Genomic DNA, 922746 nt, shown 5'->3' with positions numbered 1-922746 from the left:
AGCGATATAGAGAGGATAGCAGAAATGACTATCCCCCATACGTTTTGACGATATGGAGTAACAATATGCAACGAAAAGGTGCAGGTGCAGTATACTTAAACATTTTCCATTGGGATATTATTGAATTCCTTGATACCAAAAAAATAAATGCCGATGAGAAGAGCCGTATTCAGTCTCTATCAATCGGAATTATCGTTCCAAGTAAGTTCTTTGAGCTTGCTGAGAAAAACGAACCTTTCCATGTTTTCGCGCCTTATACAGTATTTAAAGAGTGCGGAAAACATTTAGATGATATAGATATCGACGAAATGTACGATGAATTAATGAGCAATCCGAAAGTGAAGAAGAAGCCACTAGATATTAGTGCGCGTGATATGCTTATTAAAATTGCTATGATTCAGCTTGAGTCTGGTTACCCATACTTAATGTTTAAATCAAATGCAAATAACCAGCATCCACTGAAGGATATTGGAACTGTGAAGATGTCGAACTTATGTACAGAAATCTTCCAGCTACAAGAAACTTCTGAAATAAATGATTACGGTACAGAAGACATTATCCGCCGTGATATTAACTGTAACTTAGGATCGTTAAATATCGTAAACGTAATGGAAAATAAAGAAATTCGTGAAGCAGTTCATGCGGGAATGGAAGCTTTAACAGCTGTTTCTGATATGACGATCATTCCGAATGCCCCAACTGTGAAAAAAGCAAATGATGAGCTTCATTCAGTTGGACTTGGAGCAATGAACTTACATGGATATTTAGCAAAAAATAAAATCGCTTATGAAAGTGCTGAAGCGAAAGAATTCGCTCGTACATTCTTTATGATGTTAAATTACTACTCGATTGAGAAAAGTATGGAGATCGCTAAAGAAAAAGGCGAAACATTTAAAGACTTCGATAAGTCTGATTATGCAAACGGCACATACTTTGAAAAGTATGAAACGACAGATTACAGCCCAGTAACTGAAAAAATTCAGCAATTATTTGAAGGAATTCATATTCCAACAAAAGAAGATTGGACAAGTTTAAAAGAGCAAGTACAGAAGAATGGTTTATACAACTCATATCGTCTTGCAATCGCTCCGACACAATCGATCAGTTACGTTCAAAATGCAACTTCAAGCGTAATGCCAATCGTAAGTCAAATTGAATCAAGAACGTATGCGAATGCGACAACATATTATCCAATGCCGTATTTATCAAAAGATACGTTTTGGTACTATAAATCTTCTTATGATATGAATCAGTTTAAATTAATTGATTTAATCGCAGAAGTTCAAGAACATATTGACCAAGGAATTAGTACAATTCTTTATGTTAATAGTGATATTTCAACACGTGAGTTAGCACGTTACTACATTTATGCACATAAAAAAGGCTTGAAGAGTCTTTATTATACGAGAACACGTAAATTAAGCGTGGAAGAGTGCGTGGCTTGTACCGTTTAATATAAAAAGTGAGACATTATGAGCAGGGTTTTTCTGAACCCTGCTCATGCTTAGTTATCAATTTTTTATGTTTATTTAGAGAAGGGGCGATTTAATGCGTGCGGTAAACTGGAACAAAAAAGAAGATGATTTTAGTTTAATGTTTTGGAAGCAAAACATCGCTCAGTTTTGGACAGAAGAAGAAATCGCAGTGTCTTCTGACAAAAATACTTGGGCACAATTATCAAAAGAAGAGCAAATTGCTTATAAGCGTGTATTAGGTGGTTTAACACTTTTAGATACGAAACAAGGTGGCGAAGGGATGCCTCTTGTACTTGTTCATCTTGAAAATTTACAAGCGAAAAGTGTATTAGCTTTCATGGGCGCTATGGAAGAAGTACATGCGAAGAGTTACAGTCATATTTTCACAACATTAGCTACTGAAGAAGAAATTGATGATATTTTTGAATGGGTAGATAACCATCCATTACTTGAGAAAAAAGCTGGTATTGTTACTAGTTACTATCGTCGCTTATTAAAGCCTGAAGTAACGAAAAAAGAGTTATACATGGCAATGGTAGCAAGTGTGTTCTTAGAAAGTTACTTATTCTATAGTGGATTCTTCTATCCACTTTACTTAGCGGGTCAAGGTAAATTGACGGCAAGTGGTGAGATTATTAACCTAATAATTCGTGACGAGTCAATTCACGGCGTATTCGTTGGTATTTTAGCACAACAAATCTTCACAGAACTTTCTGCAGAAGAGCAACAAGAAGTACAAACGGAAACGCAAGAGTTATTAATGGAACTGTATGAAATTGAATTGGCATATACAGAAGAAATTTACACTTCTATCGGTCTTGTAGAGGATGTAAATCGTTTCGTTCGTTACAATGCGAATAAAGGACTTATGAACTTAGGACTTGAGCCGAAGTTTGAGGAAGAAGAAATTAACCCAATCGTTTTAAATGGTTTACGTACAGATACGAAAAACCATGACTTCTTCTCTGTAAAAGGAAATGGTTACGTAAAAGCAACGAATGTTGAAAAGTTAGCAGACGATGACTTCGTATTCAATTTTTAATATAGTGTTATAGAAAAAGCTGTCTTTATAGAAAAGACAGCTTTTTTGCTATGAATAGTTTACATAATGTTATTATTCCATGGAAATATTTTAATCTTGTAAAAGCCCAATTTTTGAGGAAGTGGGAATGAAAAAACAAGGATTAAAGTTTTATTTTTCATATTTAGTCGTATGAGAGATTGAATAACTTATGTCAAAATGAATAAAAAATGAGAAGAAATGAGGTCTAATTCCACCTATACGTTCTTTTTAATATTGAATTTTTAAACTCTAGAAATTTTGGCTTGAAAATTGCATGAATATTTAAAAAGAAACAAAAAGGGAGGTAATACTCGGTGTGATATACGGTCATTTGAAAACGCTTCCTTTTGATTGTCGATTTTTAAATGGAAATTAGATAGAGAAAATAGGAGGAATGATAGGTGGGGAAAGTAGTTGGTTTAAAACGTTCATTAGGGCTTTGGTCAATTGTTATGCTAGGGGTCGGGTATATGACACCGATGGTTGGATTTGACACATTTGGAATCGTTTCTGAAAAAACGGGTGGTCATGTTCCAGGAGCTTATCTTATTGCATTAGCGGGGATGTTGTTTACCGCTGCAAGCTACGGAAAAATGGTAAAGGCTTTTCCTACCGCAGGATCTGCTTATACGTATACACAGAAGACAATTAGTGCAAGGCTTGGGTTTCTTGTTGGATGGTCCGCGTTATTGGATTATTTGTTTCTACCAATGGTGAACGCACTATTAACGAGAATTTATATGTCAGCATTTTTCCCAAGTGTTCCTAGTTGGGTATGGGTCATTGGCTTTGTTCTCCTGGTTACATTAATAAATATGATTAGCGTAAATGTTACTGCTAATTTCAATACGTTCTTAGTAATATTTCAAGTGTTAGTAATGGCCGTATTTGTTTTTCTAGTTATAAAAGGCTTATTAGCGGGAGAGGGAACAGGAGAAGTTTTTTCCATTCAGCCGTTTTTTCAATCAGATATACAAATATCACCGTTAGTTGCAGGTGCAACAATTCTTTGTTTCTCATTTTTAGGTTTTGATGCAGTAACTACATTTTCAGAAGAGACACCAAACGCCAAAAAAACAATTCCTCGAGCTATTTTTCTTACTGCTTTAATCGGCGGAGTTTTATTCATTACTACAACGTATTTTACACAATCTATTTTTCCAGATACATCTGTATTTAAAAATCAAGAATCAGCATCCCCAGAAATTGCGCTATATGTTGGCGGGAAATTATTTCAAGCTTTCTTTTTAGTAGGAACCCTTATGGGGACACTTGCGTCTGGTTTAGCTTCTCATACAAGTGTATCCAGGTTATTATACGTAATGGGGCGAGATAATGTAATTCCGAAGAAAATATTCGGATACATTCATCCTCGCTGGAGAACCCCAGTATATAATATTATTTTTGTAGGAATTATTTCGCTCTTCGCTATATTCATTGATTTAGAAACAGCAGCATCTCTTATTAACTTCGGAGCGCTTATTGCATTTACATTTGTTAATTTGTCTGTAATTTCTTACTATATAATCAAGCAAAAAAGATATAAGACGATAAAAGATTTCTTAAATTACTTAGTTATGCCTATTTTGGGTGCTGCTACTGTAGCCGTACTATGGTTTAATCTCAATATCCATTCACTTATTTTGGGACTTTGCTGGGCTGCTATTGGAATTGGGTACCTTCTATATGTTACAAATATGTTCCGTTCAGCTCCTCCGCAAATGCATTTTGAAGAAGCACAGGAAATATAAAGTGTGGGGGGTGTTCATCCCCCTCCGATTATTAGCCCTCACCAATCGGGCGTTTACGGGCAGCGGGGCTCCCACCTAACTTCTTTGCTCCAGCCGAATTTTGAGGTGGGAGTTTTACTGCCCACAAATAGCGGGATAAAAAAGAAAAAGACATCGGGAATGAATCCGATGTTTTTTTCTTTGAAGATTGGGCAACCATGCAGTATTGCATAATTCATTCAACGGTTCATAAGGAAGAGAGGCAAGTCTAGGGAGTATGGCTGATAAATGATGATCAATATAGTATTTTCATTTGGCACAATTATTGCTTTGTACAATTAGTAAAAATATAAAAGCGGGGTGTTTTCAGTCACAAAGGTTAGAAGAACAATATTAATAGAATAAAAGAAAGGGATGATTGATTATGTATTATGATATTATTACGAGTCCGTGTTATGGAATAATTGAAAAAGTGTCTATCGATAAGGATTCTCGAATTTATGAATGGGAGCCATTATTCGCTATTAAAGATATGAATGGTAAACTGGAAGTAATTAAGATGGGATGTAGTGGAGAAGTTCAATCTTTAGAAGTAGAAGCGGGAGATAAAGTAATTCCAGGTATGGTATTAGCTTATATTCAAGAAGACCTTTTCGTTAGTGGTAGTGATTAATGATAGAACAATGAGGAAGATGGAGGCGTTCATCTTCCTTTTTTATTTTCAGATTAATTAAAAAAATCTGTATTTAATGATACAATACAAATTATATAGTTCAAAGGAGGAATAGCAGCATGTTTTCCATTGCTCATAAAAAAATTAGACCTATTGTTTCTCTACCTATCGATCAATCTGAAAAGGAATGGAATATAGATGTTGAAAATATAAAAGAATCTTTTCTATTTTTAAAAAGAGAAGAGAAATTATTTGCATACGTTCATGTGAAGGATCTGCTATCAAATAGTAAGGGATTAACTGCTAAGGTATTGCTTTCAAATGCTGTTTCACTAGATACAATATGTCATCTTAGTAAAGATATTTCTTTAACAGCTCTTTTTCAAATTATTGGAGCGCCGATTGCAATAGTAAAAAATGAAATGGATGAGCTAACAGGATATATAAGAAGAGAGGATGTTTTTGCAGAACTATTTAAACAAGAAAATCAGAGTGTTGATATATTAAAAATTATTTTAACGTCTATTCCAATGGGGATTTTTGTAGTAGATCGTGAAAAGAAAATTGTAAATTGTAATGAGTCTGGTTTGAAGATGATTAAATCGACTCCTGAAAAAGTTATGAATGTACCAGCAAAACTGATTTTTAACGAAGAGCACATTAATAACGTATTTACAACGGGAAAAACGATCTTGAATCAATTACAAATCACAAATGAGATGGGTGTATTAGTTGACTATAGTCCAATTCCAAACTTTGATCAAAGTATTGAAGGAATGGTTATTATTGTGCAAGATTTGCCGATGGTCGAGGACATGGCGATGGAAATTGAATATATAAAGGATTTAAATGAAGATTTACATGCAATCTTGTCTAGTATTTATGATGAAATATTAGTTGTTAATCATAAAGGGGAATTAATTCGTTATAGTGAAACTGTTATCAATGATTTTTGGGGGAGTAGTTTGAAAGACCTTTTAGGAAAAAATCTTTTAGAATTAGAAAATAAAGGATTATTCAGTCCTTCTGTTACGCGATTAGTGTTGGAAAAACAAAAAAAGGTATCAGTTGTACAAGAAACAAAAAGCGGAAGAAAAATATTAGCAGTTGGAAACCCTGTATTTAATGAAAACGGAGAGCTTCATCGTATTATTATTGCCTCAAGGGATATTACCGAAGCAACGAGATTGAAGACGGAATTACATGAAATAAAGAAGATATCAGAGCAATATAAGAAGGAGTTAGATGACTTTAAAAATAAAGATCGTTTTCTTAAGAAGCTTATTTACTGTAGTCCGAAAATGGAGCAAATTATTAACCAAGCTAAAAAAATAGCAGATTTTTCTTCCAATGTTCTTATTTCTGGAGAATCTGGCGTCGGAAAAGAAGTAATTGCTCAGGCAATTCATCAACTTGGAAACCGATCTTCAAAGCCATTTTTAAAATTAAATTGTGGTGCAATTCCAGAAACTTTGTTAGAAAGTGAACTATTTGGTTATACGAAAGGTGCTTTTACAGGAGCCGATAAAAATGGAAAAGAAGGATATTTTAAGCGGGCGGATCAAGGTATTTTATTTTTAGATGAAATTGGAGAAATGCCTTTACATTTGCAAGTGAAATTGCTTAGAGTCCTACAGGAACAAGAAGTAATTCCTATTGGAAGTACAATCCCTACGAAAATAAATGTACAAATTATTGCTGCTACAAATAAGAGCCTTGAAAAGATGGTCGAATCTGGAACATTCCGTGAAGATTTGTTTTATCGGCTAAATGTAATTCCACTGCGAGTTCCTTCTTTACGAGAGCGAATGGAAGATGTTCCGGTACTTGCCTTTCATTTCTTACAACAGTTAAATGAAAAATATAATAAAAATTATCATTTAACTCCAGATGCACTTAATTTACTAGAGTTCTATTCATGGCCAGGAAATGTCCGTGAATTACAAAATATGATTGAACGTTTAGTAGTATCAGCAGACGATCCAGTAATTGAAGCGGAGTTTGTTAGTAAGTTTTTAACACCCGGTTATGACTTTAATAAATCAAAACCAGTTATTACAAGAGTATTACCATTACAAGAAGCACTACATTCTGTAGAAGAACAATTGATTTTGCTTGCAATGAAGCAGTATAAAACAACGACTAAGGCTGCAAAAGCTCTTGGAATCAGCCAATCTTCAGTGAGTCGTAAATATCAAAAGATTGTTAGTGAAAAAGAGATAGCGGCTGATATCATCTCATATTCCTAAAAAAGGAGAAGGTCACATAGACTTCTCCTTTTTGTGTGCGCTCAGCATGTACATATTCTCTGGGATTCAAGTCCCGAGTGGTGAAGGCGGTAGCGGAAATGATTAAAGTTTCACTTTATGCAAAATGGAATAGTGTATGCAGAAATGCATAAAATGTTTGTTGTTTTTAAGAAAATAGTCAGTTTATCCCGATATTTGTGGGCAGTAAAACTCCCACCTCAAAATTCAGGTGGAAGCCCTGCTGTCCGTAAACGCCCGATTGGTGAGGGCTAATTAAAGTTTCACTTTATGTATGATTCTTTTGAATTTTAAATATTGGCATGGAAATTGCTTATAAATATATAAACAATCGATAAAGGGGGATTCAATATAGTGCTAGATTTAAAAATGTATGTAAACGGTGAATGGAGAGACTCTAGTGATCAAGAAAAAAGAACGATTATTAACCCTGCGAATGGCAAGGGTATAGCATATGCACCTGAGGGAACGATTGAGGATGCAAAATACGCGATAGAAGTGGCAAGAACGGCTTTCGATAGCGGAATTTGGTCAGCAACATCCACTGCTGAAAGGGCATCATATTTATTTAAAATAGCAGATGAAATTGATAAAAATATGGAAGAATTAGTGTACCTTGAAACAATGGATAATGGAAAAACATACCGTGAGGCAGAAGGAGATATTGGAGATGCAGCGGCTTGTTTTCGCTATTATGCCGGATTGATTACAAAGCCAGATGGTCAAACATATCATGTAGCCGATCCGATGCAAGCGATGGTTGTAAGAGAGCCAGTTGGTGTTTGTGGATTAATTGTTCCATGGAATTATCCGCTATTGATGAGTGTGTGGAAAATTGCACCTGCTTTAGCAGCTGGAAATACAATTGTGTTTAAACCTTCTGAAGTGACACCAATCACTGCAACAAAGCTATTCGAAATCCTTGAAAAAGTAGGGATACCAAAAGGTGTTGCCAATATGGTAATGGGGGCCGGTCCAATAGTAGGAAATGAAATTGCAGCGAGTAATAAAGTGGATATGATTTCCTTTACAGGTGGAACAAAAACAGGTAAGCACATTATGAGAACAGCGGCAGATAATATGAAAAAGATTTCGTTAGAACTTGGAGGGAAATCTCCAAATATTATTTTTGCAGATGCAGATTTTGAGACCGCTATTGATTATGCTCTATTCGGTATTTATGCAGGTAGCGGACAAGTATGTTCAGCAGGATCAAGAATCCTTGTCGAAGAAAAGATTTATGATAAATTTGTTAATAGTTTTGTAGAGCGAGCACAGCAAATTAACGTTGGACCTGGTGATAATCCAGAATCAAAAATGGGGCCACTTGTAAGTCAAGAACATATGGAAAAAGTATTACGCTATATTGAAATTGGGAAAGACGAAGGTGCAAACGTTGCTTGCGGAGGTAGACGAATAATGGAGGATGGAAAAGGTGATGGTTTCTTTATTGAACCAACAGTCTTTGTCAATGTAAAACCTGATATGCGCATCGTCCAGGAAGAAATCTTCGGTCCTGTTGTAGTAATTCAAAAGTTTAAAGACGAACAGGAAGCAATTGAGTTGGCAAACGGTACAGACTATGGTTTGGCTGGAGGAGTATTTACAGTCGATGGTGCAAAAGCAATGCGTGTGATTCGCAAACTTCGCGCAGGAATTACGTGGATTAATAGTTATCATCCAACATACAATGAGGCGCCTTGGGGCGGATATAAGCAAAGTGGTATAGGTCGTAGTCTAGGAACGTTTGGTTTAGAAGAATTTCAAGAGATTAAGCAGATTAATATAAATCTAGAAGTAGAACCTATTGGTTGGTTTGCAAATAAAAAAAATGTAGAGGTGAATTAGATGGAAACGAACGTGAAAAATAAATTGAATGAGAAAGAATCAAATGTAAATGAGTATATTACGAAAGTACTACAGTTAATTGAAAAAGAAAAGGTTACTGAAGAAGAGGCAAACTGGATTCAAAAAGAAACAGTAGATGGATTTAGAGAGCATGTAAACCCTGGTTTTCTTGCTTATAGAAAAACAGTAACAAAAGATGGACAATTTGCAGCAGTAGAATGGTCAGATGAAGGATCTTGCTTCATGGATATTAATGGTAAAAAGTATATTGACTGTTTAGGTGGATTTGGAATTTATAATGTTGGTCACCGTAATCCGAAAGTGGTAAAAGCTGTAACGGATCAATTAAAGCGTCAAGCATTGCACAGTCAGGATTTACTAGATCCACTTCGAGCAATGCTTGCAAAGATTTTAGCGGATATTACACCTGGTGATTTGAAATATGCCTTCTTCACAAATAGTGGAACAGAAAGCGTAGAGGCAGCATTAAAACTAGCAAAAATGTATAGTGAACGAACAACTTTCATTGCTACAACGCGTGCTTTCCATGGTAAGAGCCTTGGTGCTTTATCTGGGACGGCAAAAGGAATGTTCCGTAAGCCATTTTTACCATTAATTCCGGGTTTCCGTCATGTTCCGTTTGGCGATATTGATATGATGAGAAAAACATTTGAGACATGTGCATTAGTGGGAGAAGATGTTGCAGCAGTTATTTTAGAACCAATTCAAGGAGAGGGCGGTATTATTTTACCTCCAGAAAATTATTTGAAACAAGTACGAGAGCTTTGTGATGAGTTTGGATCACTCCTTATTTTTGATGAAGTACAAACTGGAATGGGACGTACAGGAAAAATGTTTGCTGCGGAATTATATGATGTCGTGCCGGATATTATTTGTCTTGCGAAGGCGTTTGGTGGAGGTGTAATGCCAGCGGGAGCTATTGTTGCGAAAGAAACAGTATTCAAAAGTTGGTTTGAAAATCCATTTATGCATACAACAACATTTGGAGGAAATCCACTTGCATGTGCTGCTGCAATTGCAACAATCCATGTATTATTGGAAGAGAAATTACCGGAACGAGCTATGGAAGTTGGGGAGTATTTCTTAAATGGATTGAAACAAGCTGCAGAAGGGCACGAAGATAAAATCTTTGAAATTCGTGGTCAAGGTTTAATGATTGGGATTGAATTCCATAAAGACGAGATTGGTTATGAAGTGTCAAAGGCGATGTTTGATCAAGGTATTCTTGTTGCGGGAACATTAATTAACTCAAAAACAATTCGTATTGAACCATCCCTTACAATTAGTTATGAAGAAGTAGATACAGTTATTAATACGTTTAAATCTGTGCTAGCTCAAGTAAAAGTAAAATAAATTTCGCATAAGGTTATATGTGAATTCAAACGATTGAAACTATAATTAGAATAGATTTACCTGTATTTTATTACAGGAAGGCAGTGTAACGAAAAGTTACACTGCCTTTTTATTACATTTTTTGTTGTTGAGTATTTACATATAATTTGTCTTAGTGTACTATTTAACTAACACACTAAGACAGGAGTGGAGAAATGAAAATCGAGTTTTCTCCAAATACACCAATTTACATTCAGGTAATGGAATACATAAAGAAAGAAATTGTAACGGGTCATTTATTGCCTGGCGATAAAATTCCCTCCGTACGTGAATTAGCGAGTGAATTACAAGTAAATCCAAATACGATTCAACGTACATTTCAAGAGTTAGAGCGGGATGGAGTTGTTGTAACACGTAGAGGAATGGGGCGATATGTAACGAATGAAGGGGAGAAAATTATGGAGCTGCGAAAAGATATGGCGAAAGAATTACTTCATTCTTTTATAGATGGAATGGACAATTTAGGTTTTTCAGAAGAAGAAATTCTTACAATCCTTCGTTCTTCATTACATGAGAAAAGGGAGGAGAGCGAATGACAGAGTTATTAAAAATAGAAAATCTATGGAAGCGGTACGGATTAAAAGCAGTGATCCGTGAGTTAAATATAGAGATTACAGAAGGAAAAATCGTTGGGCTTGTTGGAGATAACGGAAGCGGGAAAACGACGTTATTAAAAATGATTGCAGGCCTACAACATCCTTCTGAAGGCAGCATAGTAATTAACGGTAAAAAAGTAGGGTTAGAGACGAAAGAAATCGTTTCATTTATGTCTGATAAGCCAGTCTTTGATGATTGGATGACTGTAAAAGATGCCCTATTTTTCTATCGAGATTTTTATAAAGACTTCGATATTCAAAAAGCAGTAGATACGATTGCAGAATTTAAAATACCATTAGAAGAAAAAATTACAGCATTATCAAAAGGGATGATTGAAAAGCTTCAAATTATTTTAACGTTTTCTCGAAAAGCGAAGTTATATGTACTAGATGAACCACTTGGCGGGATTGATCTTGTTTCTAGAGAACACGTATTGGATCTCATTCTACAATTTTATAGAGGAGATTGTACGATACTAATCTCGACTCACTTAATAAATGAAGTTGAAAATATTTTTGATGAAGTAATCTTTTTAAAAGATGGGGAAATTGTATTGTATGAAAATGTAGAAGAACTTCGTTTTCAGAGAGGAAAAGCAGTTCATGAATTGTTTAAGGAGGTGTTTAGTAAGTGAAGTCAATATTGTCCTATTTGTGGAATGTAAATAAGAAAAGATACATTGTCGCTTTTTTACTTTTTGTGCTAATTGAAGCTGTTTTGTTTTCACAAATGATTGTAAGGAAGAGTGATGCGGCTATCGATAGACAAGAGGGCATATTTGGAATCATTATGATTATATTTATTTTTTATGCCATTTATATGTTTATACAAACAATGAAATCATATTCACGCTTACTGACTAATCCAATGTTACGTCTTACAGCACTATCTGGGAAACAATATGTGTTTTCTATGCTTATCTTCTTTTATATTGTGATGGCTATGTGGTATGGAATAGTTGGGATTCTTTTCTACGTAGGTTATGTATTAGCATTTCCTACGACGTATGTATATATAGATGCAAAAGAGATTTTGCAAGCAGGCATTATTAATAATTTAATATATACAATGAGTGATTTATTTGAGTTTTTATTTGCGGTGTTACAAATTTTATTAGTAGTTACTTTAGTTAAATTGCTGACTAAAAAGAAAAAGGCACAAAATATACTAATAGTAATTATTTCTTTAGTAATAAATATAGCCTTTACTTTAGTCTCCGTATTGTTAGGGAAATTAATCCCAACTTTCCAATGGTTGCGGAGAGATGAATATAAGAGTGAAAGCGGAAATCTGCTTATAGATATGTTTAATAATAATGGGTTTAATGCTCTTAATATAAGTTTTATGCTAATTGTTAGTATTTTAATCGTTTATTTAATCGCTTATATTATCGACAAAAAACTAGAAGTTTAAAGGAGGAATCATCATTGGGAAATGTAGTAGTGAAATTAGAAAATGTCCGAAAAAAAATCGGTAGAACAGAAATTATTCGGGGCTTATCATTTGAGGTTCGTGAAGGAGAGGTATACGGATTCCTTGGACCGAACGGTAGCGGTAAGACGACGACAATTCGTATGATGACAGGTCTTATTTCTATGACAGAAGGCGATATTACAATTTGTGGTCATAGTATTCGCACAGAGCGTGAAAAGGCGCTAGAGCAAATTGGAGCGATTGTAGAAAATCCCGAGCTATATGATTATATGACTGGAATGCAAAATTTAAAGCATTTTGCGAACATGGCGATTAACCCAATTAGTAAAGAGCGCATCGCTGAAATTGTGAAGCTTGTTGAAATGGAGCATGCAATCCATAAAAAGGTGAAAACATATTCACTTGGTATGAAACAACGTTTAGGAATCGCACAGGCATTACTTCATCAACCGAAAATTTTAATTTTAGATGAACCGACAAATGGATTAGATCCAGCTGGTATTCGACAAATTCGTGATTATTTGCAGCGATTAGCGAAAGAAGAAAATATTGCGGTCATTGTATCAAGTCATTTATTAAGTGAGATTGAATTAATGTGTGATCGCGTCGTTATTATTAAACAAGGTGAGTTTGTACAAGAGTACAACTTGCATGAACAAGCGAAACATGATGAGAAGGTAGTTGTAGTGTTTGAAGTAGATGAAGTTCAGAAAGCGAATGAAATTATTAAAGGTAAAGCACAAGGTAATGTAATCATGGCATCCGTAACAAAAGAAGAAATTCCACAGCTTGTAAGAAAACTTGTGCATGATGATGTGCTTGTATATGGCGTTACTGTTCAAAATAAAACGTTAGAGGATGAGTTCTTAGCGATTACAGGGGGAGTGAAGGCGTAATGTTTAAATTAATTCAAAATGAATTTTTAAAGTTACATGCGAAGAAAGGTATGTATATTTTGATTGGTATAATTGCGACACTCGAAATTTTAGGGAATTTAGCAATGTTGAAGTGGGGAAAAGGTGATGAGTTTAAGGGATCGTATTTAGATTATGCAAACTCAGAGAGTTTCGTAATTTTGTTATTTGCAACGATTTTTGGGATTACACTTGCAACTCGTACTCTTACTGATGAGTTCCAAAAAGGTACAATTAAACAATTGTTAATTCGTCCAAGAAAACGACTCACAGTTTTATTTTCTAAATATATTACTGTGTTATTAGCAATGTTATTTATCGTATTTGTGGGTATGTTAATTGGAATGATTATTGGTAGTATTTTTATGGATGGTAGTAAAACAGATTTAACGTTAGGAATTGTTTTAAAAACGATGTTATATCAGCTTGTATCACCATTTTTCTTTGCAACACTTGCCTTTTTCTTAGCAAATATATTTAGAAAATCCGTTTTACCATTAATTATTACGCTGTTTTTATATTTCTTAAAATCGGCAATGATGATGGCACTTATGATGTTTGCAAAAGGTGTAGCGAAGTTTGTAGTATTCTTCCATTTAGATTTAAGAGCTTACGACAGTAATAAATTGGTAAGCGGTGGAATGGAACCACCATTTGCAGAATTTACGTTTACAACTTCATTATTACTTGTAGTTGCATACTTTGCTGTATTACTTGTAGCATCAAGTGTATTATTCCAAAAACGTGACGTATTATAATCGAAAAAATCCCCGTGTTAACGGGGATTTTTATTAACCAGCTTTTTTGATTTATGTAGCTTTTAAGTGTGGCAGATACATATTTACTTAGGAACATAATTGTAACTAAGTTGAAGAAAATTGATATGGTATATCAAATAGGATCGTTATTATATAATTTAATACGTATATTATTCGGAATAAAGTGAGAAAAATAGGAAGATTTTCAACTATATTCATATTATAATTTAGTTATCCGGCCATTTGTGGAGAAGGTCTACCCATAAAATACTGAATAAAGTTTCACTTTATATCATCTCTGGAGGTGTTCCATATGCAACATGCATTTTCACGTATAAGGCTACGTAGTTTTTTTGGATGGATGATTATAGGGATGTTCCTGACGATGATTCCATTAAGGTTATCAGGTGCTTCTGACAATACGATAGAGTTACTGTCACAAATATCAATATTTTTTGCATTTCCACTATTGTGGCTATATTTAAAAACAAGTAAAAATAATGTTGTTTTTAAAAGCTTTTTTGATAAGCCTGGACGTTTACATTGGGGGTTAATTGTATTAGCAACGATAATGGGAATGATTTTTGCAGTCGGTATATCCCAAATTCAATTTTATATTTTAGCACATACTGTACCTAATTTCTTAGTTACCATGTTAGAAGATGGAAATGTAATTAATACGAGTAACATATACATGACGATATTTACTTTCATTTCAGCATGTGTATTAGCCCCAATAATGGAAGAGGTTATTTTTAGAGGTTTTTTCTTGCAGCGAATGGCGTACAAATGGGGGATTAAACGAGCGGTTATTATATCCTCTCTTATTTTTGGACTAGGACATTTTGATGTTATCGGTGCTTTCATGTTCGGTGTTATTATGTGCCTTCTATACATAAAGACAAAAAATATATGGACGAATATTGCTGTGCATGCTCTAAATAATTTGATTGCAACGAGTATGCAATTTGTAGGTGGAGATGGAAGTGACGCAATCTCGATTACTGAATTACAAGCACAAAGTAATTTATGGATCGGCATTGGTCTTGTGATTATCGGTTTATTATGGTTCATTCCTTTTACTTGGAACCAATGGCGTACAGTAAAAGAAGTTGGTGTGCCACCGATTCGTTTCATAAATGAAGAAAAAGTAGTGAATACATCAGAAGAAAATGAAATATATAGCCAAGTGATAGTAACAGATAGATTGATGGCTGTAGAACTACCTGATGAAGCTGTAAATAAGCTTCGGTTAGAAGAAAATGATTATGTAACAGTTTCTGTAGAAGAAGATAAAATTGTTATAAAGAAAGCGCATAATAGATAATTAAAAAGTAGCTCCTAAAGAGCTACTTTTTAATTTGTAATAATCTCTACACGAAAATTATTACCGTTCTTTACATATTTAATATCTGTAACGATCCGAACGGTTTTTAGAAGTTCAACTTTTTCACCAATTCGAGGGATGGTCGGAACATTGTCCCAAATACCAAGCAAGTCATCTAATTGTGCCGTTTTTTCATAAAACCAGATTTTCAATGTAAAGCCCCTTTCTCGAACTTTATGTATTTTAATACATGATATATCATTTTTATTCTTAATGTAAGGGGTTTTTACTCTTTTTGTGAATAAAGATGAATTAAACTTCTGGGAATATATGTTCAATGTCCGGAGTAAGAGCTACTTCTGATAATACGATATGAGAAACTGTCGTTGCATATGAAGAAACATCATTGATAAATTCTTCAAGTTCAACGAGTGAAGGAACAGAGATTTTTACAATGTAGCATAAGCTTCCTGTTACTCGGTAACAAAAACTTGCAGATGGATAAGACTGAATAAACTGTTGCATACGTGTTGTATCACCATTTTTTAAAGTGATTTCTAAAATACAATCTAAAACAAGTCCTGCTTTTTTATAATTGATATCGATTGTGTATTTTTGAATAATCCCCTCACTTTCAAGTTTACGTACACGTTCTGTAGTAGACGGAGCCGATAAGTTTACCCGTTTTGCTAATTCACGCATCGAAAGGCGGCTATCATTATATAATTCATTTAAAATTTTTCGATCAACACGGTCTAATTGCATTTGTAAATATACCTCCAGTAAAATGATAATTTTTGTAAAGAAAAATTTAAAATTAAGATTCATATGAAATGTAAAGTGAACTTTATTTATTTTACAATAAAAAAGAAGGAAATAGGAGGGGAAATGATGGAGAGAATTACATTATCAAATGTAGGAGATACAAAGTTTCAAAAATTATTAGGTCATAATCCAGATATATTAAATTCGTGGAGTACGTTAGAGAATACACTGTATAGTACAGGGGCCCTTTCCGTAGAGTTAAAGGAGCAAGTAAGAAGAACATTAGCGTTTGGGAATGAATGTCCGTACTGTATGGCAAAGGGAAAGCCGGATGATATACAAAAAATAGAAGAAATTAGCGTAGCCGTTACTTTTGCACATGCATTTGTTCATGACCAAAAGGCGATAGATGATAATATGTTTCATATATTAAAACAATATTGGACTGAAAAAGAAATTGTAGAGCTTTGTGCCTATATTTGTTTTATTACTGCTTCACAGCAACTTGGTTTTCTGTTTCAATTACAGCCCAATTAATTAGGAGGATATTATGCTTAATCAAGCAGCACTTATAATCATTGATGTACAGGAAGCATTCAACTTACCATACTGGGGCGTGAGGAATAACCTTTTGGCGGAAGAAAATATGAAAAGTTTGTTAGAAGAATGGAGAAAAAGAAAACTACCAGTTTTTCATATTCAACATGTAAATAAAGAAAATGCTCAATCGATGTTTTATCAACATGTGGAAACGGTAAACTTTAAAGAAGAAGTGCAACCGATGCCAGATGAAATAATTATCCAGAAATCCGTTAATAGCGCGTTCATTGGGACAAATTTGGAAGAACAATTAAGAGAACAAAATTGTAATACGGTAGTGATTGTAGGATTAACAACAAATCATTGTGTGGAGACTACAACACGGATGGCAGGTAATTTAGGGCTTACAACGTATTTAGTGAGCGATGCGACGGCTACATTCAATCGTAAAGGTCTGGACGGGACAGAGTATAGTGCAGAGGACATTCACAATATGACACTTGTAAACTTACATGATGAATTTGCCAAAATCGTTACGACTGAAGGTGTTTTAAAATTATTTTAAGAAAATAATTGTGGAATTATGTAGAAAAAAATAAGAATATTTCGTATAATCTAAGTATAATCATTTTGAAAATAGGGGTGTCATCATATGGAGCAAATTCCGGTAAAGAAAATAGAAGAAGTACTCGTTTTAGCAGGAGATGATAAACAAAAGCAAAAGGAATTTTATGAATTGCTCTTAACAACGGAGTTTTATGTTGCTGGTTCACTTGAAGCAGAAGACGGGGCAACGGAAGGAACACTTCGTTTGCGTCATTTCCAAGGAGAGGGTAGATGGATCGTTCCGTTCTTTACACAATTGAAATTTGTAAAAGATGTGTTGCCAGAAGGTACACCCCTTATTACGATACGTGGAAAAGAATTATTGGGTAGCATCGAGAAAGATGCGACAGCTGTATTAAATGTTGGAACAGATATGAGTAAAACATTTATTCCAGAAGAAATTGCAGAGATAGCATCAGGACGAATCTTTAATTATTATAAGTAAAAGGAAAAGCTTAGCAGCTTTTCCTTTTTAATTTGAACATGGAGTGGCTATACCAGAAGAAATAGAAACAGTTTTGTTAGTTGTATTTATTGTTGCTGTAGCTCCGAGGGGAATACCGATATTTGGACTTATATGTCCAATCGGTAAACCGAATAACACAGGTATATTATATGGCGTGAAATATTCATATAATATTGTTTGCAATGATTGAGATGGCTTAGAAGGGTTGCAGTCGTGACAACTTGTAAAAATAACGCCGCTGCATTCATTAAACTGTCCAGATAAAAGTAGTTGATTTAACATCCGGTCAATGCGGTACGGTTCTTCACCAATATCTTCAAGCAATAAAAGTTTATTTGACGTATTTATCTCATAGGGCGAGCCAATTATACTTGTCAACACAGTTAAATTCCCTCCAACTAATGTGCCTGTAACTGTACATGGAGAGGTAGGTACGATACATTCTGATGCATATAAGATAGATGAATACGGATGGAATAGTTGATTGAAAGAAGATAAGGAGAGAGAATCTATACCTTTTCCTAATTCTTCAATCATTGGACCATGAAAAGTAACCAGCTCCGCATAACGTGAAAAGGCAGTATGTAAAGCCGTAATATCGCTATATCCCCAAAAAATCTTTGGATTCCGTTGAATGATTTCATATTGAATGTAAGGGAGGAGACGAGCGCTGCCGTAACCACCTCGTGCACAAAAGACTGCTTTGACCTCAGTATTTGTAAATGCTTCATGTATATCATCAAGACGAACTTGATCACTTCCAGCTAAATATCCATATTTTTCATAAACACTCTTTCCAATTATTACGGATAATCCCATCTCTTGTAATACGTTCACACCTTTTAATATATTCTCAAGTGTTGGTGGACCAGACGGTGCAATAACCATTACTGTATCACCTTTTTGCAACGCATTTGGATAAATCATTGTTCTCAGCCTCCTTCTCTTTCAATATATTCGCTTGAGCGAAAGTTCAATCCTTGTAAAAGAAGGGGAAAGCATGTCATATAAAGAAGGTATAGGGAAAGTAGGAGGGAAAATGATGTTTACAAGTCGAGTAATAGATATATTACAAATTAAGTATCCGATCATTCAAGCAGGTATGGCAGGAGCGATTACAACGTCAGAACTTGTTGCAGCTGTGAGTAATAGCGGAGGATTAGGTACGCTTGGAGCAGGGTATATGAGCCCAGAACAAATCCGTGAAGCGATTTATAAAATAAGGGAACTAACAAATAAGCCTTTCGGTGTTAATTTACTTTTAACGAAAGAGATACAGATAGAAGAAGAGAAGGTAAACGAGGCGAAAGTATTACTTAGTGGAGTGAATAGAGAATTAGGTATAGAGGAAGAAAAGACTTTAAAACTTCCAAAAAGCTATAAAGAACAATTACAAGTATTATTAGAGGAAAAGGTACCAGTCGTTAGTTTTGCATTTCAAACGTTAGAAAAAGAAGAAATAGATGATTTGAAAAAGGAAGGGATAAAAGTTATCGGAACAGCTACCCATGTAGCGGAAGCGAAAGCACTTGCTAAGTTAGGGGTAGATATTATTGTCGGGCAAGGTAGCGAGGCAGGAGGGCATAGAGGAACGTTTATTGGGAAAGAACAAGATGCGATGATTGGTACATTTGCATTAATCCCGCAATTAGTAGCGGAAGTACCTCATATCCCGATTGTTGCAGCAGGTGGTGTAATGAATGGGCAAGGGCTTGTTGCGGCATTTGCGTTAGGGGCAGAAGCTGTTCAAATGGGATCAGCCTTTTTAACGAGTGAAGAAAGTATTACGCATGACGTGTATAAAGAGGCGATTTTACATAGTAGAGATACGAGTACAACGGTAACCCGTGCGTTTTCCGGGAAATATGCACGGGGTATTCGTAATGAATTTATAGAGAAACATGAAGGAAGAGAAGAGAATTTACCGATGTATCCAGTGCAAAACGTATTAACTTCAAAAATACGTCAAGAAGCAGCGAAGCAAAATAAGGAAGAGTATATGTCGCTTTGGGCGGGACAAGCATCATCATTAGCGCGAACGGAATCAGCTCAGCACGTAGTGAAACGTGTCATGAAAGAAGCAGAGAACGTAATTGAACAATTACAAGATGTATATAAAAAAAGACCACTTGAATAATTCAAGCGGTCTTTTCGTTAGTTTGCTTTATAAAATTGTTGGATAGCTTCGTCGATGTAAACCCAGCCTTTCCAACCTAAGTGCATATGATCTTTTAAGAAGTACTTATCATATTCATGATTTGAGAAATCAGCAATTGGATAGCCAGCTTGCTTAATTTGCTCATGAACTTTATTGTAGTATAATTCGCGTTTTTCTTTCGGGAAGCCAGCGTAATCATACCAAGGACCTTTTACAGGAACAGAAATGAAGAGCGGTTTTGCGCCAGATTGTTTTAATAAATCAAGTACAATTTGTAAATCTTCATATTCTGGTGATTGGTCATAAGCATCATTTTTTAAGTAACCTTCACGTTGTTTTAATTTCTTCTTAATTTTGCTATTGAAGTAATCATCTTCGATGCCATATTCGTTAGAGCTTGATTCTACTGCACCAGTTTGATCAGCATGCTTACGAGCTTCTTCCCAGTTCATTTGTTTCAATGATGGATCAAGCTGTTCTTTATGCGGCTTAATATTAAACATAACTGTAAATAAATCTTTACGATCTAGAATGTTACGATAAATATAAGCGAAAGGTTTAGCAGCAAGTGCTTTTACTTTATACTTTGTATCATCGTAGGCGATACCTTCAAGCGAAATTTTTAATAAAGTTTCTTTTTTTACAATCTCAAAGTTTAATAAGCGTTTTGCAATTTGTTTTTTCATTTCAGGTTTTAAATCATCGTTGAAAATGAAGTGGTAACCTTGTTGTTTTGAAAAGTTAGGTGCAAAGTGTGTCTCATCAATACCTTGTGGTACAAACCATTGCGGAGAAAGAACGAATATCATTTTCTTATCTTTCAATTGATCCATTGTAGATGTGAAGTTTAATACATGTACAAGGTCTTGTGTTCCACCGCGCCCAAGTAGGAATGGTGTGAATCCTTCAGGCTTTACTTTGAAATAATTCGATGGATGGAAAGCATCCATACGTGCGAATTCCGATGAACCGTACATCGGAAGATATTTCGGGTCTGCTAACATCTTTTGCTGTAAAATCATACTTTGAATCTTTTCTTCTTTTAAAGAAGTCGCAGCTTGTTCTACTTTCTCATCACTTAAAAGTGGGAGTAGGAAGCGCGTAGGAATAAGTAAGAATACAGCAAAAAGGGCCAATGCTAAAAGCATCGGACCAAATTTCACTTTGTTCATCGGATTTCTTCTAACTTTTTAATAACCATATTTGGTGTAGCCCACTCATCGCGGTCAAAATCAGAAATAGAAACTTCAATCTCTAAACGCTCTTGGAATTCTACTAATAAAGATACTACAGCGAAAGAATCAAGAATACCTTCTTCAAATAATTGAACATCTAAGTTTTCTTTCACAATATCGTTTTCACATACTTCTTCTAAAATATCTAATACTTGCTCTTTGAATTCTGCCATTTTTAAAATCTCCTTTATATCCGAAATATATTATATGTGCAACTTCTTAATAGTATAAGAAGGGTGCATTAAAAGTATCTGTTAAGGTGTCCAGAGAAGATCAGGAAACCGAAACATACAACGTGGAACGTAATTACAATCGCAAGGACGTGTGTAAATTTATTGTTTGGCCAAAACTTATGCTTCTTGTTTTTTCGTTCGAAAATATCGAATAAAATAAACAGTGCGGCATGATATAGACCATAAATAACATATTGCGCAACAGCGCTTCCTTGGATGTGCCAAATTCCCATAATGAAAAAGTTTAAAAATGCACCGATATACGAAATTGTGTAACGGTTCTTAATTAACTTTTTCTTCGTTGCAAAAAAGACGAAACGCATGTAAATAAAATCACGGAACCAGAATGATAAACTCATATGCCAGCGGTTCCAGAAGTCTTTAATGTTACGACTAAGGAATGGCTTATTAAAGTTTTCTGGAGTTTTAATTCCCATCATGTAACTGATACCAATTACGAATGCACTATAACCTGCAAAGTCAAAGAATAACTGCATGCTAGTAGCGTACATAAAAATCACATTAGATAAAAGTGTATCTTGATTGGCGAATACTGCCTTTACAAGATATGTTGTTATCAAGTGCGCGATTATAAATTTATATAGAAAACCTTGGAAAATACGGTTAATCCCTGTATATAGTAACTTTTGATATTCCTCAGCACTAGGCGGCTTTTGAATATCTTTTTGGAATCTACGGTAACGATCGATAGGTCCACTTGAAATCGCAGGGAAGAATAAAACGAATTCCCAGAAATTAAAGAAGGAAAGTTCTTTAATTAAATTATCACGAACTTCAAAGACCATCTGTACAGCTCTAAATGTTACGTAAGACATACCTGCGAAAACAATAAAATGCAATTCAGGTACAAACGGTGCGATTTTTGCCAAAATAAGCGGTAAAATCGATAAAATAACAGCTATACAAAACGTGAATGTACTATTATTTTGTTTTCTTAACATTAAATAGCCTTTAATAAGGGCATATTGCCAAATAATAAATGCGGCTAACATGATTGCTTGCTTCGGTTTATCAGAGAAGATAATAACGAGCATTACTAATGTTAAAACGGCATTATATTTACGCAACATTTTACCTTTTAATCCAGCTATGATAGTAGGTATTAATAAAATGCCTACTATAGCGAAAAAATAAAATGATCCATATGCGGTCATGCTGTAACCTCACTCAATAATTTTTTGCGATCTACCTTTCCATTTGGTGTCATTGGAATAGAAGAGTGATACATGAATTTACGTGGAATCATGTAATTTGGTAATCGCTCATTGAGTTCTTTTTTGATTGCAGATGTTAATTTGAATTCTTTTTCAAACGAATGCTCTCCAGGAACAACAACCGCTAATAAGTAATCATATTTTTCACCTTTTTTAATTGGAACAACAACTGCACCTTCTACGTAAGAACACGCGCGAAGATGATGTTCGATTTCTTCTAATTCCATTCGATAACCATGAAGCTTAATTTGGAAATCAAGACGACCATTATAGAATAGAAGACCATTTTCTACATAGCCAGCATCACCTGTTTTATAGGCACGCTCACCATCAATCATGGTAAATACTTTTTCTGTTAATTCAGGGCTTCCTAAATAGCCAACGCTTACGCTTGGACCGACAATTACGATTTCACCTTTTTCACCGTCAGGTGCAATTGTACCATCTTCTTTCATAATAAGAAGGCGACAGTCTGATTTACAGTAGCCAACTGGAAGTGATTTGTATTGATCAAGCACTTCTTCTGTAACGTGAATGCCTGTTACAGCAACAGTAGCTTCTGTTGGACCGTACGTATTCATAATTGCTGCTTTCGGGAAACGCTCAATTAATTTTCTAGCTACTTCATTTGGTAACACTTCACCGCAGAATAAGAATGTTTTCATGTTTGGTAGCATACTTTCAGAGAAAGAGGCTTCCATTAAACACATTTCTGCGAAAGATGGTGTCGAAGTCCATACTTGTATATCCGATTGCTCTAAAGAAGCAAACAAGTCTTTTGGACGTGCAATCATATCTTTATCGATTGCCCAAAGTGTACCACCTGTTACTAACGATGGGTAAATATCCATTACAGATAAATCGAATGAGAAAGGTGCTTGGTTTAAGAATACTTGCCCTGTTTGTAAGTTGAAATCTTCTACAGCCCATTTTGTAAAGCTAACAAGACAGTTATAAGTAATCTGAACCCCTTTCGGATTACCTGTACTTCCTGATGTGTAAATAATGTAGAAGTTCTCATCACCTTTTACCGCATGTTTAGGATTTGGAATGTTCCCTTTATGAGTAAAGAAAATATCTTTTAAGTTGTCTTCACTTACGATACGAACTGGTAAATCAGTTACAGTTACTTCAGTTCCTGATAAAAGTAATTTCGCACCAGAATTTTCAGCGATACGTTGTACGCGATCAGCTGGGATAGATAAATCTACAGGAATGTAAGCATGTCCAGCTTTTACACAACCTAAAAAGTTAATAATCATTTCAGGTTGCATATGGCCATAAACCATAATTGGTGAACGATCATCTGGATACTCAGAAGAAATCCAATGTGCTAACGCATCAGAATCTTCCTTTAATTGTTTGTACGTAATTTTCGCATCTCGCCAAACAAAAGCGGTTTGATCAGGCGTTTCTACAGCCCACTTTTCAATTTGTTCTAATAACTTCATAACGTTCCCACCCTAAAATTCGTTGTAAATAAATGTACTTGTGTTTGTATCATGGAATCCATACAACCAAAGCAATGCAAATAAAATTGCAAGGTAATAAACCGTCTTTGCAACCCATTGTGTGAGTGGTTGAGACCATATCTCTTTTAATCTTTCCATGTCTTTCCCTCGCTTAATGAAATAATAGCTCTTTGTAGGTATCATGTCCTACATTATTGTGAAAAAAACAAAATCCCACATTTTAGGTAAAAATAAGTCAAAAGGCTCTTTTCTGATATTAGCACTAAATACTAAAAAAGAAAATCCCTAACTTAGCAATTATATTACATTCAGCATGAATTTGTAATGGGTTTGACATGTAAATAGGAAGTGGATTGTGTGAATGTATAAAAGTGGATTGTGAGAAGGCGGGAAAATATAATATTTGTTTTGTTATTCCTGAATTGGAGTGGGTTAATAATCACTGGGTACTTAGTACATTTTCAAGGTATAGAGCCTTTTAAAAGGAGGTAATTATTATGAAAAGAGAGTGGAGGAGTTTTATTTCAGAGGAAAATATCATTAAATGGAGACGGCATTTCCATAAGTATCCGGAATTATCGTTTCATGAAAAAGAAACTTCGCAATTTATATATGAAACATTATGCTCATTTTCTTCTTTTGAAATAACGAGACCAACGCAGTACAGTGTGCTAGCAATTAAAAGAGGAAGGCAACAAGGGAAAGTAGTTGCGATTCGAGCTGATATAGATGCTTTACCAATCCAAGAGGAGACAAGGAAACCTTATACGTCTGTGCATAAAGGAATAATGCATGCATGCGGGCATGATGCTCACGCAGCTATTTTATTAAGTGCAGCAGAGACGATAGCAAATATGAAGGAAGATTTTGCAGGCGAAATCCGTCTGTTCTTTCAGCACGCAGAGGAAGTGTATCCCGGTGGTGGACAAGAAATGGTGGAGGCCGGTGTTATGGACGGCGTCGATTATGTAGTAGGTTTGCACGTTATGTCTGGATTAGAAAGTGGAAAGATAGGAATTGTATATGGCCCTATGATGGCAGCACCAGACGTATTTACAATTGAAATTTTAGGAAAGGGTGGTCACGCGGCACGACCAGAAGAAACGATAGATCCTATTGCTATCGGAGCACAAATTATTACAAATTTACAACATATCGTATCAAGAAATACAAGTGCTTTTATGCATAGAGTAGTGTCAGTTACACAATTTCATGGGGGGATGGCCGATAATATCATTCCTAGTGCAGCAGCTTTAATGGGAACTGTTCGATCTTTTAATCAAACATTAAGAGAGGAAGCAAAAGAGAAAATTGAGCAAATTGTAAAAGGAATTACAGAAGCACATGGGGGAGATTATACATATACGTATCGTTACGGATATGATCCAGTTGTTAATAATGAGTACATTACGAAAATAGTAGAAAAAAGTGCGATAAAATTGTTCGGAAATCAGCGTATTGTGCATCTTGAACCTTCTATGGGAGGAGAAGATTTTTCAGCGTATTTAAGAAAAGCACCTGGTTGTTTCATTAAATTAGGAACAGGGAATAAAAATATTGATACTTGTTATCCACATCATCATCCGAAATTTGATGTGGATGAATCGGCTTTAATTAATGGAGTGGAACTATTTTTAGAGACAACTATAAGACTACTAGAAACTGATAAAACATAAAAAAAGGCAACTGCACTCTATTGCAGTTGCTTTTATTTCTTCCGTCAGAGAGGGCTGAGAAAGAACTATGCTCATTTATAGTATATGAATAGCTAACGGACAAGCTTGTACATTTTAACTATTTTTTAAAAAATAGTTATTGACTTTGATAATCAATTTCAATTAATCTAATGGTATAATTGAAATTGATAATTATTATCAATGAAATAGATGAGGAACCTTAATGAGAAAAACATTTCACCTTTTACGAAGGGGATTAAAAAATAAAGATGTTGATAAGCATATTGAATGGCAACGAAATGTAATTCGTTCTGAATATGTAGATGAGAAGAGTACACTTCAAACAGAAAAAGAGATACAAGGTAAAAGGAGAGGTTCAGTTGAGTAAGTTAGTAATGATTTTTGCAAGTATGAGTGGAAATACAGAGGAAATGGCTGACCATATTGCGGGTGCGATTCGTGAAACAGAAAATGAGATTGAAGTAATTGATATTATGGATACACCAGAAGCTTCTATATTAGAGCAATATGACGGGATTATTTTAGGTGCTTATACTTGGGGAGATGGTGATCTTCCTGATGATTTTTTAGATTTTTATGATGCAATGGATTCTATTAACTTAACTGGTAAAAAAGCAGCTGCATTCGGTTCTTGTGATTCGGCTTATCCGAAATACGGGGTAGCGGTTGATATTTTAATAGAAAAGCTGCAGGAGCGCGGGGCAGCAGTTGTGTTAGAAGGATTGAAAGTAGAATTAACGCCAGAAGATGAAGATGTAGAAAAATGTTTACAGTTTGGAGCTGAATTCGTAAAACACCTTTCTTAATGGCAGAAGGGAGATGAAGAGCAATTGCATGAGAAAATCTCAATCAAAACGATGACAGATTACCATTTGTATGATTTTATGCGTTGTCCGCATAAATTTTATTTCCGTCATATAAAAAGAAGAGAACCTTCTTCATTTGAATGGCAACAAATAGCACAAATGATTGTGAATCAAATTATTAATGAATATTACACGCTACCTGCGGGCCAACAAACGAAAATTGTACTTTTAATATTAATAGAAAAGTATTGGAAAAAAGTAAGGATTAATATGTTTGCTTCAAAGGCGGAGTACTATATTGTTTTAGCAAAGCTAACTGATCACTTATTACAGTTTGTTGAAAGGGATGATAGTCAGGCACCGCCGTTATTTTTATATGAGAAGTTTCAAACATATATGGAAGAGTTAGGTGTCCACATGTCATTGACATTTGAAGTTGGTGAGTGGAGTGCTGAATCGTTTGTAATTAAAAAGTATGTTATCGATGCGGATGAGGAAATGCTTGCTCTTTGTCAGAAGCTAATGACAGTATTCAGTTATAAAGCTTTCGGTATTCTTCCAGGGAAAATTGAAGTTATTAATTTAATAGAAGGAACTAAGTATGAGTACATTCCAAAGCAGGAAGATATTATAACTGGAATGGATGATTTATTTAGAATGAAAGAAATGTTGCAACAACCTGAGCACTATACAGAGCGTCATTTTCGTTCTGAGTGTATGAGTTGTGCGTTTCGTAGTGAATGCCAAAGGGAAGAAGTAAAGAAAGAAGCGAAGCAGAAGAAAAATATAGTACATTAAAGGATGCAAATTTGCATTCTTTTTTGTTATTGACATGAAAAGCTTTTCATCATTTACCGTATATTTGTAGCAGATTAATAAAGGGAGGAATAATCAATGAAAGATGAAACGGCAGTATTTCAATGGTTAAAAGAACAGAATGCTCCTTTTGGAATTCAACTGCAAATTTTACAGGCATTTCAATTGTATAAAGTTATTGTTGAAATGGATAAAAAGTTAATGATGTATGAGGAGAGAGAGTATAGGGAGAGAATTTAATCTCGTCCCTGTAGTATTGCTTTAAGCTGTTCTTCATTCTTCTTTAATGTTATTTCGTTGTTTGTTTCAATGTTATAAATAAGGTTATGTAGTAAAGGGCTGTATTGATAAAAGGTAGTGATGCGGTGAATGAGTAATGGATCGCGGTGAGAAATAAGTGCACTGTATTGTTCATATACAGATGTAGTAAACTCACGACCGAAATCATAATATAGCCCAGCAAAATCAAAAGCGGGATCGCCAATTTGAGCATCTCCAAAATCGATAACACCTGAAATGTTTTTGTTCTGCGTATTAAATAAAATGTGATGATTTGTAAAGTCAGCATGAATGATTGTATTTTGAAAGGTAGATTTAGCTATATTGGCAAAGAAATTTTCGAATAAACGATTTAAGGCTGATTTCTGTAATGAAGTAAGACTGTTAGTAAGATATTGATTTAATTTTGTTTGTAGTTCTTTCCAGTAGGTAAGTGTTTTTTCGATAGGGAACCCTAGCGTTTCAGTACGTTTTAAAGGAATACTATGTAAAGCCGCAAGGAAAGTGGCTAATTGTGTAATGATTGCTTTCAATTCTTTTTTCTCTAGCTTTGCAACTAGTTCAGTTGTTAACGGTTCACCATGAATGAGAGGATAATAGCTACAAAATGGAACGGTATTACAATTATTCTTATACAATAAATGATACTTAGGAATCTCGATTTCTTGTAATAAATGAGAAAGAATTGTGCACAGTTCTTTTTCTAACGGAATTCGGTTTGCATATTCAAGTTTTCGCGGGAAACGAAATAGTAGTTCGTCATTTATAATAACCGTTATATTATCCCACCCTTCTTCATTTTGTATATATGAATGTATAGAAAGATCTGGTAGAGCTTCTTTTATATATTGTTTGTAAGAGTCCATAATTGTTCCTCGTTTCTAAGTTAAAGGTAGGTTATTCTACTTTATAATATCAGAATTTTCTTTCTAAATGTTGAAATATCACTATCATTAATGGAGGAGGGTGGGGTGCATTACGAAGAAAAGAATATTAATCATTTTTCTATGTATCGCTTTTGGATTGTTTTGGCCATATAAAGAGGAGGTTTTTGCCACCTTTAAACCGATAGATCGCTACGAGTTAAATAAGGAATTAAAGAACAAAAGTATAGAAACTTTAACTGATAAAGAAATGAAAATGATAGGAGAACACTTTGTGACAGCGCAACTATCAGTGTTTGAGTTTAATAATAAAGAAGATGTGAAACGAAAAGGTGAAGAAATATTTGTAAATAGAGGGTATGAACAGTTAATAGAAAATTATTACCCAAACCGTTTTCGGGATTTAGAGTATAAATTTACAAACGAAGAGATACGTGAAGAGACAGATGAGAGTTTTCGCTATCATGCTGTAGCGTACGTTACTGGTATTGAAAATGGCAAGAGAAGTGAAATGAAATTAAATTATGACATGAAAATTGTAAAGGTTAATAATTTATTCATGGTGTTAGAACAAAAACAATATGTACAATAAAAAACCCTCTAGAAGCAGAGGGACTTTAAAGATTTTCATTTTGTTGACCAAGTTCTTTTTGAGCAATGTATAAATTTCCTTGCTCAACTTGTTTCAGTGTATGAACAGAATCTCCTGCATATCCTTTTTCTGTTTTAACAGTTCTTTTTGAACGATTTGAATCTTGTTTCTTCATATAATAGACCACCCTTCCTTAAAAATAGACGAAAATGATGAGCACGAGTAATACAGCTGCGAAAATGGTAATGCCCATTAAAAAAGAAGTATTTTTATATTTAGGTGGCTTATGTACATCTTGCCGATATCCAGGTGAAATTTCAGGGGCGAATTCTTCATCGAATGATTGTTTCTTTTGTTTTTCGTCCATATGTATCCACCTTTCTTTTTCATTATGTTACACGTTACAAGAAAAAATATGCATGAAGAAAACAGCCGCTATATCATTAGCGGCTGCTTTGCGTTGTATATTTTCTTTGTACTTGAAAGAGACGGATAAGCAGGAAGATTGCTCCAAATGCTAGACCGATAATAAGACCAATCCAATAACCTTTTGCTGCCCAGTCAGTATAAGTTGCTAACATGTAGCCAAGAGGTAGACCTATTACCCAATAAGCTATTAATGTCATAATTAAGGCAACATTTACGTCTTTATAACCACGAAGTGCTCCTTGTACTGGAGTTGCAATCGCATCTGAAATTTGAAATAAAATCGCGAATATAAGAAATTCTTTAGCTAAATGATGGACATTTGCATTTGTCGTATAAATAGAAGCAATTTCATCATCAAAGAAATAAAGAAGGATTGAATATAAAAGAGCGAAAGCAAGGGCTAACCCAATTCCGATAAATCCATATTGTTTCGCATTATTGTATCGTTTTGCTCCAACTTCAAATCCAACGGCTATCGTCATTGCCATTGCTAAACTTAAAGGAGTCATATATAACAAGGAAGCAAAGTTCATAGCTGCTTGATGTGCTGCTATTGTTGTCGTACTAAAATTACTCATCATAAGTGTTACCGCAGCGAAAATACTCGTCTCAAAAAAGATAGCAAATCCGATAGGGACGCCAAGTTTCAGGAATTCCTTCCAGATTGTAAAGGAAGGGCGGTATAACTGTTTAAAGATATTGAAAGAAGCGAAAGGCTCTTTCGTACGAATAATAATAACCGTAATAATTAAAATACACCAATAGGTTGCTGCAGAAGCGATTGCCGCACCAACACCACCGAGTTTTGGAAAGCCAAAGTGACCAAAAATTAATAAGTAATTTAATACTACATTAATTGGTAATGATAGTAATGTAATAATCATCGTTGTTCGAGTTTTTCCTAATGCATCAATAAATCCACGTAAAACGGTGTAAGTAAATAAAGGGATAATTCCAATCGCGATAATAATTAAAAATTGTGCTGCAATACGTTCCACGGGTTCTTCTAATTGCATGCCATTTAAAATAGGTGAAACAGCGAAGAATCCGATAAGGATAACAACGAAACTAGCACAAATTGCTAAATATACTGCTTGTATGACAATGTGGGGAACGTCCTCCTTTTTCTTTGATCCAACGAGCTGTGCAACAATAGGAGTAGTAGCCATTAAAATTCCTGTTAAGCCGGTACTAACGGGAAGCCATATACTTGTTCCGATAGCAACACCCGCTAAATCAATAGGACTCGCATGTCCTGACATTGTCGTATCAAAAAAGCTCATCGCAAATAATGACATTTGCGTTACAAAAATCGGGAAAAAGAGTAATAAAAATTGCTTTAACTTTTGTGAGAATGAATTAGTTTCTTTCATAAAATCCCCTTTCAACGTAAAAAACAAACTCTTATTATCATACAATTTAATCAAAAAATAGAAAAGAAATAAGCGTATACAACAAATGAAATCAATAAAAAAAGGATGCACTTTGAAAAGGGATAAGGTATTATGATAAGGTGTGAAAAAATTACATATGCGTTATTAAGGAGGCACTAATTGTGGCTGATTGGTTAATTGGATTAATCATGGGTGCTGTTGAAGGTTTAACAGAGTTTCTACCAGTATCATCAACAGGACATATGATTTTAACAGGACACTTAATTGGATTTGAAGACGATAGAGCGAAAGTTTTCGAAGTTGTTATTCAGTTGGGATCGATTTTAGCAGTTGTTGTTATATTTTGGAAGCGTTTATGGTCATTGGTTGGAATAGGGAAAGTAACAGATGGGCCATCGTTAAATTTATTACATATTATTATCGGGATGATCCCTGCCGGAATTCTTGGTGTATTATTCCATAGTACAATTAAAGAAGTTTTATTCGGTCCAGGACCGGTTGTTATTAGCTTAGTAGTTGGTGGTATTTTAATGATTGTTGCTGAGAAGTTTTCAAAACCAAGTACAGCAAGAACGTTAGATGAAATTACATATAAGCAAGCATTTACAATTGGAATGTTCCAATGTTTAGCACTTTGGCCAGGATTTTCTCGTTCTGGATCAACAATAAGTGGTGGTTTATTAGCTCGCGTTTCGCATACAGCGGCAGCTGAATATACGTTCATTTTAGCGGTACCAATGATGGTAGCTGCAAGTGGCTTAGATTTAATTAAAAGCTGGGATATATTAAGCTCGGCTGATATAACGTTATTTGCAACTGGATTTATTACAGCATTCGTTGTTGCGTTGCTTGCAATCGTTTCATTCTTAAAATTATTAGCTCGTGTAAAACTAACACCGTTCGCTTACTATCGTTTCATTTTAGCTGCGGTATTCTATTTCTTCATTATGTAAGTATAAAATATCAGCAATACCCTATAGAATAGACACTTGAAAAAAAGTCTACACTGTAGGGTATTTTTTTATAGAGAGAGAAAAATGAAACTTTTACCTTCAATTACTTGTATTTCACCATGTGAAATATGCCATAATGATTTCGTTATAATAATTTTAAGGAAATCGATAGGGTATTTGAGAGGAGCAATTTAGTGAGTTTTGCAATAGAAATAGTAATTCCAGCACCAATTGATGTTGTATTTGATTATGTACACAATGACGAGAAAATACTAGAATGGAGTACCTTTATGGTAGAAAATAGGTATCCTTCAAATATAGATGTTGAAAACCCTCGTGAAGGTGACAAATATATATCTGTGCAAAAGATGGGGAAGAAAATATATGAATTTGAGGCGGAAATTTTAGAGTATGATGAACCGTATATCGTTTCAGTTGGATGTGAGATGAAGCAAGGTTATACAGCTGCAACTTATATGTTAGAAGAGGATGAAGAAGGTACATCGCTTACTTTAATCGTAGAATTTGAACCGAAGAATTTTTTATATAAGATTATGTACAAGTTGACTGGGTGGATGACACGTGGAATATACATGGGTGAAATGGAACGTTTAGCAGCGTGCGTAGATGCTGTATATTCTCAGAAAAAAGGATTATAATTTAGTAAAATAAAAAACCTGCCGAAATCGGCAGGTTTTTTATTTTACTACTTTCTCAATCATGCTTTCCATTACATGTTCCCAAAGAGAAGTATCATCAGCTAATGTAGCACGGAAATTAGCATACATTTCTTTTTGTTTCTCTTCGAATGTTGGATCTTCTTTTTCAGGTAATGTAGCGCGCATTGAAGTTACTAATTCTTGTACTTTTGGAGCGCGTGGTCCAAAGACGGCTTGTTCATTTCCGTCTTTCTCAATGAAAATAAAGATTGGAATCGCACGTGCTGTTCCGTTTGTTAAGTATTGATCCATTAACTCTAAGTTTTCATCGCGAATTAATAAACGCATATCAATATTTGCAACTTCAGAAATTCGTTTCATAACAGGTACACATAAAAGAGCGTCGCCGCACCAGTCAGCTGTTAATACGATAACGCGCCAGCCATCATTTTGACGTTCTTCTAAAACTGGAAGTAATTCATTTGGAATTAAAAAGTTATTGTAAATGTGTAGTAGCTCGTATTGGTTTACTTTCATTTCATTCACATATGTATCAAAGGACATGCCTTTATCAGCCCATTGTAGTAAGTTCATAAGTAACACCTCTTTAGTATGATTTATTTTTATTGTACCAATTTTTATATAGAAAAGCTTGTATTCTTACTCTTTCTTATCACTAAATAATTTATTTAGTGTGTAAAGGAATAGTGCGACACATAATTCAGCTATGTTGGACATTTGTACACTCTCTATCCAGTCATCGGCGGTATGTATGACAAACCAATCTAACGTAATTTCAATTATAGAGAGCAGAGCAATTGAGAGCCAATTGGGCATACTTGTCATCATTGGATGTAGGAGCACTTTAAAGAAAATGAATATAAAATATGTAATACCGTCTAATAAAAGAATGAGTAAAAAAAAGAGTAGTAGAGCTGTTCTTGATGAATATTCTATACCTGTAATATGAAAGATTCCCACATATACAAAAAATATAAATGCAAAGAATATAATGAGAATAAGAATAACAACACTAATAATAATAGTCTTATCTTTTAGACTGAGATTAGAAAGTTTGTCTTCTTCACTCATTGCCCCAACTCCTTTTTCTGGAAAATCAATTTCATTGTACCATGAAATATCTATTAAAAAACTACGAATTATGGGGAAATAAGGTGACAAAAAGTAAGATTTCGTGTAAAATTATTAATAAGGTTTTTATTTAACTAAATTAAATAAAAGGGGCTGTCAAAGTTGTCTCAAAATCGAGAACAATTAATGGAAGAACTATCGACAAATGTTTTTGCAATGTTTCGCACGTTGCGTAATGATATTGGAAAAATATTTGGTGGTTACATACCGTGGAATGAGTTCATTGTCCTTAGAATATTGAACCGTACGAATAAAGAAATGGTCTCACGTGTAGCTAATGAGTTAAATGTGTCGAATAGTCATATTACAGCTGTTACAGAAAAATTAATTAATAAAGGCTTTGTAACTCGTTCACGTTCTACATCAGATCGCCGAGTTGTATATTTAGAGATTACAGAACAAGGGAAAGAGTTAGTTGCGAAAATGGAAGGTGAGAAAAAGAAATATTTACAAGAAAGATTTTCCGCACTTTCAGAAGATGAAATGGATATAATGATATCTATTTCTAAAAAACTTATTTAAATAATTACAAATAAGAAAACGCTTACCTAATTAAAAAGAAGACCTTCCTCATATATGGAAGGTCTTCTTCTGTGTGTAATAGATGATAAAAAATAAAATGTGTATGAAAAAAGATAGAGCGCCATACTACTAATAAAGGAAGGAGGGAGAAATATGACGAATCGTAATGGTAGTCAAGGAAGTGGAAATCAAGGTTCACCAAAATCAGGGCAATTCCAGCAGGAGTTTAGTACTGAATTTGAAACGGGAAATGATAATAAGGGAAAAGAATATCGTTCGAAAAAAGGAAGTAAATCAAAAAAGGAGTGAAATGATTCACTCCTTTTTTGATTTAAGATGCTGCAGATTGATCCGTATTATATTTTTCTTCTGATTTTGCAACAATCATTGCACAAATTGCATCACCGGAAATATTTACAGCAGTTCTAGACATATCTAGAATGCGGTCAATACCGATAATTAAAGCAATGCCTTCTACTGGTAGATTTACTTGATTTAAAACCATCGTAAGCATTACTAGTCCAACACCTGGTACACCTGCAGTACCGATACTAGCTAGTACAGCAGTTAATACGACCATAGCTAATTGTGGTAATGTAAGTTCAACGCCGTATACTTGAGCGATAAATACAGTTGCTACCCCTTGCATAATAGCAGTACCATCCATATTAATCGTTGCACCTAGTGGTTGTACAAAAGAGCTTATCGCTTTTGGAACTCCAAGTTTTTCTTGGGCGGTTTTCATGGCAAATGGAAGGGACGCATTAGAGCTAGATGTACTAAACCCAATTGCCATTACCGGACTGAAATGTTTAAAGAAACGAATAATACTTTCTTTGGCTAGTACCTTTAATAAGCCGCCGTATACGAAGACACCGTGAATAATGAGTACCAACATAACGACAATCATATACTTGAACATCGCAGCGACGCCTGCAAGACCCATTTTACCAACGGACGAAGCGAGCAACCCGAATGTTCCGATTGGAGCTAATTTCATGACGAGATTAACAAGATACATCATTAATTCGTTGCCCTGTTCAAGTAATGAATGGACACCTTGAACTCGTTTTCCTAAAACAGCTAAACCGAGTCCGATCAATGCGGCAAAGGCAATAATTTGTAGCATGTTCCCATCAGCCATCGCTTTTGCTGGATTATCTGGCACAATATTCAGCAATGTATCAACGAAAGATGTTTCAGTTTTTGCACCTTCATACTTAAGCCCGTCTGTTTTAAAGTTACCGCCAGCTCCTGGTTTTATGATAAGTGCAAATGTAACTGCAATAGAGATAGCGACAGCTGTTGTTACGAGAAAGAATGAAATTGATTTTAAACCAATTCTTCCAAGTTGTTCCGGATCTCCAAGACCAGCAGCCCCAAGTACGATAGAAATGAACACAACAGGAACAACTAGCATTTTAATAAGGCGAATAAACAGTTGACCAAGTGGATTGAACGCATATTGATTCAATGGCTCAAAAATAGATGGAGCAGCTAAATTTAAAGTGAGTCCGACAACTAGACCGAGAAATAATGCAATTAAGATTGCCTTTGTTTAAATAAAAACCCCCCTTTTGTTTTTGTAAAATTGCTTTCTAAATTAATTATACCGAAAAAATACCTATTTTGACGATATTTTCTGGATATTCGGTATAAAATTGTCTGTTTCAATGTATATAGTCCAGTTTTGCTGAAATATGTGGAAAGAATACATTTATGTATTTGGAAAAAAAATAGACCATCACATGATGGCCTAGGGAAGCGGACAATTTATATCAATTTAATTAGGGATGGAAGCTATTCAAAGACACTGGGGAATGTCTTATAAATTAGGGAAGAACAGCTTCGATACATATACTATAAAAGATAGATGTGAACATAGAGTGAAAGAGAGAGGGAGTTTTAAGTAAGAAGAAAGAGAGAATAAAAAAATAAGACCATCACATATAGGATGGTCAAAGGAAGGGGACAATTTATGTCAATTTAATTAGGGATGGAAAGCTGTTCAAGACACTGGGGAATGTCTTATAAATTAGGGAGGAACAGCTCCGATACGTATACTATAAAAGGTAGATGTGATCCTCGTGTGAACATGGAGTGAAAGAGAGAGGGAGTTTCAAATAAAAGATAGAAAGAATAAAAAAATAAGACCATCACATATATGATGGTCAAGGGAAGGGGACAATTTATGTCAATTTAATTAGGGATGGAAGCTATTCAAAGACACTGGGGAATGTCTTATAAATTAGGGAGGAACAGCTTCGATACATATACTATAAAAGGTGGATGTGATCCTCGTGTGAACATGGAGTGAAAGAGAGAGGGAGTTTCAAATAAAAGATAGAAAGAATAAAAAAATAAGACCATCACATATAGGATGGTCAAGGAAGGGGACAATTTATGTCAATTTAATTAGGGATGGAAAGCTGTTCAAGACACTGGGGAATGTCTTATAAATTAGGGAGGAACAGCTCCGATACATATACTATAAAAGGTAGATGTGACCCTCGTGTGAACTTGGAGTGAAAGATATGGGAATTTGAAAAGGGATAAAATAGTTGTTGTAAGAGTTATAGTATAAGTGGAGATATAATAGAAAATATTCTTTTGTAAAACGATAGGAGTCTGAATATAAATAAAAGTTGAAATCTATGAAAAAAAGGATTATGCTCAACTATATTATGAGAATATAAGGTTTATCCCGCTACTTGTAGGCTCTTAAAGAGTCTTTATTTATGAGGGGATAAAAGCTTCACTTGATAAAGGGAGTTAGTGATATGGAAGTAGCAAAAAAACAAGGGTTGTATAATCGTTTTATACGATTGAATCCACCACAAATTTTAGCATTAGGCTTTTTTTGTTTAATTGTGGTCGGAGGATTGTTATTAAAGTTACCGTTTGCAACGAAAGTACATATTAGTTGGGTAGATGCTTTCTTTACAGCTACGTCGGCAGCGACTGTAACCGGTTTAGGTGTTGTAGATACTGCGAGTACGTTTACGATGTTTGGTGAAATTGTTATTATGTTTTTAATTCAAACGGGTGGTCTCGGTCTTATGACGATAGCCATTTTAATTGTTTGGGTATTAGGGAAAAAAATTGGTTTACGCCACCGATTATTAATTGGAGAAGCATTTAATCAAACAAATATTGGTGGTCTTGTGAAATTAGTAAAACGTGTTTTTATTTTTTCTATTTGTATTGAGCTAATTGGAGTTATCTTTTTATCGATTCGCTTTATTCCAGAGTTTGGTTTTGGAAAAGGTTTATACTATAGTATTTTTCACGTTATTGCGTCATATAATAATGCCGGCTTTGCGCTTTGGCCAGATAATTTAACAAGATACGTAGGAGATCCTATTATTAATATTGGGATTTGTTCTTTAATTGTAATAGGAGGGTTAGGGTTTACGGTATTAATTGATATATGGTATAGCCGTAGTTTCCGAAAATTATCACTGCACTCCAAAATCATGATTGTTGGAACGATAGCACTTAATGTTATTGCGATGCTTGTGATTTTTGTATTGGAATATAATAATGTGAAGACTTTGGGGCACTTATCTTTAAATGAAAAGTTATGGGCTTCGTTCTTCCAAGGAATTACACCTCGTACAGCCGGTTTTAACACGGTAGATTATGGGGGGATGGAAGAGTCATCGATACTATTTACGATGGTATTAATGTTTATTGGTGCGGGAAGTGTATCGACAGGCGGTGGAATTAAGTTAACGACATTCGTTATTTTAATTACATCAGTTCTTTCTTTCTTTAGAAAGAAAGAGGATTTTGTTTTGTTTCAGCGTACGATTAAAATGTCGACAGTAACGAGAGCGTTAGCAATTGTCGTTGCTAGTCAAATACTTATTTTTACAGCGGTATTTGTATTAATGCTTACAGAAGACTTCAGTTTTATTCAGTTATTATTTGAGACAATTTCAGCGTTTGGTACAGTAGGGTTAACAATGGGGATTACTGCGAAGCTATCAGCGTTTGGAAAATGTATTATTATGTTTGTTATGTTTTGTGGATTAATCGGACCGTTAACACTTGTGTTCTCTTTGGCACGACCAGCAAAACAAAAAATTAAATATCCATCAGAAGATGTATTTACAGGATAAGGTATCCCGCATAAAGCGAGATACCTTTTTCTTTTTAAAAAAGAGAGAACAATAAACCAATAAGCGCCACTCGGAATAAAATCGCAATGAGTGCAGCGATACCACCCACAATGGCAGCGGTACCGCCAGTTACAGTAGCCCCGCGATTATAAGCGTAAATACCAAGTAGAACAGACACAAGACCAAATAGTGTTGGGAATGTGAATAATGATAATATTGCTAAGGCAAGAGCAATGAAACCAGCAGTCGATCCAGCTGCAGACGATCTTACATCATCGTTATCTTTATCATCATAATCGATACGCTGTGGTGCAACTTCAGCTGCGTATTCTTCTTTATAATCACTATCTATTCGATCTCTTTTTTTATATTCATCAAATTTCTCAGTCAAAGTAAGGACTCCTTTCATAACAAGGTTCAATAGTAGTATGTTTCTCTTTACTGTTTTTATCCCGCTATTTGCGAGCAGTAAGACTCCCACCTCAAAATTTGGCTGGAGCCCTGCGGCTCGTGAACGCCCGATTGGTGTGGGCTAATAATCAGTGGGGGATGAACAAAGCCTCCACTGATTAAAGTTTCACTTTATCCGAACTTGTAAAGGGAGTAATATCCAATTGGAAAGTGGAAAATGTTTTTTCAAAATAGGAAAACTTAGTATGACTTCCTCTATTTTGGAAAGTATAAAAAAGAATAATGAGGAAAGGGTGTAGTACATAATGGAACATCCAATTGAAAATTTAATGAAAACAGCAATGACAAATTTAAAAGAGATGGTAGATGTAAATACGATTGTTGGAAGTCCAGTTTCAACAGCTGACGGAAATGTAGTATTAACAGTATCTCAAGTGGCTTTTGGTTTTGGAGCTGGTGGAAGTGACTTTAAAGGTGATTTTATTTCCGAAAAACATAACAGCGGACAAGGGCAGCATAAAGAGAACAAGCAAAGTCATCCATTCGGAGGCGGAAGCGGGGCTGGGGTTTCTATTAGCCCAGTTGCTTTTTTAGTAGTTGGTTCTAACGGTGTGCAAGTGTTGCATCTCAATAGTAGTACACATTTAATTGAAAAAGCGTTAAATACTGTGCCAAGCACTGTGGATAAATTTGTGAATGGTCGCCAAAAGTGAACTTGCATTTTTTAGGAATTATGATATATTAGAAAAAGTGCGCTTTAGGACGATCGGAATAATTGAACTGTAAATATATATGATGTGTGGAATAAGGGAGAGGAATTTATGATTAATATCAAAAACTTAGTAGTTGGCTTATGTATGTTAGTAAGCGGTTTTGTTGTATATGTAATAAAAGAAAAAGCTCCATTCTAAAACAGACAAACCGTTAATGTCTGTTTTTAATTTGTAAAAAATGTTGACAAGTTATTGTATTGGTGTTAAAATTTTAATTCGTGTCTCGGTTAAAGCTAGTGTAAAGTAAATAAATCTTATGAATATAATACGAAAAGTTTGCGAAAGATCGGGTAGTCTTACCAACAACTTTTGTGAACAAACCCTATAAATTGTATATGTAAGCTTTATATGTATACTAGTGAATCAAGGAGCGGTCAGTGGAACCGTAATGATGAGAGAGAGGTAGGGCTTTCATCCAGTATATGTTACTTTCCCGTTAGGTGAATATAAAAAAGAGGGCTCCTTTTGAAAAGGAGCCCTCTTTCTATAAATAAATTGAAACTATAATCAGTGGGACCATTCCATTCCCTTTACATGTTAGCTCACAAATAATGTGATAAAAATGATTAAGTGCGGTTTTCAACTTGCTGACAAATTTCATCTGTTGTTAAACCATGTGCTTTAATTACAGATCCTTTTATCGATGTATCTGCAATGCCCATCATATTAGAATCTTGCCCGGTTACAACGCAACAATCACACCCATGTGCATCATTTTCAGAGTTAAGTGAAACGACTTCATGTCCTTGTTGCTGAAGAGCTTGTTGAACATCTGTTAAAGAGTTCTCAACACCAATTCTAGCCATAATTTTCACCTCCTACCATCTAGTTGCTAGTATGCTCAAGTCCATAGCATATATTTATGAAAAGATGGTAGGAAGAGAATATTTGTTTAGTCGTTATATACACCAGTAAGCATTTGACTAACGAATTGATCATTTAATGTATCTTGTGCTGAACTGTTATTAGACTGAATATCGATTGAAGCTGTGTAGTTGTTATGTTTCCTACTATTTGGTTCTACTTCAACGTAATTATCGAATTTACAAAATCCTTTCGTATCCATTAGATCAAATAGTTGTAGCATTTCTACTACCTCTTGTCTCGTTCCTTTAATTTGTACACACGCCATTGTTATTTCCTCCTTCAATTTGACAAATTGTTTTTTAAAAATAGGATTATGATTACTAAATGAAAAATATGAATGTTATTTTTAGACAGCGTTATTTTTGTTATTTTCCCCCTTTTTCACCAAAAGTCGTTGTATATTCCCGGATTTATAAAATCGGACGTCCGTTTATTGAATACAATAGATTCGTATCAATTGGCGAAAACCCTTCTTTTAAACAAATATTTTTTTTAGTAGAATTTGACGAAAAAAATTTTTTGACTTTTTGTAAACGTTAACAATGTTATTAAATCAATATGAACAAAGATGTACGTACGATTAAAAATTAAAAATTTTCTAAAAATTCACTTGATTTATTTGAAAAGGAGAGTAGACTAGGAAACAATAAAAAACTCATAGAACATAGGGGGCGCTTTCAAGTGAACGAGCAGTGGATTTTCTTAAATGGAGAATTTGTTCCAAAAGACGAAGCAAAGGTTTCAGTATATGATCATGGCTATTTATATGGCGATGGAGTGTTCGAAGGAATTAGGGTATATAGCGGTAATGTTTTCCGTTTGAGAGAGCATCTTGTCCGGTTATATGAATCAGCGAAATCCATCATGTTAGAAATTCCATATACGTTAGAAGAAGCAACGAAAATCGTTGTTGAAACGATTCGACAAAACAAACTATCTAATGGATATATCCGCCTCGTTGTATCAAGAGGACCTGGGAACTTGGGATTAGATCCCGATTCTTGTACGAAACCAAATGTAGTAGTAATTGCAGAGCAATTATCTTTATTTCCACAAGAATATTATGAAAAAGGGATTCCGATTATAACAGTTGCAACGCGTCGCAATCGCCCGGATGTTTTATCGCCTCAAGTAAAATCTTTAAATTACTTAAATAATATTTTAGTTCGCATTGAGGCGAAATTAGCTGGAGTACAAGAAGCACTTATGTTAAATGACCAAGGATATGTAGCTGAAGGCTCTGGAGATAATGTATTTATTGTGAAGGGAAATAAATTAATTACACCACCAAGTTCTGCTGGAGCGTTAGAAGGTATTACACGAAACGCGATTTTAGAAATCGGCGAAAAACTTGGATATGACGTAAGAGAAGAATTATTTACAAGGCATGATGTATATGTAGCTGATGAAGTGTTTTTAACAGGAACAGCTGCTGAAGTAATTGCTGTTACGACAGTAGATGGAAGAACGATTGGTTTAGGTAGAACAGGGCCACATACGAATCGTTTATTAGAAGAATTCCGTAAATTAGTTGTAGAAGATGGAGAGAAAATTTACGAAGAAAATAAAGTTGGATAATAGCTCTTATGACATGATAAAGCGTTGATAGGGAGGAGTAGTTGACTGTGAAGCCTCACAGAGAGTCGGTGGTTGCTGGAAACCGATGGTTCACGTCGACGAACATCACCCTTGAGTGCTAAGCTGAAACGTTTGTTTAGGCTTAGACGGTAGCTCCGTTATTAGCTAGACTCATATCCCGAGTCACTGAGGCAAGAGTAATCTTGCAAAGAAGGGTGGTACCGCGAAATCTTTCGTCCCTTCAGCACATAGCTGGAGTGTGGACGTAGGATTTTTTTATTTTATAAATGTTTAAAAAAGGGGGCTTATAAGAAAAATGTCTTCAAAAACGGAAGAGAAACTGGCAACTGGTGCACAGCTATTGTTAGAAGCGCTAGAAAAGGAAGGAGTAGAGGTGATTTTTGGTTATCCAGGTGGTGCGGTTTTACCTCTATATGATGCGCTTTATGATTGTGAAATTCCGCATATTTTAACGAGGCATGAGCAAGGTGCAATTCATGCTGCTGAAGGATATGCAAGAATTACAGGCAATCCAGGAGTGGTAATTGCAACAAGTGGACCGGGTGCTACAAATGTTATTACTGGTCTAGCTGACGCGATGATTGATTCATTGCCACTTGTTGTATTTACAGGGCAAGTAGCAACAACGTTAATCGGGAGTGATGCTTTCCAAGAAGCTGATATTATGGGGCTTACGATGCCGGTGACAAAACATAATTATCAAGTACGAAAAGCATCGGATTTACCCCGAATTATTAAAGAAGCATTTCATATCGCTAGAACAGGAAGACCAGGCCCAGTCGTAATTGACCTTCCGAAAGATATGGTAGTAGAGAAAGGTGAGCGATGTAGTGATGTTCAAATGGATTTACCAGGATACCAGCCTAATTACGAACCGAATCTACTACAAATAAACAAATTATTACAAGCGATTGCGACTTCAAAAAAACCGTTAATTTTAGCTGGAGCAGGTGTATTGCATGCGAAGGCATCGAAAGAATTAACAAGCTTTGCTCGTAAATATGAAATTCCTGTTGTTCATACTTTACTTGGTCTTGGTGGTTTTCCGCCAGATGATAAATTATTTCTTGGGATGGGAGGAATGCACGGTTCTTACACGGCTAATATGGCGTTATATGAATGTGATCTACTTATAAATATAGGAGCAAGATTTGACGATCGTCTTACTGGAAATTTAGCTTATTTTGCTAAAGAAGCGATTGTCGCACATATAGATATTGATCCAGCAGAAATCGGAAAAAATGTGCCGACTGAAATTCCAATTGTTGCGAGTGCGAAGCAAGCATTAGAAGCTCTACTCAACTTTAAGGAAGGGGAAGTAAATCACAATGATTGGCTCTCATTATTGAATAGTAGAAAAGAAAAATACCCTCTTTCTTACAAAGAGCATTCGGAATGTATTAAGCCTCAATATGCAATTGATATGCTATACGAAATTACGAAAGGGGAAGCGATTGTAACGACAGATGTTGGGCAACATCAAATGTGGGCAGCTCAATATTATCCGCTGAAAAATCCAGATAAATGGGTAACTTCTGGAGGCTTAGGAACAATGGGCTTCGGATTTCCAGCAGCAATAGGTGCACAAATCGCAAAGCCTGAAGAACTAGTTATTGCAATTGTTGGTGATGCGGGATTTCAAATGACCCTGCAAGAACTAAGTGTATTAAAAGAGCATTCTTTACCAGTTAAAGTGTTTATTTTAAATAATGAAGCTTTAGGAATGGTAAGACAATGGCAAGAGGAATTTTATAATGGGCGATATTCGCACTCCTTACTTTCATGCCAACCAGATTTTGTTGCGCTTGCCAATGCTTATGGCATAAAAGGTGTTCGTATTGAAGACCCACTTCTTGCAAAGCAACAATTACAGTATGCAATTGAGTTAAGAGAGCCTGTTGTAATTGATTGCCGCGTACTTCAATCCGAAAAGGTAATGCCGATGGTTGCCCCAGGAAAAGGCGTTCATCAAATGGAGGGAGTGGAGAAAAGGTGAAGAGAATTGTAACAGCGACAGTTCGAAATCAAAGCGGTGTGTTAAATCGAATTACAGGTGTTATGACACGTAGACATTTTAATATTGAAAGTATTTCAGTAGGTCATACGGAATCATCGGATATTTCGAGAATGACGATTGTTGTACACGTTGAAAATGAACAGCAAGTTGAGCAGTTAATTAAACAACTTCATAAGCAAATTGATGTACTGAAAGTATCAGATATTACAGAAGAAGCGATGATCGCTAGAGAACTTGCACTTATTAAAGTAGCAACGTCTGTAGCAAGAGCAGAATTATATAGTTTAATTGAACCGTTCCGAGCCGCTGTAATAGACGTTGGGAAGGATTCCATAGTGGTGCAAGTAACAGGTACCCAGGAGAAAGTAGAAGCGTTAATTGAATTACTTCGTCCATATGGTTTGAAAGAAATTGCTAGAACAGGTGTAACAGCATTTACACGTAGTATGAAAAAACAAGATAAACAAGTTATGTTAATTCAATAATTATTTAAAAAATAGGGGGAAATGAAAATGGCGAAAGTTTATTATGAAAAAGACGTAACGGTAAATGTATTAAAGGAAAAGAAAGTAGCAATCATCGGATATGGATCGCAAGGCCATGCGCATGCGCAAAACTTACGTGATAACGGATTTGATGTGGTAGTAGGACTGAGGAAAGGGAAGTCATGGGATAAGGCGAAAGAAGACGGTTTTTCTGTATATACAGTAGCGGAAGCGGCAGAAAAAGCAGATGTAGTAATGATTCTACTACCTGATGAATTACAGCCGGAAGTATATGAAGCTGAAATTGCACCAAACTTACAAGGCGGTAATTCTCTCGTTTTCGCGCATGGATTTAATGTTCACTTTGATCAAGTAAAACCGCCAGCTAATGTAGATGTATTTCTAGTAGCACCGAAAGGTCCAGGACATCTAGTACGTCGTACGTTTGCGGAAGGGGGAGCTGTTCCTGCATTATTTGCAGTATATCAAGATGCAACAGGAGTTGCGACTGAAAAGGCACTTTCATATGCAGATGGAATTGGGGCGACGAGAGCAGGTGTATTAGAAACAACGTTTAAAGAAGAAACAGAAACAGATTTATTTGGAGAGCAAGCTGTACTTTGCGGCGGAGTGACTGCGCTAGTGAAAGCTGGGTTTGAAACGTTAGTTGATGCTGGTTATCAACCGGAAGTTGCATATTTTGAATGTTTACATGAACTAAAACTAATCGTTGACCTTATGTATGAAGGCGGACTTGAAAATATGAGATATTCAGTTTCAGATACAGCGCAGTGGGGCGACTTCGTATCAGGACCACGCGTTGTAACGGAAGATACGAAGAAAGCGATGGGTGCAGTGCTAGCAGAAATTCAAGATGGTACATTTGCAAGAGGCTGGATTGCAGAGCATAAAGCAGGAAAACCAAATTTCCATGCGACAAATGAAAAAGAAAATGAACATGAAATCGAAGTAGTTGGACGTAAATTACGTGAAATGATGCCGTTTGTACAGCCGCGAGTAAAGGCAGGGATCAAATAATATGAAGCAAATTTTGTTCATGGATACGACGCTACGTGATGGCGAACAATCACCAGGAGTTAATTTAAATGAACAAGAGAAATTACAGATTGCGAGGCAACTAGAGAGACTTGGTATTAATGTAATGGAAGCTGGATTCGCAGCAGCTTCTGAAGGTGATTTTCAATCGGTAAAACGTATCGCAAATACCATTCAAAATGCTACGGTTATGAGTTTAGCTAGAGCGAAAGAAAGTGATATTCGAAGAGCCTATGAAGCTGTGAAAGGCGCTGTCTCTCCTCGTTTACACGTATTTTTAGCTACGAGTGACATTCATATGAAATATAAGCTTTGTATGTCAAAAGAAGATGTATTAGATAGCATACATCGCTCGGTTACGCTTGGGAAATCACTATTTCCAACAGTTCAATTTTCAGCAGAAGATGCAACAAGAACATCGAGAGCATTTTTAGCGGAAGCAGTAGAAGTCGCGATTCGCGCAGGAGCGAATGTAATCAATATTCCTGATACAGTTGGATATACGAATCCAGAAGAATATTATTCTCTTTTTAAATACTTACAAGAATCCGTTCCGTCGTATGAAAAAGCAATTTTCTCTTGTCATTGTCACGATGATCTTGGGATGGCAGTAGCGAATTCGTTAGCTGCGGTTGAAGGCGGAGCGTTACAAGTAGAAGGAACGATTAATGGAATTGGAGAAAGAGCGGGGAATGCGGCGCTAGAAGAAGTCGCGGTTGCTCTCCATATTAGAAAAGATTTCTATGAAGCAGAATCCTCTATGACATTAAAAGAAATTAAAGCGACGAGTACGTTAGTAAGTCGGTTAACGGGTATGGTTGTACCGAAAAATAAGGCGATTGTTGGAGCAAATGCTTTTGCTCACGAATCAGGTATTCATCAAGACGGTGTATTAAAAGAAGTAACGACGTATGAAATTATTGAACCATCACTGATTGGAGAGTCACAAAATTTATTTGTATTAGGAAAGCATTCCGGGCGCCATGCGTTTACTGAAAAAATGAAAGAACTTGGTTATGAGTTTACAAAAGAAGAACGAGATGTGGTGTTTGAAGCATTTAAAAACTTGGCTGACCGTAAAAAAGAAATTACAGAAGAAGATTTACGTGCGCTTATGCTTGGTGAAGCAGCATTTGCGGCCCAGCAATATAGCATTACTCAATTGCAAGTACATTTCGTATCAAATAGTACACAGTGTGCAACGGTTGTACTAAAAGATGAGGAAGGAAATATGTACGAAGATGCAGCAACTGGTTCTGGAAGTATTGAAGCGATCTATAATGCAATTCAAAGAATTTTAGGATTAGAATGTGACTTAGCGGATTATCGCATACAATCTATAACGCAAGGTCAAGATGCACTTGCACATGTTCATGTTGAATTAAAAGAAGGAACTCATCAAGTATCAGGTTTTGGTGTTGCGCAAGACGTATTAGAAGCATCGGCGAGAGCGTATGTTCATGCGGCCGGAAAATTAAAATCTTTTATTACTCTTGTGAAGTAACTGTTTGATAAGTGAGGGGATCGTCCCTTACTTACCAAAATATATTTCTGAAAATTCAGATAAAAAGGGGTGTTTTAATTGGAAAAACGTATTGTTTGTTTAGCGGGTGATGGTGTTGGTCCGGAAATTATGGAAAGCGCGAAGGAAGTATTGCATATGGTAGAGAGGCTATATGGACATCACTTTCATTTACAAGATGAGTACTTTGGCGGAGCGGCTATCGATTTAAATGGGCAACCATTACCACAGCGAACACTTGCCGCTTGTTTAGCGAGTGATGCGGTTTTACTTGGAGCGGTTGGTGGACCGCGGTGGGATGATGCGAAAGAAAGGCCAGAGAAAGGATTATTAGCTTTAAGAAAAGGACTTGGTGTATTTGCGAACGTTCGTCCTGTAACAGTAGAAAGCGCAACTGCACATTTATCGCCATTAAAAAACGCAGATGAAATTGACTTCGTTGTCGTTCGTGAACTAACAGGCGGTATTTATTTCTCTTATCCGAAAGAAAGAACGGAAGAATCGGCAACTGATACACTTACGTACCATCGTCATGAAATTGAACGTATCGTGTCGTATGCTTTTCAATTAGCGAGTAAGAGAGAGAAAAAAGTAACCTCTATTGATAAAGCGAATGTTTTAGAATCTAGTAAATTGTGGAGAGCTGTTACGGAAGAAGTAGCTCTTCGTTATCCTAATGTTGAATTAGAGCACATTTTAGTAGATGCAGCTGCTATGGAGTTAATTCGAAACCCAAGGAGATTTGACGTTATCGTAACAGAAAATTTATTTGGTGATATTTTGAGCGACGAGGCTTCTGTATTAGCAGGGTCATTAGGAATGCTTCCATCAGCGAGCCATGCGGAAAACGGGCCGTCTTTATATGAGCCTATTCACGGGTCAGCGCCAGATATTGCAGGTAAAAATAAAGCGAATCCAATTGCGATGATGCGTTCAGTAGCGATGATGCTTGGGCAATCATTTGGATTAACGAGAGAAGGGTATGCGATTGAAGAGGCAATTTCTGCAGTTCTTCAATCTGGGAAATGTACAGCTGATATTGGGGGGAATGAGACGACAACTTCATTTACGAGGGCAGTTATTCAAGAAATGGAAGAGCAGGCACTAGTAGGGAGAAGAAGATAATGGGGAAAAGGTTACTAGATAAGCTTTGGGAAAGACATGTAGTTGTAACGAATGAAAATGGATTGGATTTATTATATATCGATCTTCATCTCGTTCATGAAGTAACGTCACCGCAAGCCTTTGAAGGCTTGCGGCTTGCAAATCGAACTGTTCGGAGACCGGAATTAACGTTTGCAACGATGGATCATAATATTCCAACGAAAGATGTTTGGAATATTACCGATCGCATTGCGAAGCAGCAATTGGATACACTTCGTGACAATTGTAAACAATTTAAGGTGCGATTAGCCGATATTGGTGATGAAGAGCAAGGAATCGTTCACGTTATAGGACCAGAACTTGGGCTCACACAACCGGGGAAAACGATTGTATGCGGTGATAGCCATACAGCAACCCACGGTGCTTTCGGTGCTTTAGCGTTTGGTATTGGTACGAGTGAAGTAGAACATGTATTAGCAACTCAAACGTTGTGGCAACGAAAACCGAAAGCGATGGGGATTGAATTAAAAGGAAAGTTACCGAAAGGCGTTTATGCAAAGGATATTATTTTGCATCTTCTCTCAAAGTACGGTGTAGCGGTTGGAACGGGGCATGTAATGGAATTCTACGGAGAGACGATTCGTGATATGGGTATGGAAGAGAGAATGACACTTTGCAATATGGCAATTGAAGGGGGAGCGAAGGCGGGCATCATTGCACCAGATGAGAAAACATTTTCTTATGTAAAAGGGCGTGAATATGCACCGAAAGACTATGAAACGTTTACGGGAAAATGGTCGGAGCTTTATACAGATTCAGATGCAATTTATGATTTACATATTTCGGTAGATGTTACGGATTTAGCACCGTATGTCACTTGGGGAACAAATCCTAGTATGGGTGTTCCTATTGATGAAAAATTACCAGAGAAGCATAACGAAAATGATGAAAGAGCATTTTCATATATGGGATTGAGCCCTGGGCAAAGTACGTTTGAAATTCCTGTTAAGCATGTCTTCATTGGTTCTTGTACAAATTCACGTTTATCTGACTTAGAAATTGCTGCATCTGTTGTAAAAGGGAAAAAGGTAAAAGAAGGTGTGCGAGCACTCGTTGTACCAGGATCAAAAAGTGTGAGAGAGCGGGCGATGCAAAAAGGCTTACATCGCATATTTGAAGAAGCGGGATTTGAATGGAGAGAGCCTGGATGTTCAATGTGTCTTGGGATGAATCCAGATCAAGTACCTGAAGGAGAACATTGTGCTTCTACTTCAAATCGTAATTTTGAAGGAAGGCAAGGGAAAGGAGCACGAACACATTTAGTAAGTCCAGCTATGGCTGCAGCAGCTGCGTTATATGGTCATTTTGTTGATATTAGAAAGGAGAGTTACGATGGAACCATTTCATATTCATAAAGGTACTGCCGCAGTACTTATGAATGATAATATTGATACAGATCAAATTATTCCGAAGCAATATTTGAAGAGAATTGAAAGGACGGGATTTGGAAAATATTTATTTGATGAGTGGCGTTACGATAATGAGCGCCATGAAAATCCTAATTTCCCCCTTAATGCACAAGAACGAAAAGGAGCAAGTATATTAATTACAGGTGATAATTTTGGATGTGGTTCTTCAAGAGAACATGCTCCGTGGGCGCTTGCGGATTATGGTTTCCGCGTTATTATCGCCGGAGGATTTGCAGATATTTTTTATATGAATTGTATGAAGAATGGTATGTTACCGATTGTAATGGATAAAGAGATGCGTGAACAACTTGCCAAAACGAATGCGAGAGATCAAATGGAAGTTGATTTAGAGAATGAAGTAATTATTACGAATACGCACAGGTTTCATTTTACAATCGAGAAAATGTGGAAAGAAAAATTATTAAATGGTCTAGATGAAATCAGCATTACAATGCAATATGAACAAGAAATTGAAGAGTATGAAAGAAAAGTAGCTTCACACTAACTAAAAGTAGAATATTCGAAATGTATTTACATTCAGAATTAACTGTTATATAATATGTAAAAAAATCAGAGGAGAAAGGGAGTAAGTATTATGAATATCGTGCAATCTATTAAAATGCTTACAAAATTACATCATCATACATGAAACCCTTGAACCTAACGTGAAAACGTGTAGGCACAAGGGTTATTCCCGTTGTACCTACACTCTACTAAAGAGCCTTGTAGGTATTTTGTCTACAAGGCTCTTTTTATTTTCGGTTTGGGTGGATGGAATGGGCATAAATTAAAGAGGGAAGGGTGTGTGAATTCAGATGACAAAGTGGAAACGGGCAAATCCGAATGGAACGAGAGATTACTTATTCGAAGAATGTACGTTAATTGAAGAAGTGGAACAAAAATTAAGACGGACCTTTTTAGAGAGAGGTTATGAAGAAATAAGGACACCTACAATTGAATTTTATGATGTTTTTGCATTTCAAAACAGGCCGATAGATGAAGAAAAGATGTATAAATTTTTCGATGAAAAAGGACGGATTATCGTTTTACGCCCAGATATGACAATTCCTTTAGCAAGAGTAATTGGAACACAGAGAGGGGATATTCCTCTTAAAGTAACTTATAGCGGGAATGTATTTCGGGCGAATGAGTCCCTTACTGGGAAATATAATGAAATAGTACAAAGTGGTATTGAAATTATCGGGATTGAAAATGTAAGGGCTGAAATTGAATGTGTGATAAGCGTAATTCAAGCACTTCAAAAATTAAAGGTACAATCTTTCACAATTGAGATTGGGCAAGTGCAGTTATATAAATGTATCGTAAAAAAGCTCCCCATTAATGATGAAGAAGAGAAGTTACTTAGAACGTATATTGAAAGTAAAAATTATGCCGGACTCTCAAACTTTATAGAAGAAAAGAAATTAAATCGGTGTGATGAAACAGTAAGGTTACTTGAGAAACTACCAAGGTTATTCGGGAGTTTAGATGTTGTTGAGGAAGCAGAAAAACTCGCCTCAAGTAATGAAATGAAAATGGCCATTGCGAGAGTGAAAGAAATATATGAAACAATTGAACAGTTAGGATATGGCTCTTACATATCAATTGATTTAGGTATGGTTCAACATTTGGATTATTATACGGGTGTTATTTTCAAAGGGTATATATATGAAATTGGAGAAGAGATTGTTAGTGGCGGAAGATATGATGAGTTAATTGGAAATTTTGGAGAGATGATGCCAGCGGTTGGGCTCGCGGTGCAAGTAAATCAAATAGTTAAGGCACTTCAAGAGCAGCAAGAACCATATAAACGAAAGAGAATAGATATTATGATTCATTATGAGTTAAATAGATTAGCAGAAGCGGAAAGGTTACGAAATTTACTGCAAAAGGACGGGGAAAATGCCCAGTTATCTTTATTCTCTAATTTAAACGATACTTTTCAATTTGCAAACAAGAATAAAATAATGACAGTCGTTGAGGCGAAGAGTGAGTCACTAGTGGAATATGTATGGAGAGAGAAATGGATCATCCAGAAAGAAGGGGAGGCTTCATGCGTAACATTCAAATTGCGTTAACGAAAGGAAGATTAGAAAAGCATGTTATTCCACTGTTTGAAAAAATTGGAATTGATTGTTCGGAGCTCAAAGATAAAGGAAGAAAACTTGTGTTTAAAAGTAAAAACACAAACATTTCATTTATTTTAGTGAAAGCGGTAGATGTTGCTACTTATGTAGAACATGGCGTAGCTGATATTGGAGTCGTTGGAAAAGATATATTAATGGAATTTGAGAAAGATATATATGAGATGGTCGATTTAGGAGTGGGCGTGTGTAAATTTTGTGTCGCTTCTATTCCTACGTATAATCCGAAGAGTTATCGAAAAAAACGAATTGCTACGAAATATCCGCACATTACTTCTACATATTTTCATGATAAAGGGGAGGATGTAGAAATTATTAAAATAGAAGGATCTGTAGAGATTGCTCCACTTCTAGGTTTGGCAGATGCCATTGTTGATATTGTTGAAACAGGAAAAACATTACAAGAAAACGGGTTAATTGTATTTGAGGAAATGTGCTCTATATCAGCTCGAATGATTGTGAATAAGGCTGCATTGAAAACTAAAAAAGACGAAATATTCTGTATTATAAATATGATGGAACAAGAAATTTTGTCAGGGAAATAGGGGGACTTTAAATGGAGATAGTTTTTGAAGATTTCCAAGAGGCTTTATCGAAAATAAAATCGCTACGAGAAAGCGCTAATATAATAGAAGAAACTGTTCAAAGAAGTGTAAGTGAAATTGTTCAAAACGTAAGGAAGAGTAAAGATGAGGCTTTATCGTTCTATACAAAAAAGTTTGATGGTGTAGAGACAAAAGATTTTCGTGTAAGTGAGGAAGAAATAAAACAAGCAAGTAAGTTTGTAGAACAAGCTTTTTTAGAAGCGTTAAAAGAGGCGAAGAAAAATATTATCTCGTATCATGAAAAGCAAAAAAGACAATCTATGTTTGATTGCGTGAGTGAAGGGGTAATTAGAGGGCAGCTTATTCGTCCGTTAGAAAATGTAGGTGTATATGTGCCGGGCGGGACTGCTTCGTATCCTTCATCAGTATTAATGAATGTATTGCCAGCAAAACTCGCAGGAGTGAAAAAAATTGTAATGGTAACACCGCCGAAGCAAGGAGGAATTGATCCGCATATTTTAGCTGCTGCAAGTCTTGCAGGTGTAGATGAAATATATATGGCCGGTGGTGCTCAAGTAATTGCTGCTCTAGCATATGGAACGGAATCGATTCCTAAAGTAGATAAAATAGTTGGACCAGGGAATTTATATGTCGCGCTAGCGAAGCGAGAAGTATATGGGATAGTCAATATCGATATGATTGCTGGACCATCAGAAATTGTAGTTATCGCAGATGAAACAGGAAATGCCGAATATATTGCTGCTGATTTATTATCACAGGCAGAACATGACGAGAGGGCAACAGCTATTTGTATTACAACAAATATAAAGCTTGCTAAAGAAGTAGAAAGAGAAATAGAAAGGCAGCTAGAGACGTTGCCTAGAAGTGAAATCGCTCGTGAATCCATAAAAAGAAATGGAGCAATTTTTATTGTCCCTTCTTTAGAAGAGGCGTTTCATTTATCAAATGAAATCGCTCCAGAACATTTAGAGTTACACATAAAAGAGCCAATGAATGCTCTATCTTATGTAAAGCATGCTGGATCAATTTTTCTTGGTCCATATGCACCTGAACCGCTTGGAGATTATTTGGCGGGGCCGAATCACGTATTACCGACAAGTGGAACGGCAAGATTTTTTTCTCCGTTATCCGTCGATGATTTCGTAAAAAAATCAAGCTTCGTTTCGTATACGGAAGAAGCGTTAAGAAGTGTACAGCATCATATTGTAGAACTTGCAAATAAAGAAGGTTTACATGCACACGCAAGAGCAATCCAAATTAGGTTTAAGGAGGAAGAATAATGCGCGAGTCTAGTCAAGTACGTGAGACGACGGAAACAAAAATTAAATTAAGTTTGCAACTTGATGAAAGTACGAATGTTTCTGTGCAAACAGGAGTTGGATTTTTTGATCATATGCTAACTTTATTTGCTAGACACGGAAGATTTGGTTTGCAAATTGAAGCTGAAGGTGATGTATTCGTTGATGCTCATCATACGGTTGAAGATGTTGGAATTGTACTCGGAACTTGCTTGAAAGAATCATTGCAAAATAAAGAGGGGATTAACCGTTACGGCTCAGCGTATGTACCGATGGATGAATCTTTAGGATTTGTCGCGATTGATATAAGCGGGCGCTCATATATTGTATTTCAAGGTGAATTAACAAATCCGAAGCTAGGGGATTTTGACACAGAATTAACGGAAGAATTTTTTAGAGCAGTTGCTCATGCTGCAAATATTACGTTACATGCTCGCATTTTATACGGAAGCAATACACATCACAAAATTGAAGCTTTATTTAAAGCGTTCGGTCGAGCGCTTAGAGAGGCAGTCGATAAAAATGCCAATATTAATGGTGTAAATTCAACGAAAGGGATGTTGTAATTGATTGCAATTATAGATTATGGAATGGGAAATATTCGTAGTGTGGAACAAGCATTAAAATATATTGGAACAGAGTACATCATAACGGATGATAAAAAAGAAATATTGAGAAGTGATGGAGTTATTTTACCAGGAGTAGGCACATTTCCGAAAGCGATGGGCGTTTTAGAAGAAAAAGATTTAGTATGTGTGCTAAAAGAAGTTGGGAGTTTAGGAAAACCGCTTCTGGGTATTTGCTTAGGAATGCAGCTTTTATTTGAAAGAAGTGAGGAATTACAAAATTGTAACGGATTAAATTTATTGCCAGGTGTTATTCGAAAGTTAAAAGTTCCTTATAAAATTCCACATATGGGGTGGAATGAATTAAAAAAAGAAGGAGAAATATCGCTTTGGAATGGAGTAGAGGACGGTTCTTTCGTATATTATGTCCACTCTTATTATGCAGATTGTCCGAATGAAATTGTGTATGGGGCAAGTGAATATGGAGTGAAAGTACCTGGTTTTGTAGCAAAAGGAAATATATTTGGCGCACAGTTTCATCCTGAAAAAAGTGGGGAAATTGGGATGCGAATGTTAAAAAATTTCAAAGGGGTGGTAGAAGCATGGAAATCTTCCCAGCTATCGATATAAAAGAAGGACGATGCGTCAGGCTTTATCAAGGAGAGTTTAGTAAAGAAACGGTGATGAATGAAGATCCAGTCGCACAAGCAATCATATTTGAAAAACTTGGAGCGAAAATACTACACGTTGTTGATTTAGATGGAGCAATTGTTGGGGAGTCAGTAAATTTACCTGTCATTGAAAAAATATGCAAGGCGGTACGTATTCCGGTGCAAATTGGAGGAGGAGTTCGGTCACTCGCGGCAGTGGAGAAGTTGTTGTCAGTAGGTGTAGAAAAAGTGATATTAGGAACGGCTGCCCTTTACGATAAATCATTTTTAGAAGAAGCGGTTCGTCTATATAAGGAGCAAATCATAGTTGGAATTGATGCGAAAAATGGTTTCGTAGCAACGAGGGGCTGGTTAGATGTGTCTGAAATTTCGTACATCGATTTAGCGAAGCAAATGGAAATTGTAGGTGTTCAAACGATTGTGTTTACGGACATTTCAAAAGATGGGACACTTGCAGGACCAAATTTTGAGCAATTAGAGTTACTGCAAAAAAGCGTGGGTATTCGTGTGATTGCATCTGGAGGTGTCGCATCTATTCAAGATGTGAAAAGATTAAATGATATGAACATATATGGCGTCATTATTGGGAAGGCACTTTACGAGAAAACGATTGATTTAGAAAAAGTGTTACAGGTAACAAAACTATGTTAGCAAAACGAATTATTCCATGTCTAGATGTGAAAGGAGGGCGGGTAGTAAAGGGTGTGAATTTTATAGGGTTACAAGACGTCGGTGATCCTGTTGAAATAGCCGCATTATATAATGATGCGGGAGCAGATGAAATCGTATTTTTAGACATTACTGCGACGCATGAAGGGCGAAAAACGATTATAGATGTTGTAGAAAAAACTGCTTCAAAAGTATTCATACCTCTCACAGTTGGCGGGGGGATTTCAAGTGTTAAAGATATGTACAATTTACTAAGAGTTGGAGCAGATAAAGTTTCAATAAACTCAGCGGCAGTGAGAAATCCGAAGTTAATCCAGGAAGGTGCGGAACATTTTGGCTCACAATGTATTGTCGTAGCAATTGATGCTAGAAAAGTAGAGGAAGATAAATGGAATGTATACGTGAACGGCGGAAGAGTCGATACAGGGATGGATGCAATCGAATGGGCAAAGCGCGTTGTTAAGCTCGGGGCAGGAGAAATTTTACTGACGAGTATGGAGGCAGATGGAACAAAAAATGGATATGATCTTCGTTTAACAGGAGCAATTTCAAACAGCGTTTCTGTTCCAGTAATTGCATCAGGTGGATGTGGTCATGTGGATCACATTATAGAAGTATTTCAAAAGACAACAGTTGATGCAGCATTAGCGGCATCAATCTTTCATTATGGTGAAGCGACTGTACAAGATGTAAAGAGAAAATTAAGAGAAGCAAACGTTGAGGTGCGGTTATGAAACCTAATTTTGCAAAAGGATTGATACCAGCTGTTGTTATCGAGGAAGATACGAAAGAAGTTTTAATGTTAGCTTATATGAATGAAGAAGCGTATGACAAGACGCTGGAAACGAAAAGAACATGGTTTTATTCCCGTTCGAGACAATCGTTATGGAATAAAGGAGGTACATCGGGAAATGTCCAATATGTGCAATCACTTTATTTAGACTGTGATCAAGATGCAATCGTTGTTGTTGTAAAGCAAGTAGGGCCTGCTTGCCATACGGGAGAAAAAACGTGTTTTCACTACAAAATTATATAGGGGGATACATATGGAAGATATCCTTAAGTTATTATTTGAAACAATTGAAGAACGAAAGAAAAATCCACTCTCTGAATCATATACGAATTATTTATTTTCAAAAGGTGAAGATAAAATTTTAAAGAAAATTGGTGAGGAGTGCACCGAAGTAATTATTGCGTCTAAAAATAATGATAAAGAAGAAATAGTAAAAGAAATGGTTGATGTGTTCTATCACTGTTTTGTTCTATTAGCCGAAAAAAATATTCCATTAGAAGATGTCATGCAAGAAGTGAAAGAAAGAAATGGAAAGCTTTCGCGAGTAGGGGACAGAAGAGAAATAGATACATTATAAGGGGGAATATGGATGAAAGTGGACTATCACATTCATTTAGAAGAAGGGCCATATTCAATAGGGTGGCTAGCTAAAATAAATGATGCGCTACAATATTTTGAACCGCTTAAAGAAGAAAAACATTCTATGGAATGGCTTATGAAAACACAAGAACGCCTGCAAAGACGTGTGAAGGAAGGTCCATTTACAGCGAAATGGATTGATTTATATTTAGAAGAAGCTGAGCGAAAAGGTATAAAAGAAGTTGGCATTGTCGATCATTTATATCGTTTTCATGAAGCGAAAGGATATTATGAAAAGTATGTAGATATTAGTGATTCTAAGCTTGGTCGCCTGCAAAAAGAATGGTTAGATCAAGTAAGAGTAACGTCTATTTATGATTTTACAAAGGCGATTGAAGAGGCAAAAGAGCGATGGAGTAAACGAGGGATAACGCTCAAACTTGGAATTGAAGCGGATTATTTTATCGGGGGTGAACAAGAGTTAAAAGGTTTACTAGCATTAGGAGACTTTGATTATGTAATCGGTTCGGTCCATTTTATAGATGGATGGGGATTTGATAATCCAGATACGAAAGAGTATTTTGGTACGCATGAGTTACATACTTTATATCACACGTTTTTCGCTACAGTTGAAAGTGCTGTTCGTTCCGATCTTTTTGATATTATAGCTCACCTCGATAACATAAAAGTATTTAATTACCGGTTAGATGAGAGTGAACAGCTTTCTTATTATAAGGAAATTGCTCGTGCGTTAGTGGAAACAAATACAGCAACAGAAATAAATGCGGGATTGTACTATCGATATCCTGTGCGCGAAATGTGCCCAAGTCCGCTTTATTTACAAGTATTAGCTAAGCATGGAGTTCCGATTACTCTATCCTCAGATGCCCATTATCCGAATGATTTAGGAAAGTATGTGGAAGAGAATATAAAGACATTACGCAATCATGATATTTCTCACATAGCTACATTTACGAAACGAGTAAGAACGATGAGATTGCTTGAAGAAGAAGGAATAATTTCAAAATGAAACACGATTTTTTGATGAAAATCACCCTTTTTGTTCAAAATAAGAAAGAATGAAAAGGAGGATAAAAAATGGCGAAACAACAAAATAAACAAAACGTACAAGCGGCAGATCAAGCCTATACTTCTGAAACAAATAATACTGCTAACTCAGTTATTGAGGAACAAATTAGCGATACAGTTGCAGAAGGAACAATCGATGCGAAGCTTGGGAAAGAATCGCAAGAAAAAGCGTAAAAAGAGGGGAGAGTTGCATCTCCTCTTTTTTTATGGAAAAGTGTCGATTTTCAAAACTATAATCAAATTCCTTGGTTTTTATATGTAGATTTCTTACAATGAAATATAAGAGATATCATATTTTGTATAGAAGAGGTGTTAGTAGTGGCGAAAATATTAGTAGCAGGGAAAATTCCAGAAATCGGATTAGAATTATTGAAAAATCATGATGTAGAAATGTACAATAAAGAAGAATTAATTAGTGTAGAAGAGTTAGCAGAACGTGCAAAAGATAAAGATGCACTTTTAAGCTTACTTTCTACGAAGGTATCGAAAGAGGTTATTGACGCAGCACCAAACTTGAAAATTATCGCAAATTATGGTGCTGGTTACGATAATATTGATTACACATATGCTGGAGAAAAGGGTATTGCTGTTACAAATACGCCGAAAGTATCTACAGAGGCAACAGCAGAATTAACGTTTGCACTGCTTTTAGCAGCGGCACGTAGAATTCCTGAAGGGGATACGTTATGTCGTACAACTGGATTTAACGGCTGGGCACCATTATTTTTCTTGGGTCGTGAAGTGCACGGTAAGACAATTGGAATCATTGGCCTCGGAGAAATTGGGAAGGCAGTTGCAAAGCGTGCGAGAGCATTTGGAATGAATGTTTTATATACAGGACCAAATCGAAAGCCTGAAGCTGAAAGTGAACTGGAAGCGACATACGTAACGTTGGAAGAATTATTACAAACAGCGGACTTTATTACAATTAACTGTGCTTATAATCCGAAATTACATCATATGATTGATGAAGAACAGTTTAAAATGATGAAGAAAACAGCATATATTGTAAATGCTTCACGTGGACCAATTATGCATGAATTTGCACTTGCTCATGCACTAAAAACGAATGAAATTGAAGGTGCAGCTCTTGACGTGTTTGAATTTGAACCGAAAATTACAGAAGAGCTAAAAGGATTAAAGAATGTGGTGCTTGCTCCTCACGTAGGAAATGCAACATTCGAAACACGTGATGCAATGGCTGAAATGGCAGTAAGAAATATTTTAGCTGTATTAAATGGTGAAAAACCTGTAACACCTGTAAATCAAAAAGTATTAGTTACAAAATAAAAAAGAAACCTTCCGAAATACGGAAGGTTTTTTTATTTTTCTTTATTCGCTTTTTTAGAAGGTCTTTGTCTAATAAATTGAGATAACATATACAAAATGTATAGTGGAATAGCAATGAATAAGAAAACAGAAATGTTGCCAAAACTTGTTTGGTACATTGTGATAATAATTCCAACTAAAAATAGTGTAATAATTATGCTATATCGTGGAATTGGTACATCTTTTAAACTTGGGATACGAACACGGCTCACCATTAAAAATGCGAACGTTACAAATACGGTAATGAGAACGATTTTTGGAATGGTATGTGAAAATAATGTTAAGAAAGCAACAAGCCCTCCTGCTGCAGTAATCGGAACTCCAGTGAAATATTTCATAGAAGTAGAAGATGGTGTTACATTAAATCGTGCTAAGCGATATGCTCCGAACAGAGGGAATAATCCCGCTATGTATAGTCCAATGATTCCATAGTTGGAAAAAGATGTGTAATACATTAAAACAGCAGGTGCTGCGCCAAATGTTACAACATCCGCGAGTGAATCAAGCTCTTTTCCCATTTGTGAATCAACGCGTAATAAACGAGCGACACGACCATCAAGACTATCTAACATCATCCCGATCAGTACTAAAATAGCAGCTGATTTATAATAGCCTAAAGATGCATAGCCGATTGACAAAAATCCGCTATATAAATTACCGAGCGTAAATAAGTTTGGAATAGCTGCTCTATACAAAATCTGATCCCTTGCTTTCTGTTATAAATTCTTAATTAGTGTATGAAAGTTTACTTATTTTATCATACCATAAATTTCTTTCTCATACGAAAAAAATTCCCAATTTGTGAAAGATTGTATAGAAGAGAAATTTGAAAAATAAGTAAAAAAAGGAAGCAACTTTTGTGAAGTTGCTTCCTACACTATTCAAATTTCGTTGTCATCGTTCCGGTTTTATATCGATTGTTAGGATCAAATCGTAATAAATCTCCATAAATGAGTTTGTCGGATAATTTTAATTCTGTTTTTGCTTTTTCAATATAAGGCTGACATAGTGTTAAATCAGCTTCTTCACCTGTGCTTCTTTTATAGCACATATTTTTTGTATAAACATAATCTTCCGAAACAAAACTGCCGTCCCGCATTACCATAAGAGGGTCTTTTTCTTTCGTAAATAAGTCTGTTCCAAATTCTACGGATTGATTTGTTTTAATACCAAGTAAATGAAGTAACGTTGGTTTAATATCAATTTGACCAGATACTTTAGAGATGACTTTTCCTTCTTGGCCAGGCACATGAATAATGAGAGGGACGCGTTGTAATTGCATAGAATCAAACGGTGTAATAGCGTCTTTCCCAAGGAACTGAGCCATAGCTGCATTATGGTTTTCAGAAATGCCGTAATGATCACCATAAATGACAATAACGGAATTATCATATAGTCCTTCGTCTTTCAATTGTTTAATAAATAATTTAAGAGCTTCATCTGTGTAACGAACGGTTGGGAAGTAGCGATTTAAAACACCACTTTCGGAATTAAATTCATCAACATATTGATCTTCTGGATTTAGAAGAAATGGAAAATGGTTTGTTAACGTAATAAATTTTGTATAGAACGGTTGTGGTAAAGATTTTAACTTTGGAATAGATTGCTCAAAGAACTCTTTATCTTTTAATCCCCAACCGACAGACATTTGTTCCGTTCCTACGTAATCATTTAAATTAAAGTAACGATCATATCCAAGCGCAGGATACATTACGTCACGATTCCAAAACGTTTTATCGTTTGAATGGAAGACAGCAGAAGAATATCCGTATTTCTTTAATTGTTCTGGTGTGGCAGTGTATTCATTTGTTGCATGAGTAAAGAATACAGAACCACGGTCTAACGGATAAAGGGAATTTTCAACGATAAATTCAGCATCAGAAGTTTTACCTTGTCCCGTTTGATGATAGAAGTTATCGAAATAAAAACTATCTTTAATAAACTCATTTAAAAATGGAGTAATCTCTTTTCCATTTATTTTTTTATTAATAACAAAACTTTGTGTAGATTCCATTGAAATTAAAATTACATTTTTACCCTTTGCAGCTCCAAATAAGTTTTTATCAACTTGTTTATCTTTTGAGTCTGTATAGTTTTTAATTTCAGAGAACCCGTCTCCACTTGCAAATACACGCTCAGCTGAAGACTTAGATTGAAGTGTAATATCAAATAGATGATATGTGTATAACCCTAAATTTTTCACGACAGTTTGACGATCAAATGAGCGTGAGAACATTTGTGGTTTATATATAACTGAAACAACAATTTGTAGTGCTAATAATACTGTTACACCGCTAAAGAAAGTTCGCTTCTCAGAGCGAGAAAGGGGTGTTTTATCACCAAATGATGGGAATTTACGCAAAATAAACATTAAAATAATTGCGTCTGCAAATAAAAGTAATGTTTTATACGTAAAGAGTTCTTTTATACTCGTCCCTAAGTCAGCCATATTATTTGTTTGGAATAAAACAGGGAAAGTAACAAAATCGTTATAGAACCCGTAAAACATTGCATTTCCAAATAAAATAAATGACAGTATAAAACTAATTACAATAATAATTCGGTTTCGGTACTTAGATGCAAGTAAAGCGAAACCAAAAAATAAAAGTAACGAAGCTAGTGGGTTAATAAAAAGCATAAACTCTTCAAAGAAGTTATCAATTCTAATATCAAATGCTAGCTTGTACACAATATATGTTTTTATCCATAATAAAACGACTGCAACTAGTGCAAATCGCAGTTTTGGAAACAGATTTTGTAGCATAATATACTCCTCTCCTAAAAGCATGACGGTTCTTGTGAGCCGGTTTGATTAGCGCCTCATTTTATATATACGAACAGTCCTTTGTTATTATGTTTATTATACTATGAGTATCATTATACGAAAATAAAAGAGAGTTGTGGGCTTTTTTATAATAATTGAGTAGAAAAAGGGCAGTGGGAGACAATAAAACGGAGTTTCTATGTATGATAATTATCGTGCGCAAAAAGAATCGAGTAATAAAACGGAGGTTATAATGCGAAAATTATTATATTTTATAGTATGCAGTAGTGTTATACTTTTTGCTTCACCGAGTGTGTCGGTAGCACAATATGATGCACCCCTTATGGAAGATGCCCTTTATTCTGTTTTATTTCCAAAAATAAATAAGTCAATTGAAAAACAATATGGGAGCTTGAAGCCTTATCAATGTCCTAAAATTATTAGTTTAAAAAAAGTGTATAGTGGTACATATTTATTTCAAGCGAGTATTGAAGTAACGAAGTATGAACAGGTTGGTGGGAAAATTGTTCCACCATTTGAGAAGGTAACGATTACATTTAATAACGAAGAGGGCGAATGGGAAGTGACAAAGGTTTCAGTAAAGCGCTTACCAAATGATACGAAATTAAACTGTAAAAAAACAATATAAAAAATTGTTTGACAAATAAAATGGTCCTTTGGTATTGTTAATAGCAACAATTAGATGTTTGAAAATTAAATAGACTTACCTCATCTACTCTCAAAGGTAGAGGCCGCGATAGGAAAGAGTAAGCTATGGGAGATTTAATGGAATCTGTGATCATAGGTTGAAAGGGACTATTGCCGAAATATAAGAATAACCATCTTATTCATATATTGGGACTGCATTGAATAAATGTAGTACTGTCATAAGATTTATTTTATGAAGAGCTATTTGGAGATGTTGATGCGGTTTCTTATTTTGAGGAGATAACAACTCGTTTATTTTTTCAATATATATTTTTCCTAATAAGAAACGCGTGTGAACATTGTTCCGCGCGTTTTTTGTCTATCTAAAAGCGTGCTGCAATGAATAGAAGATTGGGGTTATGAGTTTTAGAGGAAATAAGGGAGGAATTCAAATGTATTTACACGGCACAAGCCGAATCAATGGGCAAGGACACTTAGAAATTGGTGGGTGCGATACGACGCAGCTAGCAAAACAATACGGAACACCACTTTATGTATACGATGAAGAGTCTATTCGAGGAAAGTGCCGCGCGTTTCATCGTGCTTTTAAAGAAAGTGGTTTCTCTTATCAAGTAGCATATGCAAGCAAGGCGTTCTTGTGCATGGAGATGTGCCGAGTAGCTCGTGAAGAGAATATGTCTTTAGATGTTGTTTCTGGAGGAGAATTATATACTGCGCTCCAAGCTGGTTTTCCGGCATCGCGTATTCATTTTCACGGAAATAATAAAACAGAAGAAGAAATGATTATGGCTCTTCAGGCGAATATCGGTTGTTTTGTAGTAGATAATTTCTTAGAATTAGAAATCTTACATGATTTAGCAATGCAACATGGGAAATTTGTGAACATATTAATCCGTGTAACGCCTGGAGTAGAGGCACATACACACGAATATATAACAACAGGTCAAGAGGATTCGAAATTTGGATTTGGTGTTTCAAATGGTCAAGCGATGCAAGCAATTGAGCTTGCCTTGCAAAAATCAAATTATAATGTGCTAGGAATTCACTCGCACATCGGATCACAAATATTTGAAACGGCTGGATTTGTTCGAGCAATTGAAGTACTCCGCCAATTTTTAGAAGAAGTGAGAGAGCGAACACATTATGTGATGAAAGTATTAAATGTGGGCGGAGGTTTCGGTATACGTTATACGGATTCAGATACACCGTTAACACTTGAAACGTATGTGCACGCTGTAACAAGTACGATAAGAGAACAATTTACATTATGTGAATATCCGCTTCCAGAAATATGGATTGAACCAGGTCGTAGTATTGTAGGTGATGCTGGAACAACACTTTATACAGTCGGAGCGGTGAAAGAGATTCCTGGCATTCGGAAATATGTTTCAGTCGATGGTGGAATGACAGATAATTTAAGACCAGCGCTATACGGAGCCCGTTATGAGGCGATGTTGGCGAATCGAGGGAATGATGAGAATGAGGAACTCGTTTCGATTGCTGGGAAATGCTGTGAAAGTGGAGATATGCTGATTTGGGATATTAACTTACCGCAAGTTGCTTCTTCTGATTTACTAGCAATTTCTTGCACGGGGGCATATGGGTACTCGATGGCGAATAATTATAATCGTATTCGTAGACCAGCTGTCGTCTTTGCAAAAGGCGGGACGTCACAAATTGTCGTAGAACGTGAAACATATGAAAATATCATTGGGAACGATCGCATACGTATTAAAGAGCTGGTGTGAATGAGAAAGAAGGAGTTGTCTAGTAAAGGCAGCTCCTTTTAAAAAAATAAAAATAATTAAATATATCGGAAAACTAGGATTGAAAAAAATCAGAATTGTGATAAAATACAAATACAAAGCTTATCAAGAGAAGCGGAGGGAACTGGCCCTACGAAGCTCGGCAACCTGCTTATAGAAAGCAAGGTGCTAAATCCAGCAAAATGGAATCCATTTTGAAAGATAAGGTAAAATATATTACCGAACAGTCTTTTCGAAATGGGAAAGATTTTTTTTATGAATAAAAAGGGGGGCTGTTTGCGTGAGCGTACGGGAGCATTTTGATGAAGTATCTGAGAAAATTCAAGCGATGCTTGCTGATATGAAATATGGTTCCATTACAATTGTTGTGCAAGATGGAAAAGTGATTCAATTAGAAAAAAGTGAAAAGGTTCGTTTAAAGTAAAAAGCGCTGACTAGAAAAACTAGAGGCGGTTTTAATCTATTTTTAATAGGTTAAAGCCGTCTTTTTGCTTTTACAGGGGGAAAAAACATGTTGACGTACGAAACGTGGAAAGAAAATAGTGTTTCATTTTCTGAAGAAGATGAAACGAAAGGCGCGCTATCAGTATTAAGTTGGGCTTATAACGAATATAAAGATGAAATTGTATATGCATGTAGCTTTGGGGTGGAGGGAATGGTTTTATTGCATCTTATAAACCAAGTAAATCCATCTGCTAAAGTTGTATTTTTGGATACAAATGTTCATTTTCAAGAAACATACGAATTAATTAAGAAGGTACGCGAGAGATTTCCTTCATTAAATATTATAGAAAAACAGCCAGAACTTACACTCGATGAACAAGCGAAGCTTCATGGAGAGAAGTTATGGGAAAGTAATCCGAATCTTTGCTGTAGTATTAGAAAAATTTTACCGTTAGAAAAATCATTAGCAGCGGAAAAAGCGTGGATATCAGGCTTAAGAAGGGAACAATCAGAAACGCGTAAGCATACACAGTTTATAAATCAAGATCGTCGTTTTCAATCTATTAAAGTTTGTCCACTCATTCATTGGACTTGGAAAGAAGTTTGGCGATATGTATATAAACATAGTTTGCCGTATAACCCATTGCATGATGTTGGCTATCCGAGTATTGGGTGTGAGAAATGTACATTACCTGTAGGTGATGGTGGCAACTCAAGAGATGGAAGATGGGCTGGGAAAATGAAGACGGAATGTGGCCTTCACTTTCAATGAGATAGATTTTGAAATAAAGCTAAGAAGGGATATAAGAAGATGAGTACAACAAATGAATTAGTAAACCGCATTGATGAAACATATGAAATATCGAACATTGTAAAGGAAATCGAGATAGACAAAATTGCACTTAGTGATTTAGAACTTTTGGCGACAGGAGGATATAGCCCTCTTACAGGATTTTTAGGGAAGAGAGATTATGATTCAGTAGTAGAAACGCTTCGTTTAGCAAATGGTAGCGTATGGAGTATACCGATTACACTACCGGTAACAGAAGAAGTAGCCGAGAAACTGCAGGCTGGAGAGGAAGTAAAACTTGTCAACGCCGGAAATGTATATGGTGTTATTCAAATAGAAGATATTTTTGTACCAGATAAAGAAAAAGAAGCGTTACTTGTATATAAAACGACGGATGAAGCACATCCAGGTGTGAAAAAATTATATGAACGACCAAACGTTTACGTTGGAGGAGCTATTATTCTTACAAAACGCTTTGGAAATAATCCGTTTCCTTCTTATCATTTAGATCCAATTGAAACGAGAGAAGAATTTAAAAAACGCGGTTGGAAAACAGTAGTTGGATTTCAAACGAGAAACCCAGTACATCGTGCCCATGAGTATATTCAAAAATCTGCCCTTGAAATTGTAGATGGTCTCTTTTTAAATCCGCTCGTTGGGGAAACGAAGTCAGATGATATTCCTGCTGATGTAAGGATGGAAAGCTATGAAGTATTACTTCAAAACTATTATCCGAAAGATCGTGTCTTTTTAGGTGTATTTCCTGCAGCAATGCGTTACGCAGGACCAAGGGAAGCGATATTTCATGCACTAGTAAGAAAGAACTTTGGTTGTACCCACTTTATTGTAGGGCGTGATCATGCTGGGGTAGGGGACTATTACGGAACATATGAAGCGCAGGAAATCTTTACGAATTTTACAGTAGAAGAGTTAGGGATTACGCCGTTATTTTTTGAACATAGTTTTTACTGCACGAAATGTGAAGCAATGGCTTCAACGAAAACATGTCCGCATGGAAAAGAAGACCGTGTCATTTTATCGGGTACGAAAGTACGAGAAATGTTAAGGAATGGTGAGATTCCGCCAAGTACATTTAGTCGTAAAGAAGTAGTGGAAGTGCTAATTAAAGGTTTGAAAAAAGAAGTAGTAACAGAATAGGGAGAGAATGAGATGGATACGAATATTACTTGGCATACAGCTTCTGTTTCAAAAGATGAGAGAAGAGTGAAGAATGGGCATCACAGTTTTGTAGTTTGGTTTACTGGTTTATCAGCTTCGGGTAAATCTACAGTAGCGAATGCGGTTGCTCGTAAACTATTTGAAAAGAATATAGGAAATTATGTGCTAGATGGGGATAACATTCGGCACGGTTTAAATAAAGACTTAGGTTTTTCTGAAAGTGATCGTATGGAAAATATAAGACGTATTGGCGAAGTGGCGAAGCTATTTGTAGATCAAGGTACTGTTGTCCTTACAGCGTTCATTTCACCATTTCAATTAGATCGAAAACAAGTTAGGGATTTATTAGCGGCAGATGAGTTTATAGAAGTGTTTGTAAAATGTCCAATTGAAGAGTGTGAAAAACGTGATCCAAAAGGGTTATACAAAAAAGCGAGACAAGGTGATATTAAAGAGTTTACTGGTGTTGATTCACCGTATGAGGAACCAAAACAAGCAGAATTAATTGTAGAAACGCACAAGTATTCTATTGAAGAATGTGCAGAACAAATCGTGAAATACTTACAAGAGCGTAGTTTTATATAGGGGGATTAAAAATGACTTATGAAAAAGTATGGGCAAATAATGAAAAATTGAATCCGTCCGAGAAAAAGAAATTAGAAAAAGATGGATTAGAAATCTTTAATGATATTCCTTACTATGCGGAGAATGGATTTGAATCTATTCCGAAAGAAGAGTGGGACGCTTTTAAATGGGCAGGATTGTATTTGCAAAGACCAAAAGAAGCGGGCTATTTTATGATGCGTGTCAACATTCCTTCTGGAATTATTACAAATGCGCAGGCAGAGGTGCTGGCTTCCATTGCTGAAGATTATGGGCGTGATGTGTTAGATATTACGACAAGACAGGCGATTCAGTTTCATTGGTTAGAAATTGGGCAAATTCCGGATATTTTTAAGAGGTTAGCTAGAGTTGGTTTATCTTCAGCGGGGGCATGCGGTGATATTACGCGTAATATCACAGGAAATCCACTTGCTGGAATTGATGCGAATGAACTATTTGATACAACATCGATTGTTAAAGAAATATACGATTACTTCCAACATAATGAAGAGTTTTCTAATCTACCACGTAAATTCAAAATGTCTATTAGTTCTAACATTTATAATTCAGCAAATGCAGAGATTAACTGTGTGGCGTTTACACCTGCTACGAAAGAAATAAATGGTGAGGAAAAGGTTGGGTTTCATATAAAAATAGGCGGAGGATTATCAGCTCGTCCGTACTTAGCGGAAGAATTAGATGTATTCGTTTTACCAGAAGAAGTGAAGGCAGTGTCGATTGCAATTGCTACTATATTCCGTGATTTTGGATATCGTGAAAAGCGTCATTTAGCACGTTTGAAATTTCTTGTTGCTGACTGGGGTGCGGAGAAATTTAAAGAGAAACTAATAGAGTATACAGGACCATTGCAAAGTAAAGGGGGAAGTGCTCTCAAAGGCTGGAATGCAGGATACTTTTATGGCGTTCAAGATCAAAAACAAGCAGGATTAAAGTATGTCGGCTTTAATGTACCAGTAGGGCGTTTACACGCAGAGGAAATGTTTGAGATTGCAAGAATTGCGAAGAAATATGGAAACGGGCAAATTCGAACTTGTAACTCTCAAAACTTCATTATTCCGAATGTTCCGCCGGAAAAAGTTGCAGGATTATTAAGTGAACCGTTGTTTGAAGCAATTTCAGCAAATCCGAAATCGTTTATCGGTCATGCGGTTTCATGTACTGGCATTGAGTATTGCAATCTTGCGTTAGTAGAAACGAAAGAAAGATTACGCAAAATCGCAGAGTACTTAGATACACAAATTGCACTCGATGTTCCAGTTCGAATTCATATGGTAGGATGCCCGAACTCATGTGGTCAACGTCAAATTGCTGATATTGGTTTGCAAGGGATAAAACTGAAAGCGAAGGAAAAGGGAATCGTTGAGGCGTTTGAAATATATGTGGGCGGAACACTATTAGACGGAGGAGCATATAACGAAAAGTTAAAAGGGAAAATAGATGGAGAAGATTTGCCGGATGTTCTCGTGTCCTTTTTAAGTTATTTCCAAAAGAATAAATTACTAGCCGAAACGTTTTATGATTTCGTAGGACGTGTTGGAGTGGAAGAATTACAAATTGTACTAAATCGTGTATTAGAAGAAGTAATAGCATCTTAGGAGGGGCAATATGGACTTATATCGATTTGAAGCTGTATTAGTAAATAGTATTGTTCCAATTGTTGTCGTTGCTCAGAGTGAAGAACAGGCATTTAAGCTTGCGGAAATTGAGCTTGAAAAACATTTTTTACCGTTACCAGAAGTGAAAGAGATTTCTTTGTTTGAAAAAAAGAAGATTCGAAAAGGGGCGGCATTTGTTATTCATGAGTAGAGAACATGTAATACGAAATAATAGTAACTTCCATTCATGATTAAGAGTGGAAGTTTCATTTTATAGTAGAAATGAGGAGAGATTATGGGGAAGGTTTATATCGTCGGGGCGGGTCCTGGTGATCCGGATTTAATTACTGTTAAAGGGTTGAGATGCATCGAGAAGGCTGATGTTATATTGTACGACCGTCTCGTGAATAAAGAATTGCTTTCTCATGCAAAGCCTGAAGCGGATTTAATTTATTGCGGGAAACTCCCAAATTATCACACGATGAAGCAAGAGACAATTAACACATTTCTTATTAAATATGCGAAAAAAGGAAAAGTTGTAACGAGACTTAAGGGCGGAGATCCATTTGTATTTGGAAGAGGTGGAGAAGAAGCTGAAGCGTTAGCGAAGCAAAGTATCCCATTTGAAATTATTCCTGGTATTTCAGCTGGTATAGCTGCTCCTGCTTATGCTGGAATTCCAGTAACGCATCGCGATGCAAGTGCAAGTTTTGCTGTTGTGACAGGGCACCGGAAAGAAGGGGCTGAAGAGGAAGTGAAGTGGGAAAGTTTAGCGAAAGGTGTAGATACATTAGCGGTCTATATGGGGGTTAGTAATTTACCTTACATATGTGAACAACTAATAAAACATGGAAAAGATCAAAGTACACCTGCCGCTATCATTGAGTGGGGAACGACATCTATGCAGCGTACTGTTACAGCGACGTTAGGAACAATTGTAGATGTTGCCAAAAAAGAACGAATTCAAAATCCAAGTATGATTGTTATTGGAGAAGTTGTCCGTTTTAGAGAAAAGATACATTGGTTTGAGAAACAAACGGAAAATGCATATCAAGTAAGCGGAGTATTGTAAAATGAAGGCTGTTATATATATATGTCATGGAAGTCGTTTGAAAGCAGCAAAAGAAGAAGCGGTTGCATTTATTACGTCATGTATGAACCGTGTAGAGGCAAATATTCAAGAAATTTGTTTTTTAGAGCTAGCGAATCCTTCTATTGAAGAAGGATTTCGTACATGTGTGAAGCGTGGTGCTACAGAGATTGTCGCTATTCCTGTTTTTTTATTAGCGGCAGGACATGTAAAGAAAGATATTCCGTTTGAATTACGAAAGTTAAACGAGGAATATCCGGATATCAAAATAGTGTATGGTAATCCATTTGGTGTATCAGAAGTGCTTGTAAAAGCGGTATATAACGGAAGTGGTATTAAAGACTATAAAGAAGAAGTAACACTTTTGCTCGTTGCAAGAGGGAGTAGTGATCCGGAAACTTTACAAGACATAAAGTGGATTTCTTCTTTATTTCAAAAAGAAGAGAACATTAAAGAGGTGGAAGTTTGTTATTTAGCAGCCGCGGAGCCGAAGTTTGATGAGAGGTTGAAAGAAATTGTAGAACAAAAAGAACGGAACATTGTTGTGTTACCTTACTTATTATTTACAGGCTTACTCATGAAACATGTTGAGAAAGAAGTGCGTCAATATGAGTCGGAAGAGATAAAAATAAGTCCCTATTTAGGAAAGAATGTAGCGTTTCGAGAGATGTTAATTCAGAAAACAGAGGAAATATTGAAGGGAGATCAATATGTATCCACTTACAGTGCGAGTTGATAAGAAACGTGTTGTTGTCATTGGTGGAGGGAAAGTAGCGGGGTTTAAAATTATTCCTTTACTAAAACAAGGTGCGGATATAGTTGTGGTAAGTACAGAATTAGATGCGAATTTAGTGAAACTTGTAGAAGAAAAGCAAATTCGTTGGTATCAAAGAGAGTATGAGAAAAGTGATATTAAAGATGCTTTTTTAGTAGTTGCAGCGACTAGTGATTCGGTACTAAATGAACGAATTGCTGAAGATGTCTCGGTAAATCAATTGGTAAATGTTATTACGAATCCGGAAAGTGGAAATGTTCATTTTCCGGCGGCGTTTCATCGTGGTTTGCTTAATGTAGCTGTTTCTACAGGAGGAGCAAGCCCGAAATTGGCGAAAAAAATTCGTGACGATATCGCAAATAAATATGATGAGACATATGAAGCGTATCTTAATTTTTTATATGAAGTAAGAATAAAAGTGAAAGAATTACAAGTAGATAAGCGGCAGAGAAATATACTATTACAAGAAGTATTAAAGTCAGTATATGTTCTAAATGGAGAAAAAAGAGAATTGTTTTTACAAGAATTAGAGAGAAAGGTTCATATAGGATAATGAATAAATTGTGCTTTACAACTATAAGAATATAATTTATAATCACAAGTAACTTCAATAGATGAAATCGATGAGCAAGAAGAGTACGTATATTTGATGCGTTCAGAGAGCTGGGGTAAGGTGTGAGCCCGGTACGATAAAATATACAGAATGGGCTTGCGAGAGGTATGCTGAACATTGCAGTAGGCAACCCGGGTTCCGCCGTTAAAAGGATAGAGTATCGGAATTTTCCTGTACTTGAACAAGTGGGATTTATCAATCCAATTGAGGTGGTACCACGGTATTTATATTACATATATCGTCCTCTACATGCATATTTGCGTGTAGGGGACTTTTTTATTTTCTAAAGGAGGTGTGCGAGTATGAAATGAAAGTGTATAATTGGTAAAAGTTTAAATATTCAGAAAAGGAGAAATTATAATGAAAGAAACACAGCAATGGACGTCGAAAATAGGCTTTGTACTCGCAGCAGCGGGAGCCGCAGTAGGTCTTGGGGCAATATGGAAGTTTCCATATGTTGCAGGTAATGGAGGGGGAGGCGCGTTCTTCCTTGTATTCTTACTATTAACTTTATTTATTGGTATGCCTCTTCTTGTAGCTGAATTTGTTATTGGCCGTAGTACTCAAAAAGAGGCAGTTACAGCTTATAAAGTATTAGTACCAAATAGCAAGCTATATCCTTGGATTGGTCGTATGGGGGTTGTTACTTGTTTTAGCGTACTATCTTTTTATAGTGTTGTAGGTGGATGGATTTTACTTTATTTATACTATAGTGTCACAGGTAGTTTCTGGAACGGAGTAGTCGATTATGGGCAATTGTTTGCTGAAACAATTGCAAATCCAGTAAGTGCGATTGGGGCGCAATTCATTTTTATGCTTTGTACCATTTTTGTTGTTAGTAAAGGTGTGGAAAAAGGCATAGAAAAGGCAAGTAAGTACATGATGCCGCTATTATTCATTTTATTTATTGCTATCATTATTCGTGCGTTAACACTTGATGGTGCTATGGCTGGGGTAGAGTTCTTCTTAAAACCAGATTTTTCAAAGCTTACAGCAGATACGATTTTATATGCGATGGGACAATCTTTCTTCTCACTAACGGTAGGTGCCTCGGTAATGGTAACGTATAGTTCGTATTTAAAGAAAGAAGAGCATTTAGCTAAATCAGCAACATCTATTGTAAGTTTAACTGTATTTGTTACAGTACTTGCAGGATTAGCGATTTTTCCGGCGATTTTCGCATTAGGAGTTAAACCGACAGAAGGACCAGGGCTACTGTTTATCGTTCTTCCTGCTGTCTTTGCGAAAATTCCATTTGGACAATTTTTCTTCATTATGTTTTTAGTTTTATTCTTCTTTGCGACTTTAACATCTGCGATTTCAATGCTTGAAATTGTAGTAGCATCTGTTGCGAAAGATAATGAGAAGAAGCGTCCGTCAGCTTCGTTATTAATTGGTATTCTTATTTTTGCAGTTGGAATTCCATCAGCGTTATCGTTTGGAATTATGAGTGATGTAAAAATATTTGGTAAGACATTCTTTGATTTCGTCGATTTTTCGGTAAGTAATGTATTACTGCCACTCGGAGTGCTAGCCATTTCGCTATTCGTACCAAATAAAATGAGTAAAGAGTTATTAATGAAAGAATTAGAAGTTACGGAAACGAAAGGGAAAACATTATTTAACATTTGGTTCTTCTTACTTCGTTATGTTATTCCGGTAACTGTAATTATCGTATTTTTAAATGCGATAGGCGTATTTAAAATGTTTGCATAATAAAAAGACGGAGATGTGGATTCTCCGTCTTTTTATTGTGTTGTAGAAGTATTTAATAAGCGATTATATGCTTTATAAGCTGTGACAACTGCGATAAATGATCCAATTAAAAATAACGCTGAGCCGCCGAATGTAAATAGCCGGCCAATGTATGTTTCTCTAGCTTCTTCTATTTCTTCTTGTAATTGTGTATTCATATTTATCACCCCGCAAAATATAGGCATTTAGTTGTAGTTTATGTAAAACGCCTAAAAAGTGTGAAGTAGTAAAAAAAACTCGGTATGCACCGAGTTTTTTATAATCCGATATAAGGAGACGGATCAACTGCGTTTGTCTTACCAACATTCCATTCCCCAAGGTGAAGTTCGAAGTGTAAATGTTGTCCGTATGATTGGCCAGTGTTCCCCATAAAGCCAAGTTGAGTGCCTTGTTTTACAGTTTGTCCATTAGATACAGAACGGCTACTCATATGTGCATATACAGTTGTATATGTTTTTCCGTTTATACGGTGAGATAAGTATACAACATTTCCGTAACTAGATGATAATTCTGAACGGATAACGACGCCATCTGCAGCGGCAATAATTGGCACTGTTCCTGAAGCTGCGATATCGATTCCTTTATGGTTATCTAAAGAACGTGTACCAAATCCTGAAGTTTTCGATCCAGCGGCAGGTTTAATAAATCCACCTTTGTTCGTATCTTGCGGTGTTGGTGCGGATTGTGTGCTTTCTTTAGCGTTTGCGGCGGCTTGTTTTTTTGCTTCCTCAGCCTTACGTGCCTCTTCAGCTTTACGCGCTTCTTCTGCACGTTTTTCTTCTTCAATTGCTTTTTGAACAGCTTGACGCTGGTTTTCTAAAATGCCTTTTGATTCTTCTAACCCTTCAATCTCTGAATCTACTTTTGCTACTTTCGTATGTAGATCGTTAATAAAAGTTTGTTGCTGTTGCTGATTACTTTGTAACTCTTGTTGTTTTTGTACTAATTTTTGCTCGGATTCTTTCAATTGTTGCTCTTTTTTCTCAACAGCTTCTTTTTCTGTCGTCACAGCATTTTGATCGCTTGTTTGTTTTTTCACAATATCTGTATCGTTATTTAAAATTAAACTTACAGAATACATATTATCAACAAGATCGGCAATATTTGCAGAACTTGTTATTACTTCTGTAATGATACTCGTACGAGGCTTTTCTTGCATAGATTGTAGTCGTTGTTTAATAACTTCCTGCCGTGTATCTATGTTCGTTTGTAATTGCTCTATATGTTTCTTTTTTTCAGTAATAACTTGCTGTGTGTTGCTAATTTCTTTTTTTGTATCGTTTAATTCAGCTTCGTTTTTATTAATAGAAGTAGTTAATTCGTCGATTTTCTTTTGTAATTCCTGGATTTCTTTTTCTATTTGTTCTTTCTCAGCTGATTTATTTTGTAAGTCATTTTGTTTGCCTTCTAATTCGGATTGAATATTAGATAATTTATTCTCATTCGTTTCAGCGTATACGGGTGAAAGTAACGGGGAAACGAAAATCGTTCCAGCTGCTAAAACACTAAATGCTGCAAATTTCTTTTTCATGGTTGTCTTGCTCCTTTCCCTATGAATGTTATATATCATAAGAAGAAGAGTGTCTATCGTTGTAATCATAATGTAAAGAAAATTTTATAATTTTGCTAAGTTTTGTCGGAATTTAGTATCTTTTCGTAGTGTTTGTCATAAATTTAAAATTCTTGAATGTATAGAAAAAGATATCAATTTCTATATTTTTAAAAAAAACATGGGAAATGATGGAGTTTTCCATAATGAAACAGTATTTTAAAAACCTATCAATCACTAGTAAGGAATCGATTTCATGTGAGGTTTTCTGACATGAAGTTTGTTTTTGTCAAGAAAATTATTTGCATTCGTACAAACTTATTTTGTTGTCAGATTTTAAATTTTGATTTATGATTTTTAACAGGGACAAAATGTAGTGAATTGTCGAATAATATGTAATACTCTTAATTTCATGTTTTATAGAAATAGAATGAGAGATAGAGTGACACATCGAAGAGGGGGTTACAACAAATATGAAAAGAATAGGACTTGCATGGCAAATTTTAATAGGACTTGCGCTTGGTATTGCAGTTGGGGCGATTTTCTTTGACAATCCGGCAGTGGTCGATTATTTAAAACCAATTGGTGATATTTTCATTCGATTAATTAAGATGATCGTTGTACCAATTGTTGTAGCAAGTATCGTTGTTGGTGTTGCTGGTGTTGGCGATGTTAAGAAGTTAGGCCGACTAGGCGGAAAAACAATTCTTTACTTTGAAATTATTACAACACTTGCAATTGTTGTTGGTCTATTAATAGCGAACATTTTCCAACCTGGAAAAGGCGTTGATATGGATAAATTAACAAAGACTGATATTTCTAAATATGCAGAAACAACAGCTCAAGTACAAAGTCATTCGTTTGCGGATACGTTTGTAAATATTGTTCCAACGAACATTATGAAATCATTAGCTGAAGGTGATATGCTTGCTATTATCTTCTTCTCAGTATTATTTGGTTTAGGTGTAGCAGCAATTGGTGAGCGTGGTAAACCAGTGCTACAATTTTTCCAAGGTGTAGCAGATGCAATGTTTTATGTAACGAACCAAGTTATGAAGTTTGCACCATTTGGTGTATTCGCATTAATTGGTGTTACAGTTTCTACATTCGGATTAGCTTCATTAATTCCATTAGGGAAATTACTCATTGTAGTATACGGAGCAATGATCTTCTTCGTTGTAGTTGTATTAGGACTTACAGCGAAAATATTTGGAATAAACATTTTCCAATTCTTTAAGATTTTAAAAGACGAGCTGATCTTAGCGTATTCTACGGCAAGTTCAGAAACGGTTTTACCGAAAATTATGGAGAAAATGGAGAAATTCGGTTGTCCGAAAGCAATTACATCTTTCGTTATTCCAACAGGTTATTCATTTAACTTAGATGGATCAACTTTATATCAAGCAATTGCGGCAATTTTCTTAGCGCAAATGTACGGTATTGAATTATCCATTACACAACAAATTACGTTATTACTTGTATTAATGGTTACATCAAAAGGTATCGCGGGTGTACCGGGCGTATCATTCGTTGTATTATTAGCAACACTTGGTACAGTAGGTATTCCAGCTGAAGGTTTAGCGTTTATTGCAGGTATTGACCGTATTCTTGATATGGCTCGTACAGCAGTTAACGTTGTAGGTAACTCTTTAGCGGCTGTAGTTATGTCTAAGTGGGAAGGTCAATATGACGCTGAAAAAGGACAAGCCTATTTAAAAGAGATATCTGAAAAGGGTCAAGCAGCTTAATTATAATATGAACAAGCTCTCACATAATATGTGGGGGCTTTTCTATATATAGAAGAGGAGCGGACGTAATGAAACGTAAATATGGTGACGGTTCTTCGTGGAAGCGACTAATAGAGAAGGATTATATGGTTAAGCAAGTAGAGGATGGAATGTTAGGAATACTGGACATAAAAAAAGTGAGAGAACCTAGTTATAAAGAATACAATGGTAAACAGCGTTGCATTGCAGGTGATGGGTATACATGGATGCAATATTTTATAAACGGGGAAAACTTTGCAATTACAGCTATGTTAGACAATCAAAAACAATTACTGCAATATTATATCGACGTGACGAAAGAATATAAAATAGACGAGCGTGGTTTACCTTATTTTGATGATTTATATTTAGATGTAGTATTGTTACCGAACGGTGAGATCTATGTACTGGATGAAGACGAGTTAGAGGATGCCTATAAAATTGGTGATGTTACAAAAGAAGAATATGAGTTAGCATGGAATACAACAAAATGGATTATCGCGAAGATAAAAAATAGAAAATTTTATTGGATCTCAATATTGGATAAAGAAATCGAAAAGTTAAAATGATTGGTTTATTCATATTTTTGCATAATTACCAAAAAAATCTATACAAAAAATAATTGACTTTTGTTTTGTAAGCGAGTAAAGTTAGGAAAGAAATTATTATTAAAAAATAAATATGAAACCTTCTTATAAAGAGAGGCGGAGGGACTGGCCCTACGATGCCTCGGCAGCGGACTCGATTTCAGAGTGCTGTGCCAAATCCAGCAAGCGTGTGCTTGAAAAATGAGAAGAGTGTTTCTTATAGATGTATAAGACCTCTTCTCGTCGGAAGAGGTCTTTTGTTGTTAATTAGAAAAGGTTGAAAACTAGGGAGAGATGATACTTTGAAAGAAACGAGAGGAAATGGTTTAGCTTTATTACCACTTGGAATATTTTTGGCGCTATTTATTGGTTCTGGGATTATTACAGGTGATTTCTATAAATTGCCGATACTCGTAGCGATTATGATTGCTGTAGGAATTGCTTTAGTGATGAATCGTAAGGAAAGCTTTAATGTGAAAGTAGAACGATTTGCTAAAGGTGCAGGAAACCCTGATATTATGATCATGGTTCTGATTTTTGTACTTGCAGGGGCGTTTTCTGAAACAGCAAAAGGAATGGGCGGAGTTGATTCCACTGTTAACTTAGCGTTATCTATTTTACCCCAAGGATTTATCGTTGCTGGAATTTTTGTTATAGGGGCATTTATTTCATTAGCGATGGGAACTTCAATGGGAACAATTGCTGCATTAGCACCGATTGCTGTAGGTATTAGTGGGCAAACTGATATCTCAATTGCGCTTACGATGGCTACTGTTGTGGGTGGAGCGATGTTTGGTGATAATTTATCATTTATTTCTGATACGACAATTGCTGCTGTTCGTTCGCAAGGAACAGAAATGAAAGATAAGTTTAAAACGAATTTTTTAATTGTATTGCCAGCTGCAGTCATTACAATTGTACTATTAGTAATGATTACTTTAGGTAATGATACAGAAATTAAAGCTCATACATTTGATTGGGTGAAGATTTTACCATATGCAGGTGTACTTGTTACAGCGCTACTTGGCTGGAATGTACTTATTGTATTAACCGGTGGAACTGTACTATCTGGTGTTATCGGTCTTATAGATGGAAGTTATACGTTAGAGAGTTTCTTTAAAAGTGTAACGACTGGAATGGGCGGTATGATGGAGTTAGTGTTACTTGCCATTTTAATTGGTGGTATGGTCGAACTGATTCAATATAATGGTGGCATTCAATATTTAATGAATCTTTTAACGCGTAACATTCGTTCAAAAAAAGGAGCAGAGTTCGGTATTGCTGGCTTAGTGAGTATGACGAATATGTGTACAGCGAATAATACGATTTCTATTATCTTTACAGGTCCGCTTGCGAAAAACATTGCAGATCAATATGAAATTGACCCTCGTAAATCAGCGAGTGTATTAGATCTTTTCTCATGCTGTGTGCAAGGATTAATTCCGTATGGTGCGCAAATGTTAACGGCAGCAGGATTTGCGGCGTTATCTCCAATTGAATTGTTACCATATGCGTTTTATCCAATCTTAGTTGGAGTATGTGGAATCATTTCTATATTAATTGGTTTCCCGAGGTTTTCTAAAGTAGCGGGAAAGAAAGAGTATCACAAAACAGCATAATTTAAAATGAAGTTTATGAATAGTAACGAAAGCCGTACAGAGAATGTTCTCTGTACGGCTTTTTATGTGCGATAAAAGAGTGAATCATCCTATCCTACCGCATATTTTTGCAAAAGGCTGAATTTAACTCGGTCTTAAGTCTGAGTCGAAAACAGTTCTTAAGCTCGTTATGAAAAAATGAAAAAATAGTTAAGATAAGAGTATCAAATCGAAGGGAGGCAAGCACAAGATGAAACAATTTCTAGCGTTTATCGCAGCCGGTATTTTGGCTTTAATTGCTCTTGGTAGTCTTGCTGGTATTGTAGGATTCGCCATTGGAGCAGGAGTTGTGTACTGGAGCTATAAATCATTTGTGCGAGCTAAATCATTCTTTGGAAAGTTAGCTTGGGGTATTGTTGGTTTAATCGGTTTGTCCATTGCACTTTCTCATTCCCCAGCATTAATCGGTATCGCAGCATTAGTAGTTTTATACTACGGATACCGTGAGTGGAAAAAAGGAAAAAATGTAGTTGTTGATTCTGCTCCAGAAAGTGCTAAACCATATAGCAACTTTGAAGATGAGTGGAACAAGTTAATGAAAAACTAATATAAAATAAATCAAATCAAATTATAAAGTAGAAGAGAGGAAGATTATAATGAAACAATCTTTATTCGGACGTGTACGCGATGCAATTTTAGCTGATTTTCATAATGTGTTAGATGAGAAAGAAAGAAAAAATCCAATTGCTATGTTAAACCAATATTTACGCGATAGTGAGCGTGAAATAACAAAAATTGAGAAGTTAATTCAGCGTCATAAAACATTAAAATCTAACTTCGCTCGTGAGCTTGAGCAAGCACGTTATTTCGTTAATAAAAGATCAAAGCAAGCTATCATCGCACAAGAAGCAGGCGAATTGCAATTGCATGAACGTGCATTAGAAGAAGTAGCGTATTATGAAGGGCAAGTAACTCGCTTAGAAGAAATGTATGCTGGTGTTGTAGAGCAAATTGATGAGTTAGAGCGTCGTCTTTCAGAAATGAAAAATAAATTAAAAGAAATGAACGCAAAGCGTATGGAATTAATGGCACGTGAAAATATGGCGCATGCAAACCGCCGTATGAATACTGCTATGCATAAAATGGATGAAAATAATCCGTTCTTACGATTCGAAGAAATTGAAGATCACATTCGTGACATAGAGCTTCGTATAAATGAAGAGCATGAGCGTGATACATTTGATATGAAAATTGCAAAACTAGAGAGTGAAATGAAAGAGAAAAATGAAGTATCGTTAACGAAAGAAGTAACAAAATAATTGTAGTATATAATAAAACAGGCTTATGATATAGTGATAGGAGAAAAGGTGTTGGAAAGCAATGCCTTTTCTTCTATGTATATGTGACAAGGAGGGGGGAGCTGAAATGAAGAAGCAATTTTCAAAAACACAATTTATGGGGATGCTCCTCATCATATTTGGATTCGGTCTTTTTCTTGATATGATACTTGGACATTTTGAACCAGGTGGTCTAATATTTGCATTTATTATGATTATGTTTGGAAGACATTATCGAAAGAAGAACCGTTATGTAAGAGGGAATGTATTTTTATTTGTCGGTGGTATTGTCTTCTTATTCTTCTTATTTTCATCAGCGGCATTCGTACTTGTTGTGTTTGCTTGTTTAGCTTTAATTGGTTATCAACTTATTCAACAAGGACATCGGCAAAAAGCAATGAAAGTTGAAATTAAAGAAAAAGGATATATAAATGAAGAAAAACAAATATATCGTACAGAACCGTATATAAAAAATATGTTTGTAGGTAATGTACGAATGATGGATCATATTTATGAAATAGAGGATATTAACGTCCAATATGGTGCTTGTGACGTCGAGATTGATTTAACAACTGCTATGATTCCAGAGGGAGAAACGGTTATTGTGATTCGGGGCGTCATTGGTAATATTCGCTTATATGTACCATATGATATTGAATTGTCTTTAAATCATTCTGTTATTGTTGGGCGAGTGCTCCTGCCAGGACACGAAGAAACTGGATTTAACCGTAATGTTACGTTTAGAACAGAACAGTATAAAGAAGCCCCTCGTCGTATTAAAATTATTTCTTCGCTTGTCGTAGGCGATACGGAAGTGAGGAAAGTATAATGAAAAAACAAAGGAATATTTCGTGGATGTATATTCGTTATTCTATGTTGTCCTCTGTGAGTATCGCACTTATTTGTACAATTGTATATGTATGGAAAAGCGAGCAACAAGTTTATGATTTACTCTGGAAAGAATCCATTGCTTCTGTTCCAATTGGCTTGTTTATTATGAGTACGAGTCTTCTTATCGGAGGAATTGTAGGATATGCAATCGGTTATTATATAGAACAGCGTATACAAGGATTAAATACTTTTCTATTTGAAGTAGAGCGAGGGAATTTTCCGAGTGATGTTTCATTTACTGCGGACGATGAATTTCATGAAGTGGAACGAAAAGTAATTGGTCTTGCTCGTCGCTTAGAGGAGCAAGCTGGGCTATTTCAAAAAGTAACGAATGAACGAGCCCATTGGAATGAAGAGATGAGACAAGAAGCGATTTCTCAAGAAAGGCATCGATTAGCGAGAGAGCTGCACGATTCTGTAAGTCAGCAGCTTTTTGCAATGTCGATGATGATGTCAGCCATTAATGAGCAAGCAGCTGAAATTCCAGACACGACGAAAAAACAGTTGCAGCTTGTTGAGAATATGGTTGTAAATGCACAATCAGAAATGAGAGCATTGCTCCTTCATTTACGCCCAGTGCAGTTAGAAGGTAAGAAACTAACAGAGGGTATAGAAGAATTATTAACAGAACTGTCTAGAAAGCAACATATGAAAATTGAATGGTTAATTGAACCGATTCAATTAAAAAAAGGTGTAGAGGATCATTTATTCCGTATTGTACAAGAGGCGCTGTCTAATACTTTACGGCATGCGAAGGCAAAGAAAACCGAAGTACGCCTTCGGAAAATTGATCAATATGCGATTTTGAAAATTATTGATGACGGTGTTGGGTTTAAAGTTGGTGTTAATAAGGCTGGTTCATACGGTTTAAGGTCAATGCAAGAGCGAGTTCATGAAATTGGTGGTACATTAAAAGTTCTTAGTTTTCCGAACAAAGGTACGCAAATAGAAGTGAAAGTACCTATTATGATTGAGAGAGGGGGAGAATCATGATAAAAGTATTACTAGTTGATGATCATGAAATGGTTCGAATGGGTGTATCAGCATATTTATCAACGCAGCCAGATATTGAAGTAGTTGGAGAAGCTGAAAATGGAAGAAAAGGTTCAGAGTTAGCTTTGCAATTAAGACCGGATATTATTTTAATGGACCTTGTTATGGATGAGATGGATGGGGTTGAAGCGACACGTGCTATTATTCAAGAATGGCCAGAAGCGAAAATTGTAGTTGTCACGAGCTTTTTAGATGATGAAAAGTTATATCCTGTTATTGAGGCGGGGGCGACAAGTTATTTATTAAAAACATCAAGAGCGAGTGATATTGCAGATGCTGTAAGAGCTACTTATGATGGGGAAACGGTATTAGAGCCGAAAGTTACTGGCAAAATGATGTCTCGTATGCGTCAGAAGAAAGAACAACCTTTGCATGAGGAGTTAACAGAAAGAGAGTCTGAAATTTTGTTATTAATTGCAGAGGGGAAAAGTAATCAAGAGATTGCAGATGAGTTGTTTATTGCCCTTAAAACAGTAAAGACACATGTGAGTAATATATTAAATAAGCTAAATGTAAGTGACCGGACACAGGCGGTTATTTATGCGTTTAGACACCAATTGACGAAATAAGAAGGAAGCTTTGACTATATATGGTCAAAGCTTTTTATTGACGGTTATTTATGTAAGCGTTATCATTAAGTTGTTAACAGTACATACAAAGGGGAGAGAGTGTATGTTAGTTCAAACGATATTTGGAATGGATGAAACGAAAAAATTAGGTAACTATGTGAATGCGTTGCAAGCACTTTGTGAACAATATGATATTGAAACAGATCGTATTGCAATTATTGAGGCGACAGAAGAATATTATTTATTTCTAGTGAAGCAAGAAGATTGCTATGATGTTGTAAAAGTAGAAACAGTGGATACGAATATTGATTACTATACGAAGGCTTATAAAGTAAGTAGCTTTAATCATACTTCTTATCAAATGTAAAAAACTCCCGAAACGGGAGTTTTTTTATGATACTTTCGATTCAGGTGAATGATCCGTTAATGGTACTGCTTTGGCGCCACTTAATTTTGCGATAGCAAAACCGATAATAGCCCCAACTAATGCTGGTACTAACCAGCCAATTCCTTCATTATATAATGGAATAAACTCGAAATAAGATGTGATAGATGAAACAGGAATATTCCCTTGTTTTAATCCATCAAATACGCTCACAATTGCAGATCCAATTAACGCACCTACATAAACAGAACGATATCCACCGAAATATTTATGAAGTAATGATAGTAATACGAGTACAATCGCAATTGGATATACAACAAGTAAAATAGGAACAGAGATTGCGATAATTTTTGTTAAACCTAAGTTGGCAACTAATAATCCTAATGTGCAAATGACACTTGCTAACGTTGTGTATGAAAATTTCGTTAATAATGTTGAGAAGTATTGACTGCATGCAGATACAAGTCCAATACATGTTGTTAAGCAAGCGAGTGTAACGATAAGAGATAATAGAATTAGACCATATGGACCGAGTAATTGTTGTACGATAACGGTAAGTAGCTGTCCGCCGTTTGTTGCGTATCCGAGAGAGACACTAGTTGTACCGAGCCAGCCAAGTGCACCATATACAAGTACGAGACCAGTAGCGGCAATAAGTCCTGCTTTTGCTGTTGCGATGGCAATTGATTTGCGGTCATTCACACCTTTTGAGCGAATTGCATTTACAACGATAATTCCAAATGCAAGCGCTGAAATGGTATCCATCGTTAAGTATCCTTCCATAAAACCTTTGAAAACTGGAGAAGTTTGATACTCTTGCATTGCTGGTCCTGATTGCCCAAGTGGTGAAAATACACTCTTAAAGAATAATAAGAAAATAGAGAGTAATAAAATAGGTGTTAATACGCTTCCGATACGATCGACGAGTTTAGAAGGATTTAAACTAAGCCAAAATACGATAGCAAAGAAGATGACTGTGTATAAAAATAGCGTTAGGCTGCTAGAGCGAATAGTTTCTGGTAAGAAAGAACTAATTCCCATTTCATAAGCGACATTAGCAACACGTGGGATGCCCATAGATGGACCGATTGCAATGTATACAACTACCGTAAAGAATATTCTGAATAATGGGTGAACATGACTTGCAAGTTGTTGCATTCCATTTCCTGATAGAGAAATAGCGATAACAGTAAGTAGTGGTAAGCCGACTCCTGTTAGTAAAAAACCAATCATTGCTGGCCAAAAGTTTTCACCAGCATTTTGTCCAAGCATTGGAGGGAAAATTAAATTTCCTGCTCCAAAAAATAAAGAAAACAGCATAAGACCTGTGAAAAAAACATGTTTTTTTGATACAGTGTTCATTGTTTTTTTTCTCCTTTTTTGTAAATTCATTGTAAGAACACAAAAAACTCGTCCCTTAAGAAAGGGACGAGTTATATTTACCCGCGATACCACCCTAATTTATACATGTAGAAATATATCTATATGTATACGGCTTTACAACGTACAACATGATACGTGTTCCTTGTAACGGGGGACGACCGGTAAGAACTTACTTTAGCATTCGGTTCTACTTCTCGGAGATGATTTTCGGTTACGAACTGAGCGTTGGCTTTCAGCAAAATACCAACTCTCTGGGGAACAGCTCTATAACATACTCGTTCTCGTCAATGAATTTTTATTCAAGTATTCTGACAACATTTTTACATGTTTTTTTTAGAAAGTCAACATATTTTTTGGGAAATACACTTTCCTGTAGAAATATAGCTGAGAATATAAGGGTTAATACTATTTGTAAAAATGCTGTAAAACATTATAGAGAATTGTAAAGTTTATGGAGAAAATCGATATTTATAGGAGTAAGGAAGGAATTGTTTGAATTTGCAGAGAATAATACAACAATCCACTTGCTGGAAAGAACAAACCAAAAGAGGTGACTGAAATGCTTGCGATGGGAGTATTATTTGGCATTATTGCTATAATTGGTTTTATGTGGTTATATTATTCGCGTTCGTTTAAACAAGCAGAAGTTTTACTCTTTCAAAAAGGTAGTTTGTTGACAAATCAGTCTAGATATTTAGTATGTCCGAAGTGTGGAAGTGCACAGGCCAGGAGTGGAGGATATCAAGAGTGTTGCAAAATTAGATTATGAAAGAAGGAAGCCTCACATTATTTTGTGAGGCTTCCTTCCTTACAATTTTTTCGCGCTCCAAATTGTCCAACGATCTCTTTCGATGATAGGAGAGACGTTTTGTAATGCCGTTTGGATATGATGTAGAAGTTGAGAAAGTTCATTATCTGTTAGTTCATATAGAATGGATCGGCCTGTTCGAGGAGATAAATCTTGTAGCAAAGCCTCTACAGAATCATGTACTTTTCGTACTTCCCATTGTGTTTGAATGGGGAGCGCTTGAAGAGGATATGTTTGTAATAATTGCTGTATAGTAGTGGTTTTTGGTCTTCTTTGCGCTTCTGTTTCAATGAGTTTTGGAAAGACCGAGAAAAAATATCCACGAAGGTGTTCAGGACTTCCTGGGATTATACAATCTTCAATGGTCCGGTCTTGTAAAATAAGTAGACCGTCTTTTTTTAATATACGAGAAGCCTCTCGTATAAATGTGGGAATATCATGCAAATGATGAATGACTGCACGAGAAATGACAAGGTCGAATGTTTCATTAGGGAATGAGATATTATGTGCATCACCGTGAATGAATGAAATGTTTGGGAAGGCATTACAATTTTCTTTTGCAGCTTGTAATATTTCTTTTGAAAAATCAAGCCCAACAACACTTTTGGCTCCCATAAGAGCAAGTTCTTTCGTGTAAATGCCGCCACCACAACCTATATCAATTACTTGTTTATTTTGCACATCTACAATATTGTTTATTGTTTCCTGCCATGAAATATGTGCGTTACGATTTGCATACGTATACTTATTATTTGCATCATGAAAATTAATGGACATTGTAAAATCCTCCCTTCAGTTTATAGTATAGCTCATTCTATATAATGTAACGTTTTTGTTTTATGCATGAGGGTTATAAGAATTTCTTATTGGAAAAGGAGAATCGATTTGAAAGGGAAATATTTAATGTTTTTATGTGTTATTTTACTCGCGTCGTGTGGTCAATCCGAGCAAAAGAAAGAACCGGAACAAGTAGAGGAGACAGTGAATGAAATGAGAGAACCATTACAAGTAACTGTTATGCAAAAAGGTAAAGAAGAAAAAAATTTAAAGAAAATGGATGCGGAGTTGGTGGTGGATATTATAAACAAAGCGGAAAAACAAGAAGTAACGGGTAGTTTTGGTGAACCGGAATATGAAATACAAATTAGTAGTGATGGAAAAAAAGAAACATATTATGCATGGTTAAGAGGAGAAGATCGCCGAGGATGGATTCAATATAAGAAAGATATGTATATGCTTAACGAAAAAGATACGGAAAAGCTTTTGGCTATCTTTCCAAAGATTCCAGAACAAAAAGAAGATGAGATGCAGGTAGGTACTTTAACGGAAGTAACAAAGAAAGACATGCAGATTACTGCGTTTCATATTAAAGCTGGTGATCAAAAAATGAATTATACAGTACGTTATACGATTTCACAATCACTATATAATAAGTTAGCAAAGGAACAAGAATATTATTTGCAATTAATTTTCCCGGAAAAGGTCCAAAAATTAATTGGCGCAAAAGAGAGTGAAATAATTTCAGCTGAAAAAGTAAAGGAAGGGTATAAACAGTATGAGTTGAATGTTACTGTTCCGATAAAAGATGCTTCAGAATCACAATTAAAATCACTAGAAACCTATTATGATAATCACGATTTACAAATATTAAATAGTAAGAAAGAAAAAGTAGGAGCATTTCAAAACATTATTCAAATTGTTAAAGAGTATGGTGAAAAAATGAATTTACAAAGATAAAGTGAAATTTTAATCAGTGGGGGCATCCCCCGCTGATTATTAGCACGAATCCTACCAAAATTCTTTGCTCCAGCCGAATTTTGAGGTGGGATTCTTACTGCCCGTAAATAGCGGGCAGTAAGAATCATAAAGTCTATATGGCCTTTCCTAGGAAATGATAATAGAGGGGAAAGATCCCCTCTATTATTTTGCTTTTGCAGATGGCTCATTCATTGATTTTCGTGTAATTAGAAAGGAAATCATAAGAGCAGAAAGAATAATAAGGGCTATAAATAAGTGATTTGGCAACCAATCTAATAATAATACGTAGCTGACGGTATAAAAAATAAGAGTTGAAGCTAAAAACGATAGAGCGCCTATCATAAGAGATTGTAATTTCATTTGTATTTACCTCCTTTTATTTTTATTTTTGGCTAAAAATGGATGGAATAAACATTATTTCTAACAATAGAAAAAAATATGTCATAATAGAGAAAAAGAATAAGTTTTGATGAGTGTATATGGCTCAATAAAGCGAGATAAAGGAGAGGAATATGAAAAATAATAAAAAAGGATTATGGGGAGTTATCGTTGCAATAGGGTTATTTTTACTATCTAAGTTAAAATGGGTATTTGCAATTTTTAAGTTAGCAAAATTTTCAACAGTATTTAGTATGTTTTTATCGCTTGGTGCATACGCAGTCATATATGGTTGGAAGTTTGGGGTAGCACTCGTATATTTATTGTTTGTACATGAGATGGGGCATTTATGGGCAGCGAGAAAGAAAGGGATACCAACATCGCCAGCAATCTTCATACCATTTATGGGAGCTCTTATTGGGATGAAAGAGATGCCGAAAAATGCAAAAGATGAAGCTTACATTGCATATATGGGACCTCTTTTCGGGTTGCTTTCATTTTTACCCGCGATCCCACTGTATATAATCACGAAAGAGCCGTTTTGGGCGCTTATTATTTTACTTGGAAGTATGATTAATTTCTTTAACTTAATTCCAGTTTCTCCATTAGATGGTGGACGAATAATTTCAGTTGTAAGCACGAAAATTTGGGGAGCAGGGCTAGTTTTACTACTCGGCTATTCTATTTACTTCAAAAGTATTTTAGGAGGATTTATTTTTATTATCGGCTGTATGGAACTATATAGAGTAATAAAGAGAGATGAGCCGATTAAGGAATTAGGATATAAAATCGATGGAATGAAAGAATATGCTGCTAGGCTTGAAGAGGAATTAAAAGAAACTGGTGCGGTGCATCGAACGATTTATATGATTCACCATGAAATGAACGTATTAAGACAAAGAGAACGTGAAAAAGAATTAAAAACAGGAGAACTTCAAAAGATTGAAGTGCTAGAGTACCTTTTACCAAAATTTGAGCCACTTGATTATGTCCCATATGAAGATGAAAAAGAAATGCATACAATTCATATAAGAGAAGCATTTGAAATGTCAGAAAGAAAATTAAATGAATGGGAAACAGAAAAGGAACAACAAGAAAATTATTATAAAGTCGATACGAAAACGAAATGGACAGTATTTGCTTGTTATATCGGATTAATGGCTATACTCGGTTATACAGCTTATGAAGGTTATGTTGTTTTACAAGAGCATTTACCAAGGAGAAGTTTGTAGAAAAATAGTGTCGAAATGAAAAGGAGGATTTAAACAGGAATTACATTTCTACGAGAGAATGTTACAAGTGTAACAGTACATTGTAATATTCATAGTAGAAAAGGGGTTCTGTATATGAAGAAATTGTTAAGTGTATTGGTAACTATTACTGTGATGGCAATAGCGAGCTATAGTCTTATGAAAGTACTATTATATTATGCGAATAAGTCTGCTGGAGTAAATACAGTAGCACAAATAGAAGAGGTGCAAGAGAAGAAGAAGACACTCGATTTTGTTCGTACGACACATGAAAGTTATAATAATTTCTTGAATTATGGCAAGGCAGAGAGATATACAGATGGGGATTGGAAACATTTTAAACGATGGTTTCAAGAGCAAGAAGCCTCTTTAAAAAATATACATAAAGAAATAAAAAATGAAAAAATAAAACGCGATGTGAATAGAAGTTATGAAATTGTAAAAAAAGGTGTGGAGCTTCAGAATATTGAGTATGTAATCTATGCTCATCGCGTATATCATGACTTGGATATACTTGTGAATAAACATAAAGGTGAAACGAATATATGGGGGTATACAGAGTTTGGAGATGGGCAAAATATAAGAGTAATTGAACAAGCAATACAAACAAAGTAGTAGGCTAGCTAGAATTCTAGTTAGCTTTTTTTTTGAGCACAATTAATGGGGGCTAATAATTAGTAGCGGATGGGAGCACATCACTATTTAAAATTTATTTAATATGTGCATTGTTCATATATTTTTCACAAAAACACCATGTTAATAGTGATTAAAATCACAATATGTATTATACAATTCAGTTAAACTAAAAACAGTTAAGGAAATAGAGGAGTGGGATACAATGTTAAGTGCAAAAACAATTGAAATCGTAAAGTCAACAGTACCGTTATTACAAGAAAAAGGCGTTGAGATTACAACGAGATTTTATCAAATTTTATTTTCGGAACATCCGGAGTTATTGAATATTTTCAACCATACGAACCAGAAAAAAGGAAGACAACAACAAGCATTAGCAAATGCTGTTTATGCAGCTGCAATGTACATTGATAATTTAGAAGCTATTATTCCAGTTGTAAAACAAATCGGTCATAAGCATAGAAGTTTAGGTATTAAAGCAGAGCATTATCCAATAGTAGGTACATGCTTACTACGAGCGATTAAAGAGGTCGCAGGCGCGCCTGATGAAGTTTTAAATGCATGGGGAGAAGCGTATGGCGTCATTGCTGATGCATTCATTAGCATTGAAGCGGGTATGTATGAAGAAGCTGCACATAAAGAAGGTGGGTGGAAAGATTTCCGCAACTTTGTGATTGTTAAAAAAGTGAAGGAAAGCGACGTTATTACATCATTTTATTTAAAACCTGAAGATGGCGGGAAAGTTTCTTCATTCATCCCAGGACAATATGTAACGATTCAAATAAATATTAAAGGTGAGACATATACACATAATCGTCAATATAGCTTGTCTGATGCTCCAGGAAAAGAATATTATCGTATTAGTGTAAAGAAAGAAAAAGGTGTAGATACACCAGATGGTAAAGTATCTAATTACTTACATGATCATGTAGGGGAAGGGGATGTCTTACCAGTAAGTGCACCAGCGGGAGATTTCGTATTAAATATGGAGTCAACATTACCTGTTGTACTAATTAGTGGTGGAGTAGGTATTACACCGATGATGAGTATGTTAAATACGTTAATTGAACAAGAATCCAAGCGTAATGTATGCTTTGTTCATGCAGCGATAAATAGTAATACACATGCGATGAAAGAGCATGTTGAGACAGTAGAAAAAGAGTATGAACAAGTTAAAGCATATACTTGCTATTCTTCACCGACAGAGCAAGATGTGGAAATGAAGAATTTTGATCAAGAAGGATTCATTGAACGTGAATGGTTACAAACTATTATTCCAACAACTGAAGCAGAATTTTATTTCTGCGGTCCAGTACCATTTATGAAACATATAAATGCAGCATTAATTGATTTGGGTGTTAAACAAGAGAACATTCATTATGAATTTTTCGGTCCCGCAGCAAGCTTACAATAGGTTAACGTTGCCAAGCAAAAAACGAGGTATTATTTTACCTCGTTTTTTGCTTGTTCTCTAAGTAAGCGATTTACTGTTTCGCGGCGTACACCTATGAGCTGACCAATTTCAGTTTGTGTTAATATTTCATAAATAGGGATGTCACCTAAATAAAAGGTGAACCACTCTTGTAAACGATGAAGGCGCTCTTTAGGAGAGACAGTTGTCAATTGATCGATACGCTGTTGCATCATTCTTAACTTCGATTGTAATTGTATAGCGATATTTTCATATGATGCAGGATTTGCCTGAAGTTTGTCGTACCATTCATTGCTAATTATAGGCTCGACTTCTGTTTTCATTAAAGCGATAGCTGTACCGTGATATTCCTTCGGTGAAATTAAAGAATGGTGAGGTATCGTTTCACCAGGAACGATAATATTAAATAAAAATGGTGTTCCGTCTTCTTCTAACCGAATCACTTTTAATAAACCTGTTTTTATAAAATATAATGGACCGTCCTCACCTTGACGGAATAATACATCTCCCTTATGTAGAATCAATGTTAGCCCCCCATTAAAACATTTCTATTTCTTATATTTTAGCGTATATGTATAAAGACAATATGCTTTTTAAACAGCAATTTCATTGACGAAATGTATGCTATTACAGTAGTATACTATTTAGTGTGTAATAGTACTAGCAATGAATACGCTGTAGGGGGTTTAGTATATTGTTAGATGCGATGAAGATGACGGATATGAGAATTCCGGCGAATGCTATCATTCATGTAGAAGAGATGAAAGGTGGAGTCGTTTTATCCGTTGAAATAGACGGCCAAATTATTTATACGATGGCTTATGATGAAGAAACAGATAGTTATGCTGAATTATATGATCGAAACGATAAGAGGGCGTGCCAAGTACATGAAGACTTTATGGGATGGTCACTTCTTCACTAAAAAGATGTCAATATGACATCTTTTTTTATTGAATCGATAGATTATACAAAGAAATGAAATATAAGGATAAAATTTGTAATAAATGATTTTGCATTGTTAGCGCTTTGTAACTGTAAGATAACTGTTTTTTCGCTATCATAAAGATAACAGTCATAGCTATAGGAGTGGTCAACTTGAAGAAATTACATATTTCAAATTTTATGCTATTAAGTGTTTGTTTAGTTTTATTTGTTCTCCTAGGAGCCTTTTTATATTCATGTGTATAAGAAAAAACGCATTCTAGAAAGAACGCGTTATAAAAATGAAGTAATGATTAATCTAGTTCCAAGAATAATTAATGTGATACGTAATAAATTAATTATTGCATTACCGCTTAATTTTGTGTTAATATAAGCCCCGATTTTTCCGCCAATCCATGCACCAGGAATAAGAATTAATGCATAAGCCCAGCTGACATTTCCTAGAGAGATGTGAGTTAAAGAACTTACAATTGCTGAGAGAAATACGATAAACATTGAAGTTGCTACAGCAATGTGTGCTGGGAACGCAAAAAGGAGCATCATCGCTGGCACAAGTAAGGCACCACCACCGATTCCAAATAATCCGGATATAAATCCAACTATAAAGGCAATAAAGATAGCGAGAAATGGTGGGAATTGATAGTCTACAGTATTTCCTTCGTTATCTGTAAAAGATCGCTTAATTACAGTCATATTTGATAGGGAAAGAGGTTTCAATTTGTCTCGTAGTATAAGAAGAATGGAGACGAATATAAGAAAAATCCCAAAGTATAAAGAAAATGTATCTTGGTTTAAAAATTTGTTTGCCCATGATCCGATAATACCACCAGGGCCACTCCCGATAAATAAAATAAGTCCACTTTTATAATCTACCCGTTTATGTTTCATATAAGTAAGGGTAGAAGCCAGCCCTGTAAAAACGACTGTTACCATAGAAGTTCCTACTGCGAGTTGTGGTGATAAACTGTGTAATCCAATTAATAACGGAACGATAATAATTCCGCCCCCAAGTCCGACTAGGCTCCCGACTGTCCCGGCGATTAATCCGATGAAAAGTAACATGATGTATTCCAAAATTGCCAACTCCTCTATATAACTTATCCATCAATCATTATACACGCTTTTTAATAAGAAATAGGCTTGTTCACAAAAAAGTCGTCTTCCTAGAAAAATAAGGAAGACGACTTTTGATTAAAAGATTAAGTGTAATAAGTAGTAAAATAATGCAGCTAAAGAAGCTGAAATAGGAAGTGTAATAACCCATGTAATTAACATGCGTTTTGCAGTTCCCCATTTTACACCTTTCACGCGATGTGAAGCACCAACTCCTAAAATAGAAGAAGAGATAACGTGCGTCGTACTAACCGGTAAGTGAATAAATGTTGCGCCGAAAATAACAAGTGATGATGATAAATCGGCAGCTACACCATTTACAGGACGAATTTTCATAATTTGTCCACCGACAGTTTTAATAATTTTCCAACCACCGACAGAAGTACCAAGACCCATTGCGATTGCACAAGATAATTGTACCCAGAAAGGGATATCGCCAGAAGTATGATAGTTATTGGCCATAAGAGCCATCGTAATGATTCCCATTGCTTTTTGTGCATCATTCGTACCGTGCGTATAAGCTTGCAATGCAGCGGTGAAAATCTGGAATATACGGAAGTTCTTGTTCGTTTTCGTTAAGTTAAAGTTTTTAAATACCACTTTAAAAATACTATATACGATGTAACCAATAACAAAAGCGATGATCGGTGAAATGATTAAAGCTTCAAGAATTTTTATAAACCCTTTATAGTTTAATGAGCTAATACCAGCAGCAGCAATTGCTGCACCAGCGATTGCGCCAATGATTGCATGCGAAGAACTACTTGGAATGCCATAGTACCAAGTGATCAAATTCCAGACTATTGCCGCAAGCAAAGCAGCTAAAATTACAAGAGAACCATTTTGCAAAGCAAACGGGTCAACAATATCTTTTGTAATCGTTTTTGCTACACCTGTAAATGTCATCGCACCTAAAAAGTTCATAATAGCTGCCATAACAATTGCATGTCTAGGCTTTAGAGCTTTCGTTGAAACAGCCGTTGCAATAGCGTTTGCTGTATCGTGAAATCCATTGATAAAGTCAAAAGCTAAAGCGCAAATGACTACTAAAACGGTCAGTATCAAGAGTGTATCCATGATCAAACTCCTTACGCGTTCTTCATAATGATTGTTTCTAATACGTTTGCAACGCTTTGACAGCTATCAGCTACTTCTTCAAGCTCTTCGTAAATCTCTTTAAATTGAATAATCTTAATCGGATCTTTCTCACGAGAGAATAAGTGCTTAATCGCATGACGGCGAATATCATCACATTGTGACTCGTAATCCTTAATCTTGATCGCATTTGTACGAATATCGACTAATTTCTTTTTAGAAAGTAGTTCAACAGAATTTGCAATCTCAATCGCACATTGATTAATTGCTTCAACGAATTTAATCATGTATTCATCAGCTTCTGTAATAGAATACATTTCGAATAGACCAGCACTGTGATCTAATCCGTCTAATACATCATCCATACTCATTGCAAGTTGTAGGATGTCTTCACGTTCAATAGGAGTAATAAACGCTTTGTTTAGCTCCATAATGATTTCGTGAATGAATGAGTCACCTTTTGACTCATACTCTTTCATGCGCATAGAAAACTCTTTTAAATCGCTAGCATTTTTAATTTTATACTCCACGAAAAACTGCGCGCCTTCTTTTAAATTTTCGGAAACGTTCATAAGCATTTCAGAAAACTTATCTTTTTTTGATTTAAAGACCATTATTGTTACCCCCACAAAAGTAATATATGTAAAATATATTGGCTAATCAATTCTAACAAAAAACTGTCGTTTTTTAAAACATTTTATCGAAAAGTTTACAAAAACTTAACAAAACTCTCATTGTTGTATTAATAATATTAATACTCAACAATGAATATCTTACTTGTAGAATGTCCTTTTCTTGCAAAAAGTATGAATGTGAAAGAAAAGCTTTACACTATAGGAACGACTACGTTATTATAATAAATTTAAAAGGAGGTATATTCTTCCTTTTAAAAAAAAGAGTGTAAACAAATGAAGGAAGTGAACCAATGAAATTGAAGAACACTCACTTTAAAAAAACGCTTGAGTGGTTCAATAAGAGGAAGAAACTACGCAATTCATTAATTGTATTGGGAAGTTTACTTGCTACTCTATTTATTGTTGTAAATATAATAATTTCCATTCAAGATATATCTGAATTAAAACAAGCTGTTCCACAACCGACTTTAATTTATGATGCAAATAATGAAGTTGCGACTAAATTAGCTTCTTCTAAAACAGAAGGGGTCAAAAGGAAAGATATTCCTGATATTATGGTTCAAGCAATTGTTGCAGTAGAAGATAAGGAATTTTTTAGTCATCATGGTATTTACTATAGTGGAATTATAAGTGCTGTATTTAAGAACATTACAGCCGGTGAAGTTGTGGCAGGTGGTAGTACAATTACACAACAACTTGCGAAAAATGTATTTTTAACGCAAGACCGTACATTCTCGCGTAAAATAAAGGAATATTTTCTAACGAAAAAAATAGAACGTACTTATACGAAAGATGAAATTGTTGAAATGTATATGAATCAAATTTATTTTGGTGAAGGTGCTTGGGGGATAAAAAGAGCAGCTAAATCTTATTTTGATAAAGAAGTAAAAGACTTAACGATTTCAGAAGCTGCAACGATTGCAGGATTAATTAAAGCGCCATCTGCGTATTCGCCGTATAAAAACTTTAATAAATCAATTGAAAGACGTAATGTCGTATTAGGTTTAATGAAGGAGCAAGGATATATTTCTGAAGAACAATATAATCAGGAGAAAGAATCAGGTCTTGTATTACGACGTGGTGTTGACGATAAATATAAGGGAAAATATTCTCAATACGTAGATTATATTGTTAGAGAAGCGATGGACAAGTATGAATTAACACAAAATGAAATTTTAGCAGGTGGCTATCGTATTTATACGGAACTTGACTCGAAAAAACAACAAGCGGTTGAAGATGTTGTGAATAATGATAGTTATTTTAAAGATAGTGGCTCAGATCAGCTTATGCAAACTGGAGTGGTCCTTATGAATCCAAAAACTGGCGGTGTTCCGGCTTTAGTTGGAGGCAGAGGTCCTTATCAATTTTTACAGTTTAATCATGCAACACAATTAAAAAGACAGCCAGGTTCAACGTTAAAGCCTCTTGCAGTGTATGTACCAGCGTTAGAACAAGGATATGAAGTATACGATGTCTTAAAAGATGAACCGTTTAATATTAAAGAATATGCACCACAAAATAGTGATCATACGTTCCATGGTAATGTGACGATGTATGAAGCGGTGGCAAAGTCATATAATGTTTCAGCAGTTTGGCTATTAGAGAAAATTGGATTAGATAAAGGATTGAAATCTTTAGAGCGGTTTGGTATTCCATTAGAGCCTGAAGACCATACGTATCCGATTGCTTTAGGAGGTATGCATGTAGGGACTTCACCATTTGTAATGGCTCAAGCGTATAGCGCACTTGCAAATGATGGTGTCCAAGTAGAAGCTCATGCCATTAGAGAAATCCAAAATGCGGAAGGGAAAATAATTGGAAAATGGTATAAGAAAGAAACTCGTGTGACGAACGAGAAAGTTGCCCAAAAGATGACATACTTATTAAAAGGTGTTATTGAAAGGGGAACAGGTGAAAAAGCGAAAGTTAATAATATCGATACCGCAGGCAAGACAGGGACTACCCAGCTTGTAAATGGACCAAGCACTGGTGCGAAGGATTCGTGGTTTGTTGGATACACACCGGATTTAGTAGGTGCGATTTGGGTAGGGTATGATAAAACGGATAGTGAGCATTATGTGCCAGGAGGCAGCCAAATTACAACGACAATGTTCCGGGATATTATGAAGAAAGCGAATGGAAATCCAACTCAAAAGGCATTTCAGTTATCACTAATACCTGAGGCGGATTATACAAAACAATTAAAAACGATTGAGGAAGAAAAACGAAGGAAAGAAGAAGAGAAAAAACGAAAAGAAGAGGAACAACAAAGAAAAGAACAGCAAAGTGAATGGATAGATAAAGTGAAAGAGTGGATTCCATTTTGGTAAAAAAAGAGGCGAATAACGAGTTCGCCTCTTTTTTATGAGAAATGAGCGGTTTTATCTCGGTTCAAAATGTGGCAACAGAAAAGAAGTTAGGTGAGAATCGAGCTGCCTATAAAAATTTGATGGGTTTAACTTAATAATCCGTGGAGATGGGAAAAGCGCCACGGATTAAAGCTTCAGTTTATTTATTTATTTAGCGTAACATTGGTCCTACCGAAGGATTGAGAATCATACGTGACGGTTATTATTCCTTTACTAATGGGTTCATATGGCAATTCCTCTTCGAAATTTCCAGTATTTTCATTATGGATAGAGAGTGTTATTTCATCAACGTCTTTATTTTTATATTGATCTTTAATCGTTTCAGCGATTTGAAGTAGGTTTTCATAACTAGAAGCTTCTGTAATAAGCATTCCTTTTATAACTTTTTTTTCATTTTGTGTGGAAGAGGAATACGGGATATTGTTTTGTTTTGTATACAGAAGTTCGTATGGAATTGTTTTTCTTTCTGCTTTTGAAACATTTGAATAGTTTAGAGTTAAAAGAAACCCTATACATAAAATTATGCATACCATAAGAACAAACCAAAAACGTGTCAGTGATATAATTCGCATTGTCATCCCTCTTTCATGTCTTTGTCTTCACTATTCATCATACAAAAAGAGGATTAAGCTAGAGTAAATTTGAAGTAAAGAAACGTAAAGAAGGAGCACTTATCCTCCAAAATAAGTGCTCCTTTTTATTAAAAGAAAGATTTAACATACAATCAAAATAATACAAATTACTATAAATCAAACATTCTTGGTCGTTCAAAAATAAAATGAAAACTAAAATTAGTAAATTCGGAAGACTGATAGTGTAGCTGTTGTGTCACCAGTGTTAGGGATGGAAATAGTATTTACTGTAGGTTGTACAGAGATTGTTGTACCAACTGTTAAAGTAACAATTGTGGAGAAAGAAACCGCACTACCGATAACGTTAGTTGAAAAATTACGAGTAGGTGGTTGACCATTGAATGAAATACCGAATCCAAATGGTGAAGAACCCGGGAAGGTTGTAGATGCTGAGAAACTAATATCGTATACTCCTGTTTCTAAAATAGTTAAAGTATCTGAAGTGTCATTAAAAATGAGATTATTTAGTTCGAAAACTTGATTAAATTGGATATTCGTTCCAGGTGATATAGTTTGTGGATTAGAATTTCCTATTGCTGCTATAGTTACAGGGAGTGGTGTGCCCGACGGTCCAGTAGCGCCAGTAGTACCAGCCGGACCTAATGATTAATTCGTTCATAGTTCGCTTTAGGTAAAATTGGAATAGAAATAGTGAAAGTTGTACCGTTTTGATTACTAGACATTTTTAATGTACCGTTATGATTTTGAATAATTTTCTTCGTTACTGACAAGCCCAGTCCTGTTCCTGAATCTTTTGTTGAGAAGAATGGATCAAAGATATATTCTTGAATAGCTGGAGGAACCCCAGTTCCGTTATCTGTGAAAGTAATCCGAACAAAGTTATCTAGGCGATAACTAGAGATTTGAATGGAAAGAGGTCTTTCGCCTCGAGCATCGATAGCATTTTGAAATAAATTTAAAAAAACTTGCACAAGTTCATGACGATCGATATTGACAAGTACACCATCTAATTCCGTAGAAAATTCATAGTCAATAGAAATGTTGTGTAAAAAAACTTCACTAGCAAGTAGTTGTTGAATATATTCGCGTAAAAACGTATTGATGGGAAAAGGTTCTCTAGTAAATTCACGTGTTTTTGAAATGGCTAAAAATTTTGTGATAATACTATTTGCACGATCTAGTTCAGGAATGAGTAGACTTTTAAACAATTCTTTATTGGATGGAGAAACGTTATCTTGTAGAAATTGCAAGTATCCACGTACCGTTGTAAGGGGATTTCGTACTTCATGAGCAATCCCAGCTGCGATTCGTCCTGCTAATGAAAATTTTTCTGCATCACGTTCTGTGTTTAAATAATGGAAGACACTAATAACTCTAAAAATCTCTCCGTTATAATCCCGAATAATTCGATTGTTTAAAATACCATAGTTTTTGTCTAACACTTCTTCATTATATATTTCTGTTCCTGTTCTTAATGTTTCAATCGCTTTAATTTGTTCTTCTGGCAAGTTTAGTAATTGTTGAATTGGCTTTCCAATTATATCATTTCGTACTACACCAAAATCATCTGCTGCAGCTTGATTACATAAAGTTATATTTCCTTTACTATCAACAAAGGTGACATGATGTGAAAAAGCATCAAAAATATGAACAAAGTATGTTTCAAGTTGTTCAAATAAAAATAATGAATCGCAAGTAAGTTGAAAATCAGCCTTTTTATTCTCTTTTTGTATGTTTTGAATGGAATGAGTCGTTCTCGTTTTCTTTATTTGTAAACCAATATGTGGATTTTTGTATGTGAAATGATGTGGTAATTGATTCACAAGCTCTTCATATAACCGCACTTTATTTTCTAGTTCTTCTATTCGTTTTTCATGAGATACAATATCATCGTTTGGAAGCATAAATAAATAACCCCTCAATTTAAAAATTCTTCCATTTAGTATATCATATTTTTATACGGATACTCTTAAAGAAGGGGCTACTTAATGAAATTGATTAGCTGAAATGTCCGGGAAGTGAGTAGAATGGATAGAAGGTGAAGTTAAAAAGGGAGGGATATATTTGCTTTTCATTGGAGTGACAGGGTGGGGAGATCATGATTCTTTATATATAAATCCCTATGAAAATAGAAATAAATTGCGAACTTATAGTGAACATTTTCCCATTGTGGAAGTAGATAGTTCATTTTATGCGATACAACCTACGCGGAATTATACAAAATGGGCGATGGAAACGCCGAAAGATTTTTCTTTTATAGTAAAAGCCTATCAAGGAATGACAGGACATATGAAAGGGGAAATCCCTTTTTCTACGTTCGATGAGATGTTTGATGTGTATAAACAATCCATTCTTCCTTTAATAGAAACAAATAAATTAAAAATGATTTTATTTCAATATCCACCATGGTTTGATTGTAAAGTGAAAAATGTAGATTTACTTCGATACACGAAAGAAAAAATGGAAGATTTACCATGTGCAATAGAATTTCGAAATCAAACATGGTTTTATCCAGAAATGAGAGATAAGACGTTACAGTTTTTAGAAAAAGAAAACTGGATTCATACAATTTGCGATGAGCCTCAGGCTGGAATAGGATCAGTACCGCTTGTATTAGATGCAACAAACTCGGACATGGCGTTAATACGTTTTCATGGCCGAAATGTTCATGGTTGGCTGGATAAAGGAGAAAATTGGAGAGCGGTTCGCTGTTTATATCGTTATAATAGTAAAGAATTGGCGGAATGGGTAGAACGATTAGAGCGATTGAAAAAGAAGACGAAGGATATATTTGTATTGTTTAATAATAATTCGGGTGGAGATGCAGCGGATAATGCGAAACAGCTTATGAAAATGATGAACATTACATATGGTGAGCCGAAGCCTGAGCAATTAAATTTGTTTGAATGATGATAAACAAGAAAGGCACTGTACAAACAGGGGGAATGTACAGTGCCTTTCTATATGAAAAAGAGGGGTAACAATGTTACTGAGCGTTTGGTTGATTCATCAATTGTTGGCTTCATAATAAATGATAATGGTTATCATTATCATTGTCAATGGTTTTTCGGAAAATAAGTAAAAAACTTTTTATCCCGCTATTTGCGGCAGTAAAACTCCTACCTCAAAATTCGGCTGGAGCAAAGAAGTTAGGTGGGAGCCCTGCTGCCCGTAAACGCCCGATTGGTGAAGGCTAATAATCAGTGGGGGATGAACAAAACCCCCACTGATTAAAGTTTCATTTTATATTTTAAATAGTAATAAAAAAAGAACAGCAATTACTGCTGTTCTTTTCCATTGATGATTTGTTGTAAATCAAAAGGAGTTATCGCTTGGATAAATTCCTTTGAGATAAGTGTTTGAACGAGAGTGCTTTCAGAAATTGTAGCACCTGTTTTCTTTTCATAAGATTTCTTTAATAAATCAAGTTTTTCAGCCGTTTCTTTCGGTAATTCAATTGTTAATGTGTTCATAATTTCTCCCCCTTACTATTAGAGTACCACTACAGTATAGGAGAGACAAGACAAGAAAAGAGAATATGAAACATAAAAAAGGTTACCAAATTTACAAATGGTAACCTTTTTATGTATAAGAGTTATTAAGCAATACCGATATACTTTAAAGTTTTGGATGGAGTACTGTGATCAAAGAAGTGTTGTAAAAATGCAATATCAACACCTGATTTGTATGCACAATAGCCCCAAGTTTTTCGAAGTGTATGTGAGCTAATCCCTTCTAATCCAACTTCTTTTGCAGCTTTGTTTAAAATGTACCATGCATGTTGTCTCGTAATAGACTTTGTTCCTTTTTGAGACTTTAATAATGGTTCATTACGTTTCCAAGTTTTACGTTCTTTCATGTAGTCTTCGATTGCGTGCTGTAAGTCTTCATTTACAGCAAACCATTTATGTTTCTTTACTTTTTCATTGTAAAATAAAATGGAATGGCGAACATTTTCGTCTTCATCGATTACATCACTAACTTTTAATTGTAAGATTTCACTTACTTTTAAGCCAGAATTTACAGCTAATACGAATAATAAGCCATCACGTTTCGAAGATTGTAAAAGTATATTTTTGATAGTTTCTAATTGTTTTTCATTTTGAATAGGTTGTCCTGCTTGTTTCATTTCACGCACTCTCCTCTTTTATATGTGTAAAGGAAAGGATTAACTTGTTTCTTACTATAAAGGGAGAGTGTGAATTTCATGTGAACTCCTAGTGAAATTAAGACAAATTATTTGACTTCTTTTACTTTTTGTAAATTAAAATAAAATACAACGCTATTAGTGGTATTATACACGCCGTATTCAGCGTGATGGAGATCTAAAATGTTTTTCACAATGGATAACCCAAGGCCAGTACCTCCAGTATGACGGCTACGAGAAGCATCTAAACGGTAGAAGCGATCCCAAATTTTTTCAAGGCTTTCTTCTGGAATAGGATTACCTGTGTTTTCAATTTTGATTTTCACTGTATCTTCCGTTTCTATAATAGAGACGTGTATTTTTTCACCATCTGGAGTATATCGAATTGCATTGCTAAGTAAGTTTACAACGACTTGCTCAATACGGCTACGATTTGCTTTAACAAATAGAGAAGAGTCAGCATGGATGTCCACTTGTAAATGTTTTTCCTCCATGCTAAATAATAATTTTGTATAGACTTGTTGAATTAATTCACCGATCGAGAATGTCGACATTTCTAGTTTGTACGTACCTGATTCTAGTTTTGCTAATTCTAACATTTCAACAATGAGCCTGTTCATATTATCTGTCTCTTCCAAAATAACATTTGTATAATATGTCGTATCTTTACTTACGCCATCTTGAATACCTTCAGCGAAGCTACGAATAACACTAAGTGGTGTTTTTAATTCATGAGATACACCAGAAATGAATTCTTTTCTCGTTTTTTCCAATTGACGTTCGCGTTCAATATCTTGTTGTAATTTTGTATTAGCAACATTTAATCGGTCGATTCGATCTTTTAAATTTACAGAGAGTGTATTAATACCACTTGATAACCCGCCAATTTCATCGTCTGCTGTAACAGGTAACTTCTCGCTAAAATCAAAGTTGGCCATTTTTTTTGTAACACGATTTATCTTAATTAATGGTTTAACAATGATTTTTGAGTAGTAGAAGGATAACAAAATAATAACGAGAAACACGATAATTAAGGCATAGACATAATAATCTTTTAAAACGAGCATTGCTTCATTCACAGGTTGTAAAGATGCTATCACAAAAGCGTACTCCTTAGTTTTTCCGTTTTCCATAATAGGCTTTACAAAGACACTGTTTTTTATATTTTCCCCACTATCTAAAATATACGTGTTTAATTGATTTGAATTAGAAGTACCTTGTCTAATAGTGCTTGCAAAATATTCAACAGCTTGTAATGTTTCAAAATCATTTGCAAGGCGAACCTCAGATTTGGAAGGGATATGTAATTTAGATATCACACCGGTAAAACTGATCTGAGACGTAGTTTTATATCGATTTGTGAGTCTATTTTTAGAGGGGTTACCACTAATTGTTTGAAAATCCGAATTGACATTTTCATTTCGCCATCGATTATAATTAGTCGTCAGTTCTAGTGGCGTTATTATATTATCTTGTAAAAATCCCTCTACGTGAATCATGCCCTCTTTTTTTAAGCCTAAATTTTCGAATTTATTATATTCTTCGGGTGTTAAAAGATTATTAAGTGGGATGGAATAGGTTTTATTGTTATTAGGGTTAATTACCTCAATGTAGTAATTGTTTTCACTTTTAATAATGCCGTTAGAATCTAAAAATTGCATTTCAGCATTCGTTTTATCGTGAAATTCTTGTTTTAGCTTTCTGATTTCCTCAAAACTTTTGTCGCTTTTTTCATAATTATCTACGAATTTTTCAAAAGCCGTTTGAACGGTTTTTACTTTTTTATTAATATAAAACTTCTCTAAAAATAGAGATTGTCCAAGGAAAAAAAGGAGAAATATGATTGTAAATAAAGTTGATGTTAATAAAAATAGTTTAAAGACGATGCTTCTGTTCTTCACTGTTTCACCTCGTATGAAAAATACTGTAATATAAATGATTTCTTAATTATAACAAAGGTTACAAAAAAGTAGAGGGGATAAATCTGTCTCTCTCTAAAGTAGTTTTTTATAGAAAGTCACATAAAGAGACGGTACAGTGACTATAGAAGTATTTTAGCATAAAAAAGAACTCGCCAGACGTATGACGAGTTCTTTAGTGTACTATTGCTGAATTGCTGCATCTAAAGCGATTTCAATCATTTCGTTAAATGTAGTTTGACGCTCTTCAGATGTTGTTTCTTCACCAGTGAAGATATGGTCGCTTACTGTTAATACAGATAATGCATTTACACCATATTTAGCTGCTAATGTGTAAAGAGCAGTCGTCTCCATCTCTACTGCTAATACACCGTAATCTCCAAGTTTTTTAACCATGTCCATGCTCTCACGATAAAATACATCTGCTGTTAATACGTTACCAACACGAACGTGTAATCCTTTTTCTGTTCCAGCATCGTAAGCTTTCTTTAAAAGATCAAAGTTTGCAGCAGGAGCAAAATCAAAACCCGGGAATGTTAAGCGATTCATATTAGAATCTGTACAAGCTGTCATCGCAATAATAACGTCACGTACCTTAACATCTTTTTGAATTGCACCACATGTCCCAACACGAATTAAATTTTTCACTCCGTAGCTTTGAATTAATTCGTTTACATAAATAGAAATAGAAGGAACACCCATGCCTGTACCTTGAACAGATACACGCTTTCCTTTGTAAGTTCCAGTAAAACCTAACATGCCACGCACGTTATTATAACAAGTAACATCCTCTAAAAATGTTTCAGCAATATATTTTGCACGTAATGGATCACCAGGTAATAGAATAGATTCAGCAATTTCGCCTTGTTTTGCTTCAATATGTACACTCATGAAAAATCCTCCTTATAATGTATTGATAGAAATCAATATCATTTGCATTATACACTACGACTCCTTTCAATTAAAATCTTTTTTATTTGTAATATGTGCAAAAGAGGAGGATTTCATAAATCATAATCTAGAATATATATTTAAGATGTTTTGCATGGATAAAGACAATAAAAATGGTAGGTGATATTTTGAAAAATCTTGTCATTGGGCTTATTGCACTAGTACTTATTGTGGCAGGAGGATTTTACATAAAAAAATATCAAGAAACTGTAGAAACGACCGGAGATGTTCAAGAAGTGAAATGGGATGTGAAAAATAAAAAGGGAAATGAAAAAGCCGATATTTCGTTTCAATTGCTAAATAAAATGAATAATGAAGTTCGTGGTGTGAATGATCAAATTCGAGCAGTGATAGTGGATGGGAATTTGAAAAACATACAACAAACGAAGCCTATATTTGCTGGAAATGGATCGTATAAGCTATCTTCAGATGTAGCAAAAGGTGAAGGGTACACGATATTTTTGTATGAAAATGAAAACAAGTCCGTGGAATCATTTGCTAAGAAAGATTTTGGTGAAGAAAAAAAGGAGACAAACAAGGACAAGAATAAAAAGAAACTACCTGTCGATACTGTACTTACAAAAAATATAGGAGAGCATCAAGTGTCTCTTTTATTTGGTGCATTACATCCGAATGAGGCAACGACATTAACATTTCAGTTTCAAGCGAAAAAGGGAGAAAAGCTGAAATTAAATTCAGGGAGAGGCGAAGTCAACGCGCTATATATCGTTGATGAAACGAGGGGACATTTTTTATATGCCATTCCTGTTGATACGGATGAGCAATTACAATATCGTATTACATTTCCAGAAGAAGGAACATATAAAATATGGGGGGATTTCTATATAAATGGTAAGAAGTATGAAAAGGAGTTTAGTATACAAGTGCAAAAACGAAAAAACAGCTAAGTACTTAGCTGTTTTTTCGTTTTCCTATTAATTTTGTTACAGCGAGCATTGTAATTGGTAAAGAATGATTCTTTCGAAATGCTAAATACTTTCCACTCCATGCAGGTTTGTATTTTTCTTTAAAATGTCGTAAACCGCTGAAGCTATATGTGTAACGAACGTTATTAAATATTGCAGCAGCAACTCGTTCAGACCAGAACGATTGCGTTGATAAACCGACATTTGAGAGTGGTGCCATACCAATATTAAAGGAATGGTATTCATTTTCTTTTGCCCAGTGGAATAAGTGGATAAAAATTGCATCCATAATTCCGCTAGGGGCATCTGGATAATAACGCATTAAATCAACAGATAATATGCCACTTTGATATACTGGCATAAAGGTTGTGAATGCAATGATTTTTCCTTCTGCATCAGATAATGTAGCGATAGGGGCACGACTAATATACTCGCGATCGAAGTACCCAAGTGAAAATCCTTTCTCTTTTTTTCCGCCGAGCCAAGCATCAGAAACTTTCTTTAATTCCTCGTATAATTCGTCTGAGAATGGTGGCTCATGAATAGAGAATGTATAACCTTCTCGTTCAAAACGGTTGAAAGTGGCTCGCATACCAGCACGTTTCTTTCCTGTTATTGTAAACGTATTTAAATCAACGACAGCCTCTTCACCAAGTTTAAAGAAGTTGTAGCCAAAATCGTGGTATAAGCTCATCCATTTGCTTTCAATTTGATAGAATACGCAAATATACCCAAATCGATCAGCTTCAGTCAAAAATTCTTGCAATACAGTGCGGTAGGAGGATGGATCACCAATTGGATCACCTAGTACAACAAGACGTTTTCCAGTAATTGAAAAGAGAAGAAGTGCTTTTCCGTCACTACTGAAGAAGAACTGTTTATCCCCTAAAAAACCTAAATGACTAAGTACATTCCCGCCATGTTCATCTAAGAAGTTTTCTAACCTTTTATCATTAGCTGGTTGCCCGGGAAATTCACTACGGTAACGATTGGCAATTAGTGAGCCGATAAGTAAAAAAGTAGGAACGAAAAAGGCTGCTGCTAATGCACTTCGTTTAACTTGTGTAATATTTCGAACGACAAAATCAGGTTGGAACGCTTCTTTTGCACCCGCAAATAAAATACCTAAGTTTTTATATAAATATAACGTAAGTAATAAGAAGATAAATACTTTTACGATATCAGAAAGTGAGACTTCCATTTTCTCGCGTATAAATCTTTTACGAAGCATATACAACACAGCAAGTACGATTAATAAAATAAAGGTTTCTTCAATGTCAATTCCTTTTAGGGTATTAAAGATTGCTGCTCCAATTAAAGAAACAATCGTCATATAGTAAGAACGCTTTGTTCCATAATATATGCCTCGCGAAAGAATCAGGAGGAGAATACCGAATGTTAATGATAAGCTAAAAGAAAATTGAATAAGGTGCTTTGGAGCTAAAATATGTAAGGCGTGAGCTCGATTTATACTAGTCGGTAAAATTGTTGATAGAATAACCATTAAGCCAGCGAATACTGTTAAAGCGGCGGATGCCCATGAACCTAATTTCCCTAAAAAATCACGTTGTAAAGTCCAAATTACACCAGTTGTTTCTAACGCAGGTGCAATAAATGGTTTATCTTCAATTTTTTTTATGGCAGCTCCTGTCATTTCAAAGGCTGCAAAAATGAGACCTAGGCAGAATGGTAAGATGTAATAGACAAGGCGGTATAATAACATAGCAGGTAGTAATACGCCTGTATCAACGCCGTATTGTCCTAGTCCAGTTAAGAAAACAAGGTCAAATGAACCAAGGCCACCAGGAACAAGACTTACGACACCAGCTAAAGCAGCAATTACGTAAACACCTAAAAACTTTTGAAATTCGATATCAATTCCAAACAATATTAAAATGACGTACATAACGATACCGGCAGATACCCACTCGACTAATGAAACTAATGAATATAAAACAGTTGGATTTTTCTCTTCTTCTTCTTCCTCTTGTCCGTCTAGCTGTTTTGTTTTTCTATTTTTAATTTTAGAAAACCCAATATATATAGGAACGAAAAGAGCAAAGAAGATAAGAACAGGCCATAACCACGGTTTTTCGTGCAGAATAAAACTAGTGTCTAATATTCCAATAAGGCCGAGGAATGACAGAATGGCTAATCCGTTAATAAAAGCGGTTGTCATCCAAGCAATACTTTTAATAAGTTTTCCATTATCTTTTATATGCGGACGATATAGCATTGTACGTACACCGGCACCAACAAGACCACCAAAACCGATAAATCCATTTAAAGTGTTGGCAATCCATGAGATGCGGAAGATCTTTTGTACAGGTATATCTGCTTTTAAGTAACGAAGCATAACAAAGTCATAAAAGAACATTGTTGAAACGGCAAATGCACCGAGTGTAATCGCTAAAAATACCCCACCAGTTGGAATGTTTTTAATTGTTTCAATTGCTTCTAAAAAAGAAATGCCTGCTAATTCTTTTTTAGCTTGAAAGAAAACAATTGTTAAGACAACAAATGGGAAGATTATTTTCCCGATTTGTAAGAAACGTTTCCATGAAAACGACATAAATACAACTCTCCTTGTGTAAGAAAACTGAGACAATAATATTATTATGACAAACTTCAAGAAAAATAAAAAGGTAAATTCCTGTATAGGGAAGCTATTTTTTATATAGGTTATATTTAAAAGAATATTTCGTTTATTAGAAAATTGAGTTAAGATAAGGTGAAAGAAGGAAGAGAGGGGAATTAGATGATTATAATAGGTTATGCAGGATATGAGTTAGAAAAAGAAAAACCGAATACATCAGAAGATTTTTTTAATAGATCTGAAGTAACATATATATTAAATAATCAAGAGAAAACCTTTTCTGTCTTATATGTTCGATATTTTGAAGAAATTTTACAAGAAATTATCCCTTTTGAAGGAAATCCAGTTTATAAAGTAGAAGAACAAGACGTATATTTACGAGATATTGTAGCGATCGCTTGTTTAGTGAAAGATAAAGAGCTACGCGCGCAGAAGCGCTTGTATCTCAATGAAGTAACAGACTTTCAACGATACTTTGATGAGGGAACAGTGGTGAAAGTACAAGAAATATTAGCTGAATTACATAAAAATAAAAGAGTAGAAATAGCGTAAAACGGCAAAGGAGAGAGAAGCCATGTCTAATTTGATGGTTGAAAATCAAACAGAACAAGTTTCTATATTTTTAGAAGATGTAATTTCCTTGATAACTAATTATGTAAATTATCATACGTTACCTTCTTTATTGGAGGAGACACCAACAGGAAACGAGCAATACTATAAAGGGATATTAGCATCAATAAGAAGACTTCTTGTTTTTTGTGAAGAAGGACTTGATGCATGTTTTGTTTTGTTGAATAGCCAACCATTTCGAAAGACCGCAGCTGAAACAGTTTTATATAAGATTTACCATCAAGTAATTGCAGAGTTTTTTTCGCCAAAGAATGATCATTGGTATGAAAATAGTCGTTCTGCTTATACAGGGAAAAATTCTATTGTTTTTCAGCAAATCCCCCCTGGATCTATAGAACGAATGATGAAGGATTTAGAAGGGAAATTTCAATTGATGCGTGAAGAACTAGAATATTATGAGACAGATTACCAAACAAAAATGTTGCACAAATATTAATTAAGGAAAAGAAGCTAAGGATACTTAGCTTCTTTTCCTTTTGTCCAGTTATATAAGGGATTTTAATTGAATATAGTTAAAGTGGATAGCATCAAGGAGGTGTGACATGAGTCAGCAAGGTGTATTTACAGATTACTTTCATGAAGTAGAAAGCTGGTGTGAAAGTGTTCTTCAAGTATTAGATAGCCGTGCAATGGAAGTGTATGATGTCCATATGCTTGCTTATAAAATTCAAACGTTATTAGAGCGTATGAAAGAGCATGAATACGACACAGATGCCGAGTTTATGTATGAAATAAGTGATGATGTAGAACATATTCAACACCATTTACAGGAAGTATTTATGCAAGAAGGAGAGGAATATGAACTATGTGAAAGAGGGGATAGCGAACGAGCTGTTCCGATTGGGGGGCATACCCTTCCGCCATTACCTTATCCATATAATGCGCTAGAACCGTACATTTCACGAGAAATTATGATGTTACACCATGATAAACACCATCGTAGTTACGTGGAAGGATTAAATAAAGCAGAGAAGATGATGGAAGAAGCGAGAAAAACAAATCAATTTGATTTAATTAAGCATTGGGAAAGAGAAGCGGCTTTTCATGGATCAGGTCATTACTTACACACGATATTTTGGAATAACATGAAAAAAGATGGTGGTGGAAGTCCGAGAGGGGCTTTTTCACAACAAATTGAGCAAGATTTCGGAAGTTTTTTACGTTTTCAAAAGCATTTCACGGAAGCAGCTTCTAAAGTGGAAGGTTCAGGATGGGCAATTCTTGTATGGGTACCCCGTTCAGGAAGGTTAGAAATTTTGCAAAGCACGCTTCATCAATTGTTTACACAGTGGGATACGATACCACTCCTTGTACTGGATGTATGGGAACATGCGTATTATTTACAATATCAAAATCGAAAAGATGAATATATTAAAAATTGGTGGAATGTTGTAAATTGGCCAGATGTAGAAAAGAGATTTGAAAGTGCGAAGCAAATTGAATGGACACCGTATTAGACGCATATCTCATGCGTCTTTTTTAGTGGAGGTGGAAGGAAGATTTCGTTCATATTTTAAAAGGCCAAGCATACACTTGTACAAAAAGTGCCAAAAGGACGTGGGGGGGAAATATGAGACGAATTTGTATAATAATTACGCTAATTATAATGTACGCAAGCGTTATGCCAATTCCTGCATATGCAAAAATGAACGGTGGTGTCAGTGCTCGTAACGCAGTCTTAATGGAACAACAATCCGGTCGTGTGCTATATGGGAAATTAGAACATGAGCCACAAAAAATTGCTAGTATAACAAAAATTATGACAGCATTGTTAGCTGCTGAATCAGGAAAAATGAAAGAATTAGTATCGGTTAGTAATGAAGCGGTACGAGTAGAAGGATCGGCAATTTATTTAAAACCTGGACAAAAAGTTAAGTTAGAAGATTTAGTTTACGGATTAATGCTTAGATCTGGTAATGATGCAGCACAAGTAATTGCTGAAAATGTGGGAGGGAGTATAGAAGGATTTGTATATTTAATGAATGAAAAGGCGAAAGAAATTGGAATGAAAGATACGCATTTCTCAAACCCGCATGGCTTGGATGGGGATGGATCGCATTATTCGTCGGCTTATGACATGGCATTATTAACGAAATATGCAATGGGGAACGAGACCTTTAAGAAAATTTTTGGAACAAAAACGTATAAATCAGATTCTTGGGATTATCCTTGGAAAAATAAACATAAGCTTGTGACATCTTATTATGAATTTGCAACAGGGGGAAAGACAGGTTTTACGAAGAAAGCAGGACGGACGCTTGTCACAACAGCTTCAAAAGATGGACTAGATTTAATTGTCGTAACTTTGAGTGCTTCTAGTGACTGGGATGATCATATGAATTTGTTTGATAAAGGCTTTGAACGCTATAAGCAAGCGAAAGTTTTAGGACAAGGCGCACTCGCTGAAATAAATGAAAAGAAATATGCCAATCATGTTTATACGAAAAATAGTTTTTCTGTACCTTTAACTGAAGAGGAAAGAAAGAGCGTTTTATTGAAAGTTGAGCTCGATAAAAGTGCAAAACTTACGGATGGAGTAAAGATTGGGAAGACAGAAATTTATGTAGGGAACGAGAAAGTTGGAGAACGAAATTTGTTTTACAGTAAACGAAAGTTAGTAGCTAAAACAGGAATGTATTGGAATAACGTAAAAGAAATCTTCTCTTACATGATAGGTGTTGGGATAGATGGTTAATCTCGTATGGGCAGCGATGGCAGTTATAGGGATTGTGTATGCCATGATAAATGGAACGATGGAAGAAGTGACCAAAGCAGTGTTTGAAGGGTCAAAAGATGCTGTAACGATTTGTATTGGACTTATTAGTGTTTTAGTATTTTGGCTCGGTTTAATGAAAATTGCTGAGGAAGCTGGATTGTTAAAGAAGTTAGTATCACTTTTTATGCCGATAGTAAAAAGATTATTTCCAGAAATACCGAAGGATCACCCGTCAATGGGATTCATTTTATCAAATATGATGGCGAACTTTTTTGGGTTAGGTAATGCAGCAACACCTTTAGGTATTAAAGCAATGGAACAACTGAAAGAGTTAAATGGTGGAAAGGATTCAGCAAGTCGTTCTATGGTGACGTTTCTAGCATTAAATACTTCAGCGATTACATTAATTCCGACTACTGTCATTTCGATTCGAATGACTTATGAATCAGCAAACCCTACTGAAATCGTTGGCGTAACATTTATAGCACAAGTGTTATCGATGATTGGCGCGATTTGGATTGACCGCTATTTTTACCGGAGAAGGAGTAGAAAGGGGCGGAAAAAATGAGTATTGTAAATACAATTTCATTATGGGTAATTCCTTGTGTAATTGGTTTTATCCTTTTGTATGGCACGATAAAGAAAGTTCCAACGTATGAATCGTTCGTTGAGGGCGGAAAAGAAGGGATTCAAATTGCGGTTTCCATTTTGCCGTTTATGGTTGGAATGCTTGTATCTATTTCTATTTTCCGGGCATCAGGTGCTTTAGATGCGATGATATCGGTAATGAAGCCGATGTTAGACTTTATTCATGTACCAGCCGAAATCGTTCCACTTGCACTTATACGTCCGATTTCGGGATCTGCTGGTTTAAGTATTACGACCGACTTAATCGCTACATATGGGCCAGACTCGTTTATTGGTAGGTTAGCTTCAACGATGCAAGGTAGCACAGATACGACTTTTTATATATTAACAGTATACTTTGGGGCTGTCGGTATTAGAAAAATGGGAGATGCATTAAAGGTAGGACTTTTTGCAGATTTAATCGGAATTATTTGTTCAATTGTGTTTGTTTCCCTATTGTTTCGGTAATGCTATTCATTTTTTGCGCTATTTAGCTTATAATACGTATACGACCACTATTAACGTGTAGTTTAATAGTGGTTTTTTTATGCGGTGTTTTTGACAAAATGATGAACTTTTATCGTGGACAACATGAAAAAGTGTAAACAATAATAAAGGGTGAAAACGTGATATGCCTTTAGACGTTTATCATCATGGCTATGTTGTTAAAGATAGGCGAAGTAAATGGCATAAAGCTTAGGCGGTTGCCAAGTCTTTCTAATGTAAGGTAAGATAAATTTGAGGTGAAAAAAAGAAATGGAACGATTACAAAAAGTGATTGCGCAAGCAGGTATTGCATCGAGAAGAAAGGCTGAGGAATTAATTCAGCAAGGTAAAGTGAAAGTTAATGGGAAAATAGTGAAGGAGTTAGGAACAAAAGTAACTCCTCAAGATAAAGTGGAAGTAAATAACATCCCTCTTGAAAAAGAAGAACCTGTTTATTTTTTACTATATAAACCAACTGGTGTAATTTCAAGTGTATCAGATGATAAAGGAAGAAATGTTGTAACAGACTTTTTCCCTGAAATTAGACAACGTTTATTCCCGATCGGACGCTTAGATTATGATACGTCTGGCGTATTATTGATGACAAATGATGGTGAATTTGCAAATGTATTAATGCATCCGAGATATAAAGTTGAAAAAACGTATGTTGCGAAAATTAAAGGGCCATTAACAGGTGAGAAAATTCGCATGTTAGAACGAGGTGTTGCATTAGAAGATGGGAAAACAGCACCAGCACAAGCGAAAATTATTTCTTGGGACAAGCGTAAAGAGATGGCAATTGTACAATTAACGATTCATGAAGGACGTAACCGTCAAGTACGCCGCATGTTTGAAGCGTTAGATTGTAAAGTAATGAAATTAAAACGTGAACGGTATGCCTTTTTAGAAGTGGGTAGTTTGCGTCCTGGCGATGCAAGAGAATTGACACCACATGAGGTGAAACAATTACGTGCATTGGCTTCTACAAAGCCTCGCTAATCTATATTGTGAAACTTTCACCAGTGGAATGCTCCGCTGGTGATTTATTAAAAAATACATATATTTATCACTCGTCGAAGAGAGGGGAGACAACATGAAAAAAAATCGCTTATTATTTCGTGTTATCATTTTGCTCATTTTAAGCGGTGCGGTAGGGTTTACGCTATATCAAGGATTTTTTACTGATAAAGAGAAAATGCAAATTGGAAAAGAAGCACCTAACTTTGTTGTAACTGATTTAGAAGGAAAGAATATTGAATTAAAAGACTTAAAGGGAAAAGGTGTATTTTTAAATTTTTGGGGAACTTGGTGTAAACCTTGTGAAAAAGAAATGCCTTATATGAATGAGTTATATCCGAAATATAAAGAAAAAGGCGTTGAAATTATTGCCTTAGATGCAGATGAAACGGATATCGCAGTGAAGAACTTTGTGAAACAATATGATTTGAAATTCCCAGTTGCAATTGATAAAGGGCAAAAGATCATAGGTACATATGGAGTGGGACCATTACCAACAACCTTTTTAATTGATAAAGAAGGCAAAGTAGTAGAGCAAATTATAGGTGAGCAAACGAAGGAACAATTGGAAGAGTACTTAAAGAAAATCACTCCATAATTAAGAAAGCCTTTACATAAGAGGTGCTTACGTATAGCACCTTCGCTTTAAAAATTCTGAGTATTGCGGTAACTCTAGGCTGGAATATACAATAGTACATATAGATAAAAGGGCGGTGAGAGCTTTGAAAGAAATTAAGTGTGAATGTGGACATGTTAATCCGATAGGAACCATTTTTTGTGAAGCATGTGGGAAACCATTTGAAAGTAATGAAAATATAAAATTATTGGATATGAGATATGAGGGGAGTGCTCGGAGATCTCTCACACATACAAAAACGATAGTCGATAAAATTTGGAGTTTTTTCTCTTCTGTAAAAGTAGGTGTATGGTTAATCGTAATAACTTTAGCTTCATCGGCAATAGGAACTATCTTTCCCCAAGAAATGTACATAACTCCAGGAATCGAACCAGCTGAATATTATAAGACCGAGTATGGATTTTTAGGACAATTATACTATCAATTAGGATTTAATAATTTATATGGATCATGGTGGTACATGATTTTAATTGCTTCCATTGGTATTTCACTTGTTATATGTAGTTTAGACCGTGTCATTCCTCTTTATAAAGCTTTAAAAAAACAAGGGGTGAAAAGACACCCAAGTTTTTTGAAAAGACAGAGAGTGCACGGGACTGGTACGCCGCATGAAGGTGACTTAGAACGAGTTCAAATTAATTTAAAGAAACGTAATTATAATGTAAAAGTGGAAGACGGGAACGTTTTAGCGGAAAAGGGACGTTTTTCACGTTGGGGTCCATATGTAAACCATATTGGTCTTATTATCTTTCTATTCGGTGCAATGCTACGTTTTTTACCGAGTATGTATGTAGATGAAGCACTTTGGTTACGTGACGGTGAAACGAAAGAAATACCAGGAACAGATGGTCAATACTATTTGAAAAACGAAAAGTTTATCAAGGAAGTTTATGATAAGAGTAAGGATAAAGAAGTTTTTGATGAAGCAATTGATCGTGTTGGTGATAAAATGATTGCGAAAAACTTCCAAACGAATGCTGTATTATATAAAGCGGTAGGAGAAAATATAGCGGGTCAAAAACCAAAATTAGAAAAGGTAAAAGAAGCTGAAATTCGAGTGAATGAGCCACTGAAATTTGATCAATTTGCTGTTTATCAAGTGGATTACAAAGAAAGTGAATTTAAAAGCATGTCATTCCATTTGCAAAACAAAGAAAATAATCAAAAGTGGGGACCGATTAAAGTAGATTTAACGAATCCTACAGAAAAATTTGATTTAGGAAATGGTTATTCTTTAGAACTATTAAGCTATTTTCCAGATTTTTATTTTGACGAGAATGGAAGACCAAATACGAAAACGAAATTACCAAACAACCCTGCATTTGTGTTTAAAATGTTTACGCCTGAAACACCAGATGGTGAAGTGAGTTTCGTCGGTATTCAGCAAAATATAGAACCAGATGGGAATAACAAATATAAAATGTCATTTGCAGGTGTGGAAATGCAAAATGCAACAGCTCTTACAGTAAGAAAAGATTTGACGCTTTGGATTCTCGGTATTGGAGGATTTATATTTATGGTTGGTGTGATTCAAGGTATGTATTGGAACCATCGCCGTATTTGGATACAACGTGTTAATGATGAATGGTGGGTTGCAGGCCATACGAATAAAAATTGGTTCGGCTTAAAGAAAGATATTGAAAGAGTACTAGAAGGAACAGCGATTCCACAACCACACGATAAAATGAATGAAAAAAATTAGTTAAGGTGGGGAAACGATATGGTACAAATAAGTAGTAATTTTCTGTTCGCGGCGTTTATCTTATATTTAATTGCAACTTTATTTTTTGGAGGAGCAATTAAAGAAAAAGGTAACAAGTGGGCAAATATAGGTATAACTATAACAATTTTAGGATTTATTGCACAAATAGTATATTTTGTTACAAGATGGATCGCATCAGGACATGCACCGGTTAGTAACTTTTTTGAATTTGGTACATTTTTTGGCATGATGCTTGTGGGAGCTTTTATCATTATGTACTTTGTGTATCGTGTAAGTATTATTGGTTTATTTGCTTTACCGGTAGCTCTTTTATTAATCGCTTATGCAAGTATGTTCCCGAGAGAAATTTCGCCGCTTATCCCATCTTTAAAGAGTAATTGGCTACATATTCATGTAACGACAGCGGCAGCGGGACAAGCAATATTAGCAATTAGTTTTATTACAGGCGTAATGTATTTACTGAAAAATGTAGATCAATCAACAAGAAGTAAGCGTACATTTTGGTTAGAGACAGTAGTTTTCACACTTGTTTGTACAGTTGGGTTTATTGGAATAACAACGGTATTTTCTAGTATGAAATACGAAGCGAAGTTTCAATGGATTGATAAAAATGAACAACAAGTTGAAATGAAGTATAATCTCCCTGCTTTAGTTGGACCGCATGAAGGGAAGTTAATGACAGAAAATAAATTAGAGCCAACAGTTGAAGTTCCAGCGATTGTAAATGCGAAAAAATTAAATACTGTTATTTGGTCAGTGTTAGTCGGAACGCTACTTTATATTGTATTAAGACTTGTTTTACGTAAGCGAGTGTCAGCGGCACTTCAGCCGTTAGTAAAGAATACGAATAGTGATTTATTAGATGAAATCGGATATCGTTCTATTGCGATAGGATTCCCGGTGTTTACATTAGGAGCATTAATCTTTGCAATGATCTGGGCTCAAATCGCTTGGACGCGCTTTTGGGGTTGGGATCCAAAAGAAGTTTGGGCGCTTATTACTTGGCTCTTTTATGCTGCGGTATTACATTTACGTTTATCTAAAGGATGGCATGGAGAAAAATCCGCCTGGCTTGCAGTGATTGGTTTTGCAATCATTATGTTTAACTTTATTGTAGTAAACTTAATTATCGCGGGTTTACATTCATATGCATAGAGAAATAAAATAGGAGAGTGTATGTCACTTTCCTATTTTATTTTTGTCAAATTTTCTTCTTTTTTGAGAAAAACATGACAAAGTAGCGGTTGATTCTGTAAAATGATGTCGAGGACCAAATATACTGTTCAAAAAAAATACATAGTTTTGGAAAAAAAATGAACAAACTTTATTATTCTTGTGAAGCATAATATGGGAAGTGGAACGTTAAAAAATGCTTAATTAAACGAGGATAGGTGCAACATTATATTGTAGAAGGGTAGGTGTAAACCGTTGTGGTAAAAGTACGCAGCGGGTAGAAATGGAAAATGAATCAAGAATTTTAATTGTAGACGATGAGGATCGTATTCGTCGTTTATTAAAGATGTATTTAGAAAGAGAGCAATACACAATTGAAGAAGCGGATAATGGTGATACAGCTTTAGAAATGGCGTTACAAAATGATTATGATTTAATTCTACTGGATATTATGATGCCTGGTAAAGATGGTATCGAAGTGTGTAAAGGGATTCGTGAGAAGAAAGCGACGCCAATTATTATGCTGACAGCAAAAGGTGAAGAAGTAAATAGGGTACAAGGGTTTGAAGTTGGAACTGATGATTATATTGTAAAGCCGTTTAGCCCGCGTGAAGTAGTACTTCGTGTGAAAGCAGTATTACGCCGCGCTGTACCAACGACATTCTTTACACAAGATACAACGACGAAAGATGTTACTGTTTTCCCTCATTTAACAATTGATAATGATGCGCACCGCGTTACAGCGGATGGTAATGAAGTAAACTTAACACCGAAAGAATATGAATTACTATTATTCTTAGCGAAATCCCCGGATAAAGTTTTTGACCGTGAGCAATTGTTAAAAGAAGTATGGCAATATGAGTTCTTCGGAGATTTACGTACAGTTGATACGCATGTAAAGCGTTTACGTGAAAAGTTAAGTAAACAATCACCAGATGCAGCGAAAATGATTGTTACCGTTTGGGGCGTAGGTTACAAGTTTGAGGTTGTGAACGACTGATGCTTTGGAGAAGTGTAGTAGGGAAGTTATGGATGACCATATTACTTCTCGTTTCGTTTGTTCTTGGATTTGTTGCTATTTTACTTTCACAGTTTTTTAGAACGTATTATGTTGATATGAGTGAAGCTAGGCTTCAGAAAGTTGCAACAAGTGTCACGGAATTAATTGAAGAAGGTGCCGATGTAAAAACGATTGAGGATATTGCTTACAAATTTTCTGATCCACTTTCAAGGATTATCATTGTAGAAGACGGTAAGGAAATTTCTTCTTCGCCGAAACAAGAAGGATTAGTTACTCTTACAATAGATGATTTGAAAAATGATAAAGAATTAGCAGCTGTTTTTACAGATAAAAAGGATATTAAGAATAATATTAGAAAAGCTTCTAATAGTAGGAAGAATAAAAATACTGAAAATGATATTATGATCGTCGGGAAACCAGTACAGTCAAAAAATCAAAGTGCAGTGTTTGTATATGAATCATTGCAAGTTCCAATACAAGGTATGGAGAGAACGACTGATTTTATTTTCTTATCAGCCGGGATTGCGATTATTTTAACGACTTTCTTTGCATTTTTCTTATCTACTCGAATTACGGCACCACTTCGTAAAATGCGTGAGGTTGCATTTGAGGTAGCACGCGGGAAATTTGATACGAAAGCCCCTATGGTGTCGCAGGACGAAATTGGTGAGCTTGCAACTGCTTTAAATCAAATGGGAAAACAGTTGAAGTTTAATATGAATGCCCTGCAGCAAGAAAAAGAGCAGTTAGCTAGCATTTTGAGTAGTATGGCAGATGGTGTTGTTACGTTAAATCAAGAAGGTGAAGTCGTTGTTATCAATCCACCGGCAGAACACTTCTTACAAGTTTGGCAAGAAGAAAAAGAAGTAGAGTTAATTAAAAAACTGCCTTCTGAACTTGTTGAACTATTCCATCTCGTTGTAGAAAGTGAGCAACAACAAGTTGTTGAAATTAATTTGCAAAAAGGTAACTACGTAGTTCTTATGACACCGCTTTACAATCAAACAAAAATTCGTGGAGCTGTAGCAGTATTGCGAGATATGACGGAGGAGCGTCGTCTTGAGAAAATGCGTCAAGACTTTATTGCGAATGTATCACATGAACTTCGTACACCGATGGTAATGCTTCAAGGATATAGTGAAGCAATTTTAGATGATATTGTGCAAACGAAAGAAGAAATTAATGAGTTTGTTCAAATTATTTATGATGAATCTGTTCGTTTAGGTAAACTTGTAAATGAGTTATTAGATTTAGCCCGTATGGAAAGTGGACATGTAGAGTTACATATAGGGGAAGTAGATATTCATCCATTTGTCGAAAAAATTGGCCGTAAATTCCAGGGGATTGCAAAGGATAAAGAAGTCCAATTAACAGTGGATTTCCAAAGTCCAATTGAACAATATCCGTTTGATGCAGACCGTATGGAACAGGTACTGACGAATTTAATTGATAATGCAATCCGTCATACAAATGCAGGTGGACATGTTACACTTGTAATTAATACGAAAAATAGTGGCCTTACTTTCGAAGTGCAAGATTCAGGTGCTGGTATTCCAGAAGAAGATATTCCGTTCTTGTTCGATCGATTCTATAAAGCTGATAAAGCGAGAACTCGCGGGAAAAAAATTGGAACAGGACTCGGGCTTGCGATTGCTAAAAATATTGTTCAAGGTCATGACGGGAAGATTTTTGTATCAAGTGTCGTTGGAGAAGGAACTACATTCTCTGTATATTTACCAAATCGTATAATTTAGATATATATGTTTTTTAAAAGTTGATTATGAATAAAAGCTTTACTGTTTTTTTATTTTTTTGTAAGTGCAATTAAATAAAGAATGGTAGAGTTTTTTTCTTTAATAATCAGAATGAAAATAAAAAGAGAGGTGTCATAATGAAATGAAACTTTATACAAAAACAGGTGATAAAGGGGAAACGAGTGTCATAGGTGGCCGAGTGGATAAAGATCATATACGTGTAGAAGCTTATGGAACAATTGATGAGGCGAATTCTCATATCGGATATGCCATGTCTAAATTACAAGAGGAATGTTTTCGTAACATTTATAACGAACTTGAAAATATTCAACATGAACTATTTGATTGTGGAGGGGATTTAGCAATAGTAGAGAAGAAAATCCCTTATAAAGTAACGATAGAGATGGTCGAGTATTTAGAGAGACGAATTGATTCGTATACAGAAGAAGCGCCGCCTTTAGAGCGTTTTATTTTACCAGGCGGTAGCGAGATATCGGCTGCACTACACATTGCACGTACAGTTATAAGAAGAGCAGAACGTTGTATAGTGTCATTGCAAAAAGAAGGAGAAACCAATGAAATTGTTCTAAAGTATGTAAATAGGTTATCTGATTATTTATTTGCGCTTGCTAGAGTAATAAATGCGCGTTTACAAGTGAAAGATGTGGAGTATAACCGCAGTGCACTTGTTTTTCGTAATAAAGAAGAGAAGGAAGTGGAGTAATACACTTTCTTTTTTTTGTATACTTTTTTCTGTAATATCCCACAATAGAGAAGGTATGACGGCTATTAGAAAACGGAGGATGTATATGAAAGCGTTAAAATGTGGCGTGGTGATATTGAGTGTATTATTTTTATCTCAATTACATGTTTACGCTGAAGGGAATCAGTGGATATGGCCTGTTGATGGGCAGATAAGTGATTATTTTGGGACAAGACATGGGAAACACTATGGTATTGATATAGCTGCGCCTATTGGAACGCCTGTTGCAGCTATTCAAGATGGTAAGGTGACAAAGTCTTATTTTTCAAGTAGTTATGGAAATGTTGTGTTTATTAAACATGGAGAATATGAGGCTGTTTATGCGCATTTAAATAAGAGATATGTAGTTCAAGGTGATAACATTTCAAAAGGAGAGCTAATTGGAGAGGTAGGGAATACAGGAGAATCGCGAGGAGCGCATTTACATTTAGAAGTGCATCAAGGGAGATGGACGATGGAGAAAAGGAATGCGATGAATCCGTTGCTTGTTTTAAATGAACAAAAAAATCAAGTTGTGTCATCATCACTATATATTGTACAAAAAGGTGATACTTTAGTTGGTATTGCCCGGAAATTTAGTATGACAGTTGAGGAAATTAAAGTGAGGAATGGATTGCGACAAGAGCAAATCTATCCGAACCAACAACTATACGTCAAGTAAAGGCAACGTCCCAAAAGCATAACTTTTGAATAAATTTATTTTCTTCTTGTTTAAGATTGCGATAGTAAATGAAATTATATCGACGAAAATTTATATCGAACATAGCTATTATTATATCGACATTTCGACAAGAAATATCGACTAACAATAAAATGCGACAATAAGAGCAACCTATTCCTAACGAAAAACCGTCCCAAAAAGATCTTTTGGGACGGCTTCTTTTACCAAAAAATAAAGACACATATAAATCCAGTAATAGCTAAGTAGCTATATAAGTAAAAGACTTTTGTTCTTGTTTTTTCTTTTGTCCGAAATAGTACGATAGTTGGTTCGATTAGACCAATTGTAAGACAAAGTAAACCAAGAAGCATAAAGCCAATTGAAAGAGAATACAGGGCGATTTGTGGTGCTTGAAATGGAATCATCCATTTTAATAAAAATGCAATAAGTGCAGTGTAACAAATGCAACCGATGTATTTATTCAATGGTGTATCAGAACGGAAACCAGGAAGTTTCTTGGAAAACGGACGGGAAACAACTTCCGTTTGTAAAGATGTATGTTCTTCAATTATTTTTTGAGCTTCTTTTCCTTTTTGGAAAAGGGATAAAATCCAATTTCGCTCACCTTGGAAAATAAATTGAGAAGTTGTTAAATAGTGATCAACTTTTACCTTATTCCAACTCTTCCATGGATGACGCTCACACAATTTTAATTTACTTTCTGTTTTTTTATCATACTGATAAATACTTATGCCATCTTGGTCAAAAGTAGCGTAGTATGTCTCTCTTGAGAATGTGCCTAGATCAATTGGACAGTAGAAAAGTAATTCTTTTTTCAAATAAAAGTATTCTTTTCTTAAGTTCTTTTTCATTGCTTCTCGAATAGAGTGTCTTTTATCTTTCTTCATGACATTTCCTCCATAACTCAGAAAATGTTCTTATCTTAACAATTCAACATCTTATCACTTTTGACGACATATGACTAGGGGGATTCATAAGAGAAATACCGAATTATAAAAAATATGGGTTGTATTGTAAAAAATAGTGATCGTTTCTTTAATTATATAAAATTAATAACTTATTTTTAGTAAGTTACACTTTTTTTGTTCACAATACGATCATGTTGTTGTATAATGAAGTGGAAAATAGAATATCGGTCTATCTTCGGGGCAGGGTGAAAATCCCGACCGGCGGTGATGAACATTTAATAATTTCGTTCTAAGCCCGCGAGCCGTTAAGGCAGGATTTGGTGTGATTCCAAAGCCGACAGTACAGTCTGGATGGGAGAAGATGGAGGTTCAAGCGTTCAAAAAAGATAAGTATTTGAACGTCTGTTTGATGTGCCTTAAAATTCTCCCTTTGTGTAAATCACAAAGGGTTTTTTCGTTCTATGAAAAAATAGGCATAGCAGAACCTTTCCACTTTCCATGAGAAGATCGATGGAAAAGGAGAGAGAAAGATGAAACAAAAAAACAGTGTAGTGCAGATGGTGAGTGTAGCGATGCTAAGTAGTATTGCGTATTTACTAATGATGTTGGATTTTCCATTCCCAGGGCTTCCGCCATTTTTAAAAATTGATTTTAGTGATGTGCCAGCTTTAATTGCGGCGATAATTTTTAGTCCAATTGCAGGTGTAATTGTAGAAGCGATAAAAAATATTTTGCATTACGGAATTCAAGGAAGTTTAACGGGAGTACCAGTAGGAGAAGTAGCAAACTTTATAGCGGGATGTTTATTTATTGGTCCAGCAGCATTCTTATTCCGAAAGTATCGCACAGTAAAAAGTTTAACGACAGGATTAATGCTAGGTACAATTACTATGACAGTTATTATGAGTGTGTTAAATTACTTTATTATTTTACCAGCGTACACTTGGTTTTTAAATTCACCAGCTATGTCTAGTGATATTATGCGACAAACTATTGTAACGGCGATATTACCGTTTAATGTAATTAAAGGAATTGTTGTAACAATTGTATTTATAGCACTATTTTCACGCTTGAAAGTATGGGTATTTGCAAAAATGAAAAATGCTTAAAAATATTAAACCATTGGCAGCGTAACTGCTAATGGTTTTTTTGTTAGTGAGAATGAAAAAGAGTGCAAAAAATCCCCCTCATACTTATGAGGGGGATTTTTTGAAGTTAATAAAAGACTATTCGAATTTTAAAGAGTCGCCATCAAATGATTCGTCAGCAACTTTAATTGAGTCAGTTGGACAACCTTCGAATGCATCCATCATATCTTCGATTAATACATCTGGAATTTCAACGATACCTTGGTTATCGTCTAATGTTACAAATGCAATGCCTTCATCATCATAGTCATAAATGTCTGGTGCAGCAGCACCACAAGCACCGCATGCAATACAAGTATCTTTGTCAACGATTGTATATTTTGCCATATTTTTTCCCTCCTGATAATATGTATGTGAAAAGTTCGCCAAAAAATTATAATCTTATTGTAAAACGGTTTTAAAAACTTTTCAACATAAAATTATAATGATAATGCTTATCAATTAGAGTGTCAACTTATTTTTGAATTATTTCATAAGATTTTCAAAATACTTAAATGTTATTTCGTTTGATACAATAGAATATATACAAGCATGTAGTGTGAATATGATAAGTTAAATGAATAGCAGTTAATGTGCAATCGTATTGAAAAAGGAATGAAGTTAGACTGAGAGGTGGAAGCGGTAATGCAGCTACAATATACTTTATTATATTGTTTAAAACAATTGAATGGTGAAAGAACCGTTTCTTCGATTTATTATTTATTAAAAGGAAAGAGATCGTCGCAAACATTACAAGATGGGAATATGTTTCAAATTTCTTTTTTGTTTGGGATTTATAAGTCATTAAATAGAGCTGATTATGATCAAGAAGTTGCAAAGTTGTTACAAACGAATTTAGTTCAAGGTATACATGATAATACATATGTGTTAACGACGGCTGGTAACGTGCAATTAAACAAATGGGAAGGTGACTTTGCCTTTCCGACATATTTAAATGGTTTACACTATGGTGAAATAGGTGAAACGTTTTGGAAGAGGTTATCATTGATCGTTCAAACTATTTCGAATTTACAACAGGCGAATACGAAATTTATTCCAATTCAACAGGATACAGAAATAATGATGTGGGTGAAACGTTTTCTCACTGGAATACCGTATATGAGAAGTGAATTGGCTAAAAGATTATGGAAGGAAATGCATACTCTTTTACAAAAAAATAATCCAGTAGAGGCGACAATCGTAATATATCGGTTAACTGGGTATAAACGTATTGGGTGTACTTTACAACAATTAGCGGAAATTACGAAACAAGATATATTTCGAGTGTATTTTTTATTTTGGGGTACAATTCATTTCCTTATTCAAGAAGTTCGCAATAAAGAAAATGAGTTTCCATTATTAGCTGAAATTATATCTTATCCAAATGAGAAAGCTGATTTATTTAGTTTATCAACGAAAAAAACATATAATCTTTGGAGACAAGGACGCTCTTTAGAAGAAATAGCAACAATTCGGAATTTGAAGGTTGCCACGATAGAAGACCATTTTGTAGAAATTGCTTTACGAGAAAAAGAATTTTCTATTGAAATGTTTATGGAAAAAGAAAAAATGGAAAAAGTAACAAAAGTAATTGAAGCATTACAAACACGTAAATTGCGTGTGTTGAAGCAAGCGGTTGGAGAGGAAATCTCTTATTTTGAAGTACGTCTTGTATTGGCACGGATGGAGGGTATAAATGAAGCTTGAGGAATATTTATATAAGTGGTTTGGATATTCTGAATTTCGTCCGGGGCAAAAAGGAGTTATTACGGACTTATTGGAAGGAAAAGATGTTGTAGCAATGCTTCCGACTGGAAGGGGAAAGTCAATGTGTTATCAACTTCCGGGGCTTCTGCAAGAGGGTACGGTGCTTGTTGTATCACCATTATTATCTTTAATGGAAGACCAAGTTACGCAATTAAAGTATGTCGTGAAAAATCGAGTTATTGCATTGAATAGTTTTCGGACGTTAATTGAAAAAAGAGAAGCAATGAAAAAGCTATCTTTTTATAAATTTGTTTTCGCATCACCAGAGATGTTGCAGTCGGAACTTCTAATAAGAGAATTGAAAAAAATTCATATTTCATTATTTGTCGTAGATGAAGCGCATTGTATTTCACAATGGGGCTATGATTTTCGGCCAGATTATAAAAAATTAGATAAAGTAATTGAGAGTATCGGATCTCCGACAGTATTAGCATTAACAGCAACTGCGACAAAGGATGTATTGCGAGATATAGCGGAAAGTTTAAATCTAAAAAATATTGCTGAGCATGTGTACTCAATTGATCGTCCAAATATTGCGATGGAAGTGCAATTTGTGGAAACAATAGAAGAAAAAAAAGAGGCGCTTTTTGAGCATGTAATGTATTTGCAAGGGCCTGGTATTGTTTATTGTTCAAGTAGGGCCTGGACAGAGCGTTTAACCGAGTATTTAAGAGGAAAAGGAATTACAGGTGTAGCTTTTTATCATGGTGGTATGGAACATGAAGAGCGTATGTTAATTCAACAACAGTTTATGAATGACCAGTTGCAAATTGTAATATGTACAAGTGCTTTTGGGATGGGGGTAAATAAGACGAATACAAGATATATTATTCATTTTCAATATCCGACAAATGTAGCTTCCTATTTACAAGAAATTGGAAGAGCGGGAAGAGATGGAGAATTGAGTATAGCCATTTTATTATGTAGTCCATTGGATCACGATTTGCCAATTTCAATCATTGAAGATGAATTACCAAGTAAATCGCAAATACAATTTTTATTTTCGTTACTACAAGAAAGAATGTTTCAAACGAAAGTATTACCATTAGAAGATGTAGAAGAAATTTGTTATAATGCAGCAAGATTTAATGAACAGTATTGGCGCTTTACACGTTATCATCTCGAACATCTTGGAATCATACAACAGCGAAATCTCATGTTAGAGAGCTTGTCAGATGAAATAATGCACAGATTAATAGCGGAAGTGGAAGTGAGAATGCGTAATAAATATAGTGAGCTAGAAAATATGAAGTCATGGATACAGGTTCAAGGATGTAGACGTGAATATTTATTACAACAATTCGGTTATAGAAAAGAAAAAGAGATAGAAAACTGTTGTGATTACTGTGGTATTACAAAAACGGATTATAAAAAAAGACGAGCGCAACAGTTAGTTTTCGACTATAATTGGGAAACAGAGTTACAAAAGCTTTTCGGCCTAGGAAAGATGGAGGAATGATGAACATTCAAAGGCATAATGTTGAAGATATGAGTCCGAGAGAAATAAGACTGAATCTCTACATAACACAACTAATCATTATTGGTATCGGTTGTTTACTAGCATATATATTATTTCAAGATAAAAGAGAAGTTTATAGTTTATGGAAATGGGAACCGGTTTCTATACTTTTAATAGGTAGCTTGTTAGCGATTTGTATTGTGTTATTAGATTATGTTGCAATGCGAGTGTTTCCAGAATCTTGGTTTGATGATGGTGGCATTAACGATAGAATGTTTCAAGGGATTTCTGTCATGCATTTACTCGTTATCACGTTTATTATTGGCTTTGCGGAAGAGTTTTTATTTAGAGGTGTAGTGCAGACTCATTTCGGAATTGTAATAGCGAGTTTAATTTTTGCAGTGTTACATATTCGGTATATAACGAAGCCTTTTTTGTTTTGTTTCGTCTGCTTTATTAGTTTTGTTTTTGGTTATGTATTCGAGTGGACAGGAAATTTATTTATAACAATCTTTGCACACTTTCTTGTTGATTTTATAATGGGGCTCCAATTAAGAAAATAAATGGAAGGTGGTGGTGAACAACATGAGAAAACGAATTCCTGATTTTGAAGAGGAGTTAGAAGTTGAGCAAGTGGAAGAAGATGAAAGTTTACCGCCGCGTAGTGAAATTCATAGAAATAAAGAGAACAAACCAAAGTTTAAAATGAATCACATTTTCGTCCGAGTGTTAACATTTTTGTTCATATTGTTACCTATTAGTATCCTATGGTATACAGATAAGTATATACAGGTAAAAAGTGATAGTAATAATGCTGAGAAAAGTGCGTTTGAAGTAATTTTCTTTGATTCCGCTAAGACTGAATCAAAGAAGCAGTCTGAGAAAGTAGCAACTCATGTTGTGAAAGATGGAGAAACTTTAGAAAGTATAGCGAAGCAATATTTCTCAGATGAAGATGGGATAGAAATAATAAAAAAGTATAATGATTTACAAGAAGACGAAGTGAAGGTAGGACAAGAATTGAAAATTCCTATAAAAGATAAGTCCACGAAGTATGAGAGCTAGCTAAATGAGTGATATATAGCTCCACATAAAATTAAGGACTATACTTTACGAGGAGGGAGAGTAAAAAATATATGTCATGGATTATATTATTATGTACTCTCATATGCATTGGTTTTGTATGTCTTCTTGGAATGTATAAAGAAGCGATGCGTAATACAGTGTTGGAACATACTTTAGTGTTCGAAGAATTTCCGGAAAGTTTTCAAAAAGTTAAAGTTTTTTTTATTTCGGATATTCATAGAAGGATCATTTCTAGCTCGCTAATTGAACGAGTGAAAGGAAAAGCAGATATCGTAATTATTGGCGGTGATTTAGCTGAAAAAGGAGTACCTTTATCGCAAATCTCTTTAAATATTCAAAAGTTAAGAGAAATAGCCCCTGTATATTTTGTATGGGGAAATAATGACTATGAAATTGAATATCACGAATTAGATGCTTTATTAATAGAAAATAATGTGAAGGTATTAGATAATACAAGAGTTGTATTTGAGTCTGAATTAGGAGAGGAAATTTGCTTACTCGGTATCGATGATGTTGGGTTAGAACGAGATCGTTTAGATTTAGCGTTGTCTGATTGTAAAGAAGAAGGTTTTCGCATTTTAATTAGTCACAACCCAGATATAATAAAGAAAATGTCTGGTAATGAACAAATTTCGCTCGTATTAAGTGGACATACACATGGAGGCCAGATTCGGTTGTTTCCATCTGAAAAGTATTTAAAGGGTGGCGTATATAAGCATTCTAATACGACTCTCTTTGTTAGTAATGGGTATGGAACAACATTGTTCTCTCTTCGTTTTCGGGCACCTTCCCAAACACATATCATTACGTTATGCGGAGGGAAATAATGCCGAATTCAAATGGGAAATATAATATAAAAGCTGTCTCAAATATACTCGGAATTCAACCGAGTACACTTCGCGCATGGGAAAGACGCTATCATATTATTGCCCCAAAGAGAAATCGTGCGGGGCATCGTTTATATACAGAAGAGCATATTCATATTTTGAAATGGTTAATGAACAAAGTTTCTGAGGGGATGATGATTGGACAAGCAGTTCAGTTATTAGAAGGGAATCGGTTGCAGAACAACGTTCAAAAAGAAAAAATTATTGATACAGAAGTTGTTTTAGTGGACGATATACTACAAGCTTTGTTAGAATTTGATGAAATTACAATTTCTGCATTATTAAACGAGGTTTTTAGTATATATTCAACGGAAAAGGTTGTTGCAAGCATCATTCTTCAAGTGGCAAACAAGTTGTTAACTTTAAAAAGTAATAATGAGATTACAATGTCGCAATTCAAATATGTTGTATCATTCTTACAAACACGTTTAGGAATGATCTATCATAATGCGTCGGTGTATTCTTCCGTTAACAAAGTTTTCGTTTTAGAAAATAATATATTAAAAGGATTTATTTTCGCGACGTATTTACGACTAAAAGGATATCAAACAATGTATATGGGGACAAGTTTAGATGAAGAAGGTATTTTACTAGCTATTGAACAATTACAACCTAAATATTTGTTTATATCTTTTGATGATGAACGAGAACTTGAAGAGGCAGTAGAATTTATTGACTTGTTGCAAGAAAAAAATGAAAACATCTCTGGTGGTTTTATAGGAAGAAAAGGCATTGGAGATCAATTAAATCTTCAAAATATCCTAATTGGTAACACGAAAGAAGAATGGGATGGATGGTTAAAGATGCCGGAATAGTCGTTCGAAAAGAACCATCTATTTTCTATTTCATATAATAAAAATTAGATGCAATGGTTACGTAGGGAGGGTATGAGATGAGACTGGAACGTTTAAATTATAATAAGATTAAAATTTTCCTAACATTTGATGATTTATCTGAACGAGGATTAACGAAAGAAGATTTGTGGAGAAATGCACCGAAAGTACAGCAACTATTCCGTGATATGATGCAAGAAGCAAATACAGAATTAGGGTTTGAAGCGGATGGACCGATTGCTGTTGAAGTATTTTCTCTACAAGCTCAAGGTATGGTTGTAATTGTAACAAAAGAAAATCACGAAGTGGACACAGAAGATGAGTTCCGTGACGAGTTTATTGAAATGCAAGTGACTCTTGATGAAAGTGAACATATACTTTACGAGTTTGCTACATTAGATGATGTAATCAATTTGTCAAATCGCTTATATAACCTTGGTGTAACTGATGGGAAGTTGTATACGTGGGATGATCGTTTTTATCTTTGGATAGAAGAAGAAGAGCAATTTCAATTATTGAAGGCGGATTTTATAGCTATTTTAGCGGAGTACGGTAATCCGTCAACAGCAACAATTTACCGCGTAATGGAATATGGTAAAGAATTAATGGATTCTCAAGCGATTGAACAAATATACAATTACTTTGTGAAAAAACAAAACCTCAGCTAATGTAACGTAGCTTGAGGTTTTATTTTTATTCAGCTGAAAATCTATAAAACGAAGTGTAGGTAACAAGACTAGCCGATCTGTATGTTAAAATGTAATCAGTATTTCTTGATGAAATAATGGTTTTATCGAATGTATTTTGATGAAAATAAAAAATATTTAAATATTTAAGTATTTTACTTTTCTAAAAGCAATAAAAGGACTATAATAATAGTGAAAACGCTTGCAATGCAAAATAGTTTGTATATATTTGTTAGCGTTTTCTATTGCATTCCAAATTTAACGGTGTATACTAGGCAATGAAGGTTTACTAAACAAGTGAAATTACAGGGGGTTTACTTACTATGGTAGCCGAAAAGGGAACTCAAACGAAAACACAACAACAAGGGGAACAACATTTTGAATTGTTAAATTCAACACAAATTGTAATTAATGAAGCATTAGAAAAATTGGGTTATCCAAACGAAGTATATGAATTATTGAAAGAACCAATTCGTATGATGACAGTGAAAATTCCAGTTCGTATGGATGACGGGACTGTTAAAATATTTACAGGATATCGTGCACAACATAATGATGCTGTTGGTCCAACGAAAGGTGGAATTCGCTTCCATCCAAACGTAACAGAAAATGAAGTGAAAGCACTTTCTATTTGGATGAGTTTAAAATGTGGTATTGTTGATTTACCATATGGTGGAGGTAAAGGTGGAATCATTTGTGACCCACGTGAGATGTCTTTCCGTGAATTAGAAAGATTAAGCCGCGGTTATGTACGAGCAATTAGCCAAATTGTTGGTCCGACAAAAGATATTCCGGCTCCAGATGTATTTACAAACTCACAAATTATGGCATGGATGATGGATGAGTATAGCCGTATCGATGAATTTAATTCACCAGGATTTATTACAGGTAAACCACTTGTATTAGGTGGATCACACGGACGTGAAACAGCGACTGCAAAAGGTGTAACAATTTGTATTCGTGAAGCTGCGAAAAAACGTGACATTGATATTAAAGGTGCACGCGTTGTTGTTCAAGGATTTGGTAATGCGGGTAGCTTCTTAGCTAAATTTATGCATGATGCAGGCGCGAAAGTAATTGCAATTTCAGATGCTTACGGTGCATTACATGATCCGAATGGATTAGATATTGACTACTTACTAGATCGTCGCGATAGCTTTGGTACTGTAACAAAACTATTTAATAATACAATTTCAAATACAGAACTGTTAGAACTTGATTGCGACATTTTAGTTCCTGCTGCAATTGAGAACCAAATTACAGAAGAAAATGCTGATAAGATTAAAGCGAAAATTGTGGTTGAAGCTGCAAATGGTCCAACTACATTAGAAGCAACAAAAATCTTAACAGATCGTGGTATCTTACTTGTTCCAGACGTATTAGCAAGTGCTGGTGGCGTTACGGTATCTTACTTTGAGTGGGTACAAAATAACCAAGGTTACTACTGGACTGAAGAAGAAGTAGAACAACGTTTAGAAAAAGTAATGGTAAAATCATTCGATTCAATTTATGAAACATCACAAGTTCGTAAAGTGAACATGCGCTTAGCTGCATACATGATTGGTGTTCGTAAAATGGCTGAGGCTAGTCGCTTCAGAGGTTGGGTATAATATATAATGTTTTGAGAAAACGTGATTTCCTTTCGAGGGAATCGCGTTTTTTTGTTGAAGTATTAAATGAGGTGTTGTATATGGGGAATGAAATAATGGAACGAGTAGATCAATTAGAAGAAAAGGTTAAGGTGTTAGAGGGTGAACTTGCAAGAGCTAAGAGAGCCCGAAAAACAAGTGTCGTTCGGGTGTTCGGCGAAGGATTATTGTTTTTAATATTTGGTGCAGTTGTAGTTGGACCAATTATCGCGTTTATATTCACAATTATTACTTGGTTTGGTGAAAAATAGAATAAAAAATAAAAAAAGAACGCTTGTTCCACGCGAACGAACGTGCTATACTTTCCTTAGATAAGCAAAACGGAAATGATTTTAAGGAGAGATAAATGATGAAAATGACAGTAGACCAAAGATTTATGATGCCAGCAGATGTTGTAGAACGAGTGGAAGTATTACGAAACAAACAAAGCAAGCGTGGCACATTATTACAATCGGTAAATAAATTTTTCGGTTTAGATACGAAAGAAGATTGTATTTGGTTTTACGGTTTTTACGGAGTGGCTGTAAGTATTGTATTATTTATGGTATTCACATCAAATATTTTCGATGTTCTCTTCGCATAAGAAATATGCCATAAGGACATTGCCACCGAATACATATATAAGGAAGTAAGGTAATTTTTTAGAGCGGGAGTTGGTAGTAATGGCGATGTTCCCTATAGAGCGTAACTATATTGGGTATGGAAATTCACGACCAGGAATTCCTCTTTCAAAAGTAAGATTTATTGTAAGTCATGACACGGGGAACCCTGGTAGCAATGCGATAGGAAATCGGGATTACTTTAATGAAATACAACCGAAAGCTTCAGCGCATACATTTATTGATGATAAAACAATATTAGAAATTGTCCCTATAAATGAAGTTGCGTACCATGTTCGATACAATGTGCCAACGGATAATGAGTTATTCGGTTATGATGCGAATAAGGCTGCAATTGGGGTTGAACTTTGCTATGGTGGCGACGTAAACTTTTGGGAGGCGTATACTCGTTTTACGTGGTATCACGCTTATTTATGTCAAAATTTCGGTTTAAATCCTAAAAAGGCTATTGTGTCACACAAAACGTTGGATCCTACTCGGAAAATCGATCCTGAGAATGTATTAGGGCAACAAGGAATTAAATTTCAGCAGTTTTTAGCAGATGTCTATCGGATGTATGTTTCGTTTAGATGACAAATATATGAAAAATGAATACAATAAAGATAGATGCCTACTGCTGTAAGTAGGTTTTTTCTTGTTTATATAAATAGAGCAGAGGTAGAAGACTAGGAGTGAACTAAGTATGCAAAAAGAAACAGTTATTATTATCGGAGGCGGTCCATGCGGATTAGCAGCGGCGATTTCGTTGCAAAAAGTGGGGTTAAATCCGTTAGTAATCGAAAAAGGAAACATTGTAAATGCAATTTATAATTATCCAACTCATCAAACATTTTTCTCCTCTAGTGAAAAATTAGAAATTGGTGAAGTTGCTTTTATTACAGAAAATCGTAAGCCATTTCGTAATCAGGCGCTTGCGTATTATCGTGAAGTAGTAAAGCGTAAATCTATACGTGTAAATGCATTTGAACGAGTGGAACAAGTTCAAAAAGATGGTGATGTTTTTAAAGTTGAAACGACGAAGCGTGACGGAAACAAAGAAATATATGTTGCGAAATACATTGTTGTCGCAACTGGATATTATGATAATCCGAATTATATGAATGTACCTGGTGAGAAACTTGAGAAAGTAGCTCATTACTTCAAAGAAGGACACCCTTATTTTGATCGAGATGTCGTTGTAATAGGTGGTAAAAATTCAAGTATAGATGCAGCGTTAGAGCTTGTTAAATCGGGTGCACGTGTAACAGTTCTATACCGTGGTGGGGAATACTCGCCAAGTATTAAGCCGTGGATTTTGCCGGAATTTGAGGCGTTAGTACGAAATGGGACAATTCAAATGCATTTCCATGCGCATGTAGAAGAAATTACTGAGCATACGTTGACGTATACAGTAGATGGTGAGGCAAATACAATTCAAAACGATTTTGTATTTGCTATGACGGGTTACCATCCAGACCACAGCTTCTTAACAAAAATGGGAGTTCGGATTGATGAAGAAACAGGGCGCCCGATTTATATAGAGGGTAGTATGGAAACAAACGCTGAAAATATTTTTATTGCAGGTGTAATTGCTGCGGGGAATAACGCAAATGAAATATTTATCGAGAACGGTAGATTCCATGGAGATGCGATTGCGCAAACCATTGCATCAAGAGAAGAATAAAAAGAAGCTGTCGAAATCTTCGACAGCTTCTTTTTTAATCGTGCATAAACATATGTTGGATTGTTTCGTGAGAGTTTGTGTTTTCTAGTGCGACTAGTAATTTAATTCGCGCCTTTTGAGCGTTTAAACCGTAGGTGAAAACAATGCCCATATCTTTTAATTGTTTTCCGCCACCTTCATAAGAGTATACGTCTTGAACGATACCGTTAAAGCAGCGTGAAACTAATACAATTGGAATGCCTTTTTCTATTAATCGCCCTAGACTAGGAAGTGTTCTTGGAGGTAAATTACCTTGACCAAGTGCTTCAATAACAATTCCGTCTACTGGTAGTGTTTCGATTGCTGATAATAATGTATCATCCATACCTGCGTATGCTTTTAGAACGACAACGTTTTTAGAAATCTGTCGTACTGTGCATGTTTCGTGATGCACTAAAGCATGATGGAAAACAACACCACGTTTTGTTACCATGCCAATTGGTCCGTACTGTGGACTTTGGAATGTCGCGACATTACTTGTGTGCGTTTTTGTTACATTTGTAGCACAATGTATTTCGTCATTTAATACGACTAGAACACCTTTTTCAGCAGCTTCATTACTACTAGCAACTTTTACAGCTGATAAGAAATTATATAGACCATCGGCACCTAATTCATTACTAGAACGCATTGCCCCTGTCACAACGATTGGGATAGTTGCTTGAACTGTTAAATCAAGAAAATAAGCTGTCTCTTCTAATGTATCGGTACCATGCGTGATGACTACGCCGTGAATATCGTCTTGTTTTACTCTTTCGTCAATGATGACTTGCAATTGTAGCATTTCGCTAGGAGTCATGTGAGGAGATGGAAGATGGAACACATCTTCGACAATTAAATCAACATCGCCTTCTAAATCAGGAATGAATTTTAAAAGAGGATTCTTTTTACCGGGTTGTACGACCCCAGTTTCTTTATCTTCCTCCATTGCAATTGTTCCACCTGTGTGTAAAACTAGGATTCTTTTCAATGCTTATACCCCTTTCAAGTTGAAAAATACATTTAGAACATAACATGTTTTGAGTAAATTCGACAATGAAAATGTATAAAAGTATGCTTAGAAAATGACAATAAAATAAATTACTTTAAGTGTGCTCCGGTAAGTGGTTATTAGGTTAGGTTTTGTTTATGGAAATTTATGAGAGTAGATGTGTAAGTGTAGAGAGGGAAGGAGTGAGTTTTTTTGAAAAAAGTGGAGAAAATTATAATTCGTATATTACTGATTCAATTTATTTTTCTTTCTGTCGTCCAACTGCTTTTTATACATAAATCTTCAGTGAAATATTTATCGAAAATTGTTTATTACGAAGGTGTCGTCACGAAAAATAAGGCGGAAATCTTACAGGTGAATAAGTAGTTTTCATTTTCTTCTATGATGGATTATGCTACAATTATTGAGGATTTAATGACATGAGGCAAATGAGAAGAAGCAGGGGGAAAATACCTGCTTTTCGTTTTGTTTTATAAGTGAAAAATGAGGTGTTACAATGGATAAACGAATTTCGATTGCTATAGATGGTCCAGCGGCTGCTGGGAAAAGTACAGTGGCAAAAGTTGTTGCAAAAAAACTTTCATATGTTTACATTGATACAGGCGCAATGTACCGTACTATTACATATGCAGCCCTTGAACAAAAAGTGGATATTGAAAATGAAGAAAAGTTAATGGAAGTTGTAAAAAATGTAAATATTGAATTTCAGCAAGGGGAAAATACACAACTTGTATTTTTAAATGGACAAGATGTTTCTGAAGTGATTCGTACGCCAGATGTGACGAATCGTGTATCTATTGTAGCAAAGCATCGTCTTGTTCGTGAAGAAATGGTACGTCGTCAACAAGGATTAGCTAAAAAAGGCGGCGTAGTAATGGATGGCCGTGATATTGGTACACATGTACTACCAGATGCTGAAGTGAAAATCTTTATGCTTGCTTCTGTAGAAGAAAGAGCGGAAAGAAGACATTTAGAAAATATGAATAAAGGTTTCGATTCTAATTTAGAGCAGTTAAGAGAAGAAATTGCTAGGCGTGATAAATTAGATTCAGAACGCGAAGTTTCTCCTTTGAAAAAAGCTGATGATGCATTGGAATTAGATACAACTTCTTTATCAATTGAAGAAGTTGTCCAAAAAATTATGGGTATTGTTTCAGGAGTATTTGCGAAATAAAGAAAGAGGACTATCCTCTTTCTTTTTTTTTTTTTTTGAATTGTAAAGGATAAGTGAATTATAAGTCTCTTTTCTTGACAAATGGGCTAATTTGTAAGAAGTTAGTTACAGAGGGGAAAAAATGTCAGAATATATTCGCTATTATATTTCAAATCATACTTTCTTCAAGATGATTTTGCTGTATACTATTTATATAGATTTAATATAGTTTCTTGTGAACTGTATTGAAACAGAATATGTGATGATAAATTCTTAAACATGCAAATGAAAACATTTGTTTTCATTTCGTATATACATAAAAATGCTTTGTCAATTCTGTAGGGAGGTATTTCCATGGTAGAGAAAATGAATGAAGAAGTTATGAATTCAAAAGAATTACAAGTTGGTGACGTTGTTACAGGTTCTGTAACGAAAGTTGAAGAGAAACAAGTTCTTGTAAATGTTGGATACAAAACAGATGGCGTAATTCCGATTAGTGAATTAGCTAACGTTCATATTGAAAAAGCAAGCGATGTTGTAGAATTAGATCAAACACTTGAATTGAAAATTATTAAATTAGAAGATGATGATCTTGTTTTATCTAAGAGAGCTGTTGACGCAGAAAAAGCGTGGGTAGAATTACAAGAAAAATTTAATTCTGGTCATGTATTTGATGTTATTGTAAAAGATATCGTGAATGGTGGGTTAGTTGTGGACCTTGGTGTTCGTGGTTTTATCCCAGCTTCACTTGTAGAAGTACATTATGTAGAAGACTTTGCTGACTATAAAGGAAAAACATTAGCGGTGAAAATTGTTGAATTAGACCGTGAAAAAAATCGTGTTATTCTTTCACATAAAGTGGTAGTAGAACTAGAACTAGATTCTAAGAAAAAAGAAGCAATCTCTTCGTTAAAAGAAGGGGATATTGTTGAAGGAACAGTACAACGATTAACGGATTTTGGTGCTTTCGTTAACGTTGGTGGTGTGGACGGTTTAGTTCACATTTCACAAATTTCACACGAACGTGTAGAGCAACCTTCTGAGGTATTAGAGCAAGGTCAAAAGGTAAAGGTAAAAGTGTTATCTGTTGATGCTGATACGCAACGTATTTCTTTATCAATTAAAGCAGCTCAGCCAGGACCTTGGGAAAATGTTGCTGGCGAAATAAAAGCTGGAGATATTCGTGAGGGAGTAGTAAAACGCCTTGTTACATTCGGTGCATTTGTTGAAATTTTACCTGGTGTTGAAGGGCTTGTACATGTATCTCAAATTGCAAATCGTCACGTGAAAAATCCAAATGAAGTATTGGAAATGGGACAAGAAGTAAAAGTGAAAGTACTTGAAGTCCATGTAGCAGAAAAACGTATTTCTTTAAGCATAAAAGAAACGCTTGAAGAAAATAATGTAACAGAAGATTATAGCCAATATGAGCCAAATGCTGATTCGGCTACTTTCCAGTTAAGTGATATTATTGGTGAACAACTGAAAAAATTAAAGAAATAAAGAGGGGTACAAGTGGTAAGGGCAAAACGTAAATTAGATCATATTGAATATGCTTTTTCTACTGGTCAGTCTCGTACGCATGGCTTTCATGATATTGATTTTGTGCATCAAAGCTTGCCAAATTCAAGTTATGACACTATAACATGTGAAACAAAAATCGGCGAACTTTCACTAAGTTCGCCGATTTTTATCAATGCGATGACTGGTGGTGGAGGAGAGCAAACATTACATATTAATGAGCAATTAGCATATGTAGCGAAACATCATAACCTTGCTATGGCTGTAGGATCGCAAATGGCAGCTTTAAAAGATGAAAGTGAATCGGCTTCGTATAAAGTTGTTAGGAAAGTAAATCCGAATGGGATTTTTTTCGCAAACTTAGGAAGTGAGGCAACTGTCGAACAGGCAGAGCGTGCCGTTGATATGATTGAAGCGAATGCACTGCAAATTCATTTAAATGTCATACAGGAGTTAACGATGCCAGAAGGAGACCGTGATTTTACTGGTGTACTTCAGCGGATTGAGAAAATAGTTTTAAAAAGTAAAGTACCTGTCATCGTAAAAGAAGTCGGTTTTGGAATGAGTAAGGAAACAGTACAACAGTTAGCGAATATAGGTATAACAGCAATTGATATTGGCGGACAAGGTGGTACGAATTTTGCTGCTGTTGAAAATGAAAGAAGACAGCGAATGCTTTCTTATTTTAATAACTGGGGCATACAAACAGCTACCTCGATTATTGAAGCAACCTCTACAAATAATAACCTCTCTTTTATTGCATCTGGGGGTATACAAACAGCACTTGACGTGGCGAAGGCAATCGCATTAGGGGCGAATACAACTGCGTTTGCTGGATACTTTTTACGTATTTTAATGCAAGATGGCGTTGAGAATTTAGTGGATGAAATTGATCTTTTACATACAGATTTAAAATTTATTATGACAGCTCTTGGCGTGAAGACGATAGAAGAGTTACAATCTGTACCTCTTGTTGTAAAAGGTGAAACGTACCATTGGTTAGCGCAGCGAGGGATTGACACTGCACATTATAGTAGGCGATGAAAAATCAACCATCTGGTTGGTTTTTTTGCGTTTTATTTTCGTAAAATGAAGAGGGAGGGCGAGAAGTTATCATTCTATATAATTCTATAAATGGAAAAAAGAGAGAATTTACATTATAATAAAAGTATATATAAATATTGTGCGGAAAAACATGGTAAAAGTAAGAAAGTATTCCTCTCTATATAGCTGGTTAGCGATAAAACAAGATAAGAGATTGCTATTTAAGAGTCAAAAGAAACAAGGGGAAATTTACGATGATTTTGAGGATGAGGATGTTAATAAAAAAGGAGATAATGTATCTTCAAATAGTAAAAATACAATAGGACGCATTACATATAATAGTGAAGATGTTAACATCCATGCACGAAATATAAGAGAAGATACAGCGGTTTCTGGATATAATAAAAAGGTTGAAATTTCATTAACTTCAAATGTAAGAGAAGGAGATTCTAGTTCAACAATAGCACAATCAGCAATTAAAACGGCGAATATTGCAATCGCAGTCGGGAATAAATTGTATAGGAATCCAACGGTGAATGCAGGAAGTGGAATAGAAGCACTAATTTTGCCAAGGGAATTAGGAGAAGACAAAAATCCATCGGAAGATTCGTATGCAATTTATTATTTTAATATACCAAATGAAGTGAGTTTAAGTAATGCTGAAGTAGTATTGCTTTCTGATCAAGGATATACCATTGTGAGTAGGGAAATTAAAGGAGAAAAAGAAGGTATTGTAGGTGCGAAAAAAGAGGTTGAGCGAAAGTTAAATGAGATAGGAGAGACAGATTATGTACGTGTAGAGGTAAAGAGTAAAAATCCTTCTCTACATACGTATTATGTTATTACATATTCTAAAAACCAACAGGTGTAGTTACGATTAATGCCTCGTTGAGTGATAGGGTTTATAATGCGAAAACAAAAGAATTATATTACGAGTAGAAATAAATAAAATAATTGTGTAAAAAGACGGTTTCGTACAATATCGAAACCGTCTTTTTGTATTGCCTATTTGAGGGCAACTTGATTGGTGTGAGCAAATAATCAGTGGGGATGGATACCCCTACTTAAGTTTCACTTTATTTAATGCTGATTCTGCTTTCGAGCTTGCTCCGGTGTATCAAGACTTGTTGCACCGGGATATTGAAGTGATTGGTCGCGATCAGATTCAACGCGGCGTGATTCTCTTAGCTTTCGTTCTTGGCGATCTTTACCCATTGTGAGTTACACCTCCTTATTAAAAGTTTTGCTGTTATGAGAAAAACTATGCACAAAGAAAAGGAGGATTAACTTTCATAAAAAGTTCCCATAATGGAAATCATAGGAGGTGAAATGATGGATGGGAGTACTTTTTATTTTGTTGCTTGGATAGGGTGGATTGTCGTGACCTTTTTTATGAAAAAGGAATCTATTCGTTGGAAGATAAGTGCTTGTATATTAATTTTTATTATTTGTTCTCCGTTAAATGTGACGATTGCTTCTTTCACGATATCGGTAAATGCCCTTTTGCTTTGTATTATTTCTTTTGTAGGTATCGCGTTATATTCTATTTGGAAAAAATTATATACCTTACTTTCGGCACTTATTATTGCAATGTTATATACAAGCTTTCATTTGTTAGAAGTATATGATCCAATTTGGATTGTGGTTGATAGGTTATTGCTGTTAAGTGGTGCACTTGTGTATGCATCGGTTTTATTGCACGGGGATCGCATATTACGATTATGCTCCTTATATATAGGGATGTTACAAGGAGAATTATTGGTGACGCTGATTTTTCGTAAATTACATTTTCCTTATGAATACGGCAGTTTAGCTTTTTTAGATGTTGCTGCTGTTTCCACTTTATTTATGGCGATTTTACTTTGGATTACAAAGGCATCGGTATATATGGAACAATTTAAGAGGAAAACACGTAAAAGAAAGGCGAGGGTAATACATGACTGAATATACACCAGCTATTTTATGTGGCGTAATTGCAGGTACAATAACTAGGTTGTTAATGCTTCGTACCGATACGAGGCAATATCCGACGAGGCTTCACGGGAAAATTATTCATATCGCGATGGGATTAATTGCGGCTGCCTTAGGAGCAATTGCGATTCCGTCTGTTTTGAAAAAAGATTTTTCTGCAATTACATTTCTTACGTTAGCGGCGACGCAATTTCGTGATGTGCGCAATATGGAAAGAAATACGCTTCAACAATTAGATGGATATGAGCTCGTACCACGTGGTAATACATACATTGAAGGAATTGCATTAGTATTTGAAAGTCGTAACTACTTGGCGATGTTAACGTCGTTTGTAACAACGTTTGCGTATATAGGACTCGATTCATGGATTGCCGGGGTAATTACTGGTATAGTAAGTTTTTTCATTGCGAAAAAATTAATGTCAGGTAAAAGACTTCATGACCTTGTAGAAATAGAGCACGTTCCACTTCGTTTTGAAGGAGCGGGACTTTATATTGATAATATTTACATTATGAATATTGGATTGCCAGCAAGGCAAGAAGAAATTATGAAATATGGAATGGGATTTATTTTAAAACCGAAATCGATAGATGCGATGGTTACAATCTCAAACTTAGGACAACGGCAAGCTATTTTACATGATGTTTCGGTTGCTTTAGGAATATATAGAGATTCTGGAACGCCGGCACTTGTACCGTTAGCGAAGCGTGATTTAGAGGATGGGAGAGTTGGGATTTTTGTTCTGCCGCAAGATCAAGATGCAGAAAAAGCGATAGGGGTAATCGGAAATGTACCAACATTAGAGAGTGCTGTTCATATGTCATCAGAAGCTCCGAAAGGAAGGGGAGATAAGAGATGATGTTAGAAAGTGTTATTCTCGCAGTCATTACAACAACGCCAGAGAAATTTGCAGGTGGTGCCCCTTTATTTATTTGCGAGTCGACAGAGGAACTGGAATTTGTTGCAAATAATTTAGAGGCTATTTTAGATGGTATTGCACATCGCTTACAAGATAATGTATATATTATTGTGAAACATTAGTAACGTGTGGTATAATGTGAGGTGTTTTGATACGTTGAGAAATATTCTGGAATGCAAATCCCTTCTTGCACAAAGAAGGGTTTTTTACATAATAAACAGAAGCAAGTTGAAAGGATGAAAGTATATGCCGAAACCAGTAATAGCGATAGTAGGCCGCCCGAACGTAGGGAAATCTACTATTTTCAATAGAATTGTTGGAGAAAGAGTTTCAATCGTAGAAGATATACCAGGTATAACGCGAGACCGTATTTATAGTGCGGGAGAATGGTTAAATCATGAGTTTAACATTATTGATACAGGTGGAATTGATATTGGAGACGAGCCGTTCTTGACACAAATTCGTCAACAGGCGGAAGTAGCGATTGATGAAGCAGATGTTATCATTTTTATGACGAATGGTCGCGATGGTGTAACTGCAGCAGATGAAGAAGTTGCTAAAATTTTATACCGTTCTAAAAAACCAATTGTACTTGCGGTAAATAAGGTTGATAATCCAGACATGCGTAGTGATATTTATGATTTTTATGCATTAGGATTTGGCGAGCCATTCCCGATTTCAGGTACACACGGTTTAGGACTTGGTGATTTGTTAGATGAAGCTGCAAATCATTTTCCAAAGATTGAAGAAGAAGCGTATGACGATGAAACAATCCGTTTCTCTTTAATTGGACGTCCAAACGTAGGGAAATCATCACTTGTAAATGCACTTCTTGGTCAAGAACGTGTAATTGTAAGTAATATAGCGGGAACGACACGTGATGCTGTTGATACACCATATAGTAAAGATGATCAAGATTATGTAATCATCGATACAGCTGGTATGCGTAAAAAAGGGAAAGTATACGAAAGTACAGAAAAGTATAGTGTACTTCGTGCACTTAGAGCGATTGAACGTTCTGACGTTGTTTTAGTCGTTTTAGACGGAGAAGAAGGAATTATTGAGCAAGATAAAAAAATCGCTGGATATGCTCATGATTCAGGACGAGCTGTTATTATCGTTGTAAACAAATGGGATGCAGTGAAAAAAGATGAAAAAACAATGAAAGCATTTGAAGAAAACATCCGTGCTCATTTCCAATTTTTAGAGTATGCACCGATTGTATTCTTATCTGCGAAAACGAAAAAGCGTACACAAACGTTATTACCGGTTATCAATGAGGTAAATGAAAGCCATAGCATCCGTGTACAAACGAATGTATTAAATGATGTAATCATGGATGCGGTAGCGATGAATCCAACGCCGACACATAATGGTAGCCGTCTGAAAATCTTCTATGCGACACAAGTTGCGGTAAAACCACCAACATTTGTTATATTTGTAAACGATACAGAATTAATGCACTTTTCATATGAGCGCTTCTTAAAGAACCGTTTACGTGAAGCGTTCGGTTTTGTAGGAACGCCGATTCACATTATCGCTAGAGCAAGAGACTAATGGAGAGGATGTGATTTTATGACAAAAATCACAGTAATAGGAGCAGGTAGCTGGGGAACAGCGTTAGCGATGGTATTAGCTGACAATGGGCATGATGTACGTATTTGGGGAAACCGTCCTGAACTCATGAATGAAATTAATACGAAGCGTGAGAACAGTAGATATCTTCCAGGGATTACATTGCCAAGCACAATCGTAGCCTACTCTTCTTTAGAAGAAGCATTAGTAGATGTAAATACAGTACTGCTAGTAGTACCGACGAAAGCGTACCGAGACGTATTGCAAGAGATGAAAGAAATTGTTACAGAGCCAATTACTTGGATTCATGCAAGTAAAGGAATCGAACCAGGTACGTCAAAACGTATTTCGGAAGTGATTGAGGAAGAAATTCCAGAGAGCTTGATTAAGGATGTTGTTGTACTATCTGGGCCGAGTCACGCTGAAGAAGTTGGATTGCGTCAAGCGACAACTGTTACGTCTGCAGCAAAGCGTATGGAAGCGGCTGAGGGAGTACAAGATTTGTTTATGAATAGCTATTTCCGTGTATATACAAACCCAGATATCGTTGGAGTTGAACTTGGTGGTGCTTTAAAAAATATTATTGCACTAGCTGCGGGGATATCTGACGGGCTTGGATTAGGTGATAATGCGAAAGCGGCATTAATGACACGTGGTTTAACAGAGATTGCTCGTTTAGGAAGAAAAATGGGCGGAAATCCGTTAACGTTTGCTGGTCTAACTGGTATGGGAGACTTAATTGTAACTTGTACAAGTGTGCATAGCCGAAATTGGCGCGCTGGAAATATGCTTGGAAAAGGGCACTCTTTAGAAGAAGTGCTAGAAAGTATGGGTATGGTTGTAGAAGGTGTAAGAACAACGAAAGCTGCTCATGAATTGGCAGAGAAAATGGAAGTTGAAATGCCGATTACAGCGGCTTTATATGACGTGCTGTTCAATGGGAATAATGTGAAAGATGCAGTAGGCTCATTGATGGGACGTGTTCGAAAACATGAAGTTGAAGCGATACCTGATTTGTTATAAAGAAAACGGTAGAAGTACATTTCGTACTTCTACCGTTTTTTATTTTTTATGGGTCTTTTCACCAATTTTTCATCTCTGCATAGGATGAAGAGTAACTTGAGGAGAGGGTGAAAAGAATGGATAACAACATTTTTAATAACATTGAAAAAGAAGCGAAAGTGAACAAAGAAGATATTTTTAAATTAGCGTCGTCTGTTCAAAATGCGAACTTACGTGATGAGACAGTGCTTCGCCAATTGATTCATCAAGTTGCTCTAATGGCAGGACGCGAAGTGCCGAAAGAGCAAGAGGATCAAATTGTAAAAGCGATTATTAACAATAATATGCCGGCGGATTTTGGTTCGTTAAGTAAAATGTTTAAAAAATAAATTATGAGAAACAAAGAGTTTAGAGAATGCATATGATAGTTATGAAAGAATGGGAATAGAGCTGTTAAGGGCATATTTGGTCAACCGAAGCGCATCATTTCGTGCTTCGGTTTTATTATTTTAAATAAAAATCATCAATTCACGGAAAAATGATGATTTTTATTTGTTTAAAGATTTTAATTTGTTAAAATAGTATAAAAATAGATTGAAAGTAAAGGGGTGTATATATGTCGGAAGGGCTTATGAAAATGTGGTTTGCTTTAGGGGCAATTGGATTTATGTTTCTTGCAGTAAGTTTTATTTTATTGAGTAGGCATAAAATGAAGAATAAATTTTTGAAAGGGATTACAGCTTTAGTAGCGTACACCCTCATGATTGTATCGGGAATTGTTATTTTCCTTGTTGTATTTAGTGGCCCTATTGAGCAATAAAGGATGTGTAGTCGGTAAATGTTACAAAAGCAACAGTCCATACTAGCATGAAAAGGTGATTGTCAGTGAAAAAAATCCATATTATTTTAATATTTTGTTGCATGAGCATTTTAACAGGGTGTATGTATCCAAGAGAAAATATGAAACAAAGTGCTATTCCTTATGAAGACCAGTTGCAAGTTGTACAAAAAGCCATTAATACATATAAGGAGCAAACGGATGGTTTATTACCAATTAAGACGCGTGATATGAGTACGCCGATTTATCAGAAGTATCCAATTGATTTTCAAAAAATTGCTCCAAGGTACATACAAGAGGCACCAGGGAATGCGTATGAAAGTGGTGGAGTATATCAATATGTATTAATAGATGTTGAAAAAAATCCGACAGTAAAGTTAATTGATGTGAGAATGGCGGAACAAATTCAAGAAGTGGCATTGAAGCTAAGAATGTATCGTGATGAACATCAATATCCACCTTTTAAAAAAGTGATCACAGATGGTGTTTATGAATTAGACTTCAAAAAACTAGGATATAAAGATGTACCACAAGTGACAAGTCCGTACTCAGGAAAAGGCCTCCCTCTTGTAATTAATGAAAAAGGAGAATTGTTTGTTGATTATAGAATCGACTTATATGAAGCGTTGAAAAAAAATGAAGGACAATTTAAAGAAGGTGAAGATATCCGGAGTATACTATCGAAGGATTCCCCGTTTGTTCCTGCATATTCTTTGCCGTACACAGTAAAAAATGGAGAACCAATTTTTTTGAAATCATAAGTCATGAACCTTTCTTTTAGTGAATAAGTTCTAGAAGAAAGGTTTTTTATGTTATACAACTTGCGATGCAAACAAAAGGTATTTTTAAATAGTCATATGAAATTGGACAAAATTATATGATATATTGTCCGAACTTCTAGAATACCATTATATTATATCAGATATTATAGGCAACATTAGAGAAGGTATTAGTTGACTATAAACGTGGAATTATTCCCAAAAATATTGAGGGAGGGAATCACTTGGAAAAGGTAGATATTTTTAAAGATATTGCGGAACGCACAGGCGGTGATATTTATTTTGGAGTTGTAGGAGCTGTTCGAACAGGGAAATCAACATTTATTAAAAAATTTATGGAACTTGTTGTTATTCCCAATATTGAAAATGAGTCAGACCGTCAAAGAGCGCAGGATGAACTGCCTCAAAGTGCTGCTGGTCGTACAATAATGACGACGGAACCGAAGTTTGTTCCAAACCAAGCGGTTTCTATCGAAGTAGATGAAGGTCTTGAAGTGAATATTCGATTAGTAGATTGTGTTGGATATACGGTTCCAGGAGCAAAAGGCTATGAAGATGAGAATGGTCCGCGCATGATTAATACTCCTTGGTATGAAGAGCCTATTCCATTCCATGAAGCTGCAGAAATCGGAACACGTAAAGTAATTCAAGAGCATTCAACAATTGGCGTCGTTATTACAACAGATGGAACAATTGGTGAAATTCCAAGAAGAGATTATATAGAGGCAGAAGAACGCGTTGTAAATGAGTTAAAAGAAGTAGGAAAGCCTTTCATTATGATTATCAATACTGTACAGCCATACCATCCAGATACGGAGCAGTTACGTCAAAGTTTATCAGAAGAATATGATATCCCAGTAATTGCGATGAGTGTAGAGAGTTTAAGAGAAACAGATGTGTATAACGTACTGCGAGAAGCATTATTCGAGTTCCCGGTTTTAGAAGTGAATGTAAACCTTCCGAGCTGGGTAATGGTGCTAAATGAAGGGCATTGGTTACGCCAAAGTTATCAGGAAGCGGTTCAAGAGACTGTAAAGGATATAAAACGTCTTCGTGATGTGGACCGTGTCGTTTGGCAGTTTAGTCAATATGAATTTATTGATCGAGCAAGTCTAGCTGGCATCGATATGGGGCAAGGTGTGGCAGAGATTGATTTATATGCGCCAGATGAATTGTATGATCAAATTTTAAAAGAAGTAGTAGGAGTAGAGATTCGAGGGAAAGATCATTTATTAAAGCTTATGCTCGATTTATCTCATGCGAAAACAGAGTATGACCAAGTGGCGGATGCCTTGCGGATGGTAAAACAAACCGGATATGGAGTAGCAGCGCCTGCATTAGCTGATATGAGCTTAGATGAACCGGAAATTATTCGTCACGGCTCAAGATTCGGTGTTAAATTAAAAGCGGTTGCGCCGTCTATTCATATGATTAAAGTGGATGTAGAATCAACATTTGAACCAATTATCGGTACTGAAAAACAAAGTGAAGAACTAGTTCGTTACTTGATGCAAGATTTTGAAGATGACCCGCTATCAATTTGGAATTCTGATATATTTGGGCGCTCTCTTAGCTCTATTGTTAGAGAAGGAATTCAAGCGAAGTTATCTCTAATGCCAGAAAACGCTCGTTATAAATTAAAAGAAACGCTAGAAAGAATTATTAATGAAGGATCTGGCGGATTAATTGCGATTATATTATAAGAAAAAAATCCCTCTAATTGCAGAGGGATTTTTTTCTTTTTGAGTAAGTAATAGGAAAATAAACAGTCATTATCTAATATTTTGTTGTAAATTGTCAAGTTTCATCAGAATTTCACATTTTTAGAGTAACAATTTCCTTAAAAATATTGAATTATAAAGGAGAATCGTATAATATAGGCGTTGATAATGATTTATCTACATCTTTGTAGTATAGAATTTGTAAAAATTGCCTACAAATGAAAGTAAGACTCATTTTATGATCATTATACAGTCTTATCTTTGGGAGGAGGTGAATGGCATGAACAAGACAGATTTAATCAATGCTGTTGCAGAAGCAAGTTCCCTTTCTAAAAAGGACGCAACAAAAGCAGTGGACGCTGTTTTTGATTCTATCTTAGAAGCTTTAAAACAAGGTGATAAAGTACAACTAATCGGATTCGGTAACTTCGAAGTTCGTGAGCGTGCGGCTCGTAAAGGTCGTAACCCACAAACAGGTGAGGAGATTGAAATCGCTGCAAGTAAAGTACCTGCATTCAAACCTGGTAAAGCGTTAAAAGATGCGGTTAAATAATCCTTACATATTAACAGGGAAGAAGAGTTTCCTTTTTGGAAACTCTTCTTTTTGCTTTTAAAAACATAAATATGCTAGAATGTGTTCGTATCACTTTTAGGTTTTTCGGGAGGGCTAGCGGATGGCAAAAGTTAATTTAGAACAAATTGAACATGCAGTACGTCTTATTTTAGAGGCAATCGGAGATGACCCAAATCGCGAGGGAGTACTTGATACACCGAAACGTGTTGCGAAAATGTACGCAGAAGTATTCTCAGGAATGCATGAGGATCCGAAAGAGCATTTACACAAAGTATTCGGAGAAGACCACGAAGAGCTTGTGCTAGTAAAAGATATACCATTCTATTCGATGTGTGAGCATCATCTTGTTCCGTTTTATGGAGTTGCTCACGTTGCATATATTCCGCAAGGTGGAAAAGTAACGGGACTAAGTAAATTAGCTCGTACTGTAGACACAATTGCGCGTCGTCCGCAACTACAAGAACGTATTACATCAACAGTAGCTAACTCTATTATGGAAGTACTAGAGCCGCATGGTGTAATGGTAGTAGTAGAAGCAGAGCATATGTGTATGACGATGCGTGGTGTGAAAAAGCCTGGTGCGAAAACAGTAACGACTGCAGTGCGCGGCGTGTTAGAAAATGATGCAGCAGCACGTAGTGAAATTTTATCGTTTATTAAGACGAATTAAAGAAGAGCGGGAAACTGCTTTTCTTTTTTTTATATACAAAAAAATGATATAGTTTTAATGTTAAAGAGAAAGAATATAAAGGTTGAAAATTACTTCTGCCTTTTGTGTAAATGAATGTTTGTAGTAGTTAGAGACGAAGATAACTTGTATGAATAAAAGTTGAGGCTTTATTCGGTGGCAGTTTGGCAGAAGTAGCCAAGTTTTGATTATAGAAAATAGAATGTATGTGTTATAATAAATTTTATGAATTAGAAAACAAGGGTGATTTTTTGTGTGTGACATCTACGGAGGGTATGCGGGTATTAAAGAGAAATTGATGGAGAAATTACGCCATCCTTATTTTATAAACTATATTGAAGAACCATTTATTGATGAAGAAAAAATAGCGCTGTTATACGGTGCATTAAAAAGTGCAAATATACATAAAGAACAAATTGATCATTATGTCGTAACGATTATGCTTGTACAAATTGCTCTTGATACACATGAAAAAGTATCAAATAAAGCAAACGAAGAGACGAGTGGATTCCATAAGCGTCGTCAATTGACAGTTCTTGCAGGGGATTATTATAGTGGTCTATACTATTACTTATTGTCAATGAATTGTGATATTATCTTAATTCGTGCACTTGCTGAAGGAATTAAGGAGATTAATGAACATAAAATTATGCTGTATCAAAAAGCACATGTGACGATTCAAGACATAATGGAAAGTGTAGTAATAATTGAATCTGCGCTTTTGCAAAAAACATGTGATCATTTTCAGTTATCTAATTGGAAACCATATATAACTTATGTGTTAGGAAAAAATCGTCTTCAAAAAGAGTGTCAATTGTATGCTGATAAACAAAATTCACCTGTTTTTCAAGCAGTCCAAAAAATCTCATTGGATGATGATAAAAATTTGGAAACAGTTATTAATGAATGGCTTATGGAAATGAGAAAGCAAGAAGAAAATTTTTTAGAGAATCATACAGAAGTTAATGAGATAATTTCTATGTTAAGAGATAAATCAAGGACATAAGCAACTTTACATTGGAAGAAGGTACGAGCATGCAACAATCAAAAGAAGAAAGAGTACATGACGTATTTGAGAAAATTTCTGATAAATACGATGTGATGAATTCTGTAATTAGTTTTCAAAGGCATAAGGCATGGCGCAAAGAAACGATGCGAATTATGGATGTGAAACCCGGGAGTAAGGCACTTGACGTATGCTGCGGGACGGCAGATTGGACAATTGCACTAGCGGGAGCTGTAGGTGAAGATGGGAAGGTTTACGGTTTAGACTTTAGCGAAAATATGCTAGCTGTCGGTAAACAAAAGGTAGAAGCTTTAGAATTAAAGCAAGTAGAACTTATACATGGAAATGCAATGGAACTTCCTTATGAAGATAATACGTTTGATTATGTAACAATTGGTTTTGGGTTACGTAACGTTCCGGATTACATGCAAGTATTAAAAGAAATGACGCGTGTAGTAAAGCCTGGTGGAAAAGTAATTTGCCTGGAAACATCTCAACCAACGATGATAGGTTTTCGTCAAGGGTATGTCTTATACTTTAAATATATCATGCCGTTATTTGGAAAGATGTTTGCGAAAAGTTATAAAGAATATTCATGGCTTCAGGAATCTGCTAGTACATTCCCAGGGATGAAAGAGTTAGCACGTATGTTTGAAGAAGCTGGGCTTAAGAATGTGCAAGTGAAACCATTTACTTTTGGTGTAGCAGCTATGCATTTAGGTATTAAACCAGAATCAAAATAGAAAAAAGAAAAAAGACGTTTTAGGTTAAGGTGAACAATATGAAGTTACAACTTATGTACTCTTTTTTACGATCGGATATTAATGTTATAGAAAAAGAATTGAAGAAGACAGTTGCTTCTGAGCAGCCGTTAGTAGAAGAAGCGGCATTACAGCTTATTGAAGCAGGCGGGAAGCGGATTCGCCCTGTTTTTGTTTTGCTTGCAGGGAAATTTGGGGATTATAAGTTAGATGCAATTAAGCTTGTTGCGGTTGCATTAGAACTAATTCATATGGCTTCGCTTGTTCACGATGATGTCATTGATGCTGCGTTTTTACGACGCGGTAGCGCAACAGTGAATGCGAAATGGGGAGATCGTATTGCAATGTATACAGGAGACTACTTGTTTGCGAAGTCTCTTGAATGTATAACAAATATAGAAATTCCAGATGCACATCAAGCGTTGTCTCATACAATTTTAGAAGTTTGTAAAGGTGAAATCGAACAAATTAAAGATAAGTATAACTATGATCAAAATTTACGAACGTATTTAAGAAGGATAAAACGAAAAACAGCATTGTTAATCGCCGCAAGTTGTCAGTTGGGAGCGATTGCTGCTGGTGCTAATCGTGATACTGTAAATCGTCTATTTTGGTACGGATATTTTGTTGGTATGTCTTATCAAATTATTGATGATATTTTAGATTTCGTATCGACAGAAGAGAAGCTTGGAAAGCCTGCTGGTGGTGATTTATTACAAGGTAACATTACATTACCTGTTTTGTATGCCATGGAAGATCCAGTTCTTCGTCAAAAAATTACATCTGTGCATGAAAATACAACAGCAAGTGAAATGAAAGAAATTATTGATGATATTAAAGCGAGCGAAGCTATTGATAAAGCATTTTCGTTTAGTGAACGTTATTTACATAAAGCATTAGAAATAATAAAACCACTCCCTCGTGGACAGGCGAAGTATGCGTTGCAAAATGTCGCAAAGTATATTGGAAAACGAAAATTTTAGTGTTTTGTCTAAAAAATAAAATAATCTCTCTATTTCAAAACTATTGCGCAATTGTGATAAGGGTGTTAATATGTGTGTGGGGATATACAATTACATACATAATTCAGAAGTGGAGAGATTTTTTATGGAAAAAACATTTCTAATGGTAAAACCAGACGGTGTACAACGTGCCTTCATTGGGGAAATTGTAGCTCGTTTTGAGAAAAAGGGCTTTCAATTAGTTGGTGCAAAATTAATGCAAGTTACTCCGGAAATTGCTGAACAACACTACGGTGAGCATAAAGAAAGACCTTTCTTTGGTGAATTAGTAGACTTTATTACATCTGGTCCTGTATTCGCAATGGTATGGCAAGGTGAAGGTGTAGTAGATACAGCACGCAATATGATGGGTAAAACACGACCACATGAAGCTGATCCTGGAACAATTCGTGGAGATTTCGGTGTAACTGTTGCGAAAAACATTATCCACGGTTCGGATTCTTTAGAAAGTGCAGAACGCGAGATTGCTATTTTCTTTAAGGAAGATGAATTAGTAGACTACTCAAAATTAATGAATCAATGGATTTACTAATTATTTTGAAATAATTTGTAAACGCTTTAATAACTGTGATAATAGTAAAAAGTGTGAGAAGAATAGGGGTATTCTTCTTGCACTTTTTTTATTTCGATCAGTTACGAAGTTAGGGCTGTTATGATATATTGGTATGTAAAGTAAAAGGTTTACTATTATGAAAATAATCGAACAATTACAAGTAGGGAAAGCAAACATTCGATTTACTATATAATTTCTTTGTATTTTAAAGAGTGATGGAAGATAATATAGCTGCTTTATGTAGCGGGATAAATACATATGCGAAAAGAGGAATAACGTATGCGATATATTACAGCTGGTGAATCCCATGGTCCGCAACTTACGACAATTTTAGAAGGTGTTCCGGCAGGGGTATCTTTAGTAGCGAATGATATAAATGAAGAATTAGCTAGAAGACAAAAAGGATATGGACGCGGTAGACGCATGCAAATTGAGAAAGACCAAGTGCAAATTGTAAGTGGTGTTAGGCATGGGAAGACGATGGGGTCACCGATTGCACTTGTTGTTGAAAATCGTGATTTTACACATTGGACAAAGGTTATGGGTGCAGAGCCGTTAACTGAGCAGGAAGAGAAAGAAATGAAAAGGCAAGTTACGAAACCTAGACCTGGACACGCAGATTTAAATGGTGCGATTAAATATGGTCATAGAGATATGAGGAATGTATTAGAGCGTTCTTCAGCACGTGAAACGACAGTTCGTGTTGCAGCTGGTGCAGTTGCAAAAAAAATATTAGCGGAATTAGGTATACAAGTAGCGGGACATGTTATCGAGATTGGTGGTGTACAGGCAGCTAATATTAAATATAACTCTATTGTGGAATTACAAAGTACTACAGAAGCATCTCCTGTACGTTGTTTAGATGAAGAGGCCGGTAAAAAGATGATGCAAGCAATTGATGATGCGAAGGCAAATGGTGATTCTATCGGTGGTATTGTTGAAGTAGTTGTAGAAGGAATGCCAATTGGAGTAGGTAGCTATGTACATTATGATAGAAAATTAGATGCAAAATTAGCAGCGGCAATTATGAGTATTAACGCTTTTAAAGGTGTTGAAATTGGAATTGGTTTTGAAGCAGCACATAGACCTGGAAGTGAAGTGCATGATGAAATCCTTTGGGATGAAGTGCAAGGGTACAGAAGAAAAACGAACAATGCAGGTGGATTAGAAGGTGGCATGACAACTGGTATGCCGGTTGTTGTGCGCGGTGTTATGAAACCGATACCGACATTATATAAACCGCTTCAAAGTGTTGATATTGATACGAAAGAACCTTTTACAGCGAGTATTGAACGTTCAGATAGTTGTGCAGTGCCAGCAGCTAGCGTTGTGGCTGAAGCTGTTGTGGCTTGGGAGCTCGCAACAGCTTTAATTGAACAATTTGGATTAGATCGTATCGATCTTATACGTGAAAATATTGAGAAACATAATGAATATGCGAGGGGATTTTAATGGAGAACATACATATTCAAACGAAATCAAAAGAATATGATGTACATGTTGGAAGGGAGGCGTTGTCACACTTAACAACGCTTATTCAAAAAATGAATCCTGCAGTATCTAACATAATGATCATTTCTGATGAAGCTGTTGCATCACTGCATTTACAGACAGTTGTTGATGCATTGCAAGTAGAGCAAAAAGTATTTTCGTTTGTTGTACCGAGTGGCGAAAAAGAGAAGTCTTTTGAAAATTTCTATGAGGCTCACACTTCGGCTCTTGAAAATAAATTAGATAGAAATTCTTTAATCATCGCACTTGGAGGCGGAATGATTGGAGATTTGGCTGGATTTGTTGCCGCGTCGTTTATGCGTGGTATTCGCTTTGTCCAAGTTCCAACGACTTTATTAGCTCACGATAGTGCAGTAGGCGGGAAAGTAGCAATTAACCATCCACTAGGAAAAAATATGATTGGAGCGTTTCATCAGCCAGAAGCTGTTGTATATCATACACCATTTTTACATTCACTTCCTGAAAAAGAGTGGCGATCAGGTTATGCAGAAGTGATAAAGCATGCTCTTATTGGTGATGTAGAGCTATATCATTGGTTAAAAGAAGAAGTGCAAACGTTAACGGATCTTCGTGATGAAAAGTTAATTCATATATTAACGAAGGCGATTCCTGTGAAAGCGAATATTGTGTCGCAAGACGAAACAGAAAAAGGTGTACGTGCGCATTTGAATTTTGGGCATACGTTAGGACATGCTCTTGAAAAAGAGTTAGGATATGGGAATATTACTCACGGTGATGGAGTAGCGGTTGGCATGCTATTTGCTATGTTTTTAAGTGAGCAAGTGTACAAAGTTGATCTTTCTTATGAAGAAATGAAGCAGTGGTTCTTGAAATACGGTTATCCAAAAATGTCAAGTGACTTGAATGTAGAACGTCTAGTTCAGTTGATGAAACAAGATAAAAAAGCAAATGCTGGAACAATTCATATGGTGCTTATGCAGGAATATGGGGGAGTGAATGTCGTATCTATTTCAGATGAGACTGTTCATATTGCGTTAGAAGCATTTCAAAAGGATATGGTGTAAAAAGTCATAGAACAGGTATGAAATGCATATTTAAAGGTATTCTCGTAATGGTGACGGTTATGATTAAAGATGACAGTAAGACATTATAAATCATATCAATGACTGGGGGAAGAAAAGTGAGAGTAAAAGAGCAATTGTTAACTTTGAGAGCATATGTACCTGGGAAAAATATTGAGGAAGTAAAAAGAGAATACGGATTGTCAAAAATTGTAAAACTAGCATCGAATGAAAATCCGTTTGGCTGCTCTGCGCGTGTGACAGAAGCATTAACTTCGTTAGCTAATCAATATGCACTCTATCCGGACGGGGCGGCATTTGAGCTTCGTGAGAAAGTAGCAGAGCATTTAGGTGTAAAAGCGGAACAACTTTTATTTGGTAGTGGGCTAGATGAAGTCATTCAAATGATTAGTCGTGCTTTGCTACATAATGGAACAAATGTTGTAATGGCGAACCCTACGTTCTCGCAATACCATCACCATGCTGTTATTGAAGGAGCAGAAGTTCGTGAAGTACCACTTAAAGATGGCATTCACGATTTAGATGCAATGTTACAACAAGTAGATGAGAAAACGAAGATTGTATGGATTTGTAATCCGAATAATCCGACAGGTACATATGTAGAAAAACAAAAATTACTTTCATTTTTAGAATCAGTTCCAAAGTCAGCGCTCGTTATTATGGACGAAGCATATTATGAATATGCTGGGGCAGAAGATTATCCGCAAACATTACCTCTTCTTGAAAAGTACGAAAATCTTATGGTGTTACGCACATTCTCAAAAGCATATGGATTAGCTGCTTTTCGTATTGGATATGCGATTGGTGATGCAAAGCTTATTGGGCAGCTAGAGGTAGCAAGACTACCATTTAACACATCAACTATCGCCCAAGCGGTAGCATTAGCGGCAATAGAGGATCAACAGTTTTTACAAGAGTGTGTGAAGAAAAATGCCGGAGGATTAAATCAATATTATGCATTTTGTAAGGAATATAACGTATTCTACTATCCATCTCAAACGAATTTCATTTTCTTGAAACTTGGTATACCTGGTAATGAAGCTTTCGAACGATTAATGAAAAAAGGATATATCGTTCGTTCTGGTGCAGCATTTGGTATGCATGATGGTATTCGTATTACTGTTGGATTAAAAGAAGAAAATGATGAGATTATTGAATTACTTACGGAACTTGTAAAAGAACAAGTGAAGAAAGAAGAAACGTATTCTTAAGAAATGGTGGAGGCTCCTGTTACAGGAGCCTTTTTCATTTGAACTGCAATAAGGGGAGTTGTTTGCACGTTCAAGAAAGAAAACGTTACAATAGAAGTAGACGTATAAGAAGAACTATTGTACATATAACTTATTTAAAATGTGAGGAGGATACAGTTTGAAACTAGTAGGACGAAAAAATAGTTTGAATGGGAACATTGTTGTTCCAGGAGATAAATCTATTTCGCATCGCTCTGTTATGTTTGGAGCGATAGCGGAAGGGACGACGAAAGTATCAAATTTTTTATTAGGAGAAGATTGTTTAAGTACAATTACATGTTTTCAAAAACTAGGTGTCCAGATTGAACAGTTTGGTAACGATGTCACGATTTACGGTAAAGGATTACATAATTTACAAGAACCGAAAGAAGTATTAGATGTGGGGAATTCAGGGACGACTATTCGTCTTATGCTTGGGATTTTAGCAAATACGCCGTTCCATAGTACGATAATTGGTGATGCATCAATTGGAAAACGTCCTATGAAACGTGTTACAGACCCGCTTAGTAAGATGAATGCTCAAATTGATGGTAGAGAAAACGGACAATATACACCTTTATCTATTCGCGGTGGTAAGGTAAAAGGTATGCATTACCATTCACCAGTAGCAAGCGCACAAGTGAAGTCAGCAGTTTTACTTGCGGGTTTGCAAGGGGAAGGGATTACTACGGTAACAGAGCCTATGCAATCTCGTGATCATACGGAAAGAATGTTGCGTGCATTCGGTTGTACCGTAGATGTTAATGGACGGACTGTTTCATTACAAGGTGGACAACAACTTAAAGGTGCAGACATAGAAGTTCCAGGAGATATTTCTTCGGCGGCATTTTTCTTAGTAGCTGGTGCAATTGTCCAAAATAGTAAGCTTGTATTGGAAAACGTTGGTTTAAATCCGACGAGAACAGGGGTTTTAGATGTATTAACAAAGATGGGTGCACTTATTTCTATCGATCATATTAGAAATGAAGAGTTTGAACCGTGCGGGGATATTACGATTGAAACATCTAAACTAAAAGGAATAGAGATTGGTGGAACTCTTATTCCAAGATTAATTGATGAAATTCCTGTAATTGCTTTATTGGCAACGCAGGCAGAAGGAATTACTGTTATTAAAAACGCTGAGGAGTTAAAAGTAAAAGAAACAAATCGTATCGATACGGTTGTAGATGAATTAGGTAAATTAGGTGCGAAGATTGAAGCTACACCAGATGGTATGATTATATATGGTAAACAAAGTTTAAAAGGAAATACTGTTAATAGTCACGGCGATCATCGTATTGGGATGATGCTTGCAATCGCATCGTGTATTATAGATGGAGAAGTGAAAATAGAGAATAGTGATGCGGTCGCTGTATCGTATCCGGAATTTTTCGAACAATTAGCTGCGCTATGAGAGAAAGTATAGGAAGAGGTAGCTCACTCAAAAGGTTGCGTTCTTACACCTAGTTGCTTATGATAAATGAACAGAAGAGAATATTTTTTGAATTAAAGGAGACGTTTATGCAAAAGTTTGAACAGGCTGTTTCTTATATTGAAAACGGTGAAGCAGAAAAAGGATTACAATTATTAAAAGAACAACTACGAGTTGCTAATGATGAAGAGAAGTATGATATCGCTCGTTACTATCATACACTTGGGTTTATGGATGAGGCGTTAGCAATTACTGAAGACTTACGCTTGCTATATCCGGAAGAAAGTGAATTTACGGTATTTTTAGCAGAATTATATATTGATTTAGATAAAGAAGATGAAGCGATTGAAGTGCTTCATGATATTCCAGAAAACGATGATTTATATGTTCAATCGTTATTACTTGTAGCGGATTTATTCCAAATGCAAGGTTTTGATGATGTAGCAGAACAAAAACTATTAAAGGCGAAAGAAATGATGCCAGACGAACCTGTTATTACGTTTGGGTTAGCAGAATTATATAGTAGTAAAGGTGAAGAGCAAAAGGCGATCACTTATTATGAATCGTTACTAGCAGAACATAAAGTTATGGGTGGTGTTGTCATTGCGCTTCGGCTAGCAGAAACTTTAAGTGCTATTGGAAACTGGGAAGAGGCAATCTCTTACTATGAAGCGGGGTTAGAAGAGCAAAAAGATATTCACTCATTATTTGGATATGCCTTCACATTATACCAAGGAGAAGAATATCAAAGAGCAATTGGTGCTTGGCAAGAATTAAAAGAATTAGATCCTGAATACGCATCGTTATACATGTATTTAGCGAAAAGCTATGAAAAAGAAGGCATGCTTCAAGAAAGCTATGAAACACTTCAAGAAGGAATTAAAGTAGATGAGCTGTCTGTTCCTTTCTATGTAGAATTAGCGAATATTGCGGCGAAATTAGGTAAAATAGCGGAGGCAGAAGAAGTGCTTCAAAAAGCGCTGGAGCTAGATCCGGGACATTTAGGCGCGATATTAAAATATGCGTATATTTTAAAAGAACAAGAGAAATACGAAGAGCTAATTGCAGTTGTAGAGCGTGCAATTGACAGTGGAGAACCAGATACACAACTACTTTGGGATCTTGCATTTGCAAAAAAACAATTAGAAATGTATTCGGATGCATTAAAACACTATGAAAGTGCATATACTTCTTTTAAGAATCATCCAGATTTCTTGGAAGAGTACGGTTATTTCTTATTAGAAGAAGGAATGCGAAAAGAGGCGAAAGAAGTATTTACGCAGTTAATACAACTAGACCCGACACAAATTCATATTGAAGAATTGTTATATAATTTAGAGGATTTTTCATAAGTTGGAAGGAAACTGAATGCCGCTTCTTGAATCTAAAAAGAAAAGAGAAAGACAGAGGAGGGACTTAATCGCTATGAATACCCCTGTTTCTGTAAACGAGAAGAAGGATTTTGTAAAATGGTTTTTGAATAATTACCAACTGAAACAGCGTGAATGTGTATGGATTTTGAATTATTTAATGAGTCACGATCAATTAATGCATAAAGTCCACTTCGTAGAACATGCAAAATATTGTCCGCGTGGCTTAGTAATGTCAGCAAATTGTGTGAAAGACACACCGTTTCATTTTTTTAAACAAAATGTAATGACAACAGATGCAGAAAAATCGTTTCATGATATTCGTTTGAATCGAGATGAGGATATTTATATTCAGCTTAATTTTAAATCATCGTTCCAAAATGCAAACTATGTAGCTGTATTAGAAGAAAACCCATATTTGCCAAAGCATATTGAAGTGAATGAAAAAGATCGATTGCTTGCAGAACGATTTTTAGAAGAAAGTGTATTCTCATTTAGAAGAGAACGTCTTTTGAAACAAATTGATGAAGCTTTGGATAAGCAAGATAAGGAAGCATTTCATAGGTTAACAGCAGAGTTGAAAATTTTATAGAATTCATTTTGATTATGTAATCTTTACGAAATTCAGACTTTTTAAGAAAAACTACTTAATAATAGGTAGTTTTTCTTTTTTTACCTCTTTTAGTATGGTTTAATATATATAAAGTGAAAGTTCTGTTATTTCGAATGGAGGAGGGGAGAAAAGGTGAAATGGATTGTAAAAGATGTAGAACAGTTTGAGCAAGCGAGGGAGTATGTAGATACAGGGATTATACCCCTTTTGTCTATTTCGGCAGCAAAAGAGATGAAAATGGTTGTAGAGCAAGGTGAATTTATTGAGGCTTTGAGTATGGAGTTGGAAAGGGAGTATAAAGGAAGAGTGCTTTTACTGCCCGCATTTACGTATTTGGTAGAGAGCCAAAAGAATGAAAAAGACCGTTTGCAAGAATGGACAGATCATTTAAAAAGGCAAGGTTTTAAGCATATTGCCTATGTGACAAGTGACTTTTCATGGAAAGAAGATATGAGAGATGTGCAGGGTGATTTATTTTGGTTTCCATCGTTATCATTAGAGCAATTTAGTGACCAAGCGAAAAGGGAAGTTATTCGTGCACACATAAAAAATATTATGGAAATGTTGGAAGAAAGATGGATAAAATAATAATAAACAGAAAGTTCTTATTATTATGAGTAGTATGATATTGACCTATGCAAGAGGGTATTATATCATGATAGTGTCCTAGTTTTTATTTTTTATATAATTTTTTCACGAGGGGACAATTTCTGATAGAGGGGGGAAATTTTCGTGAGCGAGAAAGAACATCGTGTGTCAAGAAGACAGTTTTTAAATTACACACTTACAGGGGTAGGAGGCTTTATGGCGGCGGGTATTTTAATGCCGATGACGAGGTTTGCGCTTGATCCGGTGTTAAGAAAAGAAGTGGGAACAGATATGGTTGCTGTTGGACAAGTAAAGGATATTACAACAGAGCCGAAGCGCTTCGATTTTAAGGTGAAGCAGGTTGACGGATGGTACAAGTCTGAAGAGCCAAAATCTGCTTGGGTGCATAAAGATGAAAGCGGAGACATTGTTGCATTTTCTCCAGTATGTAAACATTTAGGTTGCACAGTGAACTGGAATTCGGACAAAGCACATCCTAATCAATTCTTTTGCCCATGTCACGGGGGACGTTACACAAAAGATGGGATGAACATTAAAGGCACACCGCCTCTTGCTCCGCTTGATGTGTACGAGTCTAAAGTGAAAGATGGAACGCTGTATTTAGGAAAAGCGAAGCCAAGAGGGGGTGCAAAGTAGATGTTAAATAAAATTTATGATTGGGTGGACGAACGTTTAGATATTACACCGATATGGCGTGATATCGCTGATCATGAAGTACCTGAGCATGTTAACCCGGCACATCACTTTTCTGCATTCGTCTATTGCTTTGGAGGACTTACCTTTTTCGTTACAGTAATTCAAATTTTGTCCGGAATGTTTTTGACGATGTATTATGTGCCGGATATTAAAAATGCTTGGGAGTCGGTTTATTATTTACAAAATGAAGTAGCTTACGGGCAAATTGTTCGTGGTATGCATCACTGGGGTGCTAGTCTCGTAATTGTAATGATGTTTTTACATACACTCAGAGTTTTCTTCCAAGGTGCGTATAAAAAGCCTCGTGAGTTAAACTGGATTGTTGGTGTTCTTATTTTCTTTGTTATGTTAGGTCTTGGTTTTACCGGATATTTATTACCGTGGGATATGAAAGCGTTATTTGCTACGAAAGTAGGGATTCAAATTGCAGAGCAAACGCCGCTCATTGGTCCTTATATTAAAACATTACTCGCTGGTCATTCCGAAATCGTTGGCGCTCAAACATTAACTCGCTTCTTTGCTATTCACGTCTTCTTCTTACCAGCAGCACTTCTAGGTTTAATGGCCTTCCACTTCATCATGATTCGCAAACAAGGTATTTCCGGTCCGCTATAAGAGATTGCTAAATTAAAGGGGAAAGAACAAAAGGAGGGAGATTATGCATCGCGGCAAAGGGATGAAGTTTGTAGGAGATTCTCGGGTACCAGTAGCCCGGAAACCAAATATTCCAAAAGATTATTCTGAATATCCAGGGAAAACAGAAGCGTTTTGGCCGAATTTCTTGTTAAAAGAATGGATGGTTGGTGCAGTTTTTTTAGTCGGTTATTTATGTTTAACAGTGGCGCATCCGTCACCGCTTGAGAGAATGGCGGATCCTACAGATGCAGGATATATACCACTTCCAGATTGGTATTTCTTATTCTTGTATCAGTTATTAAAGTATTCGTATGCTTCAGGCTCATTTACTGTAATTGGTGCGTTTATTATGCCGGGGATTGCGTTTGGAGCGTTACTATTAGCTCCGTTTCTAGATCGAGGCCCAGAAAGAGCACCATTGAAGCGTCCTGTAGCAACGGGGTTTATGCTTTTAGCAATTGCATCGATTATTTTTTTAACTTGGGAATCTGTAGCACACCACGATTGGGAAGCTGCAAAAAAACAAGGAGCAATTGTAAAAACAGCACCAGTTGATAAAAATGATGACGGCTACAAGTTGATGCAAAAAAATACTTGTTTAACATGTCATGGTGACAATTTACAGGGCGGAGCGGCAGCACCGGCTTTGCAAAACTTAACTTTAAAACCAGAAGAAATCGCTAAAATTGCGAAAGATGGAAAAGGTTCAATGCCTAAAGGTGTATTTAAAGGTACAGATGAGGAACTGAAAAAGCTTTCGGAATTCGTTGCAAAGTATAATAAAAAATAATAGAAAAGCTGACTACAAAACCTGTGGTCAGCTTTTTATTTTGCGTGCCCAGCTAAGCTGGGCACTGTTTGATGGTGAAAGGTTTAAATAGAATTCTACAAGGATTCAAAAATTATTATAGCCTATCTTCAATTGGACAGAAGTGGCTCGGTAAAATAGATTGGTACGTCTTAGAACGGCTTAACCTTTTTTGGAATAAGAAAAGAAATGTTCGAAAGAAACATGGTCGTATCAAGGACTTGATGAAGAAAATAACATACACACTCGTGAAAGTAGGAAGCTAGAACAAACTGAAAGCTAAAGAAGGAAGAGCATCGGAAAGCCGTATGAGGGAAAACCTCACGTACGGTTTGATGAGGGGAAGCTGAAACAGAAAAGGGATAGCAAAGCCATCCCTAAAGAAAATTTAATCTGTTTCAGTTTTCTACTCTACGATGACGGAAAGTTTGCTATATAATAGAGTAGAGTTCGATGAAAGAATTACTTTGTTTGAAAGGTGTTGGACATACAGATTGGCTTACTTGTATGCAATGTTAAGGCAACGTTCGGTACTATTATTTTTATTGGTTGTTAACATATTAGGTACAATTTATGGATTCATATGGTATGGAAATCAATTAAAAGAAACCTCACCTATATTTTGGCCGTTTGTACCAGATAGCCCTATGGCGACTCTCTTTTTTGTCTTTGTTTTAATTGCTTTCTTGATGAAGAAGAACTGGGGGTTAATAGAAGCGCTAGCGATAGTTACTTTAATAAAATATGGTGTTTGGGCTGTTGTTGTAAATGCAATTATGATTTATGTAAAAGGCCCTATTGGCCTTATGGGATATATGTTAATGTTATCTCATTTTGCGATGGCAGTGCAGGGAATGTTATATGCTCCGTTTTATCGGATAAAAAAATGGCACTTCACTGTAGCTGGCATATGGACATTACATAATGATGCAATTGATTATTTATTTTGGCAAATGCCGAGATATGGGATTATGCATTTATTTGTAGAGAAAATTGGTTATTTTACGTTTTGGTTAAGTATTGCTGTACTGTGTATTACATATTATTATTGCTTACGTGAGAACCGAAAACAGTTTTCTTTATGATGGTGAGGACATTTAGGGGGAGAAAATGAAGAAAAATAAGAGCGGTATAAACATATTGGATCGATTGATCACTTTAGTAGTTTCCTATAGCATAGCATTTTCTGTTTTCGCTCTCGCGACAACGGTAGTTGTATATGGAAAATGGTTGTATTATTTTGAAATTGATTTTTTAAATATTCCAGATTTAGCGGATATGACGAAAGATGAAATTAAGAGAAACTATGATGTGCTTATTACATATTTATCGCCGTTTTATGAAGGTGCATTACAATTGCCGACATTAGATATGTCCACAAATGGACGCATTCATTTTGTAGATGTTAAAAATATTTTAGTAAAGATTCAATATATAATGTATGGAACGATTGTAATTGCTGTATTAGGAGGAGCGTATTTATTAAAAAAGAAAAAAGAAAAGTTTTTACTTCACGGAGCGATTCTTACAATTATTTTTCCAATAGCTCTTACGTTACCAATTGCTATTAATTTTGAAAAGAGTTTCGTATTATTTCATAAGCTTTTATTTAGCAATGATTATTGGATGTTTGATATTGAAACAGATCCGGTTATTTTAATGTTACCGGAAGAATTCTTTATGCATGCTGCATGTATTATTTTATTATTGATTTTAGGTGGTAGCATGCTTTGTTATGGTGTGTATAAATATTTAGTGAAAAAGAAAAGGGTTTCAAAGAAAAAATTCTCTGTTTAAAGAGAATTTTTTTGTTTTCATAGAGATAATATATTTTTGGGTTTTGTTCTGTTCTATTCTTGTCCAATTCCACATATTTTGTACTAGTAGTTATAGGGGGGACCGGGATGAAGAGAACATTAATTGGACTGATAGCATTTCTAATTATAATGTTTCCAGTACGTATATATGCTGAAGAGTGGAGTGAACTAACTGGATTGCTAGATGACTCTTTGCAGTTAGTGAAGAAAAAAGAAGATAAAAAGGCAATACAAGTACTGTACCATTTCTCAGAGCAATTTCTATCAAAGGAGAATGAAAATAATTCAAAAGTAACTCCGGGACAAATTAGAGTCGTTTCTTTAGCATACGATAAGGCGAAACAATCTCTCGCGGAAGATTCAGATAGGCAAGTTAAAGTGGATAATATGTTAGCGTTACAACTTGCTGTTGATGCACAAGTATCTAAATATCAGCCACTTTGGATGGAAAGAGAAAGAAAGATAATGAATGCTTTTTCTCAAGTAGAAAAGGCGATGGAAAAAGAAGATGATGGACAGTTCCAACAGACGCTAAATACATTTTTAAATGAATTTAATATTATTTATCCTAGTTTAATGATTGCTCTGCCAGAAAACGAAGCGCAGCGTGTAAATGCACATTTATCTTATTTGGATGAATTTCGTAACGTTATGTTAAAAACGAAAGGTGGACAAATGCAACTAGGGATTATTAAAGGTGATTTGCAAAAAATATTTCATACAGTAAAAAAAGATGAGATTGCTCCCTCTCTCATTTGGTTTATGACAATTACTGGAGGACTTATTTTGTTCACTTTAACGTATGTTGGATGGAGAAAGTATAAAGGGGAGAGAGAGAAGCGGAGAAGCAACTTGCATTCTAAAGATAGATAATACGCATAAATAAAGATACGGATTGTAAGGTTTATTTATTGACAACGGTGGAAGAAAAAAATAGAATGAGAAGTACTATAATTAAAACTTCAATGGAGGTTTATGATGTTTTATTTAATTTACTTCGCGATCATTTTGATCATACCGTTGTATGCACAGTCAAAAGTACGTAGTGCCTATAGCAAGTATTCACAAGTTTATTCAACATCAGGTATGACAGGAGCGGAAGTGGCTCGGAAAATTTTAGATGAAAATGGATTGTACAATGTAGCCGTAGAAGAAACGCCAGGTCATTTGTCAGATCATTATGACCCGCGTGTAAAGACGGTTAGATTATCGACAGATAACTATTATGGTCATTCAGTTGCTGGTACAGCTGTAGCAGCACATGAAGTAGGACACGCAATTCAAGATGCGAAAGATTATAACTTTATGCGTGTACGCCATTCGTTAGTGCCAGTTGCTAATTTTGGTTCAAACATGTCATGGGTTTTTGTCCTAATTGGTGTATTTGCACAAATGTCTGGTTTGTTGTTACTAGGAATTATTTTAATGGCAGCAGGTGTTATTTTCCAACTTGTTACATTACCAGTTGAGTTTGATGCATCAAAACGCGCAATGCAACAAATTGAAGCACTTGGTATCGTATCAACAGATGAGTACGGTCAAGCTCGTAAAGTATTAAATGCGGCAGCATTAACATATGTAGCAGCAGCTGCTGTAGCAGTATTTGAATTATTACGTCTCGTATTAATTTATACTGGTATGCAGCGTAGCGACGATTAAAGACTATCAATTTTGATAGTCTTTTTTTTGTTTTGTGGATTGAATCTTATAATATGTTACAAATGGAAATAATAGAGAGAATATGGGGTATAGAACTAGTTAAAATAAAGATAAGTATGGAATGATGAAAGAAGGTGACGGACATAGAATATCCATATCATTTAGTTAAACAAGTGAAGGAGCGTAGTGCTATATACCAATTAGAAGGTTTTTTAAGTGGACAGGGCCCTAAAAACCCGAAATTAATGCTTGTTGGAGAAGCACCTGGTGAAACAGAAATTCATAATGGGATTCCATTTAGTGGGAGAGCGGGAAAACATTTAATGGAATTTTTAGAACGTATTCACGTTACAAGGGAAGAAGTATATATTACGAGTGCGGTCCGGAGTAGACCTTATAAATGGAGAGAGAAAAGGGAACGAAATGGCGAAATAATACAGAAGAAGTACAATAGAACACCGAATCAAGGTGAGATACTTGCCCATGCACCTTTGCTAGATTATGAACTGGAATTTATACAGCAGCCGGTTATTGTCACACTTGGTAATATTGCATTACAGCGTTTAGTTGGTAAAAATAATAAAATTACGGATGTTCATGGAGAATTGTTAAAGCAACCTGTGCAGCGATTGAAAGATAGCAGCAGTACAGAATTTATTTGGTCAGAAAAAGAATATCATATTTTTCCGACCTTTCATCCAGCTTCTATTTTCTATAATCGGAGTTTGTTGGAGCTTATTTATGAGGATTTGGAGAAACTTAAAAGATTTATAATAAAAAACTAGAAAAGCTACAGAGCTTTTCTAGCTGAATTTAATTATGTAACGGTTTTTTATTTTCATCTAATGTAAATCCTTCACCAACAACATCGTGTACATCACTTACAGCGACAAAGGCATGTGGATCTACTGAAATAATGATATTTTTTAATTTTACGATTTCATTTTTAGCAACAACACAATATAGTACATTACGTTCTATTTTTGTATAGGATCCAACTGCTTTTAAAAAGGTTGCTCCGCGCTCCATTTCTGATAAAATTTTTGAAGCAATTTCATCGTTTTTATCAGAAATAATAGTTGCTCCTTTTGCTGCATAAGCACCTTCTTGCATGAAATCAATAACCTTAGCCCCGATAAAAACAGCAACTAACGTATACATGCCCTCGCGATATGATAAATATGTAAGAATAGAGATAATGATAACGACCGCATCAAACATAAACATCGTTTTTCCCATACTCCAGCCAACATATTTGTGAGCTAGCCTTGCGATAATATCAACACCGCCAGTAGTCCCGCCGTATTTGAATATAATTCCAAGTCCTATGCCGATAAATGCCCCAGCGAATAAAGCAGCCAGTGTCATATCATTTTGCAAGTTTAAATGTAAGTTGAGAACCTCGTAGCGCTGAAACACCCAAAGGAATAAAGAGACGCTAAATGTACCGATTAATGTGTATAAAAATGTTGTTCGGCCGAGTAATTTCCAGCCAATGAAAAATAGAGGGACGTTTAAAATTAAGTTTGTATAGGAAGGATCAAGTGAAAATTTAAAATATAATAATAGCGTAATGCCGGTAAATCCACCCTCTGCAAGATGGTTTTCAATATTGATATTCACAATACCGAAAGAAAAAATAGCGGAACCGATTAAAATAAAAATGATATTCCGAATCTTCAAATTTGATGTCATTTAGAAATCCCCCTAATTATGTAATGATTGCATTGCTCCTCTTAAACGATAGAACATAATAATAAGTTATTTCTAGTTGATAGTAAAAATAGAGAATGGTATAAGAGCTTAATTAGTTCAGCCTGATATTGTGCGGAAAAACTGCAAAAGAAAGTTTCACTTTACCCCGTCCCAACGGCTGGTAGAGGGAAAAGCGAAGAAGAAAAGGTCGAACCAGCCGCAGGGACCCGATTGGTTCAGGCTGATCTTTTGTAAAAATCACGCAAAAGAAGTTTCACTTTATTATAGTCTATCCTAAAAAGAGTCGTAAATAGTGATATGAGGGAATAATATTTGTCAAATCGCGATGAATTGGCTAACATGAAAGAGGAAGGAATAAGAGGTGACTAGTATGGAAGCAAAAACGATGAAAGATATGCAGAAAGAAGTAGATGCATATATCGGTCAATTTAAAGAAGGTTATTTTAGTCCGCTTGCAATGATGGCTCGTTTAACTGAAGAAATGGGAGAGCTTGCAAGAGAGGTTAATCATTATTATGGTGAGAAACCAAAGAAAACGACTGAGAAAGAACGAAGTGTTGAGGAAGAGCTTGGAGATGTTTTATTTGTTATGATTTGTATGGCAAATAGTTTAAATATTGATTTAGAAACAGCGCATAACATTGTAATGAATAAATTTAATACACGTGATAAAGATCGTTGGACACGTATTGATGAGGGAGAGAAAGACGCATGAAAGAAATTAAAGTAATTATCGCTGGACCACGAGGACGCATGGGATATGAAGCAGTCCTTCTTATGGAAAGAACAGCGCATTTCAATTTAGTAGCAGCAATTGATTATAAGCATGGCGGAGAAAAAATTTCTGATTTACCGGGAATGCCAGCGCTAGATGCACCTATTTACGCGGATTTACATACTTGTTTAGATGAAGTAGAAGCAGATGTATTGTTAGATTTGACAACACCAGAAATTGGAAAGAAACATGTGACACTTGCAGTTGAACGTGGACTTAGATCAGTTATTGGTACAACTGGATTTACTGAAGAAGAACTAAAGCAATTAACAGAAAATGCAAAAGAAAAAGAAGTAGGAACAATTATCGCTCCAAATTTTGCGATTGGTGCAGTTCTTATGATGAAATTTTCACAAATGGCAGCGAAGTACTTCCAAGATGTTGAAGTAATTGAATTACACCATGATCAAAAATTAGACGCACCATCTGGTACAGCTGTAAAAACAGTAGAATTAATCCGTCAAAATCGTGTACCAAAAGAGCAAGGGCACCCTAATGAAACGGAACAATTAGAAGGGGCACGTGGTGCAAATGTAGACGGTATTCACATTCATAGCGTACGTCTACCAGGGCTTATTGCACACCAAGAAGTAATGTTCGGCGGAGATGGACAAATGTTAACAGTTCGTCATGATTCATTCAACCGTGCATCATTTATGTCAGGTGTAAAACTATCAATTGAAACAGTAATGGACCTTGATCATCTTGTGTACGGTTTAGAAAATATTATCGACTAAAGGGGAGACAACGGATGAAAATTGCCTTAATCGCACATGACAAAAAGAAAGATGATATGGTTTCGTTCGCATACGCATATAAACCAATTTTTGAAAAACATGAACTTTTTGCAACAGGAACGACAGGACTTCGTATTATGGAGGCAACTGGTTTAGTTGTAACAAGATATCAATCCGGTCCTCTTGGTGGCGATCAAGAAATTGGTGCAATGATTGCAAAAAATGAGATGGATATGGTGATTTTTTTCCGGGATCCACTAACAGCCCAGCCGCATGAACCAGATGTTAATGCGTTACTTCGTTTATGTGATGTATACGCCATCCCATTAGCAACAAATATGGCAAGTGCTGAAATGCTAATGCATGCATTAGAGCGGGGAGATTTAGATTACCGAAAGTTAAGAAAATGAGGGGAACAATTATGAGTGGATTACATATATTAGCGTTTGGTGCTCATGCCGATGATGTTGAAATCGGCATGGCAGGTACCATTGCAAAGTATACGAAGCAAGGATATGAAGTAGGCATTTGCGATTTAACAGAAGCTGATCTTTCTTCAAATGGAACGGTAGAACTAAGAAAAGAAGAAGCAAAGGCTGCAGCTCGTATTATGGGAGTAAAAACGAGAATTAATTTAGCAATGCCAGACCGTGGTTTGTATATGAAAGAAGAATATATACGTGAAATTGTAAAGATTATTCGTACATATAAACCAACACTAATTTTCGCACCATATTACGAAGATCGTCATCCAGACCATGCTAATTGCGCGAAACTTGTGGAAGAAGCTATCTTTTCAGCGGGAATTCGTAAATATATGCCTGAACTTCCGCCGCACCGTGTAGAGTCTTTTTATAATTATATGATTAATGGTTTTCATAAACCGAATTTTTGTATAGATATTAGTGAATACCTTTCTAAAAAGGTGGAAGCGTTAGAAGCGTATGAAAGTCAGTTTTCAACAGGGAGTGATGGTGTTAAGACGCCATTAACCGAAGGATACGTTGAAACTGTAATCGCTCGGGAGAAGATGTTTGGGAAAGAAGTTGGAGTGCTGTATGCCGAAGGATTTATGAGTAAGAAACCGGTTTTATTACATGCTGATTTAATAGGGGGATGTAAATGAAATTGAAAATAGGTATTACATGTTATCCTTCTGTAGGTGGTTCTGGGGTTGTTGGGACAGAGTTAGGAAAGCAATTGGCGGAACGCGGGCATGAAATTCATTTTATTACATCGGGTGTACCATTTCGGTTGAATAAAGTGTACCCGAACATTTATTTTCACGAAGTAACAGTAAATCAATATTCTGTTTTTCAATATCCACCTTACGATTTAGCATTAGCGAGTAAAATGGCAGAGGTTGCTCAAAGAGAAAACCTTGATATTTTACATGTGCATTATGCAATCCCGCATGCTATTTGTGCATATTTAGCAAAACAAATGATTGGGGAGCGTATTAAAATTGTTACGACCTTACATGGAACGGATATTACTGTGTTAGGTTCCGACCCTTCGTTAAATAATTTAATTCGCTTTGGTATTGAACAATCTGATGTTGTTACAGCTGTGTCACATTCGTTAATTGAAGAAACAAATGAACTTGTAAAACCAGATAAAGAAATTGAGACGGTATACAATTTTGTAGATGAACGTGTTTATTTCAAACGTGATATGTCTCAATTAAAAAAAGAATATGGTATACGAGAAAATGAAAAAGTGTTGATTCATATTTCAAATTTCCGAAAGGTTAAGCGTGTACAGGATGTTGTGCAGTCATTTGCTAAAATTGTAAAGGAAGTAGATGCGAAATTGCTTCTTGTTGGTGATGGACCAGAGTTCTGTACTATTTTACAATTGGTGAAAAGTTTACATATTGAGGAACGTGTCTTATTCCTAGGAAAGCAAGATAATGTTGCAGAGCTTCTTGCGATGAGTGATTTAATGCTACTTTTATCAGAAAAGGAAAGTTTTGGTCTTGTTATATTAGAAGCGATGGCGTGTGGTGTGCCTAGTATCGGAACGAGGGTTGGGGGCATTCCAGAGGTCATTCAACATGGTGAAACAGGATATATATGTGAAGTTGGAGATACAGACGGAATAGCTAAGCAAGCAATTCAGCTACTAGAAAATGAAGAACTTCACCGTAATATGGGAGAGCGAGCGATGAAATCTGTATATGAGCAGTTTCGTTCGGAAAAAATCGTTTCACAGTATGAGGCGATTTATTATGACATACTAAGGGATGACAAGAATGGAAAGATTTAAAAAAGCTAGTTCAATTATTGAGATGTTAAAACAGCACGGACATGAGGCTTACTTCGTTGGTGGAAGTGTACGCGATCTTATTATCGATAGACCGATTGGAGATATCGATATCGCAACATCTGCTTTACCAGAAGAAGTAATGGCTATTTTCCCAAGACATGTTCCGGTTGGTCTTGAGCATGGAACTGTAATTGTTGTAGAAAATGGTGAACCGTATGAGGTAACTACTTTTCGAACAGAAAGCGAATATGAAGATTTTCGAAGACCTAGTAGTGTTCAATTTGTCCGTTCATTAGAAGAGGATTTAAAACGACGTGATTTCACGATGAATGCAATTGCAATGACAGAGGAAGGCGAAATGGTTGATTTATTTGCTGGGAAAGAAGCGATTCGTCTGAAGGAAATTACAACGGTTGGAGATGCTGCAGACCGTTTTCAAGAAGATGCACTGCGAATGATGCGTGGTATTCGGTTCGTAAGTACGTTAGGTTTCTCTTTGGAAATAAAGACGAAACAAGCAATTGAAACGTATGGGCACTTGCTCGAACATATAGCGATTGAAAGAATTACAGTTGAATTTGAAAAATTGTTGACCGGTACATATTGTGTGAATGGTCTTCAAGAGTTAGTAGAAACTAAGCTATTTTCTCATCTGCCATATTTGCAAATGTCAGAAGAAAGACTCTTGAAATCTACGCAGTATAAATGGGATTCTTTGGAAACAGACGTTGAGGTGTGGGCATTTTTCCTATATTGTATCGGAGAAGAGCATCCATCTGTCTTTCTGCGTCAATGGAAGTTCTCGAATAAAAAGATTAAAGATATCGTAGCGGTTTTATTAGCAATTCGTTCTAGAAAGGAGAAGGAGTGGGATACAATCCTTCTTTATAAAACTGGGATTCGCATCGCTGAGATGGCGGAAAGAGTATATGAAGCGATAATAGAAAGTTATAATAGTGCGTCTGTTAAGCAAGTACAATCATTATTTCATGCATTGCCGATAAAAAATCGTCAAGAAATGAATGTGACTGGTAATGATTTATTAAGCTGGACAGATAAAAAGCCAGGTCCGTGGGTTGCCGAAATGCTTCAAAATATTGAAGAAGCAATCGTACAAGGAGATTTAGTTAATAAGAAAGAGGATATAAGGGAGTGGCTACAAAGATGCAATCTACTATAAGAAAGCAGTTATTACAAGTTTTTTCTGAAGCAGATGGTGCATTTGTATCTGGTCAAATACTTAGTGACAAACTTGGTTGTTCGAGAACCGCTGTATGGAAGCATATGGAGGACCTTCGTAATGAAGGGTATGAACTAGAAGCTGTACGCCGTTTAGGGTACCGAATTGCTAGTAAACCAGATAAAGTAACTGCGAATGAGATTCAATTAGGATTACAAACAGAGCGTATCGGTAGAACGGTTTATTTTGAAGAATCGGTTGAGTCTACTCAGCATATTGCAGCGAGACTTGCTTATGAAGGCGCAGAAGAGGGAACAATTGTCGTTGCTGAAGAACAAACAGCAGGTAGAGGACGTTTAAGTAGAAAATGGTATTCTCCAAAAGGAACAGGAATTTGGATGAGTATTATTTTGCGTCCCTCGATTCCAGTTCATCATGCACCACAGCTTACTTTATTAGCAGCTGTTAGCGTAGCGCAAGCAATTGAAAAATGTACCGGTGTAAACGTAGGGATTAAGTGGCCGAATGATATTTTAATTCAAGGTAAAAAAGCTGTCGGTATATTAACGGAGATGCAAGCTGATCCAGATAAAATTAATGCTGTTATTATGGGAATTGGCATTAATGCAAATCAGAAACAAGAACATTTTGATGAGGAAATTCAGCAAATTGCAACTTCATTAGCAATTGAATCGGGTAAGCAGATTGTTCGTGCGGAACTTATGCAACAAATTTTCTTGCAACTAGAGAAATTGTATGAAGAGTATTTAAAAAATGGCTTCTCTGTTATTAAAATTCTTTGGGAAAGTTACGCAGTAAGTATCGGAAAAGAAATTACAGCTCGAACGATGAAGGAAACTATTAATGGGCTAGCAAAAGGAATTACGGAGGATGGTGTATTGTTACTTGAGGATCATCAAGGACAAGTGCACCACATTCATTCTGCTGATATAGAAATTAAGTAAAAGAAGTTCCTATTTTGGAGCTTCTTTTTGTCATTTAGATACTAATAAATTTCACATACCGTAATAGGGATAAAAAATTATTTTTTCGAAAAAATGTAGCAATTCCTTTTCAGAGTTTGCTATAATTAGTTCGAATATGGGCAGTATCAAAGCGAACTGCACCATTATTTTACGCAGTATGAAAAAATAATAATTTGGATTCTGCCTTGATCCAATAATGGACTGGGACAGAGGGATGAATAATGCCGACTAACACACAACCCTTCTGCCCTTTTATGGCCAGAGGGGTTTTTTATATGATTTCGGCCATCTCCTCTCTCCTGCATAAAGGAGGAGTAGTTTTTGAAAACAAAAACAGATTTTTTGAAAATGAAAGAGCAAGGTGAGCCGATTACAATGCTAACGGCGTATGATTATCCATCTGCTAAATTAGCAGAAGAAGCTAAAGTCGATATGATTTTAGTGGGTGATTCTCTAGGAATGGTTGTACTTGGGTATGATTCAACAGTTCCAGTAACAGTAGAGGATATGATTCATCATACGAAAGCTGTACGCCGCGGAGCGAAAGAGACGTTTATTGTAACTGATATGCCATTTATGTCTTATCATGTCTCATTGCAAGATACGATGATTAATGCACGTCGCATTGTTCAAGAGAGCGGGGCACATGCATTAAAGGTAGAAGGTGCTGGAGAAGTTATATCAACTATTCACTACTTAACGAATGCGGGAATTCCCGTTGTGGCGCATTTAGGTTTAACTCCTCAATCTGTAGGAGTGCTAGGTGGGTATAAAGTACAAGGGAAAGATGCTGAAAGTGCAAAAAAATTAATAGAAGATGCAAAGAAATGTGAGGAAGCTGGTGCGATAGCACTTGTGCTAGAATGTGTGCCAATGCAATTAGCAGAACTTATTTCAGAGCAGTTAACAATTCCTACAATTGGAATTGGAGCAGGACAAAAAGTAGATGGGCAAGTTCTTGTATACCACGATCTTATCTCGTACGGCGTAAATCGTGTTCCGAAATTTGTGAAGCAATATACGTCTGTTCAAGAGGAGATTGTACGAGGGATTTCGCAATACGTTACTGAAGTAAAGACAGGGCAATTTCCTGAAGAAAAACATTCATTTACAATGAAAGAGGAAGAGTGCTTAGCGTTATACGGAGGAAAACAATAATGAAAATCATAACTACAGTGCAAGAGATGCAGCAAATTACAAACGAACTGCATGCAAGTGGAAAAAGTATCGGTTTTGTTCCAACGATGGGGTATTTACACGAAGGGCATGCTACGTTACTACGTAAGGCAAGGGAAGAAAATGAAATTGTAGTTTTAAGTGTATTTGTAAATCCACTACAATTTGGACCAAATGAAGATTTAGATCGATACCCACGTGATATTGATAGAGATGAAAATGTAGCAAAAGAAAATGGTGTTGATTATTTATTTTATCCGAGTGTAGAAGAGATGTATCCAGCAGAACAAACGACAACAGTAGAAGTTGTGAAGCGTACCGACGTATTATGTGGCAAACAAAGACCTGGTCATTTCGATGGTGTTGCGACTGTACTAATGAAACTATTTAATATTACATTGCCAACGCGTGCTTATTTCGGTATGAAAGATGCACAGCAAGTAGCTGTAATTGAAGGATTCGTAACTGATTTTAATATTCCCGTTACGATCGTACCAGTTGATATTGTAAGGGAAGAAGATGGATTAGCGAAAAGTTCTCGTAATGTGTATTTATCACTAGAAGAACGTGAAGAGGCTCCTCATTTATACGGCAGTCTATGTATAGCGAAAGAACGAATTGAGGCAGGCGAACGTAATCCGGAAATCATTATGAATCTTGTGAAAGAGCATATTGAGAAGTATACGAAAGGCACTGTAGATTATGCTGATTTATATGCATATCCTTCTTTAAAAGCAATAAATAAAATTGAAGGAAGAATCATTTTAGCGATTGCAGTTAAGTTTGAAAATGTACGATTAATTGACAATATAACATTAATGGGGAAATAAGGGGGAGCATCTATGTTTCGCACAATGATGAGAGCGAAGTTACATCGTGCAACTGTAACAGAAGCAAATTTAAATTATGTAGGTAGTATTACAATTGATGAAGATTTAATGGATGCGGTAAATATTGTAGAAAATGAAAAAGTACAAATTGTAAATAACAACAATGGAGCTCGCTTAGAGACATATGTTATTAAAGGAGAGCGCGGTAGCGGTGTTGTGTGTTTAAATGGTGCAGCTGCAAGGCTTGTACAACCGGGTGATAAAGTTATTATTATTTGCTATGGTTTAGTGGCAGAAGAAAATATTCATAAACAAGAGCCGAAAATTGCAGTATTAGACGATGATAATCAAATTATTGAAATGTTAGGTGCTGAAAAAGCTGGCACGATATTATAAGTAGGAAGGCTATCTCTAATTAAGGAGATAGCTTTTTTGTGCATCTTTTCATTAAGATGAGGTAAAACGTGGTATAGTAACATTATATAATTTTTGTGTTTGATAGGTAAGAAATTGAGGTGTTACATATATGAGTAAGCGTTATGTCGTTGTTGATTTAGAGACGACAGGGAACTCCTGGAAGGATGGGAAGGATAAAATCACCCAAATTGCAGCTGTTGTAGTGGAAGATGGAGAGATATTAGAGATTTTTTCATCTTTTATTAATCCGAAGAGAGAGATTCCCCTATTTATTACAGAATTAACTGGGATTGATGAAGATCTTGTAAAACAAGCCCCGTTATTTCGAGATGTAGCCCCGATGATTGTTGAGCTATTACAAGGTGCGGCTTTTGTTGCACATAACGTTCACTTTGATTGGAATTTTTTAAATGAAGAATTAAGGCAGGCTGGATATACAGAAGTACATTGTCCTAAAATTGATACAGTTGAATTGGCGCAAATTCTTTTGCCGACAGCTGATAGTTATAAATTACGTGATTTAGCTAAGCAGCATGAACTAGAGCACGATCAACCACATCGTGCGGATAGTGATGCTCTTGCAACAGCGGAGTTGTTTTTACAATTTTTAAGTGAAATTGAAAAGTTACCACTTGTCACATTACAATCGCTTTATGAATTAAGTGATGTTTTCCAAAGTGATATAGCTGATGTACTTTCTGAAAATATTTTAAAGAAAATGATGCATGGTAAAGAAGAGGCAGAGGAGTGTGAGGTGTATCGAAATATTGCGCTTCGAAAGCGGAATTATTCTTTAAGCCTCAGTGAAACATACTCATCTAAATTTGATGCTTTCTTACATAAGACAATCGATAAACTTGAATTGAATATGCCAAAGTTTGAAAAAAGAGAAAGCCAACAAATTATGATGAAGGAAATATATACAGCGCTAAGAGATTCTAGGTTTTCACTGATTGAAGCAGGAACAGGTACGGGGAAGACGCTTGCATATTTACTTCCAAGTATTTATTTCGCAAAGAAAAAAGAAGAACCTGTCATTATAAGTACACAAACTGTACAATTGCAACAACAAATACTAGAAAAAGAAATTCCTTTATTAAAGAAAATAATGCCATTTTCATTTGAAGTAGCTCTTCTGAAAGGAAGAAAGCATTACCTTTGTCTACACAAATTTGAATATGCTTTGCAAGAGGAAGAGAAAAATTATGATATGGCGCTCACAAAGGCAAAAATTTTAGTGTGGTTATTGCAAACGGAAACTGGCGATCGTGATGAATTGAATATTCCTGAGGGCGGCAAGTTACTTTGGAACCGTATTTGTAGTGATGTACATAGTCCAGGCGGGATGCAAAGCAACTGGTATAGTCGTTGTTTTTATCAAAGAGCAAAGAATAAAGCATTATTTGCAGATATCGTTATTACAAATCATGCGTTATTATTTCAAGATTTTTCAAGTGAAGAACCACTATTTGCTTCATGTGAACATATTATTTTTGATGAAGCTCATCATATCGAGGAAGCGGCGAGTAGAACATTAGGTGAACAATTCTCATGCATGTATTTTCAATTAGCTTTATCTCGTCTTGGTACGCTAGAAACAGATGATGTACTTTCTAAAGTATATAAAATGATGAAAAAATCAGAGCAAGCATCGCGTTCGACTTTCCGTATGGTGAGTCATAGTTTGAAGGAATTGAAATTTGATGCGGATGAACTATTTCAAATGTTACGGACTTTCGTATTTAAACAAACAAAGCAGGAACAAGGGATGAGCAATATGCCACTCATTTATCGATATAACACGGAAGTAGAGAAAGGTAAGTTATGGGATAGCATTACCGAGTTAACAAATCGATTTGTGTATGATGTAAGAAAGTTATTGACTACACTTGAGAAGCAAGCTGAAATATTGCAAAGTAAATTAGAATGGGAGATGCATGTCGTTACAGGTGAATTTATGCATTTAATTGAGTTGTTGAGAAAGATGGCACAATCTTTACAATTACTCATTTTAGAAAAAAATTCATACGTGACATGGATGGAGACTGAAACGAAGGGAACGATTCATTCAACAGTTCTATATGCGCAGCCTGTTCATATTGGTGAAAGATTTGCTGATGAATTTTTAACCCAGAAAAAGAGTGTTATTTTCACATCAGCAACGTTAACAGTTAATGATTCATTCGACTATATAAAAGAGGAGCTAGGTTTACATGATTTTGCTCCCAATACATTAAAGGTTCCATCACCATTCCGTTTTGAAGAGCAAATGAAATTAATGGTTTCAACGGATGTACCTTTTATTAAGAAAGCAAGTAATGAAGAATATATTGAGTCTATATCGGCACATATTGCGAAAATAGCGAAAGCTACAAAAGGTAGAATGCTCGTTTTATTCACTTCGTATGAAATGTTGAAAGAAGCGTATACGAATTTGAAAAATGATGAGACATTAGAAGGATATTTATTATTAACGCAAAGTGTGAATAATAAGAGCCGAAGTCGTCTAATCCGCAAATTCCAGGAGTTCGACAAATCGATTTTGTTAGGAACAAGTAGTTTTTGGGAAGGGATAGATATACCTGGAGATGCCCTAAGCTGTCTTGTCATTGTCCGTCTGCCTTTTACCCCTCCTCATCAGCCGATGATGGAAGCAAAAGGAGAGTGGTTAAAAAATCAAGGAGAAGACGTATTCGATAAGTTGGCGCTCCCGCAAGCAATCTTGCGTTTCAAACAAGGGTTTGGTCGTCTTATTAGAACAAATACAGATACGGGAACTGTATTTGTATTAGATCGTCGTTTGACAAGTTCTTCCTATGGAAAACGATTTTTACAATCAATCCCAACTGTACCACTCTATGAAGGACCGTTAGAAGAATTGTTAGTACAGTTAGAAGAATCGTCAAATGGATAAAATCGGAAGAAAAATACGCCTGAAGTACATTTAAACTTCAGGCGTAAAAAATGTGGGTAGGAGGAATTTTATTTTTCTTACTTCTTGTATACAAAATATATTGCTTTTCGATTTGAAACCTTTTTTTGCTGTACATGTCCTGCTATAATAGATGGGTGATGAAGCAGGGGTTGTAAAGAATGTACTCTTATTGTAACCGCATTGCGTTCTTCTATAATTAGAAATTTTTGTGTAACGGAGGAGTTTTTTCATGGATAAGAAAATCGAAGTCCTATCAACGACGCGTATTAAATATTCGTCTGACTTGTATAAAATTGTTGATGGTTTGAATCGTACGTTAAAAGAGCAGGACCTCATGTTCGGATTAGCATTAGACGAAAAAGATAAAGAAACAGCTGTATTTACGATTTACAGAACGTAGTGATACAATGAAAAAGTGGATCTTTACAATCATTATCGTTATCGTTGCTAGCGGAATATATGGGGCATATGTTTATAATAAAGCGATGGAAAAGAAAATTCCAAAAGAGTCAAAGTCTGTAGAAATTGCGAAAGAAAAGGCAAAGATTACAAAGGTAAATACCGTTGATTATTATAACGGAAAATCTTCATATACAGTCGTACAAGGTACAGATGAAAAAGGAGAACAACTTATCGTTTGGGTGCCTGATAAAAAAGGAAATGTCCTTGTGAAGAAAAAGAGCGAAGGTATTTCTAAAAAAGAAGCTTTGCAAAAGTTGGCTGAACAAGCTACAGGAGAAGGTGCTGAGCCGAAGCCGAAACCAAAAGAAATTATAAAAGTAAAATTAGGTGCTCAAAACGATATTCCATTGTGGGAAATTACATATATTGATCAGGAAGATCGTTATACGTATTACTATTTAGAGTTTCAAAATGGGGTTTATGCTGGACACTACAGCATTGAAAAATAGATGTAGGGGGAACTACAAATGAAATTAGCAAAGCGAGTAGCTGCTTTAACACCATCTGCAACTTTAGAAATTACAGCAAAGGCACAAGCATTAAAAGCAGAAGGTCATGATGTAATTGGATTAGGAGCAGGAGAACCTGACTTTAATACGCCAAAACATATTATGGATGCTGCGCATAAAGCGATGTTAGAAGGACATACGAAATATACACCAACAGGTGGATTACAAGCGTTAAAACAAGAAATTGTGAAGAAGTTTACTCGTGATCAAGGAATTGCGTATGATCCATCTGAAATTATTGTATGTAATGGTGCCAAGCATGCATTATATACATTATTCCAAGTGTTACTTGATGAAGGAGATGAAGTTATCATCCCAACTCCTTATTGGGTAAGTTATCCTGAGCAAGTAAAGCTTGCTGGTGGTAAGCCAGTTTATGTAGAAGGTCTAGAAGGCAATGAGTACAAAATTACAGCAAAGCAGCTGCGTGAGGCAATTACAGAGAAAACGAAAGCTGTTATTATTAATTCACCGAGCAATCCAACAGGGATGATTTACAGCAAAGAAGAATTACAACAGCTTGGAGAAGTATGTTTAGAGCATGATATCTTAATTGTTTCAGATGAGATTTATGAAAAATTAATTTATGGTGACGCGGAATATACTTCAATTGCCCAGCTTTCTAATGTATTAAAAGAACAAACACTTATTATTAATGGTGTATCTAAATCACATTCTATGACAGGTTGGCGTATTGGATATGCAGCAGGAAATAAGCAGCTTATTAAAGCGATGACGAACTTAGCGAGTCATAGTACGTCAAACCCTACTTCAATTGCTCAATATGGTGCAATTGCTGCGTATGCAGGCTCACAAGAACCTGTAGAAACAATGCGTCAAGCGTTTGAAGAAAGATTGAACATTATTTATGATAAATTAATTCAAATTCCTGGTTTCACTTGCATTAAGCCACAAGGTGCTTTTTACTTATTCCCAAATGTAAAAGAAGCCGTAGCGTTAGCTGGGTATGATACAGTTGATGAGTGGGCAAAAGCATTATTAGAAGAAGAAAAGGTGGCTCTTGTTCCAGGTACAGGATTTGGTGCACCAAATAACGTTCGATTATCGTATGCGACATCTCTTGAGCAAGTTGAGAAAGCATTAGAACGAATTCATACGTTCATGAAAAGTAAAGTACAGGCTTAATCGTCTGTTTCTTGTAGTAAATGGAAAAAAACCTCCCTATATATAGGGAGGTTTTTTTGACGAATTGTGGCAAAAAGAAATGGCTAAAGGTGTGTTATACTAGAGAACGAGGTGTTTGGTGATGAAAAAGAAAATGATGTTACAATGGTTTGAACAGGGAAGCATAGCGATTCCTAAATTGCTTATGATGCATTATAAAAAGCTAGGTTTAAATGAGACGGAATTTATGGTAGTACTTCATGTACACACATTTTTAGAATCAGGTAATTCGTTCCCGACTCCTTCAGAGATTTCAGAACGGATGACGATAACAGAAATGAAATGCATGGAAGTGATTCAGACTTTAATCCAAAAAGGTTTTTTAGCACTAGAAGGTGGACGAAGATCTGAAGCGATGATGTGTGAAAGTTATTCTTTACAACCACTGTGGGAAAAAATATTGCACTTTTTAATGAATGAATCTATAGAGGAAGAGCAAAAAGAACAAAAACAAATTCAAGTAAATTTATATACAGTATTTGAAAAAGAATTCGGAAGACCACTTTCGCCATTTGAATGTGAAACATTAGGGATGTGGGAAGATCAAGATCAACACCATCCGAATTTAATTCAAGCGGCTCTTCGTGAAGCTGTTATGAGTGGTAAACTTAATTTCCGGTATATTGATCGTATTTTGTTTGAGTGGAAAAAGAACGGAATTAAAACGGTAGATCAAGCGCAAAATCAAGGCCAGAAATTTAGAGCGAATCAACAACGCACACAACAAACGACAAAACAAGAGACGAAATTTACTGGGAAAGTGCCTTTTTATAATTGGTTGGAGCAGTAGTGTAGGAGGAAAGATATGTTGAACAAAACGCAAATTCGTTATTGTTTAGATACAATGGCGGATATGTATCCAGAAGCGCATTGTGAATTAATTCATGATAATCCATTTGAACTTGTAATCGCAGTGGCATTATCTGCACAATGCACAGATGTACTTGTGAATAAAGTGACGAAAAACTTATTTCAAAAATATAAAACACCAGAAGATTATTTAAGTGTGTCTTTAGAAGAATTACAACAAGATATACGTTCCATTGGATTGTTTAGAAATAAGGCGAAAAATATTCAAAAATTGTGCCGGATGTTACTAGATGATTATAACGGGAAAGTTCCAGAAGACCGTGATGAGCTGACGAAATTACCAGGAGTAGGGAGAAAGACAGCGAATGTAGTTGTTTCGGTAGCGTTTGGGATTCCAGCGATTGCTGTTGATACGCATGTAGAGAGAGTGAGTAAACGGTTAGCAATTTGTAGATGGAAAGATTCTGTGTTAGAAGTGGAAAAGACATTGATGAAGAAAATTCCAATGGATGAGTGGGGAGTTACACACCACCGTATGATTTTCTTCGGACGTTATTACTGTAAGGCGCAGCGACCACAATGTGAAGAGTGTCGATTACTAGAAATATGTCGCGAAGGAAAGAAACGAATGAAGGGGAAATAAAGGATGGAGCGAGTTATAGAAATACCGAAAGAGTTTCGGTGCGTACCATTTTTTAAAGAGAGTGCAAATTCGATTACGTATCACACAGACCAATCTTTTGAAGAGATAATACAAAATACTTACTTTATATTTGATATTGAAAGAAAATATGAGCCATGGAATGAAATTGAAACAAGTATTCCAGCGGTGTTAAATATATGGAAAAGCAAGCATGAAGAAATTGCTATACTATTTCGGAACAGAAAAAAACAAGAAGCTGAGGGTCCGATGATTCTTTTTGCAGCGCACTTTCTATCGGTTATATATTGGTTAAATGAGCAGCCTGTTCATAGTTTGAATGAGATGCAAGTAAATACGAATAAATTGGAAGTACAACCTGTTAATTTTATGGAGCGATATTCATTTATTATAAAGAAACCGAGTAATTACCATTCGTATATTCAATTAGTCCAGTTGTATATCGAAATAGAAAAGCTATATGTAAAGAAAATGATAACAAAAAAGAAGTCGGTTTCTCATTAAGAGAAACCGACTTCTTTTTTTGTTTATTAAGACTCTGTTGTAACAACATTTCCGTCCGCGTGAGGTGTATCTTCCCCGGTATTTTGTTGCTGTTGCTGCTCTTCAGCTTTTTTTCTAGCTTCTTCGTCAGCTTTTCTCTTAGCTTCTTCGTCAGCTTTTCTCTTAGCTTCTTCGTCGGCTTTTCTCTTAGCTTCTTCGTCAGCTTTCTTCTTAGCCTCTTCGTCAGCGGCTTTCTTTTGAGCTTCTTCTTGCTGTTTACGTTGTTGTTCTTGTTGCTGCTGTTGTTCTTGTTGTTTACGTTGTTGTTCTTGTTGCTGTTCTTGCTGTTTACGCTGATCTTCATCAGCTTTTTTCTTAGCTTCTTCTTGTTTTAGTTTATCTTCATTGGTCTTTTTCAGGGCTTCTTCGTCAGCTTTTTTCGCATCTGGAGTTCCGCCAGGCGCAGTGAAGGATGCACCAACTGCAGGGCTTGTTCCAGTACCCTTTTTCGCTACTACAGAGAAACTGTAAGTAACACCTGGTTTAATACCACCAAGAGTAGCTGTCGTACCGCTTACTGATAAGCTACCACTAGAACCGTCAGTAGCTTTATAGCTTGCTGCGTATGCATCAACATTTGATGATGGTCCAGACCAGTTCAGTGTCACTGTGCTAGCGCCATCGAAAGCGACATTAAGACCACTAGGAGGATCTACTTTAATTTGTTTAATTGCATCTTTCTTCGCACCTTTTACGTATAACTCTCCGTTTATTTCTTGTACAGAAGAAGGGCGTTCGAAACGAGATTTATCTGTAGCGAATTTGCTCATCATTACTTGGAACATTTGTTGTGCAATTTTAGTATAACGATCGCTAATGTAATTTTCTGGACTATCTTTTTCATAACCAGTCCATACAGCCATTGTATATTGTGGTGTATATCCAGCGAACCAGCTGTCTCTGTTTGCGTCATCTGGGATACCATATTTTTTTATAACTGATTTATCAAAGTTTTGTGTTCCGGTTTTACCTGCTACGTCTAAACCTGAAACATATGCTGTTGGACCTGTACCGCCAGAACCAGGTTTTACTACGTCACGAAGAACGTCAGTGACCATGTAAGCTGTATAGTCATGCATTGCGCGTTGTTCTTTCGATTTAAAGCTTTTCTTTTTCCCATCTGGGAAAATAACTTCTTTAACGAAATGAGGTTTATTGTATACACCGTCATTTCCAAATGCTGCATAAGCTCCAGCGACATCTAACGGAGAGCCTTCATTACTACCGATTGCAGTAGATTCATATGCTTTCCCATCTTTAAACGTCATTCCTAAACCTTCAGCAAACTCTTGTGACCTAGGAATACCGACTGCTTGAGCTGTTTTTAAAGCCGGGATGTTTAATGACTTCTTCAATGCTTCACGAAGTGAAACGTCACCTTTAAAATTACCTGTAGCATTTTTAATCTTTGTGCCATTAGAGTAAGTGTAATCAGAGTCATTTAATTGATGATAAGTAGACCATTGAAGATTCTCAATTGCTGGACCATAGTCGAAAATTGGTTTCATTGTTGAACCAACTTGGCGTTTTAAATCAACTGCCATATTATGACCTTTGAAAGTAGACTTACTTTCTTTACGCCCAGCACCAATTGCTCGAACTTCTCCAGACTGTGTATCCATAAATACAAATGATCCTTGGAACTGATCGTTTGGATACTTAATGAGATTGCCATCCATAATTTTCTCAGCGTAATCTTGAGCATCTTGATCAAGTGTTGTATGAATCGTTAAACCATCTGAACCGATATTTACATCAGGGTATTCTTTTTCAACTTCCTTTACAACAGCATCTATAAATGCTTGATACTTCATTTCAGTCACTTCTGAAGATGGAAGAAGTCCTTGTATTACAGGGATTTGCATCGCATCATTCATTTCTTGTTTCGTTATATACCCGTGTCGGTTCATTAATGTTAATACGATATTACGACGTTTCGTTGCTCTATCAACGTTATCTGGTTTTGTTGGATCATAAATGTTAGGACCTTGGGGTAAACCAGCGAGCATTGCAGCTTCGTGTAGTTGTATGTCTTTTAAATCTTTGCCGTAATATTTTTTGGCAGCTGTGGAAATACCATAAGAGCGATTACCTAAGTTAATCTTATTTAAGTACATTTCTAAAATTTCATGTTTTGAGTACTGTTGCTCTAACTTATAAGATAAGTACCATTCCTGCACTTTTCTTTTTGCAGTTTTGTCCATCGTTAGAAAATAGTTTTTAACTACTTGCTGTGTAATCGTACTACCACCTTGTGATCCAAAACCACCAGTGATATTTTCCATGACTGCCATTCCAGTACGTCTAAAATCAATTCCATTATGATCGTAGAAACGAGCATCCTCAGTCGCAAGGAATGCACTTTCAATTACTTTTGGAATTTGATCGTATGTAACATGGGTTCGTTTTTCAGCACCGTATTCATAGAAGAAATTCCCGTTTTTATCAAGGAATTTTGTTGATAAAGGATTGACTAGCTTTGATTTGTCTAGTTTTGGAGCGTCCTTTACCATAACAAAGAAGGCTGAAACGCCAGCTACGAGACCGACGATACCAAGAAGTAGACAACCTATAAGAAATCTCTTGAAAAAGGAACCTTTTTTCTTTGGTTTTTCTTCTTTATTATTTGTTTCTTTCGTTTGATTTTTTACATGATTTCGTTCTGTACGAGAACGATAATTATCTGACATTATACTTTCTCCTACCTTTCATTCTCTCCCCCAAAAGTCGAAAAAAGAGCCTTAGTGATGACTCTATCACGAAAAATAAACCGTGTCTAGTACGCGGATATAATCAATTCGAGGGTGATAACCGCATGATAATAAAGACCCATGCTCTTCTATTTCTTGTTTTGTAATCGATTTACGTCCACCAGTATTTTGACGATTCCAAAATGCAATAATATGTTTTGCATCTAATAAATAAAATTCATCAAAAAGTGTAAATTTAATAATAACAAATGCAATTCCATTATGAGCGACTACTTGCTTCATATGTTCAATTTGATGAAGGTGGAAGTTTTGAAGTGGAAAACTGGTTTTATTTTTAGTTTCTTTCGCTTCAAAATCGATGTATTTCCCTTTGTATACACCGTTGTAATCTGTTGTAGAAGGTTGTTTGAAATACGCTTCTTTTACCACTGCAGCACTTCGAGCGGGGTAATCTACTTTTACAATTTGAAGAGGTGTAGGTTTTTTATGTACACATGCAATATTATGGGTTAAGTAATATTGATTGGTGTCATTCAATTCCTCTTCAAGGGACATACCTCTATTACTGTAAGTATGTTTTTTTATTGGTGTTTTATGAGGTTGTGAAGCTTGATCGTACCTTTTTCCATTTGGGTAACGAATGGTCATATTTTGTCCACTCCCAACTTGATAAGATTTACTTACAAAGGTGATTATATCAAAAAATGAAAAAAGATGTGACCTTTTTCAAGAAAGGTATGGTGACTTACTCATGTTTCGATGGAATGATTACGAAAAAATTAAACAGACCCGTAATGATATTTTTTGTACAGAAGAGGAAAAAGCTATAGTTCTTACTATTAAGGAGAGAACGGATGTAGCTAACGTAGATAATATTTCACGTACACAATCTTACCAAGAATATTATTTGAGAAATAGAGAAATTAGATGGTCTTTTTTAGCAAGCATGGTTTCAAGGAATGGGGGATGGAACATGACAGATTTAGAAGGAGAATATTATTCTAATCTTTTATCTCAAACAGTTAAGAGACGATTATTTCATTTGTATGAGAAAGCCAATTGGCTCATTTTTTTAGATGCATTTCCTCAACTATTACTGTATGAGGAAAGTAAAAAGAGATGTGCGCCGCTCTTTCATTTGTTACAATTTTTCAACATATCAATTTTTATGGAAAAAGAATGGGGCGCGTTTTGGGAGAAAAAAGATATAAATAGGCTTATGACGGCACTTATTATTAATGAACAAAGTAAAATTCAAAAACCAGTAATTGAGAATGCATACTTTCAAAAACATGTATTTGATACTGCACTATTCAAATTTCAAGAAATATTTCACGTTAGTGCAGTTATTTTTCCAATGGTGGAAGGGGGAATGTATGGATTTTCAGTTTATCAATTTGAAACGTTGCAAAAACGTATAGAACTGGGGAAACAATTAGCTTGGTTATTATTTCATTCAAAGTATAAGGCTTCTTTTTATAAATTTGCAGTGCAAACTAGGCATACAGGATCAAGGATGGATTATGAATGTAATATAAGGGGAATTAGAAAATCATGTACGCCGGCTCTTCGGGATGTGTATTCTATTGTCACTCATGAAAAATTAATTGAAAAAGATTGGTTTAGTGAAGGGTTGGAAATAGATTCATTATTTTTACTTGAAAAACCTAAGGGGGAAATTAATATAACAGAATGGTATAGAAAGAAGAGGGAGCAAATACATACTCTTTCTATATTAAGTAGTTTTGTTAAAAGAATAGATGAGTTCATGATATAATAAAGAAGTCCCACCTTCTTAAATGAAGGTGGGACTTCTTTATTAAAAGTAATATGCTCTACAACAAGTTATTTTCTAATCGGCTATTTGCCGGCAGTACGACTTTAACTTCAACACTTATCGAAAGCGAAGAGGTAAGGTAGACTAGAAAATAGTTGTTTGTAAAAGCCACTTTGGTTAAAGTGTCATTTTATCCCGCTATTTGCGGACAGTAAAACTCCCACCTCAAAACTTGGCTGGAGCAAAGAAGGTAGGTGGAAGCCCTGCTGTCCGTAAACACCCGATTGGTGCGGGCTAATAATCAGTGGGGGATGAACAAAACCCCACTGATTAAAGTTTCACTTTATGTAGCGGGGAAATTTGGACCATCAAGCTTTGGATTACCAGTCTCAGGTTTGTTTTGTTGTTTGTTTTGCTTTTTCTTTTTTTCGTTTTTATTTTTTGCCATCGTAATACACCTCCTTTTTGTATTGTTACCATTTCTAATAATGGCATACTAAATGATTTCTTTGACGAATATCAACTAGTTTTGTCATGTGAGAAGGAGTAATTAATCAATCGGCGAAATTACATGACAAAGGAAAGGCAAAGAAGGGGGCGTTTTAAATATGGCGATGGTTCAGAAGGAAGATGTTATGAAAAAAATGGATCAAATGTTAAGTTCTCTCGATTTGCTGGAAATGAAGATTGGGATTAGAATGAATCATGCATTGAAGGATAAAGGTGAAAAAATACGCAATAAGATAGAAATAACAGAAATGCATATAGAACATATGGAAAATAAATTAGTGCATCACGAAGAAAAAGGGAGCTGGGTAAAGACATTTCAAAATGTCGTAGTGAGTGCATAATAAGGTGGGAACAAAATGGGACATGAAGCATTAATCCAGTCTTCGGAGAAGTTAATGCAGTATAATGATGAAGCGAATGTGAAAAAAAGAGAGATGGCTGAATACGATTTTTATAAGGATATGAAGCCATTTGTTGATATTGTAGATGCGGAGTTAGAGATGTGGAAAGAATTAGCTTATAGGTGGATAAAGGAAGAACGACCTAAGTATATACATGTACAACAAATTGATCAAGTGTATGATAATTTACAAACTAATGTGCTACAATGTTTTGTTAATAAGGGAAAAGGCAAACGTTTCTTTGAAACTCATCAAGCTATTTCGTATACTTTGCAAAATATCGTAGATCAATGTAAATAACAAGAGGGAAAACCCTCTTGTTTTTTTATGCCTCTGTCACTGTTGTAGGTTTTGTTGCACCGTTTATTTCTAACTCTCGTATTAATGTTCGGTAATCTGATATGCATACTTTTCCTTCAAGATAACAATGTCTTGCAAAGTCTAACAGTTCATTCGAATTTTCTGTGTAATACCCCTTTTTTTGAGAAAACGCTTGTTTTAAATCCCCTAATACCATGTTGATTCCTCCCCCATGAGAATCTTCTTCCTTATTATCATAGCATGGAAGGGTTTACTTTCTAATTTTTTAAAAAATTTAAACTTCCGACAAAAACAGACAGGTACTCCGTCACACATTTTATTTTATAGGTACATATTCTATATGTAGAAACTTATGCCAAGGAGGAGAGAATGCATGTTTCAACAACCTAATGTATATCAGCAAGCAAATCCATATGCACAGCAAAATATGTACCAATATAATGAGGATACATATTTACGATATAATATGTATCCTTTCGAGCCTCATTATGGAAACCAAAATTATTATCAACCATTTGAAGTGTCGTTTGGGAATCAACCGCAGCAAGCGCATATGAATCAGCCGCAACAAGCATATACGAATCAACCACAGCAAGCGCATATGAATCAACCGCAACAACCGCACATGAATCAGTCGCAACAAGCGTATATGAATCAACCGCAACAAGCGCATATGAATCAGCCGCAACAACCGCACATGGATCAGTCGCAACAAGCGCATATGAATCAGCCGCAGCAAATGTATACGAATCAACCACAGCAAGCGTATATGAATTCACAAAACTACATGTCGCCAGCCCAATATGTAAATCAACAAGCTATGTTTTATCCACCAAAACAACCATATCCAACGATGAATAAACAAAAGCAACAACAACAGCAACCAAGTCAGTTTTCTAGTTTTGTTTCACAATTTAAATCATCAGATGGTAACTACGATGTAAATAAAATGATGAACACGGCTGGACAAATGATGAACGCGATGAATCAAGTAACAGGGATTGTTAAGCAAGTCGGGGGCTTTTTTGGTAAATAATAGTAGGGGGTTGTCTATAATAGGTATTACGTATGAAATTGGATACTAGACAAATTTCCATGAAATAAATGGGTATATATAACAAGCGGCTTTACCCCCTCGCTCATATTGTAAAGTGTAGTCAGATTTTTTTAATGAGAGAGGAGAGAAAAAACTATGCATCATTGTCATCCTTGCTTTGGAGGGCATAAGCCTGTAGGACCTATTTGTACGACAGCTCCTGTCATTCATCCGGCAAAACAATGCGTAACACATTCTTTTTCAACAACGGTGGTGCCACACATTTTCCCAACGCATACAACACATGTACACACTCAACAAATTAAAAATCAAAGCTTCTTCCCGCAAACAAACTCGAACGTAAACGTTGTAGATCCTGGTGATCCAGGATTCGGCGGAGGATGTGGACCATGTGGTCATGGCCATCATCACCATGGGCATCAAATATCACCATTTGGACCAGGACCGAACGTGTCACCATTTGGACCAGGACCGAATGTATCACCATTTGGACCAAATATGGGACCGAATATATCACCATTTGGACCAAATATGGGACCAAACGTTGGTGGAATGTTTAAAAAGTAAATGATATGTTAGAACTAGCAAAATGCTAGTTCTTTTTTTGTAATTGGAGTGTTGATATGAAAGTCATTGCTGTAACAGGATATAAGCCATTTGAACTTGGAATATTTAAAAATGATCATCCAGGAGTAGAGTGTATAAAAAAGGCGCTGCGTCGTAAATTAACTGTTTTTGTAGAAGAAGGTTTGGAGTGGGTTATTATAAGTGGTCAGTTAGGAGTAGAGCTATGGGCTGCTGAAGTTGTTTTTGAAATTCAAGTAGAATATCCAAATTTAAAATTAGCTGTATTTACTCCTTTTTTAGAACAAGAGGAAAATTGGAAGGAAGATAACCGTGAATATTACGAATTTATTCTTTCACAAGCAGATCATATTGATAGTATTACGAAACGGAAGTACGAAAGCCCAGAGCAATTTAAATTAAAGAATCAATTTTTTATTGAAAAAAGCGATGCACTTTTAGCTGTATATGATGAAGAAAAGTCTGGGAGCCCTAAATATATTGTAGAAGCAGCTAAGAAAAAAGGAGAAATAGAAAATTATCACAGTTATTTCATTCTTTTTTCTGATTTACAAGATATAATGGAAGAGGAACAGTGGAATAATGCAGAGTAATATGTAATATAGTACTCGTATATTTGATTGACAAAAGGCGTTGTTTCTGAAAAAATTTAGTTAATGAAAGCTTTGGCAAAAATTTGAGGTGAAGAAAATGATTTCGGATAAAATTAAATTAACAGCGAAAGATATTTTAGAAAAAGAATTTAAAACAGGTATGAGAGGTTATCAACAAGAAGAAGTAGATAAGTTTCTTGATATGATTATTAAAGATTATGAAGCTTTTCATAAGGAATTTGATCAATTAAAACAACAAAATGCTCGTTTGAAACGTGAATTAGAAGAACAAAAAGTAGCGGCAACACAAGTTCCGCAACAACCGGTACAAACACCAGTTGCACAACCAGTGTATAACAATACGAATACGGATATTTTAAAACGTCTATCTAATTTAGAAAAAGCTGTATTTGGAAGTAAGTTATACGAATAAATTAAGGTAACAAAAAGGTTAAAGCATTTTACATAGAAAAAAACATTGCAAAATCTTTTTGTTTCCACTATACTAATGTTTGTCATAACGTTTGGGTAATCGCTGCAACGCCAACGTTGTAGAGGAAAGTCCATGCTCGCACGGCCTGAGATGGCTGTAGTGTTCGTGCCTAGCCAAGTCATAAGCTAGGGTATTCTGGCTGCAAGGCTGGTTTAACGGCAGGGAAAAAACCTAAGTCCTTTCGGATATGGTTTGACTACCTTTAAAGTGCCACAGTGACGAAGTCCTTGAAGAAATGATAGGAGTGGAACGAGGTAAACCCCACGAGCGAGAAACCCAAATAATGGTAGGGGAATCTTTTCCAAGGAAATGAACGACGGAAAAGGACAGGTTTTCGTAACCTGTAGATAGATGATTACCACCGGAGTACGAGGCGTGGGCCGTTTGCAGTACAAAGGAACAGAACATGGCTTACAGAACGTTATGAACCAACTATGAAATAACTCAGCTCTCCTTTGTTAGAGGAGGGCTTTTTATTTGTATGAAGTTATAAGTTGTGAGTTAAAATGGTAAGTGAGAATATTCTTCGTAATATGTGATAATTAATAGGACAACATGTTATTAATTATTGTTTGATTATACATAAGAGGTGAATGCAAATGGGAAAAGTTACTTTAATTGCAACAGCGGCAATGGGTATTGAAGCGTTAGTTGCCCGAGAAGTTCGCGATCTTGGTTATGAATGTGAAGTGGAAAACGGAAAGGTAACGTTTGAAGCGGATGAAAAAGCGATTTGTCGTACGAATTTATGGTTACGTACTGCAGACCGTGTGAAAATTAAAGTCGGCGAATTTAAAGCAACAACATTCGATGAGTTATTTGAAAAAACAAAAGCGTTAAACTGGGGAGATTATATTCCAGAGAACGGAGAATTTCCTGTTATTGGGAAATCTTTGAAATCAACATTATTTAGCGTTTCAGACTGCCAACGTATCGTTAAAAAGGCTGTTGTTGAGAAATTAAAAACAACGTATAGACGCACAACTTGGTTTGAAGAAGATGGACCGTTATTCCGTATTGAAATTGCAATGCTCAAGGATATTGCGACGTTAACAATCGATGCAAGTGGTGTAGGTCTTCATAAACGTGGATACCGTCTTGAGCAAGGTGAAGCGCCTTTAAAAGAAACATTAGCTGCGTCTTTAATTAAGTTAACAAACTGGAAGGCGGATCGTCCTTTCGTTGATCCTTTCTGTGGATCTGGTACAATTCCAATTGAAGCTGCATTAATTGGACAAAATATCGCACCAGGATTTAACCGAGGCTTTGCATCGGATGAATGGGGCTGGGTTGGTAAACAAAATTGGCGCGAAGCTCGTCAAGAAGCTGAAGATTTAGCTAATTATAATCAACCATTGCAAATCATTGGATCAGATATCGATCACCGTATGATAAGAGTTGCCCAAGATAACGCAGAAGAAGTTGGATTAGGGGATCTTATATCATTTAAACAAATGCAAGTAAAAGATTTCACGACAAAAGAGGAATATGGCTATGTTGTAACGAATCCTCCATACGGAGAACGTTTAAGTGAAAGAGCGCTTGTTGAAAAATTATATAAAGAAATGGGAGAGGTATTCCGCCCATTAGATACGTGGTCAATGTATTTATTAACAAGTTATGAAGCATTTGAGAAATGTTATGGGAAAGATGCATCGAAAAAGCGTAAACTGTTTAACGGATTTATCCGTACAGATTACTATCAATACTTTGGAAAGCGTCCACCGCGTAATTCATAGTATAAAACTCCTCCAGCACGCATATACTGGCTATTATGTAATGCGTAAAGGAGGAAGTGATATGGATAGTTTCCAATTATCGATGATTCAAAAAGCTATTCACCGTACGTATGATGAGCTCGGAAAAGAAGTGGATAGTCAAGGTGCAATTGTAGATGGAATACAAAAAGCGCAGGAAGAATATTTGTCAGCTCTTTCACATGAAACAGCGATTGATAAACGTTATTTAAGGTCATTAATATAGAAAAAAATTTTCCTTTTTCGAAAGGAAAATTTTTTTTCGTGTATTTCTATGTATTGTAACAGGGGAAAGTGGCTGCGCACATGTGAGTAGCAGTTGCTATATCTTTTTATAGAAAAACTGTTTGGTTGGAGGCTAAGGATGTTTACTGAGAATAGGTTACCATTTGAAGTAGGAAAACAAGATAATTTTTATGATAAGTTGAATGAGTGGATTGGAGATGTGTTTTACGACATTCTTCCGGAAAAAGGCTTTGAAGAGCGTGATGAACAGATTTTTATGGCGTTTCAGTTAGAGCGCGCTTTCCAAGAGAAGAAAGTTATGTTTGCAGAAGCAGGTGTAGGAACAGGGAAAACAATTGTATATCTTTTATATGCAATTTGTTATGCACGTTATACAGGGAAGCCGGCTATTATCGCTTGTGCAGATGAAACGTTAATTGAGCAGCTTGTGAAAGAAGAAGGAGACATTGCTAAGTTATCTGAAGCATTAGGGCTATCTGTTGATGTTAGACTTGCGAAGTCAATGGATAATTATTTATGTTTACGTAAACTTGAAGATGTTATGAGTGGACGAGCTCCAGAAGTAATTGAAGATGTATATTACGAATTACCTCAGTTCGTATTCGATCATGGTACGATGCAGAACTTTACTCACTATGGTGATCGAAAAGAATTTCCACTGTTAAATGACGAGGAATGGTCAAAGGTAAACTGGGATTACTTCCAAGATTGCTTCACTTGTGATTCTCGTCATCGTTGTGGTCAAACTCTTTCGCGCGAGCATTATCGTAAAGCGGCAGATTTAATCATTTGTTCTCAAGATTTCTATATGGATCATATTTGGACGTACGAAGCTCGCAAACGTGAAGGACAAATTCCGTTATTACCAGAAAGTAGCTGCGTTGTATTCGATGAAGGGCATCTTGTAGAATATGCAGCTCAAAAAGCTTTAACGTACCGTTTAAAACAAACGATGATGGAGCAACTTTTAACGAGATTATTACAAAATGATATTCGTGAAGAGTTCGCACATTTAGTAGAAGAAACAATTTGGCAAACTGAACAATTCTTTGGGGTACTACAAGAGAATAAAAAGGAAATTGAAGGTTCTGATCGTTTAGAAATTACTGTGACAGAAAAGGTAACTGCAGAAGCGAAAAGACTTTATGCGAAAATCGGTGAAGTCGGTGATGCATTAGTATTTGAAAGTGAAATGCATACAGTAAACACATACGATTTAAATATTGTTGATGAGCATTTAGATGTGTTAGAGCATTCACTTCGTCTTTTCATGCACGAGAAAAATGTAATTACGTGGGGTGAAGAAGGCGATGGTGCTTTCACGTTAGTTATTATGCCGCGTGCAGTTGAAGAAGTGTTACAAGAAAAAGTATTCTCGAAGAAGATTCCATATATTTTCTCTTCTGCGACATTATCTGACAATGATTCGTTCGCATTTACTGCAAATAGTCTAGGGGTAAAAGATTACTTATCATTCTCAGTTGCTTCGCCGTTTGATTATGAAGAGCAAATGACAGTAAACTTACTTCCGTATACGAAAGAAAATGAATGGGAAAGAAAGTGTCAATATACACTTGAAAATATACAAAAAACAAATGGACGTACACTCGTATTATTCCGTACAACGCAAGAACTTGCAGCGTTTAAAGAATATGTAAGTAAAGAGCAAATGTCAGTTCCGTTCCTATATGAAGGAGATCAAGAAATTAGTCAGCTCGTTTCTCGTTTCCAAAATGAAGAAGAGACTGTACTTTGTGCCGTTCATTTATGGGAAGGTTTAGACATTCCAGGTTCATCATTATCACATGTTATTATTTGGTCATTACCATTCCCTCCAAACGATCCTGTGTTTGAGGCGAAGCGTAAACATGTGAATGATCCATTCTGGGACGTAGATGTGCCTTATATGATTTTACGTCTTCGCCAAGGAATTGGACGTTTAATTCGTACAAGTGAAGATAAAGGTGCTATATCATTATTCTTATCAGATAATGAAGATGAAAAAGTGATAGAAGCAGTGAAGAAAGTACTTCCGGTAGAAGGAAAAGTACTTTAAGCGAAAAAATGTTGTAGGGAAAAGTTTGGCATTTGCCAAGCTTTTTTTCTATTAGAAAAGGAATTTATGTTTCAGTGTCGAAATAAGTTTGAGGTAGAAAAAGGAGGTTTTTTATACTATGACAGTTGCTACATATGAAGTGGAAAAACAATTTTTAACATATGTCAAGAAGATAGAGAATTACGGAGAGGCATTAAGCTTAATGTTTTGGGATTTAAGAACAGGTGCACCAAAGCAAGGAGTAGACCAGCGTTCAGAAGTAATTGGAATGCTTTCATCCGAAGTGTTTGCGATGTCGACTTCAGATGAGATGGGGAACTATTTAACTGAACTAGAATCTTTAATTGTTGAAAATAAACTTTCTGAAACGACAAAGAAAATGGTTGAAGAGTGTCGTAAAGAATATGATAGAAATAAGAAAATTCCACAAGCGGAATATGAAGCGTATGTGAAATTAGAAGCGAAAGCGGAAAGTGTATGGGAAGAAGCTCGCGAAAAATCTGACTTCGAAATGTTCCGTCCGTATTTAGAAAAAATTGTTGAATTCAAAAAGAAGTTTATTACATATTGGGGTTACGAAACGTACAAATATAACACGCTATTAGACATGTATGAGCCGGGAATCACAGTAGAAGTGTTAGATCATGTATTTGGTCAACTACGTGAACGTATCGTTCCGCTTGTGAAAGAAATTTCTGAGTCTAAAAAAGAATTAAAAACAAATGCTTTAGCTGAACATTTTTCAAAAGAAAAACAAAAGAATTTTACTTTAGAGTTATTAAAACAATTGAACTATAACTTTGAAGCGGGTCGTCTTGATGAAACGGTACATCCTTTTGAAATTACATTAAATAGAGGGGATGTTCGTATTACGACTCGTTACGATGAAAAAGATTTCCGTATGGCAGTGTTTGGAACAATTCATGAATGTGGCCATGCTGTATATGAACAAAATATTGCGGAGGAATTTGAAGGTACACCGCTATGTAGTGGAACTTCTATGGGTATTCATGAGTCACAATCATTATTCTTTGAGAACTTTATCGGTCGTAATAAATCATTCTGGAAGAAAAATTATGATTTATTAAAAGAGTATAGCGATGGTCAATTCAATGATATATCAGTAGATGAGTTTTATGATGCGATTAACGAATCGAAGCCATCGTTTATTCGTATAGAAGCAGATGAGCTTACATATCCGCTTCACGTCATGGTTCGTTATGAACTTGAGAAAGAATTATTTGATGGCACATTACAAGTGAAGGATTTGCCAGCGGCTTGGAATGATAAGATGGAAGCATATTTAGGAATTCGTCCGGAAAACGATGCACAAGGTGTATTGCAAGATGTTCACTGGGCTGGTGGTTCATTTGGATACTTCCCATCTTATGCGCTTGGTTATATGTATGCAGCGCAATTTAAACATAGGATGCTAAAGGATATTCCAAACTTTGATGCATTATTAGAAGAAGGAAACGTGACACCAATTCGTGAATGGTTAACAGAGAATATTCACCAATATGGCAAAACGAAAAAACCACTTGAAATTTTAAAAGATGTGACAGGTGAAGGTTTAAATGCAAACTACTTAGCTGATTATTTAGAAGCTAAATATAAAGAGATTTATGAGTTATAAAACAGGAGCTGCTTAATTGCAGCTTTTTTTTATGAGGGAGTGAGAGAAATGGGTTATATGTTTACAGTAATGTCGCAAGCGGAAGCAGAAGAAGTTGCATATAACTGGCATTATGAAGGGGAGTATTCCTTTTATGATATAGAGGCAGATGAAGAAGATTTAGCTGAGTTTTTAGAGGATGAGAGTAGAGGGAATCATACATTTTCTGTGAAGGAAAATGGTACTCTCATTGGTTTCTTTAGTTTTAGTAACATAAATAATCAAACGGTTGATATAGGTCTCGGAATGAGACCTGATATAACTGGGAATGGATTTGGTCTACAGTTCATAAAAGCTGGACTAGCTTTTAGTAAAGAAAAATACGGATGCAATTATATAACGCTATCAGTAGCGACATTTAATGAAAGAGCGATTAACGTGTATAAAAGAGCAGGATTCGAAGCTGTTGGAACGTTTATACAGAAAACAAATGGTAGTTGTTTTGAGTTTTTGAAAATGAATTATATATGTAAAAATGTTTAAAAAACAGAGGAGAGCTTCTGTTTTTTTATTTTGATGTAGAAATAAATGATGTTTGTTTTTGTACTTGTTGTAATTAGAAGTTTTGAAATTTTGGAAGAGGATGTGTATGATTGAAGTTTAGTAGCAAATAGCAAGTTTAGTAAGGAGAGGTAGTATGATTACAATTAAAACGAAAAATGAAATAGATTTGATGCATGAATCTGGGAAGTTACTAGCTTCTTGTCATAGGGAAATTGCCAAAATGATGAAACCAGGAATAACGACACAAGAAATTGATACGTTTGTTGAAGCGTATTTAGAAAAGCATGGTGCAATATCTGAACAGAAAGGTTACAACGGGTATCCATATGCTATATGTGCATCTGTAAACGATGAAATGTGTCACGGTTTCCCTAGTGATGTACCTTTACAGGAAGGAGATATTGTAACAATTGACATGGTAGTAAACTTAAATGGTGGTCTTTCAGATTCTGCTTGGACGTATAGAATTGGAAACGTTTCTGATGAAGCAGAAATGTTATTGTTAGTAGCTGAGAATGCTTTGTATAAAGGGATTGATCAGGCGGTAATCGGTAATCATGTAGGAGACATTGGCTATGCAATTGAAAGTTATGTAGCAAATGAAGGTTTTTCTGTCGCAAGAGACTTTACGGGACACGGGATCGGTAAAGAGATTCATGAAGAACCAGCGATTTTTCATTTTGGTAAACAAGGACAAGGGCCTAAGTTACAAGAAGGAATGGTAATTACAATTGAGCCCATAGTAAATGTAGGTATGCGATATTCTAAAGTAGATTTAAATGGGTGGACTGCAAGAACGATGGACGGTAAATTATCAGCTCAATATGAGCATACAATTGCGATTACAAAAGATGGTCCAATCATTTTAACGACGCTTAAATATGAAATGTAAGAGTTTGCAAAACTCGAACGAAAATAGTATTTTCATAAAATTCGTACGTGTTTTTTTAATAAATGCTTTCCAAAATTTAAAAAGTGCGTTATAATCCTTCTATAAAATAAATAGTTAGCTACACTCATATAATCGCGGGGATATGGCCTGCAAGTTTCTACCGAAGTACCGTAAATACTTTGACTATGAGTGAGGACGAATATATTTGCTTGTTTAGCATTCTTTTTTGCGAAACTCCAAAAGCGCGTCTCTCACTTGTAACGAGTGGTGGCGGCTTTTGGAGTTTTTTATTGCATAAGAGGGGGAACAAACATGAAAGTATTACAAGAAAAGATTTTGAACGAAGGAAAGGTTTTATCTGGTGACGTATTAAAGGTAGATGCATTTTTAAATCATCAAATTGACCCAGTACTTATGCAAGAGATCGGAAAAGAATTTACTAAACGTTTTAAAGAAGAGAACATTACAAAAATCGTGACGATTGAATCTTCAGGCATTGCACCAGCAGTTATGGCTGCATTAGAGCTTGGTGTAAAAGTAATCTTTGCAAGAAAACGTAAATCGTTAACGTTACAAGATAATATGTACGTTGCAAACGTATATTCATTTACAAAACAAGAAACGAACGAGATTTCATTATCTCGAAATCATATTGATGAAAATGATCGCGTTTTAATTATCGATGACTTTTTAGCAAACGGTCAGGCTGCTTTAGGTTTAATGAGTTTAGTAGAGCAATCTGGAGCAAGTATTGCGGGAATTGGTATTGTTATTGAAAAAGCATTTCAAGATGGAGGAAAGAAGCTGCGTGAACAGGGTGTTCGTGTTGAATCACTAGCAGAAATTGCATCACTTGATAACGGCACAGTTACATTTGTACAGCAAGAAACTGCGGAGGTGAAATAAACGATGAAGCAACATCCATTTAAAATCGCATCGCTCGGTATGCAGCATATGCTTGCGATGTATGCTGGCGCAATTATCGTTCCGCTTATTGTGGGCGGCGGACTTGGTTTAAATCAAAAAGAGTTAACATATTTAGTCTCGATTGATTTATTAATGTGCGGCGTTGCGACAATTTTACAAGCATTATCAAATCGCTTTTTCGGTATTGGACTTCCCGTTGTACTTGGTTGCACATTTACAGCGGTTGGGCCGATGATTGCAATCGGGAAACAATACGGCGTGTCTTCTATTTATGGAGCAATTATTGCTGCTGGGTTATTCGTTGTTATTTTTGCGAAATTATTTGGAAAGCTTGTAAAGCTGTTTCCACCTGTCGTAACAGGATCTGTCGTTACCGTAATTGGAGTTACACTTGTTCCAGCAGCAATTAATGATATGGCTGGAGGAGTAGGAAGTAAAGATTTCGGTAGTCTTGAAAATTTAGCGTTAGCATTTGGTGTATTATTATTTATCATCATTATGTATCGTTTCTTTGACGGATTTATTCGTTCAATCTCTATTTTACTAGGTCTATTGTTCGGTACAATCGTTGCAGCATTTATGGGGAAAGTAAGTTTGCAAGCGGTTGGAGAAGCGGATTGGTTCCACGGTATTCAGCCATTTTACTTCGGTACACCAACATTTGAATTAACGCCAATTATTACGATGATTTTAGTTGCTTGCGTAGGGATTGTAGAAGCAACAGGTGTATATTTCGCATTATCTGATATTTGCAATAAAAAGATCGGTGAAAAAGAATTAACAAAAGGCTATCGCGCAGAAGGATTAGCGATGGTGTTAGGTGGTATTTTCAACGCGTTCCCATATACAACATACTCTCAAAACGTAGGACTTGTTCAATTAACTGGAGTAAGAAATCGCGTTATTATTTATACTTGTGGTGGTATGTTAATCGTTCTTGGATTCATTCCTAAAATCGCAGCTATTACAACTATTATCCCGAAATCAGTACTTGGCGGTGCAATGCTAGCAATGTTCGGCATGGTAATGGCGTATGGCATTAAAATGTTAAGCAGTGTTGATTTTGGAAAACAAGAAAATTTATTAATTGTTGCATGTTCTGTCGGAATCGGACTTGGAGTTACAGTCGTTCCAACGTTATTCTCACAGCTTCCGGAAAACATCCGTATTTTAACAGATAACGGAATTGTACTTGGAAGTGCGTCAGCAGTACTATTAAATATCGTATTTAATATGGTGCCACAGCGTAAAGTAAAAGAAGAGCCAGTGTCTATGCAAAGTGCAGTAAGAGAAGCGTAAAAAAGCAAGGTCTCATTATGAGACCTTGCTTTTCTTTTTAAGTGGCATCATTTTCCCGTACGTACCAAGACGCCAAATGTACTCAAGTGGCCCATATTGATAACGTGACAGCCACCAGCGGCTAATAAAGATTTGCAACGTGTAGAAACCGATGCAAAATAGTGGTCCTACCCATAATGGAGCGGGATAATAATTTTTGAAAAAGAGGCCGAATACAAGTAACGTAATAATCGTATGCGTGATGTAATTTGTTAACGCCATTCGTCCGACATATTGGAACGGACGTAATAATGTTTGCCATCTTTCTTTTTGTAATAAACGCATGAGCGTGAAAATGTAGAATATGAATAATGTTTTTCCACTAAACATTGTAAAGGCCTGCATATAAAATGGTTCATAAGATGGTTTTGATAAGAAGTAACGGACCATGAAGAACCACATTGGTAATGTCAAAATGAACATAATGATTTGCCATTTTTTAAGCTTTGGATCTAACTCTTTCGTGCGGCGGAAAATATCTTTTTTGCCGGCGTATAAACCAAGTAAAAATAGTCCAACTGTTTCTGGGAGCATGAATACATTTAGTCCAATTCCTTCAGAATAAAATGCATGGAAACGATTTTGTATTTGTGACACCCAGTCTTCAAGTGGCATGATCGGTAAGGAAAACCCTAACTCTGCCTTTGGTACTAAGGCAACCACTATACTAGCGATTAGCATGAAAAATTGAAAAATACTTAGTAAAACTAATGCCCATATTAAAATAGTACGAGGCTCTCTCTTATAAAATAACAATAAGAAAAATCCAGCGATGGCATAACTATGTAAAATGTCTCCGTCCCATAAAAGAACGTAATGTAAGAAACCAAATAATAATAAAATAAGTAAGCGACGAACAAATAAAGTTTTTGGTCGATCTGTTTTCGCTTCAGCACGAGTCATAAAAATGTAAAAGCCTAGGCCGAATAAAAACGAAAAGATAGTATAAAACTTTGTTTGAATAAACATATCGTAAAACAGACGGATATAGCTATCTAGCCCCTCATAAATTCCTGAAAGATCACGTGAGTCAATCCCAGCGATAACAGGCCAGTTAACAAGAAAAATACCTAGTACAGCTATTCCTCTAATAATATCGATGGAGTGTATCCTCTCGCCTTGTGAAATATTTTGTATCATTATTTTCCTCCTTGTTAAGTAATTCCCTTTTATCCCGCATTAACAAGCAGTAAGACTCCCACCTCAAAATTCAGTGAATACGAGGAAGTTAGGTGGGAGATCGACTGCTTGTAAAAGCCCGATTGGTTCAACTAATAATTAGTGAGGATGGGAAATATCCCCACTAATTACAGTTTCACTCTATTATACAAAATGTAAAGAGGAGGGTATATAGGTAATTTCCAATTTTTAAAACTGCTAAGATGTGCATTATGAGATATAATAAGAGTGCACAGCAAGTTTTAAACTTCTTTAAAACAGGCAGTAAAGCTCCTTTTCCCGAAGGAGCTTTCTTTTTTTAGAAATTTGTTGATAATGATTCTCTTTAATGATAAAATGTATTCAAAAGTGATAATCATTATCAAAAAAGGTTGGTGTGTTAATATGGTGTATGCACTTGTTGTAGGAACGATTGCTATATATGTTGGTGTTACAAAGTATGTATTAAATGGAGTAGGAACAACAAAATGAATAATATTACATAAAATCCCTTTCATTTGTAAAAAGAATGAAAGGGATTTTTTATTTTTGATGTGAATATGCTGAAAATTTAGTATGATAATAAAGTGAAACTTTAATCAGTGGGGAGGTCTATCCCACACTGATTAATAGCCTGCACGAAACGGGTTTTTACTGCCCACAAATAGCGGGATAAAGTATATACATCTTGGATAAAGGGGAACAAGGGGATGACAAACATAGTACAGACAAACGGTATGAAAAAACTTGTTTGTTTTTATGAAGAGTGGCAAAAAAACGGCGATGTAGAGAATAGTTTGAAGTTGTTTGAAGTGATTCAAAAATATAAACAAGAGCAGCTTATGCTAGCTTTTTGTGGTCATTTTTCTGCTGGGAAATCGACAATGATGAATCACCTATATAAAGCGCAATTATTACCGACAAGTCCGATTCCAACGAGTGCTAACGTTGTTAAAATTGAAAGAGGATCTGATCGTGTTGTTGTAACGATTAAGTCTGGAGAACAGTATGAATATGACGGCGCATATTCAGCAGAAGAATTAAAACAAATATGTAAAGACGGTGATGAAGTAATTGGTGTTCATATTTATCGAAATGATGCGCCAATTCCTGATGGGGTTATGTTAGTTGATACGCCCGGAATTGATTCTACGGATGATGCCCACCAATTAGCGACGGAATCAACACTGCATCTAGCAGATGTTATTTTCTATATGATGGATTATAACCATGTCCAATCAGAGGTTAACTTACAGTTTGTTAAAGAATTGAAACAACGTAATAAAACGGTTTATCTCGTTGTAAACCAAATAGATAAACATAAAGCGAATGAGTTATCGTTTGAAGAGTATAGAGATAGTGTAAAACAGTCTTTTTCTAACTGGGATATTGAAGTAGATGGTATTTTCTATACATCATTGCGAATGATGAATCATCCATACAATGAAATTCAAAGTTTAGAAGCATTAATCTTTTCTATCATGAAAGAAAAAGAGCAGTATGTAAGAAAGGGAATGGAGCGAGAAACAGAATATTTACTGCAAGAACATTGTTCGTTTATTCTTTCTGAAAATGAAAAACATCTCATGAAATATGAAGAAGAATTAACATCACCACTGTCACTTTCAGAGATAGTTGAAAAAAAGGAAGAGTTAACTGAAAATAAAAATCGGGTGGCTAGTAAAGAATCTGATGTGAGAAATGAATTTATAAAAGGTTTACAAGCCATATTAGATAATGCGTATTTAATGCCATTTGAAATGAGAGAATTGGCAAATAAATATTTAGAAACGAAATTAACGAAGTTTAAAGTTGGTTTGTTATTTGCGAAAGGAAAGACGGAGCAAGAAAAACAGAGACGTGTAGATGCTTTTTATTCTGCTCTTCAAAAGACTGTTGAAACGCAACTTGATTTTCATGTGAAAGAATTTATTGTAGCCTTCTTAAAAGAAGAAGGGTTATTTACAGAGGAAATAGGGAAAGACATATATGCGTTAGAAATTGCTTTCGGACCGGAAGTGTTGGCTGCAACAATTAAACAGGGGGCTGGATTTACCGGTGATTACTTACTTCTTTATACTGCTGACGTTGCAAATGAGTTAAAGAAAAGATACTTTATGAAATCTCAGCAAATCTTTGGAAAAAGTACGGGTATATTGCAGAAGAAAGTGAAGATAGAGATTGCTCGTATTGAAGAAGAAATTGAAAAATATACGATGTTACAAACAGCAAAAGAAACAAAATTACAGTACATTAAGACGTATGAGGAATATGAGAGCTATTTAGGAGATATTTGGAATGAAAATGTTTCTATACCAGATGGATTGCAAATAGACGAAATATTACAAAGTAAAAAACAAGTTGTTAGTGAGAAGTTTAAACTACAAGAGCAAGAAATTGTAAATGATAACGTAGCGGCTAGTGAAGAAGAGATTAAAGGAACGAAAGCTTTAAATATTCAGCGTATATTAGAAAAAGTGAAGAAAGCTGAAACGATATTAGATCCATTGCCTACACTGAAACATCTACAGCAAGAAGTAGTTGGAAAAAGACAGCGTGTAGAAACGAAGCAATTTACAGTAGCGTTATTTGGAGCTTTTAGTGCTGGGAAATCATCATTTGCTAACGCATTGCTCGGTGAAAAGGTACTTCCTGTATCGCCAAACCCAACGACAGCAACAATAAATCAAATTTTGCCAGTTACAGAAGATAAACAACATGGAACGGTAATTGTCCAGTTTAAATCAGAGCAAGCGCTGTTAGAAGATATGAAAGCTGTTTATAAAATGTTTCACTATGAAATTGCTACATTGGAAGAAGCGTTAACGAAAATTGATCAAATTATGAAATACCCTTCACCAAGCGGGAAGCAAAAAACAACATTTAGCTTTTTGCGAGCGGTACAAAAAGGATATGAGGCAGTTGCTAATCATTTAGGGGAACAATTACAAGTTACGTTAGAGGAGTTCTCTGATTATGTAGCTAATGAAGAAAAATCATGCTTTGTTGAGTATATGGAGCTTTATTATGATTGTGCTTTAACAAGGCAAGGAGTAGCTCTTGTAGATACACCAGGGGCGGATTCTATTAACGCGCGTCATACGGATGTTGCATTCCAGTATATTAAAAACGCAGATGCTATTTTATTCGTAACATACTATAATCATGTTTTCTCTCGTGCAGATCGTGAGTTTTTAATTCAGCTCGGTCGTGTAAAGGATACATTTGCACTTGATAAAATGTTCTTCTTAATAAATGCTGCCGATTTAGCGCAATCTGAAGAAGAACTTGAAATGGTAAAAGGTTATATTGCGGATCAGCTCCTGCAATACGGTATTAGAAATCCACGTTTATTTGCAATTTCAAGTTTATGTGCGCTTGAAGAAAAGCAAGGGAAAAGTATTGATAAAGAAAAGTATGGTATTTTACAAAACTCCGGGATTACTAAGTTTGAAGAATCATTTACGTCCTTTATGATGAGGGATTTAATGCTTGTATCTGTGCATGCTTTATATGGTGCATTACAAGGAGCGAATCAGCTTCTTGTAAATATGATAAATGGCGCAAAGCAGGGAAATGATGAGAAAGAGAAGCAAACAAAAAAATATGAAGCAGAGCGTAATCAGCTACTTCATATTATTTCATCATATAGTGTACTTGCTGAAGAGCAAGCAATGCAAAATGAAGTGAAAGAATTGCTTTATTATGTACACCAACGTCTATTTTTACGCTATAACGATGTGTTTACTGAATTTATTAATCCGGCGTCGTTACGAACAGATGGGAATGTGAAAATGCAGTTGCAGCAATGTGTAATGGAATTAGTTTCATTTATTCAACATGATTTATTACAAGAAATGCGTGCGACATCATTACGTCTTGAAAAATGGATAGATGAAGCGATGAAGCGTGCAAAGGATGAAATTGTTGTGAATTGCAAAGTGGAAAATGAATCGATTTCTATGGGTGGAACAGTGGATTATGAATATAAAATTATTACACATAAAGAGCCGTTTCCTTCAATAGAAATAAAAGATTTTAAAAAGGCACTAGCACATTTTAAAAATGAGAAAAGCTTTTTTGAAAAAAATGATAAAGCTTTTATGCAAGAAGACGCTAAAGGAGTGTTAGAACCTTTCGTATCAAACTATGTAGTTGATGAAGAAGATTTATTCGTTCATCATTATAAACAAGAGTGGGATGCAAAATGGAACCTATTCCAAAAAGTGATGCAGCAAGATGTTGAGAATTATTATGAAAGTATATTATTCGCTTTAGCTGAAACAATTGATGTATCACTATACGAACAAAGTAAAGAAGAGCTACAAAAGCAGTTAGTAGAAATTGAAAAAGAAATTTATATTAAATAGCTGTTATGAAAAAAAGATTCGTTCAATTTTCTTTTGTAGTACAGTATCTAAAGATTTTACAAACCCTGCAAACTCATCAGTAGAAATCATATGGGTAAGAACTAAGCGTCTGCCGTCTGGTGTTTCACCGCATAAGACGAATGAAGAAAACTCATACGTTTTGTTTTCTACTACTAATTTTGGATAGGAATATGTGTCGCTCTTCTTTTTCTTTCCATCAATAGAGATGACGTTGCATTTTTTCTCATTGTTGTCCATGGTGAATCCCTCCTTTCTATTATCTATGGTAGACAAGGGTGGTTTAGAACAATAGAGGAGGGGGAATTTTTATGTCTGTTGTCATAGAGCGTATTTCGAAAGAAGCTATACCGAAATCTTTATTACTCCTTGCTGATCCAAGTGAAAGCCAAATTGATGCATATGTACAGAGAGGGTTTACGTATATAGCTAAACAAGAAGAAAGAATCATCGGTGTATATGTTCTTTTGGAAACAAGGCCGAAGACGATGGAAATTATGAATATTGCGGTTGTAGAGCATTTGCAAGGAAAAGGGATTGGAAAGCAGCTATTAAGTCATGCTGTAGAAACTGCTAAAGGATATGGTATGTCAAAACTTGAAGTTGGTACAGGCAATTCTAGTGTTTCACAACTTGCTTTATATCAAAAATGTGGATTTCGTATTTTTTCTATTGATTTTGATTACTTTTCAAAGCATTATGAAGAAGAGATTATTGAAAATGGGATTGTATGTCGTGATATGATTCGGCTTGCAATGGAATTGAATAAGAACGTATAACTTATTTAGGGGGAAGAGAAGATGGAAGTACATAAAGCAATTACAGCACATTCTCGTAAACAAAATGAAAGTGTAAAAGCATGTTTACAATTAGATGCGCAGCGTGAAGCAGCTATTGAAGCAGCCGTATCTCTTGCGTCAAAGGGGAAAGAATTTTCGGTTGATATCATTAATGTTGTAACAAAGCAAATTAATGATCTTGCAAAAAATGGTGTTACACTGCAGCGTAAATTTGTTACAGAAGAAATGGTTATGGAGTATGTAAGTCGTTTGCAAGAGAAAGAAGGTCGTTAAAGATGGTTGTTACAGTCGAATGGTTACGTGAGCATATAGAAGATGAGAATGTCCGTATAATCGATTGTCGATTTGATTTAGCGAATCCTAATTGGGGTAGAGAGAAGTATGAGGAAGAACATATTCCTCATGCGTTATATTTTGATTTAAATTTAGATTTATCAAGTCCTGTAGCAGAACATGGTGGCCGCCATCCGTTGCCAAATATTGAGGAGTTTGCAGACAAGCTTTCACAGGCCGGGATTGATGAACATACGACAGTGATTGCGTATGACAGTCAAGCTGGTGCAATGGCTTCTCGTTTATGGTGGTTATTAAACTATGTAGGACATGAGAAAGTGTATATATTAGACGGTGGATTTCCAGCTTGGAAAGAGAATGGATTACACACAACGCCGAATATCCCAGTTATTGCACGAAAACCTTTTATACCGGAAATACAAGAAAATATGCTTGTAACGATGGAAGATGTGAGAGGGAAAATTCGTGCAGGTGCAAATATGACATTAATTGATTCTAGGGAACCAAAACGTTATGCTGGTGCGGAAGAGCTCGTTGATTCGAAGGCAGGGCATATTCCGACGGCAGTAAACTATTTTTGGAAAGATGGGATTTTAGAATCGGGACACTTTAAAAACGAAGAGGAACAGCAAGGGCGTTTCCAAAATCTTGATAAAGAGAAGGAAACAATCGTATATTGTGGTTCTGGTGTTACAGCGTGTCCGAACATAGTTGCATTAAAATTAGCTGGTTTTCAAAATGTTAAATTGTATACAGGTAGCTGGAGTGATTGGATTTCTTATCCAGAAAATCAAATTGCAAAAGAAGAAGATTAATCACTTGCATGCAAAAATAATTTGTATTAAAATAAGGTCACAAGCAAGAGATTGCTTCAAAAAAATTATATTTTACACATTGGAAACAATGTGATAATATAACGACAAGTAAATAATACATCCTGCGGTGTGCGTAACTTATTTATGTCTAAAACCGATGTTAGTTTTACGGAAGCTCAATATTTAGTGACCATTATCAAGCCTTCCTTGTGGAGGAAGATATACGGTAACTGTGAGGGCATCCACCTGCGAGTAGCGGGTTTTTGGACATTTACGAGAGACGGCACTTGCGGGGGTCTTATTTCAACTAATAGTATATAAAATTCCTACGGTGTACGTAGCTTGTGTATGTCTTAAACCAATAAGTATAATGCGGAAGTTCAATATTTAAATGTAGATAGCAGGCCATCTTTTTAAGAAGGAAGTTACAAACATTTGTGAGAACATCCACCTGTGAGAGCAGGTTTATGGACATCTATAGATAACGGCATATGTGGGACTATATAAAAAACCTTACGTTTTATATGTAAGGTTTTTTTGTTGAATAAATATACTCATGTTATCTCGATTTACCTGTAAAGTTCCCATAATAAATATAGCACTTGCGGTCTTCATCAATTTCTCTTGAATCGAGGGTGAATTCCAAATGTATTCCATCCCGTTGAATATATATAATATCTGAATGGAGAGAGGGTAAGATATCCTCGTAATTCCAAATATCTTTACTTTCTATCATAATTGAGCAGGTTTCCTTGAGTTCTCTAATTTCAAAACCTATGTGCGAGTATGTAGGATCTGAAGGGTCGTTGGAAAAAACTTCCTTTTGTATATATAACACTGCTGTTCCGTCTGGATCTACTGAAGTTGCAGTAACGATATATGTATTTCCATCTTTTATAAAATATTCACAAGTCATGCGCGCGACAATTTCAGAATTAGAAATATTTGCGTAGTTCCATAAAGCTGGATACCCGTTTGTTTCATCATTGAGCCGATATTCCAATCGCATTTTATCCCTCTTCTTCCTTTTTCTTCTACTTTATCATGCCATCTTATATAATAGAAATATAATTTAAAAAGGGGAGTGCAAAGGTGACAAAAACGAAATGGCTAGTAGGTGGTGTCCTAACATCTTTAATGACGGGCACTTTATTTGGCTGCGCGCAAGATATTCCCCCCGAACCGAATGATAATAGTTGTTCTGATTGGGATTGGGATGATGAGCTTGGTGTTTGGCAGTGTGATGATAGTAGTTCAGGTTATCGTGGACATTACTTTTATGGTGGTACATACTATCAAAATAAATCCACCTTCAAAAATTCATCAGAGTTTAAAACTTATCAATCTTCGGCTGAATTTAAAGGTGGAATTGGAAGCGGTTCAAAGGGAGGATTTGGGGGCTAACATATGTCGCAATACATAAGGGATCGAAAAGAGTTTTATTCGAAATATCCGAATTTTTGGTCGGATTTATATGAATGTGAGTATAGTTTGTTTCATGTTTTCCCGATAACAGAGCAAACGATGAAACAATTACAAGTAGCAACTGAACGAATGGGGAAAATATTTTTTAAAACTGCTAGAATTCTTCGGAATTTATCTAATGAACAGCTTCTTGAACTCGGTTTTCCAACTGCAAGCTTGCCTTTTATTAGACTGAAAGGGATGTATCCTGAATCTGTTATTTCACGATTTGATTTTGCTTTAACAGAGGATAATCGTATTAAAATGCTTGAGTTTAATAGTGATACTCCAACTTTTATTGTGGAATGCTTTCAAATGAATGGAAAAGTTTGTGAAGAACTTGACTATGATGATCCAAATGCAAATCAAGAGCGCTTACTTTCTTCTGGTATTACAAAAGCCGTAATGGAGTTTACAAAAGGAATGGAAGATCCAAATGTTGTTTTCACAGCTCATCCTGAACATATAGAAGATTGGAATACGACTATGTATTTGAGTAGGCTATGTCATGTTGAAAATAAAGTAATGCCAATGACAGAACTTAGAATTACAGATGATGCTTTAGTAGATAGAGATGGTGTACCAATTGATGTTTTGTATCGCCAAACATATCCAATTGAAGACTTAATTGAAGATCAAGATCCCGAAACGGGGGATTTGGTGGGAGTAGAACTTTTGCAACTTGTAAAAGAAGGAAAGCTTTTTATTATAAATCCTTTGTCGGCCTTTTTACTTCAGCCGAAATCAATTCAATGTCTTATTTGGGGATTAGCAGAAGAAGGTGCTTTTTACACAAGTGAGGAACAAAAGTGGATTAAAGAATATATGCTTCCTACATATTTAGAGCCAGATTTATTTTTTGGGAAAAGTCCGTTCGTTCAAAAACCTTCGTTCGGTAGGGAAGGTGACACGATTACGATTCGTGATAAGGATACAAATATTATGATTCGAAATGCACATGAAACGTATAAATCGTCACTGCCTATATTTCAGAAATATACAGAGCTTCCAGTTGTATTTTTGGAAACTGAAAAAGGAATTGAGAAGCTGTCGTACGTGTTTGGGGCTTTTTTAATTGCTGGAAAAGCGAGCAGCATCGGTATACGTGCCGGAGAAAAAATTACGGGAAATGAATCGTATTATTTACCGGTAGGTATTAAGAAGGAGGAAAATAAATGATTAATTTTTTACTATATTTAGCAGTATCACTTGTACTTTTGTGTATCGGTCTTTTTCTTATGGAAGTGACAACGAAAGTTAAGGAATTTAAGTTAATGGCTCAAGGGAATAAAGCGGTAAGCTATGTACTTGGAGGAAGACTACTTGGTCTTGCTATCGTTTTATATTCAACGGCTGCTAATTCTATTTCAATTCTTGATATGGTTTCATGGGGAGCTGTTGGGATTTTAGCTCAAATTATTGTCTTTTATTTAGCGGAATGGCTTACACCACGTTTTAATATTAATAAAAGTCTTGAAGAAGATAATCAAGCAGTTGGTCTTTTCCTTATGTTTTTATCACTTTCCATCGGAATTGTAATTGCTGGTTGTGTAACGTATTAAAACCCTTACATTTTAACGTAAGGGTTTTATTTTTCATTTGCTAATTTTTTGCAATATGTGTTCAATTAATTTATGTAGCCGAACGCTGAGCAGGATGCGTATTAGTGTACTAAACTCGAGATAGTTATTGTAATAAGGACAAGTTTCCATACAAAGTGTTGACATCTATTTTAAATAAGAGTAACATTTTCTATGTAATTATAATAAGTCTCTGTTAGGTGAGGCTCCTGTATAGAGAAATGCTACTGCCCAAAAATGTCGAGAGACGCCAATGGGTCAACAGGAATGATCGAATTAAGGTTTTTCTTAACGTAGCTGGTAATGAACCTATGCTATACAGTGCTAAAACTCGGCGAGGGAGAGGTCCATAGATTTCTAATTGTATTATATTAGGAATCGCTTATTTGTGTATGCAATGACCTTTGCTCTCTTATGAGTAAGGGTCTTTTTTGTTAGCAAGCTATGAGTAATTTCATAGTATAGATTATAACTAAAAAATTAAAGAGGAGGTGAGGAGCATGTCAAATTCTGACTCGGTTCCGTTACCCATATACTTCAAATCAAAAATATATGATGTAGGCAGGAAACGACTTGTTCCTCCCTCTATATTTATCATAATGTAGCGTTTATTCGAGTATTTAAGCGCTAGACACTTTCACGGTAAAGTGGATAAATTGAGAAACAAAGCGTTTCTTCCTATGTTGTAAAGGAGGAGACGATAATATGTTATATGTAAATAAAAGTGTGGGTAACACTTCGTATAAATTAAGTAAAAAAGCAATGAAAGAACAAACAATGCTTCAAAAAAATAAAGATTTATTAATTGAAATCGCAACAAGAGATGTAAAATCTGTATTTGCGTATTTTAAAACAACAAGAGACGGACTATCTATGAAAGAGGCACAAAAGCGTATTCAAGTATACGGCCGAAATGAATTAACTTCAAAAAGAGCGCGTATTGCGGAAGTAATGATGAAGCTAAGTGGAATGATCCCAGGTCTTTCAAAACAAAATATGGGTGATGAATTACAATGTGAAACAGTTACTGTTTCTAGAGTAGCTGGCTGTAGCGTAACAGGGTTAAACAGTGAATTAAAAATGATGAAATTGCCAGTACAAGAGCTTGTACCTGGAGATATGATCTTTCTTGAAGAAGGTGATATAGTACCGGCAGATGTACGTATTATTTATGCAAATGATTTATTAGTAAATGAATCTGTGCTGACAGGAAATGATGCTAGTATTGAGAAATTTGAAAGTTGCTATCATCTTGAACGTAAACGATTTATTCCATTAAAACGGATGAAAGACTATAATCCACTTGAACTTGAAAATGTATGTTTCAAAGGTACGTATATTGTTGACGGAAATGCAAAGGCTGTAGTTGTTTCGACAGGTAAAAATACGTATTCAGGAATACTTCATACGTGCTACGGTAGAATGTCTTAATGTGTTAATGATGCTAAATATACAAAAACAATGTATAATAGACAAAGTTGAACAGAAACGTAGAATGGTAATCTATATATAACCTTACGTGATAACGTGAGGTTATTATTTTTGTTAGTAGGAGAGGAATTATGAAAAAAGTATTATTAGTTGATGGTATGGCACTATTATTTCGTGCTTTTTACGCAACAAGTGTATATGGACAATTTATGAAACGACAAGATGGTACCCCGACGAATGGGATTCATGGTTATATGAAGCATTTATTAACAGCAACACAAGCAATCGAACCAACGCACATTGTAACGTGCTGGGATATGGGAAGTACGACATTTAGAACGGAATCTTTCTCGAATTATAAAGCAAATCGTGCAGCACCGCCGGAAGAATTAATTCCGCAATTTGATTTAGTGCAAGAAATGACTGCGAAATTATCTATGCCTGTAATCGGTATGAAAGGTTATGAAGCGGATGATTGTATCGGTACGCTTGCAAAACAATATTGCAATGAAGCGGAAGTTTATATTTTGACAGGTGATACAGATTTACTTCAACTTGTTGATACGAATGTTACAGTTATGCTTCTTCGTAAAGGAATTGGAAATTACGAGTATTACACACCGGAAAAAATCATGGAAGAGAAAGGTGTAGAACCTTGGCAAATTGTTCATGCGAAAGCTTTCATGGGAGATACAAGTGATAATTATCCGGGTGTAAAAGGTATTGGTGAAAAAACAGCGTATAAGCTGATTCAAGAATACGGGACAGTATCGGCAGTGCTAGAAAATATAGCATCATTAACGAAAGCGCAGCGCACAAAAATTGAAAGTGATTTAGAGAATTTAAATATCTCTTTACAATTAGCGCAAATTCATTGTGAAGTTCCAATTTCATGCTTATTAGAAGAAGGGTTACACACAATGGACGAAGAAAAACTACGCTTTGTTTGTAACGAAATGAATTGGGGAAGACCTGAAATATTAATTAATATGCTTTAAAGAGCATGGAAAGGTTGATCAAATATATTTTTGATCAACCTTTCTTTTTTTGTTCACAAAGTTGTCAGAAAATAAACGGAATTTTCATCTGAAGTTCAAATGGAATTCACAACAATCAACTATTATAAGGACACACAGATAATTCTTTATCTTTTATATAAACCATCCCCCAAGGAGGAAAATAAACATGCGAAAAAAAGTGAGAAAATCCTTTAAACAATTATTAATAGAAAATAAACAATCCCTACTAACTAATAAAGAGAATATGAAAGAAATTGAAGAACGGATTGAGAAACGACATGTAGCATATAGTGCTGCTAGCAATTGATAATTTTGTTTATGAAAAAAGCTTGTAGTTTGGATATTATCCGAACTACAAGCTTTTTCTTTTTTGATTAACGCCACCAAATCCAAGTCCAAAAGTAATTTCGTATATTTCGAGGAGTAATGCGTATGAAACGTTCACCGTCAAAGAAACAATTTAAATTTGGAAGTGTTTCATCTGGATTTTCTGGAATGAAGGTGACGATGTTTTCGTTACTTGTAATGGTTACTGTGATTGGTGGATCGGTAGGAGAGACTTGAAGTTGTAAAGAAACGTTTGCCGTGTTTTTAAATTCATTATTAATAGGGGGACTTATCACTTGTACTGTGAATAACACGATAATTGTTTCGTTCGGTTCCAAATTAGTAGCGACTAGGAAACCGATATTCGGATTCGCTAGTGGAGAGCGTTCCCCATTAATGAAGACCGTACCGTTCATAAATTGTAAACCTGCTGGAATGGTGTCTTGTAATGAAATATTTGAAAGTGAAATCTCGGAAGTATTCGTAATACGCACTGTATAATCAAAATATTGGTTTAGATAAGCAGAGCTGACGGAAGCATTTTTTATCACTGCTGCCGTTATAAATTGAACTGGTATACGAACAATATTCGAATTGACAATGAAAATAATAATTGGATCCTGTGGTGTCAATTGGAAAGCAGCTGTAACTGTTGCGGAATTGATAATTGTACTGTTTGAAGGGATAGAAGTTACGAGAACTTTAAATGTTATAGTTGCTACTCCATCTGCCGATAAGGAACCAATGTTAATACCAGTGTCTGGTCGAATATTTGGAACCGGAGTACCGTTAATTGTTACACTGTTTTCTATAAATGTTGTACCAGCTGGAATCATATCTAAAACGGAAGTACTTACTGTAGGAATTGGGGAATGATTAAATACGTCTAGTGTGAATGTAATAATATCTCCTATAACGACAGAAGATTTGTCAGCGTTTTTCTCAATGCGCACCATTGGATCAACGATCGTTGTTGTAACGGTATTTGTTTGCTTTGTAATTGTAATAGGTGGTTCATTCGGATCAATGGTAACAGTATAGGAAACAGAAGCGTCGTTATTGATAGCAGTTTGAAGAGTCGAAGAAGATATTGTTACTTGGAACGTAATGACAACAGATTCATTAGGAGCAAGGTTTCCTAATGGAATACCATTTTCAGGATTCGCATTAGGCTGATTGATCCCGTTAATCGTAACACTGCCAGTAATGAAAATTGTATCTACTGGTACGGTGTCTATGGCAAGAAGGTCTTCAATCGTTACATTACCGCTATTAGTAATTGTAATTGTATACGTTAAAGTTTGACTAGGTAATGCATTCGTGGTATTAACAGATTTTATGGCAACGACATTATCATTTTGGACAGTTGTTGTGACAGTATTTGTTGTAGTCGTATTTGTAACAGGTAAGTTATTTGGATTGACTATATAGTTAAAAGTAGTAATTGCTTTGTTGTTGAGTTCATTTGGTGTTGGAATAGAAGTTACAGTTACTTGGAATGAAGCGATGGCATCTCCACCTACAATTATAGTACCAATTGGTATGCCGCTTACTGGATTAACTCCCGGAACAGTTTCTCCGTTTACAATGACACTATTTTCTATAAACGTAGTACCTTGAGGAATAATATCTTGAATGACTACATCATCTGCTGAAACATTACCAGTTTGATTTAGTGTAATCGTATACGTTAACGTATCACCGACCGTTGCAAATGCAAGGTCAACAGCTTTATTACTATCCAAATTCGCGTGATGAATTTCTGTTACGGCAGCTGATGAAATAATAGTCTCGGTAATAGGTGGCCTATCTGGTACCATGTATTCATATTCAATTGTACTCGTGTTAGAGATTGGATTTGTTTGCGGAATCGAAATAACCCGGACTTGGAATAGAATAGTTGCTGTCGTATTAGGCGGAATGTTATCAATTGGTATACCGCTAAGTGGATTGTCATTTGGCCGAGCGTTGCCATTCACAATAACACTATTCTCTATAAAGCTCGTATTTGCTGGAATGATATCTGTAACAATAATGTTTTCCACTTGTATATTTCCGTTATTTATGATGGAAATTGTATAAGGGATAATAGTTTGTAGGTCAGCGTATTGGATTGGCGTTGTTTTTGTCGCAATTACATTAGCAGAAATAATTTCAGTGAAGGTAATATTACTAGTCGATATTTGTTCTTCCCCATTTATTGTATAGCGGGAAGTTGATTGATTTTGAATGCGACCGCTAGCTGGAAGAGCTACGACGGTAGCAGAAAATGTGACTGGGATAGAAATATCAGGAGCAATCGTTCCTACAAGTATACCGGTACTTGGATTGGCGTTAAGCTGCGGAATGTTATTTACTAAAACGCTACCGTCTATAAAGGTTGTTCCATCAGGAATATTGTCTGTAAATACAACAGCAGTAGCATCCGTGTTCCCTGTATTCGTTAAAGTTGTTGTATAAGTTAAAATGTCACCAATCGTTACAGAAGTTAAATCAACAGTTTTCAGTGAAACGATATCAGCGTCATTAATTTGAACGAAAGTAGTATTGGAAGTAGTAGATTTTTGAATTGGTGCAAAGTCAGGGTTGAAAATAAAGTCATAGACGATGTTTGCAGTATTAGGTGTTGGATTTACAGCAGGTAAATTCGTAACGGAAACTTGGAATGTTATTGTTGTCGATTGACCTGACGCGATATTAGGAATGGAAAAGCCGATATTCGGATCTGCTGCAGGAATTATAGTATTTTTAACTATTACACTTCCAGGAATAAATACTGTTCCATCCTCGATAGTATCTGTAAAAAAGATGGAGTTAGTTGTAGTCGATCCGTTATTTTGGATTAATACTGTATATTCAATGGTTTCATCAATGTTAGCTAATACTTTATTAGCGGATTTTGTAGCGATAAGAATAGCATCAATAAATTGTATATTTGTAGTATTGGAAGAGGTCGTTTCTGAAATTGGTGGTGAGCTTGGATCCGGTTGATATTCATAGTGAATGACAGCGATATTATTAATATTATTTTGAGAAGGTATAGAGACTACATTTACTTGGAACGTAACAATAATCGTATTATTTGGAAGGATAATATCAAGGGTGATTCCAGTAATTGGATTTTCGTTAGGTCTTGGTATGCCATCTACAAGGATGCTATTTGGAACGAATGTGGTGCCAGCTGCAATTGCGTCAATTAGGAGAGTATTTGTAATAGGTACTGTACCAGCGTTTGTAACGGCGACTGTATATGTGATGATTTGACCGATGCGTGTAATGGATCTATTGGCGGATTTAATTGCACTAACATTTGCCGTCCGCACTTCCGTGTTTACTGCATTTGATAACGATCTACGCTGAATAATCGGAGAGCTAGGGTCAATTTGGTATTCGTACGAAGTGTCTGAAATATTAATGACTGTATTGCCGGACGGTATATTTGTAAGTTGTACTTGGAATGAAATAGTGACTGTTTCATTTGGTTGTATCGTGCTGAGAGTTACTCCGTTTTCAGGATTCGCGCCAGGCTGAATCACATTATTTATTGATAAGCTATCTTCAATGAATATAGTACCTTCTGGAATGTTATCAATAAACACGGTATTGTTAGCTGGAATGGTTCCTATATTTTGTAGTGTATTTGTGTAGGTAATAATTTGCCCAATTGATACGAAAGTTACATCCGCGCTTTTAACAGAAATAATATTTGCATTTTGAAGTGATGTTGTAACAATGTTAGAATTTGCAGAGCGATTCACCGGTGGAGCTGTAGGAATACTTACATATTGGTAATTTACAGAAGATTGATTTACAATTTCGGTTTCAGTAGGTGGATTGTTTGTTTGCACTTGAAATAGTATTGTTTTGGAACTGTTTGCTGCAATCGTTCCAATTGGTATTCCGTTTTCTGGATTTACACCTGGTTGCAGGACACCGTTAATTGTGACACTATCGGGAACGAATGTAGTCCCAGCTGGAATAGAATCTGTAAAAATAATATTTATTGCGTCAACATTGCCGATATTTTTCACTTCAGAAATATAAAGTATAGTTCCGCCAATATCTACAGTTATTGGATTGGACGTTTTTGTAATTGTCAATTGTGCTTGCACAAAATTTGTAATGACAATATTACTTGTAGATGTTTCAGTAATAGGCGGCTGGCTTGGATCTGGTTGAATTGTATATGTTGTATTGGATTGATTTGTAATCGATTCTTGCGAGAATGGATCGTTAATAAGAATTTGGAACGAAATAAGGTGAGTAGCGTTTGCTACTAGGTTAGGCAAAGCAACCCCTACATTTGGATTTGCACCAAGTATAGCTGTTCCATTAAGTGTAAAACTATTTTCTACGAATGTAGTCCCTTCTGGAATAGTATCTGAAAATATGAGATTAGTAGCTGGAATATTTCCGGTATTTTCTAGTGTTATCGTATAAGTCAAAATATCACCTGTTGTTGCTTGTTGTGCATTGACTGCTTTTAAAGAAAGAACATTCGCATCCGAAATTTGTGTGAAAGCTGGATTAGACGTAATTGTTCGAGAGATGATAGGAGCAGTTGGATCGGCGATAAAAGTATAGTCAATACGGGCTATATTAGAAATTGGATTCACGCTTGGAATGGATTGAACGATAACTTGGAATGTGACGGTGACAATTTCTGACGGCGCAACGGAGTTTAATGGTATTCCTACGTTTGGATCGGCACCTGGAACTGAAACTCCATTAATGGTCACGCTATTCGGAATAAATGCAGTTCCTTCTGGGACCAAATCTGTTAAAGTAACTGTATTTGCAGTTGTATTGCCGTTATTTTGAACGACTACTGTGTAAGTGATTGTACCTTCGGTAGATTGTACGAGAGAATCTGTATTTTTAATTACGGATAACGATGCATCAACGACAGCTGTATTAACCGTGTTAGATGAGGATGTTGCTGTAACTGGAGGTTGACTTGGATCGACAATATACGTGTAACTTGTAATGGCTTGATTTATAATCGCCCCTTGCGGTGGAATAGAACTTGCAAGAAATTGGAACGTAATAGTAGCAGAATCACCTGGTGCGATAATACCAACTGGAATACCGAGAGTTGGACTGGCATCTGGAAGTGAAATCCCGTTTAGCGTAACACTATTTGGAACGAATAATGCTCCTTCAGGAACACCGTTAATGAGTAATACAGAATTTGCAGGGAAGTTTCCAGTATTCGTTAATGTTGCTGTATACGTAATTACATCTCCGATAGATACAATTGAACGATTTGCTTCTAAAACAGTTGTAACAGTAGCGTTATTAATTTGTGTTGAAGCGCTATTAGAATTTATTGTGCTTGTAACAGGAGGAGCTGCCGGATCAACAATGAATGAGTATTGAATAGATGCAACGTTTGTAATTGGGTTTGAAGGTGGAGTAGTTGTAACTATGACTTGGAACGTAACAGCTAATGAACTGTCTGCGTTAACGGTTCCGATATTAACTCCATTATTTGGATTTGCCCCTGGAATGGTACTTCCATTTACAGTAAAACTATTTTCAAAAAAAGTCGTTCCAGCTGGAATAATGTCTGAGAAATTTAAATTTGTAGCGTTTGTATTGCCGCTATTTTGAATCAAAACTGTATAAGTGATCGTGTCTCCGATATTTGCAAAGGCTGTATTAGCAGTTTTTACGGCCGAAAGTATTGCTGAATTAATAGAAGTAACGAAGACGTTCGTTTCCACATTGCCAGGCTGAGCCTGTAATGAATTGCCTACGTTATATTGGAAGTTAACAAATCCTAAGTTTTGGAGTTCAGGTGTGAACGTTGTTGGGTTGCTTACAATTTGAACTTGGAATACAATTGTTACGATTTGATTTGGAGTTATTGTATTTATGCCAACACCATCAATGATAGAAGCGGATGGTAATGGAGTTCCATCAACAATAACTGATCCTGCAACAAATTGTGTCCACGATGGTATAGGGTCTGAGAAAACAACATTGTTAGCGGGGATATTTCCTGTATTCGTAATAGTCGTTGTATACGTAATTGTATCACCAATAGTTGCAAAAGCTTTATCTCCTATTTTAATAGTGTTTAAAATAGCACTTTCAATTTTTGTTGTAACGCTATTAGAAGTAATATTTTTTGAAACAGGTGCATTAGCCGGATTAACGATATGCTGGAAGCTAACGCTAGCTTGATTGGTAATTGGATTTATAGGTGGAATTTCATTGGCATTAATATGAAATGCTACGATGACAGATTCGTTTGGCGCGATATCACCAATTGGAACACCTGTAATTATATTTGCATTTGGGATGCTAATTCCGTTAAGTGTAAAACTATTCGGTTCAAAGGAAGTTCCGGCTGGAATAAGGTCGGTAAAAATAACACTCGTCGCACTAACATTTCCGCTATTTGTAATCGTAACTGAGTAGACAATATCTTGCCCAATATCTACTGTTTCCACATTTGAATTTTTTTGTGCAGTAAGGATAGCGCTATTAATTTGTGTTGTCGTTGTATTCGATTGATTGGAAGTTGTAATAGGTGACTGGCTAGGATCAACGACATAATGATATGTGGTAGAAGCAAAATTAGAAATTGGATTAAGTGTTGGAAGTGTAGTAACAGTTGCTTGGAATGTAACGATTGCCGTATTACCACCACTAATTGAACCAATATTTACACCAGTAGATAAATCAGCGTTTGGAATGGTTTGCCCATTAACTGTGAAACTGTTTGGAACGAAACTTAAATTGCTATCAAGAATATCGATAATCGTTACATCAGTTGCAGCCACATTCCCTGTATTAGGAAGGTTAAGTGTAAATGTTATTATATTACCAATATCCGCAAAAGTAAGATTCGCTGTTTTTGTACTAATAATAGTCGCGTTGTTTATTTGAAGAAGCGTAGTGTTAGAATTAGCTGTATTTGAAACAGGAGGATTATTTGGATCAACAGTAAACTCATACGTCGTTGATGCTGTATTCGGTGCTGGATTAATAGGTGGAATGCTGTTCACTGTAACTTGAAAGACGATACTATATATTTCATTTGGCGGAAGTGCTGCAAGTAACACACCTGTATTTGGATCCGCATTAGGTTGTAAAATGCCATCGACAGTTAATGTGTTAGGAATAAATGTGAGTCCACTTGGTAATACATCTGTGAATACAATATTAGTTGCATCCGTATTGCCTACATTGGCAATAGAAGTAGTGTAAAAAGCAGTTTGCCCGACATCTGCAAAGGATAGACTTTCATTTTTCGTCATAGATAATATAGCTTCTCTAATTTGTGTTGAAACAGGATTACTAATTGAAGTTTCTGCATCAGGCGGTGAGACTAATTGATACGATGTTGATGAGAAATTTACAATTGGGTTTTCGGTTGGTAATGACGCCACGTTTACTTGGAATGAAACAGTTACTGTAGACCCAGCTGTTATAGGCCCAATATTTACACCGTTCGATGGGTCCGCACCACTTTGAGAAACCCCGTTAATAGAAAATGAGTTTGCGATAAATGTAGTTCCGCTCGGCATTGTATCTGAGAAAATAACATTTTGTGCGGATGAGTTTCCATTGTTTGTTAAAGTAACAGTATAGGTGAGTGTGTTTCCAATACGACTAAAGGATTTATCGACTTGTTTTAATGAAAGAATGGTAGCTGTGTTAATTGTAGTGAACACTGTGTTTGAAGTAACATTCCTTGAAACAATAGGGGCATTAGGGTCAGTGATAAATGTGTAAGAAGCACTAGCCGAATTGGCAATAGGATTTTGAACGGGAGTAGAAGTAGCGGTAACTTGAAATGCTATTGATATTGAGTTGTTAGGAGCGATTGCTCCAATCGTTATACCTGTATTAGGATTAAGACCAATTTGCGTGATGCCATCTATTGTAACGCTATCAGTAATAAACGTTGTACCATCGGGTATAAGGTCAGTGAAAGTAATATTAGTTGCGTTTGTATTACCACTATTCGTTAAAATTGTCGTATAGGTAATGGTATCACCTAGCGTTACAAATGTTTGATCGACCGATTTTACCATCGTTATCATAGCATCTAGTACAGGATTTGTAACGATATTCGTTGAAATAGAAGTTGTAATAGGAGCTCCGCTTGGATCAACAGTATAAGAATATAAAATTGTGTCATTATCCATAATCGAGCTTGAAGGGGGAATAGAAATAACATTTACTTGGAAAGTAACAGTTACTGTCGCGCCGGGTGCGATATTTGGTAAATTTACTCCAAGTGCTGGTTGCGCACCAGGTTGCTGAACTCCATTTACTGTAACTGAATTTGGTATGAATGTAGTGCTAGCTGGAATAGCGCTTGTGAATGTTATATTCGTTGCTGCTGTATTCCCTGTATTTGTAATAGTAGTGGTATACGTAATCGTATCTCCAACTGAAACTATAGATTTATCAGCACTTTTTTGGGTTGTTAAAATTGCACTATTAATAGTTGTTGAAACCGCATTAGATATATTCGTTTGTGATACGGCAGGTTGGCTAGGATCGACCACATGTGCAAATTGTACAGAACTAAAATTAGAAATTGGATTTATACTTGGAATGTTTGTAACAAGTACGTTGAGAGTAATAATGGCCGTTCCACCTGGATTTATATTTTCAATCTGTATCCCGCTAGCTGGATTTCCAATTTGCTGTGTACCAGAATCGCTTGTAAGAGTCCCGGAAATAAATGTCGTTCCGTCAGGTAAAATATCTGTGAAAATTATATTTTGTGAAGTGACATTTCCAGGGTTATTTAATGTAATTGTATAAGAAATTGTATCGCCGATCGTTGCGAAATTTTTATCCGCGGATTTAACTAGTGCAATTTCCCCGGAATTTATTTGTGTCGAAACAGAATTGGATGTTGTACTTCGTGAAACGAGTGGTAAATTAGGTCCTGTCATAAATTGATAATTAATAGAAGCACCGTTTACAACCGGTGAGTTTGGTCCCCCAGGCCCAATTGTGAAAATTGGATTTGGAATACTAACTACTTGCACGCGGAAGGTGACGTTTATAAAATCTCCTGCAATAATATCTCCAATTGGTATCCCATTCGCTGGATTTACTCCAGGTAATAAAACCCCACCTACTCGAACGCTATCTTCTATAAATACTGTATTATTTGGAATCGGATCTGTAAAAATGATATTAGTAGCAGTCGTGTTCCCTATATTTTCTAATAAAACAGTATACGTTAAAAATGAATTTCCAGGTGCTACATCAGAAAAGATACGATCCACACTTTTCGTTGCTTGAATGATTGCTTCATTTATTTGAACTAAGACGGGGTTACTAGTAGCCGTTTCTGTAACAGGCGGCTCGGTAGGATCAATAATAATAGAGTATGTTGTGCTAGATTGGTTCATCGTAGGGTTTGAAGCTGGTATTGAACCGATAATGGCTTGGAAACTAATGGTTGTCGTTCCTCCAACTGGAATTGGGTCTAAAGGAACCCCGTTATCTGGCCTAAATCCAAGTTGTGGGATGGTATTAATTTGTACGCTATCAGGCACGAATGAAAGTTCAGGTGGTAATATATCTATAAAAACAGGTGTGTTTGCAGTTGTATTTCCGCTATTGGTAAGGGTTGTTGTATACGTAATTGTATCTCCAACAGCAGCAAATGCACTACTCGCAGTTTTTGTTGCGATAACGGAAGCAGTATTTACTTGTGTAAAAGTTTTATTGGATTTAACTGTTCGTGAAACAGGTGGTTCATTAATATCTATAATAAAACTATATTGAAGCGATGATTTATTAGGGATTGGATTAGGATTTGGAAGCGTTGTAATGTTTACTTGAAAGCTGAGTATAACTGATGCATTTGAATTTATGTTACCGATATTGATACCATTTTGTGGATTTGCATTAGGAATGGTTGTTCCATTTACTGTAAAACTATTTGGAATAAACGTTGTGCCATCTGGAATTAAATCTGTAAAAATAACATTGTTTGCGGTAGTGTTACCGGAATTAGTAATGGTGGAAGTGAAAGTAAGTGTATCTCCAATAGTAGCGAATGTTGAATTGACAGTTTTATTTATAGATAGAGTAGCATCAATGATTGGAGTAACTGTTGTGTTTGTAATTGTACTACCAACAGCAGGTGATTGGTTTGGATTCACTGTATATTCATAATTTACAAGGGCGTTATTTGTTAATGTGCCACTAGGCGGTATCGCTAAAATTTGTGCTTGAAAAGAAATAAATACAGTATTACCTGGTGGAATATCTGCTAAGTGAATACCAAGTGATGGATCTAATCCTGGTTGTGGAACATTGTTGATAGTTACGGAGTTTTGGATAAATGAAGCTCCTGCGCCAAGCCCATCCGTTAAAACATTTGCACTAGCAGGGATATTTCCAGTGTTTGTAACTGCAATCGTATAGGTAACGATATCTCCAATTGCAGCTGTCGGTGTATTCACTGATTTAGTAGCGACGATCGTAGCATTATTAATTTGAGTTGTTATTACGTTACTTAACGCATTGGCGGATGCTGGAGGTAAGTTAGGATTTACGACATATTGGTACGTTGTATTACTTTGGTTCGGGATTGGATTTGGACTAGGGATGGAATTTACTATTACTTGAAATGAGATTGTTGTATTTGTATTGGGGTTTATTGGATCAATTGCTACGCCATTTGCTGGATTTATATTAGGGAGTGTAGTACCATTTACTGTTACACTATTTGGAATAAATGAAGTCCCACTTGGAATGGCATCTGTAAATACTATATTTGATGCAAGTGTATTCCCGCTATTTGTTAAAGTAGTCGTGTACGTAATAATATCATTTACGTTAGCAAACTGTTTATCTGCAGATTTTGTAGCGGCAATTGAGGCGTTATTAATAGTTGTCTGTACCGTGTTAGAAGCCACCATCTGCATTACAGCTGGTTTGGATGGATCGTACATATATTGGAATGTTGTGCCTGATTGATTCGTAATCGGATTTACAGCAGGGATAGTTGGTACAAGAACCTGGAATGCAACGGTTCGTGATGAATTCGCTCCTATCGTACCGATAAAAATACCGTTAGCAGGATTTGCATTTGCTATAGGGACATTGTTAATCGTTACAGTATTAGGAATGAACAGGGTACCCGCTGGAATGATATCTGTAAACGTTACATTAGAAGCAGGGATATTCCCGTTATTTGTTAAAATAGTCGCATATAATATGACATCACCAACATCAGCGAAATTTGTGCTCGTTAGTTTTGTAGCAACAATATTAGCAGTATTAATTTGTGTAGTTACTATATTACTAGTAGCGTTTTTCACAACAACAGGTAAATTTGGATCAGCGATAAAGTTATATTGAAGTGAAGCGCTATTTTGAATTGGATTTGGTGAAGGTAGCCCATTTGCACTTATTTGAAAAACAATCGTTGTAAAACCACCTGCAGGAATGGAGCCGACTTGAAGGCCGGTACTTGGGTCTGCACCTAGCTGTAAAGTGCCACCTATAAAAATACTATTTGGTACGATAGTGGTGCCGGGAGGGATTATATCGGTAACAACAACAGTGTTTGCTGTAGTATTCCCAAGGTTAGCTAAGGAAATTGTATATGTGATTGGTTGCCCGACATCGGCAATAGTTAAATCTACCTCTTTGACAATAACTACATTTGCTAAATTAATTTGTGTACTTACAGTATTACTTAAAGATGTTTCTATAATTGGTGGATCACCTGGATTTAGAACGAAACTATACTGTGTACTCGATGAATTAGTTGTTGGATTTTGGGCTGGTAAAGCAGTGACAGTTACTTGATAAGAAACGGTAATTAATCCGCTAGCAGGAATAGAAGGTAACAGGACACCGATATTTGGATCTGCATTGTTTTGCAAAACGCCATTAATAAGAAAAGTATTTGGAATAAAGGTAGTACCATCTGGATTTATATCTATGAAAGTAGGATTATCAGCAGAAACGCTTCCTGCATTCGTTAAAATAACGGTATAAGTTAATATATCTCCAACAGTAGCGAACTCTCGATCCACTGATTTTGCCGAAATTACATTTGCATCATTAACTTGGATAAATGTAGTGTTTGTAGTTGTGTTTGTACTTACAGGAGAAGCGTTTGGATCAACGATAAAGTTATAGGAGATGGAAGCGCTATTCAAAATAGGATTAGGATTTGGAATACTAGTTATTAATATTTGGAATGAAGCTGTAATTGTAGTATTAGCATTGATGCTACCAATATTGATGCTAGCTGGTGTTGCGCCCGGCTGAGTAACACCGTTAACTATAACACTGTTCGGTACAAAGGAAGTGCCATTCGCAATGGAATCGGATAGTAATACATTGTTCGCTGTAACATTTCCAGCGTTTGTAAGAGCAAAGGTGTAAGTTAATACATCTCCAACTTCCGCAAACGTTTGACTTACAGATTTATTAGCATGAAGATTTGCTAGTCTAATTGTTGATGTAACAGAATTAGAATTTGCTGTTTTTGAAGTTGGTGGCAGGCTTGGATTTACAGTGTAAATATAAGAGGAGAAAGCGTTATTAATGATAGGGTTTTGTGCAGTAATGTTAATGACTGTTACTTGGAAGGATAAGGTGAAAGTAGCTCCACCAGGAATTGTGCCGATAGGTAAAGCAACGAGAGAATCTACATTTTGCAAAACGCCGTTGAGCGTTACAGAACCTAATGTTAATATCGTTCCGTTTGGAAGTGGATCTGTTAGTTGAACGTTATTAGCGGGCGTATTTCCACTGTTTGTAATAAGGATTGTATAACTTATCGTTTCGCCAATTGTGGCAAATTGTTTATTTGTAGATTTTGTTAATGATAAATTCGCATTATTAATTTGAGTAGAAACGAGATTAGAAGAAATGTTTTTCGTAACGGGGGATTGGCTAGGGTTGACGGTGTACTGATAAGAAGCGCTTGATCCGTTAGATACGACATTTGACGCGGGTATTGTATTAACTACTACTTGAAATGAAACGTTTTTGGTTGTGCCAGTTGCGATGGACCCTATATTTACACCGTTAGCCGGATTTGCTCCAACTTGTGTCGTACCATCTATTGTTAAACTGTTTAGGACAAAAGTTGTTCCTGTAGGAATGACATCTGTAAAAATAACATTGTTCGCATTCGTATTACCTGTTCCTGTAAAGGCAACAGTGTAAGTCAGTGTATCGCCAATATCTGCATAGTTTTTATCTACTGCTTTTGTCATTGTTACAGTAGCATTATTCACTTGCGTGGAGACAATATTCGTCGTGTCAGTCCCGCTTACTGCCGGCTGGCTTGGTACAGGAATGTATTGATATGTTGTTGTACCACTATTTAATATTGGATTTGTTTGTGGGATAGAAGGAACGAATACTTGAAAGGAAATAGTAGTAGTAGAATTTGCAGCAATAGATCCAATTGATATACCATTAGCGGGATTTGCTCCCCCTTGAGTAACTCCGTTAACAGTTACACTCCCTGGAATGAAAGTGGTCCCGCTAGGAATCGGATCTGTATATATAACATTCGTTGCAGCGATATTTCCTATATTAGCTAAGGCAATACTGTAAGTTAATGTTTCACCAATATCGGTAAAAAGTTTGTTAACTGATTTTGTGCCATTAATATCTGCGAGGTTAATTTGTGTTCCTGCAGAGTTACTTGTTGCAAGACCGTTAAAAGTCGTTCCTCCGGCAATCGGTGTATATTGAAATGTAATATTCGCAGTGTTAGAGATAGGATTTTGACTTGGAAGAGAAACGACAGTCGCTTGGAAAGCTACTGTACGAGAAGAGCCATTATTAATTGTCCCCAGAGATATACCGGCGACCGGATTTGCATTTGTTTGTGGTACGTTATCTATCGTTACGCTTCCAGGTATAAAGGAAGTACCGTTAGGGAGAACATCTGTAAAAGTAACGTTATTTGCAGGAAGAAGCCCGGTGTTAGGAACAGTAACTGTATAGGTTAGAATATCTCCAATTGTAGCGACACTTTTATTCACGCTTTTAGTTGCTTGTATATTAGGTGAGTTTATATTGATTTGTAAACCGACTGTATTTAACATATATGCATCCCCGTTAGTAGTTAAACGAATTGAGGCAGATACTTGGGAATTTGTTAAATAAGGAGAAATATCAATGGAAGTAATGTCCCATCCTTGTCTTCCAGCGGAGATATTTGTACTTGTAGAGGCACTCTGGTTTCGCGTTCCAAATGTACCAGTTGTATCTAAGTTCCCTGCAGCATTATTAATTTGAGAACCGAAGAAATTATTAACAGCATTATTTGGCCCAGATAATGCATTTAATGAACTGAAATTTGGTCCAAATAAAGCTTGATCCCCAGTTAAATCAGCATCCCCTTCAGTAGAACTTAAAAATAATCTCCCGCTTACAGGTCCCCCAGCAGGTGTTAAAAACCCTGAGACAGATACATCTGCACTACCGGTTTCTACAGAAACACGGTTACCAGCTACGTAAATTGTTAAATTTCTTGCGGGTAAGGAACCGTTTTGATAAGCGACAATAAGCGTCCATCCTGCAGAATTAATGGCTCCATTAGAAGCGTCTAAAGGATCTACAAGTCCAGGAACAGAACCTGTTGTATAAGATCCAGATCCAGCAGCTTGAACGAGTGATGTTACATCCGCTGATCGTGTGTAAAATCCAAATGTGACAGATCCAGAAACGAATGTTTGATTTGAAGCTGTAACAGCCGAAGGGGTAATTGAGTATGTTGACACAGGTGTTGTAAAAGAAACTGGGTTTCCTAATACACTCGTAATGTTTTGATCCCGAGATAAATAGTTTCCACCCCAAACGAGTTCTGCGTAAAGAATAGTACTACCAGCAGGGATATTCAAAATAGCGGTAGAACTATTTTGTGTATAGTTTAACGTTGTACCTGCAGGAAAAGTAGTTACTTGTAAAGCGGTATTCGTAGTTACGAATGCACCAATTGCCCCGATTGTACCAGCACGGTTTAGATTGCTAATTTTACTTAATCCTAGTGTATTTCCTGTAATAGCGAGTGCGCCGTTAGTGGTGGTAGAAAATCGATTCGTAATGGGCATGTTGTCACCTCATTTACAATATAGTCTTGGTCAAAATAGGATATGTGTGTAAGTGATAAAGGGAAACATGTACAAGTTGATTCATGCAGAATGGTTCAAACGTCTAAAGAAGGAGATGGGGAATGATTGAAGTGGAGATTAGGGTGGAGCGTCTTAGGAAAGGGAAAATAGAGGATATTGTAGCATTATCTTCTCATATTGGCTGGGATTACAACAGAGAGGAAATTGAGATGATTTTGAATACGGGTATAGTATATGGTGTAGTAAATGAGAGAGAAGAGCTTATTGCTAGCGCAGCAATTATACTATACGGGGAGACATTAGCCTCAATTGGAATGGTAATTGTACATCCAGATTATAAAGGAAGAGGGATTGGAAAGATAATAACGGATTCATGTGTTAAAAGCGTATCAACTCAAACCCCCATTATGCTTATTGCTACGGATGAGGGGGAAATTTTATATGAAAAAATAGGATTCAGGGCTGTTAGTCATGTTTCTAAATACATATGTAACTCGTACAATGCGAATTACCATTGTGTAGGAAATGAAGAGTATATTGTGAATTATGAAGAACGTGATTTAGAAGAAATAATACAAATAGATAAAGATGCATTTGGAACAAATAGAGAAGAGTTTTTAAAGTATCGAATTATTCAAAGTGAACAATGTATTGTTACAAAGGATGCACAACAAAATGTATTAGGTTACGGTTTAAGTATACAAACGCCAGAAAATAAAATAATAGGGCCGGTCGTTGCTAAAAATGATGCGATGGCAATGAGAATGGTACATTATTTAGCAAGAGAGCATCATGGTAAATTAAGAATTGATGTACCAGAAGGAAAGAAAAGTTTCATGAAAGAATTAGAGATTACTGGTTTTCAAAAGGTTAATACCCCACCAATAATGATAAAAAATAGTGATCAATTTTTGAAAAGAAATGGAGAACTATACAGTATTGCAGCGCAAATTTTTGGATAAAAAAGAATCCTTTTGTGAAAAGGATTCTTTTTTATAGCCAAATTAATCGCGATATTGATCATGAATAGGTTGAAAAAGGTCTTCCTCGACATCTCTCACCATAGAAAAATGATCAACATTATAATGACCGTGTAGAGTTTTATTATGATGACCAATAATTTGCTCTGCAGATAACACGTTAGAATCAGTTGTGGAATGACCATTTTTAATTAATGTAACGTCAAATCCTTGTACAGTAGCTGTTCTAACTGCGGTGTCAATGCAATGTTCTGTTTTACATCCACCTATAACAATATGATTAATTTTTTCTTCTTTTAAAAGTTCAAGTAAAGAAGTGCCATAGAATGAGTTTGTTGCTGCTTTATTAATAAGGATTGCAGACTGAGGTACTTTAATTTGATTATGTACTTCAAATCCTTCTCCGCTACCAGAAGCAACATCGATATCTCTTACGAAAACAGTAAGGGCATTTGCATCTATTGCTTTCTGTACGGCTGTATTTAGTGTAGATAATAGCTCGTTTTTACGAAAAACTTCATTTTCTTGTTCATTTCCATCCATTAATTCTTGCTGAGCATCGATAATTAATAGTGCTTGTTTCATTCGATATCCCCTTTAATATAAAATAAATTCCACTTTACATATTCTTTTATATTGTAAGGAACTCCTTTTTTTTCTAAGAAGTAGACGATAGATTTACAAAGTTGTCAAATAAATTTCATTCTCATAGAGTATAAAAACATGTATGATAGGAAGTGGAGAATTTTTGAGTAGGTGGGAATATCATGCAAACAGTAGAAGATTATCTTTCATTCTTACATACGAAAGGATTTAAATTATCAGAGGAAGCACAAGGATTTATTATGTTCGGACAAGGATATACTGGTGCATCTGATGGGATTGTGAACGTAGCAATAGAAGCGACGATTAAACATCAATTACAGTTTGATGGCAGTTATTTTGTTGCGTTATTAGAACGATTGAAAGAAGAAGAAATTACAGATAAAAAAAGCGCTAAGGCTTTTATGCGGAAGTTACAAGCATAACTTCACGCAGCCTGCGCTTCTTTTTTTGTTTTGGAAGGTAATTCAACAAAAACCATACCTAGGAAAATACATAGACATCCAATAATAGCAGAAATAGAAAGCTGTTCATTTGCAACTAGAACGCCTGTTAATGCAGCAAAAACGGGCTCCATTGCGAAAATAATTGCTACTCTTGTTGGAGAAGTATGTTTTTGTGCCGATGTTTGAATGAAAAAAGCAATGGATGTCGCAAATAGGGAAGTTAGAAATAGAGCGAATAAAAAGGATTGATTCGTCCATAGTGAAACTGAAAATAATTTTTCCCAATCTTCAAACAAAAAAGCGCAAATAGAGGAAAATATACCGACAGCTAATACTTGAGAGGTGCTTAGTAATAAAGGTGATATTTTCTTAGAAAAGAAACCGTTAACAAGAATATGGGCAGCAAAAGCAACTGCACAACCGAGAACGAGTATATCTCCAATGTTTAATTGAAAAGAATCACCAGCCGTTAATAAGTATAAACCTGCTGTTGCTACAGCAATGCCAAGTACGATGAAAATGGTAGCTTTTTGTTTTAAAAAGATAAAAGACAAAATTGGTACCATAACGATACTAAGCCCTGTTAAGAAACCAGCTTTTGAAGAAGTTGTATAAAGTAAGCCGAATGTTTGTAATAAATAGCCAACACATAAAAAGAATCCAACAATCAATCCAGCGAGACTACTCTGTTTTATATCTTGTTTTGAAGCTTTTTTTGAGAAAATCATTTGAACGAATAATAAAATAATTCCAGCGAATAGAAAGCGAATCCCATTAAAAGTAAATGGACCAACGAAAGACATAGCATTTTGGACGACAACAAACGTAGCTCCCCAAATAAAAGAGACAAATAATAAAGCAAGAGGAGCAATCCAATCCTTTTTCACACTCATACCCCCGTTAATTTTGTAAGATAGCTTTTCTAGCTAATTCATCAGCAACTTTATTTTGACTACTTGGAATCCACTTAATAAAAAAGAGATCGAAACTTTTTATGTACTGCAGTGCTTCCTCTAATAGTGGTGCAAATATTTTATTTTTTGCGTATTCTTTTTCGACAGCTCGCTCGACAAGCTGCGAATCGGTACGAAAAGAGACAATGTTATAATTATGCTCCGTGCAATATTTTAATGCCGCAAGTAAAGCGTGGTATTCTGCTTCATGATTGGACATTGTCCCAAGGGGCAATGATAACTGTACAGCTGGTTGCACCCCTTTAATAAACACTCCTGCACCAGAAGGACCAGGATTTCCTTTTGATGCACCATCAATATATACTTCAATCAAAATGAGAAACCTCCAAATTATAAGATGATCCCCTACTTATATGTTTCTTTGAAGTAGGGGATAGAGTACTTTAGCCGATTGTAATACTATAACGACATGTAAATGTTTCATTCGCTTGTAAAGATTGAATTCCTTTTTTTTCCTTGAAATCTTTTGCCGGATTTACTTCATCAGCAATACCGTACCAAGGTTCAATACATAAGAAAGGTGCGTTTTCGCCTGGTGTCCATACGCCGACAAATGGGAATCCGTCAAATTCTACTTTTACAAATTTATTATGTTTATGAGAACGAATAGAGATTTCATCCGTATTCATATTTTCAAAAATAAGTGCATCATTTTTGAATAAATCGTATGTAAGTGGTAATTCATTCGTATTTTCAGCAATTAATTGTTTTTTACTTGAAAGGTAAGGTCCTTCTAATACGCTTGTTTCTAAGCGTTCAGAACCATTAAATGCTAAATGATAATCAGTAAATGATTCGCCCTCTAATAAGGGGAAGTTGAAACCAGGATGTGCTCCGATTGAGAAGGACATCTCTTTTGAAGCAGGATTATTTACTTCATATGTTACATGAACGATTTGTCCGTCTAGCTCATAAGAAACGAGTAATTCGAATTCGTATGGGTATTTTTTTAATGTTTCTTCATTACTAGTTACAATATAAGTGATTTTCGTTTCACTTTGTTCTTGTACAGAGAATGTAAGATCACGAGCAAAGCCGTGTTGTGTTAAAGAATACGGTTTACCATCTACGTAGTATGTATTATCTACTAATCGGCCGACAATTGGGAATAAAATTGGTGCGCGGCGCCCCCAATAAGTAGAATCGCCTTGCCATAAGTATTCAGTGTTATCTTCTTTTAAGCGAACGCTTTGTAATTCTGCACCTTTGTCAGAAATGGAAACGATCACTTTTTCATTTTGAATTGTTGCTGTCATGAAGTGAAACCTCCTAAAACTTTCATATGTTTTATTATACGTTTTCTAAAAGAAAAAAGGTAGTTAATGATAGGAATCTATTGACGAGAGAGTGTCTATTGCGTAAAATGTAATCTTGTTGCTTAAAAAACGAATAACGTGGTTCGAAACCATCCCACGTAAAAAAACTAAGGAGATTTTGTCATGAATATAAGAACATTAGTCGGTAATGGTATTTTAGCGGCATTATATATTGCTGTTTCTATGCTTATTCAGCCATTTGGCTTTACGAGTGTACAGTTTCGTATTTCAGAGATGTTTAATCATCTCGTTGTATTCAATAAGAAAGCAATTTACGGGATTGTATTAGGTGTATTTTTAACGAATCTCTTTTTCTCACCTATGATCGCTTATGATTTAGTATTTGGAGTAGGGCAATCAATTCTTGCATTACTTGCAACTATTATTTCTATGCGCTTCATTAAAGGTGTTTGGGCTCGTATGATTTTTAATACAGTTATTTTTACAGTCACAATGTTTATGATTGCAATTGAACTTCATCTTGCGTTTGATCTGCCATTTTTATTGACATGGCTAACTTGTGCAGTTGGTGAATTTGTTGTAATGGCAATTGGTATGCCTGTAATGTACTGGATTAATAAGCGAGTGCAATTTGAAAGATTTATGCAATAGATGAAAGAGCTATTCCTATAGGGATAGCTCTTTTTGTATGTAATCACATTGAATATAATGCTGTGACTCTTGATACAATATAATAAAATAAAGTGAGGCTTTCATTAGCTGGCTACATATAAGAAGTCTTATAAAAGGGGAATCTAGTATGAAGTATAAAATTCATTGGTTGTATAAAACGAAGCGCGGTTTGCAGACGGAATTAACGACAGATTATATGAACATAGAAGATGTACTGCAATTTGCAGAGGATTTTGAGAAAACAGGAAGAGTGAAAGAACTATCATTTTATGATGAAATGGATGCAGAATGGTCCTTAAAGGAAATGAAAAAGCTGAGTAAGCAAGTGGAGGAAGATCCGCAAGAAATTCAAGTTTATTTTGATGGTGGTTATGATGTACAGACGAAAGAAGCTGGGGTTGGTATATGTGTATACTATAAAAAAGGAAATACAAATTACCGAATTCGTCGCAATGCATACATAGAAGGCATATATGATAATAACGAAGCGGAGTATGCAGCATTATTATACGGGATAAATACACTCGAGGAATTAGGAATTAAATATGAAGCAGTTACACTTCGTGGAGATTCTCAAGTTGTACTGCAGCAATTAGCTGGTGAATGGCCTTGCTATGATGAACATTTAAATCATTACTTAGATCAAATTGAACAAAAAGCGAAGCAAATGAAATTAAAACTTATTTGTGAACCGATATCTAGAAAACAAAATAAAGAGGCACATCAATTAGCAGCGCAAGCATTAGAAGGGACGACAATTGATAGTCATAAAGAAATAACCGAATAGAGAGGTGCACACGTGAAGAAGAAGCAACTCATTACAGAGGTAAATGACTTATTAGAAACGTATTGCGGAGGGTGTTTCCTGCAGGAACATAATCGGAAAAAGCATAGTAAATACTATGCCCATTCTTTTTGTATACGGCAATGTACGGTTGGAGAGAAGTTGAAAAAGTATGGGGAGCAATTGTCATAAAAAAACATCCAGAGAATTTTCTCTGGATGTTTTTTAGTGCTTCGCTTCATGTAATTGATGCTCGCATTTACTTAATTTTTTTTCTTCATTCATTAGAAATGGCTCATCTAAATCCGTTGCAACGGATTTCATGATTTCAAGCTGAGAACGAGCCGATTCTACTGCAGTAGTGGCATGCTCTAATGTGTCTGGATCCATTGAAATTGTTGCAGAACCTACCATTTTTTGTGCAGTTTCTACACGGAATTTTACTTCTTCAAAATCATTTACATGTGACCCCATTGTTATTGCCTCCTTTGTATTTTGCGCATTTCACATAGTTTTTGCTCTGGAAAACGGAAATATACAAAGGAATAACAAAGGAGGTTACCAAGTAAGGTAACCTCCTGTCATATGTGGGATTAAAGTTTTGCTACGTTAGCAGCTTGAGGTCCACGGTTTCCTTCAGTAATGTCGAAAGATACTTCTTGACCTTCCTCTAAAGCTTTGTAGCCGTCGCTTTGAATAGCAGAGAAATGTACGAATACATCTTCAGAGCCTTCCATTTCGATAAATCCAAAACCTTTTTCATTGTTAAACCATTTTACTTTTCCTTGCATGTCACAATTCCTCCTAAAAACGATTCCTTTTTTCATTTAGTGAAATTCATTAAAAAATAATAAAAATAAAAAATGCTATATTATCGAATATTCTGCTAAATGATTAATTTAAATATACATGAATTGGTAGAATTTAGTCAAGTAAGCGTTTTTAAAATTTTGTATTTTGAACTAATTTTTTCTTGAATTTTTAAAAAGGTATAGGACAAGCCGAGTATGTAATATTCTTAAGTGAATGCTGTACATAATGAGGTGAAAGAATGGATGAGTCTTATTTATTAGATAATGAAGGGATGAAAAATAGAGTCGACATACCGAATTGGGTTGCAAAAGAATTTCATGATTTTTCGAGTGTCGTGTTAGAACCAACCTTCCCGTGTTATTTCGGTTTAACAGCTTTGAAGAAGAATGAACTTCGTTATTCATTTCTCTCTCATAATGATTGGAGTCATTTGCCAAATACAATGTTAACTTTTTTGGAGCTAATGAAAGAGCGGCCGATTGTAAGAAGAGGATTTTTTCTTTTTGTGGAACCGGAATGTGAAGAAAAATCAATCGAATATTATCGAGATTATTTTTGGAAAGTACTACAATATTTGCATGAACAAGATAATCAATTATGGCCAAAGCAAATCCCGAAAAATCCAGACCATCATTTATGGGAATTTTCATTTGGTGGTGAACCAATATTTGCATTTGGGAATGCGCCAGCTTATAAACAGCGAAAGACTAGGCATTTAGGAAATTCTCTCGTTATTGGATTCCAGCCACGAACTATTTTCGATGGATTAGAAGGAGATCGTCCTAAAGGGTCGTATTCAAGACAAATGGTCCGTGAACGAGTTGAAAAGTGGGATCAGTTGCCGAAGCACCCTAACATTAGTCACTACGGAGATCCTAATCATCGTGAATGGAAACAATATTTCATAGGGGATGATATTGAGCCGATTAAAGGTAAATGTCCTTTTCATCATAGGGTAGAGAAATAAGAGCCATCAACTGGATGGCTCTTTTGTATATTTTGGATAAAAAAGGGTATTGTATTAGTGAATAATTTTTATGAAAGCTAGTCTATTTTCTTTATTTGCATCATTACTTAATAGTAAAAGAAGTAGAAAGGATAGAGTGATGTTTGGAGCAATTATACAACAAATAGTATTAGGTATTTCATTAGCTGCACCTGTAGGTCCGATTAATATTGAAATGTTAAAACGAGGAATTGAACGTGGATTTTGGCATGCGTGGATTGTTGGAATCGGAGGAATGACTGCTGATATTTTGTTTATGCTGCTTATTTATTTTGGTTTATCTTCTGTGTTTATGTATACATATGTACAAGCTTTTATGTATTGCGCTGGTTTTTTCTTGTTATTTTATTTAGGGTTTCAAAGTGTAAAACAAGGAATTTCTCACTCTAATATGGAATATAAACAAGAAGAGATAGGTGGACTTAAACAATCTTTTATGGCAGGATTTCTAATTGCGATATCCAATCCATTAAATCTCGTTTTTTGGTTTGGTATATATGGAAGTACACTTAGCTCGTTGCTTACAAAGGTAACGAAACAAGAAGCTTTTTTGTACAGTCTTTGTATTATTGTTGGTATTATTTTGTGGAATTTAAATATTGCTTTTTCTGTACATTTTGGAAGAACTTTATTAAAGAAAAAAGCACTTGGCTATATTACAGCCGGAGCAGGTATTATTTTAGTAGGATATTCTATCCATTTTGCATACAAAGCTTTACAGTTGTTCATATAAGATTGAAGGGGAGATTTTTATGTATCGAACCACTATTGACGGAAAAGAAATTATCATCACTTTAGCACCAAAAATCCGAAAAGAAATTACTGATAGGAATCCACTATATGAAGCGGTATTTAAAAATGCAGCAAGGTTACTGCAAACGAAACAACCAACGTTTGCGGTAAATCATGAAGTATTTGGTCTCATTATTGGAGAAGTACAAAGAGGAGAAGTAACAGTGTTTGCAGTAGAACACATTATTCCGAAGCAAAATATATTTGGTCCGAACACTTTTTTCTCGACAATAGAACAGCAGGCAAATTTGTAAAGTGAATAGAATAAGAATGAAATAGAAAAAAATGGTCGTAACGATATGTTGCGGCTGTTTTTGTGGAAAAGGGGGAAGTAAGATGAAGAGAGTGGTGAAAGAGTTTTTTTTACAACATGATATTGTTATTATGCATAGTGTTCTATTAATTTTTATTATTATTTTAAAAATGCAATTTTTCACATGGATTGGTATGTTAGCGTGTATGTTTGGGATTGTTTTTTATACGTTTAACGAATATATGACACACCGTTTTTTATTCCATTTAAAGCCGCCTAAAAACGTATTTTTATTAAAAATGTTAAGAAGATTACATTATGATCATCACGTATATCCAGATGATTTAAAACTTTTATTTTTGCCTGTATGGTTTAGTATACCTAGCTTTACTATATATTTACTTATAACGTATGGTATTACAAAAAGTGTTACTGTTACACTTTCATTCGGAATCGGAATGATTATCATGCTCCTCGTTTATGAATGGAAACATTATATTGCACATAAACCGATTCGTCCCTTCACTAAGTTTGGAAGATGGCTAAAAAAACAGCACATATTACACCATTATAAAAATGAAAAGTTTTGGTTCGGAGTTTCAAATCCAGTATTCGATTTTATATTTAGAACACTTAAAGATGGAAAAGACGTTGAATTAAGTGAAACAGCTCGTAATTTAGAAAAGGAGACAAAGAAAGAAGTAGTGCGATAAGCACTACTTCTTTCTTCTATTTTAATGGGAATAAAAGTTTAATCGAATCAATCAAATTTTATGTTAAAAAAGTATATTGAAAATTTAGGAGAAAATGACGAAAAATGTCTATCGAAAAATCTTTGCAGGAATGTATGGATTGTCTAAAATGGAAATAAGTTTCTGAATATTTATAAAATTTAGTCTTTAGGTATGCAAGGAGGAATTGTACTTTAAGTTAAGAGAGGGGACCAGAGAATGAAACGAGATGATACGTCAGCACGTAAGTTACAAAATGAGGTGAACTATACAGAAGTTGTTCAGTCTGAAGAGTTTCAATTGTTATTAAATACGAAAAAGAAGTTTATCGTTCCGATGAGTATTTTCTTTTTAAGTTTTTTTATAGCACTACCTATTTTAACATCGTATTCAAAGGTGCTTAATACACCGGCGTTTGGTGATGTGACATGGGCATGGGTATTTGCTTTTGCGCAATTTATTATGACATGGTCATTATGTATGATTTACAGCAAGAAAGCCGAATCCTTTGATGAAATTTCGCAAAAAATTCTGCAAGATATGCAAAAAGGGAGGGGCTGAATTTGAATACTACTGCGTTTGCACTATTTTTAATTATTGTTCTTGGTACGCTCGTCATAACCTATTTTGCATCAAAAAAAACGAAAAATGCGAGTGAATTTTATACGGCTGGAGGGGGATTAACTGGCTGGCAAAATGGTCTGGCTATTGCTGGGGATTACATGTCTGCTGCGTCATTTCTTGGTATAGCCGGAGCGATAGCGTTAACTGGGTTTGATGGGTTCTTTTATAGTATTGGCTTTTTAGTTGCTTATTTAGTTGTTCTATATCTTGTCGCAGAACCGCTTAGAAATTTAGGGAAGTACACGTTAGCGGATATGATTGCGGCACGTTTTGATGCGAAAAAAGTTCGTGGTATAGCAGCGCTTAATACGATGACGATTTCAATTTTTTATATGATTGCACAATTAGTTGGTGCGGGTGCACTTATTAAACTATTATTAGGTATTGAATATACAACATCTGTATTAATCGTAGGTACACTTATGACTGTGTATGTTATTTTTGGAGGAATGACAGCTACGAGCTGGGTTCAAATTGTAAAGGCTGTACTACTTATGGCAGGGACATTTATTATTTCTGTTATTGTTTTCTCCAAATTTAATTTCAGTGTGACTGAAATGTTCGCTCACATGAAAACAGCTACTCCATTAAAAGATTCGTTTTTAAATCCAGGAGTAAAGTATAAGGATGGTCTTGATACACTTTCTTTAAATTTAGGACTAGTCCTTGGTACAGCGGGATTACCACATATTCTTGTCCGCTTTTTTACAGTACGTGATGCAAAAACTGCACGTCAATCTGTTGTATATGCGACGTGGTTAATTGGCGCGTTTTATATTATGACAATTTTCTTAGGGTTTGGGGCAGCAGCGTTTGTAGGAAATGAGGCGATTATTAAAGCAAACCCTGCTGGTAATATGGCAGCACCTTTATTAGCAAAAGCATTAGGCGGAGATTTCTTATTTGCTTTCGTATCAGCAATTGCTTTTGCAACTATTTTAGCTGTAGTAGCAGGACTTGTGTTAACAGCAGCATCAGCATTCGCGCATGATTTTTATAATGAGATTATCCGTAAAGGAAAATCAACGGAAAAAGAGCAAGTGTCAATGGCTCGTTATGCGTCTATTGGAGTAGCGATAGTATCTATTATACTTGCTTTATTTGCTCAAACATTAAACGTAGCATTTTTAGTATCACTAGCATTTGCGGTTGCAGCGAGTGCAAATTTACCGGTTATATTATTTACAATCTATTGGAAGCGTTTTAATACAACGGGAGCAATTTCTGGTATGATTGTTGGTCTTGTATCAGCGATTGTTCTTGTAGCGTTAAGTCCAAATGTTTGGAATCCAGTAGCTGGAAAAGCTATTTTTGTTGGAGAAGCGATATTCCCATATACGACACCTGGAATTATTTCGATCCCGCTCGGGTTTCTTGCAGCATATTTAGGAACTGTTTTCTCTAGTAAGAAAGAAGATGCAGCGAAATTTGATGAAATTCTTGTGAAGTCTAATACTGGTCATGGTATTAGTGATGCATCTTCGCATTAAAAAAGAGGAGCTTTTCGAAATATAAGAAAAGCTCCTCTTTCTTTTGACATTTTCTTATAAATATTACTTAAATTTTGGTAGGATTTGTCTTGTGTTTGTGGAATGAAAATAGGCAGGGAGAAATTTAACTCATCATGGCACCAGCGCAGCTTTGTGAAAAATAAGTTGTTATGGAAGGTGGAAGAAATGATGAAGACAAAACAAACCGATGAATTATTAGCAAAAGATGAGCAATATGTGTGGCACGGAATGCGTCCCTTTAGTCCAAGTAGTACAATGGTAGGGGCAAAAGCAGAAGGGTGCTGGGTTGAAGATATACAAGGAAAAAGATACTTAGATGGTATGAGTGGTCTTTGGTGTGTAAATAGCGGATATGGAAGAAAAGAGCTTGCAGAGGCAGCTTATAAGCAATTGCAAACATTATCATATTTTCCGATGTCACAATCACATGAACCAGCAATTAAGCTCGCTGAAAAGTTAAACGAGTGGCTTGGTGGAGAGTATGTTATTTTCTTCTCTAATAGTGGATCAGAAGCGAATGAAACCGCTTTTAAAATAGCAAGACAATATTATGCTCAAAAAGGTGAACCGCATCGTTACAAATTTATGTCGCGTTATCGTGGTTATCACGGAAACACAATGGCGACGATGGCAGCGACTGGACAAGCACAGCGTAGATACCAATATGAGCCATTCGCTTCAGGTTTTTTACATGTAACGCCTCCAGATTGTTACCGCATGCCAGAAATGGAATCAAAAAATATTTATGATGTAGAATGTGTAAAAGAAGTAGATCGTGTTATGACATGGGAATTAAGTGAAACGATAGCAGCATTTATTATGGAGCCAATTATTACAGGCGGAGGTATTTTAATGCCACCACAAGACTATATGAAAGCAATTCACGAAACATGTCAAAAACACGGAGCACTACTTATAAGTGATGAAGTTATTTGTGGTTTCGGGCGTACAGGAAAAGCATTTGGGTTTATGAACTATGACGTTAAGCCTGATATCGTTACGATGGCAAAAGGTATTACGAGCGCATATTTACCATTATCAGCAACAGCTGTAAAAAAAGAAATTTATGAGGCATTTAAAGGAACAGGAGAATATGAATTCTTCCGCCATATTAATACATTTGGTGGAAATCCAGCGGCCTGTGCATTAGCGCTTAAAAACTTAGAGATTATGGAAAATGAAAATTTAATTGAGCGCTCTGCACAAATGGGTTCACTTTTATTAAATCAATTAAAAGAAGAAATTGGGGCACATCCGCTTGTTGGAAATATTAGAGGGAAAGGGTTATTAGTTGGAATCGAACTAGTAAATGATAAAGCGACGAAAGAACCAATTGATAATGACAAAATTGCAAGTGTTGTAAATGCTTGTAAAGAAAAAGGGCTCATTATTGGGCGTAACGGTATGACAACAGCAGGATATAATAATGTCTTAACATTGGCACCGCCGCTCGTTATATCAAGTGAAGAAATTGCTTTCGTTGTTGGTACGTTGAAGACGGCGATGGAGCGTATTTAATTAATTGAGCGAGCTGTAATATACAGCTCGCTTTTGTTTATTACGTGAAATAGGATAGCTTTTTAAAGGAAGGGATATTAATGGAGAAATATGACCCTAGTAAACATTATCACATCGGATATTATGAAGATGGATATGATTTAGAAGTGACGGCGTACAAAAGAATAAATGAACCAGTTTGGGATGCTTATATTCCGCACTATGAGGCAGACGACTTTTATAAAAAAGTGGAGGAAATGAAACTAGGTGAATATATAGATGATTACGGCATTATGGTGTATTCATTTAGTAATGATATGGATGATGAAGAAGCACGAACTATGTTTGAAAACTGGTTAAAAAAGAATGCAATTGTTTAAAGATAAAATGAAAAAAGAGATTACTATCTTATAAGATAGTAATCTCTTTTTATTGTAGAAAGCTTATTTACTATTTACTTGCTTTCACTGCTTTATCTTTTGCACCAAAAGTGTATTTTAACATTGGTGGTGTAATCATTGTAGTTAAAATAACGACAATAACGATAGCTGTAAAGTAATCTTGTGCTAATAGGCCAGAAGAAAGTCCTGTTCCTGCGATGATAAGTGCAACTTCACCACGAGAAACCATACCAGCACCGATAATTGCAGAAGACTTTGCATCAAATCCAGTCATTCGTGCACCGAATCCACAACCAATTAGTTTTGTGAATACAGCGATAACTGTTAATGCTAAGATGAACCAAATTTGATCACCAATACCGTCAAATGTAATATTCATACCGATACTAACAAAGAATACTGGAACGAACATAGCGTAAGCAATTGGTTCTACTTTCTTTTCTACTTCATGTTTGTAGTTCGTTTGTGAAATAGCGATACCAGCTGCGAAAGCACCGATAATACCAGCAATTCCTAATAGTTCGCCGAAGTATGCGAATGAGAAACAGATGATAAGCGCAGCACTAACGATAGACTCAGATACGCGAAGCGGTGATAACCAACGCATGATTGCTGGAACACCTTTCCAACCAATTAAAATGATAGAAGCAAAGAATACTACTTTCTTCAAGATAATCATTGTTAAGTTAACGTCATCTGTGCCTAAGAAGCTCATTGCAAATGCTAATAAAATAACAACAAGAATGTCATCAAATACAGCGGCTCCAAGCATCGTCGTACTTTCACGTGTTTTCATTTTACCTAAATCACGAAGTGTTTGAACGGAAATACTAACACTTGTTGCACATAGAAGTAATCCTAAAAAGACAGCATTCCCTTGTTCCATACCGACAACAAGACCGGCAACGTAACCACCCACGAATGGAAGAACGATACCTCCAAGTGCAACAGCTAAAGAAGAATTACGATTTGCGTTTAATTCTTCTAAGTCTGTTTCAAGTCCTGCCATAAACATTAAAAGAATAACTCCGACATTACTTAATTGTGTTAGAAGCTCTGAATTTTCAATCCATCCGAATATAGCTGGACCGATAACGATACCAACAATTAATTTACCGAGTACAGAAGGTTGACCTAATCTAACACTAAGGTCACCAGCGAGCTTTGTACTTAATAAAATAAGTGCAATCTGAAAGAAAAATTCGAATTCCATTTGATCCTCTCCTCATCATTTTTTATTTTTATCATACGATTTCTCGGAATTTGCCTAATGATAATATGTAAAGATCCATTAAACAAAGGGTCTGATTACGAGTTCTTTTGAACTTGTAATTTGAACCTGTAATTAATATATAATAAAATTTATTAAAAATCAATGAAAAAATAGCAGATTTTCATGAGAGGATTCGTTTTAGAAACGGGGGATATAGATATATAATAGGAAGTAATAAAGTTTACATATAATGAATGGAGAAAGAAAAATGTTATTAAATCAACGTTTTACAATTGGGGAAATGGCGAAAATGCATAATATAGCGGAATCTACATTACGTTATTATGATGAAAAAGGGATTTTTCATCCGTCAATTGTTGACCCTCAAACCAATTATCGTTATTACACAATTGATCAGTTTTCACTATTAGATACGATTAAATTTTTACGCCAATTGAACATCCCGTTAAAGGAAATAAAGAAATATATTGATGAACGAAATCCATCTTATGCGCTGAATTTACTTGAAAAACAACAAGAAATGATGCTGAAAAAACAAAGAGAAATCGAGTATGCTTTGGCAAAAATGGAACATAAAATCCATTTAATGAAGAAAGCGACGAAATCTGAAGCAAATCAAATTATTTATAAAAAGATACCGAAACGAAAAATTACAGCAATTGCAGTTGCACCAAATACAACGGATGATATGTTTGAATATTATATCCATTCGTTGCAAAAAAATATGAAGCAAATTGATAATAGTTTATTTTCAGGTGATATCGGTGTAACAGTTTCAAAAAAAGCATTAATGCAAAATGAGTTTCAAGCATATAACAGTGTGTTTATTTTATTGGATTACATGCCTTTTGAATCGCATACTTCAGATGAAATAAAAGAAGGGATATTTGCCTGTTCTTATCACCATGGACCATATGAAGAAACAGACGCAACGTATACGGAATTATTAAAGCACATTGATAACGAAGGATATGAAGTGTGCGGAGATGCACTGGAACTTGCATTAATTGATTGGTCCGTAACAGAAAATCCGAAGGAGCAAGTAACGGAAATTCAAATACCTGTTGTTAAAAAATAGGCTTATATATTTTTCGATTCTCTATTGACCTTCAAGTAACTTGAAGGTTTAAACTGTGAACAGAGGATTGAAAAAGGAGCATTTATATGATGGAAACAACAGAAAAATTAAGAGAAAAACCAATTAAAAGTTTATTTATTACGTATTTAATACCAGCTGTTCTTGGGATGGTATTAATGTCGGTTAATATTGTGATTGATGCAGTCATGATTAGTAGAGGAGTTGGAGCGAACGGTTTAGCCGGAGTAAACGTAGCTATTCCAGCATTTTCAATTTTCTTCTCTATTTCATTATGGATTGGAATGGGCGGAGCAACGCTATATTCCATTGCACTAGGTGAAAATAAACTGGAAAGAGCAAGGTCTATCTTTACTCAATCTATGACAGTAGCAGTTGTTATCGTTGGCGTTTTAGCGGCTATTTGCTTATGGAGAATAGAAGATTTAGCATATTTATTTGGTGCGAATGAAGTGATTTTACCATACGCATTAGACTATTTACAGGTGTTATTAACATTTGGAATGATATACGTTTTAGAAAATATTTTAAGTACATTTATACGAAATGACGGAAATCCTAATTTAGCAATGGCAGGTCTTGTTGTAACGGCTGTATTAAATATAGTGTTCGACTATATTTTTATTTTCATCTTTGGATGGGGTGTAACTGGTGCTGCTTCAGCTACTATTCTTTCGGCGGCAATTGGTTTCCTTGTATTATTAACTCACTTCTTTAGAAAAAGTAGTATTTTAAAATGGACGAAATTCCACTTTGAATGGGATACGGTTAAACAAATTATGGTGATCGGTTTCCCAAGCTTTACAGCAGAAAGTACAGTTGCAATCGTAACGATCGGTTTTAACATTGCATTCGTTCAATATGCAGGAGAACTAGGAGTCGCTTCCTATGCGATGGTGAATAGTATTCATGCAATGACATTACTATTATTCTTCGGTGTTGGTGCAGCATTACAACCAATCGCTAGTTTCCATTACGGTGCAAACTTATCAGAAAGATTGCGTGAAGGATTACAGTTTGCTGTGAAAATTGCGCTTGTACTCGGAGGCATTGCGATTGTTGTCGGTTTATTCTTCGGGAAATATATTATAGGTTTATTTAATGTTCAATCGCCAGAACTATTGGAGTTAACGTTAACAGGTATTAGTTTATTCTTTATTCAATATGTATTTTTAGGCTATAATATTGTGTATGGAGAGTATTTCCAATCAGTGCGACAAACGAAAAAATCAGTACTTATAATAATGAGCCGAGGTTTACTATTTGTTATCCCATTGTTATGGATTATGCCAAAAGTATTTGGTATAAACGGAATTTGGCTCGTTATGCCAGTAGCGGAAGTATTGACAGCAATTATCGTATTTACGATGAATCGTATGAAACATCCTGTTCCGTTAAACATGGCGAGAGAGAAAAAAGCAATATAGTGAAGAAAATCCCCTTGAACAAGTAAGGGGATTTTTTTTCATTCTTTTAAACTAATCGCAAAAGATCCATCTGTCTCCTGCACAGAAGCGAAAGCCACATTTTTAATATTTGTAACGCCTTTCTCCATTAACTCTGCATGTAACCACTTTTCATTTTTATGGATTAATTTTAAGTTATCGTATTGAATTTGTGAATCAACGATAAGAGCAATTGGTAAGCCTGCATACTTAACATTTATATTCAAATCTTTTGGAGTCAGAGGCACAAGTTCTCTTTTTGGTAAAATACTAATAGCTCCATTCGCTTCTAATATCGCATACTCAATTTCATGAACACTTGGATATCCTGCGACGCGGAGGTTAGAAAGCAATTCAGGGATCGGATATCTACTTTTTTGTAAGTTCTCAAAAATAATATCACCATGTTTAATTAAAATAATGGGGTGTCCGAGAATAAAACGATTTAGTTTGTTGAGTAGGCTTAATTTTGTAAGAAGCAAATGCAAACATGTAATAACGACCATACCGAGAAATGCTTGTAAAGCACCAGCGACTGGTATGGCTTGAAAAGCTAAATAAGATAAAAAGATAATAGCCCCAAAATCATGAGGAGTTAGTTGTGCTAATGCAGATTTACCAAGTAGCTTAAGTGATAGTAAAAATAAGATAAAAAAGAATGATACGTTACATAAAAAGAGAAGCAATAGGGACACTCCTTCGTGCGAAGTTGTACTTACTATTCCCGAAATTAGTAGAAATATTACCTTTTGGAGGATAAATTAGGCTTAATTGGAATTTGTCTGTATACAAACGAATAAATGGATATTATGATGAAGGAAGTAAAGGGAATAGGGGTATATGGATATGAGAAAGAAGAAAATAATCAAGTATATTTTAGTTGTTATAATGATTTGCGCCGTATATGCGGGGTTTTTACAATATAACATTTATAAGCATGGGCATATGAATGCAATTGATGATGCGGATTATATAATTGTACTAGGATCGAAAGTAAATGGAACACAACCTTCTTATTCATTGCAATATCGTATTGATAAAGCAGCTGAGTATTTAAAATTACATGATAAAACAATTGCTATTGTATCTGGAGGCCAAGGAAAAGGTGAAGATATTACAGAAGCATTAGCGATGAAACAAGGATTAATGAAACAAAATATTGCAGAAGACCGCATTATAATGGAAGATAAGTCGACGAGCACAGATGAAAATATTAAATTCTCAAAACCGTTAATTCCGGCCAATATGAAAAAAGGTATGATTGTAACAAACGATTTCCATATGTTTAGAGCGAAAAAAATAGCTGCAAAACAAGGTTTGCAATTAGAAGGGCTTCCGGCCAAAACACCGAAGCCAATTATCATTCCATCGAATGTACGAGAATATTTAGCGATTACGCAATATTGGTTTATGAATCGAATATAGTTAAAGTAATCCCGCCCAAAATTTGAGGCGGGATTTATTTCGAGGGAAATCTTACAAAAATGTCATGTTCATGAAAGGTAAAGCGATAGTTTGTGGAAAGGTTTCCTGACATAATGAAGGTAACAAAAAACTTTAGAGGTGATTCGGTTGAAAGGAAATAATATTTTATCTTCGCTATGTTACTTTAGTATCTTTTTTGCACCATTTTTACTACCAATTATCGTGTACTTCGTTGCGGAAGATGAAGTGAAATATCATGCGAAAAAAGCATTTTGGTCACATGTTTTTCCATATGCAATTTTATTTGGAGGGTTAGCAGTATCGGGCGTATACGGTTTAAGCTTCACTCAATCTGATGGTGCTGGAATTGGAATGATGATCACATATGTAGTGTTCATTCTTGTAGGGATTTATTACTTCATTTGGAATATCGTAAAAGGTATTAAAGTGTTGAAAGCAGCTTAACAAGCATTGCATAACAGCATATAAATTCGTCGTTATTTGCCAAAACGTCGATATAATTTCATATACCGTATTAATAAACATTAAAAAAGAGCAATTCGAAAAGAATTGCTCTTTTTGTGCTTATAAGTTGTTCATAATGAAAAAGATATGGTAATTTTTCATTATGAACAGAAAAAAGGAGTGATTTTCATGAATGAGATGATACATAAAATGGAGAAACACGTTTCAGTTCGTAAATATAAAGAAGAACCAATTTCAAAAGAGATAGTAGAAAGAATGGTGCAAGCTGCACAACATGCGGCTTCCTCACATTTTGTACAGGCGTATTCTCTTATATATGTAACAGATCAAGAACTCAAGGGTAAACTAGCTGAGTTATCCGGGAATCGTCACGTGAAAGACTGCGCAGCATTCTTTGTTTGTTGTGCAGACTTAAAGCGACTTGAAATGGCATGTGAAAAACATGGAACAGAGATTAAACATGAGGGAGTAGAGGACTTTATTGTAGCAACAGTAGATGCCTCATTATTTGCACAAAACTTAGCACTTGCAGCTGAATCTTTAGGATACGGTATTTGTTATATTGGCGGAATTCGTAATAACCCGAAAGAAGTGAGTGAATTGCTTCATTTACCGGATAAAGTATATCCGGTATTCGGAATGACGGTCGGCGTACCAGATGAAGAGCATGGAGTAAAGCCACGATTACCGGTAGCAGCCATTCTTCATGAAAATGGATACGATGAAAAGAAATATGATGAATTATTAAACGAATATGATGAAACGATGAGTGCGTATTACAAAGAAAGATCGTCAAATCAAAAAAACGTAACATGGACGGAATCAATGAGCTCATTTATGTCCAAAGAGAAAAGAATGCATATGAAAGAGTTTTTAAATGAAAAAGGATTAAATAAGAAATAAGTAAAAAGGCAAACCTGGAATGCGGGTTTGTCTTTTTTGGAGGAGAAATGTATTTTTTTGCTATCATATACATAGAAATAAAAATTAATAAATTTTTACAAAAGTGATAGAAAATGAGAATGAAATGCCAATAGTAAGTAAAAGCAGCTGCTAAAGGGGAACTGAGGAAGGAAGATGTTTATGATTTTTGATTCTGAAGAGGATTTAATTATAGCTATGAAAAAACGTGATCAAGATGCTTTGAAAGAAGTCATTGATCAATATGGAAAATTAGTTTTATACATTATTCATACATCATTAAGTACCCCTATTGAGAAACAATATGTAGATGATTGTTATAACGATGTATTTACTGTTATTTGGTTTAATATCGACCAATTTGATATAGAAAAGGGAAACTTAAAATCTTGGATGATAGGTATTACTAAATTAAAGGCATTGGAATATAAAAAGAAAGTATATAGAGAGAACAAAATGGATAAAGACGTAGAAATAGATAAAGGTATCCATGATAGTTATGAAATAGAACAAGAAGAAGAGATTATGGAAATAGTGCAAGATTTAAATAAAAAGGGTTTTTCTTATTTTTTAATATATTCGTGATAGTAAGTGCAGGTCTTTGCTTTATAAAATATTTAATGTAAAAAGCGGCATAATAGCCGCTTTTTATCGTTTTATTTAGTATTCGATTTAAAATATTTGTCTTATGAAAGAACGAGTATTGCTAATTGTAAACTGCCAATAAAGTTATTTAAGTTTTGATATAGAATGCCCCATCGCACTTGAAAATGCAGCAATAATTTCGTTTGAACCTATCTATTATTGTGCACTACCTAAAGCACCCTCTATAACAAGTTCAAACTTTCAATAAGAAGATATCCCCCCGTACAACTTAAAAGGATATACGTAAATATTTTGAAAATCCGTTGATTAAGCCATTTGAAAATAATTTGACCTATATACAAACCTAGAAATACGATTGGAATAGCATAAAAACTTGATTCCCAAATTGTTTTGTTTGTGCCAGTAAAGAGTATTTGAGTTAGTAGACTAATGAAATATATAAATAGATAAAAAGCTAAAGTAGTTGCTCTCAACGTCTCTTTTTCCGTATCAGTTCCTGTAAAGTAAAGTAACAGGGGTGGTCCTGGCATACCGATACTGGTCGTTAAAAGCCCTGATAATCCACCAACTATAAAATCTCTAAATGGTGTTGATTTAACCTTAAAGTTGCATATTAGCATCAATGTTAATAGTAAGAGCAGGATGCTAATTGCTAATTTAAAAGCGTTTATATTAATGGAAATGAAGAGTAAAATACCAAAAGGTACACCAACTATACTTCCAATAGTTAACCTTTTCAGTAGAATAAAGTCAATGTCCATTCTTATTTTCCAAATGAGTGATATGGAAATAATTAATGATAAAATGATATTTATTTGTATAGCTTCTTGTGGTAAGAATAACATTAGTAAGAAAGGTGTTGCCATTATGGAAAAGCCAAAACCTGTACTTGTTTGCAAAACAGAAGCCACCAATATAATACATATGAAACTTAATGTAATCTCCAAAATAGCCCTCCTATTTAATCTACAATAAATATTTTAATACCATGAAAATCGAATTTAGCTATTTTGAGCCTATAGCATAAGTGCAATGTTTCACAATCTTACTTTTATTTTAACATAAATACTTAGTTTCTTCTCAAATAGCATTCACGTATAGGGTCCATTAACGAATATGGTTGCCATTTTCAAATAATTGTATTGTTACGCAGCGTTAATAAATGAGATCAAATAAAATTTGGTGAAGAATCTATTGATTATCAATAGATTCTTCACCAAGCTCACCGCGATAAAACAAGAAAAGCCATATAAAACTAACAAAAATACAGCATATAGCTAACAAGCTACCAATCACTTGAGGAGAAAGGATTTCTAAAAACCATCCTGTAATAAACATAGATAACTGAATAAGCGATCCGTAGATGGAATAATGAAATGAAAAAACTTTACCAATCATGTTTTCTTCTGTATACATTTGTAGCAATGTCGTATCAAGTGGAACGATGATTCCTCCTGCTATACGCATACAGAGTAATGTAATGATACCGATAATAAGTTGATCGGATAGAATGAATCCGAGAAAGAAAATTCCTTGCAGTAAATAGGCCCAACCAAATGCTCTTTTCATTTTGTCTTCATTTTTAGACATATAAAGATTAACGAAGAGACTGCCAATCATAAGTCCAGCCCCTTGAACCGCATATAAAATACCAATGTTAGTGTGGAAGATTCTTTCGGCATAGATTGTTAGAAGTAACTGATAGGCACCTCCAATAATGCCCCATGAAATGCCGACAAGAATTAATGTTAAAATAATTTTGCTTTGTAATATGTATGTATAACCATCTTTTATATCAGTGAAAAACGCTTTTTTCTTGCTAAAAGTGTCACGAGAAGGGATCTTTATTTTATAAATAATATAGGCTGAAATAAAGTATGATAGGCTATTAATAAAAAAGGCAATCTCGATACTTAAAGATTGTGCAATGAGCCCACCTAAAGAAGCTCCCATAATAGACATAAAACCATTGATTGTACTAGAAAGAGAGTTAGCGGTTACGAAATGCTTTTGATGTACGATATTTTTTAGAGTTGATTGCTTAGCAGGCTCGAATAAGCAAGAGAGTACTGATAAGCATATGTTAGAAACGAAAATAATTTCAATTTTGTAGAATGCTAATAAATAAGTGAGGACGATAATTCCTCGTAAACTATCGGTAAAAATCATAATTTTCTTTTTTGAAAAACGGTCTACAATTCCGCCTATGAATGGGCTCAGAAGAAGTTGAGGTAACCCTTTGCTCATAAAGGTGAGTGCTAACATAAATGAAGATTCTGTTATGCTATAGACGAGTGTTAATAAAGCGACAGTATGAAACCAATCCCCAAGTACACTTAATGTTTGACCATAAAATAGTTTTTTAAAGTTTTTATTTGTTCTAAGAAGTGTGGAATAAGAAACTGATTGCACTGACATAAAAATTAATCCCTATCTATTGGCGATGTTTGTACATGCTTTTTCCATTCACTTAAATACATTTTCTCTGCTTTAGGTAGTCCAACAGGTAATTGTGCAATGAATTCTAAACTATTTCCATCAGGATCGTTAAAATATACGGAGGCGTGTGCTAATTCTGGAAAAACGATTGGCTCAATTGGCTCCATTCTAAAGTCTTTTCGCGCTGGAATTCCTTTCTGTTTGAGCCAGTGTATTGCGTTTTCTAAATCGTGTAAGCTTACTTGGAAAGCGATATGTCGTAAGGATGGATGATAATTGACTTTGTATTCTTTTCCTTCCCAAAGACCAATCCAACTTTCATTTTCTACAATCCAAAAGAAGGCGATATCGTTGTCTCTTTTATATAATTTTAACCCCAGTGATTCATAAAAAGGTATCGAAATTTCTAAATTGCAGACAGGTAAATGTGCTTCATAAAGACCTTTAATCATTATAATCCTCCTTAGTAAAAATGTTTCTTATTCCATAGTAAACGATTTCTTGTTAGTTGAAATCACAAAAAAGATGGACATAAATTCATACGAAAGTATGAAAAAACAGCTCAAATATGAGCTGTTTTCGTATAGTTTTTAGTTAACATATTTCATTCATTTAGAGTTTAGCGAAAAGGATACGTATTATATTTAAAACCCTCCGCCGCCACCCCAACAGCTACATCCGATAATGATTAGAAGGATGAATAGCACGATGAGTAAAGCAAATCCACCGCCGAAACCAGCGCAACTACCACCAAAGCTCATGTTTTTTCCTCCTTTTTAGGAAATTAATCTATATAACTAATGGATTACTTTATAAGATATGTTTTTATTTAGAAAAGGAGCAAGTCTTACTTCTAATTAGACAAGAGCCTGTGATCGGATTTAAATGTGATATTTACTTTGTTTCATAGCGCTTTTTTAAAAATGGTAAAACAATATGGAAGTGTATACTAGGTGAATGTATTGCAAATGAAAGGGGTATGTAACTTACAATTACATTAAAGTTTCTTTTCATAAATATAAAATTTGTAAAAAAAGCCATTTTTTTATTTTTTTATGAGTGGAAATGTACTATAATTTTACAAGTAATATTATGGGAAAAGGGAGTTTTAGTATAGAGATGGAGATGGGACAATTACACAATAAAATAGAACACAAAAAGAAAGAGTTAATTCAACTTGTTGCTAGGCATGGATTAGATCATGATAAAGTTTTGTTATTTAGTCGGGATTTAGATATACTAATTAATAAGTTTATGGATATAAAAGACAAAGTATGTAAGTGATTAATCTTTAATTTTTTATATTAGGATTATTTACTGATAAAGGAGAGAACAGTTATTGGAACATTTACAAGAAGAGTTGTATAAACAAATAAAAGAAGAAAAAGGTGCAGTTACTATATTTTTAAAGAGCGGAGTAAGAATAGTAGGGGAAGTAGTTGGAGTAGATAGATTTACAGTATTAATATTAGTAGATGGAAAACAACAACTTATTTATAAGCAGGCAATATCAACAATTATGAAATAAGACACTTATTTTGAGTGTCTTATTTCATAATTAAATGGTTATTGTTTACATGCTTCAACGTCAATGCCAGCAGCTAGTAATTTTTTTTCTCCGTCTTGTTCAATGATTTTTTGTAATCTAGATAAGAAAGAGTCAAAATCTGTATGTTTACCAACTTGGAAAGTCATTTTATGCTCAATTGGTAGCCAAGTATCAATATCAGCTTCGTTATGCTGAATTTTTACTTCAAGTTTATCAAGTGCATTAGCAACTTTTGCTTCATACGTTTCTTTCGCTTCGAACTCCATCCATAAATCGTATAATTCCACGCCGAGAGAACCTTCTAGTGTACGTTTAATATTTAAAATAGCCTTTTGCTCATTTTTTTGTTTTTGTAATTGTAATTCACGGCTATTCATCGTATCAAAGGCAGGAATATCACCAGCTTCTGCTTCGACAAGGTCATGAATAATAACCATTTTAAGTAATTTTTCTATATTTACTTTTTGATCCAAATAAGGCTCAACTAAGATAGCCATTAGGGACATACGCCACGTATGTTCAGCAACACTTTCTTGACGTCCGTTAGAAAGCCAACTATGTCGCATTTCATATTTTAGTTTTTCTGCTAATGCAATGACTTGTAAAATGTTATGTTCCATCGTGATCCTCCTCATATTTCCATACTATAATTCTAATATAGAAATGAAATGTGTCAATTTAATGAGTATATTGCGATAAATAGATGATACGCGTATAATGATTGTTATATGTGAAAACGCATTATTAAAATAAAAAAATGTTTTACGAAAACGAAAAAGGAAGGGCAGGAATATGGGAGACGAAAATCAAGGATTAGCTAGACCGCAAAGGAAAAAAAAGAAGTTTGATATTTCTAGCCCCTTTGGCATTGTAGTAGGTTTCGTTATTTTAATTGCAGCGATCATGCTTGGCGGTGGTGGAATAAAAGCTTTTAAAAATTTCTTAGATGTTTCATCTATTTTGATCGTTATAGGGGGAACAACAGCGACAATTATTGTGGCATATAGATTTGGAGAAATAAAAAAATATACGAAAAGTATTTTTACTGTTTTACATAGAAGAGAGGAAAATCTAGAACAGTTAACGGATTTGTTCGTTGATTTTTCAAAGAAGTCTAAAAAACATGGTTTACTCTCGTTAGAAGTTGATGGAGAGCAAGTAGACAATCCTTTTATTCAAAAGGGGATTCGTTTAATGTTAAGTGGATATGATGAAGCAGAATTAAAAGAAGTATTAATGAGAGATGTTGAAACAGAAGTATATGAGTTAAGAAAAGGAGCAACATTATTAGATAAGATTGGTGATTTCGCTCCAGCGTGGGGTATGATAGGAACTTTAATTGGTCTTATAATTATGCTTCAAAACTTGCAAGATACATCGCAAATTGGTACAGGAATGGCAGTTGCTATGTTGACGACATTGTATGGATCTGTTATTGCAAACATGATTGCAATACCGTTATCTGAAAAAGTGTATCGTGGCATTGAAGATTTGTATACAGAGAAGAAGTTTGTAATAGAAGCAATCACAGAGCTTTACCGAGGACAAATTCCTTCTAAGTTAAAGTTAAAACTTGATACATACGTATATGAAACGAAGATAAAAAAAGAAAAACGAGCAGCCTAATATTTCAAGGAGTGGTATGGTGATGATAAAACGACCGCAAAAAGGATCGCCTCGTTGGATGACGACTTTTACTGATTTAACGATGTTGTTATTGACTTTTTTTGTACTATTAGTTGCTACATCAAAACAAGATACAGTAAAATTATCGAAGATGCTTGAAAAGTTTAGTGATGCAGAACAAGTGGATGCGAAAGTAATGGAAGGTACAATACCAGATATTTCACATGAAAAAAATGATGAAAAAGCAGTTTCAAAAAAACGAATGGATGAATTGTATAAAAAGTTAAAAGCATATGTAGATAATAATGGTGTTAGTCAAGTGAATGTATATCGAGAAGATACAGGTGTTAGCATCGTTATAGTAGATAACTTAATATTCGATACAGGCGATGCGAATGTTAAGCCGGAAGCAAAAGAAGTAATTAGTCAATTAGTAGGGTTCTTTCAATCGGTACCAAACCCAATTGTTGTAGAAGGACATACAGATAGTAGACCGATTCATAATGAAAAATTTCCTTCCAACTGGGAATTATCTTCAGCACGAGCAGCTAATATGATTCACCACTTAATTGAAGTGTATAATGTAGATGATAAACGATTAGCAGCGGTAGGATATGCGGACACAAAACCAGTAGCATCAAATGATTCACCGCAAAATTGGGAGAAAAACCGGCGCGTTGTAATATATATTAAAGAATAATATATTTCCATTTTATTAATAAAATAATAAAAATACAGAAATTCTTTTAAAAAAATATTAAATTTTCTCGTTTTATTTTGTATAATGAGTGAGAATGATAAGGTGAAATATTAAGATATATTTATACATAGAGGGAGAGAACCAAAAAGAATGGCACATAAAATTTTAGTTGTAGACGATGCGATGTTTATGCGAACAATGATTAAAAACTTATTAAAAAGTAATTCAGAATTTGAAGTTATCGGTGAAGCAGAGAATGGGGTAGAAGCGATTCAAAAGTATAAAGAACTTCAACCTGATATTGTAACACTAGATATTACTATGCCAGAAATGGACGGACTTGAAGCATTAAAAGAAATTATGAAAATTGATTCGAGTGCAAAGGTTGTTATTTGTTCTGCAATGGGACAACAAGGTATGGTATTAGATGCAATTAAAGGCGGGGCAAAAGACTTTATTGTAAAGCCATTCCAAGCCGATCGTGTTATCGAAGCTTTAACAAAAGTAGCAAATAGCTAATATAGAAGGGGTGCCACAAAGAATCAAATCAATGATAGCGGATAGACGTGTGGCCCCCTTTTTTCTCGTTATAAAACACTAAATTGTTATACATAAATGAAATGTTTGTTAGACAGGTAGGGGATTAAAATGCAAACAGATCTATTAAATATATTTTTTGAAGAAGCAGAAGAACATTTACAGTCGCTAAATGAAAATGTGCTAAATTTAGAACAGAATCCTGCCGATATGGGTGTTGTAGGGGAAATATTCCGCTCAGCTCATACATTTAAAGGTATGTCTGCGAGTATGGAATTTGCGGAAATGGCAGATTTAACTCATAAGATGGAAAATGTTTTAGACGAAATCCGTCATGGAAATATGATGGTGAATGCTAATATTATTGATGTTATTTTTGAGTGCATTGATAATTTAGAAAAGATGGTTACAGATGTGCAGCAGGGCGGAATGGGTAATATTGATGTTGTATCTACAAAGCATAAATTAGAAGCATTATTAAATGGGAATGTAGAAGCTTCTATGGAACAAGTAGAGCAAAGTAGTATAAACAATGATGATACAGTTTCACATGAAGTATATATAACCGTCGAACAACAAGCCATTTTAAAAGCAGTACGTGCCATTATGTGTATTGAAGCATTACAAAATGTAGGGGATATACAAAAAACGGTTCCAAGCATTGAAGAAATCGAAGCGGATGCTTTTGGATTTGAGTTTACAGTATATATGGATACTGATCGTAGTGTTGAAGAATTGAAACAGGTGGTGCTTCACGTTTCTGAAATTGAGAAAGTGGAAGTGAAGCAAGGAAATATAGCTGAAGAAGGAATCGTACAACCTATTGCAGCAACGCAGCTGGATCCATCTCTAGAGGCACGAACTCCAACAGCTAGTACTACACCGGCTAAAAGTAATACAAAAACGAAAAATGCTAAAGTAGAGAATCGTTCTATTCGTGTTCAGTTAGAAAAAATCGAAAGATTAATGAATATGTTTGAAGAAAGTGTAATTGAGCGTGGACGAATTGATGAATTAGCAGAAACGATTCAAAATAAAGAGTTAATCGAGCATTTAAATCGATTAGGGGATATTTCAAAAGATATCCAAAATGTATTATTAAATATGCGTATGGTACCGATTGAAACGGTCTTCAATCGTTTTCCGCGTATGGTACGTATGTTAGCGAAAGATTTAGGTAAAAAAATCGATTTACAAATTAAAGGTGAAGATACTGAAGTTGATAAAATTGTTATTGACGAAATTGGTGATCCACTCGTTCATTTAATTCGTAATGCAATTGATCATGGTATTGAAACTGTCGAAAACCGACGTGATGCCGGGAAAAATGAGACAGGTACTATTAAATTAGAGGCGTTTCATAGTGGAAATCATGTCGTAATTCAAATTACTGATGATGGAAATGGTATTCATAAAGGAAAAGTATTAGAAAAAGCGATAAAAAATGGTGTTGTAACGGAATCAGAGGCAAATAAATTAACGGATCGTGAAGTTTTTGATCTTATCTTCCAACCGGGATTTAGTACAGCGGAAGTTGTATCTGACCTTTCTGGACGTGGGGTTGGATTAGATGTTGTTAAACATACGATTCATAGTTTAGGTGGGCATTTAATTATTGATTCTGAAGAAGGAAAAGGAAGTACATTCAGAATTGAACTTCCTTTAACATTGTCTATTATTCAATCAATGCTTGTTCAAACAAATGATAAGCGTTATGCCTTGCCTCTTGGCAATATTGCTGAAGCCATTCGAATTAAGAAAGAAGACATACAATCGTTACAAGGGAAAGACGTTTTAAACTATCGCAATCAAATTATTGAAGTGAAACATTTAAGTACTGTATTTGGTGAAAAAACAGTAGATGAGGCGTTCGCATCATATGATAGTCAAATGGTTCCTGTGTTAATTGTTCGTAATACACATCGTAGCTATGGACTTATCGTAAACACAATTATCGGTCAAAGAGAAATAGTCTTAAAGTCATTAGGTGATTTCTTTGCAGAGAGTTCTAACTATTTCTCTGGTGCGACAATTCTCGGTGATGGACGAGTGGTCCTCATTTTAAACCCAGAAGGTTTATAATAGGAATGAAGGAAGCTCCCCACTTGTATACAATTGGGGAGCTTTTTGGGTAGAACTAATAATATAAGTATATGAAAACCGTCGTTTACACATATTGTGGAAATAAATACATGTTCACAATTCGGATGATAAGTTTGGTAAAATATAACGAGTGTAATAGAGAGTTTAAATCATTTGATAGAAAAACAAAAATGAGGAGGCAGGAAAAATGCCTGAGCAACACACAAAAGGGGATACTGGCACAATTGTGCTAGAAAAAGAAAATGAACATTTAACGCCTCAAGAATGTGATATTCTTGGTGAGATTGCTAATATATCATTTGGTTCAGCTTCGACTGTATTATCAACAATTTTAAATAGGCAAGTAAGTATTACTGCTCCTCAAGTAGAATTGGTAGATTTATATGATACAAGTGATGTTGAAATTCCACATGTTGTATTAAATATCCATTTCACAAAAGGATTAGATATGGAAAATCTTCTTGTTCTTCAACAAGATGTTGCTTTATCTATTGCTGATTTAATGATGATGGGAACAGGTGAAGTTGAAGAGGGAAAAGAGCTTGGTGAATTAGAGCTAAGTGCAGTACAAGAAGCTATGAATCAAATGATGGGATTCGCAGCAACATCTATGTCAGAATTCTTCCAAGATACGGTAGACATGTCTCCGCCAACAATTAAAGTTGTGCAACTTACAGAAGAGATGGAGAAGATTTCTGGTATTAATGGGAATAATATGGTTGTTAAAGTATCGTTTGAATTAAAAATAGATAATCTTGTGAATTCTCAGCTTGTACAGGTTGTTTCAGTTGAACATGCGAAGCGAATGATAAATAAATTGTTACAATTATCTGGTGGTGTGGAAGAAGAAATAGATGAGCCGGCGGAAGTGCAGGAAACTGAGATTGTAGAAGAGCATGTAGAAAAAGAGCAATTAACACAAGAAGAGAAAGATGTGCTTGGTGAAATTGCGAATATTTCAATCGGTTCGGCTTCAACAGTACTATCGACGCTTTTAAATCAGCCTGTCACTATTAGTACACCAAATGTAGAGGCGATTAATGTTCGTCATTATGAAGGAGTACCGGTTCCGTTTGTTATTTTAAATGTCGATTTTGTTGAAGGACTAAAAAATGAGAATGTATTCGTATTTACGAAAGATGTTGCTTTAACAATGGTAGATTTAATGATGATGGGAACGGGTGAAATTGATCCGGAGAAAGAGCTAAGTGAATTAGAGTTAAGTGGCATTAAAGAAATTATGAACCAAATGATGGGGCATGCTGCAACAGCGATGTCAGAAATGTTTAAAGAAAAAATGGATATGACACCACCAGACGTTAAATTTGTTTCTTTAAAAGAAGAAATGGAATATTTGGGAGAGTCGATGGCAGTTGATGAACTCGTTCAAATTACTTTTAATCTTGAAATTGGTGATCTCCTTCAATCAAAGATGTATCAAATACTACCGATATCAGAAGCGAAAGAAATGGTTAGAAGACTTCTATATCCGATGGTGGAAGAGCAAGAAGAAATAGTTGAGGAAGTTGTTGAAGAGGAAGAAATTCCTGCACCAGTCGTACAGCCAATTGAATATAAAGAAGTCAAGCAAGTTGAGCCAGTATATATGGATACATCTATTCTACAAAATGTAGAAATGAATGTTAAATTTGTATTTGGAAGTACAGTGAGAACAATTCAAGATATTTTAAGTCTACAAGAAAATGAAGCGGTCGTACTTGATGAAGATATTGATGAACCGATTCAAATTTATGTGAACGATGTATTAGTGGCGTATGGAGAACTTGTAAATGTAGATGGGTTTTTCGGAATAAAAGTGACGAAATCGCTATAAGGCGTCAAAATAGGAGTTTGAACAAATAGATGAAAAACGTAAAGTTTTTTCTAGTCAGTTGGCTATTTTTACATATATGTATATTTTCACCAACGCAAGGACAGGCAGAAGAAAAAAGTGTACAAGATCAAAATATAAGCGAAATGAATGACCAAGAGGGAAAAAATAAAGAAGTTCAGGAACAGCCGGAACAAGTGGAAATGCCCTCGGTTGAAGATGAAAAAAAAGCAGTAGAAAATGAGCAAGGGAAAGAAAAAAAAGAAGAAAGAACGATAGAAACAGACCGAGGGGTTATTACAGTTAATAAGCAGGAGCTAAAGGTTGGCGAAGAAGTGCGGATTGCTGTAGAATCAAATGAAAAAAACATTCAAAGTGTAAAAGGCATATTACAATTACAAAAAAATGATGAGCAGTACAGACAAGAGAGAATAATATCTTTTGAGTATGAAGAAGAAACGAAGCGATGGATCGCTAATTATAAGGCCGGAATATATGATTTACAAGGTGATTGGAACCTTAGGCTCGTTGAAAGCTATAAAGAAGATGAGAAGGAAGAAGTAATAGAGAACGAATTAAATGTCCCGCTCATTCGTATAAACAATGAAGGACCAACTATAGATAAAGAATTGCCAAAGTTAGAGAAAGTTAGTATTGATGAGGCAAAAGGGAACTTAATTGAACGGAAAAAGGGAGAATCCGTTCATATACGAGTACAAACGGTAGATATAGAATCGGTTGTTAAAGAAGTGCGCGTTATATTAAAAGGAAAAGAAGACGGTAACGATATTACTTTTTTATTAGACTATAATAAACGCGACATGGATTGGCAGAAAATATTTGAAATAACAGAAGCTTTACCTGTTGGGCCGCATCAACTTATTGTGGAAGTAACAGATGGGGCAGGTAACAAACTTGTGACAGAGAGTGAATATATCGTTTCTATCATCGAACAAAAAGTGAAAGATGATGAAAAGATAGAAGAGCAAGAGAATCAAAATGAAGTAGAAGATAAGAAAGAAATTGAGAAGCAGGAAGATCCGAAAATAGAGATGCCGCTTCCAGAAGAAAAACTTCCAGTTGTTCAAATTCCAAAGCAAGAAGAGAAAGTGAACTCTTATATAAAAGAGCCGTTGAAAGAAAAAGAGGAAATCAACTACGTTATAAAAGAGTCGTTAACAGACAACAAGGAAGTAAATAATGTGAAGGTTCATAAAGAGAAAAAAAGCGGAAATGACAATCAAGTCGTTTCTAAAAAGAAAGAGAAAATAGAAGAACAACAAGAAAAGAAAGAGGAAAAAAGTGAGCAGGGAGTACAGGCTTCTAATGTGTTTGCTGTTATGTCAGGATTATTTGTACTATTTTTAGTTTTAAAGAGTAATAAAGAGTGGGGCTAATAATTTGATAGTAGTGGAGGCGCTTAGATGGAAATTAAACGTACTACAATTGAAAATAAGACGCTACACCCATTAAAACAGCCTGCAGCTATTTCAGAACATGAAATTCAAAAAGAGCGAAAACGGAGTAATCTTGTGTTTACCGGGCGGTCCCAAATCATTTCGAAAAATAATGAAATAGGGATTCTACTTGCGAGTTTAGGTGATGGAAAGATTGTAAAAGATATGCTTTCTAAGGAAATGGATACGGTGTTGCAGTTGTTTTCAAAGCTACATATGTTGTCTGAGGAAGGAAAGCAATCGGAAAAAATATATGAACAAATTGTTAAAAGTTTGCAGGGGCTTATTAAACAAGCTCATATAAAGGGAGTTCCGTTATTAGACGGAACATATGATTTCGCTGAAGTGCAGCTTTCGTTTGGAAGAAAAGTGCATATTCCGTTACTTGATGTAAGTGCGCTCATTTCTAGAGTGGAACAAGATACATCAGAAGGAAATACGAATTTAATGATAACAGTTATTACAGCTTACATGACAAAATTGTCTAACGAAACAATTTTAATTAGCGGTACGGATCGTATTTCTAAAGAACGTGATGTGAGCGTGTGGAGAGCACTTGCAGAAATGAATATGACGCAATTATCTCATGCGTTGAAACATACGATTCAAGAGCATAAATGGTCTGTTACGGCTCTATTTCTCTTCATGTGGGTTATAGGTATCATATTGATTCGTATTATATAATAAAAGAAGGTCGTCATTTTAATTATGACGACCTTCTTTTATACTTTTTCGTAAAAGAATGTATCAAAGCGCTGAAGATTGTAGCGTTCGGGTGTTAAAATTTGTTCTGTGCTACCAACGAATAGTACGCCGCCTTTTCGTAAAGAACGACTAAACTTTTCATAAAGCTTTATTCTTGCTTCTTCTGTAAAGTAAATCATTACATTTCGACAAATGATTAAATCGTAGTTCGTATCAAATGTCTGCATTAATAAATCATGTTGTTTAAATGTAACTTGCTGTTTAATATTTTGATGCAATATATATGTATCATCTTCTTTTGTGAAATGACGTTGTTTTAAATCATTAGGTAATTCTTTCAAAGAGCGTTCTGTATATTGACCACGTTTTGCAGTTGCTAAAACATGAAAATCAAGATCCGTTGCTTGAATGTCATAACGAAACGGAGCTAGATGCTTCGATAATATTAAAGAAAGTGTATATGGTTCTTCACCGGCAGCGCAAGCAGCACTCCAAATTTTTAATTTACCGTTATTTTGTTCAAGTAGCTTTGGTAGAGCTTTCGTCTCTAACGTTTGCCAGCGCTCTTTATTTCTGAAAAACTCTGATACGTTAATTGTAATATAGTCAATAAAACTTAAAAATAACGTTTGATCGGTGCGTAAATTATTTAAAAAATTTGTGTAATTTTCAAAACCTTTTCTCGAAATGAAAGCGTCGATTCTTCGGCGCATTCTATCTTGCTTATAGGAAGCGATATCCATATTAAAGTGCTGTTTAAAACTTACGACAAATTGATTATAATCTTGTTCAGTTATCATATTTACAATAGGCACAATAACGATATTGTGCCTCCCCCTTTACATCATACGAATTTTTTGTTCAAAGCTTTTTTTCAGCTGCTTTTCATGTAAGCCTGGTAAATCATAAATAACAGCATCAATTCCTGCTTCTTTTGCAACGTCAACGGGAATGACAGACGTATGTTTATCTCCGTTATAAAAACAGAGAACTAAATCGGTATCTTCGATAATTTGCTTTACAAAAAACATATAATCTGATCGATAAATGGAGTCGGAAGGATGATCAAAAGCAATATACTCTGCTCCGTGTTTTTTTAAATAATCAACGACTTCTTGAAATTCGTCTGTTAATACATGTAACGGTTGCAGTGTGTAAAGGCATAAATTTTGAGCGAGCCTTTCATTTTCAATGAAAAAACGAAGAACTTCATTTTCAATAGATTTATAACATAATATGTAAATTTTATGTTTGTGAGCATAGTCAATTAAAAATTTTTTTATTTCTTCCTGATCTAATGCTGTTAATTGATTTGAACCACAAAGAAAAATATTCATAGATTTGTGCCACCTCATGCTAAATTGTAACATATCTTCTATAAAAAATAACTGCAAAATATCATTGTACAGAGTATAATTATAAATAACTGGATTTTACGATTAAGTTTAGAAGGAAATAAAAAAATAAATAGGTGATATATATGCTGCGTTCTATCTCGCATAATCCAATTTTATCGCATATACCGCCTGCTACTCAAATGCCGAAAGAAGCAAATGTCAGGACAGGACTTGCTTTTTCGGATAATTTGCATGCAGATCCGAAAAAAGATAAATTGTTAGAACAAATGGAAGCACTTGTTGATAACATTGGAGAAATTAAAGAGAAAATCGAATTAGAGTTAACGCTCGATAATGTAATGGAATACAAAAATACTGTAAAATCATTTTTGAATTTTTACGTTGATAACGTATTGCAGTATAAAGATGTTATGTCTCGTCATCCGCGTTACGGATATTCGCAGAAAATGACGATCGTAAAACAAGCTGAAATGGGATTAACTGAGTTAGAAGATGTTATGAATTTAATTAATACGAAAACAGGGCATTTAGAAATGTTAAATCAAATTGGAGAAATTCATGGTTTAATTGTAAATTTAGTCTTGTAAAGGAAAGGAAGCTATATGTACATACAATTATATGAAAAGCTCGTTATTATTCAAAAGGCATATGAAAATATTCAAACGCTTGGGGAACAAATATATGAGAATTTAAAAAATAAAAATGTAAATGCAGTTCAAAAGTTGCAAGTAGAGCAATTGCAGTACATAGAAGGTGTTAAAGGATTATCGCGATCTTTTGAGGAAATGGTTGTTCAGCTTTGTAAAGAAAAACAAGTTGAACCGCTGCGTATGCGTTCGCTATTTTCGTATTTTTCACAGGAAGAAAATGAAAAAATGGAAGAATTACAAAAAAGTTTAAATGAATTAGAAGAAAATGTAAAAATGATTCTTTTGAAAAATCAATATTACTTAAACGTACTATTAAAAACTACAGAAAGTATTGTGGATTCCGTTTCTGAATACAATTTGGAGAAAAACAATAATTCGCAAATCTTTATGAATGAACTATTGTAAAGGAGAAGTGAAGCATTATGAGATTATCTGATTATAATACGCCGTTATCTGGTATGCTAGCGGCCCAAATGGGATTACAAACGACAAAACAAAACTTATCTAACATTCATACGCCGGGTTATGTTCGTCAAATGGTAAATTACGGATCTGTTGGAGCAAGTAACGGTCATACGCCTGAACAGAGAATCGGTTATGGTGTACAAACATTAGGAGTTGACCGTATTACAGATGAAGTGAAAACGAAGCAATTTAATGATCAGTTGTCACAGTTCTCTTACTACGCATATATGAATTCTACTTTATCACGAGTAGAGTCTATGGTAGGAACGACAGGGAAAAATTCATTATCTAGTTTAATGGATGGATTCTTCAATGCTTTTCGTGAAGTTGCAAAAAATCCAGAACAACCAAACTACTACGATACATTAGTTTCTGAAACTGGGAAGTTCACAAGTCAGATCAATCGTCTTGCGAAAAACTTAGATACAGCAGAAGCACAGACGACAGAAGATATTGAAGCACATGTGAATGAATTTAATCGTCTTGGTGCTAGTTTAGCAGAGGCGAATAAAAAAATTGGACAAGCAGGGACACAAGTACCTAATCAACTATTAGACGAACGTGATCGCATCGTTACAGAGATGTCTAAGTATGCCAATATTGAAGTATCTTATGAATCTATGAATCCTAATATCGCGAGTGTTAGAATGAATGGTGTTTTAACAGTAAATGGACAAGATACATATCCACTTCAATTAAATAAAGAAAAAGAACCAATGTCTGTTGCGATTTATGGATCGGATATTCCTTTAAATGGTGGAGCAATTCAATCAGCGATAGATACGAAAGCGAAGATTGCTAGTTATAAGAAAAACCTTGAAGAATTAATGAGTTCTGTAAAAGGTCAAGTGAATACAGTGATGGGAAAAGATTTCTTCGTTGGAGGTCATGCGAAAGATATTCAGTTAAACCCTGAATTCGCAAAAGATGTTTCGAAAATGAAAATCTCTGCTGAAACAGCAAATAAACTAGCAGGAATTACAGAGGGAGATTATAAAGAAGGTCTTTCTTATAAACAAGCATTAGACCAATTTATAGTTGGTGTAGCTTCTGATAAAAGTGCAGTGAATGCTTATCAAAATATTCATAAAGATTTATTAGAAGGTATTCAACAAGAAAAAATGAGTATTGAAGGCGTAAATATGGAAGAAGAAATGGTTAATTTAATGGCTTTCCAAAAATATTTTGTCGCAAACTCTAAAGCTATTACGACGATGAATGAAGTGTTTGATAGTTTGTTTTCGATTATTAGATAATGAGTAATAAAAGCGAACCCATCTTTCTTTTATGGTTGGAGAGAGGACCCGCGAAGGGTAGAGACGGTCAGTGCCTATTAGTGGCCCAATCGATGTGAGACCAGAGATATGAGATGGTTGAAGGGTAAGTTAGCTAAGAGGAAAGCCATGTTTAGTGAATGCATCGCCCTCGTGTTAAATAAAAATGACAAAGCTCTCTTTTATGAGGAAAGAGAGTATCCGTCGTAGTGTAGAAGCAGAGAGCCGTATATAGTTGTGGTTGCTTCCCCGCACTAATTCAAATATAGATAAAGGAGAAGGTAAAGATGAGAGTATCTACATTTCAAAATGCAAACTGGGCAAAGAATCAGATGATGGATTTGAATGTGCAACAGCAATATCATCGAAATCAAGTAACTTCAGGTAAGAAAAATCTTTTTATGAGCGAAGACCCACTTGCGGCAAGTAAATCATTTGCGATTCAGCATTCGTTAGCAAATATTGAACAAATGCAAAAAGATTTAGCGGATTCGAAAAATGTATTAACACAAACTGAAAATACATTACAAGGTGTTTTTAAATCTTTAACAAGAGCGGATCAATTAACAGTACAAGCGCTAAATGGGACGAATAGTGAAAAAGAATTGAAGGCAATCGGTGCAGAGATTGATCAAATTTTAAAACAAGTTGTATATTTAGCGAATACGAAAGAGCAAGGCCGTTATATTTTCGGTGGGGATAGTGCTGAACAAGCTCCATTTACAGAAGATGGTACGTATCAAGGTGGAAAAAATGATGTGAACTGGCAACTAAATGACGGTTATCAATTAAAAGCATTTCGTAACGGAGAAGAATTATTATCCCCAGTTATAAAAACGTTAAAACAGATGAGTGAAGCACTGAATAACGGTGATCAAAAAGCTTTGCAACCGTTATTAGGAGAAAATAAGAAAAACTTAGATAGCGTCATTAACCGTACAACTGAAGTGGGTTCAACTATGAACACGATGGAGACGTTTAAAACAATTTTAAGCGAGCAAAATTTAGCGCTTCAAGAAAATCGTAAAGAAATTGAAGATGTTGATTTAGCGGTAGCAATTTCTGACCTAGCTTATATTAATGCAACTTATGAAGCAACGCTTAAAGCAGTTAGTACGATGAGTAAAACGAGCATTTTAGATTACATGTAAACAATAAGGAGTGAGAAATATGGCAGGGACGTTAACAGGTATTGGTGGTAGACAACAGATTTGGAACCTCGGAAATAATATGATCGATACTTCTAACTTTGTAGAATTAGAAATGCAAGCGTTAGATATGAGAAAAACACCATATACTAATGAAAAGAACCAACTTTCACAAGATAAACTATTATACACAAGTTTAAAATCAGAATTTAGTTCTTTCACACAAACTTTTAAAAACTTAGCAGCTTTTAAAGGAAATGAGAAAAAGGTAACAACATCACAAGACGGTTATATTAATGTAAAAGCTGATGGTGGAGCGATTGCAGGAACTTTTAATATGACGATTACACAGCTTGCACAACGTCATCAAATAGCCTCTAATAAGATTGCTGATATAAATGCGAAGCTTCCTAAAGATGAAACATTACAACTAGGCGGTAAAGAACTAAAAGTAACAACTGATATGACATATAAAGATTTAATTAACAAAATTAATGACGGAGATTATGGTGTATCGGCTTATACACTTGGAGATAAAATCTTTATGTCCTCGAAAAAAGAAGGAACAGATGGAGAAATTAATTTTAAGGGGAACACATCTACACTGTTTCAAGATATTGGTTTAGCTAAGGCGGATGGGACAGCAGTCAATACAATTAATGAAGCGCAAAATGCCAAATATAGTATTAATGGTATTGAAGCTGAAAGTTTTACCAATACAATTGAAGCTCTTCCGGGCGTGAAAATTGAATTGGTAAAAGTAACTGAGCCGAAAGCAGAAGGAACACCAGATGCAGGTACAACAACAGATCCAAAAGCAAAAGGTATAGATCTGAAGTTTGCAGTAAGTGACTCAAACGTAACAGACGCATCAAATATTATTAAAAAAATGGTAGCTGATTATAATAAAGCTGTTTCTACAATAGATATTTTTGCTGGAAAAGGTGGAGCCTTCCAAGGTCAAGCCATTATGCAAAGTGTACGTCAAGCGATGAATAACGTCGTAACATTTTCTCAAGACGGTAATTATTTATTCTCATTTGGTATCCAATTAAAGCAAGACGGGACGATGGAAGTTAATGATGAAAAATTAACACAAGCGTTAAAAGACAAGCCGGATGCAGCGAAGCAATTTTTCTTTGGTTCTAACGGTTTAGGGAAGATGATGGAAGAACCACTTGATAAACTATTTGGTGATAAAGGTGTAGTCGGAGAGCGTGTAAAAAACATTGATTCACGTGTAAGTGATTTAGATAAAAAGATTAAAGATATTGAAACACAAAATCTGCAAAAACAAGATGAGATTGTGAAGAAGTATCAAAAGCTAGAAAGTACATTAGCGGCGCTAGATAGCCAACTAAAAACAATTAAAGCAATGACAAAACAAAAAAGTGATGATTAATGAAAGTTGAGGAAGTGATCGTATGCAAGCATGGCAACGCTATATGCAAAATGATATTATGACAAGTAATCCAATTAAAAATACAATTTTTATTTATGAAAGATGTATCGTTGAGTTTCGTAATTTAGAAGAGCTTTTAAATACTTTTAAACTACAAGAAGGAGATGCGCTTCTTGAAAAATTAGAACGTATTTTTGAAGAGTTAAAGCTTCAATTAAATCCTGAGATTACGAAAGATTTATATGATAGTCTATTCGGTTTATACGATTGGATTAGCATTCAAATTCAGACGATGAAAGTAACGCGTGAAGCAAAAGACATGGATGCGATTGTACAAGTGTTACAAGATTTAATAGACGGTTACCGCGGAGCACTCGAAAATGAACAATGATATTTATCGAGCGTTTGTCGGCTGTTTTAATGAAATCGGTGAATTGCAAGTGTCAGATGAAGAATTTGCTGAGAAAAGTGCTATGTTAAATCGCTGGATGATGACCTTGGATGAAAAGACGCGAGCAGATGTTGCAGCGGAAGTGAGTCCATTAATAATTAAGGCAGCACAGCATATTCGAGATAAGCAAAAGATTTTGGAAGAAATGATTATGACAAATGATGGACGAATGAAAGCGAATTCGTTTTACGGTAAATTTTAATAGGAAAATATGGAAATGGATACCCCTTTTAAAAGGGGATCCATTCCATTGTTTGAATAAGGCGTTCCGCTGATTGAGGTTTCACTTTATGACTGTAATAAAAAGAATGGTAATAATCCAAACAATGAAAAATAAGATGTCTTTATTTTATGGAGAGAAGTGTATGGAGGCTCTTTTTTTATTGTTTATATATCAAAATGTTACATGGATTACTACGCGTATACAGTTTTTTATATTCTTTTTTATATTTTTGTATTTTTCTAAAGACAACAATGGGAAAATGGAATAAAATATGTAAGGGTACAAAATAGATAATATTTTAATAAATAAATACATATAGGAAAATGAATAATAAAGTGAAACTTCCATCAGTGGATAATCATGCGCTAAACGAGCATGATGGAAAAGGAAGGGTGTGGAATATGCCAGATTTAGTTAGTGATGTAAGTCATTATATGAACTATTTAGTAACGAAGCGAAATACCGTTTCTAGTAATATTGCAAATGCGAATACACCTGGCTATAAAGCACAAGATGTAACATTTGCTGAGCAAATGAATATGAGCAGTGCATTATATAAAAAAAATGCTGCGGATTTAAAGAGTAATCCAGATTTATATCAAACGAATGTAATGCACTTACCGACAGCAAATACGAAAAATACATACGCAAAGATTCAAACGAAATCAATGCAAACGAATAAAGATGGAAACAGTGTTGATGTAACGACAGAAATGCTAGATTTAATGAAAACAAACCAATTATACGGTGTTTCAATTAATGCAATTAATACGCAATACGCTATTAACCAAGCAGCACGTGGACGTTAATAGTAAAAGGGGAGACAACGATGTTTCAGGCAATTAATGCAAGTGGCTCAGGGCTAACTACAGCGAGAAAATGGATGGAAGTTACTTCTAACAATATCGTAAATGCAAATACGACGGGAGCACCGGGCGCAGAGCCGTATCACCGCCGAAGTGTGGTGTTGGAATCAAATAATAGTTTTGCAAGCATGCTAGATGGAGCTCCTACTAACGGAGTGAAAATAAAAAGTATTGAAACGGATCGAAATGAAAATCTTGTGTATGATCCGACGCATCCGCATGCAAATGAAGAAGGATATGTACGTTATCCGAACATTGATGTGACAGCTGAGATGACGAATGTAATGGTTGCTCAAAAAATGTATGAAGCAAATACAAGCGTATTAAATGCGAACAAAAAAATGCTCGATAAAGATTTAGAAATCGGCCGAGGATAAGAGGGAAGAGGGGAAATATGAAAATTCAACCAATGTTAAATACACAGCCATTTGGAGCGATTCAGCCGATTGGCACACAGAAAACTTCAGAAACATCTGTAGTTGAAGGCAAAAAGTTTATTGATTTATTGGAAGATATGAATCAAACGCAAAATAATGCCCAAACAGCAGTATATGATTTACTGACAAAAGGGGTAGGAGAAACGCATGACGTTTTAATTCAGCAGAAGAAAGCTGAATCACAAATGAAAACAGCTGCTCTCGTACGCGATAATCTTATTGAAAATTATAAGTCACTAATTAATATGCAAATTTAGGAAAATGGACGGGTGTATTTAAATGGAAAAGATAAAAAATGTTTTCCAATCGTTGAAAACGTGGCATAAGTTAGTGATTGGTGCTGCGCTTTTAGCGATTGCAACAGGAGCACTTTTATACTTCACCTTGCCAGATAAATATGTTGTTGTATATCAAAATTTAAATGATACAGATAAGCAAGAGATTACAGCAGAATTATCGAAGCTAGGTGTTGATTACCAATTAGCAGCCGATGGTTCGATTCGAGTGCAAAAGAACGATGCTCCATGGGTTCGAAAAGAAATGAATGAAATGGGCTTGCCGTTTAATTCAAAAAGCGGTGAGGAAATTCTATTAGAAAGCTCACTCGGTTCAAGTGAACAAGATAAGAAAATGAAGCAGATTGTCGGCACGAAAAAGCAATTGGAGCAAGATATTGTAAGAAACTTCGCGACAGTTGAAACGGCAAATGTGCAAATTACATTACCTGAAAAAGAAACAATTTTTGATGAAGAAAAAGCAAAAGGAACAGCGGCGATAACTGTTGGTGTGAAGCGTGGACAATTATTAACAGCTGATCAAGTTGCTGGTATACAGCAAATGATTAGTGCGGCAGTTCCTGGCGTGAAAGCAGAAGAAGTAAGTGTTATTGATAGTAAAAAAGGTATCATCTCAAAAGGAACAGATGAAGCGCATTCTAACAGTTCCTCTTCTTATGAAAAAGAAGTAGAGATGCAGCATCAAATTGAAGGTAAATTAAAGCAAGATATTGACGCAACGTTAATGACGATGTTTAAATCAAATGAATATAAAGTGAATACGAAAGTGTCTGTAAACTACGATGAAGTTACACGTCAGTCAGAAAAATATGGCGATAAAGGTGTACTTCGCAGTAAACAAGAGCAAGAGGAAAGTTCTACTGCGCAAGAAGGAGCAGATACGAAGCAAGGTGCGGGTATTACAGCGAACGGTGAAGTGCCGAACTACGGTACGAACAATAATCAAAACGGTAAAGTTGTCTACGATAATAAAAATGGTAACAAAATTGAAAACTATGAAATAGATAAAACAGTTGAAACAATTAAGAAACATCCGGAATTAACAAAAACAAATGTTGTTGTATGGGTAGATAACGATACGTTAGTAAAACGAAAAATTGATATGACAACATTTAAAGAAGCGATTGGCACAGCAGCTGGGCTTCAAGCTGATCCGAATGGAAACTTTACAAACGGTCAAGTTAACGTTGTTACTGTTCAGTTCGACCAGCCGAAAGTTGAAAAAGAGAAAGAGCCAGAAAAAAGTGGTATGAACTGGTGGTTATTCGGTGGAATTACAGCTGGCTTGCTAGCAATAATTGGCCTAGTATGGTTCTTCTTAGCAAGACGTAAGAAAAAGAGAGAAGAAGAGGAATATGAAGAATACTTAGCAGAAGAAGAAATTGCTGCTAGTAGTGAAAGTATCCTGGAAATTCCTGAAGAAAAAATAGTACCAGAGCCAAAGCCAGAACCGGTAGAACCATCAGAACCTACATTAGATGATCAAGTGCAGGAAGCTACGAAAGAGCATGTAGAAGGTACTGCAAAAGTAATTAAAAAATGGTTAAACGGACAGTAAGGGAGGAAAAACAATGTTAGATGAAATCTCCTCCAAAGAGAAAGCTGCCATCCTCATTCGTACATTAAACGAAGAGGTGGCAGCAAAAGTCATTGAATATATGACGGCTGAGGAAAAAGAAGTGTTACTTCGCGAAATCGCGAAGTTTCGTGTATATAAACCAGAAACGTTAGAAAATGTACTAGGGGAGTTTTTGTACGAACTAAATGTAAAAGAGTTGAATTTAGTAACTCCAGATAAAGAATACATTCGTCGTATATTTAAAAATATGCCAGAAGACGAGTTGGAAAAATTATTGGAAGACCTTTGGTATAACAAGGATAATCCATTTGAATTCTTAAATTCACTTACAGATTTAGAGCCACTTCTTACAGTGCTTAATGATGAATCGCCACAAACGATAGCGATTATTGCTTCTTATATTAAACCGCAACTTGCTTCTCAATTAATTGAGAGATTACCAGATCATAAACGTGTAGAGACGGTAATGGGTATTGCAAAGCTTGAACAAGTAGATGGTGAATTAATTAATCAAATTGGTGAGTTATTAAAAGCAAAATTAAATAATATGGCATTTAGTGCTATTAATAAAACAGATGGATTGAAAACAATAGTGAACATTTTAAATAATGTTTCACGAGGTGTTGAAAAAACAGTCTTTCAAAAGCTGGATGAAGTCGATTATGCGTTATCTGAGAAAATTAAAGAAAATATGTTTGTCTTTGAAGACTTACTTGGTCTTGAGGATCTTGCGCTTCGCCGTGTATTAGAGGAAATTACAGATAACGGTGTTATCGCGAAAGCACTTAAAATTGCAAAAGAAGAAATTAAAGAGAAACTATTTACATGTATGTCTTCAAACCGTAGAGAGATGATTCTTGAAGAGTTAGATGGCTTAGGACCGCTTAAGATGACGGATGCTGAAAAAGCACAACAAACGATTACAGGTACGGTGAAAAAGTTAGAAAAAGAAGGAAGAATTATCGTTCAAAGAGGTGAAGATGATGTCCTTATTTAAAAACAGAATTCCGAAGAATTCTGTTTCTTTTTCTGAAGAAACGTATGAATTACAATTTCCGAAACCAGTATCAGTTCACATTGAAGAAGAGATACAAGTGGATCATGCAGAACTTCTTGCACAGCAAGATGCATTACATATTGAAATGAATCAGCTAAGGCAGCAGCAGCAAATGCTAGAACGAGAGCGTCAGCAGTTGTTGCAAGATAAAGAACAGTTTCAAATGCATATTCATGAACAAATGGAACAGATGGAAGCAGCGCGTATACAGTTTCAAAAAGAACAACAAGAAACAGCATACGAATGGACAGAGTTATTATGGAATCAATCTTTTCAGTTAGCAGAAAAAGTAGTGAATCAAGCGGTAGATTCGCGCTTATTAGACGTTTTGCCGATTTTAACAGGCATCGTGCAAACATTGCCTACTTCATTTGAAAAATTAATTATAACGGTTCATCCAGAAACATTTGAACGTATACAAGAAGAGAAAGAAAATACGAAAGAGTATTGGCTACTACAATTAGTAGAATGGAAGTATGATTTTTCTTTACAGTTTGGCGAATTTGTTCTGGAAGAAGAGAAAGAGTTTTTTGAGTTTAAATTTGCGCCTATATTTGCGAAGCTTCGTCATAAGTGGGAAGAAGAGAAGTTGTTTGAGGAGCAAAATGTATGAACAACGAGCTAATGAATGAACATAATAAATGGAATACATTTATTGAAACACCGTTTTATACGAAAGTTGGCAAAGTTCATAGTGTACAAGAGCAGTTTTTTGTAGCGAAAGGTCCGAAAGCAAAGATTGGAGATGTTTGTCTCGTTGGAGAACATAGTGTCTTATGTGAAGTAATTGCGATTGAAAAAGAAAATAATATGCTACTTCCATTTGGACAGACAGAAAAAGTATGTTACGGAGATGCAGTTACATTAATTGAAGAAGATGTTGTTGTACCTCGTGGTAATCATTTACTTGGGAAAGTGTTAAGTGCGAATGGTGAAGTGTTAAATGAGAACACTGAAAACATTCCACTACAAAAAATAAAATTAGATGCACCGCCGATTCATGCATTTGAGCGTGAAGAAATTACAGATGTATTTGAAACGGGAATTAAATCGATTGATTCCATGTTAACGATTGGGATTGGTCAAAAGATTGGTATTTTCGCAGGATCGGGTGTTGGTAAATCTACCTTGCTTGGAATGATTGCGAAAAACGCAAAAGCTGATATTAACGTTATTAGTTTAGTAGGAGAACGTGGCCGAGAAGTAAAAGACTTTATTCGAAAAGAATTAGGCGAAGAAGGTATGAAAAAAAGTGTCGTTGTTGTAGCAACGTCAGATGAAAGTCACCTTATGCAACTTCGTGCGGCTAAGCTTGCAACATCTATTGCTGAATATTTCCGTGACCAAGGTAATAACGTATTACTTATGATGGATTCTGTTACTCGTTTTGCTGATGCACGCCGAAGTGTTGATATTGCGGTAAAGGAATTACCGATCGGTGGTAAAACACTGTTAATGGAAAGTTATATGAAAAAGTTATTAGAACGATCAGGAAAAACGCAAAAAGGGTCAATAACAGGTATTTATACAGTGTTAGTTGATGGTGATGATTTAAATGGTCCTGTACCAGATTTAGCTCGTGGTATTTTAGATGGACATATTGTATTAAAACGTGAGCTCGCAACTCTTAGTCATTACCCTGCCATTTCGGTATTAGATTCGGTAAGTAGGATTATGGAAGAAATCGTATCGCCGAATCATTGGCAACTTGCAAATGAAATGAGAAAAATTCTATCTATTTATAAAGAGAATGAATTGTATTTTAAACTTGGAACAATTCAAGAGAATGAAGAAAATGCTTATATTTTTGAATGTAAAAATAAAGTAGAAGCTATAAATACGTTTTTAAAACAAGGTCGAACGGATAGTTTTCAGTTTGAAGATGTTGTCCAAGCGATGCACCATATTGTATAAGATCTCGCCCTTTGAGGTCTTATTTTTTTGATTTTAATATTTCACAGATTTTTTTGTAAAAAAACTATATAATAGAAAAAGGTAACGTTATAATAGGAAGGGGCTATGAAAACGGGTGGATAAGCAGCAGTACGACACGATTAAATTGCAGATTAATCAAGAAAAAGAACATATCTTGAAAGAAGTGTACGAACTAACAGCTGAAAAAAGAAAAATAGAACAAAAAAAAGAATATGATCTATATGTTGTGAAATCACGCAATAAGGTTGTACAAACGGGACAACGTATTATGGCTGGTATGCTTTCATCACATACATTTTCACCTGAAAGAATAGAAGAATGGAATCGAAAAATTAAAAAAACAGAAGGTTTTATTCAAAAAAATGAAAGCTTTTTAGAGCAAATAAAAGAAAAAGAACGTGTCATTGATGAAATGTATGAAGAAGATTGTAAGAAGCTTGCGAAAGTAAAAGAAAAGCTGGAAGAAAAAATGCTTCTTGATTTAAAAATGTGTATGAACGGATGAGGTGGATGTAGTGATACAGTTTGTATTACCGGTGCAGCAAAGTTTACCTCCGCAAAAAGAAAAAGGGCTAGAAGTACAATCGAAAAATGAAAATTCTTCATTCGATAATACAATGAGAATTGAAAATAAAAAACAGCCGAAAACGGAGAAAACGAAACGAGAAGAAGCACCAGAAGAAGAGAAGAAAGAATATATTCTCGCAAAAAAAACGGTAACGAAAGAAGAGCCGATTGTAAAGAAAGAAGAAAAGAAAGAGACAGAACAGTTATTGTTAGCTGTATCTGAGCAGATGGTTGCAATTGAGCAATTGCGTGTGCAGCCAGAATTGTTATATCAATACATACAAAAAATACAGGCGTTATATAAAGAATACGGAAATATTAAACTGAACGAATTGCCCGCAGCTGAATTACAGCAATTACAAGAGCTTTTTTCTAACATGAATATTAAAAATGCCATATGTTTAGAAGATACAATGCAAATGGCGCTAGACAAGGTGACGATGCCAGAGCAGACGTTGCAAGTATTAAAAGTCGTAGAATCAGAAACTTGTAATATTGCAAAGAAACAAGAGGAGTCTAAGGAAGTAGAACTCCCGAAAGCAGAGAGCGATGATGTGAAGGTAGAGTTACCAAAAGTCGATCAGTTAAATGACTCAAGTTCGGCCGGAGCTGAGTTATTAAATAAAGCAACGGGTACTGACCAAATAGGAAAACAAAATAGTGGAGCTGAGAAGGTTACATTACCTGACTTAGGCAAGAAAATGGAAGCACAAGTAGAGGCTCTGCAAAAGTTTGTAGTGAAACAAGAACGTGTTTTATTCCAGCTAAATCCAGAGAAACTTGGTTCATTAACTGTATTTATGAAAAAGCATGGAGATCAAATTGAAGTCCATGTAGAAATGGAAAAGCACGATGCGAAAAAGCGTGTTGAAATAATTTTTGACGAATTGAAGCTAAAATTAAAAGAAAAAGAAATTAATATTCAAATAAGTTATTCAGAAAAAGATGAACAACGTAAAGAACAGCGAGAACAAGAACAAAGGCAAAAACAAAAATTAGCAAATACGAAACATGAGAAACAACAGTCAAAAGAATTTGCGGGATTATTGGAGGAATAAAGCGTGCCAACAGTTGGATTAAATACAACGAGTACAAATCATATTCCGTTACAAGCAGGAGCGCAAAAAAGTAATGTACCTGTTAACGGTGTACAATCGCCAGTTCAACAAACAAATGGAGTTTCAGCAGGAGAGCAAAAGACTCCTGGTGTAATGGGGAAAGATGATTTTCTAAAATTATTTTTATCAAGTTTCCAGCACCAAGATCCATTCAATGCGATGGATATGAATCAAATGATGAATCAGACAGCGCAGTTATCTCTTATGGAACAAGTGCAAAATATGACAAAAGCAGTTGATTCTTTAAGAACGACGATGTATTCGACAGCGCTTGATGGCGGAATGAAGTTTTTAGGGAAATACGTAAGAGGGATCGACGGTGACGGTAAAAAAGTAACTGGTCAAGTAGAGACAGTTCGCCTTGCGGAAAATAATGATGTACAGCTCGTTATTGATAATAAGATTGTATCTCTTCGCTTTGTTGAGAGGGTGTCTGATAAACCGATTGGAGAAACGAATCCAGAAGATGCAAAGAAAGACGATCAAAAAGTAACTGAAGAAGTAAAAACTACAAATTCATAAGGAGTGTACATACGTTATGATTAAAGCGTTATATACAAGTATTACAGGGATGAATGCAACACAAAATGCATTAAGTGTAACTTCAAATAATATTGCCAATGCACAAACAGTTGGTTATAAAAAACAAAAAGCAATGTTTGATGATTTACTGTATAACAATTCAATTGGTTCAAAAGGCGACGATAAATACGCAGGGACGAACCCGAAAAGTATCGGTAACGGTGTGAAAATGAGCGGAACAGTTACGGATTATAGCGATGGTACAATTACGCTAACTGGTGGTAAAACACAAGCAGCAATGGAAGGTAATGGTTTCTTCGTGGTTGGCGATTCAAAAGGCGGCAACACGGAATTTACGCGTAAAGGTACATTTGGAATATCTTCAGATTACTATATTACGAATACAGAAGGACAATATGTATTTGCATATCCTGCAAATGCAGCAACTGGTGAAGTTGATTTATCTGGTATTCCAGGACCGTTGCAAATTCCAATGGGATCAGCAATCGGTGGTATTCGAACGTCAAAAGGAGTCGTTGGAGGGAATATTCCAGCCGATGCAAAACAGATTACGCAAGAATTGCCTGCATACGATGATGCCGGTAATACATGGACAATGCGTGTAGAATTTACACAAACTAGTGAACATAATTATAAATATACAGTACATATGCGTAACGACTCGAAAAAAGAAACAGAGTTTAAAGAGGTTCAAGGCGCAGGCGGTGATGTAACATTCGATGCGGTAGGAAAGCCAAATCAGCAAAACCCTGGAGCGTCTATTCCATTTAATGGCGGAAAAGTAAATTTAGATTTTAGTAAATTAACAAACCATCCGACAGAGAAAACATTAGCAGTAACAGACGTAGATGGTAGAGCAGCAGCGACTGTTAAAGATTGCTTTATTGCTGACGGTGGATATGTGATGGTAAAATATTCTGATGGAAGTATGAAAGCTGCGGGTCAATTAGCTGTTGCGATGTTCCCGAACGAAGGCGGCTTAATGAAAAATGGTAATGGTAACTACACAGCGACAAATACAACTGGTATTTTAGCAATGGGTGTATCTGGTCAAAATGGTGCAGGAAAAGTACGCGGTAGTGCACAAGAAGGTGCAAACGTAGATTTATCTGTAGAATTCGTTGATTTAATGCTATATCAACGTGGCTTCCAAGGAAATGCGAAAGTAATTAAAATTTCAGATGAAGTATTAAATGAAGTTGTAAACTTAATTCGATAATAAAACGTAAAGAAAAAATTGTAACGTAGTAGAAAGGGTTTTTTATTCGTATGACAAGACAAGAGCGAATTTTACAATTGCCTTTTTTCGAAGAGAAACGTGAACTTGCTGAGCAAGTGTTAAAAATGGAACGAGAAGAGCATGTATATTTACCGGATCAATTTGAAATTAAGCAAGTGCCTCCATATTCATTTGGTGAAAAACAGGCAATCATTGGCCGTATTCATGAGTTTTATTTCGTAAGTGTTGGTAGTGATGGCGTTTGGAAGTATCAACTGTTTAAAGATGAGATGAAGTGCCGTGAGTTTTTTGTTACGTTGCCGGATATTGCGGATCAACAGCTTGCTTTTTGGTTCAATAACATTGAGTTGCTTAAGGGAGCTTAAAAGCTTTTTTTAAGGTTTTGAGAGAGGACCCAGCGATATGTAGTAGCGGTTAGTGCCTATGAGTGGCTCGCGCATTGTGAGAACAGAGATATGGATTGGTTCTAGGTTAGTTGAAGAGGGGCGAGGACCTAGCTGAGTGTAGTAGCGGTCAGTTGCCTATGAGCGGCTCGTACATTGTAAGACGAGAGGTATGGATTGGTTCTAAGGTAGTTGAAGAGGCCAAAAGCCAAGTGTTTAGGTGGTGTCTCTTCACTTTTGGGAGAGAGGATTTATCCGAGTCTAGAAGCATTGATTTGAAATAGATTTAGATTAATTAAGATATTGTACAATTAGACTAAGTTTATATAAAAGGAGAGGTGAGGAGGATGGCGCAGAATAAGTATCGCGTTACATTCATTTCGCCAAGTGAGATTGAGCAACGTACTGTAATGGCGGCGAGTAGTTTACCTAATTTAATACGTCAAGTAGAGAGTATTATTGCAGATCCGAACGGTTATTTTGTAAATGATAAAAAAAATAATTGCTATTTTAAAGTTATTAAAGAAAATGTTACGTATATTCAATATGAGTTACTATTTTCTGATAAGGAAATTCACATTGAAAAGTTAAAACATATAGCACCGGCGGTATTGAAACAAGTATTTAAAAAAATAAACGATCCGGAGTTATATGCACTTGCGCTACTTGATGTTGATATAGCAACGAAAGAATACGTGCTAGAAGAAATGAATCCGGAGCTAAGAATAAGAGTGGAAACGGAACTTTCGAAAAAATGGGAAGCAATGCCGACAGAAATTGTAGGAGCACAAGAAGTGTTACTAGAGGCACTTGCTTCGTTTATACAAGATTAAGTTTTACCGGTAGTATTTCTACTTTAAAACTGTGAGGATCACTCAACTATCTATATTTTTCATATAGGTAGTTGACTTTTCGGTTTTAATAAAGCTTAATAATTAAATATACGGAATTAATGGAAGGGGAGCGACACCTTTATGTCACAAGCACAAAGTATTTTATTAGAAAGCGGAACAAACGAATTAGAAATCGTAACGTACACTGTTGGTGAAAATTTATTTAGTATTAATGTAATGAAAGTGCGTGAAATTATTAATCCATTCCCTGTTACAACTGTGCCAGAATCTCATCATGCAGTTGAAGGTGTTGTTCAAGTACGTGGTGAAATTTTACCTGTTATTAACTTAGCAACGGCTCTTAATTTAAAATCTATAAAACCACTTGATCAAACGAAATTTATCATTTCAGAATTAAACCAAATGAAAGTTATTTTCCGTGTTGATGAAGTGCATCGTATTCAACGTATTTCATGGGAACAAATTGATGAACCAGCTTCATTATCTATGGGACTAGAAGAAACGACGTCTGGAATTGTAAAACTAGATGGGAAAATCATTTTACTATTAGATTATGAAAAAATTGTATGTGAAATTAGCGGTACTGGTTATGACAATAAATCACTTGCAGGATTAGAGCAAAAAACAGATCGAGCTGAAAAAGTTATTTATATTGCAGAAGATTCAGCGATGCTTCGTCAAATACTAGAAGAAACATTATCATCAGCTGGATATACGAAAATGAACTTCTTCAGCAATGGGGCGGAAGCGTTAGCGCAAATTGAAAAATTAGCAAAAGAGCAAGGCGAAAAAATGTTTGAACATATTCACTTGCTAATTACTGATATTGAAATGCCGAAAATGGATGGACATCATTTAACGAAAGTAGTTAAGGATAGTGAGGTAATGAATCGTTTACCTGTTATTATTTTCTCTTCATTAATTACAAATGAATTATTCCATAAAGGTGAAGCAGTAGGAGCGAATGCTCAAGTAAGTAAGCCAGATATTCAAGAGTTAATTGGGTTAGTTGATAAGTTAGTACTATAAAGCCTCTTTTAGTTGGAAGAGAGGAGCCAGCCATGTGTGTAAAGACAGAAAGGTAGAGTGTTTCTGAGATATTTTTGTTTTTCTGTAGCCACCGTGGTAATAATGGTCATTCTTTCGGTTAATTAGTTAGCGTTGTGTAAAACCCTCACCTTTACTATAAAGGTGAGGGTTTTCTTACATGATGTTCAATTATTTCATCTATAAGATTTCGTGGTGGCGCAAACTTTTTCGGTGAAAATATATTAGGAATACCATATAATATAATTAAGTAGAATTTTTCTGATATAATATTTTACTTAGCTATTTTTTATTTTTTGTTAAAAATCATTTTTTATTTCGATACTTTTTATACCTTTTTATATGTTAATTATTTGACAGATAATTTCGAAATGTTATAATATGGATATGTAAAAATTTCTATTTTCTTAAAGGGCATGGGAGTCATATGAGAATTGTGAAAGGATGAGGGGGAGTGACACAGATTATGTATCACCACACAGCAATCAATGTATTAAGTCTTTTACAAAACATGTCAAATAATAAAACGAACGATATGAAATTAGAGGCGGAATTTAAAAAAATAGAGAAACAATTCCAAATCGGGTATGAAGAGCTAATCGATTTATATAATAGAATGGTATTATTTCAAATAGATATAGAAAAAAATGGCGGTATGCGAGAATATGAAAAATCAGCGATTACTTGGTTGAAGTCTGAACTAGAATTATTGTATGAAGTGTATCAATTTTGTCAACGTCATGGCTTAAACATCGCAAATATTTCAAAATATGTTAGTAAAAATGAAATGAATCTTTTCCGAAAAACGGAAAGTCAATTGCAAAACACGTATTATAAATTAAAAAAACAAGAGATGCCGTTTGAAAATATTGAAAAACAAAAGCCGGGGCGAAAACGTAAGTATACACCTGTAAAGGAGACAATTGTTGAGACAAAACAAGAAAGCAAGCAGGAAGTAAATGAAGATGTTCGAAATGAAGAAGATGAAAAAAGCCTCGTAACAGTTATGTCTGGCATCGTGGATAACTTTGAAACAATTAGTCAATGTAGTGAAAAGAGAGAACACGAATTGCATCAGTTCATGGAGGGAATCTATAAGCTTTCTAGCATGGCGGCAGAGCGTTCAAAAGATGAAAAGAATGCACGTGGTCTTGAAGGCGAATTACATTCATTACGAGCTGAAAATGAAAGATTAACACGAGAGAAGGCAGAGCTCGTTAATGATATTAAAGAAATGACGCATCATTTAATTCATTTCATTACGAGCTCGGATATCGATCAAATTCGTACATTGCCTTACTTCGTAAAAGAATGCAAACAAGATCTACATAAGCTAGGGTTATATAACGCTCAAGACGGAAAAATGAAAATTATGGTTGACCGTAGTGGACAAGTTATGACCGTAACACAATAAAAAAAATGGGTACAAAATAAAAGGGAGATACATAGTGTATATGTATTTCCCTTTTGTTTTATAGAGGATAACTTTAGATAATCATTCATGTATTCAAAACGTGGCCTGCAAGTTGGATTAATTAATGCCTAATAACAAGAAAAGAGTATATGTCTTTCGATAGATATCCATAATAACCCATATGAAACACAACAACGAAAAAGGTGAATGTATGGACTCTTTTCATAAATGGTTACGAGGTGAAAAATCTTTTTCTACGCAGGATCAAGCTGACGATGTATTAAACAGTACAGTTTCTTCTTCTATATCTACAAACCTAGAGCAATTATCTAAACTATTTAGCGGAATTCCAGAGTTAGTAATTAGAAACTTTCCATTAAAAAATGGACAAGAGGCCGCTCTAGTGTATATGGAGGGGTTAGTGGATAAAACTGTTATCAATACGGATGTTTTACGACCGCTCTTATTTCAAGAGTGGAATGAACAAGATTTTTGGAAGTCTTCCGTTTCTATCGGGCAAATTAAGAAAGTTGAAAAATGGATAGAAATTGAGCAGGCTATTTTACATGGGAAAAGTATTTTGCTTATAGATGGCCAGTTAACAGCGTTAGAGCTAGATACACCCGGGGCACCAAAGAGGAGTGTCCAAGAGCCGGTAACTGAACCTTCATTAAAAAGCTCACACGAAGGTTTTACGGAAGTAGCTAGCGAGAGCATTGCTCTTATTCGACGATATATTCCAAATCGTGAATTGAAGGTGAAAGAGTTCATTGTTGGAGAGCGGGCAACTTCAAAGGTGTTTATGTTGTATTTAGCAGATGTTACAAATGAAACAGTTATTCGAGAAATGACGAGTCGTATAAAATCAATCAACATAGATGCTATTCTTAGTACTGGTACGTTAGAGGGGCTCGTTGAAGATAATTCTTATACACTATTTCCGCAATTTTCTATAACTGAACGTCCGGATACGACTTCACATCATATTTTGGAGGGGCGAATTGCGATTGTTGTAGATCGCTCGCCAGGTGTGTTAATTGGTCCGATGACTTTTTCGGCATTTTTTCAAACGATAGATGATTACAGTTTAAGACCAGCTATCGCTTCATTTACACGGCTACTTCGCCTCACGGGATTATTTATTGCAATTTTTGCTCCGGCTCTATATATTGCTATGATTTCCTTTCATTATGAAGTGCTTCCTCTCAAATTGCTATTAACGATTGGGGAATCACGTGCCAAAATTCCGTTTCCGCCTATTTTAGAAGCATTATTAATGGAATTAGTTCTTGAAATGCTCCGCGAAGCCGCTATTCGGCTTCCTGGTCCGATAGGGCAAACGATAGGTGTTGTTGGTGGGATTGTAATCGGGCAGGCAGCAGTACAAGCAGGAATTGTAAGTAATGTTATGGTAATCGTCGTCGCAATTACAGCGATTGCATCTTTCATCATCCCTAATTTAGAAATGTCAGCAGGAGTTCGTCTAATTCGATTTCCGATGATGGTTATCTCTTCTATATTCGGCATAATCGGGATTATGGTAGGGATGACAATAATTATAATTCATTTACTTTCTTTAGAATCACTTGGTGTTCCGTATAGTAGTCCTGTGTCTCCATTACGTATTTCTGATTTGAAAGAAGCATTTATTCGCTTCCCGCTAAAGATGATAAAGAAACGACCGTTATCCCTTCACCCTAAACAAGTAAATCAGCAAGGAGATATGAGAGAAAGAGGGGACAAGAAGTGAAGACAGGTGTAAAACAGGAGATATCTTTACTACAATATATTTTAACGATTAGCGGTGTGCAAGTCGGATTTGGTTTGTTGACACTTCCAAGGGAAGTAGCACAGGGAGCAGGGACGGATGGTTGGATTTCAGTTATTATCGGATGCGTGATAACGACAGTGGTGAGTCTTTGTATTGTAAAAATTATGGCTAAGCATCCTGGAGATACTTTACTTAATGTGCTGACACGCTATTTAGGGAAATGGCTAGGGAAAATAGGGATGATAATTTGGATTTTATATTCATTGCTTGCAGCTATTTCTTTAGTGTTTTCCCTTTTATATGTTATTCGTATATGGATTTTGCCAAGAACTCCTAGTTATTTAATTTTGATTTTATTAGCTATTCCTATGTACATGTTGGCTCGTGGAGGGGCGCGAATTATAAGCCGCTATGCGGTCTTTCATTTTTTCTTTACGCTTTGGATGCCGATTTTATTATTTATTCCCCTTAAAGATAGTCATGGGATTTATCTATTGCCACTTTTAAAGGAAGGGTGGATGCCGATTTTTCACACTGTTAAATCAACGATCCTTGCTTTTCTCGGATTTGAATTTGCATTTGTCCTGTATCCTTATTTAAATGATAAACGATCGGCCGGGAAAGGTATTATTATAGCTAATGCTATTACGTTGTTAATATATCTTCAAGTTACCCTCGTTTGTTTTGTTTATTTTGGTCCAGATGGGATAACGAAATTTTTGTGGCCAACCCTTTCGTTAATTACACCGCTTCATTTTTCATTTCTTGAACGGTTTGAAATAATATTTTTGTCATTTTATCTTTTTATTGTTTTCGATTCTTGTATTCCATACATTTTTACCGCGGCGGATGGAGTGAAACAACTGTTTCATAAAAAAGAGGGGTCAACGTTTATTTTGATTTTACTTTGTGCGTGTATTTTGTTTTGGGTCTTCTATACGCCGTCGTCTTATCAAATAGATGGGTTAAGGGAAATATGGGGGATAGCTAGTTATTTCGTTGCTGTTCTTTTTCCAGTTGTATTTTTATTGTACATAATAATCTATCAGCAGTGGAAAAGGAGGAAGAATTAAATGCTGCGGTTTACTAAGTTTACAATGATCAGTTTTCTATTAGTATTGATGACAGGTTGTGGGGATCGGCTTGACTTAGAAAAACAGTCCATATCGTTAGTTTACGGTTTTGATATGGATGAACAAGGAAAAATGATTGTTTACGACTTAACTCCTAACTTTAATGAAGATGTTGAAAAAAAGTATGAAGTGCATGAAGCGCGAGTGAATACAGCAAGGGAAGCAAAAGAACAGTTTAATAGCTCCAGTAAAGGGGTAGTTTCTACTGAAAAATTACAATTAATATTATTAAGTCAAAAGTTTTTGCAACAAAAAGGGGCGATGCCTTACTTTGATGTATGGTATCGTGATCCGAAAAATACAGGGAATATGCGTATTGTCACTGTAAAAGGATCAGTTTCTTCTATAATACATAATGATTTCAAAGATAAGCCGACACTTCCTGAATATTTGACTGATTTAATTGAGACGAATATGTTGTACAATCGGACAGTTGTTGCTACATTTCATGAATTCCATCAACAAACGTTTAATAAGGGAATAACACCTACAATTTCAGAAATAAAAGAAGGGGAAAATGAAATTATAGTTACTGGTTCTGCGCTTTTAACGAGCCGTGGAATATATAAAATATCTTTAAATCGTCATGAAAGTGCGCTACTTCTTATGCTGAAAAAGAAAGTGAATCCGCCAGTTTCACTCACAATGCCTATTTATGCGAAAAGAGTGGAAACTGACAGCTCTCTTAGAAATTCAAAAGAGAAGGACTTTATAACGATAAATGTTCAAGATATAAAGCGGGATCTTTCAACTCGTTATGATAGAAATCATTTTGTTTTCAATATAAAGCTGAATCTCAAGATATCTATTGCTGAGCGAACATTCGATGTAAATATGAAGAAAGATAAAGGGGAACTAGCTGCACTCATTACAAAACAGTTAAATAAAGATTTCAATAATCTTATACATAAAATACAAAGGGAGAAACTAGATCCATTTGGATTTGGTGATTATGCACGTGCTTTTCAATATGAGCATTGGAAAAAAGTCGAAAATGATTGGCCAAATGCATTCTCAGAAGCGAGTGTTACAGTAACACCCGTCGTGAAAATTTTAGAAAATGGGATTATTAAATGATTCCAGTTTATAACAAATAAAGGGCAGTAAAGTAACTGTTAAAATATTGTAGCCGCCATTTTTAGGATTTGATTTTGCCTAATAGGAAATTCTATTGTTAGCAAAGTCTTTACCTCATTTTTGTTTTAGAAAGGAGAGAAGCGGATGGACTCAATATGGCTAGAGTATGCTTGGGCATTATTAATTTTAATCGGATTAGAAGGGCTGTTATCGGCTGACAATGCCCTTGTATTAGCAGTTATAGCCAAACATTTACCCGAAGAAGAGAAAAAACGAGCTATAAATTACGGGATTATTATGGCCTTCGTTTTTCGATTTGCAGCCCTTTTTGCCATATCATTTATTGCAAATGTTTGGCAAATACAGGCAATAGGAGCAGCTTATCTTCTTTACTTAGGATTAAAGCATGTCATTCAGGCGCAATTCGGAAAAAACAATCAAAATATTCACAAGGAAGATGAAAAGGAAGCAGCAGGTAAAAGCTACTGGTTCACAGTAGGAAAGATTGCATTAGCTGACCTTGCTTTCGCGATTGATTCAATATTAGCTGCGGTCGCTCTTGCCCTCGGTCTCCCAGATTCACCGCTAGAAGATTTCGGTGGTATGGATGGAGGACAGTTCATAGTTGTACTTCTCGGGGGGATTGCCGGACTTATTTTAATTAAATTTGCGGCAACTTGGTTTGTACAATTACTGGAGAAACGTCCAGCACTAGAAACAACAGCATATGCAATTGTTGCCTGGGTCGGCGTCAAACTTGCTGTAATTACACTTGCCCATGAGGATATAGGTATTTTAGATCATGATTTTCCACACAGTACAACTTGGACTTTAATCTTCTACGGAGTATTAGTTGCCATCGCACTAATTGGTTGGTTTGCACCGGGAAGTAAGTCATCTCAGAATAATCCTAAAATGTAATACAAAGGTCAGAGCATTATGTGCTTTGTCCTTTGTAATGATAATTATATTGTGTATTTTTCGATTTAACGCTATAATTACAGTGTTAAAGATGGAATCGTGATATGACCTGTTATGAATCTATCATTTTATTTATGAATAAATGGATTGGTATTTTAGCAAGATGTGCTAATAAACTACTCCACCATGATGATAACGTGCCAAAAATGTGGTGCGTATATTTTCGTGGTGGAGTTTTTTTTATTCTCAAAAAGGGGGAGTAACCATGAACGACAGCATGGTTCATATTACAATTAACGGCAAAGAGTATAATGCTGAGCCTGGTTCAACTATACTGGGCATTATTAATGAGAACGGAATTGAACATCCACAAATTTGTTATGTGCCGGAAGTGGATCCTATTCAAACGTGTGATACTTGTATTGTAGAAGTTAACGGAAAGCTTGTGCGATCCTGTTCTACTGTAGTGACGAGCGGTATGAATATTGAGCTGTCCTCTACTAGTGCAAAGGCAGCACAACATGAGGCGATGGACCGTTTACTAGAAAATCATTTACTTTACTGTACGGTTTGTGACAACAATAACGGGAATTGTAAACTGCATAATACGGCAGAATTAATGGAAATTGAGCATCAAAAATATCCTTACGAGCCAAAAGTTGATGCAAGCGAAGTTGATATGTCTCATCCATTTTATCGCTATGACCCGAATCAATGTATCGCGTGTGGTCAATGTGTAGAAGTGTGTCAAAACTTACAAGTAAATGAAACGTTATCTATTGATTGGGAGGCAGAGCGTCCTCGTGTTATTTGGGATGAAGGAGTAGATATTAACGATTCTTCATGTGTAAGCTGCGGTCAATGTGTAACGATTTGTCCTTGTAATGCATTAATGGAGAAATCGATGCTTGGTGAAGCTGGATTTATGACAGGGTTAAAACCTGATATTCTTGAGCCTATGGTTGACCTTATTAAAGAGGTTGAACCTGGGTATAGCGGTATTTTTGCTGTATCAGAAGTAGAAGCTGCGATGCGCGATACTCGTACGAAGAAGACGAAAACAGTATGTACGTTTTGTGGTGTAGGTTGTTCATTTGAGGTATGGACGAAAGGGCGCAAAATTTTAAAGGTGCAACCAACTTCTGAGGCACCTGTTAATGCGATTTCGACTTGTGTAAAAGGAAAATTCGGTTGGGATTTCGTTAATTCTGAAAAACGACTTACGAAACCGTTAATTCGTAAAAATGGAGTATTCGTTGAATCAAGTTGGGAAGAAGCGCTTCATGTAGTAGCGAATAAATTAGGCTCTATTAAAGAAGAGTACGGTAAAGGTTCTATCGGCTTTATTTCTTCTTCTAAAATTACGAATGAAGACAACTATGTCATTCAAAAATTAGCTCGACAAGTGTTTGAAACGAACAACATTGATAACTGCTCACGCTATTGTCAATCGCCAGCAACAGATGGATTGTTCCGTACAATTGGTATGGGCGGAGATGCAGGGACGATTAAAGATATCGCGCAATCGGGTCTTGTTATTATCGTCGGTTGTAATCCAACAGAAGGTCATCCTGTGTTAGCGACTCGTGTGAAACGTGCGCATAAACTTCACGGTCAAAAACTAATTGTCGCAGATCTTCGTAAAACTGAAATGGCAGAGCGTTCAGATATCTTTATTAGTCCAAAGCAAGGAACAGATCAAGTATGGTTAATGGCTGTTACAAAATATATGATCGATCAAGGTTGGCATGATGAGCAGTTCATCGACGAGAATGTAAACTTCTTTGAAGATTTCAAAGAAAGTCTTAAAGAATATACGCTTGAATATGCAGAAGAGATTACAGGTATTTCAAAAGAAACTCTCGTTCAAATGGCCGAGATGATTCGTGATGCAGATGGTACGTGTATTCTTTGGGGTATGGGTGTAACGCAAAATACGGGTGGTTCAGATACTTCCGCTGCGATTTCAAACTTACTTCTTGCAACAGGAAACTATCGCCGCCCAGGTGCTGGTGCATATCCACTTCGAGGTCATAATAACGTACAAGGTGCTTGTGATATGGGAACTCTCCCAGGTTGGCTTCCGGGATATCAACACGTTACTGATGATGTAGAACGTGCGAAATTTGAAATAGCTTACGGAGTAAAAATTGATCACAAACCAGGTCTTAATAACATTGAAATGCTTCACGCAATTGATGAAGGTAAAATGAAAGCTATGTATCTTGTTGGAGAAGATATGGCTCTTGTAGACTCTAACGCAAATCACGTACATGAAGTGTTATCAAGCCTTGAATTTTTTGTCGTTCAAGATGTGTTTCTTTCTAAAACAGCTCAATACGCTGATGTAGTATTACCAGCAGCGCCATCTCTTGAGAAAGAAGGTACTTTTACAAATACAGAGCGTCGTGTACAAAGATTATATCAAGTGCTTCCAACGCTAGGAGATGCGAAACCAGACTGGTGGATCGTGCAGGCAATTGCTAATAAGTTAGGCGCAAACTGGAGCTATAATCACCCAAGTGAAATCTTTGCGGAAATGGCAAGCTTATCACCACTATTTGCACACGCAAACTATGAAGTGCTTGAAGGGTGGAACAGTTTCCACTGGGGAAGTTTTGATGGTACGAATACGCCACTGCTATTTAAAGATGGATTTAACTTCCCGGACAAAAAGGCTCGTTTTGCGATAGCTGATTGGGTACGTCCTGCTGAATTCCCAGCAGAATACGATCTTCACATTAATAACGGCCGTATGCTTGAACATTTCCATGAAGGGAACATGACAAATAAATCAACTGGTATTCAATCGAAAGTACCAGGTGTTTTCGTCGAAGTTTCTCCAGAGCTTGCAAGGGAACGTGGAGTGAAAACTGGTTCGTTAGTACGCCTTGTTTCTCCATTCGGAGCACTTAAATTACGTGTACTTGTAACGGATCGTGTAAAAGCGAATGAACTGTATTTACCGATGAATTCGACTGATAAAGAATCGGCAATTAATTTCTTAACAGGTCCTGCCGTTGACTTGCGTACAAACACGCCGGCATATAAGCAAACGAAAGTACGTCTGGAAGTGTTAGAAGTTGATGGCGAAAATCCGATGCCAAAAACGAACCCACGTAATAAAAAGCGTCATCCTCAAAACGGAATTGAGGTAAATCGTAAGTGGGCTCGTCCAGGATACGTACATTTAACGGATAAAGTGAAACTTTAATCAGTGGGGGTTTTCTTTATTACCCACTGATTATTAGTTGAACCAATCGGGCGTTTACGGGCAGCCCGACCCCCACCTAAATTCTTTGCTTTCGCTGAATTTTGAGGTAGGGTTCTTACTGCCCGTTAATGCGGGATAACTAAGGGGGAGAAAAGAATATGGCAGCACCTATTCAAGCGATCCAGAAGCAGGAGCTAACTGAGGAAGAACTTAAACAACAAAAACTCGAAGCTTTAAAAGAACTGCTAGCTAATAATGAAGATGCTTTAAATCAAATGTTTAATATAGTAGGTGAATTAAATGACATTGGGATGCTGGAAGCAGCAAATTCTATGCTGAAAGCGAAAGAACCAATCGCAAAAATCGTTCTAGGCCAAGTCACTCGTGAACCAGTTACAAATTTAATTAATAATATGATGGGCGCTGCAGGAGCTTTAACAGAACTTGATCCGGAACTTACGAAAAAGCTTATAGGTAGCGTGTTGACAGGTATGTATGAAGGAAACCAGCATCTGCAAAGCAATAAAAAAGTAGGAATATTAGACCTTATGAAAGTACTGAAAGACCCAGATATTAATCGTGCTATCGGATTTGGTCTTCATTTCTTAAAAGGTATGGGTAAAGGGTTAAAAGAAGAATAGATAAGCAACAATAATAGTATTTCATATGTGATTTGTTTACTTGAGATAAAAAGATGATCCATTTCGTCTCATTATTAAATAGTTGGACGAAATGGTCATTTTGATAAAATGGTTATAATGGAATAATATTTGAAAAGTAAGTGTTGATTAGTTGGGGAGGAATGAGAGTATGTCAAGAATGGTACATGAATTTAATGATATGATCCGAAAGCTTCGAAAAGAGTTGTTCGGGAAAGGGCCGGAAAGAATTCATACTGTATTTACCGAGAACATGGCGATTGCAACACTTTATGGGAATTTAACACCTACTGAGAAATTTATTTCGGGAACTACGGATGGGGCGGAAATGGTTCATATGGCTCGAACGAAAATGATTCAAGAAGTGTATGTGGCTAATCCTCATGAACATTTAGAAGAACTTGTTGGTGCGAAGTTAGTTCATCTGTTTTCTGATATGAAAGTAGATGAAGATATTGCAGTTTCCGTGTTTGTTTTTGATAAAAATATAACGTGAGAGAAGGATGCTCATCGTGAAATCGATTCAGGTGGAACGGAAAATTTTTAAATATGAGCAAGGGGAATTTAAACATATAGAGGACAGCATTGTAACAGAGTTTCCTGTTACGGTTAAAATTAACGGCCAGGAATTTGTTACAATGGTTAGTACTCCAGAGTATATTGAAGATATGGTAATTGGCTTTTTAGCCTCTGAAGGCATTATCCGAAAGTATGAAGATATTGATGAAATATGGATGCAAGAAAAAGAAGGCTATGTACATGTAAAAACGACGAAAATCAATCCTTATTATCGTGACATACAAAACAAACGTTATATTACTTCGTGCTGTGGAATGAGTAGGCAAGGGTTTGTTTTTGCGAACGATGCGCTGACTGCGAAAGAAATGAATGATATTCGCGTAAAGATCTCTGCCGAGGATTGTTTTCGGTTAATGAATGATATGCAGCAATCTGCGTCTACGTTTCAACATACAGGCGGCGTTCATAATGCAGCTTTATGTAATGTGAGTGGAATTGTTTTAAGCCGCATGGATATAGGAAGACATAACGCTTTAGACAAAATTTACGGCTATTGTTTAAAAAATAACATTTCGATTGGTGATAAAATTATTGTTTTTAGTGGACGTATCTCTTCTGAAATTCTATTAAAAGTTGCGAAAATTGGCTGTGAAGTAATATTGTCAAAATCAGCTCCAACTGAGTTAGCATTAGAACTAGCGGAGCAGTTAGGGATTACTACAATAGGCTTCATTCGTAATAAATCTTTAAATGTATATACGCATCCAGAGCGGATTATAAATATAAAATAAGTAGAAACGAGGCAATAATCATGAAATCTGTTACATTAGACAAATTAGATCGTCCTTTAAAGGATTTACGTATTTCTGTTACTGATCGCTGTAATTTTCGCTGTCGATATTGTATGCCAGAAGAAATATTTGGTCGTGATTATTCTTTTTTGTCTAATGATAAAATTTTATCTTTTGATGAAATTGAAAGGATTACACGTATTTTCGTTTCTTTAGGTGTAAGAAAGTTACGTATTACAGGAGGAGAGCCTTTACTTCGAAAAGACTTACCTGAACTCATACAGCGGTTAAACGAAATTGATGGAGTAGAGGATATCGGTTTAACGACAAATGGATCATTACTTAAAAAGTTCGCTCCAGATTTATATAAGGCGGGTTTATCTCGTGTAACAGTTAGTTTAGACTCGTTAAATGAAGAACGATTCTCTTATTTAAATGGGAATAGAAGTAAAGTAAAAACGGTTCTTGCAGGAATACAGGCTGCGGCGGAAGCCGGAATGAAAATTAAAATGAACATGGTTGTTCAAAAAGGGAAAAATGAACAAGACATCGTTCAGATGGCAGAGTACTTTAAAGAGAATAAGCATATCCTTCGGTTCATTGAATATATGGATGTCGGAAATTTTAACGGCTGGGAATTAGGCGAAGTAGTTTCTAAGCAAGAAATAGTAGAGATGATCCATAAAGTTATGCCGCTTGAACGTATTGAAGCGAACTATCCTGGTGAAGTTGCGACACGTTATCGCTATATCGGTAGTGATGAAGAAATAGGAATTATTTCATCCGTAACAGATTCGTTCTGTTCATCATGTACAAGAGCGCGTATTTCTGCAGAAGGAAAATTGTATACATGTTTGTTTGCTTCTAAAGGAAACGATCTTAAAGAATTACTTCGCTTTGGATATACGGATGAGGAGATTACTAATGTTATTCGTGACATTTGGAATAATCGTTCAGACCGTTATTCAGACGAACGGTTAAGCAATACGAATAAAAAAGCAATGCCGAAAATTGAAATGTCGCATATCGGTGGCTGAGAAGCTACTAAGAATGTAGATTCTCTTTGTTAACGTAAATAGTGGGAAATGTGCAAGTTTTGTACACTTTCTATGAGTATAGTAAAAATGATGATTGATATTTCTGTAAGAGATATGCAGAGAGATTAAGCAGCATTCAAAAATCCTTACGATGTTAAGGTTTTTTGGTGCTGCTTTTTTTGATTAGAAAAATGGAGGAATTGGTTATGGCATTTCATAAACCGGAACAAATCGCGGCACTTGTGATTGAATCCGGTGTTCAAAAGGTGGGGCAACCGCTATCCGCGATGCTTATTCTTGGCTTTTTAGGAGGAGCATTCATTTCGTTAGGATTTTTACTTAATATTCGTGTTCTAGGTAATGTACCGGAGCAATGGGGAAGTTTAGTCAATTTTATAGGAGGAGCGGTTTTTCCAATCGGACTTATGCTCGTTGTTTTGGCGGGAGGAGAATTAATTACAGGAAATATGATGTCAATGGCTATGGCACTGTATGCACGGAAAATTTCATTGAAACATGTGTTACACAATTGGACCTGGATTACTTTAACTAATTTCGTCGGTGCGCTTTTCGTAGCGTATTGTTTCGGTCATCTTGGCGGGCTTACAGAGGGGGCGTATTTAAATAAAACGATAGCGATAGCTCAAGATAAGTTACATGAATCTTTCGGGAGAACGTTAATTTTAGCAATTGGTTGTAACTGGCTCGTTTGCCTAGCAATTTGGTTAGCATATGGAACGAATGATTTAATTGGGAAGATTGTTGGGATTTGGATTCCGATTATGGCGTTTGTCGTAATTGGGTTTCAGCAAGTAGTAGCAAATATGTTTGTCATTTCAGCCGTGATTTTTGCGGGTCACCTTACGTGGATGGATCTTGCGAAAAACTTTGTACCAGTCTTTATCGGAAATGTAATTGGCGGAGCTGGATTTGTTGGATTCGCTTATTTTTCTTGTTATCAGAAACAAAGTGCTACCGAAGAAGATGTATTGAAAAAATAACAGTATTTGAAAGGAAGGCACCTCATGATAGAGCGGTATTCACGACAACAGTTGTTCACTCCTATTGGAAAAGAAGGGCAAGAGAAAATTAGAAATAAGCATGTATTAATAATAGGGGCAGGTGCATTAGGAAGTGCAAGTGCAGAAAGCTTTGTACGTGCAGGTATCGGGAAATTAACGATTATTGATCGCGATTACGTAGAATGGAGTAATTTACAGCGGCAACAACTTTACGCTGAACAAGATGCGATAGAAAAGTTGCCAAAAGCAATCGCAGCGCAGAATCGTCTCAAACAAATTAATTCAGACGTGCAAATTCAGGCGCTAGTAATGGATGCAAGAGTAGATAATATGGAAGCTTTATTAGGTGGTGTCGATGTCATTATTGATGCCACAGATAATTTCGATATTCGGTTTGTAATCAATGATATATCACAAAAATACAATATCCCTTGGATTTACGGTTCTTGTGTCGGAAGTTATGGCATGAGCTATACAATTATTCCGAAGAAAACACCGTGCTTACATTGTGTACTGAAAAGTGTTCCTGTTACAGGGGCGACGTGTGACACAGTTGGAATTATTAGTCCAGCTGTTCAAATCGTTGCAGCTTACCAAGTGGCAGAAGCATTCAAAATTTTAGTAGAAGACTATGAAGCAGTTCGGAAAACTTTTTTAATGTTTGATATATGGAGTAATCAATATCATTCTATCAAACTAGGGAAAATTAAAACGGAAGACTGTCCTTCGTGCGGAACAAATAGAACTTATCCTTATTTATCATACGAAAATCAAACGAAGACAGCTGTGTTATGTGGAAGAAATACAGTTCAAATTAGACCGGCGCATAATAGACATTACAACTTTGATGAGTTAGAAAAAGTATTAAAGAACCACGGGAAAGTTGATCGGAATCCGTATTTGCTCTCTTGCCAATTAGAAGAGTATCGCATCGTCATTTTTCATGATGGTCGTGTATTTATTCACGGCACGAATGAAATTCAAAAAGCGAAACAACTATACTATCGGTTATTAGGATAATAGAGAGGGATTGGTAATGATGGAAAGAAGAGTGCCAATTACAGTTGAAGAGGCTGTTCATAAAGTGATGGCATTTGTTAATTGTGGCGTAAAAGAACTAGTACCACTGGAATTAGCATACGGACGTACGTTAGCAGACGATATAGTAGCGAATCACGATGTTCCTTCCTTCGATCGCTCGCCATATGATGGATTTGCTATTAGGGCAGAAGATACTTTACGAGCAAGTCGTGAGAATCCAATCGTATTTGAAGTCATCGGTGAAATTGGAGCAGGTACCGTATTTCCTAAAGAAGTAGGAGCGTTTCAAGCAGTTCGAATTATGACAGGGGCACAAATTCCGAAAGGATGTAACGCGGTCGTCATGCTAGAACTGACTCGTCATCGTCAATATGAGAATATCGGAAAAAGCTATATGGAAGTGCGACGCTCATTTAAAGAAGGGGACAATATATCCTTTCAAGGTGAAGATGTTCAGAAAGGAACCGTTCTCGCAAAAAGAGGTAGTTACATTAATCCGGGTATTTCAGCTCTTCTTGCTACATTCGGTTATAGCGAAGTGCCAGTAGCGAAAAAACCCATAATTGGACTATTAGCGACTGGGAGTGAACTTCTCGATGTAAATGAAGAACTACAACCTGGGAAAATCCAAAATAGTAATACGTATATGATATCGTCTCAAATTCGAAGAGCAGGTGGAAGAGTAAAATACTTCGGGAAGTTTAGCGACGATTTGAATACGTGCTACGAAGCAGTGAAGAAAGCGTTAAGTGAAGTGGATATGTTAATTACAACTGGTGGTGTTTCGGTAGGCGACTATGACTATTTGCCAGCTATATACGAAAAATTAGGCGCATCAGTTCTTTTTAATAAAGTAGCCATGCGGCCGGGTAGCGTCACGACTGTAGCGCAATTAAACGGAAAATTATTATTTGGATTATCAGGGAATCCATCTGCTTGCTATGTAGGTTTTGAATTATTCGTAAAACCTAGCATACGGACGTATATGTTTAGCGAAAAACCACATGTAAAACGAGAAAAGGCAATACTCGGAGAAGATTTTCTAAAACCGAATCCATTTACAAGATTTGTGCGAGCTAAGCTTCAGTATAACGAAGGACAACTAATCGCTTATCCATCAGGATTTGATAAATCTAGTTCTGTTTCTTCATTAACGGAATCAAATGTTTTTATCGTACTATTAGGCGGAACGAGAGGATATAAGAAAGGAATGTTTGTAGATGTTCTCTTATTAGAAGATAACGAAGGTAGTGAATGGCCTTGGACATTACGTAAAGTGGGGAGAGGTTTTGATGGGACAAGCACGATTTGAAATTGTAGATACTCCGATTGTAGTGGAAGAAGTAACGGATAAAGTAGCAAGAAGAGAAGCCGGAGCCATTACAACTTTTATTGGAACGGTAAGAGAAGTAACGAAAGGAAAACGAACGTTACTTCTTGAGTATGAAGCATATAAACCGATGGCGGTAAAAAAGCTTACTGAAATTGGAGAAGAAATTAAGAAGCAGTGGCCGGATGCAAAAATAGCAATTACGCACCGAGTAGGACGACTAGAAATAATGGATATTGCCGTTGTCATTGCAGTATCGTCGCCGCATCGTAAAGTAGCTTATGAAGCGAATGAATACGCAATTGAACGTATAAAGAGAATCGTCCCAATTTGGAAAAAAGAATTTTGGGAAGATGGAACGGAGTGGATTGGAGATCAACTTGAAAATACTCCATATCCAGAAGGAAAACCAAAGAAAGAAGAATGAGAAAATGATTACAATTTTACTGTTCGCAAATTTGCGAGAAGAAGTCGGTTCAGAGAGATTAGTAATGATAGAAAAACGAGAGATGACTGTTCATCAATTGAAAAAATGGCTGAAAGATAACTATCACTTACAGACGCTAGAAAAAGTTATGGTAGCAATCAATGAAGAATTTGTAACGGACGAAGATATTGTAAGAGCTGGAGATACTGTCGCGTTTATCCCACCTGTAAGTGGAGGGTAATTTTTTTATTCGAGTATTAAATCTTTCATACGTTAAGGAGGATCATTATGAGTGAATTTTCGCACTGGAATGAAGAGGGCAGAGCCAAAATGGTTGATATCTCTCAAAAGGATATTTCAGCACGCACAGCTGTTGCGCAAAGTACGATTTCTTTATCAAATGAATTATTTGAGGCAATTCAAAGTGGTGGATTGAAAAAAGGTGACCCGCTTCAAGTGGCACAAGTTGCTGGCATAATCGGTGCTAAAAAAACAGCGGATATTATTCCGATGTGTCACCCGATATTAATACAAGGGACAGACTTTACGTTCCATTATGAAAAGAAAACCGATGGCTATGAGTTGATCATACGAGCAACAATAACATGCAGCGGCAAAACAGGTGTAGAAATGGAAGCGTTAACGGCCGTATCAATCGCTGCCCTTACTTTTTACGATATGTGTAAAGCTGTTGATAAAACGATGGTCATGAAAGAAACATATTTAGTTCAAAAAACGGGTGGGAAAAGCGGAGACTTTTTTCATCCCGTAAAATAATTATAATGGAAGGAATGTGCATGATGATTACTCACGAACAAATTATGAACGCTTTAAGCCATGTAGAAGATCCAGAATTACACAAAAGTATTGTGGAATTAAACATGGTAAGGAATATACAAATTGATGGTACAGAAGTTGGGCTAGAAGTAGTTTTAACGATACAAGGTTGTCCGTTGAAAGCAAAAATTCAACAAGATATTGAAGAATCTCTTCGAAATATTGGGGCATCAAAAGTTTCTTTAACATTCGGCTCAATGACACCAGAAGAACGAGCGGCATTAACAGCGTCTTTAAAGAAAGAAGCTAGAACAGAAACAGGAATGCCTAGTATGCTTCGACCTGATTCAGGAGTACGTTTTATTACTGTAACGAGCGGAAAAGGGGGAGTCGGAAAATCAACTGTGACGATTAACCTTGCTACTGCTTTAGCGCGTATGGGGAAAAAGGTTGGCATTTTAGATGCAGATATATATGGATTTAGTATCCCTGCTATGATGGAAACGAATGAAAAACCAACGATGATCGATCAAACCGCAATTCCAGTCGTTAGTCACGGTGTTAAAATTATGTCGATGGGATTCTTCACAGAAGGGAATAACCCTGTTATGTGGCGTGGGCCAATGTTAAACAAATGGATTCAAAACTTCCTTGCAAACACGCATTGGGGAGAACTAGACTATCTTCTTCTAGATTTACCACCCGGAACAGGAGATGTTGCGATAGATGTCGCTGCGATGATCCCGCAAGCGAAGGAAATTATCGTTACAACTCCTCATAGTGTAGCTTCATTTGTCGCGTCTAGAGTAGGAGTCATGGCAAAACATACGAAACACGATATTTTAGGTATCGTTGAAAACATGGCATATTACGAAGAACAAGATGGCTCAAGAAACTATCTCTTCGGAAAAGGCGGCGGTGAAATGCTAGCAGAACAACTGCAAACAGAAGTAATCGCCCAAATACCATTTGCAAAACGTGAAGAGAATAAGGGATCATGTGTATATGATGAAGATTCACTCGTTGGAGAGATATTTACTTCTTTAGCGGAGGATATTATTTACAACGGATAGATTGATATGAAAGTGGGGTACATAGTACGTATGTATCCCATTTTTTATTTTATGTAGAGTTATTTCAATGGTTTTAAAGGTTATATTTAAGATTGTAATAACTTAGAGACCATTTGTGGAATTTGATTAGCCTGTGAAACAATACTCGTACTAAGAGAAACATTCATACGTTTCTCATTTTCATACAATGACTGCCTAGCATTCATACTTAAAACATTCGTGCCAATACGCATAATAGACACTTCTTATAGATTTATATAGTCGGTGTTCTAGAGCTAATAAAAGGATATGAAGAGAAAAAGGGCTTATGCTCACTTTATCTTTTTGTTTTAATAAATGGGACGAGGAAAAAATAAGCCCTGACCGCTTCTAAATATGACTGGAGCTTCTCTCCAGGCTAAAAAGAAAGCTTTTAATCTATTTATATAGAAAAAACAAACCTCTCTGCAAGCAGAGAGGTTTATTTCATGAAACTAACTCAAATGGCTTATTGTAATAATTTAGAAACCATTTGTGGAGTTTGGTTTGCTTGAGAAAGCATGCTGATACCAGCTTCGTTCAAGATTTTGAACTTAGTCATTTCAGACATTTCTTTCGCCATGTCAGCGTCTTCTACTTGAGAAGCAGCAGATGCCATACTAGATGCTTGGCTCTTAAGGTTGTTTACGTTAAAGTCAAGACGGTTTAATGTAGCACCTAGAGTTGCACGATTAGAAGCGATAGTTTCTAATGCAGCATCGATTGCTTTAACTGCAGCAGATGCATTACCTGTACCACCAGTAGCTCCACTAGTGGAATTACCTTTGATAGCGGCATTAAACATATTACCAATTGCACGAGCGGCTTCTAAAGTATTGCCAGTACCATCTGTTTTTCTAAATGAGTCAATAGCAGCAGAAATTTTTTCTACATCATCTTGGTTCATAGCGCCTTTAACCGAATTGAAAGAAGTTACAAATGTATCCATTTTTCCAGTTCTTTCAGCAGCAGATGATCCACTACCAGTAGCAGTTGTTAAATCTTCTAATGCAGTTGCTGCTGTTGTTGCAGTACCAACTTGTGTTGTTGTAATAGCAGCTTTAAATTTATCAAATACAGTATTAATGTTTTTTGCATTTTCTAATGTATTACTAGCATCAAATTTTTCGATGGCAGCTTCGAGTTTTGCAACATCATCTTTACTATAATTTGCTTTAACACTTTCAAAACTAGCTTTAAAAGCATCTACAGCCGTTGTTCTTTGAGATTCAGATTTACCTGTAGTAGCAGCATCTAAAGCCTCAATCGCATCAGCTAAGCCTTCTACAGCAGCTGTATCATCAACACCAGTTAATTTAGTACCGCTACCAGCAGCAGTGCCTGCATCAGCAATTGTTAAACCAGCAATTTTTAAAGCAGTTGTAGAAGTATCTGATAAGTTAATTTGGATTTGTTTAGATTTGTCGAATGAATCTAATGTTTGAATTGCAATAGATTTATTAGAACCATCTAAAAGCTTTTTATCATTGAATTCTGTATTTTTAGAGATGTAATCGATTTGTTCTTTTAATGCAGAGAACTCTTTGTCTAGTGCTGCTTGGTTTTTGTCTGTGTTTGTGCCGTTTGCAGATTGGTTAGCAAGGTCACGCATACGAAGTAAGATGTTAGATACTGAGTTCATTGCTGAGTCAGATGTACGGATTAAAGAAATACCGTCTTGTGTGTTGTTAGCAGCAACACCTAATCCGCTTTCACGTGCACGCATACGAGTTGCGATGGCAAGACCTGCTGCATCGTCAGAAGCGTTGTTGATACGTTTACCGCTTGATAAACGGTCCATAGAGTTGCTCATTTTTGCTTGGTTTTGGCGCATGTACTCTTGCGTACGCATGCTATTAATGTTTGTATTAATTCTCATGTTAAGAACCCCCATTTTTTTATATTGACTTTTCTGCAAATCGAAAAACGGTAATATGCGAAAAAATCGATTTCGAGATTTATTGTAAGCCTTGCTATAACGGGTGTCAACTAAAAATTCGAATTAATAAATATAAAAAAATAACAGTTTAACAATATATCCATTTTTTTATTAAAATATTATTAAAAGGATTATTGCAAACTTTTTTAAAAAACTCTAATATTAGATTATCTTTGTTTACCGAAAAGGTGATATTATGGTAGTTGGAAATATAGTAAAAGAAGTTCTTGCATATAAAAAAGGACAAATGCAGCAAAAGTTAAGTAGTCCGCAGGCGTTCGTTAGTAGCCGTTTTCAAGATCAATTGCAGAGTGAACCTGCGAAGGAGACGAAAGTTGCTAAAGAGCCGGCAAAAGTAGAAGATATGAGTCAGCCGGTACAATCTACGAAAATAGAAACGGTTGTTAATAAACCGGAAGAATCTATTAATAAAGTAGAGGAAGCGAGTAAGCCTGAGGAAAAAGCTGAAACGAAGCAAGTAGATGAAGTGCAAGTTGCACAAAAAGAGTTTGAACGACGTTTTCCAGAAACGAAAAATGAGGCTGCTGATACGTGGGGATTAACGAATAAATATAATATTCAGAAAATACGTTCTTCAAATGAAGGTAAGTATGAGGATATTATTGATCGCGTAAGTAATACATATGGAATTCCGAAAACGTTAATTCAAAAAATGATTGAAGTAGAGTCTAATTTTAATCCGAAAACGGTGTCACATGCAGGGGCGATGGGGCTGATGCAGCTTATGCCAGCGAATGTGAAAGAGATGGGTGTGAAAAATCCATTTTCACCAGCTGAAAGTATTGAAGGCGGCGTGAAAGAGTTAAGCGGTTATTTAAAGAAAAATAACGGTGATCTCGTATTGGCACTTGCTTCTTATAATGCTGGTCCTGGTAATGTGAGAAAGTACGGAGGCGTACCACCATTTAAAGAAACGCAAGGATATATTAAAAAAATATTAAATATCGACGTTTCGAAATAGAAAATTTCATTATATAAATAGAGAACATGAAATTTTTGTGAACATGATATGGGAGTTGGCTAGATTTGAAATTACAAGATGATATTCCGTTAACAATTTATTTTGAAATCGGAAATACGAAAAAGAAAATTGAAGATCTGCTTCATATTACGAAAGGTACATTGTATCGTCTTGAAAATTCAACGAAAAATACGGTGCGTCTTATGCTTGAGAATGAAGAGATTGGAACCGGAAAGATTTTGACGAAGAATGGGAAAATGTACGTTGAAATCGTTGAATTGAAAAGGTAGGGAAGGGGATTGTCATGAGTGGCGAAAAATTAAGCCAAGAGCAAATTGATGCCCTGCTGAAGGCGGTAAATGAAGGCGAGGAAATGCCAGCTTTCGCACAAGAAGCAGGGAAGCAAGATAAATTTCAAGAGTATGATTTTAATAGACCGGAGAAGTTTGGTGTTGAACATTTACGTAGTTTGCAGGCAATTGCGTCTACGTTTGGAAAGCAGACGTCGCAGACGTTGTCAGCGCGTATGCGTATTCCAATTGAACTCGAGCCTTCGACTGTTGAGCAAGTTCCATTTACGAGTGAGTATGTGGAGAAAATGCCGAAAGATTATTATTTATATTGCGTTATTGATCTCGGTTTACCAGAGCTTGGAGAAATTGTTATTGAGATTGATTTAGCGTTCGTTATTTATATTCATGAATGCTGGCTTGGCGGAGATAGTAAGCGTAACTTTACGATGCGCAGACCGTTAACGGCGTTTGAATTTTTAACGCTTGATAATATATTCTTGCTTCTTTGTAAAAATTTAGAGCAATCATTTGAAAGCGTTGTTGCGATTGAACCGAAGTTTGTAACGACGGAGACAGATCCGAATGCGCTGAAGATTACAACGGCAAGCGATATTATTTCATTACTGAATGTAAATATGAAAACAGAGTTTTGGAATACGACAGTTCGTATCGGTATTCCGTTCTTATCTGTTGAAGAAATTATGGATAAGTTAACGTCTGAAAATATTGTCGAACATTCTTCAGATAAGCGTAAAAAGTATACGTCTGAAGTAGAAGTGAAAGTAAATCAAGTGTATAAACCTGTCCATGTTGCGGTTGGTGAGCAGAAGATGACAATGGGCGAGATTGAGCAAATTGAAGAAGGCGATATTATTCCGCTTCATACAAAGGTTTCAGACCAACTACGTGGTTATGTAGATGGAAAGCATAAATTTAATTGTTTTATCGGGAAAGATGGAACGCGTAAGGCGCTCCTATTTAAAAGTTTTATAGAGTAGGAGGATCCATATGAAGCATGAAGTATCTCCTGTGTCATTAATGGGATTAGAAGAATTTGCAGGGAAGCGAAATGAAGCGGGGAAGGCACATATTGATACCGTTTCAGACATTTCGATTGAACTTGGAGTAAAGCTTGGGAAGTCATCTATTACGCTTGGTGATGTGAAGCAGTTAAAAGTTGGCGATGTTCTTGAAGTAGAGAAAAATTTAGGACATAAAGTAGATGTATATTTAAGTGATATGAAAGTCGGTATTGGTGAGGCAATCGTAATGGACGAGAAGTTTGGCATTATTATTTCTGAAATTGAAGCTGATAAGAAACATGCAGCGCTTATGAAGGCACAAAATCAAATGCAGGATAAAGAGTAGAGGAGGAGTCATATGTCGTATATGACGACCTTATTTCAAGTCGTTTTACTGTTTGGTGCGCTCGGCTATGGTGCATATTATATGACGAAAAAGACACGCAAACAGCAGTTTTTTAAGCAAGGTGAAAATGGACACATTCAAGTGAAAGACGGTGTTTATTTAAATCATCAAACGAGCGCCTTTTTATTTGAAGTGGACGGAAAGCAAGTGTTCACTGTTATTAGTAATAACGGTGTACAATCTGTGCAGTTAACAGGAACAGGAAATCAGTTTCAACAAGCGTTAGAAGACGCGGTGAAGAGTGAAACGAAAAAAGTAGAGGATCCATCATGAGAATAAAGAAACAGTTATCGTTATTTGCCGTTATTTTCGCATTTTCTATTATTTTTTCATTTGTTTTTGTAAATCCAGCGTATGCAGCCCCGAACGGCTTTATTAATTTCGAAAATGGAAAAGAGTTTACGAGTAATTCAAGTGTACAACTATTCGCGCTCGTTACCCTTCTATCATTATCTTCTTCTATCGTTCTTTTATTTACGCATTTTACTTATTTTATGATTGTTCTTGGGATTACTCGTCAAGGGCTTGGGGTTATGAATTTACCACCGAACCAAGTGCTTGTTGGACTCGCATTATTTTTATCGCTGTTTACAATGCAGCCAGTGCTTGGTCAATTAAAGAGTGATGTGTGGGACCCGATGACGAAAGAAAAAATAACAGTAAGTCAAGCTGCGGAGACGACAGCTCCGATTATGAAAGATTATATGTCGAAGCATACGTATAAGCATGATTTGAAAATGATGCTTAAAGTGCGTGGAGAAGAGTTGCCGAAAGATTTAAAGGATCTTTCACTGTTTACGCTTGTGCCATCCTTTACGTTAACGCAAATTCAAAAAGGTTTACTTACAGGGATGTTCATTTATTTAGCGTTTGTCTTTATTGATTTAATTATTAGTACACTTTTAATGTACCTTGGGATGATGATGGTACCGCCGATGATTTTAAGTTTACCATTTAAAATACTCGTTTTCGTATATTTAGGTGGATATACAAAAATCGTCGATATTATGTTTAAGACGGTCGCCTGAAGCGTTTGATGCTATGTGATAGGAGTCATATAAATGAATACGTCACCAATTATAGATATTTTCCAAACCTTTTTTTATAAAGGGGTTATGATTTTAATGCCGATTGCCGTTGTAAGTATGATTGTCGTTATTATTATCGCCGTTATTATGGCGATGATGCAAATTCAAGAGCAAACGCTGACGTTTTTACCGAAAATGGCGAGTATTGTGCTCGTTATTATCATTTTAGGTCCGTGGATGTTTCAAGAGTTAACGATGCTTATTTTAGATTTATTTGATAAAATCCCATCGCTATTGCGTTCGTACTAAGATAGGTGAACTGAAATGAATATGGAATTATGGGCGGCGACGTTTTTTGCGTTTTGTCGCATTACTTCATTTTTATATTTTCTACCGTTTTTCTCAGGCCGATCAATTCCGGCGATGGCAAAGGTTACATTTGGACTCGCTCTTTCGATTACAGTGGCAGATCAAGTGGATGTCTCTCACATAAAGACAGTTTGGGATGTAGCAGCTTATGCAGGAACGCAAATTGTAATTGGGTTATCACTTTCAAAAATTGTAGAGATGCTGTGGAACATTCCGAAAATGGCAGGGCATATTTTAGACTTTGATATCGGTTTATCACAGGCGAGTTTATTTGATGTAAATGCAGGGTCACAGTCCACTTTGCTATCAACAATTTTTGATATATTTTTTCTTATTATTTTTATTTCACTGGGCGGCATTAACTATTTCGTTGCCACGATTTTAAAGTCGTTTCAATATACAGAGGCGATTTCAAAATTGTTGACGACTAGTTTTTTAGATAGTCTACTCGCAACGTTATTATTTGCAATTACATCAGCGGTTGAAATTGCTTTGCCACTTATGGGCAGTCTATTCATTATTAATTTCGTCCTTATTTTAATTGCAAAAAATGCACCGCAATTAAACGTTTTTATGAATGCGTACGTAATTAAAATAACGTGTGGTATTTTGTTTATTGCGATGAGTGTACCGATGCTCGGTTATGTGTTTAAAAATATGACAGACGTATTACTGGAAGAGTATACGAAACTATTTAACTTTTTCTTAACGAAGTAGGGGGACGCGCATGGCAAAGGATAATAAAACAGAAAAGGCCACCCCGCAGAAGCGTAAAAAATCGCGTGAAGAAGGGAATATCGCCCGGAGTAAAGATTTAAATAATTTATTTTCCATTCTTGTATTAGCAGTTGTCGTTTACTTCTTCGGAGATTGGCTCGGTTTTGAGATTGCGAATTCCGTAGCGGTGCTGTTTGATCAAATTGGAAAAAATACAGATTCGACCGAGTATTTTTATTTAATGGGCATATTACTTCTGAAAGTATCAGCTCCTATATTAATACTCGTATACGCTTTTCATTTATTCAATTATATGATTCAAGTCGGTTTCTTATTTTCTTCTAAAGTACTTAAGCCGAAAGCATCACGTATTAATCCGAAAAACTATTTTACGAGATTGTTTAGTCGTAAAAGTTTAGTAGATATTTTGAAATCACTGTTTTATATGGGATTAATCGGTTACGTTTCGTACGTTCTCTTTAAAAAGAATTTAGAGAAGATTGTTAGTATGATTGGATTTAACTGGACAGCGTCACTTACTGAAATTATTAGCCAAATTAAATTTATCTTTCTAGCCATTTTAATTATTTTAATCATTCTTTCTATTATTGATTTCATTTATCAAAAATGGGAGTACGAACAAGATATTAAGATGAAAAAAGAAGAAGTGAAACAAGAGCATAAAGATAATGAAGGGGACCCGCAAGTAAAGGGGAAACGAAAAAACTTTATGCATGCCATCTTGCAAGGGACAATTGCGAAGAAGATGGATGGTGCAACGTTTATTGTGAATAACCCGACGCATATTTCGGTTGTACTTCGTTACAATAAACAAGTTGATGCAGCGCCTATTGTCGTTGCAAAAGGGGAAGATGAGCTCGCATTATATATACGAACGCTTGCCCGGGAACAAGAAATACCAATGGTGGAAAACCGTCCGCTTGCTCGTTCTTTATATTATCAAGTTGAGGAAGATGAGACGATTCCAGAAGATTTATACGTAGCTGTAATTGAAGTTATGCGCTATTTAATTCAAACGAAAGAACTTGAAGTATAATAGCGCGTTTGGAGGGGATCTCTTTGTTTAAGATGGATTCTGCAAGAACCTATTTTTCTATCTTTTTAGCAGCGTCATTCGTTGTGGCGCTCTTAATTCCACTTCCACCATTTATACTTGATATCGTTATCGTTTTTCTACTAAGTATGTCAGTGCTTATTTATATGCGAGCTACAAGTATTAACGAGTGGGATGAATTAAAGTCATTTCCGACGATGTTGTTATTAATCGGGATTTTCCGCGTATCGATTAACGTTTCGACGACGCGAGCGATTTTAACAGACGGAAATGCGGGTCATGTTATTGAAGAGTTCGGCCAGTTCGTAATTGGCGGAAACTTATTAATTGGTATCGTTATTTTTATAGTATTAATCATATTCCAGTTTATCGTTGCAAACGGTGCGTCTCGTACAGCTGAAGTAGCAGCTCGTTTTACACTTGATTCTTTACCAGGGAAACAAATGTCTATCGATGCTGACTTGAATCAGCGTCTTATTACAGAAAAAGATGCACAGGCGAAACGAAAAAAATTAAATATGGAAACAGAGTTTTACGGAGCGATGGATGGTGCCGGAAAGTTCATTAAAGGGGACGTTATTTTCGGGATTGTCATTTTATTCGTAAACATTATTTTCGGCTTAATTGTTGGTATGATGCAGCAAGGAATGAGCTTTGCAGATGCGGCTATTCACTATACACAGTTAACTGTTGGTGACGGAATTGTAAACCAAATCGGTTCGTTAATGCTTGCGATTTCAACAGGTATTATCGTAACGCGAGTATTTGACGGTTCACCTGATACAGTAACTGAAGGAATCTTTAAAGAGTTATTAGCGCATGAAGTTGTTGTATATGCGCTTGGTGGTTTATTTATCGCAATGGGTGTTTTTACACCGTTACCATTTCTACCATTTGCTCTCGTTGGTGGAACAATTATCTTCTTAGGAATTCGCAATAAAAAGCGAATAAAGAAAGAAAAAGAAGAAGAGCTCCAAAAAGAATTGGAAATGATTCAAGGCGAGGATGAGCAATTGCAACAAGTGGAAGATTCATTCGGAGTCTTTACAGATAAATATCCAATTATTGTAGAGCTTGGTTTAGATTTAGCGGCACTTGTAAAGCAGAAGATAAACGGGGAAACAGCTCGTGATAAAGTTGTTCTTATGAGGAAGTCAATTATTACTGACCTTGGTATTAACGTTCCTGGAATTAACTTTAAAGATAATACGAGTTTTAGACCGCGCGGACGTTACATTATTCGTATTAAAGGTGCGAAAGCTGCTGAAGGAGTTTTAAAATCAGGTTATTTACTAGCACTGAAAACACCGAACGTAATGGCTGATTTAGATGCAGAGCCAGCGAAAGATCCAATCTTCGGTGAAGATGGATATTGGATTTTGGAGCATATGGTACAAGATGCACAAATGAAAGGCTATCAAGTGTTAGAGCCGCTCAGCATATTAATTACGCATTTAGATGTTGTCGTTAGACGTAATCTTCATGAGTTAATTCAGCGTCAACATGTGAAAGACTTGATTAACTCGCTTGAAACTGATAATGGCGTTTTATTAGAAGAAATTAAGAAGAAAGAAATCGATTTATCACTCGTGCAAAATGTTATTAAACAACTTCTGAAAGAAGGAATTTCAATTCGTGATTTACCAACAATTATTGAAGGTATTATTGACGGGAAAGAAATTTATCAAAACCATGTTGATGGTGTCACTGCATTTGTTCGTGAATGTATTTCAAAAGTTATTTGTGAGAGTGCGAAAAATCCTGATGGGAAAATTTATGCAGCGCTTTTCGCTGATTCAATCGAGCTAGATGCGGATGTTGTTAATAATTCATACCAAGGTTATTTATTAAACTGGGATTTAGATTTAGAAACGCGTGTAGTAGAACAAGTACAGCGCGTTTTCAAACAAGCGCGTTTAATGGGAAGAGAGCCAGTATTATTAACACGCAGAAAAGATTTCAGATTTGCGATTGTGAGACTTCTTGAACGTTATCAAATAGAAGCTAAAGTATTATGTATTAGTGAATTGGCACCAGAAATTGTTGTAGATCAAATTGCTTATATTGAATAGTAGGGGGTGAAGTAATGGAAAGTACAGAAAAAAAAGAAGCGTTAATGCGAATAAAAGCAGCTTCGAAAAATGAATTGTATCGAAAGTTATTTGACCAATATGGTACAGATTATTACTACGTTGTCGATGAAAGTGTAAAACGAAACATCCCGTTTTTTTGGAAGAAGAATTATGAAATGTTAGTCGCTTTTCCTGAAGATAAACAGGAAGAAAGTAACGAAGGCATAGCTCAGTTTCATGAACAATTAATGGATGTTGTAAATGAACCTTCAGAAGAAATCGTGAAGGTAAATGGAATTCAATCTGTCTTGCACAATTTAGAAAACGTAACGACTTCTATGTCGTACGCGGCGATGCAAACAGGAAATAGTGAAGAATGGGCAAGAAAAAAAGAGAAACTATTACAACTGTTTGAAAAAGGGATTGTCGTTGTGAAACGTACGGAAGAGGCGAAAGTAACGAAAAAACAGCCTACTGTGAAACAAGCTGTTCCTGTAAAGAAAGAAGAAGTAGTTGTTAAAAAAGAAAAGCAGGAATCTGTGCCATTTATTATTCAAAAAGTAATTCGGATGTTAGAACAAAACGATGTGGAACAATATTTCATTCATGCATATGCTGAAAAATTAAAAGTGAAGTTTGAGAATGCAACGATGATTACAGAAGAGGAAGTCATCGGATACATATTGGAAGATATGAGATCTCATTTCAATACTGAAAACGTATTTGAAAAAGAAGTACAAACGATTGCATTAATCGGTCCAACTGGCGTTGGAAAAACGACGACACTTGCGAAAATGGCATGGCAGTTTCACGGTAAGAAAAAAACGGTTGGTTTTATTACAACAGACCACTCTCGCATTGGAACAGTGCAGCAACTGCAAGATTACGTGAAAACAATTGGATCAGAAGTTATCGCTGTGCGGGATGAAGCCGCAATGGCACGGGCGCTTACTTATTTTAAAGAAGAAGCGCGCGTCGATTATATTTTAATAGATACAGCCGGAAAAAATTATCGTACGTCAGAAACGGTTGAAGAAATGATTGAGACGATGGGGCAAGTAGAGCCAGATTATATTTGTTTAACGTTATCAGCTTCTATGAAAAGTAAAGACATGATTGAAATCATTACGAACTTTAAAGATATTCATATTGATGGTATCGTGTTTACGAAATTTGATGAAACAGCGAGTAGTGGTGAATTGTTGAAAATTCCAGCAGTTTCATCGGCTCCAATTGTATTAATGACAGACGGACAAGACGTGAAGCAACATATACATATCGCTACAGCTGAACATTTAGCAAAACAAATGTTACAAACATCGTAAGAAAAGAGGTGAAGAATAAGGCGCTTGCCTTATTCAAACGAGTATGAACGGTCTTTATATAGGTTCTATGGGTATGATGAATTACATGCAGCATATTAATGTTCATTCGAATAACGTCGCAAATGCCCAAACGACAGGATTTAAAGCAGAAAACATGACTTCTAAAGTATTTGATGTACAAGACACATATCGCCGCGGTGACGGTGCGATGACAAATATCGGTTCGGTTGATTACGCTGTCGTACCAGCTGCGACGCATGTGAACTTAGTGCAAGGAAATATACAAATGACAAATAGTGCTACAGATTTCTTTTTAGACGACGGTGCGGCTGGCACATCATCATTTTTCGTTACATCTAAAAATGATGAAACATTTTTAACGAGAGACGGTAGTTTTACATTAAATAGTGATCGTTATTTACAAACAGCATCTGGTGCTTTCGTAATGGGTGAGAATAATGAACGTATTCGTATTCCAGAAGGAGCAAAGGTAGCTGTACAAGCAGACGGTACATTATACGATGAAGTAACACAAAATAATATTGGCCGCTTGCAAACGAAAACAGTAGATGCAGAAACGAATGCTCGCCTTGTGCAACGAGAAAATAAAAGTTTTACACTAGCAGAAGGTAACATCGCTGATTTACCGAATGGAACAGGGATTGTGAAAAATCATATGCTAGAAAATTCAAATGTGGATATGACGAAAGAGATGGCAGATCTTATGTCGAGTCAAAAAATGATTCAAGCATCGCAACGTATTATGACTTCATTTGATAAAATTTATGAAAAAGAAGCAAATGAAATATTGAGATAAAGGACTCCCATTAGCGGGAGTCTTTTTTTTATCGGGCAAAAGTCCGATGGGGGAACCCCCCTCTGATTAAAGTTTCATTTTATTGTTGCTTTTATTATAGTTACATCATAAAATGATAATGATTATCAATATCATTTTAATCATTTCATGTGTTATAAAAAATACAAGATGTGATGGTCGCATCACTTGTTTAACTAGGTGAATTAAAAATAAGGGGAAGGTGTGTACATATGTCTACAAAAAAACAGCTTTGCATTGGACTATGTTTGATTTCTAGAAAGAAAGAACAAGAGAATGAGTTTGATTCGGGAATTGATGAGCAAGTAGAGTTAGCGAAGCAAGCAGAAAAATCGAAGTTAGATTTTGTTTTTAAAGCGGATTATTTAGTGGCACATCCAGATTTAATTGCACGTAATAAGGGGAATGTAATTTTAGATCCAACATTACTTTTTACTGCAATTGCTTATGCAACAGAAAAAATTGGAGTGGTTACGACAGCTTCAACATCGTTTTATCCACCATATATACTAGCGAGGCAATTACAATCTTTACACTGGATTAGTAACGGCCGAGTAGGTTGGAATATTGTTACATCCATTGACGGTGCTGAAAACTTTGGTGAGGCAGGGATGCCACCATCTGAGGAACGATACGCGAAAGCGGCAGAATGTACAGAGTTAGTAAGAAAACTTTGGAGGAGTCATCCTTATGAAGTTTTGAAAGAAGACAACGCAGATGTAATTAGAGAGATGGTACAGCCAATTGAGCATCGTGGTGAGCATTTTGAGGTGAAAGGTCCACTTAATGTTCCGCAACACATTTCTGGAGAAATGCCATTATTTCAAGCTGGTGCCTCAGATCCAGGTCGGAATTTCGCTGCCTCTGTTGCAGATGCGATTTTTGCCGCAATGCCAGATATAGAATCAGGAATCGAACTTCGTCAAGATTTAAGAAGAAGAGCAGAAAAGCATGGCCGAACGAAAGATGCTATACGTGTATTGCCTGGATTATATTTCTTTATAGGTGATACATATGAAGAAGCACTAGAGATGCATAGGCAAGCCCATCAACATCTCACAAAAGAGAAGAGGTTCGCTTTACTTGAAATGGTACTCGGATTAGACGTTAGAGGGATTCCGTTAGAAAGTAAGGTAACTGAAGATATGCTGCCAAGCAGGGAGAAAACTGTACGTAGTAAAACACATGCCGAATTATTACGGAAGTACATCATTAAAAATGAACCAACTGTTGAACAAATACTGGAGCGACCAGAAGTTGTTGGCTCTGCTCATTGGGTAGCGGTTGGCACACCACAAGACGTTTGTAAGCAAATTATGGATAGGTTTGAAGCCGGAGCATTAGATGGATTTATTGCAATTCCAGGGGGGCCTCCAAAATCATTGGATTTGTTCTTTAGTGAAGTCATTCCTTTATTCGTGAGAGCAGGTGTGTTTAGGGAAGAGTATACAGGTTCAACCTTACGTGAGCATCTGGAGGGGAACATATCAAATACTTTGCAGTTAAAATAAGTGGAATAGTATGTACAAAAAGCCTTTCACAAGAAGGCTTTTTATTTCGTTTTAAAATTTCAGAATTATCAATTGACTTTATAAGTCTTCTTTTTTATATTAGTAGGTATAGTAATAACTACTAATATAAAATGCATCGTTTTGAAATGAGAGTTATTTAGATTGTGAGGGATTACCGATGGATGAAATTATAAAAGAATTACAAAAGTTAGGTTTTTCTCAATATGAATGTAAAGCGTATATTGGTTTATTAAAACATTATCCAGTAACAGGTTATGAAGTTAGTAAACAAACAGGTGTACCCCGTTCAATGATTTATGAAGTACTTGGCAAGTTGATGGATAAAGGAGCGGTGCATATCGTTCCTTCTGAACCAGTGAAATATGTACCAGTGCCAGCTACGGAATTAATGGATCGAATGCGAAAAGATTTTGAAAAGTCCTTTGAATTTCTAGACCGAAAATTAAATTGTTTAGAACAAGAGCGACAAATTGATGTAATTTCGCATATTCGCTCAAATGATCGTGTTTTGAAAGAAATATGCAATATAATTAATAGAGCAAAAGAAGAGTTATGGATTTCTGTATGGGAAAATCAAGTGCACGAGATTGAGCCGTTCATTCATCAAAAGGAAGCGGAAGGCGTACATATTTTTTCAATTTTATTTGGTGCTCCAGAAACAAAAATAGGAGCGACATTTCACCATAATTATATGACACCTCACGTCGTTGAAAAGAGAATGGGTGGTCATTTAACTGTTATCGCGCGTGATGGGGAAGAAGTATTAATTGCTAATTTTTCAAATGATAGCACTTCATGGGCCGTTACAACGTATGATCCAGCTTTAGTTCTCGTCGCTACAGAATATGTTCGGCACGACATTATGGTGGAGGAGATTACGAAGGAGTTTGGAGCTGATAAATTAGATACATTATGGCGTGAAAACATAGATTTAGTTCATGTCGTAACAGGAAAACGTACTATGGAAGAAATGGGGGGAGATAATGGTGAATAAAGCTCAAGCACATATGACACTGCAGAGCGATGATTCATTTCAGCAAGGTGTAAAGGATTGTTTACCAACTGTATTTGGATATTTGAGCATCGGTATAGCGGCTGGTGTTATTGCGAAAACAGCAGGTTTCTCGATCATAGAAATTGCTTTTATGTCCACATTAATTTACGCAGGTTCTGCTCAGTTTATATTAGCGGGTATGTATGCAGCGGGTGCCCCAGCCTCGGCAATTATTTTTACTGTGTTCTTTGTTAATTTACGTCACTTATTAATGAGTGCTGCACTCGCACCTTACTTCACTAAGATACCTCTTTTTAAAAATTTAATAATTGGTTCGCAAATTACAGATGAAACTTTCGGCGTTGCAGTGCAACAAGCAGCACAAAAAGGCCATTTAGGCGAGAAATGGATGATGGGACTTAATGTAACAGCATATTTAAATTGGATTTTAGCTACAGTTCTCGGAGGGCTTTTTGGAGAGTGGATACCAGATCCTCATACGTACGGAATGGATTATGCGTTACCAGCGATGTTTATCGGATTATTTGTACTTCAGCTAATAAGTAGTAAACCGAAACTAGCCATTCATCTAAGTGTTGCAATTGTAGCGATTATTATCGCATACGTTTCACACTTATTTATGCCAGATAGTATAGCAGTTATTATCGCAACGCTGTTAGCTGCGACAATCGGGGTGGTGATTGAAAAATGGAAGTAAGATTGGACGTATTATTCCTTTTACTAGCAGCAGGAGCAGTTACACTCGTGCCACGTATTTTACCTCTACTCGTATTTAGCAAACTACAAATTCCAGACTGGGGTTTAAAATGGTTAAATTACATACCAATCGCGATATTAGCAGCACTTTTAGCTCAAGTACTATTTATGCACGAGACGGTGCAGTGGGATTACCTTATTGCAGCAATTCCAACATTTCTTGTTGCAATATATACTCGTAGTTTATTAGGAACAGTATTAACAGGCGTCATTGTGATTATTTTGTTACGTTTATTTTTCTAAAAAGGATTCAGCTCATATAATAGCGAAAGGTGTAATAACATGAAATATATAGGGGTGGTGTTATGATACTTTTAACGATAGGCGCTATTTTATTAACGTTATTTATTTTCTTTATTATCGGCTTCATTACGTTTATGATGTTTGTGGATAAGGCGACACCTCAAATTTATTACACACCTTGTGAATCAGTGACAGTGAAATCTAAAGGTAAAAATAGAAGGAAGAAAAGTTGATGTTTGGCTTTTCTTTCTTCCGTTTTATCTGATTTTTCTGTATAATTTAAGTTAGTTATTCAACTAACTTAAAAAGTGGTGATATAAATGGCTAAACCGAATGTTGTTAACAAACAGAAGTTGCTAGAAGCAACAAAAGAAATTATTGCAGAGCACGGAATGGAAAAATTAACGTTAAAAGCAGTTGCAGAGAATGCTAAAGTTACACAGGGAACCGTATATTATCATTTTAAAACGAAGGATCAATTATTACTTGAAGTGACTGAATCGTTTTGTAAAGCATCGTGGGAACAAATAGGAAGGGATGTACAGCTAGAAAAGGCTTTACAATCGGCCAAAAGTAGATGTGTGAAAGATTCAATGTATCATCATTTGTTTTTTCAATTAGTAGCTAGTGGACTACAAAATGATGCGATGAAAGATAAAATTGGTGAACTGTTACATTATGAAAATCAAGAATTAAAAAGAGTTTTAGATAAAAAAGTAGGAGGTGCAATTACGTCTCAAATTTCTGCTGAAACGTGGAGCATTTTATGTAATGCATTAATTGACGGATTGGCATTGCAAGCTTTATTCAATCAATCTTTTTCTACAGAAAGAATATATGACGATTTGTCTTTGCTTTTAGAAACATTTATGAGATTGCAAAAGGGAGGGAATGGTAGTGAATAAAAAATTATGGATTACCATTTTGTTTTCTGTCGGTATTTGGTTTGTTGCTTCAGCGTTTTTTATTGTCCTCGGTTCTTCAGTTTTAGAAGAGTACACATCAAGTAAATTTTTTCTACACATGACCTTTCTAGAATTAGGAACGGCAGTAGCAATTTATTTTGTGATGTGGTTATATGAAAAATTAGACTCCTCGAAATATGCAGTTATTAAGTTAGGTATATGCGGTACAGCAATTGGATTAATTTTAGATTCTTACATCTTGTATAATTCTTCTAGCATACTTTCACAATTATCCTCACAGCAAATCATATCATTTACCATTTGGATGGTTATTGCTTATGCTTTATATTTAATAATTCCTTTAGTCATGGAACGAAAAAAACTGTTGTAAAGAGGTTTTTATCCTCTTTACAACAGTTACATTCCCGAAAGCACTAACAACAATAATCCAAATAGAAAACTAATAAACGAAAGAAAACCGATAGATATGGAAAAAACACGATTGTTTTTCCATTCGCGTGCGAAAACGATAAAGCCTAAAACGCAAAGGAAAAACCAAATAGGTAGAAATATAAATCGACTAACCTTCTCAGGTAGCAATGAATAAAAATTTGTTAAATATAATATCCAATTCGCAAAAAATAGAGCACATACGATGAATGATTGTAAGTATGGTCGGTTTAGAAAATTTCCTTTTTTAACCGTCATAAAAATGAGAGCTAATGCTGAAAGAAAGGGAATTATTATGAAAATGAGTAATAGTAATGTTAGTGACATATGAAGCTCCTTTATAAGATTGTCTTCATAAGAAACGAATCTATATTTTGTATGCATGCTTTGTAGATTCCTTGTTATATTTTTCAGTGTATGGATTTAAAAATCCATGTTCACCTTGTAGTTGTTTTATTTCTAATAAAGGATTATCTTGTTGCTGTAATGTTTTCATTAAGGAGCATACTGAAAAATTAGTTTCTTTTTCAGGGAAAATAAGTAATGTAGCACACGAAGGTTTCACGTGAACATAGTCGCGTATACGAGAACCGTAACACCCAATGATAAAATCTATTTTTGAATTGGTACTACAGAGCCAAGCGATTGTTGCCCCAACGCTAAAACCGAGAAGTCCTATATGCGTGTAACTATTGGAAAGGCTAGTAATGAGTTCTTCAATTTGCTCTTTTCCATCATCAAATCCAATGTGATTCATAAAATGCTGATATGCTTTTTCTTCATCACTATAATGAAATGCCTGTTGTAATTGTAGAAGATTAGGACAGAATACATCTATATGAGATGAAGTGAAGCGGTCTATAACATGATGCATATGATCGTTCACACCGTATATTTCATGAACAGAAACGAGAGCTAATTTTTTCTTCATAGTTACAATGTGCCTCTATGAAACTTATATTCTTTCTCAACAAGGCAGATACGCAGGTGGAAATTTTCATACCATTGCTCACGGCCTCGTTTTTTCGCTTCTTTATGTAAGGCGTTCTTTTTCCAATTTTCAATTGCTTCAAGTGACTCCCAATAAGAAATTGTAATGCCGAGTCCCGAATTATCACGTGCGCTTTCGACACCTAAAAATCCAGGTTGCTGTTTCGCAAGTTCCTCCATTTTTTCGGCAACGGTACTATAATCTGTTGTATCATTTGAAAGGTTAGAAGTGAATATAACTGCATAATAATGATTCGTTTTTTGTGGAGCATTTCCCATGTAATTTCCCCCTTTAATAAGTATTTTAGCACGTAATAAAAAGAAGCATGGGGCTTCTTTTCTTTTTAGGCTGTAAATTTTAATCCAGCATACTTGCGCTTTCTTCTTTTGAATATTACGTTCCCTCATTATTACTTGTATAATTTGGTCAATTGTAAGTAGTTTTTCGAAATCGGACAAGGGCACTTCTTTCCGTAATATAGAACATCATAAATGAGAGAAAAGGTATGAAGTTTCTATTTTATATTCAGAATTTAATGATTAATAAATACTATAAATCTAAAAATCTCTATATAAAAATGTATAAATTAGTAATTTATCACATATTTTGTTAACAAATAGCGAGATTTATATTAGAATAATACATATAAAGTATATTCGAATAATATACTAAAAACTGTAATTAAGGAGGTAAACTCTTTGCACAATAGGATGAAAGGAAATAGAAAAATATTAAATACATTTGTAGTTGTTATGAGTTTATTTTTACTATTATCGCAGTTACAGTTTTTGAGTCCAATTGATGAGGTAAAGGCAGAAATAACAGAGGAAGAAGGTTTTGATACGCCAACTTATCAATCTATTCATAAAGGTGATATGTATTCTACCGGTAATGTGAATTTAGGTATTAAAGCCACTGAAGCTCAGAAGAAAACGGCATTGTATTCGGATATAACATATACGTACGGGACAACACCGAATGGTTATACACGGGAACTAATTGATGTGGATGATGACCCAACGACTACAAATTCATCTAAGGCATATATTCCTGTTCCGGAGGATGCTGAAATTGAGTGGGCTGGATTATATTGGAGTTCAACACGTTACGAATTAACACAACAGCAGTATGTAGCACCAGTTAAGTTGACCACTCCTGTAGGGAAGAGCTTTCAAGTATCACCAAGTAATACGTATTACGGAGGTGGCTTACTTTATGGTTTCGGTATTGATGGTACTTATTTTTCTAACTATGCAGATGTTACAGAGCTTTTAAATTCTTCTAATTCAAAAGGAGGAAGCTATACTGTAGCAAATATACCTTATCCGAATACAAAGCTTGCATATAATTCTGGGTATTATTCTTTTGCTGGTTGGTACATGTTAGTAATCACGAAAGATAAGTCAAAAACTAGAAAAGCATTTACTGTGTATGATGGTGGATTGAAAAGAGCTACTGGATCTGGTGAAAAAGAATTCACGATGAAAAACTTTATTGCTTCAAAAACTGGAGATTTAGATCCGAAAGTTTCTGTTTTCGCTGTTCAAGGAGATAGATATTGGCAAGGTGATAAACTCTTTGTTCATACAGATAACACCTGGAAGGAAGTTACGGATAAGCTGAATCCGACAGGTAATATATTTAATTCCACTATTTCTGAATATGAGGAACATATGCGAGATAAGTATCCAGGTACATTTAACCCAGATTATAAAAATAATTTAGGGGTTGATGCAGATTTAATAAAGCTACCGGCAGGATATATTAAACCAAATCAAAAGGAAATACGTTTAAAAGCTGCGACATCTGGTGATGATTACGTATTAAATACATTAGCCTTTGCAGTAAATGCAACAGCGCCAGAGCTTGTAATCGATAAGGAAGTAATAGATACAAAAGAAAAGTACGATCCCGGTGATGAAGTTACATATCGTTTACGGGTGAAAAACATTGAACCGAATTCGAGTTCTGTTGATACAAAAATTGAAGATGTTTTAGATTCGCGTCTAGAATTTGTACCAGATTCGGTGAAAATTATTTCTGGTCCGAATGCGGGAGATCAAACAGAACAGGTTGATTATAATGCAAAGACAAGAAAGTTAACGATAAGAATTGGTGAAGGAGCAAATGCTACGAAAGGTGGAATCTATACGGATAAAACACCTGAGACAACCGTTGAATTTAAAGCGAAATTAAGGGGAGAAAAGGTAGAAACAGAAATTCCTAATATCGCTGTTGTTCAAGGGATTGATGAGTTAACAGGAAGTCAGGTTGAAGCTAACGATTCTAATAAAGTAGTAGTTAAAGTATTACCTGAACGAGAAGAGAAACACGGTAAGTTAATAGCTACTAAACTAGCTAAAGATATAAACGGTGGTACGCTGAAAGTTGGCGACAAACTAGAATATACAATTCATACTAAAAATAGTGTGCCAGATTCTCTCTTAAAATCAGTTAAAATTACGGATAAACTTCCTGAAGGAGTAGAATATGTTCCAAACACGTTAAAGATAAACGGGAAGGAACAAACGGATGTTGAAGATGAAGATCATGCACATATAAAAGATGGAACAATTTATGCTCATTTCGGCGACCTTAAAGGCGAGGAAGAGAAAGCAATCACGTTTGAAATTGTTGTAAAACCAGAAATGGCAAATAAGAAAGTAAAGAATATAGCAATAGTTGAGACTGATAGTTCGGCCGATAAGGAGAAGCCAGAAGTTGAAACACCAGTCGACCCGTTGTCTGGACAACTAGAATCGAAGAAAGAGATTATTGATATGAGGCAAGAAAAAGTTCATGTCAATGATGAATTTGAGTATCAAATTAAAGTTCGAAATAAGGTAGAAAATGGACTTATTAAAGATATGCGTCTAATGGATAAACTTCCTGAAGGTGTAGAGTATGTAGCTGGTAGTATGAAAGTGAATGGGAATTTACTGACAGACGCAGTTGACGAAGATGCAGGGGCGTATGAGGATAATACGATTAAAGTAAACTTTGGTGACGTGCTTGATACGGAAGAAAGAATGGTAACTTTTAAAGTGAAAGTTACGCAAGACGCATTAAAAACGAAAGAAATTGAGAACATAGCGGTTGTTGAGGGGAAAACACCAGATAATGAAGATTTACCCCCACAAAAACCGAATGTAAAAACGCATGTGGAAGCAAAGGAACCTAAGGTGAGTAAAATGGTTTCGGACGCAGATGAAATAGAAGTGGAAAAGGCGACATTACAAAGTGTAGGTGAAGAGTTTACATGGCATGTAAACTATAATTTTGGAAATGATGTCATGAACCTTGAAAAAGTGGTATTACAGGATGACTTAGAAGATATTTTAACTATCCTACAAGTACAACTTGTAAACAGTGATGGAGAGGCCATAGAAGTTATACCGCAAATTGATGAACAATTAAAGAACGTAAGTATTGAGTTACCAAAGCGGGACGGAAATTATAATTATCTTGCGAATCAATCTTATACAATGCACATTAAGTCAATGCTAAATGCTAATGTAAATGCAGATATAGTAACGAAATACAATGCGAATGGTGGTATTCCAAATAAAGCGGAGTTACTGTTTGATCAGAAGAAATCCGTATCAAATGAAGTATTTGTAGTACCACCAACATTAGGGGGATTTGAGATTGAAAAAGTAGATGCGAACGATGAAAATCTCAAATTAGAAGGCGCAGTATTTGAAGTGATAAGTAAAGGTGGAAATATAGTATGTAAATTAACAACCGATAAAGATGGTTTGGCAACTTCTACTCCATTAATAGTTGGCAAATATACATTAAAAGAAGTACAAGCACCAAAAGGATATATGTTGATGAGAGAGCCAGTAGAAATAGAAGTGAAGCCTGGAATGAATTCACAAAAAATAAGAGTAGTAAATAAGAAGAGTGAATTCGTTATTCCAGAGACTGGTGGAACAGGGACAATTATTTATTATGTAATGGGTGGAATATTGATGTTTGTTACATTGTTCCTCTTTGTTAGAAAGAGAAACAGTGAAAGATAGATAGAACAAAAGCAATAGAAATGATAGGGAGTGGGCAACTATGAAAAAGATTTTTAGTTTATTTTTAATTGGTATGTTAGCTTTTTCAACGCTATCTAACATGATTGTTAGTGCGGAATCTAGAAGTACAGGTACTTTAACGATTCACAAGTTTGAACAAAGTAAAGATGCTAAAACAACTTCAGAAGGTAATGGGAAAGAAGGACAAATTGTTCCGGAAGATGCAAAGCCTTTAGAAGGTGTAACTTTTGAAATTAAACGAATTGAGTCATTTGAAAAGATTTCAAATGATGGAACTGTTATAAAAGAAGAGGAAAATCCAGTAAAAGACGCTGCAATTACAAAGATAACAGATGCGAAAGGGGAAGCTGTTTTTAAAGATCTTCCGCTAGGACGTTATGAAGTAAAAGCAATTGAAGGTCCAAAACATATTGCGTTAGATAAGACTACTTTTATAGTTGATATTCCAATGACAAGTGCAGATGGTAAAGATTTAAATTACGATGTTCATATTTATCCAAAGAATGAAACGAAACGTGGTTCAGTAGAATTAATGAAAAAAGGTGAAGGGGACAAAGTATTACCAGATGCAGAGTTCCACTTATTTGAAAAAAATAAAGATGGCACGAGTACACAAGTAAAAACACCAAAACCATTAGTAACGGGAACAGATGGTAAGATTCGTGTAGAATCTTTAGAATATGGAGATTACTATTTTATAGAGGAAAAAGCGCCGAAAGGTTATTTAACAAGTAAAGAAGAATATCTTTTTTCTATTAAAGAAACTGGTAAACTGGTTAAATTAGAAAAAGATGTAAAAAACTATAAAGAACCTACAATTGAAAAAACGATTAACGACAGTTCAAAGAACGCGGGAATAAATCGTGAAACAGAGTATACGTATGATATTAAAACATTGCTTCCTGAGGATATTCAAACGTATCAAAATTATGTTGTAACCGATGTTTTAGATGATCGTTTAGAGGTTGTTGGAACACCAATTGTAATGATTGATGGTAAAAAAGTTGATGAGAGTATTGTAAATGTAATTGTTGCTGGACAAAAGGTTATTGCTTCAGTGGAAGATTTTTCGAAAGTAACAGGGAAAGAATTACACTTGCAAATTACTGCGAAAATTAAAGGTGATGTTCAATCTGGAGTGGAAATTCCGAACAAAGCAGTACTTGATTTTGTAAACAAAGATGATGTTTCATCAGAAAAAGATGGAAAACCATCAAACGAAGTAGTGGTTACACCAACAATGGGAAATATAAAAATCGAAAAAATTGATGGTAAGAATAAGTCTCTGAAATTAGAAGGTGCAAGATTCGAATTACGAGATAAAAAGGGAAATATTGTAGTAGTAAACAAAAAGAAAATGGATGATATCACTGATGCAGATGGTATTATTACATGGAATGAAATCCCGTACGGTGAATACCAAATTGTTGAAACAGAAGCACCAAAGTATAAAGATGAAGACGGTGCAGTAGAGCAATATCAAAAATTAAGAGATCCGATTGAGATTAAGATTGATGAAAAACATCAAAAAATAGAGCTACAAGTAGAGAACAATAAAAGCGGCTGGATTATCCCACAAACAGGTGGTATAGGAACAGTTTTATTCACAGTAGTTGGTTTGTTATTAATGGTGACAGCGGCGTTTATTTTCTTTAGAAAGAAACCTGTGAAGAATTCTTAATTAATATTTTTATAATAATTGAGTTTGGAAAAGAGGAAAGGCATATTGCTTTCCTCTTTTCTACATTTTATCCGTAGCGAAAGAGGCTGTTATGAAAAAAAATATTATTTTTGGAAGTATATTTTTGCTAGGTTTAAGTATATTTTTATATCCGATTGCAAGTAATTGGTTTGCAACGAGAACGCACTATTCGGAAGTAAGTACGTACGATGAAGCAGTAAGTAATTTACAAAAAGAAGAAATTGAACGTAAGGAGAAAGAAGCACGGGAATATAATGAAAAAGTTCAAAGTACGATGCAAACATTTTCGGATCCATTTCATGAAAATAGTGATGAGAGCAAAAGTTCACATGTAGATATGTTAAATATCGGTCATGTTATGGGATATGTAGAAATCCCAAAAATTGATGTAAATCTTCCAATTTATCAAGGAACGACTGAAGACGTACTAAGCCGCGGAATTGGACAACTGAACGAATCTTCATTACCAGTAGGCGGAGAAAATACGCATGCAGTTTTAACGGGGCATCGCGGTTTACCTTCAGCACTCATGTTTACTCATTTAGACAAAATTGAAAAGAATGATATATTTTATATTCATACATTAGATAAAGTGCTTGCCTATCAGGTAGATCAAATAAAAGTTGTATTACCAAATGAAACAGAAGATTTATTAGTTGTACAAGGAGAAGATTATGCAACGTTAATTACATGCACCCCTTATGGAGTGAATACGCATAGGCTATTAGTGAGAGGACACCGGGTTCCATATGATGCTGGAGAAAAAGAAATGATTCCAAAATCTTTTATTATAGAAGATTGGATGATTGTTCTTCCCATTGTTCTTATTTGTATCATCCTTCTAATGATTTATTTGAAAAAACGAAAATAATATGTATTGTGTGGTGTGTGTGTGAGAAGGAGCTTAATAAGTTTAGTATTGTTCCTTACAGGGTTATCTCTATTTCTATATCCATTGCTTGCTAATTATATAAACAATTATGTATATAAAACAAGAGTAATTCGTTATGAAAAGATGGTAAATAATTTAAAAGCAGAAGATGCCAATGAGAAATTTCGGAAGATGGAAACATATAACCATTTGTTAGGGAAAACTACTTTCAAAATGAATGATCCATTTGTTCATGATACTGAAGTAGATAATGAGCAGTTAGACTTTATAAACAAAAACGAGATGTTTGGTATGATTTCAATTCCAAAAATAAATGAGGAGTTTCCAATTTACTTAGGTGCAAATCAAGAAAACTTAAGTAAAGGAATAGGCCAACTTGAAGGGACTTCTTTACCAATTGGTGGGAAAGATACGCATACTGTATTGGCAGGGCATCGAGGCTATCACGGCGCAACGATGTTTCGCCACCTGGATCGATTAGCTGATGGCGACACATTTTATGTCAGTGTACTAGGGAAACAACTTGTTTATAAAGTAATTGGGCGTGAGATAATTAATCCAAATCAAGTTGATAAATTGAGTGTAATAAAAGGACAAGATAGAGTTACATTACTTACATGTGAACCATATACATCTAGTAAATATCGATTGTTAGTATATGGAGAGCGAGTAGAAACAGACCAAAATGAAATTGAACGACAAAACAAAAGTATAGTAGAAGTTAGGAGTCATGAAACAAGAGATTTATTTGAGAAACTGGCTTTTGGCATAGTAGGTCTAATTGTAATTTGTATTGGGCTGTATGGTTTACTAAAAAGGAAAAACTAGTGATGAAATATATAATAAAAGAAAATGCCACTTCAAAAAAAGAAGTGGCATTTTTTATATTTCCTCTAAGCTATTAACTGGAACCGTTAATTCGCGTTTTGGATTTGTTACTTCATATATGCGGGCGGTTTCGTTGCTTTCATCGACGTGTTGAATCATAACAGGCATGCCTTGAAAACTGACATTGGCTTCTTCAGATGACTCGGAAAGCTCTTTTGCGCGTTGTATATTCATTTATATTCCTCCCATCATTATTATCTTTGCAAAAAAGGAGGAATAATATACCATTTCGAGACATTTTTAAAGTTTTTGTATTATTTGTAATGTTTCTTTAATAAATGAAGAGAAGATGGAATCAGGATAGTCATCTATCGCTTGAACTGCTTCTTTTGCTTCTTTCAGAGCAGATTTTTTATCTTGAAGTTCTATATAGCAAAGGGCACGATAAGATCCAGCTGTTAATAACCATGATTGATCAAGTGGATGGCTCATATAATTTGGTATGATAGCACGTTGTAATGTTTCCGAAGCTTCCTCGTAACGTTTTAAACCATATAAAGATTTTCCTTTTTCAAGATAATACAGTCCATTGTCTTGAAAAATTGGCTCGTTTTTTAGTTTTTCTCGAAATTGCTCTAGATGCTCTAATGCGATTGTATATTCATTCGTAACGGTGTTGTAGTAATAAGCTTTTAATATATCTATATTTGCAGTGGATAAAGTATCTTCTGTAAATATAGCAAATTGCTCAGATTTTTTTATGTAATATAAATATCGTTCTTTATCAGCTGTAATGATTTTTTGATAAGATAAAATACGATAAAAATCATCTGTTTTATAATACACTTGATGTTTTTTTGAAAATGCAAGTGCATCAAAAATGACTTTTTCACATTTTTCATAATCACCATATGCGAGTAAAATAATTGCTTCTTTTAAGTATAATTGTATATGCGTAATAAGATCCATTTCTAAATTCTTCGTTTTATATTCATCACGAATAATGGTAATCATCTGTAAACATTCTTTATATTTTTTACGTTTGAAGAGCATATAGTAAAACAGTAGTTTCGTTTCAGTGCTTTCTCGATATAAAGTATACTTTTCAAATATAGAAACAGCAGTTTCAACGTAATATTCAATATTATAATCGTTCATAATAGCTGCTCCTGTTAGGAACTGTTTATATAAACGAGCCGTATTTAGAGTGGAAGGTAACTCTTTTTGAACGATAGGTAGTAAAGTCCCATATACTTCATCACATTTATTTTCCTTTATTAGTTGCTCCATTTTTTGAATGAGTTCTACAATTTCTCCTTCATCTTCTTCTAATAAAAAACTCGTTTCGCATCCAAGTTTTTCAGCGATGTATTGTAATGTTTTCATGGAAGGTGTAGCTTTTCCATTTTCAATTTGACTAAGCATACTTTTTGTCAGTTCCGAACCTGCCAGCTCTGTTTGTGTAAATTTTTTTTCTTTTCGTAATGCTTTAATTTTTGCTCCGAGAGTTGCCATATTATTGCTCCTTTATAATCAAAAAGTTAAATTGTATTTAACTTTTTGTTGTAAAAATTGGAAAGTTGATTATATAATAAGTTTAACACAATTTAACTTTTAAGGGGAGAGAGTCATTATGGGAGATATAAGTATAGGAGAAAATGATTCAAGAATGAAAGTTGCAACGAGAAATATTATTTTGATGATGATTGGAAAGATGACGTCCTTGTTAGGGGCGGGTATTTATACGTTTGCCATGGGATTATACGTATTAAAGACAACTGGTTCAGGGATGGGGTTTGCTATTACGCTCGTTTGTGGATCACTTCCAAGGATGATTTGTGGTCCGATTGCGGGTGCTGTAGCTGACCGCGTGAATCGTAAGTGGCTTGTCATTGGCACTGATTTATTAAGTAGTTTAACGATGCTTATTATGTTTATTCTTGCTACTATATTTGGACCATCACTTCTTTTTATCTATATTTCAGCAGCATTATTATCAATTTGTGCAAGTTTTTATTCTGTTGCATTAACTTCGTCTATTCCTAATTTAGTAGATGCGGGGCGTATTCAGAAAGCGAGTGCTTTAAATCAAACGGCAGCTTCTTTATCAAATATATTAGGGCCGATTATTGGTGGAGTTGTATTTGGCTTCTTTTCCATTAAGTCGTTTTTTTTGTTAAATAGTATTACGTTCTTTTTAGCAGTTATTTTGCAATTATTTATTGTATTTGATTTATATAAAAAAGAAGTGGCTGAGAGTAAAGAGCGTTTCTTGACGAGTATAAAAGAAGGTTTTTTATATGTAAAACGACAGCATGAAATATATGGTTTAATGAAAATAGCATTGTGGGTAAACTTTTTTGCGTGTGGGCTAACAGTAGCACTTCCATATATTATCGTCCATACATTGCATTTATCTTCAAAGCAACTCGGTACTGTAGAGGGAATGTTAGCAGTCGGGATGCTAATGGGTGCGATTGCTTTATCGGTGCGTAAAGAAGTGAATAATCCGTTTCGTTCTATTTATACTGGGCTGTTTTTGTTTGCGGGTTTAAGTTTATGTACAGTCTTCCCATTGGTAGTTACCATTTCAAAAGGGGCAAGTTTTATTTACTATATTGCTTTTATGATGTTAACGGGTATAGCAATTATGATTGTAAATATTCCGATGCAAGTACATATGCAAAAAACGACAGATCCGAGCTACTTAGGGCGTGTGTTTGGCCTACTTGAAACAATTGCTACTGCAATCGCACCACTCGGTATGATTGTATATGGATTATTATTAGATATGTTGCCAACTAGCATTGTTATGATGACGATAGGCGGGGGGTTATTGTTAGTTGTATTAGTTGGAGTAAAGCAACATATGGCGAAAAAACAAGTGGATGTATCGGTTTAAAAGAAAATTTTAATAATATAAAAATGACCATATTAGTATTTTAGTTTTTGAAACTCCTTTTCATGTATGTTACAGTAAAGTGAGCAGGCAAAGAAAAGGAGAAAACATCATGAGAAAATTAAGTTTTGTAATGCTTTTTCTGTTAGTCGTAATGACTGGATGTAGTAATTATGACACGTATATTGAAACAGGTATGCAATCATTGAAAAATGAAAAATATAGTGATGCGATTATGTGGTTTGAAAAAGCGGAAAAAGAGAAATCAGGAAATGAAGCGAAGGCATATAAAGAAGTCGCTCAGTTACTAGATCACGGTGCGACAGCATTAAAAGACGGTAAGTATTTAGAAACGAAAGATATTGCAAATGAAGTGTTACAAAAGAAAAAAGATGATGCACTTGAAAAAGCTGTGACATCAAATGCAGAGAATATGCTTCAAAAAGCAAAAGATGTGGAAGAGAAAGTAAATGAAAGAGTAGCGAAACGAAAAAAGGTAAATGAAGAAGGCATCGATAAATTAATTAAAGCTGTTGATAGTATAGATGATGTAAAAGAAAAAGAGAAAAAAGTTTCAGAAGCATTAGATAAGGCTGAAGAGGCACAAGCAAAAATTGAGGATAAGAAAAACAAATAGAGTTATAGTTTAAAAGGCTGTCGTGTATAACGACAGCCTTTTAATTTTTTTCTGCAAAAGAAGTAATGCTGTGTAGTAAAAAAGAAATTATTTTAGAATTCCATCTGTCCTCATGATGAATGGTATAAATATTACGCTGAAATTCAAAATCAGGGATCGGTATATAGCATAGCTCATTTCGTTGTACTTCTTGCTCAATAGCAAGTTTTGAAATAAAGGCAACCCCATTACCATATTTTAAAATTTGTTTCATCGTTTCTAATGAATCTAGTTCAATTTCTGATTGGAATGTAATGTTATGTGCTAACGTCCATTGTGTAAGTAAATCTCTCGTTGTAGATGGGTTACGATGCAATAATATACGTTCTTTTTCGATATCTTGTAATGATACATTTGTTCTTTTAGAAAGATGATGTTCTTTGGAAAAGGCAAGAACAAGTGTATCAGGCATTACATTCATTTGTTTTAGAAGTGGTTCGTCAAACGGTGCCGCAGAAATTATCCCGAGATCAATTTCATGATTTTGTAGCATCGTTCGAATTTCAGGAGCTGTTTTTACTATGAGTGTTATTTTTATATTTGGAAATTCGCATTGAAATTGGTGAACAACTTCTGGTAAAAGATAAGTCGCGGGTACATAACTAGCACCAATTGTTATAGCGCCTTTATTAAAATCTTTAAACTCTTGTGTGACCCGCCTAGCTTCTTTCATAAGTGCATCTATTTTACAAGCATAATGATGCAATGCTTCACCAGCTTCTGTTAAGAAATACCTTCCGGAACGTAATTCAAATAAAGGCACACCAAGTTCCTCTTCTAAGCTTTTTATATGAAACGTAATAGTAGGTTGTTTAACGCCAAGTTTTTCTGCAACGATAGTAAGCTTTTTGTATTTCTTAATAAGCACTACAATTTCTAATTTTAAGAGATTCATGATAAGTTGGCCCCTTTTTCTTCTAACTATAGAAAAAATCTATAGAAATAAATAGTTTATTAGAGATTTTTTAATTTAATCTTTACAGTACATTAACATTCAGTATAAAACTTCCAGATAGAATGAAAGCAGGTTAAGAATGAGGGGAGAGAGGTGAAACGATGGATATTAAAATTCATGGATTAGAAAAGGCATTTGGGAAAACACAGGCGTTAAAGCCGTTACAGATTGTAATGAAAAAAGGGGAATTCACCACACTTTTAGGACCTTCAGGATGCGGGAAAACGACTTTACTTAGAATGATTGCAGGGCTTGAGGAACCGGATAAAGGTGAAATATATTTTGGAGATAAGTGCATGTATTCTTCTGCTAAAAAGATAAAAACATCTCCTCATGAGCGGAATATCGGCATGGTATTTCAAGATTTTGCTTTATGGCCGCATATGACTGTATTTGAAAATGTTGCATTTGGTTTAAGGGCTACAAAGCAAACGAATCACTTAAGAGAAAAGGTAGAAGATGCGATAAAGCGAGTTCGTTTGCAAGGTATGGAGAAAAGATATCCGCATGAACTCTCAGGTGGACAGCAGCAACGTGTCGCATTTGCTAGAGCAATTGTAACGAAACCTCATTTTATTTTGTTCGATGAACCGTTAAGTGCACTCGATGCAATTTTGCGAGAAGAAATGCGATTAGAACTTATGGACATCGTTCATTCAATTGGTTTAACGGCATTGTATGTAACACATGATCAAACAGAAGCTATGTCAATGTCAGACCAAATTATTGTCATGAAGCAGGGTGAAGTATTACAAAAAGGAACACCAGAAGACATTTATGTGAAACCGTCTCATGAATTTGTTGCAAAATTTGTTGGTAAGGCAAATTGGCTTGTAGAGGGGAAAAAAATGATTCGTCCAGAGCATGTGAGCTGGACAAAAAATGACTTATGCGAAATGTATACAGGTGAAGTTCAGCACGTTACATATGTAGGAGAACGTTATGAAGTGAAAGTAAACATGGGGACACTCGGTGTATGGACAGCTTATCACAATAGTAAGCTAAGCATTGGTAAACCGGTATCGTTATATGTACCAAAAAAATGTATTCATCATATAGGGGGAGAATCGTATGAAGAAATTCAGTTCGCTTAAGTCTTTATTTGTATGTACTTTACTATTTTCTGCTGTAGTAACAGGTTGTAGCTCAAAGACAGGCAGTGTAGATGCAAAAAATAAAAACGCTAATGAAAAGAAAATTGTTGTATATAGTGCAGGACCAAAAGGATTAGCAGAAAAAATTCAAAAGGACTTTGAAAAGAAAACAGGGATAAAAGTAGAAATGTTTCAAGGAACAACAGGTAAGATTTTAGCAAGAATGGAGGCTGAAAAGAAAAATCCAGTCGTTGACGTTGTCGTACTTGCTTCTTTACCAGCGATGGAAGGATTAAAAAAAGATGGGCAAACGTTAGCTTATAAAGAAGCAAAACAAGCTGATAAGCTTCGTTCTGAATGGTCGGATGATAAAGGACATTATTTTGGATATAGTGCTTCAGCATTAGGAATTGTGTATAACACAAAAAATGTGAAGACAGCACCTGAAGATTGGAGCGATATAACGAAAGGAGAATGGAAAGGGAAAGTGAATCTTCCAGATCCAGCACTTTCAGGTTCAGCTTTAGACTTTGTAACAGGATATGTGAAAAAGAATGGACAAGATGGATGGAATTTATTTGAACAGCTTAAGAAAAATGAAGTTACAGTAGCTGGGGCAAACCAAGAAGCGTTAGACCCAGTTGTAACAGGTGCGAAAGATATGGTAATTGCGGGTGTTGACTATATGACGTACAGTGCAAAAGCAAAGGGTGAACCGGTTGATATCGTATATCCAAAAAGCGGAACAGTCATTAGTCCACGTGCAGCAGGCATTATGAAGGATAGTAAAAATGTAGAAGGTGCAAAAGAGTTTATTGATTATTTATTATCAGATGATGTGCAAAAACAAGTTTCTAAAGCGTATTTGTTGCCAGGTAGAAAAGATATAAAAGCTGAAAATAGACCGAATGTAGAAGAGATTCCAGTATTAAATATTGATTGGAAAACAGTTGAGAAAGAACAAGATGAAATAGCAAAACAATTTAAGAAAGTATTTCAATAAGATGGTGATTACATGGTAAATCGATTCGTATCAGTAAGACAAGTTGGAATGACAGTAGCGTTGTTACTTGTGGCGATGTTAATCGTCATTCCGCTTTTTCTCATTTTATTTTCTAGTGTATATGAAAATAGCAGTTGGAATTTTTTAAAGCCTTTTGAAGTCATGCAGAGTGGTGGATTAGCTGGAATTTTTCTGAATTCGATGCTTCTAGGTGTACTCGTTGTAATAGGAGCTACAATATTTGCGTTTCCATTGGCGTTCATTATGAGCAAAACAGATGTAGGAAAGTATAGTAAGTTAGATATTGTTTTTATGATCCCATTTATGACCCCGCCCTATATCGGATCGATGGGATGGATTTTGTTCATGCAACCTAACGGTTATTTTGAACAATTTTTTCCGGCTTTAAAGCCGATTTCATCATCGTTTTTTAGTTTAGGCGGTATGGTTTTAATTATGAGTCTGCATTTATTCCCATTCCTTTACTTCATGTTGAAAAACACGTTACTTCAGATTGGGAGTAGTAAAGAAGAAGCGGCAGCAGTTCATGGTGGAAGTTTTTTCTATCGTTTAAGAAAAATAATACTACCGTTATTGTTATCAAGTTATGTAATGGGTGCTTTACTCATTTTCGTAAAGACGATTGCTGAATTTGGAACACCAGCTACATTCGGACGTAGAATAGGATTCCATGTGTTAACATCTGAGATTCATAAATTTATCTCTAGTTGGCCGATTGATTTTGGCAGTGCCACAGCACTATCTTCTTTATTACTTAGTGCGTGTATGCTCATTTGGTATATGCAAAATGTATTGAATCGAAAGTATACATATGCAATGGTTAGTGGAAAAGGTGTGAAATCTAAAAGGTATACTTTGTCTATATTTGCGCGCGTTATAGCATGGGTTTATGTAATTGGCTTACTAATAGTAGCAATTGGAATCCCATACTTTTCTATACTTATTGCTTCTTTGTCGAAGTTAAGAGGCGGTGGCTTACATTTTAATAACTTTACAACAAGCCATTATGAAGCATTATTTACAATTGGTTCTCCGGGATTAGAAGCTTTATGGAACAGTTTTCTTTTTTCACTCGTAACGGCGATTGTTGCTGTAATTATTGGCGTATTTTTGGCGCTTATGATTCGAAAGGGGAAAAAGTCCTCTGAAAAATGGCTTGATATGTGCGGCATGTTACCGAATATGGTACCAGGAATAGTGATGGTTGTAGGGCTTATTTTATTTTGGAATTCACCCTATATGCCTATGTCAATTTACAATACACCAGTCATGGTTATCGTAACGTATGTTGTTCTCTTTTTACCTTATACGGTGCAGTATGTAAAAGCATCGCTCGGACAAATTGATGATTCTCTTGTACAGGCAGGAAGTATTTTTTCTGGGAATTATATTTATATTTTTAGAAAAATAATATTGCCGCTTATTATTCCAGGAATTCTTGCTGGATGGGCGATGACATTTACGATTTCGATAAGAGAGTTAGTAGCATCGCTTCTCGTACTACCTCCATCAGTAGAAACGTCAGCAACGTTTATTTTTGCTCAATTTGAACAAGGAGAAGTATCTATAGGAATGGCAATGGCTGTTGTTTCTGTTGGGCTTACAACAATGTGCTTATTACTTCTGCAACATATGGAGCAAAAACGAAAAGGGGTAGCATGATGAGGATGGAAGTATGGGGAGGAGCGGGAGAATACGGTCGTTCCTGCTATTTTGTAAAAAATAAAGAGACAAAAATAGTATTTGATTGTGGTATTAATCGATCATATGAGGATAGTTATCCTAAAATAGAAAGAGAAGTTGTTCCATTTTTGGATGCAGTATTTTTATCACATATTCATGAAGACCATACGATGGGTTTACCTTTATTGCCGAAGTATGGATATAAGAAAAAAATTTGGACGACTCGTTATACGAAGGAGCAACTTCCAGCTTATTTTGAAAAATGGGGAAACTACAATCTTTCAAAAGGGTGGAATTTACCTTATAACGATCAAAATATTAAAGATCTAAATTATGTATGTATTGATGAGATTAGTAATCCAAATGAATGGATACAGATTACACCAACGTTGCGGTTTCAATGGGGGTATAGTGGGCATGTATTAGGAGCTGTTTGGTTTTTAGTGGATATGTGTAATACATACGTATTTTATTCTGGTGATTATTCAGCAGAATCTAATATACTACGAGCTAATTTACCTGAAAATTTGCGAAGCGATATAAAAATTGCAATTGTAGATGCCGCTTATCACACTGATGATGTTTCACAAAAGGAACGAGTAGACGAATTATGTGCAGAAATTGAACGAGTTGCTCAAAATAAAGGAACGGCATTACTACCACTGCCCTCACTTGGTAGGGCGCAAGATATAGTATTGTATTTATATGAACGATATAAAGAGTTTCCGCTTATAGTAGATAAAGAAATTTTGGTTGGTTTTGAAGAAATGTTCATATATAAAGATTGGCTAAAAAATAATGAAAAACTTGAACGGGTTGTGGAGGATTTAAAAAGAAACATAATAGTTATGGATAAGGAAATTTGTATGCAAAATAGTTACGGAATAGTTGTAATGAGTGATGCGAATATGCAAACGAAACGAGCACAGTTGTATTATGAACAACTTCGGCATGAAGAACGAAATTCGATTATCTTGACTGGACATATTGCTAAAGGAAGTTTTGCAGAAAAAGTTTTGAAGGAACGTGTAGGTAAAGAATGTAGGGTGAAGCGAGTTCCATATAAAGTTCATCAAAGTATAAGTGACGTTAAGGAAATGTTAAATACACTATTACCAGAACATACGGTGTTAGTACATGCTTTGAAAGAGGATACGGATCGATTGCAGGAAAAGCTTAGCATAGCAGGATATGAAAATGTGTATTCACTTGCAATGGAACGTATAGAAGTAATTTAAAATGTAAAGGAGATCGGTATATGAAAAAGGTATTTGTATTCGTAAGTATTTTCTTTTGTTGTTTCCTTTATCATGTTAAGGAAGGGTTTGCTGCTAGTCCAATGAAACCTAGTTTTGAAGTGAAGTTATTATTAAAGCCAGAACAAGTATTAGGTTATAACAAAGAGATGAAGCAAGAGGTACTAGAACATTTCCAGGCTGGTACAAATTATGAAAGAATACAAGTGCAATTTTTAGATACAGCGAATAAAAATTTAAGTAATGAAGGTTGGTTTGCGAGGATTCGAAAGAAAGAATTTAGTAAAGATTTTGAGCTAACATATAAAAAGAGATACCCGATTCAAAATGGTATGATTCAAGATGCATTAGAAGTAGCTAAGAAGGATGGATTTGATAGTAAAACTGATAGTTATGAGGCGGAAATAGATTGGGGATTTGAGAAAAAAACGTTAAGTATTTCAAATAAGAAAAGTTATAGTGCTAAAGGATATGGGATACTTGATTTACCAAACGAACGAGCCGCTCAAAACATGTTAATAGAAAAGTTGCCAGGGAAAATGAACAAATGGTTGTATACGAATTGGGGAGAAGAAATGCTCAAGAATTCTCGTATTTACGGTCCTGTATTAATGAAACGGTATACAGGGGAGTTTGAAAATATAAAAACGAATATTGAAGTTTGGCCATTAAGTAATACCGGGAAAATAGAAGATGATTTCGTAATAGAAGTGTCGTTTAAAACAAATGAGGAAAGTATTGCAACAAAACAAAGAGAATTATTAATGAAGAGTTTAGAACAAAAAGGATGGTTGTTACCGAAAGATAGTTTGAAGACAGAGCTTATTTTTCAGTAAATAGGAAAGAAGGAATCCATGTGCCATGGATTCCTTCTTCTAATATATGAGTATTAAGCTAAATCAGCTGACACGAACATATCATTATTTTGAAGGTTTTTAGAGCGTAAACTATAAGCAACTACCTTCTTTTTATGTTGTTTTACTACATCAACATGCTCTTCATGACTATAAATATAAAATGTAAAATCTTTTTTGCCACGTTTTGCATTGATAATTAAAGGAGTGCCTTCATTGTGTGGTGGTGCATAATAGCGATCTAAAAATAATCCTTCATTAAAATCATGAATAATTTTGGATTTCTTTTCGCCTTCTAAGTTATTTCCATTGATTGTAACAGTCACATTCTCTTCTTCAAGTTGTGGATGTGTTTCGTACTTGCTAATAATGGATTCAATAGCAGAGTTAGGAAGGCTAGAAACAATAATTTTAAATGCTCCAAATACAACTAACATTACAATAAACCAAGTCGTCATAGTATTTCATCCCCTTTATCCCACAGTAACGGTCCGTAAAATCCTGGTTGGTGCGGGCTAATAATCAGTGTGGGATAGATACCCCGTACTGACTAAAATTTCACTTTATCCTATTTAACAATATAACTCATGTGGCAATAGTACATATGGTGAAGTTTTGTATAATTTGTGAAAAATATTCCATTTTTATGAACGAAATATTAGAAAAATCAATTTTGTTACAAAAAGTTGAAATCGAAGTATTTTAAAAGAAAAAGGTTTATAATAAAAATATAACTAATAACAACATTACTAATTATAAGGAAGTGTAACTATGAGTACTGTAACAATCGTATATGGTATTATTCTTTCTACAATTATTGTTTTATTTATTGTCGGGGTATCGCGTTATATTCATAAGTGGAAAGAAGGAGTTGCGAAATTAAATCACATTGAAGAAGAACTTAGTGATTTAATGTTACATCATGGTAAGTAAAAAGTTTATTTTTTAACTAAATAATGTGAAAAAAATCACAAAACATGCTCTCATAATGAAAGCATGTTTTTTTGTTATGTTGTTAATAGGCACATTTATAAAATTTCCCCATACGATACAGTGTAAAATCAGAAATGTTCGGAGCGGGAAAGAGGGATTGAATGAGTAGTTCAGGTTATGTTACAGATAATAAAAATTTAAAGAAAAGCTCAGGAACGCCAAATCTTTTCTTTGATTCGAGAAAAAATGTCTTTTTTAAAAGAGATGAGAAAAACGTTGCATATGAAGTTACCTCAACGCAGTTACCTGCGATGATAGGAGGGGCGTTTGTTGATTTGTTTATGACGAAAGGGCATATGCGGGAACCACATTGGCATCCGAATGCGTGGGAATTAGATGTTGTTGTATCAGGAGAAGCAGTTACATCCATTTTAAATCCCGAAACGAATCAATTGCAAAATTATCATGTGAAAGCGGGGCAAACTGTCTTTATTCCAATGGGATGGTGGCATTGGATTACAGCGGTAACAGAAGAAGTACAATTACATTTGTTCTTCAATAACGATCAGTTTGAAACAGCAGAGGGGTCAGACATACTTAGATTAACACCGCCAGAAGTATTTCAAGCTGCATACGGTGTAAGTGCAGAAAAATTAGGAAAGGACCTTTCGCCAATTAAGGAGTCAGTTGTAATTGGTCCTCCTAACTCAAATCGACTAAATAGCGTTAAAGAAAGTGACGACTCAAATATAATCGTTACGTTAAATGGACAAATAACATCATGTGAAATAGAGTAACTCTTTCTGTTTTAGGAAGAGTTACTCTATTTTGTATAATTTTGTAATTCGATTCGTTATAATTATTATATAGAAGGGGGCATATTGTGAACATATTAAAGATTATAGGAATTGTTGCAGGAGTCATTATAGTAGCCGTTATAGCTTTCTTTTTTATTATGAAGTACTATTTGTCAAAAGAAGATCCTGATTACGTATTAAACTACATAAAAGAACATAAAGGTGATGAAACATGTTCATTACTTATTAGAAAAAACGGTGAAGTAGTAACATCTGTAAATGAAAATAAAAAATTACCATTAGCAAGTACGGCAAAAATCGTAATAGCAGTTGAATTTGCTAAGCAAGTGTCAGAAGGAAAAATAAGTCGAGATGAACAAATTTCATTGCAGGATTTAGAAAAATATTATGTTAAAAACACTGATGGTGGAGCGCATCCTGACTGGTTAGAAGATTCAAAAGTAAGAGAGTTAGTGCAAAATGGACAGATTGCTTTAGAAGAAGTGGCTAAAGGGATGATTCATTATAGTTCTAATGCGGATACAACATATTTGTTAGATAAGCTTGGAATAGAAAGAGTAAATGATAGTTTAAAAGAGTTAGAACTTACTAGTCATGACAAGTTCTCTTCGTATACTGCTTCACTATATATGAGAGGGTATGTAGAAAAAGAGCTTAATGAGCCAGAAAATCAATCGTTAGAAATGATACGTAACATGTCTAATGATGAATATAATAAACACGTGTTACAAATACATGAATGGATGAAAGATGAAAGTGAATGGAAGAAACGTGATATACCATTAAAAATAGATATGGAATTCCAGCGTATTTGGTCAGATCGATTAGTGAGTGCAAATGCTAAAGATTATTTGAGTTTAATGGAAAAGATAAATAGTAGAAATTATTTTCCAAAATCAATGCAAGATGAAATTGATAATGTTTTTAAAGGAACAGTTGAAAATAGTAAGTTGGAATATGCTGGTCAAAAAGGTGGTTCTACCGCATTCGTATTGACAAAAAGTTTGTATACTACAGATAAGAAAGGGAATAAGGTAGAAGTTGTAATTATGTTTAACGATATAGAAGATCAAGTTGCATATCAAAAGCTGAGAAATAATATAGATTATTTTATTCAAGATGCTATAACAGATGAAGAATTCAGAAAAAAGTTATAATGGAATAATTTTATTATGTAAACAAAAGAGCGCTTTTTAAAAGGCGCTCTTTTCTATTCATGATACAGGATTTCCTATTTACTGCATGGAATATAGATTGAAACTAAGAAAGGAAGTTGAATAATGACTACAGTATATTTCGTTCGCCACGCTCACTCTACATATACAAAGGAAGAATGGGAACGTCCCTTATCTGAAGAAGGAGAGATTGATGCAGGTAATGTAACAAGTTTGTTAAAGGATAAAAAAATTGATGTTGTTATTTCTAGCCCGTATAAAAGGGCGATTCAAACCGTGCAAGGAATTGCGAATACATATAATTTATCAATACAACTGGAAGAAGATTTACGGGAAAGGTTATTAAGTAAAGAGCCAGTAACAGATTTTAACGATGCTATTCAGAAGGTATGGGAAGACTGGACTTTTGCATACGAAGGCGGAGAATCAAATGATGTAGCGCAAAGACGCGCTGTAATATGTATGCAAAGTATATTAAAAAAATATAAAGGTAAGAATATTGTAATAGGTACTCATGGGAATATTATGGTATTACTAATGAATTATTTTGATTCGAAATATGGTTTTCAGTTTTGGAAAACCCTTCATATGCCTGATGTGTATAAATTAACTTTTGATAATAATTGTTTCAGTTCTGCTGAAAGAATACAGTCTACAGATTATCAGATAAATAATTTGTAAAAGTTTATCAAAAAAAGAGGAAAGGGAGAAGGTATTGTAGAAGTATGACTTTGTAACATAAAAAATATTGGTTAAAGGAGGCTGTTTACATGTTTGAGAAAGAGAAAGAAGGGCTTATTGAAGTTCACAACGTATATGAAATCGCACCAGCAGATGGAGCAATTATAGGTATGGCAACGGAAGAAGAAATGGAGATTGCTGCTGAACTAGAGTTACAGTACTATGCCCATTCTCGTTTATTAGAAGCAAATATTCAGTTAGACGGTTCCTCCTATAAAGAGTTACTTCAGGAGTTCCAGGAGTACGAAAGAAAATCAATGAACTTTTGGAGAGCAATACATAAACGTTTAGCTGTGCCGTGGGCATGGGTACTACGTATTGATGTTGCGAACGGTCCTATATATGTAAGCAATGGGAGTTCGTATTATGAAGAAGTCGATGATGAAGAAGACTATGAATAGATAAGTAAGGAAGCAGCTTTAGTTGCTTCCTTTTTTTATTTACAATAAGTGAATGGCTTCAATGATAGCATCTGGACGATCGTTTTCTATCCCGTGACTAGCATGTTCAGCCAAAATGTATTGGCTGTTTATTGAGAGATTTAATTGTTCACGAATAAGTTCTTGCCACATATCTTCAAGTTGTGTAGCTTCTTCTTTTGGCATACCGTCCTCAATCAATTGAGCAATAGAATATTGAGGATCTCTACTGATCTATTAATAGTAATTACCCCTAAGCTTGAAATACTTTTTGGCAAGTAAAGACGATACACCAGGCACATATGCCGAAGAGTATAGATGTACTAAGTGAAAAGGAGTTTTTTAAACCGATATAAACAATAAATAATAGTAGTGCAGATGCAGGAAATCCATATAATACGCCTAAAGCGAATTGACTTAATTCTTGTTTACTCCCACCTTCGAAAGAAATCCAAAATAGGCTTAGTAAACTAACGAGTGGAAGGGCAGCAATAAAGCCGCCTATCGTACTATAATGTTTAGCGACTTCAGTAATAACGCTGATAATAAGTGCCGAAACGATTACTTTAACGAGGAAATGCATATTTTGCCTCCTTCGCTAATAACGAAAAGGCTTTTTCAATTAATTGTTGTTCTTCTTTTGATAACTGTGATTCTAATATTTTTATCTTTTCTTTATCTAGTAAAGTATGCTTTTCTAATACTTCAATGCCTTCTTTCGTTAAAGTAAGGTTTACAACCCTTTCATCGTGTTTGTTTCTTTCTTTTATAATAAATCCTTTTTGAATAAGGCGCTTTACGTGTTCAGATGCTGTGTTATGAGAGAGACTAAGCTCAGTAGCAACTTTTCCAATTGTTATATCTTTCTCACGAGAAACGATTTGTAAAATACGAATAGCTTGGTGAGAAAGGTTGTCTTCATATTCATATCGTAAGTGATAATAAATACTTTCCCAATGTTGATTAATGTCTTTCATAATGATAAATCCTCCTATTTTTATATCGTATAGTAAGATATATTCGTTGATTCAGAAGTGAAATCCTTTTATTTTCATTAAAAATGTTGAAAAAGTTTATTTTTATTGAAATATAAGGTAATCTATGTGTAAAGGTATACATTTAGCAAGAGAGAGGATGATAGCTGTGAATACATTTAAATGGATTAGTCATGAAAAGATGTATGTAGATCAAATACATGTTGAAAAATGTGGTCCTCTTTCAGTCGGCGTATATGGAGGAAATCAAGAGAGTGATGCATATGAAAGAGGAGATGCAGTGCTAGCTTGGTGGGATCCGAAATTAGAATTTGAATTTGTTATGATTTTTGATACACATCATAAAACGAAAAATATACATTATATAATAGAAGCGATTTCAGAAAGAGAAGAAAAACTAAAAGAGTTATTTTCATACCCAATCCATTTAGCATTTCATCATACACATATGTATTTATTAGCGTTATTTACAGATGAGCTATTTATCGAGAAATGTGACCAAGATGATGAGGAACTTGCATGTTTAATTTGTTTACGAAAAGGCGAGTTCTTATATTGGCTATCAGTTGGTGATTGCTTCGCGTATTTATTCCATTCAGAGCAAACGAAAAATGGAAAAGGTAGGCTAAATAAGCGTAAGAACTATGAGTATATAGGAAGAAAAAATGTTTTTGCAGCGAATACACCTTGTTTTACATCAGGGGTAAGGGGATTAGAAAAAGGTCAGAATCACATTGTAATGGCAACGGATGGTATTTTAGAGTGTGATAAACTAAAGTTTGATGATGATCAATCTTTAGTAGAAATATTACACGACGGATCTTGTTTACAGATTGAGCCTGTATTAACAAATGTACTTCAGTGGAAAGGTAGAGATTGTGCCACTATTATTGGATGGTCCATCGATACTGAAAATAGACAATGTGCCAATTAATAAATGAAAGAGAGTTCAAGGGTTTTTGTCCTTGAACTCCTTTTTGTTAAGCAATATGAATATGATACGTTTTCAACCATTCATTTACTTGTAGCATATACTCCATAGCACTTCTTGCTTCAAAATTGGTAATCTCTTTGTTACTTTGATCAGCAATTGCAAGTAATATGGAATGGTTAATGAGTGAGAAAACAGGATTGTTTTTATTGCTGCACATATCAAGCGTTAAATTGCGGATTGTTTGTAAATAGTGTGGATCCTGTGAAGTAGGGTAAGCGCTTTTTCTTCTATTTCGTACGTCATCAGGTAAAGCTGGTTTCAGTGCCCTACGTAAAATTCCTTTTTCAATATTATCAATACTTTTTATGTTGAAAGGAACGTTCCATAAATATTCAACTAATCTATAATCGCAAAACGGTACACGAACTTCAAATCCTACAGCCATACTCATACGGTCTTTACGGTCGAGTAAGAACGGAAGGAATCGTGTTAAAAATAAATAAAACATTTGACGTTGTTTCGCGGATTTTTTACTTTCACCTTCAAGAGTAGGTACTTCAAGAGCAGCCTCATGGAATCGTTTATTAATGTACTGCTCAGGATTACATTGAGTTGTTACTTCGTTTAATAATAGAGAAGATGTGTTTTTCCAGTTTGTTAACCACGGAAACTTATCTACATATAATAGTTCTTCTTGATGAAACCAAGGATATCCCCCGAATACTTCATCAGCAGATTCTCCAGATAAAGCTACGGTTGCATCTTTTTTCATTTCGCAAAATAGTAAATAAAGTGAAGTTTCCATTTCGCCAGCACTGGGTAAATCTTTCGCGTGAAGGGGAACGAATAAGTGATTTGCTAACTCTTCAGCATTCACAATAATGTCATGATGCGATGTCCCTACATGTTCAGAAACACGTTTTACCCAAGGAGCATCTAGACCAGTTCGAGCAAATGTCAGTTCGAAATCTTTCGCGCTATTTAAAAAATCGATTGAATATGTGTGAAGTGTTTTGTGTTCCTCTCTAAATTCTTTACCTGCCAGTGCAGTAATACCACTAGAATCTAATCCGCCTGATAACATACAAACGAGGGGAACATCAGCAATTAATTGTCTTTTTACTGTATCTTGTAAGATAGATAAAATATGAGAAGATGTGTCTTGGGTAGAGTCTGTATGGATCTTACTTTCTAAATTCCAATACTTGTTAACTACTTTTTTATCACGTGTGAATGTTATAGAATGTCCAGCACGAACTTCTTGAATATGTTTAAAGACGCCACATCCTGGAGTTCGAAATAAGCCTAATCCAAATATTTCATTTATTCCATACGCATCAATTTCAGCAGGAACAGATGGATGAGCTAATAACGCTTTTATTTCAGATCCGAAAATAACACTGTCATTTCTTTCCATATAAAAAAGTGGTTTTACACCTAAATGATCGCGTGCTAAAAATAATTGTTGCTTCTGATCATCCCATAAGGCGAAAGCGAAAATTCCGTTTAAATGTTGTACGCAGTCTTCTTTCCATTCTAAATAAGCATGTAGTAACACTTCTGTATCTGAATGAGTTCCAAATGCATGACCACATTTTTGAAGCTGCTCTCTCAGCTCACGAAAATTATAAATTTCTCCATTATAAGTAAGAGCATACGTATAATCACCGGCACGGAATGTTTTTGGCTGCGTCCCACCTTCTGGGTCAATAACAATTAAACGTCGGTGTGCAAAGGCCGCACGAGGAGAAAACCAAAATCCTTCAGCATCAGGACCGCGATGCTGAATACTATTCGCCATCTTTTCTAAAATAACATGTTCATTTGAAAGATCTTTCTTCCAATCTACCCAACCTGTAATTCCACACATACAAATTTCATCTCCTAATTTAAAATTATAAAAGTAGATTAATTAAATGAAATGTACACTAGGTTAAAGAGTGTCTGCATAAATAGTGTACTACACTAATTGAATTACAGACTTGAGAAAATTTTCTTCAAGCTTATATTTATATGAGACAATGGCTAAGGAAAAGTATTCCATTACATACAAAAAATAAAAAAGATGAGAGAAAAAAATTTCCAAAACGTTATATAGGGTGTAAAAGCTTTTACAAAAAAATAAGGGGAATCGCTACATGAAATCAAATGAGAAAAATTTTATAAAAAGATTACAGCGGCAGAAGGAAGATGCGCTAGAATTTGTTGTCGATACATACTTACCGCTCATAAAGGGGATAACGCACAAAGTTCTTCTTCCGGTTCAAAATGATGGACTCATAGAGGAATGTGTAAACGATATATTTCTTTCCATTTGGAATAATGCAAATAAATTTTATGGAGAGCCGAATGATTTTAAAAAATGGATTGCAGCGATTGCAAAGTTTAAGGCGATTGATTATTACCGGAAAGCGACTAGAACAGTAGAAATTATTTCAGATGAGTTTCATATTAGTACAGAAAAATCGGCAGAAGATGAATTAATCGTTATGGAAGATAGGGAAGAGTTATTGAAGCTTATTAATCAATTAGAACCGTTAGATCAAAAGGTGTTCATTATGAAATATCTTCTCGGTATGAAGACAGAGGAAATCGGTGACAAGTTAGGATTAACCAGGGCGGCGATCGATAATCGTGTGTACCGGGGAAAAAAGAAACTACAACAAAATGCTACGAATATTAGTTTTGGAGGTAGTGCAATATGAAAGATATTTATGAACTATTAAATGACATTGATATAGATGAAAAAGAACTTGAGGAAATTGAGGCTTCTGAAATTGAAAAAGAAAAAGTAAAACGTAATGTAAAACAATCGATACGTATGAAGAAAAAGATGAAAAGTTGGAAAAAGGGTGTCGCTGCTGCATCTATTTTAGTAGGATTATCAGTTGCAACGCTTGGTATCGGGTTTCCTACATATGCCGGGGGATTGCCAATTGTAGGTGACATATTCCGATTTTTAGATAATGGTAGAACAGGGTTATATGAAAATTATAAAGAGTTTTCGACTGAATTAAATATGACGAGAGAGAGTAATGGGGTTAAGGTTACAATTAATGATGCTGTGTTCGATGGTAGAACAATTACAATCACATATTCTATTGAAAGCGAAAAAGATTTAGGAGAGAAACCGTTCCCATTTGGAAGTCCGCAAGTGATGGGTTTTAATGGTGGAGGAGGTAGTTCGGACGTGACAAAAGTTGGAGAGGGAAAATATGTAGGTATGACTACGATGAGTGGTCATGGTAGTGAAAGGTTAGATGTTGCAAATGTTTGGTGGGATATAGAGGCAATTGAGTTGGATTATGAAGGTAATGTAATAAAGGGGAACTGGAATTTCGCGCTTAGTTTAAAAGCAATGGATAGTACGGAAGTAAAGGTTAATAGGGTTTCTGAAAATGAATTAATAAAAGTAAATATAGACAAAATGGAAGTAACCCCAATGTCATTTATCGTTTTTTTCAATCAAGAAGAATCTAAGGCATTAAGAAGTATATGGGATAGTGCGGATGTTGAGTTAGAAATAAAAGATGATTTAGGAAATCATTATGCTGGTGAAGGAAATGGCGGAAGTAGTACAGTAGCAGAGCCACATAAAAGTAGTTGGAGTGCTACCTTCCAAAAGTTGAACGAAAATGCAACAAAGCTTATCGTTACACCTCGTGTGCACTTGCGAGTTCATACACCTGAAAATCATGGTGGAGTGGAGTATGTGAATGGGAAAGAGAAGAAAATAGAAGTACCGAAAAAAGAAGCGAAGAGTAAAGATATAGTGTTAGATGATATTGTCATTGATTTAAAGAAATAAATAGAGAGCCTGCCTTAAATGAAGGCAGGCTCTTTTTGTTAAGAACTAGTAACGAGCAATGCATGCGGATGCTGCGTTTTATATTCCTCTTTCCATGTAATGTTTAGTTGTTCCCACGTTTCACCGCTATCAGTGGATTGAAAGATGCCATTGTTATTTAAAGTGTAAAACGTATGTGGTTCGGCTGGATTTGTAGCAAACATCGAAATGACTGTACCAATTGCAGATGGTAGACCTTGCTGTACTTGCTGGAACGGAGTCTCTTTCGTTTTACGATAAATATAAGATTCATAAGGAATACGGTGATGAGCTAAATCAGCACTTGGTGCGGCAGAAACGAGAATTGTATCGCAATCAGCTGGATCGATAGCCATGCTGTATAAATAATGATGCTCAAGTCCGTCACTACATGAGATCCAGCTGTTTCCACTGTTATAACTTTCAAGATATGCGCGATCAGGTCCGCACATAAATCCGTCACCACATGATGCATAAAGGCGATTTGGGGCTTCAGGGTGCATGAGTAATTGATGAGCATCGATAGGAGCACCGAATTTTTTATCAATCCATGTATGCCCTTTATCATTACTTTGAATAACAGCACCAGCTTCGATTGAAACATGGAGTGTATTTGGATTGTTTGGATCAACTGTAATCCAGCGTACGTGATGGGTAAAAGGTCTAGGCGGAAAAGCCCAAGTATAGGAAGATAATAATGATTTCATATTTTTAAGTTCAGTCCACGTTTCACCACCATTTTCTGAACGGAATAAAGCACTCGGTTCTGTGCCGACATAAACGACGCCGTAGCCGTTAACTTGTTCATTTGAGCTTATCGTTATAGAAGTAATAGAAGAGTGTAAAATACCATCCTCTTTAGGGAAATCAAAGTAACGATATGAATCTCCAATTGGTCTCCATGAATCCCCGCCATCGTCACTTAGCCATAAACCTCGTCCAAATGTGCCGCAATATACACGATTTGTTTGGAATGGATCAACCACAATACAGGTAGGTTGCATATTTTGTAAATGATATGTGGTTTCATAGTTACCATATTGTTCTTTTACTACAACAAGTTCACGCTCCATGCAGAGAAATAGTCGTTTCAAGTTTGTAACCCCCTTAAAAATTCTTTCATTAGTAAACAATATGAAAATAAAAAAGAAGTAGTCTTGTTTTTAGTTGAGAAAAAGGACTTGTTTGAAAAGTAGCGAAGTTTGTATACAGAGGAAGCGGGATAAAGTGAAACTTTAATCAGTGGGGTATTGTTCATCTTCTACGGATTAGTAGCATTCACTATCGGGCGTTAATGGGGGATAAAGATAGGGAATGTGTTTCATACTAACATACAGATATTGCACTTAAAGGAGTATTTGTATGGGACACTCACATGATCACGGTCATTCAAAAAATAAAAAAGCGTTATTAATTGCCTTCTTATTAACAACAAGCTTTATGATTGCTGAAGTTATTGGCGGATTTGTAACAAATAGCTTAGCACTATTGTCTGACGCAGGGCATATGTTAAGTGATGCAGTATCCTTAGCTTTAAGTTTACTTGCGTTCAAGCTTGGGGAAAAAACGGCGACGGCTGCGAAAACATATGGGTATAAGCGAGTCGAAATGTTAGCGGCATTATGTAATGGTGTCGTTCTTATTGTCATTTCAGTATATATTTTTATTGAAGCAATTCGTCGTTTTAAGGAACCAGTTGAAATCGCTAGTAATGGAATGCTCATTATTGCTGTGCTTGGTCTGCTTATTAATATTGTATCAGCTTGGATATTAATGAGAGGCGGAGATGTGAAAGGTAATTTAAATTTAAGAAGTGCGTTCTTACATGTACTAGGCAATTTATTAGGTTCAGTTGGAGCGATTATTGCTGCGTTACTTATTAAATTTTTTGGATGGACTGCTGCAGATGCGGTTGCTAGTATTCTTGTGTCTATTTTAGTCATTATAAGTGGATGGCGTGTAACACGTGATACAGTTCATATATTAATGGAAGGTGCACCGCAGCACATAGATGCTGAAGAGGTGAAAAATACATTATTAAATATTACTATTGTAAAAGAAGTTCATGATTTACATATATGGTCTGTAACATCAGATTTTCAAGTATTAACTTGCCATCTTATTATCGAAGGTAATGAAACGCAAAGCGTATTGAAAGAAGCAACGGATGTATTAAAGGGGAAATTTCATGTAGAACATGTCACCATTCAAGTTGAAATAGAAGGTGAATTTAACCATAATGAGACAACTTGCAAAGTATGAAAGAAAAAGGGTATGAAAAAGTGTCATAACATTTTTCGCGTGGCATACATATATATAATGTGGCCACAAATACTTTGTAAGGTAAATATTTCATAAGATTACTTTACTTATTAAGAATCATCTTTTATAATCAAAAGTGGTAATTGATAAAGATTATCATTTTCAATGATCGTAGAAAGGAGTTTTTTAAAAGATGAGTAGTCAACTCCGTTTTGCTGTTGAAAATCGTAAGAGACATTTAATTGATGAGTTAATTGGAGCAGGGGTGTTTAAGATTCGCGACCGACAATTATACGAGCTATCTTTAGAGGAATTGGAAAAAGAGTACGAGCATATTGAAGATTACGCAAATATTCAGGCATAGCATATAGATTATTAAAGAAGGAGCTGGTTACACTTTTGTGTAACCAGCTTTATTATTTCATAGAAATTATTTTTTGTATTTCTTTCATTGGACGGAGCCAGTTTTGAGACATCATTTGTTCCATTCGTTTTTCATCCTGTTTTTGTAGTGCTTGAATTATAGAGTGATGTTCTTTAATAGATTGACTTGCAGGCACGAAGTTTTGGAAAAATAAATATTCAAGGCGTAAAATGTGAAGTTGCATATTTTCTAGAAAAGGTTCAATATATCGGTTTTTAGCAATAGAAGTAATTGTATTGTGAAATCGTATATCTAGTTCTAAAGCTTTTTTTGAATCTTTTTCATGTATAGATTGTTGAAAAGCATCATTTATCTCGGAAAGTAGTTTAATATCAGCGTCTGTAACTTTTTGCAGTGCTTGCTTTCCTATAATTGAGTGAAGACCAGCTATCGTCTCATAAATGATAGATACGTCGTCTAACTTAATAGGCGCGATTTTCGTTTTTTGCCCAGGTACCATTTCAACTAATCCAGAAAGCTCTAAAATTTGTAAAGCTTCTCTAACAGGTGTTCTGCTTACTCCTAGTGCTTCTGCCAATTCCCCATCATTTATTTTTTCATCAGGTCGTAAAACACCTTCTATAATCCAATCTTGCAGTTGATTTAAAACGAGTGACTTTGCTGAAACTCTTCCTGGTTTTTTATAATTTTGAGGGACAGGCATAGTGAATTCAATCCTTTCATTGTATATATTTCTTTTTCGTATTAACAAGCTTTAATTTTGGTTTTCCTTTATCCGGTTTTTGGCTTAATATGAGCACCATTACAATTACACAAAAAGCACCTAATAACTGAAAAGATTGAAACGGTACGTGCAAAATAAGCACAGAAGAAATAATAGCTGCGAGTGGTTCTGTACAGCCAAATAATGTTGTTTCTTTAGGCGTAAGGTATCTTATGCTATCTAAGTATAAATAAAATGCGATGAGTGTCCCGAAAATGACGACAAATGTAATGAGCGGGAGGGTACTTAGTTTTACATATTTCATAGTTGATAATAAAATGAATTCGTTTGTGGAAATAAAGTGTAAAATCGTTACGCCAATCCCCCCAATGATCATCCCCCATCCAACGATAACGGATGAAGACCACTTTTCTAACAATTCTTTTGAATACAAACTATAAAATGCAAGAGATAGTCCAGATAAAATGCCCCAAATGATAGCAGGTGTAGATACAGCTAAGTTATGAACAGAACCGTTTGTTAATAGGAGAAAAGTCCCTACTAATGAGAGGGTAATTGAAATATAATCAATTTTTGATGGACGAACGCTCCATTTGAAAAGTAAGTATACAGTGATAAATATAGGGGCTAAATATTGTAACAAAGTTGCAACAGCAGCGTTTCCTTCTTTAATAGAAGCGAAGTACGTGTACTGTACAGCAAGCATGCCTAAAAGACCGAACAAAATTATCTTATTTGCATCAGACTTTTGTTTCCAAATTCCAAATATTTCTTTTTTGTTCGCTCCGAATGATGACATAATGAGCAAAATAGCACCGGATATAAGCAAACGGATTGTAACTAACCATTCAGTAGAAACGTTTTCATACTGAAAAAGTTGTTGCGCAGCTGTTCCGGATAAGCCCCATAAACAAGCACCGATTACAACCATAATAATTCCTTTTAAACGATTTGAATCCATAAAATATATAAGTCCTCCTTTTTAAAAAAATATATTGGATACAATATGCAATATATCACAGAATGGAATATCAATAAACTGAAATTTCTAATTAAAAATAAAATTGTTTATCCCGCATTAACGGGCAGTAAGACTCCCACCTTGAAATTCGGCGAATGCGAGGAAGTTAGGTGGGAGTCGTGCTGCTCGTAAAAGTCCAATTGGTGAGGGCTAATAATCAGTGGAGGATGGAAAAACCCCCACTGATTAAAGTTTCATTTTATTAAGAACGATCATCTTTTTATGAAATATAATCATAATCGCGACGCCAAAAAAATAAAGATAAGAGTAATTTGGTTTGTTAAAAATATGTGTATAAGGAGATACGTGATGAACTGGGTTACTCATAAACCATCGTTTGAATTTGAAAATTTTAGTCCTATTATTCGGTCACAATCTGCGTGGAGTGGGCATTTAGATTTCGCATATGATTTAGTAAGATTTGAAGAACCAGCAACTTTAGTTGAGTTAGGTACGCATTTAGGTGCTTCCTTTTTTAGTTTTTGCCAGGGGGTAAAAGATGGTGGGTTAGCCACAAAATGTTTTGCTGTAGATACTTGGGCTGGAGATGGGCATACAGGTCCATATGGAGAAGGGGTTTTTCAAATAGTAGAAAAAGTGGTGAGGGATAACTACCTGAATATAGGGAATTTAATTCGGTCTACTTTTGATGATGCTCTGGATGAGTTTCAAGATGAAACGATAAATCTTTTGCATATTGATGGCTATCATACGTATGAAGCTGTTTCTCATGATTATAAAACATGGTTACCTAAAGTTGCGAAAAACGGTATTGTATTATTTCATGATATTGAAGTTAAAAACGGTGATTTTGGTGTGTATAAGTTTTGGGATGAGGTCAAGGTGAAATATCCTCATTTTCAGTTTGGGCATTCATATGGACTCGGAGTTTTATTTCCGAAAGGTTGTAGCGATAAGTTTTCGGAAATACTTAAAAATAAAGAAGAGATACAAAATATGTATAAATAAAAGAGGGGCATGCATCGATTAAATGATGTGTGCTCTTTTTTTATGTGGAAATATATTATTACATATGAGGTGAAAGCGGTAGTAAAAAGTTTTGTTGAGGCAAATATTAAAAAGGTTATTATGGGTTAATAATTAGTGGGGATGGATAAAACCCTCATTGATTAAAGTTTTATTTCATTAGGTGTTTTTATCTAAATAAATAAAAATACAACATTTTTTATATTTTTCATTGCGAAAAGCGCAATCTACTTTTACAATAGAAAGGGTTGTGAATATATTATACTGAAAAAATAAATCGAAATAATATGAAAATTTTGTTTTGTCTTCGCTAATTGTATACTACATACACGTAAGACTACATACATCATGTTATCGACTTGTAAGGAGAGAAAAAAATGAAAAGTGTAAGATTACCATCGATGCTAGAAATTATTATTCTTTTATGCCTATTTCTTGCTGTCGTCTTTTCCTTCCAAACGATTTTTGATCTCCCAATTCAATTAGCGCTATTTATTTCATGGTTTTTAGTTATTGCGCTTGGATTAAGATTAGGATTTCGTTATCAAGAATTGCAAGATGCAATTACGAAAGGGATTTCTAATGGATTAGAAGCAATTCTTATTTTAGTTGCAGTTGGGGCTTTAATTGGAACGTGGATTGCTGGTGGGGTTGTACCTACATTAATTTATTATGGATTAGAATTCATTCACCCTAGCATATTCTTATTGGCAACTTTAATTATTTGTTCAATCACTTCTATCGCGACAGGAACATCATGGGGAACAGTTGGAACTGCAGGTATTGCTATGATGGCGATAGGTGAAGGGCTTGGATTACCACTTCCGCTTGTTGCGGGTGCAGTCCTTTCAGGAGCTTATTTCGGAGACAAATTATCACCACTTTCTGATAGCACAGTTCTTGCAGCTTCTATGGCGAAAGTAGATGTTATTGCTCACGTTCGAGCTATGCTCGTATTAGACGTTCCAGCTTTTATTATTACCAGCATTATGTTTACTGTTGCTGGATGGATGTATGGCGGGGATAATGTAGATTTAAATAGAGTAGAGTTTTTAAAAGAAGCTTTATTAAAGCAATTTGATATTAAAATATGGATGCTTGTTCCTGCTGTAATCGTTATTGTGCTATTGGCGCTGAAGAAACCTTCTATGCCAACAATTGCTATGGGAGCTTTAATTGGTGCAATTTGGGCAACTCTTTTCCAAGGGATGCACTTTGGAGAGGCAATTGGAACAGCATATAACGGATTCTCAATTCAATCTGGTGTCGAGTTTGTCGATAAGTTATTAAACCGTGGTGGAATTAACGGTATGCTTAGTTCAGTAGCCGTTATTATTTTCGGCTTAGGTTTTGGTGGACTACTTGAAAAGCTAGGAGTTTTAAAAGTAATCGTATCAAAATTTGAGAAGAAATTAAATTCTGCAGGTAATGTAACGTTGTCTACGTTAATTGTGGCATTCTTAGCTAATATATTTGGTTGTGCGATGTACGTATCACTTATTTTAACACCGAAAATTATGGAAGATAGCTATGATAAATTAAAAATAGACCGCCGTGTATTAGCGCGTAACTCAGAAGTAGGTGGAACGTTAACTTCTGGTATGGTTCCGTGGTCGGATAATGGTATTTTTATGGCTGGTATTTTAGGTGTAGCAACGTTCTCATATGTTCCGTTTATGTGGTTAAGCTTTGTTTCATTAATTTTGGCAGTTATTTACGGATATACAGGAAAATTCATTTGGTATGTAGATGACGCTGAAAAAGGAAAGCAAGCATCATAAAAAAATACCTTCTGCGATGGCAGAAGGTATTTTTTTTGTATATACGAGTGAGAATTCTTATCATTTGAAGGAAAGTCTGTTAAAATGAGAAATGTAGGTATTTTATTTTCAAGGGGATGAAAAAATGGAGTACAGAATTGAAAGAGATACATTAGGAGAAATGAAAGTTCCAGCTGATAAATTATGGGCAGCACAAACGCAGCGTAGTAAGGAAAATTTTCCGATTGGAACAGAGCATATGCCACTTGAAATTGTAAAAGCATTTGCGATTTTAAAGAAGAGTGCAGCGATTAGCAATCAAAAATTAGGGAAGTTATCAGAAGAAAAAGCACAAGCAATTGTGGAAGCTGCTGATGAAGTTATCGCAGAAAAATGGAATGAACATTTTCCACTTGTCGTATGGCAAACCGGTAGTGGTACACAATCGAATATGAATGTAAATGAAGTAATTGCAAACCGCGGTAATCAAATTTTGAAAGAAAAGGGATCTGACGTACATATTCATCCGAATGATGACGTGAACATGTCTCAAAGTTCAAATGATACGTTCCCAACAGCACTTCATGTAGCGTGTGTAATTGCGGTAGAAAATCATGTATTGCCAGCTATTACGAAATTAAAAGAAACATTAGCAGAAAAAGTAACTGCATTTGAACATATTATTAAAATCGGTCGTACGCATTTACAAGATGCAACACCTTTAACGTTAGGACAAGAAATTAGCGGATGGCACCGTATGCTTGAAAAAACAGAGCGTATGATTGCAGATAGCAATACATATATGAAAGAATTAGCAATTGGTGGTACTGCGGTTGGAACTGGAATTAATGCGCACCCTAAATTTGGTGAGATGGTAGCAGAAGAAATTAGTCTGTTTACAGGTAAACAATTTGTTTCTGCACCAAATAAATTCCATGCGTTAACGAGCCATGATGAAGTTGTATTTGCACATGGAGCATTAAAAGCATTAGCTGCTGATTTAATGAAGATAGCTAACGATGTGCGCTGGCTTGCAAGTGGTCCACGAAGTGGTCTTGGGGAAATTATTATTCCTGCAAATGAACCAGGAAGCTCTATTATGCCAGGTAAAGTAAATCCAACGCAAAGTGAAGCATTAACAATGGTTGTAGCACAAGTTATGGGGAATGACACAACAATCGGATTTGCTGCGAGCCAAGGTAATTTTGAGCTAAACGTATTCAAACCAGTTATTGCTTACAACTTCCTGCAATCTGCTCACTTATTAGCGGATGCAACCGTTTCGTTTAATGATAAATGTGCAGTTGGTATTGAAGCAGATGAAGAAGTAATTAATGAAAATGTAAATCGTTCATTAATGCTTGTAACAGCGCTAAACCCACATATCGGGTATGAAAATGCCGCGAAAATTGCAAAGCATGCCCATAAAGAAGGGTTAACTTTAAAAGAAGCAGCATTGCAATCTGGACTACTAACAGAAGAGCAATTTGATGAGATTGTAGATCCGAAAAAAATGATTGCTCCGAAAGAATAATAGAAGAGGCCAAGATTCTTAATTTAGAATCTTGGCTTTTTTTGATATTTATTTTATGTTTCCGCCACTTGTACTACTGCAAGCTCCAAAAGATATTATTTGTTAGAAGACGTATTCATTACTTTCATATTCGGACAGTTCTCTTTTAAGAGTGAAATGAATTTTTCTTCTTCTTGTGGTACGAAAGTTGTCACAGAGTCAAATAAATTATAATCAATTTCTAATTGCTGCCTAGTCCATTTTTCTGAACGGAGTGTTTTGCCAGAGTATTTAATGTGACGGATATTTTCAAATGGAATTTCAGTACGTAATATGAAACCGTGTTTTACAATAAGAGAAGATTCCGTTATGTTGTAGTGAGAGAAATAGAATGAAGAGAGATTCACGATATTTAACAGCATCATAAGAGTGAAAAAAATAGAATTTTCGTTTTGGAAGAATAGCGAAATGAAAAAAATAATTATAAATAATGTAATAAAAATGACGTGAAATGGATTTTTTTTCGCTTTAAACTTCAAGTTAGTCACCTCGTTATACGTGTTCTTTAACCAAATTAAATCATAACATCGTAATAAAACGTGGGAATATGCAGAATTGCATATTCTTTCGGTTTATTATTCGTGTAAAATTTTTTGATAGGATAAATTTAAATGAAGTTTTTAATAGTGGAGTGGCATAAAGTGACTAACAAGAATAGAAGTGTAGTGCTAGTCATAATTAGTTGTATGATGATTATGAATGGCTGCTCAAATAGATTCGTTGAGGATGGAAAGCGAAAACATGTATTTGTACAAGCGAGTAAAGTTTTAGTGGAAGTTGTTTATAAAATATATAAAAGGTAAAAAGGGTGTTTCTATATGTGGAAACACCTTTTTTGTAGTTAAAATTGAATACTGAAGTTTTGGAATGAGTGAATGCCGGTTCCATGTTGAACGAGGTTGTTATCACTTAAATATTGAATATCGTATTTTACTTCTTTCAATATAGTAGGAGAAAGACCAAGTGTATGATGTGAACCGTAAATTTGTTTAATAGGAGAGAAGTTTGTAATTTTGTTTAGAGACTGAACTAAGTCTACAGGATTTGTCGATGGATAAAATGCAAAAATCGTGCCTTCATAAAGTAAATCTCCTGTAAATAAAAACTCAGTTTCATAATCGTATATGCAAATATGCCCCGGTGAGTGACCTGGAGTATGTATAATTTGAATTTTCCTATTTCCGATATCAATAATATCTCCATCTTTTAGTAATTTTGTTGGTGTTCCTTGAAATGGCTTGAATGTCTCAGGTTGAAATGTTTTAGGGGTAGGTAAAGTAATATCACGAGCGATGTCTTTCCGGATTTGAGCGATAGGAAGCCCTTTTATACCGTTAATGAGCCAATCTTCTTCTAAAGCATGTACATAGAGTTTTTCATATTGTGAGTGACTACCGATATAATCCCAATGAACGTGTGTTGTGACAACTGTAATTGGTAAGCTTGTTAGTTGGTCCGTTATACGTTTCATATTATCGATACCTAGTCCAGTATCAATAAGAAGTGCGGTAGTATCGCCTATAAGTAGGAAGGAATGTACTTTCTCTCAATGTCCATATTCACTAATCGCATATGTATTTCGAGCGATTTGTTTAACAGTAAACCAAGGGTCGTGCAGAATAGTCATGTTTTGTTTCACATTCTATAGTAATTCATTTATTAAATACATTCGCTTTTCGTTGCTTTAAGTCCTTTTTTAATTTATTTAATAGATTTTTTTATGAAAGTTTATAAAATGGGTAAACGGAACGTTGAAATGTTTGTTTGTGTTATGTTAAGATGGTGAAGTGGTGATAAACGTTATTGTGATTTGTTTAGTTTTTAAATAAATGTTTTGAAGGAGTGTTTAGTGTGAATGGTATTTCAGAGAAGTTTTGGGATGCGTCGATAGAGGAATTGAAGAAAGGGTATGTATTTGACGAGGAAGCAGAGGAGTATGTTTGTTTAGCTTGTGGAGAAACGTTTATTAAAGGGGTTATTTATCAAGAAAATCAAGTTTTGTATGAAGCAGAGAAGTTTGTACAGTTGCATATTCAAAATGAGCATACATCTATGTTTGAATATTTATTAAATCTTGATAAAAAGTTTACAGGCTTAACTGATTTGCAAAAGAAAATGGTTCAGTTTTTCTATATGGGACTTAACGATAAAGAGATTGTAAAAGAAATGGATGGCGGGAGCACATCGACGATTCGCAATCATCGATTTACATTGCGCGAGAAAATGAAGCAAGCGAAAGTATTTTTAGCGTTAATGGAATTGTCAGAAGAAAAATCAAAAGTTCAAACTAAATTTGTACCGATTCATAGAACAGCTACGATGGTGGATGATAGATACAATATTACAGAGGAAGAAAATGCTGAAGTTTTAACAGCGCATTTTACAGAAGGTTTGGATGGACCGCTTTCTAAATTTCCGAAAAAGCAAAAGCGTAAATTGATTATATTACGTCATTTAGTGAAGAAATTCGATAGTAATAAAAAGTATACTGAAAAAGAAGTAAATACAGTTTTAGAAAATATATATCCGGATTTTGTAACTTTGAGAAGATATTTAATCGAATATGGTTTTTTAGATAGAACAGCTGATGGAAGCCAATATTGGGTGAAGTTATAAGAATGAAGAGAAGAAAATGAATAGATGCACATAATAAAAACAACTATACAAAGAGATAGAGGATTACAGATACGAAAAATATGTTAAAGTTCTATGATGAATTTGAAAATAGTGAGTGGAAGAGGCAATTACTTTGACGAGCAAACAGTATAGAAATGGTTGGAGTAATTACAATTATTTGAGCACGGATTTAACCGTGCAGATTTTAAATAAAAGGAGAAATGAAATTTGAAACCACCTACAGATAACAATAAAGAAGGTGTAGAGTCACAGAAGTCAGAAACAGAACATAAGCCGATATGGAAATCGATGTCCATGTTTTTAGTGCCGTTACTTTTAAGTAATGTATTACAATCAGTTGGACAGTTATTTGGAATGGTAGTAGTAGGAAGATGGCTTGGCGTAAATGATCTAGCAGCTATATCGGCATTTTTCCCGTTATTTTTCCTACTCGTTTCATTTGTAATTGGAATTGGTTCTGGTAGTTCAATTTTAATTGGTCAGGCATTTGGTGCTAAAAATGAGGAGCGCTTAAAAGCTATCGTTGGTACGACGCTTACGTTTACTTTTATTATCGGAGTCGTGTTGGCGATAATAGGTAGTATTTTTGCGATGGATATTATGCGCCTTATGGGAACGCCAGAAAACATTATTGAAATAAGTGTGCATTATGCAAGAATTTTATTTATATCTATGCCAGTATTATTTTTATATTTTGCATACACAACATTTATGAGAGGTACAGGAGATTCTAAAACGCCATTTTACTTTTTAATCGTGAGTACAGCGCTAAATATGATCTTATTACCAATTCTTATTTTTGGCTGGTTAGGAGCTCCGAAATTAGATGTTTACGGAGCTGCATATGCTTCAGTTATATCTACAGTTATTACGTTTATTGTCATGCTAGTGTATTTAAAGAAGAAAAATCATCCACTACAATTAGACGGGACAGTAAGAAAATATCTTCGTATGGACTGGGAGTTATTAAAATTATTGTTACGCCTCGGTATTCCAGCGAGTATTAATATGATATTAGTTTCATTATCAGAGATCGCGGTAATCGCATTTGTAAATCGGTACGGTTCAGATGCAACAGCGGCGTATGGCGTTGTGAACCAAGTTGCAAGTTATGTACAAATGCCAGCGGTTAGCCTCGGTATTACAGTATCAATTTTTGCAGCGCAATCAATTGGTGCGAACCAATTTGATCGATTGCAGAAAGTTGTTAAGGCCGGAATTATTATGAATTATATCATTGGTGGTGTATTAATATCTCTTATTTACTTGTTCTCAAGAGATATTTTAGCACTATTTTTAACAAGTCAAAATACAATTGACATTGCTCATAGTCTAATCATGATTACATTATGGAGCTACTTAATTTTCGGTCATGCACAAATTATTAGTGCGACAATGCGAGCAAGTGGTACTGTACTATGGCCAACTGTAATCAGTGTTGTATCAATTTGGCTTGTTGAAGTACCTGTGGCGTATTATCTTTCTTACCATACGAGCCTTGGAATAGAAGGGATATGGATTGGGTATCCAGCTGCATTCATCGTTAGCTTAATATTACAGTATGCATATTATAAGCTTTCATGGCAGAAGAAACGAATTACACGATTAGTGAGTTAAAAGATGAAAATGTCCCTAAGTCATTATACTTAGGGACATTTTTTTATGAATGCTTATAAATAACTTTTTAAAGTTATGTCAAAATGTTGTCTAATGAGTTCTCCATTATTCATATAAAACTCCCAAGCTGTATCTGGCTCACCGATAATTTCAAATGAACCTTCTGTAATATATAAAGCGCAATTATCTTCTAATGCAATACCTTCTATATTACCTTGGTGAGTTTGTAAAAACGTATGGAAGGCATTCATTCTATTTAATTGATTGTAATGGGGGCAAAATCTTTTGTTAACAATACCCCAGCCACTACTTTCTATATAACCGGAACCTTCATAATCTGAACGAATGCTAGATGTGAACCAGCACATAGCACCGGCACTATATCCTGCAATAAGTGTTCCACGTTTTAAAGCAAATAGTAACTTTTCATCTAGTTTATGTTCTTTCCATTGTTCAAGCATGTGAACGTAATTTCCACCGCCAAGGTAAATTAAATCGGCAGAATGAATCATCTCATCTATTTCATATTTAGTAGGTGTTTCGGTTGAAATGCGTAAAATTTGAACCTCACAATGTAATTGCTTTTCAAACGTTTCTAAAAATAACTTTATATATCCTTCATCATCACGACTAGCTGTAGGAATGAATAATACTTTTGGGTATTGTTTATTCGTTAATTCTATAAGTCGTTCATTAATATGCAAGTGATTTGGATCTTGTAAATCACCGCCACCAATGACAGCTAATTTCATAGTAAAGCACCACCTAATAATATTTGTTATGTAAAAATTCGATAGTGGGGAGTTACATTCCTTCTGTGATTTAATGAATAAGGGGAAATAAAGTAAACAATATATTGAAATAACATAAGGAGTCGATAGCTGTGGATAGAAAGGAATTAGAAGCAGTTTATCCCGCTATTTGCGGGCAGTAAACTCCCGCCTCAAAATTCGATTGGAGCAAAGAAGTTAGGTGGGAGATCAACTGCCCGTAAACGCCCGATTGGTGTGGGCTAATAATCAGTGGGGGATGAACAAAATCCCCATTGATTAAAGTTTCACTTTATTGATATATAATACTGGAAAATATTGTTTCAAAATATGGGAACAATATGTTTAAATGAATATAACGACGTACTAATGAATGTTGAAAGAGTATTTATATTTAAAAAGTACAGAGAATACCAAAAGTTTTACAAAAGTGTTTTTTACTTTTTATAGGAACTTATTTTATAATATAGTTAAATTATATTAATATATTTATTAGCGTAGACTAAAAAGAGGGAGCGTGAAAGAGTGGATTTTCGATTTGAGTTCGCAGCAAAGGTGAAAGAATATTTAGATGATGAAAAAGATGAAAAAATAATAAAAGATGGACACAGAGATATAATTTATAAATATTTATATCCGTTAGAGAGTGAAATTGGAATTTTTAAAAACCCTAACTTTACTTTTTTTGCATCAGGAAGACGTTCACATATAGTATTAGAAAATATTGAATTTAAAACAGAAGTAAACGTAGAAAGTAATATAATTGAAATTACAAAAATAGTGGATAATGTGGTGATTCCATTAGATACTATCGTAGCTAAAGATCGGGAATTATTTGCACTTGGGCGTAATGAGAAATTTAGTGTGCAAATATTAGAATATTATCTCTATGATACATTTGGGGAGAAGTTAGGTTTACAATGAATCGAACGTGGTACAGATAACTAATTAGTGGAGATTAGAATGCATTTAAGTATCAGTTAATATCATTTATGTTTGACCTTCTATATATTTTATACTACAATCTGTAGTGTGAAAGGGGCCATACGATGTTTACTCAAAACTACAAGTTAAATGAGCAAGGGTTAAATCACTTTTTCGGACCGCTTGAAGCGAAAATAATGGAAATTGTTTGGGCTACTAAGGGTATTACCATTAAAGATGTGCAACAGAAATTAAGTGAAGAATCCCCGGTGAATTTTAATACTGTAATGACAGTTATGAACAGATTAGTAGAGAAAGCACATTTAGAAAAGCATATTGTGAAAAGAAGTGGTATGTATCGTACTACACAAACGAAGGAAGAATTTTTATCTAATCAAACGAAGAAAATGACACAGGAATTAATGGGGGAATTTGGAGATCTTGTTGTGAACCATATGATAGATGAGTTAGAACAAGCTGATCCATCTTTAATAAAAAAATTAGAAGAGAAATTAAGTCGGCTAAAAAAAGAGGACCGATAAAATGAAGTGGCAAATGCGTAAAATCGTTTTGTTAGCAGTGACTATTAGTGTGCTTTTTTTAAGCATGTTAGTATACTACGTTACATACCCATTTCTTTTTCAAAATAAAGCATTTTTCCTTTCTCAATTTTGTTTATTTGAATTACAAAAACATATGAGGGAACTATCAATACTTCGTATAATGATAGCCGGATTACTGTTATTTACTGTAATCATTATGAGTAAAAGAATTTGGAAGCAATTTTTTTATAGTAAAAGATTGAAAAGAAATCTCGTGTCTATTACTAGAAAAGGAAAGCAAGTGTACGTATTATCAACGTTACAGATTACGGCATTTACAATTGGATTATTTCGACCGAAAATTGTCATTTCAGAAGGAATGTTTCAGGCATTTTCTGAGGAAGAAATTGATGCGATTGTATTACATGAGGAATATCATCAAAAAAATCGAGATCCATTAAAGTTATTTTTCTTTACATTGATAGCTGAGGGAATGATGTATATTCCTATATTAAAAGGGATGTTGCAGCGTTATCATGTATATCAAGAGCTATCAGCAGATAAATATGCGATGCAAAAAATGAAATCTTCATTTGAGCTAGGTAGTGCATTATTAAAGTTAATTAAAATAAAGACGATGGAAAATCAATGTATTACAGCGTCGTTTGCGAAAACCGCAATTAATTTACGAATTGAGCAAGTGTTGAATGAGAAAGTTGTTAAGCTGAATATGCCATTACATACAAATTCAGTATATGTAACGTTAGGGCTATTTTGTATGTCGATTGTACTTATTGTCGGAGAGTGCATATAGCCTCTTTTTTTAATAATTAACACTACACATTGTAGTGTATTTAGGAGGGATAAAATGAATGCGGCGGATTTAACAATTTGGCTAGTAGTAGGGGCTGGGATACTTTCATTTATATCACCATGTTCTTTACCGCTATATCCATCTTATTTATCATATATTACAGGTGTGTCTATTCAAGATTTAAAAGAAAATCGTGGGATTATGCAAAAGTCAGCGATTATACATACAGTATTTTTTATGATCGGTTTCTCGGTTATATTTTATGCGTTAGGTTTATCGGTGAGTTGGATTGGGATTACTTTTTCATCTAATCAAAGATTGATTCAGCAAATTGGTGGGATTTTTATTGTTTTGATGGGGTTATTTATGACTGGATTGTTTCAGCCTAAGTGGCTTATGGCAGAGAAAAAAGTGCAGTATAGAAGTAAATCGACAGGATATATTCGCTCAGTTTTGGTCGGCATGACATATGCAGCAGGATGGACACCGTGTGTTGGTCCGATATTTTCTGCAGTGCTTATGCTCGGGGCGACCAATCCTGAAAGTGCGCTTCTTTATATTACGGCATATACTCTTGGCTTTGCAGTTCCATTTTTCGTGATGGCATTTTTTATTGGAAAGGTAAAATGGATTGTTACTTATGCCAATGTCATGATGAAAATCGGCGGTGGAATGATGATTTTAACAGGGGTTTTATTATATACAAATCAAATGACGAAAATTACAGCGTTCTTTATTCGTCTATTCGGCGGATTTACGGGATTTTAGAAATGAGGAGGAAGAAAAGTGAAGAAACTAATTGCTATTATACTAGCTGGGGCACTAATTTGGGCCGGAGTTAACTTTTATAATACTAAGAAAGAAGAAAAAGAAAGAAAAGCGAAACAAGCGGAGTTACAAGAGAAGGAAGTATTACCACAAGTGGGATTTAAAGCGCCGAACATAACATTAAAAGGATTAGATGGGAAGCTTTATTCGTTAAATGATGCAAAGGGAAAACCATATGTTATTAATTTTTGGGCATCATGGTGTGGTCCATGTGAAATGGAGGCTCCTGATCTAGTTCGTTTGTATGATAAATATAAGGAGGATGTTGAAATCTTTGTGGTAAATGCAACAATCGGGGATCCAGTACAAGAAGCGAGCGCATTTGCAGATCGTCACGGATTTAAATTTCCTGTTCTATTAGATATGGACGGAGTAGCTGGAATAGATTATAAAGTATTTTCTTTACCAACGACATTTTTTGTTAATAAAGATGGAATTATTGTAGATCATGCACGAGGTGTATTACCTCCAGATCAATTAGAAGAGAAGTTTAAGAAAATAATTGAGAATTAAGAGGGGATTTCATAGTGATGGAGTGGATGGTGAGGTTACAACCCGTTTCTCTTATAATAGGAAGTTTATTTGGATTTACTCTAATGAAACTAAGGATGAAAAAGCAAAATATTCAATATGAAAAAATGATGGATGCAGTAACGAATGGCTTTCTTATCATTGTATTAGTATGGAAATTCGCACCGGCAATTTTAAATCCGGTATGGGCCATTGGGGCGCCAATGCCAGCATTATTAGCTGTAGGAAGTATTCAGCATATTATAGTAGGGTGCGTAATTGCGAGTATATATATTGTTTGGAAAAGTAAAAAAGAGCAATTTTCTCTTCGGATTTTACTTGATACATTACCTTTTGGATTTTGCGTGAGTATAATCTTTTATTTTATATTCCATCAAGAAGTAGGTGCACAAACGACACTGCCGTGGGGGATGAAAATATATGAATCAAAATTTTTGTATCATCCTATTTTCATGTATGAGATTATACTCGCACTCGGTATAATTGGCTCGTTATGGATTGAAAATGAAAGATTAGGAAATGGAAAGAATATAAGCTTTTTTCTAATTTGCGAGGGAATTGCTCATATCATTATTTCACTTATTAGTGAACAAAATTCAGTTCTATTTGGTCTTTCAATACAGCAAATACTCAGTTTTTTTGTTATTAGTTTAGGGATTTTGTTAGTACCAAAAAAATAAAAGTAGCCATGCACGGAGAGCATGGCTATTTTTGTATCATCATATGAATTAAAAAATCGGCGGAGTAACAGAAAATAAAACAATCGCATTTTTCTCGAATTGATTTACCCATTTATGTTTTAAATAAGCTGGTATTTTTACGCTATCACCAGTTTCTAATGTGTATTCTTCTTCATTTAAGTGCAATGTGATTTTTCCGTCTAATACAAATGCTAATTCTTCACCTTTATGTTCTAGAACATTTTCTGATGAAGCAGTATTTGGTGGGATAGTCATAATTGCTGTTGCTAAATTTCCTGTGAAATCAGGTGATAACAATTCATATGATAAATTATCGATAATCATTTTTTTTCTTTTATGAGAACGTACAATTAAATCGTCTGTATTATTTTCTTCAAGTAAAAAACTAAATGTTGGAACATCAAGAGCTTTTGCAAGTACCTTTAATGTTTGAATAGAAGGGTTAGCAGAACCACGTTCAATTTGACTAAGCATTGATGGTGTGATTTCGGCCATCTTTGCTAATTCTTTACTAGTTAATCCTTTTTCTTTTCTTTGTTTTTCAATCTTTTTACCAATATCTATATTTTCCATAATAAATGCTCCTTAATAATTATTAAATTATATTTAAATAAATTAAATTGAAATTAACTAAAATGAATTATTTATGTTAAACTATATTAAAATTAATTTAATTATAATTTATTATATGGCTAGCTACAAGGATATGAGGAGGAAGAGGAATGAAGGAGATAGAGGCATTAAAAGAGCAATATCCACTAGTAAATAACTTAATCGCAACAGAAGAAGTATTTTGGATAAACCCGAATATGGAAAAGTATGAAACAGCAATAAAAAATTCGCCACTTAATGAAGAACATGTAAAAGACGCGGAAGAGAGATTAAAGCGTTTTGCACCATATATTGCGAAAGTATTTCCTGAAACGAAAGAAACAGGCGGTATTATAGAATCACCTTTAGTGAAAATCTCTTCTATGAAACAATCTTTAGAGAAAAGTTATGGGCAACCTATTTTAGGGGAATTACTATTAAAATGTGATAGCGGGCTTCCGATATCAGGATCAATAAAAGCTAGAGGCGGAATATACGAAGTGCTGAAACATGCAGAGCAACTGGCACTTCAGCATGGAATGTTAACAGGGAAAGATGATTATTCAATTTTAGATAGTGATAGATTTAGAGGTTTTTTTGCGAAGTATTCAATTGCAGTAGGTTCTACTGGCAATTTAGGGCTTAGCATCGGTATTATGAGTGCGAAATTAGGTTTTAATGTGACTGTTCATATGTCGGCAGACGCAAAAGAATGGAAAAAAGATTTATTAAGAAGTAAAGGTGTAAACGTTATTGAATATGAAGCTGATTATAGTAAAGCAGTAGAAGAAGGAAGACTGCAAGCAGATGCAGATCCTAGCTGTTATTTTGTTGATGATGAAAACTCACATGATTTATTTTTAGGATACGCAGTAGCAGCGTCACGTTTACAAAAACAATTAGAAGAGTTAGAGATTGTAGTAGATGAAGAATACCCTTTATTCGTTTATCTTCCGTGCGGGGTAGGTGGTGGGCCTGGCGGAGTAGCATTCGGCTTAAAGTTATTGTACAAAGACAATGTGCATTGTTTCTTTGCTGAACCTACGCACTCTCCGTGTATGTTACTCGGTTTAATGACAGGGCTTCACGATAAAATTGCCGTTCAAGATATCGGGATTGACAATGTAACTGATGCGGATGGGCTTGCAGTAGGAAGACCATCTGGATTTGTCGGTAAAACGATGGAACCATTTTTGAGTGGAAATTACACAGTAAGTGATGAAGAGTTGTATAGATTATTAAAAGAACTGGCTGATACTGAAAATATTTATTTAGAGCCTTCTGCGTTAGCGGGTATGATAGGGCCGTTGAATGTATGTAAAGCTGAAAATGAGTATTTACAAAAACAACATTTAACAGAGAAGGTGAAGAAAGGTACTCATATTGTGTGGGGAACTGGCGGTAGTATGGTTCCGGAAGACGTGATGAGTGGTTATTATAAAAAAGGTTCGGAATTAACGAAAGCAGAGTAAGGAAGAATGAGGCGATTTAAAGCCTCATTTTTTCATGTACATAAAAATCTTTGTTATTTTCACATTAGTTCTTTATAGTATAGTTATAAAGGATTATTCATATCGATTAAATATAACAAAACAGCTTTATTTTACATAATAAGAGGATGTGTATACGATGTCATTACAGACTAAATATATAGCGGGTATTTCGCTTGGGGTTATGGGTGTAGGTTTTGCGGCTTCAATCCCTTTTCAAGGAACGGTAGCAGGAGAAATTATACAAGGTGGATTTGAAGCTGGGTTAGTTGGTGGACTTGCGGATTGGTTTGCGGTTACAGCTTTATTCCGTCATCCGTTAGGAATTCCAATTCCACATACAGCATTATTACCTAAAAATCGGAAACGGGTAACAAAGGGTCTCGTTTCTACGTTAGAAAATGAATGGCTGACGAAAGAAAGTATTACAAGTAAAGTAAAAGAAATGCAGCTAGCACAAATGGTACTGCAAATTGCTGAGAAAGAGTTACAGTCTGACGCTGTGAAAAAAGGAATTGTAACAATTGCTGAGAAAGCGATTCTTCAAATAGATACAGAAAAATTAGCTGTTATTATTGAAAAAGAATTAAAAACGTATTTGCATACAATTAACACAAGTAACATATTACAAGTTCTCGTGGATCAATTAGTAGTGCAAGAATATGATGAAAAAACACTTGATTACATATTAGTAAAAGTGAAAGATTGGACAGCTCAAGATGAAGCACGTTATCAGCTCGGAAGCTTAGGCATGAAGGCGATGGAAAACATAAAAGTAGATGGATTCCTACAGTTTACTTTGAAATCATTTATGAATATTGTAGATGAAGATAAAATTGGCGGCATTTTGCAGAAGTTTATCATTAGCAATATTAACAGCTTACAAGATGCAGATAATAGCACAAGACAACTTATATTAGCGAAAATTCGTCAAGAAATTATAAATGTAAAAGAAAATGAATCTTTATTACAGGAGTTAGAGAAGTGGAAAGAAAAATGGATTGCAAATTGGAATGCTACTGACAAAATAAAAGAGATGCTAGAGCAAGTACAGAGTAGGGTAGTTACTTTTGTGAAGAATGAAGAATTTGTTGATAAATATGTTGTTCCATTCTTACAAACACAAATGAATAAAATAAAAGCAGACGAACTGATTGTTCAAAAAATAGAAGATTGGTTACAAAAACAAGTTGTTACTATTATTGAAAAGAATCATTCAAAAATTGGAAAGCTTGTGCAAGAAAACCTTGATAAATTAGATGATAAAACATTAATCGAAATGATTGAAAATAATGTCGGTAAAGATTTGCAGTGGATTCGTGTGAACGGGGCTGTTTGTGGTTTTATGATTGGATTAGTTTTAGAAGGAATAAAAGCGATTATATGAGAAAAACCTTCCACAATTGTGGAAGGTTTCTTATTTTTCGATAACACTCATATTTATATTATAAGCTTTCTCGATATTTAATTTGTACGTCCCATTTCCTGTTTTTATCGAGTTTTTATACCAATGTTCTTGCCCGTTTAATTCTGGATTTTCTTCTGAAGAATTATTTTCTTTTTTCGTTAAATCTTCTACTTGTTCCCAAGGTGTGTTCCCGTGAGTTTCTTTTTTGTTTGTTATGGCGATTAAAGATACATCACTTTCTTTTACTAAATGAACAGATACATTTGAACTTTCTTGTACAAACCAATTATTTTGTAATTGACCTGGATAAAGAGATAGTTCGTTATTTGAAGCGCGGATCTCTACATTTTTATTTTGCGGAAGAACGAGTGTTTGTTTCACCTGTGGTGTTGAGTTAAATAACGTATGCTGAACCGGTAATGATTTTAAAGTTATATACATCGTTTCTCCAGCTGTTTGAACTGAAAGGAAATCCTCTTGTTTTAAATTGAGTTTTTCATTTGCTTTCGTCGTCATTTCATATGTTCCAAAAAGATGAATTTGATTTGTATTATCTCCCTCTATCGTTAGAGGGTGATGCCCCGCATCCACTACGATTTTTTTGATAGATTCAGGTATATCAAGTTGTCCGTCTGGAATATTACTCGTTTGTCTAGTTGTGTTAATAGAATGACGAACTTCTTCTAGCAATCCAGTTGATAATAAGCAGTAAAAAGCAATTCCAACACTTCCTAAAACTCCGATAAAGAAAATACTAAAAATATCATATTTAATAAATGAATGTTCCTTCTTAGAAAATAGAAGGTATAGTAAAATTTCAGCGCCAAGTATGATAAGTAAAACAGGCCACCAGGCTGTTAATGTATCTAATGCTTGAACTCCTTTTACGACTGAAAATAGTAAAAAGCAACCTAATGTAATAATGGAGAGCCCCATTGAGAATGTTCCAACGCGCCATGTTCTCATTCGTTTGTACCACCTTTGTTTTCTTTATTTCCAAGTAACAATTTAAAGCCGCCACCAATTAAAAGGAGAGCAACGATAGATGTTTGGAAATAGCGATAATATAGTTCGCTAAGATGAATATTAAATATAGTTGCAAAATAGTCATTCAAAATAGGAAGGACTGTTTGATCTAATAAATAATAACCACCGAGTGTAATTAACCCAATACCGATCCATCTTTGATGATTTATAAAATAGTCAATGATAGGTTCGTCATTTACACGTTCTTTTCCGTATTTTGCAGTTTGCTGTAACGCATCAAAAAAGCTATAGAACCAAATGATTGGTACTAAAAATAAAAACGCAGAAAGTCTTAATAAGTCGAGCAAATAAATTGATAGTAAAAAGGCTGCCATAAGCTGAAGACCACGGCGTTGTAAGCCTAAATACATATGTCCTGCTCCAGGAAACATTGCTAAAATGGAAGCGAATGTTTTATTTTTCTTTCCTTGTTCTCGGTGCTCTTCAAACTCTTCGAAAATAGTACGGTCATCTAGTTGCTCTCCGCGTTCTTTTTTCTGTAGTTGTTGAACGACATCAAAGAAGTTATAAATCCATAAAACAGGTAGCGTAATAAGGAAGATAAGGAAACTTTCTTGAGATGTTAAGAGTGCAACGAATATAATCATACTTCCTATTCCTGTACAAGCTACTAAAAATGTAAGTCCTCGCTGCATAAGTCCTAATTGGAAATGGCCAAGTCCAGGGATAATTGATAGGAGAATGATATAAAATCGTTCGCTCTCTTTAGAGGACTCTGTAAATTCTCCGGCTGCTTGTTTTTTCGATTGATTAATAATAGTGATAACTAAATCTAATAAATTGATTACCCATAACACGACTAGTAAAAATAGAGAAAGAAAAGCAATATCACGCGCTCCTAATGCTATTGTACAAAATGCTGCAAAGATAAATAGAAATAAAGCCCCTCCGCTATATAAAATAAATCGTCCAAATTTCTTTAAATATAAATGTCCAAGCCCGGGAATTAGCCCTAATACAAGTGCTAAAAAGGGATTTTTATTCATGCTTTGAACCTCCGTCCTTTTTTGATGTGTCTACCGATTTGTTTACAATTTGTTGTGAGATAGAAGACTCGTTATGTTTTGAGGATTTCTCGAAATTTGATGTCGCTGTGAAAATATACTGGAATAAACCACTTACCATAAAAATAATTGTAGCCGCAGTCGCAATTATGTAGTGAATAATCGTGCGCTTTAGTGAGTTTGTTTTTATATTTTCATTAGGCTGTAACGTTTCAAAATTAATTTGCGTCATAACTTCGTTCGTAAATGAATCATCATTTATCATTGGAAGGTTTTCATGTTGTTCATCAATACTTTCCATATAAAGTGCTAAACAATGATCACATTCATAAAGATGTTCTTCCATAGATTCACGTTCATTGTTTGATATAACATCTAATGTATAATTGCGCCAATCTTCTTTTGAATAATGCATCATAGAAACTCTTCCTCCTTCCAATGTTTTTTAATCCATTTTCTTGCCCGATACAGTTTCATTTCGATCGTTTTCACTTCGATGTTTTCCTGAAAAGCAATTTCTTGATAACTTTTTTCTTCTAAGTAATGTGCGAGAACGACGTCACGATAATTGTCGGGAAGTTCTCTCAGTTTTTGAGCAATGAGCAATTTTTGCTCTTTCGTCAATAATAAAGCCTCAATATTATGAGAGGATTTTATATTTTCCGCAGTTTCTTTACATAAGGAGAGTTCTTCGTTTTCTCTAGCTTTTTTTCTCTTATAATCAATAGCGTGATTGGTGGCAATACGTGCCATCCACGTTTTTAATCCGCGAAATTGATAATTTGGGAGAGAGGCGTGAATTTTTACGAATACTTCTTGTGTAACATCTTTAGCATCTTCTTCATGTCTTAAAATGGAAAAGATAACTTGAAAAATATAATGACGATATGTTTGTACAAGGATACGAAAAGCATGTTCGCTTCCTTGCTGTGCTTTTGCAACTAATTGTTTTTCCTCAATCGGTCTCTCCCTCCTTTTTGACGCATTCTATTATATAGACGTAAGAAATGATAAGTCACCCTACACATGTTATAAAAAAAGAATAATATATTTTTAGCAGGAGGGCTATATGAAAAAGGTGTGAAAAAATGGTAAAGAGAAGTATATAATGAGCAAAGAGGAAATGCTACATGGAGAAAGGATGTGAATGTTAGTAGGATAAGGTCCATACTAACAAACATGAAAATTAAAATATTAATAGCCGATGATAATTCTTTTATTAGAGAAGGTATGAAAATTATTTTAAATACATATGAAGAGTTTGAAGTATTAGATACCGTAAATGATGGAAAAGAAGCTGTAGCGTATTGTAAAAAGCATGAAGTTGATATTGCGCTTTTAGATGTTCGTATGCCAAACATGAACGGGGTAGAGGCGACGAAGTTAATTTGTGAAGAGACAAAAACGAAGCCTCTCATTTTAACGACATTTGATGATGATGAATATATTTTGGACGCAGTAAAAAACGGAGCGAAAGGTTATTTATTAAAAAATAATGATCCGGAGCGTATTCGTGATGCGATAAAAGGAGTTTATAACGGTCAAACTGTTATGCAAGATGTAGTGCTTGATAAAATTAAGTCTAATTTAATGGAAAGTAAAGAGGAAGAATCTAAAATTGATAAGAGCCTTTTCACAGAAAGAGAGCTTAGTATTATCGCATTAATTGCGAAAGGTTTCTCAAATAAAGAAATTTCGAAGCAACTTTTCATATCTGAAGGAACGATTGCAAATTATATTACATCAGTTTTAGGGAAAACTGGACTAGAACATCGCACGCAAATTGCGATTTATTACTTAACAGGGAAAGTAGATTAATGTTATGGAATTTTGGTTAACTGTAAGTAAACTTATTGTCTTTTTATATATAGTGTTTAGCTACATTCATTTAAATGTTACGAACTTACCATGGATTATACTTACTTTGCTTTTATATCTTTCTGTAAACGTGTTGATCTCTATATTTAAAAAAGATACGTACAAAAACATATTAACTTGTGTGTCAATTGGCGTAGTTATGTTATTTACATGGAAGATTCATCCGTTTTTTATTTTGTTTTTACCTTTGAACTTATATGAAATTGCAAATTATTACATAAAAAAGAAATGGTTAATCTTTTTCATTATGATTCTTCCTATTATTTTTATAGGTGAAGGTATTCAAATGACGTATGGACTTATTAGTGCATTTTGTTTTTTTTCCTTAACGATAGCTCACCGCTATATAGCACGATTATTAAAACTAGAAATGCAAAATGATAAAATGAGAAAAGACATACAAAGACTTACGAAAAGCTTAAATGAAAATAAAGATTACATAAGGCAATCTGAATACACATTTAAATTAGAGGAAAGAAATCGACTATCTCAAGAAATTCATGATAAAATCGGTCACTCAATGACAGGTGCACTAATTCAAATGGAAGCAGCGAAGAGATTAATGGAAATAGATAAAGTGAAATCTGCGGAATTATTACAAAATGCCATTCATATTTCAAAAGATGGAATTGAAAGCATTCGGATTACATTAAAAAATATGAAGCCACCAACTGAGCAAATGGGCATTCATCGCATGAAATTATTCATAGAGGAATTTGCCGGTAAGCATGATATGAATATTCCTTTCGTTTATAAAGGTAACTTAGATATGATTTCTCCCATTCAGTGGAAAATTATCGGTGAAAACGTTACAGAGGCATTAACAAATGCGATGAAATACGCTGATGCGACAGTCATTTCAATCGATATTCATGTACTGAACAAGATGGTGAAAGTACAAGTGAAGGATAATGGTAAAGGTGCAGCTCTTGTTAAGAAAGGTCTCGGTATTATGGGGATGGAGGAGCGAACAGCGTCTGTAAACGGAAAAATTATTGTAGATGGAACAAGTGGTTTTTCAGTAACAATGTTATTGCCGATACAAGAGGATGAGACGAGGATGAATCATCTCATATGAAAAAAGTGAATAATCTCATGTGAAAAGAGTGAACTTCTGCACTGAGCAGGTTCATTCTTTTTGTTTATAATAAAGTGAAACTTCAATCAGTGGGGGTTTTGTTTTTCCACGCTGATTGTTAGTTGAACCAATCGGGCATTTTTACGGGCAGTTGATCTCCCACCTAACTTCTTTGCACCAGCTGAATTTTGAGGTGGGAGTCTTACTGACCGTTAATGCGGGATAAAAGCAGAGAAACCGAAATAGGGGTGAAATGATGAATACATTGGAAATTAAAAATTTAACGAAAAAATTTGGTGACTTCATCGCAGTAGATAATATGTCTTTATCTATTAAAGAAGGAGAGATATTTGGCTTTTTAGGATCAAATGGTGCTGGTAAGAGTACAACGATTAATATGATTGCTGGTTTGTTAAGAAGTAATGAAGGTGAAATTAGCATACTAGGAAAAAATATAAAGAAACATAATCGATTTGCGAAAATGAATATCGGTATCGTTCCGCAAGATATTGCGATTTATGAAGAGTTAACTGCCTATGAAAATGTGAAATTCTTTGCTGGATTGTATGGATTACGAGGAGCCGAGCTAAAAGCGAGAGTAGAGGAAGCACTTCAATTTGTAGGCCTTAGTGATAAACATAAAAGTTATCCGAAAAACTTTTCTGGCGGGATGAAACGAAGACTGAATATCGCTTGTGCAATCGCTCATAGACCGAAGTTAATTATTATGGATGAACCGACAGTTGGAATTGATCCGCAGTCAAGGAACTACATTCTTCAGTCTGTCCGAAAATTAAATGAAATGGGAAGTACGATTATTTATACGAGTCACTACATGGAAGAAGTAGAAGAGATTTGTACGAAAATAGCAATTGTCGATCACGGTAAAGTAATTGCAGAAGGAACGAAAGAACAGTTAAAAGCAATTATTACAGATACGAAAGATATTTGGATTGAAGTAAAGTCAGTAGAAAATTTAGATGTAGAAAATTTAAAAGAGATAAATGGTGTGAAAGCTGTTCAAATTGAAGAGAACGTAATCAAGGTAAACTCGGATGCAGGATTAAATAATTTAAATAAAATTATTCAGCATTTCATTAATCATGACATTGAAATTCGTTCGTTAGAGGAGCAGGCTCCAAACTTAGAAACAGTATTTCTTACGTTAACTGGAAGAAACTTACGAGATAAATAAAGGTAAATGAAGAAAAGGTAAAGGGAGGTTCATCAATTGAACATCTTTAACATTGCAGTGATGCACATTAAAAGAGATTTCAGGGACGTAAGAACTTTAGTTTTTATGTTAGCATTTCCGATTGTACTTATGCTTGTGTTAGGAACAGCGTTAACGAATGCATTTAATAGCGATAGTCAATCGTTTAAGGATATACAAGTGCTATATAAAGATGAAGCAAGTAGCACGTTTTCTCAATCATTTGAAGCATTTACGAAAGAAGTCGATAAATCAGGTATTCATTTTAAAAAAGCTTCCGAAGGTATAGATGGGAAAGAAGAAGTGAAGCAAAATAAATATGCTGCTTATGTAGAGTTAAATAAAGATGGTGCAAAATTTTATGGAAGTGACAAAAGTAGTATTGAGGGAAGTATTGTGGAAGGCATGCTTACAACATTTGTTGATAAGTACAACGTAGTGGCCGAAGTTGCAAAAGTAGATCCGAGTAAGGTTAGCGCAGTTATTTCAAACGGAAATCATAATGATTATATTAAAGAAACATCTTTACAAGCTGCTAAAAAACCAGGTTCTATGGATTACTATGCGGTTGTAATGACGACGATGATTGCACTGTACGCTGCAATGGGGGCGAGTTTTTTAATTCGAGGAGAACGAATACGTAAAACAGGAGATCGTTTAATTGCAGCACCTATAAGTAAGGCTGAAATTTTCATTGGGAAAGTGCTCGGTAGTCTTGTAGCGAATGCACTTTGTCTATTACTTGTCGTTTTATTTAGTAAATTTGTTTTTCAAGCGAATTGGGGCGACCATATTGGAATCATATTTATTATTTTACTAACAGAAGTCTTTTTAGCAATTAGCTTCGGTTTAGGAATCGGATATATTACAAAAACAGGTGAGGCATCTAGAGCAATTATTATGGTTGTTGTGCAATTAGCTTCTATTTTTGGTGGTGCGTATTTCGTAGTGGAAGAAAATGTCGTTACGAATTTATCGCCATTAACGTGGGCCAACACAGCCATTATGAAAATTATTTATGCAAATGACATAGGAGCGGCACTGCCAGTAATATTTTTAAACCTCGGAATTTCAGCACTCTTTTTATTAATTGCGATTATTGCATTACGTAGACGGGAGGGGCTATAGTATGAAAGATATTTTATGGCTCATACAAAAAACGTTATCTGTGCTTCTGAAAAATAAAAAGGGGTTACTCATTATTATTAGCTTGCCGATAATAGGAACGCTCATTTCCTTTTCGATATATGGGAATGTAGGGCAAGGAACGTTAAATATTGGGGTTATAAATAAAGAAAATCAACCTATCGCAAATGATACAGTGAAATTTTTAGAAGGACTCAATCATGTAAATGTTAGTAAAATTAAGGAATCTGAAGTGGAAGATAAACTCACTTCAAAAAAACTTGATGGTGTTATTACATTACAGTCTGGTTTTTCTGAAAGTGTTCGAGAAGGGAAACCGAGTCAAATTGAAGTTTCATCGATTAAAGGTGATCAAGTAACAGTATTTATAAAATCATATTTATATAACTATGTTGATAATATAGCTGCGATTAGTAAAGTGGCAGGGGCGGATCAAAGTACGTTTAATAGTATGTACGCTGGTTATCAAAAAAGTTCATTTAAAGTAAAAGCAGAGACACTTGAAGATACTTCGAAAAATAAGGATATGACAAATCAAACGATTGGTTATCTTATCATGTTTATGCTATTTTCGGCAGCGAATTTATCTGGAATTATTTTAAAAGAAAAAGAGAACAGAACGTATTTTAGATTATTATCAACGCCGATTGACGGAAAGAAATTTATATTATCTAATGTCGCAGTAAATATGATGATATTAACAGTACAAATTGTAATTGCAGTATTCTTTATGACGAATGTTTTTCACACAACTATAAATATGCCTTTCATAGTTATGATTGGTGTGCTTATGATATTCGCTTTAATTGCAATTGGTTTATCGTTAGTCATTGTGTCTTTTTCAAAAAGTTCAACTGCTTCAAATGCAATGCAAAATATAGTAATAGTACCAACATGTTTACTTGCTGGATGTTATTTCCCGTACGACATTATGCCGAAAGCAGTACAAAAAGTAGCTGATTTCCTTCCGCAGCGTTGGTTACTAGATACGATTTCAAAACTACAGCAAGGAATTCCGTTTTCAGAGTTGTATTTAAATATTTTAATTTTATTCGCCTTTGCGATAGCGTTCTTCTTAATTGCGATTTATAAGTTTGGAAGAAATAATGATGCAAGGAACTTCATTTAATGAAAAGGTGTGGCGTAATGCCACACCTTTTTTGTATTCGTAATTTAAAGTATCTTTTGTAATATAGGAATGCTTTTGTAGAGCACTTCGTTATGTGAAGCACGCACAACATATTTATTTCCTTCTAGAAGAAAAACGCTATGTAGAACAGCGTTACCGTCACCATGTTTTGCAAGTATATCACCGACGACTTTTCCGTCTGTCCATTCTAGTTTTGAATGTGAAGGGACGACTTGTAAATATTGAATCGTTTCTACTCCATCTCCTGCAATAAGTGTAGTTTCAATATTTCTTTTCTGTATAATAAATCTATTTTCATTTAATGTATCGAGGAAAGGGTTTTTCATTTGCATCTTACTATAAGGAAGAAATGTAATAGAAGAGCCTGATCTTAGAAATAAATAATTTCCATAATCTTTACAAGGAATAACATCTTGTAATCCTGGAAAGTAACGGTGTATCGCTTCGACTTTATTCATTTTATACAAGGTACCTAAGTAGTGTATGTACTGTTCCATATAGGAACGAACAATATTTATTTTAGAAGATGCATGTACTGGGAGACTACATCCAGTCCAATAACTATAATTGGGGGGAGATCCAGCGTTTGGTGTACAAAGTATAATAAGTTGCTCCACATCATTTTCATATTCTTCACTTTGAACGTAAGAACGTGCAAGAAGTCCACCCATACTATGACAAACTAAATTTAGTTTATCGCACCCTGTAAATTCTTTAACATAGGCAATTGTTTTTAATAAATATTTTCGAGTGGAAAAAGCAATACGCTGACGCCAGTCATAAAAACAGATAAACAAGTTTTTATTTCGTTCATAGCCGATACTTTCTAACATCATAATGAATGGTTCATAAACAAACGAAGAAAGCCCAAAGTTCCAATTACCGGTATCAGGAATAATGATATTACTCATTGAACCGAAAAGACCTGGGATAAAAATAATAGGAGTTTTTGCTCTTTTCATAGTCTGCTCTCCTTTAAGTTTTTAACATCCGACAAAAAGTAAGAAATACATTTTGTATGAAAACATACTTTAATGAAACACTACGAAATAGTAAGTAATATGAGTGGAAGGAAATCAAAATGATTAAAAAAATATTGCGAGTCACTTCTATTATTATTGCTATTTTCGTTGTTATTTTAATTTGGATGCATATTGACGTTACGCTCGGAAGGAAAATGGAAGCCGGGAAAAACATGCCGACAGAGTATGCGCCTCATTATAGTGACTTTCAATTATATGTGGAAGGGAAGTCGTTTTATAAACAGTTATTTACTGATATAAGTGAAGCGAAGCGATCTATTTACACTTATTTTTATATTTTATCGGATGATAAAAGTAGCCATACTTTTTTAAACTTATTAAAGGAGAAGGCGAAAGAAGGAGTAAACGTATATTTATCGGTTGATCGCATTAATGATTTATCATTTGAAAGAAAGATGAAAAATGAATTGCGGGAAAGTGGTGTACATTTTACATATAGTAGAAAACCTGAATTGCCATTCGGATTTTATTCACTTCACCATCGTAATCATCGTCGTATTACGACGATTGATGGGGAGATTGGCTATACGGGTGGCTTTAATATGGGGGATGAGTACTTAGGGAAAGATAAGCGATTTGGATATTGGCGTGACTATCATGTACGGATAAGAGGGGAAGGAGCGAAAGATTTAGAAGAACAGTTTGCTTTAGATTGGAAACGAGATGCGAAAGAAGATATAAAGAGGAGTACGAATAAGGCTAGTAAAGGGAACACGTTACATACTATGGCTAGTTACAATGGACATCACGTCGCTGAAAAATATATAAAGTTAATAAAACAAGCGAAGCATTCGATTGTAATTACAACGCCTTATTTTATAGCGAAAAATAAAGAATTAATGAATGCTTTAATTGGGGCGCAAAAGCGTGGTGTTACAGTGAAAATACTTTGGTCATATAAACCAGATATTCCTCTCATTAAAGAGGCGGCGTATCCTTACATACGTCAAGCTGTTAAAAGTGGGATTACTGTATATGGCTATAAAAAAGGGATGTTTCATGGGAAGTTAATGCTGATTGATAATGAATTAACCGTTATTGGTACAACAAACTTTACTGCGCGTAGCTTCTATATAAATGATGAGATGAATTTGTATATTCATGGTGGTCCTATCGTAGCGCAAGTAAATAAGGCGTTAATAGAGGATTTTAATGATTCGAAAGAAATGACGAAAGAGTTTTTTGAGAAGTTATCTTTTTGGGAGCGTTGTAAGGAGAAGTTGGCGGGATTAGTTGATTTTTATTTATAATAATTAAGGAAGAAAGGGTGTCTATAAAGGACACCCTTTTTTGATGGGAATAACTATTATTCATGCACAAGCATCGAAACATCATCATTAATCAACGTCCCAACATGTTCACCTAAACAAATTCTTTTCATAACGCCAGGCTCATCAAAGTTAAAGACGTGTGCCGGTAAATTATAATCTCGAGCAAGCAATAAAGCTGCTTGATCCATTACTTGTATGTTTTGCCTAACAATATCGTTATAGTTCAGTTTACTGTACATTTTCGCTGATTTATTATGTTTTGGATCACTTGTAAAGACACCGTCTACCCCTTGTTTTGCGACTAAAATGGCGTCGCTATTCATTTCAATGGCTCTTTGTACACTTGGGTAATCTGTTGTAACGAATGGTTGCCCGTTACCACCACCGAATATGACAACATAACCGTTATCTAAATGATGTACTGCACGTAGGCGAATATATGGTTCAGCTACTGCATTAAAAGGGATGGAAGTCATAACGCGTACTTCTCTATCTGTTTTACTTGTTAAAACGCCGCGAAGCATTAAGCTGTTAATAATCGTACCTAGCGTACCGATATTATCAGCTTCTACACGATCAATTCCCCATTCTTCAGCTAGATGACCTCTGAAGATGTTACCGCCGCCGATGACAATGGATACTTCGATATCTAGGTCAATAATGGATATTATTTCGTTTGCGATATGTTCTAATCGTTTGGAGTTAAAGCTATTTCCAGATTGATCAGCAAGTGCGCCGCCACTTAGTTTAATTAAGACGCGTTTATATGGTTTCATAACAATTCCCCCTATATAGATTGCAATAAAAAAGGAACAAAGGCGAATGCCTTTGTTCCTTCGTAAGAAAATGAAATAGAAAAGAAATAGATATGATGAACTTCTTCACGTGATTTTTCATAACATCCACTCCTTTTCATCCCCATTTATTTAGAATACGTATATCTTTTAGATTATACGAAATAATCTGATGTTTTATCAAGGTTATTTTATTTCTTTTTTATAAAAAAGTGTCAATGAATATTATAAGAAATAAATTTGAATTTTTTGTGACGAACTTGTAGGTTTTTGTATGATTTTGTAGGTTCGCTTATATGATGTGTGAGTAGCTTTTATAAATTCAAATTGAAAGCGTTCGCATGAAGGGGATGAACATAAATGAAAAAATTCGGATTGGCAACACAAATTTTTGTCGCGCTTGTTTTAGGGATTGTAGTAGGGGCAGTCTTTTATGGCAATAAAACGGCGATTTCTTATATCACACCAATTGGGGATATATTTATTCACTTAATTAAGATGATTGTAGTACCAATTGTTATTTCAGCATTAATTGTTGCGGTAGCTGGTGTAGGGGATATGAAAAAGCTTGGGAAACTGGGTGGTAAGACAATTCTTTATTTCGAAATTATTACGACGATTGCTATTTTAATGGGATTACTTGCAGCAAATATATTCCAACCAGGTACTGGCGTTGATATGAGTAATTTACAGCAAAGTGATATTTCTTCTTATAAACAAACAGCAGATGCAACAGAGAAGAAAGGCTTTGCAGAAACGATTGTTCATATTGTACCGAAAAATATATTTGAGTCTATTACACAAGGTGACTTATTACCGATTATATTCTTCTCAGTACTATTCGGTTTAGGAGTTGCAGCAATCGGAGAAAAAGGAAAGCCTGTTTTTAACTTTTTTGAAGGTGTGCTCGAAGCGATGTTTTGGGTTACAAATCAAGTAATGAAATTCGCACCATTTGGTGTATTCGCATTAATTGCTGTTACGGTTGCAAAATTTGGTGTAGTAACACTACTTCCTTTAGGAAAACTAGTGCTAGCTGTATACGTAACTGTTATACTATTCGTTGTGATTGTATTAGGTATTAATGCGCGAATGGTTGGAGTAAATATTTTTACATTAATGAAAATTTTAAAAGAAGAACTTATTCTTTCATTTACGACAGCAAGTTCAGAAGCTGTTTTACCTAATATAATGAGAAAAATGGAAGAGTTCGGTTGTCCAAAGGCAGTTGCCTCTTTCGTAATTCCGACAGGTTATACATTTAACTTGACTGGATCAGCTATTTATCAAGCGTTAGCGGCATTGTTTGTTGCACAAATGTACGGTGTACACATGTCACTGACGGAGCAAATAACGCTATTATTCGTTCTCATGTTAACATCCAAAGGTATGGCGGGAGTTCCGGGTGCATCATTCGTTGTTGTATTAGCGACGTTAGGATCAATGGGCTTACCGCTAGAAGGCATCGCATTAATTGCGGGAATTGACCGCATTTTAGATATGATTCGCTCAGCTGTCAATGTATTAGGAAATGCATTAGCTGCCATTGTTATGTCGAAGTGGGAAGGCGAATTCGATGATGAGAAAGCAAAACAATATGTAGAAACGGTCAAACAAACAAAAGCAGCGTAAGAGATTGTTAAGGAGTGAGTAATCATGGCAACATTAACTGAAGTTAAAAATGGAGTACGAATTGAAAAAGATTTTTTAGGTGAAAAAGAAGTACCAAATTATGCGTACTACGGTGTACAAACAATGCGTGCAGTGGAGAATTTCCCGATTACAGGATACAAAGTCCATGAAGGTTTAATTAAAGCGTTAGCAATTGTTAAAAAAGCGGCAGCACTTGCTAATGCAGATGTAGGAAGAGTGGAATTGAAAAAGGGTGGTGCTATCGCAGAAGCATCACAAGAAATCCTTGAGGGGAAATGGCATGATCATTTCATCGTTGATCCAATTCAAGGTGGTGCAGGAACTTCAATGAATATGAACGCAAATGAAGTCATTGCCAATCGTGCCCTTGAATTATTAGGAATGGAAAAGGGAGACTATGATTATATTAGTCCAAACAGTCATGTAAATATGGCACAATCAACAAACGATGCATTCCCAACAGCGATTCATATTGCAACATTAAATGCATTAGAAGGCTTATTACAAACAATGGGTTATATGCATGATGTATTTGAATTAAAAGCAGAACAGTTCGATCATGTTATTAAAATGGGTCGTACACATTTACAAGATGCTGTGCCAATTCGTCTTGGACAAGAATTTAAAGCATACTCCCGCGTACTTGAACGTGACATGAAACGTATCAAGCAATCACGTCAACATTTATATGAAGTAAATATGGGAGCAACTGCAGTTGGTACAGGCTTAAATGCAGATCCAGAATATATTGAAGCAGTTGTAAAACATTTAGCTACAATTAGTGAACTACCACTTGTTGGTGCAGAAGATTTAGTAGATGCAACCCAAAATACGGATGCGTACACTGAAGTATCTGCAGCACTTAAAGTATGTATGATGAATATGTCTAAAATTGCGAACGATCTTCGTCTAATGGCATCAGGTCCACGCGTTGGATTAGCAGAAATTATGTTACCAGCTCGTCAACCAGGTTCATCTATTATGCCAGGGAAAGTAAACCCTGTTATGCCAGAAGTAATTAATCAAATTGCGTTCCAAGTAATTGGTAACGACCATACAATTTGCCTTGCTTCAGAAGCAGGACAATTAGAATTAAATGTTATGGAACCAGTACTTGTTTTCAACTTACTTCAATCTATTAGCATTATGAATAACGGTTTCCGTGCCTTTACAGATAATTGCTTAAAAGGAATTGAAGCGAATGAAGATCGCTTAAAAGAGTACGTTGAGAAGAGTGTAGGAATTATTACAGCCGTGAACCCTCATATCGGCTATGAAGCAGCAGCTCGCGTTGCGAAAGAAGCAATTGCGACAGGGCAATCCGTTCGAGAACTATGTGTGAAAAATGGTGTATTGTCACAAGAAGAATTAGAGTTAATTCTAGATCCATTCGAAATGACACACCCAGGGATTGCAGGAGCAACTCTTTTAAAGAAAAATTAAAAGAAGAGGGGGACAATCCCCTCTTTTTTGTTTACAATATAGAAATGCTATATATGAATAGAGGTAGGGATGTTATGAGTAAGTTTACAGTGGCTTCTAATGGTGCATTAGAAACAACATTAAGAGGAGCAGAAGTATTATCAACACCACTTTTAAATAAAGGGGTAGCTTTCACACAAGAGGAAAGAGAAGAGTTAGGTTTAAAAGGGTTATTACCGCCAGCGGTTTTAACGTTAGAAGAACAAGCACGCCGAGCGTATGAACAATTTAGTTCTCAGCCGGATGATTTATTAAAGAATGTATACTTAACAGCGTTACATGATCGAAATGAAGTGTTATTTTATCGTATTTTAACAGAGCATTTACGTGAAATGTTACCAATCGTATATACACCTACTGTTGGTGTAGCAATTCAAAGATATAGTCATGAATACCGTAAACCACGTGGCATTTATTTATCAATTAACGATCCATCAGGTATTGAAGATGCATTTGCAAATATCGGTGCAACAGCTGAAAACATTGATTTAGTCGTTGTAACGGATGGAGAAGGTATATTAGGAATTGGTGATTGGGGTGTTGGTGGAATTAACATCGCAATCGGGAAATTAGCTGTATATACGGCCGCAGTTGGAATCGATCCTAGCCGTGTATTACCGGTAATTTTAGATGTAGGTACAAATCGTGAGGAATTATTAAACAATCCATTTTATATTGGAAATCGTCACCCTCGTATAACAGGTGAAGCTTACGATGAATTTATTGATACGTTTGTTCAAGCGGTAAATAAACAATTCCCGAAAGCGCTTCTACATTGGGAAGACTTCAGTTCTCGAAATGCACGAAAAATTTTAGATAAATATCGTCATGACGTTTGTACATTTAATGATGATATTCAAGGTACAGGGGCAGTTTCACTTGCTGCTGTATTATCGGCAGTAAAAGCTTCTGGTGTACCGTTAAGTGAACACCGCGTTGTTGTGTTTGGTGCTGGTACGGCTGGAATCGGTATCGCAGATCAAGTAAGAGATGCAATGGTTCGTGTCGGCTTATCAGACGAAGAATCACATAATCGTTTCTGGTGTATTGACCGTAATGGGTTGGTTACAGATAATATGGAAGATCTTCTTGATTTCCAAATTCCATATGCAAGAAAAGAAGCTGAAGTAAGTGATTGGAAACAAAATGATGCTATCGGACTTGCTGAAGTTGTGAAACATGTAAAACCGACAATTTTAATTGGTACATCTACTGTTGCAGGCGCATTTAAAGAGGAAATTATTAAAGAAATGGCTTCTCACGTAGAAAGACCAATCATTTTACCAATGTCGAATCCAACGCCACTTGCTGAAGCGAAACCAGCAGATTTAATCGAGTGGACAGAAGGAAAAGCATTAGTTGCAACAGGAAGTCCGTTTGAACCGGTTACATATAACGGTGTAACGTATGTGATTGGACAGTCAAATAACGCACTTATTTTCCCAGGACTAGGTCTTGGTACAATTGTTGTTCGTGCAAGCGTCATGACGGATGGAATGTTCGCAGCAGCAGCAGAAGCAGTTGCAAGTATGGTAGATACAAGTCAGCCAGGAGCGCCTATTTTGCCAGAAGTTGAAGAGTTACGTAATATCTCTGAACTGGTTGCGATTGAAGTAGCGAAAGTTGCAGTTGCAGAAGGTGTTGCTAGAGAGAACTTAAGTGATGACGATATTAAGATTGCAGTAAAAGAAGCAATATGGGAACCGGAGTATCGCCAAATAAAAGCGGTAGAAAAGGTTAGAATATAGAAATAAAGCCCGTTTATAATTATAAGCGGGCTTTCACTTTTACAATTGAAAAAAGCATAGGAAGTGGCACCTTTGAATTGGAATCAATTATGGAAGAAAGATATGTATCTTTTAATTATATTAATGGTTGTTGTTCCGATTGCTGGAGAGCTGAATTTTCATCCTTTTAATGATATGTTTCGTGTTAGTTTCGGGACACCACTTTTCTTCTTTTTATTACTATTTTTAAGAAGAGTGCCAGCAGCAGCTGCAGGTATTCTTGTAGGTATATCTGTAGTCTTATTTCGTGTATGTCTTGACTGGGTATTGCAAGGGTCATTTCATATGACAGAATCATTTTATTTGCGCTATCCCGTTTTCTTTTATTATTTTATATATGGAAGTCTTTTTTCGCTTTGTAGGGTGAATAAGTTTCATCAGAAGCCAATTGTGATAGGGTGTCTTGGAATTACAATTGAAATTATCGCAAGTATGTCTGAACTTGCGTTTTATCATATGTTAGTGCTGGGGACAACGATAACAGTTTCTGAAGTGAATAAACTAATTATTATTGCTATTTTCCGTAGTTTCTTTGCACTTGGTTTTTTAAATATGATGAACTTATATGAAACGAAGTTAAAAGAATCACAAGTTCGAAAAGAAAATGAAAATATGTTAATGTACCTCTCTAATTTATATGTGGAATCTGTCCATTTGAAAAAAACGTTACAAAATGCTGAGTTAATTACACAAGAAGCATATCAACTATATCGAAACTTACAAGTGAACGATGATTTAAATAGCAAAACAGCATTAAAAATAGCAGGAGAAGTGCACGAAATCAAAAAGGATAATCAAAGAATTTTTGCAGGACTATCTAAACTGTTATTAGATAAAAATGTGGCTGAGTATGTAGAAGGACATGAATTAGCGGAAATGATTGTAAGAATTAATGAGAAGTACGCTGAAATGTTAGAAAAAGATATACGTTTTTCGGAACATATAGAAGGTGAGCATGCAGAATATCATGTGTACACGGTCTTATCGATTTTTAATAACTTAGTTGCAAATGCAGTTGAAGCAATTGAGGGTAGAGGTCTCATTATTATTAAGCTATATAAACGAGATAAACATGTATTCTTTGAAGTAATTGACGATGGTCCTGGTATTGCACAGAAGTATAAGAAATTAGTATTTAAGCCAGGATTTACTTCAAAGTATGATCAAACGGGAACACCTTCAACAGGTATTGGACTTTCTTACATAAACGAAATGGTAACAGAGCTAGGTGGAGAAGTGAGATTAGAAGACCGAGAAACTGGCGGAGGGTGTAAGTTTGTCGTTTGTTTACCGGAGTGCAGTTTAAAGCGGGAAGGAGAATAAAGTTGTTTTATTATATCGTAGATGATGATGAAGTTTTCCGCTCCATGCTTTCACAAATTATTGAAGATGGCGATCTTGGGGAAGTAATTGGAGAGTCGGAAGATGGAGCTTTTATTGAAGCAGATCAACTAAATTTTAAAAAAGTAGATATTTTATTTATTGATTTATTAATGCCAATGCGAGATGGAATTGAAACAGTTCGTCATATTGCGTCTGCTTTTACTGGAAAAATCATTATGATTTCTCAAGTTGAATCGAAGCAACTTATAGGTGAGGCGTATACACTTGGTGTTGAATATTATATTACAAAACCATTAAATAAAATTGAGGTTATGTCTGTTGTACGTAAAGTAATGGAACGTATTCGTTTAGAGCGCTCTATACATGATATTCAAAAATCATTGAATAACGTTTTTAAGTGGGAACAGCCGCAAGTTCGAAATGAGCCAATGCAGGAAGGAAAAAGAATAGCAGATTCAGGGCGCTATTTATTATCAGAACTCGGTATTGCGGGAGAGAATGGAAGTAAAGATTTACTTAGTATGTTGGAATATTTATATGGACAAGAAAAAGAGCAAACGTTTGAATTTGGATTTCCTGCGCTAAAAGATATCTTTCACCATATAACTATAAGAAAATTAGAGAATATAGCTTCAGATGCAGATATAGATAAGGAGAGAAAAGCATCTGAACAAAGGGTACGTAGAGCGATTTATCAATCGTTAAATCACTTAGCTTCCCTTGGATTAACAGACTTTTCAAATCCTAAATTTGAAAGCTATGCTCCGAAATTTTTTGATTTCACTGTAGTTAGAAAACGAATGACAGAAATGACAAAAGATGAAGTAGCGGCTTCTGGTCATATACGTATTAATACGAAGAAGTTTATTCAAGTGTTGTATTTTGAGGCAAAACGGTTGATGGAGATAGAATGAAAAGAGATAAGTGTTTCAGATTGTAGACAAAGTCTTGTTCAAGTGACATTGAGTTTCTTGGTGCTTAACATGCTTTTGACTCTCTTTTTTAATTAGAGTTGGAATAGAAACAAAAAATAAATATAATATTGTTAATGCACCAACGGGGAGGAGGACAGGACATGAATAAAGAAGAAAAGGTCATAGTGGGTTTCAGGGACTTATATAATAAGATTGTTTGGCTTAATAAGGATAAGATGGAAGACAGTCTTAAGGGGTATAATTCTTCTGAAGTACATTGTATCGAATACATTGAAAAAAATGTAGATTCTAACGTGACAAAACTTGCGGAGTCCTTTTATATGACTCGCGGTGCCATAAGTAGAATAACTAAAAAACTTATAAAAAAAGGCCTTATCGAAAGTTATCAGAAGTCGGATAATAAGAAAGAAATCTATTTTAGGCTTACTGAACAAGGGAAAGTAATTTATAAAATACATGAGGATCTGCACAAAGAGTTTGAAGAACGGGATAAAGTTGTGTTTGATCAAGTAACCGAGGAAGAATTTGATAGTATACTTAGCTTCGTGGAAAAGTATAGTAGACATTTGGATACAGAAATAAAGAAACAAGGTGTACATATTAAGTCGTAATCTATTCAAAAAATAAAAATGAAACGGCAGGCAGTCCAAGGATGGACCGCCTTTTTTATTGTTGTAATTTTGTTGACAGGGAAACAAAATGGAGTTGTTGTTTTGTTGATAAGGAAACAAAAATAACTGTTGGGGAGAGAATGAAAATGTCCAAATTCAGATCACATAATGAACATAATACGGAACGAGTCATAGATAAACACGCCTTACTATTCGGTCTCATCTCTGTGTTTCTTTGCGGAATAGGATTCAGCATTATAATACCTGTCGTTCCATTTTTAGTGCAGCCATATACAAGTAATTCGGCAGAACAAGCGGTCGTCGTTACGTTATTAACTTCTGTTTATGCAGTCTGCGTATTTTTTGCGGCTCCCGCACTTGGAGCTTTGAGTGATAAATATGGTCGTCGTCCATTACTTTTAGTATGCCTTTTCGGTTCCGCAATCGGGTACTTAGTTTTTGGCATAGGAGGAGCTCTATGGATACTATTTGCTGGGCGCATAATAGAAGGTATAACAGGAGGGAGCATAAGCACTATCTTCGCATATTTTGCAGATATTATTCCTCCAGAACAAAGAACGAAATACTTCGGATGGGTAAGTGCGGTTGTAGGAGTAGGCACTGTCATTGGACCAACTATAGGTGGATATCTTGCCAAGTTTGGTTATTCTGTACCTATGTATTTTGGAGCAATAATAACTTTATTAAATGTTGCTTATGGAATCTTATATATGCCTGAGAGCCTTGACAAAAATAATAGATTGAAAGAGATTACCTTTGTAAGATTAAATCCATTTACACAGCTTGCAAATATACTTTCCATGAAAAATTTAAAATGGCTACTTGTCTCAGCATTCTTACTTTGGATACCAAATGGATCTTTACAGGCAATTTTTTCACAATTTACAATGGATACTTTTAGTTGGAAGCCTGCGTTAATCGGACTTATGTTTTCAATTATGGGATTCCAAGACATCATTTCACAAAGTTTCATAATGCCAAAACTTTTGACAAAACTTACTGATAAACAGATAGCAATTCTCGGAATGGTTTCGGAGATTATAGGTTATAGTCTTATTGCAGCATCAGCTTTGTTCTCATTTTATCCGTTTCTTATCGCTGGAATGTTTATATTTGGTTTTGGTGATTCCATCTTTGGACCTTCATTCAATGGGATGCTCTCGAAGTCTGTCGATTCTAGTGAACAAGGAAGGATTCAAGGAGGTAGTCAATCTATTCAAGCTTTAGCAAGAATGATTGGACCGATCATTGGAGGGCAAATTTATGTTTCACTTGGGCATGCCGCACCTGCTTGTATGGGGATCATCCTTATAGTAGCCGCAATAACAGTCTTATATAAGGGCACGCATGAAAATATGTAAATTACGTACTTTATCTTCCTTTTATAGACAGTAAGACCCCTGCATCAAAATTTGCACATCCATCTCAACGGTGTGTGTGAAAAACTTTTATTACTCTTCTTCATAAAATCATATCTTTTAAATTATTGATGCGATGGCCGGTAAAACTTTTACATGAATAATGTAGAAGATATTTAAATACTACGCTGGAAGCTTTCAGAATCGCCTGCATAATAGGCAGTTTTAACAAGTACTGAAACTCTATTTGCTTACAGTCTGAGTTGTTTATAAATAAGTATCTTTTTTGTTAAACCAACATTTTATATTTTCTCGTGAAGCATGTAAAATGTTAAGTAAGAGAAAATGGTTTTACAGTAAGGAAGTGTCAAAAAATGAGTTTTACATTAAATAAATCGATTATTAAAGAAGTATGCGGAGAGACCTCATATAAAAGAGGTGAAGCTTATTATAAATCAAATAAAGTAATAATAAATCATTATGATGAAAATAAAGAAATTTGCGAGGCAACGGTAAAAGGAAATGAAGATTTTCATGTTACAGTAGACAAAGCTAAAAAAGGTGATGTTGTTGCGAAATGTAGTTGTCCTTCGTTAGCGTCTTTTCAAACATACTGTCAACATGTTGCGGCAGTATTGATACAAATGAATTATAATCAGCAAACCGGTGGAATGGTGCCTATTAGTAGCGGAAATGAACAATTAACAAGCGGGATGTTTCAGTTGTTTGCAGAACAACCACTGAGGCCAAAAAGTAAACAACACCGTTTTGATACACGTGAAATACTTGATATTGAGTTTAGTTGTACACCAGTAGTTACGAAAAATGGTGGGGCACTTCTTGGGGTTCAGTTGAAGCTTGCCAAAACGTATTTCGTAAATCATATTAGAGAATTTCTTTCTAAAGTGGAGAAAAGAGAGTCTTTTAATTGTTCCAATGAATTTACATACACACCAGATGTACATAGCTTCAGGCAAGAAACGGATGCGATTATTCAGCAACTTATTAAAATGTATCATAACGAAAAAATGTATGAGGATACACTGGAAGTACAGGCAAAACAAGATGATAGTATGATTTTAATACCGCCAGCTTCGTGGATGGATATGCTTTCTTTACTTTCTAAAGTTGAGTGTGTGAGACTTAATCAAGATGGACAATCTTTTCATGGTGTACATATTTCAAAAGGATTACTTCCTTTGCATTTTGAGTTTAATAAGGGGAGTAACGGTGGGTTTACACTTTATATTGACGGCTTACAACAAGTAGAAGTAATGGATACGTATAGTTATGCTCTATTTGGAGGGAAACTGTATCAGTTGAATGCTGAGGATTGTAAGCGACTTATCGAATTACAAAAAATGATGAATCGTTCTAGTAGTAACCAATTGTATATTCCAGCAGATAAGATGGAGCACTTTGTAGCAAAAGTTGTACCAGGGTTAATGAAGCTAGGAACTGTGCGAATAGATGAGGTAGTATCAGATTGTGTGGAAACGCCTTCGCTAAAAGCAAAATTGTATTTAGATCGAGTGAAAAATCGTTTGTTAGCAGGTCTCGAATTTCATTATGGAAACGTCGTGATTAATCCGTTAGAAGAGGATGGGCAGCCATCTGTTTTTAATCGTGATGAGAAAAAGGAAAAAGAAATTTTAGACATTATGAGTGAAAGTGCCTTTGCGAAAACGGAAGGCGGTTATTTTATGCATAATGAAGAAGCTGAGTATAACTTTTTATATCATGCTGTTCCAACGTTAAAAGGTTTAGTTGATATTTATGCGACGTCAGCCATCAAATTACGAATTCATAAGGGAGACACAGCTCCTCTTATAAGAGTTAGAAGGAAAGAGAGAATTGATTGGTTATCATTTCGCTTTGATATAAAAGGTATTCCAGAGGCAGAAATTAAAGGGGTATTAGTGGCACTTGAAGAGAAACGAAAATATTATCGTTTAGCAAGTGGTGCTCTACTATCACTTGAGAGTAAAGAGTTTAATGATATTAATCAGTTTATAAAAGAATCTAGTATTCGAAAAGGATTTTTAAAGGGCGAAGAAATAGATGTCCCTCTTATTCGTAGTGTGAAATGGATGAATTCACTGCAAGAAGGAAACGTATTAAGTTTAGATGAGTCTGTTCAAGAATTGGTAGAGAACATTCAAAACCCTAAAAAGCTGAAGTTTGCGGTGCCAAGTGGCTTAGATGCGATAATGAGAGAGTATCAAACATACGGATTCCAGTGGATGAAAACACTTGCCTATTATCGTTTTGGCGGCATTTTAGCTGATGATATGGGACTGGGGAAAACGTTGCAAAGTATTGCTTTTATAGACTCTGTTTTGCCGGAAATTCGAGAGAAGAAACTGCCTATATTAGTTGTTTCTCCGTCGTCCCTCGTTTACAACTGGCTTAGTGAGTTGAAAAAATTCGCTCCACATATTAGAGCAGTTATTGCCGATGGAAATCAAGCAGAGCGCCGAAAAATTTTAAAAGATATAACGAAATTTGATGTTGTCATTACGTCATATCCTCTACTGAGAAGAGATATAAGGTTATATGAGCAGCCATTTCATACGCTATTTCTTGATGAAGCACAAGCGTTTAAAAATCATACGACGCAAACTGCAAGAGCGGTAAAAACAGTGCAGGCGGAGTACCGTTTTGGATTAACAGGAACACCTGTAGAAAATTCATTAGAAGAGCTATGGTCTATCTTCCACGTCGTCTTCCCAGAATTATTACCGGGAAGAAAAGAGTTCGGTGATTTAAGACGTGAAGATATTGCGAAGCGGGTAAAACCTTTCGTGTTAAGAAGGTTGAAGGGTGATGTATTACACGAACTCCCAGAAAAAATTGAGCACTTGCAATCATCAGAACTTTTACCAGATCAAAAGAGGCTTTACGCAGCTTATTTAGCAAAGTTAAGAGAAGAAACGTTAAAACATTTGGATAAAGATACGTTACGTAAAAATAAAATTCGGGTTTTAGCTGGTTTAACGAGACTACGGCAAATTTGTTGTCATCCTGCTTTGTTTGTTGATGACTATAAAGGTAGTTCAGCTAAATTTGATCAGCTGCTAGAAATTTTGGAGGAATGTAGAAGTACAGGGAAGAGAATTCTTATCTTTTCCCAATTTACGAAGATGCTTTCGATAATCGGACGTGAATTAAATCGTCAAGCAGTTCCATACTTTTATTTAGACGGGAGTACACCAGCGCAAGAACGTGTAGAGCTATGCAATCGGTTTAACGAAGGAGAAGGGGATCTATTTCTTATTTCGTTAAAAGCTGGTGGCACAGGACTAAATTTAACAGGTGCAGATACAGTTATATTGTACGACTTGTGGTGGAATCCAGCTGTTGAACAACAAGCTGCGGATAGAGCGTATCGAATGGGACAAAAAAATACAGTGCAAGTGATTAAGTTAGTAGCACATGGAACAATTGAAGAAAAAATGCACGAGTTACAAGAGAGTAAGAAAAATTTAATCGCTGAAATTATCGAACCGGGAGAAGAGAAGTTATCTTCTATTACGGAGGAAGAAATCCGCGATATTCTTATGATTTAATATGGAAAAAGCTATGCTTTCATAGAGATGAAAGCATAGCTTTTTTGTTGTAATAATTATATTTTGTTTTGTACAAAGTAAAGAGATAAAGTGAAACTTTAAATAGTGGGAGTTGCTCGTCTCCCACTATTTATTTTATTTCTTTGTACCTTTACTTTTGTATGGCTTTGCAGCTGCCTTTTTCTTTGCACTTGATTGCCAACGATTCCATCCTTTACTTCCTGTACCTTGTCCTACACCTTTTTTCGGTTTTGCTTTCGTTTTACTCATATGATCACTCCGTTATATAAAAAATCTGATTTGATAATAGCCAATGTTTTAGAAAAATACTATCGATAAATGACTATGCTTGCTTTAAGTAAAAACAAACTGCTTGAATGCTATAGTATATCATGAAATTGCTAGTAAACTGAAAGGAATTACAAATAAAATGAAAATAATAAGAAATACTGCGGATTCTATTTTTCGAACGATCACTTTACTGGTTGTGTATATGTTAGTTTCAGTTAGTGAAATGTTTTTTGGATTGAAGAGACAAAGGAAATAAAAATGTTATATTAAGAACAGTCGGTAAAGGCATAAAATAAAGAATTGAAAAATATTTTAAAACTTTTTGTTGACTTTATCTATTTTTTGTATAGAATAATCATTAATAAAATGTTTCAGAGATGTGACAATAAAACGACTATGAAAGGACGAGTAGTAGTAGGATGTAGTTTAAGCGAGTCAGGGGCGGTGTGAGCCTGATACGAAGCCTATTATGAAGAACCTCCTGGAGTCGCTAACCGAAATCCTTTATAGGAAAGTAGACTTAGCCGGGAACTTCGCCGTTACAAGAAGAACAGTATCGAGATTTTTTAATCTCCGTACTGTATAAGTGAGCAACCTCTGTTGCTAATTTGGGTGGTACCGCGGAACCAAAGTCTTTCGTCCCAGTTTTTTGGGAAAGAAGGGCTTTTTTTGTTGGCTTTTTTCCACAACATCCAAACATTTTAGGAGGAAACCACCATGTATCAATCATTAATGACAGTAAGAGAGACTCAAATCGCAATTAAGGAAGTTAAAACATTTTTCGAGGATCAATTAGCAAAACGCCTTGAACTATTCCGCGTATCTGCACCACTATTCGTAACGAAAAAATCAGGATTAAACGATCACTTAAACGGTGTAGAACGTCCGATTGAATTTGATATGTTACATTCAGGAGAAGAATTAGAAATTGTTCATTCACTAGCGAAGTGGAAAAGATTCGCATTACATGAATACGGATATGAAGCTGGTGAAGGTTTATATACAAACATGAACGCGATTCGTCGTGATGAAGAACTTGATGCAACGCATTCCATTTATGTTGACCAATGGGATTGGGAAAAAATCGTTCAAAAAGAATGGCGTACTTTCGATTACTTACAAAAAACAGTACAAATAATTTATGGAATATTCAAAGAATTGGAAGATCACTTATTTGAAAAGTATCCGTTCCTTGGAAAGTATTTACCAGAAGAAATTGTTTTCGTTACTTCTCAAGAACTAGAAGATAAATATCCAGAATTAACACCGAAAGATCGCGAACATGCAATTGCGAAAGAATACGGTGCAGTCTTTATTATTGGAATTGGTGATGCACTCCGTTCAGGTGAAAAGCACGATGGACGCGCATCCGATTATGATGATTGGAAATTAAACGGTGACATTTTATTCTGGCACCCAGTACTACAAGCTTCATTCGAATTATCATCAATGGGAATTCGTGTTGATAGTAAATCACTTGATGAGCAGTTAACGAAAACGGGAGAAGACTTCAAACGAGAGTATGATTTCCATAAAGGTATTTTAGAAGACGTACTACCATTAACAATCGGTGGTGGTATCGGACAATCAAGAATGTGTATGTACTTCTTACGTAAAGCACATATCGGTGAAGTTCAATCTTCTGTATGGCCTGACGATTTACGTGAAGCTTGCAAGAAAGAAAACATTCATCTGTTTTAATAGAAGTGAGAGAGGATAACTCAAAGAGTTATTCTCTCTTTTTTATTGTGTAAACGAATGGTTTACAGTGAATTTTACTAATGGTTTCTTTCTTTTTTGTATCCTTTTATGTAATAATTTGTTAAAGGAGGGGACGTTATGAGCTTAGGGCAACAACTTAAAAGATTACGAGAGTCAAAAGGGTTTTCACAGGAAGATGTCGCTAAAAAGATTGGTATAACAAGGCAGGCGGTATATAAATGGGAACATGATAAAAGCTGTCCGGATATTGATAATTTAATTTTACTTAGTGAAATGTACAACGTTACGCTAGATGAGTTAATAAAAGGGAATCAAAGCTTTAAAGAGAAAATACATATTGATGAAGAAGATGAAGAGTTTGAGAAAGAGAATGAATTTGGCTTTTATATTGGATGTGGTTTGCTAGTTATGAGCGCTTTCATTGATTACGAAGGAATTCAAGAGATTTTATTAGGGGCTGCGCTATTCATGATGGTCTTTTATTCAGACGTGAAGAAAGTTATTTTGAATGAATTTCGCTCGTTATTTAAAGGAAAAGATATATATGATAAGAAGTGAGAAGAATCCGTTATATTTCCTAGGAAAGGGTATTGCGAATAATTTAATTGTTTTATAATGATTTTCAGATGTAGGGAATATGTTAAAAAGCTGTTTGTATAGAGTTTTGAAATCTACGTGTAAAATGATAATAAAGTTATTTAATTTTAAAAGCTCAAACGAGCATAGCCCCGTTCTAAAGTTAGGACGGGGTTGAAAATTTAAGTTTTATTGAATAAGAATTTTCTTCAAATATTTTTACTTCAGTAATTTATATTTCAGTAAAGGCTTTTTATAAAACATTACTTACTTATTTGTTACCGAGTTCTTCCGCTAAACCAATTAAAATTCCTTCGGTTCCACGAATGTAGCAGAGTCGATACGAGTCCTCATACTGAACTACTTCGCCAACGAGCTGAGCACCATGCTTAGTAAGTCTGGATACCATTTCGTCAATGTCTTCGACGGTGAACATGAAGCGCAGATAACCGAGGGCGTTTACAGGAGCTATCCGATGATCTGCTATAGTAGGTGGGGTGAGAAATCGCGAAAGTTCAATTCGGCTGTGACCATCTGGCGTAACCATCATAGCAATCTCCACGCACTGAGTACCTAATCCTGTTACGCGACCAGCCCATTCACCTTCGACAGTCGCTCGCCCTTCGAGGTTCAAGCCAATCTCCTCGAAGAAAGAGATTGCGTCATCAAGGGATTCTACAACGATGCTGACATTGTCCATTCTTAGTAATTTGTTTTTTGTCATAGTCTTTATCTCCTTATGTATGAAAATTTATCCCGCTATTTGCGGGCAATAAGACTCCCACCTCAAAATTCGGCGAATGCGAGGAAGTTAGGTGGGAGATAACTTCCTGATTGTTGAATAGAATGACTTGCTTCTATTTTTTAACAATTTTATTGTTCTTTAAACGACTTTATTTTAAACTAAATAACCTTTTTCTCACTTTCCATTATGCAAACAGCTTTCTATTTATATAGGAAGGAAATAGATTAATATAATTTATTGTAAGTTTTACCGGCGGAAATTAGCTCATTTGCACTAAAGGCTCAATTTTCGCCATAAATGATTGATGAAGTGCTTCAACACCCGTTACTAAATGAAGACGGTCAATAACGACAGAGACTTTAATTTCTGATGTACTTACCATTTTAATATGAATATCTTCTTCTTTTAAAGTAGTGAACATATTCGCAGCAACTCCTGGGTTAGATACCATACCAGATCCTACAATTGATACTTTTGCTAAATGATTTTCATGTTCTACAGATTCATAGTGAAGCGCCTCTTGATTTTGTTCTAACACTTCTAATGTTTCTCTTAAATCATTAGAATGGATTGAGAAGGAGAGGTGAACAGTTCCTTCATTTGTAATACTTTGAATAATAATATCTACATTAATATGTGCTGCTGCTAATGTAGAGAAAACTGTTGAAAGTGCACCTTGTTCTAATCCTTTAATTGTGACGCGTGTAATATTATCCTCAAATGCAATACCTTTAACGATTGATTGTTGTTCCATGTTACATTCTCCCCTTACAATTGTTCCGTTTTCTTGTTCCATACTTGAGCGAACTTCTAAAATTACATTATGATTTTTAGCAAATTCAACAGCGCGTGGGTGTAATACGCCAGCACCGAGGTTGGCAAGCTCTAACATTTCGTCATAAGAAATTTCATCTAATTTATAAGCATCTTGTACAACTCGTGGATCAGTCGTATATACGCCGGTCACATCCGTATAAATATCACATTTTTTTGCTTTTAGTGCCGCCGCTAATGCGACAGCAGTCGTATCGGAGCCACCGCGACCAAGTGTGGTAATTTCATTTTCTTCACTTATTCCTTGGAAACCAGCTACTATAACAATCGTGCCTTCAGTAAGGTGAGACTGAATACGAGTGGTGTTAATGTCAGTAATCCGTGCACTACTATGTACAGATTCTGTCGTAATACCAGCTTGCCATCCTGTTAATGAAATTGCGTTATAACCTTTTGTTTGTAGTGCCATTGTTAATAATGAAATGGTTACTTGTTCTCCTATAGATAGGAGCATATCCATTTCACGTTTACTTGGATTTTCAGTAATAGCGTTAGCAAGTGCTACAAGTTTATCCGTACTTTTTCCCATTGCTGAAACGACAGAGACAATACTATGTCCTCGTTCATATTCTTCAATAATTAAATTTGCTACATGTTGAATGCGCTCGACGCTTCCGACAGAGGTACCGCCAAATTTTTGTACAATCGTTTCCATTACGAATTCCTTCTTTCGTCCATTTTTAAGAATAGGTTAGGACATATACAAATCCCAATATTCCTGTAGTTACCAGAGAGAAAAACAAAAAACACCATCTCAAATAAGTGAGGATGGTGCTGTTACAGGAAAAGGGAAACAGAAAACGGAGCTAATAAAAAAACCGCCAAAAAAGGAATATCATAAAAATGATATCTCTTTTTTGTAGATAGCTCTTCATACGTACACGTCTGTACATATGACAGTTCTGTTTCTATTCGAAAACAGCCCCAATTGATAAATGCAGAGAAATTTATCAATTTCGGCAACACTTCCTTTCCTCTAAATTCATAGACATCTCTGTGTCTCCTTTAGAATACTTATAAGCGTTGCAACCTCTATCTCACGTTTTAGGCGAGAGTGTATGATTTATGAAGTTGTTGGTAACATTTGTTTTATAATAATTTAAATTTTTCAGGGAATCAAGTGTTTTTTGTATTTTTTTGAAATTCTATCTTTTTATTAAATTAGTTTGTGAAAAATGTAGCAAAATAAATTCATTGCATGTACATTGAAAATATAGCGCATGGGAGGTGGAAGGATGGGGAAGAAAAAGCCTATTTATGTAGCAACAGAAATGAACACAACAATGGAGAAACTATGGGCATATACACAAGAGCCTGATATACATACAGAATGGGATGCTCGTTTTACTGAGATTTCGTATTTAGAAAAAAAAGAGGGAGAACCACAGAAGTTTTTATATAAAACAAAGATCGGATTTGGACTTGAAATAGCCGGAGAAGGGGAATCGATAGGTGAAATAAGAAAAGAAACTGGAGAACGCATTTCCTCTTTAAAATTTTGGACAGACAATCAATTATCACTTATACAAATAGGGCGTGGTTATTGGAAGTATACACCGAATGAAGAACATATTCATTTTGAAACGCAATATGATTATGATACGAGATTTGGTCGTATAGGAAATGTGATAGATTTATATGTTTTTCGTCCACTATTAGGTTGGGCGACAGCATGGAGTTTTGATGCTTTAAAATTATGGTTAGAAAAGGGACTTCATCCTAAGTTGCTAATTAGAAGAACGATGACGTATTGGCTAGTTTGCTTTTTATTTGCTTTCGTATGGTTATATCAAGGGATTGTACCGAAATTGATGTTTACTCATTCAGAAGAAGTAAAGATGCTTTCTGTACTAATCGGATCGAATGAAAATAGTATTTTTATGCTTAAAATAGTTGGATTTCTAGAAATAATATTGGGTGTGATATGGCTATTGCCACTTCCAAAACGAAAATTATTTATAGGGCATATTATTATGTTAATCGCCTTAACAATTGCGGCAGGAATTACGAATATCACAAGTTTTACGCAACCGTTTAATCCGATTACATTAAATTTTCTTCTAATAGGGTTATCGATTGTCGGTTATATAAATAGCACGAATTTGCCAAGCGCAAAAAATTGCAAGAGGACGAGAAAGGGATAAGTATATGGTTAATATTTATGAAAGATTATTAGGGGATTCTTATAAAAGGCTTCATCCAAAATTGCAGGAACGATATGCGATAACAAAGGAAAATAGCTTTATTGGGGAAGGGGAAATGGATGAAATTTATGGAGGATCTTTTTTCGTTAAATTAATATTAAAAATTACATCGAAGTTTCGAATGTTTTTCTCTGAGCGAGGGCAAAAAGTTCCGTTTGTGATACATAATACCGCTGAGCGAGATGAACATGGAAATGAGTTTGTACGGTGGAATCGTACTTTTTATTTTCATAATAAGAAAAGATATTTTAACGCTGTTATGCAGTTGGATGAAGAGAATAATGAAATTGTAGATTATTTTGGTGAGCCACATTTACTCGTTTCTACATTGAATTTTTATATTGATGAAAAAGGCGGGATGCATATTTCTTCAAAGAAACAATGGTTTTTTATGTTTGGAAGAAAAATCCCGTTACCAAAATTTTTATGTGGAGAGGCAAAAATTGTTGAAAGTTATGATGATGCACTGCAATGTTTTCGAATTCATGTACAAGTACGGAATCCGTTAATTGGTTCGTTATTTTCATATAAGGGAACATTTGTGGAAAGGGAATAAACGAGATGAAAAATATAATATTTGGACTTGCTTGCTATATTATTTTTCTAATATGTGAGTGGTCAAATGTAAACCCAGTTGAAGCAATTATTTTATTATCTATTTTGTTATTTATACCGATGTCTTTTTGTATTATTGACAAGAAAAAAAGAAATGGATCGTATGTATTATTTTATAAATTTGTATCGTTTTTATATCCAATCGCAGCAATTAGTGCGATGCTAGCTTTCGTAACAAATCACTATTTCTTTGCGCTACTTTGGTTTGCATATACAGGAATCGTTGCGTTATTTGGTGTAAGTAGATTGTTAGAAAGAGGATGGAAACCGATAGAAGAGGCGGCTATCGATAGTGCGTTTATTTATTTGTTTTTAGGTGGTTTTTGGTTTTTTGCTTCAGTAGCAAAGGTTTCAATTATGCACTTTAGTTCTGACATTGTTTTACTTACAGCGGCACACTTTCATTACTCGGCATTTCTATTGCCGTTATCAGCTGGTTTACTTGGAAGGAAAAGAGAGCGGGGAAGTAAGTTATATGACGCTATTATGTTTATCATCGTCATTTCTCCAATGACAGTTGCGATAGGAATTACATACTCAAGGATATTTGAATTTTTTGCAGTGTTCATATATTTATGTGCGATTTATGGATATGGGATTTATGTTTGGCGCACGAAATTTAATGCTATCAGTGCAAAGGTTCTCCTGATCATATCGTCTAGCACACTCATGGTAACAATTATGTTTTCACTTATATATTCATATGGGAATTTGAAACATGTAATGACGATTACAATTGCTCAAATGGTTTGGATTCACGGTGTTGTCAATGGAATTGGAGTAGCGTTACCAGCATTTGTCGGCTGGATGATTGAAAAGAGTACTCCGAACTATAAATATTACGGGAAACGAATGAGCGGGTTAAGAGGAAATGCGATAGTTGGTGAAGCATTTTTACAGAATAGAAATTTAATAGATAGCAAGGAATACAAAGGTTTAGTTGATAAAATGAATGATTTTCATAGTGAGGCATTTGACGTGACGAAGATTCCTTTAAGTATTACTTGTTTCTATGAAAATACAAAAGAGTATGAGTTACAATCGCATATAAAATGGAATCGTTGGTTCCGCCCGCTTGCATTTTGTTATGAGAAAATGAGTAAGCGTGTAGGACAAATACATTTAGGTATGGGCGGCAAGTGGGAAACGATGCATGGCTCTATCATTGGGATAATAGATGAGAAGGATGGAAGAGAGAATGTAAGGGCTTGGCTAAGAAAAAATGAAGCAGGAGAATCTATTTTTGTAGCTCTTTACTCAAAACATACCCATGAGGATGAGAAATACATGAATATCGGATTACCTTTACCATATTCGAATATGACGGGGATTTTGAAATTATGTAATAAGAATAAAGATTTAATCATTACTAGTAAGTTGAGAAGAAATGGTAAGGGAGATGAGGGGATTTATTTACATACTCGTTTCTTTACAATACGTTTACCATTAGCAGAGACTTTTATTATTAAAGAGAGCACGGATCAAATATTAGAAGCTAATCATAGAATGTGGATATTTGGAGTTAAGTTTTTAGAAATTGATTATGAGATTAAGAAAATAGAGGAGAAGTAAGAAAAGCTTGGAGAGATTCCAAGCTTTTTTACGTATGCGTAATTGTCATCGCAACTTGTTTATCCAAGTTTCGGTCCCAAACACGTTGAATTTCAAACGTACCTTTTTCAAAAAATAATGGGAATCTCTCTTTAAACCAATCTTGCATAGGAAGATTTAGTGCTTCATCAATTGGTACCCATAATAATTCGCCTTCAGGAGGATTCAAAAGGAGTTCACCTTCAAATGAATCTGTCCAATAGTTAAATACCATATATCGAACATTTTCCATAGGATTTACATATTCGTCTAATCCCTTGAAAATTAAATTAGAAACGTGGAGTCCGGTCTCCTCTTTTGATTCTCGTATAGCAGCTTGTAATATGCTTTCTGGGAAATCTACTTTTCCACCAGGAGCTATGTAGCCAGGAAAACCTCGATGGTCGGGGCGTTTTATAAGTAAAACGTCATTATTTCGCTGGATCATACACATTGTATAGATGCGGTGCTCGATGTTATGAGAATTTTGAGGCATAATAATGTATTCTCCTTTATTTTTTCTTGATAATTTTACCATAACATAATAGTTTCTTATATAATTAAAAATATAATATTATTAATTTTCAGTTATTTATTATAAAGTCTATAATTATTTGAAACGAGGAGAGAGATATGCAAGGAGAAATACCAACAGAGAAAAATTTAGGTTATGTCGGTAAATTGTTATTGCCAGTTAAAGTGTCACCGCACTTTAAGTTTTTATGGATTGGACAATTACTTTCGACTTTAGGTAGTTCGATAACGATGGTTATTCTGCCAGTCGTTGTGTATTCATTAACTGGTTCAACAGTTGTAATGGGAATGACTATGGCAATATACATGCTTCCTAATATTCTTGCGTTACCGTTTGCTGGATTAGTCGTGGATCGAATTGACCGGGTGAAATTAATGTTATTTACAGATATAATTCGCTGTATATTAATGCTCTTATTTGCAACACTTATATTTATGGACATTTTAACAATTCCACTTTTATATGTACTTGTTGCATTATATGGACTTATGGAAGGGATATTTCAGCCGGCATATTCAGCTGTAAGAGCGAAAGTATTTGTACCGGAAATTCGAAATGCAGCTAATGCATTAACGCAAATGAGTAATCAAGGAATACGATTAATTGGCCCAGCACTTGGTGGGTTAATAGTATCAGTTACATCTGCAGGGATAGGCTTCGGACTAGATGCAGCAACGTATTTGTTATCATTTTTATGTTTATTATTTTTAAAAGAAATTAAGTTTAAAAAAGTAAAACCCATTGAAAAGAGTAAGATCGATTACAAACAAGAGTTTATGGAAGGTATTTTAGTTTTAAAAAGTCATCCGTGGTTGTGGATTACCATTCTAGTCTTTTCTTTCGTTAATATTTGTTATGCAGGCGTTATCGTTGTATTAATTCCATGGTTGTTTAATGTTCATCATCATTTTGAAGCTTACGTGTATGGCTTAGGTATGGCTGCTTCTGGTGCTGGAGCTGTAATTGCAGCACTAATTTTTGGTGGGAGGCAGCGGTGGCATAAGAGAGGATTACTTGCGTATGGTGGTGTTTTAATTAGTGGAATGGCGTTATTAATTATGCCTTTCGTTTCTTGGGCATCCGCCTTAATTGGATTAATGGCAATTGAAGGCTTCGGTATTATGATATTTGGGCTTATTTGGGAAACAAGTTTACAAGAGCTTGTACCAGAAGAAGCTTTTGGAAGAGTGGCAAGTCTTGATATGTTAGGCTCATTTGCTTTATTACCATTAGGGTATGTGGTGGTAGGCTGGTTAGCTACTGTAATAGGTGGAAAGATAACAATTATAATGCTAGCTATTTTAGTACTCATAACAATTGGAATGGCATTGTCTGTACCAAGTATTCGGCGGTTCGATTGATTATGTAGGCAAAAAGGGGGATGGTATATGACTATAGAAAATCTACATGATTTAGTAGTACATGAGTTGGGATGTAAATACGTTTTGGGAGAAAAGGTATTTGAAGCAAGGAATTTCACGGTGTATATTGCTACTCCTATAGAAAATAAAATGACATATAATCGATTCATCTTAATTAAGCATTTGTCTAATGAAGAGCCTTCAGTACATGTTTGGGACAAAGAAATCTGTGTAGACGCTACAAAAATACATATTGCAAAAGAAGTGACAGAAGCAATTCAATCGGGTTTTGTAAATAAAGAGTAAGCCCTAATCAAATTAGGACTTACTCTTCATTAAACACAAATGTTTGCTTCATTTTTTTACTCTCATGTACTGGATGACCGTTGTAAGAGAAATTCTTTTCTTCCCAAGTAATGACAACTTTAAAATTATGGCTATTAAAGTCTAATGGGAATACCATGTAGTCAAAGCTTGTATGACTTTTTGAAACGTTGTTATTAGATGAAGTAGGATTAAAGGTAGCTTTAGATGTAGGTGTGTTATCAAGTATTTCCACCGATACATTTGCAACATCATTACCAATATTTTTTAAGAGTAAACTATACGTATCATATACACCTTGTTTTGGCTGCACGGCTTGCTTGTTTGAGTTATGAGATTTGTCAATTTCGATATACCACTGTTTAGACTTTGACGCAATTGGTAGTGATTGAAATGTGTATGCACTAGCTTGTATTGGTAGTGCTAAGCAGATTAGTGCAAAGAGAGAAAATATTTTTCGTTTCATCTTTAGAGAGCTCCCATTCTTTAAAGGATTTATTTGTTATTATCTTCTCTTTTTAAGATAATATACCATGTAGTTTAGGGGAGGGTATATTGAAAGAATTAGTAAGTATGGGAAGCGGCATGTTTCTACAACTGTTATTTTTGTATATATTTATTTCTGTTGTTTTATTGGAACTCAATCCATGGTATGCAGTAGTGGTTTATGTGGCTATTGCTATAATCAGTCTTCTGCTAGGAATATACTCGATTGCTTTCCCTATGAAGAGTAGCTTGAATACTATTTTTCTAATACTACCAGATGGAATTATAATAACATTATTTTCAATATTAATTATTGGATTTACAGTGTTTGCTTACTTTTTACGAGAAGGAGATATTCCGGCTGTAATTCGTTTGTAGTATAAGTGAATCGATAGAGCTCCTATCTTTTCGTTATTAATCTTCCCAAGTATGTCACACGCACATTTAAAAAAACAAGGAAACTGTGTAGAGATTTTTCGGCATAGTTTCCTTATTTTGTTTTTTTGATTAATAATAAATGCTTGCTAAAGGATACGAAAAAGCATATCAGGGGGATTAATTTATTAATATAAAGTAGCGTCCAACTTATAAAAGATAGATATAGGTGGAGGGGTACGAGTATTAGTTAAAAGAGATATTAATATGAAAATATTACCAATAAATATGTTAAAATAACATTGTCATATAACAAGGGGGATTCGTTTGATGGAAAAAGAGCATCTTGCTAAAGTAGATTTAACGAAAAAAATTGAATCAAAATCTAAGTACAATAAGAAACTTGAAAAATATCAAATGCGTTTATTGGCACTACAACAAATATTAAAAGAAGAGAAAATAGCCGTTATGATGGTTATGGAAGGTTGGGATGCGGCAGGTAAAGGCGGAGCAATTAAGCGAGTGACTGAACATCTTGATCCACGCGGATTCCAAGTAAATCCAATTGGAGCGCCTGCTCCTCATGAAAAACGGTATCATTATTTGCAACGTTTTTGGCGGAAACTTCCTCAGTACGGGCAAATTACTATATTCGACCGTTCATGGTATGGGCGTGTATTAGTTGAACGTGTTGAAGGCTTTGCTACAAACGAAGAGTGGACGAGAGCGTATGATGAAATTAATGATTTCGAAAAACTATTAACAGATGATCATTACATAATAGGAAAGTTTTTCTATCATATTAGTAAAGATGAGCAGTTAAAGAGATTTACAGAAAGAGAGAACAACCCTCTTAAAAGGTGGAAAATTACAGATGAAGACTGGCGAAATCGTGAAAAATGGGATGAGTATGTCGAAGCAATAGAAGACATGTTTGAAAATACAAATAAGCCGAATGCAAAATGGCATATTATCGCGAGTAATGATAAATTATACGCCCGTTTGAAAACATTGAAAGTAATTATTTCATTAATTGAGGATTATTTCTTAGAGCATAATATAGAATTACCTTCTTATTATAATGAAATAAAAGAAGGAAAGAAAAAGAAAATTGAATCTGTGCAAGATGCAGGAGTCAAATAGTAAAAAGGTTTGTATAGGAAATATGAAGGGAAGCTGTCTTGTAATTTGGTAAACCCAAATTACAAGACAGCTTTTTTAGTTAGAAACATTTTACAATTTACAGAATAAGGTATATAATCAATAATCATATTAACATTGTTAATATGATTATTGATTATATAATGCGTGGGGGTCTTATTTTGAAGGGAAGAGATGTTGTTTTAGGTTTATTAATGGAAAAAGAATTGTCTGGTTATGACATTAAAATTGTGTTTGAGGATGTATTTACTTACTTTTTTGATGGAAGCTTTGGAATGATTTATCCAACGTTACGACAATTGGAAAAGGAGGGGAAAATTAAAAAAGAAATTGTCATGCAAGAAGGGAAACCGAATAAGAAAATGTACTTTATTACAGATGAAGGGCGTGAAGAGTTTTATAAATACATGCAAACGGATGTAGAGAAAGACGTTTTACGTTCAGATTTTTTAATGAGGATGTATTTTGGTAATTATAGTGATGATAGGGCGATAAAAAAATGGATTGAAGACGAAATTGAAAGGAAAGAAGCGTACATTGCGGATCTTCGTTTGAAATATGAAAAATGGAGAGAAGGTATTACTTTCGTTGAAGAAATTTCGCTCGATGTAGGTATTGCATCATATAGTGCACAAGTAGAGATGTTGAAGAGGAAGTTACAGCAATTAGAAGCAAAAGAAAACAATAAAACGGAAGAATGAAAAACACGTTCACAATAAATAAAGGGGTAGATTAACATGGAGCAGTCAAAGGGGATTAAGATTGTCTTTTTAATGTGCTTAGGTATTTTTCTTTGTATGATTGATACAACGATTATGAATATAGCTTTACCAGCAATACAATCGAGTGTAAATACTTCATTAGAGAAGATGTCTTGGGTATTAAATGTTTATACAATGACGATTGCAGTACTCGCAATCCCACTAGGACGGATAGCTGATATTTTTGGGAAAGCAAAGGTGTATATTCTCGGTTTAATTATTTTTGGTGGTGGGTCAGTGCTTTGTGCTTTTGCTAATACAGGTGACTTCCTTATTTTTTCTCGTTTTATACAAAGTGTTGGAGCAGCAATTTTATTTCCGACAAGTATGGTAATTGGTGTATCAGCTATGCCGTTAGCAAAGAGGCATGTTGCACTTGCTATTTTAGGAGTAACGCAAGGATTGTCAGCTGCACTTGGTCCGGTAATAGGCGGAATTATTACGCAAAATGTAGGGTGGAGATGGGTGTTCTTCGTCAATGTTCCGATTTGTATTCTTGGAATCATTTTATGCTGTATTATGTTACAAGTAAAAAATGAAGAACGTATTATTTCAAAAATTGATTGGATTGGACTCATATTAAGTAGTTTAGCGATTTTTTCTTTTACTCTCGTATTAGTGAAAGGCAATACGTGGGGATGGCAAAGTAATATCGCTTTGTCTTGTTATGCAATTAGCACTATTTCTCTTATTCTATTTGTTCTAGTGGAACGAAAGATTCATAATCCGATGGTGAATTTAAAATTATTTAAAGATCGAATGTTTGTAGGGGCGTCTATCGTTGTTATATTAAGTAATTTATTTTTAATTGGAGTAACTGTATTACTTCCAACATTCTTGACAAAAATACAATACCGAACGGAAATTGAAGCTGCTTTTTTAGTGACACCTATTTCAGCGATGATATTTTTTGTCTCACCAGTTGCAGCAACTTTAATTAAAAAGCTTGGAAAAGTAACTATTATTTTGTCAGGGTTTCTTGTTATGGGCCTATCCTACTATTGGTTGCAAATGATTGACGTTAATTCAACAAATATAGAAATTATTATCCCATGTATGATATTAGGTGTTGGATATGGTTTAGTAGTGAGGCCAATTACAGTTTTAAGTGCATCTTCGTTTGAAGGAGAATTATTAACTGCTTCTCAAACTGTCGTATCGATGTTACGTCAAGTAGGTATTGTATTAGCGGTAGCGATATTTGTATCTAACTTAACACACAACTTATCTGTAAATAAAGAGAATGTATATCGTTATGCAGAAGAAAAAGTGCGTAATATTCATGTGTATAGTGCTCAGCAAGCTGAGATATTACAGGTAACAAAAGAAAAAATAGAGAAACAAAGTATAGAAACAAATGTAGAAAAGAAACAAAATGAAATATTGGTGGGATTAAGTAAAGCGAAAAAAGACGAATTAATTCACCAAAAAGTGGATGAAGTATTAAGTGGAGTTCCAGTAGAATATCGAGAGATAAAAAGAGAAGAAGTTACGAATCAGGTAACAAAAGAAGTTGAAAAACAAGAGGAGAGTATAAAGAAAGAAGTACTTGCATTTTCAAAAGATGTAAGTCGGTATGCCAAAAATAAGATGGCTATGAGTTTTACTGATTTATATAAAGCGAGTGTTCCAGTTATTTTAATTTGTGCTTTAGTAAGTTTGTTATTTTGGGAAGGAAAGGCTTTGAGTAAAAAGAGAAGGGAAAGAGTGGTAGAGGAAGTGTAAAGAAAAATCTGGGTTTAATTCGTTAAACTTATGACTGTAATGCCTCTTATTATTAAAACCAACAAAATCTATGCCGATGCAAGGTTCTAAATTACCATCTACAACTTTAGAATCCACGAAGCTTAAATGTTTTAACTTTGGTAGTTCTTTAATGAATTGTAGATTTTGTATGTTACCACAACCTGATAGAATGAGTGTTTCTAACTCTGTTAAATAACGTAAATAGTCGTGATTTTTCATTTTACTGCAATGATCGAATTCGACGTATTTTAAAGTTGAAGCATTGTTTTCAATTTCATCAATATGTTCTAAATTTCTTACATAATTGATTTCTAAATGTTTTAATTTGGGAAATGCTCTACATCCTTTTAATGAGTTAATGTTCCCTTGTGTAATTCTTAGTTTTTCAAGGTTTTGTAAAGACATTAATTCTTCAAGGTTTTTTTGTTTCGGTTTGTATTTCCAAATGTATAGTTCTTTTAAGTTAGAACAAGATTCGAACCCTGTAATGTTTTTATTCCACTGTATGTAAAGTTCCTCTATATTTTTAAAGCTTTCTAGTGCTGTTAAGTTTAAAGGGACTTGTGGTTCTTCTAGTGATAAAGAGTTTAAGTTTTTTAATTTATATAAAGCTGAATAATCGGTAATATAGGTACTATTAATTTGTAGCGCTTCGATTTGCGGACAGCGTTCTAGAAAATCAAGATGCTCCATACTATACCCAAGGTCATTAATGTAAACTTGGGTATAGTTGTTTGTATTAATGAATTCTACGTATTCATCCAGTCTGTTTTCATGAATTTGTACTGTGCCATCCATAACTAAAAAGTCTTTTGGTTTCTTCTTGATAGATATTTGTAAAGGATTCGCATGTTGAAATATTACCGTTTTGTTTTCTAAAATAGTTTCAACACTTGTTTTAACATTAGAAACACTGTCTTTTTCTTTGTATGCTATTAAAATAGACTCTATTTCTGAAGGATCTGTTAATAAAATTTTGGGATTCATTTCATATATTATATCTTCATTTGAAGGTATGCAGCTAACCATTGCTTCCAGTGCTTCCAGTGCTATTAAACTTAATGGTTGTCCTTTTGTTAGCCAAGATTTAATCCGCATCCAAGTTAGTTGTGATACTGCAGCTAATCGTCCCCAATCGCTATGAAATGATACTGCATTTTCCTCTATCCAATCCAATATTGCTGAGGATTGAAAAGAATGTAAACAAATGAAGGAAGTGGTCGGAAGCTCACATTCTAATACTGATTTTAGCTTTTCTATTACTAAAGGGAATGCTTCTTCAAATGGTAAACAGTAAGCGGCAGCGTGTGAAAGAGGTGCAATTAAATCTTCATCAAATTCCTTCCACAGTTTTCTTATCCAATCAGAGGCATTTTCTCCTAATACACATATAACAATCTCGAGTAATCGAGTTTTAATTACACCATTTATCGTGTTAGAAAAGCGGTTCATAACAGCATCTAATATTTCGCTTTTATCGTACATATTAAGAGCTTCAATTTCTTCTTCTTGAAGAAACCATCGAGTCATTGTGTAATCAAGTAAGTTTTTAAAGTTTGAGCGAACTTCTTCTAAAGTAGGCGCGGATGCAAGTTTATGCTCATCCATCTCTAATTCTGGTTGCGTCGCCTCACCATCTCCTTCATAAAAATCGTCGTGCAAATAATACTTATAAGGTGAATGAACGATTGCAAGATTGTACCATTCATTTGGATGTAAAGATAACGAGATAAGACGTTCATGACATTGGCTACATAATTTATAAGGTTGATTTGCTTCATCAGATTCTTCTATTTGCTGTACTGGATTATGTTTGCAAGCTTCGCATAATTCTAGTGTTTTTTTCATTGTTTTCTCCTTGTATATTGTGAATAGTAGTATTTTTAATATAGCATGAGATAAGTAAAGTATAGTTAGAGATTTTTTAATAATTAAAGAGACGGATGAAAAATGACATTGAATATGTAACGTTAAACATAGTACATTAACAAGAGTAATGAATTTTATTAAGTGGGTGAGAAAATGCTAGATAAGGCGGATGCTTCAATAAGTAATCATATGTATACAGAAGAAGAGCAACAAAAATTATATAAACGAACGTTAATAATCGTAAGTATTTCACAAATGTTTGGCGGAGCCGGGTTAGCCGCTGGAATTACAGTAGGTGCACTTCTTGCGCAGCAAATGCTTGGGACGGATGCGTATGCAGGATTACCGGCTGCTATGTTTACAATGGGATCTGCGGTAGCGGCTTTCTTTGTTGGGAAGTTATCGCAAAAATATGGTCGCCGAATAGGACTTGCAACAGGGTTTATAGTAGGAGGACTAGGAGCTATTGGAGTTGTATTGGCTGCGTTAACAAATAGTATTATTCTATTACTAGTTTCTTTACTCATATATGGTGCGGGTACAGCGACGAATCTACAAGCTCGTTATGCTGGTACCGATTTAGCAGATAAGAAACAACGAGCAACTGCTATTAGTATTACGATGGTTATGACGACTTTTGGTGCGGTAGCTGGTCCAAATTTAGTAGGCGTAATGGGAGATTTTGCCCATTCAATTGGAATTCCTAACCTTGCTGGTCCGTTCATATTATCAGCAGCGGCATTTATACTTGCGGGTCTTGTACTTTTTGTTATGCTTCGTCCAGATCCGTTAATTATTGCTAACATAATAGAAACATATAAACAAGAACATACATATAAAGGGCAACCAGTAACAGAAGAAATGATAGAAAATAAACGTGGTGTTACTGTTGGAGCAATCGTAATGATACTTACTCAAATAGTGATGGTTGCGATTATGACGATGACGCCAGTTCATATGGGGCATCATGGTCATGGTTTAAGTGCAATAGGGCTTGTAATTGGTTTTCATGTAGGTGCAATGTATCTTCCGTCTCTCGTTACAGGAATGTTAATTGATAAAATCGGCCGAACTACGATGAGTATAGCTGGTGGAGTAATTTTACTAGCGGCGGGTGTCATAGCTGCGATAGCGCCGAGTGATTCTTTACTATTATTAATTGTTGCTCTGTCTTTACTTGGGTTAGGGTGGAACCTCGGTTTAATAAGTGGTACAGCTCAAATTGTTGATGCAACTATACCTTCTACACGTGCAAAAACACAAGGAAAAATAGATGTATTTGTTGCGTTAGCTGGAGCTTCTGGTGGAGCGATGTCAGGTATGGTAGTAGCTAATTCAAGTTATGCGGCATTATCATTAGCGGGAGGGGCTGTAGCCTTACTGCTTATTCCAGTTGTGATATGGTCTCGGACAGGTAAATAAAATTCAGATAAAAGAAGCGGCGTTCAAAGGGAGATAATCAATCTTTGAATGCCGCTTTTTTGTGATCAACTAATAGTCTAACTGGAATCGTTGATATAATTTCATTTACCGTAATGTTAGTTGTATAAAAGGAAATTTCAGTTTAAATCCCACTTCAAAATAAGCCCTAAATGCATACATCCATCGCCAAATCCCTACAGTAAAAGTGTATCTCCATTATTTAATTTTCCTTCTTTTCTAAATCGTTATTAGATAATATTTGATCTGGAACATAAGTACCAATTGCAGTAATACGAGATTGAGAATTCATAAGAAAATCTCCTAACTTATTTTTATAATCTGATACTAATATTAGATCGTAAAAATATTGATAAAGATTTTCTATTTAATAAAATTAATATATTTTAATAAACGGAAAGGGATTTGAGGAGTGATATCCAAATAATATACGGAAAGCTTCTAAATTTGATAATGAAGGGGTTTGAGATTCTTGAAAAGAATCGTATATGTATTGTCTCTTGTTTTAATTTGTAGCTTTACTTATTTTATTTTACCAGAGAAATCTTATGCTTGTGATTGTACTAAAGCATCACCAGAAGAGAGGTTACAACAAAATGATGTAGTGTTTGAAGGTAAGGTATTAGAAGTTCAAGAGAAGGACGGAAGAATGAAAACATTATTTGAAGTGAAGAAAATTTGGAAAGGGACAAGTTCTTCGCAAATTATTATATATACAAGCAGTAGTAGTAGTTGTGCGTTTCGTTTTGCAGAGGGAGGAGAGTACTTAGTCTTTTCTTCTTATAGAGGAGAGGAAAAGTTAGAGACATCTAGCTGCAGTGGAACGAAGAGATTAGATGAGGCAGAGATAGATAAAATGGCTTTACGTCATATTGCAAAAGAGTCTGTTCCGACGAAGAAAGTGGATTTAAAAGATGAAATGGTAAGCGGTTTAAGTTGGTGGCAAGTAACTATCATTTCTATAGGTGTGTTATTGTTAATTGCTGTTGTTATTTTTATTGTGAGAAGAACTCGCAAAAAATGACGATTAAAGTAAAAATATAAAGATTTTCTTTCGGTTTCTATAGGTGGTTTAATCTTGTGAAAGCGAATTACTTATGCTACACTTTATGTAACTTAAAATGAACGGAGGGGCTTCCTTTGATCTTAATCAGATTACGTCTCAATACTTTGTGCCGATAATTGAATAGCGCTCAAAGGCTCTGTCTGTGTACAGAGTGAACGGGATTGGTCTGCCTATTTTAAAGGAACCCTTTATTAAGCTTATATGTGAAAAAGAGGGAGGGACGAATACGCCCTCTTTTTGTTTTGCCTTTATAAATAGAATGGGATAGTATAGGTGAACACTTGTTGGATACGTATACTATCTTGGGACTTTTTGACCATGTATAGGACGAAAGCGCTGCTTTCTTCTATTTCTTTGGTAAACCCTTATCCGTTTACAAAAACACAGGCAGTGACCTGTGTTTTTTATTTTGCGTAATCGAAATGGAGGAATAAATATATGGAAGAATTATTACAAAGAGCAATATTAGTTGGAGTAAATTTAGGTAAGGAAGCTGATTTTGCATATTCGATGGAAGAGTTAGCAAATCTTACGGAAGCTTGTGATGTGGAAGTAATCGGTCAAGTGACGCAAAATTTACAACGAGTAAATCCGTCGCATTATATTGGAAAAGGGAAGATTGAAGAAGTAGCAGCGTATGTGAAAGAAGCAGATGCAAATATGGTCATCTTTAATGACGAATTATCTCCTTCACAAATTCGAAATTTAGAAGAGGATTTAGATTGTAAAGTAATTGATCGTACCATTTTAATTTTGGATATTTTTGCGCAGCGTGCGAAAACGAAAGAAGCGCAGTTGCAAGTAGAAGTGGCTCATCTTCAGTACATGATGCCTCGCTTAATCGGTCTTCGTGAATCGTTAGGAAGACAGAGCGGGGGAGTTGGCACGAAAAATAAAGGTGTCGGTGAGAAGAAGTTGGAATTAGACCGTCGTAAAATTGAAGAACAAATTGCAGCTCTAAATAAAGAATTAGAGGCACTTGTTGCACAGCGTCAAACGCAGCGTAAACAACGTAAGAAAAATGAAATGCCAGTTGTATCATTAGTAGGATATACGAATGCAGGTAAATCAACGATAATGAATACAATGCTTGAAATTTTTAATGGTACTGTAGAAAAACAAGTATTTGAAAAAGATATGTTATTTGCGACGTTAGAGACATCTGTACGAAATATTGATTTGCCGGATAATAAATCATTTTTATTAACGGATACTGTTGGATTTGTAAGTAAATTACCGCATCATCTTGTGAAAGCCTTCCGTTCAACGCTAGAGGAAGTGGCAGAAGCGGATTTACTCATTCACGTTGTAGATTACTCAAATCCCAATTATGAGCAATTAATTGATATTACAAATGAAACGTTAAAGAAAATTGGCGTGGAAAATATCCCGACGATTTATGCATACAACAAATCAGATTTGGTAGATGTTGAAATTCCGAAAGTGCAAGAAGATCGCGTTTATCTATCTGCGAAGAAACATGTTGGAATTGAAGAGCTTGTAGAAGTAGTTCGTTCACACATTTATAAAGAGTATACGAAGTGTGAAATGTTAATTCCGTATGATCAAGGGCAGGTAGTTTCGTATTTCAACAATCATGCAAACGTTTTATCTACGAGTTATGAAAACGAAGGTACGAAAATGGCACTAGAATGTAAGACGAGTGATTATGAGAAATATAAGCGTTTTTCTATTTAATAAAAAAGGCGATCCTAATATGTTTTAGGATCGTCTTTTTCTTCATATTTGCAAGCCTTCCTTTCGTCCTGCCTTAGTATAAAAGAAAATACAAAGAGTTCATATGAATAAATCCGACAAAGCACATAGAAAAAATATATTTTTTAGAAGTTGAATTTCTGGAAAAAGAAATGAAACCAGTATAGAATAGAAATGTTTCAAAACTCAGAATTTATTCTGATTAAAGTCTAAATTTATTACAATAACTGTAATAAATATACATTTTGTACAGGAAGGAGAAATACACATATGCAGGCAGTTTCACAAAAAAATACAGTAGAAACACCGACAATATATCGAATATTATTTGCGATTAGTTTCGGACATTTTTTGAATGATTCGATGCAAGCAGTTGTGCCAGCGTTGTTTCCTATTTTGGAAAAAACGATGAATTTATCCTATATGCAAGTAGGGTGGATTGCGTTTGCGTTAAATATGACGTCATCGATTATGCAGCCGGTTTTTGGGATGTATTCAGATAAGAAGCCGTCACCATTTTTATTACCGCTCGGTATGTTTTCGAGTATGCTTGGGATGATTGGACTCGCATTTGCACCGAACTTTATAGTTGTTATTATTTCTGTTTTATTTATTGGATTAGGTTCCGCGGTCTTTCATCCGGAGGGCGCTCGTGTTGCTTACATGGCAGCCGGTGCAAAAAGAGGTTTAGCACAAGCGATTTATCAAGTGGGGGGAAATACAGGGAATTCTCTAGCACCTATTTTTACAGCATTAATTTTCGTTCCGCTCGGTCAAATTGGTTCTTTAGGTTTTACAGCCTTTGCAGCAGTTGGAATTGTATTACTAATTTTCGTATCAAATTGGTATAAAAATGAATTAGCCACTGGTGCTGTAAGAAGGAAAAAGAGGGCTGCACTTGAGGCTGAAAATGCGATTGTAAGTACGCACATTAAATTTGTTATTATACTTCTTGTTTTTCTAACATTTGTACGTTCTTGGTACGGTGCTGGTATCGGGAATTTCTATCAATTTTATTTAATAGAGCATTACGGTTTATCTATAAAAAATGCACAGTATTTCGTCTTCGCTTTTATGATTGCTGGTGTATTAGGTACTTTCTTTGGTGGTCCGCTAGCGGATCGATTCGGTAAGAAAAAGATTATTGTCTTTTCGATGCTCGGTTCAGCGCCGCTTGCACTATTGTTACCTCACGTTTCTCTTATGTGGGTTGTACCGTTATTTTTATGCATTGGATTTATTAGCTCTAGTAGTTTTAGTGTAATCGTTGTATATGCACAAGAACTTGTTCCAGGGAAAGTTGGAATGGTGTCAGGATTAATTGTCGGTCTTGCGTTTGGTCTTGGAGCATTAGGTGCTGTAGTCCTTGGGAAATTAGCTGATATGTATAGTCTTCAATTTATTATGCTATTATGTAGTGGTTTACCATTAATTGGACTTACTTCATTGTTACTGCCAAATGATAAGAAAACGATAGAATAGGGGATGCGCTATGAAATTATGTGAAAACGTTACAGAATTAATAGGAGATACACCTGTTGTCCGATTATCTAAATTTATTCCAGAGGACGCAGCGGATGTGTATGTAAAACTGGAAATGTTTAATCCGTCACGCAGTGTGAAAGATCGTGCTGCCTATAACTTAATTCATATTGCCGAGGAACACGGTCTCATTAAGCCAGGTGATACAATTATTGAACCGACAAGTGGAAATACAGGAATTGGCTTAGCGATGAATGCAGCTGCTAAAGGATATAAAGCTATTTTAATTATGCCAGATAATATGTCCAAAGAGCGTATTAATTTATTGAAAGCATACGGAGCAGAAGTAGTTTTAACACCAGCAGAACAAAGAATGCCAGGAGCAATTGCGAAGGCGGTAGAGTTACAAAAAGAAATTCCAAATAGTTTTATTCCGCAGCAATTTGAAAACCCAGCAAATCCGAATATTCATCGTTATACGACTGCACTTGAAATTTATGAACAAATGGATGGAGAACTTGATGCATTTGTAGCAACCGCAGGAACAGGCGGAACAATTACAGGGACCGGTGAAACGTTAAAAGAGAAACTACCAAACTTATATATTGCCGTAGTAGAACCGAAAGGATCACCAGTGTTATCTGGTGGTGTTCCAGGCCCTCATAAACTAGTCGGAACAAGCCCAGGGTTTATTCCCAAAAACTTAAATACAGAAGTGTATAACGAAATTATGCAAATTGCAGATGAAGAGGCATTAACTACAATGAGGAACTTGGCAAGACAAGAAGGATTACTAGTAGGGCCATCTTCAGGAGCTTCTGTTTACGCAGCAATAATGATAGCGAAGCGTTTAGGTGCTGGTAAAAAGGTTTTATGTATTGCACCTGATACAGGGGAACGCTATTTAAGTATGGGGCTATTTGAATAAAAGTGATAGAAGCCCTTAATAGTAAGGATGAAAATCCGCTATTAAGGTGTTTCTTTTAGAAAAATAGATAATGGGTGAGTGGGGAGAATGACAATGAAGCTATTGAAACCAACATACGAATATAGCGAACAAATTATGGAGTATAGGCAGGCATTTTTACATTCAGGAGAAGAACCGCACGGTAGTTGTTCTTTACAAAATTTCGATTCTATTGGTGAATGGTTTGAAAAAGTAAGTACACAAGAAGAAGGAAAAAATTTACCATCTAATCGAGTGCCATCTAGTCAGTTTGTTAGTGTTGAGAATGGAAAAATAATAGGTTTTGTGAATATTCGACACCGGTTAAATCCAGAGTTATTGTGGGAAAGCGGTCATATCGGTTATAGTGTTCATCCGAATAAACGTCGCCAAGGTTATGCAACTGAGCAACTGCAACTTTCATTGGCTGAGGCGCAAAAATTCGGGTTGAAGAAAGGGCTAATAACTTGTGATAAAGCTAATGTTGGTTCGGCTAAAACGATTCAAAAGGTTGGCGGTGTGCTAGAAAATGAAGTAGTTTCTTCTAATTCTGGCGAAATTGTTCAGCGTTATTGGGTAGAAATATGATTTAGTGGAAATTTGAAAAGGTAATATAATGTTTAATATCGAAATAGATAAATGAAAAGTAAGGGGAGTACTGCAGTTTTAGGGGGAAATGCAATGGGATTAAAAGAGAAAGCGATAGAGATGTCGGAGATTTATAGGCAAAACCAGAAAGTCGAAGCTATTATTTTAGCAGGATCTGTAGCGAGAAAGTTAGAAGATGAACATTCAGATATTGAATTACATATTTTATGGTCAGAACCACCAGAGGATGAAGAGCGTCTAGGTCCAATTAATAATATTGGTGGAACGATTTTGTCATATCATCCTTACGAGGACGAAGAATGGTCGGAAACGTATTTGACGAAAGAAGGAATTAAACTAGAGATTAGTAACTTTTTAACATTAACAGTAGAAAAAATTATTTCAGAAGTTATAGAGCAGTATGATACAAATTATGAGAAACAATGTATTGTATCATCGGTTCATGATGGTGTGAGTTTGTATGGAGAAGTAAAAGTACATGCTCTAAAAGATAGGATTGAAGTATATCCAGAAGAACTGGCGAAAAGGATGATTTCAGAAAACCTTTGGTTAAGCAATCGATGGCATAATCGAGAGGCGCTTTTAAAACGGAAAGATTGGCTTATGCTTTATGATGTTATTTGTGAAGTACAAAGGGATTTATTCGGTGTTTTATTCGGTTTGAATAGAATGTACGTGCACCATCCTGCATTTAAATGGATGGCTTATAATGTAGAGCGTATGAATATTAAACCTGAAAATCTATATGAGCGTATGGCGAATACGCTGATAGGGGAACCAGAGTATAGTGTACAGGAGTTAGAAGTGTTGATCGAAGAGGTATTACATTTAGTAGAACAATATGCTCCAGAATTAAATATTGCTGAACAACAAAAGCGCATTCAATATGCGAAGTAAAAAAACAAGAGATGTAACAACGCGTTACATCTCTTGTTTTTTTATTTTACTAACTTTCCTAATACAGGTAATCGTTGAATCCTATTACCGAGAATATGCGAAGCAAGTCCACTTGTTAATACGAATAAAAGATAAACAAGTCCTCCTGCTGATGCGCATATAAATACAATAATCAGTGATTCTACATAAGATTGGCCAGGAATAATCCAGCTTATAAATGCTCTTAATACGATCACAACAGCAGACATTGCTGCGGAGTAAATCGTAATAAGAAATACTGTTTTTGCTGTTTCGCCAATTTTAAATTTCGCAAACTTAACGATGCAGTACAACATAATAATATTTGAAACGAGATATCCAAGAATTGTTCCAAGTACAGCACCATGTCCACCGAATAAATGTAAGAGCGGTGTGTTCACCACAATTTTAACGAGAATACCGGCTGAAACTGTGAAAATTGCACTTAATACAGCAGAAGGTGCAAATGAAATTAAATATTGCGATCCACCAAGTGCAATTTCAGGATTTACATAAACCATGCGGAATGCATCGTAAGCGATACTAGCAAGACCGAATGCGGCTGGGATAGTGAAGAATAACAACACTTGAAATATCTTTGAAATTTGTCCTTGTAATTCATCTAGCTTCCCGCTTGTAAATGATTTCGTTATAGCCGGAATAATTGTTAATGAGAATCCAGTTGCAAGTGAAGCCGGAATCATAATTAACTTTTGGGCATAGTTCGTTATATAAGCGAAAACTGCATTCGCGGTTTCTAAAGGTTCTCCCATTGCTCTAAGGACATCAGCTACGGTATATTGATCTACTAACGTATAGAGCGGGATTGCAATGCCTACAAATACAATTGGAATTGCATAACGTAGTAATTCCATATAAATACTTCTTAACGGAATGTTTGATGATCTCGTTTTCAGCTCACCTTCAGGAGGTTTTAATCCATTATATTTTTTCCAGTACATCATTAAAATAGAGACGCTTGCAAGTGCCCCGATAACAGCACCAAATGTAGCAACTGCAACAGAAGAAGCTACTGAACCTCCTAATAGTTTTGAGACGATAAAACTACCAACTAAAATGAAAACGACACGTGCGATTTGTTCTACGACTTGAGAAACAGCACTTGGTTTCATATGTTGAAAACCTTGGAAATAACCACGTGTAACACTCATAGCTGGTACGATAATAAGCGCGAAGCTTAATGCTCGCATTGTAAGTGTTACGTCTGCGATAAATTGTGGATCTGGTGTTTTCGAGCGAATAATAAATTGTGATATGTACGGTGCTCCAATAAATAAAGTTAAAAATCCTAAAAAGCCCATAAACATCATTAATTTTACGCTCGAGTTATACAATTTTTTACTTGTACTATAATCACCAAGTGCATTATGTTTTGCAACAAATTTTGAGACGGCAATAGGAATACCAGCTGTTGAAAAGCTTAATAAAATACCGTACCAAGAGTATGCGTATCCATATAAAGCGACCCCTTGCGTTCCAACTAATAATTGAAAGGGGAAAAAGTATATAAAACCTAAAATTCGTGAAATCATTGTTGCACCACTTAATAAAGCGGTACCTTTTAAAACTTTTGAAGTAGACAAAATTCTTTCCTCCTACTCGTGCTGTCTTGCATTTATCGTATACTACTATAAACCTGCTAGAGAAGTTAATACAGTATAAACCATAAATGTTCTAATACTATTCATACAAAAGTCATATTTTGAATCTTTAAATAGAATGTAATGCATAAAATTTCAAAATATAAGTTGACACTATTTTTAATGTATGATAAAAATGATAGTAATCAATTCGGAAAATAATATTTGGGCAATGAAAGGGTATAGTAGTGAAAATCTCCCTATTTCAGAGAGCTGATGGTTGGTGTGAATCAGTATATAGATTATTCATGAAGTTCGTCCTGGAGCATCTTTCATAAATCTCACATTATGAGGAAATGAAAGACGGTAGTTTATACCGTTATCAAATAAAGTGGTGAAGATTGTTTCACAACTAGGGTGGTACCGCGATATTTATCGTCCCTACGTATTTACGTAGGGACGTTTTTTATTTAGGTCCTAATTTTGGTGTGGCTTCATAACTAGGGTGGTACCGCGATATTTTATCGTCCCTACGTATTTGCGTAGGGACGTTTTTTATTTAGGTCCTAACTTTGGTGTATCTTCACAACTAGGGTGGTACCGCGATATTTTTGTCGTCCCTACGTATTTACGTAGGGACGTTTTTTATTAGGGAGGAAGTGAACGTATTAGAAAAGAGTATGGATAGAACAATATAAATACCGGATTGTAAAACAGAAAAAGATAAAGATAAAGATAAAGAGAGGAGATTAACAAATGAATTCACAGCAATGGACATCGAAATTAGGTTTCGTATTAGCTGCAGCAGGTTCAGCGATTGGTCTTGGAGCGATTTGGAAGTTCCCGTATATGGCCGGAATTGGAGGAGGCGGCGCGTTCTTCCTTATTTTCATCGGTTTCACATTATTAATTGGTTTACCGCTATTATTAGCTGAATTCGTTATCGGAAGAAGTACACAAAAAGAGGCCGTTGAGGCGTATAGCGAAATCGCACCAAAAACACTATGGCCTTGGTTAGGTAAATTAGGGATTGTAACTTGTTTCATACTACTTTCTTTCTACAGTGTTGTAGGGGGATGGATTTTACTATATTTATGGAATGCAATTACAGGTAGACTAGGGGAAGGAAATGGGGCATACGAAGCTACGTTTGGTGAAATCATTTCCAATCCATATTTAGCAGTTGGATCACAGCTATTATTCATCCTTATTACTATTTTTATCGTAAGTAAAGGTGTACAAAATGGTGTTGAAAAAGTAAATAAATATTTCATGCCAGCATTATTCGTATTATTCTTTGTACTAATTGTTCGTGCACTTACTTTAGACGGTGCTGGAGAAGGAGTTCGATTCTTCTTACAACCTGATTTCTCAAACGTAACGTCAGAAATCATTTTATATGCAATGGGGCAATCGTTCTTCTCGCTATCCGTCGGTGTAGCCGTTATGGTAACGTATAGCTCATACTTACCGAAAGAAGAAAGTTTACCGCGTTCAGCATTTTCTATCGTAGCTTTAACACTTGTTATTACATTACTTGCAGGGCTAGCGATTTTCCCAGTTGTATTCGCATTTGGAATGGAACCATCTCAAGGGCCGGGGCTATTGTTTATCGTACTGCCAGCTATTTTCAGTAAAATGGCGTTCGGGAAATTATTCTTCATTGTTTTCTTATTACTATTCTTCTTTGCTACTATTACATCAGCAATTTCGATGTTAGAAATTAGCGTTGCATCTTTAACAACTAAAGGTAAAAGTAAAGGGAAACGTGAAAAAATGGCATTAATTGTTGGCTTGTTAATCTTTGTTGTAGGGGTTCCATCAGCCTTATCATTCGGTTTGTTAAGCGATGTGAAACCATTTGGGAAAACAATTTTTGATTTAGCAGACTATGCGGTTAGTAACATACTAATGCCACTGGGTGTTTTATTAGTTTCCATCTTTGTCCCTTTAAAAATGAAGAAAGATGTATTAATGAAAGAACTTGGTGTAAGTAAAAATAAAGGCTATAAACTGTTCGTATTATGGTTATTCTTACTTCGCTATATTGCACCAATTGCGATTATTATCGTATTCCTAAATGTACTTGGAATTATATAAAAGAAAGGTAGCGTATCGAGAGATGATACGCTACCTTTTTATCCCGTAAAAGCCCGATTGGTTCAACTAATAATCAGTGGGGGCTGGACAAAGCCCCCACTGATTAAAGTTTCACTTTATTTTGCTCTTTTTTGTAATTCGTTTACTGTTACGAACTGATAGCCCTTCTTAGATAAAGAGTCTAAAATACCTTCAATGGTCTGTAAATTTTCATTAGACTCATCATACATAGAGTGTAATAAAATGATAGAACCTGGTTTTACATTTTTACTAACATATTCAATTTTATCAGCTGTAGATGTATAAAAAGTATCAGGTTCAAGGTCCCATGTGATTGTTTCGATATTGTTTTTATTTAAATAATAGGGCAGACCAATTAGCTTTTTACCGTTAGGTGGTCTAAAATCAATTTCATCTGTATATCCTGTTTGACGGATTATCGAGTTCGTTTTTTCTATTTCTTCTTTAATAAAAGAAGGTGATTTAAAAACCATTCTATTATGAGAATATGTATGGTTTCCAACTTGGTGCCCAGATTGTACGATAGCTTCTCCTAACGATAGATTTTTCTCTAATTCATTTCCAATTAAAAAGAAAGTAGCTTTCGCATTGTACTTATCTAATAGTGGTAATATTTGTTTTACATTGTTAGTAGGACCATCATCAAAAGTTAAAGCAATCACTTTTTCATTTGTTTCTACTCGGTTTGTTAAATCTCCAAACAATTGAAAACCTCTTGCATTCATCAATTTGTATGTTCCAAATAATGCTACAGTAATAATGAATAGTGTAACTATTGTAATGATTATTTTCTTCTTCATAATGCAACCTCACTATACTTTTTGATTCGATTAAAAGTATTATATCAAATTAAGTAATTTCGTGCTTTAAAGAAGGATGAAGATGCAAGGGGAAGGAATTTATCATATAATAAAATATAAAAGGTATATTAGGAGGTGTTTATATGGCGATTACAATTCAATTGCCAGACACTGCAACGTCTCATGCAAAGCCAAGTATGGAAATGGCGATACTTTGCGTGAGGTAGACAAGTAATTTACAATCGCTAAAATGAGCTCGTATCATTTCTATATTTGGCTTTGCACCTTATTGAATGAAAGTTAAAAAATAAGGGGCGAGCAGAAATGAAATACGTAAAGGCTACGGCTGTTTTACCGGAAAGCTTAATTGCTGAAATTCAAAAGTATATACAAGGTGAAACAATTTACATTCCAAAACAAGAAACGAAACATTATAAATGGGGTACACGATCTGGAGGAAGAAAACAACTGGATGAAAGAAATAAAGCAATTAAAGACGCTTTTAAAAGTGGAATTGCAATTCATCAATTAGCAGAAGAATATTTTCTTTCCGGAGAAACGATTAAAAAGATTGTGTATTCTAAATGAAAATAAAAGAGTCTAGTTCAATTATTAAATTGAACTAGACTCTTTTTGTTTTGTATCTATTGGATATGAATGGGCAAGATAATAGAAAAAATGTGCCGGCTTTTTACTAAATAGAATATAGAGCATTTGAGTGAAAAGCAGAAAGGTGAGCATATATGAATCATCTAGGACAAATAACGATAGAACTGTTTGTTGGTTTTTTTGTTCTATTGGTTGCTACTAAAATATTAGGAAAAACACAAATATCTCAGTTAACACCATTTGATTTTATTTCTGCCATTGTTCTTGGGGAATTAGTGGGAAATACGATATATGACTCTGAAGTGAAAGTATGGTCTATTTTATATTCGGTACTTGTATGGACAGTGTTAATTTACGCAATAGAAGTGATAACACAAAAATTTAGGGGGACAAGAAGATTTTTTGAAGGATACCCTTCTATTATCATTCGAAATGGACATATTGACAGAGCGCAATTAAAATCAAATCATTTGGATATTAACCAATTACAACAAATGCTCAGGCAACAAAAAGATATATTTTCAATCCGAGAAGTTGAATATATGATTTTGGAACCTAATGGAAACATAAGTGTTCTGAAAAAAAGCAAATACGAATCTCCCACTATAAATGATTTAAGTTTAAAACATAAGCCTGTATACTTACCAATTTCATTAATTAGTGATGGGAAAGTAGTGAAAGATAATTTGAGGGAAGCGGGCTTTGATGAAGGATGGCTGTATAAACAAATAAAGCAAAAAGGGATTACTAAATTTGAAGATGTATTATATGCAGAATGGAAAACAGATGATGGCTTCTTTTGTCAGGAAATGAAGCAGTAGAACATAATTGATGTATGTAATGTTCATTTCTAAATTATCTTTTACATATCAAAAAACTGAATCATTGTATACAATAAAACTAGATCAACAATTTGTATGGAGTGATAAAGATGGAAGCTTTTATTAGAAGTGATCAATACAATTTTATAAAATCACAAGCTTATATTTTAGCAAATGGGCACGCAACAGCAAATGATAGAGGTGTAATTCAAGCGTTAAAATCACTTGCGATTGAAAAAATAATACATGTATTTGAAAATTTAACAGATGAACAGAAAGAGTTAATTGATACGGTATTAACAGTTCAAAATAAAGAAGATGCAGAATCGTTTTTACTGAAAATAAATCCGTATGTCATTCCGTTTCAGGAAGTTACAGCGCAAACATTAAAAAAATTATTTCCTAAAGCGAAAAAATTAAAACTTCCTGATATGGAAGAACTGGACATGAAAGAATTATCTTATTTAAGCTGGATTGATAAAGGGTCAAGCAGGAAATTTATTATAGCGAAAAATGATAAAAATAAGTTTGTTGGTCTGCAAGGAACGTTCCAAAGTTTAAATAAAAAGAGCATTTGTTCATTATGTCATGGACATGAAGAAGTAGGGATGTTTTTAGTTGAAATTAAAGGTGATGTACAAGGAACTTTCGTTAAAAAGGGAAACTATATTTGTAAAGATGGTGTAGCTTGTAATCAGAATATGAAATCACTTGATAAATTGAACGATTTTATTGAACGATTGAAGAAATAAAGTGAAACTTTAATCAGTGGCGGGTTGTTCATCCCACACTGATTATTAGCCCACACGAATGACTCCCGCCAAAATTCTTCACTTCAGCCGAATTTTGAGGTGGGAGTCCCACTGTCCGCAAATAGCGAGATCAATAGAAAACCTCTAGTACTTAAACTGGAGGTTTTACTTTTTAGAAGATAATTTACAAAAATATAAATAAGGTGAAGAAAATGTATTTTCACACTGCCATTTCATAAATATTCCTGGTTTTTAAACTTCACCTTTATATCACAGATAGATATTTAGTTAGTGATTGGAGAACAGCCTATGTACAACTTTATCAATATGAAGTTTATGAAAAAGAACATTCAATTCAATCTGTATATTGGAGTGGTTATATACGAAATAATATGATTCAACGTAGAGTATATAATTAACAAAAACAGTTTATAGACAGCGAATATGTAATGGAGAATCGCGTTATAATGATGTGAGAACTACTATTAACTTGTCATAATGAGTACAGCGAGTAATATGGTGAAATCATAGATTACATAGTATTCCATACTTATTTTATCTAAAGGAGTATAAATCTCAACTTTATTTGATTTTGGTATAAGAAAAATATTTTAAGATTGTATAGAGAGGGATATAGGAATTTTTTTCTCAACATATGAAAATAGTTTTTTGCTTGCGATTTCTTTTATTAAGAGTGTATTATTTATATATAGGGAATCGTTTGGGGTATTTAAATTTGAAAGTTTTTCAAAGTCATGCTGAAAGAAAAGAACCTATTTTAAAATAAAAAAATTGTACAAAAGTGATTTTCTAAAATAATAATAAATTAAAAATTTTGATTTATTTGTATGGGTTTGTCTTAATTATATGTAAAATTCATGGGAAAGATAATGAAGAATAGGTATTATTAGATATATAGTCGATTTAATCCGACTTATCGTATATAAATAGGGGGAATATTTTGAAGATCGCTACTTATAATTGTGGAATAGAATTATTATTAAACATGATAGGAGGAAAATGGAAAACATTAATTATGTATTACTTAATTAACAAAAGAAAACGTTTTAGTGAATTGAAAAGTTTACTTCCTGGAATTACCTCGAAAATGTTAACCAAGCAATTAAGAGAATTAGAAAGAGATGGATTGATTAAAAGAGAGATATATCATCAAGTACCACTAAAAGTGGAATATTCCCTTACTGCTAAAGGAATGGAACTAGAAGAGATTTTACTCCAAATGTGTGAAGTTGGAACAAGATATCTTGATCATGAAGACAGTTGTCAAAAGGCTGTGCAGTTAGTTTGATAATTAGAGTTAAACCCTATAAAGTAGATTTTTACAGTATCTACTTTATAGGGTTTAATTTTACTTAAAATTAACATTTCACTCTAATATAAAAATTAAGCGGTATATGTAAGGGTACCGCTTATACTTAAAGTTCATCTATTGTCTTAATCACCCTGCAAGGATTTCCTACTGCTACAACATTAGCTGGAATATCCTTCGTTACTACACTTCCAGAGCCAATAATACTGTTTTCACCGATAGAAACGCCCATATTTATTACTGTATTTCCTCCTACCCAAACATTATCAGCGATATTTACAGGTGCAGCTATTTCATAACCTTCTAGTCTAGCTTGGGGTTCTTTTACATGATTTACAGCATAAATTTGTACCCTTGGTCCTAGCCACACATTATTTCCAATGGTCACTTTACCACAATCTAAAATAATACAATCAAAGTTTGCAAAGAAATTATTGCCTACCTCGATGTTATATCCAAACTCGCAACGGAAGTTGGGCTCTACGAATGTATTTGAACCGCGCTTTCTGAATAGTTTTGTAAGTAACATATCACGATAATCACGGTCAGTATCCGTGGTTACATTATACAATCGTGCAAGTTTTTTAGCGTGTTCTCTTGCTGTTACTAACTCATTGTCAAATCCACAATAAATTTCTCCAAGTTGCATCTTTTCTTTTACGTTCATTAAATAATCTCCTTTTCTGTCTCCATAAATTTTTTGTTGATAATTATGTTCGAATAGTTTTTTCTATTCATCTCCTACCTAATCTTGAGTAGAAGCTTATACTCATACGTGCTAAATTAAACTTTATTGTTATTTACATTGACAACAGAGTTTAAATTTATGAGCAACATATGACAAACTAATTATATTTAAAGATTCAGAAAAGTCAAATGTTTTTAAGGCACGCGCAAATAGTACTTATTTTAAGATGGATGCGAAAACCAATACGAATATAAGATGATGAAAAAGCTCGTATAAGTTTTTGAATTAGGCTATTTTAGAGCCAGTTATATAGCTGTTTAGTTAACAGAAAGAAGATCATCTTCTAGTTTTTTTTCAATGTGATTTTTACCCCATTCACACATATTATCTAGTACTTTAGTTAAAGACGTTCCATACTCACTCAAAGAGTACTCTACTTTTGGCGGAATCTGAGTATAAACAGTTCGATCGATAATTCCATCAGCTTCTAATTCTCTTAATTGCTGTGTAAGCATTTTTTGAGTAATACTAGGCATAGCTCGCTTAATCTCACTAGTTCTTTTTTTTCCATCAAGCAAAATACATAATATTACTACTTTCCATTTACCACCTACAACGTCAAGAGTTACTTCGATAGGGAAGTTATATGTTTTCATTGCATATTCTCCTTTCAAGGATAAGGCTAAACACAAAAAGAATGCGTTTTCATTAATTTTAAAAAATTTAGATTATTTCAAGCTGTTTAGTACTGAAATCTAGTTTTAGCTCCTTTCTCTTATGTGGGAACTTCAAAGTACCTATGAAACTTAAAAGTGCCTATGGAACTTAAAAGTGCGTACTTTAAATATTGCTATATGTAGTAAATAATGTCAATGTTACCAAAATATAAAAGGATTATTTTACGAATGTGAAGTTAATCTTTTGAGGGGGAGTATATTTATGAAAACACTTGTAGTCATTGCACATCCAAATATTGAGAAATCTCGTATTAATAAACGTTGGTTAGAAGAATTAAAAAAATACCCGGAAGATTTTACAATACATGAACTATATAAAGAGTACCCAGATTGGAACTTTGACATTGAGCGTGAGCAAAAATTGTTAGTAGAGCATGACCGTTATATTTTTCAATTCCCATTCTACTGGTATAGTTCGCCGCCATTATTAAAGAAATGGTTTGATGATATTTTGACATATGGATTTGCATATGGGTCAACAGGAGATAAGCTTCTTGGCAAAGAATTTGGATTAGCCATTTCAGCTGGTGTGATAGAACAAGAATATCGAGCTGGTGAGGCAAATGAGTACACATTAAGTGAATTGTTAAGACCATATCAAGCGTCTTGTCTGTATACTGGTATGAAATTTCTTCCTACATTTGCCCTTTATGGTGTAGATTATAATTTATCTGATGAGAAATTAGAGGAAAGTGCAACCAATTATATAAATCATATTGAAAAACTTAGCAAGGTTAAAGCGATGGATATTTAATTGGATTTATTCTTCTGTTGGAAATCATAGAATATTTTAGAGCCCTATAGAATGGGGCTCTTTTTTGTATTATATATGTCATCGGTTAATTACTTTTAGTGCAATGCTTATTAATAGTAACTTTGTATACAATGGGGTACTCTGATACAAAAAAGTGCCTACTTCACAATATTTTCAGTAAATATATAATAAAAATTGAATCTTAAGAAATTTTAATTTTAAGAAATTTCGTTTTAGATTTAGGCAGCTTAGATAAATAGGAGGGATAAGGAAAGAGAATTATAGAAACCGATATTATTGATGGTATTAGTGAATGAGTATGTAATGGAGATTAAATGGGAATTTTCGTTTTATTGAATATGAAAGTACTTAATTAAGAGAGGTGATTCTTTGCAGATTCAACTAAATACCGTAGAAAATAAATGTAAAGATGAGCAATATGAGACACCATTAATTACTGGTGTAAAGAATTACATAGAGGATAATTTTCTACAAATGCATACTCCTGGCCATATAAAGGGCAGGGGCTTGGATGAGGAATTTACAACATATTTTGGGAAGAACACTTTAGATTTTGATTTAGTAGGAATACCACCATTAGATTATTTGCGCCATCCGACTGGAATTATTCATGAGGCGCAGAAGCTAGCTGCAAAAGCCTTTGGGGCTGACTATACGATTTTTAGTGTTCAAGGTACTAGTAGTGCTAATGTAGTTATGATTATGAGCATTTGTAATCCTGGAGATAAGATTATTGTACCTAGAAATGTTCATGCTTCTATCGTTAGTGGACTTATACTATCCGGTGCAGTACCAATCTTTATATCTCCTGAAATTGATCCTGTATATGGAGTTTGTCATGGGATTAGTCGAGAAAACATTCAAAAAACTTTAGATGAGCACCCGGACGTAAAGGGTGTATGTATAATAAATCCTACTTATTATGGTGTTGTAACAGACTTGAAACAAATAATAGATTATGTTCATTCGAAAGGAATCCCTGTAATAGTTGACGAGGCTCAGGGGTCACATGTTCATTTTCATTCTGATTTACCAATGTCTGCAATGCAAGCTGGTGCGGATATTGCCTCGTCTAGTATGCATAAAATGGGTGGTTCATTTACTCAAACAAGTGTGATTAATGTTCGAGAGGGGCTAGTAAGTTTAGACAGAGTTAAAGAGAATTTCTCTCTAATTACTACTACTAGTGCAAATTATATATTAATGGCTTCCTTAGATGCTGCTCGCAAACAATTGGCCGTAAATGGAGAGAAATTATTAGGGCGTGCAATAGCATTATCTCGTAAAGCTAGAAATGAAATTGATCAAATGTATGGCCTTTCTTGTTTAAAACCAGAAGATTTGAATCATTCGAGCTCTAGTTTTGCTTTAGATGAGACAAAGCTTTGTATAAACGTTACGAATTGGGGTGTAACAGGAAGAGAAGTAGAAAATATTTTGCGAGATGAATACCGCATAGAAGTTGAGCTTTCCGATGTGAATAATATCCTATTTATTATTACAATTGGGCATGATGAATCGGATATTGATAAACTAGTACAAGCGTTAGGTTCGTTGTCTAGGAGATTCAACAATGGAGAAATACAATCAGATGCAAAACAATTTGCAAGAAGTCAGTGGTCTATGAACGTACTAACACCTCCTCAATTAGCTGTTACACCAAGAGAAGCATATTTTTCAAAGGTAAAATATGTGGAGCTAGATCAATCGATTGGGCGAGTGGCTGCTGAGTCAGTCCTTGTTACACCTCCGGGTATACCTGTTCTTTTACCAGGAGAGATAATTACAAAAGATATTACAGACTACCTTAATTATTGTCTCGAATTAGGACTCTCTGTACAAAGTAGTAATGGCTTACATGCTATTAAAGTAATTGATGATAAATAAACTATACTTATTTGAAAATTAGGAGGAATTTACTATGGAATTTCAAAAACAATTTGACACAATTATAGAAAATCATATCAACTCGCTTCAAAAAGATTATTTACTGGTACTTCAGGAGAGATTTAAAAATGAAGGATTAGCAATGATGAATGACATGCTACCTAAACCTTTAATTGCAGCTATGTCTGCTGAAGCGAAATATCTTCTTTCAGAAAATGCAAAACGTCGTGATATTACTATTGAAGCTACAGGAAATACACCTCGTAATTTCAATGTAGTAAATCGTGACAGTATTTCTGAAAAAGGAAAGATAATTCCAGCATTTTTTAGGTCTGAAGTGATTATAAACTTTTTAACATTTTTAAATAATAATGAACCAGTACATCGTATTCCATATACGCCAGAAGAATTTATTATTAATAATCAGCAAAAAACAGGTGATACTCATGGTTGGCATTGGGATGACTACACTTTTGCTTTAATTTGGGTAATTGAAGCACCTAAAGAAGGGGAAGGTGCTATTGTTGAATATATTCCTAATACCGTATGGGATAAAGAAAATCCTGAAACAGGATTAAAAGCCGTACTTGAAAATCGTGAAATTCAAAATATATATGTTCCTCAAGACCATTGTTACTTTATGAAAGCTGGTACTACATTGCATAGGGTAACACCTTTAGAAAATGATTCTCGTCGTACTGTTGTGGTCTTTAGTTATGCATCTGAAGAAGATTTAACTAAAAATATTTCTCATGAGACTATGGGAGCGATCTATGAAGATAATAAGGAGTTAGTTGAGGTTTAAGTTTTGGATTTTAAAGAATTAAAACATACTGATGTACGTAGGAAAATAGATTGATTTTATATTGTTTTAATTGAACTTATCAGGTTTCTGATAAGTTCAATTAATCTCTAAACACGATATATATGGGGGAAATCATGAGTTCGGAAAGAGCAACTGTAACTTCGAGTATAGACAATAAAATTCATAAACCCAATGAAAATCCTACAGGCACATTAAAGAGAACATTAGAAACAAGACACCTGACTATGATTGCTATAGGCGGATCAATTGGAACAGGATTATTCGTTTCTAGTGGTACATCTATTCAAATGGCTGGACCAGGTGGAGCTTTAATAGCCTATATATTAATAGGGATAATGGTGTATTTAATTATGATGAGTTTGGGTGAATTAGCTACATTCTTACCTGATTCAGGTTCATTTAGTACATATGCTACTAAATTTGTAGATCCCGCACTTGGTTTTGCTCTTGGATGGAATTATTGGTATACATGGGCTATTACAATAGCAGTTGAACTGTCTGCCGCTGCTATCATAATGAAATTTTGGTTCCCATCTGTTCCAGGAATTATATGGAGTGCTATTTTCTTAACCGTAATTGTATTACTTAATTACTTTTCTACAAAGTCATTTGGAGAAGTTGAGTTCTGGTTTTCTTTAGTTAAAGTAATTACAATTATAATTTTTTTGTTAGTGGGATTATTTACTATTTTTGGGATCTTAGGTGGAGAATTTGTAGGTTATAAAAATTTCACTATAGAGGAAGCATCTTTTCCATCTAACAGTCTCAGTATCCTCTCCGTTTTTATGATTGCAGGATTTTCTTTTCAAGGAACAGAATTAATTGGAGTTGCAGCTGGAGAAAGCAAGAATCCTAAAAAGAATGTACCCAAGGCTATAAAACAGGTGTTTTGGAGAATTCTACTTTTTTATATTTGTTCTATATTAATTATTGGATTGCTTATTCCATATACAAACCCTTATTTGATGAATAATAATATTGAGAATATCTCAATGAGTCCTTTCACAATAGTCTTTGAAAAGGCTGGTCTTGCATTTGCAGCATCGGTGATGAACGCTGTAATATTAACATCTATTTTATCAGCTGCAAATTCGGGAATGTATGCGTCTACTCGTATGCTTTGGTCCTTAGCTAAAGAGGGAAAAGCACCAAAATCACTTTTGAAGTTAAATAAAAATGGTATACCAGTAAATGCGTTAATTATAACTTCTCTAGTGGGTATGCTCGCTTTTCTATCTTCATTTTTGGGCGAAGGAGTGGTATTTATGTGGTTGCTAAATTCCTCAGGGTTATCAGGTTTTTTATCATGGATCGGCATTGCGTTATGTCATTATAGATTCCGAAAAGCATATATGGCACAAGGGAAAGATATTAGCAATCTTCCTTATAAAGCTAAATGGTTTCCATTTTCCCCTATTATTTCAATTATATTATGTATGATTATTATAGTAGGTCAAGAGTATAATGCTATTCTCAAAATGGAGATTTCATGGATTAATCTTTGTATGACGTATAGTAGTGTGGTTATATTTTTTATTATTTGGTTTGGTTACAAGCTAAAATATAAAACTAAATTGATTGATCTTAAGAATTGTGAATTAAAATAGGTTTAATTTCTTATAAGCAAATTTATTTAGGTGTAGCAAAAAATATAATTAGGAGGAATTTTATTATGTTATTAATTGGAACAGAAGTAAAACCGTTTAAAGCAGAGGCGTACTATAATAGTCAATTTATAGAGGTTACTGAGGAAAACTTAAAAGGTAAGTGGAGTGTAGTTTGTTTCTACCCAGCAGACTTCACATTCGTTTGCCCCACTGAACTCGAAGATTTACAAAACCAATACGCAACTCTAAAAGAATTAGGCGTTGAAGTATACTCTGTATCTACAGATACCCACTTTACACATAAAGCATGGCACGATAACTCAGAAACTATTGGAAAAATTGAATACATTATGATTGGTGATCCAACTCGTACAATCACTAGTAACTTCAACGTTTTAATTGAAGAAGAAGGTCTTGCTGCTCGGGGTACATTTATCATCGATCCAGATGGTGTTATCCAATCTATGGAGATCAATGCAGACGGTATTGGTCGTGATGCAAGCGTCCTTGTTAACAAAATTAAAGCAGCTCAATACGTACGTAACAACCCAGGTGAAGTTTGCCCAGCTAAATGGCAAGAGGGTTCTGCAACACTTAAACCAAGCCTTGACCTTGTAGGAAAAGTATAAGAAGTTCAATCAAAATAATATTAGATGCAGATATAAAAACACAAATATCCCAATAAATACAATTAATGGAGAACGATATTTCCCTTAAAGTTAGCAAAGGAGAAGATAACGTTTCTAAAGATTAAAAGCTGTAGCTGTATTTAAAGAACGTCTCAACAGCAATCGTACTTTTTTCAAAGATAAAAATGCATCGTACTTAAAAGGTACGATGCATTTTTATTATTATTTTTGCCAATTTTCTTTTATAAAGTCTTCACGACCAGATTCTTTTTGCTCGGTAGCATATTTCTCTGGATTCTTTTTATAGAAATGCTGGTGGTATTTCTCTGCTTCATAAAAAGGTGCAGCTGAGCGAATTTCAGTCACAATAGGACCTTTAAACATACCGCTTTCTGCTAGAGTTTGCTTTGATTTTTCTGCACGCTCTTTTTGTGTTTCATTATGATAAAAAATTGCTGTGCGGTAAGATGGACCACGATCGAAAAATTGTCCGCCGTCATCAGTTGGATCAATTTGTGGCCAATATAAATCTAGTAATTTTTGATAAGGAAAAATAGAAGGATCGAATGTAATTTGTACAACTTCTAAATGTCCAGATGTTCCAGTCTTTACTTGTTCGTATGTTGGGTTTTCTACATGACCACCTGCATAGCCGGAAAGTACTTTTTGAATACCGGGAAGCTCATCAAATGGTTTTACCATGCACCAAAAACAACCGCCTGCAAAGGTTGCGAGTTCGTATGCTTTTTCAGACATTGCTGTAATCCTCCTAAATATATATGTTTTATACAGTATTATATAAAATGTTTTATTGCGCAATAAAAAAGATTTAGAAGTGAATAAAAATTGAAATATATTTCTTTATAAAGTCTTTAAAATTCCTTCAAAGTTTCTTTTTTTCTGAGTGTTATGATGTAAATCGAAGTGAATATGTGAGGTGATAGGCAATGAATCCACGTATGAAAATTAATAGTTTACAACAAAAAATGAAAGAGAGACTAATATGAAAAAGGAATTTATACAAAGTGATTTAAGAAATATATTGATTGCGGCGTGCTTACTATTAGGGTTAGTTATTTTCGGATATTTTTTAATTAATAATTACCCAGGTACAAATGAAAAAAAGAAGTTAAGAGACGTAACATCTACTTCAGAATCAATTACATCTCTTACGAATTCAAATGCAGAAAATCGGGTTACAAAAACTTTTAATATTACGGCGAAAGTAGCAAGTGTAGATTTGGGAAATGGGAAAAAGGTAGATGCATGGACCTTTGATGGAACATCACCGGGTACTCAAATTCGAGTTAAACAAGGTGAACGTATTGTTGTAAATTTGAAAAATGAATTACCAGAACCGGTTACAATCCATTGGCACGGATTAGATGTTCCTGCGGCGGTAGATGGTGTTCCAGGTGTTACGCAAAATGCTATAAAACCAGGTGAAACATATACATACGCATTTAATGCTGATCAGGTAGGAACATATTGGTATCATTCACATCAAAAAAGTGCAATACAAACGGAACGGGGACTATTTGGAACCATTGTTATTGAACCGAATAAACCAGCTGTAAAATATGAAAAGGATTATACAGTGGCGATCCATGAATGGAAAACAGGAGCCGTAAAAACCCGTAAGCATAATGGCGAACAAGATAAAGATTGGGATAGCTATCCTAGCAATCATATTCGAAATGAAAAGGCGCAAACTTTAGAAGGACCGTTAATGATGCCAAGTAATGATCAACTCAAAGATTTATCTGATGGAGATGATTACGATGTATTTACATTAAATGATACAAGTGAGGGACTACGATTGGATGCAAAACCAGGTGAAACAGTACGCCTTCGCTTAATTAATGCTGGGAATAATACGCATTTAATGACATTAGTTGGGGCGCCATTTCAAATTATTGCATTAGATGGTCGTGACATAAAAGGTGGGGACGAGCTAGATAAAGCAATTCTTCCGATGGGAGCTGCACAACGTTATGACCTTGTTTTTAAAATGCCAGAAACAACGAGTGTAAAACTTATTAATGTTGATCCATCTAAGAAAATGAATCGAATGTTAACGACGACTATTGGGAACGGTTCTTTGCCGAAAAAACCTGTTGATATAAAGAGTTATCCATGGTTTGACTTTACGAAATATGGAGAAAAAGAAGTTGGCAAGTTTACGATAGATTCAAAGTTTACAAAAGTCTATGATATGGATTTGGCAGAAGGTGTGAAAGATGTAAATGGACAAGAAAAATGGGTGTATACGATTAATGGAAAGACATCACCTGACATTCCACCAATTAAAGTAGAGAAAGGGGATAAAGTTAAGATTCGATTTAAAAATAAGGGGGAAGAAATTCATCCAATGCATTTGCATGGACATACATTCCAGGTTATTTCTAAAAATGGTAAACCAATGGAGGGAAGTCCGATTTACTTAGATACAGTTAATGTTTTTCCGGGAGAAGAATATGAAATTGCTCTAGAGGCAAATAATAGTGGACTATGGATGGTTCATTGTCATCATCTCGTTCATGCGGAAAAAGGAATGCATACGATGATGAATTATGAGGGGGTAACTACTCCGTTTTCTACAGGAAATCACGCGGGTAATCATCCAGAATAATAATACGGAGGTTTTCATGCTTTATAGAATGATAGTATTTATTGTAATAAGTACAAGTATATTTTTATTTTCTCATAGTAGTGTATTTGCTCATACAAGTGTTGTAGGAGCCACCCCTAAAGAGGGTGAGGTTCTTACAGTACAACCGGAATAGATTATTCTTGAATTTAGTGAACCAGTTGCGGGAAATGTAGTTAATATTGAATTGCTAGATGCAAGTGCAAAGAGAGTGCAAGTATCAAAGGTTGAAATATTAGATAACCCAACAAAATTAAAAGTGAAATTACCAAACTTAAATAATGGTGCTTACACAGTAAGGTGGTCTATGATTTCTGCAGACGGACATCCGAGTGAGGGAGGCTATCCCTTTTCAATTGGAGAAGAAGTACAAACTAATGTAGTGGTAGAGGGAAATGCGAGTGGGAGTGGCTCAGTATTTTCAGATGTTATGATAGTAACACTACGCTATATTGTAGAGGGAATGATTTTAATTGGAGCAGGAGTAAAGTGGCTCGATATGTTTGTAAAACGTTATAGCTTACCTCCCATATTGCAAAGAATGAAGAATATGAAAAAGATTTTCTTCTCTATACTTGTAGTAGGATTAATAGCCGAATTAATAGTATATAAGTCAGTTATTCCGAAGGGAAGTTTACTTATTCATTCGCCATTTTCAGTTATTATTATGATTCAACTGCTATTATTAGTTCTTATGTCTTTGCGGCATATGGGGAACGAATGGTATGCGCTAATTTGGGGATTTCTTGTTGCGAGTTTTTCTTTCACAGGTCATGTATGGATTACTAATCCAAATTGGGCAGCAGTTATAATTAGAATGGTCCACGTTATGAGTATTGCAGTGTGGCTAGGAGCACTTATTTATTTAGCTCTTGTTATAGCGTGGACAACATTATACAAAATTACATTTGATCAAAAGAGTTTCCGTAAGCATTTTAGCATTATTGCTGGTATTTCATTTATTCTAGCATTTCTTTCTGGGGAATTAATTGTGTTTTTACAGACAAGGAATTGGGTACTTTTTAATTTTAATTCAATATGGACGAACCTTTTAAATATAAAGATTCTTACTGTATGTATAATTACAATTGTAGCATGGAGACAAACGAAAATATGGGGTAACGATATCGGAACAGTTAATCGCCGTTTATTGCTCTTAGAAATTGTTCTAGCTATACTCGTATTATTAGCTGGTATTTGGATGAGTCAAGTTTCGTTTCCGGTGAATTCTGTAACAAGCTAAAATTATAATGTTCATAGGAGTTCTGTAATGTCAATCCGTATTAGATTGCTGTTGTCGTATGTTGCGATGGTAATTATTCCAATCGTTTTTTGCGGTATAGCAGTTATGTTAATTAGTGTTACTTTATTTGGTGATATTCGTATTGCAAAAGCAATCATTGGTCTTAATCAAAATAGTCATTCTCTCATTGATAAAGAGCAGGAGGGAGCTATTCGTACAAAAGAAGATGAAGATGATATTTTTAGTAGGTTGAAAATTCTTTCATCGTATGCTCCAGATAAATTGGAGGATATAAATTTTTTAAAGGAAACTGATAAAGAATTAAACGATAATCAAGCAGGATTACTAATTCGAAAAAATGATGAGCTTAAATATTCATCCCCATATTTTAAAATCTCTTCGTTTGATAAATACCTACCCGCATTTGAAACGGAAGGACAAAGAAAGGGAATGGATGTGAAAATAGAGGGTAATTCTTTTTACTATAAGCAATTTGATTACTACGATGAAGAGAAGGATAAGGTTAGTATTTTTGTATTTGAGTATGTAAATCCTTTAGAAGAAATGATTAGAGAATTTTTCCCGTATTTCGTATGCTCTTTAATACTTGGGTTAATTATTACGAATGGAATATTAACATATTTTATATCACGGAGTATTATTAAACCATTGCATTCATTAAAGCAGGCAACGGAAAGAATTCAAAAGGGTGATTTAGATTTTCAAGTAAAGCCACTTGCGAAAGATGAAATAGGTGAATTAAGTTTATCGTTTGAAGAGATGCGTGGCAGGTTGAAGGAATCTGTCGAGTTGCAAATGCAATATGAAAAAAATCGTAAAGAGTTGCTTTCAAATATTTCTCATGATTTACGGACGCCAATAACGGCTATTAAAGGTTATGTACAAGGAATTAAAGAAGGTATCGCTCGAACTCCAGAACAATTAGATAAATATTTAACGATTATTTATTATAAAGTGTTTGATATGGATCAATTAATTGACGAGCTTTTTCTCTTTTCAAAACTTGATTTAAAAGAGGAACCGTTTCAATTTGAAGAGGTTGAAATTAATCAATACTTATCTGATTGTATAGAAGAACTACAGCTTGAATTACAAGATAAGGGAATTGCAGTGAGATGGGATGCTCAAAAGGATACTTCTATTTTGGTAAAAGGTGATCGTGAAAAATTACGTCGTGTTATTACAAATATCATTTGGAATAGTGTGAAGTATATGGATAAAGAAGAAGGATATATAGGAATTCGCATGACCGAATCTATTGATTATGTAACGATTTACATAAAAGATAATGGGGTAGGAATAGAAGAGAAGGCGTTGCCTCATATATTTGAAAGGTTTTATCGTGCAGATCATTCTAGAAATTCTAAAACAGGTGGAAGCGGACTTGGTTTGTCAATTGCACATCAGATTATCACACAACATGGTGGTGATATTTGGGTAGAAAGCAAAAAAGGTAAAGGAACGACGCTGGCATTTACATTACAAAAAATCAATTAGAAAAAGGAGAGCATCTTGAAAAGAATTTTAATTATTGAAGATGAAGCTATTATAGCAGAGTTAGAAAAGGATTATTTAGAGGTTGCTGGGTATACAGTAGATATTGATTACTCTGGTGAAAAAGGTTTACAAAGAGTTCTTCTGGAGGATTATGACTTGTTAATTTTAGACATAATGTTACCGGGAATAGATGGATATGGAATTTGTAAACAAGTTCGATTGAAAAAGGACATACCAATACTTATGGTGTCCGCAAAACAAGAGGAAATCGATAAAATTAAAGGGTTAGGTTTTGGAGCAGATGATTATATTATAAAACCATTTAGCCCAAGTGAAATGGTGGCGCGTGTAAACGCTCATCTAGCCCGTTATGATCGTTTAACAGGAAAGCGAGAACAAATAAAAGATGAAATTCGTATTCGAGGATTGCTTATTGATAAATCGGCACGACGTGTATTTATAAATGGAACTGAGGTCATGTTAACAGGAAAAGAATTTGATTTATTAACTTGTATGGCGGAACATCCAAACCAAGTATTTAGTAAAGATCGTCTCTTTGAAACTGTCTGGGGGATGGATGTAATTGGTGATGCAGCAACGGTTGCTGTACATGTGAAAAATATTCGTCAAAAAATTGAACTCGATCCATTTGATAAATCATACATTGAAACAATTTGGGGAGTAGGATATCGTTTTACACACTAATAAAAAAGCCAGCATTTTTGCTGGCTTTTTTATTGTAAATGAATTTACAAACAAGATCCTCCGCTAACATCAATCAATTGTCCAGTAACCCAGCGACTATCAGGAGAAGCGAGAAATGCAGCAGTGTCGGCAATGTCTTCTACTTCACCTAATCGATTGAAAGCTGAAATGTTAGTAGCATATTGTTTCATCATTGGATCGCTCAAGAGTTCCGCATTCATATCTGTTTTAATGAAGCCTGGAAGTATTGCATTTACAGTAATACCTCGTGCGCCAAGTTGTTTTGCTAGAGTGAAAGTCATTGTGTTAATTGCACCTTTCGTCATACTATATGCAACGAAATCAGGTAAAGAAATGCGAGTTGCGGCTGATGAGATATTAACAATCCGGCTATTGTCACGTAAACGCGGTAGAGCTTGTTGGATGATGAAGAATGGTGCTTTTGCATTTACTGAAACGATTCTATCAAAAAATTGTTCAGTCGTTTCTTCAATAAAAGCACCAGGTCCAATTCCAGCGTTGTTTATTAAAATATCAAATTCCGTTCCACCAGTTCGCTTTTGCAATTCAGTATCTAAAGAATTATATAGGTTTTCTACACCGTGTAAAGATTCAAGATTTGCACCGATAGAAAAAGCTGATCCGCCATTTGATTGAATTTCATGAACAGTTTCTTCAGCATCTTCTTTTCGGTTACCATAATGAACAGCAACTAATGCACCATCGTTTGCTAAACGTTTTGCGATAGCACGTCCAATTCCTCGGCTTGCTCCAGTAACTAATGCTATTTTACCTTTTAACATAGTTCTCTCATCTCCTCATGAAATTTTTATATGTTTTAAGTTGTTTTTCTTTATGTAGAAAAGCAAACATACTTAAGTAATATATGAGTACGTGTAAGAAGTTCATTCCAATTTTGTTTTGAGAAAAATAAACAACCTTTTGGTGTATGAATTGAACTTTAAAAATGAATTTTTAAAAAAATGTTGACAATGAAAAGAACAAAGTCCTATAATACGTTTAACAAATAAAAGTAAATTATGAATTTTCAGACTTTATATTATGTATATGCAAAGAAGAGGAAAGTAGATGATTATGATCGTTTCAGAGAGCTACTCCAAGGCTGCGAGAGTAGTAAGCATCGAATCATTGAATATCACCTCGGAGCATCGCTTGCGAAAGGGAAACTGAGTAGAGGGCGGCGGTATCGTCTCCGGTAAAAGGACGGGGGTCTGGTTGGACCTACAAAGCTTATATTTCGTGAGAAGTGTAAGGAAGCTGAGTGGTAACGCGAAACTCTCGCCTCAGCAATCAAAGCTACTATTAAGTAGTAGTTGATTGCTGAGGTGAGAGTTTTTATTTTAAAAAATAGATTAAGTAAGAGAAAAAATGTGTAAGAAGGGATTTGACAAGATGAGAAGTGACATGATTAAAAAAGGTTTTGATAAAGCTCCGCATCGTAGTTTATTAAAAGCAACTGGTTTAAAAGATGAAGATTTTGATAAACCATTCATAGCAATTTGTAATTCTTTTATTGAAATTATTCCAGGTCATAAGCACTTAAATGAGTTTGGGAAACTTGTTAAAGAAGCAGTACGTGCAGCAGGCATGGTTCCATTTGAATTTAATACAATTGGAGTAGATGATGGTATTGCGATGGGACATATCGGTATGCGTTATTCGCTTCCTAGTCGTGAAATTATTGCAGATTCAGTAGAAACGGTTGTAAATGCACACTGGTTTGACGGAATGATTTGTATTCCAAACTGTGACAAAATTACACCAGGTATGATGATGGCTGCACTTCGCATAAACATTCCAACTGTTTTTGTTTCGGGTGGACCGATGGCAGCTGGGAAAACATCTAAAGGGGAAGTTGTCGATTTAAGTTCCGTTTTTGAAGGGGTAGGAGCCTACCAATCTGGGAAAATTTCAGAAGAAGAATTAAAGGATATTGAAGATCATGGCTGTCCATCTTGTGGTTCTTGTTCCGGTATGTTTACAGCGAACTCTATGAACTGTTTATGTGAAGTATTAGGTTTAGCTCTTCCTGGTAACGGGAGTATTTTAGCGATTGATCCAAGACGTGAGGAGTTAATTAAACAAGCAGCAGAAAAATTAAAAATTTTAATTGAGAGAGATATTAAACCACGTGACATTGTAACAGAAGAAGCAATTGATGATGCGTTTGCACTTGATATGGCGATGGGTGGATCAACGAATACAGTATTACACACGTTAGCACTCGCACAAGAGGCGGGATTAGATTACGATATGAACCGCATTGATGCAGTTTCAAGGCGTGTACCGCATTTATGTAAAGTAAGTCCAGCTTCTAATTGGCATATGGAAGATATCGATCGCGCAGGCGGGATTAGTGCAATTTTGAAAGAGATGAGCCGAAAAGAAGGGGTACTTCACCTTGATCGTATAACTGCTACTGGGCAAACATTAAGAGAAAACATTGCTCATGCAGAGATTCAAGATAAGGAAGTTATTCATTCTCTAGAAAATCCTCATAGTGAAGAAGGAGGATTACGTATATTAAAAGGAAACCTTGCGAAAGACGGAGCGGTTATTAAAAGCGGAGCAACAGAAGTAAAACGATTTGAAGGACCTTGCGTTATTTTTAATTCACAAGATGAGGCGCTTGCCGGCATTATGCTTGGGAAAGTTAAGAAAGGAGATGTAGTTGTTATTCGCTATGAAGGACCAAGAGGCGGACCTGGTATGCCGGAAATGTTAGCACCAACATCAGCAATTACTGGTATGGGATTAGGAGCAGATGTTGCACTTTTAACTGATGGTCGCTTCTCTGGTGCTTCACGTGGTATTTCGGTAGGGCATATTTCACCAGAAGCAGCAGCTGGCGGAACGATTGCACTTCTTGAACAAGGAGATATTGTATGTATTGATGTTGAGGAACGCTTGTTAGAAGTGAGAGTTAGTGATGAGGAATTAGAGAAGCGTAAAAAAGGGTGGAAACGACCAGAACCAAAAGTGAAAACTGGGTGGCTTGGACGTTATGCACAAATGGTAACATCGGCGAATACAGGTGCAGTTCTGAAAATCCCGAATTTTGATTGAGCCAATATAAAAAGAGATAAGGATGATATAAAATGGTGCAAAATGTAAAGGAGAGAGTGAAAATTGAAGATATCTTAATGGCTCATAATTGCATGAAAGATATCGTTATTAAAACACCGTTACAACGAGATTCAGTTTTATCTGAGAAATATGAATGTGACGTATATGTTAAGCGAGAAGATTTACAAGTTATTCGTTCTTTCAAAATTCGTGGTGCGTATAATTTAATTCAAAGTTTACCGAAAGAAAAGTTACAAAATGGTGTTGTTTGTGCAAGTGCTGGTAATCATGCACAAGGAGTTGCTTATACGTGTAATTTATTGAAGATTCCGTCAAAAATTTTCATGCCGACAACGACACCTAAGCAAAAAGTATCACAAGTTGAATTTTTCGGTGGTGATTTCGCAGACATTGTATTAGTTGGTGATACATTTGATAGTTCTTTCCAAGAGGCGCAGCGCTATTGTGTAGAAAATAGGATGACATTTGTACATCCGTTTGATGATCCGTATGTCGTTGCTGGTCAAGGAACAGTCGCTGTTGAAATTATGCATGATATGGAGAAACCAGTTGATTATATATTTACAGCAATTGGCGGTGGTGGATTAGCATCTGGTATTGGTACATATGTAAAGGGGGTTAGTCCTACTACAAAGGTAATCGGTGTAGAACCGATGGGAGCTGCATCTATGAAAGAAGCTTTTCTTCAAAATGAAAATGTTGCATTAGAAAAGATTGATAGTTTTGTTGATGGAGCAGCTGTTAAGAGGGTAGGAAAGTTAACTTTTGAAACGTGTAAAGATGTAATTGATGATATTGTTTTAGTACCGGAGGGAAAGGTTTGTACAACGATTTTAGAACTGTATAAGAAAAATGCGATTGTAGCAGAGCCAGCTGGTGCGCTTTCTATTGCGGCACTTGATCTATACAGAGATGAAATAAAGGGAAAAACAGTTGTATGCACGTTAAGTGGTGGAAATAATGATATTGATAGAATGCAAGAAATGAAAGAACGATCCCTTATTCATGAAGGATTAAAGCACTATTTCATCATTGAATTTCCGCAACGTTCAGGAGCACTACGAGAGTTTCTTGATAAAGGATTAGGACCGGAAGATGATATTACTCGCTTTGAGTATATTAAGAAACATAATAAAGAAAATGGTCCAGCTTTAGTGGGGGTAGAATTAAAGCATAAGGAAGACTATGAAGCTTTAATTACTCGTTTTCAAGAAAATAACATTCAATTCGTGGAGCTTAATAAAAATCCTGTGCTGTTTGATTTACTTATTTAATAAAAGAAAAGAGTTAACATACAATTCTACTTGAAATAAAAAAGGTAGATACAAGCGGAGGGAAATCCTGCTTGTTCTATCTTTTTTATTCTTTGAAAGTTAAACGAAATACGCTCCATATTCAAGAAGGATAAAGCTAGTTAACCAAAAAAGTATTGCAATACGAATGATTACATACATTGTAAATTCAAAGGGAGTAAGTTTTCTCTCTCTCTTTATTTTTCTTAGAAGTCTAACAGAAAAAAATGAACATAAAAGCAGGATCGCTATAGATATTTTATACACGTTTTCTAACAGACTTATATTTTCTAATAAGTTTTTCAGCATATTCATCACCTATCCCATAATGTATGTTACAGAGAAATGAATCTCGTGCTGTTTAGTTGCGTTTGTTTATTATTTTCCCAGTGTCATCAATTTCTACATCAGTTGAAACCGTTTGTAAATATTGCAGTGCTTTTTTCTTTTCTTCTTCATTTACAGGAGAAACTTGGTTGTTGCGAATGATGTAAGGATTGAATGACATTTGGACATCCTTACCTTTAAAGGTTAAAGTTAATACGCCTGTTTCGGCACTCTTTCCATTTACATAATTCGGGAATAAAAAGTTTCCTAACGAGTATGCGATAGGAACTTTATTGTAATACTCAAATCCTTGTAACCAATGCGGGTGACTTCCAACGATTGCATCAGCACCCGCCTCTACCATTTTCGGAACATATTGTTTCTGGTATTCTATTGGGCGATTAGATTTTTCGACGCCCCAATGCATATAGACGATTACATAATCAGCATCTTTCTTTTGCTCTTGAATCGTTTTTGTTACAAGATCTAGATCATATCCGTTCGTAACGCCAGGCTTATTTTCACCAGCTACCCAATTAAAGTTAGGCATAAATCGAACGAAGGAAAGAAACTTGAATTTTTTTCCTTTTACAGTTAGTTCACGAGCAGTATAAGCATCTTCAGCATTTTTTCCGGCTCCAGTGTAAGGTAGTTTTAATTTTTCGACGTGAGAAATGGTGTCTAGTAGTCCATCTTGCCCATAATCAAGTGTATGGTTATTGCCAATGTTCACGATGTCATATCCGGTGTTTTTAATGGCTTGTAGTGTGGATGGATCACTTTTAATCCAAAATTGTTGCCCAGGTACTTTTTTTTCTCTCGTTGTAAATGCTGACTCTAAATTAACAAAAGAAATATCAGCTTTCGTTATTTCTTCTTTTACGTGTTGGAATGGATAATCAGCCCCATTTTTTTCGATTACGGGACGTAATTGCCAATCGAACATTGTATCACCAGAGAAGGTGAGTGTGATTTCAGGGTCTTCGGTTTTCTTTTCGCTTTTTGAAGCTGTTTTACTAGATTTGTTTTGCATATCAGGTTTGTCTTTCGCTTTTGAAATAAAAGAGTAGTTGATTAATAAAACAATTGGTGTAATGAAAAAGGCTATTAACAGAAATCGTTTTAGTAAAGTTTTCATAAATACCTTCCCTTTTGAGTTTATCCCGCAATTAGATTAATAATGAATCTACTAAAGGCAATCGGTCTTTGTATAGTTACAAAAAAAATAGCGGGTTATGTAGTGAAAAACGTTTGTTAATATTCACAATATTACGTTAACATATAGGTAACCTGTAAATCAATGTATAAACCAAAATATAGAAATAAAGAATTCGAAGGGTGAAGAATGAGAAATGGTTATATTAGGAGCAGTTGTAAATGGGATTTGTATTATATTTGGTACTTTACTTGGTAAATTATTTAGTGCGATTCCAGAAAGTATGAAGGGAACAATTATGCATGCAATTGGTTTAGCGGTTACTGTACTTGGACTTCAAATGGCATTAAAAAGTGAAAATTTTCTTGTTGTCATACTAAGTTTAGTTATTGGTACGGTAATCGGAGAATGGCTACAATTAGAAGAAAGGTTAAAACTGTTAGGGGATTGGCTAGAAAATAAAGTTGGATCGAAAGGGAAAGGGAGCATATCAGAAGGCTTTGTAACAGCCACGCTTATTTTTGCAATCGGAGCGATGGGGATACTTGGTGCATTGGACAGTGGGATTCGCGGAAATCATGATATTTTATTTACAAAGGCGATTATCGATGGATTCATTTCTATTATATTAACGACAACTCTAGGAATTGGCGTAGTATTTTCAGCGATTCCAGTGATTTTATATGAGGGAGGTATTGCAGTTTTTGCAACACAAATTAATAGTTTTGTTCCAAAAGAATTAATGAATCAATTTATAGTGGAAATGACGGCTACTGGCGGTATTATGATATTCGCAATCGGATTAAACTTACTTGGATTTATTAAAATTAAAGTGGCAAATTTACTTCCAGGCATATTAATGGTTGGAGTAATTGTTTCTATTATATACGGTTATGGTTTGATAATAAGTCATTAGGGGAAGGGATATAGATGATGGAATTCCAATTTACAAAACGTGCATATAAAATATTGGAGATTGCAGCAGAAGAGGCTGAGTGCAGTAAAGGTATTATCCATCCAGTTCATCTATTTATAGGAGCTTGTAAGGAAGGTACTGGAGTTTGCGCGGAGTTACATATGTATTTATTTCACACGGTGGGTATGGATTTTTTAGCAAAGATATCGTTACTCCAACAATATTATGCAAATGAAATAGAATACATAAATGTTGGGGAGTTTAAAGTTTCAAATAAGATGATAGAAGTTTTAAAAGTAGCGAAGAAACGGATGGAACGTTTTCAGCAAATAGTAATAAATGAAGGGCATGTTTTATATGCAATTTTTCAAGGGGATACAGTTATTGATAAGGTTATAAGTGAAAAGATGAAAAAAGATCTGTTGCAAATTACATCTGAACCAAGAGACTTGACGGTTGCATTAACAATATTTGATCCTATTTGTAATAGTTTAAGCTGTAATATTAGAAAAGCGATCTCTTCTGATTTTGAAAAGTTGGCACGTTTTGTTAAGGATGAATTTGGTGAGCGTTGGTTAAAATCTTTAGATTATGGATTTCGGACATATAAAGAAGGGTTACCTATTTTTATTGCTGAACAAGGAGGAGAAATCATTGGTTTCGCTTGTTACGATGTTGTGAGAGGAAAGAAAGGGTTGTTTGGCCCGATGGGTACAGCGAAACATAATCGTTTGAACGGTGTTGGGAAGACGTTATTGAATCATTGTTTATATAACATGAAGAAAAGCGGATATGAGTATGCAATTATAGGACAAGCAGGTCCGATTGAGTTTTACGAGCGATGCTGTAATGCACGTTTAATACCCATAGGAGATAATTAACTCTATCCCTTTGCAAAGAATGCAAAGGGATAGAGTTTTATTATGTATAAAGCAAATTACTAAACTTTTTCTAGAAAACGGTGTAGAATGGGTATCGAATGAAAGAAGGTGTGAAAATGGCCAGCTGGAAACGAAATTTAATGATTTGTTGGCTAGGTTGTTTTACCACTGCAGCCGGTATGAGTTTAGTAATTCCTTTTTTATCTTTTTATATTGAGGAATTAGGGGTGACCGGCACTTCTAGTATTGCACAGTGGTCGGGACTTGCATTTGGTGTGACATTTTTAATGGGTGCGATCGTATCACCAATATGGGGCAAGCTTGGTGATATACATGGTCGGAAATTGATGCTTATACGTGCGAGCCTTGGTATGGCGATAATTATGACGCTTATGGGGTTTGTGACAGATGTGTATCAATTAGTCGCACTTCGGTTTTTAATGGGATCGGTATCAGGTTTCCTTTCTACAGCGATGACACTTATTGCTGCAGAAACTCCGCAAGAACATTCAGGTTGGGCAATTTCTACAATCTCAACTGGAGGCGTGAGCGGTTCATTACTTGGGCCGATACTCGGAGGTTATTTGTCAGAGTTAATCGGAATGCGCCATGTTTTTCTAGTTACAGGAGCTTTCTTATTCCTGTCCTTTCTTATCGTCTTTTTCTTCTTACATGAGGAGAAACATTCTGCTAAAGAAAAAAAGGCACAGCCGAAAAAAGTATGGACGATGGTCCCTGCAAAACATTTAATAATAAGTTTATTTGTAGCAACGTTTATTATTCAGCTTGCAAATATGTCGATTCAACCTATTATTACGTTGTACGTAAAGCATTTGGCAGGACCAGGAACAGATCATATTGAAATGCTTGCAGGTGCAGTCATGTCTGCGACAGGATTAGCAGTTATTTTAGCAGCTCCTAAGCTAGGAAGATTATCAGATCATATTGGACCTCAAAAAACGTTAGTTGTAGCGTTGTTTGCTGCAGGAATTATTTTTATTCCGCAAGCATTTGTAACCTCAGCTTGGCAACTATTAATTCTTCGCTTTTTATTAGGTATTGCACAAGCAGGACTATTACCTTCCGTACAAACTCTACTAAAACAACATACGCCAACCCATGTAACGGGACGAATATTTGGATATAATCAATCGTTTCAGTTTTTAGGAAATATGATTGGGCCAGTACTTGGTGGACAAATTGCAGCTCATGCAGGCTTCCAATATGTTTTCTTCTCTACATCATCACTATTATTTATTGCGTGCATTTGGGTTTATTTTCATAGTAAGAACGAAGAGGTATCAGAGAAACGACATTTGGAAGTTAGTTAACTATGTGAATGAAAAACAGAAAAAGGATGAAGCAATATTGCTTCATCCTTTTTCATTAAAATTGAAGGCAAAGATAACTTAATGTACCAAGCTCGTAGCTACGGTGAATGACCGTACCGTCGTTCTCACCACTACCCATCGCGATAAATAGAGGAACAAAATGTTCCGCTCTTGGTACAGCTAATTGTGCATGAGGAGCATTTCTTTCCCAGTTAAACAATGCATCTTTATCGCTAGTATGCATATGATTTATAATCCAATCATCAAATTCAATCGCCCATTGTTCCGGAGTTGTTTCATTCCATTTTAATGCTCGTAAATTATGAACAGTAACTCCGCTACCGATTACTAAAATATCTTCTTGTCCAAGTCCTTGTAGTGCCTCTCCAATTTCAAATTGTTCTTTTGCAGGAAGGAATGGATTTACTGATATTTGTACGACAGGAATATTGGCTTCTGGGTACATACGATGCAGGAGTGTCCATGAGCCATGATCTAAACCTCTCGTCATATTATGATGGACTGGAATGCCTTTGTTTTTAAATTTTGTTTCTAGCATAGACGCAATGCTAGAAGAGCCTTTCGCATGATATTTGATTTCGTATAACTCAGGAGGAAAACCTCCAAAGTCATAAATTGTTTCATATACTTCATCTGAAGAGGAGATCGTTAATACTGCACTTTCCCAGTGAGCGGTAAAAATAACAATAGCTTTCGGTTTATATGTTTCTCCAAGTGTCTTTAAAAAGCGTGTATAGTCTGTATCTTGAATAGCAAGCATAGGTGATCCGTGTGCTAAAAATAGTGAGGGCATCATGATTAAAACCTCCTAAAAATATATTAATTACTTTATGTAAGTAACTATATAATTTTATTTTAAATTCGTCAAGATAATAGTTTAATATGTAATCGGAAAAATAGATCATTTGTCATAATGAAAGCAATTGAATATAATACATAATAAGAATAATGAATGTTTATTCATTATAAAAAAAGATATACATAATAGATTTGGAGGCTGTCGGAATGAGCATACAGGAAAATTTCGTTACGGCATTGGATAAATCGGAAATTTACTTGCGTAAATGGTTACCAGAAGGAAATCCGCGGGGAATTGTTCAAATTGCACATGGTATGACAGAACATGCAGGTGTTTATACAGAATTTATTGATGCTTTATTAGAAGCAGGATACGGTGTTTATGCTCATGATCATAAAGGGCATGGAAAAACAGTGAAAAGGGAAGAAGACTATGGTCATTTTGAACCAAATGTAGGTTGGAATCAGGCTGTGTCTGATGTTATCTTTGTTTCGGAAATGATAAAAGAAGAGCAGACATGCCCGTTATTTTTACTTGGACATAGTATGGGCTCTTTTTTATCAAGACGTGCTGTACAACTTAAAGGTGAATTATATGATGGATTCCTTATTTCAGGAACTGGTGGAAATCCAGGGCTTTTAGGAAGTATCGGTCATAAAGTAGCGACAATTGAGATGAAACTTCGCGGAAAGAAAACGAAAAGTCCGATGCTGAACTTCTTATCTTTCGGAAACTTCAACTCACACTTTAAGCCAAATCGTACGAAATTTGATTGGTTATCTTCAGATATTCATCAAGTTGATAAGTATATTGAGGATCCGTTATGTGGATTCATTTGCACGACTAGTTTTTACCGAGAATTGTTTCATGGAGTTCTAGAAGTAAATAAAATAGAAGAATACAAGAAGACACCAAAAAATCTTCCAATACATATATTCTCTGGTGATCGTGATCCTGTTGGGGATATGGGGAAAGGTGTAAAAGAAGTATACGAAAACTATAAAAAATGTGGTGTGAAAGATGTAACACTTCGTTTATATGAAAATGGTAGACATGAAATGTTCCATGAAGTGAATAGAGAAGATGTATTTCAAGATTTGATTTCATGGTTAGATGAGCATATTGTATAAGAAGAAACCTCACTTCATGCTGAAGTGAGGTTTTTTGAAAAATTGGAGGATTGATTATGAGTGAATTTGTAAATAAAGAATATGTAGAAATAGATTTTCAAGATGTCTGGATAAAAGACGAGGAATTGAAAAATTGTACCTTCATAAAATGCCGTTTTAGAGGGATAGATGCATCAGAAGTTTTTACTAAAAATTGTAATTTCATAGAATGTGATTTTACTGGTACTCTTTTTAATGCTTCTATCCATCAAGGAACTACGTTTGCTAATTGTAGGTTTTTTGGTGCGAATTTATTTGTATCTAAGTTTGAAGAATGTAAAATGACTGGTTCGGATTTCGAAGAGGCGAATTTAGACGGAATAACAATTATATCAGGCGATTGGTCATATACGAATTTAAGGTTTGCAAACTTAAGTAAACAAATGTTAAAGGGTAACTAACTGTTACGATTTATTTAACCAATTATAACTAAAGTTAATTAAATATATCAGTAAGCCCTGCTAGTCAAGTGATTGGCTAGTAGTGAGGGTTAACTGCGGGCAATCCCTAAAGCTGATTGAACTACAACGTGGCTAGAAATGGTGAGCGTGAATGTTGCGAAAGCAGAAAAAATCAATCAGATCGTGCAAGGTTAAAACCTAAACACTAGAACAATGGGTCTTCCGCCTCGAATCATCTAAGTCAAAATTGATAAGATGAACGTTCAACGACTATCTCGTATAACTGACGAGAGTACACCACAAGCCTATGGTGGTGGAAAAATCCTCTATCTCTAAGTAGATAAACATATAGTCTGCGCTCATGTGAAAACATGAGAAGTTCATAAGAGAACTGGCTAAGGAATTGCGCCCTTAGTTGAACGAGATAAATTTAATTAAATCTATCAAGTCTCATTGAATCTACCGAATCTATGCATTATGGTAAATGCAATGAGGTGAGAATAATAATGAAATTTTTACGAGTTAGTCAGGTATCGGAATTAACAGGTTTGTATCCTAGTAGTCTTAGGAGAATGCTGATGGAACACGCTACTATTCAGAAGAATCAATCTTTCATTATCTAAAAGGTGAGTGCCCAAATAATCGCACAGTAAAGGAGTTAAATTCTGATGATATTGGCGAAGAAAGTCAGACTGATTCCAACGCCTGAACAAGAAAAAGTGCTGAGAAACCATGCTGGTGCTTCAAGATTTGCTTATAACTATTGTAAAAGAATGAGTGATAGATACTATAAGCTATTTGGAAAATCTGTTTCACAGCTAGCTTTACAGAAACGATTTACAAAGATCAAGAAGCGAAAGCGATATGAGTGGTTACATGACATCAACGCACAAGTTCCCAAACAGGCTTCAAAAGATTTTGATAAGGCGAGGAAAAATTCGTTCGAAAAGTACAAAAATGGTTATCACACTTCTTATAAATCTAAAAAAGATTTAATTCAAGGATTTTATGCCAATTATGAAAGACTGATTATAGGAAAGAAAGTAGTTGATATTCAGTCTATTGGAGAAGTGAAAACAAGCCAACAACTACCAAGAAACAAAAAACCATCCAATCCAAGAGTTACATTTGATGGTCGTCACTGGTGGATTAGTGTAGGGTTCCAAGAAGACTTTGAATCACAAGAACTAACAAATGAGTCGATTGGTGTGGATGTTGGTTTAAAAGAGCTGTTTGTAGCTTCTAATGGTATGAAAGAACGAAATATAAACAAAGATGCCAAGGTTAAAAAACTTTTGAAAAGGAAAAAGTCAGCACAAAGAGATATGTCTAGGAGATTTAAAAAAGGTGTAAAAATTCAATCTGCCGGATATGAAAAAGCTAAAACTGAGCACCTTCGGTTATCTAGGAAAATTACGAATATCCGAAATAACCATATCCATCAAGCAACAGCTAAATTGGTGAAAACCAAACCAATGAGAATTGTTGTGGAAGACTTACCTATCTCAAACCTGTTAAAAAACAAAAAACTATCGAAAGCATTTTCCTTTCAAAAATTAAACTTCTTCTTTCAATGTTTGTCATACAAGTGCGAGAAGTATGGCATTGCATATGTAAAAGCTGATAAATGGTTCGCCTCAAGCAAGATTTGCTCAAGTTGTGGAGTAAAATACGACCATTCAGTTCAACTAGAAGGACAGTGGAGTTTAAAGATTCGTGAATGGGACTGTGTTGGGTGCAATAGCCATCACGATAGGGATGTAAATGCTGCGATAAATTTATCAAGATGGGTAAAATAAATGCTTGATAATAGGAGGTAACGATACTGCCTCGTGTGGAGTGTTATACCCCTCGTCCCTTCGGGGTTGCGAGAACACGATGAAGCACTAACTTGTGTAAATTTGATTGAATTGTATAGATTTAGTTAAGTTTATCGTATCGGTATTCGTTTAATTGAAGCTGACCTATATGAATGTAATTTAGAAAAAGCAGATTTGCGTGAAGCGGATTTAACGGGCGCACAATTAGGTAAGGTGAAACTTAGTGGGGCGGATTTAAGAGGAGCTGTAGTTGATAGAGTTGATTTTAAAGCTTTTGATTTAAAAAACGTGAAATTAGATATAGCGCAGGCGGTTGCAGTCGCGAGATGTTATGGAGCAAAGGTGAATTAAATCATTTGTAACACCGTTCAATATATTGAACGGTGTTACAAATAGTAATGATTTTTAAAAATTGCCTTTTACCGCTTTTATAATATGATGTGTGAAATTGCTAATGTCAGGAGATGCTGAATATGGATAGCATAAAGATTAAACAACTATATGAAGCATTAAGACAATCTTGGTCAATAGAAACGAGTTCTAAGTGGACGAGCGAAAGCCCAGCAAAGGGACAATGTGGTGTAACCGCCCTTATTGTCCAAGAATTGTGCGGGGGAGAGATAATAAAGACGAAGATAGGTGAAGTATGGCATTTCTACAATAAAGTAGATGGGAAAAGGTATGATTTTACTAGGACCCAATTTCATGAAACATTAAACTATATGGACATGAAGTCGAGCCGTGAAGAAGCATTTGCAGATACAAATGAAAAACAATATAGTATTTTGAAGGAAAAGACAACGAAAGAATTAAAATTATCTTTTGACTCTTAATCTTCAATAAGTTACTATAATGGTGGTAACTAATTAAAGGGAACTTCATAGAGTTGAAAGGGGAAATACTTTTGAAAACAACTTATGTAAACGCTACAATTGCAACGATGAATGAACAAAATGAAGTGATAGAAAATGGATATATCATTGTAGAAAATGATCAAATTATAGATATAAATAGCGGAGAATTCGCTAACGATTTTGAAGTAGATGAAGTAATTGACATGAAAGGAAAGTGGGTTTTACCAGGGCTTGTCAATACACATACACATGTTGTTATGAGCCTTTTGAGAGGTATCGGAGATGATATGTTATTGCAGCCATGGCTTGAGACGAGAATTTGGCCACTTGAAAGTCAGTTTACGCCAGAGCTTGCGGTCGCTAGCACGGAATTAGGATTACTTGAAATGGTGAAAAGTGGTACAACATCATTCTCTGATATGTTTAATCCTATTGGAGTAGACCAAGATGCAATTATGGAAACGGTATCAAGGAGTGGAATGCGTGCTGCTGTTTCAAGAACTTTATTTAGCTTCGGAACGAAAGACGATGAAAAGAAAGCAATTGAAGAAGCTGAGAAATATGTGAAGCGTTACTATAACGAAAGTGGTATGTTAACTACGATGGTTGCACCACATAGTCCATATACATGTTCCACAGAACTGTTAGAAGAGTGTGCTCGTATTGCAGTAGAAAATCAAACGATGGTTCATATTCATCTTTCTGAAACAGAGCGTGAAGTACGTGATATTGAAGCACAGTATGGGAAGCGTCCAGTAGAATATGCAGCAAGTTGTGGATTGTTTAAACGCCCAACAGTTATTGCGCACGGTGTAGTATTAAATGAAAATGAGCGTGCATTTTTAGCAGAATATGATGTTCGAGTAGCTCATAACCCAAATAGTAATTTAAAACTAGGTTCTGGTATAGCGAATGTAAAAGCGATGCTAGAAGCAGGGATTAAAGTAGGGATTGCAACAGATAGTGTTGCGTCTAATAATAATTTAGATATGTTTGAAGAAATGCGCATTGCAACATTATTACAAAAAGGTATTCATCAAGATGCAACAGCGTTACCAGTTGAAACAGCTCTTACACTTGCGACTAAAGGAGCTGCTGAAGTAATCGGGATGAAACAAACGGGCTCACTTGAGGTTGGAAAGTGTGCTGATTTTATTACGATTGACCCATCTAATAAGCCGCATTTACAACCAGCAGATGAAGTGTTATCACATCTTGTGTATGCAGCTAGTGGAAAAGATATAAGCGATGTAATTATTAATGGTAAACGTGTCGTTTGGAATGGTGAATGTAAAACATTAGATGAAGAGCGTATTATATTTGAAGCAAGTCGTTATAAACGAGGTTTACAAAGATAGGTATTTCAGGCTGTGGAGAAAGTCTTCTCCACAGTCTATTTTTGTGCCTTTCCCTTTTTTTCGTCAGTGTTGACACATAAAAAGAAGTTGTTTCGTGGTTGTAATGAAAATGGGCAAAGAATAGGTATAAGTACCCCCCTTTTTTTATATTACGTGGTAAATTAATCGAAATAAGGTTAATTAAGGAGAATGATGAAATGCTGATTTTTGCTCCGATTGGATTGGGTGTAATTGTAGGTGCAATTGCAATATTGTTAACTGTTTTTTTTAGAAAACAGACAGATTCTAGGGTAATAAAAAATGTTCCAGGTATTGTAGGGACATTCGCTGCATTGTATCTGTTTTATAAAGGTTTTTTTGAAGTGAGAGGGTTTGAAGGTGCAGCTTATGGTGTTATCTCCATAACGCTAATTATATTTTCCTTAATTTCAATAACAATAGCGAATAAGGGGAAAGGCGCAGTAAATTAAATATGAAGATACCTGCCTTTTTATACGATTCAACATCATTTTTGTGGTCAGGAAGATATTCAGCATAATAAATAAACATAAGGATGTCCTGTTTTTTTTGTAATTTAGTCGGAATTTCAAAGACAAATTAATATTTTAGTAACGATTTCTTCTGAACTTCTTTTCATGTGTTAACACTGATAAAAAAAGAGAGATTTCTTAGGATGGTGCTTTAAAAATCATTGTGACGAACGTGTATCTGTTTCTGTAGAAGAGTTAGTTCCGAAAGAACATTTCCTTCATACAATTGAGGCAACAATTAGTTTTGATTTTATTAAGGAAAAGCTATCCTTTTTTAAAAGGATAGCTTTTTTTCTTGAACGAATAAATATTCAAAAGAATGTCGCATCTTTCTATTGGTATTTCTGCTACAATATGGGCTGTATTAGGAGATAGGATAGTATTACATCACTAAATTATGCAGACATTCCTTATTGGAAAGTGATTAGTAATGCTAATAATATAATTACTATGGTATTTCGGGGTTTCGTATAGCAGTGTGGGAAGGACACGACCAGCCAATGTGTACAAGATATGCAAACATGACCGATGACGCAGATAGCATTACTGTTTTCGGAGGTACAAATGATTACGGGAATACGGTTACACTGGGAACAATAAACAGTGTAGATACAGGTGCTTTTTACGGAGCATTGAACGTCCTGTGTGCAGGTTAAAAAGTAAAGTTGGCTTCAAAGGCATCGCCAAAAAGGTGGTGCTTTTTCTTTTGAGTGGAGTGGAAACCCAATTAGGTACAGCACTTGGAGGTAATAGTGCTATTGGTGAAGCGACAATTTTTTATCGGAAATGAGTTGCTTTCACTTTTAGAAAACGCTGGTCGTATGGGAATTCCGCTACCTTCAGCACTAACGAATGCAGTTGAAATTTTAGGTGGCAAGAGCAATAAGACAAGTTCTGAATATGATAATAAGAAAGGAGATGTTGAATAATGACACGTTATAGTTTACACGGAGGGCACAACAGTATTGTACAAGGGGCTAATTCCGGAAATCGAAAAGAGCATATTATGGACCGTCAGGTGAAAGATGCGGTGGCAGCTAAGTTAAGAGCTTTAGGACACAGTCTATGATGATACAGACGAAGTAGGAAGCACTCAAGCGCAAAATTTAAATAATATCGTTCGTAATAGTAATTCCCATAATGTGGATTTGGTTGTTTCTTTTCATCTTAATTCAAGTGATGGGAATGGGCAGGGTGTGGAAGTTCTGTATTATGATCAGAAAGAGCTGGCGGCTAAAATCTCAGCTCAACTAGCAAAAGATATTGGATGGCGTGATCGTGGTGCGAAACAACGTACTGATTTAGCCGTATTGAATGGAACTAAAGCACCAGCTATTCTTATCGAATTAGGATTCATCGATAACGAATCCGACATGGCTAAATGGAATGTTGATAAAATCGCAAATTCTATCGTATATGCTCTAACGGGACAAACTGTTGGGGATGGTGGAGGAAACGGCGGTTCTAATGGTGGATATCAATATGTTAAGTCTGGTGAATTCGGGACAAACTATCTAAATGAAGCGATTCAAGCTATGGTTGAACGAGGAACAAAGGGAAAAGTTGTTGTTAATCCATTAACAGGTCTTGCTTATATCCAAACTGAGGTATTGCCTAATTCAGAACTAGATAAAATCACTTGGTGGATGGATACTCGACCAGGTGGTAAGTGGTGGTATGAATATATTAAAGTGAATTAATAATTTTTTAACAAAAGAATAGTTTGGTGCCAAAAAATAAAAGTCGTTAATTACGGCTTTTATTTTTATTTTTGAGGATGAGCTATCTCCATTCTCTTTTATTCTTTTTTCGTGTTCTTTCTTTATTTCATCTGGAATGATGATTTCAATGTTATCACGTATTTTTTATATTCCTGATGTGAAATTTCGTGACGAAGAAGGGATACTTCATGGAGTCGAAGTAGATCGGTCACAGAAAATGAAAGTGAATGAAGAGAAGTTAAAAAAGTATGAAGAGTTCACACAAATATATAAGCAGAAATATAACGGGAAGATGCCAGTCATGAATTTCTTTACAGTCACAAAATACAGCGGGGAAAACTGGAAGAGTTAGCAGTTAAGTATGATGTGTTTGTGAAAGTGTATGTAATAGAAGAAATATAAAAAGCGTTAACAATTTTGCAAACGAACTTGCTAACACCTATACGAAATAGACATAAAATATCGCTGATATGTCGCTAAATAAAATGAGAATAATTAACCACTAATAATGAATAATGGTTTATTATAATGGGAGTAACAAAATATAACGTTTTATAATATTTTATACTTAAGGAGAACAACTCATGAAGCGAAAAAAGAGCCATTTAATGGTAATGGCACTTGTTACATCTTTATTTTTAACAGCTTGTAATAATAAAGCGAATAAAAGTGAAACAGAGGCAAAAAAACAAGTATTAAATGTAACAGTATCAGAAGAAATTCCTTCTCTTGATACTACAAAAACGATGGATGGTACGTCAGCACACGTAATGCAAAACATATTTGAAGGATTGTATGTATTAGATGATCAAGATCAGCCTATTCCAGCAGTAGCAAAATCGTTTAAAAGAAGTGAAGATGGTAAAAAATATACATTTGATTTGCGTAAAGATGCAAAATGGTCAAATGGAGACAGTGTGACAGCAAATGATTTTATGTTTGCATGGAAACGTGCAATTAATTCTGAAACAGCGTCTCAATATGCGTACATGCTCTTTTACGTGAAAAATGCGAAAGAGATAAATAAGGGAACAATGCCTCTTGATGAACTTGGGGTTAAAGTTATAAATGATTATAAGTTAGAAGTGGAACTAGAACAGCCAATTCCTTATTTTTTACAGTTGTTAGCGTTACCTATATACTTACCACAGCACGAATCATTTTTAAAAGAACAAGGAAAGAATTATGCATTGGAACCTAGTAATCCCATATATAACGGTCCATTTGTATTAGAGAAGTGGAAGCATGAACAAGAATTTCAATTAAAGAAAAATGATACATATTGGGATAAAAAGAAAGTGAAATTAGAAGCAATAAACTTTCAAATTGTAAAAGATACAATGACGGTTGTTAATTTATACGAAGCTGGTGATTTGGATCGAGTGCCTATTAATTCTCAATTTGTAGACAAGTATAAAGGCAGTAAGGAATTACATATGTCGAGCGATCCTGGGATTGCTATGCTTCGTTTTAATGAAAAAAATAAAGCGTTAGCAAATAAAAAGGTACGTCAATCTATTTCATTAGCGTTAAATAAAGATGATTTCGTCGCTCACTTTATTAATAACGGAGCAAAACCTGCAAGTGGGCTTGTACCAGCTGGGCATATAAATGAAGAGACTGGTAAAGATTTTAGAAAAGAAAACGGAGATCTTTCTCCATATGATTTGCAAAATGCGAAAAAGATTTGGGAAGAAGCAAAAAAAGAACTTGGAGTAGAACAAATAAAACTCGAGTTTTTAACGTTTGAACAAGATAACGCAAAACGTATGGCGGAATATATAAAAGGTGACTTAGAAAAGAATTTGCAAGGATTAACGATACAAATTAAACAACAGCCATTTAAGCAAAAATTACAGTTAGAACAAACAGGAGATTACGAAATATCTATGTCAAATTGGGGGCCGGACTATAAAGACCCAATTAGTTATTTAGAACTATTTACGACGGGTAATCCGAATAATAAAATGAGTTACTCTAATTCTCGTTACGATGAATTAATAAAGAAAGCGAAAAATGATTTTGTACTAGATCCGGAGAAACGATGGGAAGCGTTGGTAGAAGCTGAGCAGGTCTTATTAGAAGACGCTGCTGTGGCACCGCTGTATCATATTGGCTCAGCTTATGTACAAAAGGATTATGTAAAAGGAATTGAAAAACATCAATTTGGTGGTGTTTATACTTATAAGAATGCTTATATCGCTAATGAATAAATACAAAAAACCTTATTTTTTAAAAGTAAGGTTTTTTTAAAGAGTACATGGAATAAGGGAATACAGTACAAATCAGCATACAAACAATCTCTTGTTGTAACTATGTTTGTTTTTAATTATATAAAAAATATTAGATTATATATTTTGTCATTGATATACTTAAAAGGTAATTGAGGTATTAAGATGAATCGATAGAGATGTTTGTGTATAATTATTTGAGTATTATAAAAATAAGGGAGCTTAAGTGTTTGATTTGAACGGGGCTTTTTCTATATGAATTAATTGGTATGTATAATACTTGGGGATATTAATTTGGGAATCTCGGGGGATCCTTTGAAGCTAGAAAAAGCAGAGTCAAATTCCATGTACCATTAGGTTCTGGTGTAGGTTTATGGGGATTTGGTGGAGAATTTGCTATTAAAGAATAAAGGGGAAAATGAGTATGAATAAGAAAGTGAAAATTTTAAAATATTTTATGGTTATATTAGCTTGCATTGCAATTTTTGGGACAGTTTTACCTAATGCATTAGATCCAAATGAATCATTAGCAGGGAAAATTTCAATTGCAACTTTCGGTACAATTGGAGCTTGTTTACTATTCTCTATTATGTATTTTATTGTAAAAAAAGCTATTTTAAGAGGTGGGAAATAAGATGGTACAAAATTTAGAGTTAGAATTTTAATTCATATACATAAAAAAGGAGAATTTCTATGAAATTACTACGTTTATTTATGATTTTCACTCTTGTTGTATTGTTAAGCGCATGCAATACAGCAACACAAGTTACAAAGGTTCAAAAAAATGGCGAAACGACTTTGAAAATTGGTTCGTTGCAAGGGTATTACGATGTGCAAACGCTTAAAGCTGAAAAAGGAAATGTGGAAATTCCTTATGAAGCAGCCGTTGAAGAAGGTACGATTTTATTGCAAGTTACAAAAGATGATAAGGTTATTTATGAAGAAGAAGTCACTTCTCAAAAAGAAGGTCTGCTTTCTTTTGAAGCGCCAAAATCCGGATCATATGATTTAATTGTACGTGTGAAGGGTGAAAAAGAGAAAGCAAAAGAAATTCAAATACATACTAAACTATGAAAAAACGGCAAGTGGAGTGCACCCGCTTGCCGTTTCCATTTTCAGTTGATTCTGTTACAACATATGTTTATGAAGTGATCCGCTGAGTCCTGATGTTTATTCCGCCGAAATTCCTGATGAAGTTAAAATAAGAGATGAACAAAAGAATGTGTTACAAACTTGGCATGTTAGTAACGAAATTGATAACTCTCTTTTACATGATAAAAAGACTGGGTTTGATACATTTGTATTTGAAAGAGATGTAGATGGTAAAAAGTAAGTAGTAGCACTCAGGGGGACATAAGGTGATGATCTTTTTGGAGAAGGTGTCCCAGACCTTACTACAGATATTGATTATATATGGGGGTAAATAAGTTGAAAAACATTGAAGTTCTAAATAAAAACATTGAAGGGTTTTCTGATGATCTCCCTACGTGGTTAAAGCATCTAATCGAGGCAGAGGAGATACATCAAAACTATGAGAATGTACAAGTACTTGGTGAATTAAAAACAGATGCGGTGTTGTACTATGTACACCGTACGCTGCAAGTGTTAGATGGATTGTCTTTAGATGAAGAAGCGTATCGCATTATTGAAAAAGTACTAACGTATAGTGAGCTTGCAAAGGTAGGCTCTTTAAAACAGCGAGAGAAATGGAAGAAGAACGGAATCAATCTATTGGTACATAATGAGGGTTCTGCTGATATCTTTAGTGATATTCAGTTTATCGAACATATAGAGACAAACTTAAACTCTACTGAGTATTTGTTTGTTCGAGATTTAATTAGAACACATGGATTAATCGGGCAGTATATCCGCGGAGAGGCTCGTTTGAACTCTCATATTGATTTAATTGACACATATAAAGAAGAATACGGAGACGTTAGGTTAAAGGAGATTCTATACTATCTTAATCAATGTATTATTGAAGGTGTATCAAAATCTTTGTGGAGCGAAGTAAAGAACGATGTGAAGATTACAATTGATGGGCTATTTGATGGTTATGTGGAGCCATTTACTTCTCGTGTACATAGACTCACGCCAAAACATAAGGAGTCAGTATTTGAAAAAGATATAATTATGGGGAGCGAGAAGAGAGACGTTCAAACATTTTTATCTGATAAGGATTTGTGGTATGTAGAACCGTCTATGCATGCCCTTAGCTTCGAGGATATTTGGACAGTTTTTGTTATGTTAAAGAACGAGATAGGCACTAGAAAGGTTCAGCATATCCATTTCGAGAAATTGATGCAGCAGTTGCACTATGATTTCAAAGGCGAGAAGAAGGACAACGTGTATCGTAAGCGGGTTATTGAGAAGTATCTACGGGAGTACCGTGAGAACGAGAAGCCGAATACAACACATGTTTCTTTTGAGGTTAAAGTCGATGAAGATATGAAGACTGCGTATGTGTCGTTTCAGTTTTCTGCTGTAGGTGAAGCGTTAATCATCTTCTGTGTAGAGGCAGAAAAGATAGATATGATGCATGCTCGGGCAAATGTACTGCTCTTTGATTTCTTCGGGTTACGAAAGGATGCATATGATAGATTCCATAACGAAGAAGTGTATTTGGAGCATATGAATAGTTCGGCTGATGATAAACGAATTATTCTTGATTATATAAAGGGAGATACGATTGTAGATGTCGGATCCGGTGGTGGTGTTATGCTAGACATGATTGAAGAAGAGACCGAGGATAAACGAATCTACGGTATCGATATTTCCGAAAATGTGATTGATACGTTGAAAAAGAAGAAACAGGACGAAAGTCGTTCTTGGGACGTCATTAAAGGGGATGCTATCAACTTAGGTAGCTCGTTTGATAAAGAATCGGTTGATACGATTGTGTATTCTTCTATCCTTCATGAGCTGTTCTCTTATATTGAGTATGAAGGTAAGAAATTCAATCATGAAGTAATTAAAAAGGGGTTACAGAGTGCTTACGAGGTGATAAAGCCAGGAGGTCGTATTATCATTCGTGATGGCATCATGACTGAAGATAAAATGTTAATGCGTGTGATTCATTTTAAAGATGCAGGTGGAATGAAGTTCTTAGAGCAGTATGTCCGTGAATTTAAGGGGCGTATAATCCAGTATGAGGTACTTGCAGACAATACAGTCAAAATGCCTGTTAACGATGCGATGGAGTTCTTATATACGTATACATGGGGTGAGGATTCCTTCGTTCACGAGGTGCAAGAGCAGTTTGGAATCTTTACGCCAAACGACTATAAGTATTTCGTAAAGGGTATCTTTGGAGATAAAGTAAACATCGTTCAAGCTATGAACTATTTACAGGATGGATATACACAACATCTTAGCGAGAAAATTGATTTTAAAGATGAGTCTGGGAATGCGGTTGTGCTACCGGATAGTACGTTCTTTATGGTTTTAGAAAAGAGGTAATGATATTGAAAACTTATAAAAAGTTTAGTTTGTGGGTTTCGATATGTTTGTGGAGGATCTTGTTCTAAAGCATATGCAATGACGGGAGATTACATGGAAAGCGAACCTTTCTGTTATACATTCCAAAAGCATTGCGAAAACAGAAAAAGAACGTAAAAAAGGGACATGAGTAAGAATATGCTCATGCCCTTTGTTTAGATTATATAATTTATTGTACTTCGCATCAGTCGTATGATGATCTAAGAAATGAAAAACGCTCGGTTTCCCATCTTTCGTTAAAAATCCACTATCTTGATTCATTATGCTGAAACGAGTTTTTACGTATAATTTCTATTAAACTCATTTTAATAAAGAATAAAAATTCGTATCATATGGGATATCATCTTGATACATATAGTTTTTTAGAATCCCTTCTTTTTCAAATCCTAATTTTAATAGCACTTTATTTGAAGCTTCGTTTTCAAGAAATACAATTGCCCCGATACGTTTTAAATGAAGCGTATGGAAGCCATAAGATATAATTTCAGAAACTGCCTCAGTAGCATATCCATTTCCCCAGTGTTCAGGCAAAAAGGCATAACTTATATTTGCTCGTTTATGTTCAGAAGACCAATCATGAAAACCAATTGTTCCAATGAGCCCTTTCTTGCCTTTTAATTCGATTCCCCATTTAATGCCGCTTCTTGCGTTGTACCCCAACTTAAAATTAGTAAGGATTTGTTTTACTTGATCCAAATTTTGCAATGGTTTTTGGCCATAATGGCGCAGGACATCGGTATTAGAAAAGCACTGTAATATACTCGGTGCATCTTCGTCGGTAAGTTCTCGTAAAATGAGTCGGTTGGTTTTTAATATAGGAAACATGCTTTCACTCCATTTCTTCTGAAACTAGAATGTGTTGTTATTATATAATCTAATCTGAAAATAAAGATTATTCAAGAGGGAAGTATGGTTTTGATTTGTGATAAAATTGATTGTTGAATATATTTCAAAAAGAGGTTTAGATATGGAGAAAAACTCAATTTTAATTGTAGATGATGATCGAGATATTGTTCGATTTGTGAACGCAAATTTAATGCAAGAAGGTTTTAAAGTTTTTAGTGCTCATAACGGAGAAGAGGCTTTAGAAATAATAAATAATAACGGTATTCAACTTGCTATTCTGGATATTATGATGCCTCAAATGGATGGGATTGAATTGTGTAGAAGGATAAGAGAGAAATATAGTTTACCAATTATGTTTTTAAGCGCGAAATCATCGGACGTAGATAAAGTCGTTGGATTTAGTACTGGGGCAGATGATTATATTGTGAAACCGTTCAGTACAATTGAATTTATAGCAAGAGTGAAAGCTCAATTAAGAAGGTATACATACTTCAATCAAAATGCTGTTCAAGTAATAGAAAAGAAAATAAACATTAGAGGTTTAGAAATAGATGAAGTGTCGAGAACAGTGATGTTATATGGAGAAACAATCAATCTTACGAAAACTGAATATGATATTTTGTACTTAATGGCCGCTGCAATGAATCGTGTGTTTACTATTGAAGAAATATATGAAAGCGTTTGGAAAGAAAGGGCCTATGAAAGTAATAATACAGTAATGGTTCATATTGCAAGATTAAGAAATAAAATTGAAGAGAATCCAAAAGAGCCGAAGTTTATTCAAAATGTTTGGGGAGTCGGATATAAAATTGAAGATTAAATCATTACAAGGCATGAGAGCTAAGTTTTTTATCGCATTCATATGTAGCATTTTGTTAGCAACTGTAAGTATAATAGCGTTTCAAATTGTAATTGGAAATATATATAGTCATGTTACTGCGTTAGAGGAAAAATATTCATTTTTATATTTAATAGTTTTTTTAATTTTTACTACAATATACTTTGCATTCATGACAAAAACAATGATGAAAAGATTATCTGAAATTAACAAGAGTCTGAAGGAAATAAGTAATGGTAATTTTGAAATACATATACTTATTTCAAAAAATGACGAGATTGGTGAATTAGCAGCGAATGTTAATAGAATGGCCAAAAGTTTAAAAGAGTCTATCGAGAATGAAAAAAAATCGCAAGAAATGAAAAATGAAATGATTAGTAATATTTCTCATGACTTACGAACACCTGTAACATCCCTAATAGGTTACGCGGACCTGTTAGGAAATCAGCTTTATTCAAATAGAGAAGAATGTGAACAGTATGTAAGTATATTAAAGCGAAAAAGTTATGAATTAAAAAATCAAGTAGATGGTTTATTAGAATATTGTCAAATAAATTATAGAGAGATCGAATTACATAAAAGTGTAATAAATATGAAAGCGTTCATTGAACAAATCATGATTGATTTTTTACCACAACTAGATGATGCTGATATGAGCTTTTGTATTAAAGGTGATAAGGTGTTACATGTGGAAATGGATGTAGCGGTTATGGTGAGGCTATTCGAAAATGTAATTAGTAATAGTATTATGTACGGGAAAGACGGAAAGGAGCTTTTAATTCAAGTTTCTAAAAGAGATATGAATGTTGAAATAGAAATTTAAAATTTTGGACAATGCATTCCGAATGAGAACCTTCCTTACGTTTTTGAAAAGTTTTATCGTGGTGAAAAATCACGTAGCGCTCATACGGGTGGAAAAGGAATGGGGCTTGCAATTGCGAGAAGTATAGCGGAACTTCATAAAGGAGATATCACTGTACGTAGTAACGATAAAGAAACGGTTTTCACTATCGTTTTACCGCAGTATAAAGAAATGTAAGAAAGTCGTAAGTATTTCTTTCATATGTCGTAATTTTTACTTCGTATCATGGGGAACAAAGATAGGAGAGTAGGGATACAGCATGTGGAAGAGATTTTTATTAGCGATTATAGTTGCTTTTTTAATTATAAGTTGGAGTTTAGTTTATTTAGGTAATGGCGTTACATCAGTCTTTGTTTGGTGGATTATACAGGCTTTTAGTGTAATTTCAATTTTTCTCTTAATAGGCTCAGCAGTAATGTTTGTTTGGAAAGGTATTTTTAGAAAGCGGATAGATGGAACGCTACTATTAATAGTTCTGTTTTCTACCATTGGAGCTTGGCCTGTGGGGTGGTTCGCTAACATTGGGAGAATTGCATACCCAGTAGATGTACAGTCTATGAGTCCTAAAGTAGTCGTTCGTTTTCCTTTGAATGAACGAGCATTGATAGGTTGGGGCGGCGATAAATTAGAAACGAACTATCACGTTATAAAACCAAATGAACGATGGGCATACGATATTCTCATTCCACCTGCTGAAGTGAAAAGTAGTAAGTTAGAGGATTATGGAATATATGGAGCGAAAGTAATGGCACCAGCTTCTGGGACAGTTGTATCAATTAAAAATGATGAAATAGATTTAGTTCCGGGGTCGGATGATTTTCAATCGATGGCGGGAAATCATATTTATTTACGACTGGATGAAACAGGTACATTTTTGTTTCTTGCCCATTTAAAGAAAGGATCAATTAAAGTGAGGGAAGGCGAACATGTAAATGAAGGAGAATTTCTTGCCCAAGTCGGTAACTCAGGAAGTTCAAGTGAACCACATTTACATATCCATCATCAAAGGCAGGATCCATCTAAGGTGAGCATATTTCTTTCGGAAGGATTACCACTTTATTTTCGAACTGAAAAAGGTGCGATAATGCCGGAAAGAGGGACATACATAAGTGGTAAGTAGAAGGAAATCATTTCATACAAAAAGGGTATTCCAAATCAAATTTGGAATACCCTTTTTTATTAACCTACAAATGTTTGATACAGTAAGAAAATATTTAAAACGATAATAAGTGCAGCGATTAACCACGCGATAAATGTTGTAATGCGATGGTTGACGAGTGCGCCCATAATCTTCTTATTACTTGTAAACATAATAAGTGGTACTAATGCAAAGGCAATACCGAAAGATAAGACAACTTGACTCATAACGAGAGCGTAAGTTGGATTTACACCTAAAGCGATAATAACGAGAGGCGGAATCATTGTTATAAATCGGCGTAAGTATAACGGAATATGCATTCGAATGAATCCTTGCATAATAATATCACCAGACATCGTACCAACAGAAGAACTAGATAAACCTGCTGATAAAAGTCCAATCCCAAATAATGCAGCCGATACAGGACCGACTAAATTACTGAACTGGTTAAAAGCAACATCAAGGTCTTCAACGTGCAAGCCGTTTTTAAAGAATAGTGCAGCTGCTACAATTAACATACTTGCATTAATTGCTCCAGCGATAACCATTGCAATAATAATATCGATGAATTCGAAGCGGAAAATCTTTTTCTTTTGTTCATCATTTGTTCCGACTACACGGCGCTGCGTTAAGGCCGAATGTAAATATATCGCGTGCGGCATCACTGTCGCACCTAAAATTCCAGCTGCTAAAAGGATGCTATCTACACCTTGGAATTTTGGAGTGAAAAGTCCGGAGAGTAGAGGGCTTAATTCCGGTTTTGCGTAAAAGACTTGGATACCAAAAGCGATAACAACGATAAAAATCATACCTGTTATGATAGCTTCTAATGGACGAAAGCCTCTGCGTTGAAATTCAAGAATAATAAATGATCCAACTGCTGTAATTAAAGCAGCTGGTAACATCGGAATTCCAAATAGTAAGTATAAGCCAAGTGCTGCCCCGATAAATTCAGCTAAATCTGTAGCCATAATAACGAGTTCCCCTTGTATCCATAAACCGATGGAAACTGGTTTGGGGAAGTTTTCGCGAGCTACTTCAGGAAGATTTCTCCCAGTAGCGATTCCTAATTTAGCTGATAAAGTTTGAATTAATACAGCCATTAAATTAGAAGCGAGTATTACCCAAAGCAATAAATACCCATATTGTGATCCAGCTGCGATATTTGTAGCGAAGTTCCCAGGATCAATATAAGCCACTGACGCGATAAAAGCGGGTCCTAAGAATGGTAACAGTCTTTTAAAGCCTTTTGTTTGTCCACTTAACGCTAAATGGGCTGATTGAACTGTTGTACTTTGAGAAGGGACTTGTTCATCTTTTGTTATATCTTTATTCATAGTAATATTCCCCTTTAAAATGTTAACTTGATGAAATTATTGTAAGTATTCTTATTGTTTATTTCAATACATTTAAATGTGTTAGGTGTTATTTTTATTTGAACATAAATGTTTCCTTAGTGCAAATTATATGCCTTTACGCAATGAATGGTGTGGTGTTATAAAAAATTGGGAGTTTATGGTGTGATAACGTGGGGAAACATAATGAATTAAAGGGCTAATTTTGAAATTTATGTGAACATAAAGCCTATAATACAGCATATTAATTGATGGAATTGAATTTGTATGATATATAATATATTGGGATTACAACTTAACCATAGTGTTTTGATGTGTAATCTTGTTTTTTATTTTTGTTAACTTATAGAAAATAGTATAAAGAGAAGAAAATGTGAATTCATTTTCTTATTATATATGTTTTGATATGAACGTTAACTTATACATGATTTTAAAATTTAGATAGGTGGTAGAAATACATTGGCAACTACAAAACCATATAGAGTATTACTATATTACATGTACACAACAATTGAAAACCCAGAAGAATTTGCTGAACAGCATTTAGAATTTTGTAAATCACTTGAGTTAAAAGGAAGAATTCTTGTAGCGACAGAAGGAATTAACGGAACTTGTTCTGGAACTGTTGAGCAAACAGAAAAATACGTGGAAGCGATGAACAATGACCCACGTTTTGCTGGAATCGTGTTTAAAATTGATGAGGCGGATGAACATGCATTCAAGAAAATGCACGTACGTCCTCGTTCAGAGTTAGTTACACTTCGTCTAGAAGACGACATTAACCCGAAAGAAATTACTGGGAAGTATTTAGAACCAAAAGATTTTTATGAGGCAATGAAACAAGAAGATACAGTTATCATTGATGCACGAAATGATTATGAATTTGATTTAGGACACTTCAAAGGTGCGATTAAACCAGATATTGAATCATTCCGTGAATTACCAGATTGGATTAGAGAAAATAAAGAAACACTTGAAGGTAAAAAGATTTTAACGTACTGTACAGGGGGAATTCGTTGTGAGAAATTCTCAGGTTGGTTAGTTCGTGAAGGTTATGAAGATGTAAGCCAGCTTCATGGCGGAATTGTAACGTACGGAAAAGATCCAGAAGTACAAGGTGAACTTTGGGATGGTCAATGTTACGTATTTGATGAGCGTATCGCTGTACCAGTAAACCAAAAAGAACATGTTATCGTTGGTAAAGATCACTTTACAGGTGAACCTTGTGAGCGCTATGTAAACTGTGCAAACCCTGAATGTAACAAGAAAATTTTATGTTCTGAAGAAAGTGAAGCAAAACATTTACGTGCATGTTCTCATGAATGTCGTGTACACCCACGTAACCGTTACATCGTGCAACACGAATTAACAGAAGAGCAAGTAGCTGCTACATTAGAAAAAATCGAAGCAGGTAAGTAAGCAAAATTAGCTTAATAAAAAAACAGATGGTAGCATCGTGCTGCCATCTGTTTTTTTATTTACTTTGTACTATCCTTCTCTTTCACAGCAGAAAGTACAGTTTGTTTTACCCATGCTTTTCTTCGTTTATGTTGTACACTCCATTGGTATAAACTTTGTATACCTAAAATAAGTGAAATGACTATGCCACTAATCGCTATTAATAGAGCAAAAAATTCAAAAGGCGATGATATTTTGTTTGAGTCGGTGTTTCTTAAAAGATCAATCATAGTAAACCCTAACATTTGGCCTACAACAGAATAGAGCGTTAAAATTAATAATAAGAGGCTATCTTTTTTTGAAGCAACATTTTCTTGATATTTAAATAAACTATCGAGATTTTGTTTCGCGTTCGTGTACAGTACTTCAATGTTAAAAAGTTTTCTTAGACGAAAGAAAATATCTTCACTTTGTGATTGGGATACTAATTCTAAAGAAAAATAATTAGCTGTAAACGAATTTATTGAATAAATTAATTTCTCTATCTCATTTGTATCTTGTTCAATATTTAGTTCAGCATAAGCGTTTGCCATCTTTAATAAAACAACTTTATGAAATAAATTTAATAACAAAGCGTAATAAAACTCCCCGTACATTTGACTAGCAAGTTTAGTGACTGCTTGTTCACCTTCATTTGTAATACATGTGAAAATATGTTCTTCCATAATAAAGTAACGGTTAGGAGCCCATCTTTGATAAGAATGTTTTGTTAAATAATTGTGAATATAAGGAACATTATTTGCACTAATATATGGCTTACCATCATCTGATAATCCAGAAAGACTGGAAGCTCGATATACATCGATTATATGAAGGTCTGACTCTTTGTTTATGGATAATAGAGTTTGTACATACATTCGCTGGTCTTCAAAGAAAGGGAATGTTTGAAAGTAAGAACTCCGCAATCTCTTGTTCTCAAAGAAGTCTGTTAAACCATGAAATAAATCACCGAATATAAGTTTTTCTACTTGTGAATATTTTTTTCCATCACATTCAATACAAATAGTCTCAGTCGTATCACTTTTAGTTTCAAGTACACGGAAGCGAGCCGCGAATTCAATCGCTTCTGATAATGTCATGTTAGGAGCGGTTTTTATTTCTGTCCGAATTGTTAAGAACCCAAGCTCATAAGGACAAAGTGTTACATCAATAGAATGTATCTTGAATGGAACGGAAATAAGGTTAGTTGTTAAATGTCCATTTAAATTAAGGTCTTTAGAATAGCGCTGTAATCCTTTTTGATGTTCTGAATGAGGAAAGAGAATTTTATTTGTAAAGGAAAGATAGTATGCTTCCATATTTTGATGTGAAACTTGAAATTTCCCGTAATATGTATTTTCATCTTCAAGATGATCGAGTCGAAAAGGTCGAAAATCATTTTTTTGTAAGAAAGGGAACATATTTTGTTCATATCCAGTTTTAAACGAAAACGGGAATATAAATTGAAATATAGCTGTTGTTACATCTTTTTCCTCGATTGTTTGTATTGCCTCCATTTACATTGTTTCCTTTCCGTATAAGCTATAGAAACAACATGCCCAATTTTTCTTGAAAATAACCTCTCTTGTTCGTTAGATTAAGAATGAAAATTCAGCTTATTTAACAAGGGACATGTATAATGTTATGTATACTAAAATTAGTATAATTGTGTTAGAAAAAGGGGATGTTGTATGCGTATTTTAGTATTAGGAGCTGGGGGCGTTGGCGGATTTTTCGGTGGCCGATTAGTAGAAAAGGGAGAAGATGTTACATTTCTCGTTCGCAGCAAAAGAAAACAGCAATTAGAAGAAAAAGGCCTTGTTATTCGTAGTGTTAATGGAGATTTTTCATTTCAACCGAAATTGGTAACGAAAGAAGATAGAACGACTCCATTTGATGTGATTTTATTTTCAACAAAAGCGTATCATTTACACGAGGCGACCATAGATTTAAAGCCGTTTGTAGGTGAAAATACTGTAATAATCCCATTGTTAAATGGTATCGCTCATTTATCACTATTACAAAAGGAATTCGGTGAAGAGAAAGTAATTGGCGGTCTATGCTTTATCGAGACGACATTAAACGATCAGGGAGAAATTGTACAAACGAGTGCTGCCAACAGACTTGTATTTGGAGAAATTAAGTCTCAAGATTCAGAGAGAATCAATCATATTTCCAAAGCATTTGCAGGTACGAAATCTAGTTTTGTTTTAAGTGAAAATATTACGCAAGATATGTGGCATAAATATTTATTTATTACTGTAATGTCAGGTGTGACAACATTAATGCGTGCACCAATAGGACCGATTCGCGAAAGCGAAGGTGGACGCGATTTTATCCAAAACTTATTTGAAGAATCTGTGCAAATCATGAGGGCATTAGGAGCTCCGGTAAAGGAAAACATTGTTGAGGAACATATGAAAACAATTGATAAAATTTCGTATGATATGAAGTCATCGATGCAACGGGATATGGAAAAAGGTTCGCTCATTGAAGGGAAGCATTTACAAGGATACTTATTGAAATTAGCAGAGGAAATGTCTATAGATGTGCCTTTATTAAGTGTTGTGTATCAAAATTTAAAGGTATATGAAAAAATGATTTTTACTAAAGAAATGGTATGAAAAAGAGTAAAGGATAGCAAAATATAAATGTTGCTATCCTTTTTTTGTTTCTTTTTGACAATTTATTCGTTTCTTTTCGGTTTATCTGTCGTATTTCGTTCTCTTTCACGTTTCCCATAAAACTGATTAATTTCATTTGCTAATGCATCTAAATAGGAATCGGAAAAAATAGGCTTCTTTTCTTTAGACATACGGGTCTCCTTTGTGGATTTTTAGTATTCATTATGTATATTTTTCGGTGGATTATGCGCAATCGTTTTAATTTTTTTCTTTTTTAAAATTTTTGTTTACTTTTTGAAAATAAAGGAGTATTATAATCCACAGTTTCAATTTTCTAAATCGCTGAAGCCGCATGGTGCGGGGGACCCGTTTTAATGAATTAGTGCATAATTCAATGGGGTGAATCCTTGAAAAAGGTAGGGCTACTCAAAGGCCCGAATCCGACAGCTAACCTCGTAAGCGTTATATTGAGAAGGAAGGTGGAGCTTGTGCGACAAAAAAAATAATGTCTACAAGTCTATTTCGTTATGGCTTGTAGACATTTTTTGTTTTCTGAAGAAATAGTTTATCCGCTGTAATTAGCAGAAAAATTCGTGTAAAATTATTGGAGAGTGGACAGCGTTGGTTTCATCTATCAAAAGGTTTTTAATTGGAAGGCCGTTAAAATCAACTGAGTTAGGAGAGCAAAAGCTTAATAAAACGAAGGCGCTAGCAATTTTATCTTCTGACGCATTGTCATCGGTTGCATACGGACCAGAGCAAATTTTAATTGCACTAGCAGGCCTTGGAGCGGTAGCTTATTGGTATTCTATTCCGATCGCTGTTGGGGTATTAGTATTATTGACAGCTCTTATTTTATCTTATCGACAAATTATTTTTGCTTATCCGCATGGCGGGGGTGCATACGTAGTATCAAAAGAAAATTTAGGGATGAATCCGGGATTAATAGCTGGAGGATCTTTATTAGTCGATTATATTTTAACGGTTGCAGTAAGTGTATCTGCAGGTACAGATGCGCTCACATCAGCTTTCCCTAGCTTACATGCACATAATGTAATCATTGCGATTATATTTGTCATATTGATTACCATCTTAAATTTAAGAGGCGTAACGGAATCAGCTTCCGTTTTAGCATATCCGGTTTATTTATTCGTTGTAGCATTATTTATATTAATTGGTGTAGGAATATATAATATTTTGACTGGTCACGTTTCACCCACGCTACATTCGCCAATTGGAACACCAGTTGCGGGAATTAGTTTATTTCTACTGTTAAGAGCGTTTGCATCAGGTAGCTCTGCATTAACGGGTGTTGAGGCGATATCTAACGCAATTCCAAACTTTAAAGATCCTGCACCTAACAATGCAGCGAAAACATTGCTTGCAATGGGTGCATTACTTGCAGTTTTATTTTCAGGAATTGTCTTTTTAGCTTATTATTACGGAATTAATCCAAGTAAGGAAGTAACAGTCGTTTCACAAATTGCTGAACAAACATTTGGACGTAATTTCATGTACTATTTCATTCAAGGTACAACAGCTTTAATATTAATTCTTGCTGCTAACACAGGTTATTCTGCATTTCCGCTATTAGCAGTTAACCTTGCAAAAGATAAGTTTATACCGAGAATGTTTACGATTAGAGGAGACCGCCTAGGTTATTCAAACGGTATTATTATACTTGGGATTTCTTCGATTATTTTAATTGTAGCTTTTCAGGGAAAAACAGAACACTTGATTCCGCTATATGCAGTAGGGGTATTTATTCCGTTTACACTTTCTCAAACTGGAATGGTACTAAAATGGCTTCGTGAAAAGCCTGAAGGATGGGCTTTAAGATTAACGGTCAATTTAATTGGTGCAGTCATTAGTTTTATCGTTATGAGCATGTTCTTTTTAACTAAGTTCGCACAAGTTTGGTCAATCCTTATTTTCTTACCTGCCATTATCTTCTTGTTCCATCGAATAAAGAAGCATTATGATGCAGTGGGGGATCAATTAAGTTTAAAAACTTGTGAATCACTTGTTCCGATTGAAGGGAATGTAATTGTCGTTCCTGTAGCAGGTATGACTCATGTAGTAGAAAATTCACTGAACTATGCTAAAGCTCTTTCTGCAGATCAAGTTATCGCTGTATATGTTGCTTTTGACAGAGAAGAGGAAAAGAAATTTGAAGAGAAATGGGAGAAGTGGCAACCTGAAGTAAGGCTTGTTACATTACATTCTCATTATAGAAGCATTATTCAGCCGCTTACAAAATTTATTGACACAGTGCAATATAAAGCGAGTGAATCAAATTACCGAGTTACGGTCGTTATACCACAGTTTATTCCGAAAAAAGGTTGGCATAACATTCTTCATAATCAGTCTAGTTTACTCATTCGTGCGTATTTACTCTATAAAAGAAATGTTGTTATTACGACAGTACCGTATCATTTGAAAAAGTAAGGAAATTTTTTAAGGATAACTTCACGAAAGTGAAGTTATCCTTTTTGTGTATATGCTATGCATAATTGCATATGGATCTAAAAAGTATATTAGTATAATTTTAATGATTATGAATATGTAGTGTTTTCTGTTGTGGTATATAGATAGTTTAATCGAGAAAGTGAATTGAATTTTATTTTGGGATAAGGACATGAGAGCTTGAAAATAAAGGGAATTAAAATACTTCTTTACGTTATATAAATAGCTGTGTTTAAATGACCTTACAGTACAAAACTTACATGAAAACAAAACGAAATTTCATACTTTCATACGTTAATTAGTTTAAAATGAATAATATTTTCATGTAATATATTCACTGTGTGAATGTGGAACTCGCAATAAAACAGAAAATTTATACAGTTTTATTCATACTAAGCACATATGAAAAGTTATGAATTGTTTTATAACAATAAGTAAGTACTGTAGAAATAAAGTTTGAGAGAGGTGGTTCGTACATGACTCACGGTGAGAACGTTCTCTATTTTTAACCATCTCAAATCAATTGCAAGAAAATAGAATAATAAAATGCGATAGTAATAGTTGCTAATACATAGGAGGAGTTAAAGTGAAAAAGACTTTAATTACAGGGTTATTGGTTACAGCAGTATCTACGAGTTGTTTTGTTCCTGTAAGCGCTTACGCTAAGGAGGGGCAAACAGAAGTGAAAACAGTATATGCGCAAAATGTAATTGCTCCAAATACATTATCCAATTCAATTAGAATGTTAGGGTCACAGTCACCGCTTATACAAGCATACGGATTAGTTATTTTGCAACAGCCAGACATTAAGGTAAATGCGATGAGTAGTTTGACGAATCATCAAAAATTTGCAAAGGCGAATGTACGAGAGTGGATTGATGAATATAATCCGAAGCTAATCGACTTAAATCAAGAGATGATGAGATACAGCACTAGATTTAATAGCTATTATAGTAAGCTCTATGAACTAGCAGGAAAAGTAAATGAAGATGAACAGGCAAAAGCAGATTTTACAAACGCATATGGAAAATTACAATTGCAGGTCCAAAGCATTCAAGAGAGTATGGAGCAAGATTTATTAGAGTTAAATCGATTTAAAACGGTATTAGACAAAGATAGTAATAACTTATCAATTAAAGCTGATGAAGCAATAAAAACACTGCAAGGATCAAGTGGAGATATTGTGAAATTAAGAGAAGACATAAAAAGAATTCAAGGGGAAATTCAAGCTGAATTAACTACTATTTTGAATAGACCACAAGAAATTATTAAAGGTTCTATTAATATCGGTAAACAAGTATTTACAATCACAAATCAAACTGCACAAACGAAAACAATCGATTTTGTTTCTATCGGTACTTTAAGTAATGAAATTGTAAATGCTGCAGATAGTCAAACGAGGGAAGCTGCTCTTCGTATTCAACAAAAGCAAAAAGAGTTATTACCACTTATTCAAAAGTTATCACAAACTGAATCAGAGGCAACACAAATTACATTCGTTGAAGATCAAGTAAGTAGCTTTACAGAACTAATTGATCGCCAAATTACAACTTTAGAGACGTTATTAACGGATTGGAAAGTTTTAAACAATAATATGATCCAAATTCAAACAAATATTGAAGAAGGCACGTATACAGACAGTAGTTTACTTCAAAAACATTTCAATCAACTTAAAAAAGTAAGTGATGAAATGAATAAGCAAACAAATCAATTTGAAGATTACGTTACAAACGTTGAAGTACATTAAACAGAAAAATAATTAGCGATATAGGGAGAGAAGAAAAATGACAAAAAAACCATATAAAGTAATGGCTCTATCAGCACTTATGGCAGTATTTGCAGCAGGGAATATTATGCCAGCCCATACGTATGCTGCTGAAAGTACAGTGAAACAAGCTCCAGTTCATGCTGTAGCAAAAGCATATAATGATTATGACGAATATTCATTAGGACCAGAAGGCCTTAAAGATGCGATGGAAAGAACAGGTTCTAACGCTTTAGTAATGGATCTGTACGCTTTAACAATTATTAAACAAGGTAATGTTAACTTTGGGAACGTAACGTCAGTTGATACATCTTTAAAAGGTAAAGTGATTCAGCATCAAGATACAGCTAGAGGGAATGCACAACAATGGCTAGATGTATTGAAGCCACAGCTTATTTCAACAAATCAAAATATCATTAATTACAATACGAAATTCCAAAACTATTATGATACTTTAGTTGCTGCGGTTGATGCAAAGGATAAAGCAACTCTTACGAAAGGTCTAACTAGATTATCAAGTAGTATTACTGAGAATAAAGCGCAAGTAGATAAGTTAGTAGAAGACTTAAAGAAATTCCGAAATAAAATGACGTCGGATACTCAAAATTTCAAGGGAGATGCAAATCAAATTACATCTATCTTGGCTAGTCAAGATGCTGGAATTCCGCTTCTGCAAAATCAAATTACAACGTATAATGAAGCAATTAGTAAATATAATGCAATTATTATCGGTTCATCTGTTGCGACAGCTTTAGGCCCAATTGCAATTATCGGTGGTGCGGTTGTAATTGCTACTGGTGCAGGAACACCGCTAGGAATCGCATTAATTGCAGGTGGAACAGCAGCAGTAGGTGGTGGTACTGCAGGAATCGTCTTAGCGAAGAAAGAGCTTGATAATGCACAATCAGAAATTCAAAAGATAACAGGACAAGTTACAACTGCGCAATTAGAAGTGGCAGGACTAACGAACATTAAAACACAAACTGAATATTTAACAAACACAATTGATACAGCAATTACAGCGTTGCAAAATATTTCAAACCAATGGTATACAATGGGATCGAAATATAATTCATTACTTCAAAATGTAGATTCAATTAGTCCAAATGACCTTGTTTTCATTAAAGAAGATTTAAACATTGCGAAAGATAGCTGGAAAAACATTAAAGACTATGCAGAAAAAATTTATGCTGAAGACATTAAAGTAGTAGATACGAAAAAAGCATAATCGAATACGAATCGTTAGAGCGTTAAGTATTGATGAATGAGTTGAAGCTCCTGTTCAGTTGTGAGCAGGGGCTTTTGATATCCTTATAAAGAGAATAGGTGAAAAGTATGGAGAAAAGATTTTATAAGAAATGTCTTTTAGCAATAATGATTGCTGGAGTGGCAACGAGTAATGTGCTTCCTTTACATCCTTTTGCAGCGGAACAAAACGTAAAAACATTACAAGAGAGTGCGAAAAATTATTCTCTCGGACCAGCAGGGTTCCAAGATGTAATGGCGCAAACGACATCAAGTATATTTGCGATGGATTCATATGCAAAATTAATTCAAAATCAACAAGAGACTGATTTGAGTAAAATAAGTTCAATTAATGGTAATTTAAGAGGGAATATGATTCAGCATCAAAAAGATGCAAAAATTAATGCGGCATATTGGTTAAATAATATGAAGCCTCAAATTATGAAAACGGATCAAAATATTATTGATTACAACAATACTTTTCAAGCGTACTATAGTGACATGCTATTAGCGATTGATCAAAAAGATAGCGTAAAGTTAAAAGCGGATTTAGAAAAGTTGTATGCGGACATTTTAAAGAATCAAAATGAGGTAGATGTATTATTAGGGAATTTGAAAGCTTTTCGCGATAGAATGGCGAAAGACACAAATAGTTTTAAAGAGGATACAAATCAATTAACAGCGATTTTGGCAAGTACGAATGCGGGTATTCCAGCTCTAGAGCAACAAATAAATACATATAACGATTCGATCAAAAAGAGTAACGATATGGTGATTGCTGGTGGTGTACTTTGCGTAGCGCTAATAACATGTCTTGCTGGCGGACCGATGATTGCGATTGCGAAAAAAGATATTGCAAATGCAGAACGAGAAATAGCCAGTTTAAAGAATAGAATTTCAGGAGCACAAGCAGAAGTGGCAATTTTGACAGATGTGAAAAATAAAACGACTAATATGACAGAAACAATTGATGCAGCAATTACAGCACTGCAAAACATATCAAATCAATGGTATACAGTAGGTGCGAAATATAATAACTTACTACAAAACGTAAAAGGAATGAGTCCAGAAGAATTTACGTTTATAAAAGAAGATTTAAATACAGCAAAAGATAGCTGGAAAGATGTAAAAGATTATACAGAAAAATTACATGAAGGCGTGGCAAAGTAAACAGTGGACTAGTTCCGCTGTTTATTTTTTTATCCCGTTTTTTGTGAGAGCCGATCTTGTAATTTTACCCATAAGTTTGCCGTGCATTTTATCAATGTAACTTTAGGATAATGTTTGGTCAAATTGATACTAATAACCTCGATAAACTCCTGATCACGCTTTTTATATTTAATGTTTTAAGGGAAAAAGCTATACTATAAGCAAAACTAAAAATTGGAAAGGAAATACTAGAACATGGAAAATTATTTATTATTTATCCTTACAGCAATCCTAATCATAATAATGCCTGGTCCCGGTTTTGCTTTAGTTACAAAAAACACTATCTCGCATGGTAAAAATGGTGGTATAAAGACCGTCTTAGGAACGGTATCTGGAATGATGATTCATACAATAATGGCTACACTAGGACTTTCTGCTATCCTAATGAAATTTGCTATGCTATTTACATTAATAAAATATGCTGGGGCTTTTTATTTAATTTACTTAGCTGTAAAGTCAATTAAAAGTGCCTTGTCTAAAAAAGGAGATATGTCAGGTTCAGTGGAAATGAACTCTAAGGATATTGGAACGATTAAAAGTTTTAGACAAGGATTTACCACGGCAATCTTAAATCCAAAAACTGCTGTATTTTTCCTTAGTTTTCTACCCCAATTTATTGTGAGCAATCAAAGTCATCTCTTCCAATTTCTTTTGTTAGGACTCACATTTACGACTTTGACAGCAATATGGTATTTACTTTATATCTCACTAATACGTCAATTAAGAACTTTTTTAAGAAAAGAAAAAGTGAACCGTACAATAGAAGGTATTACTGGCGCAGTATTGTTAGTATTTGGAGTTAGGTTGTTTTTCCAAAAATAAATATGTATATGAAAAGAGAAATAATCAATGGTGGTTATTTCTCTTATTTGCTTATTCTAAAACTACCATTATAGATTTCTAGAGGTGAGATGATTTTTTGTTGGGTATTTATGTTACTATCACTGTGAAAATTGTGAAGAAATGTACTTAAACTAACGGGGCAGGATAGTTGAATAAGAATAAAAATATTTTTATAAGTTAAATTTATTGAATATCATAAAATATTTATAATTAAACTTTTTTCTAAATCAACACTCGATGGCGAGGTGGTGTTACCTCAAATATAATTATTTTATTTGAAGATTTCATTTTAATTTTTTCAAATCTTTTCATAGGTTGATATACAAAGACGTGTAGTGATAAGCCTATAACTGCAGTAATGTTTAAAATAATACTTATAATCATTAAAGACCATTCTATAACTGGAGAAAAGTATCCGTCCGTACTTAATGTAGAAGAACTTACATCTAGTATTAAAATAACTATTAGTATAAAGGTAAGTTTTTAACCAATTTGAATCCCCCCCTTTTAAGAATGGTATCTCTATATTATTATATTTAAAAAATAAATTATATAATTAATTATAAGATAGTTATCTATGAGAATTTAACTTGTTTTTTCGTTTTGGGGTGTTAAAAAATTCTTAAGTTGATGGGCATGGGATAGCACACCATGCCTATGAACTTAAGAACAGAAACTTACGCTTGAACATAATATCAAATTTAGATGAGCAAAGCTATTTCAAGTGAATAGAATCCACTCTTTAAGAATACATAAAATATATACATACAAGCTTAGTCTGATCACTACATCATTAGTGAAAGTAGGATTCTATAGATTTTGGAGGAAGAGATATGAAAAAAAAGGTTCTCCTGTTTACAGATTTGGGGATTGATGATGCGTTTGCTATACTGTACACTTTTTTTCGTAAAGACATTCAACTTGTAGGAATTGTAGCCGATTATGGAAATGTATCCAGAGAAAATGCAATAAGAAATATTAACTATTTGAAGTACATTGCGGGAAGAGAAGAGATACCCGTATTCCTTGGTGCTTCTGTACCGTTGACAGGTATATTGATTCAGTATTTCCCTGAGGTACATGGAAAAGTCGGATTAGGACCTATCATTCCCCCTGAAATTTCATATCCAGTTTATCCTTTAAATGATATTTATCAAATTATAGAATCAAATTTAGAAGATCTTACAATTATCAATTTAGGAAGACTTTCTTCGCTAGCTACGACTTTTGTGTTGAATTTAGAAACAATGCGAAACGTAAGAGAATGTATTTGCATGGGGGGAGCTTTTTTCTATCCAGGTAACGTAACTGCTGTGGCTGAAGCTAACTTTTACTCAGACCCTTATGCAGCAAACTTAATTCTGCAGCATGCAAAGAACTTGACAATTATTCCTTTAAATGTGACTCAACATGCGATTGTTACACCCGAAATGGTCCAGCAAATCGATGCATTTCATCGGAATACACAGGATCTTGCAGGACTCATCATCAAACCTATGTTAGACTATTATTATAAATTCTACTCTAAGTCTAATCCTGGTATAAGTGGAAGCCCTATGCATGATTTTGTAACAGTGTGGTATTTGCTGAATCAAGAGGCTGTTGGCCTTTCAAGAGTACCCATTAAAGTAATTCCTGATCAAGGAGAAGGATTTGGTCAAAGTATTGCAGACTTTCGTTTTGCTACTAATCCAGGCTATAAAACGCATAATGTAGCTTTTCAGCTTGATTATAAAAGATTCAAGAAGGATATTATGGAAACGTTTTTAAAGAAGAGAGTGTAACAGACTTTATTAACTTCAGATAATAGGGATTATGTGAATGAAATGCCACTTCACTTAACGTACAGGAATTCGACTTTTTTAGGTTAAAATTCGCTTAGCATATAAAACTTCCAAAATGTTGGCTGTATCCCATCACTATCAAGCTAACAAAACAAAATCCCCCTAAAATGAAAAAATCCGCTGACTGCTCAAAGTAATTAACTGTAGTGAAAGAAAATTTTTATTTTGGGGGTACATTAAAACTTTAGCTTGACGGGCAGGGGGTCTCGTCACATAGCTTATCAAGCTAAGAAATTAGTTGTTCTCCAAAACGAAAAAATTAACTAAATCCCCATAAATAACTATAGGAAGATAAAAACACTGTAGCTTTCGAATAAAGTTTGATCAAAATTATGTAGTTGTTTGGTGATAATAAAATTGTTTCATTTATAATAAAATCATTTAAAAATTAATAGAGTTATTCAATTTATTCTGACGGTAATAATAAAGTAATTAAAAAGTGAAAATATTTGTTTGGAAAATACGGTTACTCATTTGCGATATTTACGTACCATGAAACAACTAATTACACTGTCTATAACTGAAATTCTCTTTGATTTCGAATGCTTTACAAACAAAAAAATAGCACGAATGTTCGTATGAAGGTATAATTATAAGTATCTTAAAATCAAAGGAGGTCTTGCCTTATGAGTCAAAGAATTTCCTACTATGATGTTGCACCTGATGGCATGAAAATTATGATGGATATGGAGAAGTACACTAAGAAATCTACAATTAATCGAATTACTAGAGAACTTATAAAGATTAGAGTCTCTCAAATTAACGGTTGTGCTTTCTGCATGGATATGCATACATCAGATGCCCGTAAGATAGGTGAAACCGAACAACGAATTTATTGCTTGAATGCTTGGAATGAATGTGATTTTTATACACCTGAAGAGAAAGTTGCTCTTGAACTATCTGAGCATATTACTCTAATTCCCACTAAAAGAGTTCCTGAAGACCTATATAAGCGAGTACGTGAACACTATGACGAGAAACAATATGTTGACCTTGTTCTGGTAATTAATCAAATCAACAGTTGGAATAGAATTTCTATTGCAATGGGAAATACAGCAACTAAAAAATAATTGCTCTCAACGAACGGTAAATAAGAATAAAATTAAAGATGTTTAAAAATCACAATACAATTGTTTCATTTTTCTTTATTACGCAGTTATCATAAACTGTAACATAACCAAATTTTTGAAATTTATTGATTCATCCTTTATAGCTTTTATAATAATATTGTCTTGAAACACGAAGGGACTGAACTATGCGCAGATATCAATATCTTGACCCCAAAATAAAAACATAATGGAGGTAAAAATATTGATTACAGAACTACAAACCGAAAGATTAGTTTTAAGAAAAATGAAAGTATCAGACTCAGCTAGCATGTTTACAATTTGGGCGGATCCAGAAGTTACAAAATTTATGAATATCAATAGTTTTACTGATGAAAGCCAAGCGGTAGATATGATTGAAATGCTTGATAAGTTATCTCGGGAAAACAGAGCTATTCGTTATTCAATAATTGAATTAGAATCAAATGAAATTATCGGTTCTTGTGGTTATAATTCATTTGATTTCAAAAACGCCAAAGCAGAAATTGGTTACGATATTAGTAAAGCTTTTTGGGGTAAGGGGTATGCGCCAGAAGCCATTCTCTCTTTAATGGATTATGCGTTTAGTACTTTAGAATTCAATAGAATAGAAGCAAAAGTTGAATCTGAAAACATCAATTCAATAAAAGTCTTACAAAAGTTAAACTTTACATTCGAAGGGACAATGAGAAAGTGTGAAAAATCTAATGAAAAGTTTATTGATCTAAGTATTTATTCAAAATTAATAACAGATTAACTTATATTACTTAGCCTACATTCCTTAAAATGTAGACTATTAAATACCCTCGAAGCATCCTTAATTGCTATTAATTGAAAGTGAGGGCTACGGCTCTCTTTTTTAATTCACAATTTCTAGTACAATTGAAATAATTAAGAAACGTATAGAGTAATCCGTCCGATCTTAACCACTGAAGAAAAATTAACAGAGGAAGAGATCATGAACTTTGCTGTTGAAATGAGGGAAAAGAAATAGAAGGACACAACTATATAATAAGAAAAATCTAGAAGATACGTAATATTTAAAAATGAACCGTCTCATAAAGAACATGTAGTAATTTCTACGTGTTCTTTTTTAATAAAAATGAAAGTAAACTGTTAAATAAAAATTTACTTTCAATGTCATATAAGAAGAACAAAAAATAAGTCGTCTTTTGCTCTTAACAGGGTCTTACCAGCAGCATCCGTTACTTTAGAAACACTCCTATGAGATATAATTATTGATGGTACTTTTTAGGTGATATACTGGAGGTAGATTACTCATCTAATGATGAAGGGAGGTTTACGCGTATGGAAGTAACATTTACAGTAAGTAAATGGGATGAAAAGCCAGTCAATGACACTAGAAAAGATTTCCCTATTAATATTGCCCATGTCGAATATGATATTGACGGTGAATTAAAAGGAAAAGCTTTTGTTGAATATTTATTATATTATTTAGAATCAACTATAGATGATGGTCACTTGGCTACTGCTAAAATTTCTGGATTTTTACATTTCGAAGGAATTTATAAGGGAAAACGAGGGACATTTATAGCTATAGAGCAAGGGATATTTGATAAAGGAAATCTAGATTCCCCTGCAACAATCATCAAAGCTACTGGTGAATTAGAAAGCCTGAAAGGGTCCTATAATTATAAGTTTACAGGTCAAACCAGTAAAATGATTCTAGACTTTGAATTCTAACAAAATATCTTATAATTTAGCAAAAAGGGCATCCACTGTAATACCAGGAATGTCCTTTTTAAAACTAAATTATACCGAAAAACAAGACTCAAAATTTTCAATGGGAGGAAATGATATGAGGATCACGATACAAGAATATGTGGTCAATGAAATAGATTCAGGACCATATGGAATAACCGTAGGAAAAGACGGAGCATTGTGGTTTACGGAACAGAAAGGGAATCGAATTGGTAGAATAAATGCTACTGGTGAAATAAATTCTTTTCCCATTCCGACAGCAAATGCAGGAGCTATGTCAATTATCTCGGACCAGACCGGTGACTTATGGTTTACGGAATATAACTCAAGCAAGATCGGTAAAATGTCGATGAACGGTCTTTTTGAAGAATATGTACTCCCTACAACGAACGCTGCACCTTTTGGCATAACGGAAGGACCAGATGGAGCAATATGGTTTACAGAAATGAATAATGGTAGGATCGGAAGAATAACAAAGTCAGGGGAAATCACCGAGTTTGAATTGCCTAACTCCAAATCATTTCCCTCTTTTATTACTCTGGGATCAGACGGTGCATTATGGTTTACACAGAATCAGAACAATAGGATTGGGAGAATAACCACTAAAGGTGAGGTCAAAGAATATCCAATCCCAACACCCAACTCCGGGCCAGTTGGAATTGCGAGCGGCCCAGATGGAGCAATATGGTTTGTGCAAATCATAGGCAATAAAATTGGTAGAATTACGTTCGAAGGTGAGATCAAAGAATTTGTTATACCGACGCCGAACGCTCGTCCTCATGCCATAATACCTGGGAAGAACAGAGATCTTTGGTTCACAGAATGGGGAGGTAACAAAATCAGCCGTATTACAGTTGAAGGAGTTATTACGGAATATACGATACCTACAAATAATGCAGAGCCACATGGTATCACGTTTTGTCCGGATGGCGATCTTTGGTTCGCTGAAGAGTGTAATCAAATTGGACGTCTAACAATCATTACGTAATAGGGATATCGTCCATCGCTATCAAGCTCAGAAAAGTAAATATCCCATCACCATCAAGTTAAGAATTTGGTTGCTCCCCAAAACGAAAAAATGTGCTTTTTTGTTACAAGTAGCACAAAATTTCGTTCTGGGGGTACTATAAAATTTTAGCTTGATGGCGATGGGGTCTCGCCATCAAAACGTGAATTTCGCACGCTAAGGAATTTCTATATTAAAAAACTTGGCTTTACCGTACGTTAAGGAAGTTCCATAAACGATATTTAATATTTGTTATTGTTACTACAGAAAGAACAAAAAGAATGAATTAAATATGAATCGATTTATCCCGCTATTTGCGGGCAGTAAGACTCCCACCTCAAAATTCGGCGAATACGAGGGAGTTAGGTGGGAGTCGGACTGCCCGTAAAAGCCCGATTGGTGAGGGCTAATAATCAGTGGGGGATGAACAAAACCCCCACTGATTAAAGTTTCACTTTATCTGATTCAAGATCATTTGTATCGAGTGTATGAAGCTAAAAAATAAAAGTTTCATTGTAAATCCTAAGTGGAGTAGAAGTTTAGGTTGATAAATAAGGGAGTCGAATTTTTTTGCATAAAGCTGTATAATGCTTGTAACGAAAAGGAAATACAGGAAAGGATATGTAATGAGTTACTATGGATAAGGATAAACAACAATTAAGCGTTGAAGTTGCAAGATTATATTATCAATCAGATTATAGTCAGCAAGAAATTGCTAATAAATTAAATATTTCAAGACCGACGATTTCTAGATTATTGAAGTATGCGAAAGAAAAAGGATTTGTTCAAATTAGTATAGCTGATCCATTTGCTGACTTAGATAACGTTGGGAATTTACTTAAAGAAAAGTATAACCTGTTAGAAGCGCATGTCGTATTTTCTCCAGTACCAGAATATGCAACGATTACGGAGTATATTAGTAAATATGCAGCTGAGTATATGGAAAAGACAGTGAAAACTGGTGATATCGTTGGTGTAAGCTGGGGAATGACGATGTATGAAATCGCTAGAAAAATCGTACCGCAACATGTGAAAGGTGTAGAGGTTGTCCAGTTAAAAGGTGGCATTAGTCACTCAAGTGTAAATACATATGCGAATGAAACGATCGCGTTATTTGCAGATGCTTTTCAAACGACGCCAAGAAATCTACCTCTTCCAGTTATATTTGATAATGCGGTGACAAAAGAATTAGTGGAGCAAGATAGACATATTCATCACATTATTGAAATGGGGAAACAAGCAAATATTGCAATTTTCACTGTTGGAACAGTGCGTGATGAAGCGTTATTATTCCGATTAGGATATTTAGATAAGGATGAAACGAACATTTTGAAAGAGCAAGCTGTCGGTGATATTTGTTCACGTTTCTTTGATGGAGACGGAAATATTAGTAGCGAAGAAATTAATAAGCGTACAATTGGAATTGAGTTAGAGGAACTTAAATTAAAGAAACGTTCTATTTTAGTTGCAGGTGGTAATAGAAAAATAAAAGCAATTGACGGTGCGTTACGTGGCGGGTATGCAAATGTACTAATTATAGATCAGCATACAGCGAAAGAATTGTTACATTATCAAAGAGGTTAGAAATAAAAGGCTTTCTCAAAATATTAATTTTGAGAAAGCCTTTTATTTTTAGTATGAATAAATCAATGTGTAGTACCTTGTAAAGTATTTGTAAGGAACGCTCTTTGATTGATCTCCTTTTTCAAAAATTAGTGAGTTAGCCATAATATCTCTATCTACAAAACTCCAGCCATCTTGCTCCATCATATCGATAAAAGGTTCCATTTTTCCGCGCTTTACTAAGTAGGGGTATTGATTATCTCTCGGTTCTACTTCCACCATTTCTTTATCTTGAATAACCATCTTAGACATAGCTAAAGCAAATGGAACTGGGTTTCCTTCTTGGAAAATAACATCCCTTTTATAAAAAATAAATATGGATAGTGAGGTGCATACTAGCAATGTGAATATAAAGAATTTTGACTTAAACAAGTGGTTCACATCCTTTATTTACAAGCTTATACTACTTTCAATGTATTACTAGAAATTCCCTTCTAAAAAAGAATGAACAAAAGTTCAAAAGTGTATTTACATTTGTTCAACTAAGAGTTAGAATGAAGTTGTTAAAAGATATGAGGAGTGAAGATAATGAACATTGCAAAGTTAATTGACCATACAATTTTAAAACCAAATTCTACAAAAGAAGATGTTATGAAAGTAATCGAAGAGGCAAAGCAATACAAATTTGCTTCAGTTTGTATTAATCCTACATGGGTAAAGCTAGCTGCTGAAGAATTAGCTGGACATGATGTAGACGTTTGTACTGTAATCGGTTTCCCATTAGGAGCAAGCACTACTGAAACAAAAGCATTCGAAACAAAAGATGCTATCGCAAAAGGTGCAACTGAAGTTGATATGGTAATCAACGTAGGTGCTTTAAAAGATGGCGACAATGAGTTCGTTGAAAAAGACATTTATGAAGTAGTACAAGCAGCAAAAGGAAAAGCTCTTGTAAAAGTAATCATTGAAACTTGCCTTCTAACAGATGAAGAAAAAGTTCGTGCTTGTGAATTATCAGTAAAAGCTGGCGCTGATTTCGTAAAAACTTCAACTGGATTCTCAACTGGCGGAGCAACTGCAGAAGATATCGCATTAATGCGTAAAACAGTTGGACCAAACGTTGGCGTGAAAGCATCTGGCGGCGTTCGTACACGTGAAGATGCAGACAAAATGGTAGAGGCTGGAGCTTCTCGCGTTGGAGCAAGTGCTAGTGTTGCAATCGTATTAAATGATGCAAAAGGTGCTACAGATAATTACTAATTAATAAAGTGTGAAAAGCAATAGATACACGTTTAAAGTAAAGTGTATCTATTGCTATAACAATTGAAAAGAATGTAAGCGGATACGAATGGGAGGAGACGGCTTATGAAATACTTAATCGGTGTTTTAGGCCTCGTATTGATTTTAGGTATCGCTTGGCTTGCTAGTAATGATAGAAAGAAAGTCAAATATCGCCCAATCATAACGATGGTTATATTACAATTCATTTTGGGGTTTTTATTATTAAATACAAGCGTAGGGAATATATTAATTAGCGGAATAGCAGATGGTTTTGGAGAATTATTAAAATATGCTGCTGATGGTGTGAATTTCGTATTTGGTGGATTAGTAAATCAAAAAGAGTTTTCATTCTTTTTAAGTGTATTAATGCCAATCGTATTTATATCAGCTTTAATAGGTATTTTGCAACACATTAAAGTATTACCTATTATTGTGAAATCTATCGGTCTAGTATTAAGTAAAGTAAATGGGATGGGGAAACTCGAATCATATAACGCGGTAGCTTCTGCGATTTTAGGACAATCTGAAGTGTTTATTTCAGTTAAGAAACAACTAGGATTATTGCCAGAGAAAAGAATGTATACATTATGTGCATCTGCAATGTCTACAGTATCTATGTCTATCGTTGGATCATATATGGTGTTATTAAAACCGCAATATGTTGTAACCGCTTTAGTGCTTAACTTATTCGGTGGCTTCATTATTGCTTCTATCATTAACCCGTATGAAGTTACTGAAGAAGAAGATATGTTAGAAGTACAAGAAGAAGAGAAAAAGACATTCTTTGAAGTATTAGGGGAATACATTATAGATGGATTTAAAGTTGCGATTACAGTAGCAGCTATGTTAATTGGTTTCGTTGCCCTTATCGCATTCATTAATGCAGTATTTAAAGGTGTAATCGGTATCTCATTCCAAGAAATTCTTGGTTATGTATTTGCACCATTTGCATTTATTATGGGTGTTCCATGGCATGAAGCAGTTAACGCAGGGAATATTATGGCGACAAAACTTGTATCAAATGAATTTGTTGCGATGACAGATTTAGCACAAGGAAACTTTAATTTCTCAGATAGAACGACAGCGATTATATCTGTATTCTTAGTTTCATTTGCAAACTTCTCTTCAATTGGAATTATTGCTGGGGCAGTTAAGAGCTTAAATGAAAAACAAGGGAATGTAGTCGCAAGATTTGGTTTGAAATTACTTTTCGGTGCAACGTTAGTAAGTTTCTTATCAGCAACAATCGTTGGCTTATTATTTTAACAGATTCATATAATATAAAAAGGAATGGTGATTACAATGAGAATGGTAGATATTATTGCGAAAAAACGTGATGGAAAAGAATTAATGACTGAAGAAATTAATTTCTTTATTAACGGTTATACAGACGGAAGTATTCCTGATTATCAAGCGAGTGCACTTGCAATGGCAATTTTCTTTAAAGATATGACGGATCGTGAACGTGCAGATTTAACGATGGCAATGGTTGAGTCTGGAGAAACAATCGACTTATCAGCAATTGAAGGCATTAAAGTAGATAAGCATTCAACTGGCGGTGTTGGTGATACAACAACATTAGTATTAGGACCATTAGTTGCTGCTTTAGATGTACCAGTAGCAAAAATGTCTGGTCGTGGTTTAGGACATACGGGCGGGACAATTGATAAATTAGAAGCGGTAGAAGGATTCCACGTTGAAATTACGAAAGAACAGTTCATTGATATTGTAAACCGTGACAAAGTGGCTGTTATCGGACAAACAGGAAACTTAACACCTGCTGATAAAAAGATTTATGCATTACGTGATGTAACAGGAACAGTAAATTCAATTCCTCTAATTGCAAGTTCAATTATGAGTAAAAAAATTGCAGCTGGTGCTGATGCAATCGTACTTGATGTAAAAACAGGTGCGGGTGCATTTATGAAAACCGAAGAAGATGCAAAAGAATTAGCTCATGCAATGGTACGTATCGGAAATAATGTTGGACGTCAAACGATGGCAGTAATTTCAGATATGTCACAACCTCTTGGTTTTGCTATTGGTAACGCTCTAGAAGTGAAGGAAGCAATTGATACTTTAAAAGGCGAAGGTCCAGAAGATTTAACAGAATTAGTACTTGTATTAGGAAGCCAAATGGTCGTACTTGCGAAAAAAGCAAATACATTAGAAGAAGCTCGTGAAATGCTAATTGAAGTGATGAAAAATGGAAAAGCAACTGAGAAGTTTAAAGAGTTCTTAAGCAACCAAGGCGGAGACAGCTCAATTGTAGATAATCCAGAAAAAATGCCACAGGCGAAGTATGTAATTGATGTACCTGCAAAAACTTCAGGTGTGATTTCAAACATTGTTGCAGATGAAATCGGTATCGCAGCTATGTTATTAGGTGCAGGTCGTGCGACAAAAGAAGATGAAATCGATTTAGCGGTAGGATTAATGTTACGTAAAAAAGTTGGCGATGCAGTAAAAGAAGGCGAGCCGTTCGTAACGATTTATGCAAATCGCGAAAATGTAGAAGATGTAAAAGCAAAAATCTATGAGAACATTTCTATCGCTGAAACAGCAGTGGCTCCTAAATTAGTTCATACAGTTATTACTGACTAATCATAATTACATTTACTTTGAGGAGGAAATAATATGGATAAGAAAAAATATATCGAAGAAGCAAATAAGATGTTATCGAAAGCGTATATTCCGTATTCTAAATTTCCTGTTGGTGCAGCGCTAGTTACAAAAGAAGGTAAAATCTATACTGGTTGTAATATAGAAAACGCTTCTTACGGTTTATGTAACTGTGCAGAAAGAACAGCAATATTTAAAGCAGTATCAGAAGGTGAGCGCGACTTTAGTTACTTAGTCATTACAGGAGAAACTGACGGACCTATTTCACCATGTGGTGCTTGTAGACAAGTTATTGCTGAATTTTGTGATCCGAAAATGCCAGTTTTACTAACAAATGTAAAAGGCGATGAAAAAGAAGTGACTGTAGAGCAGTTACTGCCTGGTGCCTTTTCAATTGAAGATTTAAAATAAGTTAAAAGGCCATTCCACAATTAATAGTTGTGGAATGGCCTTTTTTATTTTCAATAATAGAATGTAATAATCTGTTCATATTCCGTTCATAAACTTTGCGTAAAATGATTGCAGTGAATATGGAAAGTTTACAGCAGGAGGAATATGATGAAGAAATTATATAATGCAGCATTCATTTACTTAATTATTGGTTTATTATCAGGTGTATTTGCTAGAGAGTATACGAAAGCGCAAGGCATTAAAGGATCCACTATGTTGCAATTAGTGCATACACACGTATTAGTGCTCGGCTTTGTATTCTTTTTGGTCGCTTTAGCTCTATTTAAAGTATTTAATGTCCATGAAACAAAAAGTTTTCGTGCGTGGTTTGTTGTTTATAATGTAGGATTAATTTTTACTATTGCTACAATGGTATTTAGAGGTATTCTACAAGTAAATGGAACTGACTTTAATGGTTTAAGCCATATGGCTGGTTTAGGTCATGTCATTATAAGTGTTGGGCTCGTTTGGTTTATGATTTTGCTCAAAAAATCTTTTAAATAGATAGGAGTGGAGAGTATGAGTTTAGCACTTTTATCAAGTATAGTAGCGGTTTGTATGGCCGTTGGAGTTATGTTTCTTCGCTTTAAGTCAGCGGAAAAACCGGTAACGAAAAAGAAAATTATATTACCGCCAATTTTTATGAGCACTGGTGCAATGATGTACTTCTTACCAGAGTTTCGATTAACGTCTTTAGAAATAGTAGAGGCAATTAGCGTAGGACTTATTTTCTCTATATTTCTTATTAAAACATCTAAGTTCGAAATAAGAGGCGAAGACATATATATGAAACCATCAAAAGCGTTCATATTTATTTTAGTTGGTTTATTAGCTGTTCGGGTAGCATTGAAATCATATTTAAGTCAGTCGATTGATTTAACCCAATTAAGTGGAATGTTTTTCTTACTCGCTTTTGCGATGATTGTATCGTGGAGAATTGCGATGTATCGCTCGTTTACTAAATTAGAAAAGACAATAAAAAGAGCTGGAATTTCTATATAGGAATTTCAGCTCTTTTTATGTTTTATACGATTGTTTTTTTAGCTTTGATTTCATTTGCTTAATTTTAAACGGATTTGAGCATCTTGTAATGCAACTGGTGTAACGTTAAGACCATTTTGATCAACGATTTTTGTGTTTAATAAAATGGAATCTAAGCTCCCGCGAAATGTTTTTGTATAGTTTTGACGCAACATTTGTTGTTCTTGTTTTTCATCAACTGTTAATCCAAATGTTCTTTCTTTTTTTGATAATTCGTTAATACGGAATAAAATGTTTTGCATTTTGTTCACCTCTTATCTTAAAATAACTATAAATTAGTTACTTACTAATTTATAGTTATTTTAACTTTTTCATATGAATATGTCAAGAAGGGTAAAAGAAAAGTAGACACCCGTATTACAGTAAGTGGGTGTCTACAAGGAAAATATAAAGTTTAGCTTAATTCATGTAAGTGACTAACAAGTTCTGCTGTTTTAGAAAAGAATGGAGAATGATCAGCTTCCAAAGTAATGATTTTCACACAAGGAGTTTCTGTATTCATTCGGCGCTGAAAATCAATCGGAATTGCTCTATCTAGAGTTGTTTCGATATAAATACGATTTACAGTTCCAAAGTTCTCTTCTGATATTTTCAGCTCTTTTTGGAACGGTCCTAGTGGTTGAGGACGCATTTGATTAAAAGATGCTCCTTTAATAGAACCGTCTTCTGTAGCATTTAAAAATGTTTGTTCAATCAACTCTGGTATAAGTTCTGCGGTTATGTCATTCTCATTTATAGAGAATTGTGGGCCAGCTTCTCCGTCTAACTTACTACCAAGACTTTCTCCATTTTGTGGCAAGAATGCACAAAGATATACTAATTTATCGATTTTATTTGGTATAAGCTCAGCGGTTTGAGTGATCACAATTCCCCCCATACTATGTCCAACAAGAATAACTTTTTCATTTTGTTGATTTATAATAGTTGTTACTGCATTAACATAGGAATCTAATGTTATATTTTGTGATGGAGTTGTATCTTTCCCACTTCCAGGTAAGTCTAGTGTAATAACTGTATGTCCGAAAGCCTCTAGTTGAGGTTTTACTAAATCCCATGCCCATTCACCTTGCCATGCTCCATGTACTAAAACGTAAGTACTCATTTAATCAACACTCCTCTAATGTTTATATGTTTATTTTTTCGTAATATTGATGATGTATAATTAGTGTATATGAAGTGGGTTGATAAATATAATGAAGCTTATTTATAGATGATATAAATAACTTTTATATAAGGAGAACAGAATGAACGTTTTTGATTTTAAAGTTTTTAAATACGTGGCTCGTTTGAACAGCATTAGTTTAGCAGCTAAGGAGTTACATATGACACAGCCGGCTATAACTCATATCGTAAACAAATTAGAGAAACGATATGCTATAACATTATTTGATCGCTCTAGACAAGGAACTGTTTTAACTGAAAATGGAAAAGAATTTTTAGTTTGTGTAGATCGACTTCTAATGGAGTATGAAAACCTTGAAGAAACAGCTTTACAATTAAAAAATAATAACTTGTATAAGATTGTATTAGCTACATATCCTTCAGTTACTGTATATTGTTTGGCGGAGTGTATCGAACTAGGTAATTTTGATCAAAGTCAGTATGTGCTTGCAGTTCGAGAAGGAAGCTATCAAGAAGTGTTAGATTGGCTGTCTTCTGGAAGTGCAGATTTTTCTATTTCTATAAAAGAAAATTTAATACCAGGATTTCATTATGATGTAATTGGTGAAGATCCGTATGTTATGGTTTCTTCTAAGTCAGTTCCATCAGGTCTTACAATGAAAGAGTTGAAAAATTATCCTTTTATAATGCCGCTCTCTGGTTGTAAAGAAGTACTTGAACCATATTTGATGAAAAATGAAATAGTAGTTAATAAAGTGATGGAATCAGAGACAATTAGTTCGGCGTTAGCACTGGCTTTACAAGTTAAAGGAATAACAATCGTTCCATTATCAGGACTTCATAAACAAATTATTCATGACTTCATCGTGCAACCGATAGAAATTAAAATTCCACGACAACTTATTATGCAATGGTCACCTAAAAAAGAAAATGACGCACTGTTTCTGGCGTTTGTTACGAATTTACTAAGCCAACTACAACAAAAGAAAAAATGAATAAAATGATACAAAAGGTAAGCTCATTTCACTGAAGCTTACTTTTTGTGTGTATTACCAATATAGGACAGTATCATAAAGCCCGATTAATATAAGGAGAACACCGGCTATACGCTGAATGTTTTTTCCTATTTTTCGGCTCTTTTTCAGTAAAGTCCCATTTAATCCAAGGTAGGAGATGATGAACATAAGTACAACGATAGGTAGAGCAGTTCCTATCGAAAAGAATGTCGGAAACAAGTATCCATAATTAGATGAGAAAGATAAAGGGATTAACGTTCCGAAAAATAGAACGAACATAGTCGGACAGAAGGCTAAGGAAAAGAGAATCCAAGTAAAAATGAGCCAACCTCATTTTGTTTTCGTATAAATTTGATCGAGAAGAAACTTCTTCCTTTTATAATACCTGCCAACATTAGCCCCATTAAAATTAATAAAGGTCCAATTATTTTTCGTAACCATGGGAAATACAAAGTTAATATTTGCTGAATCTCTTTTCCTAAGAACCATACTAATAGTCCAAGTGTCGTAAAAGCTATTATTTTTCCTAAAATGAATAACAATATATGTTTCCATGCATGTCCCTTTTGTAAAGATTGATTGCCATAAAGTGAAACTTTAATCAGTGGGGGGGTTGTTCATCCCCCACTGATTATTAGTTGAACCAATCGGGCATTTACGGGCAGTTGATATCCCACCTAACTTCTTTGTACTATCCGAATTTTGAGGTGGGAGTTTTACTGCCCGTTAATGCGGGATAAAGTGTAATAGCGCTAATGTTTCCTGTTAATTGGCAAGGAGAAAGGGTACCTACAATGCCTAATAAAAACGCAAATAAAAGAGGAATTGATTTCGTAGCATTCGCGATATCCATTAAAGGAGACATGAGTTGATAACTCCACTCGCTAACTGTTGAAAACACGTTATATTCACCTTTCTAACTAGTTATATTGTAATGTTCCATTTTTAGTAATCTGCTTCCACGTTTTACCGTCATCCATAGAAAGAAAGACATTTGCTTTCATTGTAGCAAAAACTATTTCAGCTGAATTTTGAGGATTTTGTGATATGTACATAATTGTATCTTTAGAATCTAAAGATGGAATCTGTAAGTTTGTTTCTTCATTTGTAGCAATTGATTTCTTCGTAATTAGTTGCTCAGTTTGCTTATTAATAGAGGCATAGATAATGTCTTCATTACTTAATGTAACTGCGGTCGATTCAACTGGTTTAGAAAATAGTTCAAATGTATTTCCATAATCTGTAGACAAATATACACCGTCTTTAGCACTTACCGCGACTACACTAGATTGATCTGGATGTGCTGAAAAGGAATGGATTGTACTTGAAAGACCGTTTAATTTACTATTTTTCCAATCTTGTCCGTTGTTCGTACTGAAATAAAAACCTTGTTGTAATTTAGAATTTGGACGCTCATTGTATAAATAAATTGCTTCCGTATTATATCCGACAGCAAGGTTATGAAAATCAGATTCTCCATAAAACGCTAGCTTTTCGAGGGTATTACCGCCATCAGAACTTTTCATTAACCCTAAAGGATTTTTTAAATTTGCACCTGGTTCAGGATGACCGCTGGCAACGAATCCATTCTTTGTTGCCTGAAATCCCATGTAATCATGTAGCTCAGTCGTAGTTTCAAACCATTTACCATTTTGATAAACTTTTATACCACTGTGAGTTGCGATAGAAACCCCAGGCATATTTCCCGCGTAGCCAATTCCATGAATGTGCTCGATTTTTCCAGATGTAATTTCTTTATAGAAGTTTTGCGGAATCGTAGTTGCTGTTTCTTTATTTTTTGGCTGAGATTGCACCGTTTCTTTTTTAGCTGGTGCTGTTTCAGCATTGCTAGAACATCCTGTAATTATTAATAAAGAAGTAATTGCTAACCCTGTTGCTACATAATGTTTCACTTTTGTAGACTCCTTTCCATATATATGAGATTTTAAGTATATGGAATAAATGTCAAGAAATTGTGGAGTGGTATGCATAATTTAGAGTGGAAGGGGCCCTAGTAATGAAGATTTTCTTTTCTCTATGAGCACTATTAATTGACGAAAAATTATAACAATAATAGAATGAATTATATTGGATAATCAGTTTCAAAATTATACATAGAATGCTAGGGGGATTATTATGAAATCAACATTTTTTGCTCAAAATAGAGAACGATTAGTAAACACATTACCGGATGAATCTATTACTATTTTATTTGCTGGGCAAGCACCTCATATGTCAGCCGATGCACATTATAAATTTGTGCCGAATCGAAATTTTTACTATTTAACGGGAATCGATGAGCCAAATGTTATTTTCATGTTGAAAAAGTTTGGAAATAGTGTGGAAGAAATTCTTTTCATTGAAAAATCAGATCCAGTAATGGAAAAATGGGACGGTAAAACAGTTTCTAAAGAAGATGCAGAACAAATTTCAGGCATAAAAAAAGTTGTATATATAGAAAGCTTTGAGAAGACAATGGCAAATACACTTTTCACAGAAAATGTGAAGCATCTGTATTTAGATTTAGAGCGTCGTGAGTGGAAGGGTACTGAGACGAAAACGTTAGCGTTTGCTAAATATGTAAGAGAACAGTATCCACACGTTTTAATTGGTAATGTATATCCGCATATTTGTGAATTACGAGTGTTTAAAACGGAAGAAGAAATTGAAATCATTAAAGAAGCGATTGTTGTAACTAAAGAGGGTATTTATAACGTGCTGAAGCATGCAAAAGCAGATGTGATGGAATATGAATTAGAAGCTCATTTTGATTTTACGCTTAAATCATCTGGAATTAAACATCATGCATTCAATACAATTTTGGCGAGTGGTAAAAATGCTACAGTCCTTCATTATGAAGATAATGATGCACAAATTCAAAATGGTGATTTAGTGCTGCTCGATTTAGGTGCTCAAAAAGATTACTACAACGCTGATATTAGTTACACATTCCCAGCTAGTGGAACATTCTCTAGTCGCCAAAAACAAATATATAATATAGTGTTAAAAGCATTGAAAGAAACAACTGAGCTTATTAAGCCAGGATTAAAGTTTACGGCATTAAATGAGCATACAAAAAAGGTACTGGCAGAAGAGTGTAAAGCAATTGGTTTAATTCAAGAAGATGAAGAGTTATCAAAATACTATTATCATGGCGTCAGCCATTTCCTTGGTTTAGATACTCACGATGTAGGAACATACAAAGATAGAGTGTTAGAAGAAGGTATGGTTATAACAATCGAACCTGGTCTATATATTGAAGAAGAATCAATTGGGATTCGTATTGAAGATGATATTCTTATCACAAAAGACGGGTATGAAAACTTGTCAAAAGATATCATTAGAACAGTTGAAGAGATTGAAGAGTTTATGAGAGAAAATAATGTAAATGTAAAAGAAGATGAAGTTGTTACGAAATAATAATTAGAAGAGGCGCTCAATTTTGGGCGTCTTTTTATTTGGACCATTTTAAACCTCCATATTTTCTTGAAAATTGTCTTCTATAATAATCTTGAAAAAGAAAAAGGAGGGATTTTCAATGAAGAGATTTGTATTAACAGCAGTTACAGTCTCCGTAATATCTTTAATTGCTGCATGTTCTGCGACCACAAATACAACAAATGATCATAAAAATATGGACGATAAAAAAACAACACAGACTGAAACGGCTACAAAACCATTGAAAGTTGTAAAAGGGCCAGAAGTTACTTTAGTAGCGAAAGAAGAAAAGCAAAAGCTAAGTAACGGTGTTATTGTTCCAGTCTGGACATTTAATGGCTCATCCCCAGGTCCAGAAATCAGAGTGAAAAAAGGTAAAAAGGTTAAAGTGACATTAAAAAATGAATTATCTGCACCAGTATCTATTCATTGGCATGGGTATCCTGTCCCAAATAACATGGATGGAATTCCAGGTGTGACGCAAGATGCGGTTGAACCTGGAAAGAGTTTCACCTATGAATTTGAAGCGAACGTACCAGGAACATATTGGTATCATTCGCATCAAGATTCTGTGAATCAACTAGATAGAGGTTTATATGGTGCTCTCATTGTAGAAGATACTAATGAAAAATATGATAAAGATTACACATTAATGTTGGATGAATGGGTTACAGATAAAGAAGAAATTAATAAGCAGTTAAAAGAAATGACAAAAGGGCCAACAGGTAATAAATCTAAGGGTAATGAAAATACGAAAAAGAATGATGATATGAAAGGCATGGATCATTCCGGTATGGACAGTGATAAAAAAGACTCTAGTAATATGGCAGGAATGGACCATGGAAATATGAAGATGGAAGGTCATGATATGAGTATGTATGACTTATTCACAATCAATGGTAAAAGCGGAGATTTAGTAGAGCTGTTAAAAGTGAATGAAGGGGATAAAGTTCGTCTTCGACTCGTTAATGCTGGTTATCTATCACATGATATACATGTTCACGGTCATGATATAAAAGTAATTGCGACAGATGGTCAACCAATTAACGATCCAAAAGTTATAAAAGACAAAGTAATTTCAATCGCACCGGGTGAACGTTATGATATTGAATTTACAGCTAACAATCCTGGGAAATGGTACGTTGAAGACCATTCAGAAAGTAAAGGTGCAAAAGGAATGAAAGCTATTATTGAATATGATGGCAGCAAAGAGATGAAAGACAAAGCAGATGAAAAAGAAAAATTACCGAAATTAGATATGACGAAATATGGTGCTAAAAAATTAGGTAGTTTCACGTTAAATCAACAGTATATTGCCACATATAATATGGACTTGAATACGCAAATGAATGGAAATGAAATGGTATATACAATTAATGGAAAGGTATTCCCAGATATTGACCCAATTTCAGTGGAAAAGGGTGACTTAGTAAAAGTAAAATTAGTAAATCGCTCTAAAGCGGACGATCATCCGATGCATTTACACGGTCATTTCTTCCAGGTGTTAAGTAAAGATGGAAAACCGGTAGAAGGTTCTCCAATTGTGAAAGACACTTTGAACTTAAAACCAGGAGAAGAATATGAAGTAGCCTTTGTAGCAGACAATCCGGGTGAATGGATGTTCCACTGTCATGATTTACACCATGCTTCAGCGGGGATGGTAACAGAAGTGAAATATACAGATTATAAATCTGATTATGTTCCAAACCCTAACATTCCTAATAAGCCAGAATAATATGAAGCAGTTATCCTATGGATAGCTGCTTATTCATTTTCGTTGCAAGTGTTAATGCATATGTTGATCGTGCCCGGATGAAGATGGGGGAGTATGATCGGGGAATGTCACGAACACGGCAACGATAATTACCACACTAATTGAAAGTAATAATAAAAAACGCCGTTGGATAAAAGTAGAAAAGGTTTCTGATAAAAGTTGAATTATACATGACATAGTTATTGTTATAGTAAGTAAAAGACTAATGAACAGTATACTGTGAGCTTGTTGAGCGTTTAACATTTCTGTAATCATTGCTCCCATCATACTTGCCATTAATCCAGAAAACATTCCTTCTAAAGCGGTAAATAGGTGAAACCGTAGACCGACTAAAAAACCGATAAACCCACTAATCAAAATAGCAAGCAAAGTAGAATATAGTAATTCTCCTTTGAAGAGAATCCCTAAATAAAAACCTATACTTAAACCGATACACATACTAAAAGACATAATAAATACCATATACTCCATTAGGGTACCCTTGCGTTTAGATATATATGATGTAATAAGAATCGAGATACAACAAAGTGTTAAGGCAGTTAACGTATAAGCGAACATCATGATACCTCCCTGTCCTATCATTCACTTCATCATATGTTCAAATGGAGAGTACTTATGCTAATATATATCTGCAAATTATCTGCACAATTTAAAAAAGGTAAGTTCAATATAATTTTCAAATAATGATGGTTATCTTAGTGGACGATGCTTCATAAAGAATTGTTGTATTTTTATTTTGAGAGAATATATGTAAGCAAGTAGTAGTGAATGGAAAAGATGTTCGATTTTTGAGCGTCTTTTTTGTCTATAAGCATGAGAAAGAAAGTGTTATATAATGAGTTTCTATTGTGAAGCTATAAAGAATAAGCGTATAATATTATAGGTCTCCCATTTGTGAGGCAAACCGCGAATGATAAATAAGATGGTTGTTTTATCATCGCTTCTAAACAGATAGACAATGAAAGTAACACTGGAATACAGATAGGGAGTTAGAAGATGAAATTAATTATTGCCGAGAAACCAGATCAAGGTTTGGCTCTTGTTTCACAGTTTAAATATCGCCGGAAAGATGGGTATTTAGAAGTAGAAGCAAATGAGTTATTTCCAAATGGAGCGTACTGTACATGGGCAATTGGTCATTTGACGCAGTTATGTAATCCAGAACATTATCACGCTGAGTGGAAGAAATGGTCACTTAATACATTGCCGATGATTCCAGAGCGTTTTCAATTTGAGGTAACAAAGTCAAAGTATAAGCAATTTAACGTTGTGAAACAGCTGTTACATAATCCACAGGTAACAGAAATTATTCACGCGGGCGATGCTGGGCGTGAAGGGGAACTGATTGTAAGAAATATTATTAATCTTTGCAACGTGCAAAAGCCAATGAAGCGTCTTTGGATTTCATCTTTAACGAAGCAAGCTATTTATCAAGGATTTAAAAACTTACTAGATGAAGCAGATACGATTAATACGTATTACGAAGCATATACAAGATCTTGCGCTGACTGGGTCGTTGGTATGAATGCATCGCGTGTCTTTAGTATTTTGCTAAAGAAAAAAGGAATGAATGATGTGTTTTCCGCTGGTCGTGTACAAACACCAACATTAGCACTCATTGTAAAGCGTGAAAAAGAAATAGAGAACTTTAAGTCAGAGCCGTTTTGGGAAGTGTTCGCAACCTTTAATATAGAAGGAAAGAAATATGAGGGGAAATGGGAGAAAGATAATGAGTCCCGCTTAAATGACCCTGATTTGGCAAATAAAATTGCAGCGTTTTGTCAAAACAAACCGGCTGTAGTAAAAGAAATGAAAACGGAGCGTAAAGAGTTTCAGCCGCCGTTTTTATTTAATTTATCAGCACTGCAAGCGACAGCGAATAAAGCCTTTAAATTTTCACCAAAAAAGACACTTGATATAACGCAAGCACTATATCAAAAAGGGATTGTCTCTTACCCTCGTTCGGATTCTAACTATGTTACACAAGGAGAGGCAGCGACGTTCCCTGATATTTTACAGAAGTTAAGTCAGTTTGATGAATATAAAGGTTTATTGCCAGCACCAATTGAATCGATTATGAATAATAAGCGTTATGTGAATGAAAAGAAAGTTACAGATCACTACGCAATTATACCGACAGAGCAAGTTACAAATCCAAGCAAACTATCAGGTGATGAAAAGAAAATTTACGATATGATCGTAAGAAGGCTGATTGCGGCGCATTATGAAGTAGCAATCTTTGATTACACAACGATTACAACTCTTGTAGACGAACGTGCTGCGTTCATTTCGAAAGGAAAACAGCAAATTCAAGAAGGTTGGCGTAAAGTTATTTTCCAAGACGATAAAGATGACGAAACGATTCTTCCAATTGTAGCTGAAGGTGAACAAGGGAAAGTTGTAAAGGTGAAAGTGAAAGAGGGGAAAACACAGCCACCGAAACGTTATACAGAAGGACAACTTATTACGTTAATGAAAACAGCCGGTAAGTATTTAGAGAATGAAGAGCTTGAGAAAGTATTGAAGAAAACAGAAGGTTTAGGTACGGAAGCGACTCGCGCCGGTATCATTACGATGCTGAAAGACCGTAAATATATAGATGTACAGAAAAACCAAGTGTACGCAACCGATAAAGGGAAAGTATTAATTACAGCAATCGGTGATAAAATACTAGCTTCACCAGAAATGACAGCAAAATGGGAGCAACGCCTTGCGGAAATTGGAGAAGGTACAGCTTCACCAGCGACATTTATGGAGCAAACGAAAAAGCTATCAGCTAAAATTATTGAAGACGCGGTAGAAATGTCGGAGAAATGGGATTTCACCGGATTACATGTTGAATCGATTGAACGAAAAGGATCGAAATTTACAACAGGTAAAAAGGTCGGGAACTGTAAAAAATGCGATGGCGATGTTATTGATAAGTCGACGTTTTACGGTTGTTCTAACTACAATACAACACAATGTGACTTTACCATCTCGAAGAAGATTTTAAGCAAAGCTATTTCGCAAAAAAACATGACGAAACTATTAAAAGGTGAGAAGACCGATTTAATTAAAGGCTTTAAAAAAGGCGAGAAAACGTTTGATGCGAAGTTAGAGTGGAAAGATAATAAGATTAATTTTGTGTTTGAGAATTAAGTGGTTTTAACAAATGAAAAAGCTCTTTCCCGAGTAAAATGTGCTGTATTAGGTTTGAAAATATAGATAGAAAAGAAAAAGCATGACAATTTTATGTCATGCTTTTTTATTTTATAATTACAGAGTTTTGTATACTAGCACTAAAATTTATTTGAAATAATTGTTTGAAAAGGTGTTATTAAATTGGGCGTTTATATCATTTTGATCATTTCTTTTATATAAAGGGAAAATAAGGAATTAGAAAATAAAAACAAGCAATGAAGAGAACAGCTGAAAGTAGCTTACACCGATGTTTATAAAAAGTTATAGAGCATTTCTTTGAATAAGGAATGCTTTTTGTTTTTGCTTGGAATAAAAATATACAACAAAAATACTATCTAAAATAATAAAAATTTATTGCAAAACGATAAAATTTATATTAAAATCAAAATCAGAATAAATAAGTGTGGTGCTTTTTATGGAAAAGGTAACAACGTTATTTTTAAAATTAGAGGAGGTATAAATATGGAGGTTAACAATGTGATAATTGAAAATATGGATAACCCTCATGAGTTGGAGAGAATGTATAGAAAAGACCCGAAAGCTTTTAAAAAGTCATTCTCACAAGCATGGGATGAAAACCCTGATTCTCAGGTTCTTGGTGCTTGGTATGAAAGATTGCATTTCAAGGAGACGGCAAATACAGAAAAACCTTCATTGTTTCAAAAAGGTTTCTTATTCATGGGCATTTTAGCTATTCTGGCAGGGCTAAGCACCAGGGTAATCTTCCATTTTGTCGAGCAGGAAGCAATTGCTCCAATTAACTTGGCTTTTGGTGTAATTCCCTTTATTGCTGCTTATTTTATTTACAATAATACTCCGAAAAAAAGTATTATTTATTTCCTTGCAGCATTGTTCCTAATTGCCGGGGTGTATCTTAATATGTTGCCATTAAATTATAAAGACAGCAGTATCCTTGCGTATTTACATCTTCCTATATTCTTATGGGTCTTAGTAGGGCTTGCGTTTACAGGAAATGAATATTCAAAAGGAAGTACGAGATTAGCTTATATTAAATTTAATTTGGAATATTGTATTCTCTACGCCAGCATGGCAGTGAGCGGAATGGTACTAGCAGCATTAACCATGCAGTTATTTAGGTTTGTTGACTTGAATATAGAAGACTTCTATTTTAGTAATGTTATTTTATTTGGCGCTGCCGCTCTCGCTATTGTGGCTGCATACTTGGCATCAATGAATCTTAAACTTGCTAAGAATATTACACCATACATATCTAAAATTTTTAGTCCTCTCGTCTTGATCACATTGTTGATTTATCTTATAACGGTTATATGGGTCGGGAAAAATCCGTTCTTGGACCGCAATTTCCTAATGGCCTTCAACGGAATACTCCTTGGTGTATTGGCTGTTACCATATTTTCCATTGTTGAGAGTGAATCAGACGAGAAAAAGAACATTTCAGATTATATCAATTTTGCCTTAATTGTTCTTGCGCTTATTATTGACACTGTAGCTTTGTCAGCCATCGTATTCAGACTTTCTTCTTACGGGATTACACCTAATAGACTTGCTGTCTTAGGAGTAAACATACTGATCTGGGCAAATCTAATTTGGATTATGTTTTCCTATATGCGTTTTCTACAAAACAAATCAGGACCGACAGCTATCCAAGATGCCGTTACGAAGTATTTGCCAATTTACGGACTTTGGGCAGCTTTCGTTATATTTACTTTCCCTATAATTTTTAATTAGAAAGACTTTGTTAACGTAACGACAAGCTAATTTTCTATAACGTATAAAATCCTTAGAGCCGATAAGTATCGTTACTTCTATACTTTCTCGACAATAAAAAAACGTCCCAAAGTAGGACGTTTTTTTATGTGTATTGCTGTTTTTTCTTAATAAGTAATAACACTTGTGACACACACGCTAGTACTGGTAGTTCTATTAACGGTCCAATCACTAATGCAAGCGGGATAAGAGGCTCGTCTGGAAAAGCAGTCACAGCAATTGCGAGTGCAACAGGCGAGTTTCTCGCTAATGTTGTTAAGCTTAGGCTTACAGTGTCTTCATAGGATAAATGCATCATACGTCCTACAAACTGTCCTAGTATAAAGTTAATTATGAAGAACAGTAATACTGGTATAAGTAACAATAAAACAACATTCATATTTTGTAATAAGTACTTACCTTGTGAGGCAAACATCGCTACTATTGCTAAACTTAAAAATACAATTTGAGCAGAGCTGAAAAACGGAATGAGTTTATTCTCAAGTGTTTCAGCTTTTTTCATTTTATGCATAATGAATTTTGTAGCGTGCGCAAGTAAAAATGGTAAGACGATTACGATAACAATACTTTCTACTAAAATAGAAACCGCTACAGTATTCATTACACCAGCAAATAAAAATAAATAAATTGGAAGAAGTAGTACTTGCAAAATTAAATTTACAGGCAAAATTGCAGTAGAAACTGCTACATTTCCTTTCGCTATTTCAGTAAAGATTAAGTACCAATCTGTACACGGAGTAACCATTAACATAATAAAGCCGACCCAAAGTGCTGGGTGATCTGAAAGAAATAACGCGCCTAATCCCCAAGCAAGAAAAGGTGTCCATATAAAGTTAATACCTAGGCTTGTTCCAGCGAATTTTAAGTTGCGGAATCCATTTTTTATATCCTTTAATGGAATGCTAAGGAATAATCCATAAAGCATGAAAAATAAGAAGGGAACAATAAATTTTTCCGAATACATATGTATCATATTAAATTGTCCTAATATAACCCCGAATATAACAGCTGCAAGAATGATAAAGGTTTGAATCTTTTCTAAAGTACTCATTAATAAATCCTCTCTATAGATGAATTTCTCTCTCTAGTTGTATTATACAAGGGATTTCACTTATGTGTTTTCGAATTTATCATTTCGAATGAGGAAATATATTTCTTTGTTATTTTTAATCCGAGACATTTTTCTTTTCGAGAAGTTACTTGACTAAAGTAAGTAGATGTATTACAATCACTTACATAAGGTAATTAAATAACAAAAAGTTTTAATTTACTTAGGTTAAGGTATCAATTGGAACTTTTTATTAGAATAAGAATTTTTATGATGATGAATAATGAATATGATAAGAAAGTTTAGGTGAAGAAAATGGGATTATTTAGCTCATTGTTTGGTAAAAAAGAAGAAAATACAAAAGTAGAGGGGAATAAAACAATGTCAAAAGTATTATTTGTAAAAGCAAACGATCGTCCAGCGGAGCAAGCAATTAGTTCAAAAATGTATGAAACATTTGTAAGTGCTTATAAGGAAGCAAATCCGAATACAGAAATTACGGAGTTAGATTTATTCGCATTAGATCTTCCGTATTACGGAAATATTGCTATTTCAGGTGGATATAAACGTAGTCAAGGAATGGAGATAACAGCTGAAGAAGAGAAGGCAGTTGCTACAGTGGATAAGTACTTAAACCAGTTTTTAGAAGCTGAAAAAGTAGTATTTGCATTCCCATTATGGAACTTTACAGTACCAGCACCATTAATCACGTATATTTCATATCTTTCTCAAGCGGGAAAAACGTTTAAATATACAGCGAACGGTCCAGAAGGTTTAGTTGGTGATAAGAAAGTAGTTGTTTTAGGTGCTCGTGGTTCAGATTACTCTTCTGAACAAATGGCTCCTATGGAAATGGCTGTTAATTACGTTACAAACGTACTTGGGTTCTGGGGAATTGCAAATCCAGAGACAGTTGTAATTGAAGGACACAATCAATATCCAGATCGTTCACAGCAAATTGTTGAAGAAGGTTTAGATAACGTTAAGAAAGTAGCGGCGAAATTTTAATTAATGATAGTAAATGTAAAACCAACATGGATGACCATGTTGGTTTTTTAGTCTAATTTCCATGTTAAAAAATGTATATTCATAAAATAAATGAAAAGTTTGAAAATAGTATTGCAAAATATTATATAACAAACTATAATGAGTTCAAGAATAGTTGATACTTAAATTAAATATTCAGAAAATTCAATTAGTTAAAATTGGAAAATGAAATAAGGAAATTTGAATGGGGGTTATATTATGGCGAATAAAGTACCGTTTTCGTTCATAGTAGTTATCGGATTAATGTTATTTGCACTATTTTTTGGAGCAGGAAATTTAATATTCCCAGCGATGCTTGGTCAATCGGCAGGAGAGAATGTATGGATTGCTAACGCTGGATTTTTAGTAACAGGAGTAGGTTTACCATTACTAGGTGTATTAGCATTTGGTTTTTCAGGTAAAGATGATTTACAGTCATTAGCAAGTCGTGCTCACCCAGTGTTTGGGATTGTATTTACAACAGTTTTATACTTAGCAATCGGTCCGTTATTTGCAATACCAAGAACGGGAAATGTTTCTTATGAAATTGGTCTTAAGCCGTTTATGCCAGAGGGATTAGGTTCTACACCGTTAATTCTTTTTACAATTATATTCTTTAGTATTACTTGTTTTTTTTCGCTAAATCCTGCGAAAATTGTCGATATTGTTGGAAAAATCTTAACACCAATTAAATTAACATTCATCGGTATTTTAGTAATTGTTGCTTTTATTCATCCGATTGGAGAAATGCAAGCACCAGTTGAAGGGTATACATCACATGCATTTTTCAAAGGATTCCAAGAAGGATACTTAACAATGGACACGCTTGCATCGTTCGTATTTGGGATCATCATTATTAATGCAATTAAAGAAAAAGGTGCGAAAACGAAAACACAAATTATGGTTGTTTGTGCAAAAGCAACACTGATTGCTGCATCTATTTTAGCAATTATTTATACAGCTCTTTCTTATATGGGAGCTTCAAGCGTTGCGAAGCTTGGACATTTAGAAAACGGCGGAGAAGTATTAGCAAAAGTTTCTAACTACTATTTCGGATCATATGGCGGGGTATTATTAGGGTTAATGATTACAGTTGCTTGTTTAACAACAAGTGTGGGACTTGTATCAGCGTGTTCTTCATTTTTCCATAAGTTATTCCCAAATGTTCCTTACAAAGCAATCGCAATCACGCTATGTGTATTTAGTGCAATTGTTGCAAATGTTGGATTAACGCAATTAATTGCAGTTTCTGTGCCAGTATTAACAGCAATTTATCCACTAGCAATCGTGCTGATTTTCTTAACATTCTTCCACTCGTTATTCAAAGGTAGAGCTGAAGTTTATCAAGTGAGCTTAATCGTAACATTTATCATCAGCTTATTCGATGGATTAAGTGCAGCTGGAGTTAACATTGAAGTAGTAAGCCAAGTGTTCACTAAATTCCTTCCGATGCAGGAAGTAGGATTAGGCTGGATCTTCCCAGCGATTATCGGTGGATTTATCGGCTATGGTATTAGCGTTGTAAAAACGAAAAATGGAGTGCAACCAGCAGCTGATGCAAATAAGAAAATAAGTTAAATGAAAAAAGTTATAGAATTTGATTCTATAACTTTTTTGTTACTATTGATAAGAATAGAAAAAATAAAGTAATAGGGGAAATAAAATGAAAAAAACAATTGACCATATCGGGATCGCAGTTCGTGATATAGATAGTACGATACAGTTTTATGAAAAGGTTTTATCAGGAACTTTAATAGATCGATACGTAAGTGAAGCACCTGGTGTTGAAAGCGAAGTAGCTATTCTTGAAGTTGATGGTGATAGAATCGAATTACTTGCGCCAACGAATAATACAACTTCTCCAATAGCACGATTTATAAAGCAAAAAGGGAAAGGTGTCCATCATGTTGCGTATCGTGTAGACGATTTAGATGTAGCTTTAGAAGAATTAAAGGAACAAGGGATTCGAACGTTAGAACATACGCTTCGAATTAATAAACATGGTAGACGATTAATTTATCTTAACCCAGCGGATACAGAGGGAACAATCATTGAGTACTGTGATTATCCGGAAGAGAAGTAAAGGAAGTTTATCCTTGAGAAAAGGTGTTACGTAATAACGTAACACCTTTATAATGTGAGCTTTTAATTTTTAGTTTTTTAATCATCCCCTTTGTAGAGGAAGAGTGCAGCAGCGAAAAGATCCGCCAGATTTTATAATTTCTCCAAAGTCGATTTCAATAACCTCATAACCTCTAAGTCTCAGCTCTTTATTTGTTGTAGTATTAATGGGTAAACTAATCATCTTTTTATTGCCTAAAGATAATACATTGGTTGCTAAAGTAAATTGCTCTTTTTTAGATACTTCTATTAAATTATAACGATCTGATAACATTTTTAATGTACTATTACTAAATGCATGTGGATATATTAAGGCTTCTTCCTTTGAAATGATATTAAAAACACAATCTAAATGTAAAAAATCTTTTGAAAAAGGAACAGGAATTATTTTATAGTGTGTGAGAAACTGTTGAAGTTTTTTTACAGAGTTAAATAACGTTCGATTGCTCACGCCAATATATACAATATCTTGATCGATAATGACGTCACCACCTTCTATATGACTATTAATACAATCTATATAAGCAATATCTTGTTCTGACAATGTTTTTTTGAAAATTCGCTCTTCCCCTTTACGAACTTCATTTTTCATGTTAGAAATAAAAACTGTTTCTCCTATGGTAAAGCCGACATCCCTTGTGAAAACTTGTTCGGGAAAGCGGACTTTAGGAGGTAGCATTAGAGTGTGTATTCTATTTTCTTTAAGTATATCAATAAATTTTGAATATTGTTCTCTCGCTAGATTTACATTAAAGCCTAAATCGATAAAATATTTTTGGGTCTTGTTTATACCACTAGAAATATTCATATATAATGGTTCACATAGTATAACTTTTTTTAACGTACTATATTCACTTGAGCAATATGACTTTAAAATACTCATTCTTATAATCCTCCAATATAGGTGATTTTTAAATTGTTATACAATGATTGAAGCTTAAAATATTTTTGGATACAGAAGATAAAACGTAATAAAATATGAACTTAAAAAAGATTGAGCTTATAATAATTAAAGTGATTATTATAAGTTGTTATTTTTCTGTATTTTCAGTTTTTTATAACGACGGGTGTATCATTGCTCTAGAAAAAACGTAAAATAATTATAGGAACTCAGAATAATCTAGTATCTTTATAGATGAATTGTTTATCTGTTCCAAATCTGTATAACAAACCGCGATAGTGTAATTTTGCTCTAACCGATTTAGGCAGAAATAGAATTGACTAAAATCGGAATTAGTGTTCCGTAAGGTTATTTTATTTTGGGACCAATCGTCCATATTGAAGCCAAAACTATCTAATGGATATAGAAGTCCTTTTCCAATTGCTTTAACAAATGATTCTTTTAGAGTCCAAATATCAAAGAAAAACGATAACTGTCTATCGTGAGGAATATACTGAAAATAGTCAATTTCTTCTTGAGTAAAGCATAGTTCGGTTACGGAAAGATCTATAGGTTGAATTTTTTCAATGTCTACACCAATTCGTCCAGTTGAAGCAAGTCCACATATAATCCATTCTTCAGAATGAGATAAATTAAAATCCCCCTTCCAACCATGATATTTATTTAAAAAAGGGCGGCCTGTTCGATCTCTTTTAATAGAGATAGTATCTGCAGGTATGAGCAATAATCTTTGCAAACGTTTTCTGATGCATAGATGAGCTAATAATGTTCTTTGTTGATCTTCTAATTTATGAAATCTTAAAATTCTTTCCCTTTCATTTTTAGGTAATTCTGTGAGTTTCAGCTCTATGTCTTTGTAGGGTAGTAAAATTCCTAATTTAACTGCAATAATTTCTAAGTAACTATCAATTTTTTTCATAATGACCTCACTAACAATATAAATAATAGTCTCAAGAGAATTTAAATGTATAATTAATTTTATTATTTATCAACTACCATTAAGTTATAGAGAGCGATATAAGATTTATTGAGAAATCATGTGAATTATATTAAGTGTTATTGTATAGCTATTTTGAAGAAATGAACAAACTTATGTTTTATTTTTTTTTTGAAGTCAATTCAATTATTAAAAAAGTTTCTCAAGTTTTGTTATGTATTTTAGATTGCTTTGAAAATTAAATGAAGTTACAATTAACCCTGTTTAATAGTTGGAAAAATCAGAAAAATAAAAGGGGATTGGGTAAGTGATAATTTCTGGAGAAATAAAAGAATTTATAAAGAATTATGATGATAAATTACCATTCTCAGGTGCGATTTTAATTCAAAATAAAAAAAAGGTCTTTGAAGATGGATTTGGATATGCGAATAGAAGTGAACAAATTTTTAATACATCACGTACTCGGTTTGGTATGGCTTCTGGGTGTAAAATTTTTACTGCAGTTGCAATATGTCAATTAGTTGAAAAGGGTGTTTTAACTTTTGATACTTGTTTGAAAGAGTGTTTAGAAGACTCATTCCCAAATTTTTATGAAGGTATTACAATTCATCATTTATTAACTCATACTTCGGGCATACCAGATTATTTTGATGAAGAAGAAATGGATGATTTTGAAGATTTATGGAAGGATACCCCAATGTATTCTATTAAATCTCCTGCAGATTTTCTGCCTATGTTTCAAAATTATCATATGAAGTTTAATCCTGGAAGTAAATTTTCTTATAGTAATGCAGGTTATATTTTACTTGGGTTGATTGTAGAAAAATTGACAGGGATGAAGTTTGCAGAATATGTAAAAGAGAATATATTTCAGGTTTGCGGCATGTCAGATTCAGGATATTTCCGGATGGATCAACTGCCGGAACGAACTGCACTTGGATATATAGATAATAAAGATGATAACACTTGGAGAACTAATATCTATTCGGTCCCTATAGTTGGTGGGCCAGATGGAGGGGCTTTTACAACAGTTTTAGATTTAGGAGAATTTTGGAATGGATTATTTAATGGGAAACTCCTAAATAAAGAGTACACTAATCAGTTGTTAACTCCTTATGTGAAAAATAATAGTTTACATTATGGATATGGTGTTTGGATTTCAATGGAAAATGATGAGATTCTCAAATATTTTGTATTTGGATTTGATCCAGGTGTGAGGGTTCATTCATCTGTAAATGCAAAGTCTAAGATGCAATTCCATATTATGTCTAATGTGGAACGAAATGTAGTTCCTATTAAAAGTGGGATTGATAAATTAATTTCTGAAAAAAAGATTTAGTTTTTGAGATTCATGGATGTTTTTTGATACCTACAAAATAAAAAAGGATATGAATATTTAACTAAGAGTTAATATGCTTATAAAAACTGTTGGATTGTTCGCTTTAAATGATTAATTAGAGTATAAATTTTGAGAGCCTAAGGGTGTTTGTTAAGGATTTAAATGAAGGATTCCTGATAGAAATCAACAGCATTAATTTCTATATAAAGGAGTTAATAATATGATTAGAGGAACTACCGATTTAGGGGAAAGTCAAAAGAAAGAGTTAGAGAAGCATCGTTTTTCGAAAGAAATCAACTTGGAAATTCGCGAATTACAAAAAACCAACAATTGGTATAATTTTTTTGCCATAGGATTGGATTGGGGTATTGTGTCCTTAGTAATTGCATTGAATTATTTTATCCCTACTATGTGGATGTATTTGATTAGTATTGTTATCATTGGTAGCCGTATGCGTGGCCTTGATATTATGATGCATGAGTCAAGTCATCGTATGCTTTTTAAAAATCGTAAATTAAATAAGTGGGTTGCATGTTTCTTTGCTGCTTATCCGATAATGATTTCTTATAAAGCATATTGTAAGAGTCACATGAATCACCACAGGTATTTATGGAGTGAGATAGACCCTGATAAGCAAAGGTATCAAATTGTTGGGTTAGATAAACCGACTAAAAATAAAATGAAATTTTTTATTCAGCATTGCTTAAAGCCTTTGTTCTTAGTACATGTGCCGAATTATTTGATTGGAATGATCAAAGTAACAGCATATGCAAAAGAGGAACCTAGATTTGATCAAATAATCAGGACTCTATATTGGGGCGCTATCATTATTTGTTCGATTGTTTTCGGTTTCTGGCAAGAGCTGATTTTATTTTGGGTAGTTCCGTTTTTAACAACTTTTCAAATGTTAAAATATTGGGCTGAAATGGCCGAACATGCAGGACTAGAATCGGAAAATGAGATATTTGCATCAAGAAATTCTTTTGGGAATTGGTTTGAGCGCTTTCTCATTCATCCTCATAGAAACTCATACCATTTGGTACATCACTTGTTCCCTGCTGTTCCACACTTTAACATAAAGAAGGCTCATCTTATTTTAATGAAAGATGAAGAATATCAAAAAGCGCATCATTGTACAGGGTTCTTTTTTTCCACTGCACCAGGATTCTCTTCTGTAATAGATGATATACAAGGACGGATACCATTTTGGAATAAAGTGAAAGGGAAATAGATCATTATACGTGTTGTGCTACATAGGCTGTATGGAAATTTAATGGTTTACCAAAGATAATTCCTGATTGCACCCTAAAATATAAATGGGAGCTAGATTAATAAAAAAATTGGGAGATGTTAGGTGGCTAATTAAGTTCTATAGAGCCTTTTAAAATTTAGTAAATAATTTTGATTCATAGGAAAGGAGAGTATATGAATAACACGATGCTTTTTTGTTTTCCTTATGCTGGTGGATCCGGTTCGATATATAGTAAGTGGAAAAATTACTTACATCCTAGTATTGAATTGAAACCAATTCAATACGCAGGAAGGGGTAAAAGATTTCAAGAAGATTGTTATGATGATATGAATCACGCGGTTAATGATATATTCGAATGTATATATAGAGTTGTAGGTAATTGCGATTACGCGTTTTTTGGTCACAGTATGGGCGGGCTTATCGCTTATGAACTTTGTAAGGAAATAGAAAGTAGAAATCTTAATGCTCCTGTGCATATTTTTCTATCAGGTGTCAAGCCCCCAAATTTTATTAGAGAACAAAAAGTGTCTAACTTACCAGAAAAAGAATTTAAAGATGTGATATTAAATTTAAATGGTACTCCAAAAGAAATTCTTAATAATCAGCAGTTAATGGATATATTTATCCCAATTTTAAGATCTGACTTTAAATTGATAGAAGAATATAAATTCAGTAATGAATTGTACAAGTTAAATACGTGTATTACTGCAATGTACGGTAAGCTGGATGATGTTACTGAGGAATACATGAAAAAATGGTGTGAGTTTACTTCGAGAGATACTGTTGTTTATGGCTATCCAGGAGATCACTTTTTTATTAATGAAAATTACATTGATATTATAAATCTTATTAATTCAACATTGGTTGGGAGAGGAGATTATTATGAGCAATGATGTTTATAATGCAGATTTGTTAACTAAAGAGGAGAAGTTTTGGTTGGATCAACTATCAACGGATTTAGAAATGAGTAGTTTTGTAAATTTTAATAAAAAAGTTGGTGTGAAAAATCAGGAAGAAAAAATATTTACATATAGATTATCAGAAAACATATCACATAAAATTAGTGAAATAAGTAATCATTCTGAATATGGAATGCTTATCATTTTGATTGCTAGTGTGAAATATTTGCTCTCAATATACACGGATAGTAAAGATATTTCTATTGGAACGCCAGTAATTCAATCAAAATCTGGCACAGCATATTATGATCATCTTTTGATTATAAGAAGTAATGTCCATAGTAAGATGACATTTAAAGAGCTTCTATTAAAAGTACAACAAAACATTACAGAGGCAAATAAAAATCAGAAAGTATCGCATAAGCGATTAGCAAAACTTTTAGGAGATGAGAATGCAAATTCTAATAAACTGAATCCTCGTACAGTCATACAGTTTGAAAATATTCAACATAATATTTCTAATCATTATACAAATGCAGATACCGTCTTTAATTTTACATGGCATGGAGATAAAATAGAGTGTTGTATCACTTGTAAAGAAAGTGTAGGAGACTTGATTGAAAGAGTTATAAATCAATTGACTCATTTGTTAAAAGCAGTAGTAGCTAATCCGAGTATAAGGCTCTCTGAAATTGATATTTTATCCAATGAGAGAAATCGTATTCTAAATGAGTTTAACAACACAAAAACAGGTTTTCCTAAGGATCAATCTGTTGTTGACTTGTTTGAATTTCAAGTAGCTAAAAGTCCCCATAAGCTAGCAGTCTTTTACCAAAATCAAAATTTAACTTACGAGGAATTAAATATAAGAGCAAATCATATAGCACATAAATTAGTTGAATTAGGAGCTAAAAAAGATTCTGTAATAGGGATTATGTTAGATAGATCGCTCGAACTTCCAATTGGTATATTAGGTGTTTTAAAGGCAGGGGCTGCATATTTACCCATTGATCCAAACTATCCAAATGAACGAATTAATTATCTCTTAAGTAATTCTAATGTAGATATCATTTTGAAGTGCAGCAATAATGAATTTAATTTTATAATTGAAAACACTAGATTTGTTGATATAGATACAACTTTGGGAGACGGTACACCTATAGAAATGAGTGGGAATTTAGAATTGAAAATCTCATTAGAGAGCTTAATGTATGTTCTTTATACATCTGGGAGCACTGGTGACCCTAAAGGAGTTATGGTGAAAAGAAATTCATTTATGAATTTGCTCAACTGGTATACCAATGAATTTGATATGAATCCAACCGATAATGTATTATTAATTGCCCCAATTAGTTTCGATACAGCGCATAAAAATTTATTTGCTCCATTGATAAAAGGGGGGCGATTGCACCTTTTTGAGTCAGGTATGTATGATTACAATAAAATGTCTGATTATATAAATACTCATAAAATTACGAGCATTAATTGTACCCCAAGTGGTTTTTATCCATTGGTTGATTATAATGAGAGAACTAATTTTAGTAGGTTAATCACGTTGAAGCGTATTTTTTTAGGTGGTGAATCGATAAATTGTAAAAAACTCAAACCTTTAGTTAAATCAATAAATTTCAAGAGCGAAATTATAAATACGTATGGTCCCACGGAATGCACGGATTTAGCCTCTTTCTATAGAATTAGTAATCAAGAGATAGAACAATTGAAGGTGATTCCAATCGGGAAGCCTCTTAATAATGTCGAAATATACATTGTTGATCAAGAGATGAATCTTGTACCTATTGGTATAACAGGAGAACTGTGTATTGCTGGGGTTGGATTGGCACGTGGGTATTATAATGCTCCAGATTTAACGAGAGAAAAATTTGTAGAGTTTCCGAAAATTACCGAAAAAAAAGTTTATAAAACAGGAGATATGGCAAGGTGGATGCCTGATGGGAATATTGAATTTATTGGAAGGAAAGATAATCTTACGAAAATAAGGGGGTTTCGGGTAGAAGTTGGGGAGATAGAGACTGGTCTTATGAAGCATCCAGATGTAGATGAGGTTGTTGTTGTCGCAATCGAAGATACTTTCGGTACGAAAGTATTAAGTGCTTATTTTGTTGCCAATGTGAATATAACAAACTCAGAATTAAGAAATTTCCTTATTAAAAGTTTGCCGAATTTCATGGTGCCAACCTACTTCACTCAACTGAAAAAAATGCCACTCAATCAAAACGGGAAAATTGATCGTAAAGCATTGCCAGTGTCCAACTTGGATCCAGTATCAGACTTCGACTATGTTGCACCAGAAGGCGAATTGGAAAAAAAGGTTGCACATATATGGAGAGATGTTCTTAATATTCAAAAGATAGGAGTGTATGATAATTTTTTTGAGTTAGGTGGGCATTCTTTAAATGCTGCTTCGATTATATTGAAAGTTAACCAAGAATTTGACGTGAATATACACTTAAGTGAAATGTTTAAAAAGCCAACTATAAAAGAATTTACAACTCTAATACTGGATGGGGAACAACATAAAAGTTCAATTATATTACCTGTTGAAGCAAGAGAATACTATCCTGTTTCATCACAGCAAAAAAGGCTATTTATTATGTGGCAACTTAATCGTGATTCAGTAGCTTATAATTTACCGTCTGGGACAATCATAGAGGGTGATCTCGAATATGATATGTTGGTGAGAGCTTTCCAACATCTTGTTGATCGTCATGAATCTTTACGTACATCGTTTTCATTCATCAATGGACAAGTGGTGCAGTATGTACATCCTAAATTAAAGGTTATTGTTGATATCGTTGAAGCATCGGAAGAAGAATTAATGGAGTATGTACATGGGTTTGCTACACCTTTTAATCTGGGACAACCTCCTCTATTTAGAATCAAAGTTATTAAAATCAGAGAAAATAAGCATTTGCTGTTAACTGATGCTCACCATATTGTCTTTGATGGTATATCGATGGACATAATTATGGAGGAATTTTATGATAGTTATTTAAATAAAGATTTGCCTCCGATTAAATTACAATATAGAGACTATGCAGTATGGCAGGCAGAATTTTTTCAGACTGATGATTTTAAGAGTAAAGAAAAGTATTGGCTAAACATATTTAAAGAGGAACCTCCATTACTGGAGTTAAATACAGATTATCCACGACACCCGGTGCAACTTTATGATAGTGATTATGTACCAATTATGGCGGGATACGATTTGACAAAGCGTTTGAAAAAGATAGCGAAGGAGAATGGGACAACCCTATATACGGTGCTACTTGCTGCTTTAAATGTATTGTTTTTAAAATATACGGGTCAAGAAGATATTACGATTGGTACCCCTACAGCTGGCCGATCTCGTCCAGGTTTGGAACGGACTATTGGTATGTTTGTGAATACGGTAGTAATAAGAAATTTCCCATGTCGCAAAAAAACATTTCTGAATTTTCTGGATGAAGTGAAGGATAATACAATAAAAGCCATTGATCACGAGGAATATCCGTTTGAATTGTTAGTAAATCAAGTAGATGCTTATCGAAATACAGGGAGAAATCCAATATTTGATATTATGTTTTCTTTGGATAATGATGAGTATTTCTTTAAGGATAAAGGGGAATTAACTTTCCGAAAATTCCCATTTGAAAGTAGTATGACTCAATTTGATATGTTCATTCATGTATTAGAAATTAATGAAGATATGCATTTTAAGTGGAAGTATCGTAAGGATATATTCAAGAAGGATACAGTACAAAGATTAGCAGAACATTTTATTTATCTACTTGATGAGATTACCGAAAAGATGGATATACCATTACAAGATATCCAGATGATGTCTGAATCAGAGATGAAAACCGTTCTTTATGAATTTAATAATACGACGGATGAATATTCGTATCAAATGACGGTGCATGAGATATTTGAGCAGAAAGTGAAAGAAGGTCCATCAGAAAATGCCATCGTATATAAAGAAATGACACTAACGTACTCTGAGCTGGATGCAAGGGCAAATCAACTGGCCCGCACTTTAAGAAAAAAGGGAGTGCAAAGAAATAGCGTTGTTGGACTTATTGCAGAGCCTTCCTTAGAAATGGTCATAGGAGTTCTCAGTGTGCTAAAAGCAGGAGGGGCATTTTTACCGATTGATCCCACTCTTCCAATAAGCAGGATAAAATATTTTTTGAGAGACAGTGATTGTCAGTTGGTTCTGGCCCGAAATAATATGAAGGAACGCTTTACTTTTGAACAGGAAGTAATTAGGTTGGATGATGAAATAAACTGTAAAGAAGATGGTTGTTATCTTGAAAACATAAACCAGCCCGACGATTTGGCATATGTAATTTATACCTCTGGAACAACCGGTAACCCTAAAGGGGTTATGGTCGAACACAAGAATATTGTGAATCAGTTGATAGGACTCATTCGGAAATTAAAATTTAATCAAGAAATGAATCATTTATTGCTAGCAAAAATCACATTCGATGTTTCTGTTCAACAAATCCTTCTCCCGATTCTCTCTGGGGGTAGGTTATATATTCCTGAGGAAGAGCTAATCGCTGAGCCAAGAAATATGTGGAACTTTATTGAGAAAAACAAAATTAATGTCTTGGGCGCTGTACCTACCCATTTGAAAGTTTTAATAGATAATATTGTCATAAGTCAACCTCTTAACTATGTTCTTGTAGCCGGTGAGGTCTTTACAAAGAGTCTTTATGATCAATTAAAGAGTACTGTTAATGCTGAGATGATTATTAATCTGTATGGTCCAACCGAGACGACGATTTTTTCAACATACTATATTTGTCGTGAAAATGAAGAGGGTTCGAGCATACCAATAGGTAAGCCTCTAAGTAACTATAGGGCATATATTTTAAATCAAGATTATTATCCTGTACCTATTGGTGTGACTGGGGAGTTATATATTGCTGGGGCAGGTGTAGGAAGGGGATATATCAATAAGTCAGATTTGACAGATGAAAAATTTATGTCCAATCCATTTATTCCAGGTGAGAAAATGTATAAAACGGGAGACCTTACAAGGTGGCTCCCTAATGGGGACATTGAGTATCTTGGAAGGATTGACCATCAGGTAAAGGTTAAGGGAGTCCGAGTAGAGCCAGATGAAATAAAAAACCACATTTTAAATCATAAATATATTGATAATGCAATTGTTGTTGCGAAACAAAATCAAAGTAATGAAAGCTATTTGTGTGCGTATCTAATTACAAACCAAGAGGTTACTAGTACAGAATTAAGGGAGTATTTGAGGAATAAGTTACCTGAATATATGATTCCGTCACATTTTGTGCAATTAGAGAGTATGCCTGTAACGAATAACGACAAAGTCGACGTAAGAGCCTTGCAAGAAAGGGATGATGAGAATTATATATCGTTAGGTACTACTTATATAGCACCTGGAACGAATCTAGAAAAAATGATAGCGGAGATCTGGAAACAGGTACTTGGGGTAAATCAGGTCGGTATTTATGATCATTTCTTCGAACTTGGTGGGAATTCACTGAATATTATTCAAATAAATGAACGGTTGAAAAATGATTTGAACATCGACATAACTGTAATGATGCTATTTAGATATCCTACAATTTATTCTCTATCCCAGCAATTAAAGATGACTGCTGAGAGCAGGGTACAGGAAAAAATGAATTCAAATAGAGTTCAGGTAATAAAGGAATCGAAAAATAGGTTAAAACAAAGACGTCAAAGAAAGAGGGATTCGAATGAATGATAGTGCACAGGAACCGATAAGAAATGGTATAGAGATTGCTATTATTGGAATGTCTTGCAGATTTCCTGGTGGAGATACTATAAATGAATTCTGGGAAAATTTGAAGAATGGTGTAGAATCGGTAACTTTCTTCACAGATAAGGAGTTACAGAAAGGAGGAATTGATCTAGAAACGATCCAGAATCCCAATTATATAAAGGCTGGTGGGGCTATTACAGGAACAGAATGGTTCGACAATAAATTATTTAATTACTCACCTAGGGAATTAGAGGTAATGGATCCACAGCTGAAAATTTTGCACGAGTGTGCTTGGGAAGCATTAGAGAGTAGTGCTTACTTTTCGGATACCTTTAATGGTTTAATTGGTACTTATATTGGAGCATCTACAAACTTATATTGGTTAGAAGCGGTATATGATGGAGCGAAAGATTTTATAAAAGAAGCAGAATTTTTAAATGGTTCTCAATTTTTCGGCACCAGATTATCACATAAATTAAATTTGAAAGGTCCTAGTTATACAGTTCAAACTGCATGTTCCTCTTCATTGGTTGCTGTGCACTTGGCATGTCAAGCTCTATTAAGTGGAGATTGTGACATTGCTTTGGCTGGAGGGGTTTCACTTACATTACCTGAGAAAAGAGGGTATTTATACAAGGATGGCATGATTCTTTCACCAGATGGACACTGTAGACCTTTTGATGATAATGCTAGGGGAACGGTCAATGGAAATGGAGCGGGAATTGTTGTTTTGAAGCGTATGGAGGATGCGATTGCTGATGGAGATTTCATCCATGCTGTTGTGAAAGGATCCGCAATAAATAATGATGGCGCTGATAAGGTTAGTTTTAATGCGCCAAGTGTAGAAGGACAAGCTGCTGTTATTAGAGCAGCTCATCACATGGCCGAGGTAGAATCTGAAAGTATATCATATGTAGAGGCTCATGGTACTGGAACAATGCTAGGTGACCCGATTGAGGTTGAAGCCTTGAAGTTGGCATTTAATACAGAGAAGAATAATTTTTGTGGTATTGGATCGGTTAAAGGGAATATTGGTCATCTTGATAACGCTGCAGGTATAGCAGGTTTGATAAAAACTGTAGTTGCTTTGGAGAATCGCATGATTCCACCAAGCATTAACTACGAGAAAGCAAATGAAAAAATTAATTTTGGTAATAGTCCATTTTATGTACAGGATACATTGGCAGAATGGAAGAACCAAGAGTTTCCTTTAAGAGCAGGAGTAAGTTCATTTGGTATGGGAGGAACAAATGCCCATGTTGTACTTGAGGAACCTCCCCAAAGAGAAGCTTCTGAGCGGAGTAGGAGATATCAATTACTTTCTTTTTCTGCACAAACGAAAAAATCTCTTGAAGAGCAAACTAAAAAGTTAGCTGAATATTTAAATCATAACAATAATGTGAATTTGGCTGATGTAGCTTATACACTTTTAAATGGAAGGAAAAATTTAAAATATCGAAGAGCATTAGTGGTTTCGGATATAGAGGAAGCGAAGCGAGAATTTTTTATTCAAAATTCTGGTAAGGTTCAAACTAACATTTGTGATGGCGGTAGTAAGCAAATAATTTTCATGTTTCCCGGGCAGGGTGCGCAATATGTAAATATGGGATTGGATTTATATAAAGAAGAGAAGAGATTTCGAGATGAAGTGAATCTTTGTTGTGAGATTTTAGAAGAGATTAGTGGGATTGATTGGAAGGAAGTCTTATATCCAAAGGACCTGGAAGCTAGAATGAGAGATGATATAAATCAAACATCTAATACACAGCCTGCAATATTTATTTTTGAATATTCATTAGCAAAAACACTAATGGAATGGGGCGTCTATCCGGACGGCATGATTGGACATAGTATAGGGGAATATGTGGCGGCTTGTTTGGCGGGAGTGTTCTCATTAAAGCAAGCGCTACAGTTGGTGTATGAGCGGGCGACCTTAATGCAGCAATTACCTAAAGGAAGCATGATAAGTGTAATGGCTTCGAAAAATGAAATTTTACCACTAATGAATCAAGATGTATCTATTGCCGCGGTGAATAGTCCAATATCATGCGTAATCTCAGGTTCTGATGAGGCAATCTATACTTTTGAGGGGGAATTGATTAGGAAAGGTTTTCAGTTTAAAAAACTTACAACTTCCCATGCCTTTCATTCATCCATGATGGACTCAATTTTAGATACCTATGGAAAGAAGTTAAAAGAAATTAATTTCCAGGATATTAAAATACCATTTGTATCCAATTTGACAGGAGAATGGATTACGGAAGAACAAGCAAAAAGTGCAGATTATTGGGTGAATCATCTGCGACATGTAGTGGAATTTTCTGAGGGCATTAAGCATCTACTATCGGGTACGGAAAGTATTTTTGTGGAGGTTGGACCAGGTAGAACATTAAGTAGTTTTGTTAGACAACATACTCAAGGAGAATCAAAATGCCCAATTATTAATACTGTAAGGCATCCTAAAGAAAAAATTTTTGATGACAATTACTTGCTTCGAAATATTGGTAAATTGCATATTCATGGCGTGAAGATTAACTGGTCCAAGTATTTTTCGCAAGAAAGAAGATATCGTGTTCCACTCCCTACGTATCCTTTTGAACGGCAGTTCTTTAGCCTTTCTAAGGATATTGAAATGGAAGAGAGTTCCCCTTTATCGCAAAGTGACTATGTAGAAGAGCTAAAGAGGAATGTTGTTCCGAAAGATGATAAACAGCGGAAAATTATAGAATCATATAAGAGAGTTACGGGAGTAAAACAAGTTAGTATCCATGATGATTTCTTTGAATTAGGAGGTAGCTCACTAACGGCTATCAATGTTGTTTCGAACTTACAGAAGGATTTTGATATTTCTATTAATCATTTATTTGAATACCCTAGAGTCTCTGATCTAGCGCAGCATATGACATATAAAAAGGAGAAGACCATTCCAGATGCATTAGCAACTTATCTGATTGCTAGAGGAGAAAGGCATCGGTTTATGGAGGAGAAGATAAGAGGAGACATAGCGATACGAAGTTTATATGATGATAGAAACAAAAAGTATTACGAAATCAACCTTTCTTGCCAAACCGGTTATAAGGAAGTTCTATTGACAGGAAGCACGGGATATTTGGGCGTTTACTTATTACATGATTTATTAACTGAATTAGATTGCAATGTGCATTTGATTGTAAGAAGTGACAATTGTATAAAAGCAGAAAATCGCATTAAAGAAAAAGTTTGCTCTTATTTTGGAACATCTTTTTATGATAAGTATAAGAAAAGAATTTTTGTATATAGTGGCGACCTGACAAAAAAATATATGGGCTTAGATTTGCCGAACTATCAATATTTGAGTGAAACAATCCAATGTATTATACATTCAGCAGGCAGTGTTAGTCATTATGGGAAATATGAAAAATCCTATGAAGCAAACGTTCTAGCTACGAGAAATGTAATTGATTTTTCGCTTAAGGGAGTAAAGAAAGATGTGAATCATATTTCTACATTGGCTGTAGCTTCTGGTGTAGTAAAGAATAACGAAGATATATTGTATACGGAGTATGATAATGATTTAGGGCAAATTATTGAAAATCCTTATCCAAAGACAAAGTTAGAAGCTGAAAAGATTGTACTGGAAACGAGGGATAAGGGAATAAATGTAAATGTTTTTCGAGTGGGAAACATTGGTTTTGATTCTAAAACAGGAAGGTTTCAAGAAAACATAGAGCAGAATGCATTATACTCAATGATGAAATCATATATAAGAATTGGATTGGTTCCAGAAATGGAAAGAGATATAGATTTTGCATGTGTGAATGATGTTAGTCAGGCAATTATTAAGTTGTTTAATAAAAAAGAATTAATGAATGAGACTCATCACATTTTCAATCCTAACTATGTAAGCTTATCAGCTCTTTTAACAACGTATGGATTAGACATAGATGTAAAAGAAACTTCAATTGATAAATTTATAAATTATATCTTTGATGAAAAGCAATTTAATCAATATGCATCAGATATATATAATTTACAGCTGCATTGTATAGGAGATGAATTGAAAACATTTAATGATGTCGAACAAACATTGTTCCATATAATGGGAGATAAAACGAATATGCTGTTAAGAAAAACGGGTTTTGTATGGAATAATATTACGGATGAAATGACGAAAAAAATGATTAGATATGGTCAAAAAGTTAATTATTTCGAAAAACATTAAATATAAAGTGGTGATAATTTGAAGTATAGAGAATATTTTTCACTAACTCATCCTCAACAAAGGATTTGGTATATGGAGAAAATTAATCCTCATCAGCCATTGCATAATATTGGGGGAACAGTAAAGATACAAGGAGAAGTGGATTTTGATTGTCTTGAGAAAGCAATTAATTATTTTATAAAAAAAAATGATGGAATCAGGCATCGATTTGTAGAATCGGATGAGAAGGTTCATCAATATGTGGAGAAATATCATAAATATCAAGTTCGATATACTATTTTTAATAGTCAGAAGGATTTAGATGCCTGGGTTCAGCAGGAAGCTGCAAAACCTTTCGATATCAATGAACAAGACTTATTTGATTTTGCTTTGTTCAAGTTACAAGATACTAAAGAAGGGGGATATTTCGTTAAGGTCCATCATATAATTTCTGATGGTTGGTCTATGAATCTTTTAACTGAACAGATTTGTAATGCATACACTCAAATTTTGAAAGGTGAAAAAATAACAGATCAGCTTAATAGTACCTATATGTATTGCCTTGAGAAGGAAGAATCCTATTTAACTTCAAAAAGATTTATGAAGGATAAAAATTTTTGGAATGAGAAGTTTAGTAAGCTCCCAATTGTGAAGCGGAAGAACGAAGTAGATTGTGCAAAGGCAAATAGAAAAACATATTCTTTAACAAATAATCAATCGGATGAAATTAAACAATTTGCTACTGACATAAATGTTTCTGTGTACGCATTCTTTGTTGCCCTATATTATATTTACTTAAATAAAGTAAATGGGCAGGATGATTTAATTATTGGAATGCCTGTACTTAATCGAGCGGGGAAAAATGAAAAAAATATTGTGGGGATGTTAACAAGTACTATGCCATTTCGTCATACTGTTGATAGTGAAATGACAGTCTTAGATTTTATAAAAGGCATTAATCGTGAATTGGTTCGCTGTTATTATCATCAAAAATATCCATATGATGTATTGGTGAAAGATTTGGAATTAAAGAAAAAGGGATACGGTGATTTATTTGATACATGTATTAACTATTACAATACAAAACTTCCTACTGAAATTAATGGTACACCAATAGAAAATGAAGAATTTTACAATAGGAATCAGATTTATTCAATTCAATTGATTATTCGAGAATGGTCTAGATTAGGAGGATTTAATCTAGATATAGATTATAAGGATCATATGTATACAGAAAAGCAAATTGAACAAATGTATCTTGGAATCAGTCATTTACTGAATCAGATGTTGGAGTCGCCTAATAAAAAGTTGATGGAATTAGAAATTTTACCAGAAGATATGTGGAATAAATTGATATATGAATTTAATGCAACGAATAGGGAGTATCCAAAGGACAAGACAATCCATCAGCTTTTTGAAGAACAAGTAGAAAGGACACCAGATAGAGTTGCGATTTGCCTGGAAGATAAGGAACTTACGTATCGTGAATTGAATGATAGATCTAATCAATTAGCGAGGTATATATTAAAGAAAAATGTAACAAAAGGTACAGTAATAGGAATATCAACTACGCATTCTCTAGAAACAATTATTGGAATTTTAGGAATTTTAAAAGCAGGAGCGGTATATTTACCTATTGATCCACAATATCCATCTGAACGGGTCAATTATATGCTGCAAGATTCAGATATCAATATTCTGTTCACTAATTTTGATATTTCGCATCAATGGGATCTTTCTTTGTATGCGGTTGAGGTTATCCATATAAATGCAGCTCATATTTATATGGGAGATACTTCTAATATTAAAAATAGAAGTGAGCCGACTGACCTTGCTTACATCATATATACATCGGGTTCTACGGGAAACCCTAAAGGTACAATGATTGAACAGAAAGGATTGGTTAATTATATTTCCTGGGCAAATCAAGTATATGTAGGCGCAAGTGAAAATGAAGTTTTCCCATTGTATTCATCTCTTGCTTTTGATCTTACTGTTACAACTATATTTACCCCATTAATTAGTGGTAATCAGATTATTATTTATCCTGCTGATGCAAACGAATATGTATTATATAGGATATTTAAAGAAAAAAAAGCAAGTATTATTAAATTAACTCCATCTCACCTGTTTTTATTGAAAGATTCAGACTTTTCTGGGTGTTCAATTAAAAAAATTATTGTTGGTGGAGAAAATTTAACAGTAGACCTTGCCGCAAACATACAGAAAAAATTAGGTAGAGAAACAAAAATATATAATGAATATGGGCCCACAGAAACAGTTGTAGGATGTATGATTCATCAATTCGATATTGAAAAAGATAAAGGGGTATCTGTTCCTATTGGTGTACCTGCACAAAATATGAAAATATATGTGTTGGACTCCGATCTTCGCCCAGTACCAATGGGAGTTGTTGGAGAAATTTATATTTCTGGGGAAGGTGTTGCAAGAGGATATTTTAACAATCAGGCTTTAACAAGAGAGAGATTTATTGTAAATCCATATTCGGAAAAAGAGCAGATGTATAAATCGGGTGATTTAGCTAGATTTATTGAAGGAGATAAGATTGAGTATTTGGGAAGGAAAGATGATCAAGTAAAAGTTCGTGGGTTCCGCATAGAACTAAAAGAAATCGAAATAAACTTGCAAAAATATCTGAGCATTAAGGAAGTGGTAGTGATTGATCAAGAGGATTATGATGGAAACCGCTATCTTTGTGCCTACTATACTGAGAATGCTAAGGTGAAGACATCCGAACTATTTAGATTCTTAAAAGAGATCTTACCAGTTTATATGATTCCTTCGTATTTTATTGTGTTGAAAGAAATACCGTTGACGTTTAACGGAAAGCTGGATAGAGAGGCCTTGCCGAAACCTGAAGTTAAAATAGAGAAAAAAACTGAAGGTGAGATAGAAAGTGATTTAGTAGGTATTATACGTGAAGTATTAAATGTTGAAAAAGTAAGTATAAGAGACAACTTCTATCATCTAGGCGGGGATTCCATTAAAGCAATTCAAATTTCTTCTAAGATACGTGAGAAAGGGATTAAAATAAAAACAAAGGATATTTTGGCTAATCCAGTTATTGAAGATATGATTTTATATTTAGAAATGACTAGCACAAAAGAGCAGAAGAGTAATCAACAATGTGTTGGTAGTATTGAAACGATACCATCTATCTCATGGTTTTTTTCGCAAGATTTGAACAATATAAACCATTATACACAGTCAGTGTTAGTCAAAGTAAAGGATGACGTTGAGGTTGGGATACTTGAATCGGCATTTAGCTTATTAGTTTGTCATCACGACGCTTTTCGCTTGAATTACCGGATGGAAACGAAGGAATTATTTTATAATCAAAATAATTACAATAAAAAAATAAAAATAGAATCATTAGATTTATCTGAATTATCAAAAACAGAGCAAAGTATTCGTATTGCTAGTATTGGAGAAATATTGAAATCGAGCTTTAATATTGAAAATGAAATTCTTCTTAAAGTTTGTATATTTGATTTGGGCGATTTTGGTAAAAGACTATTAATGACAGCTCATCATTTAGCTGTTGATGGTATATCTTGGCGAATTATTTTTGAAGATATAAATCAATTATATAAACAGATAGAAAATAAGCAGAAAACTTCTTTGCCGCCAAAAGATAATTCGGTACAGGATTGGGCAATTGAGTTAAAGAGAATGAGTAAAAAAATTCCAGAATCAGAAAAGCGATACTGGGAGCATGTATATCAATATGAAGAGAATTCATTTAATGATTTTGATTTAGGATTGGATCGTATGGAATTTTGCGAGAAAATGATTAAGAAGTTAACAGAAGAAGAAACTATGCAGCTGTTACAAAAAGCAAATGAAGCTTATCGAACAAAAGGTAATGAACTAATGATTATAGCGCTATCATTGGTAATGGCTAAGTATATTAAAACAAATGATGTGATTATTGAAATTGAAGGGCATGGGCGTGAAGAATTAAATGATGAAATTGATGTATCGCGAACTATTGGATGGTTTACGAGCCTATTTCCAATTCGGTTACAATTTGAGGATGTAGATATATCACAACAAATTAAACAATTAAAAGAGCAATTGCGTAGCGTTCCAAGTAAAGGTCTAAATTATGGAGTTTTAAAGTATATTTCGAAGGAATTAAGTTCTGAATCTCGAAAGTATGTTCGTTTTAACTATTTAGGTGATTTTAATGCTACATTTTCCAATGGGATTTTTGAATTTGCGTATGAAAATTCCGGTCAAGATAACAGCAATAAAAATGAGATGGATTGTTTGCTAGATATCGTTGCGTATACAGTAGACAAAAAGTTGAATTTGTCGATTACGTATAGCAAAAACAAATTTAAACAAGAAACAATATCGCAATTTTTCATGGAGTATATGAATCAATTGAGAGATTTGATTCAACATTGTTGTCAGAGAAAACATGCTGAATTCACCCCATCTGATTTTGAAACGGCAAACCTCTCGAGTGAAGATCTTGAAAATATATTTAATATATGATATTAGAGAGGAGTCATTCAATCATGATGAGAGTAAAAATGGTTTTGATTACCCTTGTAATATTATTAAATGTACAGATGCTATTTGGGATTCAAATAGCAAATGCAGAGAATGATAGAATGTTTACGGAAAACGATAAAGAACAACTAGACTCGCTTATAAAAAAACAAATGCAAGAAGCCAAAATTCCTGGAATGTCAGTGATAGTAGTCAAAGGTGATCAAGCTGTATATAAAAAAAGTTTTGGCTATTCAAATCTTGAGACAAAGCAACGTGTAACGGAAAAAACATTATTTGAAATCGGTTCGAATAGTAAGGCGTTTACAGCTCTCGCAATATATCAACTTGTTCAAAAGGGGTTAATTGATTTAAAGGACCCTGTTAGCAAATATTTGCAGTGGTTTCAAATGATATATGAAGGTAATTATAAAGGACAACAACTTAATAAAAATGTTGAAATAACTCTTGAACAGCTTTTATATCATACGAGTGGGATCCCTTTTCATACCATTGGGGACATACCTATCTCAAATGACAATGATGCGTTGGAAAATACAGTTAGAGAAATATTAAATCAAAAATTGGAGACATATCCAGGAGAGCAATTCAATTATGCCAGTATTAACTACGATATTCTAGGATTAGTTATACAAAAAGTTACCAATCAATCTTTTGAACAATACGTTCAGAATAATATATTAAACCAATTTAATATGGGTAATACTTTTTTGTTTAGAAAAGATGTCGCTAAATATGATATGTCAAAGGGATATAAAATAGGTTTTTTAAAGCCTATAGAGTTTAATGCACCTATTTATCGAGGAAATACACCCGCAGGTTATTTTATCTCGAATAATGAAGACATGGAAAAGTGGCTTCGTATGCAGCTTGGGATATATGGACTAAGTGATGATCACCAAAAGGCAATTTATAGTACACATATACCAAACAGATCAGTTCCACCATCTGAGGATGGCTCTTCTTATGCCGGAGGGTGGCAAGTTTTTCAAAATGGTCCTGGTGAAATATCACATGCAGGAAGTAATCCGAATTTCTCCTCTTTCGTTGTATTTCATCCTCAAGAGAAGTTAGGAGTTGCGGTGATGGCTAACATGAACTCCGATTACACTCAAAATATTGGCCAGGCTATTATGGACACACTTGTGGGGGAGAGTGTGGTGACAAACGGTAAAGATACGTATAAGAGTATTGATGCCTTTTCTGTTACTGTACTTTTGTTTATGGTTCCTTTTTCAATTATTACTCTATACTTCATTTTCATAGTTATGATTCAGGTGTATAAGAAAAAAAGGAAGTTGGAAAAAAATAAATTTAAAAGTATTTGTATTCCCTTTATAACGTTTCTGTTTGCGTTCTTAGCTGGGTATGCCCTTTATAAAATTCCATTTGTATTTTTCGGGAGACTTTCTTGGGATTTTGTTAATGTTTGGTTACCTATCAGTATGAGTTTTGCGGTATGGGCTACTTTAATTAGTATTGTACTGTTCTGCCTATATTTATCTTTAATAACTGTTTTTCCTTTGCATAATAAGAAAAATTTTTTTCCGATTTTTGTGTTGAGTGTAACCAGTGGTTTTGGAAATGCGATGATTATTTTTATTATTAATGAAGCTTTAACTAGAAGTAATTATTCAAGCAACAATAGTTTGTTTTTATATTTTTTGCTAGGAATTATTACTTATGTATTAGCGCAAAAATTGGTACGGACGCAGTTGATTACCATTACGAATAATCTGATTTATGAAAAAAGGATCCAGTTAATTAACGATATATTAAAAAATCCTTATGAAAAAATTGAAAAAATAGAGTCAGAAAGAATTCAAACCACCTTAAATAATGATACAGAAGCTATCAGTAATTATGCTGCCACCATAATTACTGGTTTGACTGATTCAATTACACTTTTATGTTGTTTGGTTTATTTGGGAGTAATTAATGTTTATGGACTGCTTGTTTCTATTGCAGTTATTTTGGTTGCAGCAGGTATGTATTATGTAGCTGGAAAATCAGCTAATAATCTTTGGGAACAAACAAGAAACATCCAAAACACTTTTTTTAGATATATAAACGATCTCATTGGCGGTTATAAAGAGTTAAGCATAGGAAAGTCAAAACGAGAAGAGTTTGGACAAGGGATGCAAGAGAGCTGTGAGGATTATAAGGATAAGCGGATTCAAGGTGGTCTTAAGTTTGCTAATGTTTTTATTATTGGTGAATTGCTGTTTGTTATGGTAATTGGGGCTGTTACATTTTTATTTCCGCTTTTATTTAAAGGGGTACAGAGTGAGTTTTTAAGAAGCTATGTTTTTGTTTTTCTTTATATGACAGGACCTCTACATAGTATACTCAATACTATCCCTAATGCGATTCAAATGAAAATTAGTTGGAAGAGAATAAATGATTTTTCAAGGTATTTAAAAACCGAAACTAATAAGACAGACGTAAACAGTACTCTGATACCTCAAAGTAAAATAAACATGGAGATTAAAGAGGTAGTATATCAATACGAAAGTGAACATGGAGAACCTTTTCAAGTTGGGCCAATTAATTTTGAACTTAAATCAGGAGAGGTTGTATTTATAACCGGTGGCAATGGTAGTGGTAAATCAACTCTTGCTAAACTAATTACAGGTTTGTATTCTGCAAATAGCGGAAACATATTTGTTAACAATCAAGAAATAAATCAGGAACAGTTAAGAGAGCTATATTCCGCAATATTTAGTGATTTTTATTTGTTTACAAAAGTCTATGGTATTGACTATAGCTCAAAGGAAGAAGAAATAAAAAAATATTTGAAAATATTACGTATCGATGAAAAAGTACAAATTCAAAATGGAGAATTTAGTACAACTAAACTTTCAACAGGACAACGAAAAAGACTAGCACTATTAATTAGCTATTTAGAGGATAAATCTATTTATCTATTTGATGAATGGGCGGCAGATCAAGACCCTGAATTTAGACATTTTTTCTATACAGAACTATTGGCTGAATTAAAGGAAAAAGGAAAAGCTATCATTGCTATTACTCATGATGATAGGTATTTTCATATCGCGGATAAAGTTATCAAGATGGAAAGAGGAGAAATTATAGAAAATATGAAGAAGCATAATTATTTAGATTCATTTGATTGTCTCAAGGAGGAGCTCAATGATGATAAAATTGGATAAACAAAATTTGGAAGATATTCTTGGTTTAACACCAATACAGGAAGGGTTGTTATTTCACTACTTAAAAAATCCTCAAAGTGATGAGTATTTTGAACAGATATGTTTGGGGATTTTAGGTAGAGTTGATGCAGGATTGTTTAAGAAAGCTTGGGACGCGGTTGTCCAAACAAATGAGCAGTTACGTACACTATTTCGTTGGGAAAAAGTGAAAACTCCTGTTCAAATAGTATTGAAAGAACATACCCCTCATATTAAAATAATTGATCTTACACACAAGAGTGAAAGTGAAAAAAATATTTTACTAGAAGAGATAAAAGTTAAAGATCGTGAAAAAAAGTTTAACCTTCGAGAAATACCATTCAGGGTTACTTTGTGCATATTAGCAGAAGAAAGACATGAAATGATTATAAGTAATCATCATATTATATATGATGGCTGGAGTAATGGAATTATTTTAAAAGAATTCCTAAACGCATATCGATGCCTTAGTGAATCAGAAACTTACAATCTGCCTACTAAAAAAAAATATAAAGATTTTATTAAATATATTCAAAAACAGGATAAAGAAAGGCAGAAAGTATTTTGGCAAGAGTATTTAAAAGGATTTAACTCGCAAAATAGATTGGAAGTAACAAAAAAGAAACATAAATCAATTCGAAAAGATCATCAGTATCGCATTCAATTTTCAAGGGATAAGTTGGAAGGATTTGCGAAGGGAAATGAAGTTACTCTTGCCGCCCTTGTTTATAGTTTATGGGGAATTGTGCTACAAAAGAATCATAATATCGATGACATTATTTTTGGCGCAACTATTTCGGGTAGAGCAGGAACATTTAATGGGATTGAAGAAATGGTAGGCCTATTTATAAATACAGTTCCATTAAGAGTTAAAAAGGATTCTAGCGAAACATCTATAGAACTTATCAAAAAGTTAAATAAGACATTGCAGGATTGGGAATTGTATGGGACATCATCTTTAGTAGATATAAAAAAATATAGTGAATTGGATACGGAAATCGACCTTTTTGATACTATTGTTGTTTTTGAAAACTACCCTTTAGATCAGACGATACTGACAAACAAAAATAGAATCGCTTTGAACTCATATTCCACCTTTGAAATGACTAATTATGGCTTATCTATTAGTATAAGTTTGCACAAAGATATTGAGATATGTTTCAGTTACAACGAACAATTATATGAATCATCTAAAATTGAGCGTTTAGCTCAACATTTTACTATAATTGCAGAAGCAGTCATAAAAAATCCTCATAAAAAAATAGAAGAGATTGATATCGTATCTATTGAAGAGAAAAAACAAATCCTTTTGGAATTTAATAATACTCGTAAAACATATTCACATCAGTTGACGATTAGTCAGTTGTTTGAGCAACAAGCGATGAAAACCCCGGATAATGTTGCGATTGTATATAAAAATAGGACTATGACTTATGAAGAATTAAATGCCATATCCAATAACTTATCAAATGAACTGCTTAGAAAAGGAGTGAAAAAGGGTGAGATTATTGGAATCATGACGGATCCATCAATTGAAATGCTAATAGGGATAATTGCTATTTTAAAAGTCGGAGCTGCATACTTGCCAATTGATCCAGAATATCCAGAGTCAAGGAAAATGTATATGATACAGGATAGTCAAACAAAGTTCATATTGACCAGTAAGGATGTAATTAATAAAAACGACTATGTAATTGAAAAATTCAACAATGATTGTATTTTTATATTGGATAATAGTAGAAAATTTTCGGATGAGACTCTTCTACCAAAAGTAAACCTTAGTCCGAATGATTTATTTACGGTTTTGTATACTTCAGGTACTACAGGAAAACCTAAAGGTGTAATGATAGAAAATCGAAATGTTGTTAATCTTGTTCAGTGGTTTGGAAAAACATTTAATATAACGGAAAAAACAAATCTATTACAACTAACAAATTATGTGTTTGATCCGAGTATTGAGGATTTTTTCGGTACATTACTTTATGGAGCGACATTACATATAGCCGAAAAGAATTTAATTTTAAATAAGAAGCATTTTTGTGATTATGTTGATCAACATGAAATTCATATTATTAATTTCATACCGACTGTATTAAAAGAATTATTATGTCATGATCGCAAATTGCAGAGTTTACACACAGTTATTTCAGGTGGAGAAAGACTAGAAGAATCATTAAAAGATGCACTGATTGATAGAGGATATAAATTATATAATAATTATGGTCCAGCAGAAACGACAGTAGATGCTTTAAGTGTTGAATGTTCAGAAAATACCGTCTCTTTAGGGCGGCCGATTTCAAATGTTAGATGTTATATATTAGATAAAGATAAAAATATTAGTCCAATAGGTGTTCCTGGTGAGTTGTATATTGCTGGAGACGGTGTAGGAAGAGGGTATTTGAATCTACCAGAATTTACAAATGAAAAGTTTATGAATGATCCCTTTAATCCAAATGATCGTATGTATAAAACAGGGGACTTAGGAAGATGGCTTCCAAACGGAGAAATCGAGTTTCTTGGAAGAGAGGATCATCAGGTGAAAATCAGAGGGTATCGGATTGAACTTTCAGAAATTCATAATTTAATATTAAAAAGGAACTACATTGAAGATGTTGCTGTAATTGATTGGGAAATTAATAATGGAAAAAAAGTTATCTGTGCATATATTGTTTCCCATGTTCAGGTTAACATGGAGGAACTTAAGGGGTTTTTAGCAAAAGAATTACCAGATTATATGCTTCCGTCATACTATATTCAGCTAGAGAGTCTGCCCTTAACTTCCATAGGAAAGCTTGATCGAAGGAACTTACCAGCTCCTCAAATTCATACTTATAAAGGTTACGTTGCTCCAAAAAATAAAGTTCAAGAAGAACTAGTAGAGGTATGGTCTGCAGTATTGGGTCTACATCAGGGGGAAATTGGTATACATGATAACTTCTTCGAATTGGGAGGAGACTCAATTTTAAGTATTCAAATAGTAGGTAAAGCGCTTCAAAAGGGTGTAGAGATTACCGTGAGTCAGATGTTTGAGAACCAAACGATAGCAGAACTGGCGGATTGTATTGCAGATATTAAAGAAAGCTATAGTGAAGATCAAATAGAAGAACCTGAGACTGGAGAAGTGCTTCTTACACCGATTCAAAAGTGGTTTTTTGAGCAAGATTTGGAAAATTATCATCATTGGAATCAATCTGTGCTATTGGAAACACGAGCAGGTATAAATCCGACTTTGTTGCATGAAAGTTTTCGTATACTTACAAATTATCATGATAGTTTTAGGCTCCGTTATTATCAAAGGGCTGGAGAATGGATTCAAGTTTATTCAGAGTCCGATGAGAATGTATTATTTGAATTACATGATTTTAATAATAGTCATATGCATGAAATTTTATCAAAATTGCAGTATGAATTAAACATTACAGATGGGCCATTAATTAAAGTTGCATATTTTGATTCTGGGGATCAGGAAAAAGGAAGGTTGTTTATAACAGTACATCATCTTGTAATAGACGGATATTCATGGCGACTTATGCTGGACACTCTACAGATGATATATGAACAGCTTACAAATAGTGGCTCTGTTCAACTTCCAGTGAAAGGCCTCTCTTTTAAAAAATGGTCTGAGCATCTCTATGAATATGCTTATTCCAATCAATTAAAAGATGAACTTGCTTTTTGGAAGAACAATGTCCCTTCTTCTGTAAATACTATACCTATTGACATGGAAGGGGGGAGAAATGATGAAAACTCTGCTCGTACACTTTCTTTTATGTTGACGGAGAAAGAAACAAAGTATTTACTGCATGACACGTATCAATTATTTAAAATGAGAATTGATGATATTCTGCTTTCCGCACTTTCTAGTACATTAGCAAATTGGAGTGGTGAAACACTAGTTGATTTGGAGGGCCATGGTAGGAATCCTTTGTTAAAAGAGTACGACACTTCAAGAACTGTAGGATGGTTTACTTGTGTATATCCTATTGTTATGGGCGACATTGAAAAAGAGAAGGGCATAGCAGAAATATTGAAGCAAGTAAAAGAGCGGTATCGTGCTATACCAAATGGTGGAATTGGTTATGAAATTTTATATTACTTAGCAGAGAAAGAGATGCGAGGGCAAATTTCGTCTAGGAAAAGGGGACAAATAAGCTTTAATTATTTAGGACAGTTCGAACAAGCAATTAAAAAACAGCAGTTATTTAATATATCGGATGTGAATACAGGACTAACCCGTGATTTGAATGGAATTAGAAGTCACTTGCTTGAAATTGAATGTATGATCGTTGATAAAAAATTATGTGTAGAATGGAAATATAGTGCGAATAGTCATTTGGTTGAAACCATTCAAGGCTTGGCAAAGGACTTTGTCAACAATTTGAAGAATATAATTGACCACTGTCAAACAAAAGAAGGTACATATTTGACGCCTTCAGATTTCCCACTTGTCTCCATAGATCAAAAGAAAATTGATGAATGGATTGAGGTATATAAAAATATAGAAGATATATACATGCTTTCACCTGTACAACAAAGTATGGTTTTTCATCATATCTATTCACCAAAATCGTCAGTAACTGTGGAGCAAACAATATTTTCAATAAAATCAAAACTAGATATTGAGATATTTGAAAAGGCTTGGCAAAAACTTTTAGATAGACATGAAAGTTTAAGAACATCATATCATTGGGAAGGGCTAGAAGAACCTGTACAGATTGTTCATAAAGATCTAAAAATTCCTTTTCAAGTTTTAGATTGGACAAATTTTTCGAAATCTGAAGGATTGCAAAAGTTAGAACAACTTATTGAGGAAGATCGTAAGAAGGGATTCGACCTTTCAAAACCACCACTTATGAGAATTTTGGTCATTAAGCAAGAAGAGTATGCCTATGATGTAGTATGGACGCATCATCACCTTCAGTTAGATGGTTGGTGTAATAGCATCCTCTTTAAGGAACTGGGTCAGTGTTATGAAGCATTATGTGTTGACGAAAAGATAACATTTGGACATGTATATTCATTTAAAGATTATATCGACTGGTTACGTAGGCAAGACAAGAAGAAAGCGGAACAATTTTGGAGAACCGAGTTAGATGGATTTAAAACACCTATACGATTCAATAATATTTTTCCTGCAAAAAATTCAAATCAGTTATCTGCTTTTGGAGATGTAGTATACGAAGTGTCTGAAGACAAACAGCAGATAATTCAAGACTTTACTAGAAAGAATCGGATTACACTAAATACTATGATTCAGGGGGCTTGGGCAATTCTTTTAAATCGCTACTCCCAAGAAACAGATATTATTTTTGGGGTAACTTCATCAGGGCGTCCGGCTGAGTTAGAAGGCTCGGATTCAATAATTGGTTGCTTTATGAATACTCTCCCTTTTAGGGTAAAGATAAATAAAAATGTAAATTTGATTAAATGGCTTAAAGATGTACAACTGAAGCAGGTTGAAATGCGTCAATATGAATATACCTCACTCGTTGATATAAGAAGTTGGATTGATATGCCAAGAAGCTCTGCCTTATATGATTTGTATGAGAGTATTGTAATTGTTGAAAACTATCCATTCGATGTGAAATTGAAAGACGGAATTGGTTCATTACAAGTGAAATCAGTACGTATAGATGAACAAATGGATTATCCTTTGGTTGTTTATTGTAATCTACAACCAAAGCTTCAATTGAAGCTACTATTCAATAGTTCCTTTTTAAATGAAACAGAAGCAAATCAGATACTTTCACATTTAATCAATATTTTGTGGGAAATGCTTGTTAGCGAAGATGGTAAGTTAGAGAATATCTCAATGATTTCCGAAAAAGAACTTACACATATTTTAAGTGATAATAATTCTACTTCATTGGATTATCCTAAGAATCAATGTTTTCAGGATTTATTTACTGATCAAGTAAAATTAAATTTAAACAAACCTGCTGTTATACAGGGGAATGAAAGTTTATCTTACACAGAATTAGATATACTTTCAAACCAGTTAGCGCATAAGCTCATTAAATTAGGGGTAGGGCCTGAAATACCTGTGGGAGTGTATGTTGAACGTTCACCTAAAATGATTGTAGGAATTTTAGCTGTTTTAAAAGCTGGTGGAGCTTTTCTACCTATAGATATGGATTATCCTGGCGAAAGAATAAATTTGATGTTGAAAGATGCCCAAGTACCTATATTACTCACCCAAAATAATTTACAGTCGAAGATTAGAGATTATCAGGGGCATACCGTTTGTCTTGATATAGAATGGGATTCAGTGCTCAAAGAACCAAAAAACCAACCGAGTGTTAGAATTGAACCCCAGAATTTGGCATATATCATCTATACTTCGGGTTCTACTGGTCGACCAAAAGGTGTAATGATGTCTCATGAAGCAGTTGTAAGCCACTCCATTGATATTTGCAAACGTTATGAGCTGACACCGGAGGATCGTGTTCTTCAGTTTTCTTCGATAAGTTTTGATATTTCACTTGAACAGATTTTTACAACACTAGCTGCAGGAAGTTCTCTTGTTTTGCGTGATAAGAATATATGGACTCCTTATCAGTTTTCTCAGAAATGTGTTGAACTTGGACTCTCAGTTGTTAATCTACCTACAAATTATTGGGGCGAAATTGTACAAGAATGGTATACAAGACCAGAAATAATTCCAGATAGTAACCTCAGACTCGTCATAGTTGGTGGGGAACAAATGCCAGCGGAGAAAGTAGGGATGTGGGAACAGTTACCTTTAGAAGATATTATTTTGTTAAATGCATATGGACCTGCTGAAACGGCGATGACAAGTACTTTATATGAAGTGTCTGGAAAAGGAACTAAAAGTGCCGACTTAAAAGTTATTCCCGTGGGAAAACCACTTGCTAACAGGCGCATTTATATCCTTGATGAGAACATGCACCCTTTGCCGATTGGAGTGAAGGGGGAAATATTCATAGGTGGCATACCTTTAGCTAGAGGTTATATTAACAATTCTAAGTTGACGAAGGATAAGTTTATTCGAGATCCGTATTATCATAATTATGGAAAAATGCTTTATAAAACAGGAGATATGGGGAAATTACTTTGCGATGGTAACATTGAGGTTCTGGGGCGGAAGGATGACCAAACAAAAATACGAGGGCATCGAATTGATATAGGAGAGATTGAAGTTGTTTTAAACAAATGTGATAACATAAAAAACTCTATAGTTGTCGTGAAGAATGGAGTAGCAAATGATAAGTATCTTGTTGCATTCTATGATTCCCCCTCACATGGTACAAATAATCAATGCAGTATAAGGGGTTTTTTACGGAAAAAACTTCCTGAATATATGATTCCTTCTTATTTTATTCAACTAGGAAGCCTTCCGCTCAGTCCGAATGGAAAAATTGATCGGAAGTCCCTAGAAAATATGGAGATTAAAGTACAGTTTGATGAAGAGTATCAAAAACCTTATAATACGATACAACAAAAACTTGTAAGTATTTGGAGAAAGATACTGGGAACTGATGGTGTAGGCATTAATCATCATTTCTTTGAAATTGGGGGACAATCATTAAAAGCAATAACACTTGTTTCTGAAATTCATAGGGAATTTGAAGTTGAACTTCCACTTGGAAATATATTTGCATTTCCTACTATTAAGGAATTGGCTGTAATCATTGAAGAAATGATGGGGAAAAAAGAAACATATGAAGCGATTCGTCTAGCACCACCACAGGAGTATTATGAAGTCTCTCCAGCACAAAAAAGTATGTATATTGTTAGTCAATTGAATGGTGCATCTACAAACTATAATATTACCGGAGCAGTATTTCTTGAAGGGGAAGTTAATATAGTACAGATAGAAAAGGCATTGCAAGCTTTAATTAATCGCCATGAAAGCTTGCGAACATCATTTAAACAAGTACGAGGGAAAATAGTTCAAAAAATCCATCAGAATCCTGAATGGAATATGCAACACTTGTATGCAGATGAACAAAATTTTGAGAGTGTTGTTGAAACATTTATTAGACCATTTGATTTAGAGAAAGGGCCCTTGTTCAGAGCAGCAATTGTGGAGGTGCTACCATCATCGAAATATTTGCTTGTTTATGATATGCACCATATTATATCCGATGGTTTATCAATGGGAATTTTAATTAGAGAGTTTGCATCTCTTTATCAAAAAAATAATTTGCCAGACGTAAGAATTCAATACAAAGATTTTTCAAACTGGCAAAACAAAATGATAGAATCCGGGAACTGGAAACTAAAAGAACTGTACTGGCTTGAAATATTTTCAAAAGAAATACCATTACTCAATTTACCAACTGATTATCCAAGGTTAGATGAGCCAATGTTTGAAGGTGATGTAGTTCAAGTTAATTTGGATGCATATTATACATCTAAATTAAATGAAATCTCAAGCCAAAAAGGAGCTACTCTGTACTCATTATTACTTTCGGCATTCAATATACTACTGTTTAAATATAGCGGACAAGAAGACATTATAATTGGAAGCCCGGTAGCAGGAAGACTGAATTCTGAATTAGAAAATGTGGTAGGTATGTTTGTTAATACACTTGCGCTCAGAAATTATCCTACTTCAGAGAAACGGTTTGAGGATTTTTTGAAAGAAGTTGCAAGCCACACACTTCAAGCTCTCGAACATCAGGAATATTCATTTGAGATGCTCGTTGATAAGCTACAATTGCGAAAAAATGTGAATCGCCATCCTCTGTTTGATGTGATGTTTGCTTTTGAAAATGTTGATGCAGTAAGGGCGGAAATAGGTGATTTTGAAATTAAACCGTACGAGTATACGAATCGTACATCTAAATTTGATTTAGAGCTGAAAGTAACTGAGCAGGATGGACAACTTCGTTTTATATTTGAATATAGTACAGGTTTGTTCCGTAAAGAAACGATAGAACGAATGGCGGAACATTTCGTTAAAATTATTGATACTATCATAGAGGACATTACTATTCCAATTGAGGAAATTGATCTAGTAACCATGAAAGAAAAAAATAGAATAGGTGTTTTTAATAATACTGATACTTTGTATCCAGAAGAAAAAACGATTAAACGTATATTTGAAGAACTGGTGGAAAAACATCCGAATCGTACTGCTGTAGTGTTTGGACAGAGAACAATAACTTATAAGGAATTAAATGATAAAGCAAATCAATTAGCTAAACACTTGATTAAGAAGGGGGCAGGAAGTGATACAGTAATCGCTTTATTAGCTGAGCCTTCTATTGAAATGATCATTGGACTATGGAGTATTATTAAAAGCGGGGCAATTTATTTACCTCTTGATCCGGAGTTTCCATTAGAACGAATAAATAGCATGATTGAAGACAGTGATACAATTCTTCTTTTGACTCAGTCTCACTTAGTAACTTCTAATGATTTTACTTGTGAGGTTATGGAATTGGAAGATAAGAGCTTATTTTTTGAATGTCCTTCAAATATAGAGGAAAGAAGTACAGTTGATAATCCAATATATATTATTTATACATCTGGTACCACTGGGCTCCCAAAAGGGGTACCGATTAAGAATCAAAGCTTGGTAAATTATATTTCATGGTTCACACGAGAAGCAAGTATAACGTATAGGGATAAAACACTACTATTATCTTCCTTTGCATTTGATTTAGGATATACAAGTTTGTATACAGCTTTATTAAATGGGTGTGAGTTACATTTAGTTCCAAAAGAACATTATATGCTCCCAGAAACCCTTATCACATATTTGAAAGAGAAAAAGATAAGTTATATAAAACTGACTCCTTCACTATTTAATTATTTAGTTAACCATCGTATGGTTGAAGATTATGAGAATTGCATGGCGCTAAGGTTAATCGTATTGGGCGGTGAAGAAGTGAAGTCAGCTGATATTAGTAAGTTTAATAGGGTGTATCCGCAAACTGTAATTATGAATCACTATGGACCTACAGAAACTACTATTGGCGCTCTATTTCACAAATTTAATGCTACTGATTTTGAACTTGTATCCAAGGGAACGGTTATTGGAAAACCAGTAGATAACACGAAAATATTCATTTTGGATAGAGGTCAAAAACTTGTTCCACTTGGAATGGCTGGTGAAATTTGTATTGGGGGAGTAGGAGTGACAGAAGGTTATTTGAATCAAATTGATTTAAATAGCGAAAAGTTTATTACGGTTTCACCTTTGGGACATGAAAAAATCAAACTCTATAGAACGGGAGACTTAGGGAGGCTCACATGCCATCAAGAAGTAGAATTTCTCGGAAGAATTGACAATCAATTAAAAATTCGAGGATATAGAGTGGAGTTAGAAGAAATAAATTCAGTACTGTTGCAACACGATATGATACTTGATGCAATTGTTGTTCCAAAAAAAGATAAAGAAAATAATAATATACTATGTGCTTATATTGTGTTGAAAGAGAATGAGAATGGGTGGGGAATAAGGGAATACCTTTCAAGTAAGATTCCTTACTACATGATGCCCTCTATCTTTATTAAGTTAGATAGAATTCCTTTGACTCCAAATGGTAAGCTAAATTTTAAAGCACTCCCAGAAATTAAGGATGAATTATTGATAAAAACTAATTATGAACTGCCTGAGGATCCAATTGAAAAAACTGTTGCACAAATGTGGGAAGAAACTCTTAATGTTAAGCAAATTAGTATGAATGACTCGTTTTTTGAAATGGGTGGAAACTCATTGTCGTTAATGCTTTTAATGGCAGAAATTCACAAAAAGTTTAGTGTAGATATATCGTTAAGAGAAGCGTTTAAAGCACCAACAGTAAGAGGTATAAGTAAGCATATAAAGAAAAGATCTGAAAGTAAGTATGTGTCATTACAACCTGTAGAAAAGTGCGAATATTACGACCTTTCTTCAGCTCAGAAAAGGATATATACACTACAACAGATGGAAGGGATTGGAACTAGTTACAATATGCCAAGAGCAACCTTACTAGAAGGTGAAATCAATCTGGATAAATTGGAAAAAGCTTTTTGTGAGATTGTAAAGAGACATGAGGCATTTCAAACATCTATTGAAGTAGTAGATGGTGTGCCCAAACAACGAATTCAGGGAGAAGTGGATATAGAAATTAGTTATTCTGTTTTAGATGAACATTTATGTTCTAATCCATCAAGTAAGCTGAATGTCGAACTGGAAAATATAATTGATGAATTTATTGAACCTTTTGATTTAAGTAAAGCCCCTTTAGTAAGAGTTAGGATCATTCGCTTAAGTAGTCATAAACATGTGCTCTTAACAGATATGCACCATTTGATTTCAGATGGATATTCAGTCAATATTTTACTGCAGGAGTTATCAGAATTATATCAAGGAAAACTGTTACAGGAAAACCCTATTCAATATAAAGAATTCGTTTATTGGCAGAATGAGTTTTTAAAGACAAGTGCTGCAAGTATACAAGAAAAATATTGGTTAGATGTACTTTCAGGGGATCTTCCAGTATTAGATATGCCTACGGATTTTCCTAGACCAATTATACAAAGCTTTGAAGGAAATAGTTTTATTTTTGAGGGAGGAAATGAATTAAAGCAACGTTTAGACAATTTATGTTTAGAAACAGATACGACATTGTACATGATTTTGTCTGCAGCTTATAGTATTTTGTTATCAAAATGTTCCTCGCAGCACGATATAATTGTAGGAATGCCTATTTTAGGGCGGACACATTCTGATTTGAAAAATATCATTGGTATGTTTGCAAATACTATTGCAATTAGAAGTTTCCCTATTGAGAAAAAAAACTTTTCGGAATTTTTGTCAGAGATTAAAGAACAGTTAATTAAAGCGTATGATAATCAAGATTACCAGTTTGATATGATTATTGATAAGTTAAAAATTAAGAGAGACTTAGGGAGAAACCCTATATTTTCTACAATGTTAGCTTTTCAAGAATCTCAAATCAATGAAAGTATAATGGGGAATTTGAAAATGACGCCTGTTCAATATAGAAATAAAATTTCGAAATTTGATTTAACCTTATTTGTAGAAAAAGGAAAAAAAGAGTTGTTTTTTGAATTTGAATATGCGAGTAGTTTGTATAGAATGGAAACTATAAAAAAATTAGCGGAGAATTTTTTAGGTATCTTAGACACGATTAGTTCAAATAAAGAAATAAAATTAGAAAATATTGAGATTGAAGGGTTAGTAATCGAGAATACAGAAATTGAAAATGTCAAATTTAATTTTTAAGATAGATAAGATATTGGTTATTGAGGCTATTCCTAATATGATACTTTAGGAATAGCTGTTTCATATAAATGCATTCTTTAAATATCTATAAAAAATAAAAGGATATATTGTATAGAAAAGGTTAGCTTTTAATTATAATTAAAACGATGATATAGAAGTGGCGATATAAAGGGAGTTCTCTATCATGGAGAGACTTAAAGAAGTGTTTCATTTTGTTTAGGATAGCGGTATCGTAGTTCATGATCTAGATAGTTATACGTTTTTACGAAAAGGTTTGGTAAGGAACAGTAATAGAGCGTTACGTAAGTGAGGTGCTAGGTGTGGAAGGAGAAGTAGTCATTCTTGAAGTGGATGGTGATAGAATTGAATTACTTACATCAACGAATAATATACCTTCTCCAATGGCACGATTTATAAATAAAAAGGTGTTACGTAATAACGTAACACCTTTTTATTTATGTATTTCACATTTTTTTCACAAATGATTCACGAGAACTTTTCTTCTTAGGAAACTTACATAAATATATTTTATGATATAATAACAATCGACTTTAAAAATGTAAGTTGTTTTAATTAAAGTAGCTGCTATTATATTAGAAGTTTAAAGGTGGGGAGAAAGAAAGCGTCAGGTTGTATAAAAAAATACTTAATCAGGTTAATATTTCGTCAGGGAATCAAACTAGGAAGTATAAAGTAATGAAAGTGTAGCGAGAAAGAAGAAAGAAGTGAAATGATTGTGAAAGTAATACGAAGGTTAGGGGCATGGCTATTAATTGCGTGCGTGTTTATTATATTCATACCAAAAAGCACATCCGCTCATGCGTACGTTGTGAAATCAAATCCTACTGAAAATGAAACGTTGAAGAAAGCACCATCTATTGTGAAAATTGAATTCGATGAGGACATACAAGTTTCAAGTTTTAATACATTGTTCGTAAGAGATACCTCAGGTCAAAGAGTAGATTTAAAAGATGCTCATATTGATACGAAAAACAAAAAATTATTAGAAGCTGGGTTAAAAGAGAATCTCAAAAATGGTCTTTACTCTATTCAGTGGAAAGCTATTTCAGCTGACGGGCATCCGATTCAAGGAGTTATTCCATTCCGGATTGGATTAGCAGAAGCGGGAACAGACGATATACAAGTAGAAGAGATGGGCTATGTTCCGCAAATCGATATGATCATGGAACGTGGGGTTCTATATACAAGTTTCTCACTATTTTTAGGAGTTCTATTCTTTAATCTTATTATGTATAAAGGGAATGCAACCCCAGTTCAATCAAGGAGTAAGAGAATAATATGGATATCATTATTTGGGATATTCATTAGTTTGCTTTTCAATTTACCGTTGCAAGCGAAAATAAATGCTGATGTTTCATGGCTAGAAGCATTCGATCCTTTATTATTAAAAGAAACATTACAGCTATCTGTTTTTGGGTATGTATGGATCACTCAAATGGCTCTTATTAGTACGCTTATGATTGTTACATATTTTGCAGTGAAGAGTGAGAGGCTTTCGTCGTTTAAAGTATGGAGCATTCCAATTGTATTATTTATTGGGTTACTTGTTATGAAAGCCTTCAATAGTCATGCATATGGATTAAAGTTTAAAGAAATTGCTGTCGTTATGGACTTTCTGCATTTATTCGCAGCTTCGTTATGGATGGGGGGGCTATCATCGATTGTTCTTCTGTTACGTAAAGAGGATGACAAGTGGACTATGTATTGGGATGCGATTAAGCGTTTTTCGCCATGGGCAACAGGTGCTGTCATTGTGATTTTATTAACGGGTCTTTTTAACAGTACATTTTTTATTCCCACGATCCATTCCCTATTTGATACGAAGTATGGATTGGCCTTATTAGCAAAGATACTTTTATTCGTGTGTATGGGGATATTGGGAATTATTCATTATGTGAAAGGGAGAATGCGAGCGCAGCAAAGGTTAGGAGCTACGGTGAAAGTAGAGTTTATCATTGGAATTATCGTTTTCGTAATCGTAGCTTTTATGACAAATGTACAAACGCCGCCGATGCCTCCTACGGGACCTTTTACAGAGAGTAAACAATTAGATAATGGATATGAACTTACTTTACATGTAAGTCCTAATAAGGTAGGACAGAATACATTTCATATTACTTTGAAGGATGAGAATGGACAGCCTGTTACTGATATGGAACAAATTGTATTGACGACTCAATCTTTAGATATGAATATGGGCAAAGGTTCATTTAAAGTTTCGGCAGTGTCACCGGGAGAATATGAAGCGGAAGGTATGTATATTAACATGACAGGAAACTGGAATATACAAGTTCACGGATTAACAAAATCTCTTGATAGTTTCGATACGGATTATAAATTTATTGTAGGTGGCAGATAAAAAAGACGTTATAAATGAAAAGGAGTTTATACAAAATGAAACGTATAAAAAAATTAGGAACAACAATGATCGCAACAATAATTGCAATGGGAATTTTTTCGTTACCTGTTAGTGCTCATGTGACTGTAAAACCAGCAACGTCTGACGTTAGCTCTTGGGAGACTTATACAATAAAGGTACCTGTTGAAAAGAATATGGCAACAACAAAAGTCACACTGAAAATACCGTCTGGAGTCGAGTTTCAACAGTACGAGCCAGTGCCAGGGTGGAAAGTGGAAGAACAAAAAGATGCAGCTGGAAAAGTTAAAACTGTAATATGGGAAGCAACAGGAGAAGGGATTTTACCTGGTCAGTTCCAACGATTTACTTTCGTTGCTAAAAATCCAGATAAAGAGCAACAAATAGCTTGGAATGCATATCAACAATATAAAGATGGAGAAATTGTTGAATGGACAGGCGATGAGAAAGCTGAGAAGCCCCATTCACTTACTACGATTGCAAAAGGTACATCATTAACAGGAGAACATGGTGAAGTATCTAGTGTGGAAAAAAATGAAGGCACAAGTAATATGCAAACAATAGCAATTGTCTTATCTATTTTAGCGATTGTATCTTCGGTGGGTACGTGTATTTTTGTAGTACGTCGTAAAAAGTAGGGAACATTGAAAGGTCTCATTGAAAGTAATGAGACCTTTGTTAATAAAATTTTGAGATTAAGCAGCTTCAAGGGGGGATTAGAGCTACAAATACAACATGGTTTATTAAGATAAGGAACTCAATTGACTGTCATTACTTCTTCTGGTAGGTTATCGTGCTTAAGCCAGTTTTCAATTAAAGTATTAAATAGTTGGGGATTCGCTAAAGAGATTCCATGACCGACTTTAGGAATAATAATACCTGTGCAATTAGGATTGCCTTCAAGGATTTCAGTCATCGAGTCTTTCATGATTCTTTTTTCCTGTTCTCCAACAGTCACTAATATATTGCTACTAGCATTCTCGAAGCTTTTTGGTATTGTAAACGACATATTTTCTTCTAATATCCTCACAAATGTATTTTTACTTATTTGACAACTGTCATGATAATAGTTATCAAATTGTATTTCATCTATGTACATTGATTTTGCTTGTATTTTGGAAAACGTCTTACTCTTTATAAGTGGGTAGGTTAAGCCAAGGGATCTTATTAATGTTTTAGCGAAAGGAATTGGTTTAACTAATGCGCTATTTATCATAGCGTATTGAATTAAGTTTGGTTTCATGCTGAGCATTGCAATTAATACTTGAGCACCTAACGAAAAACCGATTACTATAACAGTTTTACCTTTTCCTTTTTCTTCAACTAATTCAATGATTTTTTCAGCACTAAAGTGTATTGAAAAATGATCCTTACTACTATTTTCCCCTTGCTCGGGTAAATCAGGAACAAGGCAGTGAAAGTTAGTGAAATGTTTAATTTGTTTGTCCCACATCCATCCACTGACTCCGCCCCCATGAATAAAAACCATAAGTGGAGAGCTTGAATCTCCAAATTCTTTATACTGTAAAACCATATAATTCCCCCTTATGATTAGAATTGTTAGTCCATCCATATGTATTAGAGATAATATTTTCTACTTAATTATCATCATACAATAAAAAAGAAAAATTTTCCTTTTGCTAAGATGTTAAGTGACTGTACTCATAAAATGGTAAAAAAGAAAGAGCCTACAAGTGGTAGACTCTTTCTCATATCTATTTATTTCACTTCAACTTGCTGCCTTATAGCAAGTGTTTTCGGCTTTATATTTACAAAACAAATACTTACGATAATAAATAAAAGTCCGATGAATAAGCTAATTGTAATGGCCTCATGTAAGAAAATAGAGCTTACAATAATAGCGATCAGTGGGATAAGGAACGTATAAGCCCCAACTTTACTTGCCTCACCAGCTCCTACAAGTGTAAAGTAAGCGAGCCATCCCATTGCAATAACAAAGAACGAGATGAATAGTAGTACACTTACAAATGGTATACTCCAAGCGATGTTAGACCAGCTCTCAAATTCTGAACCAAATCCGATTAAGCAAAGTCCGCCAATAATAAGCTGAAGTGTTACCATCCAAATGGCATTAACGCGGTGTCCAGTTTTCTTAATAAATACTGTGCCGAGTGCCCAGCCGATAGCGCACCCTAAAGCAAGTAGTACACCGATAATAGAAATATGTCCAGTTAAACTACTAGAGCTAATAACCCCAACACCAATAAATCCAAGAATAAGTCCGAAAATTTTCAAGCCGTACATAGATTCTTCAAGCCAAATCCATGAGAAAATGCCGAGTAAGACAGGTTGGAGAAATACGATTGCGGAGAAGAGTCCGGCGGGCATATACTGAAGTCCGACAGTTTGTAGTCCGTAAAACAAAATAATATTGAGTAAAGATGAAATAAAGTATAAATGCCAAGTTGCCTTTAAATTTAATTGTTTGTATTTCGGTAATGCGAAAGTAAGTAAGATAAATCCTCCTATTAATGTTCTAATCCCTGCAAAGAGTACGGGTGGTGTGTAATGCAGAGCGAATTTTGATAACGGCCAATTAATTCCCCACATAATAACGAGAAATGTAAGGATTATGGCAGTCTTAGTTCGAGAAAGCTGTGTCACTGTAATCCCTCCTTGTTGTATTCCATTTCACTATGATATGATATCGACTATGATAAATAAAATGAATCTTTTTTATAAGGAGTATAAGTGATTAGTTATGACCATTACACAACTTCAAGTTTTAATTAAAACGGTTGAATTAGGGAGTTTTACGAAGGCTGCCGGGATGTTAAATATGACACAGCCAGCTGTAAGTCATGCGATTTCAAGCATTGAGTCAGAGTTAGGAGTTACCATTCTTATACGCGATAAACGAAAAGGGCTAATCGTTACGGATGTTGGAAATAGAATTCTTGTACATATTAGAGAAATCTTAAACGGCGTTGAGAAGATTGAACAAGAAGTAGCGATGGAGAAAGGGCACGAAGTTGGGACGATTCGAATTGGGAGTTTTCCGAGTGCTTCTGCACATTTCTTACCCAAAATGATAAATCTTTTTAAGGAGAAGTATCCGAACTTAGAAGTCGTTCTTTGTGAAGGCACGATTAAAGAAGTTGAAGATTGGTTAGTATCGAGGGTTGTTGATATAGGAATTGTTATTTTGCCTAATAAAGATATGGAGATCGTGCCCTTAACGAAGGGAAAAATGGTTGTTGTCTTAAGAGAGGATCATCCTCTTTGTAAGAACGATTCTATTACAATAGGTGATTTAGAGAATGAACCGATCATATTATGTAAGGGTGGGTACGAACCACCCATTATCGATATGTTTAAACAAGCGAACGTACCACTTCGGGCTGAATATATAATTTCCACAGTTACAACAGCTTTAAATATGATTCAAGAAGGATTAGGAATCGCAATTTTGGCTGAGTTATCTTTAACGAGTTTACCAAAGAATATACAAACGAGAGAATTGGAACCACAAGTATGGAGAGAAATTGCTTTAGCTGTTCCTTCATTAAAGGATTCTTCAATCGCTGTGCAGCTATTTATTGAAGAATTTCAAGACTTGTTTGCAGAATAAGAAGAGGTGTCTCATATATTGTAATGGGGCACTTTTTTATTTGCTTTAAAAAATTTGTAAAAAGGATTGACTTATATTCCCGTTGTAACTATAATGATTACATCGAGGTGGTAATCACAATGAAAATTAGTAGCCGCTTTTCTATAGCTGTTCATATTTTATCTATTTTGAAAAACAATCCATCTTCAGTTTGTACTTCGGACTATATGGCCGAAAGTGTAAATACAAATCCGGTAGTAATTCGAAAAATAACGTCTTACTTGAAACAATCTGGATTTGTTTACGTAAATCGCGGACCAGGTGGCGCGGGATTATTAAAGGATTTACATGAAATCACATTATTAGATGTGTATCATGCAGTGAATGTAGTGGAAGAAGATAAACTATTTCACATTCATGAAAAACCGAATCCAGACTGTCCAATTGGGGCGAATATTCAAGCTGTTTTAGAGGTTATTTTAGTTCAGGCGCAATCTGCGATGGAAGAAGTGTTGAGAAATATTACGATGGGGCAGTTATTTGAATCTTTACAACAAAAAATGAATGCATAATATGATAATTGCAAGTCTCTAAAAGAGAATGCATATTTTTTTCTTGAAATTGTAACTATTTTGGTTACATCTAAAAATAAAAAGAAGGTAAGGTGCAAATAATATGACTGTGAAAATGAAAGTATACTCAGATTTTATATGCCCGTTTTGCTTTTTAGCAAAAGGTCCATTAGATGAAGTAGCGAAAGAGAAAGATGTAGAAATCGAATGGATGCCATTTGAATTGCGTCCAAGTCCATATTCTAAAATAGATCCTTGGAACGAGCCAGATAAGTTAGGTTCATGGGATGCTTTCATTCTTCCTACTGCAAAAAAATTAGGGGTTGAAATGCGTCTGCCCCGCGTTTCTCCGCATCCATATACACATTTAGCTTTTGAAGGGTGCCAATTCGCGAAAGAGCGTGGACTTGGAAATGAGTATCATCACCGCGTATTTACTGCGTTTTTCCAAGAAGAGCAAAACATTGAAGATATTGATGTATTAACGAAATTAGCGGTAGAAGTAGGGCTTCCTGAAGCTGAATTTAAAGATGCTTTAGTAACTCGAAAATATAAAGAAAAACATCAAGAAGCAATTCAGCATGCATATGATGAAGCGAATATTATGGCGGTACCAACTGTCATGATTGGTGATGAAGTCATTCAAGGGCTTGCTAGTAAAGAAACGCTAGAAAGAGTAATTGATAAAGAAATCGAAAAGGATAAAACAAATTCATTTGAAGGTATGCAATGTAAGACGGATGGATATTGCTAATTCGTTTTGCATGAAAGAATCAAGTTGATTTGTTTAAATAAAAATAATAAAACATATATTTGGAGGAATTAAAATGTCAGCAACTACAACAAACTTAAAAGAAGCAATCGTGAACCGTCGTTCAATTCGTAAAGTAACAAAAAGCGATGCAATTACGAAAGAAAGAATTGAAGAAGTTTTAAAAACAGCTTTACATGCACCAACATCTTTCAATATGCAAAGTGGCCGTATGGTCGTATTAATGGATGGAGAGCATGAAAAGTTTTGGGATATCGTAAAAGAAACGCTTAGATCACGCGTACCAGCAGAAAACTTTGAAGCGACTGTAGAAAGACTAAAAGGCTTCCATGCAGGTGTAGGAACAGTACTATTCTTTGAAGATCAAGCAACAGTAGAAAAAATGCAAGAAAATGCACCATTATATAAAGATCAGTTCCCATTCTGGTCTCATCAAGGAAATGCAATGCTACAACATACTGTATGGATGCTATTATCGGCTGAAGGAATTGGAGCGTCCTTACAACATTACAATCCAATTGTAGATGCTGAAGTGAAAGCAACTTGGAACATTCCAGCAGAGTGGAGCTTAGTAGGACAAATGCCATTTGGCGAACCAAATGAACAGCCAGGAGAAAGAACATTCTTACCTACTGAAGATGTAGTGAAATTTTATTAAAAAATACAATTCAAAATCAAAATTAAAAAAGGTTAGATAAATGAAAGGACAGTACATATTAGTCATATATGTACTGTCCTTTCCTATGTAATGTTTAAACTCGATTGTGGAGAATGTTACTGCAAGAACAATTTCCACCATATGAATCGATGTCTTTCCTTACAATCAATAATCTATTATGTTTATTTTTTTGAAATGACAGTAAACATCCCCGTCATGTTTGGTGAGTAATCTTTAAAATCATATTTTTCATAGAACGATTCTTTACCTTGTGATGCAAACAAACCGACAAATGCCTTATCAGGGGCATTCTGATTTAAGTATTCAACCAAAATATGCATGATTTCTTTCCCGATTCCATTTTTCTGATAATCTGGATGGACTACTATATCTTGAATATAGAAATAGATAGCCCCATCACCAACAATTCTCCCCATACCCACAATTTGTTCATTATCCTTGACTGTGATGCAGTGAACAGAATTCTTCAGTGATGTTTCCACCACTTCAAAATTCATATAATTAGTCCATCCCACAGACTCGCACAAATATTTGTACTCTTCCAATGTTGGAATGTTATTTTTAAACTCATATTTTTTCAAAATGTATCCTCCAAGTTCTCAAATTCAACAAGTATAATAAATTCGACATTTTTCTATCTATTCCTCTTACGCAACAGAACTCCTTTTAGTTATTGAATTTAGTGTAGTTTCCTTATTTGTATTTGTGTTAATTTATAAGAGTTTAGGGAAGAAATATAAGAAATAATCCGGTGAGAAAGGAAGTAGAAAAATGAATGATGAGAAAAAATATACAGTGGTAGGTACTGATGTTGATGAAGTGAAACGTTTAAATAAAAATTCAGGATTAACATATAATCAGGTGAAGGAATTGTTAGCAAAGCAAATGCAAAAAAAAAGTAATTAGATTGAAATCTTTCATTTTTTCATTTAGCATTTTGATTGGAGAGAGTTAAGTAAAAGGTAACTCTCTTTTTTATATAAATGAGCAACTTTTAGAGTGGAGGAAGCAACATGAAAAAATGGGTAAAGATAACGTTGTCTATCGCCGGAGGTATTGTTCTATTGGCGTGTGCCGGAGGATATTACGTGTATAAAAATTATTTTTCAAAGGAACCTGAGCGTATTGTATATGATAAAGACAGAGTGTTAAAACCGATACATAATCAGCTTAAAGGGATCGACATAGATAATATAAAGATAAAAGAAAAAGAAGTTGTAAATGCGACTGTGGATGAGCTTCAAAAAATGGTCGATGATGGAAAGTTGTCATATGAAGAATTGACGAGTATTTATCTTTTTAGAATACAAGAACACGACCAAAGTGGAATATCATTAAATGCTGTTACAGAGATTAATCCTGATGCGATGGAAGTAGCACGAAAGTTAGATAAAGAGAGAGCGTTAAATAAGAAATCGAACTTATATGGCATTCCTGTCATTGTAAAAGATAATATACAAACGGAAAAAGTGATGCCGACAAGCGCAGGAACTTATGTATTAAAAGATTGGATTGCAGATGAAGATGCGACGATCGTGAAGAAGTTGAAAGAAGAAGGTGCTTTTGTTTTAGGAAAAGCGAATATGTCTGAATGGGCAAATTATTTATCTTTTACAATGCCAAGTGGATATAGTGGGAAGAAAGGACAAAATTTAAATCCATACGGTCCGATTACGTTTGATACATCGGGATCAAGTTCTGGATCTGCTACAGTAGTTGCAGCAGATTTTGCACCGCTTGCGATTGGCACAGAAACGACTGGATCAATTGTAGCACCAGCATCTCAGCAATCAGTAGTTGGATTACGTCCATCTTTAGGTATGATTAGTAGAACTGGAATTATTCCGTTAGCTGAAACGCTTGATACTGCAGGGCCTATGGCAAGAACGGTAAAAGACGCGGCAACGTTATTTAATACAATGGTAAGTTATGATGAAAAAGATGCTATGACAGAAAAAATGAAAGATAGAGATAGAATAAATTATACGAATGATTTATCGATAGATGGATTAAAAGGGAAAAAGATAGGGATTCTTTTTTCTGTAGATCAACAAGATGAAAATAGAAAAGCAGTAGCAGAAAAGATTAGAAAAGACATTCAAGATGCAGGTGCGATATTGACTGATGATATTCAGTTAAACAGCGAGGGTGTAGATAATCTGCAAACATTAGAATATGAGTTCAAGCATAATGTTAACGACTATCTTTCGAAGCAAAAAAATGTGCCTGTAAAATCGTTAGAAGAGATTATAGCGTTTAATAAAAAAGATAGTAAAAGACGAATGAAATATGGACAAACATTAATTGAGGGCTCTGAAAAATCTGCTATAACGAAAGGTGAGTTTGAAAAAGTAGTTCAAACGAGTCAAGAAAATGCAAGAAAAGAGCTAGATAGGTATTTAGTAGAAAAAGGTTTGGATGCTCTTGTGATGATTAATAACGATGAAGTTCTTCTATCAGCTGTGGCGGGTTATCCAGAATTAGCAGTGCCGGCAGGGTATGATTCTGATGGGCAGCCGGTAGGCGTAGTGTTTGTTGGGAAACAGTTTGGTGAAAAAGAACTTTTTAATATTGGATATGCGTATGAACAGCAATCTAAAAATAGAAGATCTCCTAAAATATAGAGTTGATAAAGTAGTTTTTAGAAAAGTATTAGATAAAAAAATCCGACAATAAAAAAGAAAAAAAGGATTCTTTCCAATTAGTAAGAAAGATTGTCTATAGAAGTTCATAAAATGTAATATATCCGATTTCCATCCATTGAAGGGAGAGGTTAATTTTTAATGAATGAAGTGAAAAATTTCTTTCGAAGTAGAGGGTTTCAACGGTTTCTCGTTTTAATAATATTAGTGCTTGTATTATATGGATTAAAAAGTATGATTAATTTAATATTAATTACGTTTATTCTCACGTTTTTGATGGATCGATTTCAAAAGTTTATTTCAAAAAAATTGAAAGTAAATAGGAAAGTGGTTATTGCTGGTTTATATATTGTGTTAGTGACGTTTATTGTAACTACACTATATAAATATTTGCCTGTACTAACGATACAAATTTCACAATTAATTTATCAATTTAAATTGTTTTTTCAAAACCCACCTGATAACGAGATAATTAAATATGCACTTTCGACAATTAATGGAATGGAAGTATCAAAATATATCGAACAAGGTGTAGATGTCATTTATCAATCGATAGCAAACATAGGAAAAGTCAGTTTACAAATACTACTTTCTCTTATTTTAAGCTTATTTTTCCTATTAGAAAAAGAACGCATTATAGCATTTACTTCGAAATTTAAAGATAGTAAGCTGAAAATTTTTTATGAGGAGATTGCATATTTCGGTGAAAGGTTTGCAAGATCGTTCGGAAAAGTGATTGAAGCACAGTTTCTAATTGCGGTTGTAAATTGTGTACTCACTGTAATTGCACTTGTCATTTTAGGATTTCCACAGCTTCTTGTATTGGCTGTCATGGTCTTTCTACTCGGTTTGATTCCGGTTGCTGGTGTTATTATTTCCTTGTTTCCACTTTGTATCATTGCCTATAACGTCGGCGGGGTTGTGTATGTTGTTTACATACTAGTGTTCATTACAGTAATCCACGCTCTTGAAAGTTATTTATTAAATCCAAAATTTATGTCTGCAAAAACGAATTTACCTGTTTTTTATACATTTATGATTCTTATCTTTTCAGAGCATTTCCTCGGAATATGGGGGCTTATTATTGGGATTCCAATCTTTATCTTTTTATTAGATGTACTTGATGTAAATAATGATGAACCGATTAAAGATAATAAGTGATAGAAAATGACCGATGTTTTCTCTTGATGAAAACATCGGTCATTTATTATTTTTTCTTTGGAGGAGGTAGTTTAATAAAGGTATTTGCAATTAACGCTATAATAACAGCAGCAAAAATAAAGACTGCGATTACACCAACTCCCATACCTGCCCATCCTCCTATAAGGAAGATACTTATCGGTATTGCTAACAAGCTTAAAATAATTAGAATCAATCCGAGATTCTTATCATATTTTGTAGTTGGAAATAGCGTTCTGATGATTAAGAAGAGGAAAAGTATTAAGGATGCTACAGCTAGCAAGAGGATTGCAATCGTCCAAGAATCATTCATGAAATCACTCCTTTTTATAGATAATATTACAGTTTAAATTGAGGGGGAACTATAAAAATATAAAAAAGCAATCCAATATAAATCGGATTGCTTTTTTGATTGAAAATATGATTAAAGAACAGGAGCCATTGTTTCTTTCAATACTTGAACAGAGTGATCGAATTTTAATTCTTCCTCTTCACTTAGTTCAACTTCTAAAATTTCACGAACACCGCCGCGGTTTAAAACAGCAGGTACGCCAATATAAACATCTTGTTGGCCGTATTGACCTTCAAGGTATGCTGATACAGTTAATACGCTGTTTTCGTTGTTTAAGATTGCTTTCGTGACACGTAAAAGTGACATGCCGATACCGTAGTATGTAGCACCTTTTCGTTCAATAATATGGTAAGCTGCATCACGCACGTTTATGAAAATATCATCTAAATCTTTTTGGTTATATGTGTTGTCTTTTTCAAGAAGCGTTTGTAGTTTTTGAATACCAATTGATACGTGACTCCAAACAGGAAGTTCTGTATCACCGTGCTCTCCGATAATATAAGCGTGAATGTTATGAGGTCCAATATCGAAGTACTCACCTAACATATAGCGGAAACGAGCAGAATCAAGAGTTGTACCAGAACCGATTACGCGTTCTTTCGGTAATCCAGATTCTTTCCAAGTTACGTAAGTTAAAATATCTACAGGGTTTGTTGCGATTAAGAAGATACCGTCAAAGCCGCTATCCATAATGCTACGAACAATTTGCTTGAAAATTTTAGCATTTTTCTCAACTAAATCTAAACGTGTTTCACCTGGCTTTTGTGGTAATCCAGCTGTAATTACAACAAGATCTGCGTCTTTACAATCTTCATAACTACCTTTCCAAACCTTTGTTGGAGCTGGTGCGAAAGGAACGGCATGGCTTAAGTCCATTGCTTCTCCTTCAGCTTTTGCTTCATTTACATCAACTAAAACAAATTCTTCAGCTACAGCTTGGTTAATCATACAGTAAGCATAACTACATCCAACTGCTCCTGTTCCTACTAATACAACACGGTTAATACCTTTTTTCATTTCAAAATTCCTCGCTATTTCATAAATTTTATTATGTAAGATAATACGTCTTACTTCTATAGTTTCATATCTATTTTATTACATTTTATAAAAGATATTCAAGTGATTGAAAATGTATCCACTCAATTACTTGAATGAAACATAGGAATCCTGTTAAACGAATATAATTCAGTAAAATCCTTCGTAAAAGGGGAATTGGCATGGGGAATCCATTATCGATGGAACAAATGCTTCAAATTGTTCATGAAGGGCTTGCCAAAACGAATAACCCCAAACGGATTACAGTTGCCGGTGCAGGGATATCTGGATTAGTTGCAGCATCTTTATTAAAAGAGGCTGGGCATGAGGTAACGATTATAGAAGCAAATAAGAGAATAGGTGGCAGGGTGTATACGATTCGTGAACCATTTAGTGCAGGATTATATTTTAACGCAGGTCCTATGCGTATTCCGGATACTCATGATTTAACTTTAGCCTACATTCGTAAATTTAAACTACCGTTAAACCTTTTTATTAATAAAACTTCTTCAGATATAATTTATACGAATAACAAAAGAACGAGATTGGATGTGTTTGAAAAGGATCCAAGTGTACTTGGATATCCAGTTTTAGATAAAGAAAGAGGGAAAACGGCAGAAGGGTTAATGTTAGAGGTATTGGAACCGATACTTAATTATATTAAGAAAGATCCTGATAAAAACTGGATTATTGTTGAAAAAAAGTATAAAACATATTCGCTCGCTTCATTTTTAACTGAGTATTATTCAGATGGAGCAATAGATATGATCGGAGTACTTCTTGATATGGAAGCATACATGGGAATGTCTTTAATTGAAGTATTACGCGAAATGATCTTTTTCACTTCGACGACGAAATATTATGAGATAACGGGCGGGATGGATAAATTACCAAATTCATTTTTACCAGAACTAAAGGATAATATTTTTATGTCATATAAAGTAGAAAAAATTATACAGGAAGATAATAAAGTAATGTTGCAAGTAACCCATGAACATACGTTAGAGCAATTTATAGTAACGGGTGATATCGCTATTGTCACAATTCCATTTTCAGCTTTGCGATTTGTAGAAGTTCAGCCATATCATTTATTCTCTTATTATAAAAGGCGGGCAATTCGTGAATTAAATTATATTGCTTCAACTAAAATTGCGATAGAGTTTAAAAGTAGATTTTGGGAAAGAGCAGGACAATATGGCGGTAAGTCAATTACAGATTTACCTATCCGCTTTACATATTATCCGAGCTACGGCATTCATACACCAGGGGCGGCTATCGTTTTAGTGAGTTATACGTGGGCAGATGAGGCGTTAACGTGGGATAGTCTCTCGAATAGAGAACGTATTCGTTATGCGTTGAAAAATTTAGCGCAAATATATGGAAATGTGGTTTATAGTGAGTATGTTGCGGGAGAATCTTTTAGCTGGAGTCAAAATCCGTATTCTTGTGGAGCATTTACAGCTTTTGAACCAGGGCAAGAGCTTGAATTGTTTCCATATATTACGCCGCCAGCGGGTAGAGTGCACTTTGCAGGAGAACATACGACATTAACACATGGATGGATGCAAGGAGCAATAGAGTCTGGAATTAGAGTTGCTCATGAAGTGAATGGAAAATGAAACGATAATCTAGCAGTTTTGTTTACAAATAGGTATTCTTTTAATAAAATGATAAATATAAATCGTAATAATTACGCTTTGAAGAAATTTGAAGTAGAGAAATGGATGGTCGGTCGAATGAGTAAAGTAGAAATTCATATATTAGGTGGTTTTTTAGGTAGCGGAAAATCAACATTACTGCAAAATTTATTATTAGCAGAAAAGAAGAAAAATCGAAAAGTTGCAGTTTTGATGAATGAAATCGGTGAATACTCGGTAGATACAGATATTATTGGAAAAGAGAATGTGTTAAGGGAACTTCTGAAAGGATGTATTTGTTGTACGTTAAAAGAAGAGCTTGAAATTCAATTACATTCTTTATATCAACAAGAAAGACCAGATGTAATTTATATAGAAACAACAGGTGTCGCACATCCAATTGAAGTGTTAGATGCATGTGTATCACCAATTTTAGCTCCTTTCCTTGAAGTGAAATCTATAGTAGTCGTATTAGATGCAGTAAGATGGTTAAACCGAAGTATATTAAGTGCAAATGTACAACAGCTATTACATGAGCAAATGAAATATGGAAGTCATATTCTTATTAATAAATCAGATTTATTAACAGATTCGGATAAGAACAAAGTACTTGAAGACGTAAAAGCAATAAATAATCATGCGAAATTGTTTGAAACAAAGTATTGTAATATATCTTTAAAAGATATAGAAGAAGCTGAATTTGTGAGAGATGGAGAACATGAGACACTACATGTCAAACAGCATTTACATATACAAACGATGACGTATCAATTTACGAAATCGATTGATCAAGATAAATTATACGAATGGCTTTCGAATTTACCAGATAGTATTTATCGCGTAAAAGGATTTGTGAAATTCCATGGAGATAAATACCCGCATCTATTCCAATATTCGTTCGGGGTACCGACTTTACTGGAACAAGACTTCGGTTTCCCGACAAACTTAGTAGTAATAGGAGAAGGATTAGATAAGAAGCAATTGGTTGAGGGGTTAGAGAAAGTCGAAAATAATTAATCGGTTTTTCTAATCATTTTTTAGGTAAGCTGCAAATAATTGACTTAATGAATTAAGTTAATTATTTGCAGCTTTTTGCGTGATGATTACTGTAATGAAACAGTAATTTCATTTGAACAACGGAATATATATTGATTGTATGTCCGTTTCCATTTAATAGGAAGGTGATTATAGATTTGTGCCGAATGTAGAGGTTACTACAAGAGTTTTCCATTACCAATTTTAAAGTCATGATTACGGACAGGGGAATTTGGCGTGTTTGATTCTATCAGAAAGTAAAGTATGGGGAGGATCACAATGTCGATGAAAAAACGTAAATGGCTAAGAACGGTGGTTACTGGTTGTGTTTTAGGGTCATTATTAGTAACAGTAGCTTGTTCGGGAAAGAAGACAAGTACAGAAGATGAAAAAACGATTAAGGTAGGGGTTCTTGCTTCGTTAACAGGTCCATTAGAATCGTATGGAAAACAAACAGTGAACGGGTTTGAATTAGGGTTAGATTATGCAACTGGTGGAACTGGGAAAGTGGAAGGGAAGAAGATTAAGTTTGTTGTAGAAGATACGGAAACGAAAGCCGATGTAGCGGTTAAGAAAGCTACGAAATTATTAGAAGAAGAGAAAGTTGATTTTTTAGTCGGATCATCTAGTTCAAGTGATACATTAGCAGTTTTACCACTAGCTGAAGAGTATAAAAAGATTATGGTTGTAGAACCAGCAGTTGCTGATAGTATTACCGGGAAGAACTGGAATAAATATATTTTTAGAACAGGTAGAAACTCTTCGCAAGATGCGATTGCTGGGGCTGCCTCAATTGCTAAAAAAGATGTAAAGATTGCGACGTTTGCTCCAGATAATGCTTTCGGTCGTGAAGGAATTGCAGCATTTAAAGCGGGAGCAAAGAAATTAGGTGCGAATATTGTAAACGAGCAATACGCGGATACGAATTCAACTGATTTCACTGCAAATATTCAAAATATTATTAGCTCAAAACCAGATTATTTATTTATCGTTTGGGCAGGTGCGAATTCACCATGGAAACAGTTGAAAGATATGAATGTGGAAGCGCAAGGTATTAAAATTTCTACTGGTGCACCTGATATACCAGCATTAAAAACGATGGATGCGCTAATAGGGATGCAAGGGTTTTCTGTTTATTATCACTCACTTCCAAAGAATAAGGTGAACGATTGGCTAGTAGAAGAACATAAAAAACGTTTTAATGGTGCTGTTCCAGATCTGTTTACAGCAGGAGGAATGTCAGCGGCAATTTCTATCGTCGAATCTTTAAAGAAAACGAAGGGCGATACAGATGTAGATACACTTATTAAGAAAATGGAAGGGATGGAATTTGAGACACCGAAAGGAAAGATGAAATTTAGAGAGAAGGATCATCAAGCATTACAAACTCTATATTCTATAACGCTGAAAAAGCAAGATGGTGTTGATTATCCAGTACCAGTGTTAGAGAGAGAATTAACGATGAAAGAGACAGAACCATCAATTCAGAATAAATAGACTGAATTTTCTGTTGTCTTTATATAAAGAGGGAATACCCTCTTTATACTTGTTTCTTTCATAAACATGGCTTTCAGTGGGAGGGATTTTATGACACATTTGTTAGAGACGAAAAATCTTTGTGTATCTTTTGGGGATCATCATGTTATTAAGGATGTTAATTTAACGGTACAAAAAGGAAAGCTCATTTCAATAATTGGACCGAATGGTGCTGGAAAGACAACGCTATTCAATTTACTAAGTGGACAAATTTCTCCAACAAAGGGTGAAGTATATTTTAAAGGACAAGAGATTACAAATTTATCAATTTCGGATCGTACTCGATTAGGAATTGGTCGTTCTTTTCAACTTACAAATATATTCCCAGAGTTAACGGTACTTGAAAATGTTCGTTTAAGTGTTCAATCATTTGTGCAAGATTACTATAGTTTTTTTCCGAGTTCGGCAAAATTTAAGCAACAAGTTGGAGAGGCGAGACGTTTCTTAAAAACAGTATTACTTCACGAGAAAGAACATGTATTAGCGAAAGATCTAGCGCATGGGGAAAAACGAAAGTTAGAGCTTGCGATGTTATTAGCTTTAAAAACGGATGTGTTACTACTTGATGAGCCGACGGCAGGTATATCAGTTGAGGAGGTACCGGCTATTTTACAAGTGATTGAAAATATTAAGAAACATCCAGAGAGTACAATTGTACTTATTGAACACAAAATGGATATGGTACTAGGTTTGTCAGACCATCTTATCGTTTTATTCCATGGAGAGTTATTGGCTGAAGGTTTGCCCGAAGAAATGATGAAAGATGAGCGTGTACAAAGTGCTTATTTAGGGGGATTATATAGTGGCACTATTACAAGTGAATAATATAGAGACGTATTTAGATCAGTTTCATATTTTACAAGGAGTATCTCTTACTGTTGAGAAAGGAACGATTACTGTACTGTTTGGAAGAAATGGGGCAGGGAAGACTACGACATTACGTTCGGTTATGGGATTTCACCATATCGCACATGGTGAAATTTATTATGATAGTACACAAGTAAATGGATTATCTACACATTTAATTTCAAGGAAAGGAATAGGGTATGTACCAGAAAATCAAGGTATTTTTCACGACCTGACAGTAGAAGAAACATTCGCTCTTGCTAGTGGGAAGGGAGAAGAAGCGGAAGAAAAAATAGACTGGATGCTTGAATTATTTCCAGATTTAAAGCAATTTTGGCACAAAAAAAGCGGACTCTTAAGCGGAGGGCAAAAGCAAATGCTAGCAATTTCAAGAGCATTTATTAATAGTGATGGTTTATTACTTATTGATGAGCCAAGTAAAGGCTTGTCGCCCATTATGATAGAAAAATTAATGATAGCCATTTTGAAAATGAAGGAAAAAACGACTGTTTTACTTGTTGAACAAAATTTTATGATGGCTAGTCAAATCGGTGATTATTTTTACATTATGGATAATGGGCGCATTGTGCATAACGGTTTCATGGAGGAACTGCGAGAGGATAAGGAAACATGTCATAAATATTTAGGTATTTCTTAACATTGATACGGGGGGATAGAACGTGGATGTGCTAATTAACTTATTTGTAAATGGCGTTTCGACAGGGATGCTTATTTTTTTATTAGCGTCTGGTCTATCACTTATTTTCGGTTTAATGAGCGTACTAAATTTTGCGCATGGCGGTTTATTTGCATGGGGAGCATTTACAGGCGTTTGGTTATTTAATATGACAGATAGTTATTTATTAGCGCTAATTGGGGCAGTCGCTATGGGTATGTTCCTCGGTTTCATTTTAGAAAGATTTCTTATTAGACCAGTGTATGGAAACCATGTGCGGCAGCTACTCGTGACACTCGGAGGAATGCTCGTTCTTAGCGAGTGCATCAAAATATTTTGGGGTCCTAATCCAATTGCTGCAAAATTACCGTTATGGCTTCAAGGCAGTTTTACATTTGGAGGAGTTATCTTAATAAAATATCGCCTATTCGTTATTTTAGTTGGGATACTAATTTACATCGCTTTACTATTGCTGCTGAAAAAAACAAAGATAGGACTTATGATTCGCGCTGGTGTAATGGATAAAGAGATGGTTCAAGCTCTCGGAATTAACGTAAAAGCGATATTCTCGTTTGTTTTTTTATTAGGAGCAGGGATGGCGGCGTTAGGTGGTTTTCTACTAGCACCATATTCAGGAGTTATTTTTGCTGAGATGGGTATGCAGTACGCAATTTTAGCTTTTATAGTAGTTATTATTGGCGGATTAGGTAGCGTACAAGGTTCAGCGCTAGCATCTTTAATTGTCGGATTAGCCGGTGCTTTTACAGCGTATTTTTTGCCAGATTTATCTCTTGCAATCAATATGTTAATGTTACTATTTTTCTTAATAGTGAAGCCAACGGGACTTGTTGGTGAAAAGGGGTGAAATGGTGAACAGCACATCAAATCGAATTAAAGTATACTTCGGAGTATTTATGCTCATTTGTTTAAGTGTATTTCCATTCGTAAATGATTCACGGAGCTTGTTAATTTTGTTCACTCAAATCTTCATCTTTGCTATTTTTGCAATGAGTTTTGATGTATTACTTGGATATACAGGAATTGTATCATTCGGCCATTGTATGTTCTTTGGAATAGGAGCATATGGGGTAGCACTTTTATTTGATCGACAAGGAGTATCCGTAACGAACTTTTTAATAGGGATAGTAGCTGCAATTATCATTTCAGCAATTGTTAGTTATATAATCGGTTTGCTTTCTTTACGGCTGAAAAGTCATTTTTATGCAATGTTAACGCTCGCTATTTCCCAGCTGTTTTTTGTACTTGCTGAAAAATGGCGTTCACTGACTCACGGAGGAGATGGATTTACATTTCGTGTACCAGATATATTCCGTGATCGTTTTACATTTTATTATGTAACACTTATATGTTTAATCAGTATTTTCATTTTGTTACGCCTTTTCACAAAATCTTCAATTGGGAAAGTATTAAAGGCGATTTCACAAAATGAACAACGAGTTGAAGCACTTGGCTATAAAGTTCTTCATTATAAAATTATTGCTAGTGTTGTTGCAGGAGTAGTTGCAGCGATTAGCGGTGGTTTATTTGTTATCACTTTACGCTTTGTTAATACAACTGTATTTTCAATTGAAATGACGTTAAATGCATTATTGATGACAATGATTGGTGGCGTTGGAACGTTAATCGGAGCAATCGCTGGAGCTGGGATTATTGAATCATTGAAATATTATTTATCCGAATTAGCGACGGAATATCCGATTTTTGAACGATGGACGATCATTCTTGGTTTATTATACATTATCGTGCTACTAGTTTTTCCGAAAGGGTTAGTTGGAACAGTTAAGAAGTTGAAGAATTTTAAAAGAAGTAAGAAGGAGAAGAGTACAGGGGGGGAGCAGAACGTGTGAAATAAGTCTTCAAGATGGAAAGGGATGTCCTAGTAGTTAAACATATTAACTAGGTAACATCCCTTTTTATTTTATTAGGCCGTACGATAGTATATGAAGTTATATTAGCGATTCGACAAGGGATATCTATTTACCCGTAAAATACGACAAGTGTAGCCTCTTTATTAATTAAATAGTTCACCTGGAATCACTTTATCTAAGTCTCGAGTTGTAAAGAAGTTAATAGGTAGTTTTTCAACCGCGACATTTTCAACTGGAACTAATTTATCATTTCTAATCGGTAAAAAAGCTATCCCATTTCCCTCAACAATAAACTCTTCAATAAGCGAATAAGAATCTAACTGTTGAAGTTGATGCTGAGATAGATTGTTTTCTTTTAGAAATTGTATTGTCATATTTCTAAAAGGGCACTTTTTATCGTTACTAACAAAGAAAAGTTCTTTTGAAAAGTCAATGTTACACTGTTCTTTCGCTTTTAATAAGCCTACAGAAATTGAAGTGGTGAATACTTTTTTAAACGCTGCGTCGGGATAATCCTCATAGGTTATGACCATATCAACTTTTTGTTGCTGTAGTAGTTTTTGTAAATGGCTACTACTTTCTATATATATTTGATAATTCCTGAAATTTTCTTTAATACGCATACTTAAATAATTAGTCAAAATAGATTGTGACGTCGCTATTACATAAGAAGATGCACTTGTTTTAATTTCATCTTTGGCTTCTTCTAAAAGAGCTAATATTTTATTCGTGTAGTCTAATAAAATGTCACCAGAAGGTAACAGGGAGACACCTTTGTTATCTCTATGTAGTAAAGGCGTTTCTAATTTTTGTTCTAATTTTTTGATTCGCTCAGTTACATTTGGTTGTACATAGCCTAGCTCTTTAGCGGCTTTACTAATAGATCCTTCGTTAGCTACAGTTTTAAATATGATAAGATCATTTATTTCCATTCATTTCAGCCCCTTATACGGTATCATTATAAATGATATCAAACATAATTTATACCTATTTTACGTCAGCCGATCATCGGTTTATCATTATATATATAAGATCGAAAGTGAGTGATAAACATGATTGGTATGCAATATAAGGTCATTTTGCCAAAAGATTATGATATGGGGACTATTAGAGAAAGGGTGAAAAAGAATGGTTATAAAACGGATGGTTTTCAAGGGTTGAATTTTAAGGCTTATTTAATTGCTGAGGCAGGTAAGGATGGGGGTTTCCATAATTGTTATGCACCTTTATATATTTGGAATGGTCATGAAGGGATGAATAAATTTATCTTTGAAGGGTATTACGATAATATTTTGCAATCGTTTGGGTGGCAACAAATAAATATAGGTGTTCCATTAGTTGTTAATTTAAGTAATGATTTTAGAAAAAGTAGATATGCTGTTGAATATGCAGGGAATATTTCTCAAAGTAAATCGCTGATTGGGACGCAATTAAATAAAGTAAATGAAAATGTGCAAAACATAGAAAAATGTTTAGGGAATGTAATAGTTTATAATCCGGATAAGTGGGGATATAGTCAATTCAGTTTTTATAAGGAAAAGCCTGAAATAGATGTAATGGGCGATGTTACTATTTATGAGATTTTACATATTTCACGAGGATATGTTGTTGAATGCTAAATTAAGAAAAAGGAATGAAAATCTATGCCTTTTGTGAACGTTTATTATCATGAAGATATATTAAATAAAGAAGAGTTGAAAAAGATAGGTGAATGTATCCATCTTGCATTAATTGAACATTTTAACATCCCTGAAAATGATTATTTTCAAATATTTTTACCTTATCAACAAAATCAATTTTTGTATAATCCATATTATTTGTTGGAAAGAGGAGAAATGAGAACTGAGAATATGATTCATGTTTCTATTACATGTGGACCTGGAAGAACAGTGCAACAGAAAAAAGGTTTGTATCAATCTATATCCTTTGAAATTTCAGCATGTTCTAATGTGAAAGTTACTGACATTTTTATTACATTACATGAGACAGCTGCTGAAAACTGGTCATTTGGTCAAGGGATGGCACAATTGGTAAAAATGAAGGGAGCAAAATGATGAATGAACCAATTGAATTTTATATTCCAAAGAAAATGAGAGAAATAGCACCTGTATTTTCTCATTATAGTGAAGAGATATTATTTGAGGAAGTGTGGCGGGATGCCACTTTAACATTAAGAGAAAGAAGCTTATGTACATTGTCGGCACTAATCAGTCTTGGTAATACAGAACAATTATCATTTCATCTGAAGCTAGCTAAACAAAATGGGATAATGGAGAATGAATTAATTGCATTAATAACACATATGGCTTTTTATGTTGGTTGGCCAAAAGCTGTGTCAGCTTTAAATATAGCAATGAATGAAATGGAAAGTTAAGAATAATGATTTTGGGAGGTATTTTTAACATATTTCTACTTGCATTACTATCACTTGAGTGGTAAAGTGATAGTAAGATCAACGCTAGGAAGTGATGAAACATGCGTGAAAATACGATAGGATCGTTAATATGGCTACGTTTAATACGATTTACGAACCAAAGTAATCAAATGTCAAATGAGTTTTTAAAACGTTTTGATTTAACAACAGCCCAATTTGATGTGCTTTTGCAAATACGGACTTATCAGCCATTAACACAAATGGAGTTAGCAGAAAAGGTTACCGTTACACAAGGCGGTATTTCTCGAATGTTAACACGTCTTGAAAAAGAAGGATATATTATACGAAAACAAGATTGGAAAACGAAAACAATTAGTCTTACAGAGCAAGGGGAAGCGGCTTTAGAAAGAGCATTGCCAGAGCAACTTGCATTTCAATCATCATTTTTTGATGATGTATTAAATGAAGAAGAGCAGAAAATACTATACGAGTTGATGTCAAAAGTTCATAAGCATAGTGAAAAAAAAGAATTACCGAATGAGTAATTTTTTTTACTTAATCAATTGACTAATCAAGTGATAAAGAGGAGGAAGTTTTATGTATACAATTCCAGGACATCACCACATTTCTATGGTGACTAAAAATGCGAAAACGAATAATAATTTTTATCGAGATGTTTTAGGATTACGCCGGGTGAAAAAGACAGTCAATCAAGATAATCCATTTATGTATCATTTGTTTTATGGTGATTTAACAGGGAGTGCCGGAACTGAATTATCATTTTTTGAAATGCCGAATGTAGGTAGAACAATCCGTGGTACAAATGCAATAACACAAATAGGCTTGCTCGTACCTTCAATAGAAAGTCTTACATTTTGGAAGAGACGTTTTGAGTCACTCCAGGTGGCGCATGGGGAAATTACAACTTACGCCGGAAGAGACGCACTGCACTTTGAAGATCCAGATGGTCTACGGTTAGTGCTGTTAAATAATAAAGATGAAGAGGTGCCTGAATATTGGACTGCATGGGATGAATCTTCTGTAGAGCAGAATCATCGTATTTTAGGCATGGGAACAGTTGAAATGACAGTGCGCAGTTTAAATAAATTATCAAAAACATTAACAGGTTTGTTTAGTTATAAAGAAGTATCTCGTTCAGACGATGAGGGGATTTATCAATCTATTGATGGTCAATCTTTTGGAGAAATTTTGGTGAAACAGCAAGATGGAGAGAGTGAAAGACCAGGAAAAGGAAGTATTCATCATTTAGCTATTCGTGTGAAAAATGATGAAGAACTGAGTTATTGGAATGAAGCGGTGAAAGATAAAGGGTTCCAATCAACAGGGATTATCGATCGCTTTTATTTTAAAAGTTTATATTTCCGTGAGTCAAATGGCATTTTATTTGAGATTGCGACGGATGGCCCAGGATTTACAGTAGATTCAACAGTTGAAGAATTAGGAAAAGAGCTGGATTTACCACCATTTTTAGAAGAGAGAAGAAAAGAGATTGAAGAGAAATTAATACCGCTTTATTAAAAGGGAGAGAGCAACTATGGAAAAATACCGTATTGATACAAGTAAGGGAATTGAATTTGGATTATATTCAATTGGAGATCATATTTTAAATCCGCATGATGGTTCGAAAATAAGTGCAGAAAAAAGAATTCATGAACTAATTGAAACAGCTAAGTTAGCAGATGAAGCTGGAATTGATGTGTTTGCTGTCGGTGAAAGTCATCAAGCGCATTTTACAACGCAAGCTCATACTGTTATTTTAGGAGCTATTGCACAAGCTACGAAAAACATTAAAATCGCGAGTTCTGCAACAGTATTAAGTACGTCAGATCCGGTTCGTGTATATGAGGATTTTGCCACAATTGATTTAATTTCTAATGGTCGTGCTGAAATCGTTGCTGGTCGCGGCTCTCGTATTGGGGGATATAGTTTACTTGGTTACGATGTAAATTATTATGAAGAACTATTTGAAGAGAAGATGGATCTTTTATTAAAAATAAATAAAGAAGAAAGTGTAACATGGAAAGGGCAGTTTAGAACACCACTTGAACATGCGGCAATTATACCGAGAGCTAAAAATAACAATATGCCAATTTGGCGTGCTGTTGGAGGACCGCCTGCTAGTGCAATTAAGGCAGGACGCGCAGGTGTACCAATGATGCTTACGACACTTGGTGGCCCAGCTGTTAATTTTAAAGTTTCGGTTGATGCATATCGTGAAGCAGCTGAGCAAAGTGGTTTTGATCCAGCAACATTACCAATTGCGACAACAAGTTTATTTTATACAGCAGAAAATTCACAAGATGCACTTAGTGAATATTATCCTCATATTAATGCTGGTATGCTTGCGCTACGCGGTGGTGGGTATCCAAAACAACAATTTACTAACGCAGTAGATCACCGTGATGCGTTAATGATTGGTAGCCCGCAACAAATTATTGAAAAAATGCTTTATCAATATGAATTATTTGGACAGCAACGTTTTATGGCACAGATTGATTTTGGCGGTGTACCATTTGATAAGATTGAGAAAAACATTGAATTAATTGCTACCGAAATTATGCCGGCTGTTAGAAAATATACAACGAAATAATGATTAAAGTACCGGGAATATAATTTATTCTCGGTACTTTTTTATTTAGTCTGTTTGAAAAATGACAAAAAAACGAATTTTATGTCTAGAGAAAGGGGAGTTTTTTTCTATTTGTGAATAACAATATTGTTGATTTGAATTTTGGAAATACATTTTTCTCTTGACAAAAATCTAACGTGTTTTCAGGTTTGATTCGAGGACATTTTTCAAGGGGAAAGTCAAGCGTATGAAGAGAAAAACATAATAACAATTGATATAAGAGTGTGTTGTATGTTTGAAAAGTACGTTTTTAAAATGTGAGAAATCAAATTCAAAAAAATTACAAAAGACATATTTCAGACAAAATCCTGTCAATAATACGTCAAAAATCACCTGAATTTATTATGTAAGTATATTATACAATTCGATTAACGAATAAAACACTACTGAAATAGTGAAAAGGTAAATCGTATGAAGAAAGTTCTTTTGTAATTATCTAAAAAACTGACAATCTATATTTTCAGAAAGTACATAAACGAATTTATCTTTTTGTATTTCCAAATGATTGAATTGTTCATTCAATTCAATCGATAAAAAATTATGAAGGAAGTGATTTAAGCATGGAAACGCTCGAATTGGCACGAATACAATTTGCATCAACAACGATTTTTCATTACTTTTTCGTTCCGCTGTCTATAGGCTTAGCTTTTATCATTGCGTTAATGCAAACGTTGTATGTGGTAAAGGGACAAGAAATTTATAAGAAGATGACAAAGTTTTGGACACAAATATTCCTTGTTAACTTCGCAGTAGGTGTAGTAACAGGTATTTTACAAGAATTTCAGTTTGGTATGAACTGGTCAACGTATTCACGTTTTGTTGGTGATGTTTTCGGACCATCACTTGCAATTGAAGGTTTATTAGCATTTTTCATTGAGTCTACATTCCTAGGTTTATGGGTATTCGGTGAGGATAAACTTCCGAAGCGAGTTCACCTTTTATGTATTTGGCTCCTCTCAATAGGAACAATGTTATCAGCATTTTGGATTTTAACTGCAAGTGCATTTATGCATGCCCCAGTAGGATATGAAATGGCAGCAGATGGACGTGCGCAAATGAATGATTTTTGGGCGATTATTCAAAATCCACAATTATGGGTGCAATTCCCGCATACAATTACAGCGGCAATTGCAACTGGTGCATTCTTTATTGCAGGTGTAAGTGCATGGAAAATATCAAAAGGTCAAGAAACTGCGGTGTTTAAAAAATCGTTCCGAGTTTCTATCGTTGTTGGAACAATTACAACAGCATTGGTATTATTTTTCGGTCATGCACAAGCACAAAATTTAATTAAGACACATCCGATGAAAATGGCAGCAGCTGAAGCATTATGGAATACGAGTGAGGATCCAGCGCCATTTACAGTATTTGCAAAAATTGATACAGAGAAGAAAGAAAATTCGTTTGAAATTCAAATCCCTTATATGCTAAGTCTATTGTCATACGATAAATTTAGCGGTCAAGTTGAAGGGATGAACCAAATTCAAAAACAATATGAAGAAAAATATGGACCTGGAGATTATATTCCGCCAGTACATACTATGTTCTGGAGTTTTAGAGCGATGGTAATGAGTGGAACATTCATGCTTCTTTTAGGAATGTACGGCTGGTTCTTATCAAGAAAAGATCGCTTAACTGAAAACCCTTGGTATTTAAAAATAATGGTATATGCAATTGCACTACCGTTTATCGGTAATACAGTAGGTTGGATTATGACTGAAATGGGACGTCAGCCTTGGGTTGTCTTCGGTGTTATGAAAACAGAAGATGCTGTATCTCCAAACGTTTCATTTGGAGAAGTATTATTCTCTCTTGTTTCATTCACATCACTATATTTAATTGTTGGAGGAATTACTGTTTACTTATTCGTTCGTATCATTAAAGGACATGCGAATAAGAAAACGAAAAAGGATTATCAAAGCCATGATCCATTTGATAAGGAGGAAGAGTATGTTATCTCTTAATGAGTTGTGGTTTCTAATTATCTCAACCTTATTCGTTGGCTTCTTTGTACTTGAAGGTTTCGATTTTGGTGTAGGAATCGTTTCAAGGTTTTTAGGGAAAAACGATTTGGAAAAACGTATATATTTAAATACAATTGGGCCGTTTTGGCACGCAAATGAAGTATGGCTTGTTTGTGCTGGTGGCGCTATGTTTGCGGCATTCCCGCACTGGTATGCAACTTTATTTAGTGGGTTTTATATTCCATTTGTGTTTATGCTTCTTGCATTAATTATAAGAGGTGTTTCCTTTAAATTCCGTGCGAAAATAGAAAATCATAAATGGAAGAGTTTCTGGGATTGGGGCATGTTTATTGGAAGTTTGCTACCTCCCATACTTTGGGGAGTTGCAATCGCAAACTTTATGACAGGTGTACCAATTGATGGAAGTAAAAATATGGTAGGCGGATTTATGAAATTACTTCACCCATTTGCGTTACTTGGGGGAGTTATGTTTCTTCTTCTATGTATTGTTCATGGTTTGCAATTCCTTACTATACGTACAACAGGAAAATTACGAGAACGCGCACGTATTGCCGCGACAAAGATTGCACCTTTTGCATTAATAACACTTCTTGTTTTTGCAGCTGTAGGGTTATGGAAAACAGATATTTTCACCGCACATGGTTCAGAGTGGCTAATGGTTCCAATTGGAGCTTTTGTAGCGCTATTTGTTTCTACTTTATTAAATAAAAGAAGAAGAGATGGTTGGGCTTTCTTTATGACAAGTTTAACAATCATTTTGTTAAGTGCAAGTGTGTTCATCGGTATGTTCCCGCGTGTCATGATTAGCTCATTAGGAGCGGTAAATGATTTGACAATTTATAATGCGGCATCAGGACCTTATGCATTAAAACTGATGAGCTATTTTTCTCTTGCGATTTTACCGTTTGTTATCGGTAGTCAAATATGGAGTTTCTATGTATTTAGACAACCTGTTAAGTCAGACAAAGATTTGGAGTACTAATGAAAAGAAAAAGAGGACTTCCGTCGTATCCTGGTAGCCGAGTTTTATATGTAACTTTAAGTCTTATTAGCATTTTAGAGGCGTGTAGTATCATTGCGCAGACGGTGTTTTTAGCACGAGCAATCACATTTTTATTTCATGGAGAAACAGTGCAAGCTGTGTTAAATGAAACTGTTTATTTTGGGATCACGTTTGCAGCACGCCAAATGTTGGTGCGAACATCGCAAATATTGGTTGAGCGTTTCGCTGAAAAAACAGGATTGGCATTACGTAAACAGTTAATAGAAGCATATTTTACGTTAGGGCCGAGATTTGTCCAAACGAATGGGACTGGTCATCTGGTTACTTTATCGATAGAAGGTATTGAGAAATTTAAAACATATATTGAATTGACAATTCCTAAAATGATTAGAAGTAGTATCGTTCCAGGGCTAATTGTTCTATATGTTTTTACACTGGACATTGAGTCGGGAATCATTTTAGTTGTAACGATTCCAATTGTGATCATATTTATGATCCTTCTAGGATTAGCAGCGCAGAAAATGGCGGATAGCCAATATGAGACATATCGTGTACTTTCTAATCATTTTGTAGATACGTTAAAAGGATTAGAAACATTAAAGTATTTAGGGAAAAGTAAACAGCACGAAGGAAAGATTGAAAAAGTAAGTAAACGATATAGAAAAGCAACGATGCGTACTTTGCGAGTTGCTTTTCTTTCTTCTTTTGCATTAGATTTCTTTACGAGTTTATCAATTGCATTTGTAGCAGTTGGATTAGGGATACGGTTAATAGATGGGACAATTATACTGTTGCCAGCTCTTACGATTTTAATTTTAGCGCCGGAATATTTTCTACCGATTAAGCAAGTTGGAGCGAATTATCATGCTACATTAGATGGACAACTTGCAATGGAGCAAATAGAAGAAATTTTACAGAAACAAAAAGAAATAGAAAAGAAAGATTCAAATGTAGATATAGTATGGAATTCTTCTAGTAGTTTGAAATTACAAGATGTAAAAGTAAATAATGATGAATCTGAAAAGGCTATATTAGAGGGAATTGATTTTACTTGGCAAGGTAACGGTGCTATAGGCATTATTGGTGAAAGTGGGGCAGGGAAATCAACGTTAATCGATGTGTTAGCAGGATTTCTACCTCCTTCGGGTGGGAAGATGTTAGTAAATGGTGTGGAAATTGGTGAATCTACTCGAGAAGATTGGCAAAAAAATATTGCTTATATTCCGCAGCAACCTTATATTTTTCCGCTTTCATTAAAAGATAATATTTGTTTCTATGAAACGAATACAATTGATGAAGAGGTTGAGAGAGTTATTAATGAAGTTGGTCTTCGTTCGCTCGTTGCATCATTACCACATGGGATGTACGAAAGAATTGGAGAAGGTGGACGTATGCTTAGTGGTGGACAAGAACAACGTGTCGCTATGGCACGTGCACTTTTAAGTAAAAAGTCAATCATTTTATTAGATGAACCTACAGCACATCTTGATATTGAAACTGAATTTGAAATAAAGCAATCGATGTTACGTCTGTTTGAAGGTAAGTTAGTATTTCTTGCAACACATCGTCTACATTGGATGAAGCAAATGGATCATATTCTTATTTTTAATAAAGGGAAAATTATAGAAAGCGGAACATATGAAGAACTTTTAACGAATGAGACATTACATTTTTATAGCGAAGAGAGGGGAGAGCGATGAGTAACTGGATTAAGCCTTATATACAGCAAAATAAAGGTAGAATGACTTTGACTATTTTCCTTGGGCTTCTTGGAGTTAGTTCGGGTGCGATGTTACTTTTCATTTCAGGTTATTTAATTTCTAAATCTGCTCTCAGACCGGAAAATGTAATGGCTGTATATGTTCCTATTGTCGCAACGCGTGCATTTAGTATAGGACAAGCGGTCTTTCATTATTTAGAGCGTTTAGTTGGGCATGATGTTGTATTACGTATATTAGAAAAAATGAGAACGAAACTATATAGAATTTTAGAACCACAGGCGTTATTTTTCCGCTCACGCTTTCAAACTGGTGATGTACTAGGTGTATTGTCTGAGGATATTGAACATTTACAGAATCTATATTTACGTACAATATTCCCTAGTATATTAGCGTTAGTTGTATATAGCATTTTCGTACTTGTTATCGGTGCATTTGACTTAGTATTTGCACTTATCGCAGCTTGTATGTTAGCTGTTATTGTTTTTCTTCTCCCATTCGTATCACTACTTTTGATGAAACGACATCATGTTGCTTTGAAGCGAGGAAGAAATCGTTTGTATCAACAATTGACAGATGCTGTATTTGGGTTATCTGATTGGCAGGCGAGTGGTAGAAAAGATGAATTTATTAATGAGTATGTAGCGCAAAATGTCCAGTTGTTAAAGACAGAAAAGAGAGTGAAACGCTGGTACCATATTCGAGACAGTCTCATTCACTTAACAGTAGGTATTGTAGTTATTTCAATGATTATATGGACTGGAAATGCAGCGGCAAGTGAACAGATTGCACCTACAGTTATCGCAGCTTTCGTATTAATGACATTATCTGTGACAAATGCGCTTATCCCTATATCAGATGCTATCGATCGAATTCCATCTTATGTAGAATCTGCTCATAGGCTTAAAAGCGTAGAAAGTGATATCATTTTGCAAGATGGAAATAAGTTACCTGGAGATAAAGATTACGTTGCACAAAAATATATAGATATTGAACTGAGTAATGTGTCGTATAATTATCCGGATAGTAATGAACCTGTATTAAAAGATGTATCATTGCAAATAAAGGCAGGAAAGAAAATTGCTATTTTAGGTAGAAGTGGAACAGGGAAATCTACTTTACTAAAATTGTTAACTGGTGCACTACGTCCGGTGAATGGCCAAGTTATATTGAATGGTGAACAAGCTCGTACGGATTTTTTGTCAAAATATATTTCTGTATTAAACCAAAAACCACATTTATTCGATACGACAATTGGAAATAATGTGCGGATCGGTAAACCAGAGGCTAATGATGAAGAGATATGGAAAGCTTTAGAGAAAGCACAGCTAGCACCACACATTGCTTCTCTTCCTGATGGATTACAAACAAAAATGCATGAAATGGGAAAGAGGTTTTCTGGCGGAGAAAGGCAAAGGGTAGCATTTGCAAGAACTCTTATGCAAGAAACACCGATTATTGTACTTGATGAACCGACTATCGGTTTAGACCCTAAAACGGAATTAGCCTTAATAGAAACAATGTTTTCTGCAACAGAAGAAAAGACTGTTATTTGGATTACACATCATCTTGTAGGAATTGAACATGTAGATGAAGTTATTTTCCTTGATAGTGGCCAAATCGCTATGCAAGGTAGTCACGAACAGCTACTGAAAGAAAATGAGAAATATCGTAGGTTATATGAGCTTGATAAAGGTATATAGGAATGAAATGCAAAAAACCACAAATTCTTGGTAGTTCAAGGTTCGTGTTTTTTTGTATTTGTGGTGAAATCATATAAGCCGTATAAGCTATTTGATCATGAAATGGTTATATATTGTTAGAAAGGGTGTTTAAAATCTATCCTTTCAAGGCAATACTTGAGCCATAGTGAATGGATTGTTGGAAGGCGTGATTATATGTTTGAAGAGGATGGCATTGTTTTAATTTTGGAGCCTGCTGATGAGCGGAATCTGAGGAAATTTATTTTTACAGTACCGAAGTCAGTTTATGAAAAAAAAGAAATTTTATTACATTACGGAACACCTTTAGGCCAAGGATATACAGACATTATAGAAGATATTATTAGTGTACATATAGACATAGATATTATAACAGTAATAGGGCATGTGAGAGGATAAAGAGAAACTTTAATTAGTGAGAGTTATACGTACCTGGAAAACAGATGTACTGAAAAATAAGTATGTCTGTTTTTATATTTAAATGAAGATAGTTTCGAGGTACATGTTGAACAGGATAATAATGATTTTTCTAGAATGTATAAGAGGAAGATTAAAAAATAAGATATGATGTGATAAAGTGTATAAGAAGAAAATAAAGTGTTTATAAATGAATAAAAGTATGGAAATTATTTAGGAGGTAAAAATGAAGTTTACAAAAACAATGTTACTTTCAATTGTAGTTTCAATTGGTTTGATGGGATGTTCGCTAGTAGAGGAAGGGAAGAACTCCATAGATTACGCTCAAAAAGCGACAGACTATGTAAATGAAATAAGTGCATTTGCAAATGAAGCGCCAGCATTAGCAGAAAAGGCCGTTAATGATGGGGAAGCCCGGAAAGAACTAGAAACGAAACTTACTGAAATTAAACAAGATATACCAGCTTTTAATGAATTAACACCACCAGATGTAGCGAAGGATCTTCACCAGCAAATCGTCGGGTATAATGAAAAGTTAAATACATTAATTGATACATCTATGACAAAGATAGAGGAAGGGAAAATGAATGTAGAGCAGTTTAAAAACTCTGAGCTTATGCAGACGATAGAACAAGTTCGTGATTTGAAAGATAAGGTTCAAAATTTAGGGCAATAACAAAAAGATCCGTTTATCATAAACGGATCTTTTTGTTATTGAATACAATAGATGATTACACCAATGACAATAATAATGTTGCCAATGATTTTTCGTTTCGTGATTTTCTCCCCTAGGAAGTACCAACTGAAAATTAAAATGATGATATAACTTAATGATTCTAATGCAGATGCTTGCTTTAATGCCATGCCCTTTAAGGCGATCACATTTAATCCGGCATTAATTACAAATAAAAAGTAGCCGATGATAACATAAGGATTCACATATTCTTTTATTCTAGAATCGTATTGTTGTAAAGTAGCCTTTTTTAATAATATTTGTGAGTAATTGGCTAAAATTATCCCAAATATCAATAATAACATATAACTATTCATCTTTTGTCACCACCACAATTCCGACGATAATAATAGCTGCGCCAAGTATGTGATTCCACTGTATCGTATCTCCAAACAGGAATACTGACCAAAGCATTGACCATAGTATGATAATCCCACGGTGTGAATATGCTCTAGAAATTTCAAAGTTCTTAATGACTTGTTGCCATAGAATTGCATATCCGAATAAAAGTACAACAAGTCCGAAGTAAGCAATAAAAAATGAAATTGATGCAATAGGGAATTGAGATGCCCATTTCATGTAAACCATAATGATAGAATATATCAAGAAGGCTACATGTAGAAATACATAGTTTTTAATAGTTGGTTTCATATATTCACTCTCTTTTACTTTATATACACATATGTAAACTCGATGTATATAATCAATAGCTTCTTATTATATATAAAAGGCATATTGAAATGATTTTTGTTTATTTCTTCACATTCCAAAATATATAGTATCATGTCTTCTAATGTAAAACAATAGAAGGCAATGCGTAGCTTTAGAGCTGAAAATAATAGAGCTAGTAGAGTTAGATTTTCCACTGTTCTATAATTTGTATCGTTTTATTTGTTGCATCCATCTCTACTTGAATACCTATTGGCAAAGTAATCATTGGATGAGTATGACAACAGTCAAAATCGGCTAGAAAAGGAAGTTTTTGATTTTGTAATACTTCTAATAATATTTCGTAAGGTTTTCTATTTGTACCACAATCATCAAATTGCTCATGTTTTCCAAGGATGATACCTGAAACTTTATCAAAAACGCCGTTAATTTTAAGTGATGAAAAACTTCTTTCGATAGTAGCTGCATCTTTTGAGCTATCTTCAATAAAGAGAATGTCACCATCTTGAATAAGTGGCATATAGGGGCTACCCCAAATACCTTGTATAGTATTTAAATTCCCACCAATAATACGTCCAGTAGCTTTCCCACCAATTACTGAAATCCAATTGTTCGGTCGAAGATCTTTTTCTTTCGTTTTTTCTTCCCAATTAATAAATTCATCTGACCAAAATAACGGCTGGTTTATGTTGTAAGGAAGGTGTTGATCAGTTAATAAAGTATCCGCAAAATATTTGTACGTGCAATCTACGAAAGGCTCAAATTCACCAAAAGAAGGAACAAGTGCTGGACCATAAAATGTAGGAATTCCTGTTTTTGCATAAATACCTAGTAATAATGCTGTTGTTTCTGAATAGCCAATCATTAATTTAGGATTCTTTTGAAAAGTCTCATAATCAATATAAGGTAATAATGAATTTGAATTCAGTCCCCCAATTGTTGACATGATACAAGAGACGTTAGGGTTTCTAATCAAGTCATTTAATTCATCAGCACGTTCTTTAATGCTCCCGGAGCGATAATAATCATATTGACCTGTTAGTGAACCTTCTAACATATGAAAACCTTTCTGTTCTAAGTATAATTTTGCTCGCTCAAATCTCTTTGGAGAAGTATAGGTTACTGGTGAAGAGGGAGAGTAGATGCCAATTGTATCGCCATATTTTAATGCTTTTGGAAGTATCATTTGTATAAATCCTTTCTATTATATAGTGTTTTTGTGTTTAAATGTAATTGAATATTCTTATATTTCGTTGTTTTTAGTGTAACACATATGAAAAAGAGAACGAGGTTGAAATTATAATTGTTATAGATGAATAAATATGCTTTTTACCTTGACGATATAAAGTAATTGTTGTTATGGTTAAACATGAGTGTATAAAAGGTTTGTTAAAGGAGTTTTAGAATGAAGCGGTTAAAATGGGGAAGATTAACAATCCTGTTAGTAGTAATTCTGGGTATATGTTGGTTCTTTTTCCAAGGAGTTCAAAAGAGTGAAACAAATGTAGATACTCAGCCTTTACAAGTGGCAGAGCTACCTAAAACAGGGCTATCTGAAAAAGTAGTTCCACCAAAATATATACCACCAGAAATTGATGCAAAAGCAGCTATTATTATCGATGCGAGTAATGGAGAAGTTATTTATCAAAATAATGAAAATGAAGCTGTTGCCCCTGCTAGTATGTCAAAAATGATGACAGCATATCTCGTTTTAGAGAGTATACATAATGGGAAAGTCCACTGGGAAGATCCAGTGAAAATAAGTGCAAAGTCGGCACAAACAGAGGGTGCAAAAATCCCGATGCAAGCAAATGATACATTAACTGTTAAGGACTTATATCATGCGTTAATGATTGAATCGGCTAATAATTCGGCTGTCGCTTTAGCGGAACATGTAGCTAAGACAGAAAAAAACTTTGTTCAACTTATGAATGAAAAAGCAAAGCAGTTAGAAATGTCAGATAAAGCTAAATTCGCGAATGCTTCCGGATTGCAGGAGCCCGACGGAAGTGAAACAAAAATGACAGCAGCTGACGTAGCGAAATTAGCGTATCATCTTATAAAAGACTATCCAGAGATATTAGAAGTGACTCACTTACGTCAAAGTCAGTTAGCATTTAATAATGTTAATGTTACAAGCACAAATGAGATGTTAAACAAAAATAATAAAGCTTTATATATAGAAGGAATAGACGGATTAAAAACAGGATTTACAGATAGCGCAGGGTATTGTTTTACAGGTACTGCAAAACAAGGTGATAATCGCATTATTACAGTTGTTATGGGGACAAAAAGTAAAACAAAACGTTTTACAGAAACAAATAAATTAATGTCCTATGCATTTCAATTGCTTAATTAGGTGAAGAAAGAAGTAATTTAGATTGTTATAAAAATAAGACAGACAGTTTATTGAACCTTGATTTTGGTGACAATAAACTGTCTGTCTTATTTTTTGACGTATAGGAAGTGGAAACTCAAGTGATATCATTTGAGTTTGTTTTTGTTTGTTGATATTATTAAGTTAAGAACTTATTAATAATAAGTTCGAGAGGCATTATATGCTTCGTACATATGATACTGCCTCAAATGAAAATTGGAGGGAATTGTAATGGCAAAAGATTTTTACTCAGCAATTGAAGACAGAAGATCTATTTACGCGATTAGTAAAGAGCAAGTAGTTTCTGATGAAAGAATTCAAGAAGTGATTTATCATGCTGTGAAACATACACCTTCGGCTTTTAATTCTCAAAGTGCAAGAGTTGTTGTATTACTAGGTGAACAACACGACAAATTATGGAATGTTACGAAAGAAACGTTACGAAAAATTGTGCCTGAAAATAATTTTGCACCTACTGAAGAGAAAATGAATGCATTTAAAAGTGGCTATGGAACAGTTTTGTATTTCGAAGATAGTAAAGTAGTAGAAAGTTTGCAAGAGAACTTTGCACTATATAAAGATAATTTTCCTACATGGTCTCAGCAATCTTCTGGAATGTTGCAATTTGCGATTTGGACAGCATTAGAGATTGAAGGTTTTGGTGCTACACTACAGCATTATAATCCGTTGATTGATGAGGAAGTAAAAAAAGAATGGGATGTACCTGAAAACTGGAAGTTAACTGCGCAAATGCCATTTGGTAAACCGGTAGTTTCGGCAGGAGATAAAGAATATCAGCCATTAGAAACTCGTGTGAAAATTTACAAATAAAATAAAAAATAAAAGGTGAACAGAGATATAATCTGTTCACCTTTTATAAGTAGTAAGGATTTTTTTTGTAGGAATTTTTCATCTGATTCTTTAATTTGTTTTTACGTGTTTCAATAGTTGATACTTTTTGTAATGTTATAAGTGAAACGAATTGAAAAAAAGCATAGTACAGTTCTATATTTTTATTTATAGGATCATCTATTATGTTTTTCATAAATATATCTCCTTTTTTTATCTCACTATTTGCGGGCAGTAAGGCTTCCATATCAAAATTCAATGATACGTATAGAATACCGACCTGTAAAAGTTCGATTGGTTTCAGTGTGGGGTGAATAAAATTTGTATGGATTAAAATCCTACTTTATATATGATAATGTAAATATCCTGAAAATTCCATAGATAGTGAAAAATAGATAGTGGAATGTGTATTTTCGTCAAATTAGAACAGAATTTTTGGAGTTAAATCTTACAAATCGTCAAATCTTTTAAAAACGATGGATAATATCAAAAAAAGTTTTCTGAAAATATTATACTATTGATAAAAAAAGCATTTTTTGTCATGATAAGAGTATGCTTCATGGAAGGGACTTTACTAGAAAATACATTCTTTGCATTGTATTAGATTAATAGAGTTTTTTAAAGTGGATAGCAAAAGAAAAATATATATTAAGATAATGAATGGAATGTCGAATTTTCAATGAAATACATAAGAAATTTGAAAAAAGCATTGCAAAAACACACTGTTTAATGATAAAGTTCACATGAAGTTCACACTAAATTCACTTCAATCGTTTAAAATAAACGATGTGTGAAAAATAAAACTCTTGCTAAAAAATGGAACTGGATGAATATTTTACTTTGATAATATTGTAAAGTACTAAGTTTATAGTTTTCTCAAGAGGATAGTAGGGAAAGGAAGTAAAGACAACTTATGAAAAAAGTAATCGCAGGTTTAGCAGCAGCATCTGTAGTAGGTGTAGCAGTTCCTGGAATGGATTCTGCTCATGCACAAGTTTCAAATGATGCGCTAAAAGAAATTAATGGACAAACTCAAACTCAAACGACTGTAACTGAAACAAAAACGGTAGAAACAACTTCTGAATTAAAATACACAGTAACAGCTGATGTATTAAATGTACGTTCAGGTGCTGGTACAGGACATAACGTTATTTCTAAAGTGAAATCAGGTCAAGTACTTCAAGTAATTGGACAAGAAAACGGTTGGTTCAAAGTTAGTGTAAATGGTCAAACAGGTTATGTAAGTGGGGACTTCGTAACAACTGGTGGCAATAAAGGAACTACTACTACTGTTCAGCAAGGAACAGGTACTTACACAGTAAACGTTTCTTCATTAAACGTACGTACAGGCCCAAGTGCATCTCATACTGTTTTAGGTTCTGTAAATAAAGGAAAAACAGTTCAAGTTGTAGGTGAAGTTCAAGATTGGTTTAAAATTAACTTCAATGGTGGAACTGGATACGTAAGCAAAGACTTCGTAACAAAAGGTGGTTCAGCTGTATCTAACGAAACTCAGCAACCAACTACAAACAACAACAACAATACTACTACAGTTCAAACTGGTGGATCATATGTTGTTAACACAGGTGCTTTAAAAGTACGTACAGGTCCAGCTACATATAACCCTGTAATTGGTGGGGTAACAAACGGTACAGTATTAAACGTTACTGGCGCTGAAAATGGTTGGTATAAAATTAACCATAATGGCCGCACTGGTTACGTAAGTGCAGACTTTGTTAAGTTTGTAAAAGGCGGAGTGAACAATGTAGTTACTGGTGGTAACCAAGGTACGAACCAAGTACAAAAACCAACAGCACCAACAGGTGGAGATACATCTTCAATCGCTGGATTCGCTAGATCTTTAAATGGTTCACCATACAGAACTGCTGGTACAACACCTGCTGGTTTTGACTGCAGTGGATTCATTCACTACGTATTAAATCAAACTGGTCATAAAGGCGCTCGTCAAACAGTTGCTGGATACTGGAGCTCTAAAACAAAGACTAACAGTCCACAACCAGGTGATTTAGTATACTTCCAAAATACTTATAAATCAGGTCCTTCTCACATGGGCGTTTACTTAGGTAATGGACAGTTCATCAGTGCAGAAACTGACGCAACTGGTGTACGCATTAGCTCTGTAAGCAACTCTTACTGGAGTAAGCACCTATTAGGTTACACAAAAGCATACTAAGAAAAAGTATTTTATATACTTTTCGTATAGAGAAAAGGCTTTCCAGGGAAACTTGGGAAGCCTTTTTCATAGTTGGATAAACTAACAGTATAGTAGTATTTATCCTGCTATTTGCGGGATAATAATCAGCGGGGGATGGACAAATCCCCGCTGATTAAAGTTTCACTTTATGTCAATTTTCCATGCAAAAACTTAGCATATAAATCATGAAAATAGTTTGGACGGAATAAGTTTGCTGCATGACCTGCTAATGGAATTTCTTTATATAAAACGTTCGGAAGAATGGACTTCAAATCAAAGAGACAAGATTTATAGAGATGATCATGTTCTCCCATCACCCATAATATAGGATGGGGAAGTGCTTTTAATTTAGATTTTAAGTCGAATTCTAAGCGGTGTCGTAATGACTCAGCAATAATGGACGAGTGTAATTGTAATCCGAAACGGTAATAAATATTTCGTGAAATAACAGCGAACGGATTTGCCCTTAGTATTCCACTTGGAAAAATAGTACTAGCATACTGAGAAAGCCAAGATGAATATTCATCACCACGTTTTTCCCAAAATTTCTGAAAAACATTATATAAACGGGAAGGGTTATTATAATGTCCACCAATATGACAAATACTCAATACTTTTTCTGGATGCATTTGTGCAAATGTCGTAGAGATATAACAGCCATAGCTTAGAGCACAAATATGAGCCTTTTTAATTCCCTCTTTTTCATACAAGTTCAATAATTGATCTACGAGGCGCTGTATTGAAAAGTCGATAGCTTCTCCTTTATCGTCGCCGTGACCTAATAAATCATAAGTTATAATGTTGTAGGAGGCAGAAAATCGTTTATGCTCTTTTTTGAAGGCGCGGCGATTTCCAACTAATCCATGAATAAAAATGATTGTTTCCTTTTCGGAATGTTTATTTGTTTGCAAAAAGGATACTCCTTTCAATGCTGGAGATTTATATAGTGTTTTAAATTAGCTAATTGATAAAATTAGTTATATATTTTCTATGCGTAGTCTATAATTTACATAGAATAATAATAAGTACCAGGTAATAATATCAGATATTTACACTTGTTGTAAAGATGAGTTTATATGTATATTTTGTAAAATTAGAAAAAAGTGTGTTTACATTCAGTTTACATTTATAGCGTATTCTAGTTTTAGAAAGAATAGTTTTGTTTATAACGAGGAGATGAACGACAATGGAAGTTAGGAATACAGAAAAGAAAAAAGGGAATTGGAGGCAGTTTTTACGTCTCATTCAAGATACAAATCCACCGAAAGGCATTCTTATTTTTGCATTAATAATGAGCTTACTTTCTACTGGAGCGAGTTTGTTTATTCCAATGCTGACAAAAGGTTTAGTTGATAATTTTTCACTTTCTTCAATTAGTACGGGACAAATTGTTGGATTAATTGCATTCTTTATTATTCAAACAATTGCTGCAGGATTGTCAATTTATTTACTGAATTATATTGGACAAAAAATTGTAGCTGGACTTAGAGAACGATTGTGGAAAAAGGTACTTATTTTACCAGTGTCTTATTATGATCAAAACAGAACGGGAGATACAATTAGTCGTATGACAAATGATACAGGTGTTGTTAAAACATTAATTTCTGAGCATTTGTCAAACTTATTAACAGGCGGTATCTCAATTATTGGGTCATTAATTGTATTATTTGTTTTAGACTGGAAAATGACAATTTTACTTTTAACGGTTATTCCATTATCGGTACTAATTTTAGTTCCACTTGGACGGAAAATGTATAAGATTTCAAAAGCACTTCAAGATGAAACGGCTTCTTTTACTAGTGTATTAACACAAGTACTATCAGAAATTCGTTTAGTAAAATCTTCAAATACGGAAAAAAAAGAATATGAAACAGGTAATACAGGTATCCAAAAATTATTGCAATTTGGTTTGAAAGAAGGAAAAGTGCAAGCATTAATTTCACCTGTTATGTCGTTTGTTTTAATGGCATTGCTTGTTATTATCGTAGGGTATGGTGGAATGCGAGTTTCTAGTGGTGCATTAACAACAGGTGAACTTGTAGCATTTATTTTGTATTTAGTTCAAATTATTATGCCAATGAGTCAGTTATCAATGTTCTTTACTCAGTTCCAAAAAGCAATTGGTGCAACCGAAAGAATTAATACGATTTTAGAATATGAAGTAGAAGATCATGAGACAGGTATGAATGTTACAAATGCGAAGCAGTCGATTGTTATTGAAAATGTACATTTTGAGTATAACGAAGAAGAGAAAATCTTGAAAAATATCGACTTCACGATTGAATCTGGAAAAGTAACGGCGATTGTAGGACCAAGTGGTAGTGGAAAAACAACTTTATTCTCGCTGTTAGAACGTTTTTATGAGCCAACTAGTGGTTTCATAAAATTAGGGAAAGAACCAATTACAGCATATTCATTACAATCATGGCGACGTCAAATTGGTTACGTTTCACAAGATAGTCCGTTAATTGATGGAACGATTCGTGATAATATTTGTTACGGTGTTGAGGGTGAAGTGACGGATGAAGAAATTGAAAAAGTAGCAGCGATGGCGTATGTTGATGCGTTTATTCATGATTTACCAAGTGGATACGCAACAGAAGTTGGAGAGCGTGGTGTGAAGCTTTCTGGAGGGCAAAGACAACGAATTGCGATTGCTCGAGCGTTACTACGAAATCCGCAAATCCTTATGTTAGATGAAGCGACTTCAAGTCTTGATAGTAAATCGGAATCGGTTGTTCAGAAGGCGTTAAATAACTTAATGAAAGGTAGAACAACTTTAGTTATTGCGCATAGACTTTCTACTGTTGTAGATGCAGATAAAATTATCTTTATTGAAAAAGGGAATCTTACAGGAAGTGGCTCACATGATGAGTTATTACGGACACATGACATGTACCGTGAATTTGCAATGCAACAATTGAAAATTAAAGAAGGAGCATTATAGAATGAAAACAATCAGTGAAGGGGCACTTCACTGATTGTTGATTTTAGAGTGCTAAAAAGTATGTTAAGCAGAAAGGATATGATTCCTTGATACCCAAAATTTTAATTGTAGATGATGATCCGCACATTAGAGAACTTGTTTCTGTATTTTTGGAACGAGAAGGTTTTCAAACATATGAGGCCGTTGATGGATTAGATGCTCTTCGAAAAATAGAAGAAGTGAGAGTCGAAATGGCGATTATTGATATTATGATGCCAAATATGGATGGGTTTGATTTATGTTATGAATTAAGAAAATACTATGATATCCCAATTCTTATGCTGACTGCTAAAGGTGAAACATCTCAAAAAGTAAAAGGATTTCACCTCGGAACAGATGATTATCTTGTAAAACCATTTGATCCTTTAGAATTAGTTGTGAGAGTGAAGGCATTATTGAAACGTTACCAAATTACAGTATCGCAATCTATTCAAGTTGGGAATGTACTGTTAAATCGTAAAACATTTGAAGTTAACGTTGGAGAACAAACGGTGACGCTGCCGCTAAAAGAATTTGAGTTGCTCTTTACATTAGGATCTAAAGCGGGGAGAACTTGTTCAAGAGAGCAATTAATAGAAGACGTATGGGGATATGATTTTGAAGGGAATGAACGCACGCTAGACGTTCATATTAATCGGTTGCGTGAAAAATTTCAAGAAGAGTTATCGAAGTTTAGTATAAGGACGATAAGGGGCTTAGGGTATCGCTTAGAGGTAAGTAAATGAGGAAAAGAGAAAGAATGAGTAAGATGAAGATGTTAAAAGTAATGGGGGCGATAGTAGCGCTCTTTACTTTTCTTACTATAATTTGGTCAATAGCCTTTTTTGTATCGTCTAGTGTAATGAAAGCTTTTGAAATAAACGTATCGCCTTTTATTACTTTTCTAATTAGTGATATGGTCGGCTTTGTTTTTATCGTTCTTATTTGGACATTAATCGGAATTTTAATGAGACCGAAGCGAGAGGCGATGATTTGGACGATCATTGAACCGATACAAAAAATTGCAAAAGGGGACTTCTCTGTAAAAATACGGAATGAAGAAAAGTATGATGGCGAAATTGGTGTGCTTGTAAAAAGTATTAACGATATGACGGATGAACTTAATGCAATGGAGAAAATGAGACAAGAATTTGTATCGAATGTTTCTCATGAAATACAGTCGCCATTAACATCTATTAAGGGATTTGCTCGAGCGCTACAAGATGATAATCTACCAGTTGAAAAAAGAAAACATTATCTTACTATTATTGAAACTGAAACAACGCGATTATCTAAATTGAGTCAAAATTTATTGAAGCTAACACTTTTAGAGTCAGAGGAGTATTCACCAGAAAGAGCTACTTATCGATTAGATCAACAGTTGAAACAAATTGTGTTAAATAGTGAGCCTCTTTGGGATGAAAAAGGACTTGAGCTAGATCTTGATATGGATAAAGTGTGTGTTACTGCAGACAAAGAAAGTATGAGCCAAGTATGGATTAATTTAATTCATAACAGTATTAAATTCACACCAAATGGTGGCACGATTACAATTCATTTAAAAGAACATAAGGAATTCCTGGAAGTAAGTATTCATGATACGGGAATTGGTATATCCGAAGAACAGAAGCAACATATTTTTGAACGTTTTTATAAAGCGGATTCTTCACGAAACCGTGCTTATGGAGGAAGTGGATTAGGTCTAGCAATTGTAAAAAAAGTACTCGACCTTCATCAAGGAAAAATAACAGTTGAGAGTGTAGAAGGAAATGGTACAGAATTTATTGTGCGTATTCCAAATCATGAAGAAAAATAGTGTTAGAAGGAGGCCTTCTAACACTATTTTTCTTTAAAAATGCATTTACCATTACTATAGTTACCTATAAGTAACCTACGCACATAAAAGTGCATCATTGCCTTTTTGCATAAACATAGATACACTTTTAATATAATAAACAACTGAGATGATTAAGGAGTGTTATACTTGGCAGAATTATTACAAGGAAAAAATGCTTTAATTACAGGAGCAGGTAGAGGGATTGGTCGTGCTGTAGCGATTGCGTTAGCGAAAGAAGGCGTAAATGTAGGTCTTTTAGCTCGTTCAGAAGAAAACTTAAAAGCTGTAGCGAAAGAAGTGGAAGCAGAAGGTGTAAAAGCTGTTATTGCGACTGCTGACGTATCTTCATATGAAGAAGTAACGACTGCAATTGAAACATTAAAAAATGGTTTAGGATCTATCGATATTTTAATTAATAACGCTGGTATTTCTAAATTCGGTAAGTTTTTAGAATTAGACGTTGCTGATTGGGAAAAAATCATTCAAGTAAACTTAATGGGTGTATACTATGCAACTCGTGCAGCTTTACCAAGTATGATTGAACAACAATCTGGTGATATTATTAATATTTCATCTACAGCAGGACAAAAAGGTGCACCTGTAACAAGTGCATATAGTGCTTCTAAATTTGGTGTTCTTGGTTTAACAGAATCGTTAGCGATGGAAGTTCGTAAACATAATATCCGTGTAACAGCTTTAACACCAAGTACAGTAGCAACTGACATGGCTGTAGACTTAGGATTAACTGATGGAAACCCTGATAAAGTAATGCAAGCGGAAGATATTGCAGAGTTTATCGTAGCGCAGCTGAAATTAAATAAACGTACATTTATTAAATCAGCAGGACTTTGGTCTACTAATCCGTAAGGGGTAAATTTATAAACAAAGAAGGGACATCTATTCTGTAATGGAATGGGTGTCCCTTTTTTATTTTTTTGTATGTAAAGCAGAATTGTCGGTATAATGTGAAGTGAATGGTAGAAAAGCATGAAAAACTTGAAGGGGATGGTATTTCCATGAGTACGATTGAGAAATGGACGGCTGTTGATCAATATATGAGTGATGTATTAATACCGAAAGACTCTACATTAGAAGAAGTTCTTCAAGCAAATGCTTCAGCTAATTTACCGGCACATGATGTATCGCCAACTCAAGGGAAGTTTTTACAACTATTAGTACAAATTCAAGGAGCGCGTAACATTTTAGAGATTGGCACTCTAGGCGGATATAGTACAATATGGCTTGCAAGAGCATTGCCATCTGGAGGGCGAATTGTTACATTAGAAGCAAGTGAAAAGCATGCTGAAATTGCACGGAGCAATATTGAGCGTGCCAATTTGAATGATAAAATTGAAATACGATTAGGATTAGCGTTAGATTCTTTAAAACAAATAGAAAATGAGAAGTATGCACCATTTGATTTTATTTTCATAGATGCGGATAAACAAAATAACCCTGCTTATTTTGAATGGGCACTGAAACTATCACGCCCTGGTACTGTAATTATTGGGGATAACGTAGTACGTGAAGGTGAAGTTATTGATAATACTAGTAGCGATCCTCGTGTACAAGGGATACGCCATTTCTATGAGCTAATAGCTGCTGAGCCGCGTGTAAGTGCTACTGCGCTTCAAACTGTAGGAAGTAAAGGGTACGATGGGTTTGTAATGGCAGTCGTAACAGAGTAATGTAAGGAGGAAAAAGGGATGAAAAAGAAGTTTCAAAAATTATAACGTGTATCTTGTACAACGAATTTAGCTCGTGGACCTCCAATTTACATAGCTTTATATTATATATTAAAAACTTGGAGGCTATAAGAAGATGAGAACTGAAAAAGAAATGTTAGACTTAATTATAAATACAGCAAAAGAGGATGAAAGAATTCGAGCTGTCATCATGAATGGGTCACGTGTGAATCCAAATGTGAAAAAAGATTGTTTTCAAGACTATGATATTATTTATGTTGTAAAAGATATACAATCTTTTACGTGTAATCATAGTTGGATTAATAGATTTGGAGAAATAATGATTGTGCAAATGCCGGAAGAAATGTCGTTACTTCCAGCTGATAAAGACGAGAAATTTCCGTATTTAATGCAGTTCATGGATGGGAATCGAATTGATTTAATGCTAGTTCCAGTTGATTTAATAAATAAATTTATTGGACAGGATAGTTTAAGTAAATTACTACTGGATAAAGACAAATGTATTGGAGAATTTCCGCCAGCAAGTGATAAAGATTACGTTATAAAAAATCCTACAGAAAAAGAGTTTTTGGATTGCTGTAATGAATTTTGGTGGTGCAGTACAAATGTAGGAAAAGGATTGTGGCGCGAGGAACTTTCTTATGCGAAAGGAATGCTTGAAGGCCCAATGCGTGATATGTTAATCGTAATGCTAGAATGGCATATTGGTATGAAAACAAATTTTACAGTGAATACCGGAAAGTTTGGTAAGCATTTCGAACAATATGTTGAAAAGGATACGTGGGAGCAATTTAGAAAGACATTTTCAAATGCAGAATATGAAAATATATGGCAGTCATTTTTTGTAATGGGAGATCTGTTTAGGGAAGTTGCGAACGAAATTGCTAACACATATGGATATCAATACCCGCAAGATGATGATGACAAAGTGACAAGCTATTTAAAACATGTGAAAGTTTTGCCGAAAGATAGTACATCGATTTATCCCGCGTAAACGGGCAGTAAAACCCCCACTGATTAAAGTTTCACTTTATTAATTGTATAAAGCAGTAAGACTGTCCTAATTACGGACAGTCTTATTTTTGTTCATGAATAAGAATTTCTCTAACAAAGTACAGATGAATCACATATGAAATTTTAGGGAGGTTTTTATCATGTATTATTTTTACGCACCAGAAATGTTCGTTCCATTTCATTGGGGACTAGAACGAAATGTTTCGTATGCTTATATGCCATATCATTCATTTTATTATGGAAACTATATAGACGCAGTGCCGTATGTATTAAATGTTCCGCAAAATGATCAAGTCAAAGTGAAGGAAGAGAATCGGGGGTCATGGACACCTTTTTCATGGGTTGAAAAATATGCGTATGCATTTTCAGGACCATACAATAAAGCGGAAGTAGCTCTTACATTTGATGATGGACCAGATTTAGTATTTACGCCAAAAATTTTAGATAAGTTAAAACAATATAATGTAAAAGCTACTTTTTTCTTGCTTGGTGAAAATGCAGAAAAGTTTCCGAATGTAGTAAAGCGTATCGCGAATGAAGGGCATGTAATTGGTAATCATACGTATAATCATCCGAATTTAGCGAAAGTAAATGAGGTTGAGTACCGTAATCAAATTATAAAAACGGAAGAAATATTAAATCATTTAGCTGGTTATGCACCGAAGTTTATACGTCCACCATACGGTGAAATACTTGAAAATCAATTGAAGTGGGCGACAGAGCAAAATTTTATGATTGTACAGTGGAGTGTTGATACAGTTGATTGGAAAGGGGTAAGTGCTGATACGATTACAAATAATGTGCTAGGGAATTCATTTCCAGGAAGTGTCATACTTCAACATTCGACTCCAGGTGGACATTTGCAAGGATCTGTCGATGCACTAGACAAAATCATTCCGCAGTTAAAAACGAAAGGGGCACGTTTTGTAACACTTCCAAGTATGTTCCAGACATCTAAAGAGAGAAAATAAAAATGTTAATAATTGGGATTTCAAGAGTTGTATAGTATAATGAAGGTGTAAGTTAGGGGGGATATAATTGATAGATGCACTAGTAAACATAGGAATGAGCATATTGATTGGTATTATATTTATACTTGCGGCACTTATTCTTCAAAAAAATCCACCGACGGATATTAACGCAGCATATGGTTACCGTACGAAACGGTCTATGAAAAATAAGGAATTATGGGATGCAGGTAACAAGTATAGTGCAGAAGTGATGAAACAAAATGGATTCATTATGATGTTAATTGGAAGTGTTATTAGTATACTGTTTAGATATCCACATACAATGATAGCGATTATGATTGTTATGCTGTTGTTAATTATACGATTATTTATACGAGTAGAGAAAAAATTAAAGATACTTGAGCAATAAAAAAATAAGACTCCCGAATAAAGTAAGCTGGGAGTCCTATTTTTTTTATAAACTATTTTTGTTTAGCAATTCTTGTCCTTGCACTATAACAAATTCATAGTATTCAAGAGCATAAGGATAAATATCTTCAAATGTTATCGTTATCGGATTACTGTTTAAAACAGAATTAGTCGTTAAAGATGAAATCTCTCTTCTTAATAGTTGTAGAAAAGAAGTTGCATGTACTTTCATCACATCGTCTACTTCTTCACCTGGTGCAAATGGAAGTGGCTTTATTACATTGTGAAAATACATATGACAAAATTCACGATCAGTAAGATTTGAAATTTCATAATCTATTTTATAGATTCCTTTGTATGTTAGATCAGTAGTTTGAAAGGAAAGTCCTAATTCTTCTTCAATTTCACGAAGACCGCCAATTTCTACTTCTTCATCATGCATAATATGTCCAGCCGAAGTGATATCCCATATATTCGGAGCTTCTTTTTTATTTTTAGAGCGTAATTGGAAATATAAGAACATATCCTCAGCATCTTTTTCTACAAACCAGCAATGAAATGTTTCGTGCCAATCACCGTCACGATGCACGTCATCACGTAATTTCTTTCCAAGTGTATTTCTTTCAGGATCAAATATTGTTAACCACTCTGTCATTTTAATTCCCCTTTCTGCAAATTTTATTATACAATATTTGTATTGAATTTTGGGAAAATAAAGAAAAAGGAGTGATTATTAGTGAAGATAGAGAATAAGGAAATAAAATCAATAATTTCAACTGAGGAAGAATTACGACAAATATTGGGGCAACCAAGTGAACGGGCTTTGAAAAAAGTTATTTCATCACTTGATCATCATTGTGTAGATTTTCTGTCTAAATCTCCTTTTCTAGTATTATCTACTGCAAATAAATTCGGAGAGTGTGACGCTTCGCCGAGGGGAGACGCACCTGGATTTGTATATGTTTTAAATGAAAATAAAATTGTTATTCCAGAAAGACCGGGAAATCGTCGTATAGACTCTATTTTAAATATTATTTCAAATCCACACGTAGGGTTAATCTTTTTTATTCCGGGTCTTGGGGAAACACTCCGAATAAACGGTAAAGCATATATTACAAACGATGAAGAAATTTTGAAAGAAATGCAGGTGAATGGACGTAATCCGTTACTTGGAATTGTTGTTGAAATAGAAGAATGCTATATTCATTGTGCAAAAGCTTTTATTCGTTCAAAAATGTGGGATCCAGAGTCATGGTTAAATAAAACAGAGCTACCATCAGCACCGAAAATGTTAATGGAGCATGCGAAAGTGAATGCTTCAGAAGAGGAAGTTAGACGTTCTTTAGAAGAAAGTTATAGGGAAAGATTGTATTAAAAATTATTTTTTAAATATAGTGTTGAAGTATGAAACTCTAAACGTTTTAGAGTGAGACTTTAACTATGAATATTGTTAATTTGTATGTGATGAATATATGTGCAAGAGAATAAATCTGTATTAGATGATTTGTTATTTTAAAATATAATTATTCATATTCTTAAAAATTGTGAAGAAAAATAGGCTTGCTTTTTGAAAAGTTGATAACTATAATAAGTTAACAAATAGACATGAACGAAAAAGTAACGATAAGGACATGAGATGATTTTTACGGTTTACAGAGAGGGAAGACAAGGCTGTGAGCTTCCTAACACGAAAAATGATTTTACCACCTTTGAACTTCAATAGTGAACGAGTAATCTAGTAATTATTGACGGTATCAGCCGTTATCTGAACTTGAGCAATCTAGAAGAAAGTAAGTCTAGGTTGGAACAAGGGTGGAACCACGAAAACACATTCGTCCCTTTCCTAGGGATGAGTGTGTTTTTTTTATAGTTTTTAAGATTGAAAATTTTAAATAATTAAAAAATATTATTGATTTTGTTTTTTATGCGAGTATAATGAGTTAACAAATAAACATGAGCGAAAAAGTAACGATAAGGACATGAGAACATTTTTACGGTTTACAGAGAGGGAGGCCAAGGCTGTGAGCTTCCTAACACGAGAAATGATCTTACCACCTTTGAACTTCAATAGTGAACGAGCAATCTAGTAATTATTGACGGTATCAGCCGTTATCTGAACTTGAGCAATCTAGAAGAAAGTAAGTCTAGGTTGGAACAAGGGTGGAACCACGAAAACACATTCGTCCCTTTCCTAGGGATGAGTGTGTTTTTTTATCCCGCATTAACGGTCAGTAAGATTCCCATCTCAAAATTTGGCGGATGCGAGGGAGTAAGACGGGAGATCAACTGTCCGTAAAAGCCCAGTTGGTTCAACTAATAATCAGTGAGGAATGGACAAAATCCCCACTGATTAAAGTTTCACTTTATTACTTTGAAAGGAGGTGCGGTAACATGAAACGATTAGTACGTACGGAAATAACCACCACCTGCATGATTAAAAAGCAGAGTAAGGTGATTCATAGGTGTAACAATTAAACTATTTAGGAGGAGATTAGAAAATGAATAACGTTATTAATGTTGGTGTATTAGGATTAGGTACTGTCGGAAGTGGTGTTGTCCATATTTTGAAAGAACATTATCGAAAAATCACTCTTGATACAGGATATGAAGTAAAGGTAAAGACAGTCGTTGTACGTGATTTGGAAAAGGAACGTGATGTTTGCATTGATGGAATCGTAGTAACAAGTAATGTCGATGAAGTTCTAAATGATTCAAATATTGATATTGTAGTAGAGGTAATGGGCGGAATTGAAGAAGCGAAACAGCATATTGTTACGGCTTTACAAAATAAAAAACATGTTGTAACAGCAAATAAAGATTTAATGGCCGTATATGGTGCGGAGCTTCTGCAACTGGCAAATAAAAATGAATGTGACCTATGTTACGAAGCGAGTGTAGCCGGTGGGATTCCAATATTAAGAGGATTATCAGACGGGCTAGCTTCAGATCAAATTGAAAAAATAATGGGAATCGTAAATGGAACAACAAATTATATGTTAACAAAGATGAGTCAAAATGGATGGTCGTATGAAGAGGCTTTACAGGAAGCGCAAAAATTAGGGTTTGCAGAATCAGATCCGACAGCGGATGTAGATGGACTAGACGCTGCGAGAAAGGTAGCAATTCTTGCAAACTTAGGTTTTTCGATGAATGTTTCTTTAGATGATGTTCAAGTTAGAGGTATTCGAAAGGTTGAAAAAGAAGATTTAGAGATGGCCGAAAAATTAGGATTTACAATGAAATTAATTGGTAAAGCTGAAAAACAAGGATCATCCATTCACTTAAGTGTAGAACCGACTTTATTACCACGTCATCATCCGCTATCGAATGTGAATAATGAATTTAATGCGGTGTATGTTCACGGTCAAGCAGTAGGAGAAGTGATGTTTTACGGACCTGGAGCTGGGAAGTTACCAACTGGTTCTGCTGTAGTAAGTGACATTATTTCAATCGTTAAAAATATGAATCAAGTTCCGAAAAATAAAAGTGCGTTAAAAGAACCAGAGCCTTACGAATTACAAGGAGATGAAGAAGTAGTTTCGAAATATTTCTTACGTATTTCATTACGAGATGAGCCAGGGATGTTACGAAAAGTAACAGAATGTTTCGTTAATTATTCTGTAAGTTTAAAAGAAGTTATTCAATTACCTTTAAATCGTGAGCTTGCAGAAGTCGTTGTTGTGACGCATCAAACTTCAAAATATCAATTCGAGCAAGTTTTAGGAGCGATAGAAGATGTCGCAAGTGAAATAAACAGTTACTACATTATTGAGGAGGAAAAACAATATGTATAAAGGACTATTAAAACAGTACGCTTCTTATTTACCGGTGAATGAAAACACACCTGATGTCAGCTTAATGGAAGGGAATACACCCCTTATTCCATTATTAAATATATCAAAACAATTAGGGATTCAGTTATACGGAAAATATGAAGGAGCGAATCCAACAGGTTCTTTTAAAGACCGTGGTATGGTAATGGCAGTTGCAAAGGCGAAAGAAGAAGGTTCAGAGGCTATCATTTGTGCATCTACAGGTAATACATCAGCATCAGCTGCCGCATACGCGGCACGCCTCGGAATGAAATGTATTATCGTAATACCAGAAGGAAAGATTGCGCATGGGAAATTAGCGCAAGCAGTTGCTTATGGAGCGGAGATCATTTCAATAGAAGGGAATTTCGATGATGCACTTAAGGCTGTAAGAAATATTGCTGCAGAAGAGCCGATTACATTAGTAAACTCAGTAAATCCTTACCGAATTGAAGGACAAAAAACAGCAGCATTTGAAATTTGCGACCAGTTGGAAAATGCACCAGATGTTCTAGCTATTCCGGTTGGGAACGCAGGGAACATAACAGCATACTGGAAAGGATTCTGTGAATATGAAAAAGAAAAGGGGTATAAAAAACCAAGAATTCACGGCTTTGAAGCCGAAGGAGCAGCTGCAATTGTAAAAGGGCATGTAATTGAAGAACCTGAAACGATTGCAACAGCGATTCGTATTGGTAACCCAGCGAGTTGGTCGTATGCAGTAGAGGCTGCCGAGCAGTCTCATGGTGAAATAGATATGGTGTCAGATGAAGAAATATTACATGCGTATAGATTGTTAGCAAAAACTGAAGGAGTTTTTGCAGAGCCAGGATCGAATGCTTCATTAGCGGGCGTCATTAAACATGTGCAATCTGGAAAAATCAAAAAGGGAGAAACTGTTGTTGCAGTTTTAACTGGAAACGGTTTGAAAGATCCTGATATCGCAATTTCTTCTAATAAATTTGATATTGCAAGTGTGTCAAATGATATAGAGCAAATTAAAGATCATATTAAAGGGGTGATTATGTCGTGATGCCATTGAGAGTACGTGTCCCTGCTAGTACAGCGAATGTCGGACCTGGATTTGATTCAGTAGGAATAGCATTGTCATTATATTTAGATGTGGTGGTAAAGGCGGAAGCAGATAAATGGCAAGTAATCCATTCCTTTGAAGATTCAATTCCAACAGACGATAAAAATTTAATTGTTAGCACGGCATGTAAAGTGTTTCCTTCTTTATCACCCTATATAATAGAAGTTACTAGTAATATTCCGCTGACAAGAGGTCTAGGAAGTAGTGCATCAGCAATTGTAGCAGGAATAGAGCTTGCGAATCAGCTTGGAAATTTGAACTTAACAACTGATCAGAAAGTTCAAATTGCTACAAATTTTGAAGGACATCCAGATAATGTTGCTGCTTCTATTTTAGGTGGAACTGTAATCGGAGCGCTGGATGGAAAGAATGTTTCGGTTGTAAGGATTGAAAGTAAGGAATTAGGCGTAATTTCTCTTATTCCAAATGAAGAGCTAAATACGGAGGAAAGTCGATCTGTATTACCAGAGGTGTTTCCGTTTCATGAAGCGGTTAAGGCTAGTGCGATAAGTAACGTATTAGTAGCTGCATTATGTCAAAAGAAGTGGGAAGTTGTAGGTGAAATGATGGAACGAGATCATTTCCACGAGCCATATCGTTTAGAACTTGTACCGTTATTACCATCAATTCGTAAATGTGCAAAAGAATTCGGAGCATATGGCACAGCGCTTAGTGGTGCGGGACCATCCATTTTTATTTTAACTCCGTACGAGAAGCGTAAAGAAATAGCTGACCAATTAGCGAGAGTATTTGCAGCTATGAAAGTATGTGAGCTTGAAATTGATCATAAAGGGATTACTGTAAATAAGGAAGAACATATTGGATTATAAAAAAAGCTAGCATCGCTAGCTTTCTTTACGTTATGGAGAATCTATTTTAAAGGGGATTTTTCGGAATGAACATTAATTTTAGAGGTGATTATATGAGTTCAAAAGAGTCACCAGAAGAAAAAAGAGAACGCATGAGACAAAGTGAATTGAAAAATAATCCTACCGGTTCTTTGAATGATGGACTCAACAGGGCGGAATCAGGTAGCCCCGCTGATATGACAGGTGGTATGAATTGGAAAGGTACAGGGATATTAATTTTAGTGCTAGTTTTAGGATATATTATATATAGTTACTTTTTCAGTTAAGGAAAGCTTGATGGAATTTAGATTTGCTTGATCTAATTATTAGTGAGAATAAAAAAACAAGGATTAAAGTCCCACTGTATTACATATTTTCTTTAAACAGATTATAGTAATACGTAAGTTTTTTTTGCTCATAATAGAGCTAGCATAATGCTAGCTCTATTATTTTTTTGCCATATTCCTGTAACAAACCTCCTGTATATTCATTGGTGGAGGTGCAGAAGATGAAAAAAATGATAGCGATATGTCTTTTTACAACATTGTCATTTTCGACTTTAGTCGGGTGTGATGTAAAAGGTAATGATGCTTTACAAGAGTCTAAAATAAAGAAAGCGACGTATAAAGATTTTACTTATGATGTAAATCCTGAGACTTTTACGTTAACTGTAGAACATGATGGTGTAAAAGAACAGGCATCACAACCGTTACCAAAAATGAAGGTATCGAATTTGAAAAAAGACAGGAATCATACATCATGGGAATATCCGGATCAAAAAGTAAAAGTAAATTTAGAAAAGAAAAAAGACCACTTAAATATTGAAGTGGAATCGACTGGTGCAGAAAGTTTTACATGGCCAAAAGTACAAGCTGAAAATTATACACTTCCGTTATGGGAAGGTAAGCAAATTCCGAGTAATGATGAGAATTGGAAGAAGTTTTTAAAGGATGATGCATATTCATTTGCTGAATCATTTTCTATGAAGTTTTTTGCATTAAATGGTTCTAAATATTCGATCGTATATATTGCGAACAATATGTTTAATAATGAATTGAAATTTCATTCGGATTCGAAAATAGGGTTTGATTTTACACATGAATTCCCGAGTATAAATAAAAATAAAACATATGGATTTCAATTATATGTGACAAATAATGATGCAGTAAGTATTGCTAAACTGTATAAGGATAATATTGCTCGAAAAGGTGAATTTAAAACATTACAAGAAAAGGCAAGAAAAAATAAAGAAATCGAAAAACTTTACGGGGCAGCTCATTTTTACTTTTGGAATCAAAATGGTTTATCAGAAAGTAACGTGAATTGGCCGAAGCTAAGAGAGCAAATAAATAGCCCGGTGTTTAGCCATATAAAAGAGCTTATTCAAAAGAATAGTTCAGAGCCTGGAGAACTGAGTGTGTTTGAGCAGGTGAGTAAACAAGACTTTATCGATAAGTACCAAAAAAATGTTATTTTACGCTATACAAACGAAGTATTATCTATGAAGGAATTGTATAAAGAGGATATTTTCCCGAAAGTTAATCAGGAAGCTAGTGTGTTATTAAAGAAAGGTGTAGATCACTTATCGAAGACAGAGCTGTATAGCTTAAATAAACATTTATTAAAGTCAGTACTCGGTGATGCAGTTGAAGAAGTAAGTAAATGGGGTAAGGCAGATGGAACGGATATTATAAAGGAAATGAAAGCGGCAGGAATAGACAATGCATGGATTGGGCTACCGAATTGGGAACAAGGGTATATGCAGCCTAATTTCGTGACAGAAGCTAAGAAAATAGGATATTTAGTTGGTCCGTATGATTCTTATCATTCTATTCACGAAAAAGCTGATAAAAATTGGAATACAGCTTCTTTTCAGGATCCATCGCTATATGAAGAGGCAACTGTGACGAAGAAAAATGGAGAAAAAGTGCAAGGATTTTTAGGTAGAGGGCGAAAGTTAAATCCAACTTTATCTCTTCCTAGTGTAAAAGAGCGAATGAACGAGATATTACAAAATGGACCTAAATATAATTCATGGTTTATTGATTGTGATGCAACAGGTGAAATTTATGATGATTATTCGGCCAAACATTTAACGACACAAGAACAAGATTTAAAAGCAAGGTTGCAACGAATGGATTATATTGCGCAAGAAAAAGGTATGGTAGTTGGCTCAGAAGGCGGAAATGACTTTGCAAGTAGCACGATTGCATTTGCTCACGGCATTGAAACGCCTGTTATTAAATGGGACGATGAAGATATGAGGAAAAATAAAACAAGTCCGTATTATGTGGGCGGATATTGGTCACCGAATCAAAATGTTCCAGAAAAATATGCAAAACAAGTACCGTTAAAAGAAGAATATAAACAAGTATATTTAAATCCAGTATATTCGGTACCATTATATAAACTAGTATACAATGATTCGGTTATTACAACGCACCACTGGGAATGGGGAAGTTTGAAAGTAAAAGATGAGGTAGGAAACCGAATGTTATATGAGTTATTGTATAATGTGCCTCCGTTGTACCATTTAGATGAAGTAGAGTGGAATAAGCATAAACAAGAAATTACGCAGCATCTGAAAGTTTGGAATGAAGTTCATGAAAAGGCAGTAAAAGAAGAAATGACGAACTTTGCATATTTGTCAGAAGATAAATTAGTCCAATCTGCTTCATATGGAAAAGATATTAAAATTATTGTGAATTTCTCTAATGATGATGTGGAAATAGAAAAAACGAAAATAAAAGCAAAATCAGCTTTAATTTATAATAATGGGAAGCAAATGATATACACACCAAATGAGAAATAATAAAGTGAAATTTTAATCAGTGGGGGGTTTATCCCTCACTGATTATTAGTCATCACCAATCAAAATTTCACGGCCAAAACTTGACTCTTTTATTCCTGCTAAATTATGAGGTGAAAGTCTTACTACCTGCAAATAACAGAATGATAAATCTGTAAATTTGAATGTTTTGAAGTGTTAAATTTTTGAAGTTGATAAATAGTGACTTGCCAAAAATAAGCACGAGAGTATAATGTGAAATGGAATACATATTGGATTCATGATGTAACCTTACAAAAATGTAAGGTGATTGAAAGGAAATTCAATATGAAGATTACTAGACATACATTATACTAGGAAAAGAGAAAGAGAGGAGAATGAACATGAGCTCTGAATTAGAACAAAATACGAGAAGCAATAAAAAACGTTCTAAAAGAAAATCAATAAAATGGTTCATTTTAATTCCATTTTTCCTACTTGTTTTTGGAGGAGTAGGATATGGATCGTTTATATATAACAAAGCAAAAGCTGTTGTAAGTGATGCATATGCACAAATTGATAAGTCATCAAAAAGGGACAAAGAAGTGGAACCTTTAAAGGATAATATTTCGATTTTAATCATGGGTGTCGATGGAAGCGAAATGAGAAAAAGCCAATATGGTGAAGCGGTTCGAACAGATGCACTTTTATTAGCGACAATTAATAAAGATGATAAATCCGTTAAATTAGTAAGTATTCCTCGTGATTCACGTGTTTATATTCCATCTAGAAAGAAATTAGATAAAATTACACACGCACACGTATTTGGTGGTGTTGAAAGTACAAGAGATACAGTGGAAAGATTTTTAAATGTACCAGTTGATTATTATGTGAAGTTTAACTTTGAGTCATTTGTACAAATTGTAGATTCAATTGGTGGTATTGATATTGATGTACCTGTTACTTTCACAGAACAAGATAGTAAAGACCAAGCAGGTATGATCCATTTAGAAAAAGGTTACCAACATTTAAATGGTGAACAAGCCCTTGCACTTGCTAGAACGCGTAAAATTGACAGTGACGCAATGCGTGGTCAAAGGCAACAACTTGTAATTGAAGCAATTGCGAAAAAAGCAATGTCTGTTCAATCAATTAGTAAAATGGGCTCTTTACTTGATGCAGTTGATAAAAATATGAAAACAAACTTAACGTTTGATGATATGCTTGCTATTACGAAAAATATGGCAGGATCAGATTTGCAAATGGAAAAGATGCAAATAGAAGGAACGGATAAACGTATTGGTGGTATTTATTATTACATTCCAAACGAAAAAAATGTGAAAGATATTTCGACTAAGTTAAATGAGCATTTAGGTGTTACACCAAAACCAGCTCGAAATGAATAAGTATAAAAAAAGGTTGGCCTCAGCCAATCTTTTTTTATGGAAATGGATTGCTTCATTTATTTTAGTAGAAGGGCTACTAGTTTTTTCACGTCTACAGTTAAATCATTTTAATTTATATAAACAAAAGGTGCAATTGTACGATATACTAGAGGAAAGAATTTGGTAATTAACTCCTAAAATAGAGGAAATAAATTCATCTCATTGCAAGTTGAAAGCGAATTGAATTGATAGAAGATGAAGATCAAACAGGTTAAAACAAATCTTCTTGAAAGTTGTACATAGTGCAATCAAGAATTGGTATGAAAAGAATAAAGAGTTTGTTGAGGCAGGAACAACAATTTTGATAAAACTCCCATTATAATTCATATTTTAGATTGTTTATATAGTGTAATAAAATAAATAGATGTATAATTATATTGGGTGATTTATATATAAGATTAATAGGGAGAGGAATTCGATAGAATGGAAAAGGCTTTTAAAATTAAACGAGTTGCAGTTGTTTCAGTAGCGATTGCAATAGTAGCTATTGGGTATTTCATGTTTCAATCTATTACTTCACCAGCAAAAGCTGTTGCTAAGCAAGAAAATATAGTGCAGCTTGCAAGTGAACAATCGAAAGTTGAAATGAATAAAACGGCACCAAGTCGTTTTAACGGAATGGAAAGAAAAGTTGCTTATCTTACATTTGATGATGGGCCAGGAAAATATACGGCTGAATTATTAAATATGTTAAAACAGCATGATGCGAAGGCGACATTCTTTTTAATAGGAGCGAATGTAAAAGCGTTTCCTGATTTAGTAAAACGTGAAAATGCAGAGGGTCATTATGTTGGAATGCATAGTATGACACACAATTTTGCGAAGTTATATAAAAATGGCGAGTATGTTAATGAAATGAAAGAAGATCAAGGCTTAATCGCAAATATTATTGGGAAAGCCCCTAAATTAACACGTCCTCCATACGGATCGATGCCTGGTTTAAATGAAGGTCTCCGAAATAAAGTAGTTGAGGATGGTTTAAAAGTGTGGGACTGGACAATTGATTCTTTAGACTGGAAATACAATAAAGTACCAGTGGATGCAGCGGCAGCGCAAATCGCTCAAAATGTATTAGCTGGTGCAACAAAACCGCAAGAAGTCATTTTAATGCATGACATTCACCCGCAATCAGTTGCTGCTGTGCCAGCAATTTTAAAGGGTCTAAAAGAAAAAGGTTATGAATTTGAGGCATACCATGAAGAGAATCACTTCCCAGTGAATTTCTGGCACGATAACCGTATGTAATTGGAGGAATTGAAGTTGAAGTATGGAAAAGTAGCAGTAGTTGGAGCATTATCAGTAGGATTATTATCAGGTTGTTTCGGTGAAAAACCAGAAGAAAATTTATATACGGCTTTTGAAACAGCAGCGACACAAGAAAAATCATTAGCTGATGATACGAAAAAGTTAGAGCAATTAGAAAAGCAAGGGCAAGAACTATATTCTCAAATTTTACAAGAAGGTAAAGAACATAATGAAGCAGTCACGAAGAAGATAGAGGAAGCTACTGCAAATGTAAATGAGCGTGAGAAAGTATTGAAAAACGAGAAAGAACTGTTAGAGAAAGCTCAGAAGGAGACGAAATCAGTTCAAAGCAATATAGAGAAGCTTGAAGATAAGAAATTACAAAAACAAGCTAAAGCAGTAGAAGAGTCGTATAAAAACCGTTATGCTGCATTCCAAAAAATGAATGAGGATTACACGAAGGCGTTAGCGAATGAAAAAGAGCTGTATGAAAAATTAAAAGTAAAAGAAACGAAGTTAAAAGAAATTGGTGAAAAAGTTAAAACTGTTAATGAGTTAAATGTGGAAGCTCAAAAGGCGAAAGAACAATTTAATAAACATACAAAAGAGTATAATGATAATAAGTTAGCATTTTATAAAGATGCACAAATTAAAATTAAAGAACAAAAATAAAGAAAGATCTTAATTATAATAAAAAGCCGGGGAAACATTGTCAAAAATGTTTTTTCGGTTTTTTACTTTAAATGAATAGAAAAGACTGGAATTGATATCATAAAAGAGTTATAGTGAAATATTCGAAGGGAAACATTGTAAAGTAAGGAGAAGGAATTATGTCATATGAATTTTTATTCAAATTAGGTTTAGCACTCTTTTTAGGATTATTCATCGGAATAGATAGGCAGCTAAAGAATAAACCGCTTGGTGTGAAAACAAGTATGGTTATTTCCGTAGCGAGTTGTTTAATTACAATGGTTTCAATTGAATCAGTGAATGTTTATTCTGTACCGGGTCATACAAATATGGATCCAATGCGTCTCGCCGCTCAAATTGTTAGTGGGATCGGTTTTCTTGGAGCAGGGGTAATTTTACGAAGAAATAATGACGTTATTTCAGGATTAACGACAGCCTCTATGGTATGGGCCGCTTCAGCACTAGGTATTGCGATTGGTGCAGGGTTTTATATACAAGCGACGGTTGCTATGATTTTAATTATATTAGCGATTAACGTACTTCCGCAAATTGTGAAAATTGCAGGCCCTTATTCATTAAGACAAAAGGACTTATCCATAAAAATTACCGTAAACAAACATCGAGAGTTAGACGGGATCTTTAAGCAAATTAAAAATTTAAATATGCAAGTAAAACGAGTGAAAATTAAAGATATTGATAATGGGGCATCTCAGCAATTGGAAATGGTCATTTTAGCTCCAGAAGATTTATATACAACTGAATTATATAGTTCTTTAAAAGAAATCGATCATGTTGTTTCAGTAGAAGTTGAAAGTAGATAAAAAGAGTGATGAAAATTCACTCTTTTTTTAATGCACACAAAACATTTTGCTATAATTATTTTCTAAGGGGGATGAGTATGGTGGAGATACATATTAGAAAGGCAATGAAAGCTGATATTTCGGCAATTGCGAAAGTGCATGTGGAAAGCTGGAAAACGACGTATACTGGGATATTCGCTAACGAAATTTTAGAAAATTTAACATTTGAACAAAGAAAAAAGCAATGGGAAAACATTTTTCAAAAAGAAGACAATCTACAATATAGATTTGTAGCAGAGACGTTAACTGGGGAAATTATCGGATTTATCGATGGGGGAGTTGAAAGAACAGGTACATATAATTGTGATGGGGAATTATATGCAATATACATTTTACAAAAATATCAAGGAATGAAGATAGGACAAAGATTATTTCAAGCATTGCTATCGGAATGTAAAAAAGATAATATGCAATCTCTGTTAGTTTGGGTTGTTGCTAATAACCCTTCTAAAAAGTTTTATGAAAAATATAATCCTGAAAAAATTGACACGAGACTTTTAGAAAGACTAAATGTAGAAGAAATAGCATATGTTTGGCGAGATATGGATTGTTTATACAAATCACTATCAATCTAGAAAACGATAATGTTATTATGTAAACTTAATTTACGAAAATAAAAAAATACATCAATTATTATATTGGTGTATTTTTTTGTTGACGGATTAAATATTTTGAAAAGGTGAAAAGTTTAGCTAGATAAAAAAATTCTGAAATATATCTTGAAATGATTATCATTATCAATTAAAATCATAGTTGATAATAAAATTCAACTGTCAGAAGTTTCACAAAAAAATGATAGTGTTCGTCTAAAAGAGGAGGAGCAGTATGCAGCATGCGAAACAAATCGCAGAACATGCAACAATACAAAGCTTTTTAAACTGTTATTTAAGAGAAACAGGGAGTGGAGAATGGATTACAGAGGATGAAAGAATAGAAAGTATCTTCAGTAATACGTTGAATAGAAATATAGTCCCCACATATTTATGTTGTCGGCTATCGGCACAGAAGGTTACTTTGTATGGAGAAGTTATATATAAATCATCAACAGATCGCCATTTGTTTGGAGAACAGTTTTATTATCAAATCGGAGAAACTAAAACTGTTATAAAAGCAGATTACGTTACAGTTATTACATTTTTAATAAAAGAGATGTCTATCAACTATGGAGAAGGAACTAACCCTGCTGAACTTATGCTTCGAGTTATTCGTAGTTGTCAAAATATTGAGGAATTTACAAAAAAGAGAGCAGAAGATACATCTGCATTATATGGTTTCCATACAACTTTTATTGAGGCGGAGCAATCTTTATTATTTGGACATTTAACTCATCCTACACCAAAGAGTAGACAAGGTATATTGGATTGGAAAAGTTCCATGTATTCTCCTGAATTAAAAGGGGAGTGCCAACTTCACTATTTTCGGGCACATAAAAGTATAGTAAGTGAAAAGTCATTGTTACAAGATTCTACAACGGCGATGATAAAAAAGGAATTAAAGAACGATGAAAAGGTAGGTCAAGAATTTATTGAAGAGTACTGTCAAGAAGATGAATATTCATTAATTCCAATCCATCCGCTACAAGCAGAATGGCTCTTACATCAATCTTATGTGCAAAATTGGATGAATCAAGGTGTACTTGAATATATCGGTCCAGTAGGTAAGTGTTATATGGCGACATCATCACTTAGAACGCTATATCATCCTCATTCGAAATATATGCTTAAGTTTTCATTTCCGGTGAAAGTAACAAATTCAATGCGCATTAATAAGTTGAAGGAACTTGAGAGTGGCCTTGAAGGGAAGGAAATGTTAAATACGTCAATTGGTGAAGTACTAGAAAAGTATCCAGGTTTTGATTTTATTTGTGATCCAGCCTTTATTACCTTAAATTATGGAGCAAAAGAGTCTGGATTTGAAGTGATTATTCGAGAGAATCCTTTTTATAGTGAACATGCAAATGACGTTACTTTAATTGCAGGACTAGTTCAAGATGCTATACCGGGAGAACGTACTCGTTTATCGAATATTATTCATCACTTAGCGGATTTAGAAGGTAGAAGCTGTGAAGAAGTAAGTTTAGAGTGGTTTAGACGATATATGAATATCTCTTTAAAGCCGATGGTATGGATGTATTTACGTTATGGCGTTGCATTAGAAGCGCATCAACAAAATAGTGTTGTTCAATTGAAAGATGGTTATCCAGTTAAGTTTTACTTCCGTGATAATCAAGGTTTTTATTTCTGCAATTCAATGAAGTCAGTGCTAGATAATGAACTAGCGGGTATTGGCGAACGTACTGGGAATTTATATGACGATTACATTGTAGATGAAAGATTTCGTTACTATTTAATTTTTAATCATATGTTTGGACTAATTAACGGTTTTGGTACAGCAGGATTAATAAAGGAGGAAATTCTTCTTTCAGAATTAAGGTCTGTACTTGAAGCGTTCCTTCCATATAACCGCGAACCTTCTACATTTTTAAGTGAATTGTTGGAAGAAAATAAATTGGCATGTAAAGCAAATTTGCTAACGAGATTTTTCGATGTTGATGAACTGACAAATCCTTTAGAGCAAGCAATTTATGTACAAGTAGATAATCCACTCGTTAGAGAAGTGGCTGTTCGTTCATAAGTAGTGCTAAAATTTCACGTAATACAAATAATGGAATTTGATATTCCGTATTATAGCGGAGGGATTTATGAAAGAAGAAGTTTATCACATAAAAATATTGAAGGCACTCCAATCAAAAGAGTACATTTCAGTAAGAAGAAGAGTATTCCGGCAATTAGTAGAATCGTTAATTTATGAAGAAATCATTACGCCGATTCGTATACAAAAGGGAGAGCAAATACTTTTTATTATACAAGGTCTTGATGAAAAGGATCAAAATGTAATGTACCAATGCTATGGGCAAGAACGTATGACATTTGGGCGTATTTGTTTACATGACTCATTAATAATGAGAGTTCAAGATGAGGAAGAAGAAATACAATCAGTTTCACAATTTTTACAGGAGATTTTTCGGATTGTTCAAGTGGATCGAACAAAATTGGATTCTTTTATTCAAGAATTAGAACAAACAATCTTTAAAGATACGATTGCACAATATGAGAGAAGTTGTGAAGAAGACTATCTTGCGAAATCTTATGATGAGCTTGAAAGTCATTTAATAGATGGACACCCGTATCATCCTAGTTATAAAGCACGCATTGGGTTTCAATATCGTGATAATTTTCAATATGGATTTGAATTTATGCAACCAATGAAAATTATATGGATTGCAGTTCATGAGAAATATACGACTGTAGGATATGAAAGTGAAGAGAGTTATAACTGTACCTTTAAAGAAGAAATTGGTGAAAAGAAAATCGAAGAGTATATGGATCGTATTCGAACAATGGACTGTGATTCGAAGAAGTACATGTTTATACCTGTTCATCCTTGGCAGTGGGAGAACTTTATTATTCCGAATTATACTGACCATATACAGGGTAAATATATTATTTATTTAGGGAAATCAGAAGATGATTATTGCGCGCAGCAGTCGATGCGGACATTAAGAAATGTTACGAATCGAGAGAAACCATATGTAAAGTTATCAATGAATTTACTCAATACTTCAACTATCCGTACATTAAAACCACATTCGGTTGTGAGTGCACCTGCTATATCGAATTGGTTAAAAGATATAGTAAATCATGACCCTTATTTAAGGGATGAATCGCGTTTAATTTTGTTAAATGAATTTTCGAGTGTTACGTACGATACGAATAAAAAAGCTACGTATGGCTCATTAGGATGTATTTGGCGTGAAAGCGTTCACAAATATTTAGATAAGAAAGAAGAGGCAATCCCATTTAACGGTTTATATGCCAAGGGAAAAGATGGGACACCAACTATTGATTTGTGGTTAAAGAGACATGGAGTAGAAAGCTGGTTACAATTGCTTATTCAAAAAGCAATTATCCCAGTTGTACACCTCGTTGTAGAGCATGGAGTCGCATTAGAATCACATGGACAAAACATGATTTTAGTTCATGAAGAGGGAATACCAGTCCGTATTGCACTAAAAGATTTTCATGAAGGACTGGAGTTTTATCGTCCATTTTTGAAAGAACTCGAAAAATGTCCAGACTTTACTAAAATGCATAAAACATATGCGAATGGTCAAATGAATGATTTCTTTGAAATGGACCGTATTGAATGTTTACAAGAAATGGTTTTAGATGCGCTTTTCCTATTCAATCTAGGTGAACTGGCTTTCGTGCTGGCAGATGAGTATCAGTTGAAAGAGGAACAATTTTGGATCATTCTTGTTGAAGAAATAGAAGATCATTTTGAAAGATTTTCGCATTTGAAAGAACGTTTTGAAGCATTACAATTATATGCACCTACATTTCATGCAGAGCAATTAACGAAGCGTCGTTTATATATGGATGTGGAATCGCTTGTTCATGAAGTTCCAAATCCATTGTATAGAGCAAAGCAACTTACAATACAAAAATCAGTTGTTACAGGGGGAAATCATGCTAATCGTTAATAAACAAGAATTTAGCAAATATGATTTTGAATTGAGATTACAAGGTTACGAGGGAGTGGAACAATTTCAAGAAGCAGAAGGAAATAGATTTGCACTTTGTCTGAAAAATCCATTCGATATTATTACGCTTGTGTTTTTCCTAAAAGAAAAAAGAGCATCTGTACTACTTATTCATGAAGATACGCCAAAGGATACAGCTATTGAAATGGCAAAGCGCGCAAAGTGTACTGCACTTTTATACGGAGAAAGTAACGACTTTACAAAATTAGAAGTTCCAAATCTATTACAAGAAGAACCGTCTTTATTGCAGTATAGTTCAGGTACAACAGGAGAGCCAAAACTGATTCGTAGAGCATGGACGGAAATTGAAACAGAAATTGCTGCTTACAATGAAGCTTTAAAATGTGAAGAAGACGAAGTGCCAATTGTAATGGCTCCAGTTTCACATTCATACGGATTAATTTGTGGCACGTTATCAGCAATTACGAGAGGTAGTAAGCCTATAATCATTACAAATAAAAACCCTAAATTCGCATTAAATATAGTTCGTAATACCGAAAAACATATCATATACGCAGTACCACTTATGTTACATATTATGGGGAGTTTTCCACAAGGGACTTTTCAGTTTCATAAAATTATGACATCAGGATCACCTTTGCCAGAAACGCTATTTTATAAGTTAAAGGGCATGACGAAATACATGATGCAGCAGTACGGCTGTTCTGAAGCTGGTTGCATTAGTATATGTCATGCTATGGAAACACATTTGGATTTAGGAAAACCACTTCCTCATGTAAGTATTAACATAGGTTCAAATGAAGATGAACCTGAAGAAATCGTAGTGAAAATTGCTGAAAAGGAGATTTATACAAAAGATTTAGGTTATAGATCTGAGCAAGGCCTTCATTTCATGGGGCGAATAGATGATGTTATTAATGTGTCCGGTCTAAAGGTATTTCCTATAGAAGTGGAAGAAACGATACTTCGATTAGAAGGTATTCAGGAGGCGATTGTATACCGGGGCAAGCATCCTGTGATGGGAGAAATAGTAAAAGCGAAAGTAGTCGCTCGTATTGAACCAGTACAAATACGAGAATGGTGCATACAGCATTTACCGTCTTATAAAGTGCCACATGAAATTGAAAATGTAACAGAGATTCCGAAAAATAAAACAGGGAAAGTAAGTCGGAAGTTATTAGAGATGGGAGAGATAACAACATGAGTCGTGAAATGTTAAAAGAAGCAGTTTTAAGTATTATGAGAGAAAAAATGGAACTGAACAATGTAACGCATTTAGAAGAAACGATGCGTTTAAATCAAGATTTATATATAGATTCGGTAATGATGTTACAGCTTATAGTATACATAGAAATGGATTTAAAGCTATGCGTTCCAGAGGATGAGATAGACCCAAAGGCGTTTCTTACTGTAGGATCTTTGCTTGACTTTATGGAAGAGTTACAGCCGTTACACGAAATAAATGTGAATAACTAACCTTTTAGGAAAGTGGATGAGAGTATGACTTCAATTAAAGTTCACTGTTTAGTGAGTTGTTTTTGTGAAATTATAAAAAGGCGTAGCGATATAGATTTCCGTCCATTTTATTTCGGATTATGGGATGGAGATTTTGATATAACAGAAGGCGGGATTATTTCTTATCATTCCGAAAACATTAATCATGATAACTACTTACTTTGGTATGAAAAATTGTATGGCATTAAAGTGAACGAATGGTACGATCATTCAAAAGATAAAAGTAGCAATGTAGAAAAATTTTTAGAATTAGTAGAAAATAAGCCGGAAAATCGTTACGTAATTGTAATGGTTGATATGTCTTTATTGCCTGAGAGAGAAAATAAGTTTCATCAAAAACCGTTTCCGCATTACTTAATGATATCGAAGACAGAGAAAGAAGAGGAATGGTTCATGCTTGATCCTGATTTTCGCTGGGAAGGGAATATGGAAAGAGAAAAAGTGCTCCATTCTGTTAAAGACAACCCATTTGGTGGAGGCTATTTCATTGATATAGAAGGAATTCAGGAGCCAACACAAGAGATGGTAGAAAGTTATTTCATGGAAACATTCAAAAAAGATGATAATGAACTAACAATGGAATTAAAAAAATTAATAATAAAAATGGTAAATGAAGAGGATGGGTATTCACTTTCCGGGCTCGTAACGGCAGTAAAGCAAATACCCGTATTGGCAATACGTAAATATAGCTATGAACATGCCTTTGCATACTTCCGTGAAACTTTACAATATTCGGAGCAAGAATTTGATTATTGGTGTGATCGAGTGGAAGACATTGTACAAGGATTTACAAATGTACAGTACCGTGCTATTAAAATGGCAATGACAAATAATAAAGATATGTTATTACCAATTGTTGAGAAACTTGATGAAATGAATACAATTGAACTGCAGATTAAGGATGAACTAGAGAAACAGTTTCTGTTATGGAAAGAAATGATAACAAATCAGTCTTTCTTAACTAATACAAGTTCATTGAATTTAAGATAAGGGAGTTCAAACCAATGAAATATTCGCTATGTACAATTTCATTTCGCCATCAACTAATTTCATTTACTGATATTGTCCAATTTGCATACGAAAACAGTTTTGAAGGAATTGAGTTGTGGGGGACCCATGCACAAAATTTATATATGCAAGAGCGTGAAACGACAGAACGAGAAATAGATTATTTAAAGGATAAAAATTTAGAAGTTACGATGATAAGTGATTACTTGGACATATCATTATTAGCGGATTTTCAAAAAACGATGGAAAAATGTGAACAGCTGGTAACACTAGCTAATTGGTTCAATACAAATAAAATTCGTACGTTTGCCGGGCAAAAAGGTAGTGAGGATTTCTCGGAACAAGAGAGAAAAGAGTATGTGGAGCGAATTCGCATGATTTGTGATCTATTTGCTCCGCATAATATGTATATACTATTAGAAACACATCCAAATACGTTAACGGATACTTTGCCGTCTACTTTGAAATTGTTAGAAGAAGTAAATCATCCATATTTAAAAATAAACCTTGATTTTCTTCATATATGGGAGTCTGGTGCAGACCCTGTAGATAGTTTTCATCGATTAAAGCCGTGGATACAACATTACCATTTTAAGAATATATCATCAGCGGAGTATTTACACGTGTTTGAACCAAATAATGTATATGCCGCTGCTGGAAGTCGTATAGGAATGGTTCCATTATTTGAAGGTATTGTAAACTATGATGAAATCATCCGGGAAGTGAGAGATACTGATCATTTTGCTTCGCTTGAATGGTTTGGGCATAATGCGAAAGATATATTGAAAGAAGAAATGAAAGCATTAACGAATAGAAAATTAGAAGTAGTAAGTTCATAAGGTGAAATGATGAAAGAGTCTCGTTTAGGAGACTCTTTTTTTATTTTATTAATAACCAAAAATTACCATGTATTTAATTTCGGATTTGATACAGTTTAATATATATAAGGAGGTGATCGGTAATGGCTAGAAATCGTAACGCTAATCAATTAGCATCACATGGAGCACAAGCAGCTCTAGATCAAATGAAATATGAAATTGCACAAGAGTTTGGTGTACAGCTTGGAGCTGATACTTCTTCACGTGCAAACGGTTCTGTAGGCGGTGAAATTACAAAACGCCTTGTAGCGATGGCAGAACAACAGCTTGGTGGCGGATATACTCGCTAAATGTAGAAGGTTATAGGAGAAAGGAAGGATTCTTCCTTTCTTTTTTATTTTCAATTAATTGGTATGGATATATTGTGAACAGGATTCAAAGAATAGGGGTAATGCTATATTTTACCCAATTTCTTTTGTTGTAAATGGAAAGTAGTAAAGATGAAATAGCCCTGGTGGAATGTAAACATAATTTCCAGCAGGGCTATTATATGGTAAGAAATATATGATGAAAGGTTCCGAAATCAACATGTTAAAAAAAGAAAACTGTTGTTTAATTGCACTTGCATCAGTTCCACTTGTTATGACGCTAGGTAATTCAATGCTTATTCCAATCCTGCCAACCATTGAAAAGAAATTACATATTTCATCTTTCCAAGTATCCATGATAATTACAATTTATTCTATCATTGCAATTATACTTATACCGATTGCTGGTTATTTATCAGATAGATGGGGACGAAAGATGGTAATGGTTCCAAGTTTATTAATTGCAGCTATTGGAGGAGCGATAACGGGATGGGTATCATGGAAAGTTGATAACCCTTATGTTTGGATTCTTATCGGAAGAGCAATTCAAGGGATAGGTGCTGCTGGTGCTATGCCAGTTGTCATACCATGTGTCGGTGATTTATACAAAGATGAAAAACAGGTTAGTGCAGGTTTAGGAATCATTGAGACGTCAAATACATTTGGAAAAGTATTGAGTCCCATATTAGGATCAGCTCTTGCAGCTATTGTATGGTTCTTACCATTTTGGGCGATTCCAGTTTTATGTGTAATATCGATTGTTTTACTACTGGTACTAGTAAAGGCGAAGAAACAAGAAGAAGAAGTCCCACCACTTAAAGAATTTATTCAATCTATTATCTCTACGTTTCGAGAAAAGGGAAGATGGTTAATTGCCATTTTTATACTAGGTGCAATTATTATGCTTATTTTATTCGGAATACTTTTTTATCTGTCAACTATACTGGAGTCGAAGTACGATATTCATGGTATATGGAAAGGGTGTGTACTCGCTATTCCTTTACTTGTACTATCACTTAGCTCATATATGGCTGGTAAAAAAATTGGAGATAAACAAGATATTATGAAAAAATGTATCTATATTGGATTTTTACTGGCTGCTGCATCTGTCTTCTTACCTTTATTTCTAAAAGGAATCTATTTGCTACTTCTTTGTCTCGTTATTATGGGGGGAGGAATTGGTATGGCGTTACCATGTCTAGATGCTCTTATTACACAAGGGATTGAAAAAGAGCAGAGGGGGACAGTTACGTCATTTTATAGTTCAATGCGATTTATCGGTGTAGCAGCTGGACCACCCCTGTATTCTTTTTTTATGAAAGGGGCAGACCATGAAGTGTTTTATTTAACAAGCATCTTCGCTGCTATTGGTGCTGTCATAGCAATTATTTGGATTAAACCAGCAAAAGATAAAATGATGTTAAAACAGAAACCGGAACCAACTTCATAATGCGAAAGAGAATTGCATGCCAATTACATAACATGCAATTCTCTTTAATTAGTTAGGAAAAACAACTTGTTTTAACATATAAAGTGCGACTCCCCATATGATTAGCCCTGAAATTTTATTTAATACTATAATCGTTTTTCCTGTCGAGTCAAATCCTTTAAGAAATTTTCCAGCAAAAGCTAAACTAATAAACCAGATCCAAGAAACTATAATTGTTGCAAAAGTGAAAGCCCATTTCTCACTTCCTATGTACTGTATAGAGTTTGTTCCGATTACACCAATTGTGTCTAAAATTGCGTGTGGATTTAGTAATGAAACTGATGCGGCGAAAATAATTTGATTTTTTAAAGGCATGCTTTTTTCTTGTTTTACATCATTTGAAGGATCGCTTCTCCAAATAACCCAGCCCATATACATAAGAAAGAAAAATCCAATCATATACAAGGTGGTTGTTAACCAAGAAAAAGTTAAGAGGACAAGGGAGACACCTTGTACAGCAATTAATATTAATAATGTATCACATATAGATGCAGTCAAGACTACAGGAGCAGCTCGCCAAATATTTGGTTGACTAGCGCCTTGGTTAAAGACGAAAACATTTTGGACACCTAATGGAATGATAAGACCAAATGCAAGGATGATACCGTGAATAATTGCTTCACTCATCAGATTACCTCCTACTTAATTTGATTAATTATGATAGTCTATATTGTATAGAAGAAATGAAAATTTGTATCCATCCATATGGTTGGATAGGTTACCAACCATAAAGTATGTGAGGTGAGATAATGGAAAGGCTCGTCTGGAAACCTAATATGTCTTCATCTGTTCCTTTGTATAAACAAATAGAATCTTATATAAAAGAGAGAATTGTTAATGGGGAATGGACAATTGGAACTAAATTACCTTCACAAAGAGATTTGGCGCATACGTTTGAAGTGAATCGAAGTACAATTGTAATGGCTTTCGATGAATTAGTAGCAAAAGGGTATGTTGAGGGGAATGGCCGGAAGGGAACAATTGTTATAAATAATAGTGAGAGTACTTCTACATATGCCCCGCCTCCAAACTGGCAGTCTTATGTAGAAACAGGACTTCATTATCCGAATCTTCCTGCTGTACAAGAGATTAATCAAGCTGAATTTACTCCCAATGTAATTCGATTAGGAACAGGTGAACTTTCACCGAGTCTCTTGCCTGAGAAAAAGATGAAGGGTATTATTAATAAAATTCTACAATCAAATGTTACACTTGGGTATGAGGAACCGAAAGGAAATCTCCATTTAAGAGAAAAAATTGCGGAATATTTAAAAGGGCATGGGGTATATGTATCTCCTGACTCTATTTTAATTGTTTCGGGAGCAATCCAAGCACTGCAACTTATTTCTATGGGGCTTCTTCCGAAAGGAGCGTCAATTTTATTAGAAAAACCATCATATTTATATTCGCTTAATGTATTTCAATCAGCAGGAATGCGCTTGATTGGAATACCAATGAATGAGAATGGTATAAATACTTCCTATATCACAAAATATAAGAAACAATTTAACGCATCTATTTTATATACAATCCCATCTTTTCATAATCCGACCAATTTTAGTATGAACGCTAAGAAGAGGGAAGAAGTGATGGAGATATGTAATGAAATTGGATTACCTATTATTGAGGACGCGGTATATCAAGATTTATGGTTCGATGCACCAGTTTCAAAGCCTTTAAAGGCATATGATAAAAATGGTATCGTGCTACATATTGGAAGTATGTCCAAAGTCATTAGTCCTGGTTTAAGAATTGGGTGGGTTGTTGGATCAGAATCAGTTATTCAAAGATTAGCAGATATAAAAATGCAAACTGATTATGGTTCAAGTTCTATATCCCAGCAGATTGCAGCGGAGTGGTTTGAAAATGGATTGTATGATGAACATTTACAGTTTGTAAGAAGTGAATTGAAAAAACGTAGAGATTTTATGATAAGTATGTTAGAAAAGTATTGTAGTGGCATTGCAACTTGGCATGAGCCAGTAGGAAGCTTTTACATTTGGCTACATATAAATCTACCAATTTCGAATCGTAGTTTATTTGAAAAAGCTTTACAAGAAAGGGTGTTGTTAAACCCAGGCACTTTGTATGATAGAAGTGCTAACCAATTTTTACGTCTTTCTTATTCCTATGCAACTGTAGAAGAAATTGAAGTTGGAATAAAAAAGATTGCGCAATTAATTAAAGGGTAAAAGGAGAAAACCATGAAACAATATGTGATTTGCCAAATTATCGATGGGGATAAATATTTAGCTGCTTATGCAGAGACAAAACAGGATGCAGTTGAAAAAGCAGAACTATTAGGATTAAGAACCGGAAACCGTTACATAGTAATTACCGCAGAAGAAGCTGAAGGGTTAACTTATCCTTAAATAATGGGAGAGTACATAAGAAGTAAATAAGCCTAATAATGTACTATATTATTAGGCTTATTTACTATTAAAGTGTGACAGGGAAAATAATATAATTATGAGTCAAGTTGACGGAAAAATCGATTGGTTTTGCGATCCTGATTTCCATTTCTATATTCATCAACATATTGTCTGAAGTTCCAAGATTGTAAAAACTTATTAGCTGCATTATAACCAGAGTTATAGAGCCATTCTTTCTCTTCTTTAGTTAGTTGAAAATTAGTACTGGTAATGCTTCCTGTTGGAATTGTAATAGTTCTAGCCTTTGATTCTTTATCTAAATGCCGTAAATCATGAGCTTGCATCATCGTTTTAAATAATCCTTTGAACATGGAAATAGGTTCGTCATAGTGGGCGGGATCAGCTTGAATCTCATCTTTTACAAAATGAAATCCAAAGGTAGGCCAGCGAGGAGAAGTCGGTGAATCGAAAATCCAAATTGGGTAATTACTTAAAATACCGCCGTCAACCATATAACAAGGCTGCTTCCATTTTGGTGTTCTCCATTTTACTGGCTCAAAGAAGAAAGGGATTGTACTACTCATTCTTACTGCTTTAGCGATAGAGAAGCGATAATTTAAAAATCCGTAGTTTGGTAAGTCATCGGGAAAAATAACCATTTTACCATTGCTTATATCTGAAGCAATAATTTTGAGTTTATTCAAATCGGGTAAGTCTGTAAACAAATGAATTCCTTTTTTTCTAAGCAGGTCTTCTAGCCATTCTTCGAGAAATACATTTGAATAAATACCTAGAGTAGACCAAGCGCTTAATCCTTTACCAATAAAGGGGATTCTATCAAGAAAAGTTTTTTTAGTGAATTTTTCATAATCAATGTCTGTTACAATCGTTTTTAATTCGGAACAAGAATATCCTGCTGCTAGAAGAGCTGCAATAATAGCGCCGGCTGATGTTCCAGCTACGCGCTCCCATTCATATCCTTTTTCGGCTAACGCGCAAATTGCCCCCACATGCGCAATTCCGCGTACACCGCCTCCTTCAAAAACACCATCAATTTTCATTGAACATACTTCCTTTCTAAAAAATGAAAATGGAAAAAAAGCACGTATTGTACGTGCTTTTTTACAATAGTTTTTAAGTTTACTAGCAGCCTACGAAGCCGCCCCAACAGCTAGCGCCGATGATGATTAGAAGGATAAATAAAACGATTAATAAAGCGAAACCTCCATAACCACATCCACCACAACTACCGCCGTAACCGTAACCACCGCCGTAGCCGCCGCAACTATATCCGTAACCCATGTGGAATTCCTCCTTAAATTAAAAATAAAAATGAACGAGGGGAAAATGTACTGGAAGAAATAAAGAACTATCGTGTTTGTAGGAACAATGTATACTATGCTTTTTTAAACTTGTTCGCGTACGAGGGATAAGCCCGTTTTTTGGAGGGCTTGTTGATTTTACAATGAATGGAGTATAATCTTTGTGCTATGATACAAATAAGTATGTAAATGTAAGGAGAATTTATGGAAAAGAAAATTGAAATATTAATTGATAAATATGAACTAACACATTTGAAACAGGAACTTATTAATACTGTATTTCCTTGTGTAAAAGTTGTGCCAAAACAACAGGAAATAATTACGATAGGCAGTTCGAAAATGGGCGGAGTTCCTGATTTGCCAAATACATTTGAATATCCAACATACAAAGAGAATCCGTTACGTTTCATCGCACAATTTAATTTAAGTGATTTACAAAACGTTGGTATGGAACATAATCTTCCTAAGACAGGGATGTTATATTTCTTTAGTATTGAAAATTACTTTGAAGAAGATGTGGATCCAACCGAAGCCGGACGTGTACTTTATTATGATATCCCTGTAGAGCAATCACGTAGAGCAGATGAAATACAAGCGAAATATAACCAGTGTGCAATTAATTTTGAACTGACATATAAATTGCCAGAACTTTTCATTGAAGATGAGGCGGATTCGGATCGTTTCTTGCAATTACTTGAAGAGCTAATCCCAGACAACTATGATAATCATCAAATGTTTGGAGAACCATTCTCTGTACAAGATGAGGTATTGTACGAGACTGGACAATATATGGGGATAGATCCACAGCAAATGACGCTTTTATTCCAAATTGATTCAGATCATAAAAATTGTAATATGGTTTGGGGAGAATTAGGAATGCTATATTTCTGTATTGGTAATGAAGATTTGAAAAATCGACGTTTTGAAAATACATGTTGTGTGTTACAAACTTGTTAATGAAGAAGGTTGTTCTTGTAAAAAGAACAACCTTTTTACAATGTTAAATATGCATAATCTCATATGACCTATTTTGAAAAGTATTGTATACTCTGAAACTATACGATACTTTTTCGTATAGTTATAGAATGTAAGGAGTGACAAGATGGGAAAGACAAGTAAGTATGTGACAGCTGCCGCACTTTGTTCAACTATAGTAATGGGAGGCTTACAAGCGTCATCTGTATCTTATGCGGCTACGAATCCGACTACAGTGACAACACAATCAGATGCAAAGTTGTTAAATGATTTCAGAAAAGAATTAAAAAAACAGATTGATAATCGTGAAGAAAATATTACAATCGCATATAAAACAAAAGATAGAGATGCTAGAAAGATTATGGACCAATTGTACGGCGAGTTTAATAAAATGGTAGATGCTGATGAGTATGTAAAATATAATGTAGCATCTACTAGGTATTCTATAAAAGGGATGCCAGGGAATTATACGTTTACATTACAAGTGGAGTATCGTGAATCAAAAGAGCAAACACAGTATGTAAAGTCTCAGGCGAAAGCAATTGTAAATTCTATCATTAAACAAGGTATGGATGAACATGAGAAAGTAAAAGCTATTCATGATTACGTTGTAAAATATGTATCTTATGATACGTCTTATCAAGCGTATACAGCGTATGAAGCGTTAGTGAATCGTTCTGCAGTTTGCCAAGGATATACATTATTAACATATCAATTATTGCAAGAAGCAGGTATTCAAAATCATATTGTAACAGGTACAGGGAATGGACAAGCTCACGCATGGAATTTAGTGAACATTGATAACAAGTGGTACCATCTAGATACTACATTCGATGATCCAGTACCAGATAAAGCTGGGCGTGTAACATATTCCTATTTTAATATGTCTGACGAGCAATTAAGCAAAGACCACGAATGGGATCGTAGTAAATACCCAGCGGCAACTACAAGTTACTTTGGTGAATTAACAAACAAAATAAAATCCGGTAGTTCAAAAACTGCTGTATATGAACAAATGTTAAAAGAAACAAATTTAAAATACTTGTCTGCACAATATGGAGCGGAAAATTATAATGAATTTAAGCAAAAGTTACAGCAACAATTTGCTTCCAAGCCAGAAAAAGTAGAAGTACGATATAAGCAGTCAATGGATGGAACGATGCAAGATATAAAGAAAGTATTAAATGAAATAACTTGGCCAAAAGGTGCAAAGCGTGTATCTTATCAAGTTGCGCCATATAGTGCAATGACAGGTTATTCATTAGCGACAATTACATTTACGTATTAAGCAATGAAAAAGAGCATCTGTAAAAGGTGCTCTTTTTATTATGTATTACTTTAAAAAATCAGAATTATGGGATGAAATAAAAGAGGAAGGATGTAGAATCTGAATGAATTTGTTCGAAAGTAGTATTTTTACATTGATATATACTTGTTTAGTAATCGGACTTATCGTTTTGTTTTTCCTATCATTTACATTGTTTGTTAGAAGGTTATTGCAAAACAGCGCTGCAAAAAAACAACATGTGATTAATATGAATCAGAAGTTAGATCGGATTATTGAATTGCTTGAAAAAGATAAGAAATAGCGATAGAAGATGTATGAAAAGGGGAAGAAGATGGCTAATTATATAAAAGAATTACGTGAAAAAGTAGGGCATGATTATGTTATTTTGAATTTTGCAGGTGGTTGTGTATTTAATGAATTTGGTGAAGTGCTTCTACAAAAAAGAGGAGACTTTAATGCCTGGGGATTTCCGGGCGGTGCAATGGAAGTCGGGGAATCTGCGGCAGAAACTGCGATTCGAGAAATAAAAGAAGAAACAGGATATGATGTGGAAATTGATGAGCTCATTGGTGTGTATACGAAATATTTTCAAACATATCCGAATGGAGATCAGGCACAGGCAATTGTAATATTCTTTAAGTTTTCAATCGTTGGAGGGAATACAAAAATAGACGGTGATGAAACGTTAGATTTGCAGTTTTTCCCTTTAGACAAAATGCCGCCATTGCTTAATAAACAACATGAAGATTGCTTGCAGGATTTATTAGAGAAAAGAGTAGGGGTATATCGTTAACGTATAAAAAAGAAGCTAAATGAGATTAGCTTCTTTTTTATGTTCTATTTCCACCAATCATCAAACATTGACGCTGGTACTTGTCTTTTATGTTCACTCACTTTGTAACGCTTCTCGATCTTTTCAGCAACGTCAGCTGGAACGGATTTACCTTCTAAATAGTCATCTAATTGATCGTAAGTAATGCCTAGCTCTGTTTCATCAGCTTGACCTGGTTTTTCATCTAATAAATCAGCTGTTGGCATTTTTAAGTAAAGTCGCTCGTCTGCACCTAATTCTTGTAATAAATCACGTCCTTGGCGTTTCGTTAATCCTGTTAATGGTAATAAATCTGCACCGCCATCTCCGAATTTTGTGAAGAAACCTGTTACAGCTTCAGCAGCATGATCAGTTCCGATAACGAGTAGCCCTTGTTGTCCGCCGATTGCGTATTGTGTAACCATACGGATACGCGCTTTAACGTTCCCTTTATTGAAATCTGTTAATGATTCGCCTAATAAGTTTTCGTATTGATTTGAGAAAGCATCAACTGTTGAAGCGATATCAAAAGCAACAGACTGATCAGCTTGAATAAATTGTAATGCTAATTGTGCATCATCTTCATCTTTTTGTACTTTGTATGGAAGACGTACGGAGATAAACGTTGCGTTACCACCTTCATTACGAACTTCTTCGACTGCAAGCTGTGCTAAACGTCCTGCCAGTGTAGAGTCTTGTCCGCCGCTAATTCCAAGTACAAATCCTTTTGCACCTGTAGTTTTTAAATAATCTTTTAAGAAATCAATTCGTTTACGAATTTCTACTTTCGGATCAATTACAGGCTGAACATGTAATGCTTTCATAATTTGTTCTTGTAATGTCATTATGTTTTCCTCCTATTCATATTAAAGCGGTAAATAAGTTTATATGTATATTGGTACATACTTCTATCCTTTATTATTTCGCAAAACTAACGAATATACAATAGGATGCGTGTATGAATGTAGTCATTATAATGAAACTGTTTTATATAAGCAATTGTTTAAAACCTTTCAATAATGTAAGGTTTTTGTCATTTGAATCGATGGAAGGTATTTCCGAACTTTACTAATATAAAAGTATAGTTAGTAGAAGGGCGGAGAAGTAGTATGAACATTAGAGAACTCGCATTTCGAAATGTAACGCGAAATAGACGAACATACTCAGCTTATTTTTTGAGTAGTGCATTTGCAATTATGGCCTTTTTTGTGTATTCATTTTTTGCGTTTCATCCGGCATTAAGTGCTGGAGAATTAGGACGGTACGTATTCGTAAGTATGTCTTTTGCGCAGTCTATTATTTACTTATTTACATTCTTCTTTATTTTATATTCAATGGGAATGTTTTTAAAAACGAGAAAGCGTGAACTAGGAATTTTAATGATGCTAGGTATGACGAAATATCAATTAAAGCGTCTTATCTTCTTTGAAAATATAATGATTGGAATAGGGGCAATAATTTTTGGGATTCTTTCAGGTATGTTGTTTTCAGGGATATTAATATTTGTAGCTCCGATGATATTAAAACTAGATATCTCTTTATCCTATTACATACCGATGAAAGCGATTGTTGTAACGAGTATTATGTTTTTCGTATTATTTATGATCATTTCATTGTTTAGTGCAGGAATGGTTCGTAAAAATAAAATTATGAAATTGTTTAGAGGATCAGCAGAGGCGAAGCCAGAACCGAAGGCATCTATAATTTCTTCTATATTAGCAGTAGTATTGCTTAGTGCTGGTTATGCAGGAGCTCTTATGTCACATGGTGCAATGGTATTTATAATGATGATTCCTGTTACAACGGTAGTAATTATTGGTACGTATTTGCTGTACAAGCAGTTGAGTGTCTTTATTATTCGATTATGTAAAAAAAGTAAACGTTTCTATTGGGCACAGACAAATATTATTACTTTGTCAGATTTAGCATACCGTATGAGAGATAATGCAAGGATGTTCTTTATTGTAACGATTATTTCAACTGTAGCATTTTCAGCAATAGGTACATTGGTTGGGTTTGCTTCGATGACGAAAGAAATTATGGACAGACCAATTGCGTTTCACTATCAGTCTAAGCAAGATAATAGCAATGAGTCACAGCATCTGAAAATCATTGACGAAGGATTAAAGAAACAAAATATAGCAGCTTCAAAAATAAATATTTCATCGAAAAAAACGGAGGAGCAGTCGTTAAGAAGCGCCATTTTTATAAAAGAATTAGATTATAAAGAATATGCAAAGTTAACAGGAGAACCATTTAATAGTGTATCAAATAAAGAGGCTTTATTTTTGTCAGTCGAAATACCCGGACCACCGATGAAAGAAAGAAAAGAAATTACTTTACCAAATATGAATGAACCTTTAAATGTGAAAAAAGTTAATACTTCTTCATTAAGTAAAATACTAAGAGGTAATGTGTATGTAATCTCTAAAAATCAATATGATTCATTACAAGATGGATTTAAAGAAGAAAAAGATTATATGTATAAAACACAATCCGCGAAAGATGAAATTGAGGTCGGTAAAGAGCTTACGAATCAGATTAAGCCTTATCAAGAACATGCAACGTTTAGTGCAGAAGAGTACGATCAAAATCAAAGTCTACAAATCGCAGGACCCATTTTATTTGTAGGTTTCTTTATTGGTATTGTATTTTTCGTTTGTGCAGGAAGCTTCCTTTACTTCCGTTTATTTTCAGATTTGGAGGACGATACTCGTTTATTTGAAATGATTCGAAAAGTTGGATTGACGAGAGGGGAATTATCGAAAGTAGTCACAATCCGCTTAGCGCTTTTATTCTTCGTTCCAGTTGGAGTTGCAACATTACACGGGGCAGTAGCATTAACTGCGTTAGGACAAATGTTTGAGTACTCACTGTTTAAAGAAAATACAATTGTATTAAGTATTTTCGTAGGTATTCAAGTTGTATACTTCTTAATTATAAGATCGCGTTATTTAAAACAATTGAAAGAAAGATTGAATATTCATTAAATGTGTTTTTTTAACTTTTGTACTATATTTTCTAAAAAGAGTAAGGCATTACCAAATATATAGTGATAAAATGAAAATAGCGAGGTGAAAAAAATAATAGAGAGTAAGGGGGGAGTAACATGAAAGCAACAGGAATTATTCGAAAAGTAGATGAATTGGGACGGATAGTTATTCCTAAAGAATTACGAGATGTATTAGGAATACAAATCAAATCACCACTTGAAATTTTTGTAGAAGAAGACAAAGTCATTTTACAAAAATATCAACCATACAATGCTTGTCAAATAACAGGTGATGTTTCAGATCAAAATATTTCATTAGCAAATGGAAACATTACTGTTAGTATAGAAGGCGCAAAACATGTAATAAAAGAAATTGAGCAGTTTTTGAACAAGAGTAAGATTTAGTCTTAATTTATCCCGCTATTTGTGGGAGTCGGGCTGTCCGTAAAAGCCCCCGATTGGTGAGGGCTAATAATCAGTGGAGATGAACAATCCCCCGCTGATTATAGTTTCACTTTATATTATTCTATTGAAAAACTGAAAAAGAAAAGGACCATAATAGGTCCTTTTCTTTTGTTTATTGAGAAACATTTGAGAGGAAGGGAAATGGAACGAATAAAACGAATGTTAAATCTAAACGCATTCAATAGTGGTCTGAAATGAAAATAATATATTTTCAGGAGGGATTACAATGAATAGTAGTACAGCGAATAAACAAAAAGGCATTAAATTGATTCCGTTTACTGTAAATAAAGTGGTTGAACAAGTAAATGAAATTCCACCAGGTGTACAATTGATTCATGCTCCGCAAGTATGGGAAAAGAGCGCGAAAGGAAAAGATATTGTCGTTGCTGTTTTAGATACAGGCTGTGATGTAAATCATGTAGATTTAAAAGATCGTATTATTGGTGGGAGAAATTTCACAAAAGATTATGAAGGAAATCCCAATATTTATCTTGATAATAATGGGCATGGTACTCATGTATCGGGGACAATTGCAGCGACTGAAAATGGTGTTGGTGTTTTAGGAGTCGCACCACTTGCTAAAATGTTAGTGTTAAAGGTTTTAGCGGGAGATGGTTCTGGGAGTTATGAGCAAATTATTGAGGCCATTCATTATGCAGTAAATTGGAGAGGGCCTAATAAAGAAAGAGTTAGAGTCATTTCAATGTCACTTGGTGGTCCGCAAGATGTACCAGAGTTACATGAAGCTATTCAAAATGCGGTAAAACAAGACGTACTTGTCGTGTGCGCTGCAGGAAATGATGGAGATTGTAACGATGATACGGAAGAATTAGATTTTCCAGGTGCTTATTCTGAAGTAATTGAAGTAGGTGCTGTTAATTTAGAGCGGAAAATTTCATGCTTTAGTAATTCAAATCAAGAAATTGATTTAGTAGCGCCGGGTGATGAAATACTGTCTACGTATCCAGAGGGGAAATATGCGGTATTAAGTGGTACTTCAATGGCGACGCCGCATGTCGCTGGGGCGCTAGCACTTCTCATAAAGCAGTGTGAGAGAGAGTATGGTAGAAAATTATCAGAGCCGGAAATATATGCGCAACTTATAAAAAGGACTGTACCTTTAGGGTATGAACGTACATCTGAAGGGAATGGATTAATAGATTTATTAAAAGAATAGTAATTACTAAAAAACATCTCATATTCATATGAGATGTTTTTTAGTACGGTTCTGTTGCATGTATTACGACGTCTAATAAACCGGGGAATCTAGCATTTAAGTCATCTTCACGAATTGAAATGAAACGTTGTGTGCCTTCAAGGCGTGTATACATAACACCAGATTCACGTAACACTTTGAAATGGTGAGATAAAGTTGATTTCGCAATTGGAATGTTTAACGCGCCACAAGATTGTTCATTTTTCTCTAGTAGCATAGTTACAATTTGTAAACGAATTTGATCGCTAAGTGCGTATAAGACAGAAGAGAATTGAATTTCTTCTCGATTAGGATGATAGAGAGTACGCATTTTTTCACCTACTTGTATAAGTTAATATATTTGCACTATAACATATAAAGTGGTATATTTCTATTGTTCGAATATAATCGAACAATAGAAATATAGGGGGATAAAAAATGAAGTATACAAAATTGCAAAAGGCAGGACTAAATATTTCGAAGTTGGGGTTAGGAACAAACGCTGTTGGGGGACATAATTTATATGCTGATGTGAATGAGGAAGAAGGAAAAAGATTAATAGAAGAAGCAATTCAGCAAGGGATTACATTTTTTGATACAGCAGATTCATACGGTTTCGGTAGATCAGAGGAATTGGTAGGAGAAGTATTAAAAGGAAAACGCCACGAGTTTGTACTTGCTACAAAAGGTGGAATTCAGCCGTTATTAAATGGAGAGGTTCATATTAATAATGAACGAAGCTATTTAAGAAATGCTGTGGAAAATAGCTTAAGAAGATTACAAACTGATTATATTGATTTATATTATTTACATTTTACAAATCCTGAAACAAGTTACATAGATTCAATTGGAGAACTTACTCGCCTAAAAGAAGAAGGGAAAATTCGTTCAATTGGAATATCTAACGTAAATGTAGAGCAACTAAAAGAAGCGAATCAGCACGGACATATAGATGTTGTACAATCACCATATAATATGTTGGATCGTGCTGCTGGGGAAGAACTTTTGCCATATTGTATAGAATCAGGTATTTCATTTATTCCGTATGGGCCTCTTGCCTTTGGGATACTAGGCGGTAAATATACAGAACATTTCAAATTAGATGAAGGGGATTGGCGTCAAAGTGTAAATCTATTTGAAGCAAATACATATAAGAGTAACTTTAAGAAAGTTGAGAAGTTAAAAGATTTATCTAAAGAAAAGAATCTCGAAGTATCGCATTTAGCTTTAGCGTGGTTATTAAACAAAAAAGGAATTGATACTGTTATTCCTGGCGGGAAGCGGGCAGAGCAAATAAGAGAAAGTGTAAGAGCAGTGGATGTTTCATTGAATGAAAAAGTTATGAAAGAGATTGAATCTATTTTAGAAGATTAGTTAAAAAGAGGGATAGTTCCCTCTTTTTATATAAAAGGAGAAGGTTTAAATGAAAAGAGTGCTAGCTGTATTCTTTACGATAATGTTTATGATTGGTACAGATACTTTCTTAATTTCACCACTTTTGCCGACATTACAACAGGTGTATCATGTATCAACTGAATTATTAGGATGGATGGTGAGTTCATATGCTTTAGGATACGCTGGATTTGCGCTTATCGCTGGTCCTATATCAGATGGCTTAAACAGAAAAAAATTGATGGTATTAGGAATGAGTTTTTTTGCATTAAGTACATTTTTGTGTGGAATGGCACCGAGTTTTTTATGGATGCTAACATTTAGATTTTTAGCAGGTGTAAGTGCAGCTTTTGTATCTCCACAAGTATGGGCATCTATTCCGCTCCTTATAGAGAAGAAGCAAATTGTAAAAGCAATTGGAATTGCAACAGCAGGGTTATCAATCTCCCAAATTTTAGGCCTGCCAATTGGAGCATATTTAGCAACGATACATTATACAACACCATTCTTCGTCATTGGTATATTATCAGCACTACTTGTCGTTCTTATTTATGTAGTATTACCGGAAATACAACCGGTTCATATAGGTGGAAGTAAAACAAACATCTTAAAGCGCTATAAACAATTACTTACAGATTCAAAGGTTTCACTTTCTTATTTTGCATATTTTGTTTTTCAAACTGGTAATTTTGCTGCATTTTCATTTTTTGGTGTATGGCTTTCCATTCAATTTGGCTTACAAGTCCATGAAATAGGAACAGCTATGCTCGTATTAGGGTTAGGAAATTTAACAGGGAATATTTTTGGCCCAAGAATCGTAAATAAAATTGGCTATAACCTTTCTTTCTATGGTGGAATTGTATTTACAGCTGTGCTATATGTATTACTTCCTCATGTAAAAAACATTATATTTGTGGAGTTATTATTCTTTGTTTTATTTTTTGTGACAGGAATTTTGTTTGTATTGATGATGGGGCGCTTACAAAATATGTCTAGTATAGCAAGAGGAACAGGAGCCGCTCTTGCTAATGCTTCTATGTATATTGGCCAAATGATTGGAGCGGCAATAGCAGGAATGTTATTTGCAGCATCTCACAATTTTATACTTGTAGGTAGTTTTACTGCGTTACTATATATAGGAGCTTTATTTTTGTTTAGAAAAAGTGAAAAGCTTAGTGAAGATAGTGAAACAGGAATTGCATCATAAAGCCTTTAAAAATAAATCGGGGAAATCCCAAAAAATAAAAATCCCTAAAGAGATAGGGATTTATATATCGGCATATAGTTCCTTGGAAAAGGATATACTTAGTTTAACATATAGGAATACTTATATTTGTGAAATAGATGTGAAAGTAATGTGAAAAATGCCGTAATAAAAAGCACTGTTTTAGCTAAAACAGTGCTTTTCGTTTAGATTGAACTGTTGCCGCATTTTCATCATGTATTCCTGCTTCTTCAATAATTCGTTTTTTTACTTTATTTAATAGATGGTCTACTGCCTCACCAAAATAGTTAGCTTCGCTTTTTGTGCGGGCTTCTCGTAAACATTTATAGTTTTCTAGCAGTTCCTCTTTTTCGGTGTTTGTTAAGAAATCTTCTATTTTCTTTTTTGTCATACGAAACACCCTTTCTTCTGACAAACGACGCAATAGAAAATATTTATTTTTTATTATAACAATAATTTTTAGAGAAAGTATAGACTAACGTCGTAATAGTTTGTCAATTTCTTGGATTTTCTCATCAGCTTTCCCAATTTGCGTATTTTTAGCCTGTTCACCACCAAGAGCTTGGTGAAGTAAAAACGTTTGACCGGAAATAGCGGTCACAATGGAGACTTTTATAATTTCTTTTATTAAGGTGACATCGAATAAAACGAGTCCAAGAAGTGCGGCGAGGCTACCTGTAAAAATATCAGTTAAAAATCCAAAATGAAAAAAAGTTTTTAAACGGCGTGGAAGCAATAACTTGCCTTGGTTATTGATTAGATGGGAAACGAAGCCAGTAATGCCACCAACGAGAACTGCGGTTAGCCATTGATACATTTCCATCGAATCCACTCCTTTTAGTGAATAAGATTCGATAATTTTATATTGATTCCTTTTAATATTTCATATAAGCATATTGAGAAAGTTTGTTTAGGTTTATTCCGTATTCAATTTAATTATAACAGAAAAATCTGATATAATTCAGTCTATTATATGAAGCGGTTATTCCTTAATATGAATGTAGAAAGGGGTGCGTGATATGAATATAGATTATCGAATAAGAAGTGTAGATGGTTATACAAAAAATATAGGGGGATTAGTAAGCATGCTGGAACATTACAGGAAATAAACGAGCTATCAGTTGAGCAATTAGATTTAATTATGCCGAGTGGAGGGAATTCCATCGGAGCGTTACTAAAGCATATAGCAGCTATTGAAAAAGCACATCAGCTTATTTCATTTCAAAAGCGTGACTTTACAAAAGAAGAATTAGAAATATGGGAAGATGCACTGTATTTAGGGGAAGCAGGGAAATCTATTCGTGGCTATGACATACCGTATTATGTACAACTTTTGCAAAAAGTGAGAGAAGAAACACTAAAGTGTTTGAGTGAACAGGATGACGAATGGCTAATGTTAGAAAGAAAGTGGCCTAATGGCGTAGCTTATAATCAGCACTACCTTTGGTTTCATATGCTAGAAGATGAAATTAGTCATCGCGGACAAATTAAAATGCTAAAAAAAGTTATTTGAAAATTACGTTAAATAAGGTAGCTTTTTAATGGGATATTCCATATAATGAGAGTAATTAAAATTAGAACGGGGTGATGTATTATGGCGAAATTAACTTATATGAATAATAAACCAAATACAAAGGTGGACGGAAAGGGCGATACTCTATAAGTGAGCGCACAATCCTTCCACTAAGTTCAAACTAGGGAGGATATCAATTTGGATCAAAATATTTTAGAATCTTTCGGATGGGATTCTTTTTTTGAAGAACAAGCTGTAGAGAACTATGAAGTAGGGCGTATTTTACTTGAGCATAAGCATATATATCGGATTATTTGTAATGATGGTGAATATGTAGCGGAACTGTCTGGGAAGTTTCGTCATGAAGCGTTAACGAAGGGAGATTATCCGGCAGTTGGGGATTGGGTATATATAAAGAAAATAGAAAATGAGAAAAAGGCAATTATTCACCGTATTTTTCCGAGAAGAAGTTCTTTTTCAAGACAAGAAGCTGGTAACAGAACTGAAGAACAAATTATCGCAACAAATGTAGATTATCTATTTTTAGTGAATGCACTTAACCATGATTTTAACGTAAGAAGGTTGGAGCGTTATTTACTATTAGCGTATGAAAGTGGTGCAATGCCTGTTATTGTTTTAACAAAAAGTAGTTTATGTGAAGATGTGGAACAAAAAATTGTAGAAACGGAAGCTGTTGCAATTGGTGTTCCGGTCTTCGTCGTCGATAGTTTAGAGCATAGAGGTATTGACTCATTACAACAATTTGTTGCTTCAGGAAAAACAATTGCTTTAGTCGGCTCATCAGGGGTTGGAAAATCTACTTTGTTAAATGCACTCGTAGGAATTGAGATAGCGAAAACGGGAGATATACGTGAGGAAGATAGTAAAGGGCGGCATACGACAACTCATCGTGAGCTGTTCCAATTACCGAGTGGCGGTTTAGTAATTGATACGCCTGGTATGAGGGAACTTCAGCTTTGGGAAGGAAGCACGGCAATTCAAACTACATTTTCCGATATTGAAGATCTTGCAAATACTTGCCGCTTTCGAGATTGTAAACATGAAGGTGAACCAGGATGTGCAGTGCGAAATGCTATAGATAACGGAACTATACCCGTAGAGCGCTTACTAAGCTATAAAAAGCTGCAAAGAGAATTGGCATATGTTATGAGAAAACAAAACATTACTCTGGCAAGGGCGGAACGAGATAGATGGAAGAAGATTTCTAAACAACATAAAAAAATGTAAAAAACCAAAGGACTATTCCTTTGGTTTTTTGTATTTGTAAATTTTATAATAATATTATTCATATATATAGACAAAGGGGGGATATTTGTTTAAACTTTACAAGGTGTTTATCAAAAACGAATTGTAAAAATAGAGGATAGGGAATGGGATATATTCATAATTGGTTATTTATCTTTAAAACTTAATATTTAAATGTAGGAGGTTTATAATGAGTAAACTGTTAAGGTGGTTTCGAGATATAAAAGTAGCAAAAAAGCTATTAATTTCATTTTTGATAATTTTAATTGCGGCTGTCTCTATTATTGGAGGAATGTCTTATCAAACGGCTAAAAAGAATTTTGAATCACAAATTACGAGTAGTGCTCACGATAATATAAAAATATTAGATAATTTAATCAATCAAATGATTGAGGCGAAATTTAACGAAGTAAATAACTTTGCACGAGTGATTCATAGTGATATGTATCAAGGAGATAATCAAGATGAATTAAGAAAGGTATTATCTCAATATATTAATTTAAATAAAGATATTGAACAAGTATATGTTGCCGGCAATGATAAGAAGTTTGTGCAAGAACCAAATATACAAATGGCAGCAGATTATGATCCAACAACTCGTTCTTGGTATAAAGATGCAGTGAGTAAACAAGGTGGAATCGTGGTCACTGAACCGTATAAGGCGAAAGGAAATGGACATATTGTCGTAACGATCGCAAAACAAACAGAAGATAAAAATGGTGTTGTTGCGGTAGATTTAAGTTTAGAGAATTTATTGAAAACAACAAAGTTAATCAATATTGGTAAAAAAGGATATACTTTCATTTTAGATGGAAAACAAAAAATAATTGCGCATCCTCAAGAAAAACCAGGAGATAAAGCAGCTGATTCTTGGGCAAAGAGAATTTACGAAGATAATCAAGGCACTTTTTCATACACGTATGATGGTAGTGAAAAGAAAATGGTATTTGCTACAAACTTAAAAACAGGTTGGAAAATCGTTGGAACGATGTACTCAAATGAAGTAATTGAAGCTGCTCAGCCTGTATTTTATAATATGTTAATTGTTATGCTTATTTCATTAGTTGTAGGAGGGGCACTTATTTATTTCGTAACTCTTTCTATTACAAAACCTTTAAAGAGATTAGTTGCCACTTCTAAAGAAATAAGTGAAGGAGATTTAACGCAAACAATTGAAATTAATTCAAACGATGAAATCGGTCAACTTGCAAAAGGTTTTAATGAAATGACAGATTCACTAAGAACGTTAATTGGAAGAATTAATACTTCAGCAGGGCATGTTGCAGCTGCATCTGAAGAGTTAACAGCAAGTGTGAGACAAGCGAGTGAAGCGACTGAACAAATTACATCAGCAATGGATGAAATATCAAGTGGTGCAACGACGCAAACAGCAAGCGTAGAAAATGGTGCTATGTTACTGTTTGATGTAACAGAAGGGATTCAGCATGTAGCAAATAGCTCATCATCTATTAATACTGCTTCTGCTCACACTCGCGAAAAAGCAGAAGATGGTGGAAAGCTAGTTGGAAAAACAGTAAATCAAATGCAATCTATTGCGGAATCTGTTTCACAGTCAGATGCTGTTATTCAGTTGTTGAATAACAAATCAAAGCAAATTGGTGATATTTTAGAAGTTATTCAAAATATTGCAGATCAGACAAATCTTCTAGCTTTAAATGCAGCAATTGAGGCTGCAAGAGCTGGTGAGCATGGAAGAGGCTTTGCAATTGTTGCTGATGAAGTACGAAAATTAGCAGAACAATCTAGTGTATCATCAAGTGAAATTAGTAAATTAATTTGTGAAATACAAGATGATATGAGTAAGACAGTAAAATCTATGAATAATGTAAATGAAGAAGTGCAATCTGGACTTGTTATCGCAAGTGAAACAAAACAAAATTTCACTGAAATTTTACAATCTACAAATGAAATTGCTGACCAAATTAAAACGATGGTTGAAACAGCTAATGGGATGTCAAAAGGTGCAAATGAAGTATCTATTTCGGTTGGTCAAATTGCTATGACGGCACAAAATAATGCGACGAGTACACAAAGTGTTGCAGCGTCAGCTGAGGAGCAGTTAGCTTCTATGGAAGAAATTGGTTCTGCGGCTGGTATACTATCTCAAATGGCTGAAGAGTTACAAGTATTAATTGAAAGATTTAAAGTATAAAAAGGGGAGGCTGTCTCAAAATAGCATTAGTGCTATTAGAGACAGTCTTTTAGCTGATAAACGGATTAGAGGTTCAATGTATTTAATGTTTGTCGAAAAATAGAGGAATTTGTTAAGCGGGTGTATAATTAATATAATATAGACTACGTTTAAAGGAGATCAGTATGGGAGTGTATTGGGGAACGAAAAGACATTCTTGGCTTAGCTATGTCTCGTTTTGGTTAAGCATTTTATTCTTTGTTGCTTTTTTAATTGAAGTGTTTGTATTTAAAACACTTTCAAATAGCTCATTACAAATCGTTAAATACTTTTATTTTATATTTGTTCCATTAAATATCATTCTTAGTTTAAGGTTATTATTTAAGAAGAATGAAAAGAAAATATTACCGATTTTTAGTTTAATTGTATCACTATTATTTGCAAGTTTGATTATAGTGTTAGCATTAGCAGCTACAGGAAAAGTTTTATGAGGAGAGTGATATAAATTACTCTTCTTTTTTGTGGTTTTTTAAGAGTTATAAGTAGTGTGTAGGAAATAAGGAAAGTGATAAGTTATCAGTAAGAGGACGTACTAGTGAATAGAGAGTGAACTGAAAATACTATATGTTTTGTATGTGTTTATAAAGCAAATGAATGCAGTAAGATTCGTGATATATGGTACAATAAACATGGATAGTGATAGAGATAAAGGGTATATAAAATACTCATCGTTTTTTAGTAAGAGAGGGGTTATCTTATGCTATACGAGGATTTGATGACATTATTCCAAGCTGCTCCGATAGAATTAGATAGAGGCGGCTGGAAATATATAATCCAGGAACAAAATGATAATTATGAAATTGTTGATGAAATGTTAAAAAAGCAAATGAATGTTGAATTGTATTTTAATGAGTATGATGAGGTGAAAATCACTTTATATAAAGATGGAAGCCCTATTACTACTATGCAAAGAATTGCTATTTCAAAAGTTGAGTTGGATGAAGAGGAAGACGGCATTCAATTCGTATTGGAACGCATGCCAAGTCGAATGATTCGTTTGCAATTAAAGCCATATCTTGCAGTAGAAATGGGGCCGTACTGGGAAGTATGTGAAGAATGTGAATGAAGATGAAAAACATCCGTATACACGGATGTTTTTTTATGTTTTTTGAAGTTGTTTAAAGGCAATAATCGGTAGTAAAATGATGCTCACCCAACCGATAATAGGGTATAGAATATGAAGTAATTCACTATATCCAATGAAACTAAAGCAATAACTAATTAGTAATATGAAGTAAATAATGTTATTACTTTTCCATCCGGTAATGGATTGCATTTGTTTTGTCATTCCGAATATATTCCCAACTAATGTGGTGAATACTTCACCAAAAATGATAAGAACAAAGAAAAAATGGAAAGTTGCATTAAACCTTCTTACAACTTCAGCCATTGGGATGTTATATTGATAAAATTGTTCAACTGATAATATTGCTAGATGGCTACATAATAAAATAAAGCAAAGCCCCGCGCCGCCTAAAATACCACCCCATAAAATAGCTTTTCGATCTTTTACTTCACTGGCCAATGGGACGAGAACACTTTGGGCGAGAGACAGATTTAATGCAACATATGTAATAGGGCTAGTAATCCATTTCATATTCCAACTTTCTGTAGGAACGGTGTCAATAATAGGAGTTGTACCATGAATAAAGGTTGTAATAGCAAGTCCGATAATGAAAATCATCATAATAGGTACGACAAGTGTATTCACTTCAAAAACACCTTGTAATCCCCGGCTCCCAATAATGAGGCAGGCGATGACTGTGATGAAAATACCAAGTTGTCTTGGGAGACGAAGTTGTTCTTCAAATACTGCCCCGGCTCCTGATAACATAACGCTAGTTACGCCAAATAATACGAGTAATAATAAAGTATTTACGACATTTCCAAATACATCCCCAAATAAATAGTTATTAAATTCTTGCGCTGAAAATGCCCCGATTTGTGATGAAAGTAACATCATTTTTGTACCGAGCCAAATAAAAAAAAATCCACTTATACATATGCCAATGGTTCCGTACAATCCGTTAACTGTAAAAAATTCGACAATTTCTCGCCCAGTAGCAAATCCAGCTCCAACGACCGTTCCGATATAAGTAGCAGCGACTTTCTTTGCTACTTGCCATTGTTGATTGTCCATGTTATCCCTCTTTCTTCTATGATGAGCTTGACTTACTATTATGCATATGTGTGAGCTTGGACAATTAGACATATGAAGTAGTTGAAAGGATACATGAATTATATGATATTAGGGAAATATTAAGGTTGTTAAAACTTTGTTACATAAAAGCTGTTCATTCAAAAAAATAGGGAATGTATGGTAAAATGAAGTTAGGTCATTAAAAGATAGTAACATGATAAGAGGAGTGGATTGTATGAGTACGAAAACGAATGTTGTTGAAGTATTAAACAAGCAGGTAGCAAACTGGAATGTATTATATGTCAAACTGCATAATTATCATTGGTATGTGACAGGACCGCACTTCTTTACATTACATGAGAAATTTGAAGAGTTTTATAATGAAGCAGGAACATACATTGATGAGTTAGCAGAGCGTATTTTAGCGTTAGAAGGAAAACCGTTAGCGACAATGAAAGAGTATTTAGCAACTTCAACTGTAATCGAAGGGACAAGCAAAGAGTCTGCAGAAGAAATGGTGCGAATTTTAGTAAACGATTTTTCTGCACTTATTCAAGAATTAAAAGAAGGTATGGAAGTAGCTGATGAAGCTGATGATGAAACATCGGCTGATATGCTATTAGCAATTCATACGACATTAGAACAACATGTATGGATGTTAAGTGCATTCTTAAAATAAACATAAATGGATTAAAGAAAAACTCTATTGAAAAATTCTTTCAATAGAGTTTTTTATAATTTTTCAGTTTTCTTTTATGCTATAATATAGTAAAAAGGAGGCGATACAATGTTTTGCTTTTTTAGAACTGGAAAAGAAGATAGGGAAATTACGAAAGATGAATTAGAACAAGCGATGGCGAAGTTTCTAGAAACGAATGCTAATATCGTTTATACAGTTTTAGTAAATGATGATTACACAGTAAATTATGATTTGTTAAAGCCCTATTTACCTGCATTTCCAACAAATTTTTTTCTGATAACGAAGGAAACGCTTGAAGTATTTGAACATACAGAAGAAAATTTAAACCTAGTTAAAGAAATTGATATCGTACAAAAGGCCGTAGATCAATATGTAACAGAAAAAGAAATGTTCCCAATTGTTGAAGATAGCGAAGATCGCCTCATATGCGGAGTGAAGCTAGGACCATATTTAAATCGTATATTAAAAAGAAACTTATATATTTCAGAAAAGCATTATTTAGTTTCAAGTAAACCGGATAAGAAAAAAAAGAATAGTGGGCAGATGTTATGAGAACAACAATAATATTATTGTTGTCTTTTTTTTATTAAAATATTGATTTTTCAGTTTATTTAACTTTATACTACAACTAGTGGATAGGAAGGAGTGGTGTATTATGCGTATACATACATTAACTATTAAATATCATTCTGAGAATCAGGTATTGTTAAGTTAAATTGTAGAATTTAACTATTTATACCGTGACCCTAGAATGATAGGAAGATTGGAGAAGCAATTATTATAAAAGGGGAATTCCTATATGGAAAATAATATGACTTATATTAAGTTATTAAATGAAACGTTACATTGTTATGCAAATAAAGGAAGTTTTGAAGCGTATTCTTATATAATGAATAATGCTAAAGATGTAAGGGGTAATGAAGCACAAATATATAATTTTAAATATGCATTAGCAAGTGCAGCAGGACTTGAAGAAGAAGCGTTGCATTTAATGAAGAAAGCAATTATAGAAAATGGATTTTGGTACGGAAGTGAGTATTTAATTTCCGATGATGATTTAAAACCACTACATAAATTTGAAGAGTTTCATAGAATGGTTCAATTATGTAAAGAAAGAGAAGAATTAGAAAAGAAATCGGAACAAGCAGACGTGAAATATAAATACAGCAAACAAAATGAAAATCTACTAATAACACTGCATGGGGATCAAGAAAATATACAAATAATAGAACCATATTGGAACTCTGTAATGGAACAAGGTTTTATGCTGGCATTGCCTCAATCTTCCCAAATTCAATTTTCAGATGGGTATGTTTGGGATAATATCGAAAGAGGAAGAGAAGAGTTAAAAGGACATTACAATAAGATTAAAGTGAATAAAACATTTGGGAATATTATTATTGGTGGCTTTTCTGCTGGGGCAAGAGTAGCGTTACATTCCATGTTACAAGGTGAAATAGAAGTGAACGGTTTTATTTTTGTGGCACCGTGGCTCCCGGAAATGGAAGAATGGGAAGAAATGATTGGAATATTGCATGATAAAAGCATAAAAGGATATATAATATGTGGGGATCAAGATGAAGATTGTTTTGAAGGTACACAGCAATTTGTAAAGTTATTAAAGGATAAAAATATAGAACATAAGTATAAAGTTGTGCCTAACTTAAATCATGATTACCCTCATAATTTTGATGAGTTATTAAAAGAAGCTATTGAATATATAGGAAGCAAAAATAATTGATTGGTAGTAAGAAAAGGAGATGCATCATATGTGATGCATCTCCTTTTCGTTATTATAAATTAAAAGCATCTGCCAATAGGCGATAAGAGTTTAATTTATGTTCAAATTGATGAGTAATCGTGACAATCATAAATTCGTCAGTATTATACGCTTTGCTTAAGTTTAATATTTTTTCTTTCACAGAAGACGGATCACCGACAATCATACGTTGACGATTTTCTTTTATGCGGAATAGATCATAAGCACTATACGAATAATTTTGAGCAGTTTCAATAGAAGGAGTACCAGTAGTCCGTTTTCCTTGTTCTAATAGTAAAATCGATAAATCAAGGCTTGATGCAATCTTCTCCGCTTCTTCATTTGTTTCTCCGCAAATAACAAAAATAGATACGATTGATTTTGGTTTATCACCTAAATAGGAAGGTTGGAATTGTTCTTGGTAAGCCTTCATTACTTCAGGGCCACCGTATCCGTTAATGAACTGTGCAAATGCAAAAGAAGCGCCTTGCTTTGCGGCAATCATTGCACTTTCTCCGCTAGATCCGAGCATCCACATTTCAGGAGATGTTGGGATAACTGGAGTAGCCTTTAAGTTTGCATAATGATGGTTTTCTGGTACTTGATCATGTAAGTACATAGCAACATCTGCAATTTGTTCTGGATATTGATCAAGTGAGACCATTTTACCTTCTTGAAGTGCGCGAGTTGCTATCGGCATACCACCAGGCGCTCTCCCGACACCAAGGTCGATGCGGCCCTTATAAAGTGCTTCTAAAACGCGGAAATTCTCGGCAACTTTATATGGACTATAATGTGGCAGCATAACACCACCAGAACCAACTCTAATACGGTCAGTTTTCGCGGCAATATGTGAAATGAGTATTTCTGGACTTGAACCAGCTAAGCTAACTGAATTATGGTGCTCGGATACCCAAAAACGTGTGAATCCGAGTTTCTCAACTTCTTGTGCAAGCGTAACTGTATGCGAAATAGCTTGGGCTGCTGTGCTACCATCTGAAATAGGTGATTGGTCTAATACACTTAATTTGATCATAGAATATACCTCTCAATCTTAATGTACATCCTATTATATATTTACTTACGAAAAATGCGTAATGAAATGCTCAAAAGGAAAAGTGAATAATTTTTTATCCGCTTTTAATGAGAAAACCCTCGTTCATAATGATTCATTTCGACTAAGTTTAATATATATTCGTAGTTATCAATTTCTAAATGTATTTGCTTGCGTTCTTCTTCAGTTAGTTTAACGCTAGTGAGTTTTTTACATAACTGCTGTTTCTTTAATTCTAAATGTTTTTTTGTAGCCTGATAATCGTAAGTACGTTTCATGTGTATCCACCCTTTCCATACAGTTACTATCTGTATGTTTATCATATGAAGCATGTGGAAGGGGGAGAGCTGCACCTTATGTATTTTTAGTGAATTTTCAAATTGTGGTGGTGTTATGTTTAAGTGAATTTATGAATAAAATGCACTAAACCACTAATTCGTATTTCATGAAGTAAGGGGTGGGATTGTGCAGAAAGATATAATGTTTAACAATGAGATGGATGAAACGTTAAAAGTTATAAATAAGGGATTGAAGAAGACGACACGTCCGAAACAAATCATTGTAGTAGGGGCTGGTATGGCTGGATTAGTTTCGGCATCTTTATTAAAAGCAGCAGGGCATGAAGTGAAGGTTTTTGAAGCGAACAACCGTGTAGGTGGCCGCATAGAGACAGTTAGGATGGAAGATACCGGATTATATTTAGATGTTGGAGCGATGAGAATTCCGTATTCGCATACATTAACGATGGCATATATAAGAAAGTTTGGGCTACAGGTGAGCCCTTTTATTAATAGGAATGAGACAGATATTATATACGTAAATGGTCGGAAAACGACATTAAAACAATACGAAAAAGATCCAAGTATTTTAAGATATCCTGTGGAAATGAATGAAGTTGGGAAAACGTCTGAGGAACTATTAATGTTAGCGGTACAGCCCATTATAAATTTTATAAAAAAGAACCCAGAGAAAAATTGGGATATTGTAGTAAAGGATTTTGGGAAATATTCTACAGGTCAATTTTTAAAATATCATCCTTATCAATATAATACGTATTTTTCGCCAGTAACGATTGAGATGATAGGTGTTCTATTAGATTTAGAAGGTTTTTTAGAAAGGTCATTCGTTGAGACGTTACGTTTTTTATATATTATGCAAGAGGAGAGCGGATTTTGCGAAATAATAGGTGGGAATGATAGATTACCAAAGTCTTTTTTACCACAATTAGAAGGAAATATTATATATAATCAAAAATTAATGAAGCTTCATCAACAAGCCAATAGTGTAACAGCCTATTACCGGAACGAGGAAACTTTTGAATATAGTAGTATTACAGGGGATTTAGTTATTGTTACAATTCCTTTTTCAACAATGCGATTTGTAGAAGTAGATCCATTTGATTCGATATCTCATGCGAAGTGGAAAACAATTCGCGAATTGCATTATATGCCAGCTACAAAAATAGGAATTCAATTTAAAAGTCGTTTTTGGGAGGAACAAGGGCAATTAGGTGGGAGAATTATAACAGATCTTCCTATACGTTATGCGTATTATCCAAGTCATGGAATCGGGGAGAAAGGACCTGCTATGATGTTAGGAAGCTATACATGGTCTTATGATGCGTTGTTATGGGATGGGTTATCAAAGGGGGATCGTATCTATTACACACTACAAAATTTAGCAACAATATTAGGCGGTCAAGTATATGATGAGTTCATGTCTGGAATATCAAAAAGTTGGACATTAGATCCATATGCGCTTGGAGGGTTTGCACTATTTCAAGCTGGTCAAGAATCTGAATTACAGCCAGTCATTGTAAAACCTGAGGGGAGAATATACTTTGCCGGAGATCATACAACGCTGTATCACGGATGGATTCAAGGTGCGATTGAATCCGGAGTGCGTGTGGCGATGGAAGTGAATGATTAAAAAGTTTAAAATTCAGAAATTTCTTTACTATATAACTTGAGATGGATATTATTATATATAAAAGAATTATAGGGAGTGTTTACAGTGAATCCGTTATTATTCGATTTTCCTTCTGAATTTTATACTGACAGGCTTTTTATTCGAATGCCAAAACCAGGTGATGGTAAAGTTGTATATGACGCAATTCAAGCTTCAATACAAGAATTAAAACCTTGGATGGTCTTTGCACAAAAAGAGCAAACAGAGGAAGAAATAGAAGAGAGTATTAGAAAATCGCATATTCAATTTTTGCAGCGTGAGGATTTGAGATTACTAGTTTTTTCGAACGAAACAGGTGAATTTATTGCATCTGCCGGATTACATCGTATTAATTGGGATATACCTCAATTTGAAATCGGGTATTGGATTGATTCAAGGTTTAGTGGAAAGGGCTATATGGTAGAGGCTGCAAAAGGTATAACAGATTATGCTTTCACTGAATTGAAAGCAAACCGCGTAGAAATTCGTTGTGATTCTCTAAATAAGAAGAGCAGAGCGATACCAGAGAAATTAGGCTTTAAATTAGAGGGTACTTTAGAAAGCGCGAGTGTTGCGGTGGATGGAAATGGATTAAGGGATATGTGTGTATTTGCAATGACGAGAAATACATATGAAAAAGAAGAGCTGTAAAGAAACAGCTCTTCTTTTTGTTTATTATGGTACAGGATGACCGTTAGAGCTTTCGAAAATTGTAAACCATTGTTGGCGGTCTAAATTAACTTTTGTTGCCATTGCAGCCGTTTTTACTCGATCTAATTTACCAGAGCCAACGATTGGCATCATGTTAGCTGGATGAGCGAGTAACCATGCATACATAACAGTATCGATGCTAGTAACACCTAGTTCAGTAGCAACTTTTTGTAAAGTTTCACGTACACGTACGGCGCGTTCTGATTGGCCAGTAAAGATTTCTCCACCAGCAAGAGGTGACCAAATCATTGGATTGATTCGTTTTTCTTGGCATAAATCAATCGTACCTTTTTCAAAATGCTCGATTTGCATCGCAGATACTTCAATTTGATTTGTAATGAGTGGGAAATCTAAATACGAACTTAACATATTAAATTGTGAAGGTAAAAAGTTAGATACACCGAAGTGGCGAACTTTGCCTTCTTGCTTTAAGCGTGAGAACGCTTCTGCCACTTCAGTTGGATCCATAAATGGATCTGGCCGATGGATGAGCAATACATCAATATAATCTGTATGTAAGTTTTGTAATGAACCTTCCACGCTTTTTATTATATGTTCAGCACTCGTATTGTAGTGAGCAACATATCGCTCTGGAAATTTAGGTGATGGGGGAGCGATTCCACATTTAGTGATGATTTGCATATTTTCGCGTAAGGAAGGCTTTAATTGTAACGCTTCTCCAAACAATCCTTCACACGTATACCCACCATAAATATCAGCGTGATCGAAAGTAGTAATCCCCAAATCCATACAGTCTTCAATAAAAGAAAGTAACTCTTGCTTTGGCATATTCCATTCTGCTAAACGCCAAAAACCTTGAATAATACGAGAAAATTCTAGCGTTTCGGCCATTTGAACTCGTTCCACTATAAGTACCCCCTATATGAATGAATAATATTTTTGAAAAGGCTTTCTTACTACGTATTATTATATAGTTACAGGGTCGTACATACAATAAATATGTTTTGCTACAAAAACGTTTTTCTCTATATGCTATAATGTAGAAACATATAGCTATAAGGAGATGTAAGGAATGATTCCAGTAACAATACTAACTGGTTTTCTTGGATCAGGGAAAACGACATTATTAAATCGAATTTTATCAGAGGATCACGGCAAGAAATTAGCAGTGATTGTAAATGAAATAGGGCAAATTGGTATCGATAATCAATTAATTATGAACGTTGAAGAAGAAATTATGGAAATGACAAACGGTTGTTTATGCTGTACTGTGCGTGAAGATTTACTTGTTGCTTTAAAACAATTACTGGATGTGAAAGCAGAAGGGAAAATGGACTTTGATGGATTAGTAATTGAAACAACAGGTCTTGCAAATCCAGGTCCGATTATTCAAACTTTCTTTTTAGATCCAGTTATTCAATCTGCATACCAAATTAACGGTGTTGTAACAGTTGTAGATAGCTATCATATACATAAACATTTTGAAAAGGGACTAGAAGCAAAAGAACAAATTGCCTTTGCTGATGTTGTGTTAGTTAATAAATTAGATTTAATTGAAGAAAATGAGAAAGAAAATCTCTTGCATGAACTTCAAGGAATTAACCCGACTGCAAAGTTAATCGAGGCGACTAACTGTGAGGTAGATATTCCATCGTTATTACAAATTCAAACGTTTAAAACGAAAGATACGCTGCAAATTTACCCTCATACAGAACATAACCATCTAGAAGGTGTAAAATCGTTTGTACTACGTGAAGAATGTCCGTTAGATTTACAAAAATTGAATGAGTGGATGTCAGCTGTCGTTCAGGAACTAGGGGAGCATTTATATCGCTACAAAGGAATTTTATCTATTGATGGAGTAGATAAACGTATTGTTTTCCAAGGTGTGCATACGTTATTTGCTGCTTCGTACGATAGAGAGTGGCAAGAGGGCGAAGAGCGAGTAAGCGAAGTAGTTTTCATCGGAAGAGATATTAATAAAGAATGGTTCCAAGAACATTTTGAAGAATGTGTGAAATAAGTCTGCGTATATTGCAGGCTTTTTTTTATGAGCATTTTAATGAGATAATGCTAGATTACAAAAATGAAGTAATAAGGGAACGAAACTAAAAATAGAAAACATAACATTGATAAATGCATAATAAAAAGCCTGTTTTCACAGACTTGTATTTTCATCTATAAGTAATTCCATTACAACACCTACGACTGGACCTTCGTCATCAATATCCCCATTTAAACGGAAGCCAAATGACTCATATAGTCCCATTGCGTGTTTGTTGTCAGGATGTAAACTTAAATAAATTATTTTACATTCGAATTTTTGTTGCAAGAATTGAATTAGTAAGCGAAGGAAACGTTTTGCGTATCCTTTTCCTTGAAATTGTTGGTCAATCATAAAACGATCTAACCATACGCTTTCATGTTTTTGGGAATACCAACCGTACATTGCGTATCCAACGAGTGTTTCTTTGTCATATAAGCCTACTGACGTTCCGTTTTCTTCATATAATGATTCCGCTAAAGAAAACGCATTGCTTTCAATAAACTGCTGCTGGTCTTTTGCTACGTCTAAAGCAGCAACTGAACGCCAATTATTTGCTGTTACTTCACAAATGTGAAGATTCATAGTTCCAACTCACCTTCTAAATTAGTATAGCTTACAAGCTAATATGGATAATTCTACTTGTTATTTCGATCAAGTCAAGGATAAATACATAAAAAGGAAGCTGAATGACATATTCAGCTCCCTAGAAAATATAGTTGATTAGTTTGTTGCTTCTTTTAAAGTATTTACGTTTTCTTCCATTAATGTGAAGTAATCTTTATTGTTCTTTGCATCATCCTCAGAAATAGTAGCAAGGTGATTTAAGCGTAAAATTTTTGTGCCTGTTTCTTTTTGAATAACTGATGCTACTTTTGGAGTAGAGAATGTTTCAAATAAAATATATTGTAGACCGTGCTCTTTTACTGTTTTTGTAATGTCAGCAAGCTGCTTTTGAGATGGTTCATCAGATGCTGAAATTCCAGCGATTGGAATTTGTTTCAAACCGTATCGTTGTTCCCAGTAGCCGTAAGCTGCGTGTGAAACTAATATTTCTTTCGTTTTTGCATTTGCAACAACTGCTTTAAATTGATCATCTAAATCAGTAAATTTTGTTTGTAGTGCTGCAAAGTTTTTTTCGAACTCTTTTTTATGTTCAGGCTGTAATTCTACAAGTGCATTTTTAATTTTTTCTGCTTGTTTCATCGCAAGAGTAGGGTCTATCCAAACGTGTGGGTCTTTATCGTGATGATGTTCATCTTCTTTATGACCGTCTCCATGATCGTGCTGCTCTTCTTCAGATGAAGCACGAAGTTCGATATCTTTAGATGCATTTACAATTTTTACGTTTTCTTTTTTTAATGATTTTTCCATTTTTTCGGCAAATGGTTCTAATTCTGCGCCGTTATAAACAAATAAATCGGCTTTTGCCACTTGTACAGTCTGCTTTTGACTTGGTTCAAATGTATGAGAATCCGCACCAGGTGGGTAAATTGTTTCTACATTTACATAATCACCACCGATTTTTTTTGCAAAGTCAGCGAGTGGGAAAATGGTTGTATAAACAGAAAGTTTCCCATCTTTTTTCGCTGCACTATCTTTGTTGTTAGAACATCCAGCAAAGATGAGTGTGAAAATAAGTATAAATGAAAATAGAGCTAATTTTTTAGGCATATAATTCTCCTCTTTTCTTTTTTACAATTATATTTTCTCCAAATATAAGAAGAAAATATCGTTTTAATACAAAACGGAATAATTACGTTTTAGGTTGCGAACCTAGTATAATACATCTTTATGAAAGTTGCAATAAATAATAATCATTACGATTTGTTTTTGTTATAAATTTGTCAAAAAGAAAGGTATTAATTTTTATGATTGGTGCATATGTGACAATGTTACTTTCATATATTGGGAGGGAGCAGAAAAAAGGGGATGAGCGCTTGGGTTACTTCATGGAAGCTATCTTATTAATACTTGCGGTTGTTTTGCCATTATCTTTTGTTTTAATTTTTTTAAGAAGACTAATAAGTAATTTAGGGGATGCTACAACAATTACAAAATTGCCAGCAGAAGAAAAAGAAGAGAAAAAAGAGTAAGTAAAGCACTATGCATACGCATAGTGCTTTACTTATGGTAAAATGGGAGAACGGAAACTCCTGTTAGCGACGACTAGCTATAGGAGAGAATAGTAAATAAAGAGGTATACACATATATGAATAAGCGAACAGCGTTAGTACTTGGCGCAAGTGGGTTAGTTGGACAAGAAATAACGCGACTATTACTTGACTCAGATTACTACGATTCGGTTACTATTTTTGTAAGGGAACCATTACAATTACAGCATGAGAAATTGCAACAGAAACAGGTGGATTTTTCAGTATTAGAGGAATACAAAGAATTTTTTGCAGTAGATGATGTTTTTAGTTGCTTAGGAACAACGATAAAAAAAGCGAAGTCGAAGTCGAATTTTAAAAAAGTAGATTATGAATATACATTACGAGCTGCCTGCTTAGCTGAAAAACAAGGCGTGCAAAATTTTCTTGTTATATCATCAATGGGAGCAAAACCTAAATCATTTTTCTTTTACTCGCAAGTGAAGGGGAAAATGGAAGAGGAGCTGAAAAAGCTAGTTATTGGTGGCATACATATTTTCAGGCCGTCATTATTAGTTGGAAATCGACAAGAATATCGTTTTGGGGAAAGAATGGCTGAGAAATTATCTCGTATTCTTCCGTTTATATTTAAAGGGGCTTTTAAAAAGTATAAACCAATTTCAGCTAAAGATGTGGCGAAAGGAATGTATATAACAGCGCTACGTGAAGAATCTGGTATTCATATTTATAGTTCAAACGATATTATAGAAATAAAATAAGTAAAACCGAGAAGAATAATTTCTCGGTTTTATTTATTAGTTTTAATTTTCCCGGGTGCTCGTCGGTACTGATATGGTTCTTTTAATTCAAAGCCAAGTTCATTGGCAGCTATTCTTGGGAAGTATGGATTACGAAGTAACTCGCGTCCGATAAAAATTAAATCTGCTTCGCTATTATTTAAAATTTGCTCTGCTTGTGATCCGGTTGTAATTAATCCTACCGCACCAGTCGCGATGTCAACATGCCCCTTAATATGTTTAGCATATTGTACTTGGTAACCAGGATACACATCAATATGTGCGGGTACAACAGCACCAGAACTACAATCGATTAAATCTACCCCTTGTTCTTTCATCCATCCTGTATACTGCACATAATCTTGAACTGTTAACCCGTCAGGATGATAATCATTTGCTGAAATACGAACAAATAACGGTCCGTTCCAAACTTCATTTACAGCATCGATGATTTCGCGTAAGAAACGATAGCGATTTTCAGGTGAACCCCCGTATTCATCAGTCCGCTTATTTGAAAGCGGAGAAAGAAATTCATTAATAAGATAACCGTGAGCACCATGTAATTCAATAACGTCAACCCCCGCTCGTTTAGAGCGTAAAGCTGCTTTTTGAAAAGCAGAAACAGTTTCTTTAATTTGCTGTTTATTCATTTCTACTGGTATTTTCATTCTATCGTTAAACGGAATTGCTGAGGGAGCGAAAGCATCTGTTTCTAATTCAGCCTTTCTTCCGGCGTGAGCGAGTTGAATGGCTGCTTTTGCACCGTTATTATGTATAAATGTTGTCGTTTTATGTAAGCCTTCAATTAGATTATCATCCCAAATGCCTAAGTCTTTGTTAGAAATTCGTCCTTCAGGTAACACAGCTGTTGCTTCAATCATAACTAAACCTACTTGGCCAGCAGCCCTGGTTCCATAATGGACGAGATGAAAATTAGTTACTTGGCCATCCTCATTCTCTGATGAATACATACACATAGGCGACATAACGATACGGTTTTTTAGCGTAACGTCCTTAATTGTATAAGGTGAAAAAAGTTGAAGCTCCATCAAATATCCCCCTTGATTGAATTTTCTTACATTGTATCATCCTCTTTTTTGTTTCCCTAATAAAACGCTTATACGAAAAATTTTGTCTATTCGTGTTACAATGGCTAATATGAATTGAATTGGAGGATGACATATGTATCAGGCTTATTATGAAAGTGAATTAGGTTTGCTGGAAATTACAGCGAATACGAAAGGGATTACGTCTGTTATATTTGTTGAAGAAAGAAAAGAAGAACATAAAAATGAACTTGTTGAACAATGTATAAATGAATTAGATGAATACTTTGAAGGAAAAAGAAAAGAGTTTACAGTTCCATTGTCTGCTGAAGGAACACCATTCCAAAAGAATGTATGGGAAGCACTTTACACCGTACCGTATGGCGTAAGTGCTTCATATTTAGATATTGCAGATAAGGTTGGGAATACGAAAGCTGTACGAGCGATAGGAGGGGCAAATAGCCGGAATCCAATTTCAATTATCGTTCCATGTCATCGTGTAATAGGAAAGAGTGGAAAACTTGTTGGGTATGCAGGTGGTTTATGGAGGAAAGAGTGGTTATTGAAGCATGAAGGCATATTAAAATGAAGTATGGATGGAAAGAGGGATTGTTTTGAAATGTATAAATTGTGGGCGACCTTGTATTAATGATCAGTTGAATTGTGCAAATTGTCAACGGAACTTGCATAATAAACAAGGTGAAGAAAGCTCGCTAATAGACAAAGAATTAGAAGTATATGTAGGGAGACAATATCCATATTACAAAAGAAAATGGGAGCTTGAGAATAAGCGAATTGCTAGGTGGAGCTGGAATGGTTTGGCTGCTATTTTCAATGTAGGTTGGCTTGGATATCGTAAGTATTATTTACCTGCTGCTTTATTTATACTGTTATTAGTAGCATGTGATGCATTTTCTTATTATATGGGGTTCAACGTAGCATTGCCAATCATTAATATGGTGCCTCTCACGTTTTTATTACTCGTTTTCATTCTATTTGGGATGGGGATTTTTGCAAATGGATTATTTTATCAATTTGCAGAAAGGCGTATATATCGAATAAAAGCACGGGGAATTAAAGATGAATCGGTTGAAAATTATCTGATCCGTGATAGTGGTGGAACGAGTAAAATGGGAGCAACAATCGTTACTATTTTAGCAGTTGCTAGTATTTTGTTTAGTCATTTCTTTTTCCCAACTGATCGAGATATTATACAAAAAGTACGTACAAGTTCGCTTTATGAATATCCGTTCTTTTCGATTGGTGAATCGTTCGAAAATTATTTTCAAAATTCAGGATGGATATACTATCGGGGAACGGAAGGATTAGAATTAGTAGAATTTCAGGGGGAGAGTCCTGAGATGCCAAAGAAAAAGGTGACAATTCAATTTATTGTTGATTATAAATTGGGAGAAGTGGAACCATATTCACTTACGATTAACGGTGAATCTAAAAATGAAGAAGAGTTTTTGAAGATAATGGAGGAAATATTTAAAGTTCAAAATCCATTTGATATAGAGGATGGCTTACAAGTAAATGCTATTCAACAAAGCGGAGGGAAAGCAATTTCTGACCGCTTTTTTTCTTTTTATGAAAATAAATATTTAAAATAATCAGAATTTTTTGTATAATAAAATATATTATACAAGTTTTAACTTATACATATAGATTGGGGGAAGGAAGAATGAAGAGAAAGGTAACAACGATTGCTGCAGTTGCATTATCGGCTAGTGTACTGGTTGCGGGATGTGGGAATGGGGAGAAGGCTTCGACAACGAAGAAAGAATCAAGTAAGGGAATGGCAGATAAACAAGTTTTAAATTTGCTAGAAACAGCTGAAATTCCTTCAATGGATACATCTAAATCAACAGATTCTGTATCTTTCCGTGTATTTGTAAATGCAATGGAAGGATTATATCGTCTAGATAAAGATAATAAACCAACTCCAGGTATGGCCAAAGACGTGAAGATTAGTGAAGATAAAAAGACATATACATTTGAATTACGTGATGCAAAATGGTCAAATGGTGATCCAGTTCGAGCACAAGATTTTGTATATGCATGGCAACGTACATTAGATAAAGCAATAGCAGCAGAATATGCATTTATTTTATTTGATGTGAAAAATGCACAGAAAGTAAATAAAGGAGAAGTACCGTCGGATCAATTAGGTGTTAAAGCGAAGGATGATAAAACGTTGGTAGTAGAATTAGAGCAACCAGCACCTTATTTCCTTGAGCTTACTTCGTTCCCTACATTCTTCCCATTAAATGAAAAGTATGTAAAAGGACAAGGGGATAAATACGGATTAGAAGCAGATAAATTATTGTACAATGGACCATTTACAATGAGTGAATGGAAACATGAACAAAGTTACCAGTTAAAGAAAAACCCAAATTATTGGGATAAAGATGCTGTAAAATTACAAGAAATTAATGTGGGTATAGTAAAAGAGACAAGTACGGGGGTAAATTTATATGATAGTGATCAAGCAGACCGTGTCATTTTAAGTTCTGAGTTTGTAGACAAATATAAAAAGAATAAACCAGATGAATTTAAAACGAAGCTAGACCCACGTATGTATTTCCTACGTTTTAATCAAAAAAATGCAACGTTTAAAAATCAAAAGGTTCGTGAGGCGATTGATTTAGCGTACGATAAAAAAGGAATTGCGGATGTAATTTTGAATGATGGATCATTGCCAGCGTATTTCTTAGTACCTGAAAAGTTTACGACAGGACCAGATGGAAAAGACTTCCGTACTGTAAATAAAAATTTCCGTGACAGTAAAGATAATGCTGCGAAAGCAAAAAAACTGTGGGAAGAAGCGAAGAAAGAACTTGGTCAAGATACAATTACAGTAGAATTACTAAATGATGATAACGGTAGTCGTAAAAAAGTGGGCGACTTTATTAAAGAAGAATTAGAGAAAAACTTACCTGGTATTAAAGTGAATTTGAAGCAACAACCATATAAGCAGAAGTTAGATTTAGAAAAGAAATTTGAATATGAATTCTCATTATCTGCTTGGAGTCCAGATTATCCAGATCCAATGACTTATATTGATATGTTTGTAACTGGAAGCTCATTTAATGAAATGGATTATTCTAATCCGAAGTATGATGATTTAGTAGCAAAATCAAAAGGAGAGTTATTAAAAGATGATGCAGCACGCTGGAAAGCACTTGCGGAAGCTGAAAAAATCTTAATTGGTCAAGACGCTGCAATCTCACCTACGTATCAGCAAAGTACGGCTTATTTAGAGAAGACATATGTAAAAGGTATCGCTAACCATACGTTTGGTGGAGACTTCAGTTATAAATGGGCATATATTACAAAGAAATAGTATAATAAAAGATGAGCGAATTTTCGCTCATCTTTTATTTGTATAGGAGGAATTAGAGTTGTTAAAGGGAATCAATCATCTTTGTTTTTCAGTGTCCAATTTAGAAAGCTCTATTACATTTTACGAGAAAGTATTGGAAGGAGAATTATTAGTCAAGGGGAGAAAACTTGCATATTTTAATATATGTGGAGTATGGATAGCACTTAATGAAGAAACACATATTCCGAGAAAGGAGATTCATCAATCTTATACGCACCTCGCATTTTCTGTTGAACAAAAAGATTTTGAACGCCTGTTACATCGGTTAGAAGAAAATAATGTTCATATTTTACAAGGAAGAGAACGTAAGGTGAGAGATTGTGGGTCTATATATTTTGTTGATCCTGACGGTCACAAGTTCGAGTTTCATTCAGGGACACTGCAAGACCGTCTAAATTATTATAGAGAAGAAAAACCTCATATGACATTTTACTAAGGGGGGAAGAAGTTGCATGCACTTGTAATTGGTGGAACAGGAATGTTAAAGAAAGTTTCTATGTGGCTTTGTGATCAAGGATTTCGTGTGTCTGTTATTGGACGAGATGAAGTGAAATTAGAAAATGTTAAGCAAGCTAGTTCCGCACCAGAAAATATTACATGTCTTCCTTTAGATTATCAAAATGACGATGATGTAAAGCAATCTATTACAAATACAATTGAACAAAATGGTCCAATAACATTAGTTGTTGCCTGGATACACTCTAGTGCAAAGCATGCATTACGACTCATTTGTAATGAGGTAGAATTGTCGTTGGAAAAGTACAGTTTATTTCATATATTAGGTAGTAGTGCATCACGTACGAAGTCACAAAAAATAGGCGGGGCATTATGTAGTTATTACAGAGTTATATTAGGGTTTATTTTAGAAGATACATATGCAAGGTGGCTTACTCATGAAGAGATAGCTGACGGAGTTATAAAAGGAATTGAAAGTAAATGCACAGAATGGATTGTAGGGAGAGTAAAGCCGTGGGAATTGCGGCCGAAATGATAAGGGGGAAATAGGAAATGAAGACAACAGTATATGTAACAAGGCACGGTGAGACAGAATGGAATGTAGCAAAGCGGATGCAAGGACGAAAAAATTCAGCCTTAACTGAGAATGGTATGATACAAGCGAAACAATTAGGGGAGCGTATGAAGGATTTACCTCTCCACGCCATATATAGTAGTCCAAGTGAAAGAACGATTCATACTGCCGAATTGATTAAAGGAGAACGCAATATTCCAATTATAGCAGATGAACATTTTTATGAAATAAACATGGGGATATGGGAAGGGTAAACAATTGCTGACTTGGAAATGCAATATCCAGAAGAAGTACATTTATTTTGGAATGAACCACATCTTTTTCAGTCAACATCAGGGGAAAACTTTGCGGCCGTTCATAAAAGAGTAATTGAAGGGATACACTTTCTTTTAGAAAAGCATAAAGGAGAAAATATTTTAATAGTTACTCATGCTGCAGCAGCGAAATTACTCGTAGGGCATTTTGCAGGTTTTGAAATTGAACATGTATGGGAAGAGCCATTTATGCATAGCGCGAGCCTTAGTGTGATTGAATTTGATGAAAACCGTGGTAAAGTAAAACAATTTGCAGATATAAGTCATTTTCAGTAAACGTAAAAAAGGTCGCAAAGCGACCTTTTTTGGTGGACATAAAAAACTAGCAATTACGTTTTTTATACCAGAAGTGATCGAATTTCTTGTTTTTGCAAGATGGGAACTTATGTCCGTCTCTGCAATCATTCCATTTGTGCCCGTCATCGTGACAGTCTTTACCATGATCACAATCATCATCGCAAGAGCTACCGTGTCCGTGAGGGAAGAATTCGCATTTTTTACAGAAACTTCGTTTTGTCCAGAAAAATTTCTTTTCAAAGCGTATGCATTTTGTAACGAACGTACAATGCTTTCTGCGAGTACGTTTTGTAACTAAAACGCATTCTTTTCTACGCGTCACTTTTGTAACGAACGTCCATTTTTGAACGCGCACACGAGTGCATTTCGTAACAAACGTCCATTTTTTAACATGAGTACATTTTGTAACGAAAGTACAATGTTTTACGCGAGTACATCTTGTTCTTGGACATTTACGCCCTGTTGTACATTTACGCCCTGTTGTACATTTACACCCTGTTGTACATTTACGCCCTGTTGTACATTTACACCCTGTTGTACATTTATGATGAGAGAATTTATCATCATCGCACTCAAAAGTACTTGGATCTTGGTGTAAGAAATCCTCCATACCAGCACTTTTGATTTCTTCAACAGCTTTTCTAATATCACGTTTCATAGAAATCCTCCTTATCGAGTGTTAAATTGAAAAGGTATTCTTTTTCCTTAACATGATATGAGATTCGACTTCTTTCTGAACAGGACAAGAGTGTAATTTTATATAAATAGATGATAGCGGATGTATGGACAAGACAAGGCGCATACATTGAATGAAGAGAACTGAGAAGGGATGAGAAAACATGCTGCCTTCATATGATTTTTTTGTTCATCCAATGTACTTAGTGGAATTGAAAAAGGACATTTGGTCAGATAGTCCAGTGCCAGCAAAATTAACTTATGGAAAAAAGAAGTATGACATTGATATCGTATACCGAGGGGCTCATATTCGCGAATTTGAGAAAAAGTCTTATCATGTTATGTTTTATAAACCGAAAAAATTTCAAGGCGCGAAAGAGTTTCATTTGAATTCTGAGTTTATGGATCCGTCTCTCATACGAAATAAATTATCTTTAGATTTTTTTCATGATATTGGTGTACTTTCGCCAAAATCACAACATGTATTTATAAAAATTAATGGTCAAATTCAAGGTGTGTATTTACAGTTAGAATCAGTTGATGAAAACTTTTTGAAAAATAGAGGGTTACCGAGTGGTTCTATTTATTATGCGATAGATGATGATGCGAATTTTTCGTTAATGAGTGAGCGAGATAAAGATGTTAAGACAGAGCTCTTTGCGGGTTATGAATTTAAATATTCGAATAAAAATAGTGAAGAACAACTGAGTGAATTTGTATTTCAAGCGAATACTTTGTCGAGGGAAGATTATGAAAAAGAAATCGGGAAGTTTCTACATGTAGATAAATATTTACGATGGTTAGCTGGAGTTATTTTTACGCAAAACTTTGATGGTTTCGTTCATAACTATGCACTATATCATAACGATGAGACAAATTTATTTGAAGTGATACCGTGGGATTATGATGCGACTTGGGGGCGAGATGTACAAGGGAGACCACTTAATCATGAATATATTCGTATTCAAGGTTATAATACGTTAAGTGCAAGATTGTTAGATATACCTGTATTTAGAAAACAATACCGAAGTATTTTAGAAGAAATATTAGAAGAACAATTTACCGTTTCGTTTATGATGCCGAAAGTAGAAGGTTTGTGTGAATCGATTCGTCCATATTTACTACAAGATCCATATATGAAAGAAAAATTAGAAACATTTGATCAAGAAGCTGATATGATTGATGAATATATAAATAAAAGAAGGAAGTATATACAAGACCACTTACATGAATTGGATTAATTTTGAAAGAGATTGGAACATTATCAATCTCTTTTTTTGTATAATAAAGATGTATCGATTGAATTGACGTAATATTTACTTAATAAAGAATGGAGATGTGGAAACATGACGGTCAAGTGGATTGATTGGGTAAAACAAATACAATCTATAGCTCAAGCGGGTTTAACGTATTCTAAGGATGTATATGATATAGAGCGTTTCCAACAATTACGGGACATTTCAGTTTCAATGATGTCACATTACACAAAGACAGATTGGGAAGTAGTAGAGAATTTATTTGCAAGTGGGACAGGCTATCAAACACCTAAAGTTGATATAAGAGCAGTCGTTTTTCAAAATGAAAAGTTATTATTTGTGAAAGAAAAAAGTGATAGGAAATGGGCATTGCCAGGTGGATGGGCTGATGTTGGTTATACGCCAACAGAAGTAGCAGCAAAAGAAGTTTTAGAGGAGACGGGCTATGAAGTAGATGATTTTAAGCTACTCGCTATATTTGATAAAGAAAAACATCAACCATCGCCTTCAGCAACACATGTATATAAAATTTTTATTGGCTGTAAGATTATTGGTGGCGAAAAGAAAACTAGTATTGAAACAGAAGATGTGGAGTTTTTTGGTGAGAATGAATTGCCTAATGTATCGATTGCTAGAAATACAGAAGAGCAAATTAAAGAAATGTTTGCCTACATGAAAGAACCTCAAAAAGAAACATTAATAGATTAATAATGCTTATGCCGATGATATTGTTGAAATGAAGATATTGGCAGAATGCGACCTTTATGTAATAATGGGATGGTATGTGAAGAAAAAAGGAGATAGAAAATAAAATGTTAGCAAGCATAATAGATCAGTTATTGCAATTTTTTGCAAGCCTAGGTTACTTTGGAGTAGCGCTAGCTTTAATGATTGAAATTATCCCGAGTGAAATTGTACTTTCGTATGCTGGATTTTTAGTAGCGGATGGTAAAATTAGTTTTGTCGGTGCAGTTATCGCCGGAACTATTGGTGGTACTTTAGCCCAAATCTTTTTATACTGGCTTGGATATTACGGAGGGCGTCCGGTTGTAGAGAAATATGGGAAATATCTACTTATTAATAAACACCATTTAGACATAGCAGAAAATTGGTTTAAGCGTTACGGAGCTGGAGTAATATTTTCGGCACGTTTTATCCCAATTGTACGTCATGCAATCTCTATTCCAGCAGGATTAGCTAAAATGCCGTTAAAACTATTTACACTATATACAGTAGTTGCGATTATTCCATGGTCAATACTATTTATATACTTAGGTGAAAAGCTTGGTGGAAATTGGCGACACATTAAAGAGTATGCATCTGATTACACACATTACATAATTATAGGGGCTGTTCTCTTTGTTGCTCTATACTTCGGTTTAAAGTATTTAAAAAAGAAAAAAGTAGCGCGTTAAAGTCAATGATTTTTCATTGGCTTTTTTTATTGTTTCAGTTCTAAAAAAAAGGAGTTGTCCATAATGTGTAATAATAAAGCGTAGCGGGGGAATGTGATGAAAGGATCACCGTTTTTACGTGGAACGATATTTTTAACGATGGCAACGATGATATCTAAAATGTTAGGGTTTATATATGTTATACCATTTACAGCAATGGTGGGTACGAGTGGGTACGTATTATATACGTATGCATACCGTCCTTATACAATTATGCTTAGTATTGCAACGATGGGATTACCACTTGCCGTTTCAAAAATGGTTTCAAAATATGATCAACTCAATGATTATCACACTGTTAAGAGAGTGCTAAAGAGTGGTATCGTTTTTATGGTCATTATGGGCGTTATTTCTTGTTTAGCATTATATATGTTAGCACCACATTTAGCTAAACTTGTGATTGATGGAAATGATCAGTCGGGGAATAGTGTGGTAGCTGTCACGCACAATATTCAAATTGTAAGTTTTGCGTTAATACTCGTTCCTGTAATGAGCTTGTTACGTGGTTTCTTTCAAGGTTTTCAATCTATGGGACCTTCTGCGCTCAGTGTAGTTGTAGAGCAATTTTTTCGGGTCTTAACTATTTTGATAGGAAGCTTTGTCGTTTTATATGTTATAAAAGCTTCTGTTTCGTTGGCAGTTGGTATTTCAACGTTTGGAGCATTTATGGGAGCACTAGGTGGATTAAGTGTTTTAAGTGCGTATTATATAAGAAGGAGAAAACATTTAAAGAAAAAAGAGATTGCCAGTATACCACAAACGACGAAAACTTTTTTTTCGTTGTATAGAGAACTGTTTACATATTCTATTCCTTTCGTTGTAGTTGGATTAGCGATTCCGTTATATCAGACGATTGATACATTTACAATTAATAAACTACTTATACAAATAGGGTATATGCAAGGAGAAGCGGAGAAGATTAATGCGATAATTGGTCTTGTCCAGATGGTTGTACTTATCCCGGTTTCCGTTGCGACTGCTTTTAGTATGTCTCTCGTACCTGAGATGACAAAAGCCTATACAGCAGGGAATGTGAAGTTACTGTACAAACATTTTACGAGGACGAATGTATTAGTAGTAGGTATTACGGTACCAGCGGCGATTGGAATGATGTTGTTAGCAAAACCAGTATATACTCTTTTATTTGGTGCCGGAAATGATCCGGAGATGGGGAGAGTTATTTTACAGTATTATGCTCCTGCCTGTATACTATTTTCGCTTTTCACAGTAACAGCTGCGATGTTACAAGGAATTAATCAACAACAGAAAACAGTGCTAGGATTAGTAATTGGTATTATTGTGAAGATAGTTTTAAATATCGTATTGCTTCCGTATTTCGATTATGTAAGTTTTATTATTTCAACATACGCTGGTTATACGATTTCAGTTGGCTTTAACTTGTGGATGCTTTCTAAATATGTTATAAAGGCAACATAAGCTTTTTAAGGCAGAGAGCACTCTGTCTTTTTCTTTGTTTAGAATATTTTTCTTATAAAAACGTTTTCAAAATAATTTTTCTATTGAAATTTAAACGTATGTTTCATATGCTGAGAATGGCGGTTCAAAAACTGTTATGTAAGAGAGGTAGATTCCTACATGTAAAAAGAATCGGGGTGATAGTATGTTAAATATTTATTTAACAGACCGAAACGGAAAACTACAAGAGGTTGAGGAAATGCAAAAGGGTTGCTGGATTAATGTACTTCATCCAACGGAAGAAGAAATTCAATATCTAGTACAAACGTTAAATGTAGACTTAGATTTCATTAAAGACCCTTTAGATGATGAAGAACGCTCTCGTATTGAAAAGGAAGACAATAATACTTTAATTATCGTGGATATTCCAACAGTTAGACATGATGAAGAAGGAAATTCGATTTATGACACGATTCCAATAGGTATGATTGTAATGCCAGATTGCTTTGTGACAATTTGTTTAGAAGAAAATCCAATTTTTGAACGCTTTATTAATCAACGTATTAAAGAATTTTATACGTTTAAAAAGACGCGCTTTGCACTTCAGCTCTTATATACGATTTCTACTTATTATTTAAGATACTTAAAGCAAATTAACAGAAAAACAATCGATTTAGAGCACCAATTAAATAAGTCGATGAAAAATAAAGAAATTTTCACATTGCTAGGCCTTGAAAAAAGTTTAGTTTACTTTACAACATCATTAAAGGCGAATAAAATTGTAATTCAAAAATTAATGCGTAACAGTACATTTTTAAAAATGTATGAAGACGATCAAGATTTACTAGAAGATGTATTAATTGAAAATAAGCAGGCTATTGAAATGGCGGAAATATATAGTCACATTTTAAGTGGAATGATGAATACTTTTAGCTCTGTTATATCAAATAATTTAAATAGTGTTATGAAACTGTTAACGTCTATTACAATCATTTTATCGTTACCAACGATGGTTTCTAGTTTCTTTGGAATGAACGTAAAGGTTCCGTTTGAAGGGGAAGCACATGGTTTTGTAATTGTACTCATAATATGTGTAACACTATCTTTCACATTAGCGTTTGTTTTTTGGAAGAAACGTTACTTTTAACGAGAAGAAAGCTGCTCTAGCATAGTTGTGTAACTGCGCTAGAGCAGCTTTTTTGCTATGAAATCCTAAATTTTGAATAGAATATAACTTATAAAATGTAATGTATATGAAAGGGGTGAATTCCGTATAAGTCTTGTCCAATTCATAAAATGAGGTTAAAATTACATATTGTTAATGAAAAGTTGGAGGAAATACATCATGGAATTGTTTCAATTACCGAAAGCATTCCTGCAAATGAATACAATTTTTATCTCCATATTGATCGAAGCACTTCCTTTTGTGCTCATTGGTGTATTTATTTCAGGATTCATTCAAATGTTTGTAACAGAAGATATGGTAGCAAAATGGATGCCGAAAAATCGATTTCTGTCTGTTTTAATGGCTACTTTTTTAGGGATGATGTTTCCGGGCTGTGAATGTGGAATCGTTCCGATTGTAAGGCGATTAATCGGAAAAGGGGTTCCGCCCTATGCCGGGATTGCATTTATGTTAACTGGACCAATCATTAATCCAGTCGTATTATTTGCAACATACGTTGCCTTTGGAAGTAGTATGCACATGGTATGGTATCGTTCTATTGTAGCGATTATCGTAGCAATTATCGTTGGAATTATATTATCATTTATGTTTAAAGAACATCAATTACGAGATGATCACTTCCCAGAAGTGAATCATAAGCGTCCATTACGTAAAAAAATGTGGGATGTATGTACGCATGCTGTTGAGGAATTTTTCTCGATGGGAAAATATTTAGTATTAGGTGCGTTAATTGCAGCGGCAGTTCAAACGTTCGTACAAACTTCAACACTTCTTGCTATAGGACAAGGGCCGTTCTCTTCACCAGCTGTTATGATGGGGCTTGCTTACATATTATCACTTTGTTCAGAAGCGGATGCGTTTATTGCTTCGTCATTCCAAAGTACATTTTCAACAGCGTCACTTGTCGCGTTCCTCGTATATGGACCGATGGTGGATATTAAAAATATGTTTATGATGCTTGCGACATTTAAAACAAAATTTGTAATTGTTGTGACGGTTACAGTTACACTTGTTGTTTATGCAAGCTCACTACTCATTTATGCGATGGGGTGGTAGGTTATGTTTCGAGCATATATATTATTAGGCTTTACAATTTTAATTGGACAGCTTCATATTTCCGGTAATATTACGAAGTATATAAATATGAAGTACGCCTATTTATCAAAAACTGCAGCTATTATTTTAGGTTTCTTAACGATTGTACAAATTATTATCGTTTTCCAAAAAGAACATCAAAAAGAAAAAGAGAAACATGATTGTAGTTGTGATCATAGTCATTGTGGGCATGATCATTCGAAAGATGAGAATACATGGTGGAAAAAAGTGTTTTCTTACACGTTATTCTGTTTTCCAATCATTACAGGATTGTTTTTCCCAATTGCAACATTAGATTCCGATATTGTTAAGGCGAAGGGATTCCATTTTCCAGTAGCGCAAGCAGAAAGTAAAGATCCATTTATGACAAGGCAATTTCTAAGACCTGACACGAGCATTTATTACGGGAAAGAAGGATACCGTGGTGTAATGGAAAAAGGGAAGAAAGAGTTTGTAACGAAAGACAATATCACTTTAAAAGATGAAGATTTCTTAAAGGGTATGGAGACAATTTATAATTATCCTGGTGAATTTACTGGTAAAACCCTGTCTTATAAAGGATTTGTTTTCCGAGATGATTCTTCTAAAAAGGAACAATATTTCTTATTCCGTTTCGGCATTATACATTGTGTTGCCGATTCGGGTGTATATGGTATGTTAGTTAAAAAACCAGAAGGTGTAGAGTGGAAAAATGATGATTGGATTCAGATAGAGGGAGAAATTTCAACTGAATTTTATCAGCCGTTTCATGCGAATATTCCAGTGTTAGAAGTAACGAAATGGAATAAAGTTGAACAGCCGAAAGACCAATATGTATTTAGAGGAGCCGATTGATAAAATCGGTTCTTTTTTATGGACTAAAAGTTCTAAAAATTGTTAATATTAAACGTGTAGTTCATGAGGTGTAGTGTATATTGGGATATTAGGGATAAATAATTAAAGGGGTGATAACAATGACTGAAGTAAAGGGTAAAACAGCTAATGAATCAAGGGTGTTTAAAACGAGTCGAGTATTTCCAACGGATTTAAATGATCATAACACGCTATTTGGTGGAAAGATATTGGCGGAGATGGATATGGTTGCTTCAATTTCAGCAACGAGACACTCGAGAATGGAATGTGTCACAGCGTCTATGGATTGGGTAGATTTCTTACATCCAGTACGTTCTTCAGATTGTGTTAGTTATGAATCTTTCGTAATTTGGACGGGAAGAACTTCTATGGAGATATTTGTGAAAGTAGTAGCAGAAGATTTAATTTCAGGTAAAAAACGTGTAGCAGCAACTTCATTCGTTACTTTTGTTGCGCTTAGTAAGGAGAATAATCCAGTTCCTGTACCGCGTGTTATCCCTGAGACAGAAGAGGAGAAAGAATTGCATCGAATTGCTGTGTTACGTGCAGAACAGCGCCATATTCGTAAGGCAGAGAGTAAGAAGGTAGCTACACTGCTAACTTTTTGATGTAAAATACTTTCCTAGTGGTACTATTTTGTAATAGGTTAGGAGATTTTTGAAATGAAAAGCGGACACCTAAAAATAGGTGTCCGCTTTTATAGTTTTTTCATCCCCATATCGTACTACAATAACTGCTTAGCAGAAGCAAGCAGCACCGACGATAATTAAGAGGATAAATAATACGACTAGTAGCGCAAATCCATTACCATGTGCGAAGCCCATTGTTATTTCCTCCTTTTATTTTAAGATACAACATACAATATGCAGATGAGCTCCTGTTTGATATGGACGTATATCATGCAATGACATATTTTTTGTATGATAATGTTTTAAAAAAGGAAAGATATAGGAATAACAGTAGTTAGAGAAAGGAACGTATCCATGAAGCGCTTTTTAATTGTAATAATTTGTTTTATAGGTGTATTCATATGGATGAACGTTGATGTGGAAATGGGGAAGAAAATGGCTAGTGGATATGAATTAGAAAAAATCCGATCAGGGGATTTTCAAGTATATACGAACGGTGATGAGTTATATAAAAGTTTATTTGAGGATATAAATCGTGCAGAAAAGAATGTGTATATTCATTTTTATATTGTAGGAAAAGATGAAGTAAGCCAAAAGTTCTTACAGTTATTAGAGAAAAAAGCATCTAGCGGAGTAGATGTGAAATTGTCAGTAGACCGCATTGGCGGATATAAGCTTAAGAAAAAGATAATTAATCAATTAAAAGAAAAAGGCGTGAAGTTTACATTTAGTAAAAAACCTAAATTTAAAAACTTATTTTATTCTTTGCATCAACGTAATCATAGACGCATTGTTACTATAGATGGGAAAGTTTCTTACATTGGTGGCTTCAATATCGGAAAGGAATATCTTGGACAGGATCCTAAATTTGGTCCGTGGCGTGATTATCATGTACGCATCGAAGGGAATGGAGCTACTGATATGGAACGGAAGTTTGCGGAAGACTGGCAAGAAGATACGGGAGAAAAGTTTCCTATACACCAAGAGTTACCTGTACAAGGAAATGTAAAATATCAATACGTATTTTCGAATGGAAAAGGTTTATGGAAGGAGTATGGAGCGTTTTTAAAGAAGGCAAAACATTCTTTAATTATCGCTACACCATATTTTGTACCGAGTAAAGAAATGGTGAAGGGGCTGAAAGATGCATTAAATCGTGGTGTCCATGTAAAAATCCTCGTCCCATTTAAAAGTGATGCAGTATTGCTAAAACAGGCTGCCTATCCTTATTTGAAAGACATGTTAGATGCTGGAGCGGAGATTTATCAATATCGAAATGGATTTTTTCATGGGAAAGTAACAATCATCGATGAGGAAATGGTTGATATTGGTACAGCAAATTTTGATAATAGAAGTTTTTACTTAAATAACGAATCTAACTGTTTCATATATGATAAGACAGTCGTTGCTGACGTATGGAATCGATTAAAAGAAGACTTTCATAAATCAAAACGATTTTCTGAAGAAGATTTTGAGAAAATTAGTAGATGGGATTGGTTTCTAGCAAGAATATCAAATGTTATCGCATCATATTTATAGTATAGAGATGAAATAGGAAGGGAGGCGCTTTAATGGATTGTATGAAAGAATTGATGACATATAGTTACACACTTATATATAAAGTTGGAGAATACACGAGCAAGGTTCGAGATGAAGAATTAAAAGATATTTTGCAGCATCATTTGCCGTATATGTTACAAGCATATAATGAACAAGTGAATTTTCAAGAAGGAGAAAATATACAACATATAACTTGTAAACAAATGTGGCCGGAATTTACTGAAATGGATAGGGAAACAGATAATGAGTATACAGGGGATACTGGGATTGCTATTTGTTATATTTCACATTTGAAACGATTAGCATTAAAGTTTGCTCAAGTGGCAGTAGAAGTTGCGAACCCGGAGTTTCGTTCTTTTCTGGAAAATTGTTTTGTGAAAATGAATCGTTATGCTTATAGTGTTTGGCAATATGTTGTGAAGAAGGAATATAAGATTAAACATGTATATGAAAGTGAAAAATTCGCGTGAAAAGCTAAGGTGGAATGAAAGGCGCCTTAGTTTTTTTATGTCTAATGAAAGGCTCAATTAGAAGAATTGAGAAAAACCAGTTGTGTTATCGGAATATTTACAAAAGTTTACAATATCTTTACTGTTTTTAAATCTTCCCTTTAAAAAAAAAGAGTAATATGGGATTGTACATATTCTATCAAAGGGAGGAAACGCAAATGAACAAATGGGTTAAGTCATTAACTGCTATGGCACTTGCAAGTTCTTTATTAATGGTAGGTTGTAGTAAAGATGGGGATAAAAAGAAAGAGGATGACACAACTTCGCAGCAAGATGAAAAGAAAGATAAAGAAACAAGCGGAACAGACAAGTCTTCTGATTCGAAAGAAAAGAAATAAATAATAGAGCTTCCTCACATAAACGAGGAAGCTTTTTTATTGTATATTTGTATGTATTAGGGAAAAATAGAGAGAAAGAACTGAAGAGGGGATAATATATGAAAGTATGCATATTAGGAGCGACAGGTAGAGTAGGATCACAAATTATGAAATTGGCATTACAAGATTCATATGAAGTAACGGTATTAGTTCGTGATTTGAGTAAAGTGGAAATAGAGCATGAAAGGTTGCAAGTTATTAAGGGAAATGTATTAAGCGGAGATGATATAAAGGAAGCGATTAAAGGATGTGATATTGTAATTAGTGCTCTTGGAACTGATCGGAATGGGACGTTAGAGAAGAGTGTACCGATTATTATAAAGCAAATGGAAGAAGAGGGCATAAAGAAAATTGTTACAATAGGAACTGCTGGTATTTTACAAGCACGAACAAACCCAAGTATATATCGTTTCCAATCAAAAGAATCGAAAAGAAAAATGACAACAGCTGCGGAAGATCACTTAGCTGCTTATGAAGCGCTGAATAATAGTAAACTATGTTGGACTGTTGTTTGTCCGACGCATTTAATAGATGGTGATGTAACCGGTGTATATCGAACTGAACAAGATATGTTGCCAACAGATGGATCGAAAATCACAGTTGGTGATACAGCTCAGTTTACATGGAGTTTACGTAATAAAAGCTTATACGAGAAAAGCCGAGTAGGTATTTCATATTAAAAAACCATCCCAAAATAGGGATGGCTAAAAAATGATATAGCATACAAAGATGATAATCATAATGATTTGGAGAATGGCTTTGGCTACTGTACTACTTAAAAAACCGACAACAGTTGCAATTCCGACTAAAAGGGCGTCTTTTGGCGCCTTTTTATGCATTAGTTCCGTAATAAATACAGATAAGAACGGTATGATAATAAGCCCGAATGGTGGGAAGAAGAACGATCCGACAATGATAGAAACCATACCAACACGTTCGCCCGATTTTGTACTTCCGTATTTTTTTAGGAAGTATCCATTTGCAATAAAGTCAGCAACGAAAATGAAGAGTGTAAAAATGACTTGAATAATCCAAAAAGATGTCGTTAACTCTCCGCCGTTTATTCCAAAATGATAAATGAAATAGCCAGCCCATACGGCAAGGATGCCAGGGATAATGGGGTATATAAAGGCAAGAAATGAAACAATGAAACAAGCAATGATACAAATTGTTAGTAAAACAGTCACTTTATAGCTCCTTTGTAGTATCTAATTTATGTACAGCAATCTTTTTAATTTGATGCCCATCAAGTTCTAATGCTTTAAATTGAAAACCATCATATTCAACTGAATAGCCAGCCTCAATATTTAAATCAATTGATTGAGAGAGAAGCCAACCACCAATTGTATCTAAATCACTTTCATCGATATGTAGGCCAAACATATCATTTACTTCAGAAATGAGTACTTTCCCATCTAAAACAGTAAGCCTAGGAGTACGCTTTTCAATCATTGGTGATTCGTCTGCGTCAAATTCATCTTGAATTTCTCCGATAATTTCTTCAAGAATATCCTCCATCGTTAAAAGGCCAGCAGTTCCGCCGTATTCATCCATAACAATCGCCATTTGTACGCGGTTCTTTTGGAGGTGTATTAACGTTTTACGAATGGGAACTGTTTCAAATACAGTTAAAACAGGATGTATGTAGGCATCAAGTGGTTTGTAAATGCCTTTTGTTTGATTATGAAAAATCTCTTTCGTATTTATCATTCCGATAATATCATCTTTATCCTTTTCAATAATAGGATAACGTGTATACTTTTCAGTTGCAACGATTTTCATATTTTCTTCTAACGTATTTTCAGTAGATAAACAAACCATTTCAGTTCTAGGTACCATAATTTCTTTAGCAACACGATCATCAAATTCAAAAATATTATTTACATATTTATATTCGGTTTGATTAATTTCGCCGCTTTTATAGCTTTCACCTAAAATGAGTCGTAGTTCTTCTTCGGAATGGGCAAGTTCATTTTCTTTCGCAGGCTCTAAACCGAGTAATTTTGTGAAAAATATAGCTGCACTATTGAGAAGCCAAATGAACGGATACATAATTTTATCAAATAAAATAAGTGGTTTTGCAAATTTTAATGTGATTGCTTCAGCTTTTTGGATTGCGAAAGACTTAGGAACTAACTCGCCTAATACAACATGGAAAAAAGTAATCACACTAAAAGCAATAATAAAGGATAACGTGTTAGCCATTGTTCCAGTAATATTGATTTTTTCAAATAGTGGTCGCAGTAAATGTTCCACAGTTGGTTCACCAAGCCAACCAAGTCCTAAAGAGGTGATAGTAATGCCAAGCTGACAAGCGGATAAATAAACGTCTAAGTTAGATAAAACGCTTCTTGCAGCTAATGCTTGTTTATTACCTTCATTAGCAAGCTGGTCAATTCGACTTTTTCGTACTTTTACGACAGCGAATTCTGAAGCAACGAAAAAACCAGAAATAAGGATAAGTATAAAGATGAGAAAAATATTTAATATGTCCAAGTGTGTTCTTTATTCCTAATTTGGAATAAAGATGTCACCTCCTGTAATTATGTTATACTTTTATAATAAATCCAAATGAAAAGATTAGTCAAAGAAAATGGGTAAATAATGGTAGGTTTCTATAGTAGTTTTTTAATTTGCTGTTATTTTGTCCTCTATATAATAGGAATAACCGTCTACTTTTAATTTAAGTAGACGGTTATTCTATGTTATGGTTTCGAAATACTTCTAGTTAAAGTATACGTGTTTTGTTTAGAGTGGTTTGTTGTCCATAAAGCTTGGAGAAACGATAAGATGCTATATGGAATATAAAGTAGTAATAAACCAATTGTGACAACTATAGGTGCATTTCTACCAAATTGGACGATAAATTGTAATAGTCCGTTTGTATGAAAAATACATTCCATAAAAACGAATGAAAGAATAATGGAACTCAAAATAGATTTATGATTGGAAGTAAGCGCAATAAATAACGTATCAACAAGGAAAGATGAATTTTTTATTTCGTATTCATTAGTAGTATTTAAGAACGGTAGCCATTTTTTAATTGCTTGCATAACGATTATCATCGAAGTGCTACATACGATGATAAAAGAAGAGAAGAAAGGAAACTTTATGAATTTAGATATGTAGAGAAGTGATAATAGGACTGAACATTGTAATATCACAGTGCCAAAAGAATACGGTATCCAGCGAAATAAAGAACTACACTTTTTTAATGAGTTTGGTGCTTTTAAAAATAGATGGCCAATTCCTAGACTTATAAAGAAACCGATTACAAGAGTGAATGTGAAACGAACGATTGATAAAAAATATATTTCCCATATGTAGGGGAACAGTGGTGACGAATGGTTAGAGATATGTAGTATATTTTGTGTATGTACAAGCTGATTTGCTGAGAAAAGGATAGGCTCATGTATCCAATCAATTGTTGGAATTGAAATGGAAGAAGGCTGTGCTAAATTATGAAAAATGCTTACAAATCCAGTTAAGTAGGAGTAATTATGTGTAATGAATAATGCTGGAAGGGGACTTATGACAAAAATAATCAAAACACCGGCTATAAATTTACATATATGTGAGCGCAATAAGAACATACAATCACCTACTCTTAGAATATTCAGGAAATTCTTATTCTTATTTTAGCTTTTTTCAGGGGAAGTTACAATATATTTTTCTTTACCTATTGGTATATGGATAGTTTTAAATTATTTTTAGAAATTTATTTTATGTGTGGGATATAAAGCAGGAGAGGGTATATAACAGCATCCATACAAAAAACGTGAACAGTTTAGCATTTTCACGTTTTTTGTATGGGATGAATGAAAAGAAATGTAGGTAAATGTCGAAAGGATCAAATTGATTTTTCAAATTGGAAAGTGATACCATAAAGTTAAACAGTGTTTAAATCATTGTTTAATCGATAAATTCTAGAGGGGGAGATAAGTTGGGGGGAAATGAAAACATATCAACGAAAGAAAAGATTTTAAATACAACCTTGGAGTTAATTAAAAACGAAGGTTTTGAAAGGGTAACGATAAGGAAAATTGCATCATTGTCAGATGTAAATATTGCGCTTGTAAATTACCATTTTGGTTCAAAAGAAAAGTTGATTAGTGAGGCGATTAAAGTTTTGTTAATTAGCTTCCAAGGCACTTTTTCTATTTTAGATGATATTACAGTACCAGCGAAAGAAAGATTAAAAATATTTTTATTTGATTATGTACTAGTAATTCGGCAATATCCTGAGTTAGTCAGGAAGATTATTGCAATGGGAACTACGGTATTTACATCTCAATACGAATATGGAGATTTTTTGAAGAGGCTAGGTTTTAGTAAAGTGAAGAATATTTTGAGCGAAATAACAAATGAAGCGGATCAGGAAATTTTAATGATGATGACAGTGCAAATATTTGGATCCATTTTTCTTCCAGCATTAATGATGCCAATTCTTGAATCAGGAGCAGATATAAGAGTACTGCCTATAGAAAAACAGATTGATTTCCTATTTGAACGCTATTTTTATCAAAATTGAGATAGTGGGTGATAGAGATGGTTAGTTTCTTTAGAAAGCATTGGTATGATATAGGGTTAGTTGTGGCTATTGTTGTCGTTGTTTGTTTAGTCGCGAATTTGGGAGAAATAAGTGAAATAAAAGTACTGTTAGCGTTAAGTTTTGTAGCCATTTTAGTGCATCAATTTGAAGAGTATCGTTGGCCAGGTTATTTCGCTGGTCTGTTTAATGTAGTTATATTTAAAAGTGATATACCAGATCGCTATCCATTAAATACGCAATCTGCTATGGTAATAAATATTTTGATTGCGTATGTTTTTTATTTACTTCCGGTTTTCTTTCAAAATATAATATGGCTTGGGATGGCACCTATTTTAATGGGGTTTTTTCAATTCATATGGCATGGTATTTTTGCGAATATAAAAGCTAAAACAATATACAATCCGGGATTAGGTGCGGTTGTATTACTACATGTTCCGATTGGTTATGCATATATGAGATATGTTCTTTTACACAATCTAGCTACAAATTTGGATTGGATATTAGGGCTGATCTATTTTCTAGTAGCAACCTATTTTTTAATTATAAAAGGAAATATGTTAATGAAAAGTAAGGAGACAAATCATTATTTTTCTAAAAAGCAATTAGGTCCGTACAATGATGCAGTAAAGTGATCCAGAATGCAGAAGGGATTTTTGATGCTGAAGAGAGTACAAGTGAATGATTCATGAATAAATTATGACGAAAAAATGAATAATTTTCAGAAAAATAAAATAATATATTTATTTTTTTCTGAAAATATAATATAGTTATGGTACAGAAAGTATTTTAGCATAAGGAGGCTTTTTTATGAGGATTAAAGGGAATTATGTGCCAAAGAGGGAAGTTTTGTTTTGCTCAAGTTCAATTACGATAAGGGAAACGCTGGAACATTTAAATAAAACGGGGTATCGTTGTGTACCAGTTTTAGATGAAAAAAAAGAGAAGTTTTTAGGGAATGTATATAAAGTAGATATTTTAGAATATAAAGGTTCACTTGAAGATAATGTATTACAATTATTGAACGATAAAAATGGGTACGTGAGAGAAGACTCTTCCTTCTTTAAAGTATTTTTTACAATTAAAAAACTACCGTATTTATCAGTAGTTGATGAAAAAGGGGTCTTCCTTGGTATTTTAACTCATAAAAAAGTTTTTGAACTATTAGAGGATGCATGGGGAGTCCATTCTAGTAAATATTCTGTCATGATTGGAACACAAGATTATAATGGGGCCATTCAAAAATTATCGACAGTGCTAAAGAAATACACTGGTATTCAAAGCTTAATGACTTTTGATAATGATGCTTTATTAGTACGTAGAATAATGTTTACATTGGGAGAAGAGTTTGAAGATAGTGAATTAGAAACATTGCTAAAGGATTTAGAAGATCATGGATTTAGAGTGGTGTATGTTGAAGAGATGAAAAATCCACGTGAAGTTGAAACGATAGACTAACAAGTAAAGCCATCTTATTTTTGATGGCTTTTACTTTCTTTCACATAAAGATATCTAAATATAATAAAATATATGAATCGTAAATTTTAAAAAATATTTGTGTAATAGAATAAATAAAGGAAGTATATGTAGATAATTTTGATTTTCAAAAAAATCAAATTGAAAATATGTTTTTATTTTTCAACTAAATATGTTACTATATGTGTGATAAAAACAAAGAGGTCTGACAACTAAACTCCACGTTATACCACTCTGATGAGTTAAATTTTCAAAAAAATCAAAAATTAATAATTAGAGTAAGAATAAGGGGAATGGAGAAATTATGGAGAAAGACACTGCTTTGTAAGGGGCATATTTTATCATCTTGAGCAGAGAGGAGGATGCATAGCATATTGTGAAAAGAGATATAAACAATGAAAAAGTGCTATGCAAATGAAAAGCATGAAGGGACGTTTAAGGCCAGGTGATACGGTAGCGATTGGTTTAATGTTATTTGCACTATTTTTAGGAGCAGGAAATTTAATTTTCCCGCCAGTTTTAGGTCAACAAGCAGGAGAAAATGTTTGGATTGCTACAATTGGATTCCTTGTAACGGGAGTCGGATTACCCCTATTAGCTGTAACAGCTGTCGCGTTTGTAGAGGGGGACTTGAAAGCGCTATCTTCTAGAGTTCACCCTATATTTGCGTTTATTTTCCCATTGATTAGTTATTTAGCGATTGGACCATTTTTCGCGATTCCGCGTACTGGAGCTGTTTCATTTGAAATGGGTATGAAGCCATTTCTATCAGAGACAATGGTTTCTGAGTGGTACATGCTATTTCTTTTCACTATAGTTTTCTTCGGAATAACGTGGTATTTATCATTAAATCCATCTAAATTAGTGGATTGGTTCGGGAAATTTCTTACACCATTGTTAGTATTGATTGTTGCTGTTATTGTCGGAAAAGCAATTATTGATCCAATTGGAGAACCAGCTGCACCTTTAGCTGCTTATAAAGAGAATGCTTTCTTTGGTGGATTTATTCAAGGATATTTAACGATGGATGCGATTAGTGCACTGGTGTTTGGGATTGTTGTTGTACAAGTTATTCGCTCAAAAGGGATAAAAGAGAGCGGACAAATCGCAAAAATAACAGTTGTATCAGGGATTATTGCTGTATTAGGCTTAACGTTAATATATTTATCACTTGCATATCTCGGATCTACAAGTACATCACTTGGTGTGTCGGAGAACGGTGGTCTTATTTTAACGAATGTTGTAAATGAGTTATATGGAACAAGTGGCAAAATTTTATTAGGACTTGTAATTATACTCGCTTGTTTAACAACTTCTGTTGGATTAACATCTGCGTGTGCTGGCTTCTTTACAAACTTATTCCCAAAACTTTCGCATAAAACGATTGTAACTATGGTATGTGTATTTAGTTTAATTGTATCTAACCTAGGGTTAACACAATTAATCACAGTAACATTACCAGTGTTAATGATCATTTATCCAGTTGCAATTGTATTAATCGTTCTTTCATATTTCCATAAATGGATAGGGAAGCGTAATACAATATATATTGGAGCGATTTTAGGTGCGTTGTTAATTAGTTTCTTTAACGGTTTAGAAAGTGCGAACATTAAAATTGATGCGATTTCTAATGTGCTACAAATGTTACCATTATATAAAGAAGGAATAGGATGGCTAATCCCATCATGTATTGGCGGGATTCTCGGTTTCTTCTTCTATAAATCAAATGAATTAAGTGAATTACAAAAGAAAGGTGCTTAGGCGCCTTTCTTTTTTTGAAGGGGATTTTTATGTTTTGTCTAAGTAATAATTGGGAGGATTGATAAAATGGCTAGTTTTGAAGATTTTTTAACTTTTGATGTAAGAATTGGAACAGTAACACAGGCAGAGGAATTTAAAGAAGCGAGAGTGCCAGCGATTAAACTAGAAATTGATTTTGGTGAGCTTGGGGTCAAGCAGTCAAGTGCTCAAATTACGAAGAGATATAATCCAGAAGACTTAATCGGTCAGCAAATTGTTGCTGTTGTAAATTTTCCGCCAAAGCGTGTAGCTGGATTTAAATCGGAAGTGCTTGTATTAGGTGGAGTTCCTGAAGCTGGTGATGTTGTGTTGCTTCAGCCTAATATGGAACTGCCAAATGGAACAAAAATTAGTTAGTGTGAAGGTAGGGGGTAATATGGATATCGGACGAGAATATTTACAATGTGCCATTTCTAATTTCAAAACAACAAAGCAACAAGGAGAACGGGTACTTTCTCAATTATCATACGAACAAATACAATGGTCTTCTCATGAAGAAACAAATAGCATAGCGATTATAATGAAACATTTGCATGGTAATATGCGTTCAAGATGGACGGAATTTTTAACGTCTGATGGCGAAAAAATAGATCGTAACCGAGATGGTGAATTTGAAGGTGGCTACAATTCAAAACAAGAAGCGCTTGCTGCGTGGCAAGAAGGGTGGGAGTATGTTTTTAAAACGATGGATACTTTAACAGCAGAGCAGATTTTGCAGAAAGTATACATTCGTGGAGAAGAACACACTGTCATGCAAGCGATCGAAAGGCAAATTTCTCATTATGCTTTACATATTGGACAAATCATTTACATTGGTAAAATGTTAAAAGAAAATGAATGGGAGTGTTTAAGCATTCCTAGAGGTCAATCTACTAGTTATTTACAGAAAAAACGTTCAACGTAATAATATGAAAGAAACCGATATAAAATAGGAAGCAAAAAAATAAGCCAATTGATAGAGGGCTCCGTGAACATTAGAATGCTGCCAGCAATAAGCCCATATGTAATAAGAAAGAAACCAAAGAGTGTATTTATAGGAATAAAACGTGAGACAAATAATTGCTGATTTTTGAAACAAGTGTTGTGAAATAAATAAAAGCGGAAATACCGTGTAGAGGTAATAAGATCTTTCTTTCGCGCAATTCTTTTTTTGCATGTATGACAGATGAACGGTGGTTGCATTTCATTACGCTCCATTTTTTATATTTGTAATAATGTAAGACAAAAGTAAGCATAAAGTGTATGTTCCTATATACGCTCCTGCAATAAGGAAAAATGGATTCAGTAAAATTCCATGAATGCTCGTCATGAAAACTAAATCTTGTATTAAAACATCGTATATATTAATGGAAATAACTGTACCGAGTACATACAGTGCCAAGTACGCAGAAATATGTAGCACAATAGAGACTTTGGGATGTTTAGCGGACAAATAAAAAATGAATGATAGAACGATTGGTAATATTCCTATTAATAGCTTCAATTCATTTCACCTCATTAACAATATAGCCGGAATTTAAGCGGTCTATTCTCTAGAGCTTGTACATAACTTGAAATAGAGAGGGTGATAGTATGAATCGAGGCTTTTTTTACGTGAAGTTCACAAGTGTACGTAAGTTAGTTTTATTTATTATTACTACAGTACTGGCGACTTTTTTTCTTATTAGTATGATGGTAACCTCTATGAAAGAGACAAAGTCAACGTATTTATATAATTGGTTAAATGAGTTATCGATGAATGGCTACATGTACGTTATTGGGAAAGAGAATCATTATTTTACACAGGAGTACCGGAATTTGAATCAAGACTTTTCTATTTCTTCATTCCTCTTTTCGATGGCTACGAATATTCGTTTTGATGATGTACGTAGTTTTGTCGGGAAAGAACTTCCGGGATTTGGGAAATATGATACAGAAATCGTTATAGCAGGTGAAGGAACAAATTATTCCAACTTACCGATAGAATCGAGTGTTCCTCTTGAAGAAGTAGTGAAGGAACGGACTGGAGAAGCTGGACAAGTTCCTAAGCCTGATCCGAATAAAGAGAAGAAACAACCAGCTCAAACGACTGGAAAAAGACAAGTTGCATTGATTTATCATTCACATAGCTGGGAATCTTATTTGCCGTTACTTAACTTAACAAATGATCCTAATCCAAATAAAGCAACGAGTTCTGTAACGAATATTTCAATAGTTGGAGATCGCTTTCGTGAACAACTGGCAAGTGAAGGGATAGGTGCTACTAATGATAAGACTAATGTCGGTCAAAAATTAATAAGTAAAGGATTAAATAGTAATAGTTCTTATAAACTGTCACGAGAAATTGTACAAGAAGCGATGGCTGGTAATAAAGAACTCCAATATTTTTTCGATTTGCACCGTGATAGTGCACGGAAAAATGTCACGACAAAAACAATTGGAGATAAATCATATGCAAAGCTTGCTTTTGTAATTGGGAAAGGTAACAAAAACTATGAAAAAAACTTACAATTAGCAACTGCGTTACATGAGACGATTAGTAAGAAATATCCGGGAATGAGCCGTGGTGTAATTCAAAAAGGATTCCAAACAGGAAATGGAGTCTACAATCAAGACCTATCAGGACAAGCGATATTAATTGAAGTTGGCGGGGTAGATAATACAGAGGAAGAATTAAATCGATCAATTGATGCACTTGCTAAGGCATTTGGTGAATATTTTTGGCAAGCAGAAAAAGTGAATGGATAAAGTGAAATTTGAATTAGTGGTAGGCATTGCCGATGGTTATCAGCCTACATCAATTGGGGGAAAACGTAAGTGTACAGCTTACGTTTTTTGTTTGTCATGAAATGAGGATGAAAAGATGTCACATTATAGACATAATTTGTAATTGCTATAGTAATATCGAAATTTGTCTATTTATAATAGGAGAATTAGAAAGGGATTTTCGCAAAAATAGAGAAAATCTTTTTACAAGGAAAATTTTTAACTAACAGAATGGGTAGGGGATCAAGGTGATACGAGAGATTAGAGTAGAAGATGCAGCATCATTTTTACAATTAAGTAAGCAGTTAGACGAAGAAACGAAATTTATGTTATACGAACCAGGGGAAAGAAAAACCACAGTAGAGCAACAAGAAAAGATGGTCCACCGTTTTATAGAAAATGAATATGCAACAATATTTGTAGCAGTTGAAGATGATAGAGTAGTTGGATTTATTTTAGCCAATGGTAATGATGTTCAAAGAAAGAGACATGTGGCAGGCATTGTAATTGGTATTTTGCAAGAGTATAGTGGCCGAGGTATTGGAACGAGTTTGTTTAAAGAAGTAGAGAAGTGGGCAAGATTACATGATGTATGGCGTTTAGAATTAACGGTAATGGCCCACAATACAAGAGCTCAGGCACTATATAGCAAAATTGGATTTGAACAAGAAGGTGTCAAAAAATCTGCTCTTATCATCGATGGAAAAGGTATCGATGAGTATGAAATGGCCAAATTATTAAAATAAGAGGTCGTTATATGAAAAAAAGATGGGCACTACTTGGTATCGTAGCAATGATACTGATCATTGGAGTAGCAGGAATAAATTATAAGATGTACAAGGAGCAAGAGGCGAAGGAAGTAAATGTAAACAATATATTTCCGAAAGCTAAAGAAACGATTGCTAATATGGATGGGGATATCGCAGTCATTAGTAATCCAAGTTCGATGCTTGTACTTGTGAATAAAAATAGGCGTTTACCAGATGGGTATAGACCGCCAGATTTAGTTGTTCCGAAAGTACGTTACTCTAGTGAAGGTGATCAAGAGAAGAAAAAGATGAGGAAAGAGGCAGCGGTGGCACTTGAGGAAATGTTTCAGCAAGCCAATAATGAGCGGATTTTCCTTTTTGCAGTCTCTGGATTTAGATCTTTTGATCGACAAAAAGCATTAAATACAATGTATAAAAGACAAGATGGAGAAGCAAAGACAGCGATGTCTAGTGCAGTCCCTGGTACGAGTGAACATCAAACAGGACTAGCTATGGATATTACATCTCAATCTGCTAAATTTCAGCTAGAAACTGTTTTTGGGGAGACGAAAGAAGGAAAGTGGCTTTCTGAAAATGCCCATAAGTTTGGTTTTGTTATTAGATATACGAAAGAGAAAGAAGGGATTACCGGTTATCGTTATGAACCGTGGCATGTACGGTATGTTGGGAATCCGCAAGCTACATATTTATATGAAAACCAACTGACGATTGAAGAAGTAACGCAGTAATGAATTGAGGGGAGAGGGCTAAGATGACGATGTTATATAAGAAAAAGGTACATGCATATATTACGAGAGAAAAAGAAGGGGCTATGCAACTACTCGTTTTTAAACATCGTGATATACGAGAGGCTGGTATCCAAGTTCCAGGCGGGACGGTAGATGAAGGCGAAACGTTAGAGGCAGCAATTTTACGTGAAGTACAAGAAGAGTCAGGACTACGCCATTTTTGTATCGAGCGCTTCCTTTCTGATTACATTATTTATATGAAAGAAAAAAAGGAATATCAAAAACGTCATTTTTTCCACATTTCATTATTAACAGATGTGAAAGATACGTGGGAACATATAGTAAGTGCTGGTGAGGAAGACAAAGGTTTAGTATTTTGTTATGAATGGATTGATATTAACAAATGCCCTGAATTAGCAGGTAAACAAGGCGAGTTTTTACATTTGTTAGAAGAGGTATATGTAAAATAATAAAAAGAGTCTGAGGCGATATTGTATTCGTTTCAGACTCTTTTTATTTCTCTGGAAATTAAAGGTTTTTAAACTGGTGAGTTGAATTTCTTTAAAGGGATTGTAGCTGTTTATGCGAGGAGCGGAGAAAATGAAAAAGTAATAGATACACGTCATATATATAAGGGCTTATAAAAGGAGAATGAAAATGGAAATTCAGTTTAATACATTATTGCAAAAAGAATTAACAATTCATGATATTCAAAAGGAAATGGAAGCTGGGAAGTTAACTTCAAAAGAACTAGTCATGTATTATCTTCATAGAATCGCAAAGTATGACCAAGATGGTCCGAAAATCAATTCTATTTTAGAAATCAATCCGGATGCTATCTTTATTGCAGAAGCGCTAGATCATGAAAGAAAGACAAAAGGTGTAAGAGGTCCATTACATGGTATACCTGTTTTACTTAAGGATAATATTGAAACGAATGACTCGATGCATACAAGTGCTGGTACGATTGCCCTGGAACAAAATATAAGTAGTGAAGATGCATTTCTTGTTAAAAAGCTCCGAGAAGCAGGTGCGATTATACTAGGGAAAGCAAATATGACAGAGTTAGCAAACGGAATGTCTTTTGAAATGTGGGCTGGATATAGCGCTAGAGGCGGTCAAACGATTAATCCTTACGGTACAGGAAAGGATGATATGTTTGTTGGTGGATCGAGTACAGGATCTGCCGTTGCAGTTGCTGCTAACTTTACTGTATTATCCGTTGGAACAGAGACAGATGCTTCTATTTTGAGCCCAGCTGTTCAAAACTCTGTAGTAGGTATTAAACCGACAGTTGGTTTAATTAGCCGTAGAGGAATTATTCCGTTCACATATTCTCAAGATACAGCCGGTCCGTTTGCTAGAACGGTAACAGATGCTGCTATTTTACTAGGGAGTCTAACTGGGGTGGATGAAAAAGATGTAGCTACTCATAAAAGTGAAGGCATGGCATATCAAGATTATACATCTTATCTTGATGCTAATGGTTTAAAGGGAGCGAAGATTGGTGTTTATAGCAATGCTCCAAAAGATTATTACGAAAATGGTGAGTACGATGAAAAATTGTTTGAGGAAACGATCCAAGTATTACGTAGTGAGGGAGCGACAGTAGTAGAAGATATTGATATTCCGTCTTTTCATAGGGAATGGAGTTGGGGAGTTCCACTTTATGAGCTGAAACACAGCTTGGATAACTATCTTTCTAAATTACCTTCTACTATTCCAGTACATTCTATTTCGGAGTTAATGGAGTTTAATAAAAACATAGCAGAAAGAGCTTTGAAATATGGACAAACTAAGTTAGAAAGAAGAAAAGATTTTCCTAATACGTTAAGAAATCCAGAATATTTAAACGCAAGATTAGAAGATATATATTTTTCGCAAAAACAAGGTATTGATTTTGCGTTGGAAAAATATAATCTGGATGCGATACTGTTCCCTTCTTATATAGGATCTACTATATGTGCGAAAGCAGGTTATCCGTCTATAGCAATGCCTGCGGGATATATGGATAATGGGAGGCCTTTTGGAATTACTCTTGCAAGTGCTGCTTTTAGTGAAGGGGCATTAATTAAACTAGCATATGCTTTTGAACAAGCGACAAAACATAGGAAGATTCCCAACTTGTCATGAATAGAATAAACAAAGAGGACAGGAATTCCTGTCCTTTTTGTTTTAATGATTAAAGTGAAATATCTTTCTGCTCCGTCTTCTGATATTTTAATAAGTTAAAGGATAAACAAGCAGAACATAAAATAAGAAAAGCGGCGATAATATAAATAGTACGAACGCCGAACATATCAGTAATAATTCCAACGCTAAGCATAGAAAGACCAGAAGCTGTCGAGAGAAGTGCACCATGAGCTGTATACATCTTCGATAATAAAGAAGGAGTGACGCTTGATTGTAAAACCGTCGTTTGAGAAATATCTCTAATTTGATAACATGGCCCCATTAGAACACAAAGAAATAGAGCAATAAATCCGCTACTTGTCATACCATATAAAAATGTAAGAATACTAAACATAAGAGAGCCTATCGCCATGGAGCGTATTAAATTTTTTTGAATATATGTACTCATTTTCCACGCTAATATCCCACCAATTAATGTGCCGACGTAATAACTTGTGTTAATATATCCCCACCAATCTTCGCCTTTATGAAGAACAGTCGTTACATATGCCATCGTAATAGCACCGATCCATATCGTCCCTGCGAAAGTTTCAATTAAGTCCATAATTGTAACGATGCGCAGAGACGGGTGTTGAAATAACAGTTTCCATCCTTCTAATAATGCAGTAGTTTTTGAAGAAGTGGGTTCTGCTACTCGTTCAGCTTGTATAGATTGTAATGAAAGGTGTAATGTAATACATCCGAAAATCATCAATATGTTATTAATCATGAGTGTCGAAGTAACGCCAATGAGAAGAACAATTATGCTTGTAAATGAGTATGCAGCGGCTTGTATAATTTGTGTTGAAAAGGAAAAGACACTATTTACTTTTACTAATTTTTCTTGTGGTGTTAAGCGCGGGATAACGGCGTATAGTAGAGGAGCGCTCCAGCCACTACATAATGAAATGAAAATAACAAAAGTTAAAAGAGCAGAAATGTTTGTTGATAGTATAGGAAATAATATCATTAACAATATTAAAAGAGCTGTTTTAATCCATTGTAGAGTATATAGCAATGAATAAGATGGAAACCGATTCATTATAAGTGGTGCAGAGGTGTTCGCGATAAGATTTGTGATAACCTGTAATAATGGAAAAAGAGCAGTAATTGTAGCTGATCTAGTTGTGATATAGATGTGAGTTGTAATAATCATTATGTATACAATGTCAGCGAGAGTAATGCATATTTTGGAGCCCAAATAGTAAGTTAGTGAACGTTTAGGCAATAAGAATACCACCTTTCAAATCAATACTGCTTTTAATTTTAATTATTATAATCTGTAAGTTATATTTTTGAAAGAATTAAATTTTTTGTCATTTTTTGAAAGGGATTTTCGTGTATAATGAAGAATATATTAATATAGCATTTTATTAATGCTTGTTGTAACAGCGAATACATATAATAGCTTGTAGCAAACGCCCCCTCTATGAGAAAGGGCGGATAAACCATTCTTTTCTTCATATACATATAGAAAATGAGAAAGAAAGTGAGGGTTGCATATGGCTGGATGGGTGATTTGGTTTATAATAGCGGGTATTTTATTTATTGCAGAAATGTTGTCGATTACGTTTTACATGCTTTGGCTTGGAATTGGAGCTGTTGTCGGAGGTCTTATTGCTTTGTTTGCTCCTGATGCACTATTTTTACAAGTTGTTGTTGGGGCAATTGTAAGTTTAACATTGACTTTCTTTACGAAAAGAATTTCTAAAAACTTTCGAGAAGCAAAAGGTTTTACTGATACAGTAGATAAACTTGTTGGTAAAAAGGGAATTGTTATGCAAACGATTACAAGCGAAGTGAACGGTATTGTGAAAGTGGATGGAGATACTTGGACAGCTATTTCGGATACTCCTATTGATGCTGGAGAAAAAGTCGTTGTTATACAGAGGCATAGTACTATTTTACAAGTGAAAAAGGAGAGTGAATAAATATGGCAGTAGCATTAACGTTAACGATTATTTTCGCATTGATTGTCGTTGTATTTATTGCATTGACAATTAAAATTATTTCTCAGCAAAAAGTTGGGGTCGTTGAAAGGTTTGGTAAATTTCAACGGATTATGCACCCAGGATTAAATATTCTAATCCCAATTGTAGACCGCGTTCGTGTATATCACGATTTGCGTATTCAACAAACGAATGTACCACCACAAAAGGTAATAACGAAAGATAATGTACAAGTAGAAATTGATACAATTATTTTCTATCAAATTGTTGAACCAGAGCTTGCGACATATGGTATTTCAAACTATGAATATGGTGTTCGTAATATTACATCTGCAACAATGCGTCAAATTATTGGTAAAATGGAGCTTGATGAAACATTATCAGGTCGTGAAAAAATTTCAACAGAAATTCGTTTAGCACTTGATGAAGCGACAGAAAAATGGGGCGTTCGTATTGAGCGTGTCGAAATAGTCGATATTAATCCACCAAAAGATGTGCAAGTATCAATGGAAAAACAAATGAAAGCAGAACGTAATAAACGTGCGATCATTTTAGAAGCTGAAGCAGCGAAACAAGATAAAGTCCTTCGGGCTGAAGGGGAAAAACAAAGTAAAATTTTAATGGCTGAAGGGGATAAAGAAGCGCGTATTCGAGAAGCTGAAGGTTTAAAAGAAGCAAAAGAATTAGAAGCACAAGGGGAAGCAAGAGCGATTGAGGAAATCGCAAAAGCAGAACAAAACCGAATTGAATTACTTCGCGCAGCAGATTTAGATGAACGCGTACTTGCTTATAAATCGTTTGAATCATTAATTGAGGTTGCAAAAGGACCAGCGAATAAAGTCTTTATTCCGTCTAATGCAATTGAAACACTTGGTACTCTTGGTGCAATTGGGGAAATCTTCAAAGAAAAACAAGCGAAGAAATTACCTTCGTCAGATACAGAAAAAGAACAATAAGAGTGAGAAAGAGAAATGGGATGCCATTTCTCTTTTTTTTTTGCGTATATTACGAAAAGCTTGTACATATCCATGTATAAAGAAGGTGATACATTGAAAAAGTATGCAACCCGTATACATGGGAAGAAACTAATCTCGTTACTCTTTCTATATGCACTAGTCATAATTATTATTGCGTCGATTTTGACGTCGCTTTTACATACAATGAAATCGAATTACGTGAATCAATGGTTTGGAAAAGTATCGATGCAAGGTTTTGTTCAAATGATAGAAAGTGAGAATCGCTATTACGGATTTGATTATTTTAAGCAGAATAAAAGGGAGTCATTTGGAAATTTAATGTTCTCGATTGCGACGGATTTGAAAATTAAAGATTTAAGAACGTTTGTCGGTAAAGAAGTGCCTGGTATGTCAAAGTATTACTCTAACATTATTGTAGCTGGGGAAGGGACAAACTTTACGAATATCCCAAATGAATCTAGTGTACCGATTGAAGAAGTAACGAAAGAGCGAGAAGTAGCAAAAGATAAAGTTACAGAAGCTGAAAAGAATAATCCGGTTCAGAAAAAGAATGGAGCGAAAAAAGGTGAAAGTGCAGTATATATTTATCATACACATAGCTGGGAATCTTTCTTTCCGTTATTACCAGGGGCTACCGATCCATCAAGTCCAGATGTAAATGTGTCCTTACTAGGGAAACGTATGAAAGAACAACTTGAAGGACAAGGAATTCCAGTAGTTCATGATAAAACGAATATGGGGGATTTATTAGCGAGTAAAAAATGGAAATGGCCGCAATCATATAAAGCGTCTCATGAATATGTAAAAGAAACATTAGCACAAAATAATAAAATTGCGTTTCCGATTGATATACACCGTGATGATCAGCGGAAGAAGGTAACAACAAAAGTAATTAACGGGAAATCGTATGCAAGATTATATTTTATAATTGGGATGGAAAATGAAGGGCGTGCTGAAAATGAAAAAATTGCAAGAGCAATCAATAGTTATTTAGATGAAAACTATTACGGATTAAGCAGAGGAATCTTTCCAAAGTATAAAAAAGATGGAAATGGCGTTTATAATCAAGATTTATCTAAAAATGCGATGTTAATTGAAGTTGGTGGTGTTGATAATACATTAGATGAATTATATAACACAATTGATGTGTTGACGGAAGCGTTTAGTAAGTATTATTGGAATGATGCAGAGAAAGTGAATGGATGAGGGGCGGGAAACCGTTCCTTTTTTGTTATATAAAGTTAAGAATGTGATATAATGGAGTTTTGTGAATATTAAACAAGGGAGCGGAAGAAACATGCAAATACTACTAATACGCCACGGTGAATCAGAAGCAGATATTTTAAATGTACATGAAGGTCGAGCTGACTTTGAATTAACAGAAAAGGGAAGACAGCAAGTACAAAGACTTGTACAGAAAGTGAAAGCAGATTTCCCGCCAGATTTCATTTGGGCAAGCACATTAAAACGTGCTCGCGAAACTGGTGAAACATTAGCAGAAGGAATTGGGTGCCCAATTCAACTAGAAGAAGAATTAATGGAGTTTAATAATGGGGTACAAGCAGGGTTATCATTTGAAGAAGCGAAAAAATATCCAGAGCCAAAATTTCTTCATGATCGTTTTGAAAACGGGGAATCATTTATTGAATTTCGAATGAGAATAGAAGGGGTATTTTCTAAAATTGTAACAGAGAATACATATGATAGAATTGCAATTGTTGCACACGGTGGTGTAATAAATAGTATTTTACGAGCGTTTTTCCAAATGCCAATTAGCATGGACTATTATTTTAAAATGGGAGATACGGGAATTAGTTTGATTGAACTTACGGATAAACAGAAAACTATTCATTTTATAAATGATACAAATCATTTAGAGGGAATGTAAGAGGATATGTACAAAGTTGTATTTTTTGATGTGGATGGTACTCTTTTAAGTGAGATTGATAGAAGTATGCATGAAAGCACAAAAGAAGCGATACAAAGGTTAATAGATAAAGAAATTCATGTAGTTGTTACAACAGGGAGACCATATAGTTTATGCTCACAATTTAAAGATTTGGGCATAAATATGTTTATTTCTGCAAACGGTGCACATATCAAGTGTGAGGAAACAGTTATACATAAATCAGTACTTTCAAGTGAAATCGTTCATGATATTTCAAATTTTTCTGAATTACATGGTCATGGTGTTTCTTACTTTACAGAAGAATTTGCAATGAATAATATTGCCTCAAAAGATGAACGTGTAATACGAGCATTAAACGAAACTTTAAATTTAGAGCGGTATCCTGACAAAGTTAGAAACTTATCAGAAGAGATTTATTGTGTATGTCTGTATGCTGATGAAACAGAAGCTCTAAAATTCTTTGAAAGATATCCAGCACTTACGTTTGAACGTTTTCATAGTTACGTTATGAATGTATTAGAAGATAATAAAGTATCAAAATTAACGGCTATTCAAAAGGTATTGGAGCATTTAAACATTTGTAAATCAGAAGCAATTGCTTTTGGCGATGGTGGAAATGATATTGAGATGTTGCAGTATGTAGGATTAGGAATTGCGATGGAGAATGGCGGAAAAGAGTTAAAAACAAGAGCAGATTTCGTTACAAAGAAATCAAGTGAAGGTGGCATTTCTTTTGCTTTAAAAGAGTTTGGGATTATTTGAAAAAATAATTAGTCAGCGTAAAAAAATCCTGTGTTAATAACAGGATTTTTTTGTCTAACAATATTCTTGCAATAAAAGGAAGAATGTGAGTATAATGAAAAATAGTTAGGTAAGCTAATTAATTAAGGGGAAAGGAGAGTGAAGATGAATGGATTCAAGAAAAGATTCTCTTCCTTTAGGGATTGAACCTTATGCAGAGTTAATAAAAAAGACAGCATCAGCGGATACGGATCCAATCGCAGCAAAACTTGGTTTGTTAATGTTATGGACGTCTGATAATGTTCTTGATGCTGTTGACGTAGATTTAGCTCCACTTGGTATTTCGGAAAGTAAATTAGATTTTTTACTGTTGTTTATTTTGCGTGAAATGGAATTGAATGGGGAAGAAGTGAACATGAGTCCTTCGGGTATTGCGAGTCGATTAGGGATTACACGTGCTTCTGTCACTGGTTTATTAGATTGGATGGAGAAACGAGAGTTAATCGTAAGATTCCATCATTCTGAAGATCGAAGAAGATTAAAGGTGAAAATTACTCCGAAAGGAAAAGAACTAGTTGCGCATTCTTTACCGACTTTTTGGTTATCTTGCGCGTCGTTAGTTGATGAATTTAGTCAAGAAGAGCGTCAAACTTTAGAGAAGCTATTAAATAAAATGCAAGTAACTATGCAGAAGAAATTAGGAGAAGGCAGATAAAGAAGTTGATTGTGTGAGTCGACTTTTTTATTTAGACATATAATTAGGTTACCTTATTATATGTCTAGCTAATTTGATGAAGGGTGGTGATATGTCTTTTAACGTAAACAAATTAAGTACGTGTTAAAGGAATGTCGTTTTGAGTAGTTTACTTTAGATGTTTTAAACCGATGGGGAAAATCATTGTAAGGGGGAGATTTTATGATGGGAATATCAAAAGAAGTAAATAGTGAAAGGAATTACACAATAATGACAGCGGTGTTATGTTGGGCGGGCATGGTAGTTATGTCCAGCCTATATGTGACGATTCCTTTAACCGCTCTATTTTCAGACCTTTTTAAGGTTTCATTAGCACAATCTGCGGCTACAGGCAGTATATTTTCTGTTGGCTTTGCTATAGGTTGTTTGTTATTTGGGGCAATCTCTGATAAATATGGGAGAAAAAAAGTGATCTTTATTGGACTGCTTGCACTGTCGATTGTTTCTTTTTTCTTAGGGATTGTGGATAGTTTATTTTGGCTTGTTATTCTTCGAGGGTTACAGGGGATAGCAGCAGCTACATTTTCTCCAGTAGCGTTAGCTTACGTTGTAGAAATGTTTCCAGTAGAAAAAAAGGTTACAACAATAGGATTTGTTAGTACCGGTTTTTTAGTAGCTGGAATTGCAGGGCAAGTAATAAGTACAGCTGTTAGTCAGCATTTTGGATGGCATATGGTGTTCTTTCTTCTTAGTATTATCTATATCATTACTGCTGTATTGGTTCATTATTCTCTTCCGAAAGGGGAAACGTCTCAATCCAATACTGATATTTTGGGACCAATTAAACAGATGGGTAAAGTTTTTACACATAAAAGCTTAGTATTGAGCTATATGATTGCATTTGTTTTGTTAATGGCTTTTGTTAACATGTATACTGTTTTAGGGAATTATTTGAGCAGTCCTACTTACAATTTAACTTCAGAACAAATTCTTTATTTTCGCTTAGCGGGGCTATTTGGTATGTTGCTGTCACCACTTGCGGGTCGTTTAACAAAGAGATTCGGAGTAAGGCAAGTTCTTCAGGGCGGATTGTTGGTCGCTATTTTTAGTTTAAGTTCAATGGGCTTTATTTCGAACCTGCCGCTACTTGTAATGATGAGCATCTGTTTTGTAATAGGTATTGCTATATCCGTTCCATCGTTAGTTTCTCTTGTTGGCCAATTAGGAGGGGAAGCAAGGGGAATAGCAGTTTCTATTTATACATTTATTTTATTTTTAGGAACTAGTATAGGACCTATTATTTCTATTTATTTTATGAAAATAGGAGAATATGCTCAGACGTTTGTTTTATTAGGATTGATACTCTTTATTGGTTTTGTTTCCGCTCTTTTTATTCGAATAAAGGAATGCAAGGATCTTTAATATGCTCACATAATAAAATATGAATTTGCCCGCGATGATGATAAAAATGTGCAACGATTTCAAGCAACCATTCGAATCGAGAGTAAGAAATACCCCAATAAGCAGTCATAATTTCCGCTAATTCTTCATTGGAATAGGATAAAAAAGTTTTAGAAAGTAAATCGTACCCTTGTATCATCGTTTGCTGTATTTGAGTAATTGTTTCTGGTGTTTGTTCTATATAAAAGGTATGTAAGTCTTTTTCCGTAATACCATTTAATATGAGTAAATCAGCATGGAAAATAAGGGAAAGATGTGTGCACATTTCAAATAATGACCGCTTTGATTCAATCGGCTTTATTTTCAAATCACTTTCAGTATATTGGTTCAGTATTTGAATGGAAGTATCGATAGCAATTTTAACTTGATTCAATGCAGATGGAACAAACATTGTAATTATTCTCACCTCCGTATATAATAGTTTCTTAAGGGTATTATATCATACTCAAAATTCCGAAAATTCTAGCAGTTTGACTAGCATAGTGAAAAGTATTATATTGTAAAAGGTCATATGAAACGTGAAATAGAATGGAATGTAATTATTGAGTTAGGAGTTAGACCAATGAGCTTGAAATATGGAAGAGATACAATTGTTGAAGTTGACTTAAATGCGGTAAAACATAATGTAAAAGAATTTAAAAGACGTGTGAATGATGAAAATATTGCAATGATGGCTGCTGTAAAAGCGAATGGGTATGGTCATGGGGCAGTTGAAGTTGCGAAATCGGCTATTGAAGCAGGAATAAACCAACTTGCAGTTGCATTTGTAGATGAAGCGATTGAATTAAGAGAAGCTGGAATCACTGTACCTATTTTAATTTTAGGATATACACCAGTAGCAGCTGTAGAAGATGTAATTCAATATGACGTTATGATGACTGTTTATAGAGTAGAAGATTTACAAGGTATAGATGAAGTTGCAAACCATCTTCAAAAGAAAGTGCGAATTCATGTGAAAATTGATACAGGAATGAGCCGTATTGGTTTACAGGAAGAAGAAGTTAAACCGTTTTTTGAAGAGTTAAAACGTATGCGATATGTAGAAGTAGTAGGGATGTTTACACATTACTCTACCGCCGATGAAATAGATAAAACTTATACAAATATGCAAACAAGTTTGTTTGAGAAAGCTGTAAATACAGCGGAAGAATTAGGAATTCATTTTCCATATATTCATAGTTCAAACAGTGCAGGATCAATGGAACTTAGTAACACATTTCAAAATATGGTTCGTGTCGGTATTGGAATTTACGGTATGTATCCTTCAAGAGAAGTGGATCATACAGTTGCTTCCTTACAGCCAGCGTTGTCTTTAAAATCAAAAGTAGCTCATGTTAAACATGCGAAGAAAAATCGTGGTGTTAGCTATGGGAATACTTATGTAACAACGGGCGAAGAATGGATTGCAACTGTACCGATTGGTTATGCTGATGGTTATAATCGTCAGCTATCTAATAAAGGGCATGCACTAATAAACGGAGTACGAGTACCTGTAATTGGCCGTGTTTGTATGGATCAGCTTATGCTAGATGTTACAAATGCAATGCCAGTACAAGTAGGAGACGAAGTTGTATTCTACGGCAAACAAGGTGAAGAAGAGATTGCGGTGGAAGAAATAGCAGATATGTTAGGTACAATTAATTATGAAGTTACATGCATGTTGGATAGAAGAATTCCACGTGTTTATAAAAAAAATGATGAAACGACTGCGGTTGTAAATATATTAAGAAAAAAATAAGAAAAAACTGAATCGATATGATTCAGTTTTTTTATTTTTGACAAATGAAAAATGTTCTATTTATACCGTGTAGTTGTATATTGTTACATCCTACAGATTTTAAAGAGGTAATAATTTCGTCTCTAAAATAACATGCTTCCTCGATAGAAAAGTCACTCCTATTCCAACAATCTATAATAATCATACTTTGTCATAATTTCAAAACCACATTGTGTATATAGTTTTAAAGCATTGTTATTTTTCGTTTCGACGTCTAGTTCAATTGTTGAAACTCCTTCTGTAATAAGTGTATGTACCATATAACTAAGAATACCTTTACCATATCCTTTACCTTGATAAGAAGGATGAACTGCAAATCCTGATAGTGTAGTAGATTGCTCTTGCTCAGTAACTGTAATCGTTCCTATCACTTTTTCATCGATAAGAGCACTATAAACTTGATGGGAAGATGAATTCATCATCTTTTGTAACCATGTGGATGTATTTGCTGCCGAATCTCCAAAAGCTTCACTAGCGATTTCTATAAGATCAGGAAGTAATTCAGAAGATGCAACAGTAAGATTAATATTATTTTTCATTGTTTTTTGTGCTTCGTTTGTTTTGAACTCCATACCGTATTCACTGTATAAATAAGGAAAGTTCATTTGTTTTGCAAATGATTTCCCTGAAATAGAGTCACCATTAATTATAAGAAGGGCTTCATCTGCCTCTCTTTTTTGTATTTCTTTCATTGCGGTTTGTAAAAGAGTAGTGCCTATATGTTGTTTCCTATAGTTCGGATGAACAAACCCTATTAACTCCAGTTTTGTTGGTCTCTCAAAGTCATACATACTTAATGCGCCGATTAATTGAGTATCATCATAAAATAGAAAATCATTTACCACTTCTATATTACGGGCAGTTAAAAAGTTTATATGTAAATCTGACGAGTAATCAATTTGATCGTGTTGTCCGCAAATATGAGATAAATCTTTCATTTGCTGAATTTCGTTTGCTGTTAAAGATTTCTTTTGTTCAATATTCATTTCATAATCCCTCTCATTCGTATTTAAAAATAGGATGGATGACTTAGCCACTTGTCTAACTCCACACTGCCCTGAACAGATAATAACCGGTACAAATATCGATAGGGATGTCTACATTCTTCAAGACGAGGAATGGGCATAATGGTTTCGTAACCTTGTTTAAAAGCATGAGCCTCTTTTTCTGTAAGTACATATTCTAATCCAATAAAATCAAACTCTCGTGGAGCAATTGCATAAGCTTCTGTATCTACTAAACCAGTAATAGATTGATCATCTGATAAAAACTGGGTAGGATCCATATCAATTAAAACGAGTGTAGATTCCTTCGGTGACGGCAAGGAAGATAGCTGTGACTCAAAAGTATGAAATGCGTTTTGGATGCTCGCGTTATCGGAATAGAATCTATTTACAAGATCTTTACTGACTTTTAATATGTGAGATTTAAATTTTTCTAGTGGAATGTGGAAAGTATTTGATGGGTTTCCTATAAACTCTGCTTGAAACGAATGAATTTCTGCTAGTCCTTTTCCAAGGCTGAATAAAATAGAATCAGGTTGTCCGAAAAATGATTGCAGCGTATTTCCGGTTAGTTTTTCGACGATTACATACTCTCGCTCATTTAAAACATGTTTTTGCAAAATAGTCGGGATGGGCAAGGTAGTATGCTTTTTCAATAATGCGTGTATTGTTTCTGAATGATGTACATGCCTTGGATCAATTCCAAAAAGGTTTTTACATCCCCACCAAAAATCATTGTTGGGCTCTTCAGTCATTTTTGAGGAACGAACAATAACTTCTTCAGTTTCTGTTTTAACAAGAAACACGTCGCTTGCATGGTCTTCATAGCCCGGATGTAGTGCTTGAACAGATATAATAGGTGAAATGAATAGTTGTTGTAGCATGAAAGGACTCCTTATTCTGTAAATTCTATAAATTCATTATATAACAGAATATGTACCAAGTGGATAATGATGGGGACAACATAGAACTTAAATAAATTTATGGTGAGAAATCAGTGTGAAAATTATATTTTTCTAGTTTTGTATGAATTATCAAAATAATGTTTCTGATGATAAATCTGTAAAAATGCCTGAATGTAAATCCCGTATTTTTCAATAAATGAAAGGTTAAGTCTACTTTTATAAGAGTTATAATGTAGGTTATGAAAAATATTTCTCAATAATAAAATGAAGAGAAAAATATGAAGAAGTAGAATAGATTACTTAATAGTTTTAAATTAATTAATATGATTAACTATTGATTATATTAGATAGGAGAGAATATTATGGCAAATGTACTCGTAATAAATTTCCCTGGAGAAGGTCATATAAATCCGACTTTAGCTATTGTAAGTGAGTTAATTCGGCGAGGGGAAACAGTTGTTTCGTATTGTATTGAAGATTATAGAAAGAAGATTGAAGCAACAGGTGCAGAATTCCGAGTGTTTGAGAATTTCCTCTCTCAAATTAATATTATGGAACGAGTAAATGAAGGTGGGAGTCCTTTGACGATGCTATCTCATATGATTGAAGCATCAGAGCGTATTGTTACTCAAATTGTAGAAGAAACAAAAGGGGAAAAGTACGATTACTTGATATACGATAATCATTTTCCAGTAGGACGTATTATAGCGAATGTTTTAAAATTACCTAGCGTTTCTTCTTGTACAACGTTTGCTTTTAATCAGTACATTACTTTTAATGATGAACAAGAATCGAGACAAGTAGATGAAACTAATCCATTATATCAATCTTGTTTAGCGGGAATGGAAAAATGGAATAGGCAGTATGGAATGAAATGTATTAATATGTATGATATTATGAATCATCCTGGTGATATTACTATTGTATATACTTCAAAGGAATATCAGCCGCGTTCAGATGTATTCGATGAATCGTATAAGTTTGTCGGTCCATCAATTGCTACTCGAAAAGAAGTAGATAGCTTTCCTATGGAAGATTTAAAAGATAAACAATTGATTTTCATTTCTATGGGAACAGTTTTTAATGAACAACCTGAGTTATATGAAAAATGTTTTGAAGCGTTTAAAGATGTAGAAGCGACAGTCGTATTAGTTGTTGGTAAGAAGATAAATATAAGTCAATTTGAAAACATTCCGAATAACTTTAAGTTGTATAATTATGTGCCGCAATTAGAAGTATTACAGTACGCTGATGTATTCGTGACACACGGTGGTATGAATAGTTCGAGTGAAGCACTATATTACGGTGTCCCGTTAGTTGTAATTCCGGTAACAGGAGATCAGCCTTTAGTTGCGAAACGAGTGAGTGAAGTAGGAGCTGGAATAAGGCTTAATCGTAAAGAATTAACTTCTGAATTGTTACGTGAGACTGTAAAGAAAGTAATGTATGATGTAACGTTTAAGGAAAATAGTCGTAAAGTTGGAGAGTCACTTCGAAATGCTGGTGGGTATAATAGAGCAGTTGATGAAATATTTAAAATGAAAGTGAATTCATACTTAAAACTTAAATAAATGTTTGGAGCACACTTACTGAAATACGTAAGTGTGTTTTTATAAATAAATCACATAAAAAATCACTATAAAGGTGAAACTTTTGTGTATATAAACTGATATCTTTGAATTAGTAGTAAAATTACGTTAAAATAATACTAAGAAAATATATATGTTTTGGGGGTAATGAATGAAAAGAGTATTTGAATACGTATTATTAACAATTGGATCGATTATTGTAGCGGGTTCATTAGAGCTTATTTTAGCACCTAATGGATTAGTAGATGGCGGGGTAACGGCCATTGCTATTATGGCAAATAAAGTTGCTGGATTACCGCTTTATGGAGTATTTTTAGGACTTAATATCCCAATTTTACTATTTACTGCAAAAGTAATGGGTAAGAAGTTCTTTATCCGTACGTCTTATGCAAATGTTGTTACAACACTTGGATTGATTTATTTAAAGCCATTTCCAGCAATTACAACTTCGGAATTATTAATTGTACTTTATGGAGGAGTTCTATTTGGTGTTGGTGTTGGGATTGTTGTAAAAATGGGTGGAGCAATTGATGGGTCAGAAATGTTAGCTGTTTGGATGAACAAGCATTTTAAAGTACCAATTAGTACATTTTTACTTGCTGTAAATGCGGTTATTTTCATTTTTGTTGCCATTTTATTTTCAATCGAACAAGCGATGTTCTCATTAGCTATTTTCTATATTGTTACGAAAATGATTGATTTCATATTAGATGGTATTAATCAAGGAAAGAGCGTTATGATTATTTCTGGGAAAAATAAAGAAATAGGCGATTTGCTTATGAAAGAATTGCAATTATCCGTTACGTATCTACATGGAGAAGGTGGTTTTTTAGGAGATCACAAGAAAATCATTTATTGTATTACAAACCGTTTCATTTATCCAAAAATGAAAGATCTCGTTCTCTCTGTAGATCCAACCGCTATAATTGAAGCTTCCTATTCAACAGAAACAACTGGTGTTAAGCGTCCAGGAAGGACTGCTCGATCAGGAGACGTATCAGAAAAATAGTGTGTAAAATAACTCCACATAAGTATAACTTATGTGGAGTTATTTTACTTAGGGAACCAGGCTTCCTTTAGTAATTTGACTACAATTTCGATACTATCTTCGGGAATGCTGCCGAAACCGAGTAGTACATATGACGCCTCGCTTAAATTATGTACAGAATCATATGTAGAGAGTGGGTATAATTTGATTTGTTGTTTTGCAGCAGTATGAATCAGTTCTTGTTCGTTCATACCATTATGAACATGAAGTACGATATGCAGACCAGACTGTTCGCCAAGTATTTGAACACGAGATCCCATGTCATTTTTGATAGATTTAACTAGTAATGTGTGCTTTCTTTTATATAACGTACGACTACGGTTTAAATGACGCTCCCAATCACCATTTTGAATAAAAGTGGCAAAAGCGAGTTGCTGCATTGTAGAAACAGTTTGTTTAAACATGCCTCCAAGCTCTTTATAGATTTTTAAAAGATGAGATGGTAAGACGATATATCCCATTCGTAAAGAAGGTAAAAAGGATTTCGAGAAAGTTCCCATATAAATAACGTGTTCATTTGAATCTAGTCCTTGTAAAGAAGGAATAGGTTTTCCTACATAGCGGAATTCCCCGTCGTAATCATCTTCAATGATATATCCCCCGCGATCATTCGCCCATTTTAATAGTTCGAGTCTTCTAGATAAAGGCATAATTATTCCAAGTGGAAATTGGTGAGATGGAGTGACGTATGCTACATTAGCACTTGATTCACGTAAAGCTGAAATATGAATGCCTTTATCATCTAAAGGAATAGGGTGAATAGGAAGGTCAGCACTTTGAATCATAGCAGTTATACGGTGAAATCCAGGATTTTCGATTCCGTATTCTTTTTTTGGACCAAGCAGTTGAAGTAGTAGCCAAAGAAGAGGCTGCGTACCTGCTCCGATAATAATTTGATCAGGTGTAGAATGTACCCCGCGAGCATGATATAAATACTTTGAAATATGTTCTCGTAGAACGAATTCACCTTGAGGATCTTCTTTAGCAAATAATTCATTTTCATATTGGAATAAAGTTTCGTGTAATGCTCTTTTCCAGTTTGTAATTGGAAAAGCTTTTTGATCAATAAGCCCTTGGCTACAATCATAGTCATATTGTTCTTTTTTTATATTGTTAGCGCTGTTTGACACAATTTTTTGTTTATTTTGAATGACATCGATATCAACTTCTGCAACAAAAATCCCACGTTTCGGTTTACTTTCTACATAACCCTCAGCTAGTAATTGTTGATAAGCAGATTCAACAGTAATACGGCTAACATTAAGTTGTACCGCTAAATTTCTGTGAGAAGGAAGGCGTGTACCGGCAGGCAGTGATCCCTGAGAGATTTCTCGTTTCATATATTCGTAAATTTGTAAGTAAATTGGTGTTTTACTTTCTAATTGCAATGGGATAGTAAGATCCATTTTATGAATTCTCCTTTAAAAACTGGCCATATAAAAAATAATCGAACTGTCACTTAAGTTAGGGGCAGTTACTTTTTATAATGATGATATAACATTTAGAAAACTTTTGAAATAGTAAGGAGAGAATCATAATGAATATTAGAGAAGTAGTAACAGAAGCTGATTTACATGATGTATTCCCTGTATTACAGCAATTACGAACGAAACTTTCAAGAGAAGACGCAAGTTCTTTATTTCAAAAAATGAAAGACGAAAATTATAAACTACTCTCGTTACAGAATGAAGATGACGAAGTTGTTAGTCTAGCTGGTGTAGCAATTTGTACGAATTTCTATAATGAGAAACATGTTTTTGTATATGATCTTGTAACTGCAGAAGCTCACAGATCAAAAGGATATGGTAAGGTTCTGCTGTCATATGTAGAAAAATGGGGGGAAGAAAAAGGGTGCAGTTCTATCGTTCTTACATCAGCGTTTCCAAGAGTGGATGCACATCGTTTTTATGAAAGAGAAGGCTATGATAAGGTAAGTTATTCTTTTTATAAAGAATTATAATATTAAGGGGGTTCTATGTGTGAGAACATATGGACCCCCTTTTAATTTAGAATTGAAGAATGAGGAGGGTTAATTACTTATTTTGTCGAATAGTCTCTTTATAATTGAGACGATAATATTGAATTAGAAGAAGGTTAGGGGAGTTTATACTTGGAAAAAATTCAGAAACTATTAATCCCAAAAGGTGTAAGAGTTATCGTAATATCTGATATTCATGGCGAATTAAATCTTTTAAAGGAATTATTACATAAAGTTAATTTTAAAGATGATGATTATTTAATTATAAATGGAGACCTTTGTGAGAAGGGGAACGATAGCATTGGCGTCGTAAACTATGTGATGGATTTAGTAGTTAGCAAGCCAAATGTTTATGTAACTGAAGGGAATTGTGAAGTTGTAGTTGAAGCGCTTGTAAATGAAAATCCTGCGCTAATTAATTATTTATGTACGCGAAAAAATACAATTTTTAATGAATGGCTAAAGCGATTAAACGTTATCGTTCATGAAGAAAGTGATATTCGTGAACTGAAAAACATATTAATGAACCATTTTTCAGAAGAAATAAAGTGGCTAACAGAATTGCCAACTGCTATTGAAACTGAGGATTATATCTTTGTACATGCTGGCCTTGAAGATAGAGAGGATTGGAAACAAACAGATAGGAAAAATGCAATTGCTATGCCAGAGTTTTTCAATAAGTCACACAGGGCGGATAAGTACGTAATTGTTGGACATTGGCCTGTTGTGAACTATTCTGAGGAGGCGCCGTCTAACAATCCAGTTATTGATAAGGAGAAAAAAATTATTGCGATTGATGGTGGTAATGCAATTAAAGAAGCAGGGCAATTAAATGCATTTATTATTCATCAAGATGTTTTAAATGATCCATTTTCCTATACATATGTAGATCATTTTCCGCAGTATGAAGTATTGGCCGATTTTAATGCGAACTCAGAAATGCAGGGCGGGGTTACATATCCGCATTATTACATAGAGCCTGTGGAGAGAATGAAAGATTTTACCGTATGTAAACAAAAAGGAACAAATGAACTACTTCATGTGAAAAACGAGTATATAAAGCAACTTGAATCAGGTGAACACACGGTAAAAACCGATATTTCTTGCGCGCAAATCAATATTAGAAAAGGGGATACAGTTTCTTTAATTGATGGTAGATGCATGGGATATGATTTAATTAAAAAAGATGGTGTAGAAGGCTGGATAGAGAAAGGAATTCTACTTGAGATAGAAAAGAAGAGGAATACAATATTTAGCTAAAATGGGAGGGATATAACCTCCTATTTTTTATTAACTATGTTACGAGTTCGTACTTCATCTAATTTTTTCCGAAGTTCCGTTTCTAAATTAGGCTCGAAAAAATTGGCTAATTTACATAAATAATTCGTATTTTATAACAAAATTATACAATATAATAAAGGGTTTTTGTTTTGATTTTTCTGAAAAAATATTATAATTGTATATGAAATAAAGAGGAATGTAGGAGGAAATTATGCAAAACGTTATATTAAAGGGGAACAAAGTTACAATTCGTACAATTGAAGAATCGGATATAAAAACATTATGGAGCTTCATATATAAAGAAGAAAATCCAGAATGGAAGAAATGGGATGCACCGTATTTTCCGTTCTCAATGCAAGAATACGCGTCCTATAAAGAGAAGATGCAAACTCGTTTACAAGAAGAACCGCTATCAAATTTAATAATAGAAAATAACGGTCAAATTATAGGGACAGTCGGATTTTATTGGGAGCATAAACCGACGCGTTGGTTGGAGATGGGAATTGTTATTTATGATCCAACATACTGGAATGGTGGCTACGGTACAGAAGCATTAACGTTATATCGAGATTTACTATTTGAAAATATGGAAATTGGTAGAGTAGGGCTCACGACTTGGTCTGGTAATGAACGAATGATGAAAGTAGCGGAGAAAATAGGAATGAGCTTAGAAGGTAGAATGCGAAAATGCCGATATTATAACGGGACATACTATGATTCTATTCGAATGGGAATGATTCGTGAAGAATGGGAAGCGCTATGTGTAACGAAGGGGTGAGGAAGCATGTACGCTATTATTGCTACATTTGATTGTGTGTTCACTAATAAAATTAGAGAATTGCAAAATGAATTAACAAATATAATAGGAATAAATCAACTAGCTGGAGTAGAACCCCATATAACATTGGCTGATTATAATGAGTTAGATGTTAATTTATATACGGAGAAATTAGAGGAGTTTGTAGCTTTTCAAGAGAACATCGCCGCTGTAACTTTTCCTTCTGTGGGAACTTTTCCTACTAACGGAAGGATCTTTCTAGCACCGACCATTACCGATGAATTATTAAGATTTCATCATTCTTATCATGATTATTTCAAAACTTTTCATGATAATCCACAGTCCTATTACGTGCCAGGAAAATGGGTTCCGCATTGCACGATTGCTAATGGGTTAAATTCAAATCAGTTTTTAAGTGTAATGGAATATATATATGAAAAATTTGATGTTACAATAGCTTCGATTGAGAAGTTAAAATTAATTAAGGTAAATTATGAAAATGGTTCTGCCATTTCTTCTAGTATATTAGCAGAATATAATTTAAAGAGAATGGAGACAGCGAGATGACATATGTAATTAGAGAAATGAAGCAAGAAGATATTCCTGCTGTACAAAACGTAGCAAAAATAGCTTGGCATGATACTTACGAAGGAATTATTCCGAGAGAGATTCAAAATAGTTTTTTAGATGAAGCCTATTCTGATGAAAAAATGAAATATCGTCTTAAAAATACACATTTATTCGTTGCAGAAGAAGAAGAGGGAGAAGTAATTGGATTTGCGAATTTTTCACCTGTTAGACTGCAAAACGAAGCAGAATTAGGTGCGATTTATTTGTTACCAGATCAGCAAGGAAAAGGGATAGGAAGTGCTTTATTACAAAGAGGGGTTAAGGCATTAAAAGGGATCCGAAAACTGTACATACATGTAGAAGCAGCAAATGAAAAAGGAAAGCGCTTTTATGAAGCGAAAGGTTTTGCGGAATTAGAGCAATTTGAAGAGGATTTTGAAGGACATTTGATGCAGACAGTAAGGATGGTTTTATACATATAAGGAGGACTAGAAGTGAAAATTTTTGATTTTAGTGAAAAAGTGGGAAAGCAAATAGCAGTATTTCAATCTAATTTCATAATGTCGAAAATATTAAACCATCAAGGGAATATACATATCGGTGCTATGCATTTACAAGAGAATGGAATCATCGGATATCATGAAGCAGTTGTATCTCAACTGCTTCTTATTGTGGACGGCGAAGGATATGTGTGCGGGGCAGATAAAGAAAAAGTGACAGTAGAAGCTGGACAAGCTGTGTTTTGGGGAAGGGTGAGTTTCATGAAACAAGTACAGAAAAGGGATTAATGGCAATTGTTATGGAAGCGGAGAATCTTGAACAAGCGATAATAATGCCTATTATTCAAGGGGAGTTGTGAAAAATGATAATAAAGGCAAATCAAGAAGATACAAATGAAATATTAAAATATGCAGCTCAAGCGCTTTTTGAAGGGACGAGAGGGAATTGTCAGTTAAGTACGGAGAAAGCGATTGAAATTACAGAGCCAATTATAGAAAAGGGAGCATATTATTTAGTCGTTAAAGAAGCAAATAAAGTAATGGGTTGGATATTAATAGGAGAAAATACTGACTATTTTTCTCATGAAAAACTTGGGTTTATATATGAGTTATACGTTTTCCCGGAATATCGTGGGAGAGGATTATCGCGAGAATTGATGGAGGCTGGCATTAAGGAATTGAAGGAGAAGTATTCCGAAATTCGTTTGAATGTATTTGCTGGGAATTTTGCAAAAGAGATGTACGAAGATTTTGGGTTTGTTGAAAGACAGGTAATTATGACTTTGAAGTGAGAGAAATATTTCCGGTGGGAAGTGCTCTTGTTGCATTTAATTTATCTAATAGTTGGAATGCAGTTAAATAAGATTTTTTGAAAAAGATATAATAGGGTGAAAATTGAGGGGAAGTAGCAAAAATTACTATAAATAAATATGAAGAAAAAAACATGATAGCTTTGCAAGTATACGAAGATTAAGATCCCTGATTTTATCCTTATATCAGTATTTCATGATATAAATGTTACAGGTGAAATCATACTGGGTGGGTATGGTTATAAAATCCGTGCAGGTGAAGCATCAGGCTTTTCCGCAACAGCACCTAATGAATATGGTGGAGGATTCTTATTTAAATTAAAGAAAGAAGAGTGAGGATGGGATTAAAATGCGTAGAGTAACACGAATAGTAATATGTATTGCTGCAGTATTATTCATTACACTCGCTATGATAAATGGAGAAACGTGGAAAGATAAAATTGTTATTTCACTAGCTATTCTTATATTTACTGGTTTTTCTCTAGTATGGAACTCATTTGTTATAAATCTTATGGAGAAATTCAATGGAAAAAGGAGTAAATAAATGCTACCTTTCAAACGAATGAGAACTATATATTTAATAACAGTACCTATTATTGCATTACTTTCATTATTTTTTCCGCAGCCATTAGGGGATCGTATTCTTACTTTCTTTTTTGTACTTGTTTTTGGCGGATTAGCAATTGGATTTACGTACATAATGAAATTTTTTGGAAAAACAAAAGATAAAAAGGAATGAAAATGAAGCTTTTACAAGTGGGAACAGTAGTAAAGTCCAAAATTGTAGATTTGTAAAATTTGAGAAGACGGATAAGGAGTAATAGGATGATAAAAATTGCAAGAATCGTAATGATAATAGCAATTGTAATAGTAATCATTGCAGGACTAATAGCTCCATTTTCGTTAAAAGAAAAGATCGTACATACATTAGGTATGTTTGTTTATGGTGCAATTGGGCTAGGTGGAATTACTTTATTAGATAACATTATTAAAAAACAAAGAAAAGAGGAATAAAAGAAAATTTAACCAATTGGAAAAGTAATTGGTGGTCTATTTGTAAAGTTAAAAAACAAGGGGAATAAGAAAATGTTAAAATCATTAAAATTATTGGGTTTATAGCAATGGCTATTGCTAGCTTGTTTTTTCCTTTCGATTTAAAAGGGAAAATTATTACTTTCACTTTTATACTTGTATTGGGTGTAATGTCTCTTGGGATTACAAGCTTAGTAGAATATATAACTAATAAATTTAGAGAGAGAAATAGAAATAATTAGTTTGTTTAAGAAAGGAAGGATCTAATTTATTATAGGTATATCCTGCTAATAAATTAATTATGGTGAATCAAAAATTTAATAAACAGATAGATAAGGGACAGTAGGATGATAAAAATCGCGAAAATTGTAATGATTATAGGAGTTGTAATTTCAATCATTGTTGGACTAATGGGTCCATATTCAATTAAGGAAAAGGTAATATATATATTTAGTATGGTTTTCTGGGGAGCTATGGGGATCGGAGCTATTACTTTAATGGATTATATTAGCAGGAGGATAAATAAATGAAACTTGGATTGATGAGTATTTCTTTTCTATAAATTGAAATGAAGAAAAATAGATATTTCTGACATTATTCTAAATATAGATGAATACAAATTCAGTTAATATGGCTATAAAGGTAGATTGGATAAAGAAAAAGGAGTAACTGAATGTTAAAGAAAGGAAGAATTATAATTATTATTGGCACATTAGTAACACTCATCGCGAGTTTTATGGTGCCTGCAGACAATAAAACAAGATTAATAAATGTACTTGTAGTATTTTTATTTGGTGTAATAGCTGTGGGGTCTTCAGTTCTATTTGAAAGAGTTTATCAAAAGATACATAAAAAGTGGAATAAATGAAACTTTTTCCGATTGGAGCAGTATTGAAACTAAACGAAATAAAACAATCTTTATAATTATTGGTAGAATGCTTGAATCGGCAGAAAAATGTAATTTTGATTATGTAGACAGCCAAGCTAGCAATAGAAGTTCCGGTTAATAAGTATGAAGTTGAATGAAATCTTTTCTTATATTAGATTTCACTCTAGTTATAGGAGATCATGATCTGATAGCAATAGGAGAAGTTGAACTAGGTTCATCTGGCTCTAGGATGCAATTAGATGCTGAGACAGACGGTTACTTTGGAGAAGCATTTGGACTTGAAGGATTTATTAAAGTTGAAAAAACAAAGGAGTTGAGATGGATCCAATTAAAATGGGGAAATATATTACATATGTTGCAGTCGCGATACTTCTTATATTTTCTATGTTATTGCCATATAGCCTATCTAAAAAGATTGCTCTTATTATTTTTGTTTTAATTTTAGGAGCCATTTCCTTGGGAGTGAATAAAGTGGTAGGACGAATATATAACAAATTTAAACAAAAATAAAGTTTGAAAAAGGGTGGGGATAATCCAATAATAATTAGGATAAGAAACGGGATTATACGTTAGAGATGGTTATGGAATAGGTGGTACCATTAAATTTGAGGATTAAGAGAGGGGCATATTAATGTGCAACCATTTAAGGCTGGAAAATATATTACATATGTCGCAATTGCTATATTTCTTGTAGTCGCTATTATGTCTCCTTATGAATTACCTAAAAAGATTGGATTTATTATAGGTGTTCTTATTTTAGGAGCATGTGCACTTGGTACTAATAAACTTTACGAACGGATGTATAGTAAAATTAATAATAAATAAGACTAATAAAATAGGTGGGGATTATCACAATAATTTTTCCCATGAAGAGCGATTTCAGGAAGAGTAGCCTGCACAGGTTGCTCTTTTTTGTGTACAAATAATCTAGGAAAAGAGTACTAGGAATTGCTTCCGTCTCGTTATCAGCTATCTGTGCATTTAATAGTATTGATTAACATTGATTCTCTTGAGGAGGGGGGAGTTTTCGGATTTTTAAGAGTATAAAAAATATTATTCTGTAAAATTAATTTTCTGTGGTAAAATATTCTATATAAATATTTAAAGGGGAATGGCTATGGGGGATATAAAAGTTACTCCTGAACAGTTGAGAAAAGTGGCAGGGACTATTAGATCAACTATCACGAATGCAACTGCAACACAGGAGCGACTAAAGCGAGATATTGATATGATTTCTAGTAATTGGTTGGGCTCAACCTATATGAAATTTAATACGGATTTCCGTGATTCATCATTTAAAATGGCACAATTTATAACCATATTAGAGCCGCTTGAGAAGTTTCTACTTGCAACCGCAAAAAAATTTGAAGAAACTGATAATATGGAGGTTGCTAGTTTTGTGGGTTCATTGTATCTACAAGACCGCGTAAATGGTCAAACTGAGTTTTTTATAGGTTCAGCTGAATGGAAAGAAGATGGCCGCCTTGGTGGGAAAGCAGAGGGGGATTTAGTAACAGGGAAGTTTGATATTTCGGAAAACACTAAATTCATGTTTAAGGCAGGACATGGTGAGATTGATGTAAATGCTCCTTATTCCTTTGATACCATAAAGGAAGACTTGTTTACAGGCAACATTATTGGAGGAAAAGCAGGTGTTACAGGTCTAGAGAATACCATTACAACTAGTGCTATATTCGATCAGGAGATGAAGGCAACGCAAAAATTCCTAGATGGTTCTGTAGCTTTTGGAATTGAGGATTACACCTTAAAAGATGATGCAGAGTTAACGGTTCAAAAATATGAATTATCAACAAAAATTGATATCCCAGACTTTATCCCAATAATAGGTGAATATGATTTTGAAGTACGTGGAGAATTAGGATTAGGAACATTTGGTTATAAGCTTCATGTTGGCCAAGAAACTGGTGCGTATGTTGGTGGAGGAAAAGTTGGTGGTGGTTTGTTTGGTAAATTTGTTAAGGAAGGACAAGAGTAATTATGTTTAAACAAGCAAGAGTTATAAAAATTTTTGGGTTTTCAGCTTTACTTATATTTAGTTTATTTGCTCCTTATGGGTGGGGAAAAAAATTAGCGTTAATTGCTTTTATAATATTGCTAGCTCTTTTGTCTTTTGGTACAACGAACTTATTAGAATACATAACTAATAAATTTAAAAAAAATAGAGATAAGTAGTTTACTTAAACAAGGAAGAATTCAATTATTGTAAGTATGCTCTGTGTATTATGATAGGGGATACCTATGGTCACAAATACAGAGGAATTATTTGTGATTTTGAGGGTACTTTAACTTGTAGATTTTAATAATATTTGAGTGGTTTTTATAACAATAAAAAGGAGAACATATATGAAACTTTTACCAATCGGAACAGTAGTAAAACTAGAAGAGGTAGAACCGATTATTATGATCATTGGAAGAATGGTTGTATCAGCAGATAAACGTGATTTTGATTATGTGGGCGTTCCTTACCCAGTGGGCTATCTAGGTGATGAAAAAGTACTGTGTTTTAATCATGATAAGATTGTAGAGGAAATGCATAGAGGGTATATGACTGAGAGTGAATTAGTTCTACGTGAGAAATTAGTCGAATTGTAGATTAGTTTAAAAATACATATAGATTTTAAAAACACGATAGGGGAAACAAAATGGGAAAGATAATGAGAACCATTGTAATCATTGGCATACTTGTTCCTCCAGTGCTGCTCTGGAGTGCATCTGATATTCCACTAAATGATAAGTTGCTGTTCACAGGCTTACAACTAACTGTTGGATTCATAGCAGTGGTAGCGTTAGAGATTATATTTAGAAATCGAAAAAAGAATAGGGCAAAATAGAAATAAATTGTATGGAAAATCTGTTGAAAGTATGTAACATGTATTACTAATAGTTTTACTTGGGAGGTGGCCTATTGGGTGCCTCTTTTAACGTTATCCCCATGGTTATAGAGGATTCATTTTTTATTTGACAAAGAAAAAATGAGCAATCACGCATGTTTAAACAAGGGCGTATTTTAATGTGTATTTTTACCGCAGTGTTATTTTTTTCTTCCTTCTTCTTTCCGCAGCCAATGAGAAAAAGGGTTTTAACAGCTATTGTTGCTCTAATTATTGGTGGAGTAGGTATTGGAATTTCCTATTTATTAGAAAATTTCAGTAGCAAGTCAAAAAATATATCTAAATAAGAACAGAGAATAGTGATAAAGCGTTCCTAATTGGTTCAATTGTAAAAGATAAAAGATTTAAATTGATCTATTATGTTATAGAAACTAACAGGCGTTAACAAGTAAATTCGTAGTATATCATATAGTAAGGGCAAGCGGAGTACATGTGAATAGATATTAGTATACGCAGAAGAGGCTACTTATAATAGGCAGCCTCTTCTGCTTGTGTTATGCATTATTATCGATACATCGTCCACATGCCAATATCTTTAAAACCTAATCGTTTATAAATTCGTCCAGCAGCTGGGTTGTTATAAAATAAGCAAAGCGTTCTGCCTTCATTTGTGAAGTCTTGAATCATTTTCTGTAATATGAGCGAAGCATAGCCATTCCCGCGATGATTCGGGTGTGTACAGACTCCAACAACCATAGCTGATAATGAATTTTCAGCAGAGGTAGAAGCGGAAGCAATGATTACACCGTCTTTTTCAATATAGTATGTACGTCCTGTTTTAGTTTCGATAGCTTGCCTTAACATTTTCTCTGATTCATTAGCAGTCGGGAATTCAGCGATGTCACTTCGTAATTTCATAATTCGTTCTATATCATCGAGTGAGGCAAGTTTAATTGTTTCATGAATTGGTGTGCTAGGTAAGTTGCTGTCATTTAGACATTCGCAAAAATACATTTCATTTTTGGCGCCTAGTTGTACACTTGGAGCAGTTTCAAATCTTTCTACAATAGTTGACTTGCCAGAGAGTTTAAGCGGCTTATATGCGGAAAGAAGTGCCTCATAGTCAGTAACCACAAACTCTTCTTTACTATACGGTATAAATGTATCGTGAAAGCGAAGTAAAATCGATTTTAATGTTCCATTCTCTTTATATACGCCCCATAATTCTTGAAAGTCTGTTTCATAACCGAAAGCTTCTAAATCCCCAATAATAAACAAGTTAAGGGCTGCTTCTTCTTTTAGGTAAGCGAATACTTGTTCATGATCTTTCTTTGCTAATTTTCTCATCATAAAAAATCGACCTCTTTTTTATTTTTCTAAATATTACAACTTAAGTTTTTTGAAATCAATATAAAATTTTATGTTTAGTTCACCAACTTTCGGAAAAACTAGGAAAGATATGACAAAGGAGGTTATGAACGGTGGATCATCCAATTCAAGGGTTAATGAAAGCGGCAATGGAAAATTTGAAGGAAATGGTCGATGTAAATACGATTGTTGGAGAGCCTGTTCAAACGGCTGACGGTGGTGTAGTGTTAACAGTTTCTAAAGTAGCGTTCGGTTTTGGAGCAGGAGGTTCTGATTTCCAAACGAATGATGGACAAAGAGCGAACGGTAACCCTGCATTTGGTGGCGGTAGCGCGGGTGGTGTTTCTATTACACCAGTAGCATTTCTTGTAGTGAATAAAGATGGAGTAAATATTCTGCATCTACAAAATGCGACACATTTAGCAGAAAAAATAATTGAATTAGCTCCACAAACAATTGATAAAATTCAATCGATGTTCCAAACAGATGAAAAGAAAGAGGGAAATCATCACCCTCAAAACCCAGATGAAATCCTTTAAAAACGCCTGCTCATAAGCAGGCGTTTTTTCTTGTAATCAGTATGTAATAAAACACATGAAATTGTAAATAGTTTTTGAAGTTTTTTCTATGTTTCTAAAATTTTTCATGTTAAAATATGCTATAGAATTGAAACATATAAAACGAAGGTGGCTAGGTGCTTTGTCTGGAGGATCTGACCAAGTAAACAATATGATATATATTAATGGTAATCGTCGGGGTCATTGTTTTATTACATCTGGAATTACGTTTAAAGAGTTTGCAAGTAACATCCCTTCACCGCTTCATCAAGTATTGCTTTTAAAGCATAATTTTGAGTGGACAGATTTTCATTATCATACTTTATTTGAATATGTTGAGGAAGAAAACATACATAAACTCATTCAAGCAGAGATTGATGAATTTGATGAATTTTGTTGGGTAGATTTCGATGATGCAAGCGATTTAGATGAGTTAGAGCCAAAAGAAATTGCAGAATTATTATATTTGGCTCACAAAAAAGAACCACTTGGAAGAACGTTCTTCCCATTGTTGAAGAATAGATTCGTTTATTTTTCACATGATGACGGTTGGTACAACAAAGTGTATTACCGTAGAATCGGTGATTTTGTAGGAATGCTAAGTAAAGTGATTCCATATAAACTCGGTTCGTTTGGAAAGAAACGTTTTACTTTCTTCCAAAAATCAAAAATTTTCCCAGCAATTTCAAAGGAAGTTATCCTTGGGCTTATGCCGTTAATGGAAGATGGGTTATACATTGATTTAGCGGGGAAAATTGAGTCGAGAAGAGGTCTTGAAATTCCGGTATATGTAGTAGGATCATTCGAAAGTACGGATGAGGTACTAGATAATATCGATGAATTGAAAGCGGAAGCAACAGAAACGGGTTGGCTCATTTTTGATAAGAAAGAACAAGAGTGGCAATGGGTTGTAGACTAAGAAAACTTGGCGCATGAAGTCAAGTTTTCTTGTCTTTTGAAAGGAGAACAAATGAAGAAATATTATACAATTGTGGGTATTGTAAGTATTATTCTCGTGGCAATATTACTTATAACTTGTCCGAAAGAATCAGATTTTAAATTGTATTTAGAGGATAAGTATGCATTGAAATGTGACGAGAGTAGCTTTGAATGCACGCAAAATGTAGATGAAAAAAAAGAGAAATTACAGTTTGAAAGTATTGATGCACGAAATGGTGTTTTCTTTATGACTGTAAAGCAAACGTATAAAACAGAAGCTGGTGTTACGAAAGAATATAGCGGAGTAGGTATATTCGGTACATTTCTTTTTGTTTCAGAGAAGACTTTCTAGTAATAGAAGGTCTTTTTTTTATGTTTATGTTCATATAGATGAAGTAAGACAAGCATAGGAGGGGTATTGATGAAGAAGGGATGTATCGTTTGTGGTGGTGAGGAGTTTTTTTCTTCAACATTATATGCACGTACGAAACAAGATTGGGCATATGCGCCAAACATGTACCGATTTGAAAAGGTGTTTATTGAGCATAGAGATGAAGAAAATTATCCAGTTTTTCAAGAAATTACAGCGAAGCATTGTTGTGGATGCGGTCATATTATGTTGTATCATGAATGAACACACCAAGTATAACTTGGTGTGTTTTTTTTAAAACGCTGACAAAGCAAGCGGATAGAGTAAAGTAAATAAAACAGAAAAACTACCAAAACCAATTGCGGTATATCCAAGTGTTCTCGCTCCAAAATTGACAGCTAATAAGCCAACTAAAATAGCAAGGGAGCCGAGTGTAACAGGATAAAAAGCAATGGAGAATAACGAAAGAAATAATGCGACATAGCCGATCATTGCACCGGTATTTGTACCTTCTATTTCATTTGCAATTTCTTTGCGCTCATGTCTAATCGGAATACCAGCCGGAGATATTTCAGCTGCATACTCTTCGTTTTTTTCACCACTTTTAAAATGATGATTTCTCTTTCTTCGCATGTACATCCCTCTCTTTCAATTGGGTGTATCTATAGTATCTTTCATAAGGAGCAGAACATGAGTATGAGTTAAACCCAAGTAAAGCAAAAATTGGAGAAAATAGATTCCGTTGTTATCCTGTTTATCCCGCTATTTGCCGTGCAGTAAGACCCCCGCCTCAAAATTCGGCTGGAGCAAAGAAGTTAGATGGGAGTCGGGCTGCCAGTGAAAGCCCGATTGCTCAAATAATAATCAGTGGGGGACGAACAAACACTCCCACTGATTAAAGTTTCACTTTATCTCCTTATGAAGATAAACAGGGATTTTGGAACATGATGTAGAATGAAATGAATGATAATACGTGAAGGTAGGGGAATGTATGGCGAAGTTTAATTGGCATGAATCGGCAGAGAAAAAATGGGATAACAATGCAGAGTTTTGGAATCAAAATAGTCAAGAAATGTGGGATAGCGGGAGCAGGAGTACAATCATTCCATTTTTTGAGCAGTACGTGGAAAAGGAAGTACAAGTGTTAGATATTGGCTGTGGTGATGGGTATGGTACATATAAATTAAGTCTTACTGGCTACAAAGCGGTTGGGGTGGACTTATCGGAAGTTATGATTCAAAAGGGTAAGGAGCGCGGAGAAGATCCAAACTTATCTTTTATAAAAGGTGATCTTTCTTCATTACCATTTGAAAATGAGAAATTTGAAGCAATTATGGCAATTAATTCTTTAGAATGGACCGAGGAGCCGTTGCGAGCATTAAATGAAATAAAGCGTGTTTTAAAGAAAGATGGATACGCATGTATTGCAATTTTAGGACCGACAGCAAAACCGAGAGAGAACAGTTATCCGCGCCTATATGGCAAAGACGTTGTTTGCAATACGATGATGCCTTGGGAATTTGAACAGTTAGCAAAAGAACAAGGATTTGAAGTTGTAGATGGTACCGGCGTATATAAGCGCGGAGTAAATGAGAAGATATTAGGTCAGCTACCTACAGAGTTACAACAAGCGTTAACATTTTTATGGGTATTTATGTTAAAAAACGTATAACAAAATTGTAGGGTTTTAGGAGGTAAATAAGTGCAGAAAATACAAAAAACTGATACAATATCATCAGAATCAATTAAAGGGGGACTAGGGTATATGACAACTACTACAACAGTTAAATCTGATATTGAAATCGCACAAGAAGCAAGTATGAAGAAGATTCAAGAAATTGCAGCTAATTTAAATATTTTAGAAGAAGAACTAGAGCCATACGGACATTATAAAGGCAAGTTATCTCTTGATATTTTTAAGCGTTTACAAGATGAGAAAGACGGTAAAGTTGTTTTAGTAACAGCGATTAACCCAACTCCAGCAGGAGAAGGTAAATCAACAGTAACAGTTGGTTTAGGTCAAGCTTTTAATAAAATTGGTAAGAAAACAGTAATTGCACTTCGCGAACCATCTCTTGGACCAACAATGGGATTAAAAGGCGGAGCAGCAGGTGGTGGTTATTCTCAAGTAGTACCAATGGAAGATATTAACCTTCACTTTACTGGAGATATTCATGCGATTACAACTGCCAATAACGCATTAGCGGCGTTCATTGATAATCATATCCAACAAGGAAACACACTTGGAATTGATACGCGTAAAATCGTTTGGAAACGCTGTGTTGACTTAAATGATCGTGCCCTTCGTAACGTAGTAATTGGCCTTGGTGGACCGGTTCAAGGTGTACCACGTGAAGATGGCTTTGATATTACAGTAGCATCTGAAATTATGGCCGTATTCTGCCTTGCAACAGATATTCAAGATTTAAAATCACGTCTATCTCGCATTGTTGTCGCTTATAATTTTTCAAATCAACCTGTAACAGTTAAAGATTTAGGAGTAGAAGGAGCGTTAACACTTCTATTAAAAGATGCATTAAAACCGAACTTAGTACAAACATTAGAAAATACACCAGCTATCATTCATGGCGGACCATTTGCGAATATCGCTCACGGTTGTAACAGTGTTATCGCTACGACAATGGCAGCAAAATTAGGTGATTATGTTATTACAGAAGCTGGATTCGGTGCAGATTTAGGTGCCGAGAAGTTTTTAGATATTAAAGCACGTGCAGCTGGTATTAAACCAGAAGCGGTAGTTATTGTTGCGACTATTCGTGCGCTTAAAATGCACGGTGGTGTTGCGAGAGATCAATTAAAAGAAGAAAATGTAGATGCGTTAGCAAAAGGTATGGAGAACTTACAGAAGCATGTTGAAACAATTCAAAGCTTCGGTGTTCCTTTCGTAATTGCCATTAACAAATTCATTACTGATACAGATGCAGAAGTTGCATACTTACAAGAATGGTGCAATGAGCGTGGCTATGCAGTATCCTTAACAGAAGTTTGGGAGAAAGGTGGCCAAGGCGGAGTTGACCTTGCTGAGAAAGTGTTAAAAGAAATTGAAAAAGGTGAAAACAACTACGCACCACTTTATGAATTAGAATTACCATTAGAAGAAAAAATTCGTACAATTGCTCAAAAAGTGTACGGCGCAAAAGATATTGAATTTGCTCCGAAAGCACGTAAGCAATTAGCTCAATATGAGGGAGAAGGTTGGAGTAACCTACCGATTTGTATGGCGAAAACACAATACTCTCTTTCAGATGATGCAACAAAATTAGGTCGCCCATCTGACTTTATCGTTACAATTCGTGAATTAAAACCATCTATCGGTGCAGGGTTTATCGTTGCGTTAACAGGAACAATGTTAACAATGCCAGGCCTTCCAAAACAGCCAGCTGCGCTGCAAATGGATGTAAATGAAGATGGAAAAGCAGTAGGTTTATTCTAAAAGGTTGTAATTCATCTCGTTTATCTGTAAACTATATATACATCAAGTGGCGCCTTTCCATCGAAAGGCGCCTGTTTTTTGGAGGAAATTATGTTTGATCCAACTGCTTTTGAAAATTTAAAGGTAATTGTGGAAGGAGCTGTCTATGATTTCGATTTACACGGTGATATTCTCGTAACGGATCGAAAAGATGTGATGGACCTTGCTTCATTAAGTCGTATGTATAGTATTTCATTTCAACTAACAGAAACATTTAAAACGATGGTAGAGGCGACATTTTCACTATCTGTTGATGCAAAGAATTTATCAGGTGAAATATTAGAAGTACCTCAGTTTATACCAGGTTGTGAAATGAAGCTGGAATTCTCGTTCGAAATGGAGCAACCAGAGATAGGATGCGAAAAAATTGAAACTTTATTGCATTCTATATGGGGAAAAGAGCGAATGATTACACAAAAAATTTCATACGAATATAATAAGCAAGCGATTTCATATCATAATAAGGTAGAGGTTCTATTTCAAAAATCGATTACAGAAGACCATGTTGATGATTTAATAGCTGTTATTTCACACATGATAGAAACGGTGCGAACAATACAACATTTTCTTCAAAAATAGAGATAAAGGAGAAAAACAAATGATAAAAGATATGCAACCATTTTTACAACAAGCTTGGGAAAAGGCTGGTTTTAAAGAATTTACTGAAATTCAAAAACAAGCGATTCCAACTATTTTAGAAGGACAAGACGTTATTGCTGAATCTCCAACTGGAACAGGAAAAACATTAGCGTACTTATTACCACTTTTACATAAAATTAATCCTGAAGTTAAACAACCTCAAGTTGTAATTTTAGCGCCAACTCGTGAACTTGTTATGCAAATTCATGAAGAGGTTCAAAAGTTTACAGCAGGAACGGATATTTCAGGTGCGTCTTTAATTGGTGGTGCGGATATTAAGCGCCAAGTTGAAAAATTAAAGAAACATCCGAGAGTTATTGTCGGTTCACCAGGACGTATTTTAGAATTGATTCGCATGAAAAAATTAAAGATGCATGAAGTGAAAACGATTGTATTTGATGAGTTTGATCAAATTGTAAAACAAAAGATGATGGGTGCTGTACTTGATGTAATTAAATCAACGATGCGCGATCGTCAATTAGTGTTCTGCTCGGCGACAATAACAAAAGCTGCAGAAGATGCGGCACGTGATTTGACAGTTGAACCACAATTAGTACGTGTAACACGTTCAGAGGCACAGAGCCTAGTTGAACATACGTATATCGTTTGTGAGCGTCGTGAAAAAAATGATTATATTAGAAGAGTTATGCATATGGGAAATGTAAAAGCAGTTGCCTTCTTAAATGATCCATTCCGTTTAGATGAAATTACTCAAAAACTGAAGTTCCGTAAAATGAAAGCAGCAGCACTTCATGCAGAGGCAAGCAAACAAGAGCGTGAAGTAACGATGCGGGCGTTCCGTAGCGGGAAATTAGAAATATTACTTGCTACTGATATTGCAGCACGTGGATTAGATATCGATGATTTAACACACGTAATCCACTTAGAGTTACCAGACACAGTAGACCAATATATTCACCGCTCAGGACGTACTGGACGTATGGGCAAAGAAGGAACAGTTGTTTCTCTTGTAACAGAACAAGAAGAGCGTAAATTACTTCAATTTGCGAAAAAATTAGGTATCGTGTTTACGAAACAAGAAATGTTCAAAGGAACATTTGTAGAATCGAAACCACCAGCACCAAAGAAAAAGAAACCAGCTTTTACTGGTAAGAAAAAGCCTAGATAAATAATTGGGAAGACGTAACTATGCCTTCTGGTAAAGTGTTTAACTTTGCTGATAGTAAAGGGAATTACTTTGCAGTAATGGGAAAAAATAAATAATTATATAGTTATGTGAAAATCCCCCTCGTAAATAATGAGGGGGATTAAATATTTGAAGTCAATTTTTTATTAACGAGTTGTTCTATAAAAAATGTTCCTTTTTCAATTGCAGTCTCAATATAACCAACGATTTGATCAAATGAAAACACTTGTAAGTTTTCGTGCAAGTGTTGCTCAGGATATAGCATATCTTCAAAAATATATTGCCGAAAAGCTAAAACATTCTTTCTAGAAATCTCCTCTATATTCACAATGTTAGCCTCTTGATTAAGTAGGGCGAAGAGCTGCTGTTCTTTATCGTAATGATGCAACAATTGTGCGTTCAATAATTTAAAATCGTTATAGTACATAGGTGCGATAGTTTCGTCGTTTTCTATTCTGTTTTTAAGCCAAGGTAGAAAAAAGCCGCTTAGCCAATTATCATCGGCAATGAGGTGGGTATAATAACCTAAAATATAAGGGGAATCCAGATGATCTTCGTATTTATGAATAAATGAATCATAATCTATTCTTCTCGTATAGTTCTTCGTTGTACCAGCGTAAAAATGTGAAGTTCCTTTTTCTTTTTTTGAATGAACAGCATCAGGAGCTACACCACCAAGTAAGAAAGAAGCTTTATCTTGAATAGAAAGTTTCTCAGCAATACCGCTCGCGATAATGATATGCATAATTCGTGATCCCATGAATAACACCTCTATTTCATGTATTCATTTTAGGGAGCTGTCTGAACGTGTAGTATTACTTTCCCTGTACTTTGTCTACTTTCGACCCATTCATGTGCTTTCCCTGCATCTTGAAGAGGAAAAGATTTCGTAGCTTTAATTTGTAAACTTTCATCGCGTAAATAACGGAAAACTTCATTCGCAGTTTCTTGAAGTAATTCAGGACGTTTTTTCCGTGTAGTGCCAAAGCTGAAACCGAGTATAGAACGGCAACTTGCGTGTAAATCTTTCGTTTGAAAACTACCAACTTCTCCGCTAGCATTGCCGAAATGGACGAGACGACCGTAATAAGCAAGGCAGTCTAAACTTCTTTCGGACACAGTACCAGAAATAGAATCTAAAACAATATTAACGCCTTCTCCGTGTGTAAGCTGATTTACCCTCTCTACAAAATCTTCATCTTGATGACAAATAACATAATCAGCGCCAGCATCTAAAGCAATTTTTCTTTTTGCTTCACTTCCGACAGTCCCGATTACTTTTTTAGCCCCTAATAATTTTGCGAGTTGAATCGCGGTAGTACCAATTCCTCCAGCAGCTGCATGAATTAGAACAGATTCACCTTGTTGAATCCTTGCAACATTTGCGAGTAAATTATAGCTTGTAAAAGATACGATAGGGCAAGCGGCTGCAGTTTGGAAATTAACTTCATCAGGTAATACAAAAGTAAGATTTTCGTTCGCGACAACATATTCAGCGTAAGAGCCATTTTGAGGAAAAGTAATGACACGCTGGCCAGGATGAATGTTTTTTACATGAGAGCCTACGTGTTCTACAATACCAGCTGCATCTATCCCTGGAATAAAAGGTAAGGATTTGTTTCCTTTTTTGCCATAACGTGATTTAATATCGGCGAAATTAACACTAGTAGCAACAACGCGAATTAAAACTTGATTATCTGAAATTGTAGGAATATCCATGTCCGTATATTTCAACACTTCAGGACCACCGAATGAAGTTACAACGATAGCTTTCATATACATCCTCCTAAATTTGACTATATATATTATTTTAAATCTTCATTAGGAATTGGAAAATTATATAATTGTTATGCAGGGTTATAAGTGAAGCTTATGAAGTTATTGCATCATTATATTAATTTATTTGAAAAATCTTTGAAAGAAATCGAACGAAATATCGTTTGCTTGCCAATATATAGTGTAAGACAAAGGAGGGATGGTACATGAAAGATGAAACAGTGTATACAGATTTAATCCAATTAACTTTATCAGGCAATAAAGAAGCGTATAGCGAATTGTATGATAAAACGATTCAAGAAGTATATAAGACAGCACATTTTTTAATAGAGGATAAAGCAGATATAGATGATGTCGTTCAGGAAATATACATACAGCTATATGAATCGCTTCGTAAATATGATAGTGAGAAGCCATTTCGTCCATGGTTAATTGGACTTGCGATTAAACAAATTCATTCTTATAGAAGAAAGAGGTGGATGCGACTGCGAATTGTAAAAAAAGCAGAAGAGCAAAGAAAACCAGTACAAATTGATTTTTCTAGCGATGTTGTAAGTAAAATATCAAATCAAAAATTAATCGAACTCATTCATAAGTTACCGTATAAATTGAAACAAGTTATTATCTTAAGATACTTACACGATTACTCTCAAGAAGAAGTAGCACAAATATTACATATTCCAATCGGTACAGTGAAATCTAGAATTCATGCGGCATTAAAGAAACTACGCCAAAAAGAACAAGTAGAAAAAATCTTTTTAGGAGAGGTAGGGAATGTGAAATGAGCTTAGATTGTAGAGTTAGAGAATCTATACAAGAAGAAGCGAAGGGGATTATTGCCCCGCCGGAGTTAAAAGAAAAAGTAATTGTTCAAATAAAAATGAAGAGCGGGGGAAGTAAAAGGAAGAAGCGCCTTATCGCAGGAGTACTTGCAGCCGCATTTTTAATCCCGACGACTGGTTTTGCTTATCAATCTATTATGGCAGATGGTATATACGGATCTTTTGAGAACTTAAAAAAACATGCCGGAGCTATAACATTAGAAGGATACATGCGTTTTAATGCAAAGTTATCACAAGCGAAAGACGAAATGGGTGCGAAGGAATATGAAGAGTTTACAAAAGAACTAAAGAAATTAACGAATGCAAAGCTTGAGTACGGGGATTCGAACGGTAATATTGATTATGATCAATTATCACCAGCTAAAAAAGAGGAAATGAAAAAGGTAGAAATGGAACTTCAGCCGTATTTTGATAAATTAAATGGCCATAAATCTAGTAAAGAAGTATTAACTTCAGAAGAGTATGAACAATATATGGAAGCGTTAATGTCATATCAAACTGTATTAGTAAAAGCGAAATCGAGTGGTGGGATAACAGTAGAAGAAGTACCTGAAGCTTATAAAGAAAGATTTATTAAAGCAGAACAGTTTATGGAGTATGTAGATGAAAAGGTGAGATAAGTAAAAAAGCTTATAGCTTAAGCTGTGAGCTTTTCTTATTGAAACGTAAATATATTAACCACCTATTCCTTTTGCTAGCAATAAGAAATATACAAATATTAGTATGACTCCATTTAATGTCGTACCAACTATTTTAAATAGCCAATTCTTTGATGCGATCGCAAAAATAATACCGAGTAATGAAAGAATACTTAGAAGCACAATAATTAATGTTAAATTTGCATTAGGTCCTCTTAAAATAAAGAAAGAACATATACTTGTGATAAACGTTAGAAACGAGAAAGTCCCTAATTTCATAATAAGTCTCCCTTGTTTGAAATGTATTTTGATTTAGTGCGCGACTTTCTTTAGTTTAACATAAATTTCCTATTACCGATTAAATATATGAACAATAAAAAACGAGTATAAAATCTATGCGATTTCACACTCGTTTTGTTATTAATTAAATTTCCTTACCACATGTATAGCAACTCTTACAAGGAGTATTGCACTTATAAATAACCCACCATAACCAACGGCACTTAAAAGTTGAACATTAGGTTCTTTTGCATACAAGTCAGGGGCAGAATTACCTTGACTTGCTTAATAAAGTGAAAGTGAGAAATCACTTAGTTATATTCCTTACTATTCTCCTTGTCTTTTTGTATAAAACAATCTAAAAGCGAGTAACCAGCTATTAAACTAATAATGGTAACGAAAGTTGTATTCACAAGAATAATATTAGTTAAATAAGGTAGGTATTCACCAACTGGTGAAAAGAGTAGAGCTGGAGAAAAGGCAATGAATAGTGTTGGCAACGTAATAGCGATAAACTTATCCGGCTGAAAGTTCCAGTTTTGTTTACTCGTTTCGCGATTAATTGATTGTAGGAATCGTAATAAAATGCCGACCAAAAGAGGGAAGAGTGTAAAGTAGAATAATCTTGGATAGACGTTAAAATTCACTTGCGCGTCTGTATCTAAATAAAATTGAATTTTAACACCTACAACTAATAATAAGATGATAAATAATGTAAAGCAGAGGTATAGTATCACTTTTTGCATTCCATTCCACCATCCTTTATTAAAAAATATATTCAAGGAGCGAAGATATATACGATAATGGCGTTGTATATATCTTCGTTTTCTATTAGTTAATTGTGGATTTTGTTTGCTTCGTTAAGTAATCAATAATTCCCATCGCGCTAATTTCTAAATCAAGATGTAAAATGTTATAAACAGAATGATTTGATGGAACATTTAGCTTTGTAAGATGAGTGGAGACTTTCTCCAGTAGTAAAGATTGTAATGCCTTAGTAGCCTCATCAAAATCAGTATGTTTTTGAAAAATTTCATTTCCAGTATTAACGAAAATAGGTAACCAATGTTCAAGTTGGTTATATACTTCTGTAACATTGGATGATGCGCCGTAATGACCGAAATAAATAGTATCTACATTCATACTTTGAATATGATTTTTAGAAGCAATCATCGCATCTGGCTGGAATTGTGAAGGAGACGTTGATGGTAGATATAGTTCTACATCAAGGTCTGCGAGTTCTCTATAATAAATTCCTATTGTATCGCCAGTAAAAATGCCGTTTGTTAATGAATCGTGAATGCTAATATGGTGCTTCGCATGTCCCGGTGTATCATAAAATGTGAGTGTACGGTCTTCTGCAATTTTTAATGTATCACCATTTTGTACAATATGAACACGTTCTTCTTCAATTGGAAGAATTGGATCGAAAAGTTTATCAAAATCTTCTTTGTACACAGCTTTTGCGCCAAGAATTAGTTTTGTTGGATCAATCATATGACGAGCCCCGCGCGGATGCACAAATAGAGTAGCATTTGGGCACTTTTCCATCATTAACCCTGCTGCGCCTGCGTGATCTAAATGAACATGTGTAACGATAATGTTTTTTACATCATTTAAATTAATATGTAATTGCTGTAAGCCGTCTAAAATATAGGGAAGAGAAGGGGCCGCACAAGTTTCAATTAAAGTAATATCGTCACCTAATAAAACGTATGTACCTGTGCGTTCATCATGTTGTAAGTCATAATCATCAATAAGATATAGATGAGAAGATAGTTGTTCTACTTTTTTCATACTTACCACTCCTTATATACGGTATGTATCTATTATACGCTAAAAATAGAAAAAGACAGAAAACGAAAGCTCGTCTTCTGCCCTTTTGTAATGTAGTTATCCCGCTATTCGCCGGGCAGTAAGCCCCACCTCAAAATGCAGCGAAAGCAAAGAAGTTAGGTGGGGATCAACTGCCCGTAAAAGCCCGATTGGTGAGGGCTGATAATCAGTGGGGGATGAAGAAAAGCCCCACTGATTAAAGTTTCACTTTATCTCGTTTGTTCTTTATTGATAGACATAACGAACAGTCCAACTATGCCACCAACGATTGGAAGCGTAATCTCTCCTGCTAAATTAAAGTAGGAGCTTAAAAATAAACCATTTACATCGATTACCCAGCCAATCACATACAATAACATCATATATAGTACGAAATAAAACTCGCGATTTGAAATCGTTTCATGTTGTGCAGTTTTCATAATGAACACCATCCTTTTCTTTTATAATGGAATATAAACTGTCACATTTTGTTCACAATTCAATTGTAAAACTTTCCATCATAAAAGTCTAGTAGTCTGTGTCGAATTTTCGAACGAAAATAAAGCGCTATCATTCTGGTATGTGAGTACGTAATAAGAGCTGTATATTCACGAATGTAGTATAGTATAAACATAGAATGATAGTGATGAGAGGGGTAGGAACAATGACAGTTTATGATTTTTCAGCTAAAACGATAACAGGAGAAGAAAAATCGTTAAAAGATTACGAAGGAAAAGCACTTCTTATTGTAAATGTAGCTAGTAAATGTGGATTTACACCACAATATAAAGGGTTACAGGAAGTATATGATAAATATAAAGACCAAGGACTAGAAATACTCGGTTTCCCTTGTAATCAATTTGGAGGACAAGAACCAGGCACAGAAGCTGATATTACTAGTTTTTGTGAATTGAACTACGGTGTGAACTTCCCGATGTTTGCGAAGATTGATGTGAAAGGTGATAAGGCTCATCCTCTCTATACATACATGACAGAACAAGCGCCAGGTTTACTCGGTATGAAAGCAGTGAAATGGAACTTTACTAAGTTTCTAATTGGAAAAGATGGGAAAATAGTAGGGCGTTTTGCACCACAGACGAAGCCGGTGGATTTAGAGGTTGAGATTGAGAAGGTACTTGGGGAATAATTAGGAGTTTCACTTTATTAACAAACACCTCAAAGAACAAAGTAGCTCTTTGAGGTGTTTTCTTTAAACTCACATTATCAAGATTAAATCACTCTATCGTAGTCGTTTGATTTAGGCAGAGAAGCTGCTTTTTTCATAAGCACTTCCCATAAGTGCACGGATGTCTTCCATTCGGCTGCGGCCTGTTCCTTTTGATACATAGCGTTCTCATAACTGAAAGTAAGTTGTTGCATATCGGCCGAATTGTAAAGTGTATCGATGTGGAGAGCGTATTCTCGGAATGTTTGACTTTCACCCCGTGGTATGCCGATTCTCGCAAATTGTTTTAAAAGTGCACCGTAAGCTTTTTGATAAACAGCATCATCTTTTCGGTATTTATAGAAAAGAATAATAAAAAATGTAATCCATTTCATTCTAGTGGTGAAGAGAATGTATCCGATGATACTAATCGGCATCGTAGAGAGGAATACGTACCACCAAGAAAAATCATTTTTGGAATTTGTGATCTTTTTAGTAGAGGCTTCTTCTGTATTTTCTATTAAATTTTTGAGCTTTGCTTCATTGTTCCGTTGGTGTATTGGCTCGTTATTAGAATTATTTACTTCGTTATTTTGTGAAGTAGAAGCAGGAGTATTATTTGTAAAATTATAGGGATTGGTAAATCCTTTTGTTGGTTCGAATGGAATCCATCCGTATCCTGGGAAATATACTTCGACCCAAGAGTGTGCGTTATTGTTCGCGATTGTATAAACATTCTCACCTTCTGCAGAGGCAAGTGTATTCTCCAGAGTTCCTTCTGTAAATCCTTTTACCCAGCGAGCAGGAATCCCAGCAGAACGAAGTAACACGATCATAGATGTCGAAAAATTATTGCAGTAACCGCTTTTTGTATCGAAAAGGAATTGATCTACATAGTCTTGGTTTTTGGCAGGGTATAAGACATTCATTGTTTCGTATACAAAAGAATTGTCTGTAAAGTAATTTTCAATAGCTAATACTTTATCATATCGGTTGTCTTTATCATTTGTAAGATTGACAGCCAAGTCTTTTACTCGCTGCGGTAATGATTCGGGAAGTTGTGTGTACTTTGTCATGAAATAAGGACTTGTTTCATGACCTTCATTCGTTTTTACAGATTTCAAATTTTCTATGGAAAACTCCGGAACCTCATATGTTACTTTATACGAATTTAAAGTAGTAGAAGAGTCTCCGTGCATCGTATAGATTTTTTCTGAAAATGGGTCAACGCTGTATGATACATTAGAAGAAGCCTCAACTGATACTAATCCTGCTGGATAGGTAAGGTGAGGATAACTTTTTTGCATGGTGATTGTTGCCTCAGTTATCTCCGTTTTTGTATTTGGTTCGTACCAGCTCACGACGTCGTTTTTATTTTTAAAAGAAACTTTTTTTCGATTTTCAGAAACATCCCAACCTTTTCCTGTATAAAAATCTTTCGTTTCGACTCTCCAATATTGTTTGTTTTGCGTTTGTGCTGTAAAAATAATTGTATTATCCGGCTTAAAAGGACCGCCTAATTGTGAGTCATCTAGACCATATCCAATTTTAGAAACTTCTTGTTCTTTACTTGCTTCAGATGTGTTGAATTTCAAAAAATCCATTGGGTTTGGCCATTGAGGGCCAAATTTTGGAGCAAAGTATGCGATGGTTGTTGACAATACAATAAATATTGTAAGAGGTCTAAGTAATTTTGAGATTGCTCTAGCATAATTTTGTAAGTGTTCAATCTCTTTTATTCGTTCTATTTGAAGAAGACTAAGCATAAAAAAGCCGATGACAACAGTACGAATAATAGCGTAGTTTGCATTGTATAAATGTAAGTTATGAAAAGTTGTGATATAAATAATAGTCAATGCAAGAAATAACAACCCACGTTTTTTATGAATAACCCAAAAAGAGCTGAAAGAACTCAAAAACCAAAATGATAGAAAAAATAATAATGTTGGAAAAACTGGAGAAATATCTAGCAAATCCCCCTGGAAAAACAGAGAGGAATTTCGAGAAATATCAGCAGAAAATTTCGTTAGCCAAGATGGATTTATAAAAGCATTTTTATAATACAGGAAATGAATGATGAATAAGATCGTGACGACCTTTATTGGAATCTGCCACCTTGTTTGAAAAAAAGAGAGAGTGAAGCAAATTCCTATAAATATTACAAAAATATCTAATCTACCTACGTTTGTAATACCTATAAGGGGTCTTAGCCATTCTAGTAAAAGTAGAAATGCACATACATGCATGAAGAATCTGCTCATATCCCATTTGTATTTTGTTCGTAATGTTATCATTTGCTCACCTCAAAAAACACGTTTGTATACCGGTTCCCATAAACCACATTTACAAATATTTTTCGTTTTTGTAGAGTTTCTAGAATACTTAGTTCTCGATGTGAGAGTTGATTTGCTTTTTCTTTCACGACAAACACCATTAATTTTCTGTTTTTTATAGTAGCAAAGTCAGCCGCCTTTTGAATATCGGGAGAAAGATCGCTTGTTACGAGTATAATCGTTACGGGCTCATAAATTTTTCTTAATTCCATTTCTACACTCCGGGAGAGCGGGAATACACTGTCTGCTTGTACTTTCGCTAGATGACAAAAGATTTGTTGTAACTGCGTATCACCATTGTCTAAAGGGAAAAAAGTTCGTTCTTTTCCGACAGACACGAATGACGCTGGTGAATTTTGCTTCAAGACAGCCCTTACAATAGAGGCGGAAAATGTTACGACTGATTCGAATAGAGGGGACTCAGTTCTGTCCATAAATATCATGATATTATGGCTGCGCTGTTGTTCAAACTCTTTCGTCATAATATTGTTTGTTCGGGCAGTTGCTTTCCAATCAATCCATGAAAAGCGGTCACCAGGTTTATAGTCTCTGACACCGACAGAGATTGTAGAGTCTTTTGCTAAATTTATATTTGCTGAAAGCGCTCCTTGTTCGAAATGATTTTCCAATTGTCGATACGTTATATCTACGTACTGGGGATAGATTAAAAATGTATCTGGAACTGAAAAAGTTACTTCTTTCTCCATCATTCCGAATAGATCACCAGTTTTGACACGTACGCTTGAAAAAGTGTGCTCTCCTCTAGGGATTGTGTCAATAACATATTGAAACGAAATATTCCGTTTCAATCCTGGAAAGAGTATTACCTTATTCACCTTCGTTTGTATACAACTTGTAAATTGTGAAGGTAGTTCATCTTCTATAACTAAATAAAGTAAGGGAAAAGGAAATTTTCTTTTTATTGTAATAGTGCTTAAAAATTGTTCTCCTGCTGCATATTCATTTTGGTTTGTTATTCGTTTTACTTCAGCGTCTCGTAAAGCGTAGAAGGGAAGTAGTAGTGAATAAAGACCAATAGGAATCGTACTGTAAAACAAAAACCAACTTACAAATCCTCCTTGAAGCATAGCGTATACAAATGTTAAGACTAGGCATAAAGGTATTAGCAATAACTTCGTAACGTGATATAGCGCCCGTAGTAGTCGTTTCATCAAAGGTTCTTCGTCCTTTGAGTCGGCACAGTAGTTCGTGCAACGATTTTTGCGATAACTTGTTCTCCTGTAATTCCTTCAAATTTTGCTTCCATTTTTAGAATGAGTCTGTGAGCTAAAACGTAAGGAGCTAAAAATTTAACATCGTCTGGAATAACATAATTTCTGCCATGGATGAATGCATAAGCTTGTGAAGCTTTCATTAAAGCGATTGAGCCGCGTGGACTTGCACCTAGCTGTATAGAACTATAAGAACGAGTCTGAGTAACAAGCTTTACAATGTAATGCTTGATTGCTTTGTCCATGCTTACTTCCCGTACGCTTTGTTGTAAATAAAGTAATTCTTTTATTGTAGTAATAGCTTGTAAATGAGAGAGTGGATTTGTTTTTTCCATCCGGTTTAAAATTTCAAATTCTTCTTCTGGTGCAGGATATCCCATTCTTAGCTTCAACAAGAAACGATCGAGCTGAGCTTCTGGTAAAGGATATGTTCCCTCATATTCGACCGGATTTTGTGTAGCCATTACAAAGAAAGGTTTTGGTAACGATCTTGTAATGCCATCTATTGTGATAGTGCCTTCTTCCATACTTTCAAGTAAGGCAGATTGTGTCTTTGGAGATGTACGATTAATTTCATCAGCAAGTACAAAATTCCCCATAATCGGTCCAGGCTTGAACTCAAATTGGAGTTCTTTTGGATTATAAATAGAAACACCTGTTACATCTGACGGCAGTAAATCAGGTGTGAATTGAATACGCTTGTAATCGGCATCAATGGATTTAGAAAGAGCACGTACTAGCATTGTTTTCCCAACGCCAGGAACATCTTCTAATAGTACATGACCTTCAGCTAAGAGAGCTGTCAAAGCTAAGATCGTTTCTTTTCGTTTTCCGACCATTAACTTTTCAATATTGTTAATTATTTTTTCTATAATGGGATGTAATGAATCAAGCTGGTGCATCGTAATCCTCCTAATTTTATTATCGTTTTCTAATCTATTTAGTAGACAATAGAATTTACCCCTTTATTTGCGGGTAGTAAAGCTCCTATCTTGAATTCTAAGAATATTCAGATTATTTATTCCGATTACAACTAGTATAATTGTTTCCGTAACCAAGGGCAATACGATAAATAATGATTTCTACTTTTATGTAAAATATGTCTTGATATAAAATAGTATCGTTGAAGAAAATAAATTCCTTACATACAATTTATAATCGTTTCCTTATAGTATTTTTGAAATAATATCAAAACTCTATTTAAAATATTTATAGAGAAAAACGTAGGAACTTTTCCTGCGTTTTTTCTTTTGCAAAAAAAGATTAATCCTCCAAATACTATGCTCCTAATAATCACGATTGACCATAAACCTTCACAAGGGAACAAAGTAACCTTTGTATACGAAGATTTTCTTTCAAACTTATTTTTTATGAATTTTTGACAATCTCTTGAACTGTGCGAAATGTCACATCTGTATTTTACAACCTCTCTTATAGTAAGGGTATGTAAGAGAGACGTATTAAAGGAGTGAACAGTATGAAGAAGAAACCTTCAGCACTAATGAGACGTTTAAAATATTTTTCACCAATAGATCGTTATAACGATAATCATACACAAGAAACATATGAAGATCGCGAATGGGAGAATGTGTACAGAAAGCGTTGGCAGCACGATAAAGTTATTCGCTCTACACACGGTGTGAACTGTACTGGTTCTTGTAGCTGGAACATTTATGTGAAAGATGGAATTGTAACATGGGAAGGACAAGAGCTTAACTATCCAACAACAGGTCCTGATATGCCTGATTTTGAACCACGAGGATGTCCGCGTGGGGCAAGTTTTTCTTGGTACATTTATAGCCCACTTCGTGTGAAATATCCATATGTACGTGGTGTGCTTTGGGAAATGTGGCAAGAAGAACTACAAAATAACGAGTCACCATTAGATGCTTGGAAAAGCATTGTGGAAAACCCTGAAAAGGCACGCAAGTATAAGCAGGCGCGCGGTAAAGGCGGATTCATCCGAGCGAATTGGGATGAAGTATTACAACTTGTTTCAGCTTCTTTACTTTATACAGTAATTAAATACGGTCCAGACCGCAATGTTGGTTTTTCACCAATTCCAGCTATGTCGATGTTAAGTCACGCTGCGGGTAGCCGCTTTATGCAACTTATGGGTGGGCCGATGCTTAGTTTCTATGATTGGTACGCGGATTTACCACCAGCTTCTCCGCAAATTTGGGGGGATCAAACAGATGTACCAGAAAGTAGTGACTGGTATAACTCTGGTTACATTATGACATGGGGTTCAAATGTACCGATGACGAGAACGCCAGATGCACACTTTTTAGCCGAAGTTCGATATAAAGGAACGAAAGTCGTTTCTGTAAGTCCTGACTTCGCCGAGTCTACAAAGTTTGCGGATGATTGGATTAGTGTGAAACAAGGTACAGACGGTGCACTTGCGATGGCAATGGGGCATGTGATCTTACAAGAATTTTACGTAGATAATCAAGTGGAATACTTCACAAAGTATGCGAAGCAATATACTGATTTTCCTTTCTTTGTCACATTGAAACAAAAAGGAGATCAATTCGTCGCTGATCGTTTCTTAAATGCTACTGATATTGGACGAGAAACAAAGTTGGGAGAATGGAAGCCTGTTCTTTGGAACGAGAACACGAAAGATTTTGCAACACCTCACGGCACAATGGGGTCACGTTGGGATAATGAAAAGAAATGGAACTTGCGTTTAGAAGATGAACAAACAGGTGAAAAGATTGATCCACGTCTTTCTTTACTTGGAATGGAAGACGCTGTGGGAACGGTACAAATTCCGTACTTCTCAGATGATGGAAATAAAGTATTGGAACGTACAATTCCAGTGAAAAAAATTATGACAGAAGAAGGCGAAGTGTTCGTTACAACTGTATACGACTTAACGTTAGCAAATTACGGCGTGAACCGAGGGCTCGGCGGACAAGAGCCGAAAGATTTCAATGACGATGTACCATTTACACCTGCATGGCAAGAGAAAATGACAGGAGTGAAACGAGAGCTTATTATTCAAATCGCTCGTGAGTTCGCACAAAATGCTGTTGATACGAATGGCCGCTCGATGATTATTATGGGAGCTGGTATTAACCATTGGTTTAATTCTGATACGATTTACCGCGCTGTTTTAAATCTTGTTCTTCTCGTTGGGGCACAAGGTGTAAACGGCGGTGGTTGGGCGCATTATGTTGGTCAAGAAAAATTACGACCAGCAGAAGGATGGCAAACGATCGCGATGGCAAAAGATTGGCAAGGGCCACCGAAATTACAAAATGGTACATCTTTCTTTTATTTCGTAACAGATCAATGGCGTTATGAAGATACACCGGTTGGACATTTAGCATCACCAATTGAGGGTAACTCTCGTTATCAACATCACGGTGATTACAATGTATTAGCGGCACGACTTGGCTGGTTACCTTCCTATCCAACATTCGAGAAAAATGGAATTGAATTATATAAAGAAGCTGTTGCTGCTGGTGCAACAACGCAAGAAGAAATCGGAAAATATGTTGCACAAAAACTAAAAGAAAAAGAACTAAAATTTGCGATTGAAGATCCAGATAATAAAAACAATTTCCCGCGCAACTTATTCGTATGGCGTGCCAACTTAATTTCAAGTTCTGGTAAAGGCCACGAATATTTCTTAAAACATTTATTAGGCACAACAAATGGATTAATGAATGACGATAGTGATTCAATACGACCAGAAGAAATTAAGTGGCATGAAGAAGCGCCAGAAGGGAAGCTTGATCTACTCATTAATTTAGATTTCCGTATGGCTGGAACAGCGCTCTATTCTGACATCGTCTTACCTGCTTCAACTTGGTATGAAAAGCATGATTTAAGCAGTACGGATATGCATCCATTTGTACATCCATTTAATCCAGCAATCGGTTCACCGTGGGAAGCACGCTCTGATTGGGATATTTTCACCGCTCTTTCTAAAGCTGTGTCAGATTTAGCGAAGAAAATCGATCTTGAACCAATGAAAGAAGTCGTTGCAACACCACTTCTTCACGATACACCGCAAGAATTAGCACAACCACTAGGTAAGGTTAAAGATTGGAGTAAAGGTGAGTGTGAACCGATCCCAGGTAAAACAATGCCGCAAATTCATGTTGTCGAACGAGATTATAAAACGATTTATGACAAAATGACAGCGCTTGGGCCAAATACTGGAAAACAACCGATTGGTACGAAAGGCATTTCTTGGTCAGCAGAAAAAGAGTATGAGCAATTAAAGAGCCGATTAGGAGTGGTTCGAACGGATTCTATTGCGAAAGGGTGCCCTGATATAAAAGAAGCAATTAATGCTGCTGAGGCGGTATTAACACTTTCTTCTACAACAAACGGTCATATGGCTGTAAAAGCATGGGAAGCACTTGAAAAACAAACGGATTTAAAACTACGTGATTTAGCAGAAGAACGTGAAGAAGAATGCTTCACATTCGAACAAATTACAGCACAACCGAAAACAGTAATTACTTCTCCAGCCTTTACAGGTTCTGAAAAAGGTGGACGCCGTTACTCTCCATTTACAACAAATGTGGAACGTCTTATTCCTTGGAGAACAATAACGGGTCGACAATCTTTCTACTTAGATCACGACATGATGAAAGAGTTTGGTGAAACGATGGCAACATTTAAACCAATTCTGCAACATAAACCGTTTCGTAAATCACGACCTGAAGTAGAAGGGAAAGAAATTACACTAAACTATTTAACACCGCATAATAAGTGGTCGATTCATAGTATGTACTTCGATTCATTACCGATGTTAACGCTGTTTAGAGGCGGTCCAACTGTTTGGATGAACAAAGATGACGCGAATGAAGCTGGTGTTGCTGATAATGATTGGATCGAGTGCTTTAACCGTAACGGTGTTGTTGTAGCACGTGCTGTCGTAACGCACCGTATACCGAGAGGAATGGCATTTATGCACCATGCGCAAGATCGCCACATTAACGTGCCTGGTACGAAATTAACAAGTAACCGCGGGGGAACGCATAATAGTCCAACTCGAATTCACGTTAAACCAACGCATATGATTGGTGGATATGGTCAATTAAGCTATGGATTTAACTATTATGGTCCGACTGGGAACCAGCGTGACTTAAACGTTGTAATCCGTAAACTGAAGGAGGTAGATTGGCTTGAAGATTAAAGCGCAAGTCGGAATGGTAATGAACCTAGATAAATGCATCGGCTGCCATACTTGTAGCGTAACATGCAAAAACACCTGGACGAATCGTCCAGGTGCTGAATATATGTACTTCAATAACGTAGAAACGAAACCTGGAATTGGTTATCCGAAACAATGGGAAAATCAGGAGAAATACAAAGGCGGCTGGGAATTGAAAAATGGTGAAATTCAGCTGAAATCCGGTTCGAAAATGAAGCGTCTTATGAATATTTTCCACAATCCAGATCAGCCAACAATTGATGATTACTTTGAACCTTGGAACTATGATTATGAAACGTTAACAAATAGCCCGCAGCGTAAGCATCAACCAGTTGCTCGTCCGAAATCAGCAATTACGGGTGAATTTATCGACAAAATTGAATGGGGTCCAAACTGGGAAGATGATTTAGCAGGCGGACATATAACAGGGTTACAAGATCCGAACGTCAAGAAAATGGAAGAAGGAATTAAAACGGATTTTGAAAATGTCTTTATGATGTATTTACCACGTATTTGCGAACATTGTATGAATCCATCTTGCGTTTCTTCTTGTCCATCGGGTGCGATGTATAAACGTGAGGAAGATGGGATTGTTCTTGTGGATCAAAATGCATGTCGTGCATGGAGATTTTGTGTATCGTCTTGTCCGTATAAAAAAGTATATTTTAACTGGCAAACAAATAAAGCTGAAAAATGTACAATGTGTTTCCCTCGTATTGAAGCTGGTATGCCAACAATTTGTTCTGAAACATGTGTAGGACGTATTCGATATATTGGGGTAATGCTATATGACGCTGACAAAGTAAAAGAAGCGGCTTCTGTTGAAAATGAAAAAGATTTATATGAATCTCAGCTTACTGTTTTCCTAGATCCAAATGATCCAGAAGTAGCAGCTGAAGCGAAAAAACAAGGGATTCCTGAAGAATGGATTAAAGCGGCACAACAGTCGCCAATCTATAAAATGATTATCGATTGGAAAATCGCTCTACCTCTTCATCCAGAGTATCGTACAATGCCAATGGTTTGGTATATCCCACCGCTTAGCCCAATTATGAACATGGTGGAGGGGAAAGGTAGTAACTGGCAAGCAGAAGAGATTTTCCCTGCTATTGATAATATGCGTATTCCAATTCAATATTTAGCGAATTTACTCACTGCAGGAGATGAATCCCATATTCGTCTAACATTGAAAAAAATGGCTGTTATGCGAACGCATATGAGAGCTTTGCAAATTAATAAAGAACCAAATGAAGCTGTATTAAAAGAACTAGGTTTAACGAAACAGGATGTAGAAGATATGTATCGTCTTCTTGCTATTGCGAAATATAAAGATCGCTTTGTTATCCCGACGTCTCACCGCGAACAAGTTGCAGATTTATATAGCGAACAAGGAAGTTGTGGTTTATCTTTCGCAGGTGGGCCAGGCTCTTGTACGACAATTTCTTAAAAAAAAGGGGGCAGAAAACTATGAAACAAAGTTTACAAACAGCTTTTTCTTGTTCTTCTTTTCTTCTCTCCTATCCTGAACTAGGTTGGAGGGAAGCTTTACTAGAATTACAGGAAGAGATTCAAGAAATTGAACAGGAAGAAATCAGAGCATCACTTACAACATTTATAAAAGAAGCGCTAAATAAAACAGACAATCAACTTATTGATTCTTACGTCTATACATTCGACTTTGGAAAGAAGACAAATATGTATCTTACCTACATGAAAACAGGTGAACAAAGAGAGCGTGGAATTGAATTATTAGAGTTAAAACAGCATTATCAAAAATCTGGTTTTAACGTAACAGATAAAGAACTACCTGATTATTTACCGCTTCTACTTGAGTTTCTTGCAAACGCGAATGAAAAAGATAGCGAGCCAATTATGAGTAAATACACGGAAAATATACAAGCGTTGCACGGGCAATTAAAAGAAGCAAACTGTATGTATGAACCAATTCTCGCCGCTGTTCTACTCGCTATCAATACATGGGGTATACAGGCAAATTAGAAAGGAGAGTTGTCAAAATGATGGATCAATTTCTATGGGTATTGTTTCCCTATATCATTTTTGCAATCTTTATCGGTGGACATATTTTCAGATACAACTATGATCAATTTGGATGGACGTCAAAATCTAGTGAACTATTAGAAAAGAAAATGCTCCGAATCGGAAGTCTATTATTCCACTTTGGGATCATGTTCGTCATTGGTGGTCATGTTATGGGGATTTTAATTCCAGAGTCTGTATACCGTTCAATAGGTATTTCTGAGCATATGTATCATATAATGGCAATTAGTTTCGGGCTTCCGGCAGGTGTTGCTTCTATCATCGGTTTAATTATATTAACGTACCGCCGTGTAACAGTAAAACGCATCATTGCAACGAGTACAAGGGGAGATTATATTGCGCTTATTTTATTACTAATCGTAATGCTAGCGGGACTTTCTTCAACCTTTTTAAATATCGACTCAAAAGGGTTTGATTATCGTACAACAATCGGTCCGTGGTTCCGAAGTCTCTTTATTTTCCAACCGAAAGTGGAATATATGATGGAAGTACCAGTATGGTTTAAAATTCATATAATTGCAGGTATGGGTCTATTCGCAGTATGGCCATTTACTAGACTTGTCCATGTATTTAGTGCCCCAATTAAATACTTAAGCCGTAGTTATGTGATTTACAGAAGACGTATTCCTAATGAATTGAAAAAATAATGCCACAGTAAACGAATAGAAGTTAGCAACTAACATGAAACGAGGTCTAATGGAAGGCCTCGTCTTTTTTAGGAAATAACTGTATGCAAGAGAAAAAGAGTAGCATCTAAATAAGATGCTACTCTATGCTACAAACAGAGGCAGAGCAATCTTCACAAGCAATTTCACATTTTAAAAATTGTAAATCATGGATTGTAATCTTTCCTTTATGAATAGAAATCGTACCTTTTTTTTTCAAATCATTTAACATTCGATTTACGCTTTCACGCGAAGTTGCACAGAAGTTTGCAAGTTCTTGATTCGTTAATGGTAAATCGATGAGAATCCCATTTTCTTTTAACACACCATAACTATTTGTCATTCGAATGAGAGTAGAATATAGGGCACCTTTTTTGCCGTGTAATACTAGATCTCGGAACTTCGTTTGCATTCTTCTTAAATGTTCACTAATCCATTTCATAAATTCAAATACAAGAGCGGGTTTTTGGAGTAATGCTTTTTCTAAGGCTTCACGCTTTATAACGCCTACTTCAACATCTTCAAGGCATTTTGAATTTAATAAATACCTTGCATCTTCCGTGAACAATGTTAATTCCCCAATAATATCATTTTGTGAACAAATGCGAAGTGTTAATTCTTGTCCGTCAGCACTAAGTTTACTGATTTGCACTTTTCCAGAGTGAATGATATAAATTTCTGTTGCTTCCATACCTTCTTGAAAAATAAAACTCCCCTTATTAATTTGCATTTTATATTCAACAGATGAAAGTAACTCCTTTAAATCTTTGGATAATGCCGTACTGTTTGCCACAGCAATCACCTTTCTTCTTATAAGCAGTATATTTCTTATTTTGGATGTAATCATGATGAAATTGCAAGAGATATTTTTGAAAATAAAGTAAAATTTCAATGACCGTAAGGAAAAGCGACCTTAAATGTCTAAAAAGCTACTTATAGTAAGGGTTTATATTATACGAATATAAGTTTTTTAGTTTAAGAAATTTTAGTATGTAAAGAGAATGGGACTAGAGATGTGAACAAAATTCGAACGGATTTGTGAAGAATTTTTGAATGGGGAAAGTAATGTGAGAAAAGTCACATTGAATATGTAGCTTCTTTTTTATAATGAAGGCAAATAAAAAAATTGAAAGCTTACTAATGATTGCAGTAGAAAAGAAGGGATATAGATGCACGAGAAGATGAAAGATTCTTTAGAGCGGCCACTTCAAGATTTACGTATTTCAGTTATTGACCGTTGTAATTTTAGGTGCACGTACTGTATGCCAGCTGAAGTGTTCGGACCTGATTATGCTTTTTTACAGGAAGAGTTTTTATTAACGTTCGATGAAATAGAAAGGTTAGCGAGATTATTTATAAGTATGGGTGTTAATAAAATTAGACTTACTGGCGGTGAACCTTTATTGCGTAAAGATTTACCGAAGTTAATTGCAAGGCTTACAAAGCTAGAAGGCTTAAAGGATATTGGACTCACAACAAACGGTATTCATTTAGCAAAACAGGCAAGGTCATTAAAAGAAGCGGGATTAAAACGTGTAAACATTAGTTTAGATGCGATAGAAGATCATGTCTTCCGAAAAATTAATGGACGAAATGTAAGTACAAAACCTGTATTGAAAGGAATTGAAGCAGCAAAAGCAGCTGGATTAGAAGTAAAAGTAAATATGGTCGTAAAAAAAGGGATGAATGATAGTCAAATTCTTCTAATGGCTCGTTATTTTAAAGAACAAGAAATTCAGCTTCGTTTTATCGAATTTATGGATGTGGGCAGTACGAACGGATGGAACTTTGAACAAGTTATTATGAAGGAACAATTAATAGAGAAAATTAATCGTGTATATCCGATTGAGCCTGTTAAACCTCGTTACTTTGGAGAAGTTGCGAAATTGTATCGATATGTAGGGAGCGATGCAGAAGTTGGATTTATTACTTCTGTTTCTGAATCTTTTTGTTCCTCTTGTACGAGAGCTCGTATTTCGGCAGACGGTAAGTTTTTTACGTGCTTATTTGGAACGAAAGGAACTGATTTGCGAACGCTTCTTCGAGAAAATATTTCTGATGCTTCATTATTAAAAATTCTCCAACATACATGGGAGTGCAGAACAGATCGGTATTCGGATGAAAGAACGGATGAAAGTACAAATAAACGTCCAAAAGTTGAAATGTCTTATATTGGTGGATAGCGAAAGGAGGATTCCCTATGCAAGAGCGATATTCAAGGCAAGTATTGTTTTCTGGAATTGGTGAAATGGGACAAAGAAAAATAAGAAAAAAACATGTGCTCCTAATCGGTGCGGGTGCACTAGGAGCTGCAAATGCGGAAGCGCTCGTTAGGATGGGGATTGGGAAATTGACAATTGCTGACCGTGACTACGTCGAATGGAGTAATTTACAGCGGCAACAGTTATATACAGAAGAAGATGCACAGCAGTGTAAACCAAAAGCAATTGCAGCGGCAGAACATTTAAGAAAGATTAATTCTGAAGTAGAAATTGTACCAATTGTAACGGATGTCACAATGCAAGAAATAGAAGAATTAACAAAAGAAGTGGATCTTATATTAGATGCGACTGACAATTTCGATACGCGCCTACTTATAAATGACATTTCGCAAAAAGAAAATATACCTTGGATATACGGTGGATGCATTGGAAGTTACGGTGTAACGTATACAATTCTTCCGGGGGAAACACCATGCTTTCGCTGCCTAATGGATCATCCTATGGGCGGTGCAACATGTGATACAGCAGGAATCATTCAGCCGGCTGTACAAATGGTCGTTGCTCACCAAGTGACAGAAGCGATGAAAATATTGGTGAATGATTTTCAGGCGCTAAGGGGAACGATGTTATCATTTGATATTTGGAACAATCAATATCTCTCATTAAAAGTAAATAGGCAGAAGAAAAGTACATGTCCATCTTGTGGGAATGTGCGCACTTACCCAAATTTAACATTTGGATCACAGATGAAAACTGAAGTGCTATGCGGGCGGAATACAGTTCAAATCCGTCCAGGGATAAAGCGAGTTCTTAATTTAGAAGAAGTTCGAAATCGCTTACAAAAAAGCGTGAGTGTCAAAAAAACTCCATATTTACTATCGTTTCTAGTAGATGAATATCGTTTTGTTTTATTTACAGACGGTAGGGCATTTATTCATGGGACAAATGATGTGAAAATGGCAAAACGATTATACGCAAAATATATAGGATGAACAGAAAGAGAGTTTATCCTTATCAAAACGAGGTGAAAAAAGAATGCTAGAAAAACGTAAACCAATTCCAGTAGCAGAAGCAGTTGCACGCATAATGGAGTATGCTCATCAAGGTGAAATAGAAAAGGTTTCTCTTATAGACAGCTACGGTAGAATGCTTGGAGAAGATGTTATTGTAGATCATGATGTCCCGCATTTCGATCGCTCTCCGTACGACGGGTTTGCGATTCGCGCGGAAGATACAAAAGAAGCAAATAGCAGTAACCCGATTCAGTTTGAAGTGATTGGTGAGATCGGGGCAGGTTCTGTTTTTAGAGAAGAGGCGAAAGCATTTCAAGCTGTACGTATTATGACAGGAGCTGCAATTCCAGCAGGATGTAATGCGGTTGTTATGTTAGAGCTAACGGAAGGATTTGAAGAAAAAGAAAAGACTTATATGAAATTAAAACGCTCTTTCGCTGCTGGTGATAACATTTCTTTTAAAGGAGAAGATGTAAAACAAAATGCCATACTTGTGAAAAAAGGGACTTCTATTAACCCTGGAGTAGCGGCGCTTCTTGCTACGTTTGGTTATAGTTCCGTACATGTTGTAAAACAGCCGGTTATTGGAATTGTAGCGACAGGAAGTGAACTTTTAGAAGTACATGAACAGCTTAAACCGGGGAAGATTCGAAATAGTAATTCCTATATGATTGCTGCTCAAATTGAGCGAGCGGGCGGAATTGTACGGTATTATGGACAGTTCGTTGATGATTTAGAGACGTGTTATAACACTGTAAAAAAAGCGATGAAAGAAGTCGATATTTTAATTGCAACTGGTGGCGTTTCAGTAGGAGACTACGATTATTTACCTGCTATTTATGAGAGATTACAAGCTAATGTACTTTTCAATAAAATAGCGATGCGACCAGGAAGCGTGACTACTGTAGCTGAGCTAGAAGGAAAACTATTATTCGGTCTATCTGGTAATCCTTCAGCTTGTTATGTCGGATGTGAATTATATGTTCGGCCAGTCATTGGAACGTATTTGCATAGGAAAGATCCGCACGCATATCGTGCAGAAGCGATTTTACAGAAAGATTTTCCGAAAGCAAACCCATTTACTCGTTTTGTACGAGGGAAAGTGGAAAGTGTAGATGGAAAATTGCAAGCTACACCAGTTGGTTTAGATAAATCTAGTGCAATTTCTTCACTTGCAGAGGCGAATGCATTTATCGTCCTGCCGGGAGGAACGAGAGGATTTGAAGCAGGAATAATTGTTTCGGTATTATTATTGGAATCGAACATAGGAAGTGAGTGGCCGTGGAAAGAACCACTTCGATCATATAAGTAATAGAAAAATAGATTGCTAACTTATACAAAGGTAAGAGGTGCAAAATGACACATACGTATTATGAAGTAATTGATACACCTATTTCAATTGAAGAAGTTACAAACAAAGTAATTTGGTGTGAGTGTGGTGCGGTTACTACTTTCATTGGTACCGTCAGAGAATTTACGAAAGGACGTCGTACGCTATATTTAGAGTATGTAGCATATAAAACAATGGCGGAAAAACAGCTTGAGAAAATTGGTAATGAAGTAGAAGAGAAGTGGCCTGGGACATATGTAGCAATTACACATCGCATTGGTACATTGGAAATTTCTGATTTTGCTGTTGTTGTCGCCGTTTCAACACCACACCGGAAAGCAGCCTATGAGGCGAACGAATATATTATGGAGCGTATAAAACAAATTGTTCCGATTTGGAAGAAAGAGTTTTGGGAAGATGGTGAGTTATGGATAGGTGATCAGTCAGAGAAAGTAGCATATGTAAATGGCGAGCCTGAAAAGGAGATGAGAACATGATTGAAGTGCTATTATTTGCACATTTGCAAGAAGAAGCAAGCAAACCTGCCTTGCACATAGATTGTGAAAATATTACGGTTACTGAACTAAAGGAATTTCTGGTTAAGGAATATAACGTAGCAATTTCAAACGAGGTTATGGTCGCCATAAATGAAGAGTATGCAAATGAAGGTGACATCATTCAAACTGGCGATGTAGTAGCAATGATTCCGCCAGTAAGTGGTGGTTGATTCTTTTCAGCCTAATCATGTTAGGACGTGATTAGGCTGGAGAGAATGAATATAACTATGCATACATAGGAGGGAACAGGATGAAAAGTCCTAATTTTCAATTAAGTTTACAAACTTCTAATCTAGTTATCGGTTTTATGGTATGGGTTATCTTATCATCATTAATGCCATATATTAAAGCGGATATTCCATTAACTGCGGGACAAATTTCTATGGTCACAGCAGTACCGGTTATTTTAGGTTCTATTCTTCGCATTCCAATTGGTTATTGGACAAATCGTTACGGAGCAAGAAAATTGTTCTTTATTAGTTTTATACTTTTATTATTCCCTGTCTTTTACATTAGTGTTGCCAATTCTATGATGGATTTAATTATTGGTGGATTATTTGTAGGGATTGGTGGTGCTGTATTCTCTGTAGGAGTAACTTCTCTACCGAAATACTTCCCGAAAGAGAGTCACGGTTTTGTAAATGGTATTTACGGTGTGGGTAACGCTGGAACAGCAATTACTTCATTTTTAGCACCTGTAATTGCGACATCAGTTGGCTGGAGAACAACAGTACAGTGTTATTTAGTTTTACTTGCAGCATTTGCACTTATGAACTTTTTATTAGGCGATCGTAAGGAAAAAAAGGTGAATACACCATTAATGGAACAAATAAAGGGTGTATATAAAAATGAAAAACTTTGGTTTCTATGTATCTTTTACTTTTTAACATTTGGATCATTTGTTGCATTTACAGTATATTTACCAAACTTTTTAGTGTCTCACTTCGGATTAGAGAAAGTAGATGCAGGCATGCGGACAGCTGGATTCATCGTATTAGCAACAATGATGCGCCCGATTGGTGGTTGGCTCGGTGATAAATTTAATCCATTTAAAATATTAATCTTCGTATTTATCGGCTTAACACTATCTGGTATTGTTTTATCATTCATGCCTAGTATGAACGTGTATACGTTTGGTTGCTTACTAGTCGCATTCTGTGCAGGTATTGGAAATGGAACAATCTTTAAGCTTGTTCCAATGTACTTCTCTGAGCAAGCAGGGATTGTAAATGGGGTTGTGTCAGCTTTAGGTGGATTAGGAGGGTTCTTCCCACCATTAATTTTAACGTTACTATTCCAACTAACAGGTCATTATGCAATTGGATTTATGGCGTTATCAGAAGTCGCTCTTGCTTGTTTAATCATTACAGTATGGATGTATAGCCAAGAGAAGCTGTTAGTGATGTTAAAGAATCATTAATAAAGAAAAAGAACCCTCCTAAAGTAATCTAGGAGGGTTCTTTTAGTAATAGGCTTCGATATGTTTTTTATTGCTAACTTAACAAACACTTGTATTCTAAAATAATGTGGTTTAAAAATGAAAAACAGAAGTTTTATGGAATTTTATGTTAAAATATAGATATCAGATGTTATTCAATTAAAGGGTTAGTTAAAGAAAGTTTAAATCTCTTCCGAAGATAGAACTAATTTTTAGCATACAAATACTTAATTGGATCGGGGTGTTTAGATGAAAAAATTATATAAGTCCACTCAAGATAAACAAGTATCAGGTGTATTAGGTGGCTTAAGCGATAAGTATAGAATTGATGTAAGTATCCTTCGCATAGTCACTGCATTATCAGCCGTTTTTACTAGTGGATTTACGGTGTTACTTTATATAATAGCTGCAATTGTTTTGCCTACAGATAAAGATATTAAGAGATAAATGTATGAACTTAAATCTAATTCCACAATCGAGAACTCTGTTTTTTGTCTATTGAAAGTTTCCAAAGTAAAAGCAACAGTACGATTGTTATAAGACTGAAATGAACAAACGAAAAATCCTCATAAAACATTCGGAATATATCGAGAACGAAAATAATAACTTTTGAATTAAACGATGACTATTGATCGCTAACGAATCGATAAATAGTCGTCATTTTCTAAAAAAACTATATATAAATATTTATAAATTTTAAAAATATATGAAGGTATTTATAACAAGAAAAAACTTCATATTTTTTAGGGCCAGATTTTTTCGTAAGGCTAATGGATATTGTGAAAAAGTACACCTAAAATAAAGAATAAAGTTTAGGTCGATAAGATAAAATTATGAATTTGTATAAATAATCCATAATTTTCTTTATGAGTCATATTTGATATGTTAAAGAAAAGAGAGGGGAGGGAAATGAAATGAGAATTTTTGATGCACATTTTCATATTATTGATTTTAATTTTCCGATTATTGAGAACCAAGGGTATTTTCCACCCAACTTTGTTGTAGAAGATTATCAGAATGAAACTCCTAATTTGAATGTAATTGGTGGAGCGATCGTATCTGGTTCTTTCCAAGGGTTTGATCAAGAATATTTATTAAAGGCACTAAAACAGTTGGGTTCAACATTTTGTGGCGTAACACAATTACCTTTTACAGTGACGGATGAAGAAATACTAAATTTAAATGAAAATGGGGTAAAAGCATTACGCTTTAATATTAAAAGAGGTGGTTCAGAAGATTTATCGAAGCTGGATTACTTTGCTAGAAGAGTTCATGATTTAGTAGGATGGCATAGTGAGCTTTATATGGATGCAAAAGAGTTGCCCGGAATTGCATCCACTATAGAAAAATTACCAGCTATATCAATTGACCATTTAGGGTTATCAGAAGAAGGTTTACCATATTTATTAAAACTAGTTGATAAAGGGGTACATGTGAAAGCTACTGGTTTTGGTCGTGTCGAATTAGATGTTGAGAATGCCTTAAAGTCGATTTATGAAGTTAACCCAGATGCACTTATGTTTGGAACAGATTTACCATCTACAAGAGCAAAAAGACCTTTTGAGTATGGAGATATCAAATTGATTCAACAGCTATTTGATGAACAAGCTACCGATAAAATCCTGTATACGAATGCTTTCAAATGGTATTTTGGGTAGCGTCAGGGGCTACATTTGAATTAACTGTATCCATATTTAGTAAAGAGTTTAATCCAACTATTATGTATTTAGAATGGGGTATTAAATGTTTGTTTTTATTATATTAGACGTGATATTACCAATATTAATATTGATTCTAATTGGTGCAATCTTACAAAGAAAGTTCCAATTTAACTTAAAGCAGCTATCTACACTTATTACTTATTGCTTGATGCCAGCGGCTGTATTTGTGAATATATATGATATTAGTATAGAAACAGGTTTGTTGCTCCAGATAATATACTATTTAATACTTTACAGTCTGAGTGTGATGATAGTAAGTCATTTCATTTCAAAAACATTAAAGTTAGAAAAAGGAGAAAGTGCAGCTCTAAAAAATAGCATTTCGTTAATGAATTCCGGTAATTATGGATTACCAGTAAGTCAATTGATTTTCAGTCACAATCCAGTGGGGGTTTCCATTCAGATTTTCATTGTGATTTTCCAGAATCTTTTAACTTATTCATATGGGATATATAACTTACTATCAGCAACAAAAACAATCGGAAGTATTATTCAATCATTTCTAAGACTGCCTGTATTTCATGCACTCATATTAGGGGTTCTCTTTCAATCTTTTACAATTCAAATACCTAATTCTATCTTTCTACCTCTTAATCAGCTTGCGAATAGTTTTGTTGCAATAGCACTCATATTGCTAGGAGCGCAATTATCCAACATTAAGCTTAATTTTTTCCATCGAGTCATAACATGGGCTTTAATTGGAAGATTATTGATGGGACCATTATTAGCACTTGTCATGATATACCTACTAAACATTGATGGTATTGTTGCACAATCATTATTTATTGCAAGTTCTTTTCCTACTTCAAGAAATACAGCAACTATTGCTATGGAGTATCAAATAGAGCCTGAACTACATGCACAAATCGTTTTATTTTCAACATTTTTCAGCATTATTACAGTAACTGTCGTTATTTATTTGTCATATATTTTGTTTTGAATATACGTGCAAAAACGGATAGATTTGAGGCGGTAAATGATGGATGGAAATCCCATCGATATGAGAAGAAAACAGTCTTTGATATATTGGGTGTCGTTTACAATTGTACCATGTCTGATAATCAAGCGGCTTAATTCAAAAAAGGAACCAAAACAAAAAGAACAAACGCTTCTAAAAAACGTTTGTCCAAAGATAATTACTATTTTAGCTAAGAAATAGATTATTATTTGTGAGTACGAGAAAGCTTTTTTATAAGTTTAGGAAATATAGATGTTAGTTCCTGCTTCAAACGCTTTGTAAACGATGGATCCTTACCGGAAGTTGAAATCGTTACAATATATTCATCATTTCGGATGACACCAGGTGTGTGAAAGGATGATTCTGTGCCATCACTTACAATGTTAACCCATTGGAAATCATGTGCGGCTTGTTTGACCATCATATTGACATCATGTTGATTTGTAGCTGCATAAATAAGGTGAGCATCTTTAATATCATCATTACTAAAAGTTTTTTGCTTCCAAGTAATATAAGGAAGTTCCTTCATTTCCTCGCAAATCTCTGGGCTGATAACGGTGACAAAAGCGCCTGTATCTTTTAATCCAGACGCTTTCCGATATGCGATTTTACCACCACCAACTATAACAACTACTTTTTTATCTAAATTAAACATAAGAGGGCACATGTTATACATACACACATTCCTCCATTCGTTCTAATAATGTTAACTTCATATATGTATCAAACTGAAGACAGTTGCAAGTCGTGATGTGATCATATTTTTTTGTATGCAACTTAATTTTTTGAAGTAACAAACCGGTAAAGAGAAGGTACGGCATGACATATACATGGGACGCAGTCGATGTTATCGTCTTGAGCTCAGCAGTAAAAGAGGGCGCTCCTTTCGTTAAAAAGGAGCACGATACTGGCATACCGAGTTTTCGTTCGACCGCTGCTCCGATTTGTTGTAACTCATGTATGGGCTGTGGATCACTACTGCCTCGTCCTACGAGTAAAACGCTACTATCTTGCTTTGGCATAGTTTCACGTATTCTTTTCACTACAAGTTCAACCATATGTGGATGCGTACTAAAAGGTGGTACAATTGAAAATGTTATTTGAGGATATTTCTTTTGTAGTTGCTCTATTTCAAAAGGAATATCACGTTTATAGTGAGCTGCTGCAAATAATAAAACAGGTACAATCATTATTTCAGTTGCACCCTCTAGTATTGCTTCTGTAACTGCATCCGAAATGGTAGGTGTCGTTAGTTCTAGAAAAGCTATTTTTTGACTCCTTTCGTTACGTTCTTTCATAACAGATTGAATAAAGTGAATGAATTGTTCATTACCTTCTCGCAGGCGACTACCGTGTCCAACATATACAATTCCTTTCATCGTACCACCAAATCTTTCTTCATAATCATGTCTTGTAATTGCTCATCTACATTATGAAAACCAACTTTATTCGCATAGTGTAACGTTGGAATGTCGGTATACGAGAATGGTAGAGTAAGAATATCGATAAAGCCAAGTCGTTTTATTTCTGCTAGAAACGTATCAATAGAAGCACGTCCTTCAAATACAATGCTATCCCATGAGAATTCAGAAAGCATACGAGAATGGACTTCATCGAAGCGATGATCAATTGTATACTCATGAGTCATCATGTAGGACCCAGCACCAATTTTTTCTTGAATAAAACCAATTCGATTAATATTTCTGCCTAAATAAACAGTTGTATCGGAAGAGAACTCTGCTTGTTTACTTAGTAGCCCATATTGCATAAGTTTTTCTTGAGTGGCAACGTTCATATACTGCAGTTTCGCCTGTAAGGAACGAATATCTTTCTGGTGTTTACTACATGATCGCATCAAGATTTCTACACTTTCAGCTGAACAAAATACAAGGCGATCAACGTTAAAAATTTCATTGATTTGTTCAGATGTTAATGTGTATTCTTCCCTTTTGAAAGTTGGAATTTGATATGTTTCTGCACCGCATTCTTGTAACTTTTGCTTCATGAAACTGGTTTTATTTGTTGCGGATGCAAATAAAACTTTTTTACCATGCAATGGTTTACGTTCTTTCCAAGCGATTTGATCCCGTAAGGAAACGACATCACCAACAATTGTCATAGAAGGGTTAGAAATATTTTCGTTTTTGACGACAGGAACAATGGTTGAAAGTGTTCCTGTGACAACGCGTTGCTTTCCAGTTGTACCCCACTCAATGACTGCTACGGGTGTATTTTCTTGTTTTCCTGCTTGTAGTAAGTTTTCACAAATTGTAGGTAAGTTCTTTATACCCATGTAGTAGGCAATTGTGTCGCTATTGTGGGATGAATTATATTTTCCATGATCGGTTAAAGGACCTTTTGCATGCCCAGTTAGTAAAGTAACGCTATTACTATAGTCACGGTGGGTGAGGGGGATACCTGCATAGCTACTAGCGGCGATGCTAGATGTAATACCTGGTACAATTTCATATGGAATGTCCGCTGCTGCTAAAGTTTCTGCTTCTTCACCAACACGGCCAAAAATAGATGGATCTCCGCCCTTTAAGCGGACAACGATTTTTCCTTCTTGTGCAAATTGAAGGAGGTGGGCGTTAATCATTTCTTGACGCATAGTATGATTCTTTGGCATTTTACCGCAATAAATAAGTTCACAAGTTGGCTTTGTATAGCTAAGAAAGTTAGGGTTCAATAAGCGGTCATATAAGACAATATCTGCACGCTTTAAGCAATCTATCGCTTTCTTTGTAATAAGCCCTTCATCACCTGGTCCTGCACCAACTAAATATACATATCCGTTCATAATCGCACCTCATCATTTTTTATTTAAAAAGAAGCCAGAGGAGGCTTCCTTTCGTAAATTACATGTTTATATAAATGTCACCATCAATAACTTCTACTTCGTACGTTTGGATACAGCCGTCATCAGGTTTTTGAACTTCACCTGTTAGTAATGAGATTTTCCAATCATGCAGTGGACAAAAGACGAATTCCCCAGATACAATTCCTTCCGCTAACGGTCCGTTTTTATGAGGACAACGATTTTCTACAGCTCGAATATCTCCATTTGAAAGGCGGAATAGGGCGATAGACATACCTTTCATTTGTACCTCTTTACCAATTTGAATAGGAAGGTCTTCCGCACGCATAACTTTTATTTTTTCTTTCGTTTGTATCATATAGATCACAGCTCCTTATTTCACAGTTTCTACTTCATACATCGCTTTTAAAGACTTCGTTTCTAGTGCTTGTCCCCAAGCTTCCGTATATGTGCTACGAGCTGTTTGGAAACGATCATTTAACATCGTGACCATACTTGTATCTTGTAGTATTTCTTTTATATGATCGAAGCCTAATCGTTCTGTCCAATAGGCAGTACGCTCCCCGTAAATACCAGTTTCACGATAATATTGCATGTAAGCTGTAGCGATGCGAAGGACATCGTCTTCAGTAGGGACGATCATTACAAAATCAGCCTCGCGTACTTCCGTACCACCATTTCCACCGATATACAGTTGGAATCCATTTTCAACACACACAACGCCGAAATCTTTCGTAAGTACTTCCGCACAGTTACGTGGACAACCTGTTACACCCATTTTCATTTTATGAGGTGTATCTACCATTTCTAATGACTGTTCAAGGAGCATACCAAGTCCTAATGAATCTTTCGTACCGAAACGACAGAAGCGAGAACCAACACATGATTTTACATTACGAAGCGATTTTGAGTACGCATATCCAGAAGTCATATTTAAGTCAGCCCATACGTTAGGTAAATCTTGTTTCTTAACACCATATAAGCCGATTCGGCTCGCACCTGTAATTTTCACAAGAGGAACGTCATATTTTTTTGCGACTTCAGCAATTTTCATTAAATCATCTGCGGTTGTAACGCCTCCGTACATACGTGGAATAACAGAGAATGTACCATCGTGCTGGATGTTACCATTCATTCTTTCATTAACGTAACGAGATGATTTATCATCTACATATTCTTCCGGAATCGCCATACGTAAATAGTAATTTAAAGCAGGACGACATTTCGAACAGCCGTCTTCATGTGCAAAACTGAGTACATTTCGTACTTCTTTTGGCGATTTTAAACCTTTCTCGTGAATGGCGGCTACGACTTCGTCACGTGATAAAGTTGTACATCCGCACATACCAGCAGACTGCGCAGAAGCATCAAAAGCATCTCCGAGTGTATGAGCTAGAACTTGTTCCACAAGCGGACGACATTTACCACAAGACCCTGCGGCTTTCGTGCATCCTTTAACTTCTTCAAAAGTAGTTAACTCTTGTTCTAAAATGGCATGAACGATTGTACCTTTCGTAACGCCATTACATCCGCAAACAGTGTCATCAGCACTCATAGTAGCAACGTTAAGTTCGTTTTCTTCACCAGCTTTGTGAAGAAGGGAAGCTGCTGTATATTCTTGTATATCTTCTTCTTTCTTTAACATGCTAAAGAGGCGTGTACCATCAGCAGTATCACCATATAAAACAATACCGACGACTTTATTGTCACGAATTAATACTTTTTTATAGGAACGTTTACATTCATCAAAGATTGATATTGCTTTCGTTATATCATCTTCATAAATTTGGCCAGCAGAGAATAAATCACAACCTGCAACTTTTAATTGTGTACCGACGATACTGCCCACATATCCATCAGTTTGTAAATTTGTTATATGCTTTGCTAATATTGCGCCTTGTTCATAAAGAGGGGCAACAAGTCCATATGCGATACCGTCATGTTCCGCACATTCTCCAACAGCATAAATGGATGCATCATTTGTTTGCATATAGTCGTTAACTACAATGCCGCGATTTACAATTAAACTAGCATCTTTTGCTAAATGGGTATTCGGGCGTATTCCAACAGCCATCACGATTAAATTACAATCTACAACTTCACCATCTTCAAATTGAATGCCCTCAACATGGTCTGTACCAAGAATCTTTACAGTTTTCTTTTCCATTAGAAACTTCATGCCTTGCGCTTCTAAATCTTCAAGCAATAGGGAAGCTGCTTTCGTATCTAGTTGTTGCTCCATTAAGCTAGGCATTAAATGAACAACATGTACGTCCATTCCTAAGTCAATAAGACCTCTTGCGGCTTCTAAACCGAGTAATCCACCACCAATGACAACGGCCTTTTTCTTTTCTTTAGCGGTATCCATCATAAATTGTGTATCTTCAATTGTTCGAAATCCTGTTACACCAGGAAGGGTGGAACCTTCAACTGGTAAAATAAAAGCACTAGAACCTGTTGCGATAATGAGTTTGTCGTATGTAAGAGTACGATTTTTTTCTGTGATAATGACCTTTTCCTCGCGGTTAATACTTTGAACTCTCTCGTTTGTATATAAAGTTATTTCGTTTTCTTCGTACCAACTATATTCGTTCATAATGATATCTTGCATATTTGTTTTGCCTTGTAGAACATGAGAGAGCATAATGCGATTGTAGTTTGGATGTGGTTCATCTCCAAAAATAGTAATCTCATATGAATCACTATCATGTTTTAATATTTCTTCCATACAGCGTATGCCAGCCATACCATTTCCGATCATAACTAAACGTTTTTTCATTTTCGTTTCCCCTTTTTATGTGAAATGTTGAACAAAGGATTATATTTCTATTATAGAAAATTAAAAAAGAGGGAGATGTGATATTTATCACATTTTTGTAATGATTCACAAATTGTTAAAATTCGGATTTATGTGAAGGGAGAAGCGAAAGGGAATATGGTTATATGGGTAGAGGGGAAGTGTAAATATTTTTTACACAATGAAAAAGCAGGACATGAGCATTTATACTCATGTCCTGCACTTTATTTATGCTTTTGAAATTGCACGCGGAAATAAAATATTATTTTCTAAATGAATGTGCTCAAATAAATCAGATTCAATGGCTTCAAGGCGCTGGTAAACAAGGCGATAAGTGCCGCAAGCTCCTTCTGGTGGAGTAAAGTCATTTGTAACCTTACGAAGTTCTTTAATAATATTGCCAGCGTGGTTATGTTCATTTTCGAGCTCATCTACTACTTTACGTAACTTTGCATAGTTTTCATCAGTTGGATTTTGTTCGAATTCTAAAATTAACGGGAAATCTTCCGTTTCTTCTTTAATTAAATGTTGTTCTAATTCCATTTTAAGTTCATGAAATAGTTTATGAATTTGAGCTAAATGAGGCTGATTTGCTCCATGAACGCGTAATACTTTCGTCACATATGGACTTAGCTGTGGCAACTCTTCATTTAAATAGCGATGATGCTTATTAATCACATAATCAATCAATTCACGATATGAAGCATTTTTCCAATCAATTTCAGATTCATTTAATAGTTTCGTATTATTATAAAGTGTATTTAACTCTGTAATTACCTCTGTTGCCGATAAATTTCTTTCATTAATTGCGTCAAGAAGTGGTCTATTACCACCACAACAAAAGTCTATTCTATATGATTTAAAAAGGTCACTAGCTTTCGGAAATTGTGTAACAATCTCACCGATAATTGAAGTTTCAGTAAATGTATGTTTCATATGAATGCCTCCATAAAGTTTAAATGTAATATCTAAATTAAGAATAGCGTTAAATTAAAATCAATGTGGTGATTTAAATCACTTATTATGTGTCATTTTTGAGAATAATAAAATGAGTTTTATAAAAGGGAGAGGGAGGGTAATTCGTCGCAATAGTTTCTGATAATAAAAAAAGAAGCTTACTAGAAGCTTCTTTTTTACTACTATTTTTCACATGCAACTCCATCGCCATCACGATCAAGTTTAGAGCTATAACCTGGTTGATCTCTATATAATGGAGCTTTTCCAGCGTTTTTAACTTCAGTACAATTTTTGTAAGTTACATTACTATTGTTACCTGCAGCTGGTTGTGTTTGAGCTTGCTGTACTTTTTGCTGATCCTCTTGTTGTTTGCGAGCTTGTTCATCAGCCTGGCGTTTTTGCTCTTCTTGTTGTTTGCGAGCTTGTTCATCAGCCTGGCGTTTTTGCTCTTCTTGTTGTTTACGAGCTTGTTCATCAGCCTGGCGTTTTTGCTCTTCTTGTTGTTTACGAGCCTGTTCATCAGCCTGGCGTTTTTGCTCTTCTTGTTGTTTACGAGCTTGTTCATCAGCTAGACGTTTTTGCTCTTCTTGTTGTTTACGAGCTTGTTCATCAGCTAGACGCTTTTCATCTTCTTGCTTAAGAGCTTGCTCTTCGGCTTGGCGTTTTTCATCTTCTTGTTGTTTACGAGTTTTTTCGTCCGCTTCTTTCTTTTCTACTTCCTTTTTCTTTTCGTCATCTTTTTTCTCTTCACTATTAGAAGCGACTTGTTTATTAGTTGCTGTCGTTTTTTCAGAAGAAGGACCTGAAATACCTAATAGCACAACAAAAATGACAAATAAAATAGCTGTAATGATAAATTGTTTTTTTGCAACACCTGTCTTTTTAATTACAGATAATATTGCTAGTACGAGGAAGAAAATAAATAAAACAAAGCTTAAAATAGAAAAAAATTCAACGATTGGGTGATTAGAAGTCTCTGCGCCAGTTATTATTAAGACGATTGAAATCATAAAAAGAATAACGGTAGAACGACCATATCGTATTGCTTTACCATTTTTCTTAAAGAACGAGATGATGCAAAGAATTAAAAGGATAAAAGCAATAAAAAATAAAGCTGCACCAATATTACTCAAAACTGCCATTTTCATACCTCCATTTGTAAGATTTTCTCTATTGATTATATAGGGATTTATTGGATATTACACGTTTTATATTAATTTAGAAAATTAATATATTTAATAGACATATAAACATTTATTTCGTATATAAGGAAAAATAGATATATCTACTATTACATTTTGAAAGAGATTTCATAAATTATGGTATATCGATTGAAAGGAGGAGATTTGAATGGAATTTCAATTATTAGTGAATTGTGTGTTACAAGAAGGGAATGCTTACTTTTTAGTAACAAAAGTAGACGATGTTATTACGTTGAAAGTGCCAATTACAGCAGGAGTAGCAGGTTTATTCTTAGCTTTAGGTGTACCAAGATGTTCTTAATTTAGCTTTTGATAGTAAAAGGATGAGGGACAAGCCTTCCCCTTTTACTATTACATAATTTTTTTATGTAAACTAAATAAGGATTTTTAAGTTTTTTAATATTATTTTTGCCATAGCACGTTTAAAACGGACATGCATATACTATAATGTTTCATTGGCCTTTGATGATGAACGATAGTTTTAAAAAGTGTATCGAAAGTAGAAGTGATATTCTTTTCAATAATGAAAATAAAAGAGGTGCTAGTATATATGAAAAGACGAACGTATGATATTCCAGTCGTATTACGAAGAGAATGGTTTTTAATAGAATTAGCGCATTTAACAAAAAAATATGGGATTGAAATAGCAACTAGTAAAATAGAAGATGCACCATTTCTAAGAGATCAAGTTACAGAATTCAAAATAGGAGCGGGTTTGCAATACGATAAATATGATGATGAGTACATTATCGAGTTTTAAACAAAGAAGCTGCGTATAAAAGGTTATTAAAGAGACCTTTTATACGCAGTTTTTTTGTAAAGAGAAAGCTTTATTGAGAAATATTCAAAACGCTTATTGTAAAAAGGAATGAAGAAATGTTGAGAGAATAACGTTTGATAAGAAAGGAATGCGGCTATTAATTTCTTATTATATTGTAACGTAAAAGTAATTGATTAAATGGAATTTAAAACAATTGGTGTTCAACGGAATGGCAGCGTTTTCTTTCAGGAGAAAAAGGGGGATGTTAATGGGAATTATGAAAAGGAGTATCGCATTATTTATTGTACTTTGTTTTATGAGTCCGCTGGTTTTTAGTGAAAATGTACACGCGGAGGTTGTAACAGAGCTTAAGACTGGCTTTCCAAATCAAGAAGTATTTACTCCTGGAGAATGGTTTTTAGGTCAGAAACCTGCTAATTATGATGAGAATAAAACACCAATTCTCTTTGTACAAGGAAGAAATGGTAATGCGGATAGTTGGTATGGAAAGACAGTATATCATGAGATGAATGATATGTACGATTATGCTTTGAAAGCAGGCTATCAAACTGTATTTATTCAATTATATGATGCCGCGGGGAAAGGATCAGCTAGCCAATGGGACAATGGAAAATTGTTAGCACAAAAGCTTGAAGAGATTTATAATCATTTTGGCAAAAAAGTAAATATTGTAGCTCACAGTAAAGGTGGTATTGATACACAAGCTGCGTTAGTTGGATATGGAGCGAATCGATTTGTTGGAAATGTTATTACGCTTGCCACTCCGCATTACGGATCCAATTTAGCGGATTTATCATATAGTTGGTGGGCAGGATGGCTTGCCTCTATATTAGGTCAAAAAGATGATGGGACATATTCATTGCAAATAGGTGAAATGGCAAAGTTTCGTTCTACAATAGATAATAATCCTGCAGCTAAATTAAACCGTTACTATACGGCTACTGGGACAAGCTGGGGACCTGTTTTTTCAGCACTATCTATGGGCGGGTTGTATTTGTCATCATACGGTTCTAATGATGGATTGGTGAACGAATGGAGTGCTAAGTTACCATATGGAACACATTTATTTACAGATTCACGATTTGATCATGATAATATACGAAAAGGTTCAGCCGTTTTCGCACGAATTGAACCATATTTACGGACAGTAAATGTACCAGTACCAGCTTTATTAGCCCCGAGTAATAGTTCAGAGGATAAGGCAGAACAATTAAACACAACTTCTAATCAAGCTATTTTAGGAGGAGAGTTGTCACAAAATGAGTGGGTAGGACAAACTGTCGCAGTTGATAAAAAAGCAGAAGGGGTAGTTTCTATTTTAACAGCTTCTTCAGATGTAGAAATACAACTAATATCTCCAAAAGGAAAAGTTTATACAAATAAAGATAGTGCTGTATCTACTGGTGAAGGTGAATCTCTCTTTAAAGGAGCCACTATAAGAACATTTAAATTTGATAAAATGGAAGCAGGAGAATGGCAAGTTAAAATGATGGCGAAGCAGCCGAAAGATGCATATTTAATCGTGACCGATTACAAAAAAGATGCTCCGTTCGTCCTTCAAATGCCGGCAAAGGTTAAAGTAAATGAAGCAGAGTATAAACTCAAAAAATCACCTGTAGCTCCAGAAATGAAAGGCGATCTTTCAGTAACAGTACGAGTAATTAATAAAGATGGAAAATTAGTTTCTGAATCAAATGAATCGAAAAACATTAATACAACTACATTTACAGGTGTTTTGAAAAATATAGAACAGCCAGGTGTATATAACGTTACAATTGATATGAAAGGAATGAATAAGGAAGGACAACCTTATAATCGTACGATAGTTAAATCGGTTTATGTGGAGAAGTAGGAAAGAATGAATCGGTTTTAATAAAAAAAGTGCCGAATTCTTGTGGAAGAAGGATTTCGGCACTTTTTCATGTTTATTAGATGAATAGAAAAGTGAAATAGGAGCTTATGTTCTATAAGAGGACGATAGGAATAAAAAAAACGTTATGCAATAAAAAAGATGCTGAGTTAGCATCTGAATGTGAGGGAATAGTATTAACTTAGTTTTGTAACTGTTAATTCAACTGAATTTATACCATTATCACAAGTTACAATACTTTGATGATTAAAACCACTATTATTTCTAAGTTGAAGAGTTGAATTAGCAGGCACCGTAACAATAGTTTCGCCAACTAGTTGAAGGCATTCGTTATTTGATGAAGTATTCATTTGAAAAGCGAAATCACCTTGACTATTAGCAAGTGGATTATTATTTAAAAATATAGTTATGACTGGAATATGGGGAAATACAGGATTTAACGTAGTGTTAATACTTGAAATGAAAGAAATTCTATAATCACCAGCTTTACTAAATTGTATAGTAGTCGGATTTAATAAGGAAACTCCCCCTGCCAAAGGGCCAACGTGATTAAACGGAAAAGAACCGCCAAAAGGAACAGTTATAAACTCAGTTTGCCAAAAAGTGCCGTAAGCAGGCTTAGATGATTTATGTGAATGGTCGCATGAACATTTTTTATACGAACTGGAAGATTGATGGCACGAACATTGTTTATATGAACTAGAAGAAGAGTGGCATGAAGATCTTTTATATGAACTTGAAGAATGATAGTATGAACCCAATATATTACCTCCTATTATTAATAAATGTATAACACATAGTAGTTTATGCAATCGAAAAGCAATTGGCGTGTATACTTGTCCATATATAAGGTAATAGATTTGGGATAAAAAGCTGGCATAATATAAAGTGCTCTAATGAGGAGATATAGTTTTCAAAAAAATGGAGTTAGAATATTCTATGTAATGAATTTTGGAGAAGAAAAAGGATGAATATTTAGCAGATAACTCTATCCAAGGTTTTAAAATGTTGAAGTATTTAAACTTTAAGATAGTATATCGCTAAAGTAAAGAAGAGAAGTATTTAAAGGACAGCATTTTAGTGAAACAGAGAAATGGATAAAGCGATGATTAAGTTTTTAACTTAGTCGTCGCTTTTTATTTATGTAGTTGTGCAGGAAGAAGGCAAAAAATATCGAATGAATGTAATTATACAGAATTGTTTGTATTTATTTCGAATAGTAGTTAAAGATACGTTAGTTATATTTCAAACAGTAAGAAAAGAGAGATTAAATAATAGAGGGAGCAACTTACATGGAAAATATATTAAAGGTATCCTCAAAATCAAGTCCGAATTCAGTGGCAGGTGCAATAGCGGGCGTACTAAGAGCAAGTGGCAAAGTAGAAATCCAAGTGATTGGAGCTGGTTCTTTAAATCAAGCGATTAAAGCAATTGCGATTGCAAGAGGTTTTGTAGCTCCAAGTGGCATTGACTTGGTTCTTGTTCCAGCATTTCAAGAGGTTACTATCGATAATCAAGAAAGAACAGCAATCAAATTAATTGTAGGTCCTAGAAGGAGAAGGTCTTAATAGCGAGCATTAATATAAGGGGATTTGAAAAGGTCAATAGACTCCAAAAAGTTAGACACGTTATTTCATTTGACAGTTCCTTGGGTGTGGATACAGTATTGTACCGGATTTATGACTTTTAATTCCTCTTTATATTTAGCGGGTTTTTCTAGAAACTTAAAAATGCCAAATCCTTTGTGACATAAGGGATTTGGCATTTTTGAGGTTTTTATGTTTTTTAAAATCAACAATTCTAAAACTGCTCATTCTTCTCCCAAGATTCTACAATATAATGAGCAATCGTTGGGTTGAATCCTTTACCAACTAAGAACATAATCGCAGCAACTTCTGTTAAAGCATGTTTGTGTGATGTATGTTTCGCTTCATTCAAGCCGTAATCTACCCAAGGTTTTACGAAATCAAGTACAGGTTTCTTTAAAGGTAAAAATTGTGTACCGACAACTTGTTGGATTTGTTGTTGCGTTGGTTCTGTAATAGGTCCAGGTGGTAAAATTTGTGGTTGTGTAATATCTAAAATCGGCCCAGGTGGTAATATTTGTGGTTGCGTCGGATCAATTGTTGGTGGTTTAGGTGGTGAGACACGTGCGTCATAGTTTGGTTGATACATTTGTTGTTGGTATGGATTTTGTTGATATTGTGGTTGCGTCTCGTATGGATTACCTTGAAATTGAGGTTCTTGGCTAGGTTGTGCTACGTATGGATTTTGAGGATATTCATAATTTGGACGTGTGTCATAAGGGTTTTGAGGATATTCAGTTTCTTGATTTTGCGGTGTTGCGTATGGATTTTGTTCGTATTGTGGCTCTTGATGTTGTGTCTCTTGCTCCTCATATTGTTCAGCATATCTTTGTTCCTGATGTTGAGGATAAAGAGGTTGTTGTGGGTAAGGTGGTTGGTTATTATAGAACATTTTTATTCCTCCTTCATAATGATGCCTACCACCTAGTGTATGGGCGGACAAGAAAATATGTGATGAAAAAATGCGGGCGTGTTACAATAAGTAACTGGGTGAAGATAAAATGATAAAACAAGAAAAAATACAAAAAACAATAACTTTCGTAAAGCATATTTTAGAAAAAGATGCGAGTGGGCATGATTGGTATCATATTGAACGCGTACATAAATTGGCGATTTCTTTATCCGAGCAAGAAGGGGGAAATCGTTTTATAATTGAAATGGCAGCATTACTTCACGATGTAGCAGATGAGAAGTTAAATGAGAGTGAAGAAGCAGGAATGAAAAAAGTTTCTGATTGGTTAGAAGAGTTACGTGTTGAAGAAGATGAAAGTAAGCATGTTCTTCATATCATCGCCAATATGTCTTATAAGGGCGGTCATGGTGGCACAGTTGAGTCACTTGAAGGGAGAATTGTTCAAGATGCGGATCGTTTAGATGCTCTTGGTGCAATTGGAATAGCTCGAACGTTTGCATACGGAGGAGCGAAAGGGTAATTAACTGTTACGATTTATTTAACAATTATAACTAAAGTTAATTTAAATATATCAGTAAGCCCTGCTAGTCAAGTGATTGGCTAGTAGTGAGGGTTAACTGCGGGCAATCCCTAAAGCTGATTGAACTACAGCGTGGCTAGAAATAGCGAGCGCGAATGTCGCGAAAGCAGAAAAAATCAATCAGATCGTGCAAGGTTAAATCCTAAACACTAGAACAATGGGTCTTCCGCCTCGAATCATCTAAGTCAAAATTGATAAGATGAACGTTCAACGACTATCTCGTATAACTGACGAGAGTACATCACAAGCCTATGGTGGTGGAAAAATCCTCTATCTCTAAATAGATAAACATATAGTCTGCGCTCATGTGAAAACATGAGAAGTTCATAAGAGAACTGGCTAAGGAATTGCGCCCTTAGTTGAACAAGATAAATCTAATTAAATCTATCGAACTTCATTGAATCTATCGAATGTATGTACTATTGTGGATTCAATGAGGTGAGAATAATAATGAAATTTTTACGAGTTAGTCAAGTATCGGAATTAACAGGTTTGCATCCTAGTAGTCTTAGGAGAATGCACAAAAGCGGTGAATTAGTACCTGAAAAGGTGACTGCTGGTGGGACACGCTACTATTCAGAAGAACAAATCTTTCATTATCTAAAAGGGGAGCGCCCAAATAATCGCACAGTAATTGGCTATTGTAGAGTCAGTTCTTCGAGTCAAAAAAACGACCTAGGAAGACAAGTCGATAGAATGAAGCAATATCTTATCGCGCGAGGTTATCAATTTGAAATTATCGAAGATATTGGTTCTGGAATCAACTATAAGAAAAAAGGCTTTAACAAGTTAATTGAACGCATTGAGAATAATGAGGTTGAAAAAGTTGTTGTCATGCACAAAGATAGACTTGTGAGGTTCGGTTATGAGTTGGTTGAAAAGATCTGTCAACTACACGGAACAGCGATTGAAGTAATTGACAATACTACTAAGACAGAAGAACAGGAGGTCGTAGAAGACCTTGTTCAGATCATTACAGTATTTAGTTGTAAACTTCAAGGCAAGCGCTCTAAAAAGACCAAACAGATAATCAAGGAGTTGACTTCTGATGATATTGGCGAAGAAAGTCAGACTGATTCCAACGCCTGAACAAGAAAAAGTGCTTAGAAACCATGCTGGAGCTTCAAGATTCGCTTATAACTATTGTAAAAGAATGAGTGATAGATACTATAAGCTATTTGGAAAATCTGTTTCACAGTTAGCTTTACAGAAACGATTTACAAAGATCAAGAAGCGAAAGCGATATGAGTGGTTAAATGACATCAACGCACAAGTTCCAAAACAGGCTTCAAAAGATTTTGACAAGGCGCGAAAAAATTCGTTCAAAAAGTACAAAAATGGCTATCACACTTCTTATAAAACCAAAAAAGATTTAATCCAAGGATTTTATGCCAATTATGAAAGACTGATTATAGGAAAGAAAGTAGTTGATATTCAGTCTATTGGAGAAGTGAAAACAAGCCAACAACTACCAAGAAACAAAAAACCATCAAATCCAAGAGTTACATTTGATGGTCGTCACTGGTGGATTAGTGTAGGGTTCAAAGAAGAATTCGAACCACCAGAACTAACCAATGAGTCGATTGGTGTGGACGTTGGTTTAAAAGAGTTGTTTGTAGCTTCTAATGGTACGAAAGAACGAAATATAAACAAAGATGCTAAGGTTAAAAAACTTTTGAAAAGGAAAAAGTCAGCGCAAAGAGATATGTCTAGGAGATTTAAAAAAGGTGTGAAATGTCAATCTGCCGGATATGAAAAAGCAAAAACCGAACACCTTCGGTTGTCTAGGGAAATTACGAATATCCGAAATAACCATATCCATCAAGCGACAGCTAAATTGGTGAAAACCAAACCAATGAGGATTGTTGTGGAAGACTTAAATATCTCAAACCTGTTAAAAAACAAAAAACTATCGAAAGCATTTTCATTTCAAAAATTAAACTTCTTCTTTCAATGTTTGTCATACAAGTGCGAGAAGTACGGCATTGCATATGTAAAAGCTGATAAATGGTTCGCTTCAAGCAAGGTTTGCTCAAGTTGCGGAGTTAAATACGACCATTCAGTTCAATCAGAAGGACAGTGGAGTTTAAAGATTCGTGAATGGAACTGTGTTCAATGTAATAGCCATCACGATAGAGATTTGAATGCTTCGATAAATTTATCAAGATGGGTAAAATAAATGCTTGATAATAGGAGGTAACGATACTGCCTCGTGTGGAGTGTTATACCCCTCGTCCCTTCGGGGGTGCGAGAACACTTTGAAGCACTAATTTGTATAAATTTGATTGAATTGTATAGATTTAGTTAAGTTTATCGTATCGGAGATTAATGTATGATCCCAATGTTCCGCCTCGAGAAGTGATGACGAAAGATGAATATAGAAAAAATAATGATCCATCTTTAAATCATTTTTATGAAAAACTTTTAAAACTAAAAGATTTAATGAACACGAACGCAGCAAAACAAGAGGCTGAAGTTCGTCATCGTTATATGGAACAGTTTATTGAACAATTTATGAAAGAGTGGAATGCACAAATATGAAAATGTTAACTGTGGAGAACTTATCGAAATCATACGGAGAAAAACCGTTATTTGATGGATTATCATGTAGTATTACAGAAGGACAACGTGTCGGAATTATCGGTGTAAACGGTACTGGTAAATCAACGTTATTAAAAATTATTGCAGGATTAGAAACTCCTGATACAGGTGATATGACGCATTCACGCGGATATACAATTAGTTATTTATCACAGCAACCAGAGTTTGATGAAAAACTAACAGTATTAGAGCAAGTGTTCCATGGTGATACACCTTTAATTCGTCTTCTTCGTGATTATGAACAATCGTTATTAAATATCGAAAAAGATCCAAGTAATGAAAAAGTACAGGAACAATTATTTGCAGTGCAGCAACGTATGGATGCGATGAGTGCATGGGAAGCAAATGCGAATGCAAAATCGTTATTAACGAAATTAGGAATTACTGATTTTACAGCAACTGTTGGAAACCTATCTGGTGGACAAAAAAAGCGTATTGCAATGGCGCAATGTTTTATTGAAACACCTGATTTATTAATTTTGGATGAGCCTACGAACCATCTTGACCATGAGACAGTTGAATGGTTAGAAGAATATTTAGCAAGATATACAGGTGCGGTATTACTTGTAACCCATGATCGTTATTTCTTAGATCGTGTGACAAACCGTATTTTTGAATTAGATAACGGTAAACTGTATAGCTACGAAGGAAACTACAGTACATTTTTAGAAGCGAAAGCACTTCGTGAAGAGCAAGAATCGGCACAAGAATCAAAACGCCAAAATTTATATCGTCGTGAACTTGCTTGGATTCGCCGTGGTGCAAAAGCCCGTTCTACGAAACAAAAGGCGCGTATTCAGCGTTTTGATGAGCTGAAGGGACAAGAAGGACCAGCAGCGAAGCAATCAGTTGATATTGCACTAAGTGGAAGTCGTTTAGGAAAGAAAGTACTTGAATTAAAAGATGTAACGAAAAAATTTGGTGATAAAACAGTATTACATAACTTTAATCATATTGTGAAGCCTGGTGATCGTATCGGAATCATCGGAGCAAATGGAAGCGGAAAATCATCACTATTAAATATGCTTGCAGGAAAATTCTCTCCTGATAGTGGTGAAATTGAAGTAGGACAAACTGTAAAAGTTGCCTATTATACACAAGAAAATGAAGAGATGAATTTAAACCAGCGTATGATTGAATACATTAAAGAGATTGCAGAAGTTATTCATACAACAGATGGAAAAGTCATTGGTGCATCTCAAATGTTAGAACGTTTCTTATTCCCGACGCATTCACATGGTACACCGATTGGTAAACTATCTGGTGGTGAAAGAAGACGTTTATATTTATTACGTATTTTAATGGGAGAACCAAACGTACTATTACTTGATGAGCCTACGAATGATTTAGACACACAAACATTAACAGTACTAGAAGATTATTTAGAAGATTTCCCAGGTGTCGTTTTAACTGTATCGCATGACCGTTACTTCTTAGATAAAGTAGTAGATGAATTGTTCATCTTTACTGGCGAAGGCGAAGTGCGTGAATTTCTAGGTAGTTATACAGAGTATTTAGAAATGGAAAAAACGAGAGAACTCATTGAGAAAGCAGAAGTTCAAAAGGAGAAAAAAGTAGTAGAAGAGGCTCCGAAACAACAACGTAAACGTAAGCTTTCTTACAATGAGCAGCGTGAATGGGAAACAATTGAAGATACAATTGCACAACTAGAAGAGAAACTTGAATCAATTGGAGAAGAACTTACGAATGTTGGATCTGACTTCACAAAGGCCCAAGAATTATCTGAAGCAGGGCAGAAGATAGAAGACGAGCTAGAAAAAACGATGGAACGATGGAGTGAACTATCCGACATCGTTGAAGGATTAAAATAAAAACAAGCTGCATATATTGAAAAGTAAAGAGAAAAACTTTACACTATTGGTAGAACCTATTTTAGGAGGGAAAAAATGAGAACATCTAATCCAATGTTGAAAAAAGAGGCATTCCGTAAAGAGGGAGCAAATACTTCTGCGATGACTATTGGCGGAACAGTAGGCAAAACGTTTATCATGCTTATCTTGCTGCTTGCAACGTCTGTCTATTCATACATACAGATGTCAAATGGTACGATGAAAATGCCAGTATTAATTGGTGCTTTAGTTATTGCGGCAATCGTTGCATTTGCATCTATCTTCTTCCCGCGCATATCACCAATTGGTGCACCGATTTATGCGGCAGTAGAAGGGGTAGTGTTAGGAAGTATTTCAGCAGTTTATGCAATGAAATTTCAGGATTCTATCGTTTTAAACGCTGTATTACTAACAATCTCAATTCTATTTGCGATGTTAGTTTTATATGCAACACGCGTAGTGAAGGTAACTGATAAATTCCGCACAGGTGTTATGGCAGCAACAATGGGAATTATGGTTATGTATTTAATCGTATTCTTATTAAACATGTTCGGTGTTTCTGTTCCATATATTCACCAAGGTGGAACAATTGGTATGATCATTAGTGCAGTTATTATTGTAGTTGCTGCATTAAATTTATTACTAGATTTCGATTTAATCGAAAATGGTGCACGTAGCCAAGCTCCAAAATATATGGAGTGGTACAGTGCAATGGGTCTAATGATGACTCTAGTATGGTTATACTTAGAAATTCTTCGTTTCGTTTCTTACTTTACGAAAAATGACTAATAAAAAATCCTGCATGAAATGTGCAGGTTTTTTTATTTTTAAAGATAAATTGAAAATATGGATGTTGGCGACTTAAATTGAAGGGGGATGGAATATGATGAAAGAGAAAAAAGGGATTATGAAAAAACTATTTTCTAAAAGTTTTTTCATAGAACTAGATGACGCTTTAACATATCCATCAGCAGAAGTTATTCGTTCAGCTATTGAAAGCTATGCGGCTAAATGTAATGAACAATTAAAAATTGAGAGTAAAGTTAAACCGATTACTTTCTACTTAGAAAATGTAATGTACCGCGCTGAAATAAAGATGGCCCGCGGAGGATATTACATATCTTGCAGTGAAGTATAATATTTTTGGAAACCTTACATGTTTAAACTATGTAGGGTTTCTTTTTTTGATTTGTAAGATATAAAGTAATAATTTTTGCTTACAAACATATCATTTTGCGCTTTTTACCCTTCCAACATTTTTCTTTACAATGAAGAAAAATATGTGAGGTGGTATAACTTATGATGAATCGAGTTGTATTAATCGGTAGATTGACAAAGGAACCAGAATTATACTACACAAAACAAGGTGTCGCTTATGCACGAATATGTGTTGCGGTGAATAGAGGTTTTCGAAATAGTTTAGGTGAGCAACAAGTAGATTTTATTAATTGTGTAATTTGGAGAAGGTCGGCTGAAAATGTAACAGAATATTGTACGAAAGGCTCACTTGTTGGGATTACAGGGCGTATTCATACGAGTAATTACGATGATGAACAAGGAAAGAGAGTATATAGAACTGAAGTTCTGATTGAGAATATTACATTTTTAGAGAGAAGGCGGGAGAGTGCATCGCAATAATATTAGAATTTTAATGATAGTTTCGGATTAATTAGGTGGAAAGAGAAAGTATGATGATGGGAAGAAATCAATAAAATTAAGCATCCGAGTAGGAGTATAAAGGGGTAACATGTTACAATACAGCTAAGAACACGCAATAAAGGAGAGTTTTTTACGTGAAGATTAAAGCAATTGAACCGACGCCAAGTCCAAATACAATGAAAGTTATTTTGAATGAAGTATTACCATCAGGAGCGCGTAATAATTATACAAATGAAAATAAAGAACAAGCACCAGTGCAAGTGCAAGAAATTTTGAAGATTGAAGGCATTAAAGGTGTGTATCATGTTGCAGACTTTTTAGCAGTGGAGCGAAATGCGAAGTATGACTGGAAAGTTTTATTACAACAAGTTCGTGCTGTTTTCGGTGAAGAAATAGTGGAAGAAAGCGAAGAACAACAACTTTCTCATTTTGGAGAAGTGAAAGTGTTTGTTCAAATGTTCTTTACAATTCCGATGCAAGTGAAGTTAACAGATGGAACCTCAGAAGAGCGTGTTGGTTTACCTGATCGTTTTAAAGAATCCATTATGAAAGTGCAAATGTCTGCACCTAACGTTGTGAAAGAGCGCAAGTGGGTAGAGCAAAGTACACGTTACGGTAATTTTGAAGAAATCGGGAAAGAAGTAGTAGAAGAAATTATTGCTGCTTATTCTGAAGAACGTGTAAATGAAACGGTTAAAGAATTATTAGATCAAGCAGGTGCTGTTGAAGTAACCATTCAAAAGCGTGAGCCATATAAAGTAACAGAAGAGATGATGAAGGATTCTGACTGGAAAAAACGTTTTGCAGCTTTAGAACAAATGGATCCTACTGAAGAAGATATGCCAGTATTGAAAATGGCGTTAGATGATGAGAAAGTATCTATCCGCCGTTTAGCAACAGCTTATTTAGGTATGGTAAAAGGTGAAGGAGTATTGCCGTTATTATATAAAGCGTTATTAGATCGTTCAGTAAGTGTTCGTCGTACAGCAGGAGATTGCTTATCGGACGTAGGTGATCCAGCAGCGATGTTCGTTATGATTAAATCTCTGAAAGATTCAAGTAAATTAGTACGCTGGCGTGCAGCAATGTTCTTATTTGAACTTGGTGATGAAAGTGCAATTCCGGCACTAAAAGCAGCAGAAGATGATCCGGAGTTTGAAGTGGCGATGCAAGCACGTTTAGCTTTAGAACGTATTGAAGGCGGCGAAGAAGCAAAAGGATCAGTATGGAAGCAAATGACGGAGTCTCGTAAAGGGGAATAGTTTATGATTGTTTTCTATGATAATTGGTGCCCGATGTGTACGGCGGTTGCAGAACGTACGAAAAGATTAGATAAAAAGGGTAAGATGAAATTTGTTTCATTTCGAGATGAAGATGTAGTTGAGAAGTATGAACTTTCTCAAGAATTACAAAGTAAGATGGAACAAAGATTGTATATTTTAAAAAATAATAAGTGGTATGACGGAATTTATAGCATTAACGTATTAGCAAAGGCCGTTCCATCTTATTGGTTTGCAGTACCTTTTATAAAACTATCTATCGTCCTTGGATTTGGAAATAAAGTATACGATTATATTGCCAACAATAGAAAACTTGTCCCAGTTGGACACTGTCGTGAAGGGGTTTGTGAAATCCCTTCAAAAAAATGAAATCATCGTTATCTTTCTTTTGCACCTATTAATAGAGCGTGATATGATGAATTTGGAGTGAAAGTTGAAGGAGAGATACAAGATGTCAAATGCATATGAAGAATACATGCGTCAAATGGTAATTCCAATGCGCCAAGAGTTAGTGCGTTCTGGATTTGAAGAGTTAACTACAGAAGAAGCTGTAACAGAATTTATGGAGAATGCATCAGGTACAACTTTAGTAGTTGTAAACTCTGTTTGTGGTTGTGCAGCTGGTTTAGCACGCCCATCAGCAGGTCAAGCGGTTGTACGTGCTGAAAAACAACCTGATCATCTTGTAACTGTATTTGCAGGTCAAGATAAAGATGCTACTGTAAAAATGCGTGAATACTTCGGAGAAATTCCTCCATCTTCACCATCTATGGCATTACTAAAAGGAAAAGAAGTTGTGCACTTCATTCACCGTCATGAAATTGAAGGCGCAACAATGGACGAAATTATTACAAACTTAGAACAAGCTTTCGAAAAGAATTGCTAAAGTAGGGGGAGAGTGAATCTCCCTCTTTTCTTTATATAGAGGTGAAAAAATGATAGTAACAACAGCAGGAAGAACAAATAAAGAAATGAAAGATTATGCAAACAAGGTAGCAGCAGAATTAAATCTTTCTTTCGTTAAACGTAATGACATACCAGTACATAAACTGCATGAGCAGTATGAACAAGATGTACTTGTCGTAGGGAAAAATCGATTAGCCATTTATCCAAAAGGTACGGAAGAGTCGTTTTTCTTTCATCCAAACTCAGCGATGTTTCGTGTTAAAAGGTTAATGCGCGGAGAGCACGATCCGTTTGTACAAGCTGCTAAATTAGAGAGCGGAATGACAGTATTAGATTGTACGCTCGGTATGGCATCAGATAGTATTGTAGCTAGTTATATCGTTGGTGAGAACGGAAAAGTAACAGGGCTTGAAGGAAACGAATATATGGCTTATATCATGAAAAAAGGCTTGCAAACATGGTCTTCATTCGTTTCTGAAATTGATGAAGCAATGCAACAAATCGATGTGAAGCAAACGGAGCATTACGCATTTTTAACACAATGTGAAGATAATAGTTATGATGTCGTTTACCTTGATCCGATGTTTGAAGAAACTGTCATAGAATCAGATGGAATTAAAGGATTAAAACACTTCGCTTTGTATCATGATATTACTGACGAAACAATTGCGGAAGCGAAGCGTGTGGCGAGAAAGCGTGTCGTTCTGAAAGATCATTTCCGTAGTTCTAGATTTGAAAAACATAATTTTCACGTATACAAAAGAAAAAGTGCTAAGTTTCACTTTGGTGTAATTGACCCTTGCTAATTGTTTGAAAAGATGTATAATAAGCAATAATTAATTAAATATACTGTCTGTGATGAAGAGAGTAGTCTTTTTCAGAAGGGAAGCGAGCTAGGGATGGTGTGAGCCTAGTGCAGAAGAAAAAGATGAAGCGCACTTCGGAGACGCTTCTTGAACGAATAGTAGAGTAAGCCGAGGCCCCCTGTCCTCGTTATAAACGGGAAAGTGGTTCGAAATGAACAACAAGGGTGGTACCACGGGTTAAAACTCGTCTCTTTTTTAGAGACGAGTTTTTTGTGTTTTAAAAAATAAGGAGGTTATAGTATGAATTATAAAACGCAGTTTGCGAAAAGTTTATCGAATATTTTTACGAATGAATTAACACAAAATCAAATTTTAGATTTAATCGAAACACCAAAACAAGATGAATTCGGAGATGCAGCGTTCCCATGCTTTTCACTAGCGAAGCAATATAAAAAATCACCAGCTATTATAGCGAAGGAATTGGCGGAGAAATTAAATGATCCGTTCTTTACGAAAGTAGAGGCTGTTGGTCCTTATGTAAATGTATTTTTTAATCGTGAAACAGTAAGTGATGAAGTATTAAAAATAATTTTAGCGGAGAAAGAAGAGTACGGTCAAAATCACTTTGGATGTGAAAAAACGGTAGTTATCGATTATTCCTCTCCTAATATAGCGAAACCTTTTTCAATGGGGCATTTACGTTCTACAATGATTGGTAATTCGCTGAAACATATCGCCGAAAAATGTGGGTATGAAGTTGTCGGAATCAATTATATTGGCGATTGGGGCACGCAGTTTGGAAAGTTAATTACCGCATATAAAAAATGGGGAAATGAAGAATTTGTTAAAGAGGATCCAATTCGTGAGTTATTTAAGTTATATGTTCAGTTTCATGAAGAAGCAAAAGAGAACAAAGAACTAGAAGAAGAAGGACGATCATGGTTTAAAAAACTAGAAGAAGGAAATGAAGAAGCAGTCGAACTTTGGAATTGGTTCCGTCATGAGTCTTTAAAAGAATTTTCTCGTATTTATGAACTTCTCGGTGTGGAATTTACAAACTTTCAAGGAGAAGCTTTCTATAACGATAAAATGGAAGACTTTATTGGGATTTTAGAAGAGCACGATTTACTTGAAGAATCAGAAGGCGCATTAGTCGTTAATTTAGAAAAAGAAGGTATGCCGCCATGCTTAATTAGAAAATCAGATGGTGCAACTATTTACGCAACGCGTGATTTAACAGCGGCATTGTATCGTCAAAACACATACGAATTTGATAAAGCGGTATATGTTGTAGGCCCAGAACAAAGCTTACATTTCAATCAATTTTTCACTGTATTAAAAAAGCTTGGTTATGACTGGGTCGATGGTATGGAACATGTACCGTTCGGGTTCATATTAAAAGATGGTAAGAAAATGTCGACACGTAAGGGCAGAATTATTTTATTGGAAGAAGTGTTAGAAGAAGCTGTTGCGCTTGCGGAACAAAATATTGAAGAGAAAAATCCGAATTTAAAACAAAAAGAAGAAGTGGCAAAACAAGTCGGTATTGGAGCAGTTATCTTCCACGATTTAAAAAATGAGCGTATGCATAATATCGAATTCTCATTAGAAAATATGTTGAAATTTGAAGGAGAAACAGGACCATATGTGCAGTACACACATGCGCGTGCCTGCTCTATTTTAAGAAAAGAAAGTGTAGAATTTGAAACGTGTACTTTTGAATTAAAAGACGATTACAGCTGGAGTGTAGTAAAATTACTCAATAAATTCCCGCAAGCAATTGAAGCGGCCTTCAACAAAAATGAGCCATCTATTATTTCAAAATACGTATTAGATGTAGCGCAAGCGTTCAATAAATATTATGGAAATGTTCGTATATTAGAAGAGAGCGAAGAGAAAGAGAGTAGACTCGCATTAGCTTACACTGTGACGGTTGTATTAAAAGAGGGATTACGTTTACTTGGGGTGGAGGCACCTGAGGAGATGTAAATATGAAAAGAATTATTATGAACTTAGTAATAAACTGACAAACCGGGTCTAGTATGAACCTGGTTTGTTTTTTTATTGGATATATAATTTTTTTGCAAAATCAATTAAAATATTTTTAGAGAGGGTGATTCATATTGATTCGAACTTTTATTTTACAAATTCCTTGTCATAGAAGATCGGAAAGAAGTTTCCTTAAACTACAAAAATACATACCTTTATGTGCGCGTTGTACAGGCATGCTTATCGGTATTTTAATGTTTCCAATTTATTTTTATATGACACCTTCGTTTCTGCTTGCAATAATACTATCATTTTCCGCTCAAATTCCGTTACTTATTGATGGATTCACCCAAAAATGGAAATGGAGAAGCAGCACAAATTTACTAAGAGTAACGACCGGTTTATTAAGCGGTAATGGTATGGGACTATTTATTGCCTCTAGCATTATATGGATAACATCTAAAAGCATATATTAACGGAAGGAGAACTTTACATGTTTTGGATTTACTCAGTTCTAATTCTTATTTCAGGAGGAAGCGGGATTAGTTTTCTCATTCATGAAAGAAATATAGAAGCAATAATTGCTTTTGTTATTTGTACAATATTTATTGTGTTACTCTATTTTCACCTAAAAAGAAATGACGAACATAGAAACTGTGATTGCAGTACATTAGCTTGTACCGATTATACTGATTGTAATTGTTAAATTATGTGAGTGGGAAAGTTAGTGTATCATTTAAGGTATACTAGCTTTTTTTATTAGAAGTGTAGGAATGTGACTATTAAATGGAGAACTTTAGTTTTGTATATAAAAGGAGGTGTTGGACCTGAAAGAGTATGATTGGAACAGTAAACTAACATATTTAAAAAATACGAGAGATTTATATTACAATGACGATTATTTAAGTTTTTTAGTAAATACAGTTTGGAAGATTTCTGAGCCAGTACATATTGTTGATTACGGTTGTGGGTATGGATACTTAGGTTTAATTTTGTTGCCGTTACTTCCAAATGGATCAAAGTATATAGGTATTGATAGCGGGGAAGCATTAATAGCTGAAGCGAGAGAGTTGTTTCGTTCGCTTCCATATGAATCAGAATTTATTGAAGGAGATGCTACAGAAATTGAATTGGAAAATAAATATGATATAGCAATCTGTCATGCCTTCTTATTACATATGAATTCACCCAAAGCAATGTTGCAAAAAATGATAAATTCGATTAAGGAGGGCGGACATGTTATTTGTTTTGAAACACATTGGATTTCTAATATGTCCTCATACACGCTAGACGGATTAATTCAATCGGAAATTATCCAGCTAGGTGTTTTGCAGAAGTTATTTGAAGAAGATGTACACAGAAGTGGTAGAGATGGCAATATTGGCATGAAAATACCAATGTATTTAAGTGAATTAGGTGTTAAAAATATTGAATGTAGAGTAAGTGATAAAGTGAATTATTTAGATTCTAATTTAAATCAAAATGATAAGCAAGGATTATATAATTCTCTAAAAGAAGAGGGGATTGCTAGTAATCCAGGTGAAAAACAACAATTTATAGACCGTTTAATGAGTCGGGGCTTAACATTTGCTGATGCACTCGCTCAATATGAAGCAGAACTACGATTTTTTGAAATGTTTCATATACATGCATCTTTAGTATATGCTCCGAATATGAAAATTACATTTGGTGAAATAAAGAAGTAAATATCATATTAGAAAAGTAAGGGAGAAGGAGAATTGCTACATTTCTAATAAGGTTATCATTATTATCAAGATTTTTCGGTAAATCGATATATCTTATCAAATCGTTAATATAATTTCATCCACTGAATGAAGCCTCAAAAAAGAAGATAAAACCCATCTTCGAATAATATATGTTATTTCATCAAATTAAACAAAATAACGAGAAAAAGTATCGTTTTTAAGATATTTAGTTATAAACTTGAATAATATTAAATAATATCGTTCATTATATGAGGTTTTAGTTGAATGCATACTATATGATGTGTAAAATCTAAGCAAGTAGGTTAGAATACTGCTTGCAAATGGCAGTATAAATAATAATTTGAGGTGAATGCATGCTAGATTTTAAGCAATTAGAGATTTGTTTGAAAGAAAAGAGATTCCTAGATGGATTACATGAGATAAATAATGAAATTGCGCATATAAAAGAAACGAATAAGTTATCATACGTGAAGAAATGGCTTTCTAATGTCTCGTCAGCTAAGGAGTTTGATACATTAATTCGTCTTGCTGATGAAGGTTTGATGCATCAATATAGCTCCTTTTTAATTCGTTATACTTATAAAAAATTCCCAAATATGAGAACGCTCTCTTTATATTGTGATGAATTAATTGATGAGCGTAAAATCCTTGATGCTGAACAATTATTAAAAGATTCTTTGGAAAAGGTAAATGAAGAGGAAACTGATGCGGATGTTTTAACGAAAGCATACTTTACGTTAGTTAGATGTTTGCTAGATATGAAGCGAAATGAAGAGGCCTATGCCTATATGCAAAAGGCGGAAAAGCATAGTACGCGTGCAGTTTTTGATAAATGGGGTTACTTATATATACAGACTGGTGAGTGGGAGAAGGCAGAGGAACAACTTTTATCCGGTCAGCAGCATAAAGATTGTGAAGAGTTAGCTACGTACTTATTGGCGCAATTATACGCATATAAAGGTGAACAGCAGCGAGCGTTACAACTCATTAATGATGCGATTGCAAAGTTCCCTCAAGTACCATATTTCTATTTTGAAAAAGTAAAATATTTATTAGATTTAGAGCGCTATGAAGAAATGTTAGCGGTAATAGATAAAATCAATCATATGCTTCCGCATCATGCATATACAACTTATTTTATACATTTACGTGCAGAAGCATTTTATAAAATGAATAATATTCACGATTTGCAAGCACTATTGAAAAGTGAAAAGAGTTTGAAAAATTCTCTATATCATCATATAGAAAAAAATCCTGATGGAAAAAAGGTTCGTTTACCGATAGTTCCGGTTGTACAAAAGGATAACTATTGCGTTCCGACAAGTTTGGAAATGATGTTAGGGGTATGGGGAGAAAAACGTACGCAAGATGAAATTGCACAACATATTTTTGATGTAACAGGTTCTAAGTTTTCAGATACAGTTACATATATAGAAGAGCAAGGTTACGAATATCGTTATTTTCAAGGGAATGAGGAAAATTATAAGAGATTACTCAATCAAGGTATTCCCGTTTTATTAAGTATAGATATTGAGCACGCTTCCCATGTACAAGTGCTTTCTGGTTATGACGATGTACTGCAAGCTTTTTATATTCAAGATCCGAATTTCTTGGAACCGATTCTTGTGGAATATGATAAGTTGCAAGAAAAATATCGTTATACAGATTGTTTAGCTATTACGTTTATACCGAAAGATAGAATGGAACAACTTTCATTTTTAAATGAGGAAGAACACACTTATTATAAAACAATCTTTTCTCTTACAGATCATTTAGGTGAGCAAGATAAAGAGGGAATTGAAAAGTTAGTACTATTTTTAAAAGAAACAAGTGAAAATCCAAACACTTGGTTATATACGATTAAACATTTAGATGCTGAAGTAGATAAAGATTTTATTCAGTTTTGTATAGAAAAATTAATGAAAAAGTTTCCGAGCTCTGACTTTGTGAAATTGCATAGTGCACAGTGTTTTATTCGTCTGCAGGATATGGAAAAAGCAGGACAGATGCTTCAAAGTGTGGAGAAGAAAAGCAATCAAGCGTTGTATCATTTTATAAATGGACGTTATTCTTTTGAGCAAGATAATTATGCAGAATCGATTGCTAGTTTTCGTTCATCATTACAATTGGATGCAGATCAACCAGTTGCGTGGAGTTTCTTAGCATTATCATACATGTATATGGATCAATCCGAAAAGGGGATAGAGTATTCTCTAACAGCTATAGAACGTAGTCCAGAAAGGTTTACACTTGTAAATCACGGTTTAATTTTAATAGATTTAGAACGATATGAAGAAGCATATGGATTCTTTAATGATTTATTAAAAGAATATAAATATGAAGCGCACATATGGTATGAACGTGCGAGATGTGCTCAGTATTTAGGGAAAGTGTATTTGGCGGTAAAAGGACTTAAAGTGGCGATTCAATTAGATAAAACAGCAGCCTATTTATATACGAAGCTTTCGGAAATCTATGAATCGGATTTGGATGATGAGAAAAATACGAAGGAAATTCTATTACAAGGAATTCAAAATTGTGAAGATCAGGCGTCTTTATATGTTCGTTTAGGAGATTTTCATTTTCAAAATGATGAACTTGAAGAAGCGGAAACTATATATAAGCGTTCTTTAGAAGAAAATAATGAAGATGTATATTCTCATTTCGGTTTAATTCAAGTTTATATGGCAAAGGAACAATATAAGGATGCAAAAAACTATATTGTCAGTATTAATAAGCAATTTGAAGACAATCAAGATTTCCTTATGAATGCTGGTATGGTGTTATGGGATGCTGAAATGGCATTAGGTGAGGATGAAAAAGAGTTAAAGCTTGCACTTTCTAAATTAGAGAACGGTATACGAAGCGTATACGCTAATATAGCGAACGTGTTGGATGAGTATGTAAATCGAATAAAAGACACAGCTTTTGTGCAACGAGGCATAGCATTTTTAAGAACGTTAGAAAAAGAAAAAGAGGATGTAATTGAATACGGTTGTTACGCAGGTGTTTTATATGAATCTATTGGACAGTATGATCAGGCGATAAAACGGTATAATGATGCACTTAAGAAAAAACAAGATTCATTGCCGTATTTCCGTATCGGTGAAACATTCATGGCGTTAGGGCAATTTCAAGAAGCGAAGCATGCGTATGAAACATGTTTAGAAATGGATAAGAACTTCTTAGGTGTACATTTGCAGCTTGCTGAAATATACGAAAAAGAAGAGAATCGTTCCAAAGAACAAAAGCATATGGTCCAGGCGATGAAAGAAGAACCAATGCATATAAATATGGAATATTTAGCGCAGCTTTCAGTAGAAATGAATCTTCAGGAAGAATTGCTAGTTGAACTAGAAAAATTGGAGGAAGAAGTTCCTGAAACATGGCGTTTAGATGCGATTGCATACGTGTTTGGCGCGATGAATGACATAGATAAAGAAAAAGAATATATCGAATGCGCAATGAAAATAGATGAAGCGCATGTGGAAGTACTATATCATTATGCGAAATTGCTAGTTAAAAAGCAGAATGCAGAAGCAATCGAAGTTGCGCTGAAAGTAATGCATAAAGATTTGGAAAGTGAACGTATTTTTGGTGTGTACGTAAAAGCAATGGAACAACATAAAAAATTATCCCAAATACGAGACGTACTTCATACGCTAAAGGTGAAAAAAGCAGAAAGAAGTACAGCGTTTATGTATGCAGCTACTGCGGTTGCCGAAAGATTAGTAGAAAGACAGCAAAATGAGCAACCGAAAAAATCTATATTTACAAGAGCATTTTATCGCATGAAAAATCGTGCGAAGGAAATTTCAATGATTACAGTTGTTATCGAGTTATTTGAAATCTCCTTAAAGTTAAATCCGAAAAATAGTATGGCAGCGCAGCGTTTCGCAATATTTTATGAGAATGCGGCGATGAATAAAGAAGCTATAGAGGTTTTACAAACATCGTTAGAAAATAAGTGGGATTATGATGTAGCGAAGCAACTTGTAAATCTTTTCATTGAGTGTGAAGAAGAAGATATGTTACGAGATGCTTTTGAATTAACGAAACAAATGGTTCGCGAGCTACCGGATGATTATGATACTCTTCTTTTACAAGCGAATGTATTATGTAAGCTAGGCGAAGAAAGAAAAGCCGAAAAAATTTACTTGCAATTAATTGAGAAAACACCATTTGTAAGTAGAGGATTCCTTGCTTTAGCAGAAATATATCAAAGTCAAGAGAGAATTGAGGACTCGATTCAGTTATTAGAAGACGCTTCTGTACATCATCCAAATGAAACAGCAATTCTTCTTGCTTTAGCATCTTCGTATCATAGAGCTGGGCAAACGACAAAGGCAGAAAAAATAACAAGTGAAATATTAGCAATTGATGCTACTGACTTACTAGCAAGATACGATCATGCTTGTTATTTAACATTATTAAACAGAAATGAAGAGGCAAGAGATGAACTTGAAATTGTGCTTCGTGAAGATGAAACAGGATTTTTCGCTGAACTTGCAGAGGAAGATGAAGATTTAGCAGGATTGCGAGAATTTGAAAAGTAATTGTATAAGAATAGAGAAAAAGGGTATAAATAAAAATATATTTCGAATTAGTTGACAATTAATTGTTTAATGGCATAAAATAACTTTTAATAAAGTATACAAATCTGAAGACGAGAAAGAGTAAAATAGTGAGCTGTTCTCCAGAGAGCCGGTGTATTGCTGAAAGCCGGTGTGCAGACGTTATTTGAAAATCATCTCCGAGGAGCCGTGGCTGAATAAAGTAAGCTCGGACGGATGTCTACCGTTACAAAGAACGCGTATATTAGTACGTTGCTAAGTGCTATTAGTGAAAAGCTAATAGAATTAGGGTGGTAACGCGGGTAAACCCGTCCCTACTTCATAGGGGCGGGTTTTTTGTGTGCTTTTAAAACATTCAAAGGAGTGATTGTACATGAAGAAAGTAGATGTAAAAGAGTCAGCTGTAGGGAGAGAAACACGTATTCGTAAGCAGTGGAACGAACAGGGTATTTTTGAACAATCAATTCAGAATAGAGAAGGCGCACAATCGTTTGTGTTTTATGAAGGACCACCAACGGCGAACGGTTTACCACACGTCGGCCATGCACTTGGTCGGGCAATTAAAGATTTAGTAGCAAGATATAAAACGATGGCTGGATATAAAGTGTTAAGAAAAGCTGGCTGGGATACACATGGATTACCTGTAGAATTAGGCGTTGAAAAACAACTTGGTATTTCAGGTAAGCATGAGATTGAAGAGTACGGCATTGAGCCATTTATTCAAAAGTGTAAAGAGAGTGTATTCACGTATGAGAAGCAGTGGCGTGAATTTACGGAGAGCATTGGATATTGGGTAGATATGGATGATCCATACGTTACTCTAGAGAATCCATATATCGAAAGTGTGTGGAATATTTTAGGGACGATTCATGAAAAAGGTTTGTTATATAAAGGACATAGAGTTTCTCCATACTGTCCAAGCTGTCAAACATCGCTTAGTTCACATGAAGTTGCACAAGGATATAAAACAGTGAAAGATTTAAGCGCAACGGTTAAGTTTAAAGTAAAAGATAGTGAAAATGAATATTTCCTTGGATGGACGACAACGCCGTGGACACTTCCAGCGAATGTTGCACTTGCCGTACATCCAAATATGGAATACGTTAAAGCGAAACAAGAAGGGTATGTATACATTGTTGCGAAAGAGCGTGTACAAGAAGTATTAAAAGAAAACTATGAAGTAGTATCCGTTCACAAAGGCGAAGAATTAGTAAACACATCTTATACAGCACCGTTTCCGATGAAGGAAGTTACAAATGGGTACCACGTAATTGCAGCAGATTTTGTAACTGCAGATAGTGGTACAGGACTCGTTCATATCGCTCCAGCATATGGGGAGGACGATTATAAAGTCGTTCAAAGTGAAGGATTGTCGTTCTTACATGTTGTAGATGAGAAAGGTGAGTATACGGATGCAGTACCATTTCTTAAAGGTAAGTTTGTAAAAGATTGTGACGTTGATATCGTTCGTTATTTAGCGAAAGAAGGGTTACTATATCATAAAGAAAAATATGAACATAGCTATCCGCATTGCTGGCGCTGTGATTCACCATTACTTTATTATGCAGGAGAAAGCTGGTTAATCCGAACAACTGAGATTAAAGAAACATTTTTACGAAATAATGATTCTGTTAAGTGGTATCCAGACCATATGAAGCATGGACGGTTTGGTAAGTTTTTAGAAAACATGGTGGACTGGAATATTAGCCGGAATAGATATTGGGGAACACCTTTAAACGTATGGGAATGTGAAAGCTGCGATCATCAATTCGCACCGAAAAGCATTGCCGAATTAAGAAAGCATAGTACGAAAGAAACACCTGAAGATTTAGAATTGCATAAGCCGTATGTAGATGAAGTGCAAGTTTGCTGCGAAAAATGCGGAAGTACAATGAATCGCACACCAGAAGTAATCGATGTTTGGTTTGATAGTGGTTCCATGCCGTTTGCACAATATCATTATCCATTTGAAAATAAAGAGTTATTTGAAGAACAGTTTCCAGCAGATGTTATTGCAGAAGGCATTGATCAAACACGCGGATGGTTTTATAGTTTATTAGCCGTATCAGCGCTATATACAGGGAAAGTACCATATAAACGAGTGTTATCACTAGGGCATGTTCTAGACGAGGAAGGACAGAAAATGTCTAAAAGTAAAGGAAATGCACTAGATCCAGTTGATTTAGTAAATCAGTTTGGTGCAGATGCTTTAAGATGGGCTCTACTTGTTGACAGTGCTCCGTGGAATGCAAAGCGTTTTTCTGAAAGAACAGTACTGGAAGCAAAATCTAAATTTGTAGATACGTTAGTCAATGTATATAGCTTCTACGTTTTATATGCAAATTTAGATGAGTATAATCCGAAAGAAAAGTATGAAGTTAAACGTACGAAATTAGATGAATGGGTATTATCAAGATTGCATAGCACAACGAAAAAAGTGAGAACAGCACTTGATGATTATCAATTTACGAATGCAGCTCGTGAAATCGCGGCGCTTGTAGATGAAGTCAGTAACTGGTACGTAAGACGATCACGTAATCGTTTCTGGGAATCTGGTATGAATCCTGAAAAAGCAGCTGCGTATGAAACGCTTCATGAAGTGCTTGTAACAATTAGTAAATTAATCGCACCATTTACACCGTTTGTAGCTGAGGATATTCATCTGAATTTAGAAGGAAGAAGCGTTCATTTAGCAGATTATCCGGTTGTAAACGAATCACTTATCCAGCCTGAGTTAGAAGCAGAAATGGATGCTGTTTTACAAGTTGTTGAACTTGGAAGAAGTAATCGTAATCAACATTCATTAAAAGTAAAACAGCCGTTAGCAGAACTTGTATTACTAGCGCATAATGAAAATGATATGGATTGGGAATCTTATCGTGATATCATCATGGATGAGCTAAATGTAAAAGCGTTCCATGTTGAACTCGATGAAACGAAATACACGTCCTATCAATTAAAGCTGAATTTTAAAACGGCTGGGCCGAAGTTTGGTAAAAGTGTGAATGCAGTAAATGGCTGGCTAAAACAATTATCAAAAGAAGAAATACAACACTTTGTATCTACAGAAAGAGCAGTTTACGAAGTAGCACCAGGAGAAGAAGTAGTTGTAACAGCTGAAGATGTATTAGTAGAGAAAGTTGCGAAATCAGGATTCTCAAATACGACTAACGGTCAATATACGGTCATGTTAGATACGAATGTAACTAAGGAATTGTTACAAGAAGGAGTAGCACGTGAATTTATTCGTGCAGTTCAAGAATATCGTAAGCAGTTGAATTTACCGGTTAATTTACGAGTGGATGTAATTCTTGATACAGAAGAAGAACTACAGCAAACGTTAACGAATCATAAAGATTTATTGGAAGAAAACTTACTCGTCAAGCAATTTACATTTGGTCACTTAACGAATGAGGACGATGAACTTTCTTTAGGTGAGACAAAGATCCGAATTAAATTAAACGCGGCTAATTAAAGAAAAAAGGAAGTTGGAATCATTCCAACTTCCTTTTTTGTATGAAGATAAATTAATCAGTTATTTTCCGCATAATCCATTCGATAGGTCCTCTAGAAAAGTTCCTTCGCCATAATACGCTAAATAAAATACTGAAAATGAAAAATGCAGTAGCAAATAATAAAACGAAAAGTAGTGTTTGATGTTCCATACGATTTAATACAATCAATGCGCCAATACCGATAAATACATGACTTACATAATGCGTTAATGTTAATTGTCCTGTTTGTATAATGGAAGTAACAAACCAATTATTTTCATATTTTTCAGCAATGTAGAGGCAAATTATTAATATAGCAATAGCAGATCCTGTAGCGGATGCGACGTATAATATATTGGGTAAAATGGGTCCTGTGTTAAACAAAAATGTAGAGGCTGCTTCACCAATGTATGGGATAAAAAGGTGTGTTAACCCTTTTGATAATAGCTCTATAATTACGGTTACTGTTAAACCCAGTAAGAACAACCAATGTCTAATTTTCCTATTATGAAGATCTAACCTGCCAATTATCATACCAATTAAGAAGAAAGAAAACCATGGGAAAATAGGGTGATAGCCATTAAAAAATAAGTTGCGAAGAAAACCTGTTAAGGTCCAAAAGTCTATATAGTTTATAAATGGGATTGTGCCTCCCCATCCTTCGAAGGCGTTGAAAGTAAGTTGGAAATATTGTGCAGCAAGTAAAATAATGATAGAAAGCCATATTAGTATAGTTCTTCGTACAGTAATTAGTAATGCAGCGATGAAAAGGTAAACGCCGTAGTAGTGTAAAATATCACCCGTCCATTCCATTACATACAATAATAATCCTAAAATAAATAAGAATAGTGATCGTTTCCAAATCAATATTCGGCTGGTATTGATTTTTATTTTCTCTTGGCTAGCAACAGATGATTTAGTCATTAAAGTTATGCCAATCCCAGCAAGTATAACAAACAAGGCAGAAGCTCTACCTTCAAAAAGCGTCATAAAGGTTTTTAACAGAGGAGGCCCATTTCCTTCCGCCCCTGTTATCACCATGAAATTAACTAGTAACATTCCAAACATTGCCCACGCTCTAGCAAAATCTAAGCCGAAAATTCGTTTTTTAGTTTTCATACGAATCACTTCTTTCGAATATGCTGTGGACAGCTTCAATCCATATTTGTTTATAATTCATATTTACATCAAACATCATGAAGTTTCCAATATTATCAAGTACTAATGCCAACATATGAGCTTTTGAAACTAGATTTTTATTTTGAATGAGTTGAAGTTCATTTGCTTTTGTTAGGAGTGATTCAAATCCGCTTAAATATTCTGTTTGTACAGTTAGTAATCGATCTTTGTACATATCGTTTCTTGAAGATAGTAATACATATTCTTGTAATACACGATTAAAATAAGGATCTTTCTGTTGTTCGTTTATCATTTTAAAGCCAATTTCAACACATTTCTCAATGAAATTCTCTTTCGTAAACTCTTCTGTATGAAAGAATGAGGAGAACTGCATCGCTGTACATAATTCATTAAAAATACTTTCAATTAATGCATCTTTAGATTTAAAGTAATAATAAATAGATGGCTTGGCAATACCAACTTCTTCAGCAATCATTGTATAGGTCGTTTTGGCAATGCCGTGACCGGCAAATAGTCGATAACTTGCTTCGACTATGGAAGAGAGTGTTTCTTCACTTTTGCTCATGATAAGTCCTCCTAATAAAAAAGGTTACATAAATCGTATCATTCATTAATATTATTTTCAACCTACCGTTAGGTAAAAAATAACTTATTTTTTTACACATTACTTTAAAAAGCATAATGTAAAGAAATTTACAAAAGAAATATATTTCTACAGTATTTTTCTCGTTTTACACATAAATATTGAGAAAATTTCACTTACCCAAAATGTAAAGGTAATAGAATTGTTTGTATAGAATTACTCGTAGATTCACTTTATTTCGTTACTTGTGGACAGTAATAGCCTTATAGGAATGGGGTAAAGGGTTCAATTTATTAGGGGGAGTGGTTTTATGTTAAACAAAAAAATGGTGGCAATGGCAATGACTGTACCATTAGTAATGGGGACAATTTCCACAGTTTCAGCATTGGAAAAACAACAGCAAGTAAAGCTAGAAGCTTATTCACCACAGAAAAAAGCAATTGAATATTTAAAAGGACATGCTACGGAATATGGATTGAAGGCGGACCTTTCAGACTTACAATATATTTCTACAACAGAAACATCAGTAGCTTCATATGTTAGGTTCCAACAAGTAGTTAATGGTGCTCCTGTATTTTCAAAACAAATTACAGTTACTCTTAATGGACAGGGACAAGGAATACTTGCTGTGTCTGATTACCAGGCAGTTCAAAGTGTGAAAGAAATAGCAAATAAGATTAGTGAAAAAGATGCTGAACAAAAATCAATGGCGTATGTTGGAGGAGAAAGTGAGCAAAATCTATGGGCTCCTACAGAGAAAGAATTTGGATATATTATTGAGGATGGAGTAGCTATCCCAGTATACAAAGTTTTAGTCCATTCGAATAAACCTTTCGGAGCATGGGAAACATTTATTGACGCGGAAAATGGAAAGTTAATTAAAAAGGTTGATATAAACCGAAAAGCAGAAGGAACAGGGAAAGTATTTTTACCTAATCCTGTCGTATCTAGTGGTAGTAAAACAGGATTAAAAGACAATAATGACGCAGATTCAACAGCATTAACGAATCAATTGAAAACTGTTACGTTAAAAGGTTTAGATGGTACAGGATTTTTAATTGGTGAGTATGTAACAATTTCTTCAAAAGCGAAGACGAAATCTACAAACTTACAATTTAATTTTACACGTGCAAATGATAGTTTTGAAGATGTTATGTCATATTATCATATTGATACATTACAGCGTTACATTCAAGGATTAGGCATTAACAATATTAATAATCGTTCTATTAAAGTGAATGTAAATGGTACAACTGATGATAACTCATTTTATTCACCATCAACGAAAGCTTTAACTTTCGGTACTGGCGGAGTAGATGATGCAGAAGATGCGGGCATTATCGCGCATGAATATGGACATTCTATTCAAGATAATCAAGTACCAGGCTTCGGAAGTTCACCAGAAGGTGGAGCGATGGGAGAAGGATTTGGAGACTTCTTAGGTGCTACTTATGAAGATGCAGTATCCACAACAGGTTACGGAAAAGCATGTATTGGAGAGTGGGATGCGACTGCGTATTCTAGTTCAGATCCGACGTGCTTACGCCGATTAGATACGAATAAAGTATATCCGAAAGATATAACGAATGAAGTGCATAATGACGGGGAAATATGGGCTCAAGGTCAATATGAAATGGCGCAAGTTTTTGGACGTGATGTAGCAACAAAAATTATTTTACAATCACATTGGTCATTAACGCCAAATGCAAAATTCCGTGATGGAGCGAAAGCGATTAAGCAAGCAGATGCTCTTTTATACGGCGGACAACACGCAGCTGAAATTGATCGAATTTGGACAGCGAGAGGAATTAGTACGAATTAATATAAAAAGTCGTGGCATTTATAAGCCACGACTTTTTTATTTGCTTAAGAACTGGTACTAGTAAATTAAGCTATATCAATGATAGTGTGAATTTATACGCATTCCATTTATTTTTTTGCGTCTTTAAAAACAAAATGCTCTTTAAATTTTCTAGACTCGATTTTTTGACCGTTTCGCATCGAGCGGAAAGGGTGTTCTTGCCAAGTGATTATAACGTCAACCTCATCTGATTTTGTAGAAACAGGGAAGTTAGCATGTCTAAATCCAGTTTTTCCACTTGCTAGACGACCTTCTTTTAGGGAAAAGAGTTCGTATTTTGTTTTCATATTTGGTTCATTGCGGAAGACTTCAACTTGTACGTTATATACTTCGTTTTCTCCAACATTCTTTACTGAAAATTGATATGTTTGAAATTTATCTTTTTTAGCTTGAAGCATATTTTCACTTGTTTTTTTCGGTTCATCAATATTCACTTGCCATTGATCAGAATTTTGAGAGATTGGTAAAGATTTTGGTGAATAGGCGTATGTTTCATTAACTACAACTATGCATAATAATAGGAGAAAGAAACTAATTGTTTTTTTCATATGTACACCTCCGATAAAACTTTAATAATAATATGCGTGGGAAATACAGATTTTATGTAATAAAATAGAAAAACGCAATTGGATGAATTTGAGAAAGATAAAATATTTCTAAGCTGTCAAATGATAATTGTATAGAGTTCAATGTTCATATTACATATCTTTAGAAGGGGTCTCTTTAGTGAGAAATTGCAATATTTTTCTAAAAGGGCTTGCGTTTTATAAAACAAAGAGATAGAATACTCTGTAAATATAAAAAGTGATGATTAGGAAAAGTACATGATGTAAGGGTCTACAGAGAGCAATCGGTTGCTGGGAAGATTGCGATACCGCATGATGGAAAGACACCTGTGAGTGTTGCTTTGAACGTGATTATTAGTAAAAGCAAACGGTACCTACCGTTATCAGGACTAAGATGGTCATTATGACAATTTGGGTGGTACCGCGGAAAAATCCGTCCCTATTTATAGGGGCGGATTTTTGTATTCTTTGAAAGGAGGTGAGTGAACGTGGATGATGACGACGACGACAATAACAATAACGTAAATAAAAATAAAATTAATGGAGGGAAATATAATGGATCAAATAATGAAGCGTTCACTCACACGAGAATGTACGGAGCATAGCGGAAAGGTTGTATTACTACAAGGATGGGTAAAAAAGATTCGTCATCTAGGCAATGTTAGTTTTTTATTATTAAGGGATCGTACCGGAGTTGTTCAATGTGTATTAGAAAACGAGTTAGCTGGATATAAAGTTGATGTTGAAAGTGTCGTCCAAGTAATTGGTGAAATAGTAACGACAACGAAAACAGAATTAGGGGTTGAAGTACTTGCTCATGAAGTGAAAGTATTAAATGGTGCAGAACAACTTCCATTTGAAATAAATAAGAAGAAGTTACAAGTTGGCTTAGATCAACTATTGAATGAGCGGGTATTATCATTAAGACATGAGCGAATCGCGGCGATATTTAAAGTGAAATCTACACTCGTTCAAAGCTTTAGTGAATTTCTAATAGAGAACGATTTCACACGTGTATTTACTCCGAAAATTGTCTCGCAAGGGGCAGAAGGAGGAGCAAATGTTTTTAAGCTTTCATATTTCCAAAAAGAAGCGTATTTAGCTCAATCACCACAATTTTATAAACAAATGATGGTAGCGGGAGGACTTGAACGTGTTTTTGAAATTGCTCCTGTGTACCGGGCGGAACATCATAACTCTTCACGACATTTAAATGAATATATATCGTTAGATGTAGAGCTTGGATTTATAAATGATTTTTATGAAGTGATGCAATTAGAAACGGATGTTTTACGATATATGTTTCAACAAGTAGGAGAAACATGCGAGAAAGAACTACAACTATTACAAATAGAAGTACCTGTCATTACTGAAATTCCTAAAATCACATTGTTAGAAGCACAAGATATTTTGAAAAATAAATACCGGAAAGAATCGCCGATTGGGGATTTAGATACAGAAGGTGAAAAGTTATTAGGGAAATATGTGAAGGAAACATATAATAGTGAATTTGTCTTTATTACACATTATCCGAAAGAAGCGCGACCGATGTATACAATGCCGAATAAAGAGAATCCATTGATTACCGATTCTTTCGACCTATTATATAAAGGACTAGAAATAACGTCAGGCGCACAGCGAATTCATAATCATGAAATGTTGCTCGCATCTTTTAAAGAAAAAGGATTACATCCAGATAAATTTCAATCTTATTTAAATACATTCCGATACGGTTGTCCGCCACATGGTGGTTTTGGAATTGGATTAGAACGAGTTGTGTATAAGCTATTAGAATTATCGAATGTAAGAGAAGCGAGTGCTTTTCCGAGGGATTGTACACGTCTTATACCATAACATTAAAACCCTTCTATAATATAGAAGGGTTTTGTGAATTTCAACATATGTTAAAGGGAATGATAATGGTTTTTTCGTGTGAAAATATGTAAATTATATCAAGAAAATTTGATAATGAATTGAGAAATAGAAAATTCATAAGTTATAATAAAATATGAATATAAAAATAGTTCACATAATAATGTATGGAAGGGTATGAAACATGTTATATCAAACTCAAGCAACACAACAAACACCAGCTTATATAATCTATCTTCTGGATGTAAGCGCATCAATGAATCAAATGATGGATGCAGGCGGAGAAGAAAAAAGAAGAATTGATATTGTAACGGATGCTCTTTCTTTAGCGATTCGCCAAATGGTATTTCGTTCAACAAAAGGTAGTCGCCTGCTTCCAAGGTATAAGTTATCTATTTTAGCCTATAGCGATCATGTTTTTGATCTATTGGGTGGGGTGAAAACAATAGACGAAGTAGCAAGACTGCGCCCACTAGAAAAAATCCAAACGCATCGCTTAACTGATACAGCAAAAGCTTTCTCTGTAGTGGAGAAGTTATTGCAAATGGAATTACCAAATTTACAAGATGGGCCAGCTCCTGTGGTCTGTCATATGACAGACGGTGCTTCAACTGGTGAAGATCCAGAATTAATTGTGCGAAGAATTATGGATATGTCTGTACCTGATGGAAATGTGTTAATTGAAAATATTTTTATTTCAGATGAAATTATGCAAGACCAAATTACTAATATAAAGAAGTGGCAAGGTATTATGCCAAATACAGAAATTACGGATGAGTACGGAGCAAAGTTGCAAAGACTTTCATCGCCTATCCCTCAAAGCTATCGTGAGATGATGACTGAATATGGTTTCCATATTGCAGATGGTGCGGTGATGATGTTTCCTGGTACAAATGCGGATTTAGTATCACTTGGATTTCAAATGTCTGCTGCAACGCCGGTTCGATAGGAGGGAGAAGTATGGTGAAATATATCCTATCGCAAGAGAAAGAAACGGTATTGCAAGAAAAGAAAAGCAAACATTTTACTTATCGATATAGCTATGTCAGAGCAAAAGAAACGCAGGATTTAAATGAGAGTGGACAGGACTTCTTAGTATTTCAAGATAATGGAACTAGTTTCATATTTGTTTTATGTGATGGTGTAGGGATGTCTTTCCACGGTGAAATTGCTGCAGAGTTTCTTGGTATGAAGTTATTAAACTTGTTTGAAACGTGTCAAGAAAGTGGACAGGATATTCCTACATTATTAGATGAACAGTTAAATAATTGGATAGAAGAAGCTTCAGAGGAAGTGAGTGCATTTCGATTGCCAGAAGAAACACCGTGGTTACTTCGCGATGTATTAGAAGAAAAGCGAAAACAAGGTAGTGAAGCGATGTTTATCGGTGGGAAAATAGAGCTCATTCCAAATCAAGACAAAGTACAAATAACGATAGTTGTACATGGTGATTCATTTGTACAATTGTTTCAAGATAAGAAGAATTGTTCGAATGTAGTGAAGTTTGAGAGAAATATAGAGAAAAGATGGTCTACACATCGTGGCATTATTGGTGGCGAATTGGAGGTTTTTTCAAAGACATTATCCAGAGAAGAAGCTAATCGGATGGTTATTCATTCAGACGGGCTTATGTCGCTTATGCAGTATAATTTTGAGGAAGTCTTAGCAGAAATCGAGAGGGCGCAGTGCTCGCCGACAAGCGATGATATTTCATTTTTAGATATTTCTTGGTAACAACACGATGGAAAAAGGTGAATAAAACGTGGAAGAGATTATTGTGACGTACATAAAACAATCAAATGAAGAAATAGATATTGCGATTCCTAATGATATAAAAGTAGTGCAAATTATTGAAGCGATTTTACATCATGAAAAAATAGATGAAGCATTAAGCAGTATCTATGAAATTAAAGTGGCAAAAGATAAAGAAGAGTGGCATTCTATTCGGAATGATGAAACTTTGCGAGATAATGATGTTTGGGATGGACAATATGTAATGCTATATAAAAAGGGGGCTATTATTCCTTCTTTTGAAATGTTATCGGCAGAAGAAGTTTATAATGAACCTGTTAAACCAGATATATCTTCAAGTAGAGAAGATTATGTATGGAAAATCATTGAGTAATAGTTTTTGAATGGGGAAGGAGAAATGTTTTGTGCAAAAATCACCATATTTTCAACGCTCTCCGCGTGTGAAAGTAGATATACCCACAGGGGATGTTATTATTCATGATCCGCCGAATATACCGGAGGAGCCGAAATTTTCAATTGAAACGATGATATTGCCAGCGGCGATGACAATTTTGACTCTAGTATTATACTTTGTGATGATGAAGGTTATGAAAATGAATTCAAGCTATATGCCGCTAATGATGGTTTCTAGTATTCCTATGTTAGGGTCATATATATTTACATCGATGGGGCATTTACGTAGAAAGAAAGAACACCGTCAATTGGTTGAACAATTGCAAACAAGATACTTAGAGCAAATTCAAAAGCACCGAGTGGAATTAGATACGTTAAAGGTTGAACAAGCAAAGTATTTAATTACACAAAATCCAAGTCCTTTAAAAAGTGTGCAAAGAATTGAAAATCAAGAAAGTAACTTATGGGAGCGAACACCCGAAAGTCCGGATTTTTTAGATATTCGTATTGGAACGGGGGAAAGGCCATTCCTTGTAGAGTTGAAAGTGCCTGAGCAGAAAGGTTACGAAGAAAATCCATTAGTTACAGAAGCACAAAATGTGAAAAGAGATTTTACTACAATTCCTAATGGGCATATTTCAATTTCTTTGAAAAAAAATGATGTGATTGGTGTAGTTGGAAATAAAGAAGATAGGTTGAACTTTATTCGAATTGTAACGACGCAAATTATGACACATCATGCGCCAAATGAAGTGAAAATAGCAGCTTTTTATCATGAGAAGGAGAAAAAACAGTGGGATTGGATGAGATGGCTTCCTCACGTATGGGATGAGCAGAGAAGTATGCGTTTTCTATCTGCAAATCAACAAGACGCTCAGAAATTAGCTGAAGCGTTGTTCACACCACTTAATATGCGTAGAATTTATAATTCCTCTGCACAGGCAGATGCGAAAATACCTTTAATCCCAATGTATGTCTTTTTCTTATCCGCGCGAGAATTTTTAGAAGATGATCCTCTAATCCCAATGTTACTTAGAGAAGGGGAAAGTGTCGGAGCATCTACGTTTATATTTGCAGAACAAAGAGAAAGATTGCCGATGGAATGTGATCTTGTTATAAGCTTAAATGGAGAAAATGGTGAGTTAGTAGAAACGTTTTCAAGTTCAGCTGAAAATAGTGGGACAACACGTGTTAGTTTTAAAGTAGATCGACTTTCATTCGAACGATGTGAATTAGGAGCGCGAAGCATTGCTCCGATTCGGATGAAAAGTTCTACAGCAGCCAACATTCCGAAAGTATTAACATTTTTAGACTTGTTTCAAGCTAAGAAAATGGAAGAGTTACAAGTGCTAGAGAGATGGAAAGAAAATCGATATCCGACTTCATTACCGGTTCCAATTGGTGTAAGAGAAGGAAGTAAGCCTGTTTTTCTAAATATTCACGATAAAATAGAGAAAAAAGGGCATGGTCCACATGGTCTAATGGCTGGTACAACAGGATCAGGAAAAAGTGAAGTTATTCAGTCTATAATAGCAGCGTTAGCAGCAACCTATCATCCTCATGAGATGGCATTTATGCTTATTGATTATAAGGGTGGCGGAATGTCAAACACATTTGCGGGATTACCGCATATTATTGCATCTATTACGAACTTAGAAGATCCAAACTTAATTGAGCGTGCTAGAATTTCATTAAAGGCAGAATTAGAGCGGAGACAAAAATTATTCATTCAGGCTGGAAATGTCCAACATCTAGATGAATATTATGAAACACGTTGGCGTGAAAAAGAACCTTTACCACATTTATTTATTGTCATTGATGAGTTTGCTCAAATGAAAAAGGAACAACCTGAATTTATGGACGAGCTAATTAGTGTCGCTGCAATAGGAAGGACATTAGGAGTTCACTTATTATTAGCAACTCAAAAACCTTCTGGGGTTGTAAATGACAAGATTTGGAGTAACTCGCGTTTTCGAATTTGTTTACGTGTACAAGATGATGCGGATAGTCGTGAAATGCTAAAGATTCCAGATGCATCTAAAATCAATGTACCGGGACGAGGATATCTACAAGTTGGCAGCAATGAAGTATTGGAGTTATTTCAATCTGCATGGAGCGGAGCACCTTATAATCCAGATGAAGAGAAAGTTCTTGATGTTGTTGACTTTACAGAAGTTAAGCTTTCAGGTGAAAGAATAAAAGTGAAAAAGCGTCCAAAACCAATGACAAATAGTCCAAAGCAATTACAAGCTTTTATTCAATATGTACAGAGCGTATCAGAAAAAGAAAATATTAAAGCATTACCAGGACCTTGGTTAGCACCTTTACCAGAGAAACTATTATTAAATCAATTCTATGAAATAGAGAATTGGAATGCGGATGTATGGAAGCAAAGAGAAGATGAATTGCAGTTAACGGTAGGATTAATCGACGATGTGGCAAATCAAGCGCAGTATCCTTTGAAATTAGATGTACAAGAGGGGCATTTAAATATTTACGGTATGCCAGGTACAGGGAAAACGACTTTCTTACAAACAATTATTATGTCTCTGGCACTGTCTCATACGCCAGAGGAAGTAAACTTCTATGTGGTTGATTTTGGTCGCATGTTTTTAGACTTCAAATATTTACCACATATGGGTGGAATTGTACAAGAAGACGAAATTGAAAAAATGAAACGATTGTTTAGCTCTTTGAAAAAGGAAGTCACATATCGGAAAGAATGTTTTTCTGATGTGGGAGCAAAATCTTTCGCGATGTATAACCGAATGGTAGAAAGAAAGATTCCAGTTATTGTCGTAATGATAGATGGTTATATTAGGTTCCGAAGTGAGTATGAGAAGGAAAATGAAATTTTAGAGCTATTATTACGTGAGTCAAGTACGTACGGTATTCATTTTCATTTTTCACTCAACCAAACAAATGATATGTTTGACCGTGTTCGTAACAATATTCCGATGGCGATTTCGTTTGAATTGCAAGATAGAACAGAATACTATAGTTTACTTGGAAGACCCAAATTCCCATTAATTGATGTACCATCTGGACGTGGTTTAGCGAAAGGGCAGCCCCCAGAACTATTCCAAGCAGCATTGCCTTTTATTGGAGAAAATGAATTGGAATATTCTCAGCAATTAAAAACAATTATTCAAAAAATGAATGGGGCATGGACTGGAGAGAAAGCGAAATCAATTCCAATGGTTCCAAAACAGTTGTTTGCTGAAGATATGCTAGAACAATCAGAATCATCGCGAATTTGTGTAGGTATCGAAACAGAAGATATTCGCTTGCAAAACTTTTCATTGGAAGAAATGACAAATATTTTCATTGGCGGAAGAATTGAAGGTGGTAAGACATCTTTACTACAAACACTGATTTTTTCTCTTACCTATCAACATGCACCTGAAGAAATTGAATTACTCATGATTGATTTAAGCGAAAAAACAACTGGTATTTTAGCTCTTGGAGAATTACCTCATGTTAAAAAGCGAATTACAGATGGAATACAATTAAAAGAAATGTTAGATGAGTTGCTAGAAGTAATAAATAACAGAGAAGTAGTCATGCCGTCTTTAAATCCAAATGAAAAAATGAAGTTTCCATATTCGAGGATTATTATTGTTATTGATGATATTGATCAAATGCTGGCGTTATTATCTACTGATTTTGATGCGAAAAATAAAATAGAGCAAATTGTTCAAAATGGAAGAAATAAAGGGATCCATTTTGTTGCAGCTGCTACAACTTCAAGTGTAACTAATTATTCACATGAAAAATGGTTTGCGGAAATCAGAAAACGAAGCTTTAGTTATTTATTAGGCACCACACAAAATAATGATGTGTATTTCTTTAATATAAAGCTTAAGCATACAGAAATGGATCAAGAATTCCAAAGCGGGGAAGGATATTTTATACGCAGACAACCTATGAAAGTAAAATGTGCTTTTACACCGCTACATTTACTACATGATTTAACAAAAAAGGTTGCTAGGAAATGGTTAGAATCTAAAAAAAGAGTATAAAATTAGGTAATTTACAAAAAAATACTATTTTTTTGTGAATTACCCCTTTAAAAATAGTGTGAATATAGTTTATAATCTAATTGTTATAATATTAGTAGATTGAAAGGGGAAATACAGGATGACACAAATTAAAATTACACCTGAACAACTTGATCAAATTGCTGGACGCTTTACAAACGCAGCAGCTGAAGCTCAACAACAAATCAATAACCTTGGAAATGACATTGAAAGTTTAAATGGGCAATGGTCTGGGGCAACACAAGATAAGTTCAGAGCGAACTTTAGTGATGCTAGACAAGAAATGCTAAAATACATTCCGATTCTAGAACACATTTCTGCCGATTTGAAAAACATTGCTACTAACTTCCGTAACGCAGATAACTCATATTAATAGCAGAACAATTGCAAAAGGCCAGGAGCTATTGTTCCTGGCCTTTTCTTTAAAAATTGTCATATGAGAGTAAGGGGATAAAATGGGATTCAGACCAGAAGTGGGAGAAAAAATTGTTTTTAATAAAGATGCTTATCATTTTGCAAAGCATCCAGCAGTTATTGGGATTGATATGCCATATGGGCAAGAAGGTAGACAAGGAACGGTATATCAGCTACAACATGAAAATAGTGTAGATCGAATCGCATTAAAAGTTTTTAAGGAACGCTATCGTGATGAAAAACATCAATTAGTATTTTTAAAACCACTTTCTTCTATAGCGGGTCTTAAAGTATGTTCACGTTACATTGTTACAAAAAAAGAACATACATCTGTAATTGAAAAGTCAGAAGATCTTGCGAATAGTATTGTGATGCCTTGGATTGAAGGGCCAACTTGGGCTGATATTTTACAAGAGCAACGAATGTTATCAAAACAGCAATGTTTTTTTATTGCAGAAGCATTTCTAACAACACTTAAAACAATGGAAGAAAATGAGATTGCTCATAATGACTTGTCATCTAGTAACATACTAATACCTTTTTTAAGTGAAAATCCTATTGAAGGTCAACACCGTATTGAGCTTGTTGATGTTGAGCAAATGTATGGGCCAAAAAGTAAAAGACCTTCGTTATTGCCAGCAGGTTCAGCGGGTTATGCGCCAATGTATTTAAAAAGCGGGGTATGGCAAAAAGAAGCCGATCGATTTGCTGGTGCTATTTTATTAGGAGAAATATTAAGCTGGTGTAGTGAAGAAGTTCGAAATACAAAATGGACGGATGCAAGTTACTTTAAAACGGAAGAAATGCAGACCGAATGTGAAAGATATACGTTACTTCAGCAAGTATTACATAATCAATGGAATGGGGAAATTGCTAGGCTATTTAAGCAGGCATGGAATAGTAACTCTTTCGCAGAATGTCCAAGCTTTGCACAGTGGTACGATGCATTTAATAGCGCAAGAGAAATAATAAAAATTGATGCGGAAAGGCAGTCAGCACAAGAACATTCTCTTTTTGTATCGAAATGTTTGGAAATTGCAAGATTGTTTGAAGAGAGAGGACTTAAACAAGCGGCATTATATGAATATAAAAAAATTTTCAATTCACTTAATCCATCAACAGCTCTAAAACAAGAACTCGCATATATCATTCAAACTATGGAGAGTCAAGAGCCTGAAATAAATCAAAAAAAGGTACTACAAATTTATTTGGAACTAGCTACTGAATTGGAACGAGAAAACAATGCAGAATTTGCTTGTTTCGTCTATTCACGAATCGTACAATTTCCAAACATTGATCATGCGTTAAAAAAGGAAATTGAAAGCATTATTGAAGAGATAAAAGAAGAACAAGGAACACAGCCGCAGCAAGAAATAGCAGCCAAAATTACAGTTCCTAATAGCATTCTACAGAGTCGGAAACAACCAAAAAAACAAGTTGAATATGATATAGATGATGAAATTTTAAATGCAAAAGCATCGAATCAACCACTTACAGTAGCGCATGAACAAAGTGAACCGTCTGCTTTTTCTAAATGGTGGAAAAAGAATAAGAAACGGATTTTGATTATTGGCTCAATAGTAGTAGTTGTTATAGGTGGTTCAACGTTATTTTATTTCTATACAACAAACGCTAAATATCAAAAATATATGGAACAAGCACGACAAGCTTATCATGATAAAAAATATACAAAAGCAGAAGAGGCTGTTGGTCATGCAATTACAGTGAAAGGAAGAGACGAAGCGCATCTTCAATTAGCAACAATTTACGTTGCTGAAGGAAAGAATAAAATTGCAATCGATTATATTACCAAATTAATAAAGGATAGAGAAATTGATAAAGAAAATAATGAAGCTGCCTATTTATTAGCTTCAGCAAATTTCCGCATCGGAAAATATCAAGAAGCAGTGTTGAATTTTGAACAAGCATTAGCGAATAATGCAAAAGGAATTGAACCGTATAAAAAAGATGCTATGCGAGATTTAGCTGTAAGTCATATGAAGATGAAAGAATTTGAAAAAGCAGAAGATGTTATTGTCAAAATGAGTACGAAGACAAATGAGGATAAGGCAATTGTTTCGTATTTAAAAGGGCAACTATCAACAGCAACTGTGCAGTTAGACAAAGCGGAATCTTTCTTTAAAGAAGCTATTATACAAGATTCAAAGAATGCCATATATACAATTGAACTTTCAAATTTATATGTGCTTTGGAATAAAACAAACCTAATTGATAGTGCGAAAAAAGAAATGAATTATCAACAGGCATCTCAAGTATTACAGGCTGCGATTCAAAAAGATATGAAAAATATAGAATTATTAAATCAACTTGGAATTGTGTATTATGAAGCTGGTCAATTTTACGAAACGCGAGATGGTGCAAAGAGTAATGCTGCGTATCAACAAGCATTGGATGCTTACAATAGAGTTGTCAACAGTGGGACTCGCGACATAAATACGCTTGTAAATATAGGGATTTTATACGATAAAGTGGGACAAGGAAATGAAGCAGAGAAATTTTTTACAGAAGCATACTCACAAAATGATGAAGATCCACATGTGAACTTTGCATTTGGAATGTTCAAAATTAAACAGAAAAAATATGAAGAAGCGAGCCGCTTCTTAAGAAAAACAGTACAAGCAAATGAAAATGAAGCTGAAGTAAGAGCAGCACAAGAAAAACTAGCAGAAATGAAAACAAACGGCTGGATTCAATAAAGATAGGAAAAGGGGAAAAAGGCATGGAGGAAAACAATAATAACCTAGGGAAAAAAGTTGCTATATCAGTAATGTCGGTAGCTTTATTTGGAACGTCAGGATATCTTGTGTATGACAAAGGCTTTAGCACAGCGGGAAGAGAAACTGTAAAACTAGCAAGTAATACAGAAGAGAAAAAAGATGATCGTATTACAGGAAGCAACTTACAGTCTATGTTCCCAAATTTAGTTGGTGATCCTGCAAAAAAAGATGAAAAACCTGGCGAAAAACCAACTGTTAATTTAGCAGACCTAATCGGAAATAATAAATCACCAATTACACCAATGACGTATAAGCCAGATGATGTGTTGGTGGAAAAGAAAGATCCACAGATTAAATTGTCAGACGCACCAATGCCACAAAAGCCAGAGTTGCCAACAAATATGGTAGGACCTGTGGCAGAACCGGGTAAGGTGAATGATAATAAACAGCAACTTAATGGGCAAGAAGGAGATGGGCAAAAGCCAGATACAGGTATAAAACCAGATACAAAACCGGATACAAAACCAGACACAACGCCAGATACAAAACCAGATACAAAACCAGACACAACGCCAGATACAAAACCAGACGCAACGCCAGATACAAAACCAGATACAAAACCGGATACAAAACCAGATACAAAACCAGATACAAAACCAGATACAAAGCCAGATACAAAACCAGATACAAAACCAGATACAAAACCAGATACAAAACCAGATACAAAGCCAGATCCAGAACCAACATACCCAACAATTACAGTATCACCAAAAACGGGTGATACTTTAGTTGAGTGGTACGCTGGGAATGGACAATACTACTCATCTGTTTTCTTTAATGATTTTTATACGAATCAAAATGAACCGAACCAATATGTATTAAATAATCTAACTAACGATCAGAGCCAAAAAAAAGACTGGACGCTTGTTAGCCAATTGAATACAACATCAGAATCAAAATCAGTAGCAGAACGTAAGTTAGCAATAGATAATTTAGAACAAATTCTTACAAGTGGTGAATATTCAAATGAGAGAGCGTTATTCTATTTACGTAATCAAATCAATGTGCTAAATGGATCGGTTCACAAGGAAGAAGAGTTACAAAAATATTTAACTGAAAATAAGAAAAAATGTATTGAATTAGTAGCAAAAAATGTTTATGAAGCAGCAACAGAAGAAAAAGAAAAGTGGTCAAATACAGGGGATGTAGCATCTTTAGAACAAGCATTAAGTAAATTTTATTTAGTCACGTCTGTATTTGAAAGTGTAGATCCTAAATTAGTAGAAAAAGCGAATCAAGATGTAGAAGATATTTTCAACCAGCTATTAGAAGAAGAAATAAAGAACCTTAATATCCAAACATCAGTAGTGATGTCTACAACTGAAACAAAAGAAAATGCAAGCCCAGTGAAAGAAGATACTAGTAGTAATGAAGGAAAAGCAGTGAAAGAAGTTACTAGCAATAATGAAGGAAAAGTAGTTAAAGAAGAAAATGTAAGTGAAAATGAGGCAACAGCTACATCAAGCGAGAAAAATCTAAAAGATTCAATAACTGAAGGTGCCACAAATAACGATAAAACAAATAATGTAGATTCAAGTAATCAAAAAGAAAAAGTGAAATCTGACCCGGTTGAAGAAGCAATTGCTCAAATTGATGTATATTTAAATCCAGAGAATCCACATTATGAAAATGCTTTACTATTAGTAAATGAATGGATTGATAAGGCAACGGGTCAACAAAAAAATACAATAGAACAGAAATTTAGTGTAGTAGTAGAGGGACTTCGTGGACAAATAAAAGATCCTAATTTTACAGTGGAAGATGCTATAAAGAAAGCAAATTTATTAGCAAATACGGCAAGGGTAGAAAAATCTGTTCAAGACGAATCTCATAAGTTATTAATGCCGCTAATGTTTGAAAAAAAAGCAAACGAAGCTGCAAATAAAGGCGAATATTATACAGCGGTATTAAATATTGCAAATGCAATTCGTACAAAGCACCCATTGGAACGTTCAAGAGAAGAAATGGTTAATTATGCGAATAAATTATGGACAGATACAGAAAATGAATGGAATAAAATGAATGGAACGACAGGATGGCAAAGTGAAGTAGGTAAAACAGTATTACCATCATACACATTACTTGCACAGTTAAAAGATATTGATAAAACGATTGGCCAAATTAGCGGTATGAATATGATTGATAATGCATCAAGAAAAATGGAGGGAATTCAACTTGTACAATTAGCAGATGAAGAAGCGAATAAAGAAGGACAAACGAGCCTTTATAATGCTTTACATTATTATGGTCAAGCAGCTTCTCGTGGTGTTATTGAGAAAAAAGGATTCTCTAATGTTACTAGTCGTGTAATCAAAGAAATAAAACAGTTAGACAAAACTCAATATAAGGCTGCATTAAACAACTATCAAATTTTGTATAAAACACCAGGAATTGAAGAATTAGGAATTAAAGATGCGATAAAAGCGGAAATTGAATATTTGAGTACATTTGCAGCTGCAAATGTAAGCGGGAATAAAGATACAATTGAAGATTTAGCTTCAGCAATCGAATTGACTTATCATTCTATGGAACTAGCTATGAAATTAGGATATACCGAAGCAGATGAAAAAGAATGGATGAATACGGTAGCTGTAAAAATGTTTAATAAAGGTGCAGGATACATGTCTTCAAATGATACAAATAATGCATATAAATGTTTTGAATTTTTAACTCGTGAAAAATATGCAAACGCTATTAAGGGGGAATTAACTAAAGAGGCAAATAAGAATGTAGAAGATATTAAAGCAATGAACGTTAAAAAATAATTAGATTTAACATTCGCCATCTTACTTTGCGTAAGATGGCGAAATTATTTCACATAAGGAGTGAAGTTCAATGAGTTTACTAGAAATTAGTCCATTAGATGAGGCGTTAGTGGAAGCTTTACAGAACGAAGAAAAAAGAGTTCGTTTTTATGAGATGTTACAGAAATCAAATTTATACGTTGTTGCTTCTGTCGAGGGAGATACAAATGTAGATGAAGAAGGAAATTTGATTTCAACTGATAATACACAATTGCAAATTCATTATTTTGAAATGGAAGAAGGGTTAATGTTACCACTGTATTCTGATTTAAAGCATTTAGAAATGGTTATTCCAGAAGAATGCCCATATGTCTCTATGAATGCAGTTGAATTATTGAAAACGATAGATTTAGAGGCAAATGTCATATTAAACCCAGGAACAAAATTTCAAAAATTATTTGTAAAGGAAGAAATTGAAGCGATTTGTGATAATAGTATTTTTGATGTTTTTTCTAAAGGGGATAAGTAAAATTTGATGCAGTTCTATTCATTTTTGGTATAAAATAGAGGAAGGTGGGAGAAGGTTTGGAAATTAAGGTCAAACCTGAACAACTCGAACAAATTGCCAAAAACATATCAGAGATGCAAACACACAGCCAGAATATACAACAGAATCTCAATCAATCTATGTTTAGTATTCAAATGCAATGGCAAGGAGCAACGAGTCAGCATTTTTATGGGGAATATATGAGATCAATGAGACTCATGGAATCTTACATACGTAACTTACAAGTTACAGAAAAAGAATTATGGCGTATCGCTCAAAAGTTTCGTCAAGCAGATGAAGAATATCAAAAGAAACAAAATGAAAAATTGAAAGAAACCCATAAAAAAGAAAAGAAACATGAAAAATCGTGGTGGGAAAAAGGAATAGAAGGAGCAGCTGAATTCATCGGAGTGAATGATGCAATTCGTGCAGTTACCGGTAAAGACCCAATTACAGGAAAAGAATTATCAACAAAAGAAAGACTCATCGCTGCAGGATGGACACTCCTAAACTTTGTTCCTGTTGGAAAAGTCGCGAGTCTTGCTGGAAAAGGAATAAAGTATGTCGCCTCTAGCTTCGGGAAGACAATTGTAAAAGCAGGAAAAGGACTAGGCGAAGGCATAACAATGGTGGCTGGAAAAGCTGGAAAAGCAGCTGCCGATGGCATAAAAACAGCCACCCACAAAGTAAAAGAGGGTGTAAACTTCGTAGCCTCCACAGCAAAAAGCTTTGCCGACAAAATCGGAAGCTTATGGAACAAAGGTGCCACAACCGTAAAAACAACCTTCCTACAAGGAAATCAACAAATCCAGCACGCAGTAAAAATATTACTGGAGTACAAATGGATTCCGGGTGTGGGAAAAGCCTACGTCATGCCTGGAGTAGGAATGGTCCGAGAAACGGGACAGCATTCTCTGAAAGATGCTTATCAGTATATGACAAATAGGGGTGTTAAGGGTACGGGTGAAACGGTTAAGAAGATAGGTGATATTAATGATCCTATTAGAACATATCGTGGTGCTGATTTAGGTAAGCTAGAGGCTAAATATACTGCGGATCCTCGGTTAACTGTTGAGATGCCCTATGTTGGTAAAGGTGAAAAAAACACCAATGCAGAGGGCTGGTTACGCGATAAAGATTTTTATTGGAAAGAGATGTTAGAGAAGTACCCAGAAGCGTTTAATAGGTCAAATAGACAAAAAATAGAATTAGGATTCGCACCTATAAACAATCCAACGTTTAGAAAACATTTTCCCCAATATGATTTAAAAGAATTATATAATGACACTTTAATACATCATCACATTGGTGGTGGAGGTCAAGCTGTGGCTGTACCCTCAAAGCTACATCCAGGTTTAGGAGGGATTCATAATGCTGAGAAAAGCGCAGGAGTTTGGGGAAATGACCAAAAATATGCTGAACTATTAGAAAAATTCTTAGAAAAGTAAGGGTGATTATTTTGGTAATGAAGGATGCTATGAGCAAATATTTTAATTTAAGAAAAGAATATTTTGATAAAGGGTTAGATTTTTTATTTAAAACGTCATATAACGAAGAAGTTGATTCATTTATATATCAGGGTGAAATGGATGATGAAGAAGAAATTTCATGGAAACCTATTGAAAAAAATAATAAGGATGATTTAACGACGATTGAGGAAAGATTTGAAATTAAACTGCACACTTCAATTGATGATTATTTTAATTCTTATTGGTTTGCTGATTTAGATGGATTTATTGGTAATCATTATATTAGGCTAGAACCTGTATTACCAAATATTGAATTGGATTCCTTCGAAAGTAATTTAGAAGGGTATAAAAACAATCATAATAAGGTTGATAAGACTCCAATAGGTATAGAGGGGAACGGTTTGATAGTTGTTTTAGATAATGTAAGTGGTAAGGTTGAATTAGAGGATTTTGAACGTGGTTCGTTTGAAGAGATTTCGGATAGTTTAGATGAGTTAATTGCTAGTTTAAAATTACAAAAATAATATACTAAGAACATTTATATGAAAAAATGCCTGATATGAAGTGTAGCCCAAGTGTTAGATGCAATTGGACTGCAGTTTTTTATAGAAAGATGTAATATAAAATTAAGCTAAGACCTACAAAATTTATGTTACTTAAAAAACATATGAACTTAAAGCACTTGATTGTTTACTAAAGGCAACGAGTGCTTTTTTTATCGTATGGGGAGGCCGCAATTAGATGAGAAAAGATTTAACATGGCCAGTACCAGATGAGCCGGTTTCAGCAGAATATATATATGAAGTGGGTAAGCAGATGGATTTTATATTTCCAAGTGATTATGTAGAGTGTGCTATTACTAATAATGGTTCAGCGGTATTACCATATAAGTTTGAGGTGGATGGAGTAACAAGAGTGTTTGGGACATTGCTCTCTTATGATACGGATAGTAGCGAATATATTGTTAAAGTATATCGTACTTATGCCACTACTATACCTAAAGAGTTAGTTCCTTTTGCTTTTGACCCAGCAGGAAATTTAATATGTTTTGACTATAAAAATGCCAAAAATAACCCTGTTGTGGTATTTTGGGAACATGAGAATGCTGGCGAAAAAGAAATGTTAATGCGTCAAGAAGGTCTAACAGAAGCACAAGTAGAAGAACTGGCAAGAGAAAATGTATTTTACATTGCAGATACATTTACTGATTTTTTAAGTGAATTACACGATTGAAAAATATAATGATGAATGAAAAATAAAGTTTATGTGAAGTGGATAGAAAAAATAATAGGGTGTTTGAAAATAGATACTCCATGATGGTTGTACCATCATAGAGTGTTATGTGCAATGATAGAATAGAAAATAAAGTACGAGCTTAGGCGAGATGACATTTTACCGGGCGATAAATATAAACACATGGAATGTATATTAAACTAACGAACTCGTACAAACTCGTAAGTTTTAATATAGTATTTGTCATGATGTACAAAAGGTGTCATACTGTTACTACAAAACTTACAAATTTACGCTACTTAAAAATATATGAACTTAAAGCACTTGATTGTCAACTAAAGGCAACAAGTGCTTTTTTGCGTTTTAGGATAGAAATAGGTAGACACATTATAATTTTATAAGTGCACGAAGTATTAAATTTTTATAGATTGTAATGGCTTTGTACAGTGTATAACGAGAGTAGAAGAAAAAATAAAGGGTTGTATTATGTTTTGAAGTCATCGTAAAGTACGTTTTAACGGATTTACGTTACGAACACGTTATCCGCAAAAAAACGGGTTAACGTTACAGGGACTCAAATTACTGTAACGGGAGGGAATTTATGATGGGAAAGAAAGTAGTTGGTTACATACGAGTTTCAACGGAAGGACAAGTACGTGATGGGTATAGTTTAGCGTATCAAGTAGAAGAGATTGAACGTTACTGTAACGAAAATAATTTAGAACTACTTCGTGTGTATGAAGATAGAGGATTAAGCGGAGCGACTGTTGATGAAGAGGGATTAACAGTTGAACGTGATGGACTACAAGAGCTATTGTCGGATATGGCGTATAAACAAGTAAGCTATGTTGTTGTGTTGAATACATCACGATTGTGGCGCTCTGATATGGCGAAAGTATTAATACAACGAGAACTAAAGAAACATGAAGTAGATGTGAAGGCAATTGAACAATCAAGCTATAGTATTTACACACATGATCCAAATGACTTTTTGGTGAATGGCATGTTAGAACTATTAGACCAATATCAACGACTTGAAATTGCGTTGAAGTTAAGTAGAGGTAGAAAGAAGAAGGCTGAACGAGGTGGATATGCAGGTGGTGGCGTACTTTTTGGCTACAAGGCCAAAAAAGGACCAAAGGTGTTAGAAGTAGATGCTGGGAAAGCAGTAGTTGTACGTAGACTATTTGAGTTAAGACACATTTTTAAACATTGGTCACTTACCCAATTGGCAGAACAATTGAATGTAGAAGGCTACTGCACAGCGAAAGGTAAACAATTTACGAAAGTACAAGTGAAACGCATGTTAGATAGAGAGAATTTTTATCGTGGCATGTATAAATACGGGGAAATACAAACAAATGGAAAACATGCAGCAATTATTTTGTAAATCCACTTAAAAAATTAGCTCATTTTACTATACATACTACTAGAGTTATGAAAAATGGATAGGCTTGCGTACCTATGCGCATCGGAAGATGAACGCTCGAACTAAGGTTGCCGACATTTTTATATGACTAAATAATTGAATAGAGGGATGCGTTATGCATAATAGGCAGAACTATTTGTATGTAGGAGTAGATTTACATAAAGAGCATCATACGGCTGTTATTATTAATTGTTGGCAAGAGAAACTAGGAGAAATACAATTTGAGAATAAACCATCTGCATTTTCGAAGTTCTTATTAGAAGTAGAGACATATGTGTGTGATGGGATAACTGTTGTATTTGGTTTAGAAGATGTTGGCGGTTATGGAAGAGCATTAGCGAAATATTTAGTAGATCACGAACAGGTAGTAAAAGAAGTAAATCCAGCTTTATCATTTTTAGAACGAAAAAGCCAAGTGATGATACAAAAAAATGATAGTTGGGATGCGGAATGTGTGGCACGCATATTGATAAACAAATTTAATCAATTACCAAATGCAAAGCCAAACGATTTATTATGGTCAATACAACAACTGGTTTCAAGAAGGAATGCATTAGTAAAAGCACAAGCTGCTTTGAAAAATCAACTACATATTCAATTAAATCATCATTATCCAAGCTATAAAAAGTTTTTCTCAGAGTTAGATGGGAAAACAGCATTAGCGTTTTGGCAGCAATATCCGTCATCCTCTTGTTTAGAGGGGGCAAATATAAAGCAATTAACAGCTTTTTTATTAGATGTTAGCAACAATACATGTTCAGTAAAGAAAGCAAGCGAAATATTAAAACTTGTAAAAGAAGATGGACATACAATGAAGGAATATCAACAAACACGAGACTTTTTAGTAAGAAGTATTGTACGGGATATTGAGTTTAAAAAGACAGAAATGAAATACATCGAGAGAGAATTAAAACAGCTAGTAAAACTACTAGATTATCAATTAGAAACGATGCCGGGAATAGAACTTGTGACGGCATCAGCATTAATTGCAGAAATTGGGGATGTAAGGCGATTTCCAAATGCCAATAAATTAGCACGATTTGCGGGGATTGCGCCTGTTTACTTTGGTTCTGGTGGGAAAGGTAAGACACATAAAAGCAAACAAGGAAACAGGGCGTTACACGCTTTATTTTATAATTTAGCTGTACAGCAAGTGCAAGTAGCGAAAGGAAGTAAGTTACCTAGAAACCCAGTGTTTCATGCATACTATCAAAAGAAACTTAAAGAGGGAAAAACAAAAGGACAAGCATTGGTATGTATTATGAGAAGGCTTGTAAACATTGTATATGGCATGATGAAACATAAAACGGCATATGAATTGCCGGTAGTACAAGAGAAAGAAGTAATTTAATAAGGTTTTACATGGTTTGTTTTTTTATTGTGAGAGTTTAAGATTACAACATAGGGTACGGGTAAAGAATATAAAAACTATAAGGATGTAGAATATACTGGAACAACTAAAGTTAATGGAGAAGTAAGGGATATTAGCAGACGGGTTTTTCAAAGGTTAGATATTGATTATATGAGAATTGACCCTAAAACTGGTATGACAAATCTCCAATTGATGAAAAAAGGAAGAGCACCAATTTGGCAAGATGGGACTGCTATAGAACTTCATCATTTAATTCAAAGAGAGCCCGGATCAATGGTGGAGCTCACGGGTAGTATGCATAAGGAATATTATAAAATATTGCATGGCTTAGTGGAGAATGGTGGAAGCTTTAGAAACGACCCTGTGTTAAAAAAGCAATATGAAAATTTTAGGTCGAAATATTGGAGATGGAGAGCTAAACAAATAGATAAAGCTGAATTATAAAAGGAGGAATTTTGAATGAATAAAGAGGAATTAACCAATTTTATTAAGATAAATATGGAATCAGATGACTTTACTGGTGGAGTAGATAAAAAACAAGTTGATTATGTTCAAGATACCCTACAGTTAAAATTGCCAGAAAGTTATAAGTGGTTTTTAACTAATTATGGCTCTGGTGGGTTATTTGGTGTTGATATTTTAGGGGTGGCTAAGTCTAATATAGCTTCTGTTGTTATTGAAACAGAGAGTTATAGGGATTTAGGAATGAGTGAGAATTTAGTAGTTATTGAAGATATTGGGGAATATGCTTATTGTCTAGACACTAGTAATATGGAAAACAATGAGTGCCCAGTAATAGCATGGGATAGACAAGGTGGACTTGATGACTACAATACAGCAAAGAATTTTTATGAGTTTTTATCACAAAGGTTATTGGATGCAAAAGAAGCATGGGAAGAAGAGTTTTAATATAGATAAATGACCTTGTTTAGCTTAAAGCTGAATAAGGTCATTTTTATTATAAGAAGATTAATTGTTTATGATGAATAGAAGTTATAAGTATTATTATTATATTTTTTATTTTATATATGAGGATATTTAAAGCTTTATACGTAGGTAGACAAGAAAAGAGAATGAAAACGAATTTGTTTTTGATGTGGATAGAAAAAATATATGGTGTTTGAAAGTAAGTACTCCATGATGGTTGTACCATCATGGAGTACTATGTGCAATGATAGAATAGAAAACGAAGTACGAGCTTAGGCGAGATGACATTTTACTGGATGATGAATATTAAGGCATGGAATGGACATAAAACTAACGAATTCGTACAATCTCGTAAATTTTAACGTAGTAGTTGTCACGACATATAAAAGGTGTCATACTGTTGCCATAAAATTTACAAAATTAATGCTACTTAAAAACATATGAACTTAAAGCACTTGATTGTCAACTAGAGGCAACAAGTGTTTTTTTTGCGTTTTAGCGTAGAAATTTAAAAGAGCACTATAATTTTATAAGTGCATTAAGTGTTAAATTTTTATTGTTGTTTTATAGATTGTAATGGCTATGTACAGCGTACGACGATAGTAGAGGAAAAAATAAAGGGTTGTATTATTTTTTGAAATCATCGTAAAGTACGTTTTAACGGATGGACGTTATGCACACGTTAGCCGCAAAAAACGGGTAAACGTTACAGGGATTGTAATCGCTGTAACGGGAGGGAGTTTGATATGGAAGAGAAAGTAGTTGGCTATGTACGAGTTTCAACAGAAGGACAAGTACGTGAAGGATACAGCCTAACGTATCAAGTAGAAGAAATTGAACGGTACTGCATTGAAAATAAACTACAGCTGCTTCACATATACGAAGATAAAGGAATTAGCGGAGCGACAGTAGATGAAGATGGATTAACAGTTGAACGTGAAGGCTTACAAGAATTACTGTCAGATATGACGTATCATCAAGTAAGCAAAGTTATTGTGCTCAATACATCTCGGTTATGGCGCTCTGATATGGCAAAAGTGTTAATACAACGAGAACTAAAGAAACATGAGGTTGATGTGAAAGCAATTGAACAACCGAATTACAGTATATATACACATGATCCCAATGACTTTTTAGTAAATGGCATGTTAGAGCTATTAGACCAATATCAACGTCTCGAGATTGCATTGAAGCTAAGTAGAGGCAGAAAGAAGAAAGCGGAACAAGGTGGATATGCAGGTGGCGGTGTGATGTTTGGTTACACGGCAAAGAAAGGTCAAAAAGTACTAGAAGTAGATGCGGAAAAAGCAATGATTGTACGTAGGCTATTTGAGTTACGACACTTTTTTAGGCATTGGTCACTTGCTCAATTAGCGGAACGACTTAATGTAGAGGGCTATCGTACAGAGAAAGGAAAGCTGTTTACGAAAGTACAAGTGAAACGTATGTTAGACCGAGAGAACTTTTATCGAGGGGGGTATACATACGGGCAAATACAAACAAATGGGAAACATCCAGCAATTATATAATAGTCGTACTTAAAAAAATCACTCATTTTACTATATGTACTTATGAAATTATGAAAATGGATAGGCTTGCGTACCTATGCGCATCGGAAGATGAACGCTCGAACTAAGGTGCCGACGTTTTTATATATGACTAAATCATTGAATAGAGGGATGAGTTATGCAGAATAGACAGAACTATTTGTATGTAGGAGTAGATTTACATAAGGAGCATCATACGGCTGTTATTATTAATTGCTTGCTGGCAAGAGAAATTAGGAGAAATACATTTTGATAATAAACCATCGGCATTTTCGAAGTTTTTATTAGAAGTAGAGACATATGTGAATGATGGTTTATCAGTTGTATTTGGTTTAGAAGATGTTGGTGGTTATGGAAGAGCATTAGCGAAATATTTAGTAGATCATGAACAAGTAGTGAAAGAAGTAAATCCAGCTTTATCATTTTTAGAACGAAAGAGCCAAGTGATGATACAAAAAAATGATAGTTGGGATGCGGAATGTGTGGCACGCATATTGGTAAACAAATTTGAGCAACTACCAAATGTAAATCCAAACGATTTATTTTGGTCGATACAACAATTGGTTTCAAGAAGGAATGCATTAGTAAAAGCACAAAGTGCGTTAAAGAACCAACTACATATTCAATTAAACCATCATTATCCAAGCTATAAAAAGTTTTTCTCAGAAGTAGATGGGAAAACAGCATTAGCATTTTGGCAGCAATATCCGTCACCCTCTTGTTTGGAGGGGACGGATATAAAGCGATTAACAGCTTTTTTATTAGATGTTAGCAACAATACATGTTCAGTAAAGAAAGCAAGCGACATATTAAAACTTGTAAAAGAAGATGGACATACAATGAAGGAATATCAAGAAACACGAGACTTTTTAGTAAGAAGTATTGTACGGGATATTGAGTTTAAAAAGAAGGAAATGAAATACATCGAAAGAGAATTAAAACAGTTAGTAAATCTACTAGATTATCAATTAGAGACGATGCCGGGAATAGAACTTGTGACGGCATCAGCATTAATAGCTGAGATAGGAGATATAAGACGATTTCCAAATACCAATAAATTAGCACGATTTGCGGGGATTGCGCCTGTTTACTTTGGTTCTGGTGGGAAAGGTAAGGTGCATAAAAGCAAACAAGGAAACAGGGCGTTACACGCTTTATTTTATAATTTAGCTGTACAGCAAGTGCAAGTAGCAAAAGGAAGTAAGAAGCCACGGAATCCAGTGTTTCATGCGTACTACCAAAAGAAATTAAAAGAAGGAAAAACAAAAGGACAAGCATTGGTATGTAGTATGAGAAGGCTTGTAAACATTGTATATGGCATGATGAAATATAAAACAGCTTATGAATTGCCGGTAGTGGAAGAAAAAGAAGTAGTTTAATAAGGTTTTACATGGTTTGCTTTTTTATTGTGAGGGTTTAAGATTACAACATAGGGTACAGTTAAAATTGATTATTAGCTAAAGTTTATATTAGAGATGTAGAGTCAAAAACAGGATTGAAGCTTCATAAAAACCAAATAGAACAATTAAAGGCTGCTCTAAGGGAACATAAGTATGAAAAAATGACGCCATTGGAAACGTTAAAACACAGAAATAAATTTAACAGTGTGAAAAACAAATTGATAAGTGAATGGGAAGAAAAAACAGGGCAAACATGGCCAAGATATACTGAGGAAGTTTATGATAAAAAAGGTAGAGTAGCAAGGGATATTGGGCAACCCTATGATGCGCATCATATTATAGAGAATAATTTTGGTGGGCCTCATGAATGGTGGAATATACATCCAGCTAAATTTCCTGATGAACATCAGGCAGGAATTCATGGTAAAGGGTCACCATCAAATAAATTATTTCCAAGGAGGTAGTTTTAATGGCTACATTTGATTTTATAAAAAATAGTCATCATAAGTTTTTTAAATTACAAGAAAATGAACTTATAGTGGCAGAAGAGAGACTTGGATTTGCATTTCCTAATGAACTTAGAAATTTTTACTTAGAAGTTGGCTATGGTTTTATAAAAGGAAATAATGTGGATGCAATAAATAGAATAATGGATCCAGATACTATAGCAGATATTACATTGAGAGAAGGTATTTACGAGTTTGATCCAGATTTAGAGGGAATATACGAGGAAGAAGATAAATTGGTTTTTTATGAAGTAAACGAGGGTGTATATTTAACACTTGATTTGAATACTCCTCAACAAACTCCTGTATATTTTTTTGAGACCCAAATAGCTGATTCATTGGAGGAATTTATACGAAAAATTAATCAGGATGCTGAATATTTTGTGGATATGGTTGATTAATATTCTAGTATAGATTAAAAGTCTTCAGTAATAAGTAAACAAACGAGATTGGTTATAGTCACTTTATAAGTATTATAGTCACCTTACTACTCAATGTATACTTTACACACGAGAATGACAAAGTTCGTGATGTTATTAAAGTTAAATATACACTGGCACATAAGACAAGCAAACGAAAAAGCACTTATTTTTGAAGTGGACAGAAAAAGAATAGGCTGTTAAAAAGCATATACCCCATGATAGTTGTACCATCATAGAGTGTTATGTGCAATGATAGAACAGAAAACGAAGTACGAGCTTAGGCGAGATGACATTTTACTGAGTCATTAATATAAACACATGAAATAGACATAAAACTAACAAACTCGTAAGTTTTAACGTAGTATTTGTCGTGATATACAAAAGGTGTCATACTGTTACTACAAAACTTACAAATACATGCTACTTAAAAACATATGAACTTAAAGCACTTGATTGTCTATGAAAGGCAACAAGTGCTTTTTTGTGTTTTAACGTGAAAATTTAAAGGAGCACTATAATTTTATAAGTGCGCTAAGTGTTAATTTTTATAGATTGTAATGGCTGTGAACAGTGTATGACGATAGTAGAGGGCAAAATAAAGGGTTGTGTTATGTTTTGAAGTCATCTTAAATTATGTTTTAATGGATAGACGTTATAGGGATTGTAATCATGTCTACTACATCGATAGATAAAAGCTATTCAGCAAAAAGAAGCAGCGTAACAAAAAGAAGATAAAGACGATTTAGATGATTAATATACAATTGGGTATTGCTGTTAATGTTTTGTCATAAATCTTTGCTTAAACGAAAAAAGAAGGTTTCTTTTTTCGTTTTTTTCTTTAGCCAAAACACTTAATAAAAGCGAGTTATCTATATAATTTACATCTTTATCTAGTGCATTTTGCATTCCAGATAACATCATATATACAGCTAATATAACGATAGTGAAAAATAAAACAGGGCCGAATGCTATCCAAGGTAAAACATTTAAAAACTGATGATTGCGGCCAAGTAAAACAAGTGTACCAGCAATGTTAAATGAAATGGTTTGAAATAGTGCTAAATGCAGTAATAATACTAAAGTTTGCAGCATTTGTTGGTTAATCCAAATGAAGATTTTTGGCGTAAGAAAGGGTTTTAAATGTAATTTACAAATGTGAAAAAACCCACCGCCTAATGTTTTAGAACTTGTCACAAATTCATTTTGTAGTAATAAACGAATTTCATTACTGAAAAGTTGTACTAAATTGGGTACGCTAATAAAAATTAAAACCGAAATTATATAAGTAAGCCAGAGATGTTTTTCATCAGGAGATACGAACACTACAGGTGATAGTAAAAATATCGCTAGTAAGGTAGTCGGGACGTATTGGAATGTTTCAAATAGAACATCTAAAAAGCGTACGTATCGATAAAAGTATGCATGAAGAATACCGAATATAAGTGAAATGATTATACGGAAAAAGCTAATAATCATTGCATAAAAAATTGGTGTTTTTGCATCGTAAAGAGTCCGAATTAACACATCATCTCCATCTTTATCTACACCGAGGGGATGAGAAAAAGATGGGGGTGCTAGGGCAGTACTAGTTATTTTACCATCGACATATTGATAAGCAGGAACAGGTGTGATTTTTACTGCGTCTACTTTCTCTTTCGTAATATAACTTGAAATTATGATAGTTACTAAAATTAAATTGTAAAGTAGGTGTTGGTTGTATAGCTAGCGATGTTGATGAACTTGGAGATGTACCAAAAAACAATTGTGGTAAAGAACAAATCCCAATAATATCAAGGATAATGAACAGTGAGCGGATAATAAAAAACATCCACTCTTTAAAAGTGACATAACGTATTTTTTCCTTATATTTTTATTTGTAAATATTTTCTATGTGATTTTATAAAAATCCTTTTCGACAAAAAAATCAATATATCCCTTGACAGTTACAAATATAACCGATATACTTCATATTAATTTCAAAAGAAAATATATTCTAAATATTAAAATGTGTTGAATAGGAGTAGTAAGGTCATGTATTTGTGCAGAGAGCTATGGGTTGGTGCGACATAGTCAAATGACATCCTGAACTCGCCTAGGAGCAGTAAGGTGGAACGGAATCACATTCTTAGTAAATCTTAACGGTTAACCTTCGATATTAGGTTTGTAATCAAACGATTACTACTAAGGTGGATTCATAATGGAATCAATAAGGGTGGTACCGCGTTAAGTAAATGGCTTAGCGTCTCTTTATATAGAGACGTTGGGCCATTTTTTTATTTTATAGAAAAAGAAATGGAGGTTTTATTCAGATTGATCAATAACATTTATTTATTAATATAAAATGATTTTAGCGGGAGGAAAATAGGATGAAACAGACGGAGCAATGGACTTCGAAATTAGGTTTTATAATGGCAGCAGCAGGATCAGCAATTGGACTTGGCGCAATATGGAAATTTCCTTATATTGCTGGAAAGAGCGGGGGAGGAGCATTCTTTTTAATCTTTATATTATTTACTGTATTAATTGGATTACCGCTACTTATAGCTGAATTTATGATTGGACGTAGTACACAAAAACAAGCAGTTGGGGCATTTAAAAGTATCGCACCAAATACAGGATGGCACTGGATTGGACGCCTTGGTGTTGGAACTTGCTTTATATTACTTTCGTTTTATAGCGTTGTAGGTGGATGGGTACTAATTTATTTATTCAGAGGAGTAACTGGACAACTTATTACTCCGGGACAAAATTACGGTTCGTTATTTACTGAAACAATTGGAAATCCGGTTTGGGCTATCACTGGACATTTCGCTTTTATGTTCATTACGATATGGGTTGTATCAAAAGGTGTACAAAACGGAATTGAAAAAGCAAGTAAATATATGCTACCAGCATTGTTCGTTTTATTTGTCGCTCTTATTATTCGTTCATTAACACTGGATAATGCGATGCAAGGCGTGAAGTTTTTCTTACAACCAGATTTCTCGAAGATTACTTCAGAAAGTATTTTATTCGCAATGGGCCAATCATTCTTTGCGATTAGTATAGGGATTTCGATTATGGTTACGTATAGCTCGTATTTAAATAAAAAAGAAAGTTTACCAAAATCAGCAATAACAATTGTTGGATTGAATTTATTCGTCTCTTTATTTGCAGGTCTTGCCATTTTTCCAGCAGTATTTTCGTTAGGCATGGAGCCGACAGAAGGGCCAGGCTTACTATTTATCGTATTACCATCTGTATTTAGTCAAATTCCATTAGGAGGATTGTTCTTAACGGTATTTCTTGCGCTATTTACATTTGCGACATTAACATCGGCATTTTCTCTACTAGAGACGGTAGTTTCAGCATTAGCAAATGGTGAACAAGAAAGAAGAGCTAAACTATCATGGATCATCGGGTTCTGCATTTTCCTAGCAGGTATACCATCTGCCTTATCATTTGGAGTATGGAGTGATATTACGATTTTTGGGAAGAATATTTTTGATGCAGTAGACTTCTTATCTAGTAATATATTAATGCCGCTGGGAGCATTATTTATTAGTATTTTCGTATCATTCAAGATGGAAAAGAAAGTGCTAGAAGCTGAATTTTTTGTAGGTGGAAATTACGGAAAGAAAGTATTTACTATCTGGGCATTTTTACTTCGATTTGTAGCACCACTTGCGATAGTTATCGTATTTTTAAATGTAATAGGGATTATTTAAGTTTAAATGTTATAATATTCAGTAAAAAAAGAAGGTGATGATAATAAAAACAAATTTGATTGAAGTTGGGAAATATATGAACATTAGAGGGAAAAAGCTATACGTTGAAACACATGGAAGTCCTAAAAATAAACCAGTATTATTTTTACACGGTGGTCCAGGTGAAAGCTGTTATGATTTTTCATTTCATCAAGCGGAACGATTAAAAGATTCCTTATATGTAATTATGATAGATCAAAGAGGGGTTTGTCGGTCAGAAGTAATTACCGAAGAAGAAACTTTTGGACTATGTGATTTAATTGAAGACTGTGAAGAACTAAGAAAAGTATTACAAATTGAGAAATGGTCTGTAATTGGACATTCTTTCGGTGGATATTTAGCGTTGTTATATGCGTCGATGTATCCTAATTCAATAGAGAAAGTAATATTTGAAGGTCCGACTTTCGATTTTGCATTAACAAGTAGGGCCTTACTACAAAAGACAGGAACTTTATTAAAAAAGTATGGAAAAGAATTAGTGGCAGAAGACTGCTTTGCTTATTTATCTAATAATGCTAGTTCAGAAGAGTTGTTAGAAGCTTATATAAGAGTAAGCGCTGAATTAGAAGAAAAAAGAATGGGAATTTACAATTATAAGGAAGATGAGACAGACGATAGTTTATATAGTGATGAAGTGTGGGAAGTATTTTCAAATCGTTCCAAAATCCATTTCGATAGATTAAAATCAGAGGGAGCATGTCATACGTCATTATTATCTAAAATAAAAGATATACAAAATCCAATGTTATTAATTGTAGGAAAACATGATGTAGTAACGTGTGAAAAACAAATTGAAACCTTTAATAAAGATGCTCAAAATGGGAAGCATATCATATTCGAAGAGAGTGGCCATACACCACATTATGAGGAAGCTGATCGATTTGCTGAAACAGTCATTCATTTTTTGAACTAAAAAAGAAAGAGCGCTTCGTATAATGCGAAGCGCTCTATTTTAAATTTCTGGATAAGTGATTGTAATATTAGGCCATTTACTTTGCCATTTCTTTTGATTAACTCTTTTGTTGTACATATGTATTCGTTCTTTCGTTTCAAGAAAATGAGGTGTAGGTTTCACTTGTAATGAAAGTACATCTTCTATTCCGCATGGGGATGTTAATATGACTTTGTTTTGTTCGTCCAAAGAAACACCAAGAGCGGTTGCTGTTTCAGGAAATTTAGAAATAGCATCAACAGAAGAAGAGTATGGCGGCATTCCATTCACTACATGCATGCGAGTTTGATTTTTTACTGACCAAGGGATAGTAGCATCCATATTCATTAGTTTCTGTTCTAATGATTGTTCGTACACCTCATCTTTATGTAATGGATCATAATAAATGACATCGACATCTGGCGTAGCCGTTCTTACTTCGTAGTTATGTAAAGTATCCCAAATTTTAGAACGGACAAACCCAGCGCAAATCCACCAATCAGGTAGCTCTAGTGATTTTGCCAATTGTAATACATTCATCATCCATTCGTCGTTTTCTATTAAGTGAATTAAATCTTGCTCTGTTTTTATATTCATCGATAAATACACCTTCCTAGTAGATTAATGCATCAGCTCAATAATCCATAAAATCCAGTGAGCACCTGGTACAAATAAAAGTTGTGCTAATAAGGTGCCGAGAAGTCTAGAAATCATTAGCCAACCATACATTTTACTCATAGATTCAGCGCCATTTTCTGATTGTAAAGCACGTTCTGTCAAAAGTGCTATACGTGGATCGAGTAACACTGTTAATAAAATTGTAGCAAAACCATTCACAAGACCAGAAGCTGTACTTGCATTTGTTGCGTAATCTGGATTTAGAAAAGAAGCATAAAGGGCAGAAAGAACACCTGCTGTATAAATTGCAGTAGCAAACATGTTAATAAGCATAATACGCTTTGGGATACCACCGATACGCAATCTATGAATCATTTCAAATCTTGGAAAGCGCACATATTTTTTTGTGTACTTTAATTTTTGAATGTTATTTGTTTTCATCATTCGAATGAAAGAACCATCTGTTTCAAAGTTTTGAATGACATATCCAAATAGTTTTGTCAAAGTTGGATAAAGAATAATCGCAAGTAATGTACCGATGGAAGCAGATAATAGTACAAGTCGTATAGTATGCTCTAAATTAATAGAAGCATCTCGTTTTGCGTCATCGACAATCCCGCCAATTAAAAAGGCTTGTAGTAAATTTGACGTTCTTGAAATAAGTAATACCATTCCTACGACAGATAAGGCAACGACAATCTTTTTTAAACGAACACCAGCTAATCGAATACTATAAGAACTAGTTTCGACTGCGTGGATGACAATTGTGAAAGCCATTATAAAAATTAACGTAATTGACATGTGATTCACCAGTTTCTATTAAATTAAGTATAACTTTTTCACTTTATCATATCTTTTGTGATTTTGTAACTGAAAGTATAAGGGTTAGAAAAAGTAATTTTCTGAAAAGTTAGATGGTGATAGTATAGTAAAGGGGTAAGTAGGAGAATGGCCTTAATGGGGTACATATAAAATCAGTGGGGGAATTAAATATGTATACAACATTTCTATTTGATTTAGATGGAACATTAACTGATCCGAAAGAAGGGATAATCAATGCTGTTCTATACGTGTTAGAAAAAATGGGGATTGAAGAAGTAAATATAAGTGAGTTAGATTCATTTATCGGCCCACCAATACAACAATCTTTTGCAGATAGATATAATATGAATGAAATAGAAGTAGAACGAGCGGTGTTTTACTTTCGGGAATATTTAAAGCAAAGTGGTTTATTAGAGAATAAAGTATACGATGGAATTGGAGCCCTATTGCAAGAATTAAAGGATGCTGGCAATCGTTTGTTTGTAGCAACTTCAAAGCCTACCGTATTTGCGAAACAAGTAATAGAGCATTTTCAGTTAACATCTTTTTTTGAAGAGATTGTTGGGAGTAATTTAGATGGGACAAGAATAAAAAAGGAAGAAATAATTGCTCATATTTTACAAACAAATGAAGAACTTCAAAAAGAAGAAATGGTGATGATTGGTGATAGAAAGCATGACGTAATCGGTGCGAACAGTAACGGAATTGCTTCAATAGGTGTATTGTATGGATATGGTAATGAGAATGAATTGAGCGATGCTGGGGCGATTCATATAGTGAAAGATGTCGAAGAGTTACAAAGATTTTGTATAGAGAATAGTACGATAAACTATAGAAATAGAACCTAGAAATCCCTTTATAACATATGACGATGAAATCGTTTTTGTTTAAAGGGATTTTACATATGTAATCGAATACTATAATTAGACAATTTTAGCATGAAAAATTTGTAATAAAGTAAAACTTTAATTAGTGGAAGTTTTGTCCATCCGGCACTGATTATCAGCCCCACCAATCGGGCTGTTACGAGCAGTTGATATCCCGCCTAGCTTCTGCACATTTGCTGAATTTTAAGGCGGGAGTCTTACTGCCCGCAAATAGCGGGATAAAAAGAGGAGGAATGTCATGAAATAAAATGATTTGAAATCCCGGTAAAAGTTCGCTTTCAAAAGATTGAATTTTCAGTTTAAAAGGAGGGTTATAATTGGAGCTAGTTATTATTTTATTAGCACTTAGTTTACTCATGTTTGTAGCATATAAAGGATTTTCTGTAATATTATTCGCACCGATTTTTGCATTATTTGCGGTATTTTTGACAGAGCCTAGTTTTGTATTACCTTTCTTTTCAAATATTTTCATGGAGAAAATGGTAGGATTTATTAAATTATATTTCCCTGTGTTTTTACTTGGAGCAATATTTGGGAAAGTAGTAGAAATGTCAGGAATCGCTGATTCCATAGCAAAGACGATTGTAGAGTTAGTTGGAGAAAAACGTACAATTTTAGCGATTGTTTTAATGGGAGCTATTTTAACGTATAGCGGTGTTAGCGTATATGTAGTGGTGTTCGCTATATTTCCGTTTGCGGCTAAGTTGTTTCGACAAGCGGATATTCCGAAGCGTCTAATCCCTGGAACGATTGTTCTTGGAGCAGTAACGTTTACAATGGATGCGCTTCCTGGATCACCACAAATTCAAAACGTAATACCTACAACCTTTTTTAAAACGGACATTTATGCTGCACCGATACTTGGTATTTTAGGAGCAATTTTTGTTCTTACATTAGGTTTACTATATTTAGAGAGTAGACGTAAGAAGGCAAAAGAAGCAGGTGAAGGATATTTTGGTTTTAACGATGGAAATTCTGAAATGGCAGCATCTTTGCAATTAGAACAAAAAGATATGCCGATATTAAGCAGTATTGAAATTACAAGAGTACAGCAAGTAATTGCGTTTGTACCACTTATTTTAGTAGGTGTAATGAATAAAGTTTTCACAATCATGATACCAAAGTGGTATCCAGATGGTTTTGATTTCTCAGCTATTGGTATGAAAGCATTTGGAAAAGTTGAATTAAGTGCGGTAGTTGGGATTTGGTCTGTAGAATTGGCACTTATTATAGGGATTTTATCAACGCTTTTATTATATTGGAAACGAGTAGTAACTGGATTTCAAGCTGGATTGAATACAAGTATTGGTGGAGCGCTACTTGCAACAATGAATACAGGCGCGGAGTTTGGATTTGGTGGTGTTATTGCAGCACTTCCAGGCTTTGCAATTATGAGAGATAGCATCTCTGCAACTTTCACGAATCCATTAGTAAATGGGGCAGTCACGACGAATATTTTAGCTGGAATTACAGGTTCAGCATCAGGCGGAATGGGAATTGTGTTAAGTGCGATGGGGGATAAATTTATTGCAGCGGCCAATCAATATGATATTCCATTAGAAGTTATGCACCGCATTGTATCAATGGCATCAGGCGGAATGGATACATTACCACATAATGGTGCAATTATTACTATTCTAACGGTAACAGGATTAACACATAAACAGTCATATAAAGATATATTTGCTATTACAATTTTGAAAACGATTGCTGTATTTGCAGTCATCGCATTCTATACTTTAACAAGGATCTATTAATACTAGTTAATATACGAAAAGAAAATATTTATTAGATTGATATTTTACATAATAAAATATTTATTGTAACTACTCAGTCACTCTATGAAAAATCGGCAGAAAAGTTTTTTAAGTTGGTCGAGAGAGGACCTGGCTATTTATAGGAGCGGTCAGGGCCTTTCCTGCCACGCGCAAAGTTTTAAAACAAAGTATATTATTAATAAGGGGGCTTATTTTAACTGGAATAATAGACTTTATCAAACTTCTGAATGAAATGCATGGCTGAGTAGTTGCAAATATTTATTATAAATAGAAGGGGTGGAGTACTTGCAAGAGGTTGCTGAGTTTCGTATGCCGAAGTCTGTATTATATGGAAGAAATTCGTTTGAAAAACTAGGGGATCAATCAAGAAAGTTAGGGAAAAGGGCCTTTATTGTCAGTGATACAATTATGGAGAGTTTCGGTTATGTTGAAAGATGTGTGGATCACTTAAATGCGAAAGGGATTACTGTTATTACGTACAATGAAGTAAACACTGAGCCTACAAATTCACACGTATTGGAAGCGTTATCTATTTGTAAAGAAGGAAAATGCGATTTTATCATAGGTATTGGAGGAGGAAGCTGTATTGATGCTGCGAAAGCAGTAGCAGTGTTATATACAAATGGTGGAGAAATTGAAGATTACGTCCAAAAGGATATAGAAATAGAATACAATCCACTACCGCTAATCGCAATCCCTACGACTTCTGGTACTGGATCGGAAGTAACAAGTGTAGCAGTAATTACAAATAAAAAAACAGATGTGAAAATGATGATAAAACATCCAAGCTTTATCCCTCATGTTGCTATAATAGACCCGATTTTTACAAGTTCGGTACCACCTCATATTACTGCAGCAACGGGAGTAGATGCATTATGCCATGCAATTGAAGCTTATATTTCTAAAGTTTCACAACCTCTTACAGATGTTCTTGCTCTTTCAGCTATTGAAAGCATTATGAAATATTTACGTATCGCATATGAAGATGGAGATAATATGGAAGCAAGGGAAGCAATGATGATTGCTTCATTACAAGCTGGGATTGCTTTTTCAAATGCATCTGTTACATTAGTGCATGGTATGTCCCGTCCAGTGGGAGCATTATTCCATGTACCACATGGAATATCGAATGCAATACTATTACCTACAGTTTTAGAGTTTACAAAAATGAGTGCAATAAAAAGGTTAGCAGAAGTAGGACGTAGCTTAAACAAAGATTTGTATTCTCATTCTGATGAAGAAGTAGCGAACTACACGATTGCTGAAATTAAGAAACTTTGTTTTGATCTTCGTATTCCTAATTTAAGAGAATACGGAATTGACGAAGTTGAATTTGAAAATGCTATTTCTAAAATGGCGAAAGATGCAATTGCAAGTGGTAGCCCAGGAAATAATCCACGAGTTCCTTCTTATGATGAAATCAAACAGTTGTATCGAGAGTGTTTTAATTATCAATATGAAGATGCTATAAAAACATCAGGGCTTTAATTTCAGAATATTATAATAAAATTTCCTTGGAAATAGTTAAAACAAGACTTTATATTATAAATTTAAAGTCTTGTTTTATTGTGTATAATATACATAATAAAATATTGTTATTGGTTTTATAAAAATAGTTTAGGTAGGTGTTTTACTATGAAAACGATAGGTCTTATAGGTGGTATGAGTTGGGAATCAACTTCTGAATACTATCGAATTTTAAATGAAGAAATAAAAAGTAGATTAGGTGGATTACATTCAGCAAAATGTCTGATTAATAGTGTGAATTTTGAAGAGATTGAACGATTCCAGTCTAGCGGAGATTGGAGGGAGCAGGAGAAGTATTAGGGAATACGGCGTATTCATTGCAGAAAGGAGGAGCAGACTTTATAATCATTTGCACAAATACAATGCATAAAGTAGTTGAGAAAATAAAGGAGAATATTAACATTCCAGTATTACATATTGCGGATGCAACTGCAAAAGAAATAAATAGAAAAGGTATTCAATCGGTTGGTTTGCTTGGAACAAAATATACGATGGAGCAAGATTTCTATAAATCACGTATAGAAGAGAATGATATAAAAGTAATAGTACCATTAGGAAAAGATAGAGAAAAAATAAATGAAGTAATATACAAAGAATTATGTTTAGGAAAGATAACATCTCAATCTAGAGAGTATTATAAAAGAGTTATAGAAGAGTTAGTGCAAAAAGGGGCGCAAGGAATAATATTAGGGTGTACAGAAATAGGGTTATTAATAAAGCAGGAAGACATATCAGTTCCGATATTTGATACAACGCATATACATGCGATTGAAGCAGTCAATTTCGCTTTACATAATAGATTGTAATTATATTATGTAAACTCAACTCATTTGTCTGGAAAACATTCAGGAAATATTTTATAATGTAAGTGGTTACATTTAGGGGGAATGCGGATGTTTTCAGTTCAGCCAATCGCATTTGTACATAATGAAAGAAAGGAAATAAAAGATGATGAGTGGGGAGAAGTAAGATCCTATATTACTTTAACTGATATGTATACAGAGGAAAGTATACAAGGGATTGAAGATTTTTCTCATATTGAAGTTGTCTTTTATTTTCATAAAGTAACTGATGAACAAATTCAATATTTTGCTAGACATCCTAGAAATAATAATGATTATCCTAAAGTAGGCATTTTTGCACAGCGCGGGAAAAATCGTCCGAATCGCATAGGAGCTACAATTGTAAAGGTGATCAAAAGAGAAGGTAAATCAATTATTGTTGAGGGGTTAGATGCTATTGATGGCACTGCTATATTGGATATAAAGCCGATAATGAAAGAGTTTATGCCGAAAGAAGAAATTCTACAGCCTAAATGGGTAACGGATATTATGAAACAATATTGGAAGGGGAATAAAACAAAATGAGAATATATGAGGCAACAATTGCAGATTTAGATGGACTAGCATCTGTTTTTAATAACTATCGCGTATTTTATCGACAAGATTCCGATATTGAAGGAGCAAAAGTATTTTTACGAAATCGAATCGAGAGAAAAGAATCCATTATTTTCGTGGCAGTTGAAGATGGAGAATATATCGGATTCACGCAACTATATCCATCATTTTCTTCTATTTCGATGAAAGAGTTATGGATTTTAAATGATCTGTTTGTACAAAAGGCGAAGCGCGGAGCCGGAACAGGTAAAAAATTGTTAGAAGCTGCTAAAGAATTTGCCTTAGAAAATGGCGCAAAAGGTGTGAAATTACAAACAGAGATTGATAATTTATCAGCTCAGCGATTATACGCTGAAAATGGATACTTGAGAGATAATCGTTATTTCCATTATGAATTAACTTTTTGAAATATATATAGTTAAATGAGACGTTTTCAATGTGAAGACGTCTCATTTAATTTTTTTATTGATGATTTAAAATCCAATTTGTAGCATCTTCAAAGTTTTCTGCGATGTAGTTTGGTTCAATATGTGCCCATTTATCTCGGAATGTATGTAAAGCATCATATCCAGCGCCAGTTTGAACTAATATAGTCGTTGCATTTACTTTTGCCCCAGCAACAATATCCGTCCAGCGATCACCGATTACAGCGCATTTTGTTAAATCAAGCCCATGTTTTTCCGCTGCTTGCAGGAGCATACCTGTGCTCGGTTTGCGGCATTCACATCCGCCACCATGTTTATGAGGACATAGATAAATATCATCAAAACCAAACCTTTTTAATTCTTGCACAAAATCATTCACAGTTGCTTTTCCATCCGCGATACCTGGTTGATTCGTAAAAGAGAATAGTTTAATATTTTGAGCTTTTAACTTTTGTAAAGATTCCTTTGTAAAAGGAAATAACGTGAAAGAACCTGGATAATGTATTGTAGTATCACCGCCAATTGTTCCGTCACGATCAATGAATATTGCTTCAATGTTTGTCATAGTTATAGTCCTTTCAATTTAAATTAAAATCCACAAACATTAAGTATTCTCTTGAAATATGCTTTTTCCTGCTACTGAAATAAATATGTCGAAAAATGGTATAATAATATATTAAGAGGAATATTTTACTATTTTATTTGGTTGTAATGTAAATGGAAAGAAGGTAAGTATTATGTTAGAGGTGAATATCCGCTCAGCCGGATATGAAATTGGTGAAAAGACAGTTCATGATATTGCATTTGCAATTGAAAAAGGAGAGTTAGTGGCTCTTATTGGTGCAAATGGCGCAGGAAAGAGTACGACAATTAAGTCGATACTCGGTTTGCTTGTCAATATGGATGGTGAAATCTCGTTTGGTGAAAAGAAAAATCCATATGCATATGTACCGGAGCATCCCACTTATTATGATTATTTAACTTTATGGGAGCATATTGAATTGTTAATGGCTGCCCGTGGAAATGAAGAGGGAAATTGGGAGGACAAAGCAAGGGAATTATTACATACGTTTCGAATGGAAAAACATATACACGAATACATATCAAAATTTTCAAAAGGTATGAAACAAAAATCGATGCTAATATTAGCATTTTTAACAGAGCCAGATTTTTATATTATTGATGAGCCTTTTATCGGTTTAGATCCAGTAGCCACGAAAGACTTTTTGAATTATTTATATAAAGAAAAAGAGCGAGGAGCAGGTATATTACTTTGTACGCACGTGCTGGATACAGCTGAAAGAATTTGTGAAAGATTTTTACTCATTTCGCAAGGTACATTAGTAGCAGATGGGCATTTAGAGGCGATCCAATCGTTAGCAGAAATGCCAGGAAGTACACTGTTAGATTGTTTCGATGCAATTGTAAGGCGGGAACAACATGATTAAACAACAGTTTAATAAAAGGTTACGTCATGAATTGCAAAGAAAATGGAAAGCGATTCGTTCTGTAACAGATTGGACAGTAGCATTATATATTATTATTCCAGCACTTATATTTGCCGGGATCTATTATCGTTCACTATGGATGAAAGAATTATCGATGGAAGAGACCATTTATTTTGGGTTAGGTTTACTCGCGTTTTATTTTGTCACATTTTCAAGAGGAGTTCGCTCATTTTTTGAACAAGCAGATAGTTTATTTTTAATTTCGTACCCAAATCATATGCGAAAATTAATGAAGCTTGGCATTATATATACGTTAATTCGGATTGCAATAACGAACGCAATTGTAGTATTCATTATGCTGCCTATATTGATGAAAAGTATGGGAGCGACAATTATACAAATCGTACTGTTCTGGATGTTTTTTACTGTTTTTCGATTTATGCTATCGTTGTTGACGAGATTCATAAATGTACGTGTGGGGAAACGATGGGTTTTATTGATTATAAAAGATGTTATATTTTCTTTAAGTTTAGTCTATTTTGGAATCAGTGTATTTTTCATTTTTAAAAATCAATTGTATTTCATATTATTTACCGGCCTAGTAGTTGTACTTACTGTAGTCTTAGTAAAAGAAAAGATGAATTATAAAAATTTCTTTTTTAAAGAAGTTGAGAAAGAAAAAGAAGAAAGTATGCGCTGGACTGTAGGGATTATGCAAGTTGGTGGTCATGCAGCTAAACCAAGTAGTTCGAATAAAAAACCGTGGATGTTCCCTCGGTCTAAAAAGATATTAGGAAAAAATTCTGATTCGCGTATTGTAGAAGCTTTTTTAAAAGAATTTTTGCGTACAAGTAGTGCTTTAATATTTTATGTTCAAATTGTATGTATAAGTACTGTAAGTATTATCGTGACTCCGCAGTGGATAACAGCTATTATTCTTGTATTTGCTATAGTTGCTATTTCTCGCTATGCGCGTGATTATTGGAATGAATTTACGAAGAAAATGTTTCTACATTTATATTGCGATGAAGGAGAATTACTATTATTAAGGTGGAAGGCGGATCGTTATTTGCTCCTTCCAGTCGTATTCATATACGGGACGGTCATCCTTTCTCAGTTTTATTTATTACCAGCAGTAATTATTGGAGTTATTTTTATAGTATTCATTGGTTGGATTGTATTTTTACCATAGAAAAAGAGCCGGAAGCGGCTCTTTTTCTAGTCTGTAACACACTGGTAAATAAAATATACTAAAAGGAGTATGCTTGCGGCGGAGTACACGACATCTAAAGTCATCTGATTGCCCCCTCATTGTTGTTGTATTTATAGTGTATGAAATCTTACAATTTCATATTCAAGTGAAAAATATGTGAACGTTAACAAAATTGTAAAGTGCAAAAATTACAATCATTTTGTATAATAGAAGAAACAACCGTTATATAAAATATAATGAGTGAAAGGGGAGGGAACATAAATGCCAAATTGGTTTAGAAAAACCTTAGTCGCATTAATTACCGTATTTACGTTTGGTTTAGTGACGCCTCCTTCCATATTACTTGATAATGCCAAAGCTGCGGACAAGCCTACGAGCACAGCTGGGCAACAAAATTTGGAGAGTACGTCCTATACATATGAAGAAACAAATGATAGGTTAACCACCGATACTTTTGTTAACTATGCGATGCAAGAAGCAGAGAAGCAATCTATGCAAAAATTCGGCTCTAAAATTGGGCCTGTAATTGAAGATGAATTTAAAGATGTTGTATTACCTAAAATTGAAGAGGCAATTGCGGAACTTGCAAATGATGTGCCAGAAGAATCGTTACAATCATTAGCGATTTCTCAAAGACCGGCTGGCGGAAATAATGAAAAGATTTTTCATGTTTATGACACGAAATCAGGAAATGACTTACTGCGATTTCATGTGAGGAGAGATCATCCACCGCAAGATGGATATTATTTTAATTTCCACTATCATCGTTTTGATGATGGATATTCAGGACACCATGAGTTAGGAAATATTTATTGGAATACGAATGTACCGCCGAAATGGTTGTCTTAAAAAGGACGAGAGAAAATCTTGTTCTTTTTTTCTTTATGAAAGGATACGACATTTATGTTGTTGAATAACATATGTTTAGGAAAAAAGAAAAAAGGGAGTATGGGGATGCAAAAATATATCGTTTTTGACTTTGATGGCACATTAGTAGATTCACAAAATATATTTGTACCAATTTATAATCAACTTGCTGAAAAGCATGGATATAAGACAGTTAGTGAGGAAGAAATTGAGCCTTTACGAAAATTGACTATTTCTGAAAGATGTAAAAAACTCGATGTACCACTTTATAAACTTCCTATATTGGCGTTAGAGTTTTATAAATTATATCAACCTGCCATAAAAGATCTCGTTTTATTCCATGGGATGAAGGATGTATTAGATGAATTACATAAAAAAGGCTACGGGATTGCGGTTATATCTTCGAACTCAGAAGAGCATATTAGGGCATTTTTACATAGTAATGGCATAGAAAATATTCAAGAAGTGTATTGTTCTAAAAATTTGTTTGGTAAAGATAAAATGATTAAAAGATTTTTAAAGTCGAAAAAGCTAACAGAACAAGATATGTTATACGTTGGTGATGAACAGCGAGACGTAGCAGCGTGTAAAAAGGCTGGTGTGAATGTAATTTGGGTATCTTGGGGATATGATGTCATTGAAACAGTAGAAAAAGATGAACCAGATTTTATGGTCAATACACCGATGGAAATTGTACAAGTTGTACAGGGCGCACATTCTTAATATGAATATACTTCGATAAGGTATTCATCATATTGAATTTGGGATAGCGAATTTAGATGAGTCTATTACTTTTTATAATCCGAATGGATTTATTATAGAAGTAGCGTATACACCAAATGTAGAAATGTAAGGGGAATAAACATGAAGACAATTACAGCACGGCAAAGCAATATACAAATAGTAAAAGATGCAGCAAATATTGAAGAAATCTCTAAAGGTTTCTCTCCTGATAAAAAATATATCATTACGACTATTGAAGATGAAAAGTATTTGTTACGGACAGGCGATATAAAAGAGTATGAAAGAGAGAAAATAGAGTTTCAAATTTTAAATGAAATGCAAAACCGTAGTGTGCGAGCGCAAAAACCAATTGAAATGGGTTTATTGGCAGAAGAAGGTTTATGCTATGGCATTTTTTCATATGTAGAAGGGGAAGATGCGAAGAAGCTATTGCCTACGTATTCACCAAAAGAACAATATAATATTGGTATAGAGGCAGGAAAAGATTTAGCAAAAATACATACATATGAAGCTCCTAAGGATATACTTCCATGGTATGAAAGAGCAATGAAAAAACACCGGAAATATTTAGAGGCATATAAAACATGTGGAATAAAAATAAAAAATGATGATAAAATCATAAAGTTTATAGATGATAATGAAATGTATTTACAAAACCGCCCAAATCGATTTCAACACGATGATTTTCATTTAGAAAATATAATTGTGCGGGATGGGAAATATGTAGGTGTTGTTGATTTTAATGGATACGACTGGGGCGATCCACTTCATGATTTCGTGAAAATTGCACTATTTGCAAGGGACATTAGTATTCCGTATTCAATTGGACAAATAGAAGGATACTTTAATGGTAGAATACCAGAGGAGTTTTGGAAATTATATGCGGTGTACGTTGGCATGACAGTTTTCTCATCAGTTGTCTGGTCCTTACGAGCAGCACCGCATATGTTAGATGATACGTTAGAACGTCTTACTATAGTTTTAGCGGATCATAAAAACTTTGAGCTATTAAAGCCAATTTGGTTTCAACCAGAAAAGATTGATATGAAATAGAAAAGGTGGGTGTGATTCACACCTACCTTTATTTTTTATCATTCTTCGTTTTGAAGCAGTTGTAATGCTAACTTTAAATCTACATCTTCTTGTATATGTTCCGAAGTCCACGGGATATGTATATGTGGTTGTATACCAATTCCGGACCTATAATAGAAAGCCGTGAAGTAGGGTAGTAAAGAGCAAATGTATCAGCCCATTCCATTACTGCTAAATTAGAATAATCATTTAAACCAGCAGTAGGATCGTCCCATCCTTTTTTATCAATACAACCGGAATAATCGTGATGAGTAATCGAAACAATTTCTTTTCAAATTTCTGTGTACATAGCTTTTCCACTTTATAATTTAATTAGTTGAATAATAGAATTCTGTATCCTTTACGTATTATCCTTTTTTTGGATGAAGAATTTAAAGGGAAATAGAGGGAAGTGTTGTCATCCCTCTGTTTAAAAAATTATTTAATTTTCTTAAATGCAAGCGGCTGAGTACTTAACATAGCTGGTACATGTAACTGAAGGGATGGGAATTCACCGCTCACACTCATTTCATAAGCGAATAATAAACTCATTTTCATTTGGAATAACTCAACTTCTGCGGAGAAGATGTCGTAATGATGATGCCCTAATTGAATATCCATCTCCATAAATTGTACATTTAACGAATCATCTCGCTTGTATATTTGTAATGTTCCGTATGCAGGATGTTCAAAAGTACCAGTATAATCCTCTAACTTGTGAGAAGGTGTAGTTCCTTTAATTTGTTCAGGAAGTGATTCAGTTGCTTCTTTCATCATTTCCTTCATTTTTTCAGTATCTTCTACAGCACGTTTATGCCAATCAATGGATTCTAATTCAAGTAGTTCATCATAAATTTGATTAGCGAGATAAGTAGGAAGTAATGTGCCTCCAGCATTTGTTAAAATGACAAGGCCTATGTTTTCATTTGGTATGAATGAAACGAGCGCTGAAAATCCATCAATATTACCGCCATGATGAACCACCTTATTACCACGATAAGCGCTAATAAACCAACCAAGTCCGTAACTATTTAATGGAGATTCGGGAAGTGATAAAATCGGTTGATCTGGAATTGACTTGTGTGGTGTATACATTTGTTGTAATAATTCAGAGGAGATTAATTCATGATCTCCAAATTTTCCTTCGTTTAAGTGAAGAAGTACCCAATTTGCCATATCTTCAATTGTAGAATTAATACATCCAGCAGCGCCGACTGTATCGATGTTACGGAATGGAACTTCTTTTATTTCACCTTCATTTTCAATGTAAGGTAAAGCATAATCATCTGTAGTTTGTGAATCTGTAACAGAGAAATTTGTATGTCTCATATTTAAAGGTTCTAAAATATGTTCTGTAGCGTATTGCTCCCACGTTTGATTTGTAATGTTTTCAACAATGTAGCTAATTGTTGCATACATTAAGTTGTTATAAAGAAATGCTGTGCGGAACGGTGCATCAAGTTGTAAATGTTTTATTTTTTCAACGAGATCTTTTCGAGATAAGGAAGAGCTGTACCAAAGAGCCTCATGACGACTTACCCCAGTACGATGGGAAGCCAAATCTCGTCCTGTAACTTGTGAGCTAGCAAGTAGTTCAGATAAAGAGAAGTTAGGTATATAAGACTGGACAGGAGTATCCCAATTAAACTTTTTTTGCTGTGCCAACAAGCTTAATGAAAGTGTGCCAAAAGCTTTCGTTGAGGAACCGATTGCGAACCGAGTACTCGGTGTAACAGGTTCTTTTGTTTCTATATTTCGATATCCGAAACCTTCTGAAAGAATAACTTCACCATCTTTTATAACAGCTATAGCAGCACCAGGAACGTTTAAATCCTTCATTATTTTTTCAACCGTTGTTTGTAACGAAGTCATAACAGGAGTTTCAATTTTAGACATACTTCTAACCTCCAAATATAAATTTTGTTCTTCCGCACTATACTTTCGGTAACAGAAAATGAAAACCTTTTTAATTATGGAAAGTTAATAATTTTGTAAGAATTACTGAAATAATTTTTATTTATCAAGATTATTAAATTTATTGTTTTTCATGTTATGATAAATTTCATATAAGATTGAAAGAAGGTTTTCCTACATATGAAACATGCTGAATATGAATACTTAAATTTATGCCGCCATGTAATGGAGCATGGTACGAAGAAAGAAGATCGTACAGGGACAGGCACTGTATCTGTATTTGGATATCAAATGCGTTTTGATCTAAGTAATGGTTTTCCTTTATTAACGACAAAGAGAGTGCCGTTTCGCCTTGTAGCAAGTGAACTGCTTTGGTTTATGAAAGGTGATACAAATATTCGTTATTTATTGCAGCATAATAATAATATTTGGAATGAATGGGCATTTAAGAGCTGGGTAGAAAGCGATGAGTATACTGGCCCTGATATGACAGATTTCGGTCTCCGCTCACAACAAGATGAGGAATTTAAGAAGCAATACGATGAGCAAATGGAATTGTTTAAAAAGAACGTTTTAGAAGATGATGATTTCTCGAATAAATATGGTTATTTAGGAGATGTATACGGAAAGCAGTGGCGTGCCTGGAAAACGACAGCTGGTGAGACGCTTGATCAATTAAAAGATGTAATTGAAATGATTAAAAAAACGCCAGACTCCCGTCGCTTAATTGTTTCTGCCTGGAATCCTGAAGATGTACCAAGTATGGCATTACCACCTTGTCATACGCTATTCCAGTTTTATGTAGCGGATGGCAAACTTTCTTGTCAGTTATATCAAAGAAGTGGTGACATATTCCTTGGAATTCCATTTAACATTGCAAGTTACTCATTACTAACACATTTAATCGCACATGAATGTGGTCTTGAAGTGGGAGAATTTGTTCATACAATTGGAGATGCACACATTTATACGAATCATTTTGAACAAGTAGAAAAGCAATTGGCACGTGAACCACGTCCATTCCCGAAACTTACATTAAATCCAGATGTGAAATCTGTGTTTGATTTTGAAATGGAAGATTTAACGATTGAAGGATATGATCCACACCCAGCAATTAAAGCACCGGTTGCAGTATAATTGTAGAGGAGATGAAAAAATGATTGTTTCATTTATGGTCGCAATGGACGAGAATAGAGTAATTGGTAAAGATAATAACTTACCTTGGCGTTTACCGAGTGAATTACAGTATGTAAAGAAAACGACGATGGGTCACCCACTTATTATGGGGAGAAAGAACTATGAAGCAATTGGTAGACCATTGCCTGGAAGACGTAATATTATTGTAACTCGTAATGAAGGGTATCGTGTTGAAGGTTGTGAAGTAGCACATTCTGTAGAAGAAGTGTTTGAACTATGCAAAAATGAAGAGGAAATCTTTATTTTCGGCGGAGCACAAATTTATGATCTCTTTTTACCTTACGTAGACAAGTTATATATAACAAAAATCCATCATGCATTTGAAGGAGATACATTCTTCCCAGAAATGGATATGACAAATTGGAAAGAAGTTTTTGTTGAAAAAGGTTTAACGGATGAAAAGAATCCGTATACGTACTATTATCATGTATATGAGAAGCAACAATAATAAGAAGGATTGATGTGAAATTCACATCAATCTTTTTATTTGTATTCATTAATATAAGTTTATAGATGATATTAAATAGTGCTATAATGAAATCTAGCATGTAAAAATGCTAAAATTTTCAAAAGTATTCATATAGAAAGAGGAGGAGAATCGATTGAAAAAGATATGGGGGATTCTTTTTCTTTGCTTAACGTTCATGTTAGTTGGATGCGGTAAAGAAGAAAAACCACAAGAAGCGTTTGATACATATACAAAAGCATGGAATAAACAAAAATTTGCAGAAATGTATGATCAATTATCAGAAAAGGCAAAAAAAGATATTTCAAAGAAAGAGTTCACTGAGAAATATGAAAAAATTTATTCTGGCATTGAAGTGAAAAACTTAAAAGTAGAAGCAGGAGAAGTAAAAGAAGATAAAAAAGATGAAGGTCCTGTTCCTTTTAAAGTAAGTATGGATACAGTTGGTGGTAATATCTCTTTTGGCCATGAAGCAAAAATGGTGAAAGAAAAAGATGGAGATAAAGAATCTTGGAAAATAGATTGGACTCCTGATTTCATTTTCCCTGGCATGACAAAAGATAGTAAAGTGCGTATGCAGGCAACACAACCAAAACGTGGTGAAGTTTACGATCGTAATGGAAAAGGTCTTGCGACGAATGGGAAAGCTTCTGAGATTGGAATTATTCCAGAAAAATTAGATGAAACTGCTCCGCAAACGAAAGAAGCAGTAGCGAAGTTGTTAAATATGTCTGTAGAAGAGATTGATCAAAAACTAGCTGCGAAATGGGTAAAACCAGGGTATCTCGTACCAATTGGAATTTTGCCTGAGGGAGCAACGCAAAATACGTACATCGATTTACCTGGTGTTGCAGCAAAACCTGTAAATGTTCGTACATATCCGTTAGGGGAAGCAGCAGCGCATCTTACTGGTTATATCGGAAAAGTAAATGCAGAAGATTTAAAAACGCTTCAAAAGAAAGGCTATCAAGCCGATGATCCAGTTGGTAAAGCTGGATTAGAGCAAGTATTGGAAGAACAGCTACGCGGGAAAAAAGGTGGCCGTGTCTTCATGGAGGATGCACAAGGAAAAGAAATTAAAAATTTAGCGAAAACAGATGCTGTTGATGGAGAAAATGTAACTTTAACTATCGATAGTGTTGTTCAAGAAAAAACGTATAATGAAATGAAAGGAGAAGCTGGTTCAAGTGCGGCAATTAATCCGAAAAGTGGAGAAACAATTGCTCTTGTAAGTAGTCCAGCTTATAATCCTAATTTAATTGCACGAGGAACATCAAAAGCACAGCGCGAGACTTGGAATAATGACCCGAAAAAACCGATGACGAATCGATTTACACAATTATCGGTACCAGGTTCTGTATTTAAGCCAATTACAGCTGCAATCGGTCTTGAAACGAAAACAATCGATCCGAAAGAAGAGTTGAAAATTGAAGGATTGAAATGGACGAAAGATTCTTCTTGGGGCAATTATTACGTAACGCGTGTAAAAGATGCAAATCCGATTGATTTTGATAAAGCGATGAAATACTCGGATAATATTTATTTCGCACAAGAAGCTTTGAAAATCGGAAAAGATAAATTTATGGCTGAGGCGAAAAAATTCGGATTTGATGAGAAATTACCAATTGAATACGGATTCCCAGCTTCTAAAATCGCAAATGATGGCATAAAAAATGATATTCAAATGGCAGATACAGGATATGGACAAGGACAAGTCTTAATGACTCCTCTTCATTTAGCTTTAACGTATGCACCGATTGTAAATGATGGAAAGATTCCGTCACCGTATCTTATTAAAACAGATAAACAACCAAAAGTTTGGAAAGAGAACGTGATTTCTAAAGAAAATCAAGATATATTGAAAACGGCTTTAACGAAAGTAATTAATGATCCAGATGGTACTGGGAAAATTGCTAAAATTGATGGTAAGACGCTTGCTGGCAAAACAGGTACAGCGGAATTAAAAGTATCCAAAGAGGCCGAAGGAAAAGAACTAGGCTGGTTCGCTGCATTTGATTTAAATTCACCAGATATGGTCATTACAATGATGATTGAAGATGTAAAAGGTAGAGGCGGAAGTAACATTCCAGCTGAAAAAGTGAAACATGTTTTTCAAAAATAATATGTAATAAAAGGCTATCTCTATAATGTATAGAGATAGCCTTTTTGTATGAGGAATTCTAAATATCTATATACTAAATTTTAAAGGGACAAAATAAATCATTAACTTACGAAAAAAAAGTAGCTATTTTTTATTGACATCAAACATAACTTTTTGTATTATACTTACATAAGGTAAGTTATTTACTTTCTGATTATAATTCTCAAATTAAAGATAAAATGCATAAAAGGGAGCTAATACAATGACAAAAGTACTATTTATTACAGCAAATCCAAATTCAGCAGAAGGTTCTTTCGGTATGGCAGTAGGAGAAGCTTTCATCGAAGCATATAAAAACGAACATCCACAAGACGAAGTTGTAACAATTGATTTATTCAATACAACTGTACCAGCAATCGATGCAGACGTATTCGCTGCTTGGGGGAAATTTGCAGCAGGCGAAGGATTCGAAACTTTAAGTGAAAATCAGCAACAAAAAGTTGCAGCAATGAACAATAACTTAGAAACATTTATGCATGCAGATCGTTATGTATTCGTGACTCCAATGTGGAACTTCAGCTACCCAGCAGTAGTGAAAGCATACTTAGATAACTTATCAATCGCAGGTAAAACATTCAAATATACTGAAAATGGTCCAGTTGGCTTACTAGAAGGCAAAAAAGCACTTCATATTCAAGCTACAGGCGGCGTTTACTCTGAAGGAGCATACGCATCTATGGACTTCGGTCGCAATCACTTAAATGCGGTATTAGGATTCATGGGTGTATCAGACACTGAATATATTGCAGTTGAAGGAATGAATGCAAATCCTGAAAAAGCACAAGACATTAAAGAAGCAGCAATTGCAAGTGCACGCGAATTAGCAAAACGTTTCTAATATAGAAAACTTCAAAATGTCCAAACACTTGTTGTTTGGACATTTTTTCTTCTTTTTCCTTCGTTTGTCTAGTATAATGAAGGTCGGAATGATAATAGGTGGGGGTTCTGTATGATTCAAACGTTTTTTAAAATCTTTTATTTAATTTTAATCGTAATTGCGATTACACCAAGGTTGTGGCGTATAAAAAGAAAAGCAAATGCGATGTCACCGCAAGAAAAAGATAGTGTTGTGTATAAAACAACAAACTGGTTTGGTAAGAAAATGGTGGGTGTAACTGGATCGACTGTAGAAGTAAAGGGACTTGAAAATGTTCCAAAAGACAAGCCGGTGCTAGTTGTAAGTAATCATCAAAGTAATATGGATATTCCTGTTTTACTAGGTTACTTAAATAAGCCAATTGGATTCGTTTCAAAAGCGGAAATTAAAAAGTTTCCGGTTGTACCAACATGGATGGAACTAATGAATTGTGTGTTCATGGACCGCAGCGATCGCCGTCAATCTCTTAAGGCAATTAAAGATGGAATTGAACTATTAAAGAATGGACATTCTATCGTAATTTTCCCTGAAGGAACGAGAAGTAAGGGTGGCGAAATTGGAGAGTTTAAAGCGGGTAGTTTTCACCTAGCAGTAAAATCTGGTGTAGCAATCTTACCTGTAACGTTAGATGGTACATATAAAATGTTTGAAGCGAATGGAAATCGTATGAAACCAGCTCATGCAACAGTAACGATTTCTAAGCCAATTACACCTGAAGAATATGCAAGTATGGATGCTAAAGAGTTAACCCAGCATACAAAAGATATTATTGCATCTCAATTACATAAGTAATAAAAAAAGTTTCAGCTTAAACAAGCTGAAACTTTTTTTATGCTGCGGGTAAGACATAAAATAGTACGCAGAAAAACATCATTGTACTACCGCCTAGTACGAAGAGATGCCAAATGGCATGATTGAACGGAAGCTTTTCCCAAAGGAAGAATATAGCTCCGACAGAATACAAAATGCCGCCTATTAATAGTAGTGAGAAGCCGTGACCGGTTAAATTTTCATAAAGGGGTTTAATGGCAACGATGATGAGCCAACCCATAATGATATAACATAATGTTGATGTTTTAATAAAGCGACGAACAAAGAAGATTTTGAAAATAATGCCACCAATCGCAAGGGTCCAAATAATTGCGAGTAAAGTCCAACCGAGCGGGCCACGCAGTGTAATGAGTAGAAATGGTGTATACGTGCCGGCAATTAATAAATATATGGCGGAGTGATCTAAAATGGTAAATAACTTTTCTACTTTTGGATGATGGATACTATGTAGCAGTGTAGAAAATAAGTATAGAAGGAACATGCTTACGCCATAAACGGTAAAACCAACAACAGCAGATGCTGTGCCATGTTTGGAAGCATGAATAATTAATATGATTAAGGCAGGGATGCTTAAAATGGCACCGATACCATGGGTAATTGCATTCGCAATTTCTTCTTTTACAAATTGGGTCATTCTTTTAATTTTTTGCGTCATAATGTTAATTCCTTTCACTGTATTGAGATAAGTTATATTTTCCTTAACCATATCATATACAAAAGGAATAGAAAATGATATTCAATTGATTATATTTTCGAATTTTTTTGACAAAAGGCAACGGATGCATTGACGTTTACGAAATTTTTTGACAAAATGAACTTATGGAATAGTAGGACAAGGAATCTACTTATGAAGGGGATGGGGAAATGTTTTCAAATATTGGCTTTCCAGGGTTAATTTTAATTTTAGTAGCAGTGTTAATTTTATTTGGCCCAAAAAAGTTACCGGAAATTGGGAAAGCTTTAGGGGAAACGTTAAAAGAATTTAAAAAATCAACAAAAGAATTGACTGATGAGGCATTTCAAGAGAAAGAAAAAAATAAATAAAAGAATATGCTGAAGTTTTTCTCGGAATGGATAAATAAAGTGTGGTGAACGAGATGGAAAATCGGGAAATGAGCGTAGTAGAACATATTGTTGAGCTTCGCAAACGAGTAATATATACAGTATTATCCTTTGTATTATTTTTAATTATTGGATTTACTTTTACGAAGGATATTTATTTTTGGCTTGTAAAAGATTTACCAATGAAATTAACTGTTCTCGGTCCAAGTGATGTGTTGTGGATTTTTTTCTCGATTGCTACAGTATTTGCTATCGTTTGTACAATTCCTTTTGCTGCGATACAAATTTGGTTATTTGTAAAACCAGGTTTACATCCCAATGAACAAAAAATGACATTAATGTATATACCGGTATTGTCTATATTATTTATAGCAGGCCTATCTTTCGGTTATTTTATCGTCATGCCATTTTTATTTCATTTCCTAACTACAATTGGTAATGAGATGTTTAATACGATGTTTACAACGGAAAAATATTTTCATTTCGTATTAAATTTAACAGTTCCGTTTGCTGTTATATTTGAATTACCTGTAGTTGTTATGTTTTTAACGAGTATAGGTCTTCTAACGGCAGAATTTCTTCAGAAAATAAGAAGATATGCTTATGTCGTGTTGATTATAATTGCATCATGTATATCGCCGCCAGATTTTTTATCACATAGTTTAGTAGCGGTACCGCTTATTTGTATTTATGAAATTAGTATCGCTTTATCAAAGATAGTTAGTAAACGAAAACAGAAAAGAGAAGAAGAAATACAGTCGAAAAGTGCCTCGTTATAAAGGCACTTTTTAATTTATTTGTTATACTCTAGCTATAATTGTATACAATATATAGAAGGAAAAAATTATAGAATCTCCAAAATTTAGACAAACTTTTCATTTTTATAAGTTTATACTGAAGTTATCAAGCTATATATGGGTAATAAGACTCCCGTCTCAAAGGATATATAGGACAGGGTTCGAATTAGGTGGATATAAATGAAGTATTAACTTCTAAATGGGGCAGCTTAAGGATATTTTAGTATTCATAGGAAACCTACACTAAAAAACGTGTTAAAGAATAAAGTGGAGGAAGTTCAAAAATCCAACGAAAAAGAGGATTGATATTGTGATTACGAAAAGTTTTTATTTCACTCATGCAACAGGGAATTGTATTAAAATATTTGAAATCCCTGTCCTACAAACACAGCATCCATTAGCGTTTCTAATTCAGTCTCGTCTTCAATTATTTATTGCGAAAATTCAAAAACATAAAAACCCAAGATTCTCGTACTCTTTCCGTGAATATTTACAAAGTTGTTTGAAGTGGAATGATTATTCAAATGTATATAAGACAAATACTCTTGAAAAGAATGCATAATACACAGCAGGGACAGAGTTAGATAGGCTCTGTCTTTTTTATTTTAGGTATAAAAATATAATTAATTTGGTGAAATTCATTCGAAATTGTTGAAAGCATCGGGAATGCTAGTATAATAACAGGGAGAGCGTATTGGAAAGGGAAGAATATAATATGCAAAAAATTAAAATTGTAACAGATTCAACGGCAGATTTATCAAAAGATATAATTGAGAAGTATGATATTCATGTTTTACCATTATCTATTTCTGTAAATGGACAAACATACTTAGATCGTGTAGATTTGCAACCGGATGAATTTATTGAAGAAATGATTAAATCAGAAGAATTACCAAAAACATCACAACCGGCTATGGGTACATTTGTAGAAATGTATGACAAGCTAGGCGAAGATGGAAGTGAAGTACTTTCCATTCATATGACAGGTGGAATGAGCGGTACTGTCGCAACAGCGAATAGCGCTGCATCAATGACAGATACAAAAGTAACAGTTGTTGATTCTCAATTTATTACACATGCTTTAGCATATCAAGTAATTGAAGCGGCAAAAATGGCAAAAGAAGAATGCTCACTAGAAGATATTTTAAAACGTATTGATGAAGTAAGAAAGAATACTCGTTTATATGTTGTCGTAGATACATTAGAAAACTTAGTAAAAGGTGGACGCATCGGTAAAGGTAAGGCACTTATTGGTTCTTTACTTAATATTAAACCAATTGCAAGTTTAGAAGGCGGCGTATATAATCCGGTAACGAAAGTACGTAGCCAAGGGCAGATTGTGAAAACGTTGGCTAAACTATTCGAGGAAGATACTGCTGGAAAAGTGGTGAAAGCTGTTGCGATTCCACATGCTAAAGCAATTCCTTTAGCAGAAAGTGTAAAAGCTGCTGTTGAAAAAGTGAATGGATTCACTCAATCAGAGATTTTCTATACAACACCAGTTATCAGTACTCATACAGGACCAGGAGCAATTGGTTTTATGTATTTAGCAGAGTAATAAAAAAGCTACTTGAAATGAATTTTCAAGTAGCTTTTTTATTATTTCAGGACAGAAAATAAGAAATGAGAAGGGCAATACAGGCGCTACCGCTAATTATATAGCGAGTCTGTAAATAATCTTTCATGGAAAACACCCTTTTCAATTTTTTTAAGTATATGATAAATTACTCGCAAAAATTAGTACAATTATACATGAGAAGTTTCTGTGATTTTTACTGGTTCTTTAACTGGGACAATAGGGCTATAAGTGAAAGTTTGACCTAAAAAGAGAACATGTAGTTGTTCCCACGGTAGCATTCGTAAATTCCAGTTATTTCGTAGTCGTGTTACTGCTTCCCTTGGTGTTTCATCTGCTAAAGCAAAAGTACCGTAGTGCATGGGAATGAAATGTGTAGCTTTTATATCTAGATACGCTTGCACAGCTTCTTCTGGTGAAACGTGAGACACTTTCATAAACCATTCTGGTTCATAGGCACCAATTGGCATAAGTGCAATATCGATTGAAAAACGTTTGCCGATCTCTTTAAATCCTTGGAAATAACCACTATCACCACAAAAATAAATGGTTTCTGAAGAAGTCATATTATCAATGATCCATCCTCCCCAGTGAGAGGTGTTCATATCAAATAATGTTCTTCTCGTCCAGTGCTGGGCAGGTACGAAGTGAAAAGAGACTTCATCAATTGTTGTACTTTCCCACCAGTTGTATTCTTCTACATTGGTGAATTTTTTACGAGTAAATAATTTTTTTAGCCCAATAGGAACAAGGTATAAGGTATCATCATTTAGTTGACGAAGAGATGAAAAGTCTAAATGATCGTAATGACCGTGTGAAATAAGAACGATATCGATTTTAGGTAGTTCTTTTATAGTGAGCCCTGGCTCAGTAAGTCGTGGAACTAACTTTAATTTATTTGCCCATACTGGATCTGTTAAAATATTTAAGCCGTTCGTTTGAATGAGAAAAGTTGAATGACCAATCCATGTGACAGTCGTTTTTTCAAAGTTATTTAGTAGAAATTTACTTTGTTTAACAGGTGATTGTTCTACTAGAAAAGAAAAGTCTTTTTTGTTTTGCTTTCTCTCTTTACGCCAACGTAAGAAGGAGCGAATTGATTTTTTTGTACTTGCATTATCCATATTTTCATAGCGCTTTGCCATGAACATCACCTCATTTAAAATCGTTGTAGTTGTATTGTACCGAAATGTTGTTAAGGAATACAGTGTTTAACATGGATTAATGTTTAAGTAATTGTAAAAAAATAGGGGGGGTTATTTACAAATTTAACAATGAACTTCGTTTCGCAAATAATGGTTAGAGAAATAATAGTAGTAAAATATATTTTGTCTAGTAATTCGCTTGAAATAAAGAAGTAACATACGTAAATTCGTACGATTTCGTGAACAAATGATGTAAACAATTTTCTCATAGTGTTTACTTTTGTTATGATATACATAACTTACATAAATTAAGGATAGAGAAAAGAGGTTTAATAATGAAGCGTTATCAAAAGTTAATTGGTCTTATGGTTGTATTTTGTCTCTTTGTACTTTCAGGTTGTAGCAGTTCAGGGGCAAAACTCCGTAAACCGTTAAACTGGGATTTGGAAACTTTCCAATTTACAAATCAAGAAGGAAAGCCGTTTGGTACAAAAGATTTAAAAGGGAAAGTTTGGGTAGCTGATTTCATGTTTACAAACTGTCAAACAGTTTGTCCGCCAATGACTGCTAATATGGCGAAATTACAGAAAATGGCTAAGGAAGAGAAATTAGACGTTCAGTTTGTTTCGTTTAGTGTAGACCCTGAACTTGATAAACCAGAAAATTTGAAAGCATTCATTCAAAAGTTTACAGAGGATACAAGTAACTGGAACTTGTTAACTGGTTATTCACTGGAGGATATTACAAAGTTTTCAAAAGATAACTTCCAGTCGCTTGTAGATAAACCAGAGAATGGGCAAGTAATACACGGTACATCATTTTTCTTAGTCGATCAAAATGGAAAAGTAATGAAAAAATATAGTGGCATTAGCAATACGCCATACGAAGATATTATACGTGATATGAAGCGATTAGCTGATTAAAAAGAAGGGTGCTAAGCACCCTTCTTTTATTAGTATTCAGTCTATGGATAATATGTCATGCTGTTGTGGTAATTTCGGTGCGCGAATTTCTAATACACCGTTTTGATAAGAAGCTTTCGTTGCTTTTTTATTAATTAAATATGGTAACTTAATAATTCTTGACGCTTCTGAAATGGAACGTTCTCGGCGATAATAGTTATGAGATGTTTGTTCTTCTTCCGTCTCTTCAAGTATATCTTCTTTTACAGAGACTTTTAAGTATTCGCTTTGTATTTCAATTTGAATTTGTTCTTTTTGTATACCTGGTAGTTCGGCTGTAACGACGAGTTCGTCACCAACTTCGTATAAATCTACTGGGAATGTTAATAAACGGTTTCCTTTTTGGAAAAAATGATTTAAATCAGCAATTACGCCACGAAGAGGCGTTTGTTCGAAAAAATCATCAATTTGTTTTAAATAATTACGAACTGGTGGGCGAGAAGAATCTTTTTTTTCTTCACTCATGGTATTACCTCCTAGAAATCAATTTGCAATATCATATGACAAAAGCGGAGAAAGGTGAGTGCCTAGTTTTCATGTTTTCATAAAAAAATGTTAAAAATGTGAAATGGAGTGAGTTTTTTATAGTTTTTGGTCGCCATATTCAGTTGATTATGCTAGTATAAATAGGGTTGATATAGTAGTATTGAGACAGAATGAAAACTGAAAGAGGGTAAGAAGTATGTGTGGTTTTGTAGGATGTTTATGTGAAAACCCTAGAGAGTTTTCAGAAACAGAAAAACATCAATTTGAAAATATGAACACGATGATTTTCCACCGCGGTCCAGATGACGAAGGATATTTTCGTGATGAACATGTACAATTTGGCTTCCGCCGTTTAAGTATCATTGACTTAGAGGCAGGACATCAGCCGTTAACTTATGAAAATGATCGATATGTAATTATTTTTAATGGTGAAATTTACAATTATGTAGAACTACGTGAAATGTTACTTGAAAAAGGTGCAACGTTTGCTACACAATCTGATACAGAAGTTATCATTGCATTGTATGCACATATGAAAGAAAAATGTGTAGACTACCTTCGTGGTATGTTCGCATTTATGATTTGGGATCGTGAAGAAAAGACACTTTTCGGTGCACGTGACCACTTCGGTATTAAGCCTTTATACATCGCACAACAAGGCGATACTACATTCTTCGCATCTGAGAAGAAAAGTATTATGCATGTAATGGAAGACAAAGGGGTAAACCCAAAGTCACTACAACACTACTTTACGTACCAATATGGTCCAGAGCCAGAAACATTAACAATTGATGTTAACAAAATTGAGCCTGGTCATTACTTCGTAAAAGAAATCGGTAAAGAGATGGAAATCCATCGCTACTGGAATCCTTATTTCAACGCTTCAAGCGCAACGAAAGAGGAGCATATCCAAGCAATTCGTGATGTATTATACGATTCTGTAAAAGTACATATGCGTAGTGATGTACCAGTAGGTTCTTTCTTATCTGGTGGTATCGATTCATCTATTATTGCTTCTATCGCAAGAGAAATGAATCCAAATCTATTAACATTCTCTATTGGTTTCGAACAACGCGGTTTCAGTGAAGTTGATGTTGCGAAAGAAACTGCTGAGAAATTAGGAGTTAAAAACCATAACGTATTCATTACAGCGCAAGAATTTATGGATGAGTTCCCAAAAATCATTTGGCATATGGATGATCCTTTAGCGGATCCAGCAGCTGTACCATTGTATTTCGTTGCGAAAGAAGCGCGTAAACATGTAACGGTTGTTCTTTCTGGTGAAGGTGCAGACGAGCTATTTGGTGGATATAACATTTATCGTGAGCCAAACTCGTTAAAAATGTTCTCTTACATTCCTAGCCCAGGAAAGAGTGTTCTAAAGGCATTAAGTGGTGCTCTTAAAGAAGGGTTTAAAGGAAAAAGCTTCTTAGAGCGTGGATGTACGCCAATCGAAGAGCGTTACTATGGAAATGCGAAAATCTTCCGTGAAGAAGAGAAAGCTGAATTAATGAAGTATTACGATGAAAGTGTTAACTATATGGATATCACGAAACCATTGTATAACGAAATTAAAGATTATGATGATGTAAGTAAAATGCAGTACATTGATATGTTCACATGGTTACGCGGCGATATTTTATTAAAAGCTGATAAAATGACGATGGCAAATTCATTAGAACTTCGTGTACCGTTCTTAGATAAAGAAGTATTTGACGTTGCATCTAAAATTCCGACAGAATTTAAAATTGCAAACGGAACAACGAAAGCTATATTACGTGAAGCTGCTCGTGGAATTGTTCCGGATCACGTGTTAGATCGTAAAAAGCTTGGATTCCCAGTACCAATTCGTCACTGGTTAAAAGATGAAATGCACGATTGGGCTGTAAATATTATTAAAGAAAGCAAAACTGAGCATTTAATCGAAAAACAATATGTATTAAACTTATTGGAAGCACATTGTGCAGATAAAGGCGATTATAGCCGTAAAATTTGGACTGTACTTGCGTTTATGGTATGGCATCAAATTTATGTTGAGCATAAATACGATACGAATAAGTTCCACGAAGAAACAAAGCGTGCGTATAGCTTAGTTTAATAAAAAACCTTAAGGTCGCATTCGATCTTAAGGTTTTTTTCATAAATTGCATTTATTATTGATACAATAATAGTAAAAGGATGGACAACATATGATTACGTTTGAGAAAGTAAATACAGAAAATGAAAACGCTGTAAAAGAAATGTTTCATTCACACAGCTTAGATGAGAAAAAGGTTCAGTATTGTGTAAAGGTTGATGATACATATATTGGTGTAATAGATTATAGCGTTCAAGAAGAGAGTGCTATTTTGTCACAGTTAATTATTCATTTTGATTATCAAGGTTATGGATATGGGACAAATACGTATTTTACATTTGAAGAAATGATGAAACAGAGAAATGTGAAAGAAATAAAAGTATTGCAAGAGATGTTTACGGAACAAGCTAAATCTTTCATAGAGGGATCTGGTTTTATTGAGGAAAATGGGTTATATGTAAAGAAAATATAGTGAATATTGATTAGGTGATGATATGAATATAAGGTAGGTGGACGTATGACGATAACTTCTGGTCTTGTATTAGTTGGAGGTTGTTTTATAGTAGCAGAACTATGCCAGACTTTTATTCGGAAAAGAATGTATAAGAAGAGAAGACCATATGAATTACAATATATTCCCGTATTTTTAATTTTGTTTTGTATGCTATTTGTATTGCAAAACATAACGTATTTCCCACCTCTTTTGAACATTTTTTTGAAGTTTGGGTTGCTATATAGCGGCGGTGGGATATTTCTTTTATTTCTTTTATTTTGCATACGTTACATCCATTATCAATCGTATATATTCATTTTAAATTGGCTAAAGCAAAGCGATAGAAACCGCCTTACATAAGGGGGTTTTTTTATTTGTACTTGTAACGGAACTTGTACAATTAACATAAAATAGGACGAATAGAAATGAAAGCTTATTACAATAAAGAAAGGAATGAAAAAGATATATGAAACTTGTTATAGACGCAGGGCATGGTGGATATGATTCTGGTGCTGTTGGTAATGGGTTAGTGGAAAAAGAGTTAACACTTCAAATTGCTAGACGTGTGCGAGATATTTTATCTGCAAATTACCCAATCAATATTAAAATGACACGTGATAGTGATGTATTTATCTCTTTATCAGAACGTGCTAATATTGCTAATTCATTTGGTGCAGATTATTTTATCTCATTTCACATTAATAGTGGCGGTGGCACTGGATTTGAAAGTTATATTTACAATGCGCTATCTAATAGTAGTTCCGCATATGAAAAGCAACAAAAAATGCATGCAGCAGTCAATCCTGTATTAACAAAATATGGTCTTCGTGATCGAGGGGCAAAAAAAGCAAATTATGCGGTACTAAGGGAGACTGCAATGGATGCAATTTTAACTGAGACTGCTTTTATTGATACAACATTTGATGCTAATTTATTGAAAAATCCACAATTTATCGAAGATCTAAGTCAAGCATATGCAAACGGAATAGCAGCTATTTTTGGAGTAGCTCCAAATCCGAATCCTCCAAATCCACAACCTCCAAATCCTCAGCCAACACCACAAACGAAGGGGATTGCTTATATCCTTGGGAAAAATGTGAATTTAAGAAGTGGTCCATCAACGTCTTCTTCGGTTATTCGTCAACTAAACTCCCCAGAATCGTATGTCGTATATCAGGAAAGTAACGGATGGTTAGACTTAGGAAATGGACAATGGGTGTATAATGACCCTTCGTACATTAATTTTGTAAAGACGAGCAATAGCGATGGAAGTGCAATTGGTGTCGCATATATACAAGGAACGAATGTGAATTTAAGAAGTGGTCCATCAACATCTTCTTCAGTTATTCGTAAATTAAATAATCCAGAATCTTATTTAGTATATATTAATCAAAACGGTTGGTTGAACCTTGGTGGAAATCAATGGGTGTATAATGATCCATCATATATTAAATATAATCAATATTAGGAAATGAGTTTATAATGTAATACGAATGCGTATTTATGTATAACGTAGATACGCATTTTAAGAACGTTTATTATTTTCATACTTATACACTTTATTTTAAAAATAAACATTTGAATAGCGGATAGAATCTAAAATGTATATATTGAAAAAGTTTTCTGATATACATTGACAATGTATGTAATATACATTAATCTTTAATTGTTAATGATAATCGATTTCATCTAGGGAGGACATATGGTACATAGTAAAAAAATATTTATGTTCTGCATTATGATACTTATGGTAATAATCGCAGGGTGTAGCAAAGAAGAGAAAAAAGAAAATGATACATCGGCTAAAGCAAAAGATTCGTATACTGTAAAGCATGCAATGGGTGAAACAACAGTAAATGGTACACCTAAAAAAGTAGTTGTTTTAACAAATGAGGGTGCGGAGGCGCTTTTAGCTGTCGGAGTAACACCAGTTGGAACTACAAAACCACGTGCTGGTGATGAATGGTATCCTCATTTAGCGAAAGATTTAAAAGATACGAAAGTTGTAGGTACTGAGCGTGATATTAATTTAGAGGCAGTTATGAAGCTTAAGCCAGATTTAATTATCGGTAATAAAATGCGTCATGAAAAAATATATGAGCAATTGAACGAAATAGCGCCAACTGTGTACGCTGAAACATTGCGCGGGGATTGGAAAGAAAACTTTACACTCTATACAAAAGCTGTAAATAAAGAAAAAGAAGGGCAAAAGGCTCTTGAAGATTATAAAAAACGTATTGAAGGAATGAAAGAGAAGTTAGGAGATAAATTGAATTCTAAAGTTTCTATTATTCGCTTCGTACCAGGTGACGTTCGTATTTATCAGAAAAACTCATTCTCAGGTGCTGTTTTAAATGATATTGGATTTAAGCGACCACCACTACAAGATAAAGATGAGTTTGCGATAAAAGGAATTACAAAAGAGCAAATTCCGAATATGGATGGGGACTACATATTCTATTTCACATCTGATAAAGATGCAGATAAGAATAACGAAGGAACCACGTTAGCAAAAGAATGGACAGAAGACCCACTCTTTAAGCAGCTGCAGGCTTCTAAAGACAATAAAGTATTCCAAGTGGATGAAGTAATATGGAATACAGCAGGCGGTATTAAAGCAGCAAACTTAATGCTAGATGATATTGAAAAATATTTTTTGAAATAAATGAATGGTTGAGTGCATCACTTTAAATAGGTGATGTACTTTTTTCGTTTAGTTAAATACAGAAAATTCCTTCTTTTAAGTATGGATAAGTTGTACAATAAAACCAATCATGGAATAAAGGAGTGGAAAGGAATGAAAGCTACTCATAAAGATTGGATTTTATTTAACGGAAGAATTGTGAATACGAAGGAAGAACAGCCGATGGTCCCATTAGAGGAGAGGGGCTTTCAATTTGGTGATGGTATATATGAGGTGTTTAGGTTATATGATGGGAAGCCTCATTTATTAGACTTACATTTGGAACGCTTTTTTAAATCTATGAGGGAAATAAATATTGTTCCGCCGTTTACAAAGGAAGAGTTAGTTGAAGAACTTCATCAAATGATTGAAAGAAATCAATTTCAAGAGGATGGGAATGTGTATCTTCAAATATCACGTGGAGCTCAAGCTCGAAATCATGTGTATGAAAAAGATTTACAGCCAACATATTTTGCGAATATTGTTTTGTTTCCAAGACCTACCGTTACTATGGAACAAGGAATAAAGGTTACTGTAGAAGAGGATATACGCTGGAAGTTCTGTCATATAAAATCTTTAAACCTTCTACCTAATATCATGATTAAAAATAAAATAAACGAGCAAGGGTATCAAGAAGCGATATTAGTACGAGATGGAGTTGTAACAGAAGGGTGTCATTCGAATTTCTTTATGGTGAAAAATGATAAATTAATTACACATCCGGCCGATAATTTCATTCTACACGGCATTACTCGTCACTACGTTATTACATTAGCGAAAGCTTTACATATTGAAGTAGAAGAGCGTGAATTCTCATTGCAAGAAGTATACGAGGCTGACGAATGTTTCTTTACAGCGACACCACTTGAAATATTCCCTGTTGTTCAAATTGGTGATGAGAAGTTTGGGAGCGGCGAAAGAGGACCAATTACGAAAAAACTACAAGCTGCATATGAAGAAAGTATTAGTTTGTTTAAAGTGACAAATTAATAATGAGGAAAAAAGCTGGTATTCCCCCAGCTTTTTTTCATGATATAATTCAACCATAGGACAAGTTTTGAAAACGCTGTAAAAAGGGGATTTAATATATGAATTATGAAGATTTTAAAGAAGTAATTCACGGTAGACGAAGTGTTAGAAAGTTTACAGAACAAGAAGTATCCACTAGTGATATAAAAGAAATTATTGATTGTGCTCGTTATGCACCGAGTGATACGAACTCACAAACGTGGGAGTTCTTGGTCATTATGAACCGAGAGAAAATTAAAGAAATTGAACAAATGACATGGGATGCATTACATAAACTTGCAGCAAAAGCAGCAGAAAATGGAGAAGAGAAAGCAGGGAAATTACTTACACGTTCTTTCGGTCCATATGCGACAGCTTTCTCTGAGGCGCCAGTATTAATCGTATGTTTGGCAACACCATATGAATCAAAGTTTCGTGAAAAGATATTTGATCCAATTGCCTTCGTTCCTGATTCAGTATGGGAAGAGGAAGGAATTAAGAGTAGCTGTTTAGCAGCACAAAACTTAATGTTGGCTGCACATGCGAGAGGACTGGGTACTTGTCCAATGACAGGACCTGTATTATTAGCTCAAGATGAACTGCGACAATATTTACAAATTGAGCCTCAAAAACAAATTAATATGGTAATTTCACTCGGGTTTCCGAAAGATAAGCCGAAGAAACTTTCTCGAAAAGAAGTTGATGAGATTACAACATTTATTTTCTAAATGTTATGTAGAAAAGACATTGAAATGATTAAAATTAGGTAATGAGTTATAGGATAGTTAGTCTATTATGTAGGCTGATTATCCTTTTGTATTTCCGTTTATAGCGTTGTAATGATGAGAATCAAAAAAAATATATACGTTATACATCAAATCATAAAATGTTAGTTCGTAATTCGATATTCTCGGGATTTATTTTCTTCATTGTATTTACTTTATTAACATATTTACTTTCTGGAGAAGCAATTACCATGAAGGGTCTTACTATAAATGGTATAGGCGGAGTGTTTTTTTATTTAAATTATCTTTATTGATGTAGCGATTAATCTGATTATATTTTTTTTAATAATCAGTATCAGCTATATAATCATTAGGTTAAACTTCTATAATGCTTTCAGAATGAAAACGTGATGTTTTTTATGGTAACCAAGTTTATTTTTATCGTTTTGGGGTAACTCGTTCTTGTTAGGTTGAGGGGTATGTGGCGGTACCCCATCGCCATCAAGTTAAAAAACTAATTATCCCCCAAAACGAAAAAAACGAGCTGAATTCACATAAATAACTGTAGAGAGATAAAAATTTCGTTATGGGGGTACTTTAAAATCTTAGTTTGACGAGCATGTGGTGCTACCCCATTGCCAAAATGAAAAAAACTTTTAAAATGGCTTCCTCTGTATTTATGACTCTATTACTTCTGCTAAGCTTTACAACAGGAGCTTTTGCTGATAGAACCTTATTATTAATGATTTACCTAAGGTGCCATACTGTTATGGCGTAGGAGCATATGAGGGCGTTGTGGCACATAGTACTACGACTCCTGAAGCTCCGGTCATTAATATTCAAAAATATGAAACTCGTACATGGCGAAGCACATTCGTTCACTTTGCAGTGGATTGGAATGGGACGATTCAGATTGAGGATGCAAAGTATATTGCTTACGGGCGGTGGCACTACTGCTAATAAACGATTTGTTCATGTTGAATTATGTGAAACTGCAGATTACACAAAATTCAAACACAGCTATGATAAATATGTTAAATTACTGTCTAAAATTTTACGTGATCGTGGTTTATCTGTAGAAAAAGGATTGTGGACGCATAGCGATGTAACGCATCATCTTGGCGGTACAGATCATGAAGACCCGATTGATTACTTAAAATCTCATGGTGTGTCAGAAGCTCAGTTTAGATCAGATGTAAAACGAGCATACAATAATTTTAGTGTGGATGTTTCTGTGCCTGAGAATCCATCTGTTACAGCGGAAGTTCCGACCGCTGTAACAGATGGTATTGCTTATATTGAAGGCTACAACGTGAACTTACGTAAAGGCCCTAGTACAAGCTATTCTAAGATTCGTCAGCTAAATAAACCAGAATCGTATGTTGTATGGGGTGAAAAGGATGGTTGGTTAAATCTTGGTTGAGGGCAATGGATTAAGAACGATCCATCTTATGTGAAATTTAGCAAGAAAAGCACAGTAGATTCTTCTATTGTAGGTAAGCGCGTTGTTTCTAAAGTTAATGACCTACGATTCTATCATGCTTCATCTTGGTATGATAAATATGTTGCTGGTTCTGTAGATGCAGGATTAGGATTTATAATTGATGCGAAGATAAGTGTAAATGATTCGTATCAATATAAAGTGCATAATAGTCATGGGCAAGTTTTCTATATTACGGCTATTGATACGTATGTGAATGTGCGTTAATTTAACGAAAAGGGCCACCTATTATAGGCGGCCTTTTTCGTGCTGTATGTAACATCATTTAATTGTTATATTTTTCGGTTTTCAATTTTGTGTGTTCATTTAACCAAATATCTATTAGATTTCTTAATGTAATAGTTTCTATTTCAAGAGGGATTTCGATTTCATCCTCATCATACTTATTAAATATAACAGTTTTATCTCTTCGAACATCTGCCCCAAAAATATTCGCACTTATTTTTTCATAATCACTTTTTTCATTTAAAACTTTATCTACAGTTTCTGCTATCCAATCACCGAATTCAGATACCTCTATATTTAAAAAAGCTTCTAAAATATCGAATTCCTTTGGCAGTCTAATAACTAAACTTCCTGTACTAAGTAACTCAAATTTGTAATCCATATTATTTTCTCCCTTAAAAATTAAATTATCGACCTTGTCTTGGAAATGCAGAAATAATTTTACCATTACCATCTAAAAACAAACGAATGGGTAGGCCGTCTATCCCTACTCCATCATAGATATTAGTATTACCACCCATGTGAATTTTATTGATGTTCATCCCTACTAAGTTATTATCATTTATTGCAACAAAGGTGTAATAATTTGGATTGGATTCGATACGTTTCATTCTTACTTTCATTTCATCTAATGAACTAGGGTAACCTAAATCTGGCATTAAATCTGTAAATTGTTTGATGTCATCAGAATTATATTTTCTTATCTTCACTAAGGATCCCCCACATTTTTTTCTCCGATTATATCACATTTAATATTTACAATATTTATCTTAACGTACAGAATCCGCGTTATGTTGGTGCTATCCCAATAAAAAAGGTGTGGACATATTGTACATGTATAATATGTCCACACCTTTGGTTTTATTGTCTTTGAGGTACATTACCTAAATATAATTTAAACAATGTCTTTTTATTTTGAATGGATATTTTTTTAGTGAATTGGGCTAAAATGATGAATAGAGTGGAATTACTATTTATTTCTTTAAAAAAATTAATGTTCTTAAAATGAAAGTATGGTACAGTAATCGTGAGCAAGCTAATATTTGTTCATGAAAGTGTTAAAAACTAGTTTTAAAATCAAGAAGTTATTTTTGTATAATAAATTATAATGAAATAACAGGGGGAATGAATTTTGAAGAAATTCATAATCGCTGGATTGTCTGTATTGTTATTAGTAGGCTGTGGTACTCCAAAGGAAAAAGAGGATGCACAGTCAAACCAGGAAGAACAAGTTGTAAATGCAAGTGATGAGAATATGGTCGTATTTCCTGAAGGAGCAGTGCCAATCGGAGAAGGGAAAGTAAAAGTAACTACTCCAGATGGTACTTCTGAAAATGGCAATATACCAACTGTATTCATAAAAAAGGATACTTTAATTCAGCAAGTCGAATTAGAACTTTCCAATTTTCAAAACGATAAAGAAACATTTGTATTTGTAGATCAAATATTTGCAGATAAACATCAAGTAACTAGTACAACACAGACAACAGTACAATTAAAAGAAAAGACGCTTGAGACAGGTAGTCATACGATTACCGCAGCTCAGTTTGAAAACAATGACCCAAAACGAAAAGTCATTAGCTTGAATCAAGCGACGTTTGAAACGAAGCCTGCGTCTTAATATGGAAAAAAGTACATTACTCAAAAGTAGTGTACTTTTTAGTTTGGATTGAATTATGTCATTGAGAATAATTTGTTTCACTTTCTAGTACGAATGAATAGAAAGAACTCATTCTTTACTATCATGTAAGAGGAAGGAATTGAAAGTTTGAAACGAGTTATTCGTATTTTCTTATTTATTATAATGTTTTCGGTCATTTGGTTTACTTTACAAGAGGCGGTTGAAGTTACGCTCAATTATCACATTCATGACTTGTTAATTGGAGCTGTATGTTTTGTCATTGTGTATCGGTTTTATCAAGCCTTAACGGACAATAAGAACCCCACTTGAAAATTCGGCACATGCGAGGAAGTTAGGTGGGAGATCAACTTGCCCGTAAAAGCCCGATTGGTGAAGGATAATACCCCCCTATGATTAAAGTTACGCTTTATGATAAACTCGGATTAAGGTAAGTATTGAGTTGGAAATGTAGGGATTTCATTTGAAATGTCGAATAGTACATACGATGTCGTAATAACAAATTTTCTATTGTTTACTGTGAAACAGAAGAAGGAGAGATTGTAGTTATGAAAAGAGCTCTTATAAACATTGATTATACATATGATTTTGTAGCTGAAAAAGGTGCTTTAACATGCGGGAAACCAGGTCAAGAAATTGAGAAGGAACTTGTAAATGTAACTAAACAATTTATTGAAAAAGGTGATTACGTAGTATTTGCGATCGATAAACATGAAGACAATGATGTATATCATCCTGAAGTAAAATTGTTTCCACCTCATAATATAGCAGGTACAAATGGAAGAGACTTGTTTGGTGAATTACAAGATGTATACGATAAATATAAAAATGCAGAGAATGTATACTATATGGACAAAACACGTTACAGTGCTTTTGCAGGAACAGATCTAGAAATGAAGCTAAGAGAAAGAGGAATAGAAGAAGTTCATCTTGTAGGTGTATGCACAGATATTTGTGTTCTTCATACGGCAGTAGATGCTTATAATAAAGGATTTAAAATTGTTGTATATGAAAAGGCAGTTGCATCTTTTAATGCGCAAGGACATGAGTATGCACTTGGACATTTTAAATCTTGTTTACATGCAGAAGTGAAGTAAAAAGAGGCCTTTAAAAAGGCCTCTTTTTACGTTTAAATTGAGACGACATTTTGCTTAATTAGTTTTTTTATGAACGGGCTAATGTTTTCTGGTAGCCCATTTAAATCAAAAAATTGTACATGTAATGATTCAACTCCATCAGCTTTTAGCAAGCCACCTTTAATGTCTTTGCAAAGGTAAGCGATTGTTATAGGATAAAATTCATCTCCGTTCGCTAATTTTACAAAAAACTCTTTACCTGAAAATACACTTACTAACTGAAGTGTACCAATTTCAATACCTGTTTCTTCAAGTACTTCTCGTCTTCCGGCTTCTTCTGTGGATTCACCGAGTTCCACAAAACCTCCAGGAACACCCCACATGCCATTTCGTCTTTGTTGTAGTAATATTTGTCCTTGGTCATTTAAAACAGCTACAGCAACTCCTGTTAAATTGAGTGGTCTTGATCCAACAATTTCTCTTAGTTCCTCTATATATCCCATTAATTGTAACCTCCGTGAAAAAAGTATCAAATGAATTATTCGGTGTTATGTGAATGTATTCCTTTGAACGAGGTGAGTATTACAAAGTTGTTTATAAAAATTTCTATTGTAATCTCCCTTTATATTATTAAAAAGGGTATATTTATAGTAAATAGAAAAGGGCATCAGAAGTTGAAAGATTGATTAAAGGGTTATATTGTTGAAGATGAACAATGAATACAAATACATAGTTAAGAAAGTACGATTTAAGATCGGGATAAAAGATGTTTCGAAAACAAGTGTTGAGATGATAAATACGTATTTACAATAAAGTAGCTCTGTATGAAATTTTCATTAGTAAGGAAGTGGATGGATGAGTTTATTAACGTATACTGAAGAGTTTTTTAATTATGTAAGGGAGTTTTTACTTTTAAGGTTTTTATTATTTGCTTTAGTTCTTATCATTATTTCTTTTGTTATAAATCGCATTATTGATTGGTTTTTTAAAAAATCAAGCTTTTTTGATGAAGAGGTAGAGCAGACGATTCAAAGTGTTATTCGATCTATTTTTAGGTATATCATTATCATCAGTCTTATCATATATTTAATTAGTCAATTTGTAGATATAAAAAGTATTATTGCAGGTGCAGGGATAGCGGGTGTTGTCATTGGTTTTGCTGCACAACAGATGCTAAAAGATGTCATATTAGGCTTTGCAAGATTAGCGGACAAAGAGTTTCGTGTTGGCGATTTTGTTACTTTTAACGGAACAAATTCAGGAACCATTGAGGAAATTAGTGTTCGTTTTATGCAAATTCGTGAATGGTCAGGAAAACTCCTTACCATACCACACGGAGAGATTAGAACGATACAGAATTTTAATAAAGGATGGATGCGAGTTATTGAACGCATTACGGTAAGTTATCAGGAAGATCCTACAAGAGTTAAGGATTTGTTAGAAGAAGTATGTGTTATTTGTAATGAAAAATTGGATCAAAATCTTTATAGAGTAGATGATGAAGCTGTTGAACCGTTTAAATATGTTGGAGTTACAGACTTAAATCCTAACCTTAAATATGTTGGATATGAATTTTGTATTACAGGTTTGATTAAGCCAGAAGATTATTTTGAAACTTCTAGACAAGTAAGATTTGAATTAATGTCTATGGTCCATAAAAATCAAGTGCAAATGCCAGTGGCGAATATGTTCGTTAACACTGAAAGTTTACAGAATATCCATGTGGGACAATCTTTATCAGACAGTTAATGAAAATTAGCTAATTTCTGTTTTGGTTTAGAATTTAGATTTGTAAATCAGTAGATTTGAATGAACTGTATGGGATATCTCCGAAAAAAGAGCTGAAGGAATTCGGTTCTTTTTTGTTTGTAGTATTTTGAAATTTCTTAATGTTATAATGGTAGTTGGTGATGAGAATGAACATAGATGAAAAAGAGATGCATCGTTTAGAGGCATTAAAAGAAATTGCTGAGTTACTAAATGAAGCAACAAACTTACAGGAAATGTTAGGAAAAGTGTTACATACATTATTACAAGTTATGAATTTACAAACAGGGTGGATATTCTTTATTGATGAAAGTGGAAAGCATCGTATGCTTGTCGACCAAAACTTACCCCCAGCTCTTACGTGGCAGGAAAAGAAGCCGATGTGTGAAGGGGATTGTTGGTGTGTAGAACGTTTTGTGAATGGAAGATTGGAAAAAGCGACAAATATTATTGAATGTAAACGAATAGAGGATGCGATTGAATGTAATTGGGGCGAGACAGAAGATGTTACACATCATGCGACAATCCCGCTAAGATCTGGATCAGAGAAATTTGGTCTATTAAATGTAGCTTCGCCTCATAAAACACATTTTTCTGAGGAGGAGTTAGCGTTATTAGAAGCGATTGCATTTCAAATTGGAACGACAATACAACGTATTCAATTAGTTGAGAAAGAACGAAAATATGTAGTTGTAGCTGAAAGAAATCGATTGGCTCGTGACTTACATGATTCTGTTAAACAATTGTTATTTTCAATTATGCTAACAGCGAAAGGGACTCTAAATATGACGAAGGATAGAGACTTGCAAGAGATGTTAAGTTATATTGGAGAATTATCACAGGAAGCATTACAAGAGATGACACTTTTGATTTGGCAATTAAGGCCTGAAGGATTAGAGAAAGGTTTAGCAGAAGCGATTCAAAATTACGGAAAACTGTTAGGGATTCAAGTGGAAGTTCGAATTGATGGAATGGTTTTAATTGAAGATGAAATAGAAGAAGTTTTATGGCGTATAAGCCAAGAGGCATTACATAATTGTAAAAAACATGCCTCATGTGAAAAAGTATGTGTTCATTTAAGGATAGAAAATAATAAGTTGCATTTTTACATAGAAGATAACGGAATAGGATTTATACAGGATCAAGTAAGAGAGTCAGCACTTGGTTTGAAAAGTATGAAAGAACGAATTGAATTAATGAGGGGAATTTTTCGAATAAAAGCAGAACCGGAAAAGGGGACAAAGATAGAAATTCAATTACCGGTTTGAGAAGGAGAACGTCAGTGAAAATTAAATTATTACTTGTAGAAGATCATCATATCGTTCGAAGGGGACTCGTATTCTTTTTGAAGACGAGAGAAGAATTTGAAATTATTGGGGAAGCAGCAAATGGTGAAGAAGCATTAACATTCGTCCAAACAGAAAGGCCGGATGTAGTATTAATGGATTTATCAATGCCGAAAATGGATGGTATTGAAGCGACAAAACGTATAAAACAATACGATGAGACAATAAAAATTCTTATGCTCAGTAGTTTTTCAGAACAAGATTACGTTTTACCAGCATTAGAAGCTGGGGCAGATGGTTATCAATTAAAAGAAGTGCAGCCAGATCAACTCGTTGCGTCAATCGTTGCGGTATATCAAGGAAATGCAAATTTTCACCCGAAAGTAACACCAGCACTATTAGGACGATCAGCAGTCAAGAAAGAAAAAGAGAATCCTTTTTCTATGTTAACAAAAAGGGAGCAAGAAGTACTTCGTGAAATTGCGAAAGGAAGAAGCAATAAGGAGATTGCAGCAGAACTTCATATTACAGAACAAACTGTGAAAACACACGTTTCTAACGTATTGGCTAAATTGGAAGTAGATGATCGTACACAAGCAGCCTTATACGCAGTAAAGCATGGGGAAAACTAGAAATAAGTATGAATAATTGTGTCATATGTTACGGTAGAATACATAGGAGCAAATAAAATGTATAGAGATGCCGAATAAAGGTTTTTCTTCTTTCAATAATTAGGTACAATAAAGTGAAACTTTAATCAGTGGGGGGGTCATCCCCACTGATTATTAGTTGAACCAATCGGGTTTTAACGGGCAGTTGATCTCCCACCTAACTCCCTTGCATTCATCGAATTTTGAGGTGGGAGTCTTACTGCCCGTTAATACGGGATAAAGCTACTATGGAAGGGGAAGATACGCTATGCCTGGTACAAAAAGTGGGATTGGAAAGATTCAGGCTTCGTTAAATGGTTTATCACCGAAATTACGAAGTATTGCCGAACATATTTTGAAACATCCACAAGATGTTGTACATAAATCGATTACGGAATTAGCGGAAGTTACGAATAGTTCCGAAGCAACGATATTCCGCTTATGCAAACACTTAGGTTTTCAAGGGTTCCAAGACTTGAAAATTACATTAGCTCGTGAGATTGTACATACCCCGATGCAAAATATTCATGAGGAAGTATCGGTAGAAGATAATATTGTCACTGTTGCTAAAAAAGTTTTTCATTCGCATATTACAGGACTGCAAGATACATTACATTTGTTAAACGATAACGCGTTGGAACAGGCAGTAAGTGCGCTGAATGAAGCGAAACGAATTGAGTTTTATGGAAATGGTGGTTCAGGTATTATTGCGATGGATGCTTATCATAAGTTTATGAGAACGGGTATTTCTTGTATTGCTCATACGGATTCACATTTTCAAATTATGGGAGCTGGCTTGTTGACAAAAGAAGCGGTGGTCATTGCAATTTCTCATTCAGGCAGTAATAAAGGTTTACTTGAAGCGTTAGAAGTAGCGAAAGCAAGAGGGGCCAAAATTATTGCGATTACGAGCTATCAAAAATCGACATTAAGCCAACTTGCTCATATAACATTATATACTTCGACGCGTGAGACAGAATTTCGTACAGAAGCAAGTTCGTCACGATTAGCGCAGCTTAGTTTATTAGATACTTTGTATGTGGGATTGTCATTGCAGCGACAAGAGGAAACACTACAAAATTTACAAAGTATACGTGAAACTATTTCGATGAAGCGAATATAAAAAGCTCTTCAAATGAAGAGCTTTTTATATTGGCGAGTAGTCTGTTGATATACCCTCTAGATCTACTTGTTCTAAGTGTCTATAGAAGTATGCCAATTACCTATAATAATAATCTCTCATCTTTTAGACCATTCATTTTTTAAACCTCGATATTTTGCATATGAAATTTAACAAGTAGCTTGATACATCAAAATACGTATTGGGTAATAATTCAAATATTGTTCAATATTTTACAATAAGCTTATGAAATTCCATGTTATGATGAACCTGTAATGATGATTGAACACTTAAATTTGGTACAATAATTAGCCAAAATAGTGAGGACAGTAGTTGTGAGATAAACTCATTAAAACTCTAAAACACTAAAGGGGAGATCACATATGAAAGCAGTAGTAGTTAATAAAAATAGCAAAGCAAATATTGAAGTTATTGAAAAAGAATTACGTCCGTTACACTCGGGTGAAGCGCTAGTAGATGTAGAGTATTGTGGAGTTTGCCACACTGATTTACACGTTGCGAATCATGATTTTGGAAACACCGATGGCCGCATCCTTGGTCATGAGGGTGTAGGTATTGTTACTAAAATTGCTGATGATGTTACTTCACTAAAGATAGGTGACCGTGTAAGTATTGCATGGATGTTCCAATCTTGTGGACGTTGTGAATATTGCGTAACGGGGAGAGAAACATTCTGCCGTGAAGTGAAAAATGCTGGTTATTCAGTAGATGGTGGTATGGCTGAACAATGTATTGTTACAGCTGATTATGCGGTGAAGGTACCAGAAGGATTAGATCCTGCTCAAGCATCATCAATTACATGTGCGGGCGTAACTACATATAAAGCTATAAAAGTATCAGACATTAAACCTGGTCAACCTATCGTAATCTATGGTTGTGGTGGATTAGGTAACCTAGCTATTCAATATGCTAAAAACGTATTTGGTGCAAAGGTAATTGCAGTAGATATCAATGACGACAAATTAGCCTTAGCAAAAGAAGTTGGTGCTGATATGACTATCAATCCAATTTCTCAAGGTCCTGCTGATAAAATTGTTCAAGAGGAGTTTGGTGGTGCTTATGCTGCTGTAGTAACAGCAGTTTCTAAAGTAGCCTTCAACTCAGCAGTTGATGCAGTACGTGCTTGCGGTAAAGTAGTTGCGGTAGGTTTACCAGTAGAAACTATGGATTTAAACATTCCACGACTTGTATTAGACGGAATTGAAGTAGTTGGTTCTCTAGTTGGTACTCGTAAGGATCTGGAGGAGGCATTTATGTTCGGCGCAGAAGGAAAAGTAGTGCCAGTTGTTCAAACGTGTTCTCTAGATAAAGTACAAAATGTATTCGAAGAAATGGAACAAGGTAGAATTCAAGGGCGTATGGTAATCGATTTTAAACAGCATAATTGTGATTGTAAATAATTCATTTTAAATATAAAAAGCATGAGTCTAGCAAAGGACATTTAAAAAGTTAGACGGCATAAAAAAGATGATCCCTCGTATTCAATAGGGATCATCTTTTTTATATTCTACTAATATCAATGCAAATTAATACTTGATTGATGAGACATGATTAAAGGTTCACGTTATCTACAAACGAAAAAGAATCTTTACTTTTAACAAATTTTTTATGATTTGGAACGGTTTGAATTGCTACAACTTGCGAATCTCTTGCTTTCAGTGCATCTTGAATCCCGATTGTCATAAGCTTAATAAATAGAATCGTAATGAAGAATGAAACGAGAGTATACAAAATAATCCACCATGAAATATTCATTTCATAACGATTTAATCCAATAAGGCCTGCCCAATCATTCGATAGAGAAACAGGTTTGAGTACTCCGTCATAGAGTTCACGCATTTGTATCCCGCCAATTACAATATCAAGCAACGCTAAATGGATAACGAGTATGAGTGTTTGGACGATATGTTCCATAAATAACACAAATAAGCGATCAAGTAATAAGACTCGTAAGTGTTTTTTGATAATATGAAAACGGCTAGCACCCAGTAATTGTGAACTTAAAATGTAATCTCGTTTCATAAATTCATCAACCTCTGAGGAGATATATAAAGAAAGTGTAGGTAGAGCGACGAAAATAAGTACGAGAACTTGATAAAACGCAAATGAAATATTTGGATCTAATCTATCAGCATTTGATATGATTACAATATTAACGGGCGTGATGAGTATAAATGCGATAAATAAAGTAGGAATATAGTAAAAAACTTCTGAGCATGCCTGGAAAAATCTCTTGAATCTTGGAGCGTATAAACTTAAGAGGATTCCTATACATGTTCCGCATAAAATTCGAAAGAAGCTAATTGCCACAGCTAATAAGATAGTGAATTTTGCTCCGTCTACAATTTGTAAGAAAACAGACTCTCCAAAACGATCAGATCCAAAAGGCGGCATTAACGATGGCGAAAAGGGGGCCTTTCCAAGTAATTCGTTATTGTCATTGTAAAGTAACTGAGGAGGTTTTGGGATGTTATCTTTAAAGAACCAACTATAAATAAAACTAGCTGAAACAAGTATGAATAGATAAGTAAAGCCGATTAAAAATCGTTTTGATTTCCAAATAGATTTCATAATGCTGCTCCTTTCAATTGCTTTTTCCATCTATTCATCATGAATGAGATTATTTGAAAAATGGCATAAAACGGTAAAATAATCATAACAAGTATGATAAATGCAGCTGGAGGTGAAATAAACGCCTTCTTAAATAAAAATTGAATAATGCCTTCCATATTAAAAACAAATTCTAAAATGAATAAGTTAGAAAGTAAGAAAACAAAAATCGTTTTTAAATGATGAAAGAAGTGGATAGATATATTTTTGAATAAATGAATGCATAGTATATAACTTGATGAAAGTCCTTTTCCATATGCAACCTCTACGTAATGTTTTTCATGTTCTTCTTTTATGTATAACACCATCATCCGAAACATTTGTAATGTAGGTAAGACTGCTAAAGATAAAATAGGGAGTAAATAAGCTCGATTTTCATTAAAAGAAATAATGGTGACAGGAGATTCCCCTAATTTCTGAAGTACCCATATGAAAAATATTTGCAAACAAATCATCATCATCATATCAGGGACAGCTTCTAATATGAACACAATTCGGTTTATCCATTTTTTTATATAATCTTTTGCTAAAAAATAAAAAAATGCCATACTAGATGATAGAAAGAGTGCAAGCAAAAAGGCTATAAATAATACAGTAAATGAATATAGGTAAGGTTCTAAAACAGTTGGAAATAATGGTGTCTTTTTGAAATGACCAAATTTCGGGTCTGATCCCATAACTACTAATGATTCAGGGGAGAAAACCTGTTTTAACATAGTAACGATCTGATTAAAAAAATGAATTGGTTGAAAAGTGAATCCCTGTTGAGTGATAAATAAATAAGGTAAATTTAGTAATAGTAAGAGTGATAAAAGAATTGATGAAAGTTTTATTGTGAATTGAGATATTTTATATAACATTAAATCCCTCCGACATCTTTTTACAACATTATACAATAAAGTTCATATTTTGTTTTGATTTTTCAGAAAAATATAAATACTATTAGATTTTATAGTATGGAACATATATTTACAAGGTAAAAAAGTGATAGTAAGCAGCCACGCCTTATGTCCATCAAGCTAAGAAAACGAGAACTTATATATTATTATCTTTAGGTGGAGGGGAAAGAATGTTTGATAAATTAAAAAGGTTATTTAAAAAAGATAAAGAGAGTGATTTAGAAGATGAGAGGTATATTTTGGTTTGAAAAAAATTTTCTTTTCATAACTTGATTTATGAAAAAATATTTTATATACTAATTCATGTAAACGGTTTACTAGATCGTATTTTGCTAGAAACGAAGGGAAGGTTCGCATGGAAACAAGGGGGAGAGTAATCGGGGTTGACATCGGTACCACAAGTACGAAAACGGTTGTATTCACTGAGAAAGGAAAAGTCATTGCTTCACATGCAATTGATTATCCAATTATTCAACCGAACGTCGGATGGGCTGAGCAAGATCCTGATGTAATATGTGCTGCTGTATATAAAACTGTAAGCGTTGCCATTGAAAAGGGTAATGTGTCACCGGAAGATATTTCTTCTATCGGGATTAGTACAGCGATGCATGCCTTAATTGCTGTAGATGAAAACGGTGCGCCGTTAACGCGCTCTATTATTTGGGCAGATAATAGAAGCACAAAGCAATCAGAAAAACTATTACAACAAATGAATGGTCATGACATTTATAGAAGAACTGGTACACCGATTCATCCGATGTCACCACTTTCTAAATTATTGTGGATGAAAGAAGAAGAAACGGAGTTATTCAGAACTGCTCATAAATTTATTTCCATTAAAGAGTATGTCATTTATCAATTATTTTCACGCTATGTAGTTGATTATTCTATCGCATCTGCTACAGGGTTATTTAATTTAAAAACATTAAACTGGGATGAAGATGTTTTAACTATGTTAAATATGTCACCAGAACAATTATCAACACCTGTACCAACTACATATATTTTATCGGGAATGAAGCCGGAATTAGCACAAAAGATGGGTATTAGTGAGGATACTCCGGTTGTTATTGGTGCAAGTGATGGTGTTCTTGCAAATGTAGGTGTCGGTGCAATATCACCTGGCTCAGCTGCAATTACGATCGGGACAAGTGGTGCGGTTCGAACAATTTCATCGAGTGTTAATACAGATGAAAAAGGAAGAACTTTTTGTTACGCATTAACAGATGAGCACTGGGTGATCGGCGGACCAACGAATAACGGTGGAATATTACTTAGATGGTTACGTGATGAATTTGGTAGCCCAGAGCAAGAGGTAGCAAGAAAGCTTGGAATTGATCCTTATGATTTATTAATTAAGTATGCAGAAAGTGTACCAGCTGGAGCAGATGGATTACTATTTTTACCGTTTCTATCTGGAGAACGTGCACCCTACTGGAATGCAAATGCTCGAGGTACATTCTTCGGGATAAACCTTCAGCATAAACGTGAACATTTCATACGAGCAGTTATGGAAGGTGTTTGTATGAGTGTGTATTCAGTAGCACTTGCCATTCGAGATTGTACAGGGCCACTTACTGAAATACGTGTTTCAGGAGGCTTTGCGAAATCTGCATTTTGGAGACAAATGTTATCTGACATGATGGGGAAAGAATTGCTTGTTCCAGAAAGTCATGAAGCATCTGCGCTTGGGGCAGCAGCACTTGCTTTGTATGCAATTGGGAAAATTGATTCTCTTGAAGAGGTGAAGGATTGGATTGATATTGTCCATCACCATGTACCGAATAAAGAAAATACGGCTTTATATTTAGAGATGTTTTATATGTATGAACGACTTTACAATCGTTTGAAAGAAGAATTTGATTGTATAGCTGCTTTCCAACGTAAACAATAGGGGGATTGGGAGAAATGGTAGTTGGGATCGTACTAGCGGCTGTTGTTATATTACTTTTACTAATTACGGTAGTAAAATGGCATCCATTTGTCGCGTTAATTTTAACAGCAATCGGAGTTGGGCTAGCAATGGGGATGCCCTTAATTGGAACTTCACCACAACATCCGGGGATTATCGATTCTATTAAATTAGGTCTCGGTAATACGTTAGGGTTTTTAGCGATTGTTTTAGCTTTAGGAACAATGCTTGGAAAAATGATGGCTGAGTCTGGCGGTGCTGAACGAATTGCTAACACATTAATTGGACGTTTTGGGAAAAAGCGTGTTCACTGGGCAATGATGTTCGTTGCATTTATAGTAGGGATTCCGGTATTTTTCCAAGTTGGATTTGTACTATTAATTCCGTTAGTATTTACAATTGCGTTAGAAACAGGGGTATCACTTATTACAATCGGTATTCCGCTAGTAGCAGGTCTTTCGGTTGTACACGGACTTGTTCCACCGCATCCAGCAGCTATGGCAGCGGTAGGTATATTTAAAGCAGATGTAGGGAAGACAATTTTGTATGCATTAATTGTCGGACTTCCAACTGCAATAATTGCAGGTCCGCTTTACGGGAAATGGATTGGTGCTCGTATACATAAAGAAGTACCGTTAGATATAGCGGAGCAATTTATTGAAAGAGATAAGAAGAAGGAACTTCCTAGCTTCGGAAATACATTGTTTACTATTTTACTTCCAGTATTTCTTATGCTAGGTGCATCGATAGCGGAAGTAGCATTAAATAAAACAAGCCAACTTGCACAAGTATTGCATTTTATTGGAGATCCAATAGTCGCATTATTAATTGCAACGATATATTCTTTCTTTAGTCTTGGCTATGCAAAAGGGTTTTCTAAAGACAAAGTCTTACAAGTTACAAATGATTGTTTAGGCCCAATTGCAAACATACTGTTAGTTATCGGTGCAGGTGGTGCCTTTAATAAAGTGTTATTAGATTCTGGGATCGGAACTACAATTGCGGAGATGGCGAAAGAATCACATATTTCACCGATATTATTAGGTTGGGGAATTGCTGCACTTATCCGAGTTGCAACGGGATCGGCTACTGTTTCTATGATGACAGCAGCCGGAATTGTAGCACCGATTGCAGCAAGTACACCAGGAGTAAATGTAGAGTTACTGGCACTTGCAACAGGAGCAGGGTCATTAATATTATCGCATGTAAATGATTCTGGATTTTGGATGATTAAAGAGTATTTCGGAATGACTGTGAAAGAAACATTATTAACATGGACCGCAATGGAGACAATATTATCTGTTGTAGCACTTGGATTAATTTCGTTATTAAATATATTTGTATAGAATGGGAGATTGATTAATATGAAACTAGGTTTAATTGGATTAGGAAAAATGGGATTCCCATTAGCTGAACACTTACATGAAGACAAGCATGAAGTAGTTGTATACGATGTAAATAATGAGCTTGTTGAAAAGGCAGGGGAATTAGGGATTACTGCTCGTCATACATTAAAAGAAATGATTGCTGAACTCGAAGCACCTCGTACAATTTGGGTAATGGTACCTGCAGGAGAAGTTGTTGAGTCAGTACTAAAAGATGTATATCCATTATTAGAGGAAGGCGATATCGTTATTGAAGGTGGAAATTCATTCTATAAGGATACGTTACGCCGTGCTGAAGAAGCGAAAAGCTTTGGCTTACATTATGTAGATATCGGTACATCAGGCGGTGTAGAAGGAGCTAGATACGGCGCGTGCTTAATGGTTGGTGGAGAAAAAGAAATTTATGATCAACTAGAACCTTTATTTAAAGATTTAGCAGTAGAAAATGGTTATTCATATGCAGGCCGCGTTGGTAGTGGGCATTTCTTAAAAATGGTTCACAACGGTATTGAATACGGAATGATGCAAGCAATCGCTGAAGGATTTGAAGTACTAGATAAAAGTGATTTTGATTTCAATTATGAAGATGTTGCAAAAGTATGGGCAAACGGATCGGTTATCCGTGGTTGGTTAATGGACTTAACTGAAAAAGCATTTGCAGAAGATCCGAAACTTGATGGCATTAAAGGTGTTATGAACTCTTCAGGAGAAGGGAAATGGACTGTTGAAACAGCGCTTGAATTACAAGCAGCGGCACCAGTTATCGCTATGTCATTATTTATGCGCTACCGTTCACAAGAAGATGATACATTCCATGGGAAAGTTGTCTCAGCTCTTCGTAATCAATTCGGTGGACATGAGGTTGTGAAAAATTAGTTTTGTGAAACTCATACGAAAGTATGAGTTTTTTTATTTCTCATACTATTTAATGAAAGTTTTTCCCTCTTTTTACTGTGTTTTGTATAGAAATTTCTGATAATATATAAATATAACTTGAAAACAAAGGGGAGAAATAATTATGAAACTAGTCGTTATTAACGGTACACCAAGAAAATTCGGTAGAACTCGCGTTGTGGCAAAATATATTGCAGAGCAATTTGAAGGGGAGTTATACGATTTAGCAGTAGCGGAATTGCCTTTATATAATGGAGAAGAATCACAACGTGAATTAGAGGCAGTAAAAAAATTAAAAGCTTTAGTGAAAGCTGCGGATGGAGTAGTACTATGTACACCAGAATATCATAATGCGATGAGCGGAGCGTTGAAAAATTCGTTAGATTACTTAAGTAGCAGTGAATTCATCCATAAGCCTGTCGCATTACTAGCAGTTGCTGGAGGAGGTAAAGGGGGAATAAACGCATTAAATAGTATGCGCACTGTCGCTAGAGGCGTTTACGCAAATGCAATTCCAAAACAAGTCGTGCTTGATGGATTACATGTGCAAGATAGTGAACTTGGAGAAGATGCAAAACCATTAATTCATGATTTAGTTAAAGAATTAAAAGCATATATGAGCGTATATAAAGAGGTGAAAAAACAATTAGGAGTTGAGTGATATGTCCTCTCTTTATCATGATTCTCGCTTGTATTACATTCTAGGAGCCAATAGTTTATCAGCTATTGGTTCCGGGATTGTTATGATAACGATTCCGTGGTTGTTAATTAAGGAAAGTGGAGGAGAGACAACATTTGGTTATGTTTCTATCGTTGCAACTCTCATCATGTTTTTACTAACACCATTCATTGGGCAAAGCATAGATCGTTTTTCAAGAAAATCTTTATTGTTATGTAACGAAGGTATCGGGATAGCCATTATAGGAATGATGGCCATTTGGGGATTTGCTGGGCAATCATACAATTCTATTCATTACATTATTATTTATATAGCAGGTTCTTTCTATTATCTATTATTCTATCCCACAATATTTGCATTTAACCAAGAAATATTTCAATCAGAGCATTATAAAAGTTTAAGTGGCACAATGGAAATACAAGGACAATTAACGCAAGTTATTTCAGGCGCAGCTGCTAGCTTTTTAATTGAGATTATTTCTTTGAAATGGATCTTGTTAGTGGATATGTTAACTTTTGCAGGAGCATTTTTTCTTTTCTTATGTATACCGTATGTAAAGAAAAAAGAAGTAAAACGGAAAGCAACATTTAAGAAGCAATTGTTTGAAGGAATTCACTTTATGAAAAAGCGCCCTAAGTTATTTTGGTTTTTACTAGCGACTTATATGCCGTTTATCGGTGTCATGATGGCAAATTATTTAATCCCAGTATATATTTCAGATATACTCAAAGCTAGTGCCTCTGTATACGCAATTGAAGGTATGATGTACGGTGTCGGAGCGGTTCTTGCAGGAATAAGTATTCCAATCATGATGAAATATGTCAAAATAGAAATTTCAATCGTTATGACGATGGTTATTTATGTAATTTCAATTACCGCAATGATTATTGAGCCTTCCATTATGTTATTATATGGACTAGCGATTTTCCATGCGATTGGAAATGCTGGAACACGAGTGGCGAGAAATGTATTGATGATGGAAGAAATCCCAAACGAAGTAATGGGACGTGTGGACAGCTTATTTCGATTAATTGGCACAGGAATTCGAATTGTATTATTAATGTTGTTTACGGCAGGCGTATCTAAAGCAGGGGTAATGATCCCGTTTTACGTACTGAGCTGTATATTGATCCTATCATTAGGGATTGCTTTTTATTATGTAATTTCAAAACGTAAAACGGAAGCGAATGTGTCTAATAAATCAATTGTTTAAAAAATACTTCTGCCTCCTTTTCTTTTTCTATATAATAAAAAGAAAGGGAGTGTTAACTTATTTATGAACAAATGGATATTGCTTATAATCTTATTACTACCTCCGCTATACATCATTTATATGACGTTTCGAATGAATAAAGTTGCTCGTGAAACATTGAGTAATCACTCTCCATACGTTCTTATATTAGGTGCAAAGTTATTTGGAGATAGACCGTCTTTATCTCTTCAAAATCGTTTGGATATAGCGTTGGAATATTTACATGCTCACCCTGAGGTGAAAGTAATTGTTTCAGGTGGTCAAGGGGAAGATGAAGATATACCGGAAGCTCACAGTATGAGAAACTATTTAATGGTACATGGTATAGATGAGAATCGTATTTTAATTGAAGACTGCTCTACAAATACGTATGAAAATTTAAAGTTTAGTATGGATTTATATGATGTAAAGCATGCGGTAGTTGTAAGTAATACGTATCATTTATATCGAACGAAAATAATTGCAAAGCGTTTAGGGATAAAGATGGAAGCTTTGGCTGCTGAAACACCGAGACGCTCTAAGAAAAAAGCGTATGTGCGTGAATATGCTGCAATTATGAAAACAATATTGTTCGACCGTTAGAGCTCAAATGAGAGCTCTTTTTTTGTATAATAAAGCGTATCATTTGAAATGAATGCTATATTCCATCAAAATAAAGGAAACAACATGAAAGGAGTTGTGTCTGTGATTCAATTTAATCATGTGTCAAAAGCGTATGAAGATGGCACAAAAGCAGTGGATTCATTACATTTAGAAATTAAAAAAGGAGAATTTTTTGTTCTCATTGGTCCGAGTGGTTGCGGGAAAACAACGACAATGAAGATGATTAACCGTTTAATTGAAACGACGGAAGGATCAATTTTAATCGATGGAAAAGATATTCAACAATATAACATAAACGAACTACGTTGGAATATAGGGTACGTGTTGCAGCAGATTGCGCTGTTTCCACATATGACAATTGCTGAAAATATTGCAGTTGTCCCTGAAATGAGAAAATGGACCAAAAAGAAAATAAAAGCACGTGTCGATGACTTGCTACAGATGGTTGGGCTCGATCCAGATGTATATCGTGATCGTATGCCAGATGAATTGTCGGGAGGGCAGAAACAACGTGTTGGTGTCGTACGGGCATTAGCCGCAAACCCGAAAATTGTACTTATGGACGAACCATTTAGTGCGTTAGATCCGTTAAGTAGGGAGCAGCTTCAGAAGGATATCGTACAATTGCAAAAAAAGATTCAAAAAACAATCGTGTTCGTAACGCACGATATGCAAGAGGCTTTATCACTTGGTGATCGTATTTGTGTAATGAAAGAAGGAAAAGTTGTTCAATTAGATACACCAGAAGGAATTATACATAACCCGAAAAATGAGTTTGTAGAGGAGTTCATTGGAAATCGTGGACGACCTTGGTATGAGGGGAAGAGTATAGAAGAGGTATTGCCGCTAGACGAGGGTATACGAGTTCAAGGGAATGCTTTATCTTTACATTCGTCATTACAAGAAGCACTAGTCCGCTTACAAACTGAAGAGTCAGTGCCGGTTGAAGAGCATGGTCAATATGTTGGAGCGTTAACAAGTCGTCATATTGTCAATTACATTGTTGAACAAATGAAGGAAAGAGGCTAAACAGTGACTGATTTTATTCAAACGTTCCAAGAACGAAAAGTAGAATTGCTAAGTGCATTAAGTGAGCATTTACAAATATCGCTTATTTCACTATTTTTTGCAGTAATTATTGCAGTGCCACTCGGCATTATATTAACGAGAAAAGAACGAATGGCTGAATTTATTATAGGGACTTCTGCTGTTATGCAGACAGTGCCCTCACTTGCTTTACTTGGACTATTAATTCCGTTAGTAGGAATTGGAAAACTGCCAGCTATAATCGCATTAGTTGTGTATGCACTATTACCTATTTTACGAAATACATATACAGGAATACGGGAATTAGATGAATCACTTATAGAAGCGGCGAGAGCTATGGGGATGAATAGCTGGAAAAGATTATGGAAGGTAGAGCTTCCGCTCGCATTGCCAATTATTATGGCTGGTATTCGTACAGCGATGGTATTAATTGTTGGAACGGCTACATTAGCTGCTTTAATAGGCGCTGGTGGGCTCGGTAAGCTCATATTATTAGGCATAGATCGAAATGACCATGCGCTTATCATTTTAGGGGCCGTACCAGCTGCGTTACTCGCTTTATTCTTTGATATAGTACTTCGCATACTTGAGAGCCCGAAACGCTCTTCTAAGCGCGTTATATTGACGATATGTATAGTTGTAGTAATGATAGCTGCTCCATTTCTTTGGAATACCGAAAAGAAAGACATAGTTATTGCCGGTAAACTTGGATCTGAACCAGAAATATTAATTCAAATGTACAAGCAACTTATTGAACAGGATACAGATTTACAAGTGGAATTAAAGCCAGGCCTTGGAAAAACAGCATTTGTATTCGAAGCGTTAAAATCAGGTGAAGTAGATATATACCCAGAATTTTCAGGTACAGCTTTATCTACTTTCGTGAAAGAAGAACCGAAAAGTACAAATCGTGATGAAGTATATGAACAAGCTCGTATTGGAATGGAAAAGAAATATAATATGGTTATGTTAAAGCCAATGGAGTATAACAATACATACGCACTAGCCATGCCGAAAAAAATAGCAGATCAAAATAACATAAATACAATTTCTGATTTAGGAAAAATTGCACAGGAAGCTAAAGTAGGATTTACATTAGAATTTGCTGATCGTGAAGATGGTTATAAAGGAATGCAAAAATTATATAACTATAAGTTTTCAAATGTTAAAACGATGGAACCGAAACTGCGCTATAGTGCAATACAATCGGGAGATGTTAACGTAATCGATGCATATTCAACAGATAGTGAATTGGAGCAATATGGGCTTAAAGTGCTAAAAGATGATAAAGGACTATTCCCGCCTTATCAAGGAGCACCATTATTAAGAAAAGAGACGTTACAGAAATATCCTGAACTCGAAAAAGTATTAAATAAATTATCTGGAAAGATTACAGATGAAGAAATGAGAAAAATGAATTATGAAGTAAATGTGAATGGGAAAAGTAGCGAAGAAGTCGCAAAACAATTTTTACAAAAAGAGAAGTTACTTCGTTAATTTTACAATAAATATACAATTTTATATGTATGAAATGACCGTTCATTACAAAATGAACGGTTTTTTTGTGCATACTTATACATTTTTTCAAAAAAGTATTCCATTTTTCTTCATTTTCTTTTAGAATAAGTAATGTTTTCCTGAAAAAATATAAGAGAAACGTCTATTAGAGAAAAAGGTGACTTTAATAGTTGAACGAACATAACACCTAGAATGACAGATGGGGTGGTACAAATAGAAAAGAAGTTAGGATTTTTTCCGTTAATCGCATTAGTAGTTGGAACGATGGTTGGTGGCGGTGTTTTTAGTTTACCGCATGATTTAGCAGTAGGAGCAAATAGTGGTGCAACGATAATTGGTTGGTGTATTACAGCAATGGGAATGATTCCACTTGCGCTCGTATATCAAACGTTAGCAAGACAAAAACCGGAGCTTGAGGGCGGAATCTATAGTTATGCACGAGCTGGATTCGGTGAATATATTGGTTTTAACAGTGCTTGGGGATACTGGCTAGCAGGGATTTTAGGAAATGTTGCAACAATTATGTTACTGTTTAGTACATTAGGTTACTTCTTCCCAATTTTTAAAGGCGGAAATAATGTTGCGTCAATCGTAGGTGCATCACTTTTATTATGGACATTGCATTTTCTAATTTTATTTGGAATTCGTGAAGCCTCCATTATGAATGTTATCGCAACGATTGGGAAATTAGTTCCGATCTTATTATTTATTGTCGTGATGGTAACAGCGTTTCGCTGGGATACATTTACACATGACTTTTGGGGCGAAGGAACTATCTCAGTTTCCTCTGTACTAGGTCAAGTGAAAAATACAATGCTTGTAACCCTTTGGGTGTTCATTGGGGTTGAAGGAGCAGTTGTATTATCAGGAAGAGCTAAAAATAGTAGAGACGTTGGAAAAGCGACAGTACTTGGACTTATTTTAGTAATGTCTATTTATATTTTAATTTCTGTTCTGTCAATGGGAGCCATGACAAGAAAAGAACTTTCAGTATTAGAGACTCCTTCAATGGGACATGTATTAGAACATGTTGTTGGGCCATGGGGTGCAATGGCAATTAATATTGGATTAGTTGCGTCACTTGTAGGTACATTAATTGGCTGGTTTTTACTTGTTTCTGAAATTTCTCACGTAGCAGGAAAAGACGGCGTGTTTCCGAAAGTCTTTACGAAAACAAATAAGAAACAAACGCCGCATATGGCATTGTGGATTTCAAATATCGTTGCCCAAACTATATTTATAATCGTTTTGTTTTCACAATCGACATATCAAATTATGTATTTTATTGCGTCAACATCTATATTACTGCCGTACTTATTATCAGCGCTATTTCAATTGAAATTAGTCATCACGAAAGAGATGAAAGTTGCGAGAGTAAAAAATGGATTGTTAGCATTAATTGCTTCCCTATACTCTGTATGGTTAATTTATGCAGCTGGTTTAAAGAATTTATTGCTTGTTTCAATCGTATATGGTATTGGGATTCTCGTGTATATGTTTGCAAGAAAAGAAAAAGGGAATCGTTGTTTTGCAGGCAAAGAGCGATATGTGATGTGGGCAATTGTTATTGCAGCTATTACATCACTTTATATGTTACTGACAGGAACTATAAAAATGTAAAAGTCCTTTTAATTTAAAGGGCTTTTTTCCTTGTCTAGAGAATATTTAATACATAAGATATTCAGGAGGGATGAAAATGGAAGAAAAAGAACAGTTGTCTAGAATTATGGATTTAGCTAGTGATTTAAGGAAAGTATTAGTACAAGAATCTTTTTTTAATCATCATCCTGAACTTCGAGGCGTGATTGAAAATTTAGCGAGTTTGCAGCAAAATAAAGATGAAAATGCCGAAGATCGATTACGGTACGTACTTGCTAAAATGAAAATCGCTCATAATGCCATTTTACAAGAAAAAAAAGCATTTCCTTCTCATTAATATACGTTTTAATTTTGAACCTGACGGATGACGTCAGGTTTTTTATTTCTAGTTTTAGATTGTAGTTCATACAATAAGGATAGTATGAAAAAAAGAAGGTGACTACGTTGAAATTACATAAAGCTCTTCATCCAAGTTTTATAAAGCGAATGTATTATATGAGGTTTATTGGGAAGTTTGCAAAAGCTGAGGGAGAGAAGAATGGAGAAAATTTCTTTGTACAATGTCTTTCTTCAATACCTTTAACTTTACAAGAGTTATTTCCGACTGGAAAATATTTGTTTGAAGGATTATGCAGTAATAAAAAGAATGAAAAAATCTTTACTGATTTAAAGAAGCATAAATTAGAAAAGCAACTGGTTATGTTTCGTCTTTATTATGATCGTGGAAATTTATTTCTGGAATTAATATGCACAGAAGAGCCTCGGGAAATAGCATCTTCATATAAAGTGATTCCTTCACCAAAGGTCTCAAATTATAAAAAGAGAGCGTCATTGGAACGGAAGTTAAGCAACGGTTATTTATCATTTCTTATGCCTAAATTACCAAAAGACTTTGAGCCTCCAGAATTATTGTGGCATGAAGGAAGGCTATATGGAAATTTATCGTTAAAATCATCAATAAGTTCAATTTCATATTTTGAGCAAAGAAAAGAATGCAAATATATTGAAATAAACGATTGGATGAAACATGTAGAAATAGCAGTAGATGATCATTTATATTTTGTAAGTGAAAATGTGTATGACCAACTAAATAAACGAATTGCTGAAGAAGGTAAGTTAGTTGAAGTAGAAGATATTAAAATGCAAAAGGATGACTGGGAATGGGATGAGCGTGAATCCTCTTTTTTGCAGTATGTACAAAGTATGGTTCGTAATAAAGGGTTATATTTGGATGATACAGATATATATAATTTTCACATTAGTATTAAAACCAATATGTTAACAATTGTTGGTGGTATACCAGGTGTTGGGAAATCACGCTTTGTGCAAGCTTATGCAGAATCACTTGGGTTACGTTATGGGGAAGAATTAATTTGGATTCCGATTTCACCATCGTATCAAGAACCACATGATATTCTCGGTTACCTTCATCCGAATGGTAATTTTATTGAAAGTGAAACGAAGTTAGTTCGGACATTGTTAAAGGCTAAAGAAAATCCAAATCAATTGTATATAATTGTGTTCGATGAAATGAACATGTCACATATTGAGTATTGGTTTACTCCGTTTCTATCCGTTCTTCAACTTGAAAAGAAAAATCGTATTTTGAGTTTGTATGAGAAAGTACAAGAAATAGAAAATCAAATTCCACCTTCAGTGGAAATTGGTGAGAATATTATTTTCGTAGGCACTGTAAATTTTGATGAAACGACGAAAGAGCTTTCCGATCGATTATTAGATCGAACAAATTTGATTACATTACAAAAAATTCCGTTTTGCGAGATGAGTATAGAACATGAGAAAGTTGTTCAGCAACCCCCGCTGAAAGTAACAACGGGAGAATTTCGACTCAATTGGTTTAGGAATAAAGAGATGATCGAAGTGTATACTGAAGAGGAATTAGAGTTATTGGATAAGTTACATGATGTATTATCATCACACGATATATCAAAAGGAATTTCTTTCCGATGTGCAAGCGCAATCGCTACGTATTTGCAAAATATACCGTTCCAAAATAATCAGTCCTATATGATTAGCAGGGAAGAAGGTTTTGATTTGCAAATAAAGCAGCGTGTATTAACGAAATTAAGGGGGACAGAAATGACAGTGGGCCCTCTACTTTCTGAAGAAGCAAAAAGGGGAGCGACATTGATACCACTTTTACAGTCTCCGCTTGCAAATCGTGTATCTACATTTGAACATTCTTTAGCTTATATAAGACAAAAGCGTAGAGAACTGGAGCTGTATGGCTATGCAAAATGAGGAGCGTTATGAAACAGCAATCGTCGATACGAAAGAAACGCTCCCGTTTGTATTGAAGCTAATTATTGGTACTGAGGGGAAAGGCGATTTTATCCTTTTAAACCGGCTTTGTACGTCTACTACAGCATTAGTTCAATGTATTTATAAAGTACAGGAATTAAAACCACTGAAATTACATTTCCATTATCAAAATCCAATGGATATTACATTCATATGGAATAAAGTATATGAGGGACAAAAGAATATAAAAGAGTCACAATATGAATTAAATGAAAAAAAACAAAGAGTATTAGTGTATGAACATGGAAAAACTGAATTTTTTTATCCGTGGCGCTGTGGCTTATACCATTTTGAAGTGCGTATAGAAGATAAAACTTATTATGGTGCGTTTCAAGTTGTTCCTAAAAACTTTTTTGATGACCAATTTGAAATGATTCAAGATTATGTGAAGTCAATTTTAAACGAGTTAATTTTAGATAGAGGTTATTACAAGAAAACTTTCTCAGCACTTAGCGATATTGAAGATTCTTCTTATTTGGTATTGTTAAGAAAGTTGCCACAAAAAATGAAAAGAATAAAACAAATTTTTAAGAAAATAGAATCGAATGCGGAATTTGTACACGAATATGAATGGGAAACGAAAGCGCGGAAGGCAACGAGAAAAACTGCCATTATGACAGAAAGAAAGCTTTATGCGAAATATTACAACCGTAAATTTAAGGAGCAAAAAAATAGTATTGAAAATGCATTTCTTAAATTTAAAACGATGCAATTCTATTATTATTTACTTGAAGCAGAAAGTTTTGTACGTAAAACTATTGAAATACTAGAAGGAGAAAAGAAGAAAAAGTCAGATGAATTTCAAGCTGTTAAAACAATTATGAAAACGATTGAACGAAATGGATCCGTGACGGATAGGGAAAAACAAAAATATAGAAATCTACATTTACTGAAAGAAGCAGATTTACGGAAAAGTTCTGTGAAAATGCAAGAATATAAAATATTAGCTCATATCGTATATGAAAGCGTACAATACTTTCGAAATTTATTGTATTCTCCATTTTGGAGGGAAGTTTCTGAAACAGCTACCATTAATTCAAACACTTTATCTATACCGCATCAACAGTTAATCCACCATTTAGAATTGTTACCGCAACATACCGAGCAACCTCCATCTTTATTATTCGTATATAAACCAACGTTTTTAGTGTATGAGTATTACGCTTTTTTTATCGTTATTTCTATATTAGAACAAGTCGGATTTGAAGATAAGAATCCTATCCGTGAACAAATACAAGAACATTTTTATTTAGACGGATTACAAGATGGAACGACAGTGATTTTACATCGAGATGATATAAAAGTGCACGTCGCGTTTAATGATTTAATTGAAACACACCCTCTTATTGCACTAAGCAAAGGAAGTAATTTTTATAACGGAGAGGACACAAAGAAGCCGGATATTCGTTTAGATTGTTATGTAAAGGAAGAAGAGAAGTATGTATATAAATCTTCTATTATTATCGAAGTGAAATATAGTCCTATGTACAATATTTTTCAGCCTGTAGGTAATACGAAAGCAACGGAGCAAATGTATAAATACTGGTCTATTAAGTATGTAGAAGAACAGAATGGCAAAAGAATTTTTAAGCGAAGAGCGATTTATGAAGTGATTTGTGTATATCCAGGTAGCCATATGCATAGTAAAAAAATTGAATCTGGATGTGGAGTGTTTTTACAACTATATCCATATAAAACGAAACAAGGAGAAGAGAAGTTGGCTGGGAAGCATGGGATGATTCAAATTTTTGAGAAATGGTTAAAAAGTAATAAAATGTAAAAGAAATCCTTTTTAATGAAGGATTTCTTTAGGTTAAGAAGAATTATATGCAGTACGGAAAGACACATTATACGGTTCGAACTTGATAGTGATTATCATTTTTTTATTAGAGTAATTGAATCTTTTTATGTTTGTAATAGTATGGGGAATTAAGGGTTTTTACATGTGCATGAATGACTAATAAGTAGGAATTTAATTCATTTTGCAGAATATAATAAGACATAAATATTTTTAGTTGCATACGAAGATTTGTTCTTATATGATAGTAAGTGAAAGCGTTATCAAAAACAGAGCGGCGATGGGAAAGGCGGTTAAATATGTTCCAGCGTGTTCAAACAAAGGAAGAGCATTTTTGGTTCGAGCAACTGTGGGGAGATTTTTGTGAAGAAAGAAACTTAATGTTTGTAGAACGTAATTTAAATCCATCACGATTTTTATTAATAGAAGATGAACATCATATTGGTACAGTAGAATGTATTAAGTTTACAGTACCTGAACAATCAAATTCTGAGTTTTTCTATCCGTTTTCTAAAAATGATTTAGTGAAAGATTTGAAAAATGTGTATGAAATAGGAAAGTTAAGTATTGCGAAAACGTCTCGGGGGAGAGGACATTTCAAAAGGCTGGCAGCTATTTTATTTATGCATGCGTTAGAGACGAAAGCGGAATGGTATATTGCAGCAGTTACAAAAAGAATGTATATGTATTTACTTACACTCGGTTTTCCAATCGAACCGATAGATAGTCCATTCCAGTTTCATGATACTTTACAAGGTGTACCAGTGCGAATTCATGCTCGAAAAGGGGCTACACATCTGTATTCTTTGAAAGAATTCCGTGATATTATTCAAGGGAATGCTCATGCGCAGGCACTTATTGCAGAATACAGTAAAAATATTATGTTAACAAAATGAAAATATATGAATATGTATAGTATGAAGAAGAGTTACTTATTACGGGCATCTGTTTTCATACAAAAAGTAGACCCTTATTCTCAGAATAAGGGTCTAAAATATTATAGTCCAAATATACTAAAAATCATTTTACGACGCTTCGGTTTCTTTTCTCTTTCATATGTTGGTTTTGCATCAGGAGTAATGTATATTGGTTCTTCTTTTTTTAGGGCAGCTTCTAGTTTTTGAATTCGTTCTAACATTTCCTCTATTTCGCGGCGATGTTGTAAAAGTTGGTATGTAACGACATCATTTGCTTTATCTTGCATTTGTTCTTCCATTCGATCTAGTCTTCTCGTAATTGTGGTAAATTGAGCTGTTAATTGCTCAAAATCATTCGATGATGTGTTTTGAACAATTGTGTTTATTTGAGTTTTTAATTTTTCTACATCATTTGAAGATGGTTTTTGAGTAGTTTGAGAGTTTTGAGGCTGGTCCATTTGAGAGCGATGGTATTCTAACATTAGATCTAAATCACCTTGTGTGAAAATAAAATGACCATATTTATTTTTTTTAATCGTAAGATTTAATTGTTGTGCAATCCGGACAACAGCCTTTGGGCTAACACCTAATTTCTTTGCGATAAATGGTGTTTTATATTCCAAAATAATCCCTCCTATATATATCCTGTTGAATGATTTCTAGTTATGTAGCAAGTTCCCTTCAGGTGTGACAAAAGAAGTGTGGAATCGGCAAAGAAAGTGTTTTTTCACGAAGTTCAGCTGTTTAGCACATACTATTTATATAAATCATTTTTAGTTATCGGAAAATTGGGCTTATTATAGTTTGACGATAATAAGCTAATTAGATTATCATAATTATAAATATCTTTTTTATGTATGCATATAATATATAAAAAGGTGGTTACTAATGTAGAATTTTATTAGAGTATAAGAATGCTTACTTCACTTGAATAAATTTAAGTAGGAGGTGGCTTCCTTGCTTACACTGTAAGTAAGGAAAAGTATTTGGACATATATAGTATAAGTATAGTGATTGTTTTAATTGCCTTAACGGCATTTTTCGTTGCAGCAGAATTTGCAATTGTTAAAGTGAGGAGTTCACGAATTGACTATTTAATTGCAAAAGGAAATAATCGTGCAATATCTGTCAAAACAATCATTACAAACTTAGACGAATATTTATCAGCTTGTCAATTAGGAATAACTGTTACAGCTCTTGGGATTGGGTGGTCTGGTAAACCTGCGCTAAAGCACATGTTTGATGTGTTGTTTGCAAATTGGAACGTCCCTACTCAACTCGCAGACATTTTAGCTATAATTTTAGTATTTTTGTTTATCACATTTTTCCATGTGGTAGTAGGAGAGTTAGCTCCAAAAACATTTGCGATTCAAAAAGCAGAACAAGTGAGTTTCTTTGTTGCTAAGCCACTCATTTTGTTTTATCGTATTGCATTCCCATTCATTTGGATTTTAAATGGATCAGCTCGGTTAATTACAAAGTTTCTTGGGTTGAAACCACCAAAAGGGCATGATGAAGTGCATTCAGAAGAAGAATTGCGGTTGTTAGTTTCAGAAAGTTATAAAAATGGTGAGATTAATCAATCTGAATATAAGTATGTGAATAAAATATTTGAATTTGATGATCGTATTGCGAAAGAAATAATGGTACCACGAACAGAGATGAATATTTTAAATAAAGAAATGCCTGCTGAAGAGGCTTTACAAAAAATGTCTCATGAAAAATATACGAGGTATCCGGTTGTTGATGGTGATAAGGACCATGTAATAGGCTTTGTGAATTTTAAAGATATATTTACAGATTTTGTGAAGCACCGAGTTGTTAGTGAAAAGACAGTGGAGCAATATATTAGGCCAATTATTTTAGTTATTGAATCTATCCCGATTCATGATCTATTTTTAAAAATGCAAAGAGAAAGAACACATATCGCTATATTAATTGATGAATATGGTGGTACATCAGGTCTTGTAACCGTTGAAGATATTTTAGAAGAAATTGTAGGGGATATTCAAGATGAGTTCGATACTGATGAACAACCGGAAATCCAACAAGTTAGTGAGACGAAAACGATTTTAGAGGGAAAAGTACTTGTTAGTGAAGTGAACGCATTATTAGGTTTGACTATTGACGACGATGATGTCGATACGATTGGCGGTTGGATCCTAACAAAAAATATTGAGATTTCCGAGGGTGATACCATCGAGATTGAAAATTATAAATTTTGCGTAAAAAAATTAGATGGACACTATATTAAGAGATTAGAAGTAACGAAACCTTCAGAATCGATTGTTATTATAGGAGATGAAAAAAAGATTTCGCTCCAAGAACAAATTAGTTCGTAAACTCTGCTTTGTAGCAGAGTTTTTTTGAGCAAAATGTTTTTTGATGTATTAGGGCTATGATACAATTACACAAGTCAGACCTTTCACCAGGTGAAATAAATGAAGTGTATTATTGTATACATATATTCGGAAGGAGAACCACTATGAAAAAACATTTATATATAAATGGGGTATGGAAATCAGTAGAGACGTATAAACCATTGTATGCACCATATTCTGAAGAAACATTAGCGGAGATTGCGCAAGGTACAGAAGATGACGTTAAGGAAGCAATAGTTTCGGCCAAAAATGCAATGAAAGAAATGAAAAAATTATCCGCATACGACCGTGCAACTATTTTAGAAAAGGTTGCACAAAAAATGGATGAGAGAAGAGAAGAGTTTGCAGAGATTATCGCAAAAGAAGCTGCAAAACCAATTCGTGCTGCACGGGGAGAAGTAGATCGCACTGTTCAAACATATAAGTTTGCAGCTGAAGAAGCGAAGCGAATATATGGTGAGACGTTACCATTAGATGCTGCACCAGGAGCAGGTGGCCGTATAGCGTATACAATTCGACAACCAATCGGGGTTATTGGTGCTATTACGCCGTTTAATTTTCCACTTAATTTAGTAGCACATAAGGTAGGCCCAGCAATTGCGGCTGGAAATACTATTGTGCTAAAGCCTGCCGACCAAACGCCACTTTCTTCGTATGCATTGGTAGAATTATTTGAAGAAGCTGGTTTACCAAAGGGAGCTTTCAATATAATTTCTGGACCTGGATCTGTTGTAGGTGAGGCATTAGTAAAAGATGAGAACGTTGCTAGTATTACTTTTACAGGAAGTCCGAAAGTAGGTATTGGAATTAAGGAAAAAGCCGGGTTGAAACGAGTGACGTTAGAATTAGGATCGAATGCTGCAGTAATTATTGATGAAGATATTGAATTGACAGACGAAATAATTGAACGTGTAAAATGGGGCGCGTTTGTGAATAATGGACAAGTTTGTATTTCAGTACAACGTGTTTTTGTGCATGAACGCAAAATGGAAGAGTTTATTACAAAATTAACGAAAGCAATGGAAAACGTTGTAGTAGGAGACCCGCTTCATGAAGAAACAGATGTATCAGCACTTATTTCAAAAAAAGATGTAGAACGTATAAATTCATGGGTGGAAGAGGCAGTTAAGGAAGGAGCTAATGTTGTATACGGTGGTAACAAACGTGATGCAAGGATTTTTGAACCAACTGTATTAGCAAATGTTCCAGATTATGTATCTGTTCAGTGCCAAGAAGTATTTGGTCCACTTATGACTGTAAATACATTTAAAGAATTTGATGAGGCTTTAGAACAAGTAAATAATTCACGTTATGGATTACAAGCAGGTGTATTTACAAACAATCTATGTAAGGCAATGCGTGCAATTGATGAATTAGAAGTCGGTGGTGTCATGATTAATGATATTCCAACGTTCAGAGTAGATCATATGCCTTATGGCGGTGTGAAAGAGAGTGGCACAGGCCGTGAAGGGATTAAATATGCAATAGAAGAAATGACAGAAATGAAATTAGTGTGTATTAAAAAATAAAGTAGATCGAGCTTAAACACCGCAATAAAAAACGAGCAGGAAATGTTTACGATTCCATACTCGTTTTTTATTGTTTGTTTTCCGTTTCTCGGAACGATTTCATTTAATCAAGTGTACCTTTTACTTCATTTCTTGTTTGAAAATATCATCTTCGACATAAATATGTTCTTTATCTACAGCAGTGCTATGAGAGAGTACTAAACCGATTGGTGTTTCAGTACCTTTATTTTGAACAATTGTAAAAGGAATATTTTTTTTAGTTGCTAATTTAATGTATTTTGATAAATGTGGGTAAGCAATGCTTCCATTTAGGAATAGTTGTAATGATTGAGAAGAACGTATGTTACCCGTTACTTCTGTATACACATTACTTTGCATTACTTGACCGATTGTTAAAGCGATTTCTACACGCTCACGTAATGTAGTTAAGTACATATTACGTTCTTCTGGTTTGTTTTGCTTTTGGCCATATATGCCTTCTTGGAGATAGTCTTCCACATTTTTATTTACCATATTTTTCACACCTTTCACTTCTTATTGTACGCAAGAATTAAAAAGGATGCAAAAAAAAAGTAGTTTTGAACAGGAAAATAATTAAAAAAATGAGAAGAGAAAAGGGATATATGAATAAAACTTATTTATATAAGAAGGGAAAAATAAATTTTATCAACAGAAATTAACAAAATGTGACAACAATCTATTAACGAAATGTATTTTTTGTGTTAATATTCAAAATATAAAGGGTATTCGTCGTATGGAAATGGAGGGAATGGAGGTTTTTCCAATCGATAAGGATATTAAAGAAGTATTTTGTTCGCACTTGAAAAACAACAGGCACCAATTCGTAGAGAACTGGAAAAACAAAATGATAATTTCCGAAAAAGATCCATTTAAACAAGAGGTAGTTCAAAATGGAGCGAATTTATTAGAGTTAATTATCGAACTTATTATGGAAGATAAAGACATTAATTATCTTCAGCCATTATGTGAGAAAATTGCCATTGAGCGTGCAGGGGCAGATGCGAATATTGGAGATTTTGTTTACAATGCAAATGTGGGAAGAAATGAACTTTTTGAAGCAATGTGCGAATTGGATGTAAGCGCTCGAGAACTGAAACCGATTATGGCCAAAATACATACTTGTTTTGACAAATTAATTTATTATACCGTTTTAAAATACTCAGAAATTATATCGAGGAATTTAGAAGAAAAACAGCAATATATAAATGAAACACATAAAGAAAGGCTTACGATTCTAGGGCAAATGTCGGCTAGTTTTGTACATGAATTTCGTAATCCGCTAACTTCGATTATGGGATTTGTAAAGTTATTGAAGACAGATCACCCTAATCTATCGTATTTAGATATTATTTCACATGAATTAGATCAATTAAATTTTAGGATTTCGCAATTTTTACTTGTATCGAAAAAAGAAATGTGGAATGAATCTGAACGTTTTTTGGTAAATGACTTATTTCAAGATATTATACAATTCTTATATCCAAGTTTAGTTAATGCAAATGTTTTGATTGAAAAGAATTTGCCGTATCCTATTCCACTCGTTGGTTACCGGAGTGAAGTGAAGCAAGTAGTTTTAAATATTTTAATGAATTCGATTGATGCTCTTGAATCGGTGAAAGAAGAGCGGAAAATTATCATTGATGTATTTGAAGAGGATCAGGCTGTTCGCATTGTTATAAAAAATAATGGACCTATGATTCCAGCAGACAATGTAGAGACTATTTTTGAGCCATTTGTAACTACTAAAAAGCTAGGAACTGGTATTGGACTATTTGTATGTAAACAAATTGTAGAAAAACATAAAGGATCCATATTGTGTCGTTCGGATAACGATTGGACAGAATTTCAAATTACGTTTCAAAAGTAAACAGTCTACACCATGCGAATGGTGTAGACTGTTTTAATTTGTAAGTATAACGGTTTCTAATTTTGGATCCTCAGTTGAATAACCAACTATTGAAATTGTGTAAATTGTATTTGGTTCAACGTTGAATTTTGGAATGGTTAATAGTACTTTTTTTGTATCAGCAAGTGAAACTTCAATATCTGCTGTACCAGGGCTAACTTGTAAAAAATCTGTTATTTGCTTAAAGAGTACATTTTCAAATAAATGATCCCCATCTTTTAAATTTACATTTACAACTGGAGTGTCTGGTGAAAAATGTGCAAACCGTATTTTTGCTTGACCAGATGGTAAATGCGTATTATCAAGAATGGGTTGTAATTGGAGATGATTATCGCTATTGACCGCTGCAAGGGTATAAGTGTGATTCCCCATTATTGGTACTAATGCTGAAAATATTGGAGTTTCGTTTCCGACAGGGACAATATCAATACGGTATTTACCTTGCACTAATGATAAATACGGACTGAATTGTTTAAAAGAAATATTTTTAATAACCTTTTGTCCGTTTATTATAATATCAACTGCTGGTGTATGGGGAGCTGTGTGGAAGATTCTCATATGTGACGGTAAAGTCGCTTCTTGTGAATCTCTCTTTTCATATGCTTGTACAAGTTTTGTAATTGCATCATAGTATTTCATATAGAGTTCTACATATCTTTTAGGATTGTTATATTGATAGTAACGAGCGAGCTGTTCGTAACGTGCAGCTTCTTGGCCGTATTTTTCAATTTCGGATTGAGTCATGAACATTCCTCCTTTATCATCATTACAAATATATGCGAAGCTAGAAAGAGGTTATGCAAAAAACTTGCCTTTCTAGAAGGAAAAGTTAAAATGGGGATTTTTTTATTTATAGGCAAACACACATACAAATCGATAATTGTCCTACATAAATTATAAAGGAAAGGTAGTTTGACTTTGATGGAAGGAGTGGAACCATTGGGATGGGGATATCCCCATAGTTATTGGGAATGAAGTTATGGAGGATTTGGTGCTATAGGCTGTGGGACGAATTATGGATTTGTATTATGAGTATTTCTATTAATTTTAGTAATGCGTTGGATAAGGTAATACCGATAAAAGAGCGTCGTGCCGAACTGATTAATGTGGTTAATCGGTTCTTTTTTTATTGTTCTAAACAGGTGGTACTATTTGTTAAGAAATAGTTATGATAAATGAGGTGAAGTAAAATGTCGAATTTTGTTTGAAAATATGCAATATAAAGTAGGATAATAGGAAGGAGAATAACGGGAGTTCCGTCGAAGTTTACACAATGTCAGCAATTGAGGGAAGTTGATATTATATTAAAAAAATATTCAATTTGCTGTTATCTTAAATCAGGAAGGGGTATTTAAGCGTATAGGTAAGATTGGTCTTCATTTTAAGTTCTGAATTTTCTGTTTTTAAAATAATATTTAGCAGTCATTTGTATATTTTATAATAGTTTTTTGATAAATTCACTGCTTTTGCAGAGGATTCTTTTTTATGAAAGAAACGTCAATTTTCTTCATATACATATACAAATTGGAGAAATGGGGGAGCGCTATGCGCGATTACTTAATTAAACCACTTGTTGGTCAGCCGTATCCGATGATTTCACATGGAAAAGGTGTGTATTTGTATGATCAAAACGGAAATAAATATTTTGATGGTTCGTCTGGAGCGATTACGGCAGGTATTGGACATGGCGTAGCAGAGATAGCAGAAGTTATTAAAAAACAGGCAGAGGAGATCGCTTTCGTTTATAGATCACAGTTTACGAGTGAACCAGCTGAAAAATTAGCGAAGAAGTTAAGTGATTTATGTGTAGGAGATTTGAACTGGAGCTTTTTTGTGAATAGTGGTACGGAAGCAAATGAAACAGCTATGAAAATCGCAATTCAGCATTTTCAGGAGCGTGGCATTCAAGGGAAACATAAAATTTTGTCACGGTGGATGAGCTATCACGGGATTACAATGGGAGCTTTATCTATGTCTGGGCATCCACTGCGCAGACAACGTTTCGTTTCTATTTTGGAAGATTATCCGACTATTCCAGCTCCATACTGTTTTAGATGTCCTGTACAAAAGGTATATCCAACATGTCAACTTTCTTGTGCGACTGAACTAGAAAGAGCGATTGATCGAATTGGTGCAGAACATATTGCAGCTTTTATTGCTGAACCGATTATCGGAGCTGCTGGAGGCGCGGTTGTCCCGCCGAAAGAATACTATAAAGTAATTAAAGATATTTGTAGTCATTACGATATATTATTTATTGCGGATGAAGTAATGACTGGACTTGGTCGTACTGGTGCATGGTTTGCTATGGAGCACTGGGGTGTAGAACCGGATATTATGACCCTTGGTAAGGGGCTAGGAGCGGGTTATACACCAATGGCAGCGACAATAGTAAGTGACCGTGTTATGGAGCCGATTTTACGTGGATCACGTTCTGTAATGAGCGGGCATACGCTTAGTGCAAATCCATTGTCTGCAGCAACGGCTTTAGCAGTTATTGAATATATGGAGAAACATAATTTACCTGAAAAAACAGCAGAAAAGGGAGAGTATTTATTAAAAGGTTTGCAGAAAGTTCAGCAACAATCGACAATCATTGCCGATGTGCGTGGAAAAGGATTGCTAATTGGAATAGAATTGCAACCGTTTACAAAAGCGTCGGAGCTTATTTCAGTTGCTGCTAAAAATGGACTGCTCTTATACCAAGCTGTTTCAGGGCAAGCAGGAAAAGAGGATAGTGCACTGCTTGTTGCACCACCAATGACAACTACATATTCCGAGTTAGATGAATTACTTTCAATTTTTGTAAAGAGCGTGGAAGAGATGATGCAAAAAGGAGGGCATAGTATCGCATGACAACTATTACAAATACATTCGGTAAATTAAAAGAAATAGAGGAAGTAATTTCTTTGTTCCATGATGATATGACATTAATGTTTGGGGGATTTGGAGGAATCGGATCCCCTCCATCTTTAATTCAAGCTGTTTTAGATAAAGGCATTACAAATTTAAATTTAATAGGAAATGATACTGGATTTCCTGATGTAGGAATCGGTCGTCTTGTTACGAATGAAAGGGTTAAATCTTTAGTTACTTCTCATATTGGGTCAAATCCAAATGCGGGAAGACAATTAAATGAAGGAAGATTGCAAATTGAATTCTCTCCGCAAGGAACACTCGCAGAGCGTATTCGCGCTGGTGGTGTAGGGCTTGGTGGTATTTTAGTTGACGTTGGTGTTGATACGATTGTAGAAGAAGGAAAGCGTACAGTTGAAATGAATGGAAAGACATATTTAGTTGAAACAGCTTTAACGGCTGAAGTCGCAATTGTATATGCGAAAAAAGCGGATCCGTTTGGCAATCTTGTATTTGATAAAAGTGCTCGTAATATGAATCCACACGTAGCTATGGCTGGTGACATAACGATTGTAGAAGCAGAAGAAATTGTTCCACTTGGAAGTTTAGATCCAGAAGAAATTGTCGTCCCAGGTGTATTTGTAAATTATATCGTGCCATCGGAAGGAGTGAATTGGAAATGGGTATGGGCGTAGAAGTAAGAGATAAGATTGCAAGACGTGCAGCGAAAGAAATTCAGAATGGTATGCTTGTAAATTTAGGTATTGGAATTCCATCGCTTGTACCGAATCATTTGCCAGAAGATATGAATGTTATGTTTCATGCGGAAAACGGTATTGTTGGTATGGGACCAACGCCAAGTAAAGGGAATGAAGATGAGAATTTATGTAACGCAGCTGGTTTACCAACATCTCTTATTACAGGAGCAAGTTATTTTGATAGTTGCATGGCGTTTGGCATGATTCGAAAAGGATTACTTGATGTTACGATACTTGGTTCGTTACAAGTAAGTGAAAATGGTGATTTAGCCAACTGGATTGTACCAGGAAAACGCGTTCCGGGTATTGGAGGAGCGATGGATTTAGCGCAAAAAGCGAAGCGGGTCGTTGTTGTGATGAATCATGTTGATAAATACGGAAATGCAAAGATTGTTTCGGAATGTACATTGCCATTAACTTCGAAAAAATGTGTAGATTTAATTATTACAGACATGGCTGTCATGGAAGTGACCCAAAGAGGACTTGTCTTACAAGAATTAATGAGTCCATATACTGTAGAAGATGTAAAACGACATACGACAGCTGATTTTCATATAAGCTCAAATTTACTAGTAATTGAATGAGGGGAGTTGTAATATATGGAGCAATTAAAAAAACAAGTTTGTGATTATATTGAGGGTCATGAAGAAGAGAGTGTAAAATTTTTAACACGATTAATTCAAGAAAAGAGCGTATCTGGTGATGAAAGTGGTGCGCAGGCAATTGTTATTGAAAAGTTGCGTGAGTTAGGTCTAGATCTTGATATTTGGGAGCCTGCTTTTAATGAAATGAAAGATCACCCTTATTTCGTATCACCTCGTACAAGTTTTACAGATAGCCCGAATATTGTAGCGACTTTAAAAGGAAGTGGCGAAGGGAAATCTATGATTTTAAACGGGCATATTGATGTCGTGCCAGAAGGGGATGTAAATCAGTGGGACCATCATCCATATAGTGGAGAGAAAATAGGAAACCGCATATATGGACGTGGAACAACAGATATGAAAGGCGGCAATGTTTCACTTATGCTTGCGATGGAAGCGATTATTGAATCTGGTATTGAACTAAAAGGTGATATACATTTTCAAAGTGTAATAGAAGAAGAGAGCGGTGGGGCAGGAACATTAGCTGCTATTTTACGAGGATATAAGGCAGATGGCGTTATTATTCCTGAGCCGACGAATATGAAGTTTTTTCCGAAACAACAAGGATCAATGTGGTTTCGTCTACATATAAAAGGAAAAGCAGCACACGGTGGTACACGTTATGAAGGAGTAAGTGCAATTGAAAAAAGTATGTTTGTTGTAGAGCATTTGAGAAAATTAGAAGAGAAGAGAAATGGTCGAATTACAGATCCGTTATTTAAGGGGATTCCGATTCCAATTCCAATTAACGTTGGGAAAATTGAAGGGGGAAGCTGGCCAAGTTCTGTTCCCGATTCATTAATTTTAGAAGGAAGATGTGGTATTGCGCCGAATGAGACTATAGAGGCAGCAAAAGAAGAGTTTGAGGGCTGGATTGGTGAATTAAAAGATGTGGATAGTTGGTTTGTAAAAAATCCTGTAGAAGTAGAATGGTTTGGGGCTAGATGGGTTCCTGGTGAACTAGAAGAAAATCATCCACTTATTACAACGCTTCAACATAACTTTGTTGAAATCGAAGGGAACGAGCCGATTATAGAAGCTTCGCCATGGGGAACAGATGGAGGTTTGTTCACACAAATAGCTAACGTACCCACGATAGTATTTGGTCCAGGAGAGACGAAAGTAGCACACTATCCAAACGAATATATAGAAGTTGATAAAATGATTGCTGCCGCAAAAATAATTGCATGTACATTACTAGATTGGTGTGAGGTGAAAAAATGAAATACTATGAATCTTTTAGTGAACAGACAAAGCATTATACAGTAGAAGGGGTTTTAGATTATTTTAATAAACGTATTAGAGTTGATCACTATACAGGAAATGTTGAAAGCATCATACAAACAATCGATGAATTAGCAAAGAAACATTCTTTCACTAAATGTATTATTAAAGGAAAGGGAGAGCATGTTTCAACATGGCTCTCTTTCGGTTTCTTACTGGAAGCAACGATACCTCATTATTTTCAAGGGCACGATGCGCACTTCTTCGTGAAATATCATAATGATGAAAGACGAAATAGTATTCATTGGACTGAGGAAGATACTATTTTAAGTGGTGTAAAAGAAAAAGAAGTGAAAGAAAAAATAGTCCCAGAGGAATTTGTGTTAAGAAAAGCGACAGAAGAGGATGCGGAAGAATTAGCAATTGTCTTTGGAAAAGTATTTGAAGTTTATCCGACACCTTTAAATGATGGGAATTATGTAAAGCAGACGATGAAGGAAGACGATACAATTTACTATGTTTATGAATTCGAGGGGAAAATTATTAGTACAGCATCTGCTGAAATGAACGTGAAAGAAGGTAATGCAGAATTAACGAATTGTGCTACATTACCTGAATATCGAAAACATGGTTTCATGAAAAGTCTGTTAATTAAATTGGAGGAAGAGCTCCAAGAAAAATCTATTTTTTGTTCTTATACAATTGCTCGCTCGCTATCTTTCGGTATGAATGCAGCCTTTCATCAATTAGGCTATACATATACGGGAAGGCTTGCGAATAATTGCTACATTTTTGATAAGTTGGAAGATATGAATATATGGGTGAAAGATTTATCAAGCTATTCGAAAGCAGTAAGACTCCCGCCTCAAAATTCGGCTGTAAAGCAAAGAAGTTAAGTGGGAGTCGGGTTAATAATAAAGCCCCACTGATTAAAGTTTCACTTAACCATAAATAAGCAATAAAAATATATATACATTTCATCAAAATAATAGAACGGAATCGTCATGCTTATAATCGCACAGAGGGTGCCGGAAATTCGGCGTTGAATTTGCTGGATTTTCGGCAAAAGGGGGGATGACATTGCTAGCAGTTTCGACACAGGAAGTCATTGAAGCGATTTTGGGCAGTATAGATGAGGCCATACATGCAGTAGATGAAAATGGGATTACAATATTTTATAATACAGTTGCTGCAAAACATGATGGATCTAAAATTGAAAATGTGCTAGGAAAGCATTTATTAGAAGCATTCCCGTCATTATCCAGAGAAACAAGTACGTTGATGAAAGTATTAGATACAAAAAAACCAATCGTACACCAAGTTCAACATTACCAAAATTTAAATGGGGAAGACGTTTGTACGGTCAATACAACGTTACCTATTTTAATAGATGGAAATATTGCTGGTGCTGTAGAAATTGCGAAAGATTATTCTACTATTCAAAAGCTTACTGATACGATTGTAGATCTACAATCGAAAATAAAACGATCGACTAGCAAAAAAACGGTGAAAAAGCATGTTGCATTCGAGACAATTGTAACTGATGATTCCCGCTTTAAACAGACGAAAGAGTTAGCACAAAAAGTAGCGCCAACCGATGCGAATGTTTTAATATATGGTGAAACTGGAACGGGGAAAGAGCTATTTGTGCAAGCGATTCATGAAGCTTCTAAACGAAAAAACAAGCCGTTTATTGCACAAAACTGTGCAGCTTTGCCAGAGTCGCTATTAGAAAGTTTGCTGTTTGGCACGACAAAAGGTAGTTATACAGGGGCAATCGAACGAGCAGGATTATTTGAACTTGTAGATGGAGGGACATTATTTTTAGATGAACTGAATTCAATGCCGCTCGATTTACAAGCAAAAATGCTACGTGTATTAGAAGATGGAGTTATTCGTCGCATTGGTGATAATAAGACGAGAAAAGTAGATGTTCGCGTTATTACTGCAATGAATCAGCCTCCAGAAGTATGTTTAAGAGAAAATAAAATTCGCACTGATTTATACTATCGATTAAATGTGTTTTCATTATATATCCCGCCGCTTCGCGAAAGAACTGAGGATGTACTGTTATTAGCGTCTTACTTTTTGAAAGAATATAATAAAAGTTATAAAAAAGGTGTACTTCAAATTGATAAGGAAGCGAAAGAAAGATTACAAGCTTATCAATGGCCTGGAAATGTTCGTGAGTTAAAGCATACGATTGAACATGCTGTCATTATTACAGAAGGGAATTCGTTAACAGCAAATTGCTTGCCACGAACATTTCGGAAAGAGAAACTTCCGAAGAAGAAAAGTATATTACCGCTTAGGGAAGCTCTTCATCAAATGGAAAAGGAATTAATAGATCAAGCGTTAATTGAAACGGAAGGGAATATTTTGCAAGCAGCAAAAATGTTAGGTATTCCGCGTCAAACGCTTCAATATAAACTGAGCAAGTATGACAAAACCGCCGAATAATCGGCGGTTTTTGTGTGTTTGCACCAATAAAAGAGCGTTTACATATATAAAAAGTAATGAATATGATAGTAAATATCGTTTTAGTACAGCACTTAAAAATATTTATTCTCTTATATAATAGGGTATTTCTCGCATTTACTTATCAAGAATATGAAGTTGGCATAATTATTGCTTATATAAAGGATGAGCGTATAAAAAGGGGGAATAGCAATGTTACATGATGTATACAAACCAAATCGTCACTGGAAGGATATTGAATTATGGAAAGATGTTACAGAAGAACAATGGAATGATTGGGTTTGGCAATTAACGAATACGATCAAAACTTTAGATGATTTAAAGAAAGTAATTAACTTAACACCTGACGAAGAAGAAGGCGTTAAGATTTCAACGAAAACGATCCCGTTAAACATTACACCGTACTATGCTTGGCTAATGAATCCTGATGACCCACGCTGTCCGATTCGGATGCAATCAGTACCGATTTCGGAAGAGTTATATAAAACAAAATATGATTTAGAAGATCCTCTTCATGAAGATGAAGATTCACCAGTTCCAGGATTAACTCATCGTTATCCAGACCGTGTACTATTTTTAGTAACGAATCAATGTTCTATGTATTGTCGTTACTGTACACGTCGTCGTTTTAGTGGACAAATTGGAATGGGCGTACCGAAAAAGCAATTAGATGATGCGATTGCTTATATTAGTGAAACACCACAAGTACGTGACGTTTTAATTTCTGGCGGTGATGGACTTCTAATTAATGATAAAATTTTAGAATATGTATTAAAGAATTTACGAGCAATCCCGCATGTTGAGATTATTCGTATCGGAACGAGAGCACCAGTTGTATTCCCACAGCGTATTACAGAAAACCTGTGTAACATAATTAAAAAATACCATCCAGTATGGTTAAATACGCATTTTAACACTTCTATTGAGATTACAGAAGAATCGAAACTAGCATGTGAAATGCTTGCAAATGCAGGTGTTCCAATTGGAAACCAAGCTGTAATTTTAGCTGGAATTAATGACAGCGTTCCAATTATGAAAAAACTTATGCATGATTTAGTGAAAATTCGTGTTCGGCCATATTACATTTATCAATGTGATTTATCAGAAGGTATCGGTCATTTCCGTGCACCAGTTTCGAAAGGTCTTGAAATTATTGAAGGCTTACGTGGACATACGTCTGGTTATGCAGTACCAACTTTCGTTGTCGATGCACCGGGTGGAGGCGGAAAAATTGCGCTTCAGCCAAACTATTTAATTTCACAAAGTGCGGATAAAGTTGTTCTTCGTAACTTTGAAGGGGTTATTACAACGTATCCAGAACCAGAAAACTATATCCCAGGAAGAGCAGAAGGCTACTTTAAAGAAATTTATCCGACTTATGAAGAGAAACGTTCTGATATCGGCGTTGCAGGATTGATGAGTGATAAGAAATTTAATCTTGTTCCAGATGATTTACAACGTATGAATCGCCGCAAAGATTATGAAGTCAATGAAACGCATGCTTCTTTAAAAGATAAACGTGATAAGCGTGATCAATTAAAAGATAAAAAATATCAAGCACAAATAGCAAAGTTAGATGATGACAAAAAAAATGAGGGTGACGTAGTATGAATTGTATGTGGTGTGACAGTACAGAAGCGAAAGAAAGCTTGAATACTGTATATTGGGAATTACCAGATGGTACGAAAGCCATTGAAATCCAAGAGACACCATGTATTACTTGTTCCTCATGTGGAATGGACTATCAAGCAGACCATACTGTAAAAGAAATTGAAGATCAGTTGTTTTTAATTTATACGAAAGATTTGCCAAAACAACTAACATACGAAGAGTTGATGGGAAGACCACGTTTATTAAAAAGGAATTATTTCGACTTTTAACCAGCTTTTATGCTGGTTTTTTTCTTTTTTGCCTTGTATAATGTACCCAAGTTAGAAAGGTAGGGAATATTTTTGAAAAAGACATTTTACCATTATATGATGAAGCACCGTGCAGCTTTATTTAAAAATGAAATATCAGATTTAGCAGAGGCGATGTATGATGATTTAAGTTTTCCGAAGCAATCTGAAGACTATGATGTAATTAGTTCATACTTAGAGTTAAGTGGAATGCTAGAAAGTATGTCTATATTTGATGATGCATGGGATTTATATATACAAGAGAGATAACGATATGAAGTTTTAGGAAAATGAAAGCATAATGAATACATTACTTTGAAAGAAGTGAAGTATTCATTATGCTTTTTTATTTACAATACGTCTTGTTGTTAGAACATAAATGAAAAGTGAAAGCTAGTTTAAATACTAGCTTTTTTAAGTTATATACAAATTCTACTTTTTTATTGAAAAAATTTATGAATATAAGCTTCTGTGATAAGCGTTTTTATGTAGGTTGCATATACTGTTATCAAAATCACGACGTTTAAAAAAGGAGAGATATTGATGGCAAGGAAAAAACAACCTAAATATAACGTAGGGGACATAGTCGTGATTACGCTATATGGAACCGTTGGGAAAGTTACAAATATGAAAGTTTTAGATGGAGTTTACGTATACGAAGTAAATAATCACGATGGGTTTTACGTTGAGCAAACTTTACAGCATGTAACAGAGCAAGAAATGAAAAAGGGCGACACAGAGTGGATTGAATTAAATTATAACTTTACTTTTGGTGATCTCGTGCAAGTAACTGGATATGATAAAGATGTTTTTCGTATTGTTGGTTTTCGTACAGAAGTATGGAGATATAAAAATGATGCATGGGAAGATACTATATATGAATTGTCACGAATTACTGATGGTGAATGGTTAGAAGCTGATGAATCAGATTTAACATTACTTGCCAATGCACAAACGGCAAATGCAATTTTGAAGAAAATGAAACAAGATAAAGCTGGTATGAATAAATTGGATTTAGGAAAATTGAAGTCGATTAACAATTCGAAAAAAGTAAGTGTAAAGACGAATCGCCAAGAAATTATTGATGGGTTATTAGATATTTATAATGATTATCATTTATTATTCGATACATTTAAAGATGAAGAATATAAAATTGTTATGGATGTTGTTCAAAATTATTTAGTTAAATTGACAGAGAAAAAATAGTTAACTAGAAAGAGAGAATAAATTGAACAACAACATATGCAGTATAAGGTATGCCTACAATTATTAAAAAAATAAAAAGCCATTTAATAAGAGAGTCTGCCCATTGATCTTCATGCATGAACTCTTCTTTTGTTTGCCCTACTTCTTGATCTACTTCATATTGGTATTCCATTATTATTTCCCCCTTTGGATAGCTTGTACTAACATCGTATGCCCTTTACCTACATGATATGACTTATAAAAAAGAAAAACTATTTTTCTAATCTCATATACATAATTTTGAGATTTTTTCATAAAACAGAAATAAAGGAGTGATGCTCATGAAGGAAATTGAAGTCGTAATTGACACGGAAGAGATTGCGGAGTTTTTTTATGAGCGACTAATTGAAAGAGGGTACGTTCCAAAAAGAGAAGAAATTGAGGACCTGGCAGATATTACATTTGAGTATTTATTAGAGAAATGCATGATTGATGAAGTTTTTGATGAAGAGGAAGATTGAAAGTAACGGCGGGCTTAACTCGTCGTTTTTTACTCTTTACAAACTTGTCACAAATATAGACAAGAATTGTTGGTATAATTAAAAGAAAATTTTATACAAGAGGTGAAGGGATGTTCAAAAAAATTATTGATTCTTTATTAGGAAAGAAAAAACATCGTTCGTATTCAAGTAGTGATCATCGTCATAGAGGGCGCTCTTATTCAAGTAGCGACTATAAACGACGTTCATCTGGTTATGGGCATCAGCATTATAAAAGAAAACGTAAAAGCCGTAGCTTCTTTTCAAGTAGCTGATGAAATGGCGTCGTATACTAGCTTTATTTGATAGACCACTGCGAAAAAATACAATCGTTGCAGAGCGTTATAAGATTGAATCAGTAATTGGAATGGGCAGTTATGGGGTTACATATGTCGTTAATGATTTACAAATAAATAAATATAAAGTCTTAAAACAATTAAGGCAAAGTAAACAAAGATATGAGTCTGGTAGAAAATCATTTGAGCAAGAGAAAGTGATTTTACAAACATTAAATCATGCGTCAATTCCTAATCTACATGATCATTTCATATGGGAGAAAAAGAACTTTTTTGTGATGGAGTATATGCCGGGGGGGAATTTCGAAGATCATATTTTCTTAGATGGGCAAGTATATGATGAACGTGAAGTTTTTGAAATTTTATATGAAGTACTAGGAATTGTTTCGTATTTTCATAGTAAAGGTATCATTCACCGAGATTTACGTATTCCAAACATATTAATGAAAGAAAATCAGATTAGTATTATTGATTTTGGATTGGCTAAATTGAAAGGTGAGGGTGATGAGCGAGCTATAACTTATGAAGGTGAACAAGCTTTGATGCGAGAAGTTCAATTTCGTAGCGACTTTTATGCGCTCGGTCATTTCGTATTATTTTTATTGTATGCTAGTTATGAAGCGACTGAAAAAAAGGAAAAACCTTGGTATGAAGAGTTAGCGCTGGAAGAATATAATCGCGACATGCTGATGCGAATGTTACAAATGAAAGCGCCATACTATGAAAATGTACAAGATTTGAAAAAAGATGTAGCTTACGCTTTAGAAAGGATGGAGACCCCATGTTTCAAAAATTTTTAGCAAGCGTTGGAATTGGAAGTGCAAAAGTAGATACTGTTCTTGAAAGAGATGAGTATACAGTTGGAGAAGAGATAGTAGGGAAGGTTCATATAACTGGAGGTTCAGTTAGCCAAGAAATTGAAAGCATTTATTTAACGTTGTCGACGTCATATGTAAGAGAAGTGGATGATAAAAAAGTAACTGCAACGTATGATTTGGAGCGAGTTCGTTTAACAGATCCATTTTCTGTAGAGCCAAATGAAAAAGTGGAAATTCCATTTTCATTTTTAATGCCAATTGAAGCACCGCTAACACTTGGAATGAAAACGGTTTGGGTTCATACAGGTCTTGATATTAAACGTAGTATTGATCCAAGTGACCGTGATTATATTCAAGTATTGCCGAATGCACTATTGAACAGTGTATTAAATAGTGTAAATCAATTAGGTTTTAAAGCGCGTCATGTAGAATGCGAAGAATTACCGTATCGATTACGTAAGCAAGTTCCATTCGCGCAAGAATTTGAGTTTATTCCAGTCTCCGGAGAGTATTATGGGAAATTAGATGAATTAGAATTATTAATTTTGCCAAGTGCCCACGACCGATTAGAAATTATTATGGAAGTAGATAGAAAATCACGTGGATTGGCTGGTTTATTCGCAGAAGCGCTTGATCTTGATGAGAAGGTTATTCGCTTTACAGTAACAAACGAAGATATTCCAACGATGCAGCAAAAAATTAACAATAATATTTTTTAATAAACTATGCATAAAAAAGAAATGGGGAGGAAAACTAAAACAACCGCTCCATTTTTTTGCATAGTGAGGTTATGTATGTGAAACGATACCGACATTTATACTTGTTAAGTTGTACACTACTCATTTGTTTTGTCGCACTATCACTTTCGTATCATACCGCTTGTATTGAAAAATTTGATAATGTAGTCGCACACTTTATTCAAAGTTTCCGAAACGAGTATTTGACAACCTATTTTACTTGGGTGTCCTTTATCGGTTCAAAAAGAATATATTTCCCGTTACTCATTATACTTGTAATGTATTTTCTTCTTAGAAAAAAAATATTAAGTGCATTACTTCTAACAATTAATTATTACGGATCACGTTATTTGAACAGTATGCTCAAACTATGGTATGAACGAGCACGACCTGATGTGACGCAGCTTGTTACAGCAACTGGATATAGCTTTCCGAGCGGTCATACGATGAATGCTACTGCTTTTTTAGGATTTATTGCATACGTCACAATTACAGAAGATCGTATTTCATTGCATAAAAAGTTGCTGATTATTTTTATAGCAAGCTTCGTTGTATTATCTATTTCAGTTAGCCGAATTTATCTTGGCGTGCACTATCCATCTGACATATTAGCCGGATGGGCAGCGGGCGGTAGCTGGCTCGTTTTATGTATTATATTTCATAAGGCGTTCATTAAAAAAGAACCTATGTCATAATAGGTTCTTTTTGCATGGGCTCCACATGAATATGAGCATGGTAAATTCCGAATTTTTTTCGAAGCATATCTTCAATATTGTCAGTAATACAATGGCTTTCGCTAACATCCATTCGAGCATCTACTTCAATTGTAATATCCACATACGTTTGGTTCCCATACATACGAGCACGAATATCTACAATATGTTCTACACCTGAAATATGCCCTATAGCATCAGCGTATTCATCCATTTTTTCAGGATCAATTCCATCTGTTAGCATATGAGAAGCTTCTACGAAAATTTCCCACGCGGTCTTACAAATAATAAGACCGACAAGTAAAGCGGCAATAGGGTCCAAAATAGGCATTTGGAACTGTGCTCCGACTATACCTACTACTGTACCAATACTTACAAGAGCATCTGATAAATTATCTTTTGCAGCAGCTTCTAATGATTTACTTTTTGTTCGCATTGCAATCTTTTTCGTATACTTGTATACACCGTACATAACGACAGCAGAAAATAAAGCCACCCATGCAGCAAGTACATTAGGTGCTGCTTGTTTCGGATTGAAAAACGATTGAATTGCACTAATAACAACTTCTAATCCGACCGTTGCCATAATAAAGGAAGCAACAAGTGATGCGATTTGTTCTGCACGCGAATGCCCATATGGATGATCTGGGTCACGAGGCTTACGAGAAATTTTCAGGCCAATTAATATTGCTAAAGAAGCACCAATATCCGTTAAGTTATTCAAACCGTCAGCACGTAATGCGCTAGAGAGGGTAATATAACTGATGATGATTTTCATAGAGGATAAAAATATGTAGGCTATAATGCTGACAATAGCACCTTTATCAGCTTCTTTATGAGAAAGAGAATCCATTTTAATCACTCGCCTTTCTACAAGGAATTTCTTTCTATACATAGAGTATCAAACGAAACTCGTGTGGGTCTATACAAACATTGTTGACGTTTTATAGCTTTTTAAGAAGGGGATAACAAAGTTTCGTTAAGGAAAAATATGTTGAAAAGTACAAAGTTGAAATTTATTAAACAATTAATGATGATTATGGCAAATGGAAAGAGGGCGAGAATAATGATTCTCAAAATTTTTTTCATATATATTTTTCGCAAAATGACTCTTTGTAATTCCTCGTGTGAGTAATATATAAGAAATGATAACAAAATTCTTCAATAAGAAGAGGAGAAAGCATTATAATATTCACTTTCCAGAAAGAGACAAAGGCAAAGAACAATTTGAAAACGAAAAAAACCTCTGATGATTTTTCAGAGGTTTTTCGTTTCTTAGTATGCTTCTAAAAACTCAGTAACTTGCTCTTCCGTTTTTGCATTTGCACTATGTAAGTGACCTAACTTTTCGCCATTTTGATATACAAGTAGGCTTGGAATACCCATTACTTGATACTCTTCAGCAATACTTGGGAACTCATCTTTATTAATAGAATACCATTCAAACTTATTGAACTCTTCCATTACATCTCCGATAAAGTTGTCCATACGCACGCAATCTGGGCACCATGTAGTAAAGAACTTAACAACTACTGGCTCCTCGCTCGCGATGATGTCTTTGAATTCTTGTTCAGATTTGATTTCTTTCATGTTTTTGACTCCTCTCAATGTCACACGGATAAGCTAGTATTTTTTATGCAAAATCCGTAACTGCAAAATCTTCGACTGCTTTTTCTTGTAGGTCTGGTATACATATGAGTAGGTGTCTAATGTGATCCCTACTCTTTTATGTCCTAATCGTTTACTTACGATTTTCGGATTTACGCCTTATATCCTGCAAACGAATATTAGGAACCTCACTTTTCTTTATAAGCTTTTTCAGGAGCTGTGTCAAACTTCTGAAATTGCACGGGTTACATTATAGGTTGGGCAAACTAAATCATAATTATTATTTCCATCGCCATACCGTTCTTTTTCTTCATTGATTTTTTGAAGATGTCCTTGAAGAGCCAGCAGAGTAATTTCAGGTAAAACAATTAATCTCTTTCCTGAAGATGTTTTAGGCTCATGAAACTCTTTGGTAATATGCGAGAGGGAATGATTAACAGATAAGGTACGTCTGTCAAAATCAATATCCTTCCATACAAGAACGTTGGGGAGCTTGGTTACAAAGGTTTGCAGAATGGGAAAAGGGGAGCAGCGTGAGTAATGTTGTTCGAGGCTACCCAAAAGGAAAGTACGTAGTATAAGTAAAAAAGGACAAGCAGTCGTACCTGCTGTCCTTTATAGGAGAAAAATTATTCTGGATTAAAACTACGAATAACCAGAAAACGCGCTTTTAACCAGTGTTGTCAAAGATGTAATAATCTATGCAATAAAAAAGCTTAGTCGGAATTCAAAATACCAAAATGGCTTGCATTGGTAAACAGGCCCAAGAGTAGTATATGTATAATGAAAAATCTCATACAAAAAGCAGACAACAATTTTGGTTGTCTGCCAGCGAGTCGAATGAGCTAGTCAATTGTGATAAATTGCTTTCCCATTACAAGAAGAGTGAAGCTGCTAGTTCAAACAGCTTGTAGGTAGTCTTTTAGATATTTTAAAAAATATACAGAGAAAGCAGATAAGTGACGAATCTACCTGCTTCTGTTGTAACAAAAGAAAGAAGTATTAGCCGTGAATATGACGGCTTGAAAATAGTATGTATTGATTTGGAAAAATTATTCAAGGGGGAAGAGAAGAATGGCATCGATAGTGAATAGTGTATGTGAAATAATTCGGTTAATGAGTGAAGCGAAAGTAGAACGCATCCAAATCACATACGAAATTGGCGATATCATAGAGCAGAAATGCAGACGTTGTTATTACAATCGTTCAGATAATGCTTGTTTTAGTATTAGTGTTTGTAAAAACTGCCCGACTGGTCAAGAATTACGTCAGTTGGGTAGATATTTTGATACACAACCGAAAGAGCACGGTGGAAAACGAAAAGACAAACCCATCGGACTTACTCCGGAGCGTGTGCGCGAATTGAATCAACAAGGCATTCCAGATAAAGATATTAGCATTATGTATGATCGTAGTCCTTCTTATGTCGGGAAAATGAAAAAGGAATGGAAGCAAGCTGGTATATGGAGAGGACCAACAATAATGCGGGAAATCAACCGGTGTCGCCAGTAGGTCCGGTGTTCCCTGTCAATCCCGTATTCCCAGTTGGCCCGATTGATCCGGTCGGTCCAGTAGCACCTGTTGAACCAGTGGGACCTGTAGGGAATTGAAAGGGTTGCATAGGTGAAAGTGTCGGCCCAATCGAACACGGATTTAATGCAGTAGAAGATAAAAACTCGTCCAATATAATTCACCTCTAAAAGTTCGTATTACTAATAGTAAATGCAATGATAGAGCAAAGTGTAATGGACAAGCGGTTGTATTTAGGGAATTTAATAAAAACGCTATTTTAATAGCAAGAAGGGAGGGGTGGCTTTGATTAAAATACTTGAATTATTCGGAGGAATCGCAACTTCAAAATACGCAGATGGTTATGGCGTGAATTTATATGAGAATCCTGCTGATTCGCAATACACAGGAAATATCACGAAAAAAATCCCGTATCTTATTTTTAAAGGATATTGGGTGGCGGTGATAAGGATATGATTTGTTTAGGTAGCGAGAAGCAGTGGGCGAAATTAGAGCATTTTGATGTGCAATGGTTCTGCGCCTACTCTAAATATCCTCAAGGATACGGAATTGCAGTTCATAGCGAACCTGAGTGTACGAATCATATTGATAACATCGATGGTACGGTTCCTTATCGTGTTTGGGGGAAACACTTAGATGCTATTGATATCGGTGGTAATCGATGGATTAAAGCGGAGCATGTGACGATTAAATAATGAAAAGCCGTCCTGTTGGGCGGCTTTTTTCTTATTGATTCTCCTAATGTTTCTTTATTCATATTTAAATCTCGCTCTCTCTAATTTTAAAAATTTTTCAAACCTATTTATCAGATCTTCTTTCGTAGTTGGGACTTCTTGAGGCATATAATTAACAAAATTCACCATATCTTCTGGGTAGTGATGATTTCCATAAAACTCTGCAATTTCATTTAATAATTCATTATCTTCTTTACATCTTTCTTTTATTTCAGATAAACAAACAAATCTTAGTTTTCTATTCTCCTCTACTAACATTGTGCTTTCTTCATCTAATTGAGGAAAATAATTAGTTTTTATTTCTAACATCACCTTATCTAAATCTTCACTAGATACTCCCCATGCAAGTTCACTAACAAACCCACTTTTATCACCAATATCCATCAATTCTACCGCATAATCGGAAATGACGTCTTTATTAAAATAATTTTCTTGGATGCCTACAAAAATAGTTTTCCAGTCATACTTAATATGTTTATTTTTTAAATCTTTTAAGTTCATATTATTTACCTCTTACTTTTTTGGAATTTGATTTGGCTTACCCGTCATAACACCATTTTCAATGAATCTCCTGTGGCTAACATCACCATTGGGCTCAACAATCCATTCAAAAACACCTTTATTACCATTGTTACTTCCTGTTATTTGATATAATTCCCTTTTAATACGGTCCCCTCCTACTAGTGGAAACTCCTCCGCAAATCTTGAATAATTATCAATAACATCAGAAAAACCATGTTCCTTTGATACATGAGGGAACTCTTTTTCTATAAAAGGTTTCCCTTTTTCATCTCTTCCCCAAACTGGTTTTACATTATCAACCTTTTTTCCACTTCCAACTCGTTTTCCATCTATAACAGGTCCTTTAAGTTCTTCAATTACTCTAAGATTAGCTCCGCTGTTTGTCCCAGCAGTGACTTTTTTAGCTGTATTTGCAGCCTCAGTAGCCTTAGCAGTCATTTTAACTCCTTTTCCTACTTTAGCTATCTTTCCAAAGGGTGTAAGGCCGGCTACAGCCATGACACCTGCCCCAGCACGATCCCACCCCGAAAGTTTTTCGCCAGTAGATGGATCAATACCATCCCAAACACGACGAACATCATGTTCACCACTTATTTCACCCGCTATATCCCTAGCAAGTTTTTTACCATCAAATCCTTGTTCCTCCGAAGAAGGTTTACCACACATTGCACCTTCTTCCATTGTAACATCTTGATTATCTGTATTGCGGAATTTTTCGGCAATTCGTCTCAAATATTCTTCTATTTGTATAATTGAATTGATAGATGTAAAAGCTTTTGGTTTCGCATCATTGAACATGTGAATGAACTGTTGATTAGAGGCACCAATCCATTGAAAACACAAACGATCTATTTCATTACATAAATTATTATGTATAGATTCTAATGCGATTCTGGTATTACTTGCACGATTAGCAACTTCTTCTAGCATTTCAGGTGTTACTTTGATTTGAACCATTTTCTTCCTCCCATTCCCAATTAAAATTATGGGGTAAGAGGAAAAAAATGTAAATATCTAATTTAGAGATAAACGTAACCTATGTATATGTGAAATAACAAAAGAAACCGGCTCATAAGAGTCGGTTTTTTGTTTTATCTTTTTGACGCTCTATATCCAGCAGCTTGTGCTTCAGCTGCTGAACAAAACGTTTCTTCAGCATTTGTTTTATCATAGAACTGTTGACCAGGCATATGATAATTTCGGAGGAGGTGAGTTAGGATGCGGAAATGGTGAAAGAAACCATTTTCGAAAAAACGCCCACCCTGCATTGTTCGTGAGGAACAATGCAGGGTGGGCTAAACTGATAGGATCTGTGAAAATTGTGCCCAAATTATGCATGGAAAAGGTATTGAAAGAGATGAATAGTACTCTTTACATCTTATTCCATATATAACAAAGCTGGTTAGCTTCTGATTCAAGCGCTATTAAATGATCATTATTAATAGAGTTATTCGTATACATTCTGTTCTTTTGGATGTTAAGAACCGTATAATTCACATCGTTATGTTCATTTGAAAATGTCGATTCGTTTAATAATGTCAGCGTTGAGTTGATGTTGTATTTATCAATTCGCTCTTTTTTTCCTTTGAAAAACAGTTTGATAAGATGCGGCTCATCATTAATGAGCAAACCGAGTTCAGGTGATGAGCGGACGATTAAATCATCTGATATCCAATGTGATTTACCTGGATCGAACCAAGAGACGTCTTTGTTTTTAATAAATTTTTTGTACTGTTTTATGACATCAATGTAGTTTTGCTTTTTCTTCTGATCAACCGTTTGCACTAATGTTTCGAAACATTCAAAAGGTAGTTCGTTTTGATGAAATTTAATAACAGTGTCTCGTAATTGTTTCCAGTAATCAAAAGCTGGTTGGTATTCCGGTTGAGATTTTAGATTTTTCACAAAGTTTGTTTTAGCTGCACTACTTTTCAGTGTGAAGTCTAAAAATTGTGTAAGTCCTACTTTAATTTCTGCCATATTACACCCCCTTTTCAAACATTACTAATTCGATAATGGAAAGGAAAATCCTGCATTTTTTAAGGAGGTGAGCTAGATGCTAGAAAACACGATATCCATGCACAATGGCTACGGTAAAGCTGATTCGCAAGAACAAGAGGGAATTATTACAACTTCTATCGATATCGAAAAGTTACAAGATGTCATAAGTCGAGCGGTAGTGATTTTGCAGGAGTGTCCAGAAGATGCTGAACTTGATGATTTAAATGGGAGCATTAATGAAGCGTTGGAATTGTTACAAAAGTATTTGGGGCAATAAAAAAGGACGAGCAGTCGTACCTGCTGTCCTTTATAGGAGGAAAATTATTCTGGACTAGAACTACGAATAACCAGAAAACGCGCTTTTAACCAGTGTTGTCAAAGATGTAATAATCTGTGCAACATAAAAGCTTAGTCGGAATTCAAAACACCAAAATGGCTTGCGTTGGTAAACAGGCTCAAAAGTAGTATATGCAAAATGAAAAATTCCATACAAAAAGCAGACAACAATTTTGGTTGTCTGCCTGTGAGTTGAATGAGTTAGCTAATTGTGATAAATTGCTTTCCCATTACAAGAAGAGTGAAGCTGCTAGTTCAAACAGCTTGTAGGTAGTGTTTTCGATATCTAAAAAAATATACAGAGAAAGCAGATAGGTGAAGAACCTGCCTGCTTACTACTGTAACAAAAGAAAGAAGTACTAGCCGTGGATACGACGACTTGAAAATAGTATGTATTTTTATTTAAAAAATATTCAAGAGGTGAAGAAACATGGAGTGTTTGATAAATGGTGTCTATGAAATAGATAATGCTTTTTTTGGTCCAATAAACTTTGCTAATGTTGTAGCTGTTTCATCCATAATTCAATTGAGTGCAGGGGATTTAGTCGAGATTTTTTCACAAAGTAGCGTAGCTGGAGTTATTAGTAATGTAGAAGATAGTACGCATTTTGAAGCTGCAAGATTCCCGTCTCCAAAAGTATAAGTGGTATGAAACCTTGTAAGTAATTTAATATCAGGACATTCCAACATTTATACTCATCCTGTACAAGAACGGATAATTTATTTGTAGTGCATGAAGTATTTTAACGGTGTACAAGCTGTTTTGAAAGTGCTGGATAAATGAACTATGTACTGTTAAATAGTGTCTGATGATTGTAAACGAAACAGTCGAAGAAGAGTAGCGGTGTATGCAAAAAGAAATGCATGATGTTTAGGTAAAGAAAGCTTACTAGTTAGGGGATCTTACCGATTTAGTTTATGAAAAAAGGCAAAGAGTAACTCTTACCTTACTCCTTGTTCATAGAATACACAAAAATTATACGTTTGTACAGGTCGATAATTTACAATAATAATATTTGAATATAATGCTTACGGGTAATTCTAAAGGATGAAAAAGTATTTGTTATAGCGTAAGTGTTGATTTTAAAGTGTTTTAAAGAGAATGTTTACAACTCAACGATAATAAAGGAATATTGAAATAATAAAATATGAAATATTGCATATCTCACTTAACAATATAATCTATTCAATAATAATAAAATCGTACAGAGGAGTTTTTTCTAAAAATCCGAGTTGATGAAACTAGATAATTTGTATTACTGATTTAACCAGAATATTACATGAGTGCTTTGTTTTTAAAAGTTATACTTTCTCTTCGCTCTGCCTTATGGTGGAGCATTTTTATTTTTGTAATCGCAATAACTTGTCCAAACTTTTCAAGTCTAGCATACATATTATGCAGTAGTAGATTAGAAAGGAGCACTATATATGTCTTGTTATTACTACTGTAAGAATTGTGAGAGTTACCAAAAGAAAAATCATGATTGCTGTAAAAAAAGAAGTGATTATTATAATAAGTGCGGTAAAAGATGTGATGACTGTTCTTGCGATCATAAGGAGAATAACCTTGTAAGAGCATCTGCTTTTAGAGCTGTAAATACAGTTAATCAAAACCTTCCAGCTAATACTTTTGTTAAAGTATTATTTCAAAATGAACAATTTGATTTAGCGAACGAATATAACCCAGCAACATCAGATTTTACTCCGAAGACTAGAGGAGTTTATTCCGTAATTGGGACGATTGGTTTCTTTCCGAACGATACAAATTTAAATTATAGAGCGCGTGTAGAAGTTCGAGTGAATGGAAATGCGGCAATTGCTATAGATAACGACTTTTTTGGTCCGATAAATTTCGGTAATGTCGTAAGTGTTTCAACAATACTTCAATTACATGCAGGTGATATTGTCGAGATTTTTGCACAAAGTAGTATAGATGGGGTTATTAGTAGTACAGAAGACGGTTCTCATTTTGAGGCTGCAAGATTCCCATCTCCAATTGTATAAATATTAAAAAGGAAAAAATTTATTAACTCTGCTTTTCGGTGGAGTTTTTTAATTTCATAATAGCAATAGCTCGTCCAAACTTTTTAAATTTATTTTGCATAGTATACAACAATAGATTTAGAAAGGGGATATAAATATGTCTTATTATTATTGTAAGCATTGCAATGGCTATAAAAAGACAAAGCATACTTGTTGTAAGAAGAGTACAGATTATTACGATAAGTGTTGTGATAATGAGAAAGATAAACTTGTAAGGGCATCTGCTTTTAGAGCGGTTAGTACAGTAGATCAAAATGTCACTGCAAATACTTTTGTTAAAGTATTATTCCAAAATGAACAGTTTGATTTAGCGAATGAATATAATCCAGTAACATCAGATTTTATTCCGAAGACTAGAGGGGTTTATTCTATTATTGGTACAATCAGCTTTGCACCTAATGATAGTAATATGAATTATAGAGCGCGTGTAGAAATTCGGGTAAATGATAATCCAGCTATAGCGATAGATAATGACTTTTTTGGTCCACCCAATTTTGCAAATGTCGTAGCTGTTTCAACAATACTTCAATTACATGCAGGAGATGTAGTTGAAATTTTTGCTGAGAGTGATGTAGATGGACTGATTATACAAAATGATCCAGGATTTATTAGTACGCATTTTGAAGCTGCAAGATTCCCATCTCCAATAAAATAAAAGACATGTTTGTGATTTATGGACTATTTTTTTAAAAAAGGCCCTACCTTATGGTAGGGCCTTTTAGTTAAAGGTGTTAAATTGGTAATATATTAAAATAAGTTCATAAACACTTGATAAGCAACACCTAGAGTTAATATGATAGCTAACAGTTTTGCTACCCATCTAGGTGCATTTAAATTTAGTAAAAGGGAATGACATATACTAAATGTAATGCCGAGTGTTAAAAGAATTGCGATAAGATATAAAATTAATAGGAATAAAGGTTGCTCTATGGAGCCGAATTCAATTTTGGATGGATTCATGTAATATGTACCTCGTTTTTTATTAATATATTAATGAAATAATGAAGAATATAAGGAATTGGAAGAGTAATGTAATAAATACTATAAAAGTAAATTTGAAGTTATGGATGGAGTAGATAAAATAATCTTTGAAAGACTATTCAAAGCCAACATTTGTTTAAGTTTAATATACAAGAACGAACGTTCTTGGTATACTGGAAAATAAAAAAGGTGCGTTTACATGACACATTTTAGTAATATAATTGAAAAACTAGATGAAATGATTTACAAACCTAATAATCTATTAATTACTAAACGAAAAGAAGAAAAGCAAAATTCAGAATATGCAGGAGAGGTATTCCAGCTAAATAATAGAAGCATCCGATTTAGGGTATCAAAAATTACGCCTAATAAGATTGGACAATTTGTTTCTTTTTGGGAGAAGAATGCCTCCATGAGCAATCAGGCATTTTCTTATGATTCAGCTCCTAACCTTTTAGTTATCACTTGTATAGCGGATAATAACCTAGGACAATTTATTTTTCCAAAAGAGATTCTTCTAAAAGAAAAAATATTAAAAACTCAAAATCAAAAAGGGAAAATGGCTATGAGGGTTTACCCTATTTGGGATAAACCTATTAGTAATCAAGCTAAGAAGAGTCAATTGTGGCAACTTCATTATTTTGTCGATTTAAGTGATACTGAAAATGTAGCTACAGATAAATTATTAAACTTATATTCATAGCACATAATAAGAAAAAATTGAAATATTCAATGTTCGTTCAAATGATATTTGGAAATATTAACAGGGTAAGCCGTTAAGTAAAGAATAAAAAAGGAGCATACAAATAAAGTATGCTCAAAAAAAGATAGGTTTTATGAGTGGAGAATCTCCATACGATAATATATGCGCATTTCATTAATATGTGTAAAATATCAACAGAATATCAATTAATGAGTTATTTTAGTTTTTTAATGAAGTCATGTTTTGTGAAATGAAAAAGAGCCGTTTCTTTTGAAAGATGCGGCTCTTTTTATTATTTTGTTATCGTACTGTTCGAAATGATAAATCATAAAATTATACGATTAACAATTTGATAATGATTGGACTTCAGTTATATATTTCTTGAAGTCTGGATATTGAGATACAGTTTGGCAGGTAGTGGTGAGTAGTTGATTAATTAAAGATACATTTGTAATTACTTCGTTACAAGGGCCATAGAATGTAACTTTTAGCTTTGAATTCGGGGGAACTTTGAATACGATAGGGATTTTTTTCATTAAATAAACTCCTTACATAACAGAGGTTATATGTTTATTTCCTTTTAATTAGGAAGACATATTAATATAATATGTAATTTTTATTGTAGTTGATTATTACATATACTGTATGAGTTGATGTAATTTCTATTACGTATCAAAATAGTGTTGTGAAAAAATATATATCATGTTTATAAAAAGCTTAAAAACAGCTTAAAAACAGACTAATATGAGGGGATAAGCGTTAATTAACTTGTCTCTATATAATAAATTGTAAAAAGGCAGCTTTTTTTAGCTGCCTTTTTACAGGGAGATTGAAAAATCTTGGAGGTCATTCATGAGTATAAGCAAAAATTGCTTATATGTAGTATGTACATTATTTATAGTTTTATTCCAATATTTAGTATGAAATAAACGCAAGTTTATCGTTTACAAATGCAAAAAAAGAAGGACTTATTTATTATGGATAAAAAGAAATTATTTAGTTTTAAAAAATGATGAAAATATATTTATTTGTCTTATAGAAGCTTGCTATTAGGCGTATGGGTCTAGCAATAAAACAAGCTTTGAATAAGATAATAAAAAGGAGTTGATTAGTAATGGGTTATATTGTAGATATTTCGAAATGGAATGGAAATATTAATTGGGATATTGCAGCGTCTCAGCTAGATTTAGTTATTGCTAGAGTTCAAGATGGTTCGAATACGATCGATTTTATGTATCAAGGTTATGTGAAAGAAATGAAGAAACGTAGTATCCCATTTGGGAATTATGCATTTTGCCGTTTTATATCTATTTCAGATGCAAAAAAAGAAGCGCAAGATTTTTGGAATCGTGGCGATAAAAACGCTAAATTTTGGGTGGCAGATGTAGAAGTTCAAACAATGGTAGATATGCAAGGCGGGACTCAAGCATTTATTGATGAATTACGCCGATTAGGTGCAAAAAAAATTGGTTTATATGTAGGACATCACACGTATGTATCATTTGGAGCTCGCAATATTGATGCTGATTTTATTTGGATTCCTCGTTATGGAGGGAATAAACCAGCATATCCTTGTGATATTTGGCAATATACTGATTCAGGAAATGTTCCTGGTATTGGAAAATGTGATTTGAATCAATTAATTGGGAATAAAAATCTTTCTTGGTTTATAGGTTCAAATCAATCAAACAAATCAATCTAGTATTGGAGACAGTAAGCGACCAAATGGAATTGGTATTGCAGTTTCAAAATATGATGATGGATACGGAATTAATTTATATGAAAATCCTGCGAATCCGCAATTTATAGGAAGACTTACGAAAAAAATCCCATATTTAATCTATAAAGGTTATTGGGGAGGTGGCGAAAAAGATATGATTTGTTTAGGTGGTGAACAACAGTGGGCTAAGTTAGAACATTTTAATGTACAATGGTTTTATGCATATTCAAAGTATACACCTGGATATGAAATTAGAACGTACGATGGGCCAAACGGGAATGATACAGGTGCGGTCGATGGGAGGGTTCCTTATCGTATTTGGAATCGTCAAGATGGATATATAGATATAGGTGGGAACAAATGGATCAAAGAAGAACATGTGCAGATTAAATGATGTTAAAAAGTCGGATTTATGCCGGCTTTTTTATTTAATAAAGCTTGTCTCTGGCATGAAGAGAAATACTTGCAGAAAACACATTGATTTCACAATAGCGCTGTATAGTTCCTAATATACATTTATCAAAGTGAGGTATTTGAATTGAAAAAGAAAAAGCTATTTATGGGAACTATTATTGCATGTGTGGCGCTAACATTGTCTGCGTGTGGTTCCTCAGAAAATGTTGCAACATCAAAAGTAGGAAACGTGACAGAGAAAGAGTTAAGTAAAGAATTAAGGCAAACATATGGAAAAAGTACTTTATCTCAAATGATGTTAAATAAGGCATTGCTAGATAAATATAAAGTTTCAGATGAAGAAGCTAAAAAACAAGTAGAAGCAGCGAAGGAACAAATGGGTGACAAGTTTAAAGTGGCTTTAGAGCAAGTAGGATTAAAGAATGAAGATGAATTAAAAGAGAGAATGAAGCCAGAAATTGCACTTGAGAAAGCGATTAGAGCGACTGTCACAGATAAAGATGTGAAAGATAACCATAAACCTGAAATGAAGGTAAGTCACATTTTAGTGAAAGATGAAAAAACTGCGAAAGAAGTAAAAGAGAAAATAAATAATGGTGAAGATTTTACTGCTTTAGCGAAACAGTATTCGGAAGATACTAGTTCAAAGGAACAGGGCGGAGAAATAGCTGGTTTTGCTCCTGGTCAAACTGTGAAAGAGTTTGAGGAAGCTGCGTATAAATTAGATGCAGGACAAGTAAGTGAGCCGATAAAAACATCTTATGGTTATCATATAATAAAAGTGACGGATAAAAAAGAATTGAAACCATTTGATGAAGTAAAAGATACGATTCGAAAAGATTTAGAACAACAAAGACTGCAAGATGCGACAGGTAAATGGAAACAACAAGTAATCAATGATCTATTGAAAGAAGCAGATATTAAAGTAACAGATAAAGAATTTAAAGATACATTTAAATTCTTAGATGAGAAATAAGGTTTAGAAGAAAAACAGAGATTTAGCATAATGCTATATTTCTGTTTTTTTGTTTTCAATAGAAAAGGGAACTCATATAGAGTTCCCTTTTCGCGTTAGTGTGTGAGTTATAAATAGATAGTAAGACAATACAATATTACATTTAAATATTAAGAATTACAATAGGAAAATTTGGATGTAGATAAAAGGAATAAGCAATTAAATTCGCAAAATGTTGAAATGATAATGTTTTAGTTAATTAATTTTGTTAAATATAAACTAAATATATTTTCTTGGAGAGTGAATTGAGGACATAATTTAAAGAATGGTACATATCATATTTATTGGAGTATAAATTAACTTTATAGGAAGTGACATGTTGAACATTTAGTACAAAAAGATGTTCTTAATGATGATAAGAATTATTTATCCCGCTATTTGTGGGAGTCTTACTGCTCGTAAAACCCCCACTGATTATTAGTCTTCACTTTATTAAAATAGGATGAATATTTTTATATTTACTAGATTATTAAATTAATTTGGGGGAAAATATATGAAAGTGATTTTTAAGAGAGAAGGCGGAGGGGAAATTTTTGAATCATCTAATGAAAATATAAGCGTTCTATTAGCTGTATTAAAAGAAACAAAAGGGATAAAGATTGGGATGGTTGAGTATGAAGTATTAGAATATAAACTGGAATATTATCGGAATCCGAAAAAAACAGAAACAGAGAGAGAATTACATATTATAATGCAACCCAAGCATATTCAATAAAGAAAGTGAAAAATTGATGAGTGTGAATCTTACTGCCTGCAAATAGCAGGATAAATGGTAGTAATTGTCGATATGTATGAAACTTATGAGGAATGAATTGTTTTACATCATAAGTTTCTAAAGCTTTGTGAGTTCGTTCATAATAAAAGTGTATGCTTTTGTTGAAGGATGGTTAATGAGATGTAGCTGAAATTTGTATTACAGAAAGAACGTTAGTTAGGATAGAAAAGTAAAATTAGAAATATAATTAGTTCAATAAAAGCGACTTCACATTAGGTGGAGTCGCTTTTATTGTTGCTACACGTATTCTATGATGCGATAGGAAGTGCAAAGAAATTTGATTAATAAAAGGGAGTAATAAATGAGTATGAATAAACTTCATATATTAAAGTTGCATTTTGTTTGAAAAATTTACATGTTGCACTTCCGTAAGAACGTTAGTTCGTGTATAATTAGAACGAATGTTCTTTCGAAGTGGAGATGTCTACAAATTCATAAATAGTTTTGAATTGGAAAGCTACGCTACGTATAAATAAGAGATGGATAAAGAATGAAGCGATAAGGCTTCTAACCGCAAGGGCTACGGAGATAGCCTAATAAATTAGAGTTCGATAGAACTCTTTACTTAGGAATCCCCCACTTCTAAACGAAGTGAAAGTGGGGTAGTTCAAGAATGGATAGATATAGAAAATTGAGGAGTAAAGAAAATGAATTATGTAAAGATACAGGAAAAAGGAAGAGAGTGGGTTCCATTTACAGTAATGTCGGAACAATTATTAAGTATGAGAAAAATTATTGGAGAGAAATTAAAAGTCCAAAGGCCACTAATAACGAATGAAGCGAAAGAAAGCATTTCAGACAAATTATTAACTTCATTATTGTCTGAAGAAGAGATGTTAGTGACCTATTTTGAAGAAGGATACATACTTACGAGTTATATGACAGTGGTTCATATAAATCCAATTCAACAAATTGTAAAATGTACAGATGCATTTTATAAAACATATATATTTGCTGCAAGGGACATAATTGATGTAACTTAAAAGAAGCTGAATTTTGAAGTTTAGCTTCTTTAATTTATCTAGCTATTTGCGGGCAATTAGATTTACACCTCAAAATTCGGCTGTGAGTCAGGATACCTGTAAAAACCTAATTTTTTGAAGAGGTGAAGAACTAAATGAAAAAGCAGCTAGATGGAAGCTAGCTGCTTAGTCCCAGGGAAAGGGAGAAAAAGATTGGTACTCAAAAAATCGACGATAGCTGTGTATCAGCCTAAGTATAGTATAGACAAATTTAAAAATGTTATACAAAAATGATTACAGAGCTGTTTAGGCCGTACCAACTTGGTTTTGATCTGCTAGATCAGAATCAAATGTATTAGTCGCGCTAACCCCACTAAAAGTGTTCACTACGAAGCCAACGTTAGATGCGCCAGAGCCGTTATAAGCTTTCGTATTCTCTTTTGGAGAAACATTGTAGAAATCACCTAAGTTGAAAGATCCGTTACTATTTTGTACAACTAAATTCCCAACAACTGAGGGCATAATTTTCACCTACTTTATAAGTAATTGTTTGCATTACTATATGAAGGTACAGTCTAATTGGTTCATTTGACAAATATTCCGGAATAGAAAAATGTTTGAAGCTTTGTTTAATCAATCGAGCAAAAAGTATGTTAAAATTAATGAAGAGCTGAATTTTAAAAAGGACAAATTTGAATAATTAATATATATGGAATTAAAGGAGGCAAAATGTAATGGATAATGTTATAAAAACAGTGGATTTAACAGATGCAGAATCAAGTAAACTTGTTGCTTTTATTTATAGTAATGATGTCACATTGATCGAAAAAGCATTTTGTCCTAATGAAATAAAATTAAAGTTTAATGAAATAGCAATTTTATCGGCAATTAAAACCGCATATATTACGAAAGTATCTATAAGGAAAGAACTTGAAGCGATTTTTCACGATACAGGCGTTTTATTAGTAAAGCAAAATGTTGAAAGGAATAGTATTCAATCTATAACAATGCATTTTGAGCAATTTAAAAAGTTGCAAAATGAGATTGAGAATCTAAATAAAAGTATGTTATAAGACTAGGTGGAAATTTATTGATAGAGGTGGGCTCTGTTAAGTTGAAAAAGTGGATTGAAAAGTATTTGGATAAATCGAACCGTAAACATAAATATACTTTCATTAAGGTGTAACCTATATTTATCGATGTGAGAAATGTAGGGAATAGAAGATACAATTTAAAAATAATAACGATACAAACAAAAAGAGTAACTATGATGGTTACTCTTTTTGTTTGTAATATGTAATATCAAAATACTTCTAAAGTATGAAATGAATTGATACTTAAGTGAGAAGTTGAATAAGAATAAAAAGAGTAATATTAATGGAAAGGAGGAGATAAAGTTGGAGCGAAACGACATTGGGAAACTTGTAATTATTACTGGAGTAACGCAAGGGTTAGGACGTGCAATGGTTGATAGGTTTCATGAATTGGGGTGGAACATAGCAGGGTGTGGACGCTCAAAAAATAAAATTGAAGAGCTTAATAAATATTACGGTGCTTCACATGATTTTCAAATAATTGATGTTTCAAATCATCACCAAGTTAGTAAATGGGCAAGTCGTATTCTTAATAAGTATAGGGCTCCCGATATGTTAATAAATAATGCATCGATTGTTAATCAAAATGCACCTCTATGGAAAGTTACTGCACAAGAATTTGAAAGTGTAATGAGTGTAAATGTGAACGGGGTAGTAAATGTCATTAGGGCGTTCGTCCCGGCGATGATAGCTAGGAAAGAAGGAATTATTATTAACATGAGCTCTAGTTGGGGAAGAGAAGGCGAGGCTGAACTTGCACCATATTGTGCCTCGAAGTTTGCTGTTGAAGGTATCACGCAGTCAATGGCAATGGAACTACCAAATGGTATGGCAGTAGTTGCTTTAGATCCAGGTGGCAGTATTAGCACTCCAATGCTTCACTTATGTGCACCTCAATATGTAAAAGAATCTCCTACACCTGAAATGTGGTCACATAAAGCAATTCATTATATATTAAATATATCAATAGATAAAAACGGTGAGTCATTGACATGTCCGGCATACATTCATTGAGAAACTCCTTGTCAAAAAGAGCGCCTGAAAGGTGCTCTTTTGTATTATTAGTGCATTATGTGATGCACAAAATTACATATAAAAAATAGAATAATGAATTAAAGGTGATATTTGTTTGTTTTGAATGTACTAGAAAATTTAAATATAGGTGATGGGAAATGAACCTACGCGATTTGGAATTGACAGGTGCCTGGTTTCAAGTAGGAGGAAATCTTATAGCAGCAATTGGAACAACTAGAGGGTTTGCAGGGGAAGAAAAGATTGAGTCGGATCTCGTTATTGTAGGGAGTTCATTACAAGCTCTCGGATATATATTACAAATTATAGCAACTAATGATGCGAAAGATGAAGATAAATGTGAGAAGCAAGAGGTAACTATAGATAATAAAAATAAAGCGCTAGCGAAAACGGGGATTGAGTTATTAGCTTTAGGTAATATTTCAAATGTAATAGGAACGTATTTTAATCTCAATGAACAAATGAAAGAAAATGATTTCCTTATAATTACTGGAAATAGTTTGCAATCAATTGGCGCTTTTTTAGGAGTAGAAGTAGCATTGAATGAGATAAATGGAATACAGTGGATTATCGTATTAGGGAATTCAATGCAAAGTTTAGGTGCGGGATTACAAGCATATGAAGGTATTAAAAATATACCAAAAGAAGAAAAGGGAAAAGAAGACAGTAATATAGATAAAGAAGATCAACGTATAATAGGGCTAATAGGTATTTGGATACAGGCAATAGGTACTGTAATTTCAGCAATTGGATTAACCGAAATAGTAGAGGAACAACGATTGGAATCTAAGAAAAGGTGATGAAATACTCATTTCAATGAAGTTTGGAGTATTTCAATTTTAGAAGTAGGACAAGATGGATGTGTTAATTGTTTTTGTAGGCTTTTTCATATAGGCGTAGAATATACATATAAACGAGCAGGTGAAAATAACTTGTTAACGTTAGTGAGAGGCTTCTCATTTAGTTATACTATTATATGTGATTTTTGTAATGATGAGTTCTTATATACGCTTTTAGAAATAACATGATTTCATAGGTTTGATAGTGTAGGAGATGGATAGGGAAGAAGCGAAAAATAAACATTAAGGAGTTTTTCAGACATGATGTACTTATTAGCAATTTTACTTCCGCCGGTAGCTGTTTTATTTTGCGGAAAGCCGTTTCAAGCGATTATTAATTTCATTTTAACCTTAATTTTTTGGGTTCCAGGAGCGATACACGCAGTTCTTGTCGTACATGATAAAAAAGCCGACAGGCGACTTAAAAAACAAGTTCAAGCGTATGATGAAATTAATAAAAGAAATAGAAGGTAAATTGCGATTGACATACAAAAAAGAAAGGGGATTTGATTCGCCTTTCTTTTTTGTATGCCAATCAAGTTTAAATTTTAGTATAGCGGTAAGAATTTTTAATATAAGTATTATGATAATAACTTTTAGAGTGTGCGTTTAATAAACCGGTGTAAATGCTTTCTGGCACATTAAAGAAATCATACATACCATTCTTTAGTTGAATACGTAAAATCATAGAAAAAGGATTATAGCCAACAGCAACTAATTTTTTTGAAATAACGGGAGATAGCTTCATCATTACGCAACTCCTTATTTTTCATTTTAGATGGTTTCTTGTAGAGAAGGGGATTGTCGTGTTGAAATCCTAATAATTAAAGGAGTATTATACTTATATGCAATATATTAAATGTTTGTTATACGTAATTATAAGGAAGTTCACACGAAGTACATATCGTTGTGCTATTTTTATTTCACCTTTGATTTATAAATAAGAAAATATTGACCATTTGAAAAAAAGGTATATTATTTATACGAGGTATTAAAAATTCACTTCTTACATTCTATGCTTTAAGGGGCAGTATTATTAGAAAAAATAGAAGTGAAAATAGTTTGTATAAGAAGTATTCTAAAATGTATAATCTGTGAATTGGGAAAATATTGAATGCTCTAGGTCAATATACTTTCTTGATTAAATGTATTTGGGAAAGTGACCTCAATATTTTCAAGTAAATCAACGGGAGAATTGAAAGGCAGGAGAAAGTAACATGTCAGAAAATTATCGTTCTCGAGAGGAGCGACGACAAGTTCAAAAGAAAAAACAGCCAGCTTCTAAAAAAACAAAACCAAAAGGTAAAACATCGTTTTTTCGTAAATTTTTAATCAGTTGTTTACTACTTGGTATTGTAGGTTTAGTGGCAGGGGTTGCTACCTTTTTCGTAATGATTAAGGATGCACCAAAACTTGAGAAAGCAAAACTTGTTAATCCGTTATCCTCAAAAATTTATGATAAAGACGGGAATTTGGTATATGAATATGGGAAAGAAAAGCGGACGAATGTTACGTATGATCAAATCCCAAAATTAGTAGAAAATGCATTTTTAGCAACAGAAGATTCGCGTTTTTATGAGCATAGCGGAGTAGACTTTAAGGGTACTGCACGTGCAGTTTTAGTTAGTCTTAAGGGAGATTATGGCTCTCAAGGTGGTAGTACGATAACGCAGCAAGTTATTAAAAACTACTTCTTATCGATGGAAAAAACGTCAAAACGTAAGGTTCAGGAAATATATTTAGCGTATAAGCTAGAACAACAATATTCAAAACATGAAATATTAGAGATGTATTTAAATAAAATTAATTTAGGAAACCGTTCATATGGAATTGCAACAGCAGCACAAAACTACTACGGTAAAGAATTGAAAGATTTAACATTACCAGAAGTTGCGATGCTAGCTGGCTTACCAAAAGCACCGAATAACTATGACCCAACGAAAAAAGAAAATGTTCAAAGGGCAACAGAAAGAAGAAATACTGTACTAAACTTAATGAATAGACATGGTTATATTACAAAGGCAGAAATGGAAGAAGCATCGAAAGTACCAGTGGATAAAAATATTAAGAGTGCAGCTGAACTACAAGCGATGCCATATACTGCATTTATGGATGCAGTAGTTAAAGAAGTAGAAAAAGAAATACCAGATGTTAATATTGGATCTGATGGTTTAGAAATTTATACAACATTGGATCCAAAAGCACAGAAATTAGCTGATAATATTTTGAATACAAATATTATTAATTATCCAAATGATAAATTCCAAGGTGCTTTCACATTTATGGATACGAAAACTGGAGAAGTTCGCGCTATAGGTAGTGGGCGCGGTGAAAATAAAGCAGTATTTAAAGGGCATAATATGGCGATTGAATTAGATCGTGCAGCTGGTTCAACTATGAAGCCAATCTTTGATTATGCACCGGCTATTGAATATTTAAAATGGGCTACGTATCATCAAATCGATGACTCTCCATTTAAATATTCAACTGGACAAGAACTTCGAAATGCGGACAGAAGTCATTTAGGCCCAATTACTATGCGTGAAGCGTTAAAAATGTCACGTAACGTTCCAGCAGTTAAAACAGCTAAAGAGGTAGGTATTAGTAAATCGAAAGAGTTCTCTGAGAAATTAGGTATTACATTTAATGTAGCACCGACAGAATCAACAGCGATCGGTACAAATGAAGCGTCACCAACTGAAATTGCAGGTGCTTATGCGGCATTTGGGAATGACGGTAAGTATACGAAGCCGCATTTTGTTAAGAAAGTAGTTTATCCAGACGGCAAGTCACAAAGTTTTGGACAAAAACCAAAATCAGTTATGGCGGATTCTACAGCATATATGATTACTGATATGCTTCGTTCTGTAGTTACATCAGGTACTGGTACATCGGCAAATGTGGCCTCTTTAGATGTAGCTGGTAAAACAGGTACAACTAACTATTCTTCAAAACAACTAGCACAATATGGAATTCCAGAAAGTGCAACTCGTGATAGTTGGTTTGCAGGATATACACCGCAATATACGATGGCAGTATGGACTGGATATACGAAAGATGGTAAAGACGAGTATATTAGTAGTAAAAATACGAAAATTGCACAGTTGATCTTTAAAGAAATGATGAGCGAGATGGCTACAGATAAATCACGCTTTAAAATGCCAAGTAGTGTTATTCAAGAAGGTAGTGAATTGCGTATAAAAGGTGAAAAACGTGATTCATCTCCAAATACGAGCGTACCGGATACAACGGAACAACCAAAACAAGATCAACAGCAAAAAACTGAAGAAGAGAAAAATCAAGAGGAATTAAAGAAACAGGAAGAACTTAAGAAACAAGATGAACTTAAGAAGCAAGAAGAGCTTAAGAAGCAAGAAGAGCAAAAGAAGCAAGATGAATTAAATAAGCAAAATGAACAAAATAATGGAAATGGCCAAGGAAATACAACACCACCGAACAATGGTGGAGGCCAAGGAAATACAACACCACCGAACAATGGTGGAGGCCAAGGAAATACAACACCACCGAACAATGGTGGAGGCCAAGGAAATACAACACCACCAAACAATGGTGGAGGTCAAGGGAATACAACGCCACCGAACAACGGTGGGGATCAAGGAAATACTACCCCACCGACTAACGGTGGAGGAGGCCAAGGGAATACAACTCCAACGCCACCAACTACTGGCGGGAACACAGGAGAAGTCCCTGCCAATAATGGACAATAAGTAATGTATATAAAAGCACCAAAGGTACCGATAAAACGGTTCCTTTGGTGCTTTTTATATTATAAAGGTTAATATTATTTTTAAATGTTAAAAGTACCATAGAAATTTTGAAAGTAAATTGATGGGAAATGATAAAAAATTTGAGTTGGTGGTATTGGATAACTAGGGCCATAAAAAGTAGTAATACTCGGGTGTGTACCATGATGCCAAAATGAAGGGGTGACTTGGTCAGTCGATTGATATTGTTGCCAAGTGGCAGGAAGTTCGATGCCAACATCAGAACTAGCTGTATGAACGGCAGGAACATGTATTGAGGGAGCTGCTGGGACAACGGCGGTTATTCTTGGTGATACCCACATGAAAATGATCACTCCTAAGTTTCAATGATAAAGTAGTATATTCTTTTAATGCTTATAAAGGTACATATAGATAGGATTTTCGGTTAAAACATACGTACAAAGTCGTAAGACCAATGTGAATTGATGGTGGACCATTTATTACGAAAAGATACGCCTATTAGCGGAGGGAAAAGGAATATGAAACATATACAATGGATGTGTTAATCGTAATATTTTACGTGTTTATGGAGGGATTTTAATGGAACGATTATGGACGAAATCATTTATACAAATGACTATCGCGATGTTATTTTTATTTACGGGGTTTTATTTACTTGTTCCAACGCTCCCGCTCTTTATTAAAGAGATTGGTGGAAATGAATCGCAAGTTGGACTGATGATGGGAATGTTTACAATAGCGGCAGTTGTAATACGACCGATTATTGGAGGTATGTTAGATCAATATGGTAGAAGATCTTTTATTATTTTCGGACTCATATTTTTTGGGATAACGATGTATTCGTATAATTTAGCATCGACTATTGTCCTTTTAGCTGTTTTACGCGTTATTCACGGAGTGACGTGGGCTGTTTCTACAACAGCAGTTGGAACAGCGATAACTGATATTATTCCAGATTCACGTCGTGGTGAAGGGATGGGCTGGTATGGCATGGCGATGACAATCGCGATGGCAATTGGCCCGATGATTGGATTATGGGTTGTACAAAATTATTCATTTCATGGTCTATTCTTGTTAGCAACTCTTTTATCCTTTATGGCAGTCGTATTATCGTTAATAACGAAAATGCCATTCACGCCACAAAAAGAAAAAGGGAAAATTCAGCTGTTTGAAAAATCCGTTTTATCAATAACGGTTGTTGTTTTCTTTTTATCATTTGCATATGGAGGAATAACAACATTTTTACCGTTATTTGCGTCATCAATTGATGTGAATCCTGGGACATTCTTTCTTGTATATGCAATTGCTTTAACAATTGTACGACCTATTTCAGGAAAACTATTAGATAAGTATGGAGAAGTTTTTATCATACTTCCGGCACTATGTATTACTATTTTAGCGATAGTTGTACTAACGATTTCAAATGGTTTGATAGGTGTAATGATTGCAGCGGCATTATATGGTGTTGGATTCGGTTCAGCACAGCCCGCTTTGCAAGCAGCGATGCTTACAATTGTTGCTCCGAGTAAAAGAGGAGTTGCTAACGCTTCATTCTTTACTGCATTTGATTTAGGTATTGGATTAGGTGCGATTTTACTTGGAGTTGTTTCACAAATGTTTGGTTACCGTATTTTATTCACAGGTAGTGCAATTTCAGGATTAATAGCTTTAATTATATTTGTCATTTTTGTAAAACAAAGATTAGGCAAAAAGGATTTTGCGTAAACAGGAAGAGCGAAGATGAAAATTTCAATTGAACATGATGCTCGACGGTGCTTTAAGGAAGAATTGCGTATAAAGCATGATGAATCTATTTGATGTATTGTAAGGTACGGAGGAAATAGCTCAATTCAGCCCGGATATTCTTTAGGGATTGTTTCTGAGAAATCAGTTCGGGAAATAGTGTCAGTTGAGAAAGACGGTAGTTTATTTTTATAGATTTTGATGATCTTTCGTACTTTCAAAACTATGAATTAGTTGTAAGCTATCGTAAAGAAACGGAAGAAATTTAATTTAATTATGTAAAATAATAATTTTATTAAAAATAAATAAATTTTATATAAGAATTATATTTATGGGAATATGAAATAAATATTATAAAAAACCGAGCTGTGCATGAGTGCAGCTCGGTTTTTTATGTTTGTTGAAGAAAAAGGGATTAAAGGTATATTTAGTGGGATTATATGGATAATTGTTATATTTCGTTTTAAAACATTGTAAAAGGATGTCTGTCCTTTCTTTATAAAAGATGAAAGTTATTTTTGAAAAATTGTATTATTACATCGGTAAAAGTATAGGGAACTTATCGTTATAAAATAAATTGAAATCTTCTAAAAACTCTGATACATTGAAATAGAAATGTAGTTTCATATTATTGTAAAGGCTTACAGTTATGTGCACGAAGATCTATTAGGATTGGAGGAAATAATGATGAAAGCTGAAGAAAAATTTTCCCCGGGATTAGATGGTGTAGTAGCAGCGGAAACGAAAATTTCGTTTCTTGACACAGTAAAAGGTGAAATTGTAATTCAAGGGTATGATTTAATCGAACTCTCAAAAACAAAAGAGTATTTAGACATTGTGCACCTTTTATTAGAAGAACGTTTACCGAATGAGAATGAGAAAGCAACAATTGAAAAGAAATTAAAAGAAGAATATGCAGTGCCAGAAGGTGTATTCAATGTTCTAAAGGCATTGCCTAAGGAAACGCATCCTATGGATGGGCTACGTACAGGTGTGTCCGCATTAGCTGGTTACGATAGTGATATCGAAAACCGCTCGTTAGAAGTGAATAAAAGTCGAGGATACAAGCTTTTAAGTAAAGTGCCAAATATTGTAGCGAATAGCTACCATATTTTAAATAATGAGGAACCAATTCAGCCTCTTCAAGAATTGTCATATAGTGCGAATTTCTTCTATATGTTAACTGGAAAGAAACCAACTGAACTTGAAGAGAAAATCTTTGATCGTTCCCTTGTTTTATATAGTGAACATGAAATGCCAAACTCTACATTTACAGCACGCGTTATTGCATCAACGCAATCCGACTTATACGGTGCTTTAACAGGAGCAGTTGCATCCTTAAAAGGAAGTCTTCATGGCGGTGCGAATGAAGCGGTTATGTACATGCTTTTAGAAGCTGGTAATGTTGAGAAATTTGAAGAGTTATTACAGAAAAAACTATATAACAAAGAAAAAATTATGGGCTTTGGACACCGTGTTTATATGAAAAAGATGGATCCAAGAGCACTTATGATGAAGGAAGCATTAAAGCAGTTATGTGATGTGAAAGGCGATTATACACTATATGAAATGTGTGAAGCTGGAGAAAAAATTATGGAGAAGGAAAAAGGAATTTATCCGAATCTTGATTATTATGCTGCTCCAGTATATTGGATGCTTGGTATTCCAATTCAACTTTACACACCAATCTTCTTTAGTTCTAGAACAGTAGGGCTATGTGCACACGTAATTGAGCAACATGCGAACAATCGTTTGTTCCGTCCACGTGTAAATTATATTGGCGAGCGACATGCATTTAGTAAATAAAAACAACTGGGGAGTTGTTAGCGCCGCCCGCCAGATGGGTGTTTGACCGACACCCATCATTAATAATAACGAATTTTCGACAGAAAGGGAAGAATAGCATGATTAAAACAAATGAAATTAAACAAAAAGATGCATTATTAGAAGAAATTACGGACTATGTATTAAATAAAGAGGTTACAAGTGCAGAGGCATTCAGTACGGCTCGCTACGTATTACTTGATACACTTGGATGTGGAATTTTAGCACTACAATACCCAGAGTGTACGAAATTATTAGGACCAGTTGTACCAGGAACAATCGTGCCAAATGGTACACGTGTACCAGGAACATCTTATGTGCTAGATCCAGTAAAAGGCGCATTTAATATCGGATGTATGATCCGTTGGTTAGACTATAACGATACTTGGCTTGCAGCAGAGTGGGGACATCCATCTGATAACTTAGGCGGAATTTTAGCAGTTGCAGATTATATTAGCCGCGTTCGTATTTCAGAAGGAAAAGAACCATTAAAAGTACGTGAAGTACTAGAAATGATGATTAAAGCACATGAAATTCAAGGTGTACTTGCTTTAGAAAACAGCTTAAACCGTGTTGGTCTTGATCACGTATTATACGTAAAAGTAGCAACAACTGCAGTAGTTGCAAAAATGCTTGGCGGAACGCGTGAGGAAATCTTTAATGCATTATCACATGCGTGGATTGATAATTCTAGTCTTCGTACATATCGTCATGCTCCAAATACAGGTTCACGTAAATCATGGGCAGCAGGTGATGCGACGAGCCGCGGTGTTCATCTTGCAATGACTGCATTAAAAGGTGAAATGGGTTACCCAACGGCATTATCTGCACCAGGATGGGGATTCCAAGATGTGTTATTTAACAAGCAAGAATTAAAATTAGCAAGACCGCTAGAATCTTATGTAATGGAAAATGTATTATTCAAAGTGTCATTCCCAGCAGAATTCCATGCACAAACAGCTGCAGAATGTGCAGTGAAATTACATCCGGAACTTAAAGAAAGATTAGATGAAATTGATCGTATTACAATTACAACTCATGAGTCAGCAATTCGTATTATCGATAAAGAAGGTCCATTAAATAACCCAGCTGATCGCGATCACTGCCTACAATACATTACGGCAATAGGTTTATTAAAAGGAGATATCGTTGCGGATGATTATGAGGATGTAGTAGCGAATGATCCACGTGTAGATGAATTACGTAATAAGATGGTTGTTGTTGAAAACAAACAGTACAGTTTAGATTACCTTGACCCGAACAAGCGCTCAATCGCCAACGCTGTTCAAGTTCATTTTAAAGATGGTACTGTAACAGAAAATGTGGAATGTGAATACCCACTTGGCCACCGTTTCCGTAGAGACGAAGCAATTCCAAAAGTTGTTCGAAAATTCACTGCAAATATGGCAGGTCATTATTCTAGTAAGCAACAAGAAAAAATCCATGAAGCTTGTCTAAATGAAGAAAAACTAGAAAATATGAATGTAAACGAATTTGTAGATCTATTCTTAATTTAATAATAGGGGGAATTTAGAATGGCTTGGGTTGTGAATAAACAGTCGACACAAGAGGAGCTTACGAATCGCTTCCGAGCTTTAGTAGAAGCAAATGAAATTTTGCAAATTCCAGGTGCTCATGATGCAATGGCGGCTCTTGTTGCGAAAAATACAGGTTTTTCAGCTCTATATTTATCGGGAGCTGCTTACACTGCAAGTAAAGGACTACCAGATTTAGGAATCGTGACGTCTACTGAAGTAGCAGAGAGAGCAAGGGATCTAGTTAGAGCTACAGATTTACCAGTTCTTGTTGATATTGATACAGGATTTGGTGGAGTACTAAACGTAGCGAGAACAGCTGTAGAAATGGTGGAAGCGAAAGTTGCGGCTGTTCAGATTGAAGATCAACAATTACCAAAGAAATGTGGACATTTAAATGGTAAGAAACTTGTTACTACAGAAGAATTAGTTCAAAAAATTAAAGCGATTAAAGAAGTTGCGCCAAGTTTATATATTGTAGCACGCACAGATGCTCGCGGCGTGGAAGGATTAGATGCAGCGATTGAAAGAGCGAATGCATATGTAAAAGCAGGGGCAGATGCAATATTCCCAGAAGCGCTTCAATCGGAAGAAGAATTTCGTTTATTTACTAGCAAAGTGAATGCACCTTTACTAGCAAATATGACTGAGTTCGGAAAAACACCATATTATAGTGCAGAGGAATTTGCGAATATGGGCTTCCAAATGGTAATTTATCCTGTAACTTCACTTCGTGTTGCTGCAAAAGCATATGAGAATGTGTTTACGCTAATTAAGGAAACAGGTTCTCAAAAAGATGCACTTTCTAATATGCAAACGAGAAGTGAATTATATGAAACAATTTCATATCATGACTTTGAAGAGTTAGATACTGGAATTGCAAAAACAGTATTATCTGAAGATCAATAGGTAGAAGGATTTAGGCGATGAAAATACATCTTTGGCAAAACGAACTGCTTGATGTGAAAAATCATCGCCTTCTGTTTTCAATAATAAGATATTCCACTCATCGTAGACGAGCATATGCAAAGATCAACGAAGGCCGAAATGATAGGGGGATTCAGATGGAGAAAACGAAGTTACCATGGGATGAATTTTTTTCACTCAATAAAGATGTGAATAATACTTTCTTTACACCAGAAGATTTTTCAGGGGATGAAGATTTAATTGCAAAAATGACAGAACAATTCGTTAAACAAGAAATTGTCCCGCAAATTGAGAATATTGAACAACATAACTATAAAGTTTCTCGCCAATTATTTGAGAAAGCTGGGGAACTTGGATTATTAGGCATTGAGGTACCAGAAGATTATGGCGGATTCGAGTTAGGAAAGGCTGTCTCAGGTCTTGTAGCAGAGAAAATGGGTTACGCTGGTGCATTTAGCGTTTCTTTTAATATACACGCCGGTGTAGGTACGTTGCCTTACATATATTATGGAACGAAAGAACAGAAAGAAAAATATTTACCGAAAATCGCATCGGGAGAATGGATTGGGGCTTATGCTTTAACTGAGCCAAATGCTGGTTCTGATGCTTTAAGTGCAAAAACGAGTGCAGTATTGAATGAAGATGGTACTGCTTGGAAGTTGAATGGTGAGAAGCAGTGGATTACAAATGCTCATATGGCAGATGTATACGTTGTTTTTGCGAAGACAAATAAAGGAATGACAGCGTTTATTGTCGAAAGAACATGTGAAGGTGTATCAATAGGATTAGAAGAAAAGAAGATGGGGATTAAAGGATCTTCAACAGCGACGCTTATTTTAGAAGATGTTGTCATCCCCGCTGAAAATATTTTAGGGGAAGTTGGGAAAGGGCATCACGTAGCTCTTAATATTCTTAACTTCGCTAGACTAAAACTTGCTTTTGGAAATATTGGAACAGCAAAACAAGCAATCGGTTTGTCAGTTCAATATGGAAAAGAGCGAAAACAGTTCCAAACGGAATTAGTAGATTTTACGATGATTCAAGAGAAAATTGCCAATATGATTATTTCTACATATGGAGCAGAAAGTGCAGCTTACCGTACAGCGGGTGTAATTGATGAAGCAATTCATGAGAGTGATGAAGATCTTATGAAAAAAATGTCCCAATTTGCAATTGAATGTGCACTGAATAAAGTAAACGCTTCTGAAACACTTGCTTATATCGTAGATGAAGCTGTACAAATTCATGGTGGTTACGGTTATATGCAAGAATACGAAGTAGAACGATTATATCGTGATGCTAGAATTAGTCGTATTTTTGAAGGAACGAATGAAATTAATAGATTAACAGTTGCAAAAATGTTAATGAAGCAAATCGAGCAAATAGAAGATACTGAAGTAGAAATTGATGTAGCAAATGTAGAAAGAAACCATCGTTACATTTTATTAGCGAAAAAATTGTTGAAACAATCTTTGAAAACGCTCTCTAAAACTCCAGGAATAAAAATTGAGCAAGAGCAAGAATATTCACGCGTATTATCAAATATGTTGACGGACGTGTACGTCATGGAATCAGCATTTTTACGTACGAGGAAAGCAGTTAATAAAAATGGTGAGGAAAAAGAGCGTACGAAGCAAATGATAACAGGTGTTATTTGTGAAGAAGGATATCGTAAAGTAGAAGAAGCTGCGATTTCCATTCTTTCAGCAGCTGTCACAGAAGAACAAAATAAACAAGAAATATTAGCTGAAATCCGTCAATTATTAGTGCCTTTATACTCAAACTTATTTACGAAAAAGAGAGAGATTGCGAAAGTTATTATAAATCGCGGGAAATATATTGTGTAAATAGGAGGAAAGCGATATGAAAAAGATTGGTTTTATCGGTTTAGGTAACATGGGTCTTCCAATGTCTAAAAATTTAGTTAAATCTAGCTACACAGTATATGGAGTGGACTTGAATAAAGAGGCGGAAGCTTCCTTTGAAAAAGAAGGAGGAATTATCGGCCTATCAATCTCAAAACTAGCAGAGACATGCGATGTGATTTTTACAAGCTTACCATCACCTCGTGCTGTTGAAGCGGTATATTTTGGGGAAGAAGGATTATTTGAAAATAGCCACTCGAATGTAGCTTTAATTGATACAAGTACAGTATCTCCACAATTAAACAAACAATTAGAGGAATCGGCGAAGGAAAAGAAAGTAGACTTTTTAGCAGCACCTGTTAGCGGTGGGGTAATTGGTGCAGAAAACCGTACATTAACGTTTATGGTTGGTGGATCGAAAGAAGTGTATGAGAAAACTGAATCTGTCATGGAAGTACTTGGAGCGAATGTTTTCCATGTTAGTGAGCAGATTGATAGTGGTACAACTGTTAAATTAATTAATAATCTATTAATTGGTTTTTATACAGCTGGTGTGAGTGAAGCTTTAACATTAGCGAAAAAGAACAATATGGATTTAGATAAAATGTTTGATATTTTAAATGTAAGTTACGGTCAAAGTAGAATTTATGAGCGTAATTATAAAAGTTTCATTGCATCAGAAAATTATGAGCCAGGCTTTACTGTGAATTTATTAAAGAAAGATTTAGGATTTGCAGTAGATTTAGCGAAAGAAAGCGAACTTCACTTACCAGTAAGTGAGATGCTATTAAACGTATATGAAGAAGCGAGTGAGGCAGGATATGGTGAAAACGATATGGCTGCTTTATATAAGAAAGTTAGCGAACAATTAATTTCTAATCAAAAATAGTGCACTTATAAAAACCATGATAAAAAAGGAGAGAATATAATGATTACAACTGAAATTAAACGAGTGAAAAATCATATTAATGGCGAATGGGTAGAATCTACTGGTACGGAAGTAGAAGCGGTTCCGAATCCGGCAACTGGAAAAATCATCGCTTACGTTCCACTTTCTCCAAAAGAAGATGTTGAAAAAGCTGTTGAAGCGGCAAAAACGGCATACAAAACATGGTCTAAAGTGCCAGTTCCAAATCGTTCAAGACAACTATACAAATATCTACAATTGTTACAAGAAAATAAAGATGAGCTTGCAAAAATCATTACGCTAGAAAACGGTAAAACGCTAACGGATGCAACTGGTGAAGTACAGCGTGGTATTGAAGCGGTAGAACTTGCAACATCAGCACCAAATTTAATGATGGGACAAGCTCTTCCGAATATTGCTAGTGGAATTGATGGATCGATTTGGCGCTACCCAATCGGAGTTGTTGCGGGTATTACACCGTTTAACTTCCCGATGATGATTCCATTATGGATGTTCCCACTTGCAATTGCTTGCGGTAATACATTCGTATTAAAAACATCTGAAAGAACGCCACTTTTAGCTGAGCGACTTGTAGAGTTATTCTATGAAGCTGGTTTTCCAAAAGGGGTATTAAATTTAGTACAAGGCGGAAAAGATGTTGTAAATAGTATTTTAGAAAATAAAGATATTCAAGCAGTTTCGTTTGTTGGCTCTGAGCCAGTGGCACGCTACGTATATGAAACTGGTACAAAAAATGGTAAACGTGTACAAGCGTTAGCAGGTGCGAAAAACCATGCGATTGTAATGCCAGATTGCAACCTTGAGAAAACAGTACAAGGTGTAATTGGATCTGCGTTTGCAAGTAGTGGAGAGCGCTGCATGGCATGTTCAGTAGTAGCAGTAGTTGATGAAATTGCTGATGAATTCATTGATGTATTAGTAGCGGAAACGAAGAAGTTAAAAGTAGGTGACGGTTTCAACGAAGATAATTATGTTGGACCATTAATCCGTGAATCTCATAAAGAACGTGTTTTAGGCTATATTAATAGTGGTGTAACAGATGGAGCAACTTTACTAGTAGATGGCCGTAAAATCAATGAAGAAGTTGGAGAAGGTTACTTTGTTGGTGCAACGATCTTTGATGGTGTAAATCAAGAAATGAAAATTTGGCAAGATGAAATTTTCGCTCCGGTATTAAGTATTGTAAGAGTAAAAGATTTAGAAGAAGGTATTAAGCTGACAAATCAATCGAAATTTGCGAATGGTGCTGTTATTTATACATCAAATGGAAAACATGCACAAACATTCCGAGACAATATTGATGCTGGTATGATTGGTGTAAACGTTAATGTTCCAGCACCAATGGCATTCTTCGCATTTGCAGGAAACAAAGCTTCATTCTTTGGAGATCTTGGTACAAATGGTACGGATGGCGTTCAATTTTATACACGTAAAAAAGTTGTAACTGAGCGCTGGTTTTAATAAAGTGAAATGATAATGAGTGGGGTGCATTCCCACTCATTATAAAAATAATACAAACGAAAATACACTACTCATAATGGAATAGTGTATTTTCGTTTGTATTGTGTTAACTATTTCTTTCAAAGGCTAATTTAATACCAAACCCAATTAAGACGATTCCTGTAATCCCTTGAATATAACGCTGTGTCTTCGGTTTTTTCATAAAAGCACTAATTTTATCAATTAAAAATATATAAAAAGCAAACCAAATGACGGTTAAAATGAGATAAGTAAGTCCCATAACGAGAAGTTGTATAAATGTATTATGATTTGGATTTAAAAACTGTGGTAAAAAAGTTAAAAAGAAGACTGCAATCTTAGGGTTTAGTAAATTTGTAAGAAACCCTTGGCGAAAGCAAGAAGTATGTTTATTGTCATTATTTATTGGAACGTCATTTGTATTTAAGTCTTCTGTGTTTCTTACTGCTAAAAGGGCTTTAATACCAATATAGACTAAATATACAGCACCAACATATTTAAAAATAGAAAATAAAAGTGCAGACTTTACAATAAGTGCTGAAAGACCAATTACAGCAGCTAAAGTGTGAATTAAAAGCGCAACACAAGTACCAAAAACAGTTTTTACGCCGCCGATTTTGCCGGCAATCAATGTGTTTTTCGTAGCCATTGCTGTATCAGGACCGGGTAGAATAATAAGACATATAGACATAATAATAAACAGAAAAAATTTTCCATAATGTTATCCGCCTTCCTTTTTTTGTTTTTAGAAAATTCGATTAACGTTAGTTTAACATACATTTTAGTTAAATAAAATTAAATTATATTTAAAATTATTTAACTGAAAAGAAGAGGCCATATAGAGTAGCTGAGAGTGTGCTACAATATATGGCCTCTTTATTTAAGCGTTAAGTAAGTTAAAGAATCGATTTACATCTTCTTCTGAAACATCACTTAATTGTTTATATTTATAATTTGGATTTTGGTCTTTATCAACTACAACGGAGCGTACTCCTTCAAAGAAATCTTCATGTCGCATGAAGTTTTTAGCGAGTATAAGATCTGTCGCGAAACATTCTTCAACTGACTTTTCTTGGCCATCAATAAACTGTTTTAATGTTACCTTTAATGAAACAGGGGATTTGGATAATAGCTTTTCTTTCGTTGTTTGGGCAAATGGACTTTGATCTTTCTCTAACGATTGAATGATTCCCTCAATTGTATCGAATGCAAAATGCGAATTAATTTCTTCTACTGAAGAAGAAAGATTGCCATCTAAGTTTGGAGCAGTTGCAAATGTACGAATAACTTCTTTTAAATGAGTATGTACATCTTCTTTTTTCCAATTTACATTTTCAAGTGCGGTAAGGAAATTTGGTAATGAATCTGATGTCATAAAGTAATCAGCAGCGTTAATATATAATACATCAGGAGCTTTTAAAATAGATGCCGTTAAAGCAACATATCGACCAGTATATCCAGGCGCTTTATTTAAGAAATAAGCAGCACCGACATCCGGGAAGAAACCGATGTTCATTTCAGGCATTGCCCACTTCGTACGCTCTGTTACAATTCGATACGTCGCTCCATTTGTCAGACCGACACCACCGCCCATTACAATTCCATCTAAACAAGCGATAATTGGTTTTTTGTATTGATAAATAAATGTATCAATTTCATATTCTTCTTCAAAAAACTGCTCTGCATGTTGTAATGCAACTTCGTTAGAACGTGCTTCGTATAGCGTTTTAATATCACCACCTGCACAAAAACCTTTCGTCCCAGCTCCTTTTAAAACGATGAGCTCAATACGCTCATCTTGCTCCCATTCTTTAAGTTTTTGCCCAATTGGTTGTAACATGTCATAGGATAAAGAATTAAGTGCTTTTGGACGGTTTAAAGTAATCGATGCAACGCCGTTTTCGCTAACAGAAAATAAAACGTGTTCAGTCATTATAAATCCTCCCTTACTTATCTTTCTATTCTTATTTCTTGATACATGCTGAAATGTCCTCTATAATTTTTGTCTAAATTAGGTGCTTAGTGTTAGTATTTATCGCATATTTTGACGAGTTATATTTGCAGGATTTCAGAGAATGAAGAGGAATATTACAACATTACTGTAAGTGCTATTATTTGAAAATGTCGTGTTGAAGGCGCTATTATATGTATAACTTATATTGAGTTAGTATACGTGGCGTAAATTAAAGAGTGGATGTAGAAAAAGTTAAAAGGCTGAATTATCTAACTTTTAAAGAGCGCGGGGTTTGTATATAATTAGAAATAGAGAAAGGAGAGATCGGAATGCCAGGACCTTTACTATTGTCGGTTATTATTTTGTCATCTCTTATGGTAGGAATTACACAGTATTTTCATCATACAGATACGACAGAAGAAGTGAAGGCTAAGGTACGTCTCGTGTTTCCGATTTTTATAATATCTATTTCCATATGCTTTTTATTAAATAAAGATGGGTATGTTGTGGCCGTATTTGCGTTTTTTGTAGCGATTGTCCTAATAACTGTATTGTACTACGTTATGAAAGAGTACTTACAAAAATAAGGATGCCTGAAAGGGCATTTTTATTTTTGTAGATTAATAATTTCACATACCGTATTTCATATAAAAAAACATAAAATATTTATAATTAAAAAAGTATGTACATCGCGGTGTATTTACTTGTCAATCTTGCATGACCACTATACTATTAAAATGTAGAGATTAGAAAAAAGGGGTTGTATCTAGCATGAAATTTGAGATGCATACAAAAATTATTTCAAATGAAAAAGAAGTAAGATTACATATAGAAGATAATTTATTTCAATTAATTTTAGATGGTTATCATCTATTTACTATTCAAGAAATATTGCCTTTATATAAATCAAACGAAGAAAGAATCGGTAGTGCAATTGTCCAAA

The 922746-nt window shown here is 34.8% G+C and carries 901 protein-coding genes, 3 other RNA genes, 42 pseudogenes, 9 riboswitches and 11 other annotated features (1 of these 966 running past the window's edge); of the genes and pseudogenes, 728 read left to right on the top strand and 218 right to left on the bottom strand.

Annotated elements, in window-relative coordinates:
* Positions 1-68: 68 nt before the first annotated feature.
* The 3 genes and pseudogenes from MHH66_RS19655 to MHH66_RS19645 all read left to right on the top strand — a co-directional run.
* Positions 69-1454 (top strand): annotated as a pseudogene (locus MHH66_RS19655) (ribonucleoside-diphosphate reductase subunit alpha); the annotation flags it as partial.
* Positions 1455-1548: 94 nt separating this feature from the next.
* Entirely contained in the window at positions 1549-2517 is a 969-nt protein-coding gene (gene nrdF, locus MHH66_RS19650) for a class 1b ribonucleoside-diphosphate reductase subunit beta (RefSeq protein WP_002011508.1), read from the top strand.
* A gap of 422 nt (positions 2518-2939) precedes the next feature.
* The gene (locus MHH66_RS19645; RefSeq protein ID WP_063219082.1) at positions 2940-4289 is read left to right on the top strand and encodes an APC family permease; all 1350 of its coding nucleotides are present in this window, start codon (positions 2940-2942) and stop codon (positions 4287-4289) included.
* Between the two features lie 53 nt (positions 4290-4342).
* On the opposite strand, the gene MHH66_RS19640 is transcribed toward MHH66_RS19645, so the two are convergent.
* On the bottom strand, positions 4343-4507 hold the full coding sequence (locus MHH66_RS19640; RefSeq protein ID WP_340867139.1) for a hypothetical protein: 165 nt from the start codon (positions 4505-4507) through the stop codon (positions 4343-4345).
* Positions 4508-4692: 185 nt separating this feature from the next.
* Here MHH66_RS19640 and MHH66_RS19635 point away from each other — a divergent pair, with 185 nt between their 5' ends.
* The 10 genes from MHH66_RS19635 to MHH66_RS19590 all read left to right on the top strand — a co-directional run bounded on the left by MHH66_RS19635 (position 4693) and on the right by MHH66_RS19590 (position 15499).
* Positions 4693-4941 (top strand): hypothetical protein, encoded by a 249-nt coding sequence (locus tag MHH66_RS19635; protein WP_002011502.1) that lies wholly within the window; start codon positions 4693-4695, stop codon positions 4939-4941.
* 119 nt (positions 4942-5060) lie between these two features.
* Entirely contained in the window at positions 5061-7190 is a 2130-nt protein-coding gene (locus MHH66_RS19630) for a sigma 54-interacting transcriptional regulator (RefSeq protein WP_078184153.1), read from the top strand.
* A 372-nt stretch (positions 7191-7562) separates the two neighbouring features.
* The gene (locus MHH66_RS19625) at positions 7563-9056 is read left to right on the top strand and encodes an aldehyde dehydrogenase family protein (RefSeq protein WP_078184154.1); all 1494 of its coding nucleotides are present in this window, start codon (positions 7563-7565) and stop codon (positions 9054-9056) included.
* The gene (locus MHH66_RS19620; protein ID WP_002140944.1) at positions 9057-10430 is read left to right on the top strand and encodes a putrescine aminotransferase; all 1374 of its coding nucleotides are present in this window, start codon (positions 9057-9059) and stop codon (positions 10428-10430) included. It abuts the gene before it with no gap.
* A 194-nt stretch (positions 10431-10624) separates the two neighbouring features.
* A complete protein-coding gene (locus MHH66_RS19615; protein WP_002030586.1) occupies positions 10625-11005 on the top strand; it encodes a GntR family transcriptional regulator in 381 nt (126 codons plus the stop codon).
* A complete protein-coding gene (locus MHH66_RS19610) occupies positions 11002-11700 on the top strand; it encodes an ABC transporter ATP-binding protein (protein ID WP_078184155.1) in 699 nt (232 codons plus the stop codon). The genes MHH66_RS19615 and MHH66_RS19610 overlap by 4 nt, the downstream gene beginning before the upstream one ends.
* Positions 11697-12479, top strand: a complete 783-nt coding sequence (locus MHH66_RS19605) for an ABC transporter permease (RefSeq protein WP_078184156.1) — start codon at positions 11697-11699, stop codon at positions 12477-12479. Before MHH66_RS19610 ends, MHH66_RS19605 begins: the two co-directional genes overlap by 4 nt.
* Positions 12480-12493: 14 nt before the next feature.
* Positions 12494-13396 carry an ABC transporter ATP-binding protein gene (locus MHH66_RS19600; protein ID WP_078184157.1) on the top strand — a complete coding sequence of 301 codons (903 nt, stop codon included), beginning with the start codon at positions 12494-12496 and terminating at the stop codon, positions 13394-13396.
* Entirely contained in the window at positions 13396-14172 is a 777-nt protein-coding gene (locus MHH66_RS19595; protein ID WP_078184158.1) for an ABC transporter permease, read from the top strand. Before MHH66_RS19600 ends, MHH66_RS19595 begins: the two co-directional genes overlap by 1 nt.
* Before the next feature lie 313 nt (positions 14173-14485).
* On the top strand, positions 14486-15499 hold the full coding sequence (locus MHH66_RS19590) for a CPBP family intramembrane glutamic endopeptidase (protein WP_016101498.1): 1014 nt from the start codon (positions 14486-14488) through the stop codon (positions 15497-15499).
* A 29-nt stretch (positions 15500-15528) separates the two neighbouring features.
* Here the strand turns inward: MHH66_RS19590 and MHH66_RS19585 are convergent, their stop codons facing one another.
* Together MHH66_RS19585 and MHH66_RS19580 are read right to left on the bottom strand one after the other, a co-directional pair.
* Complete coding sequence (locus MHH66_RS19585) at positions 15529-15711, bottom strand: DUF3913 family protein (RefSeq protein WP_000707108.1); 183 nt, start codon at positions 15709-15711, stop codon at positions 15529-15531.
* A 100-nt stretch (positions 15712-15811) separates the two neighbouring features.
* The gene (locus MHH66_RS19580; protein WP_002030598.1) at positions 15812-16264 is read right to left on the bottom strand and encodes an Lrp/AsnC family transcriptional regulator; all 453 of its coding nucleotides are present in this window, start codon (positions 16262-16264) and stop codon (positions 15812-15814) included.
* Between the two features lie 123 nt (positions 16265-16387).
* Here MHH66_RS19580 and MHH66_RS19575 point away from each other — a divergent pair, with 123 nt between their 5' ends.
* The 3 genes from MHH66_RS19575 (at position 16388) to MHH66_RS19565 (ending at position 17855) form a co-directional block, all read left to right on the top strand.
* On the top strand, positions 16388-16801 hold the full coding sequence (locus tag MHH66_RS19575; protein ID WP_170935223.1) for a carboxymuconolactone decarboxylase family protein: 414 nt from the start codon (positions 16388-16390) through the stop codon (positions 16799-16801).
* A 13-nt stretch (positions 16802-16814) separates the two neighbouring features.
* Positions 16815-17369: a cysteine hydrolase family protein gene (locus MHH66_RS19570; RefSeq protein WP_078184159.1), complete on the top strand. Its 555-nt coding sequence runs from the start codon at positions 16815-16817 to the stop codon at positions 17367-17369.
* Positions 17370-17456: 87 nt separating this feature from the next.
* Positions 17457-17855 carry an SseB family protein gene (locus tag MHH66_RS19565; RefSeq protein WP_002011614.1) on the top strand — a complete coding sequence of 133 codons (399 nt, stop codon included), beginning with the start codon at positions 17457-17459 and terminating at the stop codon, positions 17853-17855.
* 27 nt (positions 17856-17882) lie between these two features.
* Here MHH66_RS19565 and MHH66_RS19560 read toward each other — a convergent pair whose 3' ends face one another.
* Positions 17883-18803, bottom strand: coding sequence for a S66 peptidase family protein (locus MHH66_RS19560; protein ID WP_002011617.1), 921 nt, complete (start codon positions 18801-18803; stop codon positions 17883-17885).
* Between the two features lie 73 nt (positions 18804-18876).
* Here MHH66_RS19560 and MHH66_RS19555 point away from each other — a divergent pair, with 73 nt between their 5' ends.
* On the top strand, positions 18877-20013 hold the full coding sequence (locus tag MHH66_RS19555) for an NAD(P)H-dependent flavin oxidoreductase (protein ID WP_078184160.1): 1137 nt from the start codon (positions 18877-18879) through the stop codon (positions 20011-20013).
* Between the two features lie 17 nt (positions 20014-20030).
* Here the strand turns inward: MHH66_RS19555 and dltD are convergent, their stop codons facing one another.
* From dltD to MHH66_RS19530, 5 genes are all read right to left on the bottom strand, one after another.
* Positions 20031-21206, bottom strand: a complete 1176-nt coding sequence (gene dltD, locus MHH66_RS19550; protein WP_002126231.1) for a D-alanyl-lipoteichoic acid biosynthesis protein DltD — start codon at positions 21204-21206, stop codon at positions 20031-20033.
* Positions 21203-21442, bottom strand: a complete 240-nt coding sequence (gene dltC, locus MHH66_RS19545; protein ID WP_002011622.1) for a D-alanine--poly(phosphoribitol) ligase subunit DltC — start codon at positions 21440-21442, stop codon at positions 21203-21205. Before dltC ends, dltD begins: the two co-directional genes overlap by 4 nt.
* Before the next feature lie 68 nt (positions 21443-21510).
* A complete protein-coding gene (gene dltB / locus MHH66_RS19540) occupies positions 21511-22677 on the bottom strand; it encodes a D-alanyl-lipoteichoic acid biosynthesis protein DltB (protein WP_063219072.1) in 1167 nt (388 codons plus the stop codon).
* The gene (gene dltA, locus MHH66_RS19535; protein WP_078184161.1) at positions 22674-24188 is read right to left on the bottom strand and encodes a D-alanine--poly(phosphoribitol) ligase subunit DltA; all 1515 of its coding nucleotides are present in this window, start codon (positions 24186-24188) and stop codon (positions 22674-22676) included. The genes dltB and dltA overlap by 4 nt, the downstream gene beginning before the upstream one ends.
* A gap of 12 nt (positions 24189-24200) precedes the next feature.
* Complete coding sequence (locus tag MHH66_RS19530) at positions 24201-24347, bottom strand: teichoic acid D-Ala incorporation-associated protein DltX (protein WP_002011626.1); 147 nt, start codon at positions 24345-24347, stop codon at positions 24201-24203.
* A 359-nt stretch (positions 24348-24706) separates the two neighbouring features.
* Here MHH66_RS19530 and MHH66_RS19525 point away from each other — a divergent pair, with 359 nt between their 5' ends.
* The 5 genes from MHH66_RS19525 (at position 24707) to MHH66_RS19505 (ending at position 27768) form a co-directional block, all read left to right on the top strand.
* The gene (locus tag MHH66_RS19525) at positions 24707-25885 is read left to right on the top strand and encodes an amidohydrolase (RefSeq protein WP_078184162.1); all 1179 of its coding nucleotides are present in this window, start codon (positions 24707-24709) and stop codon (positions 25883-25885) included.
* 223 nt (positions 25886-26108) lie between these two features.
* A complete protein-coding gene (locus tag MHH66_RS19520; protein WP_002011628.1) occupies positions 26109-26273 on the top strand; it encodes a hypothetical protein in 165 nt (54 codons plus the stop codon).
* On the top strand, positions 26266-26712 hold the full coding sequence (locus MHH66_RS19515) for a flavodoxin (protein ID WP_002086759.1): 447 nt from the start codon (positions 26266-26268) through the stop codon (positions 26710-26712). The genes MHH66_RS19520 and MHH66_RS19515 overlap by 8 nt, the downstream gene beginning before the upstream one ends.
* 24 nt (positions 26713-26736) lie before the next feature.
* Positions 26737-27510 carry a hypothetical protein gene (locus MHH66_RS19510; protein ID WP_012260605.1) on the top strand — a complete coding sequence of 258 codons (774 nt, stop codon included), beginning with the start codon at positions 26737-26739 and terminating at the stop codon, positions 27508-27510.
* A gap of 96 nt (positions 27511-27606) precedes the next feature.
* Positions 27607-27768: a hypothetical protein gene (locus MHH66_RS19505; RefSeq protein WP_002126244.1), complete on the top strand. Its 162-nt coding sequence runs from the start codon at positions 27607-27609 to the stop codon at positions 27766-27768.
* On the opposite strand, the gene MHH66_RS19500 is transcribed toward MHH66_RS19505, so the two are convergent.
* Positions 27765-28673, bottom strand: coding sequence for an aminoglycoside phosphotransferase family protein (locus MHH66_RS19500; protein WP_078184163.1), 909 nt, complete (start codon positions 28671-28673; stop codon positions 27765-27767). The genes MHH66_RS19505 and MHH66_RS19500 overlap by 4 nt on opposite strands.
* A gap of 100 nt (positions 28674-28773) precedes the next feature.
* On the opposite strand from MHH66_RS19500, the gene MHH66_RS19495 reads away from it, so the two are divergent.
* On the top strand, positions 28774-29283 hold the full coding sequence (locus MHH66_RS19495) for a hypothetical protein (RefSeq protein ID WP_063219068.1): 510 nt from the start codon (positions 28774-28776) through the stop codon (positions 29281-29283).
* Positions 29284-29308: 25 nt separating this feature from the next.
* On the opposite strand, the gene MHH66_RS19490 is transcribed toward MHH66_RS19495, so the two are convergent.
* From MHH66_RS19490 to MHH66_RS19480, 3 genes are all read right to left on the bottom strand, one after another.
* On the bottom strand, positions 29309-29458 hold the full coding sequence (locus tag MHH66_RS19490) for a hypothetical protein (protein WP_000743737.1): 150 nt from the start codon (positions 29456-29458) through the stop codon (positions 29309-29311).
* A gap of 18 nt (positions 29459-29476) precedes the next feature.
* Entirely contained in the window at positions 29477-29650 is a 174-nt protein-coding gene (locus MHH66_RS19485) for a hypothetical protein (RefSeq protein WP_000343684.1), read from the bottom strand.
* Between the two features lie 76 nt (positions 29651-29726).
* On the bottom strand, positions 29727-31085 hold the full coding sequence (locus tag MHH66_RS19480) for an MATE family efflux transporter (protein WP_002126252.1): 1359 nt from the start codon (positions 31083-31085) through the stop codon (positions 29727-29729).
* Between the two features lie 182 nt (positions 31086-31267).
* Between MHH66_RS19480 and uppP the strand changes: the two genes are divergently transcribed.
* Entirely contained in the window at positions 31268-32059 is a 792-nt protein-coding gene (uppP, locus tag MHH66_RS19475) for a bacitracin resistance undecaprenyl-diphosphatase (protein ID WP_002011643.1), read from the top strand.
* Between the two features lie 194 nt (positions 32060-32253).
* Complete coding sequence (locus tag MHH66_RS19470; RefSeq protein ID WP_002126258.1) at positions 32254-32718, top strand: SRPBCC family protein; 465 nt, start codon at positions 32254-32256, stop codon at positions 32716-32718.
* Positions 32719-32757: 39 nt separating this feature from the next.
* Here MHH66_RS19470 and MHH66_RS19465 read toward each other — a convergent pair whose 3' ends face one another.
* Both MHH66_RS19465 and MHH66_RS19460 read right to left on the bottom strand, forming a co-directional pair.
* Positions 32758-33345 carry a thioredoxin family protein gene (locus MHH66_RS19465; RefSeq protein WP_078184164.1) on the bottom strand — a complete coding sequence of 196 codons (588 nt, stop codon included), beginning with the start codon at positions 33343-33345 and terminating at the stop codon, positions 32758-32760.
* A 33-nt stretch (positions 33346-33378) separates the two neighbouring features.
* Positions 33379-33810: a regulatory YrvL family protein gene (locus MHH66_RS19460; protein ID WP_002086749.1), complete on the bottom strand. Its 432-nt coding sequence runs from the start codon at positions 33808-33810 to the stop codon at positions 33379-33381.
* A 162-nt stretch (positions 33811-33972) separates the two neighbouring features.
* On the opposite strand from MHH66_RS19460, the gene MHH66_RS19455 reads away from it, so the two are divergent.
* Entirely contained in the window at positions 33973-34392 is a 420-nt protein-coding gene (locus MHH66_RS19455) for a MarR family winged helix-turn-helix transcriptional regulator (protein ID WP_002064429.1), read from the top strand.
* Positions 34393-34545: 153 nt separating this feature from the next.
* Entirely contained in the window at positions 34546-34701 is a 156-nt protein-coding gene (locus tag MHH66_RS19450) for a hypothetical protein (protein ID WP_002011733.1), read from the top strand.
* 22 nt (positions 34702-34723) lie between these two features.
* Here the strand turns inward: MHH66_RS19450 and MHH66_RS19445 are convergent, their stop codons facing one another.
* Complete coding sequence (locus MHH66_RS19445; RefSeq protein WP_078184165.1) at positions 34724-35941, bottom strand: dicarboxylate/amino acid:cation symporter; 1218 nt, start codon at positions 35939-35941, stop codon at positions 34724-34726.
* 1231 nt (positions 35942-37172) lie between these two features.
* Between MHH66_RS19445 and MHH66_RS19440 the strand changes: the two genes are divergently transcribed.
* Positions 37173-38516 (top strand): TrkH family potassium uptake protein, encoded by a 1344-nt coding sequence (locus tag MHH66_RS19440; RefSeq protein WP_002168825.1) that lies wholly within the window; start codon positions 37173-37175, stop codon positions 38514-38516.
* Positions 38517-38550: 34 nt separating this feature from the next.
* On the opposite strand, the gene MHH66_RS19435 is transcribed toward MHH66_RS19440, so the two are convergent.
* Positions 38551-38925: a hypothetical protein gene (locus tag MHH66_RS19435; RefSeq protein ID WP_002011728.1), complete on the bottom strand. Its 375-nt coding sequence runs from the start codon at positions 38923-38925 to the stop codon at positions 38551-38553.
* Positions 38926-39232: 307 nt separating this feature from the next.
* Here MHH66_RS19435 and ytfJ (MHH66_RS19430) point away from each other — a divergent pair, with 307 nt between their 5' ends.
* Together ytfJ (MHH66_RS19430) and MHH66_RS19425 are read left to right on the top strand one after the other, a co-directional pair.
* On the top strand, positions 39233-39640 hold the full coding sequence (gene ytfJ, locus MHH66_RS19430; RefSeq protein ID WP_002168824.1) for a GerW family sporulation protein: 408 nt from the start codon (positions 39233-39235) through the stop codon (positions 39638-39640).
* Between the two features lie 108 nt (positions 39641-39748).
* Positions 39749-39838, top strand: a complete 90-nt coding sequence (locus MHH66_RS19425; RefSeq protein ID WP_000608225.1) for a hypothetical protein — start codon at positions 39749-39751, stop codon at positions 39836-39838.
* A gap of 428 nt (positions 39839-40266) precedes the next feature.
* Here MHH66_RS19425 and MHH66_RS19420 read toward each other — a convergent pair whose 3' ends face one another.
* Entirely contained in the window at positions 40267-40506 is a 240-nt protein-coding gene (locus MHH66_RS19420) for a YkuS family protein (protein ID WP_002011725.1), read from the bottom strand.
* 86 nt (positions 40507-40592) lie between these two features.
* Complete coding sequence (locus MHH66_RS19415) at positions 40593-40832, bottom strand: DUF3911 family protein (protein ID WP_002011724.1); 240 nt, start codon at positions 40830-40832, stop codon at positions 40593-40595.
* Between the two features lie 59 nt (positions 40833-40891).
* Here MHH66_RS19415 and MHH66_RS19410 point away from each other — a divergent pair, with 59 nt between their 5' ends.
* From MHH66_RS19410 to MHH66_RS19310, 21 genes are all read left to right on the top strand, one after another.
* Entirely contained in the window at positions 40892-41107 is a 216-nt protein-coding gene (locus tag MHH66_RS19410; RefSeq protein ID WP_078184166.1) for a hypothetical protein, read from the top strand.
* Positions 41108-41248: 141 nt separating this feature from the next.
* Complete coding sequence (gene ilvE / locus MHH66_RS19405; RefSeq protein WP_002011723.1) at positions 41249-42145, top strand: branched-chain-amino-acid transaminase; 897 nt, start codon at positions 41249-41251, stop codon at positions 42143-42145.
* A gap of 15 nt (positions 42146-42160) precedes the next feature.
* Positions 42161-42389, top strand: a binding site (T-box leader).
* A gap of 72 nt (positions 42390-42461) precedes the next feature.
* A complete protein-coding gene (gene ilvB, locus MHH66_RS19400) occupies positions 42462-44162 on the top strand; it encodes an acetolactate synthase large subunit (protein ID WP_002168823.1) in 1701 nt (566 codons plus the stop codon).
* A complete protein-coding gene (ilvN, locus tag MHH66_RS19395) occupies positions 44159-44668 on the top strand; it encodes an acetolactate synthase small subunit (protein ID WP_000822948.1) in 510 nt (169 codons plus the stop codon). Before ilvB ends, ilvN begins: the two co-directional genes overlap by 4 nt.
* A 21-nt stretch (positions 44669-44689) precedes the next feature.
* Complete coding sequence (gene ilvC / locus MHH66_RS19390) at positions 44690-45706, top strand: ketol-acid reductoisomerase (protein WP_078184167.1); 1017 nt, start codon at positions 44690-44692, stop codon at positions 45704-45706.
* A gap of 1 nt (position 45707) precedes the next feature.
* Positions 45708-47228 (top strand): 2-isopropylmalate synthase, encoded by a 1521-nt coding sequence (gene leuA / locus MHH66_RS19385; protein ID WP_002064438.1) that lies wholly within the window; start codon positions 45708-45710, stop codon positions 47226-47228.
* Between the two features lie 78 nt (positions 47229-47306).
* A complete protein-coding gene (leuB, locus tag MHH66_RS19380; RefSeq protein WP_078184168.1) occupies positions 47307-48371 on the top strand; it encodes a 3-isopropylmalate dehydrogenase in 1065 nt (354 codons plus the stop codon).
* Positions 48371-49765 carry a 3-isopropylmalate dehydratase large subunit gene (gene leuC, locus MHH66_RS19375; protein WP_002011716.1) on the top strand — a complete coding sequence of 465 codons (1395 nt, stop codon included), beginning with the start codon at positions 48371-48373 and terminating at the stop codon, positions 49763-49765. The genes leuB and leuC overlap by 1 nt, the downstream gene beginning before the upstream one ends.
* A complete protein-coding gene (gene leuD, locus MHH66_RS19370) occupies positions 49743-50324 on the top strand; it encodes a 3-isopropylmalate dehydratase small subunit (protein WP_002126281.1) in 582 nt (193 codons plus the stop codon). The genes leuC and leuD overlap by 23 nt, the downstream gene beginning before the upstream one ends.
* Positions 50325-50634: 310 nt before the next feature.
* Positions 50635-51897: an ATP phosphoribosyltransferase regulatory subunit gene (locus MHH66_RS19365; RefSeq protein WP_078184169.1), complete on the top strand. Its 1263-nt coding sequence runs from the start codon at positions 50635-50637 to the stop codon at positions 51895-51897.
* On the top strand, positions 51873-52508 hold the full coding sequence (gene hisG, locus MHH66_RS19360; protein WP_033708301.1) for an ATP phosphoribosyltransferase: 636 nt from the start codon (positions 51873-51875) through the stop codon (positions 52506-52508). Before MHH66_RS19365 ends, hisG begins: the two co-directional genes overlap by 25 nt.
* 11 nt (positions 52509-52519) lie before the next feature.
* Entirely contained in the window at positions 52520-53809 is a 1290-nt protein-coding gene (hisD, locus tag MHH66_RS19355) for a histidinol dehydrogenase (RefSeq protein WP_063219064.1), read from the top strand.
* Positions 53809-54393, top strand: a complete 585-nt coding sequence (hisB, locus tag MHH66_RS19350; protein WP_002030662.1) for an imidazoleglycerol-phosphate dehydratase HisB — start codon at positions 53809-53811, stop codon at positions 54391-54393. The genes hisD and hisB overlap by 1 nt, the downstream gene beginning before the upstream one ends.
* Positions 54394-55023 (top strand): imidazole glycerol phosphate synthase subunit HisH, encoded by a 630-nt coding sequence (gene hisH / locus MHH66_RS19345; RefSeq protein WP_002149511.1) that lies wholly within the window; start codon positions 54394-54396, stop codon positions 55021-55023.
* The gene (gene hisA / locus MHH66_RS19340; RefSeq protein WP_078184170.1) at positions 54996-55715 is read left to right on the top strand and encodes a 1-(5-phosphoribosyl)-5-[(5-phosphoribosylamino)methylideneamino]imidazole-4-carboxamide isomerase; all 720 of its coding nucleotides are present in this window, start codon (positions 54996-54998) and stop codon (positions 55713-55715) included. Before hisH ends, hisA begins: the two co-directional genes overlap by 28 nt.
* Positions 55709-56467: an imidazole glycerol phosphate synthase subunit HisF gene (gene hisF, locus MHH66_RS19335; protein ID WP_078184171.1), complete on the top strand. Its 759-nt coding sequence runs from the start codon at positions 55709-55711 to the stop codon at positions 56465-56467. The genes hisA and hisF overlap by 7 nt, the downstream gene beginning before the upstream one ends.
* Complete coding sequence (gene hisI / locus MHH66_RS19330; RefSeq protein ID WP_002086731.1) at positions 56464-56769, top strand: phosphoribosyl-AMP cyclohydrolase; 306 nt, start codon at positions 56464-56466, stop codon at positions 56767-56769. The genes hisF and hisI overlap by 4 nt, the downstream gene beginning before the upstream one ends.
* A gap of 10 nt (positions 56770-56779) precedes the next feature.
* Positions 56780-57103, top strand: coding sequence for a phosphoribosyl-ATP diphosphatase (hisE, locus tag MHH66_RS19325; protein ID WP_002011702.1), 324 nt, complete (start codon positions 56780-56782; stop codon positions 57101-57103).
* A gap of 12 nt (positions 57104-57115) precedes the next feature.
* Positions 57116-58135: a histidinol phosphate phosphatase domain-containing protein gene (locus MHH66_RS19320; protein ID WP_063219060.1), complete on the top strand. Its 1020-nt coding sequence runs from the start codon at positions 57116-57118 to the stop codon at positions 58133-58135.
* A gap of 68 nt (positions 58136-58203) precedes the next feature.
* Complete coding sequence (locus MHH66_RS19315; protein WP_002030670.1) at positions 58204-58368, top strand: YozQ family protein; 165 nt, start codon at positions 58204-58206, stop codon at positions 58366-58368.
* A 135-nt stretch (positions 58369-58503) separates the two neighbouring features.
* Positions 58504-59484: an NAD(P)-dependent oxidoreductase gene (locus tag MHH66_RS19310; RefSeq protein WP_078184172.1), complete on the top strand. Its 981-nt coding sequence runs from the start codon at positions 58504-58506 to the stop codon at positions 59482-59484.
* Positions 59485-59516: 32 nt separating this feature from the next.
* Here the strand turns inward: MHH66_RS19310 and pssA are convergent, their stop codons facing one another.
* Both pssA and MHH66_RS19300 read right to left on the bottom strand, forming a co-directional pair.
* Positions 59517-60218: a CDP-diacylglycerol--serine O-phosphatidyltransferase gene (pssA, locus tag MHH66_RS19305; RefSeq protein WP_002011698.1), complete on the bottom strand. Its 702-nt coding sequence runs from the start codon at positions 60216-60218 to the stop codon at positions 59517-59519.
* A gap of 182 nt (positions 60219-60400) precedes the next feature.
* Positions 60401-62287 carry an LTA synthase family protein gene (locus MHH66_RS19300; RefSeq protein ID WP_033708925.1) on the bottom strand — a complete coding sequence of 629 codons (1887 nt, stop codon included), beginning with the start codon at positions 62285-62287 and terminating at the stop codon, positions 60401-60403.
* A 253-nt stretch (positions 62288-62540) separates the two neighbouring features.
* Here MHH66_RS19300 and MHH66_RS19295 point away from each other — a divergent pair, with 253 nt between their 5' ends.
* The 12 genes from MHH66_RS19295 to MHH66_RS19240 all read left to right on the top strand — a co-directional run bounded on the left by MHH66_RS19295 (position 62541) and on the right by MHH66_RS19240 (position 73548).
* On the top strand, positions 62541-62936 hold the full coding sequence (locus tag MHH66_RS19295; RefSeq protein ID WP_041868037.1) for a DUF3888 domain-containing protein: 396 nt from the start codon (positions 62541-62543) through the stop codon (positions 62934-62936).
* Between the two features lie 89 nt (positions 62937-63025).
* Positions 63026-63207, top strand: a riboswitch (Lysine riboswitch).
* Between the two features lie 180 nt (positions 63208-63387).
* Complete coding sequence (gene lysA, locus MHH66_RS19290; RefSeq protein ID WP_002126306.1) at positions 63388-64704, top strand: diaminopimelate decarboxylase; 1317 nt, start codon at positions 63388-63390, stop codon at positions 64702-64704.
* 117 nt (positions 64705-64821) lie between these two features.
* Positions 64822-64930, top strand: a riboswitch (SAM riboswitch).
* A 72-nt stretch (positions 64931-65002) separates the two neighbouring features.
* Positions 65003-65146, top strand: a complete 144-nt coding sequence (locus tag MHH66_RS19285; RefSeq protein ID WP_000116159.1) for a YezD family protein — start codon at positions 65003-65005, stop codon at positions 65144-65146.
* Positions 65147-65233: 87 nt separating this feature from the next.
* Positions 65234-65938: a phosphoadenylyl-sulfate reductase gene (locus MHH66_RS19280; RefSeq protein ID WP_002011694.1), complete on the top strand. Its 705-nt coding sequence runs from the start codon at positions 65234-65236 to the stop codon at positions 65936-65938.
* Between the two features lie 39 nt (positions 65939-65977).
* Entirely contained in the window at positions 65978-67114 is a 1137-nt protein-coding gene (gene sat / locus MHH66_RS19275) for a sulfate adenylyltransferase (RefSeq protein WP_002011693.1), read from the top strand.
* 12 nt (positions 67115-67126) lie between these two features.
* On the top strand, positions 67127-67720 hold the full coding sequence (gene cysC / locus MHH66_RS19270) for an adenylyl-sulfate kinase (protein ID WP_063219058.1): 594 nt from the start codon (positions 67127-67129) through the stop codon (positions 67718-67720).
* A gap of 11 nt (positions 67721-67731) precedes the next feature.
* Positions 67732-69354, top strand: coding sequence for a nitrite/sulfite reductase (locus MHH66_RS19265; RefSeq protein ID WP_078184173.1), 1623 nt, complete (start codon positions 67732-67734; stop codon positions 69352-69354).
* Between the two features lie 10 nt (positions 69355-69364).
* Positions 69365-69565 (top strand): DUF3906 family protein, encoded by a 201-nt coding sequence (locus MHH66_RS19260; RefSeq protein ID WP_000366913.1) that lies wholly within the window; start codon positions 69365-69367, stop codon positions 69563-69565.
* Between the two features lie 84 nt (positions 69566-69649).
* The gene (gene cobA / locus MHH66_RS19255; RefSeq protein WP_002030683.1) at positions 69650-70426 is read left to right on the top strand and encodes a uroporphyrinogen-III C-methyltransferase; all 777 of its coding nucleotides are present in this window, start codon (positions 69650-69652) and stop codon (positions 70424-70426) included.
* Position 70427: 1 nt separating this feature from the next.
* The gene (locus tag MHH66_RS19250; RefSeq protein WP_002030685.1) at positions 70428-71180 is read left to right on the top strand and encodes a sirohydrochlorin chelatase; all 753 of its coding nucleotides are present in this window, start codon (positions 70428-70430) and stop codon (positions 71178-71180) included.
* Positions 71155-71772 (top strand): NAD(P)-binding protein, encoded by a 618-nt coding sequence (locus tag MHH66_RS19245; protein ID WP_078184174.1) that lies wholly within the window; start codon positions 71155-71157, stop codon positions 71770-71772. The genes MHH66_RS19250 and MHH66_RS19245 overlap by 26 nt, the downstream gene beginning before the upstream one ends.
* Before the next feature lie 61 nt (positions 71773-71833).
* Positions 71834-72081: a binding site (T-box leader), on the top strand.
* A gap of 111 nt (positions 72082-72192) precedes the next feature.
* Positions 72193-73548 (top strand): sodium-dependent transporter, encoded by a 1356-nt coding sequence (locus MHH66_RS19240; protein ID WP_002186320.1) that lies wholly within the window; start codon positions 72193-72195, stop codon positions 73546-73548.
* A gap of 32 nt (positions 73549-73580) precedes the next feature.
* Here the strand turns inward: MHH66_RS19240 and MHH66_RS19235 are convergent, their stop codons facing one another.
* On the bottom strand, positions 73581-73745 hold the full coding sequence (locus MHH66_RS19235) for a hypothetical protein (protein ID WP_003188170.1): 165 nt from the start codon (positions 73743-73745) through the stop codon (positions 73581-73583).
* Between the two features lie 98 nt (positions 73746-73843).
* The gene (locus tag MHH66_RS19230; protein ID WP_078184175.1) at positions 73844-75118 is read right to left on the bottom strand and encodes a murein hydrolase activator EnvC family protein; all 1275 of its coding nucleotides are present in this window, start codon (positions 75116-75118) and stop codon (positions 73844-73846) included.
* 491 nt (positions 75119-75609) lie between these two features.
* Between MHH66_RS19230 and gltP the strand changes: the two genes are divergently transcribed.
* The 9 genes from gltP (at position 75610) to MHH66_RS19185 (ending at position 83304) form a co-directional block, all read left to right on the top strand.
* A complete protein-coding gene (gltP, locus tag MHH66_RS19225; RefSeq protein WP_078184176.1) occupies positions 75610-76884 on the top strand; it encodes a glutamate/aspartate:proton symporter GltP in 1275 nt (424 codons plus the stop codon).
* A gap of 68 nt (positions 76885-76952) precedes the next feature.
* Positions 76953-77471: a DUF402 domain-containing protein gene (locus tag MHH66_RS19220; RefSeq protein ID WP_078184177.1), complete on the top strand. Its 519-nt coding sequence runs from the start codon at positions 76953-76955 to the stop codon at positions 77469-77471.
* A 120-nt stretch (positions 77472-77591) separates the two neighbouring features.
* Positions 77592-77697, top strand: a riboswitch (SAM riboswitch).
* 94 nt (positions 77698-77791) lie between these two features.
* Entirely contained in the window at positions 77792-79108 is a 1317-nt protein-coding gene (locus MHH66_RS19215; protein WP_002168806.1) for a Na+/H+ antiporter NhaC family protein, read from the top strand.
* Between the two features lie 229 nt (positions 79109-79337).
* Positions 79338-79694: a lmo0954 family membrane protein gene (locus MHH66_RS19210; RefSeq protein WP_002011676.1), complete on the top strand. Its 357-nt coding sequence runs from the start codon at positions 79338-79340 to the stop codon at positions 79692-79694.
* Positions 79695-79743: 49 nt separating this feature from the next.
* On the top strand, positions 79744-80406 hold the full coding sequence (locus tag MHH66_RS19205) for a PspA/IM30 family protein (RefSeq protein ID WP_002011675.1): 663 nt from the start codon (positions 79744-79746) through the stop codon (positions 80404-80406).
* 106 nt (positions 80407-80512) lie between these two features.
* Positions 80513-81253: a cell wall-active antibiotics response protein LiaF gene (liaF, locus tag MHH66_RS19200; protein ID WP_002126337.1), complete on the top strand. Its 741-nt coding sequence runs from the start codon at positions 80513-80515 to the stop codon at positions 81251-81253.
* On the top strand, positions 81253-82308 hold the full coding sequence (locus MHH66_RS19195; RefSeq protein WP_002011673.1) for a sensor histidine kinase: 1056 nt from the start codon (positions 81253-81255) through the stop codon (positions 82306-82308). Before liaF ends, MHH66_RS19195 begins: the two co-directional genes overlap by 1 nt.
* Positions 82305-82937 carry a response regulator gene (locus MHH66_RS19190; protein ID WP_000598709.1) on the top strand — a complete coding sequence of 211 codons (633 nt, stop codon included), beginning with the start codon at positions 82305-82307 and terminating at the stop codon, positions 82935-82937. The genes MHH66_RS19195 and MHH66_RS19190 overlap by 4 nt, the downstream gene beginning before the upstream one ends.
* Before the next feature lie 10 nt (positions 82938-82947).
* On the top strand, positions 82948-83304 hold the full coding sequence (locus MHH66_RS19185) for a DUF3992 domain-containing protein (protein WP_078184178.1): 357 nt from the start codon (positions 82948-82950) through the stop codon (positions 83302-83304).
* Positions 83305-83328: 24 nt separating this feature from the next.
* Here MHH66_RS19185 and brnQ3 read toward each other — a convergent pair whose 3' ends face one another.
* A complete protein-coding gene (brnQ3, locus tag MHH66_RS19180; RefSeq protein ID WP_078184179.1) occupies positions 83329-84684 on the bottom strand; it encodes a branched-chain amino acid transport system II carrier protein BrnQ3 in 1356 nt (451 codons plus the stop codon).
* A gap of 59 nt (positions 84685-84743) precedes the next feature.
* Positions 84744-85002: a binding site (T-box leader), on the bottom strand.
* A gap of 262 nt (positions 85003-85264) precedes the next feature.
* On the opposite strand from brnQ3, the gene MHH66_RS19175 reads away from it, so the two are divergent.
* Positions 85265-85474: a hypothetical protein gene (locus tag MHH66_RS19175; protein WP_000880630.1), complete on the top strand. Its 210-nt coding sequence runs from the start codon at positions 85265-85267 to the stop codon at positions 85472-85474.
* 39 nt (positions 85475-85513) lie between these two features.
* On the opposite strand, the gene MHH66_RS19170 is transcribed toward MHH66_RS19175, so the two are convergent.
* Positions 85514-86290 (bottom strand): class I SAM-dependent methyltransferase, encoded by a 777-nt coding sequence (locus tag MHH66_RS19170; RefSeq protein ID WP_002126342.1) that lies wholly within the window; start codon positions 86288-86290, stop codon positions 85514-85516.
* Positions 86291-86398: 108 nt separating this feature from the next.
* Between MHH66_RS19170 and MHH66_RS19165 the strand changes: the two genes are divergently transcribed.
* Complete coding sequence (locus MHH66_RS19165; protein WP_002126344.1) at positions 86399-87250, top strand: hypothetical protein; 852 nt, start codon at positions 86399-86401, stop codon at positions 87248-87250.
* A gap of 183 nt (positions 87251-87433) precedes the next feature.
* Here MHH66_RS19165 and MHH66_RS19160 read toward each other — a convergent pair whose 3' ends face one another.
* Positions 87434-87631: a hypothetical protein gene (locus MHH66_RS19160; RefSeq protein ID WP_000776287.1), complete on the bottom strand. Its 198-nt coding sequence runs from the start codon at positions 87629-87631 to the stop codon at positions 87434-87436.
* A gap of 152 nt (positions 87632-87783) precedes the next feature.
* Here MHH66_RS19160 and MHH66_RS19155 point away from each other — a divergent pair, with 152 nt between their 5' ends.
* From MHH66_RS19155 to hmpA, 3 genes are all read left to right on the top strand, one after another.
* A complete protein-coding gene (locus MHH66_RS19155; protein ID WP_002126346.1) occupies positions 87784-88881 on the top strand; it encodes a site-2 protease family protein in 1098 nt (365 codons plus the stop codon).
* Positions 88882-88995: 114 nt separating this feature from the next.
* Positions 88996-89514, top strand: a complete 519-nt coding sequence (locus MHH66_RS19150; RefSeq protein ID WP_002126348.1) for a hypothetical protein — start codon at positions 88996-88998, stop codon at positions 89512-89514.
* Between the two features lie 223 nt (positions 89515-89737).
* The gene (hmpA, locus tag MHH66_RS19145; RefSeq protein WP_002126349.1) at positions 89738-90946 is read left to right on the top strand and encodes an NO-inducible flavohemoprotein; all 1209 of its coding nucleotides are present in this window, start codon (positions 89738-89740) and stop codon (positions 90944-90946) included.
* Positions 90947-90975: 29 nt separating this feature from the next.
* Here hmpA and MHH66_RS19140 read toward each other — a convergent pair whose 3' ends face one another.
* Positions 90976-91488 (bottom strand): Crp/Fnr family transcriptional regulator, encoded by a 513-nt coding sequence (locus MHH66_RS19140; protein ID WP_002086692.1) that lies wholly within the window; start codon positions 91486-91488, stop codon positions 90976-90978.
* Between the two features lie 170 nt (positions 91489-91658).
* On the opposite strand from MHH66_RS19140, the gene MHH66_RS19135 reads away from it, so the two are divergent.
* The gene (locus tag MHH66_RS19135; protein ID WP_000883004.1) at positions 91659-91886 is read left to right on the top strand and encodes a hypothetical protein; all 228 of its coding nucleotides are present in this window, start codon (positions 91659-91661) and stop codon (positions 91884-91886) included.
* Positions 91887-92179: 293 nt separating this feature from the next.
* On the opposite strand, the gene MHH66_RS19130 is transcribed toward MHH66_RS19135, so the two are convergent.
* From MHH66_RS19130 to MHH66_RS19120, 3 genes are all read right to left on the bottom strand, one after another.
* Complete coding sequence (locus MHH66_RS19130) at positions 92180-92980, bottom strand: sulfite exporter TauE/SafE family protein (protein WP_002126353.1); 801 nt, start codon at positions 92978-92980, stop codon at positions 92180-92182.
* A gap of 117 nt (positions 92981-93097) precedes the next feature.
* Positions 93098-94096, bottom strand: coding sequence for an inorganic phosphate transporter (locus tag MHH66_RS19125; RefSeq protein ID WP_002126356.1), 999 nt, complete (start codon positions 94094-94096; stop codon positions 93098-93100).
* A gap of 11 nt (positions 94097-94107) precedes the next feature.
* Positions 94108-94728, bottom strand: coding sequence for a DUF47 domain-containing protein (locus MHH66_RS19120; RefSeq protein WP_000231445.1), 621 nt, complete (start codon positions 94726-94728; stop codon positions 94108-94110).
* A gap of 311 nt (positions 94729-95039) precedes the next feature.
* Here MHH66_RS19120 and MHH66_RS19115 point away from each other — a divergent pair, with 311 nt between their 5' ends.
* Positions 95040-97079, top strand: a complete 2040-nt coding sequence (locus MHH66_RS19115) for a transglycosylase domain-containing protein (protein ID WP_078184180.1) — start codon at positions 95040-95042, stop codon at positions 97077-97079.
* A 182-nt stretch (positions 97080-97261) separates the two neighbouring features.
* On the opposite strand, the gene MHH66_RS19110 is transcribed toward MHH66_RS19115, so the two are convergent.
* The 3 genes and pseudogenes from MHH66_RS19110 to MHH66_RS19100 form a co-directional block, all read right to left on the bottom strand.
* Entirely contained in the window at positions 97262-97690 is a 429-nt protein-coding gene (locus MHH66_RS19110) for a hypothetical protein (RefSeq protein WP_002168802.1), read from the bottom strand.
* A gap of 219 nt (positions 97691-97909) precedes the next feature.
* Positions 97910-98350, bottom strand: a pseudogene (locus tag MHH66_RS19105) (Gly-Xaa-Xaa repeat protein); the annotation flags it as partial.
* Positions 98350-99615, bottom strand: a complete 1266-nt coding sequence (locus MHH66_RS19100) for an ATP-binding protein (RefSeq protein ID WP_002126365.1) — start codon at positions 99613-99615, stop codon at positions 98350-98352. The gene MHH66_RS19100 and the pseudogene MHH66_RS19105, both read right to left, overlap by 1 nt.
* A 160-nt stretch (positions 99616-99775) precedes the next feature.
* Between MHH66_RS19100 and MHH66_RS19095 the strand changes: the two genes are divergently transcribed.
* Complete coding sequence (locus MHH66_RS19095) at positions 99776-100621, top strand: DUF72 domain-containing protein (protein ID WP_061688842.1); 846 nt, start codon at positions 99776-99778, stop codon at positions 100619-100621.
* 149 nt (positions 100622-100770) lie between these two features.
* Entirely contained in the window at positions 100771-100908 is a 138-nt protein-coding gene (locus tag MHH66_RS19090) for a hypothetical protein (RefSeq protein WP_003188136.1), read from the top strand.
* Positions 100909-100989: 81 nt separating this feature from the next.
* Here MHH66_RS19090 and MHH66_RS19085 read toward each other — a convergent pair whose 3' ends face one another.
* From MHH66_RS19085 to deoD, 4 genes are all read right to left on the bottom strand, one after another.
* Complete coding sequence (locus MHH66_RS19085) at positions 100990-101184, bottom strand: DUF3924 family protein (protein ID WP_002011737.1); 195 nt, start codon at positions 101182-101184, stop codon at positions 100990-100992.
* Positions 101185-101309: 125 nt separating this feature from the next.
* On the bottom strand, positions 101310-101840 hold the full coding sequence (locus MHH66_RS19080; RefSeq protein WP_000806230.1) for a tyrosine-type recombinase/integrase: 531 nt from the start codon (positions 101838-101840) through the stop codon (positions 101310-101312).
* Between the two features lie 107 nt (positions 101841-101947).
* Positions 101948-103759, bottom strand: a complete 1812-nt coding sequence (locus tag MHH66_RS19075; RefSeq protein WP_002141011.1) for a sensor histidine kinase — start codon at positions 103757-103759, stop codon at positions 101948-101950.
* Between the two features lie 201 nt (positions 103760-103960).
* On the bottom strand, positions 103961-104668 hold the full coding sequence (gene deoD / locus MHH66_RS19070; protein WP_000110707.1) for a purine-nucleoside phosphorylase: 708 nt from the start codon (positions 104666-104668) through the stop codon (positions 103961-103963).
* A gap of 173 nt (positions 104669-104841) precedes the next feature.
* Between deoD and MHH66_RS19065 the strand changes: the two genes are divergently transcribed.
* Positions 104842-105636: a hypothetical protein gene (locus tag MHH66_RS19065; RefSeq protein ID WP_044438004.1), complete on the top strand. Its 795-nt coding sequence runs from the start codon at positions 104842-104844 to the stop codon at positions 105634-105636.
* A gap of 4 nt (positions 105637-105640) precedes the next feature.
* On the opposite strand, the gene mprF is transcribed toward MHH66_RS19065, so the two are convergent.
* On the bottom strand, positions 105641-108226 hold the full coding sequence (mprF, locus tag MHH66_RS19060) for a bifunctional lysylphosphatidylglycerol flippase/synthetase MprF (RefSeq protein ID WP_078184181.1): 2586 nt from the start codon (positions 108224-108226) through the stop codon (positions 105641-105643).
* Positions 108227-108412: 186 nt separating this feature from the next.
* On the opposite strand from mprF, the gene MHH66_RS19055 reads away from it, so the two are divergent.
* The 14 genes from MHH66_RS19055 to MHH66_RS18990 all read left to right on the top strand — a co-directional run bounded on the left by MHH66_RS19055 (position 108413) and on the right by MHH66_RS18990 (position 121458).
* Positions 108413-108802 carry a hypothetical protein gene (locus tag MHH66_RS19055; protein ID WP_078184182.1) on the top strand — a complete coding sequence of 130 codons (390 nt, stop codon included), beginning with the start codon at positions 108413-108415 and terminating at the stop codon, positions 108800-108802.
* Between the two features lie 22 nt (positions 108803-108824).
* Positions 108825-109316: a YpuI family protein gene (locus MHH66_RS19050; RefSeq protein WP_002086668.1), complete on the top strand. Its 492-nt coding sequence runs from the start codon at positions 108825-108827 to the stop codon at positions 109314-109316.
* Positions 109317-109422: 106 nt separating this feature from the next.
* Positions 109423-110337 (top strand): superoxide dismutase, encoded by a 915-nt coding sequence (locus tag MHH66_RS19045; protein ID WP_002030730.1) that lies wholly within the window; start codon positions 109423-109425, stop codon positions 110335-110337.
* A gap of 113 nt (positions 110338-110450) precedes the next feature.
* Entirely contained in the window at positions 110451-111575 is a 1125-nt protein-coding gene (locus tag MHH66_RS19040; RefSeq protein WP_078184183.1) for a D-alanyl-D-alanine carboxypeptidase family protein, read from the top strand.
* The gene (gene spmA / locus MHH66_RS19035) at positions 111568-112164 is read left to right on the top strand and encodes a spore maturation protein SpmA (protein ID WP_002086662.1); all 597 of its coding nucleotides are present in this window, start codon (positions 111568-111570) and stop codon (positions 112162-112164) included. The genes MHH66_RS19040 and spmA overlap by 8 nt, the downstream gene beginning before the upstream one ends.
* Entirely contained in the window at positions 112161-112691 is a 531-nt protein-coding gene (gene spmB / locus MHH66_RS19030; protein ID WP_002086660.1) for a spore maturation protein SpmB, read from the top strand. Before spmA ends, spmB begins: the two co-directional genes overlap by 4 nt.
* 288 nt (positions 112692-112979) lie before the next feature.
* Positions 112980-113708, top strand: coding sequence for a 23S rRNA pseudouridine(2605) synthase RluB (gene rluB / locus MHH66_RS19025; protein ID WP_002030733.1), 729 nt, complete (start codon positions 112980-112982; stop codon positions 113706-113708).
* Between the two features lie 94 nt (positions 113709-113802).
* Complete coding sequence (gene resA, locus MHH66_RS19020) at positions 113803-114324, top strand: thiol-disulfide oxidoreductase ResA (protein WP_002064495.1); 522 nt, start codon at positions 113803-113805, stop codon at positions 114322-114324.
* A gap of 124 nt (positions 114325-114448) precedes the next feature.
* Positions 114449-116065: a cytochrome c biogenesis protein ResB gene (resB, locus tag MHH66_RS19015; protein ID WP_078184184.1), complete on the top strand. Its 1617-nt coding sequence runs from the start codon at positions 114449-114451 to the stop codon at positions 116063-116065.
* 18 nt (positions 116066-116083) lie between these two features.
* On the top strand, positions 116084-117241 hold the full coding sequence (resC, locus tag MHH66_RS19010) for a cytochrome c biogenesis protein ResC (protein WP_002030737.1): 1158 nt from the start codon (positions 116084-116086) through the stop codon (positions 117239-117241).
* Positions 117242-117542: 301 nt separating this feature from the next.
* Positions 117543-118259 carry a DNA-binding response regulator ResD gene (gene resD, locus MHH66_RS19005; RefSeq protein WP_002011758.1) on the top strand — a complete coding sequence of 239 codons (717 nt, stop codon included), beginning with the start codon at positions 117543-117545 and terminating at the stop codon, positions 118257-118259.
* On the top strand, positions 118259-120034 hold the full coding sequence (gene resE, locus MHH66_RS19000; protein ID WP_002011760.1) for a sensor histidine kinase ResE: 1776 nt from the start codon (positions 118259-118261) through the stop codon (positions 120032-120034). Before resD ends, resE begins: the two co-directional genes overlap by 1 nt.
* Positions 120035-120176: 142 nt before the next feature.
* On the top strand, positions 120177-120758 hold the full coding sequence (locus tag MHH66_RS18995) for a cob(I)yrinic acid a,c-diamide adenosyltransferase (RefSeq protein WP_002011763.1): 582 nt from the start codon (positions 120177-120179) through the stop codon (positions 120756-120758).
* 85 nt (positions 120759-120843) lie between these two features.
* Complete coding sequence (locus MHH66_RS18990) at positions 120844-121458, top strand: peptidoglycan DD-metalloendopeptidase family protein (RefSeq protein ID WP_078184185.1); 615 nt, start codon at positions 120844-120846, stop codon at positions 121456-121458.
* 221 nt (positions 121459-121679) lie between these two features.
* On the opposite strand, the gene MHH66_RS18985 is transcribed toward MHH66_RS18990, so the two are convergent.
* On the bottom strand, positions 121680-122366 hold the full coding sequence (locus MHH66_RS18985; RefSeq protein WP_002030740.1) for a hypothetical protein: 687 nt from the start codon (positions 122364-122366) through the stop codon (positions 121680-121682).
* Positions 122367-122614: 248 nt separating this feature from the next.
* A riboswitch (FMN riboswitch) is annotated at positions 122615-122754 on the top strand.
* Between the two features lie 163 nt (positions 122755-122917).
* On the opposite strand from MHH66_RS18985, the gene MHH66_RS18980 reads away from it, so the two are divergent.
* Positions 122918-123496 carry an ECF transporter S component gene (locus MHH66_RS18980; protein ID WP_078184186.1) on the top strand — a complete coding sequence of 193 codons (579 nt, stop codon included), beginning with the start codon at positions 122918-122920 and terminating at the stop codon, positions 123494-123496.
* A gap of 117 nt (positions 123497-123613) precedes the next feature.
* Here the strand turns inward: MHH66_RS18980 and MHH66_RS18975 are convergent, their stop codons facing one another.
* Complete coding sequence (locus MHH66_RS18975; protein WP_001151994.1) at positions 123614-123862, bottom strand: ferredoxin; 249 nt, start codon at positions 123860-123862, stop codon at positions 123614-123616.
* 297 nt (positions 123863-124159) lie between these two features.
* On the opposite strand from MHH66_RS18975, the gene MHH66_RS18970 reads away from it, so the two are divergent.
* The 12 genes from MHH66_RS18970 to MHH66_RS18915 all read left to right on the top strand — a co-directional run bounded on the left by MHH66_RS18970 (position 124160) and on the right by MHH66_RS18915 (position 134164).
* The gene (locus MHH66_RS18970) at positions 124160-125221 is read left to right on the top strand and encodes a helix-turn-helix domain-containing protein (RefSeq protein ID WP_078184187.1); all 1062 of its coding nucleotides are present in this window, start codon (positions 124160-124162) and stop codon (positions 125219-125221) included.
* A complete protein-coding gene (locus MHH66_RS18965; protein ID WP_078184188.1) occupies positions 125211-126740 on the top strand; it encodes a RecQ family ATP-dependent DNA helicase in 1530 nt (509 codons plus the stop codon). Before MHH66_RS18970 ends, MHH66_RS18965 begins: the two co-directional genes overlap by 11 nt.
* The gene (locus MHH66_RS18960) at positions 126740-127303 is read left to right on the top strand and encodes a CPBP family intramembrane glutamic endopeptidase (protein WP_002064506.1); all 564 of its coding nucleotides are present in this window, start codon (positions 126740-126742) and stop codon (positions 127301-127303) included. Before MHH66_RS18965 ends, MHH66_RS18960 begins: the two co-directional genes overlap by 1 nt.
* Before the next feature lie 22 nt (positions 127304-127325).
* Complete coding sequence (locus MHH66_RS18955) at positions 127326-127805, top strand: LysM peptidoglycan-binding domain-containing protein (RefSeq protein WP_002030746.1); 480 nt, start codon at positions 127326-127328, stop codon at positions 127803-127805.
* A gap of 71 nt (positions 127806-127876) precedes the next feature.
* Positions 127877-128653, top strand: coding sequence for a metallophosphoesterase (locus tag MHH66_RS18950; RefSeq protein WP_078184189.1), 777 nt, complete (start codon positions 127877-127879; stop codon positions 128651-128653).
* Positions 128653-129528: a MerR family transcriptional regulator gene (locus MHH66_RS18945; protein WP_078184190.1), complete on the top strand. Its 876-nt coding sequence runs from the start codon at positions 128653-128655 to the stop codon at positions 129526-129528. The genes MHH66_RS18950 and MHH66_RS18945 overlap by 1 nt, the downstream gene beginning before the upstream one ends.
* A gap of 77 nt (positions 129529-129605) precedes the next feature.
* Positions 129606-130214, top strand: coding sequence for a genetic competence negative regulator (locus tag MHH66_RS18940; RefSeq protein WP_002011786.1), 609 nt, complete (start codon positions 129606-129608; stop codon positions 130212-130214).
* A 341-nt stretch (positions 130215-130555) separates the two neighbouring features.
* On the top strand, positions 130556-131842 hold the full coding sequence (gene gudB, locus MHH66_RS18935; RefSeq protein WP_000225168.1) for an NAD-specific glutamate dehydrogenase: 1287 nt from the start codon (positions 130556-130558) through the stop codon (positions 131840-131842).
* Positions 131843-131922: 80 nt separating this feature from the next.
* Positions 131923-132132, top strand: coding sequence for a hypothetical protein (locus tag MHH66_RS18930; protein ID WP_002126403.1), 210 nt, complete (start codon positions 131923-131925; stop codon positions 132130-132132).
* A gap of 95 nt (positions 132133-132227) precedes the next feature.
* A complete protein-coding gene (locus MHH66_RS18925) occupies positions 132228-132464 on the top strand; it encodes a DUF3961 domain-containing protein (RefSeq protein WP_002011789.1) in 237 nt (78 codons plus the stop codon).
* Between the two features lie 79 nt (positions 132465-132543).
* The gene (locus tag MHH66_RS18920) at positions 132544-133074 is read left to right on the top strand and encodes a peptidoglycan recognition protein family protein (RefSeq protein WP_002011791.1); all 531 of its coding nucleotides are present in this window, start codon (positions 132544-132546) and stop codon (positions 133072-133074) included.
* Between the two features lie 109 nt (positions 133075-133183).
* On the top strand, positions 133184-134164 hold the full coding sequence (locus tag MHH66_RS18915; protein ID WP_078184191.1) for a YpdA family putative bacillithiol disulfide reductase: 981 nt from the start codon (positions 133184-133186) through the stop codon (positions 134162-134164).
* 34 nt (positions 134165-134198) lie between these two features.
* On the opposite strand, the gene ansA is transcribed toward MHH66_RS18915, so the two are convergent.
* The gene (gene ansA / locus MHH66_RS18910; RefSeq protein ID WP_002030754.1) at positions 134199-135173 is read right to left on the bottom strand and encodes an asparaginase; all 975 of its coding nucleotides are present in this window, start codon (positions 135171-135173) and stop codon (positions 134199-134201) included.
* A 213-nt stretch (positions 135174-135386) separates the two neighbouring features.
* Here ansA and MHH66_RS18905 point away from each other — a divergent pair, with 213 nt between their 5' ends.
* The 5 genes from MHH66_RS18905 (at position 135387) to MHH66_RS18885 (ending at position 139783) form a co-directional block, all read left to right on the top strand.
* Entirely contained in the window at positions 135387-135560 is a 174-nt protein-coding gene (locus MHH66_RS18905; RefSeq protein ID WP_002135263.1) for a DUF5359 family protein, read from the top strand.
* 130 nt (positions 135561-135690) lie between these two features.
* Complete coding sequence (gene cmk / locus MHH66_RS18900) at positions 135691-136368, top strand: (d)CMP kinase (protein ID WP_002011798.1); 678 nt, start codon at positions 135691-135693, stop codon at positions 136366-136368.
* A 333-nt stretch (positions 136369-136701) separates the two neighbouring features.
* On the top strand, positions 136702-137850 hold the full coding sequence (rpsA, locus tag MHH66_RS18895; RefSeq protein ID WP_078184192.1) for a 30S ribosomal protein S1: 1149 nt from the start codon (positions 136702-136704) through the stop codon (positions 137848-137850).
* Between the two features lie 12 nt (positions 137851-137862).
* Entirely contained in the window at positions 137863-138912 is a 1050-nt protein-coding gene (gene fni, locus MHH66_RS18890) for a type 2 isopentenyl-diphosphate Delta-isomerase (protein WP_078184193.1), read from the top strand.
* A gap of 151 nt (positions 138913-139063) precedes the next feature.
* Positions 139064-139783, top strand: a complete 720-nt coding sequence (locus tag MHH66_RS18885) for a hypothetical protein (RefSeq protein WP_234803704.1) — start codon at positions 139064-139066, stop codon at positions 139781-139783.
* A 209-nt stretch (positions 139784-139992) separates the two neighbouring features.
* Here MHH66_RS18885 and MHH66_RS18880 read toward each other — a convergent pair whose 3' ends face one another.
* Positions 139993-140127 carry a YpzI family protein gene (locus tag MHH66_RS18880; protein ID WP_000513901.1) on the bottom strand — a complete coding sequence of 45 codons (135 nt, stop codon included), beginning with the start codon at positions 140125-140127 and terminating at the stop codon, positions 139993-139995.
* 117 nt (positions 140128-140244) lie between these two features.
* On the opposite strand from MHH66_RS18880, the gene MHH66_RS18875 reads away from it, so the two are divergent.
* The 30 genes from MHH66_RS18875 (at position 140245) to MHH66_RS18730 (ending at position 166530) form a co-directional block, all read left to right on the top strand.
* Entirely contained in the window at positions 140245-140856 is a 612-nt protein-coding gene (locus tag MHH66_RS18875; protein WP_002086626.1) for a YphA family membrane protein, read from the top strand.
* Entirely contained in the window at positions 140849-141742 is an 894-nt protein-coding gene (locus MHH66_RS18870; RefSeq protein ID WP_063218617.1) for a YIEGIA family protein, read from the top strand. The genes MHH66_RS18875 and MHH66_RS18870 overlap by 8 nt, the downstream gene beginning before the upstream one ends.
* Entirely contained in the window at positions 141739-141924 is a 186-nt protein-coding gene (locus MHH66_RS18865; RefSeq protein ID WP_002086624.1) for a capping complex subunit for YIEGIA, read from the top strand. Before MHH66_RS18870 ends, MHH66_RS18865 begins: the two co-directional genes overlap by 4 nt.
* A gap of 124 nt (positions 141925-142048) precedes the next feature.
* Positions 142049-143359, top strand: coding sequence for a ribosome biogenesis GTPase Der (gene der / locus MHH66_RS18860; RefSeq protein WP_002011811.1), 1311 nt, complete (start codon positions 142049-142051; stop codon positions 143357-143359).
* 18 nt (positions 143360-143377) lie between these two features.
* Entirely contained in the window at positions 143378-144400 is a 1023-nt protein-coding gene (locus tag MHH66_RS18855) for an NAD(P)H-dependent glycerol-3-phosphate dehydrogenase (RefSeq protein WP_002011813.1), read from the top strand.
* A 116-nt stretch (positions 144401-144516) separates the two neighbouring features.
* Positions 144517-144768 carry a stage VI sporulation protein F gene (locus MHH66_RS18850; protein WP_000369753.1) on the top strand — a complete coding sequence of 84 codons (252 nt, stop codon included), beginning with the start codon at positions 144517-144519 and terminating at the stop codon, positions 144766-144768.
* Positions 144769-144995: 227 nt separating this feature from the next.
* Positions 144996-145199, top strand: a complete 204-nt coding sequence (locus MHH66_RS18845) for a DUF2768 domain-containing protein (protein WP_002011815.1) — start codon at positions 144996-144998, stop codon at positions 145197-145199.
* Positions 145200-145264: 65 nt separating this feature from the next.
* A complete protein-coding gene (locus MHH66_RS18840) occupies positions 145265-145978 on the top strand; it encodes a hypothetical protein (RefSeq protein ID WP_002126422.1) in 714 nt (237 codons plus the stop codon).
* A 242-nt stretch (positions 145979-146220) separates the two neighbouring features.
* A complete protein-coding gene (gene spoIVA, locus MHH66_RS18835; RefSeq protein ID WP_000416521.1) occupies positions 146221-147699 on the top strand; it encodes a stage IV sporulation protein A in 1479 nt (492 codons plus the stop codon).
* Between the two features lie 298 nt (positions 147700-147997).
* Positions 147998-148270, top strand: coding sequence for an HU family DNA-binding protein (locus tag MHH66_RS18830; protein WP_001043860.1), 273 nt, complete (start codon positions 147998-148000; stop codon positions 148268-148270).
* A gap of 121 nt (positions 148271-148391) precedes the next feature.
* Positions 148392-148961, top strand: a complete 570-nt coding sequence (gene folE, locus MHH66_RS18825; RefSeq protein WP_002011819.1) for a GTP cyclohydrolase I FolE — start codon at positions 148392-148394, stop codon at positions 148959-148961.
* Positions 148962-149232: 271 nt separating this feature from the next.
* Entirely contained in the window at positions 149233-149985 is a 753-nt protein-coding gene (locus MHH66_RS18820) for a heptaprenyl diphosphate synthase component 1 (RefSeq protein ID WP_002030763.1), read from the top strand.
* 29 nt (positions 149986-150014) lie between these two features.
* The gene (gene menG, locus MHH66_RS18815; RefSeq protein WP_063218616.1) at positions 150015-150728 is read left to right on the top strand and encodes a 2-heptaprenyl-1,4-naphthoquinone methyltransferase; all 714 of its coding nucleotides are present in this window, start codon (positions 150015-150017) and stop codon (positions 150726-150728) included.
* A 38-nt stretch (positions 150729-150766) separates the two neighbouring features.
* A complete protein-coding gene (gene hepT, locus MHH66_RS18810; protein WP_078184194.1) occupies positions 150767-151729 on the top strand; it encodes a heptaprenyl diphosphate synthase component II in 963 nt (320 codons plus the stop codon).
* 124 nt (positions 151730-151853) lie between these two features.
* Positions 151854-152300, top strand: a complete 447-nt coding sequence (gene ndk, locus MHH66_RS18805) for a nucleoside-diphosphate kinase (protein ID WP_078184195.1) — start codon at positions 151854-151856, stop codon at positions 152298-152300.
* Positions 152301-152600: 300 nt separating this feature from the next.
* Positions 152601-153773 carry a chorismate synthase gene (gene aroC, locus MHH66_RS18800; RefSeq protein ID WP_063218614.1) on the top strand — a complete coding sequence of 391 codons (1173 nt, stop codon included), beginning with the start codon at positions 152601-152603 and terminating at the stop codon, positions 153771-153773.
* Positions 153773-154858 carry a 3-dehydroquinate synthase gene (gene aroB / locus MHH66_RS18795; RefSeq protein WP_078184196.1) on the top strand — a complete coding sequence of 362 codons (1086 nt, stop codon included), beginning with the start codon at positions 153773-153775 and terminating at the stop codon, positions 154856-154858. The genes aroC and aroB overlap by 1 nt, the downstream gene beginning before the upstream one ends.
* 116 nt (positions 154859-154974) lie before the next feature.
* The gene (gene hisC / locus MHH66_RS18790) at positions 154975-156087 is read left to right on the top strand and encodes a histidinol-phosphate transaminase (RefSeq protein WP_002086618.1); all 1113 of its coding nucleotides are present in this window, start codon (positions 154975-154977) and stop codon (positions 156085-156087) included.
* A 157-nt stretch (positions 156088-156244) separates the two neighbouring features.
* Positions 156245-157519, top strand: a complete 1275-nt coding sequence (aroA, locus tag MHH66_RS18785; RefSeq protein WP_063218613.1) for a 3-phosphoshikimate 1-carboxyvinyltransferase — start codon at positions 156245-156247, stop codon at positions 157517-157519.
* Positions 157520-157626: 107 nt separating this feature from the next.
* Entirely contained in the window at positions 157627-158889 is a 1263-nt protein-coding gene (locus MHH66_RS18780) for a tetratricopeptide repeat protein (RefSeq protein WP_002086616.1), read from the top strand.
* A gap of 73 nt (positions 158890-158962) precedes the next feature.
* Complete coding sequence (locus tag MHH66_RS18775) at positions 158963-159499, top strand: ReoY family proteolytic degradation factor (RefSeq protein ID WP_002086615.1); 537 nt, start codon at positions 158963-158965, stop codon at positions 159497-159499.
* 153 nt (positions 159500-159652) lie between these two features.
* Positions 159653-160108: a YpiF family protein gene (locus tag MHH66_RS18770; RefSeq protein ID WP_002030770.1), complete on the top strand. Its 456-nt coding sequence runs from the start codon at positions 159653-159655 to the stop codon at positions 160106-160108.
* A 144-nt stretch (positions 160109-160252) separates the two neighbouring features.
* On the top strand, positions 160253-160765 hold the full coding sequence (qcrA, locus tag MHH66_RS18765; RefSeq protein ID WP_002030772.1) for a menaquinol-cytochrome c reductase iron-sulfur subunit: 513 nt from the start codon (positions 160253-160255) through the stop codon (positions 160763-160765).
* Positions 160766-161440: a menaquinol-cytochrome c reductase cytochrome b subunit gene (qcrB, locus tag MHH66_RS18760; RefSeq protein WP_000932700.1), complete on the top strand. Its 675-nt coding sequence runs from the start codon at positions 160766-160768 to the stop codon at positions 161438-161440.
* A 43-nt stretch (positions 161441-161483) separates the two neighbouring features.
* Positions 161484-162251: a menaquinol-cytochrome c reductase cytochrome b/c subunit gene (qcrC, locus tag MHH66_RS18755; RefSeq protein ID WP_002011836.1), complete on the top strand. Its 768-nt coding sequence runs from the start codon at positions 161484-161486 to the stop codon at positions 162249-162251.
* 512 nt (positions 162252-162763) lie between these two features.
* Positions 162764-163354, top strand: a complete 591-nt coding sequence (locus MHH66_RS18750; protein ID WP_002086612.1) for a DUF1405 domain-containing protein — start codon at positions 162764-162766, stop codon at positions 163352-163354.
* A 25-nt stretch (positions 163355-163379) separates the two neighbouring features.
* The gene (gene lit, locus MHH66_RS18745) at positions 163380-164066 is read left to right on the top strand and encodes a lipoprotein intramolecular transacylase Lit (RefSeq protein WP_002064533.1); all 687 of its coding nucleotides are present in this window, start codon (positions 163380-163382) and stop codon (positions 164064-164066) included.
* Between the two features lie 107 nt (positions 164067-164173).
* Positions 164174-164959 (top strand): sporulation protein YpjB, encoded by a 786-nt coding sequence (gene ypjB / locus MHH66_RS18740; protein ID WP_002188994.1) that lies wholly within the window; start codon positions 164174-164176, stop codon positions 164957-164959.
* A gap of 105 nt (positions 164960-165064) precedes the next feature.
* Entirely contained in the window at positions 165065-165745 is a 681-nt protein-coding gene (locus MHH66_RS18735; protein ID WP_002086606.1) for a zinc metallopeptidase, read from the top strand.
* 134 nt (positions 165746-165879) lie between these two features.
* Complete coding sequence (locus MHH66_RS18730; RefSeq protein WP_002188995.1) at positions 165880-166530, top strand: uracil-DNA glycosylase; 651 nt, start codon at positions 165880-165882, stop codon at positions 166528-166530.
* A gap of 28 nt (positions 166531-166558) precedes the next feature.
* On the opposite strand, the gene MHH66_RS18725 is transcribed toward MHH66_RS18730, so the two are convergent.
* Positions 166559-167440 (bottom strand): YitT family protein, encoded by an 882-nt coding sequence (locus MHH66_RS18725; protein WP_002011845.1) that lies wholly within the window; start codon positions 167438-167440, stop codon positions 166559-166561.
* Positions 167441-167831: 391 nt separating this feature from the next.
* On the opposite strand from MHH66_RS18725, the gene MHH66_RS18720 reads away from it, so the two are divergent.
* The 17 genes from MHH66_RS18720 (at position 167832) to MHH66_RS18640 (ending at position 182896) form a co-directional block, all read left to right on the top strand.
* Positions 167832-168176, top strand: a complete 345-nt coding sequence (locus MHH66_RS18720) for a nucleotide pyrophosphohydrolase (RefSeq protein WP_002011846.1) — start codon at positions 167832-167834, stop codon at positions 168174-168176.
* Positions 168173-168973 carry a dihydrodipicolinate reductase gene (gene dapB, locus MHH66_RS18715; RefSeq protein WP_078184197.1) on the top strand — a complete coding sequence of 267 codons (801 nt, stop codon included), beginning with the start codon at positions 168173-168175 and terminating at the stop codon, positions 168971-168973. The genes MHH66_RS18720 and dapB overlap by 4 nt, the downstream gene beginning before the upstream one ends.
* Positions 168974-168987: 14 nt before the next feature.
* Positions 168988-169383: a methylglyoxal synthase gene (mgsA, locus tag MHH66_RS18710; RefSeq protein ID WP_000684753.1), complete on the top strand. Its 396-nt coding sequence runs from the start codon at positions 168988-168990 to the stop codon at positions 169381-169383.
* Between the two features lie 11 nt (positions 169384-169394).
* Positions 169395-170099, top strand: coding sequence for a bacillithiol biosynthesis deacetylase BshB1 (gene bshB1 / locus MHH66_RS18705; RefSeq protein ID WP_002011848.1), 705 nt, complete (start codon positions 169395-169397; stop codon positions 170097-170099).
* The gene (gene bshA, locus MHH66_RS18700; protein ID WP_002086596.1) at positions 170096-171241 is read left to right on the top strand and encodes an N-acetyl-alpha-D-glucosaminyl L-malate synthase BshA; all 1146 of its coding nucleotides are present in this window, start codon (positions 170096-170098) and stop codon (positions 171239-171241) included. Before bshB1 ends, bshA begins: the two co-directional genes overlap by 4 nt.
* Complete coding sequence (locus MHH66_RS18695; protein ID WP_078184198.1) at positions 171228-172421, top strand: CCA tRNA nucleotidyltransferase; 1194 nt, start codon at positions 171228-171230, stop codon at positions 172419-172421. The genes bshA and MHH66_RS18695 overlap by 14 nt, the downstream gene beginning before the upstream one ends.
* Positions 172406-173386 (top strand): biotin--[acetyl-CoA-carboxylase] ligase, encoded by a 981-nt coding sequence (locus MHH66_RS18690; RefSeq protein WP_078184199.1) that lies wholly within the window; start codon positions 172406-172408, stop codon positions 173384-173386. The genes MHH66_RS18695 and MHH66_RS18690 overlap by 16 nt, the downstream gene beginning before the upstream one ends.
* A 342-nt stretch (positions 173387-173728) precedes the next feature.
* A complete protein-coding gene (gene panB / locus MHH66_RS18685) occupies positions 173729-174565 on the top strand; it encodes a 3-methyl-2-oxobutanoate hydroxymethyltransferase (RefSeq protein WP_002011854.1) in 837 nt (278 codons plus the stop codon).
* Positions 174565-175413, top strand: coding sequence for a pantoate--beta-alanine ligase (gene panC / locus MHH66_RS18680; RefSeq protein WP_078184200.1), 849 nt, complete (start codon positions 174565-174567; stop codon positions 175411-175413). The genes panB and panC overlap by 1 nt, the downstream gene beginning before the upstream one ends.
* Before the next feature lie 12 nt (positions 175414-175425).
* The gene (panD, locus tag MHH66_RS18675) at positions 175426-175809 is read left to right on the top strand and encodes an aspartate 1-decarboxylase (protein WP_000490176.1); all 384 of its coding nucleotides are present in this window, start codon (positions 175426-175428) and stop codon (positions 175807-175809) included.
* A 130-nt stretch (positions 175810-175939) separates the two neighbouring features.
* The gene (dinG, locus tag MHH66_RS18670; protein WP_078184201.1) at positions 175940-178744 is read left to right on the top strand and encodes an ATP-dependent DNA helicase DinG; all 2805 of its coding nucleotides are present in this window, start codon (positions 175940-175942) and stop codon (positions 178742-178744) included.
* Between the two features lie 250 nt (positions 178745-178994).
* Complete coding sequence (locus MHH66_RS18665; protein WP_002086589.1) at positions 178995-179165, top strand: YpmA family protein; 171 nt, start codon at positions 178995-178997, stop codon at positions 179163-179165.
* Positions 179166-179172: 7 nt separating this feature from the next.
* Positions 179173-179676 carry a cell wall elongation regulator TseB-like domain-containing protein gene (locus MHH66_RS18660; RefSeq protein ID WP_002141044.1) on the top strand — a complete coding sequence of 168 codons (504 nt, stop codon included), beginning with the start codon at positions 179173-179175 and terminating at the stop codon, positions 179674-179676.
* 18 nt (positions 179677-179694) lie between these two features.
* On the top strand, positions 179695-180882 hold the full coding sequence (aspB, locus tag MHH66_RS18655) for an aspartate transaminase AspB (protein WP_002011860.1): 1188 nt from the start codon (positions 179695-179697) through the stop codon (positions 180880-180882).
* Positions 180883-181003: 121 nt separating this feature from the next.
* Positions 181004-181711, top strand: a complete 708-nt coding sequence (gene dnaD / locus MHH66_RS18650) for a DNA replication protein DnaD (RefSeq protein WP_000728546.1) — start codon at positions 181004-181006, stop codon at positions 181709-181711.
* Between the two features lie 15 nt (positions 181712-181726).
* Positions 181727-182374, top strand: coding sequence for an endonuclease III (nth, locus tag MHH66_RS18645; protein WP_002030794.1), 648 nt, complete (start codon positions 181727-181729; stop codon positions 182372-182374).
* Positions 182375-182377: 3 nt separating this feature from the next.
* Entirely contained in the window at positions 182378-182896 is a 519-nt protein-coding gene (locus MHH66_RS18640) for a YpoC family protein (protein WP_002189007.1), read from the top strand.
* 26 nt (positions 182897-182922) lie between these two features.
* Here MHH66_RS18640 and MHH66_RS18635 read toward each other — a convergent pair whose 3' ends face one another.
* Positions 182923-185625 carry a PBP1A family penicillin-binding protein gene (locus MHH66_RS18635; protein ID WP_078184202.1) on the bottom strand — a complete coding sequence of 901 codons (2703 nt, stop codon included), beginning with the start codon at positions 185623-185625 and terminating at the stop codon, positions 182923-182925.
* A 66-nt stretch (positions 185626-185691) separates the two neighbouring features.
* On the bottom strand, positions 185692-186294 hold the full coding sequence (gene recU, locus MHH66_RS18630) for a Holliday junction resolvase RecU (RefSeq protein ID WP_002030800.1): 603 nt from the start codon (positions 186292-186294) through the stop codon (positions 185692-185694).
* A gap of 103 nt (positions 186295-186397) precedes the next feature.
* On the opposite strand from recU, the gene MHH66_RS18625 reads away from it, so the two are divergent.
* Positions 186398-187423: a DUF2515 domain-containing protein gene (locus MHH66_RS18625; protein ID WP_078184203.1), complete on the top strand. Its 1026-nt coding sequence runs from the start codon at positions 186398-186400 to the stop codon at positions 187421-187423.
* Between the two features lie 343 nt (positions 187424-187766).
* Here MHH66_RS18625 and MHH66_RS18620 read toward each other — a convergent pair whose 3' ends face one another.
* A complete protein-coding gene (locus tag MHH66_RS18620; RefSeq protein ID WP_306302660.1) occupies positions 187767-187913 on the bottom strand; it encodes a phage portal protein in 147 nt (48 codons plus the stop codon).
* Between the two features lie 118 nt (positions 187914-188031).
* On the opposite strand from MHH66_RS18620, the gene MHH66_RS18615 reads away from it, so the two are divergent.
* Positions 188032-188274: a hypothetical protein gene (locus MHH66_RS18615; protein ID WP_002030820.1), complete on the top strand. Its 243-nt coding sequence runs from the start codon at positions 188032-188034 to the stop codon at positions 188272-188274.
* A 15-nt stretch (positions 188275-188289) separates the two neighbouring features.
* A complete protein-coding gene (locus MHH66_RS18610) occupies positions 188290-188634 on the top strand; it encodes a YppE family protein (protein ID WP_002011864.1) in 345 nt (114 codons plus the stop codon).
* A gap of 25 nt (positions 188635-188659) precedes the next feature.
* Here MHH66_RS18610 and MHH66_RS18605 read toward each other — a convergent pair whose 3' ends face one another.
* Positions 188660-188851, bottom strand: a complete 192-nt coding sequence (locus MHH66_RS18605; RefSeq protein ID WP_002030817.1) for a YppF family protein — start codon at positions 188849-188851, stop codon at positions 188660-188662.
* A gap of 177 nt (positions 188852-189028) precedes the next feature.
* On the opposite strand from MHH66_RS18605, the gene MHH66_RS18600 reads away from it, so the two are divergent.
* The 13 genes from MHH66_RS18600 (at position 189029) to pbuX (ending at position 200739) form a co-directional block, all read left to right on the top strand.
* Complete coding sequence (locus MHH66_RS18600; protein WP_078184204.1) at positions 189029-189691, top strand: YppG family protein; 663 nt, start codon at positions 189029-189031, stop codon at positions 189689-189691.
* 156 nt (positions 189692-189847) lie between these two features.
* Complete coding sequence (locus tag MHH66_RS18595) at positions 189848-190279, top strand: CotD family spore coat protein (RefSeq protein ID WP_078184205.1); 432 nt, start codon at positions 189848-189850, stop codon at positions 190277-190279.
* A 56-nt stretch (positions 190280-190335) separates the two neighbouring features.
* Complete coding sequence (locus MHH66_RS18590) at positions 190336-190890, top strand: DUF1273 domain-containing protein (protein ID WP_078184206.1); 555 nt, start codon at positions 190336-190338, stop codon at positions 190888-190890.
* Positions 190891-190987: 97 nt separating this feature from the next.
* Positions 190988-191323 (top strand): cell division regulator GpsB, encoded by a 336-nt coding sequence (gene gpsB, locus MHH66_RS18585; RefSeq protein ID WP_000622426.1) that lies wholly within the window; start codon positions 190988-190990, stop codon positions 191321-191323.
* 87 nt (positions 191324-191410) lie between these two features.
* Positions 191411-191802: RNase P RNA component class B (gene rnpB, locus MHH66_RS18580), an RNA gene on the top strand.
* A gap of 180 nt (positions 191803-191982) precedes the next feature.
* The gene (locus MHH66_RS18575) at positions 191983-193122 is read left to right on the top strand and encodes a THUMP domain-containing class I SAM-dependent RNA methyltransferase (protein WP_002011868.1); all 1140 of its coding nucleotides are present in this window, start codon (positions 191983-191985) and stop codon (positions 193120-193122) included.
* A gap of 61 nt (positions 193123-193183) precedes the next feature.
* A complete protein-coding gene (locus MHH66_RS18570) occupies positions 193184-193366 on the top strand; it encodes a DUF3921 domain-containing protein (protein ID WP_002126488.1) in 183 nt (60 codons plus the stop codon).
* Between the two features lie 138 nt (positions 193367-193504).
* On the top strand, positions 193505-195442 hold the full coding sequence (locus MHH66_RS18565) for an ATP-dependent DNA helicase (protein ID WP_002011942.1): 1938 nt from the start codon (positions 193505-193507) through the stop codon (positions 195440-195442).
* 118 nt (positions 195443-195560) lie between these two features.
* Positions 195561-197078, top strand: a complete 1518-nt coding sequence (ypwA, locus tag MHH66_RS18560) for a carboxypeptidase (protein ID WP_002030824.1) — start codon at positions 195561-195563, stop codon at positions 197076-197078.
* 48 nt (positions 197079-197126) lie between these two features.
* On the top strand, positions 197127-197600 hold the full coding sequence (locus MHH66_RS18555) for a GNAT family N-acetyltransferase (RefSeq protein WP_078184207.1): 474 nt from the start codon (positions 197127-197129) through the stop codon (positions 197598-197600).
* Between the two features lie 154 nt (positions 197601-197754).
* Positions 197755-198513: a type I methionyl aminopeptidase gene (locus tag MHH66_RS18550; protein ID WP_078184208.1), complete on the top strand. Its 759-nt coding sequence runs from the start codon at positions 197755-197757 to the stop codon at positions 198511-198513.
* A gap of 104 nt (positions 198514-198617) precedes the next feature.
* A riboswitch (purine riboswitch) is annotated at positions 198618-198719 on the top strand.
* Positions 198720-198825: 106 nt separating this feature from the next.
* A complete protein-coding gene (locus tag MHH66_RS18545; RefSeq protein ID WP_078184209.1) occupies positions 198826-199419 on the top strand; it encodes a xanthine phosphoribosyltransferase in 594 nt (197 codons plus the stop codon).
* Between the two features lie 3 nt (positions 199420-199422).
* Complete coding sequence (gene pbuX, locus MHH66_RS18540; protein ID WP_078184210.1) at positions 199423-200739, top strand: xanthine permease PbuX; 1317 nt, start codon at positions 199423-199425, stop codon at positions 200737-200739.
* Between the two features lie 15 nt (positions 200740-200754).
* On the opposite strand, the gene MHH66_RS18535 is transcribed toward pbuX, so the two are convergent.
* Positions 200755-201918 (bottom strand): DUF418 domain-containing protein, encoded by a 1164-nt coding sequence (locus MHH66_RS18535; RefSeq protein WP_078184211.1) that lies wholly within the window; start codon positions 201916-201918, stop codon positions 200755-200757.
* Between the two features lie 354 nt (positions 201919-202272).
* On the opposite strand from MHH66_RS18535, the gene MHH66_RS18530 reads away from it, so the two are divergent.
* On the top strand, positions 202273-202428 hold the full coding sequence (locus MHH66_RS18530) for a hypothetical protein (protein ID WP_165689454.1): 156 nt from the start codon (positions 202273-202275) through the stop codon (positions 202426-202428).
* A gap of 218 nt (positions 202429-202646) precedes the next feature.
* The gene (locus MHH66_RS18525) at positions 202647-206306 is read left to right on the top strand and encodes a dynamin family protein (RefSeq protein WP_078184212.1); all 3660 of its coding nucleotides are present in this window, start codon (positions 202647-202649) and stop codon (positions 206304-206306) included.
* A 3-nt stretch (positions 206307-206309) separates the two neighbouring features.
* On the opposite strand, the gene MHH66_RS18520 is transcribed toward MHH66_RS18525, so the two are convergent.
* Positions 206310-206564 (bottom strand): DUF3931 domain-containing protein, encoded by a 255-nt coding sequence (locus tag MHH66_RS18520; RefSeq protein ID WP_000369740.1) that lies wholly within the window; start codon positions 206562-206564, stop codon positions 206310-206312.
* A gap of 71 nt (positions 206565-206635) precedes the next feature.
* Here MHH66_RS18520 and MHH66_RS18515 point away from each other — a divergent pair, with 71 nt between their 5' ends.
* From MHH66_RS18515 to ssrS (MHH66_RS18495), 5 genes are all read left to right on the top strand, one after another.
* Positions 206636-207103 carry a GNAT family N-acetyltransferase gene (locus MHH66_RS18515; protein ID WP_078184213.1) on the top strand — a complete coding sequence of 156 codons (468 nt, stop codon included), beginning with the start codon at positions 206636-206638 and terminating at the stop codon, positions 207101-207103.
* A gap of 21 nt (positions 207104-207124) precedes the next feature.
* A complete protein-coding gene (locus MHH66_RS18510; protein WP_000451806.1) occupies positions 207125-207397 on the top strand; it encodes a YpbS family protein in 273 nt (90 codons plus the stop codon).
* A 2-nt stretch (positions 207398-207399) separates the two neighbouring features.
* On the top strand, positions 207400-208233 hold the full coding sequence (locus MHH66_RS18505) for a sulfurtransferase (RefSeq protein ID WP_016101461.1): 834 nt from the start codon (positions 207400-207402) through the stop codon (positions 208231-208233).
* 116 nt (positions 208234-208349) lie between these two features.
* A non-coding RNA gene (gene ssrS, locus MHH66_RS18500) (6S RNA) lies at positions 208350-208532 on the top strand.
* A gap of 21 nt (positions 208533-208553) precedes the next feature.
* A non-coding RNA gene (gene ssrS / locus MHH66_RS18495) (6S RNA) lies at positions 208554-208737 on the top strand.
* Between the two features lie 55 nt (positions 208738-208792).
* Here ssrS (MHH66_RS18495) and MHH66_RS18490 read toward each other — a convergent pair.
* On the bottom strand, positions 208793-209242 hold the full coding sequence (locus tag MHH66_RS18490) for a hypothetical protein (protein WP_002030848.1): 450 nt from the start codon (positions 209240-209242) through the stop codon (positions 208793-208795).
* 83 nt (positions 209243-209325) lie between these two features.
* On the opposite strand from MHH66_RS18490, the gene MHH66_RS18485 reads away from it, so the two are divergent.
* The 6 genes from MHH66_RS18485 (at position 209326) to MHH66_RS18460 (ending at position 214034) form a co-directional block, all read left to right on the top strand.
* Positions 209326-209637 carry a hypothetical protein gene (locus tag MHH66_RS18485; protein WP_002126505.1) on the top strand — a complete coding sequence of 104 codons (312 nt, stop codon included), beginning with the start codon at positions 209326-209328 and terminating at the stop codon, positions 209635-209637.
* A gap of 3 nt (positions 209638-209640) precedes the next feature.
* Positions 209641-210876, top strand: a complete 1236-nt coding sequence (locus MHH66_RS18480; RefSeq protein WP_016101460.1) for a glutathionylspermidine synthase family protein — start codon at positions 209641-209643, stop codon at positions 210874-210876.
* Positions 210873-211259, top strand: a complete 387-nt coding sequence (locus tag MHH66_RS18475; protein ID WP_002086561.1) for a DUF350 domain-containing protein — start codon at positions 210873-210875, stop codon at positions 211257-211259. Before MHH66_RS18480 ends, MHH66_RS18475 begins: the two co-directional genes overlap by 4 nt.
* Before the next feature lie 203 nt (positions 211260-211462).
* Positions 211463-211628, top strand: a riboswitch (M-box (ykoK) riboswitch).
* 354 nt (positions 211629-211982) lie between these two features.
* On the top strand, positions 211983-212708 hold the full coding sequence (locus MHH66_RS18470; RefSeq protein ID WP_078184214.1) for a P-type ATPase: 726 nt from the start codon (positions 211983-211985) through the stop codon (positions 212706-212708).
* Between the two features lie 131 nt (positions 212709-212839).
* The gene (locus MHH66_RS18465) at positions 212840-213706 is read left to right on the top strand and encodes a 5'-3' exonuclease (protein WP_002135339.1); all 867 of its coding nucleotides are present in this window, start codon (positions 212840-212842) and stop codon (positions 213704-213706) included.
* 187 nt (positions 213707-213893) lie between these two features.
* Positions 213894-214034: an FbpB family small basic protein gene (locus MHH66_RS18460; RefSeq protein ID WP_001228051.1), complete on the top strand. Its 141-nt coding sequence runs from the start codon at positions 213894-213896 to the stop codon at positions 214032-214034.
* A 67-nt stretch (positions 214035-214101) separates the two neighbouring features.
* On the opposite strand, the gene MHH66_RS18455 is transcribed toward MHH66_RS18460, so the two are convergent.
* Positions 214102-229134, bottom strand: coding sequence for a DUF11 domain-containing protein (locus tag MHH66_RS18455; RefSeq protein ID WP_078184215.1), 15033 nt, complete (start codon positions 229132-229134; stop codon positions 214102-214104).
* A 122-nt stretch (positions 229135-229256) separates the two neighbouring features.
* On the opposite strand from MHH66_RS18455, the gene MHH66_RS18450 reads away from it, so the two are divergent.
* Positions 229257-230117 carry a GNAT family N-acetyltransferase gene (locus tag MHH66_RS18450; RefSeq protein WP_078184216.1) on the top strand — a complete coding sequence of 287 codons (861 nt, stop codon included), beginning with the start codon at positions 229257-229259 and terminating at the stop codon, positions 230115-230117.
* A gap of 42 nt (positions 230118-230159) precedes the next feature.
* On the opposite strand, the gene MHH66_RS18445 is transcribed toward MHH66_RS18450, so the two are convergent.
* Positions 230160-230720, bottom strand: coding sequence for a cysteine hydrolase family protein (locus tag MHH66_RS18445; RefSeq protein ID WP_078184217.1), 561 nt, complete (start codon positions 230718-230720; stop codon positions 230160-230162).
* Between the two features lie 182 nt (positions 230721-230902).
* Here MHH66_RS18445 and MHH66_RS18440 point away from each other — a divergent pair, with 182 nt between their 5' ends.
* Positions 230903-231163, top strand: coding sequence for a DUF6123 family protein (locus tag MHH66_RS18440; RefSeq protein WP_001195213.1), 261 nt, complete (start codon positions 230903-230905; stop codon positions 231161-231163).
* Between the two features lie 2 nt (positions 231164-231165).
* Here the strand turns inward: MHH66_RS18440 and MHH66_RS18435 are convergent, their stop codons facing one another.
* The 3 genes from MHH66_RS18435 to MHH66_RS18425 form a co-directional block, all read right to left on the bottom strand.
* A complete protein-coding gene (locus MHH66_RS18435; protein ID WP_078184218.1) occupies positions 231166-232071 on the bottom strand; it encodes a DMT family transporter in 906 nt (301 codons plus the stop codon).
* Positions 232072-232084: 13 nt separating this feature from the next.
* A complete protein-coding gene (locus tag MHH66_RS18430; RefSeq protein WP_002011911.1) occupies positions 232085-232471 on the bottom strand; it encodes a reverse transcriptase-like protein in 387 nt (128 codons plus the stop codon).
* A 70-nt stretch (positions 232472-232541) separates the two neighbouring features.
* A complete protein-coding gene (locus tag MHH66_RS18425) occupies positions 232542-233414 on the bottom strand; it encodes an aldose 1-epimerase family protein (protein ID WP_078184219.1) in 873 nt (290 codons plus the stop codon).
* A gap of 132 nt (positions 233415-233546) precedes the next feature.
* Positions 233547-233591, top strand: a riboswitch (PreQ1 riboswitch).
* Positions 233592-233597: 6 nt separating this feature from the next.
* Here MHH66_RS18425 and MHH66_RS18420 point away from each other — a divergent pair.
* From MHH66_RS18420 to MHH66_RS18410, 3 genes are all read left to right on the top strand, one after another.
* The gene (locus tag MHH66_RS18420; RefSeq protein ID WP_002011909.1) at positions 233598-234086 is read left to right on the top strand and encodes a QueT transporter family protein; all 489 of its coding nucleotides are present in this window, start codon (positions 233598-233600) and stop codon (positions 234084-234086) included.
* 148 nt (positions 234087-234234) lie between these two features.
* On the top strand, positions 234235-234894 hold the full coding sequence (locus MHH66_RS18415; protein WP_078184220.1) for a ribonuclease H family protein: 660 nt from the start codon (positions 234235-234237) through the stop codon (positions 234892-234894).
* Positions 234895-234906: 12 nt separating this feature from the next.
* Positions 234907-235083: a zinc-finger domain-containing protein gene (locus tag MHH66_RS18410; protein ID WP_078184221.1), complete on the top strand. Its 177-nt coding sequence runs from the start codon at positions 234907-234909 to the stop codon at positions 235081-235083.
* Between the two features lie 33 nt (positions 235084-235116).
* Here MHH66_RS18410 and MHH66_RS18405 read toward each other — a convergent pair whose 3' ends face one another.
* Positions 235117-235365 (bottom strand): DUF2564 family protein, encoded by a 249-nt coding sequence (locus MHH66_RS18405; protein WP_002011905.1) that lies wholly within the window; start codon positions 235363-235365, stop codon positions 235117-235119.
* Positions 235366-235484: 119 nt separating this feature from the next.
* On the bottom strand, positions 235485-235682 hold the full coding sequence (gene cspB / locus MHH66_RS18400) for a cold shock-like protein CspB (RefSeq protein ID WP_002011904.1): 198 nt from the start codon (positions 235680-235682) through the stop codon (positions 235485-235487).
* Positions 235683-235942: 260 nt separating this feature from the next.
* On the opposite strand from cspB, the gene MHH66_RS18395 reads away from it, so the two are divergent.
* The 8 genes from MHH66_RS18395 to MHH66_RS18360 all read left to right on the top strand — a co-directional run bounded on the left by MHH66_RS18395 (position 235943) and on the right by MHH66_RS18360 (position 242498).
* Positions 235943-236671 (top strand): YqcI/YcgG family protein, encoded by a 729-nt coding sequence (locus MHH66_RS18395; protein WP_002030884.1) that lies wholly within the window; start codon positions 235943-235945, stop codon positions 236669-236671.
* Between the two features lie 139 nt (positions 236672-236810).
* Positions 236811-237443, top strand: a complete 633-nt coding sequence (locus MHH66_RS18390) for a LysE family transporter (protein WP_002030886.1) — start codon at positions 236811-236813, stop codon at positions 237441-237443.
* 19 nt (positions 237444-237462) lie between these two features.
* Positions 237463-237756, top strand: coding sequence for a hypothetical protein (locus tag MHH66_RS18385; RefSeq protein WP_002011898.1), 294 nt, complete (start codon positions 237463-237465; stop codon positions 237754-237756).
* An 82-nt stretch (positions 237757-237838) separates the two neighbouring features.
* The gene (locus tag MHH66_RS18380; protein ID WP_033708945.1) at positions 237839-238468 is read left to right on the top strand and encodes a sterol desaturase family protein; all 630 of its coding nucleotides are present in this window, start codon (positions 237839-237841) and stop codon (positions 238466-238468) included.
* 237 nt (positions 238469-238705) lie between these two features.
* The gene (locus MHH66_RS18375; protein ID WP_000817375.1) at positions 238706-239047 is read left to right on the top strand and encodes a DUF485 domain-containing protein; all 342 of its coding nucleotides are present in this window, start codon (positions 238706-238708) and stop codon (positions 239045-239047) included.
* A gap of 2 nt (positions 239048-239049) precedes the next feature.
* Positions 239050-240600 carry a solute symporter family protein gene (locus tag MHH66_RS18370; protein ID WP_002011892.1) on the top strand — a complete coding sequence of 517 codons (1551 nt, stop codon included), beginning with the start codon at positions 239050-239052 and terminating at the stop codon, positions 240598-240600.
* 189 nt (positions 240601-240789) lie between these two features.
* On the top strand, positions 240790-242139 hold the full coding sequence (locus tag MHH66_RS18365; protein ID WP_063217927.1) for an aspartate aminotransferase family protein: 1350 nt from the start codon (positions 240790-240792) through the stop codon (positions 242137-242139).
* A gap of 80 nt (positions 242140-242219) precedes the next feature.
* A complete protein-coding gene (locus MHH66_RS18360) occupies positions 242220-242498 on the top strand; it encodes a DUF3986 family protein (RefSeq protein ID WP_078184222.1) in 279 nt (92 codons plus the stop codon).
* 70 nt (positions 242499-242568) lie between these two features.
* On the opposite strand, the gene MHH66_RS18355 is transcribed toward MHH66_RS18360, so the two are convergent.
* Positions 242569-243732 (bottom strand): cation:proton antiporter, encoded by a 1164-nt coding sequence (locus MHH66_RS18355; protein ID WP_063217925.1) that lies wholly within the window; start codon positions 243730-243732, stop codon positions 242569-242571.
* Positions 243733-244000: 268 nt separating this feature from the next.
* Here MHH66_RS18355 and MHH66_RS18350 point away from each other — a divergent pair, with 268 nt between their 5' ends.
* Both MHH66_RS18350 and MHH66_RS18345 read left to right on the top strand, forming a co-directional pair.
* Positions 244001-244831: a MerR family transcriptional regulator gene (locus tag MHH66_RS18350; protein ID WP_078184223.1), complete on the top strand. Its 831-nt coding sequence runs from the start codon at positions 244001-244003 to the stop codon at positions 244829-244831.
* 89 nt (positions 244832-244920) lie between these two features.
* The gene (locus MHH66_RS18345) at positions 244921-246276 is read left to right on the top strand and encodes an MATE family efflux transporter (protein WP_033716432.1); all 1356 of its coding nucleotides are present in this window, start codon (positions 244921-244923) and stop codon (positions 246274-246276) included.
* A gap of 38 nt (positions 246277-246314) precedes the next feature.
* On the opposite strand, the gene MHH66_RS18340 is transcribed toward MHH66_RS18345, so the two are convergent.
* Positions 246315-246980, bottom strand: a complete 666-nt coding sequence (locus MHH66_RS18340; RefSeq protein ID WP_002126540.1) for a DUF421 domain-containing protein — start codon at positions 246978-246980, stop codon at positions 246315-246317.
* A gap of 202 nt (positions 246981-247182) precedes the next feature.
* Between MHH66_RS18340 and MHH66_RS18335 the strand changes: the two genes are divergently transcribed.
* The 4 genes from MHH66_RS18335 to MHH66_RS18320 all read left to right on the top strand — a co-directional run bounded on the left by MHH66_RS18335 (position 247183) and on the right by MHH66_RS18320 (position 249711).
* Positions 247183-247719 carry a YdcF family protein gene (locus MHH66_RS18335; RefSeq protein WP_306302659.1) on the top strand — a complete coding sequence of 179 codons (537 nt, stop codon included), beginning with the start codon at positions 247183-247185 and terminating at the stop codon, positions 247717-247719.
* A gap of 147 nt (positions 247720-247866) precedes the next feature.
* Positions 247867-248184, top strand: a complete 318-nt coding sequence (locus tag MHH66_RS18330; protein WP_078184224.1) for a DUF4870 domain-containing protein — start codon at positions 247867-247869, stop codon at positions 248182-248184.
* 189 nt (positions 248185-248373) lie between these two features.
* On the top strand, positions 248374-249108 hold the full coding sequence (nfsA, locus tag MHH66_RS18325; RefSeq protein ID WP_063217923.1) for an oxygen-insensitive NADPH nitroreductase: 735 nt from the start codon (positions 248374-248376) through the stop codon (positions 249106-249108).
* Between the two features lie 174 nt (positions 249109-249282).
* A complete protein-coding gene (locus MHH66_RS18320; RefSeq protein WP_078184225.1) occupies positions 249283-249711 on the top strand; it encodes a sigma factor in 429 nt (142 codons plus the stop codon).
* Positions 249712-249953: 242 nt separating this feature from the next.
* Here MHH66_RS18320 and MHH66_RS18315 read toward each other — a convergent pair whose 3' ends face one another.
* The 4 genes from MHH66_RS18315 to MHH66_RS18300 all read right to left on the bottom strand — a co-directional run bounded on the left by MHH66_RS18315 (position 249954) and on the right by MHH66_RS18300 (position 252932).
* Positions 249954-250679 (bottom strand): sulfite exporter TauE/SafE family protein, encoded by a 726-nt coding sequence (locus tag MHH66_RS18315; RefSeq protein ID WP_078184226.1) that lies wholly within the window; start codon positions 250677-250679, stop codon positions 249954-249956.
* A gap of 244 nt (positions 250680-250923) precedes the next feature.
* Complete coding sequence (locus tag MHH66_RS18310) at positions 250924-252150, bottom strand: MFS transporter (RefSeq protein WP_063217920.1); 1227 nt, start codon at positions 252148-252150, stop codon at positions 250924-250926.
* Between the two features lie 5 nt (positions 252151-252155).
* Positions 252156-252623 (bottom strand): VOC family protein, encoded by a 468-nt coding sequence (locus MHH66_RS18305; protein WP_063217919.1) that lies wholly within the window; start codon positions 252621-252623, stop codon positions 252156-252158.
* 192 nt (positions 252624-252815) lie between these two features.
* Positions 252816-252932, bottom strand: a complete 117-nt coding sequence (locus MHH66_RS18300) for a YjcZ family sporulation protein (protein WP_000007805.1) — start codon at positions 252930-252932, stop codon at positions 252816-252818.
* A gap of 304 nt (positions 252933-253236) precedes the next feature.
* On the opposite strand from MHH66_RS18300, the gene MHH66_RS18295 reads away from it, so the two are divergent.
* Entirely contained in the window at positions 253237-253455 is a 219-nt protein-coding gene (locus tag MHH66_RS18295; RefSeq protein WP_063217918.1) for an aspartyl-phosphate phosphatase Spo0E family protein, read from the top strand.
* Between the two features lie 55 nt (positions 253456-253510).
* A complete protein-coding gene (gene hfq / locus MHH66_RS18290) occupies positions 253511-253699 on the top strand; it encodes an RNA chaperone Hfq (protein ID WP_002012071.1) in 189 nt (62 codons plus the stop codon).
* 38 nt (positions 253700-253737) lie between these two features.
* On the opposite strand, the gene MHH66_RS18285 is transcribed toward hfq, so the two are convergent.
* Positions 253738-254340, bottom strand: a complete 603-nt coding sequence (locus MHH66_RS18285; protein ID WP_002086514.1) for an HD domain-containing protein — start codon at positions 254338-254340, stop codon at positions 253738-253740.
* Between the two features lie 172 nt (positions 254341-254512).
* On the opposite strand from MHH66_RS18285, the gene MHH66_RS18280 reads away from it, so the two are divergent.
* The 7 genes from MHH66_RS18280 to MHH66_RS18250 all read left to right on the top strand — a co-directional run bounded on the left by MHH66_RS18280 (position 254513) and on the right by MHH66_RS18250 (position 262658).
* On the top strand, positions 254513-255346 hold the full coding sequence (locus tag MHH66_RS18280) for a flagellar motor protein MotP (RefSeq protein ID WP_063217917.1): 834 nt from the start codon (positions 254513-254515) through the stop codon (positions 255344-255346).
* A 22-nt stretch (positions 255347-255368) separates the two neighbouring features.
* Positions 255369-256046: an OmpA family protein gene (locus MHH66_RS18275; protein ID WP_002012067.1), complete on the top strand. Its 678-nt coding sequence runs from the start codon at positions 255369-255371 to the stop codon at positions 256044-256046.
* A 150-nt stretch (positions 256047-256196) separates the two neighbouring features.
* Positions 256197-256565, top strand: a complete 369-nt coding sequence (locus tag MHH66_RS18270) for a response regulator (RefSeq protein WP_000940577.1) — start codon at positions 256197-256199, stop codon at positions 256563-256565.
* Between the two features lie 129 nt (positions 256566-256694).
* Positions 256695-258665 (top strand): chemotaxis protein CheA, encoded by a 1971-nt coding sequence (locus MHH66_RS18265; protein ID WP_063217916.1) that lies wholly within the window; start codon positions 256695-256697, stop codon positions 258663-258665.
* A gap of 208 nt (positions 258666-258873) precedes the next feature.
* A complete protein-coding gene (locus MHH66_RS18260) occupies positions 258874-260520 on the top strand; it encodes a flagellar motor switch protein (RefSeq protein ID WP_078184227.1) in 1647 nt (548 codons plus the stop codon).
* Positions 260521-260549: 29 nt separating this feature from the next.
* Positions 260550-261914, top strand: a complete 1365-nt coding sequence (locus MHH66_RS18255; protein ID WP_078184228.1) for a transglycosylase — start codon at positions 260550-260552, stop codon at positions 261912-261914.
* A 27-nt stretch (positions 261915-261941) separates the two neighbouring features.
* Entirely contained in the window at positions 261942-262658 is a 717-nt protein-coding gene (locus MHH66_RS18250) for a hypothetical protein (protein WP_002086506.1), read from the top strand.
* A gap of 38 nt (positions 262659-262696) precedes the next feature.
* On the opposite strand, the gene MHH66_RS18245 is transcribed toward MHH66_RS18250, so the two are convergent.
* Together MHH66_RS18245 and MHH66_RS18240 are read right to left on the bottom strand one after the other, a co-directional pair.
* Positions 262697-263479, bottom strand: coding sequence for a CheR family methyltransferase (locus MHH66_RS18245; protein ID WP_002086504.1), 783 nt, complete (start codon positions 263477-263479; stop codon positions 262697-262699).
* A gap of 39 nt (positions 263480-263518) precedes the next feature.
* Positions 263519-264016: a flagellar motor switch protein FliG gene (locus tag MHH66_RS18240; RefSeq protein ID WP_002086503.1), complete on the bottom strand. Its 498-nt coding sequence runs from the start codon at positions 264014-264016 to the stop codon at positions 263519-263521.
* Positions 264017-264159: 143 nt separating this feature from the next.
* Here MHH66_RS18240 and MHH66_RS18235 point away from each other — a divergent pair, with 143 nt between their 5' ends.
* The 39 genes and pseudogenes from MHH66_RS18235 (at position 264160) to MHH66_RS18045 (ending at position 299778) form a co-directional block, all read left to right on the top strand.
* On the top strand, positions 264160-264624 hold the full coding sequence (locus tag MHH66_RS18235; protein WP_002086502.1) for a YaaR family protein: 465 nt from the start codon (positions 264160-264162) through the stop codon (positions 264622-264624).
* 15 nt (positions 264625-264639) lie between these two features.
* Positions 264640-265092 (top strand): flagellar export chaperone FlgN, encoded by a 453-nt coding sequence (locus tag MHH66_RS18230; RefSeq protein ID WP_002064619.1) that lies wholly within the window; start codon positions 264640-264642, stop codon positions 265090-265092.
* A gap of 17 nt (positions 265093-265109) precedes the next feature.
* The gene (gene flgK, locus MHH66_RS18225; RefSeq protein WP_078184229.1) at positions 265110-266408 is read left to right on the top strand and encodes a flagellar hook-associated protein FlgK; all 1299 of its coding nucleotides are present in this window, start codon (positions 265110-265112) and stop codon (positions 266406-266408) included.
* 305 nt (positions 266409-266713) lie between these two features.
* Positions 266714-267577 (top strand): flagellar hook-associated protein 3, encoded by an 864-nt coding sequence (locus MHH66_RS18220; protein WP_002030927.1) that lies wholly within the window; start codon positions 266714-266716, stop codon positions 267575-267577.
* A gap of 19 nt (positions 267578-267596) precedes the next feature.
* Positions 267597-268976 (top strand): flagellar hook-associated protein 2, encoded by a 1380-nt coding sequence (locus tag MHH66_RS18215; protein WP_078184230.1) that lies wholly within the window; start codon positions 267597-267599, stop codon positions 268974-268976.
* Positions 268977-268998: 22 nt separating this feature from the next.
* Positions 268999-269367, top strand: a complete 369-nt coding sequence (locus tag MHH66_RS18210; protein WP_002012050.1) for a flagellar export chaperone FliS — start codon at positions 268999-269001, stop codon at positions 269365-269367.
* Positions 269357-269629 (top strand): hypothetical protein, encoded by a 273-nt coding sequence (locus tag MHH66_RS18205; RefSeq protein ID WP_002126578.1) that lies wholly within the window; start codon positions 269357-269359, stop codon positions 269627-269629. Before MHH66_RS18210 ends, MHH66_RS18205 begins: the two co-directional genes overlap by 11 nt.
* 344 nt (positions 269630-269973) lie before the next feature.
* Positions 269974-270459, top strand: a complete 486-nt coding sequence (gene flgB, locus MHH66_RS18200) for a flagellar basal body rod protein FlgB (RefSeq protein ID WP_078184231.1) — start codon at positions 269974-269976, stop codon at positions 270457-270459.
* A 20-nt stretch (positions 270460-270479) separates the two neighbouring features.
* Positions 270480-270893, top strand: a complete 414-nt coding sequence (gene flgC, locus MHH66_RS18195; RefSeq protein ID WP_002030933.1) for a flagellar basal body rod protein FlgC — start codon at positions 270480-270482, stop codon at positions 270891-270893.
* Between the two features lie 17 nt (positions 270894-270910).
* Entirely contained in the window at positions 270911-271210 is a 300-nt protein-coding gene (fliE, locus tag MHH66_RS18190) for a flagellar hook-basal body complex protein FliE (protein ID WP_002064631.1), read from the top strand.
* A gap of 22 nt (positions 271211-271232) precedes the next feature.
* Positions 271233-272807 carry a flagellar basal-body MS-ring/collar protein FliF gene (gene fliF, locus MHH66_RS18185; RefSeq protein ID WP_078184232.1) on the top strand — a complete coding sequence of 525 codons (1575 nt, stop codon included), beginning with the start codon at positions 271233-271235 and terminating at the stop codon, positions 272805-272807.
* Positions 272808-272820: 13 nt separating this feature from the next.
* On the top strand, positions 272821-273825 hold the full coding sequence (fliG, locus tag MHH66_RS18180) for a flagellar motor switch protein FliG (protein ID WP_002030936.1): 1005 nt from the start codon (positions 272821-272823) through the stop codon (positions 273823-273825).
* The gene (locus MHH66_RS18175) at positions 273812-274498 is read left to right on the top strand and encodes a FliH/SctL family protein (protein ID WP_033706611.1); all 687 of its coding nucleotides are present in this window, start codon (positions 273812-273814) and stop codon (positions 274496-274498) included. Before fliG ends, MHH66_RS18175 begins: the two co-directional genes overlap by 14 nt.
* Positions 274495-275799: a flagellar protein export ATPase FliI gene (gene fliI, locus MHH66_RS18170; RefSeq protein ID WP_002126588.1), complete on the top strand. Its 1305-nt coding sequence runs from the start codon at positions 274495-274497 to the stop codon at positions 275797-275799. The genes MHH66_RS18175 and fliI overlap by 4 nt, the downstream gene beginning before the upstream one ends.
* Before the next feature lie 115 nt (positions 275800-275914).
* Positions 275915-276325 (top strand): hypothetical protein, encoded by a 411-nt coding sequence (locus MHH66_RS18165; protein WP_002012036.1) that lies wholly within the window; start codon positions 275915-275917, stop codon positions 276323-276325.
* A 10-nt stretch (positions 276326-276335) separates the two neighbouring features.
* The gene (locus MHH66_RS18160; RefSeq protein WP_002126592.1) at positions 276336-277445 is read left to right on the top strand and encodes a flagellar hook-length control protein FliK; all 1110 of its coding nucleotides are present in this window, start codon (positions 276336-276338) and stop codon (positions 277443-277445) included.
* A gap of 3 nt (positions 277446-277448) precedes the next feature.
* Positions 277449-278027, top strand: coding sequence for a flagellar hook assembly protein FlgD (locus MHH66_RS18155; RefSeq protein ID WP_002012033.1), 579 nt, complete (start codon positions 277449-277451; stop codon positions 278025-278027).
* A gap of 16 nt (positions 278028-278043) precedes the next feature.
* Positions 278044-279267, top strand: coding sequence for a flagellar hook protein FlgE (locus MHH66_RS18150; protein WP_078184233.1), 1224 nt, complete (start codon positions 278044-278046; stop codon positions 279265-279267).
* 50 nt (positions 279268-279317) lie between these two features.
* Positions 279318-279653, top strand: coding sequence for a DUF3964 family protein (locus tag MHH66_RS18145; protein WP_063217907.1), 336 nt, complete (start codon positions 279318-279320; stop codon positions 279651-279653).
* A 365-nt stretch (positions 279654-280018) separates the two neighbouring features.
* Entirely contained in the window at positions 280019-280504 is a 486-nt protein-coding gene (locus MHH66_RS18140) for a hypothetical protein (RefSeq protein WP_002012030.1), read from the top strand.
* 141 nt (positions 280505-280645) lie between these two features.
* Positions 280646-281554, top strand: coding sequence for a chemotaxis protein (locus MHH66_RS18135; RefSeq protein ID WP_002012026.1), 909 nt, complete (start codon positions 280646-280648; stop codon positions 281552-281554).
* A gap of 484 nt (positions 281555-282038) precedes the next feature.
* On the top strand, positions 282039-282986 hold the full coding sequence (locus tag MHH66_RS18130) for a DNA-binding domain-containing protein (RefSeq protein WP_078184234.1): 948 nt from the start codon (positions 282039-282041) through the stop codon (positions 282984-282986).
* A gap of 211 nt (positions 282987-283197) precedes the next feature.
* Complete coding sequence (locus tag MHH66_RS18125; RefSeq protein WP_078184235.1) at positions 283198-284736, top strand: spore germination protein; 1539 nt, start codon at positions 283198-283200, stop codon at positions 284734-284736.
* Positions 284733-285830 (top strand): endospore germination permease, encoded by a 1098-nt coding sequence (locus tag MHH66_RS18120; protein WP_078184236.1) that lies wholly within the window; start codon positions 284733-284735, stop codon positions 285828-285830. Before MHH66_RS18125 ends, MHH66_RS18120 begins: the two co-directional genes overlap by 4 nt.
* On the top strand, positions 285831-286967 hold the full coding sequence (locus MHH66_RS18115; RefSeq protein ID WP_078184237.1) for a Ger(x)C family spore germination protein: 1137 nt from the start codon (positions 285831-285833) through the stop codon (positions 286965-286967).
* A gap of 144 nt (positions 286968-287111) precedes the next feature.
* Positions 287112-287888, top strand: coding sequence for a TerC family protein (locus MHH66_RS18110; RefSeq protein ID WP_078184238.1), 777 nt, complete (start codon positions 287112-287114; stop codon positions 287886-287888).
* A 104-nt stretch (positions 287889-287992) separates the two neighbouring features.
* Positions 287993-288185 (top strand): annotated as a pseudogene (locus tag MHH66_RS18105) (hypothetical protein).
* A complete protein-coding gene (gene fdhF, locus MHH66_RS18100) occupies positions 288154-291102 on the top strand; it encodes a formate dehydrogenase subunit alpha (protein ID WP_078184239.1) in 2949 nt (982 codons plus the stop codon). The pseudogene MHH66_RS18105 and the gene fdhF overlap by 32 nt, the downstream one beginning before the upstream one ends.
* Before the next feature lie 158 nt (positions 291103-291260).
* Positions 291261-291743 carry a DUF1641 domain-containing protein gene (locus tag MHH66_RS18095; RefSeq protein WP_078184240.1) on the top strand — a complete coding sequence of 161 codons (483 nt, stop codon included), beginning with the start codon at positions 291261-291263 and terminating at the stop codon, positions 291741-291743.
* Between the two features lie 169 nt (positions 291744-291912).
* Entirely contained in the window at positions 291913-292257 is a 345-nt protein-coding gene (locus MHH66_RS18090; RefSeq protein WP_078184241.1) for a DUF2294 domain-containing protein, read from the top strand.
* 16 nt (positions 292258-292273) lie between these two features.
* Positions 292274-293071 carry a formate dehydrogenase accessory sulfurtransferase FdhD gene (fdhD, locus tag MHH66_RS18085; RefSeq protein WP_002086466.1) on the top strand — a complete coding sequence of 266 codons (798 nt, stop codon included), beginning with the start codon at positions 292274-292276 and terminating at the stop codon, positions 293069-293071.
* A gap of 20 nt (positions 293072-293091) precedes the next feature.
* Positions 293092-294108, top strand: coding sequence for a GTP 3',8-cyclase MoaA (gene moaA / locus MHH66_RS18080; protein ID WP_078184242.1), 1017 nt, complete (start codon positions 293092-293094; stop codon positions 294106-294108).
* 206 nt (positions 294109-294314) lie between these two features.
* Complete coding sequence (locus MHH66_RS18075; protein WP_078184243.1) at positions 294315-295109, top strand: formate/nitrite transporter family protein; 795 nt, start codon at positions 294315-294317, stop codon at positions 295107-295109.
* 24 nt (positions 295110-295133) lie between these two features.
* Positions 295134-296150 (top strand): molybdopterin-synthase adenylyltransferase MoeB, encoded by a 1017-nt coding sequence (locus MHH66_RS18070; RefSeq protein WP_002141134.1) that lies wholly within the window; start codon positions 295134-295136, stop codon positions 296148-296150.
* A 16-nt stretch (positions 296151-296166) separates the two neighbouring features.
* Positions 296167-297483, top strand: coding sequence for a molybdopterin molybdotransferase MoeA (locus MHH66_RS18065; RefSeq protein WP_078184244.1), 1317 nt, complete (start codon positions 296167-296169; stop codon positions 297481-297483).
* The gene (locus tag MHH66_RS18060) at positions 297464-297928 is read left to right on the top strand and encodes a molybdenum cofactor biosynthesis protein MoaE (RefSeq protein ID WP_078184245.1); all 465 of its coding nucleotides are present in this window, start codon (positions 297464-297466) and stop codon (positions 297926-297928) included. The genes MHH66_RS18065 and MHH66_RS18060 overlap by 20 nt, the downstream gene beginning before the upstream one ends.
* A 4-nt stretch (positions 297929-297932) precedes the next feature.
* Entirely contained in the window at positions 297933-298169 is a 237-nt protein-coding gene (moaD, locus tag MHH66_RS18055) for a molybdopterin converting factor subunit 1 (RefSeq protein ID WP_078184246.1), read from the top strand.
* Between the two features lie 47 nt (positions 298170-298216).
* A complete protein-coding gene (gene moaC / locus MHH66_RS18050) occupies positions 298217-298705 on the top strand; it encodes a cyclic pyranopterin monophosphate synthase MoaC (protein ID WP_078184247.1) in 489 nt (162 codons plus the stop codon).
* Between the two features lie 20 nt (positions 298706-298725).
* A complete protein-coding gene (locus MHH66_RS18045; protein WP_078184248.1) occupies positions 298726-299778 on the top strand; it encodes a P-loop NTPase in 1053 nt (350 codons plus the stop codon).
* A 152-nt stretch (positions 299779-299930) separates the two neighbouring features.
* Here MHH66_RS18045 and MHH66_RS18040 read toward each other — a convergent pair.
* Together MHH66_RS18040 and MHH66_RS18035 are read right to left on the bottom strand one after the other, a co-directional pair.
* Positions 299931-300011 (bottom strand): annotated as a pseudogene (locus MHH66_RS18040) (flagellin); the annotation flags it as partial.
* 254 nt (positions 300012-300265) lie between these two features.
* The gene (locus MHH66_RS18035; RefSeq protein WP_078184249.1) at positions 300266-301675 is read right to left on the bottom strand and encodes a flagellin N-terminal helical domain-containing protein; all 1410 of its coding nucleotides are present in this window, start codon (positions 301673-301675) and stop codon (positions 300266-300268) included.
* A gap of 256 nt (positions 301676-301931) precedes the next feature.
* On the opposite strand from MHH66_RS18035, the gene MHH66_RS18030 reads away from it, so the two are divergent.
* The 19 genes from MHH66_RS18030 to MHH66_RS17940 all read left to right on the top strand — a co-directional run bounded on the left by MHH66_RS18030 (position 301932) and on the right by MHH66_RS17940 (position 316701).
* On the top strand, positions 301932-302717 hold the full coding sequence (locus tag MHH66_RS18030; RefSeq protein WP_078184250.1) for a lytic transglycosylase domain-containing protein: 786 nt from the start codon (positions 301932-301934) through the stop codon (positions 302715-302717).
* A gap of 65 nt (positions 302718-302782) precedes the next feature.
* The gene (locus tag MHH66_RS18025; RefSeq protein ID WP_000775712.1) at positions 302783-303007 is read left to right on the top strand and encodes a flagellar motor switch protein FliN; all 225 of its coding nucleotides are present in this window, start codon (positions 302783-302785) and stop codon (positions 303005-303007) included.
* A gap of 14 nt (positions 303008-303021) precedes the next feature.
* Positions 303022-304008 (top strand): flagellar motor switch protein FliM, encoded by a 987-nt coding sequence (gene fliM, locus MHH66_RS18020; protein ID WP_002011997.1) that lies wholly within the window; start codon positions 303022-303024, stop codon positions 304006-304008.
* A 10-nt stretch (positions 304009-304018) separates the two neighbouring features.
* Positions 304019-304378, top strand: a complete 360-nt coding sequence (gene fliN, locus MHH66_RS18015) for a flagellar motor switch protein FliN (RefSeq protein WP_002011996.1) — start codon at positions 304019-304021, stop codon at positions 304376-304378.
* A gap of 12 nt (positions 304379-304390) precedes the next feature.
* On the top strand, positions 304391-304711 hold the full coding sequence (locus tag MHH66_RS18010) for a hypothetical protein (protein ID WP_000121176.1): 321 nt from the start codon (positions 304391-304393) through the stop codon (positions 304709-304711).
* On the top strand, positions 304708-305466 hold the full coding sequence (locus MHH66_RS18005) for a flagellar type III secretion system pore protein FliP (protein WP_002126633.1): 759 nt from the start codon (positions 304708-304710) through the stop codon (positions 305464-305466). The genes MHH66_RS18010 and MHH66_RS18005 overlap by 4 nt, the downstream gene beginning before the upstream one ends.
* Positions 305467-305499: 33 nt before the next feature.
* Complete coding sequence (locus MHH66_RS18000) at positions 305500-305775, top strand: flagellar biosynthetic protein FliQ (protein ID WP_002011993.1); 276 nt, start codon at positions 305500-305502, stop codon at positions 305773-305775.
* Positions 305776-305790: 15 nt separating this feature from the next.
* Complete coding sequence (locus tag MHH66_RS17995) at positions 305791-306552, top strand: flagellar biosynthetic protein FliR (protein ID WP_001055697.1); 762 nt, start codon at positions 305791-305793, stop codon at positions 306550-306552.
* A 10-nt stretch (positions 306553-306562) separates the two neighbouring features.
* A complete protein-coding gene (flhB, locus tag MHH66_RS17990; RefSeq protein ID WP_002166036.1) occupies positions 306563-307609 on the top strand; it encodes a flagellar type III secretion system protein FlhB in 1047 nt (348 codons plus the stop codon).
* A 23-nt stretch (positions 307610-307632) separates the two neighbouring features.
* Entirely contained in the window at positions 307633-309699 is a 2067-nt protein-coding gene (gene flhA, locus MHH66_RS17985) for a flagellar biosynthesis protein FlhA (RefSeq protein ID WP_078184251.1), read from the top strand.
* Between the two features lie 14 nt (positions 309700-309713).
* Positions 309714-311024, top strand: a complete 1311-nt coding sequence (flhF, locus tag MHH66_RS17980; protein WP_078184252.1) for a flagellar biosynthesis protein FlhF — start codon at positions 309714-309716, stop codon at positions 311022-311024.
* A 43-nt stretch (positions 311025-311067) separates the two neighbouring features.
* Positions 311068-311841 (top strand): flagellar basal-body rod protein FlgG, encoded by a 774-nt coding sequence (locus MHH66_RS17975; protein ID WP_063217890.1) that lies wholly within the window; start codon positions 311068-311070, stop codon positions 311839-311841.
* Between the two features lie 230 nt (positions 311842-312071).
* On the top strand, positions 312072-313370 hold the full coding sequence (locus tag MHH66_RS17970) for an NtaA/DmoA family FMN-dependent monooxygenase (protein ID WP_078184253.1): 1299 nt from the start codon (positions 312072-312074) through the stop codon (positions 313368-313370).
* Positions 313371-313548: 178 nt separating this feature from the next.
* A complete protein-coding gene (locus tag MHH66_RS17965) occupies positions 313549-314385 on the top strand; it encodes a TrmB family transcriptional regulator (protein ID WP_078184254.1) in 837 nt (278 codons plus the stop codon).
* Positions 314375-315103 (top strand): AzlC family ABC transporter permease, encoded by a 729-nt coding sequence (locus tag MHH66_RS17960; protein WP_002126646.1) that lies wholly within the window; start codon positions 314375-314377, stop codon positions 315101-315103. The genes MHH66_RS17965 and MHH66_RS17960 overlap by 11 nt, the downstream gene beginning before the upstream one ends.
* Positions 315094-315405, top strand: coding sequence for an AzlD domain-containing protein (locus MHH66_RS17955; RefSeq protein WP_078184255.1), 312 nt, complete (start codon positions 315094-315096; stop codon positions 315403-315405). Before MHH66_RS17960 ends, MHH66_RS17955 begins: the two co-directional genes overlap by 10 nt.
* A gap of 62 nt (positions 315406-315467) precedes the next feature.
* Complete coding sequence (locus MHH66_RS17950) at positions 315468-315638, top strand: DUF3951 domain-containing protein (protein WP_000602235.1); 171 nt, start codon at positions 315468-315470, stop codon at positions 315636-315638.
* An 87-nt stretch (positions 315639-315725) separates the two neighbouring features.
* Complete coding sequence (locus MHH66_RS17945) at positions 315726-316310, top strand: TetR/AcrR family transcriptional regulator (RefSeq protein ID WP_002202511.1); 585 nt, start codon at positions 315726-315728, stop codon at positions 316308-316310.
* The gene (locus MHH66_RS17940) at positions 316303-316701 is read left to right on the top strand and encodes a DUF5367 family protein (protein ID WP_002149064.1); all 399 of its coding nucleotides are present in this window, start codon (positions 316303-316305) and stop codon (positions 316699-316701) included. Before MHH66_RS17945 ends, MHH66_RS17940 begins: the two co-directional genes overlap by 8 nt.
* Positions 316702-316727: 26 nt before the next feature.
* Here MHH66_RS17940 and MHH66_RS17935 read toward each other — a convergent pair whose 3' ends face one another.
* From MHH66_RS17935 to MHH66_RS17925, 3 genes and pseudogenes are all read right to left on the bottom strand, one after another.
* Positions 316728-317087 carry a hypothetical protein gene (locus MHH66_RS17935; RefSeq protein ID WP_078184256.1) on the bottom strand — a complete coding sequence of 120 codons (360 nt, stop codon included), beginning with the start codon at positions 317085-317087 and terminating at the stop codon, positions 316728-316730.
* Positions 317088-317098: 11 nt separating this feature from the next.
* Positions 317099-317691: pseudogene (locus tag MHH66_RS17930) on the bottom strand (dienelactone hydrolase family protein).
* A 2-nt stretch (positions 317692-317693) separates the two neighbouring features.
* Positions 317694-318029, bottom strand: coding sequence for an antibiotic biosynthesis monooxygenase family protein (locus MHH66_RS17925; protein ID WP_063217886.1), 336 nt, complete (start codon positions 318027-318029; stop codon positions 317694-317696).
* A 432-nt stretch (positions 318030-318461) separates the two neighbouring features.
* Here MHH66_RS17925 and MHH66_RS17920 point away from each other — a divergent pair, with 432 nt between their 5' ends.
* From MHH66_RS17920 to MHH66_RS17905, 4 genes are all read left to right on the top strand, one after another.
* A complete protein-coding gene (locus MHH66_RS17920; RefSeq protein WP_234803709.1) occupies positions 318462-321776 on the top strand; it encodes an isopeptide-forming domain-containing fimbrial protein in 3315 nt (1104 codons plus the stop codon).
* Between the two features lie 40 nt (positions 321777-321816).
* The gene (locus tag MHH66_RS17915) at positions 321817-323478 is read left to right on the top strand and encodes a SpaA isopeptide-forming pilin-related protein (protein WP_078184258.1); all 1662 of its coding nucleotides are present in this window, start codon (positions 321817-321819) and stop codon (positions 323476-323478) included.
* Between the two features lie 91 nt (positions 323479-323569).
* On the top strand, positions 323570-324370 hold the full coding sequence (locus MHH66_RS17910; RefSeq protein WP_078184259.1) for a class C sortase: 801 nt from the start codon (positions 323570-323572) through the stop codon (positions 324368-324370).
* Between the two features lie 21 nt (positions 324371-324391).
* The gene (locus tag MHH66_RS17905) at positions 324392-325219 is read left to right on the top strand and encodes a class C sortase (protein ID WP_078184260.1); all 828 of its coding nucleotides are present in this window, start codon (positions 324392-324394) and stop codon (positions 325217-325219) included.
* A gap of 54 nt (positions 325220-325273) precedes the next feature.
* Here the strand turns inward: MHH66_RS17905 and MHH66_RS17900 are convergent, their stop codons facing one another.
* Together MHH66_RS17900 and MHH66_RS17895 are read right to left on the bottom strand one after the other, a co-directional pair.
* Positions 325274-325453, bottom strand: a complete 180-nt coding sequence (locus MHH66_RS17900) for an H-type small acid-soluble spore protein (RefSeq protein ID WP_001025736.1) — start codon at positions 325451-325453, stop codon at positions 325274-325276.
* A 66-nt stretch (positions 325454-325519) separates the two neighbouring features.
* Positions 325520-326734, bottom strand: coding sequence for a helix-turn-helix domain-containing protein (locus tag MHH66_RS17895; RefSeq protein WP_063217881.1), 1215 nt, complete (start codon positions 326732-326734; stop codon positions 325520-325522).
* A gap of 118 nt (positions 326735-326852) precedes the next feature.
* On the opposite strand from MHH66_RS17895, the gene MHH66_RS17890 reads away from it, so the two are divergent.
* Positions 326853-328121 (top strand): MFS transporter, encoded by a 1269-nt coding sequence (locus tag MHH66_RS17890; RefSeq protein ID WP_063217880.1) that lies wholly within the window; start codon positions 326853-326855, stop codon positions 328119-328121.
* A gap of 109 nt (positions 328122-328230) precedes the next feature.
* Positions 328231-328755 (top strand): DUF4398 domain-containing protein, encoded by a 525-nt coding sequence (locus tag MHH66_RS17885; protein WP_002189094.1) that lies wholly within the window; start codon positions 328231-328233, stop codon positions 328753-328755.
* A gap of 40 nt (positions 328756-328795) precedes the next feature.
* Here MHH66_RS17885 and MHH66_RS17880 read toward each other — a convergent pair whose 3' ends face one another.
* Positions 328796-329689, bottom strand: a complete 894-nt coding sequence (locus MHH66_RS17880) for a LysR family transcriptional regulator (protein WP_016092902.1) — start codon at positions 329687-329689, stop codon at positions 328796-328798.
* A gap of 161 nt (positions 329690-329850) precedes the next feature.
* Between MHH66_RS17880 and MHH66_RS17875 the strand changes: the two genes are divergently transcribed.
* From MHH66_RS17875 to MHH66_RS17855, 5 genes are read left to right on the top strand one after another with little or no spacing between them, the layout of a single operon-like run.
* Entirely contained in the window at positions 329851-330843 is a 993-nt protein-coding gene (locus tag MHH66_RS17875) for an ABC transporter ATP-binding protein (RefSeq protein ID WP_063217879.1), read from the top strand.
* Positions 330821-331846, top strand: a complete 1026-nt coding sequence (locus MHH66_RS17870) for an ABC transporter substrate-binding protein (protein ID WP_002086426.1) — start codon at positions 330821-330823, stop codon at positions 331844-331846. Before MHH66_RS17875 ends, MHH66_RS17870 begins: the two co-directional genes overlap by 23 nt.
* Before the next feature lie 12 nt (positions 331847-331858).
* Complete coding sequence (locus MHH66_RS17865) at positions 331859-333529, top strand: ABC transporter permease (RefSeq protein ID WP_002031009.1); 1671 nt, start codon at positions 331859-331861, stop codon at positions 333527-333529.
* A complete protein-coding gene (locus MHH66_RS17860; RefSeq protein ID WP_078184261.1) occupies positions 333526-334788 on the top strand; it encodes an MBL fold metallo-hydrolase in 1263 nt (420 codons plus the stop codon). Before MHH66_RS17865 ends, MHH66_RS17860 begins: the two co-directional genes overlap by 4 nt.
* Before the next feature lie 20 nt (positions 334789-334808).
* On the top strand, positions 334809-335642 hold the full coding sequence (locus MHH66_RS17855) for a hypothetical protein (RefSeq protein ID WP_078184262.1): 834 nt from the start codon (positions 334809-334811) through the stop codon (positions 335640-335642).
* 53 nt (positions 335643-335695) lie between these two features.
* On the opposite strand, the gene MHH66_RS17850 is transcribed toward MHH66_RS17855, so the two are convergent.
* The gene (locus MHH66_RS17850) at positions 335696-336118 is read right to left on the bottom strand and encodes a YfmQ family protein (RefSeq protein ID WP_002011948.1); all 423 of its coding nucleotides are present in this window, start codon (positions 336116-336118) and stop codon (positions 335696-335698) included.
* A gap of 131 nt (positions 336119-336249) precedes the next feature.
* Between MHH66_RS17850 and MHH66_RS17845 the strand changes: the two genes are divergently transcribed.
* From MHH66_RS17845 to MHH66_RS17820, 6 genes are all read left to right on the top strand, one after another.
* Entirely contained in the window at positions 336250-336366 is a 117-nt protein-coding gene (locus tag MHH66_RS17845; protein WP_002031004.1) for a hypothetical protein, read from the top strand.
* A gap of 65 nt (positions 336367-336431) precedes the next feature.
* Entirely contained in the window at positions 336432-336593 is a 162-nt protein-coding gene (locus MHH66_RS17840) for a hypothetical protein (RefSeq protein ID WP_000109008.1), read from the top strand.
* A 161-nt stretch (positions 336594-336754) separates the two neighbouring features.
* Positions 336755-337390 carry a cupin domain-containing protein gene (locus MHH66_RS17835; protein WP_002135452.1) on the top strand — a complete coding sequence of 212 codons (636 nt, stop codon included), beginning with the start codon at positions 336755-336757 and terminating at the stop codon, positions 337388-337390.
* Positions 337391-337476: 86 nt separating this feature from the next.
* A complete protein-coding gene (locus tag MHH66_RS17830; RefSeq protein WP_078184263.1) occupies positions 337477-338568 on the top strand; it encodes a serine hydrolase in 1092 nt (363 codons plus the stop codon).
* Between the two features lie 123 nt (positions 338569-338691).
* Entirely contained in the window at positions 338692-339267 is a 576-nt protein-coding gene (locus MHH66_RS17825) for a histidine phosphatase family protein (RefSeq protein ID WP_078184264.1), read from the top strand.
* An 89-nt stretch (positions 339268-339356) separates the two neighbouring features.
* Positions 339357-339728, top strand: coding sequence for a hypothetical protein (locus tag MHH66_RS17820; RefSeq protein WP_000461762.1), 372 nt, complete (start codon positions 339357-339359; stop codon positions 339726-339728).
* A gap of 39 nt (positions 339729-339767) precedes the next feature.
* Here MHH66_RS17820 and MHH66_RS17815 read toward each other — a convergent pair.
* From MHH66_RS17815 to MHH66_RS17805, 3 genes and pseudogenes are all read right to left on the bottom strand, one after another.
* A pseudogene (locus tag MHH66_RS17815) lies at positions 339768-339980 on the bottom strand (alpha/beta hydrolase); the annotation flags it as partial.
* Between the two features lie 19 nt (positions 339981-339999).
* Entirely contained in the window at positions 340000-340329 is a 330-nt protein-coding gene (locus MHH66_RS17810) for a DUF3147 family protein (RefSeq protein WP_078184265.1), read from the bottom strand.
* Positions 340313-340723, bottom strand: coding sequence for a MarR family winged helix-turn-helix transcriptional regulator (locus MHH66_RS17805; RefSeq protein WP_002030991.1), 411 nt, complete (start codon positions 340721-340723; stop codon positions 340313-340315). The genes MHH66_RS17810 and MHH66_RS17805 overlap by 17 nt, the downstream gene beginning before the upstream one ends.
* Positions 340724-340847: 124 nt before the next feature.
* Here MHH66_RS17805 and MHH66_RS17800 point away from each other — a divergent pair, with 124 nt between their 5' ends.
* Complete coding sequence (locus MHH66_RS17800) at positions 340848-341675, top strand: protein phosphatase 2C domain-containing protein (RefSeq protein ID WP_002012083.1); 828 nt, start codon at positions 340848-340850, stop codon at positions 341673-341675.
* 46 nt (positions 341676-341721) lie between these two features.
* On the opposite strand, the gene asnB (MHH66_RS17795) is transcribed toward MHH66_RS17800, so the two are convergent.
* Entirely contained in the window at positions 341722-343545 is a 1824-nt protein-coding gene (gene asnB, locus MHH66_RS17795; RefSeq protein ID WP_078184266.1) for an asparagine synthase (glutamine-hydrolyzing), read from the bottom strand.
* Between the two features lie 268 nt (positions 343546-343813).
* Between asnB (MHH66_RS17795) and MHH66_RS17790 the strand changes: the two genes are divergently transcribed.
* The gene (locus MHH66_RS17790; RefSeq protein WP_078184267.1) at positions 343814-344380 is read left to right on the top strand and encodes a sigma-70 family RNA polymerase sigma factor; all 567 of its coding nucleotides are present in this window, start codon (positions 343814-343816) and stop codon (positions 344378-344380) included.
* Positions 344377-345483, top strand: coding sequence for a DUF4179 domain-containing protein (locus MHH66_RS17785; protein WP_078184268.1), 1107 nt, complete (start codon positions 344377-344379; stop codon positions 345481-345483). The genes MHH66_RS17790 and MHH66_RS17785 overlap by 4 nt, the downstream gene beginning before the upstream one ends.
* A 38-nt stretch (positions 345484-345521) precedes the next feature.
* On the opposite strand, the gene MHH66_RS17780 is transcribed toward MHH66_RS17785, so the two are convergent.
* A complete protein-coding gene (locus MHH66_RS17780; protein ID WP_078184269.1) occupies positions 345522-346595 on the bottom strand; it encodes a WD40/YVTN/BNR-like repeat-containing protein in 1074 nt (357 codons plus the stop codon).
* Between the two features lie 268 nt (positions 346596-346863).
* Between MHH66_RS17780 and MHH66_RS17775 the strand changes: the two genes are divergently transcribed.
* Together MHH66_RS17775 and fbpA are read left to right on the top strand one after the other, a co-directional pair.
* A complete protein-coding gene (locus MHH66_RS17775) occupies positions 346864-347763 on the top strand; it encodes a cation diffusion facilitator family transporter (RefSeq protein WP_078184270.1) in 900 nt (299 codons plus the stop codon).
* 193 nt (positions 347764-347956) lie between these two features.
* Positions 347957-348127: a Fur-regulated basic protein FbpA gene (fbpA, locus tag MHH66_RS17770; protein WP_002012091.1), complete on the top strand. Its 171-nt coding sequence runs from the start codon at positions 347957-347959 to the stop codon at positions 348125-348127.
* Between the two features lie 52 nt (positions 348128-348179).
* Here fbpA and MHH66_RS17765 read toward each other — a convergent pair whose 3' ends face one another.
* Positions 348180-348851, bottom strand: coding sequence for a GntR family transcriptional regulator (locus tag MHH66_RS17765; RefSeq protein WP_002030983.1), 672 nt, complete (start codon positions 348849-348851; stop codon positions 348180-348182).
* Between the two features lie 16 nt (positions 348852-348867).
* Positions 348868-349833, bottom strand: a complete 966-nt coding sequence (locus MHH66_RS17760) for a DMT family transporter (protein WP_063217868.1) — start codon at positions 349831-349833, stop codon at positions 348868-348870.
* Positions 349834-350202: 369 nt separating this feature from the next.
* Between MHH66_RS17760 and MHH66_RS17755 the strand changes: the two genes are divergently transcribed.
* The 3 genes from MHH66_RS17755 to fumC all read left to right on the top strand — a co-directional run bounded on the left by MHH66_RS17755 (position 350203) and on the right by fumC (position 354174).
* On the top strand, positions 350203-350862 hold the full coding sequence (locus MHH66_RS17755) for a class I SAM-dependent methyltransferase (protein WP_002030981.1): 660 nt from the start codon (positions 350203-350205) through the stop codon (positions 350860-350862).
* A gap of 395 nt (positions 350863-351257) precedes the next feature.
* Positions 351258-352661 (top strand): Na+/H+ antiporter NhaC, encoded by a 1404-nt coding sequence (gene nhaC, locus MHH66_RS17750; RefSeq protein WP_016094352.1) that lies wholly within the window; start codon positions 351258-351260, stop codon positions 352659-352661.
* Between the two features lie 124 nt (positions 352662-352785).
* Positions 352786-354174: a class II fumarate hydratase gene (fumC, locus tag MHH66_RS17745; protein WP_002064705.1), complete on the top strand. Its 1389-nt coding sequence runs from the start codon at positions 352786-352788 to the stop codon at positions 354172-354174.
* A gap of 95 nt (positions 354175-354269) precedes the next feature.
* Here the strand turns inward: fumC and MHH66_RS17740 are convergent, their stop codons facing one another.
* Complete coding sequence (locus MHH66_RS17740) at positions 354270-354692, bottom strand: PH domain-containing protein (protein ID WP_016094351.1); 423 nt, start codon at positions 354690-354692, stop codon at positions 354270-354272.
* A 132-nt stretch (positions 354693-354824) separates the two neighbouring features.
* On the opposite strand from MHH66_RS17740, the gene MHH66_RS17735 reads away from it, so the two are divergent.
* Entirely contained in the window at positions 354825-355016 is a 192-nt protein-coding gene (locus MHH66_RS17735) for a hypothetical protein (protein ID WP_016094350.1), read from the top strand.
* Positions 355017-355054: 38 nt separating this feature from the next.
* Here MHH66_RS17735 and MHH66_RS17730 read toward each other — a convergent pair.
* A pseudogene (locus MHH66_RS17730) lies at positions 355055-355780 on the bottom strand (MBL fold metallo-hydrolase).
* Between the two features lie 284 nt (positions 355781-356064).
* On the opposite strand from MHH66_RS17730, the gene MHH66_RS17725 reads away from it, so the two are divergent.
* Positions 356065-356829, top strand: a complete 765-nt coding sequence (locus MHH66_RS17725) for a DUF2087 domain-containing protein (protein WP_078184271.1) — start codon at positions 356065-356067, stop codon at positions 356827-356829.
* 228 nt (positions 356830-357057) lie between these two features.
* Positions 357058-358467 (top strand): MATE family efflux transporter, encoded by a 1410-nt coding sequence (locus MHH66_RS17720; RefSeq protein ID WP_002086395.1) that lies wholly within the window; start codon positions 357058-357060, stop codon positions 358465-358467.
* Between the two features lie 53 nt (positions 358468-358520).
* On the opposite strand, the gene MHH66_RS17715 is transcribed toward MHH66_RS17720, so the two are convergent.
* Entirely contained in the window at positions 358521-359219 is a 699-nt protein-coding gene (locus tag MHH66_RS17715) for a peptidase E (RefSeq protein WP_002064712.1), read from the bottom strand.
* A gap of 543 nt (positions 359220-359762) precedes the next feature.
* On the opposite strand from MHH66_RS17715, the gene MHH66_RS17710 reads away from it, so the two are divergent.
* The 6 genes from MHH66_RS17710 to MHH66_RS17685 all read left to right on the top strand — a co-directional run bounded on the left by MHH66_RS17710 (position 359763) and on the right by MHH66_RS17685 (position 363556).
* A complete protein-coding gene (locus MHH66_RS17710) occupies positions 359763-360161 on the top strand; it encodes a DUF3942 family protein (protein ID WP_002031084.1) in 399 nt (132 codons plus the stop codon).
* Positions 360162-360286: 125 nt separating this feature from the next.
* Positions 360287-360703 (top strand): BlaI/MecI/CopY family transcriptional regulator, encoded by a 417-nt coding sequence (locus tag MHH66_RS17705; protein ID WP_078184272.1) that lies wholly within the window; start codon positions 360287-360289, stop codon positions 360701-360703.
* Position 360704: 1 nt separating this feature from the next.
* A complete protein-coding gene (locus tag MHH66_RS17700; RefSeq protein WP_078184273.1) occupies positions 360705-361517 on the top strand; it encodes a M56 family metallopeptidase in 813 nt (270 codons plus the stop codon).
* Between the two features lie 54 nt (positions 361518-361571).
* A complete protein-coding gene (ccdA, locus tag MHH66_RS17695) occupies positions 361572-362285 on the top strand; it encodes a cytochrome c-type biogenesis protein CcdA (protein WP_002064714.1) in 714 nt (237 codons plus the stop codon).
* 18 nt (positions 362286-362303) lie between these two features.
* Positions 362304-362858: a TlpA family protein disulfide reductase gene (locus tag MHH66_RS17690; RefSeq protein WP_078184274.1), complete on the top strand. Its 555-nt coding sequence runs from the start codon at positions 362304-362306 to the stop codon at positions 362856-362858.
* Between the two features lie 14 nt (positions 362859-362872).
* Positions 362873-363556: a prolipoprotein diacylglyceryl transferase family protein gene (locus tag MHH66_RS17685; protein ID WP_078184275.1), complete on the top strand. Its 684-nt coding sequence runs from the start codon at positions 362873-362875 to the stop codon at positions 363554-363556.
* 48 nt (positions 363557-363604) lie between these two features.
* Here the strand turns inward: MHH66_RS17685 and MHH66_RS17680 are convergent, their stop codons facing one another.
* Positions 363605-364150: a helix-turn-helix domain-containing protein gene (locus tag MHH66_RS17680; protein ID WP_002012259.1), complete on the bottom strand. Its 546-nt coding sequence runs from the start codon at positions 364148-364150 to the stop codon at positions 363605-363607.
* 149 nt (positions 364151-364299) lie between these two features.
* Between MHH66_RS17680 and MHH66_RS17675 the strand changes: the two genes are divergently transcribed.
* Together MHH66_RS17675 and MHH66_RS17670 are read left to right on the top strand one after the other, a co-directional pair.
* Positions 364300-365640: a D-serine ammonia-lyase gene (locus MHH66_RS17675; protein WP_002064719.1), complete on the top strand. Its 1341-nt coding sequence runs from the start codon at positions 364300-364302 to the stop codon at positions 365638-365640.
* Positions 365641-365797: 157 nt separating this feature from the next.
* Complete coding sequence (locus tag MHH66_RS17670) at positions 365798-367045, top strand: DUF445 domain-containing protein (protein WP_078184276.1); 1248 nt, start codon at positions 365798-365800, stop codon at positions 367043-367045.
* Positions 367046-367075: 30 nt separating this feature from the next.
* Here the strand turns inward: MHH66_RS17670 and exsE are convergent, their stop codons facing one another.
* The 4 genes from exsE to MHH66_RS17650 are packed head-to-tail and all read right to left on the bottom strand — an operon-like array spanning position 367076 to position 369972.
* A complete protein-coding gene (exsE, locus tag MHH66_RS17665; protein ID WP_078184277.1) occupies positions 367076-368032 on the bottom strand; it encodes an exosporium protein ExsE in 957 nt (318 codons plus the stop codon).
* The gene (locus MHH66_RS17660; RefSeq protein ID WP_078184278.1) at positions 368029-369099 is read right to left on the bottom strand and encodes a hypothetical protein; all 1071 of its coding nucleotides are present in this window, start codon (positions 369097-369099) and stop codon (positions 368029-368031) included. Before MHH66_RS17660 ends, exsE begins: the two co-directional genes overlap by 4 nt.
* Positions 369092-369535: a hypothetical protein gene (locus MHH66_RS17655; protein WP_002126705.1), complete on the bottom strand. Its 444-nt coding sequence runs from the start codon at positions 369533-369535 to the stop codon at positions 369092-369094. The genes MHH66_RS17660 and MHH66_RS17655 overlap by 8 nt, the downstream gene beginning before the upstream one ends.
* A complete protein-coding gene (locus tag MHH66_RS17650; RefSeq protein ID WP_234803710.1) occupies positions 369532-369972 on the bottom strand; it encodes an RNA polymerase sigma factor in 441 nt (146 codons plus the stop codon). The genes MHH66_RS17655 and MHH66_RS17650 overlap by 4 nt, the downstream gene beginning before the upstream one ends.
* A gap of 324 nt (positions 369973-370296) precedes the next feature.
* Here MHH66_RS17650 and MHH66_RS17645 point away from each other — a divergent pair, with 324 nt between their 5' ends.
* From MHH66_RS17645 to MHH66_RS17625, 5 genes are all read left to right on the top strand, one after another.
* On the top strand, positions 370297-370935 hold the full coding sequence (locus MHH66_RS17645; protein WP_002064723.1) for a response regulator transcription factor: 639 nt from the start codon (positions 370297-370299) through the stop codon (positions 370933-370935).
* 4 nt (positions 370936-370939) lie between these two features.
* Entirely contained in the window at positions 370940-372073 is a 1134-nt protein-coding gene (locus MHH66_RS17640; protein ID WP_078184280.1) for a sensor histidine kinase, read from the top strand.
* A 256-nt stretch (positions 372074-372329) separates the two neighbouring features.
* A complete protein-coding gene (locus tag MHH66_RS17635) occupies positions 372330-373268 on the top strand; it encodes an ABC transporter ATP-binding protein (protein WP_002086377.1) in 939 nt (312 codons plus the stop codon).
* Between the two features lie 36 nt (positions 373269-373304).
* A complete protein-coding gene (locus MHH66_RS17630) occupies positions 373305-374414 on the top strand; it encodes an ABC transporter permease (protein WP_063217863.1) in 1110 nt (369 codons plus the stop codon).
* 1 nt (position 374415) lies between these two features.
* Positions 374416-375561, top strand: coding sequence for an ABC transporter permease (locus tag MHH66_RS17625; protein ID WP_063217862.1), 1146 nt, complete (start codon positions 374416-374418; stop codon positions 375559-375561).
* 44 nt (positions 375562-375605) lie between these two features.
* Here the strand turns inward: MHH66_RS17625 and MHH66_RS17620 are convergent, their stop codons facing one another.
* Entirely contained in the window at positions 375606-376544 is a 939-nt protein-coding gene (locus tag MHH66_RS17620; RefSeq protein ID WP_078184281.1) for an esterase/lipase family protein, read from the bottom strand.
* 119 nt (positions 376545-376663) lie between these two features.
* On the opposite strand from MHH66_RS17620, the gene cls (MHH66_RS17615) reads away from it, so the two are divergent.
* The gene (cls, locus tag MHH66_RS17615; RefSeq protein ID WP_063217860.1) at positions 376664-377875 is read left to right on the top strand and encodes a cardiolipin synthase; all 1212 of its coding nucleotides are present in this window, start codon (positions 376664-376666) and stop codon (positions 377873-377875) included.
* A gap of 56 nt (positions 377876-377931) precedes the next feature.
* On the opposite strand, the gene pyrH is transcribed toward cls (MHH66_RS17615), so the two are convergent.
* On the bottom strand, positions 377932-378672 hold the full coding sequence (pyrH, locus tag MHH66_RS17610) for a UMP kinase (RefSeq protein ID WP_002168682.1): 741 nt from the start codon (positions 378670-378672) through the stop codon (positions 377932-377934).
* 378 nt (positions 378673-379050) lie between these two features.
* Between pyrH and MHH66_RS17605 the strand changes: the two genes are divergently transcribed.
* The 8 genes from MHH66_RS17605 (at position 379051) to MHH66_RS17570 (ending at position 391450) form a co-directional block, all read left to right on the top strand.
* On the top strand, positions 379051-380322 hold the full coding sequence (locus tag MHH66_RS17605) for a cation:dicarboxylate symporter family transporter (RefSeq protein WP_078184282.1): 1272 nt from the start codon (positions 379051-379053) through the stop codon (positions 380320-380322).
* A gap of 24 nt (positions 380323-380346) precedes the next feature.
* Positions 380347-381786, top strand: a complete 1440-nt coding sequence (gene aspA, locus MHH66_RS17600; protein WP_078184283.1) for an aspartate ammonia-lyase — start codon at positions 380347-380349, stop codon at positions 381784-381786.
* A gap of 74 nt (positions 381787-381860) precedes the next feature.
* Positions 381861-383573: an oxaloacetate-decarboxylating malate dehydrogenase gene (malS, locus tag MHH66_RS17595; protein ID WP_002012227.1), complete on the top strand. Its 1713-nt coding sequence runs from the start codon at positions 381861-381863 to the stop codon at positions 383571-383573.
* 63 nt (positions 383574-383636) lie between these two features.
* On the top strand, positions 383637-384935 hold the full coding sequence (locus MHH66_RS17590; protein WP_098168681.1) for a sensor histidine kinase: 1299 nt from the start codon (positions 383637-383639) through the stop codon (positions 384933-384935).
* 2 nt (positions 384936-384937) lie between these two features.
* Positions 384938-385870, top strand: coding sequence for a response regulator (locus MHH66_RS17585; RefSeq protein WP_078184284.1), 933 nt, complete (start codon positions 384938-384940; stop codon positions 385868-385870).
* A gap of 161 nt (positions 385871-386031) precedes the next feature.
* Positions 386032-386502 (top strand): MarR family transcriptional regulator, encoded by a 471-nt coding sequence (locus tag MHH66_RS17580; RefSeq protein WP_001030885.1) that lies wholly within the window; start codon positions 386032-386034, stop codon positions 386500-386502.
* A gap of 146 nt (positions 386503-386648) precedes the next feature.
* Positions 386649-387884: an MFS transporter gene (locus MHH66_RS17575; RefSeq protein ID WP_078184285.1), complete on the top strand. Its 1236-nt coding sequence runs from the start codon at positions 386649-386651 to the stop codon at positions 387882-387884.
* A gap of 371 nt (positions 387885-388255) precedes the next feature.
* The gene (locus MHH66_RS17570; protein ID WP_078184286.1) at positions 388256-391450 is read left to right on the top strand and encodes a DEAD/DEAH box helicase; all 3195 of its coding nucleotides are present in this window, start codon (positions 388256-388258) and stop codon (positions 391448-391450) included.
* Between the two features lie 135 nt (positions 391451-391585).
* On the opposite strand, the gene MHH66_RS17565 is transcribed toward MHH66_RS17570, so the two are convergent.
* Positions 391586-391720: a DUF3934 domain-containing protein gene (locus MHH66_RS17565; protein WP_000047588.1), complete on the bottom strand. Its 135-nt coding sequence runs from the start codon at positions 391718-391720 to the stop codon at positions 391586-391588.
* A 103-nt stretch (positions 391721-391823) separates the two neighbouring features.
* On the opposite strand from MHH66_RS17565, the gene MHH66_RS17560 reads away from it, so the two are divergent.
* The 3 genes from MHH66_RS17560 (at position 391824) to MHH66_RS17550 (ending at position 394021) form a co-directional block, all read left to right on the top strand.
* Entirely contained in the window at positions 391824-391997 is a 174-nt protein-coding gene (locus tag MHH66_RS17560; RefSeq protein WP_087963397.1) for a hypothetical protein, read from the top strand.
* 131 nt (positions 391998-392128) lie between these two features.
* Positions 392129-392388, top strand: a binding site (T-box leader).
* Between the two features lie 70 nt (positions 392389-392458).
* Entirely contained in the window at positions 392459-393442 is a 984-nt protein-coding gene (gene asnA, locus MHH66_RS17555; RefSeq protein ID WP_078184287.1) for an aspartate--ammonia ligase, read from the top strand.
* Between the two features lie 138 nt (positions 393443-393580).
* On the top strand, positions 393581-394021 hold the full coding sequence (locus MHH66_RS17550) for a helix-turn-helix domain-containing protein (RefSeq protein ID WP_063217855.1): 441 nt from the start codon (positions 393581-393583) through the stop codon (positions 394019-394021).
* Positions 394022-394310: 289 nt separating this feature from the next.
* Here the strand turns inward: MHH66_RS17550 and MHH66_RS17545 are convergent, their stop codons facing one another.
* Complete coding sequence (locus MHH66_RS17545; protein WP_078184288.1) at positions 394311-394763, bottom strand: VOC family protein; 453 nt, start codon at positions 394761-394763, stop codon at positions 394311-394313.
* Positions 394764-395043: 280 nt separating this feature from the next.
* Positions 395044-396273 (bottom strand): aspartate kinase, encoded by a 1230-nt coding sequence (locus MHH66_RS17540; protein WP_078184289.1) that lies wholly within the window; start codon positions 396271-396273, stop codon positions 395044-395046.
* A gap of 201 nt (positions 396274-396474) precedes the next feature.
* A riboswitch (Lysine riboswitch) is annotated at positions 396475-396661 on the bottom strand.
* Between the two features lie 192 nt (positions 396662-396853).
* Between MHH66_RS17540 and MHH66_RS17535 the strand changes: the two genes are divergently transcribed.
* The 3 genes from MHH66_RS17535 to MHH66_RS17525 are packed head-to-tail and all read left to right on the top strand — an operon-like array spanning position 396854 to position 400009.
* Positions 396854-397762, top strand: coding sequence for a DoxX-like family protein (locus MHH66_RS17535; RefSeq protein ID WP_078184290.1), 909 nt, complete (start codon positions 396854-396856; stop codon positions 397760-397762).
* A gap of 4 nt (positions 397763-397766) precedes the next feature.
* Positions 397767-398378 (top strand): DUF4166 domain-containing protein, encoded by a 612-nt coding sequence (locus MHH66_RS17530; protein ID WP_078184291.1) that lies wholly within the window; start codon positions 397767-397769, stop codon positions 398376-398378.
* A gap of 5 nt (positions 398379-398383) precedes the next feature.
* Entirely contained in the window at positions 398384-400009 is a 1626-nt protein-coding gene (locus MHH66_RS17525; RefSeq protein WP_063217851.1) for a YndJ family protein, read from the top strand.
* A gap of 28 nt (positions 400010-400037) precedes the next feature.
* Here MHH66_RS17525 and MHH66_RS17520 read toward each other — a convergent pair whose 3' ends face one another.
* Positions 400038-400523, bottom strand: coding sequence for an 8-oxo-dGTP diphosphatase (locus MHH66_RS17520; RefSeq protein WP_063217850.1), 486 nt, complete (start codon positions 400521-400523; stop codon positions 400038-400040).
* 137 nt (positions 400524-400660) lie between these two features.
* On the opposite strand from MHH66_RS17520, the gene MHH66_RS17515 reads away from it, so the two are divergent.
* Positions 400661-401923, top strand: coding sequence for an MFS transporter (locus MHH66_RS17515; protein WP_063217849.1), 1263 nt, complete (start codon positions 400661-400663; stop codon positions 401921-401923).
* Between the two features lie 27 nt (positions 401924-401950).
* The gene (locus MHH66_RS17510; RefSeq protein ID WP_063217848.1) at positions 401951-402229 is read left to right on the top strand and encodes a hypothetical protein; all 279 of its coding nucleotides are present in this window, start codon (positions 401951-401953) and stop codon (positions 402227-402229) included.
* 19 nt (positions 402230-402248) lie between these two features.
* On the opposite strand, the gene MHH66_RS17505 is transcribed toward MHH66_RS17510, so the two are convergent.
* A complete protein-coding gene (locus MHH66_RS17505; RefSeq protein ID WP_002086342.1) occupies positions 402249-402713 on the bottom strand; it encodes a hypothetical protein in 465 nt (154 codons plus the stop codon).
* An 89-nt stretch (positions 402714-402802) separates the two neighbouring features.
* Between MHH66_RS17505 and MHH66_RS17500 the strand changes: the two genes are divergently transcribed.
* The 4 genes from MHH66_RS17500 (at position 402803) to MHH66_RS17485 (ending at position 406755) form a co-directional block, all read left to right on the top strand.
* On the top strand, positions 402803-403111 hold the full coding sequence (locus tag MHH66_RS17500) for a hypothetical protein (protein WP_033708992.1): 309 nt from the start codon (positions 402803-402805) through the stop codon (positions 403109-403111).
* Positions 403112-403438: 327 nt separating this feature from the next.
* Entirely contained in the window at positions 403439-404251 is an 813-nt protein-coding gene (locus tag MHH66_RS17495) for a polyphosphate kinase 2 family protein (RefSeq protein WP_016103118.1), read from the top strand.
* Between the two features lie 179 nt (positions 404252-404430).
* The gene (locus MHH66_RS17490) at positions 404431-404970 is read left to right on the top strand and encodes a PadR family transcriptional regulator (RefSeq protein ID WP_002086322.1); all 540 of its coding nucleotides are present in this window, start codon (positions 404431-404433) and stop codon (positions 404968-404970) included.
* A 36-nt stretch (positions 404971-405006) separates the two neighbouring features.
* Complete coding sequence (locus MHH66_RS17485) at positions 405007-406755, top strand: MFS transporter (RefSeq protein ID WP_078184292.1); 1749 nt, start codon at positions 405007-405009, stop codon at positions 406753-406755.
* Here MHH66_RS17485 and MHH66_RS17480 read toward each other — a convergent pair.
* The gene (locus MHH66_RS17480) at positions 406693-408624 is read right to left on the bottom strand and encodes a hypothetical protein (protein ID WP_234803706.1); all 1932 of its coding nucleotides are present in this window, start codon (positions 408622-408624) and stop codon (positions 406693-406695) included. The two genes, MHH66_RS17485 and MHH66_RS17480, sit on opposite strands and share 63 nt — an antisense overlap.
* A gap of 174 nt (positions 408625-408798) precedes the next feature.
* On the opposite strand from MHH66_RS17480, the gene MHH66_RS17475 reads away from it, so the two are divergent.
* Positions 408799-410067: an MFS transporter gene (locus MHH66_RS17475; protein WP_078184293.1), complete on the top strand. Its 1269-nt coding sequence runs from the start codon at positions 408799-408801 to the stop codon at positions 410065-410067.
* A 232-nt stretch (positions 410068-410299) separates the two neighbouring features.
* Here MHH66_RS17475 and MHH66_RS17465 read toward each other — a convergent pair.
* Positions 410300-410377: pseudogene (locus MHH66_RS17465) on the bottom strand (3-oxoacyl-ACP synthase); the annotation flags it as partial.
* Between the two features lie 180 nt (positions 410378-410557).
* Between MHH66_RS17465 and MHH66_RS17460 the strand changes: the two are divergent.
* The 6 genes from MHH66_RS17460 to MHH66_RS17435 all read left to right on the top strand — a co-directional run bounded on the left by MHH66_RS17460 (position 410558) and on the right by MHH66_RS17435 (position 416801).
* Positions 410558-411109: a cobalamin biosynthesis protein CbiN gene (locus tag MHH66_RS17460; protein ID WP_078184294.1), complete on the top strand. Its 552-nt coding sequence runs from the start codon at positions 410558-410560 to the stop codon at positions 411107-411109.
* Between the two features lie 480 nt (positions 411110-411589).
* Positions 411590-412849 (top strand): GTPase HflX, encoded by a 1260-nt coding sequence (gene hflX / locus MHH66_RS17455; protein WP_063217844.1) that lies wholly within the window; start codon positions 411590-411592, stop codon positions 412847-412849.
* Between the two features lie 288 nt (positions 412850-413137).
* Entirely contained in the window at positions 413138-414349 is a 1212-nt protein-coding gene (locus MHH66_RS17450; RefSeq protein ID WP_002012170.1) for an MFS transporter, read from the top strand.
* 10 nt (positions 414350-414359) lie between these two features.
* Positions 414360-415277: a cysteine synthase A gene (gene cysK / locus MHH66_RS17445; protein WP_002012169.1), complete on the top strand. Its 918-nt coding sequence runs from the start codon at positions 414360-414362 to the stop codon at positions 415275-415277.
* A gap of 93 nt (positions 415278-415370) precedes the next feature.
* Positions 415371-415883 carry a GNAT family N-acetyltransferase gene (locus MHH66_RS17440; RefSeq protein ID WP_320607756.1) on the top strand — a complete coding sequence of 171 codons (513 nt, stop codon included), beginning with the start codon at positions 415371-415373 and terminating at the stop codon, positions 415881-415883.
* Positions 415884-415976: 93 nt separating this feature from the next.
* A complete protein-coding gene (locus MHH66_RS17435; RefSeq protein ID WP_078184296.1) occupies positions 415977-416801 on the top strand; it encodes a DUF4037 domain-containing protein in 825 nt (274 codons plus the stop codon).
* A gap of 41 nt (positions 416802-416842) precedes the next feature.
* Here the strand turns inward: MHH66_RS17435 and MHH66_RS17430 are convergent, their stop codons facing one another.
* The gene (locus MHH66_RS17430) at positions 416843-418423 is read right to left on the bottom strand and encodes a putative polysaccharide biosynthesis protein (protein ID WP_078184297.1); all 1581 of its coding nucleotides are present in this window, start codon (positions 418421-418423) and stop codon (positions 416843-416845) included.
* A 220-nt stretch (positions 418424-418643) separates the two neighbouring features.
* Positions 418644-418866 (top strand) — a binding site (T-box leader).
* A 310-nt stretch (positions 418867-419176) separates the two neighbouring features.
* On the opposite strand from MHH66_RS17430, the gene MHH66_RS17425 reads away from it, so the two are divergent.
* On the top strand, positions 419177-420520 hold the full coding sequence (locus MHH66_RS17425) for a sodium-dependent transporter (RefSeq protein ID WP_078184298.1): 1344 nt from the start codon (positions 419177-419179) through the stop codon (positions 420518-420520).
* Positions 420521-420636: 116 nt separating this feature from the next.
* Here the strand turns inward: MHH66_RS17425 and MHH66_RS17420 are convergent, their stop codons facing one another.
* On the bottom strand, positions 420637-421341 hold the full coding sequence (locus tag MHH66_RS17420) for a polysaccharide deacetylase family protein (RefSeq protein WP_078184299.1): 705 nt from the start codon (positions 421339-421341) through the stop codon (positions 420637-420639).
* A gap of 324 nt (positions 421342-421665) precedes the next feature.
* On the opposite strand from MHH66_RS17420, the gene MHH66_RS17415 reads away from it, so the two are divergent.
* From MHH66_RS17415 to MHH66_RS17395, 5 genes and pseudogenes are all read left to right on the top strand, one after another.
* On the top strand, positions 421666-421929 hold the full coding sequence (locus MHH66_RS17415) for a CD3324 family protein (protein WP_078184300.1): 264 nt from the start codon (positions 421666-421668) through the stop codon (positions 421927-421929).
* 155 nt (positions 421930-422084) lie between these two features.
* On the top strand, positions 422085-422771 hold the full coding sequence (locus tag MHH66_RS17410; RefSeq protein WP_078184301.1) for a DUF421 domain-containing protein: 687 nt from the start codon (positions 422085-422087) through the stop codon (positions 422769-422771).
* Between the two features lie 110 nt (positions 422772-422881).
* Entirely contained in the window at positions 422882-423523 is a 642-nt protein-coding gene (locus MHH66_RS17405) for a FusB/FusC family EF-G-binding protein (RefSeq protein WP_078184302.1), read from the top strand.
* A 251-nt stretch (positions 423524-423774) separates the two neighbouring features.
* A pseudogene (locus tag MHH66_RS17400) lies at positions 423775-423999 on the top strand (VanW family protein); the annotation flags it as partial.
* Between the two features lie 530 nt (positions 424000-424529).
* Positions 424530-424832, top strand: coding sequence for a winged helix-turn-helix transcriptional regulator (locus tag MHH66_RS17395; RefSeq protein WP_078184321.1), 303 nt, complete (start codon positions 424530-424532; stop codon positions 424830-424832).
* Between the two features lie 127 nt (positions 424833-424959).
* On the opposite strand, the gene MHH66_RS17390 is transcribed toward MHH66_RS17395, so the two are convergent.
* Both MHH66_RS17390 and MHH66_RS17385 read right to left on the bottom strand, forming a co-directional pair.
* On the bottom strand, positions 424960-425520 hold the full coding sequence (locus tag MHH66_RS17390; RefSeq protein WP_078184303.1) for a sugar O-acetyltransferase: 561 nt from the start codon (positions 425518-425520) through the stop codon (positions 424960-424962).
* A 338-nt stretch (positions 425521-425858) separates the two neighbouring features.
* Positions 425859-426197 (bottom strand): winged helix-turn-helix transcriptional regulator, encoded by a 339-nt coding sequence (locus MHH66_RS17385; protein WP_078184304.1) that lies wholly within the window; start codon positions 426195-426197, stop codon positions 425859-425861.
* 283 nt (positions 426198-426480) lie between these two features.
* Between MHH66_RS17385 and MHH66_RS17380 the strand changes: the two genes are divergently transcribed.
* The 5 genes from MHH66_RS17380 (at position 426481) to ahpC (ending at position 432002) form a co-directional block, all read left to right on the top strand.
* The gene (locus MHH66_RS17380; protein WP_078184305.1) at positions 426481-427032 is read left to right on the top strand and encodes an NAD(P)H-dependent oxidoreductase; all 552 of its coding nucleotides are present in this window, start codon (positions 426481-426483) and stop codon (positions 427030-427032) included.
* 390 nt (positions 427033-427422) lie between these two features.
* Positions 427423-428940: an aminotransferase class I/II-fold pyridoxal phosphate-dependent enzyme gene (locus MHH66_RS17375; protein WP_234803707.1), complete on the top strand. Its 1518-nt coding sequence runs from the start codon at positions 427423-427425 to the stop codon at positions 428938-428940.
* A gap of 34 nt (positions 428941-428974) precedes the next feature.
* The gene (locus tag MHH66_RS17370; protein ID WP_078184306.1) at positions 428975-429745 is read left to right on the top strand and encodes a HalD/BesD family halogenase; all 771 of its coding nucleotides are present in this window, start codon (positions 428975-428977) and stop codon (positions 429743-429745) included.
* Between the two features lie 134 nt (positions 429746-429879).
* The gene (locus MHH66_RS17365; protein WP_265170768.1) at positions 429880-431373 is read left to right on the top strand and encodes an amino acid permease; all 1494 of its coding nucleotides are present in this window, start codon (positions 429880-429882) and stop codon (positions 431371-431373) included.
* Positions 431374-431438: 65 nt separating this feature from the next.
* Positions 431439-432002 (top strand): alkyl hydroperoxide reductase subunit C, encoded by a 564-nt coding sequence (ahpC, locus tag MHH66_RS17360; RefSeq protein WP_078184308.1) that lies wholly within the window; start codon positions 431439-431441, stop codon positions 432000-432002.
* A gap of 222 nt (positions 432003-432224) precedes the next feature.
* Here ahpC and msrA read toward each other — a convergent pair whose 3' ends face one another.
* A complete protein-coding gene (gene msrA / locus MHH66_RS17355; protein ID WP_078184309.1) occupies positions 432225-432758 on the bottom strand; it encodes a peptide-methionine (S)-S-oxide reductase MsrA in 534 nt (177 codons plus the stop codon).
* A gap of 247 nt (positions 432759-433005) precedes the next feature.
* Between msrA and MHH66_RS17350 the strand changes: the two genes are divergently transcribed.
* The 4 genes and pseudogenes from MHH66_RS17350 (at position 433006) to MHH66_RS17335 (ending at position 438118) form a co-directional block, all read left to right on the top strand.
* The gene (locus tag MHH66_RS17350; RefSeq protein ID WP_078184310.1) at positions 433006-434634 is read left to right on the top strand and encodes a multicopper oxidase family protein; all 1629 of its coding nucleotides are present in this window, start codon (positions 433006-433008) and stop codon (positions 434632-434634) included.
* Between the two features lie 16 nt (positions 434635-434650).
* Positions 434651-435895, top strand: a pseudogene (locus MHH66_RS17345) (copper resistance CopC/CopD family protein).
* A 27-nt stretch (positions 435896-435922) separates the two neighbouring features.
* Positions 435923-437413, top strand: coding sequence for a sensor histidine kinase (locus MHH66_RS17340; RefSeq protein ID WP_033708987.1), 1491 nt, complete (start codon positions 435923-435925; stop codon positions 437411-437413).
* 15 nt (positions 437414-437428) lie between these two features.
* Positions 437429-438118: a response regulator transcription factor gene (locus tag MHH66_RS17335; RefSeq protein WP_078184311.1), complete on the top strand. Its 690-nt coding sequence runs from the start codon at positions 437429-437431 to the stop codon at positions 438116-438118.
* Positions 438119-438162: 44 nt separating this feature from the next.
* Here the strand turns inward: MHH66_RS17335 and MHH66_RS17330 are convergent, their stop codons facing one another.
* Complete coding sequence (locus MHH66_RS17330; protein WP_002141274.1) at positions 438163-438921, bottom strand: SDR family oxidoreductase; 759 nt, start codon at positions 438919-438921, stop codon at positions 438163-438165.
* 610 nt (positions 438922-439531) lie between these two features.
* On the opposite strand from MHH66_RS17330, the gene ilvD reads away from it, so the two are divergent.
* Positions 439532-441205, top strand: coding sequence for a dihydroxy-acid dehydratase (gene ilvD, locus MHH66_RS17325; protein WP_078184312.1), 1674 nt, complete (start codon positions 439532-439534; stop codon positions 441203-441205).
* A gap of 32 nt (positions 441206-441237) precedes the next feature.
* On the top strand, positions 441238-442500 hold the full coding sequence (ilvA, locus tag MHH66_RS17320; protein ID WP_078184313.1) for a threonine ammonia-lyase IlvA: 1263 nt from the start codon (positions 441238-441240) through the stop codon (positions 442498-442500).
* Positions 442501-442599: 99 nt separating this feature from the next.
* On the opposite strand, the gene MHH66_RS17315 is transcribed toward ilvA, so the two are convergent.
* A complete protein-coding gene (locus tag MHH66_RS17315) occupies positions 442600-442827 on the bottom strand; it encodes a hypothetical protein (protein WP_012260734.1) in 228 nt (75 codons plus the stop codon).
* Positions 442828-442879: 52 nt separating this feature from the next.
* Entirely contained in the window at positions 442880-443983 is a 1104-nt protein-coding gene (locus MHH66_RS17310; RefSeq protein WP_078184314.1) for a CapA family protein, read from the bottom strand.
* A 214-nt stretch (positions 443984-444197) separates the two neighbouring features.
* Between MHH66_RS17310 and MHH66_RS17305 the strand changes: the two genes are divergently transcribed.
* The 3 genes from MHH66_RS17305 (at position 444198) to MHH66_RS17295 (ending at position 447129) form a co-directional block, all read left to right on the top strand.
* Entirely contained in the window at positions 444198-444917 is a 720-nt protein-coding gene (locus MHH66_RS17305) for a DUF554 domain-containing protein (protein WP_000236011.1), read from the top strand.
* Positions 444918-444931: 14 nt separating this feature from the next.
* Positions 444932-445798, top strand: coding sequence for a GNAT family N-acetyltransferase (locus MHH66_RS17300; protein WP_078184315.1), 867 nt, complete (start codon positions 444932-444934; stop codon positions 445796-445798).
* A 116-nt stretch (positions 445799-445914) separates the two neighbouring features.
* Positions 445915-447129, top strand: coding sequence for a multidrug efflux MFS transporter (locus MHH66_RS17295; RefSeq protein WP_002086285.1), 1215 nt, complete (start codon positions 445915-445917; stop codon positions 447127-447129).
* 55 nt (positions 447130-447184) lie between these two features.
* Here the strand turns inward: MHH66_RS17295 and MHH66_RS17290 are convergent, their stop codons facing one another.
* Entirely contained in the window at positions 447185-447946 is a 762-nt protein-coding gene (locus MHH66_RS17290) for a DODA-type extradiol aromatic ring-opening family dioxygenase (protein ID WP_078184316.1), read from the bottom strand.
* Between the two features lie 209 nt (positions 447947-448155).
* On the opposite strand from MHH66_RS17290, the gene MHH66_RS17285 reads away from it, so the two are divergent.
* The 17 genes and pseudogenes from MHH66_RS17285 to MHH66_RS17205 all read left to right on the top strand — a co-directional run.
* Positions 448156-449079, top strand: coding sequence for an alpha/beta fold hydrolase (locus tag MHH66_RS17285; RefSeq protein WP_078184317.1), 924 nt, complete (start codon positions 448156-448158; stop codon positions 449077-449079).
* A 56-nt stretch (positions 449080-449135) separates the two neighbouring features.
* Positions 449136-449513 (top strand): annotated as a pseudogene (locus MHH66_RS17280) (pentapeptide repeat-containing protein); the annotation flags it as partial.
* A gap of 674 nt (positions 449514-450187) precedes the next feature.
* Positions 450188-451318 (top strand): RNA-guided endonuclease InsQ/TnpB family protein, encoded by a 1131-nt coding sequence (locus MHH66_RS17275; RefSeq protein ID WP_340867041.1) that lies wholly within the window; start codon positions 450188-450190, stop codon positions 451316-451318.
* A gap of 141 nt (positions 451319-451459) precedes the next feature.
* Positions 451460-451690, top strand: a pseudogene (locus tag MHH66_RS17270) (pentapeptide repeat-containing protein); the annotation flags it as partial.
* A 122-nt stretch (positions 451691-451812) separates the two neighbouring features.
* Entirely contained in the window at positions 451813-452172 is a 360-nt protein-coding gene (locus tag MHH66_RS17265) for a YunG family protein (RefSeq protein ID WP_044440475.1), read from the top strand.
* A 53-nt stretch (positions 452173-452225) separates the two neighbouring features.
* Entirely contained in the window at positions 452226-453551 is a 1326-nt protein-coding gene (locus MHH66_RS17260) for a bifunctional S-methyl-5'-thioadenosine deaminase/S-adenosylhomocysteine deaminase (protein ID WP_002135629.1), read from the top strand.
* A gap of 197 nt (positions 453552-453748) precedes the next feature.
* Entirely contained in the window at positions 453749-454021 is a 273-nt protein-coding gene (locus tag MHH66_RS17255) for a hypothetical protein (protein WP_078185675.1), read from the top strand.
* Between the two features lie 560 nt (positions 454022-454581).
* Entirely contained in the window at positions 454582-454737 is a 156-nt protein-coding gene (locus MHH66_RS17250) for a hypothetical protein (RefSeq protein WP_165689476.1), read from the top strand.
* Positions 454734-455010 (top strand): annotated as a pseudogene (locus MHH66_RS17245) (phage holin family protein); the annotation flags it as partial. The gene MHH66_RS17250 and the pseudogene MHH66_RS17245, both read left to right, overlap by 4 nt.
* A pseudogene (locus MHH66_RS17240) lies at positions 455010-455517 on the top strand (N-acetylmuramoyl-L-alanine amidase); the annotation flags it as partial. The pseudogenes MHH66_RS17245 and MHH66_RS17240, both read left to right, overlap by 1 nt.
* 99 nt (positions 455518-455616) lie before the next feature.
* Entirely contained in the window at positions 455617-455781 is a 165-nt protein-coding gene (locus tag MHH66_RS28640; protein WP_369811979.1) for an N-acetylmuramoyl-L-alanine amidase C-terminal domain-containing protein, read from the top strand.
* Between the two features lie 169 nt (positions 455782-455950).
* A pseudogene (locus MHH66_RS17235) lies at positions 455951-456204 on the top strand (replication-relaxation family protein); the annotation flags it as partial.
* A 182-nt stretch (positions 456205-456386) separates the two neighbouring features.
* Complete coding sequence (locus MHH66_RS17230) at positions 456387-458015, top strand: peptide ABC transporter substrate-binding protein (protein WP_078185673.1); 1629 nt, start codon at positions 456387-456389, stop codon at positions 458013-458015.
* Positions 458016-458457: 442 nt separating this feature from the next.
* Positions 458458-458667 carry a hypothetical protein gene (locus MHH66_RS17220; protein WP_001036914.1) on the top strand — a complete coding sequence of 70 codons (210 nt, stop codon included), beginning with the start codon at positions 458458-458460 and terminating at the stop codon, positions 458665-458667.
* Between the two features lie 59 nt (positions 458668-458726).
* A complete protein-coding gene (locus MHH66_RS17215) occupies positions 458727-459107 on the top strand; it encodes a BA_1872 family lipoprotein (protein WP_078185672.1) in 381 nt (126 codons plus the stop codon).
* Positions 459108-459446: 339 nt separating this feature from the next.
* Positions 459447-461492, top strand: coding sequence for a class I SAM-dependent methyltransferase (locus MHH66_RS17210; RefSeq protein ID WP_078185671.1), 2046 nt, complete (start codon positions 459447-459449; stop codon positions 461490-461492).
* Between the two features lie 27 nt (positions 461493-461519).
* Positions 461520-461665 (top strand): annotated as a pseudogene (locus tag MHH66_RS17205) (radical SAM/SPASM domain-containing protein); the annotation flags it as partial.
* 166 nt (positions 461666-461831) lie between these two features.
* On the opposite strand, the gene MHH66_RS17200 reads toward MHH66_RS17205, so the two are convergent.
* Positions 461832-462356 (bottom strand): GNAT family N-acetyltransferase, encoded by a 525-nt coding sequence (locus MHH66_RS17200; protein ID WP_078185670.1) that lies wholly within the window; start codon positions 462354-462356, stop codon positions 461832-461834.
* A 142-nt stretch (positions 462357-462498) separates the two neighbouring features.
* Here MHH66_RS17200 and MHH66_RS17195 point away from each other — a divergent pair, with 142 nt between their 5' ends.
* The 3 genes and pseudogenes from MHH66_RS17195 (at position 462499) to MHH66_RS17185 (ending at position 465197) form a co-directional block, all read left to right on the top strand.
* Positions 462499-463197 carry a response regulator transcription factor gene (locus MHH66_RS17195; protein WP_078185669.1) on the top strand — a complete coding sequence of 233 codons (699 nt, stop codon included), beginning with the start codon at positions 462499-462501 and terminating at the stop codon, positions 463195-463197.
* A pseudogene (locus MHH66_RS17190) lies at positions 463187-464254 on the top strand (sensor histidine kinase). Before MHH66_RS17195 ends, MHH66_RS17190 begins: the two are co-directional and overlap by 11 nt.
* Positions 464255-464336: 82 nt before the next feature.
* Entirely contained in the window at positions 464337-465197 is an 861-nt protein-coding gene (locus tag MHH66_RS17185) for a M23 family metallopeptidase (RefSeq protein ID WP_078185668.1), read from the top strand.
* A 59-nt stretch (positions 465198-465256) separates the two neighbouring features.
* Here MHH66_RS17185 and MHH66_RS17180 read toward each other — a convergent pair whose 3' ends face one another.
* Positions 465257-466552 (bottom strand): Nramp family divalent metal transporter, encoded by a 1296-nt coding sequence (locus MHH66_RS17180; protein ID WP_001030684.1) that lies wholly within the window; start codon positions 466550-466552, stop codon positions 465257-465259.
* A gap of 477 nt (positions 466553-467029) precedes the next feature.
* Here MHH66_RS17180 and trhO point away from each other — a divergent pair, with 477 nt between their 5' ends.
* The gene (trhO, locus tag MHH66_RS17175; RefSeq protein ID WP_002086277.1) at positions 467030-467989 is read left to right on the top strand and encodes an oxygen-dependent tRNA uridine(34) hydroxylase TrhO; all 960 of its coding nucleotides are present in this window, start codon (positions 467030-467032) and stop codon (positions 467987-467989) included.
* 59 nt (positions 467990-468048) lie between these two features.
* On the opposite strand, the gene MHH66_RS17170 is transcribed toward trhO, so the two are convergent.
* Entirely contained in the window at positions 468049-469524 is a 1476-nt protein-coding gene (locus MHH66_RS17170) for a hypothetical protein (protein ID WP_078185667.1), read from the bottom strand.
* Positions 469525-469698: 174 nt separating this feature from the next.
* On the opposite strand from MHH66_RS17170, the gene panE reads away from it, so the two are divergent.
* A complete protein-coding gene (panE, locus tag MHH66_RS17165; RefSeq protein ID WP_078185666.1) occupies positions 469699-470631 on the top strand; it encodes a 2-dehydropantoate 2-reductase in 933 nt (310 codons plus the stop codon).
* Positions 470632-470693: 62 nt separating this feature from the next.
* On the opposite strand, the gene MHH66_RS17160 is transcribed toward panE, so the two are convergent.
* Complete coding sequence (locus MHH66_RS17160; protein ID WP_265171227.1) at positions 470694-470822, bottom strand: hypothetical protein; 129 nt, start codon at positions 470820-470822, stop codon at positions 470694-470696.
* A gap of 139 nt (positions 470823-470961) precedes the next feature.
* Positions 470962-471108, top strand: a riboswitch (cyclic di-AMP (ydaO/yuaA leader).
* A gap of 144 nt (positions 471109-471252) precedes the next feature.
* Here MHH66_RS17160 and MHH66_RS17155 point away from each other — a divergent pair.
* From MHH66_RS17155 to MHH66_RS17135, 5 genes are all read left to right on the top strand, one after another.
* Complete coding sequence (locus tag MHH66_RS17155) at positions 471253-473079, top strand: APC family permease (RefSeq protein ID WP_078185665.1); 1827 nt, start codon at positions 471253-471255, stop codon at positions 473077-473079.
* Between the two features lie 604 nt (positions 473080-473683).
* Entirely contained in the window at positions 473684-474844 is a 1161-nt protein-coding gene (gene nheA, locus MHH66_RS17150; protein WP_078185664.1) for a non-hemolytic enterotoxin NHE subunit A, read from the top strand.
* Positions 474845-474881: 37 nt separating this feature from the next.
* Positions 474882-476090, top strand: coding sequence for a non-hemolytic enterotoxin NHE subunit B (gene nheB, locus MHH66_RS17145; protein ID WP_002064828.1), 1209 nt, complete (start codon positions 474882-474884; stop codon positions 476088-476090).
* A gap of 107 nt (positions 476091-476197) precedes the next feature.
* A complete protein-coding gene (nheC, locus tag MHH66_RS17140; protein ID WP_078185663.1) occupies positions 476198-477277 on the top strand; it encodes a non-hemolytic enterotoxin subunit C in 1080 nt (359 codons plus the stop codon).
* A gap of 234 nt (positions 477278-477511) precedes the next feature.
* Positions 477512-478138, top strand: coding sequence for a LysE family translocator (locus tag MHH66_RS17135; protein WP_078185662.1), 627 nt, complete (start codon positions 477512-477514; stop codon positions 478136-478138).
* Positions 478139-478381: 243 nt separating this feature from the next.
* On the opposite strand, the pseudogene MHH66_RS17130 reads toward MHH66_RS17135, so the two are convergent.
* Positions 478382-478650 (bottom strand): annotated as a pseudogene (locus MHH66_RS17130) (hypothetical protein).
* Positions 478651-478992: 342 nt separating this feature from the next.
* Here MHH66_RS17130 and MHH66_RS17125 point away from each other — a divergent pair.
* From MHH66_RS17125 to MHH66_RS17100, 6 genes are all read left to right on the top strand, one after another.
* A complete protein-coding gene (locus MHH66_RS17125) occupies positions 478993-479943 on the top strand; it encodes a nucleoside hydrolase (RefSeq protein ID WP_002126827.1) in 951 nt (316 codons plus the stop codon).
* A 686-nt stretch (positions 479944-480629) separates the two neighbouring features.
* Positions 480630-481073 carry a carboxymuconolactone decarboxylase family protein gene (locus tag MHH66_RS17120; RefSeq protein WP_000083030.1) on the top strand — a complete coding sequence of 148 codons (444 nt, stop codon included), beginning with the start codon at positions 480630-480632 and terminating at the stop codon, positions 481071-481073.
* Between the two features lie 241 nt (positions 481074-481314).
* Entirely contained in the window at positions 481315-481845 is a 531-nt protein-coding gene (locus tag MHH66_RS17115; RefSeq protein ID WP_002126830.1) for a GNAT family N-acetyltransferase, read from the top strand.
* 551 nt (positions 481846-482396) lie between these two features.
* Positions 482397-482792 (top strand): DUF3224 domain-containing protein, encoded by a 396-nt coding sequence (locus MHH66_RS17110; protein WP_002141295.1) that lies wholly within the window; start codon positions 482397-482399, stop codon positions 482790-482792.
* 115 nt (positions 482793-482907) lie between these two features.
* Positions 482908-483798, top strand: a complete 891-nt coding sequence (locus MHH66_RS17105) for a Vgb family protein (RefSeq protein WP_063217819.1) — start codon at positions 482908-482910, stop codon at positions 483796-483798.
* 654 nt (positions 483799-484452) lie between these two features.
* The gene (locus tag MHH66_RS17100) at positions 484453-485400 is read left to right on the top strand and encodes a sugar-binding transcriptional regulator (protein WP_078185660.1); all 948 of its coding nucleotides are present in this window, start codon (positions 484453-484455) and stop codon (positions 485398-485400) included.
* A gap of 48 nt (positions 485401-485448) precedes the next feature.
* On the opposite strand, the gene MHH66_RS17095 is transcribed toward MHH66_RS17100, so the two are convergent.
* The gene (locus MHH66_RS17095; RefSeq protein WP_063217818.1) at positions 485449-485811 is read right to left on the bottom strand and encodes a hypothetical protein; all 363 of its coding nucleotides are present in this window, start codon (positions 485809-485811) and stop codon (positions 485449-485451) included.
* Positions 485812-485967: 156 nt separating this feature from the next.
* On the opposite strand from MHH66_RS17095, the gene deoC reads away from it, so the two are divergent.
* From deoC to MHH66_RS17065, 6 genes are all read left to right on the top strand, one after another.
* On the top strand, positions 485968-486639 hold the full coding sequence (deoC, locus tag MHH66_RS17090) for a deoxyribose-phosphate aldolase (RefSeq protein ID WP_002012110.1): 672 nt from the start codon (positions 485968-485970) through the stop codon (positions 486637-486639).
* Positions 486640-486744: 105 nt separating this feature from the next.
* Positions 486745-487926: a NupC/NupG family nucleoside CNT transporter gene (locus tag MHH66_RS17085; protein WP_002035026.1), complete on the top strand. Its 1182-nt coding sequence runs from the start codon at positions 486745-486747 to the stop codon at positions 487924-487926.
* A gap of 36 nt (positions 487927-487962) precedes the next feature.
* Positions 487963-489264 carry a pyrimidine-nucleoside phosphorylase gene (locus MHH66_RS17080; RefSeq protein WP_078185659.1) on the top strand — a complete coding sequence of 434 codons (1302 nt, stop codon included), beginning with the start codon at positions 487963-487965 and terminating at the stop codon, positions 489262-489264.
* A 33-nt stretch (positions 489265-489297) separates the two neighbouring features.
* The gene (locus tag MHH66_RS17075; RefSeq protein WP_000358532.1) at positions 489298-489693 is read left to right on the top strand and encodes a cytidine deaminase; all 396 of its coding nucleotides are present in this window, start codon (positions 489298-489300) and stop codon (positions 489691-489693) included.
* A gap of 147 nt (positions 489694-489840) precedes the next feature.
* Complete coding sequence (locus MHH66_RS17070) at positions 489841-490236, top strand: DUF2871 domain-containing protein (RefSeq protein ID WP_078185658.1); 396 nt, start codon at positions 489841-489843, stop codon at positions 490234-490236.
* 15 nt (positions 490237-490251) lie between these two features.
* Positions 490252-490734 carry a CcdC family protein gene (locus MHH66_RS17065; protein WP_063217815.1) on the top strand — a complete coding sequence of 161 codons (483 nt, stop codon included), beginning with the start codon at positions 490252-490254 and terminating at the stop codon, positions 490732-490734.
* A gap of 50 nt (positions 490735-490784) precedes the next feature.
* On the opposite strand, the gene MHH66_RS17060 is transcribed toward MHH66_RS17065, so the two are convergent.
* Together MHH66_RS17060 and MHH66_RS17055 are read right to left on the bottom strand one after the other, a co-directional pair.
* Positions 490785-491015 (bottom strand): DUF896 domain-containing protein, encoded by a 231-nt coding sequence (locus MHH66_RS17060; RefSeq protein ID WP_002126840.1) that lies wholly within the window; start codon positions 491013-491015, stop codon positions 490785-490787.
* Between the two features lie 152 nt (positions 491016-491167).
* The gene (locus MHH66_RS17055; RefSeq protein WP_002126841.1) at positions 491168-491875 is read right to left on the bottom strand and encodes an alpha/beta fold hydrolase; all 708 of its coding nucleotides are present in this window, start codon (positions 491873-491875) and stop codon (positions 491168-491170) included.
* Between the two features lie 142 nt (positions 491876-492017).
* Here MHH66_RS17055 and MHH66_RS17050 point away from each other — a divergent pair, with 142 nt between their 5' ends.
* On the top strand, positions 492018-492890 hold the full coding sequence (locus MHH66_RS17050; RefSeq protein ID WP_001100323.1) for a LysR family transcriptional regulator: 873 nt from the start codon (positions 492018-492020) through the stop codon (positions 492888-492890).
* 54 nt (positions 492891-492944) lie between these two features.
* Here the strand turns inward: MHH66_RS17050 and MHH66_RS28635 are convergent.
* Both MHH66_RS28635 and MHH66_RS17030 read right to left on the bottom strand, forming a co-directional pair.
* A pseudogene (locus MHH66_RS28635) lies at positions 492945-493812 on the bottom strand (urease accessory protein UreH domain-containing protein).
* A 19-nt stretch (positions 493813-493831) separates the two neighbouring features.
* Positions 493832-494824 (bottom strand): F510_1955 family glycosylhydrolase, encoded by a 993-nt coding sequence (locus tag MHH66_RS17030; protein WP_002126844.1) that lies wholly within the window; start codon positions 494822-494824, stop codon positions 493832-493834.
* A 223-nt stretch (positions 494825-495047) separates the two neighbouring features.
* Between MHH66_RS17030 and MHH66_RS17025 the strand changes: the two genes are divergently transcribed.
* Positions 495048-496331, top strand: coding sequence for an aminopeptidase P family protein (locus tag MHH66_RS17025; protein ID WP_078185657.1), 1284 nt, complete (start codon positions 495048-495050; stop codon positions 496329-496331).
* A gap of 118 nt (positions 496332-496449) precedes the next feature.
* A complete protein-coding gene (locus tag MHH66_RS17020) occupies positions 496450-498084 on the top strand; it encodes a multicopper oxidase family protein (protein WP_002168635.1) in 1635 nt (544 codons plus the stop codon).
* Between the two features lie 51 nt (positions 498085-498135).
* On the opposite strand, the gene MHH66_RS17015 is transcribed toward MHH66_RS17020, so the two are convergent.
* Entirely contained in the window at positions 498136-498681 is a 546-nt protein-coding gene (locus MHH66_RS17015; RefSeq protein ID WP_002168634.1) for a hypothetical protein, read from the bottom strand.
* Between the two features lie 438 nt (positions 498682-499119).
* Between MHH66_RS17015 and topB the strand changes: the two genes are divergently transcribed.
* Both topB and MHH66_RS17005 read left to right on the top strand, forming a co-directional pair.
* A complete protein-coding gene (gene topB, locus MHH66_RS17010; protein WP_002012275.1) occupies positions 499120-501264 on the top strand; it encodes a DNA topoisomerase III in 2145 nt (714 codons plus the stop codon).
* A gap of 504 nt (positions 501265-501768) precedes the next feature.
* Positions 501769-503016 (top strand): DUF4153 domain-containing protein, encoded by a 1248-nt coding sequence (locus MHH66_RS17005; RefSeq protein ID WP_002126853.1) that lies wholly within the window; start codon positions 501769-501771, stop codon positions 503014-503016.
* Positions 503017-503140: 124 nt separating this feature from the next.
* On the opposite strand, the gene MHH66_RS17000 is transcribed toward MHH66_RS17005, so the two are convergent.
* A complete protein-coding gene (locus MHH66_RS17000; RefSeq protein ID WP_078185656.1) occupies positions 503141-504106 on the bottom strand; it encodes an arsenic resistance protein in 966 nt (321 codons plus the stop codon).
* Between the two features lie 312 nt (positions 504107-504418).
* Between MHH66_RS17000 and MHH66_RS16995 the strand changes: the two genes are divergently transcribed.
* The 3 genes from MHH66_RS16995 (at position 504419) to MHH66_RS16985 (ending at position 507212) form a co-directional block, all read left to right on the top strand.
* Positions 504419-505111, top strand: a complete 693-nt coding sequence (locus MHH66_RS16995) for an FMN-dependent NADH-azoreductase (protein WP_002165961.1) — start codon at positions 504419-504421, stop codon at positions 505109-505111.
* 237 nt (positions 505112-505348) lie between these two features.
* Positions 505349-506707: a branched-chain amino acid transport system II carrier protein gene (gene brnQ, locus MHH66_RS16990; protein WP_002135709.1), complete on the top strand. Its 1359-nt coding sequence runs from the start codon at positions 505349-505351 to the stop codon at positions 506705-506707.
* A gap of 85 nt (positions 506708-506792) precedes the next feature.
* On the top strand, positions 506793-507212 hold the full coding sequence (locus MHH66_RS16985) for a VOC family protein (RefSeq protein ID WP_002126861.1): 420 nt from the start codon (positions 506793-506795) through the stop codon (positions 507210-507212).
* Between the two features lie 81 nt (positions 507213-507293).
* Here MHH66_RS16985 and MHH66_RS16980 read toward each other — a convergent pair whose 3' ends face one another.
* Positions 507294-508133: a dimethylarginine dimethylaminohydrolase family protein gene (locus MHH66_RS16980; RefSeq protein ID WP_063217804.1), complete on the bottom strand. Its 840-nt coding sequence runs from the start codon at positions 508131-508133 to the stop codon at positions 507294-507296.
* A 217-nt stretch (positions 508134-508350) separates the two neighbouring features.
* Positions 508351-509070, bottom strand: a complete 720-nt coding sequence (locus MHH66_RS16975; protein ID WP_002141318.1) for a 4'-phosphopantetheinyl transferase family protein — start codon at positions 509068-509070, stop codon at positions 508351-508353.
* 325 nt (positions 509071-509395) lie between these two features.
* On the opposite strand from MHH66_RS16975, the gene MHH66_RS16970 reads away from it, so the two are divergent.
* The 11 genes and pseudogenes from MHH66_RS16970 to MHH66_RS16920 all read left to right on the top strand — a co-directional run bounded on the left by MHH66_RS16970 (position 509396) and on the right by MHH66_RS16920 (position 545502).
* Complete coding sequence (locus tag MHH66_RS16970) at positions 509396-510427, top strand: serine hydrolase domain-containing protein (protein WP_063217803.1); 1032 nt, start codon at positions 509396-509398, stop codon at positions 510425-510427.
* A gap of 220 nt (positions 510428-510647) precedes the next feature.
* Positions 510648-511658 carry a fatty acid desaturase family protein gene (locus MHH66_RS16965; RefSeq protein WP_002189230.1) on the top strand — a complete coding sequence of 337 codons (1011 nt, stop codon included), beginning with the start codon at positions 510648-510650 and terminating at the stop codon, positions 511656-511658.
* A 194-nt stretch (positions 511659-511852) separates the two neighbouring features.
* Positions 511853-512572, top strand: a complete 720-nt coding sequence (locus tag MHH66_RS16960) for a thioesterase II family protein (RefSeq protein WP_002193100.1) — start codon at positions 511853-511855, stop codon at positions 512570-512572.
* The gene (locus MHH66_RS16955) at positions 512562-518330 is read left to right on the top strand and encodes a non-ribosomal peptide synthetase (RefSeq protein ID WP_078184723.1); all 5769 of its coding nucleotides are present in this window, start codon (positions 512562-512564) and stop codon (positions 518328-518330) included. The genes MHH66_RS16960 and MHH66_RS16955 overlap by 11 nt, the downstream gene beginning before the upstream one ends.
* Complete coding sequence (locus MHH66_RS16950) at positions 518323-522549, top strand: type I polyketide synthase (protein ID WP_078184724.1); 4227 nt, start codon at positions 518323-518325, stop codon at positions 522547-522549. The genes MHH66_RS16955 and MHH66_RS16950 overlap by 8 nt, the downstream gene beginning before the upstream one ends.
* 18 nt (positions 522550-522567) lie before the next feature.
* The gene (locus tag MHH66_RS16945) at positions 522568-527052 is read left to right on the top strand and encodes a non-ribosomal peptide synthetase (protein ID WP_078184725.1); all 4485 of its coding nucleotides are present in this window, start codon (positions 522568-522570) and stop codon (positions 527050-527052) included.
* Positions 527053-527075: 23 nt separating this feature from the next.
* Positions 527076-530243 carry a cyclic peptide export ABC transporter gene (locus MHH66_RS16940; RefSeq protein ID WP_063217799.1) on the top strand — a complete coding sequence of 1056 codons (3168 nt, stop codon included), beginning with the start codon at positions 527076-527078 and terminating at the stop codon, positions 530241-530243.
* Positions 530227-542466 carry a non-ribosomal peptide synthetase gene (locus MHH66_RS16935; protein ID WP_078184796.1) on the top strand — a complete coding sequence of 4080 codons (12240 nt, stop codon included), beginning with the start codon at positions 530227-530229 and terminating at the stop codon, positions 542464-542466. The genes MHH66_RS16940 and MHH66_RS16935 overlap by 17 nt, the downstream gene beginning before the upstream one ends.
* A 229-nt stretch (positions 542467-542695) precedes the next feature.
* Positions 542696-542891, top strand: a pseudogene (locus MHH66_RS16930) (glyoxalase); the annotation flags it as partial.
* 305 nt (positions 542892-543196) lie between these two features.
* Positions 543197-544846, top strand: a complete 1650-nt coding sequence (locus tag MHH66_RS16925; RefSeq protein WP_078184726.1) for a copper resistance CopC/CopD family protein — start codon at positions 543197-543199, stop codon at positions 544844-544846.
* 35 nt (positions 544847-544881) lie between these two features.
* A complete protein-coding gene (locus MHH66_RS16920) occupies positions 544882-545502 on the top strand; it encodes a YcnI family copper-binding membrane protein (RefSeq protein WP_016094264.1) in 621 nt (206 codons plus the stop codon).
* Positions 545503-545621: 119 nt separating this feature from the next.
* Here the strand turns inward: MHH66_RS16920 and MHH66_RS16915 are convergent, their stop codons facing one another.
* Positions 545622-546398, bottom strand: coding sequence for an alpha/beta fold hydrolase (locus MHH66_RS16915; protein ID WP_063217796.1), 777 nt, complete (start codon positions 546396-546398; stop codon positions 545622-545624).
* Positions 546399-546583: 185 nt separating this feature from the next.
* Positions 546584-547489: a DMT family transporter gene (locus MHH66_RS16910; RefSeq protein WP_063217795.1), complete on the bottom strand. Its 906-nt coding sequence runs from the start codon at positions 547487-547489 to the stop codon at positions 546584-546586.
* 97 nt (positions 547490-547586) lie between these two features.
* On the opposite strand from MHH66_RS16910, the gene MHH66_RS16905 reads away from it, so the two are divergent.
* The 4 genes from MHH66_RS16905 to MHH66_RS16890 all read left to right on the top strand — a co-directional run bounded on the left by MHH66_RS16905 (position 547587) and on the right by MHH66_RS16890 (position 550437).
* Positions 547587-548456, top strand: coding sequence for a LysR family transcriptional regulator (locus MHH66_RS16905; RefSeq protein ID WP_002012297.1), 870 nt, complete (start codon positions 547587-547589; stop codon positions 548454-548456).
* A 119-nt stretch (positions 548457-548575) separates the two neighbouring features.
* Positions 548576-549007 carry an Rrf2 family transcriptional regulator gene (locus MHH66_RS16900; RefSeq protein WP_063217794.1) on the top strand — a complete coding sequence of 144 codons (432 nt, stop codon included), beginning with the start codon at positions 548576-548578 and terminating at the stop codon, positions 549005-549007.
* Positions 549008-549110: 103 nt separating this feature from the next.
* Positions 549111-549761, top strand: coding sequence for a DsbA family oxidoreductase (locus tag MHH66_RS16895; RefSeq protein WP_063217793.1), 651 nt, complete (start codon positions 549111-549113; stop codon positions 549759-549761).
* A gap of 73 nt (positions 549762-549834) precedes the next feature.
* Positions 549835-550437, top strand: coding sequence for a nitroreductase family protein (locus MHH66_RS16890; RefSeq protein ID WP_002064868.1), 603 nt, complete (start codon positions 549835-549837; stop codon positions 550435-550437).
* A gap of 182 nt (positions 550438-550619) precedes the next feature.
* Here the strand turns inward: MHH66_RS16890 and MHH66_RS16885 are convergent, their stop codons facing one another.
* Positions 550620-551039, bottom strand: a complete 420-nt coding sequence (locus MHH66_RS16885) for a GNAT family N-acetyltransferase (protein ID WP_002126872.1) — start codon at positions 551037-551039, stop codon at positions 550620-550622.
* A 190-nt stretch (positions 551040-551229) separates the two neighbouring features.
* Between MHH66_RS16885 and MHH66_RS16880 the strand changes: the two genes are divergently transcribed.
* The 3 genes from MHH66_RS16880 (at position 551230) to MHH66_RS16870 (ending at position 554261) form a co-directional block, all read left to right on the top strand.
* Positions 551230-551364, top strand: a complete 135-nt coding sequence (locus MHH66_RS16880) for a hypothetical protein (RefSeq protein ID WP_002012306.1) — start codon at positions 551230-551232, stop codon at positions 551362-551364.
* A gap of 107 nt (positions 551365-551471) precedes the next feature.
* Positions 551472-553082 (top strand): amidase family protein, encoded by a 1611-nt coding sequence (locus MHH66_RS16875; protein ID WP_063217792.1) that lies wholly within the window; start codon positions 551472-551474, stop codon positions 553080-553082.
* A 159-nt stretch (positions 553083-553241) separates the two neighbouring features.
* Positions 553242-554261, top strand: a complete 1020-nt coding sequence (locus MHH66_RS16870) for an AI-2E family transporter (RefSeq protein WP_002031308.1) — start codon at positions 553242-553244, stop codon at positions 554259-554261.
* Between the two features lie 46 nt (positions 554262-554307).
* Here the strand turns inward: MHH66_RS16870 and MHH66_RS16865 are convergent, their stop codons facing one another.
* Together MHH66_RS16865 and MHH66_RS16860 are read right to left on the bottom strand one after the other, a co-directional pair.
* Positions 554308-554592: a YesK family protein gene (locus tag MHH66_RS16865; RefSeq protein WP_063217791.1), complete on the bottom strand. Its 285-nt coding sequence runs from the start codon at positions 554590-554592 to the stop codon at positions 554308-554310.
* A 111-nt stretch (positions 554593-554703) separates the two neighbouring features.
* Positions 554704-555648, bottom strand: a complete 945-nt coding sequence (locus tag MHH66_RS16860) for an L-lactate dehydrogenase (protein WP_002064875.1) — start codon at positions 555646-555648, stop codon at positions 554704-554706.
* A 200-nt stretch (positions 555649-555848) separates the two neighbouring features.
* On the opposite strand from MHH66_RS16860, the gene MHH66_RS16855 reads away from it, so the two are divergent.
* The 7 genes from MHH66_RS16855 to MHH66_RS16825 all read left to right on the top strand — a co-directional run bounded on the left by MHH66_RS16855 (position 555849) and on the right by MHH66_RS16825 (position 563264).
* Positions 555849-557285 carry a flavin monoamine oxidase family protein gene (locus MHH66_RS16855; protein ID WP_002135727.1) on the top strand — a complete coding sequence of 479 codons (1437 nt, stop codon included), beginning with the start codon at positions 555849-555851 and terminating at the stop codon, positions 557283-557285.
* Between the two features lie 117 nt (positions 557286-557402).
* Positions 557403-558320: a CobW family GTP-binding protein gene (locus MHH66_RS16850; RefSeq protein WP_170972649.1), complete on the top strand. Its 918-nt coding sequence runs from the start codon at positions 557403-557405 to the stop codon at positions 558318-558320.
* A gap of 297 nt (positions 558321-558617) precedes the next feature.
* Entirely contained in the window at positions 558618-559835 is a 1218-nt protein-coding gene (locus MHH66_RS16845; RefSeq protein WP_044444543.1) for a substrate-binding domain-containing protein, read from the top strand.
* A gap of 90 nt (positions 559836-559925) precedes the next feature.
* Complete coding sequence (locus MHH66_RS16840) at positions 559926-560699, top strand: ABC transporter ATP-binding protein (RefSeq protein WP_016103178.1); 774 nt, start codon at positions 559926-559928, stop codon at positions 560697-560699.
* A complete protein-coding gene (locus tag MHH66_RS16835; protein WP_060752047.1) occupies positions 560677-561378 on the top strand; it encodes a branched-chain amino acid ABC transporter ATP-binding protein in 702 nt (233 codons plus the stop codon). Before MHH66_RS16840 ends, MHH66_RS16835 begins: the two co-directional genes overlap by 23 nt.
* A 22-nt stretch (positions 561379-561400) precedes the next feature.
* Positions 561401-562261, top strand: coding sequence for a branched-chain amino acid ABC transporter permease (locus tag MHH66_RS16830; protein ID WP_002141340.1), 861 nt, complete (start codon positions 561401-561403; stop codon positions 562259-562261).
* Between the two features lie 49 nt (positions 562262-562310).
* Entirely contained in the window at positions 562311-563264 is a 954-nt protein-coding gene (locus tag MHH66_RS16825) for a branched-chain amino acid ABC transporter permease (RefSeq protein ID WP_078184797.1), read from the top strand.
* A 164-nt stretch (positions 563265-563428) separates the two neighbouring features.
* Here the strand turns inward: MHH66_RS16825 and MHH66_RS16820 are convergent, their stop codons facing one another.
* The gene (locus MHH66_RS16820; RefSeq protein WP_078184727.1) at positions 563429-564217 is read right to left on the bottom strand and encodes a LysR family transcriptional regulator; all 789 of its coding nucleotides are present in this window, start codon (positions 564215-564217) and stop codon (positions 563429-563431) included.
* A gap of 120 nt (positions 564218-564337) precedes the next feature.
* On the opposite strand from MHH66_RS16820, the gene MHH66_RS16815 reads away from it, so the two are divergent.
* From MHH66_RS16815 to MHH66_RS16760, 12 genes are all read left to right on the top strand, one after another.
* The gene (locus MHH66_RS16815; RefSeq protein ID WP_078184728.1) at positions 564338-564904 is read left to right on the top strand and encodes a DUF4865 family protein; all 567 of its coding nucleotides are present in this window, start codon (positions 564338-564340) and stop codon (positions 564902-564904) included.
* A gap of 24 nt (positions 564905-564928) precedes the next feature.
* Positions 564929-565339, top strand: a complete 411-nt coding sequence (locus tag MHH66_RS16810; protein WP_002126897.1) for a tautomerase family protein — start codon at positions 564929-564931, stop codon at positions 565337-565339.
* The gene (locus MHH66_RS16805) at positions 565336-565659 is read left to right on the top strand and encodes a carboxymuconolactone decarboxylase family protein (RefSeq protein WP_234803725.1); all 324 of its coding nucleotides are present in this window, start codon (positions 565336-565338) and stop codon (positions 565657-565659) included. Before MHH66_RS16810 ends, MHH66_RS16805 begins: the two co-directional genes overlap by 4 nt.
* Positions 565660-565760: 101 nt before the next feature.
* A complete protein-coding gene (locus tag MHH66_RS16800) occupies positions 565761-566204 on the top strand; it encodes a MarR family winged helix-turn-helix transcriptional regulator (RefSeq protein ID WP_002012331.1) in 444 nt (147 codons plus the stop codon).
* 52 nt (positions 566205-566256) lie between these two features.
* Entirely contained in the window at positions 566257-567198 is a 942-nt protein-coding gene (locus MHH66_RS16795; protein WP_002126899.1) for a ring-cleaving dioxygenase, read from the top strand.
* Between the two features lie 16 nt (positions 567199-567214).
* A complete protein-coding gene (locus tag MHH66_RS16790; RefSeq protein WP_002031331.1) occupies positions 567215-568270 on the top strand; it encodes an LLM class flavin-dependent oxidoreductase in 1056 nt (351 codons plus the stop codon).
* Positions 568271-568869: 599 nt separating this feature from the next.
* Positions 568870-570273: a cytochrome ubiquinol oxidase subunit I gene (gene cydA, locus MHH66_RS16785; protein ID WP_002012335.1), complete on the top strand. Its 1404-nt coding sequence runs from the start codon at positions 568870-568872 to the stop codon at positions 570271-570273.
* Positions 570260-571276, top strand: a complete 1017-nt coding sequence (gene cydB / locus MHH66_RS16780; protein WP_002141342.1) for a cytochrome d ubiquinol oxidase subunit II — start codon at positions 570260-570262, stop codon at positions 571274-571276. Before cydA ends, cydB begins: the two co-directional genes overlap by 14 nt.
* Positions 571276-572997, top strand: a complete 1722-nt coding sequence (gene cydD / locus MHH66_RS16775) for a thiol reductant ABC exporter subunit CydD (protein ID WP_063217783.1) — start codon at positions 571276-571278, stop codon at positions 572995-572997. Before cydB ends, cydD begins: the two co-directional genes overlap by 1 nt.
* Positions 572994-574718 carry a thiol reductant ABC exporter subunit CydC gene (gene cydC, locus MHH66_RS16770; protein ID WP_063217782.1) on the top strand — a complete coding sequence of 575 codons (1725 nt, stop codon included), beginning with the start codon at positions 572994-572996 and terminating at the stop codon, positions 574716-574718. Before cydD ends, cydC begins: the two co-directional genes overlap by 4 nt.
* A gap of 195 nt (positions 574719-574913) precedes the next feature.
* Positions 574914-575135 carry a hypothetical protein gene (locus MHH66_RS16765; RefSeq protein ID WP_063217781.1) on the top strand — a complete coding sequence of 74 codons (222 nt, stop codon included), beginning with the start codon at positions 574914-574916 and terminating at the stop codon, positions 575133-575135.
* A gap of 244 nt (positions 575136-575379) precedes the next feature.
* Complete coding sequence (locus MHH66_RS16760; protein ID WP_002012340.1) at positions 575380-575829, top strand: DUF6376 family protein; 450 nt, start codon at positions 575380-575382, stop codon at positions 575827-575829.
* 35 nt (positions 575830-575864) lie between these two features.
* Here the strand turns inward: MHH66_RS16760 and MHH66_RS16755 are convergent, their stop codons facing one another.
* The 3 genes from MHH66_RS16755 to MHH66_RS16745 form a co-directional block, all read right to left on the bottom strand.
* A complete protein-coding gene (locus tag MHH66_RS16755) occupies positions 575865-576203 on the bottom strand; it encodes an EamA family transporter (protein ID WP_002135751.1) in 339 nt (112 codons plus the stop codon).
* Positions 576196-576537, bottom strand: a complete 342-nt coding sequence (locus MHH66_RS16750; protein ID WP_002086172.1) for an EamA family transporter — start codon at positions 576535-576537, stop codon at positions 576196-576198. The genes MHH66_RS16755 and MHH66_RS16750 overlap by 8 nt, the downstream gene beginning before the upstream one ends.
* Before the next feature lie 202 nt (positions 576538-576739).
* On the bottom strand, positions 576740-577741 hold the full coding sequence (locus MHH66_RS16745; protein ID WP_078184730.1) for a S66 family peptidase: 1002 nt from the start codon (positions 577739-577741) through the stop codon (positions 576740-576742).
* A 219-nt stretch (positions 577742-577960) separates the two neighbouring features.
* Between MHH66_RS16745 and MHH66_RS16740 the strand changes: the two genes are divergently transcribed.
* Positions 577961-578914 (top strand): D-alanyl-D-alanine carboxypeptidase family protein, encoded by a 954-nt coding sequence (locus MHH66_RS16740; protein ID WP_002086170.1) that lies wholly within the window; start codon positions 577961-577963, stop codon positions 578912-578914.
* Between the two features lie 249 nt (positions 578915-579163).
* A complete protein-coding gene (locus MHH66_RS16735; RefSeq protein WP_002141347.1) occupies positions 579164-579763 on the top strand; it encodes a nitroreductase family protein in 600 nt (199 codons plus the stop codon).
* Positions 579764-579806: 43 nt separating this feature from the next.
* On the opposite strand, the gene MHH66_RS16730 is transcribed toward MHH66_RS16735, so the two are convergent.
* Positions 579807-579977: a hypothetical protein gene (locus MHH66_RS16730; protein WP_061674169.1), complete on the bottom strand. Its 171-nt coding sequence runs from the start codon at positions 579975-579977 to the stop codon at positions 579807-579809.
* Between the two features lie 717 nt (positions 579978-580694).
* Between MHH66_RS16730 and entFM the strand changes: the two genes are divergently transcribed.
* Positions 580695-581975 carry an enterotoxin EntFM gene (gene entFM / locus MHH66_RS16725; RefSeq protein ID WP_002202346.1) on the top strand — a complete coding sequence of 427 codons (1281 nt, stop codon included), beginning with the start codon at positions 580695-580697 and terminating at the stop codon, positions 581973-581975.
* Positions 581976-582142: 167 nt separating this feature from the next.
* Here entFM and MHH66_RS16720 read toward each other — a convergent pair whose 3' ends face one another.
* The gene (locus MHH66_RS16720) at positions 582143-582907 is read right to left on the bottom strand and encodes an alpha/beta fold hydrolase (protein WP_002086164.1); all 765 of its coding nucleotides are present in this window, start codon (positions 582905-582907) and stop codon (positions 582143-582145) included.
* A 275-nt stretch (positions 582908-583182) separates the two neighbouring features.
* Here MHH66_RS16720 and MHH66_RS16715 point away from each other — a divergent pair, with 275 nt between their 5' ends.
* The 8 genes from MHH66_RS16715 to MHH66_RS16680 all read left to right on the top strand — a co-directional run bounded on the left by MHH66_RS16715 (position 583183) and on the right by MHH66_RS16680 (position 590898).
* Positions 583183-584943: an ABC transporter ATP-binding protein gene (locus MHH66_RS16715; protein ID WP_078184731.1), complete on the top strand. Its 1761-nt coding sequence runs from the start codon at positions 583183-583185 to the stop codon at positions 584941-584943.
* A gap of 86 nt (positions 584944-585029) precedes the next feature.
* Entirely contained in the window at positions 585030-585707 is a 678-nt protein-coding gene (hitR, locus tag MHH66_RS16710) for an envelope stress response regulator transcription factor HitR (RefSeq protein ID WP_002126920.1), read from the top strand.
* The gene (gene hitS, locus MHH66_RS16705; protein ID WP_078184732.1) at positions 585704-586777 is read left to right on the top strand and encodes an envelope stress sensor histidine kinase HitS; all 1074 of its coding nucleotides are present in this window, start codon (positions 585704-585706) and stop codon (positions 586775-586777) included. Before hitR ends, hitS begins: the two co-directional genes overlap by 4 nt.
* Before the next feature lie 168 nt (positions 586778-586945).
* Entirely contained in the window at positions 586946-587665 is a 720-nt protein-coding gene (locus MHH66_RS16700) for a 3-ketoacyl-ACP reductase (protein WP_000818985.1), read from the top strand.
* A gap of 149 nt (positions 587666-587814) precedes the next feature.
* Positions 587815-588486, top strand: a complete 672-nt coding sequence (locus MHH66_RS16695) for an O-methyltransferase (RefSeq protein WP_078184798.1) — start codon at positions 587815-587817, stop codon at positions 588484-588486.
* A 133-nt stretch (positions 588487-588619) separates the two neighbouring features.
* Positions 588620-589498, top strand: a complete 879-nt coding sequence (locus tag MHH66_RS16690; protein WP_063217775.1) for an aminoglycoside 6-adenylyltransferase — start codon at positions 588620-588622, stop codon at positions 589496-589498.
* A gap of 160 nt (positions 589499-589658) precedes the next feature.
* Positions 589659-590489 carry a peptidoglycan-N-acetylglucosamine deacetylase gene (locus tag MHH66_RS16685; protein ID WP_078184733.1) on the top strand — a complete coding sequence of 277 codons (831 nt, stop codon included), beginning with the start codon at positions 589659-589661 and terminating at the stop codon, positions 590487-590489.
* Between the two features lie 70 nt (positions 590490-590559).
* Positions 590560-590898, top strand: coding sequence for an SdpI family protein (locus MHH66_RS16680; RefSeq protein ID WP_002012358.1), 339 nt, complete (start codon positions 590560-590562; stop codon positions 590896-590898).
* Positions 590899-590943: 45 nt separating this feature from the next.
* On the opposite strand, the gene MHH66_RS16675 is transcribed toward MHH66_RS16680, so the two are convergent.
* Positions 590944-591552: an NUDIX hydrolase gene (locus MHH66_RS16675; RefSeq protein ID WP_078184734.1), complete on the bottom strand. Its 609-nt coding sequence runs from the start codon at positions 591550-591552 to the stop codon at positions 590944-590946.
* Positions 591553-591633: 81 nt separating this feature from the next.
* Between MHH66_RS16675 and MHH66_RS16670 the strand changes: the two genes are divergently transcribed.
* The 20 genes and pseudogenes from MHH66_RS16670 (at position 591634) to MHH66_RS16575 (ending at position 613380) form a co-directional block, all read left to right on the top strand.
* A complete protein-coding gene (locus MHH66_RS16670) occupies positions 591634-592272 on the top strand; it encodes a pyridoxamine 5'-phosphate oxidase family protein (protein ID WP_078184735.1) in 639 nt (212 codons plus the stop codon).
* Positions 592273-592508: 236 nt separating this feature from the next.
* Positions 592509-592740 (top strand) — a binding site (T-box leader).
* Between the two features lie 116 nt (positions 592741-592856).
* Positions 592857-593088, top strand: a binding site (T-box leader).
* A gap of 307 nt (positions 593089-593395) precedes the next feature.
* Positions 593396-594691: a homoserine dehydrogenase gene (locus MHH66_RS16665; protein WP_078184736.1), complete on the top strand. Its 1296-nt coding sequence runs from the start codon at positions 593396-593398 to the stop codon at positions 594689-594691.
* The gene (thrC, locus tag MHH66_RS16660) at positions 594684-595742 is read left to right on the top strand and encodes a threonine synthase (protein ID WP_000276430.1); all 1059 of its coding nucleotides are present in this window, start codon (positions 594684-594686) and stop codon (positions 595740-595742) included. The genes MHH66_RS16665 and thrC overlap by 8 nt, the downstream gene beginning before the upstream one ends.
* Positions 595739-596632 carry a homoserine kinase gene (gene thrB, locus MHH66_RS16655; RefSeq protein ID WP_078184737.1) on the top strand — a complete coding sequence of 298 codons (894 nt, stop codon included), beginning with the start codon at positions 595739-595741 and terminating at the stop codon, positions 596630-596632. Before thrC ends, thrB begins: the two co-directional genes overlap by 4 nt.
* Before the next feature lie 92 nt (positions 596633-596724).
* Positions 596725-596937: a DUF6366 family protein gene (locus tag MHH66_RS16650; protein WP_002031378.1), complete on the top strand. Its 213-nt coding sequence runs from the start codon at positions 596725-596727 to the stop codon at positions 596935-596937.
* Positions 596938-597158: 221 nt separating this feature from the next.
* Positions 597159-599462 (top strand): glycoside hydrolase, encoded by a 2304-nt coding sequence (locus MHH66_RS16645; protein WP_078184738.1) that lies wholly within the window; start codon positions 597159-597161, stop codon positions 599460-599462.
* A 359-nt stretch (positions 599463-599821) separates the two neighbouring features.
* The gene (locus MHH66_RS16640; RefSeq protein ID WP_078184739.1) at positions 599822-600823 is read left to right on the top strand and encodes an LCP family protein; all 1002 of its coding nucleotides are present in this window, start codon (positions 599822-599824) and stop codon (positions 600821-600823) included.
* A gap of 61 nt (positions 600824-600884) precedes the next feature.
* Positions 600885-601151, top strand: a pseudogene (locus tag MHH66_RS16635) (sensor histidine kinase); the annotation flags it as partial.
* 134 nt (positions 601152-601285) lie between these two features.
* Positions 601286-602107 (top strand): peptidoglycan-N-acetylglucosamine deacetylase, encoded by an 822-nt coding sequence (locus tag MHH66_RS16630; protein WP_002168598.1) that lies wholly within the window; start codon positions 601286-601288, stop codon positions 602105-602107.
* Positions 602108-602122: 15 nt separating this feature from the next.
* Positions 602123-602779: a YkyA family protein gene (locus tag MHH66_RS16625; protein ID WP_002168597.1), complete on the top strand. Its 657-nt coding sequence runs from the start codon at positions 602123-602125 to the stop codon at positions 602777-602779.
* Positions 602780-602937: 158 nt separating this feature from the next.
* Entirely contained in the window at positions 602938-603618 is a 681-nt protein-coding gene (locus MHH66_RS16620) for an MgtC/SapB family protein (protein ID WP_002012374.1), read from the top strand.
* Positions 603619-603695: 77 nt separating this feature from the next.
* Complete coding sequence (locus MHH66_RS16615) at positions 603696-604232, top strand: GNAT family N-acetyltransferase (protein WP_078184740.1); 537 nt, start codon at positions 603696-603698, stop codon at positions 604230-604232.
* Between the two features lie 250 nt (positions 604233-604482).
* On the top strand, positions 604483-606291 hold the full coding sequence (locus MHH66_RS16610; protein ID WP_078184741.1) for an IucA/IucC family protein: 1809 nt from the start codon (positions 604483-604485) through the stop codon (positions 606289-606291).
* A 67-nt stretch (positions 606292-606358) separates the two neighbouring features.
* Positions 606359-608200, top strand: coding sequence for an IucA/IucC family protein (locus MHH66_RS16605; RefSeq protein WP_063217770.1), 1842 nt, complete (start codon positions 606359-606361; stop codon positions 608198-608200).
* Positions 608187-609425: an AMP-binding protein gene (locus MHH66_RS16600; RefSeq protein WP_063217769.1), complete on the top strand. Its 1239-nt coding sequence runs from the start codon at positions 608187-608189 to the stop codon at positions 609423-609425. The genes MHH66_RS16605 and MHH66_RS16600 overlap by 14 nt, the downstream gene beginning before the upstream one ends.
* The gene (gene asbD, locus MHH66_RS16595; protein ID WP_063217768.1) at positions 609422-609697 is read left to right on the top strand and encodes a petrobactin biosynthesis protein AsbD; all 276 of its coding nucleotides are present in this window, start codon (positions 609422-609424) and stop codon (positions 609695-609697) included. Before MHH66_RS16600 ends, asbD begins: the two co-directional genes overlap by 4 nt.
* 24 nt (positions 609698-609721) lie before the next feature.
* Positions 609722-610726, top strand: coding sequence for a DUF6005 family protein (locus MHH66_RS16590; protein WP_063217767.1), 1005 nt, complete (start codon positions 609722-609724; stop codon positions 610724-610726).
* A 14-nt stretch (positions 610727-610740) separates the two neighbouring features.
* Positions 610741-611583 carry a sugar phosphate isomerase/epimerase family protein gene (locus MHH66_RS16585; RefSeq protein ID WP_063217766.1) on the top strand — a complete coding sequence of 281 codons (843 nt, stop codon included), beginning with the start codon at positions 610741-610743 and terminating at the stop codon, positions 611581-611583.
* Positions 611584-611705: 122 nt separating this feature from the next.
* The gene (locus tag MHH66_RS16580) at positions 611706-611912 is read left to right on the top strand and encodes an alpha/beta-type small acid-soluble spore protein (protein ID WP_000113539.1); all 207 of its coding nucleotides are present in this window, start codon (positions 611706-611708) and stop codon (positions 611910-611912) included.
* 238 nt (positions 611913-612150) lie between these two features.
* On the top strand, positions 612151-613380 hold the full coding sequence (locus MHH66_RS16575) for an MFS transporter (RefSeq protein WP_321145899.1): 1230 nt from the start codon (positions 612151-612153) through the stop codon (positions 613378-613380).
* Positions 613381-613428: 48 nt separating this feature from the next.
* Here the strand turns inward: MHH66_RS16575 and MHH66_RS16570 are convergent, their stop codons facing one another.
* Positions 613429-614046, bottom strand: a complete 618-nt coding sequence (locus MHH66_RS16570; RefSeq protein ID WP_002031419.1) for a LysE/ArgO family amino acid transporter — start codon at positions 614044-614046, stop codon at positions 613429-613431.
* A gap of 122 nt (positions 614047-614168) precedes the next feature.
* Here MHH66_RS16570 and MHH66_RS16565 point away from each other — a divergent pair, with 122 nt between their 5' ends.
* Positions 614169-615611 (top strand): aminotransferase-like domain-containing protein, encoded by a 1443-nt coding sequence (locus tag MHH66_RS16565; protein ID WP_002141371.1) that lies wholly within the window; start codon positions 614169-614171, stop codon positions 615609-615611.
* A gap of 12 nt (positions 615612-615623) precedes the next feature.
* Positions 615624-615791 carry a DUF3933 family protein gene (locus MHH66_RS16560; RefSeq protein WP_002012388.1) on the top strand — a complete coding sequence of 56 codons (168 nt, stop codon included), beginning with the start codon at positions 615624-615626 and terminating at the stop codon, positions 615789-615791.
* Positions 615792-615886: 95 nt separating this feature from the next.
* Here MHH66_RS16560 and MHH66_RS16555 read toward each other — a convergent pair whose 3' ends face one another.
* Both MHH66_RS16555 and MHH66_RS16550 read right to left on the bottom strand, forming a co-directional pair.
* Positions 615887-616852, bottom strand: coding sequence for a patatin-like phospholipase family protein (locus MHH66_RS16555; protein ID WP_063217763.1), 966 nt, complete (start codon positions 616850-616852; stop codon positions 615887-615889).
* Positions 616853-616934: 82 nt separating this feature from the next.
* Positions 616935-617093, bottom strand: coding sequence for a YjcZ family sporulation protein (locus tag MHH66_RS16550; RefSeq protein ID WP_000540422.1), 159 nt, complete (start codon positions 617091-617093; stop codon positions 616935-616937).
* Positions 617094-617317: 224 nt separating this feature from the next.
* Between MHH66_RS16550 and MHH66_RS16545 the strand changes: the two genes are divergently transcribed.
* From MHH66_RS16545 to MHH66_RS16530, 4 genes are all read left to right on the top strand, one after another.
* Positions 617318-618070: a YwqG family protein gene (locus MHH66_RS16545; RefSeq protein WP_078184743.1), complete on the top strand. Its 753-nt coding sequence runs from the start codon at positions 617318-617320 to the stop codon at positions 618068-618070.
* Between the two features lie 145 nt (positions 618071-618215).
* A complete protein-coding gene (locus MHH66_RS16540; RefSeq protein ID WP_078184744.1) occupies positions 618216-619376 on the top strand; it encodes a transglutaminase domain-containing protein in 1161 nt (386 codons plus the stop codon).
* Between the two features lie 103 nt (positions 619377-619479).
* A complete protein-coding gene (locus MHH66_RS16535) occupies positions 619480-619677 on the top strand; it encodes a DUF4083 domain-containing protein (protein WP_002086113.1) in 198 nt (65 codons plus the stop codon).
* A gap of 30 nt (positions 619678-619707) precedes the next feature.
* Entirely contained in the window at positions 619708-620169 is a 462-nt protein-coding gene (locus MHH66_RS16530) for an NUDIX hydrolase (RefSeq protein WP_078184745.1), read from the top strand.
* A gap of 44 nt (positions 620170-620213) precedes the next feature.
* On the opposite strand, the gene nadE is transcribed toward MHH66_RS16530, so the two are convergent.
* Entirely contained in the window at positions 620214-621032 is an 819-nt protein-coding gene (nadE, locus tag MHH66_RS16525; RefSeq protein ID WP_002064947.1) for an ammonia-dependent NAD(+) synthetase, read from the bottom strand.
* A gap of 264 nt (positions 621033-621296) precedes the next feature.
* On the opposite strand from nadE, the gene MHH66_RS16520 reads away from it, so the two are divergent.
* The 3 genes from MHH66_RS16520 (at position 621297) to MHH66_RS16510 (ending at position 624821) form a co-directional block, all read left to right on the top strand.
* Entirely contained in the window at positions 621297-623177 is a 1881-nt protein-coding gene (locus MHH66_RS16520; RefSeq protein ID WP_078184746.1) for an ABC transporter permease, read from the top strand.
* Positions 623178-623296: 119 nt separating this feature from the next.
* A complete protein-coding gene (locus MHH66_RS16515) occupies positions 623297-623584 on the top strand; it encodes an AbrB/MazE/SpoVT family DNA-binding domain-containing protein (protein WP_002012401.1) in 288 nt (95 codons plus the stop codon).
* 286 nt (positions 623585-623870) lie between these two features.
* Positions 623871-624821 (top strand): serine protease, encoded by a 951-nt coding sequence (locus MHH66_RS16510; protein WP_063217742.1) that lies wholly within the window; start codon positions 623871-623873, stop codon positions 624819-624821.
* Between the two features lie 40 nt (positions 624822-624861).
* Here the strand turns inward: MHH66_RS16510 and MHH66_RS16505 are convergent, their stop codons facing one another.
* Positions 624862-625170 (bottom strand): ArsR/SmtB family transcription factor, encoded by a 309-nt coding sequence (locus MHH66_RS16505; RefSeq protein ID WP_001259916.1) that lies wholly within the window; start codon positions 625168-625170, stop codon positions 624862-624864.
* 107 nt (positions 625171-625277) lie between these two features.
* Here MHH66_RS16505 and MHH66_RS16500 point away from each other — a divergent pair, with 107 nt between their 5' ends.
* Together MHH66_RS16500 and MHH66_RS16495 are read left to right on the top strand one after the other, a co-directional pair.
* Entirely contained in the window at positions 625278-626213 is a 936-nt protein-coding gene (locus MHH66_RS16500; protein WP_078184747.1) for an aldo/keto reductase, read from the top strand.
* A 49-nt stretch (positions 626214-626262) separates the two neighbouring features.
* The gene (locus MHH66_RS16495) at positions 626263-627438 is read left to right on the top strand and encodes an MFS transporter (protein WP_063217739.1); all 1176 of its coding nucleotides are present in this window, start codon (positions 626263-626265) and stop codon (positions 627436-627438) included.
* A gap of 184 nt (positions 627439-627622) precedes the next feature.
* On the opposite strand, the gene MHH66_RS16490 is transcribed toward MHH66_RS16495, so the two are convergent.
* The gene (locus MHH66_RS16490) at positions 627623-627847 is read right to left on the bottom strand and encodes a hypothetical protein (RefSeq protein WP_002012407.1); all 225 of its coding nucleotides are present in this window, start codon (positions 627845-627847) and stop codon (positions 627623-627625) included.
* Between the two features lie 84 nt (positions 627848-627931).
* On the bottom strand, positions 627932-628279 hold the full coding sequence (locus MHH66_RS16485; protein WP_000426320.1) for a DUF4257 domain-containing protein: 348 nt from the start codon (positions 628277-628279) through the stop codon (positions 627932-627934).
* A 196-nt stretch (positions 628280-628475) separates the two neighbouring features.
* On the opposite strand from MHH66_RS16485, the pseudogene MHH66_RS16480 reads away from it, so the two are divergent.
* The 5 genes and pseudogenes from MHH66_RS16480 (at position 628476) to MHH66_RS16460 (ending at position 633513) form a co-directional block, all read left to right on the top strand.
* Positions 628476-628985, top strand: a pseudogene (locus tag MHH66_RS16480) (DinB family protein).
* A gap of 182 nt (positions 628986-629167) precedes the next feature.
* Positions 629168-630217 carry a ribosome small subunit-dependent GTPase A gene (gene rsgA / locus MHH66_RS16475; RefSeq protein ID WP_063217737.1) on the top strand — a complete coding sequence of 350 codons (1050 nt, stop codon included), beginning with the start codon at positions 629168-629170 and terminating at the stop codon, positions 630215-630217.
* Positions 630218-630425: 208 nt separating this feature from the next.
* Positions 630426-632408, top strand: coding sequence for a methyl-accepting chemotaxis protein (locus MHH66_RS16470; RefSeq protein WP_078184748.1), 1983 nt, complete (start codon positions 630426-630428; stop codon positions 632406-632408).
* A gap of 164 nt (positions 632409-632572) precedes the next feature.
* Entirely contained in the window at positions 632573-632878 is a 306-nt protein-coding gene (locus MHH66_RS16465; protein ID WP_002012413.1) for a hypothetical protein, read from the top strand.
* Between the two features lie 266 nt (positions 632879-633144).
* On the top strand, positions 633145-633513 hold the full coding sequence (locus tag MHH66_RS16460; RefSeq protein ID WP_002141388.1) for a DUF3979 family protein: 369 nt from the start codon (positions 633145-633147) through the stop codon (positions 633511-633513).
* Between the two features lie 33 nt (positions 633514-633546).
* Here the strand turns inward: MHH66_RS16460 and MHH66_RS16455 are convergent, their stop codons facing one another.
* Positions 633547-634587, bottom strand: a complete 1041-nt coding sequence (locus tag MHH66_RS16455; RefSeq protein WP_063217736.1) for a YkvI family membrane protein — start codon at positions 634585-634587, stop codon at positions 633547-633549.
* A 235-nt stretch (positions 634588-634822) separates the two neighbouring features.
* On the opposite strand from MHH66_RS16455, the gene MHH66_RS16450 reads away from it, so the two are divergent.
* The 3 genes from MHH66_RS16450 (at position 634823) to MHH66_RS16440 (ending at position 637028) form a co-directional block, all read left to right on the top strand.
* Positions 634823-635266, top strand: a complete 444-nt coding sequence (locus MHH66_RS16450) for a Dps family protein (RefSeq protein WP_002189346.1) — start codon at positions 634823-634825, stop codon at positions 635264-635266.
* A gap of 108 nt (positions 635267-635374) precedes the next feature.
* Entirely contained in the window at positions 635375-635839 is a 465-nt protein-coding gene (locus MHH66_RS16445; protein ID WP_078184749.1) for a DUF3939 domain-containing protein, read from the top strand.
* A 247-nt stretch (positions 635840-636086) separates the two neighbouring features.
* The gene (locus MHH66_RS16440) at positions 636087-637028 is read left to right on the top strand and encodes an alpha/beta hydrolase (protein WP_078184750.1); all 942 of its coding nucleotides are present in this window, start codon (positions 636087-636089) and stop codon (positions 637026-637028) included.
* A 52-nt stretch (positions 637029-637080) separates the two neighbouring features.
* Here MHH66_RS16440 and MHH66_RS16435 read toward each other — a convergent pair whose 3' ends face one another.
* Both MHH66_RS16435 and MHH66_RS16430 read right to left on the bottom strand, forming a co-directional pair.
* Entirely contained in the window at positions 637081-638082 is a 1002-nt protein-coding gene (locus tag MHH66_RS16435; RefSeq protein WP_002012419.1) for an LLM class flavin-dependent oxidoreductase, read from the bottom strand.
* Positions 638083-638186: 104 nt separating this feature from the next.
* A complete protein-coding gene (locus tag MHH66_RS16430; protein WP_002012420.1) occupies positions 638187-638378 on the bottom strand; it encodes a DUF3896 family protein in 192 nt (63 codons plus the stop codon).
* A 187-nt stretch (positions 638379-638565) separates the two neighbouring features.
* On the opposite strand from MHH66_RS16430, the gene MHH66_RS16425 reads away from it, so the two are divergent.
* Both MHH66_RS16425 and MHH66_RS16420 read left to right on the top strand, forming a co-directional pair.
* Entirely contained in the window at positions 638566-640029 is a 1464-nt protein-coding gene (locus tag MHH66_RS16425; RefSeq protein WP_002126981.1) for a flavin monoamine oxidase family protein, read from the top strand.
* Positions 640030-640113: 84 nt separating this feature from the next.
* Positions 640114-640698, top strand: coding sequence for a GNAT family N-acetyltransferase (locus tag MHH66_RS16420; RefSeq protein ID WP_002126982.1), 585 nt, complete (start codon positions 640114-640116; stop codon positions 640696-640698).
* Positions 640699-640722: 24 nt separating this feature from the next.
* On the opposite strand, the gene MHH66_RS16415 is transcribed toward MHH66_RS16420, so the two are convergent.
* Positions 640723-641625, bottom strand: coding sequence for an aldo/keto reductase (locus MHH66_RS16415; RefSeq protein WP_078184751.1), 903 nt, complete (start codon positions 641623-641625; stop codon positions 640723-640725).
* A gap of 166 nt (positions 641626-641791) precedes the next feature.
* On the opposite strand from MHH66_RS16415, the gene MHH66_RS16410 reads away from it, so the two are divergent.
* The gene (locus tag MHH66_RS16410) at positions 641792-642742 is read left to right on the top strand and encodes a CobW family GTP-binding protein (protein ID WP_078184752.1); all 951 of its coding nucleotides are present in this window, start codon (positions 641792-641794) and stop codon (positions 642740-642742) included.
* A gap of 135 nt (positions 642743-642877) precedes the next feature.
* Here the strand turns inward: MHH66_RS16410 and MHH66_RS16405 are convergent, their stop codons facing one another.
* Positions 642878-643348, bottom strand: a complete 471-nt coding sequence (locus MHH66_RS16405) for a GNAT family N-acetyltransferase (protein WP_002012425.1) — start codon at positions 643346-643348, stop codon at positions 642878-642880.
* Between the two features lie 138 nt (positions 643349-643486).
* Positions 643487-644437: a metal ABC transporter substrate-binding protein gene (locus MHH66_RS16400; protein WP_002031461.1), complete on the bottom strand. Its 951-nt coding sequence runs from the start codon at positions 644435-644437 to the stop codon at positions 643487-643489.
* A 197-nt stretch (positions 644438-644634) separates the two neighbouring features.
* Between MHH66_RS16400 and MHH66_RS16395 the strand changes: the two genes are divergently transcribed.
* Both MHH66_RS16395 and MHH66_RS16390 read left to right on the top strand, forming a co-directional pair.
* A complete protein-coding gene (locus MHH66_RS16395; RefSeq protein WP_002012427.1) occupies positions 644635-644859 on the top strand; it encodes a hypothetical protein in 225 nt (74 codons plus the stop codon).
* Positions 644860-644975: 116 nt separating this feature from the next.
* Positions 644976-645635, top strand: a complete 660-nt coding sequence (locus MHH66_RS16390) for an oxidoreductase (protein ID WP_002031464.1) — start codon at positions 644976-644978, stop codon at positions 645633-645635.
* A 29-nt stretch (positions 645636-645664) separates the two neighbouring features.
* On the opposite strand, the gene namA is transcribed toward MHH66_RS16390, so the two are convergent.
* Positions 645665-646702, bottom strand: coding sequence for an NADPH dehydrogenase NamA (gene namA, locus MHH66_RS16385; protein ID WP_063217732.1), 1038 nt, complete (start codon positions 646700-646702; stop codon positions 645665-645667).
* Positions 646703-646835: 133 nt separating this feature from the next.
* Between namA and MHH66_RS16380 the strand changes: the two genes are divergently transcribed.
* The 6 genes and pseudogenes from MHH66_RS16380 to MHH66_RS16355 all read left to right on the top strand — a co-directional run bounded on the left by MHH66_RS16380 (position 646836) and on the right by MHH66_RS16355 (position 651704).
* The gene (locus tag MHH66_RS16380; protein ID WP_002031467.1) at positions 646836-647288 is read left to right on the top strand and encodes a methylated-DNA--[protein]-cysteine S-methyltransferase; all 453 of its coding nucleotides are present in this window, start codon (positions 646836-646838) and stop codon (positions 647286-647288) included.
* A gap of 25 nt (positions 647289-647313) precedes the next feature.
* Positions 647314-648312: a DUF2628 domain-containing protein gene (locus MHH66_RS16375; protein ID WP_063217731.1), complete on the top strand. Its 999-nt coding sequence runs from the start codon at positions 647314-647316 to the stop codon at positions 648310-648312.
* Between the two features lie 71 nt (positions 648313-648383).
* A complete protein-coding gene (locus MHH66_RS16370) occupies positions 648384-650045 on the top strand; it encodes a peptide ABC transporter substrate-binding protein (protein WP_002165934.1) in 1662 nt (553 codons plus the stop codon).
* Positions 650046-650103: 58 nt separating this feature from the next.
* Positions 650104-650520, top strand: coding sequence for a FosBx1 family fosfomycin resistance bacillithiol transferase (gene fosB / locus MHH66_RS16365; protein ID WP_063217730.1), 417 nt, complete (start codon positions 650104-650106; stop codon positions 650518-650520).
* Between the two features lie 12 nt (positions 650521-650532).
* Positions 650533-651075: a short-chain dehydrogenase gene (locus MHH66_RS16360; RefSeq protein WP_063217729.1), complete on the top strand. Its 543-nt coding sequence runs from the start codon at positions 650533-650535 to the stop codon at positions 651073-651075.
* A gap of 17 nt (positions 651076-651092) precedes the next feature.
* Positions 651093-651704 (top strand): annotated as a pseudogene (locus MHH66_RS16355) (phosphoserine phosphatase 1).
* A gap of 46 nt (positions 651705-651750) precedes the next feature.
* On the opposite strand, the gene exsB reads toward MHH66_RS16355, so the two are convergent.
* Positions 651751-652383, bottom strand: coding sequence for an exosporium protein ExsB (gene exsB, locus MHH66_RS16350; protein WP_078184753.1), 633 nt, complete (start codon positions 652381-652383; stop codon positions 651751-651753).
* 181 nt (positions 652384-652564) lie between these two features.
* On the opposite strand from exsB, the gene cotH reads away from it, so the two are divergent.
* The 8 genes from cotH (at position 652565) to MHH66_RS16310 (ending at position 660267) form a co-directional block, all read left to right on the top strand.
* Positions 652565-653641 (top strand): spore coat protein CotH, encoded by a 1077-nt coding sequence (gene cotH, locus MHH66_RS16345; RefSeq protein WP_000937998.1) that lies wholly within the window; start codon positions 652565-652567, stop codon positions 653639-653641.
* Between the two features lie 105 nt (positions 653642-653746).
* On the top strand, positions 653747-654364 hold the full coding sequence (locus MHH66_RS16340; RefSeq protein WP_012260776.1) for an NUDIX hydrolase N-terminal domain-containing protein: 618 nt from the start codon (positions 653747-653749) through the stop codon (positions 654362-654364).
* A gap of 104 nt (positions 654365-654468) precedes the next feature.
* Entirely contained in the window at positions 654469-655071 is a 603-nt protein-coding gene (locus MHH66_RS16335; protein ID WP_063217727.1) for a DedA family protein, read from the top strand.
* A 96-nt stretch (positions 655072-655167) separates the two neighbouring features.
* On the top strand, positions 655168-656547 hold the full coding sequence (locus MHH66_RS16330; RefSeq protein ID WP_002086052.1) for a putative polysaccharide biosynthesis protein: 1380 nt from the start codon (positions 655168-655170) through the stop codon (positions 656545-656547).
* 184 nt (positions 656548-656731) lie between these two features.
* Complete coding sequence (locus MHH66_RS16325) at positions 656732-657673, top strand: magnesium transporter CorA family protein (RefSeq protein WP_000932392.1); 942 nt, start codon at positions 656732-656734, stop codon at positions 657671-657673.
* A 198-nt stretch (positions 657674-657871) separates the two neighbouring features.
* A complete protein-coding gene (locus MHH66_RS16320) occupies positions 657872-658768 on the top strand; it encodes a permease (protein WP_000418724.1) in 897 nt (298 codons plus the stop codon).
* 3 nt (positions 658769-658771) lie between these two features.
* A complete protein-coding gene (locus tag MHH66_RS16315; protein WP_078184754.1) occupies positions 658772-659641 on the top strand; it encodes a TIGR03943 family putative permease subunit in 870 nt (289 codons plus the stop codon).
* A 119-nt stretch (positions 659642-659760) separates the two neighbouring features.
* Positions 659761-660267, top strand: coding sequence for an acyl-CoA thioesterase (locus MHH66_RS16310; protein WP_002012448.1), 507 nt, complete (start codon positions 659761-659763; stop codon positions 660265-660267).
* A gap of 129 nt (positions 660268-660396) precedes the next feature.
* Here the strand turns inward: MHH66_RS16310 and MHH66_RS16305 are convergent, their stop codons facing one another.
* Complete coding sequence (locus MHH66_RS16305) at positions 660397-660483, bottom strand: YjcZ family sporulation protein (RefSeq protein ID WP_000505094.1); 87 nt, start codon at positions 660481-660483, stop codon at positions 660397-660399.
* A gap of 159 nt (positions 660484-660642) precedes the next feature.
* Here MHH66_RS16305 and cls (MHH66_RS16300) point away from each other — a divergent pair, with 159 nt between their 5' ends.
* From cls (MHH66_RS16300) to MHH66_RS16285, 4 genes are all read left to right on the top strand, one after another.
* Positions 660643-661827 carry a cardiolipin synthase gene (gene cls, locus MHH66_RS16300; protein ID WP_078184755.1) on the top strand — a complete coding sequence of 395 codons (1185 nt, stop codon included), beginning with the start codon at positions 660643-660645 and terminating at the stop codon, positions 661825-661827.
* A 32-nt stretch (positions 661828-661859) separates the two neighbouring features.
* Positions 661860-662318: a spore coat protein gene (locus MHH66_RS16295; protein WP_078184756.1), complete on the top strand. Its 459-nt coding sequence runs from the start codon at positions 661860-661862 to the stop codon at positions 662316-662318.
* 197 nt (positions 662319-662515) lie between these two features.
* Positions 662516-662695, top strand: a complete 180-nt coding sequence (locus tag MHH66_RS16290) for a hypothetical protein (RefSeq protein ID WP_002065008.1) — start codon at positions 662516-662518, stop codon at positions 662693-662695.
* Between the two features lie 98 nt (positions 662696-662793).
* Positions 662794-663414, top strand: a complete 621-nt coding sequence (locus tag MHH66_RS16285) for an NAD(P)-dependent oxidoreductase (protein ID WP_012260779.1) — start codon at positions 662794-662796, stop codon at positions 663412-663414.
* Between the two features lie 24 nt (positions 663415-663438).
* Here the strand turns inward: MHH66_RS16285 and MHH66_RS16280 are convergent, their stop codons facing one another.
* The 3 genes from MHH66_RS16280 to MHH66_RS16270 form a co-directional block, all read right to left on the bottom strand.
* Entirely contained in the window at positions 663439-663921 is a 483-nt protein-coding gene (locus tag MHH66_RS16280; protein WP_000217328.1) for a DUF456 domain-containing protein, read from the bottom strand.
* Between the two features lies 1 nt (position 663922).
* Positions 663923-665230, bottom strand: coding sequence for a hemolysin family protein (locus tag MHH66_RS16275; protein ID WP_002086044.1), 1308 nt, complete (start codon positions 665228-665230; stop codon positions 663923-663925).
* 209 nt (positions 665231-665439) lie between these two features.
* Entirely contained in the window at positions 665440-666327 is an 888-nt protein-coding gene (locus tag MHH66_RS16270) for a hypothetical protein (RefSeq protein WP_078184757.1), read from the bottom strand.
* Between the two features lie 350 nt (positions 666328-666677).
* Between MHH66_RS16270 and MHH66_RS16265 the strand changes: the two genes are divergently transcribed.
* The 6 genes from MHH66_RS16265 to MHH66_RS16240 all read left to right on the top strand — a co-directional run bounded on the left by MHH66_RS16265 (position 666678) and on the right by MHH66_RS16240 (position 671463).
* Positions 666678-667265 (top strand): TetR/AcrR family transcriptional regulator, encoded by a 588-nt coding sequence (locus tag MHH66_RS16265; RefSeq protein WP_078184758.1) that lies wholly within the window; start codon positions 666678-666680, stop codon positions 667263-667265.
* Positions 667266-667273: 8 nt separating this feature from the next.
* Positions 667274-667918 carry an HXXEE domain-containing protein gene (locus MHH66_RS16260; RefSeq protein ID WP_002148541.1) on the top strand — a complete coding sequence of 215 codons (645 nt, stop codon included), beginning with the start codon at positions 667274-667276 and terminating at the stop codon, positions 667916-667918.
* A 175-nt stretch (positions 667919-668093) separates the two neighbouring features.
* The gene (gene cbpA, locus MHH66_RS16255) at positions 668094-668741 is read left to right on the top strand and encodes a cyclic di-AMP binding protein CbpA (RefSeq protein ID WP_002086040.1); all 648 of its coding nucleotides are present in this window, start codon (positions 668094-668096) and stop codon (positions 668739-668741) included.
* A 441-nt stretch (positions 668742-669182) separates the two neighbouring features.
* A complete protein-coding gene (gene brnQ4, locus MHH66_RS16250; RefSeq protein WP_396022273.1) occupies positions 669183-670520 on the top strand; it encodes a branched-chain amino acid transport system II carrier protein BrnQ4 in 1338 nt (445 codons plus the stop codon).
* Positions 670521-670586: 66 nt separating this feature from the next.
* The gene (csaA, locus tag MHH66_RS16245; protein ID WP_078184759.1) at positions 670587-670916 is read left to right on the top strand and encodes a chaperone CsaA; all 330 of its coding nucleotides are present in this window, start codon (positions 670587-670589) and stop codon (positions 670914-670916) included.
* Positions 670897-671463, top strand: a complete 567-nt coding sequence (locus MHH66_RS16240) for a DUF1572 domain-containing protein (protein WP_002135863.1) — start codon at positions 670897-670899, stop codon at positions 671461-671463. Before csaA ends, MHH66_RS16240 begins: the two co-directional genes overlap by 20 nt.
* Here MHH66_RS16240 and MHH66_RS16235 read toward each other — a convergent pair.
* Positions 671436-671741 (bottom strand): permease, encoded by a 306-nt coding sequence (locus tag MHH66_RS16235; protein ID WP_078184760.1) that lies wholly within the window; start codon positions 671739-671741, stop codon positions 671436-671438. The two genes, MHH66_RS16240 and MHH66_RS16235, sit on opposite strands and share 28 nt — an antisense overlap.
* 4 nt (positions 671742-671745) lie before the next feature.
* On the bottom strand, positions 671746-672042 hold the full coding sequence (locus MHH66_RS16230) for a hypothetical protein (protein WP_078184761.1): 297 nt from the start codon (positions 672040-672042) through the stop codon (positions 671746-671748).
* 89 nt (positions 672043-672131) lie between these two features.
* Between MHH66_RS16230 and spoIIP (MHH66_RS16225) the strand changes: the two genes are divergently transcribed.
* The 5 genes from spoIIP (MHH66_RS16225) to MHH66_RS16205 all read left to right on the top strand — a co-directional run bounded on the left by spoIIP (MHH66_RS16225) (position 672132) and on the right by MHH66_RS16205 (position 676935).
* Positions 672132-673286 carry a stage II sporulation protein SpoIIP gene (spoIIP, locus tag MHH66_RS16225; RefSeq protein ID WP_002086032.1) on the top strand — a complete coding sequence of 385 codons (1155 nt, stop codon included), beginning with the start codon at positions 672132-672134 and terminating at the stop codon, positions 673284-673286.
* A gap of 266 nt (positions 673287-673552) precedes the next feature.
* Complete coding sequence (locus MHH66_RS16220; protein ID WP_002031539.1) at positions 673553-674050, top strand: GNAT family N-acetyltransferase; 498 nt, start codon at positions 673553-673555, stop codon at positions 674048-674050.
* An 11-nt stretch (positions 674051-674061) separates the two neighbouring features.
* On the top strand, positions 674062-674802 hold the full coding sequence (locus tag MHH66_RS16215) for a M15 family metallopeptidase (protein ID WP_002031537.1): 741 nt from the start codon (positions 674062-674064) through the stop codon (positions 674800-674802).
* Positions 674803-674825: 23 nt separating this feature from the next.
* Positions 674826-675272 carry an NUDIX hydrolase gene (locus MHH66_RS16210; protein WP_002141412.1) on the top strand — a complete coding sequence of 149 codons (447 nt, stop codon included), beginning with the start codon at positions 674826-674828 and terminating at the stop codon, positions 675270-675272.
* 187 nt (positions 675273-675459) lie between these two features.
* Positions 675460-676935, top strand: a complete 1476-nt coding sequence (locus tag MHH66_RS16205) for an amidase family protein (protein ID WP_033709015.1) — start codon at positions 675460-675462, stop codon at positions 676933-676935.
* A 49-nt stretch (positions 676936-676984) separates the two neighbouring features.
* On the opposite strand, the gene MHH66_RS16200 is transcribed toward MHH66_RS16205, so the two are convergent.
* Positions 676985-678202, bottom strand: coding sequence for an MFS transporter (locus MHH66_RS16200; protein WP_002168568.1), 1218 nt, complete (start codon positions 678200-678202; stop codon positions 676985-676987).
* Between the two features lie 274 nt (positions 678203-678476).
* Between MHH66_RS16200 and MHH66_RS16195 the strand changes: the two genes are divergently transcribed.
* The 7 genes from MHH66_RS16195 to MHH66_RS16165 all read left to right on the top strand — a co-directional run bounded on the left by MHH66_RS16195 (position 678477) and on the right by MHH66_RS16165 (position 684666).
* Positions 678477-678905, top strand: a complete 429-nt coding sequence (locus tag MHH66_RS16195; RefSeq protein ID WP_002012470.1) for an NfeD family protein — start codon at positions 678477-678479, stop codon at positions 678903-678905.
* A 2-nt stretch (positions 678906-678907) separates the two neighbouring features.
* Positions 678908-679879 (top strand): SPFH domain-containing protein, encoded by a 972-nt coding sequence (locus MHH66_RS16190; RefSeq protein WP_016126806.1) that lies wholly within the window; start codon positions 678908-678910, stop codon positions 679877-679879.
* 15 nt (positions 679880-679894) lie between these two features.
* Positions 679895-681106, top strand: a complete 1212-nt coding sequence (spoIIP, locus tag MHH66_RS16185; protein ID WP_002086026.1) for a stage II sporulation protein P — start codon at positions 679895-679897, stop codon at positions 681104-681106.
* A 91-nt stretch (positions 681107-681197) separates the two neighbouring features.
* Entirely contained in the window at positions 681198-681788 is a 591-nt protein-coding gene (locus MHH66_RS16180) for a histidine phosphatase family protein (protein WP_016126807.1), read from the top strand.
* Between the two features lie 6 nt (positions 681789-681794).
* Positions 681795-682571 carry a Cof-type HAD-IIB family hydrolase gene (locus tag MHH66_RS16175; protein WP_078184763.1) on the top strand — a complete coding sequence of 259 codons (777 nt, stop codon included), beginning with the start codon at positions 681795-681797 and terminating at the stop codon, positions 682569-682571.
* 148 nt (positions 682572-682719) lie between these two features.
* A complete protein-coding gene (locus MHH66_RS16170) occupies positions 682720-683265 on the top strand; it encodes a MarR family winged helix-turn-helix transcriptional regulator (RefSeq protein WP_078184764.1) in 546 nt (181 codons plus the stop codon).
* A gap of 204 nt (positions 683266-683469) precedes the next feature.
* Positions 683470-684666, top strand: coding sequence for an MFS transporter (locus tag MHH66_RS16165; RefSeq protein ID WP_078184799.1), 1197 nt, complete (start codon positions 683470-683472; stop codon positions 684664-684666).
* Here the strand turns inward: MHH66_RS16165 and MHH66_RS16160 are convergent.
* Positions 684635-685096, bottom strand: a complete 462-nt coding sequence (locus MHH66_RS16160; protein WP_016126811.1) for a DinB family protein — start codon at positions 685094-685096, stop codon at positions 684635-684637. The two genes, MHH66_RS16165 and MHH66_RS16160, sit on opposite strands and share 32 nt — an antisense overlap.
* 171 nt (positions 685097-685267) lie before the next feature.
* Between MHH66_RS16160 and alr the strand changes: the two genes are divergently transcribed.
* A complete protein-coding gene (gene alr, locus MHH66_RS16155; protein WP_016126812.1) occupies positions 685268-686443 on the top strand; it encodes an alanine racemase in 1176 nt (391 codons plus the stop codon).
* Positions 686444-686474: 31 nt separating this feature from the next.
* On the opposite strand, the pseudogene MHH66_RS28630 reads toward alr, so the two are convergent.
* The 3 genes and pseudogenes from MHH66_RS28630 to MHH66_RS16145 form a co-directional block, all read right to left on the bottom strand.
* A pseudogene (locus MHH66_RS28630) lies at positions 686475-686609 on the bottom strand (class I SAM-dependent methyltransferase); the annotation flags it as partial.
* Positions 686602-687468, bottom strand: coding sequence for a GNAT family N-acetyltransferase (locus MHH66_RS16150; protein ID WP_016126813.1), 867 nt, complete (start codon positions 687466-687468; stop codon positions 686602-686604). The pseudogene MHH66_RS28630 and the gene MHH66_RS16150, both read right to left, overlap by 8 nt.
* Positions 687469-687491: 23 nt before the next feature.
* Positions 687492-688370, bottom strand: a complete 879-nt coding sequence (locus tag MHH66_RS16145; RefSeq protein WP_078184765.1) for a phosphotransferase — start codon at positions 688368-688370, stop codon at positions 687492-687494.
* Between the two features lie 383 nt (positions 688371-688753).
* Here MHH66_RS16145 and MHH66_RS16140 point away from each other — a divergent pair, with 383 nt between their 5' ends.
* Together MHH66_RS16140 and MHH66_RS16135 are read left to right on the top strand one after the other, a co-directional pair.
* Positions 688754-689962, top strand: a complete 1209-nt coding sequence (locus MHH66_RS16140) for a macrolide family glycosyltransferase (RefSeq protein ID WP_002141425.1) — start codon at positions 688754-688756, stop codon at positions 689960-689962.
* 169 nt (positions 689963-690131) lie between these two features.
* Entirely contained in the window at positions 690132-690989 is an 858-nt protein-coding gene (locus MHH66_RS16135) for a YitT family protein (protein WP_078184766.1), read from the top strand.
* A gap of 44 nt (positions 690990-691033) precedes the next feature.
* Here the strand turns inward: MHH66_RS16135 and pdxR are convergent, their stop codons facing one another.
* Positions 691034-692434 (bottom strand): MocR-like pyridoxine biosynthesis transcription factor PdxR, encoded by a 1401-nt coding sequence (gene pdxR, locus MHH66_RS16130; protein WP_078184767.1) that lies wholly within the window; start codon positions 692432-692434, stop codon positions 691034-691036.
* A 131-nt stretch (positions 692435-692565) separates the two neighbouring features.
* On the opposite strand from pdxR, the gene MHH66_RS16125 reads away from it, so the two are divergent.
* From MHH66_RS16125 to MHH66_RS16035, 19 genes and pseudogenes are all read left to right on the top strand, one after another.
* Complete coding sequence (locus MHH66_RS16125; protein ID WP_078184768.1) at positions 692566-692988, top strand: GNAT family N-acetyltransferase; 423 nt, start codon at positions 692566-692568, stop codon at positions 692986-692988.
* A gap of 150 nt (positions 692989-693138) precedes the next feature.
* On the top strand, positions 693139-694266 hold the full coding sequence (locus MHH66_RS16120) for a metallophosphoesterase (protein WP_078184769.1): 1128 nt from the start codon (positions 693139-693141) through the stop codon (positions 694264-694266).
* 232 nt (positions 694267-694498) lie between these two features.
* The gene (locus MHH66_RS16115) at positions 694499-695065 is read left to right on the top strand and encodes a GNAT family N-acetyltransferase (RefSeq protein ID WP_078184770.1); all 567 of its coding nucleotides are present in this window, start codon (positions 694499-694501) and stop codon (positions 695063-695065) included.
* A gap of 6 nt (positions 695066-695071) precedes the next feature.
* Positions 695072-695632, top strand: coding sequence for a 2'-5' RNA ligase family protein (locus tag MHH66_RS16110; RefSeq protein WP_078184771.1), 561 nt, complete (start codon positions 695072-695074; stop codon positions 695630-695632).
* Positions 695629-696117, top strand: coding sequence for a GNAT family N-acetyltransferase (locus tag MHH66_RS16105; RefSeq protein ID WP_078184772.1), 489 nt, complete (start codon positions 695629-695631; stop codon positions 696115-696117). Before MHH66_RS16110 ends, MHH66_RS16105 begins: the two co-directional genes overlap by 4 nt.
* Before the next feature lie 12 nt (positions 696118-696129).
* Positions 696130-696501 (top strand): annotated as a pseudogene (locus tag MHH66_RS16100) (cupin).
* Positions 696498-696926, top strand: coding sequence for a GNAT family N-acetyltransferase (locus MHH66_RS16095; RefSeq protein ID WP_063217714.1), 429 nt, complete (start codon positions 696498-696500; stop codon positions 696924-696926). Before MHH66_RS16100 ends, MHH66_RS16095 begins: the two are co-directional and overlap by 4 nt.
* Positions 696927-697293: 367 nt before the next feature.
* The gene (locus tag MHH66_RS16090) at positions 697294-697488 is read left to right on the top strand and encodes a hypothetical protein (RefSeq protein ID WP_063217713.1); all 195 of its coding nucleotides are present in this window, start codon (positions 697294-697296) and stop codon (positions 697486-697488) included.
* A complete protein-coding gene (locus MHH66_RS16085; protein WP_078184773.1) occupies positions 697489-697683 on the top strand; it encodes a hypothetical protein in 195 nt (64 codons plus the stop codon).
* Positions 697684-697769: 86 nt separating this feature from the next.
* Positions 697770-697958 (top strand): hypothetical protein, encoded by a 189-nt coding sequence (locus MHH66_RS16080; protein WP_078184774.1) that lies wholly within the window; start codon positions 697770-697772, stop codon positions 697956-697958.
* 365 nt (positions 697959-698323) lie between these two features.
* The gene (locus tag MHH66_RS16075) at positions 698324-698506 is read left to right on the top strand and encodes a hypothetical protein (RefSeq protein ID WP_063217710.1); all 183 of its coding nucleotides are present in this window, start codon (positions 698324-698326) and stop codon (positions 698504-698506) included.
* A gap of 143 nt (positions 698507-698649) precedes the next feature.
* Positions 698650-698844 (top strand): hypothetical protein, encoded by a 195-nt coding sequence (locus tag MHH66_RS16070; protein WP_063217709.1) that lies wholly within the window; start codon positions 698650-698652, stop codon positions 698842-698844.
* Between the two features lie 339 nt (positions 698845-699183).
* On the top strand, positions 699184-699375 hold the full coding sequence (locus MHH66_RS16065) for a hypothetical protein (RefSeq protein WP_063217708.1): 192 nt from the start codon (positions 699184-699186) through the stop codon (positions 699373-699375).
* A gap of 123 nt (positions 699376-699498) precedes the next feature.
* Complete coding sequence (locus tag MHH66_RS16060; RefSeq protein ID WP_063217707.1) at positions 699499-699690, top strand: hypothetical protein; 192 nt, start codon at positions 699499-699501, stop codon at positions 699688-699690.
* A 292-nt stretch (positions 699691-699982) separates the two neighbouring features.
* Complete coding sequence (locus MHH66_RS16055; RefSeq protein WP_078184776.1) at positions 699983-700861, top strand: WXG100 family type VII secretion target; 879 nt, start codon at positions 699983-699985, stop codon at positions 700859-700861.
* Between the two features lie 2 nt (positions 700862-700863).
* A complete protein-coding gene (locus MHH66_RS16050; RefSeq protein WP_077316981.1) occupies positions 700864-701058 on the top strand; it encodes a hypothetical protein in 195 nt (64 codons plus the stop codon).
* A gap of 171 nt (positions 701059-701229) precedes the next feature.
* Positions 701230-701478 carry a DUF4176 domain-containing protein gene (locus tag MHH66_RS16045; protein ID WP_078184777.1) on the top strand — a complete coding sequence of 83 codons (249 nt, stop codon included), beginning with the start codon at positions 701230-701232 and terminating at the stop codon, positions 701476-701478.
* Positions 701479-701528: 50 nt separating this feature from the next.
* Positions 701529-701717: a hypothetical protein gene (locus MHH66_RS16040; protein ID WP_002148460.1), complete on the top strand. Its 189-nt coding sequence runs from the start codon at positions 701529-701531 to the stop codon at positions 701715-701717.
* A 155-nt stretch (positions 701718-701872) separates the two neighbouring features.
* The gene (locus MHH66_RS16035; RefSeq protein WP_002148459.1) at positions 701873-702064 is read left to right on the top strand and encodes a hypothetical protein; all 192 of its coding nucleotides are present in this window, start codon (positions 701873-701875) and stop codon (positions 702062-702064) included.
* Between the two features lie 217 nt (positions 702065-702281).
* Here the strand turns inward: MHH66_RS16035 and MHH66_RS16030 are convergent, their stop codons facing one another.
* Positions 702282-703067: a GNAT family N-acetyltransferase gene (locus MHH66_RS16030; RefSeq protein ID WP_016126821.1), complete on the bottom strand. Its 786-nt coding sequence runs from the start codon at positions 703065-703067 to the stop codon at positions 702282-702284.
* A 131-nt stretch (positions 703068-703198) separates the two neighbouring features.
* Between MHH66_RS16030 and ytfJ (MHH66_RS16025) the strand changes: the two genes are divergently transcribed.
* From ytfJ (MHH66_RS16025) to MHH66_RS16010, 4 genes are all read left to right on the top strand, one after another.
* Positions 703199-703624 (top strand): GerW family sporulation protein, encoded by a 426-nt coding sequence (gene ytfJ / locus MHH66_RS16025; protein ID WP_002127061.1) that lies wholly within the window; start codon positions 703199-703201, stop codon positions 703622-703624.
* A 160-nt stretch (positions 703625-703784) separates the two neighbouring features.
* A complete protein-coding gene (locus tag MHH66_RS16020) occupies positions 703785-704561 on the top strand; it encodes a hypothetical protein (protein WP_002085994.1) in 777 nt (258 codons plus the stop codon).
* 51 nt (positions 704562-704612) lie between these two features.
* Positions 704613-704933, top strand: a complete 321-nt coding sequence (locus MHH66_RS16015) for a hypothetical protein (protein WP_002118741.1) — start codon at positions 704613-704615, stop codon at positions 704931-704933.
* A gap of 69 nt (positions 704934-705002) precedes the next feature.
* A complete protein-coding gene (locus tag MHH66_RS16010) occupies positions 705003-705215 on the top strand; it encodes a hypothetical protein (protein WP_002012518.1) in 213 nt (70 codons plus the stop codon).
* Positions 705216-705245: 30 nt separating this feature from the next.
* On the opposite strand, the gene MHH66_RS16005 is transcribed toward MHH66_RS16010, so the two are convergent.
* Entirely contained in the window at positions 705246-705584 is a 339-nt protein-coding gene (locus MHH66_RS16005; protein WP_001253195.1) for a hypothetical protein, read from the bottom strand.
* A 358-nt stretch (positions 705585-705942) separates the two neighbouring features.
* Here MHH66_RS16005 and MHH66_RS16000 point away from each other — a divergent pair, with 358 nt between their 5' ends.
* From MHH66_RS16000 to MHH66_RS15980, 5 genes and pseudogenes are all read left to right on the top strand, one after another.
* Positions 705943-706623 carry a class I SAM-dependent methyltransferase gene (locus MHH66_RS16000; protein WP_078184778.1) on the top strand — a complete coding sequence of 227 codons (681 nt, stop codon included), beginning with the start codon at positions 705943-705945 and terminating at the stop codon, positions 706621-706623.
* Positions 706624-706716: 93 nt separating this feature from the next.
* Positions 706717-708405 (top strand): formate--tetrahydrofolate ligase, encoded by a 1689-nt coding sequence (locus tag MHH66_RS15995; protein WP_002031556.1) that lies wholly within the window; start codon positions 706717-706719, stop codon positions 708403-708405.
* Positions 708406-708495: 90 nt separating this feature from the next.
* Positions 708496-709023 (top strand): hypothetical protein, encoded by a 528-nt coding sequence (locus tag MHH66_RS15990; RefSeq protein ID WP_063217705.1) that lies wholly within the window; start codon positions 708496-708498, stop codon positions 709021-709023.
* Between the two features lie 19 nt (positions 709024-709042).
* The gene (locus MHH66_RS15985; RefSeq protein ID WP_002012513.1) at positions 709043-710212 is read left to right on the top strand and encodes a DEAD/DEAH box helicase; all 1170 of its coding nucleotides are present in this window, start codon (positions 709043-709045) and stop codon (positions 710210-710212) included.
* An 8-nt stretch (positions 710213-710220) separates the two neighbouring features.
* A pseudogene (locus tag MHH66_RS15980) lies at positions 710221-710307 on the top strand (VOC family protein); the annotation flags it as partial.
* Between the two features lie 44 nt (positions 710308-710351).
* Here MHH66_RS15980 and MHH66_RS15975 read toward each other — a convergent pair.
* Both MHH66_RS15975 and MHH66_RS15970 read right to left on the bottom strand, forming a co-directional pair.
* Positions 710352-710990: a zinc dependent phospholipase C family protein gene (locus tag MHH66_RS15975; protein WP_063217704.1), complete on the bottom strand. Its 639-nt coding sequence runs from the start codon at positions 710988-710990 to the stop codon at positions 710352-710354.
* A 29-nt stretch (positions 710991-711019) separates the two neighbouring features.
* Entirely contained in the window at positions 711020-712006 is a 987-nt protein-coding gene (locus MHH66_RS15970) for a quinone oxidoreductase family protein (protein WP_016126824.1), read from the bottom strand.
* 206 nt (positions 712007-712212) lie between these two features.
* Here MHH66_RS15970 and MHH66_RS15965 point away from each other — a divergent pair, with 206 nt between their 5' ends.
* Positions 712213-712791 carry a sigma-70 family RNA polymerase sigma factor gene (locus tag MHH66_RS15965; RefSeq protein ID WP_016126825.1) on the top strand — a complete coding sequence of 193 codons (579 nt, stop codon included), beginning with the start codon at positions 712213-712215 and terminating at the stop codon, positions 712789-712791.
* Positions 712788-713468, top strand: coding sequence for a DUF3600 domain-containing protein (locus MHH66_RS15960; protein ID WP_002127077.1), 681 nt, complete (start codon positions 712788-712790; stop codon positions 713466-713468). Before MHH66_RS15965 ends, MHH66_RS15960 begins: the two co-directional genes overlap by 4 nt.
* Positions 713469-713522: 54 nt before the next feature.
* On the opposite strand, the gene MHH66_RS15955 is transcribed toward MHH66_RS15960, so the two are convergent.
* From MHH66_RS15955 to MHH66_RS15940, 4 genes are all read right to left on the bottom strand, one after another.
* Complete coding sequence (locus MHH66_RS15955; protein WP_003188879.1) at positions 713523-713765, bottom strand: hypothetical protein; 243 nt, start codon at positions 713763-713765, stop codon at positions 713523-713525.
* Positions 713766-714076: 311 nt separating this feature from the next.
* Positions 714077-714511: a hypothetical protein gene (locus MHH66_RS15950; RefSeq protein ID WP_016126826.1), complete on the bottom strand. Its 435-nt coding sequence runs from the start codon at positions 714509-714511 to the stop codon at positions 714077-714079.
* Between the two features lie 85 nt (positions 714512-714596).
* Positions 714597-715562 carry an MBL fold metallo-hydrolase gene (locus tag MHH66_RS15945; RefSeq protein ID WP_002141446.1) on the bottom strand — a complete coding sequence of 322 codons (966 nt, stop codon included), beginning with the start codon at positions 715560-715562 and terminating at the stop codon, positions 714597-714599.
* A 248-nt stretch (positions 715563-715810) separates the two neighbouring features.
* Complete coding sequence (locus MHH66_RS15940) at positions 715811-716020, bottom strand: DUF3925 family protein (RefSeq protein ID WP_016126827.1); 210 nt, start codon at positions 716018-716020, stop codon at positions 715811-715813.
* Between the two features lie 224 nt (positions 716021-716244).
* Here MHH66_RS15940 and bsaA point away from each other — a divergent pair, with 224 nt between their 5' ends.
* On the top strand, positions 716245-716727 hold the full coding sequence (gene bsaA / locus MHH66_RS15935; protein WP_002065095.1) for a glutathione peroxidase: 483 nt from the start codon (positions 716245-716247) through the stop codon (positions 716725-716727).
* A gap of 83 nt (positions 716728-716810) precedes the next feature.
* Here bsaA and MHH66_RS15930 read toward each other — a convergent pair whose 3' ends face one another.
* Genes MHH66_RS15930 through MHH66_RS15920 form a run of 3 tightly spaced genes read right to left on the bottom strand, consistent with a single transcriptional unit; the run spans position 716811 to position 721212 of the window.
* The gene (locus tag MHH66_RS15930; RefSeq protein WP_078184780.1) at positions 716811-719039 is read right to left on the bottom strand and encodes a transglutaminase TgpA family protein; all 2229 of its coding nucleotides are present in this window, start codon (positions 719037-719039) and stop codon (positions 716811-716813) included.
* The gene (locus MHH66_RS15925; RefSeq protein ID WP_078184781.1) at positions 719036-720250 is read right to left on the bottom strand and encodes a DUF58 domain-containing protein; all 1215 of its coding nucleotides are present in this window, start codon (positions 720248-720250) and stop codon (positions 719036-719038) included. Before MHH66_RS15925 ends, MHH66_RS15930 begins: the two co-directional genes overlap by 4 nt.
* Complete coding sequence (locus tag MHH66_RS15920; RefSeq protein ID WP_063217700.1) at positions 720250-721212, bottom strand: AAA family ATPase; 963 nt, start codon at positions 721210-721212, stop codon at positions 720250-720252. Before MHH66_RS15920 ends, MHH66_RS15925 begins: the two co-directional genes overlap by 1 nt.
* A gap of 575 nt (positions 721213-721787) precedes the next feature.
* On the opposite strand from MHH66_RS15920, the gene MHH66_RS15915 reads away from it, so the two are divergent.
* The 4 genes from MHH66_RS15915 to narI are packed head-to-tail and all read left to right on the top strand — an operon-like array spanning position 721788 to position 728194.
* The gene (locus tag MHH66_RS15915; protein WP_078184782.1) at positions 721788-725471 is read left to right on the top strand and encodes a nitrate reductase subunit alpha; all 3684 of its coding nucleotides are present in this window, start codon (positions 721788-721790) and stop codon (positions 725469-725471) included.
* Positions 725461-726936, top strand: coding sequence for a nitrate reductase subunit beta (narH, locus tag MHH66_RS15910; protein WP_063217698.1), 1476 nt, complete (start codon positions 725461-725463; stop codon positions 726934-726936). The genes MHH66_RS15915 and narH overlap by 11 nt, the downstream gene beginning before the upstream one ends.
* A gap of 20 nt (positions 726937-726956) precedes the next feature.
* Positions 726957-727487 (top strand): nitrate reductase molybdenum cofactor assembly chaperone, encoded by a 531-nt coding sequence (gene narJ, locus MHH66_RS15905; protein ID WP_016126833.1) that lies wholly within the window; start codon positions 726957-726959, stop codon positions 727485-727487.
* A gap of 17 nt (positions 727488-727504) precedes the next feature.
* On the top strand, positions 727505-728194 hold the full coding sequence (gene narI, locus MHH66_RS15900; RefSeq protein ID WP_002031592.1) for a respiratory nitrate reductase subunit gamma: 690 nt from the start codon (positions 727505-727507) through the stop codon (positions 728192-728194).
* Positions 728195-728312: 118 nt separating this feature from the next.
* Here the strand turns inward: narI and MHH66_RS15895 are convergent, their stop codons facing one another.
* Positions 728313-729005, bottom strand: a complete 693-nt coding sequence (locus MHH66_RS15895) for a Crp/Fnr family transcriptional regulator (RefSeq protein ID WP_002189419.1) — start codon at positions 729003-729005, stop codon at positions 728313-728315.
* A 376-nt stretch (positions 729006-729381) separates the two neighbouring features.
* On the opposite strand from MHH66_RS15895, the gene moaA (MHH66_RS15890) reads away from it, so the two are divergent.
* The 9 genes from moaA (MHH66_RS15890) to MHH66_RS15850 all read left to right on the top strand — a co-directional run bounded on the left by moaA (MHH66_RS15890) (position 729382) and on the right by MHH66_RS15850 (position 737433).
* Positions 729382-730395: a GTP 3',8-cyclase MoaA gene (gene moaA, locus MHH66_RS15890; protein WP_078184783.1), complete on the top strand. Its 1014-nt coding sequence runs from the start codon at positions 729382-729384 to the stop codon at positions 730393-730395.
* Positions 730396-730412: 17 nt separating this feature from the next.
* Entirely contained in the window at positions 730413-731426 is a 1014-nt protein-coding gene (locus tag MHH66_RS15885; protein ID WP_002031598.1) for a molybdopterin-synthase adenylyltransferase MoeB, read from the top strand.
* Positions 731427-731469: 43 nt separating this feature from the next.
* On the top strand, positions 731470-732759 hold the full coding sequence (locus MHH66_RS15880) for a molybdopterin molybdotransferase MoeA (protein WP_078184784.1): 1290 nt from the start codon (positions 731470-731472) through the stop codon (positions 732757-732759).
* A gap of 44 nt (positions 732760-732803) precedes the next feature.
* Positions 732804-733274 carry a molybdenum cofactor biosynthesis protein MoaE gene (locus MHH66_RS15875; RefSeq protein WP_078184785.1) on the top strand — a complete coding sequence of 157 codons (471 nt, stop codon included), beginning with the start codon at positions 732804-732806 and terminating at the stop codon, positions 733272-733274.
* Positions 733271-733504: a molybdopterin converting factor subunit 1 gene (gene moaD, locus MHH66_RS15870; RefSeq protein ID WP_016126837.1), complete on the top strand. Its 234-nt coding sequence runs from the start codon at positions 733271-733273 to the stop codon at positions 733502-733504. Before MHH66_RS15875 ends, moaD (MHH66_RS15870) begins: the two co-directional genes overlap by 4 nt.
* 80 nt (positions 733505-733584) lie before the next feature.
* Complete coding sequence (gene narK, locus MHH66_RS15865) at positions 733585-734754, top strand: nitrate transporter NarK (protein ID WP_002031603.1); 1170 nt, start codon at positions 733585-733587, stop codon at positions 734752-734754.
* Positions 734755-735021: 267 nt separating this feature from the next.
* A complete protein-coding gene (locus tag MHH66_RS15860; RefSeq protein ID WP_078184786.1) occupies positions 735022-735219 on the top strand; it encodes a PspC domain-containing protein in 198 nt (65 codons plus the stop codon).
* Between the two features lie 467 nt (positions 735220-735686).
* The gene (locus MHH66_RS15855; RefSeq protein WP_063217696.1) at positions 735687-736430 is read left to right on the top strand and encodes an amidohydrolase family protein; all 744 of its coding nucleotides are present in this window, start codon (positions 735687-735689) and stop codon (positions 736428-736430) included.
* An 85-nt stretch (positions 736431-736515) separates the two neighbouring features.
* Entirely contained in the window at positions 736516-737433 is a 918-nt protein-coding gene (locus MHH66_RS15850; protein ID WP_078184787.1) for an AEC family transporter, read from the top strand.
* 223 nt (positions 737434-737656) lie between these two features.
* Here MHH66_RS15850 and MHH66_RS15845 read toward each other — a convergent pair whose 3' ends face one another.
* From MHH66_RS15845 to MHH66_RS15815, 7 genes are all read right to left on the bottom strand, one after another.
* Positions 737657-738127: a precorrin-2 dehydrogenase gene (locus MHH66_RS15845; RefSeq protein ID WP_063217694.1), complete on the bottom strand. Its 471-nt coding sequence runs from the start codon at positions 738125-738127 to the stop codon at positions 737657-737659.
* Positions 738120-738830: a sirohydrochlorin chelatase gene (locus MHH66_RS15840; protein WP_063217693.1), complete on the bottom strand. Its 711-nt coding sequence runs from the start codon at positions 738828-738830 to the stop codon at positions 738120-738122. The genes MHH66_RS15845 and MHH66_RS15840 overlap by 8 nt, the downstream gene beginning before the upstream one ends.
* Positions 738827-740251 (bottom strand): uroporphyrin-III C-methyltransferase, encoded by a 1425-nt coding sequence (locus MHH66_RS15835; RefSeq protein WP_078184788.1) that lies wholly within the window; start codon positions 740249-740251, stop codon positions 738827-738829. The genes MHH66_RS15840 and MHH66_RS15835 overlap by 4 nt, the downstream gene beginning before the upstream one ends.
* A gap of 58 nt (positions 740252-740309) precedes the next feature.
* Positions 740310-740627 carry a nitrite reductase small subunit NirD gene (gene nirD / locus MHH66_RS15830; protein ID WP_061689857.1) on the bottom strand — a complete coding sequence of 106 codons (318 nt, stop codon included), beginning with the start codon at positions 740625-740627 and terminating at the stop codon, positions 740310-740312.
* Positions 740628-740642: 15 nt separating this feature from the next.
* Complete coding sequence (gene nirB, locus MHH66_RS15825; RefSeq protein WP_078184789.1) at positions 740643-743048, bottom strand: NADPH-nitrite reductase large subunit; 2406 nt, start codon at positions 743046-743048, stop codon at positions 740643-740645.
* A gap of 246 nt (positions 743049-743294) precedes the next feature.
* Positions 743295-744002: an iron-sulfur cluster repair di-iron protein gene (gene ric / locus MHH66_RS15820; RefSeq protein ID WP_063217690.1), complete on the bottom strand. Its 708-nt coding sequence runs from the start codon at positions 744000-744002 to the stop codon at positions 743295-743297.
* A gap of 203 nt (positions 744003-744205) precedes the next feature.
* Positions 744206-745165 (bottom strand): excalibur calcium-binding domain-containing protein, encoded by a 960-nt coding sequence (locus MHH66_RS15815; protein ID WP_078184790.1) that lies wholly within the window; start codon positions 745163-745165, stop codon positions 744206-744208.
* A 208-nt stretch (positions 745166-745373) separates the two neighbouring features.
* Between MHH66_RS15815 and exsG the strand changes: the two genes are divergently transcribed.
* The 3 genes from exsG (at position 745374) to MHH66_RS15800 (ending at position 747858) form a co-directional block, all read left to right on the top strand.
* Positions 745374-745526: an exosporium protein ExsG gene (exsG, locus tag MHH66_RS15810; RefSeq protein ID WP_000395676.1), complete on the top strand. Its 153-nt coding sequence runs from the start codon at positions 745374-745376 to the stop codon at positions 745524-745526.
* 249 nt (positions 745527-745775) lie between these two features.
* Complete coding sequence (locus MHH66_RS15805) at positions 745776-745985, top strand: hypothetical protein (protein ID WP_002085943.1); 210 nt, start codon at positions 745776-745778, stop codon at positions 745983-745985.
* Positions 745986-746247: 262 nt separating this feature from the next.
* Positions 746248-747858, top strand: coding sequence for a lipase family alpha/beta hydrolase (locus MHH66_RS15800; RefSeq protein ID WP_407060703.1), 1611 nt, complete (start codon positions 746248-746250; stop codon positions 747856-747858).
* Positions 747859-748052: 194 nt separating this feature from the next.
* Here MHH66_RS15800 and MHH66_RS15795 read toward each other — a convergent pair whose 3' ends face one another.
* Positions 748053-748637, bottom strand: a complete 585-nt coding sequence (locus tag MHH66_RS15795) for a hypothetical protein (protein ID WP_016126851.1) — start codon at positions 748635-748637, stop codon at positions 748053-748055.
* A 531-nt stretch (positions 748638-749168) separates the two neighbouring features.
* On the opposite strand from MHH66_RS15795, the gene MHH66_RS15790 reads away from it, so the two are divergent.
* Positions 749169-749444, top strand: coding sequence for a stage V sporulation protein S (locus MHH66_RS15790; RefSeq protein ID WP_002035358.1), 276 nt, complete (start codon positions 749169-749171; stop codon positions 749442-749444).
* Positions 749445-749676: 232 nt separating this feature from the next.
* On the opposite strand, the gene MHH66_RS15785 is transcribed toward MHH66_RS15790, so the two are convergent.
* The gene (locus MHH66_RS15785; protein ID WP_002012555.1) at positions 749677-750354 is read right to left on the bottom strand and encodes a hypothetical protein; all 678 of its coding nucleotides are present in this window, start codon (positions 750352-750354) and stop codon (positions 749677-749679) included.
* A gap of 109 nt (positions 750355-750463) precedes the next feature.
* Here MHH66_RS15785 and MHH66_RS15780 point away from each other — a divergent pair.
* From MHH66_RS15780 to ileS, 17 genes and pseudogenes are all read left to right on the top strand, one after another.
* A pseudogene (locus MHH66_RS15780) lies at positions 750464-750892 on the top strand (HD domain-containing protein); the annotation flags it as partial.
* A gap of 513 nt (positions 750893-751405) precedes the next feature.
* Positions 751406-752044 carry an IS607 family transposase gene (locus tag MHH66_RS15775; RefSeq protein WP_078184792.1) on the top strand — a complete coding sequence of 213 codons (639 nt, stop codon included), beginning with the start codon at positions 751406-751408 and terminating at the stop codon, positions 752042-752044.
* Positions 752004-753134, top strand: a complete 1131-nt coding sequence (locus MHH66_RS15770) for an RNA-guided endonuclease InsQ/TnpB family protein (RefSeq protein ID WP_078184793.1) — start codon at positions 752004-752006, stop codon at positions 753132-753134. The genes MHH66_RS15775 and MHH66_RS15770 overlap by 41 nt, the downstream gene beginning before the upstream one ends.
* Before the next feature lie 143 nt (positions 753135-753277).
* A pseudogene (locus MHH66_RS15765) lies at positions 753278-753496 on the top strand (HD domain-containing protein); the annotation flags it as partial.
* The gene (locus tag MHH66_RS15760) at positions 753493-755388 is read left to right on the top strand and encodes an ABC-F family ATP-binding cassette domain-containing protein (RefSeq protein ID WP_078184794.1); all 1896 of its coding nucleotides are present in this window, start codon (positions 753493-753495) and stop codon (positions 755386-755388) included. The pseudogene MHH66_RS15765 and the gene MHH66_RS15760, both read left to right, overlap by 4 nt.
* 75 nt (positions 755389-755463) lie before the next feature.
* Positions 755464-756195 (top strand): Bax inhibitor-1/YccA family protein, encoded by a 732-nt coding sequence (locus tag MHH66_RS15755; RefSeq protein WP_016126856.1) that lies wholly within the window; start codon positions 755464-755466, stop codon positions 756193-756195.
* Positions 756196-756289: 94 nt separating this feature from the next.
* Positions 756290-756544, top strand: a complete 255-nt coding sequence (locus MHH66_RS15750) for a DUF4318 domain-containing protein (RefSeq protein ID WP_002012563.1) — start codon at positions 756290-756292, stop codon at positions 756542-756544.
* A 161-nt stretch (positions 756545-756705) separates the two neighbouring features.
* Positions 756706-757044 carry a single-stranded DNA-binding protein gene (locus MHH66_RS15745; RefSeq protein ID WP_063219651.1) on the top strand — a complete coding sequence of 113 codons (339 nt, stop codon included), beginning with the start codon at positions 756706-756708 and terminating at the stop codon, positions 757042-757044.
* Between the two features lie 155 nt (positions 757045-757199).
* The gene (locus MHH66_RS15740; RefSeq protein ID WP_063219650.1) at positions 757200-758327 is read left to right on the top strand and encodes a conserved virulence factor C family protein; all 1128 of its coding nucleotides are present in this window, start codon (positions 757200-757202) and stop codon (positions 758325-758327) included.
* Positions 758328-758330: 3 nt separating this feature from the next.
* A complete protein-coding gene (locus MHH66_RS15735; RefSeq protein WP_063219649.1) occupies positions 758331-758714 on the top strand; it encodes a thiol-disulfide oxidoreductase DCC family protein in 384 nt (127 codons plus the stop codon).
* An 82-nt stretch (positions 758715-758796) separates the two neighbouring features.
* Positions 758797-759231 carry a BrxA/BrxB family bacilliredoxin gene (locus tag MHH66_RS15730; protein ID WP_002012568.1) on the top strand — a complete coding sequence of 145 codons (435 nt, stop codon included), beginning with the start codon at positions 758797-758799 and terminating at the stop codon, positions 759229-759231.
* Between the two features lie 49 nt (positions 759232-759280).
* Positions 759281-760057, top strand: coding sequence for a class I SAM-dependent methyltransferase (locus MHH66_RS15725; protein WP_063219648.1), 777 nt, complete (start codon positions 759281-759283; stop codon positions 760055-760057).
* A 40-nt stretch (positions 760058-760097) separates the two neighbouring features.
* Positions 760098-760312, top strand: a binding site (T-box leader).
* A gap of 45 nt (positions 760313-760357) precedes the next feature.
* Complete coding sequence (gene argS, locus MHH66_RS15720) at positions 760358-762046, top strand: arginine--tRNA ligase (RefSeq protein ID WP_078184795.1); 1689 nt, start codon at positions 760358-760360, stop codon at positions 762044-762046.
* 134 nt (positions 762047-762180) lie between these two features.
* Positions 762181-762522 (top strand): DUF2085 domain-containing protein, encoded by a 342-nt coding sequence (locus MHH66_RS15715; RefSeq protein ID WP_002127167.1) that lies wholly within the window; start codon positions 762181-762183, stop codon positions 762520-762522.
* A gap of 351 nt (positions 762523-762873) precedes the next feature.
* Positions 762874-763752, top strand: coding sequence for a class I SAM-dependent methyltransferase (locus MHH66_RS15705; RefSeq protein WP_078184800.1), 879 nt, complete (start codon positions 762874-762876; stop codon positions 763750-763752).
* 374 nt (positions 763753-764126) lie between these two features.
* Positions 764127-768329 carry a bacteriocin-processing peptidase family protein gene (locus MHH66_RS15700; protein ID WP_063219646.1) on the top strand — a complete coding sequence of 1401 codons (4203 nt, stop codon included), beginning with the start codon at positions 764127-764129 and terminating at the stop codon, positions 768327-768329.
* A gap of 98 nt (positions 768330-768427) precedes the next feature.
* Positions 768428-768666: a binding site (T-box leader), on the top strand.
* A gap of 54 nt (positions 768667-768720) precedes the next feature.
* Entirely contained in the window at positions 768721-771822 is a 3102-nt protein-coding gene (gene ileS / locus MHH66_RS15695; protein ID WP_078185407.1) for an isoleucine--tRNA ligase, read from the top strand.
* Positions 771823-771874: 52 nt separating this feature from the next.
* Here the strand turns inward: ileS and MHH66_RS15690 are convergent, their stop codons facing one another.
* Positions 771875-772960 carry a DUF418 domain-containing protein gene (locus MHH66_RS15690; RefSeq protein ID WP_063219644.1) on the bottom strand — a complete coding sequence of 362 codons (1086 nt, stop codon included), beginning with the start codon at positions 772958-772960 and terminating at the stop codon, positions 771875-771877.
* Positions 772950-773546 (bottom strand): TetR/AcrR family transcriptional regulator, encoded by a 597-nt coding sequence (locus MHH66_RS15685; protein ID WP_063219643.1) that lies wholly within the window; start codon positions 773544-773546, stop codon positions 772950-772952. The genes MHH66_RS15690 and MHH66_RS15685 overlap by 11 nt, the downstream gene beginning before the upstream one ends.
* 328 nt (positions 773547-773874) lie before the next feature.
* On the opposite strand from MHH66_RS15685, the gene MHH66_RS15680 reads away from it, so the two are divergent.
* The gene (locus tag MHH66_RS15680) at positions 773875-775386 is read left to right on the top strand and encodes a M36 family metallopeptidase (protein ID WP_063219642.1); all 1512 of its coding nucleotides are present in this window, start codon (positions 773875-773877) and stop codon (positions 775384-775386) included.
* Between the two features lie 107 nt (positions 775387-775493).
* On the opposite strand, the gene MHH66_RS15675 is transcribed toward MHH66_RS15680, so the two are convergent.
* On the bottom strand, positions 775494-775973 hold the full coding sequence (locus tag MHH66_RS15675; RefSeq protein ID WP_063219641.1) for a hypothetical protein: 480 nt from the start codon (positions 775971-775973) through the stop codon (positions 775494-775496).
* 250 nt (positions 775974-776223) lie between these two features.
* Positions 776224-776435 (top strand) — a binding site (T-box leader).
* 111 nt (positions 776436-776546) lie between these two features.
* Between MHH66_RS15675 and aspS the strand changes: the two genes are divergently transcribed.
* From aspS to MHH66_RS15570, 21 genes and pseudogenes are all read left to right on the top strand, one after another.
* The gene (gene aspS, locus MHH66_RS15670) at positions 776547-777845 is read left to right on the top strand and encodes an aspartate--tRNA(Asn) ligase (RefSeq protein WP_063219640.1); all 1299 of its coding nucleotides are present in this window, start codon (positions 776547-776549) and stop codon (positions 777843-777845) included.
* Positions 777846-778047: 202 nt separating this feature from the next.
* Positions 778048-778812, top strand: coding sequence for a vWA domain-containing protein (locus MHH66_RS15665; RefSeq protein ID WP_012260832.1), 765 nt, complete (start codon positions 778048-778050; stop codon positions 778810-778812).
* A gap of 11 nt (positions 778813-778823) precedes the next feature.
* Positions 778824-779597 carry a hypothetical protein gene (locus MHH66_RS15660; RefSeq protein ID WP_078185406.1) on the top strand — a complete coding sequence of 258 codons (774 nt, stop codon included), beginning with the start codon at positions 778824-778826 and terminating at the stop codon, positions 779595-779597.
* 28 nt (positions 779598-779625) lie between these two features.
* Positions 779626-779988 carry a hypothetical protein gene (locus MHH66_RS15655; RefSeq protein WP_012260834.1) on the top strand — a complete coding sequence of 121 codons (363 nt, stop codon included), beginning with the start codon at positions 779626-779628 and terminating at the stop codon, positions 779986-779988.
* Positions 779989-780019: 31 nt separating this feature from the next.
* Positions 780020-784030, top strand: a complete 4011-nt coding sequence (essC, locus tag MHH66_RS15650) for a type VII secretion protein EssC (RefSeq protein ID WP_078185405.1) — start codon at positions 780020-780022, stop codon at positions 784028-784030.
* A 118-nt stretch (positions 784031-784148) separates the two neighbouring features.
* The gene (locus MHH66_RS15645; protein ID WP_002158043.1) at positions 784149-784421 is read left to right on the top strand and encodes a WXG100 family type VII secretion target; all 273 of its coding nucleotides are present in this window, start codon (positions 784149-784151) and stop codon (positions 784419-784421) included.
* A gap of 82 nt (positions 784422-784503) precedes the next feature.
* Entirely contained in the window at positions 784504-787179 is a 2676-nt protein-coding gene (locus MHH66_RS15640) for a tetratricopeptide repeat protein (RefSeq protein WP_078185404.1), read from the top strand.
* Positions 787180-787202: 23 nt separating this feature from the next.
* On the top strand, positions 787203-790025 hold the full coding sequence (locus tag MHH66_RS15635) for a hypothetical protein (RefSeq protein ID WP_078185403.1): 2823 nt from the start codon (positions 787203-787205) through the stop codon (positions 790023-790025).
* 70 nt (positions 790026-790095) lie between these two features.
* Complete coding sequence (locus MHH66_RS15630; protein ID WP_063219634.1) at positions 790096-790533, top strand: SseB family protein; 438 nt, start codon at positions 790096-790098, stop codon at positions 790531-790533.
* Between the two features lie 56 nt (positions 790534-790589).
* Positions 790590-791999 (top strand): WXG100 family type VII secretion target, encoded by a 1410-nt coding sequence (locus MHH66_RS15625; protein ID WP_078185402.1) that lies wholly within the window; start codon positions 790590-790592, stop codon positions 791997-791999.
* A gap of 29 nt (positions 792000-792028) precedes the next feature.
* Entirely contained in the window at positions 792029-792544 is a 516-nt protein-coding gene (locus MHH66_RS15620; RefSeq protein WP_002137246.1) for a SecY-interacting protein Syd, read from the top strand.
* Between the two features lie 217 nt (positions 792545-792761).
* Positions 792762-793253, top strand: a complete 492-nt coding sequence (locus MHH66_RS15615) for an SMI1/KNR4 family protein (RefSeq protein ID WP_002137245.1) — start codon at positions 792762-792764, stop codon at positions 793251-793253.
* Between the two features lie 194 nt (positions 793254-793447).
* Positions 793448-793654: a hypothetical protein gene (locus MHH66_RS15610; RefSeq protein WP_078185409.1), complete on the top strand. Its 207-nt coding sequence runs from the start codon at positions 793448-793450 to the stop codon at positions 793652-793654.
* A gap of 203 nt (positions 793655-793857) precedes the next feature.
* Positions 793858-794643, top strand: a complete 786-nt coding sequence (locus tag MHH66_RS15605) for a recombinase family protein (protein ID WP_063219633.1) — start codon at positions 793858-793860, stop codon at positions 794641-794643.
* Positions 794644-794797: 154 nt separating this feature from the next.
* Complete coding sequence (locus MHH66_RS15600) at positions 794798-796033, top strand: IS110 family transposase (RefSeq protein WP_063219632.1); 1236 nt, start codon at positions 794798-794800, stop codon at positions 796031-796033.
* A 171-nt stretch (positions 796034-796204) separates the two neighbouring features.
* A complete protein-coding gene (locus MHH66_RS15595) occupies positions 796205-796498 on the top strand; it encodes an HNH/ENDO VII family nuclease (protein WP_078185401.1) in 294 nt (97 codons plus the stop codon).
* A gap of 15 nt (positions 796499-796513) precedes the next feature.
* Complete coding sequence (locus MHH66_RS15590; protein ID WP_001030887.1) at positions 796514-796963, top strand: SMI1/KNR4 family protein; 450 nt, start codon at positions 796514-796516, stop codon at positions 796961-796963.
* A 764-nt stretch (positions 796964-797727) separates the two neighbouring features.
* A complete protein-coding gene (locus tag MHH66_RS15585) occupies positions 797728-798510 on the top strand; it encodes a recombinase family protein (RefSeq protein ID WP_078185400.1) in 783 nt (260 codons plus the stop codon).
* Positions 798511-798667: 157 nt separating this feature from the next.
* A pseudogene (locus MHH66_RS15580) lies at positions 798668-799907 on the top strand (IS110 family transposase).
* A gap of 74 nt (positions 799908-799981) precedes the next feature.
* A pseudogene (locus MHH66_RS15575) lies at positions 799982-800392 on the top strand (hypothetical protein); the annotation flags it as partial.
* A 5-nt stretch (positions 800393-800397) separates the two neighbouring features.
* Positions 800398-800835, top strand: coding sequence for an SMI1/KNR4 family protein (locus tag MHH66_RS15570; protein WP_063219629.1), 438 nt, complete (start codon positions 800398-800400; stop codon positions 800833-800835).
* A 795-nt stretch (positions 800836-801630) separates the two neighbouring features.
* Here MHH66_RS15570 and MHH66_RS15565 read toward each other — a convergent pair.
* Positions 801631-802380 (bottom strand): ABC transporter permease subunit, encoded by a 750-nt coding sequence (locus tag MHH66_RS15565; RefSeq protein WP_234803747.1) that lies wholly within the window; start codon positions 802378-802380, stop codon positions 801631-801633.
* A gap of 477 nt (positions 802381-802857) precedes the next feature.
* Positions 802858-803106 (top strand) — a binding site (T-box leader).
* 116 nt (positions 803107-803222) lie between these two features.
* Between MHH66_RS15565 and MHH66_RS15560 the strand changes: the two genes are divergently transcribed.
* Together MHH66_RS15560 and MHH66_RS15555 are read left to right on the top strand one after the other, a co-directional pair.
* Positions 803223-804563, top strand: a complete 1341-nt coding sequence (locus MHH66_RS15560; protein WP_063219627.1) for a sodium-dependent transporter — start codon at positions 803223-803225, stop codon at positions 804561-804563.
* A gap of 37 nt (positions 804564-804600) precedes the next feature.
* Positions 804601-805515, top strand: a complete 915-nt coding sequence (locus MHH66_RS15555) for an alpha/beta fold hydrolase (protein WP_078185399.1) — start codon at positions 804601-804603, stop codon at positions 805513-805515.
* A 39-nt stretch (positions 805516-805554) separates the two neighbouring features.
* Here MHH66_RS15555 and MHH66_RS15550 read toward each other — a convergent pair whose 3' ends face one another.
* Both MHH66_RS15550 and MHH66_RS15545 read right to left on the bottom strand, forming a co-directional pair.
* The gene (locus tag MHH66_RS15550) at positions 805555-806130 is read right to left on the bottom strand and encodes a nucleotidyltransferase family protein (RefSeq protein ID WP_002141609.1); all 576 of its coding nucleotides are present in this window, start codon (positions 806128-806130) and stop codon (positions 805555-805557) included.
* Between the two features lie 24 nt (positions 806131-806154).
* Positions 806155-806952 carry a lipid II flippase family protein gene (locus tag MHH66_RS15545; RefSeq protein WP_002141610.1) on the bottom strand — a complete coding sequence of 266 codons (798 nt, stop codon included), beginning with the start codon at positions 806950-806952 and terminating at the stop codon, positions 806155-806157.
* Positions 806953-807143: 191 nt separating this feature from the next.
* On the opposite strand from MHH66_RS15545, the gene MHH66_RS15540 reads away from it, so the two are divergent.
* From MHH66_RS15540 to MHH66_RS15515, 6 genes and pseudogenes are all read left to right on the top strand, one after another.
* The gene (locus MHH66_RS15540; protein WP_063219625.1) at positions 807144-807821 is read left to right on the top strand and encodes an HAD family hydrolase; all 678 of its coding nucleotides are present in this window, start codon (positions 807144-807146) and stop codon (positions 807819-807821) included.
* 356 nt (positions 807822-808177) lie between these two features.
* Positions 808178-809617 carry a GntP family permease gene (locus MHH66_RS15535; RefSeq protein ID WP_078185397.1) on the top strand — a complete coding sequence of 480 codons (1440 nt, stop codon included), beginning with the start codon at positions 808178-808180 and terminating at the stop codon, positions 809615-809617.
* Between the two features lie 306 nt (positions 809618-809923).
* Positions 809924-811126 carry an iron-containing alcohol dehydrogenase gene (locus MHH66_RS15530; RefSeq protein ID WP_012260853.1) on the top strand — a complete coding sequence of 401 codons (1203 nt, stop codon included), beginning with the start codon at positions 809924-809926 and terminating at the stop codon, positions 811124-811126.
* 147 nt (positions 811127-811273) lie between these two features.
* A pseudogene (locus MHH66_RS15525) lies at positions 811274-811971 on the top strand (aspartate/glutamate racemase family protein).
* Between the two features lie 87 nt (positions 811972-812058).
* The gene (locus MHH66_RS15520) at positions 812059-812532 is read left to right on the top strand and encodes an SAM-dependent methyltransferase (RefSeq protein WP_078185396.1); all 474 of its coding nucleotides are present in this window, start codon (positions 812059-812061) and stop codon (positions 812530-812532) included.
* Complete coding sequence (locus tag MHH66_RS15515) at positions 812529-812969, top strand: GNAT family N-acetyltransferase (RefSeq protein ID WP_002085894.1); 441 nt, start codon at positions 812529-812531, stop codon at positions 812967-812969. The genes MHH66_RS15520 and MHH66_RS15515 overlap by 4 nt, the downstream gene beginning before the upstream one ends.
* Before the next feature lie 55 nt (positions 812970-813024).
* Here the strand turns inward: MHH66_RS15515 and MHH66_RS15510 are convergent, their stop codons facing one another.
* Entirely contained in the window at positions 813025-813552 is a 528-nt protein-coding gene (locus MHH66_RS15510) for an HAD-IIIA family hydrolase (RefSeq protein ID WP_012260856.1), read from the bottom strand.
* Between the two features lie 172 nt (positions 813553-813724).
* Between MHH66_RS15510 and MHH66_RS15505 the strand changes: the two genes are divergently transcribed.
* From MHH66_RS15505 to MHH66_RS15480, 6 genes and pseudogenes are all read left to right on the top strand, one after another.
* Positions 813725-814435, top strand: a complete 711-nt coding sequence (locus tag MHH66_RS15505) for an ABC transporter ATP-binding protein (protein ID WP_078185395.1) — start codon at positions 813725-813727, stop codon at positions 814433-814435.
* Positions 814428-815627 carry an ABC transporter permease gene (locus tag MHH66_RS15500; RefSeq protein WP_078185394.1) on the top strand — a complete coding sequence of 400 codons (1200 nt, stop codon included), beginning with the start codon at positions 814428-814430 and terminating at the stop codon, positions 815625-815627. Before MHH66_RS15505 ends, MHH66_RS15500 begins: the two co-directional genes overlap by 8 nt.
* A gap of 282 nt (positions 815628-815909) precedes the next feature.
* The gene (locus tag MHH66_RS15495; RefSeq protein WP_002031682.1) at positions 815910-816497 is read left to right on the top strand and encodes a YpjP family protein; all 588 of its coding nucleotides are present in this window, start codon (positions 815910-815912) and stop codon (positions 816495-816497) included.
* Between the two features lie 105 nt (positions 816498-816602).
* The gene (locus MHH66_RS15490; RefSeq protein ID WP_176127008.1) at positions 816603-817238 is read left to right on the top strand and encodes an HAD family hydrolase; all 636 of its coding nucleotides are present in this window, start codon (positions 816603-816605) and stop codon (positions 817236-817238) included.
* A gap of 22 nt (positions 817239-817260) precedes the next feature.
* Positions 817261-817350 (top strand): annotated as a pseudogene (locus tag MHH66_RS15485) (aminoglycoside phosphotransferase); the annotation flags it as partial.
* Between the two features lie 29 nt (positions 817351-817379).
* Entirely contained in the window at positions 817380-818312 is a 933-nt protein-coding gene (locus tag MHH66_RS15480; RefSeq protein WP_078185392.1) for an aminoglycoside phosphotransferase family protein, read from the top strand.
* Positions 818313-818350: 38 nt separating this feature from the next.
* Here MHH66_RS15480 and MHH66_RS15475 read toward each other — a convergent pair.
* Both MHH66_RS15475 and MHH66_RS15470 read right to left on the bottom strand, forming a co-directional pair.
* Positions 818351-818556, bottom strand: a pseudogene (locus MHH66_RS15475) (S41 family peptidase); the annotation flags it as partial.
* A 212-nt stretch (positions 818557-818768) separates the two neighbouring features.
* Entirely contained in the window at positions 818769-820226 is a 1458-nt protein-coding gene (locus MHH66_RS15470) for a serine hydrolase (protein WP_078185391.1), read from the bottom strand.
* A gap of 198 nt (positions 820227-820424) precedes the next feature.
* Here MHH66_RS15470 and MHH66_RS15465 point away from each other — a divergent pair, with 198 nt between their 5' ends.
* From MHH66_RS15465 to MHH66_RS15445, 5 genes are all read left to right on the top strand, one after another.
* Positions 820425-821381, top strand: coding sequence for a thymidylate synthase (locus MHH66_RS15465; protein ID WP_002031692.1), 957 nt, complete (start codon positions 820425-820427; stop codon positions 821379-821381).
* 19 nt (positions 821382-821400) lie between these two features.
* Entirely contained in the window at positions 821401-821889 is a 489-nt protein-coding gene (locus MHH66_RS15460; RefSeq protein WP_016102088.1) for a dihydrofolate reductase, read from the top strand.
* Between the two features lie 154 nt (positions 821890-822043).
* Positions 822044-824029: a penicillin-binding protein 3 gene (gene pbpC, locus MHH66_RS15455; protein ID WP_078185390.1), complete on the top strand. Its 1986-nt coding sequence runs from the start codon at positions 822044-822046 to the stop codon at positions 824027-824029.
* A gap of 241 nt (positions 824030-824270) precedes the next feature.
* The gene (locus MHH66_RS15450) at positions 824271-824906 is read left to right on the top strand and encodes an FMN-dependent NADH-azoreductase (RefSeq protein ID WP_002141626.1); all 636 of its coding nucleotides are present in this window, start codon (positions 824271-824273) and stop codon (positions 824904-824906) included.
* A 111-nt stretch (positions 824907-825017) separates the two neighbouring features.
* On the top strand, positions 825018-825737 hold the full coding sequence (locus tag MHH66_RS15445; RefSeq protein ID WP_002065190.1) for a lysophospholipid acyltransferase family protein: 720 nt from the start codon (positions 825018-825020) through the stop codon (positions 825735-825737).
* Positions 825738-825774: 37 nt separating this feature from the next.
* Here MHH66_RS15445 and trhA read toward each other — a convergent pair whose 3' ends face one another.
* Positions 825775-826431, bottom strand: a complete 657-nt coding sequence (gene trhA / locus MHH66_RS15440; protein ID WP_002085872.1) for a PAQR family membrane homeostasis protein TrhA — start codon at positions 826429-826431, stop codon at positions 825775-825777.
* Between the two features lie 209 nt (positions 826432-826640).
* Here trhA and MHH66_RS15435 point away from each other — a divergent pair, with 209 nt between their 5' ends.
* The 4 genes from MHH66_RS15435 to MHH66_RS15420 all read left to right on the top strand — a co-directional run bounded on the left by MHH66_RS15435 (position 826641) and on the right by MHH66_RS15420 (position 829193).
* The gene (locus tag MHH66_RS15435) at positions 826641-826820 is read left to right on the top strand and encodes a twin-arginine translocase TatA/TatE family subunit (RefSeq protein ID WP_002012719.1); all 180 of its coding nucleotides are present in this window, start codon (positions 826641-826643) and stop codon (positions 826818-826820) included.
* Positions 826821-826873: 53 nt separating this feature from the next.
* Positions 826874-827617 carry a twin-arginine translocase subunit TatC gene (tatC, locus tag MHH66_RS15430; RefSeq protein ID WP_063219617.1) on the top strand — a complete coding sequence of 248 codons (744 nt, stop codon included), beginning with the start codon at positions 826874-826876 and terminating at the stop codon, positions 827615-827617.
* Between the two features lie 328 nt (positions 827618-827945).
* A complete protein-coding gene (locus tag MHH66_RS15425; RefSeq protein WP_002012715.1) occupies positions 827946-828197 on the top strand; it encodes a DUF2535 family protein in 252 nt (83 codons plus the stop codon).
* A gap of 153 nt (positions 828198-828350) precedes the next feature.
* Positions 828351-829193: a DegV family protein gene (locus MHH66_RS15420; RefSeq protein ID WP_033707617.1), complete on the top strand. Its 843-nt coding sequence runs from the start codon at positions 828351-828353 to the stop codon at positions 829191-829193.
* 188 nt (positions 829194-829381) lie between these two features.
* On the opposite strand, the gene MHH66_RS15415 is transcribed toward MHH66_RS15420, so the two are convergent.
* Positions 829382-830356, bottom strand: coding sequence for an MBL fold metallo-hydrolase (locus tag MHH66_RS15415; protein ID WP_063219616.1), 975 nt, complete (start codon positions 830354-830356; stop codon positions 829382-829384).
* 335 nt (positions 830357-830691) lie between these two features.
* On the opposite strand from MHH66_RS15415, the gene MHH66_RS15410 reads away from it, so the two are divergent.
* Positions 830692-831279, top strand: a complete 588-nt coding sequence (locus tag MHH66_RS15410) for an SCO family protein (protein ID WP_063219615.1) — start codon at positions 830692-830694, stop codon at positions 831277-831279.
* Between the two features lie 36 nt (positions 831280-831315).
* On the opposite strand, the gene MHH66_RS15405 is transcribed toward MHH66_RS15410, so the two are convergent.
* The gene (locus tag MHH66_RS15405) at positions 831316-831783 is read right to left on the bottom strand and encodes an Hsp20/alpha crystallin family protein (RefSeq protein WP_002012708.1); all 468 of its coding nucleotides are present in this window, start codon (positions 831781-831783) and stop codon (positions 831316-831318) included.
* A 217-nt stretch (positions 831784-832000) separates the two neighbouring features.
* Here MHH66_RS15405 and asnB (MHH66_RS15400) point away from each other — a divergent pair, with 217 nt between their 5' ends.
* The 8 genes and pseudogenes from asnB (MHH66_RS15400) to MHH66_RS15365 all read left to right on the top strand — a co-directional run bounded on the left by asnB (MHH66_RS15400) (position 832001) and on the right by MHH66_RS15365 (position 840498).
* Entirely contained in the window at positions 832001-833902 is a 1902-nt protein-coding gene (gene asnB, locus MHH66_RS15400) for an asparagine synthase (glutamine-hydrolyzing) (protein WP_002012706.1), read from the top strand.
* A 91-nt stretch (positions 833903-833993) separates the two neighbouring features.
* Complete coding sequence (locus MHH66_RS15395) at positions 833994-834353, top strand: GNAT family N-acetyltransferase (RefSeq protein ID WP_063219614.1); 360 nt, start codon at positions 833994-833996, stop codon at positions 834351-834353.
* Between the two features lie 45 nt (positions 834354-834398).
* On the top strand, positions 834399-834734 hold the full coding sequence (locus MHH66_RS15390; RefSeq protein ID WP_012260872.1) for a hypothetical protein: 336 nt from the start codon (positions 834399-834401) through the stop codon (positions 834732-834734).
* 106 nt (positions 834735-834840) lie between these two features.
* Positions 834841-835842: an N-acetylmuramoyl-L-alanine amidase gene (locus MHH66_RS15385; protein ID WP_002031713.1), complete on the top strand. Its 1002-nt coding sequence runs from the start codon at positions 834841-834843 to the stop codon at positions 835840-835842.
* A gap of 234 nt (positions 835843-836076) precedes the next feature.
* The gene (locus MHH66_RS15380) at positions 836077-837039 is read left to right on the top strand and encodes an ABC transporter substrate-binding protein (protein WP_002127211.1); all 963 of its coding nucleotides are present in this window, start codon (positions 836077-836079) and stop codon (positions 837037-837039) included.
* Between the two features lie 132 nt (positions 837040-837171).
* Entirely contained in the window at positions 837172-838047 is an 876-nt protein-coding gene (dat, locus tag MHH66_RS15375) for a D-amino-acid transaminase (protein WP_063219613.1), read from the top strand.
* A gap of 98 nt (positions 838048-838145) precedes the next feature.
* Entirely contained in the window at positions 838146-838793 is a 648-nt protein-coding gene (locus tag MHH66_RS15370) for a nitroreductase family protein (RefSeq protein ID WP_002012699.1), read from the top strand.
* A 640-nt stretch (positions 838794-839433) separates the two neighbouring features.
* A pseudogene (locus MHH66_RS15365) lies at positions 839434-840498 on the top strand (N-acetylmuramoyl-L-alanine amidase).
* 58 nt (positions 840499-840556) lie between these two features.
* On the opposite strand, the gene MHH66_RS15360 reads toward MHH66_RS15365, so the two are convergent.
* Together MHH66_RS15360 and MHH66_RS15355 are read right to left on the bottom strand one after the other, a co-directional pair.
* A complete protein-coding gene (locus tag MHH66_RS15360) occupies positions 840557-840898 on the bottom strand; it encodes a hypothetical protein (protein WP_078185388.1) in 342 nt (113 codons plus the stop codon).
* Between the two features lie 139 nt (positions 840899-841037).
* Positions 841038-841175 (bottom strand): annotated as a pseudogene (locus MHH66_RS15355) (GNAT family N-acetyltransferase); the annotation flags it as partial.
* A 473-nt stretch (positions 841176-841648) separates the two neighbouring features.
* On the opposite strand from MHH66_RS15355, the gene MHH66_RS15350 reads away from it, so the two are divergent.
* The 3 genes from MHH66_RS15350 to MHH66_RS15340 all read left to right on the top strand — a co-directional run bounded on the left by MHH66_RS15350 (position 841649) and on the right by MHH66_RS15340 (position 843252).
* The gene (locus MHH66_RS15350) at positions 841649-842137 is read left to right on the top strand and encodes a hypothetical protein (RefSeq protein WP_063219611.1); all 489 of its coding nucleotides are present in this window, start codon (positions 841649-841651) and stop codon (positions 842135-842137) included.
* A gap of 147 nt (positions 842138-842284) precedes the next feature.
* Entirely contained in the window at positions 842285-842467 is a 183-nt protein-coding gene (locus MHH66_RS15345; RefSeq protein ID WP_012260876.1) for a hypothetical protein, read from the top strand.
* A 236-nt stretch (positions 842468-842703) separates the two neighbouring features.
* The gene (locus MHH66_RS15340; protein WP_063219610.1) at positions 842704-843252 is read left to right on the top strand and encodes a cysteine hydrolase family protein; all 549 of its coding nucleotides are present in this window, start codon (positions 842704-842706) and stop codon (positions 843250-843252) included.
* A gap of 32 nt (positions 843253-843284) precedes the next feature.
* Here the strand turns inward: MHH66_RS15340 and MHH66_RS15335 are convergent, their stop codons facing one another.
* Positions 843285-843734: an NUDIX hydrolase gene (locus MHH66_RS15335; protein ID WP_078185387.1), complete on the bottom strand. Its 450-nt coding sequence runs from the start codon at positions 843732-843734 to the stop codon at positions 843285-843287.
* A 352-nt stretch (positions 843735-844086) separates the two neighbouring features.
* Between MHH66_RS15335 and MHH66_RS15330 the strand changes: the two genes are divergently transcribed.
* The 5 genes from MHH66_RS15330 (at position 844087) to adhP (ending at position 849475) form a co-directional block, all read left to right on the top strand.
* A complete protein-coding gene (locus MHH66_RS15330; RefSeq protein ID WP_063219608.1) occupies positions 844087-844980 on the top strand; it encodes a mechanosensitive ion channel family protein in 894 nt (297 codons plus the stop codon).
* A 188-nt stretch (positions 844981-845168) separates the two neighbouring features.
* Positions 845169-846266 (top strand): GAF domain-containing sensor histidine kinase, encoded by a 1098-nt coding sequence (locus MHH66_RS15325; RefSeq protein ID WP_220089392.1) that lies wholly within the window; start codon positions 845169-845171, stop codon positions 846264-846266.
* A gap of 14 nt (positions 846267-846280) precedes the next feature.
* A complete protein-coding gene (locus tag MHH66_RS15320) occupies positions 846281-846916 on the top strand; it encodes a response regulator (protein WP_002031722.1) in 636 nt (211 codons plus the stop codon).
* A 286-nt stretch (positions 846917-847202) separates the two neighbouring features.
* Positions 847203-848057: a MurR/RpiR family transcriptional regulator gene (locus tag MHH66_RS15315; RefSeq protein WP_063219607.1), complete on the top strand. Its 855-nt coding sequence runs from the start codon at positions 847203-847205 to the stop codon at positions 848055-848057.
* Positions 848058-848437: 380 nt separating this feature from the next.
* Positions 848438-849475 (top strand): alcohol dehydrogenase AdhP, encoded by a 1038-nt coding sequence (gene adhP, locus MHH66_RS15310; RefSeq protein ID WP_002012687.1) that lies wholly within the window; start codon positions 848438-848440, stop codon positions 849473-849475.
* Between the two features lie 151 nt (positions 849476-849626).
* On the opposite strand, the gene MHH66_RS15305 is transcribed toward adhP, so the two are convergent.
* Together MHH66_RS15305 and MHH66_RS15300 are read right to left on the bottom strand one after the other, a co-directional pair.
* The gene (locus MHH66_RS15305; RefSeq protein WP_078185386.1) at positions 849627-850646 is read right to left on the bottom strand and encodes an ABC transporter permease; all 1020 of its coding nucleotides are present in this window, start codon (positions 850644-850646) and stop codon (positions 849627-849629) included.
* Positions 850643-851545 carry an ABC transporter permease subunit gene (locus MHH66_RS15300; RefSeq protein WP_002031814.1) on the bottom strand — a complete coding sequence of 301 codons (903 nt, stop codon included), beginning with the start codon at positions 851543-851545 and terminating at the stop codon, positions 850643-850645. Before MHH66_RS15300 ends, MHH66_RS15305 begins: the two co-directional genes overlap by 4 nt.
* Before the next feature lie 394 nt (positions 851546-851939).
* Between MHH66_RS15300 and gntK the strand changes: the two genes are divergently transcribed.
* The 13 genes from gntK (at position 851940) to MHH66_RS15235 (ending at position 867489) form a co-directional block, all read left to right on the top strand.
* Entirely contained in the window at positions 851940-853478 is a 1539-nt protein-coding gene (gntK, locus tag MHH66_RS15295; RefSeq protein WP_002085840.1) for a gluconokinase, read from the top strand.
* Between the two features lie 14 nt (positions 853479-853492).
* Positions 853493-854842, top strand: a complete 1350-nt coding sequence (locus tag MHH66_RS15290) for a GntP family permease (RefSeq protein WP_002141651.1) — start codon at positions 853493-853495, stop codon at positions 854840-854842.
* 18 nt (positions 854843-854860) lie between these two features.
* Positions 854861-855757: a phosphogluconate dehydrogenase (NAD(+)-dependent, decarboxylating) gene (gene gnd, locus MHH66_RS15285; RefSeq protein ID WP_002012680.1), complete on the top strand. Its 897-nt coding sequence runs from the start codon at positions 854861-854863 to the stop codon at positions 855755-855757.
* Between the two features lie 142 nt (positions 855758-855899).
* Positions 855900-856436, top strand: coding sequence for an NADPH-dependent FMN reductase (locus MHH66_RS15280; protein WP_002031805.1), 537 nt, complete (start codon positions 855900-855902; stop codon positions 856434-856436).
* Position 856437: 1 nt separating this feature from the next.
* A complete protein-coding gene (locus MHH66_RS15275; protein WP_016102081.1) occupies positions 856438-857667 on the top strand; it encodes an MFS transporter in 1230 nt (409 codons plus the stop codon).
* Positions 857668-857730: 63 nt separating this feature from the next.
* Positions 857731-858288, top strand: coding sequence for a YdcF family protein (locus MHH66_RS15270; RefSeq protein WP_002165881.1), 558 nt, complete (start codon positions 857731-857733; stop codon positions 858286-858288).
* Positions 858289-858390: 102 nt separating this feature from the next.
* Positions 858391-859338 (top strand): ABC transporter ATP-binding protein, encoded by a 948-nt coding sequence (locus MHH66_RS15265; RefSeq protein ID WP_100248630.1) that lies wholly within the window; start codon positions 858391-858393, stop codon positions 859336-859338.
* Positions 859339-859341: 3 nt separating this feature from the next.
* Positions 859342-860853, top strand: a complete 1512-nt coding sequence (locus tag MHH66_RS15260) for an ABC transporter permease/substrate-binding protein (protein WP_002085827.1) — start codon at positions 859342-859344, stop codon at positions 860851-860853.
* 213 nt (positions 860854-861066) lie between these two features.
* Positions 861067-862494: a basic amino acid/polyamine antiporter gene (locus MHH66_RS15255; RefSeq protein ID WP_063219602.1), complete on the top strand. Its 1428-nt coding sequence runs from the start codon at positions 861067-861069 to the stop codon at positions 862492-862494.
* A 76-nt stretch (positions 862495-862570) separates the two neighbouring features.
* The gene (locus tag MHH66_RS15250) at positions 862571-862810 is read left to right on the top strand and encodes a LemA domain protein (protein WP_078185385.1); all 240 of its coding nucleotides are present in this window, start codon (positions 862571-862573) and stop codon (positions 862808-862810) included.
* A gap of 107 nt (positions 862811-862917) precedes the next feature.
* Positions 862918-864735 carry an AAA family ATPase gene (locus tag MHH66_RS15245; RefSeq protein ID WP_078185384.1) on the top strand — a complete coding sequence of 606 codons (1818 nt, stop codon included), beginning with the start codon at positions 862918-862920 and terminating at the stop codon, positions 864733-864735.
* Positions 864725-866575 (top strand): hypothetical protein, encoded by a 1851-nt coding sequence (locus MHH66_RS15240; protein ID WP_078185383.1) that lies wholly within the window; start codon positions 864725-864727, stop codon positions 866573-866575. The genes MHH66_RS15245 and MHH66_RS15240 overlap by 11 nt, the downstream gene beginning before the upstream one ends.
* A gap of 317 nt (positions 866576-866892) precedes the next feature.
* Positions 866893-867489: a hypothetical protein gene (locus tag MHH66_RS15235; RefSeq protein ID WP_002085820.1), complete on the top strand. Its 597-nt coding sequence runs from the start codon at positions 866893-866895 to the stop codon at positions 867487-867489.
* A 101-nt stretch (positions 867490-867590) separates the two neighbouring features.
* On the opposite strand, the gene racA is transcribed toward MHH66_RS15235, so the two are convergent.
* Positions 867591-868133, bottom strand: a complete 543-nt coding sequence (gene racA / locus MHH66_RS15230) for a chromosome-anchoring protein RacA (protein WP_078185382.1) — start codon at positions 868131-868133, stop codon at positions 867591-867593.
* A gap of 363 nt (positions 868134-868496) precedes the next feature.
* On the opposite strand from racA, the gene MHH66_RS15225 reads away from it, so the two are divergent.
* Positions 868497-869852: a hemolysin family protein gene (locus tag MHH66_RS15225; RefSeq protein WP_078185885.1), complete on the top strand. Its 1356-nt coding sequence runs from the start codon at positions 868497-868499 to the stop codon at positions 869850-869852.
* A gap of 143 nt (positions 869853-869995) precedes the next feature.
* Entirely contained in the window at positions 869996-871420 is a 1425-nt protein-coding gene (locus tag MHH66_RS15220) for an aldehyde dehydrogenase family protein (protein ID WP_078185884.1), read from the top strand.
* Between the two features lie 120 nt (positions 871421-871540).
* On the opposite strand, the gene MHH66_RS15215 is transcribed toward MHH66_RS15220, so the two are convergent.
* Entirely contained in the window at positions 871541-871933 is a 393-nt protein-coding gene (locus MHH66_RS15215; protein WP_078185883.1) for a YueI family protein, read from the bottom strand.
* 241 nt (positions 871934-872174) lie between these two features.
* Here MHH66_RS15215 and MHH66_RS15210 point away from each other — a divergent pair, with 241 nt between their 5' ends.
* Complete coding sequence (locus MHH66_RS15210; protein WP_002031784.1) at positions 872175-873308, top strand: BA2291 family sporulation histidine kinase; 1134 nt, start codon at positions 872175-872177, stop codon at positions 873306-873308.
* A gap of 33 nt (positions 873309-873341) precedes the next feature.
* On the opposite strand, the gene MHH66_RS15205 is transcribed toward MHH66_RS15210, so the two are convergent.
* Positions 873342-874091 carry a DUF4397 domain-containing protein gene (locus tag MHH66_RS15205; protein ID WP_078185882.1) on the bottom strand — a complete coding sequence of 250 codons (750 nt, stop codon included), beginning with the start codon at positions 874089-874091 and terminating at the stop codon, positions 873342-873344.
* 801 nt (positions 874092-874892) lie between these two features.
* Between MHH66_RS15205 and MHH66_RS15200 the strand changes: the two genes are divergently transcribed.
* From MHH66_RS15200 to MHH66_RS15155, 10 genes are all read left to right on the top strand, one after another.
* Positions 874893-876203: an aspartate aminotransferase family protein gene (locus MHH66_RS15200; RefSeq protein WP_063219598.1), complete on the top strand. Its 1311-nt coding sequence runs from the start codon at positions 874893-874895 to the stop codon at positions 876201-876203.
* Complete coding sequence (atoD, locus tag MHH66_RS15195) at positions 876200-876898, top strand: acetate CoA-transferase subunit alpha (protein WP_002085805.1); 699 nt, start codon at positions 876200-876202, stop codon at positions 876896-876898. The genes MHH66_RS15200 and atoD overlap by 4 nt, the downstream gene beginning before the upstream one ends.
* Positions 876883-877545, top strand: a complete 663-nt coding sequence (locus MHH66_RS15190; RefSeq protein WP_002127246.1) for a CoA transferase subunit B — start codon at positions 876883-876885, stop codon at positions 877543-877545. The genes atoD and MHH66_RS15190 overlap by 16 nt, the downstream gene beginning before the upstream one ends.
* A gap of 15 nt (positions 877546-877560) precedes the next feature.
* The gene (locus MHH66_RS15185) at positions 877561-878829 is read left to right on the top strand and encodes a peptidase (RefSeq protein WP_002012655.1); all 1269 of its coding nucleotides are present in this window, start codon (positions 877561-877563) and stop codon (positions 878827-878829) included.
* A complete protein-coding gene (gene ablB, locus MHH66_RS15180; protein ID WP_002085802.1) occupies positions 878826-879725 on the top strand; it encodes a putative beta-lysine N-acetyltransferase in 900 nt (299 codons plus the stop codon). Before MHH66_RS15185 ends, ablB begins: the two co-directional genes overlap by 4 nt.
* 178 nt (positions 879726-879903) lie before the next feature.
* A complete protein-coding gene (rocR, locus tag MHH66_RS15175; protein ID WP_002012652.1) occupies positions 879904-881289 on the top strand; it encodes an arginine utilization transcriptional regulator RocR in 1386 nt (461 codons plus the stop codon).
* 210 nt (positions 881290-881499) lie between these two features.
* Positions 881500-882918, top strand: a complete 1419-nt coding sequence (gene ablA, locus MHH66_RS15170) for a lysine 2,3-aminomutase (protein WP_002012651.1) — start codon at positions 881500-881502, stop codon at positions 882916-882918.
* Positions 882915-883187 (top strand): YokU family protein, encoded by a 273-nt coding sequence (locus MHH66_RS15165; RefSeq protein ID WP_002085797.1) that lies wholly within the window; start codon positions 882915-882917, stop codon positions 883185-883187. The genes ablA and MHH66_RS15165 overlap by 4 nt, the downstream gene beginning before the upstream one ends.
* A 72-nt stretch (positions 883188-883259) precedes the next feature.
* Positions 883260-883475, top strand: a complete 216-nt coding sequence (locus MHH66_RS15160) for a YozE family protein (RefSeq protein WP_002085796.1) — start codon at positions 883260-883262, stop codon at positions 883473-883475.
* A 273-nt stretch (positions 883476-883748) separates the two neighbouring features.
* Positions 883749-884411: a hypothetical protein gene (locus MHH66_RS15155; RefSeq protein ID WP_002012647.1), complete on the top strand. Its 663-nt coding sequence runs from the start codon at positions 883749-883751 to the stop codon at positions 884409-884411.
* Between the two features lie 4 nt (positions 884412-884415).
* On the opposite strand, the gene MHH66_RS15150 is transcribed toward MHH66_RS15155, so the two are convergent.
* Positions 884416-884583, bottom strand: coding sequence for a DUF3930 family protein (locus tag MHH66_RS15150; protein WP_000456534.1), 168 nt, complete (start codon positions 884581-884583; stop codon positions 884416-884418).
* A gap of 148 nt (positions 884584-884731) precedes the next feature.
* Between MHH66_RS15150 and MHH66_RS15145 the strand changes: the two genes are divergently transcribed.
* The 5 genes from MHH66_RS15145 to MHH66_RS15125 all read left to right on the top strand — a co-directional run bounded on the left by MHH66_RS15145 (position 884732) and on the right by MHH66_RS15125 (position 887475).
* Positions 884732-884911, top strand: a complete 180-nt coding sequence (locus MHH66_RS15145) for a YozD family protein (protein WP_002012644.1) — start codon at positions 884732-884734, stop codon at positions 884909-884911.
* Between the two features lie 110 nt (positions 884912-885021).
* A complete protein-coding gene (locus MHH66_RS15140; RefSeq protein WP_063219597.1) occupies positions 885022-885204 on the top strand; it encodes a hypothetical protein in 183 nt (60 codons plus the stop codon).
* On the top strand, positions 885204-886025 hold the full coding sequence (locus tag MHH66_RS15135) for a serine/threonine protein kinase (RefSeq protein WP_078185881.1): 822 nt from the start codon (positions 885204-885206) through the stop codon (positions 886023-886025). The genes MHH66_RS15140 and MHH66_RS15135 overlap by 1 nt, the downstream gene beginning before the upstream one ends.
* Positions 886007-886762: a sporulation protein gene (locus MHH66_RS15130; protein ID WP_016092671.1), complete on the top strand. Its 756-nt coding sequence runs from the start codon at positions 886007-886009 to the stop codon at positions 886760-886762. The genes MHH66_RS15135 and MHH66_RS15130 overlap by 19 nt, the downstream gene beginning before the upstream one ends.
* A 77-nt stretch (positions 886763-886839) precedes the next feature.
* A complete protein-coding gene (locus MHH66_RS15125) occupies positions 886840-887475 on the top strand; it encodes a phosphatase PAP2 family protein (RefSeq protein ID WP_002127255.1) in 636 nt (211 codons plus the stop codon).
* On the opposite strand, the gene MHH66_RS15120 is transcribed toward MHH66_RS15125, so the two are convergent.
* The 3 genes and pseudogenes from MHH66_RS15120 to MHH66_RS15110 all read right to left on the bottom strand — a co-directional run bounded on the left by MHH66_RS15120 (position 887465) and on the right by MHH66_RS15110 (position 889449).
* Positions 887465-888346 carry a cation diffusion facilitator family transporter gene (locus tag MHH66_RS15120; protein WP_002085782.1) on the bottom strand — a complete coding sequence of 294 codons (882 nt, stop codon included), beginning with the start codon at positions 888344-888346 and terminating at the stop codon, positions 887465-887467. The genes MHH66_RS15125 and MHH66_RS15120 overlap by 11 nt on opposite strands.
* Positions 888347-888768: 422 nt before the next feature.
* Positions 888769-889083 carry a thioredoxin family protein gene (locus MHH66_RS15115; RefSeq protein WP_000658777.1) on the bottom strand — a complete coding sequence of 105 codons (315 nt, stop codon included), beginning with the start codon at positions 889081-889083 and terminating at the stop codon, positions 888769-888771.
* A gap of 43 nt (positions 889084-889126) precedes the next feature.
* Positions 889127-889449: pseudogene (locus MHH66_RS15110) on the bottom strand (site-specific integrase).
* Positions 889450-890060: 611 nt separating this feature from the next.
* Between MHH66_RS15110 and MHH66_RS15105 the strand changes: the two are divergent.
* Both MHH66_RS15105 and MHH66_RS15100 read left to right on the top strand, forming a co-directional pair.
* Positions 890061-890195 carry a hypothetical protein gene (locus MHH66_RS15105; protein ID WP_256491187.1) on the top strand — a complete coding sequence of 45 codons (135 nt, stop codon included), beginning with the start codon at positions 890061-890063 and terminating at the stop codon, positions 890193-890195.
* Entirely contained in the window at positions 890176-890613 is a 438-nt protein-coding gene (locus MHH66_RS15100) for a hypothetical protein (RefSeq protein WP_078185880.1), read from the top strand. The genes MHH66_RS15105 and MHH66_RS15100 overlap by 20 nt, the downstream gene beginning before the upstream one ends.
* On the opposite strand, the pseudogene MHH66_RS15095 reads toward MHH66_RS15100, so the two are convergent.
* Positions 890597-890785: pseudogene (locus tag MHH66_RS15095) on the bottom strand (exosporium leader peptide-containing protein); the annotation flags it as partial. The gene MHH66_RS15100 and the pseudogene MHH66_RS15095 sit on opposite strands and share 17 nt — an antisense overlap.
* 158 nt (positions 890786-890943) lie before the next feature.
* On the opposite strand from MHH66_RS15095, the pseudogene MHH66_RS15090 reads away from it, so the two are divergent.
* A pseudogene (locus MHH66_RS15090) lies at positions 890944-891326 on the top strand (N-acetylmuramoyl-L-alanine amidase); the annotation flags it as partial.
* A 54-nt stretch (positions 891327-891380) separates the two neighbouring features.
* Here MHH66_RS15090 and MHH66_RS15085 read toward each other — a convergent pair.
* The 4 genes and pseudogenes from MHH66_RS15085 to MHH66_RS15075 all read right to left on the bottom strand — a co-directional run bounded on the left by MHH66_RS15085 (position 891381) and on the right by MHH66_RS15075 (position 893867).
* Positions 891381-891866 (bottom strand): DUF2247 family protein, encoded by a 486-nt coding sequence (locus MHH66_RS15085; RefSeq protein WP_078185878.1) that lies wholly within the window; start codon positions 891864-891866, stop codon positions 891381-891383.
* A 12-nt stretch (positions 891867-891878) separates the two neighbouring features.
* A complete protein-coding gene (locus MHH66_RS15080) occupies positions 891879-892844 on the bottom strand; it encodes a WXG100 family type VII secretion target (protein WP_078185877.1) in 966 nt (321 codons plus the stop codon).
* A gap of 134 nt (positions 892845-892978) precedes the next feature.
* Positions 892979-893083: pseudogene (locus MHH66_RS28625) on the bottom strand (sunset domain-containing protein); the annotation flags it as partial.
* Positions 893084-893258: 175 nt separating this feature from the next.
* Positions 893259-893867 carry a hypothetical protein gene (locus tag MHH66_RS15075; protein ID WP_002012636.1) on the bottom strand — a complete coding sequence of 203 codons (609 nt, stop codon included), beginning with the start codon at positions 893865-893867 and terminating at the stop codon, positions 893259-893261.
* Between the two features lie 76 nt (positions 893868-893943).
* Between MHH66_RS15075 and MHH66_RS15070 the strand changes: the two genes are divergently transcribed.
* The 4 genes and pseudogenes from MHH66_RS15070 (at position 893944) to MHH66_RS15055 (ending at position 896922) form a co-directional block, all read left to right on the top strand.
* Positions 893944-894165: a hypothetical protein gene (locus tag MHH66_RS15070; protein ID WP_063219593.1), complete on the top strand. Its 222-nt coding sequence runs from the start codon at positions 893944-893946 to the stop codon at positions 894163-894165.
* 516 nt (positions 894166-894681) lie between these two features.
* Positions 894682-894867: pseudogene (locus tag MHH66_RS15065) on the top strand (hypothetical protein); the annotation flags it as partial.
* A 785-nt stretch (positions 894868-895652) separates the two neighbouring features.
* On the top strand, positions 895653-896228 hold the full coding sequence (locus MHH66_RS15060) for a C1q-like domain-containing protein (protein WP_002012631.1): 576 nt from the start codon (positions 895653-895655) through the stop codon (positions 896226-896228).
* Between the two features lie 136 nt (positions 896229-896364).
* Positions 896365-896922 (top strand): ABC transporter permease, encoded by a 558-nt coding sequence (locus tag MHH66_RS15055; RefSeq protein WP_063219592.1) that lies wholly within the window; start codon positions 896365-896367, stop codon positions 896920-896922.
* Between the two features lie 92 nt (positions 896923-897014).
* On the opposite strand, the gene MHH66_RS15050 is transcribed toward MHH66_RS15055, so the two are convergent.
* Positions 897015-897227 (bottom strand): hypothetical protein, encoded by a 213-nt coding sequence (locus MHH66_RS15050; protein WP_063219591.1) that lies wholly within the window; start codon positions 897225-897227, stop codon positions 897015-897017.
* Positions 897228-897447: 220 nt separating this feature from the next.
* On the opposite strand from MHH66_RS15050, the gene MHH66_RS15045 reads away from it, so the two are divergent.
* Positions 897448-897951 carry a MepB family protein gene (locus MHH66_RS15045; RefSeq protein WP_078185875.1) on the top strand — a complete coding sequence of 168 codons (504 nt, stop codon included), beginning with the start codon at positions 897448-897450 and terminating at the stop codon, positions 897949-897951.
* 341 nt (positions 897952-898292) lie between these two features.
* On the opposite strand, the gene MHH66_RS15040 is transcribed toward MHH66_RS15045, so the two are convergent.
* Entirely contained in the window at positions 898293-898487 is a 195-nt protein-coding gene (locus MHH66_RS15040) for a hypothetical protein (RefSeq protein ID WP_002141671.1), read from the bottom strand.
* Positions 898488-899065: 578 nt separating this feature from the next.
* Between MHH66_RS15040 and MHH66_RS15035 the strand changes: the two are divergent.
* The 4 genes and pseudogenes from MHH66_RS15035 (at position 899066) to MHH66_RS15020 (ending at position 902858) form a co-directional block, all read left to right on the top strand.
* Positions 899066-900065: pseudogene (locus MHH66_RS15035) on the top strand (glycoside hydrolase family 25 protein).
* Between the two features lie 144 nt (positions 900066-900209).
* Positions 900210-901061: a peptidylprolyl isomerase PrsA gene (locus MHH66_RS15030; RefSeq protein WP_063219589.1), complete on the top strand. Its 852-nt coding sequence runs from the start codon at positions 900210-900212 to the stop codon at positions 901059-901061.
* Between the two features lie 532 nt (positions 901062-901593).
* On the top strand, positions 901594-901815 hold the full coding sequence (locus MHH66_RS15025) for a hypothetical protein (RefSeq protein ID WP_002031836.1): 222 nt from the start codon (positions 901594-901596) through the stop codon (positions 901813-901815).
* A 707-nt stretch (positions 901816-902522) separates the two neighbouring features.
* Positions 902523-902858, top strand: a complete 336-nt coding sequence (locus tag MHH66_RS15020; RefSeq protein WP_078186005.1) for a YolD-like family protein — start codon at positions 902523-902525, stop codon at positions 902856-902858.
* Positions 902859-903143: 285 nt separating this feature from the next.
* On the opposite strand, the gene gerPF is transcribed toward MHH66_RS15020, so the two are convergent.
* Complete coding sequence (gene gerPF / locus MHH66_RS15015; RefSeq protein WP_001141569.1) at positions 903144-903359, bottom strand: spore germination protein GerPF; 216 nt, start codon at positions 903357-903359, stop codon at positions 903144-903146.
* 212 nt (positions 903360-903571) lie between these two features.
* On the opposite strand from gerPF, the gene MHH66_RS15010 reads away from it, so the two are divergent.
* From MHH66_RS15010 to MHH66_RS14995, 4 genes are all read left to right on the top strand, one after another.
* Complete coding sequence (locus MHH66_RS15010; RefSeq protein WP_002012726.1) at positions 903572-903910, top strand: hypothetical protein; 339 nt, start codon at positions 903572-903574, stop codon at positions 903908-903910.
* Between the two features lie 324 nt (positions 903911-904234).
* Positions 904235-904945 carry an SDR family oxidoreductase gene (locus MHH66_RS15005; protein ID WP_002085764.1) on the top strand — a complete coding sequence of 237 codons (711 nt, stop codon included), beginning with the start codon at positions 904235-904237 and terminating at the stop codon, positions 904943-904945.
* Between the two features lie 158 nt (positions 904946-905103).
* Positions 905104-905763 carry a DUF6944 family repetitive protein gene (locus tag MHH66_RS15000; RefSeq protein ID WP_002035373.1) on the top strand — a complete coding sequence of 220 codons (660 nt, stop codon included), beginning with the start codon at positions 905104-905106 and terminating at the stop codon, positions 905761-905763.
* 300 nt (positions 905764-906063) lie between these two features.
* Positions 906064-906276 (top strand): YqaE/Pmp3 family membrane protein, encoded by a 213-nt coding sequence (locus MHH66_RS14995; protein WP_002085763.1) that lies wholly within the window; start codon positions 906064-906066, stop codon positions 906274-906276.
* A 67-nt stretch (positions 906277-906343) separates the two neighbouring features.
* Here the strand turns inward: MHH66_RS14995 and MHH66_RS14990 are convergent, their stop codons facing one another.
* Positions 906344-906553: a KTSC domain-containing protein gene (locus tag MHH66_RS14990; protein ID WP_002085762.1), complete on the bottom strand. Its 210-nt coding sequence runs from the start codon at positions 906551-906553 to the stop codon at positions 906344-906346.
* Between the two features lie 466 nt (positions 906554-907019).
* On the opposite strand from MHH66_RS14990, the gene MHH66_RS14985 reads away from it, so the two are divergent.
* On the top strand, positions 907020-909530 hold the full coding sequence (locus tag MHH66_RS14985; protein WP_078186006.1) for a transglycosylase domain-containing protein: 2511 nt from the start codon (positions 907020-907022) through the stop codon (positions 909528-909530).
* A gap of 80 nt (positions 909531-909610) precedes the next feature.
* Here MHH66_RS14985 and MHH66_RS14980 read toward each other — a convergent pair whose 3' ends face one another.
* Complete coding sequence (locus tag MHH66_RS14980) at positions 909611-909889, bottom strand: hypothetical protein (RefSeq protein WP_078186007.1); 279 nt, start codon at positions 909887-909889, stop codon at positions 909611-909613.
* 238 nt (positions 909890-910127) lie between these two features.
* Between MHH66_RS14980 and MHH66_RS14975 the strand changes: the two genes are divergently transcribed.
* The 8 genes and pseudogenes from MHH66_RS14975 (at position 910128) to MHH66_RS14940 (ending at position 919831) form a co-directional block, all read left to right on the top strand.
* On the top strand, positions 910128-911273 hold the full coding sequence (locus MHH66_RS14975; RefSeq protein WP_078186008.1) for an MFS transporter: 1146 nt from the start codon (positions 910128-910130) through the stop codon (positions 911271-911273).
* A gap of 15 nt (positions 911274-911288) precedes the next feature.
* Positions 911289-911560 (top strand): annotated as a pseudogene (locus tag MHH66_RS14970) (HesB/YadR/YfhF family protein).
* 415 nt (positions 911561-911975) lie between these two features.
* A complete protein-coding gene (mmgD, locus tag MHH66_RS14965; protein WP_078185941.1) occupies positions 911976-913097 on the top strand; it encodes a citrate synthase in 1122 nt (373 codons plus the stop codon).
* A gap of 98 nt (positions 913098-913195) precedes the next feature.
* A complete protein-coding gene (gene prpD, locus MHH66_RS14960) occupies positions 913196-914632 on the top strand; it encodes a 2-methylcitrate dehydratase (protein ID WP_002085755.1) in 1437 nt (478 codons plus the stop codon).
* Positions 914633-914650: 18 nt separating this feature from the next.
* Positions 914651-915559: a methylisocitrate lyase gene (gene prpB, locus MHH66_RS14955; RefSeq protein ID WP_002168448.1), complete on the top strand. Its 909-nt coding sequence runs from the start codon at positions 914651-914653 to the stop codon at positions 915557-915559.
* A 155-nt stretch (positions 915560-915714) separates the two neighbouring features.
* The gene (locus MHH66_RS14950) at positions 915715-917424 is read left to right on the top strand and encodes an acyl-CoA dehydrogenase family protein (protein ID WP_078185942.1); all 1710 of its coding nucleotides are present in this window, start codon (positions 915715-915717) and stop codon (positions 917422-917424) included.
* 16 nt (positions 917425-917440) lie between these two features.
* Positions 917441-918331 carry an NAD(P)-dependent oxidoreductase gene (locus tag MHH66_RS14945; RefSeq protein WP_002031851.1) on the top strand — a complete coding sequence of 297 codons (891 nt, stop codon included), beginning with the start codon at positions 917441-917443 and terminating at the stop codon, positions 918329-918331.
* A gap of 39 nt (positions 918332-918370) precedes the next feature.
* Positions 918371-919831 (top strand): CoA-acylating methylmalonate-semialdehyde dehydrogenase, encoded by a 1461-nt coding sequence (locus MHH66_RS14940; RefSeq protein ID WP_078185943.1) that lies wholly within the window; start codon positions 918371-918373, stop codon positions 919829-919831.
* A gap of 106 nt (positions 919832-919937) precedes the next feature.
* Here the strand turns inward: MHH66_RS14940 and MHH66_RS14935 are convergent, their stop codons facing one another.
* Together MHH66_RS14935 and MHH66_RS14930 are read right to left on the bottom strand one after the other, a co-directional pair.
* On the bottom strand, positions 919938-920540 hold the full coding sequence (locus MHH66_RS14935; RefSeq protein WP_078185944.1) for a LysE family translocator: 603 nt from the start codon (positions 920538-920540) through the stop codon (positions 919938-919940).
* A 189-nt stretch (positions 920541-920729) separates the two neighbouring features.
* Complete coding sequence (locus MHH66_RS14930) at positions 920730-921782, bottom strand: enoyl-CoA hydratase/isomerase family protein (protein ID WP_002065275.1); 1053 nt, start codon at positions 921780-921782, stop codon at positions 920730-920732.
* A gap of 350 nt (positions 921783-922132) precedes the next feature.
* Between MHH66_RS14930 and MHH66_RS14925 the strand changes: the two genes are divergently transcribed.
* On the top strand, positions 922133-922390 hold the full coding sequence (locus MHH66_RS14925; RefSeq protein WP_002012747.1) for a hypothetical protein: 258 nt from the start codon (positions 922133-922135) through the stop codon (positions 922388-922390).
* 184 nt (positions 922391-922574) lie between these two features.
* Positions 922575-922746 carry the 5' portion of a DUF2584 family protein gene (locus MHH66_RS14920; protein WP_002085739.1) on the top strand. 68 nt of this gene lie beyond the right edge of the window, so the window shows 172 of its 240 coding nt (coding positions 1-172); it begins with the start codon at positions 922575-922577; the stop codon falls past the right edge of the window.

The organism is Bacillus sp. FSL H8-0492 (genome assembly GCF_038006145.1).
Classification (GTDB): Bacteria; Bacillota; Bacilli; order Bacillales; family Bacillaceae_G; genus Bacillus_A; species Bacillus_A mycoides.
Note: the sequence above shows the minus strand (reverse complement) of the source record. Positions and strands in the feature narration are given on the sequence as shown.

What these genes read in the sequence shown, in the direction of transcription:
- MHH66_RS19580 (WP_002030598.1), bottom strand. Translation starts at nt 16,264, where the DNA reads ATGCAATTAGACCGTGTTGATCGAAAAATTTTAAATGAATTATATAAT.
- MHH66_RS17700 (WP_078184273.1), top strand. Translation starts at nt 360,705, where the DNA reads ATGAAGTGGCAAATGCGTAAAATCGTTTTGTTAGCAGTGACTATTAGT.
- MHH66_RS17480 (WP_234803706.1), bottom strand. Translation starts at nt 408,624, where the DNA reads ATGAAAAAAACACTAGAATTATGCGAAGCTTGCAAACATAATCCAGTA.
- MHH66_RS19450 (WP_002011733.1), top strand. Translation starts at nt 34,546, where the DNA reads ATGACGAATCGTAATGGTAGTCAAGGAAGTGGAAATCAAGGTTCACCA.
- MHH66_RS15325 (WP_220089392.1), top strand. Translation starts at nt 845,169, where the DNA reads ATGCATCGTTTAGAGGCATTAAAAGAAATTGCTGAGTTACTAAATGAA.
- MHH66_RS18545 (WP_078184209.1), top strand. Translation starts at nt 198,826, where the DNA reads ATGAAAGTATTACAAGAAAAGATTTTGAACGAAGGAAAGGTTTTATCT.
- MHH66_RS15600 (WP_063219632.1), top strand. Translation starts at nt 794,798, where the DNA reads ATGCATAATAGGCAGAACTATTTGTATGTAGGAGTAGATTTACATAAA.
- MHH66_RS18960 (WP_002064506.1), top strand. Translation starts at nt 126,740, where the DNA reads ATGAACATTCAAAGGCATAATGTTGAAGATATGAGTCCGAGAGAAATA.
- hisD (WP_063219064.1), top strand. Translation starts at nt 52,520, where the DNA reads ATGGAGATAGTTTTTGAAGATTTCCAAGAGGCTTTATCGAAAATAAAA.
- MHH66_RS17390 (WP_078184303.1), bottom strand. Translation starts at nt 425,520, where the DNA reads ATGAACGTAAAAGAAAAGATGCAACTTGGAGAAATTTATTGTGGATTT.
- gntK (WP_002085840.1), top strand. Translation starts at nt 851,940, where the DNA reads ATGGAAACAAGGGGGAGAGTAATCGGGGTTGACATCGGTACCACAAGT.
- MHH66_RS16975 (WP_002141318.1), bottom strand. Translation starts at nt 509,070, where the DNA reads ATGAAAAAAATTGATAGTTACTTAGAAATTATTGCAGTTAAATTAGGA.
- MHH66_RS15210 (WP_002031784.1), top strand. Translation starts at nt 872,175, where the DNA reads ATGGAAATGGAGGGAATGGAGGTTTTTCCAATCGATAAGGATATTAAA.
- nirB (WP_078184789.1), bottom strand. Translation starts at nt 743,048, where the DNA reads ATGAAAAAACGTTTAGTTATGATCGGAAATGGTATGGCTGGCATACGC.
- MHH66_RS15470 (WP_078185391.1), bottom strand. Translation starts at nt 820,226, where the DNA reads ATGTCTAAAATTGAAACTCCTGTTATGACTTCGTTACAAACAACGGTT.
- spoIIP (WP_002086026.1), top strand. Translation starts at nt 679,895, where the DNA reads ATGGGATGCCATTTCTCTTTTTTTTTTGCGTATATTACGAAAAGCTTG.
- MHH66_RS16510 (WP_063217742.1), top strand. Translation starts at nt 623,871, where the DNA reads ATGAATAGTAGTACAGCGAATAAACAAAAAGGCATTAAATTGATTCCG.
- MHH66_RS17100 (WP_078185660.1), top strand. Translation starts at nt 484,453, where the DNA reads ATGGATAAGGATAAACAACAATTAAGCGTTGAAGTTGCAAGATTATAT.
- cbpA (WP_002086040.1), top strand. Translation starts at nt 668,094, where the DNA reads ATGAGGATTAAAGGGAATTATGTGCCAAAGAGGGAAGTTTTGTTTTGC.
- cydB (WP_002141342.1), top strand. Translation starts at nt 570,260, where the DNA reads ATGTTATCTCTTAATGAGTTGTGGTTTCTAATTATCTCAACCTTATTC.
- MHH66_RS19560 (WP_002011617.1), bottom strand. Translation starts at nt 18,803, where the DNA reads ATGATTTATCCAAATGCGTTGCAAAAAGGTGATACAGTAATGGTTATT.
- MHH66_RS14980 (WP_078186007.1), bottom strand. Translation starts at nt 909,889, where the DNA reads ATGTGGGTATCACCAAGAATAACCGCCGTTGTCCCAGCAGCTCCCTCA.
- MHH66_RS17850 (WP_002011948.1), bottom strand. Translation starts at nt 336,118, where the DNA reads ATGACGACTTGGTTTATTGTAATGTTAGTTGTATTTGGAGCATTTAAA.
- MHH66_RS15010 (WP_002012726.1), top strand. Translation starts at nt 903,572, where the DNA reads ATGGATAATGTTATAAAAACAGTGGATTTAACAGATGCAGAATCAAGT.
- nheB (WP_002064828.1), top strand. Translation starts at nt 474,882, where the DNA reads ATGACAAAAAAACCATATAAAGTAATGGCTCTATCAGCACTTATGGCA.
- ypjB (WP_002188994.1), top strand. Translation starts at nt 164,174, where the DNA reads ATGAAGAGAACATTAATTGGACTGATAGCATTTCTAATTATAATGTTT.
- MHH66_RS19595 (WP_078184158.1), top strand. Translation starts at nt 13,396, where the DNA reads ATGTTTAAATTAATTCAAAATGAATTTTTAAAGTTACATGCGAAGAAA.
- MHH66_RS18405 (WP_002011905.1), bottom strand. Translation starts at nt 235,365, where the DNA reads ATGGGGTCACATGTAAATGATTTTGAAGAAGTAAAATTCCGTGTAGAA.
- cmk (WP_002011798.1), top strand. Translation starts at nt 135,691, where the DNA reads ATGGATAAACGAATTTCGATTGCTATAGATGGTCCAGCGGCTGCTGGG.
- MHH66_RS16585 (WP_063217766.1), top strand. Translation starts at nt 610,741, where the DNA reads ATGAAATATTCGCTATGTACAATTTCATTTCGCCATCAACTAATTTCA.
- resE (WP_002011760.1), top strand. Translation starts at nt 118,259, where the DNA reads ATGCTTTGGAGAAGTGTAGTAGGGAAGTTATGGATGACCATATTACTT.
- MHH66_RS18090 (WP_078184241.1), top strand. Translation starts at nt 291,913, where the DNA reads ATGTCAAGAATGGTACATGAATTTAATGATATGATCCGAAAGCTTCGA.
- hisB (WP_002030662.1), top strand. Translation starts at nt 53,809, where the DNA reads ATGCGCGAGTCTAGTCAAGTACGTGAGACGACGGAAACAAAAATTAAA.
- MHH66_RS17185 (WP_078185668.1), top strand. Translation starts at nt 464,337, where the DNA reads ATGTGGAAGAGATTTTTATTAGCGATTATAGTTGCTTTTTTAATTATA.
- MHH66_RS15840 (WP_063217693.1), bottom strand. Translation starts at nt 738,830, where the DNA reads ATGAAAGGAATTGTATATGTTGGACACGGTAGTCGCCTGCGAGAAGGT.
- MHH66_RS15850 (WP_078184787.1), top strand. Translation starts at nt 736,516, where the DNA reads ATGTTTGTTTTTATTATATTAGACGTGATATTACCAATATTAATATTG.
- MHH66_RS16505 (WP_001259916.1), bottom strand. Translation starts at nt 625,170, where the DNA reads ATGCGTACTCTCTATCATCCTAATCGAGAAGAAATTCAATTCTCTTCT.
- MHH66_RS15450 (WP_002141626.1), top strand. Translation starts at nt 824,271, where the DNA reads ATGACAAAAGTACTATTTATTACAGCAAATCCAAATTCAGCAGAAGGT.
- MHH66_RS18220 (WP_002030927.1), top strand. Translation starts at nt 266,714, where the DNA reads ATGAGAGTATCTACATTTCAAAATGCAAACTGGGCAAAGAATCAGATG.
- MHH66_RS18065 (WP_078184244.1), top strand. Translation starts at nt 296,167, where the DNA reads ATGATGGAAAGAAGAGTGCCAATTACAGTTGAAGAGGCTGTTCATAAA.
- MHH66_RS19205 (WP_002011675.1), top strand. Translation starts at nt 79,744, where the DNA reads ATGAAACAATCTTTATTCGGACGTGTACGCGATGCAATTTTAGCTGAT.
- MHH66_RS17835 (WP_002135452.1), top strand. Translation starts at nt 336,755, where the DNA reads ATGAGTAGTTCAGGTTATGTTACAGATAATAAAAATTTAAAGAAAAGC.
- MHH66_RS19080 (WP_000806230.1), bottom strand. Translation starts at nt 101,840, where the DNA reads ATGAAACAAGCAGGACAACCTATTCAAAATGAAAAACAATTAGAAACT.
- gnd (WP_002012680.1), top strand. Translation starts at nt 854,861, where the DNA reads ATGAAACTAGGTTTAATTGGATTAGGAAAAATGGGATTCCCATTAGCT.
- exsE (WP_078184277.1), bottom strand. Translation starts at nt 368,032, where the DNA reads ATGAGAACATGGCGCGTTGGAACATTCTCAATGGGGCTCTCCATTATT.
- MHH66_RS17290 (WP_078184316.1), bottom strand. Translation starts at nt 447,946, where the DNA reads ATGATGCCCTCACTATTTTTAGCACACGGATCACCTATGCTTGCTATT.
- MHH66_RS16590 (WP_063217767.1), top strand. Translation starts at nt 609,722, where the DNA reads ATGACTTCAATTAAAGTTCACTGTTTAGTGAGTTGTTTTTGTGAAATT.
- MHH66_RS16915 (WP_063217796.1), bottom strand. Translation starts at nt 546,398, where the DNA reads ATGGTTTTACAGTATAAAGAATTTGGAGATTCAAGCTCTCCACTTATG.
- MHH66_RS17715 (WP_002064712.1), bottom strand. Translation starts at nt 359,219, where the DNA reads ATGAAATTAGCTGTCATTGGTGGCGGTGATTTACAAGATCCAAATCAC.
- MHH66_RS16920 (WP_016094264.1), top strand. Translation starts at nt 544,882, where the DNA reads ATGAAACGTATAAAAAAATTAGGAACAACAATGATCGCAACAATAATT.
- MHH66_RS18380 (WP_033708945.1), top strand. Translation starts at nt 237,839, where the DNA reads ATGAAGAGAGTGGTGAAAGAGTTTTTTTTACAACATGATATTGTTATT.
- MHH66_RS16305 (WP_000505094.1), bottom strand. Translation starts at nt 660,483, where the DNA reads ATGGGCTTCGCACATGGTAATGGATTTGCGCTACTAGTCGTATTATTT.
- MHH66_RS16400 (WP_002031461.1), bottom strand. Translation starts at nt 644,437, where the DNA reads ATGCCTAAAAAATTAGCTCTATTTTCATTTATACTTATTTTCACACTC.
- MHH66_RS16645 (WP_078184738.1), top strand. Translation starts at nt 597,159, where the DNA reads ATGAAAAAAATGATAGCGATATGTCTTTTTACAACATTGTCATTTTCG.
- MHH66_RS16690 (WP_063217775.1), top strand. Translation starts at nt 588,620, where the DNA reads ATGAGAACTGAAAAAGAAATGTTAGACTTAATTATAAATACAGCAAAA.
- MHH66_RS16055 (WP_078184776.1), top strand. Translation starts at nt 699,983, where the DNA reads ATGGGGGATATAAAAGTTACTCCTGAACAGTTGAGAAAAGTGGCAGGG.
- MHH66_RS15335 (WP_078185387.1), bottom strand. Translation starts at nt 843,734, where the DNA reads ATGGGATATATAGAGGAACTAAGAGAAATTGTTGGATCAAGACCACTC.
- MHH66_RS17970 (WP_078184253.1), top strand. Translation starts at nt 312,072, where the DNA reads ATGTCTACAAAAAAACAGCTTTGCATTGGACTATGTTTGATTTCTAGA.
- MHH66_RS16085 (WP_078184773.1), top strand. Translation starts at nt 697,489, where the DNA reads ATGCTACCTTTCAAACGAATGAGAACTATATATTTAATAACAGTACCT.
- MHH66_RS16115 (WP_078184770.1), top strand. Translation starts at nt 694,499, where the DNA reads ATGCAAAACGTTATATTAAAGGGGAACAAAGTTACAATTCGTACAATT.
- MHH66_RS16485 (WP_000426320.1), bottom strand. Translation starts at nt 628,279, where the DNA reads ATGGAAATGTATCAATGGCTAACCGCAGTTCTCGTTGGTGGCATTACT.
- MHH66_RS19415 (WP_002011724.1), bottom strand. Translation starts at nt 40,832, where the DNA reads ATGGCGTGTGTACAAATTAAAGGAACGAGACAAGAGGTAGTAGAAATG.
- MHH66_RS15540 (WP_063219625.1), top strand. Translation starts at nt 807,144, where the DNA reads ATGTATACAACATTTCTATTTGATTTAGATGGAACATTAACTGATCCG.
- MHH66_RS16310 (WP_002012448.1), top strand. Translation starts at nt 659,761, where the DNA reads ATGACTGAAGTAAAGGGTAAAACAGCTAATGAATCAAGGGTGTTTAAA.
- MHH66_RS16895 (WP_063217793.1), top strand. Translation starts at nt 549,111, where the DNA reads ATGACTGTGAAAATGAAAGTATACTCAGATTTTATATGCCCGTTTTGC.
- MHH66_RS18250 (WP_002086506.1), top strand. Translation starts at nt 261,942, where the DNA reads ATGGAAATTAAACGTACTACAATTGAAAATAAGACGCTACACCCATTA.
- MHH66_RS15115 (WP_000658777.1), bottom strand. Translation starts at nt 889,083, where the DNA reads ATGAAAGAAATCAAATCTGAACAAGAATTCAAAGACATCATCGCGAGC.
- MHH66_RS15950 (WP_016126826.1), bottom strand. Translation starts at nt 714,511, where the DNA reads ATGCAAAAAGTGATACTATACCTCTGCTTTACATTATTTATCATCTTA.
- MHH66_RS15140 (WP_063219597.1), top strand. Translation starts at nt 885,022, where the DNA reads ATGTTCAAAAAAATTATTGATTCTTTATTAGGAAAGAAAAAACATCGT.
- MHH66_RS15370 (WP_002012699.1), top strand. Translation starts at nt 838,146, where the DNA reads ATGAATTATGAAGATTTTAAAGAAGTAATTCACGGTAGACGAAGTGTT.
- hitS (WP_078184732.1), top strand. Translation starts at nt 585,704, where the DNA reads ATGAGGAAAAGAGAAAGAATGAGTAAGATGAAGATGTTAAAAGTAATG.
- MHH66_RS19575 (WP_170935223.1), top strand. Translation starts at nt 16,388, where the DNA reads ATGATGGAGAGAATTACATTATCAAATGTAGGAGATACAAAGTTTCAA.
- flgB (WP_078184231.1), top strand. Translation starts at nt 269,974, where the DNA reads ATGAATAATAAAGTGAAACTTCCATCAGTGGATAATCATGCGCTAAAC.
- deoD (WP_000110707.1), bottom strand. Translation starts at nt 104,668, where the DNA reads ATGAGTGTACATATTGAAGCAAAACAAGGCGAAATTGCTGAATCTATT.
- MHH66_RS17410 (WP_078184301.1), top strand. Translation starts at nt 422,085, where the DNA reads ATGAATCATCTAGGACAAATAACGATAGAACTGTTTGTTGGTTTTTTT.
- MHH66_RS16050 (WP_077316981.1), top strand. Translation starts at nt 700,864, where the DNA reads ATGTTTAAACAAGCAAGAGTTATAAAAATTTTTGGGTTTTCAGCTTTA.
- MHH66_RS16530 (WP_078184745.1), top strand. Translation starts at nt 619,708, where the DNA reads ATGGCTAATTATATAAAAGAATTACGTGAAAAAGTAGGGCATGATTAT.
- MHH66_RS17000 (WP_078185656.1), bottom strand. Translation starts at nt 504,106, where the DNA reads ATGAGTACTTTAGAAAAGATTCAAACCTTTATCATTCTTGCAGCTGTT.
- MHH66_RS16745 (WP_078184730.1), bottom strand. Translation starts at nt 577,741, where the DNA reads ATGATACTTCCAAAAGCATTAAAATATGGCGATACAATTGGCATCTAC.
- ilvD (WP_078184312.1), top strand. Translation starts at nt 439,532, where the DNA reads ATGAGAAGTGACATGATTAAAAAAGGTTTTGATAAAGCTCCGCATCGT.
- MHH66_RS19315 (WP_002030670.1), top strand. Translation starts at nt 58,204, where the DNA reads ATGGCGAAACAACAAAATAAACAAAACGTACAAGCGGCAGATCAAGCC.
- MHH66_RS16905 (WP_002012297.1), top strand. Translation starts at nt 547,587, where the DNA reads ATGACCATTACACAACTTCAAGTTTTAATTAAAACGGTTGAATTAGGG.
- MHH66_RS15965 (WP_016126825.1), top strand. Translation starts at nt 712,213, where the DNA reads ATGAAAGATGAAACAGTGTATACAGATTTAATCCAATTAACTTTATCA.
- MHH66_RS19485 (WP_000343684.1), bottom strand. Translation starts at nt 29,650, where the DNA reads ATGGACGAAAAACAAAAGAAACAATCATTCGATGAAGAATTCGCCCCT.
- MHH66_RS17915 (WP_078184258.1), top strand. Translation starts at nt 321,817, where the DNA reads ATGAAAAAGATTTTTAGTTTATTTTTAATTGGTATGTTAGCTTTTTCA.
- MHH66_RS18610 (WP_002011864.1), top strand. Translation starts at nt 188,290, where the DNA reads ATGGGACATGAAGCATTAATCCAGTCTTCGGAGAAGTTAATGCAGTAT.
- MHH66_RS16205 (WP_033709015.1), top strand. Translation starts at nt 675,460, where the DNA reads ATGGAAATTCAGTTTAATACATTATTGCAAAAAGAATTAACAATTCAT.
- MHH66_RS19235 (WP_003188170.1), bottom strand. Translation starts at nt 73,745, where the DNA reads ATGAATACACAATTACAAGAAGAAATAGAAGAAGCTAGAGAAACATAC.
- MHH66_RS19090 (WP_003188136.1), top strand. Translation starts at nt 100,771, where the DNA reads ATGGTTTTTCGGAAAATAAGTAAAAAACTTTTTATCCCGCTATTTGCG.
- mmgD (WP_078185941.1), top strand. Translation starts at nt 911,976, where the DNA reads ATGATGAAAGCTGAAGAAAAATTTTCCCCGGGATTAGATGGTGTAGTA.
- MHH66_RS18455 (WP_078184215.1), bottom strand. Translation starts at nt 229,134, where the DNA reads ATGCCCATTACGAATCGATTTTCTACCACCACTAACGGCGCACTCGCT.
- aspA (WP_078184283.1), top strand. Translation starts at nt 380,347, where the DNA reads ATGGCAACATTAACTGAAGTTAAAAATGGAGTACGAATTGAAAAAGAT.
- MHH66_RS16570 (WP_002031419.1), bottom strand. Translation starts at nt 614,046, where the DNA reads ATGAGTGAAGCAATTATTCACGGTATCATCCTTGCATTTGGTCTTATC.
- MHH66_RS18520 (WP_000369740.1), bottom strand. Translation starts at nt 206,564, where the DNA reads ATGGACAACAATGAGAAAAAATGCAACGTCATCTCTATTGATGGAAAG.
- dltD (WP_002126231.1), bottom strand. Translation starts at nt 21,206, where the DNA reads ATGAACAAAGTGAAATTTGGTCCGATGCTTTTAGCATTGGCCCTTTTT.
- MHH66_RS15970 (WP_016126824.1), bottom strand. Translation starts at nt 712,006, where the DNA reads ATGAAAGCTATCGTTGTAACTTCATTCGGTGGTCCTGAAGTGTTGAAA.
- dapB (WP_078184197.1), top strand. Translation starts at nt 168,173, where the DNA reads ATGAAAGAAATTAAAGTAATTATCGCTGGACCACGAGGACGCATGGGA.
- MHH66_RS19520 (WP_002011628.1), top strand. Translation starts at nt 26,109, where the DNA reads ATGAGAAAAACATTTCACCTTTTACGAAGGGGATTAAAAAATAAAGAT.
- MHH66_RS17635 (WP_002086377.1), top strand. Translation starts at nt 372,330, where the DNA reads ATGAATACATTGGAAATTAAAAATTTAACGAAAAAATTTGGTGACTTC.
- adhP (WP_002012687.1), top strand. Translation starts at nt 848,438, where the DNA reads ATGAAAGCAGTAGTAGTTAATAAAAATAGCAAAGCAAATATTGAAGTT.
- MHH66_RS19435 (WP_002011728.1), bottom strand. Translation starts at nt 38,925, where the DNA reads ATGAAAGGAGTCCTTACTTTGACTGAGAAATTTGATGAATATAAAAAA.
- MHH66_RS19480 (WP_002126252.1), bottom strand. Translation starts at nt 31,085, where the DNA reads ATGAAAGAAACTAATTCATTCTCACAAAAGTTAAAGCAATTTTTATTA.
- MHH66_RS17580 (WP_001030885.1), top strand. Translation starts at nt 386,032, where the DNA reads ATGAATAAAGAAGAAAAGGTCATAGTGGGTTTCAGGGACTTATATAAT.
- dltC (WP_002011622.1), bottom strand. Translation starts at nt 21,442, where the DNA reads ATGGCAGAATTCAAAGAGCAAGTATTAGATATTTTAGAAGAAGTATGT.
- leuC (WP_002011716.1), top strand. Translation starts at nt 48,371, where the DNA reads ATGGGGAAAAGGTTACTAGATAAGCTTTGGGAAAGACATGTAGTTGTA.
- MHH66_RS15460 (WP_016102088.1), top strand. Translation starts at nt 821,401, where the DNA reads ATGATTGTTTCATTTATGGTCGCAATGGACGAGAATAGAGTAATTGGT.
- nadE (WP_002064947.1), bottom strand. Translation starts at nt 621,032, where the DNA reads ATGACATTACAAGAACAAATTATGAAAGCATTACATGTTCAGCCTGTA.
- MHH66_RS17565 (WP_000047588.1), bottom strand. Translation starts at nt 391,720, where the DNA reads ATGAGTAAAACGAAAGCAAAACCGAAAAAAGGTGTAGGACAAGGTACA.
- MHH66_RS16880 (WP_002012306.1), top strand. Translation starts at nt 551,230, where the DNA reads ATGAATGATGAGAAAAAATATACAGTGGTAGGTACTGATGTTGATGAA.
- MHH66_RS15945 (WP_002141446.1), bottom strand. Translation starts at nt 715,562, where the DNA reads ATGAAAAAAGTAGAACAACTATCTTCTCATCTATATCTTATTGATGAT.
- resC (WP_002030737.1), top strand. Translation starts at nt 116,084, where the DNA reads ATGGTACAAATAAGTAGTAATTTTCTGTTCGCGGCGTTTATCTTATAT.
- MHH66_RS18095 (WP_078184240.1), top strand. Translation starts at nt 291,261, where the DNA reads ATGGCAGCACCTATTCAAGCGATCCAGAAGCAGGAGCTAACTGAGGAA.
- MHH66_RS18595 (WP_078184205.1), top strand. Translation starts at nt 189,848, where the DNA reads ATGCATCATTGTCATCCTTGCTTTGGAGGGCATAAGCCTGTAGGACCT.
- MHH66_RS16820 (WP_078184727.1), bottom strand. Translation starts at nt 564,217, where the DNA reads ATGGAAATAAATGATCTTATCATATTTAAAACTGTAGCTAACGAAGGA.
- MHH66_RS15775 (WP_078184792.1), top strand. Translation starts at nt 751,406, where the DNA reads ATGAAATTTTTACGAGTTAGTCAAGTATCGGAATTAACAGGTTTGCAT.
- MHH66_RS18550 (WP_078184208.1), top strand. Translation starts at nt 197,755, where the DNA reads ATGATTACAATTAAAACGAAAAATGAAATAGATTTGATGCATGAATCT.
- MHH66_RS16465 (WP_002012413.1), top strand. Translation starts at nt 632,573, where the DNA reads ATGGGAGTGTATTGGGGAACGAAAAGACATTCTTGGCTTAGCTATGTC.
- MHH66_RS18720 (WP_002011846.1), top strand. Translation starts at nt 167,832, where the DNA reads ATGGAAGCAAAAACGATGAAAGATATGCAGAAAGAAGTAGATGCATAT.
- MHH66_RS18335 (WP_306302659.1), top strand. Translation starts at nt 247,183, where the DNA reads ATGATTTGCGCCGTATATGCGGGGTTTTTACAATATAACATTTATAAG.
- MHH66_RS14995 (WP_002085763.1), top strand. Translation starts at nt 906,064, where the DNA reads ATGATGTACTTATTAGCAATTTTACTTCCGCCGGTAGCTGTTTTATTT.
- MHH66_RS15000 (WP_002035373.1), top strand. Translation starts at nt 905,104, where the DNA reads ATGAACCTACGCGATTTGGAATTGACAGGTGCCTGGTTTCAAGTAGGA.
- MHH66_RS18920 (WP_002011791.1), top strand. Translation starts at nt 132,544, where the DNA reads ATGGCGATGTTCCCTATAGAGCGTAACTATATTGGGTATGGAAATTCA.
- dat (WP_063219613.1), top strand. Translation starts at nt 837,172, where the DNA reads ATGAAAGCTACTCATAAAGATTGGATTTTATTTAACGGAAGAATTGTG.
- MHH66_RS18615 (WP_002030820.1), top strand. Translation starts at nt 188,032, where the DNA reads ATGGCGATGGTTCAGAAGGAAGATGTTATGAAAAAAATGGATCAAATG.
- MHH66_RS17350 (WP_078184310.1), top strand. Translation starts at nt 433,006, where the DNA reads ATGAAAAAGGAATTTATACAAAGTGATTTAAGAAATATATTGATTGCG.
- MHH66_RS16005 (WP_001253195.1), bottom strand. Translation starts at nt 705,584, where the DNA reads ATGCGAAGAAAGAGAAATCATCATTTTAAAAGTGGTGAAAAAAACGAA.
- MHH66_RS17170 (WP_078185667.1), bottom strand. Translation starts at nt 469,524, where the DNA reads ATGGAGGCAATACAAACAATCGAGGAAAAAGATGTAACAACAGCTATA.
- MHH66_RS16065 (WP_063217708.1), top strand. Translation starts at nt 699,184, where the DNA reads ATGGATCCAATTAAAATGGGGAAATATATTACATATGTTGCAGTCGCG.
- MHH66_RS15490 (WP_176127008.1), top strand. Translation starts at nt 816,603, where the DNA reads ATGCAAAAATATATCGTTTTTGACTTTGATGGCACATTAGTAGATTCA.
- asbD (WP_063217768.1), top strand. Translation starts at nt 609,422, where the DNA reads ATGAGTCGTGAAATGTTAAAAGAAGCAGTTTTAAGTATTATGAGAGAA.
- MHH66_RS15420 (WP_033707617.1), top strand. Translation starts at nt 828,351, where the DNA reads ATGCAAAAAATTAAAATTGTAACAGATTCAACGGCAGATTTATCAAAA.
- MHH66_RS18355 (WP_063217925.1), bottom strand. Translation starts at nt 243,732, where the DNA reads ATGGAATTCGAATTTTTCTTTCAGATTGCACTTATTTTATTAAGTACA.
- MHH66_RS15680 (WP_063219642.1), top strand. Translation starts at nt 773,875, where the DNA reads ATGTTAAACAAAAAAATGGTGGCAATGGCAATGACTGTACCATTAGTA.
- MHH66_RS17020 (WP_002168635.1), top strand. Translation starts at nt 496,450, where the DNA reads ATGAAGAGATTTGTATTAACAGCAGTTACAGTCTCCGTAATATCTTTA.
- MHH66_RS19265 (WP_078184173.1), top strand. Translation starts at nt 67,732, where the DNA reads ATGACTTATGAAAAAGTATGGGCAAATAATGAAAAATTGAATCCGTCC.
- MHH66_RS17870 (WP_002086426.1), top strand. Translation starts at nt 330,821, where the DNA reads ATGAAGAAATTCAGTTCGCTTAAGTCTTTATTTGTATGTACTTTACTA.
- MHH66_RS15385 (WP_002031713.1), top strand. Translation starts at nt 834,841, where the DNA reads ATGAAACTTGTTATAGACGCAGGGCATGGTGGATATGATTCTGGTGCT.
- MHH66_RS18035 (WP_078184249.1), bottom strand. Translation starts at nt 301,675, where the DNA reads ATGAGAATTAATACAAACATTAATAGCATGCGTACGCAAGAGTACATG.
- spmA (WP_002086662.1), top strand. Translation starts at nt 111,568, where the DNA reads ATGGTTAATCTCGTATGGGCAGCGATGGCAGTTATAGGGATTGTGTAT.
- ilvB (WP_002168823.1), top strand. Translation starts at nt 42,462, where the DNA reads ATGTCTTCAAAAACGGAAGAGAAACTGGCAACTGGTGCACAGCTATTG.
- MHH66_RS18280 (WP_063217917.1), top strand. Translation starts at nt 254,513, where the DNA reads ATGGGAGACGAAAATCAAGGATTAGCTAGACCGCAAAGGAAAAAAAAG.
- MHH66_RS16750 (WP_002086172.1), bottom strand. Translation starts at nt 576,537, where the DNA reads ATGAAACCAACTATTAAAAACTATGTATTTCTACATGTAGCCTTCTTG.
- thrC (WP_000276430.1), top strand. Translation starts at nt 594,684, where the DNA reads ATGTATAAAGGACTATTAAAACAGTACGCTTCTTATTTACCGGTGAAT.
- MHH66_RS19040 (WP_078184183.1), top strand. Translation starts at nt 110,451, where the DNA reads ATGAGACGAATTTGTATAATAATTACGCTAATTATAATGTACGCAAGC.
- qcrB (WP_000932700.1), top strand. Translation starts at nt 160,766, where the DNA reads ATGTTAAATAAAATTTATGATTGGGTGGACGAACGTTTAGATATTACA.
- MHH66_RS18275 (WP_002012067.1), top strand. Translation starts at nt 255,369, where the DNA reads ATGATAAAACGACCGCAAAAAGGATCGCCTCGTTGGATGACGACTTTT.
- hisE (WP_002011702.1), top strand. Translation starts at nt 56,780, where the DNA reads ATGGAAGATATCCTTAAGTTATTATTTGAAACAATTGAAGAACGAAAG.
- MHH66_RS16110 (WP_078184771.1), top strand. Translation starts at nt 695,072, where the DNA reads ATGTACGCTATTATTGCTACATTTGATTGTGTGTTCACTAATAAAATT.
- MHH66_RS15145 (WP_002012644.1), top strand. Translation starts at nt 884,732, where the DNA reads ATGAAGGAAATTGAAGTCGTAATTGACACGGAAGAGATTGCGGAGTTT.
- MHH66_RS17485 (WP_078184292.1), top strand. Translation starts at nt 405,007, where the DNA reads ATGGAGCAGTCAAAGGGGATTAAGATTGTCTTTTTAATGTGCTTAGGT.
- cydD (WP_063217783.1), top strand. Translation starts at nt 571,276, where the DNA reads ATGAAAAGAAAAAGAGGACTTCCGTCGTATCCTGGTAGCCGAGTTTTA.
- MHH66_RS15785 (WP_002012555.1), bottom strand. Translation starts at nt 750,354, where the DNA reads ATGTTCTATAATAACCAACCACCTTACCCACAACAACCTCTTTATCCT.
- MHH66_RS18665 (WP_002086589.1), top strand. Translation starts at nt 178,995, where the DNA reads ATGGATAAGAAAATCGAAGTCCTATCAACGACGCGTATTAAATATTCG.
- MHH66_RS19150 (WP_002126348.1), top strand. Translation starts at nt 88,996, where the DNA reads ATGAAGAAATTGTTAAGTGTATTGGTAACTATTACTGTGATGGCAATA.
- leuD (WP_002126281.1), top strand. Translation starts at nt 49,743, where the DNA reads ATGGAACCATTTCATATTCATAAAGGTACTGCCGCAGTACTTATGAAT.
- MHH66_RS15630 (WP_063219634.1), top strand. Translation starts at nt 790,096, where the DNA reads ATGAGTTTACTAGAAATTAGTCCATTAGATGAGGCGTTAGTGGAAGCT.
- MHH66_RS16855 (WP_002135727.1), top strand. Translation starts at nt 555,849, where the DNA reads ATGGGGAATCCATTATCGATGGAACAAATGCTTCAAATTGTTCATGAA.
- MHH66_RS16320 (WP_000418724.1), top strand. Translation starts at nt 657,872, where the DNA reads ATGGAATTGTTTCAATTACCGAAAGCATTCCTGCAAATGAATACAATT.
- MHH66_RS16435 (WP_002012419.1), bottom strand. Translation starts at nt 638,082, where the DNA reads ATGATCAAATTAAGTGTATTAGACCAATCACCTATTTCAGATGGTAGC.
- MHH66_RS16875 (WP_063217792.1), top strand. Translation starts at nt 551,472, where the DNA reads ATGAAAAAATGGGTAAAGATAACGTTGTCTATCGCCGGAGGTATTGTT.
- fliF (WP_078184232.1), top strand. Translation starts at nt 271,233, where the DNA reads ATGGAAAAGATAAAAAATGTTTTCCAATCGTTGAAAACGTGGCATAAG.
- MHH66_RS16270 (WP_078184757.1), bottom strand. Translation starts at nt 666,327, where the DNA reads ATGTTCTTATTGCGCTCACATATATGTAAATTTATAGCCGGTGTTTTG.
- MHH66_RS17865 (WP_002031009.1), top strand. Translation starts at nt 331,859, where the DNA reads ATGGTAAATCGATTCGTATCAGTAAGACAAGTTGGAATGACAGTAGCG.
- MHH66_RS18350 (WP_078184223.1), top strand. Translation starts at nt 244,001, where the DNA reads ATGTTATTAAATCAACGTTTTACAATTGGGGAAATGGCGAAAATGCAT.
- MHH66_RS18725 (WP_002011845.1), bottom strand. Translation starts at nt 167,440, where the DNA reads ATGACATCAAATTTGAAGATTCGGAATATCATTTTTATTTTAATCGGT.
- MHH66_RS19635 (WP_002011502.1), top strand. Translation starts at nt 4,693, where the DNA reads ATGTATTATGATATTATTACGAGTCCGTGTTATGGAATAATTGAAAAA.
- MHH66_RS16160 (WP_016126811.1), bottom strand. Translation starts at nt 685,096, where the DNA reads ATGTTTGTTCCATCTGCATTGAATCAAGTTAAAATTGCTATCGATACT.
- MHH66_RS18925 (WP_002011789.1), top strand. Translation starts at nt 132,228, where the DNA reads ATGATGAAAATGACAGTAGACCAAAGATTTATGATGCCAGCAGATGTT.
- MHH66_RS15860 (WP_078184786.1), top strand. Translation starts at nt 735,022, where the DNA reads ATGAAAAAATTATATAAGTCCACTCAAGATAAACAAGTATCAGGTGTA.
- MHH66_RS18855 (WP_002011813.1), top strand. Translation starts at nt 143,378, where the DNA reads ATGACAAAAATCACAGTAATAGGAGCAGGTAGCTGGGGAACAGCGTTA.
- MHH66_RS16210 (WP_002141412.1), top strand. Translation starts at nt 674,826, where the DNA reads ATGACGATGTTATATAAGAAAAAGGTACATGCATATATTACGAGAGAA.
- MHH66_RS15995 (WP_002031556.1), top strand. Translation starts at nt 706,717, where the DNA reads ATGACAACTACTACAACAGTTAAATCTGATATTGAAATCGCACAAGAA.
- MHH66_RS16405 (WP_002012425.1), bottom strand. Translation starts at nt 643,348, where the DNA reads ATGAATCTTCACATTTGTGAAGTAACAGCAAATAATTGGCGTTCAGTT.
- MHH66_RS14945 (WP_002031851.1), top strand. Translation starts at nt 917,441, where the DNA reads ATGAAAAAGATTGGTTTTATCGGTTTAGGTAACATGGGTCTTCCAATG.
- MHH66_RS19175 (WP_000880630.1), top strand. Translation starts at nt 85,265, where the DNA reads ATGCTTGCGATGGGAGTATTATTTGGCATTATTGCTATAATTGGTTTT.
- MHH66_RS15280 (WP_002031805.1), top strand. Translation starts at nt 855,900, where the DNA reads ATGAAACTAGTCGTTATTAACGGTACACCAAGAAAATTCGGTAGAACT.
- MHH66_RS18345 (WP_033716432.1), top strand. Translation starts at nt 244,921, where the DNA reads ATGGAAACAACAGAAAAATTAAGAGAAAAACCAATTAAAAGTTTATTT.
- MHH66_RS18000 (WP_002011993.1), top strand. Translation starts at nt 305,500, where the DNA reads ATGAATACGTCACCAATTATAGATATTTTCCAAACCTTTTTTTATAAA.
- MHH66_RS18865 (WP_002086624.1), top strand. Translation starts at nt 141,739, where the DNA reads ATGATGTTAGAAAGTGTTATTCTCGCAGTCATTACAACAACGCCAGAG.
- MHH66_RS17965 (WP_078184254.1), top strand. Translation starts at nt 313,549, where the DNA reads ATGGATGAAATTATAAAAGAATTACAAAAGTTAGGTTTTTCTCAATAT.
- hmpA (WP_002126349.1), top strand. Translation starts at nt 89,738, where the DNA reads ATGTTAAGTGCAAAAACAATTGAAATCGTAAAGTCAACAGTACCGTTA.
- MHH66_RS14925 (WP_002012747.1), top strand. Translation starts at nt 922,133, where the DNA reads ATGCCAGGACCTTTACTATTGTCGGTTATTATTTTGTCATCTCTTATG.
- MHH66_RS19500 (WP_078184163.1), bottom strand. Translation starts at nt 28,673, where the DNA reads ATGGACTCTTACAAACAATATATAAAAGAAGCTCTACCAGATCTTTCT.
- MHH66_RS18075 (WP_078184243.1), top strand. Translation starts at nt 294,315, where the DNA reads ATGGCATTTCATAAACCGGAACAAATCGCGGCACTTGTGATTGAATCC.
- MHH66_RS19590 (WP_016101498.1), top strand. Translation starts at nt 14,486, where the DNA reads ATGCAACATGCATTTTCACGTATAAGGCTACGTAGTTTTTTTGGATGG.
- MHH66_RS15990 (WP_063217705.1), top strand. Translation starts at nt 708,496, where the DNA reads ATGTTTGATCCAACTGCTTTTGAAAATTTAAAGGTAATTGTGGAAGGA.
- MHH66_RS19190 (WP_000598709.1), top strand. Translation starts at nt 82,305, where the DNA reads ATGATAAAAGTATTACTAGTTGATGATCATGAAATGGTTCGAATGGGT.
- hisI (WP_002086731.1), top strand. Translation starts at nt 56,464, where the DNA reads ATGAAACCTAATTTTGCAAAAGGATTGATACCAGCTGTTGTTATCGAG.
- MHH66_RS18600 (WP_078184204.1), top strand. Translation starts at nt 189,029, where the DNA reads ATGTTTCAACAACCTAATGTATATCAGCAAGCAAATCCATATGCACAG.
- MHH66_RS16450 (WP_002189346.1), top strand. Translation starts at nt 634,823, where the DNA reads ATGAGTACGAAAACGAATGTTGTTGAAGTATTAAACAAGCAGGTAGCA.
- MHH66_RS17570 (WP_078184286.1), top strand. Translation starts at nt 388,256, where the DNA reads ATGAGTTTTACATTAAATAAATCGATTATTAAAGAAGTATGCGGAGAG.
- MHH66_RS15570 (WP_063219629.1), top strand. Translation starts at nt 800,398, where the DNA reads ATGGCTACATTTGATTTTATAAAAAATAGTCATCATAAGTTTTTTAAA.
- MHH66_RS15665 (WP_012260832.1), top strand. Translation starts at nt 778,048, where the DNA reads ATGTTATATCAAACTCAAGCAACACAACAAACACCAGCTTATATAATC.
- MHH66_RS17425 (WP_078184298.1), top strand. Translation starts at nt 419,177, where the DNA reads ATGAATTCACAGCAATGGACATCGAAATTAGGTTTCGTATTAGCTGCA.
- MHH66_RS15415 (WP_063219616.1), bottom strand. Translation starts at nt 830,356, where the DNA reads ATGGCAAAGCGCTATGAAAATATGGATAATGCAAGTACAAAAAAATCA.
- spoIIP (WP_002086032.1), top strand. Translation starts at nt 672,132, where the DNA reads ATGAATCGAGGCTTTTTTTACGTGAAGTTCACAAGTGTACGTAAGTTA.
- MHH66_RS16575 (WP_321145899.1), top strand. Translation starts at nt 612,151, where the DNA reads ATGTTAAAAAAAGAAAACTGTTGTTTAATTGCACTTGCATCAGTTCCA.
- aspB (WP_002011860.1), top strand. Translation starts at nt 179,695, where the DNA reads ATGAAATTAGCAAAGCGAGTAGCTGCTTTAACACCATCTGCAACTTTA.
- leuA (WP_002064438.1), top strand. Translation starts at nt 45,708, where the DNA reads ATGAAGCAAATTTTGTTCATGGATACGACGCTACGTGATGGCGAACAA.
- MHH66_RS15560 (WP_063219627.1), top strand. Translation starts at nt 803,223, where the DNA reads ATGAAACAGACGGAGCAATGGACTTCGAAATTAGGTTTTATAATGGCA.
- MHH66_RS15595 (WP_078185401.1), top strand. Translation starts at nt 796,205, where the DNA reads ATGAGAATTGACCCTAAAACTGGTATGACAAATCTCCAATTGATGAAA.
- MHH66_RS18995 (WP_002011763.1), top strand. Translation starts at nt 120,177, where the DNA reads ATGAAACTTTATACAAAAACAGGTGATAAAGGGGAAACGAGTGTCATA.
- MHH66_RS15390 (WP_012260872.1), top strand. Translation starts at nt 834,399, where the DNA reads ATGACGATAACTTCTGGTCTTGTATTAGTTGGAGGTTGTTTTATAGTA.
- MHH66_RS18775 (WP_002086615.1), top strand. Translation starts at nt 158,963, where the DNA reads ATGAATACCCCTGTTTCTGTAAACGAGAAGAAGGATTTTGTAAAATGG.
- exsG (WP_000395676.1), top strand. Translation starts at nt 745,374, where the DNA reads ATGGAATTTCAATTATTAGTGAATTGTGTGTTACAAGAAGGGAATGCT.
- MHH66_RS17550 (WP_063217855.1), top strand. Translation starts at nt 393,581, where the DNA reads ATGAGCTTAGGGCAACAACTTAAAAGATTACGAGAGTCAAAAGGGTTT.
- MHH66_RS15480 (WP_078185392.1), top strand. Translation starts at nt 817,380, where the DNA reads ATGAAGACAATTACAGCACGGCAAAGCAATATACAAATAGTAAAAGAT.
- MHH66_RS19230 (WP_078184175.1), bottom strand. Translation starts at nt 75,118, where the DNA reads ATGAAAAAGAAATTTGCAGCATTTAGTGTTTTAGCAGCTGGAACGATT.
- MHH66_RS17005 (WP_002126853.1), top strand. Translation starts at nt 501,769, where the DNA reads ATGGAGGTTAACAATGTGATAATTGAAAATATGGATAACCCTCATGAG.
- MHH66_RS17295 (WP_002086285.1), top strand. Translation starts at nt 445,915, where the DNA reads ATGGCCAGCTGGAAACGAAATTTAATGATTTGTTGGCTAGGTTGTTTT.
- MHH66_RS16170 (WP_078184764.1), top strand. Translation starts at nt 682,720, where the DNA reads ATGGATTCAAGAAAAGATTCTCTTCCTTTAGGGATTGAACCTTATGCA.
- MHH66_RS18640 (WP_002189007.1), top strand. Translation starts at nt 182,378, where the DNA reads ATGGAGCGAGTTATAGAAATACCGAAAGAGTTTCGGTGCGTACCATTT.
- MHH66_RS15805 (WP_002085943.1), top strand. Translation starts at nt 745,776, where the DNA reads ATGAAAAGACGAACGTATGATATTCCAGTCGTATTACGAAGAGAATGG.
- MHH66_RS15215 (WP_078185883.1), bottom strand. Translation starts at nt 871,933, where the DNA reads ATGGTAAATAAAAATGTGGAAGACTATCTCCAAGAAGGCATATATGGC.
- MHH66_RS16650 (WP_002031378.1), top strand. Translation starts at nt 596,725, where the DNA reads ATGAGTTCAAAAGAGTCACCAGAAGAAAAAAGAGAACGCATGAGACAA.
- MHH66_RS18115 (WP_078184237.1), top strand. Translation starts at nt 285,831, where the DNA reads ATGCTGCGGTTTACTAAGTTTACAATGATCAGTTTTCTATTAGTATTG.
- MHH66_RS18205 (WP_002126578.1), top strand. Translation starts at nt 269,357, where the DNA reads ATGAACAATGATATTTATCGAGCGTTTGTCGGCTGTTTTAATGAAATC.
- MHH66_RS17960 (WP_002126646.1), top strand. Translation starts at nt 314,375, where the DNA reads ATGGTGAATAAAGCTCAAGCACATATGACACTGCAGAGCGATGATTCA.
- MHH66_RS19640 (WP_340867139.1), bottom strand. Translation starts at nt 4,507, where the DNA reads ATGAATTATGCAATACTGCATGGTTGCCCAATCTTCAAAGAAAAAAAC.
- MHH66_RS18425 (WP_078184219.1), bottom strand. Translation starts at nt 233,414, where the DNA reads ATGACAGCAACAATTCAAAATGAAAAAGTGATCGTTTCCATTTCTGAC.
- moaC (WP_078184247.1), top strand. Translation starts at nt 298,217, where the DNA reads ATGAGTGAATTTTCGCACTGGAATGAAGAGGGCAGAGCCAAAATGGTT.
- ablA (WP_002012651.1), top strand. Translation starts at nt 881,500, where the DNA reads ATGTTACATGATGTATACAAACCAAATCGTCACTGGAAGGATATTGAA.
- MHH66_RS15250 (WP_078185385.1), top strand. Translation starts at nt 862,571, where the DNA reads ATGGAAGAAAAAGAACAGTTGTCTAGAATTATGGATTTAGCTAGTGAT.
- MHH66_RS17450 (WP_002012170.1), top strand. Translation starts at nt 413,138, where the DNA reads ATGCAGGCAGTTTCACAAAAAAATACAGTAGAAACACCGACAATATAT.
- MHH66_RS15190 (WP_002127246.1), top strand. Translation starts at nt 876,883, where the DNA reads ATGGGTATGGGCGTAGAAGTAAGAGATAAGATTGCAAGACGTGCAGCG.
- MHH66_RS18475 (WP_002086561.1), top strand. Translation starts at nt 210,873, where the DNA reads ATGATTAATTTTTTACTATATTTAGCAGTATCACTTGTACTTTTGTGT.
- MHH66_RS15080 (WP_078185877.1), bottom strand. Translation starts at nt 892,844, where the DNA reads ATGGTTCAAATCAAAGTAACACCTGAAATGCTAGAAGAAGTTGCTAAT.
- entFM (WP_002202346.1), top strand. Translation starts at nt 580,695, where the DNA reads ATGAAAAAAGTAATCGCAGGTTTAGCAGCAGCATCTGTAGTAGGTGTA.
- MHH66_RS18465 (WP_002135339.1), top strand. Translation starts at nt 212,840, where the DNA reads ATGAAAAAAGTATTATTAGTTGATGGTATGGCACTATTATTTCGTGCT.
- MHH66_RS16145 (WP_078184765.1), bottom strand. Translation starts at nt 688,370, where the DNA reads ATGCTACAACAACTATTCATTTCACCTATTATATCTGTTCAAGCACTA.
- MHH66_RS15500 (WP_078185394.1), top strand. Translation starts at nt 814,428, where the DNA reads ATGATTAAACAACAGTTTAATAAAAGGTTACGTCATGAATTGCAAAGA.
- MHH66_RS16630 (WP_002168598.1), top strand. Translation starts at nt 601,286, where the DNA reads ATGGAAAAGGCTTTTAAAATTAAACGAGTTGCAGTTGTTTCAGTAGCG.
- MHH66_RS17025 (WP_078185657.1), top strand. Translation starts at nt 495,048, where the DNA reads ATGAAATCAACATTTTTTGCTCAAAATAGAGAACGATTAGTAAACACA.
- MHH66_RS14975 (WP_078186008.1), top strand. Translation starts at nt 910,128, where the DNA reads ATGGAACGATTATGGACGAAATCATTTATACAAATGACTATCGCGATG.
- rpsA (WP_078184192.1), top strand. Translation starts at nt 136,702, where the DNA reads ATGGTAGAGAAAATGAATGAAGAAGTTATGAATTCAAAAGAATTACAA.
- MHH66_RS19610 (WP_078184155.1), top strand. Translation starts at nt 11,002, where the DNA reads ATGACAGAGTTATTAAAAATAGAAAATCTATGGAAGCGGTACGGATTA.
- MHH66_RS15505 (WP_078185395.1), top strand. Translation starts at nt 813,725, where the DNA reads ATGTTAGAGGTGAATATCCGCTCAGCCGGATATGAAATTGGTGAAAAG.
- nfsA (WP_063217923.1), top strand. Translation starts at nt 248,374, where the DNA reads ATGAATGAGATGATACATAAAATGGAGAAACACGTTTCAGTTCGTAAA.
- MHH66_RS17530 (WP_078184291.1), top strand. Translation starts at nt 397,767, where the DNA reads ATGGTTAATATTTATGAAAGATTATTAGGGGATTCTTATAAAAGGCTT.
- MHH66_RS18140 (WP_002012030.1), top strand. Translation starts at nt 280,019, where the DNA reads ATGGCGCAGAATAAGTATCGCGTTACATTCATTTCGCCAAGTGAGATT.
- MHH66_RS16030 (WP_016126821.1), bottom strand. Translation starts at nt 703,067, where the DNA reads ATGATGAGAAAATTAGCAAAGAAAGATCATGAACAAGTATTCGCTTAC.
- MHH66_RS17660 (WP_078184278.1), bottom strand. Translation starts at nt 369,099, where the DNA reads ATGAATAAAAATCCCTTTTTAGCACTTGTATTAGGGCTAATTCCCGGG.
- MHH66_RS17505 (WP_002086342.1), bottom strand. Translation starts at nt 402,713, where the DNA reads ATGAAACGAAAAATATTTTCTCTCTTTGCACTAATCTGCTTAGCACTA.
- fbpA (WP_002012091.1), top strand. Translation starts at nt 347,957, where the DNA reads ATGAGTAGTCAACTCCGTTTTGCTGTTGAAAATCGTAAGAGACATTTA.
- rluB (WP_002030733.1), top strand. Translation starts at nt 112,980, where the DNA reads ATGGAACGATTACAAAAAGTGATTGCGCAAGCAGGTATTGCATCGAGA.
- MHH66_RS19425 (WP_000608225.1), top strand. Translation starts at nt 39,749, where the DNA reads ATGATTAATATCAAAAACTTAGTAGTTGGCTTATGTATGTTAGTAAGC.
- MHH66_RS18530 (WP_165689454.1), top strand. Translation starts at nt 202,273, where the DNA reads ATGATTCTCTTTAATGATAAAATGTATTCAAAAGTGATAATCATTATC.
- MHH66_RS17945 (WP_002202511.1), top strand. Translation starts at nt 315,726, where the DNA reads ATGGCTAAACCGAATGTTGTTAACAAACAGAAGTTGCTAGAAGCAACA.
- MHH66_RS14950 (WP_078185942.1), top strand. Translation starts at nt 915,715, where the DNA reads ATGGAGAAAACGAAGTTACCATGGGATGAATTTTTTTCACTCAATAAA.
- MHH66_RS18030 (WP_078184250.1), top strand. Translation starts at nt 301,932, where the DNA reads ATGGTAGTTGGAAATATAGTAAAAGAAGTTCTTGCATATAAAAAAGGA.
- MHH66_RS16440 (WP_078184750.1), top strand. Translation starts at nt 636,087, where the DNA reads ATGGAAAATAATATGACTTATATTAAGTTATTAAATGAAACGTTACAT.
- MHH66_RS18440 (WP_001195213.1), top strand. Translation starts at nt 230,903, where the DNA reads ATGCAAACAGTAGAAGATTATCTTTCATTCTTACATACGAAAGGATTT.
- menG (WP_063218616.1), top strand. Translation starts at nt 150,015, where the DNA reads ATGCAACAATCAAAAGAAGAAAGAGTACATGACGTATTTGAGAAAATT.
- MHH66_RS14935 (WP_078185944.1), bottom strand. Translation starts at nt 920,540, where the DNA reads ATGTCTATATGTCTTATTATTCTACCCGGTCCTGATACAGCAATGGCT.
- MHH66_RS17110 (WP_002141295.1), top strand. Translation starts at nt 482,397, where the DNA reads ATGGAAGTAACATTTACAGTAAGTAAATGGGATGAAAAGCCAGTCAAT.
- MHH66_RS15690 (WP_063219644.1), bottom strand. Translation starts at nt 772,960, where the DNA reads ATGAAAACTAAAAAACGAATTTTCGGCTTAGATTTTGCTAGAGCGTGG.
- MHH66_RS17545 (WP_078184288.1), bottom strand. Translation starts at nt 394,763, where the DNA reads ATGACAAAAAACAAATTACTAAGAATGGACAATGTCAGCATCGTTGTA.
- MHH66_RS17285 (WP_078184317.1), top strand. Translation starts at nt 448,156, where the DNA reads ATGAGCATACAGGAAAATTTCGTTACGGCATTGGATAAATCGGAAATT.
- MHH66_RS19620 (WP_002140944.1), top strand. Translation starts at nt 9,057, where the DNA reads ATGGAAACGAACGTGAAAAATAAATTGAATGAGAAAGAATCAAATGTA.
- MHH66_RS17920 (WP_234803709.1), top strand. Translation starts at nt 318,462, where the DNA reads ATGAAAGGAAATAGAAAAATATTAAATACATTTGTAGTTGTTATGAGT.
- MHH66_RS18230 (WP_002064619.1), top strand. Translation starts at nt 264,640, where the DNA reads ATGTACATACAATTATATGAAAAGCTCGTTATTATTCAAAAGGCATAT.
- MHH66_RS16565 (WP_002141371.1), top strand. Translation starts at nt 614,169, where the DNA reads ATGGAAAGGCTCGTCTGGAAACCTAATATGTCTTCATCTGTTCCTTTG.
- MHH66_RS15220 (WP_078185884.1), top strand. Translation starts at nt 869,996, where the DNA reads ATGAAAAAACATTTATATATAAATGGGGTATGGAAATCAGTAGAGACG.
- MHH66_RS16135 (WP_078184766.1), top strand. Translation starts at nt 690,132, where the DNA reads ATGAAAAGAGTATTTGAATACGTATTATTAACAATTGGATCGATTATT.
- MHH66_RS17300 (WP_078184315.1), top strand. Translation starts at nt 444,932, where the DNA reads ATGATGGAATTCCAATTTACAAAACGTGCATATAAAATATTGGAGATT.
- MHH66_RS16860 (WP_002064875.1), bottom strand. Translation starts at nt 555,648, where the DNA reads ATGAAAAAAGGTATTAACCGTGTTGTATTAGTAGGAACAGGAGCAGTT.
- MHH66_RS17645 (WP_002064723.1), top strand. Translation starts at nt 370,297, where the DNA reads ATGAAAATTAAAATATTAATAGCCGATGATAATTCTTTTATTAGAGAA.
- MHH66_RS15640 (WP_078185404.1), top strand. Translation starts at nt 784,504, where the DNA reads ATGGGATTCAGACCAGAAGTGGGAGAAAAAATTGTTTTTAATAAAGAT.
- MHH66_RS15760 (WP_078184794.1), top strand. Translation starts at nt 753,493, where the DNA reads ATGAAAATGTTAACTGTGGAGAACTTATCGAAATCATACGGAGAAAAA.
- MHH66_RS16985 (WP_002126861.1), top strand. Translation starts at nt 506,793, where the DNA reads ATGAAAAAAACAATTGACCATATCGGGATCGCAGTTCGTGATATAGAT.
- cydC (WP_063217782.1), top strand. Translation starts at nt 572,994, where the DNA reads ATGAGTAACTGGATTAAGCCTTATATACAGCAAAATAAAGGTAGAATG.
- nth (WP_002030794.1), top strand. Translation starts at nt 181,727, where the DNA reads ATGTTGAACAAAACGCAAATTCGTTATTGTTTAGATACAATGGCGGAT.
- resD (WP_002011758.1), top strand. Translation starts at nt 117,543, where the DNA reads ATGGAAAATGAATCAAGAATTTTAATTGTAGACGATGAGGATCGTATT.
- MHH66_RS17670 (WP_078184276.1), top strand. Translation starts at nt 365,798, where the DNA reads ATGTCATTACAGACTAAATATATAGCGGGTATTTCGCTTGGGGTTATG.
- MHH66_RS17540 (WP_078184289.1), bottom strand. Translation starts at nt 396,273, where the DNA reads ATGGAAACGATTGTACAAAAATTTGGCGGTACCTCTGTCGGAAGCGTC.
- MHH66_RS15605 (WP_063219633.1), top strand. Translation starts at nt 793,858, where the DNA reads ATGGGAAAGAAAGTAGTTGGTTACATACGAGTTTCAACGGAAGGACAA.
- MHH66_RS16315 (WP_078184754.1), top strand. Translation starts at nt 658,772, where the DNA reads ATGTTTCGAGCATATATATTATTAGGCTTTACAATTTTAATTGGACAG.
- MHH66_RS16330 (WP_002086052.1), top strand. Translation starts at nt 655,168, where the DNA reads ATGAAAGGATCACCGTTTTTACGTGGAACGATATTTTTAACGATGGCA.
- MHH66_RS15880 (WP_078184784.1), top strand. Translation starts at nt 731,470, where the DNA reads ATGCTAGAAAAACGTAAACCAATTCCAGTAGCAGAAGCAGTTGCACGC.
- MHH66_RS16520 (WP_078184746.1), top strand. Translation starts at nt 621,297, where the DNA reads ATGAACATTAGAGAACTCGCATTTCGAAATGTAACGCGAAATAGACGA.
- MHH66_RS15675 (WP_063219641.1), bottom strand. Translation starts at nt 775,973, where the DNA reads ATGAAAAAAACAATTAGTTTCTTTCTCCTATTATTATGCATAGTTGTA.
- MHH66_RS16235 (WP_078184760.1), bottom strand. Translation starts at nt 671,741, where the DNA reads ATGCAACCACCGTTCATCTGTCATACATGCAAAAAAAGAATTGCGCGA.
- MHH66_RS16380 (WP_002031467.1), top strand. Translation starts at nt 646,836, where the DNA reads ATGTATCAGGCTTATTATGAAAGTGAATTAGGTTTGCTGGAAATTACA.
- MHH66_RS16805 (WP_234803725.1), top strand. Translation starts at nt 565,336, where the DNA reads ATGATGAATGAACCAATTGAATTTTATATTCCAAAGAAAATGAGAGAA.
- MHH66_RS15770 (WP_078184793.1), top strand. Translation starts at nt 752,004, where the DNA reads ATGATATTGGCGAAGAAAGTCAGACTGATTCCAACGCCTGAACAAGAA.
- MHH66_RS15465 (WP_002031692.1), top strand. Translation starts at nt 820,425, where the DNA reads ATGAAACATGCTGAATATGAATACTTAAATTTATGCCGCCATGTAATG.
- recU (WP_002030800.1), bottom strand. Translation starts at nt 186,294, where the DNA reads ATGACCATTCGTTACCCAAATGGAAAAAGGTACGATCAAGCTTCACAA.
- MHH66_RS17395 (WP_078184321.1), top strand. Translation starts at nt 424,530, where the DNA reads ATGATAGGAGGAAAATGGAAAACATTAATTATGTATTACTTAATTAAC.
- MHH66_RS16845 (WP_044444543.1), top strand. Translation starts at nt 558,618, where the DNA reads ATGTCGATGAAAAAACGTAAATGGCTAAGAACGGTGGTTACTGGTTGT.
- MHH66_RS19195 (WP_002011673.1), top strand. Translation starts at nt 81,253, where the DNA reads ATGAAAAAACAAAGGAATATTTCGTGGATGTATATTCGTTATTCTATG.
- MHH66_RS16760 (WP_002012340.1), top strand. Translation starts at nt 575,380, where the DNA reads ATGAAGTTTACAAAAACAATGTTACTTTCAATTGTAGTTTCAATTGGT.
- ahpC (WP_078184308.1), top strand. Translation starts at nt 431,439, where the DNA reads ATGTTATTAATTGGAACAGAAGTAAAACCGTTTAAAGCAGAGGCGTAC.
- cotH (WP_000937998.1), top strand. Translation starts at nt 652,565, where the DNA reads ATGCTGCCTTCATATGATTTTTTTGTTCATCCAATGTACTTAGTGGAA.
- aroC (WP_063218614.1), top strand. Translation starts at nt 152,601, where the DNA reads ATGCGATATATTACAGCTGGTGAATCCCATGGTCCGCAACTTACGACA.
- asnB (WP_078184266.1), bottom strand. Translation starts at nt 343,545, where the DNA reads ATGTGTGGAATTACAGGTTGGGTAGATTGGAAGAAAGATCTTTCAAAT.
- MHH66_RS17510 (WP_063217848.1), top strand. Translation starts at nt 401,951, where the DNA reads ATGACTATAGAAAATCTACATGATTTAGTAGTACATGAGTTGGGATGT.
- MHH66_RS15055 (WP_063219592.1), top strand. Translation starts at nt 896,365, where the DNA reads ATGTCTTATTATTATTGTAAGCATTGCAATGGCTATAAAAAGACAAAG.
- MHH66_RS17160 (WP_265171227.1), bottom strand. Translation starts at nt 470,822, where the DNA reads ATGTCTAAAGAAAAGAAGCCTATTTTTTCCGATTCCTATTTAGATGCA.
- MHH66_RS15150 (WP_000456534.1), bottom strand. Translation starts at nt 884,583, where the DNA reads ATGGAATACCAATATGAAGTAGATCAAGAAGTAGGGCAAACAAAAGAA.
- atoD (WP_002085805.1), top strand. Translation starts at nt 876,200, where the DNA reads ATGACAACTATTACAAATACATTCGGTAAATTAAAAGAAATAGAGGAA.
- MHH66_RS17195 (WP_078185669.1), top strand. Translation starts at nt 462,499, where the DNA reads ATGGAGAAAAACTCAATTTTAATTGTAGATGATGATCGAGATATTGTT.
- MHH66_RS18375 (WP_000817375.1), top strand. Translation starts at nt 238,706, where the DNA reads ATGAAACGAGATGATACGTCAGCACGTAAGTTACAAAATGAGGTGAAC.
- MHH66_RS15380 (WP_002127211.1), top strand. Translation starts at nt 836,077, where the DNA reads ATGGTACATAGTAAAAAAATATTTATGTTCTGCATTATGATACTTATG.
- hisG (WP_033708301.1), top strand. Translation starts at nt 51,873, where the DNA reads ATGCGTAACATTCAAATTGCGTTAACGAAAGGAAGATTAGAAAAGCAT.
- MHH66_RS17310 (WP_078184314.1), bottom strand. Translation starts at nt 443,983, where the DNA reads ATGAAAACTTTACTAAAACGATTTCTGTTAATAGCCTTTTTCATTACA.
- MHH66_RS18265 (WP_063217916.1), top strand. Translation starts at nt 256,695, where the DNA reads ATGCAAACAGATCTATTAAATATATTTTTTGAAGAAGCAGAAGAACAT.
- MHH66_RS15410 (WP_063219615.1), top strand. Translation starts at nt 830,692, where the DNA reads ATGAAGCGTTATCAAAAGTTAATTGGTCTTATGGTTGTATTTTGTCTC.
- MHH66_RS16665 (WP_078184736.1), top strand. Translation starts at nt 593,396, where the DNA reads ATGAATAACGTTATTAATGTTGGTGTATTAGGATTAGGTACTGTCGGA.
- MHH66_RS17265 (WP_044440475.1), top strand. Translation starts at nt 451,813, where the DNA reads ATGGATAGCATAAAGATTAAACAACTATATGAAGCATTAAGACAATCT.
- ilvA (WP_078184313.1), top strand. Translation starts at nt 441,238, where the DNA reads ATGGTGCAAAATGTAAAGGAGAGAGTGAAAATTGAAGATATCTTAATG.
- MHH66_RS16865 (WP_063217791.1), bottom strand. Translation starts at nt 554,592, where the DNA reads ATGAATGATTCTTGGACGATTGCAATCCTCTTGCTAGCTGTAGCATCC.
- fliI (WP_002126588.1), top strand. Translation starts at nt 274,495, where the DNA reads ATGAACAACGAGCTAATGAATGAACATAATAAATGGAATACATTTATT.
- MHH66_RS18395 (WP_002030884.1), top strand. Translation starts at nt 235,943, where the DNA reads ATGGATGAGTCTTATTTATTAGATAATGAAGGGATGAAAAATAGAGTC.
- MHH66_RS17255 (WP_078185675.1), top strand. Translation starts at nt 453,749, where the DNA reads ATGCTGATTTTTGCTCCGATTGGATTGGGTGTAATTGTAGGTGCAATT.
- MHH66_RS18305 (WP_063217919.1), bottom strand. Translation starts at nt 252,623, where the DNA reads ATGATTAAAGGTCTTTATGAAGCACATTTACCTGTCTGCAATTTAGAA.
- MHH66_RS16950 (WP_078184724.1), top strand. Translation starts at nt 518,323, where the DNA reads ATGAATGATAGTGCACAGGAACCGATAAGAAATGGTATAGAGATTGCT.
- MHH66_RS17880 (WP_016092902.1), bottom strand. Translation starts at nt 329,689, where the DNA reads ATGAATCTCTTAAAATTAGAAATTGTAGTGCTTATTAAGAAATACAAA.
- MHH66_RS16685 (WP_078184733.1), top strand. Translation starts at nt 589,659, where the DNA reads ATGTATTATTTTTACGCACCAGAAATGTTCGTTCCATTTCATTGGGGA.
- MHH66_RS17065 (WP_063217815.1), top strand. Translation starts at nt 490,252, where the DNA reads ATGAGTTTAGCACTTTTATCAAGTATAGTAGCGGTTTGTATGGCCGTT.
- hepT (WP_078184194.1), top strand. Translation starts at nt 150,767, where the DNA reads ATGAAGTTACAACTTATGTACTCTTTTTTACGATCGGATATTAATGTT.
- MHH66_RS18570 (WP_002126488.1), top strand. Translation starts at nt 193,184, where the DNA reads ATGGATAGTTTCCAATTATCGATGATTCAAAAAGCTATTCACCGTACG.
- MHH66_RS17620 (WP_078184281.1), bottom strand. Translation starts at nt 376,544, where the DNA reads ATGAAAAGAGCAAAAACTCCTATTATTTTTATCCCAGGTCTTTTCGGT.
- MHH66_RS14940 (WP_078185943.1), top strand. Translation starts at nt 918,371, where the DNA reads ATGATTACAACTGAAATTAAACGAGTGAAAAATCATATTAATGGCGAA.
- asnB (WP_002012706.1), top strand. Translation starts at nt 832,001, where the DNA reads ATGTGTGGTTTTGTAGGATGTTTATGTGAAAACCCTAGAGAGTTTTCA.
- MHH66_RS18565 (WP_002011942.1), top strand. Translation starts at nt 193,505, where the DNA reads ATGTTTACTGAGAATAGGTTACCATTTGAAGTAGGAAAACAAGATAAT.
- MHH66_RS19160 (WP_000776287.1), bottom strand. Translation starts at nt 87,631, where the DNA reads ATGAAATTACAATCTCTTATGATAGGCGCTCTATCGTTTTTAGCTTCA.
- cls (WP_063217860.1), top strand. Translation starts at nt 376,664, where the DNA reads ATGATTAAAAAAATATTGCGAGTCACTTCTATTATTATTGCTATTTTC.
- MHH66_RS15290 (WP_002141651.1), top strand. Translation starts at nt 853,493, where the DNA reads ATGGTAGTTGGGATCGTACTAGCGGCTGTTGTTATATTACTTTTACTA.
- MHH66_RS19530 (WP_002011626.1), bottom strand. Translation starts at nt 24,347, where the DNA reads ATGGAAAGATTAAAAGAGATATGGTCTCAACCACTCACACAATGGGTT.
- MHH66_RS18695 (WP_078184198.1), top strand. Translation starts at nt 171,228, where the DNA reads ATGGAAAGATTTAAAAAAGCTAGTTCAATTATTGAGATGTTAAAACAG.
- MHH66_RS17230 (WP_078185673.1), top strand. Translation starts at nt 456,387, where the DNA reads ATGAAGCGAAAAAAGAGCCATTTAATGGTAATGGCACTTGTTACATCT.
- panD (WP_000490176.1), top strand. Translation starts at nt 175,426, where the DNA reads ATGTTTCGCACAATGATGAGAGCGAAGTTACATCGTGCAACTGTAACA.
- MHH66_RS17420 (WP_078184299.1), bottom strand. Translation starts at nt 421,341, where the DNA reads ATGAAGAAGAAAATAATCATTACAATAGTTACACTATTCATTATTACT.
- sat (WP_002011693.1), top strand. Translation starts at nt 65,978, where the DNA reads ATGAGTACAACAAATGAATTAGTAAACCGCATTGATGAAACATATGAA.
- MHH66_RS18535 (WP_078184211.1), bottom strand. Translation starts at nt 201,918, where the DNA reads ATGATACAAAATATTTCACAAGGCGAGAGGATACACTCCATCGATATT.
- hisA (WP_078184170.1), top strand. Translation starts at nt 54,996, where the DNA reads ATGGAAATCTTCCCAGCTATCGATATAAAAGAAGGACGATGCGTCAGG.
- MHH66_RS19280 (WP_002011694.1), top strand. Translation starts at nt 65,234, where the DNA reads ATGTTGACGTACGAAACGTGGAAAGAAAATAGTGTTTCATTTTCTGAA.
- MHH66_RS17860 (WP_078184261.1), top strand. Translation starts at nt 333,526, where the DNA reads ATGATGAGGATGGAAGTATGGGGAGGAGCGGGAGAATACGGTCGTTCC.
- MHH66_RS15165 (WP_002085797.1), top strand. Translation starts at nt 882,915, where the DNA reads ATGAATTGTATGTGGTGTGACAGTACAGAAGCGAAAGAAAGCTTGAAT.
- MHH66_RS16290 (WP_002065008.1), top strand. Translation starts at nt 662,516, where the DNA reads ATGAACAAATGGGTTAAGTCATTAACTGCTATGGCACTTGCAAGTTCT.
- MHH66_RS15615 (WP_002137245.1), top strand. Translation starts at nt 792,762, where the DNA reads ATGAGAAAAGATTTAACATGGCCAGTACCAGATGAGCCGGTTTCAGCA.
- nhaC (WP_016094352.1), top strand. Translation starts at nt 351,258, where the DNA reads ATGAAAAGTGTAAGATTACCATCGATGCTAGAAATTATTATTCTTTTA.
- MHH66_RS15135 (WP_078185881.1), top strand. Translation starts at nt 885,204, where the DNA reads ATGAAATGGCGTCGTATACTAGCTTTATTTGATAGACCACTGCGAAAA.
- MHH66_RS15075 (WP_002012636.1), bottom strand. Translation starts at nt 893,867, where the DNA reads ATGGCAGAAATTAAAGTAGGACTTACACAATTTTTAGACTTCACACTG.
- MHH66_RS15045 (WP_078185875.1), top strand. Translation starts at nt 897,448, where the DNA reads ATGACACATTTTAGTAATATAATTGAAAAACTAGATGAAATGATTTAC.
- dnaD (WP_000728546.1), top strand. Translation starts at nt 181,004, where the DNA reads ATGAAAAAGAAAATGATGTTACAATGGTTTGAACAGGGAAGCATAGCG.
- ndk (WP_078184195.1), top strand. Translation starts at nt 151,854, where the DNA reads ATGGAAAAAACATTTCTAATGGTAAAACCAGACGGTGTACAACGTGCC.
- MHH66_RS16175 (WP_078184763.1), top strand. Translation starts at nt 681,795, where the DNA reads ATGTACAAAGTTGTATTTTTTGATGTGGATGGTACTCTTTTAAGTGAG.
- MHH66_RS19065 (WP_044438004.1), top strand. Translation starts at nt 104,842, where the DNA reads ATGGTAGGTGATATTTTGAAAAATCTTGTCATTGGGCTTATTGCACTA.
- MHH66_RS17535 (WP_078184290.1), top strand. Translation starts at nt 396,854, where the DNA reads ATGGGGAAGAAAAAGCCTATTTATGTAGCAACAGAAATGAACACAACA.
- MHH66_RS18605 (WP_002030817.1), bottom strand. Translation starts at nt 188,851, where the DNA reads ATGGTATTAGGGGATTTAAAACAAGCGTTTTCTCAAAAAAAGGGGTAT.
- MHH66_RS15340 (WP_063219610.1), top strand. Translation starts at nt 842,704, where the DNA reads ATGAAAAGAGCTCTTATAAACATTGATTATACATATGATTTTGTAGCT.
- MHH66_RS15040 (WP_002141671.1), bottom strand. Translation starts at nt 898,487, where the DNA reads ATGAAAAAAATCCCTATCGTATTCAAAGTTCCCCCGAATTCAAAGCTA.
- MHH66_RS19320 (WP_063219060.1), top strand. Translation starts at nt 57,116, where the DNA reads ATGAAAGTGGACTATCACATTCATTTAGAAGAAGGGCCATATTCAATA.
- MHH66_RS18660 (WP_002141044.1), top strand. Translation starts at nt 179,173, where the DNA reads ATGAAAAAGTGGATCTTTACAATCATTATCGTTATCGTTGCTAGCGGA.
- MHH66_RS17305 (WP_000236011.1), top strand. Translation starts at nt 444,198, where the DNA reads ATGGTTATATTAGGAGCAGTTGTAAATGGGATTTGTATTATATTTGGT.
- dinG (WP_078184201.1), top strand. Translation starts at nt 175,940, where the DNA reads ATGAGTAAGCGTTATGTCGTTGTTGATTTAGAGACGACAGGGAACTCC.
- MHH66_RS17415 (WP_078184300.1), top strand. Translation starts at nt 421,666, where the DNA reads ATGAAATACGTAAAGGCTACGGCTGTTTTACCGGAAAGCTTAATTGCT.
- MHH66_RS16370 (WP_002165934.1), top strand. Translation starts at nt 648,384, where the DNA reads ATGAAGAGAAAGGTAACAACGATTGCTGCAGTTGCATTATCGGCTAGT.
- nirD (WP_061689857.1), bottom strand. Translation starts at nt 740,627, where the DNA reads ATGATACAAACGAAAGAAAAAATAAAAGTTATGCGTGCGGAAGACCTT.
- MHH66_RS19615 (WP_002030586.1), top strand. Translation starts at nt 10,625, where the DNA reads ATGAAAATCGAGTTTTCTCCAAATACACCAATTTACATTCAGGTAATG.
- MHH66_RS16580 (WP_000113539.1), top strand. Translation starts at nt 611,706, where the DNA reads ATGGCTAGAAATCGTAACGCTAATCAATTAGCATCACATGGAGCACAA.
- MHH66_RS17405 (WP_078184302.1), top strand. Translation starts at nt 422,882, where the DNA reads ATGGAAGCTTTTATTAGAAGTGATCAATACAATTTTATAAAATCACAA.
- MHH66_RS18625 (WP_078184203.1), top strand. Translation starts at nt 186,398, where the DNA reads ATGTTTCGATGGAATGATTACGAAAAAATTAAACAGACCCGTAATGAT.
- MHH66_RS18875 (WP_002086626.1), top strand. Translation starts at nt 140,245, where the DNA reads ATGGATGGGAGTACTTTTTATTTTGTTGCTTGGATAGGGTGGATTGTC.
- MHH66_RS19295 (WP_041868037.1), top strand. Translation starts at nt 62,541, where the DNA reads ATGCGAAAATTATTATATTTTATAGTATGCAGTAGTGTTATACTTTTT.
- mprF (WP_078184181.1), bottom strand. Translation starts at nt 108,226, where the DNA reads ATGTCGTTTTCATGGAAACGTTTCTTACAAATCGGGAAAATAATCTTC.
- MHH66_RS18235 (WP_002086502.1), top strand. Translation starts at nt 264,160, where the DNA reads ATGCTGCGTTCTATCTCGCATAATCCAATTTTATCGCATATACCGCCT.
- MHH66_RS16605 (WP_063217770.1), top strand. Translation starts at nt 606,359, where the DNA reads ATGAAAGAAGAAGTTTATCACATAAAAATATTGAAGGCACTCCAATCA.
- MHH66_RS15515 (WP_002085894.1), top strand. Translation starts at nt 812,529, where the DNA reads ATGAGAATATATGAGGCAACAATTGCAGATTTAGATGGACTAGCATCT.
- MHH66_RS17200 (WP_078185670.1), bottom strand. Translation starts at nt 462,356, where the DNA reads ATGTTTCCTATATTAAAAACCAACCGACTCATTTTACGAGAACTTACC.
- MHH66_RS15360 (WP_078185388.1), bottom strand. Translation starts at nt 840,898, where the DNA reads ATGGATTACAAATTTGAGTTACTTAGTACAGGAAGTTTAGTTATTAGA.
- MHH66_RS16000 (WP_078184778.1), top strand. Translation starts at nt 705,943, where the DNA reads ATGGCGAAGTTTAATTGGCATGAATCGGCAGAGAAAAAATGGGATAAC.
- MHH66_RS19125 (WP_002126356.1), bottom strand. Translation starts at nt 94,096, where the DNA reads ATGGATACACTCTTGATACTGACCGTTTTAGTAGTCATTTGCGCTTTA.
- MHH66_RS15985 (WP_002012513.1), top strand. Translation starts at nt 709,043, where the DNA reads ATGATAAAAGATATGCAACCATTTTTACAACAAGCTTGGGAAAAGGCT.
- MHH66_RS16675 (WP_078184734.1), bottom strand. Translation starts at nt 591,552, where the DNA reads ATGACAGAGTGGTTAACAATATTTGATCCTGAAAGAAATACACTTGGA.
- MHH66_RS19630 (WP_078184153.1), top strand. Translation starts at nt 5,061, where the DNA reads ATGTTTTCCATTGCTCATAAAAAAATTAGACCTATTGTTTCTCTACCT.
- MHH66_RS17925 (WP_063217886.1), bottom strand. Translation starts at nt 318,029, where the DNA reads ATGGGAAATGCTCCACAAAAAACGAATCATTATTATGCAGTTATATTC.
- MHH66_RS17120 (WP_000083030.1), top strand. Translation starts at nt 480,630, where the DNA reads ATGAGTCAAAGAATTTCCTACTATGATGTTGCACCTGATGGCATGAAA.
- MHH66_RS15510 (WP_012260856.1), bottom strand. Translation starts at nt 813,552, where the DNA reads ATGACAAACATTGAAGCAATATTCATTGATCGTGACGGAACAATTGGC.
- MHH66_RS15130 (WP_016092671.1), top strand. Translation starts at nt 886,007, where the DNA reads ATGTTTCAAAAATTTTTAGCAAGCGTTGGAATTGGAAGTGCAAAAGTA.
- MHH66_RS18045 (WP_078184248.1), top strand. Translation starts at nt 298,726, where the DNA reads ATGATGATTACTCACGAACAAATTATGAACGCTTTAAGCCATGTAGAA.
- MHH66_RS16105 (WP_078184772.1), top strand. Translation starts at nt 695,629, where the DNA reads ATGACATATGTAATTAGAGAAATGAAGCAAGAAGATATTCCTGCTGTA.
- MHH66_RS18555 (WP_078184207.1), top strand. Translation starts at nt 197,127, where the DNA reads ATGGGTTATATGTTTACAGTAATGTCGCAAGCGGAAGCAGAAGAAGTT.
- MHH66_RS18990 (WP_078184185.1), top strand. Translation starts at nt 120,844, where the DNA reads ATGAAAGCGTTAAAATGTGGCGTGGTGATATTGAGTGTATTATTTTTA.
- cydA (WP_002012335.1), top strand. Translation starts at nt 568,870, where the DNA reads ATGGAAACGCTCGAATTGGCACGAATACAATTTGCATCAACAACGATT.
- MHH66_RS16890 (WP_002064868.1), top strand. Translation starts at nt 549,835, where the DNA reads ATGTCAGCAACTACAACAAACTTAAAAGAAGCAATCGTGAACCGTCGT.
- MHH66_RS17680 (WP_002012259.1), bottom strand. Translation starts at nt 364,150, where the DNA reads ATGGAAAATATAGATATTGGTAAAAAGATTGAAAAACAAAGAAAAGAA.
- MHH66_RS19220 (WP_078184177.1), top strand. Translation starts at nt 76,953, where the DNA reads ATGAAACGTAAATATGGTGACGGTTCTTCGTGGAAGCGACTAATAGAG.
- MHH66_RS17180 (WP_001030684.1), bottom strand. Translation starts at nt 466,552, where the DNA reads ATGAATAAAGATATAACAAAAGATGAACAAGTCCCTTCTCAAAGTACA.
- cobA (WP_002030683.1), top strand. Translation starts at nt 69,650, where the DNA reads ATGGGGAAGGTTTATATCGTCGGGGCGGGTCCTGGTGATCCGGATTTA.
- MHH66_RS15925 (WP_078184781.1), bottom strand. Translation starts at nt 720,250, where the DNA reads ATGAAACGACTACTACGGGCGCTATATCACGTTACGAAGTTATTGCTA.
- MHH66_RS16795 (WP_002126899.1), top strand. Translation starts at nt 566,257, where the DNA reads ATGTATACAATTCCAGGACATCACCACATTTCTATGGTGACTAAAAAT.
- MHH66_RS16495 (WP_063217739.1), top strand. Translation starts at nt 626,263, where the DNA reads ATGAAAAGAGTGCTAGCTGTATTCTTTACGATAATGTTTATGATTGGT.
- MHH66_RS15730 (WP_002012568.1), top strand. Translation starts at nt 758,797, where the DNA reads ATGTCAAATGCATATGAAGAATACATGCGTCAAATGGTAATTCCAATG.
- MHH66_RS16600 (WP_063217769.1), top strand. Translation starts at nt 608,187, where the DNA reads ATGCTAATCGTTAATAAACAAGAATTTAGCAAATATGATTTTGAATTG.
- MHH66_RS18295 (WP_063217918.1), top strand. Translation starts at nt 253,237, where the DNA reads ATGTACTATAATTTTACAAGTAATATTATGGGAAAAGGGAGTTTTAGT.
- MHH66_RS16140 (WP_002141425.1), top strand. Translation starts at nt 688,754, where the DNA reads ATGGCAAATGTACTCGTAATAAATTTCCCTGGAGAAGGTCATATAAAT.
- MHH66_RS17800 (WP_002012083.1), top strand. Translation starts at nt 340,848, where the DNA reads ATGTGTAAAGGTATACATTTAGCAAGAGAGAGGATGATAGCTGTGAAT.
- MHH66_RS15435 (WP_002012719.1), top strand. Translation starts at nt 826,641, where the DNA reads ATGTTTTCAAATATTGGCTTTCCAGGGTTAATTTTAATTTTAGTAGCA.
- MHH66_RS18510 (WP_000451806.1), top strand. Translation starts at nt 207,125, where the DNA reads ATGGAAGTACATAAAGCAATTACAGCACATTCTCGTAAACAAAATGAA.
- MHH66_RS18845 (WP_002011815.1), top strand. Translation starts at nt 144,996, where the DNA reads ATGTCGGAAGGGCTTATGAAAATGTGGTTTGCTTTAGGGGCAATTGGA.
- gudB (WP_000225168.1), top strand. Translation starts at nt 130,556, where the DNA reads ATGGTAGCCGAAAAGGGAACTCAAACGAAAACACAACAACAAGGGGAA.
- MHH66_RS15405 (WP_002012708.1), bottom strand. Translation starts at nt 831,783, where the DNA reads ATGAGTGAAGAAAAAAAAGATTCTTCTCGCCCACCAGTTCGTAATTAT.
- MHH66_RS15755 (WP_016126856.1), top strand. Translation starts at nt 755,464, where the DNA reads ATGAGAACATCTAATCCAATGTTGAAAAAAGAGGCATTCCGTAAAGAG.
- MHH66_RS16560 (WP_002012388.1), top strand. Translation starts at nt 615,624, where the DNA reads ATGAAACAATATGTGATTTGCCAAATTATCGATGGGGATAAATATTTA.
- trhA (WP_002085872.1), bottom strand. Translation starts at nt 826,431, where the DNA reads ATGACGCAAAAAATTAAAAGAATGACCCAATTTGTAAAAGAAGAAATT.
- MHH66_RS15120 (WP_002085782.1), bottom strand. Translation starts at nt 888,346, where the DNA reads ATGGATTCTCTTTCTCATAAAGAAGCTGATAAAGGTGCTATTGTCAGC.
- MHH66_RS19505 (WP_002126244.1), top strand. Translation starts at nt 27,607, where the DNA reads ATGAAAGATGAAACGGCAGTATTTCAATGGTTAAAAGAACAGAATGCT.
- fliE (WP_002064631.1), top strand. Translation starts at nt 270,911, where the DNA reads ATGAAAATTCAACCAATGTTAAATACACAGCCATTTGGAGCGATTCAG.
- MHH66_RS16285 (WP_012260779.1), top strand. Translation starts at nt 662,794, where the DNA reads ATGAAAGTATGCATATTAGGAGCGACAGGTAGAGTAGGATCACAAATT.
- MHH66_RS16730 (WP_061674169.1), bottom strand. Translation starts at nt 579,977, where the DNA reads ATGAAAAACATAATAGATGATCCTATAAATAAAAATATAGAACTGTAC.
- MHH66_RS17365 (WP_265170768.1), top strand. Translation starts at nt 429,880, where the DNA reads ATGAGTTCGGAAAGAGCAACTGTAACTTCGAGTATAGACAATAAAATT.
- pyrH (WP_002168682.1), bottom strand. Translation starts at nt 378,672, where the DNA reads ATGAAACCATATAAACGCGTCTTAATTAAACTAAGTGGCGGCGCACTT.
- ilvC (WP_078184167.1), top strand. Translation starts at nt 44,690, where the DNA reads ATGAAAATGGCGAAAGTTTATTATGAAAAAGACGTAACGGTAAATGTA.
- ric (WP_063217690.1), bottom strand. Translation starts at nt 744,002, where the DNA reads ATGAAACATACATTTACTGAAACTTCAATTATCGGTGAGATTGTTACA.
- MHH66_RS16870 (WP_002031308.1), top strand. Translation starts at nt 553,242, where the DNA reads ATGAATGAAGTGAAAAATTTCTTTCGAAGTAGAGGGTTTCAACGGTTT.
- MHH66_RS17890 (WP_063217880.1), top strand. Translation starts at nt 326,853, where the DNA reads ATGGGAGATATAAGTATAGGAGAAAATGATTCAAGAATGAAAGTTGCA.
- MHH66_RS15725 (WP_063219648.1), top strand. Translation starts at nt 759,281, where the DNA reads ATGATAGTAACAACAGCAGGAAGAACAAATAAAGAAATGAAAGATTAT.
- MHH66_RS16810 (WP_002126897.1), top strand. Translation starts at nt 564,929, where the DNA reads ATGCCTTTTGTGAACGTTTATTATCATGAAGATATATTAAATAAAGAA.
- MHH66_RS15750 (WP_002012563.1), top strand. Translation starts at nt 756,290, where the DNA reads ATGATGAAAGAGAAAAAAGGGATTATGAAAAAACTATTTTCTAAAAGT.
- MHH66_RS15700 (WP_063219646.1), top strand. Translation starts at nt 764,127, where the DNA reads ATGCTAGATTTTAAGCAATTAGAGATTTGTTTGAAAGAAAAGAGATTC.
- pbuX (WP_078184210.1), top strand. Translation starts at nt 199,423, where the DNA reads ATGAAGCAACATCCATTTAAAATCGCATCGCTCGGTATGCAGCATATG.
- MHH66_RS14985 (WP_078186006.1), top strand. Translation starts at nt 907,020, where the DNA reads ATGTCAGAAAATTATCGTTCTCGAGAGGAGCGACGACAAGTTCAAAAG.
- MHH66_RS19440 (WP_002168825.1), top strand. Translation starts at nt 37,173, where the DNA reads ATGGAAGTAGCAAAAAAACAAGGGTTGTATAATCGTTTTATACGATTG.
- MHH66_RS15660 (WP_078185406.1), top strand. Translation starts at nt 778,824, where the DNA reads ATGGTGAAATATATCCTATCGCAAGAGAAAGAAACGGTATTGCAAGAA.
- MHH66_RS19460 (WP_002086749.1), bottom strand. Translation starts at nt 33,810, where the DNA reads ATGAGTGAAGAAGACAAACTTTCTAATCTCAGTCTAAAAGATAAGACT.
- MHH66_RS17605 (WP_078184282.1), top strand. Translation starts at nt 379,051, where the DNA reads ATGAAAAAATTCGGATTGGCAACACAAATTTTTGTCGCGCTTGTTTTA.
- MHH66_RS18260 (WP_078184227.1), top strand. Translation starts at nt 258,874, where the DNA reads ATGCCTGAGCAACACACAAAAGGGGATACTGGCACAATTGTGCTAGAA.
- MHH66_RS16540 (WP_078184744.1), top strand. Translation starts at nt 618,216, where the DNA reads ATGGGAAAGACAAGTAAGTATGTGACAGCTGCCGCACTTTGTTCAACT.
- MHH66_RS18070 (WP_002141134.1), top strand. Translation starts at nt 295,134, where the DNA reads ATGATAGAGCGGTATTCACGACAACAGTTGTTCACTCCTATTGGAAAA.
- MHH66_RS16180 (WP_016126807.1), top strand. Translation starts at nt 681,198, where the DNA reads ATGCAAATACTACTAATACGCCACGGTGAATCAGAAGCAGATATTTTA.
- MHH66_RS18945 (WP_078184190.1), top strand. Translation starts at nt 128,653, where the DNA reads ATGCCGAATTCAAATGGGAAATATAATATAAAAGCTGTCTCAAATATA.
- MHH66_RS15875 (WP_078184785.1), top strand. Translation starts at nt 732,804, where the DNA reads ATGACACATACGTATTATGAAGTAATTGATACACCTATTTCAATTGAA.
- MHH66_RS19240 (WP_002186320.1), top strand. Translation starts at nt 72,193, where the DNA reads ATGAAAGAAACACAGCAATGGACGTCGAAAATAGGCTTTGTACTCGCA.
- MHH66_RS16080 (WP_078184774.1), top strand. Translation starts at nt 697,770, where the DNA reads ATGATAAAAATTGCAAGAATCGTAATGATAATAGCAATTGTAATAGTA.
- MHH66_RS17220 (WP_001036914.1), top strand. Translation starts at nt 458,458, where the DNA reads ATGAATAAGAAAGTGAAAATTTTAAAATATTTTATGGTTATATTAGCT.
- MHH66_RS16040 (WP_002148460.1), top strand. Translation starts at nt 701,529, where the DNA reads ATGGGAAAGATAATGAGAACCATTGTAATCATTGGCATACTTGTTCCT.
- MHH66_RS16850 (WP_170972649.1), top strand. Translation starts at nt 557,403, where the DNA reads ATGAGTAAAGTAGAAATTCATATATTAGGTGGTTTTTTAGGTAGCGGA.
- namA (WP_063217732.1), bottom strand. Translation starts at nt 646,702, where the DNA reads ATGGAGCTTCAACTTTTTTCACCTTATACAATTAAGGACGTTACGCTA.
- MHH66_RS18300 (WP_000007805.1), bottom strand. Translation starts at nt 252,932, where the DNA reads ATGAGCTTTGGTGGTAGTTGCGCTGGTTTCGGCGGTGGATTTGCTTTA.
- MHH66_RS15315 (WP_063219607.1), top strand. Translation starts at nt 847,203, where the DNA reads ATGCCTGGTACAAAAAGTGGGATTGGAAAGATTCAGGCTTCGTTAAAT.
- MHH66_RS18320 (WP_078184225.1), top strand. Translation starts at nt 249,283, where the DNA reads ATGTTTATGATTTTTGATTCTGAAGAGGATTTAATTATAGCTATGAAA.
- MHH66_RS16090 (WP_063217713.1), top strand. Translation starts at nt 697,294, where the DNA reads ATGCGTAGAGTAACACGAATAGTAATATGTATTGCTGCAGTATTATTC.
- MHH66_RS17015 (WP_002168634.1), bottom strand. Translation starts at nt 498,681, where the DNA reads ATGTTCGCTTATACGTTAACTGCCTTAACACTTTGTTGTATCTCGATT.
- MHH66_RS16150 (WP_016126813.1), bottom strand. Translation starts at nt 687,468, where the DNA reads ATGAATATTGAACAAAAGAAATCTTTAACAGCAAACGAAATTCAGCAA.
- MHH66_RS16075 (WP_063217710.1), top strand. Translation starts at nt 698,324, where the DNA reads ATGATAAAAATCGCGAAAATTGTAATGATTATAGGAGTTGTAATTTCA.
- MHH66_RS16095 (WP_063217714.1), top strand. Translation starts at nt 696,498, where the DNA reads ATGATAATAAAGGCAAATCAAGAAGATACAAATGAAATATTAAAATAT.
- der (WP_002011811.1), top strand. Translation starts at nt 142,049, where the DNA reads ATGCCGAAACCAGTAATAGCGATAGTAGGCCGCCCGAACGTAGGGAAA.
- exsB (WP_078184753.1), bottom strand. Translation starts at nt 652,383, where the DNA reads ATGAAACGTGATATTAGAAAAGCTGTTGAAGAAATCAAAAGTGCTGGT.
- fliG (WP_002030936.1), top strand. Translation starts at nt 272,821, where the DNA reads ATGTTAGATGAAATCTCCTCCAAAGAGAAAGCTGCCATCCTCATTCGT.
- folE (WP_002011819.1), top strand. Translation starts at nt 148,392, where the DNA reads ATGGCAAAAGTTAATTTAGAACAAATTGAACATGCAGTACGTCTTATT.
- MHH66_RS17955 (WP_078184255.1), top strand. Translation starts at nt 315,094, where the DNA reads ATGGAAGTAAGATTGGACGTATTATTCCTTTTACTAGCAGCAGGAGCA.
- MHH66_RS19260 (WP_000366913.1), top strand. Translation starts at nt 69,365, where the DNA reads ATGGACTTATATCGATTTGAAGCTGTATTAGTAAATAGTATTGTTCCA.
- malS (WP_002012227.1), top strand. Translation starts at nt 381,861, where the DNA reads ATGAGTAAGTTTACAGTGGCTTCTAATGGTGCATTAGAAACAACATTA.
- csaA (WP_078184759.1), top strand. Translation starts at nt 670,587, where the DNA reads ATGGCTAGTTTTGAAGATTTTTTAACTTTTGATGTAAGAATTGGAACA.
- MHH66_RS16535 (WP_002086113.1), top strand. Translation starts at nt 619,480, where the DNA reads ATGAATTTGTTCGAAAGTAGTATTTTTACATTGATATATACTTGTTTA.
- MHH66_RS18515 (WP_078184213.1), top strand. Translation starts at nt 206,636, where the DNA reads ATGTCTGTTGTCATAGAGCGTATTTCGAAAGAAGCTATACCGAAATCT.
- hflX (WP_063217844.1), top strand. Translation starts at nt 411,590, where the DNA reads ATGGAAGAATTATTACAAAGAGCAATATTAGTTGGAGTAAATTTAGGT.
- MHH66_RS18690 (WP_078184199.1), top strand. Translation starts at nt 172,406, where the DNA reads ATGCAATCTACTATAAGAAAGCAGTTATTACAAGTTTTTTCTGAAGCA.
- prpD (WP_002085755.1), top strand. Translation starts at nt 913,196, where the DNA reads ATGATTAAAACAAATGAAATTAAACAAAAAGATGCATTATTAGAAGAA.
- MHH66_RS16940 (WP_063217799.1), top strand. Translation starts at nt 527,076, where the DNA reads ATGATGAGAGTAAAAATGGTTTTGATTACCCTTGTAATATTATTAAAT.
- flgK (WP_078184229.1), top strand. Translation starts at nt 265,110, where the DNA reads ATGAGATTATCTGATTATAATACGCCGTTATCTGGTATGCTAGCGGCC.
- MHH66_RS17495 (WP_016103118.1), top strand. Translation starts at nt 403,439, where the DNA reads ATGGAAAAAGAGCATCTTGCTAAAGTAGATTTAACGAAAAAAATTGAA.
- MHH66_RS18940 (WP_002011786.1), top strand. Translation starts at nt 129,606, where the DNA reads ATGAGACTGGAACGTTTAAATTATAATAAGATTAAAATTTTCCTAACA.
- MHH66_RS15885 (WP_002031598.1), top strand. Translation starts at nt 730,413, where the DNA reads ATGCAAGAGCGATATTCAAGGCAAGTATTGTTTTCTGGAATTGGTGAA.
- MHH66_RS17070 (WP_078185658.1), top strand. Translation starts at nt 489,841, where the DNA reads ATGAAGAAATTATATAATGCAGCATTCATTTACTTAATTATTGGTTTA.
- MHH66_RS15155 (WP_002012647.1), top strand. Translation starts at nt 883,749, where the DNA reads ATGGCAAGGAAAAAACAACCTAAATATAACGTAGGGGACATAGTCGTG.
- MHH66_RS17755 (WP_002030981.1), top strand. Translation starts at nt 350,203, where the DNA reads ATGAACTGGGTTACTCATAAACCATCGTTTGAATTTGAAAATTTTAGT.
- MHH66_RS19120 (WP_000231445.1), bottom strand. Translation starts at nt 94,728, where the DNA reads ATGGTCTTTAAATCAAAAAAAGATAAGTTTTCTGAAATGCTTATGAAC.
- MHH66_RS19085 (WP_002011737.1), bottom strand. Translation starts at nt 101,184, where the DNA reads ATGAACACATTAACAATTGAATTACCGAAAGAAACGGCTGAAAAACTT.
- MHH66_RS17810 (WP_078184265.1), bottom strand. Translation starts at nt 340,329, where the DNA reads ATGCATTTCCTCGTTAAAGTAATCGTTTCGGCACTTATTATCAGCGTT.
- MHH66_RS15555 (WP_078185399.1), top strand. Translation starts at nt 804,601, where the DNA reads ATGATAATAAAAACAAATTTGATTGAAGTTGGGAAATATATGAACATT.
- MHH66_RS15060 (WP_002012631.1), top strand. Translation starts at nt 895,653, where the DNA reads ATGTCTTGTTATTACTACTGTAAGAATTGTGAGAGTTACCAAAAGAAA.
- MHH66_RS19055 (WP_078184182.1), top strand. Translation starts at nt 108,413, where the DNA reads ATGATTATAATAGGTTATGCAGGATATGAGTTAGAAAAAGAAAAACCG.
- MHH66_RS15620 (WP_002137246.1), top strand. Translation starts at nt 792,029, where the DNA reads ATGAGCAAATATTTTAATTTAAGAAAAGAATATTTTGATAAAGGGTTA.
- moaD (WP_078184246.1), top strand. Translation starts at nt 297,933, where the DNA reads ATGATTACAATTTTACTGTTCGCAAATTTGCGAGAAGAAGTCGGTTCA.
- MHH66_RS18735 (WP_002086606.1), top strand. Translation starts at nt 165,065, where the DNA reads ATGTTTTATTTAATTTACTTCGCGATCATTTTGATCATACCGTTGTAT.
- MHH66_RS17805 (WP_002030991.1), bottom strand. Translation starts at nt 340,723, where the DNA reads ATGAAAGACATTAATCAACATTGGGAAAGTATTTATTATCACTTACGA.
- MHH66_RS16430 (WP_002012420.1), bottom strand. Translation starts at nt 638,378, where the DNA reads ATGAAACGTACTTACGATTATCAGGCTACAAAAAAACATTTAGAATTA.
- pdxR (WP_078184767.1), bottom strand. Translation starts at nt 692,434, where the DNA reads ATGGATCTTACTATCCCATTGCAATTAGAAAGTAAAACACCAATTTAC.
- flhB (WP_002166036.1), top strand. Translation starts at nt 306,563, where the DNA reads ATGGCAAAGGATAATAAAACAGAAAAGGCCACCCCGCAGAAGCGTAAA.
- MHH66_RS18870 (WP_063218617.1), top strand. Translation starts at nt 140,849, where the DNA reads ATGACTGAATATACACCAGCTATTTTATGTGGCGTAATTGCAGGTACA.
- MHH66_RS17900 (WP_001025736.1), bottom strand. Translation starts at nt 325,453, where the DNA reads ATGAATATACAACGCGCAAAAGAGCTTTCCGAGTCATCTGAAGAAGCC.
- MHH66_RS16815 (WP_078184728.1), top strand. Translation starts at nt 564,338, where the DNA reads ATGATTGGTATGCAATATAAGGTCATTTTGCCAAAAGATTATGATATG.
- MHH66_RS15070 (WP_063219593.1), top strand. Translation starts at nt 893,944, where the DNA reads ATGCTAGAAAACACGATATCCATGCACAATGGCTACGGTAAAGCTGAT.
- MHH66_RS15235 (WP_002085820.1), top strand. Translation starts at nt 866,893, where the DNA reads ATGTTCCAGCGTGTTCAAACAAAGGAAGAGCATTTTTGGTTCGAGCAA.
- MHH66_RS17950 (WP_000602235.1), top strand. Translation starts at nt 315,468, where the DNA reads ATGATACTTTTAACGATAGGCGCTATTTTATTAACGTTATTTATTTTC.
- MHH66_RS15920 (WP_063217700.1), bottom strand. Translation starts at nt 721,212, where the DNA reads ATGCACCAGCTTGATTCATTACATCCCATTATAGAAAAAATAATTAAC.
- dltB (WP_063219072.1), bottom strand. Translation starts at nt 22,677, where the DNA reads ATGACCGCATATGGATCATTTTATTTTTTCGCTATAGTAGGCATTTTA.
- MHH66_RS18145 (WP_063217907.1), top strand. Translation starts at nt 279,318, where the DNA reads ATGACAAGACAAGAGCGAATTTTACAATTGCCTTTTTTCGAAGAGAAA.
- MHH66_RS17250 (WP_165689476.1), top strand. Translation starts at nt 454,582, where the DNA reads ATGTGTACAAGATATGCAAACATGACCGATGACGCAGATAGCATTACT.
- deoC (WP_002012110.1), top strand. Translation starts at nt 485,968, where the DNA reads ATGAACATTGCAAAGTTAATTGACCATACAATTTTAAAACCAAATTCT.
- MHH66_RS18245 (WP_002086504.1), bottom strand. Translation starts at nt 263,479, where the DNA reads ATGATAACTGAACAAGATTATAATCAATTTGTCGTAAGTTTTAAACAG.
- cysK (WP_002012169.1), top strand. Translation starts at nt 414,360, where the DNA reads ATGAAATTATGTGAAAACGTTACAGAATTAATAGGAGATACACCTGTT.
- MHH66_RS17440 (WP_320607756.1), top strand. Translation starts at nt 415,371, where the DNA reads ATGAAGCTATTGAAACCAACATACGAATATAGCGAACAAATTATGGAG.
- MHH66_RS16470 (WP_078184748.1), top strand. Translation starts at nt 630,426, where the DNA reads ATGAGTAAACTGTTAAGGTGGTTTCGAGATATAAAAGTAGCAAAAAAG.
- lit (WP_002064533.1), top strand. Translation starts at nt 163,380, where the DNA reads ATGAAGAAAAATAAGAGCGGTATAAACATATTGGATCGATTGATCACT.
- MHH66_RS16550 (WP_000540422.1), bottom strand. Translation starts at nt 617,093, where the DNA reads ATGGGTTACGGATATAGTTGCGGCGGCTACGGCGGTGGTTACGGTTAC.
- MHH66_RS16410 (WP_078184752.1), top strand. Translation starts at nt 641,792, where the DNA reads ATGATTCCAGTAACAATACTAACTGGTTTTCTTGGATCAGGGAAAACG.
- MHH66_RS16960 (WP_002193100.1), top strand. Translation starts at nt 511,853, where the DNA reads ATGAATAACACGATGCTTTTTTGTTTTCCTTATGCTGGTGGATCCGGT.
- MHH66_RS15085 (WP_078185878.1), bottom strand. Translation starts at nt 891,866, where the DNA reads ATGAACTTAAAAGATTTAAAAAATAAACATATTAAGTATGACTGGAAA.
- MHH66_RS15635 (WP_078185403.1), top strand. Translation starts at nt 787,203, where the DNA reads ATGGAGGAAAACAATAATAACCTAGGGAAAAAAGTTGCTATATCAGTA.
- MHH66_RS18060 (WP_078184245.1), top strand. Translation starts at nt 297,464, where the DNA reads ATGGGACAAGCACGATTTGAAATTGTAGATACTCCGATTGTAGTGGAA.
- fliM (WP_002011997.1), top strand. Translation starts at nt 303,022, where the DNA reads ATGAGTGGCGAAAAATTAAGCCAAGAGCAAATTGATGCCCTGCTGAAG.
- MHH66_RS17330 (WP_002141274.1), bottom strand. Translation starts at nt 438,921, where the DNA reads ATGTTAAAAGGTAAAATAGCATTAGTTACTGGAGCAAGCCGAGGAATT.
- MHH66_RS18005 (WP_002126633.1), top strand. Translation starts at nt 304,708, where the DNA reads ATGAGAATAAAGAAACAGTTATCGTTATTTGCCGTTATTTTCGCATTT.
- MHH66_RS18930 (WP_002126403.1), top strand. Translation starts at nt 131,923, where the DNA reads ATGGGGAATGAAATAATGGAACGAGTAGATCAATTAGAAGAAAAGGTT.
- MHH66_RS16555 (WP_063217763.1), bottom strand. Translation starts at nt 616,852, where the DNA reads ATGAAAATTGATGGTGTTTTTGAAGGAGGCGGTGTACGCGGAATTGCG.
- fumC (WP_002064705.1), top strand. Translation starts at nt 352,786, where the DNA reads ATGGAGTACAGAATTGAAAGAGATACATTAGGAGAAATGAAAGTTCCA.
- MHH66_RS16325 (WP_000932392.1), top strand. Translation starts at nt 656,732, where the DNA reads ATGTTAAATATTTATTTAACAGACCGAAACGGAAAACTACAAGAGGTT.
- MHH66_RS18010 (WP_000121176.1), top strand. Translation starts at nt 304,391, where the DNA reads ATGTCGTATATGACGACCTTATTTCAAGTCGTTTTACTGTTTGGTGCG.
- MHH66_RS17855 (WP_078184262.1), top strand. Translation starts at nt 334,809, where the DNA reads ATGAAAAAGGTATTTGTATTCGTAAGTATTTTCTTTTGTTGTTTCCTT.
- MHH66_RS16395 (WP_002012427.1), top strand. Translation starts at nt 644,635, where the DNA reads ATGATTGGTGCATATGTGACAATGTTACTTTCATATATTGGGAGGGAG.
- MHH66_RS15200 (WP_063219598.1), top strand. Translation starts at nt 874,893, where the DNA reads ATGCGCGATTACTTAATTAAACCACTTGTTGGTCAGCCGTATCCGATG.
- MHH66_RS16755 (WP_002135751.1), bottom strand. Translation starts at nt 576,203, where the DNA reads ATGAATAGTTATATGTTATTATTGATATTTGGGATAATTTTAGCCAAT.
- MHH66_RS16610 (WP_078184741.1), top strand. Translation starts at nt 604,483, where the DNA reads ATGCAGCATGCGAAACAAATCGCAGAACATGCAACAATACAAAGCTTT.
- MHH66_RS16935 (WP_078184796.1), top strand. Translation starts at nt 530,227, where the DNA reads ATGATAAAATTGGATAAACAAAATTTGGAAGATATTCTTGGTTTAACA.
- MHH66_RS16190 (WP_016126806.1), top strand. Translation starts at nt 678,908, where the DNA reads ATGGCAGTAGCATTAACGTTAACGATTATTTTCGCATTGATTGTCGTT.
- MHH66_RS17055 (WP_002126841.1), bottom strand. Translation starts at nt 491,875, where the DNA reads ATGAGTACTTACGTTTTAGTACATGGAGCATGGCAAGGTGAATGGGCA.
- MHH66_RS16620 (WP_002012374.1), top strand. Translation starts at nt 602,938, where the DNA reads ATGTCATATGAATTTTTATTCAAATTAGGTTTAGCACTCTTTTTAGGA.
- MHH66_RS17765 (WP_002030983.1), bottom strand. Translation starts at nt 348,851, where the DNA reads ATGCCTGTCCCTCAAAATTATAAAAAACCAGGAAGAGTTTCAGCAAAG.
- ccdA (WP_002064714.1), top strand. Translation starts at nt 361,572, where the DNA reads ATGAATGCGGCGGATTTAACAATTTGGCTAGTAGTAGGGGCTGGGATA.
- MHH66_RS18955 (WP_002030746.1), top strand. Translation starts at nt 127,326, where the DNA reads ATGAGAAAACGAATTCCTGATTTTGAAGAGGAGTTAGAAGTTGAGCAA.
- panE (WP_078185666.1), top strand. Translation starts at nt 469,699, where the DNA reads ATGCGTATTTTAGTATTAGGAGCTGGGGGCGTTGGCGGATTTTTCGGT.
- MHH66_RS28640 (WP_369811979.1), top strand. Translation starts at nt 455,617, where the DNA reads ATGGTTGAACGAGGAACAAAGGGAAAAGTTGTTGTTAATCCATTAACA.
- MHH66_RS18285 (WP_002086514.1), bottom strand. Translation starts at nt 254,340, where the DNA reads ATGGAACATAACATTTTACAAGTCATTGCATTAGCAGAAAAACTAAAA.
- MHH66_RS17885 (WP_002189094.1), top strand. Translation starts at nt 328,231, where the DNA reads ATGAGAAAATTAAGTTTTGTAATGCTTTTTCTGTTAGTCGTAATGACT.
- spmB (WP_002086660.1), top strand. Translation starts at nt 112,161, where the DNA reads ATGAGTATTGTAAATACAATTTCATTATGGGTAATTCCTTGTGTAATT.
- MHH66_RS16900 (WP_063217794.1), top strand. Translation starts at nt 548,576, where the DNA reads ATGAAAATTAGTAGCCGCTTTTCTATAGCTGTTCATATTTTATCTATT.
- MHH66_RS19570 (WP_078184159.1), top strand. Translation starts at nt 16,815, where the DNA reads ATGCTTAATCAAGCAGCACTTATAATCATTGATGTACAGGAAGCATTC.
- MHH66_RS16515 (WP_002012401.1), top strand. Translation starts at nt 623,297, where the DNA reads ATGAAAGCAACAGGAATTATTCGAAAAGTAGATGAATTGGGACGGATA.
- panC (WP_078184200.1), top strand. Translation starts at nt 174,565, where the DNA reads ATGAAAATCATAACTACAGTGCAAGAGATGCAGCAAATTACAAACGAA.
- MHH66_RS15960 (WP_002127077.1), top strand. Translation starts at nt 712,788, where the DNA reads ATGAGCTTAGATTGTAGAGTTAGAGAATCTATACAAGAAGAAGCGAAG.
- MHH66_RS16125 (WP_078184768.1), top strand. Translation starts at nt 692,566, where the DNA reads ATGAATATTAGAGAAGTAGTAACAGAAGCTGATTTACATGATGTATTC.
- ablB (WP_002085802.1), top strand. Translation starts at nt 878,826, where the DNA reads ATGAAATACTATGAATCTTTTAGTGAACAGACAAAGCATTATACAGTA.
- alr (WP_016126812.1), top strand. Translation starts at nt 685,268, where the DNA reads ATGAGCTTGAAATATGGAAGAGATACAATTGTTGAAGTTGACTTAAAT.
- MHH66_RS15685 (WP_063219643.1), bottom strand. Translation starts at nt 773,546, where the DNA reads ATGAGCAAAAGTGAAGAAACACTCTCTTCCATAGTCGAAGCAAGTTAT.
- brnQ3 (WP_078184179.1), bottom strand. Translation starts at nt 84,684, where the DNA reads ATGAACACTGTATCAAAAAAACATGTTTTTTTCACAGGTCTTATGCTG.
- MHH66_RS16195 (WP_002012470.1), top strand. Translation starts at nt 678,477, where the DNA reads ATGGCTGGATGGGTGATTTGGTTTATAATAGCGGGTATTTTATTTATT.
- moaA (WP_078184242.1), top strand. Translation starts at nt 293,092, where the DNA reads ATGAAATCTGTTACATTAGACAAATTAGATCGTCCTTTAAAGGATTTA.
- MHH66_RS15020 (WP_078186005.1), top strand. Translation starts at nt 902,523, where the DNA reads ATGAATTATGTAAAGATACAGGAAAAAGGAAGAGAGTGGGTTCCATTT.
- MHH66_RS17050 (WP_001100323.1), top strand. Translation starts at nt 492,018, where the DNA reads ATGAACGTTTTTGATTTTAAAGTTTTTAAATACGTGGCTCGTTTGAAC.
- gpsB (WP_000622426.1), top strand. Translation starts at nt 190,988, where the DNA reads ATGATTTCGGATAAAATTAAATTAACAGCGAAAGATATTTTAGAAAAA.
- MHH66_RS17895 (WP_063217881.1), bottom strand. Translation starts at nt 326,734, where the DNA reads ATGGCAACTCTCGGAGCAAAAATTAAAGCATTACGAAAAGAAAAAAAA.
- MHH66_RS16695 (WP_078184798.1), top strand. Translation starts at nt 587,815, where the DNA reads ATGAGTACGATTGAGAAATGGACGGCTGTTGATCAATATATGAGTGAT.
- MHH66_RS15855 (WP_063217696.1), top strand. Translation starts at nt 735,687, where the DNA reads ATGAGAATTTTTGATGCACATTTTCATATTATTGATTTTAATTTTCCG.
- MHH66_RS18150 (WP_078184233.1), top strand. Translation starts at nt 278,044, where the DNA reads ATGATTAAAGCGTTATATACAAGTATTACAGGGATGAATGCAACACAA.
- MHH66_RS16240 (WP_002135863.1), top strand. Translation starts at nt 670,897, where the DNA reads ATGGAACAAAAATTAGTTAGTGTGAAGGTAGGGGGTAATATGGATATC.
- MHH66_RS19250 (WP_002030685.1), top strand. Translation starts at nt 70,428, where the DNA reads ATGAAGGCTGTTATATATATATGTCATGGAAGTCGTTTGAAAGCAGCA.
- MHH66_RS16840 (WP_016103178.1), top strand. Translation starts at nt 559,926, where the DNA reads ATGACACATTTGTTAGAGACGAAAAATCTTTGTGTATCTTTTGGGGAT.
- MHH66_RS18965 (WP_078184188.1), top strand. Translation starts at nt 125,211, where the DNA reads ATGAAGCTTGAGGAATATTTATATAAGTGGTTTGGATATTCTGAATTT.
- MHH66_RS19050 (WP_002086668.1), top strand. Translation starts at nt 108,825, where the DNA reads ATGTCTAATTTGATGGTTGAAAATCAAACAGAACAAGTTTCTATATTT.
- MHH66_RS17655 (WP_002126705.1), bottom strand. Translation starts at nt 369,535, where the DNA reads ATGATGCATTATTCAAAAGAAGATTGGCGCAATTATACATTAGATGTT.
- MHH66_RS17520 (WP_063217850.1), bottom strand. Translation starts at nt 400,523, where the DNA reads ATGCCTCAAAATTCTCATAACATCGAGCACCGCATCTATACAATGTGT.
- MHH66_RS16035 (WP_002148459.1), top strand. Translation starts at nt 701,873, where the DNA reads ATGTTTAAACAAGGGCGTATTTTAATGTGTATTTTTACCGCAGTGTTA.
- MHH66_RS18970 (WP_078184187.1), top strand. Translation starts at nt 124,160, where the DNA reads ATGCAGCTACAATATACTTTATTATATTGTTTAAAACAATTGAATGGT.
- MHH66_RS17085 (WP_002035026.1), top strand. Translation starts at nt 486,745, where the DNA reads ATGAAATACTTAATCGGTGTTTTAGGCCTCGTATTGATTTTAGGTATC.
- MHH66_RS17215 (WP_078185672.1), top strand. Translation starts at nt 458,727, where the DNA reads ATGAAATTACTACGTTTATTTATGATTTTCACTCTTGTTGTATTGTTA.
- MHH66_RS17785 (WP_078184268.1), top strand. Translation starts at nt 344,377, where the DNA reads ATGAAAGATATTTATGAACTATTAAATGACATTGATATAGATGAAAAA.
- MHH66_RS18575 (WP_002011868.1), top strand. Translation starts at nt 191,983, where the DNA reads ATGGGAAAAGTTACTTTAATTGCAACAGCGGCAATGGGTATTGAAGCG.
- MHH66_RS17135 (WP_078185662.1), top strand. Translation starts at nt 477,512, where the DNA reads ATGGAAAATTATTTATTATTTATCCTTACAGCAATCCTAATCATAATA.
- MHH66_RS18505 (WP_016101461.1), top strand. Translation starts at nt 207,400, where the DNA reads ATGGTTGTTACAGTCGAATGGTTACGTGAGCATATAGAAGATGAGAAT.
- MHH66_RS18390 (WP_002030886.1), top strand. Translation starts at nt 236,811, where the DNA reads ATGTTTGGAGCAATTATACAACAAATAGTATTAGGTATTTCATTAGCT.
- MHH66_RS18850 (WP_000369753.1), top strand. Translation starts at nt 144,517, where the DNA reads ATGGATAACAACATTTTTAATAACATTGAAAAAGAAGCGAAAGTGAAC.
- MHH66_RS17760 (WP_063217868.1), bottom strand. Translation starts at nt 349,833, where the DNA reads ATGGATTCAAATCGTTTAAAAGGAATTATTATGGTTGTAATCGGTGCT.
- MHH66_RS16790 (WP_002031331.1), top strand. Translation starts at nt 567,215, where the DNA reads ATGGAAAAATACCGTATTGATACAAGTAAGGGAATTGAATTTGGATTA.
- MHH66_RS17935 (WP_078184256.1), bottom strand. Translation starts at nt 317,087, where the DNA reads ATGTCACTAACATTACTATTACTCATTTTCATAATAATTCCCTTTCTT.
- MHH66_RS18255 (WP_078184228.1), top strand. Translation starts at nt 260,550, where the DNA reads ATGAAAAACGTAAAGTTTTTTCTAGTCAGTTGGCTATTTTTACATATA.
- MHH66_RS18590 (WP_078184206.1), top strand. Translation starts at nt 190,336, where the DNA reads ATGAAAGTCATTGCTGTAACAGGATATAAGCCATTTGAACTTGGAATA.
- bshB1 (WP_002011848.1), top strand. Translation starts at nt 169,395, where the DNA reads ATGAGTGGATTACATATATTAGCGTTTGGTGCTCATGCCGATGATGTT.
- nheC (WP_078185663.1), top strand. Translation starts at nt 476,198, where the DNA reads ATGGAGAAAAGATTTTATAAGAAATGTCTTTTAGCAATAATGATTGCT.
- MHH66_RS17575 (WP_078184285.1), top strand. Translation starts at nt 386,649, where the DNA reads ATGTCCAAATTCAGATCACATAATGAACATAATACGGAACGAGTCATA.
- msrA (WP_078184309.1), bottom strand. Translation starts at nt 432,758, where the DNA reads ATGTCTGAAAAAGCATACGAACTCGCAACCTTTGCAGGCGGTTGTTTT.
- MHH66_RS19245 (WP_078184174.1), top strand. Translation starts at nt 71,155, where the DNA reads ATGTATCCACTTACAGTGCGAGTTGATAAGAAACGTGTTGTTGTCATT.
- MHH66_RS18525 (WP_078184212.1), top strand. Translation starts at nt 202,647, where the DNA reads ATGACAAACATAGTACAGACAAACGGTATGAAAAAACTTGTTTGTTTT.
- MHH66_RS15550 (WP_002141609.1), bottom strand. Translation starts at nt 806,130, where the DNA reads ATGAATATAAAAACAGAGCAAGATTTAATTCACTTAATAGAAAACGAC.
- MHH66_RS15275 (WP_016102081.1), top strand. Translation starts at nt 856,438, where the DNA reads ATGTCCTCTCTTTATCATGATTCTCGCTTGTATTACATTCTAGGAGCC.
- MHH66_RS18175 (WP_033706611.1), top strand. Translation starts at nt 273,812, where the DNA reads ATGTCCTTATTTAAAAACAGAATTCCGAAGAATTCTGTTTCTTTTTCT.
- narK (WP_002031603.1), top strand. Translation starts at nt 733,585, where the DNA reads ATGAAAAGTCCTAATTTTCAATTAAGTTTACAAACTTCTAATCTAGTT.
- MHH66_RS16800 (WP_002012331.1), top strand. Translation starts at nt 565,761, where the DNA reads ATGCGTGAAAATACGATAGGATCGTTAATATGGCTACGTTTAATACGA.
- MHH66_RS18915 (WP_078184191.1), top strand. Translation starts at nt 133,184, where the DNA reads ATGCAAAAAGAAACAGTTATTATTATCGGAGGCGGTCCATGCGGATTA.
- cspB (WP_002011904.1), bottom strand. Translation starts at nt 235,682, where the DNA reads ATGCAAGGAAAAGTAAAATGGTTTAACAATGAAAAAGGTTTTGGATTT.
- flhF (WP_078184252.1), top strand. Translation starts at nt 309,714, where the DNA reads ATGGAAAGTACAGAAAAAAAAGAAGCGTTAATGCGAATAAAAGCAGCT.
- MHH66_RS16740 (WP_002086170.1), top strand. Translation starts at nt 577,961, where the DNA reads ATGAAGCGGTTAAAATGGGGAAGATTAACAATCCTGTTAGTAGTAATT.
- MHH66_RS18460 (WP_001228051.1), top strand. Translation starts at nt 213,894, where the DNA reads ATGCGAAAAAAAGTGAGAAAATCCTTTAAACAATTATTAATAGAAAAT.
- MHH66_RS17380 (WP_078184305.1), top strand. Translation starts at nt 426,481, where the DNA reads ATGAAAACACTTGTAGTCATTGCACATCCAAATATTGAGAAATCTCGT.
- aspS (WP_063219640.1), top strand. Translation starts at nt 776,547, where the DNA reads ATGGATCAAATAATGAAGCGTTCACTCACACGAGAATGTACGGAGCAT.
- MHH66_RS17790 (WP_078184267.1), top strand. Translation starts at nt 343,814, where the DNA reads ATGAAATCAAATGAGAAAAATTTTATAAAAAGATTACAGCGGCAGAAG.
- MHH66_RS16455 (WP_063217736.1), bottom strand. Translation starts at nt 634,587, where the DNA reads ATGGACAATCAACAATGGCAAGTAGCAAAGAAAGTCGCTGCTACTTAT.
- MHH66_RS15520 (WP_078185396.1), top strand. Translation starts at nt 812,059, where the DNA reads ATGTTTTCAGTTCAGCCAATCGCATTTGTACATAATGAAAGAAAGGAA.
- liaF (WP_002126337.1), top strand. Translation starts at nt 80,513, where the DNA reads ATGAAGAAGCAATTTTCAAAAACACAATTTATGGGGATGCTCCTCATC.
- resA (WP_002064495.1), top strand. Translation starts at nt 113,803, where the DNA reads ATGAAAAAAAATCGCTTATTATTTCGTGTTATCATTTTGCTCATTTTA.
- bshA (WP_002086596.1), top strand. Translation starts at nt 170,096, where the DNA reads ATGAAATTGAAAATAGGTATTACATGTTATCCTTCTGTAGGTGGTTCT.
- MHH66_RS18885 (WP_234803704.1), top strand. Translation starts at nt 139,064, where the DNA reads ATGGTAAAAGTAAGAAAGTATTCCTCTCTATATAGCTGGTTAGCGATA.
- MHH66_RS17125 (WP_002126827.1), top strand. Translation starts at nt 478,993, where the DNA reads ATGAAAAAAAAGGTTCTCCTGTTTACAGATTTGGGGATTGATGATGCG.
- MHH66_RS17820 (WP_000461762.1), top strand. Translation starts at nt 339,357, where the DNA reads ATGTTTGAGAAAGAGAAAGAAGGGCTTATTGAAGTTCACAACGTATAT.
- MHH66_RS15545 (WP_002141610.1), bottom strand. Translation starts at nt 806,952, where the DNA reads ATGTCAATTACGTTAATTTTTATAATGGCTTTCACAATTGTCATCCAC.
- MHH66_RS16980 (WP_063217804.1), bottom strand. Translation starts at nt 508,133, where the DNA reads ATGAGTATTTTAAAGTCATATTGCTCAAGTGAATATAGTACGTTAAAA.
- MHH66_RS15790 (WP_002035358.1), top strand. Translation starts at nt 749,169, where the DNA reads ATGGAAAATATATTAAAGGTATCCTCAAAATCAAGTCCGAATTCAGTG.
- MHH66_RS15305 (WP_078185386.1), bottom strand. Translation starts at nt 850,646, where the DNA reads ATGAAATCTATTTGGAAATCAAAACGATTTTTAATCGGCTTTACTTAT.
- MHH66_RS15975 (WP_063217704.1), bottom strand. Translation starts at nt 710,990, where the DNA reads ATGGGATCACGAATTATGCATATCATTATCGCGAGCGGTATTGCTGAG.
- MHH66_RS16995 (WP_002165961.1), top strand. Translation starts at nt 504,419, where the DNA reads ATGGGATTATTTAGCTCATTGTTTGGTAAAAAAGAAGAAAATACAAAA.
- fdhF (WP_078184239.1), top strand. Translation starts at nt 288,154, where the DNA reads ATGAACGACAGCATGGTTCATATTACAATTAACGGCAAAGAGTATAAT.
- MHH66_RS17275 (WP_340867041.1), top strand. Translation starts at nt 450,188, where the DNA reads ATGATATTGGCGAAGAAAGTCAGACTGATTCCAACGCCTGAACAAGAA.
- MHH66_RS17515 (WP_063217849.1), top strand. Translation starts at nt 400,661, where the DNA reads ATGCAAGGAGAAATACCAACAGAGAAAAATTTAGGTTATGTCGGTAAA.
- MHH66_RS18880 (WP_000513901.1), bottom strand. Translation starts at nt 140,127, where the DNA reads ATGGGTAAAGATCGCCAAGAACGAAAGCTAAGAGAATCACGCCGCGTT.
- MHH66_RS19410 (WP_078184166.1), top strand. Translation starts at nt 40,892, where the DNA reads ATGAAAAATATGAATGTTATTTTTAGACAGCGTTATTTTTGTTATTTT.
- narI (WP_002031592.1), top strand. Translation starts at nt 727,505, where the DNA reads ATGATGGATCAATTTCTATGGGTATTGTTTCCCTATATCATTTTTGCA.
- ytfJ (WP_002168824.1), top strand. Translation starts at nt 39,233, where the DNA reads ATGGAACATCCAATTGAAAATTTAATGAAAACAGCAATGACAAATTTA.
- MHH66_RS17435 (WP_078184296.1), top strand. Translation starts at nt 415,977, where the DNA reads ATGGGATTAAAAGAGAAAGCGATAGAGATGTCGGAGATTTATAGGCAA.
- MHH66_RS15300 (WP_002031814.1), bottom strand. Translation starts at nt 851,545, where the DNA reads ATGTTATATAAAATATCTCAATTCACAATAAAACTTTCATCAATTCTT.
- MHH66_RS15915 (WP_078184782.1), top strand. Translation starts at nt 721,788, where the DNA reads ATGAAGAAGAAACCTTCAGCACTAATGAGACGTTTAAAATATTTTTCA.
- MHH66_RS17675 (WP_002064719.1), top strand. Translation starts at nt 364,300, where the DNA reads ATGAAGGAGATAGAGGCATTAAAAGAGCAATATCCACTAGTAAATAAC.
- MHH66_RS19555 (WP_078184160.1), top strand. Translation starts at nt 18,877, where the DNA reads ATGTCATATAAAGAAGGTATAGGGAAAGTAGGAGGGAAAATGATGTTT.
- lysA (WP_002126306.1), top strand. Translation starts at nt 63,388, where the DNA reads ATGTATTTACACGGCACAAGCCGAATCAATGGGCAAGGACACTTAGAA.
- MHH66_RS15185 (WP_002012655.1), top strand. Translation starts at nt 877,561, where the DNA reads ATGGAGCAATTAAAAAAACAAGTTTGTGATTATATTGAGGGTCATGAA.
- MHH66_RS15845 (WP_063217694.1), bottom strand. Translation starts at nt 738,127, where the DNA reads ATGTATAACATGTGCCCTCTTATGTTTAATTTAGATAAAAAAGTAGTT.
- MHH66_RS15955 (WP_003188879.1), bottom strand. Translation starts at nt 713,765, where the DNA reads ATGAAATTAGGGACTTTCTCGTTTCTAACGTTTATCACAAGTATATGT.
- MHH66_RS14990 (WP_002085762.1), bottom strand. Translation starts at nt 906,553, where the DNA reads ATGATGAAGCTATCTCCCGTTATTTCAAAAAAATTAGTTGCTGTTGGC.
- MHH66_RS17840 (WP_000109008.1), top strand. Translation starts at nt 336,432, where the DNA reads ATGAGTACTGTAACAATCGTATATGGTATTATTCTTTCTACAATTATT.
- MHH66_RS16390 (WP_002031464.1), top strand. Translation starts at nt 644,976, where the DNA reads ATGAATAAGCGAACAGCGTTAGTACTTGGCGCAAGTGGGTTAGTTGGA.
- gerPF (WP_001141569.1), bottom strand. Translation starts at nt 903,359, where the DNA reads ATGCCCTCAGTTGTTGGGAATTTAGTTGTACAAAATAGTAACGGATCT.
- MHH66_RS18985 (WP_002030740.1), bottom strand. Translation starts at nt 122,366, where the DNA reads ATGAAGAAAGATAAAAGACACTCTATTCGAGAAGCAATGAAAAAGAAC.
- MHH66_RS16295 (WP_078184756.1), top strand. Translation starts at nt 661,860, where the DNA reads ATGGATTGTATGAAAGAATTGATGACATATAGTTACACACTTATATAT.
- MHH66_RS18360 (WP_078184222.1), top strand. Translation starts at nt 242,220, where the DNA reads ATGGAGAAATATGACCCTAGTAAACATTATCACATCGGATATTATGAA.
- MHH66_RS16735 (WP_002141347.1), top strand. Translation starts at nt 579,164, where the DNA reads ATGGCAAAAGATTTTTACTCAGCAATTGAAGACAGAAGATCTATTTAC.
- MHH66_RS14930 (WP_002065275.1), bottom strand. Translation starts at nt 921,782, where the DNA reads ATGACTGAACACGTTTTATTTTCTGTTAGCGAAAACGGCGTTGCATCG.
- narJ (WP_016126833.1), top strand. Translation starts at nt 726,957, where the DNA reads ATGAAACAAAGTTTACAAACAGCTTTTTCTTGTTCTTCTTTTCTTCTC.
- MHH66_RS17075 (WP_000358532.1), top strand. Translation starts at nt 489,298, where the DNA reads ATGGATAAGAAAAAATATATCGAAGAAGCAAATAAGATGTTATCGAAA.
- MHH66_RS15240 (WP_078185383.1), top strand. Translation starts at nt 864,725, where the DNA reads ATGCAAAATGAGGAGCGTTATGAAACAGCAATCGTCGATACGAAAGAA.
- MHH66_RS18110 (WP_078184238.1), top strand. Translation starts at nt 287,112, where the DNA reads ATGGACTCAATATGGCTAGAGTATGCTTGGGCATTATTAATTTTAATC.
- MHH66_RS15940 (WP_016126827.1), bottom strand. Translation starts at nt 716,020, where the DNA reads ATGAAAACTGCACAACATGAAACGATTTCAAATCGCGAGTTTTATTTC.
- MHH66_RS15100 (WP_078185880.1), top strand. Translation starts at nt 890,176, where the DNA reads ATGGCATCGATAGTGAATAGTGTATGTGAAATAATTCGGTTAATGAGT.
- MHH66_RS18215 (WP_078184230.1), top strand. Translation starts at nt 267,597, where the DNA reads ATGGCAGGGACGTTAACAGGTATTGGTGGTAGACAACAGATTTGGAAC.
- MHH66_RS16490 (WP_002012407.1), bottom strand. Translation starts at nt 627,847, where the DNA reads ATGACAAAAAAGAAAATAGAAGATTTCTTAACAAACACCGAAAAAGAG.
- MHH66_RS15800 (WP_407060703.1), top strand. Translation starts at nt 746,248, where the DNA reads ATGTTAATGGGAATTATGAAAAGGAGTATCGCATTATTTATTGTACTT.
- MHH66_RS16825 (WP_078184797.1), top strand. Translation starts at nt 562,311, where the DNA reads ATGCTCATTTGTTTAAGTGTATTTCCATTCGTAAATGATTCACGGAGC.
- MHH66_RS18240 (WP_002086503.1), bottom strand. Translation starts at nt 264,016, where the DNA reads ATGAATATTTTTCTTTGTGGTTCAAATCAATTAACAGCATTAGATCAG.
- MHH66_RS17525 (WP_063217851.1), top strand. Translation starts at nt 398,384, where the DNA reads ATGAAAAATATAATATTTGGACTTGCTTGCTATATTATTTTTCTAATA.
- MHH66_RS16545 (WP_078184743.1), top strand. Translation starts at nt 617,318, where the DNA reads ATGGAAAAGAAAATTGAAATATTAATTGATAAATATGAACTAACACAT.
- MHH66_RS15585 (WP_078185400.1), top strand. Translation starts at nt 797,728, where the DNA reads ATGGAAGAGAAAGTAGTTGGCTATGTACGAGTTTCAACAGAAGGACAA.
- MHH66_RS19420 (WP_002011725.1), bottom strand. Translation starts at nt 40,506, where the DNA reads ATGGCTAGAATTGGTGTTGAGAACTCTTTAACAGATGTTCAACAAGCT.
- MHH66_RS17910 (WP_078184259.1), top strand. Translation starts at nt 323,570, where the DNA reads ATGAAAAAAAATATTATTTTTGGAAGTATATTTTTGCTAGGTTTAAGT.
- MHH66_RS18950 (WP_078184189.1), top strand. Translation starts at nt 127,877, where the DNA reads ATGTCATGGATTATATTATTATGTACTCTCATATGCATTGGTTTTGTA.
- MHH66_RS18365 (WP_063217927.1), top strand. Translation starts at nt 240,790, where the DNA reads ATGAAGACAAAACAAACCGATGAATTATTAGCAAAAGATGAGCAATAT.
- MHH66_RS17625 (WP_063217862.1), top strand. Translation starts at nt 374,416, where the DNA reads ATGAAAGATATTTTATGGCTCATACAAAAAACGTTATCTGTGCTTCTG.
- MHH66_RS18135 (WP_002012026.1), top strand. Translation starts at nt 280,646, where the DNA reads ATGTCACAAGCACAAAGTATTTTATTAGAAAGCGGAACAAACGAATTA.
- MHH66_RS15590 (WP_001030887.1), top strand. Translation starts at nt 796,514, where the DNA reads ATGAATAAAGAGGAATTAACCAATTTTATTAAGATAAATATGGAATCA.
- MHH66_RS15645 (WP_002158043.1), top strand. Translation starts at nt 784,149, where the DNA reads ATGACACAAATTAAAATTACACCTGAACAACTTGATCAAATTGCTGGA.
- MHH66_RS15735 (WP_063219649.1), top strand. Translation starts at nt 758,331, where the DNA reads ATGATTGTTTTCTATGATAATTGGTGCCCGATGTGTACGGCGGTTGCA.
- MHH66_RS16955 (WP_078184723.1), top strand. Translation starts at nt 512,562, where the DNA reads ATGAGCAATGATGTTTATAATGCAGATTTGTTAACTAAAGAGGAGAAG.
- ypwA (WP_002030824.1), top strand. Translation starts at nt 195,561, where the DNA reads ATGACAGTTGCTACATATGAAGTGGAAAAACAATTTTTAACATATGTC.
- MHH66_RS15930 (WP_078184780.1), bottom strand. Translation starts at nt 719,039, where the DNA reads ATGATAACATTACGAACAAAATACAAATGGGATATGAGCAGATTCTTC.
- MHH66_RS19100 (WP_002126365.1), bottom strand. Translation starts at nt 99,615, where the DNA reads ATGCTTCCAAACGATGATATTGTATCTCATGAAAAACGAATAGAAGAA.
- MHH66_RS19115 (WP_078184180.1), top strand. Translation starts at nt 95,040, where the DNA reads ATGAAATTGAAGAACACTCACTTTAAAAAAACGCTTGAGTGGTTCAAT.
- MHH66_RS17370 (WP_078184306.1), top strand. Translation starts at nt 428,975, where the DNA reads ATGGAATTTCAAAAACAATTTGACACAATTATAGAAAATCATATCAAC.
- MHH66_RS18210 (WP_002012050.1), top strand. Translation starts at nt 268,999, where the DNA reads ATGCAAGCATGGCAACGCTATATGCAAAATGATATTATGACAAGTAAT.
- MHH66_RS18125 (WP_078184235.1), top strand. Translation starts at nt 283,198, where the DNA reads ATGGACTCTTTTCATAAATGGTTACGAGGTGAAAAATCTTTTTCTACG.
- MHH66_RS18130 (WP_078184234.1), top strand. Translation starts at nt 282,039, where the DNA reads ATGTATCACCACACAGCAATCAATGTATTAAGTCTTTTACAAAACATG.
- MHH66_RS15835 (WP_078184788.1), bottom strand. Translation starts at nt 740,251, where the DNA reads ATGAACGGATATGTATATTTAGTTGGTGCAGGACCAGGTGATGAAGGG.
- MHH66_RS18780 (WP_002086616.1), top strand. Translation starts at nt 157,627, where the DNA reads ATGCAAAAGTTTGAACAGGCTGTTTCTTATATTGAAAACGGTGAAGCA.
- MHH66_RS19300 (WP_033708925.1), bottom strand. Translation starts at nt 62,287, where the DNA reads ATGCTACAAAATCTGTTTCCAAAACTGCGATTTGCACTAGTTGCAGTC.
- argS (WP_078184795.1), top strand. Translation starts at nt 760,358, where the DNA reads ATGAATTATAAAACGCAGTTTGCGAAAAGTTTATCGAATATTTTTACG.
- MHH66_RS19155 (WP_002126346.1), top strand. Translation starts at nt 87,784, where the DNA reads ATGAAAAATAATAAAAAAGGATTATGGGGAGTTATCGTTGCAATAGGG.
- MHH66_RS15445 (WP_002065190.1), top strand. Translation starts at nt 825,018, where the DNA reads ATGATTCAAACGTTTTTTAAAATCTTTTATTTAATTTTAATCGTAATT.
- MHH66_RS18415 (WP_078184220.1), top strand. Translation starts at nt 234,235, where the DNA reads ATGAAGTATAAAATTCATTGGTTGTATAAAACGAAGCGCGGTTTGCAG.
- moaD (WP_016126837.1), top strand. Translation starts at nt 733,271, where the DNA reads ATGATTGAAGTGCTATTATTTGCACATTTGCAAGAAGAAGCAAGCAAA.
- MHH66_RS18480 (WP_016101460.1), top strand. Translation starts at nt 209,641, where the DNA reads ATGTCGCAATACATAAGGGATCGAAAAGAGTTTTATTCGAAATATCCG.
- MHH66_RS17735 (WP_016094350.1), top strand. Translation starts at nt 354,825, where the DNA reads ATGAAGTTTTTAATAGTGGAGTGGCATAAAGTGACTAACAAGAATAGA.
- MHH66_RS18385 (WP_002011898.1), top strand. Translation starts at nt 237,463, where the DNA reads ATGTATCGAACCACTATTGACGGAAAAGAAATTATCATCACTTTAGCA.
- MHH66_RS15815 (WP_078184790.1), bottom strand. Translation starts at nt 745,165, where the DNA reads ATGGCAGTTTTGAGTAATATTGGTGCAGCTTTATTTTTTATTGCTTTT.
- MHH66_RS18445 (WP_078184217.1), bottom strand. Translation starts at nt 230,720, where the DNA reads ATGAAACAAGCACTATTAATTATCGATGCTCAGCAAGAATTAATGGAT.
- MHH66_RS15270 (WP_002165881.1), top strand. Translation starts at nt 857,731, where the DNA reads ATGAACAAATGGATATTGCTTATAATCTTATTACTACCTCCGCTATAC.
- prpB (WP_002168448.1), top strand. Translation starts at nt 914,651, where the DNA reads ATGGCTTGGGTTGTGAATAAACAGTCGACACAAGAGGAGCTTACGAAT.
- MHH66_RS16965 (WP_002189230.1), top strand. Translation starts at nt 510,648, where the DNA reads ATGATTAGAGGAACTACCGATTTAGGGGAAAGTCAAAAGAAAGAGTTA.
- MHH66_RS19525 (WP_078184162.1), top strand. Translation starts at nt 24,707, where the DNA reads ATGAAAAGAGAGTGGAGGAGTTTTATTTCAGAGGAAAATATCATTAAA.
- aroB (WP_078184196.1), top strand. Translation starts at nt 153,773, where the DNA reads ATGGAGAACATACATATTCAAACGAAATCAAAAGAATATGATGTACAT.
- MHH66_RS19365 (WP_078184169.1), top strand. Translation starts at nt 50,635, where the DNA reads ATGACAAAGTGGAAACGGGCAAATCCGAATGGAACGAGAGATTACTTA.
- gltP (WP_078184176.1), top strand. Translation starts at nt 75,610, where the DNA reads ATGAAAAGAATAGGACTTGCATGGCAAATTTTAATAGGACTTGCGCTT.
- asnA (WP_078184287.1), top strand. Translation starts at nt 392,459, where the DNA reads ATGTATCAATCATTAATGACAGTAAGAGAGACTCAAATCGCAATTAAG.
- MHH66_RS18310 (WP_063217920.1), bottom strand. Translation starts at nt 252,150, where the DNA reads ATGTCAGTGCAATCAGTTTCTTATTCCACACTTCTTAGAACAAATAAA.
- nrdF (WP_002011508.1), top strand. Translation starts at nt 1,549, where the DNA reads ATGCGTGCGGTAAACTGGAACAAAAAAGAAGATGATTTTAGTTTAATG.
- MHH66_RS18635 (WP_078184202.1), bottom strand. Translation starts at nt 185,625, where the DNA reads ATGTCAGATAATTATCGTTCTCGTACAGAACGAAATCATGTAAAAAAT.
- MHH66_RS18830 (WP_001043860.1), top strand. Translation starts at nt 147,998, where the DNA reads ATGAACAAGACAGATTTAATCAATGCTGTTGCAGAAGCAAGTTCCCTT.
- MHH66_RS19210 (WP_002011676.1), top strand. Translation starts at nt 79,338, where the DNA reads ATGAAACAATTTCTAGCGTTTATCGCAGCCGGTATTTTGGCTTTAATT.
- MHH66_RS17775 (WP_078184270.1), top strand. Translation starts at nt 346,864, where the DNA reads ATGGGACACTCACATGATCACGGTCATTCAAAAAATAAAAAAGCGTTA.
- MHH66_RS17105 (WP_063217819.1), top strand. Translation starts at nt 482,908, where the DNA reads ATGAGGATCACGATACAAGAATATGTGGTCAATGAAATAGATTCAGGA.
- MHH66_RS16015 (WP_002118741.1), top strand. Translation starts at nt 704,613, where the DNA reads ATGAAGAAATATTATACAATTGTGGGTATTGTAAGTATTATTCTCGTG.
- MHH66_RS19045 (WP_002030730.1), top strand. Translation starts at nt 109,423, where the DNA reads ATGAGTCAGCAAGGTGTATTTACAGATTACTTTCATGAAGTAGAAAGC.
- MHH66_RS17705 (WP_078184272.1), top strand. Translation starts at nt 360,287, where the DNA reads ATGTTTACTCAAAACTACAAGTTAAATGAGCAAGGGTTAAATCACTTT.
- cysC (WP_063219058.1), top strand. Translation starts at nt 67,127, where the DNA reads ATGGATACGAATATTACTTGGCATACAGCTTCTGTTTCAAAAGATGAG.
- MHH66_RS17825 (WP_078184264.1), top strand. Translation starts at nt 338,692, where the DNA reads ATGACTACAGTATATTTCGTTCGCCACGCTCACTCTACATATACAAAG.
- MHH66_RS18270 (WP_000940577.1), top strand. Translation starts at nt 256,197, where the DNA reads ATGGCACATAAAATTTTAGTTGTAGACGATGCGATGTTTATGCGAACA.
- MHH66_RS18490 (WP_002030848.1), bottom strand. Translation starts at nt 209,242, where the DNA reads ATGCGATTGGAATATCGGCTCAATGATGAAACAAACGGGTATCCAGCT.
- qcrC (WP_002011836.1), top strand. Translation starts at nt 161,484, where the DNA reads ATGCATCGCGGCAAAGGGATGAAGTTTGTAGGAGATTCTCGGGTACCA.
- MHH66_RS16925 (WP_078184726.1), top strand. Translation starts at nt 543,197, where the DNA reads ATGATTGTGAAAGTAATACGAAGGTTAGGGGCATGGCTATTAATTGCG.
- MHH66_RS15255 (WP_063219602.1), top strand. Translation starts at nt 861,067, where the DNA reads ATGACAGATGGGGTGGTACAAATAGAAAAGAAGTTAGGATTTTTTCCG.
- MHH66_RS16615 (WP_078184740.1), top strand. Translation starts at nt 603,696, where the DNA reads ATGGTGGAGATACATATTAGAAAGGCAATGAAAGCTGATATTTCGGCA.
- bsaA (WP_002065095.1), top strand. Translation starts at nt 716,245, where the DNA reads ATGACAGTTTATGATTTTTCAGCTAAAACGATAACAGGAGAAGAAAAA.
- MHH66_RS15495 (WP_002031682.1), top strand. Translation starts at nt 815,910, where the DNA reads ATGCCAAATTGGTTTAGAAAAACCTTAGTCGCATTAATTACCGTATTT.
- MHH66_RS16045 (WP_078184777.1), top strand. Translation starts at nt 701,230, where the DNA reads ATGAAACTTTTACCAATCGGAACAGTAGTAAAACTAGAAGAGGTAGAA.
- flgC (WP_002030933.1), top strand. Translation starts at nt 270,480, where the DNA reads ATGTTTCAGGCAATTAATGCAAGTGGCTCAGGGCTAACTACAGCGAGA.
- MHH66_RS16765 (WP_063217781.1), top strand. Translation starts at nt 574,914, where the DNA reads ATGTTTGAAGAGGATGGCATTGTTTTAATTTTGGAGCCTGCTGATGAG.
- fliN (WP_002011996.1), top strand. Translation starts at nt 304,019, where the DNA reads ATGAAGCATGAAGTATCTCCTGTGTCATTAATGGGATTAGAAGAATTT.
- MHH66_RS18420 (WP_002011909.1), top strand. Translation starts at nt 233,598, where the DNA reads ATGAATATAAGAACATTAGTCGGTAATGGTATTTTAGCGGCATTATAT.
- MHH66_RS19170 (WP_002126342.1), bottom strand. Translation starts at nt 86,290, where the DNA reads ATGTCCATTAATTTTCATGATGCAAATAATAAGTATACGTATGCAAAT.
- cls (WP_078184755.1), top strand. Translation starts at nt 660,643, where the DNA reads ATGAAGCGCTTTTTAATTGTAATAATTTGTTTTATAGGTGTATTCATA.
- MHH66_RS16335 (WP_063217727.1), top strand. Translation starts at nt 654,469, where the DNA reads ATGTTAGCAAGCATAATAGATCAGTTATTGCAATTTTTTGCAAGCCTA.
- MHH66_RS16640 (WP_078184739.1), top strand. Translation starts at nt 599,822, where the DNA reads ATGAGCTCTGAATTAGAACAAAATACGAGAAGCAATAAAAAACGTTCT.
- MHH66_RS17875 (WP_063217879.1), top strand. Translation starts at nt 329,851, where the DNA reads ATGGATATTAAAATTCATGGATTAGAAAAGGCATTTGGGAAAACACAG.
- brnQ4 (WP_396022273.1), top strand. Translation starts at nt 669,183, where the DNA reads ATGAAGGGACGTTTAAGGCCAGGTGATACGGTAGCGATTGGTTTAATG.
- MHH66_RS17385 (WP_078184304.1), bottom strand. Translation starts at nt 426,197, where the DNA reads ATGAAAACATATAACTTCCCTATCGAAGTAACTCTTGACGTTGTAGGT.
- MHH66_RS17060 (WP_002126840.1), bottom strand. Translation starts at nt 491,015, where the DNA reads ATGCAAAACATTTTATTCCGTATTAACGAATTATCAAAAAAAGAAAGA.
- MHH66_RS16460 (WP_002141388.1), top strand. Translation starts at nt 633,145, where the DNA reads ATGCTATACGAGGATTTGATGACATTATTCCAAGCTGCTCCGATAGAA.
- MHH66_RS16165 (WP_078184799.1), top strand. Translation starts at nt 683,470, where the DNA reads ATGGGAATATCAAAAGAAGTAAATAGTGAAAGGAATTACACAATAATG.
- MHH66_RS16010 (WP_002012518.1), top strand. Translation starts at nt 705,003, where the DNA reads ATGAAGAAGGGATGTATCGTTTGTGGTGGTGAGGAGTTTTTTTCTTCA.
- ileS (WP_078185407.1), top strand. Translation starts at nt 768,721, where the DNA reads ATGAAGAAAGTAGATGTAAAAGAGTCAGCTGTAGGGAGAGAAACACGT.
- rocR (WP_002012652.1), top strand. Translation starts at nt 879,904, where the DNA reads ATGACATTGCTAGCAGTTTCGACACAGGAAGTCATTGAAGCGATTTTG.
- MHH66_RS16340 (WP_012260776.1), top strand. Translation starts at nt 653,747, where the DNA reads ATGACGGTCAAGTGGATTGATTGGGTAAAACAAATACAATCTATAGCT.
- mgsA (WP_000684753.1), top strand. Translation starts at nt 168,988, where the DNA reads ATGAAAATTGCCTTAATCGCACATGACAAAAAGAAAGATGATATGGTT.
- MHH66_RS17995 (WP_001055697.1), top strand. Translation starts at nt 305,791, where the DNA reads ATGAATATGGAATTATGGGCGGCGACGTTTTTTGCGTTTTGTCGCATT.
- moaA (WP_078184783.1), top strand. Translation starts at nt 729,382, where the DNA reads ATGCACGAGAAGATGAAAGATTCTTTAGAGCGGCCACTTCAAGATTTA.
- brnQ (WP_002135709.1), top strand. Translation starts at nt 505,349, where the DNA reads ATGGCGAATAAAGTACCGTTTTCGTTCATAGTAGTTATCGGATTAATG.
- topB (WP_002012275.1), top strand. Translation starts at nt 499,120, where the DNA reads ATGAAATTAATTATTGCCGAGAAACCAGATCAAGGTTTGGCTCTTGTT.
- tatC (WP_063219617.1), top strand. Translation starts at nt 826,874, where the DNA reads ATGGAAAATCGGGAAATGAGCGTAGTAGAACATATTGTTGAGCTTCGC.
- MHH66_RS15025 (WP_002031836.1), top strand. Translation starts at nt 901,594, where the DNA reads ATGAAAGTGATTTTTAAGAGAGAAGGCGGAGGGGAAATTTTTGAATCA.
- MHH66_RS18975 (WP_001151994.1), bottom strand. Translation starts at nt 123,862, where the DNA reads ATGGCAAAATATACAATCGTTGACAAAGATACTTGTATTGCATGCGGT.
- MHH66_RS16715 (WP_078184731.1), top strand. Translation starts at nt 583,183, where the DNA reads ATGGAAGTTAGGAATACAGAAAAGAAAAAAGGGAATTGGAGGCAGTTT.
- hisF (WP_078184171.1), top strand. Translation starts at nt 55,709, where the DNA reads ATGTTAGCAAAACGAATTATTCCATGTCTAGATGTGAAAGGAGGGCGG.
- dltA (WP_078184161.1), bottom strand. Translation starts at nt 24,188, where the DNA reads ATGAAGTTATTAGAACAAATTGAAAAGTGGGCTGTAGAAACGCCTGAT.
- MHH66_RS17210 (WP_078185671.1), top strand. Translation starts at nt 459,447, where the DNA reads ATGGGGGTAAATAAGTTGAAAAACATTGAAGTTCTAAATAAAAACATT.
- MHH66_RS16445 (WP_078184749.1), top strand. Translation starts at nt 635,375, where the DNA reads ATGTTTTGCTTTTTTAGAACTGGAAAAGAAGATAGGGAAATTACGAAA.
- MHH66_RS19565 (WP_002011614.1), top strand. Translation starts at nt 17,457, where the DNA reads ATGGAGCAAATTCCGGTAAAGAAAATAGAAGAAGTACTCGTTTTAGCA.
- MHH66_RS18980 (WP_078184186.1), top strand. Translation starts at nt 122,918, where the DNA reads ATGAAACAAAAAAACAGTGTAGTGCAGATGGTGAGTGTAGCGATGCTA.
- MHH66_RS15395 (WP_063219614.1), top strand. Translation starts at nt 833,994, where the DNA reads ATGATTACGTTTGAGAAAGTAAATACAGAAAATGAAAACGCTGTAAAA.
- MHH66_RS17975 (WP_063217890.1), top strand. Translation starts at nt 311,068, where the DNA reads ATGAACGGTCTTTATATAGGTTCTATGGGTATGATGAATTACATGCAG.
- MHH66_RS17475 (WP_078184293.1), top strand. Translation starts at nt 408,799, where the DNA reads ATGCTAGATAAGGCGGATGCTTCAATAAGTAATCATATGTATACAGAA.
- MHH66_RS19490 (WP_000743737.1), bottom strand. Translation starts at nt 29,458, where the DNA reads ATGAAGAAACAAGATTCAAATCGTTCAAAAAGAACTGTTAAAACAGAA.
- MHH66_RS17315 (WP_012260734.1), bottom strand. Translation starts at nt 442,827, where the DNA reads ATGCTGAAAAACTTATTAGAAAATATAAGTCTGTTAGAAAACGTGTAT.
- MHH66_RS15330 (WP_063219608.1), top strand. Translation starts at nt 844,087, where the DNA reads ATGAGTTTATTAACGTATACTGAAGAGTTTTTTAATTATGTAAGGGAG.
- MHH66_RS16215 (WP_002031537.1), top strand. Translation starts at nt 674,062, where the DNA reads ATGAAAAAAAGATGGGCACTACTTGGTATCGTAGCAATGATACTGATC.
- MHH66_RS17080 (WP_078185659.1), top strand. Translation starts at nt 487,963, where the DNA reads ATGAGAATGGTAGATATTATTGCGAAAAAACGTGATGGAAAAGAATTA.
- MHH66_RS16070 (WP_063217709.1), top strand. Translation starts at nt 698,650, where the DNA reads ATGTTAAAGAAAGGAAGAATTATAATTATTATTGGCACATTAGTAACA.
- MHH66_RS18450 (WP_078184216.1), top strand. Translation starts at nt 229,257, where the DNA reads ATGATTGAAGTGGAGATTAGGGTGGAGCGTCTTAGGAAAGGGAAAATA.
- MHH66_RS19110 (WP_002168802.1), bottom strand. Translation starts at nt 97,690, where the DNA reads ATGCGAATTATATCACTGACACGTTTTTGGTTTGTTCTTATGGTATGC.
- MHH66_RS18470 (WP_078184214.1), top strand. Translation starts at nt 211,983, where the DNA reads ATGTTATATGTAAATAAAAGTGTGGGTAACACTTCGTATAAATTAAGT.
- MHH66_RS15050 (WP_063219591.1), bottom strand. Translation starts at nt 897,227, where the DNA reads ATGAATCCATCCAAAATTGAATTCGGCTCCATAGAGCAACCTTTATTC.
- MHH66_RS15745 (WP_063219651.1), top strand. Translation starts at nt 756,706, where the DNA reads ATGATGAATCGAGTTGTATTAATCGGTAGATTGACAAAGGAACCAGAA.
- MHH66_RS17340 (WP_033708987.1), top strand. Translation starts at nt 435,923, where the DNA reads ATGTCAATCCGTATTAGATTGCTGTTGTCGTATGTTGCGATGGTAATT.
- MHH66_RS15205 (WP_078185882.1), bottom strand. Translation starts at nt 874,091, where the DNA reads ATGACTCAATCCGAAATTGAAAAATACGGCCAAGAAGCTGCACGTTAC.
- MHH66_RS17640 (WP_078184280.1), top strand. Translation starts at nt 370,940, where the DNA reads ATGGAATTTTGGTTAACTGTAAGTAAACTTATTGTCTTTTTATATATA.
- MHH66_RS16500 (WP_078184747.1), top strand. Translation starts at nt 625,278, where the DNA reads ATGAAGTATACAAAATTGCAAAAGGCAGGACTAAATATTTCGAAGTTG.